Below are 698715 nucleotides of genomic sequence, written 5' to 3' on the forward strand. Positions count from 1 at the left end.
GGCGTGCGCAACAACCTGGCGGCCGCCCAGCTGGCGCGCGCGATCCGTGCCTTCCGCGGACAAGGCCTGGTCGACAACCGGGTGCACTGCCGCTACGAGATCACCGATCCGCAGGCCATGGAGGTGCTGGCGGCGCTGATCGATGAAGGCTCGGTGGACCTGCTGTCGGTGATGGACCATTCGCCCGGCCAGGGCCAGTTCAAGACCATGGAAGCCTATCTGCAGTACATGATGGGCAACCACGGCATGGACCGCGTGCAGGCCGAGGCGGCCGCCGAGGCCAAGCGGCGCGCGGCCACGGGCGCCGGCGCGCGGGTGGAACAACTGGTGGCGCACGCGCAGCGCGCCGGGGTGCCGACGGCCAGCCATGACGACGACTCGGTGCACCGCATCGCGACGATGCGCAACCTGGGCATGACGATCAGCGAGTTTCCCATCACGCTGGACACGGCCAAGGCGGCGGTGTCGTGTGGACTGGCGACCATCATGGGCGCGCCGAACATGCTGCGGGGCGGCAGCCAGAGCGGGTCGATGCGGGCGATCGACGCCATCCGCGCCGGGGTGGCCACCTGCCTGTGCTCGGATTACCAGCCGTCCACGCTGATCGGGGCGGTGTACCTGGCGGTCGCCCAGGCGGGCTTGCCCTGGCCGCAGGCGGTGGCGCTGGTGACGTCGAATCCCGCGCAGGCGTGCGGCTTGAACGATCGGGGCCGCATCGCCCAGGGCCTGCGCGCCGATCTGATCGCCGTGACGCAGGTGGCGGGCATGCCCTTGGTCAGCCATACCTGGTCGGAAGGACGGCTGGCATTCGCCACGCAGTATCCAGGGGGATCGGGCACCCCCCGGGCGCAGGCGATCGCCGCCTGATGGTTGCCAAGGCATCGGGATAAATATATGATGAGCATCATATTAAATCCTGAAGCCGGTCATGGCCCCTTCCCTTTCGCACACCCCTGACAAGAAACAGGCGACCCGCGACCGCATCCTGGCCGCCGCGTCACGCACCCTGCGGCGGCGCGGCCTGGACAAGGTGGGCGTGGCCGAGGTCATGACGGAAGCGGGCCTGACGCACGGCGGCTTCTACGCGCACTTCGCCTCGCGCGAGGCGATGCTGGCCGAAGCGCTGGAGCGCTCCCGGCGCGATATGGCGGACGTGCTGGCGCAACGCATCGCCCTGCAGCGGCAACGCGGCGCCAGCGCGTTCCGGGCGCTGGTGCAAGCCTATCTGGCCGACGCGAACCTTGCTGCCTTCGAGACGGCGTGCCCGGTATCCGCCCTGGCGTCGGACCTGGCGCGCTGCGCGCATCCGGCGGATGACACGGCGCCCGGGGCGCTGCAGGCGGCGGCGCGCGCACTGGTGTCCCATCTCATCGCGGGCGTGCGCGATGCCTTGCCCCCCATCCATCGCCAGGCCGCACCGGCGGTCGCCAGCATGCTCGTCGGCGCCTTGCAACTGGCTCGCACACTCGGCGATGGCCCGCAAGCGCGGGCCGTCCTGGCGGCGGCCCGCACCACGCTGCTCAATCAATACGATCCGGGCCCAGGCAACGCCTGACGCCCCAGGCGCGTGGCAGCCCCCAAGGGCGCCGCGCATTTTTTCGGCCATGAATATGATGGCCATCATATTAATAGCAGGGAGTTCCTCATGAAAATCCAGGATGCCGTCGTTCTCGTCACCGGCGCCAATCGCGGCATCGGCGCCGCCTTCACGCAAGCGCTGCTTGCGCGGGGCGCAAGAAAGGTCTACGCGGCGGCGCGCAACCCCGCCAGCGTCGCGCAGGCGGGCGTGACGCCGGTGCGGCTCGACGTCACGCAAGCCGATGACGCCGCCGCCCTCGCGGCGCAATGCGGCGATGTCACGCTGGTCATCAACAATGCCGGCATTGCCCGGGAAGGCGCTTTCCTCTCGGCCGCCTCCATGGACGATATCCGTGACCAGATGGAGACCAACTTCTTCGGCATGCTGCGGGTCAGCCAGGCGTTCGCGCCGGTGCTGGCGGCCAATGGCGGCGGCGCCCTGCTCAATGTGCTGTCGGTGGCGTCGTGGATCAACCGGCCCCAGTTGGCGGGCTACGGGGCGACGAAGTCGGCGGCCTGGGCGCTGACCAACGGGCTGCGCCACGAATTGCAGGATCAGGGCACCCAGGTGCTGGGCCTGCACATGGGCTTCGTCGACACCGACCTGACCCGGGGGCTGGACGTGCCCAAGCAGTCCGCCGACGCCGTGGTCGCGGCCGCGCTCGATGCGCTGGAGGCCGGCGCGAGCGAGGTCATGGCCGATGACCTGACGCGCATGGTCAAGGCAGGCTTGTCCGCGGACCCGGCCAGCTACATGCCGCCGCGGGAATGAGCCCTGCCATACCGTTGCGTGCCATCGGGCTGCGCGCGGCGCCCCATGTCCGGGCGGGGACGCGACGGGCGGCGACGGGCGGCGACGGGCGCGACGCATGGCGCGAGGCGCATGGTTCGCTTCGGACTGATACGGCACGTTTATTGCTTCAAAGGATTGCCCGATACTTTGCTGTCGGCCCGTCGGCAGGCCATGCGCGGGCCGGCGGCGCGTATGCCATATTCAGCCCGATTCCGCCGAACCCGCCCATGTATCGCCCCCAGGACACGACCTCGCCGTCATCGCACGCCGGCCTTGCACCCGGCGGGGGCGCCGCGCACGATTCATGGCACGCACGACTGCGGCTGGACTTCGCCTGGCGCAAGGATCGCACCGTACTGGTGCATCGCAGGCATATCGGCCCTCTCACGGTGCAGAAGGCGCTGTATCCCGAAGGCCGGGCCATCTGCCATGCCCTCATCCTGCATCCGCCCGGCGGCCTGGCGGCGGGCGACCGCCTGGAACTCGACATCCACCTGGACCCCGGCGCCCACGCGGTGCTGACCACGCCCGGCGCCACCAAGTGGTACAAGGCCGGACCGGCTCGTCCCGCCAGCCAGCGCATCGATCTGGCCTTGCACGAATCCGCGCGGATCGACTGGCTGCCGCAGGACAACATCTACTTCGACGACAGCCACGCACAGCAGCGATTCGGCGTGCGGCTGGCCGCCGGCGCCACCGCGCTGGGCTGGGACGCCTGCCTGCTGGGCCGGCGCGCCAGCGGCGAGGACTGGCTGCGCGCCGGCCTGCGCGCCGCCACGCGGATCATCGGCCCCGATGGCCGCCCCCTTTGGGAAGAACGGCAGGTGCTGCGCAGCGGCGATCCGCTGCTGCGCGCGCCACAGGGCCTGGACGGCCTGCCCGCCTACGGCACGCTGTGGGCCGCGGGTCCCGCCTGCACGCCCGAACTGGCCCAGGCGCTGGCCGCCGACCTGCCGTTCGACGGCCCGCTGCGCGCGGGCGCGACGGCCCTGCCCGGCGGATTGCTGCTGGTGCGCGCCGCCGCTCGCCATCCCGAGGCCATCCGCCACCTGTTCATCACGCTGTGGCTGCGGCTGCGGCCCCTCGTACATGGCGTGGCGGCCCAGCCGCTGCGCATCTGGTCCACCTAGGCGCCCAACATGAAACTGACCCCACGCGAGAAAGACAAACTCTTGATCTTCACCGCCGCGCTGCTGGCCGAGCGGCGCCGCGCGCGCGGCCTGAAGCTGAACCATCCCGAGGCCGTGGCCTTCATCAGCGCCGCCCTCATGGAAGGCGCGCGCGACGGCCGCACCGTGGCCGAGCTGATGGACTACGGCGCCACGCTGCTGACGCGCGACGACGTCATGGAAGGTGTACCCGAGATGATTCCCGACGTGCAGATCGAAGCCACTTTCCCCGACGGCACCAAGCTGGTCACCGTCCACCATCCCATCGCCTGACCCCGTCCCATCGACCAAGGAATCCGCATGCGCTCTTCCGTACTCGCCCGCCTCGCCCTGCCGCTGCTGCTGGCCGCGCCCGCCGTCGTCCTGGCGCACCCGGGCCACGAACACGCCGTTTCCGATGGCCTGGGCGCAAGCCTGGCCGCGGGCCTGATGCACCCGCTGACCGGCCTGGACCACATCTGCGCCATGGTGGTGCTGGGCGTCTGGAGCGCCATGACCACGCGCCGCATCTGGCTGGTCCCGCTGAGCTTCGCGCTGGTGCTGCTGGCCGGCGCCCTGCTGGGCCTGTCCGGCGTGCAATTGCCTGCCGTCGAACCGATGATCGCCGTATCGCTGCTGGCGCTGGGCCTGTTGACCGCCACGCACGCCCGCTTGCCGGAAGGCGTGGGCGCCGCGCTGGCCGGCGGCTTCGCGCTGTTTCATGGCGTGGCGCACGGCGCGGAGCTGCCGCCGGGCGCGGTGGCCGCGGCCTACGTCGGCGGCTTCATGATCGCCACGGTGCTGCTGCACTGCCTGGGCATCGCGGGCGGCCTGGCGCTGCGCCGCTTCGAACGCCACGCGCAGGCGGCCTCCCCGGGCGCGTCCCCGTCCGGCGTGGCGATGCCGCGCGCCTGGCCAGCCCGCCTGCTGGGCAGCGGCGTCGCCCTGTACGGCATCGCCCTGCTGGCCGGTTGAGGAGATCCGCCATGATTCCCGGAGAACTGCTGCCGCTGGACGGCGAGATCGAGATCAACGTGGGCCGCGCCACGCGTACCCTGACGGTGGCCAACAGCGGCGACCGCCCGGTGCAGGTCGGCTCGCACTACCACTTCCACGAAGTCAACGAAGCCCTGCAGTTCGACCGCGAGGCCGCGCGCGGCTGGCGGCTGAACATCACGTCGGGCACGGCCGTGCGCTTCGAGCCGGGCCAGTCCCGCACCGTCGAACTGGTGGAGCTGGCCGGCGAACGCGCCGTCTACGGCTTCGCCGCCAAGGTCATGGGCAAGCTATGAAGCGCGCCCCGTCCACGACACCAAGGATCCCCATGGCGCCAGGCGCCGGGAGTGCCCAGCCATGAGCAAACGAATCGGGCGCCGCGCCTACGCGGAAATGTTCGGCCCCACCACCGGCGACCGCGTGCGCCTGGCCGACACCGAGCTGCTGATCGCGGTCGAACGCGACTTCACCCTCTACGGCGAGGAAGTGAAGTTCGGCGGCGGCAAGGTCATCCGCGACGGCATGGGCCAGTCGCAGCGCGTGGCGGCCGAGGTGGCCGACACCGTCATCACCAATGCGCTGATCCTGGACCACTGGGGCATCGTCAAGGCCGACATCGGCCTGAAGGACGGCCGCATCTGGCGCATCGGCAAGGCGGGCAACCCCGACATCCAGCCGGGCGTGGACATCATCATCGGCGCGGCCACCGAGATCATCGCGGGCGAAGGCAAGATCGTCACGGCCGGCGGCATCGACGCGCACGTGCACTTCATCTGCCCGCAGCTGATCGACGAGGCCCTGACCAGCGGCATCACCACCCTGATCGGCGGCGGCACGGGCCCGGCCACAGGCACCAACGCCACCACCGTCACGCCCGGCCCCTGGCACATCGAGCAGATGCTGGCCGCGGTCGATGGCTGGCCCATCAACATCGGCCTCTTGGGCAAGGGCAACACCAGCCAGCCCGAGCCGCTGATGGAACAGGTGCGCGCCGGCGTGATCGGCCTGAAGCTGCACGAAGACTGGGGCTCGACGCCCGCCGCCATCGACTGCTGCCTGGACGTGGCCGAGCGCACCGACACCCAGGTCGCCATCCACACCGACACGCTGAATGAAGGCGGCTTCGTCGAGGCCACCATCGCGGCCATCGCCGGGCGCACCATCCACACGTACCACACCGAGGGCGCGGGCGGCGGCCACGCCCCCGACATCCTGAAGGTGGCGGGCCACCCCAACGTGCTGCCCTCGTCCACCAACCCCACGCGGCCCTACACCGTGAACACGGTGGACGAGCACCTGGACATGCTGATGGTGTGCCATCACCTGGACTCGTCCATCGCGGAAGACGTGGCCTTCGCCGAGTCGCGCATCCGGCGCGAGACCATCGCGGCCGAGGACATCCTGCACGACCTGGGCGCGCTGTCGATGATCTCCAGCGACTCGCAGGCCATGGGCCGCATCGGCGAGACCATCCTGCGAACCTGGCAGACCGCGCACAAGATGAAGGTGCAGCGCGGCGCCCTGCCCGGCGACGGCCTGGCCGACAACCTGCGCGCGCGCCGCTACATCGCCAAGTACACGATCAACCCCGCGCTGGCGCACGGCATCGCCCATGAAGTGGGCTCCGTCGAACCCGGCAAGTGGGCCGATCTGGTGCTGTGGGACCCGGCCTTCTTCGGCGTGAAGCCCGAGATGGTCCTGAAGGGCGGGCAGATCGTCACGGCGCTGATGGGCGACCCCAACGCCTCGATCCCCACGCCGCAGCCCGTGCATTACCGCGAGATGTTCGGCGCGCGGGCCGGCGCCCTGGCGCGCAACTCGATCACCTTCGTCTCCCAGGCGGCCTTCGAGGCGGACGTGGCCTCGCGCTACCGCCTGGCGCGCCGGGTGGTTCCCGTGCACGGCATACGCAAGGTCGGCAAGGCAGATATGATCCTCAATGACTGGCAACCGCGTATCGAAGTCGATCCCGAAACCTACCGCGTCGTCGCCGACGGCCAGTTGCTGATGTGCGAGCCGGCGCGGGTGCTGCCCATGGCGCAGCGCTATTTCCTGTTCTAGAAAATGATCCGTATCGAAAAAGTCCTTGGTGACGAATCCAGCATCGCGGCGCCGCTGCGCCGCCGCGCCGCGCCCCTGACGCTGGCCTACGAAGACCGCTGCCGCAGCCGCCTGGCCGTCACGCTGGACGACGGCCGCGAAGCCGCGCTGTTCCTGCCGCGCGGCACCATCCTGCGCGACGGCGCCATCCTGATCGCCACCGACGGCACGCTGGTGCGTGTGGCCGCGGCGCAGCAGCCGGTGCTGCGCGTCACCAGTCCCGATCCCCTGCTGCTGCTGCGCGCGGCCTACCACCTGGGCAACCGGCACACGCCGGTGCAGGTGCGGGCGGACGCCCTGCAGCTGGAATACGACCCCGTGCTGCGCGACATGCTGCTGCGCCTGGGCGTGCGGGTCGAAGAAGCGCAGGGCGCGTTCGACCCGGAATCCGGCGCGTACGGCGGCGGGCACAAGCACGGGCACGATGAGACGTACGCCGAGGACCATGCGCTGGCGCGGCAGGCGTATGCGCACCGGCATGGGCATGACCACGGACACGATCATGGGCATGAAGGGCACGTGCATGGGCCGGGGTGTGGGCACGATCATGGCCATGATCACAAGCATGGCCAGGAAAAGCCTATGCATGGTCCGGGCGGCGGACACGACCATGGTCACAAGCACGATCACGACCATGGTCACAAGCACGATCACGACCATGGTCATTCCCACGGCCACAAGCACGATCACGATCACGATCACAACCATGACCATGATCACAAGCACGACCACCGCCGCAAATGACCCTGCCCCCGGACGACGCCGCCTCGCTGCTTGAACTGGCCGGTCTCCTGCAACTGGCCTCGCCGGCGCTGCCCATCGGCGCCTTCAGCTATTCGCAGGGCCTGGAATCGGCCATCGAGGCGGGCATCGTCCACGACGCGCCCAGCGCGCATCACTGGATCGCATCCGGGCTGGACATCCTGGCCGGCGGCGACGCCGTGCTGCTGCTGCGCTTGTGCGAGGCCTGGCGCGCCAGCGACGCGCGGACGCTGGCGCAGGCCAACGACACCATCCTGGCCCTGCGCGAATCCGCCGAACTGCGCCTGGAGACCGAGCAGATGGGCAATTCGCTGGCCCGGCTGGCCCGCGAGCTGGAATGGGGCACGCCGGATTCGCGCGCCCTGCTGGCCACGCTGCAGCCCGTCGCGCTGCACACCGCGTATGCCTACGCCGCCATGGCGTTGAACATCTCCCCGCCACGCGCCACCGCGGCCTGGCTGTACGGCTGGCTCGAGAACCAGGTGGCCGCCGCCCTGAAGGCGGTGCCGTTGGGCCAGGTGGCCGGCCAGCGCATCCTGCATGGCCTGCGCCGCGCGCTGGCCGAGGCCGTGCAGCGCGCGCAAGCCTGCGCCGACGACGGCATCTCCACCTTCGCGCCGCTGCTGGGCATTCTCTCGGCGCGCCACGAAACCCAGTATTCGCGCCTGTTCCGCTCCTAGCCGCGCGGGCGCGCGCGCTCACCTCAAGGACACACCATGCAAGCACGCACCAAGAAGAACCCGCCGCTGCGCGTGGGCATCGGCGGCCCCGTCGGCTCGGGCAAGACCACCCTGCTGGAAATGCTGTGCAAGGCAATGCGCGACCAGTACGACCTGGTCGTCATCACCAACGACATCTACACCAAGGAAGACCAGCGCCTGCTGACCGTGGCCGGCGCGCTGCCGCCCGAGCGCATCATGGGCGTGGAGACCGGCGGCTGCCCGCACACGGCCATCCGCGAGGACGCCTCCATCAACCTGGACGCGGTCGACCGCATGCTGCAGCGCTTTCCCGATGCCGACATCGTGTTCATCGAATCGGGCGGCGACAACCTGGCGGCCACGTTCAGCCCCGAGCTGTCGGACCTGACGCTCTATGTGATCGACGTGGCGGGCGGCGAGAAGATCCCGCGCAAGGGCGGTCCGGGCATCACCAAGTCGGACCTGCTGGTCATCAACAAGACCGATCTGGCGCCGCTGGTGGGCGCCTCGCTGCCGATCATGGAGGAAGACACGCGCCGCATGCGCGGCGAACGGCCCTACGTGATGAGCGACATGAAGTCGCAGGCCGGCCTGCCCGACATCGTGCGCTTCATCGAGAGGCGCGGCCTGCTGGCGGCCTGACGCCGGCGCATCGCTGCGGGGCGGCAGGCCGCGAGGACGGTCAACCCGCCGCGCTGCGGTAGTCGGCGACGGTGAAGTCCGGCGCGGTGGAGGACGCCTGCGCGGGCGTGGCCGGGGCCACGGGGCTGCTTTCGGCGTCACGGTCGGCGATGCCGAACAGCGACAGTTCGGCGGTGACCAGCGCATCCAGGAAGTTCGTCTTTTCCATCGTATGGGCTCCTGCTTTCTACGGACATGAACAAGCACGCGCGGCCCCGGCAAGTCCGCCTGATCGCCCGACGGGCGAATCGGCGGAAAAAAGCATGCCGTTCCGAGGCGGATGTCTCGCCAGGGAAAGACCGGCGGCAAAACGAAAATGCCTGGCCGCCAATCCCAGGGGCACCCGAGAAAGGCGGCAGGGCATGTCCCATGTTGCGCCCGCACAAACGGGCGCGTCAATTCGATTTGCTCAATTCGTTCGATAAAAAACGCGAATCAGCCTTCTTTATCAGCCCATCGTCAGCTATCCATACCCGAACCTGAACGAATGAGCCCCGCCGGCGGCGTCACGCGCGGCACCGCCCCGCTCTTACATTCCTTGGGGCTTCATGTGCCAAGGGCAACATCGCAGCGTTGTGGTTGCAAGCGTCAACGTCCGTCTTGCGGCTGACATCCGACCAACCAGGCGCGGACGGTGTGCCTTGGAAAATCGGGCGGCAGCGTGAGCCATCAATCAGTTGCCCAGCCGCGCGCCCTTGCAGACAGCCAGGATGGTATCGCGCAGCCAGCGATGGGCGGGGTCTGCATGAAGGCGTGGATGCCAAATGGCGGATACCTTTATTGGAGGAGTCCGCACCGGCAGCTCGAAGTGCCGAAGGCCCGCACTCATGGCAGCGTCGCTCACCGACCCGATGCCCAGGCACGAACATGGGACAAGCCCGATAAGGTCTGAGTGGCGGACGATCTGCATTGCGTTGGCGTAGCTTGGCACAACCATGACAACGGTTCTGCGCAGACCCGACTGCTCCAAGGCGTCATCTACCGGGCCAGTGAATTGATGCTTGCGTGCTGCGATCACATGCGGGTAGCTGGCATAGCGTCTGGCCGTCACGCCGGGCTTATTCAAAAGAGGATGGCCGGTTCGACAAATACCGACGAATCGGTCCTGAAAAAGAAGCCGTGTCTTCAACTCCGGCGCCTTGGTTCCGATCACTCCAACCTCCAAGTCGACCATGCCTTCGCGCAGTGGCTGCGCATCCTTGTCGGACTTGGGGATGAAGCGGATACGAACATGAGGAGCGGCCCGAGCGATGAGCGCCATCAACGCGGGACCGGCCAGATCGACAAACCCGTCGTTGGCCCGGATCGTGAACGTCCGCGCCAAGGTCGCCAGGTCCAAGGTGTTCTTGATGGGTTGCAGCACAGCTCTGGCATTGCGCGCAAGTTCATGCACATGCTCACCGAGCCGCTCGGCATAGGGGGTCGGAACAAGCGTCCTGCCAGCCTGTACGAGTAGTTGATCCCCGGTGGCTACCCGCAGCCTGGCGAGCGTTCTGCTCATCGCGGACGGACTCAAGCCCAGGCGACGTGCCGCCCTTGTCACGCTGCGCTCAGTGAGCAGCATGTCCAGCGATGTAAGAAGGTTCAAGTCCACGTTTTGCATCAGCAGTCCGTTCTGAATGTCGTGTGCATACGGCGCAATCGATTATTGCATCGTGTGCGTCTGGCGCAAATCAGGAGCAGCCTCCAGAATCGATGCCTGTCCAATCAGATGAGAGGGTTGCAGCCATGACGCATTCATCAAGCCATGAGACTGGTCCGAGCATTTTGCTCATAGGTGCTTCGCGTGGCCTTGGGTTCGCCATGTCGGCGGAGTTTCTGAAAAGGGGATGGAACGTCGTCGGAACCGTGCGCGGAAATGCCAGAACCGAATTGCATGATCTGGCCGATGCTCACCAAGACCGCGTCGAGATCGAACCACTCGATGTCACTGAACAGGTGCAGATTGCCGCGCTGCGTGATCGCCTTTCCGGCCGCCGCTTCGACATCCTGTTCGTGAACGCAGGAACCGCGAATACCAATCAACACGAAACCATCGCTGACGTAACCACGGAGGAGTTCGTGCGCGTCATGGTGACGAACGCGCTCGCACCGATGCGCGTCATCGAGGCGTTGCAAGACCTGGTGCCTGCCGATGGCCTGATCGGAATCATGTCGTCTGGACAAGGCAGCATCGCCAGCAACGAGAAAGGCGGGCATGAGGTCTATCGCGGCAGCAAGTCGGCCTTGAACCAATACATGCGCAGCTACGCCGCCCGGCACGCGGGGGAACAACGCGCATTGTTGTTACTGGCCCCCGGTTGGATTCGTACTGCGCTGGGCGGCCCTGAAGCGCCGTCTGGCTTGGAGGAAACCATCCCCGACATCGTGAGCGTGTTGCTCTCAAAACGCGGGAAGCCCGGCTTGGAGTACCTGGACCGTATGGGACGCACCGTGCCGTGGTGAGGCGCAAGGCGGGATCTCCCAGGTAATTGCGCACTCCTGCATCGCACAGCCGCCGCAGTGCGCCCATGCTGGGCGCACGAACCAAAAAGCCGGCCCGAAGCGGCCGGCCCTGTCTCATGCGCAGGAAGGAACAGGCCGCCCGCCGGACGGCCCCGCCGCCTCAGACGCCGGGCTGCGCCACGGCCCGCGAGCGCGATCCCAGCAGCAATTGCGCCACCACGGCCACGACGATGTTCACCGCCAGGGCCAACAGCCCCGTGTACATCGTGTAGGCCGTGCCGCCGACGACCACCGAATGCACCGGCTTCACACCGTCCGCGAACACCAGCGCCGTGCCGCCGCCCAGGCCCACGGCCCAGCCGATCAGCAAGGCGGTGCCGCCGAACCAGCGCGAGAACAGGCCGAAGACCACCGCCGGGAAGGTCTGCAGAATCCACACGCCGCCCAGCAGTTGCAGGTCCAGCGCATATTGCGTGGGGATGAACAGGATGAACACCAGTGCGCCCACCTTGACCACCAGCGACACCAGCTTGGCCACCTTGCCCTCGCCTTGCGCCGTGACGTTCGGATTGACGTAGGCCTTCCAGAAATTGCGGGTGAACAGGTTGGCCGCGCCGATCGACATCACCGCCGCCGGCACCAGCGCGCCGATGGCGATGGCCGAGAAGGCGAAGCCCGCGAACCAGCTGGGGAACAGCGTGTTGAACAGCATCGGCACCACGTCGTTGTTGGAGCCCGGCCTGATGCCGGCGGCGTAGGCCATGTAGCCCAGCAGCGCGATCAGGCCCAGCAGCAGCGTGTAGGCCGGCAGGAAGATCGCGTTCTTGCGGATCGTGTCCGCGCTCCTGGCGGCGAAGATGCCGGTCAGCGTGTGCGGGTACATGAAGGCCGCCAGCGCCGAGCCCAGCGCCAGCGTGGCGTACGGCAGGAACTGCGCGGGCGCCAGCGTCAGGCCGCCGCTGCCCTTGGCCGCGTACGCCTTGCCGGCGGCATCGAATACCGCCGCGTAGCCGCCCAGCTTCAAGGGCACCAGCACCACCGCCACCAGCACCACGATGTAGATCATCAGGTCCTTCACGAAAGCGATCAGCGCGGGCGCGCGCAGGCCGGCTGCGTAGGTGTACAGCGCCAGGATGATGAAGGCGGCGGCCAGCGGCAATTCGCCCGTCAGGCCCAGGGCCTTGATCACCACCTCCATGCCCACCAGTTGCAGCGCGATGTAGGGCATGGTGGCCAGCACGCCGGTCACGGCCACGGCCAGCTCCAGCGGACGCGATCCATAGCGGCCATAGACCACGTCGCCCGCGGTCACGTGGCCTTGCTTGTGGGCCACGTTCCACAATTTGGGCATGATGGCGAACACGATGGGATACACCAGGATGGTGTAAGGCAGCGCGAAGAAGCCATAGGCGCCCACCGCATAGACCAAGGCGGGCACGGCGATGACGGTATAGGCGGTATAGAAATCGCCGCCCACCAGGAACCAGGTGATCCAGGTGCCGAAACGGCGGCCGCCCAGGCCCCATTCATCGAGATTGGCGTGGTTCTCGCCGCGCTGCCAGCGCGACGCCGCGAAGCCCATCACCGTGACCAGCAGGAAGAAAAAAATAAAGACCGACAGGGCGGCCCAGTTCAGGTGGCTGCTGTCCATCATTCTTCCCCGTGCTTGCGGTAATGGCGGTAGACGATCCAGGTCAGGAACGCCGTGATCGGCACCCACAGCAACTGATACCAGTAGAAGAAGGGAAAGCCCATGAAATCGGGCAGCGCCTGGTTATAGAAAGGCACCCATAGCAAGCCCAGGAAGGGTAATAGAAGCAGTATCCACATGATGATGCGCGCTCGTGTCTCGTGTAGGTTGATGTCGTTGCAGAGCCTTGCGGCCCGCGGATGTGCGGGACTTGAACGAGGGCGCGGGATCGGCCGCCCCCTCGGGCGCAACGATACGCCCGCCGCATTCACACCGCGCAATAGCCCATTTTGCATGCAGGGGTATTCGCGCGGCGCAGCGCCGCGCGGACGAACCGTGCCTGGAATCCGTCAGGATCCGGCGTTCAGGGTTCGATATGGGGCTCGGGTTCGGGCGGCCGCAGGCCGGCCACGGCGCTTCGATCCAGCGCCACCTTGATGGTCAGTCCGATTTCGTCGGCCACCAGCCGATGGTCGGCCACCATGCCGAAATCGCTGCGGCGGATCTTGCCCGTCGCCTCGAAGGCCGCAGGGCCGCGGCCCTTGCCGCCCGGCACCAGCGAGACGTCCAGGGTCTGCGGACGCGTCACGCCGCGAATGGTCAACAGGCCCGTCATGGTCCACTTGCCATCGTCGCCCGCCGTCAGGCCCGTGCTGCGGTAATCGATCTCGGGATAACGGGCGGCATCGAAATAATCGGCCGAGCGCAGCTTGCTGGCGCCGCCCGGCATGCCCACGCGGATCAGACTCGCGCTCATGCGCACGATGGCCTGGCTTTGCGCCAGCTTCGCGGCATCCAGCGACAGGCTGCCCTGGAACTGCTGGAATTCGCCCGTGGGCCGCAGCAGGCCGCCCACCCGGGGAAAGAACTCGATGACCGCATTGCGCTGGTCGAAGGGGTACGAGACGGGCTGGGCATCGGCGCGAGCCATGCCGCACAGGCTGGCCAGAAGCAGGGGTAGGCAGGCAAGGCGGAAAGGCATCCGGAGCGCTCGTCTTTCGTTTTCGATGCGGCAACACTATAGACGGCAACCTTTGCCGAAATATTCCCGGAATGCCGCCGTTGGTATTTGTTGCAGTCTGATAATCAAAAACACCCGGCGGCATCGAGCCCCTCATTAAAGTCTAGCCCGCGCCAGTTCAGTCTTTTTTAAGACAAAAAGCCCTGGCCGCTGCACAAAATCAAACTTCAGAAAGAGGACTTCCATGCGTAAGATCACGTTCGGCTCGACGGCTGTGGCCGCGGCCCTGCTGCTGGCAGGCTGCAACAACATGGGTAGCATGCCGAATACCGACGGCCTGATGGCAGCGGGCGCCAGCGCCTACCAGGCCGCCACGCTGTCCGACGCCGACATCGTCCAGATGTCGGATGCCGCCTGCAAGCAGAGCGACGCGGAATCGAAGGTCGCCGCGCCCAAGAGCAAGTACGCCACGCGCCTGACCCGCGTGATGAAGGGCTTCGGCGACATGGACCTGAACGGCAACAAGATCGACTACAAGGTCTACCTGACCAAGGACGTCAACGCCTGGGCCATGGGCAACGGTTGCGTGCGCGTGTACAGCGGCCTGATGGACATGATGAACGACGACGAACTGCGCGCCGTGATCGGCCATGAAATGGGCCACGTCGCCCTGGGCCACAGCAAGAAGGCCATGCAGACCGCCTATGGCGTGAGCGCCGCCCGCAACGCCGCGGCTGCCGCCGGCGGCAGCGCCGTCGCGGCCCTGTCGGCCTCGCAACTGGGCGACCTGACCGAGAAGTTCATCAACGCGCAGTTCTCGCAGTCGCAGGAAACCGCGGCCGACGACTACTCGTTCGATCTGCTGACCGAGAAAAAGATGAACCGCAAGGGCCTGGTCACGGCTTTCCAGAAGCTGGCCAAGCTGGACGGCGGCAAGAGCGACATGTTCAGCTCGCACCCCTCCTCGCCCGACCGCGCCGCCCGCATGGAAGCGCGCCTGAAGAACGGCAAGTAAGCCCGGCGGCGCCCACGGCGCCGGATGCCATGCAAAACGGGGCGCCCCGCGAAGTGCGCCCCGTTTTTCGCTTCGTGCAGGGCAACACCGCTCCTGCCGGACGGCGCGGCCTCCCGCAAGCCCGTCCAGCGGCGGGCGGCGGGATGCCCTGCATCCGCATCACTCACCCACGACGTTGCCCTCGCGGATCACGTCCGCCCACTGCTTGCGCTCGGCGCTGATGCGCTTGGCCGCGTCGGCGGGGGTGGTCCAGGTGGCGACGGCGCCCTGCGCCAGCAGCGCTTCGCGCGTCGAGGGCTTGGCCAGAATGGTCTTCAAGGTGCCATTGAGCTTCTCGACGACCGGCGCCGGCGTGCCGGCAGGGGCCAGGATGCCGAACATCGAACTGACCTCGAACCCCTTCAGGCCGGCCTCGGCGGCGGTCGGCACGTCGGGCAGCGCCTCGGCGCGCGACGAAGCCGTGACGGCCAGCGCGCGCAGCTTGCCCGCCTTCACATGGGCCTGCGCCGCCGGCACGGTCTCGATCATGCCGAGCACCTGGCCGCCCATCAGGTCGGTCATGGCCGGGCCGCTGCCCTTGTAGGGCACGTGCAGCACGTCCACGCCGGCCACGCGCTTGAACATCTCGGTCGCCAGGTGCTGCGGCGAGCCGTTGCCCGACGAGGCCATGGTCATGGCGCCCGGCTTGGCCTTGACCAGCGCGATGAACTCCTGCAGCGTGTTGGCCTTGACCGAGGGATTGACCACGAACACCAGCGGCACCGTCCCCACGATGGACACGGGCGAGAAGCTCTTCTCGATGTCGTAGGGCACGCGGTTCTTGTAAAGCTCGGCGTTGATCGAGTGGCTGGTCAGCGCGCCCAGCAGCAGCGTATAGCCGTCGGGCGCGGCCTTGGCGACCTGGTCGGCGCCGATGTTGCCGGCCGCGCCGGCGCGGTTCTCGACCACCACGCTCTGGCCCAGCGCGCCCGTCAGTTCCTGCGCCATGACGCGGCCGATCACGTCGGTGGCGCCACCGGGCGGATAAGGCACGATCAGGCGCACGGGGCGGTCGGGGTAGTCGTCCTGGGCCTGGACGGCAGGCGCGCAGATCGCGCCGATGGCCAGCGCCATCAACGAACAGACGAACACGCGGCGGGGCACGCGCCCGGCCGCGGTGCAGCGGGATGCGGACATGGCTTGTCTCCTATCCTGAACCGGGCTATTGATGGATGGGCTTTGCTGTTGTGCCCGGTTCTCATGCCGGGCAGTGTAGGCGGCGTGCCTTGATTGATTAATCAGTATTTTTCTATCGACTGATCGGCGAATTAGATCAATTTTCACCCATCGTGGAAAGTACTTGCGGCTGCCGAACATGGCTGGCTATGATGGCCGGCTTTATTATCAATAATATTATCGAAGGTTAGGAAGACGACATGAGCCAGAAAAAACAGCCGCCTGCCGGGGCCGCCGGCCTGTCCAAGGGGCTGACCAACTACGGGGACACGGGCTTTTCGCTGTTCCTGCGCAAGGCCTTCATCAAGGGCGCCGGCTACACCGACGACGCGCTGTCGCGCCCGGTCATCGGCATCGTCGACACCGGCAGCAGCTACAACCCCTGTCATGGCAACGCGCCCCAACTGATCGAGGCCGTCAAGCGCGGCGTGATGCTGGCTGGCGGCCTGCCCGTGGACTTTCCCACCATCTCGGTGCACGAGAGCTTCTCGCATCCCACCAGCATGTACCTGCGCAACCTGATGTCCATGGACACGGAAGAAATGATCCGTGCCCAGCCCATGGACGCGGTGGTGCTGATCGGCGGCTGCGACAAGACCGTGCCCGCCCAGTTGATGGGCGCGGCCTCGGCCAACGTGCCGGCCATCCAGTTGGTGACGGGTTCCATGCTGACCGGCGCGCACCGTGGCGAGCGTGTCGGCGCCTGCACCGACTGCCGCCGCTACTGGGGCCGCTACCGCGCCGACGAGATCGACGCCGCCGAGATCAGCGACGTCAACAACCAGTTGGTCGCCAGCGTCGGCACCTGTTCGGTGATGGGCACGGCCAGCACCATGGCCTGCGTCACCGAAGCCCTGGGCATGATGGTGTTCGGCGGCGGCTCGGCCCCGGCGGTCACGGCCGACCGCGTGCGCGTGGCCGAGCAGACCGGCACCACCGCGGTCGCCATGGCCAGGTCCGGCCTCACGCCCGACCGCATCCTCGACGGCAAGTCGATCGAGAACGCGCTGCGCGTGCTGCTGGCCATCGGCGGCTCGACCAACGGCATCGTGCACATCACGGCCATCGCCGGCCGACTGGGCATCGACATCGACCTGGCCGGCCTGGACGCCATGAGCAAGGAAACCCCCGTGCTGGTCGACCTCAAGCCCTCGGGCCAGCACTACATGGAAGACTTCCACAAGGCGGGCGGCATGCCCGCCCTGCTGCGCGAACTGCGCCCGCTGCTGCATCTGGACACCATGACCGTCAGCGGCCGCACGCTGGGCGAGATGCTGGACGAGGCGCCCGCCGCGTTCGCGCAGGACGTGATCCGCCCGTTCGACAAGCCCATCTACCCGCTGGGCGGCCTGGCCGTGCTGCGCGGCAACCTGGCCCCGGGCGGCGCCATCATCAAGCAGTCGGCCGCCAACCCCAGGCTGATGGAGCACGAAGGCCGCGCCGTGGTGTTCGAGAACGCCGAGGACATGGCGCTGCGCATCGACGACGACGACCTGGACGTCACCGCCGAGGACATCCTGGTGCTCAAGCGCATCGGCCCCACGGGCGCGCCGGGCATGCCCGAGGCCGGCTACATGCCGATCCCGCGCAAGCTGGCGCGCGCCGGCGTGAAGGACATGGTGCGGATTTCCGACGGCCGCATGAGCGGCACGGCGGCGGGCACCATCGTGCTGCACGTCACGCCCGAGTCCGCCATCGGCGGCCCGCTGGCGCACGTGCGCACCGGCGACCGCATCCGCCTGTCGGTGAAAAACCGCGAGATCTCGCTGCTGATCAGCGACGAGGAACTGGCCCGGCGCGCCGCCGAGGTGAAGATCGAACGCCCGTCGGCCGAGCGCGGCTATCGCAAGCTGTTCCTGCAGACCGTCACGCAGGCTGACCAGGGCGTCGACTTCGACTTCCTGCGCGCCACGGAAACCACCGACAAGGTGCCGCGCCCGCGTTGACGCCCGCGCCTGGGATGGCGCTCAGCCGACGCGCACCCAGAGGGCCGTCGCGTCGTCGCTGGCCTTGAAGCGCGGATAGCGCAGGCAGGCCGCGTCATCCCTTTCGATCTGGCGCAATTCCCGCCCCAGGGCCGCCAGGCCGGCCTCGGCCATGCGCGACACCAGCGCGGGCGCGTCGTACGCGGCATACGCATCGATCAGCGCGGCGAAGCCATCGCTCATCAGCAGGATGTCGTCGCCCCGGCGCACGGGCGCGCGGGCATGGCGCGTGCCCTGCTTCGCCTGGGCCGCGTCCACGCCGAGCACGGCTTTCGGCCTTTCGCGCGCGGCGCGGCGGTCGGCCAATACCTCGGGCGTGCGCACGCTGCCCGCGCCCGCCCCCGGGCCCAGCGCCGCCGCCTCGGCCGATTCGGCCCCGCGGTCCGGTGCGGGCGTCAGGAACGCCACGCCGCCGGCGCCGCGGTGGATCACCGTGCAATCGCCCAGCCAGGCGCAGGCCACCTCGCCGTCCTCGAGCGCCACGGCCGCGAACGCGGCGCGCGGCAACTCCCAGGACGAGACCGGATCCCGGCGTCTTTCACATGCATAGGCGCCGGAAAGCGCGTCGAAGACCTGGCCGCAGATCTCTTCCAATGATGGATTGCCGTGGACGGCGCCAAAGCCCGCTTGCGCCCGCATCGCCAGCCACGCCGCCCCGCCCCGCTCGCCCAGCAGGCCGGGAGCGCCCAGGTCGGTCGCGCCGTCGATCACCCAGGCATGCCGGTCGGCGCTGCCGGCGCGGTCGTCGTTGGGCACGCTGGCCCTGCCGGCCAGGCTGATGCTTTCAATCAGGTCGAGATGCATGATGAGAGGGGAACTCCGGAATCGCGGCCAGGATAGTGGAAGAGCCGGTATCGCCAGACCCTGCGCGGGGCCCGCTGGACCGGCCGGCCCGTTGCGGCGTGCGGACCCTGGCCAGGAACGACACGCCGGGCTTCAGGACGACAGACTGTCCCGCAGCATCTGCACCAGCGTAGCAGCCGCCGGCGACAGGCTGCGGTTGCGCAGCGTCACCAAGCCGATCGACCGTTCGGCCACGGGTGCGATCAGCTTGCGCTCGGCGATGCCGGGATGGGCCACGGCTTCGGCCGCCGTTTCCGGCAGCGCCGCCACGCCGAATCCGCATTCCACCATGGCCACGATGGTGGCCAGGTGCTCGGCCTCGAAGGCCGGCTGGAAACGGATGCGGTTCTGCAGGAAGGCCCATTCGGTGTACTGCCGCACGCTGCTGGGATGCACCATGGACACATGCGACATCTCGGCGGTATCGGCCCAGCGCACCGGCCCCTTGCCGCCTGCCAGCGCATGGCCCTGCGGGATCAGCAGGATGAAGCTGTCCGACATCATCGGCACGTAGTGCAGGTCCGCATGCTGGGGGTCCGCCGCCGTCAGCGCGAAATCCACCTGTCCCGCGCGCACCAGGTCGAAGGCCGGCCCCGACAGCGTGTCGTGCACCTTCAGCGCCACGCCCGGATGGTTCTGCCGGTAGGCCATCAGCACGCGGGGCAGCCAGCGCGCGGCCAGCGAAGGCAGCGCGGCCACGGCCACCTGGCCATGCTCGGCGCCGGCGATGCCGCTGACCGCCGCGATGGCCTCGCGAAACGCCACCTGCAGCGTGGCCGCCTGCTGCAGGAAGACCTCGCCCGCGGCCGTCAGGCGCACCGAGCGCGTGGTGCGGTCGAACAGCCGCACGCCCAGGCTGTCCTCGATGCGCAGGATCTGCGTGGACAGCGCCGACTGCGACAGATGCAGTTGCGCGGCGGCCTGGCGGAAGTTGAGCATGCGGCCCAGCATCAACACGGTGTCGATGTCGCGCATGGACAGATTGATCTGCATGGGATGTCTCGGGGTTTTTATTGATCTTTATTTCAGATCATTCTATCCAAAAAATCTGATTCATCTATCAAATCCGCTTCTCTACACTGACCGCAACTCTGTAGAAGGAACGACTTCCATGAACGCAGCAATTCCCCGCCTGGACGCGCCCGGCGGTTCTCATGCCGTCGTCGTGGGCGGCGGCACCATGGGCGCCGACGTGGCCGTGGTGCTGACGCGCGCGCTGTGCCGCACCACCGTGATCGAACCCGATGCCGGCCGCGCCCAGGCCCTGCCCGAACGCGCCCGCGCCAATCTGCAAGCCATCGGCCGCGAGGCCGGCGCCGGCCGCATCGCCGTCGTGCCGGCGCTGGACGACGTGGACTGGGCCTCGGTGGACCTGGTGATCGAATGCATTCCCGAGCGGCTGGACATCAAGCAGTCGCTGTTCGCCGAGCTGGCGCGCCGCGCGCGGCCCGACGCCATCCTGGCCAGCAACAGCTCCAGCTTTCCCATCAGCGCCATCGGCGAGGGCCTGGACACGCAAGGCCGCATGCTGGGCCTGCACTTTTTCATGCCGGCGCACCTGGTGCCGCTGGTCGAGGTGGTGCTGGGCGAGGCCAGCGACGGCGCCAGCGCCGATGCGTTGATCGCCTTCATGCGACGCTGCGGCATGGTGCCGGTGCGCGTGGCGAAGGATCTGCCCGGCTTCCTGGCCAATCGCCTGCAGCATGCGCTGTCGCGCGAGGCCTTCGACCTGATCGACCGCGGCATCGCCACCCCCGAGGACGTGGACGCGGCGGTGCGCTTCGGCTTCGGCTTCCGCTTCCTGGCCGCGGGCCCCGTGATGCAGCGCGATCACGCCGGCATCGACGTGCATGCGGCGGCGGGCGCCACCATGTATCCGACCTTCTGCAATGCGGACACACCGGCGCGCTGCCTGACCGAACGCGCCCAGGACGGACGCCACGGCATGAAGGCGGGCGAAGGGTTCTACAGATGGACGCCCGAGACCATCCAGGAGGAACGCGCGCGCTACGACAGGCTGCTGCGCGCGGGGCTGGACCTGGTGTCGGCTGAGTTGCCCGAGATCAAGCCCTGAAGGCAAGGCGACGAGCACGGCCATGTCGCGGGCGCCCGGCCGGACGCCATGCATCGACGCCTTCTTGAGACTACCCAGCACCGCGCGCCATCGAGACGCGCGGCCTTGATACCGAGACAAGCAGATATGACCGACATTTCCACTCCCGCCAGCCTGGCCGACTCCCCCGTCATCGTCACCGTGGCGCCCAACGGCGCCTACAAGACGGCCAAGGACCATCCAGCCGTGCCCATGACGCCCGCCACGCTGGCCGCCGAGGCGCGCGCCTGCCTGGAAGCCGGCTCGGCCATGATGCACATGCACGTGCGCAAGCCCGACGGCAAACACCTGCTGGACGCCCAGGCCTATCGCGACGCCCTGAAGGCCGTGCACGACGAAGTGGGCGACCGCGTGCTGGTGCAGGTCACCAGCGAAGCGGCGGGCGTCTACCGCGCGCCCGAGCAGATCGCCGTGGTGCGCGAGCTGCGCCCGCAGGCCGTGTCCATCGGCCTGCGCGAGATCGCCGTGCCCGAGGTGCCCGAACAGGAACTGGCCGGCTTCCTGGGCTGGCTGGCCGGCGAACGCATCATGACGCAGATCATCCTGTACGACGCGGCGGATCTGGCGCGCTGGCAGGACCTGCGCGCGCGCGGCCTGGCGCCCGCGGGCGCATGGTCGGTGCTGTTCGTGCTGGGCCGCTACAGCGCGGGGCAGACTTCGTCACCGCGCGACCTGCTGCCCTTCCTGCAAGCGTATGACTTCAGCCTGCCCTGGGCGGTGTGCGCCTTCGGCCGTGAAGAGAACGCCTGCGTGACCACGGCGGCGGCGTTCGGGGGGCACATGCGGGTGGGCTTCGAGAACAACCTGCTGCTGCGCGACGGCACCGTGGCGCCGGGCAACGCGGCGCTGGTGGCGCAGGCGGCGGAAGGCGGCCGGGTGCTGGGCCGGCCGATCGCGGATGCGGACCGGGCGCGCGAGATCTACGGCGCGGTTCGCTGAGTCAATCCGGCACGATGGGCCGCCAGGCTTGCAGCTTGGCGGCGAACGGCATGGCCGCGTGCGCCGGGCTGGTGGACGGCAGCGCGGCGTACGCCATGTCGGGATGGCTTTGCGACAAGGCCGGCAGCACATGCCGGCGAAACAGCGCCTGCGCGCTGCCGCCGTTGAAGCAGATGCGCCTGATGTGCGGATGCGCGGCCAGAAAGCCGGCGAAATCATTGGCTTGCGCCGATTGCGAGTCGATGGCGGCGTCCAGGCTGCCAGGGCGTTCGCACGCGGCCAGGACATCCCACAACGCCACGCCCGCGTCGTTCAAGGCCTGGATGCGGGCCTCGTACGGCAATGCCAGGTCGAATCCCAGCAGCGTGGCCGAGATGGGCCAGAACGCATTGCGCGGATGCGCGTAATAGCGGACGGCCGCAAGCGACGCCACGCCGGGCATCGTGCCCAGCACCAGGACACGGGCGCCAGGATGCGCGGCGGGAGGAAAACCCAGGACGTAATGCGGGGACGCGGACTCGGTCATGGCGGCATTGTGCCGCATCACGCCCTCGACGCCTCGCAAGGTGTTGGCGGCCAGGCACGGACAAGGCCGAGGCAGCCTCGGCCTTGGGTCATTCAAGCAGGATCGCCTCAGGCCGCCAGGCGGCCTTCGATCTCGGCCTTGGTCTTGGGCAACTCCGCCGGCAGGCCCTGCTTCAGTTGCTGGAACAGCTCGTCATGCAGCGACAGTTCTTCCTTCCAGGAAGGCAGGTCGACCGAGATGACCTGCTGGAACTTCTCCTGGCTGAAATCCAGGCCGGTCCAGTCGATGTCGCCGTAGGTGGGCGACACGCCGAACAGCTGTTCGGCGCCGCCGGCCTTGCCTTGCAGGCGGCCCAGGATCCACTGCAGCACGCGCATGTTCTCGCCGTAGCCCGGCCACACGAACTTGCCGTCCGGCCCCTTGCGGAACCAGTTCACGCAGTAGATGCCCGGCAGCGTGGCGCCCGCCGATTGCAGCTTCTCGCCCAGCTTCAGCCAGTGATTGAAGTAGTCGGCCATGTTGTAGCCGCAGAACGGCAGCATGGCGAACGGATCGCGGCGCACCACGCCCTGCTGGCCGGCGGCCGCGGCGGTGGTTTCCGAGCCCATCGTGGCGGCCATGTAGACGCCTTCGCGCCAGTTTCGCGCCTCGGTCACCAGCGGCACCGTGTTGGAACGGCGGCCGCCGAAGATGAAGGCGTCGATGGCCACGCCCTTCGGGTTCTCCCAGTCGGGGTCGATGGACGGGCACTGCTGCGCCGACACCGTGAAGCGCGCGTTGGGATGCGCGGCCTTGCGGCCCGAATCGGGCGTCCAGTCCTTGCCCTGCCAGTCGATCAGGTGGGCCGGCGCCTCGTCGGTCATGCCTTCCCACCACACGTCGCCGTCGTCGGTCAGGGCGACGTTGGTGAAGATGACGTTGGCCTTGAGCGTGGCCATGGCGTTGGGGTTGGTCTTATGGCCGGTGCCCGGGGCCACGCCGAAGTAGCCGGCCTCGGGGTTGATGGCGTACAGGCGGCCGTCGGCGGCCGGCTTGATCCAGGCGATGTCGTCGCCGATGGTGCTGACCTTCCAGCCGTTCATGCCTTGCGGCGGGATCAGCATGGCGAAGTTGGTCTTGCCGCAGGCCGAGGGGAAGGCGGCGGCCACGTGGAACTTGCGGCCCTCGGGCGAGGTGACGCCCAGGATCAGCATGTGTTCGGCCAGCCAGCCCTGGTCACGGCCCATGGTCGAGGCGATGCGCAGCGCGAAGCACTTCTTGCCCAGCAGCGCGTTGCCGCCGTAGCCCGAACCGTAGCTCCAGATTTCGCGCGTTTCCGGGAAATGCACGATGTACTTGGTGTCGTTGCAGGGCCATGCCACGTCGGCCTGGCCGTCGCGCAGCGGCGCGCCGACGCTGTGCACGCAGGGCACGAACTCGCCGTCTTCGCCCAGCACGTCGTACACCGCGCGGCCCATGCGGGTCATGATGCGCATGTTGACGGCCACGTAGGGACTGTCGGACAGCTCGACGCCGATGTGGGCGATGGGCGAACCCAGCGGGCCCATCGAGAACGGCACCACGTACAGCGTGCGGCCTTCCATCGCGCCCTCGAACAGGCCGCCCAGGGTGTCGCGCATCTCGTCGGGCGCGGCCCAGTTGTTGGTGGGGCCGGCGTCTTCCTGGCGCTCGGAGCAGATGAAGGTGCGGTCTTCGACGCGCGCCACGTCCGAGGGGTCGGACCAGGCCAGGTAGGAATTGGGGCGCTTGGCCGGATTCAGGCGGCGCATGGTGCCTGCCTGGACCATCAGCTCGCACAACCGGTCGTACTCTTCCTGCGAGCCGTCGCACCAGACCACGCGCGCCGGACGGGTCAACGCCACCACGTTGGTCACCCAGGCGATCAAACGCGTGTGCTTGACGTAGGACGGGACGTCGAGGTCGACGGGCTGGACCGTGTCGGATGCGGTATGGGACATCATATGGAGGCTCTCCTGGATTTATAGTCGACACGGCGCCCAGGAAACCGGGGCCGTGCAGTGAAACCGAATCATCATACTTTGGCGCGCAGCCGCCCCCAAATCGGGTTGAAAGCAAAAGCAACGCCGCGCACCGTGTCCGGCCCGACATCCCGGGCCGCCGCCGCCAGGGCCTTGTGACATAATCGTCAGCCAATTCCCGCTCTTCTGGCCGCGCAATGCCCGCCTTTCCGCCGCTGAACGCCGACCGCCTCTGGTCACGCGTCGAAACGCTGTCCCGCCACACCCTGCCCGACGTCCCCTGGACGCGCCGCGCCTTCTCGCCGCCATTCCAGGCCGCTCGCCAATGGCTGCAAGGCGAGTTCGCCGCCGCCGGGCTGACCGTGGCGCTGGATGCCGGCGGCAATCTGGTGGGACGGCGCGCGGGCACCGGCGACGGACGGGACGCCCGGCGCAAACCCATCGTCACCGGCTCGCACTGCGACACCGTGCCCGCCGGCGGCCGCTTCGACGGCATCATCGGCGTGCTGGCCGGCATCGAGGTCGCCCACACTCTGCACGAACAGGGCGTGCAACTGCGCCACCCGTTCGAGGTCATCGATTTCCTGTCCGAAGAGCCCAGCGACTACGACGGCGTGTCCTGTATCGGCAGCCGCGCCATCGCCGGCACGCTGGATGCCCAGATGCTGGCCAAGGCCAATCCGGCGGGCGAAAGCCTGGCCGACGCGCTGAGCCGCATCGGCGCCGATCCGCGCGCGCTGGCCCGGCCGCTGCGCGGGGCCAACGCCACGGCGGCATTCGTCGAACTGCACATCGAACAGGGCCCCGTGCTGGAAACCCGCGGCCTGCCCATCGGCGTGGTCACGCACATCGTCGGCATCCGCCGGGCGCGCATCCGCGTCACCGGCCAGCCCGACCACGCCGGCACCACGCCCATGGACATCCGCCGCGACGCGCTGGTGGGCGCCGCCCGGGTGATCGACGCCGCGCACCGCCGCGCCAGCGAACTGACCGGGGCGCGGCACTATGTGGTGGCCACCATCGGCCGCATCGCGGTCACGCCCAACGCCACCAACGCCGTGCCCGGCGGCGCGGACATGATCCTGGAGGTCCGCAGCGACAGCCAGGCCGTGCTGGACGGATTCGTCGAGGACCTGGTGCACGGCGTGGCGGGCGACATGGCCGCGCTGCGCCTGGAACTGGCCTGGGACGAAGTCTCGCGCGCCAGGCCCACGCAATGCGCCCCCCTGGTGATGGATGCCGTGCAGGCCGCGTCCGAGCGTCTGGGCTACGCCTCGATGCGCCTGCCCAGCGGCGCCGGCCACGACGCCGTGCAGATGGCGCACACCGGGCCCATGGGCATGATATTCATCCCCTGCCTGAACGGGCGCAGCCACTGCCCCGAGGAATGGATCGAGCCCGCGCAACTGCTGGACGGCACGCGGGTGCTGTACGAAACCGTACGGGAACTGGACGCCCGGCTGGCGCGCGAATCCTGACCATGATCGAGCAACACGACCTGGACGACGGCACCGCCGACCGCTTCCTGCTGGACGCCAGGGGCATTTCGCTGCTGGTGTTCCATAGCCGCACCTGCGGCACCTGCCGCGTCGCGCGCGAGCAATTGCCCGCCTTCGACCTGCCGGTCGAACGCCTCTGCTGGATCGATGCCGGCGACAACGGCGGCCTGGTCGAACGCTACGAGGTCTTCCACCTGCCCGCGATGTTCGTGGTGCGCGACGGCACCTTCCACGGCGCGATCGCCGCGCAGCTGGCGCAATGGGATATCGAACAGCAGCTCGCGCTGGCGCTGGACAACTACCCCGCCGAGTTGCCCTGATTCCGATGCCGCCCGCCATCCGCCGTCCGCTGGACGGCACCGCCACCGGCATCATGCTGCTGCTGTGCGTGTGCTGGGCCTTCCAGCAGGTCGCGATCAAGCTGGTGGCCGCGGACATCGCGCCCACGCTGCAGATCGGGCTGCGCTCGGCGTTCGCCGCCGTGGTGCTGGGCATCTTCGTGCTGCGCCGCGAAGGCCTGGGCATGCTGCGCGACGGCACGCTGCCCGCCGGCCTGCTGGTGGGCCTGCTGTTCGCGGCGGAATTCCTGCTGGTCGCGCTGGCCTTGCGGTTCACCACGGCCTCGCACGTGGCGGTGTTCCTGTACACCGCCCCCATCTTCACCGCGCTGGGCCTGCACCTGCGCCTGCCCGAGGAGCGCCTGCTGCCCCTGCAATGGGTGGGCGTGCTGCTGGCCTTCGTCGGCATCGCGGTGGCCTTCCTGGGCAAGCGCGATGGGGCGCCGCCGTCCGCGCCGGACATGCTGCTGGGCGATTTCCTGGCCTTGCTGGCCGGCCTGGCGTGGGGCGCCACCACCGTGGCGCTGCGCGGTTCGGCCCTGTCCGAAGCGCCGCCGACCAAGACGCTGTTCTATCAGATGGCGGTGGCCGCGGTGCTGCTGATGTCCTGGCACGCGGCCTCGGGCGACCCCGCGCCGGTCTGGAGCGCGCCGGCCCTGGCCAGCATGGCGTTCCAGACCCTGGGGGTGGCGCTGGCCAGCCTGCTGGCCTGGTTCTGGCTGCTGCGCCGCTACCTGGCCACCCGGCTGTCGGTGCTGTCGTTCGCCACGCCGCTGTTCGGCGTCACCTTCGGCGTGCTGATCCTGCATGAGCCCATTGCCCCTGGCTTCGCCCTGGGCGCCCTGCTGGTGCTGGGCGGCATCCTGCTGGTCAGCGGCGCGGGGTGGATCAACGAGAAACGGAAGCGGCCAGGGCGCTGAAGCGCGGGCCCACCCGCTCCCCCGTCACGCCATCTCGCCCAGCCGGCGCCGCTGCACGCCGTTCTCGTCGAAATTCTCCGGCGCCAGCCAACGCTCGAACGCCGCGCGGCGCGCGGGCCATTCGCCGTCGATGATCGAGAACCAGGCGGTATCGCGCGTGCGGCCCTTGTACACCACGGCCTGCCGGAAAATGCCCTCGAACTGGAATCCCAGCCGCTGCGCCGTGGCGCGCGAGGGCGCGTTCAGGCTGTCGCACTTCCATTCATAGCGGCGGTAACCCAGTTCGTCGAACACGCGGCGCATCAGCAGGTATTGCGCCTCGGTGGACAGCGCGGTGCGCTGCAGGGAGGGCGAGAACGTCACGTGGCCCACTTCGATCACGCCGTTGGCCGGATCCATGCGCATCAGCGCCAGCGTGCCCACGACCTTGCCGGTGACCTGATCGACCACGGCGTGGTGCAGCGTGTCCTGGCTGGCGGCCTGCTGCGCGACATAGGCCAGGTGCTCTTGCCGGCTGGCGAACGGTCCCTTGAACAGATAGGTCCAGGCGCGGCCGTCGGGCGCCTGGCCGAACACGTCGGCCAGGTCTTCGGCATGGCGCGCGGCGTCCAGCGGTTCGAGCCGGCACAGGCGGCCCTGGATGGGCGTGCGCGGGGGCAGCGGGCGTGGCCGCCAATCGGGCAACGGCGCCCCGATGGGTTGGCCGAAGGCATTGCTGAAGGAAGGTGCGGACATCCTGGCGTTCCGGGTTGAATGAGCCGCCGCGGATCGGCGGCATGGCGGTAAGATAGGCGCCTCGTGGCATGATGAAAAGCGCCACAGCACCCTCAAATCATGGAGCCATGGCGCCGCCACCCCTTCTGCTCGATGCCCCATTGCGGCCCCCCGCCGCCGGGGGCCCGCTGCAACGCCAGTTGCTGCACCGGCTCAAGCAGTCCATCCTGGATGGCGGCCTGCCGCCGGGCGCACGCCTGCCCGCCTCGCGCGAGCTGGCCGCGCAACTGGGCGTCTCGCGCAATACGGTGCTGATCGTCTACGACCACCTGGCAGCCGAAGGATATGTGCTGGCCGACCGCCAGGGCACGCGCGTGGCGCAACTGGCGGCGCCGCCCGGCACAGGCCCGTCGTGCCCCGCGGCGGCCGGGTCCGACAGCCCGGCGCCACGCATGGCCGCCCGCGTGGCCAGGCTCTCCCCCCCATTCGCCGCCGGCGAAAGCGGCTTGCCGCTGCGCCCGGGCACCCCCGCCCTGGCGCGCTTTCCAGCCGCCGCCTGGCGCCGTTCGCTGGAGCGCGCCTTGCGCGCCGCTCCCGCCGCCACCCTGGGGTATGGCCCGCCCGCGGGCGAGCCGGCGCTGCGCGCGGCGGTCGCCGCCCATCTGGGCGTGTCGCGCGGCGTACGCTGCACGCCCGACCAGGTGGTGATCACCGACGGCGCGCAGGAAGCCATCAACCTGTGCGTGCGATTGCTGGCCGACCCCGGCGAAACCGGCTGGATCGAGAACCCCGGCTATCGCGGCGCCCGAAGCGCTTTCCGGGCGGCGGACCTGCGCGTCGTGCCGGTGCCCGTCGACGCCGAAGGCCTGGCCGCCGACCCGGCGCTATGGCGCGACGCCCCGCCCCGGCTCATCTACACCAGCCCCTCGCACCAGTACCCGACGGGCGCCGTGCTGAGCGCCGCGCGGCGCCTCGACCTGATCGCCCGCGCCACCGCGCGCGAGGCCTGGATCATCGAGGACGACTACGACAGCGAGTTCCGCCATCACGGCGAACCCATCGCCGCCATGCAGGGCATGGTGCCGGACGCCCCCGTGCTGTACGTGGGCACCTTCAGCAAGACCCTGTTTCCCGCGCTGCGGCTGGGCTTCGCCGTGCTGCCGCCGGCCATCGCGCGGCAGGCCGAGGCGGCCCTGGGCGAGCTGCTGCGCGGCGGCCACCGCCATGCCCAGCTGGCCCTGGCCGACTTCATCGACAGCGGGCAGTTCGCGCGGCACCTCGGCCGGATGCGGCGCCTGTACCGCCAGCGGCAGCACGCCTTGCGCGCGGCGCTGAGCGCGCACCTGGCGGTGGAGCACGAGGTGCTGGGCGGCCATGGCGGCCTGCATCTGACCCTGCGCCTGCCCGCGCGCCATCCCGACCAGGAGATCGCACGGGCGGCGCAGCGGCTGGGGATGGCGCCGGCGCCGCTGTCGGCGTTCGCGCAGGAAGATGGCACGGCCGACAATGGGCTGGTGCTGGGTTATGGGAACACACCGGCCGAGCGTATCGACGCGCTGGTGAAACAGTTGGCGGAACTGATCCAACGGCGATGAGCGCGCAGGCGAAAGCCACCGCGCGGGGGGTCGTGACGCGGGGAAGATTGGATCGCCCCGAGGAGGAGGACCGGCATGCCCGGCGGCTCGCCGGTCCTGGAGACTGGGGCGCCGCGCACCACATGCCCGTATCCACGCGGTTTCAGCGCGTTTCCGGCCTTGCACGGGACGGCGCGCTGTCAGCTTCGGCGTCCTAAGATCGATGCCGTGCCGGGCGCCGTGCCCACCTGATTTCCTGGAAATCCATCATGCGTCTGCTGCTGTGCTGCGTTCTCTTCATCACCGCCCTCGGCGCCGCGCAAGCCGAGGGCGTGGGCCGGATCGCGCAAGGCCGCCTGGCCATCGACGGCCCCGAGGGCCAGGGCACCGCCGCGCTGCAACTGTCCGCCGACTGGAGCCAGCCGCATCCGGAAATCCTGCGCGCCGTCATCATCGTGCACGGCAAATTGCGCAATGCCATGACCTATTTCGAATCCGGATTGCAGGCCGCCCGCGCGGCCGGCGCTCAGCCGTCCACCCTGCTGATCGCCCCGCAGTTCCTGGCCACGCCGGACGTGGCGCGCCACCACTTGCCCGACACGCTGCTGCGCTGGACCCCGCGCGGCTGGATGGGCGGCCTGCCCGCGCGAGGCCCCGCGCCGCTGAGCAGCTTCGCCGTATTCGACGCCATCCTGGCCCGCCTGGCCGACCGGACGCGCCTGCCCAATCTGCGCGAGGTCGTCATCGCCGGCCACTCGGGCGGCGGCCAGGTGGTGCAGCGCTATACGGTGCTGGGCCAGGGCGGACAGGCGCTGGCGGACGCGGGCATCGCGCTGCGCTACGTGGTGGCCAATCCCTCGTCGTATGCCTATTTCAGCGCGGACCGGCCGCGGACGGTGGATGCAAAATCCTGCCCCGGCTTCGACACCTGGAAATACGGCATGCGGGACCTGCCGCCCTACGCCGGCCACGCCGACGCCGCCGCGCTGGAGCAGCGCTATGCGCAGCGGCGCGTCACCTATCTGCTGGGCGAGAAGGACACCGATCCCAACCATCCGGCGCTGGACAAGGGTTGCGAAGCCCAGGCGCAGGGGCCGTTCCGGCTGGCGCGAGGCCGGAACTACTTCCAGTATCTGCGCACGCGGCATCCCCAGGGACTGGCGCAGCAGGTGGTGAGCGTGCCCGGCGTGGGGCACAGCGGCAAGGGGATGTTCAATTCGCCGCAGGGCCGGGCGGCGTTGTTCGGCGAGCCGGCGCAACCGGGCCGCTAGCGGCGGCGAGCCGGCGCAACGGCCCGCTACCCGCTGCGCCGCCGGCGCCACAGCACGGCGTACACGACCGCATTGCCCGCCACCACCAGCGCGCCCAGCAGCGCCTGCACGCTGCGCGTGATGCCCTGCGGATACACGAAATCCAGCAGGTAATGCGCGATGAAGCCATCCGGATAGCCCTGCTGGCCGGCCAGCACGCGGAAGTGGTTCTCCAGATAGGTCAGCGGGCAGATCGCGCCCAGGAACATGATGCCCGCGCCCCACGCCGCGGCTGGCAGGTGCAGCCAGGCCACCCTGGGCCAGCGCAGCGCCAGCAGGCCGCCCAGCGCCACGAACAGGATGAACGCCGCATGCACGGCCAGGGTAAGGTCCGCCAGCAGCCGGTAGTCCATGGCGCCTGGGCACGGGCGAAACCGCCCTCAGCCCCCTCCGATCAACCCGCCCAGCAGCAACAGGCCCAGGAACAGCCAGAAGATGCCGGCGATGACGGAGCGCCGCATGAAGGCCCGCAGCGCCGTCCACAGCAGCAGCAGGCCCAGCAGCAGCAGGGCGAAGTTGAAGACCGACGGCCCCATGCCCAGGGCCCGGGCCATGCCCGCGAAGAACTCGGCCAGGGCCGTGCCCAGCCCGCCGAACACCGCCTGCAAGGCGTCGACGACGACGCGGATCGCGCCGCCCAGGAAAGCGCCAAGGGTTCCGAAAAAACTGTCTTCCGTCTGCATGCTGCTCCGTCGAGGCGGCCGTGAATCCGGTCTTTATATCCCATCCGGCCTGTCATGCCGACCGGCGGCCACGGCGAAACGGGGTTTAATACGCATGTCTGATACGTTTTGCAGAACAATCTCGCATCACGGCGCCGCAGCGCCGGAAGGATCACCATGGATTTCGATTTCGACCTGTATGTCATCGGCGCCGGCTCGGGCGGCGTGCGCGCCTCGCGCTTCGCGGCGGGTTACGGCGCGCGCGTGGCGGTCGCCGAGAGCCGCTACCTGGGCGGCACCTGCGTCAACGTGGGCTGCGTGCCCAAGAAGCTGCTGGTCTACGGCGCCTCGTACTCCGACGATTTCGAGAACGCGCCGGGCTTCGGCTGGACGCTGGACAAGCCCTCGTTCGACTGGTCCACGCTGATCGCCAACAAGAACCGCGAGATCGAACGCCTGAACGGCATCTACCGCAACCTGCTGGTCAACAGCGGCGTGGCGCTGCACGAAGGCCATGCCCGCATCATCGATCCGCACACGGTGGAGATCAACGGCGCCCGCCACACCGCCGCCCACATCCTGATCGGCACCGGCGGCTGGCCCATCGTGCCCGACCTGCCGGGCAAGGAACACATCATCACCTCGAACGAGGCCTTCTACCTGAAGGAACTGCCGCGCCGCGTGGTGGTGGTGGGCGGGGGCTACATCGCCGTCGAATTCGCCTCGATCTTCCACGGCATGGGCGCGCAGGTCACGCAGCTGTACCGGGGCGAACTGTTCCTGCGCGGCTTCGACGGCGGCATCCGCGAACACCTGCGCGACGAACTGCGCAGGAAGGGCCTGGATCTGCGCTTCAACGCCGATCCGGCCCGCATCGACCGCCAGCAAGACGGCTCGCTGCGCGTCACGCTGAAGACGGGCGAACACATCGACACCGACTGCGTGTTCTACGCCACCGGCCGCCGCGCCATGGTCGACGGCCTGGGCCTGGAGAACACCGGCGTCGAACTGGACGAGCAGGGTTTCATCAAGGTCGACGAGGAATACCGCACCACCGAGCCGTCCATCTACGCGCTGGGCGACGTGATCAACCGCGTGCCGCTGACGCCGGTGGCGCTGGCCGAGGGCATGGCCATCGCGCGCCGCCTGTTCCGCCCCGAGGAATACCGCAAGGTCGACTACAGCCTGATCCCCACGGCCGTGTTCAGCCTGCCCAACATCGGCACCGTGGGCCTGACGACGGAGGCCGCCCAGGCGGCCGGCTACCAGGTGCGCCTGTTCGAAAGCCGCTTCCGCCCCATGAAGCTGACGCTGACCGGCTCGCAGGAGAAGACCCTGATGAAGCTGGTCGTGGACGCCGACACCGACCGCGTGCTGGGCTGCCACATGGTCGGGCCAGATGCGGGCGAGATCGTGCAGGGCATCGCCATCGCGCTGAAGGCGGGCGCCACCAAGCGCGTGTTCGACGAGACCATCGGCATCCATCCCACGGCGGCCGAGGAATTCGTCACGATGCGCACGGCGGTGGCGTAAAAAACGCCTGGCGCCTGGCCGTCGGAAGAGCGCTCCCGTCCAGTGGCAAAACCCGCCCGCGCGGGCGCATACTGGCGGGCAGCGCCGCGGCGGCGCCATCGGAACAGGGTCCATCGCCACGGCCGATACCGTTCGCGGCTATCGTCGCGCCTATCCGCCCATCGCCCTTGCCCGCCATGCCCGACCTCACCACCCTGCTCACCTTCGCCCTGCTGGCCTTCGGCCTGGTCATCACGCCCGGCCCCAACATGATCTACCTGGTCTCGCGCTCGCTGTCGCAAGGACCGCGCGCCGGACTGGTCTCGCTGGGCGGCGTGGCGCTGGGCTTCCTGTTCTACGTGCTGTGCACGGCCTTCGGCCTGACCGCCCTGCTGCTGTCGGTGCCCTATGCCTACGACGCCCTGCGCATCGGCGGCGCCCTCTACCTGCTCTACCTGGCCTGGCAAGCGGTGCGCAGCGGCGGGCATTCGCCCTTCGAGGTGCGGCAGCTGCCCCACAGCAACGTGCGCCAGCTGTTCGGCATGGGGCTGGTCACCAGCCTGCTCAATCCCAAGATCGCCATGTTCTACGTGTCGCTGCTGCCGCAGTTCATCGACCCGTCGCGCGGCAGCGTGCTGGGCCAGGCGCTGACGCTGGGCTTCACGCAGGTCGCCATCAGCGTGTGCGTCAACGGCATGATCGCCGTCAGCGCGGGCGGCATCGCCGGTTTCCTGTCGCGCCGTCCCCTGTGGCTGGCCGCCCAGCGCTGGCTGATGGGCACCGTGCTGGCCGGCCTGGCGGTGCGGCTGGCGCTGGATTCGCGCCGTTAGCCTGCGGCCCCCAGGTACCCCGGCATCACGAATCCGGGCGCAGCGGCCGGCATCCCACCGCACATCGGCAACCGGGCGGTCATAGTGGTATCCGCCCGGACCCTCTCCCCGCGCCGCCGCGCGTGCAATGCGATAATCCCGGGGATGCGCGCGCCGCGCGCCGGAGACATTGCCGTGACCCGTATCGACGACCCCACCCGCGACCACGAAGTCGGCCAAGCCGACGCCACCCAGGACACCACCCGCATCGACGACGTGCGCATCGGCGCCGTGCGCCCGCTGATCTCGCCCGCCCTGCTGCTGGACGAACTGCCCGTGTCCGACGCGCTGCTGGCGCAGGTGGAGGCCGGCCGCGCCCGCATCGCCGACGTGCTGCATGGCCGCGACGACCGCCTGATCGCCGTGGTGGGTCCCTGTTCCATCCACGATCACGCGCAGGCCATGGAATACGCGCGCCACCTGAAGCAGGCGGCCGAAACCCTGTCGCAAGACCTGTTGATCGTGATGCGGGTGTACTTCGAGAAGCCCCGCACCACCGTGGGCTGGAAGGGCTACATCAACGATCCGCGCCTGGATGGCAGCTTCCGCATCAATGAAGGCCTGCGCCGCGCCCGCGAACTGCTGCTGGAGATCGGCGGCCTGGGCCTGCCGGTGGGCACCGAATTCCTCGACCTGCTCAGCCCGCAGTTCATCGCCGACCTGGTCGCCTGGGGCGCCATCGGCGCGCGCACCACCGAAAGCCAGAGCCACCGCCAGTTGGCCTCGGGCCTGAGCTGCCCGCTGGGCTTCAAGAACGGCACCGACGGCGGCATCCAGGTGGCGGCCGACGCCATCGTGGCCTCGCGCGCCAGCCACGCCTTCATGGGCATGACCAAGATGGGCATGGCCGCCATCTTCGAAACCCGAGGCAACGACGACACGCACGTCATCCTGCGCGGCGGCAAGCAAGGCACCAACTACGACCGCGCCAGCATCGACGCCTGCTGCGCGGCGCTCGAGAAGGCCGGCCTGCCCCCGCGGGTCATGGTCGACTGCTCGCACGCCAACTCCAACAAGTCGCACGAGCGCCAGGTGGACGTGGCGCGCGACCTGGCCGGCCAGATCTCGGCGGGCGACCGCCGCATCGTCGGCGTGATGATCGAGAGCCACCTGGAAGGCGGTCGCCAGGACCTGACGCCGGACGTGCCGCTGCGCCACGGCGTGTCCATCACCGACGCCTGCCTGGGCTGGGCCCAGACCGAGCCGGTGCTGCACGAGTTGGCCGCGGCGGTGCGCGCCCGTCGCGAACCGTAACACCCAGGGGCGCGCGCCAGAGGGCCGGGCCGTCATCCTTCCACTATGATGACGATTCGGTTTCACCTGGTACGACGAAGGAGCCCCCATGATCCGGAAATTGATTTCCGTCGCGCTGCTGGCCGGTCTGGCCGCTTGCGGCGCCCCCGGCGCGCAGCGCGCGAGCGACACGCCCCCTGCTTCCTCCAGCCCATCCGTGTCCAGCACGGCGGCAAGCAATACCTCGACAGGCGGCACAGGCTCCAGCAGCGCCCGGCAGGTATGCGATTCCCAGCGTGTCCAGAACATGGTGGGCCAGACCTACTCCGACAGCGTGGGCAGGTCGCTGCTCGGCAGCTCGAACTCCAAGACCGCCCGCGTGCTCAAGCCGGGCCAGGTCATGACGATGGAATACGACGAAAGCCGCCTGAACGTCATCCTGAACGGCAGCGGCGCCATCGACGCGCTGCGCTGCGGATAAAGCCGTTTCTCCCCTGCCCAATGCCCGCGCCACAGGATCAGGCAAGAATCAGACAGTAATCGGCATTGCGGTGCAACACGTGGATTTCCTATCCTACCCGGACGGTCGCGGCTGCTGGCCACCGCCCGGAAGAAGGCCCCCAGGAACAGGAAATCCGCCATGCTCACTCTCGACATCAACGGCAGGATCACGTCGCTGGACGTGCCCGCGCAAATGCCGCTGCTCTGGGCGCTGCGCGACGTCGCGGACCTGACCGGCACCAAGTACGGTTGCGGCGGCGCCCAGTGCGGCGCCTGCACCGTCCACGCGGACGGCCATCCCATCCCATCCTGCGTCACCCCCGCCGGCGCCGTCCACGGCCAGCGCATCGTCACCATCGAGGGCGTGGGCGCCGACAGGGTTGGGCAAGCCGTCCAGCACGCCTGGCGCGAACTGGACGTGGCGCAATGCGGCTTCTGCCAGTCCGGCCAGATCATGTCGGCGGTCGCCCTGCTGCGCCGCCATCCCCGACCCACCGACGCGCAGATCGACCAGGCCATGCGCGGCAATCTGTGCCGCTGCGCCACCTATGAGCGCATCCGCGCGGCCATCCATCACGCCGCCGCGGCCCTGGACTGACTCCGCGGCCCGCCGCGCCTGGCCCGCGGCAGGCAGGTCTGCGCAGCACCGCACTGCAAGCCGCCCCGTGGCGGCCCCACCCATTGTCCCCCAAGGAGCGCGCATGGACAGCCATCCCGTCTTGCCGGAACACCCGATTCACAACGTCAGCCGCCGCCGCTTCATGCCCGCGGCCGGCGGACTGGTGCTGGGCCTGAACATCGGCCAGGCCGGCCCGCGCGGCGGCGCGGCCGGCGGGGCCGCGCAGACCGCCGCGCGCTCGCCGAATGCCTTCGTGCGCGTCGGCCAGGACGGTTGGGTCACCGTGCTGGCCAAACACCTGGACGCCGACCAGGGCGCACACACCGGCCTGGCCACGCTGGTGGCCGAAGAGCTGGATGCCGACTGGCGCCAGGTTCGTGTCGAGGGCACGCCCGCCCATGCCGGCGCCGGGCGCAGCGGCTCGATGGCCCAGTCGTATCTGCCGATCCGCCGCGCCGGCGCCGCCGCGCGGGCGATGCTGGTGGAGGCGGCCGCGCGGCAATGGCGCGTCCCCGCCAGCGAGATCGTCATCCGCGACGGCATCGTGCGTCACCCGCACAGCCAGCGCCAGGCGGGCATCGGCCACCTGGCCGCGGCCGCCGCCGCCCTGCCCGCGCCGCAGGATCCCGCCCTGAAGGCTCCCGCCGAATTCAAACTGATCGGCAAGGAAGGCGTGGGCCGCGCAGACAACCCCGGCAAGACCAACGGCACGGCGGTCTTCACGCAGGACTTCAAGCTGCCCGGCATGCTGGTGGCCGTGGCCGCGCGCGCGCCACGCCCGGGCGCCAGATTGGCCGGCTACGACGGACTGGCCGCGCGGGGCGTGGCCGGCGTACGCGCCGTGGTCGAGATCCCCGCCACGCCGCAGCACCCCGCCGTGGTCGCCGTGCTGGCCGAGAACACCTGGGCCGCGCGCCTGGGCCGCGACGCCTTGCAGGCGCGCTGGGAAGATGACCCGTCCCACGGGCAGCGCCATGCCGATCCGCTAGCCGGCTACCGCGCCGCGGTCGGCCAACCGGGCCCGGCCGTCATGCAGGAAGGCGACGTGGACGCCGCCTTCGCCCGCGCGGCAAGCATCATCGAGGCCGACTTTCTCCAACCCTTGGCCGTGCAGGCCGCCATGGAACCGCTCAGTTGCCTGGTCAGGCTGGCGGACCGCCGCTGCGACATCTGGAACGGCGAACCGGTCGACCCCGCCGACCAGGCGGCGATCGCCCGCTACCTCAAGGTGCCCGCAGGCGGCGTCACCGTGACCGCGCTGCACGCGGGCGGCAGCAACGCCGGGCCGCGCCGGGGCTCGCAGGCCGGCTACCTGATCGAGGCCGTCGCCCTGGCCCGCGCGGCGCGCCGCCAGGGACTGGACGTGCCCATCAAGCTGACATGGACGCCGGAAGACGATCTGCACGGCGGCCATGTGCGGCCCATGCGCCTGCAGCGCGCGCGCCTGGCGCTGGACGCCGCCGGAGCGCCGCTGGCCTGGCACGTGCGGCACGCCGGGCTGTCTCCCCAGGCCGACCCGGCGCAGGCGGCCGCGCGGATCGACCCGCCTTATGCCGCGCCGCACCAGCGCCTCGAACAATGCTCGCCGCCGGACGGTGACCCGCCCGCCTGGCACCGGCCCGATGGCCACGCCATGGCGTTCGCCGCCGAAACCCTGATAGACCAGGCCGCCCTGGCCGCCGGACAGGATCCGGTGGCCTACCGCGCCGGGCTGCTGGCCGGACAGCCCCGCCATGCCCGCGCGCTGGCGCTGGCCGCGCAACAGGCGGATTGGGGCCGGCCCCTGCCCCGCACCATTCCGAACACCCGGCGCGGCCGTGGCGTGGCGCTGCATGCCGCCTGCGGCACCGTGATGGCGCTGGTGGCCGAGGTCACGGTGCGGCCCTGCGGCGCCCTGAAGGTCGACCGCGTGGTGTGCGCGGTGGACTGCGGCGTGGCGATCAACCCCGGCGTGCTGCGCGCCCAGTTGGAAGGCGGCATCGGGGCCGGCCTGGCGAACTGCCTGCACGGTCTCCCGTTGACGGACAGCGAGGCCCAGCAGGACCGTTTCCATGCCTCTCCCGTCCTGCGCATGGACGAAATGCCGAGGGTCGAGATGCATATCGTGCCCTCGTCCGACGCCCCTGCCGCGGGCGTGGCCACGGTCGCCGCCGACGCCGTGGCGCCCGCCGTGGGCAACGCCCTGCACGCCGCCACCGCGCAACGCTTGCATGCGCTGCCCTTCAGTACCAAGATGGACATCTCTGCGCCCGGCGTCGTGCCGTTCTTGCCGCCGGCCTCCATCGCCGCGCGGCAGCAGGCGTACGGCGCCCCCCCGCCGGGCCGCAGCCCAGGCCGCCGCGGCGCGGACGCGGAAAAACGCCCCCAGGAACACGACACCGGCGCCCTCGCCGCGTAAGGACACAGCCCGATGAGCGCCGAACTGGCCACCCTGCGGCTACCCGCCGCCCACCCGCCCCCGCTGCCCGCCCTGCAGGAGCTGGCGGCCCTGATCGGCCGCCACATGCCGGCCGATGGCTCGTATCTCACGCCCATCCCCGGGCTGACCTTCCATCGCGCCTCGGCGCCGGCCGAGAAGACGCACAGCGTTGCGCGGCCCGCGCTGGGCGTGCTGGCGCAAGGCGCCAAGCGCGTCGAACTGGGCGATGAAGTGCACGAATACACCACCGAGCGCTATCTGCTGACCTCGGTGGACCTGCCGGTGGCGTCGCGCGTCACCCTGGCCAGCAGCGGCACCCCGTACCTGTCGATGACGCTGGACCTGGACACGCAGCGCATCGCCGACCTGATGACGCAGCTGGGCGCCCCCACGCGCGCCGAGGGCGGACAGGCGCCGCGCGGGATGGCCACCGCACCGGTAGAGCAAGGCCTGATCACCACGCTGCTGCGGCTGGTCAGCCTGCTGGATACGCCGGACGACATCCCGATACTGGCGCCGCTGATCGAGCGCGAGATCCACTATCGCCTGCTGAAGGGCGAGCTGGGCCAGCGCCTGTGCCACATCGTGTTGAACCACGGCGCGATGAGCCAGATCTCGCGCGCCATCGACTGGTTGAAGCGCAACTATTGCGAGCCGTTGCGCATCGAGGACCTGGCGCAGCGCGTGAACATGAGCGCGTCCTCGCTGCACCACCACTTCAAGTCGCTGACGGCGATGAGCCCGTTGCAGTATCAGAAGCAGTTGCGGCTGCACGAGGCGCGCCGCCTGATGCTGGCCGAAATGCTGGATGCCGGCACGGCCGCGCATCGGGTGGGATACGAAAGCGCCTCGCAGTTCAGCCGGGAGTACAGCCGGCTGTATGGGGCGCCGCCCTTGAGGGACGTGGGACGGCTGCGCCGGGCGGTGTAGCCGGGCGCGGCCCGGGACCAGGGCTCAGGCGGCCTGGAAACAGGCGCCAGACGGTCCCGGCGCACGCGGTGGATGTCCTCGACCGGCGCGCTGCCCGCGCGTGGCAGACGCCTATTCCGCGTCGCCGCGCCGCGCCTGCGACAGCGCGATGGTCAGTTGCGCCACTTTCTTCTTCAGCGCGTCGCGCTCCTGGGTCAGCTCGGCCACGCGCTGCGCCAGCTTGGCCAGCGCCGCCGGATATTCCTCGGCGTTCTCGGGCAACGGCGGCAACTCGGGCGGTTCCGGCAAGGGTTTCGCGGCGGCGGCCATGGCGCGGGCTTCGCGCGCGGCCTCGCGCAGCGACTTGGCGCCGCCCACCGCCGCCGCGGCCTGGCGCTCGGGCGGCAAGGTGGAGACGGCCGCCGCCGCATTGATCGACAGGCCGCCCGACTGCACCGCGCGCAGCACCTCCGGCGCGGCCTGCTTGCGGATCTTCTCGATCTGCCCCAGCGCGATGCTGCTCAGGCGCGCTTCGCGGGCCATGGCCTGGCGCGACGGCACCGGCACGGCAGCCGCCGTGCGGGCGGCCTGCAGGGCGTGGGACACCGGCGCGGGGCTGTCCCCCGCGCGCTCGTCCCAGGGCGCGGCCGGCTCCCCCGCCGCCTGCGGCGCCGCGGCGGCCGGTTCGCCCTGGGCAGCCGGCGCCTGCCGGGCCCGCATCTCCAGGATCTCTTTCTTGCGCAGCACCAGCACGCCGCGCTGGAAATCCGAGACGCTGCGGCGGCCCAGATGATTCTCGATCATCCACAGCCGCACGTCGTCCATGCTGCGGAAGCGCTCGTTCTGCACGGTACGGTACGGGATGCCGTGCTTCGTGCAGATCTCGTAGCGGTTGTGCCCGTCGATCAGCAGGTCGCCCCACAGCACCAGCGCGTCGCGGCAGCCTTCGGCCAGGATGCCGCGCTCCAGCGTGGCGTATTCATCCGGCGTCAGCGGCTCGATGTAGGCGCGCAGTTCTTCTTCGATACGTATCGTCGTCATCTTCAGCAAATCAATCGTGTGGGTTCCGCGCGCCGTGCGCGGGATCGCTCAGGCGTCGCCGGCCGCCGGCGACAGGCCCTGCAGCGCATCCTGGATGGCCCGCAGGCGCGCCACCGGATCGTCCAGGCCCAGCAGCCGCGCCTTCTCGGAAGGCCGCAACTGCAGCAGCTCGGCCCAGCGGTCGGCCACCCAGCCGCACTCGTCCAGCCGGAACGGCGGCGCCAGCGGCATGGAAGCGGCCGGCACGCCGTCACGCTGCATGCCCGCGATCAACTGGCCCAGCGCATCGGCGCTGGGCTGCAATTCGCGAGGAATCTCGGCTTCGGCGGGCTGCGGCAAGGGTTCGGCCTGGCCCATCCATAGCCCGTACTGCGCCCGCCGCGCCGACACCAGGCGAAAGCGCGTGGTGCCGGTGCATGCCAGTTGCAGCAGGGCCGGCATGGGCGCCTCGCATTGGTCGATGCGCGCCATGGTGCCGACCGTGGCCAGCGTCTCGCTGCCTTCGGGGGTCCGCACCTCGTGGCCGGCCAGCAACACCACCACGCCGAACTCGGCGCCCTCGGCCATGCAGCGCCGGATCATGTCGAGGTAGCGTACCTCGAACACGCGCAGGTGCAGCACGCCAGCCGGAAACAGCGCGTTGGAAAGCGGAAACAGGGGGATCTCGGCCATCCCGGAATGATGACATGAAAGCGCCGGCGGGATGTGGTTCGCGGCGAGGCAGGCGCTGCGGGTGCCCGCCACACCGGGTGCGATCGGCAGCTACAGGTTCAACAGGCACGTCATCAAGCACAAGTTCCGCAAGACGTGCGGCATCCCTGCCGCGGGATTCAACGGCCCGTGGCCTCGCGGATCTTCTTGTCGGTGCTGTACTGGCTGAGCGCATAGACGGCCCATAGCGCCGCGGGGATCCAGCCGATCAGCGTCAGTTGAAGAATCAGGCAGATGACGCCCGCGATCGGACGGCCGATCGTGAAGAAAACCAGAAAGGGCAGGAAAATCGCCAGGAGCAGTCGCATGTCGGAATATCGGCCGAAATAAGGCTGCCGGCGCGCACCGCGAGCCGGCGGACCCGCGCAAAGCGGGCACCGTCGCCATCATATCGGAAGGCGTGCGCGCCCTGGCCGCGCCCGGACGACGGCCCCGCGTGCCCCCGGACGCGCCGGCGGGCATGAGGCCCTGCCTCAGCCCCCCGGCGCCTCGCGCTGCATCAGGTACTCGGGGCCGACCGTCCGCACCACCCGGAAACCCAGCCGTTCGTACAGGCGGCGCGCGGGGTTGGCATGCAACACCGACAGACGCACGGGCAGGCCCTCCCGGCCGGCGGATTCCAGCAGGGCGCCCAGCACGCGCGCGCCCACGCCGTGCCCTTGCCACGCCGGCGCCACCTGCACCTGCTGCACGTACCAGTGATCCGCCTGACGGAACGCCTTGAACAATCCCGCGGGCTGTCCGTCCAGCAGGACCAGTTGGGCCGCATCCCAATGCAGGCGGATGCGCGCCAGATGGGCATCATCGTCATCGGGCAGGCCCGCCTGGCGCATGTGCGGCCCCATGGTGTGCTTGCGCAGCTCAAGCAGAAACGGCAGATCGTCCTCGGTGGCCTGCCGCAGGGTCAGGGTGGGTACGGGGTCGGTCATGCGATCTGCTCCTGCTCGATAAACGGGGCCACATCCTCCGGACACGGCCGGACGGGGCGTCCCCCATGCTATCCGACGCGGCCGTCCGCCATGCTGAAACGCGTTGCATCATCTTTGCGCACCACGACAGGCACAGGCCCGCGCCAGCGCGGTAAAGTGGGTTATCGGCCGGGGCGGACGCGCATTCGCCGCGCGCCCTGGCCCAGGAGCCTCATCATGCGCACCTCGAAAATGCTCTGCCGCACCGCCATCGCGGCCCTGCTCGTCTCTCTCGCCACTCCCGCCCTGGCCGATCGCGGCTATCACGGGGGCGGATGGGGCGGCCGCCATGGCGGCGGGTGGGGTCATCACGGCGGCTACGGCCATCGCCATCACGGCGGCGGCGGCTCGGACGGGTGGTGGATCGGCGGCGCCCTGGCGCTGGTGGCCACGGGCCTGGTGCTGGCCGCGGCCAACGACGATACGCCCGATTATCCACCGGCGGGCTCGTACTCGTACTCGTACGCGCAGCCATCGTACGCCCAGCCCGAAAGCGGCTTCTATTACGAAACGCCGCCGCCCACCGCGTATCCGGTACCGGAGGGCAGCTACACCCAGCCTGTCCCCGTCCCGCAGGCCCAGGCGCCCGCGCCGGTGTACACCCCGCCGCCCGCGCAACCGCAGCAATACCGGCAGCCGCAGCATCAGCAGCCCCAATACCCGCAGCCCCGCCAGCCCGCGGCCACGCCACGCACCGCGTCCAATGCCCCGGATCAATACCAGTGCCAGCGCTACGCGGTGAACTACAGCGGCTACGATCCCGCCAGCCCCTCGGCTTGGTCGACCGGGGTCGGCGTGGACAGCTACAACCGGGCGCTGCAAAGCTGCATGGCGGGCGGCCAGCCGGGTTGAACCGGGCGCGGGGCGGGCCTGGCGGCGCGCGACGGGTTTGCGTTCCCGGCGCAGAGGGCTCCTGCGGCCCGCGCGCCCCCGGATGGCGCGCGACCGCCCCGCTTGTCGCCTACGGCTTGCTCACGTCGAACACCTGCTGCCGGGCCGACGGTCCGAACGACAGCCACGTGCCTTGCAGTCCCTGCTGCTCGACCCCGGGCTTGCTCCAGTCGCACACCCCTTCCGGGAATATCCCCTGCAGGCGCGTCAGTTGCGCACCAGACAGCGCGGCCGCGTAATCCGCGGGATCGATCGGCTTCAACTGGCACTTGACGATGTCATCGGCCAGCGGTCCGCCCGCCACCATGCGCGGCGTGGTGCCGGCCGGATAGAGCGTGTTGCACTGGCCGCCGCCCGCAGGCGCGGACGGCTCCTCGATCTTGGCCCCGCCGGCATCCCAGCACGCATCCACCAGATCCGCCGGCTTGGCGTCGATGATGCGTTGCGCCTTGGTGCTTGCCGGATCGCCGTCCCTGGCCGCCATCAGCCACGTATCCATGATGTCGAACAGATTGACGGGCACCGTGCCCGGTCCGAGCATGACGTGGTTGTCGAAGCTGCCGTTGGCCTTCTTCAGGCGCTCGCGCACCGAGTACGAGTGGATCTTGTTGTGGATGTCGCCGCCGACCGCATTGTCGAAGTAGTCGCGCCGCTCCAGGATCGCCGTGCCCGCCAGCCCGCCGCCGCCGTTGGTGATGCGGCCCGACTGATAGGCGCGCCGGATGGCCGGCAGGTCGCCGGTGGTGCGCCGCGCCGTCGGTTTCAGGTCGGCATCCAGGCCGCCGATGTTCTCGTTCAGGTCCAGGAACTCGTCGGCGGTGATCGCTCCCGAATTGAACGCCTGCAACCCATACTGCACGCCCACGTTGTCGATGGGCCGCAGCGCGAAACCGCGTTCGTCCTTGCCATACACGTTGACGGTGTGGTCGTACACCGTGGCGCGCGATCCCGTGGGATTGTTGACGGGGTCGTACTTCAGCTCGACCGGGAAGTTCGAGGGAAAGGACACGACCGGATCCAGGCGGCCCGCGCTGCCGCTCATGGCCGCGATGTTGCCCACCTGCAGGTAGCCCGAAATGGCCTTCTTCTTGTCGTCGCTGTAGGCCAGGCCGCCGGCCCGGTTGAAGTAGTTGTTCAGCAGCCGGGAATCGAAGACCTTGAACAGCGTGGCCGAGGTCACGTCCGGGAACACCGAATTGACGATGATGCCGTCGAACAGGCCGGGATAGTTGTCCGAGGTCTGGAAGCTCTGGTAAGCCCCGCCCGATCCACCCGTGCCGATGGTGTAGGTCGGCACGCCATAGGCCTCGATGAAGCGCTCCTTGGTCATCGCCACGGTCTCGGAAGACAGCAGATCGTTGCAGTTCGAACCGAAGATGTTCAGCGTGGACGTCACTGCCGCATACCCCCGCTGCATCCATTGGTCGTCGATCAGCGAACCGAAGGTGTCCCCCTGCGTGTACCACCCGCCCTGGCACCCGCCGCCCAGCGGATAGATCAGCTTGCCGTTCCAGCCCGCTGAACGCTTGTCGGGGCCGATGGGGCCGTCCGCGAGCGGATCGTGCAACATGGCCGACTGATAGATGCCCCGGTTGATCGTGCCCGTTTCCAGCCGCACCAGATAGGCCACGCGGCGCTCGGTGGGCTTGCCTGCGTCGATGGTCAGGTAGCTCATGTCGGCGGGATGCTGGGTAGGATTGTTCCAGCGCGCATTGCCGCCCGTCGTCTTGCGGTAGAAGTAGTCGATGCGCGTGCTGGCCGAGCAATCGGCGTCCAGCGGACCATCCAGCGTGCCGCCCCCCAGGCGTCCGAACGTGGTCAGCGTGCATGAGAACGGCCGCTGGTGCGGGCCCGAGAACATGGGTCCGGTGATGGCATACGTGGTCACGGTCAACGTGCCCGACGCATCCCCCGCCCTGGCCTGCAGCGTGTTGTCGCCCAGGTCCATCGTCTCGACCAGGCCTTGCCAGCGGCCCTGCCCCTGGTCGGTGAAGGCCCGCGAGACGTTGTTGCCATTGAGCGTCACGGTGGGCGGGCCGCTGACGCCCTCGGGCAACTGCACCTGCACCAGCGCGTCGCCGCCGCTGACGTATTCGGGCGGCGACGAGACCGTGTTCAACGACAAGGACCGGCCGGCGGGCGGCGGCGTGGTCTGGTCGTCGTCATCGTCGTCGCTGCCGCCGCAGCCTGCCGCCAGCACGGCGACGACGCCGGCCAGCAGCACGTTCCTGGCCTGGCCATAGGCCCCGCGTCTTCCATGGTTCTTGGGCATGTCTTCCTCTTTCTCGTCTTGTGGGTAAAACGGATGCCGGGATTGCGGGTGTGGCTGTCGGACGCGCATGGCAGATCGGTGCGCGCGGACGCGCGTGGCTGCTCTGTTGACGATAGCCACAGCCATGCGCGTGAACCGACGCATGCCTGCATGATGTCTCCTCCGCACGGCGCCTGCCTGCCGTGGCGGCGCCGGTCCCATTGGCTTGTTCGAATAGTCTGGCCCCGGGCATGCGCCGCGCGACAGGGCGTCGAGACGGGCGGCTTGCACAGGGTGCGATCTACTCTAGCGCAAGGTCGCGTGAGCAGATGTTCGAAGATTTTTCAGGCTGAACCGGGACGTCCCGCGACGGCCCTTGTTTCAAGCGTTGAACGAGCTGCTACGCGACGGCCCTCGCTCCCCGGTTGAACGAGCCGCTACGCGGCGCGCGCCGCTCTGCGCACGGCCTGCGGCGGCTGTCCGTACACGCGCAGGAAAGCACGGCGCATGCGCTCGGCATCCTCGAAACCGACGTGGCGCGCCACGGACTCGATGGCGGCGGCGCCGTCCTCGATCTGCGCGCGCGCCGCTTCGGCGCGGATGCGCTCCACCGCCTTGGCGGGCGTCTGCCCGGTCTCGGCCTTGAAGGCGCGGATGAACTGGCGCGGGCTGAGGCACGCGACCTCGGCCAGCGTATCCACCGTCAGCGCCGTGGTCAGGTGCCCGCCGATGTAATCCATCACCGCGCGCATGCGCTCGCTTTGCGGCGCCAGGTCTTGCAAGGTGGAGAACTGCGACTGCCCGCCCGTGCGGCGGTGGTACACCACCATCTCGCGCGCCACCGCGCGGGCCAGCTCCGCGCCCAGGTCGGCCTCGACCATGGCCAGCGCCAGGTCGATGCCGGCGCTGATGCCGGCTGACGTCCAGATCGCGCCGTCGCGCACGAAGATGCGGTCGCTGTCCACGCGCAACTCGGGATAACGGCGCTGCAGTTCCACGGCGTGGCGCCAGTGCGTGGTGACGCGCCTGCCGTCCAGCACGCCGGCGGCGGCAAGCAGGAAGGCGCCGGTACATACACTGGAGAGGCGGCGGCGCGCGGCCACGGCGGCTTGCAGATGCTGCAGCAGGGCGGGCGATGGCGGCGACGTGCGCGCGCCACGGCCGCCCGGCACCATCAGCGTGCCGGGCGCCGAGCCGCGCCAGGATTGCGTGGCCACCTCGACGCCGCAGGTGCTGGCCACGCGGCCGCCGCGCTCGGACACCAGCGTGACCGCGTAGGCCGGCCCGCGCCGCGCGGGCGCCAGATCGGACGCCATGCTGAACACGGACACGGGCCCGGCCATGTCCAGCAGTTGGAAACCAGGCACCAGCAGCACGTCGATTGTGCGCGTCATGTCGTTTATCGAGGGAAATATGTCATTTACGCCATAGTGTCCCTGCGTAGAGTCGAGGCTGTCAATCTCGTTCGGAATCCTCTTGCATGTCCGCTTCCACGCTTCCTTCTTCCCCGGGGGCTCCGGGGAGTCCGCCCGGGCCGCCATCGCCCGGGCCGCGACAGGCCGTGCCGCAACCGGCCGATCACGGCCCGACCGAATCTCCCCAGGGACGCCGCAATGCCTGGGTGCTGGCCATCTGCCAGGGGCTGTTCACCGCGGCCATCTCCATCGACCTGACCCTGACCGCGCTCACGGGCCACATGCTGGCGCCCGACAAGGCCTTGGCCACCCTGCCCTTCGCGCTGATCACCGTGGCGGGCGCGGTGGTCACCTGGTTCGCCGCCCAACTGATGCAGCGCATCGGGCGGCGCGCGGGTTTCGTGCTGGGCGCCTTGAGCGGCTGCGCGGGCGGGCTGATCTCGGTGTGGGCCGTCTTCCATTCGCTGTTCTGGGTGTTCTGCGCGGGCACGGCGCTGGTGGGCGTGTTCCAGGCCTTCGCGCAGTATTACCGCCTGGCCGCGGCAGACGCCGTACCCGCGCAGGCCAAGAGCCGCGCCATCTCCACCGTGCTGGCCGGCGGCGTGATCGCCGCGCTGGCCGGACCGGCGCTGGCGGCCTGGAGCAAAGACCTGTTCCCCGTGGCGCTGTTCGCGGGCGCGTACCTCATGGTGGCGCTGCTGGGCCTGGCCTCGGCCGCGCTGCTGGCGCTGGCCTATCGCGACGTGGAGGCCGCGGCAACGGCCGACGTGGCGGCCGAGCCGGCGCGGCCATTGCGTGAAGTCGCGCGCCAGCCCATCTTCGTGGCCGCTGCCGCCAACAACGTGGTCGGGTCGGTCTCGATGATGTTCATCATGACCGCCGCCCCCTTGGCCGCCGTCGCCTGCCATCACAGCATCGACGATGGCGCGGGCATCATGCAGTGGCATCTGGTCGGCATGTATGCGCCCGCCTTCTTCGCGGGCGCGCTGATCCGCCGCGTGGGACTGGCGCCGGTGCTGGGCGCGGGCATGGCGCTGAACGTGGCCTGCTCGCTCATCGCCATGTCCTCGCCGTCGCTGCCGGCGTTCTACGCCGCCCTGTTCTGCCTGGGCGTGGGCTGGAACTTCATGTTCGTGGGCGGCACCACGCTGCTGGCGCAATCCTATCGCCCTGCCGAACGGGCACGGGCGCAAGGCACGGCCGAGCTGCTGCGCTACGCCTTCACGGCCGCGGCCACGCTCGGCGCAGGGCCGTTGCTGGACCGGTATGGCTGGGAGGCACTGAACGCCGCCATGCTGCCGGTCGTGGCATTGGCGGCAGCCATGACGGCATGGTGGGTGTGGTCCGAGCGGCGCGCAGGCGGCCGAGTGGCGGCGTAGTGCCCGCAGGCGCGCCGGTAGTCACGGCGCCTGACGCAAACCACATGCGCTGAGCGCCGCCCGGCTGCCTGCGCGAAGCCGTCCGAGGGGATAGCGGTCTCCCTTCGCGAATCATTCACGCACGAATGGAAGCGTGACAGGCCGAAGATCCCCGGAGAGACTGCGTCCGCCCCCTTTTCAGGAGACCTCTCTTGCCGGACGCTTTCCCTTCCAACCCTTACCTGCTTCAAGATGCTATCATTGATAGCAATCCTTGGAGAACGTACATGGGCAGCCTTATCGTGCGTGGCGTCGACGACGCCCTTATCCAGACGCTGCGCGAGCAAGCCGCGGCCAACGGCCGCAGCGCCGAAGCCGAACACCGCGACATCCTGGCCCGAGCCCTGCTGCAATCCCCGCGACGCAGCCTGGCCGAGGTGCTGGCCGCCATGCCAGACGTGGGCCGAGACGCCGACTTCGCGCGCCACGAAGACACCGACGGTGCGCCGCATGTATTTGATTGACACCAACGTCATCAGCGAGGCCCGCAAGGGGGCGCGAGCCAATGCGGGGGTCCTGACGTTCCTGAAGACGGCCGTCCAGGCCGACGCCGCGCTGTTCCTGTCGGTGGTCACGGTGGGCGAACTGCGGCGCGGCGTCGATCTGCTGCGTCATCGCGGCGATGCCCCGCAAGCGGCATTGCTCGAAAACTGGCTGGCGCGCCTGTCGGCAGACTTCGCCCGACGCATCTTGCCCGTCGATGCCGACGTGGCCCAGGTGTGGGGCCGGCTGCGCGTGCCGCAGCCTCAGCATGCCCTGGACAAGCTCATCGCCGCCACGGCCCTCATCCACGGGCTTACCGTGGTCACCCGCAACACGGCCGATTTCGACGGCCTGGGGGTGCGTGTGCTCGACCCATTCAGCGCCTGAGTGCTCTGGCCGCCATCTGCGGCCAGAGCACTACCCCGCGAAGAAGTGCGGGATCGACGACGCCAGCAGCGCCACGCCCGACAACGTCAACAGGCTCAGCACGATACGACGGAAGGCCACGTCGCTGATCCCCACGTACAGGCGCGCGCCCAGCACGGTCGGAATCAGCATGGCCGGCGCCACGATGGCGAACATCGGCAGCATGTCACGGGTGACCGCGCCCGAGACCAGATAACCCAGCATCGTGAAGGTCAGGGTGGCCAGGTTGAAGTTCTGGATGATGCTGCGCTGCACGTCCTTGTCAAAGCGGCGCAGCGTGCACCACAGCGTGGGGATGACGCCCGAGAAACCGCCCAACCCGCCCATGACCCCGCCGATCACGCCGACCACGCCGTTGGCCGCCGAGCCGCCCACGGTAATGGCCGGCAGGTGCTTCGAGAACAGCATGATCGGGCACCACACCGCCAGCAATATGCCCAGCGCGGCCTTGAAGACGTGCACCTCCAGCAGGGGCAGCACGGCCACGCCTATCGGAATGCCGATCAGGCCGCCCAGCAGGAACGGCCCCAGCAGCCGCATGCCGAAACCACGGCGCATCGACACCGCCGCGATGACCTGCCCCGTCAGCCCCCCGAACACCGCCAGCACCGCAGCCAGCTTCGGATCGACCGTCCAGGCCCACAACGACATCGACACCATGCTGAAACCAAACCCCGACAAGCCTTGCACGAAGCCCGCCAGGACGGCGCCCGCCGCCACGGCAAAATAGACCGTCTCCATCTCCACCCTACATATTGTTTTTTGCCCCGTGCGCCCAGGGCAACATGTCCGGGCTGCGCGGTGGCCAGCGGGCATTTTACGTAGCTCCGGTCCGGACGGAATCGCCCTCCTGACACACCGCCTTGCTACACTGCCCGCCGCGCGAGACCCCGCCCAAAACCCTGCATGCCCGCGAGCGCCATGAACAGGACCTGGAAAGAGCGTTTCTCGGCCGCGGGATGGATCATGTCCGGCCTGCTGCTGGGCGTCAGCATTGGCGAACGCATCCCGTCCTGCCTGGAACCCGTGAAAGTGCGGTTGACCGCGCCGTGGACCGGCGTCAGCGAGGCCTTGGGCAGGACCTCGCAGGACACACCCCTGCAGGAAAGCGGGACGCTGATCTGGCAGCGTCCCAGGTAAGCGGACGTCAGTAGGTTTCCAGGTGCAGCCGGCCCTGGGTGCGCAGGGCGGCATGCAGCGGCTCCCACGCCTGCCCGGCGGTCTCGGCCACCTCTTTCAGGGCCTGCAGCACGCCCGCTTCCATGCCCTTCAGGCCGCACACGTACAGATAGGTTTCCTCATCCGCCAGCAGCGCGGCCACGTCGGCCGCGCGTTCGCGGATGGCGTCCTGCACGTAGCGCCGCGGCTGGTCCGCTTCGCGCGACAGGGCCAGGTTGATGTCGATGAAGTCGCGGGGCAGCTTCATCAACGGCCCGAAATACGGCAGTTCGCGCTGGGTGCGGGCGCCGAAGAACAGCATCAGCTTGCCGTTGGCGCCCTGCTCCAGGCGGCGGCGGCAGTGCTCGGTCATGGCCCGCATGGGCGCCGCGCCGGTGCCGGTGCAGATCATGACCAGATTGGCGCGGGGGTGGTTCGGCATCAGGAAAGTGTTGCCGAACGGGCCGATCACCTGGACCTGGTCGCCCTTGGCCACGTCGCACAGATAGTTCGAGCACACCCCCCGGAACGGCTGGCCGTCGTGCGTCTCGGTGACGCGTTTCACGGTCAGCGACAGGTTGTTGTAGCCGGGCCGCTCGCCATCGCGCGGGCTGGCCAGCGAGTACTGCCGCGCATGATGCGCGCGGCCCTGCGCGTCGGCGCCCGGCGGCAGGATGCCGATGGACTGGCCTTCCAGCACCGGAAACGGCAGCTTGCCGAAATCCAGCACGATGTGGTGGATGTCGCTGTCGGTGTCGTCGTCCGTCACGCGGTAGTTGCCCACCACCGTGGCGACGATGGGCGTCTTGTGCGAGTACAGGTTCACGTACGGATGCGCCGCCGACCACGGCGGCACGACGGAGCCCGGCGCCACGTAGGCGGCAGCGGGCTCGGCCAGCGCGGCGGCGGCAGTCAGGACGGCGGCATCGGTCGCAGCAGCTGCGTCGGCGGCAGCCGCATCGGCCACGACGCCCTGCGCAGGCAACGGCTTTTCCACCGGCAACTCGTCCCAGCCGAACTGTTCCTCCAGCGTGTAGGCCTCTTCGCGCACCACCATGCGCCAGTTGTCGATGGAGCCGGTCGGGCACGGCGGCACACAGGCCATGCAGCCATTGCAGATGGACGCATCCACCACGTAGTTGCGGCCGTCGTGCGTGATCGCGTCGATCGGGCAGGTTTCTTCGCACGTATTGCAGCGGATGCAGATCTCGGGATCGATCAGATGCTGCTTGAGCACTTGCGGCGGCAGGGGCGCGTTCATGGCGATTTCCCAAGGCTGGGGCCTGTCTGGTCTGGACAAGCCCCGCAGCGGCGGCCGCCCGGGGGCGGCGCGCCGGCTCAGTTGAAACGGACGTACTGGAAGTCGATGGGCTGGCGGTTCACGCCCATGACGGGCGGCGCGATCCAGTTGGCGAACTTGCCCGGCTCGCTGACCCGGCCCATCAGCGACGCGACGAAAGCGCGGTCTTCCGGGGTGGGCAGCCATTTGTCGACGTTGGCCTTCCATTGATCCTGCGTCAGCACGTCGCCCTCGGGCGAGACGCGCACGCCGGCCAGCGTGCCGATCTGGCGGTTGAACGCCTTGTGCGGCACGGACAGGCGGAACGGGATGCCGGCCTTCTCGATCACCTTGTTCCAGCGTCCCACGCCGGCCATCGAGTCGCGGATGAAGTCGTCGCGCAGCACCTCGTTCAGCGCGTTGAGCATGGGCACCTCGATCTCGCGCAGCTTGCCGCCATCGACCGACAGGATGCGGTAGGTGCCGTCCTTCAGTTGATGGTCGTCGGTGCGCTTGCCTTCTTCGTAGCGCCCCTTCAGGCCGGCGCTGTAGAAGATGGCGGCATTGGACGACTGGTCGGCGCCGAACAGGTCGATGGTGACGCTGTAGTGGAAGTTCAGGTAGCGCTGGATGGTGGCCAGGTCGATCACGCCGGCCGCGCGGATCGCCGCGGGATCGTCCGTCTTCAGCTCGTTCATCACCTGGCAGGTGCGCTGGATGACGCGCGACACGCCCGACTCGCCCACGAACATGTGGTGCGCCTCTTCGGTCAGCATGAACTTGGTGGTGCGGGCCAGCGGATCGAACCCCGACTCGGCCAGCGCGCACAGTTGGAACTTGCCGTCGCGGTCGGTGAAGTACGTGAACATGTAGAAGGCCAGCCAGTCCGGCGTCTTCTCGTTGAAGGCGCCCAGGATGCGCGGGTTGTCCGCGTCGCCCGAGGTACGCTGCAGCAGCGCGTCGGCCTCTTCGCGGCCATCGCGGCCGAAGTAGCGGTGCAGCAGATACACCATGGCCCACAGGTGGCGGCCCTCTTCCACGTTGATCTGGAACAGGTTGCGCAGGTCGTACTGCGACGGCGCGGTCAGGCCCAGGTGGCGCTGCTGCTCGATCGAGGCCGGCTCGGTGTCGCCCTGCGTGACGATGATGCGGCGCAGGTTGGCGCGGTGCTCGCCGGGCACGTCCTGCCAGACGTCGCGGCCCATGTTCTCGCCGAAGTGGATCTTGCGCTGGCCGTCCTGCGGCGCCAGGAAGATGCCCCAGCGGTAATCGGGCATCTTCACGTGGTCGAAGTGCGCCCAGCCGTCGGGCTCGACGCTGACGGCGGTGCGCAGGTAGACGTCGAACCCGTGCGAGCCATCGGGCCCCATGTCCTGCCACCATTGCAGGTAATTGGGCTGCCAGTGCTCCAGCGCGCGTTGCAGCGTGCGGTCGCTGGACAGGTTGACGTTGTTGGGTATCTTCTCGCTGTAGTTGATGCCGGACATGCGTGTCTCCTCGGGGGCCGTCAGCGGACTGCGGCGCGGGTGTCGGTGCGGATGGACGTGTGGCGCCGGGGCCGTTGCGCGAGCAGGCGGCCCCGGGGCGTCAGACGCGGTTCCAGTCGAATGCGGCCTGCTCGCCCTTGCCGTACAGCTTCAGGGCGCCCTTCTCGCCGGCCGCGTTGGGCCGGTTGAAAATCCAGTTCTGCCAGGCGGTCAGCCGGCCGAAGATGCGCGTCTCCATCGTTTCGACGGGACCGAAGCGCAGATTGGCCTCCAGGCCCGTCAGCGCGTCCGGAGACAGCGCGCGGCGCTCTTCCAGCGCCATGCGCAATTCGTCTTCCCAGTCGATCTCGTCGGGCGCGAACGTGACCAGGCCCAGCTGCTCGGCCTCGGAGGGCGACAGCGGCTGGCCGGCGGCGCGGCGCACGGCCTCCATCGGCTCGGTTTCCTGGTAGAAACGGCGCTGCAGGCGGGTAAGGCCATTGACCATGGGATAGGCGCCGAAATTGCACTCGCCCACCGTGATGCGGGCCGGCGCATCGGTCTGGCCGTCGTCCAACATGTAGATGCGGTCGGCAGCCAGGGCCAGTTCCAGCAGCGTGCCGGCGAAGCACGAACCCGGCTCGATGCACGCGAACAGCGAGCGCGAGGTTACGTCCAGCCGCGCCAGCGTGCGGCGCAGCATGCCGGCGGTCTCGCGCACGAACCAGTGCTCGCCGTGCGCCTGCAACGCCGCGTCCGCCTTCAATACGGCCCGCGCATCGCCTTCGGTCTTGAACAGCCAGGTGCCGATGTCCAGTTCGTTGGTGCGCATATACAGGATGGCGTCGTCCAGTTCGCGCGCCATCCGCAGCGGCCACCAGTCGGCGCCCGCCGCCACGATGGCATCGACCTCGGTGGCCACGTCGTCCTGCGGCGCGCGCACCGTCCAGGTGGCCAGGCGCTTGTCGCGGTCGATGCGCACCTCGACATGGCGGTAGGCCACGCCGTCCGGGCTGTCGGCGCGTTCCAGGCGCGTCAGCGCCACGCCCTGGGCTTGCGCGGGGCGGCTGCTGCCTTCGGCCAGCTCTTGCGCGCGCGCCCGCACGGCGGCCTCGAACTGCGCGGGCTTGATCACGTCGTCGACCAGGCGCCACGCCTTGGCGCGCTCGCCGCGCACGCCCTCGACCAGCGTGCAGAAGATGTCGGCATGATCGTGCCGGACTTTGCGTTTGTCGGTGACGCGCGTCAGCCCGCCGGTGCCGGGCAGCACGCCCAGCAGCGGCACCTCGGGCAAGGCCACGGCGGACGAGCGGTCGTCGACCAGCAGGATCTCGTCGCAGGCCAGCGCGAGTTCGTAGCCGCCGCCGGCGCACGCGCCATTGAGCGCCGCCACGAACTTGATGCCGCTGTGGCGGCTGGAGTCTTCGATGCCGTTGCGCGTTTCGTTGGTGAACTTGCAGAAGTTCACCTTCCAGGCGTGGCTGGACAGGCCCAGCATGAAGATGTTGGCACCCGAACAGAAGATGCGTTCCTTCATGCTGGTGACGACCACCGTGCGCACCTGCGGGTGCTCGAAGCGGATGCGCTGCAGCGCGTCGTGCAGCTCGATGTCCACGCCCAGGTCGTAGGAATTGAGCTTGAGCTTGTAGCCGGGGCGCAGGCCGCCATCTTCGGCCACGTCCATGGCCAGGGTGGCGACGTTGCCTTCGACGCTGAGGTGCCAATGGCGATATTGATCCGGGGCGGTGCGGAATTCCACCGGCGCGGGGGCGCTGCTGTTCATGGGGTGTCTCCTCTACCAGCAAAATACTGCATTAGCTGCATAATAGTGCAGTCTATTGCACGCGTCAACGCAAAGATGCAGCAAAGTGCAGTTTTCCGAGTCGCCGTTGCCCAGGCCGCGGCAACGCGCGTCGGCCATTCGCGGGGAGACGCCGGGGCAGGCCCGCAGGCCATGCCGGCACCGATGAACGCCAGAAGGACGGGCGTGCCGCCCTTGAATCCCAGGCGGCTACAGCGGCAGCCCGCCCGCCTTGCGCACCTGCGTGCGCAGGCCCGCGAAACACTCCTGCAGTTCCAGGTCGCTGGTGTGCCAGGTCAGGTCGGCCTTGGCGTAGAACGCTTCCCGGCCGGCCAGGATGCGCTTCAGATCCGCCATGGCCTCGGTGCTGCCCGACATGGGCCGGAAATCGCCCTGGGCCATGACGCGCCCCATGTGCTCTTCGGGGGTGGCGCGCAGCCATACCGTATAGCAGTGCGCCAGCAGCAGGTTGAAGGTGGCCGGCTCGGACACCAGTCCGCCCGGCGTGGCCAGCACCATTTCGGGGTACAGCTGCACGGCCTCTTCCAGCGCCCGGCGCTCGTAGCGGCGGTAGGCGTTGGGGCCATACAGATTGTGGATCTCCAAGATGCCGCAACCCGCCACGCGTTCGATCTCGCGGTTCAGCTCGACGAACGGATAGCCCAGGTCTTCGGCCAGCATCTGGCCCAGCGTGGATTTGCCCGCGCCGCGCAACCCGATCAGCGCGATGCGCTGGAAACGGTTGGGCCGCTGGCCGCCCGCGCCGAACAGTTGCGTCAGCGCCTCGCGGGCGCGCTGCAGGTCGGATTCGCCGCGGCCGCTGAGCAGTTCGCGGATCAGCAGCCATTCCGGGGATTCGGTGGTCACGTCGCCCACCAGTTCGGCCAGCGCGCAATTGAAGGCGCGCGCAATCTGCAGCAGCACCAATACCGAGGCGTTGCCCACCCCGTGTTCCAGATTGGCCAGGTGGCGTTCGGACACGCCCGTCGCCTGGGCCAGGCTTTTCCGCGTCATGCCCCGGATCGCGCGCAGGCGACGGACGCGTTCGCCCAAGGCCACCAGAAAGGCCTCGCGCGGGGGTTCGGCAGGCGCCAGATCGAGCGCTTGAGTCATGGGTGTTCGTTGCTCCGCAATAACCCTTAAATCGCGATTTTATGCACTATAGTGCTTGACGCACATTCGTCAAAGCACTATTTTTCCATTCAACCGACGTACATCGCACGGCGGGCTGCTCAAAAGAAGCATTGAAATTCATGCCCGGCAACCCGCGCCACAGTGTAAAGGAGACATCCGTGAGCTCGCCTGACCAGTTCCGAGCCTTGATCCGGGAAGTGACCGACCGCATCGGCGGCGCGCCGCTCGATGCCACCCTGCAAGACCGGCTGAACCAGGCGTTCGGCCCGGACAGTCCTCAGTACCAGCACCTCTTCCAGACCTGTCAGGCCGCGATCGCCGATGGCTGGATGTGCGATCGCGAAGGCGGCGGCATCCGCTATGGCCGCGTCATCAAGCCCGCCGACGACCTGGGCGGCTATTCGGTGGACGTGGTCGACATGAACGATCTTGCCGGCCCCCACCATTCCCATCCCAACGGCGAGATCGACCTGATCATGCCGCTGGACGACACGGCGCGCTTCGACGGCCGCGGCGCCGGGTGGCTGGTCTACGGCCCCGGCTCGGCGCACCGCCCCACCGTCAGCCAGGGCCGCGCCCTGGTGCTGTACCTGCTGCCGCAGGGCGCCATCGAATTCACCCGCCCCTGACATCCGGCGCCGCCATGCCTGCGACGCATGACCCCACCGGCTGAAACGGGCGCGCGGGCGCCCATACAGATAAAAAATCCGGAGACAAGCATGAACCACTGCCCCGCCGAACTGAATTTCGCCAGCCACCTGGCCGCGCTGAACGCCGCGCGCGCCGCCAAGACGGCCTACATCGACGACCAGCGCCAGCTCAGCTATGGCGAACTGGCCGAGCGCGTGGCGCGCTGCGCCGGCCTGCTGCGCGGCCTGGGCCTGCGCCGCGAAGAGCGCGTGCTGCTGCTGATGCACGACACCGTCGACTGGCCCGTGGCCTTCCTGGGCGCGCTGCACGCCGGCGTGGTGCCGGTGGCGGTGAACACCCTGCTGACGGCCGACGACTACGCCTACATCCTGCAGCACAGCCGCTCGCGCGCCGTGTTCGTGTCCGGCCCGCTCCTGCCGGTGCTGCAGGCGGCCATGGCCCAGGGCGGCCACGACGTCGAGCATGTGGTCGTGTCGCAGCCCGCGGGCACGCCGCCCGCCGACGCGCTGCACTTCGACGCCCGGCTGGCCGCTTCGCCCACCGTGCCCGCGGTGCGCACGCTCGCCGACGAGATCGCGTTCTGGCTGTACTCTTCCGGATCCACCGGCAAGCCCAAGGGCGTGGTGCATACGCACGGCAACCTGTGGCACACGGCCGAGCTGTACGCCAAGCCGGTGCTGGGCATCCGCGAGGACGACGTGGTGTTCTCGGCGGCCAAGCTGTTCTTCGCCTACGGCCTGGGCAATGGCCTGACCTTCCCGCTGTCGGTGGGCGCCACCACCGTGCTGATGGACGAGCGTCCCACGCCGCAGGCCGTGTTCAAGCGGCTGACCACCCACCGTCCCACCATCTTCTATGGCGTGCCCACGCTGTACGCCGGCATGCTGGCCGCCGCCGACCTGCCGCCGCGCCAGCAGGTGGCGCTGCGCGTCTGTACGTCGGCGGGCGAGGCCCTGCCGCGCGACATCGGCGACCGCTTCACGCGCCATTTCGGCTGCGAGATCCTGGACGGCATCGGGTCGACCGAGATGCTGCACATCTTCCTGTCCAACCGCAGCGGCGACCTGCGCTACGGCACCACCGGCAAGCCCGTGCCGGGCTACGAGGTGCAACTGCGCGACGACACCGGCCTGCCCGTGCCCGCCGGCGCCATCGGCGACCTGTACATCAAGGGCCCCAGCACGGCGCTGATGTACTGGAACAACCGCGACAAGACGCGCCAGTGCTTCCAGGGAGACTGGCTGAAAAGCGGCGACAAGTACGTCTGCGATGCCGACGGCTACTACACCTATGCCGGCCGCAGCGACGACATGATCAAGGTCAGCGGCCAGTACGTGTCGCCGGTTGAAGTCGAGAACGTGCTGATCCAGCACGAGGCGGTGCTGGAGGCCGCCGTGATCGGGGTGCCCGACCACGACGGCCTGGTCAAGACCAAGGCCTACGTGGTGCTGCGGCCCGGCTACGAACCCGACGACAGCACGGGCGCGGCCCTGCAGCAATACGTCAAGCAGCACCTGGCGCCCTTCAAGTATCCGCGCCAGATCAATTTCACCGAAGAACTGCCCAAGACCGCCACCGGCAAGATCCAGCGGTTCCGCCTGCGGCAGTTGGAAGAAGCCTCGCTGTAGACCGCGCCGCCCGGCGTTTCCCGCAAGACCCGGCCCGCAATGCCGGCAGCCATACATAAAAACCAGGAGACAACCATGCAACACGCCATACTGCGCGGCGCCGCCGCCAGCGCCCTGTTGTGCCTCGCGGCGGGCGCATCGGCCGCCGACAAGATCAAGGTGGGCTTCATGCTGCCCTACAGCGGCACCTACGCCGCACTGGGCAACGCCATCGAGAACGGCTTCAAGCTGTACGTCGCCGAACAGGGCGGCAAGCTGGGCGGCCGCGAGATCGAGTATTTCAAGGTCGACGACGAATCCAATCCGGCCAAGGCCTCCGAGAACGCCAACCGGCTGATCAAGCGCGACCAGGTCGACGTGCTGGTGGGCACGGTGCACTCGGGCGTGGCCATGGCCCTGGCCAAGGCCGCCAAGGACAGCAACACCACGCTGATCGTGCCCAACGCGGGCGCCGACGCCATCACCGGTCCGATGTGCGGCCCGGGCATCTTCCGCACCTCGTTCACCAACTGGCAGCCGGCCTACGCCATGGGCCCGGTGGCCGCGGCCCGCGGCCACAAGACCGCCATCACCGTCACGTGGAAATACGCGGCGGGCGACGAGGCCGTCAACGGTTTCCAGGAAGGCTTCGAGAAGGCCGGCGGCAAGGTGCGGAAGCACCTGAACGTGCCCTTTCCGAACGTGGAATTCCAATCGCTGCTGACCGAGATCGCCGCGTCCAAGCCCGACATGGTGTTCGCCTTCTTCGCGGGCGGCGGCGCGGTGAAGTTCGTGCAGGACTACCACGCGGCGGGCCTGGGCAAGACCATTCCGCTGTACGGCTCGGGCTTCCTGACCGACGGCACGCTCAAGGCGCAGGGCGATTCCGCGCAGGGCCTGCTGACCACGCTGCACTACGCCGACGGCCTGAACACCCCGCGCGACAACACCTTCCGCGCGGCCTACGACAAGGCCTACGGCATGCCGCCGGACGTATACGCCGTGCAGGGCTACGACGCCGCGCAGATGATGCAGGCCGGCCTGGCCGCCGTGAAGGGCGACATCGGCAAGAAAGACGACTTCCGCAAGGCGATGCGCGGCGCCACCATCGACAGCCCGCGCGGCTCCTTCACGCTGTCGGCCGCCGGCAACCCGGTGCAGGACATCTATCTGCGCAAGGTAAACGGCCTGGACAACCTGGTGCAGGAAGTGGCCGCGCGCAAGCTGGCCGATCCCGCGCGCGGCTGCCGCCTGTAGGCCGGAGCCAGGATGGATCCCGCCGTCTTCCTCATCCAGTGCCTGAACGCGCTGCAATACGGCCTGCTGCTGTTCCTGGTGGCCAGCGGGCTGACGCTGATCTTCGGCATCATGGGCATCATCAACCTGGCCCATGGCAGCTTCTACATGATCGGCGCCTACATGGCGTTCGCGCTGGGGCCGTGGGTCGACCGCACGCTGGGCGGCGGGTTCTTCGCCACCGTGATCGTCTGCGTGGCGGCGGCCGCCCTGCTGGGATACCTGCTGGAAGCGGCGTTCTTCAGCTACCTGTACCGGCGCGACCACCTGCAGCAGGTGCTGATGACGTACGGCCTGATCCTGGTGTTCGAGGAGCTGCGCAGCATCCTGGTGGGCAATGACGTGCACGGCGTGCCGATGCCCGCCTGGCTGCAGGGCTCCATTTCGCTGGGCGGGTTGATGACCTACCCGGTGTACCGCCTGTTCATCTCGGCCGTCGGGCTGGGCGTGGGGCTGCTGCTGTACCTGGTCATCACCCGCACGCGGCTGGGCATGATGGTGCGCGCCGGCGCCAGCAATCGCGAAATGATCGGCTCGCTGGGCATCGACATCAACCGGCTCTACCGCATGGTGTTCGCCGCCGGGGTGGCGTTGGCCGCGCTGGCGGGCACCATCGCCGCCCCCGTGTCCTCGGTGTATCCGGGCATGGGCCATGGGGTGCTGATCGTGTGTTTCGTGGTGGTGGTGATCGGCGGCATCGGCTCGATCCGTGGCGCCTTCCTGGCCGCGATGCTGGTGGGCGTCGTCGAGACCTTCGGCCAGGTGCTGTTCCCGGCCGCCGCGGGCGTGCTGGTGTACGTGCTGATGGCCGGCATCCTGCTGTGCAAGCCCGAAGGGCTGTTCAAACAAGGCTGAATCCCTCATGCGCAAGGCTGTTTCGCTTTCGTTGTTCGTACCCGTGCTGGTCCTGCTGGCGCTGGCCGTGGTGCCGTCGCTGGCCGGCGGCTACGCCACGGGACTGGCGCTGAAGATCATGATCTATGCGCTGTTCGCCCTCAGCCTGCAGTTGCTGGTGGGCGGCGCGGGCCTGGTCAGCCTGGGGCACGCGGCGTTCTTCGGCATCGGCGCCTACTGCGCCGCGCTGCTGACGCCCTCGGCCGGGCCGGCGCCGCTGTGGTGGCTGCTGCCGGCGGCAGTGCTGGGGGCGGGCGTCTACGCGCTGGCCACCGGCGCGCTGGCGCTGCGCACGCGCGGCATCTACTTCATCATGGTCACGCTGGCCTTCTCGCAGATGGCGTACTACGTGTTCCACGACACCAAGGTCGGCGGCGGCAGCGACGGCATCTACCTGTATTTCCGCCCGGAACCCGCGCTCGGCGGCGGGCTGCTGTTCGACCTGTCCAGCGACACCGCCTTTTATTTCTTCGCGCTGGCCTGCCTGGCGCTGGGCTGGCTGTTCGTCGGCATGCTGCGGCGCTCGCCCTTCGGCGCGGCGCTGGCCGGCATCCGCATCAGCGAGCAGCGCATGCGCGCGGCCGGCTACGACACGTATCCGTACAAGCTGACGGCCTATGTCCTGGCGGGCATGCTGGCCGGTCTGGCGGGCTTCCTGTATGCGCTGAAGGACGGCTTCGTCACGCCCGAGCTGCTGGCCTGGGAGCAGTCCGGCCTGGCCCTGCTGATGGTGATCCTGGGCGGCCTGCGCCGGCCCGGCGGCGCCGTGCTGGGCGCGGCCTCGCTGGTGCTGCTGCAGGAACTGTTCCAATCCGAGGCCGTGTTCGGCACGTATGCGCAGCACTGGCACCTGTCGCTGGGACTGGCCATCATCGCGCTGGTGGCGCTGCTGCCGGATGGGCTGATCGGATTGCCGGCGCGGTTGCGCGGCACGGGCAAGCCGCCCGGCATGCATGCGCCAGCGCACGCCTGCGCGCCGGACGACGCAGGCGAAGAGACTGCCGCGCCCGGCCGCGCCGACTCCGCACGGGACGGCGCCGCGCGAGGCGCCCGCCCTACTCTCGTCGCTTCCGGAGGCCCCCATGGCTGACGTCATGCTTGCCGCCACCGGCATCACGCGCCGTTTCGGCGGTCTCGTGGCCGTGGACGGCGTCTCGCTCGAACTGCGCCGCGGCGCCGTGCATGCCGTCATCGGCACCAACGGCGCGGGCAAGTCCACGTTGATCAACATCCTGTCCGGCGAACTGCCGCCCAGCGGCGGCACCGTCCAGTTGGGCGGCCAGGACGTCACCGCCTGGCCGCAACCGCGACGTGCGCGCGCCGGCCTGGGCCGCACCTATCAACGCTCGACGCTCTTTCCGGAACTGACCGTGCACGAGAACTGCCGGCTGGCCGCCCAGGCCGGCCGGCAGCGCTTCTGGCACTGGTGGCGCAGCGCCGAAGGCTGCGCGCACAGCACCGACATGGCGCGGCGGGCCATGGACAGCACCGGCCTGCAGGCGGATGCCCAGCGTCCGGCGGGCCAGTTGCCGCACGGCCGCAAACGGCAGTTGGAGATTGCCATGTGCCTGGCCGGCCAGCCCGACGTGCTGCTGCTGGACGAGCCGCTGGCCGGCATGGGGCCCGAGGAAACCGACCGCATCCTGGACCTTCTGCAGGCGTTGAAACGGGACCACGCGATCCTGCTGGTCGAGCACGACATGGACGCGGTGTTCCGCGTGGCCGAGACCATCACCGTGATGGTCAACGGCTGCGCCATCGCGAGCGGCGATCCGGCCACGATCCGCGCCAACCCGGCGGTACAGACCGCCTATCTGGGCGAGGAAACCCTGGCAGACGGCGCTCCCGCCCACCGCAGTGCAGCCACCGGAGGCCACGCATGATCCATGCCGCCATCGCACAGGGCCATCCCGGCGCGGCCCAGCCGCTGGTGCAGGCGCGCGGCCTGCACACCTACTACGGCGCCAGCCACGTACTGCGCGGCGTGGACCTGGACGTGTCTCCCGGCGAATCCATCGGCCTGGTCGGACGCAACGGCATGGGCAAGACCACGCTGATCCGCACCCTGCTGGGGCTGGTTCGCGCCGAGCGCGGCAGCGTGCGCATCGACGGCCGGGATTGCACGCGCGCCGCGCCGCATGCCATCGCGCGGCTGGGCGTGGCCTATGTGCCCGAGGGCCGCGGCATCTTCCCCAACCTGAGCGTGCGCGAAAACCTGATGGTGGCGGCCCGCGCCGGCCGCGGGCCGCGCGCCGGCTGGACGTACGAACGCGTGCTGGACACGTTTCCGCGCCTGCGGGAGCGGCTGGACCATGGCGGCCAGCAGTTGTCCGGCGGCGAGCAACAGATGCTGGCCATCGGCCGGGCCTTGATGACCAACCCGGACCTGCTGGTGCTGGACGAGGCCACCGAAGGCCTGGCGCCGCTGATCGTGGCCGAGATCTGGAACATCGTGGGCCGCATCCGCGCCACCGGCATGTCCACCCTGATCGTCGACCGCAATTTCCGAGCGGTGCTGGCGCACACCGACCGCTGCGTGGTCATGGAGAAGGGGCGGCTGGTGGAAAGCGGCGACAGCGCGGCCTTCGCGGCACAGCCCGGGCAGTTGGCGCGGTACCTGGGGGTATAGGGGCAGGCGCCTGCCACTGCCCCCTGACGGCCACGCGGGACATCGACGGCATGCGCTCGAAGCACAGGGCCGCATCCTCCCTCGCCGGAAATGATGTAACGCAACCCGACCGCGCGCAGGCTCCCGCCCGCTGCGCGTCCGATCCGGCACAGACCCTTTTCATCCCGCAACGGGGCGTTGCATCCCTGCCGATGCATCTTGATAGCATGAAGATTCGGTTGCGAGGACGCACCGGCATCCCGCCGGTCCCGCCCGGCGACCGTGACGACCCCTGTCAAGGAGACCCTCCATGCCAGCCAAGTCCCAAGCCCAGCAAAAGGCCGCCGGCGCGGCCCTGTCCGCCAAGAAGGGCGACACCAAGGTCCGCGACCTGAAGGGTGCGTCCAAATCCATGTACGACTCGATGAGCAAGCCGGAACTGGAAGACATGGCGCACACCTCGCGCAGCGGCAAGCCGCAGCACAACCGGGCTTCCCGCTCGCATCACTAGCGAGCCCGCGGCGGGACGCGCCAGCGCTTGCGGGGCGCGTCCCGGTCTTTACTTCAGCCGCCCGTCTGGCCGATCAGCGCCCGTCTGGCAGATCAGCCTTCGCCGGCAGGCTTCGCCTTCTTCGCGGCACGCGGACGCTTCACCGCCTTGGCCGGCGTGGCGGCCTCATCCGGCGCCTCGGCCTTGGAAGGGGTGGTTTTCCTGGCCGACTTTCTGGCCGGCTTGGCCGGCGGCTGCGACGCGTCGGCGGGCGCCTTCTTCGGCGTGGCGCCCAGTGGCGCGATCGTCGGGATCGGCACGCCGGCCAGGGCCGATACCGAGGGTTCGCGCTGGCGGCCGGTCACGGCGTGCAGGCGTTCGCCCTCTGGTTGCGAGCGTTCGTTGGCGGATTGTGCGCCGCCCTCCTTCGCCGCCTCCGTACGCGTTCTTGCTCCCCCGCCCCTGCGCGCCTTCGATCGGCGATTTCCGTCACCGGCTTCGGCGGCACGCGCCGGCACGCTCGTATCGTCGGCTTCCGCCGCGACTGCCGGGGAGACCGCAGCGACAGTGTCGAGCGCCCCCGTCGACGGCCCGTTTGGCACCGGCGCCACGACCGCCGCACGCGGCGTCTGGGCGCTCGCGCCCGGCGTTGACCGGTCTTCGTTCACCCGGGACTCGGCCGCTTCGGCTTGAACGCCCGCCTCGGCCGACCGGTTGCGCGCCGCGCCGCCCCTGCGCCGTCCAGACGGTCCCGGCATCGACTGCCGAGAGCCTCCGGACCTTCTCTCGTCGGTGCGCACCACCAGGTCCGGCACGGCCGCCCGGCTGACGTAGGTGCCGGACCGCTCGTCGCGTCCCAGCGTCAGCAGCCCGCGCGCCTGCGCCTCTTCCAGCAAGTGCCCGAAGGCCTTGAAGCCATGATAAGACTCGGAGAAATCCGGCTTGCGCCGCTTGATCGCGTTCTTCAAGGTAGAGGCCCAGATGCGCTGGCTGTCGCCCTCTTCCGTCGTCAGGGCGTCAAAGGTCTGCACGATCAGTTCCAGCGCCTGCAGCTTGCGCTTCTCGGCCTCGTCCAGCGTCGGTTGCGCCACCGCCGTGGCGGCGACGGGCGGCGCGGCCACCGGATTGCGCGCTTCGGCCGCGCGGCGGCGCTCCCGCTCCAGGTCGTCGTAGAAGATGAACTCGTCGCAATTGGCCACCAGCAGGTCCGACGTCGCGCGCTTGACGCCCACCCCGATCACCCGCTTGGCGTTCTCGCGCAGTTTGGACACCAGCGGCGAGAAATCCGAGTCGCCGCTGATGATGACGAACGTGTCGACGTGGCTCTTGGTGTAGCAAAGGTCCAGCGCGTCCACCACCAGCCGGATGTCGGCCGAATTCTTGCCCGACTGCCGCACGTGCGGAATCTCGATCAGCTCGAAATTGGCCTCGTGCATGCCTTCCTTGAATTCGCGGTAGCGTTCCCAATTGCAATAGGCCTTCTTGACCACGATGCTGCCCTTGAGCAGCAACCGCTCCAGCACCAGGCGGATATCCAGGCGGGCGTAGTTGGCGTCTCGCACCCCCAGCGCAAGGTTCTCGAAATCGCAGAACACCGCCATGCTGGCGCTATCTTGGGGGGTGGGCATTCGGTGCTCCTGAAAGGGGATCCGGGCTGACGGCAACCGGGATCAATCCCCGATGATCTCACGGGTCGGGGCAAATGCCCGCGTAACGGGAGGATGGAAAACAGTGCCGCATGGCTCGCGCCGCCCGGCCCGGCGCCGGCCGGGCGTCGCACTTTGCCAGGCTCATGCTTCCAAGCGGACCAAGCCAGGCGGCAGGCGACCGGAAGTTAACGGCCTGCAAATCCCAAACCTGAGGTTTTCGGGCCTTTTTCATTCGATTGGACGCGGGCCTCCCTGGCTAGAATCCTCGGGCCGGATGTTCTCGACCGCGGGGTCCATGCCCGCCGTCCGTCCGCGCGCTTCCCTACCGGGGCCTGAATTCCATGAATCTGTCCACCCTCATCGGCCTGCTGCTGGGCATCATCACCCTGATCCTGGTCGTCGCCTTTTCGGCGATCGACTCGGTGGCCTACCTGAACCTGCCCGGCCTGGCCATCGTGCTGGGCGGCACCTGCGCCGCGCTGTTCATCGCCTATCCGCTGGCCGAGATCCGCCGCATTCCGCCGCTGCTGCGCACCGTGTTCCACAACGACCGCGGCGACACCCAGCGCGACATCGACGAACTGGTCGCCATGTCGCAACTGTGGATGAACAACGACGTCCACAAGGTCGAGGCCGCGCTGAAGAAGGTGTCCAATCCCTTCCTGCGCACCGGCGTGCAGCTCATCATCGACAACACGCCCGAGGAACAGATCATCGAACTGCTGCAGTGGCGCATCGCCCGCATGCGCGCTCGTGAACAGGCAGAGGCGCAGATGTTCCGCACCATGGCCAGCTTCGCACCGGCTTTCGGCATGCTGGGCACGCTGGTCGGCCTGATCAACCTGATGTCGGTGCTGGGCGACGGCGCCATGGACGCCATCGCGCGCCACCTGGCCGTGGCGCTGATGACCACCTTCTACGGCCTGCTGCTGGCCAACCTGCTGTGCAAGCCGGTGGCCGTGAAGCTCGAACGCCGCACCGAACGCCGTGTCACCCTGCTGAACATGGTGCTGCAAGGCATCTCGATGATGTGCGAGCGACGCGGCCCGGCCGTGGTGCGCGAAACGCTGAACTCGTTCATGCTGCAGGTCGAGGACGAGGTCTACGACGGCGGCCAGCCCGAACCCAGGCCGGCGCCTCGCCGCGCCCCTGGCGCGCCCGCCGCGGCGGCGCCCGTCAAGGCGGCGGCACGGCAATGACCGGCGTGGCACGGCCCTCGCTGGCCGACCTGATCGAAGAGCGCCGGCGCGCCGAGCGCAAGCGTGCCTCGCCGCTGGCGCGCGTCAACCGGAACAACGCCGACCGCTTCGCGCGCTGGCACGTGCCCGAGGCGGTCGACCACGAGCCCGACCACTGGCTCATCACCTATCTCGACCTGCTCACGCTGCTGCTGGCCATGCTGGTGGTGATGCTGGGCGTGACGCGCATGTACGGCTGGCACACCACGCACGACCAGCCCATCGCCGTGGTGGGCTCGGTGGCGCGCGGCGGGCTGCCCCCCTACCAGGGCGACCTCGACCGGATCGACGGCCTGCCCGCCATCCCGGCCGAATGGGCGCATCTGCCCGACCCCGCCGCCCAGCCCGCAGGCCCGGTCCACGAACCCACCGAAACCGTGGAAAACGGTCCGATGGTGCCCGCTCCCCCGCCCCCGCCATCCATCGAGGACATGGGCCTGGAAGGCCTGGGCGACTCGATCCAGGTAGTGGTGAACAGCCAGTCGGTCAGCTTCCGCATCAGCACCGAACTGCTGTTCCCGTCCGGCCAGGCCTCGCTCAGCCCCTCCGGACTGGGCCTGATCAAGAAGCTGGCCGGCGTGGTCAACCGCAGCAACCATCCCCTGTCGATCGAAGGCCACAGCGACAACGTGCCGATCCAGACGCGCCAGTTCCCGTCCAACTGGGAACTGTCCACCAGCCGCGCCACCAGCGTGCTGCGCGAACTGGTGCGCGACGGCGTGGACGGCAACCGCCTGCGGGCGGTGGGCTACGCGGATACGCACCCGCTGCAACCCAACGACACCGCCCAGGGCCGCGCCGCGAACCGGCGCGTGGAACTGATCATGCGGACGGCGCCGAAGGAAAGCGATGCCACCCAGGCGGCGGCGGGCAAGGCAGCCTCCGCCACCGGACCCGCTGCCGCGCCAGCGGCCGACGCCCCCGCCGTGCCTCGTGCCGCCGGCGAACAGCCGGATCGAGCGCCGGGCGCATCCGCGCAATGACACAATGGCTGGCGTACGCGCGCCAGCCCCGTTTCAAGATGCCGATAAACAGGCGCGGTCCTGCGGTGAGGCCCCGGGCGCGGACTGCCCCCATTCCGCCACGAAGGTATCCCTGAACTGGCGCAGCCACGCCACGCGCGCTTCACCCAGCCGCCGTGCCGCCTCGGTCCGCATCGACGCCGGCAGCCCCGCCAGCTTGCATTCGATGTGATCCAGCGCATAGGCCTGATCGTTCAGTTCCCGATCCTGGCCCAGCGGGTCCGACGGATGCGCGAACGCCGAACCCATGCGGCCCGCCGTGTAGAACAACCGCGCCAGGCCCACCGCCCCCAGCGCATCCAGCCGATCCGCATCCTGCACGATGGCGGCCTCGATGCTGCGCGGCGCGATGCCGGCGGAGAAGCTGTGCGCCTCGATGGCGTGGCACACCACCGGCAGCTTGCCGGCGGGAAACCCGGCATCGGCCAGCTTGCGGCGGGCCAGTTCGGCGGCCATGCGCGAGGCCTGGGCACGCTCGGGATGGTTCTTGGGCAAATTGACCAGGTCGTGCAGGTAGCACGCGGCCTGCACCGCCAGGGCATCGGCCTCGGGATGATCGGCCAGCAGCGTGGCGGCCACGTTCCAGACGCGGTGCAGGTGGTTCAGATCGTGTGCCCCGTCGCCATCGGCCTGCTCGGTGGCGATGGCGATGAAGCGGGAAGTCCAGTCGGAAGAATCGGTGTGCATGGAGAAAGGAATCTGCCCACCCCGCCCGGCGTGCCTCATCGGCGCGGCGCGGCATCCTGGCCGGATGGTGGCGGCGGACATCTGTATAAAAACACAGCATACACCGTCCCGCCCCTCGGGTTACGCCGCGGGCCGGACACCTGGCGGCGCGTGGGTGACCTCGCGCAGCCGCGCCCGCTCGGCATCCAACGTCAGCGCGGCTTCCGCACGCAGCAGTGCCACCTCGGCCTGATGCAGGGCGGCGGCCCGGAAATCGGCATCCCCCATCCGGGCCAGCGCGAACAAGGACTTGCGCAGGCGCAGTTGCACCTCGATCAGCCCGGCGCCGTCGCGCGCCAGCGGCAGGAATGCATCCTCGAACAGGTCGGCGGTCAACAGCGGCGCCACGTGCACGCGGGGATACGTGACGTCGGCATCCGCGATCTTCCTGCCTCCCTGCGCCCACGCGCCGAGCAGGCGCGCGGCCCTGCCGATCACGTCGATCGCCGTCCCCGTGTCGTTGACGGCCGCCGACATGGCCCGGGAACCGATCTCGCTCATGACCGCCAGCCCGAAGCGCGGATCCTGGTCGAAATCGCGTTCGTCGCCAATGGCGAAAGCGGCCAGGAGACCGTCATGGGCCGGCTGCGGATCGTCCCCCGCCGCATGCGGTCCCACCCAGGCCAGCACGGAGTCCGGATAGACGAAGGCGCCCGGATTCAACGGCACGAAAACATCGGCGTCGAGCGTCTGCCCGCACCGGGCCAGCGCCTCCATGTCGATATGCTGGATGTAGCCGATGGCCTGGGCGTACACCGGCGTCGCCGAGGCCGGCACCTCGCGCCCGGGGTCCCATAGCGGCACGCCGCCCAGGTAGGGTTCCTGCAGGCGCTGCTCGATCGCCCGCTTCGCCGCCTGCTCCACCCGGCTGGTGGTCTCGCCCACGCGTCCGAGCCGCGTCAGGTGGTCGATCCAGCGCAGCAGCGAGACGACGATCAGCACGATGATGCCGATGGTGACCACGAACAGGATGGCCCGGCCGCGATCGCCGTAGGCCCCGGTCTTCAGCACCACGATGCCCACGATGCTGAACAGGAACGAACCGATGAACGTGGACAGCACGTTCTGGGTCACCCGGTCTTCCATCAGCAACCGGGTGGCGCGCGGCGTGACGTTGCTTGTGGCCGACCCATACGCCGACACCATGACGCTGAGCGAGAACGTGGTGACCGTGAGCATGCTGGACGCGATGATGGCCAGGATGCTGTCGACCGCATCGGCGCGGATGGTGCCCGGGATCTCCCACGGCACATAGCGCTGGACGACGGCGGCCAGCACCGCCGTCGCCACGCCCAGGATGCCGATCAGGGTGGCACGCACCCACAGGCGACGCATCACGCGCGTCAACATCCACCCCCATCGCGTCGTCATGGCCGCAGTCCCCCGCCTATCGTCAAGAAACACAGGGGTCAGATGTTAGCAGCGCGCGGCGCAGCCCGGCCCGGGAGCGATCAGGCGTGGATATACGCCCAGCCTTCCTGCTGCCGGCGCGCCAGGTGCAGCACGGCGGCGGACACCACCGTCAGCCCTTGCGGCGCCCGCAGGCCGCCCGCGGCCAGCGTGTTCGCGCACACGGCCAGGTACGTATCGGTGGCATCCGGCTGGGCCAGCGCGGCGGCCACCGCGCCCGCGTTCACCACGATCTCCACCTGCGCCGACGGCTCGGCCTTGAGCAGGTTGGCCGCGTTGCGGCGCGCGCGCTGCAAGGCGTCGGGCGTGGAAGCGTGGATCAGCAGGCGGACGGGTTGGGATTCAGGCATTCTGCAGCAGTTCGGTGACGGTCGCGACGTCGCGCGCGAAGGACGCGCCGACCCGCGAACGCGGCCGCGGTTCGGCGATGTCCAGTGTACCCACCACCGAGGCAGGATGCCCGCCCAGCACGACCACGCGGTCCGCCAGGAACACGGCTTCCTCGATGTCGTGCGTGACGAACAGGATGGCCGCGCCCGAGGCCTCCCACACGCGGATCAGCTCGGCCTGCAGATTGCGGCGCGTGATGGCGTCGACCGCGCTGAAGGGCTCGTCCATCAGCAGCAGGTCAGGCTTGACGGCCAGGGCGCGGGCGATGCCCACGCGCTGCGCCTGCCCGCCCGACAACTGGTGCGGCCAGCGGCGCTCGAAGGCGGCCATGCCCGTCAGCGCCAGCGCGGCGCGCACGCGCTGCTGGCGGTCCGTCTTGGACAGTTCCAGCCCTTCCAGGCCATAGGCCACGTTGGCATCGACCCGGCGCCACGGCATCAGCCGGCCGTCCTGGAACACCACCGCGCGCGGCCGGCGGTCCGGCGCGCCCGTGCCATGAAAACGCACCGTGCCGCCGCCGGGCTCGGTCAGGCCGGCCGCGGCGCGCAACAGCGTGGACTTGCCCACGCCCGAGCCGCCCACCACCGCGACGAAGCTGCCCGCCTCGATGTCCAGCGACAGGCCGCGGATCACCGGCGCCTGCGCGCCGGGGTGGGTGTACGAGAAATTCTCGAAAGCCATCACGGACGCCATTGCAGCACCCTCTTCTCGGCTTGCACGAACACCAGGTCGCACAGCGTGTACACCAGCGAAATCGCCAGCATGTAGACCACCACGACGTCATAGGCGCCCACGCCCGCCGCCGCGTTCATTTCCTGGCCCATGCCGGGCACGCCCAGCAGTTCGGCCGCGATCAGCGTCATCCAGGCCTGGCCGATGCCGGCCCGCACGCCGGCCAGCGCGCCCGGCGCGATGGCCGGCAGCGTCACCGTCCAGGCGCTGGCGGCATAGCCGCCATGGCCGAAGGCGCGCGCCAGCTCGTAGAAGCGCGGCTCGACGTTGCGGACCGCCGCATAGGTGGCGAAATAGTTCAGCCAGAACACGCCGATGGCGATGACGAAGGCCGCGCCCGCGTGGCTGACCTTGAACCAGGCGATGGCGAACACGACCCACGCCAGCGGCGGAATCGGCCGCAGCACACGCACCAGATAAGCCTGCAGCATGTCGAAACGGTGCATCGTGGCGGCGGCCAGCCCCAAGGAAAAGCCCAGCACCGTCCCCAGCGCCAATCCCCAGAAGTAATGCACCAGGCTGGACATGGCGGCCGGCCACAGGCGGCCCGACCGCCATTCGCCCGCCAGCGCGCCCGGCAGGGCGAAGGGATCCGGCAAGGTGCCGCGCGGCGCCCATTCCCAGGCCAGCGCGGCCTTCCACAAGGCCACGAACAGCGCAATGCCCAGCAGTCCGTACAGCGCGCGGCGCACGCCAGGCAGCCTGGGCGCCGCGGCCGGCGCGTGGCTCGCCAACGAGGCGGCGGCCTGGCTCATTGGGCGGCCTTGGCCGCGGCCTCGTAGAAGCGGGTATCGAACAGCTGCGCGATGTCGGCGCGTTCGGCCTGCGTGCCCAGCTCGGCCTGGAAATCCTGCAATTGCCTGGTGGGCTCGATGATCACGCGCGGATCGGCCTCGAACTGATCGTGCGAATTGCGGATGGCCTGCTGAACCAGCTCCGGATCCAGGCGGCCGCCGCCCACGTACTTCTGCACGTAGCCCGATGCCTTGGCCGGATCGTCACGCAGCAGCCTGCTGGCGTCGATCTGCGCGCGCACCAGTTGCTGCACCCGCTCGGGATGCTCGGCGATCAGCTTCTCGCGCACCACCAGCACGGCGCCCGGCTGCTTGGGAAACAGTTGCGAGCCACGGGCCACCACGCGCGCCTCGGGTACGCGGCGCTGCACGGTGCTGGTGGTCGGCTCGAGCACCGCGCCGCCATCGATGGCGCCGGTCATCAGCGACTGCTGGATCTGCGCCTCGCCCTGGTAGATGAAGTCGATATCGGCGGGATTGGCCTTCAGTTCCTTGCGGATCCAGTGCTGCAGCGCCGCCTCGGGCACGGCGCCCTTGGGATAGCTGGCGATCCTGGCCTTGCGGCCCTTGTCCTTGGCGAACCGCGCGAACGCCGTCGACGGGTCGCCCGAGGCGAAGTACGGCGCCAGTTCGCCCAGCGCCACCACGCTGACCTGCTCGACGATATTGGACGCCACCACCTTGATGTCGGCGCCCTTGGCGCGCGCCACCAGCGCGGGGCCGATGCCCACGTACGCCACGTCCAGCTGGCCGGCGATCAGGGCCTGCGTCATCGCCGGGCCGCTCTGGAACGACACCAGCCTGGGTGCGGGCGCGCCGGGGGGCTGCAGCGTGCCGTTCTCCAGCGCGACGAACAACTGGGCATCCGGCAGGATGGGCAGGTAGCCGATCTCCAGGGCGGGACCGGCGGCGGACGCGGCCAGGCAGACGCTGGACAACCCTGCGGCCAGCAACGCGGCGGCGTACAACTTGCGCAACATGATTCTTTTCCTAGTGCGGGAGGTGAGACAGGCCAGTCATGGACGTGGCTCTTGATTTCTTATGATTCTAAGAAAGTTAGAAAAAAGAATTAATAATTTCTAGTTATATGCTTAGGCGATAGGGCTGCCGCAAATGCCCCGGCCCGCGCCGCAAATGCCACTTGCCTCCCCCGAGCTAGGCGGCGTACAACCCGGCAGAGATTCCCCGCCACCTTCCGGCTGGCGCCCCGTTCGTTGGAGCCTTCCATGTCGTACATGCTGCTTATCGTCGAACCCGTCGGCCAGCGCGCCGAACGCACCGAAGAACAGGGCCGTGCCGCCTACGCCGCCATGGTCAAGTATGGCGAGGCACTGCACGAGCGCGGCAAGCTGGTCGACGCGCGTTCACTGGCTTCGACCAGCGAGAGCGTGCGCGTGCAATCGCGCGAAGGCCGCGCCACCCTGCTGGACGGCCCGTATGCCGAGGCCAAGGAAATGATCGGCGGCTTCTTCCTGCTGCAGAACGTCACGCGCGAGGAAGCCATCGCCATCGCCCAGGAATGCCCCGCCGCCCAATGGTGCACGGTCGAGGTACGCAGGCTCGGTCCCTGTTTCGAGTGACCGTTCGTCAGGGTTTTCCCTGATTCGATCCCGCCCATGTCGATCTGGCCGCACGTCATCCGTCGTGTCCATGAAAGCCGCAGTCCCGCGGCCCTTTCCGGATCCCAAGGAGATTGCGACATGCGCTACATGATCATCGTCAAGGCGAGCCCCGAAAGCGAGGCTGGCCTCATGCCCGACGAATCCCTGCTGGCCGCCATGGGCGCCTATCACGACGCACTGGCCCGTGCCGGCGTGCTGCTGGACGCCAGCGGGCTGCGCCGCACCGCCGAGGGCTGGCGCGTGCAGTACGACGGCAAGGATCGCCGCCGCGTGATCGACGGCCCCTTCGCCGACAGCAAGGAGATGATTGCCGGCTACACCCTGATCCAGGTCCGCACGCCCGAAGAGGCCCTGGAATGGAGCAAGCGCTATCCCAACCCACGCGGCGCGGGCAAGGAATGCGCCATCGAAGTCCGCCGCGTGTTCGAAATGGAGGACTTCCTGCCCGGCCCCGCCATCGAGCCGTCCAATCAGATCGGCAACGCGCGCGCCTGAGCGCCCTTTTCCTGCAAGCGAGACAGCCATGCCCAAGCAAATCTTCGTCAACCTGCCCGTGGCCGACCTGGACAGGTCCGTCGCCTTCTTCACCGGACTGGGATTCAGCTTCAACCCGCAGTTCACCGACAAGAACGCCACCTGCATGATCATCGGCGAGAACATTCACGCCATGCTGCTGGTGCGCGACTACTTCAAGACCTTCTGCAGCAAGCCCGTCGCCGACGCCAGCAAGGCCACCGAAGTGCTGATCGCGCTGAATTGCGACAGCCGCGCCGAGGTCGAGGCCATGGTGGAAAAGGCCCTGGCGGCCGGTGGCACCGCGCCGCGCAAGGCGCAGGACCATGGCTTCATGTACCAGCATGGCTTCGACGACCTGGACGGCCATGCGTGGGAAGTGTTCTACATGAACCCGGAGGCGATGGGCGGCGCGCAATGAGCCGCGAAGCCACCCGCCGCGCCATCGAGGCGGTCTGGCGCATCGAGGCCGCGAAGGTCATCGCGGGCGTCGCGCGCATGGTGCGCGACGTCGGCCTGGCCGAGGAACTGGCGCAGGATGCGCTGGTGGCGGCGCTGGAGCATTGGCCGCGGGATGGCGTGCCCGACAACCCGGGAGCCTGGCTGATGACCACCGCCAAGAACCGCGCGCGCGACGCGCTGCGCCAGCAGGCGCTGCATGCGCGCAAGCACGAGGAACTGGGCCACGACATGGAATCGCGCAGCGAGCACGTCGAACCCGATTTCGTCGATGCCCTGGATGCGGCGCGGCAGGACGACATTGGCGACGACCTGTTGCGCCTGGTCTTCACCGCGTGCCACCCGGTACTGTCGGCCGAGGCCCGCGTGGCGCTGACGCTGCGGGTGCTGGGCGGACTGTCCACCACCGAGATCGCGCGCGCCTTCCTGGCGCCCGAGCCCACCATCGCGCAGCGCATCGTGCGCGCCAAGCGCACCCTGGCGGCGGCCAACGTGCCTTTCGAAGTGCCGGGCCCGGCTGAGCGGGCGGGACGCATGGCCTCGGTGCTGGAGGTGATCTACCTGATCTTCAACGAAGGCTATTCGGCCACGGCGGGCCAGGACTGGACGAGGCCGGCGCTATGCACCGAGGCGCTGAGGCTGGGCCGGGTATTGGCAGGGCTGGCGCCCGGGGACAGCGAGGTGCATGGACTGTGCGCGCTGATGGAGATCCAGGCCTCGCGCCTGAAGGCGCGTACGGATGCGCAAGGCAAGCCCGTCCTGCTGATGGAGCAGGACCGCGGCCAGTGGGATCGCCTGCTGATCCGGCGCGGGCTGGCGGCATTGCAACGCGCCGAGGCATTGGGCGGGGCGCACGGCCCGTATGCGCTGCAGGGCGCGCTGGCGGCGTGCCACGCGCGCGCGGCAACCGCGGCGGATACCGATTGGCCGCGCATCGTGGCGCTCTACGATGCGCTGGCGCAGGTGGCGCCGTCCCCCGTCGTGGCGTTGAACCGCGCGGTCGCCGTGGGTATGGCGTACGGTCCGCAAGCGGGGCTGGACTGCGTGGATGTCCTGGCCGCCGACGCGGCCCTGATGCACTATCACTGGCTGCCCAGCGTGCGGGCCGATCTGCTGGCCAGGCTGGGCCGCCGCGAGGAAGCGCGCCAGGAGTTCCTGCGCGCGGCGGGCATGACGCGCAATGCCACGGAACAGCAGATGCTGGAGCAGCGCGCGCGCCAGATGCTGCGGTAGCTCAGGCAGGCACGGCCTTCACCGCGCCGCGCCCGTTCTTTGCCGCCACGCGCACGCGGCCCGAACGCCAGGCGATCCAGCCCAGCAACGCCGCCAATCCCAGCGCGTACAGATCGAACGCCGCCACGGCCCACTGCCCGTGGCCGATGCTGTCGAACAATCCCAGTCCTCCCGTCGCGGCGTTCAGCACGGGCAAGCCCGCCAGCAGCAGCGCGGCCAGCGCCAGCGGAAAACGCCACGCCTGCCGGTACGGCCGCGCCAGCGCCCACAGCAGGCAAAGGCCCCAGGCGATGAAGAATCCCTGCTCTTCCACCCCCGCGCGACCGGCCATGTCCGCCGGCGCCAGCCGGTTCATCCAGAAATACACTGCCACGGCCAACGGCGCGCCGCCCAGGATGCCCACATTGATCACCTGCACCAGCCGTTGTCCGAAAGTGGGCCGCTTGCCGGGCGGCACGCGCTTGCTCACCCATAGCAGTTGGCCGCTGACGACCATTGCCGTGCCCAGCAGGCCGCAGAGCCACAACAGATTGCGCAGCAAGGCATCGGCATAGCGGCCGCGGTGCACGGCCTGCAGGCTTTCATAGACGGCCACGGCGGCGCCGGGCGGCTCGCCGGCGCTGGCCACGGGCCGTCCGGACGCATCGAACAGGCGTTGATCGTCCGGCTGCACCGGCCCGCCGCCGCGCCGCCGCACGTCGAACCGCGCATGCGAGCTGTTGGGATCGATCACGATGACGCGTCCAACGCCATCCTCGCCCCACGCCTGGCGCGCCTGCGCCAGCACCCGCGGCAGCGCCTGGTCCACGGGCATCGGATCGGCTGCCGCGCCGGCCTGCTTCGCATCCGGCAACGCCATGCGGCCGCGGATGTCGGTGCCGACGACGGGCCCCGGCAACGACGGGTTGGCCCAGGGCATGATGCTGGGTCCGGTCAGCAGCATGCCGCTGAACGCCATCACCAGATAGAACGGCAAGGCCAGCACCGCCGACACTGCGTGCCCGTCCATCCACGAGCGCGCGCCCTTGCCCGGCCGGAACGTGAAGAAGTCGGCGAAGATCTTCTTGTGGGTGATGATCCCGCATATCAGCGCCACGAACATCACCGCGGCGGCAAAGCCGATCAGCGCGCGCGCCCACAGGCGCGGCATGCCGTACAGGTGGCCATGCAGGTGATAGAAGAAGTCGCCGCCTTCGGTCGCGCGCACGGCCAGCGCCTGGCCCGTTCCGGCATCCAGCGTGACGCGGGTGAGCTGGCCGCGCGGCTCCTGGTTGCGCCAGGCGATCTCCATGCCGCTGTTGCGCGGCCCCGGCAGCTCGATCCACCACCGCGTGGCTTGCCCTGCCTGCTGCCGCAGGTACGACAGCCCCACCGATGCGGCGTCGGCCGACTCGGCCGCGCGATGCGCCTCGGGATGCATCCACAGCGTGATCTCTTCACGCACGTAGCTCAGCGAGCCCGTGAAGAAAATGATGAACATCAGCCAGCCCAGGATCAGGCCTGACCATGTATGCAGCCAGGCCATCGCCTGCCGCAACCCTTCGCGCTTGCCATCGGCTCTCATGCCGCTACTCGATCCATGCTGGGGCGCCGGGTGGCGAGCGAACGGCCCGCACCAGGCCCCGCGGCATGCTGCCGAGGGGGCGTGGCGTGCCGCTGCTAGCCGCCCCTCGGACGCTATTGAGACTCGTTGCCATTCATTATTTTATAGTTCCGGTCTCCCGCCGCGGGCAAGGGGGTCGCCGCCTTGGCGGATGGCTGGCGTTCAGCCCTCCGGCAGCTCCAGCGCCATGGCCGTGGCCTCTCCGCCGCCGATGCACAGCGCCGCCACGCCGCGCTTCAGGCCGCGCTGCCGCAATGCGTAAAGGAGCGTGACGAGCAGCCGCGCGCCGGTCGCGCCGATGGGATGGCCCAGGGCGCACGCCCCGCCGTGCACATTCAGCCGATCGGCGGCAATGCCCAGATCCTGCGCCGCGGCCATCGCCACCACGGCAAAGGCCTCGTTGATCTCGAAAAGATCCACATCGCCTACCTGCCACCCCGCGCGGTCCAGCACCTTGCGGATCGCCGGAATCGGCGCGGTGGTGTACCACGCGGGTTCCTGGCTGTGCGTGGCGTGCGCCCGGATCTCGGCCAGTATCGGCAGCCCGTCGCGCAGCGCCAGCGAGCGGCGCGTCAGCAGCAGCGCGGCCGCCCCATCGGCATTGGCGGACGCGCTGGCGGCGGTAATGGTGCCATCCGAGCGGAACGCCGGCTTGAGCGACGGAATCTTCTCGGGTGACACCCGCAGCGGGATCTCGTCCTGCGCGACGAGGGTGTCGCCGCCTTTTCCTGGCACGGGCACCGGAACGATTTCGTGGGCGAAGGCACCTTCCTGGACCGCATCGCGCGCCCGCTGCAGGGTGCGCACCGCATAGGCGTCCTGCCGCGCACGGTCGAAGCCATAGGCTTGCGCGGCGGCCTCGCCAAAATCTCCCATGGGGCGGCCGGCCTCGTACGCATCCTCCAGGCCATCCAGCGCGGCATGGTCATACAGCCTGTCATGTCCATAGCGATAGCCGCCGCGCGCCTTGGCCAGCAGATACGGCGCGTTGCTCATCGATTCCATGCCGCCCGCCAGCACGACGTCGGCGGAGCCGGCGCGCAGCACATCATGGGCCAGCATGACGGCCTTCATGCCAGAGCCGCACACCTTGTTGACGGTGGTGGCTCCCGCCGCATCGGGCACGCCCGCCGCGCGCATGGCTTGGCGCGCGGGCGCCTGTCCAGTCCCGGCCGGCAATACACACCCCATGAATCCCTCATCGACCCGGGCGGCATCGATGCCCGCGCGCTGCAATACCTCGCGCAGGGCAAGGGCGCCCAGCACGGGCGCGGGAACCGGCGCCAGCGCGCCCTGGAACCGGCCGAGCGGGGTACGCGCGGCCGCCACGATCACGATGGAATCCTCATTCGTCATGCTGCACTCCTTGTGAAAAAGACGATGGCAATTGCACCGCGCAGGTGCACCGCGATGCATCCCCTGATTGGGGCGATGATGGGCACGGCAAATGCTCTGCCGCTAAAAATATATGATGATTATCATCATAAATGTCCGGCATGTGCTCGGCAAGCCGCTCGAACGCGGGCGTTGCGAGGTTGCGCACCGTTGCCGGGCATGCACAACAGCCGTGCGCACCCCGCCTTGGGCAGCCCAACTGAGCCGCTCACCGACTGCGTGAAAACCGCTTGATCACGCATATTCAAAGCTTTTTTTCTTCGTTCGCGGATGCGCATCGCATCCCTAGAATCGTCGAGGCGTAAGCGCACTTCATCACTTCTGTGAGCTGCTCAATGCAGCGATGAGAAAGCCCCACGGCGATGTCAGACATTCAACTTTCCACCCTCGATGCGCATGCCGAGTCCGATGATCCGGCGGCGGCCCTGAGCGCTGGCGACGATGCCTATGCGCGCATCCGCCGCGACGTGCTGTCGTGCCGGTTGCCGCCCGGGGCCTTCGTCACCGAGCCGGAACTGATGGCGCGCTACGGCATCCGCAAGACCAGTTGCCGCATCGCGCTGACGCGCCTGGCACAGGAAGGCTTCGTGCGGTCGCGGCCGCGCAAGGGTTATCAGGTCGCGCCCATCCTGCTGCGCGACGTCGAAGAAGTCTTCATGCTGCGCGTGCAGCTGGAACCCCTGGCGGCGCGGCTGGCCGCGGGCCGCGCCGACATCGCCCTGCTGCGCGACCTGGAAGCCGCCTGCCGCGTGCAGCACCCCGTGCTGCAGCTCACCGACCAGATCGGCGTGTTCATGGATGCCAACAAGGCTTTTCACCTGGCGGTGGCCGAGGCCAGCGGCAACGCGCGGCTGCACCGCACGCTGGGCCAGCTGATGGACGAGATGTCGCGCCTGGTGGCGCTGGGCTTTGGCGTGCAGAAGACCAAGCCCGAGATCAAGCATGACCACAACGCGCTGATCGAGGCGTTGGCCGAGGGGGATGGCAGGCGCGCGGAAACCATCGCGCGCCGCCATATCGAGACATTCCAGGCCATGACCCTGGAAAAACTGTACGCCAGCCTGGCGCAGACCGGCGCGGCGATCCCCGTCAACGGACCAGGAAGCTGGCGATGAATGCACTAGCCGCCCCCGCGCAGGCCACGCCCGCGCCCTTCGCCGCCCCGACGCCGGCCATGCTGCGCGTCGAAGGCGTCTCCAAGCATTTCGATGGCCTCGAGGCCTTGCGCAACATCTCGTTCGACGTCGGCCGTGGCGAGGTCGTCGCGCTGCTCGGCGCCTCCGGCTGCGGCAAGAGCACGCTGCTGAACATCATTTCCGGCGTGCTGCCGCGTGACGAAGGCACACTGGAGATCGACGGCCAATCCGCCGAGCGTTTCCGCGACTGGCAGCGCATGGCCTATCTATTCCAGGAGGACCGCCTGCTGCCTTGGCGCAGCGTGCGCGACAACGTGGCCTTCGGCCTGGAGGCCCAGGGCGTCCTGACGACCGAACGTCACCGCCGGGCGGATGCCGCCCTGGCGATGGTCGGCCTGGCCGGCTTCGAGAAACACTGGCCGCACCAGTTGTCCGGCGGCATGCGCAGCCGCGTGGCGCTGGCGCGCAGCCTGGTCATCGAACCCGAAATCCTGCTGATGGACGAGCCCTTCTCCAAGCTGGATCCGCACACGCGCACGCAGATGCATGAAGAACTGCTGCGCATCCAGGCCATCAAGGGAGTCACGGTGCTGTTCGTCACGCACGACGTGGAAGAGGCCGTGGTGCTGGCCGACCGCATCGTGCTGCTGGCGCCCCGCCCGGGCCGGGTGCGCGAGATCGTACCCGTGCCGCTGCCCCGGCCCCGCGCGCCCACCGACCGCGACGTCGCCGAACAGACGCGGCTGCTTCGACTGAAGGTGCAGCCATGACGGCCGCCACGATGATGCACCATCCGGTCGCCCGCATCGGACTGCTGGTCGTCCAGCGCGCCGCCCTGGCCTCCATCTTTCTGCTGATCTGGTTGCTGGCCGCGCAACGCATGCCCGCCTTCGTGCTGCCCGGACCCGAGCGCGTGCTGCAGGCGCTCTGGAACCTGACGCGCACCGACAGCTTCCTTCACGACATCGGCGTGACCATGTCGCGCGTGGTCACCGGGTTCGTGCTGGCCGCGCTGGCCGGCACGCCGCTGGGCCTGGCGCTGGGTTCCAGCCGCGCGCTGGCGCGCTTCTTCGAGCCGCTGCTGGCGGTGATGAACACGGTGTCCTCCGCCATCTGGGCCGTGTTCGCCATCATCTGGTTCGGCATCTCCAACGCCACCACGGTCTTCGTGGTGTTCATGACCGCCATGCCGCTGATCCTGACCAACGTGTGGCAGGGCTCGCAGAACGTCGACCGCCAGCACGTCGAGCTGGCCCGCAGTTTCCGCATGTCGCGTTCGCAGGTGCTGCGCAAGATCTACCTGCCCAGCATCCTGCCCTACTTCTTCTCGGGCGCCCGCCTGGCGTTCGGTTTCGGCTGGCGCGTGTCGCTGGTGGCCGAGACGCTGGGCTCGTCCGATGGCATCGGCTACCGCCTTCGGCAGGCGGCCGACCTGGTGCAGACCGACCAGGTGTTCGCCTGGACGCTGCTGCTGGTGGTGCTGATGCTGTTGATCGAAAGCGGGGTCCTGAAACCCCTGGAACGCCGCCTCTTCCGCTGGAAACCTCTTTGAAAGCACTGGGAGTGCACATCATGAAACTGAAGAAGATCCTGCCGGTGGCACTGGTCGCCGCCGCCCTCGTCTCGGGCGCCGCCCATGCCGCCGACAAAGTCCGCATCGGCTACTGGAGCAGCGGCGTCAGCCTGGGCTACGGCGCCGTGCTGGAGGCCACCGGGTTCCTCAAGCAGCAGAACCTGGACGTCGAGTTCGTGCGCTTTCCCGACGTGAACGCGCCGCTGCGCGCGCTGGCGTCCAACTCCATCGACCTGGCCTACGGCGCCCCGGCCGCCGGCGTATTCAGCAGCGCGGCAGAAGGCGTGCCCATCAAGATCTTCGCGGCCACGCAACCCGCCGACGTGCAGTTCGTCGTGCCCGAAGGCTCGCCCATCAAGTCGCTGGACGAATTGCGCGGCAAGAAAGTCGCCATGTCGCCCGCCGGCAGCTCGGTGGCCGTGATCGCGGGCGCCGTGCTCGCGGGCAACCACGGCATCAAGGCCGGCGACTTCTCGCTGGTGGGCGGCAACGAATCGCGCCTGGCGCAGTTCCTGGCGCAGAAGCAGGTGGACGCCGCCGCCCTGCGTTCGGTCACCGTGGCCCAGTTGACCGACCTGAAGGTCACCAAGCTGGGCAGTTTCGCCGACGAATGGCGCCGCCTGACCCAGTCCGATTCGGTGCCCTACATCGGCATCGGCGCGGTGCGCAGCGACTTCGTGCAGGCCCATCCCGACGTGGTGGCCCGCACCCTCGCCGGCATGCGCAACGCGCTGGCCTGGGCGCGGGGCCACGACAAGGAAGTGGTCGACATCCTGCGCAAGTCGGCCAACCTGCCCGAGAACGACGCCAAGGTGTACGCCGGCCGGTGGAACGACATGTACCGCATTTCATTCGAGCAGGCCGACATCGACACGCTCAAGCGCCAGCACCAGGTGTTCGCCGAAAGCGGCCTGATCAAGGGCGAACTGAAGAACGACCTGTTCGTCGCCGGCCCCTGGCAGCAATCCAGATCCATCAAGTAACGCCCTCACAGACAAGGACTTCCCATGAGCAAGACGATGAAAGCGCTGGTGCTCGACCAGCACGGCGACCTGGACCAACTGCGCGTCGTCGGCGACAGGCCCGTGCCCGCCGTCACCGAGGGCCACGTGCTGATCCGCGTGCGCGCCTCTTCATTCAACTATCACGACGTGTTCACCGTGCAGGGCATGCCGGGCATCAAGGTGCCGCTGCCCGTGGTCATCGGCCTGGACATGGCCGGCGAGATCGTCGAGGTGGGCGCCGGCGTCGATGGCTGGAAGGCCGGCGACCGCGTGCTGGTGAACCCGCTGAACAAGGCCCGTGGCCTGATGGGCGAGATGCTGGACGGCGGCATGGCCGAGTACTGCCTGGTGTCGGCCGGCCAGTTGATCGCGCTGCCCGAGAAGGTGGGCTTCGACGACGCGGCCGCCCTGCCCGTGGCCTACGGCACCGCGCACCGCATGCTGATCACGCACGACACCGTCAAGCAGGGCGACCGCGTGCTGATCCTGGGCGCCAGCGGCGGCGTGGGCACCGCGTGCGTCATCCTGGCCAAGCGGCTGGGCGCCGAAGTCATCGCCTGCGCCGGCAGCGACGCCAAGGCGCAGGCCCTGAAGGAACTGGGCGCCGACCACGTCATCAACTACCGCGAGACCGATTTCTCGAAGTGGGCCATCGGCCAGTACGGCAAGCCCCAGCGCCGCAACTACGAAGGCGGCGTGGACGTCGTCATCAACTTCACGGGTGGCGACACCTGGGTGCCGTCGCTGAAGTGCTTGAAGCGCGGCGGCACGCTGCTGGTGTGCGGCGCCACGGCCGGCCACGATCCCAAGGAAGACCTGCGCTACGTCTGGAGCTTCGAGCTGAACATCCGCGGCTCGAACAGCTTCTATGACGACAACCTGAAGGCCCTGCTGGACATGATCGCCGAAGGCACCGTCAAGCCGCTGATCGACCGCGCCGTGCCGCTGGAAGGCGCGGCGGCCGGCCTGGCCCTGATCCGCGACCGCGAAGTCCTTGGCAAGGTCATCGTGAATCCGTGACCCCCCCCGAAGCGCTGCGCGCTTCCCCCCAGGGGGCGACGCCGGAGCACCGGCAAAGCCGGTACTCCGTGTCTCGCGATCTAGCAGCACCGGGCGCATGCGTCGTGCTTGCCGCTTGGCGGCATGCGTGAACCAGTAATTTATGAAGAGAATTCCATGAGCGAAAACACTGTTCTTTCCACAGAAGACATCCAGGCGCGGCTGACGCGTGGGCCCTATCACCAGTGGCTGGGCATCGAGGTGGTGTCCGTGTCCGAAGGCGAGATCGAGTTGCGCGCGAAGTGGCGCGAAGAGTGGGTGGTGAATCCGGACAAGCGGTATACGCACGGCGGCATCCTGGCGGCGCTGGTGGATCTGACGGCGGATTGGGCGCTGGTGTCGTATACGGGGCGCGGCGTGCCCACCATCGATCTGCGCGTGGATTATCACCGCGCGGCGATGCCGGGTGACCTGACGGCCCGCGGCAAGGTGGTGAAGTTCGGCTCGCAGATTTCAGTGGCCGAGGCTCATGTGTACGACGCCGACGGCAAGCTGCTGGCCAGCGGCCGGGGCGCCTATTCCACCGCCATGCCCAAGGCTTGAATCACCCCGAAACCCAGCACGAGGCAGCATCATGACGCGCGCGCGGAACCTGGGCGACCTGATCGACCGCTCGGCCGACCTCCAACAGGTCGCGCTGATCGGTGTGGACGCCGACCTGAACGAAACCCCCTGCACCTACGCCGAGCTGGACGAGCTGGCCGAAGGCGTGGCGCAGGCCCTGCGGGAAGGCGGGCATCCTCCGGGCGCGCGCATCGCGCTCTTGGCCGCCAACTCGGTGCGCTACGTCGCCGCCGTGCTGGGCATCATGCGCGCCGGACTGGTCGCGGTGCCGGTCAACTTCAAGTTTCCGGCGGCGACCATCGCCTATGTGCTGGCCGACAGCGGCGCGCGCCTGGTGCTGCACGACCAGGCGCGGCAGGCCAGCGTGCCGACAGGGCTGGATGCCGTGCCGCTGGACGGCGGCGGCTTCCCGCGGTTCCTGCGGCCCGGCCGCCAGCCCATCCATGCGCCGGCGCCACGGGAAGTGGCGCTGATGCTGTACACCTCTGGCTCCACCGGCAAGCCCAAGGGCGTGCTGCTGTCCCATGAAAGCCACCTGTGGACCGTGGACGCGCGCCGCGCCGCCACGCCGCTGGCCCGCGAGCGTGCGCTGATCGCCGCGCCCCTGTATCACATGAACGCGCTGGCGCTGGCTTTCCTGTCCGTCGCCAGCCATGCCACGACCGTGCTCTTGCCGCAATTCACGGCCCAGGCGTATATCCGCTGCATCGGGCGCTATCGCTGCACCTGGCTGACCGCCGTGCCGCCCATGATCGCCATGATGCTGCGCGAAAGCGACCTGCTGGCGCGGACCGACCTGTCCTGCGTCAAGGTCATCCGCATGGGATCGGCGCCCGTCAGCGCCAGCCTGCTGGCGCAGATCCACGCCATGCTGCCCAATGCCCGCGTCATCAACGCCTACGGCACCACCGAGGGCGGACCCGTGGTGTTCGGTCCGCATCCCGAGGGCCTGCCCACGCCGCCCATGTCGGTCGGCTATCCCCATCCCCAGGTATCCGTGCGGCTGTCGCGCGGCATGGAAGACGGTCCCGGCCAGGGCATGCTGGAAATGAAGAGTCCCGGCCTGATGCTGGGCTATCACCAGCGGCCCGACCTGAAGCCGCCCTTCACCGGCGACGGCCACTACGTCACCGGCGACGTGTTCCGCCGCGACGACGACGGCTTCCATTATTTCGTGGGCCGGCGCGACGACATGTTTGTCAGCGGCGGCGAGAACATCTATCCGGGCGAGGTCGAGAAGATCATCGAGACCCACCCCGGCGTGCAGCAGGCCTGCGTGGTGCCGGTGCCCGACGACATCAAGGGCGCCAAGCCGGTGGCCTTCGTGGTGCCGCGCGCAGGCGCGCGCCTGACCGAGGACGAGATCCGCCAGTACACGCTGGCCAATGCCGCCGCCTACCAGCATCCGCGCCGCGTGTGGATCGTGGACGCGCTGCCGCTGGCCTCCACCAACAAGCTGGACCGCAAGCGCCTGCGGGACGAAGCGCTCGCGCTGGTGAACACATCGTCCGCGGGGCGCCCCGGCGAGGCCGCATGAACCTGGCGGGGCGACGGCGGCGCCGGCCTAGGGCCCGTTGACACGAAAAGCACCCTCGTCAAGCACGGGGCAATGGGCTGATAATACGGCCCGATTCCACCCCTTCCCGCCCATCATGCCGCTGCTGTCACGCCTGCGCCTGCCTCCGTCGTCTCCTTTGCGGCGCCGCCCGCCCGACCTCGTCTATGCGGCCGACGAACGTCCCGGCGCGGGCGCCCTGCTGGGCCTCGCGCTGCAGCACGCGGCCACCGCGCTGGGCCTGATCGCCTATGTGCTGGCCAGCGCCCGCATCGCCGGCCTGTCCGTGCAGGACACCAGCAGCCTGGTCACGGCCACCGTGCTGGGCATGGGGCTGGCCACCTTCCTGCAGGCCTGGGGCAGCCGCACGGGCGCGGGCGCGCTGATCGTGCACATGCCCGACGCCATCATCGTGATGATCGCGGGCACGCTGCTGGTGCAGTACGGGCCCGGCGGCCTGGTGCTGGCCGGCATCGTCAACGGGCTGGTGGGCCTGTTCATCGGACAGGTCATTCCCCGGCTGCGCGCCCTGTTCCCGCCCACCGTGGCGGGCGTGGTGGTCTGCGTGACCGGACTGTCGCTGATCGCGCCTGCCTTGCAGCACACCGCGGGCCTCACGGACAACGAGCTGGACGGCGGCAGCCTGCTGGTGGGCGGCGTCACCCTGGCCGCCATCGTGGTGCTGTCGGTCTGGGGCACGCGCCGCATGAAGCTGTTCGCGCTGCTGGCAGGCGTGCTGGGCGGCGTGGCGCTGTCGGGCGCGCTGGGACAGTTGCACGGCGGCGAGGAACTGGCCGCGGCCCCCCTGTTCGCGCTGCCCTCGCTGGTGACGCCCGTGCTCGGCGTGGACCCTGGCCTGCTGGTCGCCGTGGCGCTGCTGTCGGTGATGGTGCAGTTGGACACGCTGGGCACCGCCGTGCTGCTGGACAAGATGGACGACGCGGACTGGCGGCGCGCCGACATGCGCATGGTGGGCCGCGGCATGCGCGCGGGCTCGCTGGCCAACATCGCCGCCGGCTTCTTCGGCGGCTATCCCAGCGTCACCTCGTCGGCCAACATCGCCCTGGCCCATATCAGCCGCTCCACCTCGCGTTACGTCGGCCTGGCCGCCGGCGCCCTGCTGGCCCTGGCCGCGCTGGTGCCGAAATCCATGCTGGCGCTGACGCTGATCCCCACACCGGTGATCGGGGCCGTCGAGATCTATGCCGCGGCCTACCTCGTCGTCTCGGGCGTCGAACTGATCGCGTCGCGCGCCATCGACGCACGCGGCACCTTCATGGTGGGCCTGTCCTTCGTGGCGGGGGTGGGCGTGATGCTCGTGCCCGGCCTGCCCGGACACTTCCCGGCCTCGATGCGCTTCCTGGTGGAAAGCGGCGTCATCGTGTCGGGACTGACCGCCATCATGCTGAACCTGGTGTTCCGCCTGGGCACCTCGCGCCGCGCCGAACGCGACCTGGCCGCGCTGCCGGACGACACGGCGCGGCACGTGCCGCGCCCGGCGGCGGGCGGGCTGGCCGGTGCCCTGGTCGATTTCGTCGAGACCCAGGGCGCGGCCTGGGGCGCGCGGCGCGACGTGGTGCGCCGCGCCGCGGCTGCCGCACTGGAGGCCGCCGAGGCCATCGCCGCCGCGGGCGGGGATCGCCACGTGACGCGCATCCGCGGCAGCTTCGACGAATACAACCTGGACATCGAACTGCTGCACAGCGGGGCGCCGCTGCAGCTGGCCGGCCATGCCCCCGCCCCGGCCGACCTGCTGGACCAGGACGACGACGCCTTCGAGGCCGCGCTGGACCGCGTCCTGCCCGGTGTTTCCGCCGTGCTGCTGCAACGCCTGGCCGACCGCCTGAGCGCGGGCCAGCGCAATGGCCAGGCGGTTTTCCGCCTGCACTTCGACCATTGAGCGCGCACCGGTGCCCCGGGGGGTTGCCGGCAGGGCCGAGAACTTAGTAGAATCCCTAAGCCCATTTGCCGGGCAGGTGTGCTGATCGCTTCAGGCCCCGCACCGATTTTCTCACTCTACAAAGGAGGCGTTTCATGCTCATCGTACGACCCGCCTCCCCACATCCCGTGCCGCGGCGCTAGGTCCGACCCCACCCGGTCCCTCCCTCCCCGCCCACCTGCCCGGGCTCACGCGGTCCCCCCGCGCCAGCCCAACGCAATTCCAGCCTGTTTGCCTGTGCCGCCCACGCGGCCGTGTTCGTTTTTCGCTCAAGGGAGCCCCAATGGCGCACCACGCCGGCCGGGGCGCAGTCATGACTCGCAAAAAACTCGATTTCCGCGGACAAGTCTTCAAGGACGTCCTTGGCTTTACCTTCCGCCATTGGCGGGTGCAGCCGTTGCGCATCGGCGCCATCGTCATGCTCATGCTGCTGACGGCACTGAGCGACGTACTGGCGCCGCTCTATGTCGGGCGCCTGATCGATGCGCTGAGCTCGGGCGCCGGCGGCCAGCAGGTCGCCTGGAATGCCGCCATCGCCGCGTTCTGGACCCTGACCGCCCTGGGCCTGGCCGGTACCGTGCTGCGACAGTTCGTCTACATGAACATCATCAGCCTGACGCTGCGCATGATGAGCGACATCACGCGCAGCGCGTTCCACAAGGTCCAGCGCTTCTCCACCGACTGGCACGCGAACACGTTCGCCGGTTCGACGGTACGCAAGATCACGCGCGGCATGTGGGCCCTGGACGTGCTCAACGACACCTTGCTGGTGGCATTGCTGCCCTCGGTCGCCATGCTGGTCGGCGCAACGGTGCTGCTGGGCTGGCATTGGCCGGTGATGGGCCTGGTGGTGGGCATCGGTTCCGTGCTGTACATCGGCGTCACCTGCGCGGTGTCGCTGGGCTTCGTCGCGCCCTCGGCGCGCCTGGCCAACGCCTGGGACACCCGCATGGGCGGCGCGCTGGCCGACGCCATCAGCTGCAACCCGGTGGTCAAGGCCTTCGGCGCCGAACAGCGCGAGCAAGAGCGGCTGGACCGCGTCATCGGCAAATGGCGCAGCCGCACGCGCCGCACGTGGCGGCGCGCCACGCTCAACGGCGGCCTGCAAGGCCTGATGCTGACCGCGATGCAGGTCGCCATCCTGGGCGTGGCGCTGCTGCTGTGGGTCCGCAAGGAAGCCACGGTCGGCGACATCACTTTCGCACTGACCATGTTCTTCATTCTCGAAGGCTATCTGCGCGAGGTCGGCATGCACATCCGCAACCTGCAGCGCTCGGTCAACGACATGGAGGAACTGGTGTCGCTGGACGCGCAGCCGCTGGGCATCGACGATGCGCCCGGAGCGCCCGCCATCCGCATCCAGCGGGGCGAGATCCGCTTCGAGCACGTCACGTTCCGCTACGGCAATCATCCGCAGCCGCTGTATGACGATTTCTCGATCCGTATCGCGCCAGGCGAACGCGTCGGCCTGGTGGGGCATTCGGGCTCGGGCAAGACGACGTTCATCAAGCTGATCCAGCGCCTGTACGACATCAACGGCGGCGCCATCATCATCGACGGCCAGGACATCGCCCGCGTGCGCCAGGAATCGCTGCGCAGCCAGATCGCCATCGTGCAGCAGGAGCCCGTGCTGTTCCACCGCACGCTGGCCGACAACATCGCCTATGCCCGGCCCGGCGCCACGCGCGCCGAAGTCGAGGCGGCGGCGCGGCTGGCCAGCGCGCACGCGTTCATCGAGATGCTGCCCAAGGGCTACGACACGCTGGTGGGAGAGCGCGGCATCAAGTTGTCGGGCGGCGAACGCCAGCGCGTGGCGATCGCACGCGCCTTCCTGGCCGACGCGCCCATCCTGATCCTGGACGAAGCGACCTCCAGCCTGGACAGCGAAAGCGAAGTCCTGATTCAGCAAGCCATGGAGCGGCTGATGGTCGGCCGGACCACGCTGGTCGTGGCGCACCGGCTGTCCACCGTGCGCGCGCTGGACAGGCTCTTGGTGCTGGACCACGGCGAGGTCGTCGAGGAGGGCAGCCACGAGTCGCTGATCCGGCTGCCCAACGGCCTGTACCGCCGCCTGTTCGAACGGCAGGCGCTCGAACTGACGCGCGGCTTGACGCTGGACGACGGCGCACGGCCGATGCCTGCCCGCGCCGAGGCCGACTACGAAGACGACACGCCGGGCCTGCCGGCATGACGGGCGGGCGGCTCCCGCGCCGCCTGGCCGCCCCTGGCACGGGGCGGCCTGCATGAGGTCGGCGGCGCCGCACGGTTACTTGGCGCTGCCGCTCACCTTCTTCTGAAGTTCACGGCCCATGTTCAGGTGTTCCTGCAGGGCGGGCAGCGTCTTGGCCGCGAAAGCCTTGACGTCCGCATCCTTGGCTTCCTTCGATGCCTTGGTGAACAGCTCGACGGCGTCTTCGTGAGCCGACACCCCGATCGAATCGGCATAGGCCTTGTCGAAACTTTCGTCACGGACGTCCAGCGTCTTCAATTTGGCCTTCTGCATGAGCGAGGGCTCGGTGGGGGGCGTGTAGCCCTTGCTCTTGGCCAGCGCGTCCAGTTCCTGCCCCACCTTGCCGTGGTCGGCGATCATTTTTTCAGCGTAAGCCTTCACGTCCGCCGACTTGGCCTTGCTTTCGGCCAGCTTGCTGCCTTCGATTTCCAGGTGGCCGGCCTGCGCGGCGTTTTCCAGGAAGTCGCGGTCCGCGCTGTCCAGCTTCTGCGTACCTGCGGGGCTTTCGGCGGGCGCGGGCGTGGCGGGCGCCTTTTGCGCGAAAGCGGGTTGCGCCAGGGCCAGGGTGGTGCCCGCCAGGATGCTCATCGCCAGGGTCTGCATTTTCATCGTATTTCCTCCGAAAGGTGTGCCGGAATACCACCGGGGGCACAAAGGCCGCCGTAGCCGGTGAGACGTATCCAGCAACTGCCGTGCCCGGCCCTTCTGGCGCGGGCGGCCCGCGCAGGGCATGCTTTTTTGCACGCCACGGCACTGCGTGGCATCCTGTCGCCCAGCCCCATCCCGCCGGCAGCGCGCGCCGGCCCCGCACCGGAGTGTTCCCGTCATGCTGCCTCGACTGGCCAAGGAAGAGACCCTGCTATGGATCGCGGCGCTGTGCGCGGGCCTTGCCTATCTGTTTGAAGAGCGGTTGGTGCATGGCGGCACGGCAATGGCCGGGTCGGCCACCGTCCTGCTGGTCGCCGCCATCATCTGCGCCTCGCTGCGGGTGGCGGCGCATGCCGAGCACATCGCCCAGCGCGTGGGGGATCCCTACGGCACCATGGTGCTGACGCTGTCGGCCGTGCTGGTCGAAGTGGTGGTGCTGGGCATCGTCATGTCCAGCCAGAATTCCCCCACGCTGGTGCGCGACACGATCTATGCCGCCGTCATGCTGGACATCAACGGCATCCTGGGCCTGGCCGCGCTGATGGGCGGCATCAAATATGGCGAACAGTCGCACAACGACGATTCCGGCCGTACCTATGGCGTGATGATCCTCACCGCCGTCACGGTCTCCATGGTCGTGCCCGAGTTCATCCCCAGGCATGCCTGGCACGTCTACTCCATCTTCACCATCGTGGCGATGGTCACCCTGTACGCCGTGTTCCTGCGCATGCAGACCGGGCCGCACAGCTATTTCTTCAGCTACAGCTATCCCGACAAGCCGCGCCGGCGCGCCCGGCCCGCCGCCGGCGCGGACGATGCTCCCCAGGCCCCCCTGCCCGTGCGCGCCTCGGCGGTGGTCCTGGCGGCCGGCCTGCTGGTCATCGGCGCCCTGTCGGAAGTGATGTCGCGGACGCTGGGCACCACGCTGCGAGGCATCACCGCCCCACCCGCCTTGCCCGCGCTGGTGGTGGCGGTCATCTCGGCCAGCCCCGAGATCCTGACCGCCCTGCGCGCCGCGCTGGCCAACCGCATGCAGTCGGTGGTCAACATCGCCATGGGCGCCTCGCTGGCGACCGTCATCCTGACCGTGCCGCTGATGGAAGCACTGGCCCTCTACAAAGGGCAGCCGTTCCAGATGGCCATGTCGCCCCTGCAGACCGTGATGATGCTGGTCACGCTGATCGTGGCCGCCATCAACCTGAACGACGGCCAGACCAACGCCATCGAGGGCATGACCCATTTCATCCTGTTCGCGACGTTCGTCGTGCTGGCGCTGATGGGCCTGTAGCCGGACGCCCCGGCGTCCCCTGGGGGCTTGACCGCCCCCGCCAGAGGCGGAGAATCTTCGCAACACCTTTTTTCTCGTTCCTGAGGCATTGATGAATGGACCGCACCCGCCCGCCGCCGAAACCGGCGGCTCCGCCCCGGAGACGGCATCGCCAGCCGTGGGGACCTGGGTCCGCCTCGGGCGCTTTATCATGAAGCACCGCGTCAGCATGACCGACCTGAGCATGCTGATGGTGGTGCTCGTCATCCTGGGCTACTTCTGCTACGAATTCGACCTGTTCCTGACCGAGGGCCGCATCGACCCGGCCGAGCAGGTCGTCGAGCTGGATGAAGCCCTGCTGGTCAGCGGCGTGCTCATGCTGGGTCTTCTGGTCTTCTCGCTGCGCCGCTACCACGAACAGAAGCGCGAGATCGCGCGGCGCCGCCGAGCCGAGCGCCAGGCGCGCGAACTCGCCTACCAGGATCCCCTGACCGGCCTGCCCAACCGCCGCCTGTTCGAGGAAGCCCTGCGCGTGGCGATCGCCTCGCCGCCGTCGGCTGGCGCCGTGCACGCCATCCTGATGCTGGACCTCAACGGTTTCAAGCAGGTCAACGACGTGCGCGGCCATGACGTGGGCGACGCCGTACTGGTCGTGGTGGCGCAGCGCCTGCTGAGCGCGGTGCGCGCGGACGAAATGGTGGCGCGGCTGGGTGGCGACGAGTTCGTCATCCTGGCCCAGCACCTGACCGGGCCGGAGTCGGCCTCGGGCATCGCGCTGCGCGTGATCCAGGCGCTGGCCGAACCGCTGTCGGCCGGGGGCAGCACCCACAGCATCGGGGTGGGCATCGGCATCACCCTGCTGCCCAGCAATGCCGCCACCGCCGAAGAGGCCGTGCGCAAGGCCGACGTGGCGCTGTACCGCGCCAAGGCGGAGCGACGCTCGGCGTTCCGCTTCTTCGAGGAAGAGATGGACCGGCTGGTGCGGGAGCGCGCCCAGCTCGAGCGCCTGCTGAAGGACGCGATCCTGGATGGCCGCGTGCAGCCGCGCTTCATGCCCGCGCACGACCTGCAAAGCGGCCGGGTCGTGGGTTTCGAGGCCATGCCTTGCTGGATCGCGGAAGACGGCGAGGAACTGACGTCCGAGCGCTTCCTGCCCATCGCCGAGGAAACGGGCCTGGTCCATCTGCTGGCCGAACGGCTGCTGGAGCAAGCCTGCGACGTGGCGTTGCAATGGCCCGGCGACGTCACGCTGGCCATCAACATCCTGCCCGGCCAGTTGAAAGACCGGCAACTGGCGGACGGCATCCTGCAACGCCTGCATCATGCCGGCCTGCCGCCTTCGCGGCTGCAGGTCGACATCCCCGAGAGCATGATCGTGCAGGATCCGCAGGCCGCCCGGAACCTGATCGATCCGCTGCAGCAGGCCGGCGTTCGAATCGCGCTCGATCACTTCGGCACGGGCTACTCCAACCTGTACCACATGCGCGAATTCCGCTTCGACAAGGTCAAGATCGACCGCCGCCTGGTCGAACACATGGACGACGAGTCCAATGCCCGCCTGGTGCGCGCGCTGGTCGGCCTGGGCCAGGGCCTGGGCACGGTGGTCAGCGCGGACGGCGTCGGCGGCACCGCGCCGGAGCTGCTCGACTCCGGGGTGCAGGAAGGCCAGGCCGGCGGCCTGTCCGTCAATGCCGGACGCACGCTGGAATACTTCCGGGTGCCCTGAGGCCGGCCTTTTCATCGCGGCTTCAGCGCCACGCGTTATCCTGGAACACGCAACGCGCAAGCCCTCGAGAGCGGTCCCCGGGCCTCGGCCCTCGCCCACGGCACGGGGCCGTCCTTCCCCCTCTTCATTCGTCAGGAGCACACGCATGCAGAAGCGCCCCTTGGGAAAGACCGGCCTGGACATCGCCCCGCTGGTGTTCGGCGGCAACGTCTTCGGCTGGACCATCGACGAAGCCGCCAGCTTCGACGTGCTGGACGCCTTCGTCGACCACGGGTTCAACGCCATCGACACCGCCGACGTCTATTCGCGCTGGGCCCCCGGCAACCAGGGCGGCGAATCGGAAACCATCATCGGCAAGTGGCTGAAGGCGCGCCCGGGCATGCGCGACCGCGTCGTCATCTTCACCAAGGTGGGCTCCGACATGGGCCAGCCCGGCCACAAGGGCCTGAAGGCCGGGTGGATCGAACGCGCCGTGGAAGCTTCGCTGGCGCGCCTGGGCATCGACACCATCGACCTGTATTTCTCGCACTGGCCCGACCCCGGCACCCCGCACGAAGACACCCTGGGGGCCTACGACAGACTGCTGCGCGCCGGCAAGATCCGCGCCATCGGCGCGTCCAACTACGACGCCGAACTGCTGTTCGGCGCCCAGGAAACCGCGCGCCAGCACGGCCTGCCCGCCTACCAGGTGTTGCAGCCCGAGTACAACCTGTACGACCGCGCCGCGTTCGACGGCGCGCTGCGCGACCTGTGCATCCGCGAGGGCCTGGGCGTGGTCACCTACTACAGCCTGGCCTCCGGCTTCCTGTCGGGCAAATACCGGGGCAAGGAAGACCTCTCGCAAAGCGCGCGCGGCGCAGGCATCGAGAAGAAGTACCTGAACCCGCGCGGCATGGCGATCCTGGACGCGCTGCAACAGGTGGCATCGGGCCAGGACGCCAAGCCGGCGGAAGTGGCGCTGGCCTGGCTGATGGCCCGTGCAGGCGTCACCGCCCCGATCGCCAGCGCCACGCGCCGCGAGCAGGTCGAGAGCTTCGCCCGCGCCGCCGCGCTGACGCTGTCGCCGGCCGACATGGCGGCGCTGGAAAAGGCCAGCGCCCCGGACTGAAACCATTACGGCGATTTGACCGCGGGACGCAAAGGGCCACAATGGGACGTTCCGCCGCTACATCAGGAGACTGGCATGATTGCTCGCGTATCCACCCTCTGCGCCCTGGCGCTATCCGCCTTGCTGGCCGGCTGTGCCGGCCAGGACTTCTCCCATCCCGGCCCGCCGCACCCCGGCGCGGCCAACCCCTACAGCAACGGCGGCTTCAGCGACCCCGGCCCCAATTACCCCGCCACCGGCCGCTGACGCTTTCCGTTGCCCTGCGGCACACTAGTTGCTGAAGCCTCCGGCATCCCACGGACATGATGCCGAGCCAGGGCGGGATGGCGGTCGTCGCGCCTGCCACCTGCCCGTCGCGAGGTCCGTCACGCAGCCGAGGTGACGATTTGCCACAACCGGATGCTGCCCCTGATACTTGGGGCCGCCGCCCGCGGTGTAATCGTGCCATCGGTCGCTTTTTGCCCCACAAAAGGTTTCATTGCCTATGTCCGCCTTCCCTGTCACCGTGCGAGGCACCACGCTGTTCCTGGACGACACCGCCGAACAGCGCCGCCACAAGCTGGCTCGTATCGTCCTGGACAGCCTGACCCAGTTCGCGGGCGTACTCGACCCCGACGGCAATGTGCTCGACATCAACCCCGCCGCGATGCAGGAAGCCGGCATCCTGCTGGACGAGATCTCCGGCAAGCCATTCTGGAATACGTGCTGGTGGCAAGGCTCGGAATCCGTGCGGGACAGCTGGCGGGACGCCATCAAGCGGGCCGCGGCAGGCGAAACCGTGCGCTGGGACACCCATCTGTGCGTCAAGGCGGGCAACCCGGCCCTGCGCGACGTGGACGTCACTATCACCCCCGTCAGCGATGACCAGGGCACGGTGCAGTTGCTGGTCGTCGAGGCGCGCGACATCTCGGGGCAGAAGATGCACGAGCGCGAGGCCTCGCGCCGGCAGGCAGCCATCGCGCAGTTGCAGGACCTGGCCGCCATGCCCGATCCCGCCACCGGCCAGGTCAGCCCCGACCGCGAGCATGCCGCGCAGGTGCTGCAACTGGTCATCGAGCGCCAGGCTCAGATGAACCAGTCGCTGGAAGCGATGGTGGCCGAACGAACCGCCAGCCTGGAAGCCGCCAATACCCGGCTGCGCGATGAGGCCCACGAGCGCGCGCAGATGGAATTCGCGCTGCGCCAGTCGCAGAAGATGGAAGCCATCGGCAAGCTGACCGGCGGCGTGGCGCACGACTTCAACAACCTGCTGCAGGTCATCGGCGGCAACCTGCAACTGCTCGTGAAGGAAATCTCCGCCAGCGGCAACGAGCGCGCCCAGACCCGCCTGCGCAACGCCCTGAATGGCGTGTCGCGCGGCTCCAAACTGGCTTCCCAGTTGCTGTCCTTCGGCCGGCGCCAGCCGCTGGCCCCCACCGTGGTCAACCTGGGCCGCTTCGTGCGCGGCATGGACGACATGCTGCGCCGCGCCCTGGGCGAAGGCATCGAGGTCGAGACCGTGGCCACCGCCGGCCTCTGGAACACGCTGGCCGACACCTCGCAGATCGAGAACGCCGTGCTGAACCTGGCGATCAATGCGCGCGATGCCATGGAGGGACACGGCAAGCTGACCATCGAGGCCGGCAACGCCGCCCTCACCGACGTCTACGCCGCGCGCCACGCCGACCTGGAGCCCGGCGAGTACGTGATGCTGGCCATCTCGGACACCGGCCCCGGCATGCCGCCCGAAGTGCTCGAACACGTCTTCGAACCCTTCTTCACCACCAAGCCCGAGGGCCAGGGCACCGGCCTGGGCCTGAGCATGGTGTACGGCTTCGTCAAGCAATCCAACGGCCACATCAAGATCTACAGCGAGCCCGGTGAAGGCACCACCGTGCGCATCTACCTGCCGCGCGCCGAGCAGGCCGAGGACGACACGCCCGAACCCGAGCTGGGCCCGGTGGTGGGCGGCACGGAAACCATCCTGGTGGTGGAGGACGACGAGCAGGTGCGCGAGACCGTCGTGGCCATGCTGTCCGACCTGGGCTACGCCATCCTCAAGGCCAAGGACGCCGTCAGCGCCCTGGCCATTGTCGAGAGCGGCGCGCCGGTCGACCTGCTGTTCACCGACGTGGTCATGCCCGGTCCGCTGCGCAGCCCCGACCTGGCCCGCCAGACGCGCCAGCACCTGCCCGACGTGGCGGTGCTGTTCACCTCGGGCTACACCGAGAACGCCATCGTCCACGCCGGCCGGCTGGATGCGGGCGTCGAACTGCTCAGCAAGCCCTACACGCGCGAAGCGCTGGCCCGCAAGGTGCGCCACGTCCTGCGCAACCAGCAGCAGCGCAATCTGGCGCGGGGCCAGGGGGCCGCCGCCAGGGGCTGACACCCGCGGCATGGGCCCTGGCGGCGCCCCGCGTCGCACCGCGCCCCTGGCGGCGCTTCCTATAATGGCCGGCACTTTCTCCCGATTCGCCACGCAAAGGAGGACCGCGCGATGTTCGACCTGCCCGCCGATGCCACGCAAGTCCTGCAGGAACACTTCACGCCGCAGCAGGTCCAGGCCGTCACCCAGGCGCTGGTGCCCGCCATCATGCTGCAGCCCGCCGCACACGCCGCCGCGCAGCCCGGCGCCACCCGGCTGGGCGGCACGCCCGACCTGCCGGCCGATGCCCAATGGCCGCGCCCGGCCCCTGCCGATGATCCCGAGGCGATCGCCAGGCGCGGCAACGACGCCGCGGCGGCCGAAATGCGGGCCCACCTGAAGGCCAATCTGCCGTATGCCTTCATGGGACAGATCGACCTGGACGAGGCCCACGCGCTGGGAGACGTCGCCAGACCGCTGCCCGAGCACGGCCGGCTGCTGTTCTTCTATGATCTGGCCGTCGGTCCATGGGAAACCGGCATGCGTCCGGCCCGCGTGCTATGGGACCAGACCCCGCGAGACGCCCTGAAACCGCTCGCCATGCCGCCCGACCTCGCGCAGGCGATGCGCCAGCAGCAGCGCGAACTGCGCGACATGATCGTCCGCTACCGCGACAAGCCGTCCGAGGCCCTGTCCACCAACTACGGCGCGCCCGCGCACTTCATGACGCTGAAGTACGCCCTGCGGCTTGCGCATCCCGAGGCGCTGGAAGCCGAGCCGTTGATGAAGAGCCAGAGCGCGAAGGATGGCGCGGACTTCTCCGGCCCCTACAGGGACGCGCTGGACCAGTTGGGCGAGTACTACCCCGAACCCGCCTGGAAACGCCATCAGTTGCTGGGCAGCCCGCTGCCCGAGCAGAGCGACCCCCGCTACGACGCCGTGGTCGTCACCCGCTTCGGCAAGCAGCACCTGAGCCGCGACGAATGGCGGTCGCATGCCGAGCGCATCCAGACGCTGGCGCGGCAATGGCGCCTGCTGTGGCAGGTCGACCTGTCCGACTGGGGCGGCGAACTGAGCGAAGGCACCGTGTATTTCCTGATCCGCGACACCGATCTGGCGCAACGCCGGTTCGACCAGGTGGTCGCGGTGTACCAGCAGACCTGAATTCCACGCCGTCCCCGGCGCCCTTTTCATCACCGGAAGCAACCGCTTGAACACCACCGACTACGATCCCGCCCCCGCCGCCGCCCTGCTGGCCCGCGCCTGGCGCGGCGCGCCGCAATTGAAGGAATTGCCCGCCGGCCAGCGCCCCGCCGACCTCGACCAGGGCTATCGGTTGCAGGACTGCTTCATCGCCGCCCTGGACACGCCCACGGCCGGCTGGAAACTCGGGCTGGGCAGCCCCGCCAGCCTGCGGGCCTCGAACCTGCGGCGTCCGCTGATCGGCCGCCTGCTGAAAGCGCGCGTGCACGCCGACGGCGCCACCGTGCGCCTGACCCGCCCTGAGACGGCCTTCACCGTGGAGTTCGAAATCGCCTTCGTCCTCGCGCGCGACATCGCCCCGGGCGACGCGCCCGCCAACGTGCTGGACGCCGCCGCCAGCGTGCACACGGCCTTCGAACTGGTGCAATCGCGCTACCTCGACCGCCGCGCCGTGGGCCTGCCCAGCTTCGTGGGCGATGGCGTGGGCTTCGACGCCTTCGTGCTGGGCGCGGAAATTGCCGCCACGTCCATCGACGACGTGATTCCCAGCGCCCGTATCGAGGTCGACGGCGTCGAGCACGCCGTGGCGCTCAGCGGCGACGACCTGTCGTATCCCCTGGACTCGCTGCGCTATCTGTTCGACTTCGCCCGCGAACGCGGTATCACGCTGCGCCAGGGCGAAATCGTCACCGCCGGCGCCATCGCCAGGCCTTTCGACCTGCCACGAGCGGGCGTCACGGTGGTGGGCCACTACGCAGGCGGCGCCACGCGCGTCACGCTGGCCGCGGCCTGATATCAGCCGCCCGCATCGATTCACGGATTTTCATCGCATCCGCCTGCTCCACGGGGTGATAGACCAGCATCGCCAGATCCGGCCGGCCGTCCACCGAGAAGGACGAATACTCCAGCGCGATCGTGCCCAGCACGGGGTGGCGCAACCGCTTCACGCCCTCGCCAAAGCCGAGCACGTCCTTGTCGCGCCACATGGCGGCGAACTCGGGGCTGTCGCGGCACAGCTCGTCCACCATCGGCTGCACGGTCTGCGCCGCGCCCGCACGCGCCGCATCGCCGCGAAACACGCCCACCACGAAGCGCGCCACGGCCTCCCAATCGAAGTTGATCTCGCGCGCCCGGGGATTCAGGAAGATCTGGCGCAGCACGTTGCGGCGTTCCGGCGGCATGGCGCCGTAGTCGCTCAGCACCACTGTGGCCGCCAGGTTCCAGGCCACGATGTCCCACGTGGCCGTGCGTATCATCGCCGGACAGGCGTCCATGGCGTCCAGCACGCGCTGCAGCCTGGGCGTGACGCCCCCGGTCGGGCGATACCGCACTTCCGGCGGCCGTCCCAGGCCCAGCAGGAACAGGTGCTCGCGCTCGATCTCGGTCAGCATCAGCGCCTGCGCGATGCGGTCGAGCACCTGCGCCGACGGCGCGCCGCCCCGGCCCTGTTCCAGCCAGCTATACCAGGTGGGGCTGATGTTGGCGCGCTGCGCGACCTCTTCGCGCCGCAGCCCGGGCGTACGCCGCCGTCCGGCGGGATAGCCCAGCGCAGCGGGATCGAGGCGCGTGCGCCGCTCGCGCAGATAGGCGCCCAGCGTGGAATCGTTGCTCATGGGCCGATCCTGTTGAATCTTATACCTGGATAATCTCTCGTCTTTAACAGGATGATAAACCCGCCCACACTGCGCTCGCACACAGAAACAGGAGGTGCATATGCGTGTATTCGTCACGGGCGCCACGGGCTGGGTCGGCTCGCGAGTGGTCAGGGAACTGCTGGATGCGGGACACCAGGTGCTGGGCCTGTCCCGCTCGGAAGAAAAGGCGGCGCGGCTGGCGCAGTCCGGCGCGCAGGTGCTGCGCGCCACCCTGGACGACCTGGATCGATTGGCTGACGCGGCCAGCGGGTCCGACGCCGTCATCCACACCGCGTTCAACCACGACTTCTCCAGATTCGCCGACAACGCCAGACAGGACCAGCGCGCCATCGAGGTGCTGGGCGAGGCCCTGGCGGGCACGGACAAGCCGCTGCTGGTGACCTCCGGCGTGGCGCTGCTTGCGCCCGGCCGCGTGGCCACCGAGGCCGACCTGCCGCCGGCGTCCCACGCCGATTACCCCCGCCGCTCCGAGGCCGCCGCCATCGCCCTGGCCCAGCGCGGCCTGCGCGCGGCCACCGTGCGGCTGGCGCCTTCGGTGCATGGCGTGGGCGACCACGGGTTCATCCCCATCCTGATCGGCCTGGCGCGCCAGACGGGGGTGTCGGCCTACATCGGCGAGGGCGCCAACCGCTGGCCCGCGGTGCATGTGTCGGACGCGGGCCGGCTGTACCGCCTGGCGCTGGAAAGCGGCGTGACCGAACCCGTATATCACGCCATCGCGGAAGAAGGCATCCCCATGCGCGACATCGCACGGGCCATCGGCAACCGCCTGGGCGTGCCGGTCGAATCCCGGGACCGCGCGCATTTCGGCTGGTTCGCGGATTTCGCCGGCGCGGACATGCCCGCCGCCAGCCGCCACACGCGTGGCGTGCTGGGCTGGCAGCCCGCTGGACCGCACTTGCTGGCGGACATCGATCAGCCCGGTTATTGCGGGGCCTGAAAACCCCGGGCAATCGGCGCACTGGGCGCCCCTTTCACCTCACGCGCTGCCAGACGATGTGGACCCGGCTGCCTTCGGGCCGCTGGAAATGCTCCGTCATCCGGTCACCCTCCACGACCAGGCGCAGTTCCTTGCGGGTTCGCGTGCTGCCGACCCAATTGGGAAAGGTCGAGCCGGTGACCCGGTTGCCGCTGAACTCACCGTTCTCGTCCACGGTATAGGTGCCGAAGAACCCGATGCTGCCCGCCATCGCGGCCTGGTTCTCCCGCGCCGTGCCCTGCCCGCGCGCGCTGGAGGCGAACCTGGGAAGGCTCGCATCGGTCAGCACCTCGACGAAATGCATGTCAGCCGTAAAGACCAGCATGCCGTTGGGCTGCGCGCCATAAGCGGGCCGTGTTCCCCCCTCCTGCTCGACCTGGGCCGACACCATGCGCCACGTGCCCAGCACCTGGTTGGGCGCCTGCGCCCAGGCCGCCCAGGGCAAGGCCAGAATCGCCGCGGCCACGCATTGTCCTGCTCCGAACATCGTCATGCTCCTGCTGCGGAAAAGAATCGACTGGCGGCGCGCCAGCCGCTACGCGCGCCCTGGCCACTACGGCATCACGGACAACGCCGCATCGCGTTGGGCCTCGACGGCGCCCAGGCGCTGCGCGAGAGCCTTGCGGATCGACTCATAGGCCGACAAGCCCAACGCCAGCCGCATCGGCGGGTTCGGCGCGTCCATCACGGGGATCATCGCGTCCACCGTCTTGGCGGCATCGCCGAACGCCGCGAAATCGCCTCGCGCGATGGCCCGCCGCACCGCGCCCGAAGGCGTATCGGCATAGCAGGCCATCGGCTCGGCCTGATCCAGGTTCGCGCCGAAGTTCGTATGCGTGGGGCCCGGTTCGACGATCAGGCAGTCGATGCCGAACGGCGCCACCTCCTGCGCCACCGACTCGACGAAGCCCTCGATGCCCCATTTGGTGGCGTGATACAGACTGAAGTTGGGATACGCGATCTGCCCGCCTTCGGACGACACCTGCACGATGCGCCCGCCGCCCTGCCCGCGCAGGTGCGGCAGCGCCGCGCGGATCAACTGGATGGATCCCGTCAGGTTGGTCGCGATCTGCCTGGCGATCTGCGCGTCCGTCAGTTCCTCGGCCGCGCCGAACAGGCCATAGGCCGCGTTGCTGACCACCACGTCGATACGTCCCATGGCCTGGAACGACTCGTCCACGCCCGCGCGGACCGCCTGCGTGTCCGTCACGTCCAGCTTCAGCACGCGCAGCGCGCCGCCGTGCCGGGATCGGAGATCGTCCAGCGCGCCTTCGCGCCGCAGCGTGGCCACGACCCGGTCGCCGCGCGCCAGCAGGCGCTCCGTCAGCAACCTGCCCAACCCCGCCGATGCGCCGGTGATGAACCACGTCTTGCTCATGATTGACTCCTGGTCTGATTTGCCTGAAGCCATGGTAGGGACGGCGCACTGGTTCGAGAACCCCATTTATCCAGCATGAATCGGTGAGTAAACTGGACCAATGAAATCGCCTACGCTGACCGACCTCAATGCCTTCGTCGCCGTGGCGGCGCACCGCAGCTTTCGCCGCGCCGCCGACGTCATGGGCGTCTCCCACTCCGCGCTCAGCCTGGCCATGCGCGGCCTGGAGGCCAGCCTGGGCGTGCGCCTGCTGAACCGCACCACGCGCAGCGTGTCGTTGACGCAGGAAGGCGAACGCCTGCTGGCGCGCCTTACGCCCGTCCTGGCCGACCTGGACGCCGCGCTTTCCGACGCCACGGCGGCGGCCGGGCAGCCTGGCGGCGTGGTGCGCATCAACGGCAGCGAGGGCGCGATCCGGCTGCTGCTGCAGACCGTCGTGCCGCGCCTGCGATCGCTCTACCCACGCATCGAGCTCGACCTGTCCGCCGAAGGCCAACTGGTCGACATCGTGGAACGCGGTTTCGACGCGGGCATCCGCCTGGCAGAGGCCGTACCCAAGGACATGGTGGCCGTGCGCCTGGGCCCGGACCTGCGCTTCCTGGCCGTCGCGGCGCCGGCCTACCTGGCCAGCCATCCCGCGCCCCGCACGCCGGACGGCCTGAGCCGCCACCAGTGCATCCGCCAGCGCCTGCCCAGCGGCAAGCGCTACCGCTGGGAATTCAAGAAGCGCGATCAAGAAGTGGCCGTCGATGTGCCCGGCACGCTGACGCTGGACAACAATCAGTTGATGGTCGAGGCCGCGGCGGACGGGCTGGGTATCGCCTACGTGCCCGAGCCTTACGCCGCGCCCCTGCTGAAGACGAAGCAGTTGGTGGCCATCCTGCGGGACTGGTGCCCGCCGATTCCGGGGCTGTTCCTGTACTTCCCCGCCAACCGGCACGTGCCGCCCGCCTTGCGGGCGCTGATCGACGTGGTGAAGGCGGTACAGTAGCGCACGGCCGCCTGCGCCCCACGCCCGGCCTGGCGTGGGCGCTGTACTGGACGGATCAGACCGCCCAGCCCAGCCTGCGCTCCAGCGCCCACCGGCCGCTGCCGCGCGCCACCATGTACAGCGCCAGGAATCCCATCAGCACCGGATACTCGATGCCACGGTCGATCCAGGGCCAGGTCGGCCCCAGCGCATAGCTGATGGCGGCCATCTCGGCCACGATCAGCACCGCCACCAGGCGCGTCCACAATCCGACGGCCAGCATGATGGCGCCGGCGCTTTCCAGCAACATCACCAGGAAGGCGAGCTGGGGCGCGAATGGCAGACCCATGACGTTCTGGATCAGGTTGATGGACCCGGCCATGGGATCGGCCATCGAGCCATGCGACGCCCCCATCACCTTGGGCAGGCCATGGGTCAGCATGATGATGCCGAAGGCCGCGCGCAGCAGCGCGTACAGATACGGCTCGGCGCGGGCGCACAGGGCGCCGAGTGCCGGAAACAACAGGCGTTGATCCCCGGCGGACGTATGCCGGGCAGACGATGCGGAGGGGGTACGCGGGGCTTCCATGTCAATGATCCTTGAAGGGACGTGCGGCGACGCACGGAAAACGAGGAGAACGCGGCGGCCCCGTGTGCCGCCGCGCGGCGCGTGGCGTCAGTGCGCGGCGCCCTGGTGAATGCGCTTCTGCAAGGCGTGGGCCAGATACGCGGCTACCGCCCCAAGCGTGGCCGCCGTGGCCAGCATGCCGAAGGTCGACGGCGACGCGGGCTGGTGCGAGGCGAAATACGCCACCAATCCCAGGAAAATGCCCAGCAGATTGTTGAAGACCGGCGCCCGGGCCAAGCACAGCACGATGCTCGTGATCGCGAACACCACAGCAGTGATCGCATAGCCGCCCAGCAGGGGCGTCAGCGCCGCGGTGGCGTGCGCCGCGCCCATGCCCAGCAGCACGCCGATCATCACGCAGGCCAGGTTGACCGCCCCTTGCCGCAGGTTCAAGCCACGGGTGAAGAAAGAGATCCAGCCGACGAACATGGCCCAGACCGGCACTTCCAGCGCCATCACGCTCAGGGTGGCGGCCGACGAGGCGATGACCGACTCGCCGACCACGACTTTCAGATGTTTGGCATCAACGGCCATGAGTCACTCCTTGGTTGGCGACGGCTTGGCGCGGCGACAGCAGATCGGCCAGGCCGATGCGCCGCAGGAACTCGGCGCGGACGCGGTCCGCCACCGCGTTGACCACCTCGCACCCGTCATCCGACGGATCGACGTGCACCCGGAACGGGCGGCCGCCATGGGGACTGCCGACGATATCGACCATGGCCTGGGCCACCGTGGCCACATCGGCGTCCCTCGGCTCGCAAGCGGCCAGGCCCGTCAGCACCTCTTGCTCGAACCCCGCGTAGGCCTGCCGCGCATAGGCCTGCTCGCGTTCGGTATCGGCGGGACGGCCGCTGTGCGCGAAATGGTTGGTGCCCTTGGTGAAGGCGCCGGGCACGAGAATGCTGGTCTCGACGCCCCAGCGCGCCAGCTCGCCCGCGTAGCTGACGGCAAGCGCATCCATGGCGGCCTTGGCGGCGAAGTACGGTCCCAGATAAGGCGGCGTGCCGCCCCGATGGCTGCTGCTGCCGACCCACAGCACCAGGCCCTGCTCCTGCCTGCGCAGGTGCGGCAAGGCCGCGCGGTTGACACGTTGCGTGCCCAGCACGTTGACGTCATAGACCCGTGCCAACTGCTCGGGCGTGAAGGCCTCGGAAGGACCGAACACCATGTGCCCGGCGTTGTGGATCAGCACGTCCAGCCGGCCCTGCCGCGCGATGATGTGGTCGACGGCGGCCTGCGCCGAAGCTTCGGACTGCACGTCCAGTTCGATCGCGTTCAAGGCCACGTGATGCTGCAGGGCATGATCCTGCAAGGCGGCGACCTGCGAGGCATTGCGCCCCTGCGTATCGCGCATGCCCGCGTACACGACATGGCCCGCCGCGGCCAGCGCACGCGCGCCGAGCGCGCCGAAGCCGCTGGACGCGCCAGTGATCAGGATGATCTGTTTCATGGGATTCTCCTGGAAAGGGTCGGCCGTGCTCAGACGAAGCCGCCATTGGCGCGCAGCACCTGCCCGTTGATCCAGGCGCCATCGGCGCCCAGCAGGAAGGACACGGCCCCGGCGATGTCCTCGGGCTGGCCCAGGCGTTCCAGCGGCGGCACCTTGCTCAGTTGGGCGATCTGCTCGTCGGTCTTGCCTTGCAGGAACAGCTCGGTGGCCACCGGGCCGGGCGCCACGGCATTGACCGAGACGCCCCGGCCGCGCATCTCGTTGGCCAGCACGCGCACCAGCCCTTCCACGCCAGCCTTGGCGGCGATGTAGGGACCGTACTGCGGGAACGATTTGGCGATCACGCTGGTGGACAGCGCCACGATGCGGCCGCCCGAGCGCACCTGCTGGGCGGCATGCGCCAGCACCAGGAACGCGCCGCGCAGGTTGGTCTGCACCATGCGCTCGAAGATGTCGAGGCTTTCCGGCGTGATCGGGGCCAGCGACATCACGCCGGCGCTGTGCACCACCGCGTCCACGCCCCCGAAGGCGTCCCGCGCGGCGCCGAAGAGCGCCTGGACCTGATCGTTGCGCGCCACGTCGGCCTGGACGGCAATCGCCTGGCCGCCTGCGCGTTCGATCTCGGCCACGACGTCCCGGGCCCGGGCGGTGTTGCCGGCATAGTTGACGACGACCCGGTAGCCATCGGTCGCCAGGCGCAGGGCGATGGTGCGGCCGATGCCGCGTGAGGCGCCCGTCACGATGGCGGCCGGCGGCGACGATGAATGCGTGGAGTTCATGATGGTTTCCTCGAAAAAGGCGTGGAATCGGAAGGCCTGCCGCCCCCGGGGTTTCCGCGGGCGCCGCCATGGACACCATCATGGTCGTTGACGCCATAGAGATAAATGCCAGAGAATTGGCTTGTTAATTCAACAAAAATCAACAATAGCCGCGCCATGGACCGTCTCGACGCCCTGCATCTGTTCACCCGCATCGTGGAACTCGGCAGCTTCACGGACGCCGCCAACGTGCTGGACATCCCGCGCGCCACCGCCACGCACGCCATCAAGGCATTGGAGAAGCGGCTGGGGGCCCGGCTGCTGGACCGCACCACGCGCCAGGTCACGCCCACGCTGGACGGACAGGCCTTCTACGAGCGCAGCAAGCGCATCCTGGCCGAGCTGGAAGACGCCGAAACCTCCCTGAGCACGCAGGTCGCCAACCCCCACGGCACGCTGCGGCTCGATCTGCACGGCGTGCACGCCACCGTGATCATCCTGCCCCGCATCGTCGAATTCCGGGATCGCTATCCGCGCATCGACGTCGTGATCAGCAGCGGCGACCGCCTGGTGGATCTGGTCAAGGAAGGGATCGACTGCGTCGTGCGGGCCGGCCAGCCGCGCGATTCGTCGCTGGTGGTGCGCAAGCTGGCCGACATGCCGGAAATCATCTGCGCCAGTCCCGAATACCTGGCTCGCCACGGCACGCCGCGCCATCCGAGCGAACTGGCCCGGCATCAAGGCATCGGCTTCTTTTCCCGCGGCAACGACAGCCGCTATCCGTTCACCGTGTTCATGGATGGCGAACTCGTCGAGTTTCCGGCCAATGGCTGGCTGTCCGTCAGCGATGCCGAGTGCTACACCAGCGCCGCCCTGTCGGGTTGCGGGCTGATCCAGGTGCCGCGCTTCCGCCTGGAAGAGCATCTGCAGGCGGGCCGGCTGGTGCAGGTGCTGCCCGAATGGGAATGCCCCGCGCTGCCGGTCAGTGCGCTGTATCCATTTCACCGCCAGTTGTCGCCCCGGGTGCGCGTATTCATCGACTGGGCGCGCGGGCTGTATGCCGAGCGCTTCGGGCCGCTGGCCGATCCGGCGCATGACCGGTCCGCGCGGGGCCCGGCCTGACACCCCGCCGCCCTGCCGCCGGCGCCTCGCCGCTTGCCCTGCAAATGAAAATCGGCCCCCCTTTTCGTCCACGCTGCCGCCGCGCCCCTGCGGGTCAGTCCAACTGAATGCCTGCGCCGGACACGAAGCCAGGAAAGCCCGCCTCGGCGAACGTGGGAACGCCGGGGAGGTCGGCACGCTGAAGCCGTCCGGCGATCTGGACGCGGGCATCTGAACAGGCTGCCCCCTGTTGCATCGAACACCTCGATCAGGGCGTCTTCTCCAACAGCAACGATGTGTCTAGCGGGGGGCTTTCATCTCCTTCTCTTTCTCCTTCTCCTTTCTCGCCCCGTCGTAATGGGACTTGATGGCCAGGAACAGGCATATGCCCAGCACGAGGAGCTTGAACGTACCAAAGACCACAGGGACCCAGAAATCCATCATTTCCTCAACACGCTGCTTCAGCAGCTTCATTCACGACTTGCGCGGTGAGCACTATCGGACGGTTCGTGGACACCACCCGAAGCGGTCCCCCGTGTCTTCATCAAGTCGATTGCCTGAGAGCGGCCACACGGAACGGCGCAAGGAGTGGGCGCTACACTCCCTACAAGCAAGCGGAATTTTATAGGCAAATCCATACAATAAGTTGAATTTCTTGTACTGTATGGTTTTTAAACCCTGCAAAATTGCATAAAAATCCATACATAAAGGGAAGGCATGCCTGTCGCACGTCGCCTGAAAAAAGCAAACATGTGTTGGGTGCGCCCCCTTGCCGCGGGCTTGGGCTCTCGATACCAGCAAATCGCCACGCAAATCGTCTCAGCGGTGCAGGACGGTGTGCTCCGGCCAGGCGACCGCCTGCCTGCGCAGCGCGAACTGGCCCAGGCATTGGGCGTCGATCTCACGACCGTCACTCGTGCGTACACGGAAGTCCGCCAGAAGGGGCTACTGGAAGCGCAGGGAGCGGGGGGGACCTATGTGGCCTACGCCGGATTGGAAACCGGAGGAACCATCGATCTGGGGATGAATATCCCTCCCTTGCTCAACAGCCCGGCGTTTTCGCACATGCTCGCGCAAGCCAGCGGCGCGGCCCAGGCCGCGGCAAGCTCGGCGGATCTGATGAGCTATCACGTGGGCGCGGGGGCCAATCGGCATCGTGCGGCAGGGGCGAAGTGGCTGCAGCCCATGACGGGCAACACGGACCTTGAGCGGATCGTGGTGTGCCCCGGCGCGCAAACCGCTATCGCGGCGCTGCTTCTGGCCCGGAGCCAGTCCGGAGATGCCATTGCCTGCGATGCGTTGACTTACCCAGGCTTCCTGGCGGCCGCCCGCCTGCTCCAGCGCCGGGCCGTAGGGGTGAAGTCGGATGAACTGGGCATGGATCCCGCCGATCTCGAGCGCGTGTGCGGGCAACATCGTCCCGCGATGCTGTACCTGAATCCGACGATTCAAAACCCGACCGCGCTGACGCTGCGCACCGAACGGCGAACCGAGCTGTTGCGGGTTGCGCAGAAATACGCGCTGCCGGTCATTGAAGATGACCCCTACTGGCTGCTGGCCGAGCGTGCGCCGGACACGATGTTTTCCCTGGCCGCCCGTACGGCTTCCAGTCCGGTTTATTACGTCTCGACGCTATCCAAATGCATCGCGCCAGGTCTTCGAACCGCCTACCTGGCCGTGCCTTCCGGCGAGCCGCTCAGTCCGGTACTCGATGCCCTGCGTTCGCTGGCGCTGATGCCCACGGCCTGGATGACCGAGATGGCGTCGGCCTGGATAGAGTCGGGCGCTGCCATTCAATGGCTGGCACAGGTCAAGGAGGAGTTGCGGCATCGGCAGGCCCTCGCGGCATCGGTCCTGCCTGGCGATATCCAGGCCGATCCGAATGGGCTTCACCTCTGGCTCCGGTTGCCGCGCGAGATCGACCTCTACCGACTGACACAAACGGCGCTGCAACAAGGGTTGAGCGTCACGGACTCGGCGTCGTTCTCCACGGGGTCTTTCAATCCCATGGCGCTGCGTGTGTCGTTGGGAGGGGCCATTGACCGGCATCGCCTGACGCAAGGCCTGGCCAGGTTGGCGGAATTGCTCAAGGGCGATCTTGCCAGGCGGGTTTCAAACGTCGTCTGATGGCCGGGGCCGGGACAGCCCCCCAGCCCCCGGACACGGCTCGGCAAGCGCGACGACGTCGCGAGCCCTTCGCGCCCTCCGCCGAACCTATTGCCGCCGCTCGTTCAGATCCTGCCAGATCACCAGCAGGAACCCGCCCACCAGGCCCAGGTGTTCGAAGAACGAATTCGCCGCGAAAAACCGGGCCTGCCCGGCGGGCATGGACCAGAACTGCAAGGCCACGAAGGTGGCCATCAGCGTGAAGATGCCCAGCGCCAGCGCGCCGATCCAGCGGTACCAGCCGGCCAGGATCATGATGGACGCGATGATCTCCAGCGCGATCACCATCCCCGCGAAGAGCGGCGCCGGCGCCAGGCCGAAATGCGCCATCTCGGCGATGGCGCCCGGGAAGTCGGTCAGCTTGACCAGGCCGCCCTGCAGGTACGCCGCGCACAGGCCCAGACAGGCAACGAAGCGCGCGAGGCGGCCGCCCAGCATGGGCCGCGCAATTTGGGACAAAGACGTGGAGAGACGGGACATGGCGTCGATTCTTTACACGGCCCGGCAGGCGCAACCCGACAGACCATTCAATGCAAAGGCGGGTGGCGGCGTGGATGCCGCACCCAAGACTTGCCGACGCGAAGCCATGCCACTCTCCTCATAGTTCCAAGCGGCATGTAGGTTTTCACGGCGGCGGGGTACGGACAATCGGACCTTGGGTGGGAGCCCTCATACCAACGGCGTATGGCGAAAAGCAGGCCGAAGCGGGTATGGCTTTTCCGCCCGGTCGCGGCGTCGGCCTTTCAGGACCTCGATAAGCCAGGCGCTTTGCCAGCGGCCATCACCCGCCCAGCTTTGCGGCCCTTCACATCTGTGGCGGCCAGGACCTGGCGGGGTCAGGCGCAGCCTTCCACGTAGGCCAGCACCGGCATCGTGCCGACGTGGATGAAACTGACCTTCCCGTCCTGTCCGATCTCGAAGCGCAAGGCCGAACTGCCATTGGACGCGTTCGGTGCCGTCAGGTACTTCGCTGGCGCGCTTTCGTACTTGTGCGGTTCCTCCCGGAAGCCGGCGAACCATTGCTTCACTTGCTTCTCGGTGGCGCCGGTGCCGATGCCCTCGGCCAGCGTCACGTCCGAACGCTTGCCGATGGTGATGCGCTGTACCTTGCCGTCGACGGCCATGCCGTAGACGCCCGGGTAGGCGGGCGAACTGACCGTGCGGCACTCGGCGCCGGTCTGCGCGCCGCGCTCGGCCCAGGACGTGCCCTTGGGCACGGGCTGGCCGATACGCAGATCGCCCAGGCCTTCCAGGCCGATGATCTTCGCGGACGCGGCGGGAGCCGACCCAGACGCCTGCCCACTGCTAGGCGGGGCCGACGTTCCTCGAGCAAGGGGTGTGCCGCCGCTTGCCGGCGCCGCCGCGGAAGGCTTGGCGCCGGATGAGCACGCACCCAGCGCGAACACCAGGGAAATCGCCGGAATGCATGCGGCCAGCCGTCCATGACCGAGGGGTTTCACACTGCGCATGGAAAAGCTCCTTCGACCGATTTCGGACCTTCCATGGTAGCCGCCGAGTGCGGACAGGTCAGGGACAACGAATGACAACTGGAAAGCAAATACATGCCGCGTCATGACGACCGGGCAGCTTGCGGCGCTTTCCCGGAATCGCAAGGCCACCCTCATCCCGTCCGGCACGCCTGCCTGAACGCGCCTCAGAGCTTATAGCCGCCACTCGCCTCGATCACCTGCGCGGTCACCCATCGGCCTTCGCTGGACGCCAGGAATGCGACCACCGCCGCTACCTCGGCGGGCTCTCCGAAGCGACCCAGCGCGGTGTCGGCTTCGATGGCCCGCACCATGCCGGCGTCTGATCGAACCGCAGCGTTCATGTCCGTCCGTATCCACCCCGGCGCCACGGCGTTCACCGTGATTCCGCGCGGCCCGAGTTCCATGGCCAGCGCATGGGTCAGGTTGTTGATGGCGGCCTTGGCCAGGGAATAGATCGGCACGACCGGCAGCGGCCGCGCGCCTGCCCCCGACGAGATGTTGATGATGCGGCCGCCATCGGCCAGACGGCCCAGCGCGGCCTGCACCATGAAGAACGGCGCCCGGGCATGCACCGCGACCATCGCGTCCCAGGCCTCGGGCGTGGCGTCGGCCAGCGCGCCCCACCCCGAATTGCCGGCATTGTTGACCAGGATATCGAGCGATCCGCCTCGCTTGCTGTCCGCAAGTTCGCGGTCGAATTGCTCGAAGAGCGCCGGGATGGCGTGGGCATCGGCCAGGTCCGCCTGCAGCGCGAAAGCGCTGCCTCCAGCCTGCTGGATGGCCGCGACCGTTTCTTCGGCGCCCATGCGGCTCTCGTTGTAGGTGATGGCGACTGTCGCGCCATCGGCCGCCAGCCGCTGGGCGACCGCCCGGCCGATGCCCCGCGAGCCACCGGTCACCAGTGCCGTTTTGTCGGCGAGTGTCTTCAACATGCATGATTCCTTGAAAGCCCCGCGCAATCGGCGCAGGACGCGTCGGCGCCCGTCGGCGCAATGTGTGATCGCGCGCCCGCATCGGTCACCGGACGCCAGCCATGGCGGCGCCCGGTGGGCGAGCCTCAGCGCTGGACGGTGTTGGCGCTGGCAAGCTCGAGAAACAGCGCGACGTGGATCGGCGGCAGCCCTTCCAGCGTTCCCCCGATGGGCGACGGACGCTGGGTCTGGGCGATCAGCGTCTGCGCCGCGTTGGCGGACAGGGGCTCGCCCGGCTGCAGGTAGGCCGTCTTCGCCTCGCGATCCGTCAATCCTTCAGGGATCGACGGCGTGTAAGGCCAGAAGTAGATGGGCGTATTGGGCTCGATGCGCCAGCTCTCGGCCAGCGAGCCCGCATCCACCACGTCATAGCCGACCGCCTGGATGAAGCGCGCGACGGCCTGCTTGGCGACCGCATCGTCACCCGCGACAGGCAGCGTCGTCCGTTCGGCATGGCCCTGCGGCCGGGCGTTGTACTGCATGTGGTGCCAGCCCAGGTTATGCATTCCCTTGACCACCTTCGCGCCCCGGAGATGGCGCTGCACCAGTTCGCTGGACGTCAGTTCGCCCGCATCGAGATCCGCGCGGCGGAAGTTGCCGATGCCGGGGTAGTAGTTCGTCTGGTCCAGCACCACCTTGCCGACCAGCTTGTCGGCGGGCAAGCTCTCGTACGCCGCCAGGGGGATGGCCAGCGACACGATGTCGCCCGCCGCGATCGCTTCCTCGACCAGACCCGCGCGGCCCAACGGCCCCAGTTCCTCGATCAACCCCGCGAGCGACTCGGGGCCGCGCGAGTTGCTGATCACGACCCGGTAGCCGGCCGCGACGGCCAGGTGTGCGACGGCTTTGCCGACGAGGCCCGCGCCGATGATTCCGATGGTTTGCGTCATCTTGGCTATCCTTTTGTAGAAATGCGGCGGGAATCCCGCCTATGCAATGCAACGTGCGTGCGGCGTACGCCGCCGATCAAGCGATCCGTTCGCGAATGACGGGACCAGGGTTCGCCTCGAGGATCGAAACGCCCAGGCGGATCAGATCCGCATCGCCACGGAATTCGTTGAGCGCGACGTGGTGCAGCAGCACGCCCAACTGCTCCAACTGGCGCGCAGCCTCGAGCGGACCGGCATTCACCGGCCTGAAGCCCGCGTCCTCGATCAAGCCCCGCACGACCTGCCCGGCTTCGGCATCGTCCGTCGCGTAGAGCACGCTGGGCTTGACCGGAGAGCCGGCCCAGGCCGCGTCCTCGAGCGCCGGGGCGGCCATCAGGCTGAACGCCTTCACCACCCGCGCGCCGGGCAGGCGCTTCTGCAGGGCTTGCGCGGTCGAGTTGTCGCGCATGAAAGCCCGATCATGAAAATGGACGAAGTCGGTGGTGACGCCCAGCGGATTCATGGTCTCGATCACCACCTTGCCGTCCAGCGCCTTGTCGACGGCGTTGATCACGGCGTCCGCCCGTGGCCAATAGACCGAGAACAACGCCGCCTCGCCGAAGGCGGCCGCCTGTTCGATGGAGCCCAGGCTGGCGCTGCCGCCCAGCTCGGCCAGCAGCGGCGCGAGCTTGCGGTCCTCGCCGTCCTTGGCCAGCACCAGGCTATGTCCCGCCGTTGCCCAGGCCCGCGCCAGGCGGCTGCCCACGTTTCCAGTATTCAGAATGCCTATCTTCAACACGTCCTCACAGTTCGATCTTTCGATTTCAAGGTGCCGGCGGCGGGCCTGCCCGGGCCGGGCTTGCGGCGGCTCGGATACCGCCGCCTGGTGGATAGAACTGTAGATTTGGCGCCGATATTGATAAATAGACCGGAAAACTACACACTGTTGTCCATGAATACATCAATCGACCTATCCGAGATGCGGGCATTCGTGGCGGTGGTGACCGATGGCTCGTTCACGACGGCAGCCGAGCGGCTGGGCACCGACAAGGCCCGCGTCAGCCGCATCGTGCGGCGCATGGAGGAAAAACTCAGTGCCCGGTTGCTTACCCGTTCGACGCGGCGGCTGAGCGTGACCGAAGTCGGGCGCGATTACTTCGAGCGCGCCGTCTGCATCCTGAGCGCCGCGGAAGCGGCCGAGGCGGCGGTGGCGCACCAGTCCCGGGAGCCCAAGGGACTGCTCAAGGTCACGGCGGGCAGCGAATTCGGCACGATGGTCGTCGACGGATGGATCGCCGATTTCCTGCGGCTGGCGCCGAAGGTGGCCGTGGAAACGGAGTACACGAACCGTATCGTCGACATCATCCACGAAGGCTTCGACGTCGCGATCCGCGTCGGCGCGTTGCCGGACTCGGGACTGTCGGCGCGCAAGCTCGGCGAGGTCGGCTATGGGTTGTATGCGGCACCCGGCTACCTGAAGCGTGCGCCGGCATTATCCGAGACGGGCGACCTGAAGCACCACGATCTCATCATGAAGACGCTGCGTGGGCGGTCCAGCTGGGCGCTGGTGAATGGACCGGATACGCACACCATCGAGGCCGCGCCGCGCGCGGCGGTCAACAGCACGATCTCCGCGAAGAACCTGGCCCTGGCAGCCGTGGGCGTGGCGCAGTTGCCCAGGTTCATCGCGCGGCCGTATGTGGCGCGGGGATCATTGCTTGGCGTGCTGCCCGGATGGGCGGAAGCGCCGGCCCCGGTGCATGCGGTGTTCCCGTCCAGCCGGTATATGGATCCGAAGGTACGGGGGTTCGTGGATCACTGCGTGGAAACGTTCGCGGGCAGCGCGGAACGCTAGCGCCAACCCTGTCGGCGCACCGGCCGGATCGCTGCTGACCAGTAGCGCGAACGCGTTCCACGCCAGCGCGTCGAACGGCCTTGCCCGTCGGCCGGCCAGCAGGGCTGCATCGTGCGGCCTACTTGTGGATCAGCACCGTCTTGGGGTTGGTGAACAGCTCGCGCCCCTCGCGGCCGTGCTCCGTGCCCAGCCCGGACTGCTTGACCCCGCCGAACGGAATGTCCACCCCCTGCGTGTGGATCTCATTGACCCAGACCATGCCGGCCTCGATACGGTTGGCCACGGCGACCGCCGCCTTCGTGTCGCGTCCCCAGACCGAGCCGCCCAGGCCGTAGATCGACGCGTTCGCGCGGTCCACCGCCTCGTCCACGTCGTCGTAGACCAGGATCGGCAGGATCGGGCCGAACTGCTCTTCCTGCACGATCTTGCTGTCCTCGGGCGGGTTGTCGACCACGGTGATCGGGAAGAAGTAGCCGGGCTGGCGTTCGTCGATCTCGCCGCCCAGCACGATCTTCTGGCCGTTGGCCTTGATGTCGTCCAGGAACGTCCTGAGCTTGTCGAACTGCATCCGGTTCTGGACCGGCCCCATCCCCACGTCGGGATCCAGGCCGTCGCCCACCTTGATCGTCTTCGCATAGTCGACGAACGCCTGCACGAACGGCGCATGGACCGAGCGGTGGACGTACAGCCGCTTGATGCCCACGCACCATTGGCCCTGGTGTCCGAACGCGCCCCAGAACAGTTGCGGAACGATCGCCTTGTAGTCGGCATCGGGCAGCACGATGGCCGCGTCGTTGCCGCCCAGCTCCAGCGTCACGCGCTTGACCGTGCCGGCCGCCGCGCGCAGCACGTGCTTGCCGGTCTCGGTCGATCCCGTGAAGCTGATCTTGGCGATGTCCGGATGGTTCGTCAGCTGCGGCCCGAGGGCATCGCCGCCCGTCACGACCGACAGCACGCCGGGCGGAAGCACGCGTTGCGCGATCTCGCCATAGCGCAGCGCGGTCAACGGCGTGAAGGGCGTGGGCTTGAGCACGAAGGTATTGCCGGCGATCAGCGCGGGCGCGATCTTCCACAGCGACAGCAGCACCGGGAAATTCCACGGGGTGATGCCGCCCACGACCCCCAGGGGCACGTGGTGCAGTTCGACGACATGGGAATCGGTTTCCTCGACGATCTCGACCGGGAGTCGGCGCGCGGCGATCTGGCGGATATACGAGATCGCCTGGTCCACTTCCGGCGCGGCCATCGTCAGCAGCGGCTTGCCCTGCTCCAGCGTCAGCAGGCGAACCAGGTCGTCACGATGTTCCTGCAGCGCGTCGGCATACCGGTTCAGGTAGCCCTGGCGCTCGTCGTAGCTGAGCGCGGACCAGCTCTTGAACGCGGTATTGGCCGCGGCGATGGCCTGGTCCATCTGCTCGGCCGTGGCCGACGGGGCCTGGGCGAGCACCTTGCCGGTGGCCGGATTGATGACGTCGAAGCGGTCTTGCGCCTGGACCAGCCCGCCTGCGATGCTCAGGTGGAACGGGCCGGTGAAGAAACCGGTGGCAACGGCCACCTTGTCGACTGCGGTCTTGGCATTCATTACTATGGCTCCTGTTGTAACTCGGGCGCACGGTGGGTCGGAAAATCCTTGCCGTTCGTCCGAGGGGTCGAGGCCGCGGCATGCGGCCCCTGCTCAGCGAGCCGTCACCGTTGGCGCGGTCGGCGGCTCGCACTTCCTTGCGGCGCTGTCCGCCGCCACCAGGCGCGCCGCGCGCGGCCGGCGGCAGTCGAACAGCGGACTGTCGCTATCTGCTGGTGAACCCGCCTTGCAGCGGCCGTCACGCAATGGACTGCAAGACGTCGACCAGGCGCCGCGCCGCGGCCGCGGACGATGCCGGGTTCTGGCCGGTGATCAGCAGGCCGTCCTGCACGACGTACGAACCCCAGTCCGGACCGCTCGAATACACGCCGCCCAGCGCTTTCAGTTCGTCCTCCACCAGGAACGGCACCACCTCGGTCAGGCCCACGCCGGCTTCCTCGGTATTGGTGAAGCCCGTCACTTTCCGGCCTTCGACCAGCGGCCGACCCTGCGGGGTCTGGACGTGGCGCAGCACGCCCGGCGCATGGCACACCAGGGCGACCGGCTTTTCGGCGGCGGAGAACGCGGCGATCAGCGCGATCGAATACGTGTCTTCCGCCAGGTCCCACAGCGGGCCGTGGCCGCCGGGGTAGAACACCGTGTCGAAGCCGGCCTGGTTCACGCTGTCCAGCCGCACCGTCGCGGCCAGTTGCGCGGTGGCCTCGGCGTCGGCCTGGAAGCGGCGCGTGTCGTCGGTCTGGAATGCCGGCTCGTTGCTCTTGGGGTCCAACGGCGGCTGGCCGCCGTTCGGCGAGGCCAGCGTGATCGCATAGCCCGCTTCCTTGAAGACGTAGTACGGCGCGGCCAGCTCCTCCAGCCAGAAACCGGTCTTGCGGCCGGTGTCGCCGAGTTGGTCGTGCGAGGTCAGGACGATGAGGACTTTCTTCATGGCATTGCTCCTTGTCGATTTCAATCAAATTAGACCGGTCGTCTAGTAGGTGGGTATAAAAAAACACTTCCAGGGAAGTGCCGGGGCCGCGCCCGCTTCCGTCAGGAAGGCGAACGCAGGTTGATACGCGTGGCTGCCATGGCGGCCTCGAAAGGCTGCGGACTGCGCACGATCTTCACCATGATGCTGGCGCCCAGCCACAGCTGGTAGAGGCTTTGGGCGACTTCCCGAGGCGTGCCCCGCACGGGGACGAGCGAACCTTCCTCGACGCCCGCCTCGATGGCACGCGCCAGCCGGTCGATGATGCCGCCTGTGCCACGCCTGAGCGCCAGGCGCATGGGTTCGGACAGATCCGCCACCTCGGCCCCCAGCTTGACCGCCAGGCACTTGCCCTGGCAGTCGTACAGCAGTTGGGTGTCCTGCCAGTTCGTCCAGTACTTCATCAGGCGCTGGGCCATGGTCAGCCCCGGCTCGCTCAGCGTGGCGTCGAGCTCGGCCAGGTAATCATCGAAGTAGCTTTCGAGCAGGGCCTCGCCAAAGGCGTCCTTCGAACCGAAGTAGTGATAGAACGAGCCCTTGGGCACGCTGGCGGCGGTCAGGACCTCGTTGATACCAACCGCCGAAAAGCCCTTGCCCGCCATGATGCGCTGGCCATGCGCGAGGATGTTCTGGCGCACGGGGCTGGATTCATGGGTGGGTGCCGTATTCATGGACCGTACTCTAGCACTGATTAGACCGGTCGTCTACAAGCATTCCGCCGATCGTGCACCGGACGAGCCAATGCGATCCCGTGCCCCATTGATAGAATTTGCATGGTGCCTGGACATCGATCCCGCCACCGAGCGCCGATGCCGCGGCGCGGCCACGCTCGACGTTCAAGCGACATCATGCTGAGAATTCTCGGAAAGACCTCTTCCATCAACGTCCGCAAAGTGCTGTGGGCCTGCGCCGAACTCGACCTGCCCTTCCAGCAGGAAGACTGGGGCAGCGGATTCCGCGACCTGAACACCGACGCGTTCAAGACGCTCAATCCCAACGCCATGGTGCCAGTGCTGGTCGACGCGGATTTCGTGCTTTGGGAATCGAACAGCATCCTGCGCTACCTGGCCAACCGCTACGGCGATGGCGGGCTCTATCCATCGCAGGCCGAGGCCCGCGCTCGCGTGGATCAATGGCTGGACTGGCAGGCCTCGGACCTGAACCGGGCATGGAGCTATGCGTTCATGTCCCTGGTCCGTGGGTCCGCCGAGCATCGCGATCCCGCGCTGGTCCAGGCCTCACTGGAGGGCTGGACGCGGTTCATGACGGTACTCGATGGCCGGCTGATGGAAACCGGGGCATACGTGGCGGGAGATCACTTCAGCCTGGCCGATATTGCCATTGGCCTGTCGGTGCATCGATGGTTCGGGACGCCGTTCGAGCATCCGAGGTTGGATGCCGTGCGGGAGTACTACGCGCGGCTCGTTCAACGGCCTGGGTTATCCAGATATTCCGCGGGCGTTCCCTGAAGCTGCCTGCGGCCACCCTCCTGCCCTGCGGAAGACGCTGGAGGCATCCGCGCTCACTTCGGCAGGAGCCCGCTGTCCTGGTAGCTCTCGATCAGGGCATCGAAAAGCTTGATGTCGGATCTGCCACGCGCCATCAACTGTGCACCGCCGACCGCGGCGAATATGGCCCGTGCCCGCTTCTTCGCATCCTTGGCACCGACGGCCCGCGCCGCCACCAGCATCTTGCCCAGCCACGCGATATTGACGTCGGCAAAGGCTTGCACCTCCGTCTTCACGGCGTCGGGCAGATCGTCGGACTCGGCAGCCATGAAGCTGCACAGGCAGATACGATTGCCGTTCGCGAGCGATCTGCGAAACGTCTCCGGATATCGACGCAAGGACTGGATCGGGTCTTGCGTTTCGGCTGACAGGGCTTCCAGTGCCGCGGCCGAATCCTCCCAATAGCGCCTGGCAACCGCGGCGGCAAGGTCCGCCTTGCTCGGGAAGTGGTGGTAGAGGCTTGCCGCCTTGATGCCCACCTCTTCCGCAAGGCTACGGACATTCAATCCGCTGTAGCCGTGCGCCTGCGCGATCCTGGTCGCGGCAGCCAGGATCCTGTCGCTGGAACTCGTACTTTCCTTGCTGTTCACGCATCCGCTCTCGAAAGGGGTTGACGAGCCGAAGTATAGCGCCTATCTTGCAACCTAACTAACGTTAGGTAGTTTATCAATCCGGCCGCTGCCTGCCACTGGCCGACCCTTCGAGAGCCCCATGAGCAACGAACTTTTCTACCACGACGCCACCAAGCTGGCCGAACTCATCCGCACCAAGGAAGTCTCCCCGGTCGAGGTCGTTCAAGCGCACCTCGATCGCATAGCGGCCGTGAATCCGCAAATCAACGCGATCGTCACCTTGGCCGACGACGCGCTCGACGCCGCCAAGGCGGCCGAAGCCTCGGTCCTGGCGGGTGAGGAACTCGGCCCGCTGCATGGCGTCCCCTTCACCGTGAAGGACTCGATCGACACTGCTGGCGTCCTGACGCAACGGGGCTCGCCGATCTTCAAGGGACGCCGCCCTGACACCGACGCCACCAGCGTCGCCCGCATGAAGCAGGCGGGCGGGATCCTGCTCGCGAAGACCAATCTTCCCGAGTTCTCGTACTGGATCGAAAGCGACAACCTCTTGACTGGCGCGACGAACAATCCCTGGGATGTCACCCGCACGCCGGGCGGATCGAGCGGCGGCGAGTCCGCCGCCATCGCCGCTGGCATGTCACCCATCGGCCTGGGCACCGACCTGGCCATTTCCGTGCGGGGTCCGGCCGCCCAGACGGGCATCACCTCGATCAAGGCTACGCATGGGCGCGTGCCCATGACGGGCATCTGGCCGAGAGCCCCGCGCCGTTTCTGGCACGTCGGACCGATGGCTCGCTCGGTCCGTGACATCGCCCTCGCTTTCGCGCAGCTTGCCGGCCCTGACGGCAAGGATGCCTTCGCGAGCAGCACCACGTCCTTCGACGCGGGTATCGGCCGCCAGCCTTTTCGCCCGCTGCGCGTGGGCTGGATGGTCGGCCCCGGCTATGGGCCCGTCGATCCGGAAGTGCAGGCGACCGTGCGAGCAGCGGCCGACGCACTGCAGCATATCGGCATCCATGTCGAGCAGGTCGGCATCCCGGCTCTGGAGCGCGATTTCGCGCTCGATGTCTTCAACAAGCTGCACGTCATGGAGATGAAGCCCGCCTTCGCCGAGACAACCGGCGGCCATGAAGACCTGATGTTCAAGATGTCCAGCACGATGCTGTCGCTTCCGGATACGTCGATGAAGGACTACATCGAGGCCGAGCAGGCGGCCGAGCGTATCCGCGACGGCTATGCCGATTATTTCAGCCGCTACGATGCGCTCATCACCCACGTCCTCCCCATTCCTGCCCACAAGCATGGGGTCGAGACGTTCATCATCGATGGCCAGACCGTGGACGCCACCTATCTCCAAGGAGCGACGGTGCCGCTCAACGTCGCGGGATTGCCGGGCGTCGCGATGCGATTCGGCACCAGCAAGGAAGGGCTTCCCATCAACGTCCAGATCGTCGGCAAGTGGCAGGCGGAGTCCACCATTCTTCACCTCGCCTCGCTGCTGGAAAGCGTCAGCGAAGTCCGTGATCTTCATCCGCGTCTTTAAGCCGAGGCACGGTGCCCTGCGCGCGCACGATACCGCTCCACCCATCCCACGGATTGCGCGATGCCGCCGAACGGAAAGAAATGCAGGCTCACTGCGCCATGCCCTTGCGTCAGCCCGGTGGCCAGGCGATCCACGAAGACATCCGGCCCCGCCGCGCCGAACAGCCTGCCCAGCGAGATGCCGTACTTGGACCACATGGACGCGCATGCGCTGACGCCGCACAAGGCGGCATAGCGGGCCAGCACCGCGATACCCGCGGGGCCTGGCACGCCCACGCGCACGGGATACTCGATGCCACGCTCGCGCAGCGTTTCCAACCACGTCAACACGGCGTCGGCATCGAATCCGAACTGCGTGACGATCATGGGCGTCATGCCGCGCGCGGCGATGCCGTGGCACTTGCGATCAAGCACCTCCCATCGCTGGGCCTCGCTCATGACCGGATGGCCTTCCGGATGCCCTCCCACGCCGACCACCCGGATGCCCGAACGCTCGAAGACGCCGGTTTCGATCAACGAAGCGCTGTCGGGAAACGGCCCCAACGGCGCCGGCGGGTCTCCCGCGATCACGAAGCAGCGATCGACGCCGGCTTCGGCGACCGCGCGCCGGACGAAGCAATCAAGCTCGGCAAGCGAGGCGATACGACGAGCGGAAAGGTGCGGCATGGGCTCCAGGCCCAGTCCGCGCACGGCCCGCGCCGCGGCCAGCCGCGCGTCGTTGTCCTGGCCGGGCAGGTACGGAATGGCAATGGTCGACCCGGGCACTATCCGCGAAGCCGCGGCGGTCAGCGCCGTGATGTCTCTCGCGCTGACTTCCAACGAATAGCCGTCGGTGATGGTGCCGGGGGACGGCGTGGAAAGGCCGGGATGAATCAAGGACATCGCTGATGGGCACGCCGAACGGCTCGGCAAGCAAGTGGCGTTTACGTTCGACCGTGAGGCTCAGCCATTGGCGTGTTGCGCAATGGCTGCGGCAGGCTGGCGGGCGAGTTCAATGAAGGCCCGCACATAATCGATGCCGGTCTCCGACTCGCGCGCCCCCAGGAAAATCTGCTTGGCGATGCCGCGCGCGCCCAGCCGCACGGGTACCACGTCCATCCTGGCCGCATATTCCTCGACCAGCCAGCGCGGCAGCGCGGCCACCCCACGGCCGCTGGCCACCATCTGCACCATGATGTCGGTGGTCTCGATGGCCTTGTGGCGCTTGGGCGTGACGCCGGCGGGCAGCAGGAACTGGTTGTAGATGTCCAGGCGCTCGATGTCCACGGGGTAGCTGATCAGCACCTCCTGGGTCAGTTGCTGGGGCTTCACGCAGGCTGCCTGCGCCAGGGCATGGCCCTTGGCCACGACCAGCACCTGCTCGTAGTCGAACACGGGCTCGAACTTCAGGCCCGGCTTGAACAAGGGATCGGGCGTGACCAGCAGGTCGATCTCGTAGCCGAACAGCGCGCCGATCCCGCCGAACTGGAACTTCTGCTTGACGTCCACATCCACGTCGGGCCACGCGGCCAGATAGGGCGAGACCACCTTCAGCAGCCACTGGTAGCAGGGATGGCATTCCATGCCGATGCGCAAGGCTCCCCGCTCGCCTTGCGCGAACTGGCCCAGGCGCTCTTCGGCCAGATCCAGTTGGGGCAGCACCCGGTTGGCCACCGCCAGCAGATATTGCCCCGCCTGCGTCAGGCGCAGGCTGCGCCCTTCGCGCAGCCAGATGTCGGTGCCCAGTTGCTGCTCCAGCTTCTTCATGCTGTGGCTCAGGGCCGATTGGGTCAGGTTCAGCACGCCCGCGGCGGCGGTCAGCGACCCCTGCTTCTCGACCTGCTGCACGATGCTGAGATGGATGCGCTCAAGCATTCAGATGAACCATATTCATGGATTTGTGAAATAAAACCATTTTACGTCATCGTAGCCGAGCTTTAGCATGCGTCCCTGTTGCGCGTTTGCTTGAGCACGGAAAAGCTCAGGGCGAGGTCGGCCGGATCTCCCGGCGCCGCACAGATCCACCCCATGAGAGCAGCCATGACACGTCCCCTCCGTCTCGCAGCCGTTTCCGGCGGAATGCAACGCCCCTCCAAGGCCGCCGCCCTGGCGGAACACCTGCTGGATCTGATCGCCGGCGAAGTCCCGTGCGAACCGCGCCTGGTCGAGCTGGGCCAGCTTGCCCCGCACCTTGCCGGCGCGGTCTGGCGGTCCCAGTTGCCGGCGACGGTGGAGCGCGAGCTTGCGGCGGTCGAACAAGCGGACATCCTGGTGGTGACCACCCCGGTCTACCGCGGCTCGTACACGGGCCTGTTCAAGCACTTCTTCGACTTCATCCACCAGGACGCCCTGATCGACAAGCCGGTCTTGTTGGCCGCCACCGGCGGCAGCGAACGCCATGCCCTGATGATCGATCACCAGTTGCGGCCGTTATTCAGCTTCTTCCAGGCGCGCACGCTGCCGCTGGGCGTCTATGCGACCGACAAGGATTTCGCCGGCTACCGACTGCAGGACGAGGCCCTGATCCAGCGGGCCAGGCTGGCGGTCGATCGCGCCTTGCCCCTGATCGGATCGACGCTGGACGCAAGATTCTGCGCCGCCGGGGAGGCGGTCGCGGCCTGAAGCAAGGCCCATTCCAAAAACAACCCGTTCCGACTTTATTGCGGGAACCCGAGCGTCAGTACACCATGAGCCAAGCATTCACCTTCAGCATCAAAAGCATCCGCTTCGACGAAAACTACCAGCCGTCGGACAACACGCGCATCACCACCAACTTTGCCAATCTGGCCAGGGGCGCGAGCCGCCAGGAGAACCTGCGCAACACCCTGCGCATGATCGACAACCGCTTCAACAGCCTGGCGCATTGGGACAACCCGAACGGGGACCGCTACGCCGTCGAACTCGACATCATCTCCGCCGAGATGACCATTGACGCGGAAAGCGGAAACGGCGTCTTCCCGCTGATCGAGATACTGAGACCCAATATCCTCGACAAGAAGACCAACGAACGCATCGAAGGCATCCCGGGAAACAATTTCTCGTCCTACGTGCGCGACTACGATTTCAGCGTCGTGCTGACGGAGCACAACACCAACAAGCCCGCCTTCAGCATGCCGGACGATTTCGGCGACCTGCACGGCAAGCTGTTCAAGCATTTCCTGAACTCGGATGCCTACAAAGAGCGCTTGCGCAAGTCGCCGGTCATCTGCATCAGCGCGTCGAGCAGCAAGACCTATCACCGCACCGAGAACCGGCATCCCATCCTGGGCGTCGAGTATCTGCAGAACGAGTTCTCGTCGACCGACCAATACTTCGCCAAGATGGGGCTGCAAGTGCGCTACTTCATGCCGCCCGGCAGCGTCGCGCCCTTCGCCTTCTACTTCCGGGGCGACCTGCTTGGCGACTACACCAATCTGGAACTCATCGGTACCATCAGCACGATGGAAACCTTCCAGAAGATCTACCGCCCCGAGATCTACAACGCCAACTCGGCAGCGGGTAATCTTTACCGACCGAGCCTGAAGAACCAGGACTACTCATTGACCCAGATCGTCTACGACCGCGAAGAGCGCAGCCAACTGGCCGTCAAGCAGGGAAAGTTCACGGAAGAGCACTTCATCAAGCCATACCGGAATGTGCTCGAACAGTGGGCCGCCGCCAACCATTCCCTGTGACCCACCAATAAAACCAGGACCCATCCGTCATGAAAAAACTGTTGCCCACCTCCACCGCCGGCAGCCTGCCCAAGCCCTCCTGGCTGGCCCAGCCCGAAAAGCTCTGGTCGCCCTGGAAGCTGCAGGATGAGGAACTGATCGAAGGCAAACGCGATGCCCTGCGCCTGTCGCTGCAGGAACAGCAGCACGCCGGCATCGACATCGTCAGCGACGGCGAGCAGACCCGCCAGCACTTCGTCACCACGTTCATCGAGCACCTGAGCGGCGTGGATTTCGAAAAGCGCGAGACCGTCCGGATCCGCGATCGCTATGACGCGAGCGTGCCGACCGTCGTCGGCGCCGTCAGCCGCCAGAAGCCGGTTTTCGTGGAAGACGCCAAGTTCCTGCGCCAGCAGACCAAGCAGCCCATCAAGTGGGCCCTGCCCGGTCCCATGACCATGATCGATACGCTGTACGACGCCCACTACAAGAGCCGCGAAAAACTGGCCTGGGAATTCGCCACGATCCTGAACCAGGAAGCCCGCGAACTGGAAGCAGCCGGTGTCGACATCATCCAGTTCGACGAGCCCGCCTTCAACGTCTTCTTCGACGAAGTGAACGACTGGGGCGTGGCCACCCTGGAGCGCGCGATCGAGGGCCTGAAATGCGAGACCGCCGTGCACATCTGCTACGGCTACGGCATCAAGGCCAATACGGACTGGAAGAAGACGCTGGGCTCGGAGTGGCGCCAGTACGAGGAATCCTTCCCCAAGCTGCAGCAGTCGAATATCGACATCGTCTCGCTGGAATGCCACAACTCGCATGTGCCGATCGACCTGATCGAACTGATTCGCGGCAAGAAGGTGATGGTGGGCGCCATCGACGTGGCCACCAACAACGTCGAAACGCCCGAGGAAGTCGCCAACACGCTGCGCAAGGCGCTGAAGTTCGTCGACGCCGACAAGCTCTATCCTTGCACCAATTGCGGCATGGCGCCCTTGCCTCGCGCGGTGGCCAGAGGCAAGCTGAGCGCGCTGAGCGCGGGCGCAGAGATCATCCGAAGAGAACTCTCGGCCTGATGCCGGTGCGAAGCCGCAGCGTGTCAGGAGGAATCCAGACCACGCGCGCGGCATTTTTTGCGTTGTACGCCGCCAGCCTTGCAAGACGGATCACGCCAACGCCCGTCCAATCCCGGCCAGTCGCCTGACGATGGGATCGATCACTGCAGCACGCGCACCCAGTTGCTTGGCAATGGCGCCGAATCGGGGCGCCAATGACAGCATTCCATCGATGATGCCGGACGCCTGCGCAGGTTCGATCCGATAGGAATCGGCCAGGCGCAGCAGATCGGCCCTTACCGGATCCCTCGAACTTCCGCCGGCAAAGGCAAGCGTGTGATAGCCGCCCGGCCCTTCCATGCAGGTCAGGTCATAGGCCGGCGAAATCGCCCAACGCTGCCGCCCGTCGAGGATGAAGGCGAAGTTCTTGGCGTGATCATCGCGAACACTCATGGCGGCATTGAAGACTGCACGCGTATAAGCCTGCAGGTAATCGCTGTCGGGCACGCCCAAGCGAGCCATCACCTCCGCGATATTGACGTAATCCAGGCCAATCTCGCGATGCGAAAAGTGAATCATCCCGCCAAGCGTGTGGCAATGCGTGCGGCGCTGCCCCATCCGATCAAAACGGCGTGTGGCGAACGCGGGCTTCCCATTGATGTCCAGCAAGCAGCTATCCATCACATCCAGCCCCGCTTCCCGTGCGCACTCCATGTAGGCCTGCTCCAGCACAGGGGCATCCACAGGCTCATCCCTGGCCGCGAACTTGATAAGCCAGGAGGAAAAGCCCGCAGGCGGAATTCCGGTGGTTACCCTTGCCCGCCGCATGCTTGCGTCCAGATCCAGCATGATCTTTGGCCGAGCGCCTTGAGGGGAACTGCCCGCGGTCAAGAGGGCCCTGGAAACGTCTGCCAGCGCACCATCGATCGCGGCCTCCACCTCGTGGCCCAGCGCATCCAGGGAGATCTCACCCTCCGCGGCGCTCTCCATGGCCGGTTTGAAGCTCAATGCGCCCCACGCCCGGTCGGCGATGAAAGCCAGGCGGGCCGCGGGCGAGATGAAGCGCGGATCGACCTGCTGCCGGGCGATTGCCTTATCCATCAGGTACCGGCCCCAACCATCAGGCAGGGCGTCATTCAACAGCCCGGGCAAGCCTTCGAAATCCTGAGGAAGATTGCGCTGCTGCGCGCTCGACCAGACACCCGTGACGGCCGGCAGCACAAGAGGCGACAGACGAAGGTCCTGCGCGATGGCCTGCTCCGTCCATTCAAAGAGAGTGCGCCGTGCAGAAACCTCATAGTTCAGGCGCCCCACCAGCATGGGCTGCGCCAGGTGATGAGCCCAGACCTGCACCCGATGAATCGGAGACGCCAACCAGGCTTTATCAAACATCAGGCCCCCGCCTTGCCTCTGACTCGCTTATGGACAGACGTCGCCGCCCCACCCATCTCCACGTAGCGTTGGTGGGAATCGAGGTCAGGGAAGTGAGGGGATTCGAGCATCCGGATGAGGTCGCAGCCATGCCCGAATGCAAGCAACAGCCGCAGAAGGCTTTCACCTGAGACAGGGTCCCCCTTCTCCACGGCCTTGACGGTCTGCACCGAAACGCCGGCACGCTCGGCCACGTCGGCTTGCCGCCAATCGAACGCCACACGCTGGCGGCGCAGACGTTCGCCGATCTGCCGCGAGACCTCCAACATGTTGCTCAGGACCGGTTCGTAGCCCTGATCTACCCGTAAGAGATCGTCTAGTGTCTTCATAGACGGCATGGTAGCCCCCTCATCAAGGTATTTCAACAGATACCTTAGAGGATCAACGCTGACACCAATAGGCGCCAGAAGCGGGATCCGATTGAACGCGACGCCAACGTTCGATCGGGCTGACAGGACCGGCGTCCGCCCTTCTCTTTCAGCCCCCGCTGCTGCGGGCCATCCTGATCAGAGCGGGACCGCACCCGCCGCAGCGGCCCGCGCCACATGCAGCTTGCGGTAGCTGTCGATCAGGCGATGATGCCTGTCCAGCCCCTCCAGCTTCATGCTCGTCGGCGTCAGCCCGAAGAAGCGCACCGCGCCTTCCACACTGCCGATCACCGCGTCCATCCGCTCATTGCCGAACATGCGACGGAAGTTGACCTCGTAGTCGTCCAGTTCCATCTCTTCATCGAGCACCACTTCCAGCACGGCATTCATGGCCTGATAGAACAGCCGGCGTTCGACCGTATTGTCGTTGTACTGCAGGAAGGCTTCGACGAATTCCTTTGCCGCCTCGAAGTCCTTCAAGGCCAGCTGGATCAGCAGCTTCAGTTCGAGAACAGTCAATTGGCCCCAGACGGTGTTCTCGTCGAACTCGATGCCGATCAGCGTGGCGATGTCCAGGTAATCGTCCAGGTCATTGGACTCCAGTCGTTCGAGCAACGCGGCCAGGGCGGCGTCGTCCAGGCGATGCAGATTCAGGATATCTTCGCGGAACAACAGCGCCTTGTTGGTGTTGTCCCAGATCAGGTCGTCCACCGGGTAGACCTCTGAATAGCCCGGCACCAGAATCCGGCAGGCCACCGCGCCCAGTTGGTCATAGGTGGCCGTGTAGACCTCCTTGCCCATGTCCGCAAGAATGCCGAACAAGGTGGCGGCTTCCTCGCCATTGGAATCCTCTCCCTTGCCGGAGAAGTCCCACTCCACGAATTCGAAGTCGGCCTTGGCGCTGAAAAAGCGCCACGACACCAGGCCGCTGGAGTCGATGAAGTGCTCGACGAAATTATGCTCGTCCCTCACCGACTCGCTGGAGAAGGTGGGCGCCGGCAGATCGTTCAGGCCCTCGATGCTGCGGCCCTGGAGCAGTTCCGTCAGGCTGCGCTCCACGGCCACTTGCAGGCTGGGGTGCGCGCCGAACGAGGCGAAGACGCCGCCCGTCTTCGGATTCATCAGCGTGACGCACATGACGGGATAGACCCCGCCCAGCGACGCATCCTTCACCAGCACCGGAAACCCCTGCTCTTGCAGGGCCTGGATGCCAGCCAGGATGCCGGGGTACTTGGCCAGCACTTCTTGCGGCACGTCGGGCAAGGCGATCTCGCCTTCCAGGATCTCGCGCTTGACCGCCCGTTCGAAGATTTCGGACAGGCATTGCACCTGCGCCTCGACCAGCGTGTTGCCGGCGCTCATGCCGTTGCTGACGAACAGGTTCTCGATCAGGTTGGACGGGAAATACACCGTCTGGCCGTCCGACTGCCGCACGAAAGGCAGCGCGCAGATGCCGCGTTCGGTATTGCCAGAGTTGGTGTCGTACAGATGCGTGCCCAGCAGCTCGCCATCCGGGTCGTAGATGTCCAGGCAGTAGTCATCCAGGATCCCGGCGGGCAGCGCGCCCTTCTTGCCTGGCTTGAACCAGCGCTCGTCCGGATAATGCACGAACGGCGCGTTGGCGATGTCCTCGCCCCAGAACACGCCTGCGTAGAAGTGATTGCAGTTCAGGCGCTCGATGTACTCGCCCAGCGCCGATGCCAGCGCGCTTTCCTTGGTGGCGCCCTTGCCGTTGGTGAAGCACATCGGCGAGTGCGCGTCGCGGATGTGCAGCGACCAGACGTTGGGCACCAGGTTGCGCCACGAGGCGATCTCGATCTTGATGCCCAGCGCCGCCAGGATGCCCGTCATGTTGGCGATGGTCTCCTCCAGCGGCAGGTCCTTGCCGGGGATGAAGGTGCGGGCCTCGGCATCGGGCCTGATCGTCAGCAGCGACTGCGCGTCGGCGTCCAGGTTCTCGACCTCTTCGATGACGAACTCGGGGCCGGCCTGGACCACCTTCTTGACGGTGCACCGCTCGATCGAGCGCAGGATGCCCCGGCGATCCGCCTCTTCGATGTCCGTCGGCAACTCGACCTGGATCTTGAAGATCTGTCGATACCGGTTTTCCGGATCGACGATGTTGTTCTGCGACAGGCGGATGTTCTCGGTCGGGATATTGCGCGTGACGCAGTAGAGCTTCACGAAGTACGCGGCGCACAATGCCGAGGACGCCAGGAAATAGTCGAACGGCCCCGGCGCCGAGCCATCGCCCTTGTAGCGGATGGGCTGATCCGCCACGACGGTGAAGTCGTCGAACTTCGCTTCGAGACGCAGCTTATCGAGAAAATTGACTTTGATTTCCATGGTGAAACTCTGATAGTGGCGCGGCGGGCGCCTGTACGTATTCCGGTGCGCGGGGCAGTCTGACTGTGGGCCGGCGCGCGCTCCCCGCACGATGACGCCGGCATCGCATTCCAACCAAGAGGGCTGAATCCCGCTTGATACAGGACTCAGCCCGGTCTCGTTCAGCCTTGGCTCTCGAACGTCATGGATGCGTTCATGCAGGGCTTCATGGCCGATCCACCGGCGAATGCTCGACGTCGGCGCGGGTCAGGGCGCGATCTGCGCGGCGTCGGCGTCTCCGACGCTTATTGTCGGTCAGGACGCATCTTAGCGCGCTCCGACACGACGGGTCACGGCCACCTGCGGCGAAGCGTTCCGCCGCCCGGCATCCAGAACGGAACCGCGATGCCGCCATACCGGCTGATCTAGTCAAGTACAACTCCGGAAACTTCCTCGCAGATGCGGATGAGGCGATCCTGTAGCGTGGCATCCCGTGCCTGCGGGTTCGCCGCCATGCGCTTCAGGTGATAGAAGTATTCGCCCGAGACGTCGGCGTTGCCGTCCTCGGCGGCAGCAAGCCAGGCCTGAGTCCGGTGCGCTTGATCCATATCGTCCGGCGCGCCTGGCCCGCCCATCCTTGTCGGCACCCAGCCCGGCTCCAAGGCATTGGCGCGTACCTCGGGCCAGCCACGCGCCACGGCGAAGGCCAGCATGGCATCGTGCAGCTTGCTTTCGGCATAGGCGTCCGAGCCGTTCCAGCGGCGCTTGCGCCAGAGGATGTCGTCCAAGTTGGCCTGTGCATGGCGGTGCATGCCGGAGCTGAGATAGACCAGCCGCTTCGGCCGCTCGATCAGCGCCGTCAGTAGGTAGGCCGACAGCGTGTTGATCGCAAACACATGCGGCAGCCCATCGCCCGTCAAGCGGTGCCCTTCACGGTAGCCGACTGCCGCGTTGTGGATCACGGCGTCGAAGCGGCCCAGCGCGTTGACCTGTGCCGCAATGTCTTTGGCGCCAGCGATAGTTTCCACATCGCCGACGACCACGGCTTGCGCTTGCGGCAATTCGCGCAGGGCGTCCTCCGCGCGGCTGGCATTGCGGGCGTGAAGCACAACTTCGTGTCCTTGCTGTACCAGCAGTTCGGCGGCCATCAGGCCAAGGCCGGCGGATGAGCCGGAAATGAAAATGCGAGACATGGTTTTCTCCTCGGAAGCGTCGGCGGACGGCGCCCGGCCGACGATGCGTGATGTTCAAGGTTGCGCAGTGCGGGAGGTGGCGGCGAGCACGGCTCCCATCAACGCGCAGGCCGCGCCGAACAGGTAGACGGAGGCATAGCCGAAACTCCCGGCGATGGCTCCTGCGGCAGGCCCCGAGATGCCGTAGGCGATGTCGAGAAAGGCGACGAATGCGCCCATCGCGCTGCCGCGGTTGGCCGGCGGTACTCGCTTGAGTGCTTCGACGCCCAGCGCCGGGAACACCAGCGCGCAGCCGAGACCCGTCACCAGCGCGCCGGCGAGCGCCGCCCATGCATTCGGCGCAAGCCACAACATGGCCTGGCCGACCGCTTCGACCACCAGCGACCACACAGCGACCCGGTAGCCGCCCATGCGATCCGGCAGATGCCCCAGCACCGCACGCACGAAGATGAAGCCGACACCAAAGGCCGTCATCACCAGGCCGGCATGGCTCCAGTGACGTGCCGCGAAGAACAGCGACGCGAAAGCGGTGAGTCCAGACAATCCGGCCCCTTGGAGCATCAGGCCCACACCTTCGCGCCAGATCCGGCCGACCACTCGGTAAAACGGCAGCCGCGCGCCGCTAGGCGACAGATAAGACGCTGACCCCCACGCGATCAGCACGGCAAGCGCGGGAGCGGCGATACAAGCGATCATGGCGGCAGCGAGGCCGTAGCCCTGGTACAAGGCCATGCCGACCGGCGCGCCGATCGACAGCGCGGCAAACATGGCGATACCTGTCCAGGACATGGACATGCCGGCACGCCGCGGGCCTACGGAGGCAATCGACCAGGAAACGCAGCCGGTCACGAACTGGCTTTCGCCGAAACCGGCCGCCAGGCGGCCGGCAATGACAATCGCCAAGCTGGCCGCAGGCGATATGCCGGGCATGGCAGCCACCCAGTAAAACAGCCCCGCGAGAGCCGAGACAGCCGCCCCTTGCAGAGCGGAACGCTTTCCCCCTTGCTGATCGGTCAAGCGGCCGGCATAGCCGCGCGTCAGCACCGTCGCCACGAACTGGATGCCGATCACCAGTCCGACCACGAGGTTGCTGTAACCGAGACGATCGTGGACGAACAGGGGGATAACCGGCAGCGGCAGGCCGACGGCCAGGTAGCCGCAGAACAGTGCGGCGATGATGCCCGTTGCCGGGCGGGACAAGTGCGCAGCAGCGGCATCGGCCTGCGCCGCCCGCTTCATGGCGGGAGCTTGCATGACAGCCTCCGGTGAAGTGATTGAAAACGAGGCGGCCCGGCGTCGCGGGCCGCCCTAAGCCTTTACGCAGCCGCGCCGAAGAGATCGGCGCGGTAGCCGCTCGCTTCGATGAGGTAGTCACGCGAAGCGGTGACATCCGCATTGAGCCTGCCCAGGTCGATGCCGAGCAGTTGGCCGTTACGCTTGCGCAATCGACCCGCCACCATCACGGTGTCCACATCGGCGCGTTCGACCGCTTGGACGATCGTGCCGACGGCGTTGGTCACGGGAAAGACCGCGATGCCGCTGGTGCGAACCATGATGATGTCGGCTTGCTTGCCGGGCGTCAGCGTGCCGATCTGGCCGTCCAGACCGGCGGCACGGGCACCGTTGACCGTTGCGGCCTTCAGCACGTCTTCGACGCGGATCGGCGCGGGTGCATCGGCTTCGCCACGGAAACGCCGATAGCGCATCGCCGAACGCTGCTGCCCGAACAGGGCGTGCATTTCTCCGAACATGTCACTGCCGAATGCCGTATCGAGGTCGATGCCGAGCGCCGGGGCCAGGCCATGATCCACGGCCTGCTGATAGGCAAAGGTCTCGTCGTCAAAGCCGAACAATGCATCCGAGCGCGGGTTGATCGTGATGTTCACGCCGGCATCGGCCAGCAGCTTCCACGTTTCCTGCGGCACGCGCGTGCAGTGGTTGAAGATGTTGTGCGTGCCCAGCACCCCCGGCTTGGCGAACTGCGGGCCGAGCTTGGCCAGGTCGCCGATGAATTCGGTCAGGATGCGCATGTCGAGGCCGCGCGCGACCTTCCACCAGTCCAGATCGAGCTGGCCGAACAGGCCCACCCGCACGAGGCTGCCCGCGTTGTTCCAGCCGTGCGCCAAGCGTTGCAGGTCGCCCGGCAAGTGGGCCGCGGAAGCCTTCTTGTCCATCGCCGCCCCGACCATGTGCAGCGCCCGAATGCCGGTGGTTTCCAGCGCATCGAGCGCGGCATCGGTGTGCTCGGGGCTGCGCGAGCCGTGGCAGGCGTCGATGATCGTGGTGATGCCGGCGTCCAGCGACGCGGCGGCCGTGAGCTTCGTGCTCAGGTACATGTCCAGCGGACGGTAGTGGGCGCCCAGCTGTTCGGCGACCACATCGATGTAGGCGAACAGATCGTCCACGTTCGGCATCATGCGGCGCATCACGCCGAGCCACATGTGATGGTGGGCATCGACCAGGCCCGGCATGACGATGTGGCCGGCGGCATCGATGACCTGGGCGTCGTCGGCTTGCAAGGCCGGGCCGACCGCAGCGATACGGCCATCCTGAACCAGGACATCGCCGACGGCCAGATTGGGAAGCTTGGCATCCAGCGTCAGGATGGTTCCGCCCTTGAAGAGCGTGCGTTGCGTATTCATGGAATGCTCCTTGGAAGTGAGGTGGACCGGTCGCCACGAAGCCTGCTCAGTGGTTCTTCCCCCCAAGGAAAACCGCGGCTTGTGTCGGCACGGTTGTCACGATAGGTTGCGCACCATCTTTGATAAAGGTAGATTCATTCAAATTATCTTTGCTGAAAATCAAAGATGGAGGGGTGATGAGTTTCGATGGGCGATTGCTGTCAGGAATGAGCGTGCTGGCTGCCGTGGTGGAGGCAGGCAGCTTCAGCCGCGCGGGCGAGGTGCTGGGGCTGTCGGCTTCAGGGGTGAGCCGGTCGATCTCCCGGCTGGAAGAAAGACTGGGAGTGCGGCTGCTGGATCGCACGACGCGCACCCTGCACCTGACGAGCGACGGGAAAAGTCTGTATGAACGCGCCGCGCCGCACCTGGAAGGCATCGAGGAAGCGGCCAGCTACGTGTCCGGCGCCGCCGTCACGGTGCGCGGGACATTGCGGGCCAGCGTCAATCCGATCTTTGCGCGATACGTCCTGGCGCCGAAGCTGCCGCTATTGCGCGAGCGTCATCCCGACCTCGAACTGACCGTGCTGCAGCAACCAGACGTTGGCGATCTGGTCACGGAAGGCATTGATGTCGCGGTGCGCTTCGGGCCGCAGCCGCCGTCAACGATGACCTCCCGGCTGCTGCTCCAGACGCGGGTACTGACGGTCGCGTCGCCGGCATATCTGGCGCGGCATGGCCGGCCCAAGCGACCGGAAAAACTCGTCGATCACGAGTGCATCCAATACATCGATCCTCGGCGCGGCAAGCCATTCTCATGGGAGTTCCATCGCGGCCGGGAGGTGTTGCCGGTAGAGACGCAAGGCCATGTCACGACGACCGACGTAGACCTGATGGTTCAAGCGTGCGTGAGCGGCGCTGGTGTTGCCCAGGTGCTTGCCCTCAATGTCTCGCACCTGATGGCCAGCGGGGCGCTGATCGAGTTGTTCCCCGAGTGGTCAGGCGAGACTTATCCGTTGTATGTCACTCGCCCATCACGGCGACTGGCGCCCGCGGCAGTCGAAGCCTTCCTGGATTTCTGCACGGAAATCTGCGCGGACTTCGAGAGTTGACCGTGCGGATAAGGAAAGAACACCGACCACATGGCCCCCACTACTTGGGAGGCCGACATTCTAAAAATCCGCGCATTCGAAATGATCAAAAGCGCGGGCTTAAGGTTAGCGCGGCTTATGGAGCGATTTGCGCGGCGTCGGTAAGCGCCCGGCGAACACATATTGAGCGCGTGCGTTGTCCTCGATAGTGTCCACCACTTTTAGGTGGACACCATGTCGAAGACAGAATTAGCACCGGTGCCTAAGCGCCGGTCTTATCCGAAGGCGCTGAAGGCGCAGATCGTGGCCGAGTGCAGGCAGCCGGGGATATCCATCGCCGGGGTAGCGCTGTCGCACGGCGTGAACGCGAACCTGGTGCATAAATGGATCCGCCAGGCCGAGCGGCAGATCGGTTTGGTGTCAACGTTCGTGCCGGTTGCGTTGCCCGCGGTGTCTTCGGCGGGTCGTCATATCGAGATCCGCTTGTCGCGCGGCCCCGTGCAAGCGACGGTGCAATGGCCCGTGAGCGAGGCGGGTGCCTGCGTGGCGTGGCTACGTGAGTGGCTGCGGTGATCCGTGTCGATGCGATCTGGCTGGCCACTGAGCCGCTGGACATGCGTGCGGGCACCGAGACGGCACTGGCGCGGGTAGTCGCGGTGTTCGGCGCGGCGCGCCCGCATCACGCCTATTGCTTCGCCAACCGGCGGGCCAACCGCATGAAGGTGCTCGTGCATGACGGGATCGGCGTGTGGTTGGCCGCGCGCCGGCTCAACCGCGGCAAGTTCACGTGGGCCCAGGCCATCCATGGCCCGCATATGGCGCTGGACGGTGATCAGTGGCAGGCGCTGGTGCTGGGCTTGCCCTGGCAGCACGTGGGTGCGGCCGGTGCGATCTCTGTGCTGTAGCGCCTTGCAATCGGGCAAGACGCCAATACCGCCGCTACGCGCCCTGCGGCATACTGGCGGGCATGAGTACCGCTTCCCTGGATCACCTTGACGCGCAGCAACTGCGGGCGTTGGCCGAACGCCTGATGGGCGAGATGGCCGTGCGCGACGAGCAACTCGCGAAGTACGATGCGCAGATCGCCAAGCACGACCAGGTTCTGCACTTCAAAGACACACACATCGAGCAGCTCAAGCAGGAACTGGCGCTGTACAAGCGCTGGCGGTACGGCAAGCGCAGCGAGCAACTTAACCCGGCGCAGGCGAGCCTGCTGGAAGAGACGATGGATGCCGACATGGCCGCCATCGAAGAGGAAGTCGAGGCGCTGAGCCAGGCGATCTCGCCCAAGCCAGCCGAACCGCAGGCGCCGCGCCGCAGGCGGCTGCCGCCCGAGTTGCCGCGTACCGACATCCATCACGAACCGGCGTCCACGACGTGCCGCTGTGGCTGCGGCCTGAAGCGCATCGGCGAGGACGTCAGCGAGAAGCTGGACTACCTGCCTGGTGTCTTCTCGGTCGAGCGCCACATCCGAGGTAAATGGGTGTGCGAGCAGTGCGAGACGCTCACGCAGGCGCCGGTACCCGCGCAGGTCATCGACAAGGGCATCCCGACAGCGGGGCTCCTGGCGCAGGTGCTGGTGGCCAAGTTCGCCGACCACCTTCCGCTATACCGCCAGGAAGGCATCTTTGCACGGGCTGGCCTGGCGCTGCCGCGTTCGACGCTGGGCGAGTGGGTCGGCGTGTGCGGGCTGCGGTTGCAGCCGCTGGTCGATGCACTCAAGGCCGAGGTGCTGGGCAAACCGGTGCTGCATGCCGACGAGACACCGGTGCAGATGCTCAAGCCGGGCGCGGGCAAGACGCACCGCGCCTACTTGTGGGCGTACACACCGACCTCTTACGACGACCTGCGCGCAGTGCTCTATGACTTCGCGCCCAGCCGGGCCGGCGAGCATTGCCGCACGTTCCTGGAGGACTGGCGCGGCAAGCTGGTGACCGATGACTATGCCGGCTACAAGGCGGGGTTCGCCGCTGGGATCACGGAGCTGGGCTGCATGGCGCACGCCAGGCGCAAGTTCCACGACCTGCATGCGAGCAACCAGAGCCAGATCGCCACGCAGGCGCTGGAACTGTTCGGCGCCTTGTACGGCATAGAGCGGGATGTGGCCTACCTGCCTGCCGATGCGCGCAGGCAGAGACGGCAGGACCACGCCAAGCCGATCACCGAGACCTTGCATCGATGGCTGATCGCGCAACGTCAAAGGGTGCCCGACGGCTCGGGTACTGCACGTGCCATCGACTACAGCCTCAAGCGCTGGGAGGCGCTGACGCGCTATCTCGATGACGGCGACGCGCCGATCGACAACAACTGGGTCGAGAACCAGATCCGGCCCTGGGCGATCGGGCGTTCGAACTGGCTGTTCGCGGGGTCACTGCGCGGCGGGCAGCGTGCGGCCGCCATCATGAGCCTGATCCAGTCGGCGCGACTGAACGGCCACGATCCGTATGCCTATCTGAAAGACGTTCTGACCCGGCTGCCCACGCAGAAAAACCACCAGATCGCCGAACTGCTGCCGCATCGCTGGCAACCTGCTGCGTAGGCTGAACCGTCAAGGGCGTGTTCGGCAGGCGCTTACCGGCGTCGACATTTTCGAGCTTATTGTCGATCAGAACGCATCTGAGCGCGCTCCAACACGACGGGGAATGACCACATGCGAAGAGGCTACAGCTCGCCCAGAAAATCCCCGACCACGGCTACGCAATGATCGAAGCCGGGCGTGTACTCCAGCGTAGCGATGGCCTCGAACGCGGCGCGCAAGCTGGCATGCGGCGCTCGGATCTGGGACAGGAATGCCTCCCGATGGCGTAGAAGGAATGGCGTCGCTGCCAGAAGCTGCCGAGGCTCGCGCTCGATCACCAGCGCAAAGTCGAAGAGATCGCGCGCCGTGACCCGATCGCCACGGTGGTACATCTTTTTTGCAATGATTTCAGCGGCGGTCTCTACTTTCACTGCGCGACCGCCGATATCCCAGATGTCCCAAGCGTCGTCCAGAAGATTGGGCGCGGCGACGAAATCGACCTCACCTTCCTCGAACTGGAGTTTGACGAAGGCACCCGGTTGTTCGGTGTAGTCCTGCGTTAAATCCGCGGCTGTGTCGCTCAACCGCGGCGAGACAAAACCGAGGTACTGCGGGTCAGGCACGAAGATGTCGATGTCTTTGCTCAGCCGATGACAGTAGCGGAACATCAGCACCGTTCCGCCGCCCAGCGTCCAGAACGGGTCCGCGACGCCGCCATACCGACTGATCTCGTCAATCAGCGCCAGCGCCCGCGGGAACAATTTCTCCCAAGGACCTCTGGGCAGTGTTTCGGGCTTCATGCCCACAGCGTGCGACGATGCACGGACAACGATCCAGCCAACTTCGCCACATTGCGCCAGATTTGCTTTGGCGGCTGATGTGTATGCGAGGCAGCCTCCTCCACGGCCATCACGACGACAGGCACGGGCGCCTCATCCAGCAAGTGCGTCAGGTGCGGAGCAAATGAAGCAGGCACTACACCGCTCGCCAGGGCCTGCTCAAGCGTCTCGGGCGCCAGTTCTTGTGCATAGCTGACACTGGCGGTCTTGGCCGCCATCCACAGGCCGCGCTTCTTGCGCCGCGCCTGGGTATCCAGCTTCGGACTGTCGAGGCCCAACACCGCCATGACCTGACCCACCCGGTTGACGCCCAGATCGCTCAGGGTGCCGTTCTCCAGGCCGACCAGGGTCTGACGAGACAGGCCGCTGAGGTGCGCCAACTGCGCTTGGGACAAGCCCAGATCAGAGCGCCGGACCCGCACGGCATGGCCGATATCGATGAGGTTCATGGCAGATAGCAAGCAACTAAAATGTCTGATATTTTTGACATATTACCCCTAGCCTACTCTGACCAGCAAGAACCGGATCCGCCGGCCCGCCTTCAACACGCTTGATCGCCTCGATGATCTGGCTATCCGTGAACTTCGATCGCTTCATCTGTAGAACTCCTCAATGAGAGAATTCTACTTCTGACTCCCTGGGCTTGGCCGGACGCTTATCGTACGTCAGTATCAAAACAGCCGGTTCAATAAAGTGGGCTCAGACGATTTAAGTCGTTCCAGCATGTTGTTGACATAGAACATATCAGGTGAAGCATTTACTGGCAGTACGACAACTGTATAGTCCGGCTGAGCTTTATTTAACATGAATGTCACCAACCCTACCCCATGAATACTGCACAGGGACTTGAGCCGATTCATATCATCGCTGCTCGTAGAGTTTGGAACGACTATGTAGCTTCTGTGCGAAAAAAGGCGATATGCCACGGCTTGCCCAAATGCCACAACGGGCTGATTGGGCACGGCCTTGATTTCCGCAGTCACGATCTGTGGCTCAAACTTGAAAATATCCTGAGCCCGTGGCTTCAGGACGCCTATGACATCCGGCGTGCCCCATTTACCGCCAAGGCTACTTCCTCCAAGCGAAGCTGCCACGGTAGCTTCGTCATTCTCTTCAAGCCACTCGGCAAAACTGCTATAGAAGTCCTGCTCGGTAAGGGTACCTAGCTCAGGCTCATCAGCCTGAACACGAATGGTCTCCGTCTCATGCTCTTTGGCGCTAGCAATGGCATCATCCGCCTCAACGAATCTAGCTAGTTGATACGTACCCCGCGCGACCTTAACGATTTCGCGGGTACGCGTTATCAGCAGATTATGGATGCCGCCGTGAATGCTATTGCGCGGCGTGTCCGGCGCCTCTTCTCCTACTGCTCGAAGTAAATCCGACCAGCGAATTCCTTGCGGGCTGGATTCCAGCACCCGCATGGCACGCTCGTGAATCTGCTGACGATTCAGTTTCATATTTTTGTGTTTACGTACTGCGTCCCCTGGGCCTCAGGGGACGATCAATGAAAAGACGCTTCATACCTAGAAGTTGTGTTAAGAAGGCGCCTGTCACTCCCACTCAATCGTCGCCGGCGGCTTGCTCGACACGTCGTACACCACCCGATTGATCCCACGCACTTCATTGATAATCCGCGAAGACACCTTCGCCAGCAACGCATGCGGCAGCGGCGCCCAATCCGCCGTCATGAAATCGAACGTCTGCACGGCACGCAGCGCCACCACGTACTCATACGTACGCCCATCGCCCATCACCCCCACCGACTTCACCGGCAGGAACACCGCAAACGCTTGCGACGTCATGTCGTACCAGCTCTTGCCGCTGTTCTCATCGATGGTGCTGCGCAGCTCTTCGATGAAGATCGCATCCGCCCGGCGCAACAGATCAGCGAATTCCTTCTTCACTTCACCCAGGATGCGCACGCCCAACCCCGGACCCGGGAACGGATGGCGATACACCATCGACGGCGGCAGGCCCAGCGCCACGCCCAGCTCGCGCACTTCATCTTTGAACAGTTCGCGCAGCGGTTCGAGCAGCTGCAGGTTCAGCGTATCCGGCAACCCACCCACGTTGTGGTGCGACTTGATGGACGTGGCCTTGCCCGTCTTGGCGCCGGCCGATTCGATGACGTCGGGATAGATGGTGCCCTGGGCCAGCCACTTGGCGCTTTTCAGCTTGCCCGCCTCGGCCTGGAAAACCTCGACGAACTCGCGGCCGATGATCTTGCGCTTGGCTTCGGGGTCGGCCTGGCCGGCCAGCTTGCCCATGAACTGCTCGGTGGCATCGACGTGAATGATCTTCACGCCCATGTTCTCGGCGAAGGTCTGCATGACCTGCTTGCCTTCGTCCAGGCGCAACAGGCCGTGGTCGACGAACACGCAGGTGAGCTGGTCGCCGATGGCCTTGTGGATCAGCGCGGCGGCAACGGACGAGTCCACGCCCCCCGACAGGCCCAGGATGACCTCGTCGGCGCCGACCTGCTCGCGGATGCGGGCGACGGCTTCCTCGACGTAGTCGGGCATGTTCCAGTCGCCCGTGCATCCGCAGATGTCGTTGACGAAGCGGCCCAGCATCGCCTTGCCCTGGACGGTGTGCGTGACTTCGGGGTGGAACTGCACGGCATAGAAGCCGCGTTCCTCGTCGGCCATGCCGGCGATGGGGCACGACGGCGTGGAAGCCATCAGCTTGAAGCCCGGGGGCAGCTCGGTGACTTTGTCGCCGTGGCTCATCCAGACCTTCAGCATGCCGTGGCCTTCGGGCGTGGTGAAGTCGGCCAGGCCTTCCAGCAGCTTGGTGTGGCCCTGGGCGCGCACTTCGGCGTAGCCGAATTCGCGGTGATCGGAATAACTGACCTTGCCGCCCAGTTGATGCGCCATGGACTGCATGCCGTAGCAGATGCCCAGCACCGGCACGCCCAGCTCGAACACGGCGGCGGGCACGCGCAGCGAGCCTTCGTCGTAGGCCGAGGCATGGCTGCCCGACAGGATGACACCGCGCACGCCGGCTTCTTTCTGGGCACGGACGAAGTGGTCGTCCACGTCGCCAGGATGGATCTCGGAATAGACGCCGGCCTCGCGGACGCGGCGGGCGATCAACTGGGTAACTTGCGAACCGTAGTCCAGGATGAGAATGCGCTGGTGCATGGTGACTCTGCCGGTTGTAAATGAAGCGCACCGGCCAGAACGTTTGTCCTGCCGGTGCGTGGGTATTGCGTAAGGATAGACTGGGATCAGTCGGCGCGGTAGTTGGGCGCTTCCTTGGTGATCTGGACGTCGTGGACGTGCGACTCGCGGAAGCCCGCGGAAGTGATCTGCACGAACTCGCTCTTGGTGCGCATGTCGTCGATCGTGGCGCAGCCGCAGTAGCCCATGGAGGCACGGATGCCGCCGACCATCTGGTAGATGATGGCCAGCACGCTGCCCTTGTAGGGAACGCGGCCTTCGATGCCTTCGGGGACCAGCTTGTCGGCGTTGTTGGCCGGATCCTGGAAGTAGCGGTCGGCCGAGCCGTCGGCCATCGCGCCCAGGCTGCCCATGCCGCGGTACGACTTGTACGAGCGGCCCTGGAACAGCACGACTTCGCCCGGCGCCTCTTCGGTGCCGGCGAACATGCCGCCCATCATGCAGGCGGACGCGCCGGCGGCCAGGGCCTTGGCGATGTCGCCCGAGTAGCGGATGCCGCCGTCGGCGATGAGGGGAACGCCCGTGCCTTCCAGCGCGGCAGCCACGTCGGAGATGGCGGTGATCTGCGGCACGCCGACGCCGGCGACGACGCGGGTGGTGCAGATGGAGCCGGGACCGATACCGACCTTGACGCCGTCGGCGCCATGGTCAGCCAGGGCGCGCGCGGCGGCGGCGGTGGCGATGTTGCCGCCGATGACTTCGACCTTGGGGAAGTTCTGCTTGACCCAGCGCACGCGGTCGAGCACGCCCTTGGAGTGGCCGTGGGCGGTGTCGACGATGATGACGTCGACGCCGGCGGCGACCAGCTTCTCGACGCGCTCTTCGGTGCCGTCGCCCACGCCGACCGCGGCGCCGACGCGCAGCTGGCCCAGGGCGTCTTTATTGGCGACCGGGTGTTCGGTGTTCTTGACGATGTCCTTGACGGTGGCCAGGCCGCGCAGCTCGAAGGCGTCGTTGACGATGAGCACGCGCTCCAGGCGATGCTTGTGCATCAGGGCCTGGGCTTCGGTCAGCGTGGCGCCTTCCTTCATGGTGATCAGGCGTTCCTGCGGCGTCATGATGTTGCGCAGGGGCTGGTCGAGGCGGTCTTCGAAACGCAGGTCGCGGTTGGTGACGATGCCGACCAGCTTCTTGCCTTCGACGACCGGCAGGCCGGAGAAGCCATGCTGGCGCTGCAGCGCGATGGCGTCGCGAACCTTCATGTCGGGCGACACGGTGACCGGGTCGATGACGATGCCGAACTCGTGGCGCTTGACGCGGGAGACTTCACGCGCCTGGGCGTCGGCCGACAGGTTCTTGTGGATGATCCCGATGCCGCCTTCCTGCGCCATGGCGATGGCCAGGCGCGCCTCGGTCACCGTGTCCATTGCGGCGGACACGAGCGGAATATTGAGGGTGATGTTGCGGGTGAGATGGGTAACGAGGGAGGTGTCGCGCGGCAACACCTCGGAGTAAGCAGGCACCAGCAACACATCGTCGAAGGTGAGCGCTTGTTGGACGAGACGCATGGGGAACTCCGGGCGCAAAGCAGGATTATACGCCTTGGCGATGTTTTTTCTAGGTGTTCTCCCTAGGATCAACAGGGGTGTTGCCCGGATTGCGTCGAAATGTTGGCGGGACGCATCAGGCTGACGGGCGCGTGGACGCCCTCCTCATGCGCGGCGGCCGGATCGGCCCGGTTACACTGCCAGCTTTACGCGCCCGCGCGGCGCCCCGCGTTGCGTCCCCCGATGTCTTCCGATACCCATGAAATCCGCCCTGGCCAGTCCGTCGAACTGCTGAAGGCGCTGCACATCCTGACGCGCGACGGCAAGATGAACCAGGACAGCCGCCGCAAGCTCAAGCAGGTCTATCACCTGTTCCAGTTCATCGAACCGCTGCTGAAGGAAGTCAAGGACGCACAGGGCGCCGTCAGCCTGGTGGACCATGGCGCGGGCAAGTCGTACCTGGGCTTCATCCTGTACGACCTGTTCTTCAAGGATCTGCACGACGATTCGCACATCTACGGCATCGAAACGCGCGACGAACTGGTGCGGCGCTCGTGCGAGCTGGCCGATCGGCTGGGCTTCGGCGGCATGTCGTTCCTGAATCTGTCGGTGGCGGACTCGATCGAGTCGAAAGCCCTGCCCGCCAGGATAGACGTGGTGACCGCCCTGCACGCCTGCGACACGGCCACCGACGACGCCCTGCGTTTCGCGCTGAAGAAGCAGGCGCGCCATATCGTGGTGGTGCCGTGCTGCCAGGCCGAAGTGGCGGGCGTGCTGCGCCGGCACAAGCAGGCGGCGCTGGCCGATCCGCTGGCCGAGATCTGGCGCCATCCGCTGCATACCCGCGAGTTCGGCAGCCAGATCACCAACGTGCTGCGCTGCCTGCAACTGGAAGCGCACGGCTACCAGGTCACCGTGACCGAACTGGTGGGCTGGGAGCACTCGATGAAGAACGAGCTGATCGTGGCGCAGTACAAGGCGGACCGCCCGCGCCGCAAGCCGGCCGAACGGCTGGCGGAAATCCTGGAGCGGATCGGGCTGCAGGAATTGAAGGATCGGTTCTTCGTGCCGCAGGCGACGCCGGTAGTGTCGTGAAAGTGTCCCTGGGCCCGCTGACTGCCGCGACTATCGGCGTTACGCTGCATGCCTGCCGAATCACTTTCAGGACCTAGCCGTGCCGCGATCCTTGCCTGCCTTCGACACGCTGCACTATGCCAATCGCCTGTCCCAGGCCGGTGCCGGCGAGCAGCAAGCCCATGCCCATCCGACGCACTCGCGGAAGTCCTGGAGACCGCCATGCAAGATCTCGCCACCCACCAAGACCTCGAATCCGCCACCGCCACGTTGCGGGCTGAAACCAGGCAACTGGCAGCGGAGCTTCGCGGCGAAATGAAGCAGTTGTCGGCAGAGTTGCGCGGCGAAATGAAGCAACTATCCGCGGAGCTCCGAGGCGAACTCGGCTCGGTGCGCTGGATACCGGGCGCCCTCTGCACCGGGGTCGCTGCCCTGATCGTCAAATCGTTCATCTGACGATCAGGCGCCACGACACGCCGTCAGGCGCCCGCCATCAGCTTCTTCCACCCCTCCAGGCCCAGTTGCCGCATCGTCTCGATGTTCTTCTCGTAGATGCTTTCGGGCTCGGGGAAGGCGTCCACCGCGCGCTCGACGCTGTCTTCCCGCAGCAGGTGCAGGATCGGATACGGCGAACGGTTGGTGTAGTTCTCGATGTCGTCGACGTCGGTTTCAGCAAACTGGAACTGCGGATGGAAAGTGGCCACCTGTAGGGTGCCCACCAGGCGCATGCGCTTCAACAATCTGTCGGACAGGTCCTCGAACTCGTTGAAGTCGAGAAAGTCGTCCAACGCGTCGGGCAGGATGAGCAGCGTCGTGTCGACGGTCTCGGGGTCGGTTTCGTGCAGGCGCAGCAGTTCGTCTTCCAGGTCGGTCAGCACGCCTTCGGCGTCGACGGCCGCGCTCACGGCGTAGCGCACCTGGTCCTTCACGTACACCGCCTTGGCGAACGGACAGAGGTTCAGGCCGATCACGGCCTTCTCCAGCCAATGGCGAGTGGCGCCGGCCACCTCGCGGGCGGTCGCATCATCGGGGGGCAGGATCATGCCGGTTCCTTGGTACAGCGATTGGACACGGCATCAACCCGGCATGGCCGCCATGGTCTGCGCCACGGCCGCGGTCAGCTTCTTGCCGTAGGGCACGTGCAGGAATTCGTTGGGGCCGTGGGCATTGGAACGCGGGCCCAGCACGCCGCACACCATGAACTGCGCCTTGGGAAAGCCCTTCTGCAGCATGCTCATCAGCGGAATGGTACCGCCCTGCCCAATGTAGCCGCAGGGCGCGCCGTAGTATTGCCGCGACGCCTTGTCCAAGGCGTCGGACAGCCACTGCGCCGAGGCCGGCGCGTTCCAGCCGGTGGCCGAGCCCTCGCGGGGGTTGAAGACCACCTTGGCGTTGTAGGGGGCGTCGGCTTCCAGCAATGCCTTGATCTCTTCCGCGGCGGCCACGGCATCGACCAGCGGCGGCAGGCGCAGCGACAGCTTGAAGGCGGTGCGCGGACGCAGCACGTTGCCCGCCGACGACAGCGGCGGCAGGCCCTCGGCGCCGGTCACCGACAGCGTCGGACGCCAGGTGCGGTTCAGCAGCGCTTCTTCCGGCTCGGTGGTCATGGGCAGCACGAAGCCGCCCTCGGCGCCGCAGCTCCAGGGAAACCGCCGCCACACCTCGTCGCCCAGGATCTTGGCGGTGGCGTGCACCTGCTCGATACGGTCGGCGGGAATCTCGCAATGCAGGCTTTGCGGCAGCAGGCGCCCGGTGGCGCTGTCTTCCAGGCGGTCCAGCAGATGGCGCAGGATGCGGAACGACGACGGCACCACGCCGCTGGAATCGCCCGAATGCACGCCCTCGTCCAGCACCTGCACTTCCAGCGTGCCCGCCACCATGCCGCGCAGCGAGGTGGTCATCCACAGCTGGTCGTAGTTGCCCGCGCCCGAATCCAGGCACACCACCAGGGCCACGTTGCCCAGGCGGTCGCGCAGCGCGTCGATGTAGGGCAGCAGGTCGTAGCTGCCCGACTCTTCACAGGTCTCGATGATGCCCACGCAGCGCGGGCGCGGCACGCCCTGCTTGTCCAGCGCCATGATGGCGGTCAGCGAGGCGTAGACGGCATAGCCGTCGTCGGCGCCGCCCCGGCCATACAGCTTGCCGTTCTCGTACTTGGGCGTCCACGGGCCCAGGTCGTGGCGCCAGCCCGAGAATTCCGGCTGCTTGTCCAGGTGGCCGTACAGCAGCACGGTGTCGCCGTTGTCGGCGCGGGTGGCCGGCGCATCGAAGAAGATCACTGGCGTGCGGCCCGGCAGGCGGATCACTTCCAGCGCCAGGCCGCGCACCTTCTGCGATTCGACCCAGTGGGCCGCGTCGCGCACCACGCGGTCGATGTAGGCGTTCTTCTCCCAGTCGGCGTCGAAGGCAGGGCTTTTGGCGGGAATGGCGATGTAGTCGGTCAGCGCGGGGATGATGCGGCTGTCCCACATGTCATCGACGAAAGCCTGCAGGGATTGCGGGTCGAGGGGCGGCAGGGCTTCTTCGGGAATTCGGGCGTTCATGGCGGCTCCGGCATCGTGCAAGGGCGGAAAACGGCAATTTTATTACTACGCCAGCCGCCTGGGCGGCGATGCGCACCGTCATGCGTATCGCCTATCATCGTCGGTCATCCAATCGTCTTCCGACATCGCCATGGCTTTCGTGGATCCGCGCCCGCTCGTCTCGCTTTGCCGTATCGCGGCGCTCGCTTTTACCTGTGCGCTGATCCTGCTTCCAGCCGGCGCGCAGGCCCGGCAGGCGCCGGAACGCAGCATGGGCTCGCTGCGTTTCATCGGCGAACAGCGCCTGGCCCACAAGCAGCCCTTCCAGGACACCTCGGTCGGCGGCCTGTCGGGCATCGACTACGACTCGCGCAGCGGCACCTGGGTGATGATCAGCGACGACCGCTCCGACTTCGGTCCGGCGCGCTGGTATTCGGCCTGGCTGCGCTACGACGCCCAAGGCTTCACCGGCGTCGACCTGACCGGCATGACGCCGCTGCTGCGGCCCGACCGCACGCCCTATCCCAGTCGCCTGCTGGGCGGCCGCGTGCCGGACGCGGAATCGATACGCGTCGATCCGCTGGATTGCACCCTGTGGTACGCCAGCGAGGGCGACCGGCTGCTGGGCCTGGATCCGGCAGTGCGCCACGTCGCCCGCGACGGCAGCCTGCTGGCGGAGCTGCCCACGCCGCCCATGTTCCAGACGCATCTGTTCGGCAGCGAGGGCACGCGCAACAACCTGTCGTTCGAAGGGCTGGCGTTCGCGCCCGATGGCCAGTCGCTGTGGGTGGGCATGGAGGGCCCGATCTTCGCGGACGGCGAACCGCCCACCCCCGAACGCGGCGCGCTGGCGCGCCTCACGCAGTACGACCGCACGGGCAAGGTGTTGCGGCAAGTGGCCTATCCGGTGGATCCGATTCCCGCGCGGCCTGGGCGCGGCAAGTACGCGGACAACGGCGTGTCGGAAATCCTGATGCAAGATGCCACGCGAATGCTGGTGCTGGAACGTTCGGGCGTGCAGGCGGCCGATGGCAGGTTCAGCAACTACATCCGGCTGTATGAAGCGGATGTTTCGCGGGCCACTGACGTGGCGGGCATGGAGTCGCTGGCCGACGCGAAGATCCAGCCCGCCGCCAAGCGGCTGGTCCTGGACTTGAACACGCTGGGGCTGTCCCGATTGGACAACATCGAGGGCATGGCCTGGGGACCGAAGCTGGCCAACGGCAATGACACCCTGGTCTTCCTGTCGGATGACAACTTCAACACCGAACAGGTCACGCTGCTGTTGGCCTTCGAGGTGATGCCCGCACGATAGCGAGTGAGGCATGCAGGACTCGTCTGGTTCGTCTCGACACGCGTGGTTGTCGCAGCATCTACGTATAGCCGGTCGGTGGGGATGAAGGCATCCATGAAGGCCCTTCGGCAGAGCCGGCGCACCATGCCGGCGTCCGCATCCCCTCTCCTTCATTCACGAGATCCGCATCACAGGCTCGACACGCGCATCACTCATATCGGACATCGCCTGCAAGCCCAAGCTGGATGCGGTCGAACGGCGGCTGGACGCACGCATCATGTCGGTGGAATGCAAGCTCGAACCGTTTCGGCGCACCAGCGAAGGCCAGTTCAACCTGTTGCGCTGGATGGTCCCGCATCCCTGATCTGTACACACCAAAAGACTGAGCCCCGCGGGCCGGACATTCGTCCGAGCCACGGGGCCTGAGTCAATCAACCGGCGGATTCGGCGCCGGCTTAACGCAGCCACACCCGTGCGTTACGGAACATGCGGATCCACGGGCTGAACTGGCCGCCGGTGTCGGCCTCGCCCCAGGTCTGCGGCGCCCACGACATCATGGCGTTGCGCGTCACGCGCTCGGGGTGAGGCATCATCACCGTGAAGCGGCCATCGGCCGTGGTCACGCTGGTCAGGCCGCCCGGGCTGCCGTTGGGATTGAAGGGATACGTTTCGGTGGCCGCGCCACGGTTGTCCACGAAGCGGGCCGCCGCCAGCACCTGCGAGGCATCGCCCTGCAGGCCGAAGTTGGCATAGCCTTCGCCATGCGCCACGGCCACCGGAATGCGCGAACCGGCCATGCCGGCGAACAGGATGGAGGGCGACTCGGCCACTTCCACCATCGACAGGCGCGCCTCGTACTTGGCCGACTGGTTGTGGGTGAAGCGCGGCCAGTGCTGCGCGCCCGGAATCATCGGGGCCAGCGCGGCCATCATCTGGCAGCCGTTGCACACGCCCAGCGCGAACGTGTCGGGCCGCGCGAAGTACGCGGCGAACTGGTCGGACAGGCGGCTGTTGAAGCGGATGGTGCGCGCCCAGCCTTCGCCGGCGCCCAGTACGTCGCCATAGCTGAAGCCGCCCACGGCCACCAGGCCATGCATGCCCGACAGGTCGATGCGGCCCGACAGCAGGTCGGTCATGTGCACGTCGATGGACTCGAAGCCCGCGGTATCGAAGGCCCAGGCGGTTTCCACCTGGCTGTTGCAACCCTGTTCGCGCAGGATCGCCACCTTGGGACGGCGGCCGGTGCTGATGAACGGCGCGGCCACGTCTTCCTGCGGGTCGAAGGACACGCGCGGCTGGAAGCCGGGATCGGCGGCGTCGTTCCACATGTCCAGCTCGGCCTGCGCGCAAGCCGGGTTGTCGCGGCGCGTCATGATGCCGTGGCTGACCTCGCTCCAGGCGCGGCCCAGTTCGGCGCGCGGGGCGCTCCAGACCTTGCGGCCGTCGCGGAAGAATTCGACGACGTCGTCGCCGTTCAGGCCGCCGATGACGTGCGAATGGGCCGACAGGCCCGCGCCGCGCAGCACCTGCATGACGGCATCGCGCTGCGACGCCGGCACCTGGATGACGGCGCCCGCTTCTTCGGAGAACAGCGCCTTGAGCGTCAGTTCGTCGCGCTGCACGGCCACCTGTTCCGGGCGGATCTTGTAGTCGCCCCAGTCGGCCGAGTTCGGATCGATGGTCAGCATGTCCAGGTTGACCGAGATGCCGGTGTGGCCGGCGAAGGCCATTTCGGTCAGGGTCGAGAACAGGCCGCCGTCGGAACGGTCGTGGTAGGCCAGCACGATGCCGGCTTCGGCCAGCGTGCGGATGGTGACGAAGAACGTGCGCAGGTCTTGCGGATGATCGATGTCCGGCACCTGTTCGCCGACCTGGCCATAGGCCTGCGCCAGGATGGAGCCTCCCATGCGGTGGCGGCCACGGCCCAGGTCGATCAGGATCAGCACGGAGTCGCCCGCGTCGGTGCGCAGTTGCGGCGTCAGGCTGGCGCGCACGTCGGCGACGGGCGCGAAGGCGGTGATGATGAGCGACACGGGGGCCACGACCTGGCGCGACTCGCCCTCTTCCTGCCACGAGGTCTTCATGGACAGGGAATCCTTGCCCACCGGAATGGACAGGCCCACGGCCTGGCACAGCTCGCTGACGGCCGACACGGTGTCGTACAGCGCCGCGTCCTGGCCCGGCACGCCGCAGGCGGCCATCCAGTTGGCGGACAGCTTGATGTCCTCGATGCGCTGCACGTCGGCCGAGGCCAGGTTGGTCAGCGCCTCGGCAACGGCCATGCGGCCCGAGGCCGGGGCGTCGATCACCGCCAGCGGCGTGCGCTCGCCCATGGACATGGCTTCGCCACGGAAGCCTTCGTAGTCGGCCAGGGTGACGGCGCAGTCGGCCACCGGCACCTGCCACGGGCCGACCATCTGGTCACGGCTGGACAGGCCACCGACGGTGCGGTCGCCGATGGTGATCAGGAAGGTCTTGTTGGCCACGGTGGGGTGGCGCAGCACGCGGTAGGCGGCTTCGGTCAGGTCGATGCCGGCGAAATCGATCGGGCCGCTGGCGCCGGGCAGGCGCTGCACGTCGCGCGTCATGCGGGGCGGCTTGCCCAGGATGACGTCGATGGGCACGTCCACCGGACGCACTTCGTCCGCGCGCGGCGGGCGGCCGGCGTCGATGCCGGGCAGGCCCTCGCCGTCGACCACGCGCAACTGGCGCTCCTCGGTAGCCACGCCCACCACCGCGAACGGGCAGCGTTCGCGGCGGGCGATGGCTTCGAAGCGCGCGAGGTCTTGCGGCAGCACCGACAGGACGTAGCGCTCTTGCGATTCGTTGCTCCAGATCTCGGCGGGCGACATGCCCGATTCTTCGACCGGCACGCGCTTCAGGTCGAACACGGCGCCACGGCCGGCGTCGTTGACCAGCTCGGGGAAGGCGTTGGACAGGCCGCCCGCACCCACGTCATGGATGGCCAGGATGGGGTTGTCGGCGCCTTGCTGCCAGCAGCGGTCGATGACTTCCTGCACGCGGCGTTCGAGCTCGGGGTTGCCGCGCTGCACCGAGTCGAAATCCAGGTCGGCCGAGTTGCTGCCCACGCCCATGCTGGACGCGGCGCTGCCTCCCATGCCGATACGCAGGCCGGGGCCGCCCAGTTGCACCAGCAGCGCGCCAGGCGGGATGATTTCTTTCCTGGTCAGGCCGGCGTCGATGGTGCCCAGGCCGCCCGCGATCATGATGGGCTTGTGGTAGCCCCAGCGCGTGCCGCCGGCCGTTTGTTCGAAGCTGCGGAAGTAGCCCAGCAGGTTCGGACGGCCGAATTCGTTGTTGAACGCGGCGCCGCCGATGGGGCCTTCGATCATGATGGACAGCGGGCTGGCGATGCGGTCGGGAATGCCGTGATGGTCGGCTTCCCAGGGCTGCGTGGCGTCGTCGAAGCGCAGGTGCGACACGGTGAAGCCCGTCAGGCCGGCCTTGGGCTTGGAGCCGCGGCCGGTGGCGCCTTCGTCGCGGATCTCGCCGCCGGCGCCCGTGGCCGCGCCGGGGTACGGCGCGATGGCGGTCGGGTGGTTGTGCGTCTCGACCTTCATCAGCGTGTGCATGGTGGCCGGACGGCGGCGGTAGGCCGCCGCCTGCGCCCCGCCCTGCCCGCCGTCGGCCGGCACGCCGGCCTCGAAGCGGTGCGCATCGCCGCCTTCCATGACGGCGGCGTTGTCGGAGTAAGCGATGACGGTGCCTTGCGGCTGCGCCTTGTGCGTGGCGCGGATCATGCCGAACAGCGTTTCGGACTGCGGCTGGCCGTCGATGACCCACTGGGCATTGAAGATCTTGTGGCGGCAGTGTTCGCTGTTGGCCTGCGCGAACATCATCAGCTCGACGTCGGTCGGGTCGCGCTTCAACGCGCCGAAGGACTCGGCCAGGTAATCGATTTCGTCTTCGGACAGCGCCAGGCCCAGGGCGGTGTTGGCCTCGACCAGCGCGGCGCGGCCTTGCGCGCCCACGGGCACGGTGCTCATGGGCTTGCCGGCAAGCGGGGTGAACAGCGCCTGGCCGTCGAAGCCGGCATCGACCACGGTTTCGGTCATGCGGTCGTGCAGGCAGGCGGCGGCGCGGGCCAGCATGTCGGCGTCGAAGGACTTGGCGCCCAACAGGCCACGCTCGGGCGTCAGCACGTAGCGGATGCCGCGCTCGATGCGGTGCACGGCGTCCAGGCCGCAGTTGTGCGCGATGTCGGTGGCCTTGCTGGCCCAGGGGGACACGGTGCCCGGGCGGGGAATGACCAGCAGTTCGAGCGGGTTCCTGGCGGCGGCGCGCTCGGCCTCGGGCGTGCCGTAGTCCAGCAGTTCGTTCAGGCGGCGCTGGGCGTCGGCATCGAGCGCGGTGTCCAGGCTGATGAAGTGTTCATAGCGGGCCGAGACGTCGGCGACCGGCAGGCCGGCCGCTTTCAATTGGGCCAGCAGACGCTCACGACGAAAGGCGGACAGGACGGAAGAACCGGGCAGATGCTGGACAAGTGACACGATGAAAGGCAACCGGGCTGAAAGATAAACCGGAATTTTACCTTTTCGTGGCAGGGGGGACTGTCTCAGTTGTCCTGCAGGTGTCTCGCTCGGGTGATGCGTGTGCTTTTCTTGCGATTTCTCGGGGGCTCTTTAGAGGAATTCTTATTTAATTCAATGATTTGGGGTCTTTAGCGCCGGGAGCACAACTGCGAATTCTCGTCCTCGCGCTGCGAGCGCAGCTTTCGCGCTCCGGGCGTGAACTCTCCGTCATGCTCCCGCCTCACGACATCTTCAATCATCGAGATTCAAACCCCTGTCTCTCTTTGAGACGCTCGCCCGCTTCTGCGAAGGTTGTCCGCTCTCCCCCCCAAACTGCTGCACCACGTTTCAACTACTAACGTGATATCCCATCACGAATGCGTTCAAGCCTGCGCAGAAAGATGAAGTACTGATGGGAGAGATAGCGCTGAATGAGATGAACAAGAGGTGGCTAGAACGGGCTTCCGGTCCAGGTCTAGGGGAATCGGAAAACAATCTCGGGTAGGTCCCGTCGCCGAATGGCGTTGCTGCGAGCCGTAGGCGTGTCGGAGAAGTCGCGCCCGGAGCGCGGAAGCGCGAGGACGAGACTTCGCAGATACGACTATGGCGTCAGAAGAACACAAATCGCCGCAAGCCCTCCGAAGCACGCCTCCTGCCCCAAGTTACAAAAAAATTCCCCGACGCATCAACACGAATGCTGCATCGCAAGAACCTTGCAGCTTCCTTTCAGCACAGCCATCTAGCCCCGGCCCTATGCCAATTCGTCGCACCGTTTATTGCCCCGCAGCATGTTGCTCCCGTCCTGCACTGCGGGAAAACACGAGGTAACGGGGCGGCGTGGCGTGGTTAGGATGCGTCCATTCTGCAGTCGCGCCCCGGCGCTTTCCACCCCCATACGTTGTCTGATGCATCCCTCTGACGATCCGGCCGAACCCGTCGAACCCATCATTGCTCCGGAGCCGGAACCGGCCGTCAAGGTGCCGCTGGCCATCGAAGACTGGCTGGCCGTGATCGTGCTGGCCGCGCTGGCACTGATTACGTTCGCCAACGTGCTGGTTCGCTACTTCACGGACCAGTCGTTCGCCTGGACCGAGGAAATCTCCATCTTCCTGTTGATCGTGCTGACCATGGCGGGCGGCGCGTCGGCGTTCGTGCGCAACCACCACATCCGCATCGAGATCCTGGCGGACAAGGGGCCCGCGCGGCGGCGGAAGCTGATGGCGCTGGCGGCCAATGGGTGTGTGCTGGGGTTCTTCATGCTGCTGACCGTGCTGTCGGCGCGGCTGGTGTACGACGAGTTCATCTACGAAGAGACCTCGCCCGCCATCGGCGTGCCGAGCTGGTGGTATTCGATCTGGATGCCCATCATGGCCGGCGCCATTTCGCTGCGCGTGCTGGGCATGCTGCGCCGCCTGCTGCGTGAGTCGGCAGCGTCATGATCGCGGGAATCCTGTTCGCCCTGTTCATCGCGCTGATGCTGATCGGCACGCCGGTGGGCGTGGCGCTGGGCATCTCGGGCACGGTGGCCATCGTGCTGTCGAACCTGGACGTGACGTGGTTCGGGCTGCTGGCCGTGCCGCAGAATTTCTACGCCGGGCTGGCCAAGTATCCCTTGCTGGCGATTCCGATGTTCGTGCTGGTGGGATCGATCTTCGACCGCTCCGGCGTGGCGCGCCGCCTGGTCGACTTCGCCATCGCCGTCGTGGGACGCGGCCCCGGCATGCTGCCGATGGTCGCCATCATGGTGGCGATGTTCCTGGGCGGCATTTCGGGATCGGGGCCGGCCTGCGCGGCCGCGGTGGGCGCGGTGATGATCGCCGCCATGTCGCGCGCGGGCTATCCCGGGTCGTTCTCGGCGGCGGTGGTGGCGGCGGGCGCGGCCACCGACATCCTGATTCCGCCGTCGGTGGCGTTCATCATCTATTCGGTGCTGGTGCCTGGGGCCTCGGTGCCCGCGCTGTTCGCGGCGGGGATGGTGCCCGGCATCCTGACGGGACTGGCGCTGATCGTGCCCGCCGTGTGGCTGGCGCGCCGCCACAAGCTGGGCACGCTGGAAGCGCACCTGCCCCGCCCGCCGTTCTGGGCCAGCCTGCGCGACGCGCTGTGGGGCCTGGCCGCGCCCGTGCTGATCCTGGGCGGCATGCGCATGGGCTGGTTCACGCCCACCGAGGCGGCCGTGGTGGCGGTGTTCTATGGCCTGTTCGTGGGCATGTGCATTCACCGCACGATCAAGGTGCGCGACCTGTTCACGATTCTGCGCGAAGCCGCCGAGCTGTCGGCCGTGATCATGATGGTGGTCACGCTGGCAGGCATCTTCGCGTGGGCGCTATCCACGCTGAGCGTGATCGACCCGATCACCCACGCCATCGTCAATTCGGGCCTGGGCGAATGGGGCGTGCTGGCGCTGATCGTGCTGCTCTTGATGACGGTGGGCATGTTCCTGGACGGCATCTCGATCTTCCTGATCTTCGTGCCGCTGCTGATGCCCATCGCCAAGGCATATGGCTGGGATCCGGTGTGGTTCGGCGTGATCCTGACCTTGAAGGTGGCCCTGGGGCAGTTCACGCCGCCCCTGGCCGTGAACCTGATGGTGTCGTGCCGCATTGCCCGCGTACCGATGGAATCGACGGTGCGCTGGGTGGTGTGGATGCTGGCGTCGATGTTCCTGGTGCTGGTCGCCGTGCTGATCTGGCCGCAGCTTGCGCTGTGGCTGCCGCACCGGCTGGGCTACTAGGGCAAGCGCAACAACAACAAGCGGACGGCCCATGGGCCACGAAACGATAAAGAGAGGAGAACGACCATGAAACTCAAGCAACTGCTGGGCGCGGCCGCCATCGCGGCGATCACTTCGCTGGGCGCCTTGCCCGCCTACGCGCAGAACTACAAGTCGGAGTACAAGCTGTCCATCGTGGTGGGCACGACCTTCCCGTGGGGCCAGGGCGCCGAGATCTGGTCGAACCTGGTGCGCGAGCGCACCGAGGGCCGCATCAACATCAAGGTCTATCCCGGCACGTCGCTGGTGCAAGGCGACCAGACGCGTGAATTCACCGCGATCCGCCAGGGCGTGATCGACATGGCCGTGGGCTCGACCATCAACTGGTCGCCGCAGATCAAGCAGTTGAACCTGTTCTCCCTGCCCTTCCTGATGCCCGACTACGCCGCCATCGACGCGCTGGTGCAGGGCGACGTGGGCAAGGAAATGTCCAAGCTGGTGGAGAAAGCCGGCGTGGTGCCGCTGGCCTGGGGCGAGAACGGCTACCGCCAACTGAGCAACTCGAAGCAGCCCATCAGCAAGCCCGCCGACATGAAGGGCATGAAGCTGCGCGTGGTCGGCTCGCCCCTGTACATCGATACCTTCACCGCCCTGGGCGCCAACCCCACGCAGATGAGCTGGGCCGATGCGCAGCCCGCGCTGGCCAGCGGCGCGGTGGACGGCCAGGAGAACCCGTTGTCCATCTACACGGGTTCGAAGCTGTACAGCGTGGGCCAGAAGTACCTGACCCTGTGGAACTACGTGGCCGACCCGCTGATCTACGTGGTCAACCGCGAGGTGTGGAATTCGTGGACGGAGAAAGACCGTGGCATCGTGCGCCAGGCCGCGCTGGATGCGGCCAAGCAGCAGATCGTCATCGCGCGCAAGGGCGTGACGCCTGAAGACTCGTCGCTGCTGAAGGAGATCGAGGGCCACGGCGTGACCGTGACCTCGCTCACGCCCGAACAGCATGCGGCCTTCGTGGCGGCGACCAAGCCCGTCTACGACAAGTGGAAGAAACAGATCGGCGAGGATCTCGTCGACATGGCCGAGAAGGCCATCGCCGCCCGCAAGAAGTAAGCGGAGAACCGGATAAGCAGCAGCCCAGGGGAGAGGGCGGCGCCAGACGCTGCCCATCGCGGGCATGGAACGTAGAGTCCTGCCCATCGGCGGGTGCCAGCCAAAAGCTGGCACCCGTTTTCTTTTGACGTGCCGGGCCACGCCAGGCCCTTACTCGCGGAAGAACGCCTGGATCAGTTCGGCGAACCGGCGCGGCTGTTCCTGCATCGGGTAATGCCCGGCATCGGCGATGACGTGCAGGCGCGCGTTCGGATGCTGCGCCATGAACGTACGCCGCATCATCTCTTCGCTCAGCCCCTTCTCCTGCCCGCCGCACACGATCAGGTAGCGTGTGGGCAGGCCGGTGACTTCATCCGCGAAGTCGGCGTGCACGAACATGTCCAGATACGGAATGCGCGACTTGGGCGCGGTCGACTTGCGGTGGCGCCGCAGCTTGGCCTCGACCAGATCGGCCGGCAGGCCCGGCGACACGAAGCCCACCAGCCGGCGGAACGCCTCGTCGTCGGTGGCGACGCTGCGGAAGAAGGCATACGACTCGGGATCCAGCTTGTTGCCCGCCGCCGAGATCGCGCAGACGGCAACGGCGCCTGCCACGCGATCCGGCGCATCGGCCGCGATGCGTTGCGTGGCCAGGCCCGTCATCGAATGGCCGACCACGTAGAAGCGCTGCCATCCCAGCCGGTCGGCCAACTCCAGGCAATCGGCGGCGATTTCCTGCACGGTGTACGAACCCGGCAGATGGAGGGACGAGCCGTAGCCGCGCAGGTCGGCGAAGACGTAGGTGAAAGCGCTGCCGTCCAGATGCGGGATGACGGCATCGTAGTTGGCGCGGTCACCGAGCCAATCGTGCAGGACCAGCACGTGCACGGGACCGCTGCCGTATTGCACGTAGCCCAGCGCGGCGGGCGCGACGGTGGAAGGCGGGTTCATTTCAGACGTTCCTTGGTATGAGGGAGGAAGTCAAAAAGAACCGCCCTCCCGGCGGACCGGGAGGGCGTCTTCAGAGGAACTCCATCGTATTGAGGCGCGGTGGCGATGTCAACGACATGGCCGCCACGCTGCGCCGCAGTAATCGTTACGAAGGGTATTGCACTTCGATGATGTCGAGCTCGTCGACGCCGCCCGGGGTGCGCAGCACGACCGTGTCGCCTTCCCTTGCCTTGGTCAGCGCGCGCGCCACCGGCGAGATCCAGCTGATGCGGCCCGCCAGCGGTTCCGCCTCGTCCACGCCGACGATGGTGACGGTATGTTCCTCGCCGGCGCGGTCGACGTACTTCACGGTGGCGCCGAAGAACACCTGGTCGCGGTTGGGCTGCAGGGCCGGGTCGACGACTTCGGCGATGTCCAGCCGCTTGGTCAGGAAGCGCATGCGGCGGTCGATCTCGCGCAGGCGTTTCTTGCCGTAGAGGTAGTCGCCGTTTTCGGAGCGGTCGCCGTTGGAGGCGGCCCAGGAGACGACCTGCACCACGGAGGGACGCTCGACGTTCATCAGGTGCGTCAGTTCATTGCGCAGGCGCTCGTAGCCCTGCGGCGTCATGTAGTTGCGCGTGCCGGCCGGCAATGCCGCGGCTTCGGGGACGTCGTCCTCGTCGTCGCGGTCGGATTCTTTGACGAAAGCCTTGTTCATGAGGAGGAATATATCGCGAGCCGTGGAGGACGGCTGGGAGCAAGTAATGGGCCTGAGGGGGGACTTGGGGTCGGGGTTGGGCTTGGGCGGATCGATCAGGCTCGATCCGCTCAAGCCAAGATCAGGCCAGGCCCGGCCTGGCCTAGACCCAGTCGTGCCAGACCGGCTTCAGGTCGAGCGGCAGCATGGGCAGCATGCCCAGGTCGGCCTTGCTTTCGCGCTCGCTGTGGAAGTCGGAGCCGCGCGACGCCAGCATGCCGTAGTGGCGCGCCACGTCGGCGTACTGGCGGGCCTCTTCGGGGGTATGGCTGCCGGTGATGACTTCGATGCCCTCGCCGCCCAGTTGCATGAACTCGTCGAAGAGTGCGCCGAATTGCACGGGGGTGTACTTGTAGCGGCCCGGGTGGGCGATGACGGCGCGGCCGCCTGCGCCCAGGATCCAGCCGACGGCTTCGGACAGCGTGGCCCATTGCATGGGGACGTGGCCGGGGCAGTCGTCGCCGAGGTATTTGTTGAAGACGGTTTGCACGTCGGGGCAGTAGCCGGCTTCGACCAGGTAGCGGGCGAAGTGCGTGCGGCTGATGAGTTCGGGGTTGCCGGCGAACGGCAGCGCGCCTTCGTAGGCGCCGGGCATGCCCATGGCGGCCAGGCGCTCGCCGATACGCTTGGCGCGCTCGGAGCGTCCCGAGCGCGTGGCGCGGAGTCCTTCGACCAAGGCGGCATTATTGGGGTCGAACCCAAGGCCCACGATATGCACGGTCTGCTTGGCCCATGTGATGGAGATTTCCGTGCCGGTGATGAAGCGCATGCCCAGGTCTTGAGCCGCCTGTGCGGCTTCGGCAAGGCCGCCGACTTCGTCGTGGTCGGTCAATGCCCAGACATCGACGCCATGGCCGTGCGCACGCGCCGCCACCTCGGCCGGCGACAGCGCGCCGTCGGAGATGGTGGAATGGCAGTGCAGGTCGAAGTTGAGCATGGCGGTATCCATGCGCACATTGTAGAGGTGGGGAGCAAGGCTAGCTACCCGACCTCAGACCCGGGACCAACTCGAACGCGAAGTTGCCGAAGGGCCTCATCCGGCGCGCGGGCGCGGCGCGTCGCCGGATCCCCCCATGATGTGCGTCCCCGCCAGGATGAATCATTGCGCCTTGATGCCCGCGCGGCGGGCGATTTCGGCCACGCGCGGCGTTTCCTTGGCGATCTCGGCAGCCACGCCCGCCCCATCCATCGACGTGGGCTCGAAGCCTGCCGCACGCAGTTGCTGCTGCGTGGCCGGGTCCGCCAGCGCCGACTTCAGGGCGCGCTGCAAGGCATCGTGCACGGGCGCGGGCACGCCACGCGGCGCGAACACCGCGATCCAGGTGTCCATGTCCACGCCGGGATAACCCGACTCGGCCACGGTCGGCACATCGGGCAAGGAGGCCGCGCGCTTGGCGGTCGTAACGGCAATGGGCTTGACCTTGCCCGCCTTGATCTGCGGGATGGCGGCCACGACGGTGTCGAACAGGATGGGCACCTGCCCGCCGATCAGGTCGGTCATGGCCGGCGAACTGCCCTTGTACGGCACGTGCGTCATGGTCGTGCCGGCGGCCTGCTGGAACATCTCGCCCACGAAGTGCGAGGTGGTGCCGACGCCGAACGAGGCATACGAGAACTTGTCGCCTTCCTTCTTCGCTTCCGCCACCAGGCCCTTCACGTCCGAGAAGGCCGTCTTGGGATTGGCCACGATGATCAGCGCCGCGCGGCCCACCATGCCCACCGGCTGGAAATCCTTGACCGGGTCGTACGGCAGCTTGTCGTAGACCGCCGGATTGACGGTGAACGTGGTGCCCGAGCTGATCAGCAAGGTATAGCCATCGGGCGCGGCCTTGGCCACGTACTGCGCCCCCAGGATGGTGCCCGCGCCGGCACGGTTCTCGACCACGATGGTCTGCTTGAGCGCTTCGCCCAGGCGCTTGGCCAGGATGCGGCCCAGCACGTCGCCCGAGCCGCCCGGCGGAAAGGGCACGACCAGTTGGATGGGACGCTCGGGATAGCCCGCGGCGGATGCGCTTGCCGCCATCATCGCCGCGCCCGTGGCCATGCACGCCAGAATGAACAGCCTGCCCTGTTTGAACATGGTTTTCCCCTTGTAGAGACTACTGCTGTCGCTGCTGAAAAATCGGTGCGGCGTGCCGGGCCGGTCCCCTGCTTTTCCGGCAATGCGTCCGCAGCCGTGAAAAACGTCAGGAAACCCTCATGCGGACGTCCGCAGGCGGGCCGGGGACAACAGCGCGGGATCGACGCCCTCGCGAACCAGTTCATCCGGCAACGCCTCGTCGAGCACCAGCGCGCCGGCCAGCGCCGATGCGCCGGCCGCGCTCTGGATGCCGTAGCCGCCCTGCGCGGCCAGCCAGAAGAAGCCGGGTTGCGCGTCGTCCGGGCCGATCACCATGTCGCCGTCCGGCACGAAGGAGCGCAGGCCGGCCCACACGTGCGCGGGCCTGCGGATGGACATCGTGGTGGCGGTTTCGATGTGATGGATGCCGATGGCCACGTCCAGTTCCTCGGCCACCACGTCGTGCGGCGCCACCGGGTCGGCGTTGGCGGGCGAGCCGAGCAACTGTCCCGCATCGGGCTTGAAATAGAAGCTTTCGTCGATGCCGACCACGGCGGGCCAGGAACCGATCTCCGCGCCCTGCGGCGCGGCGAAGGTGAAGGCGCTGCGGCGGCATGGCTGCAGGCCGATGGGGCGCACGCCGCACAGCGCAGCCAGTTCGTCCGCCCAGGCGCCCGCCGCGTTCACCAGCAGGCCGGTGCGTATCGTGTCGCCATTGGCCAGCGTCAATGTCCAGGCCCCGTCGGCGTGACTCGCCCGCGAAACGGCGGCATTGCACTGCAATTGCACGCCGCCGCGCCGCGCGGCCGCCAGAAAGCCCTGATGCAGGCCATGCACGTCGAGATCGCGCGCATCGCCCTCGAACATCGCGCCGCTGGCCGCGGCCTCGGGACGCAGCACCGGCACCAGGTCGCATGCCTCTTGCGGCGTCAGGCGCCGCACGTTGTCGGCGCGGGCGCTGGCGGCCTTCAGGGCTTCGTCCAGCAGGTCGGCCTGCTCGGACGTGGCGATGTACAGGCAGCCGCGCGGATGCATCAACGGCGCGTCGCAGAAGCCCTCGGGCGGATGCTCGTAGAAAGTCTTGCTGGCCCGCGTCAGCGCCTGGATCTGGTCGGTGCCGTAGGTTTCCATGAACATGGCCGCGGACCGGCCCGTGGAGTGATAGCCCGGCTGCGGCTCCCGCTCCAGCAACAGCACGCGGCAACGGCCCGCCAGGCGATACGCCAGCGAGGCGCCGGCAATGCCCGCCCCGACGATCACGACCTCGTAGTCCTTGCTGTCCATCGCGCGATTTTCCTCACCCAATTCTCGTATGTGAGAATTCTCAGATATGAAAAAATGGACGTCAATCGGAAAACCCTCGGAAATGCGGCCTGGAGGCTGCATTTAAGGGAAAATCCCGACACGACTTTGTCATCCAGCCCATGCCCACCCCATCCGTCCGACCGCCCTCCGACATCCTGGCCGACCGCAAGAGCCTGGGGCTGCGCCTGCGCGCCCTGCGCAAGACGGCCGGACTGACCTTGCAGGAGCTATCCGGCAGCACCGGGGTGGCGCTGTCCACGCTGTCCAAGATGGAGCTGGGCCAGGTGTCGATCAGCTACGAGAAGTTCGCCGCCGTGGCACGGGCGCTGGACGTGGATATCGGGCAGTTGTTCGGGCCGGGCGGGCAGACGGCCGCCGGGCGCGCCGAGCCGTTGCATGAGACCTGGGCCGATGCTCCGGGATACCGCACCGGCCCGTACGACTACAAGCTGCTGGCCGCGCGATACCCGGGACGGTCGATGACGCCGATGTATGGGCGCATCCTGGCGCGCGGCGCGGACGAGTTCGAGGGATTCGTGCGCCATCCCGGACAGGAATTCCTGATGGTGCTGTCGGGCGAGGTGGAGATCCGCTTCGAGACCGGCGAATCCATGCGCTTGGCGCGGCATCAGTCGCTGTATTTCGACAGCGGCGTCGGGCATGTGTATCTGTCGTGCGGCGAAGCGCCCGCCGAGGTCATGGTGGTGATGACGCCGGCGGGCGCGGGAAGCTAGACCCGGGGTTCAGGCCTCGCCCAGGAACCGCGCCACCGGCTCGATCTGAGCCGGCGTCATCAAGGTCGGCGCATGGCCGACCCCATCGAACGACACGGCGCGCGCGCGCGGATTGCGCGCCTGCATCTCGGCCAGCGTGGCCGCCGACAACAGGTCGGACTCGGCCCCGCGCACGATCAGGATGGGGCAATCCACGGCGTCGTAGGCCTGCCACAGCAGTTGTTCGCCGGCGGCCAGCACTTCCGGGCCTTGCGCCGCCATCGGCACGGCCAGGCCCAGGTCGTAGTGCTTCACCCAATGCCCATCGCCGCGTTCGCGATACACACGCCGCGTGAAGGTCTCCCACTGTTCGTCCGTGTGCGGACCGAAAGTGGCCGAGCCTTCGCGCACCGCCTGCACCGCCTGCGCGAACGAGGCGTATTCGCCCGGCGCGCCGACGTAGTCGCCGATGCGCTGCAAGGCCTTGGCATCCAGGCGCGGGCCGACGTCGTTCAAGACCAGCTTGTCGAACCGGATGGCGCCGGTGGCCGGCAGCGCCTGCGGATGGCCGCCCGTGTAGGAACCGTTGAAGCGGATCGCACGCGCCATCGTGGCCGAGCCGGACAGCGCCATGCCGATCAGCCCGCCCATCGATGTGCCCACCCAATACAGCGTCGAGGGCCGCAGGCGGGCCAGCAGCGTGACCATGTCGGCCGCATATTGGGGGATCGTGTAGAAGGCCGGGTTGACCAGCCAGTCCGACGCGCCGCGCCCCACCACGTCGGGACACACCACGCGATAACGGCCGGCCAGTTGCCGGGCCAGTTCGTCGAAGTCGCGGCCGGTGCGCGTCAGGCCGTGCACGCACACCACGACCTGGTCATTGGCGGGATCGCCCCACTCCCAGTAGGCCATGCGATGCAGGCCGGCCGGACTGGCGCAGGTGACGTATTCGAGGCGGGGTTCCAGCATGCTGACGGCTCCGGAGGGGGATGCGATGAGGCTCATCTTATCGCTACGCGATGGATTGCGGCAGCGCCCGTCGCCTGGGCCACGGTCCCGGCAGTCACGGCGCCGCCGCCGCCAGGGCCGCTACGGTTTCGGCAACGGCGCATGCCAATAACGCCGCGCGGTCTCTCGATACGCCGATACCTGCAGGCCCTGCGCCGCCGACCGCGCGATCACGGCCCCTTGCAGATCCGTCCGCCACAACGGCGACCCGGCCGCGCGCCAACGCGCCATCACCGGTCCCGACGGATGGCGGAAGCGGTTCAGGTATCCCGCCTGCACGACGACGTGCGCCCCACCCACCGCCTGCACCAGCGCCATTCCCGACGAGGTCGCCGACCCGTGATGCGGCGCGGCGACCACGTCCACGGCGGGCACATCACGTGCATAGACGGCTTCCTGCGCGGTTCCCGCATCTCCGGGCAGCAACGCGGAATGCAGGCTGCCTTCCACCAGCAACACGCAGCTGCGCGCGTTGTCGCCGCCATCCTTCGCGCCCTTGCGTACATTGCCCGGCGGCGGATGCAGGAAGCGGAACGTGACGCCGTCGGCTTGCCATTGCATGCCCGTCTCGCAACCGTGCATGTTCATGGGCATGGCAGGCGCCTCTTCCGGACGCTGCTGCCTCACCGCCCCCTCGCGCCGCAGATGCGCGGCGATGTCGAACGAGGCATATGACGTGCCGACGGGCATGGCCTTCAGCAGGCTGCCCAGCCCGCCGGCATGATCCAGGTCCGCATGCGATACGACCAACGTATCCAGCGCGCGGAACCCCCGGGCATGCAGATACGGCACCAGGACGCGCTCGCCCGCATCGGTGCCGTCGTAGCGGCGCGGGCCCGTGTCGTACACCAGCACCTGCGTGGCCGTCTCGATGACGATGGCGCTGCCCTGCCCCACGTCCAGCGCCGCCATGCGCCATTGGCCGGGTGGCGGCCGGTCGGGCCGCCAGCACAGCAGCGGCAACGCGAAGACCCAGCCCAGATGCCGCAACGGCCAGCCACGCACCTGCATGGCCCACACGCAGCCCACCAACGCCAGGATCATCAACGGCCAGGGCGCCGCCGCGACGTCCACGGCGGCCCACGACGTCTTGGCGATCCACGTCACGGGGACCATGGACGCATCGAACAGCGCATGTCCCAACCACCCCGCCAGCCACGCCACGGGCCGTGCCCCAGGCACCGCGGCGAATGCGCCGCACAGCATCGCCAGCGGCGTGACCACCGAACCGATCAAGGGCACGGCAATCGCATTGGCCAACGGGGAAGCCAGCGACACCTGGAGAACCAGGAAGGCCAGCAATGGCGTCAGCGCCAGCGTGATCGCGCCCTGCACGCGGACGAACTCGCGCACGATGCCGCGCGCGCGCTCGCGGATGCCGCTGGGCGGCCGGGACTGCCGCTCGGCCACGCGCATCAGGATGGCCACCGCGCCGTACGACAGCCAGAAGCCGGGCGACAGCAAGGCCCACGGGTCCAGCGCGACCACGCCGGCGCCCGCCAGGATCAGGATGCGCGACGCGCCCAAGGGCAACCGCGACCAGCCCGCCAGCGCCACGACCGCCAGCATGAAGAAGGTGCGGCGCGCGGGAATGCCCCAGCCGGCCAGCAGGCAATAGGCCAGCGCGATGCACAGCGCCAGGATGCTGCCCGCCAGTTGGGCCGGCAGACGCTCGCCCAGGCCGGCGCCACGCCACCGCGCCCGCCGCCACAGCCACGCGCCCAGCAGGCTGCTGTAGGCCGCCAGCATGGTGATGTGCATGCCGCTGATGCCGATGAGGTGAGTGAGGCCCGCGCGGTTGAAGATCTCCCAGTCCGTGCGGGCCACGCCGGCCTGGTCGCCGATGGCCAGTGCGATCAGCACCGGCGCATGGCGCTGCCCCTCCAGCGCCTGCCGCATGCCGTCACGGATGCCGTGGCGCAGGCGCTCGATCACCACGCCGGCAGACGCCCAGGGCTGTTCGTCGACCAGCACCGGTTTGCCGCGCACGGTGCCCACGGCGCGCACGCCTTCGGCGAAATCGCGCAGCTCGGCATCCCAGGCGTGCGGATTGGCGGGCCCGTAAGGCCGGCGCAGCACCAGGGCCATGCGCCAGCGCTGACCCGGCCGCACGTCGGGCAGCCGATCGACTTCGCCGGGCCGGGCTCGCCACGAGACGCGGATGCGGGACGGAATGCCGTCGGGGCGCGCGCCGTCCACCTGCGCGGTGAAACGCCGTTGGCCCTCATCGTCCTGCGGCAGGCTGACGACCTGCACGGTGAGCCGCGTGACGTGGTCTTGATGCCGCTCGGCCAATTCATCGGCCAGGCGTGCCTGGGCCTGCAGGCCGGTGTTGGCCACGCCGCCCAGGATGCCGGCGATGGCGATGCAGGCGTAGCGCGGCACGGGCCTGGCCCATTGCACGCGCGCGGCCGCCAGGCCGGCAAGCGATGCCCCTGCCACGGCCGCCCACAGCCACGGCAACCCGGGCAGGCGAGCCTGGGTGTGAATGGCTGCGCTGCCCAGCATGAACGCGAGAAGGAAGAAACGGCCGGCGATGGGAAGCTCCGAAAGCCAGGCAGCTTATCCAATCCGAATCGCGTGCAGGACAGGGGGGATGGCAGGAATGTCCCTCGGTGCAGGGCGATCCCGGAGGGCCCTTCCTGGCGCCGATTCCGTGCAACGCCCCGCGATCACAGGCGCCGCCGCCATCGCGCTGACCACTGCCCCGGCAACGACGCGGCCGCGCCCATCGCCACGGACCAGGCTGTCCCCGCCCGCGCCCTGACGCGGACGGAAGTTCAGGCGGAGCTCGCAAGCTGGGGCGTGCCGGCGCGCCGGGCCGCGACGCCGTTGCTCCGCCCTGCCCCTTTGCGTATCGTGAGGCGGCCCGCATGCTGCCATGAGAAAAAATTCACAATCCCTTTGGACACCGGCTTTGCGCCGGATTGCGCTGCGCGCCTCGACCGGGTTATAAATGATAAAGATTCTTATTCGATAATTACGAACGTCCGAACCGCCCTGCGGTTGCCCCATGCCAGCCGCCGATCTTCCCGCGCAGCCCGACCTGCATACGCTCTACAGCGACCATCACGGCTGGCTGTCCGGCTGGCTGCGGCGCAAGCTGGGCAACAGCTTCGACGCGGCCGACGTGGCGCAGGACACCTTCGTCAGCGTGATGACGTCCGATACGGCGGACGGCATCCGCGAACCCCGCGCCTTCCTGGCCACCATCGCGCGCCGCCTGCTGGCGCACCGCCATCGCCGCCAGTTGCTGGAAACCAGCTACCTGGAAATGCTGGCCGCGCTGCCCGAGCCGCTGGCGCCCTCGCCCGAGAGCCAGGCCCTGGCCATCGAGGCGCTGCAGGAATTGGACCGCGTGCTGGACGGCCTGCCGCCCAAGGTGAAGGAAGCCTTCCTGCTGGCCCACCTGGAAGAACTGAGCTACGCCGACATCGCGGACAGATTGGGCGTGTCCACCAGTTCGGTCAAGCAATACCTGACGCGCGCCCACCGGCAGTGCCTGTTCTCGCTGTCGAGCTAGGCCGAAGCCCGCCATGACCTCGGCCTCCTGTACGTCCGCGCCCCGCCCCTGCGTCTCATCCGAAAGCGGCGCCACGCCCCCCATGGCTGGGGGCCAGCCCATCAGCGAAGCCACCGCCGACGCCGCCGCCGAATGGCTGACGGTGATGATGTCCGGCGAGGCCACGGAAGCCGACCACGAGCGCTGGCGGCAATGGCGCGCCGCCGACGCCGAACATGAGCGCGCCTGGCGGCACATCGAGGCCGTCATGGCCGGCCGGCTGGGCGCGCTGCAGCGCCATGCCGCCTACCAGGCCCTGTCGCCCTATGCCGGCCCCGCCCCCCGCGGCCGCCGGCAGGCGCTGCGCCTGCTGCTGTGGGGCGGCGCCGCCGGCGGCACGGCGATGCTGGCCTCGCGCACACAGACCTGGCGGAGCCTCTCGGCCGACTACCGCACCGGCACCGGCGAGCAGCGCGCGCTCGCGCTGGCCGACGGCACCCGTATCCTGCTGAACACCGGCAGCGCCATCGACGTCCGCTTCGACGGCCAGACGCGCCTGGTCAGGCTGATCGGCGGCGAGGTGCTGATCACCACCGGACACCCGATGGCGGATGGCGCGCCCGATCCCCGCCCCTTCATCGTGCAGACCGGCGAGGGCCGCGTGCGCGCGCTGGGCACCCGCTTCACCGTGCGGCAGGACGACGGGCGCACGGTGGTGGCGGTGATCGAAAGCGCCGTCGAGGTCACCCCCGACGCCGCCCCGGGCCAGACCCGGCGCCTGCACGCGGGCGAGCGCGCGGCCTTCACGCGCCACGCCGTCGACACGCCCCTGGCCATGGCCGAACGCGACCTGGCGTGGACCCGCCGCCAGATCGTGGCCGAGGACGTCCGCCTGGCCGACTTCCTGGCGGAACTGGGCCGCTACCGGCCCGGCCTGCTGCGCTGCGATCCCGCCGTGGCCGACCTGCGCCTGTCGGGCGTCTTCCCCCTGGAGGACACCGGCCGCGTACTGGCCATGCTGCCCAAGGTACTGCCGGTGCAGGTCCGGCAACGCACCCGCTACTGGGTGACGATCGAAGGCCGTGCCTGATGGGCCGTGCCTGACAGGCCGTGCCTGACAGGCCGTGCCTGACAGGCCGTGCCTGATCCGCGATAGCGCCGTTACAAATAAATCGAAGAAATCCGCATTTCCGCCTGCCCGATTCGCGGTCTCGCGGCACCTATCCCATGAGGACTTCATTTTCCAACCGCCAATTCTTGGGGAACCCATGCGGATCGTCGGGCGCCTTGGTGCGCGCATCAACCCACAAACCCAGCCCGGCACGCCGGTGAACACCCGCCTGCGCCCCATCGCGCTGGCCTTGGCCACGTGCGGCCTGACGCTGGCCGCCGCGCTGGCCGCCGCGCTGCCCGCCACCGCGCGGGCGCAGGCCGAGGCCGGTTCGGAAACCCGCGACTTCAGCATTCCCGGCGGCCCGCTGGCCCCGGCCCTGCGCCAGCTGGCCAGCTCGGCCAACATGCTGCTCACCTTCACCGAAAGCCAGACCAGCGGCAAGACCACGCGCGGCATCAGCGGCCCCTACACGCCGCGCGCGGCGCTGGCGGCGCTGTTGTCGGGCACGGACCTCGAGGCCGTGCGGCAGGACAACGGCGGCTACCTGCTGCGTCCCGCGCCCGCCGGCGGCAATACGCTGCCCACGGTGCGGGTGCAGGGCAACGCCGTGGATGACGCGACGACGGAAGGCAGCGGCTCGTACGCCGCCACCACGGCCACCGTCGGCAAGGTGCCGGTGGCGATCCGGGAGATCCCCGCCTCGGTCTCGGTGCTGACGCGCCAGCAACTGGACGACATGAACGTATCCACCATCCAGCAGGGCCTGCGCTACGTCACGGGCGTGGGCTCGACGGACTACGGCGACGGCACGGCCTATTACCGCGCGCGCGGCAACCAGATGGGCGTCGAGTTCGACGGCGTGTCCATCATGAACGGCCTGCAATACCAGCAGCAGTTCGACATGGCCATGTACGACCGGGTGGAAGTGCTGCGCGGCCCGGCCGGCGTGACCGACGACGCGCTGGGCCAACCCGGCGGCACGGTCAACCTGGTGCGCAAGCGTCCGATGGACGAATTCCACATGTCGGGCGAGACGCAGGCCGGCACCTTCGGCAGCATCCGGCAGATGTTCGACGTGACGGGCCCCCTGAACAAGGAAGGCACGCTGCGCGGCCGCACGGTGATCGCGGGCAACAACTCGCTGCAGTCGGTGGATGGCACGCGCAACAAGAACCTGATGATCTACGGCGCGCTGGACTACGATTTCTCGCCGCGCACCACCCTGTCGCTGTCGGCGGGGTACCAGGTCAATTCGCAGCACGGCGTGGACTACGGCGCGGCGGGCACGTTCAATTCCTCCCTGACCGCACTGGTCGGCCGCGTGCCGGGCTCGTACTCGGACAACTACAGCCCGGACTGGAACTGGTCCAACGTCAAGACCACCGAAGCCAATGCCGACCTGACGCACCGCTTCGACAACGGCTGGACCTGGGGCACGACGGCGTTCTACCGGCATGGCGAACTGCGTTCCAAGTATGCCTACTCCGGCCCCGGCGCCACGCAGCAGGGCCTGGCGCGCTTCGGCGACCAGGCCCAGTACGGCGAGTTCAACTGGCTGGGCCTCGATACCCATGCGTCCGGTCCCGTCCAGGCCTTCGGCCTGACGCACATCCTGACGGTGGGCGCCAACTACTCGCAGGTCGACAGCACCGACAAGCGCGGCTACCAGGTCGTGGCCGGCCCCTATCCGGGCGGCCTGTTCAGCCTGTACAGCCCCAACGACGTGCCCGATGTCGACGTGCCGTTCACCTTCGGCAGCAAGGGCCGCATGGAGCAGTACGGCGTCTACGGCCAGGCCCGCGTGAAGCTGGCCAAACCGCTGACGCTGGTGCTGGGCGCGCGCGAGGCCTTCCTGCGGCAGCGCTCCAAGACCATCATCCCGACGCCGCAGGACTGGGAAACCACCGCGCGCGTCAACCACCGCTTCCTGCCCTCGGCCGGCATCGTGTGGGACGTGACGTCCGCCACCACGGCATACGCCAACTTCTCGCGCTTCATGACGGCGCAGACCAGCACCACGTATACCGGCGCCATGCTGCCGCCGCGCACGGGCGAACAGTACGAAGTGGGCGTGAAGAATTCGTTCTTCGACGACCGCCTGAACACCACGCTGGCGCTGTTCCGCATCAACGACGAGAACCGCGCGGTCAGCGATCCGGATCATCCCACCGGCAGCATTCCGGGCGGCCGCGCGCGCAACCAGGGCGTGGAACTGGAAGTGACCGGCCAGCCTGCGCCGAACTGGAACGTGACCGCGGGCTATACGTACCTGAACGTCAGGTACGACAACGACGAACCCGACCTGACCGACGGCACCGATCCGAAGCACCTGTTCAAGCTCTGGACCCACTACAAGTTCACCGATGGCACGCTGGACGGCTTCAGCGTGGGCGGCGGCATGCTGACGCAAAGCGCCATCACGCGCGGCATCTCGCAAGGCGGCTATGCCATCTACAACGCGCAGGTCGGCTACCGCGTCAACCCGAACGTGGACGTGGCCCTGCAGTTGAACAACATCTTCGACCGCGACTACTACATCCGTCCGCCCAGCCGCTTCTACAGCGTGTTCGGCGATGGCCGCAATGCCATGCTGACGCTGCGCTACCGGATGTAGGCAGAACGCGCGCCGAGGCGGTGCGCGGGCCGACGCGCGCTGCGTGGAGGCCAGGCACGCACCCGGCTGGACACAGCCGTGCCGCCCAGGGGCATCCGCGATCTAGAGCTTCTGGTCGCGCAGCAACTTCGCCAGCTCCGGCGCCGTCATCAACGACAGGTTCTGCGCCTTCGCATACTGGATGGCGGTGCCGGACACCTCGCCCAGCGCGATGAAGATGGCTTCGCGGGCGCCGCGCTCATCGCGCACGGCCTGCAACTCGCGCAGGGGCTCGACGCCGATGCGTGCGGCCTTCCAGCGCCTGGCGCTGACGATGGCCTCGCGGCCATCCTTGTTCAGCGCGAAATCGGCCCCTGGCAGTTGCAGGCGCTGGACCTCGCAGCCATCGCGTTTGAAGCCCGCCTCGGCCAGGGTGGAGAACGTGGCCCAGGACATGCCGGCCACGGCCTCGGTCACGGCCTGCACGCGCGCGCCCGACGGGTTCTTCCATTGCCTGCGCAGGGCGATGCCGGCGGTGACCACGAACGGCACGGCCGCGAACATGCCCATCGACGCGTACTCCAGCGGCAAGGCCACGAAGCCCAGCACGCTCAGCAGCAGCGCCACGCCCGCGCTCATCCACCACGGCGAACGCGACAGCACGGCGAAGATGGAGTTCTGGAACCTCGTGCTTTTCATGGCGGCTCGCGGCGTTGCGGGGTTGGGGCTGGGAATGGGGGTCAGTCTTCGTCGGCGGCGGCCGGATGCGCGCGCACCACGATGCGCACGTCGCCGCAGGTGACGATCTGGCCGTCGCGGATCTTGGCGGTCTTGCGCGTTTCCGGCACGCCGCCCACGCTGACGTACCCTTCGGCCACCAGCATCTTGCCCGCGCCGCCGCTGTCGCAGACGCCCGTGGCCTTCAGCAATTGGTTGACTTCGATGTAGGGGCTGCCTTCGGCAAGCGTGAATTCGATGATGGGCATGCGTGACGCGGTTCCGGATGGACCGGCCCCGAGCGGGACCGGCGCCAGCATGATACTCGACGGCCCGGTTGCCCCTGTTCAGCGGTAGTAGGTGCAGATGCGCTGCCCATCCAGCTCATGTACGGCGATGGGCAGTTCGTACAGGTCCTGCAGCACCTCGGGCCGGATGATTTCCCGAGGCGTGCCCTGGCACGCCACCCTGCCCTGGCGCAGCGCCACGATGCGGTCGGCGTGGCACGAGGCGAAATTGATGTCGTGCAGCACCAGCACCACGGTCTTGCCCAGTTCATCGGCGGCGCGGCGCAGGATGCGCATCATGGCCACCGCGTGCTTCATGTCCAGGCTGTTCAGCGGCTCGTCCAGCAGGACGTAGCGCGTGTCCTGGCACAGCACCATGGCCACGAAGGCCCGCTGGCGCTGGCCCCCTGAAAGTTCGTCCAGGTAGCGGTCGGCCAGCGGCGTCAGGGCCAGGTAATCAATGGCGCGGTCGATGTGCTCCTTGTCTTCCAGCGTGGGACGCCCCCCCGTGTGCGGATAACGGCCGAACGCCACCAGGTCGCGCACCGTCAGGCGCAGCGGCAGGTGATTGTCCTGCCGCAGGATGGACAGGCGCCGCGCCAGCTCGCGGCTGTCGGCGCGGGCCACGTCCAGGCCGTCCACCCGCACCTGCCCGGACGTCGGCGTCAGCAGCCGGCTCATCATGGACAGCAGCGTCGACTTGCCCGCCCCATTGGGGCCGATGATGGCGGTGACGCCGCCGGCGGGCAAGGTCAGGGTGACGTCGTCCACCACCACGGTGTCCGCGTAGCGCTTGCTGACTGCTTGGATCTCTATCATCGGCGCCCCCCGCGCAGGACCAGGAAAAGAAACATCAGGCCGCCGACGAACTCGATGACGACGCTGACAGTGGTATTCAAGGCCAGCACGCGCTCCAGCAGCGCCTGCCCCCCGACCAGGAAGAGCACGCCCAGCAGCACGGCCGCAGGCACGGTGTGGCGATGCCTGTCGCTGCCCATGGCGTGATACGCCAGGTTGCTGACCAGCAGGCCGAAGAACGTGACGGGCCCGACCAGCGCCGTGGAGACGGACACCAGCACCGCGATGCACGCCAGCGTGGCCATCAGCGTGCCGCGGTAGTCCACGCCCAGGTTGACGGCGATGTCGCGGCCCATGGCCAGCACGTCGTAGCGCCGCCGCATGCGCCAGATCGCAAGCGTGACGGCCAGCGTGGCGCCCGCGGCGATGGGCAACAGGCCCGTGCGCGCGGTGTTGAAGCTGGCGAACATGCGGTCCTGCAGCACCAGGAACTCGTTGGGATCGATCAGCCGGATGGCGAAACCCGACAGGCTGCGGAACAGCAGGCCGAACACGATGCCCACCAGCATCATCAGGTGCAGGCTGCGCACCTCGCCGCGGAACAGCCAGCGGAACAGCAGACAGGCAAAGCCCGTCATCACGCCCGCTTCCAGCAGGAATTTCCAGACCGGATCGTCGGTGGCCGTGGCCGACAGGCCGAAACCGAAGACGATCAGCGCCTGGATCAGCACGTACAGCGCGTCGAAGCCCATGATGGCGGGCGTCAGGATGCGGTTGTGGGTGAGGGTCTGGAACAGCACCGACGACACCGCCACGCAGTAGGCCACCAGCAGCATCGCCAGCAGCTTGCCGCCACGGAACGGGATGACGAACGACCACTGGCCGTTGGCGCCCAGCGTCATGAAGGCCACGCAGCAGGCCAGGGCCATGATGGCCAGGGCCGCCAGGCGCGCATTCGGAGAGAGGAGTCTCGGCATTTATATCTTCAGTATCACCACACGCCCAGATCGTCACGGGAAAAGGCGGCCACTTGATCGGGGACGCGGCGGACCCGGCTTCGCCGGTCCGCCTGCGTCGCCCCTTGAGGGGGGAGCGCGCAGCGCTTCTGGGGTGGGTCCACCTTTCAGCCCAGCCTTGCCTTGCGGCTGCGCAGCAGGCACAGGAACAGCGCGCTGCCGATCACGCCCACCACCGTGCCGATGGGCACCTCGTAGGGATACAGGACCAGGCGGCCGATGATGTCGCAGGCCAGCACGAAGCCTCCGCCCAGCACGGCCACCCAGGGAATCGCCCGCCGCAGGTTGTCGCCCATCAGCAGGCTGACGGCATTGGGCACGATCAGGCCCAGGAAGGGAATGCTGCCCGCCGTGACCACCGTCATGGCCGAGATCGCGGACACGATCAGCAGCCCCCCCAGCGTCAGGCGCGCATGGTTCAGCCCCAGGTTGGACGCGAACGCGCGGCCCATGCCCGCCACGGTGTAGCGGTCGGCCGCCAGCCAGGCCACGGCGGTCAGGGCGAAGCCGATCCACAGCAGTTCGTAGCGGCCGCGCAGCACGCTGGAGAAGTCGGCGACGGTCCAGGCATGCAGCGATTGCAGCAGGTCGTAGCGGTAGGCCACGAAAGTGGTGGCCGCGCTGATCACGCCGCCCAGCACCAGGCCGATCAGCGGCACGATGAAGGGCGTGCGCAAGGGCACGCGGCGCAGCAGCGCCAGGAACAGCAGCGTGCCCGCCAGCGCGAAAACGGTGGCGACCAGCATCTTGCCGATCATGGGAATGCCGGGCATCAGCAGCGTCACCACCAGGATGCCCAGCGTGGCGGACTCCAGCGTGCCCGCGGTGGCAGGCTCGACGAATCGGTTGCGCACCAGCATCTGGATGATCAGCCCCGCCACCGCCAGCGACATGCCCGCCAGCAGCAGCGCCAGCGTGCGCGGCACGCGGCTGACCAGCAGCAGTTTCCACGTGCGCGCGGCGTCCGGCCCGCCCAGTAGCGCGCCGAACGAGAACTCGCTCGCCCCCAGTCCGATGCTGATCACGCACAGCACCACCAGCAGGGCCGACACCAGCGCCAGCCCGCCCCATCCCCGCGCCCACGACCGCAACGTCACCCGCTCTTCCTCGCCACCGTCACTCGACTACAGGCCCTTGGCCAGCGCCTGGGCCAGGTCGTCGACATTCTGCTGCATGCCGGCCAGGCCCGCACTGCCCAGCAGATACCAGTTGTAGGCGTTCAGGTACACGATGCGTCCCGTGCGCCAGGCCCTGGTGGCGCGTACCAGTTCGTTGTCCAGCAGGCGCTGGGCGGACACGCCCTCGCGGCCGATGGCGGCATCGCGATCGATCACGAACAGCCAGTCGGGATCGGTCTGCGCCAGGAATTCGAACGACACCGCCTGGCCGTGGTTGGACACGTTCAGGCCCGGCGCCGCCGGTTTCACGCCGAAGGCGTCGTGGATCACGCCGAAGCGCGAACCGGGGCCGTAGGCGCTCATCTTGCCGCCCGTGGTCAGCAGGATCAATCCGGTGCCCGCGCCGCCCGCGCGGGCCTTCAACGCGGCGATCGAGTCGTCCAGCGCCCGCACCTTCCGGCGCGCCAGATCCTGCTTGCCGTAGATACCGCCCAACAGCTCGGTGTTGCGCCGGACGCTGCCCACCAGGTCCTTGGGATCGACGGTCAGGTCGACCGTGGGCGCCAGCCTGGCCAACTCGTCGTACTTGGGCGCCGAACGGCCCGCCACGAAGATGACCTGCGGCGCGGCGGCGTGGATCACCTCGTAGTTCGGCTCGAACATCGAACCGACTTTCAGATAGCGCTTGTCCTGGTATTGCGCCAGCTGCGGCGGCAGCTTGACGGCGGCGGGCAGGCCCGTCACCTCGACGTCCAGGGCGTGCAGAGTGTCCAGCACCGCCAGGTCCATCACCACGGTCTTGGCGGGGTGGGCCGGCACGGCGGTCACGCCTCGGGCATGCTTGACCTGGACCGTGGCCTGCGCGGCGGCCAGCGCGGGCGCCAGCATCAGGGTGGCGCCCATTGCGGCCAGCGCGGCGGCGAACCCGCGGCGCGTACGTGCCTGCATCGTCATCGAATCTGCTCCTTGCTTCATGTTCAGAACTTCACTCCCACGCCCAGCCAGTAGCGGCGGCCGTCTTCCACATAGGCGTAGTCGTCGTAGCCCACGTCCTTGTCGAACAGGTTGTAGATGCCGGCGTAGACCGACACGCTCTTGTTGACGGCATACGAGCCGCCCAGGTCGACGAAAGTGTAGGAAGGCGCCACGACCGCCGAGGACGACGGGCCCGTGATGGGCTGGCTTTCCTTGCCGCGGTAATTCAGGCGCGCCCACGCCCGCAGGGCATCGGAGGCCTGCCAGTTCACGGTGGTGGTGAACAGGTGGCGCGGCAGCTGGTTCAGCGGCTGGCCCTTGTACTGGCCCGACTTCTGCTCGGAATCCGTGAAGGTATAGCTGGCCGTGAGCGACCAGGCCCGGTCCAGCGGCAGGCGCATGCTGGCCTCCACCCCGCGCGACACTGCCTCGTCCACGTTCAGGTAGGTGGTGGGATTGGCGCCGAACTGGTTGGGACCGTCCGTGCACTGCGTCAGCGGGCACGCCACGCGGGTGATCTTGTCCTTGAAGTCGTTGTTGAACACGGTCAGGCCGGCGTTGAAACCCTCGCCGTTGTCGTACAGCAGGCCGATTTCCTCGGTGACGGACTTCTCCGGCTTCAGGTCGGGATTGCCGTACATGTTGCCGCCGCGGCTGACCTGGCCCCAGCCCGCCACGGTCTGGCGCAGGTCGGGCGCGCGAAAGCCCGTGGACACGCCGCCCTTCAGGGTCCAGCGTTCGGCCAGGTGCCACACGCCGTACAGGCGCGGGCTGAAGTGATCGCCGAAGTTCTCGTCCTTGTCCATGCGCAGGCCGCCCGTCAGCGCGAAACTGTCGGCCAGGCGCCATTCGTCCTCGGCGAACAGCGCCCACTGGTAGCGCTCGACGTCGCTCGGGCCGCCCGCCAGCTGGTTGCCGGTCTGGTCGTTCAAGCTCTGCTCCAGGAACGAGCCACCGATCGTCAGCATGTGGCTGCCCAGCGGCAGCGTCCAGTTGGTCTTGATGTCGGTGTTCTTGATCTTCATCCGCCGCGAGCGGTTGTCGAACTCTTCCTGCTGCACGTACGAATCCGACACGGCCCAGCCCCAGCGGCCCGTGTGCGACAGCGCCCACTTGTTGCTGCGGTAGTCGGTCTCCGACGAGGCCGGGCAACCGGTGCGCGGGCACGCGGCGCCGGGCGCCAGCGGCTCGACGGTCTTGCCCAGCGTATTCTCGTACTTCTGGCGCGCATGCGTGGCTTCCAGGACGATGTCGTGATTGCGGGTGGGCGTCAGCGCCAGCTTGGCGGTGACGGTGTTGGCGGCGCGCTGCCGGAAACCGTTGTAGAGGTTGTCCTCGTCGCGCTGCGTGCCCTGGCCGTAGATCTGCAGGCCCAGCATGTCGGTCTTGATCGGGCCGGCCAGGTAGAAGTTGCCCTGGTAGATGTCGCCAGACTTGCTGCTTTCCTGGATGGTGGTGTCCATGCGGATCTCGCCGCCCCAGGCCTGCGGCACCTTGCGCGTGATGATGTTGATCACGCCGCCCATGGCGTCGGAGCCGTACAGCGAGGACATCGGGCCGCGCACCACTTCGATGCGCTCGATGGCCGAGATCGGCGGCGACCAGCCGCCCTCCACGCCCGGACCGTCGGAATTGGTGCGGGTCTCGCGGGAATTCTGGCGCTTGCCGTCGATCAGGATCAGGGTGTATTGCGAGGCCATGCCGCGCAGGCTGATATCCTGCCGGTCGGCGCCACCGGTGACGACCACGCCGGGCACTTCGAGCAGCGCATCGGTCACGTCACGATAGAACTTGTTCTCCAGGTCCTGCCGCGTGATCACACTGATGGACGCCGGCGCATCCTGGATCTGCTGTTCGAAACCACTGGCGGTCACCACCACGGTGTCCAGGGTCTGCGCTGCCAGCGTGGTCTGCGCCCAGGCAGTACCCGTGATGCCCCAACCCGCCGCGCACAGGGCGGCGGCCAGACGCGTGCGCGGCCCCAGGGCACTGCGCCCGGCCAGATGCTTGCTGCTCATTCTTCTGTTTCTCCTGATTCCCAGGCCCGCGTGCCCCCGGCGCGCGGATTCCCGTCGAAATGCACTTATGAATGAAAACGATTCTCATATTAGAATTTGACTGAAAGGGTTGCCGCAACGCGCTTTCCCCAACTTTTATCTTCTTTGCACTTCTTCACACACGCCCGCTTGCCGGCATGGGACAGACCGGCAAGCGGGCGCAGGACGTATCGACGATGGCTCACGCTCCCCTCGCTGCAACGCGCCGAATCCTGCTGATCGACGACGACGTCGAACTGGCGCAGATGCTGCGCGAATACCTCGAACCGCATCGCTACCAATTGACGCTGGCGCACACTGGCGCCCAAGCCGTGCCCCTGCTGGCACAGGACGACTTCGACCTGACGTTGCTGGACCTGATGCTGCCCGACGGCAGCGGACTGGACCTGCTGCGCCAGTACCGGGCACGGTCGCGGCGCCCGGTCATCATGTTCACGGCCCACGGCGGCGAGACCGACCGCGTGCTCGGCCTGGAACTGGGCGCGGACGACTACCTGGCCAAGCCCTTCAGCCCGCGCGAACTGCAGGCCCGCATGACGGCGGTGCTGCGGCGCTTCCAGGAAGCGCCCGCGGCGGCCACGGCGGGACTGTCGGTCGGCGCGCTGTCGCTGGACCCGGCCACCGGCCTGGCCCGCATGGGCGCGGACGAAGTCGCGCTGACGGGCGCCGAGCAGCGCATCCTGGAAGTGCTGATGCGCGCGCCCGGACAGGTCATCGCGCGCGAGTTGATCGGGCAATACGCGCTGGGCCGCGCGCCCGACCGCTTCGACCGCAGCATCGACACCCACATCAGCAGCCTGCGGCGCAAGCTGCGCCTGGACAGCCATCCCGAGGCGCCCGCCATCCGCAACCTGCGCGGCGTGGGCTACGTCCTGGCCGGCGCGGCCGGATGAGCCGCTTCGTGGTCCGCTCGCTGTTCTGGCGCGCCTTCCTGTCGGTGTGGTGCGCCATGGCCGTCATCGTCGCCTGCGGCATGCTGCTGACGGCCACGGCGGCCTGGTACCGCTTCAACTCGCTGGACGGCCTGAGCCCCGGCGGCCTGGCGCGCGAGGCCCAGCAGGTGGCCCGCACGCAAGGCGCCGAGGGCCTGGAACGCTGGATCCGGGCCATGTCCGACAGTTACTCGGCGCTGAAGATCTACGTGGTCGACCCGCGGGACCGGGACATCCTGGGCCGCGCCCTGCCGCGCCGCATGAGCGACTGGCTGGATGCCTACCGCGGCTCGCAGGACGCCGTGCCGATGTCGGAAGAGCAGCAGCAGATGCGCGAGCTGCCGGGCGTGCGATCGTCGTGGTGGGCGCCGCAATGGCTGCGGCTGCCCGACGGCACGGCCCTGCTGATGCTGTACCTGCCCTTCGATTCCTCGCACTGGGAATTGCTGACCTTCACTCCAGTGCTGGTGGCGCTGCTGGCTTTCGCGCTGGCGGTGACCGCGCCGCTCTGTTGGGCGCTGACCCGCCACATCACCCGGCCGCTGCGCGCGCTGCGGCAGGCCACGCGCGCGTTGGCGCAGGGCGATCTGCAGGCCCGCACGCCTGCCGAACTGGCCCGGCGGCGCGACGAGCTGGGCCTGCTGGCGCGCGACTTCGACGGCATGGCGGGCCGGCTGCAGGCGCTGGTGGATACCCGCGAGCAACTGCTGCACACGGTGGCGCACGAGTTGCGCTCGCCGCTGGCGCGGCTGCGGCTGGCCACCGAACTGGCGCGCCGCAAGGACGACACGCAGGCTCTGCAACTGGACCGCATCGAACGCGAATGCGAGCGCCTGGACAGCCTTGTCGGCCATACGCTGCAACTGGCGCGGCTGTCCGCCATGGCCCGGCCCACCGCGCCGGTGGATCTCAGCCATCTGGTGGACACCCTGGTGCAGGACGCCCGTTTCGAGGCCGGCGAGCAGCGCATCGGCATCGCCTGGACCGCGCCGGGTCCGCTGTGGGTGACCGGCGACGCGCAGACCCTGGCCAGCGCCGTCGACAACGTGCTGCGCAACGCGCTGCGCCACGCGGGCGCGGCGGCGGCCATCCACGTGGCCTTGCAGGCCGACGAAGGCCGGCTGCTGCTGGACATCGAGGACAACGGGCCGGGGGTGCCGTCCGAGCACGTCGGCCATCTGTTCGAACCGTATTTCCGCGTGCCGGGCGCCTCGCGCGCCAAGGGCGCGGGTTTGGGATTGAGCATCGCCCGCGCCGCAGTCGAGGCGCACGGCGGCAGTATCCGCGCCCAGAACCGCAAGCCGCGCGGGCTGGTGGTGCAGATCGAGTTGCCGCAGGCGGCCACGCAGAGTGCGGCGCCCGCGCCCCCTGCCCGCGCGGCGGTTTTGGCATGAGGCGTCGGCGGCTTGACGGCATGGACGCGTTCAATTTGAGACCGGACAGGAGACCGAATGCACCGCCGCTTCGGTGGCCGTGGAGTTCCCTTGACGAAATTATTCCTTTGAACAATCAGGGGGCAACCCTTTGCGCACCTTGTACGCATTCGATCCGAGACGCACGGCGATCTTGCTGATCGGTGGTGACAATACCGGAGATGACCGGTGGTACCACAGGTACGTCCCCTTGGCTGATCGGCTCTACGACGAACATCTGAATGCACTAAGACGGGAAGGACTGACCCATGGCGAAAAAATTTGACGCCCTGCGTGCAGCCATGTCTGCCGAGTCGCAGACCCGCGCCAAGGCAGCCACGGAACAAATGCTCAGTGAAATGCCGCTTCAGGAACTGAGGCAGGCCCGGGGGCTTTCACAAAAGATGTTGGCCGAAATACTGCATGTTCAGCAGCCATCTATAGCGAAAATGGAAAAGCGGACAGACATGTACATTTCCACGCTGCGCAGCCACATAGAAGCGATGGGTGGTCGACTGGAAATCGTTGCTCGCTTTCCAGATGGCTCAGTCAAAATCAGCAATTTCTCAGAACTGGATGTCATACCGGCTCTCGATACTTGAGCTACCCCGCAGGGTATCGCTGAGTAACGTGCGTCGCTTGGTGAACAGGCAGCAGAGACATTGCTCAGGCAATGGGAAGCAGGACATTCTTTAAACGAGGAAGCACCCGAATCGCCGTCGCGCCAGTCTCAGCGCGTATCACCGCCGCGGACTCGCCACGCAATTCCGCCAGCGACTCGGCAATCCGCGACACTTGATGCGGCGCATTGCGCCGGTCCGGCTCGTGCAGCCAGGCGGGCGGGATGTCGGGCGCATCCGTTTCCAGCACCAGATGATCCAACGGCAATTCCGCCGCATGACGGCGGATCTGCCGCGCGCGCGGATACGTCATGGCCCCTCCGATGCCCAACGCGCAGCCCTGGTCGATGAAGCCCTGCGCCTGCTGCGCGCTGCCATTGAAGGCATGGGCGATGCCGCCCCGCAGCCTGGGCTTGCGCCGCAGGTGCTTCAACACGATGTCCTGCGAACGGCGCACGTGCAGCAGCACCGGCAAGCCGAACTCGGCGGCGATGTCCAGCTGGGCGGCGTAGAAATGCTCCTGCCGTTCCCGCTGCACGCCGCTGGCGATCTCTTCGACGAAGAAATCCAGGCCGATCTCGCCGATGGCGACGAAGCGCGGGTCGTCCATCGCGACGGCCACGGCCTGGCGCAGCGTAACCAGGTCTTCGTCGCGGGCGTCCCGCACGTACAGGGGATGGATGCCCAGCGCGTAGGCGCCGCCCGCGGTGGCGTGTGCCAGGTCGCGCACCACGTCGAAATTGAAGCGTGCGATCGCCGGGATGACGATGGCGCGCACCTCGGCCTGCCAGGCGCACCGCGCCACGTCGGCGCGGTCGGCGTCGAACTCGGCGGCATCCAGGTGGCAGTGGGTGTCGATCAGCATGGCGATGAACAAGGCGGGCCGCCAGGGCACGCGCCCTGCCCGCGCCTAGCGGAAATCCGGATCAGCCCGGAACGCGATCCAGCACCAGCTTACCGCGTTCCATGTGCAGTTGCCGGTCGGCCCGGGCCGCCAGTTCGCGGTCGTGCGTGACGATGACGAAAGCGGTGCCGGACTCGCGGTTCACGCGGGCCAGCAGGTCGAACATGCCGTGCGCGGTCTGGCGATCCAGGTTGCCGGTGGGCTCGTCGGCCAGCACGCAGGCCGGCCGCGTGACCAGCGCGCGCGCCAGCGCCACGCGCTGGCGTTCGCCGCCCGACAACTGGCCCGGGAAATGCCCTTCCCGCGCGGACAGGCCCACCTGCGCCAGCACCTCGCGCGCGGCCAGGCGGGCCGACTCGCGCGACTGGCGCCGCACGATCAGCGGCATGGCCACGTTGTCCAGCGCCGAGAACTCGGGCAGCAGGTGATGGAACTGGTAGACGAAACCCAGGCTGCGGTTGCGCAACTGGCTCTTGGCGGATTCGCTCAGGCCCTCGGCGGCCACGCCATCCACGGTGACGTTGCCGCTGGAAGGCACGTCCAGCAGCCCCAGGATGTGCAGCAGCGTGCTCTTGCCCGAGCCCGACGCGCCGATGATGGCGACCATCTCGCCGCGCTGCACGGTCAGCGATACGCCGCCCAGCACCTCGATGCGGGCCGGGCCTTCGTCGTAGATCTTGGCCAGGTTCTCGGCGTGCAGGGCGGGCGACGTCTTGTCGCCGTGAAGGGTCTTTTGGCTGTCAGTCATGGCGCAATACCTGTGCCGGTTGCAGGCGCGAGGCGCGCCAGCTGGGATAGAGCGTGGCCAGCAGCGACAGCACCAGCGACGTGATGCCGATGGTGACGATGTCGGCGGCCTGCGGATCGGACGGCAGCGCGCTCACGAAATACACTTCGCGCGGCATGAACTGGATGCCGAACAGGCCTTCGATGAAAGGCACGATGACGTCGATGTTATAGGCCAGGAGGATGCCCCCCCCGACGCCCACGATGGTGCCGATGACGCCGATCAGCGCCCCCTGCACCAGGAAGATGCGCGCGACCTCGCCGGGGCCCGCGCCCAGCGTGCGCAGGATGGCGATGTCGGACTGCTTGTCCTTGACGGCCATCACCAGCGAGGACAGCAGGTTGAACGCGGCCACCGCCACGATCAGCGCCAGGATCAGGAACATCATGCGCTTCTCGGTCTGCACGGCGGCGAACCAGGTGCGGTTGCTCTGCGTCCAGTCGCTGGCCTTCACGCCCTCGGGCATGGATTTCTGCAACTGGGCCGCGACCTCGGGCGCGCGCTGCATGTCGTCGATGCGCAGCCGCACGCCCGCCGTGCCGCTGTCGCGGAACACGCGCGCCGCGTCCTCGGCGTCGATGAAGGCCAGCGTGGAGTCGTATTCGTAGTGGCCCGACGAGAACACGCCCACCACGGTGAACTGCCGCATGCGCGGCGTGAAGCCGGCCGGGCTGATGGAACCCTGCGGCGCCAGCATCAGCACCGTATCGCCCACGCGCAGGCCCAGCCCGTTGGCCAGTTCGTCGCCCAGCACCACGCCATAGCTGCCCGGTTCGAGCGCCGCCAGCTTGCCGCGGGTGATCTGCTTCGGCAGGTCGGACACGGCGCCCTCGGTGGCCGCGTCGATGCCGCGCACCTGCACGCCGCGCAGCGCCTGGCCGCGCACCAGCATGCCCTGCGCCGACACGAACGGCGCCTCGCCGATGACGGCGGGATTCTTCTTCGCATCGTCGGCCAGCTTCTGCCAATGGGCCAGCACGGCCTGCGACGCCTCGTCGGGCTGGGACAGTTCGATGTGCGGCAGCACCGACAGCATGCGGTCGCGCACGTCCCTCTGGAAGCCGTTCATCACGGACAGCACCACGATCAGGGCGGCCACGCCCAGCGCGATGCCCACCATGGACGAACCGGCGATGAAGGACACGAAGCGGTCGCGGCGGCCGCGCCGTCCGCCCGGCGAAACGATGCCTGCATAGCGGGCGCCGATCCAGAACTCGTAGGGAATCTTGAACATGGATCAGTCCTGCCGCAGCACCTGGGCCGGCTGCAGCCGCGAGGCGCGCCAGCTGGGATAGAGCGTGGCCACCAGCGACAGCGCCAGCGACGTGAGGCCGATGGAGACGATGTCCGCCATCTGCGGATCGGACGGCAGTTCGTTGATGAAGTAGACCTCGCGCGCCAGGAAATGGATGCCCAGCAGGCGCTCGATGAAAGGCACGATGATGTGGATGTTGTAGGCGATGAGGATGCCGCCGGTCACGCCCAGGACAGTGCCGATGACGCCGATCAGCGAGCCCTGCACAAGGAAGATGCGCGCGATCTCGCCCGGCCGCGCGCCCAGCGTGCGCAGGATGGCGACGTCGGAGCGCTTGTCCTTGACCGCCATCACCAGCGAGGCCAGCAGGTTGAACGCGGCCACCGCCACGATCAGCGCCAGGATGAGGAACATCATGCGTTTCTGCGTCTGCACCGCGGCGAACCAGGTGCGGTTGTTGCGCGTCCAGTCGCTGGCCATGATGTAGGGCGGCAGCGTCTTCTGCAGCTCGGCCGCGATCTGGGGCGCGCGCTGCATGTCGTTCACGCGCAGGCGCATGCCGGCCGTGCCGCTGTCGGCGAACACCGCCGCCGCGTCGCGGTCGTTGATGAAGGCCAGCGAGGAGTCGTATTCGTAATGGCCCGACGAAAAGATGCCGGTGACGGTGAACTGCCGCATGCGCGGCGCGAAACCGCCCGGGGCCACGGCCAGGCGGGCATTGGCGTTGTCGGGTTCGGCGCCGGCGCTGCTCTGCGGGGCCAGCATCAGCACCGTGTCGCCGGCCTTCACGCCCATGGTCTTGGCCAGTTCCTCGCCCAGCACGATGCCGTAGCTGCCGGGCTCGAGCGACTCGAGCTTGCCGCTGGTCATCTCGCGCGGGATGTCGGACACCTTGCCTTCGGCGACGGGATCGATGCCGCGCACCTGCACCCCGCGTACGGCATCGCCGCGCACCAGCATGCCCTGCGCCGCCACGAACGGCGCCTGGCCGATGATGGCGGGATTCTTGCCCAGGTCGCCGGCGAAATTCGGCCACAGCGTCAGCACGCGTTCGGGCGAGGCGCCCGGCACGTAGAGCTCGATGTGCGGCAGCACCGACAGCATGCGGTCGCGCACTTCCTTCTGGAAACCGTTCATCACGGACAGCACCACGATCAGGGCGGCCACGCCCAGCGCGATGCCCGCCATCGACGAGGCGGCGATGAAGGAGACGAAGCGGTCGCGTCCGCGCCGACCGCGCAGGGAGGCCATGCCCGCATAACGGGCGCCTACCCAGAGTTCATAGGGGATTTTCAGCACGAGCGGGATTATGGCATCAAGGATGAGGGGGCTCGTAGCGAAATGTGTGCAGAGTACGAGGGATGTTTGGCGAAAAGTTTCCGTGTGGACCAGCGGACTCATCATCCGTTGGTGCCGAGCCGCTCTCCAGAGTTCCCCGACAAGGGGCCGATTCCGTCAGTCAGCCCGTGACCGAAACGTCGCACTACAATCCCGCCCATGCTCATTGTCATCCCCGGCGCCCTGCCCCCGGCGTCCGTCGCGCCCGAACTGGCCAAGCGGCTGCCCAAGCAGGCGCCCGCGTTGCATGCCTGGCTGCAGGCCGGCCAGGCCCGGTCCGAGCCCTTCGACGTGCGCGCGCAGGGCTGTACGCCCCTCGAAGCCTGGCAACTGGAACGGGCGGGCTTTCGCGGCCAGCCTGAACTGCCTTTCGGGGCGGGTCTCGGACCGCTGCTGGCCGCGCAAGCCCGAACCGACGCCACGCGTCCCCCGGCTTCGCCGCCCGGCCCGGATGCGGCATCAGCAGACGCGTCCGCGACGCCTTCCCCCGCCGGCGCGGCATCGGCCAATTCCGGCATCTGGCTCGCCGACCTCGTCCACATGGCCCTGGGCACCGACCAGGCCTCGCTGCTGGAGCCGGACCAGATGGACTTGCGGCCAGAGGAAGGCCAGGCGCTCTACGACGCCGTCGCGCCGCTATTCGACGGTACCGCCTTCGCCGCCGCCCCCCTGGCCCCCCACCGCTGGCGCGTGACCCTGCCCGAGGGCCTGCGCCCGCACACGGGCAGCCCGCGCGCCGTGGCCGGCCACAACCTGAATGCCTGGTGGCCGCAGGACGCCACCATGCGCCCGTGGCGCCGCCTGCTGAACGAAATCCAGATGGCCTGGTACGAACACCCGGTGAACGAGGCCCGCGCCGCGCGCGGCGCCGCCCCGGTCAACGGGTTGTGGCTGTACGGCGGCGCAACGCCCTGGCCCATCCAGCAGCCCGCGCCGGACGACGCCCAGCTCATCACCGACCTGGACGCCGCCCACCGCGCCGGCGACTGGGCCACCTGGCTCGACGCCCTGTCCGGCCTGGACCGCGCGCGCATCGCCCCGCTGGCGGGCTCGGAGAAATCCCCCCTGCCCGCGCAACCCACCGAACTGCTGCTGCTGGGCGAGGATCGCCGCGTCCGGCTCACCCTGAAACCGCGCACCGGCCTGCTGAAATGGCTGCCGGCGCCCAAGCACGACTGGAACACCTGGTGGTCTCGCCCCGTCTGACCGTACGCCCCACCGACGCCGCAGCCTGCAGGCTGCTGGAATCCGCCGGCATCCATCCCCTGCTGTCGCGCCTGTGGGCCGCGCGCGGGGTCACGCACCCCGACCAGACCCGCCTGGCCTGGCCCGCGCTGCTGCCGCCCAGCGGCCTGACGCATTCGGCGCATGCCGCTGGCGTGCTGGCCGACGCCATCCAGCAGCGCAAGAAGCTGCTGATCGTGGCCGACTACGACTGCGACGGCGCCACCGCCTGCGCGGTCGGCCTGCGCGCCCTGGCCGCCATGGGCGCCGACGTCGACTTCCTGGTGCCCAACCGCTTCGAAACGGGCTATGGCCTGTCGCCCGCCGTGATCGAACTGGCCTGCACGCACCGCGGCGGCAAGCCCGACCTCATCATCACGGTGGACAACGGCATCGCCAGCGTCGACGGCGTGGCCGCGGCCAATGCCGCCGGCATCGGCGTGGTCGTCACCGACCATCACCTGCCCGGCGACACCCTGCCCGACGCCCTGGCCATCGTGAACCCCAACCAGCCCGGCTGCGGCTTCCCGTCCAAGAACCTGGCCGGCGTGGGCGTCATCTTCTACATGATGCTGGCGCTGCGCGCCGAGCTGCGCCGCCGCGGCGTGTACGCGGCCGACGGCGGCCCTCGCCTGGATGCGCTGGCCGACCTGGTGGCGCTGGGCACGGTCGCCGACGTGGTCAAGCTCGATGCCAACAACCGCCTGCTGGTCACGCAGGGCCTGCAGCGCATGCGCGCCGGCCGCATGCAGCCCGGCCTGCGCGCCCTGTTCGCCGTGGCCAGCCGCGAGCCGCGCACCGCCAGCGGCTTCGACCTGGGCTTCGCCCTGGGCCCGCGCATCAACGCCGCCGGCCGCCTGGCCGACATGAGCCTGGGCATCGCCTGCCTGACCACCGACGACGAGGCCGAGGCCCTGGACATGGCGCGCCAGCTCGACCAGATCAACCGCGAACGCCGCACCATCGAGGCCGAGATGCGCGACCAGGCCATGGCCGCCATGGCCGATCCCTCGGCCGCGCCGGGCGCCACCGTCTGCGTGTTCGACCCGGGCTGGCACCAGGGCGTGGTGGGCCTGGTGGCCTCGCGCCTGAAGGAAAAGTTCTGGCGCCCCACCCTGGCCTTCGCGCCGGCGGGCGACGACGAGATCCGCGGCTCGGGCCGTTCGATTCCCGACGTGCACCTGCGCGACGCGCTGGACCTGGTCTCCAAGCGCCATCCCAACCTGATCCGCAAGTTCGGCGGCCACGCCATGGCGGCCGGCCTGACACTGGGCCGCGACGACTTCGCCACCTTCGCCCCCGCCTTCGACGCCGCTGTGCGCGAGCTGACGGGCCGCGACCGCTTCGAGCCGCTGATCGAGACCGACGGCACGCTGGAATCCGGCTACGCCAATGCGGAGGTCGCCGGGCTATTGAACCAGCAGGTCTGGGGCGCGGGTTTCGCGGCTCCGCTGTTCCTGGACGAATTCACCGTGCGCGCCCAGCGGCTGGTGGGCGAGAAGCACCTGAAGCTGTCGCTGGAACGCGGCCACCAGCGCTTCGACGCCATCTGGTTCGGGCACGATCAGTCGGTGCCCGAGCACGTGCAGGTGGCCTACCGGCTGGAGCAGAACGTGTGGAACGGCATGGTGTCGGCGCAGTTGGTGATCGAGCACGCCGAATAGGCCTGCCAATCCAGCCTCACGGACACAAACGCCGCCCCAGGGCGGCGTTTGCACATCCGGTCCAGGCGCCCTGCCTGCTCACCAGCCTGGCCGGCTGCGACACCGCATGCGCCTCCCCCCATACCTACCACAGCACCTTCCGCACACCCCCGAACCGATCTCCCCCAGACAAGCTAAAATGCCAGGTTTCGCAGAAAAGTCATCAAGGATCGCCATGGAAGCCGAACGCCAGAACCAGATCGCCGCCCGCCTCGCCGACTACGCGCAGCGCGAGCTGGCGTTACGGGGGTATCTTTGACTACGATGCCAAGACCGAACGCCTGCACGTCGTAAACGCCGAGCTCGAAGACCCGGCCGTCTGGAACGACCCCAAGCACGCCCAGGACCTGGGCCGTGAAAAGAAATCCCTCGAAGACGTCGTCACCACGCTGACCGAACTGGGCAATGGCGTGGCCGATGCGCGCGAGCTGTTCGAGCTGGCCGCGGCCGACAATGACGACGCCACCCTCGAAGCCATCGAGCAGGACGCCAACGGCTTCCAGGAACGTCTCGAAGGCCTCGAATTCCGCCGCATGTTCTCCAACCCGGCCGATCCGCTGAACTGCTTCGTGGACATCCAGGCCGGCGCGGGCGGCACCGAGGCGCAGGACTGGGCTTCCATGCTGCTGCGCCAGTACCTGAAGTATGCCGAGCGCAAGGGTTTCAAGGCCGAAGTGCTGGAAGAGTCCGAGGGCGAAGTGGCGGGGCTGAAGTCGGCCACCATCAAGCTCGAGGGCGAGTACGCATTCGGCTACCTTCGCACCGAAACCGGCGTGCACCGCCTGGTCCGCAAGAGCCCGTTCGACTCCTCCGGCGGCCGCCACACCTCGTTCGCCAGCGTGTTCGTCTATCCCGAGATCGACGACTCGTTCGAGATCGAGGTCAACCCCGCCGACCTGCGCGTGGACACCTACCGTGCCAGCGGCGCGGGCGGCCAGCACATCAACAAGACCGACTCGGCCGTGCGCCTGACGCACATCCCCACCGGCATCGTCGTGCAGTGCCAGAACGACCGTTCGCAGCACCGCAACCGCGCCGAAGCCATGCAGATGCTGAAGTCGCGCCTGTACGAGCTGGAAATGCGCAACCGCATGGCCGAGCAGCAGAAGCTGGAAGACTCCAAGACCGACGTGGGCTGGGGCCACCAGATCCGTTCGTACGTGCTGGACCAGAGCCGCATCAAGGACCTGCGCACCAACGTCGAAATCTCGAACACGCAGAAAGTGCTGGACGGCGACCTGGATCCCTTCATCCAGGCCAGCCTGAAGCAAGGCGTCTGACCCCGAGTTTCCAACCCGATCAGCGAGGCACAGCATGACCGACACCATTGCCATCCTTACCGGCGCCTCGCGCGGCCTGGGCGCCGCGCTGGCGCGTGGCCTGGCGCGCCCCGGCGTGCGCCTGGTCACGCTGGCGCGGCGCGACGACGCCGAACTGGCCGAATTCGCCCGCGCACAGGGCGCCGAGTTGCAGCAGGTCAAGGTCGACCTGTCCGACCTGTCCGCCGCGCAGCGCACCGCCGACCAGATCGCGCGTGACCTGCCGCACGACGCCAGGCGCTACCTGCTGGTCAACAACGCCGGCACCGTGCAGCCGGTGTCGCCCTGTGCGGGGCTGACCGACGCCGCCAGCATCACGCAGGCGTTCAACCTCAACGTCACCGCCGTCATGCTGCTCACCGCGCGCTTCCTGCAGGCGGTGCGCGGCATGCAGGCCGACCGCCGGGTGCTCAACATCTCGTCGGGCGCCGGCCGCAATCCCAACGCGGGCTGGGGCGTGTACTGTGCCACCAAGGCCGCGTTGGACATGTACACGCGCGTGCTGAAGCAGGAACAGGGCGCCGACGGCGTGCGCGCCGTCTCGCTGGCGCCCGGCATCGTCGACACCGACATGCAGGAAACCATCCGCGGCAGCGACCCCGCCAGCTTCCCCGCCCTGGCCAAGTTCCAGGAATTCAAGACCGCCGGCCAACTGGCCGCTCCCGCCGACGTTGCCGCGCGCATCCTCGCCTACCTAGACCGCGACGACTTCGGCACGACCGACATCGACGACATCCGCCATTACCCCTGAACCCGCCATGACCGACCACCCCGCCGCCCCCGCCCAGGACGAAAACCGCTTGATCGCCGAACGGCGCGTCAAGCTGGCCAAACTGCGCGAAACCGGTGTCGCGTATCCGAACGACTTCGTACCCGACGCCCGCGCCGCCGACCTGCACGCCCAATACGACGATCAGGAACAGCCCGCCCTGGAAGAGGCCGCGGTGCAGGTCAAGGTGGCCGGCCGCATGATGCTCAAGCGCGTCATGGGCCGCGCCAGCTTCGCCACGCTGCAGGACAGCACCGGCCGCATCCAGCTCTACCTGGAACGCGGCACGCTGGGCGAGGAGGTCTACGCGGCATTCAAGCAATGGGACATCGGCGACATCATCGCCATCGAAGGCCGCATCTTCAAGACCAACAAGGGCGAACTGTCGGTGCACGCCACCGCCGCCCGCCTGCTGTCGAAGTCGCTGCGCCCCCTGCCCGACAAGTTCCATGGCGTGGCCGACCAGGAACTGCGCTACCGCCAGCGCTACGTCGACCTCATCATGACAGACGCCACGCGCCGCACCTTCGAGGCGCGCAGCAAGGCCATCGGCAGCATCCGCCAGTTCATGCTGGAATCCGGCTTCCTCGAAGTCGAGACCCCCATGCTGCACCCCATCCCGGGCGGCGCGGCGGCCAAGCCCTTCATCACCCACCACAACGCGCTGGACATGGAAATGTTCCTGCGCATTGCGCCCGAGCTGTACCTGAAGCGCCTGATCGTGGGCGGCTTCGAGCGCGTGTTCGAAGTCAACCGCAACTTCCGCAATGAAGGCGTCAGCCCGCGCCACAACCCCGAATTCACGATGATGGAGTTCTACGCGGCCTATGCGGACTACCGCTGGCTGATGGACTTCACCGAGCAGGTCATCCGTGGCGCGGCCATCGCCGCCACCGGCAGCGCCGTGCTCACCTACCAGGAACGCGAACTGGACCTGTCCAAGCCGTTCGACCGCCTGACCATCTGCGAAGCCATCATCAAGTACGCCCCCGGCTACACGCAGGAGCAACTGGACGACATCGAGTTCGTGCGCGCCGACCTGAAGAAGCACGGCGCGGACGTCGACGGCCCCGTGCTGTCGCGCGCCGGCCTGGGCGCGCTGCAACTGGCGCTGTTCGAGGAAACGGCCGAGTCCAAGCTCTGGAACCCGACCTACATCATCGACTACCCGGTCGAGGTCTCGCCGCTGGCGCGCGCCTCCGACACCCGCGAGGGCATCACCGAGCGCTTCGAGCTGTTCATGACCGGCCGCGAGATCGCCAACGGCTTCTCCGAGCTGAACGATCCCGAAGACCAGGCCGAGCGCTTCCGTTCGCAGGTCGAGGCCAAGGACGCGGGCGACGAGGAAGCCATGTTCTACGACGCGGACTACATCCGCGCCCTGGAATACGGCATGCCCCCCACCGGCGGCTGCGGCATCGGCATCGACCGCCTGGTCATGCTGCTGACCGACAGCCCCAGCATCCGCGACGTCATCCTGTTCCCGCATCTGCGCCGTGAAGACTGAGCGGGCCGCGCCATGATCGCCAAGATCCTCGTCATCGTCGCGTTCCTGGTGCTGCTGATGTATGTGGTGCTGCCCAAGCGCGGCGTGCTGGCCGCGCCGCCGGGCACCGACCAGCGCACCTACACGGCGCTATTGCTCACGGCCGTCGTGATGCTGATCGCCTCCCTGTGCTGCGTGGCCTTCTGGCTGGGCCAGGCGTCTTCCGGCGCCGGCCAGGAACGCAGCACCCTGCTGCCCATCGCCGGCGTGCTGCTGGCCGTCTCGGTGGCCTGCGCCGGCGTGGCGCTGCTGAAGCGGCGCCGCTAGCCCACCGAAACCGGACACTCAAAAAATGATGCCGCGGGGCCTTGCCACAAGGCCCCGCGGCATTTAGGCCGATCGAGGCGCGGCCTATGCCAGTTCCGCCGTGACCTGCGGGAAGACACGCTGGTAGCCCTCGCCGTACTGGATCTTCAGAGCCGAATTGCGCGCCGCCTGCACGCCACGCTGCAAGGCCACGCGGGTGTAGTACTCCCACAGATGCTCCTGCGCGGCCATGGTCTCGAATGCGCGGCGCTTGGTCTGCCAGACCGGCGAGATGTCCAGCAGCACATCGGGCTTCCAGCCGCATTGCTCCGGCTGGTGCGGCTCGAACAGGAATACCGGCGGCGCGCCCAGCACGCCCTCTTCTGGATGATGTCCATGCGCCTGGGCAATCACGCGCGCCTCCTGCGCCACGTGCGTGGCCAAAGGGTGATCGAAGTTGTACGGGTCGCGCTGCGAATGCGTCAGCACGAAGGCCGGCCGCAGTTCGCGGTAGATATCGACCAGTTGGAACAACGCTTCGTCGGGTACGCGCAAGGGATAGTCGCCGCAATCCAGGAACCGCACGGAAGCCCCCAGGATGCCCGCCGCGCGTTCCGCCTCTTCGCGGCGGGCAGCCTTCACGCGTTCCAGCGTCATGCCAGGCTCGCGCCAAAGCTTGGCCGATTCGCCGCGCTCGCCATACGACAGGCACACGACGACCATGTTCCAACCGCGGCTGGCATACAGGGCGATCGCCCCCCCGGCCCGCCAGACGAAATCCGCCGAATGCGCACTGACGATCAGGCCCGTCTGTTGCGTGGTGCTGCTCATGAATTGCTCCCTTGAATAGGCCGGCTGGACGCGCACTCAATCGGCGCGCACGCCCGCCTGCTTGATGACGCGTTCCCATTTGATGGTTTCGGCGGCGACGAAGCGGCTGAAATCGGCGGCGCTGCCCGGGGTCAGTTCGGCGCCCATCTCGGCCATGCGCTGCCGCACATTCGCGTCGGCCAGCGCCTTGCGCAGCGCCTGGTTCAGGCGTTGCACGACCGGCGCGGGCATGCCGGCGGGACCGATCACGCCCCACCACACCGCGGCCTGCGCGTCCGGCAGGCCCTGATCCACCACGGTGGGCACCTTGGGCAACAGCGGCGAACGCTTGGCATCCAACACCGCCAGCGCGCGCAACTTGCCCGACTGGATATGCGGCAGGACCTCCAGCGGATTGATCGCCATGAAATCGATGCGCCCGCCCAGCAGGTCCGTGACGGCCGGCGACCCGCCCTTGTACGGCACATGCAGCGCCTGGAACTTGCCTTCGCGCTTGAGCAGTTCGCTGGCCAGATGCCCCGAACTGCCATTGCCCGCGGACGCATAGGTCAGCTTGTCCGGATGGGCGCGGCCATATGCCACCAGATCCTTCAGGCTTCGGTGGGGCGAATCGGACGGCACCACCACGACCAGCGAGGCATAACCGATGGCGCCCACCGCCGCGAAATCCTTGGCCGGGTCGAAGGGCAGCTTCGAGAACAGCGCGGCATTGCCGGCCAGCGTATTCGAGGCCGTCAGCAGCGTATAGCCGTCAGGCTGCGCGCGCGCCACCGCCTCCAGGCCGATGTTGGTGGCGGCGCCGGGCCGGTTGTCCACGATGATGGGCTGCCCCAGATCCTGCGCCATTTTCTGCGTCACCAGACGCGTGACGATATCCACCCCACCGCCCGGCGAGTACGGCACGACCACGCGTATGGGCTTGTCGGGGAACGCCTGCGCGCCCTGCGCGGCCGTAGCCCCCGCCAGCGCGAAAGCCAGGCCGCAGGCGCGCAGCAGGCGGGTCAGGACGTGGGAAGTCCGTTGCATCGATGTCTCCTGTTCGTGGGAACGCCGTTCGCGTCCCGTTCTTGGTATGCGGGTGACTATGATCTCGCCAGGCCATTAATATGATCCAATACTTTTGGAACCCACCTTTTATTTCGATTCCAAATAACATGGAACTACGCCAACTCCGCTATTTCGTCGCGGTCGCCGAGGAACTGAGCTTCAGCGCCGCCGCGCGGCGCCTGCACGTCAGCCAGCCACCGCTCAGCCTGCAGATCAAGGCATTGGAAGAGGAACTGGGTTCCGTGCTGCTGGAACGCACCAAGCGCCACGTGGCGCTGACCGAAGCCGGCGCGCTGTTCCTGGAGCAAGCCCGCGCCGCCCTGCGGCACGTGGACCGCGCCGGCGAAGTGGTGCGGCTGGCCTCGCGCGGCCTGGCAGGAGAACTGCGCCTGGCCTTCACCGCGTCGGTGCCCATGTTCGATGCCTTTCCCCGCCTGATCCAGCGTTTTCGCGCGGCCCACCCGCAGGCCCGCGCCGACCTGGCCCACATGTCCACGGGCCAGCAACTGCGCGCCCTGGCGGACAAGACCATCGACGTGGGTTTCCTGCGGCCGTCCCTGCTGTTCTGCGCGCCGGCCAGCATCGCGACGCTGCCGCTATGGGGCGACCGTCTGGTCGCGGTCCTGCCCGATCAGCATCCCCTGTCGCACGGCACGCAGCCCCTGCCCCTGGCCGCCTTGAAAGATGAACCCTTCATCCTGTTTCCGCGCGGATTGGGCTGCGGGCTGTTCGAACACGTCATGGTGCTGACCAGCCGCGCCGGCTACGCGCCGCGCCTGGTGCAGGAAGCCCGGGAAGGCGCCACCATCCTGGGCCTGGTGGCCGCGGGCATGGGCATTTCGATCCTGCCTGAAACCTATGCCCGCAGCGGCGTGCCCGGCGTGGCCTATCGTCCCATCGACACTCCCGATGCCGCCAGCCAGCTGCTGATGGCCTATCGTCCCGACGACGACGGCCCGCTGCTGCGGCGGTTTCTCGATACGGTCTGGCGCTGCCTGTACAGCGCCCCGGCGCCCCCAGGCGGCTCGCCGCGGCTCGGCTAATGCCGCATCGCGGCTTCCACGAAACCTGACAGCTCACGATTGAAGCGCTGCCGCTCCTCCATGAACGGCGCATGCCCCGCTTCTGGATAGAACTGGCCGGTGATCCGCGCATTCAGGGCCCGGGCCCGCTGGAAAGAGGCTTCGGCGCGAACCAGCGCGTCGCGCGCGCCATAGATCAACAGCAGCGGCTTGTGCATCGCCGCCAGGCCCTGGGGCGCCTCCACCGACATGCCGTGCACCGCATGCTCAGGTCAGGCAGATCCAGCGCCTGATCGCCACCGGCTTCAGCCTGGCGGAGATCCGCGGCTTTCCCGGCTGCATGTTGCTGATCGAAGGCGCCAAAGCCTGCGCGGCCATCACGGATGCAAAGCGCAAGCGGCTTGCGATCCTGGAACGGCGGATAACCGCGCTCGAAAAACAACGGCAACGCCTGCGTGCCATGGTTGTCGAAAGCGCCGAATCCGACGAGAACCTGTCGCCATAGCCAGGCGATGCGTTGACGCTCGCCGATATCGACATCGCCGCCCCATTTTCACGCTACCGACGAACCGGCACGCCCCACGACGAATTCCCTGACCTCGTCGCCTGGCAGGAGCGCCTGCCCCGAACCGTGCCGGCACGGGCGCAGACGCGAGATGAAGTCGAGCAACGCCTGGGAGCAGTACCGCAGGCCGCACGCGCAAGCGATTTCCGTAGACATCCGGGGCCACGGGCAAAAGCGCGCGCCAGGGCAACCGGGCAGCCTACACCCGCTCGGCACGCAACCGCGCCGCCTGCGCCCAGCGCCGCGCCACCACCGGCGAAGTCGCGCACGCGGCATGCGCCGTCGCCACGCGCACGGCCCGTTCCAGCAGTTGGATGTCGGCCTCGTGCTGGCGCGCCACGTGCGGATCCTCGAAGAACACCACCCGCTGGCACTGCTGTTCCAGCACCAGTTCGGCGATCTGCGCGTCGCCGCCCAGCGGCCCGCTCAGGTAACGGCGCACCCAGGGCTTGTCTGCGGGCCAGCCGCGCGACCAGGCCAGGTCGTTCAGCAGTCCGCCCGTCGTGCCCGTCGCCACCCGGCTGGCGAACTGCGACAACAGGTCGAAGTGCTCGGCCGCGAACGTCAGCATTTCGCTTTTCAAGGCATCGTGCGCGATCAGCGCCAGCGTCTGGCGGCCGAAATCGAAATGGCGCGACACCGCGGGATCCGGCGTCAGGCCCGCCAGCACGCGCTCGGCCTCGATCCATTCGATGGCCCCGGCCAGCGTCGAGATGAACGGCCGACCGTGCGTGATGCACTGGCGCTTGAGCGCCAGCGCCTCCGGAAAGATGGAAGAAGGATCCACCGGATCGATCAGGTAGATGGCGCCGTCGAACGGTTCGGCGCCATCGCGTCCCTCGGTCACGCGCGCCACCAGCTTCATCAGGCCGCCTTCGCGGCCATAGGGATAACGGACCAGGCCGCGATACCCCTGAAGCATCTCTTCCCGCTGGATGGCGTCATAGGTGCGCCCGACCGTGTGCAGCTCCATGCCCAACTCGCGGATGCCCGCCGAACTGGCGCGCAGCCAGTCGAACAGCGCGGCATCGGGGGTTTCGTGATGCAGGCGGTTGGCGGCAAGTCCGAAACGCAGGCGAGCGGTCATCGAGGAACACCGGAAACAGAGAGGTATTCGATATTACTGTGCCTGATCGCGATACACCGGCGCCGTATCGACGGCGCCTGGATGGCTGCCCCTGCCCTCAGGAACATGCCGCCACCGGCCCGAGGCCCGGATGTCCGCCATTTCCCGCTACGAGGCGGCTCCCGCGCCCCGTGGCCGGCCTCAAACAACAACGGCCCCATCCTGATGGATGGAGCCGCTCGCCTCGGCGCGCGCCGGGCGGCGCGCCCTATTGCGCCTCGTCGATCCACGCCATCTGGATGGCCTCGAGGATCTTCTCGCCGCTGCGCGCCGGATCGTCGTTGAAACCGGGCAGCGCCATCACCCATTCGCGCAACTGCGTGAACCGCACCGTGTTGGGGTCGACGTCGGGATGGGCGTCGGCCAGCGCGGCGGCGACGTCGTAGGTGTCGGTCCACTTCATGTCAGTGCGCCTCTTTGGCGTGATTGATCGTGTACTTCGGGATTTCCACGGTCAGGTCCTGGTCGGCGATCTTCGCCTGGCACGACAGCCGCGAGGTGGACGTCAGGCCCCAGGCCCGGTCCAGCAGGTCTTCCTCGGCGTCGGTGGCGTCCTCCAGCGACGCATAGCCCTGCTTCACGACGACATGGCACGTGGTGCAGGCACAGGACAGTTCGCAGGCATGCTCGATATCGATGTGATTGTCGAGCAGCACGCGGCAGATGGAGACGCCTTGCGGCGCGTCTTCAATGACGGCGCCATCGGGGCAGACGTCGGGATGAGGCAATACAGTCAGCTTGGGCATGTCGGATCAGGCGATTTCGTCCAATTTACGGCCAGCCAGCGCGCGCCGGATGCTGCGATCCATGCGGCGCGCGGCAAAGTCTTCGGTTGCATCGGACAGGGCCCGCACCGCGGCGCGCACGGCGTCCTCATCGTCCAGTTGCTGGGCCGCGTCGGCCTGCGTCAGGCATTGCTCGACACGCTCGCGCTCGTCGGCCTGCAGCAGGTCGCCATCGGCCTGCAGCGCCGCGCGCACGGATTCGGCCAGTTGCCGGGCCTCGACCTGCTGCTCGCGCAGCATGCGGGCGCGCGCATCGCTGTCGGCCTCGCGCACGCTGTCGGCCAGCATGCTGGCGACCTCGTCGTCGGACAGGCCATACGAGGGCTTGACCGTGACGGCGGCCTCGACGCCCGTGCTCTGCTCGCGCGCGGTCACGCTGAGCAGGCCGTCGGCATCCACCTGGAAGGTGACGCGGATACGGGCCGCCCCCGCCACCATGGGCGGAATGCCGCGCAGCTCGAACCGCGCCAGCGAACGGCTGTCGGCCACCAGGTCGCGCTCGCCCTGCACCACGTGCAGGCTCATCGCGCTCTGGCCGTCCTTGAAGGTCGTGAATTCCTGCGCGCGCGCCACCGGAATGGTGCTGTTGCGCGGGATGATCCGCTCGACCAGGCCACCCATGGTTTCCAGGCCCAGCGACAGCGGGGTGACATCGAGCAGCAGCCAGTCTTCGCCCGGCGCGCGGTTGCCCGCCAGCAGGTTGGCCTGCAGGGCGGCGCCCAGCGCCACGACCTGATCGGGATCGAGGTCGACCAGCGGCTCGGTGCCGAACAGCTCGCCCACGGCACGGCGCACCACGGGCATGCGCGTGGCGCCGCCCACCATCACCACGCCGCGCACGTCGGCCGGCGCCAGGCCGGCATCGCGCAAGGCGCGCCGCGCGCTGTCCAGCGTGCGCTCGACCAGCTCGCGGGCCCATTCCTCGAATTGCGCGCGGCTCAGGTCGTAGGCCACGGCCGTGCCGTCGGCCAGCGTCACGTCCAGGCGCGCCTGCTCCTGCGAACTGAGCGCCTCGCGCGCGGCACGCGCGGCCACCAGCAGGCGGCGGCGGTCTGCGCGCGCGCCCTGCGCGTCGGCGGCTTGCGCGGCGGGCTGCCCGGCCAGCACGCGCTCGACGATGAGCGAATCGAAATCGTCCCCGCCCAGCGCGGTGTCGCCGCCGGTGGCAATGACCTCGAAGACGCCGCGCGTCAGGCGCAGGATGGAGACGTCGAACGTGCCGCCCCCCAGGTCGTACACGGCATACACGCCCTCGGCCGCGTTATCCAGTCCGTAGGCGATGGCGGCGGCGGTGGGCTCGTTCAAGAGGCGCAGCACGTTCAGGCCGGCCAGGCGCGCGGCGTCGCGCGTGGCCTGGCGCTGCGCGTCGTCGAAATACGCAGGCACGGTGATGACCGCGCCGACCAGATCATCGCCCAGCACGTCTTCGGCGCGCTGGCGCAGCACCGCCAGGATCTGCGCGGACACTTCCACGGGGCTCAGGTCGCCCTGCACCGTGCGCACCCGCACCATGCCCGGCGCATCGATGAATTCGTATGGCGCCCCGCTGGCCTGCGCCTCGGCCAGCGTGCGGCCCATGAACCGCTTGACCGACACGACCGTGTTGGCCGGATCATTGGCCTGTTGCGCCAGGGCGTCGTAGCCCGTGATGGCGCGGCCGCCCGGCAGGTACTGCACGGCGGACGGCAGCAGAGGCCGCCCGGCATCGTCATTCAGCACCTCGGCCACGCTGCTGCGCACCGCGGCCACCAGGGAATGGGTCGTACCCAGGTCGATCCCCACCGCCAGCCGGCGCTGGTGCGGCGCGGGCGACTCACCGGGTTCGGAAATCTGCAATAAAGCCATATCTCGCTTGAATTTCTTGGAAGTATGGAGGGGGCGGACGGACCAGGCGGCCGGCGCATTCCAACCGCTGGCCGGGGCGCTATCGCAACGGCTGCAGTTGGGCCAGCTCCTGCGCCAGGCGTTCGATGAACATCCACTCGCGTACCTTCTGCCCCGCTTGCGCGGTGTCGCCGCGCGCGTCCAGCAGATCGGCCAGCGTGCGGCGCATCGCTTCGCGCGCCTCGCCCAGCTCGGCGCGCAGTGCGTCCGCGCGGGCGGCATCTTGGCGCGCGTCGTCGAGCATCTCGCGCCATTCCATCTGCTGCATCAGGAAAGCGGGATCCATCGAGGTGTTGCTTTCGGTCTGCAGGTCGACGCCCGCCTGCTCGCACAGATAACGCGCGCGCAGCAGCGGATCACGCAGTTGCCGGTAGGCTTCGTTGGCGCGCGCGGACCACTGCATGGCCACGCGCCGCTCGGCGGCGCTTGCCGTGGCATAGCGGTCGGGATGCACCCGTGCCGCCACGTCGCGCCACGCGCGCTCCAGGGCATCCGTATCGATGTCGAACCGCGCGGGCAACCCGAACAGGCTGAAGTGATCGTCCGCCGCCAAGGCCTACACCGTGAACGACTCGCCGCAGCCGCAGGTCGCCTTCTCGTTGGGGTTGCGGAACTTGAAGCCCTCGTTCAGGCCCTCGCGCGCGTAGTCGAGCTCGGTGCCATCCAGGTACGCCAGGCTCTTGGGATCGATGAACACCTTTACCCCGAAGCTCTCGAACATCTGGTCGGCCGTGTCGGCCTCGTCGACGTACTCGAGCTTGTAGGCCATGCCCGAGCACCCCGTGGTACGCACGCCCAGGCGCAGGCCAATGCCCTTGCCGCGCTTGGTCAGGTAGCGGCTGATGTGGTTGGCCGCCTTCTCGGTCAGGGTGACTGCCATGATCTCAGCTCGCCGCGGCGGCCGTTGCCGTGACGGCCTCGGGTTGCGACACGGAGGCTTCGGCCGGCCCGCCGTGCTTGGCACGGTAGTCCTGCACGGCGGCCTTGATGGCGTCCTCGGCCAGAATGGAACAGTGGATCTTGACGGGGGGCAGCGCCAGCTCTTCGGCGATCTGCGTGTTGCGGATGCTCATGGCCTGATCCAGCGTCTTGCCCTTCACCCATTCGGTGACCAGCGAGCTGGAGGCGATGGCGGAACCGCAGCCATAGGTCTTGAAGCGCGCATCCTCGATCACGCCCGACGGGCCGACCTTGATCTGCAGCTTCATGACGTCTCCACAGGCAGGCGCGCCGACCATGCCGGTGCCGACCGTGTCGTCGCCCTTTTCGAACGAACCCACGTTGCGGGGGTTTTCGTAATGATCCAGAACCTTGTCGCTATATGCCATGATGTTTCTCCACTGCTTGTTCGTGGCAGGGGCTCAGTGAGCGGCCCACTGCACGGTGTTCAGGTCGATGCCGTCCTTGGCCATTTCCCACAGCGGCGACATGTCGCGCAGCTTGCCCACCCGGCTCTTGATCAGTTCGACCGTGAAGTCGACTTCCTGCTCGGTGGTGAAACGGCCCAGGGTGAAGCGGATGGAACTGTGCGCCAGTTCGTCGTTGCGGCCCAGGGCGCGCAGCACGTACGACGGTTCCAGGCTGGCCGAGGTGCAGGCCGAGCCGCTGGACACGGCCAATTCCTTGATGGCCATGATCAGCGACTCGCCCTCGACATAGTTGAAGCTGATGTTGAGGTTGTGCGGCACGCGGTGTTCCATGCTGCCGTTGACGTAGACCTCTTCGATCTGCGACAGGCCGGCGTACAGGCGGTCGCGCAGCATGCGCAGGCGCTCGTTCTCGGTGCCCATTTCCTCGCGGGCCAGGCGGAAGGCCTCGCCCATGCCGACGATCTGGTGCGTGGCCAGCGTGCCCGAGCGGAAACCGCGCTCGTGGCCGCCGCCGTGCATCTGCGCCTCGATGCGCACGCGCGGCTTGCGGCGCACGTACAGCGCGCCGATGCCCTTGGGACCGTAGGTCTTGTGCGCCGAGAACGACATCAGGTCGACCTTCAGCTTCTGCAGGTCGATCTCGACCTTGCCGGTGGCCTGGGCGGCATCCACGTGGAAAATGATGCCCTTCTCGCGGCAGATTTCGCCGATGGACTCGACATCTTGAATGACGCCGATCTCGTTGTTCACCATCATCACCGACACCAGGATGGTATCGGGACGCAGCGCGCCCTTGAACGCATCCAGGCTGATCAGGCCATCCTCCTGGACGTCCAGGTAGGTGACTTCGAAGCCCTGGCGCTCGAGTTCGCGACAGGTGTCCAGCACCGCCTTGTGCTCGGTCTTGACCGTGATGATGTGCTTGCCGCGCTCGGCGTAGAAGTTGGCCGCGCCCTTGATGGCGAGGTTGTCCGATTCGGTGGCGCCGGAGGTCCAGACGATTTCACGCGGGTCGGCATTGACCAGCCTGGCGACTTCCTCGCGCGCCTTCTCGACGGCTTCCTCGGCGTCCCAGCCAAAAGCGTGGCTGCGCGATGCCGGGTTGCCGTAGTTTTCGTATAGCCAGGGCACCATCTTGTCGACCACGCGGGGGTCGACCGGCGTGGTGGCCGAGTAATCGAGATAGATGGGACGGGTGGTCATTTTGTGCAACTCCTGCTTTTATACGGTGGCGTTGGCCTCGACGGCGGCCGCCGGCGCATTGGCCGCGCTCCCCGTGCGGCTGACCCGCACGGAGCATTCCTGGGCCTGGTTGGCCGCTTCCTGCAACTGGCGCACGCGCTGCTGGTCGACCAGGTCCTGCAGGGAAACCGAGTCGAGGTAATCCACCATCTTGCGATTCAGCGTGGCCCAGAGTTCGTGCGTCATGCACTTGCCCGAGCGGCCATCGTTGCCGCTGGTGCAGTCGCGCTTGCCGCCACAGCTGGTGGCGTCGAGCGGTTCGTCCACGGCGAAGATGATGTCGGCGACGGTGACGTTGCGGGCCAGGCGGGCCAGCGAGTAGCCGCCGCCCGGACCGCGCACGCTGTCCACGAGTTCGTGGCGGCGCAACTTGCCGAACAGCTGTTCCAGGTAGGACAACGAAATGTTCTGCCGTTGGCTGATGGCCGCGAGCGTGACCGGGCCGCTGTGCTGCCGCATTGCCAGGTCGATCATGGCCGTTACGGCGAAACGCCCTTTGGTAGTTAGCCGCATGGTGTGTTTCCTGTGTATCCGTAAAATCGCCTGAAAGCATCCAGAGGACTATGTCAGGCGGCCTAATACTTGAGTAATTGCCTCAAGTATAGCAAATACCCGAGTAAATTGCTAGGCATCCAGGTCGGAAAAAACCGCGCCTGGGCGCGGTCTGAGAAAGAACTGCATGGGCCTGCCCCGCCCGCGTGCGAGCGCAGCAAGCCCTTCGAATGATTTATGCGGCCTGATACTGGGTGGCGCGCTTGCGCACCAGCTCAAGCACGCCCTGACAGGCGTCTTCGATGTAGTCCAGCACCTTGCCGAAGCCCTCGGGACCGCCGTAGTACGGATCCGGCACGGTGGCTTCCTCGAACTCGTTCGCGAAGCGCATCAGCAGCATCAGCTTGTGCTGGTAGGCTTTGGGGCACTGCTGCTGCATGGCGGACAGGTTATCCCAGTCCATTGCCAGGATGAGATCGAAATCGCGGAAATCTTCCGCGGTGACCTGGCGGGCCTCGCAGTGAGTGATGTCATAGCCGCGCTTGCGGGCCGCGGCCAGGGCCCGGGCATCGGGAGCTTCGCCGATGTGATAGGCGTGGGTGCCCGCGGAGTCGATCCGCACGACGTCACCCAACCCGGCGTCATTCACCAGATGGCGAAACACACCCTCCGCGCTCGGCGAGCGGCAGATATTGCCCATGCAAACGAAAAGTACCTTGGTCATCATGGCGTCAAGTGTGCGGGAAAACCCGGAACATAGCAAGTTTTTTTTGCAGGGCCGTTATATCAACACTCATCATTTAAAAGATCAATTTTCCCAATAAAATCAATCAATTGAATGAAGTGTCAAATATATGACATGGCACCTTTTCAGTCGCTGAACGAGGGGCGGCAAATCTGCCCCCAATTTGGTCGCGCGCCCGCCGGGGCGGGCTTCATCCGTAACACTGTGGCGCCGTCCAACACGGCTTTGGTTACTACACCGCGCCGTCCAGCAGTACCCGCTTCTTCAATGCATTCAGCGCGTCGCGCGCCGCGGCGGCCTGCTCGAATTCCAGGTTGCGGGCGTGATCCATCATCTGCTTTTCCAGACGCTTGATCTCGCGCGCCATGGCCTTCTCGTCGGTCAGCGCCTCGGCCGGCACCGCGGCCTCGAGCGTATCGTGGCTGGCCGGGGCCACCACGCCGTCGATCAGTTCGCGCACGGCCTTGTTGACGCCTCGCGCGGTGATGCCGTGGTCCGCGTTGTGCTGCAGCTGCTTGTTGCGGCGCCGCTCGGTTTCGTCCATGGCGCGCCGCATCGAATCGGTGATGTGGTCGGCGTACAGGATCGCGTGGCCGTTCAGGTTGCGCGCCGCGCGGCCGATGGTCTGGATCAGGCTGCGCTCGGAACGCAGGAAGCCTTCCTTGTCGGCATCCAGGATGGCCACCAGCGATACCTCGGGAATGTCCAGGCCTTCCCGCAGCAGGTTGATGCCCACCAGCACGTCGAAGGTGCCCAGGCGCAGATCACGGATGATCTCGACGCGCTCGACGGTGTCGATGTCCGAATGCAGATAGCGGACCTTGATGCCGTGCTCGGTGAGGTAGTCGGTCAGGTCCTCGGCCATGCGTTTGGTCAGCGTGGTGACCAGCACCCGCTCGCCCACCGCGATGCGCGTCTTCAATTGGCCCAGCAGGTCGTCGACCTGGGTGCGGGCGGGCCGCACCTCGACGATAGGATCCACCAGGCCGGTGGGACGCACCACCTGCTCGACCACGTTGTCGGCGTGCTCTTTCTCGTAGGCGGCGGGCGTGGCCGACACGAACACGCACTGGCGCATGCGCGCCTCGAACTCCTCGAGCTGCAACGGCCGGTTGTCCAGCGCGGACGGCAGGCGAAAGCCGTACTGCACCAGGGTTTCCTTGCGTGCCCGGTCGCCGCGGAACATGCCGCCCAACTGGCCGATGGTGACGTGGCTTTCGTCGATGAACATCAGCGCGTCGGCAGGCAGGTAGTCGATCAGCGTGGGCGGCGGATCCCCCGGCATGGCGCCGGACAGATGCCGCGAGTAGTTCTCGATGCCCTTGCAGAAGCCCAGCTCCTGCAGCATCTCCAGGTCGAAGCGCGTGCGCTGCTCCAGGCGCTGGGCCTCGACCAGCTTGCCGTCCTTCGTCAGGAACGACAGGCGCTCGCGCAACTCTTCCTTGATGGTCTCGATGGCGCGCAGCACGGTTTCGCGCGGCGTGACGTAGTGCGACCCCGGGTACACGGTGAAGCGCGGCAGCTTCTGGCGCACGCGGCCAGTGAGGGGATCGAACAGCTCCAGCGTCTCGATCTCGTCGTCGAACAGCGTCAGGCGCAGCGCCAGCTCGGGGCTTTCCGCGGGGAAGATGTCGATCGTCTCGCCGCGCACGCGGAACGCGCCACGGGTGAAGTCGGCGTCGTTGCGGGTGTACTGCATGGCCACCAGCCGCGCCAGGATCTCGCGGCGCGAGATGCGGTCGCCCGCGCGCAGGATCAGCACCATGGCGTGGTAATCGCCCGGGTTGCCGATACCGTAGATGCACGACACCGTGCCCACGATGACGGTGTCGCGCCGCTCCAGCAGGCTCTTGGTGGCCGACAGGCGCATCTGCTCGATGTGCTCGTTGATCGAGGAGTCCTTCTCGATGAACAGGTCGCGCGTCGGCACGTAGGCCTCGGGCTGGTAGTAATCGTAGTACGAGACGAAGTACTCGACCGCGTTGCGCGGGAAGAACTCGCGCATCTCGGCGTAGAGTTGCGCGGCCAGGGTCTTGTTGGGCGCCAGCACCAGGGCGGGACGGCCCATCTGCGCGATGACGTTGGCCATCGTGTAGGTCTTGCCGGAGCCCGTGACGCCCAGCAAGGTCTGGTACATCAGGCCGTCCTGCACCCCCTGCACCAGCCCCTCGATCGCGCTGGGCTGATCGCCCGCGGGAGGATAAGGCTGGTACAGGTGGAAGGGGCTGCCGGGGTAATCGACGAATCCGGAATCGGGCGGCATGCTAGACTTTTTCCAAGATGTCTTTTTCAAGACATTCTGTCGGGGGTAAACCCCCCATTATCCACAGCACCCGGTAGTGCGTCCACCCAGCCATTCAACGCCCATGAGCAACCTCTTCGCTTCCGTCGAACTCGCGCCGCGCGACCCCATTCTTGGCCTGAACGAGCAGTACAACGCCGACACCCGCCCCGGCAAAGTGAACCTCGGCGTGGGCGTGTACTACGACGACGAAGGGCGCATTCCCCTGCTGGGCGCCGTGCGCAAGGCTGAAGTGGCCCGCGTCGAGGCCGCCGCCGCCCGCGGCTACCTGCCGATCGAAGGCATCCCCGGCTACAACAAGGGCGCGCAGGCCCTGCTGCTGGGCGCCGACTCGCCCCTGGCCGCCGCCGGCCGCGTGCTGACCACCCAGGCCCTGGGCGGCACCGGCGCGCTGAAGATCGGCGCCGACTTCCTGCGCCAACTGCTGCCGAAATCCAAGGTGCTGATCAGCGACCCCAGCTGGGAAAACCACCGCGCCCTGTTCGAGCGCGCCGGCTTCCCGGTCGGCACCTACACCTACTACGATGCCGCCACGCACGGCCTGAACTTCGACGGCATGCTGGCCGACCTGAAGTCGGCCCCGGCCAACACCATCGTGGTGCTGCACGCGTGCTGCCACAACCCCACCGGCGTCGACCCCACGGCCGACCAATGGCGCCAGATCGCCGACGTGGTCAAGGCCCGCGGCCTGGTCCCGTTCCTGGACATCGCGTACCAGGGCTTCGGCGACGGCCTGCAGGAAGATGCCTCGGTCGTGCGCCTGTTCGCCGACCTCGACATCACGATGCTGGTCAGCTCGTCGTTCTCGAAGTCGTTCTCGCTGTACGGCGAGCGCGTGGGCGCCCTGACCGTGGTGGCGGGCGACAAGGAAGAGGCCGGCCGCGTGCTGAGCCAGTTGAAGCGCACCATCCGCACCAACTACTCCAACCCGCCCACTCACGGTGGCACGGTGGTGGCCTCGGTCCTGAACGACGCCGAGCTGTTCGCGGAGTGGGACCGCGAACTGGCCGGCATGCGCGACCGCATCCGCCTGATGCGCAAGCAACTGGTCGACAAGATCAAGGAACACGGCGCCACGCAGGACTTCAGCTTCGTGCTGAAGCAGCGCGGCATGTTCTCGTACTCGGGCCTGACCAGCCAACAGGTCGACCGCCTGCGCGAAGAGCACGGCGTGTACGCCATCAGCACCGGCCGCATCTGCGTGGCCGCCCTGAACAGCCGCAACATCGACGTGGTGGCAAAGGCCATCGCGGCCGTGCTGAAGTAAGCCTCACCCCTGTTCGGCAAGCGCGCAACGGAGCCCACGGGCTCCGTTTTTCCTTGGTGCATGTGCCAGTAGGTGCTTGTGCCGCAGTGCATGCTGCCCCTTGCCGCATCGCGTTTCATACACGTGTCTTGCATTTTTCCGCTGCGTCCCCCAGAATGCCGCTGTATATACATACAGTCCGCGTTCAGCGCACACGGATCATCGCCATGGCCACGAAACTCACGGAACGCCAACAGGAAATCCTGGATCTCATCCGCCAGACGGTTGCCCGCACCGGCTTCCCGCCCACGCGCGCCGAAATCGCGCAGGCACTGGGCTTTCGCTCGCCCAATGCGGCCGAAGACCACCTGAAGGCGCTGGCCCGCAAAGGCGCCATCGAACTCACCGCCGGCGCCTCGCGCGGCATCCGCCTGAAGCCGCTGGCCGACGCGCCCGCCGAGGCTCCCGCCGCCATCGCTTCCACGCTGTCGCACCTGCTGCTGCCGCTCATCGGCCGTGTCGCCGCGGGCAGCCCCATGCTGGCCGCCGAGCACGTCGAACGCGAGGTGGGCGTCGACCCGGGCCTGTTCGCCCAGGCGCCCGACTACCTGCTCAAGGTGCGCGGCATGAGCATGCGCGACGCCGGCATCCTCGAAGGCGACCTGCTGGCCGTCAAGAAGACCGCCGAAGCGCGCAACGGCCAGATCGTCATCGCACGGCTCGACGACGAGGTTACCGTCAAGCGCCTGCAGCGGCAGAACGGCCGCATCGAGCTGCTGCCCGAGAACCCCGACTTCTCGCCCATCATCGTGCAGGCCGGGCAGGACTTCTCGCTCGAAGGCATCGCCGTCGGGCTCATCCGCACGCAACCGCTGCACTGAACGCTGCACCGGCGGGCCCCTGTACGAACGCAGACCTCGCATCGCGGCCTGCGGTGGGCAATCCAGGGCAAGCCACGCGCCGCACGCCGGGCGCATGCAGCCATGCATGCGCCCACGCAAGAATCCCCTCTTCCAGGCCGGTCATGCCATTGCCGACCCGTCTTTGCCGCGGCGGGAGGCGTGAACGCCGATGCCCACGGAGGGAATCGGCATTCCTGTAAAGAAAATGCAATAAAACGTAGGACGGGTTGCCTCCCAGCTCGGCGCCAGTCAAAAGGCCCGGCGCGGACCCACCCTTCGCCAGAACGATGCATACCGGCCGTGCCCCTTGTCCGCCCCCAGTCGCATTCCCCCCTCGGCACCCCATCCACGCCCGCGCGCCTGGCCGCTCCCTCCACCCGAATTCGTCATTCATGTTTCCTAACAAAATGGCTCATTCACACATATGAGCGGCTCACGCGCAGGGTATTAATGTCGCCTTCAAAGTGGAAGGCGGCGGCCGTGCCGCCAGCGCATCATGCGCAACCCCGATAACAACAGCCATCATCCAGGCATGATGGAGCAGCCATTCCACTGGCCGCGCTGGGACACGAGGGATGTCATGGACGTACCGGATTCCATCCAATATCGCGCCATCGTCGCGCACACGCCCCTGGGCGGCCAGCTCGCCTTCCGCAGCATGACCGGTTCGGAAGGTCTCTCGCGATTGTTCGAGTTCGACGTCGAGTTGATCGCCGACAACTACAACCTGGATCTGGACGCGCTGCTGGGCAAATCGCTGACGCTGGAGATGGAGACGCAGGCGGGCTCGCGCTTCCTGGACGGCCACGTGACGCGCTGCGAGATGATCGGCCGCGAAAGCGGCACCTCGCGCCATTACATCTACCGCGCCACGGTGCGCCCGTGGCTGTGGTATCTGACGCAGACCTCGGACAGCAAGATCTTCCAGAAGAAGACCGTGCCCGACGTGATTGCCGAGGTATTGGGTGAACACGGTTTCGCGTTCGAATCGAAACTGACCGGTACTTACCGCACCTGGGAATACTGCGTGCAGTACCAGGAAACCGATTTTGCGTTCCTCAGCCGCCTGATGGAACACGAAGGCATCTATTACTACTTCAAGCACGGCAACGGGCAGCACACGCTGGTCATGGTCGACGACGTGGCCTCGCACGAAGCGCAGCCCGGCTACGCCGACATTCCGTACTACGGCCCGGACCGCCTGGTCACGCCGCAGGACGAATACATCTCGATGTGGGAAGTGGCCTCGGCGATTACGCCGGACAGCTACGCCACGGTGGATTACGACCCGATCAAGCCGGGCGCCAGCCTGGATGCCGTGTCGCGCCAGCCGGGCGGCTCGCAAAGCGGCAACCTGGAGATGTACGAGTGGCAAGGCGGTTTCCAGGAGCCCGACCAGGCCGAGCAGTATTCGAAGATTCGCCTTCAGGAACTGCAGACCCAGCGCAAGCAGGGCCGTGGGATGGGTTCCGCGCGCAAGATCGCGCCGGGGTATCTCTTCACGTTGAAGAACCATCCGCGCTCGGCCGAGAACAAAGAGTATCTGGTGCTGTCGGCCAACTACCGCATGAATTCCGGCGGACACGCCACGGGTTCGGGCTCCGAATTCTTCTGGGAAACCTCGTTCGTCGTCCTGCCCACCAGCCATCAGTACCGCGCCCCGCGCACCTCGCCGATTCCGCATACCCACGGCCCGCAGACCGCCCGCGTGGTGGGCCCGGCCGGCGAGGAGATCTGGACGGACGAATACGGCCGCATCAAGGTGCAGTTCCACTGGGACCGCTACGGCCAGAAGAACGAGAACAGCTCGTGCTGGGTGCGCGTGTCCAGCCCCTGGGCCGGCGGCGGCTTCGGCGGACTGCAATTGCCGCGCATCAACGATGAGGTCGTCGTCGACTTCATCGGCGGCTGCCCCGACCGCCCGCTGATCCTGGGCCGCGTCTACAACGGCAACAACATGCCGCCCGTGGACCTGCCCGCCAGCGCCACGCAAAGCGGCTTCCGCAGCCAGTCGGTGCATGGCGACCCGTCCATGTCCAACCGCATGATCTTCGACGACAAGCTGGGCATGGAACTGTTCCACACCCGCGCGCAGCGCAACATGCTGAACGACGTGGTCAATGACCACGATCACCATGTCGGCAACAACCATTGCCAGAACGTGGGCGTGGACCACACGCATACCGTGGGCAAGAACCACACGCAGACGATCGGCTGCAACCACACCATCGAGGTCGGCGAAGACCTGAAGACCACCATCAAGCGGATGGAGGAACGGCTGGTGCAGGCCGAGCAGAAGATCACGGTGATGAAGGATGCCACGCAGCGGTTCGAGGGGCAGTTCATCAAAGAAGTGATCGGCATGGAGAAGCGAATTACGTCGGCCGAGCAGCAGATCACGGTCAATCAGGCCGCGCTGCACAAGTACAACACGACGCTGACCCAGGAGATCCAGAACAATCACAAACTGAAGGTACAGGCCGATCAGAGCACGGAAATTCTGGGCGAGATGAAGGTCGAGGCGGGCAGCTTCTGGAAATCGGTCAAAGGCAACGCTTTTGACACAACCTTGGGAGCGAAATTTTCGGCCGTCATCGGGACCAACGTCTCCCTCTATCCCGTGGTCAACGCCACAGTGGCAGGTTGGACCAATTCGATGTCCGCAATGAGCCTGACGCTTAATGGATACTCCGCCACGGTAGTGGGCAAAACACTAATGACCGCAGGGCAGAAAGCCAAGCTGGCGGCGGCCGAACAGCGTCTGGTAGGCATTGAAAACAATGTCACCGGTCTGAAGTCGGACACGGCGGGACTGATAAAAAGCATGCAAGGTGTCAAAGCGAGTCAAGCCGGGCTAAAACAGGCCCTGAACGGGGTGAAGAACAATATCAGCAGCCTGGACAATCGTGTGTCTGCGCTCGAGAGTCACGCGTAGGAGACGTCATGCAGGGACTGAAGTACCTGGCTTTCACCCTTACGGCAGTAGTGGTCATCTGGGGGGCCTGGATGATCTACAAGGGCCAATATGGCGCAGGGGTGGGCATGCTGCTCACCTCGGTGCTCATGGTAGTGCCTTACTTGCTGTTCATGCATCCGTATGTGCGCATGGATGCATTGATGACGCGTTTGAACAAGGAAGGGATTCCTGCCCAGGCATCCATCGTCAGCATCGAAGAGACATCGATGTACGTCAACGAGGTGCCGGTCATGCGCGTGAACGTCAAGTACGCCATTGAAGGCAAGGAGCGCACCGGCGAGATCAAGCAACCCATCCCATATCACTCTCTATCGTCCGTTCAACCGGGCACGCTGGTTCCCATATTGGTAGATCCCAAAGACGACGCGCAATTCCTGTTGCAGTTTTAGAGGCAGGCATACCCACATCGTTCCGGGGCAATCCTCTTCGTACTCGGGCGCAAACATCCGGCGAGGCGGCATGCAGTGGTTGAGGTACATGATCTGGTTGATGGTCAGCGGCTACCTTGTCTGGTCCGCTTGGTCCCTGCGTGCGGGGAGATACGAAGAGTCGGTCGGCATGTTCGCCTCGGCTCTGTTGACCGGCGCCCTGTATCACTTCTTTTTTCGGCGCCACATTATTCAGGATGCGCTCCGGGAGCGACTGGAAAAGGAAGGACTGCGCGTCCCGGCGACGATCCTCAGCGTCCAACAGACCTCAAGGTACCTGAATGAAACCCCGGTCATGCGGGTGAAGGTCAAATACACCGCCGGAGGTAGGGAGCACACGCACGAGATCAAGCAGCCTGTCTCCTACCTGGCGGTGTCCCATCTGCAGCCTCACAAGCGCATAACCGTACTGGTCGATCCGAAAAATACTGACCGCTTCCTGCCGCAGCCCTGAAGCCCATGAAAACGATCAAACCGTTCCGACTGACCTCGCTGCATCGGCCCTACTCCTGGCGCAAGCGCAATTTCCTGTCAGTGGCCATCTACGCCCTGGCGGACCTGCGTGAACCTGGCAACCCCAAGCTGCTGTCCGACATGGAAGTCTGGCGCGAGGTGATGCCCGAGCTGGACTGCGACGGCGTGATCGACCACATCCTGCCCAAGACGGTGCCCGAGTTCCTGGTGGGCGGCCATGCCTACACCAGCCATCAGGACGACAAGACCAAGGTCATGGTGCGCGCGCAGGTGGGCGAACTGGAGAAAGAGCTGGTCGTATTCGGCGACCGCTACCTGATCGGCGACCGCCCGACCGACCCGGTTCCCTTCGACAGCATGCCGATGACCTGGAGCCGCGCCTTCGGCGGTCCGAACTTTCCGGAAAACCCCGGCGGCACGGGCATCGAACCGGTGGACGCCCATGGGCAGAAGCTGGTGCGCTATCCCAACATCGAGCACGGCATCGATCGCTACCAGCGCGGACAGCGCAACGGCACGCCCTACAGCTTCGGCCCCGTCAACATGATGCTGCCGCGGCGCTTCGGCATGATGGGCACGTATTCCGAGCGCTGGAAGAAGGAAGAGTTTCCGGGTTTCTTCCCGGACATGAACCCGTTGATCTTCAACGCCGCCGAACCGGACCAGCGCTGGCCGGATCGCAGCGAACTGCCATTGGGCGAGGCCTTCAGCATCTGGAACATGCACCCCACGATTCCGTGCTGGGAAGGCAAATTGCCCAAGTGGCATGCGCGTGCCTTCATCCGCCGCAAAGCGGCGGATGGCGAGGTCTCGCCGATCGACGAAGTCGACATGCGCGCCACCACGGCCTGGTTCGTGCCACACCAGGAAAGAGTGTTGCTGATCTATCACGGCAACATCGAAGTGCAAGAGGACGATGCCAGCGACGTGCTGAGCCTGATGTCCGCGCTGGAAGCGCAAGGCGCCGAGCGCTCGCCCGAGCACTATGCCCAGATCATGCGCCTGCGCGAGGACCCCGAAACCGGCGGCGTGCGCGTGATGTGCGACGACGAACTGATCACCGAGGCCATCCTCGGCGCGGTCAACATGGATACCGACGCGGTCTTCCAGACGCCGACCTGGGTCAAGTCGCAACTCTACAAACACAAGGTGATCGCCGAACGGCGCCAGGAACTGGTCGACTGCGGCCAGAACCCGGACGAGATCGTGCCAGACCTGCACGGGCCCGAAAGACGCTATGGCCCCGGAGACCTGCCCGAGCTGGCGCGCGACATGGCCCGTCACAAGGAAGAATCGCAAAAGCTGAAGGAAGATCTGGAACGCCAGAGCGCCGAGCTGAAGGCCCACTACGAAAAGCAGGGTGTACCCATGCCCGATACCGACAGCCGCCCCTCGGGACCGCCCACGCAATTGCTGGCGCTGCTGGCGCAGCCCGAGATGTTGGGATCGTTGATGAATCCCACCACCGCCGACGTCGACTTCACGCTGCTGGGCAAGCTGATGGGCCAGGCCGAACCCCTGGCGCCAAGCCAGGACTACAAGCAGACGCCCCAGTACGCCGCGTTCATCAAGGACAATCCGGAACTGCCCGGCAAGGATGCGACCGCCTGGACGCGGGAGCCGGCCTTCCAGCGCCAGATGCGGTCGATGAAGCCGCTGCTGCACAAGAGCTACCTGTATTCCGCACACTGGCAGGACGCGGCCCTGAAGCTGGACACCGAACAGAACAGAATGATGCGAGCCTTGGTGATGGAAAAGCACCAGCGCGGCGAATCGCTGTCCGAGCTGGATCTGACCGGTTGTGCCTTGCCCGGCCTGAACTTCGACAACGCCGACTTCAGCCGCTCGTTCCTGGAGAACAGCGACCTGTCCGACAGCACCTTCCAGTCCTGCCACTTCACGGAATGCGTGCTGGCGCGCGCCGACCTGTCCAACAGCAAGTTCGTGAACTGTACGTTCGATAAAGCCAACCTGTCGCTGGCCAAGCTGTACAACGTCTGCTTCGAGAACTGCTCGTTCAAGGAATCGACGATCGAGAACACGGACTTCGAGCAATGCGTGATCCAGGGCGGCGTGTTCGATTCGGTGATGCCCCACAAAATCCGCCTGCTGAAGTGCCGGCTGCTGGGCGGCGCGCATCTGCGCATGAGCATCTTCAACGAGGCGGAACTGACGGACTGCCGCCTCGAAGAGGTGCGCTTCGAGAAGGTCTCTTTCCAGAACGCCAGGCTGACCGATTCGGTGTTTGAAAGCGCCAATCTGGACGGCGGCTCGTTCTTCATCACCACGATGTCCAACGTGTTCTTTCACCGCTGCCAGATCAGCAATACCGCGTTCGTGCACCAGACCGAGCTGGATGCCTGCTCGTTCGAGGGTTCCAGCCTGACACAGTGCAATTTCCGGGAAACGCCGATGCAGTCGGTGAATTTCGAGAATGCCCGCATCGAGCTTTGCGACTTTTCACTGGCCGACCTGAGCCACGCCAATCTGCGCCAGGCGCGCGCCACCCACACGCAGTACACGCGCGCGACCCTGGTGCATTCGGATCTGTCGAAGGCCAACCTGATGGGCAGCGACTTCAAGGCCGCGGACCTGCGGCATGCCGATCTCAGCGTGGCCAATCTGTTCCGCGCCAACTTCGCGCTGGGCAAGATGGACGACAGCACGGCCCTGGACGGCGCCTACAAGAAGGAAGTGAACCTGTACCCTTTGCGGCAGGCCAAGACCTCATGATGACGCTGGAAGAACTGCTGGAAAAAACCCGATACGGCGAGCCGGTCTCCGACCAGCGCTTTGCCGGCCTGCGCCTGGCGGGCGCCGATCTGTCCGCCACCACTTTCGACCACGTCGATTTCTCGGGATGCGCGTTCGACGGCTGCAACCTGACCGAGGCCACGTTCACCGGTTGCGACTTCACGGGCGCAGTGTTCCAGGACTGCGTGCTGCAGAAGGCCATCTTCAACGAATGCCGCCTGAGCGACAGCCGCTACACACGCGTCACCATGACGCACGCCATCGTGAACGACTGCGACCTGAGCGCCATCCGGATGGCGGACAGCAACCTGGGCTTCGCCACCATCCGGAATTCGACGCTGACAGATGCGGTGTTCAGCGAGATCGCCAATGACCATGCCGTGTTCTTCTGCGCCAGGCTTGAGCGCACGCGTTTCGAATCGGTGAAGTTCTCGCAGTTCACCTTCCACCAGGCCGACCTGAGCGCCTGCGAATTCGACGGCGTCACCTTCGAGAAGACCGTCTTCTTCGAATCCGACCTGCACGCCCTGCAGATGCCGCGGGCGTCCATGGTGATGTGCCAGTTCATCGATGCGAACCTGCATGGCGTGGACCTGACCGGCAGCGACCTGACGCAAAGCAGCTTCAAGGGCTGCGACTTGATAGGCGCGAAACTGGACATGGCCAACGCCAACAACACGCTGTTCCCCTACGCCCGGGTAGAAGGCGCGTCGTTCCGCAATGCCCGAATGGATGCATCCTTGTGGGTCGAATGCCAGGCCGACCAGGCGGATTTCACCGGCACGACGCTCAAGCAGGCGGTGTTTCATCGGGCCTTGCTGAAGCATGCCCGCTTCGACGGCTGCGACCTGGAATACACGGATTTCTCATATGCCGACGTCAACGGCAGCAGCTTTGCCAGATCGGCTTTCAGCCGCACCAAGTTCCACAGCGCATTGATGGAATCGGATGCCTTGCTCCGGCACCCCGGCGTACTGGCCAACGACCCGGCCTTGTACGAAGCGCAGTTGTGGAGCACCGACAACGGCAACAGCCTCTAGGAGGACACAACACATGTTTACCAACACACAGATGTTCGGCGTGGACCTCGGATTTCCGGACGTCTGCCTGACGCCGCCGGCGATGATCCCCATCCCCTACCCCGACATTGCGTTGGGGCCGACGGCCATCCCGGTCTGCTTCAACATCCTGCACTGCTTCGCGCCGGTCCATAACCTGTTCACGATCACGCCCATCACCAACGGCGACAACCCTGGGATCGCCACCGGCGTGATCTCTCACCTGGTGATGGGGCCCTCCACGCCGCGCACAGGCGCATTCACCTACCTGAACCGCTGCGCCCCGACCACGCGCCTGACGTCGATCAACACCCAGAACGGCATCAACACGATCGGCATGCGCATCGTGCCCAGCCAGCCGAAGATATTGGCGTTGGGAGCTTGAGACCGCCACGAGGGATCTCGCCTGGCACAGGCCCGGGCGGTCTTATGCATCGAGCGCGCGTCCATCCGCGCGATGCGGCGGCCCTGAAATGACGATAGCCGCTCGATGAGCGGCTATCGTGAGGGGCGCCGCGGCCAGGCCGCGGCGCCCATGCGGCAGGAGCGGGAGCGGCCGCGAACCGCCCCCTTCCCGCCGTGATCGATCAGTGCTTGATCTGATCGCCAGCGCCGGCAGGTTCGGCCGGCTTGGCAGCCACCAGGGGCTCCTTGACGGCTTCCTCTTCGGCCAGAGGCTCGGGCTGGCGCTCCAGCGCCAGTTCCAGCACCTTGTCGATCCAGCGCACGGGAACGATCTCGAGGAAGTTCTTGACGTTGTCCGGGATGTCGGCCAGGTCTTTCACGTTTTCCTCGGGAATCAGCACCGTCTTGATGCCGCCGCGGTGGGCCGCCAGCAACTTTTCCTTCAGGCCGCCGATGGGCAGGACCTCGCCGCGCAGCGTGATCTCGCCCGTCATGGCCACGTCGGCACGCACCGGGATGCGCGACAGCGCGGACACCATCGCCGTGGTGATGGCGATACCGGCCGACGGACCATCCTTGGGCGTGGCGCCCTCGGGCACGTGCACGTGCATGTCGTGCTTCTCGAACACGCTGTCGGCAAAGCCCAGGCGGCGGGCGCGCGAACGCACCACCGTGCGGGCCGCCTCGACCGATTCCTTCATCACGTCGCCCAGCGAACCGGTGCGTTGGATGACGCCCTTGCCGGGCATGTCGGCGACTTCGATGGTCAGCAGATCGCCGCCCACTTCCGTCCACGCCAGACCCGTGACCTGGCCGATCTGGTTTTCCTTCTCGGCCATGCCGAACGTGTAGCGGCGCACGCCCAGGTAGTCGTTCAGGTTCTCGGCGTTGACCGTGACCGTGCCGACGGCTTCTCCGCCCTTGTCCGTCTGGGTCAGCAGCTTCTTGATGACCTTGCGGCAGATCTTGCCGATTTCGCGTTCGAGCGCGCGCACACCGGCTTCGCGGGTGTAGTAGCGCACGATGTCGCGCAGCGCGCTGTCGTCCACCGACAGTTCGCCTTCCTTCACGCCGTTGTTCTTCATCAGCTTGGGCAGCAGATGGTCGCGGGCGATATGGATCTTCTCTTCCTCGGTGTAGCCGGACAGGCGGATCACTTCCATGCGGTCCAGCAGGGCCGGCGGAATGTTCAGCGTGTTGCTGGTGGCCACGAACATGACGTCGGACAGATCGAAGTCGACCTCGATGTAGTGGTCCTGGAACGTGTGGTTCTGTTCCGGATCCAGCACCTCGAGCAGCGCCGACGACGGATCGCCGCGGAAGTCCATGCCGAGCTTGTCGATCTCGTCGAGCAGGAACAGCGGGTTGCGCACGGCGACCTTGCTCATGTTCTGCAGGATCTTGCCCGGCATCGAGCCGATGTACGTACGGCGGTGGCCACGGATCTCGGCCTCGTCGCGCACGCCGCCCAGCGCCATGCGCACGAACTTGCGGTTCGTGGCCTTGGCAATGGACTGGCCCAGCGAGGTCTTGCCCACGCCCGGAGGTCCGACCAGGCACAGGATCGGCGCCTTGACCTTGTCCACGCGCTGCTGCACCGCGAGATATTCGAGGATGCGTTCCTTGACCTTCTCCAGGCCGTAGTGGTCGTCGTCCAGCACCTTCTCGGCGTTGACGATGGAATTGTTGATCTTGCTCTTCTTCTTCCAGGGAAGATTGATGAGCGTGTCGATGTAGTTGCGCACCACGGTGGCTTCGGCCGACATGGGCGACATCAGCTTGAGCTTCTTGAGCTCGGCATCGGCCTTCTTGCGCGCCTCCTTGGGCATGTGCGCGGCGATGATCTTCTTTTCCAGCTCTTCGAGATCAGCGCCCTCTTCGCCTTCGCCCAGTTCCTTCTGGATGGCCTTGACCTGCTCGTTCAGGTAGTAGTCGCGCTGGCTCTTCTCCATCTGCTTCTTGACGCGGCCGCGAATGCGCTTCTCGACCTGCAGGATGTCGATCTCGGTCTCGAGCTGCGTCAGCAGGCCCTCGAGGCGCTGCGACGTGCCGGTGATCTCCAGCATGGCCTGCTTCTGCTCGAGCTTGAGCGGCAGGTGCGCGGCGATGGTATCGGCCAGTCGGCCGGCGTCGTCGATGCCAGCCAGCGAGGTGAGGATCTCGGGCGGGATCTTCTTGTTGAGCTTCACGTACTGCTCGAACTGGGCCACGATGGCGCGGCGCAGCGCCTCGGTCTCGGAGCCCTGGTTGGCATCCGGCTCGATCGGCGTGACCTGGCAGGTGAAGTGGGAATCGACGTCCTGGATGCTGTCGATGCGGGCGCGCTGCGTACCCTCGACCAGCACCTTCACGGTGCCATCGGGCAGCTTGAGCATTTGCAGGATGCCGGCGACGCAGCCGATCTCGTACACGTCTTCCGGCGTGGGATCGTCTTTGCCGGCCGATTTCTGGGCGACCAGCATGATGCTTTTGCCGGCCTCCATGGCGACCTCGAGCGCGCGGATGGAGCGCGGGCGGCCGACGAACAGCGGGATGACCATATGCGGAAACACCACGACGTCTCGCAGCGGAAGCAGCGGGAGGTCGATGGGTTCGGAAGGCAGGGTCTGGCTGGCAGACATAGGAATTCCTCGGTTGACTCGGCGTATCGGGGACGGGCCTATCAGACTGGACAGGCTCATCGATTACGTCTGATATGGGAACAATAGCTGAAAATTCAAGCGACCGTCGGCGATGCCGGGCCCGAATGCAAAAAAACCCGTACACGACGGGTTTTTGAGGGTTTTTTGCTGCTTTCAAGGGCCTGATGCCCCTATTTTGGGGTTTCAAGCCCATGCAGGCAGCATGGGTATGAGCGCGATGCGCGAGGCATCCATCCGATCAGGCGGCGGCGTTGCGGACCTCGCCGCGTGACGGCTTGGCTTCGGTTTCGCCGCCTTGGTCGTCGGCGTAGATCAGCAGGGGCTTGCCCTCGCCTTCGACCGCGCCGTCGTCCAGCACCACGCGCTTGACGTTGCCTTGCGACGGCAGGTCGTACATGGTGTCCAGCAGCGCGCCTTCGAGGATGGAACGCAGGCCGCGCGCGCCGGTCTTGCGCTTGAGCGCCTTGCGGGCGATGGCCTTCATGGCCCCCGGCCGCACGTCGAGCTCGGCGCCTTCCATGGCGAACAGCTTCTGGAACTGCTTGACCAGCGAGTTCTTGGGCTCGGTGAGGATCTGCACCAGGGCAGCCTCGTCGAGTTCGTCCAGCGTGGCGACCACGGGCAGACGGCCCACCAGTTCGGGGATGAGACCGAACTTGATCAGGTCTTCGGGCTCGACTTCACTGAACAGCTCGCCCACGCCGCGCTCGGACTTGGCCCGGACGGCGGCCGAGAAGCCGATGCCGGATTTCTCGGTGCGGTCGCGGATGACCTTTTCCAGTCCGTCGAAGGCGCCGCCGACGATGAACAGGATGTTGGTGGTGTCCACCTGGACGAAGTCCTGATTGGGATGCTTGCGGCCACCTTGCGGCGGCACCGAGGCGATGGTGCCCTCGATCAGCTTCAGCAGCGCCTGCTGCACGCCCTCGCCCGACACATCACGCGTGATGGACGGGTTGTCGGACTTGCGCGAGATCTTGTCGATCTCGTCGATGTAGATGATGGCGCGCTGCGCCTTCTCGACATCGTAATTGCAGTTCTGCAGCAGCTTCTGGATGATGTTCTCGACGTCCTCGCCCACGTAGCCGGCTTCCGTCAGCGTGGTGGCGTCGGCCATGACGAACGGCACGTTCAGCATGCGCGCCAGCGTCTGGGCCAGCAGCGTCTTGCCCGAGCCGGTGGGGCCGATGAGCATGATGTTGCTCTTGGACAGCTCGACCTCGTCGCCCTTGATCTCGCCGTGGCGGATGCGCTTGTAGTGGTTGTAGACAGCCACGGCAAGCATGCGCTTGGGCGAAGTCTGGCCGATGACGTACTGATCGAGGAACGTCTTGATTTCGGCCGGGGTGGGCAGCTCGGAGCGAATCGCCGCGCGCGCGGTGGCCTGGGCCTCCTCGCGGATGATGTCGTTGCACAGGTCGATGCATTCATCGCAGATGAATACGGACGGACCTGCGATCAGCTTGCGGACTTCATGCTGGCTCTTGTTGCAGAACGAGCAATGCAGCACCTTTGCGTCTGCCGATCCCTTTTTTTCAGGCATAAGTATTTCGTTTCTCTGGGAGCCGGATGCGCCCGCCGCCTGGGCGGCCGACGCATCCAACGCTTAGTCGAAAAAATGACGGCAGTGCGGACGAGGGCCTGTTGCAGCCCCCGGGAACTCAAGCGTCCGGGGTTGGAACTTCCTGGCTATCAGACGTCCGCACGGGTCGTCAGAACCTTGTCCACCAGACCATACGATACCGCATCTTCGGCGGACATGAAGTTGTCACGCTCCGTGTCCACCGCAATGCGCTCGACGGGCTGGCCGGTGTTGTCGGCCAGGATGCGGTTCAGGCGCTCACGCAGATCCAGGATCTCGCGCGCCTGGATCTGGATGTCGGTGGCCTGGCCCTGGGCGCCGCCCGAAGGCTGGTGGATCATGATGCGGGAGTTGGGCAACGAGAACCGCTTGCCCTTCTTGCCCGCCGCCAGCAGGAACGCGCCCATGCTGGCCGCCAGCCCCGTGCACAGCGTCGACACGTCGGGCTTGATGAACTGCATGGTGTCGTAGATGGCCATGCCCGCGTACACCGACCCGCCGGGCGAGTTGATGTAGAACGAGACGTCCTTGTCGGGATTCTCCGATTCCAGGAACAGCAGCTGCGCCACCACCAGGTTGGCGGTGGCGTCGTTGACCGGACCGACCAGGAAGATCAGCCGCTCGCGCAGCAGGCGCGAGTAGATGTCGTAAGCACGCTCGCCGCGTCCCGACTGCTCGATGACCATGGGGATGTACCCCAGGCCGGTCGGCGTGACCGACGAACCGCCGTGCATGGACGCGTAGAAATCGGTGAATCTCTGCATGCTTTACATCCCCATCAACTGATCGAAAGGCACCGCTTCGTCGGTGACCTTGGCCTGGCCCAGCACGTGGGCAACGACGTTGTCCTCCAGCACGATGGCCTCGATTTCGGCGCGGCGCTGGCGGTCGGACAGATAGTAGCTGACCACCTGGGCCGGCTGCTCGTAGTTCTGGGCGAACTCTTCGATGCGTTCACGCACCTGCTCGGGCTTGGCCTGCAGTTGCGCCTGCTTGACCAGCTCGGAGATCAGCAGGCCCAGGCGCACGCGGCGGGTCGACTCTTCCGTGAAGGCTTCGGCCGGGATGGGCATCGAGTCGGCGTTCGGCACGCCACGCTGCTTCAGTTCCTCGCGGGCGGCGGCCACGCGGCTCTGCGCGTCGCTGTCGATCAGGGCGCGGGGCACGTCGAACTGGGCGGCGCCGACCAGGGCGTCCATGACGCTGGCCTTGGTGCGGCTCTGGGCGCGGTTCTTGACCTCGCGCTCGATGTTCGCACGGATGTCGGCGCGCAGCTTCTGGACGTCGCCCTCGGCCTGGCCGAGCGACTTGGCGAACTCGCCGTCGACTTCGGGCAGCACGCCTTCGGCCACTTCCTTCACCGTGATGGTGAATTCGGCCGTCTTGCCGGCGACTTCGGCGCCTTGGTAGTCATCGGGAAATTTCAGCGGGAAGACCTTGGTTTCGCCAGCCTTCAGGCCGCGGGCGGCGTCCTCGAACTCGGGCAGCATGCGGCCCTGGCCCAGCACGAAGGGGAAGCCTTCGGCCTTGCCGCCTTCGAACGGCACGCCGTCGATGGTGCCGGCGAAGTCGAGGGTGATGCGGTCGCCGTCGGCGGCGGCGCGGTCTTCGCGGGCCTCGAACGTGGCGCGCTGCTTGCGCAGGACGTCGATGGTCTTCTCGACCTCGGCGTCCGACACCTCGGTGGTGGTGCGCGTGACGGCCAGGGTCGACAGGTCGGGCACGGCGACTTCGGGATAGACCTCGAAGGTGGCCGAGAAAGCCAGCGTGTCGTCAGCCACGCCTTCGGTCTTGGGTTCGAGGGTGGGGGCACCGGCGACGCGCAGCTTGGCGTCGTCGATGGCCTGCTCGAAGGCACGGCCCACCTGGCTGTTGATCACGTCATAGCGGATGCCGGGGCCATGGCTGCGCTCGAGCATGCCGATGGGAGCCTTGCCGGGACGGAAGCCAGGCACCTTGGCCGTGCGCGCCACGCGCTGCAATTGCGCCTGGACTTCCTTTTCGACGTCGGCGACCGAGACGGACAGATCAACACGGCGCTCGAGGCCGGAGAGGGTTTCAACCACAGGCTGCATTAAAAGACCTATTTTCCGAGAGGTAGAAGAAGAGATGCGGATAAACGAGTCATTTTACCGGAAACCGCCGAGCCCCTACCCGGGGGCCTTCCGCCTCGGGTGACGCAACGCAACATCCCTCTTGCCGGATTGATAGAATCTGACCCCGGCACCACCCCCAACAACCGGCTCGTACCCACCATGATGTCGCACCCCACCTCCCGCCGCCTGCAACCCCTGCCGGCGCTGATCTTCAGTTCGCGCTGGCTGCAACTGCCCCTGTACCTGGGCCTGATCATCGCCCAGGGCGTCTACGTCCTGCTGTTCCTGAAGGAACTCTGGCACCTGGTCACCCACGCCACCAGCTTCGGCGAACTCGAGATCATGCTCATCGTCCTGGGCCTGATCGACGTCGTGATGATCTCGAACCTGCTGGTGATGGTCATCGTCGGCGGCTACGAGACCTTCGTGTCGCGCCTGCGGCTCGAAGGCCACCCCGACCAGCCCGAATGGCTGAGCCACGTCAATGCCAGCGTGCTCAAGGTCAAGCTGGCCATGGCCATCATCGGCATCTCGTCGATCCACCTGCTGCGCACCTTCATCGAGGTCGGCAACCTGGGCACGGCGGGCTCGCGCGTCACGGAACAGGGCGTGATGTGGCAAGCGATCATCCACGCGCTGTTCATCCTGTCGGCCATCGGCATCGCCTACGTCGACCGGCTGACCGTGATGCCCCATGCCCCCCGCCACGACGACAGGGCGGCCCGCCACTGAGACGCGCGTCTCGCGGTACGAATAAAAATCCCGGCGCCAGGCCGGGATTTTTTCGTGTGGCGCGAGACACGCCCGCACCCTCCTCCGTCCATCCGCTCAGGACGCGACCTTGATGTTCTTGGCGCTGGGCCCTTTGGGGCCCTCGCCGATCTCAAAGGTGACGCGCTGGTTCTCCTGCAGCGACTTGTAGCCCTCGCTGCGGATCTCGGAATAGTGTGCGAAGAGATCCTTGCTGCCGTCATCGGGCACGATGAACCCATACCCCTTCTCGGCGTTGAACCATTTGACGATGCCTGTTGCCATGATGTGTCCTTCAACCTAGTAGCGATTGCTCGCGGAAGCGCCAGATCATCAAGTAGGGAACGACGCCCGACAAAGCGGTACATACACACGGCACAAAACAGCACACAGCCGCACTGCTTGAAAATCTCGCCGACTCAGTTTAGGAGCGTCGTCGGCGGGGGTCAACGGAGGCGGGAATGGGTATGCAACCAGGTGTTTTGTTACACAAGCATACAATTTTTTCAATAACCAGCGGGCAGCGGAATAGCCGTATTGCCCGCCTGGCCGTCCCGCGCTTTGATTAACCTAGGGTTTATACCAAGCCGCATGCAACGCCGGTTTACCGCGAATACGCCCCGGCAGAACTGCAGGGCCGGTGGAAACCGATACCGCGGAAATTAAAAAAGCCCCTTGCGGGGCTTTTTCAGAACTTCAGGTCTCGCCTTACAGGGGCGTGATCTTCGTGGCCTGGGGACCCTTGGGGCCCATCGCCGTCACGAAGCTGACGCGCTGGTTTTCTTCCAGCGACTTGAAGCCCTGCGATTGGATTTCCGAGAAGTGAGCGAACAGGTCCTTACCACCCGATTCCGGGGTGATGAAGCCATAACCCTTTTCCGCGTTGAACCATTTAACGACGCCGGTTTCCATACTGTATTTCCTAGAGATTTAAATTGGGCTTGCGCCCGGGACCACGAGTCAAGCAAGGAGGGGACAGTAGAACAAGAACGGTCGCCGATAAGGCAAGGTACTGTACAAGCATCAACACCCTGGATCGTGTGCCGACACTATCGTCAGATTCCCCTCTCAAGTCAACATAATCCTCAAAAATGCGTGCCCATAATGCAACAAAGAGAAACAGGGACGTATGTTGAGCAACAAATGCCCATTAATGCAAAACGTCACTGGCCCGCCCCGCGAAAGACGTGGGGGACAGATGGTAACGCAGGTCAAGGATTACACCAAATCAGTAAGTGCAAATATTAGTCATCAATCGGTAATCCGAGCAAATCCAAAGCCGCCCCGAAACTGTTCTCGTCGGGGCAGAAAAACACCACGACATCGCCGGGATTGACGTTTTCAAGCACTTGATCGACCTGATCTTGCGCTTGATCAATATCGTCGATGCCCGCCGCGTGTATGGCGGCGCCCGCTTCGACCAATTCCGGCGGCACAATGGCGGGAATCGATTCCAGGTCGGCATCGCCCAGCATGACGTACACCGTCAAGCTGGCGCCTTCCAGCGTGGTTTCCAGACAAAGCCCGTGCTCGAGCGTGGCCTGGCGGCGGCTGAGGATTTCCATGATCGGTATCGCCTTGTTTGAATTGAAAAACGCGAACGCTTATCGCGCCCGCATGCGCAGCAGCACTTTACGCGCCACCAGCGTGGCCGCTGTGCCGATAACCGAGCAGAACAGGAAGGAGGCCACTGCGAGCAGCCAGGACTGGCTGGCCAGTTCGCCCTCGCCGGACGCCAGCAGAACCGCCACCAGCACGCACAGAGCGCCCACCAGCACGCCCGCCACGCTGTGCGCGACCGAACGCAAGACGGCCAGCAACGTGCCCCCCACGAGCGCTAGCGCAACGAGGGCCGCCATGGACCAGAACAGGGATTCGTACTGCATGGAGAGGCTTGCGGCCTGGCGGGCGTGGCCCGGGGCAGGGATGTCTTGCGGAAGGATGGCTTGCTGAGGATCTTGAGTCGGCAACCGAGGATACGGCTACCCATTACCCTCTCATTATGCACGTTTCCGAGAATGTTTGCTGGCGCCGTGCAACGGGCGCCGTGCAACGGGCGCCGTGCAACGGGCGCCGTGCAACGGGCGTGGCGCAACGAGCGTGGTCTCCTTGGCGCGGCATGGCCGATACCGCGCGCGCCCTGCTCGCTTCCGCTTCCGCTGGCATCCTAGGCGGCAGCCGGCTGCGGGCCTGGTCCGTCCTGCGCCGCCGTGGCCGACTGCACGCGGTTGCGTCCGTTCAGCTTGGCGTCGTAGAGCAGCGCATCGGCCACGCGCAACAGGTTGTCCACGGACCCGCCCGCCGCCGGCATGCAACTGGCCGCGCCGATGCTGACCGTGACCTCGCCATGCACGCTGTGCTGGTGCGCCACGTGCAACGCCTGGACCTTCTTGCGCACGCGCTCGGCCACCGCCGTCGCCTGCTCCGTGGCCAGTTCGGGCAGCACCATCGCGAACTCTTCGCCGCCGTACCGCGCGGGCATGTCCGCAGGCCGGCGCGCGCAGGAACTGATGCACTGCGCCACTGCCGCCAGCACCTCGTCACCGGCTCCGTGGCCGTAGTTATCGTTGAACTGCTTGAAATGGTCCACGTCGATGAACAGCACCGCCAGCGGAGTGCCGGCACGCCGCGCACGCGCCCATTCCTGCTCGAGACGGACATCCAGGGCCCGCCGGTTGCTCAGGCCTGTCAGGCCGTCGGTGACGGCCAGGCGCTCCAGCTCGATCTGCGCGCGCAGCTTGTCGCGCAGGCTGAAGGCCAAGAGCCACGACAACAGGATGAACAGGCCGACCAGCCCCGCCGTCAGCCCACCGACCACGACGCTGCGTTCGCGCCAGTCGGCCAGCACGTCGTCGACCGCCGGCGCCACCACCGCGATCAAGGGACTGCCGGGTACGCGCGCGAAGGTGAAAATGCGCTCCACCCCGTCCACACGCGAGCGGGCCACGTATGAGTCGGGGACCTGGGTGGCCATCATGGCGAACGCGGGCAGGCGTGTCCGGTTGGTGTTGACCTCGGCGTTCAGCGTGGGCTTGCGCGCCAGCCAGGTGCCATCGGACAGCGCGATGAAGGCCGAGCCCGCGGCGCCCGTGTTGACGCGGTCGACCAGCCGCTGGAAGAAATCGACCGGCACGGCCATCAGCGCGACGCCGTCGAAACTGCCATCGGGCGCGTTGATGCGGCGCGTCAGGCCGATGGACAGCGCCCCGCCGCGCAACCTCGACCGGAACGGATGGGACACATACAGGCCGACGGCGGGACTGCGCTGGTGCACCAGGAAGTAGTCGCGGTCGGAAAAGCGCACCGTGCGGTCGATCAGCCGGCTCTGCGACGCCACGACGGCGCCGTTCACGTCGACCACGTAGGCGCCGCTGACGTAGCTGGCGGTGGTGAAACGGTCGAACAGCAGGCTTTGGCGCAGATCGGCCGGCAGCTCCCAGATGCCGGGCCGCTGCGCGCTTTCGACCACGCCCTGCAGCGACAGGTTGTAGGTCTCGATGTTGCGCTCGAGATCGCCGGTCATGATGGCAACGAGGCTGGCGGCCGAATCGCGGGCGCGCGCCAGCGCGTCGGTGCGGCCGAGGTAGAGGATGCTGCCGATGAGGCTGGCCATGGCCAGCGCGATGAGCGTACCGGCTAACCCGGCGACATAGGGGTGCCCGCCGATCAGCTGTACGGCGCGATCGGCGTAGATTCCGACCAGCTTGCGCACGCGGCGGCGCAAGGGCAATCCGAATTGCGGCATGCTTGCCTCCTGGAAAGAGGACATGCGGCGAACTTGGTGCGAGGGAGGGGACTCGAACCCCTACACCTTAACGGCGTCTGGACCTAAACCAGGTGCGTCTACCAATTTCGCCACCCTCGCAAAGCCAAGCCCGCTATTGTAGCTTGCTTGGTAAAATCTTGGGCCATGAATCCCCGCCTCGATATTTTGCACCCCTATCCGTTCGAGAAGCTGCGTGCGCTGCTGGCCTCGGCGCAGGCGGCGGCGCACGCATCGACGCCGATCAATCTGTCCATCGGCGAACCCAAGCATGCCGCGCCCGAGCCGGTCATGCAAGCCCTGCGCGACGGTCTCGATGGGCTGTCGGTCTATCCGGCCACCCATGGCGATCCGCGCCTGCGCCAGGCCATCGCCCAGTGGCTGGCGCACCGCTACAGCATTCCCGCGCCGGACGCCGACACGCAGGTGCTGCCCGTGCTCGGCTCGCGCGAGGCGCTTTTCGCCTTCGCCCAGGTGGTGCTCGATCCCACGGGCAATCAGCGCGTAGTGTGCCCGAACCCGTTCTACCAGATCTACGAAGGCGCCACGCTGCTGGCGGGCGGACGGCCCTACTTCCTGAACGCCGACCCGGCGCGCGACTTCGGCTGCAACTGGGGCGACGTGCCCGAGGACGTATGGCGCCAGACGCGGCTGGTTTTCGTGTGCTCGCCGGGCAATCCGGCCGGCAACGTCATGTCGCTGGAAGACTGGCGCGAACTGTTCGCGCTGGCCGACCGTCATGGCTTCGTCATCGCCTCGGACGAGTGCTATTCCGAGATCTATCTCGACGAAGGCGATCCCCCGCTGGGCAGCCTGCAGGCCGCGCGCCGGCTGGGCCGTGACGATTATCGCGGGCTGGTGGCCTTCTCCAGCCTGTCCAAGCGCTCCAACGTGCCCGGGCTGCGCTCGGGCTTCGTGGCGGGCGACGCCGCGCTGATCGCGCCTTTCCTGCGCTATCGCACGTATCATGGCAGCGCCATGAGCCCGGCGGTGGCCTCGGCCAGCATCGCCGCCTGGCACGACGAAGACCATGTGCGCGACAATCGCCGCCAGTACCGCGAGAAATTCGACGCCGTGCTGCCCATCCTGCAATCCGTGCTGGACGTGCGCCGGCCGCAGGCCTCGTTCTACCTGTGGGCGCGCACGCCGGGCCCCGATACCGCGTTCGCCCGCGACCTCTACGGCAGCACCGCGGTCACCGTGCTGCCGGGCAGCTTCCTGGCGCGCGAGGCCCATGGCGCCAATCCCGGCTGCGGCCGGGTGCGGCTGGCGCTGGTCGCGCCGCTGGCGCAATGCGTGGAGGCCGCCGAGCGCATCGCGCGCTTCGTGCGCCCCCATGCCTGAATCCATTCGAATCCCCCTCTCATCAACCCGTCTACACATCGGACCACAATGACTCTCGACCTGCAGACCACCATCGAAACCGCCTGGGAGCACCGCACCGGCATCTCCCCCTCCGACGCCAGCGCCGAGATCCGCGAGGCCGTCGAGCACACGATCGACGCCCTGGACATGGGCCGCCTGCGCGTGGCCGAGAAGACCGGCGCCGACTGGGTCGTGCACCAGTGGATCAAGAAGGCCGTGCTGCTGTCGTTCCGCCTGCAGGACAACGTCGTCATGGGCCAGTCGCCGGTGCAGTTCTACGACAAGGTGCCGCTGAAGTTCGCCGAGTACGGCGATCACGCCTTCAAGGCCGGCGGCTATCGCGTGGTGCCGCCCGCCGTGGCCCGCCGCGGCGCCTTCATCGCCCGCAACGTGGTGCTGATGCCCTCGTACGTCAACATCGGCGCCTACGTCGACGAAGGCACGATGGTAGACACCTGGGCCACCGTCGGCTCGTGCGCCCAGATCGGCAAGAACGTGCACCTGTCGGGCGGCGTGGGCATCGGCGGCGTGCTGGAGCCGCTGCAGGCCAACCCCACCATCATCGAGGACAACTGCTTCATCGGCGCCCGCTCGGAAGTCGTGGAAGGCGTGGTCGTGGAAGAGAACTCGGTGCTGGCCATGGGCGTGTACCTGTCGCAAAGCACCAAGATCTATGACCGCGCCACCGGCAAGATCACCTACGGCCGCGTGCCGTCGGGTTCGGTCGTCGTGCCGGGCTCGCTGCCCTCGGCCGACGGCTCGCACAGCCTGGCTTGCGCCGTGATCGTCAAGCGCGTCGACGCGCAGACCCGCGCCAAGACCAGCATCAACGACCTGCTGAGGGCCTGATGAGCAACGCCGTCCTCGACCTGGTCCGCGACCTGATCGCCCGCCCGTCGGTCACCCCCGACGATCTGGATTGCCAGCAGTTGCTGGCGCAGCGCCTGGCGCGCATGGGCTTTCGTTGCGAGACCATCTCGCGCGGCGGCGTCACCAACCTGTGGGCGCGGCGCGGCGAGTCCGCGCCGCTGACCGTGTTCGCGGGCCACACCGACGTGGTCCCGCCCGGTCCGCGCGAGCACTGGGAAAGCGATCCGTTCGTGCCCACCGAACGCGATGGCTTCCTGTATGGCCGCGGCGCGGCCGACATGAAAAGCTCGATCGCCGCCTTCGTGGTGGCGGCCGAGGAGTTCGTGGCGGCCAATCCGCAACACGGCGGCTCGATCGCGCTGCTGCTGACCTCCGACGAAGAAGGCCCCGCGGTCGACGGCACCGTCATCGTCTGCGAGGAACTGACGCGCCGCGGCGTGCAGCTGGACTACTGCATCGTGGGCGAGCCGACGTCCGGCAACGTGCTGGGCGATACCTGCAAGAACGGCCGCCGCGGCTCGCTGTCGGGCAAGCTGACCGTCAAGGGCGTGCAGGGCCATGTGGCCTACCCGCACCTGGCGCGCAACCCCGTGCACCAGTTGGCGCCCGCGCTGGCCGAACTGGTTGCCATCGAATGGGACCAGGGCAACGAATACTTCCCGCCGACCACGTTCCAGGTGTCCAACCTGAACGCGGGCACGGGCGCCACGAACGTGGTGCCGGGCACGGCGGTGGCGCTGTTCAACTTCCGGTTCTCCACCGCCAGCACGCCGGACGGCCTGAAGGCACAGGTGCACGCGGTGCTGGACAGGCACGGCCTGGAATACGAACTGGACTGGAACCTGGGCGGCGAGCCCTTCCTGACGCCGCGCGGCACCCTGACCGACGCGCTGGTGCGGGCCATCGCCGACGAAACCGGCGTGACGGCCGAACTGTCGACCACCGGCGGCACGTCGGATGGGCGCTTCATCGCCAAGATCTGTCCGCAGGTGATCGAATTCGGACCCTGCAACGCCACCATCCACAAGGTCAACGAACGCATCGAGCTGACCAGCCTGGAACCCCTGAAGAACATCTACCGCCGCACGCTGGAAAACCTGCTGCCGGCGGCTCGCTGAGGCTCCATGGTGCCTGCAAACGCCCGAACCGAACTGCTTACCGTGCGCGATCTGGTGCGCTACGCCGTATCGCGCCTGAATGCCACGCACGCGGTGCTGGGCCACGGCACGGACAACCCCTACGACGAGGCCGTGTACCTGGTGCTGCATACGCTGCACCTGCCGCTGGACACGCTCGATCCCTTCCTGGACGCACGCGTGCTGTCCAGCGAGCGCGAGCGCGTGCTCGACCTGATCGACCGCCGCGTCACCGACCGCCTGCCCGCGCCCTACCTCACCCACGAGGCCTGGCTGCGCGGCCATCGCTTCTACGTCGACCAACGCGTGATCGTGCCGCGCTCGCCCATCGCCGAACTGCTGGAGACCGGCTTCGCGCCCTGGGTCGCCGATGCCGACGAGGTGCGGTACGCGCTGGACATGTGCACCGGCTCGGGCTGCCTGGCCATCCTGACCGCGCTGGCATTCCCCAGCGCTCTGGTCGATGCCGTCGACCTGTCGCCCGACGCCCTGGAAGTGGCCGCCCGCAACGTGGCCGACTATGGCCTGCAAGACCGCCTGGCGCTGCACCAGGGCAACCTGTTCGACGCCCTGCCCGAGCGCCGCTACGACGTCATCGTCTGCAATCCGCCCTACGTGAACAGCGCCTCGATGGACGCGCTGCCGCAGGAATACCGCCACGAGCCCAGGATGGCGCTGGCGGGCGGCACCGATGGCATGGACCTGGTGCGCACCATCCTGGCCCGTGCGCCGGATTTCCTGGCCCCGCACGGGGTGCTGGTGCTGGAGATCGGCAACGAGCACGAGCACTTCGTCGCCGCCTTCCCCGAGTTGGATCCGGTCTGGCTGGACAGCGCCGAGACCTCGAACCAGATCCTGCTGCTGACCCGCGAACAACTGTGATACGTGCTTCTGGATTGACCCTGCGCCGCGGCACCAAGGTGCTGTTGGACGGCGCTGAATTCGTCGTGCACCCCGGCGAGCGCGTCGGCATCGTCGGCAAGAACGGCGCGGGCAAGTCGTCGCTGTTCGGCCTGCTGACGGGCACGCTGGACGCCGATGCCGGCACGCTGGACCTGCCCGCGGGCTGGCGCATCGCCAGCGTGAAGCAGGAAATCGCGGCCGACGCGCAACCCGCGCGCGAATTCGTCATCGACGGCGACCGGCATCTGCGCGGCCTGCAGGCCCAGCGCGAGGCGCTGTCGCCCGACCAGGGCACGCGGATCGCCGAGGTCGAGGCCGAACTGGCCGAGGCCGGCGCCTGGGATGCCGCGTCCCGCGCGGAGCAACTGCTGGCCGGCCTGGGCTTCGCGCCCGACCAGTGGATGCGGCCCGTGGAAAGCTTCTCCGGCGGTTGGCGCATGCGCCTGGCGCTGGCCAGCGCGCTGATGGCGCCGTCCGACCTGCTGCTGCTGGACGAACCCACCAACCACCTGGACCTCGACGCCATGCTGTGGCTCGAGAAGTGGCTGGGCGCCTACCCCGGCACCGTGCTGCTGATCTCGCACGATACCGAGTTCCTCGATGCCGTCGCCCGCGCCGTGCTGCACTTCGACCACGCCAAGCTGATCCGTTACCGCGGCGGCTACGAAGACTTCGTCACGCAGCGCGCCGAGCGGCTGCGCCAGGCCAATGTGGCCTACGAGCGCCAGAATCGCGAGGCGGCACGGCTGCAAAGTTTCATCGACCGCTTCAAGGCCAAGGCATCGAAGGCCAAGCAGGCACAAAGCCGCGTGAAGGCCCTGGCACGCATGGAGGCCCGCGCGCCGCTGCATGCCGAGGCCGGCATCGACATCCGCATCCCGTCCCCCGAGCACACGCCCGACCCCCTGCTGGTGCTGGAACATGCCTCGGCGGGCTATCCCGAAGCCCCCATCCTGCGCGACGTGACGCTGATGGTGCGCGCGGGCAGCCGTATCGGCGTGCTGGGCGCCAACGGCGCGGGCAAGAGCACGCTGATCAAGACCCTGGCCGAGGAAATCCCGGTGCAGGCCGGTGAACGCCGCGCCTCGCGCGGCCTGGCCATCGGTTATTTCCACCAGCACCAGCTCGACATGCTGGACCTGGACAGCACGCCGCTGCAACACCTGGCGCGCATGGCGCCCGACGTGCGCGAACAGGAACTGCGCAACTACCTGGGCGGCTTCGGCTTCTCGGGCGAGACGGTGCTGAGCAAGGTCGGTCCCATGTCGGGCGGCGAAAAGGCGCGCCTGGCGCTGTCCCTGATCGTCTGGCAAAAGCCCAACCTGCTGCTGCTGGACGAACCCAGCAACCACCTGGACGTGGAAACCCGCGAGGCCCTGGCTGCCGCGCTGGCCGAATTCTCGGGCAGCATGCTGCTGGTTTCGCACGACCGGCACCTGCTGCGCACCACGGTCGACAGCTTCTGGATCGTGGCCGACGGCCAGGTCCGCGAATTCGACGGCGACCTGGAGGACTACCGCGACTGGCTGGCCAGCCGCACCGCCGCTGAACGCGCCGAGAAAGCCGAAGCCGCCCGCGCGGCGGGCGGCGCCACGGCCGTCCCGGTGGTCGACCGCAAGGCACAGAAACGCCTGGAAGCCGAACAGCGCCAGCGCCTGTCCACCCTGCGCAAGCCGCTCGAAGCCCGCCTGGCCAAGGTCGAGACCGAAATGGAAAAGTCGCGCCAGCGCATCCAGGTCCTGGACGCCCTGATCGCCGACCCCGATTTCTACTCGGATTCCCGCCGGGCCGAACGCCAGCAGGTCATGGCCGAGCACGGCGAACTGGGCAAGAAAGTGGACGAACTGGAAGAACAGTGGCTCGAAATCCAGGAATCCCTGGAAGACATCGACAAGTCACCGGCTTGATCGGAAACGGGGCGGCGCAATGCCGCCCCGTGCTTTCGGCGCACCGTCCGAACTCGGGTGTGCCGCCGGGGCCGCAGCGGCACACGATCTGGATGCCCTGGACGACCTGCTTTATGGCGGCTACGGCGCCATACAGGGCAAGGAACCCGTAGCACGGCAACCGTGCTGAAAACACCAACAGCAAGCCACAACGCGCGTACGAAAAAGACCGATCACCCCTGGACGATATCCAGCTTCGCAATCCCCAAGGCCAAGGTCTTGGCCCCCACATCCCGGAACTGGATCTGCGCCTGGGCATCCTGCCCCGCCCCGCTCAGGCCGATGATGGTTCCGTCGCCAAACCGTGCATGCCGCACCCCCTGGCCGATCCGGAACTCTTTGTCGCCGACCGTGACGCCGCTGGTCGTGCCCCGGGGCGAACGAGGCGCGATCGTACCCGTGCTCTTGCGGCCGAACGCATCGCCGCCCCAGGCCGCCTCGCGCTGCGCGGACGGCAGCGTGGCCTTCGGCGTGATCCACTTCACGTGTTGCTCGGGAATCTCGTCCAGAAACCGCGAACGCATCGCATAACGCGTCTGCCCGTGCAGCATCCGGCTTTGCGCCAGGCTGATGTACAGCCGTTCACGCGCACGCGTGATCGCCACGTACATCAGGCGGCGCTCTTCCTCCAGCCCGGATTGCTCGAGAATGCTGTTCTCGTGCGGAAACAGGCCCTCTTCCAGGCCGGTGATGAACACCGCGTCGAATTCCAGGCCCTTGGCCGAGTGCACCGTCATCAACTGCACGGCATCCTGGCCCTGTTGCGCCTGGTTGTCGCCGGCCTCGAGCGCGGCGTGGGACAGGAACGCGGCCAGCGGCGTCAGGCCGTCGGCCACGGACACCTGGCCGCCGTCGCCCGACGGCGCATCCATCTGCGGCACCACGCCCGCGGGCAAGCCGTCGTAGTGCTCTTCGGACGCGAAGACCGCCGCGGCGGTGACCAGTTCGTTCAGGTTTTCCAGGCGTTCGGCGCCTTCGCGCTCGGTCTTGTAGTGTTCGACCAGCCCGCTGCCGGCCAGCATGTGCTCGACCAGCTCGGGCAGCGGCAGGCCGCGCGTTTCCTCGGCCATGCGGCCGATGAGCTGCGCGAACTGCTGCAGATTGGCGCCGCCCTTGCCCGGCACCATGCCCACCGCGCCGTACAGGCTGGTGTCATGGGCCCGCGCCGCGTCGGCCAGTTGTTCGAGCGTGCGCGCGCCGATGCCGCGCGTGGGGAAATTGACCACCCGCATCCAGGACGTGTCGTCGTTGGGATTGGCCATCAGGCGCAGGTAGGCCAACGCGTGCTTGACCTCCTGGCGCTCGAAGAAGCGCAGGCCGCCGTACACCTTGTATGGAATGCCGGACGAGAACAGCCCATGCTCGATGACGCGCGACTGCGCGTTGCTGCGATAGAGCACGGCGATTTCCCGGCGCGCGCGGCCATCGTTGATGAGCGCGCGCACCTCTTCGACCAGCCACTGGGCTTCCATGCCGTCGCTGGGCTGCTCGACGATGCGAACCAGTTCGCCCTCGCCCTGGTCGGTCCAGAGGTTCTTGCCCAGGCGCCCGCCGTTGTTGCTGATCAGCGCGTTGGCCGAATCGAGGATGTGCCCGTACGAACGGTAATTCTGCTCGAGGCGGATGACGGTGCCGTGCGCGTAGTCGCGCTCGAAGTCGGCCATGTTGCCGACGTTCGCGCCGCGAAAAGCGTAGATGGACTGGTCGTCGTCACCCACCGCGAAGATCTTGGCGCCGCCGCCGGCCAGCAGGCGCAGCCACTTGTACTGCAGCACGTTGGTGTCCTGGAACTCGTCGACCAGGATGTGCTGGAAACGGCGCTGGTAGTGCTCGCGCACCGGCGCGTTGCGGCTGAGCAGCTCGTAGGCGCGCAGCAGCAGTTCGGCGAAGTCGACCACGCCCTCGCGCTGGCATTGCGCTTCGTACAGTTGGTAGATGTCGATCAGGCGACGGCGGTGGCTGTCGTTGTCCCAGACCTCGACGTCGGACGAACGCAGCCCGTCTTCCTTCGAACCGTTGATGAAGCGCTGCACATCGCGCGGCGGATACTTCTCGTCGTCGATGCCATTGGCCTTCAGCAGCCGCTTGATGGCGGCCAGTTGATCGGTGGTGTCGAGGATCTGGAAAGTCTGCGGCAGGCCGGCGTCGCGGTGATGCGCGCGCAGCATGCGGTTGCACAGGCCGTGGAACGTGCCGATCCAGAGCCCACGCGGATCGATGGGCAGGATGGCCGTCATGCGCGTGAGCATTTCACGCGCTGCCTTGTTGGTGAAGGTGACCGCCAGCAGTCCGTATGGACTGGCCTGGCTGGTCTGGATAAGCCACGCCATGCGGGTGGTGAGTACCCGGGTCTTGCCGCTGCCCGCCCCGGCCAGGACCAGGGCGTGCTGCGGTTCGAGCGTGACGGCGGCGCGTTGTTCGGGGTTGAGCTTGTCCAGCATCATGCCGCGTAGCGGCGCAGACGAAGCGCGAACTGCTCGAGCCCGGAAATACCGCTATGTTGGGCGCGCTGGCACCAGGCCTGCAGATCGTTCAGCAGTTGTTCGCTGCTGGCGCTGGAGCTTTCCCACAGGCGGCCCAGTTCGCGGCGCATCTGCACCAGCGTGGACAGCGACTGGTTCTGCGCGATGGCCTGGTCGACGGCGGCCAACTGCTCGGGTTGCAGGATGTCTTCGTTGCGATGCAGCGAACGGCGCACGCGGTGCAGCATGGTCCAGCGGCAGTCGTCGCTGCCCTTGCGGCGCGAGGTCTTCATCTTGGCCAGTTCTTCGCGCGCGGCATCCTTGATGACGTCGGCGTAGCGGGCCATGACTTCGTAGCGGTGCGTGATGACGCCTTGCAGCGTGCGCAGGTCGATGGACTTGGCGGCCGGATCGAGCTTCAGCTTGGGCGCGACCTTCTTGACCTTGGCCAGGCCGAAGAAGCGCAGCACGCTGATGTAGCACCAGCCGATGTCGAACTCGTACCACTTGGCCGAGAACTTGGCCGAGGTGCCGTGAGCATGATGGTTGTTGTGCAGCTCTTCGCCGCCAATGATGATGCCCCACGGGAACACGTTGGTGCTGGTGTCCGGGCTGTTGTAGTTGCGGTAGCCCCAGTAGTGCCCGATGCCGTTGACCACGCCGGCCGCCCAGAAGGGAATCCAGGCCATCTGCACAGCCCAGACGGTCAGGCCCAGCACGCCGAACAGCGACAGGTCGATGGCCAGCATGAGCAGCACGCCCCACAGGCTGCGGCGCGCGTAGAGGTTGCGCTCGAGCCAGTCGTCCGGCGTGCCGTGGCCGAACTTGGCCATCGTTTCACGGTTGTCGGATTCGAGGCGATAGAGTTCGGCGCCGCGGAACAGCACCTTCCAGATGCCGAACAGCATGGGCGAATGGGGGTCGCCTTCCTTCTCGCACTTGGCGTGGTGCTTGCGGTGGATGGCAACCCATTCCTTGGTAACCATGCCGGTGGTCAGCCACAGCCAGAAACGGAAGAAATGCATGACCGCGGGATGCAGTTCGAGACCCCGGTGCGCCTGGCTGCGGTGCAGGAATACCGTGACCGACACGATCGTGATGTGGGTGACAACCAGGGCGAACAGGACGACCTGCCACCAATCGGCTTGGGCCAGGCCGCCGGACAAAAACGAAAGGAGTTGATCCATAAAGCTTGAGGGAGCCTCGTAAGTATGGTTACCGGTGCAGTTTAGCCTACCCGGTCTTCTTATGACAGTGGGGTTTCAAAAAGGTTCTTGAGATAAATCAAGGACTAAGCCCCGCCTTCCCGCGGCGCGCCCTGGACAGGGAATTCATCGTCCGTGGCGCGTTTCCAACATTTTGCTACACGGACGGCGCCGCGATAAAGTGCGGGAACTACGTATTCCGCCGGTTTTCCCCATGTCGCCTTCCCTTGCCTGGCGCTTGCTCGCGCCGCTGTTGTTGCTGGCCGCCAGCGCGCCCGCGTCCGCCCAGATCCAGGTCGCCAGTGGGACCCAGGTGGTGCTGGCGACCTACTACGAGGTGGATCCCGAGAGTTGCCAGGCGTTGAGCGCGCCGCGCGTGCGCATCACCCAGAAGGCCCGGCTGGGCAAGGCCACCATCGTGCGCACCCAGACACCGGCGCCGGCCTCGGGACGTTGCCCGGCCAAGCTGGTGACGATCGCGCAGGTGATGTACCTGGCGGACAGGCCCGGCGCCGACACGGTGGCCTGGCAGGTACGCTATCAGCGGCGCGGACCGTACATCGAAAGATACCGTTCGCAGGTGAACGTGGCGCCGAAGGCGCCCCCGCCCGCCCGGCCCTGAACCGGGCCAGGCGGTACCCGCCCTGGCCGGCCGGAAAGCGCATCAGGCCGAGGCCGGCTTCGCGGGGGCCGCTTCCGGCGGCGCCGCTTCGTCACCCGCCAGCGGCGCCTGGCCGTCTTCGATGCCGGCGGCCACGCTCCCCTGAGGCGCGGCCTGCGCGCCGCCATCGGCCGGCACACTGCCATCGGCCGGAACATCCGCATCCGCGGCCAGCGCCTGGTCGGCGTCCGCCGCGACCGCCTGCTTCGCCGCGGCTTCCTTGGCCGGCCTGGCCACCTTGCGGCGCTCGAACACGGCGGCGAAGAACCCATCCGTGCCGTGCACGTCCGGACGCAGTTGCATGTACGGACCTTCCAGCTCCAGGCCGGGGCAACGGTTCTTGATGATCTCGGCGGCGTCCAGCCGCTCGAAATCGGGATGCTCGGCCAGGAAACGCTCGGCCTGGGCGGCGTTTTCTTCTTCGAGCAGGCTGCAGGTCGCATAGACCAGACGGCCGCCCGGCGCCACGCAGCGCGCCGCGCTCTTCAGGATGCGGTGCTGCAGTTCGCACAGTTCGGCCAGCGAGTCGGGGTGCTGGCGCCACTTAAGGTCGGGATTGCGGCGCAAGGTGCCGATACCGCTGCAAGGCGCGTCCACCAGCACGCGCTGGGCCTTGCCGGCCAGACGCTTGACCCGGGCGTCGTTGTCGCCGTCGATGGCCACTGGCACTACGTTGGACAGGCCGCTGCGGGCAAAGCGCGGCTTGGCGCGCGCCAGGCGGGCCGCCGACACGTCGAAGGCATAGAGGCGGCCGGTGGAGCGCATCAGCGCGCCCAGCAGCAGGCTCTTGCCGCCGGCGCCGGCGCAGAAGTCGATGATCATCTCGCCGCGCTTGGGGCCGACCAGCAGCGCCAGCAGTTGGCTGCCTTCGTCCTGCACTTCCAGGCTGCCGTCCTCGAACAGTTGCCAGCGGTTGATGGCGGGACGGCCGGCGACACGAATGCCCCAGGGCGAGTGCGGCATGGCCCGCGGCTCGTACTGCGCGGCGGGACCGTTCTGCAGCATGGCCAGCATGGCGTCGCGCTCCGCCTTCAGCGGGTTGACGCGCAGGTCGAGCGCCGCCTGGCGGTTCAAGGACTGCATCAGGCGCTCGGGCTCGTCCATGGCGCCCAGGCGCTCGTCCAGCCAATCCGGCATGCTGGCGCGCACCGCGCGCGGCAGCGTCGCCGGGTCGATGCGCAGCACGTGCCGCAGCCATTCGGCCTCGGCGGGCTCCAGGCCTTCGTCCAGGGCCTCCCGCCCCAGCGTGGCGGCCAGGCCCAGGATGGCCAGGCGGCGCGAGGACGGTCCGACGCCGGATTCGGCCATGCGGCGGTAGCGGCGCAGGTGGCGCAGCACGTCGTAGACCGACTCGGCGATCTCGCCCCGGTCGCGGCCGCCCAGGTTGGGATGCGCCCGGAACCAGTGCGACAGCGTGGCGTCGGCCGGATACGTCCATTGCAGCAGTTCGCCCAGCACACGCTGGACCTGCTCGATGCGGATGGCGGACATGGGCATGCGCGGCCGGTCGGGACGAGCCGCGGGGGGCCGCCCCCCGTGGGACGGGCCAGACGGCGGACGCGAAGGCCGGGGGCCATGCGCCTGGGGCCGGTCGCCTTCATCACGGCGCGGCGCGCCGGACGGCCGGGCGAAGCGGCCGCCGTCCTCGCGGCGCGGCGCCCCCTGGCCCTGGGAACGCTCGGAACGGTCGCCGTCATCCCTGCGCACTGCGCCGAAACGGGCGAACCGGTCGCCTTCATCACGGCGGGGCGCGCCGGACGAGCGGGCGGGACGGCGGCCATCGCCCGAGGGATCGGGGCGGCCGGAACGGGAGCGGGGGAAAGAGGATTTGGTCATCGGGAAGACTCGAGCATGAACAGGCGGGACGGATTGCCCGCGACGTCGACCCGCTGGTCGGCCGCCAGGCTGACACGGCCTTCGGCCAGCCAGCGGGCCGCGGCCGGATAGGCCAGGTGTTCGACCTGAAGGACGCGCTGGGCCAGCGCCTCCGGGGTGTCATCGGCCAGCACGGGCACGCAGCCCTGGGCGATGATCGGCCCGTGGTCCAGCAGCGGGGTGACGAAATGGACGGTGCAGCCATGCACCCGCACGCCGGTGGCGATGGCCTGGGCGTGCGTATGCAGGCCCGGGAATGCCGGCAGCAGGGACGGATGGATGTTGACCAGCCGGCCGGCGAAGCGGGCCACGAATCCGGGTGTCAGCACGCGCATGAAGCCCGCCAGCAACACGTAATCGGGCTGGTGGGGTTCGATGGCGGCGGCCAGCGCGGCATCGAAGGCCTCGCGATTGGGGTAGTCTTTATGGCTGACGGCCTGCGTGGCGATGCCCTGCGCGCGCGCCCAGTCCAGCCCGGCCGCGTCGGGGCGGCTGCTGATCACGGCGGCCACGTCGGCGGGCCAGCCTTCGGCGCGGCAGGCCTCGACCAGCGCCTGCATGTTGCTGCCCCGCCCCGAGATAAGCAGGACGAGGCGGCGGCGCGCGGCGCCCGGGGATTGGGCGGGGGGCGAAGAATCGGCGGAGAAATCCGGCAAGATGGGGCATTCCATGAGCAAGGCAACCTGAAATTGTAAACTCTCGCTCGTGAAACCTCCGCTGCGCATTTATCGCTACCTGCCCCCGCCGTCCCAGCGCGCCCCGTGCGCCCTGACCATCGGCAACTTCGACGGGGTCCATCTCGGCCACCAGGCCATCCTGTCTCGCGTGCGCCGCGAGGCGCAGGCCCGCGGCCTGACGCCCGCGGTGATGACGTTCGAGCCGCATCCCCGCGAATACTTCGCCGCCCTGAACCAGCGTCCCGAGCTGGCGCCCACCCGCATCTTCGGCCTGCGCGACAAGCTGTCGGCGCTGGCGCGCGCGGGCATCGAGCGGGTGGTGGTCGAGCGCTTCAACGCGCGGCTGGCCGGCATGTCGGCCAACGCCTTCATCGAAGACCTGCTGGTCAATGGCCTGCAGACCCGCTGGCTGCTGGTGGGCGAGGACTTCCGCTACGGCGCCCGCCGCAGCGGCGACATCGACCTGCTGCGCGAGGCCGGCCTGCGCCATGGCTTCGACGTGCATACGCTGTCCGACGTGACCGACCGCCAGGGGCACCGCATTTCCAGCTCCGAGGTGCGCACCGCGCTGGCCGTGGGCGACCTGGCCCGCGCGCAGGACCTGCTGGGCCATCGGTTCCACATCAGCGGCCACGTCATCCACGGCCAGAAACTGGGCCGCACGCTGGGCTACCCCACGATGAACCTGCGCGTGGCGCCGCGCTGCGCGGCGCGCTCGGGCATTTACGTGGTGCGCGTGCTGGGCCTGGGCGACGCGCCGCGGCCCGCCGTGGCCAGCCTGGGCGTGCGCCCCACCGTCGAAGACCATGGCCGCGTGCTGCTCGAGTCACACCTGCTCGATGGCCCCGCCGATGCTTACGGTAAACTCGTGCGCATCGAGTTCCTGCACAAGCTGCGGGACGAAGAAAAATTTCCCGACCTTCCTTCCCTGACTGCCGCCATCGCCGAAGACGCGCGAAACGCGCGCGCCTATTTTGCCGTTCATGGACTATAAAAAAACCCTCAACCTGCCCGACACTCCCTTCCCCATGCGCGGCGACCTCGCCAAGCGGGAACCGGCCTGGGTGGCCGAATGGGAAGAAAACCGCATCTACCAGGCGATCCGCGCCGCCAGCAATGGCCGCCCGCGTTTCGTGCTGCATGACGGCCCGCCCTACGCCAACGGCGACATCCACATCGGGCACGCGGTCAACAAGATCCTGAAGGACATCATCGTCAAGAGCCGCAACATGGCCGGCTTCGATGCACAGTACGTGCCGGGCTGGGACTGCCACGGCATGCCGATCGAGATCCAGATCGAGAAGAAGTACGGCAAGAACCTGCCCGTGGCGGAAGTGCAGTCGCGCGCCCGCGCCTACGCGCTCGAGCAGATCGACCGCCAGCGCAAGGACTTCAAGCGCCTGGGGGTGCTGGGCGACTGGGACCGCCCGTATCTCACGATGAACTTCAGCAATGAAGCCGACGAGATCCGCGCGCTGGGCCGCATCCTGAAGAAGGGCTACGTGTTCCGTGGCCTGAAGCCCGTGAACTGGTGCTTCGACTGTGGCTCGGCCCTGGCCGAGGCCGAGGTCGAGTACGCCGACCGGGTCGACCCCGCCATCGACGTGGCCTTTCCCTTCGCCGACCGCGACGCGCTGGCCGCGGCCTTCGGCCTGAACTCGGTGGAAGACGGCGCCGCCGTCATCTGGACGACCACGCCCTGGACCATCCCGTCCAACCAGGCCCTCAACGTCCATCCCGATTTCGACTACGTGCTGGTGCGCGCCACGCCCACGCCAGCCCACGGCCCGCTGCTGCTGCTGGCCGCCGAGCGCGTCGAGGAATGCCTGAAGACCTGGGGCCTGCAGGGCGAGGTCATCGCCACCGCCCGCGGCGCGGCGCTGGCCGGCCTGCGCATGCGCCATCCGCTGGCCCACGTGGACGCCGGCTACGACCGCACCTCGCCCATCTACCTGGGCGACTACGTCACGCTGGACGCCGGCACGGGCATGGTCCATTCGGCCCCCGCCTACGGCATCGAAGACTTCGTGTCCTGCAAGGAACACGGCATGCGCGACGAGGACATCATCAGCCCCGTCATGGGCGACGGCAAGTACGTGCCCAGCCTGCCGCTGTTCGGCGGCGAGTCGATCTGGGACGCCAACCCCAGGATCGTCGAGACGCTGAAGTCGGCAGGGTCGCTGATGCACGTGGCCAAGCTGCCGCACAGCTACATGCACTGCTGGCGCCACAAGACGCCCATCATCTACCGCGCCACCAGCCAGTGGTTCGCCGGCATGGACGTCCAGCCCAACGACGGCAGCGCGCGCTCCCTGCGCGAGACCGCGCTGGCCGCCATCGACGCCACCGATTTCTACCCCGCCTGGGGCCGCGCGCGCCTGCACGCCATGATCGCCAACCGTCCCGACTGGACACTGTCGCGCCAGCGCCAATGGGGCGTGCCGATGGCCTTCTTCGTGCACAAGGAAACCGGCGCGCTGCATCCGCGCACCGAGGAACTGCTCGAACAGGTCGCGCAACGCGTCGAGCAGCACGGCATCGAGGCCTGGCAAAGCCTGGATCCCCGCGACCTGCTGGGCGACGAGGCCGACCAGTACGAAAAGAACCGCGACACGCTGGACGTGTGGTTCGATTCGGGCACCACGCACGCCACGGTGCTGGGCGGCAAGGACCACGACCTGGGCGGCTCGCACGGCGAGCAACTGGCCTGGCCCGCCGACCTGTACCTGGAAGGCTCCGACCAGCACCGCGGCTGGTTCCACTCGTCGCTGCTGACCGGCTGCATGCTGTATGGCCGCGCGCCCTACAAGGCCCTGCTGACCCACGGTTTCGTGGTCGACGGCCAGGGCCGCAAGATGAGCAAGTCGGTCGGCAACGTCATCGCGCCGCAGAAGGTGTCCGATTCGCTGGGCGCGGAAATCCTGCGCCTGTGGGTCGCCTCCACCGACTATTCGGGCGAGTTGTCGATCTCCGACGAGATCCTCAAGCGCGTGGTCGAGGGCTACCGCCGCATCCGCAACACGCTGCGCTTCCTGCTGGCCAACGTGGCCGACTTCGATCCGGCGACGCAGGCCGTGCCGCATGCCGAGCTGTTCGAGATCGACCGCTACGCGCTGGCCATGACCGCGCAGATGCAGGCCGACGTGCTGGGCAACTTCGACCGCTACGACTTCCACCCGGCCGTCTCGCGCCTGCAGACCTTCTGCTCGGAAGACCTGGGCGCGTTCTACCTGGACATCCTGAAAGACCGCCTGTACACCACGGCCGCCGACAGCCGCGCGCGCCGCTCGGCGCAGACGGCGCTGCTGGAGATCACGCAGACGCTGCTCAAGCTGATGGCGCCGATCCTGTCGTTCACGGCCGAGGAAGCCTGGACGCTGCTGGGCAACTCGACGCTCAAGCACCTGGGCGACGCGGCCCGCGCCACGATCTTCACCGAGGTCTATCACACGCTGCCGGCGCTCGACGACGCCGCGCTGACGGCCAAGTGGACGCGCCTGCGCGCCATCCGCGCCGAAGTGCAGCGCAGGCTCGAAGAAGTGCGCACGGCCGGCAACATCGGTTCGTCGCTGCAGGCCGAAGTCGACATCCGCGCCAGCGCGCAAGACCGCGAATGGCTGGCCAGCCTGGCGGACGACCTGCGCTTCGTGCTGATCGTCTCGCGCGCCACCGTGCACGAAGGCGAAGACCTGCAGGTGCAGATCACGCCGTCGTCGCACAAGAAGTGCGAGCGCTGCTGGCACTGGCGCGATGACGTGGGCTCGGATGCGGATCACCCCGAGATCTGCGGCCGCTGCGTGGCCAACCTGTTCGGCGCGGGCGAACCGCGCGAGAAGGCCTGACTTTCATGACGACGGACGTTTCCGCCGCTCCCCGCTCCCACCTGGCGCGCTGGCTCGGCCTGGCCGTCCTGATCATCGTTTTCGATCAGGCGACCAAGCTGTACTTCGACAATGCGTTCTCGTACGGCCAGCGCCTGAACGTGCTGCCTTTCTTCGACTTCACGCTGATGTACAACCGCGGCGCGGCCTTCAGCTTCCTGGCCCGCGAAGAAGGCTGGCAGCGCTGGCTGTTCACGCTGCTGGGCATCGGCGCGGCGGTCTTCATCACCTGGATGCTGCGCCGTACCAGGGGCCAGCCGCGTTTCTGCCTGGCGCTGACCATGATCATGGGCGGCGCGCTGGGCAACGTGATCGACCGCGTGGCCTATGGCCACGTCGTGGACTTCCTGCTGTTCTACTGGCGCGACTGGTACTATCCGGCCTTCAATCTGGCCGACGTGGGCATCACCTGCGGCGCGGTGCTGCTGGTGCTCGACGAGATACTGCGCGCCCGCAAGACGCGCGCTGCCGGCGGCTAGCCCGCACAATGGCCTGATCCCACCCTGACACGCCCGCCATGCTAGACCTCGCACGCAAACGCATCGTCATCGGAATGAGCGGCGGCATCGCCTGCTACAAGATCGCCGAACTGGTGCGCCGCATGACCGAACAGGGCGCCGTCGTCGACGTCGTCATGACCGAGGCGGCGACGCATTTCATCACGCCCGTCACCATGCAGGCCCTGTCGGGCCGGCCCGTGTTCGTGGATGCCTGGGATGCGCGCGTGCCCAACAACATGGCGCACATCGACCTGACGCGCGGCGCCGACGCGGTGCTGATCGCGCCGGCCAGCGCCGATTTCATGGCCAAGCTGGTACATGGCCTGGCCGACGACCTGCTGTCCACGCTGTGCCTGGCACGCGCCTGCCCCTTGCTGGTGGCGCCCGCCATGAACCGCGAGATGTGGGCCAATCCAGCCACGCAGCGCAACGTCGCCCAGTTGCGCGCCGACGGCATCAGCGTGCTGGGGCCGGCCGCGGGCGAACAGGCCTGCGGCGAGACCGGCAGCGGCCGCATGCTCGAACCGCACGAGATCCTGGCCGACCTGATCGCCTCGTTCCAGCCCAAGCTGCTGGCGGGCCGCCATTTGCTGCTGACGGCGGGCCCCACGTCCGAGCCGGTCGATCCGGTGCGCGTACTCAGCAACCGGTCGTCGGGCAAGACCGGCTACGCGCTGGCGCGCGCCGCGCATGAGGCCGGCGCGCGGGTCACGCTCATCACCGGCGCCACCGCCCTGCCCGTGCCGCGCGGCGTCACCGCGCTGCAGGTGATGACGGCGCGCCAGATGCACGATGCCGTCATGGCCAGCGCCGGCGATGCCGACGTCTTCGTGGCCGTGGCCGCGGTGGCCGACTGGCGTATCAAGAACGTCAGCGACCAGAAGCTGAAGAAGACCTCCGAGGGCGGCGGCGCCCCCGTGATGGAATTCGAACCCAATCCCGACATCCTGGCCGAAGTGGCGCGCCTGCCCAATGGGCCGTGGTGCGTGGGCTTCGCGGCCGAGACCGAGAAGCTCGCCGAGCATGCCGAGGCCAAGCGCCAGCGCAAGGGCATCCCTCTGCTGGTGGGCAATCTGGCGCACAAGGTCATGGACGCGGACACCACCGAACTGGTGCTGTTCGACGAGTCCGGCGTGCATCCGCTGCCGCCCGCCTCCAAGCTGGACGCGGCACGCCGGTTGGTGGCCGAGATCGCGGCGCGCTTGCCTCGCAAGCGCTGATACGACGGCACGACCGGCGGGGTCTTGCGTACAGGCTTGTCGCAAGCCACGCTAGCGCAAGGCTTCTTCGGACCACGCGGCCAGCGGCAATGGCGAGCCATCGACGATGCGCGCCATCATCAGCCGCAGTTCATCGCCTCCGCCCCGCGAGCTGGGATGGCGGTACGGCGTGACCGGCAGCCACTGCCCATCCGCGCCGCGCTCGGCCATCACGAAACGAAAGGTGTAATACCCCGCGATCCCCATGCGCAGGTCGGTCACCACCAGCGCATCGCCCAAGGCGTCGTAGCGCAGCCAGTCGTCGGTGAACCAGCGCAGGCGCTGGTGCAGCGGCACGTCTTCCAGCGCGGCGGCCAGATCCGCATGGCGCGACAGGCGCAGGGTCTCGGGCGGCGAGCGGTCCAGCCAGCCGCTGACGCCTTCGTAGTAATCGCCTTCGGGGGTGGTCGCCACGACACGCCACAACAAGGTATTGAAGGGCATGGGGGTGCCGATGACGCGGTCGACCGGCACCCCCTGCCGGCCCAGTTCGGCCAGCACCCGCTGCTCGGCCTGCCAACGCCCGGCCAGGCCGGCCAACAGATAGAGCGCACCGAACACCACCGTGGCCGCCATGGCGCGCTGCGTGCGCGCGGTGACGCCGGCCATGCCCGCCGCCGCCACCGCGAACAGCATGGGCAGCGTATAGACCGGATCGATGATGAAGATGGCCGACCAGCTTTCAGGCGTCCAGGCCAGCGGCCAGAACAGCTGCGTGCCATAGACCGTGAACGCATCCAGTACGGGATGGGTGATCAGCACCAGCCAGAGGGTCAGCAGCAACCGCCATGGACTGTATGGCGCCTGCGGCCATCGCTTGCGGATCAGCCAGGCCATCAGGGCGGCCAGCGCGGTCAGCACGAACACCGAATGCGAGAAGCCGCGGTGATAGGTCATGGACGACACCGGATCGGCATAGCGCACCAGCACGTCCAGATCGGGCAGCGTGCCCAGCATGGCGCCATACAGCAGGGCTTTACGTCCCTGCGAGCGTCCCAGCAGCGCGCCCTGTATGCCGGCGCCCAGCACCGCTTGCGTCACAGAATCCATGGATACTTCAATCCCGAAAATGCGTTGAACCCGCCCCTGGCGCCGGACACCCCTCTGAAGAGGGTGTTTTACGCACAGCCACGGGTTCGACGCGAAACCCCTTTCGCCAGCCCGGCGCCGCCCCGCGCGGCCCATTCGGGCAGGCGTTAAGATACAGGACGCTCGGGCTTTCTCATCAATACATGGACACATACATCGAACAGGTTGGCGCCTTCATCCAGGCCAACCAGGAATGGGCTGGGCTGATCACGTTTCTGCTGACGCTGGGCGAATCGCTGCTGGTGGTCGGCCTGTTCATCCCCGCCACCGCCCTGCTGCTGATCACCGGCGGCCTGATCGGTTCGGGCACGCTGTCGCCCTGGAGCGTGCTGGCCTGGGGCGTGGCGGGCGCCGTGGTGGGCGATGCCGTTTCCTATGCCATCGGCCGCTGGATGGGTCCGGGCGTGCTGCGCCGCTGGCCGCTGAGCCGCCAGCGCGCCAACGTCGCGCGGGCAAGGCTGTTCTTCTGGCGCTTCGGGTTCGCCTCGGTGGTGATCGGCCGCTTCCTGGGCCCGCTGCGTTCGACCGTGCCCACCGTGGCCGGCGTGATGCGCATGGATCACTGGCGCTTCCAGGCGGCCAACGTGCTGTCGGCCGTGCTGTGGCTGCCGCTGATGCTGGCGCCCGGCTATCTCACCGCGCGTGGCCTGGGCGCGGCCCGCGACGCCCAGCAGCTCACCCTGGGGGTGGGCGTGGTCGCTTCGATCCTGATCGGCGGCGGCCTGCTGCACATGCTGATGCGCAAGCGCCGCCCCGCCACCGAACGCCGCGGCAACTGACCGGAACCCCACCATGAGCCTGCCCGGAGAACCCAAGAACGGCGATTTCGCCAGCTACGTCGAGGCCCTGGGCCGCACCGGCATGCAGGCGCCCGGCCAGGTGGTCAAGCCCACCCGCGCCGAGAAAAAGACCCGGCGCCAGGCCATCGCGCACCAGGAACAGCAGTTCCCCGATGCCGTGCCCGGCGGGCCGCAGGCCTCGCAATGGGATACCGGCTGGGGCCGCAACGACGGCAAGCCGCCGCCCTCGTCCGCCAAGCCGGTCCCCCGGCCGCAGCGCGGTACGCCGGGCGGCTTCGCGGCGGGGTCGCCCGAGGCGTCGCCGCAGTTGGCCAAGCTGGCCTCGCATCGCCGCGTGGCGTTCGTGATGACGATCATCGCGGCGCTGCTGGCCTGGAATGCCGTCACCACCGTGATCGGCGCGCTGAACAACGAGCCGGTGCGGATGGAAAACTTCTTCCCGGCGCTGTTCTGGGGCTTCGTGTCCCTGATGCTGTTCAAGTCGGCACGCGGCCTGCGAGCCAAGGCGCGGCAAGGGGCGTTGCCGCAGTATGGAAAACTGGATTCGCTGGGCAAGGGCGGCGACGCTTGACGCCCCCGGCGGGCGAGGTGCCCGCAGAGCGCGACACCGCACGCCAAACCGCGCTTTGCACGATGTTACGAAGAGAGTGCGGTGCCCCGCTGCGGCCGGAAGGGGAATCCAGACAATCGGGCGCGCGGCCCTGCCGGACACTTCTTTTGCAAATGAACGGTAGGCGTCAGCCCGCCGCTCCTGTAGGCTTGGGTGGTCGATCCGATGCAGGCGACATGTCATCACCCAGCGTGAGCACCGAGCAGGCTCGGAGGTCGCTGCGGCATTCGCCTGCGCCGCCCCTCTCCCACCCCGGCAAGCATCAGGACCGCCGCCGCCCTCTCCTGCCAAGCGCACGCCGCCACGGCCGAGGCACGGCTGAATTGGCGCGCACTGGCCCGGCCACGACTCAAGCCCCCCTATCCACTGCCCGGAGCGCGCAGGCCCACGCCCGCACCGCCGAACCCGGCCCGTCCGTCCGCTGAGTGTCGGACGCTCAGGGCAGCGCCGTCCCGGCACGACGGCACCACAACAGGCGCAGAACATGAAGAGCCCATCACCCGCAGTGCAACGCAGCCCCCCCGAGGCGGCTTGGAAACCCCGCGCCTATCGATGCGTATGCCGCCGGCGGATATTTTTCAGGAACACCCAGTGCCTGGCCTGTGGCGCCGCGCTGGGCTACGTCCCCTCGCGGCACAACGTCTATCCGCTCTGGCCCGGTCACCGGCCGCAGACGTGGCGTATCACGGCAGACAGGGACGGCAGTGCTCCGCTATATCGGCGGTGCGCAAATTTTGCCACCGCGGCGGCATGCAATTGGCTGATCGAACCGGACGAGGGCGAAACCGTGCGTTTCTGCCGCTCGTGCCGCCTCAACCGCACCATTCCCGATCTTTCCCAGCCGCGCAATCCTCCATTGTGGCTCGGCATGGAACGGGCCAAGCGCAGGCTGGTGTCGCAATTGATCGGGCTGGGCCTTCCCGTGGCGTCAAAGGTCTCGGAAGACCCGGAACACGGCCTGGCGTATGACTTCCTCTGCAGCGTCGATGGGCAGCGACGCGTGATGACCGGCCATGCGGGCGGCATCATCACCATCAATCTGGAAGAGGCCGACGACGCGGCGCGCGAACGCATCCGGGTCGTCATGGGCGAGCCCTACCGGACCCTGCTCGGCCATTTTCGCCATGAAGTCGGTCATTACTACTGGGACCGGCTGGTGAAGGGCAAGCCCTGGCAACCAGAAGGGCGGCAGCTCTTCGGTGACGAGCGCCAGGACTATCGCAGCGCGCTGGAGGCGAACTACAGCGGCGGCCCGCCAGAGGACTGGCCGCAACGGTTCGTCAGTGCCTACGCGAGCATCCATCCCTATGAAGATTGGGCGGAGACCTGGTCGCATTATCTGCACCTGCGCGATACGCTGGACACCGCGGTGAGCTTCGGCATCGAGGGGGCGCACGAGGAGGACGAACGCTCGACTTTCGGTCCTGCCGACCTGTGGCGGCCAGACGCGTCCAACAAGGAGATATTCCTGGACATGCTTAACCGATGGGTACGTATCACGAGCGTCATGAACGAGATGTCCCGGGCGATGGGACAGCACGATTTCTATCCCTTCGTGCTGCCCCATGCTGCGGTCGCGAAACTGCATTTCATCCATTGCGTCGTGTCCCAGGACATGGCCGATATTCCGGCACGGACGGCAGGAACATGACGAAGGAAAAGGTACGTATCGACCTGCGCGCCGATCTGGAGTACGAAATCGGTCCTTATGGCGCGGATTTCATCTTCAACATCCATGCCGCCCATACCCCCCGCCAGTCGGTGTCCAGCGAACACGTGTCGCTGAACCAGCCCATTGCTGTCGACGTCCAGACAGAGGTGTTGACCGGAAACCGCTACATGCGGCTGCGCGCCATGCCGGGCCCGCTGAAGGTGGCCTATCGTGCCACCCTCGAACTACAGCACCATCGCGCAGAGCCGGACCGGCTACCCGAGGTGGCCATCCGCGACCTGCCCCTGGCCACGCTGGGATACCTGTATCCCAGCCGCTACTGCGAATCGGACAAGCTCATGAGAATCGCCATGAAGCAGTTCGGCCGTATGGCGCCGGGGTATGCCCGGGTTCAGGCCATCATGGCCTGGGTGCAGAAGGAAATTACCTACTTGCCGAACACGTCGGGGTCCAGCACGTCGGCAGTCGACACCTTGCTGGGCCAGGCCGGCGTGTGCCGGGACTTCGCCCATCTGATGATCACCCTATGCCGGTGCCTGAACATCCCCGCGCGCTTCACCACGGGCACCGACTATGGCGCCGATCCAGCGATCGGTCCACCAGATTTCCATGCCTACGTCGAAGCCTACGTCGGGGACCGGTGGTACATCTTCGATCCATCGGGCACTGGCGTGCCGATGGGTTTCGTGCGGATAGGCACGGGCCGGGATGCCGCGGACGTGTCGTTCGCGACGATGTTTGGCGACGTCACGCCCAGCACCGGACCGAAGGTGCACGCCGTCGCCATGGAGGACATTCCAGCCGGCGTCGTCCGGCCTTATCTCACGCACTACGCCATCTCAACGGATACGCCCTAGACGGCGGCGGCGCTGCCCGATGCCCAGGCCACGCGCGGTATCCGCCAGATCGTGCCGCCATTTGCGCCGGGCAGCGGCCGCCGCGAGCCCGCGCATCGCCGTGGGCGCGGCCAGGCGGAGCCCGGCCTCGGTTCTTTGGTACCCTTGTGACCCCGAGCGCATGGCGCCTTGCCCTACCCTGATGTCCCCCACCATGAATTCCGTCGACCTGAAGATCCTGGACGCGCGCATGCGCGAGTACCTGCCCGCCTATGCCACGCCCGGCTCGGCCGGCCTGGACCTGCGCGCCTGCCTGGATGCGCCGCTGACCATCGCCCCCGGCGCCACGGTGCTGGTGCCCACGGGCCTGGCCATCCACCTCGCCGATCCCGGTTACGCCGCGATGATCCTGCCGCGCTCGGGCCTGGGCCACAAGCACGGCATCGTGCTGGGCAACCTGGTCGGCCTGATCGACTCCGATTACCAGGGCCAGTTGATGGTCTCGACCTGGAACCGTGGCGCCGCCGAATTCACCTTGCAGCCCATGGACCGCCTGGCCCAGCTGGTGATCGTGCCGGTGCTGCAGGTGTCGTTCAATGTGGTCGATGACTTCGATGCGTCCGATCGCGGCGCCAGCGGCTTCGGCAGCACGGGGCGCGGCTGAGGGCGGACTGCCCGGGCAGTCCTTGAGACAAGCCATCTGGCGCGCGCGGGTTCGGCCCGCGCCACGTCCGCGCGGCGCCAATGGCGCCGCTGCCGGCTCGCCACGGCATCAGACATATTGCAAGGCAGGCCGGGATACCGCGCACCAGGCGTCCCGGCCCAGGCCTCAACGCTGACCCGTCCGGATATCCCCGAACAACGCCTTCTGGTCGCGCGGCTGCGAGCGCCAGTACTGATGCGGGGCCTTCACCTGCGCGCCCAGTTCGGCCGCGGCATGCCAGGCCCAGCGCGGGTCATACAGCATGCCGCGCGCCAGCGCGATCATGTCCGCCTGCTCTTCCTGCAGGATCTGCTCGGCCTGCCGCGCCTCGGTGATCAGGCCCACCGCCATCGTCGGCAGGCCCGTCTCGCGCTTGATCCGCTGCGCGAACGGCACCTGGTATCCCGGCCCCAGCGTGATCTGCTGGCGCGGCGACACGCCGCCGCTGGACGCATCCATGAAATCGCAGCCCAGCGCCTTCAAGGCCTGGGCGAACGCCACGGTCTGGCCGGCGTCCCAGCCGCCATCGACCCAGTCGGTGGCCGACACGCGCACGCCCAGCGTCTTGGCGGGCAATGCCGCGCGGACCGCCTGGAATACTTCCAGCGGAAAGCGCATGCGGTTCTCGAGCGGGCCGCCATACGCATCGTCGCGCCGGTTGGAGATCGGCGACAGGAACTCGTGCAGCAGATAGCCGTGCGCGGCGTGCAGCTCGATCACCTCGAAGCCCAGCCGGTCGGCGCGCAGCGCGCTGTCGACGAAGGCCTGCTTGATGCGCGCCAGGCCCTCGGCGTCCAGGGCGCGCGGCGGCAGTTCGCTGTCCAGGTGCGGCACCGCGGACGGCGCATGCGCGAGCCAGCCGCCCTCGGCCACCGGGATCTGCTGGCCGCCTTCCCACGGCGCCCGGCTGGAGGCCTTGCGGCCGGCGTGGCCCAGCTGGATGCCCAGCCTGATCGGCGAATGGCGGCGGATCGCCTGCACGACCGCCGCCAGGGCGGCTTCGGTTTCATCCGACCACAGGCCCAGGTCGCCCGGGGTGATGCGGCCGTCGGATTCGACGGCGGTGGCCTCGACGATCAGCAGGCCGGCGCCCGACAAGGCCAGATGGCCCAGGTGGATCATGTGCCAATCGTTGGCACAGCCTTCCTGGGCGGAGTACTGGCACATGGGAGCGATGATGACGCGGTTGTCCAGCGTGACGTTGCCGAGCTGGATGGGGGAGAAAAGCAGGCTCATGGGGTTCCTACGCGCGTGGCGATCCGGGCGGCGCCCGTGACGGCCCGGCTGCGCTCGATGCGGCGTGCCGGGACGGAAAGGCCCAAGCATAGCCGCGCCCACGCGCCGCCGCCGCCATCGCCATGCCGCGATGACGGTTATGCGCGGCCAGGCATGCCCGGCTGGCCGCATCCCGCAACCGCCAGCGGCCTATTCCGCCTCGATCACCGATTGCAGGAACTGCTGCGTGCGCGCCTCTTTCGGCGCGCTGAACAGCGTGGCCGATTCGGCGTCTTCCACGATGTTGCCTTCGTCGAAGAACAGCGTGCGGTCGGACGAGCGCTCGGCGAATTTCATCTGGTGGGTGACGATGAGCATGGTCATGGTGCGCTTGGCCGACAGATCGCGCATGATCTGCAGGATGCCGCCCACCAGCTCCGGATCCAGCGCCGAGGTCACTTCGTCGAACAGCATGATCTCGGGCCGCATGGCCAGCGCGCGGGCGATCCCCACGCGCTGCTTCTGGCCACCCGACAACTGCGCCGGATAGGCATCCAGCTTGTCGCCCAGGCCGACCAGTTCCAGGTATTCGCGGCCGCGCGTCACGGCCTCGTCGCGGCTGATGCCCTCGACGTGGATGGGCGCCTCGATCACGTTGCCCAGCGCGGTCTTGTGCGGGAACAGGTTGAAGTGCTGGAATACCATGCCGATCTTGCCGCGCACCTTGCGCACGTGCGAAGAATGCGGGCCCATGACATTGCCGCTGGCGTCGTGCCACATGGGCTCGCCGTCGATCTCGATCTCGCCGCTGGTGGGCCGGTCCAGCGTCATCAGCATGCGCAGCAGCGTGGACTTGCCCGACCCCGAGGGCCCGATCACCGAGACGGTCTGCCCCGAGGGAATCTCCAGGTCGATGCCGCGCAGCACTTCCAGGTCGCCATATCGCTTGGTCAATTTCTTCAGCGTGATGCTTGCGCTCATCGTTTTCCTCCAATCAGTTTCAGACGGCCTTCCACGCGGCGCACGCACCACGCGGCGGCCAGGCTAAGCACCAGGAACATCACCCCCACCATGGTCAGCGGCTCGGTGTAGCGGAAGGTGCTCGACCCGATCATCTTGCTCTGCTGCAGCAGCTCGACCACGGTGATGGCCGACAGCAGCGGCGTGTCCTTGAACATGGCCACCAGATAGTTGCCCAGCGCCGGCACCACGGGCGGAATGGCCTGCGGCAGCACCACGCCGACGGCGGTGCGCCAGCGCGACAGGTTCAACGCCGTGGCGGCCTCGACCTGCCCGCGCGGCACCGCCTCGATGCCGGCCCGGTAGACCTCGGCGCAGTACGCGGCGTAATGCACGCCCAACGCCAGGATGCCGGTGGTCAGCGGCGACAGGCTGATGCCGGTGACGGGCAGCACGTAGAACAGGAAATACATCTGCACCAGCAGCGGCGTGCTGCGCACGAACTCGATGAACAGCGCGGCGGGAGCCGAGACGATCCACAAGGGCGCGCGGCGCAGCATCGCCAGCACCAGGCCCAGCGTGACGGCCAGCAGCATGCCGATCACCGTGGCCTGCACCGTGATGACCAGGGCGTCGGCCAGGGTGGGCAGGATTTCGAATGCGAAATTCCAGTCGAATATCGGGTTCATCGGACCTTGAACCTCCGTTCGAGCAGGCGGATGCCGCCCGTGATCAGCAGGGCCACCGCGAAGTACATCAACAGCACCGTCACGAAGATGTCGGTGGTGCGCAGCGTATCGCTGCGCAGCAGTTGCCCGCGGAAGGTCAGGTCGGTGATGGTGATCAGCGACACCAGCGCGGTGTTCTTCAGCAGCTCGATGGCCAGATTGCCGGCGGGCGGCAGCATGGCGGGAAAGGCCTGCGGCAGCACCACGCGGCGCATGATCTGCCCGCGCGTGAAGTTCAACGCCAGGGCGGCCTCGCGCTGGCCCTGCGGCACCGCCGTGATGGCGCCGCGCACCACTTCCGCGCCGTAGGCCCCCGCATTGGCGGCCAGCACCACGATGCCGACCAGCAGCGCGGGCAGCTTCACGCCCAGCAGCGGCAGCACGAAGTAGAACCAGAACAGCTGCACCAGCGCCGACGTGCCGCGAAAGACCTCCACGTACGTCATCGACACGCCGCGCACCAGCCGGCTGCCCGACATGCGGCCCAACCCGGCGGCCAGCGCCAATGGCACGGCCAGCAAGGCCGCTCCTATCGTGATCTGCAGCGTGACCGCCAGGCCTTCCAGCAGCGGCGGCAGTATGGAAACACTGTCATCCATGTGTCTGGCTCCCCGTTATTTCGCGCCGCACAGCTTGGCCGCCGTCACGTCGCCCGGCAATTCCGCCTTGCTGAAGCCGAAGGGCTCGACCAGCTTGCGATGCGCTTCGCTGCCGATCAGCTTGGCCAGTTCGGCATTGAAGGCGTCGGCGAAGGCCTGGTCTTCCTTGCGGAAGGCATAGGCGCCGTAGCCGCGCACGTCCGCCCCCTCGATGACGGGATCGGTGAAGGGGTCGGCGCGCTCCACCGGCTGGTCGGTCACCTTGGTCATCAGGTCGGCGATGGTCAGCGCCGTGGCCGCGTAGGCATCCGCGCGGCCCGCCTGCACGCCGGACAGCGCGCTGACGGCGTCAGGAAATACGATGACGCGATCGGATGGGATCTCCAGCTTCTCGGCGTATTCGCCCTCGATGGCGCCCACCACGACGCCCAGGCGGGCGTCCTGGCTTTTCAGCACGTCTTCGTAGCTGTGCAGGTTCTTGGGGTTGCCCTTCCGCACCAGGAAGGCCTCGCCCACGCCATAGGTGGGATTGGAAAAGGCCACCTGCTCGCAGCGCGTGGGAGTGACGTACATGCCGGCCGCGATGATGTCGAAGCGCTTGGCCTGCAGGCCAGGGATCAGCGAACCGAACTCGGTCAGCACGCCCTCCACTTCGTTCACGCCCATCCGCTTGAGCACGACTCGGGCGATTTCGACGGACTCGCCGGTGACTTTCGCCTCCTTGCTGTCCATGTACGCATAGGGCGCTTCGTTGGCGTAGCCGATGCGGATGGTGCCGGCCTTGCGGGCAGCGGCCAGGGTGTCGCCACCGGCGGACGCGTCCGACTGCGCGGCCGTGGCCGGCTTGGCGGCGCTGGCGCTATCGCCCGCGCCGCTGCGGGAATCGCACGCGGCCAGCGCCAGCGTCAGTCCAGCCGCCAGCAAAAGCCGTTTCGCGGCGGGGGCATGAAGTGCCATGTTCTTTTCCTCCCATGATTTGTAGCGAAATTGATTTTCTCAAAATGATATCCCATCAAATCATTTGAATACGAATCATATGTCACAAAAAAGAAGGCAGGCGCGTGCCTGCCTTCCAGGGAGATAGCGCGCCGCGGGGCGCGAAGCACGTAACCAAACGCTATTGCTGGGCGTACGAAAAGCGCCCGTTGCGCACCACGCCCATCACGCGGGCGCGTTCGTCGAAGCCCTGGTGATCCTTGGCCGAGATGTTCAGCACGCCATTGGGCACGATCAGGTCTTTCGTGTTTTCCAGCGCATCGCGCAGGGCCTTGCGGAACTCGGGCGTGCCGGGCTTGGCGCCCGTCTTCAGCGCGCGGCCCACGGCGGAATCCAGCAGCATCCAGGCTCCGTAGGCGTCACCCGCGAACTGGGTCAGCGTGTTGGCGCCGTACTGGGCTTCGTACTTGTCGGCGAACGCCACGGCTACCTGCTTCACCGGGTTGCCGTCCGGCAACTCGCGCGCCACCACGCCCGGGCCGGTGGGGAACAGCGTGCCCTCGACGTCCTTGCCACCCACCTGCAGAAACTCCAGGGTGCCGACACCGTGGGTCTGGTAGATGGTGCCGGTGTAACCGCGCTCGAGCAGCGTCTTCTGCGGCAGCGCGGCGGGCGTTCCCGCCCCCGCGACCAGCACGGCGTCGGGCTTGGCCGCGATGATCTTCAGCGCCTGGCCCACCACCGAGGCGTCGGTGCGCTGGAAACGCTCCTGCGCCACGATCTTCACGCTGTCGCCGGCGGCGGCGTTGAAGGCCTGCCACCAACTGTCGCCATAGGAATCGCCGAAACCGATGAAGCCCACCGTATGCACGCCCTTGCGCTTCATGTCCTCGACCAGCACCGACGCCATCAGCGTATCGTTCTGCGGCATCTTGAAAGCCCATTGGCGCTTGGGATCCGTTTGCGGCTCGACGATGACGGCCGAGGCGGCCAGCGCCACCATCGGCGTGCCCGTCTCGGCCAGCACGTCCAGGCCGGCCACGGCGGCAGCCGTGGTGTTGGGGCCGACGATGGCGTCGACCTTGTCCTCGGAGGTCAGCTTGCGCATGTTGCGCACCGAACGGCTGACGTCGGTGGCATCGTCCAGCACGACATAGCGCGCCGGTTCGCCGCCCAGCGTGGCCGGCCACATGCGCACGGCGTTGTTGCTCTGGATGCCGATGGCGGCGGCGGGGCCTGTCGTGGACAGGTCCACGCCGATGACCACTTCGGCCTGGGCGGACAGGGCGGGAAGCGCGACCGCGACGACGGCGGCAAGGCGGGCAAGCGCGTGAGACATTGAGGGGATCCGGTGGGGTTGGTCGATGGTTGGCGGCGGCCAGGCGCGTGCGGCACACGCGCCAGATAGTCGCAAAAACGTCATTGTGCCTCAACGGATCACCCTGCCGTCACAGGGTTGCCACGTAGTCCTGCCCCGCTCAGGCCTGGTTTTTGCGCGCCGGCGCGGCGCCGTGCGCGGGACCGTCCCCGGACGGGATGCCGCCCGACGGGCCACGGACGGCCGGATCGGCGACAGCCTCATATACCCGCGCGGCCAGCGCCAGGTCTTCCAGCGCGCTGCCCACGGCCTTGAACACGGTGATCTCGGCGTCGTCGGCGCGGCCCGGCACGCGGCCCGCCACCAGGTCGAACAGCGTGCCCCGCAAACCGTCGCGCGCCAGCGTGCCGGCGGCGAAGGCCGCCAGCAGATCGCCCGCCTTCGTGGGCGCCTCGTCGGTGTCCACGTAGACCGACGCCCGGGCAAAGCAATCGGCATCGGCCTCGATCATCTCGGGCTTGAAACTGCCGACCAGATCCAGGTGCGTGCCCGGACGCAGCCATGCGCCCCGCACCAGCGGCTCGGTGGACAGCGTCGCGCAACTGACGATGTCGGCTTGGCGCACCGCCTGCTCCAGGCCGGTCACCGCCTGGGCATCCATGCCCTGCTCCGCCAGCGTCCGCGCCAACGCTTGCGCCCCCGCGGGCCGCACGTTCCACACCAACACCCGCTCGATCGGCCGCACCGCGCGCATCGCCTGGGCGAGCAACCCGGCAATGCGGCCCGAACCGACGATCAGCAAGGTGCGCGCGTCCGTGCGCGCCAGGTAGGACGCCCCCAGCGCGGCCGCGCCGGCGGTGCGGAAGGCTGTCACCACATCGCCGTCCACCTGGGCCAGCGGCACGCCCGTGCTGGCGCTGTACAGCGTATAGGTGGCGTGCAGGCCTGGCAGGCCCTGGCGCGTGTTCCCGGGAAAAATGTTGATGATCTTTACACCGAAATATCCCTGCGCGTTCCAGGCGGGCATGATCAGCGAGGTGCCATGCGCGCCGCCGGACTCGATGGCGTGCACGTGGCGCGGCGGCACCGTCACCCCGCCGCGGAAGGCCTCGCGCAAGACGGGAATCACCGAGTCGAAAGCCAGCGCGCCGCGCGTGGCGGCGGTATCGATCACCAGCATGGGAACAGCTCCAGGGCTATGGGGGCCGAAGCATTATCGCGTGCCTGGAAACCTGGCGGACACATTCCCGGCCGCGCGCCGCCGTATCATGGAAGACCCTTCCAGGGCGTCTTCACGCCCAACCTTTCAGGAGTGTCCCCATGAAGAAGACTGCTTCCGCTGTCTGGCAAGGCGATCTCAAGACCGGCAAAGGCACCATTTCCACCGAGAGCGGCGCGCTCAGCGACCAGCCCTACGGCTTCAACACCCGCTTCGAGAACGAACCCGGCACCAACCCCGAGGAACTGATCGGCGCGGCGCACGCGGGCTGCTTCTCGATGGCCCTGTCCAACATCCTGGGCGAGGCGGGCCTGAAGGCCGACCGCATCGAGACCTCGGCCGAGGTCACCCTGGACAAGAGCGATGGCGGGTTCGCCATCACCGCCATCCACCTGAAGGTCGTGGCCGCCATTCCCGGCGCCGACGCCAAGGCTTTCGAGGAAGCCGCCAACAAGGCCAAGGCTGGCTGCCCGGTGTCCAAGGTACTGAACGCCAAGATCACGATGGATGCCTCGCTGAAGAGCTAGGCACGTCGTCAATGCGGGCCAGGAAAGGATCCCCCCTTCCCCGCAGGGGGGCCGGTTTGTAAAACCTATCGGATCCTTTTCTCGAATCAATTTGACGGTCTCTCTTGCACCTTGGAGAATGAAAACCATTCTCAGGATCGCATCATGACCTCATTCATTCTCGCCCTGTCCGGAAGCAATGCCGTGCGCCCCGCGCAAGCCTCGCGCATGGCGGGCCTGCGCGCCATGGCCGGTTCGGGCCTGCTGGTGGCCGTGGGTTACATCGATCCGGGCAACTGGGCCACCGACATCGCCGGCGGCAGCGGCTTCGGCTATGGCCTCTTGGCCGTCGTGTTCGCGGCTGCCCTGCTGGGCATGGGCTTCCAGGTCCTGACGGCCCGCCTGGCGCTGGCCACCGGCCAGGATCTCGCCACCCTCACCGCCCGGCACCTGTCGCGCCCGGTGGCGCGCACCGCATGGATCGCGGGCGAAGCCGCCATCCTGGCGACGGCGCTGGCGGAACTGATCGGCGGCGCCATTGCATTGCGCCTGCTGCTGGGCCTGCCGCTGATGGGCGGCGTGGCCGTCACCGCGCTGGGCACGCTGGCCGTGTTCTATGCCGCACGCCGCAACGCCGGCCGGCACGAGCAGATCATCGGGGTATTGCTCGGCATCGTCGCCCTCGCCTTCGTGTACCTGCTGATACAGGCGCAGCCATCGGGGGCCACCATGGCGGCCGGCCTGGCGGACACCGGCCGCACGCTGCGCGATCCGCAGGCCTTCCTGGTGGCGCTGGGCATCCTGGGGGCCACGCTGATGCCGCACAACCTGTATCTGCATTCCGGTGCGCTGGCCCAGCGCTCCCGCGACCTGGCGCCTGCCGACCGCCCCCTGGCCATGCGCATCGCGCGCAACGACACCGTCGTGTCGCTGGGCATCGCCATGCTGATCAATGCCGCCATCATGATCGTCGCCGCGGCCTCGCTGTCGGGCGCCGGCCCGGTGGTCGCCAGCCTGGACGACGCGCACGCCGCCATCGCCCATACGCTGGGCGCGGGCGCGGCCATCATCTTTGCGATCGCCCTGTACGCGGCCGGCCAAAGCTCGACCATCACCGGCGTCATGGCGGGAGGCGTACTGTCGCGGGGCTTCCAGCCCGCGGGCAGCGGCTGGTCGGAACGCCGCCGGGCGCTGGCCACGCGCGCGGTCGCCGGGGTGGCTGCCCTGGCGTTGTTGACGGCCACCGGCGGCCAGGATCCGGACGGCCTGCTGGTGCTGAGCCAGGTCATCCTGAGCCTGGCCCTGCCCTTTGCCTTGATTCCGCTGGTGGTGCTGGCGCGCCGCCGCAGCGTGATGGGCCGCCATGCTCTGCGGGGCGCCTGGTCGGTGGCGGCGGTGGCGGCCACCACGGGCATCGTGCTGCTGGACGGTTATCTGCTGGCGCAGATGATGATGTGATGCCGCGGCGCAGCAACTTCTTCGAGCGTGGGAATGCAAAAGGCCGCCGTGGCATTCACGGCGGCCGTTCGATCTTGCGGCAGCGCGATTGCCATCAGCGCTGTCGGTACGGTGTGATCAGGACGGGCGGTAGGCGGAAATCACAGGATGCGCATCGCGCGCCGCCTTCACGCCCTGCAGGATCTCGCACCAGGCGTCACTCAAGCCAGCTCCCAGGCGCTTCAAACGGAGAGCCCGGGAACGCTGTCGGGACTGTCCGGCGATGCTGCTGGCCGGTTCGGCGGCAATGCGGATGTCGTTACGGACAATGTCGTTCATGGCTCTCTCCAGGAGGCGTGCGCGGGAAACTGACGAATCCATCTTAGACCTGCGGATGGTGCGTCGCAACAAAACTGGAGCAAATATGACAATGCCGTTGCGTGGCGGGTACACCCCACGGCATCGGGCAAACACGCGGGGACAAAGCCGCCGGTTCCGTCCGCGCGAAGACGGACGGAACCGCGACGGCCGTCAGGCCTGATCCAGTTGATCCAGATCGACGGGCAGCGCGCGGTTGATCACGCCCGCCACCTTGACCCGCAAGGCATTGGAATGCGCGCGGCGCACCTCGCGCTTGACGTCCAGCAATTGCTGCGGGTGCATCGAGAACTCGGTCAGGCCCAGGCCCAACAGCAGGCGCGTGTAGCGCGCATCGCCGGCCATCTCGCCGCATACCGCCACCGGCTTGCCGGCGCGCTCGCCGGCATTGATGGTATTGGCCACCAGCCGCAGCACGGCGGGATGCAGCGGGTCGTACAGCGACGCCACGTCGTGGTCGCCCCGGTCGATGGCCAGGGCGTACTGGATGAGGTCATTGGTGCCGATGGACAGGAAATCCAGCGCCTGCGCGAACGGCTCGATGGCGATGGCGATGGCCGGCACTTCGACCATGGCGCCCACTTCCATGTGGGCCGCGTAAGCCTGGCCCCGCGCATCGAGTTCGGCGCGCGCCGACGCGATGGCCGCGAACGTGGCCTGCACCTCGTGCATGTGCGCGATCATGGGCACCAGCAGCCGCACCGGCCCATGGGCCGACGCGCGCAGGATGGCGCGCAGTTGCGTGGCGAACATCTCGGGACGCGCCAGGCAGTAGCGGATGGCCCGCTGGCCCAGCGCCGGATTGGTCGCCACGGTGGCCTCGCCGTCCAGCGTCTTGTCCGAACCGATGTCCAGCGTGCGGATGGTGACCGGACGGCCCGCCATCACCTTCACGACGCTTGCATAGGCCTCGTACTGCTCTTCTTCGGTGGGCAGCGTGGCGCGGCCCATGAACAGGAATTCGCTGCGGAACAGGCCGATGCCGTCGGCGCCGGCGGCCATGGCCAGTTCGGCCTCTTCAGGCAGTTCGATGTTGGCGTGCAGGACGATGTCGATGCCGTCCAGCGTGATCGACGGCACGTCGCGCAACAGCGCCAGTTCGGCGCGCTCGTCGGCGTAGACGCCTTGCAGCGCGCGGTATTCGTCGAGGATGCGGGGCGACGGATTGACCAGCACGTTGCCCGTGGCGCCATCGACGATCAGCACGTCGCCATCGCGCACCAGTTCGCGCACGTTGCCCATGGCCACCACCGCCGGCACGCCCATGCTGCGCGCCACGATGGCGGTGTGCGACGTGGGACCGCCCAGATCGGTGACGAACGCCGCGAAGCGCGCGCCACGCAGGCGCAGCATGTCGGCCGGGGAAATATCATGCGCCACCACGACCATCGGCTCGCCGCCGTCGACCTGCGACGTGTCCGGCAAGGTGGCGGGGGTGCCGGAAAGCACCAGCAGCACGCGTTCGATGGCCTGCCGCACGTCGGCCCCGCGCTCGCGCAGGTACTCGTCCTCCATGGCCTCGAACTGCTCGCCCAGCATCTGGCCCTGGGCGGTCAGCGCCCACTCGGCGTTGTACTGGCGTTCGGAGATCAGGTCCAGCGCCGGTTCGGCCAACAACGGATCGCCCAGCAGCAGGCGATGCACGTTGAGCATGGCGCCCAGTTCACGCGGCGCGTCCTCGGGCAGCGTGTCCGCCATCTCGAGCAGTTCGTCCTGCGCCCGCCGCAGGGCGTCCGTCAGGCGTTCGCGCTCGGCGGGAATGTCTTCGGCGGCGATACGGTAGTGGGCGACCTCGAGCGCGGCGGCGCCCAGGACGACCGCTCGCCCGATGGCGTAGCCGCGCGCCACGGGCTTGCCGCGCAGCGCGATGACCGCGCCGGGTTGCTGTGGCACACCTGCCTGCTCGGCCGCCGCCGCGATCGCCTCGGCCAGCTTGGCGGCCTTCTTTTTACTCGTGCTCACCGAATTTGCTGTCGAACAGGGATTGGATGTCGGCCAGGGCCTGCTCGGCGTCGTTGCCGCTGGCATCCAGCCGGACCGTGACCCCCATGCCGGCGGCCAGCATCATCACGCCCATGATGCTCTTGGCGTTGACGCGCTTGGCGTCCCGCGAAATGAAGATCTCGCTCTGGTAGCGGCTGGCGAGCTGCGTCAACTTGGCCGCCGCGCGCGCATGCAGGCCAAGCTTGTTGCTGATGACGATATCTGAACTGGGCATAGGATCCTGAGACCACGATACAGGCCGGGCACGCTTCGGACGCCTGGCGTCCGAAACCGCGATACCCGCATGATATAGGGCAAAACGGTTGCCCGTCAGTCTACCTGCAAGCAACCCTGGACGCCGCCCGCCAGGGCCTTCTCGCGCGTGTCGGCCAGCGGCAGGTTGCGGTAGGTCAGCGCCCGCAGCAGCATGGGGGTGTTCAGCCCGGCCAGCACGCAGCAGCGCGTGCCCTGCGCCTGCGCATCGGCCACCGCGCGCTTGGCGATGTTGGCCGGCGTGGCGCCGATCAGGTCGGTCAGCACCAGCACGCCCTCGCCACGGTCGACCCGCAGGATGTCCTGCAGCACCGCCGGGGCCTGGACCTCGGGCGTGTCTTCGGGCTGGATGTCGTGCACGGCCAGCGAATCGGCGACGACGCCGCCCAGCACATGGCTGGCCAGTTCATGCATGGCGTCGCCCAGCGGCGCATGCACCACGATGACGATACCGGTCACGATGGCATCCGTCCGAAGGACGATGACAGCGGCGGACAGGACGCGCGCGGGGCGCAAGGCGGTATTTGCATGGCGGATATCGAGGTTCAGCCGACCGCGCGTTCCAGCGCTTTGGCGAACATCTCTCCTACGTTGAAACCGGTTTGCTCGGTGATCTCGACGAAGCAGGTGGGGCTGGTGACGTTCACTTCGGTGACGTAGTCGCCGATCACGTCCAGGCCCACCAGCAGCAGGCCGCGGCCGGCCAGGCGCTCTGCGGCGGTGGCGGCGATCTGGCGGTCGCGGTCGGACAGCGGCTGCGCCACGCCCCGGCCGCCGGCGGCCAGGTTGCCGCGCGTTTCGCCGGCCAGCGGAATGCGCGCCAGGCAATACGGAACGGGTTCGCCGCCGATCAGCAGGATGCGCTTGTCACCCTTGACGATCTCGGGAATGTAGCGTTGCGCCATGATGGTGCGCTGGCCGTTGTCGGTCAGCGTTTCCAGGATGGCGTTGCGGTTGGGTTCTTCGGCGCGCAGGCGGAAGATGCCGGTGCCACCCATGCCGTCGAGAGGCTTGACGATCACGTCCTGGTGCTGCGCGTGAAAGGCCTTCAGGCGATCCATGTCGCGCGTGACCAGCGTGGGCGTGGCCAGGTCGGCGAACTCGGTGATGGTGAGTTTCTCGGGATGGTTGCGGATGGCCGCCCCGCTGTTGAACACGCGCGCACCCTGGGCCTGCGCATACTCGAGCAGGTGGGTGGAGTACACGTATTCCATGTCGAACGGCGGGTCCTTGCGCATGATCACGGCGTCGAAAGCGGACAACGGCAGATCAACGGAATAGCCATTCGCCGCCCGGCCGCCCGAAGGCGGACGCGCGCCCTCGGAGGCCAGCGAGCCGTCAGGCGCGGCGTGGGGGCCAACCTCCCGCCACCACGCGTGTTCGTGCAGATCGGCGCCTTCGACCAGCTCGATGGCGGTCGTGCGCGCCTTGACGATGCCTTCATCGATGTACAGATCGCCCTGCAGGGTGACGCTGAGCGTATGGCCGCGCGCGGACAGCGCCCGCATCATGGCGACGGAACTGTCCTTGTACGCTTTGAGCAGCGGCAAGGGATCGATGACGAACAGGACATGCATGAGTACACCCGCTTGTTACCTCCGCCGACAAAGGCGGACACAGACGGTCATGGTAGCTTAAATGGGGCGTGCGAGGCGGAAGCGCAAGCCCCGGCGACATGGCGTGGCCGGACCCCGGCGTGTCAGAGACAGGCCGGCGCAATGCCCGGGCGGCTGGAAAACACGCGGAAAAACATACGGCCCGGCGCCGCAAGGCGGCCGGGCCGTTCGTCGTTCAAGCCGCGTCGGCCTTGCCGGCCTTCTTGCGAGGGGCCAGCACCATGACCATTTGACGGCCTTCCAGCTTGGGCATCGCCTCGACCTGGGCCAGCTCGGTCAGGTCGTCGCGCACGCGTTCGAGCACGCGCATGCCCAGTTCCTGGTGGGCCATTTCACGACCGCGGAAACGCAGCGTGATCTTGGCCTTGTCGCCTTCCTCGAGGAAGCGGCGCAGGTTGCGCAGCTTGACTTGGTAGTCACCCTCGTCGGTGGCCGGACGGAACTTGACTTCCTTGACCTGAATGACCTTCTGCTTCGATCGGGCCTCGGCCTGGCGCTTCTGCTCCTGATACTTGAACTTACCGTAGTCCATCAGGCGGCAGACCGGCGGTTCGGCGTTGGGCGCGATTTCCACCAGATCCACGTCGCTTTGCTCGGAGAGACGGAATGCATCGGCAATCTTGACGATGCCCAACTGCTCTCCTTCCAGACCTATCAGACGCACCTCGGGCACGCGGATTTCACCGTTGATGCGTATGCTTTTTTCAGTGGCGATGTTGACGACTCCTAAAGATTAGACGGCGCTGCTTGCGGGTTGCTGCACGGCGCGGCGGGTGGCGACATCCTCGGACAGACGCGCGATGAAGTCATGGAGCGGCATGACGCCGAGGTCGAGGTTACCCAGACCGCGAACCGCAACAGTCCCATTCTGCATCTCCTTGTCGCCTACGACGAGGATATACGGAATCTTTTGCAGGCTATGCTCCCTGATTTTACGAGTGATTTTTTCACCGCGCAAATCGGCCTGCACCCTAAAGCCTTGTTTTTTCAGGGTTTGTGTTATTTGTGCCGCATAATCGGCCGAAGGCTCGGAAATACAGCACACAATGGCCTGCTCCGGAGCCAGCCAGGGCGGCATCGCGCCGGCGTGGTTCTCGATGAGCATGCCGATGAAACGCTCCAGCGAACCCAGGATGGCGCGGTGCAGCATCACCGGCGGACGGCGCTGGTCGTTCTGGTCCACGTACTCGGCGCCCAGGCGCACGGGCATGGAGAAATCGACCTGGATCGTGCCGCACTGCCAGTGGCGGCCGATGGCATCCTTCAGCGTGTATTCGATCTTGGGACCGTAGAAGGCGCCTTCTCCGGGCGAGATCTCGAATTCGCAACCGGTGCGGCGCAGGCTGTCCATCAGGGCCTGCTCGGCCTTGTCCCAGGTCTCGTCGCTGCCGATGCGCTTCTCGGGGCGCGTGGCCACCTTGTACAGCACCTCGTCGAAACCGAAGTCGCGGTACACCTTCTGCAGCAGCGCCGTGAAGTTGGCGCACTCTTCCTGCATCTGGTCTTCGGTGCAGAAGATATGGCCGTCGTCCTGCGTGAAGCCGCGCACGCGCATCATGCCGTGCAGCGACCCCGAGGGCTCGTTGCGGTGGCACTGGCCGAACTCGCCGTAGCGCAGCGGCAGTTCGCGGTAAGAGTGCAGGCCCGAATTGAAGATCTGCACGTGGCCCGGGCAGTTCATGGGCTTCAGGCCGTAGACGCGGTTCTCCGACTCGGTCGTGAACATGTTCTCGCGGTAGTTGTCCCAGTGGCCCGTTTTCTTCCATAGCGACAGGTCGAGGATCTGCGGCGCCTTCACTTCCTGGTAGCCGTTGTCGCGGTAGACGGCGCGCATGTACTGCTCGACCTGCTGCCACAGGGCCCAGCCTTTGGGATGCCAGAACAGCAGGCCCGGCGCTTCGTCCTGGAAGTGGAACAGGTCGAGGTCGCGGCCGATCTTGCGGTGGTCGCGGCGCTCGGCTTCGGCCAGCATGTGCAGATAGGCTTCCTGGTCTTCCTTCGAGCCCCAGGCCGTGCCGTAGATGCGTTGCAGCATCTCGTTGTTGCTGTCGCCGCGCCAGTAGGCGCCGGCCACCTTCATCAGCTTGAAGACCTTGAGCTTGCCCGTGGACGGCACGTGCGGGCCGCGGCACAGGTCGATGAACGGGCCTTCGCGGTACAGGCTGAGGGTTTCGTTGGACGGGATCGACGCGATGATCTCGGCCTTGTAGCGTTCGCCGATGCCTTCGAAGAACTTGACGGCGTCGTCGCGCGTCCATTCCTCGCGCGTGACCACTTCGTCCTTCCTGGCCAGTTCGGCCATCTTTTTCTCGATGGCTTCGAGGTCTTCGGGCGTGAAGGGACGCTTGTACGAAAAGTCGTAGTAGAAGCCGTTGTCGATGACCGGGCCGATGGTGACCTGGGCGTCGGGGAACAGCTCTTTCACCGCATACGCCAGCAAGTGGGCCGTGGAATGGCGGATCATGTCCAGGCCGTCGGCATCCTTGGCGGTGACGATGGACAGGCTCGTGTCGTGGTCGATGCGGAAACTGGTGTCGACCAGGCGCGGCTCGGCGCCGGCTTGCGCGATCCTGCCGCCCAGCGCGGCCTTGGCCAGGCCGGTACCGATGGACTGCGCAACCTCGGCGACCGTGACCGGACCGGGATACTGGCGCTGGGAACCATCGGGCAATGTGATTTGAACCATCGGAGCACTTCCTGGAATGAAAAACGAAGAACGCGGCCTTTAGCCGCGTTCGATCTGATTGCCTGCTGGGCTGCTGTCTAGGGCGACACGCGGGACCCGACTTCGGACTTACTTACGCGACATGGTGCGGAAGTATCCGGTCGTAGTTCGTGCGGGCTTCAAAGGCAGCATGGTAATGAGGAATGGCTTCGGGGAAGCGACCAATGTACCGGCATTGCGTACATGAAAGCGGAACACGTCAGTCGCAGATTGCGCCAATTGTAGCACTTCATGAGAAGTCGGGGACCGATTGCCTTTTTGTCGCCCCCGGGGCGTCACTTTGTCTGATTTTCCAGGGTGCTGCAGCCTTACGACTGCAAAAACGCAACATATTGTTACCCATCTCGTAAAGCATGGCCCGTCAAAGCAAGTCGCATGTTCTCGATGTTCCGACGTTCGCAGCCCCCCACCCATGACCCAACCTCATCACGCACCCATCCAGACCCCATCCCTCCTCCTTTGCGAAGCCGATAGCCGCCTGGCCGCCGGACGGCGCTACATGCTGCTGTCCCGCCCCAGCCACCGCCTGCGCGTCGCCATCCTCGACGACCATCCCGTGACCACCATGGGCATCGCCTCGTTCCTGCGCGGCAATGCCGACCTCGACGTCGTGCACGCCGAGACCTCGGCCGAAAGCCTGGTCGCCAATCTGCAGCACATGCCCTGCGACGTCGCCGTGGTCGACTACTACCTGCCCGACGATCCCTGGGACGGCATGGACTTCATCAAGCGGCTGCGCCGGCTGTACCCGGGCATGGCGCTCATCACCCTGTCGGCGGGCCGCGCGCAGGACACCGAATACGCGGCCTATCGCGCGGGCGCCAACGGCTACCTGTCCAAGACCGAGCCGCCGCACACCATCCCCGACATGATCCGCGCCACCGTCGGCGACCCGCGCAATTTCTATGTCAGCACGTTTGGCCGCGTGCACCGCGCCGAACCCCGGCATCCCGATGCCCGGCTGACCGCCGCGGAAACCGAGATCCTGCGGCATATCGCGCTGGGCTTCTCCGTCACGCAGGTCGCCACGCGCCTGGTGCGCAGCAAGAAAACCGTCAGCACCCACAAGCGCCGCGCCATGCGCAAGCTGGGCCTGGCCGACGACCTGGCGCTGGCGCTTTACCTGAAAGAGAAGTTCCGGCGGGACGCGGCAGAGGAATAGCAGCCGTGTCCGTACCCTTCCCCCCTGACGGCCGGGTGGGTCCGCCCGGCCATGCCCTGCCCAGCCTGGCGATGCTCGACCTGCCCCGCCTGCGCGGCATCTGTCCCGATGCCAGTCAGCTGAATCGCCTGCTGCTCCTGGCGCGCGAGCAACTGCACGCGGATCTGACGCGGATGCGGGCGGCCCTGGAACGCGGCGACGCCGTTGCCGCGGCCGAGCGCATCCATCACATCAAGGGCGCGGCCTGCATGCTGTGCCCGACGGGCGATGGCCTGCTCGGTCAGTTGGATGCGGCGCGCGCCGCCACGCTGGCTTGCACGACGATGCGAGATATCGGCCCTGTCCTCGCCGATCTGGAGAAAAGCCTGCGAAGTTTTGACGCGCAGTTGCAGGCCGCGATCCGGGCCAAGCCTGAGCCTTGAGCCCGCGAACCGCACATTGACGCCAGCCGCGATCTCTCGACTGCCGGAACCGTGCTACCGTTGCCGCCCGAAATTCCGAAGGTGGCGGCCGCCTGCTCGATAACACGCCTCGGGCCATTGGCGTCCCCATCCAAACAACCGCTCGCCGGAGACCCCATCATGTCGAACACGGGTGTCGATATCACCACCTACGCCGCCAACTCGATCGCCGATGCCACGACATTGGGGCTGCTGCTGTTCCTGGCCACCAAGGACAAGCCCGCCATCGAAGCCGCCCACCGCAGCATGCACACGATGCTGTCCAACTTGCTGAACGATGAGCACGTCCCCGAAGACCTGAAAGCGCACATCCGCACACGCCTGCATTCGATCTGCGAGATCGCCCTTCAGCAGTGCAAGTAAGCCGGCAGCACGTCCGCGCCGCGCCCAGCGATGGCTCGCGGCGATGCCGGACAAATCCGCCTCGATGCCGCGCGCCCATCGGAACATCTCGCCTGTGCGGGTAAATCCAGCCTGTGCGGGTAATATCCCTTGCAGCCGTCAACCGTGGCCACCAGGAGAGAATATGAAGCGCAACTTCGAAGTCATCATGACGATCCTCACTGCCCTCGAAACCGATGAGGTCGAGGTCCACGACCCCAAGGCGCTGATCGATGCCGCCGCAAAAGGGAATTCCGCGATGGGCCCGCTGTTCGGCCACCACATCCGGATCCTGCTCGACGCGGGACTGCTGACCAAGGAAAGCCATGGCATACGCCTGACGTGGGCCGGCCACGAATACTTGGCTGAAGCCAGGCTCGGGGCGGAGATGGCGCACGCCGAACAGCAGTAAAACCCGTCGCGCCCGATGTGGCGCCCGCAATACCCCGACGCCCCTGTGCGAGGGGCGGGAGCATGGCGCGCCATTCGACGAAAAGCAAAAAGCCGCTGAGTCATGGACATAGCGGCTTTTTTGCGGCACTGCTTTTTGGCGGCAATTGGCATTGCCGGCATTAATTCTGGTAGGCGGTATTGGAATCGAACCAACGACCTCCACGATGTCAACGTGGCGCTCTAACCATCTGAGCTAACCGCCTTCAATCGCTGCCGTTCGTTTTTTTGCGCGTCAGCAGCGAAGAAAAAGATTATAGCGAAGCTTTTTGGGCTGCGCAACTCAGTTGGCGGAAAAATTCACGGAATCGATGAATTTTCTTACGCGCTCGATCGACTTCAATCCCGGGCCCTCTTCCACGCCGCTGCTGACGTCCACCGCCCATGGCCGCACCGCTCGTACGGCGTCGGCCACGTTCTCGGGCGTCAAGCCGCCAGCCAGCACCAAGGCGCGGCGGTCGGGCGAGGCCTGCACGCCCGCCAGCAAGGCGTGATCGAAGCCCAGGCCGCTGCCGCCGTAGCCCGCGCTATGGCTGTCGAACAGCCAGCCCGCCGCGTCGTGGTATTGCGCGCAATGCGCGGCCAAGGCATCCGAGGTATCCAGGCCCGGCGCCCCCACGCGGAATGCGCGCAGATAGCGGCGGCCATGGCGGCGGCATTCTTCAGGCGCTTCGTCGCCATGGAACTGCAGCAGGTCGGGACCGACCTCATCCACGATGGCGCGCATCTCGTCCTGGCTGGCATTGACCGTCAGGGCGACCACGTCCACGAAGGCAGGTACGCGGCGGCGCAGTGCGGCGGCGCGCGCCGGCGAGACATAGCGCTTGCTGCCAGGATAGAAGACAAAGCCGATGGCGTCGGCGCCGGCCTGGACAACGGCGTCGAGGTCCGCCTCGCGGGTCAGGCCGCAGATCTTGATTCGGGTGCGCATGAGAGATCGGGATAGCCTTGAGCAGCTGGAAGCTGCTCATCAATTAAGGATGCGTAGCGTAATGCTATCCGGCCATCATATCGAACGACGCCGGACGTTCAGCCGATGAAGGGCGCCAGTTGCGATGCCGCGGGATCGAACGGCGGCAGGCCGAATTCGCAGGGGTACTCGATATCGGCCAGATACAGGCCATCGGGCATGAAGGTGGGCGCGCCCAGCCTGCGGTCGCGCGCTTGCAGCAACCGGCCCATCCAGGCCACGCTTTCGCGGCCCTGGCCCACCTGCAGCAGCGCGCCGATCAGGTTGCGCACCATGTGATGCAGGAAGGCGTTGGCGCGCAGCGTGAAGACGATGAACGGGCCACGGTCTTCGATGTCCAGGCGATGCATGGTGCGCACCGGATGCCTGGCCTGGCACTGCGAGGACCGGAAGCTGGAAAAATCATGCTCGCCGATCAGCGCCCGCGCGGCCTGGCGCATGGCATCCAGGTCCAGCGGCTGGAAGCACCAACCGGCGCGGCCAGCCCATAGCGGCGGACGCACGCGGCCGCGCCACAGCAGATAGACGTAGGTGCGCGAGCGCGCCGAGAAACGCGCATGGAAGGTCTCGGGCATCGACTGCGCCCACTGCACGGCGATGCTGGGCGGCAGGAAAGCGTTGACGCCCCGCACCCAGGACTGGTCGCGGCGCGCCAGATCCGTATCCAAATGCACGACCTGCGCGGCGCCGTGGACACCGGTATCGGTGCGGCCGGCGCAGATCGTCGCGATGGGTAGATGGGCGCCGCCGAAGGCGCCCAGCGCGGCTTCGAGTGTGTCCTGCACGGTCTGGCCGTGCGGTTGAGTCTGCCAGCCCTGCCAGGCCGACCCATCGTAGGCCAGGCCCAGGGCGATGCGCGGCATGTCAGGTCCGGTTGTTGTACGAAGGCGGGGCGAACGGCGACGGGGCCGGCGATTGCGATGGCGCCGTCCCCGAAGCCTGGGCTGGAGGCGTGGAGCCGCTGCCCTGCGCCGGCGGCGTTTCGACGGAGGGGGAAGGATTCAAGGGCGTGGCGAACGGGGAAGGCGCCGAGGACGGCGCAGGCGGAGCCGCCGGACCGACAGCAGGCGTTACCGCTGGCGAGGCATCGCGCTGGACCGGTTTGGCCTCGTCCGTGGGGGGATGATTCAGGTCGAGATCGATCGCATCGAGCTTGCGGCTGAAGGCGCGGCTGTCGAAAGGCGGAGGGTCGCTGTAGTCGACCGCTTCCACGTCTTCGTTGCGGCGCGCGCCCGCCCGGCGCAGCATCCAGGCCACGATGAAAATCAGTACCGCGAGCACCGCCGTGATGACGGCCAACAGGTTATCGACCAACCACGAAGGCATGCCGACCTTGGCCGGCGCGACAGCGGTGCCCTGCTGCGTGGATGGCGCGTTGCCAGCCGCGCCGACGGTTGCCGAAGGCGTGCCCGCCGCGGCGCCACCAGCCCCCGCCAGGGCAGGCGTGCCCGATTGGCCCGATTGGCCCGATTGATCCGATTGACCCGATTGACCCGAGGGCGCGCCGCCCGGGGCAACGCTGCTCCCGCCCGCCGTTCCATTGCCCGGCACCGCTGCCGAGGCGCCGCTGGCGGCACCCGAGCCAGCCGAACCCACGCCAGCCGAACCCGCGCCGGCCGCACCCACGCCAGCCACACCCGCGCCGGCGGCACCCGCGCCGACGGCTGCCGGGCCATTCGCACCCGAGGCACCGCTTCCGGAAGCATTGCCTTCAACGCCCGCCGAGCCACCCGAAGCCCCCCCGGTGGAACCTGCCGCAGCGCCCGAGCCCGCGTCCGCCGCCGTGGCCCCGCTGGCCGCGGGCCGGGCGGCGTTGCCTTGTCCTGCCGCACCGCCTTGAGTACCCGAAGCGCCGGTGGCCGCGTCACTGGCCCCCTGGCCAGCCGCCACGCGGTTCAGCGCATCCACGTTGGACTGCAGCGCATCGACGCGCTGGCGCGCCTCGTCCATGGCACGCTGGTCGGAAGCGCGGGCATCGCCCGCCGCCTCCGCCGCCCCCCCGGCGCCAGCCACCGAACCGCCCGCCGCACCCGCCGTTCCATTGGACAAGCGCAGGCGGTCCTGAGCCGGCGGCTGCGCCGCGGCCGCGCCGCTGCTGGCGCTCTCCACCTGGCCGGACGAACCATCGGCGCGCGGCACGGCGGCGCGCCCCCCGGCAGCGGCGCCGAGGCGCGCGCGATATCGGTCGTAAGCGGCGGCCTGCTCGACGAAAATACGGCGTGCCTCGGCGGGATCGACGGCACGCACGGTGGCGGCGTCGGGAATCGCCAGCGTCTCGCCGGCGCGCACCAGATTCATGTTGTTCTGGATGAAGGCCTGCGGATTGGCCTGCCACAGCGCCACCAGCATCTGGTAGATGGACGCGTCGGCGACCGCGTGGCGCACGGCAATCCCCGAAAGCGTCTGCCCGGGACGCACGGTCACGTCGTCGACGCGTCGCGCCGCCTGCGCGCCGGCGGACGCGGGCTGGGGCGCCGCACCGGGCGCCGGGACAGTTGCGCGGCGCAAGCCGGCCTCGGCGTCGCGCGCGGGCACCATCAGCGTGACCTGCATCTGGCGCTGGCCGGCGCTGGAGCGCAGATCCAGCAGCATGTCGACGGTTTGCGTGGTGATCGGCTGCGTGGCGGTGATGCTGACCACGCGGCGCGCCGCGCCGCTGCCCTCGAGATTGACCCGGGTATCGGCCAACGGAACCGGCGGTTGCAGGCCGGCGCGCTGCCACGACGCGGCATCGGCCAGTTGCACCTGCAGCGAGGCGGCCTCGTCAGCCGTCAGGTCCAGCAGCGGAATCTCGATGCGCATGGGCTCGCCGGGCAAGGAGGCGACCCGCGCGTGTCCTGCACGCGCCGCCTGCGCATCCGCCCAGGCGGAAGTGCCGATGGCCAGCGCCAACGCCAGGCCCAGGACCTTGTTACGGGGGACATGATGCAGGCTACGCGGGTGCGAAGTCATGAGCCGGGATTCCCTATTCTGCTTTCCGTGATCAATCGATATGGCGCAGGACTGCGATGTCGGAAAACGCAGCCCGGAAGTGTAAAGCCATCCCGCATGGCGTTCAAACCTGCAATCTGCCTGTCATGCCGGAAAATACACCCGGGATGTGACGAGAGCACCCGCAGGTGCTCTCGCCTTACCCCGATAGCGCGGCGACCGGCGCCGCGCGCGGAAGAATCAGGCCTCGGCCAGAGCGATGCGCAGCATGCGGCGCAGCGGTTCGGCCGCGCCCCACAGCAGTTGGTCGCCGACAGTGAAGGCGCCCAGGTAGTCCGAGCCCATCGACAGCTTGCGCAGACGGCCCACCGGGATGTCCAGCGTGCCGGTGACGGCAACCGGGGTCAGGCCCTTGACCGTGTCTTCCTTGGTGTTGGGGATGACCTTGGCCCATTGGGTGCCCTGGGCGATGAGGTCCTGGATTTCGTCCAGCGGCACGTCGCGCTTGAGCTTGATGGTCAGCGCCTGGCTGTGGCAGCGCATGGCGCCGATGCGCACGCACAGGCCGTCGATCGGGGTGGGCGGGGTGCCGAAGGCCGCGCCGCGGCCCAGGATCTTGTTGGTCTCGGCTTCGCCCTTCCACTCTTCCTTGGACATGCCGTTGCCCAGATCCTTGTCGATCCAGGGGATGAGGTTGCCGCCCAGCGGGACCCCGAAGTGCTCGCGGGCCAGGCCCGGATCCTGCTGGGCCGCCAGCACGCCGCGGTCGATGTCCAGGATGGCCGATGCCGGATCGTCCAGCAGCGGGCGCACGGCCTGGTTCAGCGTGCCGAACTGGGTGAGCAGTTCGCGCATGTGCTGCGCGCCGCCGCCCGAGGCCGCCTGGTACGTCATGGAGGTCATCCACTCGACCAGGTCGTTGTTGAACAGGCCGGCCAGGCCCATCAGCATGCAGCTGACGGTGCAGTTGCCGCCGACGAAGTTGCGCACGCCACGCTTGAGGGCGGCGTCGATGACCGGACGGTTGACCGGGTCGAGCACGATGATGGCGTCATCGGCCATGCGCAGCGTGCTGGCGGCGTCGATCCAGATGCCGGTCCAGCCTTCGTTGCGCAGGCGGCCGTACACCTCGGTGGTGTAGTCGCCGCCCTGGGCGGTGACGATGATCGGCAGTTTCTTGAGCGCTTCGATGTCGTAGGCGTCTTGCAACGGGCCCGCGCCGTCCGCCCACGAAGGGGCGGCGCCGCCGGCGTTGCTGGTGGAGAAGAACACGGGTTCGATCAGGGCGAAGTCATTTTCGTCGCGCATGCGCTGCATGAGCACCGAACCAACCATGCCGCGCCACCCGACGAGGCCTACTGCTTGCGTCATCTTGAAGAGCTCTTGAAAGTGATAACTACGTGAAAGAAGAAGGGAATCCTTCCAATTTATCAGAATGCGCGGCCCGCTGCCGAAGCGGGCCGGATTACAGGGCCTTCAGCACCGCGTCGCCCATCTCGGCGGTCGACACCTTGGTGGTGCCGCTCTCGTGGATGTCGGCGGTGCGCAGGCCCGAGGCCAGCACCTTGCGCACGGCGGCCTCGATGCGCTCGGCCTGGCCGGCCTGGTCCAGCGAGTAGCGCAGCAGCATGGCGGCCGACAGGATGGTGGCCAGCGGATTGGCGATGCCCTTGCCCGCGATGTCCGGCGCCGAACCGTGGCTGGGCTCGTAGAGGCCCTGGCCGGAGGAGTTCAGCGAGGCCGACGGCAACATGCCGATAGAACCCGTCAGCATGGCGGCTTCGTCGGACAGGATGTCGCCGAACAGGTTGCCGGTGACGATGACATCGAAGTTGCGCGGCGCGCGCACCAACTGCATGGCGGCATTGTCCACGTACATGTGCGACAGCTCGACGTCGGGGTATTCCCGGCTGACTTCGATGACGATGTCGCGCCAGAACTGCGACGTTTCCAGCACGTTGGCCTTGTCGACGCTGCACAGCTTCTTGCCGCGCTTGCGGGCCGCCTCGAAGCCGATGCGCGCGATGCGGCGCACCTCGGTGTCGGCATAGCGCATCGTGTCGTAGCCTTCGCGCTCGCCGGCAAAGGCGCCGTCCTCGGCCGTGCGCACGCCGCGCGGGGCGCCGAAGTAGATGTCGCCGGTCAGTTCGCGGATGATCAGCAGGTCCAGGCCCGACACGATCTCTGGCTTCAGCGAGGAGGCGCTGGCCAGTTCGGGATACAGGATGGCCGGGCGCAGGTTGGCGAACAGGCCCAGCGCCTTGCGCAGGCCCAGGATGGCCTGCTCGGGCCGGAATTCACGTGGCAGGCTGTCGTACTTCCAGTCGCCCACGGCGCCGAACAGCACGGCGCGCGACTGCTTGGCCAGGTCCAGCGTGGCCGGTGGCAGCGGGTGCTCGAACTGGTCGAACGCGGCGCCGCCCACGGCGGCCTGCTTCATTTCCAGCGGCAGTCCCAGCGCGCCCAGCACGCGGACGGCCTGTTCGACGATTTCCGGCCCGATACCGTCGCCGGGCAGCACTGCGATTTGATGCGTCATGGATGAATCCTGATCGTTTTGCATAGAAGGCGGGCAGTGCCCACCTTGGAATGATTGAGTGAGTGCTTCAAAGCCGGCGGCTCGAGGATACGGACGGGCTCAGGCCACCGGCCGGCCTTCCAGCCAGGGGTGGCGCGCCAGCCGCTCGGCCTCGAAGGCGCGGATCTTGTCGGCATGGCGCAGCGTCAGGCCGATGTCGTCCAGGCCGTTGAGCAGCAGGTACTTGCGGAACGGCTCGATGTCGAAGCCCATCTCGCGGCCATCGGCGGCGATGACGACCTGGCGGTCGAGGTCGACGCGCAGCTTGTAGCCGGGGAAGGCCTTCACTTCGTCGAACAGGCGCGCCACTTCGAACTCGGACAGCACGATGGGCAAAAGACCATTCTTGAAGCTGTTGTTGAAGAAGATGTCGGCATAGGACGGCGCGATGATGGCGCGAAAGCCGTATTGCGTCAGGGCCCACGGGGCGTGCTCGCGGCTGGAGCCGCAGCCGAAGTTCTTGCGCGCCAGCAGCACCGAGGCGTGCTGGTAGCGCGGCTGGTTCAGCACGAAGTCCGGATTGAGCGGACGCTTGCTGTTGTCCATGCCGGGTTCGCCGTGATCCAGATAGCGCAGTTCGTCGAACAGGTTCGGGCCGAAGCCGGTGCGCTTGATGGACTTGAGGAACTGCTTGGGGATGATCAGGTCGGTGTCGACGTTCTCGCGATCGAGCGGCGCCACCAGGCCTTCATGTTGGGTGAATGCTTGCATGACTGGAATCCTCAGCGGAACGAACGGACGTCGACGAAATGGCCGGCCACGGCCGCGGCGGCGGCCATGGCGGGGCTGACCAGGTGGGTCCGGCCACCCTGGCCCTGCCGGCCCTCGAAGTTGCGGTTCGAGGTCGAGGCGCAGCGCTCTTCGGGTTCGAGGCGGTCGGCGTTCATGGCCAGGCACATCGAACAGCCGGGCTCACGCCATTCGAAGCCGGCCTCGATGAAGATCTTGTCCAGGCCTTCGCGCTCGGCCTGCTGCTTCACCAGGCCCGAGCCCGGCACGACCATGGCCTGCTTCACGTTGGAAGCCACGCGCTTGCCGCGCGCCACGGCGGCGGCCGCGCGCAGGTCTTCGATGCGCGAGTTGGTGCACGAACCGATGAACACGCGGTCGACGCGGATGTCGGTCAGCGGGGTGTTGGGCTTCAGGCCCATGTATTGCAGCGCGCGCTCCATGCCATTGCGGCGCACGTCGTCCTTCTCGCGATCCGGATCCGGCACGCGGGCATCCACCGGCAGCACCATCTCGGGCGAGGTGCCCCAGGTGACCTGCGGCTTGATGGTGCGGGCGTCGACCTCGACCACGCGGTCGAACTTCGCGCCTTCGTCGCTGCGCAGCGTTCGCCAGTAGGCCACGGCCTGGTCCCACAGCACGCCCGTGGGCGAGAAGGGACGGCCGCGGAAGTATTCGATGGTCTTGTCGTCGACGGCCACCATGCCCGAGCGCGCGCCGGCCTCGATGGCCATGTTGCACACCGTCATGCGGCCTTCGACCGACAGCGCACGGATGGTGCTGCCCGCGAACTCGATGGCGTGGCCGGTGCCGCCGGCCGTGCCGATGATGCCGATGACGTGCAGCACGACGTCCTTGGCCGTACAGCCGAACGGCAGCTCGCCGTCGACCCTGATCAACATGCTCTTGGCCTTCTTCATCAGCAGCGTCTGCGTGGCCAGCACGTGCTCGACCTCGGAGGTGCCGATGCCGAACGCCAGCGCGCCCATGGCGCCGTGGGTGCTGGTGTGCGAGTCGCCGCAGACCACGGTCATGCCGGGCAGCGTGGCGCCCTGCTCCGGTCCGATGACGTGCACGATGCCCTGGCGCAGGTCATTCATGCGGAATTCGGTGATGCCGAACTTGTCGCAGTTGGCATCCAGCGTGTCGACCTGCAGCTTGGAGATCGGGTCGTCGATGCCGCCGGCGCGGTTGAGGGTGGGGACGTTGTGGTCGGCCACCGCCAGGTTGGCGCCGGTGCGCCACGGCTTGCGCTCGGCCATCGCCAGCCCTTCGAAGGCCTGCGGGCTGGTCACCTCGTGGAGAAGGTGGCGGTCGATATACAGCAGACAGGTGCCGTCGGACTCCTGGTGGACGACGTGGGCGTCCCAGAGTTTGTCGTAGAGGGATTGGGCCATGGAAGCGCTCTGCAAATGGACATTCCGGCTTGGGTCCGAGCGACGGTATCCATGACACCGGCAACCGCGGACCACTGCGGCATCGCCGAATTATGCCCAGGGCCTGAACCTAGTACAACTCAACCACCAATACTAGTATTGACAGTACCTCCATTGTTGAGCGCATGAATCCAATACGAGTTCGGAGCCCTCGAAATATTCTCAATCCTGCCGAAAAAAGAAACCATCGGATAATAAAGTTTCAATTGAATCCAATATAAGAAACCAATATATTCGATCGAAACAAGAAAACATTCAGCACAGAAAAAATATGTGCCGGACCGTACATCGAGCCGCGCGAGTCAGGCACACTTTGCGAATCGCACGATTCGGGAGACGTTGGACGATGTTGCGCGACTCCATACAAATATTTTCCGCCTCCGCGATGTCCCTCGCGGGTATTCGGGGTGGCGCTTTCGCGGAGCGCTCCCTGGCTGCGTCATTAACTGATCGGAAGCACGCCCCGGCTTCTCCTGCCCGGCCGGTCCTGCCCATCACGCCGATGGCCGCGGCGTTCGCGCTGCTGTGCTCATCGTCGGCCCTGGCCCAGTCGGCGCCGGCCTTCTCCTACCAGACTCCGTTGCTGGCCACGCCGTTCTCGGCGCCCGCCGTGCCGGATGCGCCGACGCCGGTGCGCGATGCGCCGGCGCCCGCGCCCGATGCCGGCACGCAGGCCGCCCGTCCGGTTTCCGAGGCAGGGCCCAGGCCCGGATCGCGCACGACGCGCCCGCCGGCCAATGCCTCAAGCGAGACGCCTACGCAGGCCGCCGAGGCCGCCAACAACGAAGACGATACCCACATGGGCCGCGCGCGCCCCTCAGCCAAGGTCGAGCCGATCCGGCTGGCGTCGCTGTTCCTGCCGGCGGTCACGCTGGCGCCCCGGGCGCCTTCGGCCAAGCCCGCCCCTGAAGCCAGGCGCCGCGCGGCCTCGCAGCGGGTGCGGGTGGCTTCGCTGGGTCCGACGGCCGTTGCTTTGGCGCCTGAAAGCGCCCAACCGGTGTACACCGCCGCGGCCGCGCCCCAGCCGGCCCCGACGAGGCCCCCGGCTTCGCAGCCCGTCATGGCAGCGCCGATCCCGGCGCCCGCGCCACGCGACACGGCCCCCATGCCGGCCTTGCCCCAGTCGCCCTCGCCCGCCTATGAGGGCGCCACGGCCGCCACGGCCAGCCTGGGTGGCCCGGGCCTGACGCTGCACCAGGTGGTCGAGAACACGCTGCTGACCAACCCCGAGATCCAGGCGCGGTACCACGACTTCCGCTCGGCCCTCGAAGGGCAATCCGTCAGCCGCGGCGGCTTCCTGCCGCAGGTCAACACGCAGGCCTACTACGGCCGCGAATACCGTTCCAACGTACCCGATCAAGGCGGCGGAAAAGGCAGCGAAAGCTGGAGCCGCCCCGGCTACAACGTGGAACTGCGCCAACTGATTTTCGACGGCTTCCGCACTCCCAACGATATAAAGCAGGCCGGCTTCGACAAACTGGCGCGCTTCTACGACCTGCTGGCCGTCAGCGACACGACCGCGATGGATGCCGTGCAGGCGTTCATCGACCTGCAGCGCTACCGCGACATGGAGTCGCTGGCGCGCCAGAACTATGCGCTGCACGAAAGCACGCTCAAGCAGATCGACGAGCGCACCGAGTCGGGCGTGGGCCGCCGCGTGGACCAGGAGCAGGCGGGTGGCCGCCTGGCGCTGGCCCAGACCAACCTGATGACGGAAACCGCCAACCTGCTGGACGTGACGCAGCGCTTCCAGCGCATCACGGGCATGTCGCCGCCCGCGAACCTGCTGCCTGTGCCCGACATCGCCTCCAGGCTGCCCACCCGCCCGACCGATTTCGCCACGTCGTTGCGCCGCAATCCCAGCTTCCTGTCCAAGCAGGCCAGCCTGCAGGCGGCCGAAGCCGGCGTGGCCTCGTCCAGGGGCGCGTTTTCGCCCAAGTTCGAATTCGTCGCCAGCCACGGCCAGGACCAGACGGACCCCTCACCGGACTACAAGGATATCCGCAGTTCCAGCGTGCAGATCATGATGACCTACAACCTGTACCGCGGCGGGGCGGATTCGGCGCGGGTGCGCCAGACCACCGCCCAGCAGTACGCGGCACGCGACGTGCGGGACTACACCTGCCGCAACGTCCAGCAGGATCTGGCCGTTGCCTGGAACAACGTGACGCGCGTGCAGGCGCAACTGCCCTTCCTGCGCGACCACGAACTGGCTACCGCCAAGGTGCGCGACGCCTACCGCCAGCAATTCCAGATCGGCCAGCGCACGTTGCTGGACCTGCTGAACACCGAGAACGAATTGTTCGAATCGCGGCGTTCTCTGGTCAACGCGGAATACGACTTGCGGATCGCCCAGTACCGCTGGCTGGCGCTGTCGCACTCGCTGCTGCCCGCGTTGTCGCTGCGCCCCGCGCGCGATGAAATGCCTGAAGAGAATGGCAGGCTGGAAGTGTCCGACGAAGTCATCAGGATGTGCAGTTCCGCGATGCCCGAGTCGGCCCGCCTCCGGCCTGTGAAGGTCAAGTACAACGACGGTCCCCTGCCGCCCACGCTGGTCCCGATGGAGTCGCAGTCGCCGCAGACAGGGCTCGATCCCAGCCTGCGGCGCCCGCAATAAAAACGCACGTACGAAAGCTAGGAACGCTCATGGCACAACAGGAAGAAGGCTTTTCGCAGCTAGACGCGGACTTCGTCCGTGTGCTGGAAGATCTTATCGATTCGCTGATCGCCAACGGCGTGCTCCGCCTGACCGATCTGCCGCCCCGCGCCCAGGTCAAGCTGACGCAGCGCAAGCAGCAGCGCAAGCGCCTAGCCGAGCACCTCGACCTGCTGGATGACGACGATGGACAGGTTCTCTGACAGTTCCGACAAGCCGGAAGACAAGCCGGACACTTCCCCGGCCAAAACCGACGCCAGCGATACGCCGGTGCCGCCGCCCATCCCCCAGCGGGAATGGCGTGGCGACGCGAAGGCCACGCACGACGATCCGCTGCTCGACTGCCTGGTCGAGCTGACGCGCATCCATGGCGTGACCACGACGGCCCAGGCCCTGACGGCGGGGCTGCCGCTGGAGGAACATCATCTGACGCCTGCCCTGCTGCCGCGCGCGGCCGCTCGCGCGCAGTTGGCGGCCCGTGTAGTCAAGCGCCAGCTCGACGCGATCTCGCCAGAGCTGATGCCGGCCATTCTGCTGCTCAAGGGCGAGAAGGCCTGCCTGCTGCTGAGCCGCGACGGGGACAAGTACCTGGTCAGCCACCCTGAACTGGGCGGCAGTTCCATGGAGCTGGACGGCGCCACGCTGGCGCAGCGCTACACGGGCCTGGTCTGTTTCGTGCGGCCCCAGTTCCGTTTCGACGAGCGTGCGCCGGAAACCGCCAAGGTGCGCGAGCGCCACTGGTTCTGGGCCGCCATCATGGAGAACCGGTTGCTGTACCGCGATGCGCTGATCGCCGCGCTGCTGATCAACGTGTTCGCGCTGGCCATGCCCCTGTTCACCATGAACGTGTATGACCGCGTGGTGCCCAACAACGCCGTCGAAACGCTGTGGGTGCTGGCGATCGGCATCAGCCTGGTGCTGATCTTCAACCTGGTGCTGACCACGGCGCGTTCGCACGTGGTCGACAGCGCCAGCAAGCGGGTGGACGTGCGCCTGTCGGCGCAGATCATGGAACGCGTGCTCGATCTGCGCATGGAGGGCCGGCCGGTATCCGTGGGGTCGTTCGCGGCCAACCTGCGTTCGTTCGAATCGATCCGCGACTTCATCGCCTCGGCCAGCATCACCACCCTGGTCGACCTGCCCTTCATCATCCTGTTCCTGATCGCGCTGGCCTGGATCTCGCCGCTGATGCTGATTCCGCCGATCGCGGCCATCATCATCATCGTGCTGGTGTCGCTGGCGGCGCAGGCGCGCATGGAAGCGCTCACCATGTCGACCTTCCAGGCCAGCGCGCAGCGCAACGCCACGCTGGTGGAGGCGCTGACCGGCATGGAGGCCGTCAAGACGCTGAACGCCCAGGGCGCGATCCAGCGCAACTGGGAACGCTCCACCGAGTTCATCGCGCAGACGGGCGGCAAGCTCAAGCTGATCTCGTCCTCCACCGTCGGCTTCGTCAGCGTGGCGCAGCAGTTCGTATCCATCGCCGTGGTGATCATCGGCGTCTACGAGGCGCGCGCCTCGGCCGTGTCCATGGGCGGCATCATCGCCGCCTCCATGATCGCCGGACGCTGCCTGGCGCCGCTGGGCCAGGTCGCCGGGCTGCTGATGCAGTTCCAGAATGCCCGCACCTCGCTGGGCTCGATCGACAAGTACATGGCCCTGCCCATCGAACGTCCGGCCGAGGCCGAGTTCCTGCACCGCCCCGTGATCCACGGCGCGGTCGAGTTCCGCGACGTCACGTTCGTCTATCCGGGCAACGACCAGCCAGTACTGAAGAAAGTCTCCTTCAAACTGATGGCCGGCGAAAAAGTCGGCATCATCGGCCGCATCGGTTCCGGCAAGACCACACTGGAAAAACTCATCCTGGCGCTGTACCAGCCCAGCGAAGGCGCGGTGCTCATCGACGGTGTCGACGTGCGCCAGATCGACCCTTCCGACCTGCGCCGGGCCATCGGCTACGTGCCGCAGGATCCGCTGCTGTTCTACGGCAGCCTCAAGCACAACCTGGCGATGGGCGCGCCCTATGCCGACGACGCCAGCATCCTGGCGGCGGCCGACATGGCCGGCGTCAGCGAGTTCGCCAACCTGCATCCGAAGGGCTTCGACATGGTGATCGGCGAACGCGGCGAATCGCTGTCCGGCGGCCAGCGGCAGTCGGTGGCCGTGGCACGCGCGCTGATCAACGATCCTCCGATCCTGTTGCTGGACGAACCCAGCAGCAACATGGACAACCAGAGCGAGGCGCAACTGCGCCGCCGGCTGGGTGAAGCCAGCACCAACAAGACGATCATCCTGGTCACTCACCGTACCGCGTTGCTGGATCTGGTCGATCGCCTGATCGTCATCGACAACGGCCGCATCGTGGCGGATGGTCCGAAGGACAATGTGGTCGAGGCGCTGCGCCAAGGCCGTGTCGGACGGGGGAGCTGAGCAAACCCATGGAGATGCAGACCGTACCCGGCCACAAGCCGCCGCCCGCGCCGCCGGGCCTGCCCGCTGCCGAGCGGAAAAAGTCGCTGCTTCGAAGGTTGTGGCTGCTTCCCCGCGATCTGATCGTGCGCGTGTTCGACCGCATCCTGGACGGCGCCGACAAGGGCAAGCCCGAACACAAGTCCGACTACGTCGGCAATGCCGAATGGGTCATCCATCAGTCGCAGGCGCGCGGCTCGCGCATCCTGCTGTGGGTCAGCCTGGTCACCGTCTTCCTGCTGCTGGTCTGGGCGGCGCTGGGCTATATCGATGAGGTGGTGCGCGGCGAAGGCAAGGTCGTGCCGTCACGCCAGGTGCAGATCATCCAGAGCCTGGACGGGGGTATCGTGCAGGAGATCCTGGTGCGTCCGGGCCAGGAGGTCCAGGCGGGCCAGGTGTTGCTCAAGCTCGACCCCACCCGTTTCTCGTCCTCGCTGGGCGAGAACAATGCCGAATACCTGTCGCTGCTGGCCAAGTCGGCCCGCCTCCAGGCGCTGGCCACGGGCGATCCTTTCGTCATGCCGGAGCGCGTGGCCAAGGAGGCCCACCAGATCGGCGAACAGGAACGCAATGCCTGGCAGGCCCGCAACAATGAGATCACCGCCACCGTCAACGTGGCGCGCGACCAGTTGAAGCAGCGTCAGGACGAACTGCGCGAGACCATCGCCAAGCGAGACCAGGCGGCGTCCAGCTGCGCCCTTACCTCGCGCGAACTGTCGGTGACCAAGCCGCTGCTGTCCAGCGGCGCGGTCTCCGAGGTGGAGTTGCTGCGCCTGCAACGCGACGTGGCGCGCTTTTGCGGCGACCAGAAAGGCGCCGAGGCGCAGATCGACCGCATCCAGTCGTCGATTTCCGAAGCGCAGAACAAGGTCCAGGAAGCCGAACTGACCATCCGCAACACGGCCCGCAGCGAACTGTCGGACACCAACACCAAGCTGGCCACGCTGCGCGAAGGCCAATCGGCGCTGGCAGACCGGGTGAGGCTGTCCGAGGTGCGCGCGCCGGTCAACGGCACGGTCAAGACCCTGTTCAACAACACCATCGGCGGCGTCGTGCAGCCGGGAAAGGACATCATCGAAATCGTCCCCAAGGACGACACGCTGCTGCTGGAAGTGAAGATCCAGCCGCGCGACATCGGTTTCCTGCATCCGCAGCAAGAGGCCGACGTGAAGTTCACGGCCTACGATTTCTCGATCTATGGCGGCCTGAAGGGCAAGGTCGAGCAGATCGGCGCCGATACCGTCACCGACGAGAAGGGAAACTCGTTTTATATCGTACGTGTCCGCACCGACAAGAATGGCGTCGGCGACCAGCAGTTGCCCATCATTCCCGGCATGGTGGCCGAGGTGCACGTGCTTACCGGCAAACACACCGTGCTGCAGTATCTGCTCAAGCCGATCCTGCGGGCACGCGAGAATGCCTTCACTGAGCGCTGACCGGAGGAACGAAGGAGTCGATATGCCTACCCCCGTCCTGTTGATCACGCACGACGATTTGCTCTGGCAGCACTGGCGCGAACTCGATGCCGCGCGCTGGCTGCCGGCGCGCGGCCGCACCCTGGCCGACCTGGAGCGATGGCGCGAGCAGCGCCGCACACTGGTCGTGCTCGATGCCGACCTGCCCCGCCTGCCCCACTGGAAAGCCTCTTCCTGGCCCGCCCTGATGTCCGGCCTGCAGGTGATCGTGGCCAGCGCCAACCCGAACGACGACCAGGGCACGCTGGCGCTCGGCGCCGGCGCCCAGGGCTATTGCCACAGCTACAAGCCCGTGCGGGCGCTGGCCCAGGTGCTGGAGTTCGTCTCCTCCGGCGAGACCTGGATGGGCCGCTCGCTGGTGCGGCGCCTGCTGCAATTGGTCAGCGAGCGTGGCCAGCCGTCGAACAACTGGACCCAGGGCCTTCTGACCGAGCGCGAGGCCGCTGTCGCGCACCGCGCCGCGTACGGCCAGGCCAATGCGGAAATCGGCGAAGCCCTGGGCATTACCGAACGCACTGTCAAGGCGCACATGTCGGCGGTCTTCGAGAAGCTCGGGGTCAGCGACAGACTGCAATTGGCCCTGCTCGTGCACGGTGTTTCGCAGCCCCAGGCCGCGCACGCGAAATAAGCCCCCCGACCTGTACCTGAGGACAATATCGTCTGCCGGGTACGGCCTCTAGGATTTGGCTCATATGGATTAATCCTTACTGTGGATACCCTATGGCCACCTCCGCTCCCGCCACCGTCACCGCCATTACCGGCCGTGCCTGGATTCGCCACCCCGACGGCTCGCTGACCGCCCTGCATGAAGGCAGCAAGGTTCCGCCCAACAGCGAGATCGTCACGGCCAGCGGCGCCACGGTCACCCTGCAGGTGGAGAACGGCATGCCGGTGGTCATCGGCGCCGAGCGCCTGGTGGGCATCCACGACGATATGATCGGCCCCCCTGCCGATCCCGGCGAGGCGGCGGTCACGCCCCCCACAGGTCCCGATTCCGAACGCCTGCTGGCCATCCTGCAGGCCGGCGGCGATCCGTTCGAGGAACTCGGCCCCACCGCGGCCACGCTGGCCGGAGGCGGTGGCGGCGAAGGCGGCAGCAGCATCGTGCGGCTGGCCCACATCCTGGAAACCACCTCGCCGCTGGCCCTGGAGTATCCGAACCCGGCGCGCTTCGACGACTTCACGCCGCGCGCCGACATGTCCGGCATCGGCGGCAATGCCGCCGAGGGAACCGGCGATACCGGCGTCACGCCGACCAATCCCACCGTTCCCTCGGCACCCACGACGCAAGCGCCGGCCGCCAACCGAGCGCCCGCCGCCACCGACGACCCGGTCGCCACCACGGAGAAGAACACGGTGCGCGGCAACGTGCTGGGCAACGACACCGATCCCGATGGCGACAGGCTGACGGTGACGGGCGTGAACGGCCGCGCCATGGAGTCCGCCGGCATCAGCCTGGCCGGCTCGAACGGCGGCACCTTCACCCTGCTGCCCGACGGCAGCTACACCTTCGTGCCGGGCTCGGGCTTCCAGCATTTGGGCCAGGGCCAGACCGCGCTCACCACGGTCCAGTACACCATCACCGACGGCAACGGCCATGCCACGACGGCGGTGCTGGAAGTCACGGTGGTGGGCGTCAACGACGCCGCCGCCATCTCGGGCGCGATCGGTTCCACCGTGCAGGAGGACGCCACGCCGTCCACGCAGGGCAAGCTGACCGTCGCCGATGCCGACACCACCGATACGCACATCTGGTCGGTCGGCAACGGCGGCAAAGGTGCATACGGCGCCCTGACCATCGGCGCGGATGGCCAGTGGATCTACAACCTGGACAACGCCAGCCCCGCCATCCAGGCGCTGGGCGCGGGCCAGACGCTGACCGAGACCTTCACCGTCACCGTCGACGACGGCCATGGCGGCACAGCCTCGCAGTTGGTCACCATCACCATCGACGGCACGAACGATGCGCCGAAGCTGTCGGGCGAACTGACGGGCGCCGTCACCGAGGACGGCGTGCAGACCGCCTTCGGGCAACTGACCTCCACCGACGTCGACGCCACGGACACCCACACGTATTCGGTCGTGGGCAACGCCACGGGCGCCTACGGCGCCTTCGCCGTCGACGCCAGCGGCAAATGGATCTATACGCTGGACAATGGCGCCGCGCAGCCGCTGAAGTCGGGCCAGAGCGTCACCGAAACGTATACCGTGCAGGTCAGCGACGGCCATGGCGGCACCGACACGCAGGTCGTGACCATCACGATCAACGGCACCGACGATGGCGCCGTCATCACCCCGCACACGCCGGGCGCCGATGCGGGCACCGTCCGCGAGGACGCGTCGCTGGCCATCAGCGGCAAGCTGGACGTCACCGATCCGGATGCCGGACAGGCCGCGTTCCAGCCGCAGGCCAACACGCAAGGCGCGCATGGCGCCTTCACCATTGATGCCGCCGGCAACTGGACCTACAACCTGGACAACGCCAGCCTGGCCGTGCAGGCGCTGGGCGCGGGCGCGTCGGTAAGCGAAACCTTCACCGTGAAGTCCACCGACGGCGCGACGCATGACGTCACCGTCACCGTGCTGGGCACCAACGATGCCCCCAGGCTGTCGGGCGAACTGACCGGCTCGGTGACCGAGGACGGCGTGAAGCTGGCCACCGGCCAGTTGGCCGCCACCGACGTCGATACCGGCGACAAACTGACCTACTCGGTGGCAGGCAATGCCGCCGGCACCTACGGCGCGTTCTCGGTCGACGCCAACGGCAAGTGGACCTACACCCTGGACAACGCCGCCGCGCAGCCGCTGAAAGCCGGCCAGAGCGTGCAGGAAACATATACGGTCCAGGTCAGCGATGGCCACGGCGGCACCGATACGCAGACCATCACGGTCACCATCAACGGCGCCGATGACGGCGCGGTGATCGCGCCGCATGCGCCGGGCGCCGACGCGGGCGCCGTCCGCGAAGACACGACGCTGACCACGGGCGGCAAGCTCGACGTCACCGACCCCGATGCCGGCCAGGCCAGCTTCCAGGCCCAGACTGGCGCCAAGGGCCAGTACGGCACGTTCAGCATCGATGCGAACGGCAACTGGACCTACACGCTGAACAACGACAGCCCCGCCGTGCAGGCGCTGGGCGCCGGCGCCGCGGTGAACGAGACCTTCACCGTGAAGTCGGCCGATGGCTCGACGCATGACGTCACCATCACCGTGCAGGGCACCAACGACCTGCCGAGGCTGTCAGGGGAACTGACGGGCTCGGTGGCGGAAGACGGCGTGAAGACCGCCACGGGCCAACTGGCCGCGGCCGACGTCGACACCAGCGACATCCACACCTACGCCGTCGTCGGCAACGCCACGGGCACCTATGGCACGCTGGCCATCGACGCCAGCACCGGCAGGTGGACCTACACGCTGGACAACACCGCCGCCCAGCCGCTCAAGAGCGGCCAGAGCGTGCAGGAAACCTACACCGTCCAGGTCAGCGATGGCCAGGGCGGCAGCGACACCCGGACGATCACCGTCACCATCAACGGCGCCGACGACGGTGCGGTGATCGCCCCGCACACGCCGGGCGCGGACGCGGGCGCCGTCCGCGAAGACACGACGCTGACCACGGGCGGCAAGCTCGACATCACCGATGCCGACGCGGGCCAGGCCGTGTTCCAGCCGCAGACCGGCACGCCAGGCCAGCATGGCACCTTCGCCATCGATGGCAACGGCAACTGGACCTACAGCCTGAACAACGCCGATCCGGCCGTGCAAGCCTTGGGGGCCGGCCAATCGATGGCCGAGACGTTCACCGTCAGGTCGGCCGATGGCGCCACGCATGACGTCACCGTCACCATCCAGGGCACCAATGACGCGCCCAGGCTGTCGGGCGTGTTGACGGGTTCGGTCACGGAAGACGGCGTGAAGACGGCCACGGGCACGCTCGCCGGCACCGACGTCGATACCGGCGACAAGCTGAGCTACACCGTGGTCGGCAAGGCGACCGGCGCGTACGGCGCCTTCAGCGTCGATCCGAACACCGGCAAGTGGACCTACACGCTGGACAACGCCGCCGCGCAGCCCCTGAAGGCAGGCCAGAGCGTCACCGAGACGTACACCGTGCAGGTCAGCGATGACCACGGCGGCACCGATGCGAAGCTGGTCTCCATCACGATCAATGGCGCCGACGACGGCGCCGTCATCGCCCCGCACGCCCCGGGCGCCGACGCGGGCGCCGTCCGCGAAGACGGCACGCTGACCACGGGCGGCAAGCTCGACGTCACCGATCCGGATGCCGACCAGGCCGTGTTCCAGCCGCAGGCCAACACGCAAGGCGCGCATGGCGCCTTCGCCATCGATGCCAACGGCAACTGGACCTATGCGCTGAACAACGCCGGCCCGGCCGTGCAGGCGCTGGGCGCCGGCCAGTCGATGACGGAGACTTTCACGGTCAGATCGGCCGATGGCGCCACGCATGACGTCACCGTCACGATCCAGGGCACCAACGACGCACCCAGGCTGTCGGGCACGTTGACGGGTTCGGTCACGGAAGACGGTGTGAAGACGGCCACGGGCCAGTTGAGCGCCACGGACGTCGATACGAGCGACACGCACACGTACTCGGTGGTCGGCAGCGCCAAGGGCACCTACGGCGCCTTCAGCGTCGATCCCAACACCGGCAAGTGGACCTATACGCTGGACAACAGCGCGGCCCAGGTGCTCAAGAGCGGCCAGGCCGTGACCGAGTCGTACACGGTGCAGGTCAGCGATGGCCATGGCGGCACCGATACCAAGACCGTCGTCGTCACCATCAACGGCACCGACGACGGCGCGGCCATCGCCCCGCACACGCCGGACGCCGACGCAGGCACCGTCCGCGAGGACGGCACGCTGACCACGGGCGGCAAGCTCGACGTCACCGATCCCGATGCGGGCCAGGCGGCCTTCCAGGCCCAGGCCGGCACCAAGGGCGCTTACGGCACGTTCGCCATCGACGCCAATGGCAACTGGACCTATGACCTGAGCAACGCCAGCCCCGCCGTGCAGGCGCTGGGCGCGGGCGCATCGGTGACCGAGACCTTCACGGTCAAATCGGCTGACGGCTCCGCGCATGACGTCACCGTCACCATCCAGGGCACCAACGACGCACCGGTGCTGTCGGGTCAACAGACCGGCTCCGTCACGGAAGACGGCGTGAAGACGGCCACCGGCCAGATGGCCGCCACCGACGTCGACACGGGCGACAAGCTCAGCTACGCCGTCGTCGGCAGCGCCAAGGGCGCCTATGGTGCGTTCAGCATCGACGCCAACGGCAAGTGGACGTACACGCTGGACAACGCCGCAGCCCAGCCCCTGAAGGCAGGCCAGAGCGTCACCGAGACCTATACCGTGCAGGTCAGCGATGGCCATGGCGGCACGGACGCCAAGGTCATCACGGTCACCATCAACGGAACCGACGATGCCGCCATCATCACGCCGCATGCGCCGGGCGCCGATACCGGCGCCGTCCGCGAAGACGGCACGCTGACGGCAGGCGGCAAGCTGGACGTCACCGATCCCGATGCCGGCCAGGCCATCTTCCAGGCCCAGGCGAGCACGCCAGGCGCACACGGCACGTTCGCCATCGACGCCAGCGGCAACTGGACCTACAGCCTGGACAATGCCGACCCGGCCGTGCAGGCGCTGGGCGCAGGCAAGACCATGACCGAGACGTTCACGGTCAAGTCGGCGGATGGCGGCACCCACGACGTCACTGTCACCATCCAGGGCACCAACGATGCGCCCAAGCTGTCGGGCGAACTGACCGGCTCGGTCACGGAAGACGGCGTGAAGACGGCGACGGGCCAGCTCGTCACCACCGACGTCGACACTACCGATACCCACACGTACTCGGTCGTCGGCAATGCCAGCGGCACTTATGGCGCGTTCAGCGTCGACGCCAACGGCAGGTGGACCTACACGCTGGACAACGCCGCGGCGCAAGGCCTGGTGTCGGGCCAGTCCGTCCAGGAAACCTACACCGTCCAGGTCAGCGATGGCCAGGGCGGCACCGATACGAAGACCGTGTCGGTCACGATCAACGGTACGGACGATGCCGCGATCATCACGTCCCACGTCCCGGGGGCGGATCTCGGTGCGGTCCGCGAGGGCGGCACGCTGGCGACGGGCGGCAAGCTCGATGTCGTGGACCCGGATGCCGGCCAGGCCGTCTTCCAGGCCCAGCCAAATACGCAGGGTGCGCACGGCACCTTCACCATCGACGCCAATGGCAACTGGACCTACAACCTGAACAATGCCGACCCGGCCGTGCAGGCGCTGGGCGCAGACAAGTCGATGAGCGAGACCTTCACGGTCAAGTCCGCTGATGGGTCGACACATGACGTCACCGTCACCATCCAGGGGACGAACGACGCGCCGAAGCTCACGGGCGACGTCACCGGCTCGGTGACCGAGGATGGCGTGAAGACCGCCACCGGCACCCTCACCGGCACCGATATCGATGCGGGCGACAAGCTGACCTACGCCGTCACCGGCGCGGCCAAAGGCACCTATGGCGCCTTCACGGTCGACCCGAACACGGGCAAGTGGACCTATACGCTGGACAATACCGCCGCGCAGGCGCTGAAGTCCGGCCAGAGCATCACCGAGACCTATACCGTCCAGGTCAGCGACGGCCAGGGCGGAACGGACACCAAGACCGTTTCCGTCACCATCAACGGCACGGAGGACACGGCCGTCATCACGCCGCAGACCCCGGGCGCGGACTTGGGCACGGTAAAGGAAGACGGCACGCTGACGACCGGTGGCAAACTGGACATGGCCGACCCCGATGCGGGCCAAGCCGTCTTCCAGGCCCAGGCGGGCACGCAAGGCGCCCACGGCACCTTCGCCATCGATGCCAACGGCAACTGGACCTACAACCTGAACAACGCCGATCCGGCGGTTCAGGCCTTGGGTGCCGGCAAGACCATGACGGAGACATTCACGGTCAGGTCCGCCGACGGTTCGACCCATGACGTTACCGTCACCATCCAGGGCACCAACGACGCGCCCAGGCTTTCCGGCGAGCTGACCGGCTCCGTCACGGAAGATGGCGTCAAGACGGCCACGGGCCAACTGACGACCGCCGACGTCGACACGACCGACGCGCATAACTACTCCGTGGTCGGCAACGCCAGCAGCCCGTATGGCGCGTTCTCGGTCGATGCCAACACCGGCAAGTGGACTTATACGCTGGACAACAGCAGCGCCCAGGCGCTGACCAGCGGCCAGAGCGTCCAGGAGACCTACACCGTCCAGGTCAGCGATGGCCACGGCGGCACGGATACCAGGACCATCACGGTCACCATCAACGGCACCGACGACGGCGCCGTGATCGCGCCGCATACCCCGGGCGCCGATCTGGGCACGGTCACGGAAGACGGCACGCTGACCACCAGCGGCAAGCTGGACGTGGCCGACCCCGACGCGGGCCAGGCGGTCTTCCAGCCGCAGGCCGGCACGCAAGGCCAGCACGGCTCGTTCACGATCGACTCGAACGGCAACTGGATCTACAGCCTGAACAACGCCGATCCGGCCGTGCAGGCGCTGGCGGCGGGCCAGTCGATGAGCGAGACCTTCACGGTCAAGTCGGCCGACGGCACCTCGCACGGCGTCACCGTGACCATCCAGGGCACCAACGACGCACCCAAGCTGTCGGGCGAACTCACAGGCTCGGTCACGGAAGACGGCGTCAAGACGGCCACAGGACAACTGACGACCACCGACGTCGACACGACCGACACGCACACCTACTCCGTCGTCGGCAACGCCAACGGCACCTATGGCGCCTTCACCGTCGACGCCAGCGGGAAGTGGACCTACACGCTGGACAACGCCGCGGCGCAACGCTTGGTGCCCGGCCAATCGGTGCAGGAAACCTACACCGTCCAGGTCAGCGATGGCCACGGCGGCACCGACTTCAAGACCATCAGCGTCACCATCAACGGCGCCGACGATGGCGCGGTGATCGCGCCGCACACCCCGGGCGCGGACACCGGCTTCGTCGCGGAAGGGGCGCAGGCCACGGGCGGCAAGCTGGATGTGACCGACCCGGACCTGGGCCAGGCCGTGTTCCAGGCGCAAACCGGCACGCAAGGCGCGCACGGCAGCTTCAGCATCGACGCCAACGGCAACTGGACGTATGCACTGAACAGCGGCGATGCCGCCGTGCGCGCGCTGGGCGCCAACGAGTCGATCGCGGAAACCTTCACCGTGAAGTCGGCCGATGGCTCCATGCACGACATCACCGTCACCGTCCAGGGCACAAACGACGCACCCGTGCTGTCGGGCGAGCTGACCGGCTCGGTAACCGAGGATGGCGTGAAGACCGCCACCGGCCAGTTGGCCACGGCCGATGCCGATACGACCGACACACACACCTATTCCGTCGTCGGCAACGCCAGCGGCACCTATGGCGCCTTCACGGTCGATGCCAACACGGGCAAATGGATCTACACGCTGGACAACAACGCCGCCCAGGCGCTGACGTCTGGCCAGAGCATCACGGAAACCTACACCGTGCAGGTCAGCGATGGCCAGGGCGGGACGGATACGAAGACGATCAGCGTCACCATCAATGGCACCGATGACACGGCCGTCATCACTGCCCGCACGCCGGGCGCCGATACCGGCGCCGTCAAGGAAGACGGTGCGCTCACCACTGGCGGCAAGCTGGACGTGACCGATCCCGACGCGGGCCAGGCGGTCTTCCAGACGCAGACCGGTACGCAGGGCGCGCACGGGACCTTCGCCGTCGATGCCAATGGCAACTGGACCTACACCCTGAACAACGCCGAGCCAGCGGTGCAGACGTTGGCTGCCGGCCAGTCGATGACCGAAACCTTCACGGTGCAATCCGCCGACGGCACCAGGCACGACGTCACCGTCGCCATCCAGGGCACCAACGATGCACCCAGGCTGTCGGGCGAAATCACAGGTTCGGTGACCGAAGATGGCGTGAAGACCGCCACCGGCCAGTTGGCCACGGCCGACGCCGACACTACCGACACGCACACCTACACCGTCGTCGGCGGCGCGGCAGGCACCTATGGCGCCTTCGCCGTCGATCCCGACACCGGCGAGTGGACCTACACGCTGGACAACAATGCCGCCCAGGCTCTGAAGGGCGGCGAGAGCGTCACGGAGACGTATACCGTCCAGGTCAGCGACGGCCAGGGCGGCACGGATTCCAGGACCGTCACCGTCACCATCAACGGCACCGACGACGGCGCCATCATTGCGCCGCACGCGCCCGGCGCCGATGCCGGCACGGTGGCCGAAGGTGCACAGACCGCCAGCGGCAAGCTGGACATCAGCGATCCCGACGCGGGCCAGGCTTCGTTCCAGGTCCAGACCGGCACGCCGGGCCAGCACGGTTCGTTCTCGGTCGATGCCAACGGTAACTGGACCTATGCGTTGAACAGCGGCGACGCAGCGGTCCGTGCGCTGGGCGCCAACCAATCGCTGACCGAGACCTTCACGGTCAAGGCCGCCGATGGCTCCACGCACGACATCACCGTCACCATCCAGGGGACCAACGATGCACCGGTACTGTCCGGCGACGTCACGGGCTCCGTGACCGAGGATGGCGTCAAGACCGCCACCGGCCAGCTGACGACCACCGACGTCGATACGACCGACGCGCATATCTACTCCGTGGTCGGCAATGCCAACGGCACGTATGGCACGTTCACCGTCGATGCCAACGGCAAGTGGACTTACACCCTGGACAACAGCGCCGCGCAGGTGCTGAAGTCTGGCCAGAGCGTGACCGAGACGTATGCCGTCCAGGTCAGCGACGGGCACGGCGGCACGGATACGCAGACGATCAACGTCACCATCAACGGTACGGACGACACGGCCGTCCTCACCGCCCACACGCCGGGCGCGGATCTGGGTACGGTGAAGGAAGACGGCACGCAGGCCACCGGCGGCAAGCTGGACGTGGCTGATCCCGACGCGGGCCAGGCGGTCTTCCGGGCCCAGACCGGCACGCCAGGCGCGCATGGCACTTTCGCCATCGATGCCAACGGCAATTGGACCTACAACCTGAACAATGCCGATCCGGCCGTTCAGGCACTGGGCGCCAATCAATCGCTGACGGAGACTTTCACGGTCAAGTCGGCCGACGGTACGTCGCACGACGTCACCGTCACCATCCAGGGCACCAACGACGCGCCCGTGCTGTCCGGCGAGGTCACGGGTTCCGTGACCGAGGATGGCGTCAAGACCGCCTCCGGCCAATTGGTGGCCACCGACGTCGACACCACCGATACGCATACCTACGCCGTCATCGGCAGCGCCACGGGCGCCTACGGCGCCTTCAGCGTCGACGCCAACGGCAAGTGGACGTATACGCTGGACAATGATGCCGCCCAGGCCTTGAAGGGTGGCGAGCGCGTCACCGAGACCTACACCGTCCAGGTCAGCGATGGCCAGGGCGGGACGGATACGAAGACGATCTCCGTCACCATCAACGGCACCGATGACGCCGCCATCATCACCGCCCATACCCCGGGCGCCGATGCGGGCACAGTGGCTGAAGGCGCACAGACCGCCAGCGGCAAGCTCGACATCACCGACCCGGATGCCGGCCAGGCGTCGTTCCAGGCCCAGACAGGTACGCAAGGCGCGCACGGCAGCTTCAGCATCGACGCCAGCGGCAACTGGACCTACGCGCTGAACAGCGGCGATGCAGCAGTCCGCGCGCTGGGCGCCAACCAGACGCTGACCGAGACCTTCACCGTCAAAGCCGCCGATGGCTCGACGCATGACGTCACCGTCACCATCAAGGGCACGAACGATGCGCCCGAGCTGTCGGGCGAACTGACCGGCTCGGTCACGGAAGACGGCGTCAAGACGGCCACAGGCCAACTGACGACCGCCGACGTCGACACGACCGATACGCACACCTACACCGTCGTGGGCAACACCACGGGCACCTACGGCGCCTTCGCGGTCGATGCCAGCACCGGCAGATGGACCTACACGCTGGACGACAGCGCGGCCCAGGTATTGAAGAGCGGCCAGAGCGTCACCGAGTCGTACACCGTCCAGGTCAGCGACGGCCAGGGCGGGACGGACACCAGGACGATCAGCGTCACCATCAACGGTACGGATGACACAGCCGTCATCACCGCCCACACGCCGGGCGCGGATGCCGGCACCGTCGGCGAAGACGGCACGCTCGCCGCCGGCGGCAAGCTCGACTTGATCGATCCCGATGCCGGCCAGGCAGTCTTCCAGACGCAGACCGGCACGCAAGGCGCGCACGGCACATTCACGATCGATGCGAATGGCAACTGGACCTACAACCTGAACAACGCCGATCCGGTAGTTCAGGCACTGGCCGCCAACCAATCGCTGACGGAGACCTTCACGGTCAAGTCGGCCGATGGCACGATGCACGACGTCACCGTCACGATCCAAGGCACCAACGACGCGCCAAAACTCTCGGGCGACGTCACGGGTTCGGTGACCGAGGATGGCGTGAAGACCGCCACCGGCCAGTTGACGACCACCGACGTCGACACGACCGACACGCACACCTATTCCGTCGTCGGCAACGCCGCCGGCGCGTACGGCGCCATCACGGTCGATGCCACTACCGGCAAGTGGACCTACACGCTGGACAATGCCGCCGCGCAAAGCCTGGTGGCAGGCCAGGCCGTGACCGAGACCTACACCGTCCAGGTCAGCGACGGCCAAGGCGGGACGGATACCAGGACCATCACCGTCACCATCAACGGCACCGACGACGGCGCCATCATTGCGCCGAGCGCGCCGGGCACCGATGCGGCCACTGTCACGGAAGGCGCGCAGACCGCCAGCGGCAAGCTGGACATCACCGACCCCGACGCGGGCCAGGCCTCGTTCCAGGTCCAGACCGGCACACCGGGCCAGCATGGCTCGTTCTCGGTCGATGCCAACGGCAACTGGACCTACAACCTGAACAGCGGCGATGTAGCAGTCCGCGCGCTGGGCGCCAACCAATCGCTGACCGAGACCTTCACCGTCAAGTCGGCCGATGGCTCCACGCACGACATCACCGTCACCATCCAGGGCACCAACGACACGCCCACGCTGTCGGGCGATCTCACCGGCTCGGTCACCGAGGATGGCGTGAAGACCGCCACCGGCCAGTTGACGACCACCGACGCCGACACCACCGACACGCACACCTACACCGTCGTCGGCAGCACGGCAGGCACGTATGGCGCGTTCGCCGTCGACCCCGACACCGGCAAGTGGACCTACACGCTGGACAACAACGCCGCACAGGTGCTGAAGGCCGGCCAGAGCGTCACGGAAACCTACACTGTCCAGGTCAGCGACGGCCAGGGCGGCACGGACACCAAGACCATCACTGTCACCCTCAACGGCACCGATGACGGCGCCGTGATCACCCCGCACGCACCGGGCGCCGATGCCGGCACCGTGGCCGAAGGCGCGCAGACCGCCATCGGCAAGCTGGACATCAGCGATCCCGACGCGGGCCAGGCCTCGTTTCATGCGCAGGCCGGCACGGCAGGCGCGCACGGCACCTTCGCCGTCGATGCGAACGGCAATTGGACCTATGCGCTGAACAGCGGCGACGCCGCCGTGCGCGCGCTGGGCACCAACGAAACGTTGACCGAGACCTTCACCGTCAAGTCGGCCGATGGCTCCACGCACGACATCACCGTCACCATCCAGGGCACCAACGACACACCCATGCTGTCGGGCGACGTCACGGGCTCCGTGACCGAGGATGGCGTCAAGACCGCAACGGGCCAGTTGGTCACCGCCGATGCCGACACCACCGACGCCCATACCTATTCCGTCGTCGGCAGCGCCACGGGCAACTACGGCGCGTTCGCGGTGGACCCGAATACGGGCAAGTGGACCTACACGCTGGACAACAACGCCGCGCAGGGCCTGACCACCGGCCAGAGCGTGACCGAGATCTACACCGTCCAGGTCAGCGACGGCCACGGTGGCACGGATACGAAGACGATCTCCGTCACCATCAACGGCAGCGATGACGCCGCCATCATCACCGCCCATATCCCGGGCGCCGATGCGGCCACCGTCACGGAAGGCTCGCAGACCGCCAGCGGCAAGCTGGACGTCACCGATCCCGATGCCGGCCAGGCCGTGTTCCAGGTCCAGTCGGGCATTCAGGGCGCACATGGCACTTTCAACCTGGATGCCAGCGGCAACTGGACCTATGCGCTGAACAACGGCGACGCCGCCGTGCGCGCGCGCTGGGCGCCAGCGAGACGTTGACCGAAACGTTCACGGTCAAATCGGCCGACGGCTCCACGCACGACATCACCGTCGCCATCCAGGGCACCAACGACGCGCCCGTGTTGTCCGGCGCGCTGACGGGTTCCGTCACCGAGGATGGCAGCAAGATCGCCACCGGCCAGTTAGTGGCGACGGATGCCGACACCACCGACACGCATACCTATTCGGTCGCCGGCAATGCCAACGGGCCGTATGGCTCGTTCAGCGTCGATGCCAGCGGCAAGTGGACCTACACACTGGACAACGCCGCCGCGCAAGGCCTGGTGGCCGGCCAGACCGTGATCGAGACGTACACCGTCCAGGTCAGCGATGGCCACGGCGGCACCGACACCAGGACCGTCACCATCACCATCAACGGCACCGACGACGGTGCCGTGATCACCCCGCACGCGCCGGGCGCCGATGCAGGCAGCGTGGCTGAAGGCGCACAGACCGCCAGCGGCAAGCTCGACATCAGCGATCCCGACGCGGGCCAAGCCTCGTTCCAGGTCCAGACCGGCACGGCCGGCCAGCATGGCTCGTTCTCGGTCGATGCCAACGGCAACTGGACCTATAACCTGAACAGCGGCGATGCCGCGGTCCGCGCGCTGGGCGCCAACGAATCGCTGACCGAGACCTTCACCGTCAAGGCCGCCGATGGCTCGACGCACGACATCACCGTCACCATCGAGGGCACCAACGATGCGCCCAGGCTGTCCGGCGACGTCACCGGTTCGGTCACCGAGGATGGCGTGAAGACGGCCACGGGTCAACTCGTGACGGCGGATCCCGACACTACCGACACGCACACTTATTCGGTCGTCGGCAACGCCTCCGGCACGTATGGCGCGTTCACGGTCGATACCAACACCGGCGAATGGACCTATACGTTGGACAACAGCGCCGCCCAGGTGCTGAAGTCCGGCCAGAGCGTCACGGAAACGTACACCGTCCAGGCCAGCGACGGCCAGGGCGGGACGGACACCAGGACGATCAGCGTCACGATCAACGGTACGGACGACACGGCCGTCATCACCGCCCATACATCGGGCTCGGATACTGGCGCCGTCAAGGAAGACGGCATGCTTACCGCCAGCGGCAAGCTGGATGTGACCGATCTGGATGCGGGCGAAGCTGTATTCCAGGCCCAGACTGGCACGGCGGGGCAGCACGGTTCGTTCTCGGTCGATGCCAACGGCAACTGGACCTACAACCTGAACAGCGGCGACGCAGCAGTCCGCGCGCTGGGCGCCAACGAATCGCTGACCGAGACCTTCACCGTCAAGTCGGCCGATGGCTCCACGCACGACATCACCGTCACCATCCAGGGCACCAACGATGCGCCGGTGCTGTCGGGCGACGTCACGGGCTCCGTGACCGAGGATGGCGTCAAGACCGCAACGGGCCAGTTGACGACCACCGACGTCGACACGACCGATACGCACACCTATTCGGTCGTCGGCAACGCCAACGGCCCCTACGGCGCATTCGCCGTGGATGCCAATGGCAAGTGGACCTACACGCTGGACAACACGGCCGCGCAAAGCCTTGTCGCCGGCCAGACCGTGACCGAGACCTATACCGTCCAGGTCAGCGATGGCCAGGGCGGGACGGATACCAGGACCATCACTCTCACCATCAACGGCGCCGACGATGGCGCGGTCATTGCTCCCCACGCTCCGGGCGCCGATACCGGGTCCGTGGCCGAAGGTGCACAGACCACCAGCGGCAAGCTCGACATCAGCGATCCCGACGCAGGCCAGGCCTCGTTCCAGGTCCAGACCGGTACGCCAGGCCAGCACGGCTCGTTCTCGGTCGATGCCAACGGCAACTGGACCTATAACCTGAACAGCGGCGATGCCGCGGTCCGCGCGCTGGGCGCCAACCAATCGCTGACCGAGACCTTCACCGTCAAGGCCGCCGATGGTTCGACGCACGACGTCACCGTCACGATCCAAGGGACCAACGACGCCCCTGCCCTGTCTGGTCAGTTGACGGGTTCGGTGACGGAGGATGGCACCAAGACGGCCAGCGGCCAATTGGCGACTTCCGACGCCGACACGACCGATACGCAGACTTACTCCGTCATCGGCAATGCTGCTGGCACGTACGGAGGCTTCACGGTCGATGCCACTACCGGCAAGTGGACCTACACGCTGGACAACAACGCCGCCCAGGCGCTGACCACCGGCCAGAGCGTGACCGAGACGTACATCGTCCAGGTCAGCGACGGCCACGGCGGGACGGATACCAAGACGATCTCCGTCACCATCAACGGCACCGACGATGCCGCCATCATCACCGCCCACACGCCGGGCGCCGATGCGGCCACCGTCGCGGAAGGCGCGCAGACCGCCAGCGGCAAGCTGGATGTCGTGGATCCGGATGCCGGCCAGGCCGTCTTCCAGGCCCAGGCGGGCACGCAAGGCGCACATGGCACCTTCAGCCTCGATACCAGCGGCAACTGGACTTATGCGCTGAACAACGACGCAACCGTCCGAGCCTTGGGCGCCAACGAAACACTGACCGAGACCTTCACGATCAAGTCGGCCGATGGCTCCACCCACGACGTCACTGTCACCATCCAGGGCACCAACGACGCGCCCGTGCTGTCGGGCGACCTGAGCGGCTCGGTGACCGAAGATGGCACCAAAACGGCCACCGGCCAACTGGCCACGGCTGATGCCGATGTCACCGACACGCATATGTATTCGGTCGTCGGCAATGCCAATGGTACGTACGGCGGCTTCACGGTCGACCCGAGTACGGGCAAATGGACCTACACGCTGGACAACACGGCTGCGCAAGACCTGGTCGCCGGCCAGAGCGTGACCGAGACGTACACCGTCCAGGTCAGCGACGGCCAGGGCGGCACCGACACCAAGACCGTCGCCGTCACCATCAACGGCACGGACGACAGCGCGGTCATCACCCCGCACGCGCCCGGCGCCGATGCCGGCAGCGTGGCCGAAGGTTCGCAGACCGCCAGCGGCAAGCTCGACATCACCGATCCCGACGCGGGCCAAGCTTCGTTCCAGGTCCAGACCGGTACGCCAGGCCAGCACGGCTCGTTCTCGGTCGATGCCAACGGCAACTGGACCTATAACCTGAACAGCGGCGATGCCGCGGTCCGCGCGCTGGGCGCCAACGAATCGCTGACCGAGACCTTCACCGTCAAGGCCGCCGACGGCTCCACGCATGACATCACGGTCACGATCCAAGGCACCAACGACGCCCCTGCCCTGTCTGGTCAGTTGACGGGTTCGGTGACGGAGGACGGCACCAAGACGGCCAGCGGCCAATTGGCAACCTCCGACGCCGACACGACCGATACGCACACGTACGCAGTCGCAGGCAACGCGACCGGCAGCTACGGCGCCTTCACGGTGAATCCGAACACGGGCAAGTGGACCTACGCGTTGGACAACAACGCCGCCCAGGCGCTGACCACCGGCCAGAGCGTGACCGAGACGTACATCGTCCAGGTCAGCGACGGCCACGGTGGCACGGATACCAAGACCGTCACCATCACCATCAACGGCACCGACGATGCCGCCATCATCACTGCCCATACCCCAGGCGCCGATGCGGCCACCGTCAAGGAAGGCAGTCAGGCCGCCAGCGGCAAGCTCGACGTCACCGACCCCGATGCCGGCCAGGCCGTGTTCCAGGTCCAGTCAGGCATTCAAGGTGCACATGGCACCTTCAGCCTCGATGCCAGCGGCAACTGGACCTATGCGCTGAACAGCGGCGACGCCGCCGTGCGCGCGCTGGGCGCCAACGAATCGTTGACCGAGACCTTCACCGTCAAGGCCGCCGATGGCTCCACGCATGACATCACGGTCACGATCCAAGGCACCAACGACGCGCCGAAACTCTCGGGCGACGTCACGGGATCGGTGACGGAGGACGGCACAAAGACCGCCACCGGCCAACTGACGGCCACGGATGTCGACACCACCGACACGCACACCTACGCCGTCGCCGGCAACGCCAGCGGCACCTATGGCGCCTTCTCGGTCGATGCCAATACGGGCAAGTGGACCTACACGCTGGACAACAACGCCGCACAGGTGCTGAAGGCCGGCCAGAGCGTCACGGAAACCTACACTGTCCAGGTCAGCGATGGCCATGGCGGCACGGATACCCAGACGATCAGCGTCACGATCAACGGCACCGACGACACGGCCGTCATCACCGCCCATACATCGGGCTCGGATACTGGCGCCGTCAAGGAAGACGGCACGCAGACCACCAGCGGCAAGCTGGACGTGGCAGACCCCGACGCAGGCCAGGCAGTCTTCCAGACGCAGACCGGCACGCAGGGCGCGCACGGCACGTTCGCCATCGACGCCAATGGCAACTGGACCTACAACCTGAACAACGCCGATCCGGCGGTTCAGGCCCTGGGCGCCAGCCAATCGCTGACCGAGACCTTCACGGTCAAGTCGGCCGATGGCTCCACCCATGACATCACCGTCACCATCCAGGGCACCAACGACGCGCCCAAGCTCTCGGGCGACGTCACGGGATCGGTGACGGAGGACGGCACGAAGACCGCCACCGGCCAACTGACGACCACGGATGTCGACACCACCGACACGCACACCTACGCTGTCGTGGGCAACGCCACGGGCGCGTACGGCGCCTTCAGCGTCGACGCCAACGGCAAGTGGACGTACACGCTGGACAACGCCGCGGCGCAAGGCCTGGTGGCCGGCCAGAGCGTGACCGAGACCTACACCGTCCAGGTCAGCGACGGCCAGGGAGGCACCGATACCAGGACGGTCTCCGTCACCGTCAACGGCTCGGACGATGCCGCCATCATCACCGCCCATACCCCGGGCGCGGATGCGGGAGCGGTCGCCGAGGGCTCGCAGTCCACTGGCGGCAAGCTGGACATCACCGACCCGGATGCGGGCCAGGCGGTGTTCCAGGCCCAGACCGGCACGCAAGGCGCGCATGGCACCTTCACCCTCGACGCCACCGGCAACTGGACCTACAACCTCAACAATGATGCCGCGGTGCGCGCCCTGGGCGCCAACGAGACGCTGACCGAGACCTTCACCGTCAAGTCGGCCGATGGCTCCACGCACGACATCACCGTCACCATCCAGGGGACCAACGATGCACCGGTACTGTCCGGCGACGTCACGGGCTCCGTGACCGAGGATGGCGTCAAGACCGCAACGGGCCAGTTGACGACCACCGACGTCGACACGACCGATACGCACACCTATTCGGTCGTCGGCAACGCCAACGGCCCCTACGGCGCATTCGCCGTGGATGCCAATGGCAAGTGGACCTACACGCTGGACAACACGGCCGCGCAAAGCCTTGTCGCCGGCCAGACCGTGACCGAGACCTACACCGTCCAGGTCAGCGACGGCCACGGCGGCACGGATACCAAGACGATTTCCGTCACCCTCAACGGCACGGAGGACGGCGCCATCATCGTGCCGCACACCGTGGGCGCCGATCTCGGCACGGTGAAGGAAGACGGCACGCTGGCCACCGGCGGCAAGCTGGACGTGGCCGACCCCGATGCGGGCCAGGCGGTCTTCCAGGCCCAGGCCGGCACGCAGGGCGCGCATGGCACCTTCGCCATCGACGCCAACGGCAACTGGGCCTACAACCTGAACAATGCCGACCCGGCGGTCCAGGCCCTGGGCGCCGGCAAGACCATGACCGAGACCTTCTCGGTCAAGTCGGCCGACGGCACGACGCATGATGTCACCGTCACGATCCAGGGCACCAACGATGCGCCGACGCTGTCGGGCGCCGTCACGGGAAGCGTGACCGAGGATGGCGTCAAGACCGCCACCGGCCAGCTCACCGGCGCGGACATCGACACCGGCGACAAGCTCACCTACGCCCTCATGGGTGCTGCCACGGGCACCTACGGCGCCTTCGCCGTCGATGCCGACACCGGCAAATGGACCTACACGCTGGACAACAGCGCGGCCCAGGTATTGAAGAGCGGCCAGAGCGTCACCGAGTCGTACACCGTACAGGTCAGCGACGGCCAGGGCGGCACCGCCAGCAAGACGGTCAGCATCACCATCAACGGCAGCGATGACACCGCCGTCATCACCCCGCACACCCCGGGCGCGGACGCCGGCGCCGTCAAGGAAGACACGACGCTCACCACGGGCGGCAAGCTCGACGTGGTGGATCCCGATGCGGGCCAGGCCGTCTTCCAGGTCCAGACGGGCACGCAAGGCGCCCACGGCACCTTCGCCATCGATGCCAACGGCAACTGGACCTACAACCTGAACAATGCCGACCCGGCGGTCCAGGCCCTGGGCGCCGGCAAGACGATGACCGAGACCTTCTCTGTCAAGTCCGCCGATGGCTCCACGCATGACGTCACCGTCACGATCCAGGGCACGAACGATGCCCCCAGGCTGTCGGGCGACGTCACGGGCACGGTCACCGAGGACGGCACCAAGACCGCGACGGGCACGCTCACCGGCGCCGACGTGGATGCCGGCGACAAGATGGCCTACTCCGTGGTTGGCGCGGCCAAGGGCACCTATGGCGCCTTCACGGTCGATGCCAACACCGGCAAATGGACCTATACGCTGGACAACAGCGCGGCCCAGGTATTGAAGAGCGGCCAGAGCGTCACCGAGACGTACACCGTCCAGGTCAGCGACGGCCAGGGCGGCACCGACACCAAGACGGTCAACGTCACCATCAACGGCACCGATGACACCGCCGTCATCACCGCGCACACGCCGGGCTCCGACGCCGGCGTCGTCAAGGAAGACGGCACGCTGACCGCCGCGGGCAAGCTCGACGTGGCCGACCCCGATGCCGGCCAGGCCGTGTTCCAGGCCCAGACCGGCACGCAAGGCGCGCATGGCACCTTCGCCATCGATGCCAACGGCAACTGGACCTACGCGTTGAACAACGCCGATCCGGCCGTTCAGGCGCTGGGCGCCGGCAAGACCCTGACCGAGACCTTCCCGGTGAAATCGGCCGACGGCACCACCAGCCAGGTCACCGTCACCATCCAGGGCACCAACGACGCGCCCAAGTTGTCGGGCGACGTCACGGGCACGGTCACGGAAGACGGCGTGAAGACCGCCAACGGCACGTTGACGGGCGCCGACATCGACACCGGCGACAAGATGACCTACTCGGTCACCGGCAACGCCAAGGGCGCCTACGGGGCCTTCACCATCGATGCCAACACCGGCAAATGGACCTACACGCTGGACAACAGCGCGGCCCAGGTATTGAAGAGCGGCCAGAGCGTCACCGAGTCGTACACCGTCCAGGTCAGCGACGGCCAGGGCGGCACGGATTCCAGGACCGTCACCGTCACCATCAACGGCACCGACGACGGGGCGGTCATCACGCCCGCCACGCCGGGCTCGGATGCGGGCGCGCTGAAGGAAGACACGACGCTGACGGCCACGGGCAAGCTCAACGTGGCGGACCCGGATGCCGGCCAGGCCGTGTTCCAGGCCCAGGCCGCCACCAAGGGCGCCTACGGCACCTTCGCCATCGACGCCAACGGCAACTGGACCTACAACCTGGACAACGGCAATGGCGCCGTCCAGGCGTTGGGCGCCGGCAAGTCGGTCGTCGAGACCTTCTCGGTGAAGTCCGCCGACGGCACGGCCAGCCAGGTCTCGGTCACCATCCAGGGCACCAACGACGCGCCCAGGCTGTCGGGCGTCACCGCGGGCGCCGTCACGGAAGATGGCGCCAAGACCAGCAGCGGCCAGTTGACGGCCACCGATGTCGATACCGGCGACGTCATGGCCTACTCGGTCGTGGGCGCCGCCCGCGGCACCTATGGGGCCTTCGCGGTCGATGCCACCGGCAAGTGGACGTACACCCTGGACAACGCCGCCGCGCAGCCGCTGAAGGGCGGCCAGGTGGTGACGGAGACCTACACCGTCCAGGTCAGCGATGGCCAGGGCGGCACGGACACCAGGACCGTCACCGTCACGATCACCGGCACCGACGACGCGCCGGTGATCAGCGGCCAGACCAGCGGCCAGGTGATCGAGGACTACACGCTGACCAGCTCCGGCAAGCTGACGGTGACGGACGCGGACACCGGCGAAAGCGGCGTCGTCGCCCAGGCCAACGTGGCGGGCAAGTACGGCACGTTCACCATCGACGCCAGCGGCAACTGGACGTACTCGCTGAACAACAGCCTGCCCGCCGTCCAGAACCTGGCCCCGGGCGCCGTGCTGTCCGAGTCCTTCAACGTCACCGCGGGCGACGGCAAGACCCTGCAGCCCATCACGGTCTCGGTGGTCGGCACCAATGACGCGCCGGTGTCCGCCGACAATGCGGCCAACGTCGAGACGGGCACCAAGTACACGTTCAAGACCGGCGACTTCGCCTTCGGCGACATCGATGGCAACGCGCAGCAGAGCGTGATCATCTCGCGCCTGCCGACGGACGGCACGCTGACCTTCAACGGCAACGCCGTCTCGGTCAACCAGGTGATCACCCCGGCGGACATCGCGGCGGGCAAGCTGGTCTTCACGCCCTCCACCGCCGGCCTGGACACCTCGTTCGGCTTCAAGGTGCAGGATGCGGGCGGCACGGCCTACGGCGGCAAGGACACCTCCAGCGAATACAACTTCGCCGTGGTGACCAACAACCTGATCGTGGGCACCAATGCCGCCAGTCCGTCCACCGCGCCTCTGCTGGGCGGCTCGGGCGACGACATCATCATCGGCGACAAGGGCGGCACGGTCACCACCGTCGAAGCCGGCAAGAACTACAACATCGCCCTGGTGATCGACACCTCGGGCAGCATGGCGTGGGGCCTGGACGGCACGAGCGGCGTGGCGTACGCCAACTCGCGGATGAAGCTGATCAAGGACGCGCTGACCAACCTGGCCACGCAATTGTCCAACCACGACGGCACGGTCAACGTCTCGCTGATCGGCTTCTCGACCAACGCCAGCCAGGCGCTGACGCTGCAAGGTCTGAACAAGAACAACCTGTCCAGCCTGCTGAGCGCCATCAACAACCTGTCGGCGTCGGGCGGCACGAACTACGAGGCGGCCTTCAACACGGCCGTGACGTGGTTCAACTCGCAGACGGCGGCCGGCAAAACCACCGCCGCCGGCTACGAGAACGTCACGTACTTCCTGACCGATGGCGATCCGACCTATTACCTGAATTCGAAGGGGGCGGTCGCCGGCACCGGCAACAGCACGGACGTGACCACGCTGCAGGAATCGGTCAACGCCTTCGGCCCGCTGGCCAATGCCAGCAAGGTGAACGCGATCGGCATCGGCGATGGCGTGAACACCGACTACCTGAAGATGTTCGACAACACGGGCGGCACGGGCGCCACCAGCTATGTGGCGTTCGGCAACGGCTCGTCCACCTCGCTGGCGGACTTCAATACCCTGCTGTTCCCCTCGGGCATGAACAACGTCGCCAACTGGACGACCACGGGCACCAGCCTGGGTGGCTCGTCGGTGACGCGGTCGCTGACCGCCAGCAACATGATGCTGACGGACGTGGCTGGCGGCAGTTCGCTGACGGCGACCAGTCCGTCCTTCACGATCAGTTCGGGCAACTTCGGCAAGGTCAGTTTCACGGCCTCCAGCACCAACTTCGTGACGGGCGACCAGTTCAACTGGACGCTGCAACGCTACGACACGGCCACCGGAAAGTGGGTGAGCGTCGACAGCGGCACGACCGCCTCGGGCTACGGCGGGGCGACGACCATCACCTCGGGGCTGGCGGCGGCGGGCACCTATCGCCTGGTCTACGAAGTGATCGACAACACCAACAACTCGCGTTCGGCCACGATCAACATCGACGACATCGCGCTGACCAGCTTCGCGGCCAGCTCGGTGGTGGCGGCGCCGGCGGGCGACGTGGGCGCGGTCACGCAGGCCAGCGACCTGAGCGCCGCGCTGACGCGGGGCGGCACGTCGCTGACGCCCGCGTCGATGGGCGGCGACATCATCGACGGCGGCGCGGGCGGCGACATCATCTTCGGCGACACCCTCAACACCGACAGGCTGTCATGGGGCAGCGTGGCGGCGGGTTCGCACGACGGCGACGGCATGAAGGCGCTGACGGACTACCTGACCTATACCAACGGCCACGCCCCGACCACCAACGAGATCTACGATTTCGTCAAGGCCAACGCGGGCATGTTCGACGTCGCGGAAGACACCCGCGGCGGCGATGACACGATCCGCGGCGGCACGGGCGACGACCTCCTCTACGGTGGCGGCGGCAACGACACCCTGTACGGCGATGACGGCAAGGACACCCTGTACGGCGGGACCGGCGACGATGCGCTGTATGGCGGGGCCGACGACGACAAGCTGTATGGCGGAACGGGCAGCGACTCCCTGGACGGCGGCACGGGCAATGACACCCTGGTCGGCGGCAAGGGCAACGACACGTTGATCGGCGGCGCGGGCAGCGACACTTTCCGGTGGGAGCTGAACGACCAGGCCACCACGGCCAACCCGTCGGTGGACACGATCAAGGACTTCTCGACCGCCAAGCCGGCCGACGGCGGCGACGTGCTCGACCTGAAGGATCTGCTGATCGGCGAGAAGGACAGCAGCCTGACGCAATTCCTGAACTTCACCAAGGAAGGCAACAACACGGTCATCAACATCAATACCCAGGGCCAGATCGGCAGCCAGGGCGCCGACCAGAAGATCGTGCTGGAGAACGTCGACCTGACGCAGAACGGGACGCTGGACAACCAGGCCATCATCAACGATCTGCTGCAGAAGGGGAAACTGGACGTCAACCATTGACCATGGGCGGAATCCGGCGGCGCGGGCGGCCGCCGGCCCTGCCGCATCCCGCCACGCGGCGGCGCGGCGGGCGTGTCGTACTGGCCACGGATTCGAGCCCCGCGAGGAGCCTTTGCCGCTTTTTCCAGATTGTCGTCCAGCGGTGAACGAAAGATTGGATAATCCACGCCATGCGACCGCCCCGCCGTCCTTGCAGCCTTGCAAAGCTGAGCCGATGGGCTTTGCTCTGTCTGGCCTTGCATTGCGGCGGCAGTTCCGCGCTGAATATCGATGCCCAGAAGCTGCAAAGCCAATCGGCCCATCGCTATGGCGCGCGCGGCTCGCAGGCCGTGGCCGCCTGGCTGCGGCTGTTGCGCGGCGCGGCGCCGCCGCAGCCTGGCGCCGCGCTGCGGCAAGCCAACGATTTCTGGAACACGCACGTGCAGCAGGGCGAAGACCCCGCCATCTGGGGGCAGGCCGATTACTGGGCAACGCCGCTGGAATCCCTCGGAAAAGGCGTGGGAGACTGCGAGGACTTCGTCATCGGCAAATACTTCACGCTGGTGGCGATGGGCGTACCATCGGTCAAGTTACGTTTTATCTATGTGCGCGCGCGGATCGGCGGCCCCGGCAGCAGCACGCAGATCGCCCACATGGTGCTCGGGTACTACGAAACGCCCAATGCCGTCCCGTTGGTGCTGGACAGCCTCGTCACGACCATATTGCCCGCCACCGAGCGCAGAGACCTGACGCCGGTGTTCAGCTTCAATGCCGAAGGTGTGTATGTCGACGGTAAAAACGCAGCGCCCGTTGAACGGCTCGACCGTTGGCGCGATCTTCTTCAACGCATGGAACGCGAAGGCATCCGCCCCTGAAGCGAGGAACAAGCTCTATATGTCCATACTCCGTCAGCTCTTGCTCAGCATCACGCTGGCCATCATGGTCATCCTGCTCGGCGCCCTGGCGCTGAACGTGAACGCCGCGCGAGAGTACCTGTCCGACCAGTTGCAGGTGCAGAGCAACGACGGCGCCATCTCGCTGGCGCTGTCGCTGTCGCAGCCGGCCAACAACGATCCCGTGGTGCAGGAGTTGCTGGTGTCCGCGCTGTTCGACGGCGGGCACTACGCCCTGGTGCGGCTCCAGGACACGGATGGAACGGTGCTGGTCGCGCGGCAGGCCAAGGCCGTGGACGACGGCGTGCCGCATTGGTTCAAGTCGCTGGCGAAGATGCGCACCTCCCCCGCCACCCATGCGGTCAGCGACGGCTGGAAGCAGTTGGGCACCGTCACGCTGCAGGCCAGCGAAACCGACGCCTGGCGCTCATTGTGGCAAGGCAGCGTGCGCATGGCCGGCCTGGTGCTGGTGGCCGGCGGTTTGTGGGCGCTGTTCGCCTTCGCCCTGGTTCGCTGGATCAAGAACCGGCTGCTGCGCGAGATCAGTGAACAGGTCCTGGAAATCGGCCGGGAAGGCTCGGCCAGGCCGGTGCACGCCCGCGTGCCGGAACTGCGCGGCGTGGCCGAGGCGTTGAACCAGACCCGCGAACGCATCCTGGCCACCACCGAAGAGCATAACGCCAGGATCGAGTCGCTGGAACTGCAGATGAACCTGGACCCGGTCACGGGCCTGGCCAACCGCAAGTACTTCCTGAACGAAATGCGGCGCGTGATGGAAACGCCCGCCCCGGCAGCCGCGGGCGGCCACGTGCTCATCTTCCGCCAGCGCGACCTGGCCGGCCTGAACCGCCACCTGCCGCGCGACTTCGTCGACCAGTGGCTGCGCGGCGTCTGCGAGCGTCTGCAGGCCACCCTGCAACGCGCCCAGGCCACCTCGGCCATGGTCGGCCGCCTGAACGGCTCCGACTTCGCCGTGCTGCTGCCGCAGGTCGCCGCGCCGCAGGCGCTGGTGGTCGCCGACGCCCTGAGGCTGGACCTGCGCGCCTCGCGCATCCCCGTCGGCGAAGGCCACCTGTGCCGCTGGGCGATGTCGCTGGCGGATTACGCCGCCCCGGCGCAGGCCAGCGCCGTGCTGGGCAGGCTGGATTTCGGCCTGATGCGCGCCGAAAGCTCGGGCGACGATCATGTGGTGGTAGTGGACGAAAGCGACAGACAAGGCCCGTCCGAGGCCGGCAAGCTGGCCTGGCATGCCACGATCTCGTCCGCCCTGGCCGAAGACCGCTACGGTCTGGAAACCGTCCCCCTGCTGACCGCGCGGGGCGAGCCCGTGCGCACCGAAGCCACCCTGATGCTCAAGGACGCGCAGGGCCGTCCCCCCCTGCACGCCACGCAGTTCATTCCCGCCGCCGTGCGCCTGGGCCTGGTGGCCGAGTGCGACCTGCGGGCCGTCAAGCTGGGCCTGGACTGGCTGGCGGACAACGACGACGAGCTGGCGGTGCGCATCGCCCTGCCCTCGCTGCTGGACGGCCGCTTCCTGGGCCGGCTGGGCGAGCTGCTGCAACCGCGGCCGGGCCAGGCGCGCCGCCTGTTCCTGGAAGTGGACGCGCACGGCTTGGCTGAACATCCGCAGGAAGTCGCGGCACTGGGCCGCGTCGCCACGCAGGCTGGCGCGCACCTGGGCCTGCGCCGCCTGGCCCAGCAGTTCACGGCGGTATCGCAGTTGCACGCCGTGCCGCTGGCCTACGTGAAGCTGGGCGGCGGTTTCGTCGGTGGCATGTCGCAAAGCCCGGGCAGCCAGCAGCTCACCGCCTGGGTGGTGGACACTGCCCGCGGCCTGGGCATCGAGGTGTACGCGGAAGACGTACCCGACGCCAAGACGCGGCGCATCCTGTCGGGCCTGGACATCAACGTGATGCGCGGTCCCGGCGTGACGCCCCTGCCGCCCGACGGCGAAGGCGACGACTGAGCGCGGGGCAGGCGGCATCGCGGCGGCCATTCGCGGCACACCGGCGTGGCGTTCCGCGCCAGCGCGGACGTGGGGGTGCCGCGGCGAGCATTCGCAACGCAGACAGGCGTGCGTTTCTGTCGCCCCCTTCGGGCAGCCGTCCGATTCCCCGGCTGTGCGAGGCTTCTTTTAGTGTCAACAGGCCCTAGCGGGCCGGCGTCACCAGGTTGCGCGGCTGTCCCGCCACGAACCCCTCGATGTTGTCCACCAATTGATCCGCCAGGCCCTGCATGGCTTCCCGCGAGGCCCAGGCCACGTGCGGCGTCAACAGGAAATTGGGATGGCTGGCCAGCGCCATGAAGGGGTGATCCGGCGCTGGCGGCTCGGCCGTGCATACATCGAACCCCGCGCCGCCGATCTGCCCGGCCCGCAAGGCATCGACCAGCGCCTGCTCGTCCACCAGGCCGCCGCGCGCGGTGTTGATCAACAGCGGCTTGCGCGCCATCTGCGCGAACTCGGGCGCGCCGATCATGTTGCGCGTCGTCGGCCGCAGCGGGCAATGCAGGGTAATGATGTCGGACTCGGCCAGCACCCGCTCGAACGGCGTGTACAGGCTTCCCATGCCGGACGAGCCCTTGTGGGCCGAGAACAGCACCCTCATCCCCAGCGCGCGCCCGATCGTCGCCACCGAATTGCCCAGCACGCCGTCGCCGATGATGCCGAGCGTGGAGCCGGCCAGGTCGCGAATCGGGAAATCGAAGTAGCAGAACTGGCCCGACTCCTGCCAGCGGCCCGCGGCGACAGAATCGGCATAGGCGAGGATGCTGCGGCGCAGGGCAAAGATCAGCGCGAACGTGTGCTCGGGCACGGTGTTCACGGCGTAGTTGCGGATGTTGCTGACGGCCACCTGCCGCTGCGCGCAAGCCGCCAGGTCGACGTTGTCGGTGCCCGTGGCGGCCACCGCCACCAGCTTCAGGCGCGTGGCCCGCGCCAGCGCCTCGGCGCCGATCCTGGCCTTGTTGGTGATGACGATGTCGGCATCGGCGATCCGGCCCGCGACGTCCGCGGCATCGGTCCGCTCGTGGGACACCAGTTCATGCGCAAAGACGGGAGCCCGCAGCTCGATCTCGGGCGACAGCGTGGCTCGGTCCAGGAATACGATCTTCATAGTCTCAAACCATCAATGGGCAGCGCGGGCTGCGGGAACGGGACACGGGACGAACCCGGGTGGCGGCAACGGCGCCGGCAAGGCCGCTGGACGGCCGGAGGCCGGACGTCAGCGGGCGGCCTTGCCGGCCTGCTCGTACAGCGGCATGACCTGTCGGGCGGTCGCCTGCAATTCGGTGATGCGGGTCGATGCCGACGGGTGCGTCGACAGGAATTCAGGCTGCGACTTGCCGCCCGAGGCCGCCCCCATCTTCTGCCACAGGGTGACGGCGGCGCGCGGATCGTAACCGGCGCGCGCGGCCAACTCGACCCCCATGCGGTCGGCCTCGGTCTCGTGCGTGCGGCTGTTGGGCAGCGTGAACATCACGTTGGTGAGCTGGCCGCCCAGGTCGGACGCCGCGGACGAGCCCGTGGCGATCGACAGCACCTGCAGGCCGAGGTTGGTGGCCATCTGCTGCGACACCCGTTCGCGCGCGTGTTCGCGCAGCGCATGCGCGATCTCGTGGCCCAGCACGGCGGCCAGTTCGGCATCCGTCGGCTTGATCTTGTCCAGCAGTCCCGTGTAGACGGCGATCTTGCCGCCGGGCATGCACCATGCATTGATGTCGTCGGTGGACAGCACATGGACCTCCCAGGCCCACTTGGCCGCATCGGGACGGAAAGTGCCGACCTGCGCGATCAGGCGCTGGGAAATGCCGCGCACGCGGTTCAACTGCGCGGCGTCGCGGTCCAGCAGGCCCTTGGCGCGCGCCTGCTGCACGATCTCGCCGTACTGCTGCGAGGCCTCCTGGTTGAGCTGCTGCTCGGGCACCAGGCTGGACATGTACTGGGTGCGCTCGACGCCCACCGCGCCGGATTGCGTGGTGTTGACGCTGGCGCAACCCGCCAGGCAGGCCAGCGCGACCGCCGGGGCGGCCAGCGCCGCGCGGCGCGGCCAGGGCGAAGGGATCATCATCGAAGTCATGCGGGTCTCCGGCAAAGAGAACGACAACGTACGAGGGTGTGGGTACTACCGCCGGCGCGCCGCCCGAGGGGCGGCAGGCCGGGCACTCAGCCGCACTGGCCGCGATGCAGCAACGCGTGGTCGATCAGGATCAGCGCCAGCAGCGCCTCGGCGATGGGGGTGGCGCGGATGCCCACGCAGGGATCGTGGCGGCCCAGCGTCTGGACCACGGTGGGCTCGCCCGCGCGGTTGACCGACTGGCGCTCGACCCGGATGCTGGACGTGGGCTTGATGGCCAGCGACACGGTGATGGGCTGCCCCGTGGAGATGCCGCCCAGCACGCCGCCTGCATGGTTGGTCAGAAAGCCCTGGGGCGTGATCTCGTCGCCATGCTCGGAACCGCGCTGCGCGATGCTGCCGAAGCCCGCGCCGATCGACACGCCCTTGACGGCGTTCAGGCCCATCATGGCGTGTGCGATGTCGGCGTCCAGGCGGTCATAGATGGGCGTGCCCCATCCCGCCGGCAGGCCCTCGGCCACGACCTCGATGCGCGCGCCGATGGAGTCGCCATCGCGGCGCAGTTCGTCCATGTAGGCCTCGAGTTGCGCCACCAGGCCGGCATTGGGCGCGTAGAACGGATTGTTGGGCACTTCGTCCCAGGATTCGAACGGGATCTCGATGGGACCCAGCTGGCTCATGTAGCCGCGCACCTTCACGCCGAACTGCGAGGCCAGCCACTTCTTGGCGATGGCGCCGGCGGCCACGGTGGGCGCGGTCAGGCGCGCCGACGAACGGCCGCCGCCGCGCGGATCGCGCACGCCGAACTTGTTCCAGTAGGTGTAGTCGGCGTGCCCGGGGCGGAACGTGTCCGCGATGTTCGAGTAGTCCTTGCTGCGCGCGTCGGTGTTGCGGATCAGCAGGCCGATGGGCGTGCCGGTGGTGACGCCTTCGTACACGCCGGACAGGATCTCGACCTGGTCGGCCTCTTGCCGCTGGGTGACGTGGCGCGAGGTGCCCGGACGGCGGCGGTCGAGTTCCGCCTGGATGTCGGCAGCCTCCAGTGGCAGTCCGGGAGGGCAGCCGTCGACCACGCAGCCGATGGCCGGGCCGTGCGATTCGCCGAAATTGGTGACGCGGAACAGAGTGCCTAAGGTATTGCCGGACATGACGGTAGCGGATGCAATCGAGCGGAAGCGGGAGGCTCGATTATGACATTGCCGCCGCGATCTCCCGGATATCCTGCGCCGGCGCCGGCCTGCCCAGCAGGAACCCCTGCATGAGGTGGCAGCCCAGCGCGTCCAGGATCTTGCGCTGGCCGGCCGTTTCCACGCCCTCGGCGACCACGGTCAGCCCCAGCGCCCGGCACATCACCAGCACCGACAGCACCACGTCGCGGCTGACCGCGTCGGTCTCGATGTCGGCGATGAAGCCGCGGTCGAGCTTGACCCAGTCCAGCGGCAGCTTGCGCAGGTGCGTCAGGCTGGAATAGCCCACGCCGAAGTCGTCCAGCGCCACGCCGATGCCGCGCGCGCGCAGGCTGTTCATGGTGCCGACGTGGCGCTCGTACTGCGAGATGAACAGCGATTCGGTGATTTCCAGCACCAGCCGGTTGGGCGGCAGGCGGCTGGTGGTGAGTGCGTGGTTGACCTGCACCGGCAGCGCCGCCGAATACATCTGGCGCACCGACAGGTTGACGTGCAGTTGCCACGACGGCGGCCAATGGGCCGCGTGCGAGCAGGCGGTTTCCAGCACCCAGGCGCCCAGCGGCACGATCAGCCCGGTGCGCTCGGCCAGTTCGATGGCCAGGGCCGGTGAAATGGCGCCCTGCGTGGGGTGATGCCAGCGCAGCAGCGCCTCGCAGCCCTTGATGGTGGCCGTTGGGCTGTCCCACAGCGGCTGGAAATAGACCTCGAACTGATCCATGGAGGACGAGGCCAGCGCCACGCGCAGGTCGTGCTCCAGCCCGCGGAAGTGGCGCTGGCGCTCGAGCATGGCGGGCTCGAACATGGTCCAGGCGGACTCGCTGTCTTCTTCCACGTGCAGCATGCCCAGCAGCAGGCTGCGTTCGAGCTCTTCGATGCTGTTGCCGTGGTCGGGGTACAGCGCCACCGACAGCCTGAACTCGACCAGCAGCGGCTGGCCGTGCATCTCATACGGCCAGGAGAGTTGTTCGATGATGTGCGGCGCCAGTTCGCGCGCGGCCCAGCGATCGGTGTCGGACGCCCAGACCAGGAAGGAGTAGGAGGAATAGCGCGCCACCAGGCAGTCGGGCGCGACGTGCCGCAGGCGGTCGGCCACCATGGACTGCAGCGACTGGTTGTCGGCGATGTCCAGCATGGCGCTGAGCTCGGCGTGGTGCACCACCTGGATGAGAAACATGGCGCCCGGCGGCCCCCCGGCCCGCTGCAGGCTGGGCTGGATGCGCTGCCGCAGGGCGTCCACCGTGAGCGCGCCGGTAAGGGTGTCCCGGGCGAAACGGCGGCGCAACATGAGTTCCCTGCCGACAAAGAAGATACAGACCACCAGCACGATCAATGCTGATATGCCGCTCTGTCCGACCAGGTCACTCCAACCCACGAAGACCCCTCATCAATCCGGCCCCATAGCGGGCGCGGATCTCTCGCGTTTAGCCAATAGCGCTCGCCCCCGGCGGGCGCACGTGGAATTATCTACGATTTGGTTACGGTCAAATGGCACATTTATCAAATGTTTTCCATTTACTTCTCGGCGCAACGGGTTTTTTGAGGCATTTTTTCCGGGCCCGGAGGCTCTCATGAGGAACAACTGACTTCGATCCCGCGCGCCCAGTCCGGCGGCAGCGCCGCATGGCTTTCATGGCCGGGAACGGCCGTATAGGGGTCGCGCAACAGGCGCAGCAGCGTGTCGATCTCGGACGGGTCCCCTTGCTGCGCGGCCCGGATCGCCTGCTCGGCCAGATGGTTGCGCAATACATACAGGGGGTTGACTTGGTCCATGGCCCGGGCCCGCTCGCCGGCCGGCCGGCCATCGGCCGCGTGCCGCGCCCCCAGCCTGGACAGCCATTCGCCCGCCGCGGGGCGATCGATGAACAGGTCCAGGAACGGCTGGGGCTCGCCGCGCACCGCATCGGCCAGGCGGCGGAACGTCAACGTGAAATCGGCCTGGCCCGTGTGCATCAGGCGCAGCAGTCCGTCGAGCAGTTCCTCGTCCTCGGGCAGCCATTGCGCCAGGCCCACCTTGGCCGCCATCCGGTCATGGAAGGCCCGGGTGAAGACGGCCTCGTAGCCTTCGAGCACGGCGCGCAGGGCGTCGGCGTCGTCCTCGATGGCGTGCAGGCTGCCCGCCAGGCGGTACAGGTTCCATAACCCCACCGAGGGCTGGCGGTTCCACGCATAGCGGCCTTCGCTGTCGGTGTGGTTGCAGATGTGGCCAAGCTGGAACGCGTCCATGAATCCGTACGGACCGTAGTCCAGCGTCAGGCCCAGGATGGACATGTTGTCGGTGTTCATCACGCCGTGGCAGAAGCCCACGGCCTGCCAGTCGGCCATCAGGCGCGCGGTGCGGCGCATCACTTCGTCCAGCAGCGCGACCAGCGGGCCCTTGTCGCCGCCCGCATCGCGGCATTGCGGATAGAAGCGGTCGATGACGTAGTCGGCCAGCGTGCGCAGCAGTTCGGGCTCGCGCTTCGAGGCCCAGTGCTCGAACGACCCGAAGCGCACGAAGCTGGGCGCCATGCGGGTGACGATCGCGGCGGTTTCCACGTTCTCGCGGATCACCGGGTCGTCGGACACCACCAGGGCCAGCGCCCGGGTAGTGGGAATGCCCAGGCCGGCCATGGCTTCGCTGGCCAGGTACTCGCGCACCGACGAGCGCAGCACGGCCCGGCCGTCACCCATGCGCGAGTACGGCGTCATGCCGGCGCCCTTCAATTGCAGTTCCCAGTTGCCCTGGGGGCCGCGCACTTCGCCCAGCAGGTGGGCGCGCCCATCGCCCAGCTGGCCCGCCCAGACCCCGAACTGGTGACCGCTGTAGACGGCCGCCAGGGTATCGCCGCCGGGCAGCGGCATCGCGCCCGAGGCCACGGCCAGGAATTCGGGGCCGTGCAGCGCGGCGGGGTCCAGGCCGATCAGGGCCGCGGCGTCGGGGTTGGCGTGCAACAGGCGCGGATCGGTCAGCGGGCGCGCGGCCAGCCGGGTGTAGAACGCAGGCGGCAGCGCGGCGAAACTGTTGTCGGTCCGCAGGTCGGACAGGCTGGCGGCCAGGGGGACGGAACGGGAAACTGAATTCATGGATAAACCTTCGTGCTGACACAGGACGCGGGGTGCGGAGATGCGGGCCAGCCGGCGTTGGAAGCCCTCGCAAGAGGCATTCCTGGCCGTCTCGGCAGCGCCTGGCCAACCGGGGCTCGCCCCCGCGTGCCGGCGCCATCCCGCGGTCGCCAGGCGAGGGGCCCGCCGCTCACGCGCGCCTTGCCCGGGCGGCGCGCTTGGCGGGCCGCACGTAGAAAATGGCGGACAGGAAGAAGACGGAGGACAGGACGATCTCGATGCCGGCCAGCGCGGCCGAGGCCGGCAGCGGGTCGGACATGGCGCGCACCACGCCTTCCATCAGGTACAGCAGCGACAGCATTGCCGCCCATTGATAGGTATAGACATTGCCCCGCAGCACCCCGCGCAACGGCAGCGCCAGCGGCAAGGCCTTCAGGAACAGCAGCGACCCGCCCGGCCGCAGCGGGGCCAGGAAAATCTCCCAGGCCAGGCACAGCAGCAGCAACGCCACCAGCGAGGCGGATGCGACACGGCGCAAAGTCGGATTCAGGGCAGCGGTCATACGCTATTATCGCCTGATGAAGCATCAGGCCGAGCCCGCCCCCGGCGTCCAGACGCAAGCCCCTCCTGCCCGTTCCCGGCGCCACACTTGGCTCGCCCGCATCGGGCGCGTCACGCGTTTCGCGGCGGAACGCACCGGCGAGGAACGGCTGCTGCAGGTGGCCTCCAGCCTGACCTTCACCACGGTGCTGGCCATCGTGCCGATGCTGGCGGTGGCGCTGTCGCTGTTCACGGCGTTCCCCCTGTTCCAGGAATTCCGCGTCGCGCTGGAAGACTTCCTGACGAACAACCTGATGCCGCCTTCGGTCTCCAACAACGTCATGAACTACCTGAACCAGTTCGCCCGCCAGGCCTCGCGCCTGACGGCCATCGGCGGCGGTTTCCTGGTGGTGACGTCGGTGCTGCTGATCATGACGATCGACAAGTCGTTCAACGACATCTGGCACGTCACCCGCCAGCGGCCCTTCGTGCAGCGCGTGCTGGTGTACTGGTCGGTGATCACGCTGGGCCCCGTCGTGGCGGGCGCCAGCCTGTGGGCCACGTCCTTCGTGGCGCGCGAGTCCATGGGGCTGGTGCGCAACGTGCCCGACATCGTCAGCCTGGCCATCTCGTTCATCCCGCTGATCCTCACCGGCGCGGCGTTCTCGGCGCTGTTCGTCATCGTGCCCAACCGGCGGGTCTACTGGCGCGACGCGCTGGTGGGCGGCTACGGCGCGGCCCTGCTGCTGGAACTGATGAAGGCCGGGTTTGCATACTACCTGACGCGCTTTCCGACCTATACCGTCATCTACGGCACCTTCGCCACCCTGCCCATCTTCCTGCTGTGGCTGTGGCTATCCTGGCTATCGGTGCTGTTCGGCGCCACGGTCGCCGCCAGCCTGCCGATGCTTCGGCTGGGCCGCTGGGAGATCAACCGGTGCGCCGGCGCCGGCTTCATCGACGCCCTGAACGTACTGAGCGAATTGCGCCGGGCCCAGGGCAGCGCACCGCCGGGGCTCGGCCCCACGACCCTGGCCAAGCGCCTGCAGTTGCACCACGACGAACTGAACGACGTGCTGGAAACCCTGAACGACATGGGCATGGTGGCGCGCACGGCCGACCAGAACTGGGTCCTGTCCTGCGACCCGCACCGCACCACGGTCGAGCCCGTGTTCGAGCAATTCCTGCTGGACCGGCGCCAGCGGCGTGTACGGCAGGACCCCCGCGTGGTCGCGGCGGCCGCCGGCGTGCTGGCCGGCGCGCCGCCCTCACTGGAAGAACTGGCCGGACAGGCGCACAATACGCGAAATGACACGCCCGACCGCCGCCCGGCGGCGGTAGTTGCGTCGGAAACGGGCGAGAAGTAGGCCAGGCAGTCTGACTACAAGCCGGAAAGTGCGTTCCCCGAGGAGGAAGCCATGTTGAAAGTCAGCGAAATTCTGCGCGTCAAAGGCAACGCGCTGTTCACCACCACGCCCGACACGCCGGTCACGGTGGCCATCCAGACCATGAGCGAACAGGACATCGGTTCGCTGGTCATCATGGAAGCCGGCATGCTGGTGGGCATGCTCACCTTCCGCGAGATCATCCGCCACATGCACAAGAGCGGCGGCGCGCTGGGCGACGCCACCACCATCCGCGGCATCATGGACGATGCCCCGGTCAGCGTCACGCCCAACACCAGCGCCGACGAAGTCCAGCGCCTGATGCTGGAAAAGCACGCCCGCTACATCCCCGTGATGGACGGCGGCACGCTGCTGGGCGTGATCTCGTTCTACGACATGGCGCAGGCCATCGTGGCGGCCCAGCAGTTCGAGAACAACATGCTGAAGGCCTATATCCGCGACTGGCCCATGGACAGCAGCGAAACCGAAGGCGAGCCGCAAGCCGAACCGACCAAGTCCTGAGGACGGCCCGCGGCGTTACGCCGCGGCCAGCGGAGCGTCCGCGTCCGGACCGAAATCGTCACGCTCGTCGCGATCCGCGCTTTGCAGCGTGCGCCACGCCTCGTAGATCAGGCCGGCATCGTTGGCGGACAGCAGGCGCTGGTCCGACAGCATGCGGCGCCAGCGGCGAGCCCCCGACTGGCCATTCACCAGCCCCAGCAAGGGCCGCACGATGACGCGCAGCGGCTGGCCTTGGGCCACCTGCTGCGCGGCGTAGCGGGTCATGGCATCGACCACCTGGGCATCCGTGGGCAGCCGCGTGGACGGCCACAGGCGCAGCGACACCTCGGACAGCACGCGCGGCGTGTGCCAGGCCGCGCGGCCCAGCATCACGCCGTCGAAATCCTCGGCGGCCTGCAGGGACTGCCGCGCATCGGCCAGGCCCCCGTTGAGCACCACGACGCAATCGGGGAAATCCTGCTTGAGGCGGCGCACGACGTCGTAACGCAGCGGCGGGATCTCGCGGTTGTCCTTGGGCGACAGGCCTTTCAGCACCGCATTGCGGGCATGCACCACGAACACCCGGCAGCCCACGTCGTACAGCTTGCCCATGAAGTCGCGGACAAAATCGTAGGATTCGTCGTAATCCAGACCCAGCCGGTGCTTCACGGTGACGGGTACGTCCACCGCGTCCCGCATGGCCTTGATGCAATCGGCCACCAGGTCGGGCTCGGCCATCAGGCAGGCGCCGAACGCGCCGCGCTGCACGCGCTCGGACGGGCAGCCGCAGTTCAGGTTGATCTCGTCGTAGCCCCACTGCTGGCCCAGGCGGGCGGCCTGCGCCAGCGCGTCGGGTTCGCTGCCCCCCAGTTGCAGGGCCACGGGATGCTCGGCGGCGTCGAAATCGAGATGGCGCCCCACCTTGCCGTGCAGCAGCGCGCCGGTGGTGATCATCTCGGTGTACAGGCGCGCGCGCGGCGCCAGCAGCCGATGCAGGAAGCGGCAGTGCCGGTCGGTGACGTCGATCATCGGGGCGACGCAGAGCCGCCAGTCGGAGGAATCCAAGAAATCGCTCGGGGAATTGCACGGAATCCTCTATTTTACGGCGGCTGGCCGGCGGCCGGGGTCCCCAGGTTCGCCGGCACCGAATCGCGCCCCGTCCGGCATGGGCGGAGCCGGCCGAGACCGGCGGGAACATGCCTCCGTACCGGCGCCGCCAGCTTCGCTCCCGACGTAGTCTAAAATTGCCGCGCGAGCCGCTCCGGGCAGGGCCCGCGCGTCCGACAACCCCGTCCGTTTTGAGCCAATGGCCGTATTCACTCCTGTATCCGACGATGATGCACGCGCGTTGCTGACGCGCTACCAACTGGGAGACCTGGTGTCGCTGCGCGGCATCACGGCCGGCATCGAGAACACCAATTTCTTCCTGCACACCACCGGCGGCGAGTATGTGCTGACGCTGTTCGAGGTATTGACGCAGGAACAACTGCCTTTCTACATCGAACTGATGCACCACCTGGCGCAGCGCGGCGTGCCCGTGCCCGAGCCCCAGACGCTGCGCGACGGCACGCGCCTGACCACGCTGCACGGCAAGCCCTGCGCCATCGTCAGCCGCCTGCCGGGTGGCTACGAGCCCGCGCCAGGCCCGCGGCACTGCGCGCAGGCCGGCGCCACGCTGGCGCGCGCCCACCTGGCCGCGCGCGACTTCAGCCTGTACCAGCCCAACCTGCGCGGCCTGTCCTGGTGGCAGCAGACCGTGCCCAAGGTGCTGCCGTACCTGCAGGCCGGACAGGCGGCCCTGCTGCAGAACGAGCTGCAGGCCCAGACCGACGCCGCCGCCACGCCGCAGTGGCAGGCGCTGCCCTCGGGCCCGGCGCACTGCGACCTGTTCCGCGACAACGTGCTGTTCGCCGGCACGTTCGAGTCGCCCCGCATGGGCGGCATCATCGACTTCTATTTCGCGGGCTGCGACACCTGGCTGTTCGACGTGGCCGTCAGCCTGAACGACTGGTGCATCGTGCGCGAAACGGGCGAGTTCGTGCCCGAACTGGCCCAGGCCTGGCTGTCGGCCTACGCCGAGCACCGACCGTTCACCAACGAGGAACGCGCCGCCTGGCCGCTGATGCTGCGAGCGGCCGCACTGCGCTTCTGGGTCTCGCGCCTGTACGACTTCTACCTGCCACGCCCGGCGCAGACACTCAAGCCGCACGATCCGCGCCATTTCGAGCGAGTGTTGCAGGCGCGCCACCACGGCGCCCTGCCCGCCTTGCCCTGATTCCGGCCGCCCGCATAATCGAACATGGTGCGCGAAACGCGCTGACCCCCAGTACACAGACCCCCATGCAAGCAGCATCGCTACCCGCAGCCTCTGGCTGGCAATGGATCCGCACCGGCGTGCAGTTGTTCCTGAGACAGCCCCTGGCCATGTTCGCGTGGTCCACGGTGGTGGGCCTGTTCGTCCTGTTCGCCGTGCTCACGCTGCCGATCGGCCCGCTGCTGCTGCCGGTGCTGATGCCCATCGTGGCGATGATGAGCATCGCGGCGGCCAAGCACATCGAGGCCGGCCGCACCATGCTGCCGTCCATGTGGCCCAAGCCGCTGCAACTGCCCGGCGTGTTCAAGAAACTGACGCTGATGGGCGTGATGTACGCGGTGGCCGTGCTGGTTGCCGAGATCGTGGCGGTGCTGCCCTTCACGCGGGACGTGGTCGCGGGCATGGAACTGGCCACCGCCAGCAAGGACCTGGCCCCCATGATGGCGGCCATGCAGCGGCCGCTGATCCTGTTCGTCATCCTGTACATCCCCATCGCCGCCGTGTTCTGGCATGCGCCGGTGCTGGTGAGCTGGCACGGCGTGCGCATGACGCAGGCCATGTTCTTCTCGGGCGTGGCCTGCTGGCGCAACAAGTGGGCCTTCCTGGTGTACGGCGTGGCCTGGGCGATGATCTTCATGTTCATCGACCTGGCCACGGGCCTGATGATCGCCGCCGGCCTGCCGGTCGCGTTGGTCAGCACGCTGCAGATGCCCGTCAACATCTCGGCGTGCGCGGTGCTGTACGCCAGCTTCTATCCAGCCTATACCTCGGTGTTCAACATCGAGGACGCCAGCGCGGACCTCGACCACCGCGACGGCGCGCACGCATAAGGCGGCGCGCCACGGTTTCAACGTGGCCGCCTTCAACACCTTGCCATCCCCGCCGATGAAGGCCACGTCGATGGCATAGGCCATCCCCATCGTATGCACGGCCCGGCACGGCTGCAGCCAGATGCCGCTGCGCGGGCCGGGCGGACGCCTGCGCGGCAAGAGGCCGAACAGGCGGCCGATGGGTCGCGTCACGGACAGCAGGCGCAGGCGTTCTCTTGGCAGCACCCGTCCGGAGGCGGGCGCCGCAACCCGGCAATCCGGAGGCTGGCGGCCGTACCGCTGGAAATCGTGTCGCAGGCAACGCCGTGGCGGGCAAGTCTGCATGACGGCCTACCCCAGCGCCGGCAGCAACTGCATCAGGATCGGGAATCCCAGCACGATGAAGGTGCACGGGAAGATGCAGCCGATCAGGGGCAACAGCATCTTCACCGGCGCCTCCATCGCCAGGCGCTCCGCGCGCTGGAATCGGTCGGAGCGGCATTGAGCCGCCTGGCCGCGCATCAGCGGCCCCAGGCTCATCCCCAGCGAGTCCGCCTGCGCCAGGGCCGCCACCCAGGCCTGCAGGGCCGTGCTGCCGGCGCGGGCGGCCATGGCCTTCAATGCGGCCGCGCGGCCCATGCCCGCACGCATGTCGGCCAGCGCCCCCTCCAGCATGTCGCGCAGCGGCCCGGCAGGCGCGCACTGCGCCGATTGCTGCAAGGCTCCGTGCAAACCCAGGCCGGCCTCGACGCACAGCGTCATCAGGTCCAGCACGAAAGGCATGTCGCGGTCGATGCGCAATCGGCGCCGCGTGGCCAGGCGCCGCAGCCACAGGCGCGGCCAAAGGCCCGCCACGATGGCCGAGGCGATGGCGGGCACGAGCGGATCCGCTCCCAGGCGCAAGGCCACTGCCGCGGCAAGAGCCGCCGCGGCCAGCGACGCCAGCCAGGCCAGCGCGGCCAGGTCTGTCTCGGCAACCTGGGCAGGCAGGCCCGCCCGCCCCTTCAGCCGGCTCCAGCGAGACCGCGCGCGCCAGGAGAGCAAAGGCCCGCCCAACCGCGCCAGCCATGACGTCCAGGGCCAGGCACCGCGCCACCACCAGGGCAGCACGGGATCGGTGCGCGGCGCGCGGTCGCCGCGCCACAGCGGCATGCACAGCGCGTAGACCGCCAATCCCGCGCACAGGGCCGCCAGGCCCATCGCCAATGCGAGCAGCATGACGGCCTCTCAGATATCGATGTCCACGATGCGGCGGATCAGCAGCACGCCCGCCACTTCCAGCACCACGACCACCGCCACCACGGCCCAGCCCAGCGGGGTATGCCACAGCAAGGCCATGGTGTCCGGTTCGAGCTGATCCAACGCCACGGCCAGCAGGATCGGCAACGCGCCCACGATCCAGGCCTGCATGCGGCCCTGCGCGGTCAGTGCGCGGATCTTGCCCTGCAGTTGCAGGCGCGCGCGCAGCGTCTCGGCGATACGCTCCAGCGCCTCGGCCAGGTTGCCGCCGGTCTGCGAGGCCACGCGCAACGCGGCCACGACCAGCACGGTGGACTCGGACGGCACCCGCTTCTGCAGGTTCGCCAACGCCTCGGCGAACGGCACGCCCAGCCGCTGCTCGCGCAGCATCAGGCCGAACTCCTGCGACAGCGGCGCCTCGCTCTGCTCGACGATGTGTTTCAGCGCCACGGCCAGGCTGGCGCCCGCCGCCAGGCCGCCCGCCAACGACATCAGCGCGGCCGGCAACTGCTTCTCGAAACGCAGCTGCCGGTTGCGGCGGACTCCCTCGACCAGCCGCGTCGGCAGGCGCACGGCCAGCACGGCGGCGATGCCAGCCGCCAGCAGGCTCTGCGTCACCCCCCACGCCAGCAGACCCAGCAGCAGGCCGCACACCACGGCGGCGAACCAGAGCTGGGCGGGGTCGATGAAGAGGAATATCTCGCCCAGCTTCAACCCTGCCTCGTGCGTATACAGCTGGCGATGGCGTTGCAGCGCCGGGCCCACCAAGGCCTGGGCGCGCCACACCAGCGCCCCCACCGCCAGCCCGGTCATGGCGAAGGCCAGCCAGATCATGGCGGGCTGTCCTGCATGGCGGCCACGTATTGCGCGGACAACACGCCCGCGGCGATCGCCGCGCCATCGTCCTGGCATCCATCCATGAAGGTCGGCCGCAATCCCGTATCCACGAAACCGCGCGCCGGCTCGTATCGGAATAGCTCCTGCAACTGGATGCGGCCGCTTTCCATGCCGGTGATCTCGACGATGGCCGTCACCAGGCGCCGGCCGTCGGACAGCCGCGCCTGCTGCACCAGGATGTCGATGCTGGAGGCGATGTGCTCGCGCACGACGGCCAGCGGCAGGTCCAGGCCGGCCATCAACGTCATGGCTTCGAGCCTGCCCAGCGCATCGCGTGGCGAGTTCGCGTGCAAGGTGGTCAGCGAGCCTTCGTGGCCGGTGTTCATGGCGGTCAGCATGTCGAAGGCCTCGGCGCCGCGGCACTCGCCCACCACGATACGGTCGGGCCGCATGCGCAGGGCATTGCGCACCAGGTCGCGGATGTCGACCCGTCCCCGGCCTTCCAGGTTGGGCGGGCGGGCCTCCAGCGACACCAGATGGGCATGATGCAAACGCAGCTCGGCGGCATCCTCGATGGTGACGATGCGTTCGCCTTCCGGAATCGCGTTGGACAGGATGTTCAGCAACGTGGTCTTGCCCGATCCCGTGCCGCCCGACACGACGATGCTCTTGCGGCGCCGCACGCAAAGAGTCAGCAGGCCCGCCATGGCCATGTCCAGCGAGCCATAGCGCACCAGATCCGGCATGTGGGGACGCCGCACCGGAAACTTGCGGATGGTGAGGCTGGGCCCCCGGATGGCGATGGGCGGAATCACGGCGTTGACGCGCGACCCGTCCGGCAAGCGCGCATCGACCATCGGCGAGCTCTCGTCGATACGCCGGCCGAGCGGCGCGACGATGCGTTCGATCACCCAGCGCACCGACTGCTCGCTGCTGAACACGGCATCATGCCGTGACAGTTTTCCGCCACGCTCGACGTAGACCTCGTCGTGGCGGTTGACCATGATCTCGGTGATGCCTCCGTCGGCCAGCAGCGATTCCAGCGGCCCGAGGCCCACGGCCTCGTCCAACACCGCGCGGCACAGTCTCGCCCGGTCGACGTGCGGCGGCAGATCGGCGTCCTGCCCCACGAGGTCGTCCAGCAGCTTCTCGGCCTCGGCCCGCAAGGCCTGGTCGCTCATCCCCGCGACGTCGCGCCGTCGCAGGTCGAGCGCCTGCAGCAGCGCCGCATGCAGGCGCCGGTGATACGGCAACAACCCCCTGGCATCCTGCACGGGATCATGCTGCGCGGGAGGCTCGGCGGGCACGGCATCGGCTGCGCGCGGCTCGGGCGGAGGGTCTATCGAGACGGCCATTTGCTGCGGCGGCAGGGCATGGCGCACGCGGATCCGGCATGGCCCGATCACGATACGGTCTTCCGGCAGCACGGGAGCATGGGTGGCGACCCGCAATCCGTTGACCAGCGTGCCGGCCAAGGTGCCCAGGTCTTCCAGCACGATGCTGTCGCCGCGCAGCGCCAGCCGGGCATGCTGCTTGCCCACGCGCCAGTTGGGAATGCGCACGTCGCATTGCGCGCCCCGGCCGAGGGTAAGCGGGGGCGCGCCGACGTGCAGGCGTTGCGCGCCGTCTTCGAAAGTCAGTTCGAGTTCGAGCATGATCAATAGGCTCCGGAAGAAGGAGAAACGCCAGGCGCCTGCCATTGCGAACCCGCGCCGTCGGGACCGACCCAGCCGCGGCCCGGCGTGGCGGCGGGCAAGGGCCCCATTTGCGGCGGCTCGGGAAAGGCCTGCCGCAACGCCTGCCGCGCCTGGCGCGCGGTCTGGTCGAACCCCGCGTAGTCGTGCGACACGATGCTGGGCGTGACGAAGATGGCGAGTTCGGTGTCGCGCACCTGGGTGCGCCGGGTGGAGAACAGGTTGCCCAGCAAGGGGATGTCCGACAGCAAGGGCAGGCCCGTGCGCTCGACGGAACGCTCTCTGGACAGGAAGCCGCCCAGCACCAGCGTCTGCCCCGAACGCACGTTGAACTCGGTCAAGGCGCGGCGGGTACGCAGCGCGGGTCCGGAGGGCAGGCTCATCGAGGCATCGATGGAACTGGCCTCGACTTCGATGCGCGACCGTATGGTGCCGTTGCGGCCGATGCGCGGCGTGATCCGCAGCGACACGCCATAAGGCTTGAACTGGGTATTGCTGCCGCCGTTGCTGTCAGTCGTGGCGTAGGGCACTTCGCCGCCCGCCAGGAACGAGGCCGTGCTGCCGCTGCGGGCCAGCAACTGCGGTTGCGCCAGCAGCACGGCTTCGCCGCGCTGCGCCAGCGCGGAAAGACTGGCGGCCAGCAAGGCGTTGACGCCGAAATAGCCCGCTGCCCGGCCGGTGGGCAGCGGGATGGCCAGCGGCGGCTGGCCGGGGCGTTCGGTCAAGGATGCGGCCGCCGACCCGCCATCCCAGGCCAGCCCCGCCTGTAATCCGCCCTGGCTGCTCGAATCCCAGCGCACGCCGAACTCCAGCAGGCGCGAGCGCGGCAGTTCGACCACCTGCACGTCCAGCAGCACCATGCGATCCCATCCGACCTGCCCGGTGAAGTCCAGCACCCCGGGGTAGCGTTCGGCCAGCGCGGCAATACGCGCGCGGTCATCGTCGGACAGGTCGTTGCCCTCGATGACGATGTTGCCGCCGATCTGCGTGCTGCGCGCCGCCGGAATCCCCTCCAGCAGTTTGTCCACCTCGATACGCATGCGGCGCAGGCCGGCTGCATAGACGCGCACGGTATACGCCACGGGCGCGGCATGGCCGGTCCAGATGTGTACGGTGGACGTGCCCTCCTGCCGCGCGAACAGCACGACCTCGCGCGCATCGACCGCCATGGCGCTGATCACCTGGCCATTGCCCACCGCCACGCGATGCGCGCCAGGCGCCGCCAGCACGCGGCTTTCGCCGATTTCCAGGTCGATGTCCGTCGGGACGGACTCGGCCTGCGCCGCGGCCACTGCGGCGGCATCGATGGGACGCGGCGGCGCGGGCCGCCGGGGCTGCGCGGACACGGGCGCCGCCAGCAGGGCGGCCAGCGTGGCGCGCCACAGGAATCGGCCGGGCGCGCTCGTCATGGCGTGTCTCCCGGCATGTCCGCACCCGTGGGCAGCGAAACGGACGCCCCCTCCAGCCGGTCGCCATAGATGATGCGGATCTCCCGAGCACGCGGGGCAGCGGGCTGGCGCAGCCCCAGCATGCCCGGCAGATCCTGCGCGCGCCCTTGCTGGGCGCCGCCCGCGTCCTGGACGGGCCGCAACGTCGCCGTCAGCACGCCATCCTGGCGCGCGGCCACCACTTTCATGGCATCGCTGACCGATGCCTCCAGCGTGATGCTCGGCGGCGCGCCGTCGGCCCCCGCGTCCACCGCCAGCACCTTGCCCGCCTGCAGCAATGGCATCGTCAGTTGCCGCCCGCCATGCGAAAACGACACATACAGGTCGATGCGGTCGTCTGGCCGCACGGATTGCGGCAGATCGCGTATCTCGCTCAATGGCAGGCTGAGCGCGCGCCGGCCCGCGCCGAGTTGGCGAGCCATGGGTTCGGGCGGCGCCTGCAGCCTGACCTGGTGCCGCAGCACCGGTTCTCCCGCTTTCAGGGGCAGCACCAGCATGCCGCCATCCACCAGTTCGAGCGCATCGGGCGGCACGGAATCGGAGGGCGCCCACGCCGCGGGAACCTCCCGCACCGCGAGCTGGCCGACGCTCAGCGATGCCCCCGCCGCCAGATCGGCGGCCGCCACCACACGCGACACCATCGGCACGCGCCCCTGCTCTTCCAGTTCGAGCGTGCGCTGCTGGATGTGCTCTCGCACGGCCCAGGCGGCGATCAGGCCGGCCACGCCCGCGATCAGATAACCGCCGAACGCGCGCGCCAGTTGCATCCATCGCGCCGGGTTCATGGCTGACGCTCCGGCGGCACAGGCGCGACGGGCGCCGCCTCGTAGTCCTGCATGCCGATGACGATGGCGCTGCCCGATGGCGCCGCCACGACATCGATGGCCAGTGTCGAGGCCCCTTGCACCCATTGCTGCGTGCCCGCGGCATCGTCCGGCGCGGGCAGCCAGCCCAGGCGCAGCAGGTTACGGCGCAACGCGCTGCGTACCGCCACGGGCGGATCGGGATGATGCCAGACCTGCTGCACGTGGCGGCCGTATGGCTCGCGCGTGGCAAAGTCGAACGCCAGCCGTGCGCCCGCCGGCAGCCATTGCGGCGCCTGGCCCGCCTGCGGGGCCAGGTCAGGCCAGCACACACGGGACAAGGTGCCCGCGCTGTGCGCGCGGTCCAGGCCGGTCACGGTGACGATACGCAGGCATTCGCCCTGCCGCTCGGACAGGACGGCCATGCCTTGCTGCACCGTCAGGTCCCGCAATTCGGGATGATGCTTCTGGAAGTGCGACAGCATGCCGGACACGCTCAAGGGGGCTTCGTAGTAGGCGATGTCGGCCGGCGCGCCATACAGCAACGCCTGCTGCGCAATCGGGGTGCGGACCGCCCCGCGCGGCAGCGACCAGGCCGGCGCCATCGTCTGCGTCCGCAAGTGAACCACGCCGGACGCAGGCACGCTCCCCCACAGCAGCGCCAGGCCGGCCAGCACGCATCGCCAACGCCCGAGGCGAACAAAAGCATCCATGATGGGCTCCTAGGGTTTGCGCGGCACGAGGCGCCCCGCCGGCACGAGGTCATGCCAAGCGGACAACCAGTCGTCGCCAGGCTTGCGGCCGCCCCATGCGGCGTCCACCTCGCCGGCCCGATTGCGCAGCGTGCGGGACAGGCGGCGCGACGCATCGGCCACGCCCGACCAGCCCGCCCGGCTCTCGGCCAGGCGGTGCTGGGCCTGGGCATCGGAGGTGGCATGTCCCGCCTGCGCCGCCAACGCGGTATGGCGCAGCAGGACGAGCGGCTGGGCATCGCGCCCCACGCTGTCCCAGCCGCCGTTCGGCGCAACCCGCCGTCGCGCCTGCGCGGCCAGCAGGCTGTCATCCACTCGCAGCCATTGCGCGGCCAATTGCCCGCGCACGGCGTCCGGCGTCAATTCCTGTGCCATGTCGCCAACGGGCCGATACAGCCGGATTGCGGTCGCGCCGTCGTCCTGCGCGGCCTGCCGCGCGCGAGCCGCCGAGAAAGCCGCCAGGCGGCTGGCCTGCGAGACTTCGAGCCCGTTGAACTGCAAACGCGCCGTCCAGGCGATCGCATGCACGCATCCCGCCAGCGCGGCCGCCGCCAGCAAGGCCTCGACCACGCCCTGGCCGCGCTGATGGCGCACGTGAGCACCCATGCCGATACTTGCGCCCATCATGGCAACCGCCTCGCTGCAGCGGACTCGGCTTCGGTCACCGCGACACGGCGCGCTTGCCAGTACGGCCGGAACAACGTGGCCAGTTCGTCCTTGCCGTCCTCGCGCGGCTGCGGCCGGGCGAAGAAGGTCTCTGCCGCGGAAGTCACCGTCAACGACCCGCCCCGCAAGGCCCGCCAGTCGAAGCGGCCCGCCACCACGACCGCACTGCTGCCCTCGGTGGTGGGCACGGAGGCGCCTGCCTGGCGCACGGCCACCGCGAACCGCAGCGGCGTCTGCGCGCGCGATCCGGATACCTCGTGATAGCCTGCCATCCCGCGGCCAGGCAGGGACACGCGCGCCTGCTCGCCATAGGCGGAGGCCAGCGGATTGGTGACGCCCATGATGATGTCCCACGAGGTGTTCTGATCGACCCAGCGCCAGAAGTCTTCCTGCGAGAAGTCCTCGGGTGCCCGTTGGATCGGCTTGCCGTCGTCACGGCCGGCGAGCCCCCATCCCATGGCGTATTCGCGGTAGTGGCAACCGATCCAGCGGTTCTCGCGCAACGCGTGATAAGACAGCGTGTCGCTGGCCGACCAGCGGCCCCGCGCATCCATCTGCGTCGCGCCACGACGGCGCAGTTCATGCCGCCGTTCGGGGCAACTGCGGGACACCATCCAGGCGTTGCGCCGGGTGATATCGCGCGGCCGCAGGAACCCGTAGCGCGCCGCCGCCGTGCGCACCATGCGCGCCATGTCCGACGCATCGCCGCCGCGCTGCGCGCGCACGTAGCCGGGCAAGCCATCATCCAGCACATGCCATTGCGGCGTGCCCTGTGCCCCTCCCGATTCGGGATAGTTGGCCCGCAGCACCGCGCGCAGCACGGCGTTGCGCCGGGCGGGCAACTGGCTGACCTGGCGGTTCGCCACCTGGGCGAGCGTGTCGTGCACCAGCGCATCGTGCTCGGCATGGCGCCGCGCGAATTGCGCCGCCATGCCCGAGGTTGCCTGCGCCGCCAGATAGCCCTGCAGCGCCTTCGCGCCGAACATCGAACCGATGAGATACGCCGGAGGATTGCCTGCCGCGCGGCGCTGCGCCTGCGTGCCCGAGAACTGCGCCCACGACGCCAGCGTGGCCAGGTGGGCCATCGCCACCTGGTGCGCGACCTGCGCGCGATTGACGTAGGCCAGCATGTTCAACGTGCGGGCCTGCGCCAGGGCCGCGCTGTAGGCCGCGGCATCCGCGGCGTGCGTCAGCCGCGTGCGCGCGGCGGCTGTCTGCCCGACGTTGTACAGGCCGACCCACGCCGCCGCGCACAGGCCCAGCAGGGCCACCGCGGCCACCAGCGCCTGACCCGCTGCGCGGACACGCGGCACGCACGTCATTTGGCGGCCTGCGCGTTGCCGGTGAAGGACTGCAGCGACTTCGACTTGGTCTGCTCGCCCGCCGAGCTTGCCGCCGTGCGCGCCTCGCGCGATTGCGTGGAGCCGTCCTGCCCCGCCAGTTCGCGCGCCATGGCAGCGGTCTGCGAACGCACGACCTGCCCGAACAGTTGATACACCGCGATGGCCGCCACCGCGATAAGCGCGACCACGATGATGTACTCGGTCATTCCTTGGCCGCGTTGCCGTTGCTTGAGAACTTGCATAGACCCCCCAGGGCGGTGTTGAACATGGGAGGCAGTATGGATTTCGCGCAGAGGCCCGGCTATTCGCAGATGCCGAGGCGGACAGACCCGCTCACACCGTCTTGACACATCTCGCAAAGCCCTTCCAGCAAGACTGCGCGCCGAAAATATGACGTGACGCTTCGACCTGAAACAGCCTTCGGGCCGTCACCGAACTGACACACGCCCTGTCGCAGAATGCCCGTGCCGTCCGCCCCAGCACGCACCACGCGCTGACTACCGACGGCTTCAAACCATGCATCGCGGCGACCCGTGCGCAGGGCATCAGACCCACCGACAAGCACCCGCCGTTTCCCGTGCCGACCGCCATGGCGCCTGCGCCAGGCACGCGCTCGGCCAGACCAAGCTGAATCGGTTTCGACACCCATGACCACTCCACCCTTTTTGCAGAAGAAGACAGGCCGGCCCCTGCTGGCCTGTGGCGCGCTGTGCCTGGCGCTGCTGCTGTCCGCCTGTGGCAGCGATGACGACGACACGTCCCCGCCGCCAGGCGATGGAGGCGGCGGCACGCCCCCCGCCGCCTGCACCAGCGCGCACTGCGCCCCCGCCCCCTGAGGCGCCACGCGCCCTTCGACCTCTTCAAGCGACAAGACACCCGTATGAGCATCAACTCTTCCAAACGGAAATTCCTGCGCACCACGCTGGGCGGCGCCGCCTCGGCCACCGCGCTGTCCATGTTCCCGCCCGCGATCCGGCGCGCGCTGGCCATCGAGGCCAACAACGTCACGGGCACCATCGACGACGTCGAGCACGTCGTGCTGCTGATGCTGGAGAACCGCTCGTTCGACAGCTACTTCGGCACCTTCAAGGGCGCGCGCGGCTACGGCGACCGCTTCGCCGTGCCCATGCCCAACGGCAGGAACGCCTTCTACCAGACCGATGAAGACGGCAACACGCTGATCCCCTACCACCTGGACGAAACGAAGGGCAATGCCCAGCGCGCCGGCGGCACGCCGCACACCTGGCCCGACGCGCAGGCCGCGTGGGACCACGGCCGCATGAACGCCTGGCCGGTGGCGAAGAAGCCGCTGTCGATGGGCTACTACGAGGCCAACGAGGTGGAGTTCCAGCACGCGCTGGCCGACGCCTTCACGCTGTGCGACGCCTATCACTGCTCGATGCACACGGGCACCATCCCGAACCGCCTGTACTACTGGAGCGGTACCTGTGGCCCCGGCGGCGTCAATCCGGCCGACGGCAGCGACGTCACCGTGGCCGCGCTGGTCAACGAGTTCAACGGCGGCAACGACGTGGGGCCGTCCACCGAAGGCTGGACCTGGACCACCTATGCCGACCGCCTGCAGGAGGCAGGCGTCAGCTGGAAGGTCTACCAGAGCCTGTCGGACAACTTCGGCTGCAACGAGATGATGAGCTTCCGCCACTGGCGCGCCGAGATCGAAGGCATGCCCGTGGAACGCCGTCCCGTGTATGCCCCGGTGAACCTGGCCACGCCCGTGCCGCCGTTCTACGACGCCGCCATCGACAACCCGCTGAGCCCGCTGGCCAAGGGCTTCGGCAACACCATGCCCGACGGCTTCCTGCAATCGCTGCGCGACGACGTGGCGGCCGGCAAGCTGCCCTCGGTGTCGTGGATCATTCCGCCGTCGGTCTACAGCGAGCATCCCGGGCCCTCCAGCCCCGCGCAGGGCGGCTGGTACGTGCAACAGGTGCTGGACGTACTGACGGCCAATCCCGAGGTCTGGAGCAAGACGGTGCTGCTGATCAACTACGACGAGAACGACGGCTTCTTCGACCACCTGGCGCCGCCGTCGGCCCCGTCGCGCGACGAGAGCGGCGTGCTGCACGGCGCCAGCACGCTGTCGGACGCGGACATGGCGTTCGAGTACTTCAACTACACGCCCGCCACCGACAACCAGCCCGACCAGGACGGCAAGCCCTTCGGCCCCGGCCCGCGCGTGCCGCTGTGGGTGGTGTCGCCGTGGAGCCGTGGCGGCTGGATCAACTCGCAGGTGTTCGATCACACCTCGACGCTGCTGTTCCTGGAGAAACGCTTCGGCGTGAAAGAGCCGCAGATCAGCAAGTACCGCCGCGCGGTGTGCGGCGACCTGACCTCGGCGTTCAACTTCGAGAACCCCAACGGCGAGAGCCTGCCCACGCTGGCCGGGCGCGCCGACAAGACCACGGTGGACAACCTGGCCCTGTCGCAGACGGCGTCGGCGGCCATTCCCGTGCCCGCGGCCACCACGGCTTCGGCGCTGCCGCCGCAGGACACGGGCACGCGTCCCGCGCGCGCCCTGCCCTATGAGCTGCACACCACGCTGCGCGCGGGCCGGGACCAGGTGACGCTGGTGTTCGCCAACGACAGCCGCGGCGAGGCGGGCGCGGTTTTCCACGTCTACGACAAACTGCACCTGGACCGCATCCCGCGCCGCTATGCCGTGGAATCGGGCAAGCAACTGAGCGGTGCATGGAACCTGGCCGACGACGCGGGCCGCTACCACTTGTGGGTGCTGGGACCCAATGGCTATCACCGCGAGTTCATTGGCGACGTGAACGAACAGCTCGCCGCCGGCGGCCCCGAGATCCAGGTCTGCTACGCGCTGTGCGAACCGCCCGAGATCCAGGTGAAGATGCACAACCCGGGCGACAGGCGCGTGACCTTCACCGCGACGGCCAACGCCTATCGCACGGATGGTCCCTGGGTCGCGGCGGTCGAGCCCGGCGAGGTGCTGGACCTGCGCTGGCAGGTCGGCGATACCGGCCAGTGGTACGACTTCTCCGTGACGTGCGACGCGGCGCCATCGATGCGGCGTCGTTTCGCAGGCCACCTGGAGAACGGCCAACATTCGGTGACCGACCCGGCCATGGGCGAGACGGCCAACGGGTAATCGCGTCGGACGGCGGAATGCCCCGGCATCCCGCCACGCGTGCTTGGCGGCACCGCCCATCGTGCGGGACATGCATCCGGATTGAATACCTACCTTTAGTAAGTTACTATTGGTAGGTACACCTTTCCAGGAGACCTCGCTCATGCATGCACTCATCGTCGCTTCGCATCCCGACCGCCAATCGCTGACGCACGCCGTCGCGCAACAGGTGGAACAGGGCATCGCCACCTCGGGGCCGCACACGGCGGAAATCGCCGATCTGGCCGCGGAAGGTTTCAACCCCAGCTTCAACGCGGCAGACTTCGCGCAGTTTCAGGGCAAGGGTCCCGCGCCCTCCGACGTCCGGGCCGAACAGGCGCGCCTGCAACGCGCCCAAGCCCTGGTGCTGGTCTATCCCGTCTACTGGTGGTCGTTTCCCGGCCTGCTGAAGGGCTGGATCGACCGTGTCTTCACCAACGGCTGGGCCTATGAAGACAACAACGACGGCAAGCTGGTGAAGAAGCTGGAACACCTGCAGGTCCACCTGGTTGCCATCGGTGGCGCGGACATGCGAACCTATGACCGTCACGGCTACCAGGGCGCCATGAAGCTGCAGATCGATCACGGCATCTTCGGCTATTGCGGCGCCCCCGTCGTGGCCTCCGAACTGCTGCTGCCCGTCGATGGGCAGATTCCGTCCGGGCACCTGGATACCGCGCACGCCATCGGCCAACGCGTGTTCGAGGCCCGGGCCCCCTCCTGATGCCGTATCCGATATGCCTGAACCGACCCTTGCCCCCACCCCGCGCCGCCGCCTGTCGCGCGCCGACCGCCAGCGCCAGTTGCTGGACGTCGCGTGGCAACTGGCCGGGGAAGGCACGGATGCCCTGACGCTGGGTCGGCTGGCCGTGGCGGCCGGCGTAGCCAAGCCGCTGGTCTACGACCACTTCGGCACGCGCGAAGGACTGCTGGCCGCGATGTACGAAGACTACGACGCCCGGCACTCCGCCATCATGGACGCCGCCATCTCGGCCGCCCGCGCCACGCTCAAGGACAAGGCGCGCGTCATCGCGGAAAGCTACGTGGCGTGCGTGCTGACACAGGGCCGGGAGATATCGGACGTGTTGGCCGCGCTGAACGGATCGCCGGAACTGGCGGCGGTGAAACGGCGCTACCAGGAGATCTTCATCGGCAAATGCCGCGGCATCCTGGCGCCATACGCGGGCGCGGGCGGCATCGCGCTGCCAGGCATGTGGGCCATGCTGGGCGCGGCCGATGCGCTGTCCGAGGCGGCGGCCTGCGGCGACATCACCGAGGCCCAGGCGTGCGAGGAACTTTTCGAGACCATCGTCGCGCTGGTCAAGCGCAGCAAATAGGTGCGCGTACTTTGTTTGATGCGCCTGCGGCTGGCAGGCTGGAAAGCAGCTATCGCAATTCCAGCCGCTCGTTCACGGGCCGTCGAGACCTGTGCAACGCCGCCCAAGCCCTGAATGGAAGATGCAGGCCGTGCAATGCCGTGCAAGCCGGCGGAAGCCCATGCAAGGCCGCGTCCCGCGCCGACAGCCGGATCGACGCCCAAGAAAAAACGCCGTCCAAAGGACGGCGTTTTCCGGTCAGCCGCAGGGCGCGCTCGGCTTACCTGTCTGCTGCGTTGCTGATCGCGTTGCCCGCTCGCGATATGTCCTTGCCCACGCCGGATACGGTGTTGCAACCCTGCAGCACCAAGCCCAGCACCACGAGAGTGGTCAGCATGAGTTTATTGCGCACGATGAATCCTGCCTTGCTGCTCAAGCCACGCGCACGCGCAGTTCGCCCAGGCCGTCGACACCGCCGACCATGACGTCGCCCTGCACCACCGCGCCCACGCCTTCGGGCGTGCCGGTGAAGATGACGTCGCCCGGCTGCAGCTCGAACAGTCCCGACAGGTAGGCGATGCTTTCGGCGATGTTCCAGATCATCTGCGAGATGTCGCTGACCTGCTTGCGCTGGCCGTTGACGTCCAGCCAGATGGCTCCTTTGTCCAGAGTGCCGGTCTTGCTGCGCGGATGCACGGGACCGATGGGCGCGGCGAAGTCGAAGGCCTTGCCCACTTCCCACGGACGGCCCTGCTTCTTGGCTTCGCCCTGCAGGTCGCGGCGGGTCATGTCCAGGCCCAGCGCATAGCCCCACACGCATTCGGCGGCGGCTTCGACGGACAGGTCGCGGCCGCCCTTGTCCAGCACCACCACCAGCTCCATCTCGTAGTGCAGGTTCGAGGTCTTGGGCGGATAGGGCATGGAACCCGTTTCGCCATCGGCCACGCTGACCAGGCTGTCGGGGTGCTTGCAGAAGAAGAACGGGTCTTCACGGCCGGTGAAGCCCATTTCCTTGGCGTGCTCGGCGTAGTTGCGGCCCACGCAGTAAACGCGGCGCACCGGAAAACGGGCGCTGCTGCCGGCGACGGGCAGCGAGACGGGCGGGATCGGGGAAATGACGAAATCCATCTGCAAGACCTCTGTATGCGTAGGGCCGCGGGCGCGACCGGAGTAAAACCAACGCGACTTTATACGCTAGTTGACACGTCAAGCAAAGGGCCGGACATGCCGCAAAGCACAACGGGCGGCCTCGAAGGGCCGCCCGCTGTCAGGGGGCTGAACGCGTCAGCCCGAAAGGCGATCAGGCCTTGGTGTAACGCTCGGCGCTGCGCGTGATTTCCTCGTGCGCGGCATCCACGCCCTTCCAGCCCTTGACCTTCACCCACTTGCCCTTTTCGAGGTCTTTGTAGTGCTCGAAGAAGTGCTGGATGCGGCCGATGTCTTCGGCCGGCAGGTCTTCATAGGACTTGACGCTGCGGTAAGGCGGGTACAGCTTCTCGACCGGCACGGCCAGCAGCTTGGCGTCGCCGCCCGATTCGTCGTCCATTTCCAGCACGCCGATGGCGCGGCAGCGCACCACGGCGCCGATCTGGATCGGGAACGGCGTGACGACCAGCACGTCGGCGGGATCGCCGTCTTCCGACAGCGTCTGCGGGATGTAGCCGTAGTTGCACGGATAGTGCATGGCGGTCAGCATGAAGCGATCGACGAAGATCGCGCCCGTGTCCTTGTCGACCTCGTATTTGACCGGATCGGCGTTCATGGGGATTTCGATGATGACGTTGAAGTCTTCCGGCAGCTTCTTGCCGGGACCGACGCGATCAAGGCTCATGGTTCAACCTTTGTTGTCTGAAGGGGAATCGGGGGATTGCAAGGGCGCGGCCGGCTTGGGCGTGGCCTGCGCGGGCACGGGCTGCGCCTTGGCCGGCGGCGTGGCGGCGGCCGGCGGCTCGGGCTCGGCCGCGGGCGTATAGCGGGACACCGGCGCCTCGAAAGCGGACGGCGGAATCGGCGCGCTGTCGAAGTAGTCTTCGATGTCGATGGCCGAGCGCTGCGGCACGGGCGCCGGCGCTTCGATGGTCTCGGGGCGCTCGTTCAATTCGCGCGCATCCGGATCGAGCACGTAGTCGGCAACCGGCGCGTGCTCGGGCACGGGCTCGGCGGCGACCGGCGTGGCATGGCTGGCGGGCAAGAGCGCGTCATACTCGCCCTCGCTGTCGAGGTGGGACGGATCCGCGCCCATGTCGGCGGCGGGCAGCGCGGCATCGGTGGCCAGCACCGGCAGGGCCTGGCGCGCGGCCGTGGCCAGGCGCCAGTGGCGCGCGGCATCGGCGGGACGGTCCAGTCGGTCGTACAGGCTGCCCAGCAGGGCATGGCACTGCGCATCGTTGCGGCGCGCCAGGCTGCGCTGCAGATAGCGTTCGGCCTGGCCCCACAACTGGCCGTTCAGGCACAGCACGCCCAGCGCGGTCAGCAGGTCGGTATCGGCGGGACGCTGCGCCAGCCACGTCTCGGCCTTGGCCAGGCGGCGCGGCACCTGCGAGGCATCGCACCGCGCATAGGCCGACACCAGCACCGGATTGAAGCGGTCGCCGATGGCGGCCTCGAGGATGCGCGCGGCCTCGGCGCCCTCGCCGTCCGCCTCGAAGGCGGCGGCGCCCGCCAGCGCGATGTTGGGCAGCAGGCGCTCTTCGGCCTTGAGGTCTTTCCAGATGACGCGCCAGCCGTCGCCGGCCATGCCGGCGCGCAGGCGCGCGGCCCCGGCGTGGTCGATCAGTTGCGCGCCCTCGGCCTTGTCCAGCGCGTTACGGCGCAGCAGCCCGCGAGCCAGCGTGAAGACGCGCTCATGGTGCTCCAGGGCCGTCTCGGCGCGCAGCAGCAGGCGAGAGGTGTGCAGATGCCGCGCGCCGCCATCCTGCAGCGGCGCCAGCGTCTCCAGGGCCTGCTGCGGCTTGCCCTGGTCGAGCAGCATGTCGGCCGCCACCGTGGCGGTGGCTTCCTGCAGGCCGGCGTCCTCGCCCGCCTGTTCGCGGGCGGCTTCGATCATGCGGTCGCGGCGGTCGAACTCGCCCAGGCCGTGCGCCGAACGGGCGGCGGCCAGCGCCGCCAGCACGCGGCGGCTGCGCACCTTGCTTTGCTCGAACAGGCGCGTGAGGTCTTTCTCGGCATGCGCGAAGCGGCCTTCCAGCATGCCGATCCAGCCGCGCTCGAGCAGTTCGTGATCGCGCGCCTGCGCGCGGCGGCCGCGCCAGGCGCGCACGCGGTCGGGAATAGCCAGCAGCCACGACAGCAGGCGCAACACCACGTACAGCGCCACGAATGCCGCCAGCAGCAACAGCACCGCCAGCGTGAGGGAGATTTCAATGCGCCACGGCCAGATCAGCAGCAGCACATTGCCGGAATGCTGGCGCAGCATGACCGCCAGCGCCACGGCCACGACGGCCAGCAATAAAGTCCAGAGCCAGGTACGCATGCGTCAGTCCTGCCCGTCTGCCTGGTTGCCGGCGGCGCGCAGGGCCGCCAGGGTGCTCAGGCTGTCGGACACGTCCGGCACCTTCACGGCGATCTCGACCTGCGACAGGTCGCGCGCCAGGGCGCGTGCGGCGGCGGTATCGGGCGAGCGCGTGTCGAAATAGCGCGCCAGCGTGTCCTGCACGTTGTCCAGCTCCGTCTTCCAGATCGGCTGCTGGCGCATCAGCATGGCCAGTTGCACCGTCATCAGGCGCTGGCGCAGCGTGGAGCGCACCGTGGCGGCCTGCTCGGGCGACAGCAGCAGCGCGGCGGGTTCGTCCACCCGCTGCACGCGGATCAGGTCGCCGAGTTCGTGGGCCACGGCCTGGCCGGCGCGCGAGGGCCACGATTCGACCTCGACGCGCCAGCGCTGCCACCAGGGCGCGTCGGCGGGCAGTTCAGCCACGGGTGCGGCGGCGGGCTGCGCGGGCGTGGCGTCGGTCTTGTAGTCGTCGGGTTGCGGATTGGGCGCGGCGTCGTCGGGCACCAGCATGGGGGCGCGCGACACCAACGCGATCAGGCGCTCGATGCGGGCCGATTGCGCGGGAATGTCCACCGTGGTGACGGCGCGCAGGCGGTCGAGGTCGCCGTTGATGCTTTGCTGCAGGCCCGCCAGGCGCGGACGGTCGGCCTGCGCGAGGCGCGATTGCGCGGTCTCCAGCGCCACGATGGCGTTGTTGACGTTGCCCGCCAGGCGCAGCTGCTGGCTGGCCAGCGTGACCATGCGCTCGACGTCGTTGACGAGGATCTCATCGTTGGCGCCGCTGCTGAAGGTCTGCCAGGCCTGCTGCAAGGCGCTGTTCTGCGTCTGTACGTCGCGGATGCGCCCTTCCAGGTCGGCAACCTGGTTGGTCTGCGCCTGCGCCAGGGCCAGGGCCTGGCGGCCGTCCTGGCGCGCCAGCGCCAGTTCGCGATTCATCTGGTCCAGGCGGGCGGCGACTTCCTGGCCGGTTTTCATGGCCTGGCGCCGCTGCGCCCAGAGCGCCCCGCCCAGGCCGATGGCCAGCAGGACGACGATGACGAACGCGGTGATCAGCGTGCTGCTGACCGAGCGCGGCCGAGGCGGCTTGGCCGGCTTGGCGGGCGTCCCGGGCCGCGACGGCGGCACGCTGGACGGGGAAGCTGCGGGCGTGGCGCCGCCGGAAGCGTCCGACGGCGTGGTCGGACGGATATCGGAGGTGTTGTCTGTCATGACGCGATTGTATTCGTTGGAGGCTTGGACGACGACTCAAGCGGCAACAAAGGCCTCGAAGATCGCCTCATCGGCAGGCATACAGATTTGTACCACCATGTCGGTGGCGGCGTCATCGACAGCGGGTGCCGCGGCGTTACCAAACGGCACAGCCGCGGCGGCGCGCAGGGCGACCGCCAGACGCGGGTGCGTGACGACGAAGCGGCAGCCGCGCCACCAGGCCTGCAAATCCGCGGCGCGGACCGCATCGGCGGTGGCCGCGATGCCCTCGCCGCTGGTCAACAGCCAGGTGGCGGCGGCGCCCCGTGCCGCCATCCGCCGCAAGGCCTGCGCGGCGCCGTCCGGCCAGACGGCGGGCAGGCGCCGGTAGACGGCATGGCGCGTGACCTCGACCCCGGCCCCGGCCAGCCGGTCGGCCAGCCAGTCACGCCCCTGCGTGCCACGCACCAGCAGCGCGCGGCGCGGCAGGGGCCGGGACGACAGCAGGTTCCAGAGCGCCTCGGAATCGTGCGCGTCGGCATCGGCGGCCGGATGCAGCACGGCGCTCCCGGCCCCCAGCAGCCCGGACGCTTCGAGGACCTGCGCGCTGGCCGCCCCCACCGTGGCGGGCGTACAGCCGGCGGGCCACCCCTGGGGCAGATGCGGCGCCAGACGGTCGAGATACAGCCGCACGGCATTGCCGCTGACGAACACCGCCAGGTCGTAGTCGTGCGGCATGGGCAACGGGCCATCGGCCGGCAAGGGCTCGATGGCCAGCGCGGGCAGGCAGAGCGCGTGCCAGCCCGCGGCGGACAAACGTTGCGCCAGGGCCTCGTTGCGGCCGGCGGGCCGGGTCAGGATGGCGATCGGCGACATGGCGCGGCCCGTGCGCTCAGGACGGGGAATCGTCCCGCAGCAGGACGGCCAGGATGTCCCGCGCCCCATCGGCCAGCAGCCGGCGCGCCACGTCGGCGCCGATGTCGGCCGCCTGGGCGGCATCGCCCTGCCCCTCGGCCCGCACGATGCGCACGCCGTCCGGCGAAGCCACCAGGGCCTGGAGCGACAGTTGGCCGTCGCGCACCTGCGCGTAAGCGGCCAGGGGCACCTGGCACGAACCGCCCAGGGCGCGCGAGACGGCGCGCTCGGCGGTCGCGCAGCAGGCGGTGTCGGCATGGGCCAGCGGCGCCAGCCAGGCGCGCAGGTCGGGGCGATCGTCACGGATTTCGATACCCAGGGCGCCCTGTCCCGCCGCGGGCAGGCTGTCGGCGGGATCGATCAGCGCACGGATGCGGCCGCCCAGCGCCAGGCGCTGCAGTCCGGCCGCGGCCAGGATGATGGCGGCATACTCGCCGCGGTCCAGCTTGCCCAGGCGCGTATCGAGATTGCCGCGCAGCGGCTGCACGCGTAGATGCGGATAGCGGGCGCGCAGTTGCGATTCGCGGCGCAGGCTGGACGTACCCACGACCGCGCCGTCCGGCAACTCGGCCAGCCCGGCGTAGTCGTTGGAGACGAAGGCATCCCGAGGATCGGCGCGTTCGAGCACGGTACAGAGCTCGAACGGCGGCTGCAGGTCGACCGGCACGTCTTTCAGCGAATGCACGGCGAGATCGGCCCGGCCGTCCAGCAGCGCGGTCTCGAGCTCCTTGACGAACAAGCCCTTGCCGCCGACCTTGGACAGCGTGCGGTCCAGGATCTGGTCGCCGCGGGTGGTGAGCGTGAGCAGCTCGACCGTGCAGGCGGGATAAAGCGCCTGCAGGCGGCTGCGTACGTATTCGGCCTGCCACAGCGCCAACCTGCTGGCGCGTGTGGCAATGACCAGGCGTTGCGGTTCCGACACGATGGTCAGACGAATCGGGACAGGATCACCGTGGCCACCACGCCGATGACGGCGAGGATGAACAGGCCTTGCAGCAGGCTCAGGCCCGATTCGGATTGCTGGGAATTGGCAGTCTTATGCAGCGCCATGCGAGGATTCCTTGGAAGCGGTTTTGCGGCTGGCCAGCCACCGTCCCAGGATTACGACAAGCAGCGCGCCAGCAATTTCGACGCCGATTTTAACCGGGGTGGGCTGCACGCCGAATTGCTCTACGACAAAGATATCGGTGATGAGCATGCCGCCCGCGATCCAGCCCAGCAGCGCGGCGCCGAACGTGACCACCAGCGGGAAGCGGTCGATCAGCTTCAGGACCAGCGTGCTGCCCCAGATGATGATGGGCACGCTGATGACCAGGCCGAAGATCACCAGGCCGAGCTGGTGGTCGGCATGGGCGTTCTGGGCGGCGCCGGCGATGGCGATGACGTTGTCCAAGCTCATGACGAAGTCGGCCACGATGATGGTCTTGACCGCGGCCCAGATGGAGGCTCCGCCCGTCACTTCGTGGTTTTCGTCCTCGGGGATCAGCAGCTTGACGCCGATCCAGACCAGCAGCAGCGCCCCCACGACCTTCAGGAAGGGGATGGTGAGCAGGGTGAGCGCGAATGCGATCAGGATGACGCGCAGGATGATGGCGCCCGCGGTGCCCCACAGAATGCCTTGCAGGCGTTGCTTGGGCGCCAGGTTGCGGCAGGCCATGGCGATGACCACGGCGTTGTCGCCACCCAACAGGATGTCGATCATGATGATCTGGAATACGGCTGCCCAACTGAGGGTCTGGAAAAACTCGAGCACTGTGAAATCCCCCGAAAATCGTCGTCTACTGACACTGTTGAAACAAGACCGCCGGACCGTGCCCCGGCCTGCCGCCCCCGTGAGAAAGGAGCGGCCTGCCCGGAAACAACGGCCTTGCGGCCAGAAAACAAAACCGGCTTCACCACCACGACCGCGCGAATTTCAGGGGTCCGGAGGGGTGAAGCCGGCTATTGTAGTTCAGCTATCAGTCAGCCTTTTGACGGGCGAGGAAAATTTTTCCAAGCGCCAGCACCAGCAAGGCGCCGGCCACGCCGACCATCATCCCGAAGGCATGGTGCGTCACCCCCAGGGCCGTGTCGATACGTTCGACAGGACCTTGCAGGGCCGGGTCGCCCACCAGCAGTTCGCCGGCGATGAAACCCAGCAGCGCCGCGCCGATCCAGACGATGAGCGGGAAGCGCTCGATGACTTTCAGCAGCAGCGTGCTGCCGAAGATCACCAGCGGGATGCTGATGGCCAGGCCCACGACCAGCAGCGTGGTGTCGCCCATCGCCGCGGCGGCCACGGCCACCACGTTGTCCAGGCTCATGACCAGGTCGGCGATCATGATGGTGCGGATGGCGGCCATCAGGGTGCCGTGCTTCTTCTCGCCGCTCTCGTCATCGCCTTCGGGCAGCAGCAGCGTCACGCCGATGTACACCAGCAGGACGGCGCCGATCAGCTTGAGGTACGGCAGCATCAGCAGCTTGGCGGCCACCAGCGTCAGGACGATACGCATCACGATGGCCGCGGCCGACCCGATGACGATGGCCCTCTTCTGCTGCTCGGGCGGCAGCGAACGCGCGGCCAGCGCAATCACCACGGCGTTGTCGCCGGACAGCAGGATGTTGACCCAAATGATCTGGAGCAATGCGATCCAGAATGCTGCAGAACTCAGTTCCATGCCTCTCTTTTCCTATGTGTATAGGATCCCCGTGTCGCGTATGCAAACGCATGCGGCCCGCGACGACCGACGTGCGCAGACCCGCGAGCCGGGACCGTCTTGAGGCATGCGCGAGCGACGGTTCTATCAACGGAAAACGCGAGGTCAGCCCGTGATTATAGTTTCAAGGGGCTGTCAGATTGAAAGCGTGCGGGGGGGAATGCGTAACACAGCCCCCCCGCCCTCCCACCGTATCCGTCCGCCCCAATGAAAACAGCCCGCCGAAGCGGGCTGTTTTCAGTGCCGGACCAGGCCGGCAGCGCGATGCCTTACAGCACCGACTTCAGCAGCTTGCCCATTTCGGACGGGTTGCGCGTGGTGCGGATGCCGCACGCTTCCATCACTTCCAGCTTGGCGTCGGCCGTGTCGGCGCCGCCGGAGATCAGGGCGCCTGCGTGGCCCATGCGCTTTCCCGGAGGAGCCGTGACACCGGCGATGAAGCCGACGACCGGCTTCTTCATGTTGTCCTTGGCCCACTGGGCGGCGTTCACTTCGTCCGGACCGCCGATTTCGCCGATCATGATGACGGCGTCGGTGTCGGGATCGTCATTGAACAGCTTCAGCACGTCGACGTGCTTCAGGCCGTTGATGGGATCGCCACCGATACCGACGGCGCTGGATTGGCCCAGGCCCAGTTCGGTGACTTGCGCCACGGCTTCGTACGTCAGGGTGCCCGAGCGGCTGACGATGCCGATGCGGCCCTTGCGGTGGATGTGGCCGGGCATGATGCCGATCTTGATTTCATCGGGCGTGATCAGGCCGGGGCAGTTCGGGCCCAGCAGCAGCGTCTTGCTGTTGATGGCCTTCATGCGGTTGCGCACTTCCAGCATGTCGCGGACCGGGATGCCTTCGGTGATGCAGATGGCCAGGTCCAGTTCGGCCTCGACGGCTTCCCAGATGGCGGCGGCGGCGCCGGCGGGCGGCACGTAGATCACCGACACGGTGGCGCCGGTGTCAGCCTTGGCTTCCTTCACCGAGGCGAAGATCGGAATACCTTCGAAGTCTTCACCAGCCTTCTTGGGGTTCACGCCCGCCACGAACGCAGCCTTGCCGTTCGCGTAGTCGCGGCACATGCGCGTGTGGAACTGGCCGGTCTTGCCCGTGATGCCCTGGGTAATGACCTTGGTGTCTTTGTTGATCAGAATCGACATTTGTGAATCCTTGGCTGATTTTTACTTGGCGGCCGCTTCGACGACCTTGGTGGCGGCTTCGGCCATGGTGTCGGCGCTGATGATCGGCAGGCCCGATTCGGCCAGCATCTTCTTGCCGAGTTCTTCGTTGGTGCCCTTCATGCGCACGACCAGCGGCACGCTCAGGTTGACGGCCTTGCAAGCGGTGATCACGCCTTCGGCGATGACGTCGCAGCGCATGATGCCGCCGAAGATGTTGACCAGGATGGCTTCCACGCTCTTGTTCTTGAGCATGATCTTGAAGGCTTCCGTGACCTTCTCGGCGGTGGCGCCGCCGCCCACGTCCAGGAAGTTGGCCGGCTCGCCGCCGAACAGCTTGATGGTGTCCATGGTGGCCATGGCCAGGCCGGCGCCGTTGACCAGGCAGCCGATGTTGCCGTCGAGCTGGATGTAGGCCAGGTCGAACTTGCTGGCTTCGATTTCAGCGGGATCTTCTTCGTCCAGGTCGCGGTAGGCGACGATTTCCGGGTGACGGAACAGCGCGTTCGGGTCGAAGTTGAACTTGGCGTCCAGGGCGATCAGGTTGCCCTTGCTGTCGCAGTTCAGGGGGTTGATCTCGACCAGCGAGGCGTCGGTGTCCATATAGCACTTGTAGAGCTTCTGGAACAGGTCGACGGCCTGGTCGACCGAGTGGCCCGACAGGCCGATCGCGGCGGCGATCTTCTTGGCCTGCTCGGTGGTCAGGCCGGCTTGCGGGTCGATGTATTCGTTGATGATCTTCTCGGGCGTGGAGTGGGCCACTTCCTCGATGTCCATGCCGCCTTCGCTGGAGGCGATGAACGCGACCTTCTGGGTGGCGCGGTCGGTGACCAGCGACACGTACAGTTCGTTCTTGATGTCAGCGCCTTCCTCGATGTACAGGCGGTTGACCTTCTGGCCTTCCGGGCCAGTCTGGTGCGTGATCAGCTGCATGCCCAGGATTTCGGAGGACAGCTTGCGCACGTCTTCGATCGAACGGGCCAGCTTGACGCCGCCGCCCTTGCCGCGGCCGCCCGCGTGGATTTGCGCCTTCACGACCCAGACCGGACCACCCAGCTTCTCGGCGGCTGCCACGGCCTCGTCTACGGAAAGAGCGGGGATGCCGCGCGGCACGGTCACGCCAAACTGCTTCAGCAGTTCCTTGCCTTGATACTCGTGGATTTTCATGTGTTACCTGTCAGGACGTATGGGAAAAAGAAGGTGAATCGATGGACCGTGGCCCGGCGTCGGAATCGGATTCGTCCGCCGGGCTGTCGGACCGCCCCGTGTACCACCTGGGGTAGTGCTGCAGTACGACCTCACCGTCGGTGCGCAGCGCATGGCAGCCGTCCAGCTGGAACGGCCGCCGGTCGGACGTCGCGTTCTGCTCGCGACGCCGGCCGGCCATGGTCTGCACCGCCGCGGTGGGAAGCACCAGCGACAGTTCGGTCATATGGGTACAGCCCTCGATGCCCGAGAAACGGTCCTTGACCTGGTGGCGGAACCCTTTCAGGAGGTTCATGCCGACCAGGCCCGCGTAGGCCTTGTCTATGGCCGTACAGGAGGCATCGTAGGGAGCTGCGTCGTAGGCAGCCTGCGCGGCGACGATGGTGTAGCTTTCGTCGATGGTGATGCGCAGGTGCATGTGATGGATGTGCTGGCCCGCCTTCATGACCTCACCTTCGCTCTTGGTGAAGTCGTAGCCCTTGTAGTCGATCAGTTCGGCTTCCAGGTCCCAGAGTCCGTCGTCGCGGCCATAAGACTGCACGCGTATCGAACGCGTGTGTATGGGCTGGCGAGGATAGTCCGGCGTGGGCAAGGGCATATAGGGCCTGTTTCTGGCCGTGCGGCGGGTTGGCCTGCCCCACCGCGGCACGACTTTTCTATCAAGCTGCCGGCCCGTTCCGGACCGTTTGCGGGTGCTTTGGACATCCGCGCAAACCGCGCGGCGCGGTTCCAGGGCAACGGCCAGGGTGCGACCGTTTGCCGCAGGGCAGCAAATCTGTCGAAGTATAACGCAGCCGGCCCCGGCGACCGGGGACCGCACCCGGTTCATCGGCAGGCGCGGGATGGCCGCCGCCTCAGCGGCGTGTCCACGGGGTGGCCGGACTGCCCATCCAGGCCTGGCCCGCCGGGATGGTTTCCCCCTTGAGCACCAGGGTCAACGGCCCCAGGCGGGCGCCGTCCCCGACCCGCGTGTCGTACAGGATGGTGCTGCGCGAGCCGACGTTGACGCCGTTGCCGACACGAACCATGCCGATCTTCATCACCCGGTCCTCGAACAGGTGGGTCTGCGGGCCGGACCAGGCGTGCAGCACGGCATCGTCCCCGATGGACACGCAGTCGTACTCGGTGACGTCGGTGGTGTCCATGAACACCCGGCGGCCGATTCTGGCGCCCATGCAGCGCAGCGCCAGCGGCAGCCAGGGCGTGGCCCGCAGGAAATTGAAGAAGTTGGGCACCGCGATGGATTCGTACAGGCTGGTGACGGCCTCGCTCTTCCAGACGAACGGCGTCCACATGGGTTCGGCGCGCGGCCGGTAGCGGCCGATCAGCAGCCACTTCAGCAGCACCAGGAATAGGAACGTGCCGATCCCGTACAGCATGCCGGCCAGCATCAGTTCGTCGAACGCGCCCAGGAAGCCCTGGTTGACGGCGACCGGGATGACTTTCATGACCGTCAGGTAGCCCACCGCGATGATCACCGCCAGGGGCAGGATCATGCGCATGCCCTCGACCGCGCCGCGCGCCAGCTTGCGTCCCAGGCTGGGGCGGAAAGTGAGGTGGTCGGGAAAACCGGCCACCTGCTCGCGCGCCGGCAAGGCCAGCGGCGGGTTGCCCAGCCAGGTCTGGCCGCTGGCCATGCGCGCGTTGGCCGGCGCCCGGCTCTGCACCGCGATCAGCACGTCGTCGGGCAGCACCGTGCCGTCGGGCACGTAGGCGCCATTGCCCACGAAGCTGCGGTTGCCGATGACCGTGGGCCGCATGGTCATCCAGCCCCGGTCGATTTCCTCGTCGCCCAGCATCACGCCATCGGCGATGAAGCTGTCGCGGCCGAGCGTCAGCATGTCGGGCACCACGCCCATGGCCGTCGAGATTTCGGTGCCCGGCCCCACTCTGGCCCCCAGCAGCCGGAACCAGGTGGCCGCATAGATGGACGCGTACAGGCCATGCAACACGCTCAGGCCGGACTCCTGGATCTGGTTGGTCAGCCAGCGCCGCAGGTAGATCTGCCCATACACCGGCCAGCGTCCGCCCGACAGGCGCGGCAGCAGCGCCCAGCGCAACAGGGCGGACACCAGCACGGTCAGCAGCACCAGCAAGGCGCTGGCCGGCAGGGCCAGCAGCAGGTAGACCAGGAAGGCATGGGGCCACGAGACGCGCGTGCCCATCAGGTCGAGCCAATGCGCGTCCAGCCAGTCGATCAGCACGAAGCTGGGAAACACCGGCATGAAGAACAGCGCCGCGATCAGCGCGCCACCCAGGGCGTAGGCCAGCATGTCCCAGCGGGCCCAGCGCGATTCGCGCAGCGGACGCGGGGGCAATTCGGGCGCGCGCGCCTGCGGGTCGTGGCGGGCCGGCGCACCGCTCCAGATCTGGCCGGCTGGAATGCGCGACCCCGTGGCCAGGGACGACAGTCCGTCCAGGCGGCCATCGGCCTCGATCGTCACGCCGCCCTGCAGCACCGCGTAGGAACCGACGTAGGCATTCTCGCCCACAGTGATGGGCGAGACCTCCCAGCAGCCGCCGCGGACCTCGAAGTTCTCGAGGTTGACGGCGGCGCCGATGCTGGCCCCGTCGCCCACCGACAGCAGGTCGGCAGCGCGCACGGAGACGCGGCTGATGGCGGTGCCGCGGCCGATGCGCGCGCCCAGCGCCCGCAGGTACCAGGCCTGCAGCGGCGAGCCCGCCAGCAGGTGCGCGGGCGGGATGTCGAGGATGCGGTCGACCAGCCACCAGCGGTAGAAGATCCACCCATAGAGCGGATACCGGCCCGCCTTCAGGCGGCCCAGGATGCCCCATTTGCAGGCCACGGCCACGCCGAAGCTCAGCAGGTTGCAGAGCAGGTAGGCGAAGATGGACAGCGCCACCGCGCCCCAGACCGAATCGCCCTCGTCGCCGGTGAAGTAGTGATAGGTGAAGAACGGCGCCAGCCAGATCAGCATGCGCACGCCGATCAGCAGCGGCAGCACCGCCAATTGGGCCACGCCACAGGTCCAGCGCCGCCACTCGGGTGCCCTGCCGGCAGCGAATTCGGGCGCCATCTGCGCATGCATCGCGTCGGACGCCACGGCGGCCCGCGAGTCGGCGCCCAAGGCATCCAGCCGCGCCGCCAGCGCCCCCAGCACGGAATGCTGGTAGAGCTCGAGCATGGTCAGGGAGGAGAACTGCGGGTGCCTGCGCAGCGACGACACCAGCCGCGCCGCCAGCAGCGAGTGGCCCCCCAGGTCGAGGAAGAAATCGCTGGCCAGGCGCAGCGGCTGGCCCGGAAACAGCGGCCGCAAGGCTTCGAACAGCGCCAGCTCGCCCGGCGACACCGGCGTATCGTCCTCGCCGCTGGGCTCGGAAGCCGTCGCCAGCTCGCGCGCCTTCAGGGCCTTGCGGTCGATCTTGCCGGACGTCAGCCGCGGCACTTCGGCCACCGGCTCGAATCGCGCGGGAATCATGTAGGCCGGCAACTGCTCGGCCAGCGCCGCGCGCAAGGCCTGCGGATCGATCCGGGCATCGCCCTCGGGCGTCAGGAAGGCCACCAGCTGCTCGATGCCGGCCAGGTCGCGCAGCACCACGGCCGCCGCGCCCACGCCGGCCTGCCGGTACAGCGCCGCCTCGATCTCGCCCAGTTCGACACGGAACCCCCGCACCTTGACCTGGTCGTCGCTGCGGCCCAGGCACTGAATCTGGCCTTGCTCGTCGATGCGCGCCAGGTCGCCGCTGCGGTACATGCGGGTATCGTGATCGCCGCTGGGGCGCGGATTGGCCAGGAATTTCTCGGCCGTCAGTTCGGGACGCCCGAGATAGCCGCCCGCCACGCCGGGGCCGGTGATGCACAGTTCGCCGGTCTGCCCCTGCGGCAGCACCGCGCCGTCCTCGCCGCGGATCAGCATGCCGTAGTTGGGCAGCGGCGTGCCGATGGTCACGGGCTGGCCGGGCCGCAGTTCGGCCAGGCTGGCCGACACGGTGGTCTCGGTGGGCCCATAGGTGTTGAACAACTGGCGGCCCGGCGTCGCCCAGCGGGTCACCAGGAACTCGGGGCACGTCTCGCCGCCCAGGTTCACGATGCGCAGGCCAGGCACGTCGCGGCCGAACAGCGCCAGCAGCGTCGGCACCGCATGCAGCACCGTCACGCCCTCGCGGACCAGCGCTTCGGGAAGCGCCTCGGGATCGGTGGTCAGCATCCTGGGCGCGACCCACAGGCTGGCGCCGACCAGATAGCTGATCCAGATTTCCTCGAACGACATGTCGAAGGCCACCGAGAAGCCCTGGTAGACCTTGTCGCCGTGGCGCACGCCCAGCACGTCGTTCTCGCTGCGCAGGAAATGGCAGATGCTGGCGTGGCTGATGGGCACGCCCTTGGGTTTGCCGGTGGAGCCCGAGGTATAGATGACGTAGGCGGGATGCTCGGGCAGCAATCCATCGCGGCGGCGCAGCGGCGCGCCGTCGACGGCCACCGACAACTGCCACGTGGTCCACGTGATCATGCCGCCCAGTTGCACGTCGCCGCTGGCGACGAGGCCACGCGCGCCCGCGTCCTGCAGGCACACCAGCATGCGGTCGGCGGGCGTGTCGGCCTCGAACGGCAGCCAGGCGGCGCCCGCCTTGGCGATGGCCGCCTGCATCACCAGCAGGTCGTCGCCGCGCGGCAGGCACAGGCCGACGATCTCGCCGGGGCGCACGCCGGCTTCGATCAGATGGTGCGCCGCAAGATCGGCGCGCCGTCCCAGGGTTTCGTAGGAGATGGACTGATCCCGCCATTGGATGGCGGTGGCGGCGGGATACCGCCGGATCGTGGCTTCGAGAATATCGGGCAGCGTTTCCGCTTGCAGCAGATCAGGCCGATAAGGACCTTGGAGAATCATGGCGACGGCGACTAGCGAACTGGCGGGCGTTCATCCATTGACATACGACGACGGGTTTCGTTCACGTGACAATGTGAAATCCCTGCGCGGCACTGTCTGAACTGCGCACGCTGACGCCAAGCTCAAAGCCTATCGCCGGGCGCTTCCCCGCGGCCCTTGCAGTCGGATGCCGCCTGCGCGATCCGGTCCTTCGAGGACGGCACGACGTTCCAAACGCGAGCCGCCGGCCAACCGCCTCGGCCACGAAAGGTTCGAGGACGATAGGCACGCCGCGCTTGCGGAGCGCCTGGACGTTTGGCTCGACGTGGCCCGCACAGGCGAGGCGGCTGCCGATATCCGCGCAGGGGATGGCGGGTATCGCCAGGCCAGGCCGATCCCCGCGCGGCATCCCGGTCAGCCCGCGCTTTTCCCGACGGGCGTCTTGAGCAGTTGCTGCTCCCAAAGATATGCGATGCCGCTGCCGCTGAAATGATCGATGAGAATCTCGGTCAGCGCCTCGACATGCTCGGTGCGCGCCCAATCGCGCTGCCATTCTCCAGCGATCGCCATCACCGTCATCACGTTCGCCCCGGCCGCGATCATGCGCTGGATGGCGACTTCGTGGGACTCCTTGGATATCCCGCCCGACGCGTCGGTGACCACGGTCACGTCCCAGCCTTCGCCGGCAGCCTGGATCACAGGCATGGCGACGCAGACTTCGGTCCACAGGCCGGCGATGATCAACTGCTTGCGGCCCGTCGCCTTGACCGCGTCGACCACCTTCTTGTCTTGCCAGGTGTTCACCCACGTCCGATCGATCACGTCCTGACCGGGAAAGACGTCGGTGATCTGCTTGAAGAGATAACCGCCGCGCTCCGCGATAACGCTCGTGAGAATGGTCGGGACATCGAACGCCTTGGCCAGCTTGGCCAGCGCGGTCGTGAGGTTGACCACGGCTTGCGGGTCATGGCTGTTCAGGTTGGCGAGCTGGTACGGTTGGTGATCGATCAGAACGAGCACGGAATCTTCGGGTCGAAGAAGCGAGTCGAGGCCATTTCGAAAAGTCATGCGCATTTCCTTTGTTGCCGTTAAGGAGAAGGACGAATCTTCAGGAAAACAGGCACTTGCAATGCGTATCCCCTGAACCGGCATTGTGCGGTTCGCTCACCTGCTTCGATAGTGCCGTTCCATGAGGAACTGTGTCGCAGAAACAGGAACATGCGATCGCTGGCAACAGGCCGGCCACGCTCGATCAAACCGCGGGCCTGTCGAAAAGCGGTCTCATGCCCCTCAACCGCCCCTCAACCAAGGGCACCGCCTCGGACGAGCGTGGACCGGCACCCGGCAATCAGGCCGATTCGCGCAGCGCCCGGGCCGCCTGCACCATGCCGACCAGCGCGGCCTCGGTCTCCGGCCAGGCGCGCGTCTTCAGGCCGCAATCAGGATTGACCCACAGGCGCTCCTTCGGCAGGCGGGCCGCGGCCTTGCGCATCAGGCCGACCATCCAGCCCACGTCGGGCACGTTGGGGGAATGGATGTCGTACACGCCCGGGCCGATGTCGTTGGGATAGCGGAAGTCCTCGAACGCCTTCAGCAGCTCCATGTTCGAGCGCGAGGTCTCGATGGTGATGACGTCGGCATCCATCGCGGCGATCGACTCGATGATGTCGTTGAATTCCGAGTAGCACATGTGGGTGTGCACCTGGGTGCCGTCGGCGACCCCGGCCGTGGACAGGCGGAAGCAGTCCACCGCCCAGTCCAGATAGGCCTGCCAGTCGTCGCGGCGCAGCGGCAGCCCTTCGCGGATGGCCGGCTCGTCGATCTGGATGATGCGGATGCCGGCCTTCTCCAGGTCGACCACTTCGTCGCGCAAGGCCAGCGCCAGTTGCCGGCACGTGGCTTCGCGCGGCTGGTCGTCACGCACGAACGACCACTGCAGAAGGGTGACCGGCCCCGTCAGCATGCCCTTGACCGGCTTGTCGGTCAGCGACTGCGCGTAGGACGACCAGCCCACCGTCATCGGCGCGGGACGCGCCACGTCGCCGAAGATCACCGGCGGCTTCACGCAACGCGAGCCGTAGCTCTGCACCCAGCCATTGCGCGTGAAGGCGAAACCGGCCAGCAGTTCACCGAAATACTCGACCATGTCGTTGCGCTCGGGCTCGCCATGCACCAGCACGTCCAGGCCGACCTTCTCCTGGAAGCGGATGACTTCCTCGATCTCCTTGCGGATCGACGCTTCGTAGGCCGCGTCGCCGATCACGCCGGCCTTCCAGTCGCGGCGCAACGCGCGGATCTCGGCGGTCTGCGGGAAGGAGCCGATGGTGGTGGTCGGGAACGCGGGCAGCTTCAACCCGGCCTGCTGCCTGGCGATGCGCTGGGCGAACGGCGCGCGGTCGCGCGACACCCGGGCCTCATCGGCCATGCGGCGCGCCACGGCGGGATTGTGGATGCGCGGCGAAGCCCGGCGGGCCTGCAGGGCGAGGCGCTGCGCGGCCAGCGACTGTTGCACGGCCGGATCCGCCGCGCCGTCCAGCGCCTGGCCCAACAGCCGCAGTTCGTCCAGCTTCTGCGCGGCGAACGACAGCCAGCTCTTGAGTTCGGCATCCAGGTCGGTTTCGTGGGCCAGGTCCACCGGCACGTGCTGCAGCGAGCACGAGGGCGCCAGCCACAGACGTTCGCCCAGTTGCTCGCGCACCGGCCGCAGCGCCCGCACGGCGGCATCCAGGTCGGTGCGCCAGATGTTGCGGCCATCGATCAGGCCGGCGGACAGCACTCGCGCGGACCCCAAAGCGGCGGCCACGTCGGCCAGTTGCCCGGGCGCGCGCACCAGATCCACGTGCAGGCCGGCCACGGGCAGATTGGCCACGGTGGCCAGGTTGTCCTTCAGGCCATCGAAATAGGTGGCCAGCAGCACGCGCACCGGCGCTTCGGACAGCCGCGCGTAGACCTGCGCAAAGGCATCGCGCCAGGCTTGCGGCAAGTCCAGCACCAGGATGGGCTCGTCGATCTGCACCCATTGCACGCCCTGGGCGGCCAGGCGTTGCAGCACCTGCGCGTACACGGGCAGCAGCGCGGCCAGCAACGCCAGCTTGGCGGGGTCGGCGGCGCCCCGCGCGTAGGCATCTCCCTTGCCCAGCCACAGCCAGGTCAGCGGACCGGGGATGACGGGCTTGGCCTGCAAGCCCAGCGCCTGGGCCTCCCTCACCTGCTCGAACAGGTATTCGCGGGCGATGCGGAACGACTGGCCCGGGGTCAGTTCGGGGACGATGTAGTGGTAGTTGGTGTCGAACCACTTGGTCATTTCGCAGGCGGCGGCCGGATTGCCGCTGGGCGCGCGGCCGCGGCCCATGCGAAACAGCGTATCCAGCGACACGGGGTCGGCATCGCGCTGGCCGAAACGCGCGGGCACGGCGCCCAGCAGCGTGGACCATTCCAGGATGTGGTCGTACCACGCGAAATCGCCGACCGGCACGAAGGCCAGGCCGCGTTCGGCCTGCAGGCGCCAGTGGGCGGCGCGCAGCTGGCGGCCGGTCTCGGCCAGTTCGTCGGCGGTCTGCTTGCCCGCCCAATAGGCCTCGACGGCGCGCTTCAGTTCACGCTGGGCGCCGATGCGCGGGAATCCAAGGTTATGAATAATCGTCATGAAAAACCCCTATCCAGGCAAAATCTGCTCAATAAGAGCTGCATTCTGCGCGCGATTCAGCATGAAGCAAAATCAATCTCAGCATTAATTAATTGAATTTTGTTCATATAATCGCGGCATTCTCATTCTCGCCGTCGTGAGCGCTCCCCATGCTTGAAGTCCGTCACCTGGAAACCCTGGCCGCCATCCGCGACGGCGGCAGCCTGCAAGAGGCCGCCGAGCGCCTGCACCTGACGCAGTCGGCGCTCTCGCATCAGTTGCGGGACCTGGAAACGCGCCTGGGCGTGCCGCTGCTGAACCGCCGCACCCGCCCTGCCCGCCTGACCACGGCCGGCCTGCGCATCCTGGCCCTGGCCGACGACGTGCTGCCCCGCCTGCGCGCCACTGAACGCGAACTGCAACGGCTGGCGGCCGGCCGCACCGGGCGGCTGCACCTGGCGATCGACTGCCACTCGTGCTTCCAATGGCTGATGCCGGCCATGGATGCATTCCGGGTACAGTGGCCCGACGTGGCGCTGGACCTGTCGGCGGCGTTCTCGTTCGCGCCGCTGCCCGCGCTGGTGCGGGGCGACCTGGATCTGGTGGTGACGTCGGACCCGCAACAACTGGAGGCCGTGACTTACCTGCCGCTGTTCCGGTACGAAATGGTGCTGGCGGTCTCGGCGCAGAACCCGCTGGCCGCGGTGCGCCACGTGGCGCCCGAGCAGTTGGCCGACCAGACCCTGATCACCTATCCGGTGGACCGCCAGCGGCTGGACGTGTTCACCGCGTTCCTGGATCCCGCCGACGTCGAGCCGGCGGCCATCCGCAAGGCGGAGCTGACGCCGATCATCGCGCAGTTGGTGGCCAGCAACCGGGGCGTGGCCGCCCTGCCCAACTGGGCGCTGTCGGAGTATCTGCACCAGAGCTGGCTGCGCGTATGCCATCTGGGCTCGCAGGGCGTGTGGCGCACGCTGTACGCCGCGGTGCGCACGGAGGACAGCGAGACCACGTACATCGACGAGTTCCTGACGATCGCGCGAGACGTGTGCTTCAAGACCCTGGACGGGATCAAGGCGGCGCGCAACTGAATCGTGAAGGAAGAAGGTCGGCCGGCCCGCCGTCTCGACGTTCAATGCAGCAGGCATGCGCCTGGCCCAGATGCCCTTGCAGCGAGTCGTTCCGCAGGCATGCGCGCGTGCTTGGGCAATGTCTGCCCCTGGCCGCCAATACGAGCGAGTCGTCAGGACTCGTCGTCGCCCTCGCCAAGAATGCGGCGGATGACGTCGTGGGCAAAGCCGCGGCTGGTGAGGAAACGAGCCTGCTTGGCATAGGCCGCGCGATCGGCGGGCTTCTGGCCGAAGCGCTTGCGCCAGGCTTCCAGCGCGCGCTCGTATTCGGTGGCGCGCATCTGGTCGCGCAGTTCGGCCACCTTGTCGGCATCCAGGCCGTACTGCTTCAACTCTTGAACCACACGGGCGGTGCCGCGCTGCGGCGCGCGGCGATGCACCAGGCTTTGCGCGAAGCGCTCGTCGCTCAGCCAGCCTTCGCGCTGAAGGTCGTCGAGCAGGGCTTCGATCTGTTCGGGGCTTTCCGCGTGCGGCGCCAGCTTGCGGGCCAGTTCGCCGCGGGCATGCTCGCGGCGCGACAGGTAGTTCACCGCGCGCGCCTTGAGCGACAGCCCGCGTTGCGCGGGCTTGCCGGATGCGCCGTTTTCGGCGGCGTCTTCAGCAACCGGATCATCCGGGGACGATCTGGACGAGGACCGCTTACGGGAAGCGGCATACCGAGAGGACGTACGGGTGATGATTTCGCCCCCGAAGGTTTCGGGGACGTCGCCATCGCCGGGCTGGCAATTGCCGGCTGCGCCGCTGCGAGGCGTTACCGTCTCGAACTCGTCATCGAGGTCGGCCGGATCGGGCCCGCGGCGGGAGCCGGGCGGACGCGTCACTCGTCGCTGCCCTCGTCGGCTTCTTCGGCGGTGGCCACGAAGGCGGCGGCACGGCTGACGATGCCCGCGTTCTCGCGGACACGGTTCTCGATCTCGAAAGCCATGTCCGGGTGTTCCTTCAGGTACTCGCGGACGTTGTCCTTGCCTTGGCCGATGCGGTTGCCGTTGTAGCTGTACCAGGCGCCCGACTTGTCGACCACGCCAGCCTGCACGCCCAGGTCGATGATCTCGCCCTCGCGCGAGATGCCGGCGCCGTACATGATGTCGAACTCGGCCTGCTTGAAGGGCGGCGACACCTTGTTCTTGACGACCTTGACGCGGGTTTCGTTGCCGATGACTTCCTCGCCTTTCTTGATGGAGCCGATGCGGCGGATGTCCAGGCGGACCGAGGCGTAGAACTTCAGCGCGTTGCCGCCCGTGGTGGTTTCGGGGCTGCCGAACATGACGCCGATCTTCATCCGGATCTGGTTGATGAAGATGACCATGCAGTTGGTGCGCTTGATGGTGGCGGTGAGCTTGCGCAGCGCCTGGCTCATCAGGCGGGCCTGCAGGCCGGGCAGCGAATCGCCCATCTCGCCTTCGATTTCGGCCTTGGGCACCAGGGCGGCCACCGAGTCGATGACGATGAGGTCGATGGAACCCGAGCGGACCAGCGCGTCGGTGATTTCGAGGGCCTGCTCGCCGGTGTCGGGCTGCGAGATCAGCAGGTCGGTGAGACTGACGCCCAGCTTGGAGGCGTACTGGACGTCGAGCGCGTGCTCGGCGTCGATGAACGCGCAGGTGCCGCCCAGCTTCTGCATTTCGGCGATGACCTGCAGGGTGAGCGTGGTTTTACCCGACGATTCCGGACCGTAGATTTCGACCACGCGGCCACGCGGCAGACCGCCGACGCCCAGCGCCATGTCCAGGCCCAGCGAGCCCGTGGACACGACCTGGATGTCGTGTTCGACCTCGTTGTCGCCGTAGCGCATGATGGAGCCCTTGCCGAACTGCTTTTCAATCTGCGAGAGCGCCGCGGCCAGGGCCTTGGCTTTTTCTGCGGAGGCGGCCTTGCTGGTCTTGTCAGTCATGGAAGATCCTGTTTTTGGACATGCTGGGTTTGGCTGGGCGGCACGGCGCTTCGATGCGCCTGCCGCCGGCGGCCAGCCCCCTGCATGGGTATCCTGGCGCGCGGCAAGCTGGGCCGCCTACTTGATTCGACGGCGATTATTGCATCGGATTGTACTGGATAAAAATCCAGTATGCCAAATTTTTCCTCGTATACCCGCAGTGGCAAGGCCCGTGCGCCATGCCAGAATGCGGCCATCCTGCTGTGCCGGCCCCATATCAACGATACCGAGACAACGCCGCATGCGCATTCTGATCGCCGAAGACGACAGCATCCTGGCCGATGGCCTGTCCCGCTCGCTGCGCCACAACGGCTACGCGGTCGACGCCGTGCGCGACGGCATGGCCGCCGATTCCGCGCTGGCCGTCCAGCCTTTCGACCTGCTGATCCTGGACCTGGGCCTGCCCCAGATGCCGGGCCTGGAAGTGCTGCGCCGCCTGCGCGTGCGCAACTCCGCCCTGCCCGTGCTGATCCTGACCGCCGCCGACAGCGTCGAGCAGCGCGTCAAGGGCCTCGACCTGGGCGCCGACGACTACATGGCAAAGCCCTTCGCCCTGTCCGAGCTGGAAGCGCGCGTGCGCGCCCTCACCCGCCGCGGCGCGGGCGGCGGGTCCACCATGGTGCGCCATGGCCGCCTCGTGTTCGACCAGACCGGCCGCGTGGCCACCGTCGACGACCAGACGCTGGACCTGTCCGCGCGCGAAGTCAGCCTGCTGGAGATCCTGCTGGCGCGCAGCGGACGCATGGTCAGCAAGACGCAACTGGTCGATCACCTGTGCGAATGGGGCGAGGAAGTCAGCAACAATGCCATCGAGGTCTATGTGCACCGGCTGCGCAAGAAACTCGAACCCAGCGGCGTGAAGATCATCACGGTGCGCGGGCTGGGCTATTGCCTGGAGCGCGAACAGGGTGCCTCGGTCCAGTCCCACTGACGCAGCCGCCCCGCCGGAACCGCTGAACCAGGAAGCCCTGGACGCCCTGTCGGGCGGCGCGCAGGGGCCGGCCTTCATGCCGCCGCAGCGCTCGCTGCTGGGCGAGATCCTCGACTGGATGCTGGCGCCGCTGTTCCTGTTGTGGCCCATGAGCGTGGCCATCACCTACGTGGTCGCGCAGAACATCGCCAACGTCCCCTACGACCACGCGCTGGCCAACAGCCTGCGCATCCTGGCGCACCAGATGCATGCCGAAGGCGGCCGCGCCGTGCTGCACATGACCGATCCCGCGCGCCAGGTGCTGCGCGTGGACGAGACCGGCAGCGTCTTCTGGCTGGCGCTGGGCAGCCGTGGCGAGTACCTGGGCGGCGACCGCGCCCTGCCCGTGCCGGCCAACCTGGGCGCGCCCCAGCCCGGCCAGGTGCTGTACGCGGACGACGCGTTGCGCGGCTTCGGCGTGCGGCTGGCCTATACGTGGGTGGACCTGAAGCTGCCCGACGAGCGGTTCGCGCTGGTGCTGGTGGCGGAAACCGTCGAGCGCCGCACGCGGCTGGCCAACGACATCATCAAGGGCGTGATCATTCCGCAGTTCGTGGTGCTGCCGGTCGCCGTGCTGCTGGTGTGGTTCGGCCTGAGCCGCGGGGTGGCGCCGCTGAACGCGCTGCAGCAGCGGCTGCGCGCGCGCCGGCCCGACGACCTGTCGCCCATCGACGAGCGCGCCGCCCCCACCGAGATCGCGCCGCTGGTCGGCGCCATGAACGAGCTGCTGGACCGGCTGTCGGCCAACGTGGACGCCCAGCGCCGCTTCGTGGCCGACGCCGCGCACCAACTGAAGACGCCGCTGGCCGGCCTGCGCACCCAGGCCGAACTGGCGCTGCGCGACGCCAGCCCCGAGGAAATGCAGTCCAGCCTGCGCCAGTTGGTGACCGGCTCGGAGCGCGCCACCCGGCTGGTGAACCAGTTGCTGCTGCTGGCCCGCGCCGAGCATCCCGATTCGGCCGGCCTGGCGCCCGCGGACCTCAACGCGATCGCCTACGAACAGACCCAGCACTGGGTGCCGCAGGCCCTGGCCCTGTCCACCGACCTGGGCTTCGAGGACGCCGAGACGCCCGTGCTGATCAACGGCAACCACATCCTGCTGGCCGAGCTGCTGAACAACCTGATCGACAACGCGTTGCGCTACACCCCGCGCGGCGGGCACATCACCGTCAGGGTCAGCATGCACGGCGGCGCAGGCGTGCTGGAAGTCGAGGACTCGGGTCCTGGCATTCCCCTGGCCGAACGGACGCGCGTGTTCGACCGCTTCTACCGCGTGCTGGGCACGCAGTCCGACGGCAGCGGCCTGGGCCTGGCCATCGTGCGCGAGATCGCGCAGAAACACCGCGCACGCTTCGGGGTCGAGGACCATCCCACGCCATTCTCCGAACTGCCCGGCACCCGCATCTGGATCGCCTTCCCGCCCCCGGAGGCAGACGCGCCGGAAGATTCAGACGCGTGAATTACATTTTGTTTCACAAGTAAGACCCAGGTAAGGGGCACGTCAGACCCTCGTCAGCCAGCGCGCCTACCTTGTCAGGCAATCCGGCGCGCAGCGCATTGGGCAGCCGGAGCGAGCACGGTGGAACACCACCGGCCATCAACGAGGAGACACCATGAGCACAAACACCCTGGCAGGGAATTCCTCCGCGCAGCCGCGTCCCATGACGCGCGAAGAGCGACGCGTGATTTTCGCGTCATCGCTCGGCACGGTTTTCGAGTGGTACGACTTTTACCTATACGGTTCGCTGGCGGCCATCATCGCCGCGCACTTCTTCTCGGGCGTCAACCCGACCGCCGCCTTCATCTTTGCGCTGCTGGCCTTCGCCGCCGGGTTCGCCGTGCGCCCCTTCGGCGCGCTGGTGTTCGGCCGCCTGGGCGACCTGGTCGGCCGCAAGTACACCTTCCTGGTCACCATCGTGCTGATGGGCCTGTCGACCTTCCTCGTGGGCGTCCTGCCCAGCTACGCCAGCATCGGCATCGCGGCCCCGATCATCCTGATCGTGCTACGCCTGCTGCAAGGCCTGGCGCTGGGCGGCGAGTACGGCGGCGCGGCCACCTACGTGGCGGAACACGCCCCGCACGGCCGCCGCGGCTTCTACACCAGCTGGATCCAGACCACCGCCACGCTGGGCCTGTTCCTGTCGCTGCTGGTGATCCTGGGCGTGCGCGTGGTCATGGGCGAGGACGACTTCCGCGCCTGGGGCTGGCGCATCCCGTTCCTGATCTCGGTCATCCTGCTGGGCATCTCGGTGTGGATCCGCCTGCAGCTCAACGAATCCCCCACCTTCCAGCGCATGAAGGCCGAAGGCAAGGGCTCGAAGGCGCCTCTGACCGACGCGTTCGGCAAGTGGTCCAACCTGAAGGTCGTGATCCTGGCGCTGCTGGGCCTGACCGCCGGCCAGGCCGTGGTCTGGTACACCGGGCAGTTCTACGCCCTGTTCTTCCTGACCCAGACGCTGAAGGTCGACTCCAACACCGCCAACATCATGATCGCGGTCGCGCTGCTGATCGGCACGCCGTTCTTCGTGATCTTCGGCGCGCTGTCCGACAAGATCGGCCGCAAGCCCATCATCATGGCGGGCTGCCTGATCGCCGCGGCGACATACTTCCCGATCTTCAAGGGCATCACGCACTACGCCAACCCCGCGCTGGAAGCGGCCCAGGCCTCGGCCCCGGTCACCGTCATCGCCGATCCGGCCACGTGCTCGTTCCAGTTCAACCCGGTGGGCACGGCCTCCTTCACCAGCTCGTGCGACGTGGTCAAGTCGTTCATGGCCCGCAACGCGGTGAACTACCAGAACCAGGCCGCGCCGGCGGGCTCGGTGGCCGTCGTCAAGATCGGCAATGACCAGTTCACCTCGTTCGAAGGCGCCGGCATGACCCCGGCCGACTTCAAGGCCAAGGCCGCCGAACTGGACAAGTCGCTGACCACCGCGATCCGCGGCCACGGCTACCCCGCCAAGGCGGACCCGGCCCAAACGAACAACGTGATGGTGACGCTGCTGCTGGCGATCCTGGTGCTGTACGTCACCATGGTCTACGGGCCCATCGCCGCCATGCTGGTCGAAATGTTCCCCACCCGCATCCGCTACACCTCGATGAGCCTGCCCTACCACATCGGCAACGGCTGGTTCGGCGGCTTCCTGCCTCCGGTGGCCTTCGCGGTGGTGGCCGCCACGGGCAACATCTACGACGGCCTGTGGTACCCCATCATCATCGCCGTGATGACCCTGGTGATCGGCACGCTGTTCGTGCGCGAATCCAAGGACAACGACATCAACGCGTGATCTTTTCCCCCGCCGGGTCGGACCGCTGCGCCGACCTGGCTTTTCAAAGCTCCCCAGGGAGCTTTTTTTTCGTCCGAGGATCGTGGGCGCCTGGGCCCGGGACCGGCCTGATCGCGGCCACGAAGCGGCGTTTTCCGGGATTGCGGGCGCCGAACGCCCGCTGGAACCCAGCGCCAAGGGGGAAGGAAGAGATGCCCTGGAAACGAGGGGCGTGAAAACCGTGGGGGATCGGGCCAGGTTCAGGGCTATGTCAGCCCTGCGGATTTAGACTGAACGCTCAGATCACGGTCTTGCATGACTGCTTCGGGCAAACGATCCCCTGCACGAGGCAGGCAGGGCCATACTCTGACACCGATACCGCATCCCCCGCGAGCCTTTCTTGATGCGGTATTGTGTGCCCCGTACGGCCCGACACGATGTGTCGGGCCCTTTTTTTTGCCTGCCGCTCGTTTCAGCGGCGCATGCCCGCGCCAACCGCCAGCACGCCCACCACGATGGCGGCGATGCCGGCCCAGCCGGGAATCGGCACCGACTTCTCGGTCTCGGCCGTTGCCTTGACGGAACCGACTTGCAGCACGGTCTCTTCCGAGGTGTAGTTGAAGCCTTTGTAGGCCAGTGCTGCGATCCCCAGCACGATCAGCACGGCACCCACGATGGACACTGGTTTCATGGGCTTTCTCCTTCATGGAGTTGATGGTGAAGCGGACAGTACCGGATCATCCGTCCCCTGTCCGTCACAGATCGTGTCTCTCGCAACGGCGCGGAAACAGACACGCCCCGGTCCGCCGCCTCGTATAGAATCCACCCTTTTGCCCCGACGCCATGTGGTTCAAGAATCTCCGGATATACCGACTCTCCTCGCCCTGGACGCTCATGGGTGAACCGCTCGAGGACGCCCTGTCCGCGCATGCCTTCAAAAGCGGCAACTCCCTCGACATGCAAAGCATGGGCTGGATTCCGCCGCGCGAGAACGGCGGCCTGGCCCATACCGTCAACAAGCAGGTGTTGCTGAGCCTGCGCGCCGAAAAGAAGCTCCTGCCCACCACGGTGATCAACCAGGTCTCCAAGGCCCGTGCGCAGGAGATCGAGGAAAAGCAGGGCTACAAGCCCGGCCGCAAGCAGATGAAGGAAATCAAGGAGCGCGTCACCGAAGAGCTGATGCCGCGCGCCTTCAGCATCTACCGCGACACGCGCGTGTGGATCGACACGGTCAACCACTGGCTGGTGATCGACGCCGCCGCCTCGGCCAAGGCCGACGAGGTCATCGGCCTGCTGGCCAAGACCGTAGATCCGCTGCCGCTGGAAAACCTGTACGTGGCGCAATCGCCCGCCTCGGCCATGACCGGCTGGCTGGCCGACGACGAGGCCCCGGCCAACTTCACGATCGACCAGGACACCGAGCTGCGCGCCTCCGGCGAAAGCCGCGCCGCCATCCGCTACGTCAAGCACACCATCGACACGGAAGACGTGCGCCGCCACATCCAGTCGGGCAAGCAGTGCACGCGCCTGGCCATGACCTGGAACGACCGCGTGTCCTTCGTGCTGACCGAAGCGCTGGACATCAAGCGCGTCGCGCCGCTGGACGTACTGAAGGAAGGCGCCGACACCGTCATGCAGAACGACGACGAGAAGTTCGATTCCGACATGGCGCTGATGACGGGCGAACTGGCCAAGCTGATGACCGATCTGGTCGACGCCCTGGGCGGCGAGAAGCGCGACTGACGCGCGGGCAGTTCCTGCCATGCAAAAGGACGCCTCGTATGAAGCGTCCTTTTTTATCTGCGAGGTTCAGGGACCGGCGACGCCCGGAAAGAGGCGTCCCCCGCTTCCGATGGGCCTTGCCTGGCCGCCCGAACCACGCCGTGGGCCGCCCGGTCAATCCAGGCCGTGGAACACCGAGTCGTCCGGACCGATGTGCGAAGGATGCTTCCACGTGACGTCGCGCATCGAGTGCTGCACCAGGCCTTCCACGCCCAGCAGCACCGCGAAGATGGCCATGCGGATGGGGATGCCGTTGTCGGTCTGGCGGAAGATGGCCAGGCGCGGATCGTGGTTCAGGTCGACGCTGAGGTCGTTGGCGCCCGGGCGGCTGTCGCGCGGCAGCGGGTGCATGACGATGGTGTCGGGCGAGCAGTACGTGTCGATGATCTCGCGCGAGATCTGGAACTCGGGCGTATAGCCCTCGCCTTCCTTCTCTTCCGAGGCGAAGCGCTCTTTCTGCACGCGCGTGGCGTAGATCACGTCGGCGCCGGGCAGGCCTTCGGCCAGCGACGCCTTCTGTTCGATCACATTGCCGTTGCGGGTCGCCTTCTCGACGATGTAGTCGGGCATTTCCAGTCCGGGCGGCGCCACCAGCGTGAACTTCACGCCCTTGTACAGCGCCAGCAGCTTGATCAGCGAGTGCACCGTACGGCCGTACTTCAGGTCGCCGACCATGGCGATGTGCGCGCCGTCCAGCAGCTTGCCCAGGCGCGAGAACTCGGTAAGGATGGTGTACAGGTCCAGCAGCGCCTGGCTGGGGTGCTCGCCGGGGCCGTCGCCGCCGTTGACCACCGGGATGTTCGTGGCCTGCGCGAATTCGGCCACCGAACCCTGGTCGGGATGGCGGATCACCATGGCGTCCACGTAGCCGCTCATCACGCGGCTGGTGTCGTAGATGGACTCGCCCTTGGCCATCGACGAGAACGTGAAACCCGTGGTGTCGCACACCGAACCGCCCAGGCGGCAGAACGCCGAACCGAAGCTGACGCGCGTACGGGTGCTGGCCTCGAAGAACAGGTTGCCCAGCACCGCGCCTTCCAGCACACGCGACACCTTCTGGCGGCGCGCGATGGGCTGCATCATGTCGGCCACGCGGAACAGGTCTTCCACCGATTCGCGCGTGAACTGGTCGACCGACAGCAGCTGATGCTTGCCTTCGACGGCGATGCGCTCGCGCAACGGGCCGGCTTGTGCGCTTTGCGTATATTTTTCCAGCAGATCGCGGTTCTGCACGATTTCGCTGACGAAACGCTCGACCACCTCGGGCATGGCCCGGAATTCCTGCGAGCCTTCCGGCAACAGCCACGTATCGAGCGCGCGCCGCTTGACGCCGATGCGCGCGGCGAACACGTCGCGGGTCAGGTTGAGGCGACGCATGGCGTCGCGCAGGAAAGCTTGCTGGGAGATGGACATGGCGCGCCTCGGAGGATGGGTAACTATACGCAATGCGCATATTACGCCTGCGCCCCACGAGCGTCCATCAAAAAAGCGCTACCGCGATCCAGCTGCCGGGGCGTGTGGCGAAAATGCCTGCGCACCGCTCACCGGCCTGGCAAGCGGCGTTCAGATATCGCCACCTGTACGCAGGAACGGCAGCCAGGCCGGCGCCACCACCTGCGTGTAGAACGCGCCAGCGGGCGAAGCATCGCCGCCCTCGTCCACGGGCATGTCTTCGGTAAGGGAAGTCCAGCAGCCCAGTCCGAAGCCGGCCAGCGCCAGCAGGTAGGCCGCCAGGGCCAGCGCCAGCGCGATCCTGCAACGCAGGGACACGCGGCCATCGGCACGGCGGCGAACCCAGCCCAGGTGCGCCAGGAGCGCCAGCACGGCAGCCAGGCCGGTGGCCAGCAGGCCGATCAGGAACCACGCCAGCGGCACCTGCAGATCATCGGGCGGGGCGACGTCGCCGCCCACGATGCCCAGCGAGAAGCACGCCAGGGCCAGCGCGGCCACGCCGTTCAGCCAGCCGGCCATGCGGATCGCCGCGCCGAACAGCGCGTAGGGAGCGCCACGCATACGGTCTTACTCCATCGCCCTGCAGACGGGCGTGGCGGTTTCGATGGAGCGCCGCGCGGCGGCCAGCTCTTCCTTGTCCCAGGGCGCCTCGCCCAGCACGCGCACGGTTACCTTGGCCTTGGACGGACCGTCCATCGCGGCGGTCAGTACCTCGAGGATGCGCAGCGGTTCGCTTTTCTTGAACACCTGGACGGTGTTGGGCGCGTCGCGCACGCCCAGCGCACGCGTGGACTGGTACACGGCGCCGAACCGGTGCGCACGGTTTTCGTGGCAGACGCGCACGTACTCGCCGGCGCGCCGGTAGGCGGCCTGGTAGTCGGCTGCCACACTGAAAGTTTCGGACACGCCGGGCTGCTCGGTCAGCCCGGTATTGGCGCAACCGCCAAGTACACCGGCTGCCGCCACGATACCGATCCAGAGAAATTTGCGCATTGCTTTTCCTGCCTGCACCACAATTGCCGAATTATGCATCACGCGCCAAAGACAAGGGCCGCGGCAGGACGCTCGCGGCCCCAAAACGGCGGCGCTGTCGCGCGCCGGCGACTACTTGTTACGCTCGGCGGAATTCTGGATGGCCTGGCCACCCTTTTCGATGTCCTTGCCCGCGCCGGCCATGGTGTTGCAACCTGCCGTCAAAACCGTCATCACGAGCAGTGCAACCATCAGGGCTTTATTCTTCATGGCTATTCCTTGCTGAAAAGTGGGTGTCTGGCAGGCCGCTGGACGCGCTGCACCTGCACCGCGCCCCATGCGTGTGACTGCCCGCCTATCATACGCGCAGCCAGGCCTCGTGGCGCGTCATTGCACCTGCGACAACGGCCCCTGCCAGGGCGCGGCGTCGGGATGGAAACGCGTCTCCTGGAACGCCGCCTGCGAGGCACTCAGCAGGCCCTCATCAACCACCTGCCCCAAGGCGCGCCGGCACAGGGTTTCCATGTCGTCGGGCAGCGACTGGAAGACGCTGTCCGAGATGCGCAGCCGCAGCATGGCGGCCTCGGGCGCGCCCTGCCTGCCGATGTGGATATGCGCGGGAAATCCGTGCGGACGCCACACGCCGATCTGATAGCAGCCCTGCTCGCCCAGGTCGGCAATGTAGCCGGGATGGTTGTATTTGGCAGTACCCATGCAGCCCTCCTCCGGTTGGTCCAGGCACGCCGCCCGTGCGGCGCGGACGGCCCATCGTATCGCAGGCCGGGCCTGGGCGGGCGTGTGCCGGGGGCAGGGAAAACGCCAAACCGGAGGGCGCGCCGCCCGCTGGACGGCCATCCCGCTGCGCCCGCCATGCCGCCCATGGGCGGCACCACGGCCGCGCCACCGCCGCGTCCCGGCCCAGGCAACCCGGAAAACGGGCCGCCAACGGCAAAACCCGCGCCGGAAAGCAAGAAAGCCCTGATTTCGTTGGAAATCAGGGCTTCAACCAGAGCTTTAACCAGGGCTTTCTTGACTTGTTTGGTTGCGGGGGCAGGATTTGAACCTACGACCTTCGGGTTATGAGCCCGACGAGCTGCCAGACTGCTCCACCCCGCGTCTGAAGAAAAAGATATTAACCCATTTTGCAATGGCGTGCAAGCGGGCGGCAAAGAACTCCCGCACCGGCGCGGGCGGTGCCACGCAATACAGCTGCGCCCCGCCCAGGGAATGCAGGAACACGACCCCCGCCTGCTCCACCCGATGCACCTGCCCCGCGGCCAGCGGCACCCGCGGCGGCGGGCGCAGCACGCCCCAGTCATCGCCCCCCGGCGTGGCGCTTTCACGCACCAGAATCGTACCGTCGGCGCACGCGATGATCGTGCCGGCGGCCACATGCACACGGGTTTCCTGGCCGGGCGCCAGCGTCAGCGTGAGATCCTCGCCGCAGGGGTCGGTAAAGGGGGACATTGCGTTGCTCCAGAAGCGTTTCGATGGAGACAGCGTACGGGTGCCCAGCCCTGCGCAACAGGCACACGCCAGGTGTTTCTGTAGCGCAACAGCCCCGAAACCCAACCTCTGTTATGGTGGCTTTTCGACCGATCTGTGCCTGTTGCGCTTCCGGCCGCGCAGGCATCCTGCACGCATGGACACCGAGCTTCTCTATCAGCGCGTCGCCGCGCACTACCGCCGCGCCATCGATACCGGCGTGCTGGCGCCGGGCGACCGCCTGCCCTCCGTACGCACCCTGATGCAGTCGCACCAGGTCAGCCTGTCGACCGCGGTGCAGGCCTGCCGGCGCCTGGAGGAAGAAGGCCTGGTCGAGGCGCGCCCGCGCTCGGGCTATTTCGTCCTGCGGCCGCGCCGGCCGGTGCTGGCGCCCATCGCCGAACCCGAAGTGCTGCGCACGCCCGATCCCGCGCAATACGTCGGCATCCACGACCGCGTGTCCGCCTTCATCGCCAAGTGCGAATCGCAGGGGTCCGGGGCCAACTTCGCGCTGGCGGCGCCGCCGGCCGAATTCCTGCCGGTCGAGCCGCTGAAGCAGGCCATGATGCGCGCGTTGCGCCGCCATCCCGAGATGCTGTGCAGCCGCGTGCCGCCCCAGGGCCATCCCGCGCTGCGCACGGTGCTGGCCCGGCGCGCGCTCGAATTTGGCGTGCAGGCCCGCGCCGACGACGTGATCGTCACGCACGGCTGTATCGAAGCGCTCAATCTGGCGTTGCGCGCGGTGGCGCAACCGGGCGACGTGATCGCGGTGGAATCCCCCACCTACTTCGGGTTGCTGCAAGTGTTGGAAAGCCTGGGGATGCGCGCGCTGGAGATTCCCACGCGTGCGCAGCACGGCCTGTCCGTGGATGCGCTGGAACTGGCGCTGCAGGCCTACCCCGACATCCGTGCCGTGGTCTCGATTCCCAATCATCACAATCCGCTGGGCTGCGTGATGCCGGATGCGGAAAAGGCGCGCCTGGTGGCCTTGTGCGAGCAGCGCGGCGTGCCGCTGATCGAGGACGACACCTACGGCGCCCTGGGCGATCACGGCGCGCCGACCGCGCTCAAGGCCTGGGACCGCACCGGCAACGTCATCTACTGCGCCTCGATGCACAAGACGCTGGCCCCCGGCATGCGGCTGGGCTGGATGCTGGGCGGACGCTGGCGCCGCCGCATCGACATGCTGAAGTACGCGCAAAGCCGCCCCAACGAACCGCTGGGCCAGGTGGCGGCCGCCGACGTGATGAGCTCGAAGTCCTTCGACCGGCACCTGGCGCGCCTGCGCACCCGCCTGCGCGCGCAGCGCGAAGAGATGGCCGATGCCATCGCCCGCTACTTCCCGCCGGGTACGCGCCTGAACACGCCCACGGGCGGCATGCTGCTGTGGGTCGAGCTGCCCGCCGGCACTTCGGGCACCGCCGTGTTCGAACGCGCCTTGCGCGACGGCGTGCGCGTGGCGCCGGGCGCCATCTTCTCGAACTCGGACCGGTACGAGCACTTCCTGCGCGTCAGTTTCGGCGAAGCCTGCACGCCAGCGACGATCCGCGCGCTGCGCCTGCTGGCCGACGCGGTCGAGGCGGAGGTGCCCCGGACGGCTCGCGCCGCAGCCTGAACGCGCCCGGACTGAGCACGTTTCCCAAGCCCTTGAACGGAAAGCGCTTTTCCATTCTGTCAGAACACTATCCCAAGACTTGTCCACAGAAGCTGTGGGCAAGTCGGCCTGCGTGCTACTTCAACGCGGACAGCACCGTCTCGCGCACGGCTTCATAGCCGGCCACGTACTGCGGGTTCTCGGAGCGCGCCAGCAGGCTGGCGTACTGCTGCTCCAGTTGCGCCTCGATGGCCTCGCCCAGGTTGGGCGACGCCTTGGCCAGGTGCAGCAGGGCGCCCAGCGTGGCGTTCAGCGCCTCGATGCGGCCGCCCTGATGGGAAATGGTGTGGACGATGACGGCAATCTGTTCTTGCAATTCCATGATGACCTCGCGTGCAGGGTTCGGCCCGGATGCTAGCACGCAGCCGCGCCACCCCGGCGGCCCTGCCGCCGCTCACGTTAAACTGTGGGCTTCCCTCATCGGATCGATCTCGTGAAGCCCTTGCGCCACCTGCCCCTGCTGTCCTGCCTGCTGCTGCTCAGCGCGTGTTCCAGCATCAGCGAAGTCACGCCCGCCGGCAAAGACCAGTACCGCGTGTCGTACAACGCCGGCATGCGCGCCATGACCTGGGTCGAACTGAAGAACGCCACGCGGGACCGCGCCAAGGCCTATTGCGAGACGAAGGGACAACGCATGGTGCGCCCGGCAGTCACCTCCAACCACGCCACCGGCCTGATGCCCAAAGAGGCCATCGTCACCTTCAGTTGCGAAGCCCTGCCCGAACCCGGCGCGCCTGCCGGCAAGGCGGCCTCGTAACGCGGCACGCCGCACAGGGGCGGCCGGCTCAGCCCCGCACCCAATCCCGCAAGTCTTCCGCCACCGGCACCGAGGCCAGCACCAGCAGCAGGGCCGCCAGCGGCAGCGTGGCCGCAAAGCCGATGTGCGCGAATCCCAGCGCTCCCACCACGCCGCCGCCGAAGAACAACGCGATCAGCATGCTCAGGGTCCAGAGCTTTTCGCGGTTGGCGCGCACCGCGGGCGTCATCTCGTCCGACGCGGATATGTTCCAGTACACCAGCTTGCCCAGTTCGATACCCACGTCGGTGACCATCCCCGTGACGTGCGTGGTGCGGATCTCGGCGCGCGACACCTTCGTCACCATCGCGTTCTGCAGGCCCATGATGAAGCACAGCAGCATCACGGTCGCCGGCACGAACAGCCAGCGCAACTGGCCCAGGTGCCCGCCCAGCAACCCGAAGCCCATCAGCAGGCCCGCCTCGATCATCAGGGGCAGCGCATATTCGCTGCGCAGGTGCGCGCGGCGCGCCAGGTTGATGATGATGGCGGAACTGGCTGCCCCCAGGACGAACGACAGCAGCGCCGCCAGGCCTTGCAGGAACAGGACAGTCCAGCCCAGCACGATGTGGTCCGCCATGGCCGAGACGATGCCGGACATGTGCGAGGTGTATTGCTGCACGGCCAGGAAGCCGCCCGCATTGGCGGCCCCGGCCACGAAGGTCAGGTAGCATGACCTGCCCCCTTTTGCCGTGCCATTCATAACGAGGAAGTCCGGGGTTGCAAGATTAGTTGATCTCGATGGTGGTTGAGCTGGTTTGAGCTGCATCGCCAGCGCGCTGGCGATGCAGCTCGGCGAACTTGGCCGGTGGCATTCGCCCGCAGCTGCTATGCGGGCGGACCTCGTTGTAGTCCTGGCGCCAGAGCGTGATGGCCGACCGGGCCTGCTGCAGCGTCTCGAACCACTGCTCGTTCAGGCACTCGTCCCTGAACTTGCCGTTGAAGCTCTCGATGTAGCCGTTCTGCATGGGGCGTCCCGGCTCGATCAGGATGTGACGGATGCCGTGGGCCTGCGCCCAGCCCATGAAGGCCCGGCTGGTGAACTCCGGACCGTTGTCGGTGCGCACGGCCTGCGGGTAGCCCCTGAACACGGCCGCTTGATCCAGCAGTCGCGTAACGTATTGCCCCGAGATTCCCCAGTCCACCGAGATGCTCACGCACTCGTGGCTGAAGTCATCGGCCACGGTCAAGCACTTGATGCGCCGTCCCGTGCTCAGGCTGTCGCTGACGAAGTCCATGCTCCACACCTCATTGACCGTCGTGGCCAGTTGCAGCGGCACGCGTTCGTTGGCGGGGCGTTTGACCTTCTTGCGCTTGCGCACCGCCAAGTTGGCGGCGCTGTACAGGCGGTAGACGCGCTTGTGGTTCACAGCCGGGAAGTGCGGGCGCAGCATGTCGTGGATGCGCCGATAGCCGAAGCGCCGGCGTGCATGCGCGATCTCGACGATCTTGCTGCTGAGCTCTTGGGTCATGGCATCGGTCTCGGGTGGGTGGCGGTAGCTGTCGCGGGAGAGCCCCACAAGCCTGCAGGCGCGCCGCTCGCTCAGATCGCATTGCTCGATCATGGTGGCGATGGCCGCGCGCTTGGCCTGTGGGGCTAGCGCTTTACCCCGAAGGCCGTATTCAGCGCGTGGATGTCCAGATGGGCCTCTGCCAACAGCTTCTTGAGCTTGTTGTTCTCGGCCTCGAGTTCACGCAGCCGCCGGGCGTCGGGCACGTCCATCCCACCGTACTTGGCACGCCATTTGTAGAAGGTCGCGTCGCTGAAGCCGCCTTTGCGGCACAGATCCTTGATCGGCAAACCGGCCTCGGCCTGCTTGATGAAACCGATGATCTGCTCCTCGGTAAATCTGCTCTTTCTCATGTCCGTCATTCTCCAAGTTGACGGACTTCGCTGCCATTACGCTGGTACGGCTGGGAGGGGGCAGGTCAAGCAGGCCAACTGCCGGTTGGCCGCCGGGCTGCGGACGTTCCCGGTCAGTTGACGCAGATAGGGGATGGGCATGGCGGAGCAGGACGGAACCGATGGGCAATTCTATGCCCGCACCGCCGCCCTTGCACGGCGTCCGTTACACGGCGTCCGTCACTTCGACAGCGTGGCGATCAGTACGTCGACCGAATACGGTTTCTGCACCAGCTCGAACCCATGCGCCCCCTGCTCGGCCAGCACATGGCTGTAGCCGCTGGTCAGCACCACGCGGATGGCCGGCCATTGCGCGCGGATGCGCTTGGCCAGCTCCACGCCGTTCATGCCTGGCATCACGACGTCGGTGAACACCATGTCGAACCCGCCCCGGCTTTCTTCCAGCGAGCGCAGCGCCGCGCCGGCGTCGACGACCCAGGCGGGTTCCTGGCCCATCTCGGTCAGGAGGTTGGTGACGAAGCCGCCCACCGTATCGTTGTCCTCGACCACGAGGATCCTGCGGCGCGGCAGATCCTGCCCATCGAACGTCTGCACCCGCATCGGCGCCTTCTGCACGACCTCGCATTCGGCTCGGGGCAGATACAGCGTGAAGGTCGTGCCCTCGCCCTGCTTGCTGGTGACGGTGACTTCCCCGCCCGACTGCTTGACGAAGCCATACACCTGGCTCAGGCCCAGGCCCGTGCCCTTGTCCACGGTCTTGGTCGTGAAGAAGGGTTCGAAAATGCGGTCCAGCAGATCGGGCGCGATACCGTCGCCCGTATCCCGCAGAGACACCGCCACGAAGTTGCCGATGAGCGCCCGATGCGACCGCGACGGCGGCACGCTCTCGGCCCGCTCGACCGCCACGTGCAGTTCGCCGCCCTTGGGCATGGCTTGCTTGGCATTGACCACGATGTTCAGCAACGCGGCCTCGAACTGGCCCGGATCCGCATGGACCACGCAGGGCGCGGCCACTGCCGTGCGCGACACCTTTACCGTGGCACCCACCGTGGTGTTGATCAGTTGGCTCATGCCCTCGATACGGTCGCGCACGTCGAAGTATTCGGGATCCAGGGGCTGCCGACGCGCAAAGGCCAGCAACTGCCGCGTGAGCGCGGCAGCACGCTCGGCGGTCTCGACGATGGCATTCAGATAGCGCGTGCGCTTGTCGTCAGCGATGGTCGGGCGGCGCAGCAGCTCGGCCGAGGAACGGATCACGGTCAGCAGGTTGTTGAAGTCGTGCGCCACGCCGCCGGTCAGGCGGCCGATCGCCTCGATCTTCTGCGCGTGATGCAGTTCGTCGCGCGCGCGCTGAACCTCCTCTTCCGCGCGCCGCTTTTCGGTGATGTCGCGCGTGACCTTGGCATAGCCGATCAGCTGGTTGGTCTCGTCGCGGATGGGATCGATGACCACGTGGGTCCAGAAGCGCGAACCGTCCTTGCGCAGCCGCCAGCCCTCGGATTCGAAGCGGCCCTCGCGGCAGGCGATCTCGAGCGCCTGCAAGGGCATGCCGGCGGCGCGGTCATCGGGCGTGTAGAACACGGAGAAATGGCGGCCGATGATCTCATTGGCCGTATAGCCCTTGAAGCGTTCGGCCCCGGTGTTCCAGCTGCTGACGTACCCATCGGCGTCCAACAGATAGATGGCGTAGTCCTTCACGGCCTCCACCAGCAGCTGGAAGCGGCGTTCTCCGGTGAGCAACTCCGAGATCACGGGACGGCGCTCGGGGAAAGTCATGGCGGGGAGGGTCTCCAGGTAGGTCTAGGCGGCCAGCATTCAGCCGCGGCTTGTTCATCTCAAACGAACACCTCGCCGCCAGGCACGAACACAATATCCGGGGGATTATGCACCACCCGCAGGGCGCAAGCGTGGGCCATGTGCGTTCGCGTAACTGGTATGGCGCGCCCGCGCGACGAAGCGCAACAAAGCGACCGACTACGTCGGCATATTACGTGCCCGGGTCGAAAGTACCGGAAACAAGGGGTGGGCGTCCACCGCTAATTACTTGATACCTCAAGCAAAACGGCGCCGCCATGCCGCAACGGCGCGTACGTCAGGGGCGCGGCAGCCGGCCCGCCCACCCGGTTTCTCAATCGACCTCGGCGCCCGATGCCTTGACCGCCGCGGCCCATTTCTTCACTTCCTTCGCAATGAAGGCGTCGGTCTTGGCGGGCGTCATGATCATGGGTTCCGCGCCGCGCTCGCGCAGATAAGCCTGCATTTCAGGCGTGCCCAGGATCGCGCCGATGCGCTCGTTCAACAGCGTCACGATGGGCTCGGGCGTGCCTTGCGGCGCCAGCACCGCGGCCCAGCCGATGGCCTCGAAGCCCGGATAGCCGGATTCGGCCACGGTCGGCACCTCGGGCAGTTGCGGCAGCCGTTCGGCGGTGGTGACGGCCAGGGCGATCGCCTTGCCGCTTTGCACGTGCGGCATGCCGGCGGTCACCGAGTCCACCATCAGCGGCACCTGGTTGCCCAGGAAATCCGCCTGCGCGGGGCCGCTGCCCTTGTAGGGGATGTGGCGGATGTCCAGCTTGGCGGCCGCCTTGAACATCTCGGCGGACAGATGCTGCGTGCCGCCGATGCCGGCGCTGGCGTAGGCCAGCTCGCCCGGCTGCGCGCGGGCCAGGTTGACCAGGTCATCCATCGTCTTGATGCCCGACTTGGGATTGGCCAGGAACATCAGCGGCACCGAGAAAATGCCCGACACCGGCGTGAAGTCGTCCGCCAGGCTGTATTCCAGCTTCTTGTACAGCGTCTGGTTGACGGCGGCGGCGCTGCCCGCCACCACCAGCGTGTAGCCGTCGGCGGGCGCGCGCGCGGCCTGCGTCATGCCGATGTTGCTGCCGGCGCCGGCGCGGTTGTCGACGAAGACCGCCTGCTTCAGGTCGCTGCCCAGTTTCTCGGCCAGCGCCCGCGCGAAGATGTCGGTGGCCTGTCCCGGCGGGAACGGCACGATCAGGCGGATGGCGTGGTCGGGGTACTGGGCGTGCGCGGCGAAGCTTGCCGCGGCCAGCGTGGCCCCGGCGATCAGTTTCTTGAACATGGCGGTCTCTCTCCAAAACAGCCGGGCATTGTAGAAGATTGCCGCTGACGGATTGCCACTGGCGCATCCGTGCCCGGGTAGATCGCCTGCCCTGCCCGGCGCGCAAAACAAGACAGCCGCCAATATTGGCGGCTGTCTTCATTCCCGATCGCCCGGGATGTCTTGGTAGGCCCCCCGAGAGTCGAACTCGGCACCAACGGATTATGAGTCCGCTGCTCTAACCAGGCATGAGCTAGAGGCCCTGAAAACTTACTGCCCTTCCAGGAAGCTCTTGAGCTTGTCGGCGCGGCTGGGGTGGCGCAGCTTGCGCAGTGCCTTGGCCTCTATCTGACGGATACGCTCGCGCGTGACGTCGAACTGCTTGCCGACTTCTTCCAGCGTCTGGTCCGTGCTCATTTCGATACCGAAACGCATGCGCAGGACCTTGGCTTCCCGAGGGGTCAGGGAGTCTAGCACTTCCTTGACCACATCGCGCATCGAACCATGCAGGGCCGCGTCGGACGGGGCCAGCGTGGACGTATCCTCGATGAAGTCGCCCAGATGCGAATCGTCGTCGTCGCCGATGGGGGTTTCCATCGAGATCGGCTCCTTCGCGATCTTCAAGATCTTGCGGATCTTGTCCTCGGGCATGTCCATCTTCTGCGCCAGGGTCGCGGGATCGGGCTCGGCGCCCGTTTCCTGCAGGATCTGACGGCTGATGCGGTTCATCTTGTTGATCGTCTCGATCATGTGAACCGGGATACGGATGGTGCGCGCCTGGTCGGCGATCGAACGCGTGATGGCCTGGCGGATCCACCACGTGGCGTACGTGGAGAACTTGTAGCCACGGCGGTATTCGAACTTGTCCACCGCCTTCATCAGGCCGATGTTGCCTTCCTGGATCAGGTCCAGGAACTGCAGGCCACGGTTCGTGTACTTCTTGGCGATCGAGATCACCAGGCGCAGGTTGGCCTCGGTCATTTCGCGCTTGGCCTTGCGGGCCTTGGCCTCGCCGGTGGCCATGCGCTTGTTGACGTCCTTCAGGTCCTTCAGCGGCAGCACCACGCGGGTCTGCAGGTCGATCAGCTTCTGCTGCAGTTCCTGCACGGCGGGGATCTGGCGTTCGAGCGTCTCGGCGTACGGATGGCCCGCGGCGACCTCGTCGATGATCCACTGCATGTTGGTCTCGTTGCCGGGGAACACCTTCAGGAAGTGCGAACGCGGCATGCCCGCGCGATCGACGCAGGTGTGCAGCACGGCGCGCTCGAGCTGGCGGACTTCCTCGACCTGGGCACGCAGCGTGTCGGCCAGCTTCTCGACCATCTTGGCCGTGAAGCGGATGCCCATCAGTTCGTTCTGGATGGTCTCTTGCGCGTTGATGTACACGTCGGACTTGTAGCCGTCCTTCTCGTACGACTGGCGCATGCGGTCGAACTGGCGGCTGACCTCGTCGAACTTCGACAGGGCCTTGACGCGCAGGTCTTCCAGCTGCTTGCTGGACATGCCGCCGGCCGGACCTTCGTCGTTCTCGTCTTCCTCGGCGGTCACGCCGGCGCCGGCGTATTCCTCGCCGTCTTCCGGATCGACCAGGCCGTCGACCACCTCATCGATCTGCGCCTGGCTTTCGCGCACGCGCGTGACGTGGTTCAGGATCTCGTTGATGGTGGTCGGGCAGGCCGAGATGGCCATGACCATGTGCTTGAGGCCGTCCTCGATACGCTTGGCGATCTCGATTTCGCCTTCGCGCGTCAGCAGTTCGACCGACCCCATTTCGCGCATGTACATGCGCACGGGGTCGGTGGTGCGGCCGAAATCGGAATCGACGGTGGTCAGCGCGGCTTCGGCCTCGTCCTCGACATCGTCGTCGTTCGAGGCCACGGGCGCGTTTTCGCTCATCAGCAGCGTTTCGGCGTCGGGGGCCTGGTCATAGACCGCGATGCCCATGTCGCTGAACGTGCTGATGATGCCGTCGATGGCTTCGGCGTCGACCAGGTCGTCGGGCAGATGGTCGTTGATTTCGCCGTAGGTGAGGTAGCCGCGGTCCTTGCCCAGCTTGATCAGCTGCTTCAGGCGGTTGCGGCGGGCTTCGTATTCTTCGGGCGTGACCGGGCCGCGGGCGATCAGATCCTTCGGATCACCCTTGCCGCGCTTGCCGCCGCGCTTGGGCGGCTTCAGGTCCGGCAGGACTTCGCCGTCGCCGTCCATCGTGTCTTCAAAACCGTCGGAGTCGTTGTTCGCGTTCTTCGCGGGGCGACCAGGGCGGCGGCCCGTGCCGCCGGCCGGACGCGCCGCGGCCACCAGGTCAGCCAGCTTGTCTTCGGCTTTCTTGGCACGCGCCGTCGCCGGCTTGTCGGCGGCAGCCACCTTCTTGGCGGCCGTCTTGGTCGCAGCCGTCTTCGCGACCTTCACGGCAGCCTTGGCAGGCGCCTTCTCGGCCGCCTTGCTGGCGGTGCGAGCGCGGCTGGCTGCCGGGGTCTGAACCTGTTCCGTATCGATTTCAGAGGTGGATTTGCCTGTGGATCTGGTCATAATCGCTTCCGTCGTCATCGCAACCCATAATGTTGGGAGGCTGAGTCATCGTGCACGGCTTTCGCGATCGCGAAATGCACGGGCACGGGTAAAACCGGCAGTGTCTGCTGGAATCGCGCGTCCGCGTTGGGCGCGGAACGGCTCTCGAGAGCCCAGCCCTGTCCTCTCTGGCCCGCTTGGGGGCACGAAGACATGTGGCATCGCATTTCCATTCGATGCGTCCGACCGGGCAACGGGGGAAGTTGTCGTGCCTGTAACAGGCTGGCCAGCTTTGCCGGGGTTTCCGCGCGTTGCTGTTCGACGCAATACAACTTCCTGCCTCATCGCCGGCAGCCGGAACGGATCGAACCGCCTGACCTGCCGTCTGGCTATACTGCAAATACTGACAAACTTGGTAATACGTACCGGATACCCCTCAGCCGGAATACTCCGCGAGCCGCCTTCGGTAACAGGCAACCGAAGGCAACCGACAGTAACAGATTCCTGGCCTCGCAGTCATGATCCGGTCGTTCGCCAGTGGTTCACAAGCCCGCTCAACGGGCTTGCGATTCAATCCTGAAGACATCGCACCAGCATTGCCGCCGCCGATGGATGCCGTGTCGTCTTGCTTACGGCTTTCGTTTTGGGTTCTTGCACGCGCAGGTCGACGTTTCAGGCACGAAGGGCTTTCAGGCGGCATGCCGTGATGCGCCGCGTGAACTGCATACGCGCGCAACGGCCCCGCCGTGCCGGACAGAAGCTGCCCTGTTCGTGCCCTTGGGTTGTACCACCAGGCGGATATTCCGCCGCATCGGACCAGCCGATGTTTCAATGTGATGGCACAACCTTAAGACACAACTGAGAGACCCTTGCCGTCCCTGGCGCCGGCTTGAGGCGCCATCCTTCATCCCGACAGGCCTGCCCCGGACAACGGTCTGCGGCGTCAAGCCCGCGATTCCTGCCCGACCCAGCCCTGCTGCCTTGCCACCTTCCCTGCACGTTGTTCACACTACGGACGCAACTTGCAATCGCCCTTGAACGAAAACCCTAAATACTACCTCAAATCAACCCTGCCCTGTAGTTTTTAAGACCATCAATCGGCTCGACAGTTCCTGGTAGCGCGTTTTTGCCTCATCCGACCCCAGGCCCTGCCTGATCAGGGCCTCGATTTCCGCCTTGATCGCACTGACCTCGATACGCTGCAGCGCATCATTCCACTCGGCCTGCGGATCGGGCAGATCCTCCTGGGCCAGCAGTTCGGCGCGCAAGCCCTTCAAGGCCACGTACAGGTCGGAATCGTCGTCGGCGGCCTCGAGCAAGGCGCCCAGATGCCGCGCGCCGCTGGTCTGGGCCAGGACGATCAGGTCACGCACCAACCCTAGATGGGGGGCGTGGTCGATGACTTCAAGCTGCTGGTCTCCCATGCTGTCGACCAGTTCGGGATGCGCCAGCAGCAGGCACAGCAGGTGGCGCGGCAGCGACGGCATGGTGCGCGGGCCCGCGTAGCCCTGCTCCTGCTCGCGGCGGCCCTTCCAGTCGCCCCTGCCCTTGCCTTTCCAGTCGCCCTTGCCCTTCCAGTCGCTCTTCTTCCAATCGCGCTTGCCGCCACCCTGACCGCCCTGACCGCCCTGGCCGCCCTGACCACCCTGGCCCCCCTGCCGCCCGCCGCCGGAAGCGCCGCCGCCGGTGAAGGACTCGATGTCGATGTAGGGCTCGGCATCCCCGTATTCGGGAACGTAGCCGTCGGGCTCGAAATGGCCCTCGCTCTCCCAGGAGGGCGCAGCCTCGTGCCCGGCAGGCACGGCCCCGTCGCCATCGGCGGGACGGCGCGCGGCCACCACGGGCGCCTTGGCCGCGCCGGCCGGACCGCCGGCCGCGCTGCCCGCCAGGGGCGCGCGAGACGCCTGCTGGCGCGCCAGCACCTGCGTCATCTCTTCGGGCGTGAGCATGACGTGCCGCGCCAGTTCGCGCTCGATCTGCAGGCGCAGGGCGCACTCCGGAATGGCCGCCAGCAGCGGACCGGCCTCGTGCAGGCAGCTCGCCCGCCCTTCGGCCTCTTCCATGTTGTGATGCGAGGTCAGTTCATCCAGCAGGAAGCGCGACAGCGCCGAGGCCTCGCCCAGACTGCTGCGGAAGGCCTCGCCGCCGAATTCGCGCACGTACGAATCCGGATCGTGCTCGTCGGGCAGGAACAGGAACCGGATGCTGATGTCGTCCCGCAGCACCGGCAGGCAAGCCTGCAACGCCCGCCATGCGGCGCGGCGCCCGGCCTTGTCGCCGTCGAAGCTGAAGACGACCTTGTCGCTGGCGCGCAGCAGCTTCTTCACATGATCGGGCGTCGTGGCCGTCCCTAGCGTGGCCACGGCGTTGGCGATGCCCAACTGCGCCAGGCCCACCACGTCCATGTAGCCCTCGACCACGATCACCACGCCTTCCTGGCGGATGGCCTGGCGGGCCTCCCACATGCCGTAGAGCTCCTGCCCCTTGGAGAAGACCGGGGTTTCGGGCGAGTTCAGGTACTTGGGCTCGCCCTTGCCGATGACGCGCCCGCCGAAGCCCACCAGCGTGCCACGCGCGTTGCGGATCGGGAACATGACCCGCTCGCGGAAACGATCGTAGCGCCGGCCGTCCTCGGACTCGATGACCAGGCCCGCCTCGACCAGCGTGGGATCGTCGTAGTTGTCGAATACCTTGGAAAGCCCGTGGCGGTCGGTGCCCGACCAGCCCAATCCGAAATGCGCGGCGATCTGGCCGGTGAGGCCACGCTGCTTGAGATAGGCGACGGCCTGGGGAGATGCGCGCAGCAGGCGCAGATAATGCGCCTGCGCGGCGTCCAGCACCGTGGTGTGGCGCGACGCTTCCGCCTTGCGGCGAGCCGACTCGGCCTGCTGGCGAGGACTGCGGGGTTCTTCGGGAACCGTCATGCCCACCGAGCCGGCGAGCGTGCGCACGGCCTCGGGGAAGCTGGCGCCGGTATGTTCCATCAGGAACGTAATGGCGCTGCCATGGGCGCCGCAGCCGAAGCAGTGATAGAACTGCTTCGTGGGGCTGACGGTGAAAGAAGGACTTTTTTCGTTGTGGAAGGGGCACAGGCCAAGCAGGTTGGCCCCACCCTTGCGCAACTGCACGTACCGCCCGACGATGTCCGCGACATCAACCCGGGCGAGCAGATCCTGAATGAACGACTCTGGGATCAATACATTCTGGAATCAAGTCGAGCCAGCGACTCTTGCTTGCGGCAAGAATCAGTACAGGCGCGGGGGCAGTTGCTGGCTACGAATCCGCTTGTAGTGGCGCTTGACCGCGGCGGCGTGCTTGCGCTTGCGCTCTGCCGTGGGCTTCTCGTAGAACTCGCGTGCGCGCAGCTCGGTGAGCAGTCCGGTCTTTTCGATGGTGCGCTTGAAGCGACGCAGAGCGGCTTCGAACGGTTCGTTTTCCTTCAGTCGAACGATAGGCATAGAGGTGGTTGGCCTGCTGTTTAAAGGGTAAAAGTTCATGCCCCGGCGAAATGACAGGCCCATCGCGGACACCCCAGAGGGCGCAGCAGGTGATGAGACTATCGTTTTGCCTGGGCTGGGGACGTCGGCGGCAATTGCCGCACCGCCGCAGCCACGAAAAAGGCGAAAAATGCCGACCCGCGGAAACATTCCGATATCGGATCGGTGGTAACCAGAGAATTTAACACGGATCACGAGTGGATTGCCAGCCCCGCGTCGTGAATTTGCCTCATCCCGTCACCGAGCCGGGTCCCGCAGGCAGATCGCCTTGCGTCTCGCACACCGCCGCCTCCCGCCATCGGCAGGCAACCATTTCAACGAGGTGCTCCGGCGCCATCTCCAGGGCCTGCGCCAAACCGAACAGCGTGGAAATAGTGGGCTGCCTGATACCGCGCTCGATTCTGGAAACAAAAGTACGGTCGACGCTGGCCTTGTGAGCAAGCTCCTCCTGGGAAATGGAGCGTGCGACCCTCTGCTGGCGCAAAGTTTCGCCAAAGATCAAAGGAAGATCAGGCATGACGTTCGTAGACATCGCGCCACGCTAGATGCGATGTTGCCTATAATCCACGGCCTATAGGCACGGTGCCTATAGGCCTCAAAATCGTGTGCGAGTGGATGGAACACGCAATGAAGATCGGAATCTTGTGCAGCCATTTCGGATTTGGGGGAGGCACGGAACGCTACGCACGGGACGTCGTTGCAGCCCTCAGCGAATGGCGTCGACAGCAGCAACCAGAACAACCACCCCGCATGCCATTCCACTCTACTGGTGATATGGACTATTGGCTCATTGCTGCGCGCGACGACCGCTTGCCGCATACGCCGGAATCGACCCTGTGGGTATTTGCCGAACGATTCGATCCGGATACACCGGAGTATGGCGTCGTCCATCCAGTCGAACTTGGTCATCGCTGGCTACCCCGAAAGCTCAGAGGCTGGGCGCACACCCTCTTGCTAGCGCGAATGCGCAGGGAAATGGGCCTGGTCTTGACGATAAGCATAAAAGCAACCGTCGCAGCAGACGTCGCAATATGCGGGTTCACCCTGAAAGGGGAGGCTCGAGCCCGCCGCCTGCGTAGAGGCTGGGTTTCGCGCTGGCGCACGCGCCTGGAGAAACAAGGCTACGAAAACTCCCGCCGCATCATCGCGCATTCGCAAGCGATCGCCAACGAACTGATCACGCTGTACGGCCTGCCCGCCGACAAGATCACGGTTGCCTACCCGCCCGTCGACCAAAGGGTTTTCTGTCTGACCTCCAACCAGGCAAGGGCGGCGTTGCGCACGAAATTCGGCATGCCCGAGAACCAGGCCATCTTCCTGTTTCCTTCCACGGGGCACGACCGCAAGGGGTTGAAGACCCTGATACGTCTTTTCGGCCAGATGGACTTGCCAGTGGTCCTGCTGATCGTAGGCAACGCGGCACCCGCAAAATTGCCGCCGAACGTTCGCTATGCCGGTTATCAGCGGGACATGGCTGCGCTGTACCAAGCCTGCGACTTCACGATCATGAACTCCGCGTACGAACCCTTTGGCTTGGTCGGCGTGGAGTCAGTACTGTGCGGCACACCGGTATTGATGAGTACGGTGACCGGCTGCACAGAAGTGCTTTCAGAAGAGGCTTGCAGCACTTTCGAGCACGACGACGACGGCGATATCCGCCTTGCCGTCGAACGCGCAACCACCCGCTTCCTCGCAGGCACGGCGAGGCTTCAAGCTCCGCTCGCTCACGTGCAATACGCCTGCTCTTTCGACGGTCATCTTCGCGCACTGCTAGCGTTGACCGAGGAATCCGCACCATGACCGAGACGACCCAAGAAAAAGCGCGCTTGCGGCATGGGCTGACGATGGCCGTCACGGCATTCGCGCTCGCATTTCCAGCCCTCGCAGCCACCATACGTCATGCCGCCAGCACCATCCAATTTGCGCTGGCACTGGCATTCCTGATCGGCCTAGCGACACTACCCTGGCGGCAACTGCACATCAGGCGCGAGCAAGGCGCGCCCGTGGCATGGATCTTCATGTTGTGGCCCGTGCTGGCCAGTGGCCAGATGCTCGCGGGGGGCTACTTTGATGGATCGGCAATGGAACGCGCGCTGCGGTTTGCCCTGTCCGCGCTGGCGCTATACATGATGGTGAACTTTCGCTCGTCCGCCTTGCGCCATATCGGGATCGCTTTCGCCGTAGGGGCGGCGGGGTGCGCCGGCCTGGCCGTTGCCTCGTGCTGGCACGGTATTGCAGGACAGCTCTTGCAATGCCGGGCGTCCAACGGCTTTACCAACCCAGTGCCGTTCGGAGGAATGGCGTTGACACTGGGCACGTGCGCGCTGGTTTCCCTGAGGTTCGAGTTTCCGAACCTATCAAGGCTCGGTCGCATCATTCGGGCTGTCGGGACGGCAGGCGGCCTGATGGCATGCGGACTCTCGCAAACTCGGGGCGCGTGGATCGCGATGCCCGCCCTGCTGCTGATCGCCCTGGCCCCCTGGCATGCAACTTGGTCAGTACACGGCCCCGCGCTGGCTCGCTATTTGCGAATACCACTGGCGCTGCTGCTTGCATGTGTCATCGCATTCTTTGGCAACACGATCACACTGCGCTTCGATGCGGCCATGAGCGACGTCACGGCCTATCAGCACGGAACCTCGCAAACGTCGATCGGCGCACGACTTGAAATGTGGCGTACGGCGGGACATATCTGGCGTCAAGCACCGTGGTTCGGCGTAGGCGCGGGGCGATGGCCACAGGCGCTGGCGCAGGAACAGGCGAATGGCCAGGCAGACAGCTACATCAAGGGCTTCAGCCACCCGCACAACGATTACTTTCAAATGCTGGCGGAAAAGGGCATCGTGGGATTGGCCCTGCTCCTGGCCAGCTATGCGGCCCCGGCAGCCATTGCGTGGCGCCAGCTACGACGGCGAAATGGCGAAATAGCCATGCATGCGCACATGTGCATTCTGATTTGCCTGGCCGCCGCAATTTTCAGCCTGACCGAAAGCATGTTGCAAATCAAGTTTCAGGTCGCGTTTTTCAGTGGGCTGATGGTTCTGAGCTTGGCTGGTGCCGTGGCGAAAGAAGCATCTGCAGATCACGCTCGTGAGCCATGACGCAGCCTGCAGCCAAACAGTGATTAGACAGACCCCTTGCGGATCCACGCCTCGAGCTGGTGCGGACGCAGGCTGTCGTAGTCTTCGAAGGGCTGGTGGATCCAGGGATTCGTGGGCAGCTTGTCGACGAAATAGTCGGGCGTGGCCTTGGAATGCCCTTTCCACCACAGCACCGCGCTGCGCAGCTCGGTAATGGCCGGGAACTGCGTCCTCAGGTGCTCGCAGACCCGGTTGAACGTCAGCCCCGTGTCCACCATGTCATCGACCAGCAGCACCCTGCCCTGCGGCGCGCCGCGGGTGATGGTGATGAACTGGGCGATATCCAGGTCGCCCTGCTTGGTGCCGGCCGCCTCGCGATAGCTGCTGGTGGCCAGGATGCCCAGCGGCACATCGAAAATGCGCGACATGACATCGCCCACGCGCACACCGCCGCGGGCCAGGCACAGGATCAGGTCGAACTGCCAGCCCGACTCGTACACCTGCAGCGCAAGGCGTTCAATCAGTTTGTGGTACTGATCCCACGACACCCACAGATGGCTATCGGTACTGGCTGGCATGACGGACTCCTCAGCCCTTCAGGGGGTGGCGCAGGAAGATGGTTTCGTTGCGGTCGGGGCCGGTGGACACCAGGTCGATCGGCACGCCGCACACTTCGGCCACGCGTTCGAGGTAGCGGCGGGCATTGGCGGGCAGCTTGGCGTATTCGGTGATGCCGACGGTGGACTCGCTCCAGCCGGGCAGTTCTTCGAACACGGGCTGGGCCTGCGCCACGGCGTGCGCGCCGTACGGCAGCACGTCGCGGAACTCGCCGTCGACACGGTAACCGACGCCCAGCTGGATGGTTTCCAGGCCGTCCAGCACGTCGAGCTTGGTGATGCACAGGCCCGAAATGCCGTTCAGGCGCACCGAGCGCTTCAGCGCGGCGCCATCGAACCAGCCGCAGCGGCGCGGACGGCCGGTGACCGAGCCGAATTCCTTGCCGATGGTGGCCAGGCGGGTGCCGATCTCGTCGACGAGCTCGGTCGGGAACGGGCCCGAACCGACACGCGTGGTGTAGGCCTTGGTGATGCCCAGGACGTAATGCAGTTGCTGGGGGCCGACGCCGGCGCCGGCCGAGGCCGCGCCCGCCAGGCAGTTGCTGCTGGTGACGAAGGGATAGGTGCCGTGGTCGACGTCCAGCAGCGCGCCTTGCGCGCCCTCGAACAGCAGGCTCTTGCCTTCCTGCTGCAGGGCGTACAGGTTGCTGGAGACATCCTTGACCATCGGGGCGATGGCGGGCGCCAGGGCCATGGCCTGGTCGCGCACCTCGTTGGCCGACACGGCTTCGGCGCCCAGGTACTGGGTCAGCACGAAGTTGTGATAGTCCAGCACCTCGGCCAGCTTTTCGTCGAACAGCGAGGGATTGAACAGGTCCTGCACGCGGATGGCGCGGCGGGCGACCTTGTCTTCATAGGCCGGGCCGATGCCGCGGCCGGTGGTGCCGATCTTGCCCTCGCCCTTGCGCGCTTCGCGGGCCTTGTCGACGGCCACGTGGTACGGCAGGATCAGCGGGCAGATCTCGGAGATCTGCAGGCGCGAGCGCACGTCCAGGCCGGCCGACTCGAGCTCCTGGATCTCGTTGAGCAGGGCTTCCGGAGACAGCACGACGCCGTTGCCGATGAAGCAGGTCACGCCAGGATGCATGATGCCCGACGGGATCAGGCGCAGAATGGTCTTCTTGCCATTGATCCAAAGGGTGTGGCCGGCATTGTGGCCGCCCTGGAAACGGACGACGCCGGCCACGGATTCGGCCAGCAAGTCGACGATCTTGCCCTTGCCTTCGTCACCCCATTGGGTGCCGATCACGACTACGTTCTTGCTCATGGTGAAATCAGATCTAGAGTTTCTCGGGAAATCCGGAAATCTCCCCAAGGGCCCGCCCGTGTGGGGCGGGGGTTAGGTGATTACTTCAAAACTTCAGAGCGCCCGGACCGTCCAGACGCCATCCTGCAGCGCCAGTTCGCGGTCGCAGACGAATTCGTCCTGGTCGTGCTCGTGGCCAGGCAGCACCTGGACCACGATCTCGCCAGCGCGGCGCAGGCCGCGCACGGCATCGGCCAGGGCCGGGTCCTGGCTCCAGGGGGCGCGCACGGCCGGAGCGCGCTCGGCCGGCGGCAGGCCGGCGGCCAGCTTGCGCAGGTCGAGGCTGAAACCGGTGGCCGGACGGGCCCGGCCAAAAGCGCGGCTGACGTTGTCATAGCGGCCGCCGCGCACCAGCGCGTCGTGCCAGCCTTCGGCATAGACCGCGAACGTCGCGCCGGAGTGATAGGCATAACCGCCCACATCGGCCAGGTCGATGCTGATGGCGACCTGCGGCAACGCATCCAGCAGGGTCTGCAGGCCATCGAGCGCCTGGCCCAGGCCGGGCAGCGCCGGCAGGCGCTCGCGGGCCTCGGCCAGCACCTCGGGACCGCCGTACAGTTCGGTCAGGGCGCGCAGCGCGGCCAGCGTCCGCGGGGAGACGGGCGCATCGCCCTGCCCCAGTTCGGCCAGGCCGGGACCATCCTTCTCGCGCAGCAGCATGATGATGGCGTCGACGTTGGCGCGCGCGGCCGGGTCGGACTCCAGGATGGCATGCAGCACGCCAGGATGGCACAGGTCCAGCCTGGGCTGGCGCACGCCGGCGATCTCGAGCGTCTCCAGCACCATGCGCAGGATTTCGAGGTCGGCCTCGACGCCGGCATGGCCATAGATCTCGGCGCCGATCTGCAGCAGCTCGCGGCTGGACAGCAGGTCGGCCGGGCGCGCATGCAGCACGTTGCCGCAATAGCAAAGCCGCGTGACGCTGGTGCGATTGAGCAGGTGCGCGTCGATGCGCGTGACCTGAGTCGTCATGTCGGCGCGTACGCCGAGCGCGCGGCCGGACAACTGGTCGACCAGTTGGCACGTCTGCAGCGTGAGGTCGCTGCCCGTGGCGGACAGCAGTGAATCGATGTACTCGACCAGGGGCGGCGCGACCAGTTCGAACCCGTACGTGCGATACAGATCGAGCAGTTCGCGGCGCAACTCTTCGATGCGCCGGGCTTCGGCCGGCAATACGTCGGCGAAGCCTTCGGGCAGCAACCAGTTACCCATGAATTTATCCGGATGACGCCGCGCGGCGTGCGCGGGGCGTTGCCAAAACAAAAACGGCTGAGGGGGCGTAAGCCCCGCTCAGCCGTGTGCGGAATGTTTTCTAGCTTACGCGGCATTATACATGCTCGCGCCGCCGGTGGCGTGACAAGGCCGGACCGCCCGCGGGCGGCCCGACGGGAGGCAGGCCCGACTACTGGCGGGCGGCTTCCGGCGCCGCCGGCCGCGAACCCGGGTTCGGGTTCTTGAAGTAGTTGAAGAAGTCGGAACTGGGATCGACCACCAGCACGTCGCCGGGCTTGGAGAAGGCCGAACGGTAGGCTTCCAGGCTCTTGTAGTAGTCGTAGAACTCGGGGTTCTTGCCGAAGGCCTGCGCGTAGATGTTGCTGGCCTGCGCATCGCCTTCACCCATGACGGCCTGAGCCTTGGCATAGGCCTGGGCCACGATGACCTCGCGCTGGCGGTCGGCCTCGGCGCGGATCTTCTCGCTTTCGGCGGCGCCGATGGAGCGCAGTTCGTTGGCCACGCGGGTACGCTCGGCCTCCATGCGGCGGTAGACCGACTCGGAGATCTCGGGCGCGAACTCGATGCGGCGCAGGCGCACGTCGACCACTTCCACGCCCAGGGGTTGGGCGCGGCGGGCCACGTTGGTCAGGATTTCGGCCATGACCTTGTCGCGCTGCGTGGAGACCACGTCGCTGACGGTGCGCACGTTGACGGAGGCGTTCAGGGCGTCGCGGATCTGGGCCTGCAGGCGTTCCTGGGCGGCGCGCTCGTTGCCGCCGAAGGTGACGTAGTACAGGCGCGGATCGGCGATGCGCCACTTCACGTACGAGTCGATCAGCAGGTTCTTCTTTTCGGAAGTCTGGATGCGCTCGGCATCGGTGGACTCGATGGTGAGGATGCGCTTGTCGATGGTGACGACGTTCTGGAACGGCGGCGGCAGCTTGAAGTACAGGCCAGGCTCGCTGATGACCTTGCGGACCTCGCCCAGGGAGAACACCAGGGCGTAGTCCCGCTCGCGCACGGTGAAGACGCAGGAAGACAGGGCGGCCAGCGCGATGAGCAATCCGACCAGGATGGGCATGAGACGTTGCATGTTCCGGATTCCTCGGGTTAGCGCGACATGCGGTCGCGGGTCAGCGTGTTGCCGCTGCTGGCGCCGGCGTTGCCGCCGGCCGAGGACGCGGAACCCGCGCCGGACGAACGCTGCGGCGCGGCGGGCACGGCGGGCGTATTGGCGCCGGGCAGGCCGAAGCTGGCCTGGCCCGACGGCTTGCCGCCGTCCTTGGCCGTCTGCTGCATGATCTTGTCCAGCGGCAGGTACAGCATGTTGTTGTTGCTGCGCGAATCCACCATCACCTTGCTGGCGTTGGTGAAGACTTCCTGCATGGTCTCGAGGTACATGCGCTGGCGCATGGTCTGCGGCGATTTCTCGTACTCGGCCAGGATGGACGTGAAGCGCGCGGCGTTACCCTGCGCATCGCCCACCACCTTGGCCTTGTAGCCCTCGGCCTGCTCGACCATGCGCGAGGCCTGGCCGGAAGCCAGCGGCACCACGCCATTGGCGTAGGCCTGGCCCTCGTTGATCTGGCGCTCGCGATCCTGGCCGGCCTTGACGGCGTCGTCGAACGCGGCCTGGACCTGCTCGGGCGGCTGCACGTTCTGGATGGCCACGGTGCTGACCTGGATGCCGGCCGCATAGCGGTCGAGGATCTGCTGCATCAGGGTCTGGACCTCGGACGCGACCTCGGTCCGGCCTTCGTACAGCACGAAGTCCATGGGCTTCTTGCCGACGATCTCGCGCATGGCGGTCTCGGAGGCCTGGCGCACCGCGTCGTCGGGATCACGCATCTTGAACAGGTAGTCCGGCGCGCCGTCGGCGCGCAGGCGGTACTGCACCACGAACTGCATGTCGACGATGTTCTCGTCCGTGGTCAGCATCAGCGCTTCGGGCAGGACCTTGTTGCGGGCATTGCCGCGGAAGCCCACCTCGAAGGTGCGCAGCTGCGAAATGTTGACCATTTCGTGGCTTTGGATGGGATACGGCAGGCGCCACTGGAAGCCGGCGGGCGCGGTGCTCTTGTACTTGCCGAACTGCGTGACGACGGCGACCTGGCCTTCCTGGACGATGAAGAAGCCGCTGGCCAGCCACAGCGCGACCAGCACGGCGACGATCACGCCCAGGCCGATGCGCGCGCCACGCGGCGACGGCGGCGTGACGCCCCCGCCCCGGTTGGGCCGGTTTCCGCCCCCGCGGCGGCCGAACAGCGAGCCCAGGCGGTTGTTGAAATCACGCCAGACTTCGTCGAGGTCCGGAGGACCGTCTTCGTTCTTGGGGCGGCGCGGCGGTTCGGAGCCGTTGTTGTTGCCGCGTCCCCAGCCCGGGTCATTCAGATTGAAGAGTTTGATGATTCGACGCATTGTTTCCCACAATCTGGCCGGTTTCTGCGATTGCCCCACGCAACGCATCCAAGCCGGCGCGCTCGGTAGCGCTTACGAATATGCGCGCAATCGTACCATGTGCATCACGGTCGATCCTGGGCTCGAGGCCAGCTCGGTCGATCTTGTTATAGACCAGGATTGTCGGGATTTGTGCCGCGCCGATCTCGGCCAGCACCTTGTTCACTTCGAATATCTGCTCGTCGCGCTGCGCGCTGGAGGCGTCGACCACGTGCAGCAGCAGGTCGGCGTGCACCGTTTCCTCCAGCGTGGCGCGGAACGCGGCGATCAGCTTGGTCGGCAGGTCGCGGATGAAGCCCACGGTGTCGGACAGCACGACATTGCCCGCCCCTTCGATCCAGATGCGGCGCGTGGTGGTGTCCAGGGTGGCGAACAACTGGTCGGCGGCATAGGCGCCGGCGCGCGTCATCGCGTTGAACAGCGTGGACTTGCCGGCGTTGGTGTAGCCCACCAGCGAGACCGACAGGGCCCCGCCCCGCGCGCGGGCGCGGCGCTGGGTGACGCGCTGGCGCTCGACGCGGTCGAGCCGCTCGCGCAGCACCTTGACCTTGTCGCCGATGATCCGGCGGTCCATTTCGAGCTGGGCTTCGCCGGGACCGCGCATGCCGATACCGCCGCGCTGGCGCTCGAGGTGGGACCACAGGCGGGTCAGGCGCGTGGCCAGGTGCTGCAACTGGGCCAGCTCGACCTGCAGCTTGCCTTCGTGGCTCTTGGCGCGCAGGGCGAAGATGTCGAGGATGAGCGCCACGCGGTCGACCACGCGCAGATTGAACTCGCGCTCGAGATTGCGCTGCTGGGCCGGCGACAGCGGCTGGTCGAACAGGATGATGTCGACCAGTTGGGCCTTGGCCATCATGACGGCCTCTTCGACCTTGCCCGAGCCGATGAAGAACTTGGCGTCGGGGGTGTCGCGCCGCGCGGTGAGAATGCCGGTGATCTCGGCGCCCGCGCCGCGCGCCAGCATGGCGAATTCGTCGGCGTGAGCGGCGTGTTCAGGACTGCCCAGATCAACGCTGATGATCAGTGCACGCATGCTTGAATGGTCTCTCCTGCCGGCGAGCGAGCGCCGGCATGCAATGGGGGACCCCAGCGAAAATGCCCGCCTGCGCGAAACGCGCGGCGGGCAATAGGGGGCACTACCGGAACAGGCGGGTTATTCAGCAGGAACTTCCACCTGGAAATTGACGGCCCGGGCGGGAACCACGGTGGAGATGGCGTGCTTGTAGACCATCTGGGTGACCGTGTTGCGCAGCAGGACGACGTACTGATCGAAAGATTCGATTTGCCCTTGAAGCTTGATGCCGTTCACGAGGTAGATGGACACGGGCACATGCTCTTTGCGCAGCGTGTTCAGGAACGGATCTTGCAGAGTTTGCCCTTTATTGCTCATTGGCCAGGCTCCTTTTGTTTTGTTGAAGACGGCAGCAGACGCCGGAGTTGGTACTCATCCGTACTCTACAGGGTTTCCCCTGCCCGTGCCACTTGGCCCAGGGAGCAAGATGACACCAGAGTTTTCAGCCCGCAACCAGTGCCCGCAAGGCTTCGAGCAACGTGGTGCACTGGGGCTCCGTACCCACCGTGATGCGCAGGAACCGGTCGATGCGCGGCTGCTTGAAATGGCGCACGATGATGCCGCGGTCGCGCAGGCCGGCGGCCAGGGCGGCGCCGTCGTGCGAGGGGTGCCGGGCGAACACGAAATTGGCGGACGACGGCAGCACTTCGAAGCCCAGGTCGTGCAGGCCCGCGGTCATGCGCGCACGGGTTTCCATCACGGCGCGGCGGGTGCGTTCGAAGTGGCCCGCGTCGTCCAGCGCGGCGGCCGCGCCGGCCTCGGCCACGCGGTCGATCGGGTAGGAATTGAAGCTGTTCTTCACGCGCTGCAGGCCGTCGATCAGCGCCTCGTGGCCGATGGCGAAACCCACCCGCAGGCCCGCCAGCGAACGCGACTTGGACAGCGTCTGCACCACCAGCAGATTCTCGTGGCGCTCGACCAGCGAGGCCGCCGACTGGGCGCCGAAATCGACATAGGCTTCATCGACCACCACCACGCATTGCGGATTGGTGGCGACGATGCGCTCGACGTCGCCCAGTTCGAGCGCGCGGCCCGTGGGGGCATTGGGATTCGGGAAAATGATGCCGCCGGCAGGACCACGATCGCCCGCTTCGGGCAGGTAGTCGGCCGGATCGATGCGGAAATCGTCGGTCAGCGGCACGGTGTGCTGCGCCACGCCGTACAGGCCGCAATAGACCGGATAAAAGCTGTAGCTGATGTCGGGGAAACGCAGCGGCTGCGGTTGCTGGAAGAACGCCATGAAAACGTGCGCCAGCACTTCGTCGGAACCATTGCCCACGAACACCTGCTCGGGACGCACACCCGCGCTGGCCGCGGCGGCCTGGCGCAGGCGATCCGAATTGGGATCGGGGTACAGGCGCATGGCGTCGTCGCATGCGTCGCGCATCGCTTGCAGGGCGCGCGGCGACGGGCCGTAGGGATTCTCGTTGGTGTTGAGCTTGACGAGGTTGGCCACCTTCGGCTGCTCACCCGGAACGTAGGGGCTGAGCGTGCCCACCACGGGGCTCCAGTAACGACTCATAGTGCAGATTCCCTTGATGCCGAGCGCCGCCCCGAGGATTCCGCCCCGGCAACGGCCCTGCTTTTACTCATTTACCTTCTTGATCCGCGTAGGGATTGTGCGAAGACTTGAACTCGATGCGCAGCGGCGTGCCGGCCAGCTTGAAGGCCTCGCGGAAGCGCGTTTCGAGATAACGCCGGTACGAATCCGGGATGGCGTCCAGCGCGTTGCCGTGGATGATGACCAGCGGCGGGTTCTGGCCGCCCTGGTGGGCGTACCGCATCTTCGGCCGGAAGATGCCCTTGCGGGGTGGCTGCTGCTGCTCGACGGCGGTTTGCAGCTCGCGCGTGAGCTTCGGCGTGGACAGCTTGGCGAAGGCCGCGGCATGGGCCGAATTGACGGATTTCATCAGGGGCTTGATGCCCGTGCCCTTCAGGGCCGAGATGGTGTGCACGTTGGCGAACGACAGGAAGCGCAGCTTGCGCTGGAACTCGCGCTCGATCTGCTCGCGCTGGTCTAGGCTCAGGCCGTCCCATTTGTTGATGGCCACCACCACCGCGCGGCCGGTTTCGAGCACGAACCCGGCAATGTGGGCATCCTGCTCGGACACCTCGGTCTGTGCGTCCAGCACCAGGACTACCACGTTGCAGGCCTCGATGGCCTGCAGGGTCTTGATGACGGAGAACTTCTCGATGGCCTCGAACACCTTGCCGCGCTTGCGCAGGCCCGCGGTGTCGATCAGCGTATAGCGCTTGCCGTCCCGTTCGAAATCGATCTCGATGGCGTCGCGCGTGGTGCCCGGCATGTCGAACGCGATGACGCGCTCTTCGCCGATCAGCGTGTTGATCAGCGTGGACTTGCCCACGTTGGGGCGGCCCACGATGGCCAGCTTGATGCGGTGGTCGTGCTCGCCCTCGCCTTCCTGCTCTTCGGACGCTTCCTCGACCGGCACGAGATCGCGCAGCGCGGTCTCGATCAGGTCGACGATGCCATCGCCATGCGCGGCCGAAATGGGGGTGGGCTGGCCCAGGCCCAGTTCGTGGAAATCTCCGGTGGCGGCGCCGGAACCCATGCCTTCGGCCTTGTTGACCGCCAGCACCACGCGCTGCTGGCCGGACTTGCGCAGCAGGCGGGCGATTTCGTGGTCGTGCGCGTTGATGCCGGCCCGGGCATCGACCAGGAACACGACGACGTCGGCCTCGGCGATGGCCTGGCGCGTCTGGCGCGCCATCTCCATCATGATGCCGGTCTTGGCCACGGGTTCGAAACCGCCCGTATCGATGACGATGAACGGGATCTCGCCCACTCTGCCCTCGCCATAGTGGCGGTCGCGCGTCAGGCCGGCGTAATCGGCCACCAGCGCGGCGCGCGAACGCGTCAGGCGATTGAAAAGGGTCGATTTACCGACGTTGGGACGGCCGACCAGGGCGACGACAGGCTTGAAGGACACAGTAGATGGAAGAGCGAAGAACGGGTTGGTTTATTTGATGCCGATCATGACCAGATCGCCATCGCCGGTCTGCACCAGCACGCCTTGCGACGTGGCCTGGGGCGGAGACACGATAGGATCGCCGCCCACCGACAGGCGCGCCAGCAGGCCGCCGTCGCTGCGCGACAGGAAATGCACGTAGCCTTCGAGGTCGCCCACCGCGACGGCGCCGCCGTAAGACACCGGGACGGTCAGCGCACGGTTGCGCAGCGCGTTCTGGCGCCAGACGTTGGCGCCGGTATCCAGCGCGAAGGCGTTGACCACGCTGTGCTGGTCGGACGAGTAGGCGTAGCGGTCGTCGACGGACAGGCCGGTGGAGCTGGAGAAGTCCTTGCTCCAGAGCGGACGGCCGCCGGCGGACACGTCGAAGCACACGGCGCGGCCCTGGTAGGCCACGGCGCACAGCAGGCGGCCGGCCAGCGCGGGCGCGCCGACCACGTCGGTCAGGCGTTCGAGGTCGCTGGCGCCCTTGGGCGTGGCGACCGTGCCTTCCCATTGGACGTTGCCGCTGGCCAGGTTGATGGCCATCATCTTGCCGCCAGGCAGGCCGGTGATGACCAGGCCCTGGGCGATGACCAGTTGGGCCGCGCTGCGCAGGGCCAGCGCGGGGCCGGGACGCTGCAGGCTCCAGAGGCGGTCGCCGGTGTTGGCGTCGAAGGCCTGCACGCGGTAGTCGCCGCTGCGCACCACCACGACGCCGTCGCCGACCACGGGCGGCACGGTGACTTCGCTGGTGGCCTGGGCCTTCCACTTGACCTTTCCGGTGTCGTCGAACGCGATGATCTGGCCCACGGGCGTGGCCACCACGGTGACGCGGCCATCGCTGGCGGCGCCGGCCGACAGCGGGGTATCGGCCGAGACGCGCCACAGCGAACGGCCGCTGAGCAGGTCGAACTTGCCGACACGGCCGTCAGGCGTGGCGGCATAGATGGCATCGCCCACCACCGTGGGCACGAAGCCCAGGCCGGAACCGCTGCCGATCGAGGCCTTCCAGGAGGCGTTGACGGAGATGCCCGGCTTGTAGTCGGTCAGCGGAACCGGCGCATAGCGCGTGTCGTCGCTGCCGAACATCGAGCAACCACCCAGCACGGCAATGCCGGCCAGGACCAGGGCGCCGCGCCAGGAGCGGCCGAAACGGGGGAAGCGCATCACTTGTCAGGCTCCGCTCAATGCGTCGAGTTTCAATTGCACGATCTGCGTCAGGGGATGGGCGGCGCCCAGCGCCTGCAGCGCGGTCTTCCAGGCATCGCGGGCTTCGTCGCGCTTGCCCTGCGCGGCCAGCACGTCGCCGCGGCGGTCGGCATACAGCGCGGCGAACGCGGCCGGCGGGTTCTCCAGCTGCTTCAGCGCCTGGTCGTATTGCTTCTGGTCGAGCAGCAGGCCCGCCAGGCGCAGGCGCGCCACGGGCTGCAGCGCGGGCTGCTTGGACTGGCCCGCCAGCCATTCGAGCTGCTGGCGCGCGCCGTCGATGTCCTTCTGGTCACCCAGCGCCTGCGCGGCGATCAGCGCGCCGCGGCCGGCATAGCCGGTCGAGGGATAGTCGTTGCGCAGGGTCTGCGCGGCGGCCTTGATGCGCGCCGCCGAGTCGGCGCCGCCCAGGCGGGCCGCGTCTTCCAGCGCCTCGAAGTAGCCCATGGCCTGGTTGGCGCGGTAGTTCTGGTAGGCGCGCCAGCCGGACCAGCTGGCCGCGCCGACGGCGGCGATGGCGACCACGATGGTGACGAGCATGCCATAGCGTGCCCACCACGCCTTCAGCGCGTCGAGTTTTTCCTGTTCTTCGAGATCGTATGCCATTGCTGCCTTAACCCTTGGAATTCAGTACATCCGCCAGTTGCGCCAGCGGCACTTGCTGCTGGGCGCCGTCCTGGTCGGCCTGGCGGAGGAATTTGACGCTGGCGGTCTGGTTGGCCACTTCGTCGCCGCCAAGAATAACCGCAACCCGGGCGCCGCTGGCATCGGCGCGCTTGAACTGCGCCTTGAAGCTGCTGGCGCCGGCGTGCACGATGACGTCCAGGCCCGCGTCGCGCAGGGTCTCGGAGACCTTGGCGGCCAGGCGCTGGGCGTCTTCGCCCTGGTGCACGATGTAGACCTCGCACTCGGCGACGGGTTCGGCCGGCACGGTCTGCTCCCACAGGTCGAGCAGGCGCTCGACGCCGATGGCGAAGCCCACGGCGGGCGCGGGCTTGCCGCCCAGCAGCTCGATCAGGCCGTCGTAGCGGCCGCCGCCGCAGACCGTGCCCTGGGATCCGAGGCGGTCGGTGACCCACTCGAACACGGTGGAGTTGTAGTAGTCGAGGCCGCGCACCAGGCGCGGGTTCAGGCGGTAAGCGATGCCCGCGTCCGCCAGGCGCTGGCAGACGCCGTCGAAATGCGCGCGCGATTCGTCGCCCAGGAAGTCGAACAGGCGCGGCGCGCTGTCGGCCATTTCCTGCATGGCGGGGTTCTTGGTGTCCAGCACGCGCAGCGGGTTGGTGTACAGGCGGCGCTTGCCGTCCTCGTCCAGGATGTCCTGGTGCTTTTCCAGGTGCGCGATGAGCGCGGCGCGGTGCGCGGCGCGCTCGGCGGGCAGGCCCAGCGAATTCAGTTCCAGGCGCACGTCGGCCAGGCCCAGGATCTTCCAGAGGCGGCCCAGCATGACGATGAGTTCGGCATCGACGTCCGGACCGGCGAAGCCCAGGGCCTCGACGTCGATCTGGTGGAACTGGCGGTAGCGGCCGCGCTGGGGGCGCTCGTGGCGGAACACGGGACCGATGGAATAGACACGGTGCGGCCGGTCGTACAGCAGGTTGTGCTCGATGGTGGCGCGCACGATGCCGGCCGTCATTTCAGGACGCAGCGTCAACGAATCGCCGTTGAGGGCGTCCGTGAAGGTGTACATCTCTTTTTCGACGATGTCGGTGACTTCGCCGATACCGCGCGTGAACAGGCGGGTGTTTTCCAGCACCGGGGTGCGCACGTTGCGGTAGCCGTAGCTGCGCAGCCAGGCGCGGACGATGGCCTCGAATTGCTCCCAGCGGGCGCTGGCCCCGGGCAGCAGGTCGTTCATGCCGCGAATGGCGGTGACTTTCTGGAAGGCTTGCGTCATCTGTGTCGCGCTGCCGGACGCCCGCATGCAACGGACGCCCCGGACAGCCAGTTCCTTTGTGCTAGTGGGCCGCCACGGCGCCGTAGCGGCGCGCGACGTAGTCTTCGACGATGGCCTGGAACTCCTGGGCGATGTGGTCGCCCTTGAGCGTGACCGTGCGTTCGCCGTCGATGAAGACAGGAGCGGCCGGCACCTCTCCGGTGCCGGGCAGGCTGATGCCGATGTCGGCATGGCGGCTTTCGCCGGGACCATTGACCACGCAGCCCATGACGGCCACGTTCATGGATTCGACGCCAGGATACCGGGCGCGCCAGACGGGCATCTGGCGGCGCAGGTACGACTGGATGCTGTCGGCCAGTTCCTGGAAGAAGGTGCTGCTGGTGCGGCCGCAGCCGGGACACGCCACCACCATGGGGGTGAAGGCGCGCAGGCCCATCGTCTGCAGGATTTCCTGGGCGACGATGACTTCGCGGGCGCGGTCGCCGCCCGGCTCGGGCGTGAGCGAGATGCGGATGGTGTCGCCGATGCCTTCCTGCAGCAGCACCGCCAGCGCGGCGGTCGACGCCACGATGCCCTTGCTGCCCATGCCGGCCTCGGTCAGGCCCAGGTGCAGCGGGTAGTCGCAGCGCGCGGACAGGTCGCGGTAGACCGCGATGAGGTCCTGCACGTGGCTGACCTTGCAGGACAGGATGATCTTGTCGCCGCCCAGGCCGAGTTCCTCGGCGCGCCGGGCGTTGCTGATGGCCGACACCACCAGCGCGTCGCGCATGACGGCCTGGGCTTCCCAGGGCTGCGAGCGGCGGCTGTTCTCGTCCATCTTGCGCGCCATGAGTTCGTGGTCGAGGCTGCCCCAGTTGACGCCGATGCGCACCGGCTTGTCGTGGCGGCAGGCGACTTCGATCATCTGCGCGAAGTTGTCGTCGCGGCGCTTGCCGCCGCCCATGTTGCCCGGGTTGATGCGGTACTTGGACAGCGCCTGCGCGCACTCGGGAAACTGGGTGAGCAGCTTGTGGCCGTTGTAGTGGAAGTCGCCCACCAGCGGCGCGGACACGCCCATGCGGTCGAGCTGCTCGCGGATGGCGGCGACTTCCCGGGCGGCCTCGGGCGTGTTGACCGTGATGCGCACGACCTCGGAGCCCGCCTGGACCAGTTCCTTGACCTGGATGGCCGTGGCGATGGCATCGGCCGTGTCGGTGTTGGTCATGGATTGCACCACCACCGGCGCGCCGCCGCCCACGGTGACCACGCGGTCGTTCCACTGCACCTTCACGGCGCGCGTGACACGGCGCTGGCCCGCGCCGACGGCGGGCGGGGGCAGATCATCCTGGCTGGGGGTCATGACGGACTCCTGCATCGTTGCGGCTTATTGGGTGATGACGTGCGCCAGCCACTGGAACGACAGCCACTCCTGCGGCAGCCAGCCCTGCCAGAAGGCGTAGGCGATGGCGATGGCCACCACGACCAGGATGGCGATGAGCCAGCCCCAGGAACTGGTGGGCGCGCGTTCGTCTTCGATGGACAGGCCCGCGCCCGTGCGCGGATGCACGCCATTGACCGGGGGGCGGCCCGGCGCGGCGGGCGGCGCCACGCCGTCGAGCGAGGCCGCGATGACGTCGCCATCGGCGCCCAAGAGGCGTGCGTAGTTGCGGATGAGGCCGCGCAGCGACACGCCGGAGGGCAGGGCCTCCCAGCGCTCTTCCTCGAGGGCCTGCAACTGGCGCGGCGAGAACTTGATGCGGGCCGAGACGTCCTCGAGCGACCAGCCGCGCGCCGTGCGCAGGGCGCGCAGCGCGCCTCCGACGGTGGACGGTACGTTGCCAGCCGGTGCCGGGGCCGCGGCCGGCGTCGGCACGGATTCCTGGGTCATGCGTTCACCTGTGCGATCGGAATGGTGCGCGCGGCGCGCGCGTTGCGTTCGGCCAGGCGGGTGCGGTCGCGCACCTCGCCGGCAAGCTGCCCGCAGGCGGCATCGATATCGTCGCCGCGCGTCTTGCGCACCGTGGTGATGATGCCCGCGTCCATCAGGCGCTGCGCGAATACCTTGACGCGCGCCGAGGGCGAGCGCTTCAGGCCGGAGGCCGGAAACGGGTTGAACGGAATCAGGTTGAGCTTGCAGTGGACCTGGCGGGCCACGTCGATGAGTTCGCGGGCGTGCTGGTCGGTATCGTTGATGCCGTCCAGCATGCAGTATTCGAAAGTGATGAAATCGCGCGGCGCATGGACGAGATAGCGCTCGCACGCGTCGAGCAGCGACTTCAGGGGGTACTTGCGGTTCAGCGGCACCAGCTCGTCGCGCAGCGCGTCGTTGGGCGCGTGCAGCGACACGGCAAGCGCCACCGGACAGTCTTGCGACAGGCGGTCCATCATGGGCACGACGCCCGAGGTGGACACCGTGACGCGGCGCCGCGACAGCCCATAGGCGTTGTCGTCGAGCATCAGGCGCAGCGCCGGCAGCAGTTGCTCGTAGTTGAGCAGGGGCTCGCCCATGCCCATCATCACGACGTTGCTGACCACGCGGGTATCGGTGTCGGCCGAGGCTTTGCTGCCCGCCAGGCGCGCCGTGCCGGCGTCGGCCTCGAGCACGCGCTTGGCCCACCACAGCTGGCCGATGATCTCGGCGGTGCCGAGATTGCGGTTGAAGCCCTGATGGCCGGTGGAGCAGAAACGGCAGTTGACGGCGCAGCCCGCCTGGCTGGACACGCACAGCGTGCCGCGATCGTCTTCGGGGATGAACACCGTTTCGATGGCGTTGCCCTGGCCCACGTCGAACAGCCACTTGCGGGTGCCGTCGGAGGAGCGCTGCTCGGTGTTGACCGGCAGCGCCTCGATGCGGCAGTTCTGCGACAGCTGGCCGCGGAATTCGCGGGCCAGGTCGGACATGGCGTCGAACGAATCAGCCCCGCGCTGGTGTATCCAGCGCTGCAACTGACGAGCGCGAAAAGGCTTGCCGCCCCACTGCCCGACCAGTTCGGACAGCGCCGCGGCATCCATGCCCAGCAGATTGATGCGTTCGGATTCCATGTCTTGCAGTGTCTTGCTGAGCGGCCCCGTGACGGGGCCGCGGGAAATCAACGGCTGTGGATGTTGATTTCGGGGAAGAAGAAGGCGATTTCGACAGCGGCCGTTTCCGGAGCGTCGGAGCCGTGGACGGCGTTGGCGTCGATGCTGTCGGCGAAGTCGGCGCGGATGGTGCCCTTCTCGGCCTTCTTGGGATCGGTGGCGCCCATCAGGTCGCGGTTCTTCTGGATGGCGTCGGCGCCTTCCAGGACTTGCACGAACACGGGGCCGGAGACCATGAAGTCGACCAGGTCCTTGAAGAACGGACGGGCGGCGTGCACGGCGTAGAAGCGCTCGGCATCGGCGCGCGACAGTTGCGTCAGGCGGGCGGCGATGACCTTCAGGCCGGCTTCTTCGAAGCGGCTGACGATCTGGCCGATGACGTTCTTGGCGACGGCGTCGGGCTTGATGATCGAGAGGGTACGTTGATTGGACATGAGGACTCCGGAAAATCTCGGGTTTCTTGGGTTTTCTGCGATGTGTCCTGGGCGCTTGGGTGGGGTTTCGGGTTTGCCGCACCTGTGCCGCACCTGCCCCACACCCGTTTCCACAGGCGTTTTCCGTAAAGAAAACAGACACTTCGAACTGGTTTACAGTAACCCGGCATTCTAGCACGCCGAAAAGAACCTATTTACATCTTAAAATCGACGGTTTGGCTGGCCATCCCCCTGGCCGAGCCCCCTGTATTGCCGGAACCCGTAATGACCCAAGCTGCCGATCGCCCCGAGACCCCCGACACCGGGGCCGCCTCCATCGAGACACCGGAACTGTCCAAGAGTTTCGAACCCTCCGACATCGAATCCCGCTGGTATGCCGAATGGGCGCGCCGCGGTTACTTCGAAGGCGGCCAGCACGTGCAAACGGGGACCGACCCCCAGCCCTACGTGGTCCAGTTCCCGCCGCCCAACGTCACGGGCACCCTGCACATGGGCCACGCGTTCAACCAGACCATCATGGACGGCCTGGTGCGCTATCACCGCATGCGCGGCGACGACACGGTGTTCGTGCCCGGCACGGACCACGCCGGCATCGCCACGCAGATCGTGGTCGAGCGCCAGCTCGACGCCCAGAAGGTATCGCGCCACGACCTGGGCCGCGAGAAGTTCGTGGAGAAGGTCTGGGAATGGAAGGGCCAGTCGGGCAGCACCATCACCAGCCAGGTGCGCCGCCTGGGCGCCTCGGCCGACTGGGCCCGCGAATACTTCACCATGGACGAGCGCATGTCGCGCGGCGTGGTCGAGACCTTCGTGCGGCTGTACAAGCAGGGCCTGATCTACCGGGGCAAGCGCCTGGTGAACTGGGACCCCAAGCTGCTGACGGCCGTGTCCGACCTGGAAGTGCAGTCGGAAGAGACCGACGGCCACATGTGGCACATCCTCTACCCCTTCGTCGACGGCCCGCAGACCATCACCGACAAGGACGGCAACACGGTCACGCTGCGCGGCATGACCATCGCCACCACGCGGCCCGAGACCATGCTGGCCGACGGCGCGCTGTGCGTGCACCCCGACGATGCCCGCTACCGGCACCTGGTCGGCAAGCAGGTCGAACTGCCGCTGTGCGACCGCAACATCCCGATCATCGCCGACGATTTCGTCGATCCCGAGTTCGGCACGGGCTGCGTCAAGATCACCGGCGCGCACGACTTCAACGACTATGCCTGCGCGCAGCGCCACGACCTGCCGCTGATCGTGATCTTCACGCTGGACGCGCGCATCAACGAGAACGGCCCCGTCCAGTTCCAGGGCATGGACCGCTACGTGGCGCGCGAGGCCGTGGTGGCCGAGCTGCAGCAGAAGGGCTACCTGGTCAAGGTCGAGGCGCACAAGATGATGCAGCCGCGCGGCGACCGCACCGGCGTCGTGCTCGAACCCATGCTGACGGACCAGTGGTTCGTGGCCATGAGCAAGCCCGCGCCCGAAGGCACCCGCAACCCCGGCAAGAGCATCACGCAGGTGGCGCTGGACGCCGTGGCCGACGGCCGCGTGCAGTTCTTCCCCGAGAACTGGACCACCATCTACAACCAATGGCTGGAGAACATCCAGGACTGGTGCATCTCGCGCCAGCTGTGGTGGGGCCACCAGATCCCGGCATGGTACGGCCCGGATGGCGAGGTGTTCGTCGGCTACGACGAGGCCGACGCGCGGGCGCAGGCACGCGCCGCGGGCGTCGACGGCCCGCTGACGCGCGACGCCGACGTGCTCGACACGTGGTTCTCGTCGGCGCTGGTGCCCTTCACCACCATGGGCTGGCCGGAAGACACCGCCGACCTGCGCCGCTACCTGCCCTCCAGCGTGCTGGTCACGGGCTTCGACATCATCTTCTTCTGGGTGGCGCGCATGGTCATGATGACCCTGCACATGACGGGCGAGATCCCGTTCCGGCACGTCTACGTGCACGGCCTGATCCGCGACGCGGAAGGCCAGAAGATGAGCAAGTCCAAGGGCAACACGCTCGACCCCGTCGACCTGATCGACGGCATCGACCTGGAAGGCCTGGTGAAGAAGCGCACCTTCGGCCTGATGAATCCCAAGCAGGCCGGCGCCATCGAGAAGGCGACGCGCCGCCAGTTTCCGGACGGCATTCCCGCGTTCGGCACCGACGCGCTGCGTTTCACCATGGCCGCCTACGCCACGCTGGGCCGCAACATCAACTTCGACCTGAAGCGCTGCGAGGGCTACCGCAACTTCTGCAACAAGCTGTGGAACGCCACGCGCTTCGTGCTGATGAACACCGAGGGCCATGACCTGACGACGGGCGGCCAGGGCGAGACCTCGTTCGCCGACCGCTGGATCGTCAGCGCGCTGCAGGGCCTGGAAGCCGACGTCGCCAAGGGCTACGCCGACTACCGCTTCGACAACATCGCCAATGCGCTGTACCGCTTCGTGTGGGACGAGTACTGCGACTGGTACCTGGAACTGGCCAAGGTGCAGATCCAGTCGGGCACGCCGGCCCAGCAGCTGGGCACGCGCCGCACGCTGATCCGCGTGCTGGAAGCGGTGCTGCGACTGGCGCACCCGGTCATCCCGTTCATCACGGAAGAGCTGTGGCAGAAGGTCTCGGTGGTGGCCGGCAAGCGCGCCTTGGGCCAGGTGGCCAGCGTCAGCGTGCAGCCCTACCCCGTGCCCAGCCCCGAGGCGATCGACACGGCGGCGCAAGCCGAGGTGGCCGAACTGAAGCTGCAGATCGAGGCCGTGCGCGCGCTGCGCGGCGAGATGAACCTGTCGCCCGCCCAGCGCGTGCCGCTGGTGGCCGAGGGCGATGCCGCCACGCTGACCCGCAACGGCCCCTACCTGGCCGCGCTGGCCAAGCTGAGCCAGGTGGACGTGGTGGCCGTGCTGCCGGACGCCGGCGCGCCGGTGCAGGTGGTGGGCCAGTCGCGCCTGATGCTGCGCGTCGAAGTCGACGTGGCCGCCGAACGCGTGCGCCTGGACAAGGAAATCGCCCGCCTGGCCGGCGAGATCGCCAAGGCGAATGGCAAGCTGTCGAACGCCAGCTTCGTCGAGCGCGCGCCCGCCGCCGTGGTCGAGCAGGAGAAGGCCCGCCTGGCGCAGTTCGAGGAAACGCTGGCCAAGGTGCGGCAGCAACGCGGCAAGCTGGGCGACTGAGCCTCGCATTGCCCGTGGAAAAAAACGCCCGCCGGCATCGGCGGGCGTTTTTCATGGGGTCGGAGACGGCCCGGACGGCCGTTCGAACGCTGTCGCCCTGGCGCTGCGCCACCCGGCAGAGATGCGCCGGGACAAAGCCGGGCGCCCGTTGATCAGAATGCGTAGATGACGCCCACGGCGCCGTAGACGCTGGTCTTGCGCTCGACCAGGGGGCTGTCCTTGGCATCGCCCAGCAGCGTACGCACGCCGGCCGTGCTCATGACGCTCCAGTTGCCGCTGACGTTGTGCATCCAGGTGGCGGACAGCGACGCGTTACGGAAGCCCGAACCGGCGTCATAGGCACTGAGATGGCCGTTGCTGCGCGCGGCCTGGCGCTGCGACACGCCGAACCAGGTCTGCATGGCGTCGTCGTTGGACCAGACCGTGCTGACGCCCAGGCTCAGGCGGTCGCGCTGGGTCTGCACCAGGGCGTAGGAGGCGCTCAGTTCCAGCGAGCCGCCATAGCCGCTCTTGGCCGCCTGCGCATAGGCCGCGCCCAGCTTGAATCGGCCCGGCGTCCATTCCGCGAAGCCGCCGTAGGTGGCGTGGGTATCGATGTCGCCCATGCCGTGCAGCCGGTCGGCATCGTCTTCGTCGCGGCCCATGTTCAGGCCCACGAACGCGCCGATGGTGACGTCCGGCAGCGCCTTCATCTTCAGGCCCAGCGAGGGCATGCCGCCACGCGGCGCGATGAAGAACGGGCCGTTCTCGTAATTGACCAGCGGCACCGGCCGGACGCGGTATTCGTCCGATCCCTCGTAGCGCGGCACGACGGCCGCGCCGATACCGATAAAGTTCTGTTGCGCATACGCTTGCGGCAGCGCCGCGCCCGCAAGCAGCAGGCCGGCCAGAGCCGGCAAACGTCGTTTCATGGCATTTCCCCGTAATATCCGGCAAAACCACCCCGCGTGGCGCCCGATCACACGGATTCTGGGGCCGCGGCTTTAAATTCTTTTTAACTGCCGGGCTTCACACTGCGGCCTGGACGCACCGCGTGGACGGTGCCATGCAACCCTCATTTACGGAACCCGATCGACGATGCAGATCCTGCTGGTGGAAGACGACCCCATGCTTGGCGAGGCCATGCAGGCCGGCCTGGCGCGCGGGCTGTCGGCCGAGGTGGACTGGGTGCGCGACGCGGCCGCGGCGCGCGTGGCGCTGATCGATCACCGTTATCGCGCGGTGCTGCTGGACGTCGGCCTGCCTGGCGAATCCGGCCTGACGGTGCTGCACGCGCTGCGCAGCGCCTACGACACCACGCCCGTGCTGCTGGTGACGGCGCGCGACCAGCTCAGCGACCGCATCCGCGGCCTGGACGCCGGCGCGGACGACTACGTGATCAAGCCCTTCCAGCTCGAAGAACTGCTGGCCCGGCTGCGCGCCGTGATCCGCCGCAGCAGCAACCAGGTGTCGCCGCTGCTGCGCCATGGCGACGTGGTGGTCGATCCGGCGGCGAGGGTGGTCCGCCGGGGCGAAACGCCCGTCTCGCTCAGCGCCAACGAATACCGCACGCTGCTGGCCCTGCTGGAGCGCCGCGGCCGCGCCGTCACGCGCGAGCAGCTGGAAGATGCGGTCTATGGCGGGCACGGCACCATCGAGAGCAATACGGTCGCGGTGTACGTGCACCAGTTGCGGCGCAAGCTGGGCGACGGGCTGATCGAGACCGTGCACGGTTACGGCTACCGGATTCCCGAGGACGGGGCATGAGCTTTCGCGCATGGCTCCGGCAAGGCTGCAAGCGTGGCCGTATCCATGAAGACGCCCCGGCCGGCGCCGCGCCCATGGCGGGCGCCGTTCGGTACCGCACGGCGGATGGCGAAGAGACCGGCCCCCCCGCCGCCCTGACTGCTTGCGGCACGGCCCGTACCCCTCGCGACCGCCGCGCCACCTCCCTGAAACGCCGCCTGCTGCTGGCCCTGCTGCTGACGGTGCTGCTGAACTGGGGGGCCTGGTTCACCATGCAGGCCGTGGAAATGGGGCGCCAGCAGACGGGCAAGTGGGACGCCGACCTGGAAGACGTGGCCCAGAAGGTGCTGCTGTCCCTGCCCGGCCCCATGGCGCCCGCCAACGAATCCACCGGGTTTCGCCTGCCCGAGAACATGGCCCGCAGCAAGCAGGACACAGACGGCCTGAGCTTCCAGGTGTGGCAACTGGACGGGCCGCGCGCCATGACGCTGCGCTCCGCCGACGCGCCGCTCACGCCCATCGCGGGCGGCACGGACCGGCTGGGCTACACCGATATCGAGATCAACAGCGAGCCCTGGCGCGTCTATTCATTGAACGACCGCGACAACCGGGTACAGGTCCAGGTGGGCCACCCCCTCAGCAAGCGCCGCGCCGAATTCCATCGCTGGATGCGCGAGAGCCTGAACGCCACCGCAATCCTGTTCGCCCTGCTCAGCCTGTCTGTGTTCTGCGTGTTGCGGCGAGGCCTGCGCAGCATCGACAGCCTGCGCGGCGCCATGCAGAAACGCGACCCCTTCGATCTGGCGCCGCTGCCGACGCGGGACATGCCCATCGAGCTGCGCCCCCTGATCGACTCCATCAACCGCCTGCTGGCGCGCCTGGATACCGCCCTGACCCGCGAACGGCGCCTGATCGCCGACGCGGCGCACGAGCTGCGCACGCCGCTGGCCGTGCTGACCACGCAGGCCGAAGTGGCGCGCGGCGCCACGCAGATCGGGGAAAAGGACCAGGCGCTGGACAAGCTGCTGACGGCGGCGCGGCGTGCCACGCGGCTATCCGAGCAACTGCTGGACCAGGCCCGGCTGGACGCGCTGGAGCACGCCCCGAACGAGCCCGTCGAACTGGCCACGCTGGTGGCGCTGATGGTGCGCGACCACGAATCGGCCGCGCGCGCCAAGGGCCAGCGCGTGGTGCTGGACGTGCAGCCCTGCACGATACATGGCGACCTGGACGCGCTGGGCGTCCTGGTCAGCAACCTGGTCGACAACGCATTGCGCTATACCCCCGAAGGCGGCCGCATCGACGTCTGCTGCGGCCCCCGGCAGGATGGCGGCGCCCTGCTGCGGGTGGCCGACAACGGGCCGGGCGTGCCCGAGAACGAGCGCGACCGCATTTTCCAGCGTTTCTACCGCGCGCAAGGCACCGTCACGCGCGGCAGCGGCATCGGGCTGTCGCTGGTGGCGCAGATCGCGCAATTGCACCGCGCGCGCATCGAATGCTGCGACGGGCTGGAGAACCGCGGATTCTGCGTCGAGGTGACGTTTCCCGCCGCCATGGCGGCGGCGGCCTGACGCAGGCACGCCCCGCCGCTACACCCCGCCGTCGGTCATCCGATACCAGTTCACCACGGCGCCCACATACAACCGGCGCAGGCCGTACAGGGGAAACGGCTTGATGCCGGTGACGGGCAGCGGCAGCGCCTGGCGGTCGCCGCTGACCACGTACCGCGCCATGGCGCGGCCCATGGCGGTCTGCAGCCCTACCCCGCGCCCCTGGCAGCCGATGTCCACCAGCAAGCCGGGGGCGGGTTCGTGCAGGTGTGGCAGATAGTCGCGCGTGACGGCCACGCGTCCGCACCAGCGGAACTGGATCGGCACGCCAGCGGCCTGCGGAAACAGCTTGACCAGCACGCGCTCCAGATGCGCCCAATCGGCCTTCCCATCGGGCTCGCGGAACGGTCCGCGGCCGCCCATCAGCAGCCGGCCCTCGTGATCCAGCCGGAAGTACAGCAACAGGTTGCGCGTATCCGACGACACATGCCCCTGGGGCAGAATGCTGGCTCGCACTTCGGGCGGCAGCGGCTGGGTGGCCACCTGATAGGTGTTGGCATCGATGATGGACGGCTTCAGCCCCGGCCACAGGTCGCCGCAATAGGCGTTGGCGCACATCACCACGCGGCCCGCCGAGACCTGTCCGCCGCTGGCGGTGCTTGCCGTCCATTGCGACCCATTGCGCCGCAGGCCCGTCACCGGCGAGTCCGTATGCACGCGCGCGCCCGCGGCCAGGGCCGCGCGCGCCAGCCCCCGCGCGTAGGACAGCGGCTGCACCGTCCCGGCACGGCGATCCACCCAGCCGCCCAGATACCGCGTCGTGCCCAGCAGACGCGCGGTTTCCGCGCGATCCAGTTCCTGGACGTCGGCGCCGTGACGCGCCCATTGCGCCACCCGGCTGGCGGCCGTCTTCAGGGCAGCCTCGGTATGCGCGCCCTGGATCCAGCCGGCCCGCGCACGCGGCACCTCCATGCCGTGCCTCTCGATCAGGTCGAACACCAGGTCGGGCGTGCCGCCGGCCATCTGGATGAGCCGCTCGCCGGCGTCGCCCCCATACATGCGCAGCAGATCGTCCGGGTCGTATTTCAAGCCCGGGATCACCTGCCCGCCGTTGCGGCCCGATCCGCCGAAACCGATCTCGCGGGCCTCCAGCACCATCACGTCCACGCCCTGCTGGGCCAGGTGCAGCGCCGTGCTCAGGCCGGCATAACCGCCGCCGATCACCAGCACGTCGGCGCGATGCGCGCCCGCGGCCAGCGGCCCGGTGGCCGGCGGCGCGGCGGCGGTGGCGGCCCACAACGACGCGGACAGGGGAAAAGGAGCTTGCTGCGACATGACGGATGGCCTCACAAGTGGTGCAGCACACGCCGCAGGAAATCCTGCGCGCGCGGATGCCGCGGATGGTTCAGGACTTCGCGCGCCGGCCCCTGCTCGACGACCACGCCGCCGTCGCAGAACAGCACGCGGTCGGCGACTTCGCGCGCGAAGTCCATTTCATGCGTGACCACCATCATGGTCATGCCGGTCTCGGCCAGGCTGCGCATCACGCGCAGCACGTCGCCCACCAATTCAGGATCCAGCGCGGACGTGGGCTCGTCGAACAGGATGGCCTTGGGCCGCATGGCCAGCGCGCGCGCGATCGCCACGCGCTGCTGCTGCCCGCCGGACAACTGGGGCGGATAGGCATCGGCCTTGTCCGCCAGGCCGACCTGCTCCAGCAATTGCCGGCCATGTTCGAGCGCCTGCGCGCGCGGCTCCTTCTTCACGTGGATCGGCCCCTCCACGACGTTTTCCAGCGCCGTGCGGTGCGGGAACAGATTGAAGCGCTGGAACACCATGGCGACCTGCGTGCGTATCGACACGATGGACGGATCGTCGCGGTCGACCTTCACGCCGTCGACGCTGATGATCCCGCCCTCATAACGCTCCAGCCCGTTGATGCAGCGCAGGATGGTGGACTTGCCCGAGCCCGACGGACCGATGACGCAGACCACTTCCCCCTTCTGCACTTCGACGTCGATGCCCTTGAGCACTTCCAGGTCGCCGAAGCGCTTGCGCAGGCCTTCCACGCGGATCATGCTCATCGCTTGGCGCTCCTTTTTTCCATGTGCCGCACGAACAGGATGAGCGGCACGCACATCATCAGGTACATCAGGGCCACCAGCGAGAACACCGTGGAGTTCTTGAAGGTGGAGACGGCGATCATCTTGCCTTGCAGCGCCAGTTCCGCCACGGTGATGGTGGACGCCTGCGACGAGTCCTTCAGCATCATGATCATGATGTTGCCGTACGGCGGCAGCATGGTCTTGAAAGCCTGCGGCAGCACCACGCGCCGCATCGTCAGCCACCAGCCCATGCCCATGGCCTGCGCCGCCTCGATCTGCCCCTCGTCCACCGCCTGGATGGCCGCCCGGTAGTTCTCGGCCTGGTAGGCCGAATAGGCGATGCCCAGCCCGATGATGGCCGCCTGCGTGGCCGTCAGCGCGATGCCGATGTCCGGCATCACGAAGTAGATGTAGAACAGCAGGACGATGATGGGAATGCCGCGCAGCACGTTGATGATGCCCGCGCTGATCCTGGCCAGCACGGGGATGTTGCCGACCCGCATCAGCGCCCAGACCAGCCCCAGCAGCGTGGAGAAGATCAGGGAGCCCGCGGCCACCACCACGGTCAGCCAGGCGCCCTGAAGCAGGATCGGCAGGAACTGCGCCGCGTCGTTGAAGAACTGGGTCATGACCCGCCCCGGTTCAATCCAGCCCCCACTTCTTGAATATCTTGTCCAGCTCGCCACTGCTCTTGAGCTTGGCCAGCGAGGCGTTCACCTTGGCCAGCAGTTCCTTGTCGTCCTTGCGCGTGGCGATGCCCACGCTGGAAGTCACGGTGGGCTGGTAGCTGCGCACCATCTTCAGATTGGGATAACTGCCCTGGTTGATGGCGTAGGCCGCGATCGGAAAATCGAGGAAGCCCGCCTGCAAACGGCCCGCGTTGACGTCGCGCATGATGTCGGGCGTGGACTCGTACAGCTTCACTTCCTTGAAGATGCCGCTTTTCTGCATGGGCTCGACGAAGGCCGTGCCGACCTGCACGCCAACGGTCATGCCCTTCATGTCCGCATAGTTCTTGTAGGCCTTCTCGTCGGCCTTCGGGACCACCATGCCGTCCCCGTACGAGTAGATCGGTTCGGAGAAATCGACGACCTCCTTGCGCGTGGGCGTGATGAACATGGCCGCCGAAATGAGGTCGATGCGCCTGGACGTCAGCGAGCCGATCAGCGCCGAGAACTGCATCGGCTCAATGGTGGCCTTGAAGCCCGCATCCCTGGCGATGGCGTTGGTGATGTCCACCATCACGCCCTGGATGCTGTTGGTCTTGGTGTCCAGGAAGGTGAACGGGCTGCCGGTCGGCGTCGATCCCACCTTGAGCGCCTGCTGCGCGTGCGCGGCCCCACCGGCCAGAACCGCGGCGGCCATCATGGCGGCCATCGTCAGAGTCTTGAACTTCATGGTCATTCCCCTTGCTGATCTGTTGAGATGGAACTGCCGCCCGCGCCTGGTGGCGGGGGCTGGCCGGCCGATGCCTGGGAGGCCGAATGGCTGATCGCCCAGATGACTTCGGTTTCGGTGTCGCCGGGATTGCACCAGCGGCGGGGCTCGTTGCCCGCATAGCAGAAGCTGTCCCCGGACCGCAGGCGCACGACGCGCTGGCCGATCCAGAGATCGAGTTCGCCGCGCACGACCAGGCCCACCTGCTGGTGCGTGTCGGTGACGAACAGTTCGTCGCCGCTGGCGCCGCCTGGGGCGAGCACCGCCCGGCACAGGTCCAGCGTGCTGGAACGCGGCGGCGTGTACACCTCTTTGGAGACGCCCCGGTCGAGGCTGTCGATGCGGCGGTGCAGTCCGGCGCGCAGCACGTGCCCGTCGGTGTCGCCGCCGTCCTGTCCGGCATTGCGCAGCAGGTCGTCAATGGAAACACCGTACAGCCGGGACAGCGCCTGCAGCGCGCGCAGCGACGGGGCGCTGAGGCCGCGCTCGATCTGGCTGAGCATGCCCAGCGACACGTCGCAGGCCGCGGACACCTCGGCCAGGGACAGGCCCCGGCGCTTGCGCAACTGGCGCAGTTGCGCGCCCAACCAGAGATCGATCAGGCTCTTGGGGCGAACCACGGCGGCGGCGGATCTGGCCACGATTGAAAGTTTCAATATTATGGAAGTTTCAATCCTAGAAAGAATCCGCCTCGCGGCAAAAGCTGGGGATTGCCCTAGCGCACCGGCGCACGCCTATGAGGGACTGGGGTATGTCCTTAGAGAAATGCCTGAGAATCCGGCGCCGCGCCGCCGGTTGCCGGTCCGGCGACCGGCGGACAGCCGTTGCCCGCCCAGGAACGTCGGACCATCAAGGTGGGAAGCTGGGCAGCGGCCGCCAGGACGACGCCGGATGCCGCGGGCGCTCAGTCCGCGGACGAGGGCGGCAACGCGGCCAGGAAGCGCTCGTCGGCCGGCGTCAGGCGGCCATCGGCGCGGGCGCGATCGATGAGCTCGGGGCGGCGGCGCGCAGTGAGCGCGAGGGACTGCTCGCGGCGCCAGCGCGCGATGTGCGCGTGATGCCCGCTGAGCAGTTGCGCCGGCACCTGCCCGCCCTCGTAGACTTCGGGGCGGGTGTAATGGGGGCTGTCGAGCAGGCCGTCCAGCGCGGGATTGAAGGAATCCTGCAAGGCCGAGTCGCCGTCGTTGAGCACGCCCGGCAGCAGGCGCACCGCGGCGTCGATCATGGCCAGCGCGGCCAGTTCGCCGCCCGACAGCACGAAGTCGCCCAGCGACAGTTCGAGCGTGACGCAGCGGTCGATGAAGCGCTGGTCGACGCCTTCGTAGCGGCCACAGATGAAGATGGCGCCGTCGCCGGCGGCCATTTCCCCCGCTGCCCGCTGATCGTAGCGGCGGCCGGTGGGCGACAACAGGATGACGGGCGCGGCGCCCAGGCCCTGCTGGGCGCGGGCGGCCTGCGCGGCGGCGACGGCGGCTTCGAGCGGGGCCGCCATCATCACCATGCCGGGGCCGCCGCCATAGGGACGGTCGTCCACCGTGCGGTGCACGTCATGGGTGAATTCGCGCGGGTTCCAGGCGTGCAGCGACCAGATCCCCTGGCCGTGCGCACGGCCCGTGACGCCGAGGTCGCGGACCACGGCGAACATGTCGGGGAACAGCGTGACGACGTCGAAACGCATCGGTCAGTATTCGACCGGCCAGTCGCTGTCGATACGGCGAGCCGCCAGGTCGACTCCGTGGATGTGAGCCTGCACGAACGGCACCAGCATGTCGGCCGGGCGCCCCTTGGCGTCGAGTACCGGCTGGGGGGCCTGCCCTTCGGCTTCGGCACGCAGGCGCGCCACCCGAAGAATGGCGTGCGCGCCGTTGTCCAGCACTTCCTCGACGCGGCCCAGCAACTGGGCCGGCCCTTCGGCCGTGCTGTAGAGGTCGCAGCCGATCAGGTCGACCCAATAATATTCGTCTTCGCCGGGCTGCGGAAAGGCGCTGCGGGACGCAAGCACCACGCACCCACGCAGGGCCTCGGCCTGGTCCCGGTCGGACAGGCCGGCAAGCTGGGCCACCACCGTCGAGCCCTGGGCACGCGACTGCACGATGGCATGCGCGACAGGCACGGGCGCGGCGGAGCCCCGCGCCGCCTGGGGCACGGGGCGAAGCAGCCACCATTGCTTGACCGAGCGCAGGACTTCGGCCTGCGCGGAATGCGGCTGGACCTTGATCCAGCCCTTGACGCCGTAAGCCGCCGTGATGCGGCCGAGTTCCACCAGATCAGGCGGAACCGCGCCAGGATTTACTGCCTGTGTCACGCGAGCCGGGAATGACCGACAAAGCCTGCCAACGGCTTAGGCCGCGGCGGAAACCTTGGCCGAGTATTCCTTGACCAGGCGCTCGACGGCGGGCGACAGCTGGGCGCCGTTGCCGGTCCAGTACTGAACGCGATCCAGAGCGATGCGCAGGTTTTCCGTGCCTTCGCTGCCGACGGGGTTGTAGAAACCCACGCGCTCGACGAAACGACCGTCGCGGCGGTTGCGCGAATCCGTAGCCACCAGGTTGTAGAAGGGGCGCTTCTTGGAGCCGCCACGAGCCAGACGAATCACCACCATAGGTAATCCCTTGAATTAGTTGGAGAAAGCAGAAAACTATAGCATCTTTTCCGGCGCGGTGGCAAACCAAAGTGTGTCAGCCGTGCGAATCGGGGCAAAAAAGGCGATAAAACTACAGCGCGCCAGCCCGTTTCACGGTGAGGTAGCGGTCGACCAGCGCGGCGGCCAATTGGCCGGGTTCGGCGTCGACAGCCAGCATCTCGGTGCCCGCCAGACGCTCGAAGGCATCGCGGCGCGCCTGGGAGAACAGGTGCGCGGACGCCACGTCGACGGGACTGCCGGGCGCTTGCAGGCCCTGCCCGGCCAACTGGCCCAGGACCCGTTCGCGCAGGCTGGCCACCATCACCAGATGCTGGCGGCGCAGCAGGCCCAGCGCCGGCCCCAGCTCGGCGGTGTCCTCGTCACGGAAGTTGGTCAGCACGATGACCAGCGCGCGGCGGTGATGCGAGGCCATCAGCAGGCGGGACGCCTGGATGTAATCGGAATGGATGGCGCTGGGCTGCACGTCGTACAGCCCCTCCATGAGGGCGCTGAAGCCGGCCGCGCCCTTGCGCGGCGCGATGTGGCGCCGTTCTTCGGGTTGGCAGCCGAAGGTCATGGCGCCGACCTCGTCGCCCTCTTTCAGCGCGATGCGCGACAGTTGCAGCAAGGCGCCCAGCACTTGGTCGAAGTGGCTGCCGCCCGCGTCCGTCCCCTCGTCGGCGCGCATGCGGCGCCCGCAATCCAGCAGGAAGAACACGCACTGGCCGCGATCGTCCTGGTACTCGCGCACGATGGGCCGGCGATGGCGCATCGTGGCTTTCCAGTCGATGTGGCGCAGCGAATCGCCCATGCGGTAGTCGGCCAGCTGGCGGAACTCCGTGCCGGTGCCGCGCAGGGCGTGGCTGCGCGTGCCCGCGCGGGCGATGCGGCGGGTGCCGGCCATCCAGGCCTGCCTGCCGATCGGCCCGGTGTCGGGGTAGATGCGCATCGTCTGCGGTGGGCCCGCGCGCCGGGAGAATTCGAAGCATCCGCCCGGACTGCGCCAGCGCAGGTGGACCGCGCCGAAGCGCGCCGGACCGCGCAGGCGCGGCGTGGCGCGATAGCGGATCTCGACGCGGGAACGTGCCGGAACCCGAACGGCCCGCGGCAGGCCCTCATAGGCAAAGTGCTCGTCCACGTCGTCGAACACCTGCACCGGCCAGGCACGGCGGCTTTCGTTGATCAGCGCAACGGTGACGACGATGGGCGTGCCCTGGACCGCCGACCCCGGCAGTTCGCGCTCGGCGCGCAGCGGCGTTTCGCGCCACGCGCGGCGGCCGCGCGCCCAATCCCATCCGGCATAGGCCAGGCCGGCCAGCAGCAGCCCGCCCGCCGCCTGGGCGGCCACCCGCAGCGGCAGGCCGAAGGCCAGCGCGATGCCCGTGGCCAGGGCCAACCCGCCCAGCGCGTAGACCGCCCGGCGGGAAGGAATGGGGAAACCGGCGCTCGGCTTCATGCCCGATTACAGGCGCGGCGCCTGCACGCTGCCCATCGCGGCGCGCAGCAGATCGTCGGCGTTGCGGCCTTCCAGTTGCGCATCGGCCGTCAGCAGCACGCGGTGCCGCAGGACGGGCAGCGCGTGCTGCGCCACGTCGTCCGGCGTGACGAAGCCGCGCCCTTCCAGCAACGCCGCGGCGCGGGCCGCGCGGATCAGCGCCACGGCGCCGCGCGGACCGGCGCCGCAATACAGGCCGGGCCACCCCCGTGTCGCGCGCACGATGCGCACCGCGTAGTCCAGCACCTGCTCATCCACATGCACCTGGCTGGCCAGCCGCTGCAGTTCCAGGATGTCGTGCTGGCTCAGGCACGGCCGCACCAGGTCCAGCGGCAACTGGTCGCCGGCGCGGTCCTGCGTGGCCAGCCGGGCGATGGACATCTCTTCCTCGTGCTCGGGAAAGCCGATGTCGATCTTCAGCAGGAAACGGTCGAGCTGGGCCTCGGGCAGCGGATAGGTGCCCTCGGTATCGATGGGATTCTGCGTGGCCAGCACCATGAACGGCCGGGGCAGCGGCACCGTGCGGCCTTCCATCGTCACCTGGTATTCCTGCATGACTTCCAGCAGCGCGCTCTGGGTCTTGGCGGGCGCGCGGTTGATTTCGTCGGCCAGCAGCAGGTTCGTGAACACGGGGCCTTCCCGCATGCGCAGCGTGCCCAGGCCGCCGTCGGCGCCGGGCTCGAGCACGGCGTGGCCGGTGATGTCGGAGGGCATCAGGTCGGGGGTGAACTGCACGCGGGCATAGTCCAGCGCCAGCGCCTGCGACAACGCGCGCGCCAGCAGCGTCTTGCCCAGGCCGGGCACGCCCTCGATCAGCGCGTGGCCCGAGGCGATCAACGCCACCAGCGTCAGGTCGACGGCCTGCCGCTGACCGACCACGGCCTTGCTGATTTCGGCGCGCAGCCCCTGCAGTTGCTCGGCTGTGCGCGTCAGTGCTTCCGGAGAAATGGCTTGCATGAGGTGTCGGGGGTCAGGTTGAAGGGGAAGGATGGGACGAGCGCCTGGCGCCGGCCTGCTCCAGCAGGCGGCGGCGCGCGGCCTCGAGCAATGCGAGCTCGCTCTCGAATCTGTCCCTGGCGTCTTGGCCGGGCAGCACCATGGCGCGCTCCAGGGATTCGGCATCCATGCGCGTGGCGCGCGAGATGGCCTGCACACGGGCCGGGCTGCTCAAGGCGGTGTACTGCGGCAACACGCGCCCGGCGGCCTCGTGCAAGGCCCGCACCTGCGCGGCATGCAGCGCGGCGGCGCCCTGGCCACGCAGATACTGGCCCGTGCCGCGCACCTGGTCGCCCATCGAACGGCGGTGCGCCTGGCCGGGCGGCATCACGGGACCGAAGCGCGTGGCCGAACGCCACACCGCGGCGGCGGCGGCCAGCAATGCGATCAGCACGGCGACCCAGGCATTGTTCCAGAGCCAGCTGGAAATCGACGGCGATGGCTTGTGCGCCTGCGGGCCCAAGCCGTCGACGAACCAGACCTCGCTGTCGGGCCGCACCTGCAGCGCCGCCGCCAGCACCAGGGGATTGTCCTCGATCAGCGCCTGGCCGTTGTACATGAAGGACTGCGTGCCGATCACCGTGACGCTGCCGCTGCCCACCGGGACACGCATCATCTCGATGCCGTTCTCGCCTTGCAGGGCCCAGGTGGGATCGCGCTGGCCGATGGGAACGTAGTACGTCTCCGAGGGCCATCCGCAGACCTTGAAGGCACGTTCGCTGCCATAGGTGCCCGACGCTTCCGGCCAGACCTCGACCAGTTCGCGGCACACCACGCCGGACGATTGGGACGGCCCCTTTTCGGTAACGGGCGGATCGGCGCCTTCGTCATCCGCCTGGGCGGCAGCCAGGACAGGTCCCTGGAACGCCGCGGCAGTCGTCTGCCCCGGTCTGTCGGCCGGCAAGGGCTTCAGTTTCTCGGCAGGAGGAGGAACCAGCTTGTCGCGCCCGTCGCTATCCGACCAGTCCTCGCTGTTCTCATCCTCGTCCGGCAGATACTCGTCCACGTCGCGCAGCAGCACGCCGGGCAACGCCGTCATGCCGTCCAGCGAGCCGAAGACCACCAGATGGCCGCCCTGGCGCACCCAATCCGACAGAAGGAGCACCTGGTCCGCGTCCGCTTCATCGCCCAGACGGGTCATCACCACCCGCGCCTGCCGGGGCGTCTCGGGGTCGAAGCCATCGTTGGTCACCACCTTGGCGCCCAGCCTGTGCACCAGTTCCTGGGCGACGTGCAGGCTGTCGGCGAAGAACGGCAACTCGCGCGGGCGGTCGTCCTTGAGCCGGTCGAGATTCCTGGCGCCCCACCAGCCGCCCACGCCCAGCAGCAGGACGATGGCGGCGGCGATGCCCACGCCCCACTTCCCCGAGCGGCTCATGGCGTCGCTCCGGGCGATGCGCCGCGCGGCAGCATGCGTTCGAAATCATCGAAAAGCGCCTGCATGCGCGAGGCTTCGGGCAGGCTGGCGCCATAGGCGGCCTGTTGCCAGGCGCCGACCAGGCCGGCGAAGAAGCTGGCCGAGGCCGGCGGCAGCGCGCGCGCGGACAGCGCCACGCACTCCCGCTCGGTGCTGGCCGCGCGGATCGGCACGGCATGCCCATGCACCATGCGCGACAGCGCGGACCGGTAGAGCAGCGCCAGGGCGGCCCTGCCCGCCCCCTCGCGCCAGAGGCGCTCGGCCTCGGCGGCCACGTCCTCGGGCATGCTGGCGGGCCGGATGTCCAGGCCGCTGACGGTACCAGGCGGCAGGGGCTCGCGCCGCGCCTTGGGGGTCTCGGCGGCTCCGCGCACCTTGATCCAGCGGCGCAGGTTCAGCAGCACATAGGCGACGAGCAGCCCGCCGAACACCCACATCGCCAGGCGCAGGACTTCTTCCAGGCCGGTCATGGGTGACAGCGAGTCGTTCCTGCGCCTGGCCGGTTCCTTGTCTTCCTCGGGACGATTCACGGGCCGTTCGAGATCGGCGCGTGTCTTCGCGGCCGCTTGCCGCACGTCCTCGCGCGAGAACGGCATGGGCGACTCGGTGAAGTCGTCGTACCCGGTGTACTGGGCGTCGTCGTCCAGCAAGGGGCTGGCCGCCGTGGCCGCGCAGGCCGGCCCCAGGACCAGGACGGCCGCCAGCAGCAAACGCGCGCCATCGTTCCTAGCGGGGGAAGACACGGCGCAGCTCCTGTTCCACGTCCCAGGCTTCGAGCTGGACGCGGCGATTCAGATACATGGCGAAGCCCGCCGCCACGTAGAAGGGTTCCAGCACGAACACGACCAGCATGTAGGCGCCCGCCATCAGCAAATCGCCCCAGACCGATTCGGAATACAGATACCAGTCGAAGACGCTGCGCTGCGTGTCGTGCGGCATCAACAGGATGATGGCCGACAGGATGGCCAGCATCAGGGCCTGCTCGACCGTGGCGAAGGCGGTCTGCATGCCGGCGGCGCTGAAACGCCAGCCGCTCAGCAGCAGACGCCGCCGTTCGCGCCGCTGGCGGCCCCGCTGGCCTTCCAGTTGCACCACGGGCTGCACGTACGACCGCCAGGGCGAGAAGCGCCACAGGACGAAAGTGGTGAACCATTGGCTGCCCCACACGGCCTTGCGATGGCGCCACAGGTCGGCCCGGGTGGTGGACTGGCCGAACACGGCGCGCGACAGCACGAACAGCAGGGTGCGATCCAGCCAGGGCTTGAAGAAGAAGATCAGCAGCATGGGCAGCCAGGTCGCGAGGAAGGCGCTGGACAGCGACACCACCGCGGCGGCCGCATAGACGGGCAGGAAGATCCGCCACAGGGACGGCCACAGGCTGCGCGCCAGCGCGACGCCCAGGTCGCTCGCCTCGGCCATGCTGCGGTGGCGCAGCTCGATGGCGGCTTCAATCACCCGCATGGGGGGCCTCCATGGGAGCCGGATCGCGGCGCGGGCGGCCCTGCCAGCCCAGGTATCCGATGACCAGCAGCCAGCAGGCCGCGGCAACGCTGTATTTCACGTTCGGTTCGATCCAGCGCGACGAAGACCAGAAGGCCTCGACGGCCGCCGCGATCAGCAGCATGGCGGCCACGCCATAGACCAGCACGACCGCCTGCCCCGCGGCGCGCTTGAGGGACTCCAGCCGGGTCAGCGTGCCCGGCGCCAGCCAGGCATGGCCGATCATCAGGCCGGCCGCGCCGGACAGGACGATGGCCGTCAGCTCGAACGCCGCGTGGGTGGCGACGAAGGAGTAGAAATTCCCGGCGTGCCCGGCCGCCACCATGTAGCCGCCGATCAGGCCGATGGAGGCCCCGTTGTAGACGATGTAGAACACGCTGCCCACGCCGGCGAAGATGCCGCTGGCGAAGCACTGGAAGCCGATGCCGATGTTGTTCATGATGTAGAAGCCGAACATCGTCCAGTCGTCGCCGGCGTCGCGCTTGCGGCCCAGCGCCTGCGCGCCGCCGCGGTACATGTCGTCGTACTCGCGCACCTGGCTGGCGCCCAGGATGTGGCTGGCCAGGTCGCGGTCCAGCGCGGCCGCCACGCCCAGGGCCAGCAAGGGCACCGAGAACAGCAACGCGGACGCCAGCACATAGCGCCAGTGCGTGCGCACCGCCTGGGGGAAATCGATCAGCAGGAACCTGGCCAGCGCCTGCCGGCCGGCGCCGCGCGGGCGATACACCACCGTGTGGGCGCGCTGCACCAGCGATTCGAGCCGCCGGACCAGATAAGCGGGATAGGCGCGCGACTGCGCCAGCGCCAGGTGGCCGCAGGCCCGGCGGTACAGGGCCGCCAGCCGGGCGCCGTCATGGCGCTTGCCATCCTGGGCGGCCTTGACCAGGTTGTCGAGTTCGGCCCAGCCGGAGGCATGCGCGATCTCGAACTGGCGCGGCGCCTGCGGCGCGCCATAAGGGTGCCGATCCACCGCCCATTGGGCCACGCCCAGCAGGCGGCGCGTGGCGCTGGCGTTGTCGCCGGTATCGGGCAAGGCGGAGCCGGCCATGCGCGCCAGCTCGTCGAAACGTTGGGGTGTCAGCCGGCCATGGCGGCCGGCCAGCGCGACGATGACGGCCTGCTCGGACAGGCCGAGGGTGCGGCCGGGATCGAGAATGGCGGCGTCGGGCAGTTTGCCGTCCAGGTCGGCCGACTGGTCGAACACCACCAGGGTGCCGGCGGCCATGTCGCCCAGGCGCTTGCTGTCCCGGCGCAACAGGATGGCGATGGCGCCCGCGCCATAGAAGCCGGGCAGGAAATCGGCGGCGCGCAACAGGTTGCGCGTCAGCGAGGCGCTCAGGGTGACGGGCTGGCCGGTATCCATGACCACGCGCAGGCCCATCAGGCGCTTGCCGGGCGTGGCGCCGCGGCGCGTCATCTCGAACGCGACCGGATACAGCCATTCGAGAAGGAAATAGGCGATGAGGATCAGCCCCTGGGCCAGGCCGCCCAGGCCCACGGCGAACGTGAACAGGACGGCCAGGATGGCCCAGCGGATGAGCCAGTCCACCAGATAGGCAAGACTGCGGGCCATGATGCCGGCCGGGCGCAGCGCGATGAAGATGCCTTCTGGCGTCTCGGAGGGGTGAGCGGCATCCAGGCGCACGGTACTACGGGTGCGTCGGAACGGGCTCAGTCCGCTTGGACCACGACGGAGTCGGCGATCAGGTCATGGATGCAGCGACGGTCCTGGCGGAAGATGAACAGCGAATCGACCAGGCTGAAGATGCTGCCGACGATAGGGATGGCGCTGATCAGGGCCGGCACCAGGTAACGCAGGCCGAAGATGCGGCCAAAGGCGATGCGCGAGCCATCGGCACGGACGATGCGGACCTTCATGGCGCGCTTGCCGACGGTCTGGCTGCGGGTGACCAGCATATAGATCTGGACGGCGGCGACCGCCAGGAACCAGATGCCGGCGAAGACGTAGGCGAGGGCCGAACCGCCGTTCGCGTCCACGACGCCCACCACGATACCGGCTGGAAGGAACAGCAGGGAGTCGATGATGACCGCGGCCAGGCGGGCGAGACGTCCGGCCAGGCGGCCGGCCCCGGGCGCTTGCGGGGGGATGTCGCCGACGGTGGCCGTGGGCGGCGCGTAGCGCTGGTCGGTGTCTTGCGAGTCGATCACTTGCGTATCCGTCACCTGCTGCATGACTTTCCTTTTCTGGAAGTGGGAAGTGGGAGACAAGCCAGGCACGGAGATTACCCTTGGGCCGGAGTAACAACAAGAACTTTTCGCAATAAACCTTGTCCAAGGCCGCCTAAAATGCGGCATTTTCGGTCTATTCGTAAGAATGCATGTCCAGGCAGGCGGCAGGCTGCCGCGTCCCGAGCCGCGCGGCGGCGGCTCGCCGGGGATGCGAGGCGGAGGCTAGCGGCGGCGCAGGAAATGCGCCGTGCGGCCGTCGTCGGACTGCTGGGCCAACAGGGCGTTGCCGGTCTGGCGGGAAAATGCCTGGAAGTCGCGGACGGCGTTGGGATCGGTGGTCAGCACGCGCAGGACGTCGCCGCTGCCCATCTGCGCCAGGGCCTTCTTGGCGCGCAGGATCGGCAACGGGCAATTCAGGCCCGTTGCGTCGACCTCGTGCTGATGGGCCGGCAGCTCGCCGGCCCCGCCGGTGGCGTCAGAGGCGCTCATCGAGCCACTTCTGCACGCTGGCGACCGCGGCGGGCAGCGCCGCGAGGTCGGTGCCGCCGCCCATTGCCATGTCGGGACGGCCCCCGCCCTTGCCGCCCAACTGGCCGGCCACGAAGCCCACCAGGTCGCCGGCCTTGACGCGGCCCGTCAGGTCGGCCGTGACGCCGCCCGCCAGGCTGATCTTGCCGTCGGCACCGGCGGCCAGCAGCACGACCGCGGACTTCAGGCGGTCTTTCAGGGTGTCGACCATGCCGCGCAGGGCTTTGGGATCGACGTCGCCCAGGCTGGCGGCCACGAGCTTCACGCCCTTGATCTCGGCGGCCTTGTCGGCCAGGTCGTTGCCGGCGTTGGCGGCCAGCTTGCCGCGTGCCTGCTCCAGTTCCTTTTCCAGCGACTTGATCTGGTCCTGCACCTGCGCGATGCGGTCGGGCAGGTCGGCCACGGTGCTGCGCAGCGCGCCGGCGGCGCGCACCAGCAGCGCGTTCTGCTGCTGCACCCAGGCCAGCGCGTTGTCGCCGGTGATGGCCTCGACACGGCGCACGCCCGCGGCCACGCCGCCTTCGGCGACGATCTTGAACAGGCCGATGTCGCCGGTGCGCTGCACGTGGGTGCCGCCGCACAGCTCGCGCGAGAAGCCGATGTCCAGCACTCGGACGGTATCGCCGTACTTCTCGCCGAACAGTGCCATGGCGCCGCCCTTGACGGCGTCGTCATAGGCCATGACCTGCGCCTGCACGGGATGGTTGGCCAGCACTTCGGCGTTGACGATGGCCTCGACCTGGGCGATCTGCTCGGCGGTGACGGGGGCGTCGTGCGCGAAGTCGAAACGGGTCTTGTCGGGATCGACCAGCGAGCCGCGCTGCTGCACGTGGCTGCCCAGCACCTGGCGCAAGGCCTTGTGCATCAGGTGGGTGGCCGAGTGGTTGCGCACGGTGCGGGCGCGGCGCACGGCATCGACGCGGGCCAGCAGGCTGTCGCCCACCGCCAGGCTGCCGGACTCGAGCTTGCCGTGGTGGCCGAACACGCCGGCCTGGATCTTCAGGGTATCGGCCACGGCGAAGCGCACGCCATCGGCCTCCAGCAGGCCGGTGTCGCCCACCTGGCCGCCGGATTCGGCGTAGAACGGCGTGGCGTCCAGCACCACGACGGCGTCCTGGCCGGCCTGCACGCGGTCGGTCTTCGTGCCGTCGACGTACAGCGCCACGACCTTGGCGCCCGAGATCTCCAGGCTTTCATAGCCTTCGAAGCGGGTTTGCGCGCCTTCGTAGCTGAGCCCCTCGGCCATCTTGAACTTGCCGGCGGCGCGCGCCTGGTCGCGCTGGCGCTCCATCGCCGACTCGAAGCCGGGCATGTCCACCTCGACCTCGCGCTCGCGGCAGATGTCGGCCGTGAGGTCGACCGGGAAGCCGTAGGTGTCGTACAGCGTGAACAGCGTGTTGCCGTCGAGCTGGCCGCCCTTGGGGATGCTGGCCAGCGCCACGTCCAGGATTTTCATGCCGTTTTCCAGCGTCTCGCCGAAGCGCTCTTCTTCCTGCTTGAGCACCTGGGCCACGCGGCCGGCAGCCTCGGCCAGCTCGGGATAGGCCTCGCCCATCTCGGCGACCAGGTCGGGCACCAGGCGGTGGAAGAACGGCTTGGTCTGGCCCAGCTTGTAGCCGTGGCGCAGCGCGCGGCGCACGATGCGGCGCAGCACGTAGCCACGGCCTTCGTTGCTGGGAATGACGCCGTCGACGATCAGGAAGGAGCAGGCGCGGATGTGGTCGGCGATGACCTTCAGCGAATTGTCGGCCAGGTCCTTGACGCCGGTTTCGCGCGCGGCGGCGGCGATCAGCTTCTGGAACAGGTCGATCTCGTAGTTGGAATGCACGTGCTGCAGCACGGCGGCGATACGCTCCAGGCCCATCCCGGTATCGACACAGGGCTTGGGCAGGCGCGGCATGTTGCCGGCGGCATCGCGTTCGAACTGCATGAACACGAGGTTCCAGATCTCGATGTAGCGGTCGCCGTCTTCCTCGGGCGATCCCGGGGGGCCGCCCCAGACGTCCGGGCCGTGGTCGAAGAAGATCTCGGAGCACGGGCCGCACGGGCCGGTGTCGGCCATCTGCCAGAAGTTGTCGGAGGCGTAGCGGGCGCCCTTGTTGTCGCCGATGCGGATGATGCGCTCGGCGGGCACGCCGACTTCCTTGGCCCAGATGTCGTAGGCCTCGTCATCCTCTTGATACACCGTGACCCACAGCTTCTCGGCCGGCAGGCCGTAGACCTTGGTCAGCAGTTCCCAGGCGTACTGGATGGCGTCGCGCTTGAAATAGTCGCCGAAGCTGAAGTTGCCCAGCATCTCGAAGAACGTGTGATGCCGGGCCGTGTAGCCGACGTTCTCCAGGTCGTTGTGCTTGCCGCCGGCGCGCACGCTGCGCTGCGACGAGGTGGCGCGCGTGTAGGACCGCGATTCCTTGCCCGTGAAGACGTCCTTGAACTGCACCATGCCCGAGTTGGTGAACAGCAGCGTGGGGTCGTTGGCAGGCACCAGCGACGAGGACGGCACGATGCTGTGGCCCTTGGACTGGAAGAACTGCAGGAATTTCTGGCGAATCTCGGAGGATTTCATCGTGGATGACGCGGGATTGAGGCGAATTTCTGATTATAGGGGGTGTGCCGCCCTCCGGGTGGCGCCACCGGCCGCGCCCCTCGATCAGCGTACGCAGAGATAGCCCGTGGTCCAGCCCTCGTCGTCGTTCCATTTGCCGCCCGCGGAAATGAGCACCGCCGAATAGCCCGCCGGGCAGGAGCAGCCGCCGGTACGAGGGTTGGCCGTCGAGATTCCGGTGTAATGATGGCAGCCGAAGCGGTTGTTCTCGGCGAATCCGCCGCCGAATCCACCGTCCTCCGTGGCCCAGGCCCCATCACGGCACGTCAGCATGCGGCCCTGCGGGGCGCGCGCCACCAGGCCGGATTCGCCGCACCAGTCGCCAGGACTGGCGCCGCCCAGCGACAGATACTCGCGGGATATCAGGCGACCGCCGGCCACGATCGTTCCCGAGGCGCTCAGCCCGGTGCGCAACTGGGGATCGCGCGTATCGAAGCGCCGGACGTAGCGGTCGGCCGTCGCCAGATCCATGCCAGCCCAGAGCACCGGCGTGCCCGCGGGCAATGCCGTCGCCGTCGGGACATACGGGTTGGGAAAATCGAATGCCGCACCCCGTATGCGTCCGCCCGATCCGGCGGTTGCATGGCCCCCGCGTCCCTCGGTGGCGGCGATGAGCACGGCCAGCCGCATCGCATCGGGAGCGCCGTCGGCGGACTGCAGCGCCTGCGAGGAATACACCAGGGCATCCACCCGGCATGTCGCGCCCGGGCAGGGATTGGGACGGAACAGGCGCACGCGTGCCTGGCCGCCGCCGGCAGCCGTCTCGGGAAAACCGGCGGACAACAAGCCCTGGGCCTTGAACTCGGCCAGGGTCGGCGCCAGGGGATCGGCGTAGAGACGCCGCCCCTGGTCGTCCATCGGAGGCGTGCCGGCCGCAAGGCTGTCGAAATGCCGCTCCAGCATATGGCTGGCGGCCTGCCGGATTTCCAGCAGCCACGTTCCCGTGGCCTGTGCGGCAGCATCGTCGGCACGGCGCATCAAGGCCGCCGAGCCCCACACGGCCAGCAGGGTGCCCAGCAGCAAGGCAATCGAAAGCTCGAGCAGGGCAAAGCCGTTCGCACGGCCGGCCCGGCGGACATATCGGTGGGACACAGCCGGAGGCATACCGGTCTCAGCGCGCCGTGAACACGAAGGTATTGCGGTCGCCCTGCGCGCATTGCGCCTCGGCGCGTGTAGCAAGGTAGGCCAGCGCCGGCGTGGCCGTGGAGTCTTTCACCACCACCGCCCCGCCCTGCCCCTGCACAGAGATGATTTCCGCGGAGCGCTGCATGACCGAGGCCAGGCCCGGACAAGCGGCATGGCTGACGTTGTTCAGCGTCAACGTGAATCCCGAACCCGCCCCACCCGCCGCGAACACGGCGGGCGCCAGGGAAACGACGCCATTGCCTGCGGTGCCGTTACCGCCGAGGCCGTGCGCCACGATCGCGGCCGCGCCGGTGCCATTGACCGACAGCACGCTGGAATCCCGCAGCGCATTGGCCAGCGCGCCGGTATCGATGCCGGCATAAGGCGTCGGCCCGGCGCCCTGGGCATTCGCCTTGGTGCGGGCGACGAAGCGCTGCAGCTCTTCTCCGACATTGGGCACCTTGTTCTCGACGACGTAATTGCCGATCGCCGGAATGCCCACGATGGCCGCCAGCAGCACGATCGCCGTGACGATGGAAACCTCGATCAGGGAGAAACCGCGCTGCGTCGAGGCGGCGGCACGGCAATGCAAGAGATGGCGCATGGATATGACTCCGGAAAGGGAACGAAAGGAATTCAACGGCTGGCGTGGAACTGGGTGAGCGCGCGGCGCAATTCGTCGATCGCGGCGTAGTGCCATAGCGCCAGGCCGATCACGGCCCCCGCGGCGCCCAGCAGCAGGACCCAGCGAGCCGCCTGGGCCTGGCGCCGCACGCGGGCGACGGTGTGGGATTCGATACGTGCGCGCGCCTGCTGCAAGCCACCCGCCAGGCCATGCGCGCCGATCATGTCGGCCATGAACCACCACAGTTCGCGATCGAACAGGCCGGTGTCCAGGCTGTGCTCGCCGACGATGCCGGCGTCGATACGGGCGAGCATGGCGGCGACGTGGCCAGCGAGCCAGGGCCGTGCGTTCCAGGCGAACGTAGCCAGCGCCTCGCGCAGCCGCGTGTCGATATTGCCGCGCTGGCGCAATAGCACCGACAGCATCGCCAGGAAACGGATCGCGTGAAAATCCCGGTACAGCCGCCACACCGCCCAGCCGTCCAACCCGGTACGCACGCGACCGGTCAGGTTGGGCAAGGACCACAGGACCAGCGCCACCCCGGCCGGCAAGGCAAAACTCCATAGCGGCAGCGCATACCGCACGGCATCGGCCAAGGCATAGAGCCTGCGTGTCAGCGGCCCCAGGTAATCGGGCGGCAGCCCTTGGAACACCTGCTGCAACCGCGGCACGGTGAAGAACGGCACGGCGCACAACAAGGCAAGGGTCACGCCCAGCGCAGCCAGGCCCGCCGCCATCGTGACCAGCAGCTCATCACGCAGTCCACGGACCAGTTGGACCGCGCGGGCCAGGTCACGCAGCACCTCGGCCAGCGCATCGCCGCCGGCAGCCTGGGCCGAGGCCACCAGCAGGCATTCGTCGGCGGGCAGCGCATCGGCCCATGCCGCGGCGAGGTCGCCGCCGCTTTCCTGGTAGCGCCGCGCCCAGCGCTGCGCGAGCCGCCCGCGCACCGTGGACAGGCCATATCGCCGCGCATCGTCCTCGAAAAGATCGAGCAAGGTCTTGCGTCCCTGCAGCGCCAGCAGGACCTCGGCGAGATAGGCGTAGTAGTCGGCGCGCATGGCGCGAAACCGCCAGGCATCCAGCCGTTCCGCGCCGCGCGCGCGCCAACCACCGGCAAACATGCCCGGCATCCGCCGGGTCAAGCCCAGGCCATGCGCCCTATCGTCGTGGGACGGCGTCATGCCAGCCTCGTCCGGGCAGAGGCACGCGGCGCAGCGCCGTCGCACAGGCCGAACTGGCGTGCCAGCAGCCGCGCATCCAGTTCCCCCCGCGAGGCCTTGTACAGCGCGCACAGATGCACGGGCTTGCCGCTCATGTCGGGATCGTCGGCGGCGGTACGCGGCATCGCCAGCAGGTGCCGCATCAGTCCGGGGTTGTCACGCCGGCGGATGCAATCGAGCAGGACGTCGTCCTGAGCGGGGGCGAACATTTCGGCCACGACCGTCCGGCCCCGGCAGCCCGCCAACTGCCCGCGGGCCTGCGCATGGGCCAAGGACGCGCAAGCTGGGCACCCAGCCGCGTTGCGCACGCGCAAGCGCCTGGGATCGATACCGAATTCCCGCCGCATGCCTTCCGCCCAGCCCTGCCAGCCTGCGGCTTCGTCCAGGGGCAAGGCGCACACGCCGCATAGCCGTGGCAACAGGGTCTGGTAGACCAGCAGCTTCAGCACGCCGGGCGCGGCCAGGAAGTCGCGCGAGATGCCGATGAAATCGGAGGCGAGGCGCTCCGGAATCATCAAGGCGGATCCCGTGTGGGTCGTGGTGTAGATGCTGACGCCGCTGCCCGCCAGGTCCATGAAGGCCCGGCCGGTCTCGATGTCGCGCACCTCGCCGATCAACAGATCGTTCATCGCCGAGCGCTTGATGGTCCGCAGCTTGGCGGCGAAGGGAAAGGCCTCGTCGCCATCGAGCGAGCGGCCCACGGTGTTCTGCAATGCGTTCTCGATGAGATACTCCGCCGGGTCCTCCAGGGTGATGACCTTGCGCAGGGGATCGATGCCGCGCATCAAGGTGGCGATGGTGGTGGATTTGCCAGAGCCCACGATGCCGGACAGCACGATCGCCCCGCCTTCTCTGTCGCGCGCGCGCTCCAGCGCCAGGACCTGGGACGGCAGATAGCCCAGCGCCTCGAGGGTGGCGCCGCCGGCCGGCGCGTCCAGGCGCAACAGGCGCAGGCACACCGAGGGCCCGGCGTCGGCGGCCAGCGAAGCCCAGCGCAGCACATAAGGCGCACCGTCCACCTGCATGGCGATGCGGCCCTGCTGCTCGATACGCGGATCGAACACCGCCCCATTGCCGCCACGTACGTCCATCCAGGCCACCGCCAGTACTTCGGCCAACGTCGCTGCCGCGATGCCCTCGAAGCATGCCGGGGCGACGTAGGCTCCGTTGACGGTGTAGCGCACCTGGGAGCCGTTGCCGCGCTCGTCCACGTTGATGTGCAGGTCGCTGGCGCCCGCACGAACGCCCCAGTGCACGAACTCGGCGAACATGGCGGCCAGCGCCGAGCGCTGCGCCCGCGCGGGTGCGCCACGCGCAGCCACGGCGCCGAACTGCCCGCGTGCGACACTCAGCAGCAACGCTGCGGACACGACGTAGCGCGGCGGCGAGGCGGGAGGATAGCCGCGGCGGCGCAGCATGCGCTCGATTTCGTCGGCCTGGTCGCCCGTGGCGTAGTCGGCCAAGGCGAACAACGCGGCACGGCCGTCCTCGAACAGCACGGGACACAACCTGCCCGACAAGGCCGCCAGATCGAACAGATCCCCCAGCGAACGCTGCAATGGCGGATCCAGCCCGGCAAGATCCTCGGATGAGTCGAGCACCGGAATGGCGCGCGGTGGCCCTGGCCTACGTGCGGCCTCGATGCCGTGGCTTTCAGTCATGGACTTGCCCCGTGTGCAGGCATGCGGTGCGGACATCGTCCTGGCGCCGCAGCCTGACGCAAGGCAGATCGATCGCCACCAGCGCATAACGGGGGGCATCGGCCTGCCCGGCGACGCCCAGCGGCCAATGCCTGCCCTGACGATAGCGCCACACCGCGCCGTTGACGGACACGTCGGCATGCAGCACGCGGCCCACCCCGTAGATGGCAAGCACATCGACGTTGTCCTGCGCATCACTTCCAGGCATGCCGTGCGCCGGACCGCGAGCGGAGAGCTGGGCAGCCGCGGACGGCGGCAGCCAATCCTGCGCACGGCCCAGGCGCTGCGCCGCCGCTGCGCGGGCATCGGCGCGCAGCAGGTCCAGCACCGTGTCGGATTCCGGCCAGACCTGCGCAGGGGAAGCGGCGGCGGCGTCCCCCGCGGCCTGTGTCCCGATCTGGGGCTCGGCAACGGCGGCGGCGCCGAATCCCGGCGCCGCCGCCCCCATGGAGCAGGCCGCCAAGGCCCACACCAGCCGCCTGCGCCATGCGGCGGCCGTGGCCAGCGACGGACGCCATGTTCCGCATCCAGTGGCAGCGGCACGCGGATCAATGCTGTTCATAGATGGTTCCTTGAAGTTGCGCGGCCACCACGCTGGCAGCCAGGGCGGCTGGCCGGCCGGGCTCCAGCCGCAGGGAGAGGGAGGACCAGGACGTCGCGACGCCCTCGAGCGCCAGTACGCCGAACGAACGCAGCGGACCGGTCAGGGACAGCGTGCGGCTGCGCAGGGGCGGCAGGATTCCCGGCCCTTCGGGCGGAGGTAACGGCACACCGCCGGCATCCCGGGGAGCGGGAGGCGCCAACGGCGCCAGTGGTCCGAGCTGCACATCGGTGAACGCCAGCGCGACCCGCTGCAGATCGCTGATGAACGTGCGCGGCAAGTGCTGCCGCATGGGCTGCGACGCCAGGGACATGCCGGCGCCTGGCACGCGCCAGTGCCACGCGCTGAGCCCCAGCGCCTCGAACTGCGCGTGCCAGCCCGCCGGCGCAGCCCCCACGAGATCATCGTGGGTCGCCTGCGGCAGCACCCGCTCGAAATACGCCGAGCAGCGCCAGGCGGCGGCATCGGGCACACATTGCGCGCGCTGCAGTCGCCACCCCTTCACCGCAAGTGGAATGCCGTACAGGGACCGTACGACGCGGTGCAGTTCGGCGGGCGTGTGCACGCGCAGGCCCGACCGCCATGCGTGGACGGCATCCCGCCAGATGGCATCGGCGTCGATCGCGGCCGCCGGCCGCCCCGCGTCACGGCTCGCCGCAATGTGGTGCCACAACGGCGGCAACGCCAGGACTCCCGCAAGACCCAGGACGAACGCGCGCACCGGCCAAGGCAGCCCTTCCCATCGGGTATCCACGGCCAGCAGGCGCGCGGCCGGGTCCAGGGCCTGCTGCAGACGCGCCAGTACGTCTGCGCCATCCAGCACGCGCAACGCCGGACGCAGCTCGCACAATTCCCGCAATGCCAGGCTGGCGGCCTCGGCGCTGGCATACAGGCGATCCGCGCGCGACAGCACCGCCCCGTCCTGCGCCGCCACCAGCCAGTGATGCCCGTCCGGCAAGGCGACCACGCAAGCCACGGCCCCGTCCGGATGCAGATGGGCATAGGCCTGCGCCGCGGCATACAGCGGCGCGCGGCGCGCCTGGCGGCCGATGCGGGCACAGCCGCCCGCCGCGGCCCGCAAGCCGCCCGCCACATAATGCGTGGCCCTCAACTGGCGGGCGCGCGCGCGCGCGCCATCGGCGCGATGTGGCTGCCCACCAGCGCGAACCAGGTCAGGCCGAAAACCAGGGACTGGCGCGCATCGTCGCGCGCCACGATGTGGACATTGCCAGGCTGCATGCGCGCTCCTCAGACGCCATCCTCGGCCTGCGCGGTGATCAGCACCACCGTCGTCAGCCGATCCCGCGCGCGGCGGTCGCGCCCGCCTGCCAGCAGCGGCGCATCGGGCAGCACGCGCCGCCGTTCGTATTCGTCTTCGCGGCGGTCGAAGCCCGACAGGATCACCGGCACGCCCGGCCGCAGTTCCACCTGCTGCACCGTCCCGCTGCCATCGACCGCGATCTGCTGCACCTGCAACTGATTGCCGGACTCGCCGAAGCTGATGGACTTCAGGGGCTGCGCGACCGTGTTGTCGTAGGACACCGACAGCAGGATGCTGCCATCGTCCTGGGCGTCGGGCACCAGCGTCAGCACCGTGCCCACCGTCTCCTGCTTCTGGCTGATGGACACCGACGGCAACGCCGCCGACACGCCGCCCGCCGCGGGCACGGCCACGCTCTGCACCTGGTCCACGTACGAGAACGTGGATCGCACCGCGTGCGTGATGGGCCTGCGGTTGAGCGTGAGCAGCGGCACGCTGGCATGCCGCACCACCGCCCCCAGCGTGGACAAGGCGCTGACGACCGCGCGCGACCCCGTGAAGGGCCCGCCCGCCACTGCCGCGCTGGCCGCCGCGGCGGCGCTGTTCGTGTCGGCGGGCAGGGATAGCGACGCCACGCCGCGCAGGCTGTCGTAGACCGCCGACCAGTCGATGCCGGCCTCGGCGTCGTCGCGGGTCTGCACCGTGATTTCTTCGAAGACCAGCCGCACGCGTCGCGTCAGCGCGCGGTTCTCGCGGGCGACGAACGTGGCGATGCGATCGAGCACGGCTGGCGTATCGGTGACCACCAGCGATGTGCCGCCGCCCTCGGCCTGTGCAATGACGCCGGCGCGGGTCAGGAACGGTTCGAGCCGGCTGCGCACGGCCTGCAGGGCCTGCTGGTCACCGGAACTGAGCGAGGTGCTGGACGCGCTTTCGAAACCGCCCGCCTGCGCGCTGGCGGCGCGGCCGATCCGCGCCTCGACACGGCTGGACAGCGTCAGCGCGCGCACGTCGAAGACGCGCGTCTGCGTGCGATAGAACTCGATGGCGCCCTGGTGATAGCGCCATTGCAGATACAACTGCGCAGCCAGGGCATCCAGCGTGTCGGGCAAGGGCCTGGGGCCGGACTGGATCTCGATGCGCGTGGCCGCGCCGACCGCCAGCGTGGCCTGCTCGGCCAGCCTGGGCAGGAAAAGCTCGTGGGGCAGCAAGGCATCGGGATGCACGCGCACGGCGATGCCCGTGGCGCGTTGCAGCCGCTCGGCGATGCCCGGCAGGTCCAGGCGTCCGGCAAACAACAGTGTCGTATCCACGTCGGCACGCAGGGCGGGCGGCAGCAGCACCTCGCGCGCCAACGGCTGCGCGGGTCCGGCCAGCCAGGGCTTGTCGACCTCCTGCGCGGCCAGGCGCGCCCGCGGATCGGTCATGCCGCGCTTGAACTGGCGCTGCTCCGCGTCCAGGGCCTGCTGCTGTTGCCGCGCCTGTCCGCGCAAGGCCTGCAAGGCTTCGCTGACGCCACAGCCGCCCAGGGCCAGCGCCGCACCGGCCGCCAGCACGATAGGCCAGGCGCGCATCATGACGGCACTCCCATGGACGCGGCGGATGGATCGCAGGCCTGCGTATAAGGCACGACGCGCAGCACGCGGTTGGTATAGAAGCACGGCTGCACGGGCCGGTCGGTCAACTCGGTCGCGCCCAGCAATGCGCGCACCGCCTGCTTGAAATCCGTGCCGAACTCGGCGCTGCCGGCCAGGGGAATGTCGACGCTGACGGCCCAATGCTGCGACTGGAACGTCCAGCCCGCCGATCCCGCCCACTTGGACAACACCGATCGCAGCGTGGCGTCGGGCGGGCCGGCATGGAAAGCGGCTGCCGACGTGGCGCGCGATGCGGCCGCAGGCAAGCCCTGTCCGGATGCGGGCGGCGCGGCACCCGGCGGGCTTGCCATCGCGGCACGGGCAGGCGTATCGGGCAGCGGCGCGGGCGCGAGCGGGTGCGCGCTCCCGGCGATGCCGCCCGGAAGCCCGGCGCCGGCAGGCAACGCCGGCGCCACCGCGGACGGCCCGCTTTCCATCGGCAAGGCGCCGGCAGCCGCCCACGGCGTTCCACCTTGCCCGGCAGCGCCCATGGCTCCCGCCCGGGCCGCGCGCGCGACATACCGCCCGCCGCGCATCGTCAACGCGCGCCAGGCGCCGTCGATCACGACATAAGGCCCCTGCCGGCGCCAGGCGACCAGGCGATCGCCCTGTCCCGTACCCGCGAAGATGGCCGGCACCTCTTGCCCCGCGCCGAACTGCAGCCATACCTGGGCAGGCGTCGCGAAGACCTGCAACGGTGCCACGGCGGCATCGCCGGACAGTTGCCAATCGAAATCGTACGGTCCGGCCGGGCCCGGCCCGTTCAGTCCATCATCCGCCAGCGCCGCGCAGCCACCCGCCGCCAGCAACAGCGCCAAACCCATCCACCGCACCATGCGTCCTCCGCCACGGCCATCCGTCATGCCCACATGGTGGGGCTGCCGGAAAAACCGCGATAGACGCAGATCTACGCATGGATCATTCGGTCCCTCGCGCGCGCATCGCCGCCAGGACCGCGACGCGGGGCGGCGGTCAATTGACCAGCGTGTGGATGAACGTACTGACGTTCTGGTAGGACGTCTGCAGCAAGGCGAGCAGATTGTCCATGCCCCGCACCGGCGTCTCGATCCAAGACACCAGGGAATGGAGCTTGCCGTTCAACACCTGTATGGCGTCGACCAGGCTGCCCACCAAGCCGTCGATGGGGGTGGACGACAGGGGCGGCGGCACGGGCGCGGCATGCGCCCCGCCCGACAAGGCGTCCGGCAGCGCGCCCAGGCCGGCAAACGCCGAATTCACCGTGGCGACGCGATCGCCCAACCCTGCCGCGAATGCGGCCGCCTGGTCGATCAGCCCTTTCAATTCATTTACCAGCTGCCGCAGCGTCGGGCCAATGCCTGGTATTCCATCAATCGAGATATTCCAATTATTGTTATCGAATACTCGCAAACTACTGATCGTCGGATCAGACATGCCAGTCAAAACCTTTCTTCTTTTAAATTGCCGCGCGCTCCTCGCGAAACCTCATCTTCCTCAAGCGCCGGCACGCAGCACGGATCTTTCGCCTATCCGCGACACCTGCCAGCCAAGATGGACTCGGCGGAGCACAACGTCTTGTTCGAAACTGCCCCTTTTATTTATCGCGGCTGCATATTCCGCATTTGCCGGATCGTGCCGGCGCAAGGGGGTGGATCAATTCGCCTAACCCAAAAATACCCCCACGCCGCCCCTTCGGTTCGCAGCCCCGAGAGGGCTGCCTTCACCTTGAGAGCGGCACGGCGGCAAAAAAAACGCCCCGAATTATATCGGGGCGATCATTACTCCATCCTTACTTCTGTTGCGCAATCGCACGCGCCTGGGACGCGGCGTTGTTCAATGCCGCCATCGGCGGCGTGCGTCCTTCGAGCGCTTCGTTCAGCCCCTGGCTGAGCACCGGCTCGATGCGGTCGTAGTTGGCCATGCGGAACCCGCGGCCGCTGGCCACCGGCTGGCTGCGCATGGCGGCCACCAGTTGCTGCGCGCCGGGCATGCGGTCGTAGAACGACACGTCGGACGCGCGGAACGCGGCTTCGGTCAGGGGCAGGTAGCCCGTGCGCTGATGCCATTCGGCGGCGATCACCGGCTTGGACAGCCAGGCCAGGAACTGGGCCGTGGCCTTCTCCTGAGACTGCGGATGGCCTTCGATGGCCCACAGCGCGGCGCCGCTGACGAACGGGCGGCCCGCCGTCTTGGTGGCCTGGTCATAGAACGGCAGCGGCGCCACGCCGAACTTCAGCGACTTGGCGGCCAGGAACTGGCCCAGCGCGCCCGAGCCGGTGGTCAGCACCGAGCAGTCGCCCTTGGCGAACAGCGCGTCGCTGGCGCGGTCTTCGGAGTGGTTGGTGAACAGTTCGGAACGTTTCCAACTGACCATCAGCGACAGATGGCGCATGTACAGCGTGTCGAACTGCAGTGCGGCCGCGGCGCGGGACTTGCTGTCCAGGCCGTTCTCGTTGCTGGTGTAGGTCTGGCCGTTGAGCGGCGCCAGGTTCTCGAGGTGGACGCTGACCTGTTCGCTGGTGGCGTACGGGCAGTTGGACTCGGCCACGTCGCGCAGCTTCAGCAGGTCGCCCTGCAGGTCGGCCCAGGTGCGGGCCGGCTTGGCCGGATCGAGGCCCGCCTTCTTGTACTGGTCCAGGTTGTAGAACATGACCGGGATCTCGGCCATCCACGGGAACGCCAGCAGGCGGCCACGGGCATCGCGCGTGAAGCTGGACGTGGTGGGCAGGAACCAGTTGGCATCCTTGATCGGATACTTGGCCAGCAGTTCGTACATCGGCAGGATGTCGCGGTGCTCGGCCACCACTTCGGGCGAGTGGTTGTCGTCCAGCTGCACCAGGTTCGGGCCGTTCTTGGCCTTGCGCGACGCGACGGCTTCCTGCTTCAGGGCCGCCTGGGTCGGGAAGGCGCGCAAGGTGACCTCGACGTCGCCCTGCTCCTTGTTGTATTGCTTGACCAGTTTCTCGAACTCGGCCTTGTTGGGGCCCATCAGCGTGTGCCAGACCTGGATCTGGACCGAATCGGCGTATGCCGCGCCGGAGGCGGCCATCGCCAGGCCGAACAACCACACGCGGCGGGTGGCGCCCAGTGCACGGGCCACGCCCGAGAGTTGCAGTGTCTTCATAAGTCTCATGAGCCCAGAAAGGGGAAGTCAGGTTCCGGCCTGCGTCCGCTGAGCAGGTCGGCTAAGGCTCGTCCCGAACCCGCGCCCATGGTCCAGCCCAGCGTGCCATGGCCCGTATTGAGATACAGGTTGGGGATGCGGGTCTGGCCGACGAGCGGTACGTTCGAAGGCGTGGACGGGCGCAGGCCCGACCAGTAGTCGACGCCCTCGAAATCGAGGGCGTCGGGAAAGAGCTCGCGCGCCAGGCGCAGCAGGGCATCGCAGCGCGCCGCGTTCAGGCCGCGGTCGTAGCCGGCGAGCTCCGCGGTGCCCGCCATGCGCAGGCGGTTGCCCAGGCGCGAGAAGACCACCTTGTGGCTGCTGTCGGTCAGGCTGACGGTGGGCGCGCGCTCGGGCGCCAGCACCGGAAACGTGGCCGAGTAGCCCTTGGCGGGATAGACGTTGCACGGCACGCCCAGCGGACGCACCAGGATGGGCGTGTAGCTGCCCATGGCGACCACGTAGGCGTCGGCGCAGAGCCGGCTGTAGCGGCCATCGGGGCCGATCAGTTCGACGGCCTGCACGCTGCCGCCGACGCTTTCCAGGCGCGTGGCCTGGGTGTTGAAACGGAACTCGACGCCGGCCGCCTCGCAATGCTGCGCCAGCGCGGCGGTGAACAGGTGCACGTCGCCGCTTTCGTCCTCGGGCGTGTAGTCGCCGCCGACGATGGTGCCGCGATGCGGCGCCAGCGCGGGCTCGATGGCGATGACCTCATCGGGCCCGATGACGCGCCGCTCGACGCCGAAATCGCGCATCAGGCCGGCGGCCTGCTGCGAGGCTTCGAACTCGTGCGGATCACGGTAGAAATTGAGGATGCCGCGCTCCAGGTGCTCGTACTGGATGCCCATCTGGGCGCGCATGCCGCGCAGCGTGGAACGGCTGTACTCGGCCATGCGCACCATGGCGCGGATGTTGGGCGCCAGGCGCGACGGCAGGCATTCGCGCAGGAAGGCCAGCCCCCACATCCATTGCCGCCAGTCGAGCTGCGGACGGAACAGCAGCGGCGCGTCGTCGCGCACCAGCCACTTCAGCAGCTTGAGGGGCGCCTGGGGATTGGCCCAGGGCTCGGCGTAGGACACCGAGATCTGGCCGCCATTGGCCAGGCTGGTTTCCTGGGCCGGGCCGGCGCGGCGGTCGATGACCACCACGTCGTGGCCCGACTGGCTGAGCCACCACGCGGTGGAGACGCCGATGATGCCACTGCCCAAAACCGCTACTTTCATGCGCGAATCGCTCCCTGCGTGCGAAGCCCGTGCGGAACGGCCGAAAGCCGTGCGTCCCGTCCGGGGTGCTGGTCCGGCAGTGTACCGTGATGGCCTGCCGCATTCGTCATTTCAATGCGTAAAACAGGGCCTGGCAAGGCCCTGCAAGCATCGTGCCACGGGCGCTCAGCCCGCCGCGCGCGCCAGGTCGGCTGCCGAGGTGAACGCATCGGCGTAGAACTCTTCGGCCGGCAACCCGCACTGCAGGCTGAACTCGCGGCGCGCGGCATCGACCATCAGCGGCGTGCCGCAGGCATACACCTGGTGGCCCGACAGGTCGGGCAGGTCCTGGATGACGGCCTCGTGCACGTAGCCGGTGCGGCCCTGCCAGCCGTCTTCGGGCAGGCCATCGGACACCACCGGCACGTAGCGCAGGTTGGGCAATGCCTGTTCCCACGAGCGGGCCAGCTCGTCCATGTACAGGTCCCGGGGACGGCGGCCGCCCCAGTACAGCGTGACCGGGCGCGTGATCTGCTTGTGCAGCATGTGCTCGACGATGGCCTTGACCGGCGCGAAGCCGGTGCCGCTGGCCAGCAGCACGATGGGCTTGGCGCTGTCCTCGCGCAGGAAGAACGAACCGAACGGCCCTTCCAGGCGCAGGATCTCGCGCTCTTTCATCTGCGTGGCGCCGGCGCCGAAGACGTGGTCGGTGAACAGGCCGCCCGGCAGGTGCCGGACGTGCAGTTCGAGCGGGCTGCCGCTGTGCGGCGCGCCCGCCATCGAGTAGCTGCGGCGCTTGCCGTCCTTCAGGATGATCTCGACGTACTGCCCCGCGTAATAGCGGAACTGCTCGGCGGCCGGCAGTTGCAGCTTGATCACCACCACGTCGGGCGCGACGCGTTCGAGTGCCTGTACGCGCGAGGGCAGCTTGCGGATCTGGATGTCGGTGGCCAGCCTCACCTCGGCGGCTTCCACGACCAGGTCGGTCCGCGGACGGGCCTGGCAGAACAGCGTGTAGCCGCGGGCCAGTTCCTCGGGGGCCAGCACCTGGGCCGGATACGGACCTGCGTCGTACTCGCCTTCGAGCACCTTGCCCTTGCAGGTGGAACACGCGCCGGTGCGGCAGCTGTACGGCAGCACGAGACCGGCGGCCATCGCGGCCTCCAGCACGGTCTGGCCGGACTCGACCTGGAATTGATGCTTGCTGGGTTGGATCGTTACCTGAAAGCTCATGATCTGGTGGCGGATACCCGCTTGCCGATGCCACGCGGCAGAGCGCGTGGTCCGGGATCGGGCTGAATTATGGACGTCGAATTGTCAGATTCTAGCGCCCGAACCCGCCAGACAGCTTTCTTTAAGGTTTACGGAAGCTTGGATGCGTAGAATCCCTGCCGCTAGACATCTATATGTGTGGAACACGATGACCAACAACACCGAACCGCGGCGCCGATTCTTGCAACAGATCGTCGCCGTGGTGCCGGCAACCACCCTGGCCGGCAGCGCCGGCGTGGTCGCCGCCACCGCAGCAGCACCGGCCGCCGCGGCGCCCGACGCAAAACCCTACTCCCCCCTCTTCTTCAACGACGCGGAATGGAAATTCCTGCAGGCGGCCGTGGATCGCCTGATCCCCGCTGACGACAATGGCCCCGGCGCCATCGCCGCCTGTGTGCCCGAGTTCATCGATCGCCAGATGGACACGGCCTACGCCCACGGCAAGCTGTGGTACATGCAGGGCCCCTTCCACCCGGAAGTGGACGCCACCTACGGCCATCAATCGAGCCTGGTGCCGCGCGACATCTATCGCCACGGCATCGCGGCCTGTGATGCCTACTGCAAGGGCAAGTTCGGCGACAAGGTTTTCGCGGACCTGGACCACGCCGCACAAGAGCAGGTGCTCAAGGAAATGGAAGGCGGCAAGCTCGACTTCGAGAAGGTGCCCTCCAAGATGTTCTTCGGCTTCCTGTGGCAGAACACGAAAGAAGGCTTTTTCTCGGACCCGCAATATGGCGGCAACCGCGGCATGGTCGGCTGGAAGATGATCGGCTTCCCCGGCGCGCGCGGCGACTTCCTCGACTGGCCGGCCAAGGGCAACGTGAAGTATCCGTACGGCCCCGTTTCCATCGCAGGCGAGAAAGGTTAAGTCATGGCAATCAAGAAAGAAAAAGTCGACGTCGTACTGGTCGGCTTCGGGTGGACGGGCGCCATCCTGGGGCAGGAACTGACCGAGGAAGGCCTGAAGGTCGTCGCGCTGGAGCGCGGCAAGTTCCAGGACACCCCCACCGACGCGGAATACCCCAAGGTGCTGGACGAGCTAGCGTACTCGGTGCGCGGCAAGATGTTCCAGGACCTGTCCAAGGAAACCGTCACTATCCGCCACAGCATGGCCGAGACGGCGGTGCCCTATCGCCAGCACGGCTCCTTCCTGCTGGGCGACGGCGTGGGCGGCGCGGGCTTCCACTGGAACGGCATGCACTACCGCAACCTGCCGGAAGAACTGGTCATGCGCACGCGCCACGTCGAGCGCTACGGCAAGGACTTCATTCCGGAAGGCATGCAGTTGCAGGACCACGGCGTCACCTACGACGACCTGGAACCGCACTACGACTTCTTCGAGAAGGTCTGCGGCACCTCGGGCAAGGCCGGCAACCTGAACGGCAGGATCATGCCCGGCGGCAACCCGCTGGAAGGCGCGCGCACGGACGAATTCCCGCTGCCGCCGCTGCAGCAGACCTACGCGCAGTCGATCTTCGAGAAGGCCGCCCGCGAGGCCGGCTACCACCCCTACCCCGCCGGCGCCTCGAACGCCTCGGCCGCGTACACCAACCCGTACGGCGTGCGCCTGGGCCCCTGTAATTTCTGCGGGTTCTGCGAGAACTACGGGTGCTTCATGTACTCGAAGGCCTCGCCGCAGACGACCATCATGCCGGTGCTGCTGAAGAAGGACAACTTCGAGCTGCGCACCAACTCGCACGTCGTGCGCGTCAACAAGGACGCCTCGGGCAAGATGGCCACGGGCGTCACCTACATCGACGCGCAGGGCCGCGAAGTCGAGCAGCCGGCCGACATGGTCATCCTGTGCGCGTTCCAGCTGCACAACGTGCGCCTGATGCTGCTGTCGGGCATCGGCAAGCCGTACGACCCCGTCGCCAACGAAGGCGTGATCGGCCGCAACCTGGCCTATCAGATGAACGGCGGCTTCCGCATCGTCATGCCCAAGGGCAACTACTTCAACCCCTTCGAAGGCACGGGCGGCGGCGCCTGGTCGTTCGACGACCTGAACGCCGACCAGTTCGACCACAGCCAGCTGGGCTTCATCGGCGGCGCCGTCGTGCGCCAGGCCACCACCGGCGGCCGCCCGATCAAGCAGGCCCAGCCGATTCCGGGCTCGCCCTCGTGGGGCTCGGGCTGGAAGGCCGGCATGATCGATGGCTACCAGCGCACCTTCGGCTTCGGCATGTCCGGCTCGGTGATGGCCTATCGCGACGCCTACATGTCGCTGGACCCCACCTACAAGGATGCCTACGGCCAGCCGCTGCTGCGCATGACCTTCGACTGGCACGACAACGAGTACAAGATGCTCGACTACGTCGGCAAGCAGGCCGAGAAGGTCGCCCAGGCCATGGGCGCCGAGAAGTACATCAAGAGCGTGCGCAAGCCCGGCTCGCACTGGGACACCCGCGTCTATCAAAGCACCCACCTGACCGGCGGCGTGACGATGGGCGCCGACCCGCGTGAAAGCGCCGTGAACCGCTACCTGCAGAGCTGGGACATGCCCAACCTGTTCGTGATGGGCGCCAGCGCCTTCCCGTACAACATGGGCTACAACCCGACGGGCCTGGTGGGCGCGCTGGCCTACTGGTCGGCCAAGGCGATCCGCGAGCAATACCTGAAGAACCAGGGCCGGCCCCTGGTCCAAGTGTAAGGAGCGCCACAATGATGAAGCGCCATATCATTGCGGCCGCCTTCGCGCTGTTCGCACACAACGCCCTGGCGGCCGATGCCGCCGACCAGCAGATGATCAAGCAGGGCGAGTACCTGGCCCGCGCCGGCGATTGCGTCGCCTGCCACACGGCAAAGGGCGGCAAGCCCTTCGCCGGCGGCCTGGGCCTGGAGTCGCCGCTGGGCACGATCTACTCGACCAACATCACGCCCGACCGCGACACGGGCATCGGCAACTACAGCCTGGAAGACTTCGACCGCGCGGTGCGTCACGGCGTGGCCCGCGACGGCCACTCGCTGTACCCCGCCATGCCGTTCACGTCCTACGCCAACGTCAGCCCCGCCGACGTGCGCGCGCTGTACGCGTATTTCATGCACGGCGTCGAGCCCGTGCGCCAGGAAAACAAGGACACGGACATCTCGTGGCCCATGTCGATGCGCTGGCCCCTGAACGTGTGGCGCTGGATGTTCGCGCCCGACGTCGTCGACGCCCCGGCCGTGCCGGCCGACAGCGGCGATGCCGTGCTGCGCGGCAAGTACCTGGTCGAGGGCCTGGGCCACTGCAGCACCTGCCACACCCCGCGCGGCGTGGCCTTGCAGGAAAAGGCGCTGAGCGACAAGGACGGCACCGCGTTCCTGTCGGGCGGCAAGATCGAGGGCTGGCTGGCCAAGAACCTGCGTGGCGACATGCACGACGGCCTGGGCACCTGGACCGAAGCGGACATCGTCGCCTTCCTGAAGGGCGGCCGCAACGAGCACTCCGCGGCCTTCGGCGGCATGGCCCAGGTGGTCGAGGACAGCACGCAGCACCTGACGGACGCCGACCTGGCCGCCATCGCCAAGTACCTCAAGACGCTCTCCCCGGCCGATCCCAAGGCCACGCAGGCCCTGACGTACGACGACTCCACGTACAAGGCCCTGTCCAGCGGACAGGCCACCGTGCGCGGCGCGATGGACTACATCAACAACTGCGCGACCTGCCACCGCACCGACGGCCGCGGCTGGACCGAAACCTTCCCGCGCCTGGCCCAGAGCACCACGGTGAACACCGAGGACCCCACCTCGCTGATCCACATCGTGCTGCAAGGCGCCGAAATGCCGTGGACGAAGGCAGCCCCGACGCACTACGCCATGCCCGGCTTCGCCGCGCGCATGACGGACGCCGAGGTCGCCGACGTGGTGACGTTCATCCGCAGCAGCTGGGGCAACAAGGCCCCGGCCGTGACCGCCTCGCAAGTGGCCGACATCCGCAAGGAAGTCCACGCCGCCGACGCGCCCAAGCGGTAAGCGAAGCAGGCCTGACGGCCGCCCCGAGCCCTGCATGGGGCTTGTGGCGGCCGTTTTCATTTGCCTATAATTCCACTTGCCCCGGGACGACCCGGGATCGCAGTCCCGCCGGATTCTCCGCGGCATCACCCGGACGGCGCCTCTACCGGGGACGGCCCCTTACCTGCCGGCGTCCCGCCGGCGCCACTGCAAGGGCTGTTCCATGACCTGGCTTATCCTCGTGCTTGCCGGACTACTTGAAGTCGTCTGGTCCATCGGCTTGAAGTACACGCACGGTTTCACGCGTCCTCTCCCCTCCGTCATCACCGTCGTGGCCATGGTCGCCAGCTTCTGGCTGCTGTCGCAGGCCATGAAGACCCTGCCGCTGGGCACGGCCTACGCCATCTGGGTGGGCATCGGCACCCTCGGCGCCTTCATCGCGGGCATCATCCTGTTCGGCGAATCGGCCAGCACGGCGCGCATCGTCAGCGTGGGACTGATCGTGGCGGGGCTGGTGGGATTGAAGCTGTCGGCGGGCTGATCCCCACCCCCTCGTGAGAAACCGCCCCCGCACGGCGGTTTCCTGCTCGCTGCTGCCGGCCGGCCTGCGGACCGGGCCGACCCGGCCTCAGAAATCCAGTTCGATCCCGACCGGGTCGCCCGCGCGCAATCGCACGCGCTCCCGCTGGGCCACGATGGCGTTCCGGCCAAACACCACACCGGCATCCAAGGTGCGATAGCCCGCCAGTGTGCGGCCGGGCTCGTCACCCTGCACGGCGGTGGCCTGGTCCACGTCGGGCACCGAGCAGCGCGTACAGGGCTTGACGAGCGCCAGGCGGGCCGCGCCCGCCGTGATCATGGCGGTGTAGTCTTCCTCGAACGCCGCCCATTCGCCCTGCACCACGATGTTGGGCCGGAAGCGGTTCATCGGCACCGCGGCCTTGCCCTGCGCGGCCAGGCGCGCGTTCAGGTCATCCAGCGAGGCCTGGTTGGTCACCAGCAGCGGAAAACCGTCGGCGAACCCGAACAGATGCTCGCCGTCGAAGCCTTCGGCCAGATCGGGGTGGCCGTCGCGCCAGCGGTCCACCCACTCGGCATTGGCCGGGCGGTGGGCCTGTACGTCGATCTTGAACAGCCGGCACGACCGGCCCAGGACCTGACTGAGCCATTGCGCGGCGCGGGGATGTTCGGCGCGGGCCAGGACGGCATCGCGCCACACCACCACGCGCTCTGCGGTACCGGCCAGTTCGGAACCGTCCAGGGGCACGTCCAGCGGCGCCATGCCAGGGGCGCTCAGGCGCAACATGCCATCGGCCAGTGACGTACGGATCAGCGCCATGGCGGGCCATTGCCGCTGGGTCATGAACTGGCCTGCCTCGTCGACCAGCATCCAGCGCCGATCATGCGCCAGGCCGGCGCGGTCCAGGTCGGACTCCGCCAGATCGATGCCGGCGCAGGACTTGATGGGGTAGATGTGCAGGCTGAGGATGCGGGCGGACATGGGAGGAAACCGGTCGGTGGCGAAAGCCGCCAGCATAGCGCGATCCTGTGGCGGTGCGTGCTTGCGATGACCGGGAGACCCGCCCGGCGCGGGCCGCATCAACCGGAGAACCCGCCCTCCGCCAGGAACCGCAATTCTTCCGCTGTGGACTCGCGCCCCAACTGCGGATTGCGATGCGGAAAGCGCCCGAAGCGCTCGATGATGCGCTGGTGAACGATTGCGAAATCCAACCAGTGCGGGTCCAGGGCCGCCATGAGCCTCACCGCGGTGGCCTGGTCATCCAGATTCTCCGAGTGTTCGAAAGGCATGTAGCAGAAGGCCCGCAGCGCCACGTCGACCTGCGCATCCAGCCCCCCGTCCACCGCCAGGCGCGCAAAATGGCGCGCCAGCGGGTCCGTGGCAAACATGTGCGCCGTGCCACGATAGGCATTGCGCGGGAACTGGTCCAGCAGGATCAGCAATGCGAGCACGCCGTCCGCCGTGCGGGCCCAGTCGTCGCGTTCGCGCCGCGCGGCGGCCATGTGCAGGCCTTCCCAGCGCCGCCGGAAATCCTGGTCGAACTGGAAGTCCTTGCGGAACCAGCGCTGCGGTCCCGCGTCGCGCCAGAACTGCAGCACGCCCTGTGCCGTATCTTCGTATTGCCGCATCGGATGCTCCAAGGCAATGTGAAGGCTCGAAGCTTAGCAGCGAGTCAATCGCCAGGGGTTTCCCGCCCCTTCACGGCGCCAAGGCGGCGAACGATCAGCCGTGCAGGACAGGGGCGTGCTCCGAATCCTGGTGCGGCGCCGGTTCGACCCGGACGCGCCAGGCAATCAGCAAGGCCGCGCACAACATCACCAGGCCAGCCACCATGAACACGGCGGCCACTCCGCCGAAGCCGAACACGGCGCCTCCGAGCGCGGCCCCCATCGCGATGGACGATTGCACCGAGGCCACCACCATGCCTCCCGCGCTTTCGGCCTGATCGGGCACCGCGCGCGCCACCCAGCTCGACCACGCCACCGGGACGCCGCCGAACGCCAGGCCCCACAGTGCCACCAGCGACATCAATCCCGCCACAGGCAGGGGCAACAGGATCATTCCCAGCGCCGCGCCGCCGACCAACGCCGGCATCAGCACCAGCGTGACCCGCAGGCTGCGCTCCATCAGCCAGCCCGCCAACAGCGTTCCGGCGAAATTGGCGGCGCCGAAGCCCAACAGCATCAACGCCAAGGCCTCGACATCGACATGCGCGATGCTCTGCAGCGCCGGCCGGATATAAGTGAACAACGCGTACTGCCCCGTATGCGCGAGCACGCAGCCCAGCATGCCTGTCGCAATGCCAGGCCGGCGCAGCAACTCGATCACGGAGGCCGTCCGCGCCGACTGGCGCGGCGCCATGCGTGGCAGCGCGTACCACTGCACCGCCAGCGTCAGGACGCCGACCGCCGCGGCGGCGATGAAGGCGCTGCGCCAGCCGTACAACCCGCCCAGGTAGCTGCCCAGCGGCACCGACACGACCGTGCCCACCGCGATGCCACTGAAGATGATCGACAGCGCCCGCGGCACCCGCCGGGGCGGCACCAGCCGCATCGCGACGGCGGCGGCCATGCTCCAGAATCCGCCGAGGGCAACCCCCAGCAATACGCGCATCGCCAACAGCGCGAGCAGACTGTCGGACAGCGCCACCAGCAGATTGGACGCGATCATCAACAGCGTGAATCCCAGCAGCACCCCGCGGCGGTCCATCCCCCGCGTCAACCCGGGCACCAGCAGCCCGGCAAACAGGGCCACCCCCGCGGTGACCGTAACCGCCTGCCCCGCCAGCGCCTCGGAAACGCCGAGATCGGTCGCCATGGGGGTCAGCAGACTGGCCGGCAGATACTCCGCGGTCAGCAGCCCGAATACACCAATCGCGAGCGAGAACACCGCCAGCCAAGCGCCAGGAGGCACTCGTCCCATATCCCGACCCGCTTCGTCAGGCTCATCATTCATCTGTTTTTCGCGCATTGCCGAACATCCTTGGTCAATCTTCAGAGGCTTCAGTCTAGGGACAAGGAGCAGGATGATCTATGATGAAAAATCCTGTTTTCTTGACCGAAACGACGAACATGACGCAACAGGAATCGTTCGCCCCATCCACGGATCTCATCAGCGAACTGCTCACGGGCATGCGCTTGCGCGGTGTCCAGTACCGCCGCATCCAGGCAGGCCCGGATTTTGGCCTGGCATTCAAAAGCCGGCCGGGGCATGCTTATTTTCATTACCTGGCCGTCGGCCACGCCCAACTGAGGACAGACGACGGCGCCCTGCACACGCTGCCCGCCCGCAGCGCGGTGTTCCTGCCTCGCGGAGACGCCCATCAGTTGCTGTCCCGGGCGGACCTGCCCGTGCAGGACATCGATACTTTCCAGGCCGCCCCCCTCGGCGATGCGGTCAGCGGCGTGGACACCTGTCCCAGCACCCATCCCGTGCCCAGCGCGGTGCTCTTCTACGGGTGCATGACGTTCGACCTGGGGGGCATGCACGCCCTGGCGAGATTGATGCCGGCCATCATGATCGCCGAGACCGATGCGCGACGTTACCCCGCGATGACGCCGATGCTCGATGCCATGAAGAGTGAGATATGCGCGGGCCGGATCGGCTTCGCGGGCATTCTGGCTCGATTGGCGGAAGTCATGGCCGCCATGATCGTGAGGGGCTGGGTCGAGCGCGGCCGCGATCACGCGACCGGGCTGGTGGCGGCGCTGCGCGATCCCCGGTTGGGCCGGGCCCTGCTCGCCCTGCACAGAAGGCCAGGACACGATTGGACGGTGGAAGAACTGGCGGCGCAATCGCACGTCTCGCGGTCGGTATTCGCGCAGCGGTTCCAGGCCATGCTGGGCACGCCGCCATTGCGCTACGCCATCCAGTTGCGGATGCGGCTGGCCTCTCAATGGCTGTCCGAAGACAGGCTGCCCATCGATACGGTCGCACAGCGTCTGGGCTATACGTCGCAAGCCGCCTTCAGCCGCGCATTCAAGCGCGTCACCGGTCATTCGCCCGGGGCCGCGCGGCAGCGCTGAGATCGGCCGCGTCATGCCACCAGCCTGGCCATGGCCAGGCCCCGCCCGGCAAGGCTCGCACCCAAAAAAAGCCCGCCATCGAAGATGGCGGGCCCCAGTCATACCGTGCGTCGCCGAGGCCGCGCCGGCACGCGGCCGCAGCGACGCGCGGCGTCACACGAGCTTGAGCGTGTCCAGCGGGGTCAGAGCCTTGAAGCTCTTGCGCGTGGCGATGTGCTCGGGGCGCGGATCCAGCCCGTACTTGGGCGGGTTCAGCGTGTTCTCCATGCTGTTGTAGACCATGAAGACGTTCGAACGCGGGTACGGCGAGATGTTGCTGTTCGAGCCATGCATGGTGTTGCAGTCGAAGAACACCACCGAGCCCGCCTTGGCCATCATCGTGCGCAGCCCGCCGCCCTGTTCGGTCAGCAGTTGCAGGCTGACCGCATCGGGCACGCCGTATTCCTGCTTCTTCAGCGACTGCTTGTAGTGATCGCGCGGGGTTTCACCCACGCACGAGATGAAGTGGCGGTGCGAGCCCGGCACCAGCATCAGCGGGCCGTTGGTGGCATCGTTGTCCGACAGCAGCACCGAGCAGCTCAGCGCGCGCATGGCGGGCATGCCGTCTTCCACATGCCACGTCTCGAAGTCCGAGTGCCAGTAGAACTCCTTGCCCTTGAAGCCAGGCTTCATGTTGGCGCGGGTCTGGTGCAGGTATACCTCGGAGCCCAGGATCTGGCGCGCCACGTTGACCAGGCGCGGCTCGCGCGCCAGGCGCTCCATGACCTGGCTGAACACGTGCACCATGAAGATGGAGCGCACGGCGTTGCTGCCGGGTTCGGTGATGGCTTCCTCGCGGCGCACGATGGCCGGGTCGCGCGTCATGCGGTCGACCTCGGCGATCAGCGCGGCCACTTCCTTGTCGGTGAACAGGTCTTCCAGCAGCAGGAAGCCGTCGCGCTCGTAGCTGCCCAGCTGTTCGGCGGTCAACGCGTTGGCATACTTGCCTTCGCCGTAGACCACGGGATCCTGGCGGGCCAGGATGGCGGAACCTCGGTCCGTGCGCGAGGCGTACGGATCCTTCGCAGGTGAGATCATGGATATCCTCCTGTCGTCAGGCCGCTTTCTCGACCGGCAGCGCGTAGACGCCATCGGCATCGTGCACTTCCTGGCCGGTCAGCGGCGGATTGAAGACGCAGATGACGCGCAGCGGCTCCTTGCCGCCGCACAGCCAGTGCTCGTCGTTCTCGTTCAGGGCGTAGACCACGCCGGGGCCCAGCGCGTGCGTCTTGCCGTCGGCGATCACTTCGATCGAGCCGTCGCCCTCGATGCACCACACGGCCTCGAGGTGGTTCTTGTAGTGGATGTGGGTGCGCGTGCCCGGAAAGATGGTGGTCTCGTGGAACGAGAAGCCCATGCCATCCTTTTTCAGCAGCACCCGGCGGCTCATCCAGGTATCGGTGCGGACCTCGTCCTCGGTTCCGATCACATCCTTGACGTTACGTACGATCATCGACGCTTTCCTCCAAAGTTGAGCACACGGGCGGGTTGGGCATCCTCGGCCAGGGCATCGGCCACGCTGGCCTCGATGATGTCCAGGCCACGGGTCAGCAATTCATCCTCGATGGTCAGGGCCGGCAGCACCTTCAGCACTTCGTCGTGCGCGCCGGCGGTCTCGATGACCAGGCCGCGCTCGAAAGCCTTGCGGGCGATGCGGTTGGCCAGGTCCGGCTGGTTGCCGGTGACCAGGCCCTGGATCAGGCCGCGGCCGCGCACCGACAGGCCGGCGTTCGGATAGCTGTGCGCCAGGTTCTCCAGCCAGTCGCGCACCAGGCGTTCCTTGCGCTGCACGTCAGTGGCGAAGGCATCGCTGGCCCAATAGGTTTCCAGCGCCTGCGTGGCGGTGACGAAGGCCAGGTTGTTGCCGCGGAACGTGCCGCTGTGGGCGCCCGGCTTCCAGACGTCCAGCTCGGGCTTCATCAGCACCAGCGACATCGGCAGGCCGAAACCCGACAGCGACTTCGACAGCGTGATGATGTCCGGGCGGATGCCGGCGGACTCGAAGCTGAAGAAGCTGCCGGTGCGGCCGCAGCCGACCTGGATGTCGTCGACGATCAGCAGCATGTCGTGGCGGCGGCACAGCTTTTCCAGTTCCTTCAGCCACCGCAGGGTGGCGACGTTGACGCCGCCTTCGCCCTGCACGGTCTCGACGATCACGCCCGCCGGCTTGTCCAGGCCGCTGCTGGGATCGTCCAGCATGCGTTCCAGATAGGCGATGGTGTCGACGTCGGGACCGAAGTAGCCGTCGTACGGCATGAACGTCGTGTTGCCCAGCGCATAGCCCGCGGCGTCGCGGAACTTCATGTTGGCGGTGGCCGCCAGCGAGCCGCCGGACACGCCGTGGAAACCATGCGTGAACGAAATGATGTTCGAACGGCCCTTGACCTGGCGCGCGATCTTCAGCGCGGCCTCGACGGCGTTGGTGCCGGTGGGCCCCGTGAACTGCAGGGTGTACTGCCAGTTGCGCGGCTTGAGCAGCACGCGATCCACGGTTTCAAGGAAACGCTTCTTGGCGCTGGTGGCCATGTCCAGGCCATGCACCACGCCGTCAGATTGCAGGTACTCGACCAGCTTTTCCTTGAAGACGGGATTGTTGTGGCCGTAATTGAGCGTGCCGGCGCCGCTGAAGAAGTCGATGTACTCGGTGCCTTCTTCATCAATCAGCAGAGAACCGCGTGCCTGGCTGAACACCACCGGGAACGAACGGATATAGCCTCGCACCTCCGACTCCATCCGTTCAAAAATTTTCAAGTCCATGGCAACTTTCTCCTTTAGTAGCTTAGGTTGACAGGCGAACACCTGCCCGCCGGTGAGCCAGAACGGCGCCGGTCGGAAGGCGTCACGGTGGTAGGGCTAGGCCGTCAGCGCAGCCCGGGCGGGGGCTTGCTGAAACGGACCTATCTTCAAGAGCATCTCGTCGTCGTGGTCGGCGCCACCGAAGGCCTGCCGGTCGAACAACGGCTGTTCCGCGACGTGGGCGCCGGCTTCGCGGGCCAGGCCGGTGAAAGTGCGGCGCGAGGCCTTGTTGTCGGGACCGACGGTGGTTTCGAGATGGCGTACGTGTTCGAGTCCCGGACGCTGCAGCAATTCGCGCAGCATGCGGCGGGCCAGACGGTGGCCTCGGGCGCGGGCATGCACGGCGACCTGCCAGACGAACAGCACGTCGGGGCGCTCGGGGATGGAGTAGGCGGAGATGAAGCCGTCGATGCGGCCGCCGCTGCTTTCAGCGACGATGCAGGTAGCGGCGTTGTGCTCGCACAGCAGCAGGTAGGCGTAGAGCGAGTTGACGTCCAGCGGCGGGCACTCGCCGATCAGGCGGTGGATGGCGGCGCCATCGTTGCGCCGCGGCTGGCGCAGGGTGTATTGCGCGGGGTCTGTGTCAGTGACACCGGTGTTGGGGCCGGTGGGTGTTGCATACAGATCGATTTTCTTCATACGACCAATCCCGATTCTGGCGGCGCTCCACCAGTGGGCACTTCAAGAATGGGCGAGGCCGGATCGCTGTGTGCTTCGATCGCGTGCCCCCCCTGTTCCATCAGTTCCACGATGCGTTCCAGCGCCAGGGTGATGGTGGCCTGCTCCAATTCGGGCAGGGCGTTCAGGCCGTCCGCCAGATGCTTCTGCAAGGGCGACGGCGCTTCGATGGCCAGGGACCGGCCCGCCTCGGTCGCGGACACGAAGACGATGCGGCGGTCTTCGCGGCCACGCTCGCGGCGGATCAGGCCCTTGTCCTCGAGCCTGTCCAGGATGCCCACCACGGTGCTGGGGCTGACGTGGATCTCGCGGCTGATCGCCGTGGCCGTCAGGGGACCGTTGGCGATGACCGTGCGCAGACACATCAACTGAGGCGCCGTGATGTGGCTGACCGCCGACAACTGCCGCGAGTGCAACGCGATCGAACGCGTAATACGGCGCAGCGCCCGCAGGATGCGCAGGTCGTACTGCTGCATCGACGGGGTGTTGGAGGAATCAGCGGTAGCCGAATTATTCATGGTGAAAATGAGTTCAGAAAAAATGATTTCTACCGAAATGATATGGCCGCGAGCCATTCCCGTCAACCCATGGCAGACGGAACTTTCCGTAAAAATGCAATTAATTAGGGAAAAATTAACAGAAGATGTTGCCATGACCGGTCACGGCAACTTCATCGTTACACGGAATACAGACCCGGCCCATCATGCAACCCGTCCCACCCAGCGGGGCAGGAACGACGCGGATGTTTCTGAAATGATTCGGGGACGGACGCCCTGCCCCGCCCCCGTTGCCAGGTCCGACAAATCGTTCCTGACGCGCCGTTACATCCGCGGCCGGGGCCAGGCCGGCCGCGGCCGCGGCGGTTTACTCGAACACCGGCGACAGCACCGGCTGCTTGGGCCGCACGTCCAGCTGGCGGCCCTTGCGGGCGCGCTTGCCCACGTAGGGTTCCAGCGCGGGGCCCGCCAGGATGTCTTCCGTGTGCTTGTTGCGGTAGACGCCCGCGGCGCGCAGGCCGCGGCGCCCGATCGGCACCACCTGCTGCACCCCGTCCTTGTCGTCCAGGCCCATCAGGATGGTGCCGCGGCCGCCGCCGGACAGCGCCTTGACCTCGTCCAGGCCGAACACCAGGAACTTGCCCTTGGCCGACAGCAGCGCCAATTGCAGCGCGCCTTCGAACAGCGGCACCGGACGCAGCAGTTCGTCGCCCGCTTCCAGCGACACGAACTGCTTGCCGGCGCGCTGGCGGCTGGTCATGTCGGACAGACGGGTCGCGAAGCCGAAGCCGCCGCGCGTGGCCAGCAGCCAGCGGCTGTCGGGCGCCGCCGCCAGCATGTGGGTGATGCGGGTGCCCGTTTCCAGGTCGATCATGGTCGTGACCGGCTGGCCGTCGCCACGCGCCGACGGCAGGCCCGCCACCGCCACGGTGTAGGCGCGGCCGTTGTCGCCCAGCGCGATCAGCGTATCCGTGGTGCGGCACTCGAAGGCGCCGTAGAGGTCGTCCCCCTGCTTGAAGGTGAACTGCGAGGCGTCATGGCCATGGCCCTGGCGCGCGCGCAGCCAGCCCTTCTGCGAGACGACCACGGTGACGGGCTCGTCGACCACGCGGGTTTCCAGCACGGCGCGCTCGGCGGTCTCGATCAGCGTGCGGCGATCGTCGCCGTATTGCTTGGCGTCGGCCTCGATCTCCTTGATCAGCTGGCGCTTGAGCGACGACGCATTGTCCAGCAGGTCCTGCAGCTTGAGCAGTTCCGCGCGCTTGTCGGCCAGCTCCTGCTCGACCTTGATGCCGTCCAGGCGCGCCAGTTGGCGCAGGCGCATTTCCAGGATGTCCTCGGCCTGGCGCTCGGTCAGGTCGAAGCGCTTCATCAGCGCCTCGCGCGGCTCGTCGGACTCGCGGATGGTCTGGATGACCTCATCCACGTTCAGGTAGACGATCATGCGCCCTTCCAGCACGTGGATGCGGTCGCTGACCTTCTCCACGCGGTGGCGCGTGCGGCGCAGCACCGTGGCCGTGCGGAACTGCACCCACTCGTCGAGAATGGCGCGCAGGCCCTTCTGGCGCGGCCGGCCGTCCAGGCCGATGCACACCAGGTTGATGGGCGCGTTGCTTTCCATGCTGGTCTGGGCCAGCAGGGTATTGACGAACTCGTCGCGGTCGACCTTCGAGGTCTTGGGCTCGAATACCAGGCGCACGGCGGCGTCCTTGCCCGACTCGTCGCGCACCGCGTCCAGCAGGCCCAGCATCATGGCCTTGGACTGCAGTTGCTCGGGGCTCAGGCTCTTCTTGCCGGCGCGGACCTTGGGATTGGTGATCTCTTCGATCTCTTCCAGCACTTTCTGGCCCGAGGTGCCCGGCGGCAGTTCGTAGACGACCAGTTGCCACTGGCCGCGCGCCATTTCCTCGAACTGCCAGCGCGCGCGCGCCTTCAGCGAGCCGCGGCCGCTGGCGTAGATGGCGGCGATGTCGGCGGGCGGCGTGATGATCTGGCCGCCCCCGGCGAAGTCGGGGCCCGGAATCAGCTCGGCCAGCCGGGCGCTGTCCATGTCGGGATGGCGGATCAGCTCGACGCAGGCGCGGGCCACTTCTCGCAGGTTGTGCGAGGGCATTTCGGTGGCCATGCCCACGGCGATGCCCGATGCGCCGTTGAGCAGCATCATCGGCAGCCGCGCGGGCAACTGCTGCGGCTCTTCCTGGCTGCCGTCGTAGTTGGGCACGAAATCGACCGTGCCCTCGTCCAGTTCGTCGAGCAGCAGGCGGGCGATGGGCGTCAGGCGCGCTTCGGTGTACCGCATCGCCGCGGCGTTGTCGCCGTCGCGCGAACCGAAGTTGCCGTGGCCGTCGATCAACGGGTAGCGCAGCGAGAAGGACTGCGCCATGCGGACCATGGCGTCGTAGGCCGCCTGGTCGCCGTGGGGATGGTATTTGCCCAGCACGTCGCCCACCACGCGGGCGGACTTGACGGGCTTGGCGCCGGACGCCAGGCCCATGGCCTGCATGGCGTACAGGATGCGGCGCTGCACGGGTTTCTGGCCGTCGCCCACGTCGGGCAGCGCGCGTCCGCGCACCACGGAAACGGCGTAGTCCAGGTAGGCCTGTTCGGCATAGGCGCCCAGCGTGATGGCGGCGTCGCCTTCCGGGGGGGCTGCGAACAGATCCGGTTGCTTCGTGTCGGTCATGGTGTGTCTGTGGCCTTGCGGAATATCTTTGAATGGAACGGCGTGCGGCGCATCAGGCGCCGGCCAGGCTGACGTCGGCCACATGCCGGCGCAGCACGCCGCGGACCTGGTCCAGCACGGCATCGGACTGGCCGCGCTTGGGCACGATCACGCCCTGCAGGCCGCCCAGCATCACGTACAGGTAATCGGCGCTTTCCTCGACCCGGCTGACGGCCTCCCAGGGCACGAGGCCCGAGACGCTGCCGGTGGTGTCGGCGATGCCTTCGTCGCTGAAATCGAGGCGATGCACGCCCAGGAAGGGCTGGTCGGCCTGCTGGCGCAGGAGGCGCCGCACGTTCATGCGGATCAGCACGGGCAAGAGGCGCTCGAAACCCAGCACCAGCACGGCCAGCGCGCCCAGCCCCAGCGCCACGGCCAACGCGAAATCGCGCGCGAACGGCGCCCAGTCCACGTTGCCGCCGTTCCAGGCGCGCGACAGCAGCAGCGCGCCCAGCCCGACGACGGTGATGACCGCGAAACGCTTGTGGCGCGCCCAGCGCTGGCGGCGCAGCGCGGGCTGCCGGTGCGCGCGTTCGACGAACGCGGCATAGTCGTCGGCGCGCAGGTCGACGGTCATCGAGGCCTGCGCCATCAGATGTCGAGCTCCGCCAGGTTGCCCTTTTCTTCGATCCAGGCGCGGCGCTGGGCCGACTCGCCCTTGCCCATCAGCATGTCGAACATGCGGGTGGTGTCGTCGGGCGTCAGCGCGCCGTAGCCCACCGGCAGCAGGCGGCGCGTATCCGGGTTCATGGTGGTTTCCCAGAGCTGCTCGGGATTCATTTCACCCAGGCCCTTGAAGCGGCTGATGCTCCAGCTGGCCTCGCGCACGCCTTCCTTGCGCAGCTTGTCCTGCGCGGCCTCGAGCTCGCCCTCGTCCAGGCAGTACATCTTGCGCGCGGGGCGCTTGCCCTGCGCGGGGACATCGAGGCGGAACAGCGGCGGACGCGCCACGAACACGTGGCCGGCCTCGACCAGGCGCGGAAAGTGGCGGTAGAACAGCGTGAGCAGCAGCACCTGGATGTGCGAACCGTCGACGTCGGCGTCGGACAGGATGCAGACGCGGCCGTAGCGCAGGCCCGACAGGTCGGGCGTGTCGTTCGGCCCGTGCGGATCCACCCCGATGGCCACGGCGATGTCGTGGATCTCGTTGTTGGCGAACAGGCGGTCGCGCTCGACTTCCCACGAATTCAGCACCTTGCCGCGCAGCGGCAGGATGGCCTGGAATTCCTTGTCGCGGCCCATCTTGGCCGAGCCGCCCGCCGAGTCGCCCTCGACCAGGAAGACCTCGGTGCGGGTGGCATCGCTGCTTTCGCAATCGGTGAGCTTGCCCGGCAACACGGCCACGCCGGAGCTCTTGCGCTTCTCGACCTTCTGGGCCGAGCGCACGCGCGCCTGGGCCTGGCGGATGGCCAGCTCGGCCAGCTTCTTGCCGTACTCGACGTTGCTGTGCAGCCACAGGTCGAGCGCGCTCTTGGCGAAACCGCCCACCAGGCGGACGGCGTCGCGGCTGTTCAGGCGTTCCTTGATCTGGCCCTGGAACTGCGGATCGAGCACCTTGGCCGACAGCACGAAGCTGGCGCGCGCGAACACGTCCTCGGGCAGCAGTTTCACGCCCTTGGGCAGCAGGCTGTGCAGCTCGGCGAAACCCTTCACCGCCGTGAACAGGCCTTCGCGCAGGCCGGACTCGTGCGTGCCGCCGGCTGGCGTGGGGATCAGGTTGACGTAGGACTCGCGCATGACGTTGCCGTCCTCGGTCCAGGCCACCACCCACTGCGCGCCCTCGCCTTCGGCGAAGTTTTCATGGTCGGCGCCGGCGTACTGCTGGCCGTCGAAGAACGGCACCATCAGTTCGGCGCCGGCCAGCGCCTCGGCCAGGTAACCGCGCAGGCCGTCGGTGTACTGCCAGGTCTTGACGTCGCCGGTCTTCTCGTTGATCAGCGACACCTTGACGCCGGGCAGCAGCACGGCCTTGCTGCGCAGCAGGTGCGTCAGCTCGCCCGTGGGGATGGCGGGGCTGTCGAAATACTTGGGATCGGGCCAGCAACGCACGCGCGTGCCCGATTTCTTGCGCGGTCCCGGCGCGTCGTAGGGCGCCAGGGGCTCGGCGACGTCGCCGCCCTTGAACACCAGCCGGTTGACGGCGCCATCGCGCCAGACGACGACTTCGAGCCGGGTGGCCAGGGCGTTGGTGACGGACACGCCGACCCCGTGCAGGCCGCCGGAGAACGCATACGCGCCGCCGCCCGCCTTGTCGAACTTGCCACCCGCGTGCAGGCGCGTGAACACCAGCTCGACCACGGGGGCGTTCTCTTCGGGGTGCATGCCAACCGGGATGCCGCGGCCGTCGTCCTCGACGGAAACGCTGCCGTCCGCATGCAGGATCACCTGGATCTGCTTGCCGTGACCCGCCAGCGCCTCGTCGGCGGCGTTGTCGATGACTTCCTGCACGATGTGCAGGGGATTTTCAGTGCGCGTGTACATGCCCGGGCGCTGGCGCACGGGTTCCAGGCCTTTCAAGACACGGATCGACGCTTCGGTGTAACGTGGTGTGGCCAAGTTATCCCCAAGATCTGTGGAAAAAAACCGACATTCTACGGACAGGCGCCCCGCCCGCGCGATTCCCGGTGGGATGCGCAGGACATGGGCAGCCCTGGATTCGGTACCATGGCGCATACGGTCCGTCCCGGTGATCCCGGACCTGCCGACGCGCCGCAACATCCTACACAAAAGCGGTGAACGCTGTTGTTATCGACAGTGGTATGCTTAACCCATTCCACTCAAACAAGAACGGTGGCCGGTCCGCCAGGCGCTTTCCCGCCGCGCGGCGCCTCGCCGCTGAACCCGAGATACACCATGAGCGAGCAAATCAAGAACGTCAGTGACGCCAGCTTCGACAGCGAAGTGCTGCAGTCGGGCCAGCCCGTGCTGGTCGACTACTGGGCTGCCTGGTGCGGCCCCTGCAAGATGATCGCCCCGATGCTGGAAGAAGTCGCCACCGAATACGCCGGCCGCCTCACCGTGGCCAAGCTGAACGTCGACGAGAACCAGGACACCGCCTCCAAGTACGGCATCCGTGGCATTCCCACGCTGATGCTGTTCAAGGACGGCAAGGCCGCCGCCACCAAGGTGGGCGCCCTGTCGAAATCGCAACTTACTGCATTCCTCGACGGCGCGTTGTAAACTAACTGCGCACGGCGTTGCTCGCCCGGGCAGCGCCACGTCCACCAATAAAAATTCCTAAGCGCGTGGGCACATCCGCTGCCTGCCAACACATCCCCTCTCTCCTTCCCCCCTCTCACCGCAATGCACCTCAATGAACTGAAGGCGCTGCACGTCTCGCAGTTGCTGGAAATGGCCGCTGGCCTGGAAATCGAAAACGCCAACCGCCTGCGCAAGCAGGAGCTGATGTTCGCCATCATGAAGCGGCGCGCCAAGCAAGGCGAGCAGATCTTCGGCGACGGCGTGCTCGAAGTCCTGCCCGACGGCTTCGGCTTCCTGCGGTCCCCCGAGACGTCCTACCTGGCCAGCACGGACGACATCTACATCTCGCCCTCGCAGATCCGCCGCTTCAACCTGCATACCGGCGACTCCATCGAGGGTGAAGTACGCGTGCCCAAGGACGGCGAGCGCTACTTCGCGCTGGTCAAGGTCGACAAGATCAACGGCGCCGCGCCCGAGTCGATCAAGCACCGCATCATGTTCGAGAACCTGACGCCGCTGCATCCGAACCAGCCGATGCGCCTGGAACGCGAGATCAAGAGCGAGGAGAACCTGACGGGCCGTATCCTCGACATCTTCGCCCCCATTGGCAAGGGCCAGCGCGGCCTGATCGTCGCCAGCCCGAAGTCGGGCAAGACGGTGATGATGCAGCACATCGCGCACGCCATCACCACCAACTTCCCCGACGCGGTCATGATCGTCCTGCTGGTCGACGAGCGTCCCGAGGAAGTGACCGAAATGCAGCGCACGGTGCGCGGCGAAGTGGTGGCCTCCACCTTCGACGAGCCCGCCACGCGCCATGTGCAGGTCGCCGAGATGGTCATCGAAAAGGCCAAGCGCCTGGTCGAAATGAAGAAGGACGTGGTGATCCTGCTGGACTCGATCACCCGCCTGGCCCGCGCCTACAACACCGTGGTGCCCGCCTCGGGCAAGGTGCTGACCGGCGGCGTCGACGCCAACGCCCTGCAGCGTCCCAAGCGATTCTTCGGCGCCGCGCGCAACCTGGAAGAAGGCGGTTCGCTGACCATCCTGGGCACCGCGCTGATCGAAACCGGCAGCCGCATGGACGAAGTCATCTACGAAGAGTTCAAGGGCACCGGCAACTCCGAAGTCCACCTCGAGCGCCGCCTGGCCGAGAAGCGTGTCTACCCGGCCATCAACCTGAACAAGTCGGGTACGCGCCGCGAGGAACTGCTGATCAAGCCCGAGCTGCTGCAGAAGGTGTGGGTGCTGCGCAAGTTCATCCACGACATGGACGAGATCCAGTCGATGGAGTTCATCCTGGACAAGATGCGCGCCACCAAGACCAACGCCGAATTCTTCGACATGATGAAGAAGTAAGGACCGAGGCGCCCTGCCCGGGGCGCCTTTTGTCGTGGCCGCCGCCTGGCGCGGCGGCGCGACCAGCCGGCCCCTCAGACCCGAGGCACGCGGCTCAAGGCTCCACCCACCCATCCCCACGCTGTTGCGGCCAGACCGGCAATGCGGGCGACTGCCGCACCCGTGGCGGCGCGGACACGCGCGGCGCACGCGATGGCACGCTTTCCACCTTGGGATCGTCCCATGAGCCACTGACCCGGTACTGCACCGACATGGCCTCGGCCAGCGGCTCCTTCAGCAGCCATTGCGTCACGAAGGCGCCCAGGCCGACCAGCGGATTGACGGCCACCGCCGTCAGCACCGCGGCGCCGCTGGCATCCAGGTTGGGCACCACCACCGCATGCATGTCCCATCGCTCGGCCACCAGGTCCGCGCTGCCATCGAGCGTGACGGCCGCCACGGGACCATTGATCTTGTAGCCATCGGTCGTCACCACGCCCTTGCCGATCTTCATGTTGCCGCGCACCGTGTCGAACGGAAAACCGTCGCGCAGCACGTTCACGGGATTCACGTCCAGCTTGACCAGCCGCTGCAGCGATTGCAGCGACAGCAGTTCCAGCAGGCGCGCCGTGCGCGAGTTCAGGTTCAGGAAGCGTCCCTTGTCCAGCGACACGGCCAGCCCGCCCTCCAGGTCGGCCAGATCGTGGCGCCACGGGAAATTGCGCCAGGCGATGCGGCCCTCGACGGAGCCCGTCCCGTCGCTGACCGCGCCGTCATGGCCGACCCGCGCCAGGAACTTGCCCATATCCTTGAACGTGGCCTTGGTGTCGACCGTCAGGCCACGCTCGCCGCCGCTCAGCCGCCAGTGGCCCGTGGCGTCCAGCGTGGCGCTGTCATTGGCGATCCGCAGCTTGTCCAGGCGCCACAGATTGCCGCGCTCCAGGTTGGTGCCCTGCACCTCCAGGCTGCCCACGTCGTGGCCATACAGGACGAACTGCCTGGCCTGCACGTCGATGGCCGGGATATCGGACAGTTCGCTGCCCGCATCGGGATCCTGGCCCTGGCCGCTGCCGCCGTCGCCTTCGGTGGCGATGCCCTGCGCGCCGCCCAGCGCCAGGCGGGAGAAGCGCGCCGCCACCTTGCCCGCGACGGCGCCCTGGGCCTCGGTCCACTCCACCGTGCCGGCGGCCTGGCGCGACTCGAGGTTGACGCGCCATTGCGCCGGCGTGGGCCGCTGCGCATAGAGCGTGACCTGGTCCACCGAATGGCCCGACGCCTGCAGGCGCTTGGCCGACAGGCTGAGCTGGCTCAGCGGGGGCAGCAGGCCAGACGGACGCGGACCGGACCCACTGGCCTCGGACTTGCCGGTGGCCGATTGCGCGGCGTCGGCCTTCGCCCGGGCCTTGTGCACGGCGGCCGCTGGCGGCTCGGCCGCGAAGGCCTGTGCCGCCGCCTCCCAGGCATCCACATCCAGGGTGTCGAAACTGCCCGACAGGCTCATGCCCTGCGCGGGCAGCGTGGCGGCGCGGGCCACGCCCAGCGCGCCGCGGCCGAAGTACGGACCGCCGCCGCGTAGGGACGGATCCCGTTCCAGCAGCAGATTGATGTCCTCGCCCATGCCGCCCGACAGCCATCGCCGTCCCGCCGGCCCGCGGTCGGTGGCCGGACCGAACTGCAGCCGCAGCGGCACCTCGGCCTCGGCCCGCTTGCCGGCGGGCGCGGGCAGGTCGATGGCCAGCCCCTTCAACCCGCTCTGCACCGAGATGTCCAGGTCGGCGCCCTTGGAATAGGTCAGCTGGCCCTGATAGTCGGTCTTGCCCGACAGCCGCTGCATGCCCGGCGAAGGGCTCAGTTCGGCCAGGTTGGCGGCGTTGAGCGTGCCGCTGAAGCTCAGGGCCTTGTCGTTGCCCACGCCGCCCGACAGCCGCGCCGGTCCGCCCAGGAACGTGGCGCGCAGTTCATGCGCGTCCACGCCGCGCTCGGTGAAGGCCAACTCGCCGCGCAACTGCGTGAACTGCGGGATCTCGGGCATCAGTTGGAAGGCGCCGCCCGTGAAGCCGATGTGGCCCTCCACGCGCGCGTCGTCGACATTGGTCAGCGGAATCCGCAGTTTCAGCGGCACCTGCCACATTCCGGCGCCCCGCGCCTCGTCCAGCACGCCGTCCAGCAGGCCGCCCAGCGGCGAATTGGCCGCCAGCGCCAGATAGGCCGGCGCGGGGCCTTCCGACGCGCCGGTCACGGACAATTCGGCATCGTGCTCGAGATTGGGAATCGCGGCCTTCACCGCCCCCAGCGTGACGACCTGCCCAGGGCCGGTGGGCACCTGCCCATCCTTGCTGTCCAGCGTCAGGCTGACCTTGTCGACGGCGAAGCTGCCGTGCAGCTTTTCCAGCCGGGGCCAACCCTTGCGCTTGCCTTCGGCCGGCGCGTAATCGACCACGGCGTCACGATAGGCTCCGGCAATGCGGAACTCACCCGTGCTGCCCGGCCGCCCATAGGGGAAATCCGCCAGGTCGCCGCGCAGCGTGACCGCCGCGTCGCGCACTTCGCCGGCCAGCAGGCCGCGGGCCAGCCAGCGGCGCGCATCTTCGCTGACGCTGAGGGGCAGATAACGGTAGATGGCGGGCATGGCGCCGCGCGCCAGGCTGCCGCGCAGGTCCACGATGCCGGCGGGCGCCTGGCTGTCTTCGCGCCAGTTGCCCTGCAGCCTTGCATCGAGGTCAGGATTGACCACGCGTATCTGCCGCAGTTCGAGGGTGCGCGGCTGGCCGGGCCGTTGCAGCATGCTGGCGTCGAGCCGGACCTGCGAGAAATCGAGTTGGCGCGTCTCGAAGACACCGGGCGCCTCGATGCGCAAGCCGTCGACTTCGGTGTCCAGCGACAGGCCCACGGCATCCTTGCTGCGCGCCAGGGGCAGCTCGTCGACCTGCATGAGGTCGCCCGGCGCGCCCTGCAGGCGGGCACGGACCGTATTGGCGGCAATGGCCCCGCCGTCGTCGGGCGACCGCCAGCGCACGCCCCGCATCACGGTATCCATCGTCATGTCCTGCACCTGGCCATGCGACATGCGCAGCCACGCGCGCGCGCCGATGCGCCCCTGCGGGCTCGAAGGCAGGGATAACCAGGGCTGCCAGGCCGAGGGCTGCGCGTCATCGACCTGAACGTAGAGCTGCCCTTCCCAATGCAAAGGATTGCCGTCGCGCAGGAACAGGTTTCGATTGAATTCGCCGCGCAGGCTGATGCCACGGGCCAAGTCGCCGGGCGTCTGCGCGTGGATGCCGAAACGATGCGACAGCGCGCCGTTGCGCAGCAGGATGTCCAGGTTGGACAGCACCAGCTCGGGCGCCTGGCGCTGCTCGTCCTGCCAGCGCACTCTGGCGTGGTAGAGCACGACCTGGCGCTGCGCGAGCAGCCAGCGCATCACCGGCGACGGCCCGTCGGTGGAGGCGTCGGGATCGATGGATTGGCCCGCCACCCAGAGCTTGCCGGCCGGGTCGCGGCGCACCGTCAGATCCGCGCCATCCACCCGCAGATCCAGCAGGCGCGGCGACAGGCGCGGCAGGCTGCGCCAGGCCACCACGGCGCTGACCGACGGCAACTCCAGCGCGGGATCGGCCTGCTGGCCTTCGTAGAGGCGCACGGAGGACAGCCGCAGGCGCGGATTCAGGCCGCTCCAGTCGGCGGCGATATGGTCGATCCGTACGCGCGCGCCCAGCGCGTCGGACACGTAGCGCTCGATCTGCGGCCGCCATTGGTCCACCCGTGGCAGCACCCAGTAGCGCAGGCCCAGGAACGCGGCCGCAGCCAGGGCGAAGATCGCCAACACGCCCCAGAGCAGGCAACGCAGGACTTTGAAGGAAACGGGCACGGATCGTCGGCAGGAGCAGGCAGGTTGCGGTATCGTCCCTTTATACATTACACGACATTCCGCCTCACGAGACCGCATCATGTCTTCCGCTCCCCTGCTCGATTCCGCGCTGGCCTGGTCCGGCCATCTGCGGCGCCGCCTGGACGCCCATCCCGACCTGTATGCCTGGCTGCAGACCGCCGCCACGCGGCCCGTGACGCCCAATGTGCTGGCCAGCTGGATGGCCGAACTGGCGGGCGCCAACGCCCCCGAGGCCCTGCCCGGACCGCTGTGCCGCAGCGTGCTGCGCAAGCTGCGCGAACGCGTGTTCAGCACGCTGATGGCGCGCGACCTGGCGGGCGAAGCCGACCTGGAGGAAGTGGTCGGCGGCATGACGCAGTTGGCCGACCTGGCCGTCGATGCCGCCTACCGCAGCGTGGCGGCGGAACTGCGAGAGGTGCATGGCGTGGCGCGCGACCCGGCCACCGGCGCCCCGCAGGAGATGCTGATCGTCGGCATGGGCAAGCTGGGCGGCCGCGAACTGAATGTCTCGTCCGACATCGACCTGATCATGCTGTACGGCGAGGAAGGCGATACCGACGGCCCGCGCTCGATCAGCCACCACGAGTTCTACGGCCGGCTGACGCGCCGCATGATGCCCATCCTGTCCGAGGTCGACGCCGATGGCCAGGTGTTCCGCACCGACCTGCGGCTGCGGCCCGACGGCGACGCGGGTCCGTTGGCCTGGAGCCTGGACGCGCTGGAGAACTACCTGATCGGCCAGGGCCGCGAATGGGAGCGCTACGCGTGGCTGAAGGGCCGCCTGATGCCGGCGCGCGCCTATGCCGACAGCGACCCCGAGCCGCAGGCGCGCCAGTTGGAAAGCCTGCGCATGCCGTTCGTCTACCGCAAATACTTCGACTTCGATGCGCTGGCCGCGCTGCGCGCGCTGCGCGAGCGCATCCGCCAGGACTGGCAGCGCCGCGCCCTGTCGCGCAGCGGCGTCGACAGCGCCAACAACGTCAAGCTGGGCGACGGCGGCATCCGCGAGATCGAATTCATCGTCCAGTTGTTCCAACTGGTGCGCGGCGGCCGCATGCCGGCGCTGCGCCATCGCGGCCTGCTGCCGGCGCTGCACGCCGAGCGCGACGCGGGGCTGGTGTCGCCTGACGATGCGCAACGCCTGGAGGCCGCCTACCGCTTCCTGCGCCGCACCGAACATGCGCTGCAGTACCGCGAGGACGCGCAGACCCATCTGCTGCCCAGCGACCCCGGGCAACGCGCCGCGCTGGCGGCGGCGCTGGGCTGCACCGCCGAGACGTTCGAGCAGACCCTGAAAGACCATCGCGGCTTCGTCTCCGCCACCTTCCGCGATGCCTTCCGCCTGGCAGGCATGGGCGACCTGGACGAACCGGGACTGGGCCGCGCGGCGCAGAACAGGCTCCACGCCCCGCCTTCGGACGAGACGCAGGACGACGCGGAAAGCCGCCTCGCCGCCCAGATCCGCGCGGGGTTCGGCACGGATGCCGACGAACTGGTGCGCCGCGCCGAGTCGCTGCTGTCCAGCCACCGCGTGCGCAGCCTGCCCGACAGCAGCCGGCGACGCGTGGACGCCCTGCTGCCCGCCGCGCTGCAGGCCGCGCTGCAGACGCCCAACCCGCGCGATGCCGCGGTGCGGCTGATGGACCTGATCGAAACCATCGCGCAGCGCAGCGCCTATCTGGCGCTGCTGGCGGAATACCCCGACACGCTGGCCCGCGTGGCCCGCATGATGGCGGCCAGCCCCTGGGCCGCGCAGTACCTGACGCAACACCCGCTACTGCTGGACAGCCTGATCGACTGGCGCACCCTGTTCGAGCCGCTGGATTTCGCGCAGTTGGCGCGCCAGCTGACGGCCGACCTGAACGCCTGCGTATTACCGGGTGGCGAGCCCGACGTCGAGCGCCAGATGAACCTGATGCGCGACGTGCAGCGCCAGGCCAGCTTCCAGTTGCTGGCGCAGGACCTGGAGGGCGAGCTGACGGTGGAACGCCTGGCCGACCAGTTGTCGGCGCTGGCCGACGTGCTGCTGGCCGAAACGGTGCGGCGCGTGTGGCCGCTGGTCAACCGGGTACCCGATGCGCAGCCGCGCTTCGCCGTCATCGCCTACGGCAAGCTGGGCGGGAAGGAACTGGGCTACGCCTCGGACCTGGACCTGGTGTTCCTGTTCGACGATCCGCGCGAGGACGCGGCCGAGGTCTACGCCAAGCTGAGCCGCCGCATGACGTCATGGCTGTCGACGATGACGTCGTCCGGCCGCCTGTACGAAGTGGATCTGCGGCTGCGGCCCGACGGCGACGCCGGGCTGCTGGCCGTGTCCGTCGAGGCCTTCGAACAGTACCAGCGCCAGCATGCCTGGCCCTGGGAACACCAGGCGCTGACGCGCGCGCGATATTCGGCGGGCGACCCGGCCGTGGGCGCAATGTTCGAGCGCATCCGCGCCGACATCATGGTGCAGCCGCGCGATGCGGCGGCACTGCGCCGCGAGGTGCTGGCCATGCGGGGCAAGATCAGCGCCGGGCATCCGAACCCCACGCCGCTGTTCGACCTGAAGCACGACCGTGGCGGCATGGTGGACGTGGAGTTCGTCACGCAGTATCTGGTGCTGTGCCACGGCGCGCAGCACCGGGAACTGGTCAACAACCTGGGCAACATCACGCTGCTGCGGCTGGCCGGGCAGGCGGGCCTGATCGATCCCGAGCAGGCCCGCCACGCCGGCGATGCCTACCGGGTCCTGCGGCGCCTGCAGCACGCGCTGCGGTTGCAGGGGGTGGAGAAGGCTCGCGTGCCCGCCGGGAAGGTGGCGGACGAGCGCGCGGCCGTCGGGGCGCTCTGGCAGGCGGTGCTCGGGGAATAGGCAGGGGCATTCCGTCCCGGGATTGGCGCAAAAACAGGGCAAGGCCGGGGCAACGCAGTAAACTAGCGGCTTGCCCCGCGTTTTTCTGAATCGCCGTCGCCTGGAATCCTTCCTGGCGCCGCGGCGACCACCGCCATGTCCGAATTCGTCCGTCCCAAGCTCGATCTGCCCACTGGCCGCAAGAAGGTGCTGCTGCACTCCTGCTGCGCGCCCTGTTCCGGTGAAGTCATGGAAGCCATGACGGCGTCGGGCATCGACTATGCCATCTACTTCTACAACCCGAACATCCATCCGGTGAAGGAGTACGAGATCCGCAAGCAGGAGAACATCCGCTTCGCCGAGCAGCACGGCATCGAGTTCATCGATGCGGATTACGACATGGACAACTGGTTCGACCGCGTGAAGGGCCTGGAAGACACGCCCGAACGCGGCGAGCGGTGCACGGTGTGCTTCGACATGCGCTTCGAGCGCACGGCCCTGTACGCGCACGAACACGGCTTCGACACGATCACCAGTTCGCTGGGCATCTCGCGCTGGAAGGACATGAACCAGATCAACGGCTGCGGCGAACGGGCCGCGGCGCGCTACGACGACCTGGTGTACTGGACGTACAACTGGCGCAAGGGCGGCGGTTCGTCGCGCATGATCGAGATCAGCAAGCGCGAGAACTTCTACCAGCAGGAATACTGCGGCTGCGTGTATTCGCTGCGCGACACCAACCGCCACCGCCGTTCGCAGGGCCGCGAACGCATCCACATCGGCGTGAAGTTCTACGGCCGCGAAGAGATCATCAGCGGCGACTCGTGACCCGCGAGGCCGTGCGCCCTGCTTCGCGCATGGCGGCATGGGAAGACGGCCGCGCTCGCGGCCGTCGCGCAAGGCGCCGCCGACCCGTTTCCGAAAGCGGGCACGGCGCACTGGCGGCGGAAACCGCCAGGCTCGCGCGCGGCGAGGATCCTCGGCCCCACCGCATGCCCGACCCGAATTCAGAGATACCGGTCGAACCAGTCCAGCGTGCGCTTCCAGCCGTCTTCGGCATCGGCCTTCACGTAAGACGGACGATAGTCGGCCATGAACGCGTGACCCGAATTCGGGTACACCACGAACTCGGACGCGCGCGAGTTCTCGTTGCCCTGGGCCAGCACCGCGCGGGTCTTCTCGATGTCGGCCAGCGGAATGCTCTCGTCCTTGGCGCCGTACAGGCCCAGCACGGGGCCATGCAATTGCCCGGCGATGTCGACCACGTATCGCTCGATCAGCGGCCCGTGGCCCGAGGCCAGCTTGCCGTACCAGGCCACGCCCGCCTTCACGCGCGGATTCTGCGCGGCGTACATCCAGGTCAGGCGGCCGCCCCAGCAGAAGCCCGTGATGCCCACGCGGGTGGGATCGCCGCCGTGTTCCGCGGCCCAGGCGATGCTGGCGTCCAGGTCGCCGTAGACCTGTTCGTCGGACACCTTCGAGACCAGTTCGGAGATCAGCTTCGGGATGTCGGTGTACTGCGAGGCGTCGCCCTGGCGCTCGTACAGATTGGCGGCCACGGCCATGTAGCCTTCCTTGGCGAAGCGGCGGCACAGGTCCTTGATGTGCTCGTGCACGCCGAAGATTTCCTGCACCACCAGCACGATGGGCAGGTCTTTCTTGCCCTCGGGCGCGGCGTAGTAGGCGCTGATCGTGCCGTTGGCGGTCGGCAGCTTGAAATCGCCGTGGGCCAGGCCCTGGGTATCGGTATGGATGGTGGTGGACGCGGGCGTACCCGCGGCGGCGGCGAAACTCATGGCGGACTCCTGAAGAGGAAAGCAGAGGAACCCGGCCGCCGCGCCCGTGCTACGGATGCGCCGTGGCGGATCCGTGCGTATGTTCGCCGTGCACGGCCTCGCCATGGGAGGCGCCGTGCTCATGACCGTGGTCGTGCTCGTGGTGCATGAGGGACGTGACGCCGTAGATGAGGACCACACCGACGCCCACCAGCAGCAGTTGCGGGATCGCGTCGGACAGGGAGACGCGCTCGTGCATCTGCGGCATCAGGTCGGCAACCGAGATATACAGGAAGCTGCTGGCCGCGATCACGAGGATGTAGGGCGTCCAGGCCTGCGCCTCCTGCAACACGAAATATCCTACACCGCCGCCCGCCGCCGTGCACAGGCTGCTGAGCAGGATCAGCATCACGGCGCGCCGGCGCTGGATGCCGGCATTGATCAGCACGACGAAATCGCCCAACTTGTGCGGCACTTCATGCACGATGATGGACGCGGCGGTCAGCACGCCCAGCAGGGGATCGGTCAGGAAGGCGCCGGCCACCAGCACGCCATCGCACAGGTTGTGCAGCGAACTGCCGATGAGGATGAAGCGCCCGCCCCGCCCGGCCTCGTGCCGGTCATGCCCATGGTGGTGATGATGCCCATCCCCTTCGTGATGATGGCTGTGCCGCAGCAGCGAGATCTTCTCCAGCGCGAAGAACGCGATCAGCGAGACCAGCAGCAGGCCGAACAGAGTATGCGCATCGGCCTGCGCGGTCTCGAACGCCTCGGGCATCAGGTGCAGCAGCGCCACCGACAGCAGCACGCCGACCGACAGGCTGACCATGTGATGCAGGTACTTCGCGAACACACGGTAGGCCAGCCAGCTGGCGATGGAAATGGCGATCAGGCCGCCGGCAAGGGTGGCCAGGAGAATCCAGAGGAGCAACATGAGGGTGGGGGCGTCTGCGCGACGGGGGCGCGGCTTTCGGTGTTATTTACTGTCGCAACATTATATCGTTACATGAGTAGGGGGCGGATTGCACTTTCGCAGGCGTGGCCGCTCGGTCTGTGTGGGGTCGGTGGCTGAGTTCTTGAGACGCGGCGTCCCTGAACGATCAGCCTGCACAAGCGCGCCCGCTTTTCCCCACTCACAAAGAGTGGGCGTCCCACCCCAACCATTGCCCACAGACGCCCATCCCCACAGAGACAACCCCAAACAGCGGCCCTGCCGATCATCGCCGGCATGCCGATGCCTTGAGTCCTGCGGGAGGGCGGCGGGTGCGGGACGGCCAATTGGAGGAGGGGAAGCCGCGCAGCGGCCGAGGGCGCCTCGTGGCGCGCCCGAGCCCGACGACTTGGCCGGCCCGCACCCGCCGCCCTCCCGCGGGACGCCTCAAGAACCCGGCTATATCGCCTGACCGCACACCCGAGTCTTAAAAAGCGCTCAGTGCGCCTGCTCCCAATTCTTACCCACGCCCACCTCGGCCACCAACGGCACTTTCAAGGTGGCCACGTTGCACATCAGCCTCGGCAAGGCCTCGCGGACGAGTTCGAGTTCGTCGTCCGGCGCTTCCAGCACCAGTTCATCGTGCACCTGCATGATCATGCGCGTGCGCAGCTTCTCTTCGTCCAGCCACTGCTGCACGGCCACCATCGCCATCTTGATGAGGTCGGCGGCCGTGCCCTGCATCGGCGCGTTGATCGCCGCGCGCTCGGCGCCCTGGCGGCGCGGACCCGAGGCGGCGCGGATGTCGGGCATCTGCAGGCGGCGGCCGAACACCGTTTCGACGTAGCCCTGTTCGCGGGCCATCTGGCGGGTCATGTCCATGTAGCTGGCCACGCCCGGATAGCGCGCGAAATAGCGGTCGATGTAGGCCTGCGCGGCGTCGCGCGTGATGCCCAGGTTCGACGCCAGGCCGAACACGCCCATGCCGTAGATCAGGCCGAAATTGATGGCCTTGGCGGCGCGGCGCTGTTCTGAAGCGACGGCATCGAGCGCCACGCCGAAGACCTCGGCCGCGGTGGCGCGGTGGATGTCTTCGCCCGCGGCGAAGGCCTTCTGCAGATTGGCGTCGTCGGAGACGTGCGCCATGATGCGCAATTCGATCTGCGAATAGTCGGCGGACAGCAGCGTGCCGCTTTCGGCGACGAAGGCTTCGCGCACGCGGCGGCCCGCCTCGGTGCGCACCGGGATGTTCTGCAGGTTGGGATCGGACGAGGCCAGGCGGCCCGTGATGACCGCGGCCTGCGAATAGTGCGTATGCACGCGGCCCGTGTCCGGATTGATCATGCGCGGCAGCTTGTCGGTGTAGGTCGACTTCAGCTTGGACAGGCCGCGATACTCCAGCAGCGCCTGCGGCAGCGGGTAGTCCTGCGCCAGGCGCGTCAGCACCTCTTCGTCGGTGGACGGCACGCCGCTGGGGGTCTTGCGCACCACCGGCAACTGCATCTTGCCGAACAGGATCTCGCCCAGTTGCTTGGGCGAGTTCAGGTTGAAGGGCTGGCCGGCCAGGTCGTAGGCGCGCTGCTCCAGCTGCAGCATTTCCTGGCCCAGCTTGTGGCTCTGGCGGCCCAGCTCCGCGGCATCGACCCGCACGCCGTTGCGCTCGATCACCGTCAGCACGCCCGACACCTGCATCTCGAGCCGATAGATGAATTCCAGGCCCTTCTCGGCGGCCACGCGCGGACGCAGCACCTGGTGCAGCTGGATGGTGAAGTCGGCATCCTCGCAGGCGTAGTGGCCGGCGCGTTCGACCGCGACCTCGTCGAAGCCGATCTGCTTGGCGCCCTTGCCGCACAGGTCTTCGTAAGAAATGCCGTTGCGGCCAAGAAAGCGTTGCGACAGCTCGGACAGGCCCACGCCACGATGCGATTCGAGCACGTAGGCTTCGAGCATGGTGTCGTCGGAAATGCCGCCCAAGCGGATGCCTTCATTGGCGAACACGTGCGTGTCGTACTTGGCGTGATGCAGCAGCTTGGCGCGCGAGGCGTCTTCCAGCCAGCCGCGCAGGCGTTCCAGCACCTCGGCCTTGGGCAGTTGCTCGCCGGCCTCGGGGCCTCGGTGCGCCAAGGGGATGTAGCAGGCCACGCCGGGCGCCACGCCCATCGAAATGCCGACCAGCCGGGCCTGCATCTCGGACAGCGAGGTGGTTTCGGTGTCCAGCGCCACCAGCGGCGCGTCCTGCGCCAGCGCCATCCAGGCGTCGAAGGCGGCCCAGTCGGTGATGATGCGGTAATCCTGCTCGGCGGGCGCGGCGGGCACGTCGACGGCGGCGCGCGCATCGCCCGCGGGCAGGCGCTCCTGGTCGCCGCTCAGTTCGCGCAGCCAGGTGCGGAAGCCATAGCGGTCATAGGCCTCGGCCAGCGTGGCCGTGTCGGGCGTGGCGGGTTCGAGATCCGCCAGGCCGGCGACGTGGCCGGTCAGGTCGCAATCGCACTTCACGGTCAGCAACTGGCGCGTCAGCGGGAACTGCGCGATGGCGGCGCGCAGGTTCTCGCCCGCCACGCCCTTGATGGACGGCGCGGCTTCGACCAGCCGGTCGATGGAGCCGTGCTCGGCCAGCCACTTGGCGGCCGTCTTGGGGCCGACCTTGGTGACGCCGGGCACGTTGTCGACCGTATCGCCCACCAGCATCAGGTAATCGACGATGCGATCGGGCGGCACGCCGAACTTGGCCATCACGCCGGGCGGCGTCAGCACCTCGCTGGTCATGGTGTTGACCAGGGTGACCTGTTCGGTGACCAGTTGCGCCAGGTCCTTGTCGCCGGTGGACACGATGGTGTCCACGCCCTGCTTGGCCGCCCAGTGCGCCAGCGTGCCGATGATGTCGTCGGCCTCGACGCCCTCGATGGCCAGCACCGGCCAGCCCAGCGCGCGCACCACGCGGTGGATGGGCTCGATCTGCGCGGCCAGATCGTCGGGCATGGGGGGGCGATGCGACTTGTATTCCGGATACAAGTCGTCGCGGAACGTCTTGCCACGCGCATCGAAGATGCATGCGGCATACTCTGCCTTATGATCCGCAACGAGCTTGCGCAGCATGTTCACGACGCCGTACAACGCACCCGTGGGTTCGCCCTGCGCATTGCGCAGGTCCGGCATGGCGTGAAAGGCGCGATACAGGTAGCTCGATCCGTCTACCAGCAATAAGGTTTTCTTCATGGTCAAAAAGGCAGAGTTGAGCACCCCCGCCGGCAAACAAGTTCCGGTGATTATGTCAGAGATAACGGCGGCGGCTGAGAAGCTGGCCGATATCGGCCCGGCCGTCAGCCTGTTCGGCAGCGCGCGCACCAGCCGGGATTCGCCCTATTACCAGGCCAGCATCGAGATCGCCGCGGCGCTGGCCCGCGCGGGATTCGCCGTCATCGCGGGCGGCGGTCCCGGCATCATGGAAGCGGCCAACAAGGGTGCCTACGAGGCCGGCGGCACCAGCATCGGCCTGAACATCAGCCTGCCGCACGAGGCCCACAACAACGCCTACCAGACCATCAGCCTGTCGTTCGAGTACTTCTATTCGCGCAAGGCCACGTTCTTCATGCACAGCATGGCCTACGTGTCGCTGCCCGGCGGCTTCGGCACGATCGACGAACTGTTCGAGGCGCTGACGCTGGTGCAGACCGGCAAGGTGCCCCCTGCCCCCATCGTGCTGGTGGGCAGCGACTACTGGCGCGGCCTGGTCGGCTGGATGAGCGAACAGTTGCTGGGCAACGGCATGATCGGCGCGCACGACCTGAACCTGTTCATCGTCGAGGACGACCCCGAACAGGTCGTGGCCCGCATCGTCGACTTCCACCGCAAGCACCTGGACGACGCCCGGTACGCGCCGTCGCTGCCCGCGTAGGCGCAGGCCCGCGCTCGCCCCGCGCCATACCATCCGCAGCCGGGAATACCCCCCGGGGGCGGCATGGCGCCGCCCCGCTGCATTTCCAGCGTCTCCGGGGCATGGGGCGCCCATGCAAAAACGGCCGGCCCCACAGGGCCAGCCGTTTTCGGGCCGATGCGCCGGAGCGCGATCATGCGCCTTCGCGGGAAGCCTTGCGGCGCTCGTGTTCCTGCAGGTGACGCTTGCGCAGGCGGATCGACTTCGGGGTGATTTCCACCAGTTCGTCGTCGTCGATGAATTCCACGGCGTATTCCAGCGTGATCTGGATCGGCGGCACCAGCCGCACGGCTTCGTCGGTGCCCGAGGCGCGCACGTTGGTCAGTTGCTTGCCCTTGATGGGGTTGACCACCAGGTCGTTGTCGCGGCTGTGGATACCGATGATCATGCCTTCGTACAGGGCTTCGCCCGGATTCACGAACATGCGGCCGCGATCCTGCAGCTTCCACAGGGCGTAGGCCACGGCGTCGCCGTTGTCCTGGCTGATCAGCACGCCGTTGCGGCGCTCGCCCACCGAGCCTTCGCGCAGCGGACCGTACTCGTGGAAGATGTGGCTCATCAGGCCGGTGCCGCGCGTCAGCGTCAGGAACTCGTTCTGGAAGCCGATCAGGCCACGCGCCGGAATGATGTACTCCAGGCGGGTACGGCCACGGCCGTCCGGCTGCATGTCCTGCAGGTCGCCCTTGCGGCGGCCCAGCTCTTCCATCACGCCGCCCTGGTGGGCGTCTTCGACGTCCACGGTCAGCGCCTCGAACGGCTCGCACTTCACGCCGTCGATTTCCTTGAACACCACGCGCGGACGCGACACGGCCAGCTCGTAGCCTTCGCGGCGCATCGTTTCCAGCAGGATGGTCAGGTGCAGTTCGCCGCGGCCCGCCACTTCGAACACCGTGTCGTCGCCGGTGTCGCGCACGCGCAGCGCCACGTTGGCCTTCAGTTCGCGGTCCAGGCGGTCGCGCAACTGGCGGCTGGTGACGAACTTGCCTTCGCGGCCGGCCAGGGGCGAGGTGTTGACCATGAAGTTCATGGTCAGCGTGGGTTCGTCGATGCGCAGCACGGGCAGCGCTTCCGGCGTGGCCACGTCGGTCACCGTGGTGCCGATGCTCAGGTCTTCGATGCCGTTGATCAGCACGATGTCGCCGGCTTCGGCTTCATCGACCACCACGCGCTCCAGGCCGCTGAACTTCAGCACCTGGTTGATGCGGCCGCGCTGGACCGGCGCGTCGGGACCGAAGCGGAAGGCCACGTCCATCAGCGGACGCATGCGGCCACGGTTGATGCGGCCCACGCCGATCTTGCCGACGTAGCTGTTGTAGTCCAGCGAGATGATCTGCATCTGCAGCGGGCCGTTGGGATCGTCGTCGCGCTGCGGCACGTGCTTCAGGATGGCCTCGAACAACGGGCGCATGTCGCCCGAGCGCACGTCGTCGGTCAGGCCGGCATAGCCCGACAGGCCCGAGGCGTAGACGACCGGGAAGTCGAGCTGTTCTTCGGTGGCGCCCAGTTTGTCGAACAGTTCGAACGTGGCGTTGATGACGAAGTCGGGGCGGGCGCCCGGACGGTCGATCTTGTTGACCACGACGATGGGCTTCAGGCCCAGGGCCAGCGCCTTGCGGGTCACGAAGATGGTCTGGGGCATGGGGCCTTCGACCGCATCCACCAGCAGCAGCACGCCGTCCACCATCGACAGCACGCGCTCGACTTCACCGCCGAAGTCCGCGTGTCCCGGGGTGTCGACGATGTTGATGTGGGTGCCTTCGTATTCGACGGCGCAATTCTTGGCCAGAATCGTGATGCCGCGTTCCTTTTCCAGGTCGTTCGAGTCCATGACCCGTTCGGCCACCGACTGGTTTTCGCGGAAAGTGCCCGACTGGCGCAGCAGTTGGTCGACCAGCGTGGTCTTGCCGTGGTCCACGTGGGCAATGATGGCGACGTTGCGCAAGGCGCGAGTCATAAAGAGTCCTTTAGGTTCGTGGCGGGCAGCAGGCCCGCCGGCAATTCGTTCATGCCAAGCAGGGCCTGCTTGGGATCCGGCAGGCCCTGCAGGGCCTCCAGCGTCACGGCGCGGTCCAGGGAGAATGGCCCGGCGTGCGTGCGCCGCAGCGCCGCCAGGTGGGCAAAGCAACCCAGCGCGCGCCCGATGTCCTGGGCCAGCGTCCGGATGTAGGTGCCCTTGCTGCAGGCCACCTCGATCAGGGCCTGCCGGCCCGTGAATTCAAGCAGTTCGATCCGGTGGATCGTGATCTGGCGCGGCGGCCGTTCGAGCTCGATGCCGGCGCGCGCATATTCGTACAGCGGCTTGCCATCGCGCTTCAGGGCGGAGTACATCGGCGGAATCTGCTCGATGGTGCCCTTGAATCGTGACAGTACGTCGCGCAAGGCCGTCTCGTCCACCCCCGTGAATCCGGGGCCGGCCTGGGCGGTCACGATGCCGGTCAGGTCGCCGGAATCGGTTTCCTCGCCGAACTGCACGGTGGCGAGATAGGTTTTATCGGCGTCCAGCATGGCGCCGGAAATCTTGGTCGCGCGGCCCATGCAGCAGATCAGCAGGCCGGTGGCGAAGGGGTCGAGCGTGCCCGTATGGCCGGCCTTGGCCGCATCCATCGTGCGTTTGGCCCGCTGCAGGGCGTGGTTGCTGGACAAACCCACAGGTTTGTCGAGCAGCAGCACACCGTCGAGCGCGAGCCCGCGTCGTTTGGCCATCGTCAGAATCCGGGAAAAAAGCGACGACAGCCCTTCAGGGCTTGTCTTCAGGCTCGTCGGGTTCGTCCAGCACCGGACCGCCGCGGTTGGCGCGGTCGATGAGCGTGGACATCTCGATGCCGCGCTCGATCTGGGGATCGTGGTAGAAGCGCAGCGTCGGTACGGTATGGATGTGCAGCAGCTTGTAGAGCTGCGAATGCAGCCAGCCGGCCTTCTCGTTGAGAATGGCGGCGGCGGTTTCCGGCTCGGCGCCCAGCACGGTGAAGTGCACCTTGGCGTGGGCGTAGTCGGTAGAGAGTTCCACCCCGGACAACGTGATCAACCCGGCGCGGGCCACATCGACCTCGCGCTGGATCAGGCCGGCCAGATCCTTCTGGATCTGGTCGGCCAGCCGCAGGTTGCGGCCGGGGATGGATTTGGACTTGTGACGGCTCATGGAAAGACAGCGTACGCCGGATTACAGCGTGCGCGCGATCTCCTTGATCTCGAACACTTCCAGCTGGTCGCCCACCTGGATGTCGTTGTTGTTGCGCAGCGTCAGGCCGCAATCGAAGCCCGACTTGACCTCGCGCACGTCGTCCTTGAAGCGGCGCAGCGAATCGAGCTGGCCGGTCCATTGAACCACGTTGTTGCGCAGCAGGCGAACCTGCGAGTCGCGGCGAACGATACCGTCCAGCACCATGCAACCGGCGATGTTGCCGATGCGCGAAATGCTGTAGACCTCGCGGATCTCGACCAGGCCGACGATCTCTTCGCGCTTCTCGGGGGCCAGCATGCCCGACATGGCGGCCTTCACCTCGTCCACGGCGTCGTAGATGATGTTGTAGTAGCGCAGGTCGACGCCGTTGGCTTCGGCCAGCTTGCGCACGCTCTGGTCGGCGCGCACGTTGAAGCCGATGACGACGGCGTTCGAGGCGATGGCCAGGTTGACGTCGCTTTCCGAGATGCCGCCGACGGCCGCGTGCACCACCTGCACGCGCACTTCGTCGGTGGACAGCTTGGTGAGCGAGGTGACCAGCGCTTCCTGCGAACCCTGCACGTCGGTCTTGACGATGAGGGGCAGCGTCTGCGTGCCTTCGCCCAGGTTGTCGAACATGGATTCGAGCTTGGCGGCCTGCTGGCGGGCCAGCTTGACGTCGCGGAACTTGCCCTGGCGGAACAGCGCGATTTCGCGCGCCTTGCGCTCATCGGTCAGCACCATCAGTTCGTCGCCGGCCGCCGGCACTTCGGTCAGGCCCTGGATCTCGACGGGGATGGACGGACCGGCCGTCTGGATGGGCTTGCCGTTCTCGTCCAGCATGGCGCGCACGCGGCCATGGCTGGCGCCGGCCAGCACCACGTCGCCGCGCCTGAGGGTGCCGCTCTGCACCAGGATGGTGGCGACCGGGCCGCGGCCCTTGTCCAGGCGGGCCTCGATGACCAGGCCCTTGGCCGGAGCCTCGACAGGCGCCGTCAGTTCCAGGATCTCGGCTTGCAGCAGCACGTTTTCCAGCAGGTCGTCGATGCCGACGCCGGTCTTGGCGGACACGGGCACGAACGGCACGTCGCCGCCGTACTCTTCCGGCACGACCTGTTCGGCCACCAGTTCCTGCTTGACGCGCTCGGGGTTGGCTTCCGGCTTGTCGATCTTGTTGACCGCCACGACCAGGGGCACGCCCGCGGCCTTGGCATGGTGGATGGCTTCACGCGTCTGCGGCATCACGCCGTCGTCGGCGGCCACCACCAGGATGACGATGTCGGTCGCCTTGGCGCCGCGGGCACGCATGGCGGTGAACGCCTCGTGGCCCGGGGTGTCCAGGAAGGTGACCATGCCACGCTCGGTCTCGACGTGATAGGCGCCGATGTGCTGCGTGATGCCGCCGGCTTCGCCCGCGGCGACCTTGGCGCGGCGGATGTAGTCCAGCAGCGAGGTCTTGCCGTGGTCGACGTGGCCCATGACGGTGACGACCGGCGCGCGCGGCAGGACTTCGGCCTCGACGGCGGCGGGCGCTTCGTCCAGGAAGGCTTCCGGATCGTCCAGCTTGGCCGCGATGGCCTTGTGGCCCAGTTCCTCGACCACGATCATGGCGGTTTCCTGGTCCAGCACCTGGTTGATGGTGACCATCTGGCCCAGCTTCATCAGATGCTTGATGACCTCGGCGGCCTTGACGGACATCTTGTGCGCCAGATCGGCCACGGTGACCGTTTCCGGCACGTGGATCTCGCGGGCGATGAATTCCTGCGCCACGGGCTCGTTGCGGCGGTCCGACTGCTGGTTGCGGCCGCCACGGGAGTTCTTGCCACCGCCCTTGCCGCCGGCGCGCCAGCCGTCGCGCGAGGGCGCGGCGGGCTTGTCGGCGGGCTTCTTGCGCGAGGCGTCATCGGACCACGTGGACGACACTTCAGCCGTCTTGATGGTCTTCTTGGCGCCCGTTGCGCCAGGCTTGTTGGCGTCCTTCTTGGGCGCGGCGCCGGGGGCGCCGGGCGCGGCCTGCTTGGCGGCGGGCTTGTGCAGCGTGCCGGACAAGGCAGCAGCGGGCTGCTCGGGCTCGGGCGCGCGCAGCACCTTGCGCGGGCGGTTCAACATGTCGCGCAGCGCGGCGGCCTCGGCCTCGGCCTTGCGACGCGCTTCGTCACGGCCACGGTCGGACGCGGCGGCCAGCGCCGAGGCGGCGACCACGGGCGGGCCGCGGCGCAGGTCGGGACGGCGGGGCGCGTCGGCCTTGGGAGCGGGTGCGGCGGCAGGCGCAGGCTTGCCCTGCGAAGCGGCGGCGGGCTGGGCGGCAGTTGCCGGAGCCTTGGGAGTCTTTTCTGTCTGGGCGTGCACAACGGGTTCCGGCTCAGCCGTTTCAGCGGCAGGCTCGGCAGCGGGTTCATTCGGCGCGTCGGTGGGAGCCGGCGTGTCTGCGGTCGCCTCGGCGGGCGTCTTCGATTCGGGCTCGGCCGGTGCCGCCGGAGCAGGCTCTTCCGCCGCCGCGGGGGCAACGGGTTCAGGCTCGCTGGCGGGCGCCTCGGGCGCCTCGGGGGCCGGAGCAGGTTCGGCAACCGGCTCGGCCACGGCCGGTTCGGCGGACGCCACCAGCTCATGCCCGGCCGGCTCGGCGGATGCCGCTTCGGCGACGGACTCGGACTGCTGCTCGGCCACGGGCGCCTGCACCGGCGTCACGGGCGTCTCGGCAACCGCTTCGGCCGCGACGGCGGCATCGACCTCGGCCTCGGCCTGAACGGCGGCCTCGTCTTCACGGGCGGCGGCCTGCTCGGCAGCCAGCTCGGACGGGTCGCGCTTGACGAACACGCGTTTCTTGCGCACCTCGACCTGGATCGTACGCGAGCGGCCAGTGGCGTCGGCCTGGCGGATCTCGGAGGTCTGGCGGCGAGTCAGCGTGATCTTCTTGCCCTCGCCGGCGCCGCCATGGGCGCGGCGCAGCGATTCGAGCAACTTCGCCTTGTCGCTGTCAGTGACCGCGTCGTCCACCGACTTGAGCTCGACGCCAGCCGAACGCAGCTGCTCCAGCAGCACATTGGCGGGCATTTTCAACTCTGTGGCGAACTGCGCGACGGTATTACTCGACATTAGGCTCTCTTCCCTATTTGCTTCTATCTGTGTGATGTGCAAGATGCGCGACGGTATTGGCGGGCGCTCAGGTACATGGTCATTCTTCGTTGAACCAGTGGGCCCGGGCACGCATGATCAGGTCGCTGGCTTGCTGCTCGTCCAGACCGGCGATCTCGGCGAGTTCGTCGGTGGCCAGTTCGGCCAGATCGTCACGGGTGTGCACCTTGCGCTCGGCCAGCTTGGCGGCCAGCTCGGGCGTCACGCCTTCCAGTTCCAGCAGGTCCTGGGCCGTCTCCAGGCGTTCTTCCTGGGCGATGGCTTCGGTCAGCAACGCATTGCGGGCACGGGCACGCAGTTCGTTGATGGTGTCTTCGTCGAAGGCCTCGATTTCCAGCAGTTCCTGCATGGGCACGTAGGCGATTTCCTCGATGCCGGTGAAGCCTTCGTCGATGAGGATGTCGGCGACCTCCTCGTCCACGTCCAGCTTGCTCATGAAGGTGACGCGCAGGCCGACACGCTCGGTTTCCTGGCGGCTGAGGCTTTCTTCCGGCGTCATGATGTTGATCTGCCAGCCGGTCAGCTCGGACGCCAGGCGCACGTTCTGGCCCTTGGAGCCGATGGCCTTGGGCAGGTTCTCCTCGTCGACGACGACGTCCATGGCGTGCTTGTCTTCGTCCACCACGATGGACTCGACGTTGGCGGGCGCCAGCGCGCCGATGACGAACTGCGCGGGATCCTCGGACCACAGCACGATGTCGACCTGTTCGCCGCCCAGCTCGTTGCGCACGGCGGTGACGCGCGAACCGCGCATGCCGACGCAGGTACCGATGGGATCGATGCGCTTGTCGTAGGCGATCACGGCGATCTTGGCGCGCACGCCGGCATCGCGGGCGGCGGCCTTGATTTCGAGCAGGCCCTGCTCGATTTCCGGCACTTCGTTCTCGAAGAGCTGGCGGATGAATTCGGGCGAGGTGCGCGACAGGATGACCTGCTGGCCGCGCGCGGCGTGGTCGACACGCAGCACAAAGGCACGGACGCGGTCGCCGATGCGCAGGTTTTCCTTGGGGATCATCTCGGTGCGCGGCAGGCGGGCCTCGATCTTGCCCGTCTCGATGATGCAGTCACCCTTGTCCATGCGCTTGATAGTGCCGGACACGATGGTTTCACCGCGGTCGAGGAAGTCGTTCAGCACTTGCTCGCGCTCGGCGTCGCGGATCTTCTGCAGGATGGCCTGCTTGGCGGCCTGCGCGCCGATACGGCCAAACTCGACCGGCTCGAGCGGTTCTTCGATGTATTCGCCGACTTCGATGTTGGGCAGCAGTTCGCGCGCATCGCTCAGCATTTCCTGCTTGTCCGGCTCTTGCAGGCCCGCCTCGTCGGGCACGACCAGCCAACGGCGGAAGCCCTCGTGGCTGCCGGTTTCCCGGTCGATGCTGACGCGGATCTCGGCGTCTTCCTTGAAGCGCTTTTTCATGGCCGAGGCCAGCGCGCTTTCCAGCGCACCGAACACGGTGTCGCGCGTGACGTTCTTTTCACGCGCCAGTGCATCGACCAACAGAAGAATTTCGCGACTCATCGCTTTTTGCCCTTGAAATCCAGAACGGGATCCAGCTTGGCGCGCTCGATGTCATCGAGCGTGAAGCTCAGAACTTGGATATCGTTCTTTTTTGCCTCGAATTCGAGTGCGAATGTGATGGAAGTGACGCGCGAGGCATCGGCCGGCGCGTCAGCGGGGGCTTCCTCGGGCGCGCGCAGCGTGCCGTTGAACACCTTGCGGCCATCGACCGCGTCGCGCAGCTTGATCTCGATGCGCTCGCCCGCGAATCGCAGGAACTCGGCCTGGGTACGCAGCGGGCGGTCCACACCGGGCGAACCGACCTCGAGCCGCTTGTAGTCGATGTTCTCGACTTCGTAGACCCGTGACAGATGCTTCGAGACCTGCTCACAGTCTTCGATGCGTACGCCATCGGCCTTGTCGATCGTGACGCGCAAAAGGCCCATGGCCGCGCGCTCGACGTCAACGAGTTCGACGTCGATACCGGCCAGTGCCTCTTCGGTCAATGCGAATAAATCAGCCATACGCTCTAAAATTTGCCCCGTATCGCGCCCCTGGCGCCCGGCCGCCCTGACGGGCGCCTGTTGCCTTGGGCCGACCCAGCGGCCAAAAAAAATGGGCTGCATACCCAGCCCACCGTGATTCCAGCAGCCCTGCTCGAAAGCCCGGCGGCACCGACTTGCGTAGGCGCGGCGCCAGGCTTGGGCTTGTGTCTACCTTGCTACGGCGGTTGCGGCGAGTGACCTTGCTGCTTTTCGGTCACGGTGTGCCGGCATCTTCAGGCCAAGACCCGGGCCAAGCCTGGGTTTTTCGGCTCGACACCCTGGGTTCAGACCAATACCGGCGACCAATGCAATCGCCATGAAACCAGTGATTTTACCAGATAAACCGCTTAATTGCCCGGCCCGAACAGGGTTTACGCGAAGAAAGCCGCTCAGCGGTCCCGGCCACGGCCGCCAAGGAAGCCCAGCCGGGACTCATGGGCCGCCGCGCCGCGCGGTTGCCAGTCGTCGCCGCCACGGCCACCCGCGTTGCCACCCCCACCGCCGCCCGGCTTGCGGCCGCGCGGCTTGCCCGGCGCCTTGTTGCCGGGCGCGCCATTGCCGCGCGCCGCGCCTTCCTGCTTGGGACCGCGCGGACCCGAAGCCTTCGGGCCGCCAGCGCGGGCGCCCTGCCCCTGGCCGCCGGGCTGGCCGCCGCCCGCCTGCTTGCGCGCCGCGCCCTGCCCGCCACGCGGCTTGCCGCCGCCCGGCTTGGACCTGACCACGCGCTGATCCGCCTCGTTGCCCGGCTGGCCGCCGAAGCCGGCATTATTGCCGCTGGCATTGCCATTGCCGCCGCCCGCGCCACGCCGGGCGCCGCCCGCCTTGGCGCCACCGGCCCTGTTGCCACCGCCCGGCCTGGGGCCGGCAGCCTTGCCGCCACCGGCCTTGCTGCCGCGCGCGCCGCCACCTTCGTTGCCCAGCGGGTGGCCATTGGCATAGCCGCCCGTGAACATCAGACCGGTGCCGAACGGATCCGACGGATAGGCCTGGCCGCCAGCCGCGCCGCCGCCGGGACGGCCGCCCTGCAACTTGCCGCGCCGGCCGATACGGGCGCCGTTCATGCCGTTGCGCTCCATCGTGCCGAAGCCCGGTGGCAGCGCGCTGTCATGGGATTGCGGCTGCTTCGAGCGGCCACGGCCCTCGCCGTCGTCGCCATCGCGCAGCAGGCCCAATTGCACCATCAACGCGCTGACGACTTGCGCATCCAGTTCCTCCCAGCGGCCACGGCGCAGACTGCGCGGCAGCACGACGTCGCCGAAACGGGTGCGGATCAGGCGGCTGACGGTGACGCCCACCGACTCGAACATGCGGCGCACTTCGCGGTTGCGGCCTTCCTGGAGGGTGACGCGATACCAGCGGTTGCTGCCATCGCCGCCGATATAGTCCAGCGCGCCGAAGGCGGCCGTGCCGTCTTCCAGCTCGATGCCCTCGACCAGCGACTTGCGCGTGGCCTCGTCCATCTCGCCCAGCACGCGCACGGCGTACTCGCGCTCGGTGCCGTAGCGGGGATGCATGATGCGGTTGGCCATGTCGCCCGAGGTCGTGAAAATCAGCAGGCCCTCGGTGTTCAGGTCGAGACGGCCAACCGACAGCCACTTGCCGGTGCGCAGCTTGGGCAGGCGCGCGAACACGCTGGCCCGGCCACCCGGATCGTCGTGGCTGACGATCTCGCCGGCCGGCTTGTGATACAGGATCACGCGCGGCGGCTTCTTGGTGTTGGTCCGCATGATCGGCTTGCCGTTGACGCGGACCTGGTCGTTGGGCGCGACGCGCTGGCCGATGTGGGCCGGTTCGCCATTGACCGAGACACGGCCGGCGACGATCAGCTCTTCCATTTCCCGGCGCGAACCGACCCCGGCATCGGCCAGCACCTTGTGCAGCTTGGGCATGACCGCATCGCTGTTCAGGTATTTGCCCAGACGCTGCTCGGTGCGCGCATCGGCGTCCAGGTAGGACAGCGCCTGCTCGGTCTCGCGCTCGATCACGCGCAGATCGGCATCGGACACCACCACTTCTTCCGCGGCGCCGGCCTCTTCGACGCCAGGCGCGGCATCGGCCTGGGGCTTGGGCGTGCGAGGAGCGCGAGGCGCCCTCGGGGCCTTGGGCGCGGCGGCAGCCTTGGCGGCCTTCGGCGCCCTGGGCGCTCTCGGCGCCTTGGGAGGCTTGGCAGCCGCCGCCTGCTCGCCGGCGGCCGCGGACTCGCCACCACCGGCTTCTCCCGCCTCGCCAGCCGCACCGGGCGCGGCGGCGGCGTCGCCGCGGCGACGGCGGAACGGCGTGCGCAGCTTGCGGCCGCGGGCACGGTTCTCGCCAGCCTCGGCGCCCTCCGCGCCGGCCTCGCGCGGCGCCCCCTCCGCATTCTGCGCGGGCGCGTTGTCGGTGGCGGGGGCCCCTTCACGCGGGAAGGAAGTGTCTTCTTGTGTATTGGTATCCGTTGTCACTGAGACAGCTCCGAATGTCAAACTTTGGGCAGCCTGCCGTCGGCAGGCGCATCATCTTGGTCGGGGTCGGACGGCGTCGCGGGGATGCTGTCCGGCTTGGGCGGCACGATCTCGGGCGCGAGACCGGGCGGCGCGAATTCAGGTTGACGCGGGTCCGGCTGTATTTCCGGAGAGGCATCGGGTGGGGTGATGTGATCGCCCGGGATCCGTTCGACATGGTCGCCCTGGATCGGCATCACCTCGGGCAGGTCAGGCAAAGGCTCGGGCGTCATGCCGCCCGCGGCCTGCAGCCGGGATTCATCGGGTTCGGCATCGGCGGATTCACCGCAGGCGCCCCGTTCGGCGCCGGCATCGATGTCGTTCTCAGTGGCGTCCGCCTGGGCGGCCCCGCGCGAGCCGGCATCGGTCTGGCCGGCATCGTCGCCATGGGCGGCATCACCCGCGCCATCCTCCATGCCCGCCTCCAGCGCCGCAGGCCCATCCGCGTCGGCGGAAGCCTCCGGCGGCATGCCGGCGTCGGGCATCATACCCTCTGGCGAGGCGCTTGCGGAGCCGGCGCCGCCGATCTCTAGCGTCGCGCCGCCCAGATCGAGGCCCGCCAGCGCGGCCACCGCATCCGTGGACTCCAGCGCCGGCAACTCATCCAGGGCGCGCAGACCGAGATCATCCAGGAAGTGCCGCGTCGTGGCAAACAGCGCCGGACGGCCAGGCGCGTCGCGATGGCCGATCACCTCGATCCAGCCCCGATCTTCCAGCACCTTCACGATCTGCGACGACACCGTGACGCCACGGATGTCCTCGATGTCGCCGCGCGTCACCGGCTGGCGCCAGGCCACGATGGCGAGGGTTTCAAGCACGGCCCGCGAATACTTGGGCGGCTTCTCGGGATTGAGACGCTCGAGATAGCGCTGCATGCCGGGGCGGCTCTGGAAGCGCCACCCCGAGGCCAACTGCACCAGCTCCAGGCCGCGATCGGCCCACTGTCCCTGCAATATTTCCAGCCATGACTTCAGCATGGCGTTGTCGACATCCGAGCCTTCGCCGAACAGCTTGCGCAACTCGGCCGGCTGCATGGGCTGGGACGCGCACAACAACGCGGTCTCCAGCACCAGAATTGCCTCATTTTCGTTCATCGATACTCAGTGTGAAATGGGGCCAACTTGCAAGAATTCCGAAACATGTTTAATATTCTGTTCTTCAGACGCGGGGTGGAGCAGTCTGGCAGCTCGTCGGGCTCATAACCCGAAGGTCGTAGGTTCAAATCCTGCCCCCGCAACCAAATCTCGATTCAAGGCCTGGCCATCGCGCCGGGCCTTTTTCGTTTGGGCCCGCTGCCGCGAGACATCGACACGAGCCCAGGCAAAGCCGGACGTCGAACAGCCGGGCGCGCCCAAGCCAGCCACGCGCACGCCCGCCACCCGAATGGGACGCGCTGCTGCAATGGCATACCCTGCGGCACCGAAGGACGTAACGATCACGGGCTTCCTGTTGTTGATGTTGCGCGAATCTCGCGCGTCCACGCCTGCGGCGACGCGGCATGACTTCCGCGCACCCGCCTGAATGCGGTGCATTGCCGATACCCTGAAAGCCCGGCACGAAGCGGAACACCCAGGGAAAGCAGGCAAAACAACCGCAATGAACTGAATCGCCGCGAAACCCCGCCACGCGGGTTCGACCGGCCCATACCCCGAGGCGCGATACCTATGGCCCGGATGAGGCCCTGCCTTGCTCGCACTTGATGCGCAGGCTTGCCTTGACGATTCTTAGTAGTTTCAGGACGACAAGCGCCGTTTTCCGCAGGCTCGGTCGGAGCCGGCGCCTTGATTGCAGGCAGCGGAATCGGCATCGCCGGTTTGATCGGCCAGCCCAGGCACTGCGGCAAATACGATGGCGCCCAGGCATTGCAACATGGCAAAGGCGGAATCGATTTGGCATGCGGGGACTGATCGGGCCTATCGGGCCCGGCTGCGGCGATCCGCCACAGCCCAAACTGGCATCAGACCTTGTGATTATACCCCCATCACGTACTGGGCGAAAGCAAGCGCGGCATACGTGTTACGGCGGCGGCCGCGGCCGCCGGCAGCCCGCCCGTCAGGGCGCGGATTGGTGCAAGGCCTTGCGCACCGTTCCCAGCACCGCATCGCGCTCGTGGCCGCGCATCAGGAAGACCAGGCTGGAAGCCCGGCTGTCGCCCGGCCACTCCGGCAGCATCTCGAGCGGGTACAACTGGCGATGCACGCCATGCACCGCGCACGGCAACGCCTCGCCCTCGAAGCAGACCAGGCCCTTCATGCGCAGCAACCCCTGATCATAAGTGGCCTGCACGTCATGCATGCCGGCCAGGAAGGCGCCTCGACTGATGGGCGAGGACAGGGTCATCGAAAAATGCGACAGGCCGGGATGCCGCTCGAGCCGGGAGGCGCCGAATGCTCCCAGCCAGCGCCCCATGCGCATCGCCTGCTCGCCCCGCTCGACCGGCCGGACATGCAGCAGGAGCTCATCCAGCGGACCGTCGCGGCGCAGCACGCAGATGGGCACGCCGGGGTTGGCCGCCTCGACGTTCTGGCGCGCCGCCTCGACCTGCCCGGCGGCGCACAGATCCGCCTTGCTGAGCGCGACGACGTCCGCCAGGGCAATCTGCTGCGCGGCCTCGGGCTGGCGGCGCAATTGGTCGCCGACATGCTGCACGTCGGCCACGGCGATGGATCCCTGGTAGACGAAGCGCTCGGCCAGGAAGGCATCGTGGCGCAAGGTGAACATGATGGCCGCGGGACTGGCCAGCCCGGTGGTCTCGACCAGGACGTGGGCAAACGGCCGTATCTGCCGACGCAAGGCCAGCATGAAGAGATCCCGCAAGGTATCCGCCAGGCCGCCGCTGGCGGAGCAGCAGATGCAGCCGCCCTCGAGCAGCACGATACGGCCATCGATGGCGCGCACCAGATGGTGGTCGACGCCGATATCGCCGAATTCATTGACGATGACCGCGGCGCCTGCGTAGGCCGGCTCGCACACCAGTCGATTGAGCAGCGTGGTCTTGCCGCTGCCCAGGAATCCCGTCAGTACCGTCACAGCGATGCGCCGATCAGCCATGGACGCCGCCCTTCTCCTCAAACGAACGGACTGCACATGCGGTCCGCGCGGCGCCCTGCGAACCGCAAGACCCGGAAGCATCCACGTGGATGCCTGGCGCCATGGCCTGGCCTGTCGAGAATCGCGAGACCCGCCGCGCCACTGCCTGGCCGGCTTTCCGATACGGCGCGTCGCGAAGCGGCTCGTACGGCAGAGCACTTCGCCCATGATGAAGCCTTTACGGCAGGCCCCGAAAAAAACTAAAAGGGCCACGCTGCGAACAACGTGGCCCTGCAATGCTTGGCTCCCCGAACTGGATTCGAACCAGTGACCTGCGGATTAACAGTCCGTCGCTCTACCGACTGAGCTATCGGGGACCAGAGAAACGAGATTATGCACGGTTTTTTACCACCATGCAAGTCGGGGCAACTTCCAGCCCGGGCCCTGGCCGACACTCCGCCTCCGCGCAGCCATCATTACCTTCCTGCACTTCTTTACCCACCAGAGAAATTTGTGGTAAGATTGCGGTCTTCGCTAGCCAAGACGGATTTTAAAATCCGCAAGCTTGAAGGCGATGAAGATTTCGGTTTTTGCCGGTGTAGCTCAGTTGGTAGAGCAGCGCATTCGTAATCACGACGCGGTTGTCGTGGTGGCGGAGGCGGAAGGCAAGCACGACAAGGCTTTCGGGCCGCCAGCAGTCTGATGGCACGGTAGTACAGACACGGTTTAGACAAGTTTTAGGTTTCGCCGCTTTAGCTCAGTTGGTAGAGCAGTTCATTCGTAATGAAAAGGTCGCCAGTTCGAATCCGGCAAGCGGCACCAAAAAAGTGAGAAGGGCAGTCCATACGGACTGCCCTTTTTGCTATGGAGACCAGATGGCGACGAACGGCAATGCGACCCTCGACCCACAGCTCACGGGAAACGTGGGGCTGTACTACTGCTGCTACCGTCTGTCTCTGCTCGGGTGGAACGTCATGCCTACGGCTCGCAACGCCCGAGGTGTTGACATCATCGCCTACAGCCGCGATGCCTCCCGGTTCGTCGGCGTCCAGGTCAAAGCCTTGAGCAAGCGTGCGCCCGTACCGCTCGGACTCTCCCTCGACAAGATCATGGGAGACTTCTGGGTCATCGTGAACAAGGTCGCCACGTCCACGCCCTCGGCGTTCATCCTATTACCATCCGAAGTCCAAGAGCGCGCCCACCGCGGCGAAAAGGACGGCCGCATCTCCTACTGGCTTCAGCCCGGTAACTATGAGGTCGATGAGTTTCGCGAAGCCTGGGAGCGTATTGGCCACGGTGGTGTTTGATGAATGCGCCGGTATGCGGCGTCAAGCACCCTCGTCCCGCGATGATGCCTGCACCCCTCTTCGAATCTTCCTCAATTGAAGCTCCAGCCAGTCCTTCAAGTCCTCGTAGCTGTCTTCGCTGAGTTGCGCTGGCCATTGCAACATGACCTGCCCCTCATCCAACGTGAAGGTGTCCTGGCGCATGTTGGCGCTGGCCGCAATTGGGCGAGCCATGCTTGGGATCGGAGATTGCGCTTGACTCGGCGCTGGTCTTAGCAAGGACTCTACGTTCTGCTCTGGCTCTTGAGCAATACTTGACGAAGGGGCGGTCGCATCAACTGATGGCAGCCCCACCTCCACTCCGGAGGGTGCATAGAGCTTGGCGAACTCTGCGGTTATGCGCAGTTCCTTAATGAAATCGTCGACAGCGTTCTCATTGAACTTCTTCTCGATGAGTAGGTAGTGCCGCAAGTTCGGATTCGATGGCAGTTCATCCGGCCAGCGAGCAAAGAGCTCCGCATGAATCTTGGGCATCAAAGCAGCACGTCGCACCGCTTCGTCTCGCTCTGACGAGTCGGGCCGTTCATCTAGCAATATCCGCAAGGCAAGGTCCGTAAGTCTTACGCGGCGCTGCTCCCCACTCCCTTTATCTTCCATCAGACCGTAAGCAATGAGGGCTGCAAGAACCCCTTTACCTCCGCTGCTGGAGACTGAGTAGCCCCAATGCTGAACTGCCACGGCGACGCCCGCCTCAGCCCGCCTCTCATGCATATAGAAGACCTGCGCTCTATCTAGAGCGGCCTTCAAATCGATTGCGGGATAAGCGGGGCTGCGATGCACTGCGTTTCGCTTGCCTGCCTTACCCTCTTGTTCCACTTCACTCATGACTGGACCCCCTAGTGTGATGGGGTGATTCTAAACCCAGTTCTCCATTTGTCAAAGAACCAGTTGCACAAGTCCGAGAACCACGTGTAGAATCGCCAACATCCCGGTGTGCATAGGGGCAGTCAGAGACCATTGGTCAAAGAAAAACCCCGATGCGCCGCTCTTGCAGGAGCGGCGACACCGGGGTTGTTTGGCGCAAGGTGAAACGGGGCGACCCCGCCACCTGCAACTGTCTTGTCAGGACAACCTGAGATTCTACGCTCAGGAGTTGCAGGCGACAACTGCTCCTCTAATCTCTTCGATTGGAGGTAACGCTATGGGCGTGCTTACCAAGGTGAAGACCGTTTTCGTGACGGCATATACGCGGTTCCGCTTCGGCCGGATCGAGCATGTGTGCCAACACTGGCGGTCGCATCCTGGTCAGTTGAATCTGTTCGACTGATCTGGTTGCTTCCGGCTTACCCAGCCGGGCGGTGTGGGAACGGCTTCGGCCGTTCTCCTCCGTCACCGACGCCCAGATGAACCGATACCCGCAGAAGTACCCATTCCATCAACTGAATCGCCCCGGTTTTCGCGGAGGCTGTTTGGTTAAAGTAAAACAGCCTCCCCGGCGGATGTACCGAGTAGGTTGTAGTAGTTTGCCTCAGCCTCGGCCGGCGGGATATAGCCGATGGATGAGTGCAGGCGCTTATGGTTGAACCAAGCGACCCATTCCAGGGTTGCCAGCTCGACAGATTCCCTGGTTTTCCAGGGTGCGCGGCGGTGAGTCAGTTCAGCCTTGTACAAGCCGTTGATGGTCTCGGCCAAGGCGTTGTCGTAACTGTCACCACGGCTGCCCACGGACGGCTCGATGCCCGCTTCGGCCAGGCGTTCGCTATAGCGGATGCTGACGTACTGCGATCCCCTATCGGAGTGATGGGTCAGAGAACCATCGTTGCCAGGCTGGCGGGCGTATAGGGCCTGCTCCAGCGCATCAAGCACGAAGTCCGTCGTCATGGATTTACTCACGCGCCAGCCGACAATGCGCCGGGCGTAGACGTCGATGACGAAGGCCACGTACAGCCAGCCCTGCCAGGTCAAGACGTAGGTGAAGTCCGAGACCCACAACTGGTTCGGCCGCTCGGCCCGGAACTGCCGGTTGACCCGATCCATTGGACGGCTTGCGGCATCATCAGCGATGGTCGTTCGCAGCCGCTTGCCGCGCCGCACGCCTTGCAGGCCCTGAGCGCGCATCAGTCGTTCGACCGTACAACGGGCCACCATCACGCCTTCGCGGTTCAACTGCCGCCAGACCTTGTCGGCGCCGTAGACGCGATGGTTCTCTTGCCAGACTCGCTGGACGTGCGGCATGAGCTGTTCGTCACGCCGCGCACGGTCGCTGCGCCGCGCCGGATCGCGCAGCCGCTCGGCATGGCGCCGATAGGCCGACGAGGCAACCTGCAACACCTTGCAGATCGGCTCGACCCCGTAAACCTCCCGGTGCCGGTCGATGTAGGTGTTTACGACTTCAGTTTGCGGTCGAGCTCCGCCTGCGCGAAAAAAGCGCTGGCCGTGCGCAGGATGTCGTTGGCGCGGCGCAGCTCTCGGTTCTCCCGCTCCAACTCCTTGATGCGTTCTCGCTCGCTGGTGGTGACGCCTTCGCGCTGTCCGCTGTCGACTTCGTGGCGCTTGACCCAGGTCAGCAGCGTCTGCGCCGAGCAGCCGATCTTGGGCGCGATGGACTCGACCGCCACCCACAGCGACGGGTACTCGCTGCGAGATTCCTGCACCAGGCGCACTGCGCGCTCGCGCACTTCCGGGGAAAACTTGTTCGCGTTGTTCTTGCTCATGGCTCACATTCTCTCAAGAGTTGGAGCCTCCGCGATACCCGGGGCGGTTCACGCCTGCGGGTCAAGGTCGAGGAGAGCAGCGGCCTGGATGCTGACGCCCTGCTCAAGATGCCGAGCGAGGACCGCAAGACCCTGGCAGAGCTACTGGCGAAGTACGAGGCGAACAAGGAGCGCGAAGATGGCGGAAGCTAAGAAACTGAGCATGGCCGAGGCCCTGGAGCACGCCGAGCTGATCGAGGGCACGCTCGACAGGTTCGAGGAGACGGCGCCTGAGGCCGTGCGCGCCCTGGGCGGCCGTGACGTGCTCGCCGCCTGCTCGGAGATGACATGCATCGGCCCGATGCCGCGGCTTGACCAGGAGACCTGGGAGAAGTTGTCCAGGGAGTACCAGGAGCGGCGCGACTGGGAGGCGCGGATCAAGGACGGAGGCGCACAGTGAGCGGCAGCCCCGTCGAGGTGGCGGGCGTCCTCTATGCGAGCATCAGTCAGGCCGCGAGGGCGCACGGCATAAGCCAGCATGGGATGGAGTGGCGGATCGACTCCGACTCGTTCCCCGATCACAAGCGCCTGCCCGTCATCCGGCGACCTGCGGGTGACCATCTCGTCGGTCGCGCCCTGATCGACCCCGAGCGCTGGCCCTTCGACGGCGACCTGTCCCGACGCGCGCCCGTGCTCGATCCCAACATCAATCCGCCCCGCGTCGTGCGTCGCGTCGGCTGGCTCCGCTGCATGCGGTGCAGCCGTCCCACCTTCTCCGAAGACGTTGTCGGCATCCGTATCTGCTTCGAGTGTGGAGGCTCGGGCAGTGTCCCCATCGGGCGCATCTCGGACCTCGTAGACGAGACCATCTGATTGCCTATCAGTCGGTCATGGCGCCCAAGCCCTTGATCCGCTTGCCAGTCGGCGCCATCGCGCCCCGCTGAAACACAGCATGGCAAATGTTGGTATCGCCAACCAGCGCGCCACGACACATTGACAGCATCCGGCCGCGCATTGGCGTGCGGCCAGCCCGACTGGCTCGGGTGCTCGCACATGCGGCCGGAGGACCCCAACCTCAGGAGCCCCGAGCATGAAGATTACCCTCACCGACACGCCCCTGCTGAACACCCAGCAGATCGGCGAACTGGCGTCCAGCCTGGATGCCATCCACACCCGCGTCCTCAAGGCCATCGAGCGCCTGAACAAGGACGTGGCCGCCAAGAAGACCGAGATCGCCTCCCGCTGGAAGCACTCCTCGGGCTTTTCCGGTGCCGACGTGGCGCGCTTCGCGCAGACCGAGACCCTGGCCGCCATCGGGCAAATCAAGGACAACAGCCGCGCCGAGCTCGACGGCCTGCTCAAGCAGGCGGGCGCACCCCACGCCCAACTCGTCGCGCAGCGCCCGTTCTACGACAGCCCCGCCAAGGTTCTGTCCCGCGCCGCGCTCGGCGACCCGAAGCGCACGGAGTACCTCCAGCAGCTTCAGCACGCCGGACCCGCCGAGCTCGGCCACATGGCCCAGGTCGCGGCCGGCACCAAAAATGTCGCCCTGGCCTCGGCCGTCCTGTCGCTGCTGGACAAGATGCCCAGCAAGGACCGTCCGGTCGGCCCTGCCGAGCTCGCGGTCGCCATGAAGCTGGAAGATTACGAGAAGGTCCGCGAGTACATCAAGCTGGGCGATGCGCGCCTCCAGGGCATCTTGGTCGCCGTCCGCACCTGCAGTCGGGCCGCTCGAATCCGCTCAACACCGTCTCCCTCGCGATGCGTGAGCAGGAGATCGACCATGCCCTGATCGGTGGCGGCGATGGCGACGACTAAGCTCCCCGTTTATCCGGCAGACCACCCGGTAGCCTTGGCACTGCGTGCGATATGCAGCGCCGTAACCAGCGGCCGTGAACTGATCGACGCCCTGGTCGAGACCGCCACAAGCGCCGGGGTGAAGCCCTTCTCCGACGAATTCGACTTGGTTGCCGCGATGGCGGGCCTGCCGTACAGCCGGGCGTGGGACGCCTACCTGGACCGTGAGACCTGGGCACTGGCCGAAAGCCGGCCCTTGGCCCACGTCCACTGATCCTGTTTGCACCGTGTTCGAGGGGCGATCCGTGACGGGTCGCCCCTTTTCATTTCAAGGCTTTAATGGCGGCTCGCCTTCTGACGAAATGTTAGATGGTGTGTCGCCCGACGCCGCTGCAAGACCGCCCTGCTCCTCGTGACGAGGTTGTGTGTCGTCAGCGGGCTTGCGGAAGGCGTCGCCCTTGCGCGCCCGCGCGGTGGACAACTCCACGATCCTGTCTATCACCCGCGCCGAGTCGACCCACTTCATCACCAGTCGGCTGGGGTCCATGCCGTACTCCGCCACGATGTCCCTCAGTTGGTCCAGGGACAGCTTCTCCAGAGAGGCGCGGAGGGCGGTTTCCCCGTCGCGGACGACCTGCACGGGGTCGAGTGCAGCCGGGGGGCGCCGGTTCTTCCCGCGCTTGGCCTCGCTGCCTGCCGACTCGACCGCTGGGGCCTCCTTGGGCTGCTTGCGCTTGCCCGACGCCTGGGCGCCGAGCGCGTCGTTCAGCGCCGCCTCGAACTCGGGGTTGCGCTCCGCCTCCTCGATCACGACCCGCACCAGCCGGTTGAGTGTGTTCCTTAGGCTCACAGCTCGTCCTCCAGGTCATTCCAGATTTCCCTCGCGAGGGCGATGTAGGTCGAGGTCAGGCCGTTCGGGTCGGAGCCGTACTTCTGGCGCAGCGTCCTCTTGTGGGGCGAGAACTCCGCCGCCGCCGAGGCTGTGTTGGTCTGCTTGACCGTCGTGTTGAAAACCTCCGGCACGTTCGTGTCCTTCTTGAGTTGGCGGAGCATGGTGTTGTGCACCGTCGAGTTGGCCTGGTACTTCGTGATGACGATACCCAGCGGGTCAATCTCCTCGCCAATGGCGTCGGCGAACTCGCCCACGCGGGTCACGATCTGCGGGATACCGTAGGTCGAGAGGTGGTCCGGGATGGTCGGGATGATGTAGGCGTCCGAAAGGCGCAGGCCGTTGAGCGTAACGATGCCCAGGTTCGGCGGGCAGTCGATGATGACGATATCGTAGTCGTCCAGCTTCGACTTGACCGCCCTCCAGAGGAGCTCGACCGGGTTCACAGCGTAGAACTTGCCGGAGGGTGCCGACGCGAGCTGATCCTGCACGTCGATCAGGTCGAGGCTCGACGGCAGCAGGTCGATGGTCCTGGCCTCCTGGACGTCGCCCACGCGCTTCTGGAGCGTGGCGCCGAGGTCGAACTTCTTGTCGTCGGGGTTCATGGCGTCCTTGAACAACTGGGCCAGCGTGTGCCCTTGTTCGTTCAGCTCAAGCCACTTGTCTTCCCCGAGCAGCATGATGGTTGCGTTGGTCTGCGGATCGAGGTCTATGACTAGGACCTTCTTCTGCATCTCCGCCGAGAAGACTTCGGCCAAGGCTACGGACGTGGTCGTTTTAGCAACGCCACCCTTCAAGTTGATCGTAGAAATTACATGCGCCATTGGAGTGTTCCTTTTGTTTCGCTTCAGCCAAGATCGGATCTGTGAGCGCCGGAATATCGGCCCGGAAGCTAGCTCCGCGACCGGGCTAGGAAAGTCCGACGCCCGCACCCGCCAGTTGGCGACTGCTTGACGAGACACCCCTGCCATCTCGGCAATCTCACCTATCCCCACCAGTTCATCGTTCTGTTGAGCCATGCTCTTAAAAATCCTGTGAACATCATTCACAAGAGTAGTGTACAACGTACACAGAGCTAGTCGAGGGGGCTTCCGAATCCAGCGAAACGCGACCTAATAGCCCTATGTCCCCACAACGTAGGAGCACACCATGAAGCTGGAAGAAATGAGCATGAAGGAGCTACTTGAGCTCCATAACAAGATCGCCGACAAACCGGCGGGATCCAAGACCTTTGCGACCCGAGGCAAGTTGGCCGCGCGGATCGAAGCGATCGCGGCCGACAAGAACATCGACGTCGCCTCGTTCGGACAACTGCAGCAGCCCGAGGCAGCCGTGCCGAACACACAGCCGCAGGCCGAGGCCATCGAGAGCCCGGACGCTCAACCGGAGACCGTGAAGGCTCCGCGTGGCAAGGGCATCGGCGCGCTCGCCCGACAGTTCCTGATGGACCCCGCAGGCTACCCGCACGGGCTCATCGCGGCGATGGTGAACGCGCAGGTTGACGGCGCGCAGGCGACCGACAAATCCGTCCGCTGGTACGCCAACGACATGCGCAAGAAGGGCATCGAGGTTCCACCCCGGCAGAAGGCGCACCCTGCGGATATGGACGAGGAACAGTCGGCCGAGGCGTTGACGACCGTGCAGGTGGTTGCCCAAGGTTAGCCGCCGTTGTTGCGCCGTGCGTGAAGAAGGGCCACCGTCGAGGTGGCCCTTTCATTTCATGCCCTTGGGCGCCATAACGCCCTGATGAAGGATCAGGCAGCCACTTCTTCGGACTCCTCGCCCTGCTCCTCGGCATCCGCCGAACCGGCAAGGCGCGGCGGCCACTGGCCCTCCGTCCACTCCAGCCCGAGCGTGGCGAGGATGTAGCGCGAGGCCGTCTCCTGGTGCTTGAGCAGGTGCTCGTGCCCGACGTGGATGTAGCCCATCGTGACGTTGCTCGCCGCGTGGTTGAGCAGGTACTTCAGTTCCAGCAGCGGCACGCCAGCCTGCACGGCAAGGGTGGCGAAGGTATGGCGCAGGGCATGGCCTGTCAGCCCGCCCAACTCATGCTGGGCGACCTCGGCAACGTGCCCGCTCTCGCTGTCGGCGGGGAACAGCCACTGCGTCTTGCGCTGCACCTTCGGGTTCTCCTTCAGGCGGTGGCCGAGCAGGTCCGCGAGCGGCCCGTACAGCGGCAGGTCAAAGGCGCGCTGTGCGCCACCCTTCGGCCTCGGGACGTGCAGCCGCCTGTCAGCCAGGTGCAGGTCAGTGGCCCGCACCTCGCAGGACGACGTGCGGCGCATCCCCGTCAGTACCATGAACAGGTGCAGGTCGCGGCGGACGGGATGGAGCTTGAGCACCGCCTCGCCCCACGCCCTGAGCCTGTCAGTGTTGGCGTCCACCTTGCGGCGGCGCAGACCGTGATGGTCCACGTTGCCGCAGGGATTCGGCGGCAGGTCGGGATGCTCCCGCAGGCCCCGGTTGTAAACGGCGCGAAAGATGCGGAAGGCATTGTCAGCAGTCGGGGCGCCGTGCTTTTCGGTGAGCTTGCGGTGGCGCTCGCGCACGGCCGAACGGTCCGAGCCGAGCTCGTTCAGCGTCCGGTCGAGCCAGTCGGCGAGGTACTGCTCGCAGTTGTAGCGGTAGTCCTCCTTGGTCCTCTCGGACAGCGGCTTGGCGGCGAGGTGCAGGTCGAGAGCGTCGCGCAGGGTGATGCCCCGCGCCCTGGCCTTGCGCCGCTCCTCGTTCGGGTTGGTGCCGCCGCGCATGCCGACGAGGACGGAGCGGGCGAGGTCGCGGGCCTGCTTGGCGTCGAGCGCCGGGTGGTCGCCGAGCTTCGTGCGAACCTGCTTGCCGTTGACGAGCGACTGGACGTAGAAGCTGCGCTTCGTCGGGGTGACGATGAGGTAGAACCCGCGCATCTCGGTGTCGGCGTACAGGGTGGACTTGCCCTTATCGGGGACGGCAGCCCTCTCGACGAGGGCCTGGGTGATCTTCGACTTCATGTGCTGGCTCCAGGTGACGGGGCCACGGCGCGAACACGGTTTTGCGCCACGACGTACTGTGTTCAGTCACGTCGTTTCTGCCCCTGTAGAGCCATTAAGTCGTGTAATTCCCTTGTTGTAAGCGGCCCCGGACCATCTGATTCCAAATCATGGCAAGGCGTGCGCGCGCCGATTCGTAATGCGAAGGTCGTAGGTTCGACTCCTATCTCCGGCACCAAAAAAGAAGGGCAGCCCGCATGGGGCTGCCCTTTTGCTTTGCTCGGCACTGTCGCACCACCATACGACCAAGAAGAGACCAAAAAAAGCCAAGAAAGGCGACTGCCGGCCGGAGCCCCCCTCCAGCGGCCCCGCCCCCTCCCCTTTACTCGCTGGCCGGGGTCTGAGCCGGCTGATGGCTGGCACTAAGGGCTGGCACGAGGCCGGCCGACGTCAGCGCCAGAAGGGTCTGAGTCCGCAGGTCTGGATCCGCGGGTCCGTCCGGGCCGCGGGCGCCCTACTGCGCATCCGGCTGCCGTTCCGGCGCGGCATCCTGGAACGCCTGCAATTCCTGGCATGCCGCGTCGATGCGTACCAGCGTGGGAAACGCCGACAGATCGCAATCGAAGCGCCGCGCATTGAACACCTGGGGCACCAGGCACAGATCCGCCAAGGTAGGCGTATCGCCATGGCAGAAACGGCCCGTCTGCGGGGAGCCCGCCAGCATCTGCTCCAGCCCGCCCAGGCCCACGTCGATCCAGTGGCGATACCAGCCGTTCTTGGCGTCCTCATCCACCTTCAGGTCGTGCTTCAGGTACTTCAGCACGCGCAGGTTGTTCAGCGGATGGATGTCGCACGCCACGGTCAGCGCCAGGGCGCGCACGCGGGCGCGGCCCGCGGCATCGGCCGGCAGCAAGGCAGGCTGCGGATGGGTCTCATCCAGGTACTCGATGATGGCCAGCGACTGGCCAAGCGTCAGGTCGCCATCGACCAGCGTCGGCACCAGCGCGTTGGGATTGACCTGCCGATAGGCCGGCTCCAGTTGCTGCCCGCCGCCCTTGACCAGATGCACCGGCACGGTCTCGTAGGACAGTCCCTTCAGACTCAGGGCGATGCGGACGCGGTAGGCGGCCGAGCTGCGGAAATAGCTGTACAACTGCATGAAGTGTCGTCTCCTCGATGCGCCGCGCGGCGGGCGGCGCGATTGGCATGCATGTCTTGCGCCGCCGCGCACCAGACGCGGCGGGGCGATCCATTCCGGCAGCAATGCCCCGGAACGCCTTTCCTTACTGGCCGGCGGCCGTCGTCTTGCGCGACAGTTCCTTGGGCAGCGGGAAGGCCACGTTTTCTTCCAGGCCCTGCATGGTGCGCACGGACACGGCGCCCAATTCCTTCACGCGCTCGATCACCTGCTGCACCAGCACCTCCGGCGCCGACGCGCCCGCGGTGATGCCGATGCGCTGGCGGCCTTCGAGCCAGGCGGCGTCGATGGCTTCGGCGCCATCGACCAGATAGGCCGCGGCGCCCAGCCGCTGCGCCACTTCGCGCAGGCGGTTGGAGTTCGAACTGTTGGGGCTGCCCACCACCAGCACCAGATCGCAGTCGGGCGCCATGACCTTCACGGCGTCCTGGCGATTCTGCGTGGCATAGCAGATATCGCTTTTCTTGGGCTCGGCGATGGTGGGGAAACGCGCCTTCAGCGCCGCGGCCACCACCGCCGCGTCGTCCACCGACAGCGTGGTCTGGGTGACGTATGCCATGTTGTCGGGATTGCGCACCTGCAGGGCCTCGACATCCTCGACGGTTTCGACCAGGTACATGCCGCCGCCCTCGGCCTGGCCCAGCGTGCCCTCGACCTCGGGGTGGCCCCTGTGGCCGATCATGATGATCTCGCGGCCGGCGGCGCGCATGCGCGCGACCTCGATGTGCACCTTGGTGACCAGGGGGCAGGTGGCATCGAACACGCGCTGGCCACGCGCTTCGGCCTCGGCGCGCACCGCCTTGGACACACCGTGCGCGGAGAACACGACGATGGCGCCGGACGGGGCGTCTTCGAGTTCATCGATGAAGATGGCGCCCTTGGCACGCAGGTCCGCCACCACGTAGCGGTTGTGCACGATCTCGTGGCGCACGTAGATGGGTGCGCCATGCAGTTCGAGCGCGCGCTCGACGATGTCGATGGCGCGATCGACGCCCGCGCAGAAGCCACGCGGCTGGGCCAGCAGGACTTCGGCGTCGGGACGGGTAACGGCGACGGACTGCATATCAGAGGACTCCCAGGATGGAGACGTCGATCCGCAGGGCGGCGCCCGCCATGGGATGGTTGAAGTCGAACAGCGCCCAGTCGTCGTTGATTTCCTTCAGGATGCCGGAGTAGCGGCCGCCGTTGGGCGCGGCGAACTCGACCAGGTCGCCCGGATCGAAGGTGGCGTCGGGGCCGGCGTGCTCGGCCAGCATGCCACGCGTGACACGCTGGATGAGCTCGGGGTTGCGCTCGCCATAGGCATCGGCGGGCGCCAGGGTGACGCTGAAGCTTTCGCCTTCGGCGTGGCCCAGCAGCGCGGCCTCCAGGCCGGGGGCCCATTGGCCGCTGCCCATCTGCAGCGTGGCGGGCCGTCCGTCGAAGGTGTCGGCGAAGACCGAACCCTCGGCCGGGCCCGAGGCCAGGACGATGCGGTAATGGAGGGTGAGGTAGGAGTCCGGACGGATCAAAACATTCACTTCGGAAGATGCGGCGTTCAAGATCTGCCACCGTATGGGCAATCGTAAAACATTGATTTTAGAGCCTTCGCATGAAACTGTCCGAGAGCATGCCCGAACACGAACGGCCCAGGGAGCGCCTGTTGCGCCAGGGAGCCGCCTCGCTGCACGATTCCGAGCTGTTGGCGGTGGCCCTGCGCACGGGGACGCCCGGGCTGAACGCCGTGGAACTGGGCCGCCGCCTGATGGGGCGCTTCGGCGGCCTGCGCGGGCTGTTCGCGGCAACGCCCGCCGAACTGTGCCGGGAACCCGGCCTGGGCGCGGCCAAGGCCTGCGCGCTGGCGGCGGTGCTGGAACTGGCGCGGCGCGCCATCGAGGAAGACCTGGTGGGCCGGCCTTCCATGAACCATCCCGACAATGTGAAGCGGTATTGCCGCACCGCCCTGAGCCATCGCACCGTCGAGCACTGCATCGCCCTGTACCTGGACAACCAGTTGAACCTGATCGCCGTCGGCGAAGTGGCGCGCGGCACGCTGGCGCAGGCCTCGGTATATCCGCGCGAAGTGGTGCGCGAGGCCCTGCGCCATCACGCCGCGGCGCTGATCCTGGCGCACAACCACCCGTCGGGCCTGGCCCAGCCCAGCGCGTCCGACCGCGAACTGACGCGCAGGCTGGGCCAGGCGCTGGCGCTGGTCGACGTACGGCTGGTGGACCACCTGATCGTGGCGGCGGACCAGGTGGTGTCGATGGCGCAGCTGGGGCAGATGTAGAACGAGAACAAACAGCCCGGCACATCCTGCGCCATGGCTTGGCTCAGGCACCCGCCGCGGGCTGCTCGCGAGGCCGGCATGCCCTCGGGGTCGATGGTCGGCTGGTGCGCCCTGGTGGCGCCGGCCAGGACGCCCGCCCCGGTGCGCGCTACCCTGGAGCAGGCCATTGCCGGTATCATGCGGGATGACGAGGTCCGGAAAGCCTGCGCCGCGATGGCGCTGAAGCCGGTCTCGATGGGCCCCGAGGCCTACCGCAAGCCGGTCACCGAAATTGCAGGTCTTCGGCGACATCGGCAGGCGGGCCTCGATCAGCCTCGACTGATCCCTGTAAACAGACATCCGCCCGCCCCGGCTTCCATGAAACGCCTCTGGGACATTTCGCCGCAGGTTTCGGCCGATTCGCCGGTTTTTCCCGGCGACACGCCGTATCGCCAGCAATGGAAATGGACGTTGACGCCGCAATGCCCGGTCAACGTCAGCGAGATCACGATGTCTGCGCACATCGGCGCCCACGCCGATGCGCCGCTGCACTACCGCAACGGCGCGCCCGCCATCGGTGCGCTGTCGCTCGAACCCTTCCTGGGTCCCTGCCGTGTCATCCACGCCATCGGCCGCGGCCCGCTGATCCTGCCCGAACACCTCGAGCACGCCATCGGGGGCCTGCCGCCACGCGTGCTGGTGCGCACGGCGCTGCACGCCGCCGTGCACTGGTGGACGGAAGACTTCTCGGCCTATGCGCCGCAGACGATCGAATGGCTGGCCGACCGCGGCGTCATGCTGATCGGCCTGGACACCCCCAGCATCGACCCCGCGTCCAGCAAGACCCTGGACAGCCACCACGTCATCCTGCGGCGCGACATGCGCGTCCTGGAAAACCTGCTGCTCGATGACGTGCCGGAAGGCGATTACGAACTGATCGCCCTGCCGCTGGCGCTGGCCCAGGCCGACGCCAGTCCGGTGCGCGCGGTGCTGCGCGCCCTGGACTGACCCGTTCTTCCTGAAAGACGAGGACAGCATGAAAGACAAGACATCCTGCCAACGGCAGGACGATGCCGATCGCCTGCGCGGATTGCGCGACCAGTTTCAACTGAACGACGGCGAGATCTACCTGGACGGCAATTCGCTGGGGGTGCTGCCGCGCGCCACGGCGGCGCGCGTGCAGCAGACCGTGGCCCAGGAATGGGGCCAGGGCCTGATCCGCAGCTGGAACGACGCCGGCTGGATCGACCTGCCGCAGCGCCTGGGCGACAAGATCGCCCGCCTGGTGGGCGCCGCCCGCGGCGAACTGGTGGTGGCCGACTCGACCTCGGTGAACCTGTACAAGGTGATGTCGGCGGCGCTGGGCCTGGTGGCCGCCGACGCGCCGGGCCGCACCCGGCCGGGCCGCACCCGCATCCTGAGCGAGCGCAGCAACTTTCCCACCGACCTGTACATCGCCGAAGGGCTGGCGCGCCAGCATGGCATGACGCTGGAACTGCTGGAACCCGACGAGATCCCCGACCAGTTGGACGACCGCGTGGCGGTGCTGATGCTGACCCACGTGAACTACCGCACCGGCCGCATGCACGACATGGCGGCCCTCACGCGCGCCGCGCACGACGTTGGCGCGCTGGCCGTCTGGGACCTGGCGCATTCGGCGGGCGCGGTGCCGGTGGACCTGAACGGAGCGGGGGCCGACTTCGCGGTGGGCTGCGGCTACAAATATCTGAACGGCGGTCCGGGCGCGCCCGCCTTCGTGTGGGCGCACGCGCGCCACGCCGACCGCATGCACCAGCCGCTGTCGGGCTGGATGGGCCACGCCGCGCCCTTCCAGTTCACGCCGGATTACCAGCCCGCGCCGGGCATCGACCGCTACCTGTGCGGCACGCCCGCGCTGCTGTCGATGACGGCGCTGGAATGCGGCATCGACAGCGTGCTGGCGGCCGAACCGCTGGGCGGCATGCAGGCGCTGCGCGAGAAATCGATCGCGCTGACCGGCCTGTTCATCGAGTTGGTCGAGGAACGCTGTGCCGGCCACGGCCTGACGCTGGTCAGCCCGCGCGACCCCGCGCTGCGCGGCAGCCAGGTCTGCTTCGCCCGCGAGGAAGGCGCCTACGCCATCGTGCAGGCGCTGATCGAGCGCGGCGTGATCGGCGATTTCCGCGCGCCCGACGTGCTGCGCTTCGGCTTCACGCCGCTGTACACGCGCTACGCCGACGTCTGGGAGGCCGTCGAACGCCTGCACCAGGTGCTGGCCGAGGGACTGTGGCGCGAGGCGCGCTTCCAGCGCCTGGCCGCCGTGACCTGAGGAGTCCGCCATGAGCCAACCGACTTCCGAAGACGTGGTGCGCCAGGAAGCACCCAAGCTGGATTACGCCGGCGACATGACGTATGGCGACTACCTGCACCTGGACAAGCTGCTGGACGCGCAGCATCCGTTGTCGCCCGAGCACAACGAGATGCTGTTCATCGTGCAGCACCAGACCAGCGAGCTGTGGATGAAGCTGATGCTGCACGAGCTGCGCGCGGCCATCGACGCCGTGCGCGCCGACCGCCTGCAGCCGGCCTTCAAGATGCTGGCGCGCGTCAGCAAGATCCTGGAGCAGTTGGTGCATGCCTGGGATGTGCTGGCCACGATGACGCCGCCCGAGTACTCGGCGCTGCGGCCCTACCTGGCCCGCTCCAGCGGCTTCCAGAGCTACCAATACCGCCAGATCGAGTTCCTGCTGGGCAACAAGAACGCGGCCATGCTCAAGCCGCACGGGCACCGGCCCGACCTGCTGGCGCAGGTGCGGGCGGCCTACGAAGCACCGTCGCTGTACGACGAGGCCTTGCGGCTGTTGGCGCGCCGGGGCCTGCGGGTGCCGGCCACGCATCTGCAGCGCGACTGGACCCGTCCCTACGAAGCCGATGCCGCGGTGCAGGAGGCCTGGCTGGCGGTCTACCGCGCGCCCGACACCCACTGGGACCTGTATCAACTGGGCGAAAAACTGACAGACCTGGAGGATGCCTTCCGGCTGTGGCGTTTCCGCCACGTGACCACCGTGGAGCGCGTGATCGGCTTCAAGCGGGGCACCGGCGGCACGTCCGGCGTGGATTACCTGCGCAAGATGATCGAGGTGGTGCTGTTCCCCGAGATCTGGAGGCTGCGTACCGAGCTGTAATAGGCTTGCGGGCTGGCCATGGGCATTGTTAGAATGCCGAGTTACCTTTTTGGATACGTGGCCGGCCTGTCGCGGTTCTGCGGTTTTACCGCTGCGGCAGGGTCGGCTGGCGACCCACCAACACCCCCAAGGATTTTCCTCATGAAAGCCGACATTCACCCCAATTACCGCGACGTGGTGTTCGCTGACCTGCAAACGGGCAGCAAGTTCATCATCCGCTCGACCGTGACCACGCGCGAAACCATCGAAATGGACGGCAAGACGTACCCGCTGTTCAAGTGCGACGTGACGTCCGAATCGCACCCCTTCTACACGGGCGCCCAGACCCGCATCGTCGAAACCGGCCGCGTCGAGAAGTTCCGCGCCCGTTTCGCCCGCACCGCTGGCACCGTCAAGTCGGCTTCCTGATCCGGACATCCGGCCCCGGATTTCCGCCCGGTCGGCGCGCCCCGCGCGCCGCTGCGGCGAACCGGCAAGAAAAGCAGCCCAGGCGGGCTGCTTTTTTTTCTCCGCGCCCTCACGGTCCGTCCTCAATTTTCGTCAACACACCCGCCCGCGTCGATTACATTTAGCTCCGTGCCTCCCATTTCGCGATCCACCCCTGCCCGCCTGACCATACTGGGCGCAGCCAAGCTGCCCCGCCTGGTGCTGCTGAGCCTGTCGCTGGCCTATATCGTGGCCGGCCTGTTCATGCGCGACCCCTGGAAGACGGACGACGCGGTGGGACTGGCCACCATGCTGACCGCGTTGCGCGAGGGCGGCGCGGCATGGCTGCTGCCCCAGGTGGGCAACCTGGCGCACGCCGAGGAAGGTCCGCTGCTGACCTGGGTAGGGGCCATCTCGGTCTGGCTGTTCGGCCCGCTGGTGGGCGACATCACCGCCGGACGCCTGCCCAACGTGATGTGGTTCGGCATGACCGCCGCCGGCATCTGGTACGGCACCTATCTGCTGGGCCGCCGCGCCGAAGCGCAACCGCTGGCCCTGCCGTTCGGCGGCGAACCGGAACCGCGCGACTACGGCCGCATGCTGGCCGACGCCGCGCTGCTGCTGCTGCTGGCCATGGTCGGCATCCTGCAGCGCATCCACGAGACCTCCGTCGTGCCGCCCATCATGGCCTGCGGCGCGATGGCGTTCTATTCCCTGGCGCGCATGATCGACCGGCCGGTCATCGGGTCTCTGACGCTGGTCCTGGCGCTGGCCGGCAGCTTCCTGACGCGCGGATGGGTCGGCGCCATCCCGATCATGCTGTCCGCGCTGCTGGCCTTCCACCCACGCAGCATGCTGTGGCTGCGCGTGCGCTGGCTGCCCGTCATCATCCTGCTGACCGCCGCCCTGATCCTGGCGTGGTGGATTCCGGCGGCCAACACCAGCGAATATTGGATCCGCAACTGGAAGGCCTGGAACGTCAGTTCGTTCTCGATGCCGCTCCTGGGCCTGTCGATGCGCACGCTGCGCGACCTGCCCTGGTATCTGTGGCCCGCCTGGCCGCTGGCGCTGCTGGCCATCTGGCGCTGGCGCAACTGGCTCTACTCGCCGCACATCTGGCTGGCGATGATGCAGTTGATCTGCGCACTGCTGCTGCTGTTCTTCCTCGAAGAGCCCAGCGACTCGGAGTACGTGCTGCTGGCGGTGCCCTGCGCCACGCTGGCCGCGTTCTCGCTGCCCACGTTGCGGCGCGGCGTGATCAATACGCTGGACTGGTTCGCCGTGATGTGTTTTTCACTGACGCTGGCCACCGCCTGGCTGGGCTGGGTGGCGCTGCACTTCGGCTGGCCGCCAAAGATCGCCCATAACATCGCGCGCCAGACCACGGGCTACGAGCCCACCATCGGCTGGATCGCCGTCCTGCTGTCGCTGGCCGTCACGGCGGCCTGGGTGCTGCTGGTGAAATGGCGCCTGAGCGAGCGCCCGGCGGCCCTGTGGCGCGGCACCGTGCTGTCGGCCAGCGGCCTGACCGCCACCTGGATCCTGCTGGTGCTGCTGTGGCAGCCGGCCGTCGACTACGCGCGCAGCTACCGCACCGTGTCGGGCGAACTGACGGCAGCCCTGCGAGCCAACCTGCGGCCCGGCGAATGCGTGCGCGGCCTGAGCCTGGGCGCCGGCCAGCGCGCGTCCTTCCTGATCTTCGACAACCTCACTTTCCCCTACGACGGACGTTGCACGCTGGTGCTGCAGCAGACCACCAACAACAGCCTGCGCGACGGCACCGCGGCCTACAGCGACCAGGACGTCGAAGAGCTCTGGCGCGGTGGCCGCCGCGCCGACCGCAACGAAGTGTTCCGCCTGCTGCGCGTCCCGCCCAACCGGTAAGGTCCCATGGCTGCCGGCGGTTCCCTCATGAGTTTCGGGGGCACGATGCGCAACATCGTGCGCCAGGCCTGGCCCGTGCTGGTCAGCCAGTGGGCCGGCATCGCCTTCGGCGTGCTGGACACCGCCATGACCGGCCACGCCAGCGCGCAAGACCTGGCGGCCATGTCGCTGTCGGTGTCGGTCTACATCACCGTGTTCGTCGGCCTGATGGGCGTGGTGCACGCGCTGATCCCGATCCAGGCCCAGCACTTCGGCGCCGGGCGCCACGATGAAGTGGGCCGGGCATGGGGCCAGGGCATCTGGCTGGCGCTGGGCCTGTCGGTGCTGGGCGCGCTGCTGATGCTGTTTCCGGACCTGTGGCTGTCGCTGTCGGGGCCGGTGGATGAAGACGTGCGCCACAGCATGGCCGCGTACCTGCGCGCGCTGGTGGTGGCCCTGCCCGCCTCGCTGATGTTCCGCACCATCTACGCCCTGGGCGCGGCCGTGTCGCGGCCCAAGATCGTCATGTCCATCAACCTGGGCGGCATCGGGCTGAAGGCGACGTGCAACTGGCTGCTGATCTACGGCAAGCTGGGCCTGCCCGCGCTGGGCGCCACCGGCGCCGGCATCGCCACCGCCATCACCTACTGGACCAGCCTGATGATCGGCCTGTGGGTGATCCGGCACGACGCGTATTACCGCCGCTTCGATCTGCGGCTGGGACGGCCGCGATGGCTGCAGCAGAAGGAACTGCTGCGCCTGGGCCTGCCCATGGGCGGCTCGTACCTGGTCGAGGTCTCGGCGTTCACCTTCATGGCCTTGCTGGTGGCGCGCGAAGGCACGCACGTGCTGGGCGGCCACCAGATCATGTCGAATCTGGCCGCGCTGTGCTACATGATGCCGATGGCGCTGGGCGTGGCCACCGGCGCGCTGGCGGCGCAGAACATCGGCGCGGGCAATCCGGCGCAGGCGCGGCGCACGGGCCTGGCCGGACTGGCCCTGGGCCTGATCGGCGCGCTGCTCACCTCCGCCGTGCTGCTGGTCGGCCGCCAGCCCATCCTGGCCGCCTACACCAGCGACGCGCAGGTGGCCGCGGTGGCCGGCAGCCTGCTGGCCATGATTCCGCTGTTCCACCTGTGCGACTCGATGCAGTGCATCAACTCGTACCTGCTGCGCGCCTACAAGGTGGCGGTGGTGCCGCTGCTGCTTCAGGTGCTGGCGCTGGGCATCGTGGGCCTGCTGGGGGGATGGTGGCTGGGCTTCGGCCCGGGCCGCGGCGGGCTGGACTGGCTGCGCCTGGCGATCATGCCGCACTCGCCGCAAGGCGCGGGCACGATGTGGCTGATGGCGATGGTGGGATTGGGACTGTCGGCGCTGCTGCTGCACGCCTGGTACTGGCGCACGCTGCGCGGGACGATGCCGGCGGCGCCCGCCTTGCGCTGAACCCCGCTGGGGGGCATCGCCGTCGCTGGCCGCTGCGGCGATCAAGAGTGCCCCGTGCGCTGTCCCCGGGATACGTGCCATGCGGGCATATCCAGGGGACAGCGCACGAGCACACGGCATGCCGGCCCTCCGCATACAACAACTACCGGCGAAGGTCTTGCAGGACGGAAGACCGGCCTGCCGTGTTCGGTTCAGGGAGTTACTTGGCGGGAGTGGCCGTATTGGCCTTCTTGGCGCTGGCCTTGTGGGCATGCGCCTTGTGCTTGGCCGTCTTGGCCGATGCGTTGCTCGCGCCCTCGGCACTCGATGGCGCGGCGAAAGCCGAGGGCGCAGCCGCCAGGCCCAGGCAAAGCGCCGAGGTGGACAGGAACGCGGCAATACGCGATTGAGTCGTCATGGTGGGAACTCCTTCTTCAATCACACGGCAGGCGGAAGTGCCTTGGTGCGTGTGTAAGACCTTGGAGTGCGGACGCCGCGCAAAAATCCTGGAATATCCGCACTTTTACGGATGGTTGCGACGCTGTCAGCGCGCTGACTTGCCGGATGCCAGCAGCCCCGGACCTACGATTCGTAGATCAGCAAGGCCACCGTGGCGAACAGCATGATGGCGAAGGCCGCTCGCAGGCCGCGCTCGGGCAGGCGATAGGCCAGCCGCACGCCGATCGGCACCAGCGCCAGGCTGCCCAGCGCCAGCGGAACGCCGACCGTCCAGTCGGCCTGCCCGGCCCAGGCATAGGTGATCAGCGCGATGGTGGAGCCGGGGATGACCATGGACAGCGCCAGCGCCTGCGCGGTGGTCTGCGGCAGGCGGAACACGGTGGTGATGATGGGCACGGCCAGAATGGCCCCGCCCACGCCGAAGAAACCGCCCAACGTGCCCGCGACCACGCCCAGGGCCGCCGCGCGCGCGGGCGTGAACTCCGGCGCCGCGGGTTGTGGCGTGGCGCGCACCGGCGCGGGACGGCCGCGGCGCCAGGTCTGGTACAGATAGAACAGGCCCACGCAGAACAGGAACCCCGCGAAGCTCTGCCGCAGCGTGCTGGAGGGGATGCCCAGCGCCAGCCGCGCGCCGACCCAGGTGAAGGCCACGGCCCCGGCGGCGCCCGCCGCGGCCACGCGCAGGTCGAAGCGCGCCTGCTGGTGATACTTGCGCACCGCCACCATGATGGTGGGCAGCACCATGATGAGCGCGGTGCCCTGGGCTTCCTGCTGGGACATGCCCAGCAGCAGGGCCAACGCCGGAATGGCGATCAGCCCGCCGCCGATGCCCAGCACGCCGCCCAGGAAACCGATGGAAGCGCCGCCGGCCAGGCAGGCGGTGACGACGGCGATGCTCATCGCAGCTTTTCCAGGGCGTCTTCGAGGCGGTCGACGGCCCAGATCTCGAGTCCTTCGATCGGTTGGCGCGGCGCATTGGCCTTGGGGATCAGCGCGATGCCGAAGCCCAGCTTGGCGGCTTCGCGCAGGCGCTCCTGGCCGCGCGGCGCGGGCCGGATCTCGCCGGCCAGGCCCACTTCGCCGAAGGCGACCAGGCCACGCGGCAAGGGCCGGTCGCGCAGCGACGACATGATGGACAGCAGCACCGGCAGGTCGGCCGCGGGCTCGGTGATGCGCACGCCGCCCACCGCGTTGACGAAGACGTCCTGGTCGAACGTGGACACGCCCGCATGCCGGTGCAGCACCGCCAGCAGCATGGCCAGGCGGTTGCCTTCCAGGCCGACGGTGAGGCGGCGCGGATTGGGCGCGTGCGAACTGTCGACCAGCGCCTGGATCTCGACCAGCAGCGGCCGCGTACCCTCTTGCGTGGCCATGACGCACGAGCCCGCCACCTGCTGCGCATGCTGCGACAGGAACAGGGCCGAGGGGTTGGCCACGCCGCGCAGGCCGCGGTCGGTCATGGCGAACACGCCCAGCTCGTTGACGGCGCCGAAGCGGTTCTTGAAGGCGCGCACCAGGCGGAACGACGAATGCGTGTCGCCTTCGAAGTACAGCACGGTGTCGACGATGTGTTCGAGCACGCGCGGGCCGGCCAGCGCGCCGTCCTTGGTGACGTGGCCGATCATCACGATGGTGATGCCGGTCTGCTTGGCCAGGCGCGTGAGCTGCGCGGCGCACTCGCGCACCTGCGAGACCGAGCCGGGCGCGGCGGTCAGTTCGCCGCTGTACAGCGTTTGAATGGAGTCGATGACGGCGACGGAAGGCTTCTGCTCGGCCACGGCGGCCTGGATGGCCTCCAGCCGGATCTCGGCCAGCAGGTCGACCCGGCCGGTGGCCAGTTCGAGCCGGCGCGCGCGCAGCGCCACCTGTTCGGCGGATTCTTCGCCGGTGACGTACAGCACGCGCACGGTGGCCGACAGCGAGGCCAGGGCCTGCAGCAGCAGCGTGGACTTGCCGATGCCGGGATCGCCGCCGATGAGCACGACGGCGCCCGGCACCAGGCCGCCGCCCAGCACGCGGTCGAATTCGTCCAGCCCGGTGGGCTGGCGCGGCGTTTCGCGCGCCTCGATGTCGGACAGGCTGCGCACCGGCGCGGAATGGGCCAGCGGCGCATAGCGGTGCGAGGCCGCGGCGGCGGAAGCCGGCTTCTCGACGGTTTCTTCCAGGGTGTTCCAGGCTTCGCAGTGGGGGCAGCGTCCCAGCCATTTGGGAGAGATGCCGCCGCATTCGGCGCAGACGTAGACGGTTCGTGACTTGGCCATGGCGGCAGTTTACCGGGATCGGCCACCCCGATACGTTTGCTTGCACCTTTGTTCAACCCCTTTTTGTCCCGCCGCGCGTTCAAGGGAATACGGCCCCGCCAAAAAGGAAACCGCCATGAACGCCTCGTCCCGCTCCGCACGCTTTGTCTGCACCACGTTGATGGCCGCGCTGCTGGCCGCCTGCAACCACTCCGGCGCGCCCACTGGCGGCGCGCCTTCGGGCTCGGCGTCGCGGCCCGTTGCGCAAGCCGCTTCCGATGATCGCCTGCGGAAACCTGCCCCCCGCCCGCGAGCGGAGCAGCGCGAGCAACAGACCTCGCCCGCCGCGTCGCTGCGGCCGCTGGCAGAACCCGTCCCGCCCCCGCCGCCCAGCCCCATGCCGGCCAGCGCCACGCAACGCATGAAGATGGACAGCGCGGTCTCGGGCTACGCCCCTGCCGGCGGCATCGTGGCTGCCGAGATGCTGCCCGCCGAACCGGACAACGAACGCTACGGCGCCTACACGGACAACCCGGTCCACCTGGCCGCCGAGCAGCCCGTGTCGACCTTTGGCGTGGACGTGGATACCGGCTCGTACGCCAACGTGCGGCGCCTCTTGAACGAAGGCCGCCTGCCGCCGCAGGATGCCGTGCGCAGCGAGGCCTTCATCAACTACTTCGACTATGGCTATGCCGCGCCCGAGCGGCGCGAACAGCCCTTCGCCGTGACCACCGAACTGGCGCCCGCGCCGTGGAACCCGAAGCGCCAACTGCTGATGGTGGGCATCCAGGGCTACAAGGTGGCGCCCGAGGCCATCCCCGCGTCGAACCTGGTGCTGCTGATCGACACCTCGGGCTCGATGGCGGACAAGAACAAGCTGCCGCTGCTGAAGGCCGCGCTGCGCCAATTGGTGAACAATCTGCGTCCCGAGGACCGCGTGGCGATCGTGACGTATGCGGGATCGGCCGGCGTGGCCCTGCCCTCGACCCCGGCGCGCGACAAGGCCAGCATCCTGGCCGCCATCGACGGGCTGCGCGCCGCCGGTTCGACCAACGGCGCGGCGGGCCTGGACCTGGCCTATGCGCAGGCCGCGCAGGGCTTCGTGAAGAACGGCGTGAACCGCATCCTGCTGGCCAGCGACGGCGATTTCAACGTGGGCACGGTGGACCTGCGGGCGCTGAAGGACAAGATCGGCGCGCAGCGCAAGCGCGGCATCGCGCTGACCACGCTGGGCGTGGGCAGCGGCAACTACAACGACGCGCTGGCCATGCAGCTGGCCGATGCCGGCAACGGCAGCTATCACTATCTGGACAATCTGACCGAGGCGCGCAAGGTGTTGTCGCGCGAACTGGGCGCGACACTGCTGACCATCGCGGGCGACGTGAAGGTGCAGGTGGAGTTCAACCCCGCCGCCGTGGCCGACTACCGCCTGATCGGCTACGAAAAGCGCGCCCTGGCGCGTGAAGACTTCAACAACGACAGCGTGGATGCCGGCGAGATCGGCGCGGGCGCGAGCGTGACGGCGCTGTACGAGATCACGCCGGTGGGCGCGGAGGCGCCGCGCGTGGAGCCGCTGCGCTACGGCGCGGCGCAGGGCCGCGAGATGCCGGCGCTGGGCAGCGGCGCGGCACCGCGCGGCGCCTCGGAAGTGGCGTATCTGCGCCTGCGCTACAAGCTGCCGGGCCAGGACCGGAGCAAGCTGGTCGAGCAGGCCGTGTCGGCCGATGCCAGCGCGGCGCCCAGCATGCGCCTGCAACGCGCGGCGTCGGCGGCGGCCTTCGCGCAGTGGCTGCGCGGCGGCAAGTACCTGGATGGCTACACGCCCGCCCAGATCGCCACGCTGGCCCGGGGTGCGCGCGGCAATGACCCGTATGGCCTGCAGGCCGAGTTCGCCAATCTGGTCGAACTGGCCGGTACGCTGGGCACGCCCGCCGTGCGTTGACCGGTTGCGCTGGCAAGCGTCCGGGGGGTCGTGCTCCTGGACCGCCCCTCGCCCCTGGTTCGGATTTTCCATGCCGTACGCCGCCTCGTCCTTGCCGGCCGCCGTCTGTGCGCCCGTGGCGTCATGCGCCGGTTTCCATCCGGAGATACACTGCCCGGCCATGGACACGACGCACGCCGACGACGACGAATCGCTGATGCTCGCCTACGGCACCCGGGGCGACACGGCGGCGTTCGACACGCTGTATGCGCGGCATCGCGCCGGGTTGTACCGTTATCTGCTGCGCGGCACGCGCAATGCCCAGGTGGCGGACGATCTGTTCCAGGAGACCTGGAGCCGCGTCATCGATGCGCGCGCCCGCTACCGACCCGAGGCCCGTTTCTCGACCTGGCTGCTGCGGATCGCGCACAATCTGGTGGTGGACACGTATCGCCGCCAGCCGGCCCGCGCCACGGTCGACGATGCCGAAGAGGTGCTGGCGGCCCTGCCCGCGCCCGAGCACGAACAGCCCGAGCAGCAGGTGTCGCGGTTCCAGGCCAGGCGCGGCCTGCAGTTGGCCATCGAGCAACTGCCCGACGAACAGCGCCAGGCGCTGCTGCTGAAATGGGAGCATGACCTCAGCGTGGAAGACATCGCACAGATCACCGGCGCGCCGCGCGAGACGGTGAAATCGCGGCTGCGTTACGCCATCGGCCGCATCCGCGATGTGCTGGGCGCCAACGCCAGGAGCGGATCATGAACGCGCCACTGCCTCCGGACGACGATTTTCTGGACGACGACAGCGACCTGAGGGCGCTGTATGGGAAGCTGCCTGCGGCTGAACCGCCTGCGGCGCTGGATGCGCGCATTCGTGCGCAGGCGCACGCGGCGGCGCAGGGCGATCAGCGGGTGCGAAGCAGGACGCGCCGGCTTCATCCGGGGTGGGCGATTGCTGCTTCGGTAGTGTTGGCCAGTGGGTTGATACTGATGACGGATCTGTCGCAGCAGGCGGATCAGGCCGGGCAGGCTGCCGCGCCGGGTATCGATGCCGAACTGGCGCAACCGCCGCAGTTGCGGGAGATGGCGCCTGCGCCGGCGCCTGTGCCGCCTGCGGAATTGCGGCGTGCGGGACAGTCCGCGCCGCAGCCGGAATCGCGGATGCGGCGCAGTGAGGCGCCACCGCCGCCGCCTGCTCCGGCAGCCGCCCCCAGGCCCGAGCCCAAGCCCGGCGCGGGGATCACGCCCGATGCCGTGGCGCCCTCCGTCCGGCCATTGGCGCCGCCTTCGCTGGCGCCCGCGCCGTATGGAAGCCATGCGCCGCCCCGGCAGCCGGCACCGGCCCAGCAAGCAGAATCCGCGGCATCCCTGGCAGAGGCCCCTACGATGATCGGTTCGAGCGGGGCGGGCGCCATGCAGGCGCCGGATGACGCCCGCGCGCAGGCCGTGCAGAAGGCCCAGGCGAAAAATGCCCAGCGCGCCGAAGCCGTCCAGGACGAACGCAAGACGATACGCTCGCTGGCGCCGCGCAACGTGGCAGCCACCGCCGAGCAGCAGGTCGAACGCGTGCGCGCCATGCTGAAGGCAGGCAAGCACGAGCAAGCCGTGCAGGCGCTGCAAGCACTGCGGCAGGCTTGGCCGGAGTACGAGATTCCGCAGGATCTGCGTGGCCTGCTGCCAAGAGACAGTGCGCCTCGCTGAAGCGTTTCGGCAGCGAGGGAGCCACGTACCGGCCTGGCCGGCCAGCAGTCCTGCCATCAAGGACCGGGCGCAGGCGGCGCGCCTTATTGCAGGGCCGCGTTGGCCTTGGCGTTCAGCTTGGTCTTGAATAGCCAGTCGCGGTAGTCGTTGAGGTCACCGTCGAAGGGTTCGACCTTGCCGTCGGCCACGATGACGAACTGGTCGGTGGTGGCGCGCAGCAAGTGGCGATCGTGCGACACCAGCACCAGGGTGCCCTCGAACTGCGCCAAGGCCATGGTGAGCGCTTCGCGGGTTTCCAGGTCCAGGTGATTGGTCGGTTCGTCCAGCAACAGCAGATTGGGCCGTTGCCAGACGATGAGCGCCAAGGCCAGGCGGGCCTTCTCGCCGCCCGAGAAGGGCGCGATGCTGCTGGTCGCCATCGCCCCCGCGAAGTTGAAGCCGCCCAGGAAATTACGCAGTTCCTGTTCGCGCGTGCCGGGGGCCAGCTTGACCATGTGCCACAAGGGCGATTCATCGTGGCGCAGCATCTCGACCTGATGCTGGGCGAAATAGCCGATCGACAGGCCCTTGCCGAAAATGGCCTCGCCGCCCAGGGCCTGCAATTCCCCGGCGATGGTCTTGATGAAGGTGGACTTGCCCGCGCCGTTCACGCCCAGCAGCCCGATACGCTGGCCGCCCTGCAGCGAAAAATTGATGTCCTTGATGACGATCTTGTCGGCACCGCCGGTGTCCGTGGCCGGGTAACCGGCCTGGACGGCCTCCATGCGCAGCAGTGGATCGGGAGCGCGGTCCGGCTCCCGGAATTCGAAGGAAAACTCTGCCGCGGCGCGCAATGGGGCCAACTCTTCCATCTTCGCCAGCGCCTTGATCCGGCTTTGCGCCTGGCGCGCTTTCGAGGCCTGGGCCTTGAAACGGTTGATGAACGATTGCAGATGCGCGCGTTGGCGCAACTGCTTTTCGATGGCGCCGGCCGCCAATTCCAGTTGCGCGGCGCGCTGGCGTTCGAAGGCGGAATAATTGCCCGCATAGCGCTTCAGTTTGCGCTCATCCACGTGAACCACCACGTTGACCACTTCGTCGAGAAAGTCGCGGTCATGCGAAATCACCAGCAACGTGCCGGGATAACGCTTCAACCAGTCTTCCAGCCACAGGATGGCATCCAGATCCAGGTGGTTGGTGGGTTCGTCCAGCAGCAGCAGTTCGGACGGGCACATCAGCGCTTGCGCCAGGTTCAGCCGCATCCGCCAGCCACCCGAAAAGCTGGTCAGGGGCTGGTCCATCTGCGCCATCGAGAAGCCCAGGCCGGTAAGCAGCTGTTCCGCCCGCGAGCGGACGGTGTAGGCGTCGGCATCCGCCAGGGCGCCGTACAGCTCGCCGATCAACAGGCCGTTTTCGGGCGTGTCGGCAGCGGCTTCCACCTCGGCCAGCCGGGCTTCCAGGCGGCGCAGTCCCACATCGCCGTCGATCGCGTAGTCGATGGCCGAGCGATCCAGCGCTGGCGTTTCCTGCGCCACGTAGGCCACGCGCCAGTTCGGCGGGTAGCTCAGATCCCCCTGGTCGGCGTGCAGTTCGCCGCGCAGCAGGGCGAACAGGCTGGACTTGCCCGCGCCATTGGCGCCGATCAGGCCGATCTTGTCGCCGGGGTTGAGGATGAGGTCGACTTTTTCCAGCAAGGGCTTGACGCCTCTTGCCAGCGAGACTTGCTGAAACCGGATCATGCAGGGAAGGGCCGCGAGGGCATAGGAGTGATGCCGCAAACCGGCGGGCGAAAGGATAACCGATTCAGGTGACGGCGGCCCGTAACGTATCCGGACTCACTGATTGGATGCCAGGCGGCCGACCCAGAATCCTGATGTGCGAACGTGTGCAGCACGAGATCAACGATCTCCCCCGGAAGGTTGTATGAACCCTGCACGTTCAAGATCGCATCGCCAGGCGCCCGCGCATACGTTTGCAATGATGCACATGACAAAGGCGCATCAGGCATCAGCCTGACACGCCCTCGCATCAACCTCAAAAGGGGCTGCTGCCCCCGACAGCGACCGCCTACCGCCCGCCCAGCGACCCGCCCCCATCCACACCCAGCACCTGGCCGGTGATGAAGCCTGCTTCATCCGACAACAGGAACGCCACCGCCGCCGCCACTTCCGCCGGCGTCCCCAGCCGCTTCATCGGAATCGAACTCAACGTACGCTTCTCGGCATCGCTGCCCGCCGGATGATTCTCGCGGAACAACTCCGTCTCGATCGGCCCCGGCGCCACCGCATTGACCGTCACCCCGTACTCGGCCAGCTCCAACGCCCAGGTGCGCGTACAGCCCACCAAAGCATTCTTCGCGGCCGAATAGCTGGTGCGATCCAGCGAACCATGAATCGCCCGGCTGGTGATGTTGACGATGCGCCCCGTACGACGGACCTTCATCGACTCGACAAACGCCTGCGTCACCTGCACGGCCACGCGCACATTCAAATCCAGCACGCGATACAACGTCGCCAGATCGATTTCACCCAGCGGCTGCGGCGACACCACGCCCACGTTGTTCACCACCGCGTCAACCGGAAACCTCTCGCGGATCTCGCGCAGCACTTCTTCCGTGCGGCCAGCATCGGTCAGATCGCAGGCGTACAGATAGCCTGGAAAATCCACATCGGCGGTATTGCGCGCGATGCCCACGACGTGGCAGCCCAGGTCGGTCAGGCGCTGCGACAGTGCCCAGCCTATGCCCTTGGTGGCTCCCGTCACCAGCACGCATTTGTCCTTCATGGATGCAACCCTTTAACGTTGATCATTATTCATGGCATCGGCGCGCGCCAGCCTGGCGCTGCGTCAGCCACCCAGTAGACACCAAGCCCGGGGCAAATGTCATGCTCTTTGCGTGACAATGCCGCGCACCGAACACGCGCGACAATAAATCCTCGCGCATCAAATCCGCGTCAATAAAACCCTTGCGGCCCCGACGTTCGGCGGCCAGTCAGCCCCGGACAGGCGCATCGGTCAGGGCCGCGTGGCCTGCGGCACGCGCGCAGCCACGGCGCACAGCAATTCGTAGCCGATGGTGCCGGCCGCGCGGGCCACGTCATCGACCGACGGACCGCCCTCGCCCCACAGCGCCACCGGCGCGCCCACGCCAGCCGACGGGGCGGGCCCCAGGTCGACCATCAGCATGTCCATCGAAACCCGGCCCAGCAAACGCGTCGGCACGCCGGCCACGGTGATAGGCGTGCCGGTGCCCGCATGGCGCGGATAGCCGTCCGCATAGCCGCAGGCCACCACGCCCACGCGCATGGCCTGCTCGGTGCGATAGGTGGCGCCATAGCCGATGGCCTGGCCGGCCGGCACGTTCTGCACGCCAATGATCTCGGAACGCAGCGACATGGCGGGCCGCAGGCCGTACGAGGCGGCGGACACGTCGTCGAACGGCGAGGCGCCATACAGGCAGATGCCCGGCCGCACCCAGTGCTGCGTGCCGGCGTCGCCCCGCGCGATCTCCGGGTAGCGCAGCGTGGCGGCCGAGTTGCAGACGCTGACCGGGCCGTTGGCCAGACCGCCGGTGGCCCGGCCGAAGACCTCGAGCTGGCCCGCCACGCCTTCGGGTCCGTCGGCGCAGGCGAAGTGCGTCATGCGGCCCACCGACCCCAGCACGCCCTTGGCATGCAGTTGCACGGCGCGCGCATGGGCCTGTGCGTAGTCGTGCGGCGCGAAACCCAAGCGGTTCATGCCGCTGTTGAGCTTGACCATGACGTCGACGCGGCGCGACAGGCGGGCGGTGGCCAGCATGTCGAGCTGTTCATGCGTATGCACGGTGCTGGTCAGGTGATAGCGGTCGACGAGGTCCAGGTCGGCGGGCTGGAAGAAGCCTTCCAGCAGCAGGATGGGGCCGCCCCAGCCGGCTTCGCGGCAGCGCACCGCCTCGTCCAGGTCCAGCATGGCCAGGCCCTGCGCCGCCGAGAATCCCGCCACCGCGCGCTCGATGCCGTGGCCGTAGGCGTTGGCCTTGATGACGGCCCAGATCGACGCGGGCTGGGCGCCCGCGCGCTCGGCGTCCTGGTCGAGCAGGCGGCGCACCACGGCCAGATTGTGACGCAGCGCGGAAACGGAGACCGAGGCGGAAATGGGACGCGGCATGGCAGGACTTCCAGGAAACAGGACACACGCAAGGCGCGATTTTACCGGGGCGGCCGGTTTTCGGGGACGCCTTCAGGCATCGCCGGCCGGCTCGCCCGGATCCCCCGTGAACGCCTTGGGCCAGCGCTTGAGCACGTGCCGCAGGGCCGAGACGAAGCGCCGCGCCGGCGCCGACAGCGGGCTGTTGGCGGCATGGATCAGTTGGATCTTGTGCGGCAGCAGGGGCTCGATGGGACGCAGCACGAAGTGCTGGCGCGACTCGGGGTGGTAGCCGAACGACTCGATCAGCGCCACGCCCACGCCCTGCCGCACCAGCGCCACGGCCTCGGGCGTGGCGCGCACCTCGATGTCGGGCTTGACCGGCACTTCGCCCGAATCCAGGAAGCGGCTGGCCAGGCGGCCGAACGGGGTATCGGGCTCGTAGCCGATCAGCAGGTGGCCGCGCAGGTCTTCCGCGCGGATGCGCGTCAGGCTGGCCAGCGGATGGCCGCGCGGAATGGCGCAGGCCAGCCAGCCATGGCCGATCTCTTCGGACACGACGTGGGCATGCGCGGGCGGCGCCATCGAGGCGATGCCGAAATCGGCATGGCCCAGCAGCACGTGCGGCAGCAGCATGTCGAAGGCCAGCGGACGGTAGCGGATCTGCGTGCCCGGATGGCGCTCGCGGAAGCGCTGGATGACCAGCGGAATCAGCCATTCGCTGAAGCTGGGACTGGAGACGATGCTGAGCATGCCCTCGGCCCCGCTCGACAGGTTGGCGGCCAGCGCGTTCAGGCGATGCACGCCGTCGAAGATGCGCTCGGCCTCGGCGAACAGGCGGCGCGCCTCGGGCGTGGGATGCAGCCGGCCCTTGACGCGCTCGAACAGCGCGAAGCGCAGGCGGTTCTCTGCCGAGGCCAGCACGCGGCTGATGGCCGGCTGGGTGACGAACAGCATGCGGCCGGCTTCGCTGAGCGAGCCCGTGACCATGATGGCGTGGAAGACTTCGATCTGCCGCAGGCTGAGCCGGCCGACGCCGGGCGGGGAAATGCTGGCCATGGGGAAACGCGATAGGACAGAGGGGGACGCGGGGGGACGCGCGAGGTCCGGATGATGGCCGGACAGTGTGGCGAAAAGGATAGTGCCGGCCATGCTGTTTTGCATAGCGCCTATAACCAAATGCACGCTCCAAAACGGTGCGGCCACCAGGAAATCAGCAAGAATGTCCATTTGAATCATAAGCTTGACGATCCAACGCAAAGCTCAAGAACCCGACCGGATTTCGCAAGGAACGATTTACTTCCCCTCGCCCGCGCCGCATCCTGCAGCCATCGAATCCCCTCTGACAGGATGCCGCCATGTCCCGCACCATCACCGTTGCCGCCGCGCAGCTTGGCCCGATCCAGAAGGCCGAGGGCCGCGACGTCGTCGTTCCCCGCATGCTTCGCCTGCTGGAACGCGCCCACCAGCGCGGCGCCGAGGTCGTGGTGTTCCCCGAGCTGGCGCTGACCACGTTCTTCCCGCGCTGGTACCACGAGGACCTGAACGAGGCCGACCACTGGTACGAGACCAGCCTGCCCAGCCCGGCCACGCAGCCGCTGTTCGACGCCATCCGCAAGTACGGCCTGACGGTCTACCTGGGCTATGCCGAACTGGTCAACGACACCGACGCGCAAGGCGTGGTGAGGAAGCGCCGCTTCAATACCTCGGTGATCATCGCCCCGTCGGGCGAGATCGTGCTGAAGTACCGCAAGGTGCACCTGCCCGGCCACGCCGAATACGCTTCGCACCGCGCGGTGCAGCATCTGGAAAAACGCTATTTCGAAGTGGGCGACCTGGGTTTCCCGGTGGTGCGCGCGCCGGTGGGCGCGGCCGGCCAGCCCGTCAACCTGGGCATGCTGATCTGCAACGACCGCCGCTGGCCGGAAGCCTGGCGCGTGCTGGGGCTGCAGCAGGTCGAACTGGTCATGCTGGGCTACAACACACCCGCCATGAACCAGGACAACAAGGGCTTCGAGGCGCACCACCTGCGCGTGCTGCATTCGCAATTGGCGATCCAGTCCGGCTGCTACCAGAACGCCTGCTTCGGCGTGGCCGTGGCCAAGGCCGGCAAGGAAGACGGACACGAGCTGTTCGGCCACTCGATCATCGTGAACCCGCAGGGCGAGATCATCGCGCTGGCGGCCACCTGGGACGACGAACTGATCGTCGCCGACTGCAACCTGGACCTGTGCGAACTGGGCCGCACCACCGTCTTCAACTTCGAGAAGCACCGCCGTCCCGAAGCCTACGGCCGCATCGTCGAGCAGACCGGCAGCGTGCCGCCCGCCGTCTGGACGCCGTCGCGCTGAACGCCTGCCGGTGAACGCCATGAATCCGACCCTGACCGCCCTGCCCGACGCCATCGACCACGAACTGCTGGGCCGCCTGCGCGTGCCCACGTACGACGACGTGCTGGCCGCCGCGCAACGCATCGCACCGTACGTGCGCCACACGCCGCTGCTGCGCTCGCCGCGCCTGGACGCGCTGGCCGGCGGCCCCGTCTGGCTGAAGCCGGAGAACCTGCAGATCACCGGCTCGTTCAAGGCGCGCGGCGCCTTCAACGCGCTGCTGAACCTGGACGCCGACGCCCGCGAGCGCGGCGTGGTCGCCTATTCCACGGGCAATCACGGCCAGGCCATCGCCTGGGCCGCGCACACGCTGGACATCCCGGCCACCATCGTCATGCCGGTCGACGCGCCGCGGAACAAGGTGGAGAAGGCCGAACGCCACGGCGCCCGCGTGGTGCGCTACGACCGCACCAGGGAAAGCCGTGAAGAGATCGGCATGCGCCTGCTGGCGGAAACCGGCGCGACGCTGGTGCCGCCCGGCGACCATCCCGACGTGCTGGCCGCGCAAGGCACGCTGGCCGTGGAAGCGCTGCGGGACCTGCCGGCCGAGGCCCTGGCCAACCTGGGCCTGTTCGCCACGCCGTGCGGCGGCGGCGGCATGATCGCCGGCTGCAGCCTGGCCGTGCGCGCACTGGCGCCGCAGGCCCGCCTGGTGGCGGCCGAACCCGCGGGCTTCGATGACACGGTGCGCTCGCTGGCCAGCGGCAAGCGCGAGCAAAACGCCCCCGACGCCCGGACCCTGTGCGACGCGCTGCAGGCCGCCACGCCCGCCGAACTGCCCTACGCCATCAATGGCCGCTGCCTGGCCGGCGCGGTGGCGGTCAGCGATGCCGAGGTCGGCGCCGCGATCCGCTACGCGCTGGAAGAACTGCGCCTGGTGGTCGAGCCCGGCGGCGCGGTGGTGCTGGCCGCGCTCTTGGCCGGCCGCATCGACACGCACGGGCGCGACAGCGTCGTGGTGCTGTCGGGCGGCAACATCGACCTGCCGCTGCTGGCGCGGCTGGCGCAACCGCAATAGGCCGCCCGCGCGATCCGTATTACCCGTGGCACCCCAGCGAGAGAGACGGTAGCAACCCCGAGTCCGGCACAGAACCGGAACGCAGGCAGTACCGTGGACAAGCAAGCCTGTCCACGTGATCTTCAGCATTTCCATAACAGTCCAAGGAAGAAAATCACCATGTCCTCGCTGCTCAAGAACGCCGCGCGCCTGCTGTCGCGCGCCGCCCTCCCCGCCGCCCTGCTGCTTGGTTCGCAGGCCGCCCATGCCCAGTACCCCGAACACGCCGTCACCATCGTCGTGCCCTTCAACACCGGCACCACGCCCGACCTCGTCACACGCCTGCTGGCCGCGGAAATGGGCAAGGCCACCGGCGGCAACTTCGTGGTGCTCAACCGCGTGGGCGCCTCGGGCATGATCGGCACCGCCTCGGTCGCCAACGCCGACCCCGACGGCTACACCATCGGCTTCGCCAACGTGGCCACGATGGCGATCAACCAGTCGCTGTACAAGAAGCTGCCCTACGACGCCGACAAGCAGCTCACGCCCATCGCGCTGACCGGCTCGGTGCAGAACGTGCTGGCCGTGCGTCCCGGCCTGGGCGTCAAGAGCGTGGAAGAACTGATCGCCATGGCCAGGAAAGCCCCGGGCAAGCTGGTCGTGGCCTCGGGCGGCAACGGCACCACGGGCCACCTGAGCGCCGCCATGTTCATGAGCATGGCGGGCGTCGACCTGATGCACGTGCCGTACAAGGGCGGCGTCGAGGCCGACCTGGCCGTGCTGCGCGGCGAGGCCGACCTGGTGTTCGAGAACATCTCGTCGATCGCGTCCTTCATCGACCAGAAGAAGGTCATCCCGCTGGCCGTCACGGGCGCCGAACGCGACCCCATCCTGCCGAACCTGCCGACGCTGAACGAGCTGGGCCTGAAAGGCTATCAGGCCGTGGCCTGGACCGGCTACGTCGCGCCCGCCGGCACCGACCCGAAGATCCTCGACGTCCTGAACGGCGCCATCAACAAGGCCCTGTCCACGCAGGAAGTGCAGGACAAGCTGAAGGCCATGGCCTATGTGCCGCACGTCGGCCCCCGCCAGGACCTGTCCGACCGCGCCAACAAGGAACGTCCGGTGTGGGCAAAGGTGATCAGGGACGCCAAGGTCAACATCGACTGATATCAAGGAAGGTGGCATGACGAGCTATGACTTCATCCTGCGCGGCGGCACCGTCATCGACGGTTCGGGCGCGCCCCGCGTGCGCGCCGACGTGGCCGTGGCCGACGGCCGCATCGCCGCGGTGGGCGACCTGTCGCAGGCCCATGCCGCCCGCGTCTTCGACGCCACGGGGCGCATCGTCGCCCCCGGCTTCATCGACTCGCACACCCACGACGACCGCTACCTGGTCCAGACGCCGGGGATGCCGGCCAAGCTGAGCCAGGGCGTGACCACCGTGGTAACCGGCAATTGCGGCATCAGCCAGGCGCCCTGGCTGCCGGGCCGGCGCGGCGAGGTGCCGGCGCCCGTGAACCTGCTGGGCACCGACACGGCAGATTTCCCGTTCGCCACCTTCGGCGCCTACCTGGAAAACCTGGACCGCAACCCGCCCGCCGTGAACGCGGCCTGCCTGGTGGGCCACACCTCGCTGCGCGTGGCCGCCATGGACGAGCTGGATCGTCCGGCCCGCGAGGACGAGATCGCCCGCATGCGGGCACTGCTGCGCGAGGCCTTGGCCAGCGGCGCGATCGGCCTGTCCACCGGCACGGCCTATCCGGCCGCCATGCCGGCGACCACCGACGAGCTGATCGCGGTGGCCGAAGTGCTGCGCGAATTCGGCGGGCTGTACGCCAGCCACATCCGCGACGAAGGCGACAGGATCTTCGAGGCGCTGGACGAGGCCTTCGCGGTGGGCCGCGCGGGCGGTGCGCCCGTGCTGGTGTCGCACCACAAGCTGATCGGCCCGCGCAACCATGGCCGCTCGGTGCAGACCCTGGCGCATATCTCCGACGCCATGACGCGGCAGGCCGTGGCGCTGGACTGCTATCCCTACGTGGCCGGCTCGACCATCCTGCGCAAGGACCGCCTGGCCGTCTCCAGCCGGGTCATCGTCAGCAAGTCGGTGCCCTATCCGCAGTATGCAGGCTGGAACCTGGACGACATCGCGCGCGACATGGGCGTGCCGGAAGAGGATGCGGTGGACAGACTGCAGCCCGCCGGCGCCATCTACTTCATCATGGACGAGCAGGACGTCGAGCGCATCCTGGCCTTCCCCGGCACGATGATCGGCTCGGACGGCATGCCTCACGATCCCGCGCCGCACCCGCGCCTGTGGGGCACCTTCCCCCGGGTGCTGGGCCATTACTGCCGCGACATGCAGCTGTTCTCGCTGGAAGAGGCCGTGCACAAGATGAGCGGCAAGACCGCCGCCTATTTCCGGCTGCCCGGACGCGGCCTGGTGCAGGCCGGCTGCCATGCCGACCTGGTGATCTTCGACGCCGGCACCGTGGCCGACACCGCCACCTGGTCGTCGCCGACGCGCCAGGCCCAGGGCATCGACGCCGTCTTCGTCAACGGCGAGCTGGCCTGGCACCAGGGCGCCGGCACGGGATCGCGCAGCGGCGCGGTGATCCGGCCGGAACGGCGCGGCAGGATTGGGAATCTGCACAAACCCTGACACAAGCGGTATCGACAGCCTGCAAACCGCGCGCCGGCATTCCTTACAATGGCCCGGTCGGGCGGGACCGCCTTCCAGCGGTCCGGACGCCCTCGCTTCGCACCTCCCGTATGGCCGTCGATCACTACGAGAATTTTCCTGTCGCCTCGCTGCTGCTGCCCCGTCACCTGCGTCCCGCGGTGACGGATATCTACCGCTACGCGCGCACCGCCGACGACATCGCCGACGAAGGCGATGATTCCGACGAACAGCGCCTGGCCAAGCTGGGCGCGCTGCGCGCCGAACTGCACCGCATCGGCGCCGAACCCGCCGCGCCCACCCGTCCCGCGCCGGAACTGGCGCACATCTTCGAGCCGCTGGCGGCCACCATCACGCGCCATCAGTTGCCCATCACCCCGTTCTTCGACCTGCTGTCCGCCTTCGAGCAGGACGTGCGGGTCAAACGCTACGAGGACTACGCCACGCTGCTGGACTACTGCTCGCGCTCGGCCAACCCCGTGGGCCGGCTGATGCTGGCCCTGTACGGCGCCGCCACGCCCGAGAACGTGCGCGATGCCGACGCCATCTGCACCGGCCTGCAACTGGTGAACTTCTGGCAGGACGTGCGGGTGGACTGGCGCAAGCAGCGCGTCTACCTGCCGCAGGAAGACCTGCGACGCCACGGGGTGTCGGAACAAGACCTCGCCATCGGCCGCCTGACGCCCGAATGGCACGCGCTGATGGCCTTCGAGGTGGAACGCACACGGGCACTGCTACACTCCGGGGCTGCGTTGCCCCGTCGCCTGCCCGGGCGCATCGGCCTGGAACTGCGGCTGGTGGTGCAGGGCGGCCTGCGGATCCTGCAGCGCATCGAGCAAGCCCGGTACGACGTCTTCATGAACCGCCCCGAACTGGGCGCGCGCGACTGGGCCGTCATGCTGTGGCGTGCCCTAAGATGAACAACCCCACCCGTCAGCCAGCGCGGCATCGGCGCAAGATGCAGGCAGACGGGCGAGCAACGACATGAACCCTGACGAATACTGCCAGGAAAAGGCCGCCAAGAGCGGCTCCAGTTTCTACTACGCCTTCCTGTTCCTGCCCCCGGAGCGGCGGCGCGCCATCACGGCCCTGTACGCCTTCTGCCGCGAGGTCGACGACGTGGTCGACGAGGCCAAGGAGGAATCCGTGGCCCGCATCAAGCTGGCCTGGTGGCGCACCCAGGTCGACCAGATGTTCGCGGGCAAGCCCGAGCACCCCGTCACGCTGGCGCTGCAGCCGCACCTGGAATCCTGTGGCATCACCCGCGAGCGGCTCATCGCCGTGATCGACGGCATGCAGATGGACCTGGACCAGAGCCGCTACCTGGACTGGCCCGGCCTGCGCAAGTACTGCTGGCACGTGGCCGGCGTGGTGGGCGAGCTGTCGGCCGGCGTGTTCGGCTACACCGACCCGCGCACCCTGGAATACGCCGGCAAGCTCGGGCTGGCCTTCCAGATGACCAACATCATCCGCGACGTCGGCGACGACGCGCGGCGCGGCCGCATCTACCTGCCCGTCGACGAACTGCAGCAGTTCGAAGTGAAGGCCGCCGACATCCTCAATGGCGTTTACTCCGAACGCTTCACCGCGCTGATGCGCTTCCAGGCCGACCGCGCGCGCCAGCTGTATCGCGAAGCCATGACCACCCTGCCCGAAGGCGACCGCCGCGCGCAGCGGCCCGGCCTGATGATGGCGGCGATCTACTACGCCCTGCTGGACGAGATCGAACACGACAACTGGCAGGTGCTGCACCAGCGCATCTCGCTAACCCCCTTGCGCAAGCTGATGCTGGCCTGGCGGGTGTGGGTGGGCGGCGGCCGCGGCCTGGTGCGCCGCCTGTCGCTATGAAGGCCGCGATCATCGGCGGCGGCTGGGCCGGCCTGGCCGCGGCGGCGGCGCTGCGCGACGCAGGCGCGGCCGTCACCGTCTTCGAAGCCGGCCGTACGCCGGGCGGCCGGGCGCGCCGCGTGGTGCACCCGGAATTCGGCGATGGCCTGGACAACGGCCAGCACATCCTGCTGGGCGCCTATACGCAGACCCTGGCGCTGATGCGCCGCCTGGGCCGCAACCCCGATGCCCTGCTGATGCGCCGGCCCCTGCGGCTGGCCAGCCTGGACGGCACGTTCCGCCTGTCCGCCGCGCGCCTGCCCGCGCCGTGGCACGCCGCGCTGGCATTGCTGACCGCGCGTGGCATGGGCTGGCGCGACAAGCTGGCCGCCCTGCGCATGATGAACACGCTGCGCCGCGATGGCTGGCAGGTCCCGGCCGAATGGACGGTGGGCCGCCTGCTGAGCCACCACGCGCAGACCGCCGATCTGACCCGGCGGGTCTGGGAGCCCCTGTGCCTGGCCGCGCTGAACACCCCGCCCGCCCTGGCCAGCGCCGCGCTGTTCGTGCGCGTGCTGAAGGACAGCCTGGTCGGCGGCCTGCGCGACAGCGACATCCTGCTGCCCTGTGTGGACCTGTCCGCGCTGTGGCCCGATGCGGCGGCGCGCCAGGTCACGATGCGCTATGGCAGCACCGTGCGCCAGCTCGATCCGTCCGACCGGTGGGTGGACGTCAACGGCGAGCGTTTCGACGCCGCCGTGCTGGCCGTGCCGCCCCTGGTGGCGGCGCGCCTTTTGGGCAACGCGCTGCGCGAGACCGGCTCGCAGGCCCTGCTGAAGGCGCTGCAGGCTTTCGACTACATGCCGATCGCCACGCTGAACCTGCGGCTGGCGCAGCCCTGGCCGCTGCCCGAACCCATGATGATGCTGCGCGAGGACGCCACGCGCGGCCATGCCGGCCAATGGCTGTTCGACCGTTCGCGGCTGACCGGCGGCGGCCAGGGCGCCGAACTGGCTGTGGTCGTCAGCGCCGCGGCCGGGCTGGCCGATGCGGACCGCGACACGATCATCGCGGACCTGGTCGAGCAGGTCCGCGAACAGGCGGCCCGCCATCCCGGCGGCCTGCCGCCGATGCCCGCCGTGGAACTGGCCGAACTGTTCATCGAGAAGCGCGCCACCTTCGCCGCCGTGCCGAACCGCGCCCGGCCCCTGAACCACACACCGTGGCGCACGCTGGCCCTGGCCGGCGACTGGACCGACACGGGCTATCCCGGCGTGCTGGAAGGCGCGGTGCGCAGCGGCCTGCAGGCCGCGCGCGTGCTGCAGGCCGGCGCCGCGGGCGGGCCGACGTCGCACGTGTAGGAAGGACGGCCGCGCCCGTTCCCTCGGGGCGGCCAGGGCCGGCCGCCGCCCCTCTCAGCGCAGCGCGTGCACCGTCGCCAATCCCAACGCCGTCAGGCACAGCGATCCCGTCAGGCTGAGGGCCGCGTAGCCCAGCGCGGTCGCATAAGCCCCCCGCTGCAGCATGTCCACCGTCTCCGCCGAAAAGGTGGAGAACGTGGTCAGCCCCCCCAGGAACCCCGTGATGACCGCCAGCCGCACCCAGGCGGGCCATTCGGGATGCGCGGCGATCACCGCCACCAGCACGCCGATCAGGTAGCCGCCGGCCAGGTTGGCCGCCAGCGTGCCCCATGGCCAGCCCGCCACGTTGAAGCGCAGTCCCAGCAGCCAGCGCAACCAGGCGCCCGCCGCGGCGCCCAGGCCGATGGCAAGGAAATTGAGGGGAAGCAGAGGGGTCATGGATCGCGAGGCACAGGCCAATGGGAAAAGAGCCACATCGTAGCGCGCCGCTGCGGCGGTCCCAAGCAAAAAGCCCCTCGATGGGGTGTCGAAGGGCTTTGCTTTGCGACTGGGCGATCCCATTCTCTGTCGATGGGCGAGTGCTGCTGGGGATGAGGTCGTTCGTTCTTGAGACGTCGCCCTCGCTGCCGTGGGCCCGGCCGGCCAAGTCAGTCGGCTCGGGCGCGCCACCGGGCGCCCTCGGCCGCTACGCGGCTACCCTCCTTCCAATTGGCCGGCCGGGCCCACGGCAGCAAGGGCGACTCACAGCCTCTTCCATCGTCCCCTTCCCCTCCATCAACAGGGCGCAGAGGCACACCGACCTAAGACGGCGAGAGTCCCGTGGGGCCGGGAGGCCGCGCCGGCCAATTGGAGGAGGGGAAGCCCCGCGCAAGCGGGGCCGAGGGCGCCTCGTGGCGCGCCCGAGCCCGACGACTTGGCCGGCGCGGCCTCCCGGCCCCATGGGACGCCCTACGAAGAGATGATCTCCCCTTACTGCAACGTCCGCGTAAACACGAACTTGCCGTCCCGCCAATCCACCGGCACCACGTCGCGCGGCCCGAACACGCCTTCCAGGATCAGCTTGGCGACCGGGTTCTCGATCTGCTGCTGGATGGCCCGCTTCAGCGGCCGCGCGCCGAACACCGGATCGAAGCCCGCGCGCGCCAGCTCGGCCAGCGCCGCGTCGGTCACGTCCAGGCGCATCTCCTGTTTCTCCAGGCGCTGCGCCAGGCGCTTCAACTGGATGCGGGCGATGGACTCGATGTGCTGCGCCTCCAGGCCATGGAACACGACGACCTCGTCGATGCGGTTCAGGAATTCGGGACGCAGGGTCTGCTTCAGTTCATCCCACACCACTTCCTTGATGACATCGTAGGGCTGGCCCGCCAGGCTCTGGATGTGCTGCGAGCCGAGGTTGGACGTCATCACGATGACCGTGTTGCGGAAGTCCACCGTGCGGCCCTGGCCGTCGGTCAGGCGGCCATCGTCCAGCACCTGCAAGAGCACGTTGAACACGTCCGGATGCGCCTTCTCGACCTCGTCCAGCAGCACCACGCTGTACGGCTTGCGGCGCACGGCCTCGGTCAGGTAGCCGCCCTCTTCGTAGCCCACGTATCCCGGCGGCGCGCCGATCAGGCGGGCCACCGAATGCTTCTCCATGAACTCGCTCATGTCGATGCGGATCATGTGCTCCTGCGAGTCGAACAGGAAGTCGGCCAGCGCGCGCGTCAGTTCGGTCTTGCCCACGCCCGTGGGGCCCAGGAACAGGAACGAGCCGTACGGGCGCGAGGGATCGGCCAGCCCGGCGCGCGAACGCCGGATGGCGTCGGACACCAGCCGCACGGCCTCGTCCTGGCCCACCACGCGGTTGTGCAGCACGTCTTCCATGTGCAGCAGCTTGTCGCGCTCGCCCTGCATCATCTTGGACACCGGAATGCCCGTGGCGCGCGAGACGACCTCGGCGATTTCCTCGGCGCCGACCTGCGTGCGCAGCAGGCGGGGGCGGCTGGCGTCCGCCTGCCTGGCGCCCTGCTGCTCGGCCGAGTCGGCCGCCTGCAGGCGCGCTTCCAGTTCGGGCAGCTTGCCGTATTGCAATTCGGCCAGCTTGTCGAACTGGCCCTTGCGGGTCAGCTCGGCCATCTCGGCGCGCACACGGTCGATCTCTTCCTTGATGGCCTGCGTGCCCTGCACCGCAGCCTTCTCGGCCTTCCAGATTTCCTCGTAGTCGTTGTACTCGCGCTGCAGCTTCTCGAGTTCTTCCTCGATGACGGCCAGGCGGCGCTTGGAGGCATCGTCGGTCTCGCGCTTGACGGCCTCGCGCTCGATCTTCAACTGGATGATGCGGCGGTCCAGGCGGTCCATCACTTCCGGCTTGGAGTCGATCTCCATGCGGATGCGCGCGCCGGCCTCGTCGATCAGGTCGATGGCCTTGTCCGGCAGGAAGCGGTCGGTGATGTAGCGGTGCGAGAGTTCAGCCGCCGCCACGATGGCGGGATCGGTGATCTCGACGCCGTGGTGGATCTCATAACGCTCCTGCAGGCCGCGCAGGATGGCGATGGTGGACTCGACGTCGGGCTCGCCCACCAGCACCTTCTGGAAGCGGCGCTCCAGCGCGGCGTCCTTCTCGATGTACTTGCGGTACTCGTCCAGCGTGGTCGCGCCGATGCAGTGCAGCTCGCCGCGCGCCAGCGCGGGCTTGAGCATGTTGCCCGCGTCCATGGCGCCCTCGGCCTTGCCCGCGCCCACCATGGTGTGGATCTCGTCGATGAAGACGATGTTCTGGCCGTCGTCCTGTGACAGCTCCTTCAACACGGCCTTCAGGCGTTCCTCGAACTCGCCGCGGAACTTGGCGCCGGCCAGCAGGGCCGCCAGGTCGAGCGACAGCACGCGCTTGCCGCGCAGGGTCTCGGGCACTTCGTCGTTGACAATGCGCTGCGCCAGGCCCTCGACGATGGCGGTCTTGCCCACGCCGGGTTCGCCGATCAGCACGGGATTGTTCTTGGTGCGGCGCTGCAGGATCTGGATGGTGCGGCGGATCTCGTCGTCGCGGCCGATCACCGGATCGAGCTTGCCCTGGCGGGCGCGCTCGGTCAGGTCCATCGTGTACTTCGCGAGCGCCTGGCGGTTGGCGTCGCCCTCGGCGCCCGAGACGCTCTCGCCGCCGCGCACGGCGTCGATGGCGGCTTCCAGCGCCTTCTTCTGCAGGCCGGCGTCGCGCAGAATGCGGCCGGCATCGCCCTTGTCCTCGGCCAGCGCCAGTAGGAACAGTTCGCTGGGGATGTACGTATCGCCGCGCTTGGCGGCTTCCTTGTCCGTGCGCGTGAACATGGCCTGCAGGTCACGGCTGGGCTGCACGTTGTCGGCGCCCTGCACCTGCGGCAGGTTCTTCAGCGCGGTGTCCAGCGCGGACTGCGCGCGGTTGACGGCCACGCCGGCGCGCGCCAGCAGGCTGGAGGCGCCGCTGTCGGGGTCGCCCAGCAGGGCGGCCAGCACGTGCGCCGGTTCGATGTAGGGGTGGTCGCTGCGGGCGGCAAGGCTTTGCGCGTCAGCCAGCGCTTGCTGAAACTTGGTGGTAAGTTTGTCGAATCGCATGGTGTCGGTTGGCAATTTGGGGCTCGCCGACGGTGGCGAACCGATGATATGAATGTGCGGACGCACCCGGCGATTTCAATACCCGCCCGTGCCCCCCACCCTCACACGACCTGCACGACCTATGCACACCAGCATATACGTATTCGTCTACGGCACGCTACGCCGGGGCGAAATCAACGACCTGGCCCGCGCGGCCGAACGGGCCGGCCTGCCGGCGCCACGCAACGCCGGTCCGGGCCGCGTGCCGGGCCGGCTGGTCGATTTCGGCGATTGGCCGGGCCTGCTGCCCCCGGCGGCCGGCGCCGATGCGCGCCCCATCCTGGGCGAGCTCTACCAGGTAACGCCCGAACTGCTGGCCCTGATGGACCAGATCGAGGAATACACGCCCCACGCGCCCTGCTGCTTCGTGCGCGCCGATACGCTGGCCCACACCGCCAGCGGCGCCATCGCCTGCCAGTATTACCCCATCGACCCCGCCTTTCGCGGCCAGGCGCCCGACATCGACGAGGACGACTGGGTGGCCTACCGCCTGAGCCGCGACGCGGCCCGGCCCGCGGGCACGCGGGCTGCCAAAGGCCGCTGACGGAAGGCGGGCCACGAGGGGCGCCGACGCGGCGCGCGCGACTTGGCGTGGCAGCGGCGCGTCATGCCGCTGACACACGATTCGCGGCCGGGCGTACGCTTACAATGGCGCGGCCGCCGTGGCCCTGCTGGCCCGCGTTTCCAAAGGATTGCAATGCCGCAGCGGGTTTTTCCGATGCTCGACCAGCCCACGCGCGCGCCTCGCCGCGCGGGCGCCCTGGCCCTGGCGGCGATCCTGGCCGCCGCCATGGCGCCCGGCGCCGCGCTGGCCGCCCAGCCGCTGCCGCAAGACCCCTACATCGAACACCTGCCGCCCCCGCCGCGCGCCGCCCCCAAGTGGCGCCGCGTCGAGCTCGGCGCGCCCGGCAAGCGCTATCCCTTTCCCGTCTATGCCAGCCGCCGGCTGGACCAGCCCGCGCAGTTGCGCAAGGTGCGCCGCGTGGTGATCGTGGTGCACGACGACCGGCGCGATGCCGCGCGCGCCTACGAGTCCGCTTCCGACCTGTATGCCGGCAACCGCGACCGGGCCGACGACACGCTGGTGCTCGCCCCCAAGTTTCCCAGCGCCGTCGACGCGGGCTTCAGCGGCCTGCCCGCCTGGCGGCGCGGCGACTGGAAAGACGGCCAGCCCAGCGCCGCGCAGCGAGGCCGCCCGGGGCCGGTGGGCGCCTTCCAGGTGCTGGACGACCTGCTGCGCGACCTGTCCGCCCCGGGCCGGCTGCCGCTGCTGCATGAGGTCGTGCTGGCCGGCCACGGCAGCGGCGGCCAGATGGTGCAGCGCTACGCCGTGCTGAACAATATCGACGAAGGCCTGCGCGCGGCGGGCATCGCGATGACCTACGTGGTGTCCAACGCCGACTCGTACCTGTACCTGACGCCGGACCGGGCACGCGCCGATGGCCGGGGCTTCGCCCGCTACGAACGCGGCATCTGCCCCACCTACGACCAGTACCGCTACGGCCTGGACAATCTGCCGCCCGCGCTGGGCAAGCCCGACCGCGCCCGCCTGGCCGCCCGCTATGCCGCGCGCAGCGTCACCTATCTGTTCGGCAGCGCCGACAACAATCCCGAGCAGCCCGGCCTGGACAAGACCTGCGGCGCCGAGGCGCAGGGCGCGACCCGGCTGGCGCGCGGCCTGAACTACTGGCGCTACGACACGCGCGACAGCCTGCGCGTGGCGCCGCTGACGCATCGCGCCTTCGAGGTCGGCAACGCCGGCCACGGCAACGCCGACCTGTACGGTTCGGTTTGCGGGGTGCAGGCGCTGATGGGCGCGGGAGCCATCCCGGCGCCGAACGCCGCCTCGTGCACCGCGCTCAAGGGAATCGAACCTAGGCGCGCCGCGCACCCGTAAGATTGGTCGACGGCGGACGCGGCACCAACACGCTGGCCTTGGGCGCCGACAGCACCACGTCGCTTTCCGGCACGGCCACGCACGGCAGGATCCAGCCTTCGGCCTGCTCGTCAGAGTCCACACCCGGCCATTCGGTGTCGTACCGCACCTTGCCTTCAAGCATGATGCACATGCAGGTCCGGCACGTGCCGTTGCGGCAGGAACTGCGCAGACGGATGCCCGCCTTGGCGGCCGCCTGAAGCAGCGTGCTGGTGGACGGACAGGCATAACGCCAGCCGCTGGGCCGAAGCTCGACGCTGTAGACCGGCCCCGAACCGGGCGCGCCGTCCGGGCCATGCGCGCCCGCAGGCGGAAAGTCCGCCCCCTCGCCAGCGTCCGCGTCACGCATCGCGCCACTCCAGCGCCCACGCGCCGCTGCGCACGTTCTGCAGCCACAGCATGCAGGTCAGCGTCTTGGTGTCGGTGACGCGGCCCTGCCGGCAGGCTTGCGCCAGTTCGTCCACGTCGACCGCGACCACGTCCAGGAACTCGTCCTCGTCCAGTTGCCGTGGCCCGGCCGTCAGGCCGCGCGCGAAGAAGATGTGGATGATCTCGGTGGAGTAGGCGATGGCCAGGTGCAGGTGGCCGGCACGGGCCCACTGTGCGCCCGTATAGCCGGTTTCCTCGAACAGCTCGCGTTTGGCGCAGGCCAGGGGATCCTCGCCCGGATCGAGCTTGCCCGCCGGGAATTCGGTCATCACCTGGCCGATGGGATAGCGGAACTGGCGCTCGACCAGCACGCGTCCATCGTCCAGCAGGGGAATGACGACCACGGCGCCCGGGTGCACCACGTACTCGCGCGTGGCCTCGCGCCCGCTGGGCAGGCGCACCGTATCGCGGCGGACCTTCAGGAAACTGCCGTCGCAGATCAATTCGCTCTGCAAGCGGGTTTCGATGAGGTGGGTATCGTCTTGGCTCATGGCGGGTACGGCGGCGGGATCCGGAAGCGAGCCAGCTTACCACCGCACGGGCGGCGGCTTCGTGACGCCCCCGTGCCCGGCAAGGCCCCGGTCCCACGCACCGGGCCGGCCGGCCCGTGGACCTGTCCGCCCTCAGCGCGGCTGGCGACGCGCCTCGAGTTCCTTCAGACACGTGGCCACGCCGATGCGCATCTGCTGGCTGTCGACGGCGGCGCGGTCCGACACGGTGCGGCAGCGCTGATACTCGTCCAGGCTCTCGGGCGTGTCGCGCACGACCACGGGCTGGCTGGCCGGGGGCACGGCCATGGCGGCTCCGGGCGTCTCGGTGATGCGCAACGTGGACGGCGGCGAGGCGCTGCCCGGCGTCGAGGGAAAGTTGTACTGCTGGACCGGCTGCGCCAGCGCGGCGCAGGACAGGACGGAGAAACCCAGCGCGGCGAGCGCTTGCATGCGTATGTTCATGGAACCACCTCGGAAACGGCGCGGCTGCCGCGACAGGGCGAGCCGCCGCGGCTATGGTAGTCGCCCGCGGCGGCCCAGGGCGTGTCCAACCGCAACAGAGCGTACGTGGTACAAGCAGGAGCATCCCATCGCCTGGAGCCGCCCGTGATCCTGCTGGACACCGTCTTCGACCGCACCCTCGACGCCTGGGTGCGGGAATTCTCCGCCCCCGAGTGGCGCGGCGCCCACGTGGAAGGCTGGCTGTTCGAAGGCCCCGAGGCGCGCCGCTCGGCGCAGGCCACGCTGGCCCGGGCCGGCGTCACCGCGCACCTGCGCAGTGCCTACAAGCCGCTGTTGCACCACGTACTTGAGGAAGTCGACCCCGCCGGCCTGCGGCGGATCGCGGTGCGCTATCCGGTGCATCCCCAGGCCGCGCCCAATCGCTACACCCTGGAGGCGTATCCGCTGGCGGATCTGCTGCCCGGCGTGGCCGTGTCCTTCATGGCGGGCGAGGCCGAGCTGCTGGATCCCATGCCGCGCTACGCCATCACCCTGCACTATGCCGATGGCCGGGAACGGGAGCAGGACGTGGCGGCGCCGAACCTGCTGCAAGACACGCCCGAGGGCCCCGCTTTGTCGCCGACCGGCTGGCTGCGGGTACGCGATGCCGATGGCGAACGGGTGCGCGACGCCGCCTGGCGCACCGAGTACCAGGCCGTCCACGACGCCGCGTTGTCCTGCGTGCGCGGCCAGACATGGCATCGCGGCGAACCCTTTTTCGAACGGCTGTCGCTGCGCATCGACATCCCCGCCATCGAATTCGCCCTGGACCGTGACGAAGACCTGCTGAGCACCTGCGAGGCGCTGCACGAAGACCTGTATTTCTCGCTGCTGGAACACTTCCAGCGCCTGTCGGGCCGCCCCCCCGGCGATCGCGGCCTGCAACCCGGCCAGATCGTGCCGGACGTCCGGCCGCACGAGGGCCCGGCGCGGCTGCGCATCGCCGCCGAACCCTTCCCGGATGCGGCGACCGCCGCGCCGCGGGTGCCGGAGGAACCGCTGGCCCAGGCGGACGCGCCGCTCGCGCCCGCGCTGATCGCCGGCCACCTCGCCGCCCTGGGCGGCGAGCCGTTCCGCGCCACGTCCCGGCAGGGCCGCCCCGTGCACGGTGCGTACTTCAGCGGCGCCGGCCCCGCCGTGCTGATCTCGGCCGGCCAGCATGCCAATGAAACCTCCGGCGTGGTGGGCGCCCTGCGCGCGGCCCAGTCGCTTCGGCAGGCGGGCGATGCGCATTTCGCGCTGATCCCGTCGGAAAATCCCGACGGCTATGCGCTGCACCAGGAACTCTGTGCGATCCATCCGCGCCACATGCACCATGCCGCGCGCTACAGCGCACTGGGCGACGACGTCGCGTACCGCGAGAGAGCGCCGCGCTACGAGCAGCAGGCCCGCATGGACGCCCTGGCCATCAGCGGCGCGCAACTGCACATCAACCTGCACGGCTACCCGGCCCACGAATGGACCCGGCCCCTGTCCGGCTACCTGCCGCGCCACTTCGAACGGTGGACGCTGCCCAAGGGTTTTTTCCTGGTCATGCGCCACCACGCCGGCCGCCGCAAGCAGGCCGAACGCCTGATCGAAGGCGTGACCGCCCGCCTGGCGCAATTGCCCGGCCTGCTGGCATTCAATGCGCGGCAAACCGCCCTGTTCGAGGCCCACGCGGGCCAGCGCGGCTTCGAAACGGTCAATGGCATCGCCGTGACCATCGCGGAAAGCGGCCTCGAACTGGCGCCGTTGGCCCTGCTGACGGAATTTCCCGACGAAACCATCTACGGCGAACGCTTCCGCTTCGCGCACACCGTGCAGCAGGCCACCGTGCTGGCGGCCGTGCAGGTCTACCGGGACGGCTAGGAACGAGGATATTTTGCTACCAATTGCAACCATTCCGGCCTGCCAAGCGCTTGCGCTGCTGGGCCTGTGCGCGACCCTGATGGCGTGTGCGGTGCCGGCCGCAGGCCCGCCCCGCGCGGACTCCCGGCCCGTTCCCGCCGCCGGATCGAACAATGCCCGCAATGCCCTGAACTGGGTTGGCAGCTACGAGGGCCTGCTGCCGTGCGCCGGATGCCCCGCGGTGCGCACGCGCCTCACGCTGGAAGCCACGGGCGGCTATGAACTCCGCATGCAGCCGCATGACCGGACAGGGCAGCCCGACGTGACGCGGGGGGCCTTCACCTAGCTGCCGGACGGCGCCACGATCGAGCTGGACGATGCCGGCCGCAGGCGGCGTTTCCAGGTCGTCCATAACCGCGTGGTAGCGCTACCAAACGACGGGCCCGCCCCTGGGGTGAGCCAGCCGGCGGCCGGCGCCCTGCTCCGGGCGCCCTGATTCAGCCGGGCCGCTCCCTGCCGGTCCAGGAACTTGGCATAATGAGGCACCGGGCCTCGCAAGGCCACGCCGTCTCAGCGCGGGCCGCTTCCCCGCACCACGACACAGAATTCTCCGAACGCGGCATGGCCCGCGGGCCGCCGCCTCGCACAGCCTCTCCAAAGGAGAACCTCGCTTGACCAATCCGCACGCGCCGCGCGTATTGCTGGTGGACGACAACGCCATGGCGTCAGAACTGCTGGCCGATTTCCTGTCCCTGTCCGGCATCGATGTCCGCAGGGCGGGCAACGGCGCCGACGCGCTGGAGCAAAGCGCGGCGTTCCAGCCGCACGCGGTCATCGTCGACATCGTGCTGCCCGACACCGATGGCTATGTGCTGGCCGGCCGGCTGCGCGCGCAGCACGCCGACCAGCCCCTGCGCCTGATCGCACTGAGCGGCCTGCCGCGCGATCCTCAACGCGGCGACGCGGACATCTTCGACTCCTGGGTCGAGAAACCCGCCGACCCCACGCGGCTGGTCGAGCTGGTTACCCCCGCCGCCTGATTTCCGCTTCACGAGGCCTGCAGGATGTCATCGTTTCCCCAGACGCAAGGCATGTCCGATCCGCGCTACGCGGCCGGTGTGCAGTTTCGAGTGCTGGCGCTGATTTTCCCGGTATTGCGCCATGAGGTCATGCGGCCGATCTCCAACGCCTCGCTGGCGGCGGCCATGCTGCGCCACGTCCCTGAACATCACGCCAACGGCACCGACGCCCAGCACCGCCAGGACGACCTGATCGCCGACCTGGAAGGCATGCTGTCCGAAAGCACCGCCGACGTGCGCCGCCTGAGCGACTGGCTGGAAGATGCCGGCGGCACCATGCTGCTGTCCGACCTGCTGGCCCTGAGCAAGAAACTGGTGTTCACGCAGTTGCTGCGTTCGGGCAAGCAGATCCACCTGCCCGAGCAATGCCCCACCGCTGTCCTGCCGGAATTCGCCGCGCGGTATGTGCTGCTGGCCTGGCTGCTGAACATGCTGGACAACGTCCCCGATGGCGGCGAGCTGCACATCGAGTTGGCCGGCGCCGACGTGCTGCGCGCCCATGCCCGCGGCGGCAATCCCGGCACCGCCAACACGGTGCGCTCCGGCATCACGGCCGACGAGTGCGCCGCCCTGGCCGGCGTGCATGGCTGGCAGGCGCAGCGCGACGACGCCGCCTGGATCCTGCGCCTGCCGCAGGATCTCGCCTGACGGCGGCGTCCCGCCTTCCCACGCCATTCCCCCCAAAAAAGAGGGCCGCAGTCCGGCGCCAAGCCGGACGGCGGCCCTTCCGTTTTTATGGCGATATACTGGACACGACATCCAGGCAACGGCAACCCGACCGGCCTGTCCGCCATCCTGGCGGCGGGCCTTCACGCCTCTGGGTAGGGCCCTGACTTCTCGGTCAAGCGCCCGACGCAGGGGCAGCCTTTGCCGCCGGCCGCGCGGGCCCGGGCGATACGCCCTGGCGCAAGCTCGTTCACCCGAGAACGCGGCATGACGGCAGCTTTCGTCAAGGAGGTGCACTTATGTTCCCTGAGTTTCAGCAGCGGCTGTCCTCGCTTCAGAACAATGATCGGCATTTCGACAGCATGTGCCGCAAGCACACTGCCCTGGACCAGCAGATCCAGAACATCGAAACGGGCCGGGCCACGGGCTCATCCCTCGAGATCGAGAAACTCAAGAAAGAAAAACTGCACCTGAAGGATCGCATCTACGCGAAACTGAAAGACGGCGACTAGCCGTTCCTGCAGCGGGCCCGCCCCCCGGGGCCGGTCCGCCCTAGCGCGGGTCCGTGGCGGCTTGGCCGCGTGCCAGCACGCCACGGTTCAGCCAGACACTGATCGCCAGCGCCACCCCCAGCAAGCCGCCCGCCAGTTCGGTCACGCCGACCCACGCCGCCGCCGACCAACTGCCGCCGCCCAGCGCGCCCAGCACGCTGGCGCCCACGTAGTACACCAGCAGGTACAGCGCGGCGGCCTGGGCCTTGTAGCCCTGCGCCAGCTGGCCCACCCAGCCGCTGGCCACCGCGTGCGCGGCGAAGAACCCGAACGTGAAGACCACGATGCCCGCCACCACCACCGGCAGGCTGTCCGACAGCGTCAGCAACAGGCCCGCCAGGGCCAGCAGCGTGGCGCTCGACAGCATCGCGCCGCGTCCGTGGCGGTCGGCCAGGCGGCCGAACAGCGTGGACGAAAAAATGCCGACCAGGTACACCACGAAGATCGCGCCGATCAGCGTCTGGCTGAGCGAAAACGGCGGCAGCATCAGCCGGAAGCCGATGTAGTTGTAGACCGTGACGAAGGCGCCCATCAGCAGCCCGCCCATGGCGAACAGCCCCACCAGCGGCCCGTTGCGCAGGTGCATCGACAGGCCCTCGCGCATGACGGCCAGCGCATTGCCGCGCCGGGGCGCGAAGCGGCGCGACGGCGGCAGCAGCCACACGAACAGCACCGCGGCCACCACGCCGACCAGGCCCATCGCCCCCAGCGCATGGCGCCAGCCCAGCAGGTCGGAGACCGTGCCGGTGATCACGCGGCCAGACAGCCCGCCGAACGCGCTGCCGCTGATGTACAGGCCCATGGCGAAACCCAATGTCCGAGGCTCGACCTCTTCGGCCAGATAAGCCATGGCCACGGCGGGCACGCCGCCCATCGCCAGCCCCTGCACGGCGCGCAGCAGCAGCAGCGAATGCCAGTCTGGCGCCGCCGCGGCCACCGTGGCGAGCACGGCCGAGGCGAACATCGAGGCGGCCATCACGCGCTTGCGCGGCAGGGCCTGCGACCACAGGCCGACCAGGAAGATCGACAGCGCCAGCATGCCGGTGCTGAACGACAGCACCAGGCTGCTCTGGGCAGGCGACACGCCGAAGGACCGCGTGAACAGGGGCAGCAGCGGCTGCACGCAATACAGCATGGAAAACGTGGCGAAGCCGGCGGCGAACAGCGCCCATTGGGCGCGCCGCAGGGCGGCGCTGCCGCGCACCAGGGCATGGCCCTGGGGCCGCGCGCCCGGCATGGCCTGCTCGGAGGCGGCGGACGGGACGGAAGCGGCGCAGGGGGCGGACATGGCGGAAATCTCGATGGAACGGGAAACGGTGGGAAAAAGATAGACCTCGCCCCTGCATTTGTCCAATATATGGAACTGGCTATCGTCATATCCATAGAAAATGGAACTGCGTCACCTGCGTTACTTCACCGCCGTGGCAGAGGAACTGCACTTCACGCGCGCCGCCGCCCGGCTGGGCATCGGCCAGCCGCCACTCAGCCTGCAGATCCAGCAGCTCGAGCGCGAGCTGGGCACGCCGCTGTTCCTGCGCCTGCCCCGCGGCATCGCGCTGACCGAGGCGGGTGCGCAGTTCCTGCTCGACGCGCGCGCCATCCTGGCCAGCGCCGAACGCGCCATCGATACGGCGCGCCGGCTGGGGCGCGGCGAAAGCGGCGCCATCACCGTGGGCTTCACGGCCTCGGCCGTGTTCCATCCCTATCTGCCGCGCGCCATCCGCGCCTACCGTGACCGCTATCCGGGCGTGCGCATCCAGTTGCGCGAGAGCAATACCGTTTCCCTGCTGCGCGACCTGCGCGACGGCGGCGTGGACGTGGCCTTCGTGCGGCCGCCTTATCTGCTCGATGCCGGGTTCACCGCCGAGCGCGTGCTGGACGAGCCCATGCTGCTGGCGCTGCCGCCCGACCATCCGCTTTGCCGGCGCCGCTCGGTCTGCATGCCGGCGCTGGCCCACGAAGACTTCGTGCTGTATCCCCGCGCCATCGGGGCCGGCCTGTACGACGCCATCATGGATGCCTGCCAGCGCGCCGGCTTCACGCCGCGCGTGGTGCAGGAAGGCCCGCAGATCGCCTCCATCGTCAGCCTGGTGGCGGCGGGCATCGGCGTGGCGCTAGTGCCCGCCGCCATGCGGCACATGGGCGCGGAAGGCATCGCCTACCGTCCCATCCGCGGCGATGCGCCCCATGCACAGCTGGACATGGTCTACCGGCTCGCCGGCGGCTCGCGGTCGGTCGGCAACGCGGTGGCATTGATGCGCGAACTGGCGCACCAGGACGCAGACGCGCGTCCGTAGGCAAATACGGGACGGCGCATACCCGTGCGCGTGGCCTGTCGCGGCTCGTCTGCCCCATTTTGGGCCCGCCGCAAGCACGCCATTCCCCGGGCCGCACGGCCCCCCGTCCTTGGAGCCGCACGGCGGCGCCGCCGCGGCCGCGCCGACCTGGTGCGGCGCGTCAAACCGGTGCACGAGATTTTCTAATACATGGCCCATAAATAATCGTTTGTGGCCCCCGTGGCGCCCTCCTAGACTCGCAGGCATCGCGCCCTCCCGGCGCCCTCTCCGGAATCCCTGCCATGCGTGTCCTGCCTCGCCTCGCGCTTTGCCTTGCCGTTCTGACGGGGCTCGCGCCCGCCGCCTCCGCCTTGGCGCAGGACGCCTATCCCGCCAGGCAGATCCGCGCGGTGGTGCCCTTTCCGGCCGGCGGCATCAACGACACCATCGGCCGCGTGCTGTTCAAGACGCTGGCCGACAAGCTGGGCGGCGACCTGGTCGTGGAGAACAAGCCTGGCGCCGGCGGCACCATCGGGACGGCCAGCGCGGCGCGCAGCCCGGCCGACGGCTACACCGTGCTGCTGGGCGCGGCCAGCACCGTGGCCGTGGCCCCGCACCTGTACAAGGACGTGGGCTACAACGTGGCGCGCGACCTGATCGCCGTGGGCGGCATTGCCTCGGTGCCCAGCGTGGTCATCGTGTCGCAGCAATCGAAATACCGGCAATGGAGCGACCTGGTGGCGGCCGACCAGGCCAGGCCCGGCGTGCTGACCTACGGCTCGGCGGGCGCGGGCACCAGCCACCACGTGCAGGCCGAACTGCTGAACCTGCGCGCGCGCACGCACTTCATGCACGTGCCGTATCGTGGCGGCGCGCCCGCCATGACGGACCTGATCGGCGGCCAGATCGACCTGATGGTCGACCCCCTGCCCACCACGCTGGCCAGCGTGCAGGGCGGACGCGTGCGTCCGCTGGCCATCACCACGGATACCCGCTCGCCGCTCCTGCCCGACGTGCCCACGCTGAAGGAATTGGGGCTCGACTACAATGCCAGCACGTGGTTCGGCCTGTTCGTGCCCGCAGGCACGCCGGCCGCCGTGGTCTCCAGGCTGGGCGATGCACTGGCCGCGGCGCTGGCCGATCCGGCCCTGCAGGCCGACTTCCGCGCGCGCGGCATCGATCCCCTGCCGCAGGCGCGCGAGGCCTTCACCCGCTACGTCCAGTCCGAAACCCAGACCTGGGCCGCCGTCATCAAACAGGCCGGCATCCAGGTGCAATAAGCCCCGGAGCCTCGCCCATGGCCGCCTCGCGCAACCTGCCGCCCCTGTCGTCGGTCCGTTCGTTCGAGGCGGCGGCGCGCCACCGCTCCTTCACCCTGGCCGCCGAGGAACTGGCCGTCACCCAGGGCGCCGTCAGCCTGCAGGTGCGCAAGCTCGAATCCTTCCTGGGCAAGAAGCTGTTCGTGCGCCAGTCGCGCAAGGTCGAACTGACCCAGGCAGGCGTGCAGTACTACGAAGCCTGCCGCCGGCTGCTGGCCGACCTGGAAGACGCCACCAGCCGCCTGTTGAGCCGCGACCGCGGCGAGATCCTCATCGTCAACACACTGCCCACCATCGGGCAGTTGTGGCTGATGCCGCGGCTGGCCGATTTCACGGCGGCGCACCGCCACATCGAGGTGCGCGTGGTGTCGGACATCCGGCCGCTGGACATGCAGGCCGATGGCGTGGACGTGGCGCTGCGCGTGGGCCCGCTGGCCGGCCGCCGCTATCCGCGCCACCTGCCCGGCATCGACCTGACGCTGGTGCAGCGCTGGGACGGCATCTGCGCCGACTATCTGTTCGACGACGTGCTGGTGCCCGTGATGTCGCGGCGGCTGCTGGAGCAAGGCGGCCCCATCGGCTCGCTGGACGAACTGCTGGCGTTTCCCCTGATCCACACCGCCAGCCGTCCGCATGCGTGGCGCGACTGGCTCAATGCGCTGGGCGCGGCCCTGCCGCCGCAACGCAACTGCCCGGACTACGGGCACTTCTACATCGCCCTGCGCGCCGCGCAGGAACACAAGGGCATCGCGTTGATTCCGGAAGTGCTGATCGACGGCTACCCCGGCCGCAACGAACTGGTGGTGCCCTGGCGGCCCGAGCACCCGCCCAAGAGCGCCGGCGAGTACTACCTGCTGACGCATGGCGCGTGGGCGGAACGCGCCGCCATCACGGCCTTCCGCGGCTGGGTATTGCGCGAAGCGGCCGCAAGCATCGCGGCGAATGCGGCCGCCAGCGAGGCGGATGACGGCGGCCCGGATGCATCCATTAGCCCGGCTCATGCCAAGGCCCAGAACGAATCGTTTGCGGGGGCGGCGCGGCTGCCGTAGTGTGCTGCCTCAGGAATACGCCGCGCCGCGCGCGTCGCGCCGGCATGGCCAACCAGCCCGCCCGCTGACATCGCGGGCACTCGTTTCACTCATTGAACAGGACATACGGCAGCATGAATCATTATCGAGTCGGCATCGCGGGTTTCGGCGCCATCGGCCAGGCCGTGGCGCGCGTGCTGGACGCGGGCGTTCCCGGCCTGACGCTGGCCGCCATCGCCGTGCGCGATCCCCGCCATCCTCCCGCCGCCGCCTGGCAGGGCGCCGCCCCCGAATGGACCACGCTGTCCGGCCTGGCCGAGCGCTGCGACGTCGTGGTCGAGTGCGCGCCCGCCGCCGTCATCCGCGAGCTTTCCGAGCCCGTGCTGCGCGCCGGCAAGAAGCTGGTGGTGCTGAGCTCGGGCGCCCTGCTGCGCAACGACGACCTGATCGCGCTGGCGGCCGGGCACGGTGGCCAGATCATCGTGCCCTCGGGCGCCATCCTGGGCCTGGACGCCATCACCGCCGCCGCCGAAGGCACCATCCATTCGGTCACCATGATCACGCGCAAGCCGCCGCGCGGCCTGCTGGGCGCGCCGTACCTGGATACGCACGGCATCGACGTCACCAGGATCACCGAACCCACGCTGATTTTCCGCGGCACGCCGCGCGACGCGGCCATCGGCTTCCCGGCCAACCTGAACGTGGCGGTCAGCGTGTCGCTGGCCGGCATCGGACCGGACCGCACCACGCTGGAAATCTGGGCCGACCCCGGCGTCACGCGCAACATCCACCGCGTGGAGGTCGATTCGGATTCGGCCGCGTTCTCGATGGAAATCCAGAACATCCCGTCCGAGAATCCCAAGACCGGCCGCATCACCGCGCAAAGCGTGGTGGCCGCGCTGCGCAAGCTGACCGGCGCGCTGCGCGTGGGCACGTAGGCCGGGCCATCCCGAGGCCGGCGGGCGGGGCCACGCGGCCCCGCCATCCGATGCGCGCGGCAGGATCAGAAGGCTGGCGCCGCGCGATTGAGTTCGTGGCCGGGCGGCAGCGCCTCGGTACGCCAGCCGCCGCTTCCCTCCAGCCTCAGGCACACGTCGTGGAACGCATCCAGCGTGCCGCGATGCCCGATGCTGACGATGGCGCAGCCCGCCAGCATGCCGCGCAGTTCCTGGTACATGGCATGCTCCAGGCCCTCGTCCAGCGCCGAAGTGGCCTCATCCAGGAACACGATGCGCGGCTGGTTGAACAGCACGCGCGCGAACGCCAGGCGCTGCTGCTCGCCCAGGGACAGGATGCGCGACCAGTCATCCACGCGATCGAGCTGTGACGCCAGATGGCCCAGGCTGGCCCGCCGCAAGGCATCCTGCAGGCGCGCATCGTCGGCGGGCGTGCACACGCACGGATAGGCCACGGCCACGCGCAAGGCGCCCAAGGGCAGATAGGGCCGCTGCGACAGGAACAGCGCCTCTTGCCCATCGGGCCGCATCACGCGACCCTGCGTATACGGCCACAGCCCCGCGATCGCGCGCAGCAGCGTGGTCTTGCCGCTGCCCGACGGCCCCTTGATCAGCAAGGCCTGGCCTCGCGGCACGTGCAGGCGCAGGTCTTGCAGCAGGATGCCGCCGTCCGGCCGCTGCACGGCCAGGCCCTCGATGCGCAGGCCCGATTCGGCCGCCACGGTTTCCACGGCCGGCAGCGCGCGCGCCTGCGCATTGGCATCCAGGAATCCCTCCAGGCGGTCGAGCGTGGCGCGGTACGTGGCGAAGGTGTCGTAAGAGGAACGGAAGAACGACAGCGAATCCTGCACCTGCCCGAAGGCCTGCGCGGTCTGCATCACGTCGCCCAGCTTGATCGCGCCGGAGAAGAAGCGCGGCGCCTGCAGCAGGAAAGGAAACACCACCGCGATCTGGCTGACCGTCAGGTTGAAACCGTCGAATTTCAGGCCACGGTAGACAATGGCCCACAGGTTGGCGATGTAGGCGGAAAAGCGCGTCCACAGCGTGCCGCCCTCTGCGCGCTCGCCCTGGTAGAACGCCACGTTCTCGGCGTTCTCGCGCAGGCGCATCAAGGCATACCGGAAATTGGCGGACAGGCGTTCGCTGAGAAAGCTCAGTTCGATCAGCGGCCTGCCGATACGAAAGGCCACCAGCGTCGCGACGATGACGTACAGGTACACCATGAACACCATCGCACGCGGGATTTCGAGACTGCCGATGTCCAGCGGACCGGACAGATTCCACAGGATCAGGGTGAATTCCACCAGCGACACCATGGCGCTCAAGGCCCCGATGGCCAGCGAACGCGAACTCAGTACGAACTCGCCGACGTCCTGCTGGATACGCTGGTCGGGATTGTCGGCGGGCGGCTGCGCGAACTGGTTGCGGTAGTAGGCCCGGCCGTCGAGCCAATCGCGGGTCAGCCGCTGGTTGAGCCAGGTACGCCAGTGGATGTCGAACATCTGGCCGACGTAGCTGTCGACCAGGCTGCGGCCCACGTGTATCGCGGCCAGCACCGAGAAGATGCCCAGGTAGGTCCAGAACCCGCCGCGGTCCAGCGCCTGCAACGCGCTGTAGAAGCCGTTGTACCAGAAGGAGAACAGCACCGTCAGGCGTACGCCCGACAAGGCCAGCAACAGCAGCAGGGCCAGCGTCAGCAAGGGCCGCCAGCTGCGCCGCGGCGTCAGATAGGGCCAGGCCAGGCGCCAGAACTGCCGCCCCCAGCGCGTGGTTCGCACCAGCACCGTGGTGACGGCCACCGAGGCGATGGCCGTGATGAAAAAAGCCCGCAACAGCCACCACAGGCTGTCGCTCAATTGCGCATGCCAATCCAGATTCACGGTGCGGGTAGTGAGTTGTTATTGCTGATTAGATGGCGCGGGACGCAATAGTTCCGTGACGGGGTGGTCGCGGCAGGCGTTTCAGAAGGTCCAGCCCGCCGCGTGCAGCAGCAGCAACACCCCGCCGCCGCCCAGCACCAGCAGCAGTGCGTTGACGCGCGTGGTCATCACCAGCACGGTCGACACCACCGCGATGCCCCGGGCCGCCCATCCACCGTCCAGGGCGCTGAACAGCACGTAGACCGCCGCCGCGATCATGCCGGCCGCCACGGGCCGCAGGCCGCTTTCCAACGCCAGTTGCCAGCGCGCGCCGTGATGCCGCCGCCACAGATAGGCCACGCCATACAGCAGGAAGGCGGTGGGCGCGAACAGTGCCAGCGTGGCCACCAGCGCGCCCGCGAAGCCCGCCACCTGCCAACCGATCAGCGTGACCAGCAGCGAACCGGGACCGGGCGACAGCCGGGCGATGGCGAAATCGCTCAGGAACTGCGCCTGCGTCAGCCAGTGATGCACGTCCACCACCTGGCGCTGGATCTCGGCGATGGTGGCCTGCCCGCCGCCGATGGTGGCCAGGGACAGCGGGGCGAAGACCGTCAGCAGGCCCAGCAGCGGGCGTTGGGTCGGGTGCGCCATGGCCTACTGCCGGCTTGCGCCGCGCAGGCGCAGATATTCGGCCGCGACGCTCAGGCCGCCCATGCCCAGCACCACCCACAGCAGGGGCCAGTGCAGGAAGGCCACGGCCACGAAGACGAAGGCCATCACGGCAAGCGGCAATGCACGCCGCCGCACCCGCCGCACCGAGGTGATGGCCATCGACAGCGACAGGCCGATGGCCGCCGCTGCCGCGCCGGCCAGGCCCACGTGCGTCAACGGACTGCCGGACAGATAGGCGAACAGCGTGCCCAACAGCACGATGAAGAGCGCGGGCGGCACGATGATGCCGCAGAAGCCCGCGAACGCGCCCGCCGGGCCGGCCAGCCGGTAGCCGATCCAGATGGCCATGTTCTTGACGTTGACGCCGGGCAGCGCCTGCGAGATCGACAGCCCGTTCAGGAACTCGTCTTCCGTCATCCAGCGGCGGCGCTGCACGAACTCTCGCAGGAACCAGCCGCTCAGGCCGCCGCCGAAGCTGGTCAGTCCGATACGGGCGAAGATGAAAAACAGCCCCGGCGCAGTGGGGCGATCGGCCGAAGCCGGAATATCGGAGGCGGACATGGCAGGCGTGCGTGGCGAGCCCGCCATGCGCGGGACACGCGACGGGCGACGCCGTCGGTGTAGCACGCGGCGGCGTACAAACCTCTGAACGCCGCCGCCCTGCCCGGTGCCTTACGCGTAGCGCTCGCGGTAGGCCGCGGGCGACATGCCGCAGTGCTTGCCGAAGATCTCGCGGAAAGCCTTGGCGTCGTTGTAGCCGACCTCGTACATGACCTCGGCCACCGTCTTGCGCGAGCCTTCCAACTGCGACTTGGCGGCTTCCACGCGGATGCGCTGCAGGTACTCGACCACGCTGTTGCCGGTGGCCTGGCGGAACCGGCGCTCGAGCGTGCGGCGGCCCAGGGCATAGCGGCTGGCCAGTTGTTCGACCGTGACGCGGTCGGCGTAGCGGGCCTCGATGTGGTCCTGCACCTGGCGCACCACGTCGTCGCCGTGTGTGCGCCGGCCCGAGAAAATGGCGAACGGCAGTTGGCTCTGGCGGCTCCAGTCGAGCTGGAACAGCTTGGCGCACCAGATGGCGGTGTCGCGATCGGTATATTTCTCGATCAAATGCAGCACCAGGTGGGCCGCGGAAAACGCCCCGCCGCTGGTATAAATGCCATTGCCGGCCACCACCACGCGGTCGCTGACCCACTGCACCGAGGGGAACAGGCCGGCGTACTGGTTCTGTGCGGCCCAGTGCACCACGGCGCGCTGGCCGTCGAGCAGGCCGCCGGCCGCCAGCAGGGCCGCGCCCAGGCACAGGCTGGCGACTTCGCCGCCGCCTTTGTAGTGCCGCACCATCCAGTCGATCATCGGCCGGTTGGCCTGCATGGCCTCAGGCAGTGTGTTCGTCAGGGGCGGCACGATGCAGATGTCGACGCCGCGTGCCTCATCCAGCACGGCATCGGCATGCACGGTAAAACGGCCACCGTCCAGACGCACTTGCGGCGTGGCCGCCAGCATCTGCACCGAGAATCGCGGCGCCTCGCCGCGATCCTGCAAAAACTGATTGGCCGCCAGGAAGCCCTGGCGGGCGTTTTCGAGAGAGGCGATATTTGCGCCGACAGGCAGCAGAAAGGCAATATTTTTCATGGAAGAAGCTTCGCGGCTGGGTTAAGGTCGCATTCCACCCGCAGGAATGTCGCAATCCTCTATCTACGGCGGAGTGGTTTCCCGGTTAGAGTCAGAAATCGCGAAAACGTTCAGCGAATAGTCAGCATCTTAACCGAGGAGGCTCACGATGGAACAAGAGTACGTGGACGGCTTTCTGCTGGCGGTCCCCCGGGAGAACCTGGACCGTTACAAAAAAATGGCGCAGCTTGCCGGCGCCCTTTGGAAGGAACACGGGGCGCTGGACTTCCGCGAGTGCGTGGAAGACGACATCGCCAACGAGGGGTTTGCGTCATTCCGCACCGCCGCCGGCGCCCGCGAGGGCGAAGCCGTGGTGTTCTCGTGGATCCGTTTCGCCAGCAAGGCAGAACGCGACCGCATCAACGCGCGGGTCATGGAAGACCCGCGCCTGAAAGCGCAGGATTGCGAAGGCGTCTTCGACTTCAAGCGCATGGCCTGGGGCGGCTTCGGGGTGCTGGTATCCGGCTAGTCGGCCCAGGCCTGCCGGTTCCGGTCAGGCGGCGAGAAAAACAAATCCGGCTGCCTGTCGAATTCCGCCCATGCCATTCGTCGTATCCATGACGCGCCGGCCATTCCGGCCCGGCGCCGTTTCCCCGACAGGAGTACGACCATGTCCGTCCCCGTGAAACCCATCCCCGATGGCATGCATGCGCTGACCCCGCATCTGGTCTGCGACGGCGCCGCCGCCGCCATCGATTTCTACGTCAAGGCGTTCAACGCCGTCGAACTCGCTCGCCTGGCCGGCCCGGACGGCAAGCTGATGCACGGCATGGTGCGCATCGGCGGCTCCCCGCTGATGCTGGTCGATGCGATGCCCGGCTGGGGCGTGCTCGACCCCAAGGGCCTGAATGGTTCGCCCGTCATCATCCATCTCTACGTCGAAGACGTGGATGCCGCCATCGCCCAGGCCGCCGCCGCCGGGGCCACCGTCACCATGCCGCCCGCCGACATGTTCTGGGGCGACCGCTACGGCCAACTGACCGATCCGTTCGGGCACAAGTGGTCACTGGCGACGCACAAGCAGGACTTGTCGCCGGAACAGATCCGCAAGGCCATGGAAAGCGCCCCCCCATGTGGGGAGCAGGAGATGAAGCCGACGGCATGACCCCGATGCCGCCGGGGGGCCCTCTCGGCGGCCGCAAGAACCCGTGCGCAGGCCCTGCGCAAACCCTTCAATAATGCGGCGGCAACTCATCGCGAAGGCTGCGGAACTGCCCCGCCCCGGATGGGGTGGCCTGGTTCCGCAATTCGAGCACTTCCCGCATCAGCAGCTCGATCTGCTGCTGCTGCCGGTATACGGTCTGGTTCAACTGATCCAGCAGGTCGTCGGCAAAACCGGCCTTGATTTCCAGCTGCGTCAGGCGCCGCTCGGTGTCGTCTTGAATATCCATGGCGCAATTAGACCCCAAGTCGCGCCGCGTCGTCAGGCGTCCAATGCGGCGTCCAACCTGCCCAGGCTGGACGCTGGCCAACAGGCATCCAGTTCATAGTGCGCCTCGGCGGCATGGATGCCGGGCGGCAGCATCACCCAGGGCAATTTCGACTGCGTATGGCAATGCGCCTGCGGCGGCAGTTCGTCGCCCTGGTCCAGCGTGCCCGTGTGCACCAGCGCCACCCGCTCGCCCAGGTCGGAATGGTGGCTCCACAACGCCACTCCGCAATCGGGACAACGGAAGATCGTGCGGGTGCGGCCCGCATCGGCAGGCAGGACACGGGCGCGCGGCGTGCCGCGCAGGATGTGCACGCGGTCCGCCTCGATCAGCGCGCTGATCGCGAAGGCGCTGCCCGTCAGCCGCTGGCACTCGGTGCAGTGGCAGCAGTGCACGAACATGGGTTCACTGGTAAGACGAAAGCGCACGGCGCTACAGGCGCACCCGCCCTCGTAGGTGGTAGCCATTCTCCTCTCCCTTCGTTATTTTCGGCATGCCTGCGCATTGTGGCTGTTTTTTGAGCGCCCGATCCGGAATTCCGATGCGGCGGCGCAGCAATGGAAAAGCGGGACGTAGCGGGCACGCCCGGCGGCTTGTCCAGGCGTCGCCCTCCTCCTGCTATCCTTGCCCGATCCCCCTTTCGAAAGCGGCATGAAAACAGGAGACCACGGTGACCGAACAATTGGCACTCTATGAACTGGCGGGTGAGGATCCGGACGTCCGCTTCAGTCCGCATTGCTGGAAGACCCGCATGGCGCTGGCGCACAAGGGCTTGCAGGCGGAACGCCTGCCGTGGCGCTTCAGCGACAAGGATCGCATCGCCTTCACGGGCCAGGGGCTGGTGCCGGTGCTGGTGCACGGCGACGCGTGGGTCAACGACTCCTGGCGGATCGCCTGCCACCTGGAAGAACAGTACCCCGACCGGCCCGCGCTGTTCGGCGGTCCGCAGGCCCGGGCCCTGGCGCGCTTTGCCAACGGCTGGGCCGACACGGCGCTGCTGCCCGCCGTGGCCAAGATCATCGTGGCCGACATTCCCGCGCGCCTGGACGCGGCGGACCGGGCCTATTTCGTGGAATCGCGCGAGAAGCGCATGGGCAGCCTGCAGGCGCTGCGCGCCGAGCAACCCGCGCATCTGGAAGCGCTGCATCGCGTGTTGCTGCCGCTGCGCCATACGCTGCGCGAACAGCCGTATCTGGCGGGCGATGCGCCGGCCTACGCGGACTACGCCGTGTTCGGCATGTTCATGTGGGCGCGCTGCGTCAGCCCGGTGGAACTGCTGCGGGAGGACGACGAAACCGTACGCGCCTGGCGCGAGCGCCTGCTGGACGCGCATGGCGGCGTGGGGCGGCAGGCCCCGCGCGCCGATGGCTGAGGGCGCGGCGGCGGACGGCCGCGCGCCCCGCCGCGCCTACTGCTTCATGCGGTAGCCGGTGCGGAACATCCAGCGCACGATCACCATGCACACCACCAGGAACAGCACGGTCATGCCCAGGCTGACGGACACGCTGACGTCCGAGATGCCGTAGAAGCTCCAGCGGAACCCGCTGACCAGGTAGACCACCGGGTTGAACAGCGTGACCGTGCGCCAGAACGGCGGTAGCATGTCGATGGAATAGAACGTGCCGCCCAGGAAGGTCAGCGGCGTGATGACCATCAGCGGAATGATCTGCAGCTTCTCGAAGCCATCGGCCCAGATGCCGATGATGAAGCCGAACAGGCTGAAGGTGACCGAGGTCAGCACCAGGAACAGGATCATCACGAACGGATGCGCGATGCCGAAGCTGACGAACAGCCGCGCGGTCGCCAGCATGATCAGGCCCAGGATGATGGACTTGCTGGCGGCCGCGCCGACATAGCCCATCACGATCTCGACGTAAGACACCGGCGCCGAGTGGATCTCGTAGATGGTGCCCGAGAAGCGCGGCATGTAGATGCCGAACGAGGCATTGGCCGTGCTCTGCGTCAGCAGCGCCAGCATGATCATGCCGGGCACGATGAAGGCGCCGTAGCTGACGCCGCCGATCTCGACCATGTGCGAGCCGATGGCCGAACCGAACACCACGAAATAGAGCGCCGTCGAGATCACGGGCGACGCCACGCTCTGCGCCAGCGTGCGCCAGGCGCGGGCCATCTCGAACAGATAGATTGCGCGTATGCCGTACCAGTTCATGATTCCTTGCTCACCAGGCTGACGAAAATCTCTTCCAGCGAGCTTTCCGAGGATTTGAGGTCGTTGAAGACGATGCCGGCGTCGTCCACGCGCCGCAGCAGGGCCGCGATGCCGCCCCCGCCTTCCTGCTGGTCGTTGTAGGTGTAGACCAGTTGCTGGCCATCGGCCGAGAGTTCCAGCGGCTCGCCGCGCAGCGCGTCGGGCAGCGCCGCCAGCGGTTCGGCCAGCGACAGCACCAGTTGCTTGCGGCCCAGCTTGTGCATCAGCGTGCGCGTTTCCTCGACCAGGATGATCTCGCCGCGCCGGATGACGCCCACGCGGTCGGCCATCTCCTGCGCCTCTTCGATGTAGTGCGTGGTCAGGATGATGGTGACGCCGTTCTCGCGCAGGCGCCGCACCATTTCCCACATGCCGCGCCGCAGCTCGACGTCCACGCCGGCGGTGGGCTCGTCCAGGAACAGGATGCGCGGCTCGTGCGACAGCGCCTTGGCGATCAGCACGCGGCGCTTCATGCCGCCCGACAGCGCCATGATGCGCGTGTCCTTCTTGTCCCATAGCGACAGGTCTCGCAGCACCTTTTCGACGTGCGCGGGATTGGGCGGCATGCCGAACAGGCCACGGCTGAACGTCACCGTGTTCCACACGGTCTCGAACGCGTCGGTGGTCAGTTCCTGCGGCACCAGGCCGATGGCCTTGCGCGCCTCGCGGTAGTTCGCGCCGATATCGTGGCCGTCGGCCAGCACGGTGCCCTGGCTGGCGTTGACGATGCCACAGATGATGCTGATCAGCGTGGTCTTGCCCGCCCCGTTGGGGCCCAGCAGGGCGAAGATCTCGCCACGCCGGATGTCCAGATTGATGTTCTTTAGGGCCTGGTGTCCGGATTTGTATTGCTTGGACAGGCCCTGCACGGATATGACTGGCTGCACGCACACCTCGGGATAGCGGCGGACCGGGCACGCGTGGGGCGCCCACAGCCCGCGGGTGAACTTTCTTGCGGGATTCTACTTTGCATGCATGGCAGGATTGGTTCCCGTGGCGAACAAGTCTGTTTCACGCAGGCCAGGATCGGTCAGCCAGGCGTCAGCGCGACGGCCGGGCCACCCAGCGCGAGCCACGGCGCCGGTGCCGGATGCGCCGGCGGCCGCTGTCCGTCCGGCGCGCGTGGCCCATCATCCCATGAAGAAAGGCGCGCCACGGCCAGAGCCGGGGCGCGCCCAGGGGAGCCGTCCCGCGAGCCCTTCGCCGGGCTCGCGTGGACGGGAAACATCAGGCCAGGGTCAGCGTGACGTCGATGTTGCCGCGCGTGGCGTTCGAGTACGGGCACACGATGTGCGCGCGGTCGACCAGCGTCTGGGCGGCTTCGCGGTCCATGCCCGGCAGCGAGATCTTCAGTTCGACTTCGATGCCGAAACCGTTGGGGATGGCGCCGATGCCGACCGAACCCTGCACCGACACGTCGGACGGGATGGCGATCTTGTCGCGGGCGGCCACGAATTTCATGGCGCCCAGGAAGCAGGCCGAGTAGCCGGCGGCGAACAGTTGCTCGGGGTTCGTGCCGTCACCGCCAGCGCCGCCCAGTTCGCGCGGGGTGGTCAGCTTGACGTCCAGCACGTTATCGGACGAGGTGGCGCGGCCATCGCGGCCACCGGTGGCTTGGGCGTGGGCACGGTACAGGACTTTTTCGACGGACATGGTGAGGCTCCTTGAAGGTAGAGGGACTTGCGTAAAAGATCTTGCTGTGGCGTCCCGAGACGGATGTGCCGCATCGGGACCGGTTCGTTTAAAAATCGTTAGCTATTAAATCGTGCACTATTTAATTCGTCAAGCGGATAAGGCTGAATCAGTCCCGCGTCTTACTCGTGCGCCGCCAGATGGCCGCGCAAGACTTCCAACTCTTGCTTCAGCCGCTGCAGGTCGTCCGGCGTGCAGGCCATGGCGCAGACCAGTTCCCGCGGCACCGCCAGCGCCTGCCTTTGCAGTTCGCGGCCCTGCTCCGTCAGGCTGATGATGACCTGGCGCTCGTCGTGCTCGGCTCGTACCCGGGTGACCAGGCCCGCCGACTCCAGCCGCTTCAGCAGCGGCGTAAGCGTGGCGGAATCCAGGTACAGCCGCTTGCCGATGTCGGACAGCGTCAGTTGGTCTTGCTCCCACAGCACCATCATCACCAGGTACTGCGGGTACGTCAGCCCCAACCCGGCCAGCAGCTTGCGGTACACCTTGTGCAGCGCCAGCGTGGTGGAATGCAGCGCAAAGCACAACTGGTTGTCCAGCAGCAGCGAGGGGGAGAGAGAGGCTTGCGTGTTCATGATGGAATTCATATTAGATCGTGCACGATTAAATAGCAAGATATTTTTATTGCCGATGCTGAAAACAGCACTGCCCTCCAGACGCGACACCCCTTTTGCCCCAGGATACCGCTCTCTTCCCACCGAGAATTCTCCTTTGCAGGTTCTGTTCTACGGAATATTCCGTGATCGTCTCGTTCAATTGTCTCGACACCGAAACGCTCTTCCTTGGTTTTGCCGTGCCCCGCTTCGCCAACATCCAGCGGGTCGCCCGCCGAAAGCGGTTGATGCTGCACGCCGCGAACTGGCTCGCAACTTTGCTCGTTCCGCCAGGCAACCGCCTCGGAGCCCTGAAAGGCAATCGCGCGGGCCAGCACAGCATCCGCATCAACGCGCAATGCCGTGTGTGCTTCATCTGGCGCATGGACGGCGCGCACGATGTCGAAATCGTGGACTATCCACCAGGATCCCCCTCATGACCGGCCCCACCCCGGCCCCTCTTCCCGACATCCACCCCGGCGAAGTCCTGCGGGAAGCGTTCATGAAACCGCTGGGCATCACCGCGCGCCGCCTGGCGGCGGACATTGACGTGCCGCCCAGCCGCATCAGCGAACTGGTCAACGGCAAACGGCCCGTCACGGCAGACACCGCCGTGCGCCTGGGCGCGTTCTTCGGCATGGAGGCCCGCTTCTGGCTGCACCTGCAGATCGACTTCGAGCTGCGCCAGGCCAGCCTGGCCTTGAAAGACGTGCTGCTCACCCGCATCCGCAAGCTCGGCACGCCCACCGGCACGCCCCCGGCCCCCCAATAAAAAACGGCGCCCCATCGGGCGCCGAAAGAAAGACGGCAAACGGGCTCGCCGCCCTCCACTGCTCTGTCAGGTCATCAGGCCACGCGCATCGCCGGCGCCTCGTCGTGATGGAACTGGGCTTCCTCGGTCGAGCCGGTCAGCGCGGTGGTCGACGAGCGGCCACCCTCGATGGTCTGCGTCACCGCATCGAAGTAGCCCGTGCCGACCTCGCGCTGGTGCTTGACCGCGGTGAAGCCGCGCTCGGCCGCCGCGAACTCCTTCTGCTGCAGCTCGACGAAGGCGCTCATCTGGCGGCGGGCATAGCCGTGGGCCAGCTCGAACATGCCGTAGTTCAGCGAATGGAAGCCGGCCAGCGTGATGAACTGGAACTTGTAGCCCATGGCGCCCAGCTCGCGCTGGAACTTGGCGATGGTGGCGTCGTCCAGGTTCTTTTTCCAGTTGAACGACGGCGAGCAGTTGTAGGCCAGCAGCTTGCCCGGGAACCGCTTGTGCAGGGCTTCGGCGAACTTGCGCGCGTATTCCAGGTTGGGCGTCGAGGTCTCGCACCACACCAGGTCGGCGTACTCGGCGTAGGCCAGGCCACGGGAGATGGCCTGGTCGATGCCGGCGCGCGTGCGGAAGAAGCCTTCCACCGTGCGCTCGCCCGTGATGAACTGGCGGTCGTTCTCGTCCACGTCGCTGGTGACCAGGTCGGCGGCATCGGCGTCGGTGCGGGCCAGCAACAGCGTCGGGGCGCCCATGACGTCGGAGGCCAGGCGCGCGGCGATCAGCTTGGCGACGGCCTCGCGGGTCGGCACCAGCACCTTGCCGCCCATGTGGCCACACTTCTTCACCGAGGCCAGTTGGTCCTCGAAGTGCACGCCGGCGGCGCCGGCCTCGATCATGCCCTTCATCAGCTCATAGGCATTGAGCACGCCGCCGAAACCGGCTTCCGCGTCGGCCACGATGGGCGCGAAGAAATCGATGTAGCCTTCGTCGCCCGGATTGACGCCTTCCATCCACTGGATCTGGTCGCAGCGGGTCAGCGAGGCGTTGATGCGGCGCACGACCTGCGGCACCGAGTTGGCGGGATACAGCGACTGGTCCGGGTACATCTCGCCGGCCAGGTTGGCGTCTCCGGCGACCTGCCAGCCCGACAGATAGATGGCCTTCAGGCCGGCCTTGACCTGCTGCATGGCCTGATTGCCCGTGAGCGCGCCCAGCGAATTGACGAAGGGCTCGGCATGCAGCAGTTCCCACAGGCGGCAGGCGCCGCGGCGGGCCAGTGTGTGCTCGACGGCCAGCGAGCCGCGCAGCCGCACCACTTCGGCGGCGTCGTAGCCTCGCTTGATGCCTTCCCAGCGCGGATTCTGCGCCCAGTCTTGTTCCAGCTTGCGGATCTCGGTATCGCGTTGGTTCATGATGACTCCTCGATTTGGACAGGTAGGGAACTGCGGGATACACAGCAGCGCAAAACGCGCGCCGTTGGGAAAAAGTCTATTCCTCGTGCTGCGCGGCAACGTGGGTTTCTGTCTTATAGAAGACAAAATTTTTTACCTATAAAAATCAGGAGCTTGCGATACAATTTTCTCAATGCGGAACGATATTTCCCGGCATGAAATGGCTGGCCGTTGCAGTGCGGCATGCATTTCCGCATGCCGCGAGCAGCGTTTCACCATACGAAATTCTCACCCCCGCGCGGGCCTACAATGGAGGCTCGCCATCCGCCTGCTGAACCATGTCGCTGTCAGACGCCCCGCTGGGGCAAACCGTCTCCTATCCCTCCCGGTACGACCCGTCGGTACTGTTCCCCATCGCCCGCGCGCAGAACCGCGCGTCGCTGCAACTTGCTGAACCGCCTGCCTGGACGGGCGCCGACATCTGGACCGCGTACGAGTTGTCCTGGCTCACGCCCAAGGGCAAGCCGCGCGTGGCCATGGCCACCTTCACCGTACCGGCCGACAGCCCCAACCTGATCGAATCCAAGTCGTTCAAGCTCTACCTCAACTCGTTCAACCAGACGCGCCTGGACAACGCCCAGGCCCTGCGCGACAGGCTCGAGCGCGACCTGAGCGCCGCCGCCGGCGCCCCCGTCACCCTGGAAATGATGCTGCCGCAGCACTTCGCCCGCCAGCAGATCGCCGAGTTGGAAGGCATCGACCTGGACAAGCTGGACGTCGAAATAGACACCTACCAGCCCGCGCCCGAACTGCTGCGCTGCCAGGACGGCCCCGTGGTCGAAGAAACCCTGTGTTCGCGCCTGCTGAAATCCAACTGCCCCGTCACCGGCCAACCCGACTGGGGCAGCGTGCAGATCCGCTACCGCGGCCGCCCCATCGACCGCGAGTCGCTGCTGAAGTACATCGTCTCCTTCCGCGAACACGCCGGCTTCCACGAACACTGTGTCGAAACCATCTACACCGACCTGATGCGCGCCTGCGCTCCCGAAGCACTGACCGTCTACGCCCGCTACACCCGTCGCGGCGGCCTGGACATCAACCCGTGGCGCAGCAACGCCGCCACGCCCGTGATCGCGGAATCGCGCACGGCACGGCAGTAATAGAGAAAGGGAAAGGGAAGGCGACGCCCTGGCGGCGTCGCGCCGTTCCTCGAATGGTTCGGCTTGGACGCCAACCGTGTCGGCATCCTATCGGCATTCGGCCGAATCAACGTCGGCGCCGGTCTGCACGATAAATCAGCGTGCTTGAACGACACCGCAAATACTCAGCCCTGACTATTTGCCCTTGAATAGCGCAGGAGAGCACGGCCGCCCGATTGAAGCGGCTGCTAGCCGCAGCCGTTCCGGAGAAGTCGCGCCCGCAGCGCGAAAGCGCGAGGACGGGACTTCTCCGGAACGGCTGCGGCGACCAGAAGAACACCGACCGCGCCCCATCCCCGCCGATCCAAGATCGTCTAAAAAGAACGATCACTGAATGGCGATCAAGCCGCCACGACCTCCACTCGCCGCGCCTGCCGCGCAATCCACTGCGCCAGAAACGCCGCGATCACGAACGCCGCACCCGCCCCGATCCACGGGCCATGCGACAGCCCCGCATCCAGCAGCAACCCGAACACCAGCGGCCCCAACGCGGCCCCCGCGTCCATCCCCGAGTACACCAGCCCGTACACCGATCCCGTGGCCCCGCGCGGCGTGACGCGCCGGATCAGCATGTCCCGGGACGGGGCGGCGATGCCCGAGCAGAACCCGGCCACCGCGACCATCGGCGCGGCGATCAACGGCGGCAGCCACCCCATGGCCAGCACCACCAGCGTCCCCCCCGCGCAGATCAGCGCCAGCATGACCGTGCGTTCGGTGCGCGGCGTGGCCGACACCAGGAAACCGCCCGCCGCCATGCCCACGGCCGATGCCACCATATAGCCCGACAGCGCCGAACTGGCCGCCAGCACCGACAGGCCATACAAATGGTCCAGCAGCGGAATCGTGTAGTTCTGCACCGAGGACAGCGCGATCGACGAGAACGCGAAGAACAGGAAGGCGCCCCACAGCGCCGGCCGCGCCAGCAGGGCCAGCAGCGTCTGCCACGCGCTTTCCTGGGAGCGGGAAGGCGCCTGCGCCGCGCCGCCCACGACGCTTGCAGCCACGGGCCTGCCCGCCGGATCGCCCAGCAGATTGCGGCCCAGAATCGTCAGCCCCAGCACCACGGCCACCAGCGCCGCGGCGCTGAAGGCGGCCACGCGCCAGCCCGCCAGGGCGGAAATCGTGCCGATGAACACCGGCGTCAGCGCCCAGCCCAGGTTGCCCGTCAGGCCATGGGTGCTGAAGGCATGGCCCAGGCGCGCCGGGCTGATGCGGTGATTCATGATGGAATAGTCGGCCGGGTGGAACACCGAGTTGCCCACCCCGCCCATCACGGCGGCCAGCGCCAGCATGGTGTAGCCGGTGGCCGCTCCGATCAGGATGCCCGACAGCACGAAGCACGCCAGGCCGAACCACAGCACGGGCCGCGCCCCGATGCGGTCGACCACGAAGCCGGACGAGGCCTGTCCCAGGCCGGACACCACATAGAACATCGACACCAGCAGCCCCAGCTCGGCGAAGTCCAGCTGGAATTCGCGCCCCAGCGCCACGTACAGCGACGGCAGCACCAACTGGAAGAAATGGGAACTGGCATGGGCCACGCCGATCAGCATGATGATCTGCCAATCGCGGCGGCGCAGGAAAGGGGTGTCGAGCAATGCGGGATCTGCGGCGGTGGTCATGGGTACTTGCGGCCGATGGCCGCCCTGGGGACGCGCGCATGGACGCGTCGGGATTGTCTGCGGGACGGCGGCCGCGAGCCCCTCCGTCATGTCTTGCCCGCGCTGGCGTCTGATGCGCCGCGTCGGGTTCTCAGGACCTGAAATGGATTACGCGGCCCTGAAGGCCGCGTAACGGATTCTACTCCCGCGCGTTCCTGCTACTGCGCTTTCTCGCGGATGGCCGGCCAGGCCCGCTGCAGGTAATACAGCATGGACCAGACGGTCAGCACCGCGGCCACCATGATCAGCCAGAAGCCCACCCAGCGCAGGTCGACGCCATGGAGCGGACGCGCGTACAGCAGGCAGGGAATGGCGATCATCTGCGCGGCGGTCTTGAACTTGCCCAGGCGGTGCACGGCCACGCTGGCGCTGGCGCCGATCTTGGCCATCCACTCGCGCAGCGCCGAGATGGTGATCTCGCGGCCGATGATGATGAGCGCGATGAAGGCGTCGACGCGGTTCAGGTCCAGCAGCACCAGCAGCGCGGCGCAGACCATCAGCTTGTCGGCCACGGGATCCAGGAAGGCGCCGAAGGCCGAGGTCTGGTTCCAGCGGCGCGCCAGCCAGCCATCGAACCAGTCGGTCAGGGCGGCAATGATGAACGCCCAGGCCGCCAGCGTATCGCGCGTCTCGATGGCCATCCAGCTTTCGGGGATGTAGAACAATCCCACCACCAGCGGGATCATGGCGATGCGCAGCCAGGTCAGGATGATCGGTACATTTATTGGCATAGTGTTCCTATGCTACCTCAGGGTGATGGCGTCCAGAACGCGGAATGGGGCCTGTGGGGGCGATATCCTTCGGAAGGCCTCAGCCGTGCAGCGCCTCGTAGATGCGTTCGGCCAGTTCATCCGAGATGCCGTCCACCGACGCCAGGTCGGACACACTGGCCGAGGTCACCCCCGACAATCCGCCGAAACGCGCCAGCAGCCGCTGGCGGCGCCGCGCGCCCACGCCCTCGATCTCCTCCAGGCGCGACACGTTGCGCGCGCGGGCGCGCTTGGCGCGCATGCCGGTGATGGCGAAGCGGTGCGCCTCGTCGCGCACCTGGGCGATCAGCATCAGCGCGGCGGACTCCTTGCCCAGCGCCACCGGCAGCCGCTCATCGGCGAACACCAGCGTTTCCAGGCCGACCTTGCGGCCCTCGCCCTTGGCCACGCCCACCAGCGCCTGGATGTCCAGGCCCAACTCGACGAAGACCTGGCGCGCCACCTCGACCTGCCCCTTGCCGCCGTCGATCAGCACCAGGCCCGGCATGACCGCGTCGCCATCGGCCACCTTGCCGAAGCGGCGCGTCAGCACCTGCCGCATGGCGGCGTAGTCGTCGCCCGGCGTGATGCCCACGATGTTGTAGCGCCGATACAGCGAAGGCTGCATGTCGTGGTGTTCGTACACCACGCAGGAAGCCTGCGTGGCCTCGCCGGCGGTATGGCTGATGTCGAAGCACTCGATGCGCAGCGCGTCCAGCGCGGTCTCGTCGGTATCGAGGTCCAGGGCCTCGGCCAGCGCCAGCGTGCGCGAGGCGCGCGCGCCCGATTCGGTCAGGGCCCGGGCCAGGGCCATTTCGGCATTCTTCTGGGCCTGCTCCAGCCACGAGCGCCGCAGGCCCTGCGGGCGCGTCAGCACGCGCGGCGGACGCGCCTGGCTCTGCTCGGCCAGCAGGACCGTCAGGTCCGTGTCGGGCAGCGCGTGGGAACACACCAGCACGGGCGGCATCGCCCCTTCCACGTAGTGCTGGGCCACGAAGGCCTCCAGCACGTCGGCCGCGGCCTCGCCCTCGGCATGGGTGGGAAAGAACGGTTTGTCGCCCAGGTGGCGGCCGCCCCGCACCATGGCCAGGTTCACGCACACCTTGCCGCCCGCGATGGCCACGGCGATGACGTCGGTGTCCTCTTCCCCGTTGGTGCTTTCCATGGTCTGCTGATGCAGCACGCGCGCCAGCGTGCCCATCTGGTCGCGCAGCGCCGCGGCTTCCTCGAAGCGCAGGTCCATGGACGCTTCCAGCATGCGCGCCTCGATTTCTCCCAGCACCTCCTGCGCCGACCCGTTCATGAAGCGCGCCGCGCGCCGCACGTCGCCGTCATAGGCCTCGGGCGTGATCGCATCCACACAGGGGGCGGTGCAGCGGCCGATCTGGTGCAGCAGGCAGGGGCGCGAGCGGTTGGCGAAGACGGTGTCCTCGCAGGTACGCAGGCGGAACACCTTCTGCAGGATCTGGATGGTCTCGCGCACCGCCCAGGCGTTGGGAAACGGGCCGAAGAACTGGCCTGCGCGGCTGGTCGAGCCTCGGTAATACGCGATGCGGGGGTACTTGTGCGCCGTGATCAGCAGGTACGGATACGACTTGTCGTCGCGGAACAGGATGTTGTAGCGCGGGCGCAGGCGCTTGATCAGGTTGTTTTCCAGCAGCAGCGCCTCGGCCTCGGAGCGCGTGACCGTGACCTCCACGCGCGCCACCCTGGCCACCATCTGCGCGATGCGCGGGCTGGACAGCGTCTTCTGGAAATACGACGAGACACGCTTCTTCAGGTCGCGCGCCTTGCCGACATACATCACCTCGCCCGCGGCATCCAGGTGCCGGTACACGCCCGGCAGGTGCGGCAGGTCAGACAGGAACGATTTGAGATTGAATTCGTCGGGCATGCTGATAACGGCTGTCTGCCTGCAGGGAGTCCCAGTTCAGGGCGCGGCGACTGGGCGCCAGGCGGCGGATGCGGGCCACCGATTCGGCGCTGGGCGTGAATTCCAGGCGGGCCAGCAGATCGTCGGCCATGTCTGGGCGGTTGCACACCAGCACCATGTCGCAGCCTGCGGCCAGGGCGGCCTGGGCGCGGCCCAGGATGTCGCCGGCAACCGCGGCGCCTTCCATGGTCAGGTCGTCGGAGAACACGACGCCCTCGTAATCCAGCCTGCCGCGCAGGATCTCCTGGATCCAGCGGCGCGAGAAACCGGCCGGCTGCGAATCGACCTTGGGATAGATGACGTGCGCCGGCATCACGGCCGGCAGCACGTGCTCGCCCAGCCACCCGTAGGGCGCGGCGTCGTCGGTCATGATGCGTTCGAGCGTGCGCGGGTCGACGGGGATCTCGTGGTGCGAATCCGCGCCCACGCAGCCGTGGCCCGGAAAATGCTTGCCGCAGGCGCCCATGCCGGCCGAGGCCAGGCCCTGCGACAGCGCGCGCGCCAGCATGGCGACCACGCGGGCGTCGCGGTGGAAGGCGCGCGTGCCGATCACCTTGCTGACGCCGTAGTCCAGGTCGAGCACGGGCGCAAAGGTGAAATCGACGCCGCAGGCGCGCAGTTCGGCGGCCAGCACATGGCCCGCGGCGGTGGCCATGCGCATGGCGCCCAGCGGGTCCTGGTCCCACGCGCGGCCCAGCGCCTGCATGGGCGGCAGCACGGTGAAGCCGTCGTCGCGGAAACGCTGCACGCGGCCGCCCTCGTGGTCCACCGAGATCAGCAACGGCTCTTCGCGCGCCTCGTGGATCTTGCGGGTCAGTTCGCACAGTTGCTCGCGGTTCTCGAAGTTGCGCGCGAACAGGATGACGCCGCCCACCAGCGGGTGGCGCAGGCGGCGCTTCTCTTCCTTGGTCAGCCGCGTGCCGGCCACGTCGACCACGACGGGACCGGGAGGCAGGACGTGCTTGGATCTACGGCGCGCCATGGGCGGCTCCTTGGTGTTGGCGCTGTGCGGCGGCCAGCCCGGCCGCGATGGCGGCGGGACGGTGCTCGACCACCACGTAGGCGGCGGCCATGTCGGATTCGTCGGTCAGCGAGACATGCGCCGCGCCATAGCGCTCGGCATACCAGGCGCGCAGTTCCGGCGACAGCACCAGTACCGGACGGCCGCCCGGCGCGTTCAGCGCCTGCACGCGCGTCCAGGTCATGGGCATGCGCATGCCCAGCCCGATCGCCTTGGAAAAGGCCTCCTTGGCGGCGAAGCGCGTGGCCAGGAAGCGGATGCCGCGCGCCGGATCGCGTTGCCGGCGGGCGTGGAATTTCTGCAGTTCCTCGGCGCCCAGGATCTTCCGGGCAAAACGGTCGCCGTGCCGCGCCAGCGCCCGCTCGATGCGGTCGACGCGGATCAGGTCCATGCCGATGCCGGCGATGCTGCCGGGAGCGGGGGGAATCGAGGCGGTCGAGTCGTCGGGCATGGACATCGCAGGAACGGGGCGCGGGGTAAGGAAACGGACAGGCACGCAAGCGTGCATAGACGAATGATACGCGAGGCCTGCGCGGGCGCCAGGGCGCTTCGGGCGTGCCCGCCTGCCCGTCCTGGCGGCATCCCGGAGACCCGCGCCGGCCCGGAGGCGGCCGCGTGCGGACCGCCAGGAAGATTCAAGAGGCCAGGTGGCGGTTCATCGCCAGATAGGCGTCGCGCGACGGCGCCAGGTGGTCGCGGCACAGGCGGATCAGGTCATCGCGCCGGCCCGCTTTCAGGGCCTCGATCATCGCCCAGTGTTCCTGCCGCGCGCGTTCGCGATAGCGCGCGTCGGCCAGCGAACTGAAGCGGATGGCATGCGTCTGGCGCGCGTATTCGACGATGGCCCGGGCCAGCACCGTATTCTCGCAATGCGAGAACAACGCCTGGTGGAAACGCACATTGCTGCGGAACACCGCGCGCGGGTCCAGTCCCGCCACGGCCGCGTCGTGCTCGCGCTGGATGGCGATCAGCTCCTGCAGGGCGGCCTGCGGCAGCGGACAAGGCAGATGGCGGGCCGCCTCGGTTTCGAGCAGTTCGCGCATCTGGTAGAGATCGGCCACTTCGCGCGGCGAGAAGGCGCGCACTTCGCAGCCGATGTTCTTGCGCCGCTCGACCAGGCCCAGCAGCGCCAGTTCGCCCAGCACGGTGCGCGCGACGTGGCGCTTCAGATTGAAGCGCCGCATCAGGTCGTCCTCGATCAGGCGCTCGCGCGGATGCAGGCGGCCCAGGACGATGTCTTCCTCCAGCTCGCAGACGACCGCCGTCAGGTCGACGGCGGACAGTTCGCTGGAAGCGTCGGGAGCGATGGCGGCGGTGCGGGGCATGGCGGACCGGTTCGGCGAACGGCCAGCAGGGGATCAGGCGCCGCCGCGCTGGCCGCCGCGCTCGCCGCCGCGCTGCGCCTGCAGGCGCGCCTGCACCATCAGCGCCTTCATGTCGCGCACGGCCTTTTCCCAGCCATCGAACACGGACTGCGCCACGATGGCATGGCCGATGTTCAGTTCGGCGATGCCGTCGATGGCGGCCATGGCCGACACGTTGCCGTAATGCAGCCCGTGGCCGGCATTGACGCGCAGCCCGGCGCGCAGGCCGTGGGCCACGGCGGCGCGCACGCGCGCCAGTTCGGCCTGCTCTTGCCCGGGCTGGGTGGCTTCGGCATAGGCCCCGGTATGCAGTTCGATGACCGGCGCGCCGGCGCGCACGGCGGCGTCGATCTGGGCGGGTTCGGGATCGATGAACAGCGACACGCGGATGCCGGCTTCGGCCAGTTGCGCCACGGCATCGGACACCGCCGCGAAACCGCCAACCACGTCCAGGCCGCCTTCGGTGGTGAGTTCGGTGCGTTTCTCGGGCACCAGGCAGACGTCGCTGGGCCGGACGGCGCAGGCGATGTCCAGCATCTCGCGCGTGATGGCGCATTCCAGGTTCATGCGCGTGCGCAGCAGCGGCCGGATGGCATGCACGTCGGCGTCCTGGATGTGGCGCCGGTCTTCGCGCAGGTGCAGGGTGATGAGGTCGGCGCCCGCATCCTCGGCCCGCAGCGCCGCCTGTACCGGATCGGGGTAAGGCGTGTGGCGCTGCTGACGGAGGGTGGCTACATGATCGATATTGACGCCGAGTTCTATCATTGTTGCTGAGATGCCGTTTGCGGCGCGGGCTGCGCGGCTACGGTCGTTTCATTCCAGCCGCCGCCCAGCGCCTTGTACAGCTCGACGCGGTTGACCAGGGAATCCAGCCCGGTCTGCACCAGCGAGAGCTGCGCGTTGAAGAAATCCACCTGCGCGGTCTGCACCTGCAGGAAGCTGTCGATGCCGCCACGATAGCGCATGTCCGACAGTTCCAGCGTACGCGCCGACGACACCTGAAGGGCGCGCTGGGCGTCGAGCTGGGCATTGTAGGTGGCTTCTCCGGCCAGCGCGTCGGCGACCTCGCGGAATGCCTGCTGGATCGTCTGCTCGTATTGCGACACGGCGATATTATCGCGCGCGCGCGCGCCAGATTCAGGCCCTCGCGCACACTGCCGCCCGCGAAGATCGGCGTCTGGATCGACGGGGAGAAACTCCAGAAGCCCTGCCCGCCCTTGAACAAATCGCCCAGCGACGAACTGGTGGAGCCCAGCAGGCCCGTCAGCGAGATGGTCGGGAAGAATGCCGCGCGCGCCGCGCCGATGTTGGCGTTGGCGGCCTTCAGCTGGTTTTCGGCGGCCAGGATGTCCGGGCGGCGTTCGAGCAGGTCGGACGGCAGGCCCGACGGCACGGACGCCACCAGTTGGTCGCGGCCGAATTCGAGCGGCGCCGGCAGGTCGGCGGGCAGGCTGGGCAACCCGGTCAGCACCACCAGGGCGTTCTGCGCCTGGGCGCGGGTGCGCGCCAGTTGCGCCAGGTTGGCCGATGCCGTGTCCAGCAGCGACTTGGACTGGTTCAGGTCCAGTTCGGAAGCCACGCCGCCGTCGAAGCGCGTCTTCACCAGGTCGTAGGACTGCTGGCGCGAGGCCAGCGTCTGCTGGGTCAGGTCGAGCTGGACGTCGGCGGCGCGCAAGTTGAAGTAGGCCTCGGCCACCGCGCCCACCAAGGTGATGTGCACGCTGCGCTGCGACTGCTCGGTCGACAGGTACTGCTGATAGGCGGCCTCGGACAGGTTGCGCAGGCGGCCGAACAGGTCGATCTCGAACGACGTCAGGCCCAGGCCGGCCTGATACTGGCTGGAGATCGAGGGAGAATCGGGCCCGCCCTGCCGCATGTTGGCGGGCAGGCGTTGCCGCGTGCCCTGCACGCCGGCACCGATGCTGGGCCATTGCGAGGCACGCTGCACGCCATATTGCGCGCGCGCCTCCTCGACGCGCTGCACGGCCACGCGCAGGTCGCGGCTGTTGGCCAGCGACAGTTCGATCAGCTTCTGCAGGCGCGGATCGCGGAAGAACTCGCGCCAGCCGATGTCGGCCGCGGCGTAGGCGCCGGCCGGCGCCACCGCCGCCGCGGGCTGGCTGTTGACGGATGCCTTCGTCTGGTAGTCGCCGAACTGCACCTTGGGCTGGTCGGGATACGTGGCCTGCACGGGCGCGTCGGGACGCTTGTAGTCGGGCGCCAGCGAGCAGCCCGCCAGCGCGGCGACCAGTGCAGTCGCCAGCACGCCGCGCGCGGACTTCGCCAGTTGGGGCCGGGTCATGGAACGGGCCATCATTACTTGTTCTCCTGGCCGCCTTGCGGGTTGCGCGGCGCGTGGGGATCGGCCGCCTGGCCGGCGGCCTGTTGTTCTTCGGCGCGCTTGGCGGCCTGCTCGGCTTCGAACGCCTTCGCTTCGGCGCCCAGCAGGCGCGGCTTGGACTTGAACAGGCCCAGCACCACCACGAAGAACGTCGGCACGAACAGCACGGCGAACGGCGTGGCGGCCAGCATGCCGCCCAGCACGCCGTAGCCCACCGCGCGCTGGCTGGCGGCGCCGGCGCCGCTGGCCATGGCCAGCGGCACCACGCCCAGGATGAAGGCCAGCGAGGTCATCAGGATAGGACGGAAGCGCAGGCGCGCCGCCTCGACCGCGGACTCGCGCAGCCCCATGCCGCGGGCGTACTGGTCCTTGGCGAATTCCACGATCAGGATGGCGTTCTTGGCCGCCAGGCCGATCACCGTGACCATGCCCACCTGGAAGTACACGTCGTTGGACATGCCCATGGCCGACACCAGCGCCACGGCGCCCAGCATGCCCAAGGGCACCACCAGCATCACCGACAGCGGGATGGCCCAGCTTTCGTACAGCGCGGCCAGCACCAGGAACACCACCAGCAGCGCCAGCGCCATCAGGATGGGCGCCTGGCTGCCGGCCTGCATTTCCTGATAGGACAGGCCGCTCCATTCGTAGCCGAAGCCCGGCGGCAGCTCGCCCATCAGGCGCTGCATCTCGGCCATGGCCTCGCCCGAGGTGTAGCCGGGCGCGGCGTCGCCGCCGATCCGGATCGACTCGTAGCTGTTGTAGCGCACCACCTGCACCGGCCCCTGGACCCACTTGGCCGTGACGAAGGACGACAGGGGCACCATGCCGCCGCTGCTGTTGCGCGCGTTCAGGCGCAGCACGTCCTCGACCTGCATGCGGTACTTCTGGTCGGCTTGCACCCACACGTTCTGCATGCGCCCCTGGTTGGGGAACTTGTTGATGTAGGAGGAACCCACGGCGGTCGACAGCAGGTTGGCGGCCTCCGCGAAGTCGACGCCCAGCGCCGCCGCCTTCTGGCGGTCGATCTCCAGGCTGAGCTGCGCGCCCGGACCCAGGCCGGTGATGCGCACCTGGGCCAGCTTGGGGCTCTGCATCGCGGCGCCCATCAGTTGCGCGGTGGCCGCGGCCAGCGCTTCGGTGCCGGCGTTGGCGCGGTCCTGCAGGCGGAAGTCGAAGCCGCTGGCATTGCCCAGTTCCGAAATGGCCGGCGGCACCACGGTGAAGACCATGGCGTCGTGGATGCCCATCAACAGGTTGCCGATGGCGCCGCCCGCGATGGCGCCCGCGCTGTTCTCTTCACCCTTGCGGTCGTCGAAGTCCTTCAGCGTGGTGAAGGCGATGGCCGCGTTCAGGCCGCTGCCGTTGAAGCTGAAGCCCTGCACCGTGATGATGTTCTGCACCGCGGGAACCTTGCGGAAATAGGCCTCCACCTGCTCGATGACTTCGACGGTGCGGTTGGCCGAGGCGCCCGCCGGCAGTTCGATGTTGCTGATCACGTAGCCCTGGTCTTCCTCGGGCAGGAACGACGACGGCATGCGCAGGTACAGCCAGCCCAGCGCGACCACCAGCACGGCGAACACCAGCATCATGCGCCCGCCCTTGTGCAGGGTGCGCGACACCCAGTTCTGGTAGCCGTGGGTGGTGGCGTCGAACTTGCGGTTGAACCAGCCAAAGAAGCCGCGCTTCTGGTGATGCTGGCCCTTGGGGATGGGTTTCAGGATGGTGGCGCACAGCGCCGGCGTGAAGCTCAGCGCCAGGAACGCCGAGAAGAAGATCGACACGGCCATGGCGACCGAGAACTGGCGGTAGATGACGCCCACCGAGCCGCTCATGAAGGCCAGCGGCAGGAACACCGCGATCAGCACCAGCGTGATGCCCACGATGGCGCCGCTGATCTGCGGCATGGCCTTCTTCGTGGCCTCCTTGGGCGGCAGGCCCTCCTCGACCATGATGCGCTCGACGTTCTCGACCACCACGATGGCGTCGTCCACCAGGATCCCGATGGCCAGCACCATGGCGAACATGGTCAGTACGTTGATGGAGAATCCGAGCGCCAGCATCACCGCGAAAGCGCCCAGCATCGCCACCGGCACCACCAGCGCGGGGATCAGCGTGTAGCGCACGTTCTGCAGGAACAGGAACATCACCAGGAACACCAGCACCATGGCTTCGCCCAGGGTGTGCAGCACCTGCGTGATGGAGACCTTCACGTACGGCGCGGTGTCGTAGGGAACGTCGTACTTGATGTTGGACGGGAAGAACCTGGACAGTTCGTCCATCTGTTTCTTCACGCCCTCGGCCGTGGCCAGGGCATTGGCGCCCGGGGCCAGCACGATGGCGAAGGCCGCCGTGGGCTTGCCGTTCAGGCGCGCGCCGAACTGGTAGTTGTCGGCGCCCACCTCGACCCGCGCCACGTCACGCAGCAGCACGCGCGAGCCATCGGCATTGGCGCGCAGCAGGATGTTGCCGAACCCCTCGACCGTGGACAACTGGCCGTTGGCGATGACGGTCGCCGTGGCGCGCTGGCTGTCGGGGTTGGGCGGCTGGCCGATGGTGCCGCCGGAGATCAGCACGTTCTGGTTGGAGATCGCCTGGTTGACCTCGGCGATGCTCATGTTGAAGCCGACCAGCTTGTTCGGGTCGACCCAGACGCGCATGGCGCGCGGCGCGGCGAACAACTGGAAGCGGCCGACGCCCGTGACGCGCGACACCGGATTCTGGATGTTGCGCTTGACGTAGTCGGCCAGCGCCGTCTGGTCCATCGAGCCATCGACCGACGACAGCGTGACGATCATCAGGAAGCCGGCGCTGGTCTTCTCATAGCGCAGGCCCTGCTGCACCACCGCCTGCGGCAGTTGCGCCGAGACGTTGGACACGCGGTTCTGCACGTCCACCTGCGCCAGGTCGGGATCGGTGCCCGGCGCGAAGGTGACGGTGATCTGGGCCTGGCCGTACGCATCGCTGACCGATTCGTAGTACAGCAGGCCCTTGGCGCCGTTCAGTTCGTCCTCGATGATGCTGGTGACGGACTGGGATACCTCTTTGGCCGAGGCGCCGGGGTAAGTCGCGGTGATCTGGATGGCAGGCGGCGCGACGTCCGGGTACTGCGAGATCGGCATGTTGTTGACCGCCAGGATCCCCACCAGAAGGATGAAGAAGGAAACCACCCAGGCGAAGATCGGTCGGTCGATGAAAAATTGCGGCATGTCGGCTGACTCGTAAAGCGCTGCTCACGGACGGGGAACGCGGCGCGTCATGCGCCGCGTGCCGCTCATTTCTGGCCTTGCTGGCCCTGTTGCTGGCCTTGCGCGGCGGGCGGCTGGCCGGCGCCAGGTTGCCCTGGTTGCCCCGCGCCACCGCCCTTCTTCCAGGGCGTGGCCTGCACGGGCGCGCCCGGGCGGATCTTCTGGAAGCCTTCGACGATGACGACGTCACCCGCCTTCAGGCCGTCCGTGATCACCCATTCGTTGTCCACCACGTTGCCGGTGGACACGGAAATCTGGGCGACCTTGTTGTCGCGCACCACCATCAGGCTCTGCTTGCCGTCGGGCGTGCGCTGCAGGGCCTGCTGCGGCACGCGCAGGGCATTCTCGTCCACGCCCTGCTCGACGCGCACGCGCACGTACATGCCGGGCAGCAACTCGTTGCCCGGGTTGGGCACCTCGGCGCGCAGCGTGACCTGACTGGTCGACGGGTCGACCGTGATGCCGGTGAACAGCAGCTTGGCGGGTTGCTCGTAGGGCTTGCCGTCTTCCAGCAGCACGGTAACGCGGGCGCCGTCGCCCACCCTCTGCAACTTGCCCGAGGCCAGCGCGCGGCGCAGGTCGGCCAGTTCGGAGGTGGACTGCGTCAGGTCGACGTAGACCGGATCGAGCTGCTGCACCAGCGCCATCTGCGTGGCCGAGCCCGACTCGACCAGCGCTCCTTCGGTGACCAGCGGACGGCCGATGCGGCCATCGATGGGCGAGGTGACGTCGGTGTAGTCGAGATTGATGCGCGCCGAGGTCTGCGTGGCGCGGGCGGCGGCGACGGCGGCCTCGGCCTGGCGGAACGAGGCCACGGCGTTGTCGTACTCCTGCTTGCTGACCGCGTTGGCCTTGACCAGCGGCGCGTAGCGCTCGGCCAGCACCTTGGCGCTGAAGAGGTCGGCCTGCGCCTGCTTCAGTTGCGCCGTGGCCTGGTCATAAGAGGCTTGATAAGGCGCGGGATCGATCTTGAAGAGCTTCTGGCCTTTCTTGACGTCGCCGCCCTGCTCGAAGGCGATCTTCTCGACGATGCCGGTGACGCGCGCGCGGATCTCCGCATCGCGCACCGCGTCGACGCGGCCCGGCAGTTCGGAGACGATGGGCGTGCGCTGCGGCTGGACCGTGACGACGCTGACCTGCGGCATCATGCCGCCGGGGCCGCCACCCTCTTCCTTCTTGCCGCAAGCAGCCAGGCTGAACGCCAGGATGGTGGCAGCACTTATGACGGAAAAACGCTCATGGGAAAGACGCATGGGGTCCTCAAGCTTGAAAAAGCGTGTTCTGCGGGGCGATACCGGCCAAAAGCCCGGGAGCCCGGACGTGCTGGAAGGCCGCTACTGTAGCGAAAGTTTTTTAGCTTTTATTAAAAGCGGGCCCGATCCGACGAAACGCGGGTCTTTTGCGACGTGCCGCTCCCCTATCGGCGCACACTTTACCGCGAATCAGCGGCGCTGCGGTGCACGTCGTGGGTGATGAAACTCTGGTCCACCGTGGGCTTGTCCAGCACGCCCGGCTGGGCCAGGGTGCGGCGGATGTCGGCCAGGCCGAACCGCCAGTGCTCGCGCATGGCCTCGGTGCTGAACTCGTAATCCTTGGACTCGCGCTCGTAGTGCTTGGCCTGGTAGATCAGGTTCACCACATTGACCAGCGGCGTGCAGGCCTGGGCCCGCAGCTCGGCCAGGTCGGGGCTGTTGCGCTGGTCGGCGGGCAGGCGCTCCAGCAGGGTCTGCAGGCCGTGGCGCAACTGCAGGATCTTGCGGTAATTATCCGTAACCAGGCGCGTGCGGCTGGAATACTGGATGTCTTTCTGCCGCTGCGCCACTTCGTCCATGCTGGTCGGCAGTTTGCCGCGCGCCGGCCAAAGGTCGACCTGGAAAGCCAGCGTGTCGGGCATGGGATGCACGCGCAGCACCTCGGCCAGCGGCGTATTGGAGACGATGCCGCCGTCCCAGTACGACTGGCCGTCGACATCGACGGCCGGAAAACCCGGCGGCAGCGCGCCCGAGGCCATGATGTGCTCGGGGCCCAACGGTTGCCGCGTACTGTCGAAATACGCAAAGTTGCCAGTACGCACGTTGACGGCGCCGAAGCTGGCGCGCACCGCACCGCTGTTCAACAGTTTGAAGTCGACGTACTCGCGCAGCGTGGCCGCCAGGGGCGAGGTGTCGTAGAAACTGGTGGACGCCGCGCCCGAATCGCGCAGCAGGTAGGGCGATGGCACGCGTGGCGTGAAGAAACCGGGCTGGCCCTGGGTTAGCGCCCGGAAGGCGGCCAACTGGCCCGTGACCATGGGCGAGCCGAAGCCGAACGGCATGCCGCCGAACAGGCCCGCCAGCGTCTCGCCCCACGGCAGACCGGCAAAGCCCGTGGGGCGGCAGATGGCTTCCCAGAAACCGCGCAGCCGCGCCACCCGCTCATCTTCCGGCGAACCGGCGATGATGCCCGCGTTGATCGATCCGATGGAGATGCCCGACACCCAGTTGGGCCGGATGCCTGCTTCGTGCAGGCCTTCGTAGACGCCCGCCTGGTAGGCGCCCAGCGCGCCGCCGCCCTGCAGCACCAGCGCGACGGTTTGGTAGTTCGGCAGCTTGGAGGAGGATTTGCGTGATGCCATTCACTGCACCGGCAGTTGCGGCGCCGACACCCCGGCGCGGAAGGGATAGCGTGCGTAGAGGCGCGCCACGGCCTGGCCGACCTGTTCGGGCGACGGGACCAAGGCCGTATCGCCCACCAGCCCGACGCTGACGCCTTCCCACACCAGTTGCTTGCGGCGCGCGTCGACCACGTCGATGTTCAGGGTGCCTTCGGAATACCGCAGGTCCGGCCCGCCGAAGGGATGGCCGGGCCAGCCCGAATAGAAGCCCGTGCGGTAGCCCCAGACGGGCAATGGCGCGCTGCCGCCGCCGGGCGCGCCCACGGTTTTCTCCTCGACCTTGGCGCTGAAGTTGACCAGGAGATCGGGGTCTCGCTCGGTGTAGGTATAGCCGCGCATTTCCATCTGGCCGCGCGCGGCGGCCTTCAGGCGGTCGGCCAGTTGCGTGCCGTGGCCTGGCTGGCCGGCATCGGCGGCGGCCGCGAAGCCGAAGGTGCGATAGCGCCCGAAATCGGCGTTGCGGTCGTAATCGCTGCGGATGGACGGCCCCGAGGCGCAAGCGGCCAACAGGCCGCAGGCGCAGGCCAACGCCAAGATGCGCGGCAAGGAAATCATCGGTGTACAGCTCCTGGAGGCAGCGCGACCATGATGCCGGGAAGCCCGCCGGGACGCAACCGGGGCGCCGTCGAGAATGGACAGGGCCCCTGCCCGCCGCGAAATGGCGGACAGGATGCCCCCCAACGCGTCAGCCCAGCAGCAGCGCGTCGTCGGCCAATTGTTCGCCGCGCACGCGCTCGAACATGGCCAGCAGGTCCTTCACGTCCATGCCGCGGCGTTGCTCGCCGGACACGTCCAGCACCACTTCGCCCTGGTGCAGCATCACCGTGCGCTCGCCCACGTCCAGCGCCTGGCGCATGCTGTGCGTGACCATCATGGTGGTCAGCTTGTTTTCGGCCACGATGCGCGCCGTCAGTTGCAGCACGAAGTCGGCGGTGCGCGGATCGAGCGCGGCGGTGTGCTCGTCCAGCAGCAGGATGCGCGAGGGCTGCAAGGCCGCCATCAGCAGGCTGACCGCCTGGCGCTGGCCGCCCGACAACAGGCCGATGCGGTCGGTCAGGCGGTTCTCCAGTCCCAGGCCCAGCGTGGCCAGGCGCTCGCGGAAGTTCTCGCGCATGCTGGCCCTGACCGCGCGGGACAGGCCACGGCGCGCGCCGCGCCTCTGCGCCAGCGCCATGTTCTCTTCGATGGTCAGGTCTTCGCAGGTGCCCGCCATCGGGTCCTGGAAGACGCGGGCCACCAGGCTGGAGCGTTCCCAGACGGGCCGGCGGGTGACGTCGTGGCCGTCGATGCCGATGCTGCCGCTATCGACGGACAGGTCGCCCGACACGGCATTCAGGAAGGTCGACTTGCCGGCGCCGTTAGAGCCGATGACGGTGACGAACTGGCCGCTCGGAATCTCCAGCGACAGCCCGCGCAGCGCGCGCGTCTCGATGGGCGTGCCGGCATTGAAGGTGATGCGGAGGTCTTTTGCGCTGAGCATGATTTACCCCTTCTTGCCGGCCAGGCGGCGCTTGAGCATGGGAATCACCAGCGCGATCGTGACCAGCACCGCGGTGACCAGGTTGAGGTCCTGCGCCTGCAGGCCGATGAAATCGCTGTTCAGCGCCAGCGCGATGAAGAAGCGGTACACGATGGCGCCGATGATGACGGCCAGCGTGGCCATGACCAGTTTGCGCGACGGCAGGATGCTCTCGCCCACGATGACCGCGGCCAGGCCGATGACGATGGTGCCGATGCCCATCGAGATGTCGGCGCCGCCCTGCGTCTGCGCGAACAGCGCGCCCGCCAGGCCGACCAGCGCGTTGGACAGCGCCATGCCGCCCAGGATCATGGCGCCGGTATTGACGCCCTGCGCGCGGGCCATGCGGCCGTTGGAGCCGGTGGCGCGCATCGCCAGGCCGGTCTGCGTGCCGAAGAACCAGTCCAGCAGCAGCTTGGCGATGATCACCACGAAGACCAGGATGACGGGACGCGCCACGTAGTCGCTGAGCCACTCGGGCTGCAGCAGCGTGAAGACGGTGGGTTCGGTGATCAGCGGCACGTTGGGCTTGCCCATCACGCGCAGGTTGATCGAATACAGCGCGATCATCATCAGGATGCTGGCCAGCAGGTCCATGATGCGCAGCCGCACGTGCAGCCAGCCGGTGACCAGGCCCGCGGCCGCGCCCGCGAACGTGGCGGCGATGGTCGAGGTGAAGGGATCGTAGCCCGCCGAGATCAGCGTGGCACAGACGGCGCCGCCCAGCGGGAAACTGCCGTCGACGGTCAGGTCGGGAAAGCGCAGCAGCCGGAACGAGATGAGTACGCCCAGCGCGACCAGGGCGAACACCAGGCCGATTTCCAGCGCGCCCAGCAATGAGAAAAGAGACATGAAAGAGAACACGGCCGGCCGGGTCTCGTGAACGCGGCCGGCGCCTCCTTGGTTTCGTTAGGAAGAAGGCGGGCCGGCGGCCGCGTGGGCCGCCGCGCCCGATGCGGCATTACTTGATGACTTGCGCGGCGGACTTGACCAGGGCGTCGGACAGCGTGACGCCTTGCTTGGAAGCGGCGCCCGGGTTCACGTACAGCTCGAGCTTGGAGCTGGTTTCCGACGGGATGGCGCCGGGCTTCTCGCCCTTCAGGATGCGCACGACCATGCGGCCGGTCTGCATGCCCAGGTCCTTGTAGTTGATGCCCAGGGCGGCAATGGCGCCGCGCTTGACGCTGTCGGTGTCCGAGGCGACCAGCGGGATCTTGGCATCGTTGCCGACCTTGACCAGCGCCTCGTACGCCGACACGACGTTGTTGTCGGTGTTGGTGTAGATGACGTCGACCTTGCCGATCAGGCTGCGCGCGGCCGAGGCCACGTCCACCGAACGCGGCGCGGCGGCTTCGACCAGCGTCAGGCCGGCCTTGGGCAGCAGTTCCTGCATCTGCTTGACCACCACCACCGAGTTGGCTTCGCCGGGGTTGTAGACCATGCCCACGCGCTTGGCCTGCGGCACGACCTTCTTGATCAGATCGATCTGCTTGTCCAGGGCCAGCAGGTCGGACACGCCGGTGACGTTGGTGCCGGAAGCCTGCATGCTGGGCACGAGTTGCGCCGCGACCGGATCGGTGACCGCCGAGTAGACCACGGGCACGTCCTTGGTGGCGGCCACGACGGCCTGCGCGGACGGGGTGGCGATGGCCACGATGGCGTCGGGACGGTCGCCGACGAACTTGCGGGCGATCTGCGCGGCGGTGCCGGTGTTGCCCTGGGCGCTTTGATACTGCCACTTCAGCGACTTGCCGGACTCGTAGCCGGCCTGCTTCAGGGCTTCCTGCACGCCGTCACGCACGGCGTCCAGTGCGGGATGCTCGACGATGGCGGTGATGGCCACCGACTTCTGTTGCGCCACGGCCGGCGCGGCATGGATGGCCGCGGCCAGCGCCAGTGCGCCCACCGTCAGAAAATGTTTTTTTCCGATCAGCATTTCTTATGCTCCTTGCACCCTTTGGGTTGAATGATGGACATGCGCGGTCGCCGCCGGGTCCTCTCTCTACCCCGGCCAACTGGCATGAGACGCGTAGTCTAACGCGCCCAGGGCGCCGAGCGCCCCGGGGAATCCCTAAAGGTGTTGGCCGGCCCGGCGGCACAGGCTGTGCGGCGCCACGCAGACAGAGGGTCTATTTCACGACGCCGCACACGATGCGCGCCCCGCCACCGCCCAGCTTCTCGGGATGATCGCTGTGGTTATCGCCCCCCGCGTGCACCATCAGCGCATGACCCTTGAAGTCTGAAGCTTTCAGGCGCGGGGCCAGCACCGGATAGGTGGCCTTGCCGTCGGCCGCCACGTACAGCGCAGGCAGGTCCCCCTTGTGGCCGCTGTCGTCGTACGGGCCCTTGTGCGCGCCCGTCTTGTCCGGGTCCCAGTGCCCGCCCGCGGCGCCCGCCGGGACAGTCTTGCCGTCCACCGGCCCCGGATCGCACGAGCCGTTGGCGTGCAGATGGAAACCGTGCGCGCCGGGCGGCAACCCGAACAGGTCGGGCGTGAGCAGGGCGCCGTACTTGTTCTGCTCGATGCGGATCTTGCCGGCCGGCTGCTCCACGCCTTTCGGACTGACGAAGGACATCTCCACGGTCGTCGTCTGTTCGGCGGCCATCGCCCCCGAAGACATGGCGGCCATCAGCGCGCCAGCCATCACCATCTTCCTCATCGCCTGCTCCCTGTTTGTGCCGCGCCGCGGGCGGACCTGCCGCCACGGCGCCGGACGGGTGATCGGCCTTCCAGTGTAGGGACCCGCGCAGGCGGCAGGTTTGACATTCGGTAAGTGGCCGGGCGGGCGCGCCCGGCCCGCGCCGTCACTCCAGCGTCACGCCGGAATCCTTCACCACCTTGGCCCAGCGAGCGACTTCGCTGTTGAGGAAGGTGCCGAAGGCCGGCCCGGTCATGTCGGGGATGGCCGAGCCGTTGCTGGCCCAGATCTCCTTGATCTTGGCGGATTGCAGCGCGCGGGTGACGTGGGCCGTCATCTTGTCGACGGCCTCTTTCGGGGTGCCGGCCGGCGCCCACAGGGCATACCAGGTCGAGACCTCGTAGTTCGGCACGCCGGCCTCGGCGGCGGTGGGCACGTCGGGGAAGGACGGCGAGCGCTGCGGCGATGCGACCGCCAGCGGCCTGATGCTGCCGCCGCGGATGTGCGTGGCCGAGGAGCCCAGGCCGTCGAAGGCCAGGTCGACCTGGCTGCCGATCAGCGCCGACAGCATCGGGCCCGCGCCCTGGTAGGGCACGTCGACCAGCTTGATGCCGGTCTGCATGGCGAACAGCTCGCCGGCCAGATGGTGCGTGCTGCCCTTGCCCGCCGTGCCGAAATTGATCTGGCCGGGACGCGCCTTGGCGTACTCGATCAGTCCCTTGACGTCCTTCACGGGCAATTTGGGATTGACCACGATGACCTGTGGCGGCTGCGCCAGCAGCGCGACCGGCACGAAATCCTTCTGGATGTCGTACTTCAGGCTCTTGTACAGGGAAGGGGCCAGCGCATGATGCGCGCCGCCCATGAAGAAGGTGTAGCCGTCGGGCTGCGCCTTGGCGGCGAAGGACGCGCCGACGGTGCCGCCCGCCCCGCCCTTGTTGTCGATGACCACGCTCTGGCCCAGTTGCGAGCCCAGTTGCTGGGCCAGCGGCCTGGCGAAAGTGTCGGTGCCGCCGCCCGCGGGAAAGGGCACGACGATGGTAATGGGGCGTTCGGGCCACTCGGCCGCGGCGGGCGCGGACGAGAGAACCGCGGCCAGCGCCAAGGCGGCCACGCCGATGGTGGGTTGTCTCATGATGTCTCCTCTTTGGTACAGCGCAGGACGGTACGTGTGTCCGTCTTGTTATATGGCCAGCCTGGTCCACGCGGACCGGAACCGGATCGGTGAATCTGCAGCATCCAAAGCAACGCGCAAGGGTGAGAGTGGGACTCCTGTTTCAAGGGGATGAGATGGCCGGCGGCGGGCTCGTCACCGCCGGCCCCGCAAGGCTACAGCGCCTGGTAGGTATCGCGCAGCACGTTCTTCTGCACCTTGCCCATGGTGTTGCGCGGCAGTTGCTCGATGACGTGGATGCGCTTGGGCACCTTGAAATTGGCGATGCGCGACTTCAGTTCGGCCTGCATGGCCGCGGCGTCCAGCGCGGCGCCCGTGCGCGGCACCACGACCGCCACCACCGCCTCGCCGAAATCGGGATGCGGCACGCCGATGACGGCCGATTCGGACACGCCCGGCATCTCGTCGATCAGCGTCTCGATCTCTTTCGGATAGACGTTGTAGCCGCCCGAGATGATCAGGTCCTTGCTGCGGCCCACGATGGACAGGTAGCTGTCGGGCGCGGCGCGGCCGCCGGCCTCGCCCCCCCAGCGGCCCACGTCGCCCGTCCTGAACCAGCCGCCCTCGGCGAACTCTTCGCGGGTCTTCTCCGGCATGCGCCAGTAGCCCGAGAACACATTGGGACCACGGACCTGCACGTTGCCGATCTCGCCCGGCGCCAGCGGCGTGCCCGCGTCATCGACCACGCGGACCTCGACGCCCGGCAGCGGCTTGCCCACCGTACCGCCCAGCCGCTCGCCTTCGCCGGCGTGGTAGGGGTTCGACGTCAGCATGACCGTCTCGCTCATGCCGTAGCGTTCCAGGATGGTGTGGCCGGTGCGCTCGCGGAAATCGTTGAAGGTTTCCGTCAGCAGGGGCGCAGAACCCGAGATGAACAGGCGCATGTTGCGGCACGCCTTCCTGTCGAAACGACGTTCGGCCAGCAGGCGCACGTAATAAGTGGGCACGCCCATCATCACCGTGCTTTGCGGCAGGTAATGCAGCGCCTGCTCGACGTCCAGCCTGGGCAGCCAGATCATGCGCGCGCCGGCCAGCAGCGCGCCGTGCGAGGCCACGAACAGGCCGTGCACATGGAAGATCGGCAGCATGTGCAACAGCACGTCGTCGGCGCGCCAGCCCCAGTACTGGTGCAGCGTGCGCGCGTTGGAAGCCAGGTTCCCGTGCGAGAGCATGGCGCCCTTGCTGCGGCCGGTGGTGCCCGAGGTGTACAGGATCGCGGCCAGGTCGTCCGGCTGGCGTTGCACCGTGTCGAACGCCTGCGGCATGGAGGCTGCGGCTTGCAGCAGCGTGCCGCCGCGGTGCTCGTCCAGCGTGTAGACATGGGCGGTGCCGGCCTTCCCGGCGGCCCGCTTGACCCATTCCAGGTTGGCGGGCGAGCACACCACCACGGCGGGCTCGGCGTTGCCCAGGAAGTATTCGATCTCGGATTCGCGATAGGCGGTGTTCAACGGCAGATAGACCAGCCCCGCGCGCAGCGTGGCCAGGTACAGCAACAGCGCTTCGGGCGACTTCTCGACCTGCACGGCCACGCGCGCGCCTTCGGGCAGATTCAGCGAATCCAGCAGGTTCGCCAGGCAGGCGCTGGCGCGGTCGATGTCGTCCCAGGTGTAACGCAGGTCGGGCGTCTCCAGCGCGACCTTGCTGCGATCGGCGGGAAAGCCGCCTTCCAGCACGGCATACAGATTGGCGTTGCTCACCTTGTCTAGTCTCCGGTAAAGGTGGGGGACTGGCCGGCCAGGAAGGCGCGCACGCCCTCGCGGTGGTCGCGGCTGTCCGCATAGGAAAAATAATCGTCGTACTCGGCTTCCGAAAGCGGCGCGGCATCGAGCAGGCGGCGCGACTGGCGCTTGTTGATGCGCGCGGCCAGCGGCGCGCCGCGCTGGATGCCCGCCACGCAGTCTCGCACCGCATCGGCCAGCTCGCCATCGGGGACAGCCCGAGTCAGCAGGCCCAGGCGCAGCGCCTCGGATGCGCCGAACACCCGTCCTTCCAGCAGGATGGCCAGCGTGGCGGCGCGGCCAGCCAGGGCCAGCAGGCCCTGCATCTCTTCCGGCGCCATGGGAAAGCCCAGCCGGTTGATGGGCACGCCGAAGCGCGCGGACTCGGCGGCGATGCGCAGGTCGCACTGGCTGGCGATCTCCAGGCCGCCTCCCACGCAGACGCCCTCGATTTCGGCCACCACGGGATGCGGGCAATGGGCCACGGCGCGCAGCGCGGGCGCCAGCACCTCGCGGTGATAGTGCCGCACGGCGGCCCGGTCGCCGCGCACCCGCGGAAACTCGCGGATGTCGGCGCCGGCCGCGAAATTGCCGCCTTCGCCCGCCACCACCACGCAGCGCAGGCTGCCGTCGGCGGAAAAGGTATCGAAGGCCTGGCGCAGTTGCCGCCACATGGCCACCGTGATGGCGTTCAGGCGGCCAGGATGGGACAGCGTGACGCGGGCGACGGCGCCATCGCGCTGGACGAGGACACGGTCCGAGGCGGCGCTGTCCGCAGCGGCCGCCGCCTGACCGGCGCTGGCGCCGCCGGCGCCGGCGCGGGGCGGCAGGTCCGGCTGCTGGGCAGCCCCATCCACGACGGCACGCGTGCGCGCGCCGTCCGGCCGACCGGCCCCCGCCGTCATGCCAGGCGCGAGATGGCGCGGCTGGCGGGCGGCTTGCCCTGGCCCAGGCGCGTCAGGTTCTCGTCCAGCTTGTCCAGCTCGTACAGGTAGTTGACCATCATGCCGCAGGACTGCCGCAGCCCATTCTCGGACACGTCGGCCGCCCAGTTGACGCGTTCGGCGCGCGCGCCGTTGCCCATGTGGAAGCGCGCCACGGGGTCCAGCGGCTGGCCGTTCCTCAGCGTCTGCACGTAGTGCGCGGCCAGGCGCAGGCCGGCACGGCGCAGCGCCTCGCTGGGCTTGCCCTTGGCCGACCGCGCCAGGCGCTCGGCCCAGCGAGCGCCATCCGGCGCGCCAGCGCTGACCTTGCTCTTGCTTTCACGCACGATCTGCTCGACCTCCTGCGCGGACAACTTCGACAACCAGTCGCGCAGGCCCGGCATGGGCGACAGCGTGGCGAAGGACTTCAGCTTGGGCGCCTCTTCCAGCAGGCGCTCGATGACGCGCTTGAGCAGGAAATTGCCGAAGCTGATGCCGCGCAGGCCCGCCTGCGTGTTCGAAATGGAATAGAAGATCGCCCAGCGCGACTTGTCCATGTCGGGCGCGGGCGCCTGCGTGTCCAGCAGCGCCTGCACGTCGTCGGCCATCTGTGGCGCGAACGCGACCTCGACGAAGATCAGCGGCACGTCGGGCATCTGCGGATGGAAATAGGCATAACAGCGGCGGTCGCCCGCCACGCGATGGCGCAGGTCGTCCCAAGAGCGGATCTCGTGCACGGCTTCGTAGATGATCAGCTTTTCGAGCAGCGACGCTGGCGAATCCCAGGTCAGGCGGCGCAGTTCGAGCAGGCCCACGTCGAACCAGGCCGACAGCAGGCCTTCCAGTTCCTTGTCCAGCCCCTGCACGCCCGCCACCTGCTTGCGCCAGCGCAGCATGTCGGCGCGCAGTTCGACCAGGAAGCGCAGGCCGTCGGGCAAGGCATTGAAGCGCTTGAACAGGCGCGCGCAGCCTTCGCCACGCTCGCGGCTGGCCTCGGCCGCCTGGGCCAGCGCGCCCAGCATGGCGCGGCGCCGCTTGCCGTCGGCCGCCGCATAGCCGGTGCACCACAGCCGCGCCAGCTTGTTGGCGGCCACGTCGGTCAGGCGCGCGGCCAGCAGCGGTTCGACCGCGGCCGCGTCCGGCACGGGATCGCGCTCCCACAGCCGGCTGATGCGCGCCATCAGGCCGCTGGCTTCGGCAACGTGATCCGGCTCGCTGGCCGGATCGGAGACTTCAGGGGCGCGCGGGGCGCGCGCGCGGGCGAGCGTTTCGGGGGCGGGCATGGGCGTCGGACTCCGGCAGGGCGAGGTGGGAAATCAGGTTGGGCACGGCGGGGGCGGCGGCAGGCACGGCCTCTTGCGTGGCCAGCGTGCGCAGGGCGTCGAACTGGCGCAGCAGATGTTTGCGCGCCAGCGCCTCGGCGCCTTCGGGATCACGCGCCTTGAGCGCGGCGAAGATGGCCAGGTGCTCGGCGCAGGATTCCTCGATGCGGCCCGGCAGCGCCAGGCTTTTGTGGCGGAACAGGCTGAGGACCTTGCGCAGGCCGCCGACCATGTCGGACAGCCAGCGGTTGTCGGCCAGGGCCTGCACGGCCTCGTGGATGCGGGCGTTGGCCTCGTAGTAGTCGTCGATGCGGCCGGCGGCGGCATGCGTGCGCAGCGCGCGGTGCAGCGGCTCCAGCGCCTTCAGGTCGGAGGCGGATGCCTTCTGGGCGGCCTCGTAGGCGCAGCGCCCTTCCAGCATGGCCATCAGCGGGAAGATCTGTTCGAGATCGGCCACCGAGAGCTCGCTGACGAAGCAGCCGCGGCCGGGTTCCAGCCGAACCAGTCCCTCGGTGGCCAGCACCTTGAGGGCCTCGCGCAGCGGCGTGCGCGAGATGCCCAGCAGGCCGGTCAGCGCGGCCTCGTCGATCCAGGCGCCCGCGGCCAGCGCGCGCGAACGGATCATGTCGCGCAAACGGTCGGCGACTTCGAGGTACAGCGCCTGGCGGACGATGGGAACGGTCATGGGCGGCGGACTCGCTAAAACCATAATTCATAATTATGGACAGCCCATGATAGTGCCGTTTTTCCGGGCCGGTAAGCCCCGGCCCCTTATATTTCGATGGTGCGGCGCGGCAGGGATGCACGCTCGGCACTGCCGGGCCGGAGGGCGGCACCGCGCCTGGGCGCGGGCGCGCGCCTGACGCAGGCCCCGCCACCAGGCGGCGAAGGCCTCGCGGCAGGCCCGGACCTATCCGCGCCTAGAAATGCAGCACGCCATCCACGGCATGCGGCATCAGCGACTTCGCCCAGCGGCGCGCCGGCAGGCCGTAGGTGGATTCCACGACTTCGGCGCGCGCCATCAGGTCCGCCGCGCTGACGCGCAGGTCGGGCCCGTTGAACGCCAGCACGATGCGGTTGCCGGCATCGATCTCGGGCAGCAGCACGATGCGGCCGTCGAACACCTTGCTCAGATTGCCGATGTTGCGGCTGAAGCTCTCATGCTTGCCGAACAGGTTCACGGCCAGCATGCCCACGTCGCCCAGCACCTGGCGGCAGCCCATGTAGAAGCCGACGGAATCGCGCACCGGCCCCTGCGCCTGCGCGTCGTACAGATCCACCAGCAGCACCGGACAGGTGCCCGCATTGGCGGGATCGATCACCCACTGGCCCGCGTCATCGTGGTGGATGGTCAGGCGCGGCGACCGCGGCAGGCGGAAGAACAGGTGGCACACCGAGGTGACGCGCGGATTCCACTCCACCACCGTCACGTCGCTGCGGGTGTGCTTCAGGCAGAAGCGCGCCAGCGAGCCCGCTCCCAGGCCCAGCAGGCCGATGGGGCCTTCGCGCGGAGGCTCCAGGAACAGCAGCCAGCCCATCATCTGGGCGGTGTACTCCAGCACCAGTTCGGCGGGATCGTCCATGCGCATGGCGCCCTGGACCCACTCGGTGCTGAAGTGCAGATAACGGATGCCGTCGGACTCGGAGAGCGACGGCATGTCTGGCGGCGCGGACGCGGCGCCGCGCGTTGAGGCGGGGGATTTCGGCATGGCGCATTGTAGCGATGCCGGCAACACGGGCGCATCGGGTATGGGAGGCGTCCGGTTCCGTGACCCGCGACGCGCCGTGCCCGCACGGCGCGTCAGCGTGATCGGGCCCCGGCGGCGATCAGACGCGCTCGAAGATCGCCGCGATGCCCTGGCCGCCGCCGATGCACATCGTGACCAGCGCATAGCGGCCGCCGACGCGCCGCAGCTCGTGCAGCGCCTTGACGGTGATGATGGCGCCGGTGGCGCCGATGGGGTGGCCCAGGCTGATGCCGCTGCCGTTCGGATTGACCTTGGCCGGATCGAACTTCAGTTCGCGAGACACGGCGCAGGCCTGCGCGGCGAACGCCTCGTTGGCCTCGATCACGTCCAGCTGGTCCACCGTCAGGCCGGCGCGCTTCAACGCGGCCTGCGTGGCAGGCACCGGGCCGATGCCCATGATCTCGGGGTCCACGCCGGAGTGCGCATAGGCCACCAGGCGCGCCAGGGGTTTCACGCCGCGCTTGGCGGCCACGGCGGCATTCATCAGCACCACGGCGCCCGCGCCGTCGTTCAGGCCCGAGGCATTGCCGGCGGTGACGGTGCCCTCTTCCTTCTTGAACACGGTCTTCAGGCCCGCCAGGCTGTCGGCGGTGACGTCGCGGCGCACGTGCTCGTCGGTGTCGAACGTGACCTCGCCCTTGCGCGTCTTCTGGACGATGGGAACGATCTGGTCGCGGAAGTGGCCGGCGTCGATGGCGGCCGCCGCGCGGCGGTGCGACTCGGCGGCCAGGGCGTCCTGGTCGGCGCGGCTGATGCCGAAGCGCGCGGCGACGTTCTCGGCCGTGACGCCCATGTGCATGCGGCCGAACGGGTCGGTCAGCGCGCCGGTCATCATGTCCAGCATCGTGGCGTCGCCCATGCGCGCCCCCCACCGTTGCGCGGGCGCGATGTACGGCGCGCGGCTCATGCTTTCGGCGCCGGCGCCCACGGCGATCTCGGCATCGCCCAGCATGATGGTCTGCGCGGCCGACACGATGGCCTGCAGGCCCGAGCCGCACAGGCGGTTGACGTTGAAGGCCGGCGTTTCCTTGCCGATGCCGGCATTGATGGCGGCCACGCGCGACAGGTACATGTCGCGCGGCTCGGTGTTGATGACGTGGCCGACGGCGACGTGGCCCACTTCATTGCCATTGACGGCGGCGCGTTCCAGCGCGGCGCGGATGACGGCGGCGCCCAGGTCGATGGGCGGGACGTCCTTCAGCGCGCCGCCGAAATCGCCGATGGCGGTACGGACGGCGGAGGCGACGATGACTTCGTTCATGGCACTGCTCCTCTCATATAAGTGATCTGACGCGGCGCTGCATGCGCAGTCCCACGGGCGCGCCGCCTGCTGGCCTGCCCGATGGAACGCCGCAGTGCAGCAATCATACTCGCGGGCCTGGGACCCGATGCCGGCCAGGCGATAGGAAATGCGTATGGCATTTCCTCAAAAAAATATTGGACGCCCGCGCAAGCCGCGCGGGATAGTCCAGCCTGGATGGCGCTGCGCCAGACGCCTGCGCATGCGCATGCGAATGCGAATGCGGCCACACAAAAGCCACGACGAGACGAACCCGGATGATCGATACGCTGGACCTGACGGCCATTCCCGCCGAAGACGAAGCGCTGCGAAGCGAGATCAGGCAATTCCTTCAGCATGCCTTGCAACACGTACCCGCCGACCGGCGCGCGCGCTCATGGATGGGCTTCGACGCTGATTTCAGCCGCCAGTTGGCCGCACGCGGCTGGCTGGGCCTGACGCTGCCCCGCGAATACGGCGGCGCCCAGCGCGGCCACTTCGCGCGCTTCGTGCTATCCGAGGAGTTGCTGGGCGCGGGGGCGCCGGTATCCGCGCACTGGATCGCGGACCGCCAGAGCGCGCCGCTGATCCTGAAGTACGGCACGCCATGGCAGCGGCAGCACTACCTGCCCCGCATCTGCCGCGCCGAGGCGTTCTTCTGCATCGGCATGAGCGAACCCGGCTCGGGCTCGGACCTGGCCAGTATCCGCACGCGGGCCGACCCCCACGCCGATGGCGGCTGGCGGCTGAACGGCAGCAAGATCTGGACGACCAACGCGCACAGGTCGCACTACATGATCGCGCTGGTGCGCACCTCGGGCACGGCGGCCGACCGCCACCAGGGCCTGTCGCAGGTCATCATCGACCTGTCGCTGCCCGGCGTCACGGTGCGGCCCATCGAAGACCTGGCCGGCGACTCGCACTTCTCCGAGGTCTTCTTCGAGGACGTCGCGCTGGCGGCCGATGCGCTGATCGGCACCGAGGGCGAAGGCTGGCAGCAGGTGAACGCCGAGCTGGCCTTCGAGCGCAGCGGTCCCGAACGCCTGTATTCCAGCATGGCGCTGGTCGAGTGCTGGCTGGAGCACTGCCGCGCCCAACGCCTGGACGACGACCTCACCCGCGCCGCGCTGGGCGAGATCCTGGCGCACCTGGCCACGCTGCGCGGCATGTCGCTGGCCATCGCGGGACAACTGGCGCGCGGCCTCGCCCCCGCCACCGAAGCCGCGCTGGTCAAGGACCTGGGCACCGAACTGGAACAACGCATCCCCAGCCTGATCGCGCAGGCGCTGGGCCGCACGCCCGAGCAGCCGGCCTCGCCCGAACTGCTGCGCACGCTGGCCTATGTCGAGCAGGTCAGCCCGACGTTCTCGCTGCGCGGCGGCACCCGCGAGATCCTGCGCGGCATCATCGCGCGCGGCCTGGGCCTCAGATAAGGAAACGAAGATGGACGATCTATTCGGCGATGCCGCGCAGCGGCTGTTCGCGCAGGCCTACGCGCCGGACGTGCAACGCGCGATCGAACGCGGCGAGGGCGCCGCGCGGGCCTGGCAGGCCCTCGAGGAATCGGGCTTCCTGGATGCCCTGGTGCCGGAACAGGCAGGCGGCGCCGGCCTGCGGCTGTGCGACACCCTGCCCCTGGCGCACGCGGCGGGCTGGCACGGCATGGGCGTGCCCTTCGTGCAGACGATGCTGGCGCGCGCGTGGCTGCATGCCGCGGGGCACGCGGCGCCCGCCGGGCCGATCGCGCTGGCTCCTTTCGGCGCGGCGCGCGATGCCAACGGCGTCGTGGCCCCAGCGGTATGGGCGGGCGGGGCGGCGCAGTGGGTGCTGGTGGCGCTGGCCGACGGCGCCCTGCTGCTGCCGGCCGAGGCGGCGCAGCGCGTGCCGTCCGGCGGGCATGGCAGCCTGGATGCCGACATGGTGTGGCCGGTTCAGGCCACCGCCGACGCGACGCCGCTGACCGGCACCAGCCTGGCCGAACTGGCCGCGGCCGCCGCCGCGCCGCTGCTGGCGGGCGCCCTGGAACGCGTGCTGCGCATGACCGTGGACTACGCCAACGACCGCAGCCAGTTCGGCAAGCCCATCGGACGTTTCCAGGCCGTGCAGCAGCAACTGAGCATCATGGCCGAGCAGGTCTGGGCGGCGCGCATGGCGGCCCAATTGGCGTTCCAGAGCGCGGGCACGGCGCCGCAGCCGCTGCTGGCCGCGCTGGGCAAGGCGCGCACCAGCGCGGCGGCCACCATGGTGGCCGACATCGCCCACGCCGTGCACGGCGCCATCGGCGTCACCGAGGAATACGCGTTGCAGCGCTACACGCGGCGCCTGCGCGAGTGGCGCCGCGCGGCCGGGGCCGAGACCTGCTGGCAGGGCCGCATCGGCGCGGCCGCGCTGGCGGCCCACGGCGAATCGGCGCTGTCCTTCCTGCGGACCGACCTGTACGCAAAGATCGACTGACGCCGGGCGCGCGGACTGGCAGAATGTGGCGACCACCGCTGGCGCGGGATTGCGCCGGCGGCCCCATGCCTTTTCCTACCTTCGTGGAAACACCATGCCCATCCTCAACATCCAGATCATGCAGGGACACACCGACAGCGAGAAGACCGCGCTGCTGGAGAACGCCACCCGGGCCGTGGAGGCCAGCATTGGCGCGCCGGTGCAGTCCATCCGCATCGTGCTGGAAGAGGTCGACGCCAGGAACGTGATCGTCGCCGGCAAACTCGGCCATCCCATGGCCCTGGCGCTGGTGCGCCTGATCGCCGGCCGCGACGAGGCGAAGAAAGCCACGCTGATCGCCGCGCTCAGCCTGGCCATCCACGCCAGCCTCGGCATCGCGGAACAGGACATCCGCGTCGTGCTGACCGACGTGCCCAACACCGACATGGGCGTGGCGGGCGGCCTCACGGCCAAGGCGGCGGGACGCTGAGTCCCGCGCCGGCCCGATCAGGCTCGCAGCGGCGTCCGTCCCGCCGCAAGCCGCGGGCGGCGCCCCGCGAACCTGCCGATAGCGCCAAGGAAGCCTCGCGGGGCGAAAGGCCGGACGGCAGGCCAGCCCCCTACGACCGCGCCTCGCACTGCAGCGCGATGCTGTCCCGCAGCCTCAGCACCGGCATGCACGGCGTATCGCGCAGCGTCACCAGCGACAGGGCCAGCGCATCCCGCGCATCGGCATCGGCGATCGGCACGAACGCCACGCGCGGCGTCGAATAGGCCCGCGTCACCCCCGGCACCAGGGCCAGCCCCAGACCGCTGGCCACCAGGCTGACCAGGGTCTGCACCTGGATCGCCTCCTGGCTGACCCGAGGTGAAAACCCCGCCTTGCGGCACAGCGCCGCCGCCACGCCATACAGTCCCGGCACCTTCGCCGGTGCGTACATCACGAAGCTCTCGCCGCGCACGTCCCGCATGTCCACCGGGCCGCGGCCGGCCAGCGGATGGTCCGAGGGCAGCGCCAGGATCAGGTCGTCGCGTTCCACCTCCCACGAGGCCAGCTCGGGATCGTCGGCCAGCGGACCGCGCACCAATCCGGCATCCAGTTCGTTGGCGCGCAAGGCGGCCACCAGGCCGATGGTGCTGTCCTCGCGCAGTTCCAGTTGCACGTCGGGATATTGCTGGCGAAACGCCGGCAGGCAGCGCGGCAGCAACTCGTAGGTGGCCGATCCCACGAATCCCAGCCGCAACCGTCCCGACTCGCCCAGCGCCACGCGCCGCGCGGCCCGGCGCGCCTGGTCCGCATGGAACAGCGCGCGGCGCGCATCGCCCATCAGGGCTTCGCCGGCGGCCGTCAGCGACACGCCGCGCGCGCCCCGCGCAAGCAACTGCACGCCCACCGCGTGCTCCAGCTTCTGTATCGATACGGAGAGCGCCGGCTGGGCGATGTGCAGCGCCTCGGCCGCCCGGCGGTAGCTGCCCAGCTCGGCGATGGCGACGAACTGCCGCAGATGGCGCAAGTCCAGACTCATAACGGATTCCGTATCGATCTATACCGAAGCCATATTAGACGTTTATGCCTGCGGTCATTAGGATTTTCCGTCATGCACCCACATACCTCAGACACCGCCGCGCTGGCGGGCGTGCGCGTCCTGGACCTGACCTCGGTCGTGTTCGGTCCCTATGCCTCGCAGATCCTCGGCGACTACGGCGCCGACGTCATCAAGATCGAATCGCCCGAGGGCGACTCGACGCGCCAGACCGGCCCGTCCCAAGAGCCGGGACTGGGCGCCATCTTCCTGGGCGTGAACCGCAACAAGCGCAGCCTGGCGCTGGACCTGAAGCAGCCCGCCGCGCGCGACGCGCTGCTGGCGCTGGTCGACGGCGCCGACGTGCTGATGCACAGCATGCGGCCCGGGAAGATGGCCCGGCTGGGACTGGACCCGGCCACGCTGTGCGCCCGCCATCCGCGCCTGGTCTACGCCGGCCTGTACGGCTTCGGCGAAGGCGGCGCCTATGCGGGCCGGCCCGCCTACGACGACATCATCCAGGGCCTGTCCGGCATCGCCGACATCATGCGGCGCCAGGGCGGCACGCCGCGCTACATGCCCACCATCGCGGCCGACAAGACCTGCGGGCTGATGGCGGCGCACGCCATCCTGGCGGCGCTGTTCCAGCGCGAGCGCACCGGCCAGGGCCAGCACCTGGAGGTGCCGATGTTCGAGGCGATGAGTTCCTACGTGCTGCTCGAACACTATTACGGCCGCCACCTGGCCGAACAGGACGCCGAGCCCGGCTACGCGCGCGTGCTGGCGCCGTGGCGCAGGCCCTACCAGACGTCGGACGGCCATCTCTGCATGATGCCGTACACCGATACGCATTGGCGCCGCTTCTTCATGCATTGCGGCCATCCCGAACTGGCCGACGATCCGCGCTTTACCGGCATCGCCGCGCGCACGCGGCACATCGACGCGCTGTACGAGCTGGTGGGCGGCCTGGTCGCCCGCCACGACACCGCGCATTGGCTGGCGGTGTGCCAGCAACTGGAGATTCCGGCCGCGCCCGTCAACCGCCTGGAAGACCTGGAACAGGACCCGCACCTGGCCAGCGTCGGTTTTTTCCCAGAGGTGCAAAGCGACACCGGCCGTCATTACCGGCTGGTGCGCAATCCCGTGCGCCTGCAGCGCTCGGTGGTCGCACCCGGCATGCCGCCGCGGCTGGGGCAGCACACGCGCGACGTACTGCGCCAGGCAGGCCTGTCGGACACGCGGATAGACGACCTGCTGGCCAGCGGCGCGGCGCGCGACGACAGCCAGGCGGGCAAACCGGCGCCGTAGCCGGCGCCCTGCCCCCTTTCATTCATCGGCAAGGCATCCACACAACAGCAGCAATACCACGCTCTGCCTACCGAAATTCTGCACTGAATCGAACGTATAAGGAGACACGCATGAGCGAACCAATCACCGTCCTGGGCATGGGCTACTACTGGCAGGAGCTGGAAGTCGGCCAACGCTTCCACACCCTGCGCCGCACCATCACCGAGACCGACATCATCAACTTCATCAGCGCCACCGGCATGCTGGAGACGATCTTCACGGACACCACCTTCGGCGGCGGTGCGATCCAGGGCCGCCCGGTGCCGGGCGCGCTGACGTACGGAATCATCGAGGGCCTGCTGATGCAGGGCATGGTGCAGGGCACCGGCCTGGCTTTGCTGGAAGTCCACAAGAAGATACTGGCGCCCGTGGTGGCCGGCGACACGGTATGGGCCGAGGTGGAAGTGACGGGCGTGCGGCCGACCTCGAAGCACAACCGCGCCATCGTCAGCTCGGCCATCGAGATCCGCAACCAGCATGGCACGCCCGTCATCCAGTACACGGCCGTGCGCATGCTGGCCGGCAAGCCGGAATAAACGGCGAACGCCCCGCCAGAGGGCACGCCGACCGCAAGACACCCAACAATCAGGAGACAAGCATGATCCCCCGTTTTGCACGCCTGGCCGCCGGCGCGGCCCTGGCGGCGCTGGCCCTGGCCAACGCCCCCGCGCACGCCGCCTGGCCCGAACGCCCCATCACCATGGTGGTGCCCTTCCCGCCCGGCGGCCCCACCGACCTGGTGGCGCGCGTGCTGGCCAGGCAGTTGACCGGCCAACTGGGCCAGACGGTCGTCATCGAGAACAAGGGCGGCGCCAACGGCACCATCGGCATGCAGGCCGTGGCGCAGGCCAAGCCCGACGGCTACACCGTGCTGTACAACACCTCGTCGATCGCGTTGAGCCCCAATCTGTACACCAGGCTGAATTTCGATCCGGCCAAGGACTTTACCGCCGTGTCGTCCACGGCCGTGATTCCGCTGGTGCTGCTGGTGCATCCGTCCATCCCGGCCAAGGACCTGGCGGGCTTCGTGGACTACGTGAAACGCGCGCCCGACAAACTGTCGTTCGCCTCCGCCGGGCCGGGCAACGTCACCCACCTGGGCGCCGTGATGCTGCTGCGCGAACTGGGGGTGGAGGCCGTGCACGTGCCGTACCGCGGCAGCGCGCCGGCCATGACCGACCTGGTCGGCGGCCAGGTGCAGTTCATGACCAATACACTGAACGATTCGCTGGGCTTCATCCGGGATGGCAAGGTGCGCGCCCTGGCCATCACCAGCAAGGCCCGCAGCGACCAGTTGCCCGGCGTGCCCACCGTGGCCGAGGCGCGCAAGCCCGGTTTCGAGGTGGGCGCCTGGCAGGGCGTGATGGTGCCCAAGGGCACGCCTCAGCCCATCGTGGACAAGCTGAACGCCGAAATTCGCCGCGCCCTCCGGTCGCCCGAAATGCAGAAGCAACTGAAGGTCCAGGGCGCCCAGGCGCTGGGCGCGACGCCGCAGGAGTACGAGGCCTACATCCGCTCGGAGACCCGCCGCTGGGGCGAGATCATCCGGGAGGCCAACGTCAAGCTGGATTGACGGGCGTGCTCGCCGCTCCGGCCGGCTCGCCCGCGGGCGCATCGGCCGCGGCCACGACCGGCGTCACCAGCTCGACCACCTTGGCGCGCGACAGCATGCCGAGGAACTCGTCGCCCTCGCCCGTCACGGCGACCGGCTGGTCGCTGTGCACCAGGCGAGCCAGCACTTCGTCCAGGCCGGCGGTGGCCGGCACCGAGGCCAGGTCCGTCACCTGGCGCGAAATGTCGCGCGCGCCTTCCTGCACCATCGCCAACGCCGCCTTGGCCGTCAGCACGCCGGCCAGGCGCTTGCCGTCCAGCACGGGCGCATAGGCGTAGTCCAGCGCCTTCATGCGCTCCAGCGCATGCGCCGGCCGCGAACGCATGGTCAGCGTCAGGCGCGGCGGATTGACCGCGTGCGACGCGTTCAGCACCTTGGTGCGGTTCACGTCCTGCAGGAAGGCCTGCACGTAGTCGTTCGACGGGTTCAGCAGGATGTCCTCGGGCGTGCCCTCCTGCACCAGCTCGCCATCCTTCAGGATGGCGATGCGGTTGCCCAGGCGCAGGGCCTCGTCCAGGTCGTGCGTGATGAACACGATGGTCTTGTTCAACTGCGACTGCAGGCTCAGCAACTGGTCCTGCATCTCGCGGCGGATCAACGGGTCCAGCGCCGAGAAGGCCTCGTCCATCAACAGCACTTCGGCGTCGGTGGCCAGCGCGCGGGCCAGGCCCACGCGCTGCTGCATGCCGCCGGACAACTGGTGCGGATACTGCTTCTCGAAGCCGGACAGCCCCACCTGATCGAGCCAGTGCATGGCGCGCTTCTCGCGTTCGGCGCGCCCCACGCCCTGCACCTGCAGGCCATAGGCGGCGTTGTCCAGCACCGTGCGGTGCGGGAACAGGCCGAAGCGCTGGAACACCATGCTCATCTTGGTGCGCCGGAAGGTCTCCAGCTGCTTGTCGTCCATGGCCATGACGTCCGCGCCGTCGACCAGGATCTGCCCCGCGCTGGGATCGATCAGCCGGTTGAAGTGGCGGATCAGCGTGGACTTGCCCGAGCCCGACAGGCCCATGATGACGTAGATGCTGCCTTCGTCGATGGACAGGCTGATGTCGCGCAGGCCCAGCGTGTGGCCGCTCTCGGCCAGCAGCGCCTCCTTGCTGACGCCGTCCTGCGCGGCCTTCAGCCACTTCCGCGGATGCGACCCGAAGATCTTGTAGATGTTGCGGACTTCGATCTTGCTCATTGGTGCCCTCCCTGGCGCACGCGCCGTCCGTACGACTGGGTGATGCGGTCGAACAGCACGGCCAGCACCACGATGCCCAGGCCCGCCAGCAGGCCGCGGCCGACTTCCAGGCGGTTGATGCCCAGCAGCACTTCGTAGCCCAGGCCGCGCGCGCCGATCATCGAGGCGATGACGACCATGGACAGCGCCATCATGGTGGTCTGGTTCAGGCCGGCCATGATGTTGGGCAGCGCCAGCGGCAACTGCACGCCGAACAGTTGCTGGCGGGGGCTGGCGCCGAAGGCCCGCGCGGCCTCCAGCACTTCGCGGTCGACCAGGCGGATGCCCAGGTCGGTCAGGCGGATCAGCGGCGGCACCGCGTAGATCACCGTGGCGATGATGGCCGGGATCTTGCCCAGACCGAACAGCATCACGACGGGGATCAGGTACACGAAGCTGGGCATGGTCTGCATCACGTCCAGCACCGGCATCATGATGCCGCGCAGCCAGTTCATCCGCGCCGTCAGCACGCCCAGCGGGATGCCGATCAGCACCGACAGCCCCGTGGCCATGATCATGAGCGCCAGCGTCTGCATGCCGGCGTCCCACAGGCCCAGGACGCCGATCACGCACAGCAGCGCGCCCATGCCCACGGCCAGGCCGATGCGGCGGCCCACGGCATAGGCCAGGACCACGACCACCAGCACCACGGCCCACCAGGGCGCGCTTCGCAACAGCTGTTCGAGCCAGACCAGCACGTGCAGGAAGGGCTTGGACAGCGACTCGAGGGTGTCCGCGTATTGCGTCACCAGGTGATCGACGAAGGTGTCGATCGCCCCGCGCACCGCGCGCGGGGCAATGATCTCTGGAAACATCGATCAGCTCCGGAAAGTTGCGGCCCGCGGCCGAAACGCCAGCACCATTACAGCTTGGCCTGGACGCGCTTGGCGACGTCGGCGTCGACCCACTTGGTCCACACGTCGGCCTTGTTCTTCAGGAACCACCGGGCCACGTCGCGCGCCTCGTCGCCGGACTCTTCCATGTGCGCCAGGGTCTCGTCGACCACCGGGTTGGGAATGGAGATCTTGGACAGGAAGGCGGTCAGCTTGGGGGCTTTTTCAGAGAAGCTCGTGTTCACGGCGGTGAACACCGGGTTCTCGGGATAGGCGCTGGGCTGGGGATTGGCGCACTTGCTGTCCGTCAGGCACTTGTGCTTTTCGGCGTCGTAGGGCGGCATGTCGAGTTTGACCAGGTCCATCGAACCCACCAGCGGGGTCGGGTACCAGTAGTAGAAAACGACGTTCTGCTTGCGCTTGTAGGCCGCGGTGAGCGCCGCCTTCTGCGCCGCGCCGGTGCCAGGCGAATAAAGGGTGTACGTGTCGTCGAGCTTCAGCGCGTGGAACAGGTTGGTGCTGGTCACCTCGCAGCCCCAGCCCGCCGGGCAGCCGTAGAAACGGCCCTTCGAGGGCTCTTCGGGATCGGTGAACTTGTCCTTGAACTTCGGCAGGTCGGTCGCCGACTTCAGCGCCGGCAGGCGCTCGGCGGTGTAGCGCGGCACGAACCAGGCCTCGCCCCCCATGTAGAGTTCGCCGATGCGCTTGACCTTGCCGGTCTTGGCCGCCTTGTCCCAGGGATCGGCCACGCTGTTCAGCCAGATCTCGGAATTGATGTCCAGGTCGCCGCGCTCCAGCGCGGCCAGGGCGGGCAGCGTTTCGGTGGGCAGCACTTCGGTCTTGCAGCCGTAACCTTGCTCCATGATGAACCGTTCGATCTCGACCACGACCAGGTTCGACTCCCAGTTCATGCCGCCGAAATTGACGGGCCGGTTCAGTTCGCAGGACGCTTCGGCGGCCTGGGCGCCCGAGGCGCAGGCGAACAGGACGGCCGCGGCGGCCACGGTTTTGCAGAGAGGATGACGCATGGGCTTTTTTGCCTCCATAGGTTTCAGGGACAGATGACGGCGCGCAACGCCGGCATGTGCCGAGTAGCTAGGGGGGTTGTGCGGAAGACGGGCAGAACCGCCAATACAAACCGACACCAACAGAAGAGCATCAGACGGAAGGGAGCCTGGTGCCCGTAGGACAGTGATCCCGTCTGGTGCGACGCACCAAAACCAATCACAGAAAATGCAGTCTTGAAAAATGACTGAAGCTGAGCGAAGAAGGCGGCATGTTAAACGTTTTTGCCGGCACGCTCAACCCGCACCCCGTTATTGATCGTTTTTTGCGGCCGGCCCGCCGCCCGACGGGCCGGTAAAAACAGGCCCGTCAGGCGGCCTTGTCGCCTGTCGTGAACGGCACCACCACGGGGCTGTCCGAGAGCGGTTCGGGCACGGCCTGGCGGCCTTCGTAGATATAGTCGCGGCGCCACGGATAGGCCAGGTCCGGCGGGTTGTCCAGCTCGTCGTGGCGGCCCGAGGCCAGGGTCGACACCAGCACCTGGTGCAGGGCCACCCAGCCGTGCTCGAACGCCATCGCGCAGCCCGCCAGATACAGGCGGTAGGCGCGCAGCGAACGCTGGCCCCGCTCGCCTTGCAGGATCTCGCTGGCGCGGTCCAGCTGTGCCTCGAGCGAATCGCTCCAGTGCCACAGCGTGCGGGCGTAATGCGGGCGCAGATTCTCGACGTCCACCGACTCCAGCCCGCCCAGCGTCACCGCCTCCAGCACGCGGCTGACATGCGTCAACTCGCCGCCCGGGAAGATGTACTTTTCGATGAATTCGCCCATGCCGCTGCCCATCTCGGCGTTGTATACGCCCGACGCGGTGATGCCATGGTTCATGATCAGGCCGCCCGGCTTGATCAGCCGGCGCAGCTTGGCGAAATAGTCGGGCAACTGCGCGCGCCCCACGTGCTCGAACATGCCGACCGACGCGATCTTGTCGAAGGCCTGGCTCTCGTCCAGGTTGCGGTAGTCCAGCAGCTCCATGCGCACGCGGCCCGACAGGCCTTTCTGCTGGATCAGCTTGTTGACGTAGGCATGCTGGTTCTTCGACAGCGTGATGCCGGTGGCATCCACGCCGTAGTGCTCCGCGGCCCACAGCAACAGGCCGCCCCAGCCCGCGCCCACATCCAGGAAGCGTTCGCCCGGCTGCAGGCGCAGCTTGCGGCAGATGTGGTCCAGCTTGGCTTCCTGGGCCTGCGCCAGCGGCATCCCGGGCGTGCGGAAGTAGGCGCAGGAATAGACCCGGCGCGGGTCCAGCCACAGCGCATAGAAGTCGTCGGACAGGTCGTAGTGGAATTCGATCTGCCGCGCATCGCGGTCCATCGAATGGCGCGACACCGAGATCATCTTGCGCGCCACCTTCTTCAGCACGCCTCCCTCGGTATCGTCGATGGGCGAATCGGGCAGCAAGGCGGCCGCCGCGGTCATCAGGTCGCGCATGCTGCCTTCGATGTCGATGCGCCCCTCGACGTAATCCTGCCCCAGGACTCCCACCGCGCCGGTCGCCAGATGCGCCAACGCGGTCTTGTCACGCGCCACGAACCTGACCCTGGCGTCGGAAGGACCGACTTTCGTTCCGTCAGGCATGATCAATTGGACCGGCACCGGCAGGCTGCCGAGCTTGCGATCCACTGCTGAAAGCACAGGATTCACGAGACCCTCTCCCCTGTTACGAAAACATTGAGAAGGACTTTATCGGAAAACCGAAGAAATTTGCGTGTAAGCTGCCCCATGCTAGATTCTTTCGTTTACCCGCTGCGCACGTAGCGTGCCTGTCCGACCAGCGCCGCCCCCCGCCGCCACTCTTCAAGCGTCCTCGCCCACATGCCCTCCCAATCGCTGTCCCGCACCTTCCCTGGCTGGTTACTGCTCATGGGTGCGGTCACGGCGATCGGACCGTTCTCCATCGACATGTACCTGCCGGCCTTTCCCGCCATCGCGCAGGGGCTGGAGGTGCCGCGAGGCGAGGTCGAGCGCACCCTGGCGGCCTACCTGGCGGGCCTGGCCCTGGCGCAGATCGCCTATGGCCCCCTGGCCGACCGCTATGGCCGCAAGCTGCCCATGCAGGTCGGCCTGGTGATGTACGTGCTGGCCTCGGTGGGATGCGCCGTGGCCGGCAGCATCGAGACCCTGACGCTGTGCCGCCTGCTGCAGGCGCTGGGCGGCGCGGCCGGCGTGGTCATTCCGCGCGCCGTCATCCGCGACCACTATTCCACGCAGGACGCCGCGCGCGCGCTGTCGCTCATGATGCTGGTCATGGGCCTGGCGCCCATCCTGGCGCCGCTGGTGGGCGGGCAACTCCTGGGGTTCGTCGGCTGGCGCAGCCTGTTCTGGGTGATGGCGCTGCTGGGCCTCGCCCTGCTGACGGCCGTGTCGCTGACCATGCGCGAATCGCTGGCGCCCGAGCGCGTGATGCCATTGCGCTTGAACACCATCCTGTCCAATTATGGCGGCCTGCTGGAGCACCGCGGCTTCATGGCGCACAGCCTGGCGGGCGGCCTGGGGCAGGCCGGCATGTTCGCCTACATCGTCGGCTCGCCGCGCGTGTTCATCGAACTGTACGGCGTGCCGCCCGAATACTATGGCCTGTTGTTCGGCGCCAACGCCGCCGCGCTGATCATCGGCTCGCAAGTCAGCGCGCGCCTGCTGCGCCGCCTGCCGCCGGTGGTGCTGCAACGGCGCGCCCAGACCGCCCTGGCGCTGGCCAGCCTGGCGGCCTTCCTGCTGGCCATCACCGGCCTGATGGCGCTGCCGGTGCTGATGATCTGCCTGATGGGTTACATGTTCAGCCAGGGCTTCGTCAATCCGAACTCCGCCGCGCTGGCCCTGTCCGAGCAAGGCGGCCGCCTGGGCGCCGCCTCGGCCATGCTGGGGATGCTGCAACTGTCCTGCGGCGCGCTGGCCGGCCTGGCCGTCAGCGCCTGGCAGAGCGACAGCGTCCTGCCGCTGGCCACCGTGCTGGCGGCCTGCGCCTGCCTGTCGTGGCTGTGTGGCGGGATTGCACGGCGCGGCGCTTGACTTCACCCCGACATCCATACTAGAATCAGCGATTGCCTGGATTTCTCCAGCAGAATTTCAGCAAATACCGCAATATTTCCCGTGTGCGACCGCTATGCTTTGCGTTCGACACACTCTGACTACCGCCCGCGTGGGGCGGCAGGCGGCGGGGTATAAGCACTTCTTCAGCACCTGCGCGATCACCACGAGTCCGCGCAGCGTCTCACGAAGGGCCCTCAGGCAGGGCCGGCCGATCTCCTCTCTGTCCTTTCCCATGCGCGGCTAGAACAACCCAAGAGGTGTATCCATGGCACGCGTTTGCCAAGTTACCGGCAAGGGCCCGATGGTGGGCAACAACGTTTCGCACGCTAACAACAAGACCAAGCGTCGCTTCCTCCCCAACCTGCAATCGCGCCGGTTCTGGGTCGAAAGCGAGAACCGCTGGGTTCGCCTGCGTGTGACCGCCGCCGCCATCCGCACGATCGACAAGAACGGCATCGACGCCGTGCTGGCCGACATGCGCGCCCGCGGCGAAGCCGTCTGAGCGACCCGCCCCCATCTAATACCAGGAGCACGACATGGCCAAAGGCATCCGTGAAAAAATCAAGCTCGAGTCCACCGCGGGCACGGGTCACTTCTACACCACGACGAAGAACAAGCGCAACACCCCGGAAAAGATGCTGATCAAGAAGTTCGATCCGGTCGCGCGCAAGCACGTCGACTACAAGGAAACCAAGCTGAAGTAATTCAGCGGATAAATTCGCGGTATCCGTTTTACGGTATCGTTCAAGGCCCTGCTCATGCAGGGCCTTTTTGTTTGTCCGCGGGATACCGCGGGCGGACCCAAGCCGAAGGCGCCACGCCGGATCACCGGTTCCGGGAACTGCGCCCGCCGGCCAACGCCAGCCGAGCACGCCGCCCCATGCATCGCCTCAACGTTCCCTTGCCACGCCACGCCGCCGCGCTGGCCGCCGCGCTCGCTGCCCTGACGCTGGCGGCGGCGGTCCATGCGCAGAAGGCTGCGCCGCCGCTGCGCATCGGCGAGATCAACAGCTACAAGGCCTATCCCGCCTTTCTCGACCCCTACCGCAAGGGCTGGCAACTGGCCCAGGAAGAGCTCAATGCCTCGGGCGGCGTGCTGGGACGCAAGCTGCAGGTGCTGTCGCGCGACGATGGCGACCGTGCCGACAATGCCGTGCAGGCCGCCCTGCAACTGCTGGAGAAAGACAAGGTCGACGTGCTGTTCGGCGGCATGCGCTCCGAATCCGGGCTGGCCCTGGGCGGCTTCGCGGCGCACAACAAGGTCTTCTACCTGGCGGCCGCCCCCATGAGCGACCAACTGGTCTGGCAGCAGGGCAACCGCTACACGTATCGCGTGGGCCTCTCCAGCCGCATGCTGGTGGCCGCCGTCATGCCCAAGGCCCTGGCGCTGCGCAAGCCGCGCTGGGCCATCGTGTACCCGGACGACGAGACCGGGCACGGCATGACGGCCACGTTCAGAAGCATGATGCAGGCCTTCCAGTCCAACGCCGAGATCGTGGCCGACCTGCCGGTGCCGGCCGGCAAGTTCGACCTGCGCGCCGCGCTGGGCAAGCTGGAACCGCTCCACCCCGATGCGCTGTTCGTGGCGCTGCAGGGCAACGACCTGGCGCGCTTCGTGCGCGAAGGCACGGCGCTGTCCACGTTCAAGGAGAGGGCCGTCGTCGCGCCGTTCGCGGGCCTGCCGGAATACCTGTCGCCGCTGGGCGCCGACGCGCCGGCCGGATGGATCGTCGCCGGCTACCCCAACAAGGCCATCGATACGCCCGGGCATCGGCGCTTCGCGGATGCATACCAGGCCCGCTACGGCGCCGCGCCGCAGGCCGGATCGCTGCTGGGCTACACCACGCTCATGGCGCTGGCCACGGGCATCGCCAAGGCCGGCTCGGCCACGCCCGATGCCCTGGCGGAAGCCTTCGCCGGACTGGAGGTCGAGACGCCGCTGGGCCGCATCCGTTTTCGCCCGCTGGATCACCAATCGACGCTGGGCACGCATGTGGGCATCCTCGCCATCGAGAACGGCGTGCCGGCGATGCAGTCGACCGGCTACCAGGACGGCGCGCGGCTGCAACTGCCGGACGTCGTGGTGCGCAGGCTGCGCCAGGCGGACCACCGCGCGGCGCAGTCCGGCGCTTCCGAGGAAGATGCGGCCGTGGCCGGCCCGGCCCAGGGCAGCCCGACCGATCGCGGCCCGGCCGATCGCGCGCCGGATGCGTCGCGTGCCGCGGCGGGAGATGACGGCGCCGCCGTACCGCCAGGCCCGGCCATCACGCGCCGGGTTCCCATCACCTCACGCCGTCTGAGCCACCCCATCGCGGACCCGTCGCAACCCTCCGAGCCGGGGCAGGCACGCCCACCGCTGGCGCCGCGGCCACCCCATCCGCCGTCCCAGCCGCAGCAGACCCCACCACCGCTGCAACCCCCGCCCCATCCGAATCCCTATTGAGCGCTATCCCCGCCGCTGCCCGGCATGCCCGGGCGGCCCGCACTCGGTGAAGCAGCGCGCCGTACAGCGGGCGCAGATGTCCGGATCCAGGCGCTGGTAGATCTCGTGGATCGCCACGTGCTTGTCCGGAAAGACGCGGTCCGTGCCCAGCTCATCGAGGAAGCCCGTGCGCGCCCAGGACTGCATCACCTGCGGACGCGGCCGGTGGAAATAGACGTCGCCGCCCAATTGGCGCCGCTTGCGCAGTTCGTGCTCCCAGACTTCCACGCCGGCGTGGTCGACGAAGTTCATGCTCTTGCACATCACCAGCAGGTGGCGCGGCGCGTCCGGCGCCGCGCGCAGGGCTTGCAACCTGTCGGCCACGTGCACCGCCGCGCCGAAATAGACCGACCCTTCCATCCGCAGCAGCTTCAATTGCGGACATTCGGGCAGCGTGCCGCCCTGCCCCTCCAGCGGCACGAAATGCCGCGCGGGATCGTTGGCATCGAAGCCCATGGTACGCATGGCGGGCCGCGACGTGCGGTACAGATAACCGGACAGCGACAACAGCGTGCCCAGCAGGATGGCCACCTCCATGCGGATGCACACGGTGGCGGCCATCGTGGCGCCGGCGATCAGCGCTTCGGTGCGGTCCACCTTCACCAGCCTGCGCCAGCGCGGCACGTCCAGCAAGGTCCAGGCCACCAGCAGCAACAGGCCGGCAATGGCCGCGTGCGGAATGCGCGCCAGCAGCGGCGCGGTCAGCAAGACCAGCACCACCAGCAGGGCCGACGAGAACACCGCGGCCAGCGGCGTGCGCGCGCCGGCCTCGAAATTGGGCATCGAGCGATTCAGCGAGCCGCACGACAGATAGCTGGAAAAGAAACCGCCCACCGCGTTGGACACCCCCTGCCCGATGAACTCGCGGTTGGCATCGATGGCCTGCCCCGACCGCGCGGCGACCGCCTTGGCGATGGAGATCGACTGCGCCAGCGCCACGATGGTCAGCGGCACGGCCAGTCCGATCAGGTCCGGCAGCACGCGCCATTGCACGTCGGGCACGCGAAAGGCCGGCCACGGCTGCGCCAGCGGCCCCAGCACCGCCACGGCATCGTGCGGCCGCCACGCATTCCAGAGGGCCGCGATCGCGGTGCCCGCCACCAGGCCCAGCAGCATGTAGGGCTTGCGGCGGTCCCAGCGGCGCACCGCCAGCGCGCCGCCCACCGTCGCCACGGCCACCAGCACCGCGCCCACGTGCGCCCGGGCCAGCCCGCCCATGATGCCCAGCAGGGTATCCGCGCTGCCATGGCCATCGATGTCCAGGCCCAGCGCATCGGCCAGCGCATGCAGCGCGATCAGCAGCGCCGCGCCGCTGGTGAAGCCGAACAGCGCGGACGGAGAGATGAAGTTGGCAAGCGCGCCCAGGCGCAGCACGCCGACGGCCAACTGCAGCAGCCCGACCAGCACGGTGACGGCCAGGGCCAGCTCGATGTAACCCGGGCTGCCGGCGATCGCCAGCGGCGACAGCACCGCGAAAAGCGCCAGCGAGTTCGCATTGGTCGGGCCCGACATCACGTGCCGGCTGGATCCGAACAGCGCCGCCAGCACACACGGCACGATGGCGGTATACAGGCCGTACTCGGGCGGCAGCCCCGCCAGCGTGGCGAAGGCCACGCCCTGCGGCAGCACCAGCAAGGCGCCCAGCAGACCGGCCATCGCGTCGGCGCGCAGGGTGCGCCCATCGACCTCGCCGATCCAGTCGCCGAACACCTTGCGCCCAGTCCCCACGCGCCGCCGCGGCATGTGTCCGCCGCTATCCTGCTCCGCCATATCGTGCCTTGAATTGCCGCGCGGGCCGCATCATGCAGCCCTTCCAATCGGCAGGAACGCTAGCGTAAACGTAGCGCCGCACCTCGCGCAAACACGCGCCGCCAGGCGCATTGCGGCACCAAAGACGCTTCAAATGCGGGGAAAACAACAAAGAATGCCGCGCGAGCCCTTGAAAAACCGTGCATTGCACGCCAGTTCCGCTATCATCGCCGCGAGGTGCGCATCGCCTTCACACACGATACGCAGTCTCTTGTACTCAACATACGGATCCCGACCATGGCCACCAAAGCAAAAGCTCCCGCCAAGAAAGTCACCAAGACCGCCGTGAAGGCGCCTGCCAAGGCTCCGGCCAAGGCTGCCAAGGCTCCCGCCAAGGCCCCCGCCAAGAAGGCTGCCGCCACCAAGACCGCGGTGAAGAAGACGGCCGCCGCCGCCACTGTCCGCCCGATCAAGGAAGCGCTGAACAAGTCGCAGCTGATCGCTCACCTGGTTGAAACCACCGGTGTCGAAGCCAAGTCGGTCAAGACCGTGCTGGCCGCCCTGGAAGGTTCGGTGCTGGGCTCCGTGGACAAGAAGGGCGCTGGCGAATTCACGCTGCCCGGCCTGTTCAAGATCTCGGTGCAGAAGGTTCCCGCCAAGGCCAAGCGTTTCGGCAAGGATCCCTTCACCGGCCAGGAACGCTGGTTCCCGGCCAAGCCGGCTTCGGTCAAGGTCAAGGTCCGTCCGCTGAAGAAGCTGAAGGACGCCGCGCAGTAATCCGCCGCGCAGTACCCCAAAAGCAAAGAACCCGCCCTCGTGGCGGGTTCTTTGCTTCGAGGCTCCCCCTTTCCATCGAGTGGACAACGGCGTATATATCTTGATATAAAGATACTTTACATCAAGGTATCTGCCATGACACAGGATCACGTCGACTTCGTGCTCGCGCAATGGGCCGGCGAACGCCCCGACCTGGACGTCTCGCCGATGGCCGTACTGAGCCGGGTGTTCCGGCTCCATACGCTGGCCATGCGCGACATCGACCGCACCTTTTGCCAACACGGCATCCAGCAAGGCGAGTTCGACCTGCTGGCCACGCTGTATCGCGCGGGTCCGCCTTACGCGCTCAGTCCGCAGCAGCTCATCGAGGCCCTGCTGCTGTCCTCCGGCGCCATGACCAACCGGCTGGACCGCCTGGAACAGGCCGGACTGGTCGCGCGCCGCCCCAATCCCGACGACCGCCGCGGCGTCATCGTGTCGCTGACGCCGCCGGGCCGCAACACCATCCGCCGCGCAGTGGAAGACTACGTGGCGCATCTGGACGGCATGCTGGCGCCGCTGTCCCCCACCGAACGCAACCGGCTGGCCGGGCTGCTGCGCAAACTGCTGGCCGGCCACGATCAAGCCCAGCCCGGCGGCATCGCCGCGACGCACGCCGCATGAGCGTCAAGGCAATGAACACATCCTCCACCCGCCTGAGCACGCCCATGGTCATGCTGATGGCGGTCGCCACCGGCCTGGCCGTCTCGGGCAACTACTACGCACAGCCCCTGCTGCATGCCATCGGCCAGCAGTTCGGCCTGTCCAACGCGCAGGCGGGCGGCATCGTCACTACCGCGCAACTCAGCTACGCCGTCGGCCTGATCCTGCTGGTGCCGCTGGGCGATGTACTGGAACGCCGCGGCCTGATCGTCGCCATGACCCTCCTGTCCGGGTGCGGCCTGCTGGTGTCGTCCTTCGCCCACAGCTTTCCGATGCTGCTGGCCGGGACCGCCACCAGCGCCCTGCTGTCGGTGGTCGCGCAGGTGCTGGTGCCCTTCGCCGCCACCCTGGCCGAGCCGCACGCGCGCGGCAAGGCGGTGGGCACCGTGATGAGCGGCCTGCTGCTGGGCATCCTGCTGGCGCGCACCGTGGCGGGCGCGCTGGCCGACGTGGGCAGCTGGCGCACCGTGTACTGGGTTGCCGCGCTGCTCATGTTCGGCATGGCCGGCGTGCTGTGGCTGACGCTGCCGCGCTGGCGCAACCCCGACCGCATGCCCTATCCGCAACTGCTGGGATCGGTGTTCAGGCTGTTCGCGCAGGAACCGCTGTTCCGCGCGCGCTCGCTGATCGGCGGCCTGACCTTCGCCGCCTTCAGCGTGCTGTGGACGCCGCTGACCTTCCTGCTGTCCGGCCCCGCCTACGGCTATTCCAACACCACCATCGGGCTGTTCGGCCTGGCCGGCGCCATCGGCGCGTTCGCCGCCAGCAAGTTCGGGCGCCTGGCCGACCGTGGCCTGGGCAATCCCGCCACCCAGGCCGGACTGGCGCTGCTGGCGGGCTCCTGGCTGTTCACGGGCCTGGGCGAATACGGCGTGGTGCCGCTGCTGGGCGGCATCCTGATCCTGGACCTGGCCGTCCAGGGCGTGCACGTCACCAACCAGAGTTCGATCTACCGCCTGCGGCCCGAGGCGCGCAGCCGCCTGACGGCGGGCTACATGACCGCGTATTTCATCGGCGGGGCCTCGGGCTCGCTGCTGTCGTCCTGGCTGTATCCGCACGCCGGCTGGACGGGCGTGTGCATCGCCGGCGCCGTGATCGCCCTGGCCGCGCTGGCCTATGCCTGCCTGTCGCCCAACGCGCGTATTCCGGCCGAGCCGCCCGCCGAGCGCGCCGCCACGCAACGTTAGCCCCACCTCTCCTATAATCCATGGTTTTGGCCGCCCCCCGGGCGGCCGCTACCCATTTGCCGGACACCCGCACCTTTCCCATGCAGGAACGCTATCAGCCCACCGCCGTAGAAGCCGCCGCCCAACAAGACTGGCAGGCGCGCGACGCCTACCTCGTCCAGGAACACGCCACCAACGCCGACGGTTCCGAGAAGCCCAAGTTCTACGCCTGCTCGATGCTGCCCTACCCCAGCGGCAAGCTGCACATGGGCCACGTGCGCAACTACACCATCAACGACATGATGACGCGCCAGCTGCGCATGCGCGGCTACAACGTGCTGATGCCCATGGGCTGGGACGCCTTCGGCATGCCGGCCGAGAACGCCGCCATCAAGTCCAGGGTGCCGCCGGCCAAGTGGACCTACGACAACATCGCCTACATGAAGAAGCAGATGAAGGCGATGGGGCTGGCGATCGACTGGTCGCGCGAAATGTGCGCCTGCGATCCCGCCTACTACAAGTGGAACCAGTGGCTGTTCCTGAAAATGCTGGAAAAGGGCGTGGCCTACCGCAAGACCCAGGTCGTCAACTGGGATCCGGTCGACCAGACCGTGCTGGCCAACGAACAGGTCATCGACGGCCGCGGCTGGCGTTCGGGCGCGCCCGTGGAAAAGCGCGAAATCCCCGGCTACTACCTGCGCATCACCGACTACGCCGATGAACTGCTCGATCAGGTCAAGAACGGGCTGCCCGGCTGGCCCGAGCGCGTGCGCGTCATGCAGGAAAACTGGATCGGCAAGTCGGAAGGCCTGCGCTTCGCGTTCCCGCACACGATCGCCGGCGCCGACGGCCAACTGGTGCAGGACGGCAAGATGTACGTCTTCACCACCCGCGGCGACACCATCATGGGCGTCACCTTCTGCGCCGTGGCTCCCGAGCATCCGCTGGCCACGCATGCCGCTCAGGGCAATCCGCAACTGGCCGCGTTCATCGAGCAATGCAAGCTGGGCGGCACCACCGAGGCCGAAATGGCCACGCGTGAAAAGGAAGGCATGCCCACGGGCCTGACCGTCACCCACCCCATCACCGGCCAGCCGGTCGAGGTCTGGGTCGGCAACTATGTGCTGATGAGCTATGGCGACGGCGCCGTCATGGGCGTACCCGCGCACGACGAGCGCGACTTCGCGTTCGCCAAGAAGTACGGCCTGCCCATCCGCCAGGTCGTGGCGCTCGAAGGCAAGGAGTACTCCACCGACGCCTGGCAGGAGTGGTACGGCGACAAGCAGGCCGGCCGCACCATCGCCTCGGGCAAATACGATGGCCTCACCCACCAGGAAGCCGTGGACGCCATCGCCGCCGATCTGGCCGCCCGCGGCCTGGGCGAGAAGCAGACCACCTGGCGGCTGCGCGACTGGGGCATCTCGCGCCAGCGCTACTGGGGTACCCCCATCCCCATCATCCACTGCCCCGACTGCGGCCCCGTGCCGGTGCCCGAGGCGGACCTGCCCGTCGTGCTGCCCGACGACCTCATTCCCGACGGCAGCGGCAACCCGCTGGCCAGGAACGAAGCCTTCCTGTCGTGCTCGTGCCCCCGTTGCGGCAAGCCCGCGCGCCGCGAAACCGACACGATGGACACGTTCGTCGACTCGTCCTGGTACTTCATGCGCTACACCTCGCCGGGCAATGACCTGGCCATGGTCGACCCGCGCAACGATTACTGGATGCCGATGGACCAGTACATCGGCGGCATCGAGCATGCCGTGCTGCACCTGCTGTACGCCCGCTTCTGGACCAAGGTCATGCGCGACATGGGCCTGTTGAAGTTCGACGAGCCCTTCACCAAGCTGCTGTGCCAGGGCATGGTGCTGAACCACATCTACTCGCGCCGCAATGCGCAGGGCGGCATCGAATACTTCTGGCCCGAGGAAGTCGAGAACATCTACGACGCCAAGGGAGCCATCACCGGCGCCAAACTCAAGTCCGACGGCTCCGACATCACCTACGGCGGCGTGGGCACGATGTCCAAGTCCAAGAACAACGGCGTCGATCCGCAATCGCTGATCGACACCCTGGGCGCCGATACCGCGCGCCTGTTCGTGATGTTCGCCAGCCCGCCCGAGCAGACACTCGAGTGGTCCGACTCCGGCGTCGAGGGCGCCAACCGCTTCCTGCGCCGCCTGTGGTCGCTGTGCCACGCGCGCCGCGACGCCGTGGCGCGCGGACTGGCCGCCGGCGCCGACTGGTCGCAGGCTCCCGCCCCCGTCAAGGACCTGCGCCGCGAGGTCTACGGCCTGCTGAAACAGGCCGACTACGACTACCAGCGCATCCAGTACAACACTGTCGTGTCCTCCAGCATGAAGGTGCTGAACGCCATCGACGGCGCCACGCTGCCCGAAGGCGCCGCAGCCGACGCCGCCCTGGCCGAGACCATCGGCATCCTGCTGCGCGTGCTGTACCCGGTGGTGCCGCACATCACCTGGCAGCTGTGGCGCGACCTGGGCTACGCCGGCCAGTCGGGCGACCTGCTGGACGCGCCGTGGCCGCACGTCGACGAAGCGGCCCTGGTGGCCGACGAGATCCAACTGATGCTGCAGGTCAATGGCAAGCTGCGCGGCTCGCTGCGCGTGGCCGCCCAGGCGCCCAAGGAAGACATCGAACGGCTGGCCGCCGCCCACGAGGAAGTCGCGCGCTTCCTCGAAGGCCGCCCGCCCAAGCGAGTCATCGTCGTCCCCGGCAAGCTCGTCAACGTCGTAGGCTGAAACCCCACATGAACCACGCCCGGCTCGCCCCGTCCCGCCCGTTCTCCCGGCCGCTGCTGCGCGCGGCGGGCCTGGCGCTCGTCCTGCTGCTGTCCGCCTGCGGCTTCCAGATGCGCGGCGAGACGCCGCTGCCGTTCGACACCCTGTACGTCACCATTCCCGACAACACCAAGTTCGGCGCCGACGTGCGCCGTTCGCTGCGCGCCGCCTCGCCGAACACGCGCCTGACCACCACGGGCAAGGAAGCCCAGGCCATCCTGCAGCAGGTCGGCGACGCGCGCGGACTGCGCGAGGTCTCCCTGAACGCGCAGGGCCGCGTCGAGGAATACGAACTGAGCATCAACTTCACGTTCCGCCTGATCGACGCCAAGGGCAATGCCATCATTCCGGACACCACGCTGACGGCCTACCAGCAGATGCCGTACGACGACCAGGTGATGCAGGCCAAGGAAGACCAGATGAACATGCTGTATGAAAACATGCAGCAGTCCCTGGTCAACCGCCTGCTGCGCCGCCTGACCTCTCAGGACGTGCGCGACGCTGCCGCCCGCCTGAAGCAGGGCGTCGACGATCCCAACGCGCCGGTCTACGATCCGAACGCGGCCCAGGCCATGCCGGACGTGCCCTATCCCATGCGTTCGCCGTCGGTCAACGACGCACGCCAGCGGTACTGAGGCCCATGGCGCAGGCCCTGGACGCCGGCGGACTGGCCGATCACCTGCAACGCGCCGGTCAGCGTCTGGCGCCGTTGTACATGGTGTCCGGCGACGAGCCGCTGCTGGTCACCGAAGCGGTGGACGCCCTGCGCGCCGCCGCGCGGGCGGCGGGTTACACCGAACGCACCTCGCTGGTCATGGATGCCCGCAGCGACTGGAGCGCCGTCATCGCGGCCACCCAGACCGTCTCGCTGTTCGGCGACCGCCGCCTGCTCGAACTGAAGATCCCCACCGGCAAGCCCGGCAAGGCCGGCGGCGACACGCTGGTGAAGCTGGCCGGCCAGGCCCGGCAGCAGGCCGACGCCGACACGCTGGTCGTGGTGTCCCTGCCGCGCCTGGACAAGGCCACGCGCGACAGCAAGTGGGCGCTGGCGCTGGGCCAGGCCGGCGTATCGTGCGACATCGCCAGCATCGAGCGCGGCCGCCTGCCCGCCTGGATCGGCGCGCGCCTGGGCCGCCAGAACCAGCGCACCGATGGCGCCACCCTGCAGTGGATGGCCGACAAGGTCGAAGGCAACCTGCTGGCGGCCCACCAGGAAATCCAGAAGCTCGGCCTGCTCTACCCGGAAGGCGAGCTGGCCGCCGAGGATGTGGAAAAGGCCGTGCTCAACGTGGCCCGCTACGACGTCTTCGGCCTGCGCGACGCCATGCTGGCCGGCGACAGCGCCCGCACGCTGCGCATGCTGTCCGGGCTGCGCGCCGAGGGCGAGGCCCTGCCGCTGGTGCTGTGGGCCGTGGGCGAGGAGATCCGCCTGCTGGCCCGGCTGGCCGAAGCGCGCCAGCAAGGCCAGGACATGAACGGCCTGATGCGCCGCCTGCGGGTGTTCGGCGCGCACGAGCGGCTGGCCCAGCAGGCGCTGGGCCGCGTGCCCCCCCGGGCCTGGCCCGCCGCCGTGCAGCATGCGCACGACGTCGACCGCCTGATCAAGGGGCTTTCCGTGGCGGGCCGGCTGTCCGACCCCTGGGAAGAAATGGCGCGCCTGGCCCTGCGGGTGGCCGCGGCGGGTCCGGCATCGGCCGCCGCGGGCCGCCGACCGTGAAGGCGGCATAGCCGCCGCCTTCGCCCTCGTCCGTGCGCGGGTTCACCCCGGTACACTACCCTGTCGCGACGGCTGTCAGCCGCCGACTCTCGCAACGATTTTTGCCATGACCACGATAGAAGAATCCATGCTGGCCCTGGGCGAAAGCGCCCGAAGCGCCGCGCGCGTCACCATGCAGGCCAGCGCCGCCCAGAAAAACCGCGCCCTGCAAGCCATGGCCGCCGAACTCGGCGCGCGCCGCGCCGAGCTGAAGGAAGCCAACGCGGCCGACGTCGCCGCCGCGCGCACCGACGGCCTGGAGGCCGCCATGCTCGACCGCCTGACGCTGTCCGACCGCGGCATCGACCTGATGCACGAAGGCCTGCTGCAGATCGCCTCGCTGCCCGATCCCGTCGGCAGCATCAGCGCCACCCACGTGCGGCCCAACGGCATGCGCGTGGCGCAGATGCGCGTCCCGCTGGGCGTCATCGGCATCATCTACGAGTCGCGCCCCAACGTCACCCTCGACGCGGCCGCGCTGTGCCTGAAGTCCGGCAATGCCGCCATCCTGCGCGGCGGCCGCGAGGCCCTGCGCTCGAACCTGGCCCTGGGCCGCATCGTGCAGCACGGCCTGCGCGAAGCCGGCCTGCCGGCCGAGGCCGTGCAGGTGGTCGACACCACCGACCGCGCCGCGGTCGGCGCGCTCATCACCATGACGGAACACGTCGACGTCATCGTGCCGCGTGGCGGCAAGGGCCTCATCGCCCGCCTGTCGCGGGAAGCCCGCGTGCCGATGATCAAGCACCTGGACGGCAACTGCCACGTCTACATCGACCAGGCCGCCGATCCCGCCCGCGCGCACGCCATCGCCTTCAACGCCAAGACCTACCGCTACGGCGTGTGCGGCGCGATGGAAACCCTGCTGGTGCACACGGCGGCGGCCGAGCGCATCCTGCCGGCCCTGGGCCGCGCCTTCTGCGATCACGGCGTCGAACTGCGCGGCTGCGAGCGCACCCGCGCCCTGCTGCCCTACGCCCTGCCCGCCACCGACGACGACTGGGCCACCGAATATCTCGGCCCCATCCTCGCGGTGCGCATCGTCGACAGCCAGGAAGACGCCATGGCGCACATCGCGCGCTGGGGCTCGGGCCACACCGATGCCATCGTCACCGAGAACCTGTCGGCCGCCACCACGTTCCAGCGCGTGGTCGACTCCAGCTCGGTGTACGTCAACCTGCCCACCTGCTTCGCCGACGGTTTCGAATACGGCCTGGGCGCCGAGATCGGCATTTCCACCAACCGCCTGCACGCACGCGGTCCTGTCGGCCTGGAGGGCCTGACCACCCTGAAATGGGTACTCAACGGCGAAGGACAAACCCGAGGATGATGTCTACGATCGACCCCGCGCTGGCGCCTTTCCTGCGCATCACGTTCAGCCTGTTCGCCGCGTGCTTCATCACGTGCTCGATCTGCGGTTTCGTGCTGTTCTTCATGAAGGCCAAGCGCATCAACGCCGTGCTCAAGCACCCCTATCTCGAGCAGCGTCCGTTCGCGCAGTATCCCTTCGCGATCCGGGCCACGATCTTCCTGGACTACTTCTTCCGCCTGGCCTTCCCGGGTGCGTCGTTCTGGGTCCTCGGGGAATCCAACCGCCTGCTCAAGCACATCCAGCCCAAGCAGATCCCGCTGGACGTCAAATGGCCGGTCATCGGTTTCTGGGGCGCCTGCTGGCTGGGCCTGCTGTCCATGATCGTGCTGTGGGGCCTGCTGCTGTTCGCGCGCTGAACCACGCACCATGAAATCCGGGACCCTGCCATGCGCGATCCGCGCTGGCAGGGTCCCGATGCATGGGGTCCGGCGCGTGGCCAGGCCTGAGCGCGAAGTGCTACTGGCTGACCGCCAGCCGCGTCGCCTTGGCCCGCCGCTTCTGTTGCTTGATCTTGCGGCGCCAGGCCTTGAAGGCCAGGTAGCTCGGCCCGAAGGTCGTGTTGCTGTAGAGCCAGATACGGTGGTTGAAGCGGCCCGAGTCGCTGTCCCGCATCGGGAAACGGTAGATATGGCCCGGATCGCCACCCGGCTTGTTCAGCCCGTATGCGTCGGTGGTGTACAGGTGGCGGAAGCCCGCGGCATGCGCCAGGGCGACATAGTCCGCGTCGAAATACCCCTGCGGCCAGCACAGGTGGTCGCTGACCGGGCCCAGGTGCTGCTCCAGCAACGCCTTCGACGTGGCCAGTTCCTCGGCCATGTGGCGGCGCTTGGCGGCGATGTCCGAGCCACAGATCAGGTCCCAGCGGGTGTGGGTATGGGTGTGCGAATGGATCTCGAACGTGCCGGCCTCTTGCATGGCCCGCAACTCGCTCCAGCGCAGCGCGACTTCGTCGTGGCGGCCAGCCTCGACCAGCGCGGTGCAGCCCGCGTGGTCGGGCGATGCCGGCAACGGCAGGCCCTGGCCGGCATGCGGACGCACCGGGCCGTCGCCGATCCATTGCGTGATGACGAACAGCACCGCATGCATGCCGTGGCGCTGCAGGATCGGGTGCGCATGCACCCAGTTGTCGAGATAACCGTCGTCGAAGGTGATCAGCACCGACTTCTCGGGTACGGGAACCCCTTTCAGGTAATCCGCGTACTGCTGAGCGGTCAGTGACGTATATCCCTTGCGGGCCAGGCCCGCGATCTGGCGCTCGAACCCTTTGCTGCGCACGGACAGCCGGCTGTACTTCGGGGTGACGTGGTGGTACATCAGTACCGGAACACTGGGTGCGTTTTTCATTGTTGGTACCGTTCCTGCACCATACTCGGGACGCCGTTGCTGGCGCGGCCTCCCTGCAATGCATCTTTGCTAGTAGGTAATCTCGACCCCGTCCGGCCTGGCCCAGGCAGCCAGGTTCTCGAGCAAGGTGTCGGCCATGCGCACGCGCCATTGCTCGCCCAGCCGCATCGTGCACTGGAAGTCGTCCTTCTGGTACACGATGTCGACCGGCACGCCCGGCACACCGTTCTCGGGCTCGGCCCGGAACGGGTTCAGCAACTGGTGCAGGCGATTCGCATCGGCCTGCCCGTTGAGCCTGACCCGCAGGGACCGGGCGCGCGCCTCGCGCGCCAGCTGCAAGTCGTACAGCTGCTCGGCGACGATGCGCATGCCACCAGAGTAATCGTCGTTACTGACCTTGCCCTGAACGATGATGAGCTGATCCTCGCGCAGGCGGTTCCGGTGCTTCTCGTACAGCTCGTTGAAGATGGAAATCTCGACCTGGGCGGTGCCGTCGTCCAGCACGGCGAACACCATCTTGCCGCGCCGCGTCATCATCACGCGCACGCCGGCCAGCACCCCGCACATCCACTGCAGATCGCGCTGCGGCTCGATGCGCACCAGTTGCATGGGCACGATGCGGCGAACCTCGTCGCGCCAATGGTCGAACAGATGGCCGCTGAAATAATAGCCCAGCGCGGCTTTTTCTTCGGTCAGTTTCGCGTGGAGATTCCAAGGCGCCACCTTCGACAACTCATTGGCGACCACGTCGCTGCTGTCGTCTCCGAACAACGAAACCTGGTTGGCGCTGCGGGCCGCCTGCTCGGCCGCCTCCATGGCGGTGCCGATGGAGCCCAGCAAGGCCGCGCGGTTGGGCTCGATGGTGTCGAACGCGCCCGCGCGGATCAACGCCTCGACGGTGCGGCGATTGACCGCATGCTTGTCCACGCGCCGGCAGAAATCGAACAGGTTCTGGAATGCGCCGCCCGCGGCGCGGGCGCGCAGGATTTCCTCGACCGCGCCCTGCCCCGTGCCCTTGACCGCGCCCAGGCCGTAACGCATGGTGCGCGGCGGCTTGCCGCGGGCGAAATGCTCGTCCTGCACGGGTTCGAAGCGGTAGCCCGACGCGTTGACGTCCGGCGGCAGCACCGCCACGCCGTTGGCCTGCGCATCGCGCACGAAAGTCTGCACCTTGTCGGTGTCGTCCATGTCCGCCGACAGCGTGGCGGCCAGGAACTCGGCGGGGTGATACGCCTTGAGCCAGGCGGTCTGGTACGAGATCAGCGCATAGGCGGCCGAATGCGACTTGTTGAAGCCGTAGCCCGCGAACTTCTCCATCAGGTCGAACAGCTTGACCGCCAGGTCGGGATCGTGGCCCTTGGCGCGCGCGCCCTCTTCGAACTTGATGCGCTCCTTGGCCATTTCCTCGGCCTTCTTCTTGCCCATGGCGCGCCGCAGCAGGTCGGCGCCGCCCAGCGAGTAGCCGCCGATGATCTGCGAGATCAGCATCACCTGTTCCTGGTAGACGATGACCCCATAGGTGCTCTTCAGGGTGCCTTCCAGGTCGGGATGGAAGTAGTCCACCTGCGCGCGGCCATGCTTGCGGTTGACGAAGTCGTCCACCATGCCGGATTCGAGCGGCCCCGGGCGATACAGGGCCAGCATGGCGATCACGTCTTCGAAGTTGCTGGGCTTGAGCTTCTTCAGCAGCTCCTTCATGCCGCGCGATTCGAGCTGGAACACCGCCGTGGTATTGGCCTCGCACAGCACGCGATAGGCCGCCTGGTCGTCCAACGGCAGCGCCATGATATCGAAATCGCGCTTGGTCTCGTTGAACTGGCGCACGTAGCGCACGGCCCAGTCGAGAATGGTCAGGTTGCGCAGGCCCAGGAAGTCGAACTTGACCAGGCCGGCGGCTTCGACGTCGTCCTTGTCGTACTGCGAGACCGCGCTGTTCTCCTGGCCCGGCTGGCAATACAGCGGGCAGAAGTCGGTGAGCTTGCCCGGCGCGATCAGCACGCCGCCCGCGTGCATGCCGATGTTGCGGGTCAGGCCTTCCAGCGGGCGGGCCAGGTCGACCAGGCCGCGCACTTCCTCTTCCTGCTCGTAGCGCTCCTTGAAGGCGGGCTCGTCGGCCAGCGTGCGCTCCAGCGTCCAGGGGTCGGCCGGGTTGAACGGGATCAGCTTGGACAGGCCGTCGCAGAACATGTAGGGCATGTCCAGCACGCGGCCCGCGTCGCGGACCACGGCCTTGGCGCCCAGCGTACCGAAGGTGGCGATCTGGCTGACGGCCGCGCGGCCGTACTTTTCCTTCACGTAGTCGATGACGCGTTCGCGGTTGTCCTGGCAGAAGTCGATGTCGAAGTCGGGCATCGACACGCGTTCCGGGTTCAGGAAGCGCTCGAACAGCAAGTCGTAGCGGATGGGGTCCAGATCGGTGATGCCCAGGGCGTAGGCCACCAGCGAGCCCGCGCCCGAACCCCGCCCCGGGCCGACCGGCACGCCGTTGTTCTTGCCCCAGTTGATGAAGTCCTGCACGATCAGGAAGTAGCCGGGGAAGCCCATCTGGATGATGATCTTGCATTCCCACGCGAGGCGGTCGTAGTACTGCTTGCGCTTGGATTCGCGCTCGGCCGCATCCGGGAACAGGAACGCCATGCGCTTTTCCAGGCCCTGCTCGGACAGTTGGACCAGGTAGTCGTCCAGCGACACGCCGTCAGGGGTGGGAAAGTTGGGCAGGCGCGGCTTGCCCAGCGTCAGCGTCAGGTTGCAGCGGCGGGCGATTTCGACCGTATTGGCCAGCGCCGACGGCACGTCGGCGAAACGCCTGGCCATTTCCTCGGAGCTTTGCAGGTACTGTTCGGGCGAGAAACGCTTGACGCGCCGCGGATTGGCCAGCACCTCGCCCTGCGAGATGCACACCCGCGCCTCGTGCGCCTGGAATTCGTCGCGGTCCAGGAACTGCACCGGATGGGTGGCCACCACCGGCAGGCCCGCCTCGGCCGCCAGGCGCATGGCGGCCTGGACGTAGGCCTCGTCGCCTTCCATGCCGCTGCGCTGCAGCTCGATGAAGTAGGAGCCGGGGAACATGCGCGCCCACTGGCGCGCCAGCGACAGCGCCGACACGGCGTTGCCCGCCTCCAGCGCCTGGCCGACGTCGCCCGCGCGGCCGCCGGACAGCACGATCAGGCCTTCGCGGCCCTGCAGCCATTCGCGGCGCAGTTCGGCGCGGCCCGTGCCCTGGTTGGTAAGAAAAGCCTGGGACAGCAGTTCGCACAGGCTGAGATAGCCCTGGTGGTTGCGCACCAGCAGCAGGATGCGGAACGGCTTGTCGGGATCGTCGTCGTTGGACAGCCAGGCATCGCAGCCGGCGATGGGCTTGACGCCCGCGCCACGCGCGCCCTTGTAGAACTTGATCAGGCCGAACAGATTGGACAGGTCGGTCAGCGCCACCGCGGGCTGGCCGAGCTTGGCGACCCGTTTGATCAGGTCGGGAACACGCACCAGGCCGTCCACCACCGAGAACTCGGAATGGACACGCAGGTGGACGAAAGCGGGGGGCGAAACGGCGGCATCTGACATCCCGGGATTGTACTAGCCGCGGCCAATACGGCGCCCCCTCCGGCTTTCAGCCCGGCGCCATCAGCGCGGGCAGGACCAGCAGCCCGGCCAGCCGGGCCGCCGCGATCTTGTCCTGGCTCACCCGCTCCTGCGGCATCAGGAAATTGAGGGTGCCCAGGCACTGCCCGCGCGCCACGACCGGCACGTTGATCACCGACGCCAGCCCCAGCGCCGCGATGGCCGCGTGGTCGTCGAAGGCCTGCCGGATGGCCTGCGCGCCCTCGCCGATGAACAGGCGCTGCTCCAGCAGCACCTGGCGCCCCCACGGCGTGCCCCGCTTGTCCTTGCCCCCGCCCGGCGGATAGGCCTGGGGGTTGGAGCTGTACAGCCGGGACAGGGTCATGTCGCGCGGGTCATGGCGGTTGACCGTGCACAGCGTGTGGCCCAGCACGGCTCGCGCCTGGAGGTCGACCGCGGCGCACACGGCCGCGGGATCGGCGCCGGCATGCGCCTGGGCCAGCGCGTCCAGCGCGGGATGCAGATCGGCGAAGGCGACTGTCATCGTCATTCCATCGAGATGCCGAGTTCGCGAACCAGTTTGCCGTACTTGTCGGCATCGTTCCGCAAGGTCTGGGCGAACCCCTGCGGGGTGGACTGGCGCACTTCGACGCCCATGTCGCCCATCTTCTTGATGACCTCGGGCCGGGCCAGGATGGCGTTGATCTCGCGGCTCAGGCGCCGCACCACGTCCTCGGGCATGCCGGCGGGGCCGAACGCGCCGTACCAGACCGCCAGTTCATAACCGGGCACTGTCTCGGCCACGGTGGGCACCTGCGGCAGCAGCTTGGAACGCTGCGACTCGGTCACGGCCAGCAGCTTGAGCTTGCCCGATCTCACGTGCGGCAGTGTCTGCGTGCCGGCGCTGAACAGCAGCTGGGTGCGGTCGGCCACGGTATCCAGCACCGCGGGCGCGCCGCCCCGGTAGGGCACGTGCGTCATCGAGATGCCGGTCGCCTTCTCGAACAGCGCGGCGCTCAGGTGGTTGGTCGAGCCCGCGCCGGCCGACGCGTAGGCGATCTGGCCGGGCCGCGCCTTGGCGTACGCGATGAACTCGGCCACGTTGTTCACGGGCACCGAGGGATTGATCACCATGGTGTTGGTGACCAGCGCCAGTTCGGCGATGGGCGTGAAATCCTTCACGCCGTCGAAAGGCATGGTCTTGAACAACGCCTGGTTCATCGTGTGCGTGCTCATCGAGCCGACCAGCAGCGTATAGCCGTCCGGCTTGGCGCGCGCCACGAAGTTGGAGCCGATGTTGCCGGAAGCGCCCGAGCGGTTCTCCACCACCACCGACTGGCCGAGCGAAGTGGTCAGGTGCTCGGACAGCAGGCGCGCCAGGATGTCGGTGGAACCGCCCGCCGCCCAGGGCACGATCAACGTGACCGGCCGCTCGGGCCAGGCCGCGTGCGCGGCCGCAGGCAGCATGGCGGCGGCCAGCGCCACCATGGATAACGCCTTGCGAATCGAAGAGAAAGCCATCTGCATACCCCTTGTGTGGTTATAAGTTGCACTACGACTGCACATCCGGCCAGCGGCGGGCACGCCCCCGGCCCTGGATTCGGAGAGGACTCAGCGCCCGACGGCGTAGCCCTGCATGCCGCGCGGGTTCGCGCCCGCGCGCAGCAACATCCCGCCGCCGGCCGCGGGCTCGCGCGTGCACACACTGATGCGGCCTTCGGACCAGGGCGCGCCGATGCGCAGGTCGTGCCCCGCGTGGCGCAGCGCCTGCAACGTGCCCTCGGGCAGCCCCGCCTCGACCGTCAACCGGTTCAGCGTGGTCGCTCGCGGCCAGAACGAGCCGGGAAAATGATCGACGTGCCAGGACGGGGCCTCGATCGCCTGCTGCAGGCTCATGCCCAGCGCGGCGTGGCGCAGGAAGAAGGCCACGGTCCACTGGTCCTGCTGGTCGCCGCCGGGGGTGCCGAACGCCATGTAGGGTTCGCCGTCGCGCAGCGCCAGGCCGGGCGACAGCGTGGTGCACGGGCGCCCGCCGGCCCGCAGGGTGCCGGGCAGCCCGTCGTCCAGCCACGTCATCTGCAATCGGGTGGAGATCGAAAAACCCAGTCCCGGCACGACCGGGCTGGACGACAGCCAGCCGCCCGACGGCGTGGCCGCGACCATGTTCCCGTGCCGGTCGATGACATCGATGTGGCAGGTATCGCCGACGAATATCTCGCGCTGCGCCCACTCGTTCACCGGCGGCAGCGCGGCGAACGTGGGTTCGCCGACGCCGAAGCGGGTGTCCGCATCCGCCAGCGCGCGCGTGCTGGCCGACAGGTCGGGCAGCACGGGCGCGCGCCCCCCGGGATGACCCGGCCGCAGTTCGGCGCTTGCCTGGGCCGTCACCAGTGCAGCGCGTTCACGCGCATAGGCGTCCGACAGCAAGGCCTGCAGCGGAACATCCGCATGCGCCGGATCGCCATACCAGGCCAGGCGGTCGGCGAACGCCAGCTTCGCGGCCTCGGCGATGCGATGCACGAATTCCGGGCTGGCGGCATCCAGGCCCTCGATGCCCAGGTGACGCAGCATGGCCAATTGCTGCAGGAACACCGGCCCCTGGGACCAGACGCCGCACTTGGCCACCGTGTAGCGCCCGTACTGAAGCTGCAGCGGTTCGTCGTAGCGGGCCTGCCAGGCCGCCATGTCGTCATGGCGCAGCAGTCCGCGATGCCGCTCGCCGGTGCAGTCGCGCACCTCGGCGTTGCGGTAGTAGTCGTCGATGGCATGGGCCACGAAGCCGCGGTACCAGAGGTCGATGGCGGCATCCAGGCGCTGCGCGCGGCTGCCCGCACCCTGCCCGGCCTCGCGCACCAGCCGCTCGTAGGTCGCGGCCACGGCGGGCGTGCGGAACAGATGCTCGGGATGCGGCACACGGCCATCCGGCAGCCAGACCTCGGCCGAGGTGGTCCATTCGGTGCGGAACAATTCCTGCACGGCAAGAATGGCCTGCGCGATGCGCGGCACCAGCGGGAACCCGTTGCGCGCGTAGTCGATGGCCGGCTGCAGCACATCCCGCAGTTCCCAGGTGCCGTAGTCGCGCAGCAGCGTCAGCCAGGCGCCGAAGGCGCCGGGCACGACGGCGGGCAGCAGCCCGATGCCCGGCACCAGATGATGTCCCTGCGAGCGGAACCAGGCCGGCGTGGCCAGCGCGGGCGCCGTGCCCTGCCCGCACAGCGCGCGCATGCGGCGCTCGGACTCGCTCCAGAACAGGATCGGCACCTCGCCGCCGGGTCCATTCAGATGTGGCTCGACGATCTGCAGCACGAAGCCGCCGGCCACCGCCGCGTCGAAGGCATTGCCGCCGCGCTCCAGCACGCTCATCGCGGTCTGGGAGGCCAGCCAATGCGTGGAGGACACCACGCCGAAGGTGCCGCGGATCTCGGGGCGGGTCGTGAAGGAGTGGGACATCGCTCAGGGCTTCCGGAATCGTCTGGACACAAGTATAGGAATCACGAATAACCAGAATCAGCTATTTTTTGATATATCAATAACCTTTTGGTTATTCGACTCCCGCATGTCCATTCCCGCCTTGCCCAGCCGGCTGGCCGCGCGCCTGAAAGTCCGCCACCTCAACCTGCTGCTGGCGGTGCGCCGCCACGGCACGCTGACCCGGGTCGCGATGGAAATGGGCGTCAGCCAGCCCGCCGCCACCAAGGCGCTGGCCGAGGTCGAGGACATCTTCGGCGCGCCGCTGTTCACCCGATCACGCCACGGCCTGGAACCCACGCCGCTGGGCCAGCTGGCGCTGGTGCGCGCGCGCCACATGCTGCAGGACCTGGACCAGTGGACCCGCGAGGTGGATGCCTTGCGGTCCGGCCACAGCGCGCACCTGAACATCGGCGCCATTCCCTTCGTGTCGGGACCGATGCTGGCGCGCGCGGTGGCCCTGCTGCACCAGCGGCATGGGGTCACCGTCACCCTGCACCGCGCCACCACGGACCAGTTGCTGGAACTGCTGCTGCGCCGCGACCTGGATTGCGTGATCGGCCGCGCCGCGGGCGGCGGACCCGATCCGCGCGCCATCTGGCACGAGATGCTCTATCGCCAATGGCCGGCCCTGATCGGGCATCCCCGCCTGGTGCGCCGGCTGCCGCACGGGCCGCCCGACTGGTCCGAGCTGGCCTCGATGCGCTGGATCCTGCCCTCGCCCGCCACGCCCATCGGCGGCATGATCGCCGGACTGTTCGTGCGGGCCCAGGTACAGCCGCCCACGCCGATGATCGAAACCTACTCGCTGGACGTGATCGAGAGCCTGATCACGGGCGACGACCGGCTGGTGTCCATCGTGCCCGAGGACATCGCGCGGGACATGGCCTTGCACGGCCGGGTGGCCATGGCCCCCTGGCGCTTCGACTGGGAACTGCCGCCCATGAGCCTGATCCGCCGGGTGCGGGAGGTTCCATTGCGGGCCGAGACGCATTTCGCGCGGATCCTGCGCGAACTCTGCGCGGACGGCGGCATCCAGACCCCGCCTGTGCAACAATATCCAACCCGCGATGCGCGTCCTGCGCCGCACGATCCATTACAAACATGAAATGGCTGATTCCGGGGCTGTGGCTGGCCTCCATTCTCTTCGCCCACTTCCGTGGCCGTGTCCGGCTGAAGCTGTCACGCCAGTTCCTTGACCACTCCGTCATCCTGGCGCCGGTCAACGCGTTCATGGTGCTGGCCTCGCGCGTGCCCACCACGCCGTACGTCACCACCCGCGAAATCCCCGAGCTGAAAGTGCTGGACGACAACTGGGAGATCATCCGCGACGAGGCGCTGGCCATGCAGCAGCTGCGCCACATCAAGGCGGCCGAGAAACACGACGACGTGGGCTTCAATTCGTTCTTCAAGAACGGCTGGAAGCGCTTCTACCTGAAGTGGTACGACGCCCGGCACCCCTCGGCCGAGCAACTGTGCCCCAGGACGGTGGCCATCCTGCGCACGCTGCCCAAGGTCAAGGCGGCCATGTTCGCCGAACTGCCGCCGGGCGGCACGCTGAACCCGCACCGCGACCCGTTCTCGGGCTCGCTGCGCTATCACCTGGGCCTGGCCACGCCGAACGACGACCGCTGCTACATCGACGTGGACGGCGAGCGCTACAGTTGGCGCGACGGCGAAAGCGTGGTGTTCGACGAAACCTACATCCACGAAGCGCACAACAAGTCCGAGTCCAACCGCATCATCCTGTTCTGCGACGTCGAACGTCCGTTGAAGTGGGGCTGGGCCGAATCGTTCAACCGCTGGTTCGGCAAGGTGGTGATGTCCGCGGCCAGCTCGCCCAACGACAGCGGCGACCAGACCGGCGCCATCAACAAGCTGACGCACCTGCACCATCGGTTCGACGAGAAGCGCAAGGAATTCAAGGCCTGGAACCGCAACGTCTACAAGGCCACCAAGTGGGGCCTGATCGCGCTGATCATCCTGGCCTTCATCGCGCTCTGATCCGCATGCCGGTCCAATGACAAGGCGGGAGGCCAGACAAGGTCTCCCGCCTTTTTTGTGGGGGCGGCGCGGGCCGGGTCTGCTAGCGTTGCAGCGACTCCCAGGCCTTCATCAGGCGCTTCACCGACACCGGCTGCGGCGTGCGCAGCTCCTGCGCGTACAAGGCCACCCGCAACTCCTCCAGCATCCAGCGGAACTCGTCCAGGCGCGGGTCGGCGGTGCCCTTGAGCGCCGAGCGCGCGCGCTGGTAATGCACCAGCAGCGGCGCCATCTCGCCCATCAGCTTGGCGTCGCGCGCGGGATCGGCGCGCAGCTTGTCGATGCGCCCCACCGCCGCCTTCAGGTAGCGCGGGAAATGCGCCAGTTGGGCGTACGGGGTATCGCGCAGGAACCACTTGGGCACCAGCGCCCCGATCTGCTGCTGCAGGTCGGCATAGGCTGCCGCATGCGGCTTGGCCTGCGGCAGCTTGCGCTGCAAGGCGGCGTACTCGGTCAGGATGGCATGCGCCAGGCGCGCCACTTCCTGCGCCAGCAGGCCCAGGCGGCCCTTGCCGTCGTTGCGGCGCGCCTCGAACTGCTGCGCGTTGGCGGGCCAGGGATCGCCCAGGCAGGCCTGGGCCAGCGCGCAGTCGATGATCTGGTCGCGCAGTTCGTCCTGCGTGCCCAGGTTCATGTACAGCATGCTCATCTTGGTGATGTCGGTCAGGTTCTTTTCCAGGAACTTGACCTGCTCGCGCAGCCCCAGGCGGAACAACCGCAACAGGCCGGCGCGATGCTGCCGGCGCGCGTCCTCGGGATCGTCGAACACGTCCAGGTCGCAATGCGTGCCCCGGTCGATCAGCGCCGGATAGCCGATGACCGACTGCCCGCCGCGCCGGATCTCCATCAGTTCGGGCAACGGGCCGAAGGTCCAGGCCGTCAGCTTCTCGTGCGCCAGGGCCTGCGCCACCTCGGTGTCGCGCGCGGCCAGCTGCTGGAACGTGGCCTGCGCCTGCTTGCCCAGCTCGGCCTTCAGTTGCGCCAGATTGCGGCCGGCGGCCAGCATGCGGCCGTGCTCGTCGACCACCCGGAAATTCATGAACAGGTGGGCAGGCAGCGTTTCCAGCTTGAAATCCGCCACGGCGGGACGGATCTGCACCTGCTTCCACATGTCGGCGATGACGGCGTCGATCAGGCCCTGCTGCGGATCGCCCAGCTTGTCGTACCAGCGGTCGTAGAAGCCGGCCGCGTAGTCGGGCAGCGGCACGCAATGGCGGCGCAGCTTCTGCGGCAGCGACTTCAGCAGCAGGTGCACCTTCTCCTTCAGCATGCCGGGCACCAGCCATTCGCAGCGCTGGGCATCCAGCTGGTTCAGCGCGAACAGCGGCACGGACAAGGTGACGCCGTCGCGCGGCGAACCGGGCTCGAAGTGGTAATCGAGCGCCATGGTGACGCCCTGCCACTCGACCTTCTTGGGAAACACGTCGGTGGTGACGCCCGCGGCCTCGTGGCGCATCAGCGCTTCGCGCGTCAGCAGCAGGGACGAGGCGGCCTTGTCCAGGCCGGCCACCCACTTTTCCAGCGTGGCTGTCTGCGAAATGCCGTCGGGCAACTGGCGGTCGTAGAACGCGTAGATCAGTTCGTCGTCGACCAGGATGTCGGGCCGGCGCGTCTGGTGCTCCAGTTTCTCGATGCCGGCGATCAGCTTGCGGTTGTGCGCCACGAAGGGCAGCCTGGTGTCGATCTCGCCCGGCACCAGCGCGTCGCGGATGAAGATCTCGCGGGCGTGCTGAGGATTGATGCGGCCATACTGCACGCGCCGGCCGGCGTACACGACCAGCCCGTACAGCGTGGCGCGCTCGTTGGCCACGACCTGCCCGGATTTCTTCTCCCAGCGCGGATCGGACCAGTTGCGGCGCAGCAGGTGCGCGCCGACGCGTTCCAGCCAGGTGGGATCGATGTTGGCCACGCAGCGCGCGTACAGGCGCGTGGTCTCGACCAGTTCGGCCGCCATGATCCAGCGCCCACCCTTCCTGGCCAGGCGCGAGCCGGGATGGATGTGGAAGCGGATCTCGCGCGCGCCCAGGTACTGGCCGCTTTCCTCGCCCTTGGAACCGACGTTGCCCAGCAGGCCCGACAGCAGGGCGTGATGCAACTGCTCGTAGGTGGCGTCGGCCTGGTTCAGGCGCCAGCCCTGCTCGCCCACCAGGGCCGCCAATTGGCTGTGCACGTCGTGCCATTCGCGCAGCCGGATGGGCGACAGGAAGTTCTGCCGCAACAGGCCGACCAGCTTGCGCTGCGACTGCTTGTGCCGCACCTGTTCGCCATACCAGCGCCACAGCTTCAGGAAGGACAGGAATTCGGACTTGTCGTCGGCGAACTTGGCGTGGGCGGCCTCCGAGGCCTCGCGCTCGGCCATCGGGCGGTCGCGCGGATCCTGCACGGACAGCGCCGCCGCGATGATCAGCATCTCGGTCAGGCACTGCTGCTCGCGCGCGGCCAGGATCATGCGGCCGATGCGCGGATCGACGGGCAGCTTGGCCAGCTCGCGGCCGGTGGACGTCAGTTCATAGGCCGCGCCGGTGCGCTCGCCCTCGTCGTCCATGGACTTGGGCGCGATGGCGCCCAGCTCCTGCAGCAGGTGATAGCCATCGGCCACCGCGCGTCCCGGCGGCGCCTCGACGAAGGGGAAATCCTCGATCTCGTCCAGGCCCAGCGACTTCATGCGCAGGATGACCGAGGCCAGCGACGAGCGCAGCACCTCGGGATCGGTGAACGGCGCGCGCGCGTTGAAATCGGCCTCGTCGTACAGCCGGATGCACACGCCCGGCCCCACGCGGCCGCAACGGCCGGCGCGCTGGTTGGCCGAGGCGCGGCTGATCGGCTCGATGCGCAGTTGCTCGACCTTGTTGCGCCACGAATAGCGCTTGATGCGCGCCAGGCCGCTGTCGACCACGTAGCGGATGCCGGGCACCGTCAGCGAGGTTTCCGCCACGTTGGTGGCCAGCACCACGCGGCGCGCGTTGCCGCGCGGATGGAAGATCTGTTCCTGCTCGGCCTGCGACAGGCGCGCGAACAGCGGCAGGATCTCCGTGCCGGCGGGATGGTGCTTGCGCAGCGCCTCGGCCGACTCGCGGATCTCGCGCTCGCCGGGCAGGAACACCAGCACGTCGCCGGGGCCATGGCGCGCGCACTCATCCACCGCGTCGACGATGGCGTCGATCAGGTCGCGCTCTTCGTCGCCGGTCAAGCGGGCGGGTTCGCCCCGGGCAGGTTCGCCCCGGGCAGGTCCGCCCCGCGAGGACCTGGCCGCGGGGGCCTCGGCCTCGTCCTGCGGCGGCTGCACGGCGCGGTAGCGCACTTCCACCGGGTACAGGCGGCCCGACACCTCGATGACCGGCGCCGGCCGCTCGGGCGATTCCGCGAAATGGCGCGAGAAACGCTCGGCATCGATGGTGGCCGAGGTGATGACGACCTTCAGGTCGGGCCGGCGCGGCAGCAACTGCTTCAGGTAGCCCAGCAGGAAATCGATGTTCAGGCTGCGTTCGTGCGCCTCGTCGATGATGATGGTGTCGTAGCGGCGCAGGAGCGGGTCGCGCTGCGACTCGGCCAGCAGGATGCCGTCGGTCATCAGCTTGATGGCCGCGTTGGGACCCGTGCGGTCGTTGAAGCGGACCTGGTAGCCGACCACCTCGCCCATCGGGGTGTTCAGCTCTTCGGCGATGCGCTTGGCCACCGAGGTGGCGGCCAGGCGCCTGGGCTGCGTGTGGCCGATCATCTTGCGGCGGCCCCGGCCCAGCTCCATGCAGATCTTGGGCAACTGCGTGGTCTTGCCCGAGCCGGTCTCGCCGCTGACGATCACCACCTGGTGATCGGCGATGGCGCGCGCGATCTCCTGCCGCCGCGCGCTGACGGGCAGGTCCTCGGGATAGGTGATGGCGGGTATGGGGCGGCCCGCGTTCGGACGGCCCGCGTCCGGGCGGCCCGCACCACGGGAGGCATCGCCGCGGGGACCGCCTTGCGATCCGTCGGACGCGCGTGAGACTTCTGACATGAGGGGAGCGATTCATCCGGTGAACCGCCTATTATAAATTTTCGCGGCCGCCCCCCTGAAATGGGAGCCCCCTGGCCTGCCGGTCAGCGCGTCTGACCCGACGTCCGGTCGAACGCCACGGTATTGGAGATCGACGTCGACACACCCAGCGGGTAGTATTCGACACGCAGCGGCGCCCCATCCACGCCGGGGCGAATCGTGATGGCCGCCGCCGCCCTCACGATGGCCTCGCCCCCGCCCAGCGGCTCGCGCATGTCGCCTTCGCGCCCATACGAGGCGATCGTCCATTCGGCGTCGATGCCGATCCGCACGAAGCCGCCTTCGTCTCTCACCTGGAAGCGGACCCGCGGATCGTGGGCGTCATCCAGTTGCACGCGCAGGCCGTTGACCGTCAGCAGACCCGTGTCGGCATCGCGGAAGGCCTGCAGCGAAGGGATCGCCACGGCGTCGCGCGCCAGGGCGGGATCCAGGTAGCGGCTGGCCTCGGCCATGACCTCCGGCTTCTGCCCGCAGGTGTTGTACAGCTGTTTCAGGATGGCGGATTCAGCCCAGTCCGGGCCGCCCCCCCAACCCATCATGCTCAGGCCGGCGCCCCACAAGGCCTTGCCGCTCTCGACCATGCTGTCCGAATACCCCATGGCCGAGCCCGGCAGGTCCAGGTCGATGTCCTTGGCGTGCGCGGCGAAGCCGGCGCCGACGCGGTAGCCGCCCCGGTCGGTGCCGGCGGCCGGCGCCCGGCCCAGCGCCTCGCGCACTTCGGCTTCCCGCGCCTCGGGCAGGCTGGCGATGTGGTGGCTGTGCGCCTCGATGCGGTCGAGCTTGCCGCTCCAGGTGTGGGCGACCTCGATGCCGCCGCGCGTGCCCAGGGGCGCCAGTTGCTGCGGCGACAGTTCGTCCTGCACGCGCTCCAGTTCGGCGCGCTGCTGCGGCGCCAGCTCGGCCTGGGCCAGGCGGTCCGCCATGCTGTCCACGGGCGCCTGCCCATCGGGACCGTATTCGCGCACGGCCTGCTGGCGCATCAGCGCGTCGGCCAGGTCGCGCGGCGTGGTGCCGGCGTCGATCACCACGTCGGCCAGCGGCTCGGCCAGCGCCCGCGCATAGGCCTGGTTGGCCACCATGGCCTGCGGTTCGCCACCCAGCGTCTGCTGCAGCACGTCGATGCCCAGCGGCACGTCTTCATGCACGAACTGCCGCACGGTCTCGCTGACCTGGGCGGTGACCTCGCCGGCCTCGCGCACCACCGCGTCGCGCATCGCGGTGGCGGTCTCCGTGACGGTGGAGGCCATGTCCACCACCCTGTCGCGGGCCTGTCCGGCCAGCGCCACCACGGCGTCCTTCGCCTGTCCGGCCATCCCGGCCGCCTGCCCACCCAGCGCGGCCACCTGGCGCGCCGTATCGACGCCCGCCATCGTCAGCGGCGCGTACTCGCGCAGCGGCGTCTCGTAGTCGTTGCGGCCGGTCAGATGCTCGGCCGCGAGGCCGGCCGCCAGCTTGTACTGGGCGTCCGCGCGCATGTCGTAGGCCGGGTTGTCGACGATGGCGCGCTGGATGACGGCCTTGATCTGGCCGCACAGGAAATTGCCCAGCGGCCTGGCGTCCAACATGCCGTGCAGGTAGGTCTCCAGCGGCGCCCATCCGTGCTCTTTCACCAAGGTGGCGACGACTTTCTCGGCCGCGTGGTCGCCGACCAGGCTGCCGGCCAGTTCGGACGACATCTGGCGCACCGCGCCGTCGACCGCCTGCTTGGCCAGGCGGCTGGGCAGGCTGCCCGCGTCCTTGTCCATGATGCGCGACAGGCCTTCGCCAGCCAGCTCGGCCACCGCGGACTTCATGCGCTGCATGTCGTTGTCGATGACGGCGTCGCGGATGCGCGGCAGCAACACCGCGCTGCGGTCGCCCAGCGCCTTGGAGGAAACCGCGAACTCGGTACCGAGTTCGACCGCCTTGTGCAGGATGTCCTGCGCCAGCGTCTCGCGGTTGACGCGCCCGCCGGTGATCCAGTTGACGAAACGGTTGAGGGTGTCGGACTTCTCCAGCGCCGCGAAGGCGAGAGACTGCGCGGCGACGCCGGCGATAGAGCCTACCGTGGCCATGAGGCGATCTCCGTGCGGGTCAGACGCGCTGCAGCGGGAGGCCGGCCAGCGGGTCGGCGGCGGGCGCCATGCGGGCCACGATGTCCAGCAGTCGGGCACGCCAGCGTTCGGCCTGGTTGACGAAGCCCTCGACCTGTTTCAGGGCGGCGGCCTCGTCCAGCGTGGGCAGCGCCAGGGTCTTGAAGAACAGCACGCGGTCGAGCTGCGGATCGAAACCGAACACGCCCCCCTCGGTCGCCATGCCGAACAGGTGCAGTTGCAGCAGGGCCGCGAAGAAGGCCTCGCGGTTGGAGGCCGGCGCCTGCGCAGCCGTCACGTACAGTTGCAGATTGCCGCTGTCGGCCTCGAATTCCAAGGTCACTTCCAGCGACCGGTCGAACTGGATGGTGCAGCCGCCCGTCTGGACCGCCGCGTTCAGGTCCAGCTTGGTTTCCATGCCGAGGGCGGCGAGCAACTGCGCGAAATTCATCGAGAGACTCCTGGTATCGGGCCGCGCATCCGCGCTGACGGCCTCGCCCACATGAGGAACAACCCCCGCGCAAAAGTTCCTTGCACGCATCGTCCATGCCCGGGCCATATAATTCCGCGACCCGCCGCCGGCGCAGTCACGCCCGATGCGGCCCTTTTTCACACCAGGAATCGCACGCCCTCATCATGCCCGACCAGGAACCCGACACCGTCTCCGCCCTCGAAGCCCCCGAATTCGCCGCCGCCCAGTTCGTCCGATGGTTCCGAGAGGTGGCGCCTTACGTGCACGCCTTCCGAGGCAAGACATTCGTGGTGGCCTTCGGCGGCGAACTGGTGCAGGAGGGCGCGCTGAACGCGCTGATCCAGGATCTGTCGCTGCTGTCCGCGCTGGGCGTGCGGCTGGTGCTGGTGCACGGCTCGCGCCCCCAGGTCAACGAGCAACTGCGCCTGAAAGGCTTCACGCAGCAGTTCGGCCGCGGCGTGGCGCCCACCGACAAGGCGGCGCTGGAATGCGCCAAGGAAGCCGCCGGCGAAATCCGCCTGGACATCGAGGCCGCGTTCAGCCAGGGCCTGCCGAACACGCCCATGTCGGGCTCGCACATCCGCGTCATCTCGGGCAACTTCGTCACGGCCCGCCCCACCGGCGTGGTCGATGGCGTCGATTACCAGCACACCGGCCTGGTGCGCAAGATCGACATCGACGCCCTGAAGTTCGCCATCGAGCGCGGCTCGGTCGTGCTGCTGTCGCCGCTGGGCTTCTCGCCCACGGGCGACGCCTTCAACCTGGCGATGGAAGAACTGGCCACCAGCGTGGCCGTGGCGCTGCGCGCCGAGAAGCTGATCTTCCTGTCCGGCGCGCCCGGCGTGCTGAACGAGGACGGTTCGGTGGACACCGAACTGGCCCGCGTGGATGCGGACGCCCTGCTGGCCGCCGGCGGCCTGGACGAGGACACGGCCTTGTACCTGCAATACGCCTCGCTGGCGGTCAAGCGCGGCGTGGCCCGCGCGCACCTGGTGCCGTTCTCGCTGGACGGCGGCGTGCTGCTGGAGATCTTCACCCACGATGGCGTGGGCACCATGGTGGTGGAAGACACGCTGGACGATCTGCGCCCGGCCACCATCGACGACGTCGGGGCCATCCTGAGCCTGATCGAGCCGCTGGAAGCCGACGGCACGCTGGTGCCGCGTCCCCGCAGCGTGATCGAGCGCGACGTCGAGAACTTCACCGTGCTGGAGCACGACGCCGTCATCTACGCCTGCGCGGCCCTGCATCCGTACCCCGAAGAGCAGATGGCCGAGATGGCCTGCCTGATCGTCCATCCCGAATGGCAAGGCTCCGGCGAAGGCGAGATCCTGCTGCGCCACATGGAGGCGCGCGCCCGCGCGCTGGGCATGAAGCGCCTGTTCGTGCTGACCACCCGCACCTCGCACTGGTTCATCAAGCGCGGCTTCGTGCAGGGCGGCATCTCCGACCTGCCGCGCGACAAGCAGAACCACTACAACCGCTCGCGCAACAGCCTGGTCTTCATCAAGAAACTGTGACGCCGGCAGGGCCGCGAGCCGGGCATCCGCCTGGCACGGCTAAAATCGCAGCTTCGCAATCCTTACCGGCAGCAGACCATGGCTCGTACCGTCAACTGTGTGAAATTGAAGCGTGAAGCCGAAGGGCTGGATTTTCCGCCCTACCCCGGCGAAATCGGCACGCGCATCTGGCGAGAGGTCTCGAAAGAGGCCTGGGAAGAATGGAAGGCCATCCAGACCCGCCTGGTCAACGAAAACCGCCTGAACCTGGCCGACGCCCGCGCCCGCAAGTACCTGCAGCAGCAGATGGAGCGCTTCCTGTTCGAAGACGGCACGGTCGAGGCCCAGGGCTTCGTGCCGCCGTCGGCGTAACGACTCGGGGCCTGCCGCACCGATCAAAGATCGGCGCGAACAGGCGGCATGCCGGCCTGCGCGGCCGCATGCCAGGCGCCCGCATCAGGCCGACTTCACGGCCAGTTGCGCCAGTTGCGCATCGCTCATCGCCAGCGCCGCATCGGCCATCGCGGCCGTCACCGCCAGCGCCTGGCGCATTTCAGCCTCTTCGATCACGCTCATCAGGTCGCCCGCCGACAGGATGTTGTTGACGCGCGACTGCGGCTTGCCGAACCCGGCCACCAGCCGCAAGGCCGGAATCCCGTGGCGGGCGAAGTTGGCATGGTCCGAATTGGGCATCAGCGGCAACCAGGTGCCGACCGGTACGCCCGATGCCTCGGCGGCCTGGCCCACCAGCGGCTCCAGGCCCGGAAAATCGCTGATCAGCGCCATCAGGCCGGCATCGCCCGCCACCGTGTCCAGATTGATGTTCACCTTCAACTGTCGACGCTCCGGGGCCGGCATCTCGGCCAGATAGCGCTCGGACCCCGTCAGCGCCCATTCCTCGGCGCAGAAGAAGCACACGCGCAGGCCCAGCGTATCCGGCCCCAGGCGGGGCGCCAGGATGCGCGCCGCGGCCAGCGCCACGGCCACGCCCGTGGCGTTGTCCAGGGCGCTGCAACCCAGGTCATGCCCGTCCATGTGCGCGCTGATGACCACGCGGCCCTCGCGCCCGCCGGGCAGGTCCAGCACGCCCACGCTGGCGCGCGACGCCTCGATCTCCCGGCCCTCGACCAGCAGGCGCACCCGGGCGCCGCCGGCCGCCGCGGCGGCCGCCAGGATACGCGCGCCTTCGGCATCGATGTAGGCGGCCGGGATACCCGCCCCGCCACGCGGACGGCCGGACGAACCGGACAACACGCCCGCGCCCGGCAGCGTGTTGGCGATCAGGAACCCGGCCGCGCCGGCCGCCACCGCCATATCGTACTTGCGGCGCCGGTGCAGGTGCTCGCCGGAGAACGGATATTCGTGGCGCACCAGCACGATGCGGCCGCGCACGGCGTCGCCCGCCCGCGCGAAATCCTCCGCGCGGCCGCCGTCCAGGTCCAGCACCAGGCCTTCGAGGCCTTCCGGCGGCGTCGAGGCCGATCGCAGCAGCGGCCGGCAGGCCAGGGGCAGCGCACCGTCGGGGCCCAGCAGTTGCAGCCCGGCGCGCTCGCAGCGCCAGCCGTCGTAGGGCACCGTCGAGCGGCGCACGTCCGGCCCGATGGCGCGCAGGCGTGTTTCGGCCCAGTCCATCGCCGCATCGTCCTCGCCCGAGCCCGACATGCGGCCCCCGAACCCGCAGACCGCGCGGAAGTCGTCCATCAGGGCCGCATCGGCCGACGCGGCTTGCTTCCAATCCATCATGAATCTGTCTCCTGAAAACCCGTATCAGTCCAGCTTGATGCCGGCCTTGGCCACGACGTCCCGCCAGCGGGCGAAGTCGGTGTCCAGCAGCTTCTGCAAGGCCGCCGCCGACGTATCCGGCGGCAGGCTCACGCCCACGCTGGACAGGCGCTGCTTCACGGGCTCGGCCTGCATGACCTTCTTCATCGCGGCGTCCAGGCGCTGCAGCACGTCCTGGGGCGTACCGGCCGGCGCCATCAGGCCCCACCAGCTCTCGACGGTCAGGTCGGGCAGGCCGAGTTCGCTGAAGGTCGGCACCTCGGGCGTGTCGGCCTGGCGTTGCGGCGAGGACACAGCGATCGGCTTGATGCGGCCGGCCTGGTACAGCGCGGCGGCGGTGGGCATGGTGGTGAAGCTGGTCTCGATCTGTCCGCCGGCCAGGTCGTTGACCGAGGCCGAGGCGCCCTTGTAGGGGATGTGCACCAGCTTGATGCCGGTCTTGATCATCATCAGTTCGGCCATCAGGTGGGTGAACGAGCCGTTGCCCCCCGAGCCGATCGAGATCAGGCCGGGACGCGCGCGCGCGGCGTCGATCATGCCCGCCACCGACGTCGCCTCGAAACCCGGCTTGACGAACAGGTACATGGGCGAGACGCCCAGCAGCGTGACCGGCGCGAAGTCCTTGCGGGCGTCGTACTTGACGCGATCCTTGTACAGCGCGGGCACGATGGTGAACGGCACGTCGGCCAGCAGCAGGGTGTAGCCATCCGCGGCGGAATCGCCCACGAAGGCGGTGCCGATCATCGAACCGGCGCCGGCGCGGTTCTCCACCACCACCGACTGGCCGAGCTCGGCGCCGAGCTGGTCGCTGATGGCGCGAGCCAGCACGTCCGAGCTGCCGCCGGCCGAATACGGCACCACCAGGCGGATGGGCTTGTCAGGATACGCGGCCAGGGCCGGGGAAGCGGCGAGCGCGATCAGGCACGGCACGGCGGCCAGGAGTTTTTTCCACTTGAACATTGTCGGTATGGGGGCAAAGAGAAGGAACGCCCTCATTCTGTGGCGAGGGGATCCGCCCGGCAAACGACATATCCGCATGCGCCATTCCAGACTGGAATAGCGCGGGCCGTCTCAGCGCAGCGCCCGCACCTGGTCGTTCAGGCGGCCCGCCCTGTCGGATACCCAACCGCACAGGGCCTCGGCATAAGGGCCGCCGACGTTCGGGCGAGGCTGCAAGAGGAAATAACCGTAGCGGCCCTCCACCACCTCGCCCAGGGGACGCACCAGCGCGCCCGACCGCAGGGGTTCCAGCACCATGCACAGCGGCACGACCGCCACGCCCAGGCCGGCCAGCACGGCCGGCAACAGCACGGAGAAGCCCTCGTACTCGGGCGCGGACGGGGCCGGCCCCGGCCACAGCGGCGCGATGTCGGCCTTCCATTCGTCCCAGCCGTAGCCGCGCTGGGCCCGCTTCAGCAACGTGGCCCGGTCCAGGTCGTCCAGCGTGCGGATCGGCGTGCGCGCCAGCAGCGCGGGCGCGGCGACCAGCGTCATCTCGCGTCCACACAGATACTGCGCGGACATGCCGGCCACATGGCCGGTATGCAGCTGGATCTCGGCATCGAAGCGCTCGGACCGATCCCGCGCATACAGCAGGCGCGGCCGCACGTTGACGCGCACCTCCGGGTGCAGGTCGAAGAACTCGCGCAGGCCGGGGATCAGGCAGAACTGCGCGAACGACGGCGATACCGCCAGGTTCAGCGCCACCCGCGAGCCGGGATGCGCGACCATGGCATCGGCCTCGTCGATCAGGCGCATGCCGGCCGCGACGCGCTCCAGATAGAGCGCGCCGGCATGCGTCAGCCGCAGACCCGCGGGCAGGCGCTTGAACAGCGGGCAACCCAGCCGGTCCTCGAGCGCGCCGACGTGCTTGCTGACCGCGCTTTGCGTCAGGTGCAGATTCTCGGCGGCGCGGCTGAAGTTCAGCGTGCGCGCGGCTTCGAGGAAAATACGCAGCGAGGTCAGGGAGTTGCGCGAGCCTTTCATGGAGTGCGGCGAAGGAACAGCGGGAGGGCGGGGGCGCCCGTGTCACATTTCATCATAATCCGCGCAAGATGCTTAAAATCGGGCATCCCCAGACCACCGCGACCCTAAAGGACCCATGCGAGGACTGCTGCCCATCGCGCCGCTGTTGCTGCTGGCCGGCTGCGCCACGGTGCCCCCCTCGAATCCGGAGAACATCTGCGCGATCTTCCGCGAGAAACCGGATTGGCACGACGCCGCCCTGCGCGTGCAGAGCAAGTGGGGCGTGCCGCCCCAGGTGCCCATCGCGATGATGTACCAGGAGTCCAGCTTCCGGCACGATGCGGTGCCGCCCCGCTATTACTTCCTGGGCTTCATCCCCTGGGGCCGCGTCAGCTCCGCCTACGGCTACGCGCAGGCCAAGGACGAGACCTGGGCCGACTACCAGCGCGAGGCCGGCGGCTGGACCTCCAGCCGCAGCGACTTCGGCGATGCGATGGACTTCATGGGCTGGTACATGACCAAGACCCAGAAGCTCAACGGCGTTTCCAAATGGGATGCCTACCGCCAGTACCTGAACTACCACGAAGGCTGGACCGGCTACCGCAACCGCAGCTATGAAGCCAAGGCCTGGTTGAAGCGCGTGGCGGCGCAGGTGCAGGCACGCGCCGAACGCTTCGGCACGCAGTACAAGGCCTGCGAGGGCGAACTGAACCGCGGCGGCTGGCTGGGCATTTTCTAGGCTGCGCGGGCGTTCCTGCACGCCCCGCCCCACGGCGTTACGATGGACGGACCGCTACGAACGATCCGGAGGAGCCATGTCCGACGCCACGCTGTGGGACGACTATCTGCAACGCATCGGCCTGCATTCCTGGCCCTCGGCCACCCTGGACGGCGTCGCCTCCCTCGTGCTGCGGCACGTGCAGGCCATTCCCTTCGAAAACCTCGATCCCCTGCTGCGCAAGCCCGTCAGCCTGGCCCTGCCCGACCTGCACCGCAAGCTGGTGGCCGGCCGGCGCGGCGGCTACTGCTACGAGCACAACCTGCTGTTCGGCGCCGCCCTGCGCGAACTGGGCTTCACCGTGACCGACCTGGCCGCCAGCGTGCTGTGGTCGCATCCCGAGGACGCCATCACCCCGCGCACCCACATGCTGCTGCAGGTGCGCATCGACGGCCAGCCGCACATCATCGACGTGGGTTTCGGCGCGATGACCCTGACCGGCGTACTGCGGCTGGAACCCGGCGTGCAGGCCACCCCGCACGGCGATTTCCGCCTGGTGCCGGGCGAGGCGGGCAACTGGCGCATGCAAGCCATGGTGGGCGGCGGCTGGCGCACGCTGTACCGCTACGACCTGCAGGCCCAGACGCTGCCCGATTACGAAGTCGCCAGCCATTACGTCTCGACGCATCCCGATTCCATGTTCATACGCGACCTGCTGGCCGCGCGTCCCATCCCCGGCGCCCGCCTGGCCCTGCGCAACCGGGAGTACACGCGCTACGGCCCGGACGGCACGGCGCACAGGCGCACGCTGGCTGGCGCGGCCGAGATCCGCGAGGTGCTGGCCGTGGACTTCGGCATCGGATTGCCGCCCGGCAGCCGCTTGAACGACGTACTGGAACGCCTGCCGGAATAGGTGGGATGGAACTTTGACACCTGTTTTATGTCTTATATAAGATATAAGACATAAGCACCCAATTCCGCTTCTCTCACATACAATGACAAGCACGCCGAAACGCCTGAAAATGGCGCTTTCACGCGGTCCAAACCCAGGGAGTCCGACATGCCGCACAACACGCTCGACACGCTCAAGACATTCAAGCTAGGCAAGAAAACCTGTCAGTATTATTCGCTGCCGGCCCTGGGCAAAGCCCTGGGCATCGACGTGCAGCGGCTGCCGGTGTCCATCCGCATCGTGCTGGAATCCGTGCTGCGCAATTGCGACGGCCAGAAGGTCACCGAAGAGCACGTCCGCCAGTTGGCCGGCTGGCAGGCCAACGCCCGCCGCGAAGACGAGATCCCCTTCGTCGTGGCCCGCGTGGTGCTGCAGGACTTCACGGGCGTTCCGCTGCTGGCCGACATCGCGGCCATGCGCTCGGTGGCCACGCAGATGGGCAAGGATCCCAAGCGCATCGAGCCGCTGGTGCCGGTCGACCTGGTGGTCGACCATTCGGTCATGATCGACCACTTCGGCACCAAGGACGCGCTGGACCTGAACATGAAACTCGAGTTCCAGCGCAATAAAGAGCGCTACCAGTTCATGAAGTGGGGCATGCAGGCGTTCGACACGTTCGGCGTGGTGCCCCCGGGCTTCGGCATCGTCCACCAGGTCAACCTGGAATACCTGGCGCGCGGCGTCCACCATGACCGGAACGACGTGTACTACCCCGACTCGCTGGTGGGCACCGACAGCCACACCACCATGATCAACGGTATCGGCGTGGTCGGCTGGGGCGTGGGCGGCATCGAGGCCGAGGCCGGCATGCTGGGCCAGCCCGTGTACTTCCTGACGCCCGACGTGGTGGGCGTCGAACTCAAGGGCAAGCTGCGCGGCGGCGTCACCGCCACCGACCTGGTCCTGACCATCACCGAAATGCTGCGCCGCGAGAAGGTCGTGGGCAAGTTCGTCGAGTTCTGCGGCGAAGGCACCGCCAGCCTCAGCGTCACCGACCGCGCCACCATCGGCAACATGGCGCCCGAATACGGCGCCACCATGGGCTTCTTCCCCGTGGACGACCGCACCATCGACTACTTCGAGGGCACGGGCCGCACCCAGGAAGAAATCGACGCCTTCGCCGCCTACTTCAAGGCGCAGAAGATGTACGGCGTGCCCAAGGCAAAGGACATCAACTACACCAAGCTGCTGACGCTGGACCTGTCCACCGTCGCGCCGTCGCTGGCCGGCCCGAAGCGTCCGCAGGACCGCATCGAGATCGGCAACGTCAAGAACACCTTCATCGACCTGTACTCCAAGCCGGTCTCCGAGAACGGCTTCAACCAGCCGGCCGAGAAACTGTCCGAGACGTTCACCACCAGCGCGGGCACGAAGATCAAGAATGGCGACATCCTCATCGCCGCCATCACCTCGTGCACCAACACGTCCAACCCCAGCGTGCTGCTGGCCGCCGGCCTGCTGGCCAAGAAGGCCGTCGAGGCCGGCTTGAAGGTGCCCAGGCACATCAAGACCTCGCTGGCCCCCGGCTCGCGCGTCGTCACCGAATACCTGACCAAGACGGGCCTGCTGCCCTATCTCGAGAAGCTGGGCTTCGACGTGGCCGCCTACGGCTGCACCACCTGCATCGGTAACGCCGGCGACCTGACCGCCGACCTGAACGAAGCCATCACCGGCAACGACCTGGTGTGCGCGGCCGTGCTGTCGGGCAACCGCAACTTCGAGGCCCGCATCCACCCGAACATCAAGGCCAACTTCCTGGCCTCGCCCCCGCTGGTGGTGGCCTATGCGCTGGCCGGCACCGTCACGCGCGACCTGATGACCGAGCCCGTGGGGCGCGGCAAGAACGGCGACGTGTGGCTGGGCGACATCTGGCCGACCACCGACGAGATCAACGAACTGCTCAAGTTCGCGCTGAACCCCGAGGCTTTCCAGCAGAACTACGGGCAGGTCAAGAGCAACCCCGGCAAACTGTGGGAGAACATCAAGGGCGTCACGGGCGAAACCTACGATTGGCCCGAGTCCACCTACATCGCCGAGCCGCCCTTCTTCGCCGACTTCGGCATGACGCCGGGCGCCATGCCGACCGTCCGCGGCGCGCGCGCGCTGGGCATCTTCGGCGACTCGGTCACCACCGACCACATCTCGCCCGCCGGCTCCATCAAGGAAACCTCGCCCGCGGGCAAGTGGCTGAAAGAACACGGCGTGATGAAGGCCGACTTCAACAGCTACGGTTCGCGCCGCGGCAACCACGAGATCATGATGCGCGGCACCTTCGCCAACGTGCGCATCAAGAACCTGATGATCCCGGCCAAGGCCGACGGCAGCCGCTTCGAAGGCGGCGAAACCCTGTTCCAGCCCACTGGCGAACAGATGTCCATCTACGACGCGGCCATGAAGTACGTGGGCCAGGACACCCCCACCGTGGTGTTCGGCGGCGAAGAGTACGGCACGGGCTCGTCGCGCGACTGGGCCGCCAAGGGCACGCAACTGCTGGGCGTGAAGGCCGTCATTGCCCGCAGCTTCGAACGCATCCACCGCAGCAACCTGGTGGGCATGGGCGTGCTGCCCCTGCAGTTCAAGGGCAACGACAGCGTCGACAGCCTGGGCATCACGGGCCGCGAAACCTATGACATCTCCGGCCTGGAAGGCGGGATCAAGCCCATGCAGGACGTCACCCTGACGATCCACCGTGAAGACGGCAGCACGCAAGAGGTCGTCCTCATGCTGCGCATCGACACGCCGATCGAGGTGGACTACTACAAGCACGGCGGCATCCTGCCCTTCGTGCTGCGCCAGTTGCTGGCCGCCTGATCGCGGCGGCCCCGGGGCAGGCCTGCCTGCCCCGGCCGGACGTCGCCGGCAGCGGCGCTCAGGCGGGCCAGTGCCCGCCGAGCGCCCGGCTTGCCTCGGCGGCAGCCTCCTGAACCAGTCTGGACATCTTCTTGATCGCGGCCGGGGTATAGCGTTCCTGCGGCCCCGACAGCGATATCACCCCATACAGCGCGTTGTCCGGCCCGAATACCGGACTGGCGACAGCCGCGCAGGCGGGATCGCGCTCTCCCATCGAGGTCATGACCAGGCCGGTGTCCCGCACCGAGGCGCCATTGACCAGGTAGGCGGTGATCAGCTTGCCCGCCGCGCCTTTGCCCAGCGGCAAGAGGTCGCCCGCGCGGATGCGGTCCAGCGTGGAATGATGCGAGTCGACGCGCAACAGGCAGATACGCGATTCGGCGTCGTGAAAGGCGTGGAATGAGGCGCTTTCGGTGCCCCGATCGACCAACCCCTGCAGCAGCGGCTGCAGGGTTTCGGTCAGGCGGTACGTCGCCTCGTAAGCCCGTCCCAGCCGGTGCGCATACAGGCCCAGCGCATAGCGGCCATCGGGACGGCGCGCCACCAGGCCGCCTTTTTCCAGAGACGCGATGAGGCGCAGCAGCGTACTTTTGTAAAAGCCCGTCGCGCGGGACAGATCGGCCAGACTGATGGGATCCGTGCGCTGCGCGATGGCATCGACGATGGCCAGCGCGCGTTCGACCGCGGCGACGCCGTCGGTGGCTTCAGGAGAGGCTATGGGGCTCATGGAAACGGCCTGGGCGGATGGTCGGGGCAATGACGGACGATACGGCATTTCCATCGACTTCCGTCCACGGACGGGGCGAGCCCGGCGGGCCGCTAGTCCTGGCCGCCGACGGGAACCTCGTCGCGCGGGTCATCGATGACCTTGCTGATGACCGGCCAATAGAGGTTGCCCAGCCCGCGCGCCAGCGCCGCTTCGAACCATTGATCCACATTGCGGGCGCCATGAGCGGCGATACCCGTCTGTTCGGCCAGACGCAACGCATACTTCAGGTCTTTGCGGGCATAGGCCACCGGGAACGCCTTCTCCGGAAATGCGTCCGGCAGGATAGCCTTTAAGCCGTGGTTGCGCAATGCGAAGCTGTCCGCGGACCCGCGCGTGAAGGCTTCCAGAAGGATCCTGGGATCGACGCCTGACCGGCGTGCGATGCCGCGCGCCTCGGCCAGCGCCGTCACGGTCTCGAACAACACCATGTTGTTGAGAATCTTCACGACCTGTCCGCAACCCACGGGACCGCACAGCGTGATTTCCTCCGCAAACGTCGCGATCAAGGGCTGGACCCGCTCGAACACGGCGGGGTCCGCGCCGACCATCACCGACAGCTTTCCGGCCTCGGCCGCCGCACGGGTGCGGGCGACCGGCGCGTCGATGAAAACTGCCTGGGCCGAGGCGAACTCCCGGGCCAGCCGCCGCGTGGTATCCACCGGCGAGGTGCTCGTATCCACGACGATCTGGCCGGGCCGCGCCTGCGCCAGCAACCCGTCGGCGCCGTACACGAGCTTTTCCACGATCTCGCCCGAAGGCAGGCAAAGGAAGATGACGTCACAGTCGCGCGCGACACCCGCGAGATCGCTGGCCTGCACGCCGTGCGAGGCCAACCGCTGCAGCGGCGCGGCGTCATGGTCGCAACCCAGCACGGGCAACCCGCACTTGCGGGCCAGATTGCGGCAGATGGGTTCTCCCATGACACCCAGGCCGATAAAGCCGATGCGTTTGAAATCGTTCATTCGAAAAACTCCTGTCCTGTCCGACGAGGTCGGCAATGTGTATCGAGAAATCGGTCATGCGGTCCGCGGCGCGGCATGGCGGCGGTCCGTGAGGCGACGGCGCCTACATCGCGAAGTAGATTCCCTTGGATTGCTGGTAGAGCCTCAGCCCCGAGACGCCCTTCTCCCGTCCGAGGCCGCTTTGCTTGTATCCGCCGAACGGCGTGGAGATGGACAACTGCTTGTAGGTGTTGATCCAGACGCTGCCCGCCTCGAGCTGGCGGGCAACGCGCCACGCGCGGCGGTAGTCGGCCGTCCAGATGCCGGCGGCCAGGCCATAGGCGCTGTCGTTGGCCTGTGCGACGAGGTCGTCCTCATCCTCGAAGGCCAGCACGACCAATACCGGGCCGAAGATTTCCTCGCGCACCGCGCAAGCTTGCGGGCCGAGTCCGCCGATCACGGTGGGCAGATAGAACGCCCCCTGGGCCAGGCGCTCGTCATCGGGACGGCGCCCCCCCGCCAGCACCTCGCCACCCTCTTCGCATGCGCCCCGCACCATGGATTCGATCCTGTCGCGGTGGGCGAACGACGCGATGGGGCCCATCTGGGCGCCCTGGGCATCGGGCAGGTCCACCCGTATGGCGCGCGTGCGGGCCAGCAGCTTGTCCAGGAAGACCGCCTGGATGTCGCGGTGGACGAACAATCGCGAACCCGCGACGCAGGACTGGCCGCTGCCCTCGAAGATGCCTCCGATGACACCTGCCACGGCGGCGTCCAGGTCGGCGTCGGCGCATACGATGTGCGGCGACTTTCCCCCCAGTTCCAGCGCCACCGGCATGAGCTTGTCCGCCGCCACGCGCGCGATGGCGCGGCCGCTGGCCGTGCCCCCCGTGAAGGACACCATGCGCACGCCCGGATGCGCCACCAGCAGTCTGCCCGCGTTGCCGCCCAGGCCGGGCAGGACGTTCAGGATGCCCGGCGGCAGGCCTGCCTCGAGCGCGATGCGGCCGAGCTCCAGCGCCGGCGAAGGCGTGACTTCGGACGGCTTGAGAATCACCGCATTGCCCGCGGCGAGCGCCGGCGCGACTTTCTGGGCCTCCATCGTGAGCGGCGAATTCCAGGGCGTGATGGCGGCCACCACGCCGTAGGGCTCGTACTGCGTCATCGACAGATAGTTGCCGCGCGCGGGAGTGACCTCCGCGCTCACCGTCTCGCAGACGCCCGCGTAATAGCGGAAGGTGGCGGCGGCGCCCGCCACCTGTGCCTTGCACTCGGCCCACACCTTGCCGTTCTCGATCATCTGCAGGCGCGCCAGACGTTCGGCGTGCTTGTCCATGCCGTCGGCGATACGCCGCAGCAAGGCGGCGCGCTGGTGGGCAAGCATGTCGCGCCAGGCCGGCTGGCGCACCGCCCGCCACGCGCTCTCGACCGCGGCATCGACCTGCCCGGCGCCCGCCGCGGCGACCTCGAAATTGGCAAGACCGGTGGCGGGATCGATCGTGGCGATCGATTCCGCCGAGGATACCCAAACGCCGTCGATGAGCATGGGCTTGGGGGAAGAAGAGGTGTCAGGCATGGCTGTCTCTGTCGTTGTTCATGATTCGAATGGCGGCTCGCGGCTGGCTGGCGCCCTTCCCGGAGTCGGGAAACCCCTGGCGGACTTCGAGGCGCCAAAAAGCGAAAACGCCTGTAAAATAGAATACACGTTCTGTATAGCAGAACGAAAAGGATAGCCGTACCGGCCACCGAAAACAAGAGGAGATAGATGAAATGACGTGCTTTCGCCGTAATCCCGGCTCCAGCGCCACGAGCCACATCCCTGCGCCGCGCCGCCGTGGGACCGTCCTTCGCGTGTTCGCCGCCAGCCTCGCCGCGGCCGCCGTCGGCACCCTGGGCATGACCGGCCCCGCCCGAGCCGAGGTCTTTCCTTCGAAGCCCGTGGCAATGATCGTTCCCTACCCCGCGGGCGGCGCCACGGACGTCATCGCCCGGGCAACGGCCGAGAAGCTGGGCAGTGCCTGGAAGCAGCCGGTCATCGTCGAAAACCGGGCCGGCGCGGGCACCACGATCGGGGCCGCATCGGTGGCGCGCGCGGCGGGCGACGGGTACACCCTTTTCATGACCACTTCGGCGCACACGATCAGCGGGCACATCTACGGCAAACTGAGCTACGACCCGATCAACGATTTCGCGCCCATCACCCTGATCACCAAGGTGCCGCTGGTGCTGGTGGTCAATCCCGCGGTGCCGGCCAGGACACTAGCGGAATTCCTTGCCTACCTGAAGACCGACGGCGCGCGCGTCAACTTCGCGTCGCCCGGCAAGGGCACCGCTCAGCACCTGAGCGGTGAACTGTTCAAGATCGCCACGGGCAGCGCCATTACCCACATCCCGTATCGCGGCGATGCGCCGGCCTTCACGGACCTGGCGGGCGGCCAGGTGCAGATGATGCTGGCCACCATCACCTCGGCGTTGCCGCTCATCCACTCGGGCAAGCTGCGCGCCCTGGCGGTGGCGAACGGCAAGCGGGTCAAGGCGCTGGCCGACGTGCCCACCTTCGGCGAGGCCGGCATGCCGGGGTTCGAGGCGGCGACGTGGTTCGGCCTGCTGGCCCCCGCATCCATCGATCCGGCGCTGCAGGCGCGCATCTACAAGGACGTGGCCGCCGTGGTGGACACCCAGGAGATGCGCAAGCGCATCGAAGACCTTGGCGGCGACGTGATGAACAGCACGCCGCAGGCGTTCGCCGCATTCATGAAGGAAGAAGAGGCGAAGTGGGGCAAGGCGGTCCAGGCCAGCGGCATGACGGCCCAGTAGCGGCGTACCAGGCCGGGCGGCGCGCTGGCGGGACGCGCACGCCCGTATCAATCCAGCTTGATATCGGCCTTGGCCACCACGTCGGCCCAGCGCGCGCGTTCCTTGTTGAAGAACGTGTCGAGGTCGGCGGGATTCATCACGACCACTTCGGCGCCCTGCTCGCCCAGCTTCTGCTTGATGTCGGGCTGGCTGATGATCTTGGCCAGTTCGGCGCCCACGCGGCTGGCGATGGCGTCCGGCATGCCGCGCGGGGCCAGGATGCCTTGCCAGGTGCCGGATTCGAAGCCGGGCACGCCCTGCTCGGCGATGGTGGCGACGTTGGGCAGGATGGACATGCGCTCGCGCTTGGAGATGGCGATGGCACGGAGCTTGCCGCTCTGCACGTGCGGCAGCGTGGCAAGCAGTCCATTCATGATGATCTGCACCTGGCCGCCCACCACGTCGGTGATGGCCTGCGCGCCGCCCTTGTAGGGCACGTATTCCCATTTGGCGCCGGTGGCCTGCCCCACCGCCACGCCGGCCAGGTGCGGCGCGCTGCCCACGGCTGGCACCGCGAAGTTCAGGCGCTCGCGCCTGGTCAGCTCGATCAGTTCCTGCAGGGTGTCGACCTTGATCGAAGGGTGCACGGCGATGACGTGCGGCGAGTACGCCAGCATGCTGACGCCGCGCAGGTCCTTGGTGGGATCGAAATTGAGCTTGGTGTAGACCGACGGGCTGATGGCCAGCGCGCCCACGTCGCAGATCAGCAAGGTATGGCCATCGTCGGCCTGGGCCGTCTGCCCCGCGCCCAGGTTGCCGTTGGCGCCGGGGCGGTTATCCACGATCACCGTCTGGCCCAGCGCGGTGGACAGCGGCTGGCTGATGGCGCGGGCAATGATGTCGGACGACCCGCCGGCCGGGTAGGGCACGATCAGGCGGATGTTGCGGTTGGGCCAGTCTTGCGCGGCAAGGACCGGACGCGCGGCCGAGGTGAGCGCAGCCGCTCCGATGACGGCCAGAAATTCCCGGCGGGCGATGGGCATGAAAGTGTCTCCTTTCCTTGGGTTCGAATGCTTTCACATTCCGTTCAGGTTGTACGATGTCTTATGAATTTATTGTGCGTTAGCCCAAACCGGAAGTCAATGGAGAAAAGGCGGCCCCCGAAGGAGGCCGCCTTGCCGTTCACGTCACGAGGAGGGGGCCGGCGGATGCCGCGCCGGCGGCGCCGCGCCGGGCGAAGCCTAGCCGCTGAACGCGTAGGCGTCCATGGCCAGCGCGCCGTAGGCCACTTCATCGACCAGGCGGGTACGCACGGGCCCACCCGCGCCCAACGCGACGTAGAACGGCATCAGGTGGTCGTCATGCGGATGCGCCCGCGCCGCGCCAGGGGCCGACGCCTGCCAGTCGAGCAGGCCGCCGACATCCCCGGCGGCGACGTGCCGCGCGTACCAGTCCTGGAACGGCGCCACGTAATCCACGGCTGGCGCGCCGTGCGGCATGCGGACGTCGCGCAGGTTATGCGTCAGCGACCCCGAACCGATCAGCAGGATGCCCTCGTCGCGCAGCGGCGCCAGCGCCCGGCCCAGCTCGTACTGCCCGCGCGCGTCCCGGCCCACGTCCAGCGCCAGCTGCACCACGGGCACGTCGGCCTCGGGATACAGGTAGCGCAGCGGCACCCAGGCGCCATGGTCCAGCGGGCGGCGCGGATCGTCGCCGGCCTGCATGCCGGCGTCGGCCAGCACCTGCCGCACCCGCGCGGCCAGTTCGGGCGAGCCCGGCGCGGTGTACTGCAATTGATACAGCTCGGGCGGAAAGCCGCCGAAGTCATGCCAGGCCACTTGCCGGTCGCGGGTGGAGACCGCCAGCCCGTGGCCCATCCAGTGCGGCGACACCACGACGATGCCTTTCGGCCGCTCGGCCTGAGCCTGGCCCCAGGCCTGGAGCACGGCGCCGGTGCGGCCGGGCTCGACCGCCATCATCGGAGAACCATGGGAAATGAAAAGCACGGGCCAACGCATGGTGACACCTCGGGAATCGCACAGGACAACATAACCATGATGCCCCGGCCCCGCCGCGCGATAAATGGGGGCTGGCGGCACGCACTGTTGCCTCGGACGGATCAATGGGTTCGGGCCGCGCGGCGGGCAGAGGTAAACTAGGAGGTTCCCTCCACCGCTTCAAAGAATTCATGGCCCGAGTCCGCAGTCGAACCTCCTCGCCCCGCATGGGCCGCGACGCCACGCGTCTTGTGTCCCTGGCGCAGGCGCTGAACCGCTCCGGCAGCCACCTGGAAGACGTCTACTGGCAGGGGCAACTGGGCGAGGCCGTCCCCAAGCTGCTGCGCCAGGGCCAGGACGGCCCGCTGGAAGCCGCGCTGGATCATCTCGCGCAACACGACGCCGGCGCGTACGAAGTGCTGATCGAGTGGGCCGAGACGCTGTCCGAATCCATGCAGGTCGAGAAGAACGGCGTGCGCCACGACGTGCTGCTGCTGGTCGCGCCCGTCGCCGCGTGGACGCGCTACACCATTCCCACCGGCCCGATCTCCGCGTCGGCGCAGCAGGCCCTGCTGGCGCAGCTGCACGGCCACATCCTGGCCAGCAATGCCCGCGTGGCGCTGCTGCCGCAACTGGTCAGCATCGACCAGATGCCGCGCACCTTCGGCGAGACCTGGCAATGGATGCACCGCCTGGCGGCCCGCGCCCTGGGTGCCGAGACCAGCCTGCCGGTGCTCAACACCGACATCGAAACCGCCAACATGCTGGCCGACACGCGCTACCTGGTGGCGGCCGTGGCGGTGCCCGAACGCGGCGCCCTTTTCCGCTGGCAGGAGCACCCCGAGGATCCGGCCGCCAGCCGCGAGGCCTGCCTCGAACGATGGATCGCCCAGGCCCAGCCCACGCTGGCCTCGCTGCTGCCGGGCTGCGGCATCGAATGCCTGCTGCCCGACGCCTATTACGTCAGCAACCGCGACGCCGACCGCCGCGTGCGGCCCCTGTCGCTGCGCGCCGCCATCGGTTGGCTGGAAGGCGCCGTCAGCCTGCCCGCCGATCAGTTGCGCGCCGTGATCGCCGGGTGCGGCGAGGGCCAGGTCGACGAATACCGCATCGGCTTCACCCCGCGCAACAGCAACGACGTGTATTACGGCTGCGTCTGGCCGCTGTATGGCCGCGAGGAAGATCCTCCGGGCGATGACGGCCAGCCCGACGCCGTCGACGAGATCGCCGCGCTGCTCAAGGAATACGGTGTGGCCGACGTGCGCCGCATTCCCGGCGTGCTGCCGCCCGACTACTGCGAGGATTGCGGCGCACCGCAATTCCCCAATCCGCTGGGCGAACTCGTGCACGCCGAATTGCCCGAGGACGCCGAAGCGGCGCCCACGCGCTTCCACTGACGCCCCGCGCCATGCGCACCGACGTGTTCTGCCGCGTCGTCGACAACTACGGCGACATCGGTGTTTGCTGGCGACTGGCGCGGCGGCTGGCTCACGGACGCGGCTGGCCGGTGCGCCTGTGGGTCGATGACCTGGCCGCCTTCCACCGCATCCAGCCCGACGTGCGGCCCGGCCTGGCGCGCCAGCAGGTGGCCGGCATCGAGATCGTGCACTGGACGCCGCAACCCGACCCGGCGCTGCTCACGCCCGCCGAAGTGGTGATCGAAGCCTTCGCCTGCGACCCGCCCGCCGATTACGTCTCCGCCATGCGGGGCACGCAGCCGGTCTGGATCAATCTGGAATACCTGAGCGCCGAGTCCTGGGTCGAAAGCTGCCACCGCCTGCCCTCGCGCCGTCCGGACGGACTGACGAAGCATTTCTTCTTCCCGGGCTTCACCCCGGCCACCGGCGGCCTGCTGCGGGAACCCGGCCTGTCTGGGCAGCGCGATGCCCTGCAGGCCAGCCGCGCGCACCAGCAGGATTTCCTGCGCGCCCTGGGCCTGGGCCGGGAGGACCTCGGCCTGGTGGCCAGGAACGCGCGCCTGGCCACCCTGTTCTGTTATCCGGACGCCCCTTGGGCCGAACTGGCCGCGGCGCTGGCCGCGGATGCCTCGCACACCCTGTTGCTGGCGCCGCAAGGCGTGGCGCCGGGGCTGGAAGCCGCCGTGCCCCCCGGGGGCCGGTTGCGCGTGGCCCGCGTGCCGTTCGTCGTGCAGGACGATTTCGACCGCCTGCTGTGGTGCGCCGACATCAATTTCGTTCGCGGCGAGGATTCCTTCGTGCGCGCGGCCTGGGCGGCACGGCCGCTGGTATGGCAGATCTATCCGCAGGACGAAGAGGCGCACCTGGAAAAACTGGGGGCGTGGCAGGCACGCTACGCCGCGCCCGAGGCCGCGCAGACCCTGGTCCGGGCCTGGAACGCCGACGCATCCGCCGTGCCCTGGGCGCTGGCCCGCGCGCTGGCCGAACCGGCCTGGCAGGACTGGCGGCGGTCGGCCCGGCAATGGGATGCCAACCTGGAGGAACATCCCGATCTGGCCGATAACCTCGCCGATTTCTGCGCAGAACTGGCCAGGACGCGCTAGAATAGCTGGTTTTCCGAGTTACTTTGCTCGACGGATTCTCCGCCGAGCCTGGGCTCAAATTTCACAGCCTCCCGGGGCGCCGAAACCTCAAGCAGGAACCCGCCGCTGGCCTTTGCAACGCGTTTGCACACCGCTGGCGGAAGCGGTCGCCCGTGCGAATTTCGCGCAAGCACGGTGAGTGCGCATTTTCCCCCGGAGTTTTAATCGATGAAAACCGCTCAGGAATTGCGGGTCGGCAACGTGGTCATGGTGGGCAAAGACCCGCTGGTGGTCCAGAAGGCCGAATACAACAAGTCGGGCCGTAACGCGGCCGTGGTCAAGCTGAAGTTCAAGAACCTGCTGAACGGTTCGAACAGCGAATCGGTCTACAAGGCCGACGAAAAGTTCGAAGTCGTCATGCTCGAACGCAAGGAGTGCACGTACTCCTACTTCGGCGATCCCATGTACGTCTTCATGGACGACGAGTACAACCAGTACGAAATCGAAGCCGACAGCATGGGCGACGCCCTGAACTACCTCGAAGAAGCCATGCCGGTCGAAGTGGTGTTCTACGACGGCCGCGCCATCTCGGTCGAACTGCCCACCATCCTGGTCCGCGAAATCACCTACACCGAACCGGCCGTCCGTGGCGACACCTCGGGCAAGGTGCTCAAGCCCGCCAAGATCAATACCGGCTACGAACTGAACGTGCCGCTGTTCTGCGCCATCGGCGACAAGATCGAAATCGATACGCGTACCAACGAGTACCGCAGCCGCGTCAACTGATTTCCCGCCCTCGGACCCGCCAGGCGCGGGCCCGGGCGTGCCTCGAGCGGCATCGCGCAAGAAAGCCCTGGACCACACGGTTCCAGGGCTTTTTCATTTCCGGCTTGCGCATGGCCGGCGGCGTTTTACGTTTTACTGCAGGCGATCGTCGTCCAGGAAGGCGGGCACCGACATGACGTCGATACCGTCTTCGGCCAGCGAGGCCCGTTCCTCGGGCGTGGCCACGCCGCGGATGGGGCGCTCGTCGGCATCGCCTTGGTGGATGCGGCGGGCCTCCTCGGCGAAGCGCGTGCCCACGTTCTCGGTGTTGCGGATCAGCTCGCGCACCTGCCGCATGACCTGGGCCTGCAATACGGACATCGGTATGCTGCCCACCCCCTGGGCCGGCGCTTGCGCCGACGCGGGCTGGTGCAGGTGCGCGACGTTCAGGTGCGGCGCGGACAGCCGCTTGACGATCTCGTTGGAGTCGCACACGGGACACGTTACGAGGCCACGCGAACGTTGCGCGTCGTAGTCGTCGTGCGAACCGAACCAGCCCTCGAAAACGTGGCCGTGCTCGCACTGCAGATCGAAAACTTTCAGAGCCATGGCGGGTATATGAAGCCGATCGGCAAGAATACAAGATTGCCGGGCGGCGCGGCGCTGCCGGTCCGGATAGACAAAGGGCGCCCCCGGGGCGCCCTGTGCGGGAACGGCGATGATCAGTTGCGGCGCGGCGCCGCCTTCTTGCCCACGCGCTCCTGTTCGGCCTGCAGTTCGTCGATCTGGCGCTGCAGCGCGCGCAACTGGGCACGCGTGTCCTGGCGCTGTTCGGCCAGCGCATCGCGCTCCTGGCGCAATTGGGCCTGGCGATCGGCGACCACCTGTTCCTGCTGCTGGCGCAGGGCCTGGTCGGCCCGCAACACGCTCAGTTGGCGGCTACGCTCGGCCAGTTGCTTCTCGGCGTTGCCGTTCTCGGCCTGCAGGCGGATGCGCTGCAGATCGACGGCGGCCAAATCGGCGGCCTGTTCGACGAACGCGCGGTAGGTCGCTTCGGCCTGCGGCTGCGAGACCGTTTTCACCACACGCCAGAAATCACGCTGTTGGAACAACGCGACGTAATACTGCATGTCGTCCGCCTTGAACAACAGGCTGGCGCCATAACTGCCGTTGTAGGTGGTGCGCAGTTCGGTCACCTGGCGGTTCTGGATCAGGCCCTGCAGTTCGGCGACCGTGGTCGGTGCGGCGGGCGGTTCGGCGGCGGCCGAAGGTGCTGGCGTCGGAGGAGCCGGCGGTGTCACCGGCGCCGAGGCGGCTTTATTGTCGGTCTCGACCTGCTTGACCACGGGTTGCGGCTCGCTTTGCTGCTTGGCGCCGGCGCAGGCCGCAAGGCTTGCAAGCGCCGCGCAGCTCATGGCCAGACGCAAGGAGGGACCGAGTTGTTGGATATTCATGCCTTCCTCTTAGCAATAATCCTTTAACTATAGCAACTTAATACTATATTTCTAATCCGTATTGGCACGGATTTTGCAGAAAAGACGCGCTCAGAGCTCGGTCACTCCGTCCGCGGTCTCGGCCAGGGCTTCGCCCAGCCGCAATTTACGCATTTTTTCCCATAGCACCTTGCGGCTGATTCCCAACTGATGGGCCGTATCCTGCCGGCGCCAGCCATTGGCTTCCAGCGCGGCGAGTATACGCTCCCGCTCGGCTTTTTCGGCGGGGCCGAGCGCCGCGGGCGCGGGCTCCAGCGCGGCGCAGGGCGCGGCAAGGGCCTGCTGGTGCCGGTCCAGGATCTGTTCGAGGCGGTCGCGGCTCCACTCTCCCAACTGGCGGCGCACGATGGCCACGCGCTCGGCCAGATTCGACAACTCGCGCACATTGCCGGGGAATCGCAGTCCGGCCACGCGCTGCAACAGCCAATCGGGCGGATTATCGTCACCCGCGCCCTGCTGGGCCAGCAGCGACGTGAAAATCGCGATTTTCTCCTGCGGACCGCGTTCTTCCAGATTGGGAATACGCAGTTCGATCACCGCCAGGCGGTAATAGAGATCGGCGCGGAACTCGCCCCGGGCCACCAGGCCGCGCAGGTCCTTGTTGGTGGCCGCCACCAGGCGGAACTCCACCGGCACTTCCATCGTCGAGCCCAGCCGCGTCACCGTGTTCTGCTCCAGCACGCGCAGCAGCTTCACCTGCTGGTAGAGCGGCAGATCGCCGATTTCGTCCAGGAACAGGGTGCCGCCGCTGGCCTGCTCGAAATACCCCTTGTGCGCGCCCACCGCGCCGGTGAACGCGCCCTTGGCGTGACCGAAGAAATGTGCCTCGAACAGCCCTTCCGGAATGGCGCCGCAATTGACCGCCACGAATGGCCCGCGCGACCAGGACGACTCGTCGTGCAGCAGGCGCGCGATGCGCTCCTTGCCCACCCCGGTCTCGCCGTTGACCATCACGTTGGCGCGGCAGTCGGCGAACATGCGGGCCTCGTTCAGCATGTCGCGCATCACGGCCGACACCGCCACCAGCGTCGGCGTGGGGCGCTGTTCGGGCATGCTGGCGGCCCGGGCCACGCCGGCCAGGCGGAACAGCAGGCGCCGCAACTCGGCGCCGTTGAACGACAGCGGCAACGTGTACGAGTAAGCGGGCGCGTAATAGCGCGGATCGGGATTGCGGTCTTCCGAGGCCACCCAGATCACCGGAATGCCCTGTGCGGCCAGCCAGTCGAAACCCGAGAAACGCGAGTCGCTCATCACGGTGACGGACACCAGCGCGACGGCCGGCCGCGCGGCGTCGCGCTGCGGCGCAATGCCGCTGGCGGCATCGAAGTGCACGATGGTGGCGTCGTACCCCGCCAGGAAGCGCTCGGCGCGAAAGGCGATGTCCGAAGCGCCTTCCCACACGTACACGTCCAGGCCGTCGACGCCCTGCGGGTTGATGGCCTCGGTCATGCGCCGCGCCCACCGCGCGTGTCAATAAACAAGCTGCACCTCATTGCCGTTGCATTGCAGGGACATCAACTTGACGTCGGTCTGGCCGACCTGCAGTCCGATGACGTTCTCGACCACTGGTTTGATGATGCTCGTACCGATACTGTTCAACGGTTGCTGCAGCGCGCCCAGCACCAGGCCGGCCAGGGCGACCACGGCGTTGGGGGGATTGCCCACGGCGGGCGCGCTGGCGTTCTGCGCCAGGGTATTGGACAGCGTATTGATGCAGCCGGCCTGGGACCCCGTCAGCGCCGACGAGCACGGCCCCAGGCCCAACGCCTCCGTCACCTGGGTCAGCGTACTGCCCACCGTGCCGAGCAGGCCGCCCACGATGCCGCCCACATTGCCGACCAGGCCCGCGACGTTCAGCGTGACCAGATTGCCCACCAGCCCCAGCGTATTGGACGTCAGGCCGCCCAGGAAGCCGCCCAGGCCCGAGGTGGAAGCCGAGATGGCCTGCAGCGCGGCCTGCTGCCGCTGCCCGCGGCACGCGGCGGCGGAAGACGAGATGCCGTCCGCGTTGCATGGGTACTGCATGGCGGTGTCCTGCCAATACTTGGTGGCCAGTTGGTTGCGCAGCTGCGTGTTCTGCGCGCCGCTGAGGTTCTGTCCGCCCTGCAGGCTGCTGCCCAGCAGGGCGGACAGCAGCGCGTCGGTCACGTTCTTCAAGGTGTCGCCGATCAACAGCGGATTGCCCGTGGCCGGAATCTGCCGGGTCTGGCCCACGTAGAAATCGGCCGACCCGTTGGCGGGCAACGCCTCCACGGCCAGCTTGGTGTTCAGCGTGGCCAGATTGACACCGCCCAGAATGCCGAGCTGCAGCATCTGCTTGTTGGTCAGCCCCTGGTCGCAACTGGCGGAGGTCGAGAACGGCCAGTTGGCCCCCGCACCCGCTGGCGGGCCGCCGACGCAGACCTTCAGGATGGAGGACTGCACCGCGATGTTGGCCAGATCGCGATCGGACGAATCGCGCGCCTGGCACAGGCTCTGCAGGATGCCCTTGCCGTCCACCAGATCGACCACGATGGGCAGGTCGAGGTTCAGGTTGATCAGTCCGCCGAGCAACGACGGCGTATTGACCTTGATGGGCACGTACAGCCGGACCTGCGCGGTGTACGCGGTGGCGCCCACGCCGCCGATGGCGATCGACGGCGGTTCGATCACGCTGAACTGCGGCCTGACCGAGATACCCAGGAAATCGAATGACAGCGTGGAGGCGATGGCGTGCCCGCCGGTGCCGACGCCGATGGCCGTGCCGATCAGGTCCAGCACGTTCACTTCGGCGTTCAAGGCCGCCTGGGCGGTGGGCGCGACGATTTTCGTGAACAGGCTGGAGGCGCGGCCATCCTGGTTGGAGCCCAGTTGCACCTGGAGATTGCTCACGCCCAACTGGGTCTGGATGGCGTTCAGCAATCCAACGTTGGCCGCCAGCAACTCGCCGTGGCCGGCCACGGTCACCGCCGCATCCAGCAGCGCGCTCAGCGGACGGGTCTGCGCCGCCAGCAACTGGTTGAGGTCGGCCACGGAGATATTGGCGGGCACGTCGATGCCCAACTGGTTCAAGAGGCCGGCGGGCGTGATTTTCACGTTGGCCAGCCCCGAGTCATACCCCACCAGCGCGGTGCCCGCGATGTTCAGGCCCACCCCGCGCAGCAGGTTCGTCAGCACCGCGCCGTTCTCGGCGGTGGCCAGGCGGGTGCCGACCGAGAAGGCCGCGATGGGTTCGGCGGGACGCGCGCCGACCGCCTCGGCGTATAGCGTGACCCCCTCCGTGAACGGGAACAGGGACGGCGCGGTGGTGGACAGATTGATGCTGACCGCGTTGTAGCGTTCGCCGGCGCCGATGTCGGCGCTTCGGATGTAGCGTGGCGCCAGCGCGGCGTTCTTGCCGTCCCAGCGCACGCAGGCGACCTGGGGCGTGCCCACGTCCCGCATGTTGGCCGTGATGGCGGAACGCGCGGCCGTGACGGCCGCGGCGCATTCCGTCGCCCCGCCGCCCGCCAGCACCTGGGCCGCCGTCAACGCCGCCATGTCCACCGTCTTCTGCAACTCGCGCTTCAGGTAGAACGCATAGCCCAACTGCACGCCCCACAACAGCACCATTCCCAGCAGGATCGCCATCGCGGCGGGAATGAGGATCGAGCCGCGCTGGCGGCGCGGCAGGCGTGGGAAGCGCATGTGCGGCATGATGAGGCGTCTCCTCGTGCGGCCTTATTGGGACAGGCCGCCAGAACCGCCGCTCTTGGAGACGCGCTCGCCGAACCACTGCGGGATCGGGTGCTCGAAGCTCTTCATGTAGCGGTTCCAGGCGGCAGTGGCAACCGGACCTTGCAGCGGCTGGCCCGGCCCCGCCCGCAGGCCGGCGGCCTGCAGGCCGACCAGTCCGCGCGTGATGTCGCCGAACTGCTCTTCGCGAGGAGCCTCCTGCGCGGCCGGCGTGGCGGATGGCGCGGCCTGGGCCACGGCGGCGGACGCAGCCGCCGGCGCAGCCGCGGCGGGCGCCGCCGCCTCCTGCACCTGGCGCACCACCGGACGACCCGCGGGCGTCTGGCCGGCCGGCGCGACCGGTTGCGCCTGTGCCACGGGCGGCGTTGCCGCCGTCCCGGTCACAGGCTGCTGCTGCGCGGCTGCGCCGCCGGCGGCCAGCAGACCGATCGCCGCCAGCAGGGATACACGGAGGGGGGGGTGCATGATCGTCTCCTGGAATCGGGTGGTCATTGCGTGACGGGCGGATTGCCGAAACTGTTCATCACCGGCCCCTGGCGGCTGAGCACGGGCATGACCATGCCGTCCCGCCGGTCCATCGACGCGGTGGAGCGCGGCGCAGGTGGCGCCAGGGCCGCTTCCGCCGTTGCCTCGGCGGCGGACGTATTGCGCACGACCGGACGTCCCGCGGCGGAGGCCGCAGCCGGCGCGGCCGAGGCAACGGGCGTGGCGGCAGGCGCGCGAACCTGCGCGGCCAGCTGCTGCACCTGATGGCGCGCTTCGTTGCCGAGATTGGCCCGGTCCATGACCTGCCGCGCGCCGGCAGGGTCGCCCTCGACCAGCAGCAGCAGCGCCAGATTGGCCAGGATCTTCGCATTGCCGGGCGCCAGTTCGGCGGCCTGGCCCAGCGGCACGCGCGCCTGCCGGGAATCGCCCGCGCGCAGCAACGCGTAACCCAGGTCGCTGAGATACTGCGCATCGGTGGGCCGCAGTTGCGCGGCGCGGCGCAGATGCTGCGCGGCCTGTCCGAAATCGCCCTGCATGCCGGCCAACAGTCCCAGGCCATGCCAGGCGCGAGCCGCCTCCGGCCCGCTGGTCAGCGCGCGATAGGCCTGCTCGCTGGCCTGTGGCTGCCCGGTCTTGCGCAGCGCGTCGGCGCGCATGGCGGACGCCTCGGGGACATCGCCGAAGGTCTGCCGATAGGCATCCAGATAAGCCAGCGACGCGAAGAAACGGCCCTCTTCCTGTTCCTTGCGGATCAGGGACAGCGCCATCTGGGGACGCGACGCGGCGCGCTGGCTGGCGGCGTCGTCTTCCATGCGCGCCATGGCCTGCTCTTCTTCCTGCTGCCGCATCAGTTGGCGCGCACTCTCCGCCCGGTTGGCCTGGCAACCGGGCAGCACGAGCGCCGCGGCCAGGGCAAGCAACGCCACCCGTCCCTTGCGGACATCGGAAAACATCCTCTGCATCATCCCCCTCCCGACACGCGCGACAGGCCGCGCAACAACGCGACGAAACCCGATCCGCCCGTGATGATGATCAACGCTGGCAGCAGCGTGATCACCATCACGCCGGTCATCTTCACCGTCATGCGGGCCACGCGCGCTTTCAGATCCAGCTTGCGGCGCTCGCGCACGCGTTCGCCGAACCGCGCCAGCGGTTCCTGCACCGCGCCGCCATGCTTGTCGACCTGCACGATCAGGCGGCAGATGGCCGCCAGGTCGTCGTTATCGAAACCTTGCGCCAGGCGCGCCAGCGACTGATCGCGGGTGCGGCCGCGTGCGTACTGGTCGATGGCGGCCTTCAATTCGAGCCCCAGCACCGGCAGCGTGGAGCGGAAATCGGTCACCAGGATGTGCAGGGTCTGGTCGATGGAAAGTCCGACGCCCTGCAGCAGCCGGATCAGGTCGATCAGCAGGGGAAGCTCTTCCTCGGCGCACTCCTTGCGGCGCGAGACCCGGCGCTTGAGCCACCACTTGGGCGCCATCCAGCCCAGGGCGAAACCGATGAAGGCCACGCACAGTTCCATCGCCAGCGACAGGCTGGAAAAGCCCGCACTGGCGGCCAGCCACAGGCCCAAGGGCAGCACGATGGCGCAGACGAAGCGGCCGAAGACGAACAACGCGCGCGCCCGCGCCCCGTCCTCGAATCCAGCCAGCTCCACCAGCCTGCGGTCTTCCGCGTCCAGCAAGGACTGGCCCATGCGGCCGGTGCCGAGCTTCTGGCCGGCCTGCTCGGCCTTGCTGGCCATGGCCGCCACGCGTCCCACCGGCACCTCGGCCGCCAGCGCCGGCTGGCCCTCGCGCGCGGCCAGGGCACGCTCGACCACCTGCCGGCTGCGGTCCTGCCGGCCCGCCCGCACCACGATGGCGACGGTCAGCCCGATCATCAGCGCCATCACGGCCAGCAGGCCGCCGATCAGGTAGGTGCGCAACGTCGCGTCGTTCAGCACACTGTCCATCGCCGCCCCTACACCGCTCGCGCCATGCGATACAGCCAATACGAACCGCCGATCTGCAGGCCGGCGGCCACCAGCAGCATCCGGAACCCCAGCGGATCGTTCCACATCCCCACGAACAGCGCGTTGTTGAAGGTGATGATGAACAAGCCCAGCCCGATCGGCAGCAGCGCCAGGATCCAGGCCGACAGACGGATCTCCGCCGACAGCGCGGTCAACTCATCGCGTGCGTGCTCCAGGTCGCGCATGAAGCCCGCCATGCGTTCCAGCACCTGGTCGCTGCGGCCGCCGAAGCGCAGGGCCAGCGAGATCACCGCCGAGACCAGGAACAGTTCGCGCAGGCCGTACTGGCGCGACACCTGCAGCAGCGACGCATCCAGGTCCTTGCCGGAACGCGACAGGGCATCGGCACGCTGCAGTACTTCGAGCAAGGGATCGTCGATGTTCGCCAGGCCGCCCTGGAACGCCGCATTCACGCTGTTGCCGATGGTGATCAGCCGCACGACGGCATCCAGGAACGCCGGCAATTGCGAGACCATGCGCCGCTTGCGGCGATCCGCCTTGTACCAGATGCGGAAGTACGACAGCACGACCGTCAGGCCCAGCGCCGCGCCCGCGGAAAACCAGCCGCCGAACAGCCAGGCCAGCACGGGAATGACCACGACGGGCAGGATCAGCACGAGGTAGAAGCGCGCATCGGGCCGCAGCCCGGCCTGCAGGAGCAGGCGCGCCCACGCCCCGCCGCCCTGCGGCACGTAACGGCCCTCGAAGCCGGCGGAAGCCGCGCCTTCGGCGGCCGCGCGCGTCTCCAGCCGCTTGGTCAGGAATGCCGACTGCGCGGAATGACGGGCATCCGCGCCCGCGCGGCGCAGCAACAGGACCGCGCCGCCCAGCAGCAGCACCGACATCAGTACCAGGACCAGGGCCATGCCCATCAGCGCCTCCGCCCCCAGAAACCGCCGCCACCGTTATTGTCGGGTTCGGCGGGCGGCGCATCGGGCGGCATGCCACGCAGCTCGTTGCGCACGCGCGCCAGCTTGGGCGTGTGCGGCAGGATGCCCAGGCTGACCCAGTTGTCCTTCTCTTCGCCATCCGGCGCCATGAAGGGCTCGTAGCGATACAGTTCCTGCGTGGCGATGACGTTGTCGCCCATGCCCGTGACTTCGGTGATGGACGTCACGCGGCGCTTGCCGCTGGGCAGTCGCCCGATCTGCACGATGAAATCCAGCGCGCTGGCGATCTGCCGGCGCAGGCTGTCCTCGCTGCCCTGGAAGCCCGCGAAGCCCGCCAGCATCTCGATCCGGTACAGGCATTCGCGCGGCGAGTTGGCATGGATGGTGGCCATCGAGCCTTCGTGGCCGGTGTTCATGGCCTGCAGCATGTCCATGACCTCGGCGCCGCGCACTTCCCCCACCACCACGCGGTCGGGACGCATCCGCAGGCTGTTGCGGATCAGGTCGCGGATGGTGACCGCGCCCGCGCCGTCGAAGCCCCCCTGCCGCGACTCCAGCCGCACCACGTGCGGATGGTTCAGCGACAGTTCGGCGGTGTCCTCCACCGTGACCACGCGCTCGTACTCGGGAATGAAGAAAGCCAGCGCGTTCAGCAGCGACGTCTTGCCCGAACTGGTGCCACCGGACACCAGCACATTGCAACGGTTGCGCACGGCGGCATTGAGCAGGCGGAAGACTTCTTCGTTGAAAGTGCCCAGCGTCAGCAGGTCGTTGGGCTTGAGCGGATCCTGGCGGAATTTCCGGATCGACACCATCGGCCCGTCCACGGCCAGAGGCTCGATCACCACGTTCAGGCGCCCGCCATCCGGCAGGCGCGCGTCGACCATGGGGCTGGACTCGTCCAGCCGGCGGCCCAGCGGCGCCAGGATGCGGCGCACGATGCGCAGCACGTGCTGGTTGTCGGAAAAGCGCAGGCTTTCCCGGGCCAGCACACCGCGGCGCGACACGAAGACATTGTTGTAGCCGTTGATCAGGATGTCTTCCACGGCCACGTCGGCCAGCAGGTCTTCCAGCGGACCCAAGCCGGCCAGTTCCTTGGTCAGCGCGGCGGAGACCTGCTGCATCTCGCCTTCGTTGATGGGCACGCGGCGCAGCCTCACGAAGCTGGCGACTTCGAGGTCGACGAACTCCTGGATGGCGGTGCGCGTCCAACGGCCGAACTCGGCGCCCAGCTCTTCGATGCGCGACAGCAGGTGCTCGTACGCCAGGTTCTTCACGTCCTGGAAACGCTGGCTGGCGGCGAACTGCCCGTCCGCGGCCGGAGCGTTGGCGCCGAACTCCATCGATGACATCATGATCGCGATCCCCGTTTATTCCGGTGCCATGCGTTTGTGGACTCCTGGCAGCCAGGTCGCCAGCCACCCGGACGACGAACGCGCGCCCGGCGAGGCCGTGCCGTCGGCCGCCATCAGGTGCTCGACCAATTGCTGCACGGCGCGCACGTACACGTCGCGCTCGGCCTGCTCATGCAGCAGATGGCCCTGATTCAGGCAAGCCATCAGCGGCAGCGTGCGGTCGGGCAGCGTGCCTGCCAGCTTCACGCCGAACCGCTCGGCGATCTGCACCGCCGTCATGCCATAACGCTCGTCATAGCGGTTCACCACCAGCTTCAGGGTGGACTTGTCGACGTGGTGGCGTTCGAGTTCGCGCATGGAATCCGCCAGCGCGACCAACGCGCTGACGCTCTGGTCCGTCACCAGCCAGACCTCTGCACAGGCGCGCGCCAGCTTGGCGACGAACTCCGGATCGGGGCAGCCGCCCGCGTCGGTCAGCAACATGCCGCAATGCTGGCGCAGGCGCTCGAACAGCATCAGCGAATCGGACGGCGATACCGAGCGCATCTGGGCCAGGTCGCGCGGCAAAGCGATGGCGCTGATGCCCGACGCGGTATGCGCCAGCGCGGAATTGAGCAGCGTGCCGTCCAGGCGATTCAGGTTGCGCACGCCTTCGGCGAAGTCGAAGTCGCTGCTGACGTTCAGGTACAGCAGGCAGTCGCCGATGGGATAGCCGAGGTCCAGCACGCCCACGCGGTCGGACAGCGGCAGTTGCGCAGCCATCACTTCGCCGGGCTTGGCGGGCTTGCCGGAAGGATCGCGATGGCGGCCCAGCGCCGATTGCGCCAGGCGTTCCTGCATCAGTCCCGCGGCATGGACGGCCAGCGTGCTGGTGCCCACGCCAGGCCGCGCGCCCACCAGCAACACGCTGCGCTGGCCGGCATGGCCAGGTTCGGACCGGCGCGCGGCGATCAGCCGCTGCACCACGCCGCGCACCTCCTCGGGCGACACCGACGGGTCGACGAAATCGCTGACGCCGGCGCGCAGCGCGGCGATGGCGCCATCGGGCTGGCTCACATAGCCCACGGCCACCCGCGGAATCGAAGGGGCCACGCGCGCAAGGATGCGCGCCAGATCGGCCGAGGCCAGCAGCCGGCCGGGATCGGAGGGATTCAAGGTGAAGTCCAGGAACGCGACCTGCGGGTTGATGTCCGCCAGGCGCTGGGCCAGCGTATCCACCGACGGCGACTCCTGCACCAGCAGGCCGAGATCGCCGATCGCCTGCCCCAGCTGCTGCGCCACGGTACTGTTACCGGAGCAGAACAGGAAGCAAGTGGCCTTGTCCAGGGCAACGCCTTCTCGGGCATGTGTTTTCATGGGCATCACTGTGAAAAACCGGGCATCTTCTCGTCGCTGACCCATGGGCCGAGCAGATAGTTGCCCCAGGCGTTGAAAGCGGAATCGGTGCGTTCCTGGCGCGCCCCGGGCATCGGCAAGGCCACGCCGCGCGCGATGGGCCGCACCAGGCGCGGCGTCACGACGATGATCAGTTCGCGTTCGTCCTGCGAGTACTGGACGTTGCGAAAGAAGCTGCCGATGATGGGCAGGTCGCCCAGCAGCGGAATCTTGTTGACGTTGGCGCGCGTGTTGCGCGAGACCAGGCCGGAAATGATGTAGCTTTCCCCGTCGCCCAGCTCGACCATGGTGTCGGCCTTGCGCGTGCGCAGCGCGGGGATCACCGTGGTGTTGTCATTGTTGAAGATGGTGATGCCGTTGGCGTAGTCCAGCTCGCTGGCCTCCGGCGCCACCTTCAGCGCGATGCGATCGCGCGAAATCACGGTGGGAGCCACCGTCAGGCCGATGCCGAAGGGCTTGTAGACCACGTTCTGCGTGCCCAGTCCGCCCGACTCCGGCACCGGGATCTCGCCGCCCGCCAGGAAGCTGGCGCTCTGCCCCGACATCGCGACCAGCGTCGGCTCGGCCAGCACGCGCGCCAGGCCGTTGGTCTGCAACAGCCGCAGCGAGGCGTTGAAGTTGCGCGTGGCGTAATTCAGGGCGCCGAAGAAGCCTCCCGACGCCAGATCGGGCGCCAGCTGCACATTGCCCGTCCAGGGACCGTTGCTGCCCGCCGTGAAGTTGAGGCCGATGTCCTTCATCACCGAGCGCGACACCTCGACGACCTTCACCTCGACCTGCACGACGCCGCTGGTGTTGATGACCGACATGTCGACGACCTTGTCCTCGCCGCCCCCCGCCGCCGCGGCGGCCGAGGCGGCGCCGCGGTGCAGGTCGGCCGAAGGCGCCGTCCCCGTCACCAGGCCGTAGCCGCCAGCGGCGTCCACATTGGCGCCCATCGCCACGCCGCGCTGCGCGAGCGCCGCGGCGACGTCGGAGGCCACGCGCACGGTCCAGACCTCGGGTGCGCGAGCGCCACGCGTCCAGATCCGCACCTCGGTCGTGCCGGCCCGGCGGCCGATCAGCATCACCTCGCCAGGGCGGTTCACGCCCGGCGGCAACACCTTCACATCCGCCACTTCAGGATCGCCCACGGCCACGCGGGTCGGCGTGGACGTCAGCGGCAGCGGCTGCTGGCCCTTGACCGTCAGCGTGACCTCACGCGGGGCCACGGGCGCCGCTGCCGCGGGCGCCGCCGCGCCGCGCGGCTGGGCCGCCATCGCCAGGTGTCCGGAAAACGCGCAGGCGCCCAGCCCCGCCAAGAGGAATCCACGCCCGACGATCTGTACTGTTTTCATGCGGCTCTGCTCGTTCGAATTGAGAAAGTCCATGGGGAAGATGCCGATCAGTAGCGCACGGACTGCACATCGGTACCGCGAACCACCTCGATACTGCGGCCGCCCCCCGAGGCAGCGGCGGGACGCGGGCGCGGCCTGGATTCGGGAGCGGGCGGCGGACCGGCCAGTTGCGGCAGCACTTCGCCCGCATAGGCGGCATTGACCGGATCCTTCGCCTGCGCCTGCTGCTCGGCGGTCAGGCCCGGCCTGGCGGCCAGCACCGGCATGCGCGCCGGGAACAGGTCCGGATCGGGCATCGCCTCGTCCTGCGGCGCGCGCAACGCCATCTGCAGGCGGCCGGACTTGGCCGCCAGCAGCAATTCATTGACCTTGTCCACCGGCACGGCCAGCACCGCGTTGCGTGGCGCGGGCGGAGGCGAGCGCGACTGGCCGGCCGCACTGGCCTGCTCTTCGCCGGCGGGCGGGCCATCCACCGACTTCAGCCCATAGGCCAGCACCCTCACGCGAGACTGCAGCAGGCGGGTCTGCGTTCCGGGGACCTCGGCCCCGCGATCCAGGACAAAGAAAAGATCGACCACGTCACCGGGCAGCACCCGGTTCTGCACGCCGCTGGTCTCATCGACCGGGATCGTCACGGCGCGCTCGCCGGGCTGCAGGTAGCGTGCCAATCCCTTGGACAGCAGGGCATCGCCCAGCGGCTGCCCCGCGGCAATGTCCAGCCGCGCGTATTCCCCGACCAGCTTGTCGGTGGTGGCGTAGGCCTGGGTAGGCTGCGTCTGCCATTGCTCGATCTTCAGGGCGTCGGCGGCGATACGCTGGCCAGCGGGAATCGCCCGGGCTGCCACCACCACCGGAAAGGTGGCGCGCGCGGGGGCGGCGGCGGGCTGCGCCACGGGCGGCGGCGCGGGCGGGGACTGCGTGGCCAGGCGATAGGCCAGGAACCCCAGAGCCACCGCCAGGATGACCAGCAGGGCAGCGGCGATCTTGGTGACGGTACTCATGTTGCGGGCTCCTGCGGGACCTGTGGAATCTGGACGACGGCATTGGCCGTGAGCGAAGACGGAAACCAGGTGGAACTGCCGGACAGCGCCTGCGACAGATTGCGCATGGTCGCCATCAACGGCCAGCCCGCGGGGTCATACGCCACCTGGACACGTACGCAAGGCGCCGCCACCGCGGCCGCCATGGTCCACGTGCACGGCCCGAAGGTGGGGGTGCAGCCGATGCGCTGCGCGCCGTCGGCATCGGTATCCGAGAATCGCAACGCTTCGCGACGCACGCTCAGGCACGCCAGCGACTCGAGCGCCGTACGGCGCAGCTCGCCTTGCTGAGCGGCCAGCAGCACCGCGTGCGCGCCCTCTCCCGCCGCCTTGGTCAGCTTCTGCTGCATCCAGAACACGACGCCATAGCCGATCAGTCCAACCATCAGCATCAGCAGCACCGTGATCGTCAGCGCGAATTCGATGGCGGCCGCGCCACGCTGGCGGCGCAAGGAAGGGGAAACCGGACATCCGCGCGGGCGCATGTCAGCTCGCCGCGGGTTGGTCAGCCTGTCCTCCGATGCGCACCGAGGCGCGGGAAGACAGGCGATCGGGAACCAGGACGCCCATGCCGGGCAGCAAAGGCACCAGGGGGAACGAGCCATAGGCGTAGCTGACCATGACCTCGATCTGATCGGCCTCCAGCGGCACCCCGCTGCACGCGCCGCTGCCGCTGAGCAGACCGGCCGGGCCGCACACCGTGACCACTGCCGGGCTGCCACCCATCCGGCCGACCCAATCCGCCTGCAGGCCGGCATTGGACGCGGCCAGGCTGGCACGCAGCGGCAATTGCCGCCCGCCCTGCCAGTACAACGCGCTACGCGCGCCTTCTTCGGCGGCGTAGTTCAACTGCTGTTGAGCGGCGAAGACGAAGCCGTAGGTCAGAAGACCGTAGACAACCAGGAAGAACACCATGAACACCATGGCGAACTCGACGGCATAAGCGCCAGACTGGCGGCGACCAACGCCAGATAGGCGGCGTAGGGAACGCCACGCCGCGATCGGCGAGGATTGCGAGCGACCTGGAACCCCTGCGCCAGGGCATGCAGCCCGCAGGGTATGGCGCTGAACACCAGCACCATCAGCCAGGGCCAGATCCCCAGCACGAGGCCGAGCACGGCCAGATATTTGACGTCCCCGGCCCCCATCAGGCGCAGTTTCCAGAAGACGACGAACAGAAGGCCGAGCGCGAAAGCGGTCAGCGCATCGGAAAAGCCCTGCGCACCGACGCCAGGCGGCGCGTCCGATACGGCGTGCGCGGTCAGCCAGAGCAGTTGCGCGAACAGGCCACAGAGCACGAGTGCGTTCGGCACCCGGCGCCAACGCAGGTCGCACCAGATCACTGCCACGTTGAAGGCGAGAAAGACTGCCCACCATACGATCTCCCTCAACAAGAGGTGCTCCACCTTCTATCGCTTGCGGAGCCCGCGCGCATGCGGACAGGCACGCCGAACTCCACAATGCGAGATGCTCAACACAACCATGCCGTGAATGAAAAAGCCAGGTCAACGGCAGTCAGGTGGTTGCGATCAACTGGTGCCACCGCCACCGCCGCCGTCACCGCCGCCACCTTCCGATGCCGGCGAAAGTTTTTCATTGATGGTTGTGAAGATGCCGTTGAGCGTGCCGCCCAAATTGGTCACGGCGACGACGATGACCACAGCGATCAGGCCCGCAATGAGGCCATACTCGATGGCGGTGGCGCCCTCCTCGTCTTGCCAGAAAGCTTTCAATTGAGCATACATACGTAATACCTCCAAGAGACACGGAAACGACCCGCAGGTACAGGTCCTGGAACACCGGCTCGCGGCGCTGCGGTTTCGGCCCCATTCCGATTGGCGGCCAGCCACCTGGTTGGGAGTCACGCATAAATCCGTCCGGCATGCGCCGAGACAGGCAGACCAAGGCAGAACGGTTTCCGACCACGATCAAGCACCGCCGCCACGCATAATGCGCGAAGGCGACGGAATTGCTGTAGTCGTATTATTTTTCTGGCGCGGCCCTCAGGCCGCTGCCCCATTGAAATTCATAGTGCATATCCTCCGGAAATCACAATAGTCGGGAGAAGAATCACTAAAAAAGCACGGTCTTGTTTTGAAATGTTTACTCAGTCTTATCTATTTACAGGACAATGACATCAGGGTTTTCCCGCACATTCGCAAGTTTAGGACATTATTTTCTGCAACAGATACTCGCGACAGTATGGTTTTCTTCCATACTCGTCAGAGTCATTCGAATTCTTGCACCAGCGGCGCAACCCTTCATAAGCAAAATCCAATTAATCGCATTAACGCGAAAATTGTCGTTATCCGGCAATGCTGGCAATATTCCGCAACTGCGGCGCAAATCAGTCCCCGAATCCCGCGCATGCCGCAGCGGTGCGTCCTGGCCTGTGCCCGGCGTGCGAGCGCCGCAACCGAATCCGCCATGAACATAGTCTGCGCTGCTACTGTGTTGCGTCTTTCCTCGCTCTGCGTCCTGTTATTGGGATGCACATCCGTCCAGGCCGCGGGGCCATTGCGTGGCAATCCCGTCGACTCTCTGCCGCAGATGGATCCTCGCCAGCGGACGCCTGAACGCGCCCCCGAGGTGCAGGCGCCCACACCGGAACAATTGGCGATCCAGGCAAGGTTGGCGCAACGGATCGTGCCACGGAATTTCGACGTTTCGGGGGTGCGCACCATCCCGTTCGACGAGGTGTCCGCCATCCTGGCGCCCCTGTCGGGCAAGGAAACCTCGGTGGGCGATCTGGTGAAAGAGGTAGACAAGATCACCGAGCTGTACCGCTCTCGCGGTTATCCGCTGTCGTTCGCGCTGCTGCAGAACCAGAGCTTCGCCAATGGCCTGGTGGTGGTGACGGTGGTCGAGGGCCATATCGGCAGCGTGCAGATCGCCGGGGACGGATTGGGCGGCGCGAAAGACCGCCTGGAAACCCTGGCCGGTCCCCTGCTGGAAGAGAAACCGCTGACCCAGCCCACGCTGGAGCGGGTATTGAACCTGATGCGCATCGTGCCGGGCGTGGCCATCACGCCCGCGCTGGACTTGCCGCGCAGGGCCGATGGCGCGACGGAATTGCGCGTCGATGCCAGGCGCACGCGCTTCACGGCCAATGGCGGCGTGGCGGACCTGGGCACCGGCATGCAGCCTCTGGTCAACCTGGGCACGAACAGCCTGACGCCGTTGGGGGAACAGCTGAAGCTGACGGCCGCCGTCCCATTCAATACCGACGACGTCAAATACTATTCGGGCGAAGCCCGCATTCCGATCGGCCGGGACGGGCTGGCCCTGAAGATCGACGGCTATCATTACCAGGCTCGCCCGGAAGACGACAGCCTGGAGTTTCTGGGATTCCAGCGCAAAGTCACCACCGACCGCATCGGGGTGGGCGTCAGCTATCCGCTGCTTCTGAACAATCAGCGGTCGCTGACGGGCACGGTGGGTATGTATGCGGTCAATGCCAAGGATCGCTACGACGTGCGCAGCAACGATCGTTGGCTGCAGCAGAATACCCGCGTGCGCGCCGCCACCGCCGAGTTGCGCTACATACAGATAGACCAGAACCGCAGCACCGACATCACCGCCAGCGTGTCGCACGGTTTCGACGGCCTGGGGGCCGACAAGAGCATCGTCACCAATTACGGGTATTCGGCCGAACCGGACGTCGACCTGGATTTCACGCGCTTCAATCTCTCGGCACGCCAGACCTTTGCCCTGCCCGCGCAGTTCGGCCTGGTGTTCGCGGGCGCGGGCCAATATACCTCCGACCGGATGCCCACCTCGGAACAGGTGTCTTTCGGCAGTTGGCGCTACGCCATGGGATATCCCCAGGGCGAACAGAGCGGCGACAAGGGGATCGGCCTTTCCGCGGAGCTGAACAGGCGATTCAACACGGGCTGGCAGTATCTGGCGGCGTTGCAGCCCTATGTGATGGTCGATTATGCGCGCACCTGGTACAACAACCGCGCCCTGCAGGACCTGAACAACCGGCACCTGTCGTCGGCCGCCCTGGGGCTGCGCGTGACGGACGACAAGTTTTATCTTTTCGACGTCAACGTGGCCAAGCCGATGGGCGCTCGCCCCATCAACGACGACCACGGCGTGCGCTTCAACGCGAACTACTCGCTGTTCTACGATGCTCTGTAGTTGCGGGGTTTCCGTTACGTAACGCCCCCGTAACGCCCCCCGTAACGTCCCCCGGATATTCGCAGAAAAACAACATTCCCAACGCCCGGAAAATCGGAATGCGCTGGTTTCAATTCACCTGTCGTTTCTGAGCTTTCCGCGACAACACCATGATTATCAAGGGCATTTATTCCGCCCCGGGTAAACCTTAGAAGGCGTTTTCGGCGGTTCTGGAAAAGCTGGCATGGATTATGCATAGGTAGGGTATCGGGCCGAAAAAAGTGGCCTGAATCCCCAACCTCCACGAGCAGGAGCTCACCATGTCTGCCAAGCAAGAAAACCAAGCCAAGCGTAGCCGTATGATCGCCCCTCTCCTTTCCGCCATGCTGGCTGTCGCGCTGGTGGGTTGCGGAGGCGGAGGCCATCGGAACAGCAGCAGCGTCGCCGGCGGCGGCGAAGTGCCCACGAATCCGACCAATCCGACGAATCCCACCGATCCGACCAATCCGACGAATCCCACCGATCCGACCAACCCCACGAATCCCACGAACCCCACTGATCCGACCGCCCAGGCGGGCCTGCTGGAAACCGCGCTGGGCAATACCGGTTCGGCCGTGGACGGCCTGCTGCCCGTCGGCTCGTCCGGCTCGCTGGGCGGCATCGGCGCCGCGCTGGATCCGACCGTGGCCCCCGTGGTCGACACGGTCACCGGTCTGACGCAACAAGTCGGCGCCACGACTGGCCTGGGCGCCCCCGTGGACGGCGTGCTGCAGCAAGTGGGCGGCACCGTCAGCAACCTGGGCGACACGGTTGCCGGCACCGGCCTGCCGGGCAACCTGAGCACCGGCCTGGGGGGCCTGGTCAGCGGCCTGGGCGACACCGTGGGCAGCGTCGGCGGCCTGCTGAACGCCAACCCCGACAATCCCCAGCCCCTGACCACCGTCGTGGGCAACGCCACCAACGCCGTCGGCGCGCTGACCGGGGCCCTGGGTGGTGAAGGCGGTCTGCTGCAGCCGGTGAATCAACTGGTCGGCGGCGTGGCCGGCGGCCTGTTGAGCGGCCCCGCCACCCCGATCCTGGAACCGACGCTGGCCAACACCGGCTCGGCCGTGGACAACGTGATTCCGGCTGGCCTGGAAGGCGCGCTGGGCGGCGTCGGCGCCGCGCTGGATCCCGTGGTCTCGCCGGTCGCGGGCACCGTCACCAACCTGACGCAGCAAGTCGGCGCGACGACCGGCCTGGGCCAACCCGTCGCCGGCCTGTTGGCCAGCGTCGGCGGCACCGTCGCCAATGCCGGCGGCAGCGTGCCTGGCGGCGCCCTGGGCTTGAATGGCGTGTTGACCAACGTCGGCAATGCCGTGACCAGCGCGGGCGGTCTGCTGAACGCGGACGCGGCCAACCCCAACCCGCTGGGCAACACGCTGTCCAGCGTGACCGGCGCGGTTTCGTCGCTGACCGGCAGCCTGGGCATGACCGGTGACAACGGCCTGCTCACCCCGGTGACGGGCGGCCTGCTGGGCGGCCTGACGGGCGGCGCGGCTGGCGGCGGCACCGGCGGCCTGCTGGCTCCGGTGACGGGTCTGCTGAGCGGTGTGACCGGCGGCACGGCGGGCGGCACCGGCGGCCTGCTGGCCCCCGTGACGGGCCTGCTGGGTGGCGTGACCGGCGGTACGGCCGGCGGCGCCAACGGCGGCCTGCTGGCACCGATCACCGGCCTGTTGGGCGGCGTGACGGGCGGCGGCACCGGCGGCACGGGTTCGGGTACCGCCAACGGCGGCCTGCTCGGCGGCGTGCTCGGCGGTGGCCAGAACGGCGCCAGCGGTGGCCTGCTGGGCGGCCTGCTGGGCGGTGTCGTCGCGGTGGGCGGCACGACCACGGTGTCCACGGGCGGCACGACCGTCTCGACCGGCGGCACGGCCGCGGCTGGCGGCGGTGCCGCCACCACCGGCACGGCCACGGCCACGCCGGCCAACAATGGCGGCCTGCTTGGCGGCCTGCTGGGTGGGGGCCAGAACGGCGGCCTGCTCGGCGGCGTGCTCGGCGGCGTCACGGCCAGCCTGAAGTAATCCATGATCCCCTCATCCAGAACAAGACGGAGCGACGCCATGCTGGAAACGGACCGAATCTACATGCAGCAAGACCGCAGGCCGGACGGGAACGAAGACTACGACCCCATGCACCGCACGGGCCCGATCGACGACATCGCCATGGTCATGAGCCGGCAGTTGGGGGTGTACATCTCGGCCACTCAGGCCGCCATCGCCGAAAGGCTGGGACTGTCGCTGACGGAACTGAAGGCGCTGGAACTGGTGCAGGAGTTCGAAGCCCTGCCCACCGGCCAACTGGGCCAGTTGATGGGCATCAGTTGGGGCGGCACCACCGCCCTGATCAACCGGCTGGAAGCCGCCGGTTATGTGGAGCGCGGCCGCCACCCCCTGGATCGGCGCGTCATCGTGATCCGGCCGGTGGCCGAACGCTGCCGCGATCTGGAGCGCGAGCGCCAGGCCCAGGCGGACGAAGTGGCCTTCATCGGCCGCCAGTTCGACCCGGAGCAGTTGCAGGCGGTGCAGGCATTCCTGAAGCAGTACATCCGGGCAATGCGGCACGACACGATGGCCTGGCTGCATGCCAGGCACGGGCTGGGCCTGAACGATTGATCGTTCTTCGGTAACAGCCCTGACAGCAAGGCCGGCGCTGCAAAGACGCCGGCCTTCTTTTATTTGGGGATCGGATATCCGGCGCGCCGCCACGCATCACACGGCGCGCAAACGTGGCGGACCGCGCCGCCCACCGCTACGCCGTGTTCTTGCGCGCGACGCGCTTGCCGGCCTCGCGGGACCGGGACAGCGTCGCCTGGGCATGCTCGGTCAGCAGGTCCAGCGCGCGGTCGAAGACGGCACGCTCATCCGGGCTGAGCACCGACAGCAGTTCCTCGTTGCGTTTCACGGCCTTGGGGAACACCTTGCGGTAGAGCTGCAGGCCCTGGCGGGTCAGGCTCAGTTGCACGCCGCGGCCATCACTGGCGTCGGAATCGCGCTGCAGCAGTCCGCGCTCGATCAGCGCCGAAACCGAACGGCTCGCCTGGCTCTTGTCGACGTTGACCTCCTTGGCCAGGCCCTGCAGCGACATCGGCGCCTGGGTGCCCAGCATGCCGATAATGCGCCACTCGCGCGCGTCCAGCTGGAAATCGCGTTCGTTGGACTCCGCCGCCAGCCGGGTCCAGGTGCTGGCCAGCATGTTCATGCGGAACGATACGAGTTCCTTGAAGTGGCGCGCGGCGGGCTTGCCTGGCGCGGTGTCGTCGGTCTCGGGAGTGGCGGAAGGCGGCATAAGAGGTGCAGTGCAAAAACAGGTCCATAGTTTCCCTCAGGATCGCATGCCCCTACAAGCGTGGGGCTGCGCGCCGCGAGCCGCTCAAGCGCGCAGGGGATTGAGCCCGCTGCGCGCCACGCGGCCCTGCAGCTCGCGTCCCAACGCCTGCTCGCAGGCCCGGACGGCATCCAGCAGGCCGTCCATGTCGATGCCGGTGTCCACGCCCATGTTCTCGAACAGGTCGATCAGGTCCTCGCTGCTGACGTTGCCGGTGTGCCCGCCGCCGTACTTCACCTTGGTGGGATGGCCGCCCACGCCGCCCAGGGCGCAGTCGAAGTGGCGCACGCCGGCCTCGAGCGCCGCGACGTAGTTGACCAGCCCCGTGCCGCGCGTGTCGTGGAAATGCGCGATGGGCACCACGTCCGGATAGGCGGCCCGCATCTGGCGGAACAGGTCCCGGGTGGTGCGCGGCGTGGCCGTGCCGATGGTGTCGCCCAGCGTGATGTGCCGCACGCCCGCATCGCGCAGCCGGCCCACGTCGGCCAGCACGCTCTCGGGATCCACATGGCCCTCGAAGGGACAGCCGAACGCCATCGAGATCGTGCCGATCAGCCGGAAACGTCCCTGGGCGGCGGCGGCCATTCCGGCGATGTTCAGCCATTGGTCCGCGCGGCTGCGCGCCAGGTTCTTCATCGAATGGGTATCGGTGGCCGACACCAGCAGGCTGATCTCGTTGGCGCCGATGCCCGCGTCGGCATCGTCCAGGGCACGCTGCACCGCGCGCAGGTTCGCGCACGTCGCCTTGTAGAACACGCCCGGCCGGCGTGGCAGCGCGCGCAGCAGCTCGCTGGCATCGCCGAACTGCGGCACGACCTTGGGATTGGAATACGACGTCGCTTCGACGCGGGCAAACCCCAGGTCTGCGAAACGCCGGATCAGATCGGCCTTGGCCCCGGTCGGCAGCATCAGGGGCTCATGCTGCAGCCCGTCGCGGGCGAAGCATTCGCACAGCACGGCGTCACGGCCATCATCTTCCAGGGAAACCTCATCGTGTCGCGTCATGGCGCCACCGTATCCGAACGGATGTTCCACAGTTTCACCGCATGCTCGCGCAGCTTGTTCTTCTGCACCTTGCTGCTGCCGGTCATGCCGATGTGCTCGAAGGTATCGACCAGGCTGAGGTAGCGCGGCACCTTGAAGTTCGCGCAACGCGCCTTGCACCACGCCACCAGTTCCTGATCCGTGGCCTGCTGGCCTGCCTTGAGCAGCACGAAGGCGCCCGTGACCTCGCCCAGGCGCGCGTCCGGCACGCCGATCACCTGCGCCTGTTGCACGGCAGGATGCGCATGCAGCACTTCCTCCACCTCGGCGGGCGCCACGTTCTCGCCGCCCACCCGGTACATGTCCTTCAGGCGGCCCACCATGCGCACGCGGCCGTCGGCGCGCTGCTCGCCCATGTCACCGGTACGCAGCCAGCCGTCGGCGGTGAAGGCCTTCGCCGTCTGCTCGGGCATGCGGTAATACCCGCGCATCACGTTCCAGCCGCGCACCTGGATCTCGCCCTGGCCCGCGCCTGGCGCCACCACGGCGCCGCTGCCGCTGTCGGCGATCCGCACGTCGACGCCCGGATGCGGCAGCATGTAGCCGTCGCGGCGCAGGGCGAAGTCATCGCCGATGTCGCTCAACAGCACGTTGGGCGACGCCTCGGACTGGCCATAGGCATTGCACATGTGCGGCACGTTCATCACGTCGCGGATCTTCTGCATCACCTCGGGGCCCGCCGCCGCCCAGCCGCCGCGCAGATGCAGCCGCGCCGCGTCGAAATCGGGATGGCCCATCAGCATCAGGAAGATGGTGTCGTTGCCCGAGGTCAGCGTGCAGCGCTCGTCTTCCAGCATCTTCAACGCCAGCGCGACGTCGAAGCGGGGCATGCTCAGCAGGCAGCACCCCGATGCCAGCGCCACCAGCACCGACAGCGTGCTGCCCGCCACATGGAAGAACGGACGGATGCTGAAATAGCGGTCCTCGGGCGTCACACCCATGCGGCGCGCGACCGAGGCCGCGTCACCCAGCATGTTGGCGTGGCTCAGCATCACGCCCTTGGGAAAGGACGTGGTGCCGGAGGTGTACTGGATCAGCAGCACGTCCTGCGGTTCGACCCGCGCGGCCAGCGCATCCAGCGTCTGCGCGGACACTCCGCTGCCCTGCTCGAGAAAAGCCTCGAACTCCACGGTGCCTGCTGGAACGGCCTGCGCTTGCACGGTCACGACCGTGCGCAGCTCGGGCAAGGCCGCACCCGGCAACGTGCCATCGATGGCCGGCTCGACCTGCCGCAGCAGGTCGGTGAAGGCTATGCCCAGGAACTGGTCGGCATGGATCAGCAGCCGCACGTCGGATTGCTTCAGGCAGAACAGCAGCTCGTCGGCCTTGAAGCGCGTATTGACCGGGACCGTCACCGCGCCGATGGATGCGCAGGCGTAGAAGGCGGCGATCCACAGGCCGGAATTGCCCAGCATCAGGCCGACGTGGTCGCCTCTTGCAATGCCCGCCGCATGCAGCGCAGCCGCAATGCGGCGGCTCTGCGCCTGGATCTGCGCCCAGGTGTATCGTTGATCGGGGCCGACGTAGGCCTCCTGCCGGCCCCGCGCCTGGACCGTTGCCTCCAGCACCTGGGGCAGCGTCATCGGCGCCGGAACGAACGCCTCGTCAAGCAGCCGCATCGCCCTGCCCCTTCTTGCCGAAGCCCGCGATGGCCTTCTGCCAGTCGCTGTGCCGCAGGTTCTCCTGGATGGCCAGCAGTTCCACGGCCATCGCCCCCTCGCGCGTGGTGTCCAGCCCGCCGTCGATGCTGCGCTTGGTCAGGCTGACCGTCACCGGATTGGCCGCGGCGATGCGGTCGGCCATCTCGGCGATGCGCGCATCGAACTCGCCGGGTTCGTAAACATGATTGACCAGGCCCAGCCGCAGGGCTTCCGGGGCATCGACCACGCGGCCGGTGTACAGCAGTTCCTTGGCCATGCGCCGGCCCACGATGCGCGGCAACCGCTGGGTGGCGCCCACCGTGCCCCAGCCGACCTCCGGATACTTGAAGGCGGCGCCCGTGGTGGCCAGCACGAAGTCGCAGGCCGCGGCGATCTCGCACCCCGAGCCGAAGGCCGGGCCATGCACCGCCGCGATGACGGGCTTGGTCAGCGCCTCCAGCGCGGCATAGGCCGTGAACCCCTCGACGCGGCGCGCCACCATTTCGGCGGGGCTCATGCCCTGGCGCTCTTTCAGGTCGGCGCCCGCGCAGAAGGCCACGCCCTCACCGCGCACGACGATCACGCGCACGCCGCCGTCGGCATCCAGCGCCTCGCAGGCGGCGGTGAGTTCGCGGCACATGGCCAGGTTCAGCGCATTGCGGCTCTCGGGCCGGGCCAGCCACAGCGTGGCGACCGGTTCCTGCCGCGCCAGCCTCAGCGTGGTGAATTCGGGATATGTCTGCATGCTCGTCGTCCTCCTGCTCAGTCCTTCAGCTTCATGCCCGTGGCGCGCACCAGCTCGGCCAGGCGCTTGCCGTCTTCACGGATGTATTCCGTGGCCTGCGTCTTCATCTGCGGCATCACCTCGGCGTTCTGGCTGGCCAGCAGCTTCTTGAACTCGGGGTCGGCCTGCACCTTCCGCAAGGCCTGCGCCAATTTATCGACGATGGGCTGCGGTGTCTTCGCCGGCACCGCCAGGCTGTACCAACTGCCCATTTCCAGGCCTTTCAGGCCGGCTTCGGCGAACGTCGGCACGTCGGGCAGGTCCGGCGAACGCTTCGCGCCGCCGTAGGCCAGCGCGACCAGGCGGCCTGACTTGATGAACGGCAGGCTGGCCGAAATGTTCAGGAAACCGATGGGCACCGTGCCCGCCACCATGTCGTTGACCGCCGGCGCCGCGCCCTTGTACGGCACGTGCACCAGGTCCACCCCGGCGGCATGCTTGAACATCTCGCCGCCGATGTGGGGCGAGCTGCCCAGGCCGGCCGACACGTAGTTCAGCTTGCCGGGCTGCGACTTGGCCAGCGCGATGAATTCCTTCAGATTGTGCGCCGGCACGGAGGGATGCACCGTCAGCACGTTGGGCACATTGGCCACCATGCCGACGAACTCGAAATCGGCGATGCCGTCATACGGCACCTTGGTGGCGGCCGGCGTGACGGTGTGGGCGGCGGCGGTGCCGATCAGCAGCGTGTAGCCGTCGGGCGCGGCCTTGGCCACGTAGCCCGTGCCGATGGACGCCCCGCCGCCCGCCTTGTTCTCGACGATGACCGGCTGGCCCAGGGCATCGCCCAGGCCCTTGGCCAGGGCGCGGCCCAGCAGGTCGGCCGGGCCGCCCACGGCATACGGATTGACCAGTGTGATGGGACGCGAGGGATAGTCGTTCTGGGCATGGACGCCCGTGGCCAGGCCCAGGGTCGAGGCGAGCGCCGCTGCGCCGGCCATGATGCGGCGTAAGGTCTTCATGAAGCATGTCTCCTAGTTGTATGAATCGGACTCGGCTGCGCCGGTCTTGCGCCGGCGTCACCCCTGCAAGAACGCCCTGGGGCCTGTCAACCCTAAATGGCGCCTGCCCCGCGCAGGTCTTTCAATGCCTGCTCATCGATACCCAGTTTTTCGCGCAGCACTTGCCCGGTGTGCTCTCCCAGCAGCGGAGGCGGTCCCACTTCGGGATCGTCCAGCCCCTGGAAGCGCAGGGGCACGCGCATGCCCTTGAAAGCGCCTATCGTCGGATGCGCGAAATCGACCACCATGCCGCGCGCCGCGACGTGTTCATTCGCCATCACTTCATCCACCTGCAGGATCGGTCCGGCGGGCACGCCCGCCAGGTCGCAGCGACGGCACAGCTCGTCGCGGTCCAGCTTGCCGATGGCGGCCTGCAGGCCGGCCATGACTTCCTCGCGGCGTGCCAGGCGCTCGGCATTGCGCGCCAGCCGGGCATCTTCGGCCCAGGCCTCCAGGCCCAGCAGATTGCACAGCGGCGCCCAATGCTGGTCGCTGCCGGTGATCTGCACCCACCTGCCGTCCGCGCAGACGAACGCGGCCGAGGGAATGCGGCCGGGATGTTCCGTACCCAGCCGGGCCGGCACCTCGCCCAGCGCGAACCAGCGCGCGGCGGCCAACGACAGCAGGCCCACCTGCCCGTCGAACATCGAGAAATCGACGTGGCTGCCCTTGCCTGTTTTCTCGCGCCCGGCAAGCGCCGACAGGATGGCGATGGCCACCCACAGGCCAGAACTCAGGTCGGCAATGGGCAGGCCCGGCTTGACCGGCCCGCCGCCGCGCTCGCCCGTCAGGCTCATGATGCCGGCCATGGCCTGGAACACCGTGTCGTAGCCCTTGCGCTTGCGGTATGGGCCGGTCTGGCCGAAGCCGGTGCAGCTGACGTGCACCAGCCGTTCGTTCAACGGCGCCAGCGCGGCGTAGTCCAGCCCGTACTTCGCCAATGTGCCCACCGGGAAGTTCTCCAGCAGCACGTCGGCGCCCGCCGCCAGTTTGCGCACCAGTTCCTGCCCTTGCGGCGAACGCAGGTTGACCGTGATCGAGCGCTTGCTGCGGTTGAAGGCCATGTAATAGGCCGAGACCTCGCCCGCCTCGCCCCGCGCCATGGGCTCGAAGCCGCGCGTCTCGTCGCCCGAGCCGGGCTGCTCGACCTTGATGACTTCAGCGCCCAGCTCGGCCAGGATCATCGACGCGAAGGGGCATGCCAGCACGCGCGACAGGTCGAGGATGGTGATGCCTTCCAGCGGCCGCATGATGCTATTGCTCCTTGCCGGCGTGGTCCGCCGCCTTGCGGAAACCGCGCATCATCACGTTGGCGTCGCGGCCCACCTCCAATGCCTGCGCCAGGCCCAGATCGGCTGCGCGATGGAAGCTGCGCTTGGTGGTGGCCATGGCGATGGGGCTCCAGGCGGCGATCCTGTGCGCCAGTTCCAGCGCGGTGTCCAGCACTATGTCGTCGGGCGCCACGCGGTTGCACAGGCCGGCTGCCTGCGCACCCGCGCCGTCCAGCGGCTCGCCCAACGCGACCAGTTCGAAAGCCTGCTTGCGGCCCACCTGGCGCACCAGGTTGGCCATGACCACGGCCGCGACGATGCCGTGCTTCAGTTCCGGATAGCCGAAGCGCACGGTCTCGGACATCACGCACAGGTCGCAGGCAATGGCCAGCCCCGCGCCTCCGCCCAGGGCATTGCCGCGCACTGCGGAGATCACCGGCTTGTTCATCTGCGAGAAGACCAGGTGCAGGGCGGTGGTCAAGTCCGCGCGCGACGATACGGCGTGCGGGTCTTCCGGGGTCAGGGCCGAGAACTCCTTGGTGTCCGCACCGGCGCAGAAGGACTTGCCCGCGCCGGTCAGCACCACGGCGTGGATGGCCGGGTCGCGGTCGGCGGCGCGCAGGCTGTCCAGCAATTCCCGCGTCAGTTGGGTGTTCAGCGCATTGTGCTTGTCGGGGCGGTTCAGCGTCAGGATGCGCACCGCGCCGCGGTCTTCGATCAGCAGGTGTTTCAGGTCAGGCATGGGTTTGTCTCTCTCCGTCATTGTTCATGTCTGGGACGAGCCCGACGGGTCTACCTGGCTGCGCCGTCGGCCATCGCGCCCAATCGCGCGCGCGCCTCATCCAGCTCGCGCACCAGTTGCGCCACCACCTCGGCGGCGGGTTGGATGCGCGAGATCAGGCCCGCCGACTGGCCAAGCTCGACCTTGCCCCACTGCACGTCGCCATCCAGCGCCGCCTGCTTCAGCGTGCTCTGCTTGAACAGCGATTCGTATTCGTCCTGGGCCATCTGGTCGCGCTCGGCGTCGAAAATGGCCTGGGCGAAGGCGTTGCGCAGCCCGCGCACCGGCAGCCCGCGGCGACCGATCAGCGCGGTGTCGTGCACGTCGGCGGCCAGCACGGCCTGCTTGTAGTTCTCGTGCACGGCGGCCTCGTGCGTCAGCAGGAAACGCGTGCCCAGTTGCACGGCATCCGCGCCCAGCGCCAGCAAGGCCGCGATGCCCCAGCCGTCCGCCACGCCGCCGCCTGCGATCACGGGGATGGATACGTCCTGCAGCACGCGCCGCACCGAGACCAGCGTGCTGACCTCGTTGGCGGGCGGATGGCCGCCGGCCTCGCCGCCCACGACGATCAGGGCATCCACGCCGGCGTCGGCCGCTTTCTTTGCGTGTTCCAGGGTGGAGACGACCTGAATCCAGATGGCGCCGTATTCCCGGAAGCGCGGCAGATGCGCCTTGGGTCCGCCTTGCGACGCGATCACGACCGGCACGCGCTGGCGGTGCATCATGTCCAGGATCTCGGCGGCGCCCTGGCGGTATAGCGGGATGTTGACCGCATAGGGATGGGGGGTGGCGGCGGCGAGCTCATCCAGCGACTGCTTGAAATCCGCCATGCGCAGCGGACCGGCCGCCAGCACGCCCAGGGCCCCGGCATTGGAAACCGCCGCGGGCAAGGCCGCGCTGGACGACGCCCAGCTCATACCGGCCTGGATGATGGGGTGCTCGATGCCGAGCATGCGGGTGATCGAGGTCTGCATGGAATCGGTGTTCGCCGGAAATTAGTTGAAATCGTAAACTACATAGTGGATTTTATCAACTATATTCCGGACAGGCCGGCCTCGCTGGCTAGCCGCCCGGCGCGCCGCGTAGCCCGCGGAAACAAAAAAGGCCAACGTCCTCGCCGTCGGCCTTTTCTGTGGCGGCACCCGTCCAGGACGGATGCGGATCGAGCCTGGCGCGTTCAACCCCGCAACGCGCCCTCCCCGAACGTCAACCGAGGCACGGCCTCCAGCAGCCGCCGCGTCATCTCATGCTCCGGCGCATGCAGCACCGCATCCGCGCCGGCGCATTCGACGATCCGCCCGCCCGCCATGACGGCGATCCGGTCCGCCAGATACTCCACCACGCTGAAGTTGTGCGTGATGAACAGATACGCAATGCCCAGTTCGGCCTGCAATTCCCGCAGCAGGTCCAGAATCTGCGCCTGCACCGACACGTCCAATGCGGACGTGGGCTCGTCGCAGATCAGCACGCGCGGCTCGACCGCCAGCGCGCGCGCGATGGCGATACGTTGCCGCTGGCCACCTGAAAACTCGTGCGGATAGCGCGTGGCGGTATTGGCGGGCAGCCCCACCCTGTCCAGCAGGCCTTCCACGCGCTTGCGGCGTTGCGCCTCGGACATATCGGGACGCAATGCCGCGATGCCCTCGTCCAGGATGTCGCCCACGCGCATGCGCGGGTCCAGCGAGGCGAACGGATCCTGGAACACGATCTGGATGTCGCGCCGCAGGCGCTTCATCTCCGAACGGGATGCCGTCAACAGGTCGGCGCCCTCCAGCTCGGCGCGGCCCGACACCTTGGCGCCTTCGGCCAGGCGCAGCAACGCCTTGCCCGTGGTGGTCTTGCCGCAACCGGATTCGCCCAGCAACGCCAGCGTCTCGCCCGCGCGCAGCGTGAAGGTGACGCCATCCACGGCCTTCACCCAGCCCACCGTGCGGCGCAGCGCGCCCTTGCGCACGGGGTAGTGCACGCGCAGGTCCCGCACGTCCAGCACCACCTCGCCCGCGGGCGGGTGGGGATGCTTGTCCGCCTGGGCATCCGCCGCTGCCTGCCCCGCCGCCGACAGCGGCCGGCCCCGCTTGGCGTAGGTGGGAATGGCGTTGAACAATTCTCGCGCATAGGCATGGCGCGGGGTCGCAAAGAAATCGGCCGACGCCGCGCTTTCCACGATCTCTCCGAAACGCATCAGGGCCACGTGGTGCGCCACCTTGCTCACCACCGCCAGGTCGTGGGTGATCAGCAGGATGGCCATGCCCAGCTCGCGCTGGATGTCGGCCAGCAGGTCCAGCACCTGCGCCTGCACCGTGACGTCCAGCGCGGTGGTGGGCTCGTCGGCGATCAGCAGGCGGGGTTCGGCCGCCAGCGCGATGGCGATCATCACGCGCTGCTTCTGGCCCCCCGAGAACTGGAACGGATAGTCGTCGATGCGGCGCTGCGGATCGGGGATGCCGACGCGCTGCAGCCAGTGGATGGCACGCTCGCGCGCCGCCGCGCCGCGCAGCGCCGTGTGCTGCACCAGGGTCTCGATGATCTGGTCGCCGACCCGCATCACGGGGTTCAGGCTGGTGGAGGGTTCCTGGAAGATGATGCCGATGCGCCCGCCCCGCACGCGCCGCATGGCGCTTTCGGGCAATTGGTTCAGATCCTCGTCGTGCAGGCGCACCTGGCCGCCGACGATGCGGCCGGCATCGGGCAACAGCCGCAACAGCGCCAGCGCGGTCATGCTCTTGCCGCTGCCCGACTCTCCCACCAGCGCGAAGGTCTCGCCCTGCGAGATGGCGAACCGCAGCCGCTTGACGGCGTGGGTCAGGCTGGATTCGCCGGCCACGTCCACGCTCAGGCCTTCGACGGCCAGCAAGGGGCCGCCGGAACGGGATGCCTGGATCTGGCTCATGCGGCGCCTCCGGCAGCCGGCGCGGAGGCAGGCTTGAAACGCCGCGCACGCGGATCGAACGCATCGCGCACCGCGTCGGCGAACAGGTTGGCGGCCAGCACCAGCGCCAGCATGAAGGTGAAGGCGGCCAGCAGGTTCCACCAGATCATGGGATCGCGCGACATCTCCAACCGGGCGCGATCGATCATCGATCCGAACGAATTCATGCTGGGGTCCACGCCGATGCCCAGGTACGACAACACGGCTTCATACAGCACCAGACCCGAGAATTCGAGCACCACGGTGATCAGCACGATGTGCATGACGTTGGGCAGCAGGTGGCGGCGCATGATGCGCCAGTGCGACACGCCGAAGGCGCGCGCGGCCTGCACGTACTCCAGTTCGCGCAGCTTCAGCGTCTCGGCGCGCAGCAGGCGGCACAGGCCGGCCCAGCCGGTCAGGCCCAGGATCATGCACAGCAGGAACAGGCGCAGGTCGGCGCGCGCCGCCGACGTGGTGAACAGGTCGGGATTGGCGTCGATGTAGACCTGCATCATCAGCGCGCAGGCCGCCACCAGCAGCACGCCGGGAATGGACGTGAGCGTCGTGTAGAGGTACTGGATGACGTCGTCCACCCAGCCCTTGAAATAGCCCGAGGCGATGCCGAAGGCGATGGCGGGCGGCAGCATGGCGATGGTGGTCAGGCTGCCGATGACCAGGGCCGTGCGGATGCTTTTCAGGGACTGCCACAGCACGTCGTTGCCGGTGCGGTCGGTGCCCAGCACGTGATAGCCGCTGGACAGGCCCGCCACGGCGCCCACCACCAGGCACAGCAGCCCGAAGGTGATCATCATGGGACGCCAGGGCAGCTCGGTGCGGCCGCGCGCGATATGGCGCGCGGCGTGGCGAAAGCCGCCCTGCCTGCGCGCCAGCGCGGCCGACAGCAAGGCGCCGCCGAGCAAGGCCACGGCGATGCCGCCGGCCAGCCCCGCGCCGAGCCGGCGCAGGATGTCCGGCCCGGTCTGCGACGGCGGGTCGGTCAGGTGCGCGCCGCCGCTGCGCAGGCGCGGGAAGTCGCGCACCGGCTTGCCGTCGATCAGCATGGTTTCCTTGGTGAACTGATGCGAGGCCAGCGGCGAGGAATAGGTTTTCTCGGGGCGGCTGAGCACCGTGCCGTCCAGCAGGCCGTCCAGCACCGATTTCACGGCGGGGGCATAGGCCACGGCGGCGCCGGCCGGCGCATCGGGCGCGGCGGGCAGGCGGGGCCGGTAGTGCAGCGAATCCAGCAGGCCCACCAGCACGAAGGCCAGCAGCACCACGGCCGAGCACATGGCCGGCGTGTCGCGCGCCACCCTGCCCCACGTGGCGCGCAGCGTGGGACTGCGCCGCACGCGCCAGACGTACAGCAGCACGCCCACCAGCAGCAGGTAGAGAGCGACATCGGTCCACAGGAATACGATCATCGGCATGGATTAGGCCCTGCTACTCGAAACGGACGCGCGGGTCGGCCAGGGTGTACGAGATATCGGCCAGGATCAGGCCGATGATGTACAGCACCGAGCCCAGGAACACCATGGCGCGCACGATGGAGAAATCCTGCGCGCTGATGGCGTCGATGGTGTAGCTGCCCAGCCCCGGGATGCCGAAGAACGACTCGGCGATCAGGCTGCCCATGAACAGCAGCGGAATGGCCGACACGGTGCCGGTGAGAATGGGCAGCATGGCGTTGCGCAGCACGTGGCGGAACAGCACGGTGCGTTCGGTCAGGCCCTTGGCGCGCGCGGTGCGCACGTAATCCTTGCCGATCTCTTCAAGGAACAGCGTGCGGTAGAAGCGCGCCTCGGGCCCCAGCCGCGCGACGATGGCCACCAGCACCGGCAACGCCAGGAACTTGACCATGTCCAGCCCGTAAGAGAAGCCCGAGTACGGCACCAGCCGCAGCAGCTTCGAGAACAGCCATTGCCCCGCGATGATATAGAACAGGCTGGAAATCGACAGCATCACCACGCACAGCACCACGCCCCAGAAATCGAGCCGCGTGGTGCGGAAATACACCAACATCACCGAGAACGCCACGCTGGCCAGCAGGCCCAATACGAAGGTGGGCACGGCCAGCGCCAGGCTGGGCCACATGCGCGTGCGGATCTCGCGGCCGATGTCGCGGCCGCCGTCGGAAGGCCCGAACTCCATGGCCAACAGCGGCACCGATCGCTGATAGAACACGGTGTCGGTATACCTGGCCGCACCTTCCTGCCCGGTATTCAGGAACAGCGGCTTGTCGTAGCCGTGGTCGACCTTCCACTTCTCGATGGCGTCCTGGCTGATGCGCTGGCCGCCGATGGCCAGGCGCGCCATGTCGTCGGGCGTATTGACCGCGAAGAACAGCACGAAGGTGAAGAGGTTGACCCCCACCAGGATCAGCGCGCCGTAGAGCAGGCGGCGGATGACGTAGGCGATCATTTGCGGGACTCCTCGGACGCGGCCGCCGTTTGCAGGGCGGTCTGGCGTTCACGGCGGCGCAGCGCCACCAGCGACGGCCATATGGCCAGGGCCAGCAACGCCACCAGCAGCAGCACCGGCCACCAGACCGGGCGGTTCCATTCGTCGATCTTGCGCACGCGCAAGGCCGGATCGATCTTCAGGTACTGCAGGGTGTTGCGCACCATCTGCGTGGGCTTGGCGTTGCCCACCCACTGCTGATAGGCGCCCCCCGACAGCGGGAAGTAGCCGAACATCCATGGCGAATCGCGCCGCACGATCTCGACCATGCGCCCCACCAGCGCCGCCTTCTCGGGGCCATCGTCCAGGAACTTCATCTGCTCGAACAGCCTGTCGAACTCGGGGTTGGAATAGTTGGCGGCATTCTCGCCGCCGTCCTTCACCTTGGAATTCGGCCCGTACAGCAGGAACAGGAAATTCTCGGCGTCGGGGTAGTCGGCGTTCCAGCCCCACAGGAAGATCTGCGCCGCGCCGCGCCGCATCTTGTCCTGGAAGCGGTTGTAGTCGGTGGAGCGCACATCCATCTGGATGCCGATCTTGGCCAGTTGGCGGCGCATCCAGTCGAACTGCGGATTGCCGCCCGCGCCGCTCATGGCGTCGTAGTACAGCACCAGCGGCTGGCCGGTCCGGGCGTTGCGGCCGTCGGGGTAGCCGGCCTCGGCCAGCAGTTGCTTCGCCTCGTCCAGCGACTTGCGCCGCGGCTTGCCGTCGACCAGGTCGTACACCACGGGGTTGTAGCCCGCCGGCAGCTCCTGGAAGCCCACCACGCCCGGCGGCACCGGGCCATGCGCCACCTGGGCCTGGCTGTTCTCGAAGACCGCCACGTATTCTTCCCAGTCGAACGCGATGCTGACCGCCTGGCGCAGCTTGCGGTTCTTGTCCTGCTGCTCGGGCGTGTCGCCCTTGCCGACCACCGGATCGAGCCAGTTGAAGCCCATGTACCAGTTGGAAGTCTCGACGGTGGACGGCAGATGGATGCCGTGGTCGCGGTACAGCTCGGCCTTCTCGGCCGAATCGCCCGCCGCCACGCGCATGGCCACGCCGTACTCGCCGCGCTCGACCTGCGGGATGTCGTAGTAGCCCTGCAGGAACTTGCCCGTCAACGGCACCGCTTCCTTCTCGATGTTGAAGACGATGCGGTCGATGAAGGGCGTCGGCTTGCCGCAGTCGGCCAGCAGACCCTGCTCGCGGTCGGCGGGTTCGCCCTCGCAGGGATAGGCCTCGCCGTGGAAATTGGGATTGCGCGCCAGCACGTGGCGCCGGTTGGTGATGGACTCGGCCAGCATGTACGGGCCCGTGCCCACCGGCCAGGTGTTCAGCGACAGGTCGTGCGAGGCCATGCCGGGCTGGCTGTAGAAGCGGTCGGCCTCCCAGGGCACCGGCGCCGTGAAGGTCATGGCAAGCCAGTACTTGAACTGCGGGTACTTGCCCTTGATGCGGATGCGCAGCGTGTGGTCGTCCAGTGCCTGCACGCCGTCGAAGCCCTGCTCGCGCAGGTCCATCCAGGGCAGGTCGCGCGTGCCCGGCGGCAGGCCGGCGCGCTGCGCCTGGTCGCGCTTGCGCAGGGCGGCGCCGTAGTCCTCCATGCCGACCACGTAATTGGCCAGCAGCGAATAGATGGGCGACACCACGCGCGGGCTGGCCAGGCGGCGGAAAGCGTAGACGTAGTCGTTGGCGGACAGCTCGCGCGTGCCCGTCCTTGGGAAGTCGGGGATGGCGAACTTCTCGTCCAGCTCGCCGGGCGCCAGCGGGAAATACGCGTAGCCGCCATCCTCCTTGCGCGCGAAGGCGGGGTGCGGCTGATAGCGCACGCCGGGCCGGATCTTGATGTCGTAGACGCTTTCGGCGATCCGTTCGCCCGGCGCGTCGGCCGGCAGTTCCTGGCCCTGTGCATCGACGTAACGGGGCGGATCGATGGACGCGGCCGCGCGCGGCACCAGCTCGTAAGGCCGCTTCAGATAGTGGTATCCGTACAGCGGCTCGTAGATGTTGTAGGTATAGGGCGTCTCGTCGACGGAATAAGAGCTGGCCGGGTCCAGGTACTTCGGCGAACGGCTGACGAACGCCGTATACAGCGTGTTCTGCGCCAGCGCGTCGGCGGCATAGGGGCTGTTGATGGGGTTTTCCCGCGAGCAGGCGGCCATGAGCAGCGCCAAGAGCACCGCAACGGTGTATCGCCACAAGCGACCGATCATGAAAACGCCCCCATGAGCATGCAGCCGCACAGAATAGCAAACACCATTTCGTTTGCGGGTTCTAGCCGCACTGGCGCTGCCTCCAGCAGTCATAGCGCCACTTCCAGGGTTCGATTGCGCCGGGCTGCGACCACAGGCCCTGGCGCGCCTCGCGGGCGACTTTCTGCAGGCGGGTCATTTCCTTGTCGCGCAGGTAGGCGCCGCGCCGCGCGGTGTAGGCCCAGGCGTAGCCGGAGGACACCTGGGCGCGGTTGGCCGACGAGCCATCCTCCAGGTTCAGCGTGCAGACGTGGCGGTCGTACGGGTCGCTTTCGAAGCAGGTGGCCGACAGGCGGCGGCCCGCCACCATGCTGGCCAGGTGCTTGCGCGATGCCTCGCCGAAGGGCTGGCCGGGCTGGCCCGGACCGTGGCCGGTCTCGGGCGCGTCGATGCTGTCCAGGCGGATCTTGCGGGGGCCCTGGGCGGTGGCCAGGGTGACGGTATCGCCGTCGGCCACGTCGGAGACCTGGCCGCGCAGGGTATAGGGCTCGCCGCGTTGCTGCTGGCTGCCGCGCGCGGGCGCCTCGGCGCGGTCGCCCGACGGCAGATAGCGGTGCAGCAACGTGCCCGCCAGGGTCAGGACCAGCGCGGCCACGGCGCCGCCGATGCTGAGATTGCGGTTACGGCCGCGGCGGCCGGGCCGGGAAGCGGGAGGTCGGGACACGGAAGGCTCTGCAGGCTGGAATCGCCCGCAGTTTGCCACAAGCCCGGCCGCGCCCAGCGGCCGCGCGAGGCAGGGAGGTGGCGAACGCATCACACCGAAGGCGCGGCCTCCACCCTGTGTCCCTTGGGCCGGACGGCCCTGCCCGTCACGCCACCGCGGTACGCGCCGTCCGGCTGCTGAACCAGCCGTCCAGGTTGGCCAGCAGCAGGTCGCCCATGGCATCCCGGGTCTCGGCGGTGCCGCTGCCGATGTGCGGCAGCAGCACCGTGCGGTCCGAGTCGATCAGGGCCTGCGGCACCTGGGGTTCGTGCTCGAACACGTCCAGGCCGGCGCCCGCGATCTCGCCGTGCTGCAGGGCGCTCACCAGCGCCTGTTCGTCCACCACCGTGCCGCGCGCCACATTGATCAGGTAGCCCTGGCTGCCCAGCGCCTTCAGCACGCGCGCATCGACGAGGTGGCGCGTGTGGGCGCCGCCCGGCAAGGCCAGCACCAGGAAGTCGCTGTTGGCGGCCAGTTCCGCCGGATCGGCGTAATAGCGGTAGCGGTCGGGCGCGTCGGGGCGCGGACTGCGGTTGCAATACGCCACGGGCATGGCGAACGCCTCGGCGCGCGCGGCGATCTGGCGGCCGATGTTGCCCAGGCCGACGATGCCGCAGCGCTTGCCGGTGACCTTGCGCCCAAGGCCGAAGCTGGCCTCGGGCCAACGGCCTTCGCGCACGTAGCGGTCGGCCTCGGCGATGCGGCGCGGCACGGCCAGCATCAACGCCAGGGCCGTATCCGCCACGCATTCGTCCAGGACGCCGGGCGTGTTCGTGACGACGACGTTGCGTTCCCGCGCGGCATCCACGTCGATCGGGTCGTAACCCACGCCGAAACTGTTGATGACCTCCAGCTTCGGCAGGCTTTCGATCAGCGCCCGGTCGGCGCCGAAGCGGCCGCTGGTCACGATGCCGCGGATGGCGGCGCCGTGCCGGCGCAGGAAGGCGGCGCGGTCCGCGGCCTCCCACAAGCGGTGCAGGCGGTAGCGGCTGCCGATGTCGTCGATCAGCGCGGGCGCCAGGGGGCCGACCATCAGCAGGTCGATGTCTCGGGTCGATGCAGTATCAGTCATGGGTGCTTCGGGTGGGGTTGCTGTATGAGCGGTGCAAACTATTGGGCCTTCAAGCCACGGGCCTTGATGATCTCACCGTAGCGCGCGCGCTCGCTGGCGGCAAGCCTGGCGACCTCGGCGGGCGTGGAGCCGTGCGCCACGGCGCCCTGCGCGACCAGCTTCTGCACGATGTCCGGCTCGGCGGCGATCTCGCGCACCAGGGCCGACAGCTTGTCCACGACGGGACGCGGCGTATCGGCGGGCGCCATCACGGCCGTCCACGACCCGCCCTGCGCGTTGCGCACGCCGGCCTGGTCGATGGTGGGCACGTCCGGCAGCGTGGGCGAGCGGTCGGGGCCGGTGATGGCCAGCGCGCGCAGCTTGCCGGCCTTCACGTAGGGGCTGACTTCCAGGATGGAGGCGAACAGCATGTCGACGCGGCCGGCCATTAGGTCGGTCATGGCGGGACCGCCACCCTTGTACGGCACGTGCGTCAGCTGGGTGCCGGTGGCCTGCTGGAAGATCTCGCCGGTCAGGTGCGGCGCGCCGCCCGTGCCGGAACTGGCGAAGGTGCGCTCGCCCGGCCTGGCCTTGGCCAGCGCGATCAGCTCCTGCACGCTGCTGGCCTTGACCGATGGCGCCACGACCAGCGCGAACGGCAGGTCGGCGAACAGCGACACCGGCGCGAACGACGTGGCGGGGTCGCTGCGCAGGTCGTACAGCCAGGGATTGATGGCCAGCATGCCCGAATTGGCGAACAGCAGCGTGTAGCCGTCCGGCGCGGCGCGCGCCACCATGTCGGCGGCGATCTGCCCGCCCGCGCCGGCACGGTTGTCGACCACCACCGACTGGCCCAGCTTCTGGCCCATGCGGGTGGCCAGGATGCGCGCGGCGATGTCGGTGCCTCCGCCCGGCGAGAACGGCACGACCAGCGTGATGGGATGGTCGGGGAAGCTGCCGGCGGCCTGGGCGCCCAGGGGCAGCGCCAACGCAGCGGCGGCAGCGGCAGCCAGCAGGCCACGGCGGGCGCGGAACGTTTTCTGTGTTGTCTCCATGATTTTCCTTTTTCATGGCGCATCGTCGCGCCTGTTGGAAATTCTAGGAATGAAATGCGCATCGATGCGCTTTGAGCTACAAATAGCATCGATCAATACAAGGAATGCATCAATGGACCTGCGTCAGCTTTCCTGCTTCGTGGCGGTGGCCGAAGAGCTGCACTTCGGCCGCGCCGCCGCGCGGCTGCGCATGACGCAGCCCCCACTCAGCCGCCAGATCCAGCTGCTGGAACAGGACCTGCAGGTGCAACTGTTCGAGCGCAGCAGCCGCAGCGTGACGCTGACCGCCGCCGGCGCCCGCCTGCTGCGCGACGCCCGCCACCTGCTGGACCTGGCCGCGCGCACGATGCAGACCGCGCGCCGCACCGCCGATGGCGAAGCGGGAGAACTGACCCTGGGTTTCACGGCGGTGGCGGCCTACCGGCTGGTGCCCTCGCTGCTGATGCGCGCGCGCCAGGCCCTGCCCGAGGTGGGCATCCGCCTGCGCGAGATGGTGTCCGCCGACCTGGGGCGGCTGTTGCTGGCGGGCGAACTGGACGTCGTGCTGGCGCGCCATCTGCCGCCGCACCAGCACCTGCGCACGCACCTGATCGAGCGCGAGCCCATGATCCTGGCCCTGCCGGCCGGCTCGCCGCTGGGCCGCTACGACGCCGTGCCGCTGTCGGCGCTGCACCAGCAGCCCTTGATCCTGTATTCCCCCAACGAAGGCCGATATTTCCATGACCGCGTGGTGGGCGCATTGGGACTGGCCGACGTGCAGCCGCACTATGTGCAGCAGGCCGGCCAGACGCACACGCTGGTGGCGATGGTGCGGGCCGGGCTGGGCTATGGACTGGTGCCCGATTCGGCGCGCGAACTGCGGCTGGAAGGCGTGGAATACCGGCCCCTGGCGCGGCAGACCTTGCATGCCGATCTGTACCTGGCGTGGCGCAGCCGGCACGACAATCCGGCGGTGGCGGCGTTTCTCACGCATGTGGCGGGCATCACGCCCAAGCTGTCCCAGGATTAGGCGCAGTCCTGGCGCGCCGCCATGCCCGTGCCGCGCTCGGCCCTTGCCGCGCGGGGCGCTTCGCGTCGGAGCCTACAACCACCCCGACTTCCGAAACCGCCAATACAGCACCCCGCACGCCGCCGCGATCATCGACAGCGTCAGCGGATAGCCCCATTGCCATTTCAGTTCGGGCATGTACTCGAAGTTCATGCCGTAGATACCCGCCACCGCCGTGGGCACCGCCAGGATGGCCGCCCAGGACGCCAGCCTGCGCGTGGTGTCGTTCTGCGAGGCCTGCGCGATCATCTGGCTGGCTTCGAAGGCGAAGGCCAGCGCCTCGCGCAGCGCGTTGATCAGTTCGTCGATGCGCTGGATACGGTCGGCCACCTCGCCGAAATACGGCCGCGCGTGGATGTCGACCGCCGGCATCTCGACCCGCGCCAGGCGGCGGCAGATCTCGGTCATGGGCGCGATCAGCGTGTGCATGCGCAGCAGGTCGCGCCGCTGGCGGTACAGCTTGCGGATGTCGGCATCCTTGGCGCCGCGGATCAGCAGCTTCTGCTCGGCATGCTCGACGACGGATTCGAACTTGGTGACGGCCGCCAGATAGCGGTCGGCCAACAGGTCGAGCACTTCCGACGCCACATAGTCGCTGCCGCGCCGCAGCAGGTCGGGCACGGCCTCCAGGCGCTCGCGCAGCGTGGTGTGCGGGGATATGGCGCCGCGCCGCACCGTCACGAGGAAGCCGCTGCCGATCAGCAACTGCGTTTCGCCGAATACGGGGCGTTGATTGTCGAGCTCGACCGTCGGAGCCACCACCAGCACCATGTCGCCATAATCCAGGATCTTGGCGCGCCGGTGCGGCTCGAGCATTTCCTCGACGTTCTTGCTACAGGCCCCCAGGGAACCGACCACTTGCGCCAGCACCTCGGAACTGGGATTGCGCAAGCCGATCCAGAGCATCTTGTCTCTGTGGCCCGCGTACTGGCGCACGTCTTCCAGCGGCACGTCGCGCTCCCGGCGGCCGTCGACATAAAGCACCGAGGCCACCACGCTGGTGACCGGGTCGGGCGGATTGGCGTTCTGGCCGGCTGAGGCGTCCTGCTGCATCGGAGTTCCTTGAGTAAGGCGGCGCCGCGCGGGCGCCTCCATCGGCGCCGGGGCATGACGCGGCCCGCCAGCACCATGATAGTGCGGCGGCGCGGGCACGCCCAGCCCGAGCCTGCACGCTCAGGAAGCCGTCAGCGAAAGCCTTACGAGAACATGCCGCGCATGCGGCTGGCCAGGTCCACGACCGGGGCATCGGGCTTGACCCGCTTGCCGCGATCGTGCGGCAGGTCGGGCGGCTTGGGCAGATGCTCGAACAGCGGCATCATCGCCTGCGGAATGAAGCGCGTGCGCGAGGCATACACGTGGCGGTCGCCCATGCCGTTCTGCTGGTGCACGTAGAAACGCTGCGGCACGATGACCTGCAGGCGTTCGCGCGCCCGCGTCATGGCCACGTACAGCAGGCGGCGCTCTTCCTCGATCTCGTCGCTGTCGCCGGTGCTCATGTCCGACGGGATGCAGCCGTCCACCGCGTTCAGCACGTACACCGCGCGCCACTCCTGGCCCTTGGCCGAGTGGATGGTGGACAGGATCATGTAGTCCTCGTCGCGCAGCGGCGCGCCGGACTGGTCGCTGGTGGCGTTGGGCGGGTCCAGCGTCAGTTCGGTCAGGAAACGTTCGCGCGTGGGGTAGCCCATGGCGATGCGGGACAGTTGCTCCAGGTCGGCGCGGCGCATGGCCGCGTCGCCGTCGTACAGCCGCTCGATCTGCCCGCCATACCAGCGCAGCGCCACGTCGACGTCGCCGGGCCAGTGTTCGCCCGGCGCACGCAGCGCGGCATAGACCTGCACGAAGGCCGTCCATTCGTCGCGCGCGCCGGCGCCGGGCTTGAAGGCGCGCATGGCCTCGACGGGTTCCGCGGATTGCGCCAGCTCATCCATCAGGCGGCCCGCCGTGGCGGGGCCGATGCCGGGCAGCAGTTGCGCCACGCGAAAGCCCGCCATGCGCGAACGCGGATTCTCGGCCCAGCGCAGGATGGACAGCAGGTCCTTCACGTGCGCGGCCTCCAGGAATTTCAGGCCGCCGAACTTCACGAAGGGAATGTTGCGGCGGGTCAGTTCGAGTTCCAGCGCGGCGCTGTGGCTGGCCGCGCGGAACAGGGCCGCCTGCGACTTCAGGGTGGCCCCGCCCTCGCGCAGCGCCAGCACCTGGTCGGCCACCCAGCGCGCCTGTCCGGCCTCGTCGGACACCGTGACCAATTCCGGCTTCTGCGACGAGGCGCGATCGGTCCAGAGCTGCTTGGCGTAGCGCTCGGGCGCCAGGCCGATCACCGCGTTGGACGCGTCCAGGATGGGCTGCGTGGAGCGGTAGTTGCGCTCCAGCGTGAGCACGTGCGCGCCCGACGGGAACTGCTTCGGAAAATCCAGGATGTTGCGCACCGTGGCCGCGCGGAAGGAATAGATGGCCTGCGCATCGTCGCCCACCACCGTCAGGCCGCGCCCCTCGGGCTTGAGGGCCCGCAGGATGTCGGCCTGCAATCGGTTGGTGTCCTGGTATTCGTCGACCAGCACGTGATCGAAGCGCTCGCCGGCCTCGCGCGCCAGGCCCGGGTCGCGCATCATCTCGGCCCAATACAGCAGCAGGTCGTCGTAATCCAGCGCCTGCTGCGCCTGCTTGGCCTGCACGTAGGCGCGGAACAGGCGCTTCAAGTGGTCTTCCCACTGGGCGCACCAAGGGAAGACCTTGGCCAGCACCTCGCCGACCGGCGCCTGGCTGTTGACCGCGCGCGAGTAGATCGACAGGCAGGTGCCCTTGAGCGGAAAGCGTTCGCTGGTGGCCGACATGCCCAGTTCGTGGCGCACCATGCCCATCAGGTCTTCGGCGTCGCCCCGGTCGTGCACGGTGAAGGTTTCGGACAGGGCGATGCGCTGGGCATATTCGCGCAGCAGGCGCGCGCCCACGCTGTGGAAAGTGCCCGACCACGGCAGGGGTGGCGCGGATTGGCTGGCGCCCAGGTTCATCGCGCGGCGCAGCACGCCGCCCACGCGGCGCTCCATTTCCTGCGCGGCGCGGCGCGAGAAGGTCAGCAGCAGCATGCGCTGCGGGTCGGCGCCATTGAGCACCAGATGCGCCACGCGATGCGCCAGCGTGCTGGTCTTGCCCGACCCGGCGCCGGCGATGACCAGCAGCGCCTGGCCCGGACCGTCCGGGCCGGCGCCGTACTCGGCGGCCTCGCGCTGGGCCGGGTTCAGGTCGGCGAGGGGGTCGGGGCGCGCCTGGCCGGCGCCGGTGGAATCGTGGTCGGACATGGGAAATAACGGAAAGCCAGCCGCAAGAGTACTGTATATTCATACAGAAATCCGTAACGGCGCCGTGGACGGTCCAGCGACAGACATGGTACCGAACGCCGCACGTCTCATGCCTTCGGCCCGGCCGCTTTCCTCGCCATGACCATCCTTACCGGCACCGCCTCCTGGACCGACCCGACGCTGCTGGCCTGCGGCCGTTTCTATCCCCCGCACGCCAACGACGCCGAATCGCGGCTGCGCCACTATGCCGCACGGTTCGGCACGGTCGAGGTCGACTCCAGCCACTACGCCCTGCCCGACCCGCACACGGCGTATCTGTGGGCGCAGCGTACCCCGCGTGATTTCATCTTCAACATGAAGGCGTTCCGCGCCTTCACGGGCCATCGCATCCCCTTGCAGGCGCTGCCGGCCGACCTGCGCCGCGACTGGCCCGATGCGCCAGCATCGCTGTACGGCGACCAGTTGCCCGAGCATTGGCGGGACGAGTTGTGGCGCCGCTTCATCCTGGCGGTGGAACCGCTGCGCATGGCCGGCAAGCTGGGCGCCGTGCACTTCCAGTTCCCGCCCTGGGTGAAGCATGATGCACGCGGCATCGCGCGGTTGCGCGACTGCGCGCGGCGCATGGAGGGCCTGCCGATGGCCGCCGAGTTCCGCCATGTCAGCTGGTTCGATGGGCCCGAGGCCACCCAGGCCACGCTGGCCCTGCAACGCGACCTGGGCGTGGCGCACACCGTGGTGGATGCGCCGCAGGGCATGGACAACACCGTGCCCGCGGTGTGGGAGGCCACGCATCCCGACCTGGCCGTGGTGCGCCTGCACGGCCGCAACGCCGCGGCCTGGAACGCCAACGGCCCGGCCTCCTCCTCGCGCTTCCAGTACGTGTACACGCCCGCGGAGCTGGCCGACCTGGCCGCGCGCGTCAGGAAGCTGGCACGGAACGCCAAGCGCACGCAGGCGCTGTTCAACACCAATTACGAAGACCATGGCATGCGCAACGCCGCGGGACTGGCGGCGGCGCTGGCGGCGGTATGAGCGAACGGCCTGCCCTGGGCGCCGGCAACCCGGGCGCCACGGGTGTCACGTGTTGCCAGAACTCCCCGCAAGCCTTGGGCTACAGTGCCGGCTGGCCAGCCGAGCCGGCCATCGCAATCGAACCCGCCAGCCCGAAGGCTGCCGGCGGAACACATCCAGGAGCCGTACCGCAGTGAATGACGAACATGTACCGGATACCGACGTATCCGAAGACCTCAAGGAACACAGCCCCACGCTTTGGCGCGACGACGGCTGGACCGCCAGGATCATCAAGAACGAGGACGATGACGGCTGGGCGGTCGCGATGACCCTGGACGGACACGCCGAACCCGCCTTGGTCGGCCCCTGGACCATGGGCCGCGACAAGAAGAATCCCAAGCCGTTGGACACGCCCGCCTTCCACACGTTGGTCAAGACCGCCAACGAAGTGCTGCGCCGCCACGAGCAGCAGTTGCACGCCACCTTGCACAAAAGCGTGAAGATCGATGCCGAGGCCGGCCGCCTGACCGTCAAGCTCGATATCGTTCCCGACGAAGACGAGCCGTATGCCGTGCTGAGCGCCTACGACGAATTGGGCGAGCAACTGGCCCAGACCCGCGTGGCGCCGACCTACAAGCTGAGCGTGCAGCGCGCGTCGGAGTGGGCCAGCGGCGGCTTCGGGAAACAGGGCTGATGATGAAGGCAGGAGCATCTGGGCCGGACGGCCGAGCCCGTCATCCCTGCCGCGCCTTCCCCTGCCTGGCCACCGCCGTCAGGCTGTCCAGCACCACCTCGAACTTGCGCGCGATCTGGCTGTCCGGCACGCACGCATATCCCATCAGCAGCCCCTGGCGCGGGGCCTGGTCGCCCGCGTAGTAGCGCGACAGCGGCCTTGTCAGCACGCCGCGTTCGTGCGCGGCCTGCACCACCTTCTGGTCGGACAGGTCATCGGGCAGGTTCAGCACCAGGTGCAGGCCCGCGTCGCTGGAATCGCGATGCAGCCATTCCGGGCCCAGGCGCCGGTCGATCAGGTTGACCAGCATGGCGCGCCGGCGGCCATACAGCATGCGCATGCGCCGCACGTGCGCGGCGTAATGGCCCTCGGCGATGAAGGCGGCCACGGCCGCGTGCGTCATCAGGTGGCCCTCGCGGTACAGCTCGGCATGCGCGGCCTGGAAGGCCGGCACCAGCGCGCGCGGCAGCACCAGATAGCCCAGCCGCAGGCCCGGATACATGGTCTTGCTGAAGGTGCCCAGGTAGATGACGGGCGCGTCCGGCTCCAGCCCCTGCAGCGACGGAATGGGCCGGCCCGTGAAGCGGAACTCGCTGTCGTAGTCGTCCTCGATGATCCAACTGCCCCAACTGCGCGCCAGCGCCAATAACTGGCGGCGCCGCGCCAGCGACATCACCGGCCCCAGCGGATACTGGTGCGAGGGCGTGACGAACACGAAACGCGGCGGCACGGCCACCGGATCGGTCGGCACGCGCATGCCCTCTTCATCCACCGGCTGCGGCTCGACGCGGATGCCGTTGGCCGACAGCACCGAGCGCGCGCCCCAATAGCCCGGATTCTCGATCCAGGCCAGGTCGCCCGCGCCCCCCAGCAGGCGCGTGGCCAGGTCGATGGCCTGGTGCGACCCTTCGGTGATGAGGATCTGCTCGGGGTCGCAATCCACCGAGCGCGTCAGCGCCAGATACTGCGCCAGCGCCTCGCGCAGCGCGGGCAGGCCGCCGCCATACGAATAACTCAGCAGCTCGGGCGGCGGGCGGCGCCACAGCCCGCTGACGATGCGGCCGAACTTCTGGTGCGGAAACTCGGTGACGTCGGGCACCCCCGGCATGAAGGCGCCCCATTGGAAGGGCGAGGCCGACACGCCGTCGACGATGCGCGCGCCGCGCTCGGACAAGGCCGGCCGGCTGGCCAAGGACGCCGCGCGGCGGGCGCGGCGGCCGCTGGACAGGTACGACTCGGGCAGCGTGTCGGTGACGAAGGTGCCGTTGCCCTGCCGGCTGCGCGTATAGCCCTCGGCCTGCAGTTGCGCGTAGACGTGCACGACGGTGTTGCGGGCGATGTTCAGTTCGGCCGACAGGTCGCGCGTGCCGGGCAACCGCGTATCGGCGGCAATGGTGCCGTCCAGGATGGCTTCGCGCAGGCCGCGGTACAGCCGCTGGTTCATGGGACCATCCGCCGCATCGCCCAGGCGCAACAGCAGCAGGTCGCCGACGATGGATCTCAATTGGTTCTACCTGATAAGCCAAAGTGGTTCCTTTGGATAGGGCCATCTTAGCATTAAATATTTCGTATCACGGGCGCCGCGACTGGCGCCCGCCACCACGCCGTGGCAACGGCACGAATATCCCCCTATCGAGATCGATCATGAAGAACCAGGAACTGAACACCCGCCGTGCCCAGGCCACCCCGCGCGGCGTGGGCGTGATGTGCGACTTCTACGCCGTGCGCGCCGAGAACGCCACGCTGTGGGACGCCGAGGGCCGCGAATACATCGACTTCGCCGGCGGCATCGCCGTGCTGAACACCGGCCACCTGCATCCCAAGGTGCAGGCCGCCGTGGCCGCGCAGTTGCAGCAATTCACGCACACCGCCTACCAGATCGTGCCGTACGAAGGCTACGTGGCGCTGGCCGAGCGCATCAACGCGCTGGCTCCCATCGACGGCCCGGCCAAGACCGCGTTCTTCACGACCGGCGCCGAAGCCGTCGAGAACGCCGTGAAGATCGCGCGTTCGTACACCGGCCGCTCGGGCGTCATCGCCTTCGGCGGCGCCTTCCACGGCCGCACGCTGCTGGGCATGGCGCTGACCGGCAAGGTCGCCCCGTACAAGCTGTCGTTCGGCCCGATGCCGGCCGAGATCTTCCACGCGCCCTTCCCCGGCGCCGACGTCACCGTGGCCGAGTCGATCAAGGCGCTGGAGATGCTGTTCAAGACGGACATCGATCCCAAGCGCGTGGCCGCCATCATCCTGGAACCCGTGCAGGGCGAAGGCGGCTTCAACGTGGCCCCGCCCGAACTGATGCGCGAACTGCGCCGCGTGTGCGACGAGCACGGCATCCTGCTGATCGCCGACGAGGTGCAGACCGGCTTCGCCCGCACCGGCAAGCTGTTCGCCATGCAGCACCATGACGTCAAGCCCGACTTGATGACTATCGCCAAGAGCCTGGGCGGCGGCATGCCCATCTCGGGCGTGGTCGGCCGCGCCGAGGTGATGGACGGCCCGGCCCCCGGCGGCCTGGGCGGCACCTACGCCGGCAACGCGCTGTCCGTGGCCGCCGCGCTGGCCGTGCTGGACGTGATCGAGGAAGAGAAGCTGTGCGAACGCTCGGCCCGCCTGGGCGAGCAACTGATGGGCCGCCTGGACAGCGTGCGCAAGGAGGTGCCCGGCATCGCCGACGTGCGCGGCCTGGGCTCGATGGTCGCCGTCGAACTGGTCGACGCGGACGGCAAGCCGGACGCCGAGGCCGTCAAGCGCGTGCAGGCCCGCGCCATGCAGCAGGGCCTGATCCTGCTGAGCTGCGGCGTGTACGGCAACGTGCTGCGCTTCCTGTACCCGCTGACGATTCCCGACGCCCAATTCGCGCGCGCGCTGGACATCCTGGCCGACGCACTGAAGGGCTGATCGCAGCCCGGCGGGCCGCCCGCCCGCAATGGCCCCTCCCGCTGGCGGCTGCCCGGCCGGACCGGGCGCGGCCGGGCGGCGGCCCGAGTGGCGGCCCGAGTGGCGGCCCGAGTGGCGGCCCGAGTGGCGGCCCTGCTGATCCCCAGCCGCGACAGGCACAACGCTTGCTGCGCCTTACCCTCTCGATGACGGCGCGCCCCGCATCGCGGGCGCGCCGCCCGTCCCCGATTCCGAAGGAGTTTTCATGACTCAGTCTTCCCTCACGCTCAAGCGTCCCGACCTGCTGCGCGACGCCTGCTACCTCGACGGCCAATGGGTCGCCGCCGCCGGCGACCGCATCGCCGTGGACAACCCGTCCACCGGCAAGACCATCGTGTCCGTGCCCAAGCTGGGCCGCAAGGAAACCGAGCAGGCCATCGCCAGCGCCGCCGCCGCCCTGCCCGCCTGGGCCGCCAAGACCGGCAAGGAACGCGCCGCCGTGCTGCTGAAGTGGTCGCAACTGATGATGGCCCACCAGCAGGACCTGGCCGCCATCATGACCGCCGAACAGGGCAAGCCCGTGACCGAAGCCGCGGGCGAGATCGCCTATGCCGCCTCTTTCCTGGAGTGGTTCGGCGAGGAAGCCAAGCGCATCGACGGCGACGTGCTGCAAAGCCCCAAGGCCGGCCAGCGCCTGCTGGTGCTGAAGCAGCCCATCGGCGTCACTGCGGCCATCACGCCGTGGAACTTCCCGGCCGCGATGATCACCCGCAAGGCCGGCCCCGCGCTGGCGGCCGGCTGCACCATGATCGTCAAGCCCGCCCAGCAGACCCCGCTGACGGCGCTGGCCCTGGCCGTGCTGGCCGAGGAGGCCGGCGTGCCCAAGGGCGTGTTCCACGTCATCACCGGCAGCTCGCGCGACATCGGCGCGGCGCTGTGCGACAGCGACGTCGTGCGCAAGCTGAGCTTCACGGGCTCGACGGAAGTGGGCCGCACGCTGATGGAGCAATGCGCCCCGACCATCAAGAAGCTGTCGCTGGAACTGGGCGGCAACGCGCCGTTCATCGTGTTCGACGACGCCGACCTGGACGCGGCCGTGGACGGCATCCTGGCCTCGAAGTACCGCAACGCCGGCCAGACCTGCGTGTGCGCCAACCGCATCTACGTGCACGATGCCGTGTACGACGACCTGGCCCGGCGCCTGGTCGCCAAGGTCAACGCCATGAAGGTCGGCGACGGTTTCGAGCAGGGCGTGACGCAAGGCCCGCTGATCGACCAGGCCGCCGTGGACAAGGTGAAGGAGCACATCGAGGACGCCACGTCCAAGGGCGCGTCGGTCATCGCCGGCGGCAAGCCGCACAAGCTGGGCGGCACCTTCTTCGAGCCGACCATCCTGCGCGACGTGACGCAGCAGATGAAGGTGGCGACGGAAGAAACCTTCGGCCCGGTGGCCCCGCTGTTCCGCTTCGAGGCGGAAGACGAAGTACTGAAGATGGCCAACGACACCATCTTCGGCCTGGCCGCGTATTTCTACACGCGCGACTACGCCCGCGTGTGGCGCGTGTCGGAAGCGCTGGAGTACGGCATCGTCGGCATCAACACCGGCATCATCTCGAACGAGGTCGGTCCGTTCGGTGGCGTGAAGCAGTCGGGCCTGGGCCGCGAAGGCTCGAAGTACGGCATCGAGGAGTACGTCGAGGCCAAGTACCTGTGCCTGGATCTGGGCGCGAAAGGCTGATTCACGGCGAAAGGCCGGCGCGGACACGCGCCGGCCATGAGGCGGACAGCGCGGGCAAGGGCACGCCCCCTGCCCGCCCGCCATCACTTCGGCATCAGCACCGTATCGATGACCTGGATGACGCCGTTGGACTGGTAGACGTCGTAGGTGCTGATGTTGGCGACGCCGCCCTTCTCGTCCTTGACGGTGAGATTGTGCGGGCCATTCTGCATCACCCACAGCTTGCCGCCGCTGACCGTGGTCAGCTCCATCGTGTGCTTGGCGCTCTTCTTGACGCCCGCGGCCAGCGCCTTGAAATCGTATTTCCCGGCCACCACGTGATAGGTCAGGATCTTGGTCAGGGCCGCCTTGCTCTCGGGCTTGACCAGCGTATCCACGGTGCCGGCGGGCAGCTTGCCGAACGCCGCGTCGGTGGGCGCGAAGACCGTGAACGGCCCCTTGCCCTTCAGCGTATCCACCAGGCCCGCTGCCTTGACGGCGGCGACCAACGTGGTGTGATCCTTCGAGTTCACGGCATTGTCGACGATATCCTTCGACGGCAGCATCGACTGGCCACCAACCATTACTGTTTGATCCATCTGCGCGGCCTGGACGGCGGGAACGGCCAGGATGGCGGAAAGCACGGCATAACGGAAAAATCGCTTCATGACAGGCTCCTAGGGGGGTTGGGACTGCCTGCGTATATACGAGGCAGCCGCCCGCCCGGATGCACGGAGGCGAAAAAATTTCCGGCGATGAGAAGCGCCCGTCCTGGTGCCTCCAGGCATCGATCACCCGCGCCAGGGCCGGCCACAGCGGGTGGCGGCCCCGTGCAGCGGGAGATGAAGGCCCCGGAAACGCGGCGGCCAGGCTTGCGGCGAGGAGACCCAGCCGCCCGGCTGGCGGGCAGGATGCCGGATGCTCAGCGCCGTCCCGCCGGCTGATCCAGCACCTGCCGCGCCACTTCGGCCAGCGACATCCCGCTCTCCATCGCGGCGCGCTGCAGGCGTTCGTGCGCGGCCGGTTCGGTCAGGCCGTGCTTCTGCACCAGCAACCACTTGGCGCGCTCGATGCGCTTGCGCTCGTCCAGCGCGCCGCGGGCCTGCGCCAGCGCCTGGTCGGCCTGCCGCATGCGCGCGGCCTGGTCCTGCAGCATGTCCAGCATCGAACGCTCGATGCCGCCGGCCACGCCGTCTTCCGGCGGCAGGTCCAGCACGCGGCGCTGCACGTTGAACAGCATGGCGGGCGACTGGCCGCCCACATGCTGCGCGAACTGGTCCAGCAGCGAGCGGTGATTGTCGCGCTCGGCGCGCGCAGCCTCGATGCGCTGCGCGCACTGGCGCGCCAGCGTGTCGGCCAGGCCCTGCTCCACCGGCGCCATCGCGTCGATGCGGGCGGTGCATAACTCGAACCACAACTCGGCCAGCCCCGGATCCAGCGCCTGGCCCGCATGGGTCTGCCGCGCCATGCCGCGCAGTTGCTGCACCTTTTCCGTGTGCGGTTGCACCTGCTGCCAGGCCGGCATCACGTCGGCGGGCGCGCATTCGCCGAACACCTCGAAGCAGCGCTGCTGCCCCGCCGCGAATTCGGCCATCTGGACCTTCTGCGCCTCGGTGAAATACCCCGCGGTGTATCCCATCACGCCGTAAGCGCGCTCCTGCCCGCTCAGTTCCTTGCCCTGCATGAAGTTCAGCAACGCCACCAGCAGGCGCGTGATGCCCGCATCCAGCGACGCATCGGCGGCCTCGAACACCACCGCCAGCAGGCTGGAGACCAGGCGCGTGAAGGCCAGGCTGGCGCCCTGTGCGTCCAGCTTTCGCTGGCGCACGCGCCACCGCAAGTCAGGCAACTCGTCCAGCCGGTACAGCGCATAGGCGATACAACTGTACAAGCGCGCGCGGCCCGGCTGCTCGCTGCCGCGCGCCAACACGCTGTCCAGGAACCCCCGCATGCGCGCCTCGCCGGATTCGGCGCCGCGCGTATAGGCATCCAGGGCGGGCAGCAGGTCGGCGCGGTCCTGGCACAGCGTCAGGATCGAATAACCGCGTTCCTTCTGGAGCGCGTGCACCAGCTCGCCCACCAGCGAGACGAACTGGCAGGTATGCGATAGCTGCTCCAGCCCGTGCAGCTCGGACTGCCGCGCCGCCAGCAGAAACCGCAATGCCGGCCGCATGGCCCCTCTGCTCATGAGACTACCCCTGGGTTCAAGCCTGTTTGCGCGCCCCCGCCCGGGCGTCGATATCCTGCGGCGCGATGCCGGACATCTGGCAGGCGGCCACCTCGCCGATCACCAGGATGGCGGGGCTTTGCAGGGCGAAAGCCTGGGCGTCGGCCGCCATCGCGGCCAGGGTCGAACGGCAGACACGCTGGTCGGGCAGCGAGGCGCGTTCGATCATGGCCACCGCAGTATCGCCGGACAGGCCGCCGGCCAGCAAGGCATCCGCCACGGCGGCCAGCCGCGCCACGCCCATGTACACCACCAGCGTGGTGCCGCCTTGCGCCAGCGCCTGCCAGGCCAGCTCGCTGCCGTCCTCGGTATGCGCCGTGACCAGCGTGACGCCACGGGCCGCGCCGCGCAGGGTCAATGGAATGCCGGCGGCGGTGGCCGCGGCCAGGCCCGAAGTGATGCCGTTGATCACTTCGCAGGCCACGCCGTGGCGCGTCAGCCACTCGGCCTCTTCGCCGCCCCGGCCGAAGATACAGGGATCGCCGCCCTTCAGGCGCGCCACGCGCAGGCCCTGGCGGGCATAGCGCAGCATCAGGCGCTGGATGAAGTCCTGCGGCGTGGAGCGGCAGCCGCCGCGCTTGCCCACGCGGATCACGCGGGCGCCGGGGCAGAATTCCAGCACCTCGGGATTCACCAGGTCGTCCACCAGCACGACCTGGGCGCGCTGCAACGCCTTCACCGCGCGCAGCGTCAGCAGTTCTGGATCGCCGGGGCCGGCGCCGATGAGCCAGACGGAGGTTTCCATGGTCGTATTCCTGGTTCTGTGCGGGCGATCAGCCGAAGCTGCGCTTGGGCGCGGTCTTCATGTGGGTGGCGTACAGCGTCAGGCCGGTCAGCGAGATGCCGCCCACCATGTTGCCCAGCACCACGGGCAGCTCGTTCCAGATCAGGTAGTCCATGATGGAGAACTGGCCGCCCATGATGAGCGCCGAGGGGAACAGGAACATGTTGACCACCGAATGCTCGAAGCCCATGGCGAAGAACAGCATGATGGGCATCCACATGGCGATGACCTTGCCGCTGACGGAGGTCGAGATCATCGCGCCCACCACGCCCAGCGACACCATCCAGTTGCACAGCACGCCACGGATGAAGATGGTCAGCATGCCCGCCGCGCCGTACTCCTTGTAGCCCAGCGTACGGTTCTCGCCGATGTGCGAGATGACCTCGCCCACCTTGTTCACCGGCGCCGCGAAGCCGTAGGTGAAAACGATGGCCATCATCAGCGCCACCGTCAGCGCGCCTGCGAAATTGCCCAGGAACACCACGCCCCAGTGGCGCAGGATCACGCCGGCCGTGATGCCGGGCCGCTTCTCGAACAGCGCCAGCGGCGTCAGCACGAACACGCCGGTCAGCAGGTCGAACCCCATCAGGTACAGCATGCAGAAGCCGACGGGGAACAGCGCGGCGCCCAGGATGGGCGAGCCGGTCTGCACCGTGACCGTGACGGCGAACACGGCGGCCAGCGCCAGGATGGCGCCCGCCATGTAGGCGCGCAGCAGCGCGTCACGGGTGCCCATGTGCAGCTTGGATTCGCCTGCGTCGACCATCTTGGTGACGAATTCGGCGGGAACGATATAGGACATATTGGATTCCTCGGTGCTTCGATGAAGGGATGAATCAGGCCGCGATCTCGACCGCGTCGCCCGTGATGCGCGCGGGCCATACGCGCAACCGCTGCTCGGGGAACTCGACACAGCTGCCGTCCGCCAGGCGGAAATGCTGCTTGTAGAGTGGCGAGGCCACGACCAGCGCGCCGGCCAGGTGCCCCACGATGCCGCGGCCGATCACGTTGGCGCCCGACTTGGGATCGCGGTGATCCACGGCATAGACGGCATCGCCTTCCCGCGGCAGATAGAACAGCGCCACCTGCGCGCCATCCACCCAGGCGACCACGCCGGAATTGGCCACGAGATCGGCGCGCTGGCACACGGTGCGCCACGAGGCCTGGACGTCGGAACGTTGCAGGGTTGCGGTCATCACAGTTGCTCCACGGCGATGGGAATGCGGCGGGCCTCGGCGGCCGTGGCGGGGCGGCGCTGGCCGCGTTCCTCCACGAACTGGACGTCGGGGTCCCCGCGCCGGTCGTTGACGAAGGTGCGGAAACGCTTGAGCTTCTCGGGATCGTTGATGGCGTTGGCCCACTCGCATTCGTAGCGGTCCACCACCAGTTGCATCTGCGACTCCAGCTCGGCCGCCAGCCCCAGGCTGTCGTGCACCACTACGTCCTTCAGGTAGTCCAGTCCGCCGTCCAGCGACTCGCGCCACACCGAGGTGCGCTGCAGCTTGTCGGCCGTGCGGATGTACAGCATCAGCACGCGGTCGATCAGGCGGATCAGCGTCTCGTCGTCGAGATCGGTGGCGAACAGTTCGGCGTGGCGCGGCCGCATGCCGCCGTTGCCGCACACGTACAGGTTCCAGCCGCGCTCGGTGGCGATCACGCCGATGTCCTTGCTCTGGGCCTCGGCGCATTCGCGCGTGCAGCCCGACACCGCGAACTTCAGCTTGTGCGGCGCGCGCAGGCCCTTGTAGCGGTGTTCGATGCGCAGCGCCATGGCCACGCTGTCCTGTACGCCGTAGCGGCACCAGGTGCTGCCCACGCAGGATTTCACCGTGCGGGTCGACTTGCCGTAGGCATGGCCGGTCTCGAAGCCCGCCGCGATCAGCTCGGCCCAGATGTCCGGCAGCTCGTGCAGCTGCGCGCCGAACAGATCGATGCGCTGGCCGCCCGTGATCTTGGTGTACAGCTGGTACTTCTTGGCCACGGCGCCGATGGCGATCAGCCCGTCGGGCGTCACCTCGCCGCCCGGGATGCGCGGCACCACCGAATAGGTGCCGTTCTTCTGCATGTTGGCCATGAAGGTGTCGTTGGTGTCCTGCAGCGGCACCAGCAACGGGTCCTGGATCGGGCGGTTCCAGCACGAGGCCAGGATCGACGCCACCGCGGGCTTGCAGATGTCGCAGCCCACGTGGCCACGGCCATGCGCGGCCAGCAGTTGCTCGAACGACTCGATGCCCTCCACGCGCACGAAGTGATAGAGCTCCTGCCGCGTATAGGCGAAGTGCTCGCACAGGCTCTTGTCCACCGCCACGCCGCGCGCGGACAGTTCGTGCTCGAACACCTGCTTGAGCAATGCCGCGCAGCCGCCGCAGCCGGTGCCCGCCCTGGTGCAGGCCTTCACGCCCGCCAGATCCGTACAGCCCTCGTCGATGGCCGAGCACACGGCCGCCTTGCTGACGTTGTGGCACGAGCAGATGGTGGCCGTGGCGGGCAGCGCGGCGGGGCCCAGCACGGGCGTATCGGCGCCGCGCGGCAGGATCAGGCCAGCGGGGTCGGCCGGCGGCGCGATGCCGTTCTGCACGTACTGCAGCAGCGTGTCGTAGTAGCTGTTGTCGCCCACCAGCACCGCGCCCAGCACGCGCTTGCCGTCCTCGGACACCACCAGGCGGCGGTAGCCGGCATTCACTTCGTCCACGTAGCGATAGCTGCGCGCGCCCGGCGTGGCGCCATGCGCGTCGCCGATGGAGCCCACGTCCACGCCCAGCAGCTTCAGCTTGGTGGACATGTCGGCGCCCGCGAAAGGCTGCGCCGGCTGTTCGCACAGGATCGCCGCCACGGTGCGCGCCATCTGGTAGCCCGGCGCCACCAGGCCATACACCATGCCGTTCCACAACGCGCATTCGCCGATGGCGTGGATGTCGGCGTCGCTGGTCCGGCAATCGCCGTCGATGACGATGCCGCCGCGCTCGCCCACCGCCAGGCCCGCCGTGCGCGCCAGGCCGTCGCGCGGGCGGATGCCCGCCGAGAACACGACCAGATCCGTCTCCAGCGCCTCGCCGCCCGCGAAGTTCAGCCGATAGCGGTAGCGCACGCCCGGCTTGATGGTCTCGGTGGCGCGCGAGACGTGCACCTGCACGCCCAGCGCCTCGATGCGGGCGCGCAATGCCTGCCCGCCCGCCTCGTCCAGCTGCACCGGCATCAGGCGCGGCGCGAATTCCACCACGTGGGCCTCCAGGCCCAGCGCGCGCAATGCGTTGGCGGCTTCCAGGCCCAGCAGGCCGCCGCCCACCACCACGCCGCGGCGCGCGCCGGCGGCCGCCGTGCGGATGGCGTCCAGGTCTTCCAGCGTGCGATAGACCAAGCGTGCCTCGGGCTCTTCGACGCCCGCGATGGGCGGCACGAAGGGGAATGAGCCCGTGGCCATCACCAGCTTGTCGTAGGCATGCCGGCCGCTGGCCGTGACCACCTCGTGTCGCGCGCGGTCGATCTCCTGCACACGGGTGTTCAGGTGCAGCGTCACGCCTGGCGTCTGATACAGCGTGCCGTCGCCCATGCCCATCGACTCGGCATCGCGGCCGGACAGGTACTCGGACAGGTGCACGCGATCGTAGGCGCGTTGCGGCTCTTCGCCGAACACCTCGATGCGGTAGCGGGCCAGCGCGCCCTGCGCCACCAGTTGCTCGACGCAATGATGGCCGACCATGCCGTTGCCGATCACGATCAGGGTTTGCAGGGGCGATGCGGATGTCATGTCTTTCATGGCGGCTTCCGTGGTGTGCGGCCCCTGAAAAACACAAAGGCGCCCGAGACCTGGAGGGTCATGGGGCGCCC

The 698715-nt window shown here is 67.8% G+C and carries 612 protein-coding genes, 7 tRNA genes, 6 pseudogenes and 1 other annotated feature (1 of these 626 running past the window's edge); of the genes and pseudogenes, 249 read left to right on the top strand and 376 right to left on the bottom strand.

Going from position 1 to position 698715, the window contains the following annotated elements:
* The 11 genes from A6745_RS17505 to ureG all read left to right on the top strand — a co-directional run.
* Positions 1-867: the 3' portion of an alpha-D-ribose 1-methylphosphonate 5-triphosphate diphosphatase gene (locus A6745_RS17505; protein WP_066129931.1), read on the top strand. Its footprint begins 324 nt before the window's first position; the window shows 867 of its 1191 coding nt (coding positions 325-1191); its start codon lies off the left edge, out of view; the stop codon is at positions 865-867.
* A gap of 61 nt (positions 868-928) precedes the next feature.
* Complete coding sequence (locus A6745_RS17510; RefSeq protein ID WP_066129933.1) at positions 929-1555, top strand: TetR/AcrR family transcriptional regulator; 627 nt, start codon at positions 929-931, stop codon at positions 1553-1555.
* A 90-nt stretch (positions 1556-1645) separates the two neighbouring features.
* On the top strand, positions 1646-2350 hold the full coding sequence (locus tag A6745_RS17515) for an SDR family oxidoreductase (protein WP_066129935.1): 705 nt from the start codon (positions 1646-1648) through the stop codon (positions 2348-2350).
* Between the two features lie 248 nt (positions 2351-2598).
* A complete protein-coding gene (locus tag A6745_RS17520; protein WP_066129937.1) occupies positions 2599-3501 on the top strand; it encodes an urease accessory protein UreD in 903 nt (300 codons plus the stop codon).
* A 9-nt stretch (positions 3502-3510) separates the two neighbouring features.
* Positions 3511-3813: an urease subunit gamma gene (gene ureA / locus A6745_RS17525; protein WP_066129939.1), complete on the top strand. Its 303-nt coding sequence runs from the start codon at positions 3511-3513 to the stop codon at positions 3811-3813.
* 27 nt (positions 3814-3840) lie between these two features.
* Entirely contained in the window at positions 3841-4494 is a 654-nt protein-coding gene (locus A6745_RS17530; protein WP_066129941.1) for a HupE/UreJ family protein, read from the top strand.
* An 11-nt stretch (positions 4495-4505) separates the two neighbouring features.
* A complete protein-coding gene (locus A6745_RS17535) occupies positions 4506-4811 on the top strand; it encodes an urease subunit beta (protein ID WP_066129943.1) in 306 nt (101 codons plus the stop codon).
* Between the two features lie 61 nt (positions 4812-4872).
* A complete protein-coding gene (gene ureC / locus A6745_RS17540) occupies positions 4873-6576 on the top strand; it encodes an urease subunit alpha (protein ID WP_066129946.1) in 1704 nt (567 codons plus the stop codon).
* Between the two features lie 3 nt (positions 6577-6579).
* On the top strand, positions 6580-7359 hold the full coding sequence (gene ureE, locus A6745_RS17545; protein ID WP_066129947.1) for an urease accessory protein UreE: 780 nt from the start codon (positions 6580-6582) through the stop codon (positions 7357-7359).
* Positions 7356-8057, top strand: coding sequence for an urease accessory protein UreF (locus tag A6745_RS17550; RefSeq protein WP_066129948.1), 702 nt, complete (start codon positions 7356-7358; stop codon positions 8055-8057). Before ureE ends, A6745_RS17550 begins: the two co-directional genes overlap by 4 nt.
* Before the next feature lie 36 nt (positions 8058-8093).
* Positions 8094-8720, top strand: a complete 627-nt coding sequence (gene ureG / locus A6745_RS17555) for an urease accessory protein UreG (RefSeq protein ID WP_066129951.1) — start codon at positions 8094-8096, stop codon at positions 8718-8720.
* Positions 8721-8760: 40 nt separating this feature from the next.
* On the opposite strand, the gene A6745_RS29075 is transcribed toward ureG, so the two are convergent.
* Together A6745_RS29075 and A6745_RS17560 are read right to left on the bottom strand one after the other, a co-directional pair.
* Entirely contained in the window at positions 8761-8928 is a 168-nt protein-coding gene (locus tag A6745_RS29075) for a hypothetical protein (RefSeq protein ID WP_197488179.1), read from the bottom strand.
* 504 nt (positions 8929-9432) lie between these two features.
* Complete coding sequence (locus A6745_RS17560) at positions 9433-10362, bottom strand: LysR family transcriptional regulator (protein ID WP_066129953.1); 930 nt, start codon at positions 10360-10362, stop codon at positions 9433-9435.
* Positions 10363-10487: 125 nt separating this feature from the next.
* Between A6745_RS17560 and A6745_RS17565 the strand changes: the two genes are divergently transcribed.
* A complete protein-coding gene (locus A6745_RS17565; RefSeq protein WP_066129955.1) occupies positions 10488-11204 on the top strand; it encodes an SDR family oxidoreductase in 717 nt (238 codons plus the stop codon).
* Positions 11205-11364: 160 nt separating this feature from the next.
* Here A6745_RS17565 and mctP read toward each other — a convergent pair whose 3' ends face one another.
* The 3 genes from mctP to A6745_RS17580 all read right to left on the bottom strand — a co-directional run bounded on the left by mctP (position 11365) and on the right by A6745_RS17580 (position 13876).
* Positions 11365-12855: a monocarboxylate uptake permease MctP gene (gene mctP / locus A6745_RS17570; protein WP_066131333.1), complete on the bottom strand. Its 1491-nt coding sequence runs from the start codon at positions 12853-12855 to the stop codon at positions 11365-11367.
* Positions 12855-13034, bottom strand: a complete 180-nt coding sequence (locus tag A6745_RS17575; RefSeq protein ID WP_066129957.1) for a DUF3311 domain-containing protein — start codon at positions 13032-13034, stop codon at positions 12855-12857. Before A6745_RS17575 ends, mctP begins: the two co-directional genes overlap by 1 nt.
* A 224-nt stretch (positions 13035-13258) precedes the next feature.
* Positions 13259-13876 carry a YceI family protein gene (locus tag A6745_RS17580; protein ID WP_066129959.1) on the bottom strand — a complete coding sequence of 206 codons (618 nt, stop codon included), beginning with the start codon at positions 13874-13876 and terminating at the stop codon, positions 13259-13261.
* A gap of 223 nt (positions 13877-14099) precedes the next feature.
* Here A6745_RS17580 and loiP point away from each other — a divergent pair, with 223 nt between their 5' ends.
* Complete coding sequence (gene loiP, locus A6745_RS17585) at positions 14100-14870, top strand: metalloprotease LoiP (protein ID WP_066129961.1); 771 nt, start codon at positions 14100-14102, stop codon at positions 14868-14870.
* A 159-nt stretch (positions 14871-15029) separates the two neighbouring features.
* Here the strand turns inward: loiP and A6745_RS17590 are convergent, their stop codons facing one another.
* Positions 15030-16046, bottom strand: coding sequence for a Bug family tripartite tricarboxylate transporter substrate binding protein (locus A6745_RS17590; protein ID WP_066129964.1), 1017 nt, complete (start codon positions 16044-16046; stop codon positions 15030-15032).
* Positions 16047-16285: 239 nt separating this feature from the next.
* On the opposite strand from A6745_RS17590, the gene A6745_RS17595 reads away from it, so the two are divergent.
* Positions 16286-18031: an IlvD/Edd family dehydratase gene (locus tag A6745_RS17595; protein ID WP_066129966.1), complete on the top strand. Its 1746-nt coding sequence runs from the start codon at positions 16286-16288 to the stop codon at positions 18029-18031.
* A gap of 21 nt (positions 18032-18052) precedes the next feature.
* Here the strand turns inward: A6745_RS17595 and A6745_RS17600 are convergent, their stop codons facing one another.
* Together A6745_RS17600 and A6745_RS17605 are read right to left on the bottom strand one after the other, a co-directional pair.
* Positions 18053-18874 carry a protein phosphatase 2C domain-containing protein gene (locus A6745_RS17600; RefSeq protein WP_066129971.1) on the bottom strand — a complete coding sequence of 274 codons (822 nt, stop codon included), beginning with the start codon at positions 18872-18874 and terminating at the stop codon, positions 18053-18055.
* A gap of 132 nt (positions 18875-19006) precedes the next feature.
* Entirely contained in the window at positions 19007-19906 is a 900-nt protein-coding gene (locus A6745_RS17605; protein ID WP_066129974.1) for a LysR family transcriptional regulator, read from the bottom strand.
* A 118-nt stretch (positions 19907-20024) separates the two neighbouring features.
* Between A6745_RS17605 and A6745_RS17610 the strand changes: the two genes are divergently transcribed.
* Positions 20025-20987, top strand: coding sequence for a 3-hydroxyacyl-CoA dehydrogenase family protein (locus A6745_RS17610; protein ID WP_066129976.1), 963 nt, complete (start codon positions 20025-20027; stop codon positions 20985-20987).
* 126 nt (positions 20988-21113) lie between these two features.
* The gene (locus A6745_RS17615) at positions 21114-21965 is read left to right on the top strand and encodes a BKACE family enzyme (protein WP_066129978.1); all 852 of its coding nucleotides are present in this window, start codon (positions 21114-21116) and stop codon (positions 21963-21965) included.
* A gap of 1 nt (position 21966) precedes the next feature.
* Here A6745_RS17615 and A6745_RS17620 read toward each other — a convergent pair whose 3' ends face one another.
* Together A6745_RS17620 and A6745_RS17625 are read right to left on the bottom strand one after the other, a co-directional pair.
* Complete coding sequence (locus A6745_RS17620) at positions 21967-22491, bottom strand: DNA-deoxyinosine glycosylase (protein WP_066131335.1); 525 nt, start codon at positions 22489-22491, stop codon at positions 21967-21969.
* A 107-nt stretch (positions 22492-22598) separates the two neighbouring features.
* Positions 22599-24449: a phosphoenolpyruvate carboxykinase (GTP) gene (locus tag A6745_RS17625; protein WP_066131336.1), complete on the bottom strand. Its 1851-nt coding sequence runs from the start codon at positions 24447-24449 to the stop codon at positions 22599-22601.
* Between the two features lie 218 nt (positions 24450-24667).
* Here A6745_RS17625 and A6745_RS17630 point away from each other — a divergent pair, with 218 nt between their 5' ends.
* Genes A6745_RS17630 through A6745_RS17640 form a run of 3 tightly spaced genes read left to right on the top strand, consistent with a single transcriptional unit; the run spans position 24668 to position 27227 of the window.
* A complete protein-coding gene (locus tag A6745_RS17630; protein ID WP_066129980.1) occupies positions 24668-25948 on the top strand; it encodes a Zn-dependent hydrolase in 1281 nt (426 codons plus the stop codon).
* Between the two features lie 2 nt (positions 25949-25950).
* Entirely contained in the window at positions 25951-26289 is a 339-nt protein-coding gene (locus A6745_RS17635; protein WP_407922737.1) for a thioredoxin family protein, read from the top strand.
* A 5-nt stretch (positions 26290-26294) separates the two neighbouring features.
* A complete protein-coding gene (locus tag A6745_RS17640) occupies positions 26295-27227 on the top strand; it encodes a DMT family transporter (protein ID WP_066129984.1) in 933 nt (310 codons plus the stop codon).
* Positions 27228-27251: 24 nt separating this feature from the next.
* On the opposite strand, the gene A6745_RS17645 is transcribed toward A6745_RS17640, so the two are convergent.
* Complete coding sequence (locus tag A6745_RS17645; RefSeq protein WP_066129986.1) at positions 27252-27962, bottom strand: GNAT family N-acetyltransferase; 711 nt, start codon at positions 27960-27962, stop codon at positions 27252-27254.
* 68 nt (positions 27963-28030) lie between these two features.
* Here A6745_RS17645 and pdxR (A6745_RS17650) point away from each other — a divergent pair, with 68 nt between their 5' ends.
* Both pdxR (A6745_RS17650) and A6745_RS17655 read left to right on the top strand, forming a co-directional pair.
* Positions 28031-29536 (top strand): MocR-like pyridoxine biosynthesis transcription factor PdxR, encoded by a 1506-nt coding sequence (gene pdxR / locus A6745_RS17650; protein ID WP_066129988.1) that lies wholly within the window; start codon positions 28031-28033, stop codon positions 29534-29536.
* A 248-nt stretch (positions 29537-29784) separates the two neighbouring features.
* Entirely contained in the window at positions 29785-30786 is a 1002-nt protein-coding gene (locus A6745_RS17655; RefSeq protein ID WP_066129989.1) for a hypothetical protein, read from the top strand.
* Between the two features lie 26 nt (positions 30787-30812).
* On the opposite strand, the gene A6745_RS17660 is transcribed toward A6745_RS17655, so the two are convergent.
* Together A6745_RS17660 and A6745_RS17665 are read right to left on the bottom strand one after the other, a co-directional pair.
* The gene (locus A6745_RS17660; protein ID WP_066129991.1) at positions 30813-31178 is read right to left on the bottom strand and encodes a DUF2784 domain-containing protein; all 366 of its coding nucleotides are present in this window, start codon (positions 31176-31178) and stop codon (positions 30813-30815) included.
* A gap of 27 nt (positions 31179-31205) precedes the next feature.
* Positions 31206-31508: a hypothetical protein gene (locus A6745_RS17665; RefSeq protein WP_066129993.1), complete on the bottom strand. Its 303-nt coding sequence runs from the start codon at positions 31506-31508 to the stop codon at positions 31206-31208.
* A 156-nt stretch (positions 31509-31664) separates the two neighbouring features.
* Between A6745_RS17665 and gorA the strand changes: the two genes are divergently transcribed.
* The 7 genes from gorA (at position 31665) to A6745_RS17700 (ending at position 39570) form a co-directional block, all read left to right on the top strand.
* Positions 31665-33020, top strand: a complete 1356-nt coding sequence (gene gorA / locus A6745_RS17670) for a glutathione-disulfide reductase (protein ID WP_066129995.1) — start codon at positions 31665-31667, stop codon at positions 33018-33020.
* 176 nt (positions 33021-33196) lie between these two features.
* Positions 33197-33829, top strand: a complete 633-nt coding sequence (locus A6745_RS17675; protein WP_066131340.1) for a LysE family translocator — start codon at positions 33197-33199, stop codon at positions 33827-33829.
* 174 nt (positions 33830-34003) lie between these two features.
* A complete protein-coding gene (locus A6745_RS17680) occupies positions 34004-35122 on the top strand; it encodes a 3-deoxy-7-phosphoheptulonate synthase (RefSeq protein ID WP_066131342.1) in 1119 nt (372 codons plus the stop codon).
* 88 nt (positions 35123-35210) lie between these two features.
* Positions 35211-35582, top strand: coding sequence for an I78 family peptidase inhibitor (locus tag A6745_RS17685; RefSeq protein ID WP_066129997.1), 372 nt, complete (start codon positions 35211-35213; stop codon positions 35580-35582).
* 159 nt (positions 35583-35741) lie between these two features.
* Positions 35742-36200 (top strand): (2Fe-2S)-binding protein, encoded by a 459-nt coding sequence (locus A6745_RS17690; RefSeq protein ID WP_066129999.1) that lies wholly within the window; start codon positions 35742-35744, stop codon positions 36198-36200.
* A gap of 103 nt (positions 36201-36303) precedes the next feature.
* Positions 36304-38619, top strand: coding sequence for a molybdopterin cofactor-binding domain-containing protein (locus A6745_RS17695; RefSeq protein WP_066130001.1), 2316 nt, complete (start codon positions 36304-36306; stop codon positions 38617-38619).
* Between the two features lie 12 nt (positions 38620-38631).
* A complete protein-coding gene (locus A6745_RS17700) occupies positions 38632-39570 on the top strand; it encodes an AraC family transcriptional regulator (RefSeq protein ID WP_066130004.1) in 939 nt (312 codons plus the stop codon).
* 111 nt (positions 39571-39681) lie between these two features.
* Here A6745_RS17700 and A6745_RS17705 read toward each other — a convergent pair whose 3' ends face one another.
* The 4 genes from A6745_RS17705 to A6745_RS17720 all read right to left on the bottom strand — a co-directional run bounded on the left by A6745_RS17705 (position 39682) and on the right by A6745_RS17720 (position 42230).
* Positions 39682-40590 carry a ParB N-terminal domain-containing protein gene (locus tag A6745_RS17705; protein WP_066131344.1) on the bottom strand — a complete coding sequence of 303 codons (909 nt, stop codon included), beginning with the start codon at positions 40588-40590 and terminating at the stop codon, positions 39682-39684.
* A gap of 48 nt (positions 40591-40638) precedes the next feature.
* Entirely contained in the window at positions 40639-41262 is a 624-nt protein-coding gene (locus A6745_RS17710) for an LON peptidase substrate-binding domain-containing protein (protein ID WP_066130005.1), read from the bottom strand.
* Positions 41263-41420: 158 nt separating this feature from the next.
* Positions 41421-41609, bottom strand: a complete 189-nt coding sequence (locus tag A6745_RS17715) for a YqaE/Pmp3 family membrane protein (RefSeq protein ID WP_066130007.1) — start codon at positions 41607-41609, stop codon at positions 41421-41423.
* Positions 41610-41774: 165 nt separating this feature from the next.
* Entirely contained in the window at positions 41775-42230 is a 456-nt protein-coding gene (locus A6745_RS17720) for a GNAT family N-acetyltransferase (RefSeq protein ID WP_066130009.1), read from the bottom strand.
* 216 nt (positions 42231-42446) lie between these two features.
* Here A6745_RS17720 and A6745_RS17725 point away from each other — a divergent pair, with 216 nt between their 5' ends.
* A complete protein-coding gene (locus A6745_RS17725; protein ID WP_231886035.1) occupies positions 42447-43121 on the top strand; it encodes a hypothetical protein in 675 nt (224 codons plus the stop codon).
* A gap of 109 nt (positions 43122-43230) precedes the next feature.
* Here A6745_RS17725 and A6745_RS17730 read toward each other — a convergent pair whose 3' ends face one another.
* Both A6745_RS17730 and A6745_RS17735 read right to left on the bottom strand, forming a co-directional pair.
* Positions 43231-45432, bottom strand: a complete 2202-nt coding sequence (locus tag A6745_RS17730; RefSeq protein ID WP_082853121.1) for a DUF6351 family protein — start codon at positions 45430-45432, stop codon at positions 43231-43233.
* Between the two features lie 416 nt (positions 45433-45848).
* A complete protein-coding gene (locus A6745_RS17735; protein ID WP_066130011.1) occupies positions 45849-46805 on the bottom strand; it encodes a GlxA family transcriptional regulator in 957 nt (318 codons plus the stop codon).
* 86 nt (positions 46806-46891) lie between these two features.
* On the opposite strand from A6745_RS17735, the gene A6745_RS17740 reads away from it, so the two are divergent.
* The 3 genes from A6745_RS17740 to A6745_RS17750 all read left to right on the top strand — a co-directional run bounded on the left by A6745_RS17740 (position 46892) and on the right by A6745_RS17750 (position 49114).
* Entirely contained in the window at positions 46892-48205 is a 1314-nt protein-coding gene (locus A6745_RS17740; protein WP_082853122.1) for an MFS transporter, read from the top strand.
* A gap of 266 nt (positions 48206-48471) precedes the next feature.
* Positions 48472-48708 carry a FitA-like ribbon-helix-helix domain-containing protein gene (locus A6745_RS17745; protein WP_066131350.1) on the top strand — a complete coding sequence of 79 codons (237 nt, stop codon included), beginning with the start codon at positions 48472-48474 and terminating at the stop codon, positions 48706-48708.
* Positions 48695-49114: a type II toxin-antitoxin system VapC family toxin gene (locus A6745_RS17750; RefSeq protein ID WP_066130015.1), complete on the top strand. Its 420-nt coding sequence runs from the start codon at positions 48695-48697 to the stop codon at positions 49112-49114. The genes A6745_RS17745 and A6745_RS17750 overlap by 14 nt, the downstream gene beginning before the upstream one ends.
* A 30-nt stretch (positions 49115-49144) precedes the next feature.
* Here A6745_RS17750 and A6745_RS17755 read toward each other — a convergent pair whose 3' ends face one another.
* Positions 49145-49894, bottom strand: a complete 750-nt coding sequence (locus A6745_RS17755) for a sulfite exporter TauE/SafE family protein (protein ID WP_066130017.1) — start codon at positions 49892-49894, stop codon at positions 49145-49147.
* A 180-nt stretch (positions 49895-50074) separates the two neighbouring features.
* On the opposite strand from A6745_RS17755, the gene A6745_RS28750 reads away from it, so the two are divergent.
* Complete coding sequence (locus A6745_RS28750) at positions 50075-50293, top strand: hypothetical protein (protein WP_156513435.1); 219 nt, start codon at positions 50075-50077, stop codon at positions 50291-50293.
* 7 nt (positions 50294-50300) lie between these two features.
* On the opposite strand, the gene boxA is transcribed toward A6745_RS28750, so the two are convergent.
* The 4 genes from boxA to A6745_RS17775 form a co-directional block, all read right to left on the bottom strand.
* Positions 50301-51572 carry a benzoyl-CoA 2,3-epoxidase subunit BoxA gene (boxA, locus tag A6745_RS17760; RefSeq protein WP_066130019.1) on the bottom strand — a complete coding sequence of 424 codons (1272 nt, stop codon included), beginning with the start codon at positions 51570-51572 and terminating at the stop codon, positions 50301-50303.
* Positions 51573-51649: 77 nt separating this feature from the next.
* Entirely contained in the window at positions 51650-53077 is a 1428-nt protein-coding gene (gene boxB / locus A6745_RS17765; protein ID WP_066130021.1) for a benzoyl-CoA 2,3-epoxidase subunit BoxB, read from the bottom strand.
* Between the two features lie 100 nt (positions 53078-53177).
* Positions 53178-54839: a 2,3-epoxybenzoyl-CoA dihydrolase gene (boxC, locus tag A6745_RS17770; protein WP_066130023.1), complete on the bottom strand. Its 1662-nt coding sequence runs from the start codon at positions 54837-54839 to the stop codon at positions 53178-53180.
* Positions 54840-55067: 228 nt separating this feature from the next.
* On the bottom strand, positions 55068-55970 hold the full coding sequence (locus A6745_RS17775) for a helix-turn-helix transcriptional regulator (protein WP_066130025.1): 903 nt from the start codon (positions 55968-55970) through the stop codon (positions 55068-55070).
* A gap of 179 nt (positions 55971-56149) precedes the next feature.
* On the opposite strand from A6745_RS17775, the gene A6745_RS17780 reads away from it, so the two are divergent.
* The 8 genes from A6745_RS17780 (at position 56150) to A6745_RS17815 (ending at position 63558) form a co-directional block, all read left to right on the top strand.
* A complete protein-coding gene (locus tag A6745_RS17780; RefSeq protein ID WP_066130027.1) occupies positions 56150-56620 on the top strand; it encodes a DUF4863 family protein in 471 nt (156 codons plus the stop codon).
* Between the two features lie 90 nt (positions 56621-56710).
* Positions 56711-58270: a benzoate-CoA ligase family protein gene (locus A6745_RS17785; RefSeq protein ID WP_066130029.1), complete on the top strand. Its 1560-nt coding sequence runs from the start codon at positions 56711-56713 to the stop codon at positions 58268-58270.
* 75 nt (positions 58271-58345) lie between these two features.
* Positions 58346-59506 (top strand): ABC transporter substrate-binding protein, encoded by a 1161-nt coding sequence (locus A6745_RS17790; RefSeq protein WP_066130031.1) that lies wholly within the window; start codon positions 58346-58348, stop codon positions 59504-59506.
* Positions 59507-59518: 12 nt separating this feature from the next.
* Positions 59519-60400 carry a branched-chain amino acid ABC transporter permease gene (locus A6745_RS17795; RefSeq protein ID WP_066130033.1) on the top strand — a complete coding sequence of 294 codons (882 nt, stop codon included), beginning with the start codon at positions 59519-59521 and terminating at the stop codon, positions 60398-60400.
* A gap of 7 nt (positions 60401-60407) precedes the next feature.
* The gene (locus tag A6745_RS17800) at positions 60408-61529 is read left to right on the top strand and encodes a branched-chain amino acid ABC transporter permease (RefSeq protein WP_197488181.1); all 1122 of its coding nucleotides are present in this window, start codon (positions 60408-60410) and stop codon (positions 61527-61529) included.
* Positions 61522-62322: an ABC transporter ATP-binding protein gene (locus A6745_RS17805; protein ID WP_066130035.1), complete on the top strand. Its 801-nt coding sequence runs from the start codon at positions 61522-61524 to the stop codon at positions 62320-62322. The genes A6745_RS17800 and A6745_RS17805 overlap by 8 nt, the downstream gene beginning before the upstream one ends.
* Positions 62319-63068 (top strand): ABC transporter ATP-binding protein, encoded by a 750-nt coding sequence (locus tag A6745_RS17810; protein WP_066130036.1) that lies wholly within the window; start codon positions 62319-62321, stop codon positions 63066-63068. Before A6745_RS17805 ends, A6745_RS17810 begins: the two co-directional genes overlap by 4 nt.
* A 289-nt stretch (positions 63069-63357) precedes the next feature.
* Positions 63358-63558, top strand: coding sequence for a DUF3008 family protein (locus tag A6745_RS17815; protein ID WP_066130038.1), 201 nt, complete (start codon positions 63358-63360; stop codon positions 63556-63558).
* A gap of 92 nt (positions 63559-63650) precedes the next feature.
* Here A6745_RS17815 and A6745_RS17820 read toward each other — a convergent pair whose 3' ends face one another.
* A complete protein-coding gene (locus A6745_RS17820) occupies positions 63651-65165 on the bottom strand; it encodes an NYN domain-containing protein (protein WP_066130040.1) in 1515 nt (504 codons plus the stop codon).
* Between the two features lie 362 nt (positions 65166-65527).
* Here A6745_RS17820 and A6745_RS17825 point away from each other — a divergent pair, with 362 nt between their 5' ends.
* Together A6745_RS17825 and A6745_RS17830 are read left to right on the top strand one after the other, a co-directional pair.
* Positions 65528-66385 (top strand): motility protein A, encoded by an 858-nt coding sequence (locus tag A6745_RS17825; protein WP_066130042.1) that lies wholly within the window; start codon positions 65528-65530, stop codon positions 66383-66385.
* On the top strand, positions 66382-67407 hold the full coding sequence (locus A6745_RS17830; protein WP_066130044.1) for an OmpA/MotB family protein: 1026 nt from the start codon (positions 66382-66384) through the stop codon (positions 67405-67407). Before A6745_RS17825 ends, A6745_RS17830 begins: the two co-directional genes overlap by 4 nt.
* Positions 67408-67440: 33 nt before the next feature.
* Here A6745_RS17830 and A6745_RS17835 read toward each other — a convergent pair whose 3' ends face one another.
* From A6745_RS17835 to A6745_RS17860, 6 genes are all read right to left on the bottom strand, one after another.
* Positions 67441-68133 (bottom strand): HD domain-containing protein, encoded by a 693-nt coding sequence (locus A6745_RS17835; protein WP_066130047.1) that lies wholly within the window; start codon positions 68131-68133, stop codon positions 67441-67443.
* 120 nt (positions 68134-68253) lie between these two features.
* Positions 68254-69543: a DUF2254 domain-containing protein gene (locus A6745_RS17840; RefSeq protein WP_197488182.1), complete on the bottom strand. Its 1290-nt coding sequence runs from the start codon at positions 69541-69543 to the stop codon at positions 68254-68256.
* Positions 69544-69623: 80 nt separating this feature from the next.
* Positions 69624-69932 (bottom strand): DsrE family protein, encoded by a 309-nt coding sequence (locus tag A6745_RS17845; RefSeq protein WP_066130049.1) that lies wholly within the window; start codon positions 69930-69932, stop codon positions 69624-69626.
* Positions 69925-70653 (bottom strand): ABC transporter ATP-binding protein, encoded by a 729-nt coding sequence (locus A6745_RS17850; RefSeq protein WP_407922738.1) that lies wholly within the window; start codon positions 70651-70653, stop codon positions 69925-69927. The genes A6745_RS17845 and A6745_RS17850 overlap by 8 nt, the downstream gene beginning before the upstream one ends.
* The gene (locus A6745_RS17855) at positions 70653-71459 is read right to left on the bottom strand and encodes an ABC transporter permease (RefSeq protein WP_082853123.1); all 807 of its coding nucleotides are present in this window, start codon (positions 71457-71459) and stop codon (positions 70653-70655) included. Before A6745_RS17855 ends, A6745_RS17850 begins: the two co-directional genes overlap by 1 nt.
* A complete protein-coding gene (locus tag A6745_RS17860) occupies positions 71456-72478 on the bottom strand; it encodes an ABC transporter substrate-binding protein (RefSeq protein WP_066130055.1) in 1023 nt (340 codons plus the stop codon). The genes A6745_RS17855 and A6745_RS17860 overlap by 4 nt, the downstream gene beginning before the upstream one ends.
* 246 nt (positions 72479-72724) lie before the next feature.
* On the opposite strand from A6745_RS17860, the gene A6745_RS17865 reads away from it, so the two are divergent.
* The 4 genes from A6745_RS17865 (at position 72725) to A6745_RS17880 (ending at position 75325) form a co-directional block, all read left to right on the top strand.
* Positions 72725-73078, top strand: coding sequence for a YciI family protein (locus tag A6745_RS17865; RefSeq protein WP_066130058.1), 354 nt, complete (start codon positions 72725-72727; stop codon positions 73076-73078).
* A gap of 120 nt (positions 73079-73198) precedes the next feature.
* Entirely contained in the window at positions 73199-73615 is a 417-nt protein-coding gene (locus A6745_RS17870; protein ID WP_066130062.1) for a YciI family protein, read from the top strand.
* Positions 73616-73643: 28 nt separating this feature from the next.
* The gene (locus tag A6745_RS17875; RefSeq protein WP_066130064.1) at positions 73644-74054 is read left to right on the top strand and encodes a VOC family protein; all 411 of its coding nucleotides are present in this window, start codon (positions 73644-73646) and stop codon (positions 74052-74054) included.
* Complete coding sequence (locus tag A6745_RS17880) at positions 74051-75325, top strand: RNA polymerase sigma factor (RefSeq protein WP_066130066.1); 1275 nt, start codon at positions 74051-74053, stop codon at positions 75323-75325. The genes A6745_RS17875 and A6745_RS17880 overlap by 4 nt, the downstream gene beginning before the upstream one ends.
* 1 nt (position 75326) lies before the next feature.
* Here the strand turns inward: A6745_RS17880 and A6745_RS17885 are convergent, their stop codons facing one another.
* The 3 genes from A6745_RS17885 to A6745_RS29575 all read right to left on the bottom strand — a co-directional run bounded on the left by A6745_RS17885 (position 75327) and on the right by A6745_RS29575 (position 78696).
* A complete protein-coding gene (locus A6745_RS17885) occupies positions 75327-76889 on the bottom strand; it encodes a PepSY-associated TM helix domain-containing protein (protein WP_066130068.1) in 1563 nt (520 codons plus the stop codon).
* 201 nt (positions 76890-77090) lie between these two features.
* Positions 77091-78284, bottom strand: a complete 1194-nt coding sequence (locus A6745_RS17890) for an acetyl-CoA C-acyltransferase (RefSeq protein ID WP_066130070.1) — start codon at positions 78282-78284, stop codon at positions 77091-77093.
* Between the two features lie 283 nt (positions 78285-78567).
* Positions 78568-78696: a hypothetical protein gene (locus A6745_RS29575; protein WP_269148908.1), complete on the bottom strand. Its 129-nt coding sequence runs from the start codon at positions 78694-78696 to the stop codon at positions 78568-78570.
* On the opposite strand from A6745_RS29575, the gene A6745_RS17895 reads away from it, so the two are divergent.
* The 9 genes from A6745_RS17895 (at position 78686) to A6745_RS17935 (ending at position 89344) form a co-directional block, all read left to right on the top strand.
* Positions 78686-79438 (top strand): GntR family transcriptional regulator, encoded by a 753-nt coding sequence (locus A6745_RS17895; protein WP_066130072.1) that lies wholly within the window; start codon positions 78686-78688, stop codon positions 79436-79438. The two genes, A6745_RS29575 and A6745_RS17895, sit on opposite strands and share 11 nt — an antisense overlap.
* Positions 79435-80229: an ABC transporter ATP-binding protein gene (locus A6745_RS17900; protein WP_066130074.1), complete on the top strand. Its 795-nt coding sequence runs from the start codon at positions 79435-79437 to the stop codon at positions 80227-80229. The genes A6745_RS17895 and A6745_RS17900 overlap by 4 nt, the downstream gene beginning before the upstream one ends.
* A complete protein-coding gene (locus A6745_RS17905) occupies positions 80226-81011 on the top strand; it encodes an ABC transporter permease (protein ID WP_066130076.1) in 786 nt (261 codons plus the stop codon). The genes A6745_RS17900 and A6745_RS17905 overlap by 4 nt, the downstream gene beginning before the upstream one ends.
* Positions 81012-81031: 20 nt before the next feature.
* Positions 81032-82015, top strand: coding sequence for an ABC transporter substrate-binding protein (locus tag A6745_RS17910; protein ID WP_066131354.1), 984 nt, complete (start codon positions 81032-81034; stop codon positions 82013-82015).
* Positions 82016-82051: 36 nt separating this feature from the next.
* Positions 82052-83056, top strand: coding sequence for an SDR family NAD(P)-dependent oxidoreductase (locus tag A6745_RS17915; RefSeq protein WP_197488203.1), 1005 nt, complete (start codon positions 82052-82054; stop codon positions 83054-83056).
* Between the two features lie 156 nt (positions 83057-83212).
* Complete coding sequence (locus A6745_RS17920; RefSeq protein ID WP_066130079.1) at positions 83213-83638, top strand: PaaI family thioesterase; 426 nt, start codon at positions 83213-83215, stop codon at positions 83636-83638.
* Between the two features lie 31 nt (positions 83639-83669).
* Positions 83670-85196: a class I adenylate-forming enzyme family protein gene (locus A6745_RS17925; protein ID WP_066130081.1), complete on the top strand. Its 1527-nt coding sequence runs from the start codon at positions 83670-83672 to the stop codon at positions 85194-85196.
* 115 nt (positions 85197-85311) lie between these two features.
* Positions 85312-87114 carry a uracil-xanthine permease family protein gene (locus A6745_RS17930; RefSeq protein ID WP_066130083.1) on the top strand — a complete coding sequence of 601 codons (1803 nt, stop codon included), beginning with the start codon at positions 85312-85314 and terminating at the stop codon, positions 87112-87114.
* Between the two features lie 352 nt (positions 87115-87466).
* Positions 87467-89344 (top strand): ABC transporter ATP-binding protein, encoded by a 1878-nt coding sequence (locus A6745_RS17935; RefSeq protein WP_066131355.1) that lies wholly within the window; start codon positions 87467-87469, stop codon positions 89342-89344.
* A 75-nt stretch (positions 89345-89419) separates the two neighbouring features.
* Here the strand turns inward: A6745_RS17935 and A6745_RS17940 are convergent, their stop codons facing one another.
* Positions 89420-89992, bottom strand: a complete 573-nt coding sequence (locus tag A6745_RS17940; protein ID WP_066130084.1) for a DUF4142 domain-containing protein — start codon at positions 89990-89992, stop codon at positions 89420-89422.
* Positions 89993-90209: 217 nt separating this feature from the next.
* Here A6745_RS17940 and A6745_RS17945 point away from each other — a divergent pair, with 217 nt between their 5' ends.
* The 8 genes and pseudogenes from A6745_RS17945 to A6745_RS17970 all read left to right on the top strand — a co-directional run bounded on the left by A6745_RS17945 (position 90210) and on the right by A6745_RS17970 (position 98472).
* Positions 90210-91319, top strand: a complete 1110-nt coding sequence (locus A6745_RS17945) for a calcium:proton antiporter (RefSeq protein ID WP_066130086.1) — start codon at positions 90210-90212, stop codon at positions 91317-91319.
* A 190-nt stretch (positions 91320-91509) separates the two neighbouring features.
* Positions 91510-93024, top strand: a complete 1515-nt coding sequence (locus A6745_RS17950; protein ID WP_066130088.1) for a putative bifunctional diguanylate cyclase/phosphodiesterase — start codon at positions 91510-91512, stop codon at positions 93022-93024.
* Between the two features lie 145 nt (positions 93025-93169).
* Positions 93170-94132 carry an aldo/keto reductase gene (locus A6745_RS17955; RefSeq protein WP_066130090.1) on the top strand — a complete coding sequence of 321 codons (963 nt, stop codon included), beginning with the start codon at positions 93170-93172 and terminating at the stop codon, positions 94130-94132.
* Between the two features lie 75 nt (positions 94133-94207).
* Positions 94208-94378 carry a hypothetical protein gene (locus A6745_RS29080; protein WP_197488183.1) on the top strand — a complete coding sequence of 57 codons (171 nt, stop codon included), beginning with the start codon at positions 94208-94210 and terminating at the stop codon, positions 94376-94378.
* A 238-nt stretch (positions 94379-94616) separates the two neighbouring features.
* Positions 94617-95054 (top strand): annotated as a pseudogene (locus tag A6745_RS29710) (PAS domain-containing protein); the annotation flags it as partial.
* Positions 95055-95300: 246 nt separating this feature from the next.
* A pseudogene (locus A6745_RS29715) lies at positions 95301-96458 on the top strand (ATP-binding protein); the annotation flags it as partial.
* A 150-nt stretch (positions 96459-96608) separates the two neighbouring features.
* A complete protein-coding gene (locus A6745_RS17965) occupies positions 96609-97640 on the top strand; it encodes a DUF1963 domain-containing protein (protein WP_066130092.1) in 1032 nt (343 codons plus the stop codon).
* A 46-nt stretch (positions 97641-97686) separates the two neighbouring features.
* Positions 97687-98472, top strand: coding sequence for a 2-keto-4-pentenoate hydratase (locus A6745_RS17970; protein WP_066130094.1), 786 nt, complete (start codon positions 97687-97689; stop codon positions 98470-98472).
* Here A6745_RS17970 and A6745_RS17975 read toward each other — a convergent pair.
* On the bottom strand, positions 98453-99292 hold the full coding sequence (locus A6745_RS17975; RefSeq protein ID WP_066130097.1) for a helix-turn-helix transcriptional regulator: 840 nt from the start codon (positions 99290-99292) through the stop codon (positions 98453-98455). The genes A6745_RS17970 and A6745_RS17975 overlap by 20 nt on opposite strands.
* Before the next feature lie 100 nt (positions 99293-99392).
* Here A6745_RS17975 and A6745_RS17980 point away from each other — a divergent pair, with 100 nt between their 5' ends.
* Positions 99393-100274 (top strand): SDR family oxidoreductase, encoded by an 882-nt coding sequence (locus A6745_RS17980; RefSeq protein WP_066130101.1) that lies wholly within the window; start codon positions 99393-99395, stop codon positions 100272-100274.
* Positions 100275-100308: 34 nt separating this feature from the next.
* Here the strand turns inward: A6745_RS17980 and A6745_RS17985 are convergent, their stop codons facing one another.
* Entirely contained in the window at positions 100309-100800 is a 492-nt protein-coding gene (locus A6745_RS17985) for a lipocalin-like domain-containing protein (RefSeq protein WP_197488184.1), read from the bottom strand.
* Between the two features lie 66 nt (positions 100801-100866).
* Positions 100867-101691 carry an SDR family oxidoreductase gene (locus tag A6745_RS17990; protein ID WP_066130107.1) on the bottom strand — a complete coding sequence of 275 codons (825 nt, stop codon included), beginning with the start codon at positions 101689-101691 and terminating at the stop codon, positions 100867-100869.
* A gap of 100 nt (positions 101692-101791) precedes the next feature.
* On the opposite strand from A6745_RS17990, the gene A6745_RS17995 reads away from it, so the two are divergent.
* Positions 101792-102682: a LysR family transcriptional regulator gene (locus tag A6745_RS17995; protein WP_066130110.1), complete on the top strand. Its 891-nt coding sequence runs from the start codon at positions 101792-101794 to the stop codon at positions 102680-102682.
* A 55-nt stretch (positions 102683-102737) separates the two neighbouring features.
* Here the strand turns inward: A6745_RS17995 and A6745_RS18000 are convergent, their stop codons facing one another.
* The 4 genes from A6745_RS18000 to A6745_RS18015 all read right to left on the bottom strand — a co-directional run bounded on the left by A6745_RS18000 (position 102738) and on the right by A6745_RS18015 (position 105518).
* The gene (locus A6745_RS18000) at positions 102738-103250 is read right to left on the bottom strand and encodes a DoxX family protein (protein ID WP_082853126.1); all 513 of its coding nucleotides are present in this window, start codon (positions 103248-103250) and stop codon (positions 102738-102740) included.
* Positions 103251-103337: 87 nt separating this feature from the next.
* Positions 103338-103823, bottom strand: coding sequence for a DUF1097 domain-containing protein (locus tag A6745_RS18005; protein ID WP_066130112.1), 486 nt, complete (start codon positions 103821-103823; stop codon positions 103338-103340).
* Complete coding sequence (locus A6745_RS18010; protein ID WP_066130114.1) at positions 103813-104739, bottom strand: SDR family NAD(P)-dependent oxidoreductase; 927 nt, start codon at positions 104737-104739, stop codon at positions 103813-103815. Before A6745_RS18010 ends, A6745_RS18005 begins: the two co-directional genes overlap by 11 nt.
* A 29-nt stretch (positions 104740-104768) precedes the next feature.
* Positions 104769-105518, bottom strand: a complete 750-nt coding sequence (locus tag A6745_RS18015) for an SDR family oxidoreductase (RefSeq protein ID WP_066130116.1) — start codon at positions 105516-105518, stop codon at positions 104769-104771.
* Between the two features lie 156 nt (positions 105519-105674).
* Here A6745_RS18015 and A6745_RS18020 point away from each other — a divergent pair, with 156 nt between their 5' ends.
* Positions 105675-106619, top strand: a complete 945-nt coding sequence (locus A6745_RS18020; RefSeq protein WP_066130118.1) for a LysR family transcriptional regulator — start codon at positions 105675-105677, stop codon at positions 106617-106619.
* 279 nt (positions 106620-106898) lie between these two features.
* On the opposite strand, the gene A6745_RS29085 is transcribed toward A6745_RS18020, so the two are convergent.
* Complete coding sequence (locus tag A6745_RS29085; RefSeq protein ID WP_197488185.1) at positions 106899-107072, bottom strand: hypothetical protein; 174 nt, start codon at positions 107070-107072, stop codon at positions 106899-106901.
* A gap of 243 nt (positions 107073-107315) precedes the next feature.
* Between A6745_RS29085 and A6745_RS18025 the strand changes: the two genes are divergently transcribed.
* Positions 107316-108725 carry an aminotransferase-like domain-containing protein gene (locus A6745_RS18025; RefSeq protein WP_066130120.1) on the top strand — a complete coding sequence of 470 codons (1410 nt, stop codon included), beginning with the start codon at positions 107316-107318 and terminating at the stop codon, positions 108723-108725.
* An 87-nt stretch (positions 108726-108812) separates the two neighbouring features.
* Here the strand turns inward: A6745_RS18025 and A6745_RS18030 are convergent, their stop codons facing one another.
* The 5 genes from A6745_RS18030 to A6745_RS18050 form a co-directional block, all read right to left on the bottom strand.
* Positions 108813-109244 carry a DoxX family protein gene (locus A6745_RS18030; RefSeq protein ID WP_066130122.1) on the bottom strand — a complete coding sequence of 144 codons (432 nt, stop codon included), beginning with the start codon at positions 109242-109244 and terminating at the stop codon, positions 108813-108815.
* A 356-nt stretch (positions 109245-109600) separates the two neighbouring features.
* Positions 109601-110233 (bottom strand): hypothetical protein, encoded by a 633-nt coding sequence (locus A6745_RS18035; protein WP_066130126.1) that lies wholly within the window; start codon positions 110231-110233, stop codon positions 109601-109603.
* Positions 110234-110418: 185 nt separating this feature from the next.
* The gene (locus A6745_RS18040) at positions 110419-111186 is read right to left on the bottom strand and encodes an SDR family NAD(P)-dependent oxidoreductase (protein ID WP_066130129.1); all 768 of its coding nucleotides are present in this window, start codon (positions 111184-111186) and stop codon (positions 110419-110421) included.
* 125 nt (positions 111187-111311) lie between these two features.
* On the bottom strand, positions 111312-112115 hold the full coding sequence (locus A6745_RS18045; RefSeq protein WP_066130132.1) for an NADPH-dependent F420 reductase: 804 nt from the start codon (positions 112113-112115) through the stop codon (positions 111312-111314).
* A 76-nt stretch (positions 112116-112191) separates the two neighbouring features.
* Entirely contained in the window at positions 112192-112893 is a 702-nt protein-coding gene (locus A6745_RS18050) for an NADPH-dependent F420 reductase (RefSeq protein WP_269148909.1), read from the bottom strand.
* A 153-nt stretch (positions 112894-113046) separates the two neighbouring features.
* Between A6745_RS18050 and A6745_RS18055 the strand changes: the two genes are divergently transcribed.
* Complete coding sequence (locus tag A6745_RS18055) at positions 113047-113949, top strand: LysR family transcriptional regulator (protein WP_066130137.1); 903 nt, start codon at positions 113047-113049, stop codon at positions 113947-113949.
* Positions 113950-114067: 118 nt separating this feature from the next.
* Here the strand turns inward: A6745_RS18055 and A6745_RS18060 are convergent, their stop codons facing one another.
* The 3 genes from A6745_RS18060 to A6745_RS18070 form a co-directional block, all read right to left on the bottom strand.
* Positions 114068-115531 carry an aldehyde dehydrogenase family protein gene (locus A6745_RS18060; protein ID WP_066130139.1) on the bottom strand — a complete coding sequence of 488 codons (1464 nt, stop codon included), beginning with the start codon at positions 115529-115531 and terminating at the stop codon, positions 114068-114070.
* A gap of 238 nt (positions 115532-115769) precedes the next feature.
* The gene (locus tag A6745_RS18065) at positions 115770-116459 is read right to left on the bottom strand and encodes a type 1 glutamine amidotransferase domain-containing protein (RefSeq protein WP_066130141.1); all 690 of its coding nucleotides are present in this window, start codon (positions 116457-116459) and stop codon (positions 115770-115772) included.
* 101 nt (positions 116460-116560) lie between these two features.
* Positions 116561-117169, bottom strand: a complete 609-nt coding sequence (locus tag A6745_RS18070; RefSeq protein ID WP_066130143.1) for a TetR/AcrR family transcriptional regulator — start codon at positions 117167-117169, stop codon at positions 116561-116563.
* A 177-nt stretch (positions 117170-117346) separates the two neighbouring features.
* Between A6745_RS18070 and A6745_RS18075 the strand changes: the two genes are divergently transcribed.
* The gene (locus tag A6745_RS18075; protein WP_066130145.1) at positions 117347-117967 is read left to right on the top strand and encodes a glutathione S-transferase family protein; all 621 of its coding nucleotides are present in this window, start codon (positions 117347-117349) and stop codon (positions 117965-117967) included.
* Positions 117968-118020: 53 nt separating this feature from the next.
* On the opposite strand, the gene A6745_RS18080 is transcribed toward A6745_RS18075, so the two are convergent.
* On the bottom strand, positions 118021-118596 hold the full coding sequence (locus tag A6745_RS18080) for a TetR/AcrR family transcriptional regulator (RefSeq protein WP_066130147.1): 576 nt from the start codon (positions 118594-118596) through the stop codon (positions 118021-118023).
* Positions 118597-118717: 121 nt separating this feature from the next.
* Between A6745_RS18080 and A6745_RS18085 the strand changes: the two genes are divergently transcribed.
* Positions 118718-120124, top strand: coding sequence for an amidase (locus A6745_RS18085; RefSeq protein WP_066130149.1), 1407 nt, complete (start codon positions 118718-118720; stop codon positions 120122-120124).
* Here A6745_RS18085 and A6745_RS18090 read toward each other — a convergent pair.
* Both A6745_RS18090 and A6745_RS18095 read right to left on the bottom strand, forming a co-directional pair.
* Complete coding sequence (locus A6745_RS18090) at positions 120121-121005, bottom strand: methylenetetrahydrofolate reductase (RefSeq protein ID WP_066130152.1); 885 nt, start codon at positions 121003-121005, stop codon at positions 120121-120123. The two genes, A6745_RS18085 and A6745_RS18090, sit on opposite strands and share 4 nt — an antisense overlap.
* Before the next feature lie 60 nt (positions 121006-121065).
* A complete protein-coding gene (locus A6745_RS18095) occupies positions 121066-121977 on the bottom strand; it encodes a LysR family transcriptional regulator (protein ID WP_066130153.1) in 912 nt (303 codons plus the stop codon).
* Between the two features lie 165 nt (positions 121978-122142).
* On the opposite strand from A6745_RS18095, the gene msuE reads away from it, so the two are divergent.
* From msuE to A6745_RS18110, 3 genes are all read left to right on the top strand, one after another.
* Positions 122143-122724 carry an FMN reductase gene (gene msuE / locus A6745_RS18100; RefSeq protein ID WP_066130154.1) on the top strand — a complete coding sequence of 194 codons (582 nt, stop codon included), beginning with the start codon at positions 122143-122145 and terminating at the stop codon, positions 122722-122724.
* Positions 122725-122789: 65 nt separating this feature from the next.
* On the top strand, positions 122790-123776 hold the full coding sequence (locus tag A6745_RS18105) for a DUF1852 domain-containing protein (RefSeq protein WP_066130156.1): 987 nt from the start codon (positions 122790-122792) through the stop codon (positions 123774-123776).
* Between the two features lie 29 nt (positions 123777-123805).
* Positions 123806-124834, top strand: a complete 1029-nt coding sequence (locus A6745_RS18110; protein ID WP_066130158.1) for a methionine synthase — start codon at positions 123806-123808, stop codon at positions 124832-124834.
* 90 nt (positions 124835-124924) lie between these two features.
* Here the strand turns inward: A6745_RS18110 and A6745_RS18115 are convergent, their stop codons facing one another.
* From A6745_RS18115 to A6745_RS18140, 6 genes are all read right to left on the bottom strand, one after another.
* Entirely contained in the window at positions 124925-126205 is a 1281-nt protein-coding gene (locus A6745_RS18115; RefSeq protein ID WP_066130161.1) for a type II toxin-antitoxin system HipA family toxin, read from the bottom strand.
* Positions 126205-126573, bottom strand: coding sequence for a helix-turn-helix domain-containing protein (locus tag A6745_RS18120; RefSeq protein ID WP_066130163.1), 369 nt, complete (start codon positions 126571-126573; stop codon positions 126205-126207). The genes A6745_RS18115 and A6745_RS18120 overlap by 1 nt, the downstream gene beginning before the upstream one ends.
* Before the next feature lie 177 nt (positions 126574-126750).
* Positions 126751-128958 carry an OsmC domain/YcaO domain-containing protein gene (locus A6745_RS18125; RefSeq protein WP_066130166.1) on the bottom strand — a complete coding sequence of 736 codons (2208 nt, stop codon included), beginning with the start codon at positions 128956-128958 and terminating at the stop codon, positions 126751-126753.
* Positions 128959-129362: 404 nt separating this feature from the next.
* A complete protein-coding gene (locus A6745_RS18130) occupies positions 129363-130130 on the bottom strand; it encodes an SDR family oxidoreductase (protein ID WP_066130173.1) in 768 nt (255 codons plus the stop codon).
* Between the two features lie 54 nt (positions 130131-130184).
* Positions 130185-131384, bottom strand: a complete 1200-nt coding sequence (locus A6745_RS18135) for an arabinose transporter (protein WP_197488187.1) — start codon at positions 131382-131384, stop codon at positions 130185-130187.
* A gap of 62 nt (positions 131385-131446) precedes the next feature.
* Positions 131447-132772 carry an amidohydrolase family protein gene (locus A6745_RS18140; protein WP_066130176.1) on the bottom strand — a complete coding sequence of 442 codons (1326 nt, stop codon included), beginning with the start codon at positions 132770-132772 and terminating at the stop codon, positions 131447-131449.
* Positions 132773-132948: 176 nt separating this feature from the next.
* On the opposite strand from A6745_RS18140, the gene A6745_RS18145 reads away from it, so the two are divergent.
* From A6745_RS18145 to tnpC, 4 genes are all read left to right on the top strand, one after another.
* The gene (locus A6745_RS18145) at positions 132949-133860 is read left to right on the top strand and encodes a LysR family transcriptional regulator (RefSeq protein WP_066130178.1); all 912 of its coding nucleotides are present in this window, start codon (positions 132949-132951) and stop codon (positions 133858-133860) included.
* Between the two features lie 213 nt (positions 133861-134073).
* Entirely contained in the window at positions 134074-134412 is a 339-nt protein-coding gene (gene tnpA, locus A6745_RS18150; protein WP_066130182.1) for an IS66-like element accessory protein TnpA, read from the top strand.
* The gene (gene tnpB, locus A6745_RS18155) at positions 134400-134744 is read left to right on the top strand and encodes an IS66 family insertion sequence element accessory protein TnpB (protein WP_082853131.1); all 345 of its coding nucleotides are present in this window, start codon (positions 134400-134402) and stop codon (positions 134742-134744) included. Before tnpA ends, tnpB begins: the two co-directional genes overlap by 13 nt.
* Before the next feature lie 62 nt (positions 134745-134806).
* Entirely contained in the window at positions 134807-136378 is a 1572-nt protein-coding gene (tnpC, locus tag A6745_RS18160) for an IS66 family transposase (RefSeq protein ID WP_066130185.1), read from the top strand.
* Positions 136379-136500: 122 nt separating this feature from the next.
* Here the strand turns inward: tnpC and A6745_RS18165 are convergent, their stop codons facing one another.
* The 5 genes from A6745_RS18165 to guaB form a co-directional block, all read right to left on the bottom strand.
* On the bottom strand, positions 136501-137157 hold the full coding sequence (locus A6745_RS18165) for a nucleotidyl transferase AbiEii/AbiGii toxin family protein (protein WP_066130188.1): 657 nt from the start codon (positions 137155-137157) through the stop codon (positions 136501-136503).
* Positions 137154-137645 carry a helix-turn-helix domain-containing protein gene (locus A6745_RS18170; RefSeq protein ID WP_066130191.1) on the bottom strand — a complete coding sequence of 164 codons (492 nt, stop codon included), beginning with the start codon at positions 137643-137645 and terminating at the stop codon, positions 137154-137156. The genes A6745_RS18165 and A6745_RS18170 overlap by 4 nt, the downstream gene beginning before the upstream one ends.
* A gap of 222 nt (positions 137646-137867) precedes the next feature.
* Positions 137868-138656, bottom strand: a complete 789-nt coding sequence (locus A6745_RS27965) for a hypothetical protein (RefSeq protein WP_082853132.1) — start codon at positions 138654-138656, stop codon at positions 137868-137870.
* 93 nt (positions 138657-138749) lie between these two features.
* Positions 138750-140342: a glutamine-hydrolyzing GMP synthase gene (guaA, locus tag A6745_RS18175; protein ID WP_066130194.1), complete on the bottom strand. Its 1593-nt coding sequence runs from the start codon at positions 140340-140342 to the stop codon at positions 138750-138752.
* An 86-nt stretch (positions 140343-140428) separates the two neighbouring features.
* Positions 140429-141889 carry an IMP dehydrogenase gene (gene guaB / locus A6745_RS18180; protein ID WP_066130195.1) on the bottom strand — a complete coding sequence of 487 codons (1461 nt, stop codon included), beginning with the start codon at positions 141887-141889 and terminating at the stop codon, positions 140429-140431.
* Between the two features lie 222 nt (positions 141890-142111).
* Here guaB and A6745_RS18185 point away from each other — a divergent pair, with 222 nt between their 5' ends.
* Together A6745_RS18185 and A6745_RS18190 are read left to right on the top strand one after the other, a co-directional pair.
* Positions 142112-142963 carry a class I SAM-dependent methyltransferase gene (locus A6745_RS18185; RefSeq protein ID WP_066130197.1) on the top strand — a complete coding sequence of 284 codons (852 nt, stop codon included), beginning with the start codon at positions 142112-142114 and terminating at the stop codon, positions 142961-142963.
* Positions 142964-143164: 201 nt separating this feature from the next.
* The gene (locus A6745_RS18190) at positions 143165-143398 is read left to right on the top strand and encodes a hypothetical protein (RefSeq protein ID WP_066130199.1); all 234 of its coding nucleotides are present in this window, start codon (positions 143165-143167) and stop codon (positions 143396-143398) included.
* 23 nt (positions 143399-143421) lie between these two features.
* Here the strand turns inward: A6745_RS18190 and A6745_RS18195 are convergent, their stop codons facing one another.
* Both A6745_RS18195 and A6745_RS18200 read right to left on the bottom strand, forming a co-directional pair.
* The gene (locus tag A6745_RS18195; RefSeq protein WP_156513436.1) at positions 143422-143985 is read right to left on the bottom strand and encodes a DUF1415 domain-containing protein; all 564 of its coding nucleotides are present in this window, start codon (positions 143983-143985) and stop codon (positions 143422-143424) included.
* Between the two features lie 33 nt (positions 143986-144018).
* Positions 144019-145485, bottom strand: a complete 1467-nt coding sequence (locus tag A6745_RS18200; protein WP_066130200.1) for a M20 family metallopeptidase — start codon at positions 145483-145485, stop codon at positions 144019-144021.
* A gap of 130 nt (positions 145486-145615) precedes the next feature.
* Here A6745_RS18200 and A6745_RS18205 point away from each other — a divergent pair, with 130 nt between their 5' ends.
* Positions 145616-146779 (top strand): esterase-like activity of phytase family protein, encoded by a 1164-nt coding sequence (locus A6745_RS18205; protein WP_066131362.1) that lies wholly within the window; start codon positions 145616-145618, stop codon positions 146777-146779.
* A 434-nt stretch (positions 146780-147213) separates the two neighbouring features.
* On the opposite strand, the gene purL is transcribed toward A6745_RS18205, so the two are convergent.
* Positions 147214-151269: a phosphoribosylformylglycinamidine synthase gene (purL, locus tag A6745_RS18210; RefSeq protein ID WP_066131363.1), complete on the bottom strand. Its 4056-nt coding sequence runs from the start codon at positions 151267-151269 to the stop codon at positions 147214-147216.
* A 926-nt stretch (positions 151270-152195) separates the two neighbouring features.
* Here purL and A6745_RS18215 point away from each other — a divergent pair.
* From A6745_RS18215 to A6745_RS18225, 3 genes are all read left to right on the top strand, one after another.
* Positions 152196-152729 (top strand): TRAP transporter small permease, encoded by a 534-nt coding sequence (locus A6745_RS18215; RefSeq protein ID WP_156513437.1) that lies wholly within the window; start codon positions 152196-152198, stop codon positions 152727-152729.
* Positions 152726-154024 (top strand): TRAP transporter large permease, encoded by a 1299-nt coding sequence (locus tag A6745_RS18220; RefSeq protein ID WP_066130202.1) that lies wholly within the window; start codon positions 152726-152728, stop codon positions 154022-154024. Before A6745_RS18215 ends, A6745_RS18220 begins: the two co-directional genes overlap by 4 nt.
* Before the next feature lie 66 nt (positions 154025-154090).
* The gene (locus tag A6745_RS18225; protein WP_066130203.1) at positions 154091-155122 is read left to right on the top strand and encodes a DctP family TRAP transporter solute-binding subunit; all 1032 of its coding nucleotides are present in this window, start codon (positions 154091-154093) and stop codon (positions 155120-155122) included.
* A 150-nt stretch (positions 155123-155272) separates the two neighbouring features.
* Here the strand turns inward: A6745_RS18225 and A6745_RS18230 are convergent, their stop codons facing one another.
* The 5 genes from A6745_RS18230 to A6745_RS18250 form a co-directional block, all read right to left on the bottom strand.
* Positions 155273-156052, bottom strand: a complete 780-nt coding sequence (locus A6745_RS18230) for an alpha/beta fold hydrolase (RefSeq protein WP_066130205.1) — start codon at positions 156050-156052, stop codon at positions 155273-155275.
* Between the two features lie 145 nt (positions 156053-156197).
* The gene (greB, locus tag A6745_RS18235; RefSeq protein ID WP_066130207.1) at positions 156198-156749 is read right to left on the bottom strand and encodes a transcription elongation factor GreB; all 552 of its coding nucleotides are present in this window, start codon (positions 156747-156749) and stop codon (positions 156198-156200) included.
* 142 nt (positions 156750-156891) lie between these two features.
* Positions 156892-157737 carry a 3',5'-nucleoside bisphosphate phosphatase gene (locus A6745_RS18240; RefSeq protein ID WP_066130209.1) on the bottom strand — a complete coding sequence of 282 codons (846 nt, stop codon included), beginning with the start codon at positions 157735-157737 and terminating at the stop codon, positions 156892-156894.
* 150 nt (positions 157738-157887) lie between these two features.
* Positions 157888-158868 (bottom strand): Bug family tripartite tricarboxylate transporter substrate binding protein, encoded by a 981-nt coding sequence (locus A6745_RS18245; protein ID WP_066130211.1) that lies wholly within the window; start codon positions 158866-158868, stop codon positions 157888-157890.
* A 117-nt stretch (positions 158869-158985) separates the two neighbouring features.
* On the bottom strand, positions 158986-160131 hold the full coding sequence (locus A6745_RS18250) for an NAD(P)/FAD-dependent oxidoreductase (RefSeq protein WP_066130213.1): 1146 nt from the start codon (positions 160129-160131) through the stop codon (positions 158986-158988).
* A gap of 140 nt (positions 160132-160271) precedes the next feature.
* Here A6745_RS18250 and A6745_RS18255 point away from each other — a divergent pair, with 140 nt between their 5' ends.
* Complete coding sequence (locus A6745_RS18255) at positions 160272-160886, top strand: helix-turn-helix domain-containing protein (RefSeq protein ID WP_066130215.1); 615 nt, start codon at positions 160272-160274, stop codon at positions 160884-160886.
* Between the two features lie 9 nt (positions 160887-160895).
* On the opposite strand, the gene A6745_RS18260 is transcribed toward A6745_RS18255, so the two are convergent.
* Both A6745_RS18260 and A6745_RS18265 read right to left on the bottom strand, forming a co-directional pair.
* A complete protein-coding gene (locus tag A6745_RS18260; RefSeq protein WP_082853133.1) occupies positions 160896-161837 on the bottom strand; it encodes an alpha/beta fold hydrolase in 942 nt (313 codons plus the stop codon).
* Positions 161838-161957: 120 nt separating this feature from the next.
* On the bottom strand, positions 161958-164384 hold the full coding sequence (locus A6745_RS18265) for a DNA internalization-related competence protein ComEC/Rec2 (protein ID WP_066130219.1): 2427 nt from the start codon (positions 164382-164384) through the stop codon (positions 161958-161960).
* Positions 164385-164889: 505 nt separating this feature from the next.
* On the opposite strand from A6745_RS18265, the gene A6745_RS18270 reads away from it, so the two are divergent.
* The 3 genes from A6745_RS18270 to A6745_RS18280 all read left to right on the top strand — a co-directional run bounded on the left by A6745_RS18270 (position 164890) and on the right by A6745_RS18280 (position 169106).
* A complete protein-coding gene (locus A6745_RS18270) occupies positions 164890-165399 on the top strand; it encodes a sigma-70 family RNA polymerase sigma factor (protein ID WP_066130221.1) in 510 nt (169 codons plus the stop codon).
* A 13-nt stretch (positions 165400-165412) separates the two neighbouring features.
* Positions 165413-166468, top strand: coding sequence for a FecR domain-containing protein (locus A6745_RS18275; RefSeq protein WP_231886036.1), 1056 nt, complete (start codon positions 165413-165415; stop codon positions 166466-166468).
* Positions 166469-166646: 178 nt separating this feature from the next.
* Positions 166647-169106, top strand: a complete 2460-nt coding sequence (locus A6745_RS18280; protein WP_082853134.1) for a TonB-dependent siderophore receptor — start codon at positions 166647-166649, stop codon at positions 169104-169106.
* A 102-nt stretch (positions 169107-169208) separates the two neighbouring features.
* On the opposite strand, the gene A6745_RS18285 is transcribed toward A6745_RS18280, so the two are convergent.
* From A6745_RS18285 to A6745_RS18315, 7 genes are all read right to left on the bottom strand, one after another.
* Entirely contained in the window at positions 169209-169784 is a 576-nt protein-coding gene (locus A6745_RS18285) for a restriction endonuclease (RefSeq protein ID WP_066130225.1), read from the bottom strand.
* A 41-nt stretch (positions 169785-169825) separates the two neighbouring features.
* Positions 169826-170071, bottom strand: coding sequence for an RNA-binding S4 domain-containing protein (locus A6745_RS18290; RefSeq protein ID WP_066130227.1), 246 nt, complete (start codon positions 170069-170071; stop codon positions 169826-169828).
* A gap of 78 nt (positions 170072-170149) precedes the next feature.
* A complete protein-coding gene (locus A6745_RS18295; RefSeq protein WP_066130228.1) occupies positions 170150-170908 on the bottom strand; it encodes an iron ABC transporter ATP-binding protein in 759 nt (252 codons plus the stop codon).
* Complete coding sequence (locus A6745_RS18300; protein ID WP_066130231.1) at positions 170905-171864, bottom strand: iron chelate uptake ABC transporter family permease subunit; 960 nt, start codon at positions 171862-171864, stop codon at positions 170905-170907. Before A6745_RS18300 ends, A6745_RS18295 begins: the two co-directional genes overlap by 4 nt.
* 146 nt (positions 171865-172010) lie before the next feature.
* Positions 172011-173000 (bottom strand): ABC transporter permease, encoded by a 990-nt coding sequence (locus tag A6745_RS18305; RefSeq protein WP_082853135.1) that lies wholly within the window; start codon positions 172998-173000, stop codon positions 172011-172013.
* A gap of 27 nt (positions 173001-173027) precedes the next feature.
* Complete coding sequence (locus A6745_RS18310) at positions 173028-173975, bottom strand: siderophore ABC transporter substrate-binding protein (protein WP_082853136.1); 948 nt, start codon at positions 173973-173975, stop codon at positions 173028-173030.
* Positions 173976-173998: 23 nt separating this feature from the next.
* On the bottom strand, positions 173999-176014 hold the full coding sequence (locus tag A6745_RS18315) for a ligand-gated channel protein (RefSeq protein ID WP_066130233.1): 2016 nt from the start codon (positions 176012-176014) through the stop codon (positions 173999-174001).
* A 215-nt stretch (positions 176015-176229) separates the two neighbouring features.
* Between A6745_RS18315 and A6745_RS18320 the strand changes: the two genes are divergently transcribed.
* From A6745_RS18320 to A6745_RS18330, 4 genes and pseudogenes are all read left to right on the top strand, one after another.
* On the top strand, positions 176230-176946 hold the full coding sequence (locus A6745_RS18320; RefSeq protein ID WP_066131369.1) for a response regulator transcription factor: 717 nt from the start codon (positions 176230-176232) through the stop codon (positions 176944-176946).
* Positions 176943-178379 carry an ATP-binding protein gene (locus A6745_RS18325; protein WP_066130235.1) on the top strand — a complete coding sequence of 479 codons (1437 nt, stop codon included), beginning with the start codon at positions 176943-176945 and terminating at the stop codon, positions 178377-178379. The genes A6745_RS18320 and A6745_RS18325 overlap by 4 nt, the downstream gene beginning before the upstream one ends.
* A gap of 124 nt (positions 178380-178503) precedes the next feature.
* Positions 178504-178683: pseudogene (locus A6745_RS27970) on the top strand (type II toxin-antitoxin system RelE/ParE family toxin); the annotation flags it as partial.
* Complete coding sequence (locus A6745_RS18330; RefSeq protein ID WP_066130237.1) at positions 178667-178999, top strand: XRE family transcriptional regulator; 333 nt, start codon at positions 178667-178669, stop codon at positions 178997-178999. The pseudogene A6745_RS27970 and the gene A6745_RS18330, both read left to right, overlap by 17 nt.
* A gap of 64 nt (positions 179000-179063) precedes the next feature.
* Here the strand turns inward: A6745_RS18330 and A6745_RS18335 are convergent, their stop codons facing one another.
* The 4 genes from A6745_RS18335 to A6745_RS18350 form a co-directional block, all read right to left on the bottom strand.
* On the bottom strand, positions 179064-179882 hold the full coding sequence (locus A6745_RS18335; RefSeq protein WP_066131371.1) for a TatD family hydrolase: 819 nt from the start codon (positions 179880-179882) through the stop codon (positions 179064-179066).
* Between the two features lie 61 nt (positions 179883-179943).
* Positions 179944-180669: an ABC transporter ATP-binding protein gene (locus A6745_RS18340; protein WP_066130239.1), complete on the bottom strand. Its 726-nt coding sequence runs from the start codon at positions 180667-180669 to the stop codon at positions 179944-179946.
* The gene (locus A6745_RS18345; protein ID WP_066130241.1) at positions 180662-181942 is read right to left on the bottom strand and encodes a lipoprotein-releasing ABC transporter permease subunit; all 1281 of its coding nucleotides are present in this window, start codon (positions 181940-181942) and stop codon (positions 180662-180664) included. Before A6745_RS18345 ends, A6745_RS18340 begins: the two co-directional genes overlap by 8 nt.
* Positions 181943-181945: 3 nt before the next feature.
* Positions 181946-183262 (bottom strand): lipoprotein-releasing ABC transporter permease subunit, encoded by a 1317-nt coding sequence (locus tag A6745_RS18350; RefSeq protein ID WP_082853138.1) that lies wholly within the window; start codon positions 183260-183262, stop codon positions 181946-181948.
* Between the two features lie 198 nt (positions 183263-183460).
* Between A6745_RS18350 and A6745_RS18355 the strand changes: the two genes are divergently transcribed.
* The 6 genes from A6745_RS18355 to A6745_RS18380 all read left to right on the top strand — a co-directional run bounded on the left by A6745_RS18355 (position 183461) and on the right by A6745_RS18380 (position 190129).
* Positions 183461-184507, top strand: coding sequence for a hypothetical protein (locus tag A6745_RS18355; protein ID WP_066130245.1), 1047 nt, complete (start codon positions 183461-183463; stop codon positions 184505-184507).
* Positions 184489-186189: a single-stranded-DNA-specific exonuclease RecJ gene (recJ, locus tag A6745_RS18360; protein WP_066131373.1), complete on the top strand. Its 1701-nt coding sequence runs from the start codon at positions 184489-184491 to the stop codon at positions 186187-186189. The genes A6745_RS18355 and recJ overlap by 19 nt, the downstream gene beginning before the upstream one ends.
* 214 nt (positions 186190-186403) lie before the next feature.
* A protein-coding gene (gene prfB / locus A6745_RS18365) for a peptide chain release factor 2 (RefSeq protein WP_156513438.1) occupies positions 186404-187508 on the top strand; the annotation gives its coding sequence in 2 pieces (ribosomal slippage) (positions 186404-186484 and positions 186486-187508; 1104 coding nt in all).
* A 34-nt stretch (positions 187509-187542) separates the two neighbouring features.
* Positions 187543-188298, top strand: a complete 756-nt coding sequence (locus A6745_RS18370; RefSeq protein WP_066130247.1) for an SDR family oxidoreductase — start codon at positions 187543-187545, stop codon at positions 188296-188298.
* A 7-nt stretch (positions 188299-188305) separates the two neighbouring features.
* A complete protein-coding gene (lysS, locus tag A6745_RS18375; protein WP_066130249.1) occupies positions 188306-189823 on the top strand; it encodes a lysine--tRNA ligase in 1518 nt (505 codons plus the stop codon).
* Positions 189824-189835: 12 nt separating this feature from the next.
* Entirely contained in the window at positions 189836-190129 is a 294-nt protein-coding gene (locus A6745_RS18380) for a hypothetical protein (protein WP_066130254.1), read from the top strand.
* Between the two features lie 84 nt (positions 190130-190213).
* Here the strand turns inward: A6745_RS18380 and A6745_RS18385 are convergent, their stop codons facing one another.
* Positions 190214-190939 (bottom strand): PIG-L deacetylase family protein, encoded by a 726-nt coding sequence (locus tag A6745_RS18385; protein WP_066130256.1) that lies wholly within the window; start codon positions 190937-190939, stop codon positions 190214-190216.
* A gap of 36 nt (positions 190940-190975) precedes the next feature.
* Positions 190976-191965 carry a tripartite tricarboxylate transporter substrate binding protein gene (locus A6745_RS18390; RefSeq protein WP_066130257.1) on the bottom strand — a complete coding sequence of 330 codons (990 nt, stop codon included), beginning with the start codon at positions 191963-191965 and terminating at the stop codon, positions 190976-190978.
* A 128-nt stretch (positions 191966-192093) separates the two neighbouring features.
* Here A6745_RS18390 and A6745_RS18395 point away from each other — a divergent pair, with 128 nt between their 5' ends.
* Both A6745_RS18395 and A6745_RS27975 read left to right on the top strand, forming a co-directional pair.
* Positions 192094-193029, top strand: coding sequence for a LysR substrate-binding domain-containing protein (locus A6745_RS18395; RefSeq protein WP_066130258.1), 936 nt, complete (start codon positions 192094-192096; stop codon positions 193027-193029).
* Between the two features lie 128 nt (positions 193030-193157).
* Positions 193158-193513: pseudogene (locus A6745_RS27975) on the top strand (MerR family transcriptional regulator).
* 259 nt (positions 193514-193772) lie between these two features.
* On the opposite strand, the gene A6745_RS18405 reads toward A6745_RS27975, so the two are convergent.
* From A6745_RS18405 to uvrB, 11 genes are all read right to left on the bottom strand, one after another.
* On the bottom strand, positions 193773-194660 hold the full coding sequence (locus A6745_RS18405; RefSeq protein WP_066130261.1) for a methylglyoxal synthase: 888 nt from the start codon (positions 194658-194660) through the stop codon (positions 193773-193775).
* Between the two features lie 247 nt (positions 194661-194907).
* Positions 194908-195102 carry a Fe-S cluster assembly protein IscX gene (gene iscX, locus A6745_RS18410; protein ID WP_066130263.1) on the bottom strand — a complete coding sequence of 65 codons (195 nt, stop codon included), beginning with the start codon at positions 195100-195102 and terminating at the stop codon, positions 194908-194910.
* 1 nt (position 195103) lies between these two features.
* Entirely contained in the window at positions 195104-195445 is a 342-nt protein-coding gene (fdx, locus tag A6745_RS18415) for an ISC system 2Fe-2S type ferredoxin (RefSeq protein ID WP_066130265.1), read from the bottom strand.
* 6 nt (positions 195446-195451) lie between these two features.
* Positions 195452-197329, bottom strand: coding sequence for a Fe-S protein assembly chaperone HscA (hscA, locus tag A6745_RS18420; RefSeq protein ID WP_066130267.1), 1878 nt, complete (start codon positions 197327-197329; stop codon positions 195452-195454).
* Positions 197330-197408: 79 nt separating this feature from the next.
* Positions 197409-197921, bottom strand: a complete 513-nt coding sequence (gene hscB / locus A6745_RS18425; RefSeq protein ID WP_066130268.1) for a Fe-S protein assembly co-chaperone HscB — start codon at positions 197919-197921, stop codon at positions 197409-197411.
* A 3-nt stretch (positions 197922-197924) separates the two neighbouring features.
* Positions 197925-198248: an iron-sulfur cluster assembly protein IscA gene (gene iscA, locus A6745_RS18430; RefSeq protein WP_066130271.1), complete on the bottom strand. Its 324-nt coding sequence runs from the start codon at positions 198246-198248 to the stop codon at positions 197925-197927.
* Between the two features lie 4 nt (positions 198249-198252).
* Positions 198253-198696, bottom strand: a complete 444-nt coding sequence (gene iscU / locus A6745_RS18435) for a Fe-S cluster assembly scaffold IscU (RefSeq protein ID WP_066130274.1) — start codon at positions 198694-198696, stop codon at positions 198253-198255.
* Positions 198697-198729: 33 nt separating this feature from the next.
* Positions 198730-199941: an IscS subfamily cysteine desulfurase gene (locus A6745_RS18440; RefSeq protein WP_066130275.1), complete on the bottom strand. Its 1212-nt coding sequence runs from the start codon at positions 199939-199941 to the stop codon at positions 198730-198732.
* 18 nt (positions 199942-199959) lie between these two features.
* The gene (iscR, locus tag A6745_RS18445) at positions 199960-200493 is read right to left on the bottom strand and encodes a Fe-S cluster assembly transcriptional regulator IscR (protein WP_066130276.1); all 534 of its coding nucleotides are present in this window, start codon (positions 200491-200493) and stop codon (positions 199960-199962) included.
* A 214-nt stretch (positions 200494-200707) separates the two neighbouring features.
* Entirely contained in the window at positions 200708-201199 is a 492-nt protein-coding gene (locus A6745_RS18450; RefSeq protein ID WP_066130280.1) for a low molecular weight protein-tyrosine-phosphatase, read from the bottom strand.
* Positions 201200-201449: 250 nt separating this feature from the next.
* On the bottom strand, positions 201450-203480 hold the full coding sequence (gene uvrB / locus A6745_RS18455; RefSeq protein ID WP_066130282.1) for an excinuclease ABC subunit UvrB: 2031 nt from the start codon (positions 203478-203480) through the stop codon (positions 201450-201452).
* Positions 203481-203583: 103 nt separating this feature from the next.
* Between uvrB and A6745_RS18460 the strand changes: the two genes are divergently transcribed.
* The 8 genes from A6745_RS18460 to A6745_RS18495 all read left to right on the top strand — a co-directional run bounded on the left by A6745_RS18460 (position 203584) and on the right by A6745_RS18495 (position 213743).
* A complete protein-coding gene (locus A6745_RS18460) occupies positions 203584-204786 on the top strand; it encodes an amino acid aminotransferase (RefSeq protein WP_066130289.1) in 1203 nt (400 codons plus the stop codon).
* Positions 204787-204992: 206 nt separating this feature from the next.
* The gene (gene lexA / locus A6745_RS18465; protein WP_066130291.1) at positions 204993-205646 is read left to right on the top strand and encodes a transcriptional repressor LexA; all 654 of its coding nucleotides are present in this window, start codon (positions 204993-204995) and stop codon (positions 205644-205646) included.
* Between the two features lie 601 nt (positions 205647-206247).
* Positions 206248-208602 (top strand): type VI secretion system Vgr family protein, encoded by a 2355-nt coding sequence (locus A6745_RS27985; RefSeq protein ID WP_082853140.1) that lies wholly within the window; start codon positions 206248-206250, stop codon positions 208600-208602.
* An 8-nt stretch (positions 208603-208610) separates the two neighbouring features.
* A complete protein-coding gene (locus A6745_RS18475; RefSeq protein ID WP_066130293.1) occupies positions 208611-209033 on the top strand; it encodes a DUF3592 domain-containing protein in 423 nt (140 codons plus the stop codon).
* 88 nt (positions 209034-209121) lie between these two features.
* Complete coding sequence (locus tag A6745_RS18480) at positions 209122-209526, top strand: DUF3592 domain-containing protein (RefSeq protein WP_156513439.1); 405 nt, start codon at positions 209122-209124, stop codon at positions 209524-209526.
* A gap of 5 nt (positions 209527-209531) precedes the next feature.
* The gene (locus A6745_RS18485; RefSeq protein ID WP_066130297.1) at positions 209532-212279 is read left to right on the top strand and encodes a DUF2169 family type VI secretion system accessory protein; all 2748 of its coding nucleotides are present in this window, start codon (positions 209532-209534) and stop codon (positions 212277-212279) included.
* Entirely contained in the window at positions 212276-213340 is a 1065-nt protein-coding gene (locus A6745_RS18490) for a pentapeptide repeat-containing protein (RefSeq protein WP_066130299.1), read from the top strand. Before A6745_RS18485 ends, A6745_RS18490 begins: the two co-directional genes overlap by 4 nt.
* Before the next feature lie 13 nt (positions 213341-213353).
* Entirely contained in the window at positions 213354-213743 is a 390-nt protein-coding gene (locus A6745_RS18495) for a DUF4150 domain-containing protein (protein ID WP_066130302.1), read from the top strand.
* Between the two features lie 202 nt (positions 213744-213945).
* Here the strand turns inward: A6745_RS18495 and lon are convergent, their stop codons facing one another.
* From lon to tig, 4 genes are all read right to left on the bottom strand, one after another.
* A complete protein-coding gene (gene lon / locus A6745_RS18500) occupies positions 213946-216384 on the bottom strand; it encodes an endopeptidase La (protein ID WP_066130304.1) in 2439 nt (812 codons plus the stop codon).
* A gap of 259 nt (positions 216385-216643) precedes the next feature.
* Complete coding sequence (gene clpX / locus A6745_RS18505; protein ID WP_066130306.1) at positions 216644-217948, bottom strand: ATP-dependent Clp protease ATP-binding subunit ClpX; 1305 nt, start codon at positions 217946-217948, stop codon at positions 216644-216646.
* Between the two features lie 149 nt (positions 217949-218097).
* Positions 218098-218751 (bottom strand): ATP-dependent Clp endopeptidase proteolytic subunit ClpP, encoded by a 654-nt coding sequence (gene clpP, locus A6745_RS18510; protein WP_066130308.1) that lies wholly within the window; start codon positions 218749-218751, stop codon positions 218098-218100.
* Between the two features lie 3 nt (positions 218752-218754).
* Entirely contained in the window at positions 218755-220062 is a 1308-nt protein-coding gene (gene tig / locus A6745_RS18515; RefSeq protein WP_066130310.1) for a trigger factor, read from the bottom strand.
* Between the two features lie 183 nt (positions 220063-220245).
* Between tig and A6745_RS18520 the strand changes: the two genes are divergently transcribed.
* Positions 220246-220815 carry a TIGR00645 family protein gene (locus A6745_RS18520; RefSeq protein WP_066131377.1) on the top strand — a complete coding sequence of 190 codons (570 nt, stop codon included), beginning with the start codon at positions 220246-220248 and terminating at the stop codon, positions 220813-220815.
* 96 nt (positions 220816-220911) lie between these two features.
* Here the strand turns inward: A6745_RS18520 and A6745_RS18525 are convergent, their stop codons facing one another.
* The 6 genes from A6745_RS18525 to A6745_RS18550 form a co-directional block, all read right to left on the bottom strand.
* On the bottom strand, positions 220912-221118 hold the full coding sequence (locus A6745_RS18525; protein WP_066130312.1) for a cold-shock protein: 207 nt from the start codon (positions 221116-221118) through the stop codon (positions 220912-220914).
* 423 nt (positions 221119-221541) lie between these two features.
* Positions 221542-221745, bottom strand: coding sequence for a cold-shock protein (locus tag A6745_RS18530; protein WP_066130314.1), 204 nt, complete (start codon positions 221743-221745; stop codon positions 221542-221544).
* A 332-nt stretch (positions 221746-222077) separates the two neighbouring features.
* A complete protein-coding gene (locus tag A6745_RS18535; RefSeq protein ID WP_066130316.1) occupies positions 222078-222398 on the bottom strand; it encodes a hypothetical protein in 321 nt (106 codons plus the stop codon).
* 39 nt (positions 222399-222437) lie between these two features.
* On the bottom strand, positions 222438-222719 hold the full coding sequence (locus A6745_RS18540) for a hypothetical protein (RefSeq protein ID WP_066130318.1): 282 nt from the start codon (positions 222717-222719) through the stop codon (positions 222438-222440).
* A gap of 281 nt (positions 222720-223000) precedes the next feature.
* Positions 223001-224578, bottom strand: a complete 1578-nt coding sequence (locus A6745_RS18545; protein ID WP_066130320.1) for a GGDEF domain-containing protein — start codon at positions 224576-224578, stop codon at positions 223001-223003.
* Positions 224579-224612: 34 nt separating this feature from the next.
* A tRNA-Leu gene (locus A6745_RS18550) sits at positions 224613-224698 on the bottom strand.
* A 45-nt stretch (positions 224699-224743) separates the two neighbouring features.
* On the opposite strand from A6745_RS18550, the gene dapC reads away from it, so the two are divergent.
* Genes dapC through A6745_RS18575 form a run of 5 tightly spaced genes read left to right on the top strand, consistent with a single transcriptional unit; the run spans position 224744 to position 230777 of the window.
* A complete protein-coding gene (gene dapC, locus A6745_RS18555; protein WP_066130321.1) occupies positions 224744-225940 on the top strand; it encodes a succinyldiaminopimelate transaminase in 1197 nt (398 codons plus the stop codon).
* A 48-nt stretch (positions 225941-225988) separates the two neighbouring features.
* Positions 225989-226810 carry a 2,3,4,5-tetrahydropyridine-2,6-dicarboxylate N-succinyltransferase gene (gene dapD, locus A6745_RS18560; RefSeq protein WP_066130322.1) on the top strand — a complete coding sequence of 274 codons (822 nt, stop codon included), beginning with the start codon at positions 225989-225991 and terminating at the stop codon, positions 226808-226810.
* A complete protein-coding gene (dapE, locus tag A6745_RS18565; protein WP_156513469.1) occupies positions 226807-227949 on the top strand; it encodes a succinyl-diaminopimelate desuccinylase in 1143 nt (380 codons plus the stop codon). Before dapD ends, dapE begins: the two co-directional genes overlap by 4 nt.
* A 6-nt stretch (positions 227950-227955) precedes the next feature.
* Positions 227956-228849, top strand: coding sequence for a 50S ribosomal protein L3 N(5)-glutamine methyltransferase (gene prmB / locus A6745_RS18570; protein WP_066130327.1), 894 nt, complete (start codon positions 227956-227958; stop codon positions 228847-228849).
* Positions 228846-230777, top strand: coding sequence for an ABC-F family ATP-binding cassette domain-containing protein (locus A6745_RS18575; protein WP_156513441.1), 1932 nt, complete (start codon positions 228846-228848; stop codon positions 230775-230777). Before prmB ends, A6745_RS18575 begins: the two co-directional genes overlap by 4 nt.
* A gap of 212 nt (positions 230778-230989) precedes the next feature.
* Here A6745_RS18575 and A6745_RS18580 read toward each other — a convergent pair whose 3' ends face one another.
* Both A6745_RS18580 and A6745_RS18585 read right to left on the bottom strand, forming a co-directional pair.
* Positions 230990-233260 (bottom strand): UvrD-helicase domain-containing protein, encoded by a 2271-nt coding sequence (locus tag A6745_RS18580; RefSeq protein WP_066130332.1) that lies wholly within the window; start codon positions 233258-233260, stop codon positions 230990-230992.
* Positions 233257-234465: a DesA family fatty acid desaturase gene (locus tag A6745_RS18585; protein ID WP_066130334.1), complete on the bottom strand. Its 1209-nt coding sequence runs from the start codon at positions 234463-234465 to the stop codon at positions 233257-233259. Before A6745_RS18585 ends, A6745_RS18580 begins: the two co-directional genes overlap by 4 nt.
* A gap of 232 nt (positions 234466-234697) precedes the next feature.
* Between A6745_RS18585 and A6745_RS18590 the strand changes: the two genes are divergently transcribed.
* Positions 234698-235105, top strand: a complete 408-nt coding sequence (locus A6745_RS18590) for a hypothetical protein (protein ID WP_066130335.1) — start codon at positions 234698-234700, stop codon at positions 235103-235105.
* Between the two features lie 42 nt (positions 235106-235147).
* Here A6745_RS18590 and A6745_RS18595 read toward each other — a convergent pair whose 3' ends face one another.
* Both A6745_RS18595 and purN read right to left on the bottom strand, forming a co-directional pair.
* Positions 235148-236602: an RsmB/NOP family class I SAM-dependent RNA methyltransferase gene (locus A6745_RS18595; protein ID WP_156513471.1), complete on the bottom strand. Its 1455-nt coding sequence runs from the start codon at positions 236600-236602 to the stop codon at positions 235148-235150.
* 374 nt (positions 236603-236976) lie between these two features.
* Complete coding sequence (purN, locus tag A6745_RS18600; protein WP_231886059.1) at positions 236977-237579, bottom strand: phosphoribosylglycinamide formyltransferase; 603 nt, start codon at positions 237577-237579, stop codon at positions 236977-236979.
* Positions 237580-237724: 145 nt separating this feature from the next.
* Here purN and A6745_RS18605 point away from each other — a divergent pair, with 145 nt between their 5' ends.
* The 4 genes from A6745_RS18605 to coaBC are packed head-to-tail and all read left to right on the top strand — an operon-like array spanning position 237725 to position 243297.
* Entirely contained in the window at positions 237725-238690 is a 966-nt protein-coding gene (locus A6745_RS18605) for a bifunctional riboflavin kinase/FAD synthetase (protein WP_066130336.1), read from the top strand.
* Entirely contained in the window at positions 238680-241538 is a 2859-nt protein-coding gene (ileS, locus tag A6745_RS18610; protein WP_066130340.1) for an isoleucine--tRNA ligase, read from the top strand. The genes A6745_RS18605 and ileS overlap by 11 nt, the downstream gene beginning before the upstream one ends.
* A gap of 5 nt (positions 241539-241543) precedes the next feature.
* Positions 241544-242056: a signal peptidase II gene (gene lspA, locus A6745_RS18615; RefSeq protein ID WP_066130343.1), complete on the top strand. Its 513-nt coding sequence runs from the start codon at positions 241544-241546 to the stop codon at positions 242054-242056.
* A 38-nt stretch (positions 242057-242094) separates the two neighbouring features.
* Entirely contained in the window at positions 242095-243297 is a 1203-nt protein-coding gene (gene coaBC / locus A6745_RS18620) for a bifunctional phosphopantothenoylcysteine decarboxylase/phosphopantothenate--cysteine ligase CoaBC (RefSeq protein ID WP_066130346.1), read from the top strand.
* Positions 243298-243348: 51 nt separating this feature from the next.
* Here the strand turns inward: coaBC and A6745_RS18625 are convergent, their stop codons facing one another.
* A complete protein-coding gene (locus A6745_RS18625; RefSeq protein WP_066130350.1) occupies positions 243349-244386 on the bottom strand; it encodes a metal-dependent hydrolase in 1038 nt (345 codons plus the stop codon).
* A 182-nt stretch (positions 244387-244568) separates the two neighbouring features.
* Between A6745_RS18625 and A6745_RS18630 the strand changes: the two genes are divergently transcribed.
* The 5 genes from A6745_RS18630 (at position 244569) to dut (ending at position 249007) form a co-directional block, all read left to right on the top strand.
* The gene (locus A6745_RS18630; protein ID WP_066130357.1) at positions 244569-245204 is read left to right on the top strand and encodes a DedA family protein; all 636 of its coding nucleotides are present in this window, start codon (positions 244569-244571) and stop codon (positions 245202-245204) included.
* A gap of 13 nt (positions 245205-245217) precedes the next feature.
* On the top strand, positions 245218-245796 hold the full coding sequence (locus A6745_RS18635) for a hypothetical protein (protein ID WP_066130360.1): 579 nt from the start codon (positions 245218-245220) through the stop codon (positions 245794-245796).
* 523 nt (positions 245797-246319) lie between these two features.
* Positions 246320-247486 (top strand): zinc-binding metallopeptidase family protein, encoded by a 1167-nt coding sequence (locus A6745_RS18640; protein WP_066130363.1) that lies wholly within the window; start codon positions 246320-246322, stop codon positions 247484-247486.
* Positions 247483-248364: a transglutaminase-like domain-containing protein gene (locus A6745_RS18645; RefSeq protein WP_066130369.1), complete on the top strand. Its 882-nt coding sequence runs from the start codon at positions 247483-247485 to the stop codon at positions 248362-248364. Before A6745_RS18640 ends, A6745_RS18645 begins: the two co-directional genes overlap by 4 nt.
* 193 nt (positions 248365-248557) lie before the next feature.
* A complete protein-coding gene (dut, locus tag A6745_RS18655) occupies positions 248558-249007 on the top strand; it encodes a dUTP diphosphatase (RefSeq protein WP_066130374.1) in 450 nt (149 codons plus the stop codon).
* Positions 249008-249172: 165 nt separating this feature from the next.
* Here dut and A6745_RS18660 read toward each other — a convergent pair whose 3' ends face one another.
* The 7 genes from A6745_RS18660 to lhpI all read right to left on the bottom strand — a co-directional run bounded on the left by A6745_RS18660 (position 249173) and on the right by lhpI (position 255982).
* Complete coding sequence (locus A6745_RS18660) at positions 249173-250282, bottom strand: NADH:flavin oxidoreductase/NADH oxidase (protein ID WP_066130377.1); 1110 nt, start codon at positions 250280-250282, stop codon at positions 249173-249175.
* A gap of 189 nt (positions 250283-250471) precedes the next feature.
* A complete protein-coding gene (ehuA, locus tag A6745_RS18665) occupies positions 250472-251242 on the bottom strand; it encodes an ectoine/hydroxyectoine ABC transporter ATP-binding protein EhuA (protein ID WP_066130378.1) in 771 nt (256 codons plus the stop codon).
* Complete coding sequence (ehuD, locus tag A6745_RS18670) at positions 251239-251910, bottom strand: ectoine/hydroxyectoine ABC transporter permease subunit EhuD (RefSeq protein WP_066130380.1); 672 nt, start codon at positions 251908-251910, stop codon at positions 251239-251241. Before ehuD ends, ehuA begins: the two co-directional genes overlap by 4 nt.
* Positions 251907-252548, bottom strand: coding sequence for an ectoine/hydroxyectoine ABC transporter permease subunit EhuC (gene ehuC, locus A6745_RS18675; RefSeq protein WP_066130383.1), 642 nt, complete (start codon positions 252546-252548; stop codon positions 251907-251909). The genes ehuD and ehuC overlap by 4 nt, the downstream gene beginning before the upstream one ends.
* 15 nt (positions 252549-252563) lie before the next feature.
* Positions 252564-253505 (bottom strand): ectoine/hydroxyectoine ABC transporter substrate-binding protein EhuB, encoded by a 942-nt coding sequence (gene ehuB, locus A6745_RS18680; RefSeq protein ID WP_156513442.1) that lies wholly within the window; start codon positions 253503-253505, stop codon positions 252564-252566.
* Between the two features lie 160 nt (positions 253506-253665).
* Positions 253666-254823, bottom strand: coding sequence for an ABC transporter substrate-binding protein (locus A6745_RS18685; protein ID WP_066130386.1), 1158 nt, complete (start codon positions 254821-254823; stop codon positions 253666-253668).
* A 139-nt stretch (positions 254824-254962) separates the two neighbouring features.
* A complete protein-coding gene (gene lhpI / locus A6745_RS18690) occupies positions 254963-255982 on the bottom strand; it encodes a bifunctional Delta(1)-pyrroline-2-carboxylate/Delta(1)-piperideine-2-carboxylate reductase (protein WP_066130390.1) in 1020 nt (339 codons plus the stop codon).
* Between the two features lie 140 nt (positions 255983-256122).
* On the opposite strand from lhpI, the gene A6745_RS18695 reads away from it, so the two are divergent.
* Positions 256123-256548: an OsmC family protein gene (locus tag A6745_RS18695; protein WP_066130393.1), complete on the top strand. Its 426-nt coding sequence runs from the start codon at positions 256123-256125 to the stop codon at positions 256546-256548.
* A gap of 144 nt (positions 256549-256692) precedes the next feature.
* Complete coding sequence (locus tag A6745_RS18700; RefSeq protein ID WP_066130396.1) at positions 256693-257985, top strand: Nramp family divalent metal transporter; 1293 nt, start codon at positions 256693-256695, stop codon at positions 257983-257985.
* 117 nt (positions 257986-258102) lie between these two features.
* Here A6745_RS18700 and A6745_RS18705 read toward each other — a convergent pair whose 3' ends face one another.
* From A6745_RS18705 to thrS, 7 genes are all read right to left on the bottom strand, one after another.
* A complete protein-coding gene (locus tag A6745_RS18705; RefSeq protein ID WP_066130399.1) occupies positions 258103-258303 on the bottom strand; it encodes a hypothetical protein in 201 nt (66 codons plus the stop codon).
* A gap of 192 nt (positions 258304-258495) precedes the next feature.
* Entirely contained in the window at positions 258496-260205 is a 1710-nt protein-coding gene (gene ptsP, locus A6745_RS18710; RefSeq protein WP_082853185.1) for a phosphoenolpyruvate--protein phosphotransferase, read from the bottom strand.
* A gap of 85 nt (positions 260206-260290) precedes the next feature.
* Positions 260291-260560 (bottom strand): HPr family phosphocarrier protein, encoded by a 270-nt coding sequence (locus A6745_RS18715; protein WP_066130402.1) that lies wholly within the window; start codon positions 260558-260560, stop codon positions 260291-260293.
* Between the two features lie 95 nt (positions 260561-260655).
* Positions 260656-261057, bottom strand: coding sequence for a PTS sugar transporter subunit IIA (locus A6745_RS18720; protein ID WP_066131387.1), 402 nt, complete (start codon positions 261055-261057; stop codon positions 260656-260658).
* Between the two features lie 86 nt (positions 261058-261143).
* Positions 261144-262175, bottom strand: a complete 1032-nt coding sequence (gene gshB, locus A6745_RS18725; RefSeq protein WP_066130404.1) for a glutathione synthase — start codon at positions 262173-262175, stop codon at positions 261144-261146.
* A 214-nt stretch (positions 262176-262389) separates the two neighbouring features.
* Positions 262390-262887, bottom strand: coding sequence for a translation initiation factor IF-3 (gene infC, locus A6745_RS18730; protein WP_328587229.1), 498 nt, complete (start codon positions 262885-262887; stop codon positions 262390-262392).
* 60 nt (positions 262888-262947) lie between these two features.
* Entirely contained in the window at positions 262948-264900 is a 1953-nt protein-coding gene (gene thrS, locus A6745_RS18735; RefSeq protein ID WP_066130408.1) for a threonine--tRNA ligase, read from the bottom strand.
* Positions 264901-265351: 451 nt separating this feature from the next.
* Here thrS and A6745_RS18740 point away from each other — a divergent pair, with 451 nt between their 5' ends.
* The 4 genes from A6745_RS18740 to A6745_RS18755 all read left to right on the top strand — a co-directional run bounded on the left by A6745_RS18740 (position 265352) and on the right by A6745_RS18755 (position 267355).
* Positions 265352-266101 carry a response regulator transcription factor gene (locus tag A6745_RS18740; protein ID WP_156513443.1) on the top strand — a complete coding sequence of 250 codons (750 nt, stop codon included), beginning with the start codon at positions 265352-265354 and terminating at the stop codon, positions 266099-266101.
* A gap of 71 nt (positions 266102-266172) precedes the next feature.
* Positions 266173-266523: a hypothetical protein gene (locus tag A6745_RS18745; RefSeq protein WP_156513444.1), complete on the top strand. Its 351-nt coding sequence runs from the start codon at positions 266173-266175 to the stop codon at positions 266521-266523.
* Between the two features lie 159 nt (positions 266524-266682).
* Complete coding sequence (locus A6745_RS18750; RefSeq protein WP_066130419.1) at positions 266683-266925, top strand: hypothetical protein; 243 nt, start codon at positions 266683-266685, stop codon at positions 266923-266925.
* A gap of 163 nt (positions 266926-267088) precedes the next feature.
* On the top strand, positions 267089-267355 hold the full coding sequence (locus A6745_RS18755; protein ID WP_066130422.1) for a hypothetical protein: 267 nt from the start codon (positions 267089-267091) through the stop codon (positions 267353-267355).
* A 167-nt stretch (positions 267356-267522) separates the two neighbouring features.
* Here A6745_RS18755 and A6745_RS18760 read toward each other — a convergent pair.
* The 8 genes from A6745_RS18760 to leuC form a co-directional block, all read right to left on the bottom strand.
* Positions 267523-267599: transfer RNA gene (locus A6745_RS18760), tRNA-Val, on the bottom strand.
* Positions 267600-267676: 77 nt separating this feature from the next.
* The gene (locus A6745_RS18765; protein ID WP_066130425.1) at positions 267677-268324 is read right to left on the bottom strand and encodes a phosphoribosylanthranilate isomerase; all 648 of its coding nucleotides are present in this window, start codon (positions 268322-268324) and stop codon (positions 267677-267679) included.
* Positions 268325-268422: 98 nt separating this feature from the next.
* On the bottom strand, positions 268423-269226 hold the full coding sequence (gene truA / locus A6745_RS18770) for a tRNA pseudouridine(38-40) synthase TruA (protein WP_066130428.1): 804 nt from the start codon (positions 269224-269226) through the stop codon (positions 268423-268425).
* Position 269227: 1 nt separating this feature from the next.
* Positions 269228-271315 carry a FimV/HubP family polar landmark protein gene (locus A6745_RS18775; RefSeq protein WP_066130430.1) on the bottom strand — a complete coding sequence of 696 codons (2088 nt, stop codon included), beginning with the start codon at positions 271313-271315 and terminating at the stop codon, positions 269228-269230.
* A 219-nt stretch (positions 271316-271534) separates the two neighbouring features.
* Positions 271535-272665 (bottom strand): aspartate-semialdehyde dehydrogenase, encoded by a 1131-nt coding sequence (gene asd / locus A6745_RS18780; RefSeq protein ID WP_066130433.1) that lies wholly within the window; start codon positions 272663-272665, stop codon positions 271535-271537.
* Between the two features lie 94 nt (positions 272666-272759).
* A complete protein-coding gene (gene leuB / locus A6745_RS18785; RefSeq protein WP_066130436.1) occupies positions 272760-273833 on the bottom strand; it encodes a 3-isopropylmalate dehydrogenase in 1074 nt (357 codons plus the stop codon).
* A 99-nt stretch (positions 273834-273932) separates the two neighbouring features.
* Positions 273933-274583: a 3-isopropylmalate dehydratase small subunit gene (gene leuD / locus A6745_RS18790; protein WP_066130439.1), complete on the bottom strand. Its 651-nt coding sequence runs from the start codon at positions 274581-274583 to the stop codon at positions 273933-273935.
* An 11-nt stretch (positions 274584-274594) separates the two neighbouring features.
* Positions 274595-275998 carry a 3-isopropylmalate dehydratase large subunit gene (gene leuC, locus A6745_RS18795; RefSeq protein WP_066130442.1) on the bottom strand — a complete coding sequence of 468 codons (1404 nt, stop codon included), beginning with the start codon at positions 275996-275998 and terminating at the stop codon, positions 274595-274597.
* Between the two features lie 1144 nt (positions 275999-277142).
* Here leuC and A6745_RS18800 point away from each other — a divergent pair.
* From A6745_RS18800 to A6745_RS18840, 9 genes are all read left to right on the top strand, one after another.
* Complete coding sequence (locus tag A6745_RS18800) at positions 277143-278654, top strand: TolC family outer membrane protein (protein WP_066131390.1); 1512 nt, start codon at positions 277143-277145, stop codon at positions 278652-278654.
* A gap of 29 nt (positions 278655-278683) precedes the next feature.
* Positions 278684-278896, top strand: coding sequence for a hypothetical protein (locus A6745_RS18805; protein WP_066130445.1), 213 nt, complete (start codon positions 278684-278686; stop codon positions 278894-278896).
* Positions 278880-281123, top strand: coding sequence for a type I secretion system permease/ATPase (locus tag A6745_RS18810; protein WP_082853144.1), 2244 nt, complete (start codon positions 278880-278882; stop codon positions 281121-281123). The genes A6745_RS18805 and A6745_RS18810 overlap by 17 nt, the downstream gene beginning before the upstream one ends.
* Before the next feature lie 14 nt (positions 281124-281137).
* Positions 281138-282598 (top strand): HlyD family type I secretion periplasmic adaptor subunit, encoded by a 1461-nt coding sequence (locus A6745_RS18815; RefSeq protein WP_156513445.1) that lies wholly within the window; start codon positions 281138-281140, stop codon positions 282596-282598.
* A gap of 22 nt (positions 282599-282620) precedes the next feature.
* Entirely contained in the window at positions 282621-283265 is a 645-nt protein-coding gene (locus tag A6745_RS18820; RefSeq protein WP_066130448.1) for a LuxR family transcriptional regulator, read from the top strand.
* Between the two features lie 92 nt (positions 283266-283357).
* Positions 283358-295939, top strand: coding sequence for a VCBS domain-containing protein (locus A6745_RS29580; protein ID WP_066130450.1), 12582 nt, complete (start codon positions 283358-283360; stop codon positions 295937-295939).
* Positions 295936-306714: a beta strand repeat-containing protein gene (locus A6745_RS29585; RefSeq protein ID WP_066130453.1), complete on the top strand. Its 10779-nt coding sequence runs from the start codon at positions 295936-295938 to the stop codon at positions 306712-306714. The genes A6745_RS29580 and A6745_RS29585 overlap by 4 nt, the downstream gene beginning before the upstream one ends.
* Before the next feature lie 170 nt (positions 306715-306884).
* The gene (locus tag A6745_RS18835) at positions 306885-307568 is read left to right on the top strand and encodes a transglutaminase-like cysteine peptidase (protein WP_066130456.1); all 684 of its coding nucleotides are present in this window, start codon (positions 306885-306887) and stop codon (positions 307566-307568) included.
* 19 nt (positions 307569-307587) lie between these two features.
* Positions 307588-309552 (top strand): bifunctional diguanylate cyclase/phosphodiesterase, encoded by a 1965-nt coding sequence (locus A6745_RS18840; protein WP_066130458.1) that lies wholly within the window; start codon positions 307588-307590, stop codon positions 309550-309552.
* A gap of 184 nt (positions 309553-309736) precedes the next feature.
* Here A6745_RS18840 and A6745_RS18845 read toward each other — a convergent pair whose 3' ends face one another.
* From A6745_RS18845 to A6745_RS18870, 6 genes are all read right to left on the bottom strand, one after another.
* Positions 309737-310699 carry a D-2-hydroxyacid dehydrogenase gene (locus tag A6745_RS18845; protein WP_066130462.1) on the bottom strand — a complete coding sequence of 321 codons (963 nt, stop codon included), beginning with the start codon at positions 310697-310699 and terminating at the stop codon, positions 309737-309739.
* 108 nt (positions 310700-310807) lie between these two features.
* Complete coding sequence (locus A6745_RS18850) at positions 310808-311653, bottom strand: M48 family metallopeptidase (protein ID WP_231886061.1); 846 nt, start codon at positions 311651-311653, stop codon at positions 310808-310810.
* A 95-nt stretch (positions 311654-311748) separates the two neighbouring features.
* A complete protein-coding gene (gene aroC / locus A6745_RS18855) occupies positions 311749-312807 on the bottom strand; it encodes a chorismate synthase (protein ID WP_066130463.1) in 1059 nt (352 codons plus the stop codon).
* Positions 312808-312847: 40 nt separating this feature from the next.
* Positions 312848-314218: a putative bifunctional diguanylate cyclase/phosphodiesterase gene (locus A6745_RS18860; RefSeq protein WP_066130466.1), complete on the bottom strand. Its 1371-nt coding sequence runs from the start codon at positions 314216-314218 to the stop codon at positions 312848-312850.
* A gap of 194 nt (positions 314219-314412) precedes the next feature.
* Positions 314413-315909 (bottom strand): protein adenylyltransferase SelO, encoded by a 1497-nt coding sequence (locus A6745_RS18865; RefSeq protein ID WP_066130468.1) that lies wholly within the window; start codon positions 315907-315909, stop codon positions 314413-314415.
* 169 nt (positions 315910-316078) lie between these two features.
* Positions 316079-316450 carry a DUF2069 domain-containing protein gene (locus A6745_RS18870; protein ID WP_066130470.1) on the bottom strand — a complete coding sequence of 124 codons (372 nt, stop codon included), beginning with the start codon at positions 316448-316450 and terminating at the stop codon, positions 316079-316081.
* Positions 316451-316466: 16 nt separating this feature from the next.
* Between A6745_RS18870 and A6745_RS18875 the strand changes: the two genes are divergently transcribed.
* Positions 316467-317795 carry a YihY family inner membrane protein gene (locus tag A6745_RS18875; protein ID WP_066130473.1) on the top strand — a complete coding sequence of 443 codons (1329 nt, stop codon included), beginning with the start codon at positions 316467-316469 and terminating at the stop codon, positions 317793-317795.
* Between the two features lie 51 nt (positions 317796-317846).
* A complete protein-coding gene (locus tag A6745_RS18880) occupies positions 317847-318335 on the top strand; it encodes a CBS domain-containing protein (RefSeq protein WP_066130477.1) in 489 nt (162 codons plus the stop codon).
* A 15-nt stretch (positions 318336-318350) separates the two neighbouring features.
* On the opposite strand, the gene dusA is transcribed toward A6745_RS18880, so the two are convergent.
* Complete coding sequence (gene dusA / locus A6745_RS18885; RefSeq protein ID WP_082853147.1) at positions 318351-319379, bottom strand: tRNA dihydrouridine(20/20a) synthase DusA; 1029 nt, start codon at positions 319377-319379, stop codon at positions 318351-318353.
* A 241-nt stretch (positions 319380-319620) separates the two neighbouring features.
* On the opposite strand from dusA, the gene A6745_RS18890 reads away from it, so the two are divergent.
* Together A6745_RS18890 and A6745_RS29430 are read left to right on the top strand one after the other, a co-directional pair.
* Positions 319621-320589, top strand: a complete 969-nt coding sequence (locus A6745_RS18890; protein ID WP_066130487.1) for a homoserine kinase — start codon at positions 319621-319623, stop codon at positions 320587-320589.
* Between the two features lie 65 nt (positions 320590-320654).
* A complete protein-coding gene (locus tag A6745_RS29430; RefSeq protein WP_066130494.1) occupies positions 320655-321458 on the top strand; it encodes a BPSS1780 family membrane protein in 804 nt (267 codons plus the stop codon).
* Between the two features lie 330 nt (positions 321459-321788).
* Here the strand turns inward: A6745_RS29430 and A6745_RS18900 are convergent, their stop codons facing one another.
* Genes A6745_RS18900 through A6745_RS18940 form a run of 9 tightly spaced genes read right to left on the bottom strand, consistent with a single transcriptional unit; the run spans position 321789 to position 330461 of the window.
* Entirely contained in the window at positions 321789-322655 is an 867-nt protein-coding gene (locus A6745_RS18900; RefSeq protein WP_066130496.1) for a type II secretion system F family protein, read from the bottom strand.
* A 9-nt stretch (positions 322656-322664) separates the two neighbouring features.
* Positions 322665-323510 carry a type II secretion system F family protein gene (locus A6745_RS18905; RefSeq protein ID WP_066130498.1) on the bottom strand — a complete coding sequence of 282 codons (846 nt, stop codon included), beginning with the start codon at positions 323508-323510 and terminating at the stop codon, positions 322665-322667.
* A complete protein-coding gene (locus A6745_RS18910; RefSeq protein ID WP_082853148.1) occupies positions 323507-325174 on the bottom strand; it encodes an ATPase, T2SS/T4P/T4SS family in 1668 nt (555 codons plus the stop codon). The genes A6745_RS18905 and A6745_RS18910 overlap by 4 nt, the downstream gene beginning before the upstream one ends.
* Positions 325171-326616 (bottom strand): type II and III secretion system protein family protein, encoded by a 1446-nt coding sequence (locus tag A6745_RS18915; RefSeq protein WP_082853149.1) that lies wholly within the window; start codon positions 326614-326616, stop codon positions 325171-325173. Before A6745_RS18915 ends, A6745_RS18910 begins: the two co-directional genes overlap by 4 nt.
* Positions 326613-327440: a Flp pilus assembly protein CpaB gene (gene cpaB / locus A6745_RS18920; protein WP_066130503.1), complete on the bottom strand. Its 828-nt coding sequence runs from the start codon at positions 327438-327440 to the stop codon at positions 326613-326615. The genes A6745_RS18915 and cpaB (A6745_RS18920) overlap by 4 nt, the downstream gene beginning before the upstream one ends.
* Positions 327437-328171, bottom strand: a complete 735-nt coding sequence (locus tag A6745_RS18925; protein WP_156513446.1) for a hypothetical protein — start codon at positions 328169-328171, stop codon at positions 327437-327439. Before A6745_RS18925 ends, cpaB (A6745_RS18920) begins: the two co-directional genes overlap by 4 nt.
* 9 nt (positions 328172-328180) lie before the next feature.
* A complete protein-coding gene (locus tag A6745_RS18930) occupies positions 328181-328837 on the bottom strand; it encodes a hypothetical protein (protein ID WP_066130508.1) in 657 nt (218 codons plus the stop codon).
* Positions 328834-330198, bottom strand: a complete 1365-nt coding sequence (locus A6745_RS18935) for a hypothetical protein (RefSeq protein WP_066130511.1) — start codon at positions 330196-330198, stop codon at positions 328834-328836. The genes A6745_RS18930 and A6745_RS18935 overlap by 4 nt, the downstream gene beginning before the upstream one ends.
* The gene (locus A6745_RS18940) at positions 330195-330461 is read right to left on the bottom strand and encodes a hypothetical protein (RefSeq protein WP_066130513.1); all 267 of its coding nucleotides are present in this window, start codon (positions 330459-330461) and stop codon (positions 330195-330197) included. The genes A6745_RS18935 and A6745_RS18940 overlap by 4 nt, the downstream gene beginning before the upstream one ends.
* Positions 330462-330866: 405 nt before the next feature.
* On the opposite strand from A6745_RS18940, the gene A6745_RS28765 reads away from it, so the two are divergent.
* The 4 genes from A6745_RS28765 to A6745_RS18955 all read left to right on the top strand — a co-directional run bounded on the left by A6745_RS28765 (position 330867) and on the right by A6745_RS18955 (position 334704).
* Positions 330867-331055, top strand: a complete 189-nt coding sequence (locus A6745_RS28765; RefSeq protein ID WP_156513447.1) for a hypothetical protein — start codon at positions 330867-330869, stop codon at positions 331053-331055.
* Positions 331056-331099: 44 nt separating this feature from the next.
* Complete coding sequence (locus A6745_RS18945; RefSeq protein WP_066130515.1) at positions 331100-333349, top strand: phosphocholine-specific phospholipase C; 2250 nt, start codon at positions 331100-331102, stop codon at positions 333347-333349.
* A 142-nt stretch (positions 333350-333491) separates the two neighbouring features.
* Positions 333492-334091 carry an NAD(P)H-dependent oxidoreductase gene (locus A6745_RS18950; RefSeq protein ID WP_066130517.1) on the top strand — a complete coding sequence of 200 codons (600 nt, stop codon included), beginning with the start codon at positions 333492-333494 and terminating at the stop codon, positions 334089-334091.
* A gap of 13 nt (positions 334092-334104) precedes the next feature.
* Positions 334105-334704 (top strand): TetR/AcrR family transcriptional regulator, encoded by a 600-nt coding sequence (locus A6745_RS18955; protein ID WP_066130519.1) that lies wholly within the window; start codon positions 334105-334107, stop codon positions 334702-334704.
* A gap of 259 nt (positions 334705-334963) precedes the next feature.
* On the opposite strand, the gene A6745_RS18960 is transcribed toward A6745_RS18955, so the two are convergent.
* The 16 genes from A6745_RS18960 to metE form a co-directional block, all read right to left on the bottom strand.
* Entirely contained in the window at positions 334964-335095 is a 132-nt protein-coding gene (locus A6745_RS18960; protein WP_066131399.1) for an entericidin A/B family lipoprotein, read from the bottom strand.
* Between the two features lie 20 nt (positions 335096-335115).
* Entirely contained in the window at positions 335116-335811 is a 696-nt protein-coding gene (locus A6745_RS18965; RefSeq protein WP_066130521.1) for a fumarylacetoacetate hydrolase family protein, read from the bottom strand.
* Between the two features lie 172 nt (positions 335812-335983).
* Positions 335984-336514, bottom strand: a complete 531-nt coding sequence (gene ppa, locus A6745_RS18970; protein WP_066130523.1) for an inorganic diphosphatase — start codon at positions 336512-336514, stop codon at positions 335984-335986.
* A gap of 3 nt (positions 336515-336517) precedes the next feature.
* Positions 336518-338155: a heme biosynthesis HemY N-terminal domain-containing protein gene (locus A6745_RS18975; RefSeq protein WP_066130524.1), complete on the bottom strand. Its 1638-nt coding sequence runs from the start codon at positions 338153-338155 to the stop codon at positions 336518-336520.
* Positions 338156-338158: 3 nt separating this feature from the next.
* Complete coding sequence (locus tag A6745_RS18980) at positions 338159-339385, bottom strand: uroporphyrinogen-III C-methyltransferase (protein ID WP_066130536.1); 1227 nt, start codon at positions 339383-339385, stop codon at positions 338159-338161.
* Between the two features lie 36 nt (positions 339386-339421).
* Positions 339422-340240: a uroporphyrinogen-III synthase gene (locus A6745_RS18985; protein ID WP_066130539.1), complete on the bottom strand. Its 819-nt coding sequence runs from the start codon at positions 340238-340240 to the stop codon at positions 339422-339424.
* A gap of 16 nt (positions 340241-340256) precedes the next feature.
* A complete protein-coding gene (hemC, locus tag A6745_RS18990) occupies positions 340257-341201 on the bottom strand; it encodes a hydroxymethylbilane synthase (RefSeq protein WP_066130543.1) in 945 nt (314 codons plus the stop codon).
* Between the two features lie 5 nt (positions 341202-341206).
* The gene (locus tag A6745_RS29590; RefSeq protein WP_268874744.1) at positions 341207-341329 is read right to left on the bottom strand and encodes a hypothetical protein; all 123 of its coding nucleotides are present in this window, start codon (positions 341327-341329) and stop codon (positions 341207-341209) included.
* A complete protein-coding gene (locus A6745_RS18995) occupies positions 341316-342032 on the bottom strand; it encodes a TerC family protein (RefSeq protein ID WP_066130545.1) in 717 nt (238 codons plus the stop codon). The genes A6745_RS29590 and A6745_RS18995 overlap by 14 nt, the downstream gene beginning before the upstream one ends.
* 205 nt (positions 342033-342237) lie before the next feature.
* On the bottom strand, positions 342238-342936 hold the full coding sequence (locus A6745_RS19000; protein WP_066130547.1) for a TerC family protein: 699 nt from the start codon (positions 342934-342936) through the stop codon (positions 342238-342240).
* A 308-nt stretch (positions 342937-343244) separates the two neighbouring features.
* The gene (sucD, locus tag A6745_RS28770) at positions 343245-344126 is read right to left on the bottom strand and encodes a succinate--CoA ligase subunit alpha (RefSeq protein ID WP_066130549.1); all 882 of its coding nucleotides are present in this window, start codon (positions 344124-344126) and stop codon (positions 343245-343247) included.
* Positions 344127-344147: 21 nt separating this feature from the next.
* Positions 344148-345311, bottom strand: coding sequence for an ADP-forming succinate--CoA ligase subunit beta (sucC, locus tag A6745_RS28775; RefSeq protein ID WP_066130550.1), 1164 nt, complete (start codon positions 345309-345311; stop codon positions 344148-344150).
* Positions 345312-345321: 10 nt separating this feature from the next.
* Positions 345322-345948 (bottom strand): DUF2889 domain-containing protein, encoded by a 627-nt coding sequence (locus tag A6745_RS19015; protein ID WP_066130552.1) that lies wholly within the window; start codon positions 345946-345948, stop codon positions 345322-345324.
* Positions 345949-346204: 256 nt separating this feature from the next.
* Positions 346205-350200, bottom strand: a complete 3996-nt coding sequence (locus A6745_RS19020) for a Pls/PosA family non-ribosomal peptide synthetase (protein WP_066130554.1) — start codon at positions 350198-350200, stop codon at positions 346205-346207.
* Positions 350201-350593: 393 nt separating this feature from the next.
* Positions 350594-351247: a hydrolase gene (locus A6745_RS19025; protein ID WP_066130556.1), complete on the bottom strand. Its 654-nt coding sequence runs from the start codon at positions 351245-351247 to the stop codon at positions 350594-350596.
* A 280-nt stretch (positions 351248-351527) separates the two neighbouring features.
* A complete protein-coding gene (gene metE, locus A6745_RS19030; protein ID WP_066130558.1) occupies positions 351528-353825 on the bottom strand; it encodes a 5-methyltetrahydropteroyltriglutamate--homocysteine S-methyltransferase in 2298 nt (765 codons plus the stop codon).
* 149 nt (positions 353826-353974) lie between these two features.
* On the opposite strand from metE, the gene A6745_RS19035 reads away from it, so the two are divergent.
* Positions 353975-354895: a LysR family transcriptional regulator gene (locus A6745_RS19035; protein WP_066130560.1), complete on the top strand. Its 921-nt coding sequence runs from the start codon at positions 353975-353977 to the stop codon at positions 354893-354895.
* 152 nt (positions 354896-355047) lie between these two features.
* On the opposite strand, the gene recX is transcribed toward A6745_RS19035, so the two are convergent.
* Together recX and recA are read right to left on the bottom strand one after the other, a co-directional pair.
* On the bottom strand, positions 355048-355755 hold the full coding sequence (gene recX, locus A6745_RS19040; protein WP_082853150.1) for a recombination regulator RecX: 708 nt from the start codon (positions 355753-355755) through the stop codon (positions 355048-355050).
* Positions 355752-356825 carry a recombinase RecA gene (recA, locus tag A6745_RS19045; RefSeq protein ID WP_066130562.1) on the bottom strand — a complete coding sequence of 358 codons (1074 nt, stop codon included), beginning with the start codon at positions 356823-356825 and terminating at the stop codon, positions 355752-355754. Before recA ends, recX begins: the two co-directional genes overlap by 4 nt.
* A gap of 280 nt (positions 356826-357105) precedes the next feature.
* On the opposite strand from recA, the gene A6745_RS19050 reads away from it, so the two are divergent.
* The 3 genes from A6745_RS19050 (at position 357106) to A6745_RS19060 (ending at position 361121) form a co-directional block, all read left to right on the top strand.
* Entirely contained in the window at positions 357106-357795 is a 690-nt protein-coding gene (locus A6745_RS19050; protein ID WP_066130564.1) for a response regulator transcription factor, read from the top strand.
* A gap of 118 nt (positions 357796-357913) precedes the next feature.
* On the top strand, positions 357914-359293 hold the full coding sequence (locus A6745_RS19055) for a sensor histidine kinase (protein ID WP_156513473.1): 1380 nt from the start codon (positions 357914-357916) through the stop codon (positions 359291-359293).
* Between the two features lie 154 nt (positions 359294-359447).
* Complete coding sequence (locus A6745_RS19060; RefSeq protein WP_066130568.1) at positions 359448-361121, top strand: MFS transporter; 1674 nt, start codon at positions 359448-359450, stop codon at positions 361119-361121.
* Between the two features lie 451 nt (positions 361122-361572).
* On the opposite strand, the gene A6745_RS19065 is transcribed toward A6745_RS19060, so the two are convergent.
* A complete protein-coding gene (locus tag A6745_RS19065) occupies positions 361573-361791 on the bottom strand; it encodes a hypothetical protein (RefSeq protein ID WP_066130570.1) in 219 nt (72 codons plus the stop codon).
* Between the two features lie 152 nt (positions 361792-361943).
* Between A6745_RS19065 and A6745_RS19070 the strand changes: the two genes are divergently transcribed.
* Positions 361944-362843 carry a recombination-associated protein RdgC gene (locus A6745_RS19070; RefSeq protein WP_066130572.1) on the top strand — a complete coding sequence of 300 codons (900 nt, stop codon included), beginning with the start codon at positions 361944-361946 and terminating at the stop codon, positions 362841-362843.
* Positions 362844-362996: 153 nt separating this feature from the next.
* On the opposite strand, the gene A6745_RS19075 is transcribed toward A6745_RS19070, so the two are convergent.
* The 6 genes from A6745_RS19075 to A6745_RS19100 all read right to left on the bottom strand — a co-directional run bounded on the left by A6745_RS19075 (position 362997) and on the right by A6745_RS19100 (position 366422).
* Positions 362997-364295, bottom strand: coding sequence for an aspartate carbamoyltransferase (locus A6745_RS19075; RefSeq protein ID WP_066130574.1), 1299 nt, complete (start codon positions 364293-364295; stop codon positions 362997-362999).
* Positions 364296-364445: 150 nt separating this feature from the next.
* Entirely contained in the window at positions 364446-364895 is a 450-nt protein-coding gene (locus A6745_RS19080; protein WP_066130575.1) for a hypothetical protein, read from the bottom strand.
* A gap of 6 nt (positions 364896-364901) precedes the next feature.
* The gene (locus A6745_RS19085; protein ID WP_066130577.1) at positions 364902-365327 is read right to left on the bottom strand and encodes a BPTD_2524 family lipoprotein; all 426 of its coding nucleotides are present in this window, start codon (positions 365325-365327) and stop codon (positions 364902-364904) included.
* 111 nt (positions 365328-365438) lie between these two features.
* The gene (locus tag A6745_RS19090; protein ID WP_066130579.1) at positions 365439-365576 is read right to left on the bottom strand and encodes an entericidin A/B family lipoprotein; all 138 of its coding nucleotides are present in this window, start codon (positions 365574-365576) and stop codon (positions 365439-365441) included.
* 117 nt (positions 365577-365693) lie between these two features.
* Positions 365694-366020 carry a hypothetical protein gene (locus A6745_RS19095; RefSeq protein WP_066130581.1) on the bottom strand — a complete coding sequence of 109 codons (327 nt, stop codon included), beginning with the start codon at positions 366018-366020 and terminating at the stop codon, positions 365694-365696.
* Positions 366021-366345: 325 nt separating this feature from the next.
* Positions 366346-366422, bottom strand: a tRNA-Met gene (locus A6745_RS19100).
* Positions 366423-366948: 526 nt separating this feature from the next.
* Between A6745_RS19100 and A6745_RS19105 the strand changes: the two genes are divergently transcribed.
* Positions 366949-368406, top strand: a complete 1458-nt coding sequence (locus tag A6745_RS19105; protein ID WP_066130583.1) for an aminotransferase-like domain-containing protein — start codon at positions 366949-366951, stop codon at positions 368404-368406.
* A 115-nt stretch (positions 368407-368521) separates the two neighbouring features.
* On the opposite strand, the gene A6745_RS19110 is transcribed toward A6745_RS19105, so the two are convergent.
* The gene (locus A6745_RS19110) at positions 368522-368767 is read right to left on the bottom strand and encodes a hypothetical protein (RefSeq protein WP_066130586.1); all 246 of its coding nucleotides are present in this window, start codon (positions 368765-368767) and stop codon (positions 368522-368524) included.
* Between the two features lie 111 nt (positions 368768-368878).
* Here A6745_RS19110 and A6745_RS19115 point away from each other — a divergent pair, with 111 nt between their 5' ends.
* Entirely contained in the window at positions 368879-369202 is a 324-nt protein-coding gene (locus A6745_RS19115; RefSeq protein WP_231886039.1) for a hypothetical protein, read from the top strand.
* 46 nt (positions 369203-369248) lie between these two features.
* On the opposite strand, the pseudogene A6745_RS19120 reads toward A6745_RS19115, so the two are convergent.
* From A6745_RS19120 to A6745_RS19165, 9 genes and pseudogenes are all read right to left on the bottom strand, one after another.
* Positions 369249-369911: pseudogene (locus A6745_RS19120) on the bottom strand (YoaK family protein); the annotation flags it as partial.
* A gap of 58 nt (positions 369912-369969) precedes the next feature.
* Positions 369970-371105, bottom strand: a protein-coding gene (locus tag A6745_RS19125) for an IS3 family transposase (RefSeq protein ID WP_407922726.1) whose coding sequence is annotated in 2 segments (ribosomal slippage) — positions 369970-370850 and positions 370850-371105 — 1137 coding nt in all. Because the reading frame shifts where the segments join, the coding sequence is not laid out codon by codon here.
* Positions 371106-371324: 219 nt separating this feature from the next.
* Entirely contained in the window at positions 371325-372881 is a 1557-nt protein-coding gene (locus A6745_RS19135; RefSeq protein WP_066130590.1) for a PAS domain-containing sensor histidine kinase, read from the bottom strand.
* A 352-nt stretch (positions 372882-373233) separates the two neighbouring features.
* Positions 373234-374190 carry a tripartite tricarboxylate transporter substrate binding protein gene (locus A6745_RS19140; protein ID WP_066130592.1) on the bottom strand — a complete coding sequence of 319 codons (957 nt, stop codon included), beginning with the start codon at positions 374188-374190 and terminating at the stop codon, positions 373234-373236.
* Between the two features lie 163 nt (positions 374191-374353).
* Positions 374354-374432: transfer RNA gene (locus A6745_RS19145), tRNA-Ile, on the bottom strand.
* Positions 374433-374439: 7 nt separating this feature from the next.
* On the bottom strand, positions 374440-376698 hold the full coding sequence (gene rpoD / locus A6745_RS19150; protein ID WP_066130593.1) for an RNA polymerase sigma factor RpoD: 2259 nt from the start codon (positions 376696-376698) through the stop codon (positions 374440-374442).
* A gap of 1043 nt (positions 376699-377741) precedes the next feature.
* A complete protein-coding gene (gene dnaG, locus A6745_RS19155; protein ID WP_066130595.1) occupies positions 377742-379874 on the bottom strand; it encodes a DNA primase in 2133 nt (710 codons plus the stop codon).
* Between the two features lie 48 nt (positions 379875-379922).
* Positions 379923-380135 (bottom strand): 30S ribosomal protein S21, encoded by a 213-nt coding sequence (rpsU, locus tag A6745_RS19160; RefSeq protein WP_066130597.1) that lies wholly within the window; start codon positions 380133-380135, stop codon positions 379923-379925.
* Positions 380136-380403: 268 nt separating this feature from the next.
* Positions 380404-380691 (bottom strand): helix-turn-helix domain-containing protein, encoded by a 288-nt coding sequence (locus A6745_RS19165; protein ID WP_066131403.1) that lies wholly within the window; start codon positions 380689-380691, stop codon positions 380404-380406.
* 110 nt (positions 380692-380801) lie between these two features.
* Here A6745_RS19165 and A6745_RS19170 point away from each other — a divergent pair, with 110 nt between their 5' ends.
* Positions 380802-381974, top strand: a complete 1173-nt coding sequence (locus A6745_RS19170; protein WP_197488190.1) for a glycosyltransferase family 4 protein — start codon at positions 380802-380804, stop codon at positions 381972-381974.
* Positions 381971-383275 (top strand): O-antigen ligase family protein, encoded by a 1305-nt coding sequence (locus A6745_RS19175; protein ID WP_066130601.1) that lies wholly within the window; start codon positions 381971-381973, stop codon positions 383273-383275. Before A6745_RS19170 ends, A6745_RS19175 begins: the two co-directional genes overlap by 4 nt.
* A gap of 23 nt (positions 383276-383298) precedes the next feature.
* On the opposite strand, the gene A6745_RS19180 is transcribed toward A6745_RS19175, so the two are convergent.
* The 16 genes from A6745_RS19180 to ndk form a co-directional block, all read right to left on the bottom strand.
* Entirely contained in the window at positions 383299-383832 is a 534-nt protein-coding gene (locus tag A6745_RS19180) for a phosphoribosyltransferase (protein WP_066130603.1), read from the bottom strand.
* A gap of 10 nt (positions 383833-383842) precedes the next feature.
* Entirely contained in the window at positions 383843-385138 is a 1296-nt protein-coding gene (locus A6745_RS19185) for an adenylosuccinate synthase (RefSeq protein ID WP_066130605.1), read from the bottom strand.
* A gap of 93 nt (positions 385139-385231) precedes the next feature.
* Positions 385232-386389, bottom strand: coding sequence for an ATP phosphoribosyltransferase regulatory subunit (locus A6745_RS19190; protein WP_066130607.1), 1158 nt, complete (start codon positions 386387-386389; stop codon positions 385232-385234).
* Between the two features lie 190 nt (positions 386390-386579).
* Complete coding sequence (gene hflC, locus A6745_RS19195) at positions 386580-387485, bottom strand: protease modulator HflC (protein ID WP_066130609.1); 906 nt, start codon at positions 387483-387485, stop codon at positions 386580-386582.
* 17 nt (positions 387486-387502) lie between these two features.
* On the bottom strand, positions 387503-388810 hold the full coding sequence (gene hflK / locus A6745_RS19200) for an FtsH protease activity modulator HflK (RefSeq protein WP_066130616.1): 1308 nt from the start codon (positions 388808-388810) through the stop codon (positions 387503-387505).
* On the bottom strand, positions 388776-389882 hold the full coding sequence (gene hflX / locus A6745_RS19205; protein WP_066130618.1) for a GTPase HflX: 1107 nt from the start codon (positions 389880-389882) through the stop codon (positions 388776-388778). Before hflX ends, hflK begins: the two co-directional genes overlap by 35 nt.
* A 120-nt stretch (positions 389883-390002) precedes the next feature.
* The gene (hfq, locus tag A6745_RS19210; RefSeq protein WP_003810707.1) at positions 390003-390239 is read right to left on the bottom strand and encodes an RNA chaperone Hfq; all 237 of its coding nucleotides are present in this window, start codon (positions 390237-390239) and stop codon (positions 390003-390005) included.
* A gap of 124 nt (positions 390240-390363) precedes the next feature.
* Positions 390364-391443, bottom strand: a complete 1080-nt coding sequence (gene hisC, locus A6745_RS19215; protein WP_066130623.1) for a histidinol-phosphate transaminase — start codon at positions 391441-391443, stop codon at positions 390364-390366.
* Positions 391444-391510: 67 nt separating this feature from the next.
* The gene (gene der, locus A6745_RS19220) at positions 391511-392872 is read right to left on the bottom strand and encodes a ribosome biogenesis GTPase Der (protein ID WP_066130624.1); all 1362 of its coding nucleotides are present in this window, start codon (positions 392870-392872) and stop codon (positions 391511-391513) included.
* A 30-nt stretch (positions 392873-392902) separates the two neighbouring features.
* Positions 392903-394063, bottom strand: coding sequence for an outer membrane protein assembly factor BamB (gene bamB, locus A6745_RS19225; RefSeq protein WP_197488191.1), 1161 nt, complete (start codon positions 394061-394063; stop codon positions 392903-392905).
* 3 nt (positions 394064-394066) lie between these two features.
* Positions 394067-394705 carry a YfgM family protein gene (locus A6745_RS19230; RefSeq protein ID WP_066130626.1) on the bottom strand — a complete coding sequence of 213 codons (639 nt, stop codon included), beginning with the start codon at positions 394703-394705 and terminating at the stop codon, positions 394067-394069.
* 7 nt (positions 394706-394712) lie between these two features.
* The gene (gene hisS / locus A6745_RS19235; protein ID WP_066131405.1) at positions 394713-395996 is read right to left on the bottom strand and encodes a histidine--tRNA ligase; all 1284 of its coding nucleotides are present in this window, start codon (positions 395994-395996) and stop codon (positions 394713-394715) included.
* Positions 395997-396057: 61 nt separating this feature from the next.
* On the bottom strand, positions 396058-397350 hold the full coding sequence (gene ispG / locus A6745_RS19240) for a flavodoxin-dependent (E)-4-hydroxy-3-methylbut-2-enyl-diphosphate synthase (protein ID WP_066130627.1): 1293 nt from the start codon (positions 397348-397350) through the stop codon (positions 396058-396060).
* 9 nt (positions 397351-397359) lie between these two features.
* Positions 397360-397863, bottom strand: a complete 504-nt coding sequence (locus tag A6745_RS19245; protein ID WP_066130629.1) for a helix-turn-helix domain-containing protein — start codon at positions 397861-397863, stop codon at positions 397360-397362.
* On the bottom strand, positions 397860-399017 hold the full coding sequence (gene rlmN / locus A6745_RS19250) for a 23S rRNA (adenine(2503)-C(2))-methyltransferase RlmN (protein ID WP_066130632.1): 1158 nt from the start codon (positions 399015-399017) through the stop codon (positions 397860-397862). The genes A6745_RS19245 and rlmN overlap by 4 nt, the downstream gene beginning before the upstream one ends.
* Positions 399018-399064: 47 nt before the next feature.
* Complete coding sequence (gene ndk / locus A6745_RS19255; protein WP_066130635.1) at positions 399065-399490, bottom strand: nucleoside-diphosphate kinase; 426 nt, start codon at positions 399488-399490, stop codon at positions 399065-399067.
* Between the two features lie 264 nt (positions 399491-399754).
* Here ndk and A6745_RS19260 point away from each other — a divergent pair, with 264 nt between their 5' ends.
* Positions 399755-402661 (top strand): valine--tRNA ligase, encoded by a 2907-nt coding sequence (locus tag A6745_RS19260; RefSeq protein ID WP_066130637.1) that lies wholly within the window; start codon positions 399755-399757, stop codon positions 402659-402661.
* Between the two features lie 152 nt (positions 402662-402813).
* On the opposite strand, the gene A6745_RS19265 is transcribed toward A6745_RS19260, so the two are convergent.
* Positions 402814-403572 carry a MipA/OmpV family protein gene (locus A6745_RS19265; protein WP_066130639.1) on the bottom strand — a complete coding sequence of 253 codons (759 nt, stop codon included), beginning with the start codon at positions 403570-403572 and terminating at the stop codon, positions 402814-402816.
* Positions 403573-403738: 166 nt separating this feature from the next.
* Between A6745_RS19265 and A6745_RS19270 the strand changes: the two genes are divergently transcribed.
* Together A6745_RS19270 and A6745_RS19275 are read left to right on the top strand one after the other, a co-directional pair.
* The gene (locus tag A6745_RS19270; RefSeq protein WP_066130641.1) at positions 403739-404407 is read left to right on the top strand and encodes a response regulator transcription factor; all 669 of its coding nucleotides are present in this window, start codon (positions 403739-403741) and stop codon (positions 404405-404407) included.
* Entirely contained in the window at positions 404404-405957 is a 1554-nt protein-coding gene (locus tag A6745_RS19275) for an ATP-binding protein (RefSeq protein ID WP_231886040.1), read from the top strand. The genes A6745_RS19270 and A6745_RS19275 overlap by 4 nt, the downstream gene beginning before the upstream one ends.
* Before the next feature lie 18 nt (positions 405958-405975).
* On the opposite strand, the gene A6745_RS19280 is transcribed toward A6745_RS19275, so the two are convergent.
* The 30 genes from A6745_RS19280 to A6745_RS19420 form a co-directional block, all read right to left on the bottom strand.
* A complete protein-coding gene (locus A6745_RS19280; protein WP_066130643.1) occupies positions 405976-407271 on the bottom strand; it encodes an NAD(P)/FAD-dependent oxidoreductase in 1296 nt (431 codons plus the stop codon).
* Positions 407272-407282: 11 nt separating this feature from the next.
* Positions 407283-408014, bottom strand: a complete 732-nt coding sequence (locus A6745_RS19285; RefSeq protein ID WP_066131411.1) for an amino acid ABC transporter ATP-binding protein — start codon at positions 408012-408014, stop codon at positions 407283-407285.
* Positions 408015-408016: 2 nt separating this feature from the next.
* Positions 408017-408670: an amino acid ABC transporter permease gene (locus A6745_RS19290; RefSeq protein WP_066130645.1), complete on the bottom strand. Its 654-nt coding sequence runs from the start codon at positions 408668-408670 to the stop codon at positions 408017-408019.
* 13 nt (positions 408671-408683) lie between these two features.
* Entirely contained in the window at positions 408684-409439 is a 756-nt protein-coding gene (locus A6745_RS19295) for an ABC transporter substrate-binding protein (RefSeq protein ID WP_066130648.1), read from the bottom strand.
* 2 nt (positions 409440-409441) lie between these two features.
* Positions 409442-410119, bottom strand: coding sequence for a helix-turn-helix domain-containing protein (locus A6745_RS19300; RefSeq protein ID WP_066130653.1), 678 nt, complete (start codon positions 410117-410119; stop codon positions 409442-409444).
* Between the two features lie 263 nt (positions 410120-410382).
* Positions 410383-411156 (bottom strand): tRNA (guanosine(37)-N1)-methyltransferase TrmD, encoded by a 774-nt coding sequence (gene trmD, locus A6745_RS19305; RefSeq protein WP_066130656.1) that lies wholly within the window; start codon positions 411154-411156, stop codon positions 410383-410385.
* Between the two features lie 3 nt (positions 411157-411159).
* The gene (gene rimM, locus A6745_RS19310; RefSeq protein ID WP_066130658.1) at positions 411160-411783 is read right to left on the bottom strand and encodes a ribosome maturation factor RimM; all 624 of its coding nucleotides are present in this window, start codon (positions 411781-411783) and stop codon (positions 411160-411162) included.
* Between the two features lie 36 nt (positions 411784-411819).
* Positions 411820-412080 carry a 30S ribosomal protein S16 gene (gene rpsP, locus A6745_RS19315; protein WP_066130660.1) on the bottom strand — a complete coding sequence of 87 codons (261 nt, stop codon included), beginning with the start codon at positions 412078-412080 and terminating at the stop codon, positions 411820-411822.
* 112 nt (positions 412081-412192) lie between these two features.
* Positions 412193-413557, bottom strand: coding sequence for a DUF58 domain-containing protein (locus A6745_RS19320; protein WP_066130662.1), 1365 nt, complete (start codon positions 413555-413557; stop codon positions 412193-412195).
* A 6-nt stretch (positions 413558-413563) separates the two neighbouring features.
* The gene (locus A6745_RS19325; protein WP_066130664.1) at positions 413564-414553 is read right to left on the bottom strand and encodes an AAA family ATPase; all 990 of its coding nucleotides are present in this window, start codon (positions 414551-414553) and stop codon (positions 413564-413566) included.
* A gap of 13 nt (positions 414554-414566) precedes the next feature.
* Positions 414567-415970, bottom strand: coding sequence for a hypothetical protein (locus A6745_RS19330; RefSeq protein ID WP_066130666.1), 1404 nt, complete (start codon positions 415968-415970; stop codon positions 414567-414569).
* Positions 415967-416752 (bottom strand): DUF4129 domain-containing protein, encoded by a 786-nt coding sequence (locus A6745_RS19335; protein ID WP_156513449.1) that lies wholly within the window; start codon positions 416750-416752, stop codon positions 415967-415969. The genes A6745_RS19330 and A6745_RS19335 overlap by 4 nt, the downstream gene beginning before the upstream one ends.
* On the bottom strand, positions 416736-417470 hold the full coding sequence (locus A6745_RS19340; protein ID WP_066130668.1) for a hypothetical protein: 735 nt from the start codon (positions 417468-417470) through the stop codon (positions 416736-416738). The genes A6745_RS19335 and A6745_RS19340 overlap by 17 nt, the downstream gene beginning before the upstream one ends.
* Positions 417457-419154 carry a stage II sporulation protein M gene (locus tag A6745_RS29440; protein WP_231886041.1) on the bottom strand — a complete coding sequence of 566 codons (1698 nt, stop codon included), beginning with the start codon at positions 419152-419154 and terminating at the stop codon, positions 417457-417459. The genes A6745_RS19340 and A6745_RS29440 overlap by 14 nt, the downstream gene beginning before the upstream one ends.
* Positions 419155-419180: 26 nt before the next feature.
* Positions 419181-419702 (bottom strand): RDD family protein, encoded by a 522-nt coding sequence (locus tag A6745_RS28190; protein ID WP_197488192.1) that lies wholly within the window; start codon positions 419700-419702, stop codon positions 419181-419183.
* A 219-nt stretch (positions 419703-419921) separates the two neighbouring features.
* On the bottom strand, positions 419922-420188 hold the full coding sequence (locus A6745_RS19355) for a sulfurtransferase TusA family protein (protein WP_066130671.1): 267 nt from the start codon (positions 420186-420188) through the stop codon (positions 419922-419924).
* Positions 420175-422793, bottom strand: coding sequence for an alanine--tRNA ligase (alaS, locus tag A6745_RS19360; protein WP_066130672.1), 2619 nt, complete (start codon positions 422791-422793; stop codon positions 420175-420177). The genes A6745_RS19355 and alaS overlap by 14 nt, the downstream gene beginning before the upstream one ends.
* 84 nt (positions 422794-422877) lie before the next feature.
* Positions 422878-423936 (bottom strand): hypothetical protein, encoded by a 1059-nt coding sequence (locus tag A6745_RS19365; RefSeq protein WP_066130675.1) that lies wholly within the window; start codon positions 423934-423936, stop codon positions 422878-422880.
* Between the two features lie 7 nt (positions 423937-423943).
* On the bottom strand, positions 423944-424561 hold the full coding sequence (locus A6745_RS19370) for a type 4 pilus major pilin (protein WP_066130678.1): 618 nt from the start codon (positions 424559-424561) through the stop codon (positions 423944-423946).
* 32 nt (positions 424562-424593) lie between these two features.
* Positions 424594-425706 (bottom strand): hypothetical protein, encoded by a 1113-nt coding sequence (locus tag A6745_RS19375; RefSeq protein WP_331000018.1) that lies wholly within the window; start codon positions 425704-425706, stop codon positions 424594-424596.
* A 56-nt stretch (positions 425707-425762) separates the two neighbouring features.
* Positions 425763-427466: a GspE/PulE family protein gene (locus A6745_RS19380; protein WP_066130684.1), complete on the bottom strand. Its 1704-nt coding sequence runs from the start codon at positions 427464-427466 to the stop codon at positions 425763-425765.
* Positions 427459-428067, bottom strand: coding sequence for a hypothetical protein (locus A6745_RS19385; protein WP_066130687.1), 609 nt, complete (start codon positions 428065-428067; stop codon positions 427459-427461). Before A6745_RS19385 ends, A6745_RS19380 begins: the two co-directional genes overlap by 8 nt.
* A complete protein-coding gene (locus A6745_RS19390) occupies positions 428054-429217 on the bottom strand; it encodes a type 4b pilus protein PilO2 (protein WP_082853157.1) in 1164 nt (387 codons plus the stop codon). Before A6745_RS19390 ends, A6745_RS19385 begins: the two co-directional genes overlap by 14 nt.
* The gene (locus A6745_RS29595; RefSeq protein WP_269148913.1) at positions 429214-429345 is read right to left on the bottom strand and encodes a hypothetical protein; all 132 of its coding nucleotides are present in this window, start codon (positions 429343-429345) and stop codon (positions 429214-429216) included. Before A6745_RS29595 ends, A6745_RS19390 begins: the two co-directional genes overlap by 4 nt.
* 9 nt (positions 429346-429354) lie before the next feature.
* Positions 429355-430944 (bottom strand): hypothetical protein, encoded by a 1590-nt coding sequence (locus A6745_RS19395; protein WP_407922739.1) that lies wholly within the window; start codon positions 430942-430944, stop codon positions 429355-429357.
* Positions 430941-431840, bottom strand: a complete 900-nt coding sequence (locus A6745_RS19400) for a TcpQ domain-containing protein (RefSeq protein ID WP_066130693.1) — start codon at positions 431838-431840, stop codon at positions 430941-430943. The genes A6745_RS19395 and A6745_RS19400 overlap by 4 nt, the downstream gene beginning before the upstream one ends.
* Before the next feature lie 136 nt (positions 431841-431976).
* Positions 431977-432417 carry a hypothetical protein gene (locus tag A6745_RS19405; RefSeq protein ID WP_156513450.1) on the bottom strand — a complete coding sequence of 147 codons (441 nt, stop codon included), beginning with the start codon at positions 432415-432417 and terminating at the stop codon, positions 431977-431979.
* Between the two features lie 355 nt (positions 432418-432772).
* Complete coding sequence (locus A6745_RS19410) at positions 432773-434107, bottom strand: extracellular solute-binding protein (RefSeq protein ID WP_066130698.1); 1335 nt, start codon at positions 434105-434107, stop codon at positions 432773-432775.
* A 5-nt stretch (positions 434108-434112) separates the two neighbouring features.
* Positions 434113-435369 (bottom strand): D-amino acid dehydrogenase, encoded by a 1257-nt coding sequence (locus tag A6745_RS19415; protein WP_066130700.1) that lies wholly within the window; start codon positions 435367-435369, stop codon positions 434113-434115.
* 165 nt (positions 435370-435534) lie between these two features.
* Complete coding sequence (locus tag A6745_RS19420; protein WP_066130702.1) at positions 435535-436581, bottom strand: CDP-6-deoxy-delta-3,4-glucoseen reductase; 1047 nt, start codon at positions 436579-436581, stop codon at positions 435535-435537.
* A gap of 187 nt (positions 436582-436768) precedes the next feature.
* Here A6745_RS19420 and A6745_RS19425 point away from each other — a divergent pair, with 187 nt between their 5' ends.
* The 4 genes from A6745_RS19425 to sugE all read left to right on the top strand — a co-directional run bounded on the left by A6745_RS19425 (position 436769) and on the right by sugE (position 441094).
* Positions 436769-437488, top strand: a complete 720-nt coding sequence (locus A6745_RS19425) for a gluconate 2-dehydrogenase subunit 3 family protein (protein ID WP_066130703.1) — start codon at positions 436769-436771, stop codon at positions 437486-437488.
* 3 nt (positions 437489-437491) lie between these two features.
* A complete protein-coding gene (locus tag A6745_RS19430; RefSeq protein WP_066130705.1) occupies positions 437492-439270 on the top strand; it encodes a GMC family oxidoreductase in 1779 nt (592 codons plus the stop codon).
* 11 nt (positions 439271-439281) lie between these two features.
* Positions 439282-440574 (top strand): c-type cytochrome, encoded by a 1293-nt coding sequence (locus A6745_RS19435; RefSeq protein WP_066130709.1) that lies wholly within the window; start codon positions 439282-439284, stop codon positions 440572-440574.
* Between the two features lie 202 nt (positions 440575-440776).
* Positions 440777-441094: a quaternary ammonium compound efflux SMR transporter SugE gene (gene sugE, locus A6745_RS19440; protein WP_066130711.1), complete on the top strand. Its 318-nt coding sequence runs from the start codon at positions 440777-440779 to the stop codon at positions 441092-441094.
* An 87-nt stretch (positions 441095-441181) separates the two neighbouring features.
* Here the strand turns inward: sugE and A6745_RS19445 are convergent, their stop codons facing one another.
* The 3 genes from A6745_RS19445 to A6745_RS19455 form a co-directional block, all read right to left on the bottom strand.
* Positions 441182-442054, bottom strand: coding sequence for an MOSC domain-containing protein (locus A6745_RS19445; RefSeq protein ID WP_066131420.1), 873 nt, complete (start codon positions 442052-442054; stop codon positions 441182-441184).
* Positions 442055-442152: 98 nt separating this feature from the next.
* A complete protein-coding gene (locus A6745_RS19450; RefSeq protein ID WP_066130713.1) occupies positions 442153-442701 on the bottom strand; it encodes a DUF924 family protein in 549 nt (182 codons plus the stop codon).
* 94 nt (positions 442702-442795) lie between these two features.
* Entirely contained in the window at positions 442796-444028 is a 1233-nt protein-coding gene (locus A6745_RS19455; protein WP_066131422.1) for an MFS transporter, read from the bottom strand.
* Between the two features lie 77 nt (positions 444029-444105).
* On the opposite strand from A6745_RS19455, the gene A6745_RS19460 reads away from it, so the two are divergent.
* Complete coding sequence (locus tag A6745_RS19460; RefSeq protein ID WP_066130715.1) at positions 444106-445098, top strand: AraC family transcriptional regulator; 993 nt, start codon at positions 444106-444108, stop codon at positions 445096-445098.
* Between the two features lie 153 nt (positions 445099-445251).
* Here the strand turns inward: A6745_RS19460 and thpD are convergent, their stop codons facing one another.
* The 8 genes from thpD to A6745_RS19500 form a co-directional block, all read right to left on the bottom strand.
* Positions 445252-446175: an ectoine hydroxylase gene (gene thpD, locus A6745_RS19465; protein ID WP_066130717.1), complete on the bottom strand. Its 924-nt coding sequence runs from the start codon at positions 446173-446175 to the stop codon at positions 445252-445254.
* Between the two features lie 16 nt (positions 446176-446191).
* Positions 446192-446590 carry an ectoine synthase gene (locus A6745_RS19470; protein WP_066130719.1) on the bottom strand — a complete coding sequence of 133 codons (399 nt, stop codon included), beginning with the start codon at positions 446588-446590 and terminating at the stop codon, positions 446192-446194.
* On the bottom strand, positions 446587-447894 hold the full coding sequence (gene ectB, locus A6745_RS19475; RefSeq protein ID WP_066130721.1) for a diaminobutyrate--2-oxoglutarate transaminase: 1308 nt from the start codon (positions 447892-447894) through the stop codon (positions 446587-446589). Before ectB ends, A6745_RS19470 begins: the two co-directional genes overlap by 4 nt.
* Before the next feature lie 96 nt (positions 447895-447990).
* The gene (gene ectA, locus A6745_RS19480) at positions 447991-448572 is read right to left on the bottom strand and encodes a diaminobutyrate acetyltransferase (protein WP_066130724.1); all 582 of its coding nucleotides are present in this window, start codon (positions 448570-448572) and stop codon (positions 447991-447993) included.
* On the bottom strand, positions 448569-449129 hold the full coding sequence (locus A6745_RS19485) for a MarR family winged helix-turn-helix transcriptional regulator (RefSeq protein WP_066131423.1): 561 nt from the start codon (positions 449127-449129) through the stop codon (positions 448569-448571). The genes ectA and A6745_RS19485 overlap by 4 nt, the downstream gene beginning before the upstream one ends.
* A gap of 346 nt (positions 449130-449475) precedes the next feature.
* Positions 449476-451791 carry a DNA topoisomerase IV subunit A gene (gene parC, locus A6745_RS19490; protein WP_066130727.1) on the bottom strand — a complete coding sequence of 772 codons (2316 nt, stop codon included), beginning with the start codon at positions 451789-451791 and terminating at the stop codon, positions 449476-449478.
* Between the two features lie 52 nt (positions 451792-451843).
* A complete protein-coding gene (locus tag A6745_RS19495) occupies positions 451844-452422 on the bottom strand; it encodes a YcxB family protein (protein WP_066130730.1) in 579 nt (192 codons plus the stop codon).
* Entirely contained in the window at positions 452422-454386 is a 1965-nt protein-coding gene (locus tag A6745_RS19500; protein WP_066130733.1) for a DNA topoisomerase IV subunit B, read from the bottom strand. The genes A6745_RS19495 and A6745_RS19500 overlap by 1 nt, the downstream gene beginning before the upstream one ends.
* Before the next feature lie 297 nt (positions 454387-454683).
* Between A6745_RS19500 and trxA the strand changes: the two genes are divergently transcribed.
* Together trxA and rho are read left to right on the top strand one after the other, a co-directional pair.
* Positions 454684-455010, top strand: coding sequence for a thioredoxin TrxA (trxA, locus tag A6745_RS19505; protein ID WP_066130736.1), 327 nt, complete (start codon positions 454684-454686; stop codon positions 455008-455010).
* 123 nt (positions 455011-455133) lie between these two features.
* Positions 455134-456390, top strand: coding sequence for a transcription termination factor Rho (gene rho / locus A6745_RS19510; RefSeq protein ID WP_066130739.1), 1257 nt, complete (start codon positions 455134-455136; stop codon positions 456388-456390).
* A gap of 94 nt (positions 456391-456484) precedes the next feature.
* Here the strand turns inward: rho and A6745_RS19515 are convergent, their stop codons facing one another.
* Positions 456485-460285, bottom strand: a complete 3801-nt coding sequence (locus tag A6745_RS19515) for a YhdP family protein (RefSeq protein ID WP_082853158.1) — start codon at positions 460283-460285, stop codon at positions 456485-456487.
* A 31-nt stretch (positions 460286-460316) separates the two neighbouring features.
* On the opposite strand from A6745_RS19515, the gene glnE reads away from it, so the two are divergent.
* Positions 460317-463112, top strand: a complete 2796-nt coding sequence (gene glnE, locus A6745_RS19520; protein ID WP_066130743.1) for a bifunctional [glutamate--ammonia ligase]-adenylyl-L-tyrosine phosphorylase/[glutamate--ammonia-ligase] adenylyltransferase — start codon at positions 460317-460319, stop codon at positions 463110-463112.
* A 135-nt stretch (positions 463113-463247) separates the two neighbouring features.
* A complete protein-coding gene (locus A6745_RS19525; RefSeq protein ID WP_066130748.1) occupies positions 463248-463919 on the top strand; it encodes an epoxyqueuosine reductase QueH in 672 nt (223 codons plus the stop codon).
* Between the two features lie 179 nt (positions 463920-464098).
* Here A6745_RS19525 and A6745_RS19530 read toward each other — a convergent pair whose 3' ends face one another.
* The 3 genes from A6745_RS19530 to polA form a co-directional block, all read right to left on the bottom strand.
* A complete protein-coding gene (locus tag A6745_RS19530; RefSeq protein ID WP_066130751.1) occupies positions 464099-464887 on the bottom strand; it encodes a dienelactone hydrolase family protein in 789 nt (262 codons plus the stop codon).
* Between the two features lie 49 nt (positions 464888-464936).
* A complete protein-coding gene (locus tag A6745_RS19535; protein WP_066130754.1) occupies positions 464937-465800 on the bottom strand; it encodes a ZIP family metal transporter in 864 nt (287 codons plus the stop codon).
* A gap of 495 nt (positions 465801-466295) precedes the next feature.
* Positions 466296-469013 (bottom strand): DNA polymerase I, encoded by a 2718-nt coding sequence (gene polA, locus A6745_RS19540; protein WP_066131425.1) that lies wholly within the window; start codon positions 469011-469013, stop codon positions 466296-466298.
* On the opposite strand from polA, the gene A6745_RS19545 reads away from it, so the two are divergent.
* Positions 469012-469692, top strand: coding sequence for an LOG family protein (locus A6745_RS19545; protein ID WP_456236470.1), 681 nt, complete (start codon positions 469012-469014; stop codon positions 469690-469692). The two genes, polA and A6745_RS19545, sit on opposite strands and share 2 nt — an antisense overlap.
* 172 nt (positions 469693-469864) lie before the next feature.
* Here the strand turns inward: A6745_RS19545 and typA are convergent, their stop codons facing one another.
* The 8 genes from typA to scpB form a co-directional block, all read right to left on the bottom strand.
* Positions 469865-471685 (bottom strand): translational GTPase TypA, encoded by a 1821-nt coding sequence (typA, locus tag A6745_RS19550; RefSeq protein WP_066130761.1) that lies wholly within the window; start codon positions 471683-471685, stop codon positions 469865-469867.
* Positions 471682-472434, bottom strand: coding sequence for a tRNA pseudouridine(55) synthase TruB (truB, locus tag A6745_RS19555; protein ID WP_066130764.1), 753 nt, complete (start codon positions 472432-472434; stop codon positions 471682-471684). The genes typA and truB overlap by 4 nt, the downstream gene beginning before the upstream one ends.
* A gap of 34 nt (positions 472435-472468) precedes the next feature.
* Complete coding sequence (rbfA, locus tag A6745_RS19560; RefSeq protein ID WP_066130767.1) at positions 472469-472870, bottom strand: 30S ribosome-binding factor RbfA; 402 nt, start codon at positions 472868-472870, stop codon at positions 472469-472471.
* Positions 472871-472891: 21 nt separating this feature from the next.
* Positions 472892-475987 carry a translation initiation factor IF-2 gene (gene infB / locus A6745_RS19565; protein ID WP_066130768.1) on the bottom strand — a complete coding sequence of 1032 codons (3096 nt, stop codon included), beginning with the start codon at positions 475985-475987 and terminating at the stop codon, positions 472892-472894.
* 79 nt (positions 475988-476066) lie between these two features.
* Entirely contained in the window at positions 476067-477545 is a 1479-nt protein-coding gene (gene nusA / locus A6745_RS19570) for a transcription termination factor NusA (RefSeq protein WP_066130771.1), read from the bottom strand.
* Positions 477542-478048: a ribosome maturation factor RimP gene (rimP, locus tag A6745_RS19575; protein WP_066130774.1), complete on the bottom strand. Its 507-nt coding sequence runs from the start codon at positions 478046-478048 to the stop codon at positions 477542-477544. Before rimP ends, nusA begins: the two co-directional genes overlap by 4 nt.
* A gap of 410 nt (positions 478049-478458) precedes the next feature.
* Entirely contained in the window at positions 478459-480510 is a 2052-nt protein-coding gene (gene rluB / locus A6745_RS19580) for a 23S rRNA pseudouridine(2605) synthase RluB (protein ID WP_231886043.1), read from the bottom strand.
* A 17-nt stretch (positions 480511-480527) separates the two neighbouring features.
* The gene (gene scpB / locus A6745_RS19585; protein ID WP_066130777.1) at positions 480528-481643 is read right to left on the bottom strand and encodes an SMC-Scp complex subunit ScpB; all 1116 of its coding nucleotides are present in this window, start codon (positions 481641-481643) and stop codon (positions 480528-480530) included.
* A gap of 69 nt (positions 481644-481712) precedes the next feature.
* Here scpB and A6745_RS19590 point away from each other — a divergent pair.
* Positions 481713-481789: transfer RNA gene (locus A6745_RS19590), tRNA-Met, on the top strand.
* Between the two features lie 812 nt (positions 481790-482601).
* Here A6745_RS19590 and A6745_RS19595 read toward each other — a convergent pair.
* Together A6745_RS19595 and A6745_RS19600 are read right to left on the bottom strand one after the other, a co-directional pair.
* A complete protein-coding gene (locus tag A6745_RS19595; RefSeq protein WP_066130780.1) occupies positions 482602-483600 on the bottom strand; it encodes a CobW family GTP-binding protein in 999 nt (332 codons plus the stop codon).
* 280 nt (positions 483601-483880) lie between these two features.
* A tRNA-Asn gene (locus A6745_RS19600) sits at positions 483881-483956 on the bottom strand.
* Between the two features lie 197 nt (positions 483957-484153).
* Here A6745_RS19600 and A6745_RS29600 point away from each other — a divergent pair.
* From A6745_RS29600 to A6745_RS19610, 3 genes are all read left to right on the top strand, one after another.
* Entirely contained in the window at positions 484154-484282 is a 129-nt protein-coding gene (locus A6745_RS29600; RefSeq protein ID WP_269148914.1) for a hypothetical protein, read from the top strand.
* A gap of 43 nt (positions 484283-484325) precedes the next feature.
* Positions 484326-484401, top strand: a tRNA-Thr gene (locus A6745_RS19605).
* 53 nt (positions 484402-484454) lie between these two features.
* Positions 484455-484886 (top strand): hypothetical protein, encoded by a 432-nt coding sequence (locus A6745_RS19610; protein WP_066130782.1) that lies wholly within the window; start codon positions 484455-484457, stop codon positions 484884-484886.
* Positions 484887-484907: 21 nt separating this feature from the next.
* Here the strand turns inward: A6745_RS19610 and A6745_RS28780 are convergent, their stop codons facing one another.
* Both A6745_RS28780 and A6745_RS19620 read right to left on the bottom strand, forming a co-directional pair.
* Positions 484908-485750, bottom strand: coding sequence for a hypothetical protein (locus tag A6745_RS28780; RefSeq protein ID WP_156513451.1), 843 nt, complete (start codon positions 485748-485750; stop codon positions 484908-484910).
* Positions 485751-486338: 588 nt separating this feature from the next.
* Positions 486339-487579 (bottom strand): IS3 family transposase gene (locus A6745_RS19620; RefSeq protein WP_156513452.1). Its coding sequence is split into 2 segments (ribosomal slippage): positions 486339-487294 and positions 487294-487579, totalling 1242 coding nucleotides; the frame shifts between segments, so codons are not numbered across the junction.
* Positions 487179-487295, bottom strand: a sequence feature (AL1L pseudoknot). Its footprint overlaps the gene before it by 117 nt.
* 178 nt (positions 487580-487757) lie before the next feature.
* Here A6745_RS19620 and A6745_RS19630 point away from each other — a divergent pair.
* The 4 genes from A6745_RS19630 to A6745_RS19645 all read left to right on the top strand — a co-directional run bounded on the left by A6745_RS19630 (position 487758) and on the right by A6745_RS19645 (position 489629).
* On the top strand, positions 487758-488018 hold the full coding sequence (locus A6745_RS19630) for a hypothetical protein (RefSeq protein ID WP_066130793.1): 261 nt from the start codon (positions 487758-487760) through the stop codon (positions 488016-488018).
* Positions 488015-488431, top strand: a complete 417-nt coding sequence (locus A6745_RS19635) for a hypothetical protein (protein ID WP_066130795.1) — start codon at positions 488015-488017, stop codon at positions 488429-488431. The genes A6745_RS19630 and A6745_RS19635 overlap by 4 nt, the downstream gene beginning before the upstream one ends.
* Before the next feature lie 217 nt (positions 488432-488648).
* The gene (locus A6745_RS19640; protein ID WP_197488194.1) at positions 488649-489350 is read left to right on the top strand and encodes a hypothetical protein; all 702 of its coding nucleotides are present in this window, start codon (positions 488649-488651) and stop codon (positions 489348-489350) included.
* A 12-nt stretch (positions 489351-489362) separates the two neighbouring features.
* Positions 489363-489629 (top strand): hypothetical protein, encoded by a 267-nt coding sequence (locus A6745_RS19645; RefSeq protein ID WP_066130797.1) that lies wholly within the window; start codon positions 489363-489365, stop codon positions 489627-489629.
* Positions 489630-489683: 54 nt separating this feature from the next.
* On the opposite strand, the gene A6745_RS19650 is transcribed toward A6745_RS19645, so the two are convergent.
* Both A6745_RS19650 and A6745_RS19655 read right to left on the bottom strand, forming a co-directional pair.
* Positions 489684-490205 carry a hypothetical protein gene (locus A6745_RS19650; protein WP_066130799.1) on the bottom strand — a complete coding sequence of 174 codons (522 nt, stop codon included), beginning with the start codon at positions 490203-490205 and terminating at the stop codon, positions 489684-489686.
* Complete coding sequence (locus A6745_RS19655; protein WP_082853160.1) at positions 490202-491263, bottom strand: ParA family protein; 1062 nt, start codon at positions 491261-491263, stop codon at positions 490202-490204. The genes A6745_RS19650 and A6745_RS19655 overlap by 4 nt, the downstream gene beginning before the upstream one ends.
* A 130-nt stretch (positions 491264-491393) precedes the next feature.
* Between A6745_RS19655 and A6745_RS19660 the strand changes: the two genes are divergently transcribed.
* A complete protein-coding gene (locus A6745_RS19660; RefSeq protein WP_066130803.1) occupies positions 491394-491906 on the top strand; it encodes a hypothetical protein in 513 nt (170 codons plus the stop codon).
* 92 nt (positions 491907-491998) lie between these two features.
* Here the strand turns inward: A6745_RS19660 and A6745_RS19665 are convergent, their stop codons facing one another.
* The 4 genes from A6745_RS19665 to A6745_RS19680 all read right to left on the bottom strand — a co-directional run bounded on the left by A6745_RS19665 (position 491999) and on the right by A6745_RS19680 (position 495949).
* A complete protein-coding gene (locus A6745_RS19665; protein ID WP_066130805.1) occupies positions 491999-493231 on the bottom strand; it encodes a tyrosine-type recombinase/integrase in 1233 nt (410 codons plus the stop codon).
* A gap of 493 nt (positions 493232-493724) precedes the next feature.
* Positions 493725-494369 (bottom strand): maleylacetoacetate isomerase, encoded by a 645-nt coding sequence (maiA, locus tag A6745_RS19670; protein WP_066130807.1) that lies wholly within the window; start codon positions 494367-494369, stop codon positions 493725-493727.
* A 124-nt stretch (positions 494370-494493) separates the two neighbouring features.
* Positions 494494-495471 (bottom strand): 4-hydroxy-3-methylbut-2-enyl diphosphate reductase, encoded by a 978-nt coding sequence (gene ispH, locus A6745_RS19675; protein ID WP_066130809.1) that lies wholly within the window; start codon positions 495469-495471, stop codon positions 494494-494496.
* A 1-nt stretch (position 495472) separates the two neighbouring features.
* Positions 495473-495949 carry an FKBP-type peptidyl-prolyl cis-trans isomerase gene (locus A6745_RS19680; protein ID WP_156513453.1) on the bottom strand — a complete coding sequence of 159 codons (477 nt, stop codon included), beginning with the start codon at positions 495947-495949 and terminating at the stop codon, positions 495473-495475.
* Positions 495950-495999: 50 nt separating this feature from the next.
* On the opposite strand from A6745_RS19680, the gene radC reads away from it, so the two are divergent.
* From radC to A6745_RS19715, 7 genes are all read left to right on the top strand, one after another.
* A complete protein-coding gene (radC, locus tag A6745_RS19685; RefSeq protein ID WP_066130812.1) occupies positions 496000-496677 on the top strand; it encodes a RadC family protein in 678 nt (225 codons plus the stop codon).
* Positions 496678-497034: 357 nt separating this feature from the next.
* Positions 497035-497664 carry an arylformamidase gene (gene kynB, locus A6745_RS19690; protein ID WP_066130815.1) on the top strand — a complete coding sequence of 210 codons (630 nt, stop codon included), beginning with the start codon at positions 497035-497037 and terminating at the stop codon, positions 497662-497664.
* A gap of 28 nt (positions 497665-497692) precedes the next feature.
* The gene (kynU, locus tag A6745_RS19695) at positions 497693-498964 is read left to right on the top strand and encodes a kynureninase (RefSeq protein ID WP_066130818.1); all 1272 of its coding nucleotides are present in this window, start codon (positions 497693-497695) and stop codon (positions 498962-498964) included.
* A 10-nt stretch (positions 498965-498974) separates the two neighbouring features.
* Positions 498975-499820 (top strand): tryptophan 2,3-dioxygenase, encoded by an 846-nt coding sequence (kynA, locus tag A6745_RS19700; RefSeq protein WP_066130821.1) that lies wholly within the window; start codon positions 498975-498977, stop codon positions 499818-499820.
* Between the two features lie 141 nt (positions 499821-499961).
* On the top strand, positions 499962-500228 hold the full coding sequence (locus A6745_RS19705; RefSeq protein WP_066130824.1) for a type B 50S ribosomal protein L31: 267 nt from the start codon (positions 499962-499964) through the stop codon (positions 500226-500228).
* Positions 500229-500396: 168 nt separating this feature from the next.
* Complete coding sequence (locus tag A6745_RS19710) at positions 500397-502130, top strand: ArnT family glycosyltransferase (protein ID WP_066130825.1); 1734 nt, start codon at positions 500397-500399, stop codon at positions 502128-502130.
* Positions 502131-502136: 6 nt separating this feature from the next.
* Positions 502137-503552, top strand: a complete 1416-nt coding sequence (locus A6745_RS19715) for an MATE family efflux transporter (RefSeq protein ID WP_066130826.1) — start codon at positions 502137-502139, stop codon at positions 503550-503552.
* 199 nt (positions 503553-503751) lie between these two features.
* Here the strand turns inward: A6745_RS19715 and A6745_RS19720 are convergent, their stop codons facing one another.
* The 3 genes from A6745_RS19720 to radA all read right to left on the bottom strand — a co-directional run bounded on the left by A6745_RS19720 (position 503752) and on the right by radA (position 506251).
* The gene (locus A6745_RS19720; RefSeq protein ID WP_066130827.1) at positions 503752-503949 is read right to left on the bottom strand and encodes a hypothetical protein; all 198 of its coding nucleotides are present in this window, start codon (positions 503947-503949) and stop codon (positions 503752-503754) included.
* A 164-nt stretch (positions 503950-504113) separates the two neighbouring features.
* Positions 504114-504890, bottom strand: coding sequence for a sulfite exporter TauE/SafE family protein (locus A6745_RS19725; protein WP_066130828.1), 777 nt, complete (start codon positions 504888-504890; stop codon positions 504114-504116).
* A complete protein-coding gene (gene radA / locus A6745_RS19730) occupies positions 504887-506251 on the bottom strand; it encodes a DNA repair protein RadA (protein WP_066130829.1) in 1365 nt (454 codons plus the stop codon). The genes A6745_RS19725 and radA overlap by 4 nt, the downstream gene beginning before the upstream one ends.
* A 115-nt stretch (positions 506252-506366) precedes the next feature.
* On the opposite strand from radA, the gene A6745_RS19735 reads away from it, so the two are divergent.
* The 3 genes from A6745_RS19735 to A6745_RS19745 all read left to right on the top strand — a co-directional run bounded on the left by A6745_RS19735 (position 506367) and on the right by A6745_RS19745 (position 509849).
* Complete coding sequence (locus A6745_RS19735) at positions 506367-508172, top strand: vWA domain-containing protein (RefSeq protein ID WP_066130830.1); 1806 nt, start codon at positions 506367-506369, stop codon at positions 508170-508172.
* A gap of 160 nt (positions 508173-508332) precedes the next feature.
* Complete coding sequence (locus tag A6745_RS19740; RefSeq protein WP_066130832.1) at positions 508333-508911, top strand: RNA polymerase sigma factor; 579 nt, start codon at positions 508333-508335, stop codon at positions 508909-508911.
* Positions 508908-509849, top strand: a complete 942-nt coding sequence (locus tag A6745_RS19745; RefSeq protein ID WP_066130834.1) for a hypothetical protein — start codon at positions 508908-508910, stop codon at positions 509847-509849. The genes A6745_RS19740 and A6745_RS19745 overlap by 4 nt, the downstream gene beginning before the upstream one ends.
* 83 nt (positions 509850-509932) lie before the next feature.
* Here A6745_RS19745 and abc-f read toward each other — a convergent pair whose 3' ends face one another.
* The 4 genes from abc-f to A6745_RS19765 form a co-directional block, all read right to left on the bottom strand.
* On the bottom strand, positions 509933-511567 hold the full coding sequence (abc-f, locus tag A6745_RS19750; protein ID WP_066130839.1) for a ribosomal protection-like ABC-F family protein: 1635 nt from the start codon (positions 511565-511567) through the stop codon (positions 509933-509935).
* 328 nt (positions 511568-511895) lie between these two features.
* On the bottom strand, positions 511896-512612 hold the full coding sequence (locus A6745_RS19755) for an SDR family oxidoreductase (RefSeq protein WP_066130842.1): 717 nt from the start codon (positions 512610-512612) through the stop codon (positions 511896-511898).
* A 231-nt stretch (positions 512613-512843) separates the two neighbouring features.
* Positions 512844-513974, bottom strand: a complete 1131-nt coding sequence (alr, locus tag A6745_RS19760; protein ID WP_066130845.1) for an alanine racemase — start codon at positions 513972-513974, stop codon at positions 512844-512846.
* A 72-nt stretch (positions 513975-514046) separates the two neighbouring features.
* On the bottom strand, positions 514047-515012 hold the full coding sequence (locus tag A6745_RS19765) for a LysR substrate-binding domain-containing protein (RefSeq protein WP_066130847.1): 966 nt from the start codon (positions 515010-515012) through the stop codon (positions 514047-514049).
* 299 nt (positions 515013-515311) lie between these two features.
* On the opposite strand from A6745_RS19765, the gene A6745_RS19770 reads away from it, so the two are divergent.
* The 7 genes from A6745_RS19770 to hpnE all read left to right on the top strand — a co-directional run bounded on the left by A6745_RS19770 (position 515312) and on the right by hpnE (position 523211).
* The gene (locus tag A6745_RS19770) at positions 515312-516304 is read left to right on the top strand and encodes an N-carbamoyl-D-amino-acid hydrolase (protein ID WP_066130850.1); all 993 of its coding nucleotides are present in this window, start codon (positions 515312-515314) and stop codon (positions 516302-516304) included.
* 19 nt (positions 516305-516323) lie between these two features.
* Positions 516324-517361 carry a threonine ammonia-lyase gene (locus A6745_RS19775; protein ID WP_082853194.1) on the top strand — a complete coding sequence of 346 codons (1038 nt, stop codon included), beginning with the start codon at positions 516324-516326 and terminating at the stop codon, positions 517359-517361.
* 159 nt (positions 517362-517520) lie between these two features.
* Positions 517521-518510 (top strand): Bug family tripartite tricarboxylate transporter substrate binding protein, encoded by a 990-nt coding sequence (locus tag A6745_RS19780; RefSeq protein ID WP_066130852.1) that lies wholly within the window; start codon positions 517521-517523, stop codon positions 518508-518510.
* A gap of 16 nt (positions 518511-518526) precedes the next feature.
* On the top strand, positions 518527-520005 hold the full coding sequence (locus tag A6745_RS19785) for an N-acyl-D-amino-acid deacylase family protein (RefSeq protein ID WP_066130855.1): 1479 nt from the start codon (positions 518527-518529) through the stop codon (positions 520003-520005).
* Positions 520006-520115: 110 nt separating this feature from the next.
* Positions 520116-520943, top strand: coding sequence for a squalene synthase HpnC (hpnC, locus tag A6745_RS19790; RefSeq protein WP_066130861.1), 828 nt, complete (start codon positions 520116-520118; stop codon positions 520941-520943).
* A 64-nt stretch (positions 520944-521007) separates the two neighbouring features.
* Positions 521008-521871, top strand: a complete 864-nt coding sequence (gene hpnD, locus A6745_RS19795) for a presqualene diphosphate synthase HpnD (RefSeq protein WP_066130866.1) — start codon at positions 521008-521010, stop codon at positions 521869-521871.
* Positions 521868-523211: a hydroxysqualene dehydroxylase HpnE gene (gene hpnE, locus A6745_RS19800; RefSeq protein ID WP_066130868.1), complete on the top strand. Its 1344-nt coding sequence runs from the start codon at positions 521868-521870 to the stop codon at positions 523209-523211. Before hpnD ends, hpnE begins: the two co-directional genes overlap by 4 nt.
* A gap of 54 nt (positions 523212-523265) precedes the next feature.
* On the opposite strand, the gene crcB is transcribed toward hpnE, so the two are convergent.
* Positions 523266-523649 (bottom strand): fluoride efflux transporter CrcB, encoded by a 384-nt coding sequence (crcB, locus tag A6745_RS19805; protein ID WP_066130871.1) that lies wholly within the window; start codon positions 523647-523649, stop codon positions 523266-523268.
* 531 nt (positions 523650-524180) lie between these two features.
* The gene (gene clpB / locus A6745_RS19810; RefSeq protein WP_066130875.1) at positions 524181-526781 is read right to left on the bottom strand and encodes an ATP-dependent chaperone ClpB; all 2601 of its coding nucleotides are present in this window, start codon (positions 526779-526781) and stop codon (positions 524181-524183) included.
* A 121-nt stretch (positions 526782-526902) separates the two neighbouring features.
* Here clpB and A6745_RS19815 point away from each other — a divergent pair, with 121 nt between their 5' ends.
* Both A6745_RS19815 and A6745_RS19820 read left to right on the top strand, forming a co-directional pair.
* A complete protein-coding gene (locus A6745_RS19815) occupies positions 526903-527364 on the top strand; it encodes a gamma-glutamylcyclotransferase family protein (protein WP_066130878.1) in 462 nt (153 codons plus the stop codon).
* A 153-nt stretch (positions 527365-527517) separates the two neighbouring features.
* Positions 527518-528717, top strand: coding sequence for a hypothetical protein (locus A6745_RS19820; RefSeq protein ID WP_407922740.1), 1200 nt, complete (start codon positions 527518-527520; stop codon positions 528715-528717).
* Here the strand turns inward: A6745_RS19820 and A6745_RS19825 are convergent.
* The 3 genes from A6745_RS19825 to A6745_RS19835 form a co-directional block, all read right to left on the bottom strand.
* A complete protein-coding gene (locus tag A6745_RS19825; protein WP_082853161.1) occupies positions 528695-529105 on the bottom strand; it encodes a 2Fe-2S iron-sulfur cluster-binding protein in 411 nt (136 codons plus the stop codon). The two genes, A6745_RS19820 and A6745_RS19825, sit on opposite strands and share 23 nt — an antisense overlap.
* On the bottom strand, positions 529098-529676 hold the full coding sequence (locus tag A6745_RS19830; RefSeq protein ID WP_066130884.1) for an NUDIX domain-containing protein: 579 nt from the start codon (positions 529674-529676) through the stop codon (positions 529098-529100). The genes A6745_RS19825 and A6745_RS19830 overlap by 8 nt, the downstream gene beginning before the upstream one ends.
* A gap of 132 nt (positions 529677-529808) precedes the next feature.
* Complete coding sequence (locus A6745_RS19835; RefSeq protein WP_231886044.1) at positions 529809-530126, bottom strand: hypothetical protein; 318 nt, start codon at positions 530124-530126, stop codon at positions 529809-529811.
* A 156-nt stretch (positions 530127-530282) separates the two neighbouring features.
* Between A6745_RS19835 and A6745_RS19840 the strand changes: the two genes are divergently transcribed.
* The 5 genes from A6745_RS19840 (at position 530283) to A6745_RS19860 (ending at position 534264) form a co-directional block, all read left to right on the top strand.
* A complete protein-coding gene (locus A6745_RS19840) occupies positions 530283-532028 on the top strand; it encodes a M14 family zinc carboxypeptidase (RefSeq protein WP_066130890.1) in 1746 nt (581 codons plus the stop codon).
* 13 nt (positions 532029-532041) lie between these two features.
* Positions 532042-532353, top strand: a complete 312-nt coding sequence (locus tag A6745_RS28195; RefSeq protein ID WP_082853162.1) for a copper resistance protein NlpE N-terminal domain-containing protein — start codon at positions 532042-532044, stop codon at positions 532351-532353.
* Positions 532354-532678: 325 nt separating this feature from the next.
* On the top strand, positions 532679-533047 hold the full coding sequence (locus A6745_RS19850) for a response regulator (RefSeq protein WP_066130893.1): 369 nt from the start codon (positions 532679-532681) through the stop codon (positions 533045-533047).
* A gap of 24 nt (positions 533048-533071) precedes the next feature.
* Positions 533072-533734 (top strand): hypothetical protein, encoded by a 663-nt coding sequence (locus A6745_RS19855; RefSeq protein WP_156513455.1) that lies wholly within the window; start codon positions 533072-533074, stop codon positions 533732-533734.
* Between the two features lie 317 nt (positions 533735-534051).
* Positions 534052-534264 (top strand): YdcH family protein, encoded by a 213-nt coding sequence (locus tag A6745_RS19860; protein WP_066130899.1) that lies wholly within the window; start codon positions 534052-534054, stop codon positions 534262-534264.
* 40 nt (positions 534265-534304) lie between these two features.
* On the opposite strand, the gene A6745_RS19865 is transcribed toward A6745_RS19860, so the two are convergent.
* The gene (locus A6745_RS19865; RefSeq protein WP_082853195.1) at positions 534305-535591 is read right to left on the bottom strand and encodes an MFS transporter; all 1287 of its coding nucleotides are present in this window, start codon (positions 535589-535591) and stop codon (positions 534305-534307) included.
* Between the two features lie 100 nt (positions 535592-535691).
* Here A6745_RS19865 and A6745_RS19870 point away from each other — a divergent pair, with 100 nt between their 5' ends.
* The 4 genes from A6745_RS19870 (at position 535692) to A6745_RS19885 (ending at position 539864) form a co-directional block, all read left to right on the top strand.
* Positions 535692-536600, top strand: coding sequence for a LysR family transcriptional regulator (locus tag A6745_RS19870; RefSeq protein WP_066130902.1), 909 nt, complete (start codon positions 535692-535694; stop codon positions 536598-536600).
* A 281-nt stretch (positions 536601-536881) separates the two neighbouring features.
* Positions 536882-537859, top strand: a complete 978-nt coding sequence (locus A6745_RS19875; RefSeq protein ID WP_066130905.1) for a Bug family tripartite tricarboxylate transporter substrate binding protein — start codon at positions 536882-536884, stop codon at positions 537857-537859.
* 17 nt (positions 537860-537876) lie between these two features.
* Positions 537877-538947, top strand: coding sequence for a LysR substrate-binding domain-containing protein (locus tag A6745_RS19880; protein WP_066130908.1), 1071 nt, complete (start codon positions 537877-537879; stop codon positions 538945-538947).
* Positions 538948-539060: 113 nt separating this feature from the next.
* Positions 539061-539864 (top strand): aspartate dehydrogenase, encoded by an 804-nt coding sequence (locus tag A6745_RS19885; protein ID WP_066130913.1) that lies wholly within the window; start codon positions 539061-539063, stop codon positions 539862-539864.
* Positions 539865-539929: 65 nt separating this feature from the next.
* Here A6745_RS19885 and A6745_RS19890 read toward each other — a convergent pair whose 3' ends face one another.
* From A6745_RS19890 to A6745_RS19905, 4 genes are all read right to left on the bottom strand, one after another.
* Complete coding sequence (locus tag A6745_RS19890) at positions 539930-541762, bottom strand: ABC transporter ATP-binding protein/permease (protein WP_066130916.1); 1833 nt, start codon at positions 541760-541762, stop codon at positions 539930-539932.
* A gap of 81 nt (positions 541763-541843) precedes the next feature.
* Positions 541844-542395, bottom strand: coding sequence for a chromate transporter (locus A6745_RS19895; protein WP_066130919.1), 552 nt, complete (start codon positions 542393-542395; stop codon positions 541844-541846).
* A gap of 3 nt (positions 542396-542398) precedes the next feature.
* Positions 542399-542977, bottom strand: coding sequence for a chromate transporter (locus A6745_RS19900; protein WP_066131433.1), 579 nt, complete (start codon positions 542975-542977; stop codon positions 542399-542401).
* A 111-nt stretch (positions 542978-543088) separates the two neighbouring features.
* A complete protein-coding gene (locus A6745_RS19905; protein WP_066130922.1) occupies positions 543089-544051 on the bottom strand; it encodes a GlxA family transcriptional regulator in 963 nt (320 codons plus the stop codon).
* 148 nt (positions 544052-544199) lie between these two features.
* Here A6745_RS19905 and A6745_RS19910 point away from each other — a divergent pair, with 148 nt between their 5' ends.
* Together A6745_RS19910 and A6745_RS19915 are read left to right on the top strand one after the other, a co-directional pair.
* A complete protein-coding gene (locus A6745_RS19910; protein ID WP_066130928.1) occupies positions 544200-544559 on the top strand; it encodes a DUF1428 domain-containing protein in 360 nt (119 codons plus the stop codon).
* A gap of 141 nt (positions 544560-544700) precedes the next feature.
* The gene (locus A6745_RS19915; protein WP_066130931.1) at positions 544701-545195 is read left to right on the top strand and encodes a VOC family protein; all 495 of its coding nucleotides are present in this window, start codon (positions 544701-544703) and stop codon (positions 545193-545195) included.
* A 67-nt stretch (positions 545196-545262) separates the two neighbouring features.
* Here A6745_RS19915 and A6745_RS19920 read toward each other — a convergent pair whose 3' ends face one another.
* A complete protein-coding gene (locus A6745_RS19920; protein ID WP_066130934.1) occupies positions 545263-545481 on the bottom strand; it encodes a SlyX family protein in 219 nt (72 codons plus the stop codon).
* Between the two features lie 32 nt (positions 545482-545513).
* Positions 545514-545987, bottom strand: coding sequence for a GFA family protein (locus A6745_RS19925; RefSeq protein WP_066130937.1), 474 nt, complete (start codon positions 545985-545987; stop codon positions 545514-545516).
* A gap of 203 nt (positions 545988-546190) precedes the next feature.
* Between A6745_RS19925 and A6745_RS19930 the strand changes: the two genes are divergently transcribed.
* The gene (locus A6745_RS19930) at positions 546191-546892 is read left to right on the top strand and encodes a glutathione S-transferase N-terminal domain-containing protein (RefSeq protein WP_066130940.1); all 702 of its coding nucleotides are present in this window, start codon (positions 546191-546193) and stop codon (positions 546890-546892) included.
* Between the two features lie 36 nt (positions 546893-546928).
* Here A6745_RS19930 and A6745_RS19935 read toward each other — a convergent pair whose 3' ends face one another.
* The 4 genes from A6745_RS19935 to A6745_RS19950 form a co-directional block, all read right to left on the bottom strand.
* A complete protein-coding gene (locus A6745_RS19935) occupies positions 546929-547690 on the bottom strand; it encodes an ABC transporter permease (RefSeq protein WP_066130943.1) in 762 nt (253 codons plus the stop codon).
* Complete coding sequence (locus A6745_RS19940; RefSeq protein ID WP_066130944.1) at positions 547687-548616, bottom strand: ABC transporter ATP-binding protein; 930 nt, start codon at positions 548614-548616, stop codon at positions 547687-547689. Before A6745_RS19940 ends, A6745_RS19935 begins: the two co-directional genes overlap by 4 nt.
* A 340-nt stretch (positions 548617-548956) precedes the next feature.
* Complete coding sequence (locus A6745_RS19945) at positions 548957-549382, bottom strand: organic hydroperoxide resistance protein (protein WP_066130949.1); 426 nt, start codon at positions 549380-549382, stop codon at positions 548957-548959.
* Between the two features lie 161 nt (positions 549383-549543).
* The gene (locus A6745_RS19950) at positions 549544-549996 is read right to left on the bottom strand and encodes a MarR family winged helix-turn-helix transcriptional regulator (RefSeq protein WP_197488196.1); all 453 of its coding nucleotides are present in this window, start codon (positions 549994-549996) and stop codon (positions 549544-549546) included.
* Positions 549997-550160: 164 nt separating this feature from the next.
* Here A6745_RS19950 and A6745_RS19955 point away from each other — a divergent pair, with 164 nt between their 5' ends.
* Both A6745_RS19955 and A6745_RS19960 read left to right on the top strand, forming a co-directional pair.
* Positions 550161-550454, top strand: a complete 294-nt coding sequence (locus A6745_RS19955; RefSeq protein WP_066130955.1) for a type II toxin-antitoxin system RelE/ParE family toxin — start codon at positions 550161-550163, stop codon at positions 550452-550454.
* Positions 550451-550786 carry a HigA family addiction module antitoxin gene (locus A6745_RS19960; RefSeq protein ID WP_066130959.1) on the top strand — a complete coding sequence of 112 codons (336 nt, stop codon included), beginning with the start codon at positions 550451-550453 and terminating at the stop codon, positions 550784-550786. The genes A6745_RS19955 and A6745_RS19960 overlap by 4 nt, the downstream gene beginning before the upstream one ends.
* A gap of 74 nt (positions 550787-550860) precedes the next feature.
* Here the strand turns inward: A6745_RS19960 and aceA are convergent, their stop codons facing one another.
* Complete coding sequence (gene aceA / locus A6745_RS19965; protein ID WP_066130962.1) at positions 550861-552186, bottom strand: isocitrate lyase; 1326 nt, start codon at positions 552184-552186, stop codon at positions 550861-550863.
* A 317-nt stretch (positions 552187-552503) separates the two neighbouring features.
* Between aceA and queF the strand changes: the two genes are divergently transcribed.
* Entirely contained in the window at positions 552504-553325 is an 822-nt protein-coding gene (gene queF, locus A6745_RS19970) for an NADPH-dependent 7-cyano-7-deazaguanine reductase QueF (RefSeq protein ID WP_066130963.1), read from the top strand.
* Positions 553326-553705: 380 nt separating this feature from the next.
* Here queF and A6745_RS19975 read toward each other — a convergent pair whose 3' ends face one another.
* The 23 genes and pseudogenes from A6745_RS19975 to A6745_RS20085 form a co-directional block, all read right to left on the bottom strand.
* Positions 553706-554986 carry an MFS transporter gene (locus A6745_RS19975; protein ID WP_066130964.1) on the bottom strand — a complete coding sequence of 427 codons (1281 nt, stop codon included), beginning with the start codon at positions 554984-554986 and terminating at the stop codon, positions 553706-553708.
* Positions 554987-555183: 197 nt separating this feature from the next.
* Positions 555184-555756 (bottom strand): CDP-diacylglycerol--glycerol-3-phosphate 3-phosphatidyltransferase, encoded by a 573-nt coding sequence (gene pgsA, locus A6745_RS19980; protein ID WP_066130967.1) that lies wholly within the window; start codon positions 555754-555756, stop codon positions 555184-555186.
* A 79-nt stretch (positions 555757-555835) separates the two neighbouring features.
* Positions 555836-557668, bottom strand: coding sequence for an excinuclease ABC subunit UvrC (gene uvrC / locus A6745_RS19985; protein WP_066130968.1), 1833 nt, complete (start codon positions 557666-557668; stop codon positions 555836-555838).
* A complete protein-coding gene (nagZ, locus tag A6745_RS19990) occupies positions 557631-558689 on the bottom strand; it encodes a beta-N-acetylhexosaminidase (protein ID WP_066130969.1) in 1059 nt (352 codons plus the stop codon). Before nagZ ends, uvrC begins: the two co-directional genes overlap by 38 nt.
* The gene (gene acpS / locus A6745_RS19995) at positions 558676-559179 is read right to left on the bottom strand and encodes a holo-ACP synthase (protein WP_407922741.1); all 504 of its coding nucleotides are present in this window, start codon (positions 559177-559179) and stop codon (positions 558676-558678) included. The genes nagZ and acpS overlap by 14 nt, the downstream gene beginning before the upstream one ends.
* Before the next feature lie 184 nt (positions 559180-559363).
* Positions 559364-560053: a GntR family transcriptional regulator gene (locus A6745_RS20000; protein ID WP_066130971.1), complete on the bottom strand. Its 690-nt coding sequence runs from the start codon at positions 560051-560053 to the stop codon at positions 559364-559366.
* Between the two features lie 33 nt (positions 560054-560086).
* Complete coding sequence (pdxJ, locus tag A6745_RS20005) at positions 560087-560857, bottom strand: pyridoxine 5'-phosphate synthase (RefSeq protein ID WP_066130974.1); 771 nt, start codon at positions 560855-560857, stop codon at positions 560087-560089.
* A pseudogene (locus A6745_RS20010) lies at positions 560854-562394 on the bottom strand (efflux transporter outer membrane subunit). The gene pdxJ and the pseudogene A6745_RS20010 overlap by 4 nt, the downstream one beginning before the upstream one ends.
* A gap of 14 nt (positions 562395-562408) precedes the next feature.
* A complete protein-coding gene (locus A6745_RS20015) occupies positions 562409-565642 on the bottom strand; it encodes an efflux RND transporter permease subunit (RefSeq protein ID WP_066130975.1) in 3234 nt (1077 codons plus the stop codon).
* A 65-nt stretch (positions 565643-565707) separates the two neighbouring features.
* Positions 565708-566934: an efflux RND transporter periplasmic adaptor subunit gene (locus tag A6745_RS20020; protein WP_066130976.1), complete on the bottom strand. Its 1227-nt coding sequence runs from the start codon at positions 566932-566934 to the stop codon at positions 565708-565710.
* 179 nt (positions 566935-567113) lie between these two features.
* Entirely contained in the window at positions 567114-568295 is a 1182-nt protein-coding gene (locus A6745_RS20025) for a DUF3734 domain-containing protein (RefSeq protein WP_066130977.1), read from the bottom strand.
* Positions 568296-568886 (bottom strand): DUF4136 domain-containing protein, encoded by a 591-nt coding sequence (locus tag A6745_RS20030; protein WP_082853196.1) that lies wholly within the window; start codon positions 568884-568886, stop codon positions 568296-568298.
* 133 nt (positions 568887-569019) lie between these two features.
* Positions 569020-569814, bottom strand: coding sequence for an ABC transporter ATP-binding protein (locus A6745_RS20035; RefSeq protein WP_066130983.1), 795 nt, complete (start codon positions 569812-569814; stop codon positions 569020-569022).
* 3 nt (positions 569815-569817) lie between these two features.
* Complete coding sequence (locus A6745_RS20040; protein WP_066130986.1) at positions 569818-570705, bottom strand: ABC transporter permease; 888 nt, start codon at positions 570703-570705, stop codon at positions 569818-569820.
* 109 nt (positions 570706-570814) lie between these two features.
* The gene (locus A6745_RS20045; RefSeq protein WP_066130989.1) at positions 570815-571789 is read right to left on the bottom strand and encodes an ABC transporter substrate-binding protein; all 975 of its coding nucleotides are present in this window, start codon (positions 571787-571789) and stop codon (positions 570815-570817) included.
* A gap of 193 nt (positions 571790-571982) precedes the next feature.
* Positions 571983-572513: a superoxide dismutase family protein gene (gene sodC, locus A6745_RS20050; RefSeq protein ID WP_066130991.1), complete on the bottom strand. Its 531-nt coding sequence runs from the start codon at positions 572511-572513 to the stop codon at positions 571983-571985.
* A 145-nt stretch (positions 572514-572658) separates the two neighbouring features.
* Entirely contained in the window at positions 572659-573627 is a 969-nt protein-coding gene (locus A6745_RS20055) for a Bug family tripartite tricarboxylate transporter substrate binding protein (protein ID WP_066130994.1), read from the bottom strand.
* Between the two features lie 194 nt (positions 573628-573821).
* Complete coding sequence (locus A6745_RS20060; protein ID WP_066130997.1) at positions 573822-575363, bottom strand: malonate--CoA ligase; 1542 nt, start codon at positions 575361-575363, stop codon at positions 573822-573824.
* Between the two features lie 5 nt (positions 575364-575368).
* Entirely contained in the window at positions 575369-576097 is a 729-nt protein-coding gene (locus A6745_RS20065; protein WP_231886062.1) for an enoyl-CoA hydratase/isomerase family protein, read from the bottom strand.
* Positions 576098-576285: 188 nt separating this feature from the next.
* The gene (locus A6745_RS20070; protein ID WP_066131000.1) at positions 576286-577590 is read right to left on the bottom strand and encodes a malonyl-CoA decarboxylase domain-containing protein; all 1305 of its coding nucleotides are present in this window, start codon (positions 577588-577590) and stop codon (positions 576286-576288) included.
* The gene (locus A6745_RS20075) at positions 577541-578314 is read right to left on the bottom strand and encodes a GntR family transcriptional regulator (protein WP_066131004.1); all 774 of its coding nucleotides are present in this window, start codon (positions 578312-578314) and stop codon (positions 577541-577543) included. The genes A6745_RS20070 and A6745_RS20075 overlap by 50 nt, the downstream gene beginning before the upstream one ends.
* A gap of 235 nt (positions 578315-578549) precedes the next feature.
* Positions 578550-579338, bottom strand: coding sequence for a class I SAM-dependent methyltransferase (locus A6745_RS20080; protein WP_066131007.1), 789 nt, complete (start codon positions 579336-579338; stop codon positions 578550-578552).
* Positions 579339-579456: 118 nt separating this feature from the next.
* On the bottom strand, positions 579457-580638 hold the full coding sequence (locus A6745_RS20085; RefSeq protein ID WP_066131010.1) for an acetyl-CoA C-acyltransferase family protein: 1182 nt from the start codon (positions 580636-580638) through the stop codon (positions 579457-579459).
* A 296-nt stretch (positions 580639-580934) separates the two neighbouring features.
* On the opposite strand from A6745_RS20085, the gene A6745_RS20090 reads away from it, so the two are divergent.
* From A6745_RS20090 to A6745_RS20100, 3 genes are all read left to right on the top strand, one after another.
* Complete coding sequence (locus A6745_RS20090) at positions 580935-582089, top strand: acyl-CoA dehydrogenase family protein (protein ID WP_066131013.1); 1155 nt, start codon at positions 580935-580937, stop codon at positions 582087-582089.
* A gap of 10 nt (positions 582090-582099) precedes the next feature.
* Positions 582100-583110, top strand: a complete 1011-nt coding sequence (locus A6745_RS20095) for an acyl-CoA dehydrogenase family protein (RefSeq protein ID WP_066131016.1) — start codon at positions 582100-582102, stop codon at positions 583108-583110.
* A gap of 94 nt (positions 583111-583204) precedes the next feature.
* Positions 583205-583579 (top strand): tautomerase family protein, encoded by a 375-nt coding sequence (locus A6745_RS20100; RefSeq protein WP_066131018.1) that lies wholly within the window; start codon positions 583205-583207, stop codon positions 583577-583579.
* 130 nt (positions 583580-583709) lie between these two features.
* Here A6745_RS20100 and A6745_RS20105 read toward each other — a convergent pair whose 3' ends face one another.
* Positions 583710-584615, bottom strand: coding sequence for a LysR family transcriptional regulator (locus tag A6745_RS20105; protein WP_066131021.1), 906 nt, complete (start codon positions 584613-584615; stop codon positions 583710-583712).
* 72 nt (positions 584616-584687) lie between these two features.
* On the opposite strand from A6745_RS20105, the gene A6745_RS20110 reads away from it, so the two are divergent.
* The 3 genes from A6745_RS20110 (at position 584688) to A6745_RS20120 (ending at position 587532) form a co-directional block, all read left to right on the top strand.
* Positions 584688-585920: a CaiB/BaiF CoA transferase family protein gene (locus A6745_RS20110; protein ID WP_066131023.1), complete on the top strand. Its 1233-nt coding sequence runs from the start codon at positions 584688-584690 to the stop codon at positions 585918-585920.
* 110 nt (positions 585921-586030) lie between these two features.
* Positions 586031-586495 carry a MaoC family dehydratase gene (locus tag A6745_RS20115; protein ID WP_066131026.1) on the top strand — a complete coding sequence of 155 codons (465 nt, stop codon included), beginning with the start codon at positions 586031-586033 and terminating at the stop codon, positions 586493-586495.
* A 62-nt stretch (positions 586496-586557) separates the two neighbouring features.
* The gene (locus tag A6745_RS20120) at positions 586558-587532 is read left to right on the top strand and encodes a Bug family tripartite tricarboxylate transporter substrate binding protein (protein WP_066131029.1); all 975 of its coding nucleotides are present in this window, start codon (positions 586558-586560) and stop codon (positions 587530-587532) included.
* On the opposite strand, the gene A6745_RS20125 is transcribed toward A6745_RS20120, so the two are convergent.
* The 4 genes from A6745_RS20125 to A6745_RS20140 all read right to left on the bottom strand — a co-directional run bounded on the left by A6745_RS20125 (position 587519) and on the right by A6745_RS20140 (position 592332).
* Positions 587519-588757, bottom strand: coding sequence for a quaternary amine ABC transporter ATP-binding protein (locus tag A6745_RS20125; RefSeq protein WP_066131032.1), 1239 nt, complete (start codon positions 588755-588757; stop codon positions 587519-587521). The two genes, A6745_RS20120 and A6745_RS20125, sit on opposite strands and share 14 nt — an antisense overlap.
* Positions 588754-589611 (bottom strand): ABC transporter permease, encoded by an 858-nt coding sequence (locus A6745_RS20130; RefSeq protein ID WP_066131035.1) that lies wholly within the window; start codon positions 589609-589611, stop codon positions 588754-588756. The genes A6745_RS20125 and A6745_RS20130 overlap by 4 nt, the downstream gene beginning before the upstream one ends.
* A gap of 47 nt (positions 589612-589658) precedes the next feature.
* Entirely contained in the window at positions 589659-590657 is a 999-nt protein-coding gene (locus A6745_RS20135) for an ABC transporter substrate-binding protein (protein ID WP_066131038.1), read from the bottom strand.
* A gap of 346 nt (positions 590658-591003) precedes the next feature.
* Positions 591004-592332 (bottom strand): class I SAM-dependent methyltransferase, encoded by a 1329-nt coding sequence (locus A6745_RS20140; RefSeq protein WP_156513457.1) that lies wholly within the window; start codon positions 592330-592332, stop codon positions 591004-591006.
* A 171-nt stretch (positions 592333-592503) separates the two neighbouring features.
* On the opposite strand from A6745_RS20140, the gene A6745_RS20145 reads away from it, so the two are divergent.
* From A6745_RS20145 to A6745_RS20160, 4 genes are all read left to right on the top strand, one after another.
* On the top strand, positions 592504-593697 hold the full coding sequence (locus A6745_RS20145; protein WP_156513458.1) for a multidrug effflux MFS transporter: 1194 nt from the start codon (positions 592504-592506) through the stop codon (positions 593695-593697).
* 286 nt (positions 593698-593983) lie between these two features.
* Positions 593984-594220: a 50S ribosomal protein L28 gene (gene rpmB, locus A6745_RS20150; protein WP_066131047.1), complete on the top strand. Its 237-nt coding sequence runs from the start codon at positions 593984-593986 to the stop codon at positions 594218-594220.
* A gap of 34 nt (positions 594221-594254) precedes the next feature.
* Positions 594255-594422: a 50S ribosomal protein L33 gene (gene rpmG / locus A6745_RS20155; protein ID WP_014750397.1), complete on the top strand. Its 168-nt coding sequence runs from the start codon at positions 594255-594257 to the stop codon at positions 594420-594422.
* Between the two features lie 176 nt (positions 594423-594598).
* Complete coding sequence (locus tag A6745_RS20160) at positions 594599-596161, top strand: ABC transporter substrate-binding protein (RefSeq protein WP_066131050.1); 1563 nt, start codon at positions 594599-594601, stop codon at positions 596159-596161.
* A 3-nt stretch (positions 596162-596164) separates the two neighbouring features.
* Here A6745_RS20160 and A6745_RS20165 read toward each other — a convergent pair whose 3' ends face one another.
* Positions 596165-597856, bottom strand: a complete 1692-nt coding sequence (locus A6745_RS20165) for a SulP family inorganic anion transporter (protein WP_231886063.1) — start codon at positions 597854-597856, stop codon at positions 596165-596167.
* Positions 597857-598246: 390 nt separating this feature from the next.
* On the opposite strand from A6745_RS20165, the gene A6745_RS20170 reads away from it, so the two are divergent.
* The 8 genes from A6745_RS20170 to A6745_RS20205 all read left to right on the top strand — a co-directional run bounded on the left by A6745_RS20170 (position 598247) and on the right by A6745_RS20205 (position 606873).
* Positions 598247-598726: an HU family DNA-binding protein gene (locus A6745_RS20170; RefSeq protein WP_066131056.1), complete on the top strand. Its 480-nt coding sequence runs from the start codon at positions 598247-598249 to the stop codon at positions 598724-598726.
* Between the two features lie 135 nt (positions 598727-598861).
* Positions 598862-599389 (top strand): MarR family winged helix-turn-helix transcriptional regulator, encoded by a 528-nt coding sequence (locus A6745_RS20175; protein WP_066131059.1) that lies wholly within the window; start codon positions 598862-598864, stop codon positions 599387-599389.
* A gap of 11 nt (positions 599390-599400) precedes the next feature.
* Positions 599401-600615, top strand: coding sequence for an MFS transporter (locus A6745_RS20180; RefSeq protein WP_066131062.1), 1215 nt, complete (start codon positions 599401-599403; stop codon positions 600613-600615).
* An 80-nt stretch (positions 600616-600695) separates the two neighbouring features.
* On the top strand, positions 600696-603353 hold the full coding sequence (gene leuS / locus A6745_RS20185; RefSeq protein WP_066131064.1) for a leucine--tRNA ligase: 2658 nt from the start codon (positions 600696-600698) through the stop codon (positions 603351-603353).
* An 8-nt stretch (positions 603354-603361) separates the two neighbouring features.
* Positions 603362-604027 (top strand): LPS-assembly lipoprotein LptE, encoded by a 666-nt coding sequence (locus A6745_RS20190; RefSeq protein WP_066131067.1) that lies wholly within the window; start codon positions 603362-603364, stop codon positions 604025-604027.
* Positions 604028-604032: 5 nt separating this feature from the next.
* Positions 604033-605109: a DNA polymerase III subunit delta gene (holA, locus tag A6745_RS20195; RefSeq protein ID WP_066131071.1), complete on the top strand. Its 1077-nt coding sequence runs from the start codon at positions 604033-604035 to the stop codon at positions 605107-605109.
* A gap of 106 nt (positions 605110-605215) precedes the next feature.
* Positions 605216-606475 carry a glutamate-5-semialdehyde dehydrogenase gene (locus tag A6745_RS20200; protein WP_066131074.1) on the top strand — a complete coding sequence of 420 codons (1260 nt, stop codon included), beginning with the start codon at positions 605216-605218 and terminating at the stop codon, positions 606473-606475.
* Complete coding sequence (locus A6745_RS20205) at positions 606472-606873, top strand: hypothetical protein (protein ID WP_231886045.1); 402 nt, start codon at positions 606472-606474, stop codon at positions 606871-606873. The genes A6745_RS20200 and A6745_RS20205 overlap by 4 nt, the downstream gene beginning before the upstream one ends.
* A 100-nt stretch (positions 606874-606973) precedes the next feature.
* On the opposite strand, the gene A6745_RS20210 is transcribed toward A6745_RS20205, so the two are convergent.
* From A6745_RS20210 to A6745_RS20230, 5 genes are all read right to left on the bottom strand, one after another.
* On the bottom strand, positions 606974-607861 hold the full coding sequence (locus tag A6745_RS20210) for a polysaccharide deacetylase family protein (protein ID WP_066131077.1): 888 nt from the start codon (positions 607859-607861) through the stop codon (positions 606974-606976).
* Positions 607862-607930: 69 nt separating this feature from the next.
* Positions 607931-611422 (bottom strand): DNA polymerase III subunit alpha, encoded by a 3492-nt coding sequence (dnaE, locus tag A6745_RS20215; RefSeq protein WP_066131080.1) that lies wholly within the window; start codon positions 611420-611422, stop codon positions 607931-607933.
* Between the two features lie 46 nt (positions 611423-611468).
* Positions 611469-611963 (bottom strand): GAF sensor protein, encoded by a 495-nt coding sequence (locus A6745_RS20220; RefSeq protein WP_066131083.1) that lies wholly within the window; start codon positions 611961-611963, stop codon positions 611469-611471.
* A gap of 2 nt (positions 611964-611965) precedes the next feature.
* Positions 611966-612940 carry a Bug family tripartite tricarboxylate transporter substrate binding protein gene (locus A6745_RS20225; RefSeq protein WP_407922742.1) on the bottom strand — a complete coding sequence of 325 codons (975 nt, stop codon included), beginning with the start codon at positions 612938-612940 and terminating at the stop codon, positions 611966-611968.
* A gap of 90 nt (positions 612941-613030) precedes the next feature.
* Positions 613031-614869 (bottom strand): gamma-glutamyltransferase family protein, encoded by a 1839-nt coding sequence (locus A6745_RS20230; RefSeq protein WP_066131087.1) that lies wholly within the window; start codon positions 614867-614869, stop codon positions 613031-613033.
* 106 nt (positions 614870-614975) lie between these two features.
* Here A6745_RS20230 and A6745_RS20235 point away from each other — a divergent pair, with 106 nt between their 5' ends.
* On the top strand, positions 614976-615995 hold the full coding sequence (locus A6745_RS20235; RefSeq protein WP_066131090.1) for a LysR family transcriptional regulator: 1020 nt from the start codon (positions 614976-614978) through the stop codon (positions 615993-615995).
* The gene (gene lpxO, locus A6745_RS20240; protein WP_066131092.1) at positions 615992-616891 is read left to right on the top strand and encodes a lipid A hydroxylase LpxO; all 900 of its coding nucleotides are present in this window, start codon (positions 615992-615994) and stop codon (positions 616889-616891) included. The genes A6745_RS20235 and lpxO overlap by 4 nt, the downstream gene beginning before the upstream one ends.
* 82 nt (positions 616892-616973) lie before the next feature.
* Here lpxO and hrpA read toward each other — a convergent pair whose 3' ends face one another.
* From hrpA to A6745_RS20255, 3 genes are all read right to left on the bottom strand, one after another.
* Complete coding sequence (gene hrpA / locus A6745_RS20245; protein WP_066131095.1) at positions 616974-620924, bottom strand: ATP-dependent RNA helicase HrpA; 3951 nt, start codon at positions 620922-620924, stop codon at positions 616974-616976.
* Positions 620925-621007: 83 nt separating this feature from the next.
* The gene (locus A6745_RS20250; protein ID WP_066131101.1) at positions 621008-623017 is read right to left on the bottom strand and encodes a hypothetical protein; all 2010 of its coding nucleotides are present in this window, start codon (positions 623015-623017) and stop codon (positions 621008-621010) included.
* 19 nt (positions 623018-623036) lie between these two features.
* Complete coding sequence (locus A6745_RS20255) at positions 623037-623486, bottom strand: type III secretion system chaperone (protein WP_066131102.1); 450 nt, start codon at positions 623484-623486, stop codon at positions 623037-623039.
* A gap of 185 nt (positions 623487-623671) precedes the next feature.
* Between A6745_RS20255 and argA the strand changes: the two genes are divergently transcribed.
* Positions 623672-625027 carry an amino-acid N-acetyltransferase gene (gene argA / locus A6745_RS20260; RefSeq protein ID WP_066131105.1) on the top strand — a complete coding sequence of 452 codons (1356 nt, stop codon included), beginning with the start codon at positions 623672-623674 and terminating at the stop codon, positions 625025-625027.
* A gap of 78 nt (positions 625028-625105) precedes the next feature.
* Positions 625106-625378, top strand: coding sequence for an oxidative damage protection protein (locus A6745_RS20265; protein WP_066131108.1), 273 nt, complete (start codon positions 625106-625108; stop codon positions 625376-625378).
* Positions 625379-625462: 84 nt separating this feature from the next.
* Here the strand turns inward: A6745_RS20265 and A6745_RS20270 are convergent, their stop codons facing one another.
* The 3 genes from A6745_RS20270 to A6745_RS20280 form a co-directional block, all read right to left on the bottom strand.
* Positions 625463-626749, bottom strand: a complete 1287-nt coding sequence (locus A6745_RS20270; RefSeq protein WP_066131110.1) for a M28 family metallopeptidase — start codon at positions 626747-626749, stop codon at positions 625463-625465.
* Between the two features lie 24 nt (positions 626750-626773).
* Positions 626774-627748 carry a tripartite tricarboxylate transporter substrate binding protein gene (locus A6745_RS20275; RefSeq protein WP_197488197.1) on the bottom strand — a complete coding sequence of 325 codons (975 nt, stop codon included), beginning with the start codon at positions 627746-627748 and terminating at the stop codon, positions 626774-626776.
* 111 nt (positions 627749-627859) lie between these two features.
* Positions 627860-628774 carry a LysR family transcriptional regulator gene (locus A6745_RS20280; RefSeq protein WP_066131120.1) on the bottom strand — a complete coding sequence of 305 codons (915 nt, stop codon included), beginning with the start codon at positions 628772-628774 and terminating at the stop codon, positions 627860-627862.
* 115 nt (positions 628775-628889) lie between these two features.
* Here A6745_RS20280 and A6745_RS20285 point away from each other — a divergent pair, with 115 nt between their 5' ends.
* From A6745_RS20285 to acnA, 3 genes are all read left to right on the top strand, one after another.
* A complete protein-coding gene (locus A6745_RS20285; protein ID WP_066131126.1) occupies positions 628890-629492 on the top strand; it encodes a transglycosylase SLT domain-containing protein in 603 nt (200 codons plus the stop codon).
* A gap of 76 nt (positions 629493-629568) precedes the next feature.
* Positions 629569-630384: an arylamine N-acetyltransferase family protein gene (locus A6745_RS20290; RefSeq protein ID WP_066131130.1), complete on the top strand. Its 816-nt coding sequence runs from the start codon at positions 629569-629571 to the stop codon at positions 630382-630384.
* A 147-nt stretch (positions 630385-630531) separates the two neighbouring features.
* Positions 630532-633234: an aconitate hydratase AcnA gene (acnA, locus tag A6745_RS20295; RefSeq protein WP_066131133.1), complete on the top strand. Its 2703-nt coding sequence runs from the start codon at positions 630532-630534 to the stop codon at positions 633232-633234.
* Between the two features lie 58 nt (positions 633235-633292).
* Here acnA and A6745_RS20300 read toward each other — a convergent pair whose 3' ends face one another.
* The 3 genes from A6745_RS20300 to A6745_RS20310 form a co-directional block, all read right to left on the bottom strand.
* On the bottom strand, positions 633293-634000 hold the full coding sequence (locus A6745_RS20300; protein ID WP_066131134.1) for an IclR family transcriptional regulator: 708 nt from the start codon (positions 633998-634000) through the stop codon (positions 633293-633295).
* 92 nt (positions 634001-634092) lie between these two features.
* Positions 634093-635040, bottom strand: a complete 948-nt coding sequence (locus tag A6745_RS20305) for an NAD(P)-dependent oxidoreductase (protein WP_231886046.1) — start codon at positions 635038-635040, stop codon at positions 634093-634095.
* Positions 635041-635107: 67 nt separating this feature from the next.
* A complete protein-coding gene (locus tag A6745_RS20310) occupies positions 635108-636559 on the bottom strand; it encodes an aldehyde dehydrogenase (RefSeq protein ID WP_066131141.1) in 1452 nt (483 codons plus the stop codon).
* Positions 636560-636753: 194 nt separating this feature from the next.
* Here A6745_RS20310 and A6745_RS20315 point away from each other — a divergent pair, with 194 nt between their 5' ends.
* The gene (locus A6745_RS20315) at positions 636754-637800 is read left to right on the top strand and encodes a tripartite tricarboxylate transporter substrate binding protein (RefSeq protein WP_231886047.1); all 1047 of its coding nucleotides are present in this window, start codon (positions 636754-636756) and stop codon (positions 637798-637800) included.
* A 47-nt stretch (positions 637801-637847) separates the two neighbouring features.
* On the opposite strand, the gene A6745_RS20320 is transcribed toward A6745_RS20315, so the two are convergent.
* Both A6745_RS20320 and A6745_RS20325 read right to left on the bottom strand, forming a co-directional pair.
* Positions 637848-638822 (bottom strand): Bug family tripartite tricarboxylate transporter substrate binding protein, encoded by a 975-nt coding sequence (locus A6745_RS20320; RefSeq protein WP_066131142.1) that lies wholly within the window; start codon positions 638820-638822, stop codon positions 637848-637850.
* A gap of 198 nt (positions 638823-639020) precedes the next feature.
* Positions 639021-639797 carry a DODA-type extradiol aromatic ring-opening family dioxygenase gene (locus A6745_RS20325; RefSeq protein ID WP_082853167.1) on the bottom strand — a complete coding sequence of 259 codons (777 nt, stop codon included), beginning with the start codon at positions 639795-639797 and terminating at the stop codon, positions 639021-639023.
* 170 nt (positions 639798-639967) lie between these two features.
* Between A6745_RS20325 and A6745_RS20330 the strand changes: the two genes are divergently transcribed.
* The 3 genes from A6745_RS20330 to efp all read left to right on the top strand — a co-directional run bounded on the left by A6745_RS20330 (position 639968) and on the right by efp (position 643062).
* Positions 639968-641173 carry a DUF2863 family protein gene (locus tag A6745_RS20330; RefSeq protein WP_066131150.1) on the top strand — a complete coding sequence of 402 codons (1206 nt, stop codon included), beginning with the start codon at positions 639968-639970 and terminating at the stop codon, positions 641171-641173.
* A gap of 11 nt (positions 641174-641184) precedes the next feature.
* Entirely contained in the window at positions 641185-642297 is a 1113-nt protein-coding gene (earP, locus tag A6745_RS20335; protein WP_066131153.1) for an elongation factor P maturation arginine rhamnosyltransferase EarP, read from the top strand.
* 207 nt (positions 642298-642504) lie between these two features.
* Entirely contained in the window at positions 642505-643062 is a 558-nt protein-coding gene (gene efp, locus A6745_RS20340; RefSeq protein ID WP_066131154.1) for an elongation factor P, read from the top strand.
* Between the two features lie 132 nt (positions 643063-643194).
* Here efp and A6745_RS20345 read toward each other — a convergent pair whose 3' ends face one another.
* The 16 genes from A6745_RS20345 to A6745_RS20420 form a co-directional block, all read right to left on the bottom strand.
* On the bottom strand, positions 643195-643650 hold the full coding sequence (locus A6745_RS20345; protein WP_066131157.1) for a DUF1178 family protein: 456 nt from the start codon (positions 643648-643650) through the stop codon (positions 643195-643197).
* Positions 643651-643763: 113 nt separating this feature from the next.
* A complete protein-coding gene (locus tag A6745_RS20350; RefSeq protein ID WP_066131159.1) occupies positions 643764-644495 on the bottom strand; it encodes a DUF2968 domain-containing protein in 732 nt (243 codons plus the stop codon).
* A gap of 90 nt (positions 644496-644585) precedes the next feature.
* The gene (locus A6745_RS20355) at positions 644586-645983 is read right to left on the bottom strand and encodes a sigma 54-interacting transcriptional regulator (RefSeq protein ID WP_066131161.1); all 1398 of its coding nucleotides are present in this window, start codon (positions 645981-645983) and stop codon (positions 644586-644588) included.
* Between the two features lie 21 nt (positions 645984-646004).
* Positions 646005-648209 carry a TadG family pilus assembly protein gene (locus A6745_RS20360; protein ID WP_156513459.1) on the bottom strand — a complete coding sequence of 735 codons (2205 nt, stop codon included), beginning with the start codon at positions 648207-648209 and terminating at the stop codon, positions 646005-646007.
* Positions 648210-648233: 24 nt separating this feature from the next.
* Entirely contained in the window at positions 648234-648713 is a 480-nt protein-coding gene (locus tag A6745_RS20365; RefSeq protein ID WP_066131443.1) for a DUF3613 domain-containing protein, read from the bottom strand.
* A gap of 23 nt (positions 648714-648736) precedes the next feature.
* Complete coding sequence (locus tag A6745_RS20370; RefSeq protein ID WP_066131164.1) at positions 648737-649687, bottom strand: tetratricopeptide repeat protein; 951 nt, start codon at positions 649685-649687, stop codon at positions 648737-648739.
* Between the two features lie 8 nt (positions 649688-649695).
* The gene (locus A6745_RS20375; protein WP_066131167.1) at positions 649696-650688 is read right to left on the bottom strand and encodes a type II secretion system F family protein; all 993 of its coding nucleotides are present in this window, start codon (positions 650686-650688) and stop codon (positions 649696-649698) included.
* A gap of 8 nt (positions 650689-650696) precedes the next feature.
* Positions 650697-651614, bottom strand: a complete 918-nt coding sequence (locus tag A6745_RS20380) for a type II secretion system F family protein (RefSeq protein WP_082853201.1) — start codon at positions 651612-651614, stop codon at positions 650697-650699.
* Between the two features lie 5 nt (positions 651615-651619).
* Positions 651620-652993: a CpaF family protein gene (locus tag A6745_RS20385; RefSeq protein WP_066131170.1), complete on the bottom strand. Its 1374-nt coding sequence runs from the start codon at positions 652991-652993 to the stop codon at positions 651620-651622.
* 15 nt (positions 652994-653008) lie between these two features.
* On the bottom strand, positions 653009-654358 hold the full coding sequence (locus A6745_RS20390) for a pilus assembly protein CpaE (protein ID WP_156513461.1): 1350 nt from the start codon (positions 654356-654358) through the stop codon (positions 653009-653011).
* Positions 654355-655647: a type II and III secretion system protein family protein gene (locus tag A6745_RS20395; protein WP_066131446.1), complete on the bottom strand. Its 1293-nt coding sequence runs from the start codon at positions 655645-655647 to the stop codon at positions 654355-654357. The genes A6745_RS20390 and A6745_RS20395 overlap by 4 nt, the downstream gene beginning before the upstream one ends.
* 125 nt (positions 655648-655772) lie before the next feature.
* Complete coding sequence (gene cpaB, locus A6745_RS20400; RefSeq protein ID WP_066131173.1) at positions 655773-656726, bottom strand: Flp pilus assembly protein CpaB; 954 nt, start codon at positions 656724-656726, stop codon at positions 655773-655775.
* The gene (locus A6745_RS20405) at positions 656723-657250 is read right to left on the bottom strand and encodes a TadE/TadG family type IV pilus assembly protein (protein ID WP_066131174.1); all 528 of its coding nucleotides are present in this window, start codon (positions 657248-657250) and stop codon (positions 656723-656725) included. Before A6745_RS20405 ends, cpaB (A6745_RS20400) begins: the two co-directional genes overlap by 4 nt.
* 1 nt (position 657251) lies before the next feature.
* A complete protein-coding gene (locus A6745_RS29090) occupies positions 657252-657686 on the bottom strand; it encodes a TadE family protein (protein ID WP_197488205.1) in 435 nt (144 codons plus the stop codon).
* Positions 657647-658159, bottom strand: coding sequence for an A24 family peptidase (locus tag A6745_RS29095; protein WP_231886048.1), 513 nt, complete (start codon positions 658157-658159; stop codon positions 657647-657649). Before A6745_RS29095 ends, A6745_RS29090 begins: the two co-directional genes overlap by 40 nt.
* 135 nt (positions 658160-658294) lie before the next feature.
* A complete protein-coding gene (locus A6745_RS20420) occupies positions 658295-658510 on the bottom strand; it encodes a Flp family type IVb pilin (protein WP_066131176.1) in 216 nt (71 codons plus the stop codon).
* Positions 658511-659315: 805 nt separating this feature from the next.
* Between A6745_RS20420 and A6745_RS20425 the strand changes: the two genes are divergently transcribed.
* The 3 genes from A6745_RS20425 to A6745_RS20435 all read left to right on the top strand — a co-directional run bounded on the left by A6745_RS20425 (position 659316) and on the right by A6745_RS20435 (position 663544).
* Positions 659316-660908: a ShlB/FhaC/HecB family hemolysin secretion/activation protein gene (locus tag A6745_RS20425; protein ID WP_231886049.1), complete on the top strand. Its 1593-nt coding sequence runs from the start codon at positions 659316-659318 to the stop codon at positions 660906-660908.
* A 299-nt stretch (positions 660909-661207) separates the two neighbouring features.
* The gene (locus A6745_RS20430) at positions 661208-662953 is read left to right on the top strand and encodes a collagen-like triple helix repeat-containing protein (RefSeq protein WP_066131182.1); all 1746 of its coding nucleotides are present in this window, start codon (positions 661208-661210) and stop codon (positions 662951-662953) included.
* Between the two features lie 39 nt (positions 662954-662992).
* Entirely contained in the window at positions 662993-663544 is a 552-nt protein-coding gene (locus A6745_RS20435) for a MarR family winged helix-turn-helix transcriptional regulator (protein WP_066131183.1), read from the top strand.
* A 136-nt stretch (positions 663545-663680) separates the two neighbouring features.
* Here the strand turns inward: A6745_RS20435 and A6745_RS20440 are convergent, their stop codons facing one another.
* The 15 genes from A6745_RS20440 to A6745_RS20510 form a co-directional block, all read right to left on the bottom strand.
* Positions 663681-664217, bottom strand: a complete 537-nt coding sequence (locus A6745_RS20440; protein WP_066131186.1) for a MarR family winged helix-turn-helix transcriptional regulator — start codon at positions 664215-664217, stop codon at positions 663681-663683.
* Positions 664218-664301: 84 nt separating this feature from the next.
* A complete protein-coding gene (locus tag A6745_RS20445; protein WP_066131192.1) occupies positions 664302-665261 on the bottom strand; it encodes a hydroxymethylglutaryl-CoA lyase in 960 nt (319 codons plus the stop codon).
* Positions 665258-666919 carry an AMP-binding protein gene (locus A6745_RS20450; protein WP_066131195.1) on the bottom strand — a complete coding sequence of 554 codons (1662 nt, stop codon included), beginning with the start codon at positions 666917-666919 and terminating at the stop codon, positions 665258-665260. Before A6745_RS20450 ends, A6745_RS20445 begins: the two co-directional genes overlap by 4 nt.
* Positions 666906-667685 carry an enoyl-CoA hydratase/isomerase family protein gene (locus tag A6745_RS20455; protein WP_066131198.1) on the bottom strand — a complete coding sequence of 260 codons (780 nt, stop codon included), beginning with the start codon at positions 667683-667685 and terminating at the stop codon, positions 666906-666908. The genes A6745_RS20450 and A6745_RS20455 overlap by 14 nt, the downstream gene beginning before the upstream one ends.
* Positions 667686-667702: 17 nt before the next feature.
* Positions 667703-668686 (bottom strand): Bug family tripartite tricarboxylate transporter substrate binding protein, encoded by a 984-nt coding sequence (locus A6745_RS20460; protein WP_066131201.1) that lies wholly within the window; start codon positions 668684-668686, stop codon positions 667703-667705.
* Positions 668687-668778: 92 nt separating this feature from the next.
* Positions 668779-669975: a CaiB/BaiF CoA transferase family protein gene (locus tag A6745_RS20465; protein ID WP_066131202.1), complete on the bottom strand. Its 1197-nt coding sequence runs from the start codon at positions 669973-669975 to the stop codon at positions 668779-668781.
* Between the two features lie 4 nt (positions 669976-669979).
* On the bottom strand, positions 669980-670738 hold the full coding sequence (locus A6745_RS20470; protein WP_066131205.1) for an enoyl-CoA hydratase/isomerase family protein: 759 nt from the start codon (positions 670736-670738) through the stop codon (positions 669980-669982).
* Positions 670739-670788: 50 nt separating this feature from the next.
* Positions 670789-671751, bottom strand: coding sequence for an NAD(P)H-dependent flavin oxidoreductase (locus tag A6745_RS20475; RefSeq protein ID WP_066131208.1), 963 nt, complete (start codon positions 671749-671751; stop codon positions 670789-670791).
* Between the two features lie 203 nt (positions 671752-671954).
* Positions 671955-673667, bottom strand: coding sequence for an ABC transporter ATP-binding protein (locus tag A6745_RS20480; protein ID WP_066131212.1), 1713 nt, complete (start codon positions 673665-673667; stop codon positions 671955-671957).
* Entirely contained in the window at positions 673664-675115 is a 1452-nt protein-coding gene (locus A6745_RS20485; protein WP_066131216.1) for an ABC transporter permease, read from the bottom strand. The genes A6745_RS20480 and A6745_RS20485 overlap by 4 nt, the downstream gene beginning before the upstream one ends.
* A 13-nt stretch (positions 675116-675128) precedes the next feature.
* The gene (locus A6745_RS20490) at positions 675129-676106 is read right to left on the bottom strand and encodes an ABC transporter permease (RefSeq protein ID WP_066131219.1); all 978 of its coding nucleotides are present in this window, start codon (positions 676104-676106) and stop codon (positions 675129-675131) included.
* The gene (locus A6745_RS20495; RefSeq protein WP_066131222.1) at positions 676103-678340 is read right to left on the bottom strand and encodes an ABC transporter substrate-binding protein; all 2238 of its coding nucleotides are present in this window, start codon (positions 678338-678340) and stop codon (positions 676103-676105) included. Before A6745_RS20495 ends, A6745_RS20490 begins: the two co-directional genes overlap by 4 nt.
* Before the next feature lie 61 nt (positions 678341-678401).
* Positions 678402-679043 carry a thermonuclease family protein gene (locus A6745_RS20500; protein ID WP_066131225.1) on the bottom strand — a complete coding sequence of 214 codons (642 nt, stop codon included), beginning with the start codon at positions 679041-679043 and terminating at the stop codon, positions 678402-678404.
* A 145-nt stretch (positions 679044-679188) separates the two neighbouring features.
* Complete coding sequence (locus A6745_RS20505) at positions 679189-680154, bottom strand: 2-hydroxyacid dehydrogenase (protein WP_066131228.1); 966 nt, start codon at positions 680152-680154, stop codon at positions 679189-679191.
* A 38-nt stretch (positions 680155-680192) separates the two neighbouring features.
* Entirely contained in the window at positions 680193-681188 is a 996-nt protein-coding gene (locus A6745_RS20510; protein WP_066131231.1) for a Bug family tripartite tricarboxylate transporter substrate binding protein, read from the bottom strand.
* Between the two features lie 112 nt (positions 681189-681300).
* Here A6745_RS20510 and A6745_RS20515 point away from each other — a divergent pair, with 112 nt between their 5' ends.
* Positions 681301-682197, top strand: a complete 897-nt coding sequence (locus A6745_RS20515) for a LysR family transcriptional regulator (RefSeq protein ID WP_066131233.1) — start codon at positions 681301-681303, stop codon at positions 682195-682197.
* Positions 682198-682269: 72 nt separating this feature from the next.
* On the opposite strand, the gene A6745_RS20520 is transcribed toward A6745_RS20515, so the two are convergent.
* Both A6745_RS20520 and A6745_RS20525 read right to left on the bottom strand, forming a co-directional pair.
* Positions 682270-683289, bottom strand: coding sequence for a magnesium and cobalt transport protein CorA (locus A6745_RS20520; protein ID WP_066131235.1), 1020 nt, complete (start codon positions 683287-683289; stop codon positions 682270-682272).
* A 143-nt stretch (positions 683290-683432) separates the two neighbouring features.
* Positions 683433-685535 (bottom strand): ATP-dependent helicase, encoded by a 2103-nt coding sequence (locus A6745_RS20525; RefSeq protein WP_066131238.1) that lies wholly within the window; start codon positions 685533-685535, stop codon positions 683433-683435.
* 138 nt (positions 685536-685673) lie between these two features.
* Here A6745_RS20525 and A6745_RS20530 point away from each other — a divergent pair, with 138 nt between their 5' ends.
* Both A6745_RS20530 and A6745_RS20535 read left to right on the top strand, forming a co-directional pair.
* On the top strand, positions 685674-686567 hold the full coding sequence (locus tag A6745_RS20530; RefSeq protein ID WP_066131241.1) for a DUF72 domain-containing protein: 894 nt from the start codon (positions 685674-685676) through the stop codon (positions 686565-686567).
* Between the two features lie 172 nt (positions 686568-686739).
* Positions 686740-687240 (top strand): hypothetical protein, encoded by a 501-nt coding sequence (locus A6745_RS20535; protein WP_066131243.1) that lies wholly within the window; start codon positions 686740-686742, stop codon positions 687238-687240.
* A 40-nt stretch (positions 687241-687280) separates the two neighbouring features.
* Here A6745_RS20535 and pdxR (A6745_RS20540) read toward each other — a convergent pair whose 3' ends face one another.
* On the bottom strand, positions 687281-688783 hold the full coding sequence (gene pdxR / locus A6745_RS20540) for a MocR-like pyridoxine biosynthesis transcription factor PdxR (protein ID WP_407922743.1): 1503 nt from the start codon (positions 688781-688783) through the stop codon (positions 687281-687283).
* A 140-nt stretch (positions 688784-688923) separates the two neighbouring features.
* On the opposite strand from pdxR (A6745_RS20540), the gene A6745_RS20545 reads away from it, so the two are divergent.
* Entirely contained in the window at positions 688924-690180 is a 1257-nt protein-coding gene (locus A6745_RS20545; RefSeq protein ID WP_066131246.1) for a 4-aminobutyrate--2-oxoglutarate transaminase, read from the top strand.
* Between the two features lie 244 nt (positions 690181-690424).
* Entirely contained in the window at positions 690425-691897 is a 1473-nt protein-coding gene (locus tag A6745_RS20550; protein WP_066131249.1) for an NAD-dependent succinate-semialdehyde dehydrogenase, read from the top strand.
* Positions 691898-691980: 83 nt separating this feature from the next.
* Here A6745_RS20550 and A6745_RS20555 read toward each other — a convergent pair whose 3' ends face one another.
* From A6745_RS20555 to nirB, 6 genes are all read right to left on the bottom strand, one after another.
* Entirely contained in the window at positions 691981-692544 is a 564-nt protein-coding gene (locus A6745_RS20555; RefSeq protein WP_066131252.1) for a fasciclin domain-containing protein, read from the bottom strand.
* Between the two features lie 254 nt (positions 692545-692798).
* Positions 692799-694049, bottom strand: coding sequence for a nitrate- and nitrite sensing domain-containing protein (locus tag A6745_RS20560; RefSeq protein ID WP_066131255.1), 1251 nt, complete (start codon positions 694047-694049; stop codon positions 692799-692801).
* Between the two features lie 31 nt (positions 694050-694080).
* Positions 694081-694848, bottom strand: a complete 768-nt coding sequence (gene cobA / locus A6745_RS20565; RefSeq protein WP_066131258.1) for a uroporphyrinogen-III C-methyltransferase — start codon at positions 694846-694848, stop codon at positions 694081-694083.
* A 28-nt stretch (positions 694849-694876) separates the two neighbouring features.
* Positions 694877-695689: a formate/nitrite transporter family protein gene (locus tag A6745_RS20570; RefSeq protein ID WP_066131260.1), complete on the bottom strand. Its 813-nt coding sequence runs from the start codon at positions 695687-695689 to the stop codon at positions 694877-694879.
* A 34-nt stretch (positions 695690-695723) separates the two neighbouring features.
* Positions 695724-696083: a nitrite reductase small subunit NirD gene (gene nirD, locus A6745_RS20575; RefSeq protein ID WP_066131261.1), complete on the bottom strand. Its 360-nt coding sequence runs from the start codon at positions 696081-696083 to the stop codon at positions 695724-695726.
* Positions 696083-698644: a nitrite reductase large subunit NirB gene (nirB, locus tag A6745_RS20580; RefSeq protein ID WP_197488198.1), complete on the bottom strand. Its 2562-nt coding sequence runs from the start codon at positions 698642-698644 to the stop codon at positions 696083-696085. Before nirB ends, nirD begins: the two co-directional genes overlap by 1 nt.
* Positions 698645-698715: the final 71 nt, after the last annotated feature.

This window comes from Bordetella ansorpii, from assembly GCF_900078705.1.
Taxonomy (GTDB): Bacteria; Pseudomonadota; Gammaproteobacteria; order Burkholderiales; family Burkholderiaceae_B; genus Bordetella; species Bordetella ansorpii_A.

Coding starts and splice junctions, on each gene's coding strand:
- A6745_RS17510 (WP_066129933.1), top strand. CDS start 929: ATGGCCCCTTCCCTTTCGCACACCCCTGACAAGAAACAGGCGACCCGC.
- A6745_RS17515 (WP_066129935.1), top strand. CDS start 1,646: ATGAAAATCCAGGATGCCGTCGTTCTCGTCACCGGCGCCAATCGCGGC.
- A6745_RS17520 (WP_066129937.1), top strand. CDS start 2,599: ATGTATCGCCCCCAGGACACGACCTCGCCGTCATCGCACGCCGGCCTT.
- ureA (WP_066129939.1), top strand. CDS start 3,511: ATGAAACTGACCCCACGCGAGAAAGACAAACTCTTGATCTTCACCGCC.
- A6745_RS17530 (WP_066129941.1), top strand. CDS start 3,841: ATGCGCTCTTCCGTACTCGCCCGCCTCGCCCTGCCGCTGCTGCTGGCC.
- A6745_RS17535 (WP_066129943.1), top strand. CDS start 4,506: ATGATTCCCGGAGAACTGCTGCCGCTGGACGGCGAGATCGAGATCAAC.
- ureC (WP_066129946.1), top strand. CDS start 4,873: ATGAGCAAACGAATCGGGCGCCGCGCCTACGCGGAAATGTTCGGCCCC.
- ureE (WP_066129947.1), top strand. CDS start 6,580: ATGATCCGTATCGAAAAAGTCCTTGGTGACGAATCCAGCATCGCGGCG.
- A6745_RS17550 (WP_066129948.1), top strand. CDS start 7,356: ATGACCCTGCCCCCGGACGACGCCGCCTCGCTGCTTGAACTGGCCGGT.
- ureG (WP_066129951.1), top strand. CDS start 8,094: ATGCAAGCACGCACCAAGAAGAACCCGCCGCTGCGCGTGGGCATCGGC.
- A6745_RS29075 (WP_197488179.1), bottom strand. CDS start 8,928: ATGGAAAAGACGAACTTCCTGGATGCGCTGGTCACCGCCGAACTGTCG.
- A6745_RS17560 (WP_066129953.1), bottom strand. CDS start 10,362: ATGCAAAACGTGGACTTGAACCTTCTTACATCGCTGGACATGCTGCTC.
- A6745_RS17565 (WP_066129955.1), top strand. CDS start 10,488: ATGACGCATTCATCAAGCCATGAGACTGGTCCGAGCATTTTGCTCATA.
- mctP (WP_066131333.1), bottom strand. CDS start 12,855: ATGGACAGCAGCCACCTGAACTGGGCCGCCCTGTCGGTCTTTATTTTT.
- A6745_RS17575 (WP_066129957.1), bottom strand. CDS start 13,034: ATGTGGATACTGCTTCTATTACCCTTCCTGGGCTTGCTATGGGTGCCT.
- A6745_RS17580 (WP_066129959.1), bottom strand. CDS start 13,876: ATGCCTTTCCGCCTTGCCTGCCTACCCCTGCTTCTGGCCAGCCTGTGC.
- loiP (WP_066129961.1), top strand. CDS start 14,100: ATGCGTAAGATCACGTTCGGCTCGACGGCTGTGGCCGCGGCCCTGCTG.
- A6745_RS17590 (WP_066129964.1), bottom strand. CDS start 16,046: ATGTCCGCATCCCGCTGCACCGCGGCCGGGCGCGTGCCCCGCCGCGTG.
- A6745_RS17595 (WP_066129966.1), top strand. CDS start 16,286: ATGAGCCAGAAAAAACAGCCGCCTGCCGGGGCCGCCGGCCTGTCCAAG.
- A6745_RS17600 (WP_066129971.1), bottom strand. CDS start 18,874: ATGCATCTCGACCTGATTGAAAGCATCAGCCTGGCCGGCAGGGCCAGC.
- A6745_RS17605 (WP_066129974.1), bottom strand. CDS start 19,906: ATGCAGATCAATCTGTCCATGCGCGACATCGACACCGTGTTGATGCTG.
- A6745_RS17610 (WP_066129976.1), top strand. CDS start 20,025: ATGAACGCAGCAATTCCCCGCCTGGACGCGCCCGGCGGTTCTCATGCC.
- A6745_RS17615 (WP_066129978.1), top strand. CDS start 21,114: ATGACCGACATTTCCACTCCCGCCAGCCTGGCCGACTCCCCCGTCATC.
- A6745_RS17620 (WP_066131335.1), bottom strand. CDS start 22,491: ATGACCGAGTCCGCGTCCCCGCATTACGTCCTGGGTTTTCCTCCCGCC.
- A6745_RS17625 (WP_066131336.1), bottom strand. CDS start 24,449: ATGTCCCATACCGCATCCGACACGGTCCAGCCCGTCGACCTCGACGTC.
- A6745_RS17630 (WP_066129980.1), top strand. CDS start 24,668: ATGCCCGCCTTTCCGCCGCTGAACGCCGACCGCCTCTGGTCACGCGTC.
- A6745_RS17635 (WP_407922737.1), top strand. CDS start 25,951: ATGATCGAGCAACACGACCTGGACGACGGCACCGCCGACCGCTTCCTG.
- A6745_RS17640 (WP_066129984.1), top strand. CDS start 26,295: ATGCCGCCCGCCATCCGCCGTCCGCTGGACGGCACCGCCACCGGCATC.
- A6745_RS17645 (WP_066129986.1), bottom strand. CDS start 27,962: ATGTCCGCACCTTCCTTCAGCAATGCCTTCGGCCAACCCATCGGGGCG.
- pdxR (WP_066129988.1), top strand. CDS start 28,031: ATGATGAAAAGCGCCACAGCACCCTCAAATCATGGAGCCATGGCGCCG.
- A6745_RS17655 (WP_066129989.1), top strand. CDS start 29,785: ATGCGTCTGCTGCTGTGCTGCGTTCTCTTCATCACCGCCCTCGGCGCC.
- A6745_RS17660 (WP_066129991.1), bottom strand. CDS start 31,178: ATGGACTACCGGCTGCTGGCGGACCTTACCCTGGCCGTGCATGCGGCG.
- A6745_RS17665 (WP_066129993.1), bottom strand. CDS start 31,508: ATGCAGACGGAAGACAGTTTTTTCGGAACCCTTGGCGCTTTCCTGGGC.
- gorA (WP_066129995.1), top strand. CDS start 31,665: ATGGATTTCGATTTCGACCTGTATGTCATCGGCGCCGGCTCGGGCGGC.
- A6745_RS17675 (WP_066131340.1), top strand. CDS start 33,197: ATGCCCGACCTCACCACCCTGCTCACCTTCGCCCTGCTGGCCTTCGGC.
- A6745_RS17685 (WP_066129997.1), top strand. CDS start 35,211: ATGATCCGGAAATTGATTTCCGTCGCGCTGCTGGCCGGTCTGGCCGCT.
- A6745_RS17690 (WP_066129999.1), top strand. CDS start 35,742: ATGCTCACTCTCGACATCAACGGCAGGATCACGTCGCTGGACGTGCCC.
- A6745_RS17695 (WP_066130001.1), top strand. CDS start 36,304: ATGGACAGCCATCCCGTCTTGCCGGAACACCCGATTCACAACGTCAGC.
- A6745_RS17700 (WP_066130004.1), top strand. CDS start 38,632: ATGAGCGCCGAACTGGCCACCCTGCGGCTACCCGCCGCCCACCCGCCC.
- A6745_RS17705 (WP_066131344.1), bottom strand. CDS start 40,590: ATGACGACGATACGTATCGAAGAAGAACTGCGCGCCTACATCGAGCCG.
- A6745_RS17710 (WP_066130005.1), bottom strand. CDS start 41,262: ATGGCCGAGATCCCCCTGTTTCCGCTTTCCAACGCGCTGTTTCCGGCT.
- A6745_RS17715 (WP_066130007.1), bottom strand. CDS start 41,609: ATGCGACTGCTCCTGGCGATTTTCCTGCCCTTTCTGGTTTTCTTCACG.
- A6745_RS17720 (WP_066130009.1), bottom strand. CDS start 42,230: ATGACCGACCCCGTACCCACCCTGACCCTGCGGCAGGCCACCGAGGAC.
- A6745_RS17725 (WP_231886035.1), top strand. CDS start 42,447: ATGCGCACCTCGAAAATGCTCTGCCGCACCGCCATCGCGGCCCTGCTC.
- A6745_RS17730 (WP_082853121.1), bottom strand. CDS start 45,432: ATGCCCAAGAACCATGGAAGACGCGGGGCCTATGGCCAGGCCAGGAAC.
- A6745_RS17735 (WP_066130011.1), bottom strand. CDS start 46,805: ATGACGCGCACAATCGACGTGCTGCTGGTGCCTGGTTTCCAACTGCTG.
- A6745_RS17740 (WP_082853122.1), top strand. CDS start 46,892: ATGTCCGCTTCCACGCTTCCTTCTTCCCCGGGGGCTCCGGGGAGTCCG.
- A6745_RS17745 (WP_066131350.1), top strand. CDS start 48,472: ATGGGCAGCCTTATCGTGCGTGGCGTCGACGACGCCCTTATCCAGACG.
- A6745_RS17750 (WP_066130015.1), top strand. CDS start 48,695: ATGTATTTGATTGACACCAACGTCATCAGCGAGGCCCGCAAGGGGGCG.
- A6745_RS17755 (WP_066130017.1), bottom strand. CDS start 49,894: ATGGAGACGGTCTATTTTGCCGTGGCGGCGGGCGCCGTCCTGGCGGGC.
- A6745_RS28750 (WP_156513435.1), top strand. CDS start 50,075: ATGAACAGGACCTGGAAAGAGCGTTTCTCGGCCGCGGGATGGATCATG.
- boxA (WP_066130019.1), bottom strand. CDS start 51,572: ATGAACGCGCCCCTGCCGCCGCAAGTGCTCAAGCAGCATCTGATCGAT.
- boxB (WP_066130021.1), bottom strand. CDS start 53,077: ATGTCCGGCATCAACTACAGCGAGAAGATACCCAACAACGTCAACCTG.
- boxC (WP_066130023.1), bottom strand. CDS start 54,839: ATGAACAGCAGCGCCCCCGCGCCGGTGGAATTCCGCACCGCCCCGGAT.
- A6745_RS17775 (WP_066130025.1), bottom strand. CDS start 55,970: ATGACTCAAGCGCTCGATCTGGCGCCTGCCGAACCCCCGCGCGAGGCC.
- A6745_RS17785 (WP_066130029.1), top strand. CDS start 56,711: ATGAACCACTGCCCCGCCGAACTGAATTTCGCCAGCCACCTGGCCGCG.
- A6745_RS17790 (WP_066130031.1), top strand. CDS start 58,346: ATGCAACACGCCATACTGCGCGGCGCCGCCGCCAGCGCCCTGTTGTGC.
- A6745_RS17795 (WP_066130033.1), top strand. CDS start 59,519: ATGGATCCCGCCGTCTTCCTCATCCAGTGCCTGAACGCGCTGCAATAC.
- A6745_RS17800 (WP_197488181.1), top strand. CDS start 60,408: ATGCGCAAGGCTGTTTCGCTTTCGTTGTTCGTACCCGTGCTGGTCCTG.
- A6745_RS17805 (WP_066130035.1), top strand. CDS start 61,522: ATGGCTGACGTCATGCTTGCCGCCACCGGCATCACGCGCCGTTTCGGC.
- A6745_RS17810 (WP_066130036.1), top strand. CDS start 62,319: ATGATCCATGCCGCCATCGCACAGGGCCATCCCGGCGCGGCCCAGCCG.
- A6745_RS17815 (WP_066130038.1), top strand. CDS start 63,358: ATGCCAGCCAAGTCCCAAGCCCAGCAAAAGGCCGCCGGCGCGGCCCTG.
- A6745_RS17820 (WP_066130040.1), bottom strand. CDS start 65,165: ATGCCCACCCCCCAAGATAGCGCCAGCATGGCGGTGTTCTGCGATTTC.
- A6745_RS17825 (WP_066130042.1), top strand. CDS start 65,528: ATGAATCTGTCCACCCTCATCGGCCTGCTGCTGGGCATCATCACCCTG.
- A6745_RS17830 (WP_066130044.1), top strand. CDS start 66,382: ATGACCGGCGTGGCACGGCCCTCGCTGGCCGACCTGATCGAAGAGCGC.
- A6745_RS17835 (WP_066130047.1), bottom strand. CDS start 68,133: ATGCACACCGATTCTTCCGACTGGACTTCCCGCTTCATCGCCATCGCC.
- A6745_RS17840 (WP_197488182.1), bottom strand. CDS start 69,543: ATGACGACGCGATGGGGGTGGATGTTGACGCGCGTGATGCGTCGCCTG.
- A6745_RS17845 (WP_066130049.1), bottom strand. CDS start 69,932: ATGCCTGAATCCCAACCCGTCCGCCTGCTGATCCACGCTTCCACGCCC.
- A6745_RS17850 (WP_407922738.1), bottom strand. CDS start 70,653: ATGGCTTTCGAGAATTTCTCGTACACCCACCCCGGCGCGCAGGCGCCG.
- A6745_RS17855 (WP_082853123.1), bottom strand. CDS start 71,459: ATGAGCCAGGCCGCCGCCTCGTTGGCGAGCCACGCGCCGGCCGCGGCG.
- A6745_RS17860 (WP_066130055.1), bottom strand. CDS start 72,478: ATGTTGCGCAAGTTGTACGCCGCCGCGTTGCTGGCCGCAGGGTTGTCC.
- A6745_RS17865 (WP_066130058.1), top strand. CDS start 72,725: ATGTCGTACATGCTGCTTATCGTCGAACCCGTCGGCCAGCGCGCCGAA.
- A6745_RS17870 (WP_066130062.1), top strand. CDS start 73,199: ATGCGCTACATGATCATCGTCAAGGCGAGCCCCGAAAGCGAGGCTGGC.
- A6745_RS17875 (WP_066130064.1), top strand. CDS start 73,644: ATGCCCAAGCAAATCTTCGTCAACCTGCCCGTGGCCGACCTGGACAGG.
- A6745_RS17880 (WP_066130066.1), top strand. CDS start 74,051: ATGAGCCGCGAAGCCACCCGCCGCGCCATCGAGGCGGTCTGGCGCATC.
- A6745_RS17885 (WP_066130068.1), bottom strand. CDS start 76,889: ATGAGAGCCGATGGCAAGCGCGAAGGGTTGCGGCAGGCGATGGCCTGG.
- A6745_RS17890 (WP_066130070.1), bottom strand. CDS start 78,284: ATGACGAATGAGGATTCCATCGTGATCGTGGCGGCCGCGCGTACCCCG.
- A6745_RS17895 (WP_066130072.1), top strand. CDS start 78,686: ATGTCAGACATTCAACTTTCCACCCTCGATGCGCATGCCGAGTCCGAT.
- A6745_RS29575 (WP_269148908.1), bottom strand. CDS start 78,696: ATGTCTGACATCGCCGTGGGGCTTTCTCATCGCTGCATTGAGCAGCTC.
- A6745_RS17900 (WP_066130074.1), top strand. CDS start 79,435: ATGAATGCACTAGCCGCCCCCGCGCAGGCCACGCCCGCGCCCTTCGCC.
- A6745_RS17905 (WP_066130076.1), top strand. CDS start 80,226: ATGACGGCCGCCACGATGATGCACCATCCGGTCGCCCGCATCGGACTG.
- A6745_RS17910 (WP_066131354.1), top strand. CDS start 81,032: ATGAAACTGAAGAAGATCCTGCCGGTGGCACTGGTCGCCGCCGCCCTC.
- A6745_RS17915 (WP_197488203.1), top strand. CDS start 82,052: ATGAAAGCGCTGGTGCTCGACCAGCACGGCGACCTGGACCAACTGCGC.
- A6745_RS17920 (WP_066130079.1), top strand. CDS start 83,213: ATGAGCGAAAACACTGTTCTTTCCACAGAAGACATCCAGGCGCGGCTG.
- A6745_RS17925 (WP_066130081.1), top strand. CDS start 83,670: ATGACGCGCGCGCGGAACCTGGGCGACCTGATCGACCGCTCGGCCGAC.
- A6745_RS17930 (WP_066130083.1), top strand. CDS start 85,312: ATGCCGCTGCTGTCACGCCTGCGCCTGCCTCCGTCGTCTCCTTTGCGG.
- A6745_RS17935 (WP_066131355.1), top strand. CDS start 87,467: ATGACTCGCAAAAAACTCGATTTCCGCGGACAAGTCTTCAAGGACGTC.
- A6745_RS17940 (WP_066130084.1), bottom strand. CDS start 89,992: ATGAAAATGCAGACCCTGGCGATGAGCATCCTGGCGGGCACCACCCTG.
- A6745_RS17945 (WP_066130086.1), top strand. CDS start 90,210: ATGCTGCCTCGACTGGCCAAGGAAGAGACCCTGCTATGGATCGCGGCG.
- A6745_RS17950 (WP_066130088.1), top strand. CDS start 91,510: ATGAAGCACCGCGTCAGCATGACCGACCTGAGCATGCTGATGGTGGTG.
- A6745_RS17955 (WP_066130090.1), top strand. CDS start 93,170: ATGCAGAAGCGCCCCTTGGGAAAGACCGGCCTGGACATCGCCCCGCTG.
- A6745_RS29080 (WP_197488183.1), top strand. CDS start 94,208: ATGATTGCTCGCGTATCCACCCTCTGCGCCCTGGCGCTATCCGCCTTG.
- A6745_RS17965 (WP_066130092.1), top strand. CDS start 96,609: ATGTTCGACCTGCCCGCCGATGCCACGCAAGTCCTGCAGGAACACTTC.
- A6745_RS17975 (WP_066130097.1), bottom strand. CDS start 99,292: ATGAGCAACGATTCCACGCTGGGCGCCTATCTGCGCGAGCGGCGCACG.
- A6745_RS17980 (WP_066130101.1), top strand. CDS start 99,393: ATGCGTGTATTCGTCACGGGCGCCACGGGCTGGGTCGGCTCGCGAGTG.
- A6745_RS17985 (WP_197488184.1), bottom strand. CDS start 100,800: ATGTTCGGAGCAGGACAATGCGTGGCCGCGGCGATTCTGGCCTTGCCC.
- A6745_RS17990 (WP_066130107.1), bottom strand. CDS start 101,691: ATGAGCAAGACGTGGTTCATCACCGGCGCATCGGCGGGGTTGGGCAGG.
- A6745_RS17995 (WP_066130110.1), top strand. CDS start 101,792: ATGAAATCGCCTACGCTGACCGACCTCAATGCCTTCGTCGCCGTGGCG.
- A6745_RS18000 (WP_082853126.1), bottom strand. CDS start 103,250: ATGGAAGCCCCGCGTACCCCCTCCGCATCGTCTGCCCGGCATACGTCC.
- A6745_RS18005 (WP_066130112.1), bottom strand. CDS start 103,823: ATGGCCGTTGATGCCAAACATCTGAAAGTCGTGGTCGGCGAGTCGGTC.
- A6745_RS18010 (WP_066130114.1), bottom strand. CDS start 104,739: ATGAAACAGATCATCCTGATCACTGGCGCGTCCAGCGGCTTCGGCGCG.
- A6745_RS18015 (WP_066130116.1), bottom strand. CDS start 105,518: ATGAACTCCACGCATTCATCGTCGCCGCCGGCCGCCATCGTGACGGGC.
- A6745_RS18020 (WP_066130118.1), top strand. CDS start 105,675: ATGGACCGTCTCGACGCCCTGCATCTGTTCACCCGCATCGTGGAACTC.
- A6745_RS29085 (WP_197488185.1), bottom strand. CDS start 107,072: ATGAAGCTGCTGAAGCAGCGTGTTGAGGAAATGATGGATTTCTGGGTC.
- A6745_RS18025 (WP_066130120.1), top strand. CDS start 107,316: ATGCCTGTCGCACGTCGCCTGAAAAAAGCAAACATGTGTTGGGTGCGC.
- A6745_RS18030 (WP_066130122.1), bottom strand. CDS start 109,244: ATGTCCCGTCTCTCCACGTCTTTGTCCCAAATTGCGCGGCCCATGCTG.
- A6745_RS18035 (WP_066130126.1), bottom strand. CDS start 110,233: ATGCGCAGTGTGAAACCCCTCGGTCATGGACGGCTGGCCGCATGCATT.
- A6745_RS18040 (WP_066130129.1), bottom strand. CDS start 111,186: ATGTTGAAGACACTCGCCGACAAAACGGCACTGGTGACCGGTGGCTCG.
- A6745_RS18045 (WP_066130132.1), bottom strand. CDS start 112,115: ATGACGCAAACCATCGGAATCATCGGCGCGGGCCTCGTCGGCAAAGCC.
- A6745_RS18055 (WP_066130137.1), top strand. CDS start 113,047: ATGAATACATCAATCGACCTATCCGAGATGCGGGCATTCGTGGCGGTG.
- A6745_RS18060 (WP_066130139.1), bottom strand. CDS start 115,531: ATGAATGCCAAGACCGCAGTCGACAAGGTGGCCGTTGCCACCGGTTTC.
- A6745_RS18065 (WP_066130141.1), bottom strand. CDS start 116,459: ATGAAGAAAGTCCTCATCGTCCTGACCTCGCACGACCAACTCGGCGAC.
- A6745_RS18070 (WP_066130143.1), bottom strand. CDS start 117,169: ATGAATACGGCACCCACCCATGAATCCAGCCCCGTGCGCCAGAACATC.
- A6745_RS18075 (WP_066130145.1), top strand. CDS start 117,347: ATGCTGAGAATTCTCGGAAAGACCTCTTCCATCAACGTCCGCAAAGTG.
- A6745_RS18085 (WP_066130149.1), top strand. CDS start 118,718: ATGAGCAACGAACTTTTCTACCACGACGCCACCAAGCTGGCCGAACTC.
- A6745_RS18090 (WP_066130152.1), bottom strand. CDS start 121,005: ATGTCCTTGATTCATCCCGGCCTTTCCACGCCGTCCCCCGGCACCATC.
- A6745_RS18095 (WP_066130153.1), bottom strand. CDS start 121,977: ATGCTTGAGCGCATCCATCTCAGCATCGTGCAGCAGGTCGAGAAGCAG.
- msuE (WP_066130154.1), top strand. CDS start 122,143: ATGACACGTCCCCTCCGTCTCGCAGCCGTTTCCGGCGGAATGCAACGC.
- A6745_RS18105 (WP_066130156.1), top strand. CDS start 122,790: ATGAGCCAAGCATTCACCTTCAGCATCAAAAGCATCCGCTTCGACGAA.
- A6745_RS18110 (WP_066130158.1), top strand. CDS start 123,806: ATGAAAAAACTGTTGCCCACCTCCACCGCCGGCAGCCTGCCCAAGCCC.
- A6745_RS18115 (WP_066130161.1), bottom strand. CDS start 126,205: ATGTTTGATAAAGCCTGGTTGGCGTCTCCGATTCATCGGGTGCAGGTC.
- A6745_RS18120 (WP_066130163.1), bottom strand. CDS start 126,573: ATGAAGACACTAGACGATCTCTTACGGGTAGATCAGGGCTACGAACCG.
- A6745_RS18125 (WP_066130166.1), bottom strand. CDS start 128,958: ATGGAAATCAAAGTCAATTTTCTCGATAAGCTGCGTCTCGAAGCGAAG.
- A6745_RS18130 (WP_066130173.1), bottom strand. CDS start 130,130: ATGTCTCGCATTTTCATTTCCGGCTCATCCGCCGGCCTTGGCCTGATG.
- A6745_RS18135 (WP_197488187.1), bottom strand. CDS start 131,384: ATGCAAGCTCCCGCCATGAAGCGGGCGGCGCAGGCCGATGCCGCTGCT.
- A6745_RS18140 (WP_066130176.1), bottom strand. CDS start 132,772: ATGAATACGCAACGCACGCTCTTCAAGGGCGGAACCATCCTGACGCTG.
- A6745_RS18145 (WP_066130178.1), top strand. CDS start 132,949: ATGAGTTTCGATGGGCGATTGCTGTCAGGAATGAGCGTGCTGGCTGCC.
- tnpA (WP_066130182.1), top strand. CDS start 134,074: ATGTCGAAGACAGAATTAGCACCGGTGCCTAAGCGCCGGTCTTATCCG.
- tnpC (WP_066130185.1), top strand. CDS start 134,807: ATGAGTACCGCTTCCCTGGATCACCTTGACGCGCAGCAACTGCGGGCG.
- A6745_RS18165 (WP_066130188.1), bottom strand. CDS start 137,157: ATGAAGCCCGAAACACTGCCCAGAGGTCCTTGGGAGAAATTGTTCCCG.
- A6745_RS18170 (WP_066130191.1), bottom strand. CDS start 137,645: ATGAACCTCATCGATATCGGCCATGCCGTGCGGGTCCGGCGCTCTGAT.
- A6745_RS27965 (WP_082853132.1), bottom strand. CDS start 138,656: ATGAAACTGAATCGTCAGCAGATTCACGAGCGTGCCATGCGGGTGCTG.
- guaA (WP_066130194.1), bottom strand. CDS start 140,342: ATGCACCAGCGCATTCTCATCCTGGACTACGGTTCGCAAGTTACCCAG.
- guaB (WP_066130195.1), bottom strand. CDS start 141,889: ATGCGTCTCGTCCAACAAGCGCTCACCTTCGACGATGTGTTGCTGGTG.
- A6745_RS18185 (WP_066130197.1), top strand. CDS start 142,112: ATGTCTTCCGATACCCATGAAATCCGCCCTGGCCAGTCCGTCGAACTG.
- A6745_RS18190 (WP_066130199.1), top strand. CDS start 143,165: ATGCAAGATCTCGCCACCCACCAAGACCTCGAATCCGCCACCGCCACG.
- A6745_RS18195 (WP_156513436.1), bottom strand. CDS start 143,985: ATGATCCTGCCCCCCGATGATGCGACCGCCCGCGAGGTGGCCGGCGCC.
- A6745_RS18200 (WP_066130200.1), bottom strand. CDS start 145,485: ATGAACGCCCGAATTCCCGAAGAAGCCCTGCCGCCCCTCGACCCGCAA.
- A6745_RS18205 (WP_066131362.1), top strand. CDS start 145,616: ATGGCTTTCGTGGATCCGCGCCCGCTCGTCTCGCTTTGCCGTATCGCG.
- A6745_RS18215 (WP_156513437.1), top strand. CDS start 152,196: ATGCATCCCTCTGACGATCCGGCCGAACCCGTCGAACCCATCATTGCT.
- A6745_RS18220 (WP_066130202.1), top strand. CDS start 152,726: ATGATCGCGGGAATCCTGTTCGCCCTGTTCATCGCGCTGATGCTGATC.
- A6745_RS18225 (WP_066130203.1), top strand. CDS start 154,091: ATGAAACTCAAGCAACTGCTGGGCGCGGCCGCCATCGCGGCGATCACT.
- A6745_RS18230 (WP_066130205.1), bottom strand. CDS start 156,052: ATGAACCCGCCTTCCACCGTCGCGCCCGCCGCGCTGGGCTACGTGCAA.
- greB (WP_066130207.1), bottom strand. CDS start 156,749: ATGAACAAGGCTTTCGTCAAAGAATCCGACCGCGACGACGAGGACGAC.
- A6745_RS18240 (WP_066130209.1), bottom strand. CDS start 157,737: ATGGATACCGCCATGCTCAACTTCGACCTGCACTGCCATTCCACCATC.
- A6745_RS18245 (WP_066130211.1), bottom strand. CDS start 158,868: ATGTTCAAACAGGGCAGGCTGTTCATTCTGGCGTGCATGGCCACGGGC.
- A6745_RS18250 (WP_066130213.1), bottom strand. CDS start 160,131: ATGGACAGCAAGGACTACGAGGTCGTGATCGTCGGGGCGGGCATTGCC.
- A6745_RS18255 (WP_066130215.1), top strand. CDS start 160,272: ATGCCCACCCCATCCGTCCGACCGCCCTCCGACATCCTGGCCGACCGC.
- A6745_RS18260 (WP_082853133.1), bottom strand. CDS start 161,837: ATGCTGGAACCCCGCCTCGAATACGTCACCTGCGCCAGTCCGGCCGGC.
- A6745_RS18265 (WP_066130219.1), bottom strand. CDS start 164,384: ATGCTGGGCAGCGCAGCCATTCACACCCAGGCTCGCCTGCCCGGGTTG.
- A6745_RS18270 (WP_066130221.1), top strand. CDS start 164,890: ATGCCAGCCGCCGATCTTCCCGCGCAGCCCGACCTGCATACGCTCTAC.
- A6745_RS18275 (WP_231886036.1), top strand. CDS start 165,413: ATGACCTCGGCCTCCTGTACGTCCGCGCCCCGCCCCTGCGTCTCATCC.
- A6745_RS18280 (WP_082853134.1), top strand. CDS start 166,647: ATGCGGATCGTCGGGCGCCTTGGTGCGCGCATCAACCCACAAACCCAG.
- A6745_RS18285 (WP_066130225.1), bottom strand. CDS start 169,784: ATGAAAAGCACGAGGTTCCAGAACTCCATCTTCGCCGTGCTGTCGCGT.
- A6745_RS18290 (WP_066130227.1), bottom strand. CDS start 170,071: ATGCCCATCATCGAATTCACGCTTGCCGAAGGCAGCCCCTACATCGAA.
- A6745_RS18295 (WP_066130228.1), bottom strand. CDS start 170,908: ATGATAGAGATCCAAGCAGTCAGCAAGCGCTACGCGGACACCGTGGTG.
- A6745_RS18300 (WP_066130231.1), bottom strand. CDS start 171,864: ATGCCGAGACTCCTCTCTCCGAATGCGCGCCTGGCGGCCCTGGCCATC.
- A6745_RS18310 (WP_082853136.1), bottom strand. CDS start 173,975: ATGACGATGCAGGCACGTACGCGCCGCGGGTTCGCCGCCGCGCTGGCC.
- A6745_RS18315 (WP_066130233.1), bottom strand. CDS start 176,014: ATGAGCAGCAAGCATCTGGCCGGGCGCAGTGCCCTGGGGCCGCGCACG.
- A6745_RS18320 (WP_066131369.1), top strand. CDS start 176,230: ATGGCTCACGCTCCCCTCGCTGCAACGCGCCGAATCCTGCTGATCGAC.
- A6745_RS18325 (WP_066130235.1), top strand. CDS start 176,943: ATGAGCCGCTTCGTGGTCCGCTCGCTGTTCTGGCGCGCCTTCCTGTCG.
- A6745_RS18330 (WP_066130237.1), top strand. CDS start 178,667: ATGGCGAAAAAATTTGACGCCCTGCGTGCAGCCATGTCTGCCGAGTCG.
- A6745_RS18335 (WP_066131371.1), bottom strand. CDS start 179,882: ATGCTGATCGACACCCACTGCCACCTGGATGCCGCCGAGTTCGACGCC.
- A6745_RS18340 (WP_066130239.1), bottom strand. CDS start 180,669: ATGACTGACAGCCAAAAGACCCTTCACGGCGACAAGACGTCGCCCGCC.
- A6745_RS18345 (WP_066130241.1), bottom strand. CDS start 181,942: ATGTTCAAGATTCCCTACGAGTTCTGGATCGGCGCCCGCTATGCAGGC.
- A6745_RS18355 (WP_066130245.1), top strand. CDS start 183,461: ATGCTCATTGTCATCCCCGGCGCCCTGCCCCCGGCGTCCGTCGCGCCC.
- A6745_RS18370 (WP_066130247.1), top strand. CDS start 187,543: ATGACCGACACCATTGCCATCCTTACCGGCGCCTCGCGCGGCCTGGGC.
- lysS (WP_066130249.1), top strand. CDS start 188,306: ATGACCGACCACCCCGCCGCCCCCGCCCAGGACGAAAACCGCTTGATC.
- A6745_RS18380 (WP_066130254.1), top strand. CDS start 189,836: ATGATCGCCAAGATCCTCGTCATCGTCGCGTTCCTGGTGCTGCTGATG.
- A6745_RS18385 (WP_066130256.1), bottom strand. CDS start 190,939: ATGAGCAGCACCACGCAACAGACGGGCCTGATCGTCAGTGCGCATTCG.
- A6745_RS18390 (WP_066130257.1), bottom strand. CDS start 191,965: ATGCAACGGACTTCCCACGTCCTGACCCGCCTGCTGCGCGCCTGCGGC.
- A6745_RS18395 (WP_066130258.1), top strand. CDS start 192,094: ATGGAACTACGCCAACTCCGCTATTTCGTCGCGGTCGCCGAGGAACTG.
- A6745_RS18405 (WP_066130261.1), bottom strand. CDS start 194,660: ATGACCGCTCGCCTGCGTTTCGGACTTGCCGCCAACCGCCTGCATCAC.
- iscX (WP_066130263.1), bottom strand. CDS start 195,102: ATGAAGTGGACCGACACCTACGACGTCGCCGCCGCGCTGGCCGACGCC.
- fdx (WP_066130265.1), bottom strand. CDS start 195,445: ATGCCCAAGCTGACTGTATTGCCTCATCCCGACGTCTGCCCCGATGGC.
- hscA (WP_066130267.1), bottom strand. CDS start 197,329: ATGGCTTTATTGCAGATTTCCGAACCCGGTGAGTCGCCCGCGCCGCAC.
- iscA (WP_066130271.1), bottom strand. CDS start 198,248: ATGGCAGTCACCCTGACCGAGAAGGCGGCCAACCACATCAGCCGCTAC.
- iscU (WP_066130274.1), bottom strand. CDS start 198,696: ATGGCATATAGCGACAAGGTTCTGGATCATTACGAAAACCCCCGCAAC.
- A6745_RS18440 (WP_066130275.1), bottom strand. CDS start 199,941: ATGACCACCCGTCCCATCTATCTCGATTACTCGGCCACCACGCCGGTC.
- iscR (WP_066130276.1), bottom strand. CDS start 200,493: ATGCGGCTAACTACCAAAGGGCGTTTCGCCGTAACGGCCATGATCGAC.
- A6745_RS18450 (WP_066130280.1), bottom strand. CDS start 201,199: ATGATGACCAAGGTACTTTTCGTTTGCATGGGCAATATCTGCCGCTCG.
- uvrB (WP_066130282.1), bottom strand. CDS start 203,480: ATGCCGCCCGATTCCGGATTCGTCGATTACCCCGGCAGCCCCTTCCAC.
- A6745_RS18460 (WP_066130289.1), top strand. CDS start 203,584: ATGAGCAACCTCTTCGCTTCCGTCGAACTCGCGCCGCGCGACCCCATT.
- lexA (WP_066130291.1), top strand. CDS start 204,993: ATGGCCACGAAACTCACGGAACGCCAACAGGAAATCCTGGATCTCATC.
- A6745_RS27985 (WP_082853140.1), top strand. CDS start 206,248: ATGGACGTACCGGATTCCATCCAATATCGCGCCATCGTCGCGCACACG.
- A6745_RS18475 (WP_066130293.1), top strand. CDS start 208,611: ATGCAGGGACTGAAGTACCTGGCTTTCACCCTTACGGCAGTAGTGGTC.
- A6745_RS18480 (WP_156513439.1), top strand. CDS start 209,122: ATGATCTGGTTGATGGTCAGCGGCTACCTTGTCTGGTCCGCTTGGTCC.
- A6745_RS18485 (WP_066130297.1), top strand. CDS start 209,532: ATGAAAACGATCAAACCGTTCCGACTGACCTCGCTGCATCGGCCCTAC.
- A6745_RS18490 (WP_066130299.1), top strand. CDS start 212,276: ATGATGACGCTGGAAGAACTGCTGGAAAAAACCCGATACGGCGAGCCG.
- A6745_RS18495 (WP_066130302.1), top strand. CDS start 213,354: ATGTTTACCAACACACAGATGTTCGGCGTGGACCTCGGATTTCCGGAC.
- lon (WP_066130304.1), bottom strand. CDS start 216,384: ATGTCTGCCAGCCAGACCCTGCCTTCCGAACCCATCGACCTCCCGCTG.
- clpX (WP_066130306.1), bottom strand. CDS start 217,948: ATGCCTGAAAAAAAGGGATCGGCAGACGCAAAGGTGCTGCATTGCTCG.
- clpP (WP_066130308.1), bottom strand. CDS start 218,751: ATGCAGAGATTCACCGATTTCTACGCGTCCATGCACGGCGGTTCGTCG.
- tig (WP_066130310.1), bottom strand. CDS start 220,062: ATGCAGCCTGTGGTTGAAACCCTCTCCGGCCTCGAGCGCCGTGTTGAT.
- A6745_RS18520 (WP_066131377.1), top strand. CDS start 220,246: ATGTCGCACCCCACCTCCCGCCGCCTGCAACCCCTGCCGGCGCTGATC.
- A6745_RS18525 (WP_066130312.1), bottom strand. CDS start 221,118: ATGGCAACAGGCATCGTCAAATGGTTCAACGCCGAGAAGGGGTATGGG.
- A6745_RS18530 (WP_066130314.1), bottom strand. CDS start 221,745: ATGGAAACCGGCGTCGTTAAATGGTTCAACGCGGAAAAGGGTTATGGC.
- A6745_RS18535 (WP_066130316.1), bottom strand. CDS start 222,398: ATGGAAATCCTCAGCCGCCGCCAGGCCACGCTCGAGCACGGGCTTTGT.
- A6745_RS18540 (WP_066130318.1), bottom strand. CDS start 222,719: ATGCAGTACGAATCCCTGTTCTGGTCCATGGCGGCCCTCGTTGCGCTA.
- A6745_RS18545 (WP_066130320.1), bottom strand. CDS start 224,578: ATGCCGCAATTCGGATTGCCCTTGCGCCGCCGCGTGCGCAAGCTGGTC.
- dapC (WP_066130321.1), top strand. CDS start 224,744: ATGAATCCCCGCCTCGATATTTTGCACCCCTATCCGTTCGAGAAGCTG.
- dapD (WP_066130322.1), top strand. CDS start 225,989: ATGACTCTCGACCTGCAGACCACCATCGAAACCGCCTGGGAGCACCGC.
- prmB (WP_066130327.1), top strand. CDS start 227,956: ATGGTGCCTGCAAACGCCCGAACCGAACTGCTTACCGTGCGCGATCTG.
- A6745_RS18580 (WP_066130332.1), bottom strand. CDS start 233,260: ATGATGCTGGACAAGCTCAACCCCGAACAACGCGCCGCCGTCACGCTC.
- A6745_RS18585 (WP_066130334.1), bottom strand. CDS start 234,465: ATGGATCAACTCCTTTCGTTTTTGTCCGGCGGCCTGGCCCAAGCCGAT.
- A6745_RS18590 (WP_066130335.1), top strand. CDS start 234,698: ATGTCGCCTTCCCTTGCCTGGCGCTTGCTCGCGCCGCTGTTGTTGCTG.
- purN (WP_231886059.1), bottom strand. CDS start 237,579: ATGCAGGCGCTGGTCGAGGCCTGCCGCGCCGAAGGCTGGCCCGCCGAC.
- ileS (WP_066130340.1), top strand. CDS start 238,680: ATGGACTATAAAAAAACCCTCAACCTGCCCGACACTCCCTTCCCCATG.
- lspA (WP_066130343.1), top strand. CDS start 241,544: ATGACGACGGACGTTTCCGCCGCTCCCCGCTCCCACCTGGCGCGCTGG.
- coaBC (WP_066130346.1), top strand. CDS start 242,095: ATGCTAGACCTCGCACGCAAACGCATCGTCATCGGAATGAGCGGCGGC.
- A6745_RS18625 (WP_066130350.1), bottom strand. CDS start 244,386: ATGGATTCTGTGACGCAAGCGGTGCTGGGCGCCGGCATACAGGGCGCG.
- A6745_RS18630 (WP_066130357.1), top strand. CDS start 244,569: ATGGACACATACATCGAACAGGTTGGCGCCTTCATCCAGGCCAACCAG.
- A6745_RS18635 (WP_066130360.1), top strand. CDS start 245,218: ATGAGCCTGCCCGGAGAACCCAAGAACGGCGATTTCGCCAGCTACGTC.
- A6745_RS18640 (WP_066130363.1), top strand. CDS start 246,320: ATGAAGAGCCCATCACCCGCAGTGCAACGCAGCCCCCCCGAGGCGGCT.
- A6745_RS18645 (WP_066130369.1), top strand. CDS start 247,483: ATGACGAAGGAAAAGGTACGTATCGACCTGCGCGCCGATCTGGAGTAC.
- dut (WP_066130374.1), top strand. CDS start 248,558: ATGAATTCCGTCGACCTGAAGATCCTGGACGCGCGCATGCGCGAGTAC.
- A6745_RS18660 (WP_066130377.1), bottom strand. CDS start 250,282: ATGAGCCTGCTTTTCTCCCCCATCCAGCTCGGCAACGTCACGCTGGAC.
- ehuA (WP_066130378.1), bottom strand. CDS start 251,242: ATGAGCGCAAGCATCACGCTGAAGAAATTGACCAAGCGATATGGCGAC.
- ehuD (WP_066130380.1), bottom strand. CDS start 251,910: ATGAACCCGATATTCGACTGGAATTTCGCATTCGAAATCCTGCCCACC.
- ehuC (WP_066130383.1), bottom strand. CDS start 252,548: ATGGATGACAGTGTTTCCATACTGCCGCCGCTGCTGGAAGGCCTGGCG.
- ehuB (WP_156513442.1), bottom strand. CDS start 253,505: ATGGCACTTCATGCCCCCGCCGCGAAACGGCTTTTGCTGGCGGCTGGA.
- A6745_RS18685 (WP_066130386.1), bottom strand. CDS start 254,823: ATGTCTCACGCGCTTGCCCGCCTTGCCGCCGTCGTCGCGGTCGCGCTT.
- lhpI (WP_066130390.1), bottom strand. CDS start 255,982: ATGCTGGTGATCGATACCGCCGCCACGCGCGGCGCGCTGGCTTTCGAC.
- A6745_RS18695 (WP_066130393.1), top strand. CDS start 256,123: ATGAAGAAGACTGCTTCCGCTGTCTGGCAAGGCGATCTCAAGACCGGC.
- A6745_RS18700 (WP_066130396.1), top strand. CDS start 256,693: ATGACCTCATTCATTCTCGCCCTGTCCGGAAGCAATGCCGTGCGCCCC.
- A6745_RS18705 (WP_066130399.1), bottom strand. CDS start 258,303: ATGAACGACATTGTCCGTAACGACATCCGCATTGCCGCCGAACCGGCC.
- A6745_RS18715 (WP_066130402.1), bottom strand. CDS start 260,560: ATGCCCAGTTCAGATATCGTCATCAGCAACAAGCTTGGCCTGCATGCG.
- gshB (WP_066130404.1), bottom strand. CDS start 262,175: ATGCATGTCCTGTTCGTCATCGATCCCTTGCCGCTGCTCAAAGCGTAC.
- thrS (WP_066130408.1), bottom strand. CDS start 264,900: ATGGTTCAAATCACATTGCCCGATGGTTCCCAGCGCCAGTATCCCGGT.
- A6745_RS18740 (WP_156513443.1), top strand. CDS start 265,352: ATGACCCAACCTCATCACGCACCCATCCAGACCCCATCCCTCCTCCTT.
- A6745_RS18745 (WP_156513444.1), top strand. CDS start 266,173: ATGCTCGACCTGCCCCGCCTGCGCGGCATCTGTCCCGATGCCAGTCAG.
- A6745_RS18750 (WP_066130419.1), top strand. CDS start 266,683: ATGTCGAACACGGGTGTCGATATCACCACCTACGCCGCCAACTCGATC.
- A6745_RS18755 (WP_066130422.1), top strand. CDS start 267,089: ATGAAGCGCAACTTCGAAGTCATCATGACGATCCTCACTGCCCTCGAA.
- A6745_RS18765 (WP_066130425.1), bottom strand. CDS start 268,324: ATGCGCACCCGAATCAAGATCTGCGGCCTGACCCGCGAGGCGGACCTC.
- truA (WP_066130428.1), bottom strand. CDS start 269,226: ATGCCGCGCATCGCCCTGGGCCTGGCCTACGATGGGTCGGCCTGGCAG.
- A6745_RS18775 (WP_066130430.1), bottom strand. CDS start 271,315: ATGACTTCGCACCCGCGTAGCCTGCATCATGTCCCCCGTAACAAGGTC.
- asd (WP_066130433.1), bottom strand. CDS start 272,665: ATGACGCAAGCAGTAGGCCTCGTCGGGTGGCGCGGCATGGTTGGTTCG.
- leuB (WP_066130436.1), bottom strand. CDS start 273,833: ATGACGCATCAAATCGCAGTGCTGCCCGGCGACGGTATCGGGCCGGAA.
- leuD (WP_066130439.1), bottom strand. CDS start 274,583: ATGCAAGCATTCACCCAACATGAAGGCCTGGTGGCGCCGCTCGATCGC.
- leuC (WP_066130442.1), bottom strand. CDS start 275,998: ATGGCCCAATCCCTCTACGACAAACTCTGGGACGCCCACGTCGTCCAC.
- A6745_RS18800 (WP_066131390.1), top strand. CDS start 277,143: ATGCCGGCCTTGCCCCAGTCGCCCTCGCCCGCCTATGAGGGCGCCACG.
- A6745_RS18805 (WP_066130445.1), top strand. CDS start 278,684: ATGGCACAACAGGAAGAAGGCTTTTCGCAGCTAGACGCGGACTTCGTC.
- A6745_RS18810 (WP_082853144.1), top strand. CDS start 278,880: ATGGACAGGTTCTCTGACAGTTCCGACAAGCCGGAAGACAAGCCGGAC.
- A6745_RS18815 (WP_156513445.1), top strand. CDS start 281,138: ATGCAGACCGTACCCGGCCACAAGCCGCCGCCCGCGCCGCCGGGCCTG.
- A6745_RS18820 (WP_066130448.1), top strand. CDS start 282,621: ATGCCTACCCCCGTCCTGTTGATCACGCACGACGATTTGCTCTGGCAG.
- A6745_RS29580 (WP_066130450.1), top strand. CDS start 283,358: ATGGCCACCTCCGCTCCCGCCACCGTCACCGCCATTACCGGCCGTGCC.
- A6745_RS18835 (WP_066130456.1), top strand. CDS start 306,885: ATGCGACCGCCCCGCCGTCCTTGCAGCCTTGCAAAGCTGAGCCGATGG.
- A6745_RS18840 (WP_066130458.1), top strand. CDS start 307,588: ATGTCCATACTCCGTCAGCTCTTGCTCAGCATCACGCTGGCCATCATG.
- A6745_RS18845 (WP_066130462.1), bottom strand. CDS start 310,699: ATGAAGATCGTATTCCTGGACCGAGCCACGCTGTCGCCCGAGATCGAG.
- A6745_RS18850 (WP_231886061.1), bottom strand. CDS start 311,653: ATGATGATCCCTTCGCCCTGGCCGCGCCGCGCGGCGCTGGCCGCCCCG.
- aroC (WP_066130463.1), bottom strand. CDS start 312,807: ATGTCCGGCAATACCTTAGGCACTCTGTTCCGCGTCACCAATTTCGGC.
- A6745_RS18865 (WP_066130468.1), bottom strand. CDS start 315,909: ATGAATTCAGTTTCCCGTTCCGTCCCCCTGGCCGCCAGCCTGTCCGAC.
- A6745_RS18870 (WP_066130470.1), bottom strand. CDS start 316,450: ATGACCGCTGCCCTGAATCCGACTTTGCGCCGTGTCGCATCCGCCTCG.
- A6745_RS18875 (WP_066130473.1), top strand. CDS start 316,467: ATGAAGCATCAGGCCGAGCCCGCCCCCGGCGTCCAGACGCAAGCCCCT.
- A6745_RS18880 (WP_066130477.1), top strand. CDS start 317,847: ATGTTGAAAGTCAGCGAAATTCTGCGCGTCAAAGGCAACGCGCTGTTC.
- A6745_RS18890 (WP_066130487.1), top strand. CDS start 319,621: ATGGCCGTATTCACTCCTGTATCCGACGATGATGCACGCGCGTTGCTG.
- A6745_RS29430 (WP_066130494.1), top strand. CDS start 320,655: ATGCAAGCAGCATCGCTACCCGCAGCCTCTGGCTGGCAATGGATCCGC.
- A6745_RS18900 (WP_066130496.1), bottom strand. CDS start 322,655: ATGCTGCTCGCATTGGCGATGGGCCTGGCGGCCCTGTGCGCGGGATTG.
- A6745_RS18905 (WP_066130498.1), bottom strand. CDS start 323,510: ATGATCTGGCTGGCCTTCGCCATGACCGGGCTGGCGGTGGGGGCGCTG.
- A6745_RS18915 (WP_082853149.1), bottom strand. CDS start 326,616: ATGACGAGCGCGCCCGGCCGATTCCTGTGGCGCGCCACGCTGGCCGCC.
- cpaB (WP_066130503.1), bottom strand. CDS start 327,440: ATGAACCCGGCGCGATGGATGCAACTGGCGCGCGCGTTCGGCGGTTAT.
- A6745_RS18925 (WP_156513446.1), bottom strand. CDS start 328,171: ATGGATGCTTTTGTTCGCCTCGGGCGTTGGCGATGCGTGCTGGCCGGC.
- A6745_RS18930 (WP_066130508.1), bottom strand. CDS start 328,837: ATGATGGGCGCAAGTATCGGCATGGGTGCTCACGTGCGCCATCAGCGC.
- A6745_RS18935 (WP_066130511.1), bottom strand. CDS start 330,198: ATGACGTGCGTGCCGCGTGTCCGCGCAGCGGGTCAGGCGCTGGTGGCC.
- A6745_RS18940 (WP_066130513.1), bottom strand. CDS start 330,461: ATGCAAGTTCTCAAGCAACGGCAACGCGGCCAAGGAATGACCGAGTAC.
- A6745_RS28765 (WP_156513447.1), top strand. CDS start 330,867: ATGACCACTCCACCCTTTTTGCAGAAGAAGACAGGCCGGCCCCTGCTG.
- A6745_RS18945 (WP_066130515.1), top strand. CDS start 331,100: ATGAGCATCAACTCTTCCAAACGGAAATTCCTGCGCACCACGCTGGGC.
- A6745_RS18950 (WP_066130517.1), top strand. CDS start 333,492: ATGCATGCACTCATCGTCGCTTCGCATCCCGACCGCCAATCGCTGACG.
- A6745_RS18955 (WP_066130519.1), top strand. CDS start 334,105: ATGCCTGAACCGACCCTTGCCCCCACCCCGCGCCGCCGCCTGTCGCGC.
- A6745_RS18965 (WP_066130521.1), bottom strand. CDS start 335,811: ATGGATTTCGTCATTTCCCCGATCCCGCCCGTCTCGCTGCCCGTCGCC.
- ppa (WP_066130523.1), bottom strand. CDS start 336,514: ATGAGCCTTGATCGCGTCGGTCCCGGCAAGAAGCTGCCGGAAGACTTC.
- A6745_RS18975 (WP_066130524.1), bottom strand. CDS start 338,155: ATGCGTACCTGGCTCTGGACTTTATTGCTGGCCGTCGTGGCCGTGGCG.
- A6745_RS18980 (WP_066130536.1), bottom strand. CDS start 339,385: ATGACAGACAACACCTCCGATATCCGTCCGACCACGCCGTCGGACGCT.
- A6745_RS18985 (WP_066130539.1), bottom strand. CDS start 340,240: ATGTCGCCGATCGCCATCCTGACCCGGCCCGCCGGCCGCAACGAGGCC.
- A6745_RS29590 (WP_268874744.1), bottom strand. CDS start 341,329: ATGGCGCTGCATAAGACTGCCAATTCCCAGCAATCCGAATCGGGCCTG.
- A6745_RS19000 (WP_066130547.1), bottom strand. CDS start 342,936: ATGGAACTGAGTTCTGCAGCATTCTGGATCGCATTGCTCCAGATCATT.
- sucD (WP_066130549.1), bottom strand. CDS start 344,126: ATGTCGATTCTGATCAACAAAGACACCAAGGTCATTACCCAGGGCATC.
- sucC (WP_066130550.1), bottom strand. CDS start 345,311: ATGAAAATCCACGAGTATCAAGGCAAGGAACTGCTGAAGCAGTTTGGC.
- A6745_RS19015 (WP_066130552.1), bottom strand. CDS start 345,948: ATGCCCTTGCCCACGCCGGACTATCCTCGCCAGCCCATACACACGCGT.
- A6745_RS19020 (WP_066130554.1), bottom strand. CDS start 350,200: ATGATTCTCCAAGGTCCTTATCGGCCTGATCTGCTGCAAGCGGAAACG.
- A6745_RS19025 (WP_066130556.1), bottom strand. CDS start 351,247: ATGACTTTTCGAAATGGCCTCGACTCGCTTCTTCGACCCGAAGATTCC.
- metE (WP_066130558.1), bottom strand. CDS start 353,825: ATGACGATTATTCATAACCTTGGATTCCCGCGCATCGGCGCCCAGCGT.
- A6745_RS19035 (WP_066130560.1), top strand. CDS start 353,975: ATGCTTGAAGTCCGTCACCTGGAAACCCTGGCCGCCATCCGCGACGGC.
- recA (WP_066130562.1), bottom strand. CDS start 356,825: ATGACTGACAAGACCAGCAAGGCCGCCTCCGCAGAAAAAGCCAAGGCC.
- A6745_RS19050 (WP_066130564.1), top strand. CDS start 357,106: ATGCGCATTCTGATCGCCGAAGACGACAGCATCCTGGCCGATGGCCTG.
- A6745_RS19055 (WP_156513473.1), top strand. CDS start 357,914: ATGCTGGCGCCGCTGTTCCTGTTGTGGCCCATGAGCGTGGCCATCACC.
- A6745_RS19060 (WP_066130568.1), top strand. CDS start 359,448: ATGAGCACAAACACCCTGGCAGGGAATTCCTCCGCGCAGCCGCGTCCC.
- A6745_RS19065 (WP_066130570.1), bottom strand. CDS start 361,791: ATGAAACCAGTGTCCATCGTGGGTGCCGTGCTGATCGTGCTGGGGATC.
- A6745_RS19070 (WP_066130572.1), top strand. CDS start 361,944: ATGTGGTTCAAGAATCTCCGGATATACCGACTCTCCTCGCCCTGGACG.
- A6745_RS19075 (WP_066130574.1), bottom strand. CDS start 364,295: ATGTCCATCTCCCAGCAAGCTTTCCTGCGCGACGCCATGCGTCGCCTC.
- A6745_RS19080 (WP_066130575.1), bottom strand. CDS start 364,895: ATGCGTGGCGCTCCCTACGCGCTGTTCGGCGCGGCGATCCGCATGGCC.
- A6745_RS19085 (WP_066130577.1), bottom strand. CDS start 365,327: ATGCGCAAATTTCTCTGGATCGGTATCGTGGCGGCAGCCGGTGTACTT.
- A6745_RS19090 (WP_066130579.1), bottom strand. CDS start 365,576: ATGAAGAATAAAGCCCTGATGGTTGCACTGCTCGTGATGACGGTTTTG.
- A6745_RS19095 (WP_066130581.1), bottom strand. CDS start 366,020: ATGGGTACTGCCAAATACAACCATCCCGGCTACATTGCCGACCTGGGC.
- A6745_RS19105 (WP_066130583.1), top strand. CDS start 366,949: ATGGACACCGAGCTTCTCTATCAGCGCGTCGCCGCGCACTACCGCCGC.
- A6745_RS19110 (WP_066130586.1), bottom strand. CDS start 368,767: ATGGAATTGCAAGAACAGATTGCCGTCATCGTCCACACCATTTCCCAT.
- A6745_RS19135 (WP_066130590.1), bottom strand. CDS start 372,881: ATGACTTTCCCCGAGCGCCGTCCCGTGATCTCGGAGTTGCTCACCGGA.
- A6745_RS19140 (WP_066130592.1), bottom strand. CDS start 374,190: ATGTTCAAGAAACTGATCGCCGGGGCCACGCTGGCCGCGGCAAGCTTC.
- rpoD (WP_066130593.1), bottom strand. CDS start 376,698: ATGACCAGATCCACAGGCAAATCCACCTCTGAAATCGATACGGAACAG.
- rpsU (WP_066130597.1), bottom strand. CDS start 380,135: ATGCCTATCGTTCGACTGAAGGAAAACGAACCGTTCGAAGCCGCTCTG.
- A6745_RS19165 (WP_066131403.1), bottom strand. CDS start 380,691: ATGCCTGATCTTCCTTTGATCTTTGGCGAAACTTTGCGCCAGCAGAGG.
- A6745_RS19170 (WP_197488190.1), top strand. CDS start 380,802: ATGAAGATCGGAATCTTGTGCAGCCATTTCGGATTTGGGGGAGGCACG.
- A6745_RS19175 (WP_066130601.1), top strand. CDS start 381,971: ATGACCGAGACGACCCAAGAAAAAGCGCGCTTGCGGCATGGGCTGACG.
- A6745_RS19180 (WP_066130603.1), bottom strand. CDS start 383,832: ATGCCAGCCAGTACCGATAGCCATCTGTGGGTGTCGTGGGATCAGTAC.
- A6745_RS19185 (WP_066130605.1), bottom strand. CDS start 385,138: ATGAGCAAGAACGTAGTCGTGATCGGCACCCAATGGGGTGACGAAGGC.
- A6745_RS19190 (WP_066130607.1), bottom strand. CDS start 386,389: ATGGGTAACTGGTTGCTGCCCGAAGGCTTCGCCGACGTATTGCCGGCC.
- hflC (WP_066130609.1), bottom strand. CDS start 387,485: ATGCAACGTCTCATGCCCATCCTGGTCGGATTGCTCATCGCGCTGGCC.
- hflK (WP_066130616.1), bottom strand. CDS start 388,810: ATGCGTCGAATCATCAAACTCTTCAATCTGAATGACCCGGGCTGGGGA.
- hflX (WP_066130618.1), bottom strand. CDS start 389,882: ATGCGTGCACTGATCATCAGCGTTGATCTGGGCAGTCCTGAACACGCC.
- hfq (WP_003810707.1), bottom strand. CDS start 390,239: ATGAGCAATAAAGGGCAAACTCTGCAAGATCCGTTCCTGAACACGCTG.
- hisC (WP_066130623.1), bottom strand. CDS start 391,443: ATGAGTCGTTACTGGAGCCCCGTGGTGGGCACGCTCAGCCCCTACGTT.
- A6745_RS19230 (WP_066130626.1), bottom strand. CDS start 394,705: ATGGCATACGATCTCGAAGAACAGGAAAAACTCGACGCGCTGAAGGCG.
- hisS (WP_066131405.1), bottom strand. CDS start 395,996: ATGACGCAAGCCTTCCAGAAAGTCACCGCCATTCGCGGCATGAACGAC.
- ispG (WP_066130627.1), bottom strand. CDS start 397,350: ATGCAGGAGTCCGTCATGACCCCCAGCCAGGATGATCTGCCCCCGCCC.
- A6745_RS19245 (WP_066130629.1), bottom strand. CDS start 397,863: ATGACCCAGGAATCCGTGCCGACGCCGGCCGCGGCCCCGGCACCGGCT.
- rlmN (WP_066130632.1), bottom strand. CDS start 399,017: ATGGAATCCGAACGCATCAATCTGCTGGGCATGGATGCCGCGGCGCTG.
- ndk (WP_066130635.1), bottom strand. CDS start 399,490: ATGTCCAATCAACGTACCCTCTCGATCATCAAGCCCGACGCCGTCGCC.
- A6745_RS19260 (WP_066130637.1), top strand. CDS start 399,755: ATGACCCAAGCTGCCGATCGCCCCGAGACCCCCGACACCGGGGCCGCC.
- A6745_RS19265 (WP_066130639.1), bottom strand. CDS start 403,572: ATGAAACGACGTTTGCCGGCTCTGGCCGGCCTGCTGCTTGCGGGCGCG.
- A6745_RS19270 (WP_066130641.1), top strand. CDS start 403,739: ATGCAGATCCTGCTGGTGGAAGACGACCCCATGCTTGGCGAGGCCATG.
- A6745_RS19275 (WP_231886040.1), top strand. CDS start 404,404: ATGAGCTTTCGCGCATGGCTCCGGCAAGGCTGCAAGCGTGGCCGTATC.
- A6745_RS19280 (WP_066130643.1), bottom strand. CDS start 407,271: ATGTCGCAGCAAGCTCCTTTTCCCCTGTCCGCGTCGTTGTGGGCCGCC.
- A6745_RS19285 (WP_066131411.1), bottom strand. CDS start 408,014: ATGATCCGCGTGGAAGGCCTGCGCAAGCGCTTCGGCGACCTGGAAGTG.
- A6745_RS19290 (WP_066130645.1), bottom strand. CDS start 408,670: ATGACCCAGTTCTTCAACGACGCGGCGCAGTTCCTGCCGATCCTGCTT.
- A6745_RS19295 (WP_066130648.1), bottom strand. CDS start 409,439: ATGAAGTTCAAGACTCTGACGATGGCCGCCATGATGGCCGCCGCGGTT.
- trmD (WP_066130656.1), bottom strand. CDS start 411,156: ATGCGTTTCGACGTCGTCACGCTGTTCCCCGACATGTTCGCCGTGGTC.
- rpsP (WP_066130660.1), bottom strand. CDS start 412,080: ATGGTGGTGATTCGTCTGGCTCGTGGCGGCTCCAAGAAGCGCCCCTTC.
- A6745_RS19320 (WP_066130662.1), bottom strand. CDS start 413,557: ATGAAGCCGAGCGCCGGTTTCCCCATTCCTTCCCGCCGGGCGGTCTAC.
- A6745_RS19325 (WP_066130664.1), bottom strand. CDS start 414,553: ATGCAAGCCATTTCTCCGGAAGCACTGACGCGCACAGCCGAGCAACTG.
- A6745_RS19330 (WP_066130666.1), bottom strand. CDS start 415,970: ATGAGCCGCTCGGGGAAGTGGGGCGTGGGCATCGCCGCCGCCATCGTC.
- A6745_RS19340 (WP_066130668.1), bottom strand. CDS start 417,470: ATGCGGGTGATTGAAGCCGCCATCGAGCTGCGCCACCGCAGCATGGCC.
- A6745_RS28190 (WP_197488192.1), bottom strand. CDS start 419,702: ATGCAGCAGGTGACGGATACGCAAGTGATCGACTCGCAAGACACCGAC.
- A6745_RS19355 (WP_066130671.1), bottom strand. CDS start 420,188: ATGAGCGCCTCTGACGCCACCGGCGGGGCCGGCGAGCTGCCGGCCCAT.
- alaS (WP_066130672.1), bottom strand. CDS start 422,793: ATGAAATCCTCCGAGATTCGCCAGAAATTCCTGCAGTTCTTCCAGTCC.
- A6745_RS19365 (WP_066130675.1), bottom strand. CDS start 423,936: ATGCCTCCGGCTGTGTCCCACCGATATGTCCGCCGGGCCGGCCGTGCG.
- A6745_RS19370 (WP_066130678.1), bottom strand. CDS start 424,561: ATGCGCCATCTCTTGCATTGCCGTGCCGCCGCCTCGACGCAGCGCGGT.
- A6745_RS19375 (WP_331000018.1), bottom strand. CDS start 425,706: ATGTTTGCCGGTGGTTGGCGCGCGCGCGGCGCGGAACGGCTGGATGCC.
- A6745_RS19380 (WP_066130684.1), bottom strand. CDS start 427,466: ATGACTGAAAGCCACGGCATCGAGGCCGCACGTAGGCCAGGGCCACCG.
- A6745_RS19385 (WP_066130687.1), bottom strand. CDS start 428,067: ATGAACAGCATTGATCCGCGTGCCGCTGCCACTGGATGCGGAACATGG.
- A6745_RS29595 (WP_269148913.1), bottom strand. CDS start 429,345: ATGCAGCCTGGCAATGTCCACATCGTGGCGCGCGACGATGCGCGCCAG.
- A6745_RS19395 (WP_407922739.1), bottom strand. CDS start 430,944: ATGATGCGCGCCTGGCCTATCGTGCTGGCGGCCGGTGCGGCGCTGGCC.
- A6745_RS19400 (WP_066130693.1), bottom strand. CDS start 431,840: ATGGTGCGGTGGATGGGTTTGGCGCTGTTGCTGGCGGCGGGTGGCTGC.
- A6745_RS19405 (WP_156513450.1), bottom strand. CDS start 432,417: ATGTCTGATCCGACGATCAGTAGTTTGCGAGTATTCGATAACAATAAT.
- A6745_RS19410 (WP_066130698.1), bottom strand. CDS start 434,107: ATGAAGACACTGCAACTCTCGGGCGTGGCCCGTGCACTGGGCGCCACC.
- A6745_RS19415 (WP_066130700.1), bottom strand. CDS start 435,369: ATGAAAGTAGCGGTTTTGGGCAGTGGCATCATCGGCGTCTCCACCGCG.
- A6745_RS19420 (WP_066130702.1), bottom strand. CDS start 436,581: ATGAGCTTTCAGGTAACGATCCAACCCAGCAAGCATCAATTCCAGGTC.
- A6745_RS19425 (WP_066130703.1), top strand. CDS start 436,769: ATGACCAACAACACCGAACCGCGGCGCCGATTCTTGCAACAGATCGTC.
- A6745_RS19430 (WP_066130705.1), top strand. CDS start 437,492: ATGGCAATCAAGAAAGAAAAAGTCGACGTCGTACTGGTCGGCTTCGGG.
- A6745_RS19435 (WP_066130709.1), top strand. CDS start 439,282: ATGATGAAGCGCCATATCATTGCGGCCGCCTTCGCGCTGTTCGCACAC.
- sugE (WP_066130711.1), top strand. CDS start 440,777: ATGACCTGGCTTATCCTCGTGCTTGCCGGACTACTTGAAGTCGTCTGG.
- A6745_RS19445 (WP_066131420.1), bottom strand. CDS start 442,054: ATGTCCGCCCGCATCCTCAGCCTGCACATCTACCCCATCAAGTCCTGC.
- A6745_RS19450 (WP_066130713.1), bottom strand. CDS start 442,701: ATGCGGCAATACGAAGATACGGCACAGGGCGTGCTGCAGTTCTGGCGC.
- A6745_RS19455 (WP_066131422.1), bottom strand. CDS start 444,028: ATGAATGATGAGCCTGACGAAGCGGGTCGGGATATGGGACGAGTGCCT.
- A6745_RS19460 (WP_066130715.1), top strand. CDS start 444,106: ATGATGAAAAATCCTGTTTTCTTGACCGAAACGACGAACATGACGCAA.
- thpD (WP_066130717.1), bottom strand. CDS start 446,175: ATGATCTCACCTGCGAAGGATCCGTACGCCTCGCGCACGGACCGAGGT.
- A6745_RS19470 (WP_066130719.1), bottom strand. CDS start 446,590: ATGATCGTACGTAACGTCAAGGATGTGATCGGAACCGAGGACGAGGTC.
- ectB (WP_066130721.1), bottom strand. CDS start 447,894: ATGGACTTGAAAATTTTTGAACGGATGGAGTCGGAGGTGCGAGGCTAT.
- ectA (WP_066130724.1), bottom strand. CDS start 448,572: ATGAAGAAAATCGATCTGTATGCAACACCCACCGGCCCCAACACCGGT.
- A6745_RS19485 (WP_066131423.1), bottom strand. CDS start 449,129: ATGAATAATTCGGCTACCGCTGATTCCTCCAACACCCCGTCGATGCAG.
- parC (WP_066130727.1), bottom strand. CDS start 451,791: ATGACCGACACGAAGCAACCGGATCTGTTCGCAGCCCCCCCGGAAGGC.
- A6745_RS19495 (WP_066130730.1), bottom strand. CDS start 452,422: ATGGCGCAGGCCTCGATGACCGTCGACCTGCGCGCCGACGACTATGCC.
- trxA (WP_066130736.1), top strand. CDS start 454,684: ATGAGCGAGCAAATCAAGAACGTCAGTGACGCCAGCTTCGACAGCGAA.
- rho (WP_066130739.1), top strand. CDS start 455,134: ATGCACCTCAATGAACTGAAGGCGCTGCACGTCTCGCAGTTGCTGGAA.
- A6745_RS19515 (WP_082853158.1), bottom strand. CDS start 460,285: ATGTATAAAGGGACGATACCGCAACCTGCCTGCTCCTGCCGACGATCC.
- glnE (WP_066130743.1), top strand. CDS start 460,317: ATGTCTTCCGCTCCCCTGCTCGATTCCGCGCTGGCCTGGTCCGGCCAT.
- A6745_RS19525 (WP_066130748.1), top strand. CDS start 463,248: ATGTCCGAATTCGTCCGTCCCAAGCTCGATCTGCCCACTGGCCGCAAG.
- A6745_RS19530 (WP_066130751.1), bottom strand. CDS start 464,887: ATGAGTTTCGCCGCCGCCGCGGGTACGCCCGCGTCCACCACCATCCAT.
- A6745_RS19535 (WP_066130754.1), bottom strand. CDS start 465,800: ATGTTGCTCCTCTGGATTCTCCTGGCCACCCTTGCCGGCGGCCTGATC.
- A6745_RS19545 (WP_456236470.1), top strand. CDS start 469,012: ATGGTCAAAAAGGCAGAGTTGAGCACCCCCGCCGGCAAACAAGTTCCG.
- polA (WP_066131425.1), bottom strand. CDS start 469,013: ATGAAGAAAACCTTATTGCTGGTAGACGGATCGAGCTACCTGTATCGC.
- typA (WP_066130761.1), bottom strand. CDS start 471,685: ATGACTCGCGCCTTGCGCAACGTCGCCATCATTGCCCACGTGGACCAC.
- truB (WP_066130764.1), bottom strand. CDS start 472,434: ATGGCCAAACGACGCGGGCTCGCGCTCGACGGTGTGCTGCTGCTCGAC.
- rbfA (WP_066130767.1), bottom strand. CDS start 472,870: ATGAGCCGTCACAAGTCCAAATCCATCCCCGGCCGCAACCTGCGGCTG.
- infB (WP_066130768.1), bottom strand. CDS start 475,987: ATGTCGAGTAATACCGTCGCGCAGTTCGCCACAGAGTTGAAAATGCCC.
- nusA (WP_066130771.1), bottom strand. CDS start 477,545: ATGAGTCGCGAAATTCTTCTGTTGGTCGATGCACTGGCGCGTGAAAAG.
- rimP (WP_066130774.1), bottom strand. CDS start 478,048: ATGGCTGATTTATTCGCATTGACCGAAGAGGCACTGGCCGGTATCGAC.
- scpB (WP_066130777.1), bottom strand. CDS start 481,643: ATGAACGAAAATGAGGCAATTCTGGTGCTGGAGACCGCGTTGTTGTGC.
- A6745_RS19595 (WP_066130780.1), bottom strand. CDS start 483,600: ATGGCTGATCGGCGCATCGCTGTGACGGTACTGACGGGATTCCTGGGC.
- A6745_RS29600 (WP_269148914.1), top strand. CDS start 484,154: ATGAAGATTTCGGTTTTTGCCGGTGTAGCTCAGTTGGTAGAGCAGCGC.
- A6745_RS19610 (WP_066130782.1), top strand. CDS start 484,455: ATGGCGACGAACGGCAATGCGACCCTCGACCCACAGCTCACGGGAAAC.
- A6745_RS28780 (WP_156513451.1), bottom strand. CDS start 485,750: ATGAGTGAAGTGGAACAAGAGGGTAAGGCAGGCAAGCGAAACGCAGTG.
- A6745_RS19630 (WP_066130793.1), top strand. CDS start 487,758: ATGGCGGAAGCTAAGAAACTGAGCATGGCCGAGGCCCTGGAGCACGCC.
- A6745_RS19640 (WP_197488194.1), top strand. CDS start 488,649: ATGAAGATTACCCTCACCGACACGCCCCTGCTGAACACCCAGCAGATC.
- A6745_RS19645 (WP_066130797.1), top strand. CDS start 489,363: ATGGCGACGACTAAGCTCCCCGTTTATCCGGCAGACCACCCGGTAGCC.
- A6745_RS19655 (WP_082853160.1), bottom strand. CDS start 491,263: ATGGCTCAACAGAACGATGAACTGGTGGGGATAGGTGAGATTGCCGAG.
- A6745_RS19660 (WP_066130803.1), top strand. CDS start 491,394: ATGAAGCTGGAAGAAATGAGCATGAAGGAGCTACTTGAGCTCCATAAC.
- A6745_RS19665 (WP_066130805.1), bottom strand. CDS start 493,231: ATGAAGTCGAAGATCACCCAGGCCCTCGTCGAGAGGGCTGCCGTCCCC.
- maiA (WP_066130807.1), bottom strand. CDS start 494,369: ATGCAGTTGTACAGCTATTTCCGCAGCTCGGCCGCCTACCGCGTCCGC.
- ispH (WP_066130809.1), bottom strand. CDS start 495,471: ATGCAGTCCGTCGCCGTTACCCGTCCCGACGCCGAAGTCCTGCTGGCC.
- radC (WP_066130812.1), top strand. CDS start 496,000: ATGAAACTGTCCGAGAGCATGCCCGAACACGAACGGCCCAGGGAGCGC.
- kynB (WP_066130815.1), top strand. CDS start 497,035: ATGAAACGCCTCTGGGACATTTCGCCGCAGGTTTCGGCCGATTCGCCG.
- kynU (WP_066130818.1), top strand. CDS start 497,693: ATGAAAGACAAGACATCCTGCCAACGGCAGGACGATGCCGATCGCCTG.
- kynA (WP_066130821.1), top strand. CDS start 498,975: ATGAGCCAACCGACTTCCGAAGACGTGGTGCGCCAGGAAGCACCCAAG.
- A6745_RS19705 (WP_066130824.1), top strand. CDS start 499,962: ATGAAAGCCGACATTCACCCCAATTACCGCGACGTGGTGTTCGCTGAC.
- A6745_RS19715 (WP_066130826.1), top strand. CDS start 502,137: ATGGCTGCCGGCGGTTCCCTCATGAGTTTCGGGGGCACGATGCGCAAC.
- A6745_RS19720 (WP_066130827.1), bottom strand. CDS start 503,949: ATGACGACTCAATCGCGTATTGCCGCGTTCCTGTCCACCTCGGCGCTT.
- A6745_RS19725 (WP_066130828.1), bottom strand. CDS start 504,890: ATGAGCATCGCCGTCGTCACCGCCTGCCTGGCCGGCGGCGCTTCCATC.
- radA (WP_066130829.1), bottom strand. CDS start 506,251: ATGGCCAAGTCACGAACCGTCTACGTCTGCGCCGAATGCGGCGGCATC.
- A6745_RS19735 (WP_066130830.1), top strand. CDS start 506,367: ATGAACGCCTCGTCCCGCTCCGCACGCTTTGTCTGCACCACGTTGATG.
- A6745_RS19740 (WP_066130832.1), top strand. CDS start 508,333: ATGGACACGACGCACGCCGACGACGACGAATCGCTGATGCTCGCCTAC.
- A6745_RS19745 (WP_066130834.1), top strand. CDS start 508,908: ATGAACGCGCCACTGCCTCCGGACGACGATTTTCTGGACGACGACAGC.
- abc-f (WP_066130839.1), bottom strand. CDS start 511,567: ATGATCCGGTTTCAGCAAGTCTCGCTGGCAAGAGGCGTCAAGCCCTTG.
- A6745_RS19755 (WP_066130842.1), bottom strand. CDS start 512,612: ATGAAGGACAAATGCGTGCTGGTGACGGGAGCCACCAAGGGCATAGGC.
- alr (WP_066130845.1), bottom strand. CDS start 513,974: ATGCCGCGTCCCATTTCCGCCTCGGTCTCCGTTTCCGCGCTGCGTCAC.
- A6745_RS19765 (WP_066130847.1), bottom strand. CDS start 515,012: ATGGCCAGCATTTCCCCGCCCGGCGTCGGCCGGCTCAGCCTGCGGCAG.
- A6745_RS19770 (WP_066130850.1), top strand. CDS start 515,312: ATGTCCCGCACCATCACCGTTGCCGCCGCGCAGCTTGGCCCGATCCAG.
- A6745_RS19775 (WP_082853194.1), top strand. CDS start 516,324: ATGAATCCGACCCTGACCGCCCTGCCCGACGCCATCGACCACGAACTG.
- A6745_RS19780 (WP_066130852.1), top strand. CDS start 517,521: ATGTCCTCGCTGCTCAAGAACGCCGCGCGCCTGCTGTCGCGCGCCGCC.
- A6745_RS19785 (WP_066130855.1), top strand. CDS start 518,527: ATGACGAGCTATGACTTCATCCTGCGCGGCGGCACCGTCATCGACGGT.
- hpnC (WP_066130861.1), top strand. CDS start 520,116: ATGGCCGTCGATCACTACGAGAATTTTCCTGTCGCCTCGCTGCTGCTG.
- hpnD (WP_066130866.1), top strand. CDS start 521,008: ATGAACCCTGACGAATACTGCCAGGAAAAGGCCGCCAAGAGCGGCTCC.
- hpnE (WP_066130868.1), top strand. CDS start 521,868: ATGAAGGCCGCGATCATCGGCGGCGGCTGGGCCGGCCTGGCCGCGGCG.
- crcB (WP_066130871.1), bottom strand. CDS start 523,649: ATGACCCCTCTGCTTCCCCTCAATTTCCTTGCCATCGGCCTGGGCGCC.
- clpB (WP_066130875.1), bottom strand. CDS start 526,781: ATGCGATTCGACAAACTTACCACCAAGTTTCAGCAAGCGCTGGCTGAC.
- A6745_RS19815 (WP_066130878.1), top strand. CDS start 526,903: ATGCACACCAGCATATACGTATTCGTCTACGGCACGCTACGCCGGGGC.
- A6745_RS19820 (WP_407922740.1), top strand. CDS start 527,518: ATGCCGCAGCGGGTTTTTCCGATGCTCGACCAGCCCACGCGCGCGCCT.
- A6745_RS19825 (WP_082853161.1), bottom strand. CDS start 529,105: ATGCGTGACGCGGACGCTGGCGAGGGGGCGGACTTTCCGCCTGCGGGC.
- A6745_RS19830 (WP_066130884.1), bottom strand. CDS start 529,676: ATGAGCCAAGACGATACCCACCTCATCGAAACCCGCTTGCAGAGCGAA.
- A6745_RS19835 (WP_231886044.1), bottom strand. CDS start 530,126: ATGCAAGCGCTCGCCGCGCTGGGTTTCTCCGTCCTGTCCTGCGCCGCG.
- A6745_RS19855 (WP_156513455.1), top strand. CDS start 533,072: ATGTCATCGTTTCCCCAGACGCAAGGCATGTCCGATCCGCGCTACGCG.
- A6745_RS19860 (WP_066130899.1), top strand. CDS start 534,052: ATGTTCCCTGAGTTTCAGCAGCGGCTGTCCTCGCTTCAGAACAATGAT.
- A6745_RS19865 (WP_082853195.1), bottom strand. CDS start 535,591: ATGTCCGCCCCCTGCGCCGCTTCCGTCCCGTCCGCCGCCTCCGAGCAG.
- A6745_RS19870 (WP_066130902.1), top strand. CDS start 535,692: ATGGAACTGCGTCACCTGCGTTACTTCACCGCCGTGGCAGAGGAACTG.
- A6745_RS19875 (WP_066130905.1), top strand. CDS start 536,882: ATGCGTGTCCTGCCTCGCCTCGCGCTTTGCCTTGCCGTTCTGACGGGG.
- A6745_RS19880 (WP_066130908.1), top strand. CDS start 537,877: ATGGCCGCCTCGCGCAACCTGCCGCCCCTGTCGTCGGTCCGTTCGTTC.
- A6745_RS19885 (WP_066130913.1), top strand. CDS start 539,061: ATGAATCATTATCGAGTCGGCATCGCGGGTTTCGGCGCCATCGGCCAG.
- A6745_RS19895 (WP_066130919.1), bottom strand. CDS start 542,395: ATGGCGCACCCGACCCAACGCCCGCTGCTGGGCCTGCTGACGGTCTTC.
- A6745_RS19900 (WP_066131433.1), bottom strand. CDS start 542,977: ATGTCCGCCTCCGATATTCCGGCTTCGGCCGATCGCCCCACTGCGCCG.
- A6745_RS19905 (WP_066130922.1), bottom strand. CDS start 544,051: ATGAAAAATATTGCCTTTCTGCTGCCTGTCGGCGCAAATATCGCCTCT.
- A6745_RS19910 (WP_066130928.1), top strand. CDS start 544,200: ATGGAACAAGAGTACGTGGACGGCTTTCTGCTGGCGGTCCCCCGGGAG.
- A6745_RS19915 (WP_066130931.1), top strand. CDS start 544,701: ATGTCCGTCCCCGTGAAACCCATCCCCGATGGCATGCATGCGCTGACC.
- A6745_RS19920 (WP_066130934.1), bottom strand. CDS start 545,481: ATGGATATTCAAGACGACACCGAGCGGCGCCTGACGCAGCTGGAAATC.
- A6745_RS19925 (WP_066130937.1), bottom strand. CDS start 545,987: ATGGCTACCACCTACGAGGGCGGGTGCGCCTGTAGCGCCGTGCGCTTT.
- A6745_RS19935 (WP_066130943.1), bottom strand. CDS start 547,690: ATGAACTGGTACGGCATACGCGCAATCTATCTGTTCGAGATGGCCCGC.
- A6745_RS19945 (WP_066130949.1), bottom strand. CDS start 549,382: ATGTCCGTCGAAAAAGTCCTGTACCGTGCCCACGCCCAAGCCACCGGT.
- A6745_RS19950 (WP_197488196.1), bottom strand. CDS start 549,996: ATGAACACGCAAGCCTCTCTCTCCCCCTCGCTGCTGCTGGACAACCAG.
- A6745_RS19960 (WP_066130959.1), top strand. CDS start 550,451: ATGACCGGCCCCACCCCGGCCCCTCTTCCCGACATCCACCCCGGCGAA.
- aceA (WP_066130962.1), bottom strand. CDS start 552,186: ATGAACCAACGCGATACCGAGATCCGCAAGCTGGAACAAGACTGGGCG.
- queF (WP_066130963.1), top strand. CDS start 552,504: ATGTCGCTGTCAGACGCCCCGCTGGGGCAAACCGTCTCCTATCCCTCC.
- A6745_RS19975 (WP_066130964.1), bottom strand. CDS start 554,986: ATGACCACCGCCGCAGATCCCGCATTGCTCGACACCCCTTTCCTGCGC.
- pgsA (WP_066130967.1), bottom strand. CDS start 555,756: ATGCCAATAAATGTACCGATCATCCTGACCTGGCTGCGCATCGCCATG.
- uvrC (WP_066130968.1), bottom strand. CDS start 557,668: ATGCCCGACGAATTCAATCTCAAATCGTTCCTGTCTGACCTGCCGCAC.
- nagZ (WP_066130969.1), bottom strand. CDS start 558,689: ATGGCGCGCCGTAGATCCAAGCACGTCCTGCCTCCCGGTCCCGTCGTG.
- acpS (WP_407922741.1), bottom strand. CDS start 559,179: ATGCCCGACGACTCGACCGCCTCGATTCCCCCCGCTCCCGGCAGCATC.
- A6745_RS20000 (WP_066130971.1), bottom strand. CDS start 560,053: ATGCCCCGCACCGCCGCCATCGCTCCCGACGCTTCCAGCGAACTGTCC.
- pdxJ (WP_066130974.1), bottom strand. CDS start 560,857: ATGATAGAACTCGGCGTCAATATCGATCATGTAGCCACCCTCCGTCAG.
- A6745_RS20015 (WP_066130975.1), bottom strand. CDS start 565,642: ATGCCGCAATTTTTCATCGACCGACCGATCTTCGCCTGGGTGGTTTCC.
- A6745_RS20020 (WP_066130976.1), bottom strand. CDS start 566,934: ATGCGTCTTTCCCATGAGCGTTTTTCCGTCATAAGTGCTGCCACCATC.
- A6745_RS20025 (WP_066130977.1), bottom strand. CDS start 568,295: ATGGCATCACGCAAATCCTCCTCCAAGCTGCCGAACTACCAAACCGTC.
- A6745_RS20035 (WP_066130983.1), bottom strand. CDS start 569,814: ATGCTCAGCGCAAAAGACCTCCGCATCACCTTCAATGCCGGCACGCCC.
- A6745_RS20040 (WP_066130986.1), bottom strand. CDS start 570,705: ATGTCTCTTTTCTCATTGCTGGGCGCGCTGGAAATCGGCCTGGTGTTC.
- A6745_RS20045 (WP_066130989.1), bottom strand. CDS start 571,789: ATGCTGATCGGAAAAAAACATTTTCTGACGGTGGGCGCACTGGCGCTG.
- sodC (WP_066130991.1), bottom strand. CDS start 572,513: ATGAGGAAGATGGTGATGGCTGGCGCGCTGATGGCCGCCATGTCTTCG.
- A6745_RS20055 (WP_066130994.1), bottom strand. CDS start 573,627: ATGAGACAACCCACCATCGGCGTGGCCGCCTTGGCGCTGGCCGCGGTT.
- A6745_RS20070 (WP_066131000.1), bottom strand. CDS start 577,590: ATGCCCGCCCCCGAAACGCTCGCCCGCGCGCGCGCCCCGCGCGCCCCT.
- A6745_RS20075 (WP_066131004.1), bottom strand. CDS start 578,314: ATGACCGTTCCCATCGTCCGCCAGGCGCTGTACCTCGAAGTCGCCGAC.
- A6745_RS20080 (WP_066131007.1), bottom strand. CDS start 579,338: ATGCCGAAATCCCCCGCCTCAACGCGCGGCGCCGCGTCCGCGCCGCCA.
- A6745_RS20085 (WP_066131010.1), bottom strand. CDS start 580,638: ATGAACGAAGTCATCGTCGCCTCCGCCGTCCGTACCGCCATCGGCGAT.
- A6745_RS20090 (WP_066131013.1), top strand. CDS start 580,935: ATGATCGATACGCTGGACCTGACGGCCATTCCCGCCGAAGACGAAGCG.
- A6745_RS20095 (WP_066131016.1), top strand. CDS start 582,100: ATGGACGATCTATTCGGCGATGCCGCGCAGCGGCTGTTCGCGCAGGCC.
- A6745_RS20100 (WP_066131018.1), top strand. CDS start 583,205: ATGCCCATCCTCAACATCCAGATCATGCAGGGACACACCGACAGCGAG.
- A6745_RS20105 (WP_066131021.1), bottom strand. CDS start 584,615: ATGAGTCTGGACTTGCGCCATCTGCGGCAGTTCGTCGCCATCGCCGAG.
- A6745_RS20110 (WP_066131023.1), top strand. CDS start 584,688: ATGCACCCACATACCTCAGACACCGCCGCGCTGGCGGGCGTGCGCGTC.
- A6745_RS20115 (WP_066131026.1), top strand. CDS start 586,031: ATGAGCGAACCAATCACCGTCCTGGGCATGGGCTACTACTGGCAGGAG.
- A6745_RS20120 (WP_066131029.1), top strand. CDS start 586,558: ATGATCCCCCGTTTTGCACGCCTGGCCGCCGGCGCGGCCCTGGCGGCG.
- A6745_RS20125 (WP_066131032.1), bottom strand. CDS start 588,757: ATGAGCAAGATCGAAGTCCGCAACATCTACAAGATCTTCGGGTCGCAT.
- A6745_RS20130 (WP_066131035.1), bottom strand. CDS start 589,611: ATGTTTCCAGAGATCATTGCCCCGCGCGCGGTGCGCGGGGCGATCGAC.
- A6745_RS20135 (WP_066131038.1), bottom strand. CDS start 590,657: ATGCGTCATCCTCTCTGCAAAACCGTGGCCGCCGCGGCCGTCCTGTTC.
- A6745_RS20145 (WP_156513458.1), top strand. CDS start 592,504: ATGCCCTCCCAATCGCTGTCCCGCACCTTCCCTGGCTGGTTACTGCTC.
- rpmB (WP_066131047.1), top strand. CDS start 593,984: ATGGCACGCGTTTGCCAAGTTACCGGCAAGGGCCCGATGGTGGGCAAC.
- rpmG (WP_014750397.1), top strand. CDS start 594,255: ATGGCCAAAGGCATCCGTGAAAAAATCAAGCTCGAGTCCACCGCGGGC.
- A6745_RS20160 (WP_066131050.1), top strand. CDS start 594,599: ATGCATCGCCTCAACGTTCCCTTGCCACGCCACGCCGCCGCGCTGGCC.
- A6745_RS20165 (WP_231886063.1), bottom strand. CDS start 597,856: ATGGCCGGTCTGCTGGGCGCCTTGCTGGTGCTGCCGCAGGGCGTGGCC.
- A6745_RS20170 (WP_066131056.1), top strand. CDS start 598,247: ATGGCCACCAAAGCAAAAGCTCCCGCCAAGAAAGTCACCAAGACCGCC.
- A6745_RS20175 (WP_066131059.1), top strand. CDS start 598,862: ATGACACAGGATCACGTCGACTTCGTGCTCGCGCAATGGGCCGGCGAA.
- A6745_RS20180 (WP_066131062.1), top strand. CDS start 599,401: ATGAACACATCCTCCACCCGCCTGAGCACGCCCATGGTCATGCTGATG.
- leuS (WP_066131064.1), top strand. CDS start 600,696: ATGCAGGAACGCTATCAGCCCACCGCCGTAGAAGCCGCCGCCCAACAA.
- A6745_RS20190 (WP_066131067.1), top strand. CDS start 603,362: ATGAACCACGCCCGGCTCGCCCCGTCCCGCCCGTTCTCCCGGCCGCTG.
- holA (WP_066131071.1), top strand. CDS start 604,033: ATGGCGCAGGCCCTGGACGCCGGCGGACTGGCCGATCACCTGCAACGC.
- A6745_RS20200 (WP_066131074.1), top strand. CDS start 605,216: ATGACCACGATAGAAGAATCCATGCTGGCCCTGGGCGAAAGCGCCCGA.
- A6745_RS20205 (WP_231886045.1), top strand. CDS start 606,472: ATGATGTCTACGATCGACCCCGCGCTGGCGCCTTTCCTGCGCATCACG.
- A6745_RS20210 (WP_066131077.1), bottom strand. CDS start 607,861: ATGAAAAACGCACCCAGTGTTCCGGTACTGATGTACCACCACGTCACC.
- dnaE (WP_066131080.1), bottom strand. CDS start 611,422: ATGTCAGATGCCGCCGTTTCGCCCCCCGCTTTCGTCCACCTGCGTGTC.
- A6745_RS20220 (WP_066131083.1), bottom strand. CDS start 611,963: ATGACAGTCGCCTTCGCCGATCTGCATCCCGCGCTGGACGCGCTGGCC.
- A6745_RS20225 (WP_407922742.1), bottom strand. CDS start 612,940: ATGGCTTTCTCTTCGATTCGCAAGGCGTTATCCATGGTGGCGCTGGCC.
- A6745_RS20230 (WP_066131087.1), bottom strand. CDS start 614,869: ATGTCCCACTCCTTCACGACCCGCCCCGAGATCCGCGGCACCTTCGGC.
- A6745_RS20235 (WP_066131090.1), top strand. CDS start 614,976: ATGTCCATTCCCGCCTTGCCCAGCCGGCTGGCCGCGCGCCTGAAAGTC.
- lpxO (WP_066131092.1), top strand. CDS start 615,992: ATGAAATGGCTGATTCCGGGGCTGTGGCTGGCCTCCATTCTCTTCGCC.
- hrpA (WP_066131095.1), bottom strand. CDS start 620,924: ATGTCAGAAGTCTCACGCGCGTCCGACGGATCGCAAGGCGGTCCCCGC.
- A6745_RS20250 (WP_066131101.1), bottom strand. CDS start 623,017: ATGGCCACGGTAGGCTCTATCGCCGGCGTCGCCGCGCAGTCTCTCGCC.
- A6745_RS20255 (WP_066131102.1), bottom strand. CDS start 623,486: ATGAATTTCGCGCAGTTGCTCGCCGCCCTCGGCATGGAAACCAAGCTG.
- argA (WP_066131105.1), top strand. CDS start 623,672: ATGCCCGACCAGGAACCCGACACCGTCTCCGCCCTCGAAGCCCCCGAA.
- A6745_RS20265 (WP_066131108.1), top strand. CDS start 625,106: ATGGCTCGTACCGTCAACTGTGTGAAATTGAAGCGTGAAGCCGAAGGG.
- A6745_RS20270 (WP_066131110.1), bottom strand. CDS start 626,749: ATGATGGATTGGAAGCAAGCCGCGTCGGCCGATGCGGCCCTGATGGAC.
- A6745_RS20275 (WP_197488197.1), bottom strand. CDS start 627,748: ATGTTCAAGTGGAAAAAACTCCTGGCCGCCGTGCCGTGCCTGATCGCG.
- A6745_RS20280 (WP_066131120.1), bottom strand. CDS start 628,774: ATGAAAGGCTCGCGCAACTCCCTGACCTCGCTGCGTATTTTCCTCGAA.
- A6745_RS20285 (WP_066131126.1), top strand. CDS start 628,890: ATGCGAGGACTGCTGCCCATCGCGCCGCTGTTGCTGCTGGCCGGCTGC.
- A6745_RS20290 (WP_066131130.1), top strand. CDS start 629,569: ATGTCCGACGCCACGCTGTGGGACGACTATCTGCAACGCATCGGCCTG.
- acnA (WP_066131133.1), top strand. CDS start 630,532: ATGCCGCACAACACGCTCGACACGCTCAAGACATTCAAGCTAGGCAAG.
- A6745_RS20300 (WP_066131134.1), bottom strand. CDS start 634,000: ATGAGCCCCATAGCCTCTCCTGAAGCCACCGACGGCGTCGCCGCGGTC.
- A6745_RS20310 (WP_066131141.1), bottom strand. CDS start 636,559: ATGCCTGACACCTCTTCTTCCCCCAAGCCCATGCTCATCGACGGCGTT.
- A6745_RS20315 (WP_231886047.1), top strand. CDS start 636,754: ATGACGTGCTTTCGCCGTAATCCCGGCTCCAGCGCCACGAGCCACATC.
- A6745_RS20320 (WP_066131142.1), bottom strand. CDS start 638,822: ATGCCCATCGCCCGCCGGGAATTTCTGGCCGTCATCGGAGCGGCTGCG.
- A6745_RS20325 (WP_082853167.1), bottom strand. CDS start 639,797: ATGCGTTGGCCCGTGCTTTTCATTTCCCATGGTTCTCCGATGATGGCG.
- A6745_RS20330 (WP_066131150.1), top strand. CDS start 639,968: ATGGCCCGAGTCCGCAGTCGAACCTCCTCGCCCCGCATGGGCCGCGAC.
- earP (WP_066131153.1), top strand. CDS start 641,185: ATGCGCACCGACGTGTTCTGCCGCGTCGTCGACAACTACGGCGACATC.
- efp (WP_066131154.1), top strand. CDS start 642,505: ATGAAAACCGCTCAGGAATTGCGGGTCGGCAACGTGGTCATGGTGGGC.
- A6745_RS20345 (WP_066131157.1), bottom strand. CDS start 643,650: ATGGCTCTGAAAGTTTTCGATCTGCAGTGCGAGCACGGCCACGTTTTC.
- A6745_RS20350 (WP_066131159.1), bottom strand. CDS start 644,495: ATGAATATCCAACAACTCGGTCCCTCCTTGCGTCTGGCCATGAGCTGC.
- A6745_RS20355 (WP_066131161.1), bottom strand. CDS start 645,983: ATGACCGAGGCCATCAACCCGCAGGGCGTCGACGGCCTGGACGTGTAC.
- A6745_RS20360 (WP_156513459.1), bottom strand. CDS start 648,209: ATGCCGCACATGCGCTTCCCACGCCTGCCGCGCCGCCAGCGCGGCTCG.
- A6745_RS20365 (WP_066131443.1), bottom strand. CDS start 648,713: ATGCACCCCCCCCTCCGTGTATCCCTGCTGGCGGCGATCGGTCTGCTG.
- A6745_RS20370 (WP_066131164.1), bottom strand. CDS start 649,687: ATGTTTTCCGATGTCCGCAAGGGACGGGTGGCGTTGCTTGCCCTGGCC.
- A6745_RS20375 (WP_066131167.1), bottom strand. CDS start 650,688: ATGGACAGTGTGCTGAACGACGCGACGTTGCGCACCTACCTGATCGGC.
- A6745_RS20380 (WP_082853201.1), bottom strand. CDS start 651,614: ATGGCCCTGGTCCTGGTACTGATGTCGGTGCTGCTGCTGGGCGGCGCG.
- A6745_RS20385 (WP_066131170.1), bottom strand. CDS start 652,993: ATGATGTCATCGATGGAGTTCGGCGCCAACGCTCCGGCCGCGGACGGG.
- A6745_RS20395 (WP_066131446.1), bottom strand. CDS start 655,647: ATGGCGGCCCAGCCGCGCGGCGCGGCGGCGCCCGCGGCAGCGGCGCCC.
- cpaB (WP_066131173.1), bottom strand. CDS start 656,726: ATGAGTACCGTCACCAAGATCGCCGCTGCCCTGCTGGTCATCCTGGCG.
- A6745_RS20405 (WP_066131174.1), bottom strand. CDS start 657,250: ATGCGCCCGCGCGGATGTCCGGTTTCCCCTTCCTTGCGCCGCCAGCGT.
- A6745_RS20420 (WP_066131176.1), bottom strand. CDS start 658,510: ATGTATGCTCAATTGAAAGCTTTCTGGCAAGACGAGGAGGGCGCCACC.
- A6745_RS20425 (WP_231886049.1), top strand. CDS start 659,316: ATGGATCCTCGCCAGCGGACGCCTGAACGCGCCCCCGAGGTGCAGGCG.
- A6745_RS20430 (WP_066131182.1), top strand. CDS start 661,208: ATGTCTGCCAAGCAAGAAAACCAAGCCAAGCGTAGCCGTATGATCGCC.
- A6745_RS20435 (WP_066131183.1), top strand. CDS start 662,993: ATGCTGGAAACGGACCGAATCTACATGCAGCAAGACCGCAGGCCGGAC.
- A6745_RS20440 (WP_066131186.1), bottom strand. CDS start 664,217: ATGCCGCCTTCCGCCACTCCCGAGACCGACGACACCGCGCCAGGCAAG.
- A6745_RS20445 (WP_066131192.1), bottom strand. CDS start 665,261: ATGACGCGACACGATGAGGTTTCCCTGGAAGATGATGGCCGTGACGCC.
- A6745_RS20450 (WP_066131195.1), bottom strand. CDS start 666,919: ATGCGGCTGCTTGACGAGGCGTTCGTTCCGGCGCCGATGACGCTGCCC.
- A6745_RS20455 (WP_066131198.1), bottom strand. CDS start 667,685: ATGCAGACATATCCCGAATTCACCACGCTGAGGCTGGCGCGGCAGGAA.
- A6745_RS20460 (WP_066131201.1), bottom strand. CDS start 668,686: ATGAAGACCTTACGCCGCATCATGGCCGGCGCAGCGGCGCTCGCCTCG.
- A6745_RS20465 (WP_066131202.1), bottom strand. CDS start 669,975: ATGCGGCCGCTGGAAGGCATCACCATCCTCGACCTGTCGCGCGTGCTG.
- A6745_RS20470 (WP_066131205.1), bottom strand. CDS start 670,738: ATGCCTGACCTGAAACACCTGCTGATCGAAGACCGCGGCGCGGTGCGC.
- A6745_RS20475 (WP_066131208.1), bottom strand. CDS start 671,751: ATGCAGACCTCGATCACCCGCATGCTCGGCATCGAGCACCCCATCATC.
- A6745_RS20480 (WP_066131212.1), bottom strand. CDS start 673,667: ATGAGCCAGATCCAGGCATCCCGTTCCGGCGGCCCCTTGCTGGCCGTC.
- A6745_RS20485 (WP_066131216.1), bottom strand. CDS start 675,115: ATGCCGATGATCGTATTCCTGTGGACCGATGTCGCTCTCTACCTGCTG.
- A6745_RS20490 (WP_066131219.1), bottom strand. CDS start 676,106: ATGATCGCCTACGTCATCCGCCGCCTGCTCTACGGCGCGCTGATCCTG.
- A6745_RS20495 (WP_066131222.1), bottom strand. CDS start 678,340: ATGATCGGTCGCTTGTGGCGATACACCGTTGCGGTGCTCTTGGCGCTG.
- A6745_RS20505 (WP_066131228.1), bottom strand. CDS start 680,154: ATGACTGATACTGCATCGACCCGAGACATCGACCTGCTGATGGTCGGC.
- A6745_RS20510 (WP_066131231.1), bottom strand. CDS start 681,188: ATGGAGACAACACAGAAAACGTTCCGCGCCCGCCGTGGCCTGCTGGCT.
- A6745_RS20515 (WP_066131233.1), top strand. CDS start 681,301: ATGGACCTGCGTCAGCTTTCCTGCTTCGTGGCGGTGGCCGAAGAGCTG.
- A6745_RS20520 (WP_066131235.1), bottom strand. CDS start 683,289: ATGCAGCAGGACGCCTCAGCCGGCCAGAACGCCAATCCGCCCGACCCG.
- A6745_RS20525 (WP_066131238.1), bottom strand. CDS start 685,535: ATGTCCGACCACGATTCCACCGGCGCCGGCCAGGCGCGCCCCGACCCC.
- A6745_RS20530 (WP_066131241.1), top strand. CDS start 685,674: ATGACCATCCTTACCGGCACCGCCTCCTGGACCGACCCGACGCTGCTG.
- A6745_RS20545 (WP_066131246.1), top strand. CDS start 688,924: ATGAAGAACCAGGAACTGAACACCCGCCGTGCCCAGGCCACCCCGCGC.
- A6745_RS20550 (WP_066131249.1), top strand. CDS start 690,425: ATGACTCAGTCTTCCCTCACGCTCAAGCGTCCCGACCTGCTGCGCGAC.
- A6745_RS20555 (WP_066131252.1), bottom strand. CDS start 692,544: ATGAAGCGATTTTTCCGTTATGCCGTGCTTTCCGCCATCCTGGCCGTT.
- A6745_RS20560 (WP_066131255.1), bottom strand. CDS start 694,049: ATGCGGCCGGCATTGCGGTTTCTGCTGGCGGCGCGGCAGTCCGAGCTG.
- cobA (WP_066131258.1), bottom strand. CDS start 694,848: ATGGAAACCTCCGTCTGGCTCATCGGCGCCGGCCCCGGCGATCCAGAA.
- A6745_RS20570 (WP_066131260.1), bottom strand. CDS start 695,689: ATGTCCTATATCGTTCCCGCCGAATTCGTCACCAAGATGGTCGACGCA.
- nirD (WP_066131261.1), bottom strand. CDS start 696,083: ATGACCGCAACCCTGCAACGTTCCGACGTCCAGGCCTCGTGGCGCACC.
- nirB (WP_197488198.1), bottom strand. CDS start 698,644: ATGAAAGACATGACATCCGCATCGCCCCTGCAAACCCTGATCGTGATC.